The sequence below is a fragment of the Gordonia hongkongensis genome (assembly GCF_023078355.1).
In the GTDB taxonomy this organism is placed as follows: Bacteria; Actinomycetota; Actinomycetes; order Mycobacteriales; family Mycobacteriaceae; genus Gordonia; species Gordonia hongkongensis.
In genome coordinates, this window is sequence record NZ_CP095552.1 from 2,243,475 (window position 1) to 3,166,220 (window position 922,746).

At 68.0% G+C, this 922,746-nt stretch carries 769 protein-coding genes, 6 tRNA genes, 3 rRNA genes, 58 pseudogenes, 2 riboswitches and 3 other annotated features (2 of these 841 running past the window's edge); of the genes and pseudogenes, 484 read left to right on the forward strand and 352 right to left on the reverse strand.

The genetic code is table 11. From position 1 onward, the window contains the following. Positions 1-762, reverse strand: the 5' portion of a protein-coding gene (gene ectB, locus MVF96_RS10135) for a diaminobutyrate--2-oxoglutarate transaminase (RefSeq protein ID WP_247451934.1). 510 nt of this gene lie to the left of the window's left edge; the window shows 762 of its 1,272 coding nt (coding positions 1-762); its start codon is at positions 760-762; its stop codon lies beyond the left edge, outside the window. Between the two features lie 229 nt (positions 763-991). Then, positions 992-1,519: a diaminobutyrate acetyltransferase gene (gene ectA, locus MVF96_RS10140; protein WP_247451935.1), complete on the reverse strand. Its 528-nt coding sequence runs from the start codon at positions 1,517-1,519 to the stop codon at positions 992-994. 164 nt (positions 1,520-1,683) lie between these two features. Here ectA and rsmD point away from each other — a divergent pair, with 164 nt between their 5' ends. The 27 genes from rsmD (at position 1,684) to MVF96_RS10275 (ending at position 26,568) form a co-directional block, all read left to right on the forward strand. Beyond that, the gene (gene rsmD, locus MVF96_RS10145; protein ID WP_065629001.1) at positions 1,684-2,235 is read left to right on the forward strand and encodes a 16S rRNA (guanine(966)-N(2))-methyltransferase RsmD; all 552 of its coding nucleotides are present in this window, start codon (positions 1,684-1,686) and stop codon (positions 2,233-2,235) included. A gap of 16 nt (positions 2,236-2,251) precedes the next feature. Beyond that, positions 2,252-2,740: a pantetheine-phosphate adenylyltransferase gene (gene coaD / locus MVF96_RS10150; RefSeq protein ID WP_078112235.1), complete on the forward strand. Its 489-nt coding sequence runs from the start codon at positions 2,252-2,254 to the stop codon at positions 2,738-2,740. 118 nt (positions 2,741-2,858) lie between these two features. Next, positions 2,859-3,728 (forward strand): DivIVA domain-containing protein, encoded by an 870-nt coding sequence (locus tag MVF96_RS10155; protein ID WP_058250067.1) that lies wholly within the window; start codon positions 2,859-2,861, stop codon positions 3,726-3,728. A 93-nt stretch (positions 3,729-3,821) separates the two neighbouring features. Beyond that, positions 3,822-4,454, forward strand: coding sequence for a YceD family protein (locus MVF96_RS10160; RefSeq protein WP_247452087.1), 633 nt, complete (start codon positions 3,822-3,824; stop codon positions 4,452-4,454). After that, on the forward strand, positions 4,447-5,172 hold the full coding sequence (rnc, locus tag MVF96_RS10165; RefSeq protein ID WP_065628999.1) for a ribonuclease III: 726 nt from the start codon (positions 4,447-4,449) through the stop codon (positions 5,170-5,172). Before MVF96_RS10160 ends, rnc begins: the two co-directional genes overlap by 8 nt. A 33-nt stretch (positions 5,173-5,205) precedes the next feature. Next, positions 5,206-6,117 carry a bifunctional DNA-formamidopyrimidine glycosylase/DNA-(apurinic or apyrimidinic site) lyase gene (mutM, locus tag MVF96_RS10170; RefSeq protein ID WP_247451936.1) on the forward strand — a complete coding sequence of 304 codons (912 nt, stop codon included), beginning with the start codon at positions 5,206-5,208 and terminating at the stop codon, positions 6,115-6,117. Between the two features lie 105 nt (positions 6,118-6,222). After that, on the forward strand, positions 6,223-6,681 hold the full coding sequence (locus tag MVF96_RS10175) for an OsmC family protein (protein ID WP_058250071.1): 459 nt from the start codon (positions 6,223-6,225) through the stop codon (positions 6,679-6,681). A gap of 4 nt (positions 6,682-6,685) precedes the next feature. After that, positions 6,686-6,976, forward strand: a complete 291-nt coding sequence (locus MVF96_RS10180) for an acylphosphatase (RefSeq protein WP_068972345.1) — start codon at positions 6,686-6,688, stop codon at positions 6,974-6,976. A gap of 43 nt (positions 6,977-7,019) precedes the next feature. Then, positions 7,020-10,628: a chromosome segregation protein SMC gene (gene smc, locus MVF96_RS10185; RefSeq protein WP_247451937.1), complete on the forward strand. Its 3,609-nt coding sequence runs from the start codon at positions 7,020-7,022 to the stop codon at positions 10,626-10,628. Further along, positions 10,625-12,211, forward strand: a complete 1,587-nt coding sequence (gene ftsY / locus MVF96_RS10190; RefSeq protein ID WP_247451938.1) for a signal recognition particle-docking protein FtsY — start codon at positions 10,625-10,627, stop codon at positions 12,209-12,211. Before smc ends, ftsY begins: the two co-directional genes overlap by 4 nt. A gap of 230 nt (positions 12,212-12,441) precedes the next feature. After that, positions 12,442-13,794, forward strand: a complete 1,353-nt coding sequence (locus MVF96_RS10195; RefSeq protein WP_171011577.1) for an ammonium transporter — start codon at positions 12,442-12,444, stop codon at positions 13,792-13,794. Positions 13,795-13,844: 50 nt separating this feature from the next. Beyond that, positions 13,845-14,183, forward strand: a complete 339-nt coding sequence (locus MVF96_RS10200; protein WP_004572306.1) for a P-II family nitrogen regulator — start codon at positions 13,845-13,847, stop codon at positions 14,181-14,183. 113 nt (positions 14,184-14,296) lie between these two features. Beyond that, the gene (locus MVF96_RS10205; RefSeq protein ID WP_058250076.1) at positions 14,297-16,837 is read left to right on the forward strand and encodes a [protein-PII] uridylyltransferase; all 2,541 of its coding nucleotides are present in this window, start codon (positions 14,297-14,299) and stop codon (positions 16,835-16,837) included. A 38-nt stretch (positions 16,838-16,875) separates the two neighbouring features. Then, a complete protein-coding gene (gene ffh / locus MVF96_RS10210) occupies positions 16,876-18,441 on the forward strand; it encodes a signal recognition particle protein (RefSeq protein WP_068972354.1) in 1,566 nt (521 codons plus the stop codon). Between the two features lie 26 nt (positions 18,442-18,467). Beyond that, positions 18,468-19,538 carry an amidohydrolase family protein gene (locus tag MVF96_RS10215; RefSeq protein ID WP_247452088.1) on the forward strand — a complete coding sequence of 357 codons (1,071 nt, stop codon included), beginning with the start codon at positions 18,468-18,470 and terminating at the stop codon, positions 19,536-19,538. 454 nt (positions 19,539-19,992) lie between these two features. Beyond that, the gene (gene rpsP / locus MVF96_RS10220) at positions 19,993-20,430 is read left to right on the forward strand and encodes a 30S ribosomal protein S16 (RefSeq protein ID WP_058250078.1); all 438 of its coding nucleotides are present in this window, start codon (positions 19,993-19,995) and stop codon (positions 20,428-20,430) included. Further along, positions 20,427-20,669 carry an RNA-binding protein gene (locus MVF96_RS10225; protein ID WP_004572301.1) on the forward strand — a complete coding sequence of 81 codons (243 nt, stop codon included), beginning with the start codon at positions 20,427-20,429 and terminating at the stop codon, positions 20,667-20,669. The genes rpsP and MVF96_RS10225 overlap by 4 nt, the downstream gene beginning before the upstream one ends. Before the next feature lie 26 nt (positions 20,670-20,695). Further along, entirely contained in the window at positions 20,696-21,229 is a 534-nt protein-coding gene (gene rimM, locus MVF96_RS10230; protein WP_058250079.1) for a ribosome maturation factor RimM, read from the forward strand. Continuing rightward, a complete protein-coding gene (trmD, locus tag MVF96_RS10235; protein ID WP_137809339.1) occupies positions 21,229-21,948 on the forward strand; it encodes a tRNA (guanosine(37)-N1)-methyltransferase TrmD in 720 nt (239 codons plus the stop codon). Before rimM ends, trmD begins: the two co-directional genes overlap by 1 nt. Before the next feature lie 41 nt (positions 21,949-21,989). Then, positions 21,990-22,334, forward strand: coding sequence for a YbaB/EbfC family nucleoid-associated protein (locus MVF96_RS10240; RefSeq protein WP_065628989.1), 345 nt, complete (start codon positions 21,990-21,992; stop codon positions 22,332-22,334). Further along, the gene (locus tag MVF96_RS10245; protein WP_065628988.1) at positions 22,321-22,671 is read left to right on the forward strand and encodes a hypothetical protein; all 351 of its coding nucleotides are present in this window, start codon (positions 22,321-22,323) and stop codon (positions 22,669-22,671) included. Before MVF96_RS10240 ends, MVF96_RS10245 begins: the two co-directional genes overlap by 14 nt. Beyond that, complete coding sequence (locus MVF96_RS10250) at positions 22,668-23,642, forward strand: hypothetical protein (protein ID WP_065628987.1); 975 nt, start codon at positions 22,668-22,670, stop codon at positions 23,640-23,642. The genes MVF96_RS10245 and MVF96_RS10250 overlap by 4 nt, the downstream gene beginning before the upstream one ends. Before the next feature lie 195 nt (positions 23,643-23,837). After that, positions 23,838-24,179: a 50S ribosomal protein L19 gene (gene rplS / locus MVF96_RS10255; protein WP_004572295.1), complete on the forward strand. Its 342-nt coding sequence runs from the start codon at positions 23,838-23,840 to the stop codon at positions 24,177-24,179. Between the two features lie 18 nt (positions 24,180-24,197). Next, positions 24,198-25,058 carry a signal peptidase I gene (gene lepB, locus MVF96_RS10260; RefSeq protein ID WP_211538777.1) on the forward strand — a complete coding sequence of 287 codons (861 nt, stop codon included), beginning with the start codon at positions 24,198-24,200 and terminating at the stop codon, positions 25,056-25,058. A 7-nt stretch (positions 25,059-25,065) separates the two neighbouring features. Beyond that, positions 25,066-25,755: a ribonuclease HII gene (locus tag MVF96_RS10265; protein WP_058250085.1), complete on the forward strand. Its 690-nt coding sequence runs from the start codon at positions 25,066-25,068 to the stop codon at positions 25,753-25,755. Continuing rightward, positions 25,752-26,063 (forward strand): DUF2469 domain-containing protein, encoded by a 312-nt coding sequence (locus tag MVF96_RS10270; RefSeq protein WP_004572292.1) that lies wholly within the window; start codon positions 25,752-25,754, stop codon positions 26,061-26,063. The genes MVF96_RS10265 and MVF96_RS10270 overlap by 4 nt, the downstream gene beginning before the upstream one ends. Positions 26,064-26,163: 100 nt before the next feature. Continuing rightward, positions 26,164-26,568 carry a YraN family protein gene (locus tag MVF96_RS10275; RefSeq protein ID WP_065628985.1) on the forward strand — a complete coding sequence of 135 codons (405 nt, stop codon included), beginning with the start codon at positions 26,164-26,166 and terminating at the stop codon, positions 26,566-26,568. A gap of 9 nt (positions 26,569-26,577) precedes the next feature. Here the strand turns inward: MVF96_RS10275 and MVF96_RS10280 are convergent, their stop codons facing one another. Next, entirely contained in the window at positions 26,578-27,927 is a 1,350-nt protein-coding gene (locus MVF96_RS10280) for a DUF4185 domain-containing protein (protein ID WP_247451939.1), read from the reverse strand. A 192-nt stretch (positions 27,928-28,119) separates the two neighbouring features. On the opposite strand from MVF96_RS10280, the gene MVF96_RS24565 reads away from it, so the two are divergent. Further along, positions 28,120-28,650 (forward strand): GIY-YIG nuclease family protein, encoded by a 531-nt coding sequence (locus MVF96_RS24565; protein WP_336287430.1) that lies wholly within the window; start codon positions 28,120-28,122, stop codon positions 28,648-28,650. On the opposite strand, the gene bluB is transcribed toward MVF96_RS24565, so the two are convergent. Continuing rightward, complete coding sequence (gene bluB / locus MVF96_RS10290) at positions 28,647-29,285, reverse strand: 5,6-dimethylbenzimidazole synthase (RefSeq protein WP_247451940.1); 639 nt, start codon at positions 29,283-29,285, stop codon at positions 28,647-28,649. The two genes, MVF96_RS24565 and bluB, sit on opposite strands and share 4 nt — an antisense overlap. 122 nt (positions 29,286-29,407) lie before the next feature. Here bluB and MVF96_RS10295 point away from each other — a divergent pair, with 122 nt between their 5' ends. Next, the gene (locus tag MVF96_RS10295; protein ID WP_247451941.1) at positions 29,408-30,916 is read left to right on the forward strand and encodes a YifB family Mg chelatase-like AAA ATPase; all 1,509 of its coding nucleotides are present in this window, start codon (positions 29,408-29,410) and stop codon (positions 30,914-30,916) included. Next, positions 30,916-32,058, forward strand: a complete 1,143-nt coding sequence (dprA, locus tag MVF96_RS10300) for a DNA-processing protein DprA (RefSeq protein WP_165630862.1) — start codon at positions 30,916-30,918, stop codon at positions 32,056-32,058. Before MVF96_RS10295 ends, dprA begins: the two co-directional genes overlap by 1 nt. A gap of 2 nt (positions 32,059-32,060) precedes the next feature. Here the strand turns inward: dprA and MVF96_RS10305 are convergent, their stop codons facing one another. Next, the gene (locus MVF96_RS10305; RefSeq protein ID WP_159370636.1) at positions 32,061-32,639 is read right to left on the reverse strand and encodes a TetR/AcrR family transcriptional regulator; all 579 of its coding nucleotides are present in this window, start codon (positions 32,637-32,639) and stop codon (positions 32,061-32,063) included. A gap of 172 nt (positions 32,640-32,811) precedes the next feature. Between MVF96_RS10305 and MVF96_RS10310 the strand changes: the two genes are divergently transcribed. Next, complete coding sequence (locus MVF96_RS10310; RefSeq protein WP_159370637.1) at positions 32,812-33,678, forward strand: siderophore-interacting protein; 867 nt, start codon at positions 32,812-32,814, stop codon at positions 33,676-33,678. A gap of 86 nt (positions 33,679-33,764) precedes the next feature. Beyond that, complete coding sequence (locus tag MVF96_RS10315) at positions 33,765-34,649, forward strand: tyrosine recombinase XerC (RefSeq protein ID WP_247452090.1); 885 nt, start codon at positions 33,765-33,767, stop codon at positions 34,647-34,649. A 6-nt stretch (positions 34,650-34,655) separates the two neighbouring features. Here MVF96_RS10315 and MVF96_RS10320 read toward each other — a convergent pair whose 3' ends face one another. Then, positions 34,656-35,192 carry a M23 family metallopeptidase gene (locus MVF96_RS10320; RefSeq protein WP_418930444.1) on the reverse strand — a complete coding sequence of 179 codons (537 nt, stop codon included), beginning with the start codon at positions 35,190-35,192 and terminating at the stop codon, positions 34,656-34,658. Between the two features lie 327 nt (positions 35,193-35,519). Between MVF96_RS10320 and rpsB the strand changes: the two genes are divergently transcribed. Together rpsB and tsf are read left to right on the forward strand one after the other, a co-directional pair. After that, entirely contained in the window at positions 35,520-36,341 is an 822-nt protein-coding gene (gene rpsB / locus MVF96_RS10325) for a 30S ribosomal protein S2 (protein WP_058250093.1), read from the forward strand. A 55-nt stretch (positions 36,342-36,396) separates the two neighbouring features. Next, a complete protein-coding gene (gene tsf, locus MVF96_RS10330; protein WP_058250094.1) occupies positions 36,397-37,221 on the forward strand; it encodes a translation elongation factor Ts in 825 nt (274 codons plus the stop codon). 54 nt (positions 37,222-37,275) lie between these two features. Here tsf and MVF96_RS10335 read toward each other — a convergent pair whose 3' ends face one another. Further along, positions 37,276-38,073 (reverse strand): MFS transporter, encoded by a 798-nt coding sequence (locus MVF96_RS10335; RefSeq protein WP_247451942.1) that lies wholly within the window; start codon positions 38,071-38,073, stop codon positions 37,276-37,278. A gap of 19 nt (positions 38,074-38,092) precedes the next feature. On the opposite strand from MVF96_RS10335, the pseudogene MVF96_RS10340 reads away from it, so the two are divergent. The 4 genes and pseudogenes from MVF96_RS10340 to MVF96_RS10355 form a co-directional block, all read left to right on the forward strand. Next, a pseudogene (locus tag MVF96_RS10340) lies at positions 38,093-38,383 on the forward strand (esterase family protein); the annotation flags it as partial. Positions 38,384-38,482: 99 nt separating this feature from the next. Then, positions 38,483-39,217, forward strand: a complete 735-nt coding sequence (gene pyrH, locus MVF96_RS10345; RefSeq protein ID WP_058250098.1) for a UMP kinase — start codon at positions 38,483-38,485, stop codon at positions 39,215-39,217. A 56-nt stretch (positions 39,218-39,273) separates the two neighbouring features. After that, a complete protein-coding gene (gene frr / locus MVF96_RS10350; protein WP_058250099.1) occupies positions 39,274-39,831 on the forward strand; it encodes a ribosome recycling factor in 558 nt (185 codons plus the stop codon). Beyond that, complete coding sequence (locus MVF96_RS10355) at positions 39,828-40,679, forward strand: phosphatidate cytidylyltransferase (protein ID WP_159370638.1); 852 nt, start codon at positions 39,828-39,830, stop codon at positions 40,677-40,679. The genes frr and MVF96_RS10355 overlap by 4 nt, the downstream gene beginning before the upstream one ends. Positions 40,680-40,704: 25 nt before the next feature. On the opposite strand, the gene MVF96_RS10360 is transcribed toward MVF96_RS10355, so the two are convergent. Next, the gene (locus MVF96_RS10360) at positions 40,705-41,112 is read right to left on the reverse strand and encodes a LapA family protein (protein ID WP_247451943.1); all 408 of its coding nucleotides are present in this window, start codon (positions 41,110-41,112) and stop codon (positions 40,705-40,707) included. A 30-nt stretch (positions 41,113-41,142) separates the two neighbouring features. On the opposite strand from MVF96_RS10360, the gene rlmN reads away from it, so the two are divergent. Continuing rightward, positions 41,143-42,249, forward strand: a complete 1,107-nt coding sequence (gene rlmN, locus MVF96_RS10365; protein WP_247451944.1) for a dual-specificity RNA methyltransferase RlmN — start codon at positions 41,143-41,145, stop codon at positions 42,247-42,249. Positions 42,250-42,350: 101 nt separating this feature from the next. Here rlmN and MVF96_RS10370 read toward each other — a convergent pair whose 3' ends face one another. After that, positions 42,351-42,653: a DUF2631 domain-containing protein gene (locus MVF96_RS10370; protein ID WP_065628975.1), complete on the reverse strand. Its 303-nt coding sequence runs from the start codon at positions 42,651-42,653 to the stop codon at positions 42,351-42,353. Positions 42,654-42,792: 139 nt separating this feature from the next. Between MVF96_RS10370 and dxr the strand changes: the two genes are divergently transcribed. The 5 genes from dxr to MVF96_RS10395 all read left to right on the forward strand — a co-directional run bounded on the left by dxr (position 42,793) and on the right by MVF96_RS10395 (position 49,276). Next, on the forward strand, positions 42,793-43,968 hold the full coding sequence (gene dxr, locus MVF96_RS10375; protein ID WP_247451945.1) for a 1-deoxy-D-xylulose-5-phosphate reductoisomerase: 1,176 nt from the start codon (positions 42,793-42,795) through the stop codon (positions 43,966-43,968). Between the two features lie 51 nt (positions 43,969-44,019). Beyond that, on the forward strand, positions 44,020-45,249 hold the full coding sequence (locus MVF96_RS10380) for a M50 family metallopeptidase (protein ID WP_247451946.1): 1,230 nt from the start codon (positions 44,020-44,022) through the stop codon (positions 45,247-45,249). Positions 45,250-45,319: 70 nt separating this feature from the next. After that, positions 45,320-46,507, forward strand: a complete 1,188-nt coding sequence (ispG, locus tag MVF96_RS10385) for a flavodoxin-dependent (E)-4-hydroxy-3-methylbut-2-enyl-diphosphate synthase (protein ID WP_078112440.1) — start codon at positions 45,320-45,322, stop codon at positions 46,505-46,507. Positions 46,508-46,539: 32 nt separating this feature from the next. Further along, positions 46,540-47,376: a GNAT family N-acetyltransferase gene (locus MVF96_RS10390; RefSeq protein WP_159370642.1), complete on the forward strand. Its 837-nt coding sequence runs from the start codon at positions 46,540-46,542 to the stop codon at positions 47,374-47,376. Between the two features lie 58 nt (positions 47,377-47,434). Then, positions 47,435-49,276, forward strand: coding sequence for a penicillin-binding transpeptidase domain-containing protein (locus MVF96_RS10395; protein WP_247451947.1), 1,842 nt, complete (start codon positions 47,435-47,437; stop codon positions 49,274-49,276). Positions 49,277-49,303: 27 nt separating this feature from the next. On the opposite strand, the pseudogene MVF96_RS10400 reads toward MVF96_RS10395, so the two are convergent. The 3 genes and pseudogenes from MVF96_RS10400 to MVF96_RS10410 form a co-directional block, all read right to left on the reverse strand. Continuing rightward, positions 49,304-50,106, reverse strand: a pseudogene (locus MVF96_RS10400) (heme ABC transporter ATP-binding protein). Beyond that, entirely contained in the window at positions 50,100-51,236 is a 1,137-nt protein-coding gene (locus tag MVF96_RS10405; RefSeq protein ID WP_247451948.1) for a FecCD family ABC transporter permease, read from the reverse strand. Before MVF96_RS10405 ends, MVF96_RS10400 begins: the two are co-directional and overlap by 7 nt. Then, complete coding sequence (locus tag MVF96_RS10410; RefSeq protein ID WP_247451949.1) at positions 51,233-52,255, reverse strand: heme/hemin ABC transporter substrate-binding protein; 1,023 nt, start codon at positions 52,253-52,255, stop codon at positions 51,233-51,235. The genes MVF96_RS10405 and MVF96_RS10410 overlap by 4 nt, the downstream gene beginning before the upstream one ends. A gap of 120 nt (positions 52,256-52,375) precedes the next feature. Between MVF96_RS10410 and map the strand changes: the two genes are divergently transcribed. Next, on the forward strand, positions 52,376-53,239 hold the full coding sequence (gene map / locus MVF96_RS10415) for a type I methionyl aminopeptidase (RefSeq protein WP_058250111.1): 864 nt from the start codon (positions 52,376-52,378) through the stop codon (positions 53,237-53,239). Positions 53,240-53,281: 42 nt separating this feature from the next. On the opposite strand, the gene MVF96_RS10420 is transcribed toward map, so the two are convergent. Beyond that, positions 53,282-55,495 (reverse strand): protein kinase domain-containing protein, encoded by a 2,214-nt coding sequence (locus MVF96_RS10420; RefSeq protein WP_247451950.1) that lies wholly within the window; start codon positions 55,493-55,495, stop codon positions 53,282-53,284. A 162-nt stretch (positions 55,496-55,657) separates the two neighbouring features. Between MVF96_RS10420 and MVF96_RS10425 the strand changes: the two genes are divergently transcribed. Both MVF96_RS10425 and MVF96_RS10430 read left to right on the forward strand, forming a co-directional pair. After that, positions 55,658-57,217 carry a cobyric acid synthase gene (locus tag MVF96_RS10425; protein ID WP_068971276.1) on the forward strand — a complete coding sequence of 520 codons (1,560 nt, stop codon included), beginning with the start codon at positions 55,658-55,660 and terminating at the stop codon, positions 57,215-57,217. Positions 57,218-57,292: 75 nt separating this feature from the next. Continuing rightward, positions 57,293-58,096, forward strand: a complete 804-nt coding sequence (locus tag MVF96_RS10430) for an alpha/beta fold hydrolase (protein WP_078112257.1) — start codon at positions 57,293-57,295, stop codon at positions 58,094-58,096. A 22-nt stretch (positions 58,097-58,118) separates the two neighbouring features. On the opposite strand, the gene mtr is transcribed toward MVF96_RS10430, so the two are convergent. Then, positions 58,119-59,516 carry a mycothione reductase gene (gene mtr, locus MVF96_RS10435; RefSeq protein WP_247451951.1) on the reverse strand — a complete coding sequence of 466 codons (1,398 nt, stop codon included), beginning with the start codon at positions 59,514-59,516 and terminating at the stop codon, positions 58,119-58,121. Beyond that, positions 59,513-60,541, reverse strand: a complete 1,029-nt coding sequence (locus tag MVF96_RS10440; RefSeq protein WP_247451952.1) for an alpha/beta hydrolase — start codon at positions 60,539-60,541, stop codon at positions 59,513-59,515. Before MVF96_RS10440 ends, mtr begins: the two co-directional genes overlap by 4 nt. A 196-nt stretch (positions 60,542-60,737) precedes the next feature. Between MVF96_RS10440 and mqo the strand changes: the two genes are divergently transcribed. From mqo to MVF96_RS10470, 6 genes are read left to right on the forward strand one after another with little or no spacing between them, the layout of a single operon-like run. Then, positions 60,738-62,264 carry a malate dehydrogenase (quinone) gene (gene mqo, locus MVF96_RS10445; protein ID WP_058250116.1) on the forward strand — a complete coding sequence of 509 codons (1,527 nt, stop codon included), beginning with the start codon at positions 60,738-60,740 and terminating at the stop codon, positions 62,262-62,264. 46 nt (positions 62,265-62,310) lie between these two features. Continuing rightward, positions 62,311-62,814: a GNAT family N-acetyltransferase gene (locus MVF96_RS10450; RefSeq protein ID WP_247451953.1), complete on the forward strand. Its 504-nt coding sequence runs from the start codon at positions 62,311-62,313 to the stop codon at positions 62,812-62,814. Then, complete coding sequence (locus MVF96_RS10455; RefSeq protein ID WP_247451954.1) at positions 62,811-64,784, forward strand: VWA domain-containing protein; 1,974 nt, start codon at positions 62,811-62,813, stop codon at positions 64,782-64,784. Before MVF96_RS10450 ends, MVF96_RS10455 begins: the two co-directional genes overlap by 4 nt. 40 nt (positions 64,785-64,824) lie before the next feature. Beyond that, the gene (cobO, locus tag MVF96_RS10460; protein WP_247451955.1) at positions 64,825-65,442 is read left to right on the forward strand and encodes a cob(I)yrinic acid a,c-diamide adenosyltransferase; all 618 of its coding nucleotides are present in this window, start codon (positions 64,825-64,827) and stop codon (positions 65,440-65,442) included. Further along, positions 65,436-66,917, forward strand: a complete 1,482-nt coding sequence (locus MVF96_RS10465) for a cobyrinic acid a,c-diamide synthase CobB (protein ID WP_247451956.1) — start codon at positions 65,436-65,438, stop codon at positions 66,915-66,917. The genes cobO and MVF96_RS10465 overlap by 7 nt, the downstream gene beginning before the upstream one ends. After that, positions 66,917-68,575: a GAF domain-containing sensor histidine kinase gene (locus MVF96_RS10470; protein WP_247451957.1), complete on the forward strand. Its 1,659-nt coding sequence runs from the start codon at positions 66,917-66,919 to the stop codon at positions 68,573-68,575. Before MVF96_RS10465 ends, MVF96_RS10470 begins: the two co-directional genes overlap by 1 nt. Before the next feature lies 1 nt (position 68,576). On the opposite strand, the gene MVF96_RS10475 is transcribed toward MVF96_RS10470, so the two are convergent. After that, on the reverse strand, positions 68,577-69,272 hold the full coding sequence (locus MVF96_RS10475) for a response regulator (protein WP_065628959.1): 696 nt from the start codon (positions 69,270-69,272) through the stop codon (positions 68,577-68,579). Between the two features lie 139 nt (positions 69,273-69,411). On the opposite strand from MVF96_RS10475, the gene MVF96_RS10480 reads away from it, so the two are divergent. The 5 genes from MVF96_RS10480 to MVF96_RS10500 all read left to right on the forward strand — a co-directional run bounded on the left by MVF96_RS10480 (position 69,412) and on the right by MVF96_RS10500 (position 74,246). After that, complete coding sequence (locus MVF96_RS10480) at positions 69,412-70,419, forward strand: acyl-ACP desaturase (RefSeq protein ID WP_065628958.1); 1,008 nt, start codon at positions 69,412-69,414, stop codon at positions 70,417-70,419. A gap of 11 nt (positions 70,420-70,430) precedes the next feature. Beyond that, positions 70,431-70,697 carry a hypothetical protein gene (locus tag MVF96_RS10485; protein ID WP_139104503.1) on the forward strand — a complete coding sequence of 89 codons (267 nt, stop codon included), beginning with the start codon at positions 70,431-70,433 and terminating at the stop codon, positions 70,695-70,697. Between the two features lie 28 nt (positions 70,698-70,725). Continuing rightward, positions 70,726-72,030: a uroporphyrinogen-III C-methyltransferase gene (cobA, locus tag MVF96_RS10490; RefSeq protein WP_247451958.1), complete on the forward strand. Its 1,305-nt coding sequence runs from the start codon at positions 70,726-70,728 to the stop codon at positions 72,028-72,030. A gap of 189 nt (positions 72,031-72,219) precedes the next feature. Further along, complete coding sequence (locus MVF96_RS10495; protein ID WP_065629077.1) at positions 72,220-73,677, forward strand: DHA2 family efflux MFS transporter permease subunit; 1,458 nt, start codon at positions 72,220-72,222, stop codon at positions 73,675-73,677. A 29-nt stretch (positions 73,678-73,706) separates the two neighbouring features. After that, positions 73,707-74,246 carry a pyridoxamine 5'-phosphate oxidase family protein gene (locus MVF96_RS10500; protein WP_247451959.1) on the forward strand — a complete coding sequence of 180 codons (540 nt, stop codon included), beginning with the start codon at positions 73,707-73,709 and terminating at the stop codon, positions 74,244-74,246. A gap of 22 nt (positions 74,247-74,268) precedes the next feature. On the opposite strand, the gene yaaA is transcribed toward MVF96_RS10500, so the two are convergent. Further along, positions 74,269-75,051, reverse strand: coding sequence for a peroxide stress protein YaaA (gene yaaA, locus MVF96_RS10505; protein WP_171011579.1), 783 nt, complete (start codon positions 75,049-75,051; stop codon positions 74,269-74,271). Here yaaA and MVF96_RS10510 point away from each other — a divergent pair. After that, a complete protein-coding gene (locus MVF96_RS10510; protein ID WP_247452091.1) occupies positions 75,050-76,780 on the forward strand; it encodes a proline--tRNA ligase in 1,731 nt (576 codons plus the stop codon). The genes yaaA and MVF96_RS10510 overlap by 2 nt on opposite strands. 6 nt (positions 76,781-76,786) lie before the next feature. On the opposite strand, the gene MVF96_RS10515 is transcribed toward MVF96_RS10510, so the two are convergent. Together MVF96_RS10515 and MVF96_RS10520 are read right to left on the reverse strand one after the other, a co-directional pair. Continuing rightward, positions 76,787-77,272 (reverse strand): ferritin-like domain-containing protein, encoded by a 486-nt coding sequence (locus tag MVF96_RS10515; RefSeq protein ID WP_247451960.1) that lies wholly within the window; start codon positions 77,270-77,272, stop codon positions 76,787-76,789. Beyond that, on the reverse strand, positions 77,269-77,832 hold the full coding sequence (locus MVF96_RS10520; protein WP_137809367.1) for a hypothetical protein: 564 nt from the start codon (positions 77,830-77,832) through the stop codon (positions 77,269-77,271). The genes MVF96_RS10515 and MVF96_RS10520 overlap by 4 nt, the downstream gene beginning before the upstream one ends. 96 nt (positions 77,833-77,928) lie before the next feature. On the opposite strand from MVF96_RS10520, the gene rimP reads away from it, so the two are divergent. From rimP to truB, 10 genes are all read left to right on the forward strand, one after another. Beyond that, positions 77,929-78,525: a ribosome maturation factor RimP gene (rimP, locus tag MVF96_RS10525; protein WP_159370652.1), complete on the forward strand. Its 597-nt coding sequence runs from the start codon at positions 77,929-77,931 to the stop codon at positions 78,523-78,525. Positions 78,526-78,538: 13 nt separating this feature from the next. Beyond that, complete coding sequence (nusA, locus tag MVF96_RS10530; protein WP_058250130.1) at positions 78,539-79,549, forward strand: transcription termination factor NusA; 1,011 nt, start codon at positions 78,539-78,541, stop codon at positions 79,547-79,549. Between the two features lie 101 nt (positions 79,550-79,650). Next, on the forward strand, positions 79,651-79,935 hold the full coding sequence (locus MVF96_RS10535) for a YlxR family protein (RefSeq protein ID WP_058250131.1): 285 nt from the start codon (positions 79,651-79,653) through the stop codon (positions 79,933-79,935). A 99-nt stretch (positions 79,936-80,034) separates the two neighbouring features. After that, positions 80,035-82,893 (forward strand): translation initiation factor IF-2, encoded by a 2,859-nt coding sequence (gene infB / locus MVF96_RS24480; RefSeq protein WP_272499192.1) that lies wholly within the window; start codon positions 80,035-80,037, stop codon positions 82,891-82,893. Positions 82,894-82,993: 100 nt separating this feature from the next. Next, positions 82,994-83,449: a 30S ribosome-binding factor RbfA gene (gene rbfA, locus MVF96_RS10550; RefSeq protein ID WP_065628950.1), complete on the forward strand. Its 456-nt coding sequence runs from the start codon at positions 82,994-82,996 to the stop codon at positions 83,447-83,449. Beyond that, positions 83,446-84,402 (forward strand): DHH family phosphoesterase, encoded by a 957-nt coding sequence (locus MVF96_RS10555; RefSeq protein WP_247451961.1) that lies wholly within the window; start codon positions 83,446-83,448, stop codon positions 84,400-84,402. Before rbfA ends, MVF96_RS10555 begins: the two co-directional genes overlap by 4 nt. A 38-nt stretch (positions 84,403-84,440) precedes the next feature. After that, positions 84,441-85,793, forward strand: coding sequence for an MATE family efflux transporter (locus tag MVF96_RS10560; protein WP_247451962.1), 1,353 nt, complete (start codon positions 84,441-84,443; stop codon positions 85,791-85,793). 28 nt (positions 85,794-85,821) lie between these two features. Next, positions 85,822-86,823: a metallophosphoesterase family protein gene (locus MVF96_RS10565; RefSeq protein ID WP_175404254.1), complete on the forward strand. Its 1,002-nt coding sequence runs from the start codon at positions 85,822-85,824 to the stop codon at positions 86,821-86,823. Next, the gene (locus tag MVF96_RS10570; RefSeq protein ID WP_247451963.1) at positions 86,820-87,476 is read left to right on the forward strand and encodes a 4'-phosphopantetheinyl transferase family protein; all 657 of its coding nucleotides are present in this window, start codon (positions 86,820-86,822) and stop codon (positions 87,474-87,476) included. The genes MVF96_RS10565 and MVF96_RS10570 overlap by 4 nt, the downstream gene beginning before the upstream one ends. 1 nt (position 87,477) lies before the next feature. Then, positions 87,478-88,377 (forward strand): tRNA pseudouridine(55) synthase TruB, encoded by a 900-nt coding sequence (gene truB, locus MVF96_RS10575; RefSeq protein WP_058250137.1) that lies wholly within the window; start codon positions 87,478-87,480, stop codon positions 88,375-88,377. Between the two features lie 22 nt (positions 88,378-88,399). Here truB and MVF96_RS10580 read toward each other — a convergent pair whose 3' ends face one another. After that, complete coding sequence (locus MVF96_RS10580; RefSeq protein WP_082652845.1) at positions 88,400-89,068, reverse strand: metal-dependent transcriptional regulator; 669 nt, start codon at positions 89,066-89,068, stop codon at positions 88,400-88,402. A 100-nt stretch (positions 89,069-89,168) separates the two neighbouring features. On the opposite strand from MVF96_RS10580, the gene MVF96_RS10585 reads away from it, so the two are divergent. The 3 genes from MVF96_RS10585 (at position 89,169) to MVF96_RS10595 (ending at position 93,301) form a co-directional block, all read left to right on the forward strand. Beyond that, a complete protein-coding gene (locus MVF96_RS10585; RefSeq protein WP_078112280.1) occupies positions 89,169-90,137 on the forward strand; it encodes a bifunctional riboflavin kinase/FAD synthetase in 969 nt (322 codons plus the stop codon). A 120-nt stretch (positions 90,138-90,257) separates the two neighbouring features. Beyond that, on the forward strand, positions 90,258-90,527 hold the full coding sequence (gene rpsO / locus MVF96_RS10590) for a 30S ribosomal protein S15 (RefSeq protein WP_004021887.1): 270 nt from the start codon (positions 90,258-90,260) through the stop codon (positions 90,525-90,527). Between the two features lie 470 nt (positions 90,528-90,997). Next, positions 90,998-93,301 (forward strand): polyribonucleotide nucleotidyltransferase, encoded by a 2,304-nt coding sequence (locus tag MVF96_RS10595; RefSeq protein WP_247451964.1) that lies wholly within the window; start codon positions 90,998-91,000, stop codon positions 93,299-93,301. 71 nt (positions 93,302-93,372) lie between these two features. On the opposite strand, the gene MVF96_RS10600 is transcribed toward MVF96_RS10595, so the two are convergent. Next, complete coding sequence (locus MVF96_RS10600) at positions 93,373-94,113, reverse strand: S1 family peptidase (RefSeq protein WP_247451965.1); 741 nt, start codon at positions 94,111-94,113, stop codon at positions 93,373-93,375. A gap of 136 nt (positions 94,114-94,249) precedes the next feature. Between MVF96_RS10600 and MVF96_RS10605 the strand changes: the two genes are divergently transcribed. Together MVF96_RS10605 and MVF96_RS10610 are read left to right on the forward strand one after the other, a co-directional pair. Then, a complete protein-coding gene (locus tag MVF96_RS10605; RefSeq protein WP_247451966.1) occupies positions 94,250-95,731 on the forward strand; it encodes a putative nucleotidyltransferase substrate binding domain-containing protein in 1,482 nt (493 codons plus the stop codon). 6 nt (positions 95,732-95,737) lie between these two features. Beyond that, positions 95,738-96,514, forward strand: coding sequence for an NRDE family protein (locus MVF96_RS10610; protein WP_247451967.1), 777 nt, complete (start codon positions 95,738-95,740; stop codon positions 96,512-96,514). On the opposite strand, the gene ald is transcribed toward MVF96_RS10610, so the two are convergent. Beyond that, positions 96,515-97,630: an alanine dehydrogenase gene (gene ald / locus MVF96_RS10615; RefSeq protein ID WP_078112285.1), complete on the reverse strand. Its 1,116-nt coding sequence runs from the start codon at positions 97,628-97,630 to the stop codon at positions 96,515-96,517. Between the two features lie 146 nt (positions 97,631-97,776). On the opposite strand from ald, the gene MVF96_RS10620 reads away from it, so the two are divergent. The 6 genes from MVF96_RS10620 (at position 97,777) to nhaA (ending at position 103,073) form a co-directional block, all read left to right on the forward strand. Then, a complete protein-coding gene (locus MVF96_RS10620; RefSeq protein WP_058250145.1) occupies positions 97,777-98,259 on the forward strand; it encodes an Lrp/AsnC family transcriptional regulator in 483 nt (160 codons plus the stop codon). Between the two features lie 66 nt (positions 98,260-98,325). Then, complete coding sequence (dapB, locus tag MVF96_RS10625) at positions 98,326-99,075, forward strand: 4-hydroxy-tetrahydrodipicolinate reductase (RefSeq protein ID WP_247451968.1); 750 nt, start codon at positions 98,326-98,328, stop codon at positions 99,073-99,075. Positions 99,076-99,077: 2 nt separating this feature from the next. Beyond that, a complete protein-coding gene (locus MVF96_RS10630) occupies positions 99,078-99,617 on the forward strand; it encodes a hypothetical protein (RefSeq protein WP_247451969.1) in 540 nt (179 codons plus the stop codon). 4 nt (positions 99,618-99,621) lie between these two features. Beyond that, complete coding sequence (locus tag MVF96_RS10635; protein WP_247451970.1) at positions 99,622-100,077, forward strand: flavodoxin family protein; 456 nt, start codon at positions 99,622-99,624, stop codon at positions 100,075-100,077. 148 nt (positions 100,078-100,225) lie between these two features. After that, positions 100,226-101,620 (forward strand): HNH endonuclease, encoded by a 1,395-nt coding sequence (locus MVF96_RS10640; protein ID WP_247451971.1) that lies wholly within the window; start codon positions 100,226-100,228, stop codon positions 101,618-101,620. Between the two features lie 130 nt (positions 101,621-101,750). Next, the gene (gene nhaA, locus MVF96_RS10645) at positions 101,751-103,073 is read left to right on the forward strand and encodes a Na+/H+ antiporter NhaA (RefSeq protein ID WP_159370661.1); all 1,323 of its coding nucleotides are present in this window, start codon (positions 101,751-101,753) and stop codon (positions 103,071-103,073) included. On the opposite strand, the gene MVF96_RS10650 is transcribed toward nhaA, so the two are convergent. Next, positions 103,058-103,981: an NAD(P)H-binding protein gene (locus MVF96_RS10650; protein ID WP_159370662.1), complete on the reverse strand. Its 924-nt coding sequence runs from the start codon at positions 103,979-103,981 to the stop codon at positions 103,058-103,060. The two genes, nhaA and MVF96_RS10650, sit on opposite strands and share 16 nt — an antisense overlap. Positions 103,982-104,102: 121 nt before the next feature. Here MVF96_RS10650 and MVF96_RS10655 point away from each other — a divergent pair, with 121 nt between their 5' ends. After that, the gene (locus MVF96_RS10655; protein WP_159370663.1) at positions 104,103-105,107 is read left to right on the forward strand and encodes an AraC family transcriptional regulator; all 1,005 of its coding nucleotides are present in this window, start codon (positions 104,103-104,105) and stop codon (positions 105,105-105,107) included. Here MVF96_RS10655 and MVF96_RS10660 read toward each other — a convergent pair whose 3' ends face one another. Next, complete coding sequence (locus MVF96_RS10660; RefSeq protein WP_058250166.1) at positions 105,108-105,482, reverse strand: HNH endonuclease; 375 nt, start codon at positions 105,480-105,482, stop codon at positions 105,108-105,110. It abuts the gene before it with no gap. Positions 105,483-105,590: 108 nt separating this feature from the next. Between MVF96_RS10660 and MVF96_RS10665 the strand changes: the two genes are divergently transcribed. From MVF96_RS10665 to MVF96_RS10680, 4 genes are all read left to right on the forward strand, one after another. Then, positions 105,591-106,424, forward strand: a complete 834-nt coding sequence (locus MVF96_RS10665) for a thymidylate synthase (RefSeq protein ID WP_078112288.1) — start codon at positions 105,591-105,593, stop codon at positions 106,422-106,424. Then, positions 106,421-106,948, forward strand: coding sequence for a dihydrofolate reductase (locus MVF96_RS10670; RefSeq protein ID WP_159370664.1), 528 nt, complete (start codon positions 106,421-106,423; stop codon positions 106,946-106,948). The genes MVF96_RS10665 and MVF96_RS10670 overlap by 4 nt, the downstream gene beginning before the upstream one ends. Next, positions 106,948-108,177, forward strand: a complete 1,230-nt coding sequence (locus tag MVF96_RS10675; RefSeq protein ID WP_159370665.1) for a winged helix-turn-helix domain-containing protein — start codon at positions 106,948-106,950, stop codon at positions 108,175-108,177. Before MVF96_RS10670 ends, MVF96_RS10675 begins: the two co-directional genes overlap by 1 nt. A 62-nt stretch (positions 108,178-108,239) precedes the next feature. After that, a complete protein-coding gene (locus MVF96_RS10680; RefSeq protein ID WP_058250306.1) occupies positions 108,240-109,019 on the forward strand; it encodes an HAD-IIB family hydrolase in 780 nt (259 codons plus the stop codon). Here MVF96_RS10680 and MVF96_RS10685 read toward each other — a convergent pair. Continuing rightward, complete coding sequence (locus tag MVF96_RS10685) at positions 109,016-110,674, reverse strand: alkaline phosphatase D family protein (protein WP_159370666.1); 1,659 nt, start codon at positions 110,672-110,674, stop codon at positions 109,016-109,018. The genes MVF96_RS10680 and MVF96_RS10685 overlap by 4 nt on opposite strands. Positions 110,675-110,818: 144 nt before the next feature. Between MVF96_RS10685 and thyX the strand changes: the two genes are divergently transcribed. From thyX to MVF96_RS10715, 6 genes are all read left to right on the forward strand, one after another. After that, positions 110,819-111,571, forward strand: a complete 753-nt coding sequence (thyX, locus tag MVF96_RS10690) for an FAD-dependent thymidylate synthase (RefSeq protein WP_065628932.1) — start codon at positions 110,819-110,821, stop codon at positions 111,569-111,571. 38 nt (positions 111,572-111,609) lie between these two features. Beyond that, a complete protein-coding gene (gene dapA, locus MVF96_RS10695) occupies positions 111,610-112,515 on the forward strand; it encodes a 4-hydroxy-tetrahydrodipicolinate synthase (protein WP_159370667.1) in 906 nt (301 codons plus the stop codon). Further along, on the forward strand, positions 112,515-114,548 hold the full coding sequence (locus MVF96_RS10700) for a ribonuclease J (protein ID WP_065628930.1): 2,034 nt from the start codon (positions 112,515-112,517) through the stop codon (positions 114,546-114,548). The genes dapA and MVF96_RS10700 overlap by 1 nt, the downstream gene beginning before the upstream one ends. Before the next feature lie 46 nt (positions 114,549-114,594). Next, positions 114,595-115,227 carry a TIGR03085 family metal-binding protein gene (locus tag MVF96_RS10705; RefSeq protein WP_058250173.1) on the forward strand — a complete coding sequence of 211 codons (633 nt, stop codon included), beginning with the start codon at positions 114,595-114,597 and terminating at the stop codon, positions 115,225-115,227. Positions 115,228-115,306: 79 nt separating this feature from the next. Beyond that, complete coding sequence (locus tag MVF96_RS10710) at positions 115,307-118,288, forward strand: FtsK/SpoIIIE family DNA translocase (protein WP_238995067.1); 2,982 nt, start codon at positions 115,307-115,309, stop codon at positions 118,286-118,288. A 219-nt stretch (positions 118,289-118,507) separates the two neighbouring features. After that, a complete protein-coding gene (locus MVF96_RS10715) occupies positions 118,508-119,548 on the forward strand; it encodes a TerC family protein (RefSeq protein ID WP_159370669.1) in 1,041 nt (346 codons plus the stop codon). A 40-nt stretch (positions 119,549-119,588) separates the two neighbouring features. Here MVF96_RS10715 and MVF96_RS10720 read toward each other — a convergent pair whose 3' ends face one another. Together MVF96_RS10720 and MVF96_RS10725 are read right to left on the reverse strand one after the other, a co-directional pair. Beyond that, a complete protein-coding gene (locus MVF96_RS10720; RefSeq protein ID WP_068969879.1) occupies positions 119,589-119,873 on the reverse strand; it encodes a YciI family protein in 285 nt (94 codons plus the stop codon). Positions 119,874-119,875: 2 nt separating this feature from the next. Further along, positions 119,876-120,391: an amino-acid N-acetyltransferase gene (locus tag MVF96_RS10725; RefSeq protein WP_159370670.1), complete on the reverse strand. Its 516-nt coding sequence runs from the start codon at positions 120,389-120,391 to the stop codon at positions 119,876-119,878. Positions 120,392-120,522: 131 nt separating this feature from the next. On the opposite strand from MVF96_RS10725, the gene pgsA (MVF96_RS10730) reads away from it, so the two are divergent. The 7 genes from pgsA (MVF96_RS10730) (at position 120,523) to MVF96_RS10760 (ending at position 125,913) form a co-directional block, all read left to right on the forward strand. Further along, entirely contained in the window at positions 120,523-121,224 is a 702-nt protein-coding gene (pgsA, locus tag MVF96_RS10730) for a CDP-diacylglycerol--glycerol-3-phosphate 3-phosphatidyltransferase (protein WP_065628926.1), read from the forward strand. A gap of 174 nt (positions 121,225-121,398) precedes the next feature. Next, complete coding sequence (locus MVF96_RS10735; RefSeq protein ID WP_058250179.1) at positions 121,399-121,770, forward strand: helix-turn-helix domain-containing protein; 372 nt, start codon at positions 121,399-121,401, stop codon at positions 121,768-121,770. A gap of 95 nt (positions 121,771-121,865) precedes the next feature. Further along, entirely contained in the window at positions 121,866-122,681 is an 816-nt protein-coding gene (gene pspA, locus MVF96_RS10740) for a phage shock protein PspA (RefSeq protein ID WP_058250180.1), read from the forward strand. 29 nt (positions 122,682-122,710) lie between these two features. After that, positions 122,711-123,913 carry a glycosyltransferase gene (locus tag MVF96_RS10745; protein WP_159371894.1) on the forward strand — a complete coding sequence of 401 codons (1,203 nt, stop codon included), beginning with the start codon at positions 122,711-122,713 and terminating at the stop codon, positions 123,911-123,913. Next, the gene (locus MVF96_RS10750; RefSeq protein ID WP_058250181.1) at positions 123,904-124,098 is read left to right on the forward strand and encodes a DUF3046 domain-containing protein; all 195 of its coding nucleotides are present in this window, start codon (positions 123,904-123,906) and stop codon (positions 124,096-124,098) included. The genes MVF96_RS10745 and MVF96_RS10750 overlap by 10 nt, the downstream gene beginning before the upstream one ends. 197 nt (positions 124,099-124,295) lie before the next feature. Then, the gene (gene recA / locus MVF96_RS10755) at positions 124,296-125,339 is read left to right on the forward strand and encodes a recombinase RecA (protein ID WP_006866461.1); all 1,044 of its coding nucleotides are present in this window, start codon (positions 124,296-124,298) and stop codon (positions 125,337-125,339) included. A gap of 25 nt (positions 125,340-125,364) precedes the next feature. Further along, positions 125,365-125,913, forward strand: coding sequence for a regulatory protein RecX (locus MVF96_RS10760; RefSeq protein ID WP_058250182.1), 549 nt, complete (start codon positions 125,365-125,367; stop codon positions 125,911-125,913). 28 nt (positions 125,914-125,941) lie between these two features. Here the strand turns inward: MVF96_RS10760 and MVF96_RS10765 are convergent, their stop codons facing one another. The 4 genes from MVF96_RS10765 to MVF96_RS10780 are packed head-to-tail and all read right to left on the reverse strand — an operon-like array spanning position 125,942 to position 129,259. After that, entirely contained in the window at positions 125,942-126,832 is an 891-nt protein-coding gene (locus MVF96_RS10765) for an amino acid ABC transporter permease (RefSeq protein ID WP_137808711.1), read from the reverse strand. Continuing rightward, entirely contained in the window at positions 126,829-127,506 is a 678-nt protein-coding gene (locus tag MVF96_RS10770) for an amino acid ABC transporter permease (protein WP_058250184.1), read from the reverse strand. Before MVF96_RS10770 ends, MVF96_RS10765 begins: the two co-directional genes overlap by 4 nt. A 15-nt stretch (positions 127,507-127,521) precedes the next feature. Beyond that, positions 127,522-128,529, reverse strand: coding sequence for a glutamate ABC transporter substrate-binding protein (locus MVF96_RS10775; RefSeq protein ID WP_247451972.1), 1,008 nt, complete (start codon positions 128,527-128,529; stop codon positions 127,522-127,524). A gap of 1 nt (position 128,530) precedes the next feature. Next, entirely contained in the window at positions 128,531-129,259 is a 729-nt protein-coding gene (locus MVF96_RS10780; RefSeq protein WP_171011537.1) for an amino acid ABC transporter ATP-binding protein, read from the reverse strand. A gap of 134 nt (positions 129,260-129,393) precedes the next feature. On the opposite strand from MVF96_RS10780, the gene miaB reads away from it, so the two are divergent. Beyond that, on the forward strand, positions 129,394-130,926 hold the full coding sequence (gene miaB / locus MVF96_RS10785) for a tRNA (N6-isopentenyl adenosine(37)-C2)-methylthiotransferase MiaB (protein ID WP_247452092.1): 1,533 nt from the start codon (positions 129,394-129,396) through the stop codon (positions 130,924-130,926). Positions 130,927-130,947: 21 nt separating this feature from the next. Next, on the forward strand, positions 130,948-131,583 hold the full coding sequence (locus MVF96_RS10790) for an Rv2732c family membrane protein (RefSeq protein WP_078112298.1): 636 nt from the start codon (positions 130,948-130,950) through the stop codon (positions 131,581-131,583). A gap of 20 nt (positions 131,584-131,603) precedes the next feature. On the opposite strand, the gene MVF96_RS10795 is transcribed toward MVF96_RS10790, so the two are convergent. After that, positions 131,604-132,971, reverse strand: a complete 1,368-nt coding sequence (locus tag MVF96_RS10795; RefSeq protein WP_226513123.1) for a DUF349 domain-containing protein — start codon at positions 132,969-132,971, stop codon at positions 131,604-131,606. Between the two features lie 298 nt (positions 132,972-133,269). Here MVF96_RS10795 and MVF96_RS10800 point away from each other — a divergent pair, with 298 nt between their 5' ends. Genes MVF96_RS10800 through hflX form a run of 4 tightly spaced genes read left to right on the forward strand, consistent with a single transcriptional unit; the run spans position 133,270 to position 137,371 of the window. Next, entirely contained in the window at positions 133,270-134,037 is a 768-nt protein-coding gene (locus tag MVF96_RS10800) for a class III extradiol ring-cleavage dioxygenase family protein (RefSeq protein WP_247451973.1), read from the forward strand. Continuing rightward, positions 134,034-134,954 carry a tRNA (adenosine(37)-N6)-dimethylallyltransferase MiaA gene (gene miaA, locus MVF96_RS10805; RefSeq protein ID WP_247451974.1) on the forward strand — a complete coding sequence of 307 codons (921 nt, stop codon included), beginning with the start codon at positions 134,034-134,036 and terminating at the stop codon, positions 134,952-134,954. Before MVF96_RS10800 ends, miaA begins: the two co-directional genes overlap by 4 nt. Before the next feature lie 10 nt (positions 134,955-134,964). Then, complete coding sequence (dapF, locus tag MVF96_RS10810; RefSeq protein WP_247451975.1) at positions 134,965-135,876, forward strand: diaminopimelate epimerase; 912 nt, start codon at positions 134,965-134,967, stop codon at positions 135,874-135,876. A gap of 52 nt (positions 135,877-135,928) precedes the next feature. After that, positions 135,929-137,371 carry a GTPase HflX gene (hflX, locus tag MVF96_RS10815; RefSeq protein WP_226513127.1) on the forward strand — a complete coding sequence of 481 codons (1,443 nt, stop codon included), beginning with the start codon at positions 135,929-135,931 and terminating at the stop codon, positions 137,369-137,371. A 76-nt stretch (positions 137,372-137,447) separates the two neighbouring features. On the opposite strand, the gene MVF96_RS10820 is transcribed toward hflX, so the two are convergent. The 4 genes from MVF96_RS10820 to MVF96_RS10835 all read right to left on the reverse strand — a co-directional run bounded on the left by MVF96_RS10820 (position 137,448) and on the right by MVF96_RS10835 (position 141,794). Next, the gene (locus MVF96_RS10820) at positions 137,448-137,708 is read right to left on the reverse strand and encodes an HPr family phosphocarrier protein (RefSeq protein WP_058250193.1); all 261 of its coding nucleotides are present in this window, start codon (positions 137,706-137,708) and stop codon (positions 137,448-137,450) included. A gap of 98 nt (positions 137,709-137,806) precedes the next feature. Then, a complete protein-coding gene (locus MVF96_RS10825; RefSeq protein WP_226513128.1) occupies positions 137,807-139,945 on the reverse strand; it encodes a PTS fructose transporter subunit IIABC in 2,139 nt (712 codons plus the stop codon). A 116-nt stretch (positions 139,946-140,061) separates the two neighbouring features. Next, on the reverse strand, positions 140,062-141,027 hold the full coding sequence (locus MVF96_RS10830; RefSeq protein WP_247451976.1) for a 1-phosphofructokinase family hexose kinase: 966 nt from the start codon (positions 141,025-141,027) through the stop codon (positions 140,062-140,064). After that, positions 141,024-141,794, reverse strand: coding sequence for a DeoR/GlpR family DNA-binding transcription regulator (locus tag MVF96_RS10835; RefSeq protein ID WP_068969892.1), 771 nt, complete (start codon positions 141,792-141,794; stop codon positions 141,024-141,026). Before MVF96_RS10835 ends, MVF96_RS10830 begins: the two co-directional genes overlap by 4 nt. A 149-nt stretch (positions 141,795-141,943) precedes the next feature. On the opposite strand from MVF96_RS10835, the pseudogene MVF96_RS10840 reads away from it, so the two are divergent. After that, positions 141,944-143,652 (forward strand): annotated as a pseudogene (locus MVF96_RS10840) (phosphoenolpyruvate--protein phosphotransferase). On the opposite strand, the pseudogene lexA reads toward MVF96_RS10840, so the two are convergent. After that, positions 143,630-144,333 (reverse strand): annotated as a pseudogene (gene lexA / locus MVF96_RS10845) (transcriptional repressor LexA). The pseudogenes MVF96_RS10840 and lexA overlap by 23 nt on opposite strands. A 559-nt stretch (positions 144,334-144,892) precedes the next feature. Then, positions 144,893-145,078, reverse strand: a complete 186-nt coding sequence (locus tag MVF96_RS24635) for a hypothetical protein (protein ID WP_418930430.1) — start codon at positions 145,076-145,078, stop codon at positions 144,893-144,895. Between the two features lie 114 nt (positions 145,079-145,192). Between MVF96_RS24635 and nrdR the strand changes: the two genes are divergently transcribed. Continuing rightward, positions 145,193-145,693, forward strand: a complete 501-nt coding sequence (gene nrdR / locus MVF96_RS10855; RefSeq protein ID WP_058250310.1) for a transcriptional regulator NrdR — start codon at positions 145,193-145,195, stop codon at positions 145,691-145,693. Here the strand turns inward: nrdR and hrpA are convergent. After that, a complete protein-coding gene (gene hrpA, locus MVF96_RS10860; protein WP_247451978.1) occupies positions 145,667-149,653 on the reverse strand; it encodes an ATP-dependent RNA helicase HrpA in 3,987 nt (1,328 codons plus the stop codon). The two genes, nrdR and hrpA, sit on opposite strands and share 27 nt — an antisense overlap. 44 nt (positions 149,654-149,697) lie before the next feature. Here hrpA and MVF96_RS10865 point away from each other — a divergent pair. Beyond that, positions 149,698-150,985: pseudogene (locus MVF96_RS10865) on the forward strand (aminotransferase family protein). Positions 150,986-151,122: 137 nt separating this feature from the next. Here MVF96_RS10865 and MVF96_RS10870 read toward each other — a convergent pair. Together MVF96_RS10870 and MVF96_RS10875 are read right to left on the reverse strand one after the other, a co-directional pair. Next, the gene (locus MVF96_RS10870) at positions 151,123-151,656 is read right to left on the reverse strand and encodes an alkyl hydroperoxide reductase (RefSeq protein WP_058250203.1); all 534 of its coding nucleotides are present in this window, start codon (positions 151,654-151,656) and stop codon (positions 151,123-151,125) included. Between the two features lie 11 nt (positions 151,657-151,667). Beyond that, positions 151,668-152,255 (reverse strand): peroxiredoxin, encoded by a 588-nt coding sequence (locus tag MVF96_RS10875; RefSeq protein WP_058250204.1) that lies wholly within the window; start codon positions 152,253-152,255, stop codon positions 151,668-151,670. A 125-nt stretch (positions 152,256-152,380) separates the two neighbouring features. Between MVF96_RS10875 and MVF96_RS10880 the strand changes: the two genes are divergently transcribed. Then, on the forward strand, positions 152,381-153,313 hold the full coding sequence (locus MVF96_RS10880) for a hydrogen peroxide-inducible genes activator (protein ID WP_247451979.1): 933 nt from the start codon (positions 152,381-152,383) through the stop codon (positions 153,311-153,313). Here the strand turns inward: MVF96_RS10880 and MVF96_RS10885 are convergent. Then, positions 153,310-155,433 (reverse strand): DEAD/DEAH box helicase, encoded by a 2,124-nt coding sequence (locus MVF96_RS10885; RefSeq protein ID WP_272499256.1) that lies wholly within the window; start codon positions 155,431-155,433, stop codon positions 153,310-153,312. The two genes, MVF96_RS10880 and MVF96_RS10885, sit on opposite strands and share 4 nt — an antisense overlap. A gap of 17 nt (positions 155,434-155,450) precedes the next feature. After that, positions 155,451-156,422 (reverse strand): proteasome assembly chaperone family protein, encoded by a 972-nt coding sequence (locus MVF96_RS10890; RefSeq protein WP_247451981.1) that lies wholly within the window; start codon positions 156,420-156,422, stop codon positions 155,451-155,453. Positions 156,423-156,625: 203 nt separating this feature from the next. Here MVF96_RS10890 and MVF96_RS10895 point away from each other — a divergent pair, with 203 nt between their 5' ends. Beyond that, a complete protein-coding gene (locus MVF96_RS10895; RefSeq protein ID WP_418930431.1) occupies positions 156,626-157,333 on the forward strand; it encodes a hypothetical protein in 708 nt (235 codons plus the stop codon). A gap of 91 nt (positions 157,334-157,424) precedes the next feature. Continuing rightward, positions 157,425-158,549 carry a DUF4192 domain-containing protein gene (locus MVF96_RS10900; protein WP_247451982.1) on the forward strand — a complete coding sequence of 375 codons (1,125 nt, stop codon included), beginning with the start codon at positions 157,425-157,427 and terminating at the stop codon, positions 158,547-158,549. A 21-nt stretch (positions 158,550-158,570) separates the two neighbouring features. Here MVF96_RS10900 and MVF96_RS10905 read toward each other — a convergent pair whose 3' ends face one another. Beyond that, positions 158,571-159,266 carry an iron-dependent transcriptional repressor DtxR gene (locus tag MVF96_RS10905; protein WP_065628906.1) on the reverse strand — a complete coding sequence of 232 codons (696 nt, stop codon included), beginning with the start codon at positions 159,264-159,266 and terminating at the stop codon, positions 158,571-158,573. 248 nt (positions 159,267-159,514) lie between these two features. Between MVF96_RS10905 and MVF96_RS10910 the strand changes: the two are divergent. Both MVF96_RS10910 and MVF96_RS10915 read left to right on the forward strand, forming a co-directional pair. Beyond that, positions 159,515-160,393, forward strand: a pseudogene (locus MVF96_RS10910) (acetoin utilization protein AcuC); the annotation flags it as partial. 294 nt (positions 160,394-160,687) lie between these two features. After that, on the forward strand, positions 160,688-163,531 hold the full coding sequence (locus MVF96_RS10915; protein WP_211538837.1) for a bifunctional acetate--CoA ligase family protein/GNAT family N-acetyltransferase: 2,844 nt from the start codon (positions 160,688-160,690) through the stop codon (positions 163,529-163,531). Positions 163,532-163,575: 44 nt separating this feature from the next. Here the strand turns inward: MVF96_RS10915 and MVF96_RS10920 are convergent, their stop codons facing one another. Together MVF96_RS10920 and MVF96_RS10925 are read right to left on the reverse strand one after the other, a co-directional pair. Then, on the reverse strand, positions 163,576-164,514 hold the full coding sequence (locus MVF96_RS10920) for a sigma-70 family RNA polymerase sigma factor (RefSeq protein ID WP_171011532.1): 939 nt from the start codon (positions 164,512-164,514) through the stop codon (positions 163,576-163,578). A gap of 302 nt (positions 164,515-164,816) precedes the next feature. Then, positions 164,817-165,275, reverse strand: a complete 459-nt coding sequence (locus tag MVF96_RS10925; protein WP_065628902.1) for a DUF3099 domain-containing protein — start codon at positions 165,273-165,275, stop codon at positions 164,817-164,819. 174 nt (positions 165,276-165,449) lie between these two features. Between MVF96_RS10925 and MVF96_RS10930 the strand changes: the two genes are divergently transcribed. Further along, positions 165,450-165,722 carry a DUF3039 domain-containing protein gene (locus tag MVF96_RS10930; RefSeq protein WP_058250213.1) on the forward strand — a complete coding sequence of 91 codons (273 nt, stop codon included), beginning with the start codon at positions 165,450-165,452 and terminating at the stop codon, positions 165,720-165,722. Between the two features lie 31 nt (positions 165,723-165,753). Here the strand turns inward: MVF96_RS10930 and MVF96_RS10935 are convergent, their stop codons facing one another. Then, positions 165,754-166,992: a YihY/virulence factor BrkB family protein gene (locus tag MVF96_RS10935; RefSeq protein WP_065628901.1), complete on the reverse strand. Its 1,239-nt coding sequence runs from the start codon at positions 166,990-166,992 to the stop codon at positions 165,754-165,756. 283 nt (positions 166,993-167,275) lie between these two features. Here MVF96_RS10935 and MVF96_RS10940 point away from each other — a divergent pair, with 283 nt between their 5' ends. Beyond that, a complete protein-coding gene (locus MVF96_RS10940) occupies positions 167,276-169,018 on the forward strand; it encodes a DEAD/DEAH box helicase (protein WP_065628900.1) in 1,743 nt (580 codons plus the stop codon). 149 nt (positions 169,019-169,167) lie between these two features. Here MVF96_RS10940 and MVF96_RS10945 read toward each other — a convergent pair whose 3' ends face one another. The 4 genes from MVF96_RS10945 to ppgK all read right to left on the reverse strand — a co-directional run bounded on the left by MVF96_RS10945 (position 169,168) and on the right by ppgK (position 173,511). Further along, the gene (locus tag MVF96_RS10945) at positions 169,168-169,374 is read right to left on the reverse strand and encodes a DUF7455 domain-containing protein (RefSeq protein ID WP_004018852.1); all 207 of its coding nucleotides are present in this window, start codon (positions 169,372-169,374) and stop codon (positions 169,168-169,170) included. Positions 169,375-169,630: 256 nt separating this feature from the next. Then, positions 169,631-170,680, reverse strand: coding sequence for a sulfite exporter TauE/SafE family protein (locus MVF96_RS10950; protein ID WP_065628899.1), 1,050 nt, complete (start codon positions 170,678-170,680; stop codon positions 169,631-169,633). Between the two features lie 393 nt (positions 170,681-171,073). Further along, the gene (locus tag MVF96_RS10955) at positions 171,074-172,636 is read right to left on the reverse strand and encodes an RNA polymerase sigma factor (RefSeq protein ID WP_083207184.1); all 1,563 of its coding nucleotides are present in this window, start codon (positions 172,634-172,636) and stop codon (positions 171,074-171,076) included. 56 nt (positions 172,637-172,692) lie between these two features. After that, the gene (gene ppgK / locus MVF96_RS10960) at positions 172,693-173,511 is read right to left on the reverse strand and encodes a polyphosphate--glucose phosphotransferase (protein WP_065628897.1); all 819 of its coding nucleotides are present in this window, start codon (positions 173,509-173,511) and stop codon (positions 172,693-172,695) included. 170 nt (positions 173,512-173,681) lie between these two features. Here ppgK and MVF96_RS10965 point away from each other — a divergent pair, with 170 nt between their 5' ends. Beyond that, positions 173,682-174,635 carry an inositol monophosphatase family protein gene (locus MVF96_RS10965; protein WP_065628896.1) on the forward strand — a complete coding sequence of 318 codons (954 nt, stop codon included), beginning with the start codon at positions 173,682-173,684 and terminating at the stop codon, positions 174,633-174,635. Positions 174,636-174,687: 52 nt separating this feature from the next. Here the strand turns inward: MVF96_RS10965 and cei are convergent, their stop codons facing one another. Beyond that, on the reverse strand, positions 174,688-175,380 hold the full coding sequence (gene cei, locus MVF96_RS10970) for an envelope integrity protein Cei (RefSeq protein WP_065628895.1): 693 nt from the start codon (positions 175,378-175,380) through the stop codon (positions 174,688-174,690). Between the two features lie 410 nt (positions 175,381-175,790). Here cei and MVF96_RS10975 point away from each other — a divergent pair, with 410 nt between their 5' ends. Next, the gene (locus MVF96_RS10975) at positions 175,791-176,090 is read left to right on the forward strand and encodes a DUF4193 domain-containing protein (protein WP_004018846.1); all 300 of its coding nucleotides are present in this window, start codon (positions 175,791-175,793) and stop codon (positions 176,088-176,090) included. A 97-nt stretch (positions 176,091-176,187) separates the two neighbouring features. Here MVF96_RS10975 and MVF96_RS10980 read toward each other — a convergent pair whose 3' ends face one another. Beyond that, entirely contained in the window at positions 176,188-176,760 is a 573-nt protein-coding gene (locus tag MVF96_RS10980; RefSeq protein WP_065628894.1) for a DUF3093 domain-containing protein, read from the reverse strand. A 22-nt stretch (positions 176,761-176,782) separates the two neighbouring features. Here MVF96_RS10980 and dut point away from each other — a divergent pair, with 22 nt between their 5' ends. Then, positions 176,783-177,268, forward strand: coding sequence for a dUTP diphosphatase (gene dut / locus MVF96_RS10985; RefSeq protein WP_065628893.1), 486 nt, complete (start codon positions 176,783-176,785; stop codon positions 177,266-177,268). Positions 177,269-177,377: 109 nt separating this feature from the next. After that, complete coding sequence (locus MVF96_RS10990; RefSeq protein ID WP_065628892.1) at positions 177,378-178,268, forward strand: DUF3710 domain-containing protein; 891 nt, start codon at positions 177,378-177,380, stop codon at positions 178,266-178,268. Positions 178,269-178,292: 24 nt separating this feature from the next. Here the strand turns inward: MVF96_RS10990 and MVF96_RS10995 are convergent, their stop codons facing one another. Next, a complete protein-coding gene (locus MVF96_RS10995; protein ID WP_065628891.1) occupies positions 178,293-179,024 on the reverse strand; it encodes an alpha/beta fold hydrolase in 732 nt (243 codons plus the stop codon). Between the two features lie 295 nt (positions 179,025-179,319). Here MVF96_RS10995 and MVF96_RS11000 point away from each other — a divergent pair, with 295 nt between their 5' ends. Then, complete coding sequence (locus tag MVF96_RS11000) at positions 179,320-179,694, forward strand: OB-fold nucleic acid binding domain-containing protein (protein WP_004018839.1); 375 nt, start codon at positions 179,320-179,322, stop codon at positions 179,692-179,694. A gap of 92 nt (positions 179,695-179,786) precedes the next feature. After that, positions 179,787-180,413, forward strand: coding sequence for a DUF3159 domain-containing protein (locus MVF96_RS11005; RefSeq protein WP_139104502.1), 627 nt, complete (start codon positions 179,787-179,789; stop codon positions 180,411-180,413). Here MVF96_RS11005 and MVF96_RS11010 read toward each other — a convergent pair. Both MVF96_RS11010 and MVF96_RS11015 read right to left on the reverse strand, forming a co-directional pair. Further along, on the reverse strand, positions 180,394-181,056 hold the full coding sequence (locus tag MVF96_RS11010) for a potassium channel family protein (protein WP_058250226.1): 663 nt from the start codon (positions 181,054-181,056) through the stop codon (positions 180,394-180,396). The two genes, MVF96_RS11005 and MVF96_RS11010, sit on opposite strands and share 20 nt — an antisense overlap. 22 nt (positions 181,057-181,078) lie before the next feature. Further along, complete coding sequence (locus tag MVF96_RS11015; RefSeq protein ID WP_058250313.1) at positions 181,079-181,747, reverse strand: potassium channel family protein; 669 nt, start codon at positions 181,745-181,747, stop codon at positions 181,079-181,081. Between the two features lie 78 nt (positions 181,748-181,825). Between MVF96_RS11015 and MVF96_RS11020 the strand changes: the two genes are divergently transcribed. The 4 genes from MVF96_RS11020 to MVF96_RS11035 all read left to right on the forward strand — a co-directional run bounded on the left by MVF96_RS11020 (position 181,826) and on the right by MVF96_RS11035 (position 188,435). Further along, a complete protein-coding gene (locus MVF96_RS11020) occupies positions 181,826-183,841 on the forward strand; it encodes an APC family permease (RefSeq protein ID WP_137808743.1) in 2,016 nt (671 codons plus the stop codon). Continuing rightward, positions 183,838-185,145 carry a class I SAM-dependent RNA methyltransferase gene (locus tag MVF96_RS11025; RefSeq protein ID WP_247451983.1) on the forward strand — a complete coding sequence of 436 codons (1,308 nt, stop codon included), beginning with the start codon at positions 183,838-183,840 and terminating at the stop codon, positions 185,143-185,145. Before MVF96_RS11020 ends, MVF96_RS11025 begins: the two co-directional genes overlap by 4 nt. Before the next feature lie 150 nt (positions 185,146-185,295). Continuing rightward, a complete protein-coding gene (gene dxs / locus MVF96_RS11030; RefSeq protein WP_165630165.1) occupies positions 185,296-187,254 on the forward strand; it encodes a 1-deoxy-D-xylulose-5-phosphate synthase in 1,959 nt (652 codons plus the stop codon). A gap of 41 nt (positions 187,255-187,295) precedes the next feature. Continuing rightward, a complete protein-coding gene (locus MVF96_RS11035) occupies positions 187,296-188,435 on the forward strand; it encodes a carboxylate-amine ligase (protein ID WP_247451984.1) in 1,140 nt (379 codons plus the stop codon). 320 nt (positions 188,436-188,755) lie between these two features. Here MVF96_RS11035 and MVF96_RS11040 read toward each other — a convergent pair whose 3' ends face one another. The 3 genes from MVF96_RS11040 to MVF96_RS11050 form a co-directional block, all read right to left on the reverse strand. Beyond that, positions 188,756-189,184, reverse strand: a complete 429-nt coding sequence (locus tag MVF96_RS11040) for a type II toxin-antitoxin system Rv0910 family toxin (RefSeq protein WP_247451985.1) — start codon at positions 189,182-189,184, stop codon at positions 188,756-188,758. Between the two features lie 155 nt (positions 189,185-189,339). Beyond that, positions 189,340-190,629 carry an HRDC domain-containing protein gene (locus tag MVF96_RS11045; protein ID WP_058250233.1) on the reverse strand — a complete coding sequence of 430 codons (1,290 nt, stop codon included), beginning with the start codon at positions 190,627-190,629 and terminating at the stop codon, positions 189,340-189,342. After that, positions 190,626-191,252: a DUF3000 domain-containing protein gene (locus MVF96_RS11050; RefSeq protein WP_058250234.1), complete on the reverse strand. Its 627-nt coding sequence runs from the start codon at positions 191,250-191,252 to the stop codon at positions 190,626-190,628. Before MVF96_RS11050 ends, MVF96_RS11045 begins: the two co-directional genes overlap by 4 nt. 93 nt (positions 191,253-191,345) lie before the next feature. Between MVF96_RS11050 and hemE the strand changes: the two genes are divergently transcribed. From hemE to hemQ, 3 genes are read left to right on the forward strand one after another with little or no spacing between them, the layout of a single operon-like run. Next, a complete protein-coding gene (gene hemE / locus MVF96_RS11055; RefSeq protein WP_247451986.1) occupies positions 191,346-192,410 on the forward strand; it encodes a uroporphyrinogen decarboxylase in 1,065 nt (354 codons plus the stop codon). Then, positions 192,410-193,816 carry a protoporphyrinogen oxidase gene (gene hemG, locus MVF96_RS11060; protein ID WP_247451987.1) on the forward strand — a complete coding sequence of 469 codons (1,407 nt, stop codon included), beginning with the start codon at positions 192,410-192,412 and terminating at the stop codon, positions 193,814-193,816. The genes hemE and hemG overlap by 1 nt, the downstream gene beginning before the upstream one ends. Before the next feature lie 57 nt (positions 193,817-193,873). Continuing rightward, positions 193,874-194,569 carry a hydrogen peroxide-dependent heme synthase gene (gene hemQ, locus MVF96_RS11065; RefSeq protein ID WP_058250316.1) on the forward strand — a complete coding sequence of 232 codons (696 nt, stop codon included), beginning with the start codon at positions 193,874-193,876 and terminating at the stop codon, positions 194,567-194,569. 22 nt (positions 194,570-194,591) lie between these two features. Here the strand turns inward: hemQ and msrB are convergent, their stop codons facing one another. The 4 genes and pseudogenes from msrB to MVF96_RS11085 all read right to left on the reverse strand — a co-directional run bounded on the left by msrB (position 194,592) and on the right by MVF96_RS11085 (position 198,878). Then, positions 194,592-195,023 (reverse strand): peptide-methionine (R)-S-oxide reductase MsrB, encoded by a 432-nt coding sequence (gene msrB, locus MVF96_RS11070; protein WP_058250317.1) that lies wholly within the window; start codon positions 195,021-195,023, stop codon positions 194,592-194,594. Between the two features lie 41 nt (positions 195,024-195,064). Beyond that, on the reverse strand, positions 195,065-196,345 hold the full coding sequence (locus MVF96_RS11075; RefSeq protein ID WP_058250236.1) for a glycosyltransferase family 87 protein: 1,281 nt from the start codon (positions 196,343-196,345) through the stop codon (positions 195,065-195,067). A 58-nt stretch (positions 196,346-196,403) separates the two neighbouring features. Further along, positions 196,404-198,014, reverse strand: a complete 1,611-nt coding sequence (locus tag MVF96_RS11080; protein WP_078112451.1) for an alpha/beta hydrolase — start codon at positions 198,012-198,014, stop codon at positions 196,404-196,406. Positions 198,015-198,093: 79 nt separating this feature from the next. Next, a pseudogene (locus MVF96_RS11085) lies at positions 198,094-198,878 on the reverse strand (dihydrofolate reductase family protein). Positions 198,879-198,913: 35 nt separating this feature from the next. Between MVF96_RS11085 and zapE (MVF96_RS11090) the strand changes: the two are divergent. After that, the gene (gene zapE, locus MVF96_RS11090) at positions 198,914-199,927 is read left to right on the forward strand and encodes a cell division protein ZapE (protein ID WP_058250238.1); all 1,014 of its coding nucleotides are present in this window, start codon (positions 198,914-198,916) and stop codon (positions 199,925-199,927) included. 132 nt (positions 199,928-200,059) lie between these two features. Here the strand turns inward: zapE (MVF96_RS11090) and MVF96_RS11095 are convergent, their stop codons facing one another. The 5 genes from MVF96_RS11095 to MVF96_RS11115 form a co-directional block, all read right to left on the reverse strand. Beyond that, complete coding sequence (locus tag MVF96_RS11095; RefSeq protein ID WP_058250239.1) at positions 200,060-201,319, reverse strand: HNH endonuclease; 1,260 nt, start codon at positions 201,317-201,319, stop codon at positions 200,060-200,062. Positions 201,320-201,517: 198 nt separating this feature from the next. Further along, the gene (gene zapE, locus MVF96_RS11100) at positions 201,518-202,540 is read right to left on the reverse strand and encodes a cell division protein ZapE (protein WP_058250240.1); all 1,023 of its coding nucleotides are present in this window, start codon (positions 202,538-202,540) and stop codon (positions 201,518-201,520) included. Between the two features lie 89 nt (positions 202,541-202,629). Then, positions 202,630-203,205 carry a GNAT family N-acetyltransferase gene (locus tag MVF96_RS11105; RefSeq protein ID WP_247451988.1) on the reverse strand — a complete coding sequence of 192 codons (576 nt, stop codon included), beginning with the start codon at positions 203,203-203,205 and terminating at the stop codon, positions 202,630-202,632. Further along, positions 203,202-204,020 carry a sulfurtransferase gene (locus MVF96_RS11110; protein WP_247451989.1) on the reverse strand — a complete coding sequence of 273 codons (819 nt, stop codon included), beginning with the start codon at positions 204,018-204,020 and terminating at the stop codon, positions 203,202-203,204. The genes MVF96_RS11105 and MVF96_RS11110 overlap by 4 nt, the downstream gene beginning before the upstream one ends. A 19-nt stretch (positions 204,021-204,039) precedes the next feature. Then, entirely contained in the window at positions 204,040-205,986 is a 1,947-nt protein-coding gene (locus MVF96_RS11115; protein WP_247451990.1) for a flavin-containing monooxygenase, read from the reverse strand. Positions 205,987-206,124: 138 nt separating this feature from the next. Between MVF96_RS11115 and MVF96_RS11120 the strand changes: the two genes are divergently transcribed. Genes MVF96_RS11120 through MVF96_RS11135 form a run of 4 tightly spaced genes read left to right on the forward strand, consistent with a single transcriptional unit; the run spans position 206,125 to position 210,086 of the window. Next, positions 206,125-206,763 (forward strand): nitroreductase family protein, encoded by a 639-nt coding sequence (locus tag MVF96_RS11120; protein ID WP_058250243.1) that lies wholly within the window; start codon positions 206,125-206,127, stop codon positions 206,761-206,763. Continuing rightward, positions 206,760-208,370 carry a class I adenylate-forming enzyme family protein gene (locus tag MVF96_RS11125; RefSeq protein WP_065632090.1) on the forward strand — a complete coding sequence of 537 codons (1,611 nt, stop codon included), beginning with the start codon at positions 206,760-206,762 and terminating at the stop codon, positions 208,368-208,370. The genes MVF96_RS11120 and MVF96_RS11125 overlap by 4 nt, the downstream gene beginning before the upstream one ends. Then, positions 208,351-208,995, forward strand: a complete 645-nt coding sequence (locus MVF96_RS11130) for a TetR/AcrR family transcriptional regulator (RefSeq protein WP_065632091.1) — start codon at positions 208,351-208,353, stop codon at positions 208,993-208,995. The genes MVF96_RS11125 and MVF96_RS11130 overlap by 20 nt, the downstream gene beginning before the upstream one ends. Then, the gene (locus MVF96_RS11135; protein WP_065632092.1) at positions 208,992-210,086 is read left to right on the forward strand and encodes a CaiB/BaiF CoA transferase family protein; all 1,095 of its coding nucleotides are present in this window, start codon (positions 208,992-208,994) and stop codon (positions 210,084-210,086) included. Before MVF96_RS11130 ends, MVF96_RS11135 begins: the two co-directional genes overlap by 4 nt. Positions 210,087-210,137: 51 nt before the next feature. Here the strand turns inward: MVF96_RS11135 and MVF96_RS11140 are convergent. From MVF96_RS11140 to MVF96_RS11150, 3 genes are all read right to left on the reverse strand, one after another. Further along, positions 210,138-210,212 (reverse strand) — tRNA-Val (locus MVF96_RS11140). 21 nt (positions 210,213-210,233) lie between these two features. Then, a tRNA-Cys gene (locus tag MVF96_RS11145) sits at positions 210,234-210,307 on the reverse strand. Between the two features lie 22 nt (positions 210,308-210,329). Beyond that, a tRNA-Gly gene (locus MVF96_RS11150) sits at positions 210,330-210,402 on the reverse strand. A gap of 253 nt (positions 210,403-210,655) precedes the next feature. Here MVF96_RS11150 and MVF96_RS11155 point away from each other — a divergent pair. From MVF96_RS11155 to MVF96_RS11165, 3 genes are all read left to right on the forward strand, one after another. Further along, a tRNA-Val gene (locus MVF96_RS11155) sits at positions 210,656-210,730 on the forward strand. 196 nt (positions 210,731-210,926) lie between these two features. Then, positions 210,927-211,298 (forward strand): DUF732 domain-containing protein, encoded by a 372-nt coding sequence (locus tag MVF96_RS11160; RefSeq protein WP_247451991.1) that lies wholly within the window; start codon positions 210,927-210,929, stop codon positions 211,296-211,298. Further along, entirely contained in the window at positions 211,295-211,648 is a 354-nt protein-coding gene (locus MVF96_RS11165) for a DUF732 domain-containing protein (protein ID WP_247451992.1), read from the forward strand. Before MVF96_RS11160 ends, MVF96_RS11165 begins: the two co-directional genes overlap by 4 nt. Positions 211,649-211,744: 96 nt before the next feature. Here MVF96_RS11165 and MVF96_RS11170 read toward each other — a convergent pair whose 3' ends face one another. Continuing rightward, a complete protein-coding gene (locus tag MVF96_RS11170; protein WP_247451993.1) occupies positions 211,745-212,284 on the reverse strand; it encodes a hypothetical protein in 540 nt (179 codons plus the stop codon). A 148-nt stretch (positions 212,285-212,432) separates the two neighbouring features. Here MVF96_RS11170 and MVF96_RS11175 point away from each other — a divergent pair, with 148 nt between their 5' ends. From MVF96_RS11175 to MVF96_RS11290, 24 genes are all read left to right on the forward strand, one after another. Continuing rightward, positions 212,433-213,830, forward strand: a complete 1,398-nt coding sequence (locus MVF96_RS11175; RefSeq protein ID WP_247451994.1) for a glycosyltransferase 87 family protein — start codon at positions 212,433-212,435, stop codon at positions 213,828-213,830. 77 nt (positions 213,831-213,907) lie between these two features. Next, positions 213,908-214,408, forward strand: coding sequence for a TIGR02611 family protein (locus tag MVF96_RS11180; protein WP_165630149.1), 501 nt, complete (start codon positions 213,908-213,910; stop codon positions 214,406-214,408). 132 nt (positions 214,409-214,540) lie between these two features. Beyond that, positions 214,541-216,637 (forward strand): threonine--tRNA ligase, encoded by a 2,097-nt coding sequence (gene thrS, locus MVF96_RS11185; RefSeq protein ID WP_165630148.1) that lies wholly within the window; start codon positions 214,541-214,543, stop codon positions 216,635-216,637. After that, a complete protein-coding gene (locus MVF96_RS11190; protein WP_165630147.1) occupies positions 216,630-217,193 on the forward strand; it encodes an ATP adenylyltransferase in 564 nt (187 codons plus the stop codon). Before thrS ends, MVF96_RS11190 begins: the two co-directional genes overlap by 8 nt. Positions 217,194-217,261: 68 nt before the next feature. Then, complete coding sequence (gene pgsA / locus MVF96_RS11195; RefSeq protein ID WP_165630146.1) at positions 217,262-217,981, forward strand: phosphatidylinositol phosphate synthase; 720 nt, start codon at positions 217,262-217,264, stop codon at positions 217,979-217,981. Further along, the gene (locus MVF96_RS11200) at positions 217,978-218,901 is read left to right on the forward strand and encodes a phosphatidylinositol mannoside acyltransferase (protein WP_165630145.1); all 924 of its coding nucleotides are present in this window, start codon (positions 217,978-217,980) and stop codon (positions 218,899-218,901) included. Before pgsA (MVF96_RS11195) ends, MVF96_RS11200 begins: the two co-directional genes overlap by 4 nt. 19 nt (positions 218,902-218,920) lie before the next feature. Then, the gene (locus tag MVF96_RS11205) at positions 218,921-220,045 is read left to right on the forward strand and encodes a glycosyltransferase family 4 protein (protein ID WP_165630144.1); all 1,125 of its coding nucleotides are present in this window, start codon (positions 218,921-218,923) and stop codon (positions 220,043-220,045) included. Continuing rightward, positions 220,045-220,590, forward strand: a complete 546-nt coding sequence (locus tag MVF96_RS11210; RefSeq protein ID WP_065632100.1) for a LemA family protein — start codon at positions 220,045-220,047, stop codon at positions 220,588-220,590. Before MVF96_RS11205 ends, MVF96_RS11210 begins: the two co-directional genes overlap by 1 nt. Before the next feature lie 96 nt (positions 220,591-220,686). Further along, complete coding sequence (gene pdxS / locus MVF96_RS11215) at positions 220,687-221,598, forward strand: pyridoxal 5'-phosphate synthase lyase subunit PdxS (protein ID WP_058250262.1); 912 nt, start codon at positions 220,687-220,689, stop codon at positions 221,596-221,598. A gap of 131 nt (positions 221,599-221,729) precedes the next feature. Further along, positions 221,730-222,596: a PP2C family protein-serine/threonine phosphatase gene (locus MVF96_RS11220; RefSeq protein WP_058250263.1), complete on the forward strand. Its 867-nt coding sequence runs from the start codon at positions 221,730-221,732 to the stop codon at positions 222,594-222,596. A gap of 11 nt (positions 222,597-222,607) precedes the next feature. Continuing rightward, a complete protein-coding gene (locus tag MVF96_RS11225; protein WP_165630143.1) occupies positions 222,608-223,378 on the forward strand; it encodes an FHA domain-containing protein in 771 nt (256 codons plus the stop codon). Between the two features lie 170 nt (positions 223,379-223,548). Continuing rightward, positions 223,549-224,040, forward strand: coding sequence for a helix-turn-helix transcriptional regulator (locus tag MVF96_RS11230; protein ID WP_058250265.1), 492 nt, complete (start codon positions 223,549-223,551; stop codon positions 224,038-224,040). A 63-nt stretch (positions 224,041-224,103) separates the two neighbouring features. Beyond that, entirely contained in the window at positions 224,104-224,958 is an 855-nt protein-coding gene (locus MVF96_RS11235; protein ID WP_065632103.1) for an acyl-CoA thioesterase, read from the forward strand. Continuing rightward, positions 224,955-225,575 carry a pyridoxal 5'-phosphate synthase glutaminase subunit PdxT gene (gene pdxT, locus MVF96_RS11240; protein WP_137808769.1) on the forward strand — a complete coding sequence of 207 codons (621 nt, stop codon included), beginning with the start codon at positions 224,955-224,957 and terminating at the stop codon, positions 225,573-225,575. The genes MVF96_RS11235 and pdxT overlap by 4 nt, the downstream gene beginning before the upstream one ends. Positions 225,576-225,731: 156 nt before the next feature. Continuing rightward, complete coding sequence (locus MVF96_RS11245; protein ID WP_058250268.1) at positions 225,732-226,487, forward strand: YebC/PmpR family DNA-binding transcriptional regulator; 756 nt, start codon at positions 225,732-225,734, stop codon at positions 226,485-226,487. A gap of 101 nt (positions 226,488-226,588) precedes the next feature. Beyond that, entirely contained in the window at positions 226,589-227,158 is a 570-nt protein-coding gene (ruvC, locus tag MVF96_RS11250) for a crossover junction endodeoxyribonuclease RuvC (RefSeq protein ID WP_058250269.1), read from the forward strand. Further along, entirely contained in the window at positions 227,155-227,748 is a 594-nt protein-coding gene (gene ruvA / locus MVF96_RS11255; protein ID WP_065632105.1) for a Holliday junction branch migration protein RuvA, read from the forward strand. Before ruvC ends, ruvA begins: the two co-directional genes overlap by 4 nt. Beyond that, positions 227,749-228,837, forward strand: a complete 1,089-nt coding sequence (gene ruvB / locus MVF96_RS11260; protein ID WP_058250271.1) for a Holliday junction branch migration DNA helicase RuvB — start codon at positions 227,749-227,751, stop codon at positions 228,835-228,837. Positions 228,838-229,007: 170 nt separating this feature from the next. Further along, complete coding sequence (yajC, locus tag MVF96_RS11265; RefSeq protein ID WP_065632106.1) at positions 229,008-229,391, forward strand: preprotein translocase subunit YajC; 384 nt, start codon at positions 229,008-229,010, stop codon at positions 229,389-229,391. 248 nt (positions 229,392-229,639) lie between these two features. Next, positions 229,640-231,265, forward strand: coding sequence for a protein translocase subunit SecD (secD, locus tag MVF96_RS11270; RefSeq protein ID WP_238995072.1), 1,626 nt, complete (start codon positions 229,640-229,642; stop codon positions 231,263-231,265). Then, the gene (gene secF, locus MVF96_RS11275) at positions 231,262-232,455 is read left to right on the forward strand and encodes a protein translocase subunit SecF (protein WP_058250274.1); all 1,194 of its coding nucleotides are present in this window, start codon (positions 231,262-231,264) and stop codon (positions 232,453-232,455) included. Before secD ends, secF begins: the two co-directional genes overlap by 4 nt. A 10-nt stretch (positions 232,456-232,465) precedes the next feature. Continuing rightward, entirely contained in the window at positions 232,466-234,199 is a 1,734-nt protein-coding gene (locus MVF96_RS11280) for an ABC transporter substrate-binding protein (protein WP_247451995.1), read from the forward strand. Between the two features lie 16 nt (positions 234,200-234,215). Further along, positions 234,216-234,791 carry an adenine phosphoribosyltransferase gene (locus tag MVF96_RS11285; protein WP_159371898.1) on the forward strand — a complete coding sequence of 192 codons (576 nt, stop codon included), beginning with the start codon at positions 234,216-234,218 and terminating at the stop codon, positions 234,789-234,791. 106 nt (positions 234,792-234,897) lie between these two features. Continuing rightward, positions 234,898-237,282 carry a RelA/SpoT family protein gene (locus MVF96_RS11290; protein WP_137808776.1) on the forward strand — a complete coding sequence of 795 codons (2,385 nt, stop codon included), beginning with the start codon at positions 234,898-234,900 and terminating at the stop codon, positions 237,280-237,282. 185 nt (positions 237,283-237,467) lie between these two features. On the opposite strand, the gene MVF96_RS11295 is transcribed toward MVF96_RS11290, so the two are convergent. After that, positions 237,468-238,388, reverse strand: coding sequence for a peptidylprolyl isomerase (locus MVF96_RS11295; protein ID WP_137808777.1), 921 nt, complete (start codon positions 238,386-238,388; stop codon positions 237,468-237,470). 186 nt (positions 238,389-238,574) lie between these two features. Here MVF96_RS11295 and MVF96_RS11300 point away from each other — a divergent pair, with 186 nt between their 5' ends. Both MVF96_RS11300 and hisS read left to right on the forward strand, forming a co-directional pair. Further along, positions 238,575-239,315: an MBL fold metallo-hydrolase gene (locus MVF96_RS11300; RefSeq protein WP_137808778.1), complete on the forward strand. Its 741-nt coding sequence runs from the start codon at positions 238,575-238,577 to the stop codon at positions 239,313-239,315. After that, positions 239,312-240,577, forward strand: coding sequence for a histidine--tRNA ligase (gene hisS, locus MVF96_RS11305; RefSeq protein ID WP_247451996.1), 1,266 nt, complete (start codon positions 239,312-239,314; stop codon positions 240,575-240,577). Before MVF96_RS11300 ends, hisS begins: the two co-directional genes overlap by 4 nt. 88 nt (positions 240,578-240,665) lie before the next feature. Here hisS and MVF96_RS11310 read toward each other — a convergent pair whose 3' ends face one another. Both MVF96_RS11310 and ypfJ read right to left on the reverse strand, forming a co-directional pair. Beyond that, positions 240,666-242,354, reverse strand: a complete 1,689-nt coding sequence (locus MVF96_RS11310; RefSeq protein WP_165630141.1) for a DUF885 domain-containing protein — start codon at positions 242,352-242,354, stop codon at positions 240,666-240,668. Beyond that, a complete protein-coding gene (gene ypfJ, locus MVF96_RS11315) occupies positions 242,351-243,208 on the reverse strand; it encodes a KPN_02809 family neutral zinc metallopeptidase (RefSeq protein ID WP_165630140.1) in 858 nt (285 codons plus the stop codon). The genes MVF96_RS11310 and ypfJ overlap by 4 nt, the downstream gene beginning before the upstream one ends. Before the next feature lie 141 nt (positions 243,209-243,349). Here ypfJ and aspS point away from each other — a divergent pair, with 141 nt between their 5' ends. The 15 genes and pseudogenes from aspS to MVF96_RS11390 form a co-directional block, all read left to right on the forward strand. Further along, entirely contained in the window at positions 243,350-245,182 is a 1,833-nt protein-coding gene (aspS, locus tag MVF96_RS11320) for an aspartate--tRNA ligase (protein WP_065632117.1), read from the forward strand. A 169-nt stretch (positions 245,183-245,351) separates the two neighbouring features. Further along, positions 245,352-248,852, forward strand: a complete 3,501-nt coding sequence (locus MVF96_RS11325) for a transglutaminase family protein (RefSeq protein WP_159370719.1) — start codon at positions 245,352-245,354, stop codon at positions 248,850-248,852. Beyond that, positions 248,849-251,583: pseudogene (locus MVF96_RS11330) on the forward strand (circularly permuted type 2 ATP-grasp protein). Before MVF96_RS11325 ends, MVF96_RS11330 begins: the two are co-directional and overlap by 4 nt. Next, positions 251,580-252,485 (forward strand): transglutaminase family protein, encoded by a 906-nt coding sequence (locus MVF96_RS11335; protein WP_165630138.1) that lies wholly within the window; start codon positions 251,580-251,582, stop codon positions 252,483-252,485. Before MVF96_RS11330 ends, MVF96_RS11335 begins: the two are co-directional and overlap by 4 nt. A 147-nt stretch (positions 252,486-252,632) precedes the next feature. Next, positions 252,633-253,826: a hypothetical protein gene (locus MVF96_RS11340; RefSeq protein WP_247451997.1), complete on the forward strand. Its 1,194-nt coding sequence runs from the start codon at positions 252,633-252,635 to the stop codon at positions 253,824-253,826. A 7-nt stretch (positions 253,827-253,833) separates the two neighbouring features. Next, positions 253,834-255,219, forward strand: coding sequence for a replication-associated recombination protein A (locus MVF96_RS11345; RefSeq protein WP_058250333.1), 1,386 nt, complete (start codon positions 253,834-253,836; stop codon positions 255,217-255,219). Positions 255,220-255,356: 137 nt separating this feature from the next. Next, complete coding sequence (alaS, locus tag MVF96_RS11350; protein ID WP_247451998.1) at positions 255,357-258,032, forward strand: alanine--tRNA ligase; 2,676 nt, start codon at positions 255,357-255,359, stop codon at positions 258,030-258,032. Then, on the forward strand, positions 258,032-258,493 hold the full coding sequence (ruvX, locus tag MVF96_RS11355) for a Holliday junction resolvase RuvX (RefSeq protein ID WP_247451999.1): 462 nt from the start codon (positions 258,032-258,034) through the stop codon (positions 258,491-258,493). The genes alaS and ruvX overlap by 1 nt, the downstream gene beginning before the upstream one ends. Beyond that, positions 258,480-260,417: an endolytic transglycosylase MltG gene (gene mltG, locus MVF96_RS11360; protein ID WP_247452000.1), complete on the forward strand. Its 1,938-nt coding sequence runs from the start codon at positions 258,480-258,482 to the stop codon at positions 260,415-260,417. Before ruvX ends, mltG begins: the two co-directional genes overlap by 14 nt. 14 nt (positions 260,418-260,431) lie before the next feature. Further along, positions 260,432-261,301 carry a shikimate dehydrogenase gene (locus MVF96_RS11365; protein ID WP_068972551.1) on the forward strand — a complete coding sequence of 290 codons (870 nt, stop codon included), beginning with the start codon at positions 260,432-260,434 and terminating at the stop codon, positions 261,299-261,301. 88 nt (positions 261,302-261,389) lie between these two features. Further along, entirely contained in the window at positions 261,390-261,794 is a 405-nt protein-coding gene (locus MVF96_RS11370) for a prepilin peptidase (RefSeq protein WP_247452001.1), read from the forward strand. Positions 261,795-261,845: 51 nt separating this feature from the next. After that, positions 261,846-263,054, forward strand: a complete 1,209-nt coding sequence (aroC, locus tag MVF96_RS11375) for a chorismate synthase (protein WP_247452002.1) — start codon at positions 261,846-261,848, stop codon at positions 263,052-263,054. Then, positions 263,051-263,608 (forward strand): shikimate kinase, encoded by a 558-nt coding sequence (locus MVF96_RS11380; protein WP_247452003.1) that lies wholly within the window; start codon positions 263,051-263,053, stop codon positions 263,606-263,608. The genes aroC and MVF96_RS11380 overlap by 4 nt, the downstream gene beginning before the upstream one ends. 17 nt (positions 263,609-263,625) lie before the next feature. Next, positions 263,626-264,750 carry a 3-dehydroquinate synthase gene (aroB, locus tag MVF96_RS11385; protein ID WP_068972555.1) on the forward strand — a complete coding sequence of 375 codons (1,125 nt, stop codon included), beginning with the start codon at positions 263,626-263,628 and terminating at the stop codon, positions 264,748-264,750. Between the two features lie 381 nt (positions 264,751-265,131). After that, positions 265,132-265,530, forward strand: a pseudogene (locus MVF96_RS11390) (IS110 family transposase); the annotation flags it as partial. Between the two features lie 49 nt (positions 265,531-265,579). Here the strand turns inward: MVF96_RS11390 and MVF96_RS11395 are convergent. Further along, positions 265,580-266,965 (reverse strand): IS256 family transposase, encoded by a 1,386-nt coding sequence (locus MVF96_RS11395; RefSeq protein WP_159370889.1) that lies wholly within the window; start codon positions 266,963-266,965, stop codon positions 265,580-265,582. A 55-nt stretch (positions 266,966-267,020) separates the two neighbouring features. Here MVF96_RS11395 and MVF96_RS11400 point away from each other — a divergent pair. Next, positions 267,021-267,728 (forward strand): annotated as a pseudogene (locus tag MVF96_RS11400) (transposase); the annotation flags it as partial. A gap of 476 nt (positions 267,729-268,204) precedes the next feature. Here MVF96_RS11400 and MVF96_RS11405 read toward each other — a convergent pair. Beyond that, positions 268,205-268,735 (reverse strand): B-4DMT family transporter, encoded by a 531-nt coding sequence (locus tag MVF96_RS11405; RefSeq protein WP_068971612.1) that lies wholly within the window; start codon positions 268,733-268,735, stop codon positions 268,205-268,207. Between the two features lie 113 nt (positions 268,736-268,848). Between MVF96_RS11405 and MVF96_RS11410 the strand changes: the two genes are divergently transcribed. The 10 genes from MVF96_RS11410 to pyrF all read left to right on the forward strand — a co-directional run bounded on the left by MVF96_RS11410 (position 268,849) and on the right by pyrF (position 279,984). Next, positions 268,849-269,958, forward strand: coding sequence for an aminopeptidase P family protein (locus MVF96_RS11410; protein ID WP_165630129.1), 1,110 nt, complete (start codon positions 268,849-268,851; stop codon positions 269,956-269,958). 21 nt (positions 269,959-269,979) lie between these two features. Continuing rightward, complete coding sequence (gene efp, locus MVF96_RS11415; protein ID WP_058250342.1) at positions 269,980-270,543, forward strand: elongation factor P; 564 nt, start codon at positions 269,980-269,982, stop codon at positions 270,541-270,543. Between the two features lie 3 nt (positions 270,544-270,546). Further along, entirely contained in the window at positions 270,547-271,032 is a 486-nt protein-coding gene (gene nusB, locus MVF96_RS11420) for a transcription antitermination factor NusB (protein ID WP_058250343.1), read from the forward strand. Between the two features lie 118 nt (positions 271,033-271,150). Further along, positions 271,151-271,735, forward strand: a complete 585-nt coding sequence (gene pyrR, locus MVF96_RS11425; RefSeq protein ID WP_058250344.1) for a bifunctional pyr operon transcriptional regulator/uracil phosphoribosyltransferase PyrR — start codon at positions 271,151-271,153, stop codon at positions 271,733-271,735. Next, positions 271,735-272,685, forward strand: a complete 951-nt coding sequence (locus MVF96_RS11430; protein WP_058250562.1) for an aspartate carbamoyltransferase catalytic subunit — start codon at positions 271,735-271,737, stop codon at positions 272,683-272,685. Before pyrR ends, MVF96_RS11430 begins: the two co-directional genes overlap by 1 nt. Before the next feature lie 31 nt (positions 272,686-272,716). After that, positions 272,717-274,024: a dihydroorotase gene (locus MVF96_RS11435; RefSeq protein ID WP_165630128.1), complete on the forward strand. Its 1,308-nt coding sequence runs from the start codon at positions 272,717-272,719 to the stop codon at positions 274,022-274,024. Then, positions 274,021-274,656 carry a PH-like domain-containing protein gene (locus MVF96_RS11440; RefSeq protein WP_065632132.1) on the forward strand — a complete coding sequence of 212 codons (636 nt, stop codon included), beginning with the start codon at positions 274,021-274,023 and terminating at the stop codon, positions 274,654-274,656. The genes MVF96_RS11435 and MVF96_RS11440 overlap by 4 nt, the downstream gene beginning before the upstream one ends. Beyond that, positions 274,653-275,822: a glutamine-hydrolyzing carbamoyl-phosphate synthase small subunit gene (carA, locus tag MVF96_RS11445; RefSeq protein ID WP_247452004.1), complete on the forward strand. Its 1,170-nt coding sequence runs from the start codon at positions 274,653-274,655 to the stop codon at positions 275,820-275,822. Before MVF96_RS11440 ends, carA begins: the two co-directional genes overlap by 4 nt. Continuing rightward, positions 275,822-279,157, forward strand: a complete 3,336-nt coding sequence (gene carB, locus MVF96_RS11450; RefSeq protein WP_247452005.1) for a carbamoyl-phosphate synthase large subunit — start codon at positions 275,822-275,824, stop codon at positions 279,155-279,157. Before carA ends, carB begins: the two co-directional genes overlap by 1 nt. After that, complete coding sequence (pyrF, locus tag MVF96_RS11455) at positions 279,154-279,984, forward strand: orotidine-5'-phosphate decarboxylase (protein WP_068971596.1); 831 nt, start codon at positions 279,154-279,156, stop codon at positions 279,982-279,984. Before carB ends, pyrF begins: the two co-directional genes overlap by 4 nt. A gap of 21 nt (positions 279,985-280,005) precedes the next feature. Here pyrF and MVF96_RS11460 read toward each other — a convergent pair whose 3' ends face one another. Together MVF96_RS11460 and MVF96_RS11465 are read right to left on the reverse strand one after the other, a co-directional pair. Next, complete coding sequence (locus MVF96_RS11460; RefSeq protein WP_247452006.1) at positions 280,006-280,578, reverse strand: hypothetical protein; 573 nt, start codon at positions 280,576-280,578, stop codon at positions 280,006-280,008. Then, positions 280,575-281,687, reverse strand: coding sequence for a DUF6973 domain-containing protein (locus tag MVF96_RS11465; RefSeq protein WP_247452007.1), 1,113 nt, complete (start codon positions 281,685-281,687; stop codon positions 280,575-280,577). The genes MVF96_RS11460 and MVF96_RS11465 overlap by 4 nt, the downstream gene beginning before the upstream one ends. 986 nt (positions 281,688-282,673) lie before the next feature. On the opposite strand from MVF96_RS11465, the gene mihF reads away from it, so the two are divergent. The 29 genes from mihF (at position 282,674) to ppc (ending at position 315,326) form a co-directional block, all read left to right on the forward strand. After that, complete coding sequence (gene mihF / locus MVF96_RS11470; RefSeq protein ID WP_004021989.1) at positions 282,674-282,988, forward strand: integration host factor, actinobacterial type; 315 nt, start codon at positions 282,674-282,676, stop codon at positions 282,986-282,988. A 40-nt stretch (positions 282,989-283,028) separates the two neighbouring features. Further along, positions 283,029-283,658 (forward strand): guanylate kinase, encoded by a 630-nt coding sequence (gene gmk / locus MVF96_RS11475; protein ID WP_137808803.1) that lies wholly within the window; start codon positions 283,029-283,031, stop codon positions 283,656-283,658. 41 nt (positions 283,659-283,699) lie between these two features. Then, positions 283,700-283,999, forward strand: a complete 300-nt coding sequence (gene rpoZ, locus MVF96_RS11480) for a DNA-directed RNA polymerase subunit omega (protein WP_004021987.1) — start codon at positions 283,700-283,702, stop codon at positions 283,997-283,999. Between the two features lie 12 nt (positions 284,000-284,011). Next, positions 284,012-285,283 carry a bifunctional phosphopantothenoylcysteine decarboxylase/phosphopantothenate--cysteine ligase CoaBC gene (gene coaBC / locus MVF96_RS11485; RefSeq protein ID WP_068971593.1) on the forward strand — a complete coding sequence of 424 codons (1,272 nt, stop codon included), beginning with the start codon at positions 284,012-284,014 and terminating at the stop codon, positions 285,281-285,283. Between the two features lie 86 nt (positions 285,284-285,369). Then, the gene (metK, locus tag MVF96_RS11490) at positions 285,370-286,578 is read left to right on the forward strand and encodes a methionine adenosyltransferase (protein WP_065632139.1); all 1,209 of its coding nucleotides are present in this window, start codon (positions 285,370-285,372) and stop codon (positions 286,576-286,578) included. A gap of 64 nt (positions 286,579-286,642) precedes the next feature. Beyond that, positions 286,643-288,607, forward strand: a complete 1,965-nt coding sequence (locus tag MVF96_RS11495; RefSeq protein WP_247452008.1) for a primosomal protein N' — start codon at positions 286,643-286,645, stop codon at positions 288,605-288,607. Further along, positions 288,608-289,567 carry a methionyl-tRNA formyltransferase gene (gene fmt, locus MVF96_RS11500; protein WP_247452009.1) on the forward strand — a complete coding sequence of 320 codons (960 nt, stop codon included), beginning with the start codon at positions 288,608-288,610 and terminating at the stop codon, positions 289,565-289,567. It abuts the gene before it with no gap. Continuing rightward, a complete protein-coding gene (locus tag MVF96_RS11505; protein WP_247452010.1) occupies positions 289,564-290,937 on the forward strand; it encodes an RsmB/NOP family class I SAM-dependent RNA methyltransferase in 1,374 nt (457 codons plus the stop codon). Before fmt ends, MVF96_RS11505 begins: the two co-directional genes overlap by 4 nt. Before the next feature lie 126 nt (positions 290,938-291,063). Beyond that, positions 291,064-292,038, forward strand: a complete 975-nt coding sequence (locus tag MVF96_RS11510; RefSeq protein WP_247452011.1) for an alpha/beta hydrolase fold domain-containing protein — start codon at positions 291,064-291,066, stop codon at positions 292,036-292,038. Between the two features lie 94 nt (positions 292,039-292,132). Next, positions 292,133-293,341 (forward strand): methyl acetate hydrolase AcmB, encoded by a 1,209-nt coding sequence (gene acmB / locus MVF96_RS11515; RefSeq protein WP_247452012.1) that lies wholly within the window; start codon positions 292,133-292,135, stop codon positions 293,339-293,341. A gap of 174 nt (positions 293,342-293,515) precedes the next feature. Continuing rightward, positions 293,516-294,544 (forward strand): helix-turn-helix domain-containing protein, encoded by a 1,029-nt coding sequence (locus MVF96_RS11520; RefSeq protein ID WP_247452013.1) that lies wholly within the window; start codon positions 293,516-293,518, stop codon positions 294,542-294,544. A gap of 598 nt (positions 294,545-295,142) precedes the next feature. Further along, on the forward strand, positions 295,143-295,451 hold the full coding sequence (locus MVF96_RS11525) for a hypothetical protein (RefSeq protein ID WP_247452014.1): 309 nt from the start codon (positions 295,143-295,145) through the stop codon (positions 295,449-295,451). Then, entirely contained in the window at positions 295,451-297,961 is a 2,511-nt protein-coding gene (locus MVF96_RS11530) for a TPR repeat domain-containing protein (RefSeq protein WP_247452015.1), read from the forward strand. The genes MVF96_RS11525 and MVF96_RS11530 overlap by 1 nt, the downstream gene beginning before the upstream one ends. A gap of 4 nt (positions 297,962-297,965) precedes the next feature. Continuing rightward, complete coding sequence (locus MVF96_RS11535; protein ID WP_247452016.1) at positions 297,966-298,760, forward strand: hypothetical protein; 795 nt, start codon at positions 297,966-297,968, stop codon at positions 298,758-298,760. Positions 298,761-298,813: 53 nt separating this feature from the next. After that, the gene (gene rpe / locus MVF96_RS11540; RefSeq protein ID WP_068971586.1) at positions 298,814-299,518 is read left to right on the forward strand and encodes a ribulose-phosphate 3-epimerase; all 705 of its coding nucleotides are present in this window, start codon (positions 298,814-298,816) and stop codon (positions 299,516-299,518) included. A 5-nt stretch (positions 299,519-299,523) separates the two neighbouring features. Then, a complete protein-coding gene (gene ribD / locus MVF96_RS11545; RefSeq protein WP_159370741.1) occupies positions 299,524-300,549 on the forward strand; it encodes a bifunctional diaminohydroxyphosphoribosylaminopyrimidine deaminase/5-amino-6-(5-phosphoribosylamino)uracil reductase RibD in 1,026 nt (341 codons plus the stop codon). Between the two features lie 82 nt (positions 300,550-300,631). Beyond that, positions 300,632-300,788: riboswitch (FMN riboswitch) on the forward strand. A 44-nt stretch (positions 300,789-300,832) separates the two neighbouring features. Further along, entirely contained in the window at positions 300,833-301,471 is a 639-nt protein-coding gene (locus tag MVF96_RS11550; protein ID WP_058250564.1) for a riboflavin synthase, read from the forward strand. Between the two features lie 20 nt (positions 301,472-301,491). Then, positions 301,492-302,817, forward strand: a complete 1,326-nt coding sequence (locus MVF96_RS11555; protein WP_247452017.1) for a bifunctional 3,4-dihydroxy-2-butanone-4-phosphate synthase/GTP cyclohydrolase II — start codon at positions 301,492-301,494, stop codon at positions 302,815-302,817. Then, positions 302,814-303,326 carry a 6,7-dimethyl-8-ribityllumazine synthase gene (gene ribH, locus MVF96_RS11560; protein WP_058250361.1) on the forward strand — a complete coding sequence of 171 codons (513 nt, stop codon included), beginning with the start codon at positions 302,814-302,816 and terminating at the stop codon, positions 303,324-303,326. Before MVF96_RS11555 ends, ribH begins: the two co-directional genes overlap by 4 nt. After that, positions 303,323-303,811 carry a PH domain-containing protein gene (locus MVF96_RS11565; protein ID WP_068971584.1) on the forward strand — a complete coding sequence of 163 codons (489 nt, stop codon included), beginning with the start codon at positions 303,323-303,325 and terminating at the stop codon, positions 303,809-303,811. The genes ribH and MVF96_RS11565 overlap by 4 nt, the downstream gene beginning before the upstream one ends. 10 nt (positions 303,812-303,821) lie before the next feature. After that, complete coding sequence (uvrC, locus tag MVF96_RS11570; protein ID WP_065632150.1) at positions 303,822-305,879, forward strand: excinuclease ABC subunit UvrC; 2,058 nt, start codon at positions 303,822-303,824, stop codon at positions 305,877-305,879. Beyond that, a complete protein-coding gene (gene rapZ, locus MVF96_RS11575; protein WP_247452018.1) occupies positions 305,872-306,804 on the forward strand; it encodes an RNase adapter RapZ in 933 nt (310 codons plus the stop codon). The genes uvrC and rapZ overlap by 8 nt, the downstream gene beginning before the upstream one ends. Beyond that, complete coding sequence (locus MVF96_RS11580; RefSeq protein WP_058250364.1) at positions 306,801-307,829, forward strand: gluconeogenesis factor YvcK family protein; 1,029 nt, start codon at positions 306,801-306,803, stop codon at positions 307,827-307,829. The genes rapZ and MVF96_RS11580 overlap by 4 nt, the downstream gene beginning before the upstream one ends. Positions 307,830-307,902: 73 nt before the next feature. Next, on the forward strand, positions 307,903-308,880 hold the full coding sequence (gene whiA, locus MVF96_RS11585) for a DNA-binding protein WhiA (RefSeq protein WP_174316851.1): 978 nt from the start codon (positions 307,903-307,905) through the stop codon (positions 308,878-308,880). 159 nt (positions 308,881-309,039) lie between these two features. Next, positions 309,040-310,059, forward strand: coding sequence for a type I glyceraldehyde-3-phosphate dehydrogenase (gene gap / locus MVF96_RS11590; protein ID WP_058250365.1), 1,020 nt, complete (start codon positions 309,040-309,042; stop codon positions 310,057-310,059). 33 nt (positions 310,060-310,092) lie between these two features. Then, positions 310,093-311,304: a phosphoglycerate kinase gene (locus MVF96_RS11595; RefSeq protein WP_247452019.1), complete on the forward strand. Its 1,212-nt coding sequence runs from the start codon at positions 310,093-310,095 to the stop codon at positions 311,302-311,304. A 3-nt stretch (positions 311,305-311,307) separates the two neighbouring features. Further along, positions 311,308-312,096, forward strand: a complete 789-nt coding sequence (gene tpiA, locus MVF96_RS11600) for a triose-phosphate isomerase (RefSeq protein WP_065632152.1) — start codon at positions 311,308-311,310, stop codon at positions 312,094-312,096. 106 nt (positions 312,097-312,202) lie between these two features. Then, positions 312,203-312,439: a preprotein translocase subunit SecG gene (gene secG, locus MVF96_RS11605; RefSeq protein ID WP_010841002.1), complete on the forward strand. Its 237-nt coding sequence runs from the start codon at positions 312,203-312,205 to the stop codon at positions 312,437-312,439. A gap of 55 nt (positions 312,440-312,494) precedes the next feature. Further along, positions 312,495-315,326, forward strand: a complete 2,832-nt coding sequence (ppc, locus tag MVF96_RS11610) for a phosphoenolpyruvate carboxylase (RefSeq protein WP_247452020.1) — start codon at positions 312,495-312,497, stop codon at positions 315,324-315,326. A 7-nt stretch (positions 315,327-315,333) separates the two neighbouring features. Here ppc and pgl read toward each other — a convergent pair whose 3' ends face one another. The 5 genes and pseudogenes from pgl to tkt all read right to left on the reverse strand — a co-directional run bounded on the left by pgl (position 315,334) and on the right by tkt (position 321,836). After that, positions 315,334-316,071 (reverse strand): 6-phosphogluconolactonase, encoded by a 738-nt coding sequence (gene pgl / locus MVF96_RS11615; protein ID WP_058250369.1) that lies wholly within the window; start codon positions 316,069-316,071, stop codon positions 315,334-315,336. Continuing rightward, positions 316,068-317,000 carry a glucose-6-phosphate dehydrogenase assembly protein OpcA gene (locus tag MVF96_RS11620; RefSeq protein ID WP_058250370.1) on the reverse strand — a complete coding sequence of 311 codons (933 nt, stop codon included), beginning with the start codon at positions 316,998-317,000 and terminating at the stop codon, positions 316,068-316,070. Before MVF96_RS11620 ends, pgl begins: the two co-directional genes overlap by 4 nt. A gap of 49 nt (positions 317,001-317,049) precedes the next feature. After that, the gene (gene zwf / locus MVF96_RS11625) at positions 317,050-318,603 is read right to left on the reverse strand and encodes a glucose-6-phosphate dehydrogenase (RefSeq protein ID WP_247452021.1); all 1,554 of its coding nucleotides are present in this window, start codon (positions 318,601-318,603) and stop codon (positions 317,050-317,052) included. Between the two features lie 6 nt (positions 318,604-318,609). Next, positions 318,610-319,731, reverse strand: a complete 1,122-nt coding sequence (tal, locus tag MVF96_RS11630) for a transaldolase (protein ID WP_205333436.1) — start codon at positions 319,729-319,731, stop codon at positions 318,610-318,612. A 27-nt stretch (positions 319,732-319,758) separates the two neighbouring features. Then, positions 319,759-321,836, reverse strand: a pseudogene (gene tkt / locus MVF96_RS11635) (transketolase). Between the two features lie 371 nt (positions 321,837-322,207). Between tkt and MVF96_RS11640 the strand changes: the two are divergent. After that, positions 322,208-323,203: a heme o synthase gene (locus MVF96_RS11640; protein WP_065632157.1), complete on the forward strand. Its 996-nt coding sequence runs from the start codon at positions 322,208-322,210 to the stop codon at positions 323,201-323,203. A 7-nt stretch (positions 323,204-323,210) separates the two neighbouring features. Here MVF96_RS11640 and MVF96_RS11645 read toward each other — a convergent pair whose 3' ends face one another. After that, the gene (locus MVF96_RS11645) at positions 323,211-324,185 is read right to left on the reverse strand and encodes a quinone oxidoreductase family protein (RefSeq protein WP_247452022.1); all 975 of its coding nucleotides are present in this window, start codon (positions 324,183-324,185) and stop codon (positions 323,211-323,213) included. Between the two features lie 32 nt (positions 324,186-324,217). On the opposite strand from MVF96_RS11645, the gene MVF96_RS11650 reads away from it, so the two are divergent. Then, the gene (locus tag MVF96_RS11650) at positions 324,218-324,604 is read left to right on the forward strand and encodes a hypothetical protein (protein WP_137808815.1); all 387 of its coding nucleotides are present in this window, start codon (positions 324,218-324,220) and stop codon (positions 324,602-324,604) included. A gap of 13 nt (positions 324,605-324,617) precedes the next feature. Here MVF96_RS11650 and MVF96_RS11655 read toward each other — a convergent pair whose 3' ends face one another. From MVF96_RS11655 to mptB, 4 genes are all read right to left on the reverse strand, one after another. After that, positions 324,618-325,667: a COX15/CtaA family protein gene (locus tag MVF96_RS11655; RefSeq protein WP_137808816.1), complete on the reverse strand. Its 1,050-nt coding sequence runs from the start codon at positions 325,665-325,667 to the stop codon at positions 324,618-324,620. Continuing rightward, a complete protein-coding gene (locus tag MVF96_RS11660) occupies positions 325,664-326,494 on the reverse strand; it encodes an ABC transporter permease (protein WP_058250375.1) in 831 nt (276 codons plus the stop codon). The genes MVF96_RS11655 and MVF96_RS11660 overlap by 4 nt, the downstream gene beginning before the upstream one ends. Next, a complete protein-coding gene (locus tag MVF96_RS11665) occupies positions 326,491-327,471 on the reverse strand; it encodes an ABC transporter ATP-binding protein (protein WP_418930445.1) in 981 nt (326 codons plus the stop codon). The genes MVF96_RS11660 and MVF96_RS11665 overlap by 4 nt, the downstream gene beginning before the upstream one ends. Positions 327,472-327,579: 108 nt before the next feature. Further along, entirely contained in the window at positions 327,580-329,400 is a 1,821-nt protein-coding gene (gene mptB / locus MVF96_RS11670; protein WP_165630850.1) for a polyprenol phosphomannose-dependent alpha 1,6 mannosyltransferase MptB, read from the reverse strand. A 133-nt stretch (positions 329,401-329,533) separates the two neighbouring features. Here mptB and MVF96_RS11675 point away from each other — a divergent pair, with 133 nt between their 5' ends. The 8 genes from MVF96_RS11675 (at position 329,534) to MVF96_RS11710 (ending at position 336,527) form a co-directional block, all read left to right on the forward strand. Continuing rightward, on the forward strand, positions 329,534-330,376 hold the full coding sequence (locus MVF96_RS11675; RefSeq protein ID WP_247452024.1) for a helix-turn-helix transcriptional regulator: 843 nt from the start codon (positions 329,534-329,536) through the stop codon (positions 330,374-330,376). Further along, complete coding sequence (gene sufB, locus MVF96_RS11680) at positions 330,373-331,821, forward strand: Fe-S cluster assembly protein SufB (RefSeq protein ID WP_058250379.1); 1,449 nt, start codon at positions 330,373-330,375, stop codon at positions 331,819-331,821. The genes MVF96_RS11675 and sufB overlap by 4 nt, the downstream gene beginning before the upstream one ends. Continuing rightward, positions 331,821-333,008: a Fe-S cluster assembly protein SufD gene (sufD, locus tag MVF96_RS11685; RefSeq protein ID WP_078112383.1), complete on the forward strand. Its 1,188-nt coding sequence runs from the start codon at positions 331,821-331,823 to the stop codon at positions 333,006-333,008. Before sufB ends, sufD begins: the two co-directional genes overlap by 1 nt. Positions 333,009-333,064: 56 nt before the next feature. Beyond that, positions 333,065-333,838, forward strand: coding sequence for a Fe-S cluster assembly ATPase SufC (sufC, locus tag MVF96_RS11690; RefSeq protein WP_058250381.1), 774 nt, complete (start codon positions 333,065-333,067; stop codon positions 333,836-333,838). Between the two features lie 45 nt (positions 333,839-333,883). Further along, positions 333,884-335,161: a cysteine desulfurase gene (locus MVF96_RS11695; protein ID WP_137808819.1), complete on the forward strand. Its 1,278-nt coding sequence runs from the start codon at positions 333,884-333,886 to the stop codon at positions 335,159-335,161. A gap of 3 nt (positions 335,162-335,164) precedes the next feature. Next, entirely contained in the window at positions 335,165-335,632 is a 468-nt protein-coding gene (gene sufU, locus MVF96_RS11700) for a Fe-S cluster assembly sulfur transfer protein SufU (RefSeq protein WP_058250382.1), read from the forward strand. Further along, on the forward strand, positions 335,629-336,033 hold the full coding sequence (locus tag MVF96_RS11705; RefSeq protein WP_082652858.1) for a metal-sulfur cluster assembly factor: 405 nt from the start codon (positions 335,629-335,631) through the stop codon (positions 336,031-336,033). The genes sufU and MVF96_RS11705 overlap by 4 nt, the downstream gene beginning before the upstream one ends. A 101-nt stretch (positions 336,034-336,134) precedes the next feature. Then, positions 336,135-336,527: a DnaJ family domain-containing protein gene (locus MVF96_RS11710; protein ID WP_205333444.1), complete on the forward strand. Its 393-nt coding sequence runs from the start codon at positions 336,135-336,137 to the stop codon at positions 336,525-336,527. Here the strand turns inward: MVF96_RS11710 and MVF96_RS11715 are convergent, their stop codons facing one another. Then, positions 336,528-337,655, reverse strand: coding sequence for a lycopene cyclase family protein (locus MVF96_RS11715; RefSeq protein ID WP_247452025.1), 1,128 nt, complete (start codon positions 337,653-337,655; stop codon positions 336,528-336,530). Between the two features lie 58 nt (positions 337,656-337,713). Then, positions 337,714-338,526 (reverse strand): SDR family oxidoreductase, encoded by an 813-nt coding sequence (locus MVF96_RS11720; RefSeq protein ID WP_247452026.1) that lies wholly within the window; start codon positions 338,524-338,526, stop codon positions 337,714-337,716. A 100-nt stretch (positions 338,527-338,626) separates the two neighbouring features. Between MVF96_RS11720 and MVF96_RS11725 the strand changes: the two genes are divergently transcribed. Beyond that, positions 338,627-340,255, forward strand: a complete 1,629-nt coding sequence (locus tag MVF96_RS11725; RefSeq protein ID WP_137808826.1) for an ABC-F family ATP-binding cassette domain-containing protein — start codon at positions 338,627-338,629, stop codon at positions 340,253-340,255. Here the strand turns inward: MVF96_RS11725 and MVF96_RS11730 are convergent. The 6 genes and pseudogenes from MVF96_RS11730 to MVF96_RS11755 all read right to left on the reverse strand — a co-directional run bounded on the left by MVF96_RS11730 (position 340,239) and on the right by MVF96_RS11755 (position 348,160). Then, complete coding sequence (locus MVF96_RS11730) at positions 340,239-341,300, reverse strand: pyridoxal phosphate-dependent aminotransferase (RefSeq protein WP_226513250.1); 1,062 nt, start codon at positions 341,298-341,300, stop codon at positions 340,239-340,241. The genes MVF96_RS11725 and MVF96_RS11730 overlap by 17 nt on opposite strands. Further along, positions 341,297-342,325, reverse strand: a complete 1,029-nt coding sequence (locus tag MVF96_RS11735; protein WP_137808827.1) for a 3-oxoacyl-ACP synthase III family protein — start codon at positions 342,323-342,325, stop codon at positions 341,297-341,299. Before MVF96_RS11735 ends, MVF96_RS11730 begins: the two co-directional genes overlap by 4 nt. Then, positions 342,325-342,987: pseudogene (locus tag MVF96_RS11740) on the reverse strand (SRPBCC family protein); the annotation flags it as partial. The pseudogene MVF96_RS11740 and the gene MVF96_RS11735, both read right to left, overlap by 1 nt. Beyond that, the gene (locus MVF96_RS11745; RefSeq protein WP_418930432.1) at positions 342,984-344,699 is read right to left on the reverse strand and encodes a thiamine pyrophosphate-binding protein; all 1,716 of its coding nucleotides are present in this window, start codon (positions 344,697-344,699) and stop codon (positions 342,984-342,986) included. The pseudogene MVF96_RS11740 and the gene MVF96_RS11745, both read right to left, overlap by 4 nt. A 218-nt stretch (positions 344,700-344,917) precedes the next feature. Further along, positions 344,918-346,479 (reverse strand): annotated as a pseudogene (locus tag MVF96_RS11750) (AMP-binding protein). Positions 346,480-346,592: 113 nt separating this feature from the next. After that, positions 346,593-348,160 (reverse strand): annotated as a pseudogene (locus MVF96_RS11755) (GMC oxidoreductase). On the opposite strand from MVF96_RS11755, the gene MVF96_RS11760 reads away from it, so the two are divergent. Further along, the gene (locus tag MVF96_RS11760) at positions 348,108-348,896 is read left to right on the forward strand and encodes a hypothetical protein (protein ID WP_223258976.1); all 789 of its coding nucleotides are present in this window, start codon (positions 348,108-348,110) and stop codon (positions 348,894-348,896) included. The pseudogene MVF96_RS11755 and the gene MVF96_RS11760 sit on opposite strands and share 53 nt — an antisense overlap. A gap of 2 nt (positions 348,897-348,898) precedes the next feature. Here MVF96_RS11760 and MVF96_RS11765 read toward each other — a convergent pair whose 3' ends face one another. Then, a complete protein-coding gene (locus tag MVF96_RS11765) occupies positions 348,899-349,465 on the reverse strand; it encodes a TetR/AcrR family transcriptional regulator (protein WP_058250388.1) in 567 nt (188 codons plus the stop codon). Positions 349,466-349,480: 15 nt separating this feature from the next. Then, positions 349,481-352,281 (reverse strand): annotated as a pseudogene (locus MVF96_RS11770) (aconitate hydratase). 383 nt (positions 352,282-352,664) lie between these two features. Between MVF96_RS11770 and MVF96_RS11775 the strand changes: the two are divergent. The 9 genes from MVF96_RS11775 (at position 352,665) to MVF96_RS24570 (ending at position 362,115) form a co-directional block, all read left to right on the forward strand. After that, positions 352,665-353,276 carry an Rv1476 family membrane protein gene (locus MVF96_RS11775; protein ID WP_247452096.1) on the forward strand — a complete coding sequence of 204 codons (612 nt, stop codon included), beginning with the start codon at positions 352,665-352,667 and terminating at the stop codon, positions 353,274-353,276. 372 nt (positions 353,277-353,648) lie between these two features. Continuing rightward, a complete protein-coding gene (locus tag MVF96_RS11780) occupies positions 353,649-355,163 on the forward strand; it encodes an NlpC/P60 family protein (RefSeq protein ID WP_247452097.1) in 1,515 nt (504 codons plus the stop codon). A gap of 184 nt (positions 355,164-355,347) precedes the next feature. Beyond that, on the forward strand, positions 355,348-356,547 hold the full coding sequence (locus MVF96_RS11785; RefSeq protein WP_058250391.1) for an AAA family ATPase: 1,200 nt from the start codon (positions 355,348-355,350) through the stop codon (positions 356,545-356,547). Continuing rightward, positions 356,537-357,475: a DUF58 domain-containing protein gene (locus MVF96_RS11790; RefSeq protein WP_058250392.1), complete on the forward strand. Its 939-nt coding sequence runs from the start codon at positions 356,537-356,539 to the stop codon at positions 357,473-357,475. The genes MVF96_RS11785 and MVF96_RS11790 overlap by 11 nt, the downstream gene beginning before the upstream one ends. A 4-nt stretch (positions 357,476-357,479) precedes the next feature. Beyond that, a complete protein-coding gene (locus MVF96_RS11795) occupies positions 357,480-358,448 on the forward strand; it encodes a VWA domain-containing protein (RefSeq protein ID WP_247452029.1) in 969 nt (322 codons plus the stop codon). An 87-nt stretch (positions 358,449-358,535) separates the two neighbouring features. Further along, positions 358,536-359,270 carry a 3-oxoacyl-ACP reductase FabG1 gene (fabG1, locus tag MVF96_RS11800; protein ID WP_065632177.1) on the forward strand — a complete coding sequence of 245 codons (735 nt, stop codon included), beginning with the start codon at positions 358,536-358,538 and terminating at the stop codon, positions 359,268-359,270. Between the two features lie 87 nt (positions 359,271-359,357). Continuing rightward, positions 359,358-360,197: an NADH-dependent enoyl-ACP reductase InhA gene (inhA, locus tag MVF96_RS11805; RefSeq protein WP_058250395.1), complete on the forward strand. Its 840-nt coding sequence runs from the start codon at positions 359,358-359,360 to the stop codon at positions 360,195-360,197. Next, entirely contained in the window at positions 360,194-361,318 is a 1,125-nt protein-coding gene (locus tag MVF96_RS11810) for a ferrochelatase (RefSeq protein WP_247452030.1), read from the forward strand. Before inhA ends, MVF96_RS11810 begins: the two co-directional genes overlap by 4 nt. 452 nt (positions 361,319-361,770) lie before the next feature. After that, entirely contained in the window at positions 361,771-362,115 is a 345-nt protein-coding gene (locus MVF96_RS24570) for a hypothetical protein (RefSeq protein WP_307814748.1), read from the forward strand. 163 nt (positions 362,116-362,278) lie between these two features. Here MVF96_RS24570 and MVF96_RS11820 read toward each other — a convergent pair. Further along, positions 362,279-363,132, reverse strand: a pseudogene (locus MVF96_RS11820) (serine/threonine protein kinase). Between the two features lie 149 nt (positions 363,133-363,281). Here MVF96_RS11820 and MVF96_RS11825 point away from each other — a divergent pair. The 3 genes from MVF96_RS11825 (at position 363,282) to MVF96_RS11835 (ending at position 365,898) form a co-directional block, all read left to right on the forward strand. Continuing rightward, positions 363,282-364,109 (forward strand): DUF3097 domain-containing protein, encoded by an 828-nt coding sequence (locus MVF96_RS11825; protein ID WP_159370749.1) that lies wholly within the window; start codon positions 363,282-363,284, stop codon positions 364,107-364,109. A gap of 82 nt (positions 364,110-364,191) precedes the next feature. After that, the gene (locus tag MVF96_RS11830; RefSeq protein WP_065632182.1) at positions 364,192-364,620 is read left to right on the forward strand and encodes an NfeD family protein; all 429 of its coding nucleotides are present in this window, start codon (positions 364,192-364,194) and stop codon (positions 364,618-364,620) included. 45 nt (positions 364,621-364,665) lie between these two features. Then, positions 364,666-365,898, forward strand: a complete 1,233-nt coding sequence (locus tag MVF96_RS11835) for an SPFH domain-containing protein (RefSeq protein WP_065632229.1) — start codon at positions 364,666-364,668, stop codon at positions 365,896-365,898. A gap of 7 nt (positions 365,899-365,905) precedes the next feature. On the opposite strand, the gene MVF96_RS11840 is transcribed toward MVF96_RS11835, so the two are convergent. The 3 genes and pseudogenes from MVF96_RS11840 to MVF96_RS11850 form a co-directional block, all read right to left on the reverse strand. After that, complete coding sequence (locus tag MVF96_RS11840) at positions 365,906-366,544, reverse strand: hypothetical protein (RefSeq protein ID WP_159370750.1); 639 nt, start codon at positions 366,542-366,544, stop codon at positions 365,906-365,908. After that, positions 366,541-367,144, reverse strand: a pseudogene (locus tag MVF96_RS11845) (hypothetical protein). The gene MVF96_RS11840 and the pseudogene MVF96_RS11845 overlap by 4 nt, the downstream one beginning before the upstream one ends. Positions 367,145-367,226: 82 nt before the next feature. After that, complete coding sequence (locus MVF96_RS11850) at positions 367,227-368,009, reverse strand: TVP38/TMEM64 family protein (RefSeq protein ID WP_247452031.1); 783 nt, start codon at positions 368,007-368,009, stop codon at positions 367,227-367,229. A 145-nt stretch (positions 368,010-368,154) separates the two neighbouring features. On the opposite strand from MVF96_RS11850, the gene MVF96_RS11855 reads away from it, so the two are divergent. Genes MVF96_RS11855 through meaB form a run of 3 tightly spaced genes read left to right on the forward strand, consistent with a single transcriptional unit; the run spans position 368,155 to position 373,366 of the window. Continuing rightward, positions 368,155-370,101 carry a methylmalonyl-CoA mutase family protein gene (locus MVF96_RS11855; RefSeq protein WP_065632186.1) on the forward strand — a complete coding sequence of 649 codons (1,947 nt, stop codon included), beginning with the start codon at positions 368,155-368,157 and terminating at the stop codon, positions 370,099-370,101. Next, the gene (gene scpA, locus MVF96_RS11860; protein ID WP_247452032.1) at positions 370,098-372,368 is read left to right on the forward strand and encodes a methylmalonyl-CoA mutase; all 2,271 of its coding nucleotides are present in this window, start codon (positions 370,098-370,100) and stop codon (positions 372,366-372,368) included. Before MVF96_RS11855 ends, scpA begins: the two co-directional genes overlap by 4 nt. After that, complete coding sequence (gene meaB, locus MVF96_RS11865) at positions 372,368-373,366, forward strand: methylmalonyl Co-A mutase-associated GTPase MeaB (RefSeq protein ID WP_247452033.1); 999 nt, start codon at positions 372,368-372,370, stop codon at positions 373,364-373,366. The genes scpA and meaB overlap by 1 nt, the downstream gene beginning before the upstream one ends. 144 nt (positions 373,367-373,510) lie before the next feature. Here meaB and MVF96_RS11870 read toward each other — a convergent pair whose 3' ends face one another. Continuing rightward, positions 373,511-374,461 (reverse strand): LLM class F420-dependent oxidoreductase, encoded by a 951-nt coding sequence (locus MVF96_RS11870; RefSeq protein WP_137810567.1) that lies wholly within the window; start codon positions 374,459-374,461, stop codon positions 373,511-373,513. Positions 374,462-374,465: 4 nt separating this feature from the next. Further along, positions 374,466-375,536, reverse strand: a complete 1,071-nt coding sequence (locus MVF96_RS11875) for a nucleoside hydrolase (protein ID WP_247452034.1) — start codon at positions 375,534-375,536, stop codon at positions 374,466-374,468. 112 nt (positions 375,537-375,648) lie between these two features. On the opposite strand from MVF96_RS11875, the gene MVF96_RS11880 reads away from it, so the two are divergent. Both MVF96_RS11880 and MVF96_RS11885 read left to right on the forward strand, forming a co-directional pair. Next, entirely contained in the window at positions 375,649-376,911 is a 1,263-nt protein-coding gene (locus MVF96_RS11880; RefSeq protein WP_065632190.1) for a M23 family metallopeptidase, read from the forward strand. 93 nt (positions 376,912-377,004) lie between these two features. Then, complete coding sequence (locus tag MVF96_RS11885) at positions 377,005-377,934, forward strand: mechanosensitive ion channel family protein (RefSeq protein WP_065632191.1); 930 nt, start codon at positions 377,005-377,007, stop codon at positions 377,932-377,934. A gap of 66 nt (positions 377,935-378,000) precedes the next feature. On the opposite strand, the gene MVF96_RS11890 is transcribed toward MVF96_RS11885, so the two are convergent. Next, positions 378,001-378,089: transfer RNA gene (locus tag MVF96_RS11890), tRNA-Leu, on the reverse strand. A gap of 120 nt (positions 378,090-378,209) precedes the next feature. On the opposite strand from MVF96_RS11890, the gene MVF96_RS11895 reads away from it, so the two are divergent. Both MVF96_RS11895 and MVF96_RS11900 read left to right on the forward strand, forming a co-directional pair. Beyond that, a complete protein-coding gene (locus MVF96_RS11895; protein WP_137810570.1) occupies positions 378,210-379,544 on the forward strand; it encodes a M20/M25/M40 family metallo-hydrolase in 1,335 nt (444 codons plus the stop codon). Positions 379,545-379,650: 106 nt separating this feature from the next. Continuing rightward, entirely contained in the window at positions 379,651-380,196 is a 546-nt protein-coding gene (locus MVF96_RS11900; RefSeq protein ID WP_137810571.1) for a YbhB/YbcL family Raf kinase inhibitor-like protein, read from the forward strand. 54 nt (positions 380,197-380,250) lie between these two features. Here the strand turns inward: MVF96_RS11900 and MVF96_RS11905 are convergent, their stop codons facing one another. The 3 genes from MVF96_RS11905 to MVF96_RS11915 are packed head-to-tail and all read right to left on the reverse strand — an operon-like array spanning position 380,251 to position 382,777. Next, positions 380,251-381,387, reverse strand: a complete 1,137-nt coding sequence (locus MVF96_RS11905) for a quinone-dependent dihydroorotate dehydrogenase (protein ID WP_137810572.1) — start codon at positions 381,385-381,387, stop codon at positions 380,251-380,253. Continuing rightward, complete coding sequence (locus tag MVF96_RS11910; RefSeq protein ID WP_247452035.1) at positions 381,381-381,701, reverse strand: DUF5703 family protein; 321 nt, start codon at positions 381,699-381,701, stop codon at positions 381,381-381,383. The genes MVF96_RS11905 and MVF96_RS11910 overlap by 7 nt, the downstream gene beginning before the upstream one ends. Further along, positions 381,698-382,777, reverse strand: coding sequence for an NHL repeat-containing protein (locus tag MVF96_RS11915; RefSeq protein ID WP_247452036.1), 1,080 nt, complete (start codon positions 382,775-382,777; stop codon positions 381,698-381,700). The genes MVF96_RS11910 and MVF96_RS11915 overlap by 4 nt, the downstream gene beginning before the upstream one ends. 101 nt (positions 382,778-382,878) lie before the next feature. Between MVF96_RS11915 and MVF96_RS11920 the strand changes: the two genes are divergently transcribed. From MVF96_RS11920 to MVF96_RS11945, 6 genes and pseudogenes are all read left to right on the forward strand, one after another. Beyond that, positions 382,879-383,721: an undecaprenyl-diphosphate phosphatase gene (locus MVF96_RS11920; protein WP_058250412.1), complete on the forward strand. Its 843-nt coding sequence runs from the start codon at positions 382,879-382,881 to the stop codon at positions 383,719-383,721. Positions 383,722-383,788: 67 nt separating this feature from the next. Then, positions 383,789-384,549, forward strand: a pseudogene (locus tag MVF96_RS11925) (MSMEG_4193 family putative phosphomutase). Between the two features lie 25 nt (positions 384,550-384,574). After that, complete coding sequence (locus tag MVF96_RS11930) at positions 384,575-385,309, forward strand: DUF3090 domain-containing protein (protein WP_058250414.1); 735 nt, start codon at positions 384,575-384,577, stop codon at positions 385,307-385,309. After that, complete coding sequence (locus MVF96_RS11935; RefSeq protein ID WP_058250415.1) at positions 385,281-386,135, forward strand: SCO1664 family protein; 855 nt, start codon at positions 385,281-385,283, stop codon at positions 386,133-386,135. Before MVF96_RS11930 ends, MVF96_RS11935 begins: the two co-directional genes overlap by 29 nt. A gap of 66 nt (positions 386,136-386,201) precedes the next feature. Further along, positions 386,202-387,455, forward strand: coding sequence for a cysteine--1-D-myo-inosityl 2-amino-2-deoxy-alpha-D-glucopyranoside ligase (mshC, locus tag MVF96_RS11940; protein ID WP_159370761.1), 1,254 nt, complete (start codon positions 386,202-386,204; stop codon positions 387,453-387,455). Between the two features lie 54 nt (positions 387,456-387,509). Continuing rightward, positions 387,510-387,818 carry a hypothetical protein gene (locus MVF96_RS11945; RefSeq protein ID WP_058250417.1) on the forward strand — a complete coding sequence of 103 codons (309 nt, stop codon included), beginning with the start codon at positions 387,510-387,512 and terminating at the stop codon, positions 387,816-387,818. Between the two features lie 28 nt (positions 387,819-387,846). Here the strand turns inward: MVF96_RS11945 and MVF96_RS11950 are convergent. Then, positions 387,847-388,724 (reverse strand): annotated as a pseudogene (locus tag MVF96_RS11950) (PAC2 family protein). Positions 388,725-388,775: 51 nt separating this feature from the next. Here MVF96_RS11950 and metH point away from each other — a divergent pair. Together metH and MVF96_RS11960 are read left to right on the forward strand one after the other, a co-directional pair. Next, positions 388,776-392,366 (forward strand): methionine synthase, encoded by a 3,591-nt coding sequence (gene metH, locus MVF96_RS11955; RefSeq protein ID WP_159370762.1) that lies wholly within the window; start codon positions 388,776-388,778, stop codon positions 392,364-392,366. Positions 392,367-392,404: 38 nt separating this feature from the next. Beyond that, positions 392,405-393,172 (forward strand): crotonase/enoyl-CoA hydratase family protein, encoded by a 768-nt coding sequence (locus MVF96_RS11960; RefSeq protein ID WP_159370763.1) that lies wholly within the window; start codon positions 392,405-392,407, stop codon positions 393,170-393,172. A 465-nt stretch (positions 393,173-393,637) separates the two neighbouring features. Here the strand turns inward: MVF96_RS11960 and MVF96_RS11965 are convergent, their stop codons facing one another. The 3 genes from MVF96_RS11965 to MVF96_RS11975 all read right to left on the reverse strand — a co-directional run bounded on the left by MVF96_RS11965 (position 393,638) and on the right by MVF96_RS11975 (position 397,846). Continuing rightward, positions 393,638-394,942, reverse strand: coding sequence for an IS110 family RNA-guided transposase (locus MVF96_RS11965; RefSeq protein WP_247452037.1), 1,305 nt, complete (start codon positions 394,940-394,942; stop codon positions 393,638-393,640). Positions 394,943-395,058: 116 nt separating this feature from the next. Next, on the reverse strand, positions 395,059-396,705 hold the full coding sequence (locus MVF96_RS11970) for an HNH endonuclease signature motif containing protein (protein WP_247452038.1): 1,647 nt from the start codon (positions 396,703-396,705) through the stop codon (positions 395,059-395,061). A 217-nt stretch (positions 396,706-396,922) separates the two neighbouring features. After that, the gene (locus MVF96_RS11975; protein ID WP_137810647.1) at positions 396,923-397,846 is read right to left on the reverse strand and encodes a manganese-dependent inorganic pyrophosphatase; all 924 of its coding nucleotides are present in this window, start codon (positions 397,844-397,846) and stop codon (positions 396,923-396,925) included. Positions 397,847-397,983: 137 nt separating this feature from the next. Here MVF96_RS11975 and MVF96_RS11980 point away from each other — a divergent pair, with 137 nt between their 5' ends. Then, a complete protein-coding gene (locus MVF96_RS11980; RefSeq protein ID WP_137810646.1) occupies positions 397,984-399,414 on the forward strand; it encodes an MFS transporter in 1,431 nt (476 codons plus the stop codon). Here MVF96_RS11980 and MVF96_RS11985 read toward each other — a convergent pair. Continuing rightward, positions 399,327-400,181 (reverse strand): alpha/beta fold hydrolase, encoded by an 855-nt coding sequence (locus MVF96_RS11985; RefSeq protein WP_247452039.1) that lies wholly within the window; start codon positions 400,179-400,181, stop codon positions 399,327-399,329. The genes MVF96_RS11980 and MVF96_RS11985 overlap by 88 nt on opposite strands. Positions 400,182-400,299: 118 nt before the next feature. Here MVF96_RS11985 and MVF96_RS11990 point away from each other — a divergent pair, with 118 nt between their 5' ends. The 5 genes from MVF96_RS11990 (at position 400,300) to hisG (ending at position 403,583) form a co-directional block, all read left to right on the forward strand. Next, complete coding sequence (locus MVF96_RS11990) at positions 400,300-400,770, forward strand: CinA family protein (RefSeq protein WP_137810644.1); 471 nt, start codon at positions 400,300-400,302, stop codon at positions 400,768-400,770. A gap of 65 nt (positions 400,771-400,835) precedes the next feature. Further along, positions 400,836-401,636, forward strand: coding sequence for a helix-turn-helix transcriptional regulator (locus MVF96_RS11995; RefSeq protein ID WP_058250424.1), 801 nt, complete (start codon positions 400,836-400,838; stop codon positions 401,634-401,636). After that, positions 401,633-402,388 carry an HAD family hydrolase gene (locus tag MVF96_RS12000; RefSeq protein ID WP_418930433.1) on the forward strand — a complete coding sequence of 252 codons (756 nt, stop codon included), beginning with the start codon at positions 401,633-401,635 and terminating at the stop codon, positions 402,386-402,388. The genes MVF96_RS11995 and MVF96_RS12000 overlap by 4 nt, the downstream gene beginning before the upstream one ends. Further along, positions 402,385-402,648, forward strand: coding sequence for a phosphoribosyl-ATP diphosphatase (locus MVF96_RS12005; RefSeq protein WP_014926729.1), 264 nt, complete (start codon positions 402,385-402,387; stop codon positions 402,646-402,648). Before MVF96_RS12000 ends, MVF96_RS12005 begins: the two co-directional genes overlap by 4 nt. A gap of 89 nt (positions 402,649-402,737) precedes the next feature. Beyond that, positions 402,738-403,583 carry an ATP phosphoribosyltransferase gene (hisG, locus tag MVF96_RS12010; protein ID WP_247452040.1) on the forward strand — a complete coding sequence of 282 codons (846 nt, stop codon included), beginning with the start codon at positions 402,738-402,740 and terminating at the stop codon, positions 403,581-403,583. Positions 403,584-403,661: 78 nt separating this feature from the next. On the opposite strand, the gene MVF96_RS12015 is transcribed toward hisG, so the two are convergent. Both MVF96_RS12015 and MVF96_RS12020 read right to left on the reverse strand, forming a co-directional pair. Next, positions 403,662-404,507 carry a thioesterase family protein gene (locus MVF96_RS12015; protein ID WP_165630100.1) on the reverse strand — a complete coding sequence of 282 codons (846 nt, stop codon included), beginning with the start codon at positions 404,505-404,507 and terminating at the stop codon, positions 403,662-403,664. 67 nt (positions 404,508-404,574) lie between these two features. Then, positions 404,575-405,459 (reverse strand): RecB family exonuclease, encoded by an 885-nt coding sequence (locus MVF96_RS12020; protein WP_058250581.1) that lies wholly within the window; start codon positions 405,457-405,459, stop codon positions 404,575-404,577. 203 nt (positions 405,460-405,662) lie between these two features. On the opposite strand from MVF96_RS12020, the gene MVF96_RS12025 reads away from it, so the two are divergent. The 3 genes from MVF96_RS12025 (at position 405,663) to MVF96_RS12035 (ending at position 411,167) form a co-directional block, all read left to right on the forward strand. Beyond that, on the forward strand, positions 405,663-406,493 hold the full coding sequence (locus MVF96_RS12025) for a tRNA (adenine-N1)-methyltransferase (protein WP_159370771.1): 831 nt from the start codon (positions 405,663-405,665) through the stop codon (positions 406,491-406,493). A 201-nt stretch (positions 406,494-406,694) separates the two neighbouring features. Further along, the gene (gene arc, locus MVF96_RS12030; protein ID WP_247449168.1) at positions 406,695-408,512 is read left to right on the forward strand and encodes a proteasome ATPase; all 1,818 of its coding nucleotides are present in this window, start codon (positions 406,695-406,697) and stop codon (positions 408,510-408,512) included. A 117-nt stretch (positions 408,513-408,629) separates the two neighbouring features. After that, complete coding sequence (locus MVF96_RS12035; protein WP_247452099.1) at positions 408,630-411,167, forward strand: FHA domain-containing protein; 2,538 nt, start codon at positions 408,630-408,632, stop codon at positions 411,165-411,167. An 84-nt stretch (positions 411,168-411,251) separates the two neighbouring features. On the opposite strand, the gene glgP is transcribed toward MVF96_RS12035, so the two are convergent. Further along, positions 411,252-413,846: an alpha-glucan family phosphorylase gene (gene glgP, locus MVF96_RS12040; protein WP_247449169.1), complete on the reverse strand. Its 2,595-nt coding sequence runs from the start codon at positions 413,844-413,846 to the stop codon at positions 411,252-411,254. A 67-nt stretch (positions 413,847-413,913) separates the two neighbouring features. On the opposite strand from glgP, the gene dop reads away from it, so the two are divergent. The 11 genes and pseudogenes from dop (at position 413,914) to MVF96_RS12095 (ending at position 426,205) form a co-directional block, all read left to right on the forward strand. Continuing rightward, entirely contained in the window at positions 413,914-415,413 is a 1,500-nt protein-coding gene (gene dop / locus MVF96_RS12045) for a depupylase/deamidase Dop (protein ID WP_058250430.1), read from the forward strand. Between the two features lie 194 nt (positions 415,414-415,607). Then, positions 415,608-415,799, forward strand: coding sequence for a ubiquitin-like protein Pup (locus MVF96_RS12050; protein ID WP_004019064.1), 192 nt, complete (start codon positions 415,608-415,610; stop codon positions 415,797-415,799). Continuing rightward, positions 415,796-416,665, forward strand: a pseudogene (gene prcB / locus MVF96_RS12055) (proteasome subunit beta); the annotation flags it as partial. The gene MVF96_RS12050 and the pseudogene prcB, both read left to right, overlap by 4 nt. Before the next feature lie 6 nt (positions 416,666-416,671). Beyond that, complete coding sequence (gene prcA / locus MVF96_RS12060) at positions 416,672-417,463, forward strand: proteasome subunit alpha (protein ID WP_159370774.1); 792 nt, start codon at positions 416,672-416,674, stop codon at positions 417,461-417,463. 75 nt (positions 417,464-417,538) lie between these two features. Then, positions 417,539-418,897 (forward strand): Pup--protein ligase, encoded by a 1,359-nt coding sequence (pafA, locus tag MVF96_RS12065; protein WP_004019052.1) that lies wholly within the window; start codon positions 417,539-417,541, stop codon positions 418,895-418,897. A 68-nt stretch (positions 418,898-418,965) separates the two neighbouring features. Next, on the forward strand, positions 418,966-419,958 hold the full coding sequence (locus MVF96_RS12070; RefSeq protein ID WP_065632212.1) for a helix-turn-helix transcriptional regulator: 993 nt from the start codon (positions 418,966-418,968) through the stop codon (positions 419,956-419,958). Beyond that, complete coding sequence (locus MVF96_RS12075; RefSeq protein ID WP_065632213.1) at positions 419,958-420,929, forward strand: helix-turn-helix transcriptional regulator; 972 nt, start codon at positions 419,958-419,960, stop codon at positions 420,927-420,929. The genes MVF96_RS12070 and MVF96_RS12075 overlap by 1 nt, the downstream gene beginning before the upstream one ends. 83 nt (positions 420,930-421,012) lie before the next feature. Beyond that, positions 421,013-421,285 carry a Sec-independent protein translocase subunit TatA gene (gene tatA, locus MVF96_RS12080; RefSeq protein ID WP_065632214.1) on the forward strand — a complete coding sequence of 91 codons (273 nt, stop codon included), beginning with the start codon at positions 421,013-421,015 and terminating at the stop codon, positions 421,283-421,285. A gap of 93 nt (positions 421,286-421,378) precedes the next feature. Continuing rightward, the gene (tatC, locus tag MVF96_RS12085) at positions 421,379-422,296 is read left to right on the forward strand and encodes a twin-arginine translocase subunit TatC (protein WP_091344258.1); all 918 of its coding nucleotides are present in this window, start codon (positions 421,379-421,381) and stop codon (positions 422,294-422,296) included. Then, positions 422,293-425,103 (forward strand): DEAD/DEAH box helicase, encoded by a 2,811-nt coding sequence (locus MVF96_RS12090; RefSeq protein WP_247449170.1) that lies wholly within the window; start codon positions 422,293-422,295, stop codon positions 425,101-425,103. Before tatC ends, MVF96_RS12090 begins: the two co-directional genes overlap by 4 nt. A 211-nt stretch (positions 425,104-425,314) precedes the next feature. Next, a complete protein-coding gene (locus MVF96_RS12095) occupies positions 425,315-426,205 on the forward strand; it encodes a DUF4333 domain-containing protein (RefSeq protein ID WP_247449171.1) in 891 nt (296 codons plus the stop codon). Positions 426,206-426,275: 70 nt separating this feature from the next. On the opposite strand, the gene MVF96_RS12100 is transcribed toward MVF96_RS12095, so the two are convergent. Further along, positions 426,276-427,232: a 5'-3' exonuclease gene (locus tag MVF96_RS12100; protein ID WP_247452100.1), complete on the reverse strand. Its 957-nt coding sequence runs from the start codon at positions 427,230-427,232 to the stop codon at positions 426,276-426,278. 54 nt (positions 427,233-427,286) lie between these two features. Here MVF96_RS12100 and MVF96_RS12105 point away from each other — a divergent pair. Further along, positions 427,287-428,451 (forward strand): annotated as a pseudogene (locus MVF96_RS12105) (M24 family metallopeptidase). Positions 428,452-428,472: 21 nt separating this feature from the next. Here the strand turns inward: MVF96_RS12105 and MVF96_RS12110 are convergent. Continuing rightward, a pseudogene (locus tag MVF96_RS12110) lies at positions 428,473-428,787 on the reverse strand (HNH endonuclease); the annotation flags it as partial. Positions 428,788-428,824: 37 nt separating this feature from the next. Next, complete coding sequence (locus MVF96_RS12115) at positions 428,825-429,226, reverse strand: PPOX class F420-dependent oxidoreductase (protein WP_247449173.1); 402 nt, start codon at positions 429,224-429,226, stop codon at positions 428,825-428,827. 63 nt (positions 429,227-429,289) lie between these two features. On the opposite strand from MVF96_RS12115, the gene MVF96_RS12120 reads away from it, so the two are divergent. From MVF96_RS12120 to MVF96_RS12135, 4 genes and pseudogenes are all read left to right on the forward strand, one after another. Then, positions 429,290-430,087 carry a decaprenylphospho-beta-D-erythro-pentofuranosid-2-ulose 2-reductase gene (locus MVF96_RS12120; protein ID WP_247449175.1) on the forward strand — a complete coding sequence of 266 codons (798 nt, stop codon included), beginning with the start codon at positions 429,290-429,292 and terminating at the stop codon, positions 430,085-430,087. After that, complete coding sequence (cbiE, locus tag MVF96_RS12125) at positions 430,084-431,370, forward strand: precorrin-6y C5,15-methyltransferase (decarboxylating) subunit CbiE (RefSeq protein ID WP_247449177.1); 1,287 nt, start codon at positions 430,084-430,086, stop codon at positions 431,368-431,370. The genes MVF96_RS12120 and cbiE overlap by 4 nt, the downstream gene beginning before the upstream one ends. Then, positions 431,367-432,142 (forward strand): annotated as a pseudogene (gene cobM, locus MVF96_RS12130) (precorrin-4 C(11)-methyltransferase). The gene cbiE and the pseudogene cobM overlap by 4 nt, the downstream one beginning before the upstream one ends. Then, positions 432,139-432,903 (forward strand): cobalt-precorrin-6A reductase, encoded by a 765-nt coding sequence (locus MVF96_RS12135; protein ID WP_247449178.1) that lies wholly within the window; start codon positions 432,139-432,141, stop codon positions 432,901-432,903. Before cobM ends, MVF96_RS12135 begins: the two are co-directional and overlap by 4 nt. Here the strand turns inward: MVF96_RS12135 and MVF96_RS12140 are convergent. Genes MVF96_RS12140 through cobG form a run of 3 tightly spaced genes read right to left on the reverse strand, consistent with a single transcriptional unit; the run spans position 432,856 to position 436,266 of the window. Continuing rightward, a complete protein-coding gene (locus MVF96_RS12140) occupies positions 432,856-434,457 on the reverse strand; it encodes a precorrin-2 C(20)-methyltransferase (RefSeq protein ID WP_247449180.1) in 1,602 nt (533 codons plus the stop codon). The two genes, MVF96_RS12135 and MVF96_RS12140, sit on opposite strands and share 48 nt — an antisense overlap. 11 nt (positions 434,458-434,468) lie before the next feature. Beyond that, positions 434,469-435,092, reverse strand: coding sequence for a precorrin-8X methylmutase (locus MVF96_RS12145; RefSeq protein WP_247449181.1), 624 nt, complete (start codon positions 435,090-435,092; stop codon positions 434,469-434,471). A gap of 13 nt (positions 435,093-435,105) precedes the next feature. Further along, the gene (gene cobG / locus MVF96_RS12150; protein ID WP_247449182.1) at positions 435,106-436,266 is read right to left on the reverse strand and encodes a precorrin-3B synthase; all 1,161 of its coding nucleotides are present in this window, start codon (positions 436,264-436,266) and stop codon (positions 435,106-435,108) included. 209 nt (positions 436,267-436,475) lie between these two features. On the opposite strand from cobG, the gene cobN reads away from it, so the two are divergent. From cobN to MVF96_RS12175, 5 genes are all read left to right on the forward strand, one after another. Continuing rightward, entirely contained in the window at positions 436,476-440,255 is a 3,780-nt protein-coding gene (cobN, locus tag MVF96_RS12155; RefSeq protein WP_247449183.1) for a cobaltochelatase subunit CobN, read from the forward strand. Positions 440,256-440,435: 180 nt separating this feature from the next. Further along, positions 440,436-440,945, forward strand: coding sequence for an FxsA family protein (locus tag MVF96_RS12160; protein WP_247449184.1), 510 nt, complete (start codon positions 440,436-440,438; stop codon positions 440,943-440,945). Positions 440,946-441,054: 109 nt separating this feature from the next. Then, positions 441,055-442,689 (forward strand): amidohydrolase, encoded by a 1,635-nt coding sequence (locus MVF96_RS12165; protein WP_205334013.1) that lies wholly within the window; start codon positions 441,055-441,057, stop codon positions 442,687-442,689. Next, positions 442,686-444,380, forward strand: coding sequence for an apolipoprotein N-acyltransferase (lnt, locus tag MVF96_RS12170; protein WP_247449186.1), 1,695 nt, complete (start codon positions 442,686-442,688; stop codon positions 444,378-444,380). The genes MVF96_RS12165 and lnt (MVF96_RS12170) overlap by 4 nt, the downstream gene beginning before the upstream one ends. Next, positions 444,364-445,182 carry a polyprenol monophosphomannose synthase gene (locus tag MVF96_RS12175; RefSeq protein WP_247449187.1) on the forward strand — a complete coding sequence of 273 codons (819 nt, stop codon included), beginning with the start codon at positions 444,364-444,366 and terminating at the stop codon, positions 445,180-445,182. The genes lnt (MVF96_RS12170) and MVF96_RS12175 overlap by 17 nt, the downstream gene beginning before the upstream one ends. Before the next feature lie 78 nt (positions 445,183-445,260). On the opposite strand, the gene MVF96_RS12180 is transcribed toward MVF96_RS12175, so the two are convergent. Beyond that, the gene (locus MVF96_RS12180; protein WP_058250448.1) at positions 445,261-445,605 is read right to left on the reverse strand and encodes an RNA polymerase-binding protein RbpA; all 345 of its coding nucleotides are present in this window, start codon (positions 445,603-445,605) and stop codon (positions 445,261-445,263) included. A 386-nt stretch (positions 445,606-445,991) separates the two neighbouring features. On the opposite strand from MVF96_RS12180, the gene MVF96_RS12185 reads away from it, so the two are divergent. The 6 genes from MVF96_RS12185 (at position 445,992) to MVF96_RS12210 (ending at position 450,052) form a co-directional block, all read left to right on the forward strand. Further along, positions 445,992-446,273, forward strand: coding sequence for a hypothetical protein (locus MVF96_RS12185; RefSeq protein ID WP_065632033.1), 282 nt, complete (start codon positions 445,992-445,994; stop codon positions 446,271-446,273). After that, entirely contained in the window at positions 446,270-447,421 is a 1,152-nt protein-coding gene (locus MVF96_RS12190) for a DUF475 domain-containing protein (RefSeq protein WP_065632032.1), read from the forward strand. The genes MVF96_RS12185 and MVF96_RS12190 overlap by 4 nt, the downstream gene beginning before the upstream one ends. A gap of 200 nt (positions 447,422-447,621) precedes the next feature. Then, positions 447,622-447,843: a DUF3263 domain-containing protein gene (locus MVF96_RS12195; protein ID WP_065632045.1), complete on the forward strand. Its 222-nt coding sequence runs from the start codon at positions 447,622-447,624 to the stop codon at positions 447,841-447,843. A gap of 35 nt (positions 447,844-447,878) precedes the next feature. Next, complete coding sequence (locus tag MVF96_RS12200) at positions 447,879-448,202, forward strand: hypothetical protein (RefSeq protein ID WP_065632031.1); 324 nt, start codon at positions 447,879-447,881, stop codon at positions 448,200-448,202. After that, positions 448,199-448,945: a VOC family protein gene (locus MVF96_RS12205; RefSeq protein WP_065632030.1), complete on the forward strand. Its 747-nt coding sequence runs from the start codon at positions 448,199-448,201 to the stop codon at positions 448,943-448,945. The genes MVF96_RS12200 and MVF96_RS12205 overlap by 4 nt, the downstream gene beginning before the upstream one ends. Positions 448,946-449,044: 99 nt before the next feature. Then, positions 449,045-450,052: an oxygenase MpaB family protein gene (locus MVF96_RS12210; protein ID WP_058250453.1), complete on the forward strand. Its 1,008-nt coding sequence runs from the start codon at positions 449,045-449,047 to the stop codon at positions 450,050-450,052. A 19-nt stretch (positions 450,053-450,071) separates the two neighbouring features. Here the strand turns inward: MVF96_RS12210 and MVF96_RS12215 are convergent, their stop codons facing one another. Then, positions 450,072-451,301: an NAD(P)/FAD-dependent oxidoreductase gene (locus MVF96_RS12215; RefSeq protein WP_247449189.1), complete on the reverse strand. Its 1,230-nt coding sequence runs from the start codon at positions 451,299-451,301 to the stop codon at positions 450,072-450,074. 28 nt (positions 451,302-451,329) lie between these two features. Between MVF96_RS12215 and MVF96_RS12220 the strand changes: the two genes are divergently transcribed. From MVF96_RS12220 to MVF96_RS12240, 5 genes are all read left to right on the forward strand, one after another. Next, positions 451,330-452,559: a glucose-1-phosphate adenylyltransferase family protein gene (locus MVF96_RS12220; protein WP_058250455.1), complete on the forward strand. Its 1,230-nt coding sequence runs from the start codon at positions 451,330-451,332 to the stop codon at positions 452,557-452,559. Beyond that, complete coding sequence (locus MVF96_RS12225) at positions 452,556-454,235, forward strand: phospho-sugar mutase (RefSeq protein ID WP_418930383.1); 1,680 nt, start codon at positions 452,556-452,558, stop codon at positions 454,233-454,235. Before MVF96_RS12220 ends, MVF96_RS12225 begins: the two co-directional genes overlap by 4 nt. Positions 454,236-454,253: 18 nt before the next feature. Continuing rightward, positions 454,254-454,685, forward strand: coding sequence for a helix-turn-helix transcriptional regulator (locus MVF96_RS12230; protein WP_058250457.1), 432 nt, complete (start codon positions 454,254-454,256; stop codon positions 454,683-454,685). 19 nt (positions 454,686-454,704) lie between these two features. Continuing rightward, positions 454,705-455,115, forward strand: a complete 411-nt coding sequence (locus tag MVF96_RS12235; RefSeq protein WP_247449191.1) for a VOC family protein — start codon at positions 454,705-454,707, stop codon at positions 455,113-455,115. 206 nt (positions 455,116-455,321) lie between these two features. Beyond that, positions 455,322-457,730: an ATP-binding cassette domain-containing protein gene (locus MVF96_RS12240; protein WP_247449192.1), complete on the forward strand. Its 2,409-nt coding sequence runs from the start codon at positions 455,322-455,324 to the stop codon at positions 457,728-457,730. Positions 457,731-458,330: 600 nt separating this feature from the next. Here MVF96_RS12240 and MVF96_RS12245 read toward each other — a convergent pair. Continuing rightward, positions 458,331-458,741 (reverse strand): GNAT family N-acetyltransferase, encoded by a 411-nt coding sequence (locus MVF96_RS12245; protein WP_247449194.1) that lies wholly within the window; start codon positions 458,739-458,741, stop codon positions 458,331-458,333. Between the two features lie 324 nt (positions 458,742-459,065). Between MVF96_RS12245 and MVF96_RS12250 the strand changes: the two genes are divergently transcribed. From MVF96_RS12250 to MVF96_RS12265, 4 genes are all read left to right on the forward strand, one after another. Further along, on the forward strand, positions 459,066-460,337 hold the full coding sequence (locus tag MVF96_RS12250) for a reverse transcriptase family protein (protein ID WP_247449195.1): 1,272 nt from the start codon (positions 459,066-459,068) through the stop codon (positions 460,335-460,337). A gap of 134 nt (positions 460,338-460,471) precedes the next feature. Then, positions 460,472-460,921, forward strand: coding sequence for a globin domain-containing protein (locus MVF96_RS12255; RefSeq protein WP_226513293.1), 450 nt, complete (start codon positions 460,472-460,474; stop codon positions 460,919-460,921). 210 nt (positions 460,922-461,131) lie between these two features. Continuing rightward, positions 461,132-462,403 (forward strand): glycosyltransferase 87 family protein, encoded by a 1,272-nt coding sequence (locus MVF96_RS12260; protein WP_247449196.1) that lies wholly within the window; start codon positions 461,132-461,134, stop codon positions 462,401-462,403. 100 nt (positions 462,404-462,503) lie between these two features. Beyond that, positions 462,504-463,919 carry a cytochrome P450 gene (locus tag MVF96_RS12265; RefSeq protein ID WP_171011693.1) on the forward strand — a complete coding sequence of 472 codons (1,416 nt, stop codon included), beginning with the start codon at positions 462,504-462,506 and terminating at the stop codon, positions 463,917-463,919. A gap of 795 nt (positions 463,920-464,714) precedes the next feature. On the opposite strand, the gene MVF96_RS12270 is transcribed toward MVF96_RS12265, so the two are convergent. From MVF96_RS12270 to MVF96_RS12330, 13 genes are all read right to left on the reverse strand, one after another. Further along, complete coding sequence (locus MVF96_RS12270) at positions 464,715-465,323, reverse strand: FKBP-type peptidyl-prolyl cis-trans isomerase (RefSeq protein WP_247449197.1); 609 nt, start codon at positions 465,321-465,323, stop codon at positions 464,715-464,717. Between the two features lie 29 nt (positions 465,324-465,352). After that, on the reverse strand, positions 465,353-465,817 hold the full coding sequence (locus tag MVF96_RS12275; RefSeq protein WP_247449199.1) for an SRPBCC family protein: 465 nt from the start codon (positions 465,815-465,817) through the stop codon (positions 465,353-465,355). Continuing rightward, positions 465,817-466,851: an LLM class F420-dependent oxidoreductase gene (locus tag MVF96_RS12280; RefSeq protein ID WP_247449200.1), complete on the reverse strand. Its 1,035-nt coding sequence runs from the start codon at positions 466,849-466,851 to the stop codon at positions 465,817-465,819. The genes MVF96_RS12275 and MVF96_RS12280 overlap by 1 nt, the downstream gene beginning before the upstream one ends. Further along, positions 466,848-467,276 (reverse strand): nuclear transport factor 2 family protein, encoded by a 429-nt coding sequence (locus MVF96_RS12285; protein WP_247449201.1) that lies wholly within the window; start codon positions 467,274-467,276, stop codon positions 466,848-466,850. Before MVF96_RS12285 ends, MVF96_RS12280 begins: the two co-directional genes overlap by 4 nt. After that, positions 467,242-468,243: a DMT family transporter gene (locus MVF96_RS12290; RefSeq protein ID WP_247449203.1), complete on the reverse strand. Its 1,002-nt coding sequence runs from the start codon at positions 468,241-468,243 to the stop codon at positions 467,242-467,244. Before MVF96_RS12290 ends, MVF96_RS12285 begins: the two co-directional genes overlap by 35 nt. After that, a complete protein-coding gene (locus tag MVF96_RS12295) occupies positions 468,240-469,376 on the reverse strand; it encodes an MSMEG_0565 family glycosyltransferase (protein ID WP_247449204.1) in 1,137 nt (378 codons plus the stop codon). The genes MVF96_RS12290 and MVF96_RS12295 overlap by 4 nt, the downstream gene beginning before the upstream one ends. Beyond that, a complete protein-coding gene (locus tag MVF96_RS12300; protein WP_247449206.1) occupies positions 469,373-470,221 on the reverse strand; it encodes a carbon-nitrogen hydrolase family protein in 849 nt (282 codons plus the stop codon). Before MVF96_RS12300 ends, MVF96_RS12295 begins: the two co-directional genes overlap by 4 nt. A gap of 52 nt (positions 470,222-470,273) precedes the next feature. Then, on the reverse strand, positions 470,274-471,740 hold the full coding sequence (locus tag MVF96_RS12305) for an MSMEG_0567/sll0787 family protein (RefSeq protein WP_247449208.1): 1,467 nt from the start codon (positions 471,738-471,740) through the stop codon (positions 470,274-470,276). After that, complete coding sequence (locus tag MVF96_RS12310; protein ID WP_247449209.1) at positions 471,706-472,761, reverse strand: MSMEG_0568 family radical SAM protein; 1,056 nt, start codon at positions 472,759-472,761, stop codon at positions 471,706-471,708. Before MVF96_RS12310 ends, MVF96_RS12305 begins: the two co-directional genes overlap by 35 nt. A gap of 199 nt (positions 472,762-472,960) precedes the next feature. Continuing rightward, positions 472,961-474,232 (reverse strand): MSMEG_0569 family flavin-dependent oxidoreductase, encoded by a 1,272-nt coding sequence (locus MVF96_RS12315; protein ID WP_247449211.1) that lies wholly within the window; start codon positions 474,230-474,232, stop codon positions 472,961-472,963. Then, entirely contained in the window at positions 474,229-474,654 is a 426-nt protein-coding gene (locus MVF96_RS12320; RefSeq protein ID WP_247449212.1) for an MSMEG_0570 family nitrogen starvation response protein, read from the reverse strand. The genes MVF96_RS12315 and MVF96_RS12320 overlap by 4 nt, the downstream gene beginning before the upstream one ends. Beyond that, a complete protein-coding gene (locus MVF96_RS12325; protein ID WP_247449214.1) occupies positions 474,647-475,558 on the reverse strand; it encodes a carbon-nitrogen hydrolase family protein in 912 nt (303 codons plus the stop codon). The genes MVF96_RS12320 and MVF96_RS12325 overlap by 8 nt, the downstream gene beginning before the upstream one ends. A 37-nt stretch (positions 475,559-475,595) precedes the next feature. Further along, a complete protein-coding gene (locus MVF96_RS12330; protein ID WP_004019804.1) occupies positions 475,596-476,120 on the reverse strand; it encodes an MSMEG_0572/Sll0783 family nitrogen starvation response protein in 525 nt (174 codons plus the stop codon). Between the two features lie 582 nt (positions 476,121-476,702). On the opposite strand from MVF96_RS12330, the gene MVF96_RS12335 reads away from it, so the two are divergent. Continuing rightward, positions 476,703-477,389 (forward strand): ZIP family metal transporter, encoded by a 687-nt coding sequence (locus tag MVF96_RS12335; protein WP_247449215.1) that lies wholly within the window; start codon positions 476,703-476,705, stop codon positions 477,387-477,389. A gap of 209 nt (positions 477,390-477,598) precedes the next feature. Here MVF96_RS12335 and MVF96_RS12340 read toward each other — a convergent pair whose 3' ends face one another. Continuing rightward, the gene (locus MVF96_RS12340; protein WP_247449216.1) at positions 477,599-478,714 is read right to left on the reverse strand and encodes an alpha/beta hydrolase; all 1,116 of its coding nucleotides are present in this window, start codon (positions 478,712-478,714) and stop codon (positions 477,599-477,601) included. A gap of 124 nt (positions 478,715-478,838) precedes the next feature. Between MVF96_RS12340 and MVF96_RS12345 the strand changes: the two are divergent. From MVF96_RS12345 to MVF96_RS12365, 5 genes and pseudogenes are all read left to right on the forward strand, one after another. Next, a pseudogene (locus MVF96_RS12345) lies at positions 478,839-480,352 on the forward strand (DUF3375 domain-containing protein). A 47-nt stretch (positions 480,353-480,399) separates the two neighbouring features. Then, positions 480,400-481,332: a DUF4194 domain-containing protein gene (locus MVF96_RS12350; RefSeq protein ID WP_418930447.1), complete on the forward strand. Its 933-nt coding sequence runs from the start codon at positions 480,400-480,402 to the stop codon at positions 481,330-481,332. Continuing rightward, positions 481,329-484,673, forward strand: coding sequence for an ATP-binding protein (locus MVF96_RS12355; RefSeq protein ID WP_247449218.1), 3,345 nt, complete (start codon positions 481,329-481,331; stop codon positions 484,671-484,673). Before MVF96_RS12350 ends, MVF96_RS12355 begins: the two co-directional genes overlap by 4 nt. A 469-nt stretch (positions 484,674-485,142) precedes the next feature. Beyond that, positions 485,143-486,006: a ParA family protein gene (locus MVF96_RS12360; protein ID WP_137810624.1), complete on the forward strand. Its 864-nt coding sequence runs from the start codon at positions 485,143-485,145 to the stop codon at positions 486,004-486,006. Then, positions 486,003-486,542, forward strand: coding sequence for a hypothetical protein (locus MVF96_RS12365; protein WP_212743655.1), 540 nt, complete (start codon positions 486,003-486,005; stop codon positions 486,540-486,542). The genes MVF96_RS12360 and MVF96_RS12365 overlap by 4 nt, the downstream gene beginning before the upstream one ends. 1,421 nt (positions 486,543-487,963) lie before the next feature. On the opposite strand, the gene MVF96_RS12370 is transcribed toward MVF96_RS12365, so the two are convergent. Next, complete coding sequence (locus MVF96_RS12370) at positions 487,964-489,631, reverse strand: AAA family ATPase (RefSeq protein ID WP_137810594.1); 1,668 nt, start codon at positions 489,629-489,631, stop codon at positions 487,964-487,966. A gap of 128 nt (positions 489,632-489,759) precedes the next feature. Between MVF96_RS12370 and MVF96_RS12375 the strand changes: the two genes are divergently transcribed. Further along, positions 489,760-491,082, forward strand: a complete 1,323-nt coding sequence (locus MVF96_RS12375) for a DNA-methyltransferase (protein ID WP_247449222.1) — start codon at positions 489,760-489,762, stop codon at positions 491,080-491,082. Between the two features lie 582 nt (positions 491,083-491,664). Here the strand turns inward: MVF96_RS12375 and MVF96_RS12380 are convergent. From MVF96_RS12380 to MVF96_RS12400, 5 genes are all read right to left on the reverse strand, one after another. After that, positions 491,665-492,270, reverse strand: a complete 606-nt coding sequence (locus MVF96_RS12380; protein ID WP_247449224.1) for a class I SAM-dependent methyltransferase — start codon at positions 492,268-492,270, stop codon at positions 491,665-491,667. A gap of 72 nt (positions 492,271-492,342) precedes the next feature. Then, the gene (locus tag MVF96_RS12385; protein ID WP_247449225.1) at positions 492,343-492,774 is read right to left on the reverse strand and encodes a hypothetical protein; all 432 of its coding nucleotides are present in this window, start codon (positions 492,772-492,774) and stop codon (positions 492,343-492,345) included. A 238-nt stretch (positions 492,775-493,012) separates the two neighbouring features. Next, complete coding sequence (locus MVF96_RS12390) at positions 493,013-493,642, reverse strand: uracil-DNA glycosylase (protein ID WP_247449226.1); 630 nt, start codon at positions 493,640-493,642, stop codon at positions 493,013-493,015. A gap of 9 nt (positions 493,643-493,651) precedes the next feature. After that, entirely contained in the window at positions 493,652-494,905 is a 1,254-nt protein-coding gene (locus tag MVF96_RS12395) for a hypothetical protein (RefSeq protein WP_159370838.1), read from the reverse strand. 222 nt (positions 494,906-495,127) lie between these two features. Continuing rightward, positions 495,128-495,775, reverse strand: a complete 648-nt coding sequence (locus MVF96_RS12400; protein WP_238994889.1) for a DUF3558 family protein — start codon at positions 495,773-495,775, stop codon at positions 495,128-495,130. Positions 495,776-496,466: 691 nt separating this feature from the next. Between MVF96_RS12400 and MVF96_RS12405 the strand changes: the two genes are divergently transcribed. The 6 genes from MVF96_RS12405 to MVF96_RS12435 all read left to right on the forward strand — a co-directional run bounded on the left by MVF96_RS12405 (position 496,467) and on the right by MVF96_RS12435 (position 504,046). Continuing rightward, positions 496,467-496,859 carry an SseB family protein gene (locus tag MVF96_RS12405; RefSeq protein WP_165630048.1) on the forward strand — a complete coding sequence of 131 codons (393 nt, stop codon included), beginning with the start codon at positions 496,467-496,469 and terminating at the stop codon, positions 496,857-496,859. Beyond that, positions 496,856-497,332 carry an ESX-1 secretion-associated protein gene (locus MVF96_RS12410; protein ID WP_247449227.1) on the forward strand — a complete coding sequence of 159 codons (477 nt, stop codon included), beginning with the start codon at positions 496,856-496,858 and terminating at the stop codon, positions 497,330-497,332. Before MVF96_RS12405 ends, MVF96_RS12410 begins: the two co-directional genes overlap by 4 nt. Next, on the forward strand, positions 497,307-497,501 hold the full coding sequence (locus MVF96_RS12415) for a hypothetical protein (protein WP_247449229.1): 195 nt from the start codon (positions 497,307-497,309) through the stop codon (positions 497,499-497,501). Before MVF96_RS12410 ends, MVF96_RS12415 begins: the two co-directional genes overlap by 26 nt. Continuing rightward, complete coding sequence (locus MVF96_RS12420) at positions 497,502-502,916, forward strand: putative T7SS-secreted protein (protein WP_418930384.1); 5,415 nt, start codon at positions 497,502-497,504, stop codon at positions 502,914-502,916. Between the two features lie 172 nt (positions 502,917-503,088). Further along, positions 503,089-503,802 (forward strand): RHS repeat-associated core domain-containing protein, encoded by a 714-nt coding sequence (locus MVF96_RS12430; RefSeq protein ID WP_272499258.1) that lies wholly within the window; start codon positions 503,089-503,091, stop codon positions 503,800-503,802. A gap of 46 nt (positions 503,803-503,848) precedes the next feature. Then, positions 503,849-504,046 carry a hypothetical protein gene (locus MVF96_RS12435; RefSeq protein WP_247449230.1) on the forward strand — a complete coding sequence of 66 codons (198 nt, stop codon included), beginning with the start codon at positions 503,849-503,851 and terminating at the stop codon, positions 504,044-504,046. An 83-nt stretch (positions 504,047-504,129) separates the two neighbouring features. Here the strand turns inward: MVF96_RS12435 and MVF96_RS12440 are convergent. Further along, positions 504,130-504,884, reverse strand: a pseudogene (locus tag MVF96_RS12440) (M23 family metallopeptidase). Between the two features lie 167 nt (positions 504,885-505,051). Here MVF96_RS12440 and MVF96_RS12445 point away from each other — a divergent pair. Beyond that, positions 505,052-505,342: a hypothetical protein gene (locus tag MVF96_RS12445; protein ID WP_247449232.1), complete on the forward strand. Its 291-nt coding sequence runs from the start codon at positions 505,052-505,054 to the stop codon at positions 505,340-505,342. A gap of 6 nt (positions 505,343-505,348) precedes the next feature. Here the strand turns inward: MVF96_RS12445 and MVF96_RS12450 are convergent, their stop codons facing one another. Then, entirely contained in the window at positions 505,349-505,954 is a 606-nt protein-coding gene (locus MVF96_RS12450; RefSeq protein ID WP_137810605.1) for a TetR/AcrR family transcriptional regulator, read from the reverse strand. Positions 505,955-506,310: 356 nt separating this feature from the next. Between MVF96_RS12450 and MVF96_RS12455 the strand changes: the two genes are divergently transcribed. From MVF96_RS12455 to MVF96_RS12475, 5 genes and pseudogenes are all read left to right on the forward strand, one after another. After that, a complete protein-coding gene (locus MVF96_RS12455) occupies positions 506,311-507,546 on the forward strand; it encodes an ABC transporter substrate-binding protein (RefSeq protein ID WP_165630040.1) in 1,236 nt (411 codons plus the stop codon). A 66-nt stretch (positions 507,547-507,612) separates the two neighbouring features. Beyond that, a pseudogene (locus MVF96_RS12460) lies at positions 507,613-510,398 on the forward strand (ABC transporter permease subunit). Further along, positions 510,395-511,117 carry an ABC transporter ATP-binding protein gene (locus MVF96_RS12465; protein ID WP_247449234.1) on the forward strand — a complete coding sequence of 241 codons (723 nt, stop codon included), beginning with the start codon at positions 510,395-510,397 and terminating at the stop codon, positions 511,115-511,117. The pseudogene MVF96_RS12460 and the gene MVF96_RS12465 overlap by 4 nt, the downstream one beginning before the upstream one ends. Before the next feature lie 227 nt (positions 511,118-511,344). Continuing rightward, positions 511,345-511,659, forward strand: a complete 315-nt coding sequence (locus tag MVF96_RS12470) for an ArsR/SmtB family transcription factor (protein ID WP_247449235.1) — start codon at positions 511,345-511,347, stop codon at positions 511,657-511,659. After that, complete coding sequence (locus tag MVF96_RS12475; protein WP_058250505.1) at positions 511,656-512,060, forward strand: VOC family protein; 405 nt, start codon at positions 511,656-511,658, stop codon at positions 512,058-512,060. The genes MVF96_RS12470 and MVF96_RS12475 overlap by 4 nt, the downstream gene beginning before the upstream one ends. On the opposite strand, the gene MVF96_RS12480 is transcribed toward MVF96_RS12475, so the two are convergent. Continuing rightward, entirely contained in the window at positions 512,061-513,242 is a 1,182-nt protein-coding gene (locus MVF96_RS12480; protein WP_247452102.1) for a DUF2235 domain-containing protein, read from the reverse strand. 103 nt (positions 513,243-513,345) lie between these two features. On the opposite strand from MVF96_RS12480, the gene MVF96_RS12485 reads away from it, so the two are divergent. The 4 genes from MVF96_RS12485 (at position 513,346) to fadD5 (ending at position 517,807) form a co-directional block, all read left to right on the forward strand. Further along, the gene (locus MVF96_RS12485; RefSeq protein ID WP_247449237.1) at positions 513,346-513,846 is read left to right on the forward strand and encodes a M15 family metallopeptidase; all 501 of its coding nucleotides are present in this window, start codon (positions 513,346-513,348) and stop codon (positions 513,844-513,846) included. Between the two features lie 551 nt (positions 513,847-514,397). Then, positions 514,398-514,775 carry a YciI family protein gene (locus MVF96_RS12490; protein WP_065630007.1) on the forward strand — a complete coding sequence of 126 codons (378 nt, stop codon included), beginning with the start codon at positions 514,398-514,400 and terminating at the stop codon, positions 514,773-514,775. Further along, positions 514,772-516,007: an RNA polymerase sigma factor gene (locus tag MVF96_RS12495; RefSeq protein ID WP_247449239.1), complete on the forward strand. Its 1,236-nt coding sequence runs from the start codon at positions 514,772-514,774 to the stop codon at positions 516,005-516,007. Before MVF96_RS12490 ends, MVF96_RS12495 begins: the two co-directional genes overlap by 4 nt. 189 nt (positions 516,008-516,196) lie before the next feature. Beyond that, complete coding sequence (gene fadD5 / locus MVF96_RS12500; protein WP_247449240.1) at positions 516,197-517,807, forward strand: fatty-acid--CoA ligase FadD5; 1,611 nt, start codon at positions 516,197-516,199, stop codon at positions 517,805-517,807. A gap of 248 nt (positions 517,808-518,055) precedes the next feature. On the opposite strand, the gene MVF96_RS12505 is transcribed toward fadD5, so the two are convergent. The 10 genes from MVF96_RS12505 to MVF96_RS12550 form a co-directional block, all read right to left on the reverse strand. Beyond that, positions 518,056-518,856 carry a crotonase/enoyl-CoA hydratase family protein gene (locus MVF96_RS12505; protein ID WP_247449242.1) on the reverse strand — a complete coding sequence of 267 codons (801 nt, stop codon included), beginning with the start codon at positions 518,854-518,856 and terminating at the stop codon, positions 518,056-518,058. Between the two features lie 4 nt (positions 518,857-518,860). Beyond that, positions 518,861-519,586 carry a hypothetical protein gene (locus MVF96_RS12510; RefSeq protein WP_247449244.1) on the reverse strand — a complete coding sequence of 242 codons (726 nt, stop codon included), beginning with the start codon at positions 519,584-519,586 and terminating at the stop codon, positions 518,861-518,863. 55 nt (positions 519,587-519,641) lie between these two features. Next, positions 519,642-520,760 carry an FAD-dependent oxidoreductase gene (locus MVF96_RS12515; protein WP_247449246.1) on the reverse strand — a complete coding sequence of 373 codons (1,119 nt, stop codon included), beginning with the start codon at positions 520,758-520,760 and terminating at the stop codon, positions 519,642-519,644. Then, positions 520,757-521,689, reverse strand: a complete 933-nt coding sequence (locus tag MVF96_RS12520) for a DUF1295 domain-containing protein (RefSeq protein WP_247449247.1) — start codon at positions 521,687-521,689, stop codon at positions 520,757-520,759. The genes MVF96_RS12515 and MVF96_RS12520 overlap by 4 nt, the downstream gene beginning before the upstream one ends. Beyond that, positions 521,689-522,165, reverse strand: a complete 477-nt coding sequence (locus MVF96_RS12525) for a glutathione peroxidase (RefSeq protein ID WP_247449249.1) — start codon at positions 522,163-522,165, stop codon at positions 521,689-521,691. Before MVF96_RS12525 ends, MVF96_RS12520 begins: the two co-directional genes overlap by 1 nt. A 60-nt stretch (positions 522,166-522,225) precedes the next feature. Further along, positions 522,226-522,942, reverse strand: a complete 717-nt coding sequence (locus MVF96_RS12530; protein ID WP_058250514.1) for a ferredoxin reductase — start codon at positions 522,940-522,942, stop codon at positions 522,226-522,228. Beyond that, positions 522,939-523,535 (reverse strand): sulfite oxidase-like oxidoreductase, encoded by a 597-nt coding sequence (locus MVF96_RS12535; RefSeq protein WP_058250515.1) that lies wholly within the window; start codon positions 523,533-523,535, stop codon positions 522,939-522,941. Before MVF96_RS12535 ends, MVF96_RS12530 begins: the two co-directional genes overlap by 4 nt. Positions 523,536-523,659: 124 nt before the next feature. Then, positions 523,660-525,003, reverse strand: coding sequence for a permease prefix domain 1-containing protein (locus MVF96_RS12540; RefSeq protein WP_247449250.1), 1,344 nt, complete (start codon positions 525,001-525,003; stop codon positions 523,660-523,662). Next, a complete protein-coding gene (locus MVF96_RS12545; RefSeq protein ID WP_065629999.1) occupies positions 525,000-525,359 on the reverse strand; it encodes a PadR family transcriptional regulator in 360 nt (119 codons plus the stop codon). Before MVF96_RS12545 ends, MVF96_RS12540 begins: the two co-directional genes overlap by 4 nt. 74 nt (positions 525,360-525,433) lie before the next feature. After that, positions 525,434-525,637, reverse strand: coding sequence for a hypervirulence associated TUDOR domain-containing protein (locus MVF96_RS12550; RefSeq protein WP_004018570.1), 204 nt, complete (start codon positions 525,635-525,637; stop codon positions 525,434-525,436). Between the two features lie 97 nt (positions 525,638-525,734). On the opposite strand from MVF96_RS12550, the gene MVF96_RS12555 reads away from it, so the two are divergent. Both MVF96_RS12555 and MVF96_RS12560 read left to right on the forward strand, forming a co-directional pair. Continuing rightward, the gene (locus MVF96_RS12555) at positions 525,735-526,700 is read left to right on the forward strand and encodes an ABC transporter ATP-binding protein (protein WP_058250599.1); all 966 of its coding nucleotides are present in this window, start codon (positions 525,735-525,737) and stop codon (positions 526,698-526,700) included. A 4-nt stretch (positions 526,701-526,704) separates the two neighbouring features. Further along, positions 526,705-528,294: an ABC transporter permease gene (locus MVF96_RS12560; RefSeq protein WP_247449253.1), complete on the forward strand. Its 1,590-nt coding sequence runs from the start codon at positions 526,705-526,707 to the stop codon at positions 528,292-528,294. A gap of 255 nt (positions 528,295-528,549) precedes the next feature. On the opposite strand, the gene MVF96_RS12565 is transcribed toward MVF96_RS12560, so the two are convergent. The 3 genes from MVF96_RS12565 to MVF96_RS12575 form a co-directional block, all read right to left on the reverse strand. After that, positions 528,550-529,410, reverse strand: coding sequence for an LLM class F420-dependent oxidoreductase (locus MVF96_RS12565; RefSeq protein WP_247449255.1), 861 nt, complete (start codon positions 529,408-529,410; stop codon positions 528,550-528,552). A gap of 54 nt (positions 529,411-529,464) precedes the next feature. After that, positions 529,465-530,352, reverse strand: a complete 888-nt coding sequence (locus MVF96_RS12570) for a hypothetical protein (RefSeq protein ID WP_247449256.1) — start codon at positions 530,350-530,352, stop codon at positions 529,465-529,467. Positions 530,353-530,456: 104 nt separating this feature from the next. Further along, positions 530,457-531,650, reverse strand: coding sequence for a beta-ketoacyl synthase N-terminal-like domain-containing protein (locus MVF96_RS12575; protein WP_247449257.1), 1,194 nt, complete (start codon positions 531,648-531,650; stop codon positions 530,457-530,459). A gap of 292 nt (positions 531,651-531,942) precedes the next feature. Here MVF96_RS12575 and MVF96_RS12580 point away from each other — a divergent pair, with 292 nt between their 5' ends. The 3 genes from MVF96_RS12580 (at position 531,943) to MVF96_RS12590 (ending at position 537,045) form a co-directional block, all read left to right on the forward strand. Beyond that, positions 531,943-534,342: a sensor domain-containing protein gene (locus MVF96_RS12580; RefSeq protein WP_247452103.1), complete on the forward strand. Its 2,400-nt coding sequence runs from the start codon at positions 531,943-531,945 to the stop codon at positions 534,340-534,342. Positions 534,343-534,564: 222 nt separating this feature from the next. Then, positions 534,565-536,031, forward strand: a complete 1,467-nt coding sequence (locus tag MVF96_RS12585; protein ID WP_065630031.1) for a sugar porter family MFS transporter — start codon at positions 534,565-534,567, stop codon at positions 536,029-536,031. Further along, on the forward strand, positions 536,032-537,045 hold the full coding sequence (locus MVF96_RS12590; protein WP_247449259.1) for an NAD(P)H-dependent flavin oxidoreductase: 1,014 nt from the start codon (positions 536,032-536,034) through the stop codon (positions 537,043-537,045). A gap of 412 nt (positions 537,046-537,457) precedes the next feature. On the opposite strand, the gene MVF96_RS12595 is transcribed toward MVF96_RS12590, so the two are convergent. Then, complete coding sequence (locus MVF96_RS12595; RefSeq protein WP_137808695.1) at positions 537,458-538,543, reverse strand: IS110 family RNA-guided transposase; 1,086 nt, start codon at positions 538,541-538,543, stop codon at positions 537,458-537,460. A 192-nt stretch (positions 538,544-538,735) separates the two neighbouring features. Further along, on the reverse strand, positions 538,736-539,494 hold the full coding sequence (locus MVF96_RS12600) for an SDR family oxidoreductase (protein WP_247449261.1): 759 nt from the start codon (positions 539,492-539,494) through the stop codon (positions 538,736-538,738). A gap of 101 nt (positions 539,495-539,595) precedes the next feature. Here MVF96_RS12600 and MVF96_RS12605 point away from each other — a divergent pair. Then, positions 539,596-540,446: pseudogene (locus MVF96_RS12605) on the forward strand (helix-turn-helix transcriptional regulator). Between the two features lie 18 nt (positions 540,447-540,464). On the opposite strand, the gene MVF96_RS12610 reads toward MVF96_RS12605, so the two are convergent. Then, positions 540,465-540,935 (reverse strand): MarR family winged helix-turn-helix transcriptional regulator, encoded by a 471-nt coding sequence (locus tag MVF96_RS12610; protein ID WP_068972501.1) that lies wholly within the window; start codon positions 540,933-540,935, stop codon positions 540,465-540,467. 114 nt (positions 540,936-541,049) lie between these two features. Here MVF96_RS12610 and MVF96_RS12615 point away from each other — a divergent pair, with 114 nt between their 5' ends. The 3 genes from MVF96_RS12615 (at position 541,050) to MVF96_RS12625 (ending at position 542,317) form a co-directional block, all read left to right on the forward strand. Beyond that, positions 541,050-541,514: a DoxX family protein gene (locus tag MVF96_RS12615; RefSeq protein WP_165630026.1), complete on the forward strand. Its 465-nt coding sequence runs from the start codon at positions 541,050-541,052 to the stop codon at positions 541,512-541,514. A 120-nt stretch (positions 541,515-541,634) separates the two neighbouring features. Continuing rightward, on the forward strand, positions 541,635-541,994 hold the full coding sequence (locus MVF96_RS12620; protein ID WP_058250528.1) for a DMT family transporter: 360 nt from the start codon (positions 541,635-541,637) through the stop codon (positions 541,992-541,994). A gap of 2 nt (positions 541,995-541,996) precedes the next feature. After that, positions 541,997-542,317, forward strand: a complete 321-nt coding sequence (locus MVF96_RS12625; RefSeq protein WP_247449262.1) for a DMT family transporter — start codon at positions 541,997-541,999, stop codon at positions 542,315-542,317. Positions 542,318-542,382: 65 nt separating this feature from the next. On the opposite strand, the pseudogene MVF96_RS12630 reads toward MVF96_RS12625, so the two are convergent. The 6 genes and pseudogenes from MVF96_RS12630 to MVF96_RS12655 form a co-directional block, all read right to left on the reverse strand. Next, positions 542,383-543,369 (reverse strand): annotated as a pseudogene (locus MVF96_RS12630) (YihY/virulence factor BrkB family protein); the annotation flags it as partial. A gap of 135 nt (positions 543,370-543,504) precedes the next feature. Beyond that, a complete protein-coding gene (locus tag MVF96_RS12635) occupies positions 543,505-544,839 on the reverse strand; it encodes an NAD(P)H-binding protein (RefSeq protein ID WP_247449264.1) in 1,335 nt (444 codons plus the stop codon). 206 nt (positions 544,840-545,045) lie between these two features. Further along, positions 545,046-545,483, reverse strand: a complete 438-nt coding sequence (locus tag MVF96_RS12640; protein WP_205334354.1) for a nuclear transport factor 2 family protein — start codon at positions 545,481-545,483, stop codon at positions 545,046-545,048. Between the two features lie 129 nt (positions 545,484-545,612). Beyond that, positions 545,613-545,955 (reverse strand): annotated as a pseudogene (locus MVF96_RS12645) (uracil-DNA glycosylase family protein). Between the two features lie 2 nt (positions 545,956-545,957). Continuing rightward, a pseudogene (locus MVF96_RS12650) lies at positions 545,958-546,545 on the reverse strand (hypothetical protein); the annotation flags it as partial. After that, positions 546,515-546,824: pseudogene (locus MVF96_RS12655) on the reverse strand (glutathione-dependent formaldehyde dehydrogenase); the annotation flags it as partial. The pseudogenes MVF96_RS12655 and MVF96_RS12650, both read right to left, overlap by 31 nt. A gap of 190 nt (positions 546,825-547,014) precedes the next feature. Here MVF96_RS12655 and MVF96_RS12660 point away from each other — a divergent pair. The 4 genes and pseudogenes from MVF96_RS12660 (at position 547,015) to MVF96_RS12675 (ending at position 551,602) form a co-directional block, all read left to right on the forward strand. Continuing rightward, entirely contained in the window at positions 547,015-547,809 is a 795-nt protein-coding gene (locus MVF96_RS12660) for a PfkB family carbohydrate kinase (protein WP_247449265.1), read from the forward strand. 120 nt (positions 547,810-547,929) lie between these two features. Further along, a pseudogene (locus MVF96_RS12665) lies at positions 547,930-549,547 on the forward strand (thiamine pyrophosphate-dependent enzyme). 45 nt (positions 549,548-549,592) lie between these two features. Beyond that, positions 549,593-550,033, forward strand: a complete 441-nt coding sequence (locus MVF96_RS12670) for a DUF1622 domain-containing protein (RefSeq protein WP_159370871.1) — start codon at positions 549,593-549,595, stop codon at positions 550,031-550,033. An 84-nt stretch (positions 550,034-550,117) separates the two neighbouring features. Then, on the forward strand, positions 550,118-551,602 hold the full coding sequence (locus MVF96_RS12675) for a flavin-containing monooxygenase (protein ID WP_272498168.1): 1,485 nt from the start codon (positions 550,118-550,120) through the stop codon (positions 551,600-551,602). Between the two features lie 30 nt (positions 551,603-551,632). Here MVF96_RS12675 and MVF96_RS12680 read toward each other — a convergent pair whose 3' ends face one another. The 8 genes from MVF96_RS12680 to MVF96_RS12715 form a co-directional block, all read right to left on the reverse strand. After that, a complete protein-coding gene (locus tag MVF96_RS12680; RefSeq protein ID WP_247449267.1) occupies positions 551,633-552,451 on the reverse strand; it encodes a DUF1206 domain-containing protein in 819 nt (272 codons plus the stop codon). 80 nt (positions 552,452-552,531) lie between these two features. Further along, positions 552,532-553,623, reverse strand: a complete 1,092-nt coding sequence (locus MVF96_RS12685; protein WP_068972509.1) for a YihY/virulence factor BrkB family protein — start codon at positions 553,621-553,623, stop codon at positions 552,532-552,534. 67 nt (positions 553,624-553,690) lie between these two features. Then, positions 553,691-554,416 (reverse strand): lysophospholipid acyltransferase family protein, encoded by a 726-nt coding sequence (locus MVF96_RS12690; RefSeq protein WP_247449268.1) that lies wholly within the window; start codon positions 554,414-554,416, stop codon positions 553,691-553,693. A 77-nt stretch (positions 554,417-554,493) separates the two neighbouring features. Next, positions 554,494-555,537 (reverse strand): NAD(P)-dependent alcohol dehydrogenase, encoded by a 1,044-nt coding sequence (locus tag MVF96_RS12695; protein ID WP_247449269.1) that lies wholly within the window; start codon positions 555,535-555,537, stop codon positions 554,494-554,496. 306 nt (positions 555,538-555,843) lie between these two features. Continuing rightward, positions 555,844-556,215, reverse strand: coding sequence for a TraR/DksA family transcriptional regulator (locus tag MVF96_RS12700; protein ID WP_137809407.1), 372 nt, complete (start codon positions 556,213-556,215; stop codon positions 555,844-555,846). 25 nt (positions 556,216-556,240) lie between these two features. Continuing rightward, positions 556,241-557,749 carry a protein adenylyltransferase SelO gene (locus MVF96_RS12705; RefSeq protein WP_247449271.1) on the reverse strand — a complete coding sequence of 503 codons (1,509 nt, stop codon included), beginning with the start codon at positions 557,747-557,749 and terminating at the stop codon, positions 556,241-556,243. A gap of 90 nt (positions 557,750-557,839) precedes the next feature. Continuing rightward, positions 557,840-558,043, reverse strand: coding sequence for a zinc-ribbon domain-containing protein (locus MVF96_RS12710; RefSeq protein WP_068972513.1), 204 nt, complete (start codon positions 558,041-558,043; stop codon positions 557,840-557,842). Positions 558,044-558,099: 56 nt separating this feature from the next. After that, complete coding sequence (locus tag MVF96_RS12715) at positions 558,100-558,564, reverse strand: GNAT family N-acetyltransferase (RefSeq protein ID WP_247449272.1); 465 nt, start codon at positions 558,562-558,564, stop codon at positions 558,100-558,102. Positions 558,565-558,801: 237 nt separating this feature from the next. Between MVF96_RS12715 and MVF96_RS12720 the strand changes: the two genes are divergently transcribed. Continuing rightward, positions 558,802-559,593 (forward strand): hypothetical protein, encoded by a 792-nt coding sequence (locus MVF96_RS12720; protein WP_058250604.1) that lies wholly within the window; start codon positions 558,802-558,804, stop codon positions 559,591-559,593. 40 nt (positions 559,594-559,633) lie between these two features. On the opposite strand, the gene MVF96_RS12725 is transcribed toward MVF96_RS12720, so the two are convergent. Continuing rightward, a complete protein-coding gene (locus tag MVF96_RS12725; RefSeq protein ID WP_205334349.1) occupies positions 559,634-560,473 on the reverse strand; it encodes a helix-turn-helix transcriptional regulator in 840 nt (279 codons plus the stop codon). Positions 560,474-560,589: 116 nt separating this feature from the next. Between MVF96_RS12725 and MVF96_RS12730 the strand changes: the two genes are divergently transcribed. Together MVF96_RS12730 and MVF96_RS12735 are read left to right on the forward strand one after the other, a co-directional pair. After that, positions 560,590-561,531, forward strand: a complete 942-nt coding sequence (locus tag MVF96_RS12730; RefSeq protein ID WP_247449274.1) for an SDR family oxidoreductase — start codon at positions 560,590-560,592, stop codon at positions 561,529-561,531. 478 nt (positions 561,532-562,009) lie between these two features. Then, positions 562,010-562,780 carry a DUF6319 family protein gene (locus tag MVF96_RS12735; protein WP_247449275.1) on the forward strand — a complete coding sequence of 257 codons (771 nt, stop codon included), beginning with the start codon at positions 562,010-562,012 and terminating at the stop codon, positions 562,778-562,780. 163 nt (positions 562,781-562,943) lie between these two features. Here MVF96_RS12735 and rsgA read toward each other — a convergent pair whose 3' ends face one another. Further along, complete coding sequence (gene rsgA, locus MVF96_RS12740; RefSeq protein WP_247449276.1) at positions 562,944-564,029, reverse strand: ribosome small subunit-dependent GTPase A; 1,086 nt, start codon at positions 564,027-564,029, stop codon at positions 562,944-562,946. Positions 564,030-564,345: 316 nt separating this feature from the next. Between rsgA and MVF96_RS12745 the strand changes: the two genes are divergently transcribed. Then, positions 564,346-564,993 carry a TetR/AcrR family transcriptional regulator gene (locus MVF96_RS12745; RefSeq protein WP_247449277.1) on the forward strand — a complete coding sequence of 216 codons (648 nt, stop codon included), beginning with the start codon at positions 564,346-564,348 and terminating at the stop codon, positions 564,991-564,993. Beyond that, entirely contained in the window at positions 564,990-566,273 is a 1,284-nt protein-coding gene (locus MVF96_RS12750) for a glycosyltransferase (protein WP_247449278.1), read from the forward strand. Before MVF96_RS12745 ends, MVF96_RS12750 begins: the two co-directional genes overlap by 4 nt. Before the next feature lie 81 nt (positions 566,274-566,354). Here the strand turns inward: MVF96_RS12750 and MVF96_RS12755 are convergent, their stop codons facing one another. Further along, positions 566,355-568,691 carry a LuxR C-terminal-related transcriptional regulator gene (locus MVF96_RS12755; protein WP_247449279.1) on the reverse strand — a complete coding sequence of 779 codons (2,337 nt, stop codon included), beginning with the start codon at positions 568,689-568,691 and terminating at the stop codon, positions 566,355-566,357. Positions 568,692-569,027: 336 nt separating this feature from the next. Here MVF96_RS12755 and MVF96_RS12760 point away from each other — a divergent pair, with 336 nt between their 5' ends. Then, entirely contained in the window at positions 569,028-569,846 is an 819-nt protein-coding gene (locus MVF96_RS12760; RefSeq protein ID WP_247449280.1) for a class I SAM-dependent methyltransferase, read from the forward strand. Beyond that, positions 569,843-570,367: a hypothetical protein gene (locus MVF96_RS12765; RefSeq protein ID WP_226513378.1), complete on the forward strand. Its 525-nt coding sequence runs from the start codon at positions 569,843-569,845 to the stop codon at positions 570,365-570,367. Before MVF96_RS12760 ends, MVF96_RS12765 begins: the two co-directional genes overlap by 4 nt. A gap of 59 nt (positions 570,368-570,426) precedes the next feature. Here the strand turns inward: MVF96_RS12765 and MVF96_RS12770 are convergent, their stop codons facing one another. After that, positions 570,427-572,229: an ABC transporter ATP-binding protein gene (locus MVF96_RS12770; protein ID WP_247449281.1), complete on the reverse strand. Its 1,803-nt coding sequence runs from the start codon at positions 572,227-572,229 to the stop codon at positions 570,427-570,429. Positions 572,230-572,339: 110 nt separating this feature from the next. On the opposite strand from MVF96_RS12770, the gene MVF96_RS12775 reads away from it, so the two are divergent. Both MVF96_RS12775 and MVF96_RS12780 read left to right on the forward strand, forming a co-directional pair. Beyond that, positions 572,340-572,915 (forward strand): TetR/AcrR family transcriptional regulator, encoded by a 576-nt coding sequence (locus MVF96_RS12775; RefSeq protein WP_226513380.1) that lies wholly within the window; start codon positions 572,340-572,342, stop codon positions 572,913-572,915. 117 nt (positions 572,916-573,032) lie between these two features. Further along, the gene (locus tag MVF96_RS12780; protein ID WP_247449282.1) at positions 573,033-573,392 is read left to right on the forward strand and encodes a hypothetical protein; all 360 of its coding nucleotides are present in this window, start codon (positions 573,033-573,035) and stop codon (positions 573,390-573,392) included. A 106-nt stretch (positions 573,393-573,498) separates the two neighbouring features. On the opposite strand, the gene MVF96_RS12785 is transcribed toward MVF96_RS12780, so the two are convergent. Then, positions 573,499-574,086 (reverse strand): hypothetical protein, encoded by a 588-nt coding sequence (locus tag MVF96_RS12785; protein WP_247452105.1) that lies wholly within the window; start codon positions 574,084-574,086, stop codon positions 573,499-573,501. A gap of 238 nt (positions 574,087-574,324) precedes the next feature. On the opposite strand from MVF96_RS12785, the gene MVF96_RS12790 reads away from it, so the two are divergent. Continuing rightward, a complete protein-coding gene (locus MVF96_RS12790) occupies positions 574,325-575,269 on the forward strand; it encodes an NADP-dependent oxidoreductase (protein ID WP_226513382.1) in 945 nt (314 codons plus the stop codon). A 132-nt stretch (positions 575,270-575,401) separates the two neighbouring features. Here the strand turns inward: MVF96_RS12790 and MVF96_RS12795 are convergent, their stop codons facing one another. From MVF96_RS12795 to MVF96_RS12815, 5 genes are all read right to left on the reverse strand, one after another. Then, complete coding sequence (locus MVF96_RS12795; protein WP_068970857.1) at positions 575,402-575,899, reverse strand: hypothetical protein; 498 nt, start codon at positions 575,897-575,899, stop codon at positions 575,402-575,404. 379 nt (positions 575,900-576,278) lie between these two features. Beyond that, entirely contained in the window at positions 576,279-577,865 is a 1,587-nt protein-coding gene (locus MVF96_RS12800; RefSeq protein ID WP_226513383.1) for a ParB/RepB/Spo0J family partition protein, read from the reverse strand. Positions 577,866-577,899: 34 nt separating this feature from the next. Next, positions 577,900-579,182, reverse strand: a protein-coding gene (locus MVF96_RS12805) for an IS3 family transposase (RefSeq protein WP_247449283.1) whose coding sequence is annotated in 2 segments (ribosomal slippage) — positions 577,900-578,894 and positions 578,894-579,182 — 1,284 coding nt in all. Because the reading frame shifts where the segments join, the coding sequence is not laid out codon by codon here. Further along, positions 578,776-578,904: a sequence feature (AL1L pseudoknot), on the reverse strand. It overlaps the preceding gene by 129 nt. A 150-nt stretch (positions 579,183-579,332) precedes the next feature. Beyond that, complete coding sequence (locus MVF96_RS12810; protein WP_068970855.1) at positions 579,333-579,611, reverse strand: hypothetical protein; 279 nt, start codon at positions 579,609-579,611, stop codon at positions 579,333-579,335. Positions 579,612-579,642: 31 nt separating this feature from the next. Beyond that, positions 579,643-579,873, reverse strand: coding sequence for a hypothetical protein (locus MVF96_RS12815; RefSeq protein ID WP_068970854.1), 231 nt, complete (start codon positions 579,871-579,873; stop codon positions 579,643-579,645). 435 nt (positions 579,874-580,308) lie between these two features. Here MVF96_RS12815 and MVF96_RS24485 point away from each other — a divergent pair. Continuing rightward, positions 580,309-580,553, forward strand: a pseudogene (locus MVF96_RS24485) (hypothetical protein). Positions 580,554-581,171: 618 nt separating this feature from the next. Here the strand turns inward: MVF96_RS24485 and MVF96_RS12825 are convergent. The 4 genes and pseudogenes from MVF96_RS12825 to MVF96_RS12840 all read right to left on the reverse strand — a co-directional run bounded on the left by MVF96_RS12825 (position 581,172) and on the right by MVF96_RS12840 (position 584,589). Beyond that, positions 581,172-582,341 carry a L,D-transpeptidase gene (locus MVF96_RS12825; RefSeq protein ID WP_012834376.1) on the reverse strand — a complete coding sequence of 390 codons (1,170 nt, stop codon included), beginning with the start codon at positions 582,339-582,341 and terminating at the stop codon, positions 581,172-581,174. 436 nt (positions 582,342-582,777) lie between these two features. Beyond that, positions 582,778-583,020 (reverse strand): annotated as a pseudogene (locus MVF96_RS12830) (M23 family metallopeptidase); the annotation flags it as partial. A gap of 301 nt (positions 583,021-583,321) precedes the next feature. After that, positions 583,322-584,160, reverse strand: a pseudogene (locus tag MVF96_RS12835) (F510_1955 family glycosylhydrolase). Positions 584,161-584,271: 111 nt separating this feature from the next. Next, complete coding sequence (locus MVF96_RS12840) at positions 584,272-584,589, reverse strand: hypothetical protein (RefSeq protein WP_010844644.1); 318 nt, start codon at positions 584,587-584,589, stop codon at positions 584,272-584,274. 235 nt (positions 584,590-584,824) lie between these two features. Here MVF96_RS12840 and MVF96_RS12845 point away from each other — a divergent pair, with 235 nt between their 5' ends. Next, on the forward strand, positions 584,825-585,775 hold the full coding sequence (locus MVF96_RS12845) for a M56 family metallopeptidase (protein ID WP_006357618.1): 951 nt from the start codon (positions 584,825-584,827) through the stop codon (positions 585,773-585,775). Between the two features lie 28 nt (positions 585,776-585,803). Here the strand turns inward: MVF96_RS12845 and MVF96_RS12850 are convergent, their stop codons facing one another. Next, entirely contained in the window at positions 585,804-586,457 is a 654-nt protein-coding gene (locus MVF96_RS12850) for a DUF305 domain-containing protein (RefSeq protein ID WP_042375754.1), read from the reverse strand. A gap of 269 nt (positions 586,458-586,726) precedes the next feature. Here MVF96_RS12850 and MVF96_RS12855 point away from each other — a divergent pair, with 269 nt between their 5' ends. Then, on the forward strand, positions 586,727-587,662 hold the full coding sequence (locus MVF96_RS12855; RefSeq protein WP_055477282.1) for a M23 family metallopeptidase: 936 nt from the start codon (positions 586,727-586,729) through the stop codon (positions 587,660-587,662). An 18-nt stretch (positions 587,663-587,680) separates the two neighbouring features. Here MVF96_RS12855 and MVF96_RS12860 read toward each other — a convergent pair whose 3' ends face one another. The 7 genes from MVF96_RS12860 to MVF96_RS12890 form a co-directional block, all read right to left on the reverse strand. After that, positions 587,681-588,028, reverse strand: coding sequence for a metal-sensitive transcriptional regulator (locus tag MVF96_RS12860; protein WP_005195356.1), 348 nt, complete (start codon positions 588,026-588,028; stop codon positions 587,681-587,683). Then, positions 588,025-590,187 carry a heavy metal translocating P-type ATPase gene (locus tag MVF96_RS12865; protein WP_055477281.1) on the reverse strand — a complete coding sequence of 721 codons (2,163 nt, stop codon included), beginning with the start codon at positions 590,185-590,187 and terminating at the stop codon, positions 588,025-588,027. Before MVF96_RS12865 ends, MVF96_RS12860 begins: the two co-directional genes overlap by 4 nt. Beyond that, positions 590,184-592,541, reverse strand: a complete 2,358-nt coding sequence (locus tag MVF96_RS12870) for a heavy metal translocating P-type ATPase (RefSeq protein WP_055477280.1) — start codon at positions 592,539-592,541, stop codon at positions 590,184-590,186. The genes MVF96_RS12865 and MVF96_RS12870 overlap by 4 nt, the downstream gene beginning before the upstream one ends. Before the next feature lie 62 nt (positions 592,542-592,603). Next, complete coding sequence (locus MVF96_RS12875; protein WP_007239618.1) at positions 592,604-593,563, reverse strand: hypothetical protein; 960 nt, start codon at positions 593,561-593,563, stop codon at positions 592,604-592,606. A 92-nt stretch (positions 593,564-593,655) separates the two neighbouring features. Next, positions 593,656-593,862 carry a heavy-metal-associated domain-containing protein gene (locus MVF96_RS12880; RefSeq protein WP_005195294.1) on the reverse strand — a complete coding sequence of 69 codons (207 nt, stop codon included), beginning with the start codon at positions 593,860-593,862 and terminating at the stop codon, positions 593,656-593,658. 102 nt (positions 593,863-593,964) lie between these two features. After that, positions 593,965-595,233 (reverse strand): MFS transporter, encoded by a 1,269-nt coding sequence (locus tag MVF96_RS12885; protein ID WP_055477279.1) that lies wholly within the window; start codon positions 595,231-595,233, stop codon positions 593,965-593,967. A 3-nt stretch (positions 595,234-595,236) separates the two neighbouring features. After that, positions 595,237-596,373 carry a PLP-dependent cysteine synthase family protein gene (locus MVF96_RS12890; RefSeq protein WP_165630007.1) on the reverse strand — a complete coding sequence of 379 codons (1,137 nt, stop codon included), beginning with the start codon at positions 596,371-596,373 and terminating at the stop codon, positions 595,237-595,239. 243 nt (positions 596,374-596,616) lie between these two features. Between MVF96_RS12890 and MVF96_RS12895 the strand changes: the two genes are divergently transcribed. The 3 genes and pseudogenes from MVF96_RS12895 (at position 596,617) to MVF96_RS12905 (ending at position 599,000) form a co-directional block, all read left to right on the forward strand. Continuing rightward, positions 596,617-597,351, forward strand: coding sequence for a response regulator transcription factor (locus MVF96_RS12895; RefSeq protein ID WP_055477338.1), 735 nt, complete (start codon positions 596,617-596,619; stop codon positions 597,349-597,351). Further along, complete coding sequence (locus MVF96_RS12900; protein ID WP_055477340.1) at positions 597,341-598,573, forward strand: sensor histidine kinase; 1,233 nt, start codon at positions 597,341-597,343, stop codon at positions 598,571-598,573. Before MVF96_RS12895 ends, MVF96_RS12900 begins: the two co-directional genes overlap by 11 nt. Before the next feature lie 47 nt (positions 598,574-598,620). Further along, positions 598,621-599,000: pseudogene (locus MVF96_RS12905) on the forward strand (BlaI/MecI/CopY family transcriptional regulator). 53 nt (positions 599,001-599,053) lie between these two features. On the opposite strand, the gene MVF96_RS12910 reads toward MVF96_RS12905, so the two are convergent. Both MVF96_RS12910 and MVF96_RS12915 read right to left on the reverse strand, forming a co-directional pair. Continuing rightward, entirely contained in the window at positions 599,054-599,383 is a 330-nt protein-coding gene (locus tag MVF96_RS12910; RefSeq protein WP_005180014.1) for a hypothetical protein, read from the reverse strand. Between the two features lie 139 nt (positions 599,384-599,522). After that, positions 599,523-600,805, reverse strand: a pseudogene (locus MVF96_RS12915) (IS3 family transposase). Then, positions 600,399-600,527 (reverse strand) — a sequence feature (AL1L pseudoknot). It overlaps the preceding pseudogene by 129 nt. Before the next feature lie 986 nt (positions 600,806-601,791). Between MVF96_RS12915 and MVF96_RS12920 the strand changes: the two are divergent. Further along, complete coding sequence (locus tag MVF96_RS12920; RefSeq protein ID WP_055476917.1) at positions 601,792-601,974, forward strand: YegP family protein; 183 nt, start codon at positions 601,792-601,794, stop codon at positions 601,972-601,974. A gap of 1,170 nt (positions 601,975-603,144) precedes the next feature. Here MVF96_RS12920 and merB read toward each other — a convergent pair. The 3 genes from merB to merA are packed head-to-tail and all read right to left on the reverse strand — an operon-like array spanning position 603,145 to position 605,740. Next, positions 603,145-603,786 (reverse strand): organomercurial lyase MerB, encoded by a 642-nt coding sequence (gene merB, locus MVF96_RS12930; protein ID WP_005179592.1) that lies wholly within the window; start codon positions 603,784-603,786, stop codon positions 603,145-603,147. Next, positions 603,728-604,279 carry a MerR family transcriptional regulator gene (locus MVF96_RS12935; RefSeq protein WP_005179589.1) on the reverse strand — a complete coding sequence of 184 codons (552 nt, stop codon included), beginning with the start codon at positions 604,277-604,279 and terminating at the stop codon, positions 603,728-603,730. The genes merB and MVF96_RS12935 overlap by 59 nt, the downstream gene beginning before the upstream one ends. Before the next feature lie 24 nt (positions 604,280-604,303). Then, entirely contained in the window at positions 604,304-605,740 is a 1,437-nt protein-coding gene (gene merA, locus MVF96_RS12940; RefSeq protein ID WP_055476916.1) for a mercury(II) reductase, read from the reverse strand. Between the two features lie 124 nt (positions 605,741-605,864). Here merA and MVF96_RS12945 point away from each other — a divergent pair, with 124 nt between their 5' ends. After that, on the forward strand, positions 605,865-606,242 hold the full coding sequence (locus tag MVF96_RS12945) for an ArsR/SmtB family transcription factor (protein ID WP_005179587.1): 378 nt from the start codon (positions 605,865-605,867) through the stop codon (positions 606,240-606,242). Between the two features lie 612 nt (positions 606,243-606,854). Here the strand turns inward: MVF96_RS12945 and MVF96_RS12950 are convergent. Further along, complete coding sequence (locus MVF96_RS12950; protein ID WP_223374213.1) at positions 606,855-607,079, reverse strand: hypothetical protein; 225 nt, start codon at positions 607,077-607,079, stop codon at positions 606,855-606,857. A 132-nt stretch (positions 607,080-607,211) separates the two neighbouring features. Then, the gene (locus MVF96_RS12955) at positions 607,212-609,374 is read right to left on the reverse strand and encodes an MMPL family transporter (protein ID WP_007240197.1); all 2,163 of its coding nucleotides are present in this window, start codon (positions 609,372-609,374) and stop codon (positions 607,212-607,214) included. Positions 609,375-609,582: 208 nt separating this feature from the next. Between MVF96_RS12955 and MVF96_RS12960 the strand changes: the two genes are divergently transcribed. The 6 genes from MVF96_RS12960 (at position 609,583) to MVF96_RS12985 (ending at position 617,398) form a co-directional block, all read left to right on the forward strand. Beyond that, on the forward strand, positions 609,583-609,972 hold the full coding sequence (locus tag MVF96_RS12960; protein ID WP_005179570.1) for an ArsR/SmtB family transcription factor: 390 nt from the start codon (positions 609,583-609,585) through the stop codon (positions 609,970-609,972). Then, a complete protein-coding gene (locus tag MVF96_RS12965; protein ID WP_006902503.1) occupies positions 609,969-611,933 on the forward strand; it encodes a heavy metal translocating P-type ATPase in 1,965 nt (654 codons plus the stop codon). Before MVF96_RS12960 ends, MVF96_RS12965 begins: the two co-directional genes overlap by 4 nt. Then, entirely contained in the window at positions 611,930-612,460 is a 531-nt protein-coding gene (gene lspA, locus MVF96_RS12970; RefSeq protein ID WP_005179567.1) for a signal peptidase II, read from the forward strand. Before MVF96_RS12965 ends, lspA begins: the two co-directional genes overlap by 4 nt. Then, entirely contained in the window at positions 612,411-613,988 is a 1,578-nt protein-coding gene (locus MVF96_RS12975; protein WP_005179563.1) for a DHA2 family efflux MFS transporter permease subunit, read from the forward strand. Before lspA ends, MVF96_RS12975 begins: the two co-directional genes overlap by 50 nt. Before the next feature lie 93 nt (positions 613,989-614,081). Next, entirely contained in the window at positions 614,082-614,672 is a 591-nt protein-coding gene (locus MVF96_RS12980) for a cadmium resistance transporter (protein WP_005179560.1), read from the forward strand. A 1,331-nt stretch (positions 614,673-616,003) separates the two neighbouring features. Further along, entirely contained in the window at positions 616,004-617,398 is a 1,395-nt protein-coding gene (locus MVF96_RS12985; RefSeq protein ID WP_055476915.1) for an IS1380 family transposase, read from the forward strand. 157 nt (positions 617,399-617,555) lie between these two features. Here MVF96_RS12985 and MVF96_RS12990 read toward each other — a convergent pair whose 3' ends face one another. From MVF96_RS12990 to MVF96_RS13005, 4 genes are all read right to left on the reverse strand, one after another. Beyond that, positions 617,556-618,686 (reverse strand): PIN-like domain-containing protein, encoded by a 1,131-nt coding sequence (locus MVF96_RS12990; protein WP_137809386.1) that lies wholly within the window; start codon positions 618,684-618,686, stop codon positions 617,556-617,558. Between the two features lie 58 nt (positions 618,687-618,744). Continuing rightward, positions 618,745-619,776, reverse strand: a complete 1,032-nt coding sequence (locus tag MVF96_RS12995) for a nucleotidyl transferase AbiEii/AbiGii toxin family protein (RefSeq protein ID WP_055476913.1) — start codon at positions 619,774-619,776, stop codon at positions 618,745-618,747. Then, entirely contained in the window at positions 619,776-620,444 is a 669-nt protein-coding gene (locus MVF96_RS13000) for a type IV toxin-antitoxin system AbiEi family antitoxin domain-containing protein (RefSeq protein WP_055476912.1), read from the reverse strand. Before MVF96_RS13000 ends, MVF96_RS12995 begins: the two co-directional genes overlap by 1 nt. Positions 620,445-620,569: 125 nt before the next feature. Further along, a complete protein-coding gene (locus MVF96_RS13005; protein WP_247449284.1) occupies positions 620,570-622,360 on the reverse strand; it encodes a DNA cytosine methyltransferase in 1,791 nt (596 codons plus the stop codon). Between the two features lie 84 nt (positions 622,361-622,444). Here MVF96_RS13005 and MVF96_RS13010 point away from each other — a divergent pair, with 84 nt between their 5' ends. Continuing rightward, positions 622,445-622,825, forward strand: coding sequence for a hypothetical protein (locus MVF96_RS13010; protein WP_247449285.1), 381 nt, complete (start codon positions 622,445-622,447; stop codon positions 622,823-622,825). A 121-nt stretch (positions 622,826-622,946) separates the two neighbouring features. Beyond that, entirely contained in the window at positions 622,947-623,183 is a 237-nt protein-coding gene (locus tag MVF96_RS13015; protein WP_159372059.1) for a helix-turn-helix domain-containing protein, read from the forward strand. Positions 623,184-623,446: 263 nt separating this feature from the next. Here the strand turns inward: MVF96_RS13015 and MVF96_RS13020 are convergent, their stop codons facing one another. Genes MVF96_RS13020 through MVF96_RS13030 form a run of 3 tightly spaced genes read right to left on the reverse strand, consistent with a single transcriptional unit; the run spans position 623,447 to position 625,926 of the window. Then, entirely contained in the window at positions 623,447-624,535 is a 1,089-nt protein-coding gene (locus tag MVF96_RS13020) for a hypothetical protein (RefSeq protein WP_247449286.1), read from the reverse strand. A 17-nt stretch (positions 624,536-624,552) separates the two neighbouring features. Next, positions 624,553-624,894, reverse strand: coding sequence for a hypothetical protein (locus MVF96_RS13025; RefSeq protein WP_055476908.1), 342 nt, complete (start codon positions 624,892-624,894; stop codon positions 624,553-624,555). A gap of 39 nt (positions 624,895-624,933) precedes the next feature. Continuing rightward, positions 624,934-625,926, reverse strand: a complete 993-nt coding sequence (locus MVF96_RS13030) for a hypothetical protein (protein WP_055476907.1) — start codon at positions 625,924-625,926, stop codon at positions 624,934-624,936. 368 nt (positions 625,927-626,294) lie between these two features. On the opposite strand from MVF96_RS13030, the gene MVF96_RS13035 reads away from it, so the two are divergent. From MVF96_RS13035 to MVF96_RS13055, 5 genes are all read left to right on the forward strand, one after another. After that, the gene (locus MVF96_RS13035; protein ID WP_165630006.1) at positions 626,295-626,501 is read left to right on the forward strand and encodes a helix-turn-helix transcriptional regulator; all 207 of its coding nucleotides are present in this window, start codon (positions 626,295-626,297) and stop codon (positions 626,499-626,501) included. Positions 626,502-626,668: 167 nt separating this feature from the next. Continuing rightward, the gene (locus tag MVF96_RS13040; protein ID WP_055476921.1) at positions 626,669-626,890 is read left to right on the forward strand and encodes a hypothetical protein; all 222 of its coding nucleotides are present in this window, start codon (positions 626,669-626,671) and stop codon (positions 626,888-626,890) included. 5 nt (positions 626,891-626,895) lie between these two features. Further along, complete coding sequence (locus MVF96_RS13045) at positions 626,896-627,261, forward strand: hypothetical protein (protein ID WP_139115549.1); 366 nt, start codon at positions 626,896-626,898, stop codon at positions 627,259-627,261. Continuing rightward, a complete protein-coding gene (locus MVF96_RS13050) occupies positions 627,258-627,599 on the forward strand; it encodes a hypothetical protein (protein WP_055476904.1) in 342 nt (113 codons plus the stop codon). The genes MVF96_RS13045 and MVF96_RS13050 overlap by 4 nt, the downstream gene beginning before the upstream one ends. Positions 627,600-627,788: 189 nt before the next feature. Beyond that, positions 627,789-628,250 carry a hypothetical protein gene (locus MVF96_RS13055; protein WP_247449287.1) on the forward strand — a complete coding sequence of 154 codons (462 nt, stop codon included), beginning with the start codon at positions 627,789-627,791 and terminating at the stop codon, positions 628,248-628,250. On the opposite strand, the gene MVF96_RS13060 is transcribed toward MVF96_RS13055, so the two are convergent. Continuing rightward, positions 628,241-628,579, reverse strand: a complete 339-nt coding sequence (locus MVF96_RS13060; protein WP_055476903.1) for a hypothetical protein — start codon at positions 628,577-628,579, stop codon at positions 628,241-628,243. The genes MVF96_RS13055 and MVF96_RS13060 overlap by 10 nt on opposite strands. 183 nt (positions 628,580-628,762) lie before the next feature. Between MVF96_RS13060 and MVF96_RS13065 the strand changes: the two genes are divergently transcribed. Together MVF96_RS13065 and MVF96_RS13070 are read left to right on the forward strand one after the other, a co-directional pair. After that, on the forward strand, positions 628,763-629,113 hold the full coding sequence (locus tag MVF96_RS13065) for an ArsR/SmtB family transcription factor (RefSeq protein ID WP_078111946.1): 351 nt from the start codon (positions 628,763-628,765) through the stop codon (positions 629,111-629,113). Further along, positions 629,100-629,441 carry a DUF3703 domain-containing protein gene (locus MVF96_RS13070; protein WP_055476920.1) on the forward strand — a complete coding sequence of 114 codons (342 nt, stop codon included), beginning with the start codon at positions 629,100-629,102 and terminating at the stop codon, positions 629,439-629,441. The genes MVF96_RS13065 and MVF96_RS13070 overlap by 14 nt, the downstream gene beginning before the upstream one ends. 92 nt (positions 629,442-629,533) lie before the next feature. Here MVF96_RS13070 and MVF96_RS13075 read toward each other — a convergent pair whose 3' ends face one another. After that, entirely contained in the window at positions 629,534-630,193 is a 660-nt protein-coding gene (locus MVF96_RS13075; protein WP_055476902.1) for a DUF5134 domain-containing protein, read from the reverse strand. 55 nt (positions 630,194-630,248) lie between these two features. On the opposite strand from MVF96_RS13075, the gene MVF96_RS13080 reads away from it, so the two are divergent. Beyond that, positions 630,249-632,312, forward strand: coding sequence for a cytochrome c oxidase assembly protein (locus MVF96_RS13080; RefSeq protein WP_223258964.1), 2,064 nt, complete (start codon positions 630,249-630,251; stop codon positions 632,310-632,312). On the opposite strand, the gene MVF96_RS13085 is transcribed toward MVF96_RS13080, so the two are convergent. Further along, positions 632,250-634,496, reverse strand: a complete 2,247-nt coding sequence (locus MVF96_RS13085; protein WP_055476901.1) for a heavy metal translocating P-type ATPase — start codon at positions 634,494-634,496, stop codon at positions 632,250-632,252. The genes MVF96_RS13080 and MVF96_RS13085 overlap by 63 nt on opposite strands. 162 nt (positions 634,497-634,658) lie before the next feature. On the opposite strand from MVF96_RS13085, the gene MVF96_RS13090 reads away from it, so the two are divergent. Next, positions 634,659-635,030, forward strand: coding sequence for a BlaI/MecI/CopY family transcriptional regulator (locus tag MVF96_RS13090; protein WP_055476900.1), 372 nt, complete (start codon positions 634,659-634,661; stop codon positions 635,028-635,030). A gap of 4 nt (positions 635,031-635,034) precedes the next feature. Further along, positions 635,035-635,967, forward strand: a complete 933-nt coding sequence (locus MVF96_RS13095) for a M56 family metallopeptidase (RefSeq protein WP_055476899.1) — start codon at positions 635,035-635,037, stop codon at positions 635,965-635,967. 357 nt (positions 635,968-636,324) lie between these two features. Here the strand turns inward: MVF96_RS13095 and MVF96_RS13100 are convergent, their stop codons facing one another. The 3 genes and pseudogenes from MVF96_RS13100 to MVF96_RS24640 form a co-directional block, all read right to left on the reverse strand. Next, a complete protein-coding gene (locus tag MVF96_RS13100) occupies positions 636,325-636,600 on the reverse strand; it encodes a hypothetical protein (RefSeq protein ID WP_055476898.1) in 276 nt (91 codons plus the stop codon). Beyond that, positions 636,597-638,387 carry an aa3-type cytochrome oxidase subunit I gene (ctaD, locus tag MVF96_RS13105; protein ID WP_247452106.1) on the reverse strand — a complete coding sequence of 597 codons (1,791 nt, stop codon included), beginning with the start codon at positions 638,385-638,387 and terminating at the stop codon, positions 636,597-636,599. Before ctaD ends, MVF96_RS13100 begins: the two co-directional genes overlap by 4 nt. Before the next feature lie 229 nt (positions 638,388-638,616). Beyond that, positions 638,617-639,542 (reverse strand): annotated as a pseudogene (locus MVF96_RS24640) (M23 family metallopeptidase). 443 nt (positions 639,543-639,985) lie between these two features. Here MVF96_RS24640 and MVF96_RS13115 point away from each other — a divergent pair. The 3 genes from MVF96_RS13115 (at position 639,986) to MVF96_RS13125 (ending at position 642,554) form a co-directional block, all read left to right on the forward strand. Further along, positions 639,986-640,555 (forward strand): TlpA family protein disulfide reductase, encoded by a 570-nt coding sequence (locus MVF96_RS13115; protein ID WP_101821343.1) that lies wholly within the window; start codon positions 639,986-639,988, stop codon positions 640,553-640,555. Further along, complete coding sequence (locus MVF96_RS13120; protein ID WP_055476895.1) at positions 640,552-641,364, forward strand: cytochrome c biogenesis CcdA family protein; 813 nt, start codon at positions 640,552-640,554, stop codon at positions 641,362-641,364. The genes MVF96_RS13115 and MVF96_RS13120 overlap by 4 nt, the downstream gene beginning before the upstream one ends. Positions 641,365-641,612: 248 nt before the next feature. Further along, entirely contained in the window at positions 641,613-642,554 is a 942-nt protein-coding gene (locus MVF96_RS13125) for a cation diffusion facilitator family transporter (RefSeq protein WP_065629398.1), read from the forward strand. A gap of 102 nt (positions 642,555-642,656) precedes the next feature. On the opposite strand, the pseudogene MVF96_RS13130 reads toward MVF96_RS13125, so the two are convergent. Both MVF96_RS13130 and MVF96_RS13135 read right to left on the reverse strand, forming a co-directional pair. Beyond that, positions 642,657-643,234, reverse strand: a pseudogene (locus tag MVF96_RS13130) (vitamin K epoxide reductase family protein). 53 nt (positions 643,235-643,287) lie between these two features. Continuing rightward, entirely contained in the window at positions 643,288-643,932 is a 645-nt protein-coding gene (locus tag MVF96_RS13135; protein ID WP_055476459.1) for a DsbA family protein, read from the reverse strand. Positions 643,933-644,136: 204 nt separating this feature from the next. Here MVF96_RS13135 and lnt (MVF96_RS13140) point away from each other — a divergent pair, with 204 nt between their 5' ends. Continuing rightward, positions 644,137-645,645, forward strand: coding sequence for an apolipoprotein N-acyltransferase (lnt, locus tag MVF96_RS13140; RefSeq protein WP_226514238.1), 1,509 nt, complete (start codon positions 644,137-644,139; stop codon positions 645,643-645,645). Between the two features lie 15 nt (positions 645,646-645,660). On the opposite strand, the gene MVF96_RS13145 is transcribed toward lnt (MVF96_RS13140), so the two are convergent. The 3 genes and pseudogenes from MVF96_RS13145 to MVF96_RS13155 all read right to left on the reverse strand — a co-directional run bounded on the left by MVF96_RS13145 (position 645,661) and on the right by MVF96_RS13155 (position 649,736). Further along, positions 645,661-647,853 carry a heavy metal translocating P-type ATPase gene (locus MVF96_RS13145; RefSeq protein WP_055476458.1) on the reverse strand — a complete coding sequence of 731 codons (2,193 nt, stop codon included), beginning with the start codon at positions 647,851-647,853 and terminating at the stop codon, positions 645,661-645,663. Further along, positions 647,846-648,261, reverse strand: a pseudogene (locus MVF96_RS13150) (ArsR/SmtB family transcription factor). Before MVF96_RS13150 ends, MVF96_RS13145 begins: the two are co-directional and overlap by 8 nt. Before the next feature lie 197 nt (positions 648,262-648,458). Further along, positions 648,459-649,736: a L,D-transpeptidase gene (locus tag MVF96_RS13155; protein WP_139104530.1), complete on the reverse strand. Its 1,278-nt coding sequence runs from the start codon at positions 649,734-649,736 to the stop codon at positions 648,459-648,461. Positions 649,737-650,113: 377 nt separating this feature from the next. Here MVF96_RS13155 and resB point away from each other — a divergent pair. Both resB and MVF96_RS13165 read left to right on the forward strand, forming a co-directional pair. Continuing rightward, positions 650,114-651,759 (forward strand): annotated as a pseudogene (gene resB, locus MVF96_RS13160) (cytochrome c biogenesis protein ResB). A gap of 131 nt (positions 651,760-651,890) precedes the next feature. After that, complete coding sequence (locus MVF96_RS13165; RefSeq protein WP_055476455.1) at positions 651,891-652,220, forward strand: DUF4229 domain-containing protein; 330 nt, start codon at positions 651,891-651,893, stop codon at positions 652,218-652,220. Positions 652,221-652,473: 253 nt separating this feature from the next. On the opposite strand, the gene MVF96_RS13170 is transcribed toward MVF96_RS13165, so the two are convergent. Next, on the reverse strand, positions 652,474-653,265 hold the full coding sequence (locus MVF96_RS13170) for a M23 family metallopeptidase (protein WP_239582609.1): 792 nt from the start codon (positions 653,263-653,265) through the stop codon (positions 652,474-652,476). A 517-nt stretch (positions 653,266-653,782) separates the two neighbouring features. On the opposite strand from MVF96_RS13170, the gene MVF96_RS13175 reads away from it, so the two are divergent. Beyond that, entirely contained in the window at positions 653,783-654,805 is a 1,023-nt protein-coding gene (locus MVF96_RS13175; RefSeq protein ID WP_307814794.1) for an endonuclease/exonuclease/phosphatase family protein, read from the forward strand. A 76-nt stretch (positions 654,806-654,881) separates the two neighbouring features. On the opposite strand, the gene MVF96_RS13180 is transcribed toward MVF96_RS13175, so the two are convergent. The 4 genes from MVF96_RS13180 to MVF96_RS13195 form a co-directional block, all read right to left on the reverse strand. Further along, a complete protein-coding gene (locus MVF96_RS13180; RefSeq protein ID WP_247449289.1) occupies positions 654,882-655,325 on the reverse strand; it encodes an ATP-binding protein in 444 nt (147 codons plus the stop codon). A gap of 10 nt (positions 655,326-655,335) precedes the next feature. Beyond that, a complete protein-coding gene (locus MVF96_RS13185) occupies positions 655,336-655,761 on the reverse strand; it encodes an STAS domain-containing protein (protein ID WP_159372055.1) in 426 nt (141 codons plus the stop codon). A 375-nt stretch (positions 655,762-656,136) separates the two neighbouring features. Beyond that, on the reverse strand, positions 656,137-656,850 hold the full coding sequence (locus tag MVF96_RS13190; protein ID WP_205334465.1) for a PAS and ANTAR domain-containing protein: 714 nt from the start codon (positions 656,848-656,850) through the stop codon (positions 656,137-656,139). A gap of 514 nt (positions 656,851-657,364) precedes the next feature. After that, positions 657,365-657,967, reverse strand: a complete 603-nt coding sequence (locus MVF96_RS13195) for a sigma-70 family RNA polymerase sigma factor (RefSeq protein ID WP_374100873.1) — start codon at positions 657,965-657,967, stop codon at positions 657,365-657,367. A gap of 159 nt (positions 657,968-658,126) precedes the next feature. Here MVF96_RS13195 and MVF96_RS13200 point away from each other — a divergent pair. Continuing rightward, a protein-coding gene (locus tag MVF96_RS13200) for an IS3 family transposase (protein WP_226513891.1) occupies positions 658,127-659,409 on the forward strand; the annotation gives its coding sequence in 2 pieces (ribosomal slippage) (positions 658,127-658,415 and positions 658,415-659,409; 1,284 coding nt in all). Further along, positions 658,405-658,533 (forward strand) — a sequence feature (AL1L pseudoknot). (Overlaps the previous gene by 129 nt.) 30 nt (positions 659,410-659,439) lie before the next feature. Here MVF96_RS13200 and MVF96_RS13205 read toward each other — a convergent pair. From MVF96_RS13205 to MVF96_RS13225, 5 genes and pseudogenes are all read right to left on the reverse strand, one after another. Continuing rightward, positions 659,440-660,642, reverse strand: a pseudogene (locus tag MVF96_RS13205) (transposase); the annotation flags it as partial. A 76-nt stretch (positions 660,643-660,718) separates the two neighbouring features. Then, positions 660,719-661,072 carry a histone-like nucleoid-structuring protein Lsr2 gene (locus MVF96_RS13210; RefSeq protein WP_240199544.1) on the reverse strand — a complete coding sequence of 118 codons (354 nt, stop codon included), beginning with the start codon at positions 661,070-661,072 and terminating at the stop codon, positions 660,719-660,721. A gap of 250 nt (positions 661,073-661,322) precedes the next feature. After that, positions 661,323-661,931 carry a TetR/AcrR family transcriptional regulator gene (locus MVF96_RS13215; protein WP_205334464.1) on the reverse strand — a complete coding sequence of 203 codons (609 nt, stop codon included), beginning with the start codon at positions 661,929-661,931 and terminating at the stop codon, positions 661,323-661,325. A gap of 199 nt (positions 661,932-662,130) precedes the next feature. Next, positions 662,131-662,559: an ATP-binding protein gene (locus tag MVF96_RS13220; RefSeq protein ID WP_247449290.1), complete on the reverse strand. Its 429-nt coding sequence runs from the start codon at positions 662,557-662,559 to the stop codon at positions 662,131-662,133. Positions 662,560-662,586: 27 nt separating this feature from the next. Next, a complete protein-coding gene (locus MVF96_RS13225; RefSeq protein ID WP_205334462.1) occupies positions 662,587-663,000 on the reverse strand; it encodes an STAS domain-containing protein in 414 nt (137 codons plus the stop codon). 712 nt (positions 663,001-663,712) lie between these two features. Between MVF96_RS13225 and MVF96_RS13230 the strand changes: the two genes are divergently transcribed. Further along, positions 663,713-663,934 (forward strand): hypothetical protein, encoded by a 222-nt coding sequence (locus MVF96_RS13230; RefSeq protein ID WP_240199543.1) that lies wholly within the window; start codon positions 663,713-663,715, stop codon positions 663,932-663,934. Positions 663,935-664,757: 823 nt separating this feature from the next. On the opposite strand, the gene MVF96_RS13235 is transcribed toward MVF96_RS13230, so the two are convergent. From MVF96_RS13235 to MVF96_RS13245, 3 genes are all read right to left on the reverse strand, one after another. Continuing rightward, positions 664,758-664,976, reverse strand: a complete 219-nt coding sequence (locus MVF96_RS13235) for a hypothetical protein (protein ID WP_247449291.1) — start codon at positions 664,974-664,976, stop codon at positions 664,758-664,760. Between the two features lie 222 nt (positions 664,977-665,198). After that, the gene (locus MVF96_RS13240; RefSeq protein ID WP_159372047.1) at positions 665,199-665,351 is read right to left on the reverse strand and encodes a hypothetical protein; all 153 of its coding nucleotides are present in this window, start codon (positions 665,349-665,351) and stop codon (positions 665,199-665,201) included. Continuing rightward, complete coding sequence (locus MVF96_RS13245; RefSeq protein WP_247449292.1) at positions 665,341-666,444, reverse strand: TetR/AcrR family transcriptional regulator; 1,104 nt, start codon at positions 666,442-666,444, stop codon at positions 665,341-665,343. Before MVF96_RS13245 ends, MVF96_RS13240 begins: the two co-directional genes overlap by 11 nt. Positions 666,445-666,921: 477 nt before the next feature. On the opposite strand from MVF96_RS13245, the gene MVF96_RS13250 reads away from it, so the two are divergent. From MVF96_RS13250 to MVF96_RS13260, 3 genes and pseudogenes are all read left to right on the forward strand, one after another. Then, the gene (locus MVF96_RS13250) at positions 666,922-667,368 is read left to right on the forward strand and encodes a Mu transposase domain-containing protein (protein ID WP_247449293.1); all 447 of its coding nucleotides are present in this window, start codon (positions 666,922-666,924) and stop codon (positions 667,366-667,368) included. 6 nt (positions 667,369-667,374) lie between these two features. Next, positions 667,375-668,054, forward strand: a pseudogene (istB, locus tag MVF96_RS13255) (IS21-like element helper ATPase IstB); the annotation flags it as partial. 54 nt (positions 668,055-668,108) lie between these two features. Further along, positions 668,109-669,408, forward strand: a pseudogene (locus tag MVF96_RS13260) (IS3 family transposase). Here the strand turns inward: MVF96_RS13260 and MVF96_RS13265 are convergent. The 3 genes from MVF96_RS13265 to MVF96_RS13275 are packed head-to-tail and all read right to left on the reverse strand — an operon-like array spanning position 669,348 to position 670,195. Further along, the gene (locus MVF96_RS13265; RefSeq protein ID WP_247449295.1) at positions 669,348-669,602 is read right to left on the reverse strand and encodes a hypothetical protein; all 255 of its coding nucleotides are present in this window, start codon (positions 669,600-669,602) and stop codon (positions 669,348-669,350) included. The pseudogene MVF96_RS13260 and the gene MVF96_RS13265 sit on opposite strands and share 61 nt — an antisense overlap. Positions 669,603-669,632: 30 nt before the next feature. Then, positions 669,633-669,923 carry a type II toxin-antitoxin system RelE family toxin gene (locus MVF96_RS13270; protein ID WP_243829300.1) on the reverse strand — a complete coding sequence of 97 codons (291 nt, stop codon included), beginning with the start codon at positions 669,921-669,923 and terminating at the stop codon, positions 669,633-669,635. Further along, a complete protein-coding gene (locus MVF96_RS13275) occupies positions 669,920-670,195 on the reverse strand; it encodes a type II toxin-antitoxin system Phd/YefM family antitoxin (protein WP_247449296.1) in 276 nt (91 codons plus the stop codon). Before MVF96_RS13275 ends, MVF96_RS13270 begins: the two co-directional genes overlap by 4 nt. Positions 670,196-670,331: 136 nt before the next feature. On the opposite strand from MVF96_RS13275, the gene MVF96_RS13280 reads away from it, so the two are divergent. The 8 genes and pseudogenes from MVF96_RS13280 to MVF96_RS13315 all read left to right on the forward strand — a co-directional run bounded on the left by MVF96_RS13280 (position 670,332) and on the right by MVF96_RS13315 (position 675,649). After that, positions 670,332-670,892, forward strand: a complete 561-nt coding sequence (locus tag MVF96_RS13280) for a hypothetical protein (protein ID WP_175404364.1) — start codon at positions 670,332-670,334, stop codon at positions 670,890-670,892. Between the two features lie 272 nt (positions 670,893-671,164). After that, positions 671,165-671,665, forward strand: coding sequence for a hypothetical protein (locus tag MVF96_RS13285; RefSeq protein WP_247449298.1), 501 nt, complete (start codon positions 671,165-671,167; stop codon positions 671,663-671,665). Between the two features lie 176 nt (positions 671,666-671,841). Further along, positions 671,842-672,210, forward strand: a pseudogene (locus MVF96_RS13290) (arabinosyltransferase C-terminal domain-containing protein); the annotation flags it as partial. Positions 672,211-672,463: 253 nt separating this feature from the next. Continuing rightward, positions 672,464-673,780: an IS256 family transposase gene (locus MVF96_RS13295; RefSeq protein WP_014928678.1), complete on the forward strand. Its 1,317-nt coding sequence runs from the start codon at positions 672,464-672,466 to the stop codon at positions 673,778-673,780. 43 nt (positions 673,781-673,823) lie between these two features. After that, positions 673,824-674,027, forward strand: a pseudogene (locus MVF96_RS24645) (DUF2188 domain-containing protein); the annotation flags it as partial. Between the two features lie 42 nt (positions 674,028-674,069). Further along, positions 674,070-674,453 (forward strand): hypothetical protein, encoded by a 384-nt coding sequence (locus MVF96_RS13305; protein WP_247449299.1) that lies wholly within the window; start codon positions 674,070-674,072, stop codon positions 674,451-674,453. An 86-nt stretch (positions 674,454-674,539) separates the two neighbouring features. Continuing rightward, a complete protein-coding gene (locus MVF96_RS13310; RefSeq protein WP_247449301.1) occupies positions 674,540-675,313 on the forward strand; it encodes a hypothetical protein in 774 nt (257 codons plus the stop codon). A gap of 135 nt (positions 675,314-675,448) precedes the next feature. After that, complete coding sequence (locus tag MVF96_RS13315) at positions 675,449-675,649, forward strand: hypothetical protein (protein ID WP_247449303.1); 201 nt, start codon at positions 675,449-675,451, stop codon at positions 675,647-675,649. Between the two features lie 455 nt (positions 675,650-676,104). Here MVF96_RS13315 and MVF96_RS13320 read toward each other — a convergent pair whose 3' ends face one another. Beyond that, positions 676,105-676,692 carry a TetR/AcrR family transcriptional regulator gene (locus MVF96_RS13320; RefSeq protein ID WP_247449304.1) on the reverse strand — a complete coding sequence of 196 codons (588 nt, stop codon included), beginning with the start codon at positions 676,690-676,692 and terminating at the stop codon, positions 676,105-676,107. An 88-nt stretch (positions 676,693-676,780) separates the two neighbouring features. Between MVF96_RS13320 and MVF96_RS13325 the strand changes: the two genes are divergently transcribed. Then, on the forward strand, positions 676,781-677,341 hold the full coding sequence (locus tag MVF96_RS13325; RefSeq protein WP_074848776.1) for a hypothetical protein: 561 nt from the start codon (positions 676,781-676,783) through the stop codon (positions 677,339-677,341). Positions 677,342-677,443: 102 nt separating this feature from the next. Beyond that, positions 677,444-677,610 (forward strand): annotated as a pseudogene (locus MVF96_RS24650) (IS256 family transposase); the annotation flags it as partial. Between the two features lie 410 nt (positions 677,611-678,020). On the opposite strand, the gene MVF96_RS13330 reads toward MVF96_RS24650, so the two are convergent. Further along, the gene (locus MVF96_RS13330) at positions 678,021-679,154 is read right to left on the reverse strand and encodes a hypothetical protein (protein ID WP_247449307.1); all 1,134 of its coding nucleotides are present in this window, start codon (positions 679,152-679,154) and stop codon (positions 678,021-678,023) included. 31 nt (positions 679,155-679,185) lie between these two features. Beyond that, positions 679,186-680,274 (reverse strand): aromatic ring-hydroxylating oxygenase subunit alpha, encoded by a 1,089-nt coding sequence (locus MVF96_RS13335; protein ID WP_418930385.1) that lies wholly within the window; start codon positions 680,272-680,274, stop codon positions 679,186-679,188. 235 nt (positions 680,275-680,509) lie between these two features. Between MVF96_RS13335 and MVF96_RS13340 the strand changes: the two genes are divergently transcribed. Further along, positions 680,510-681,145, forward strand: a complete 636-nt coding sequence (locus MVF96_RS13340) for a TetR/AcrR family transcriptional regulator (protein ID WP_247449309.1) — start codon at positions 680,510-680,512, stop codon at positions 681,143-681,145. Positions 681,146-681,390: 245 nt separating this feature from the next. Here MVF96_RS13340 and MVF96_RS13345 read toward each other — a convergent pair whose 3' ends face one another. The 3 genes from MVF96_RS13345 to MVF96_RS13355 form a co-directional block, all read right to left on the reverse strand. Then, the gene (locus MVF96_RS13345) at positions 681,391-681,792 is read right to left on the reverse strand and encodes a type II toxin-antitoxin system VapC family toxin (RefSeq protein WP_231742614.1); all 402 of its coding nucleotides are present in this window, start codon (positions 681,790-681,792) and stop codon (positions 681,391-681,393) included. 26 nt (positions 681,793-681,818) lie between these two features. Further along, complete coding sequence (locus tag MVF96_RS13350) at positions 681,819-682,058, reverse strand: type II toxin-antitoxin system Phd/YefM family antitoxin (protein ID WP_247449312.1); 240 nt, start codon at positions 682,056-682,058, stop codon at positions 681,819-681,821. A gap of 164 nt (positions 682,059-682,222) precedes the next feature. Beyond that, on the reverse strand, positions 682,223-682,411 hold the full coding sequence (locus MVF96_RS13355) for a hypothetical protein (RefSeq protein WP_175404374.1): 189 nt from the start codon (positions 682,409-682,411) through the stop codon (positions 682,223-682,225). A gap of 115 nt (positions 682,412-682,526) precedes the next feature. Here MVF96_RS13355 and MVF96_RS13360 point away from each other — a divergent pair, with 115 nt between their 5' ends. Further along, positions 682,527-682,787, forward strand: coding sequence for a hypothetical protein (locus MVF96_RS13360; RefSeq protein ID WP_247449314.1), 261 nt, complete (start codon positions 682,527-682,529; stop codon positions 682,785-682,787). Between the two features lie 145 nt (positions 682,788-682,932). On the opposite strand, the gene MVF96_RS13365 is transcribed toward MVF96_RS13360, so the two are convergent. The 3 genes from MVF96_RS13365 to MVF96_RS13375 form a co-directional block, all read right to left on the reverse strand. Continuing rightward, positions 682,933-683,307, reverse strand: a complete 375-nt coding sequence (locus MVF96_RS13365) for an SRPBCC family protein (RefSeq protein ID WP_247449315.1) — start codon at positions 683,305-683,307, stop codon at positions 682,933-682,935. A gap of 376 nt (positions 683,308-683,683) precedes the next feature. Then, positions 683,684-684,199 (reverse strand): helix-turn-helix domain-containing protein, encoded by a 516-nt coding sequence (locus MVF96_RS13370; protein WP_247449316.1) that lies wholly within the window; start codon positions 684,197-684,199, stop codon positions 683,684-683,686. Then, on the reverse strand, positions 684,120-684,596 hold the full coding sequence (locus MVF96_RS13375) for a hypothetical protein (protein WP_247449317.1): 477 nt from the start codon (positions 684,594-684,596) through the stop codon (positions 684,120-684,122). The genes MVF96_RS13370 and MVF96_RS13375 overlap by 80 nt, the downstream gene beginning before the upstream one ends. Before the next feature lie 427 nt (positions 684,597-685,023). Here MVF96_RS13375 and MVF96_RS13380 point away from each other — a divergent pair, with 427 nt between their 5' ends. From MVF96_RS13380 to MVF96_RS13405, 6 genes are all read left to right on the forward strand, one after another. Then, positions 685,024-685,908, forward strand: coding sequence for an AraC-like ligand-binding domain-containing protein (locus MVF96_RS13380; RefSeq protein ID WP_247449319.1), 885 nt, complete (start codon positions 685,024-685,026; stop codon positions 685,906-685,908). A gap of 67 nt (positions 685,909-685,975) precedes the next feature. Beyond that, positions 685,976-686,668, forward strand: a complete 693-nt coding sequence (locus MVF96_RS13385) for an AraC-like ligand-binding domain-containing protein (RefSeq protein ID WP_247449322.1) — start codon at positions 685,976-685,978, stop codon at positions 686,666-686,668. Beyond that, positions 686,665-686,934 carry a helix-turn-helix domain-containing protein gene (locus MVF96_RS13390; RefSeq protein ID WP_247449323.1) on the forward strand — a complete coding sequence of 90 codons (270 nt, stop codon included), beginning with the start codon at positions 686,665-686,667 and terminating at the stop codon, positions 686,932-686,934. Before MVF96_RS13385 ends, MVF96_RS13390 begins: the two co-directional genes overlap by 4 nt. Before the next feature lie 3 nt (positions 686,935-686,937). Further along, a complete protein-coding gene (locus tag MVF96_RS13395) occupies positions 686,938-687,807 on the forward strand; it encodes a helix-turn-helix domain-containing protein (RefSeq protein WP_247449324.1) in 870 nt (289 codons plus the stop codon). Between the two features lie 64 nt (positions 687,808-687,871). Continuing rightward, on the forward strand, positions 687,872-688,174 hold the full coding sequence (locus tag MVF96_RS13400) for a hypothetical protein (RefSeq protein WP_058253473.1): 303 nt from the start codon (positions 687,872-687,874) through the stop codon (positions 688,172-688,174). A gap of 76 nt (positions 688,175-688,250) precedes the next feature. Beyond that, positions 688,251-688,553: a hypothetical protein gene (locus MVF96_RS13405; RefSeq protein WP_058253474.1), complete on the forward strand. Its 303-nt coding sequence runs from the start codon at positions 688,251-688,253 to the stop codon at positions 688,551-688,553. A 22-nt stretch (positions 688,554-688,575) separates the two neighbouring features. On the opposite strand, the gene MVF96_RS24765 is transcribed toward MVF96_RS13405, so the two are convergent. Next, positions 688,576-688,980, reverse strand: coding sequence for a DUF1801 domain-containing protein (locus MVF96_RS24765; RefSeq protein WP_058253517.1), 405 nt, complete (start codon positions 688,978-688,980; stop codon positions 688,576-688,578). 292 nt (positions 688,981-689,272) lie between these two features. Here MVF96_RS24765 and MVF96_RS13415 point away from each other — a divergent pair, with 292 nt between their 5' ends. Continuing rightward, positions 689,273-689,713, forward strand: coding sequence for an SRPBCC family protein (locus MVF96_RS13415; RefSeq protein ID WP_247449326.1), 441 nt, complete (start codon positions 689,273-689,275; stop codon positions 689,711-689,713). Between the two features lie 150 nt (positions 689,714-689,863). On the opposite strand, the gene MVF96_RS13420 is transcribed toward MVF96_RS13415, so the two are convergent. After that, positions 689,864-690,751 carry a DUF5996 family protein gene (locus MVF96_RS13420; protein WP_058253476.1) on the reverse strand — a complete coding sequence of 296 codons (888 nt, stop codon included), beginning with the start codon at positions 690,749-690,751 and terminating at the stop codon, positions 689,864-689,866. A gap of 149 nt (positions 690,752-690,900) precedes the next feature. Here MVF96_RS13420 and MVF96_RS13425 point away from each other — a divergent pair, with 149 nt between their 5' ends. Continuing rightward, entirely contained in the window at positions 690,901-691,278 is a 378-nt protein-coding gene (locus MVF96_RS13425) for a hypothetical protein (RefSeq protein WP_247449329.1), read from the forward strand. A gap of 68 nt (positions 691,279-691,346) precedes the next feature. Further along, positions 691,347-691,958, forward strand: coding sequence for an AAA family ATPase (locus tag MVF96_RS13430; protein ID WP_058253478.1), 612 nt, complete (start codon positions 691,347-691,349; stop codon positions 691,956-691,958). A 203-nt stretch (positions 691,959-692,161) separates the two neighbouring features. Here MVF96_RS13430 and MVF96_RS13435 read toward each other — a convergent pair whose 3' ends face one another. Continuing rightward, positions 692,162-692,611: a GNAT family N-acetyltransferase gene (locus MVF96_RS13435; protein WP_078114049.1), complete on the reverse strand. Its 450-nt coding sequence runs from the start codon at positions 692,609-692,611 to the stop codon at positions 692,162-692,164. 169 nt (positions 692,612-692,780) lie between these two features. Here MVF96_RS13435 and MVF96_RS13440 point away from each other — a divergent pair, with 169 nt between their 5' ends. Then, positions 692,781-693,074 carry a hypothetical protein gene (locus tag MVF96_RS13440; RefSeq protein WP_101822705.1) on the forward strand — a complete coding sequence of 98 codons (294 nt, stop codon included), beginning with the start codon at positions 692,781-692,783 and terminating at the stop codon, positions 693,072-693,074. A 14-nt stretch (positions 693,075-693,088) separates the two neighbouring features. Here the strand turns inward: MVF96_RS13440 and MVF96_RS13445 are convergent, their stop codons facing one another. Further along, entirely contained in the window at positions 693,089-693,517 is a 429-nt protein-coding gene (locus tag MVF96_RS13445; protein ID WP_065631674.1) for a MarR family winged helix-turn-helix transcriptional regulator, read from the reverse strand. Between the two features lie 129 nt (positions 693,518-693,646). On the opposite strand from MVF96_RS13445, the gene MVF96_RS13450 reads away from it, so the two are divergent. Together MVF96_RS13450 and MVF96_RS13455 are read left to right on the forward strand one after the other, a co-directional pair. Then, positions 693,647-695,788 (forward strand): MMPL family transporter, encoded by a 2,142-nt coding sequence (locus MVF96_RS13450; RefSeq protein ID WP_065631653.1) that lies wholly within the window; start codon positions 693,647-693,649, stop codon positions 695,786-695,788. Positions 695,789-695,917: 129 nt separating this feature from the next. Next, positions 695,918-697,618: a plasmid pRiA4b ORF-3 family protein gene (locus MVF96_RS13455; protein WP_247449330.1), complete on the forward strand. Its 1,701-nt coding sequence runs from the start codon at positions 695,918-695,920 to the stop codon at positions 697,616-697,618. 12 nt (positions 697,619-697,630) lie between these two features. Here MVF96_RS13455 and MVF96_RS13460 read toward each other — a convergent pair whose 3' ends face one another. The 3 genes and pseudogenes from MVF96_RS13460 to MVF96_RS13465 all read right to left on the reverse strand — a co-directional run bounded on the left by MVF96_RS13460 (position 697,631) and on the right by MVF96_RS13465 (position 699,481). Next, complete coding sequence (locus MVF96_RS13460; protein ID WP_065631650.1) at positions 697,631-697,825, reverse strand: hypothetical protein; 195 nt, start codon at positions 697,823-697,825, stop codon at positions 697,631-697,633. Between the two features lie 35 nt (positions 697,826-697,860). After that, a pseudogene (locus MVF96_RS24660) lies at positions 697,861-698,178 on the reverse strand (nuclear transport factor 2 family protein); the annotation flags it as partial. 130 nt (positions 698,179-698,308) lie between these two features. Next, positions 698,309-699,481 carry an acetyl-CoA C-acyltransferase gene (locus tag MVF96_RS13465; protein ID WP_065631648.1) on the reverse strand — a complete coding sequence of 391 codons (1,173 nt, stop codon included), beginning with the start codon at positions 699,479-699,481 and terminating at the stop codon, positions 698,309-698,311. 124 nt (positions 699,482-699,605) lie between these two features. On the opposite strand from MVF96_RS13465, the gene MVF96_RS13470 reads away from it, so the two are divergent. From MVF96_RS13470 to MVF96_RS13480, 3 genes are all read left to right on the forward strand, one after another. Next, positions 699,606-700,079 (forward strand): winged helix-turn-helix transcriptional regulator, encoded by a 474-nt coding sequence (locus MVF96_RS13470; protein ID WP_065631647.1) that lies wholly within the window; start codon positions 699,606-699,608, stop codon positions 700,077-700,079. Positions 700,080-700,103: 24 nt separating this feature from the next. Then, entirely contained in the window at positions 700,104-700,631 is a 528-nt protein-coding gene (locus tag MVF96_RS13475; protein WP_068970448.1) for a putative immunity protein, read from the forward strand. Between the two features lie 166 nt (positions 700,632-700,797). Continuing rightward, positions 700,798-701,544: an MBL fold metallo-hydrolase gene (locus tag MVF96_RS13480; protein ID WP_068970458.1), complete on the forward strand. Its 747-nt coding sequence runs from the start codon at positions 700,798-700,800 to the stop codon at positions 701,542-701,544. Positions 701,545-701,637: 93 nt separating this feature from the next. Here the strand turns inward: MVF96_RS13480 and MVF96_RS13485 are convergent. Further along, positions 701,638-703,013, reverse strand: a pseudogene (locus MVF96_RS13485) (NAD-dependent succinate-semialdehyde dehydrogenase). Positions 703,014-703,262: 249 nt separating this feature from the next. Here MVF96_RS13485 and MVF96_RS13490 point away from each other — a divergent pair. The 4 genes from MVF96_RS13490 (at position 703,263) to MVF96_RS13505 (ending at position 707,561) form a co-directional block, all read left to right on the forward strand. Next, the gene (locus MVF96_RS13490) at positions 703,263-704,258 is read left to right on the forward strand and encodes an alpha/beta hydrolase (RefSeq protein ID WP_058253487.1); all 996 of its coding nucleotides are present in this window, start codon (positions 703,263-703,265) and stop codon (positions 704,256-704,258) included. Positions 704,259-704,824: 566 nt separating this feature from the next. Continuing rightward, on the forward strand, positions 704,825-705,082 hold the full coding sequence (locus tag MVF96_RS13495) for a hypothetical protein (RefSeq protein ID WP_223258860.1): 258 nt from the start codon (positions 704,825-704,827) through the stop codon (positions 705,080-705,082). A gap of 184 nt (positions 705,083-705,266) precedes the next feature. Next, positions 705,267-706,622 carry an NADP-specific glutamate dehydrogenase gene (gene gdhA / locus MVF96_RS13500; RefSeq protein WP_065631644.1) on the forward strand — a complete coding sequence of 452 codons (1,356 nt, stop codon included), beginning with the start codon at positions 705,267-705,269 and terminating at the stop codon, positions 706,620-706,622. A 66-nt stretch (positions 706,623-706,688) separates the two neighbouring features. Beyond that, entirely contained in the window at positions 706,689-707,561 is an 873-nt protein-coding gene (locus tag MVF96_RS13505; protein WP_247449331.1) for a MerR family transcriptional regulator, read from the forward strand. A 69-nt stretch (positions 707,562-707,630) separates the two neighbouring features. Here MVF96_RS13505 and MVF96_RS13510 read toward each other — a convergent pair whose 3' ends face one another. Together MVF96_RS13510 and MVF96_RS13515 are read right to left on the reverse strand one after the other, a co-directional pair. Continuing rightward, on the reverse strand, positions 707,631-708,314 hold the full coding sequence (locus tag MVF96_RS13510; RefSeq protein ID WP_247449332.1) for a DNA alkylation repair protein: 684 nt from the start codon (positions 708,312-708,314) through the stop codon (positions 707,631-707,633). A gap of 63 nt (positions 708,315-708,377) precedes the next feature. Next, positions 708,378-708,677: a putative quinol monooxygenase gene (locus tag MVF96_RS13515; RefSeq protein WP_247449334.1), complete on the reverse strand. Its 300-nt coding sequence runs from the start codon at positions 708,675-708,677 to the stop codon at positions 708,378-708,380. A 160-nt stretch (positions 708,678-708,837) separates the two neighbouring features. Between MVF96_RS13515 and MVF96_RS13520 the strand changes: the two genes are divergently transcribed. Continuing rightward, positions 708,838-710,481 carry an alkaline phosphatase D family protein gene (locus MVF96_RS13520; RefSeq protein ID WP_247449335.1) on the forward strand — a complete coding sequence of 548 codons (1,644 nt, stop codon included), beginning with the start codon at positions 708,838-708,840 and terminating at the stop codon, positions 710,479-710,481. A 23-nt stretch (positions 710,482-710,504) separates the two neighbouring features. Here the strand turns inward: MVF96_RS13520 and MVF96_RS13525 are convergent, their stop codons facing one another. Both MVF96_RS13525 and MVF96_RS13530 read right to left on the reverse strand, forming a co-directional pair. Next, complete coding sequence (locus tag MVF96_RS13525) at positions 710,505-710,942, reverse strand: VOC family protein (RefSeq protein WP_058253494.1); 438 nt, start codon at positions 710,940-710,942, stop codon at positions 710,505-710,507. A gap of 51 nt (positions 710,943-710,993) precedes the next feature. Then, positions 710,994-711,425 carry a PPOX class F420-dependent oxidoreductase gene (locus tag MVF96_RS13530; RefSeq protein WP_247449337.1) on the reverse strand — a complete coding sequence of 144 codons (432 nt, stop codon included), beginning with the start codon at positions 711,423-711,425 and terminating at the stop codon, positions 710,994-710,996. Between the two features lie 121 nt (positions 711,426-711,546). Here MVF96_RS13530 and MVF96_RS13535 point away from each other — a divergent pair, with 121 nt between their 5' ends. Next, the gene (locus MVF96_RS13535) at positions 711,547-712,107 is read left to right on the forward strand and encodes a GXWXG domain-containing protein (RefSeq protein ID WP_068970455.1); all 561 of its coding nucleotides are present in this window, start codon (positions 711,547-711,549) and stop codon (positions 712,105-712,107) included. Between the two features lie 121 nt (positions 712,108-712,228). Then, positions 712,229-712,642 (forward strand): hypothetical protein, encoded by a 414-nt coding sequence (locus MVF96_RS13540; protein ID WP_058253497.1) that lies wholly within the window; start codon positions 712,229-712,231, stop codon positions 712,640-712,642. 54 nt (positions 712,643-712,696) lie between these two features. Here the strand turns inward: MVF96_RS13540 and MVF96_RS13545 are convergent, their stop codons facing one another. Next, complete coding sequence (locus MVF96_RS13545) at positions 712,697-713,614, reverse strand: hypothetical protein (protein ID WP_247452107.1); 918 nt, start codon at positions 713,612-713,614, stop codon at positions 712,697-712,699. A gap of 127 nt (positions 713,615-713,741) precedes the next feature. Here MVF96_RS13545 and MVF96_RS13550 point away from each other — a divergent pair, with 127 nt between their 5' ends. The 5 genes from MVF96_RS13550 to upp all read left to right on the forward strand — a co-directional run bounded on the left by MVF96_RS13550 (position 713,742) and on the right by upp (position 719,841). Next, complete coding sequence (locus MVF96_RS13550; protein ID WP_247449339.1) at positions 713,742-714,200, forward strand: Fur family transcriptional regulator; 459 nt, start codon at positions 713,742-713,744, stop codon at positions 714,198-714,200. A gap of 82 nt (positions 714,201-714,282) precedes the next feature. Continuing rightward, entirely contained in the window at positions 714,283-716,526 is a 2,244-nt protein-coding gene (katG, locus tag MVF96_RS13555) for a catalase/peroxidase HPI (protein ID WP_247449341.1), read from the forward strand. Between the two features lie 168 nt (positions 716,527-716,694). Further along, entirely contained in the window at positions 716,695-717,942 is a 1,248-nt protein-coding gene (locus MVF96_RS13560; protein ID WP_247449342.1) for a GTP cyclohydrolase II, read from the forward strand. Continuing rightward, positions 717,942-719,186 carry a URC4/urg3 family protein gene (locus tag MVF96_RS13565; RefSeq protein WP_247449343.1) on the forward strand — a complete coding sequence of 415 codons (1,245 nt, stop codon included), beginning with the start codon at positions 717,942-717,944 and terminating at the stop codon, positions 719,184-719,186. The genes MVF96_RS13560 and MVF96_RS13565 overlap by 1 nt, the downstream gene beginning before the upstream one ends. Positions 719,187-719,211: 25 nt before the next feature. Beyond that, positions 719,212-719,841 (forward strand): uracil phosphoribosyltransferase, encoded by a 630-nt coding sequence (upp, locus tag MVF96_RS13570; protein ID WP_068971400.1) that lies wholly within the window; start codon positions 719,212-719,214, stop codon positions 719,839-719,841. Between the two features lie 199 nt (positions 719,842-720,040). Here the strand turns inward: upp and MVF96_RS13575 are convergent, their stop codons facing one another. Continuing rightward, on the reverse strand, positions 720,041-720,751 hold the full coding sequence (locus tag MVF96_RS13575; RefSeq protein WP_159370911.1) for a CPBP family intramembrane glutamic endopeptidase: 711 nt from the start codon (positions 720,749-720,751) through the stop codon (positions 720,041-720,043). Positions 720,752-720,776: 25 nt separating this feature from the next. On the opposite strand from MVF96_RS13575, the gene MVF96_RS13580 reads away from it, so the two are divergent. Further along, positions 720,777-721,790: an arsenic resistance protein gene (locus MVF96_RS13580; RefSeq protein WP_418930448.1), complete on the forward strand. Its 1,014-nt coding sequence runs from the start codon at positions 720,777-720,779 to the stop codon at positions 721,788-721,790. Here MVF96_RS13580 and MVF96_RS13585 read toward each other — a convergent pair. Continuing rightward, a complete protein-coding gene (locus MVF96_RS13585; RefSeq protein WP_055475422.1) occupies positions 721,765-722,499 on the reverse strand; it encodes a glucose 1-dehydrogenase in 735 nt (244 codons plus the stop codon). The two genes, MVF96_RS13580 and MVF96_RS13585, sit on opposite strands and share 26 nt — an antisense overlap. Before the next feature lie 135 nt (positions 722,500-722,634). Here MVF96_RS13585 and MVF96_RS13590 point away from each other — a divergent pair, with 135 nt between their 5' ends. Then, positions 722,635-723,720, forward strand: coding sequence for an NAD(P)H-dependent amine dehydrogenase family protein (locus MVF96_RS13590; RefSeq protein WP_247449344.1), 1,086 nt, complete (start codon positions 722,635-722,637; stop codon positions 723,718-723,720). Between the two features lie 100 nt (positions 723,721-723,820). On the opposite strand, the gene MVF96_RS13595 is transcribed toward MVF96_RS13590, so the two are convergent. Together MVF96_RS13595 and MVF96_RS13600 are read right to left on the reverse strand one after the other, a co-directional pair. After that, positions 723,821-724,471: a response regulator gene (locus MVF96_RS13595; protein ID WP_247449345.1), complete on the reverse strand. Its 651-nt coding sequence runs from the start codon at positions 724,469-724,471 to the stop codon at positions 723,821-723,823. Then, positions 724,468-725,628 carry a sensor histidine kinase gene (locus tag MVF96_RS13600; protein WP_068970851.1) on the reverse strand — a complete coding sequence of 387 codons (1,161 nt, stop codon included), beginning with the start codon at positions 725,626-725,628 and terminating at the stop codon, positions 724,468-724,470. Before MVF96_RS13600 ends, MVF96_RS13595 begins: the two co-directional genes overlap by 4 nt. A gap of 133 nt (positions 725,629-725,761) precedes the next feature. Between MVF96_RS13600 and MVF96_RS13605 the strand changes: the two genes are divergently transcribed. From MVF96_RS13605 to MVF96_RS13625, 5 genes are all read left to right on the forward strand, one after another. Then, entirely contained in the window at positions 725,762-726,676 is a 915-nt protein-coding gene (locus tag MVF96_RS13605) for an ABC transporter ATP-binding protein (RefSeq protein WP_418930386.1), read from the forward strand. After that, positions 726,673-727,485 carry an ABC transporter permease gene (locus MVF96_RS13610; RefSeq protein WP_058253506.1) on the forward strand — a complete coding sequence of 271 codons (813 nt, stop codon included), beginning with the start codon at positions 726,673-726,675 and terminating at the stop codon, positions 727,483-727,485. The genes MVF96_RS13605 and MVF96_RS13610 overlap by 4 nt, the downstream gene beginning before the upstream one ends. A 103-nt stretch (positions 727,486-727,588) precedes the next feature. Next, positions 727,589-729,343, forward strand: a complete 1,755-nt coding sequence (locus MVF96_RS13615) for an alpha/beta hydrolase (protein WP_058253507.1) — start codon at positions 727,589-727,591, stop codon at positions 729,341-729,343. A 69-nt stretch (positions 729,344-729,412) separates the two neighbouring features. Beyond that, a complete protein-coding gene (locus MVF96_RS13620) occupies positions 729,413-730,351 on the forward strand; it encodes a helix-turn-helix domain-containing protein (protein ID WP_058253508.1) in 939 nt (312 codons plus the stop codon). Beyond that, positions 730,351-730,905, forward strand: a complete 555-nt coding sequence (locus tag MVF96_RS13625; protein ID WP_247449348.1) for a dihydrofolate reductase family protein — start codon at positions 730,351-730,353, stop codon at positions 730,903-730,905. The genes MVF96_RS13620 and MVF96_RS13625 overlap by 1 nt, the downstream gene beginning before the upstream one ends. 33 nt (positions 730,906-730,938) lie before the next feature. Here the strand turns inward: MVF96_RS13625 and MVF96_RS13630 are convergent, their stop codons facing one another. After that, positions 730,939-731,598, reverse strand: coding sequence for a PaaI family thioesterase (locus MVF96_RS13630; protein WP_078114034.1), 660 nt, complete (start codon positions 731,596-731,598; stop codon positions 730,939-730,941). Positions 731,599-731,708: 110 nt separating this feature from the next. Here MVF96_RS13630 and MVF96_RS13635 point away from each other — a divergent pair, with 110 nt between their 5' ends. Next, positions 731,709-732,551, forward strand: a complete 843-nt coding sequence (locus MVF96_RS13635; protein WP_058253511.1) for a crotonase/enoyl-CoA hydratase family protein — start codon at positions 731,709-731,711, stop codon at positions 732,549-732,551. A gap of 245 nt (positions 732,552-732,796) precedes the next feature. Here the strand turns inward: MVF96_RS13635 and MVF96_RS13640 are convergent, their stop codons facing one another. Then, positions 732,797-733,792 carry an N-acetylglucosamine kinase gene (locus MVF96_RS13640; protein ID WP_247449349.1) on the reverse strand — a complete coding sequence of 332 codons (996 nt, stop codon included), beginning with the start codon at positions 733,790-733,792 and terminating at the stop codon, positions 732,797-732,799. A gap of 100 nt (positions 733,793-733,892) precedes the next feature. Here MVF96_RS13640 and MVF96_RS13645 point away from each other — a divergent pair, with 100 nt between their 5' ends. Continuing rightward, the gene (locus MVF96_RS13645; RefSeq protein ID WP_247449351.1) at positions 733,893-734,360 is read left to right on the forward strand and encodes a nitroreductase family deazaflavin-dependent oxidoreductase; all 468 of its coding nucleotides are present in this window, start codon (positions 733,893-733,895) and stop codon (positions 734,358-734,360) included. A 24-nt stretch (positions 734,361-734,384) separates the two neighbouring features. Here MVF96_RS13645 and MVF96_RS13650 read toward each other — a convergent pair whose 3' ends face one another. Both MVF96_RS13650 and htpG read right to left on the reverse strand, forming a co-directional pair. Next, positions 734,385-735,377: a hypothetical protein gene (locus MVF96_RS13650; protein WP_247449352.1), complete on the reverse strand. Its 993-nt coding sequence runs from the start codon at positions 735,375-735,377 to the stop codon at positions 734,385-734,387. A gap of 31 nt (positions 735,378-735,408) precedes the next feature. Further along, positions 735,409-737,421 (reverse strand): molecular chaperone HtpG, encoded by a 2,013-nt coding sequence (gene htpG, locus MVF96_RS13655; protein ID WP_065629860.1) that lies wholly within the window; start codon positions 737,419-737,421, stop codon positions 735,409-735,411. Between the two features lie 173 nt (positions 737,422-737,594). Between htpG and MVF96_RS13660 the strand changes: the two genes are divergently transcribed. Next, positions 737,595-738,350, forward strand: coding sequence for a PIG-L family deacetylase (locus MVF96_RS13660; protein ID WP_058253209.1), 756 nt, complete (start codon positions 737,595-737,597; stop codon positions 738,348-738,350). Here the strand turns inward: MVF96_RS13660 and recD are convergent. The 4 genes and pseudogenes from recD to MVF96_RS13680 form a co-directional block, all read right to left on the reverse strand. Continuing rightward, on the reverse strand, positions 738,347-740,209 hold the full coding sequence (gene recD, locus MVF96_RS13665) for an exodeoxyribonuclease V subunit alpha (RefSeq protein ID WP_247449354.1): 1,863 nt from the start codon (positions 740,207-740,209) through the stop codon (positions 738,347-738,349). The genes MVF96_RS13660 and recD overlap by 4 nt on opposite strands. Further along, a complete protein-coding gene (locus MVF96_RS13670; RefSeq protein WP_247449356.1) occupies positions 740,206-743,589 on the reverse strand; it encodes a UvrD-helicase domain-containing protein in 3,384 nt (1,127 codons plus the stop codon). The genes recD and MVF96_RS13670 overlap by 4 nt, the downstream gene beginning before the upstream one ends. Then, complete coding sequence (recC, locus tag MVF96_RS13675) at positions 743,586-747,044, reverse strand: exodeoxyribonuclease V subunit gamma (RefSeq protein ID WP_247449358.1); 3,459 nt, start codon at positions 747,042-747,044, stop codon at positions 743,586-743,588. Before recC ends, MVF96_RS13670 begins: the two co-directional genes overlap by 4 nt. 31 nt (positions 747,045-747,075) lie before the next feature. Continuing rightward, positions 747,076-747,502 (reverse strand): annotated as a pseudogene (locus tag MVF96_RS13680) (acyl-CoA thioesterase). Positions 747,503-747,724: 222 nt separating this feature from the next. Between MVF96_RS13680 and MVF96_RS13685 the strand changes: the two are divergent. Beyond that, positions 747,725-748,330, forward strand: coding sequence for a GNAT family N-acetyltransferase (locus MVF96_RS13685; RefSeq protein WP_058253204.1), 606 nt, complete (start codon positions 747,725-747,727; stop codon positions 748,328-748,330). A 170-nt stretch (positions 748,331-748,500) separates the two neighbouring features. Next, on the forward strand, positions 748,501-750,018 hold the full coding sequence (locus tag MVF96_RS13690) for an NAD(P)/FAD-dependent oxidoreductase (RefSeq protein WP_247449360.1): 1,518 nt from the start codon (positions 748,501-748,503) through the stop codon (positions 750,016-750,018). A gap of 33 nt (positions 750,019-750,051) precedes the next feature. Here the strand turns inward: MVF96_RS13690 and MVF96_RS13695 are convergent, their stop codons facing one another. The 7 genes from MVF96_RS13695 to MVF96_RS13725 form a co-directional block, all read right to left on the reverse strand. Further along, on the reverse strand, positions 750,052-750,780 hold the full coding sequence (locus tag MVF96_RS13695; protein ID WP_247449361.1) for an urease accessory protein UreD: 729 nt from the start codon (positions 750,778-750,780) through the stop codon (positions 750,052-750,054). A 2-nt stretch (positions 750,781-750,782) separates the two neighbouring features. Beyond that, complete coding sequence (ureG, locus tag MVF96_RS13700; RefSeq protein WP_068972432.1) at positions 750,783-751,469, reverse strand: urease accessory protein UreG; 687 nt, start codon at positions 751,467-751,469, stop codon at positions 750,783-750,785. Between the two features lie 61 nt (positions 751,470-751,530). Then, the gene (locus MVF96_RS13705; RefSeq protein WP_068972433.1) at positions 751,531-752,196 is read right to left on the reverse strand and encodes an urease accessory protein UreF; all 666 of its coding nucleotides are present in this window, start codon (positions 752,194-752,196) and stop codon (positions 751,531-751,533) included. Continuing rightward, the gene (locus MVF96_RS13710) at positions 752,196-753,914 is read right to left on the reverse strand and encodes an urease subunit alpha (RefSeq protein WP_247449363.1); all 1,719 of its coding nucleotides are present in this window, start codon (positions 753,912-753,914) and stop codon (positions 752,196-752,198) included. Before MVF96_RS13710 ends, MVF96_RS13705 begins: the two co-directional genes overlap by 1 nt. A 3-nt stretch (positions 753,915-753,917) precedes the next feature. Continuing rightward, complete coding sequence (locus MVF96_RS13715) at positions 753,918-754,292, reverse strand: urease subunit beta (protein ID WP_211539519.1); 375 nt, start codon at positions 754,290-754,292, stop codon at positions 753,918-753,920. Positions 754,293-754,377: 85 nt separating this feature from the next. Continuing rightward, positions 754,378-754,680 carry an urease subunit gamma gene (locus tag MVF96_RS13720; protein WP_058253197.1) on the reverse strand — a complete coding sequence of 101 codons (303 nt, stop codon included), beginning with the start codon at positions 754,678-754,680 and terminating at the stop codon, positions 754,378-754,380. Between the two features lie 133 nt (positions 754,681-754,813). After that, complete coding sequence (locus MVF96_RS13725; RefSeq protein ID WP_058253196.1) at positions 754,814-755,236, reverse strand: PaaI family thioesterase; 423 nt, start codon at positions 755,234-755,236, stop codon at positions 754,814-754,816. A gap of 342 nt (positions 755,237-755,578) precedes the next feature. Here MVF96_RS13725 and MVF96_RS13730 point away from each other — a divergent pair, with 342 nt between their 5' ends. The 9 genes and pseudogenes from MVF96_RS13730 to MVF96_RS13770 all read left to right on the forward strand — a co-directional run bounded on the left by MVF96_RS13730 (position 755,579) and on the right by MVF96_RS13770 (position 767,087). Next, entirely contained in the window at positions 755,579-755,977 is a 399-nt protein-coding gene (locus MVF96_RS13730; protein WP_058253195.1) for a BlaI/MecI/CopY family transcriptional regulator, read from the forward strand. Positions 755,978-756,021: 44 nt separating this feature from the next. Further along, entirely contained in the window at positions 756,022-756,975 is a 954-nt protein-coding gene (locus MVF96_RS13735) for a M56 family metallopeptidase (protein WP_058253194.1), read from the forward strand. Between the two features lie 86 nt (positions 756,976-757,061). Then, a pseudogene (gene gndA, locus MVF96_RS13740) lies at positions 757,062-758,517 on the forward strand (NADP-dependent phosphogluconate dehydrogenase). A 16-nt stretch (positions 758,518-758,533) separates the two neighbouring features. Then, entirely contained in the window at positions 758,534-759,967 is a 1,434-nt protein-coding gene (guaB1, locus tag MVF96_RS13745; RefSeq protein WP_165630000.1) for a GMP reductase, read from the forward strand. A gap of 1 nt (position 759,968) precedes the next feature. Continuing rightward, positions 759,969-761,438 (forward strand): hemolysin family protein, encoded by a 1,470-nt coding sequence (locus tag MVF96_RS13750; protein WP_247449365.1) that lies wholly within the window; start codon positions 759,969-759,971, stop codon positions 761,436-761,438. Next, entirely contained in the window at positions 761,428-762,504 is a 1,077-nt protein-coding gene (locus MVF96_RS13755; RefSeq protein WP_058253190.1) for a hemolysin family protein, read from the forward strand. Before MVF96_RS13750 ends, MVF96_RS13755 begins: the two co-directional genes overlap by 11 nt. Then, positions 762,501-763,445 carry a 3-methyladenine DNA glycosylase gene (locus MVF96_RS13760; protein ID WP_388030051.1) on the forward strand — a complete coding sequence of 315 codons (945 nt, stop codon included), beginning with the start codon at positions 762,501-762,503 and terminating at the stop codon, positions 763,443-763,445. Before MVF96_RS13755 ends, MVF96_RS13760 begins: the two co-directional genes overlap by 4 nt. Positions 763,446-763,481: 36 nt before the next feature. Beyond that, positions 763,482-765,713 (forward strand): malate synthase G, encoded by a 2,232-nt coding sequence (locus tag MVF96_RS13765; protein ID WP_165629998.1) that lies wholly within the window; start codon positions 763,482-763,484, stop codon positions 765,711-765,713. A gap of 138 nt (positions 765,714-765,851) precedes the next feature. Beyond that, entirely contained in the window at positions 765,852-767,087 is a 1,236-nt protein-coding gene (locus tag MVF96_RS13770; protein WP_055475396.1) for a substrate-binding domain-containing protein, read from the forward strand. 91 nt (positions 767,088-767,178) lie between these two features. Here the strand turns inward: MVF96_RS13770 and gcvP are convergent, their stop codons facing one another. The 8 genes from gcvP to secA2 all read right to left on the reverse strand — a co-directional run bounded on the left by gcvP (position 767,179) and on the right by secA2 (position 777,021). Then, positions 767,179-770,130, reverse strand: a complete 2,952-nt coding sequence (gene gcvP, locus MVF96_RS13775) for an aminomethyl-transferring glycine dehydrogenase (RefSeq protein WP_388033297.1) — start codon at positions 770,128-770,130, stop codon at positions 767,179-767,181. Positions 770,131-770,303: 173 nt separating this feature from the next. After that, positions 770,304-770,407, reverse strand: a riboswitch (glycine riboswitch). A 29-nt stretch (positions 770,408-770,436) separates the two neighbouring features. Next, positions 770,437-771,081, reverse strand: coding sequence for a MerR family transcriptional regulator (locus MVF96_RS13780; RefSeq protein WP_055475395.1), 645 nt, complete (start codon positions 771,079-771,081; stop codon positions 770,437-770,439). A 295-nt stretch (positions 771,082-771,376) separates the two neighbouring features. After that, positions 771,377-771,889, reverse strand: coding sequence for a bifunctional nuclease family protein (locus tag MVF96_RS13785; protein ID WP_055475394.1), 513 nt, complete (start codon positions 771,887-771,889; stop codon positions 771,377-771,379). A gap of 174 nt (positions 771,890-772,063) precedes the next feature. Next, positions 772,064-772,750 carry a transcriptional regulator FtsR gene (gene ftsR / locus MVF96_RS13790; RefSeq protein ID WP_055475436.1) on the reverse strand — a complete coding sequence of 229 codons (687 nt, stop codon included), beginning with the start codon at positions 772,748-772,750 and terminating at the stop codon, positions 772,064-772,066. A 40-nt stretch (positions 772,751-772,790) separates the two neighbouring features. After that, positions 772,791-773,243 (reverse strand): glycogen accumulation regulator GarA, encoded by a 453-nt coding sequence (gene garA, locus MVF96_RS13795; RefSeq protein WP_055475393.1) that lies wholly within the window; start codon positions 773,241-773,243, stop codon positions 772,791-772,793. Positions 773,244-773,558: 315 nt separating this feature from the next. Then, on the reverse strand, positions 773,559-773,963 hold the full coding sequence (gene gcvH / locus MVF96_RS13800) for a glycine cleavage system protein GcvH (protein ID WP_055475392.1): 405 nt from the start codon (positions 773,961-773,963) through the stop codon (positions 773,559-773,561). Between the two features lie 20 nt (positions 773,964-773,983). After that, the gene (locus tag MVF96_RS13805) at positions 773,984-774,613 is read right to left on the reverse strand and encodes a CDP-alcohol phosphatidyltransferase family protein (protein ID WP_055475391.1); all 630 of its coding nucleotides are present in this window, start codon (positions 774,611-774,613) and stop codon (positions 773,984-773,986) included. After that, positions 774,610-777,021 (reverse strand): accessory Sec system translocase SecA2, encoded by a 2,412-nt coding sequence (gene secA2, locus MVF96_RS13810; RefSeq protein ID WP_247449367.1) that lies wholly within the window; start codon positions 777,019-777,021, stop codon positions 774,610-774,612. The genes MVF96_RS13805 and secA2 overlap by 4 nt, the downstream gene beginning before the upstream one ends. A gap of 152 nt (positions 777,022-777,173) precedes the next feature. Between secA2 and MVF96_RS13815 the strand changes: the two genes are divergently transcribed. Further along, positions 777,174-778,718 (forward strand): hypothetical protein, encoded by a 1,545-nt coding sequence (locus MVF96_RS13815; RefSeq protein WP_247449369.1) that lies wholly within the window; start codon positions 777,174-777,176, stop codon positions 778,716-778,718. Positions 778,719-778,738: 20 nt separating this feature from the next. Here MVF96_RS13815 and MVF96_RS13820 read toward each other — a convergent pair whose 3' ends face one another. Continuing rightward, positions 778,739-779,953 carry a hypothetical protein gene (locus tag MVF96_RS13820; protein ID WP_247449371.1) on the reverse strand — a complete coding sequence of 405 codons (1,215 nt, stop codon included), beginning with the start codon at positions 779,951-779,953 and terminating at the stop codon, positions 778,739-778,741. Positions 779,954-780,008: 55 nt separating this feature from the next. On the opposite strand from MVF96_RS13820, the gene MVF96_RS13825 reads away from it, so the two are divergent. Genes MVF96_RS13825 through MVF96_RS13840 form a run of 4 tightly spaced genes read left to right on the forward strand, consistent with a single transcriptional unit; the run spans position 780,009 to position 782,651 of the window. Next, complete coding sequence (locus tag MVF96_RS13825) at positions 780,009-780,533, forward strand: META domain-containing protein (RefSeq protein WP_418930387.1); 525 nt, start codon at positions 780,009-780,011, stop codon at positions 780,531-780,533. Further along, positions 780,530-781,513 carry a malate dehydrogenase gene (locus MVF96_RS13830; RefSeq protein WP_247449373.1) on the forward strand — a complete coding sequence of 328 codons (984 nt, stop codon included), beginning with the start codon at positions 780,530-780,532 and terminating at the stop codon, positions 781,511-781,513. The genes MVF96_RS13825 and MVF96_RS13830 overlap by 4 nt, the downstream gene beginning before the upstream one ends. Before the next feature lie 11 nt (positions 781,514-781,524). Further along, complete coding sequence (gene ppk2 / locus MVF96_RS13835; protein WP_058253227.1) at positions 781,525-782,355, forward strand: polyphosphate kinase 2; 831 nt, start codon at positions 781,525-781,527, stop codon at positions 782,353-782,355. Further along, positions 782,355-782,651, forward strand: coding sequence for a DUF503 domain-containing protein (locus MVF96_RS13840; protein ID WP_058253180.1), 297 nt, complete (start codon positions 782,355-782,357; stop codon positions 782,649-782,651). The genes ppk2 and MVF96_RS13840 overlap by 1 nt, the downstream gene beginning before the upstream one ends. Here the strand turns inward: MVF96_RS13840 and MVF96_RS13845 are convergent. Both MVF96_RS13845 and MVF96_RS13850 read right to left on the reverse strand, forming a co-directional pair. Beyond that, positions 782,632-783,219, reverse strand: coding sequence for a mismatch-specific DNA-glycosylase (locus MVF96_RS13845; RefSeq protein ID WP_247449375.1), 588 nt, complete (start codon positions 783,217-783,219; stop codon positions 782,632-782,634). The two genes, MVF96_RS13840 and MVF96_RS13845, sit on opposite strands and share 20 nt — an antisense overlap. A gap of 40 nt (positions 783,220-783,259) precedes the next feature. Then, complete coding sequence (locus MVF96_RS13850) at positions 783,260-783,628, reverse strand: VOC family protein (RefSeq protein ID WP_159370945.1); 369 nt, start codon at positions 783,626-783,628, stop codon at positions 783,260-783,262. 112 nt (positions 783,629-783,740) lie between these two features. On the opposite strand from MVF96_RS13850, the gene MVF96_RS13855 reads away from it, so the two are divergent. From MVF96_RS13855 to MVF96_RS13900, 10 genes are all read left to right on the forward strand, one after another. Further along, positions 783,741-786,941 (forward strand): ATP-binding protein, encoded by a 3,201-nt coding sequence (locus MVF96_RS13855; RefSeq protein WP_247449377.1) that lies wholly within the window; start codon positions 783,741-783,743, stop codon positions 786,939-786,941. Positions 786,942-787,062: 121 nt separating this feature from the next. Continuing rightward, positions 787,063-788,490, forward strand: a complete 1,428-nt coding sequence (locus MVF96_RS13860) for an FAD-binding oxidoreductase (protein WP_247449379.1) — start codon at positions 787,063-787,065, stop codon at positions 788,488-788,490. Positions 788,491-788,547: 57 nt separating this feature from the next. Then, complete coding sequence (locus tag MVF96_RS13865) at positions 788,548-788,961, forward strand: hypothetical protein (protein WP_247449381.1); 414 nt, start codon at positions 788,548-788,550, stop codon at positions 788,959-788,961. A 117-nt stretch (positions 788,962-789,078) separates the two neighbouring features. Beyond that, positions 789,079-790,707 carry an FAD-dependent monooxygenase gene (locus tag MVF96_RS13870; protein ID WP_247449383.1) on the forward strand — a complete coding sequence of 543 codons (1,629 nt, stop codon included), beginning with the start codon at positions 789,079-789,081 and terminating at the stop codon, positions 790,705-790,707. Positions 790,708-790,797: 90 nt separating this feature from the next. Next, positions 790,798-792,105 (forward strand): polysaccharide pyruvyl transferase family protein, encoded by a 1,308-nt coding sequence (locus tag MVF96_RS13875; RefSeq protein ID WP_247449385.1) that lies wholly within the window; start codon positions 790,798-790,800, stop codon positions 792,103-792,105. A gap of 228 nt (positions 792,106-792,333) precedes the next feature. After that, positions 792,334-793,380: a serine hydrolase domain-containing protein gene (locus MVF96_RS13880; RefSeq protein ID WP_247449387.1), complete on the forward strand. Its 1,047-nt coding sequence runs from the start codon at positions 792,334-792,336 to the stop codon at positions 793,378-793,380. A gap of 28 nt (positions 793,381-793,408) precedes the next feature. Then, positions 793,409-793,894 carry a PPOX class F420-dependent oxidoreductase gene (locus MVF96_RS13885; RefSeq protein WP_058253174.1) on the forward strand — a complete coding sequence of 162 codons (486 nt, stop codon included), beginning with the start codon at positions 793,409-793,411 and terminating at the stop codon, positions 793,892-793,894. Positions 793,895-793,925: 31 nt separating this feature from the next. Beyond that, on the forward strand, positions 793,926-794,924 hold the full coding sequence (locus MVF96_RS13890; protein ID WP_078113816.1) for an ATP-binding cassette domain-containing protein: 999 nt from the start codon (positions 793,926-793,928) through the stop codon (positions 794,922-794,924). Continuing rightward, on the forward strand, positions 794,921-795,724 hold the full coding sequence (locus tag MVF96_RS13895) for an ABC transporter permease (protein ID WP_078113817.1): 804 nt from the start codon (positions 794,921-794,923) through the stop codon (positions 795,722-795,724). The genes MVF96_RS13890 and MVF96_RS13895 overlap by 4 nt, the downstream gene beginning before the upstream one ends. Positions 795,725-795,734: 10 nt before the next feature. Beyond that, positions 795,735-796,364, forward strand: coding sequence for a GyrI-like domain-containing protein (locus MVF96_RS13900; protein ID WP_078113831.1), 630 nt, complete (start codon positions 795,735-795,737; stop codon positions 796,362-796,364). Positions 796,365-796,393: 29 nt separating this feature from the next. Here the strand turns inward: MVF96_RS13900 and MVF96_RS13905 are convergent. Continuing rightward, positions 796,394-797,425: pseudogene (locus MVF96_RS13905) on the reverse strand (LLM class flavin-dependent oxidoreductase). Positions 797,426-797,555: 130 nt separating this feature from the next. Here MVF96_RS13905 and poxB point away from each other — a divergent pair. Further along, positions 797,556-799,292: a ubiquinone-dependent pyruvate dehydrogenase gene (gene poxB / locus MVF96_RS13910; RefSeq protein ID WP_247449389.1), complete on the forward strand. Its 1,737-nt coding sequence runs from the start codon at positions 797,556-797,558 to the stop codon at positions 799,290-799,292. On the opposite strand, the gene MVF96_RS13915 is transcribed toward poxB, so the two are convergent. Next, positions 799,289-799,939, reverse strand: a complete 651-nt coding sequence (locus MVF96_RS13915) for an MBL fold metallo-hydrolase (protein WP_247449391.1) — start codon at positions 799,937-799,939, stop codon at positions 799,289-799,291. The genes poxB and MVF96_RS13915 overlap by 4 nt on opposite strands. A 139-nt stretch (positions 799,940-800,078) precedes the next feature. On the opposite strand from MVF96_RS13915, the gene MVF96_RS13920 reads away from it, so the two are divergent. Then, complete coding sequence (locus tag MVF96_RS13920) at positions 800,079-801,338, forward strand: oxygenase MpaB family protein (protein WP_247449393.1); 1,260 nt, start codon at positions 800,079-800,081, stop codon at positions 801,336-801,338. Positions 801,339-801,401: 63 nt separating this feature from the next. After that, positions 801,402-802,454 carry a fused (3R)-hydroxyacyl-ACP dehydratase subunits HadA/HadB gene (locus MVF96_RS13925; RefSeq protein WP_137810029.1) on the forward strand — a complete coding sequence of 351 codons (1,053 nt, stop codon included), beginning with the start codon at positions 801,402-801,404 and terminating at the stop codon, positions 802,452-802,454. 9 nt (positions 802,455-802,463) lie between these two features. On the opposite strand, the gene MVF96_RS13930 is transcribed toward MVF96_RS13925, so the two are convergent. After that, positions 802,464-802,940 carry a phage tail protein gene (locus MVF96_RS13930; RefSeq protein ID WP_247449395.1) on the reverse strand — a complete coding sequence of 159 codons (477 nt, stop codon included), beginning with the start codon at positions 802,938-802,940 and terminating at the stop codon, positions 802,464-802,466. Positions 802,941-803,020: 80 nt separating this feature from the next. Further along, positions 803,021-803,446 (reverse strand): nitroreductase family deazaflavin-dependent oxidoreductase, encoded by a 426-nt coding sequence (locus MVF96_RS13935; protein WP_086536526.1) that lies wholly within the window; start codon positions 803,444-803,446, stop codon positions 803,021-803,023. A gap of 108 nt (positions 803,447-803,554) precedes the next feature. Here MVF96_RS13935 and MVF96_RS13940 point away from each other — a divergent pair, with 108 nt between their 5' ends. After that, positions 803,555-804,058, forward strand: a complete 504-nt coding sequence (locus MVF96_RS13940) for a methylated-DNA--[protein]-cysteine S-methyltransferase (protein ID WP_247449397.1) — start codon at positions 803,555-803,557, stop codon at positions 804,056-804,058. 147 nt (positions 804,059-804,205) lie between these two features. Here the strand turns inward: MVF96_RS13940 and MVF96_RS13945 are convergent, their stop codons facing one another. After that, positions 804,206-805,120, reverse strand: coding sequence for an alpha/beta fold hydrolase (locus MVF96_RS13945; RefSeq protein WP_247449398.1), 915 nt, complete (start codon positions 805,118-805,120; stop codon positions 804,206-804,208). A gap of 271 nt (positions 805,121-805,391) precedes the next feature. Between MVF96_RS13945 and MVF96_RS13950 the strand changes: the two genes are divergently transcribed. The 8 genes from MVF96_RS13950 to MVF96_RS13985 all read left to right on the forward strand — a co-directional run bounded on the left by MVF96_RS13950 (position 805,392) and on the right by MVF96_RS13985 (position 812,559). Next, on the forward strand, positions 805,392-805,964 hold the full coding sequence (locus tag MVF96_RS13950) for a recombinase family protein (RefSeq protein ID WP_205333703.1): 573 nt from the start codon (positions 805,392-805,394) through the stop codon (positions 805,962-805,964). Then, positions 805,961-806,263 (forward strand): hypothetical protein, encoded by a 303-nt coding sequence (locus MVF96_RS13955; protein ID WP_065629820.1) that lies wholly within the window; start codon positions 805,961-805,963, stop codon positions 806,261-806,263. The genes MVF96_RS13950 and MVF96_RS13955 overlap by 4 nt, the downstream gene beginning before the upstream one ends. A gap of 290 nt (positions 806,264-806,553) precedes the next feature. Next, a complete protein-coding gene (locus MVF96_RS13960) occupies positions 806,554-806,952 on the forward strand; it encodes a chorismate mutase family protein (RefSeq protein WP_247449400.1) in 399 nt (132 codons plus the stop codon). A 1-nt stretch (position 806,953) separates the two neighbouring features. Then, positions 806,954-809,095, forward strand: a complete 2,142-nt coding sequence (gene pabB, locus MVF96_RS13965; RefSeq protein ID WP_247452109.1) for an aminodeoxychorismate synthase component I — start codon at positions 806,954-806,956, stop codon at positions 809,093-809,095. Then, on the forward strand, positions 809,092-809,979 hold the full coding sequence (locus MVF96_RS13970; protein ID WP_247449402.1) for a prephenate dehydrogenase dimerization domain-containing protein: 888 nt from the start codon (positions 809,092-809,094) through the stop codon (positions 809,977-809,979). Before pabB ends, MVF96_RS13970 begins: the two co-directional genes overlap by 4 nt. Continuing rightward, the gene (locus MVF96_RS13975) at positions 809,976-810,917 is read left to right on the forward strand and encodes a diiron oxygenase (protein ID WP_247449403.1); all 942 of its coding nucleotides are present in this window, start codon (positions 809,976-809,978) and stop codon (positions 810,915-810,917) included. Before MVF96_RS13970 ends, MVF96_RS13975 begins: the two co-directional genes overlap by 4 nt. Before the next feature lie 42 nt (positions 810,918-810,959). Beyond that, positions 810,960-811,433 carry a GNAT family N-acetyltransferase gene (locus MVF96_RS13980; RefSeq protein WP_247449405.1) on the forward strand — a complete coding sequence of 158 codons (474 nt, stop codon included), beginning with the start codon at positions 810,960-810,962 and terminating at the stop codon, positions 811,431-811,433. Positions 811,434-811,470: 37 nt separating this feature from the next. Beyond that, complete coding sequence (locus tag MVF96_RS13985) at positions 811,471-812,559, forward strand: ATP-binding protein (RefSeq protein ID WP_247449407.1); 1,089 nt, start codon at positions 811,471-811,473, stop codon at positions 812,557-812,559. A gap of 57 nt (positions 812,560-812,616) precedes the next feature. On the opposite strand, the gene MVF96_RS13990 is transcribed toward MVF96_RS13985, so the two are convergent. From MVF96_RS13990 to infC, 40 genes and pseudogenes are all read right to left on the reverse strand, one after another. Beyond that, positions 812,617-812,690: transfer RNA gene (locus MVF96_RS13990), tRNA-Pro, on the reverse strand. 150 nt (positions 812,691-812,840) lie between these two features. Then, positions 812,841-813,104, reverse strand: coding sequence for a GlsB/YeaQ/YmgE family stress response membrane protein (locus tag MVF96_RS13995; RefSeq protein ID WP_065629874.1), 264 nt, complete (start codon positions 813,102-813,104; stop codon positions 812,841-812,843). 126 nt (positions 813,105-813,230) lie between these two features. Next, positions 813,231-814,670, reverse strand: a complete 1,440-nt coding sequence (gene der, locus MVF96_RS14000; protein ID WP_058253160.1) for a ribosome biogenesis GTPase Der — start codon at positions 814,668-814,670, stop codon at positions 813,231-813,233. Further along, positions 814,667-815,380 carry a (d)CMP kinase gene (gene cmk, locus MVF96_RS14005; protein WP_058253159.1) on the reverse strand — a complete coding sequence of 238 codons (714 nt, stop codon included), beginning with the start codon at positions 815,378-815,380 and terminating at the stop codon, positions 814,667-814,669. The genes der and cmk overlap by 4 nt, the downstream gene beginning before the upstream one ends. After that, positions 815,377-816,308, reverse strand: a pseudogene (locus tag MVF96_RS14010) (pseudouridine synthase). Before MVF96_RS14010 ends, cmk begins: the two are co-directional and overlap by 4 nt. A gap of 6 nt (positions 816,309-816,314) precedes the next feature. Beyond that, positions 816,315-817,073, reverse strand: coding sequence for an SMC-Scp complex subunit ScpB (scpB, locus tag MVF96_RS14015; protein ID WP_065629800.1), 759 nt, complete (start codon positions 817,071-817,073; stop codon positions 816,315-816,317). Beyond that, complete coding sequence (locus MVF96_RS14020) at positions 817,070-817,996, reverse strand: segregation and condensation protein A (RefSeq protein WP_083207271.1); 927 nt, start codon at positions 817,994-817,996, stop codon at positions 817,070-817,072. The genes scpB and MVF96_RS14020 overlap by 4 nt, the downstream gene beginning before the upstream one ends. Further along, positions 817,993-818,961: a ParA family protein gene (locus MVF96_RS14025; protein ID WP_388029988.1), complete on the reverse strand. Its 969-nt coding sequence runs from the start codon at positions 818,959-818,961 to the stop codon at positions 817,993-817,995. The genes MVF96_RS14020 and MVF96_RS14025 overlap by 4 nt, the downstream gene beginning before the upstream one ends. A gap of 133 nt (positions 818,962-819,094) precedes the next feature. After that, on the reverse strand, positions 819,095-820,015 hold the full coding sequence (gene xerD, locus MVF96_RS14030) for a site-specific tyrosine recombinase XerD (RefSeq protein WP_065629799.1): 921 nt from the start codon (positions 820,013-820,015) through the stop codon (positions 819,095-819,097). Beyond that, complete coding sequence (locus MVF96_RS14035) at positions 820,012-820,647, reverse strand: NUDIX domain-containing protein (protein ID WP_247449410.1); 636 nt, start codon at positions 820,645-820,647, stop codon at positions 820,012-820,014. Before MVF96_RS14035 ends, xerD begins: the two co-directional genes overlap by 4 nt. A gap of 5 nt (positions 820,648-820,652) precedes the next feature. Then, positions 820,653-822,452 (reverse strand): CTP synthase, encoded by a 1,800-nt coding sequence (locus MVF96_RS14040; RefSeq protein WP_083207270.1) that lies wholly within the window; start codon positions 822,450-822,452, stop codon positions 820,653-820,655. A 142-nt stretch (positions 822,453-822,594) separates the two neighbouring features. Beyond that, complete coding sequence (locus MVF96_RS14045) at positions 822,595-823,530, reverse strand: copper transporter (protein WP_065629797.1); 936 nt, start codon at positions 823,528-823,530, stop codon at positions 822,595-822,597. Positions 823,531-823,533: 3 nt separating this feature from the next. Then, positions 823,534-824,721, reverse strand: coding sequence for a putative cytokinetic ring protein SteA (gene steA / locus MVF96_RS14050; protein ID WP_065629870.1), 1,188 nt, complete (start codon positions 824,719-824,721; stop codon positions 823,534-823,536). Positions 824,722-824,823: 102 nt separating this feature from the next. Continuing rightward, a complete protein-coding gene (gene recN / locus MVF96_RS14055) occupies positions 824,824-826,578 on the reverse strand; it encodes a DNA repair protein RecN (protein ID WP_247449412.1) in 1,755 nt (584 codons plus the stop codon). A gap of 13 nt (positions 826,579-826,591) precedes the next feature. Continuing rightward, positions 826,592-827,599, reverse strand: a pseudogene (locus tag MVF96_RS14060) (NAD kinase); the annotation flags it as partial. A 71-nt stretch (positions 827,600-827,670) separates the two neighbouring features. Continuing rightward, positions 827,671-828,558 carry a TlyA family RNA methyltransferase gene (locus MVF96_RS14065; RefSeq protein ID WP_068972182.1) on the reverse strand — a complete coding sequence of 296 codons (888 nt, stop codon included), beginning with the start codon at positions 828,556-828,558 and terminating at the stop codon, positions 827,671-827,673. A gap of 52 nt (positions 828,559-828,610) precedes the next feature. Then, entirely contained in the window at positions 828,611-828,901 is a 291-nt protein-coding gene (locus MVF96_RS14070) for a hypothetical protein (RefSeq protein WP_068972159.1), read from the reverse strand. Between the two features lie 11 nt (positions 828,902-828,912). Then, positions 828,913-831,114 carry an HAD-IIA family hydrolase gene (locus MVF96_RS14075; RefSeq protein ID WP_247449414.1) on the reverse strand — a complete coding sequence of 734 codons (2,202 nt, stop codon included), beginning with the start codon at positions 831,112-831,114 and terminating at the stop codon, positions 828,913-828,915. Positions 831,115-831,246: 132 nt separating this feature from the next. Next, positions 831,247-831,363 (reverse strand): 5S ribosomal RNA (rrf, locus tag MVF96_RS14080). Between the two features lie 185 nt (positions 831,364-831,548). Beyond that, positions 831,549-834,677: ribosomal RNA gene (locus MVF96_RS14085) — 23S ribosomal RNA — on the reverse strand. A gap of 425 nt (positions 834,678-835,102) precedes the next feature. Continuing rightward, a 16S ribosomal RNA gene (locus MVF96_RS14090) occupies positions 835,103-836,625 on the reverse strand. The 16S, 23S and 5S rRNA genes sit together here, the layout of an rRNA operon. Before the next feature lie 447 nt (positions 836,626-837,072). Next, positions 837,073-838,332, reverse strand: a complete 1,260-nt coding sequence (gene tyrS / locus MVF96_RS14095) for a tyrosine--tRNA ligase (protein ID WP_247452110.1) — start codon at positions 838,330-838,332, stop codon at positions 837,073-837,075. Positions 838,333-838,465: 133 nt separating this feature from the next. Then, the gene (locus MVF96_RS14100; RefSeq protein WP_058253839.1) at positions 838,466-838,687 is read right to left on the reverse strand and encodes a Trm112 family protein; all 222 of its coding nucleotides are present in this window, start codon (positions 838,685-838,687) and stop codon (positions 838,466-838,468) included. A gap of 5 nt (positions 838,688-838,692) precedes the next feature. Next, positions 838,693-841,688, reverse strand: a pseudogene (locus MVF96_RS14105) (AMP-binding protein). Positions 841,689-841,783: 95 nt separating this feature from the next. Further along, positions 841,784-843,256, reverse strand: coding sequence for an argininosuccinate lyase (gene argH / locus MVF96_RS14110; protein ID WP_247449416.1), 1,473 nt, complete (start codon positions 843,254-843,256; stop codon positions 841,784-841,786). Further along, on the reverse strand, positions 843,253-844,452 hold the full coding sequence (locus tag MVF96_RS14115) for an argininosuccinate synthase (protein WP_058253842.1): 1,200 nt from the start codon (positions 844,450-844,452) through the stop codon (positions 843,253-843,255). The genes argH and MVF96_RS14115 overlap by 4 nt, the downstream gene beginning before the upstream one ends. A 159-nt stretch (positions 844,453-844,611) precedes the next feature. After that, a pseudogene (locus MVF96_RS14120) lies at positions 844,612-845,116 on the reverse strand (arginine repressor). A 13-nt stretch (positions 845,117-845,129) separates the two neighbouring features. Next, positions 845,130-846,053: an ornithine carbamoyltransferase gene (argF, locus tag MVF96_RS14125; RefSeq protein ID WP_159370965.1), complete on the reverse strand. Its 924-nt coding sequence runs from the start codon at positions 846,051-846,053 to the stop codon at positions 845,130-845,132. Continuing rightward, positions 846,050-847,243 (reverse strand): acetylornithine transaminase, encoded by a 1,194-nt coding sequence (locus MVF96_RS14130; protein WP_137810674.1) that lies wholly within the window; start codon positions 847,241-847,243, stop codon positions 846,050-846,052. Before MVF96_RS14130 ends, argF begins: the two co-directional genes overlap by 4 nt. Continuing rightward, the gene (argB, locus tag MVF96_RS14135) at positions 847,240-848,157 is read right to left on the reverse strand and encodes an acetylglutamate kinase (protein ID WP_159370966.1); all 918 of its coding nucleotides are present in this window, start codon (positions 848,155-848,157) and stop codon (positions 847,240-847,242) included. The genes MVF96_RS14130 and argB overlap by 4 nt, the downstream gene beginning before the upstream one ends. Continuing rightward, on the reverse strand, positions 848,154-849,416 hold the full coding sequence (argJ, locus tag MVF96_RS14140) for a bifunctional glutamate N-acetyltransferase/amino-acid acetyltransferase ArgJ (RefSeq protein WP_159370967.1): 1,263 nt from the start codon (positions 849,414-849,416) through the stop codon (positions 848,154-848,156). The genes argB and argJ overlap by 4 nt, the downstream gene beginning before the upstream one ends. Next, on the reverse strand, positions 849,413-850,462 hold the full coding sequence (gene argC, locus MVF96_RS14145; RefSeq protein WP_165629964.1) for an N-acetyl-gamma-glutamyl-phosphate reductase: 1,050 nt from the start codon (positions 850,460-850,462) through the stop codon (positions 849,413-849,415). Before argC ends, argJ begins: the two co-directional genes overlap by 4 nt. A 58-nt stretch (positions 850,463-850,520) precedes the next feature. Beyond that, positions 850,521-852,997 (reverse strand): annotated as a pseudogene (pheT, locus tag MVF96_RS14150) (phenylalanine--tRNA ligase subunit beta). Positions 852,998-853,060: 63 nt separating this feature from the next. Beyond that, positions 853,061-854,113, reverse strand: a complete 1,053-nt coding sequence (pheS, locus tag MVF96_RS14155; protein WP_078113158.1) for a phenylalanine--tRNA ligase subunit alpha — start codon at positions 854,111-854,113, stop codon at positions 853,061-853,063. A gap of 124 nt (positions 854,114-854,237) precedes the next feature. Then, positions 854,238-855,632: an acyltransferase family protein gene (locus MVF96_RS14160; protein ID WP_065632026.1), complete on the reverse strand. Its 1,395-nt coding sequence runs from the start codon at positions 855,630-855,632 to the stop codon at positions 854,238-854,240. 110 nt (positions 855,633-855,742) lie between these two features. Next, positions 855,743-858,223 carry a Tex family protein gene (locus tag MVF96_RS14165; protein WP_272499261.1) on the reverse strand — a complete coding sequence of 827 codons (2,481 nt, stop codon included), beginning with the start codon at positions 858,221-858,223 and terminating at the stop codon, positions 855,743-855,745. Positions 858,224-858,269: 46 nt separating this feature from the next. Then, positions 858,270-859,079 (reverse strand): TrmH family RNA methyltransferase, encoded by an 810-nt coding sequence (locus tag MVF96_RS14170; protein ID WP_247449418.1) that lies wholly within the window; start codon positions 859,077-859,079, stop codon positions 858,270-858,272. 47 nt (positions 859,080-859,126) lie between these two features. Continuing rightward, on the reverse strand, positions 859,127-859,507 hold the full coding sequence (gene rplT, locus MVF96_RS14175; RefSeq protein ID WP_010844357.1) for a 50S ribosomal protein L20: 381 nt from the start codon (positions 859,505-859,507) through the stop codon (positions 859,127-859,129). A gap of 43 nt (positions 859,508-859,550) precedes the next feature. After that, positions 859,551-859,745 (reverse strand): 50S ribosomal protein L35, encoded by a 195-nt coding sequence (gene rpmI, locus MVF96_RS14180; RefSeq protein ID WP_012834577.1) that lies wholly within the window; start codon positions 859,743-859,745, stop codon positions 859,551-859,553. Between the two features lie 146 nt (positions 859,746-859,891). Then, positions 859,892-860,533: a translation initiation factor IF-3 gene (gene infC / locus MVF96_RS14185; RefSeq protein ID WP_162540013.1), complete on the reverse strand. Its 642-nt coding sequence runs from the start codon at positions 860,531-860,533 to the stop codon at positions 859,892-859,894. Between the two features lie 265 nt (positions 860,534-860,798). On the opposite strand from infC, the gene MVF96_RS14190 reads away from it, so the two are divergent. Then, a complete protein-coding gene (locus MVF96_RS14190; RefSeq protein ID WP_058253854.1) occupies positions 860,799-861,224 on the forward strand; it encodes a DUF1844 domain-containing protein in 426 nt (141 codons plus the stop codon). Positions 861,225-861,297: 73 nt separating this feature from the next. Next, on the forward strand, positions 861,298-861,585 hold the full coding sequence (locus MVF96_RS14195) for a PspA domain-containing protein (RefSeq protein WP_247449420.1): 288 nt from the start codon (positions 861,298-861,300) through the stop codon (positions 861,583-861,585). Positions 861,586-861,700: 115 nt separating this feature from the next. Here the strand turns inward: MVF96_RS14195 and uvrA are convergent, their stop codons facing one another. Continuing rightward, complete coding sequence (uvrA, locus tag MVF96_RS14200; RefSeq protein WP_226513474.1) at positions 861,701-864,583, reverse strand: excinuclease ABC subunit UvrA; 2,883 nt, start codon at positions 864,581-864,583, stop codon at positions 861,701-861,703. A gap of 240 nt (positions 864,584-864,823) precedes the next feature. Here uvrA and MVF96_RS14205 point away from each other — a divergent pair, with 240 nt between their 5' ends. From MVF96_RS14205 to MVF96_RS14225, 5 genes are all read left to right on the forward strand, one after another. Continuing rightward, entirely contained in the window at positions 864,824-865,522 is a 699-nt protein-coding gene (locus MVF96_RS14205) for an MBL fold metallo-hydrolase (RefSeq protein ID WP_247449422.1), read from the forward strand. A 238-nt stretch (positions 865,523-865,760) separates the two neighbouring features. Then, a complete protein-coding gene (locus MVF96_RS14210; RefSeq protein WP_068971017.1) occupies positions 865,761-866,855 on the forward strand; it encodes a DoxX family protein in 1,095 nt (364 codons plus the stop codon). A gap of 106 nt (positions 866,856-866,961) precedes the next feature. Next, the gene (locus MVF96_RS14215; protein ID WP_247449423.1) at positions 866,962-867,651 is read left to right on the forward strand and encodes a hypothetical protein; all 690 of its coding nucleotides are present in this window, start codon (positions 866,962-866,964) and stop codon (positions 867,649-867,651) included. After that, positions 867,648-869,996 (forward strand): HelD family protein, encoded by a 2,349-nt coding sequence (locus MVF96_RS14220; protein ID WP_247449425.1) that lies wholly within the window; start codon positions 867,648-867,650, stop codon positions 869,994-869,996. Before MVF96_RS14215 ends, MVF96_RS14220 begins: the two co-directional genes overlap by 4 nt. Before the next feature lie 340 nt (positions 869,997-870,336). Continuing rightward, the gene (locus MVF96_RS14225) at positions 870,337-871,641 is read left to right on the forward strand and encodes an IS110 family RNA-guided transposase (RefSeq protein WP_247449427.1); all 1,305 of its coding nucleotides are present in this window, start codon (positions 870,337-870,339) and stop codon (positions 871,639-871,641) included. A gap of 365 nt (positions 871,642-872,006) precedes the next feature. On the opposite strand, the gene MVF96_RS14230 is transcribed toward MVF96_RS14225, so the two are convergent. The 3 genes from MVF96_RS14230 to MVF96_RS14240 all read right to left on the reverse strand — a co-directional run bounded on the left by MVF96_RS14230 (position 872,007) and on the right by MVF96_RS14240 (position 906,681). Next, the gene (locus MVF96_RS14230) at positions 872,007-880,067 is read right to left on the reverse strand and encodes a non-ribosomal peptide synthetase (protein WP_247449429.1); all 8,061 of its coding nucleotides are present in this window, start codon (positions 880,065-880,067) and stop codon (positions 872,007-872,009) included. A gap of 65 nt (positions 880,068-880,132) precedes the next feature. Beyond that, positions 880,133-898,453, reverse strand: a complete 18,321-nt coding sequence (locus MVF96_RS14235; RefSeq protein ID WP_247449431.1) for a non-ribosomal peptide synthetase — start codon at positions 898,451-898,453, stop codon at positions 880,133-880,135. Beyond that, positions 898,450-906,681, reverse strand: coding sequence for an amino acid adenylation domain-containing protein (locus tag MVF96_RS14240; protein WP_247449432.1), 8,232 nt, complete (start codon positions 906,679-906,681; stop codon positions 898,450-898,452). Before MVF96_RS14240 ends, MVF96_RS14235 begins: the two co-directional genes overlap by 4 nt. A 604-nt stretch (positions 906,682-907,285) precedes the next feature. On the opposite strand from MVF96_RS14240, the gene MVF96_RS14245 reads away from it, so the two are divergent. After that, the gene (locus tag MVF96_RS14245; protein WP_065632418.1) at positions 907,286-908,203 is read left to right on the forward strand and encodes a hydroxymethylglutaryl-CoA lyase; all 918 of its coding nucleotides are present in this window, start codon (positions 907,286-907,288) and stop codon (positions 908,201-908,203) included. Between the two features lie 47 nt (positions 908,204-908,250). Here the strand turns inward: MVF96_RS14245 and MVF96_RS14250 are convergent, their stop codons facing one another. The 3 genes from MVF96_RS14250 to MVF96_RS14260 all read right to left on the reverse strand — a co-directional run bounded on the left by MVF96_RS14250 (position 908,251) and on the right by MVF96_RS14260 (position 911,706). Continuing rightward, on the reverse strand, positions 908,251-908,694 hold the full coding sequence (locus MVF96_RS14250; protein ID WP_247449433.1) for a universal stress protein: 444 nt from the start codon (positions 908,692-908,694) through the stop codon (positions 908,251-908,253). A gap of 169 nt (positions 908,695-908,863) precedes the next feature. Further along, positions 908,864-911,020 carry an excinuclease ABC subunit UvrB gene (gene uvrB / locus MVF96_RS14255; protein WP_058251857.1) on the reverse strand — a complete coding sequence of 719 codons (2,157 nt, stop codon included), beginning with the start codon at positions 911,018-911,020 and terminating at the stop codon, positions 908,864-908,866. A gap of 20 nt (positions 911,021-911,040) precedes the next feature. Beyond that, positions 911,041-911,706 carry a hypothetical protein gene (locus MVF96_RS14260; RefSeq protein WP_247449435.1) on the reverse strand — a complete coding sequence of 222 codons (666 nt, stop codon included), beginning with the start codon at positions 911,704-911,706 and terminating at the stop codon, positions 911,041-911,043. A 94-nt stretch (positions 911,707-911,800) separates the two neighbouring features. On the opposite strand from MVF96_RS14260, the gene MVF96_RS14265 reads away from it, so the two are divergent. Beyond that, positions 911,801-912,394, forward strand: a complete 594-nt coding sequence (locus MVF96_RS14265; RefSeq protein ID WP_247449437.1) for a DUF402 domain-containing protein — start codon at positions 911,801-911,803, stop codon at positions 912,392-912,394. A 1-nt stretch (position 912,395) separates the two neighbouring features. On the opposite strand, the gene MVF96_RS14270 is transcribed toward MVF96_RS14265, so the two are convergent. From MVF96_RS14270 to MVF96_RS14285, 4 genes and pseudogenes are all read right to left on the reverse strand, one after another. After that, a complete protein-coding gene (locus MVF96_RS14270; RefSeq protein WP_396275703.1) occupies positions 912,396-912,788 on the reverse strand; it encodes a hypothetical protein in 393 nt (130 codons plus the stop codon). 215 nt (positions 912,789-913,003) lie between these two features. Further along, positions 913,004-913,898 (reverse strand): annotated as a pseudogene (coaE, locus tag MVF96_RS14275) (dephospho-CoA kinase). A 128-nt stretch (positions 913,899-914,026) separates the two neighbouring features. Beyond that, entirely contained in the window at positions 914,027-915,274 is a 1,248-nt protein-coding gene (aztD, locus tag MVF96_RS14280) for a zinc metallochaperone AztD (protein ID WP_416259060.1), read from the reverse strand. Between the two features lie 76 nt (positions 915,275-915,350). After that, positions 915,351-916,097 carry a TetR/AcrR family transcriptional regulator gene (locus tag MVF96_RS14285; protein ID WP_058251855.1) on the reverse strand — a complete coding sequence of 249 codons (747 nt, stop codon included), beginning with the start codon at positions 916,095-916,097 and terminating at the stop codon, positions 915,351-915,353. Positions 916,098-916,331: 234 nt separating this feature from the next. Here MVF96_RS14285 and MVF96_RS14290 point away from each other — a divergent pair, with 234 nt between their 5' ends. Then, entirely contained in the window at positions 916,332-917,927 is a 1,596-nt protein-coding gene (locus MVF96_RS14290) for a DEAD/DEAH box helicase (RefSeq protein ID WP_058251853.1), read from the forward strand. Continuing rightward, positions 917,924-918,523: an SWIM zinc finger family protein gene (locus tag MVF96_RS14295; protein WP_058251852.1), complete on the forward strand. Its 600-nt coding sequence runs from the start codon at positions 917,924-917,926 to the stop codon at positions 918,521-918,523. Before MVF96_RS14290 ends, MVF96_RS14295 begins: the two co-directional genes overlap by 4 nt. A gap of 76 nt (positions 918,524-918,599) precedes the next feature. Here the strand turns inward: MVF96_RS14295 and rpsA are convergent, their stop codons facing one another. Beyond that, entirely contained in the window at positions 918,600-920,078 is a 1,479-nt protein-coding gene (rpsA, locus tag MVF96_RS14300; protein WP_058251851.1) for a 30S ribosomal protein S1, read from the reverse strand. Positions 920,079-920,303: 225 nt separating this feature from the next. Here rpsA and MVF96_RS14305 point away from each other — a divergent pair, with 225 nt between their 5' ends. Both MVF96_RS14305 and MVF96_RS14310 read left to right on the forward strand, forming a co-directional pair. Continuing rightward, positions 920,304-920,882, forward strand: coding sequence for a 2'-5' RNA ligase family protein (locus MVF96_RS14305; protein ID WP_247449439.1), 579 nt, complete (start codon positions 920,304-920,306; stop codon positions 920,880-920,882). 353 nt (positions 920,883-921,235) lie between these two features. Beyond that, positions 921,236-922,333, forward strand: a complete 1,098-nt coding sequence (locus MVF96_RS14310; RefSeq protein WP_068971359.1) for a class I SAM-dependent methyltransferase — start codon at positions 921,236-921,238, stop codon at positions 922,331-922,333. Here MVF96_RS14310 and MVF96_RS14315 read toward each other — a convergent pair. Then, positions 922,283-922,746 carry the end of an ATP-binding protein gene (locus MVF96_RS14315; RefSeq protein ID WP_247449441.1) on the reverse strand. 2,551 nt of this gene lie beyond the right edge of the window, so only the last 464 of its 3,015 coding nucleotides appear in the window; its start codon lies beyond the right edge, outside the window; the stop codon is at positions 922,283-922,285. The two genes, MVF96_RS14310 and MVF96_RS14315, sit on opposite strands and share 51 nt — an antisense overlap.

A 922,746-nucleotide genomic window follows, 5' to 3' on the forward strand; every position in this document is an offset into this window, starting at 1 on the left:
GCCGGTGCGGCCACAGCCCATCTGGACATCGTCGACGATCAGCAGGATGTCGCGACGCTGGCACAGGTCGGAGAGGGCCCGCAGCCACTCGGCACGAGCGACGTTCACGCCGCCCTCGCCCTGGACGGTCTCGACGATGACCGCGGCCGGGCGGTTCAGGCCGCTGCCGGAGTCGTCGAGCACACGCTCGAACCAGGCGAAGTCCTCCATGACGCCGCCGAAGTAGTTGTCGAAGGGCATGGGCGTCGCGTGGACGAGCGGGATACCGGCGCCGGCACGCTTCATCGAGTTACCGGTCACCGACAGCGATCCGAGCGTCATGCCGTGGAAGGCGTTGGTGAAGCTGATGATCGACTCGCGACCGGTCACCTTGCGCGCCAGCTTGAGTGCCGATTCGACGGCATTGGTACCCGTCGGGCCGGGGAACTGGATCTTGTAGTCGAGTCCGCGCGGCTCGAGGATGTGGCTGGTGAACTTCTCGATGAAGTTCCCCTTGGCGACGGTCGCCATGTCGAGACCGTGGGTGATGCCGTCGGACTCGATGTACTCCAGGAGGGCCTTCTTCAGGACCGGGTTGTTGTGGCCGTAGTTCAAGGACCCGGCGCCCGCGAAGAAGTCGAGGTATTCGCGGCCGTCCTGATCGGTGATGTAGGAGCCCTTGGCGGTGGTGAACACAGCCGGCCAGTTACGGCAGTAGCTGCGCACCTCGGATTCGTGGGCGGTGAAGACTGAATCGTCCATGTGGGTGTCGCGAAGTGGCATGTCGTGTGCTTCCTTCTGGTGTGACAACGTGGGGTTCATGTGCCCGGCTCGGGGTCGCGTCATCGCGATCGCCGGGTTCGGCTGAGCCCCACGGGCTGGGGTCGGCCTTTGGTCGGGATGTCATGCGGGACAACCGATTACGGGGTCGGAAAAATAAAAACGCCGCGCGCGTGCCGCATCTGAGGCGTCGGCCCGGTGGTCCAAGACGACGATCGGAGTCGCGCCGGACTCAGGGCTCGGGGATCTCCGGCTCGAGCATGTAGAGATCTTCCGGCTCGTGGGAGTCGGGGAATGTGTTCGCCGCGAACAGGTCTCGACGTTCGAAACGAAGTCTGCGGGCCTTGGCCACCGAGGCGAACAGGCGTTGGGACGGGACGTTGTCCGGGCTGATCGTCGTGTGCATGGCGACCATGCCCTGCCGGTTGACGCGGTCGAACAGCTCGTGCAGCATGGTCGCCGCGATGCCGTGTCCGCGCACCTCGTCGTCGACGGCGACCTGCCAGACCATCAGGGTGGAGGGGTCGCTCTGCCGCCGGTATCCGGTGACGAAACCGACTGCGCGGCCATCGACTTCGGCGACGATCGAGGTGGTGGCGAAATCGTGGCACCACAGCACATAGGAGTAGCTCGAGTTGACGTCGAGAACCTGTGAGTCCGAAGCGATTTCCCAGAGGCGGATACCGTCGTCGACCGTGGGAACCCGGTAATCGACGGTGAGGGTTGTTGTCGGGGCCGTTCTTGTTTGGGAAGGGCTCATAACGCAAACGACGTTAACAATGCGTGTCGTAGAAGTCATGTACCTGCGGAAATTGGTCCGCGGAACGCCTACCTTGTCCCTGTTCAGACACACAATGTGAAGCGGGTCACAAAGACGTGATTCCGGATTGGTTCGGCTGGCTTCCGGGGTTGCAGAATGGCCTCATGACGAGGATCATCGCCGGCCGGTTGGGTGGGCGCCGACTGCGTGTTCCGGGCGAGGGCACCCGGCCCACCTCCGACCGGGTTCGCGAATCGGTGTTCAACATATTGGCCGCCCGATCCGATCTGGACGGACTCTGGGTCCTCGACTTGTACGCGGGTTCGGGGGCGCTGGGTCTCGAGGCGATCTCGCGTGGTGCCGCGGGGGCGACGTTCGTCGACTCCGGGCGCCGGGCCGCCGTCACGATCGCCGCCAACGTGCGGGCCTGTGGGGTGGGCCCGCACGCCACCGTACATACGCGCACGGTGTCGGCCTACCTCGGCGGCGCCGCGGAACGGCGGTTCGGCCTCGTCTTCTCCGATCCGCCGTACGACCTCCGGGCCGACCGGATCACCGCGGACCTGGAGCTGCTGCGGTCGCACCTGGACGACGACGCGCTGATCGTCGTCGAACGCTCGACGCGGTCCACCGGCGAGATCTGGCCATCCGAGTACGAGGTGGTCGTCGACAAGTCCTATGGCGACACCCGGGTGGAGATCGCCCGCCTGGTCTGACCGGTAAGTTCGGGCCATGACGACGGCAGTGTGTCCCGGTTCCTTCGATCCCTTCACCCTCGGCCACCGATACGTGGTGGAACGCGCCGCGGCGTGTTTCGACGAGGTCGTGATCACCGTGGTGGTCAACCCCAACAAGCGCGGCATGTTCGGTGTGGACGAGCGGATCGAACTCATCGAAGAGGACTGTGCGGACCTGGCGAACGTGCGGGTGGACCGATGGGAGGGCCTGCTCGTCGACTACCTGCGGCAGGAGTCCATCCACACCATCGTGAAGGGGCTGCGCTCTGCCGTCGACTTCGACTACGAGGTGCCGATGGCCCAGATGAACCGTGAGCTCGCCGATGTGGAGACGATCTTCCTGCTCACCGACCCACGATTCGCCCACGTCTCGAGCTCGCTGGTGAAGGAGGTGGCGAAGTTGGGGGGAGACGTGACGCCCTTCTTGTCCGCACATGTCCACAAGAGCCTGATGAGCCGGTTGTCCGGCGAGCTCTCGGCCTGACCCATCGGTCGGGCGCGACACACCCCACGCGCTTCACGAGTCACAAGCGCAACATTCGGCACAATAGTCACAGAATCACCAACTGTTGCAACCAGGCAAGCGCCGGATTGGGGTGGCTGTGTACCGGGTATTTGAGGCTCTCGACGAGCTGGTCGCGATCGTCGAAGAGGCGCGGAGTGTGCCGATGACCGCCGGGTGCGTCGTGCCGCGCGGAGACGTGCTGGAACTCCTCGACGACATCAAGGACTCCATCCCCGGCGAACTCGACGACGCGCAGGACGTCCTCGATCAGCGTGACACGCTGATCGGTGATGCCCGCGAGCACGCCGAGACGACAGTGTCCAAGGCGGATTCCGAGTCCGAGGCGGTCCTCGCGCACGCTCGCGCCGAGGCCGACCGGATCCTCTCCGAGGCGAAGGCGCAGGCCGACCGTATGGTCGACGAGGCGAGCGCGCACTCGGGCTCGCTGGTGGAGGACGCCGCCGAGGAGGCACACCGTCTGCAGACCAGCGCGGCGCGCGAATTCGAGGCCGTCACCGGCCGGGCGCGGGCCGAGGCGCAGCGCACCATCGACGCCGCCAACAACTCCTACGACAAGTCGGTGGCCGACGGTATCGCCGAGCAGCAGCGCCTGGTCTCCGAGACCGAGGTCGTCGGTGCGGCGAAGTCCGAGGCCGAGCGGATCATCGACGCCGCGCACGCCGAGGCCGACCGCCTGCGCGGTGACTGTGACGTCTACGTGGACGAGAAGCTCGCCCAGTTCGAGGAGATCCTGACCGGCACGCTGCGATCGGTGAACCGGGGTCGGCACCAGCTGCGGACCGGCGCCGGCATGCACGACTATGTCGAGTACCCCCGTGGTGTCGACGAGTCCGGGCGTGGCGACGGTGCGCGTTCGCGCGAGTCCCGTGGCGACGATCCCCGCTCGCGCGAGACCTCGGCCCGCCACACCTACGACCGCGACCACGGTTCGCCGCTCGCGGTGTGACACGCTCGTCGACCGGGCTGTCCACACGCCGCCGGCGTCGGTCGATCATTCCCGGGTGCGAGCGTATGGTGGGCGTTTGTGGCTGATCATGCTGTGACATCAGAGCCGTCGCACGGTCCCGGTTCTACTCCCAGGCGCGAGCCCTTCGTGCTGGATGTGCGTTCGATGGGACGCCGCCCGGGCACGATGTCGGAGGTGCACCGTACTGTACGGACACCCGAACGGTTGGGCGTCGAGATGGTCGGGATCCCAGCGGATTCCGATGTCGACCTCGACCTCCGTCTGGAGGCGGTGTCCGAGGGAATCCTGGTGACCGGGACGGTGTGCGGTGAAACCGTCGGTCAGTGCTCACGCTGCCTCGAGCCGATCGACGGCACGGTGACGGTCTTCCTCACCGAGTTGTTCGCCTACCCGGACAGCGCGACCGAGCAGACCACCGACGCCGACGACATCCATCGCATCGCCGACGACCGTATCGACCTCGAACAGTCGATCATCGACGCCGTGGCACTCGAACTGCCGATGTCGCCCCTCTGTTCGTCGGACTGCGAGGGTCTGTGCCAGACCTGCGGGGTGCGTCTGGCCATCGCCGAACCGGGTCACTCCCACGAGGTCATCGACCCGCGCTGGGCCGGACTCGCCGACAAGTTCGCCGACCTCGGGAAGGACGATTCGCCGACGGACGGTGCCGCAACCGACCCCGACCCGGAACGACATCGTGACTGAGGCCGTGCGTGCGGACGGTCCGCGTGCGGCCCTGCTCGACGCGCTGGACACCGACATTCCCGACGACCTGCTGACGCTGGCACTGACCCATCGTTCCTACGCGTATGAACACGGCGGTCTGCCGACCAACGAACGTCTGGAGTTCCTCGGGGACTCGGTGCTCGGTGTCGTCATCACCCAGCGTCTCTACCTGCGTTATCCCGATCGACCCGAGGGCGAGCTGGCGAAGATCCGGGCCAGCGTCGTCAACATGCATGCGCTCGCCGACGTCGCGCGTGGCCTCGGGGACGAGGGCGGTCTGGGCAAGTACCTGTTCCTCGGCCGCGGCGAGGAGATGACCGGCGGGCGCGACAAGGACTCGATCCTGGCCGATGGTCTGGAGTCGCTGTTCGGCGCGGTCTTCCTCAGTCACGGACTCGAGACCTCGCAGCGCGTCATCCTGCGTCTGTTCGACGAGCGCCTCGAACGTGCCGGCAACCTCGGCGCGGGGCTGGACTGGAAGACGTCGCTGCAGGAGCTGAGTTCGGAGCGCGGGTTCGGTCCGCCGCAGTATCAGATCAGCGCGACCGGTCCCGACCACAACAAGGAGTTCACCGCGACCGCGCTGGTCGCCGGCGAGAGCCTCGGCGAGGGTGTCGGCCGGACCAAGAAGGAAGCGGAGCAGCAGGCCGCCGCACACGCCTGGAAAGTGCTGACCGAGCGCGCGTCAGCGTCGTGAACCCTTCTCTCAACCGGCTTTTCGCGATCCGTCATGCCTGAACTCCCCGAGGTCGAGACCGTTCGCATCGGTCTCGAGACCCATCTCGTCGGTCGGGCGGTGGCCTCGACCGAGGTTCTTCATCCGCGCGCGGTCCGTCGTCACGCCGGCGGTGAGCCGGATCTGATCGGTCGGCTCGCCGGCAAGCAGGTGACCGGCGTCCGGCGCCGCGGCAAGTACCTGTGGATCGATGTCGCCGACTCCGCCGACCGTGCGGCGCTCGTCGTCCACCTCGGGATGAGTGGCCAGATGCTGATCGCCCGGACCGGAACCCCCGACCACACGCACCTGCGTATCCGCGCGGTCCTCGACGACGAGAACGAACTCCGCTTCGTCGATCAGCGGACCTTCGGGGGTTGGCATCTCGACGACTACACACCCGATGTGTATGCGCCCTCGGGGAGTACGGACACGACCGACCCGTCGCCCGCCGACATCCCGGTCTCGGTGGCGCACATCGCGACCGATCCGTTCGACCCGGACTTCGACCCCGTCCGCGTGGTGGATCGCATGCGCGCCAAGCACTCCGAGATCAAACGGGTCCTCCTGGATCAGACGGTGATCTCCGGCGTCGGCAACATCTACGCCGACGAAGCGCTGTGGCGCGCACGTCTGCACGGCTCGCGGATCGCCGAGACGATCAGTCGCAAGAAACTGCGCGAACTCATCGATGCCGTCACCGACGTGATGGCGGATGCGCTGAAGGTCGGCGGTACCTCGTTCGACGCGCTCTACGTGAACGTCAACGGACAGTCCGGCTACTTCGAGCGGTCCCTGAACGCCTACGGGCGGGCGGGGGAGCCGTGTCGCCGATGCGGCGCGATCATGCGCCGCGAGCAGTTCATGAACCGTGGCTCGTTCTCGTGTCCGCGGTGCCAACGGCCGCCGAAGGCGAACCCGGGCTGACGCGCAGGCGGAGCCGCGCTGGGAACAATCGACGTGCCGGGGCTCTTACTATTGGTCGCGATGCCGGCGGCGCCGGCCGACAACATCTTGAGAGGACCCGCCTCGATGACCACCGAAGCAACTGCCCCCGCCTCCGGGGTTCCCGCCGACCAGGCCCACACCGATCTGTGGGTCGAGCGAACCGGCACGCGCCGGTACACCGGTCGCAGCTCGCGCGGCGCGGAGGTGCTGATCGGCTCGCAGGACGTCGAGGGCGTCTTCACCCCGGGTGAACTTCTCAAGATCGCGCTGGCCGCCTGCACCGGCATGTCGTCGGACCGGCCGCTGGCGCGACGCCTCGGTGACGACTACGACGCGACGATCCGCGTCAGCGGCGACGCCGACCGCGAGAACGAGGTGTACCCGCGCATCGAGGAGATCCTCGAGATCGACCTGTCCGAACTCGAGCCCGACGCCGCGGCCCGGTTGCTCGTCGTCGTCGAACGCGCCATCGACGCGGTGTGCACGGTCGGGCGCACGGTGAAGGCCGGCGCCGAGGTGGATCTGCGGATCGAGACGGAGTGACCGCATGAGCGAGGACGGCACCGACCGCGTCCGGCTCACCGCGCACGTCCACGGGCACGTGCAGGGCGTGGGCTTCCGCTGGTGGACCAGAGCGCGTGCTCTCGAACTCGGGCTCGTCGGCTACGCGTCGAACCAGGCCGACGGCCGGGTGCTGGTCGTTGCCGAGGGGCCACGGGACAAGGCCCTCGCCCTGCTCGACGCGCTGCGGTCGGGAACCACGCCCGGACAGGTGGACCTGGTGGTCGAGCGTGTGGATGAACCGCGCGGGGACCTCGACGGCTTCGTCGAACGGTGAGGAGAGCCGAAACACGTCGCGATGGTGAGTAGTCTGTACCGTCGTGCACCTCAAAAGCCTGACCCTGAAGGGCTTCAAGTCGTTCGCCTCGGCGACGACCCTGCGCTTCGAGCCGGGTATCACGTGCGTCGTCGGCCCCAACGGCTCCGGTAAGTCGAACGTCGTCGACGCCCTGACCTGGGTGATGGGCGAGCAGGGCGCCAAAGCACTGCGCGGCGGGAAGATGCAGGACGTCATCTTCGCCGGCACCTCGGGCCGTCCTCCGCTGGGCCGCGCCGAGGTCACCCTCACCATCGACAACGCCGACGGTGCGCTGCCGATCGAGTACTCCGAGGTGTCCATCACGCGCCGGATGTTCCGCGACGGCGCCGGCGAGTACGAGATCAACGGCAGTTCCTGTCGCCTCATGGACGTGCAGGAGCTGCTGTCGGACTCCGGTATCGGTCGCGAGATGCACGTGATCGTCGGCCAGGGACGGTTGTCGGCGATCCTCGAGTCCCGGCCCGAGGACCGCCGCGCGTTCATCGAAGAGGCGGCCGGGGTCCTCAAACACCGCAAGCGCAAGGAAAAAGCGGTCCGCAAGCTCGACGCGATGCAGGCCAACCTGGCGCGTCTGAACGATCTGACGGCCGAACTCCGTCGTCAGCTCAAACCACTGGGACGCCAGGCCGAGGTCGCCCGCCGGGCCCAGACCGTCCAGGCCGATCTCCGCGACGCACGGTTGCGCCTGGCCGCCGACGACCTCGTCACCCGCCGCGCCGAGATGGCCGAACACGCCGCCGTCGAGGACGAGGTCCGGCGTCGGCAGGACGAGGTGGCCGCCGAACTCGACCGTGCGAACGCGGAAGTGACCGAACACGAACAGCATCTCGCCGAGATCACGCCCGCCGCGGCCGCGGCCAACCGCGCCTGGTTCCGGTTGTCGGCGCTCGCCGAGCGCGTCGACGCGACCCGCCGGGTGGCCGCCGAACGCAGCCGGTACCTCAGCGAGCCGTCGAGCGAGGCGTCCGGGCCCGACCCGGAGGAGCTCGACGAGCAGGCCCACGAGGCCGCCGAACTCGAAGCCGAGCTGACCGAGGGCGTCGAGATCGCCGCCGAACAGCTCGAGAGCGCCCGCGAGGTGCTCGGCGAACGCGAGTCGATAGCGGAGGCGGCCGAGGCGGCTCACCTCGCGGCCGTCCGTGCCATCGCCGACCGTCGCGAGGGTCTGGCGCGCCTCGAAGGGCAGGTGGACAACCTGCGGACGCGTTCGGAGTCGGTCGACGCCGAGGCGCAGCGCCTCACCGCGGCCATCTCGGCCGCCACCGAACGCGCCGAAGTCGCAGTCACGCAACAGGATTCGGCGGCAAGCGAGCTGGCACAGCTGGAAGCCGCCGAACAGGCGCTCGACGAACACCACGAACGATGCGTGGCCGCGCTGAACCTGTCCAACGAGCGCGTGGCCACCTTGCAGGCCGCACACCGCGACGCCGAGCACGCCATCGCCTCCCTGTCGGCCCGGGTGGACGCACTCGCCATGGGACTCGAGCGCGGCGACGGCGGCGCGTGGCTGCTGGAGAACGCGCCCGACGGCCTGCTCGGACCGATGTCGGAGCTGGTCACGGTCGAAGCGGGTTTCGAGACGGCCATCGCCGGGGCGCTCGGACCCGCTGTGGACGGCATCGTCACCGTGGACGGGATCGCCGCGGTGCGGGCGCTGGCGGCCCTGAAGTCGGGCGACGGGGGACGGGCCGCGCTGATCTGCGGCGGACTCACCGGCCCGGACCGATCGAGCGACGTCGCGCTGCCCGACGGGGCGAGGTGGGCGGCCTCGGTGGTCGACACCCGCCCGGAGATCCGCGGGGCGATCGACACCGTCCTGGCCGACACCGTCATCGTCGACGATCCTGCGCAGGGGCTCGAACTCGCCCGCCGTCTCGGCGTGCGCGCAGTGACGCCCGCCGGCGACCGCATCTCGGCGGCGTCGGTCGAGGGCGGTTCGTCGCGCCGCCCCTCCACGTTGGAGGTCCAGTCGGCGATCGATGCCGCGACCGCCGAACTCGCCTCGACCCGCAGGCGCGTCGAAGAACTCGAGGCGGCGCTCGCCGGTGCGCTCACCGAGCAGCACGATCGGCGAGAGGCGGCCGAGGAGGCGCTCGCGGCGCTGCACGAGTCCGACGCCGGCGTCGGCGCCGCGTATGAGCAGATGGCCCGGCTGGGCCAGGAGATCAGAGCCTCGCGTGCCGAGGCCGACAAGCTGACCCGACAGCGGAATCTGCTCGAGAAGGGCCGCGAGGAAACCCTCGAGAACCTGCAGGAACTCACCGAGCGACTGCGTCTCGCCCGCGATGAGTCCGAGGTGGGGACCGAGATGTCCGCCGACGACACCGACCGCGCGAACGCCGCGACAGCCGTCGGCGTGGCACGCAGCGCCGAGATGGAGGCGCGCCTGACCCTGCGGACAGCCGAGGAACGCCTGGCGTCCGTCCGGGGCAAGGCGGACTCGCTGCGGCGGGCCGCCCAGCGCGAGCGCGAAGCACGCGAGCGGGCCCGTCGGCAGGACGAGATCCGACGCCAGGCCGCCGGCGTGGCGGCAGCCGTCGAACGCGCCGGTGCCCAGGTCAGTGAGCGTCTCGCCGCGGCGGTGGCCTCGGCGCAGGCCGGGCGCGACGAACTCGAGGAGATCCGGACCGCCCGCACCGCGACCCTCGACGCGCTCCGGGTCCGGGCGGGCGAACTGACGACCACGCTCAATTCGCTGCGCGACACCGTCCACCGCGACGAGGTGGCGCGGGCCCAGGTCGCGCTGCGGATCGAACAGCTCGAAGAGCAGGTCCTCGAGACCTTCGCGATGGCGCCCGACGATCTGATCGCCGAATACGGTCCCGACGTGCCGATGCCCCCGTCGGCGTTGGAGATGGCCGAGTACGAGCAGGCCCGGGAACGCGGCGAGCAGGTCGTCGCACCGGCCCCGATGCCCTACAACCGGGCGACGCAGGAGGCCCGCGCCAAGAAGGCGCAGAAGGATCTCAACACGCTCGGCAAGGTGAACCCGCTGGCGCTCGAGGAGTTCGCCGCTCTCGAAGAGCGGTACAACTTCCTGTCGTCGCAGCTCGAGGACGTCAAGGCGGCCCGCAACGACCTCCTCGACGTCGTGGAAGAGGTCGACGCCCGGATTCTGCAGGTGTTCACCGAGGCGTACGCCGACGTGGAACGCGAGTTCGGCCAGGTCTTCCAGACCTTATTCCCCGGCGGCGAGGGCCGGCTCGTCCTGACCGAACCCGGCGACATGCTCACGACGGGCATCGAGGTCGAGGCCCGCCCGCCCGGTAAGAAGGTCAAGAGGCTCTCGCTGCTCTCGGGCGGGGAGAAGTCCCTGACGGCGGTCGCGATGCTGGTGGCGATCTTCCGCGCGCGCCCGTCGCCGTTCTACGTCATGGACGAGGTCGAGGCCGCGCTCGACGACACCAACCTGCGGCGACTGATCACGTTGTTCGCCCAACTGCGGGAGAAGTCCCAGCTCATCGTCATCACCCACCAGAAGCCCACGATGGAGGTCGCGGATGCGCTCTACGGAGTCAGCATGCGCGGCGACGGCATCACGACGGTCATCTCGCAACGCATGCGCGGAGTGAACATGCCCGTCGGTCAACAGGAGGACACCAGCCAGTGAACACCGGAATCATCATCGGCATCGTCGTCGCGGTGCTCGTCGTGATCGCGCTGATCGTGCTCGGGCTGGTGCTGTCGCGCCGCCGGCGCATCTCGCTGACCGACGAGCGGCAACCGGAGATCGTCGACGGGACGACCCGCCAGGTCGACCGGTCCGGGGGCTACCAGGCCGGATCGGGGTTCAGCTTCAGTCGCGGGGAGGCCGTGGGTGACACCGCCCTCGCGGAACCGCCGCGACGGAGGCCGGAACCCCCGGCTCCGGAGTCTGCGACGCCGGCACCCGAGGTGGTCCGGCCGCCCGGAGAGCGCACCGATGTCGACGGTCAGCCGGGCGTCGGTGACGACTCCGCGGTGCCGCGGGATTCGATCCGGCGCGGCGTCACCGAGGTGTCGCTGCCCGAGCCGGACACCACCGAACCCGAGACCGCAGAACCTGCCACCGCCCGCCCCGAAACCGTCGAGCCGGAAACCGTCGAGCCCGAGACGGCGGAGCCCGACGTCGCCGAGCCCGCGTCCGCCACTGCCGCACCCGCGCAACCCGAGGTCGCCGAGCCCGAGGTCGCCGAACCCGAACCGGCCACCGCCGAGCCGGCAACGACCGAGCCCGGGACCCGGGTACCCGACGATGTCGCGGAGGCGACCACCGCGCCGCCGCTGGACGAGATCGCGCCGACGGCGGGCCGGATCGGTCGGCTGCGCGGCCGGCTGTCCCGGTCACAGGGCGCGATCGGCAAGGGTGTGCTGGGCCTGCTGGGCGCCGGCGATCTCGACGAGGACAGCTGGGAGGAGATCGAGGACACGCTGGTGATGGCCGATCTCGGTGCGTCCACGACGGCCACCGTCGTCGAGACGCTGCGCACCGAGCTCGCGGCCAACCCGGTCCGCACCGCGGGTGAGGCCCGGGCGTTGCTCAAGCGGGTCCTGGTCGAGCAGCTCGACCCGACGCTCGACCGGTCGATCCGGGCGCTGCCACACGCGGGCCGTCCCGCCGTCGTCCTCGTCGTCGGCGTCAACGGCACCGGCAAGACCACCACGACCGGCAAGCTGGCACGCGTCCTGGTCGCCGACGGGCGTCGTGTCCTGCTCGGCGCGGCGGACACGTTCCGCGCGGCTGCCGCCGACCAGCTGCAGACGTGGGGCGAGCGGGTCGGCGCCGAGATCGTGCGCGGCAAGGAACAGGCCGATCCCGCCGCCGTCGCATTCGACGCGGTCGACCGGGGCATCGAGAGCGGCGTTGACGTGGTCATGATCGACACCGCCGGCCGGCTGCACACCAAGACCGGCCTGATGGACGAGCTGGGCAAGGTCAAGCGCGTCGTGGAGAAGAAGGCGCCGGTCGACGAGGTGCTGCTGGTGCTCGACGCGACCGTCGGACAGAACGGACTGATGCAGGCCCGGGTGTTCGCCGAGGTCGTCAACATCACCGGCGTGGTGCTGACCAAGCTGGACGGCACCGCCAAGGGCGGCATCGTGTTCCACGTACAGAAGGAGCTCGGCGTGCCGGTCAAGCTCGTCGGGCTGGGGGAGGGCGCGGACGACCTCGCGCCCTTCGAACCGGAGGCATTCGTCGACGCACTGCTCTGACGCTGTAGACGCTGCCGTGAAGTCGGGATCTGTGATCGGAAATACCGGGTCAGACATCGTCCACGGAGTCTGAGAGACAGCTCAGAGCCGAACTGGGACGTTACATGGGCGAAATACAAACCGCTCAGGGGGTTACGCGCCCGAAACGTCAGGGCACCACGGCTGAAACCGACTGCCGACAATCTCTTTGGAGGCGCCGAGCCGTCGGCGCATCCTGAGGAGGTTTCGTAGTGGAGTTGGCTCAGTTGCCAAACGAATCGTTTGGCCCGATAGACACGGGCAACACGGCATTCATGCTCGTGTCAGCCGCCATGGTGTTGCTGATGACCCCGGGCCTCGCGTTCTTCTACGGGGGGTTGGCGCGAGGCAAGTCCGTCCTGAACATGATGATGATGTCCTTCGGCGCGCTGGCGTCGATCAGCGTCGTGTACGTGCTGTGGGGCTTCTCGATGTCGTTCAGCGACGGGATCACCGGCAGCAGCGACATCGGCGGGATCTTCGCGAACCCGTTCGCGCTGTTCGGCTCCGACCAGCTGATGAGCACCATCGGCGAGGGCGACACCGAGCAGTACGTCACCGGCGGTCTGTCGATCCCGGCGATCGTCTTCATGGGATTCCAGCTGACCTTCGCGGTCATCACCGTCGCCCTCATCAGCGGTGCGCTCGCCGAACGCGTCAAGTTCTCCACCTGGATGGTCTTCACCGTCCTGTGGGCGACGATCGTGTACTTCCCGCTGTCCCACATGGTCTGGGGCGGGCTCGTCGGTGGCGGCGGCCTCCTCGGCGGCGGTGAGGACGGTCTGGCGGCCAAGATGTTCGGGACCGACGAGGAAGGTGCGGCCAACGTCGCGCCGATCGACTTCGCCGGTGGCACGGTCGTGCACATCAACGCCGGTATCGCGGCGCTGGTCCTGGTTCTCATCATCGGCAAGCGCGTCGGCTTCGGCCGCACCGCCTACCGTCCGCACAACATCCCGTTCGTGATGCTGGGCGCAGCACTTCTCTGGTTCGGCTGGTTCGGGTTCAACGTCGGCTCCGAGCTGGGCGCCGATCTGCTCGCCGGTCAGGTGTGGGTCAACACCACCGCTGCCACCGCCGCGGCGATCCTCGGCTGGCTCGCGGTGGAGATCATCCGTGACAAGCACGCCACCAGCGTCGGCGCCGCCTCGGGTGTGGTCGCCGGTCTGGTCGCCATCACCCCCGCGTGTGGTTCGCTGACCCCGGTCGGCTCGCTCATCCTCGGTGTCATCGCGGGTGCTCTCGCCGCCGTCGCGATCGGCCTGAAGAACAAGTTCGGCTACGACGACTCGCTCGACGTCGTCGGTGTCCACCTCGTCGCCGGCCTCTGGGGCACGGTGGCCATCGGCCTGATCGGCGAGGACGTGGGCCTCTTCTGGGGCGGAGATTACAAGCAGCTGGTGGTCCAGGTCGTGATCGCCTTGTTCGCCCTCGTGTTCACCGGTGTTCTCACCGCGATCATCGCCCTGGTGCTCAAGCCGCTGGGTTGGCGCGTCAGCGACGAGGACGAGAAGAGCGGCATCGACGAGGCGGAACACGCCGAGACGGCCTATGAGCTGGCATGACGCTCGAAGCCATTCGCTACTACGCTGAATCCTGTGGAGAGGGATAACTAATGAAGCTGATCACTGCAATCGTCAAGCCGTTCACGCTCGAGGATGTCAAAGCCGGGTTGGAGCAGGCCGGCATCCTGGGCATGACCGTGAGTGAGGTCCAGGGCTACGGCCGCCAGAAGGGTCACACCGAGGTCTATCGCGGCGCCGAGTACTCGGTCGACTTCGTACCCAAGGTCCGCGTCGAGGTCGTGGTGGACGACGCCGCCGTGGACAAGGTCGTCGACGTGATCGTCGAGGCCGCCCGGACCGGCAAGATCGGTGACGGCAAGGTGTGGGTCTCGCCGGTCGAGTCCGTGGTTCGCGTCCGAACCGGCGAGCGCGGTGGCGACGCACTGTAGCGAGCCCGCCGAGGCGTCGACGAATTCCCGGTGAACGGCCCCGTGCCCGACGACCAGTCGGGCGCGGGGCCGTCGGAGTTCCACACCTCGTATTCCTTTCTCTCCCACACACTTTGGAGGCAGTCGTAAGCGCCGCAGACCTGGCCAAGACCCGACGGCAACTCACCGAATCCGGCCGATCGGGAAAACTCGACGCACCGGCATTGCGCCAGGTGCTCGTCGACCTGCACGAATTCTGGCTGACCAGCAAGGGCGCGGAACTCGGCATCAAGCCGCACAGCGGGTTCGCGATCGTCGCCGTGGGCGGACTCGGTCGCGGTGAGATGCTCCCGTATTCCGACCTCGATCTGATCCTGCTGCACGACGACATGCCCGCCGAGCGGGTGTCCGAGGTCGCCGACGGACTCTGGTACCCGTTGTGGGACGCCAACATCCCGCTCGACCACAGTGTGCGGACGGTGCCGCAGGCGCTGCAGGTCGCCGGCGACGACGTCACCGCGGCCCTCGGCCTCCTCGAGGCGCGCCACATAGCCGGCGACGAGGATCTGTCCACGTTGCTGATCGGCGGGGTCCGCCAGCAGTGGCGCAACGACATCCGCAATCGGTTCCCCGAGGTGGTCACGCACGCGCAGGACCGCTGGCGGCGAGCCGGCGACATCGCACATCGCGCCGAACCCGACCTCAAGAGCGGCCGGGGCGGCCTGCGTGACGTCCAGCTCCTGGGGGCGCTGGCGATCGCCCAGCTCACCAGCGGGATGGCGAGCCTGCGACCCGATTCGCCCGGTGCCGGACCGCAGGTCGCCTACACGCGGCTCCTCGACATCCGTACCGAACTGCACCGCATCGCCGGGCGTCCCCGCGAGCACGTGCAGGCCCAGGACGCCGACGAGATCGGGGCGGCCCTCCGGATCGGGGACCGGTTCGATCTCGCCCGCGTCATCAGCGACTCGGCCCGCACCATCAGCTACTCCATCGACGTCGGCCTGCGGACCGCGGGCAACGCCCTGCCGCGTCGCGGTCTTGCCAAGCTGCGGCGTTCGCCGCTGCGCCGTCCGCTCGACGAGGGCGTCGTCGAGCACAGCGGAGAGATCGTGTTGGCGCGCAACGCGATTCCGAGCAAAGACCCGGGACTCATCTTGCGGGTGGCCGCCGCGTCGGCCCGAACCGGCCTCCCGATCAGCGCGTCGACGCTGAGCAGGCTGGCCGACTACGCGCCGGAACTGCGTGAGCCGTGGCCGGCCGAAGCACTCAGCGACCTGCTGGTCCTGCTCAGTTCGGGACATCACATGGTCGACCCGATCGAGGCACTCGACCGCACCGGCCTGTGGGGCCGGCTCCTGCCGGAATGGGGTGCGGTGCGCGACCTCCCGCCGCGCGATGCCATCCACACCTGGACCGTCGACCGGCATCTCGTGGAAACCGCGGCGTACGCGAGTGCGATGACCACCCGGGTGTCCCGGCCCGACCTGCTCGTCCTCGGTGCGTTGATCCATGACCTCGGCAAGGGCCGGGGTGCCGACCACAGCATCGTCGGCGCCGATCTGGCGGTTCAGGTCGGCAATCGGTTCGGGCTCTGGCCGCAGGATGTGGCGATCCTCTCCGACATGGTGCGGCACCACCTGCTGCTGCCGCAGGTCGCCACCCGCCGGGACCTCGACGACCCGGCCACCGCCGAGTCGGTCGCCGACACCCTGGGACACAACCGGGTGCTGTTGGAACTGCTTGCCGCACTTGCCGAAGCGGATTCGCTGGCCACCGGCCCGGGGGTGTGGGGGGAGTGGAAGGCCTCGCTCATCCACGACCTCGTCCGCCGGTCGATGCGACTCATCGACGGCGAAGAGCCGAGCGCGCCCGAGCCGCTGACGGCCGAGGACCTGGCCACGGCGGCGGAAGGGGACTACGCGGTCCGGCTCGTCCGGGCCGACGGACAACACACGTACCGCGTCACCATGGTGGCGCCGGATCAACCCGGCCTGCTGTCGAAGATGGCCGGGGTCCTCGCCCTGGGCGGGTTGCGGTCCCACTCGGCGTGTGCCCAGAGCGCCGACGGGAAGGCGATCAACTCGTTCCTGGTCGTCCCGATGTTCGGCAGTCCGCCCGATGCCGGCCTGCTGCGCCAGCAGCTGATCGCGGCCGTCGACGGCAAGATCGATGTCCTCGCGCGGCTCGACGCGCGCGAGCGGGACTCACCGATCCCGACGATCGGCACCGTCACCACGATTCCCGGCACCGTGGTGACCATCGGCGCCAGCGCCGGGAGCACCGATCCCGAGGTCGACGGGGCCGGGCATCCGAAGAACGCGGTACCCGCGCTCTTCGCCGTGGCGCCACCGCGGGTGACGTGGCTGGACGCCCCGGAGGGGGAAGCGGTGCTGGAGGTCCGTTCCGACGACCGGATCGGCCTGCTCAGCCGGGTCAGTGCCATCCTGGAACGCCACGGCGCCGACATCCGGTGGGCCAAGGTGGCGACCCTGGGCGCCACCGGGGTCGACATCTTCGGCCTGCGGCTGGCGACCGACACCGAGGACGCACGGGCAAAGCTGGCCGAGGCCGTCGTCGCGGTCTGCCCGCCGCCGCAGCCGGCGCGCGAGGAGGACGGCGACGGACCGCAGTCCTACGGCGGGACGGGACGGTCCGGAGTGCCGATCTCCTAGATGTTTCGTCTCGGGACCCGCATGGAAGGATGGGACCCATGTTCGATTCCCTCTCCGACCGGTTGACCGGTGCCCTGAAGGATCTGCGTGGCAAGGGGCGGCTGTCCGACGCCGACATCGACCGCACCTGCCGCGAGATCCGGCTCGCCCTGCTCGAGGCGGACGTCTCGCTCGCGGTGGTCCGGTCCTTCATCGCCCGGATCAAGGAGCGCGCCAAGGGTGCCGAGGTCTCCGCGGCACTCAACCCGGCGCAGACGGTCGTCAAGATCGTCAACGAGGAACTCATCGGAATCCTCGGCGGGGAGACGCGGCGGGTGCGGTTCGCCAAGAACCCCCCGACCGTCATCATGTTGGCCGGTCTCCAGGGTGCCGGTAAGACGACACTCGCCGGAAAGCTGGGCAACTGGCTCAAGCAGCAGGGTCACACCCCGCTGCTCGTCGCCTGTGACCTGCAGCGTCCGGGCGCGGTCTCACAGCTGCAGATCGTCGGCGAGCGCGCCGGCGTACCGGTCTTCGCGCCGCATCCGGGCACGAGCGTCGGCGGCGAGGGTGTGCTCGGTGTGACCTCGGGCGATCCGGTCTCGGTCGCGCAGGCCGGTGTCGACGAGGCGCGGAGCAAGCACTACGACGTGGTGGTCATCGACACCGCCGGCCGGCTCGGCATCGACGCCGAACTGATGAAGCAGGCCTCCGACATCCGCGACGCCACCTCGCCCGACGAGGTGCTGTTCGTCGTCGACGCGATGATCGGTCAGGACGCCGTCACCACCGCCGAGGCCTTCCAGGAGGGTGTGGGCTTCACCGGCGTCGTGCTGACCAAGCTCGACGGCGATGCGCGCGGCGGTGCGGCGTTGTCGGTACGCGAGGTGACCGGCCAACCGATCATGTTCGCGTCCTCGGGCGAGAAGCTCGAGGACTTCGACGTCTTCCATCCCGACCGCATGGCCAGCCGCATCCTCGGCATGGGCGACGTGTTGTCGCTCATCGAGCAGGCCGAACAGCACTGGGATGCGCAGCAAGCCGAGGCCGCGGCCGCCAAGATCACCCAGGGCGAGCTGACCCTCGAGGACTTCCTCGAGCAGATGCTGATGATCCGCAAGATGGGCCCCATCGGCAACATCCTGGGGATGTTGCCCGGCGCCGGCCAGATGAAGGACGTGCTGTCGCAGGTCGACGACAAGCAGCTCGACCGCGTGCAGGCGATCATCCGCGGCATGACCCCCGCCGAGCGCGACAACCCGAAGATCATCAACGCCTCACGCCGGATCCGGATCGCCAACGGGTCGGGTGTGACCGTCAGCGAGGTCAACCAGCTCGTCGACCGGTTCTTCGAGGCCCGCAAGATGATGGCGCAGATGTCGGGTCGCATGGGCATGGGCGCGATGAACCGCAAGTCCAACCGCAAGGGCAAGAAGGGCAAGAAGGGCAAGAGCCGCGGCCCCACCCCGCCGAAGGCGGCGCGCGGCGGCTTCCCGGGTATGCCCGGAGGCATGCCGGCCGGGTTCCCGGACCTGTCGAACATGCCGGCCGGTCTCGATCAGCTGCCCCCGGGTCTCGAGGGCATCGACGTGTCGCAGTTCCAGCAGCCCAAGAAGAAGAAATGACGGTGGGTGGCCCGGAACAGGGTGCAATGGCCCGCCACTACCGGGGCACCGATCCGCTCACGTCCGAACCGGTCGAGTTCTGGGTGTCCGACGACACCATCAGCCTCACCGCGGTTCCCGACGCCGAGACGGCAGTCGACGGTGGCTGGATTCTGCCGGGCCTCGTCGACGCCCACAATCATGTGGGGATCGCGCCGGGCCTCGGGGTCGACATCGAGCAGGCCCGTGGGTACGCCTACGCCGATGCGCGCGCAGGCACCCTGCTGATCCGCGAGGTCGGGTCGCCGCTCGACACGCACCCACTCGACGACGACCCCGCTTGCCCGCGCTTCATCCGCTCGGGCAAGCACATCGCCCGGCCCAAGCGGTATCTGCGCGACTACGGCGTCGACCTCGACGATCCGGACGAACTCGCGGCCGAGGTGGCCCGGCAGGCGCAGGCCGGCGACGGCTGGGTGAAGATCGTGGGCGACTGGATCGACCGCGAGGTCGGCGACCTGGCCCCGTTGTGGACCCGTGCACAGATAGAGGCGGCGGTGGCGGTGGCGCACGAGCACGGCGCCCGGATCACCGCGCACGTCTTCGGAACCGATGCTCTCGTCGACCTGATCGGGGCCGGAGTCGATTGCATCGAGCACGGCACCGGGCTGACTCCCGATCTCGTCGACCAGCTCGTCGACCGCTCGATCGCGTTGGTGCCCACCATGATCCAGGTCGAGAACTTTCCCGGGATCGCCGACGGCGCCGAACGCTTCCCGACCTACGCCGCCCACATGCGCGCCCTGCATGCGGGCGCCCCGGCGGTGTTCGCCGCCGCGCGTGAGGCCGGCGTCGCGATCTTCGCCGGGACCGACGCGGGCGGATTCGTCGAGCACGGACGCATCGTCGACGAGATCGAGGCGCTCTCGGACGTGGGCCTGGGCCCGGCGGGTGCGATTGCGGCGGCGTCGACGAATGCGCGCGCCTGGCTGGGCGCCGACCTCCTGGAGGACGGTCACCGCGCCGACTTCGTCGTGTACGCGGACAACCCGTGCGACGACCTGGGCACGTTGCGACACCCGGTAGCAGTGGTGTCGTCTGGTCGCCACCTCGTGTGAGCAAAGCCACACGGTAGTGGCTGGTTGCCTTTCTTACCGCCGCGTAACGTAGCAACGGCGTTGCAACGGTTCGGCCAGGACGAACCGGATCAGTCCAACTCGGATCCGCGGCCCGGATCCGAGAGCGCGGGCCCGTCGGAGCCGGGGGTCGAGGGAGGCTCCGGCGGTGTCGCGCATCTGGACGCGGATGAGCCGACACCGACAGAGTGACGGAAGTGACGTTCGGCATGTGGTCGTCCTCGCGGGGTGGGCGACCACATGGTCCATCGGCTGTTCCTTCTGCAGGCCGATCACCGGATTCGGTACTCACCGCCCGGTCTGGCACAATGATTCGCTGGTTCGTCGGATCCGGTCACGGCCGCCCGACGGTCACACCACTACAGACGCAAAACCGGGTCCGCCACTCCGGGCGGATTGCTGAATTGCGCAGTGACCACACGAAAGAGAAGTAGAGATGGCTGTCAAGATCAAGCTCACGCGGCTCGGCAAGATCCGCAACCCGCAGTACCGCATCGTCGTCGCCGACGCCCGCACCCGCCGCAACGGCCGGGTCATCGAGACCATCGGCAAGTACCACCCGAAGGAAGAGCCCTCGCTGATCGAGGTCGACTCCGAGCGCGCGCAGTACTGGCTGGGAGTCGGTGCGCAGCCGACCGAGCCCGTGGCCGCGATCCTCAAGGTGACCGGTGACTGGCAGAAGTTCAAGGGCCTGCCGGGCGCCGAGGGCACCCTGAAGACCGCCGAGCCCAAGCCGTCGAAGCTCGACCTGTTCAATGCCGCGCTCGCCGCCGCCGACAACGAGCCGGTCGCCGCCGCGACCACCCCCAAGAAGAAGGCCGCGAAGAAGGACGACGAGGCCGCTGAAGCTCCCGCCGCCGAGGGCGACGCGTGAGCGCAGTCGTCGCCGACGCGGTCGAGCACCTGGTCCGCGGAATCGTCTCCAACCCCGATGACGTCCGGGTCGACCTCGTCACCGGCCGTCGCGGCCGGCTCGTCGAGGTCCACGTGAACCCCGACGACCTCGGCAAGGTGATCGGTCGCAACGGTCGTACCGCCACCGCGCTGCGTACCCTGGTCTCCGGGATCGGCGGCCGCGGGATGCGCGTCGACATCGTCGACACCGACCGCTGACCGAGAACCCGAACACCGAGCGCATCGTGGATCTCGTCGTCGGCCGTGTGGTCAAGTCACACGGAATCCGTGGTGAGGTCGTCGTGGACGTCCGCACCGACGAGCCCGAGAGCCGTTTCGCTCCGAACTCGGTGCTGCGTGGCCGTCTGCCGCGCGGTGCCGGGGAACGGGATTTCACCGTCACAGCCGCCCGGGATCATTCCGGGCGGCTGTTGGTGTCCCTGGCCGGCGTCGCGGACCGGGATTCCGCAGACGCCCTGCGCGGCACCCTGTTCCTCATCGACAGTTCGCAGGTGGAGCCCTCCGACGACCCGGACGAGTTCTACGACCACGAACTCGAGGGCGTGCCCGTTCAACTCACCGACGGCTCCGCGGTCGGCGTCGTCGAATCGGTCCTGCATCTGCCCGGCGGCGAGTTGCTGTCGGTACGCACCACCGACGACCGTGAGGTGCTGGTGCCGTTCGTGCGCGAGATCGTGCCGAGCGTCGGTCGCGAGCTGATCGTGATCGACCCCCCGGAGGGGCTGCTGGATCCGGATTCGCTCGACGAGGCGCCGTGATGCGTCTCGACGTCGTGTCGATCTTCCCCGAGTACCTCGATCCGCTCCGAGTTGCTTTGCTGGGCAAGGCGATCGACGCCGGACGGATCACCGTGGCGGTCCACGACCTACGCAACTGGACGCACGACGTCCATCGCAGCGTGGACGACTCGCCGTACGGCGGCGGGCCCGGCATGGTGATGAAACCCGACGTCTGGGGGCCGTGCCTGGACGAGGTGTGCCCCGACGACGCGCTGCTGATCGTGCCGACCCCTGCCGGTGTGCCGTTCACCCAGGAGACCGCGCGTCGCTGGAGCACCGAGCCGCATCTGGTGTTCGCCTGCGGCCGGTATGAGGGTATCGACCAGCGTGTCTTCGACGACGCGGCCCGACGGGTGCGCGTCGAAGAGGTCTCCCTCGGCGACTTCGTCCTCATCGGGGGAGAGGTCGCGGTCATGGCCATGATCGAGGCGACCGTCCGGCTGCTCGACGGCGTACTCGGCAATCCCCGCTCGCATCAGGAGGATTCGTTCTCCGACGGGCTGCTCGAAGGTCCGAGTTACACGCGGCCGGTGTCCTGGCGCGGTCTGGACGTCCCGCCCGTACTCCTCAGCGGCGACCACGCGAAGGTGGCACGCTGGCGTACCGAACAGGCCCTCGAGCGGACGCGCGCGCGCCGGCCTGATCTCCTCCCGGACCCTGTGGACTCCTCCGCGGACCATCCGGGCGATACCGACTAGGATTCGGCAGAGGTTCGACTCGGACGGGGGTCCAGCAGACGATGCAGGGGTATTCGGCCATGGTCGAGGAACTCGACCGGCAGCGCACCGAACTCGAACGGGTCCGGAAGTCGTTGTCGCAGCTGACCTCCCGGGCGACCAGTCACGACCGGCTCGTCGCGGTGACGGTCGACGCGCGCGGCCGTGCGGTGGACATCACGATCGAACCCTCCGCAATGCGTCGATACCGCGCGGATCAACTGTCCGCCCTGCTGACCACGCTGATCGCCGAGGCGGACACCGCGCTGCGCACCAGATCCGCCGACATCCTCTCCGGCGCACCGGATCTGCCGATCGACTACGCCGACGCCCGCCTCGACAGTGTGGTCGCCGATGACCGACCCTGACCTCTCGCCGGCGGCCGACGCCGGTCCCCGGGTCGCCGCCGACCCCGGTGCCGCCGCCGTCGTGGCGACGCGACTGCAGGCAGCGGCGGCGGAACTCACGGCGATACAGACCGAGCTCGCCGCCCTGCTCATCGACGTCGACATGGCAGTAGGCACCGGGAAATCGGCGGGTGCGTTCCGGGCGGGGTTCTCGCCGGCGGCCGCGGCGTCGACGGATCGTCTGCACGACGTCGGGAACCGTCTCGGACAACGCCGCCGCGCCCTCGTCGCCGGCATCGACGACCTCCTCGACCGAGATGCCGAGGCCTCGGCGCGTATCGGCCGGGCCGACGCATGACGGCGCGTGGCGAGGCCGAGCGGATCGCCGAGGAACTGGCCCCGGGGGTGTGGCCGACCGCCGACGCGGCGGCACTGAGCGACTCGGCACAGCGCGTGCGGGCACTCGCCGAGAGGGTGGCCGGCCTCGCCGAGGCGGTGGCGTCGGTGACCGACTCGTACGCGACGGGGGACTCGACCGCGGGCGGGTTCCACGATGCCGTCGTCGACGGGCTCGGACAGATCGCCGGTGCCGATCTGCCCGGAGCGGCGGAACGGCTGCGCGCGCTCGGGACGTCGCTGGACGCGTATGCCCGGACGGTGATCGACACGCAGCAGCAGATGTCGGTGGTCGCACTGATCGCCGACCGCGACATCCGGCGGGCCGAGGTGAACGCCGCGATCGGTGACGACACGTGGCGGGTCGAGGCCGCGAGCACCGGCCGGATGGCCCTCACCGCGGCGGGGGACGATCACACCGAACGGTCGGGTGAGGCCGGGCAGAGCGCCGCTGCACCCGCGGCGACGAGCGGGATGATGCCGATGATGCCGCTCGGGGCACTGGGTGCGGCGGGTGCGATGGCTGCCGGTCTCGGGGGTCTGGCCGGCGCGCGGGCTCGCGCCGACCGCGACGTGATCGGCGCGAACGACCTGACCTGGTTGCGGGGGCGAGCCGAGCGACTCCAGACCACGGTCCCGGCATCGATCGCAGGTTGGTTCCGGACCGCGGTGGGCGTCGGGATCGGCCCGCGGGGAGCCCCGGTGGTCGTCGTCGGGACCAACGACCCGCAGCCGTATCAGCGGGTGGGGATGGAACTCGCCGACGACGAGGCACTCACCGCCAACGGCCAGGCGCCCGAACTCGCGGTCCGCGACCACATGGTGCATGCCGGTGTGACGCCGAGAGCGATCGCCGCGGCGACGCCGATGGAGCCCGCCACCATCTCGGCATTGCAGGCCGACGACGTCGTGATCGTGGCGCCACGGACGTAGCGGCTCCGCGATTTCGTCGGCCCGGGGTGTCTCTGGCACAATAGTCGGGTTGCCTGCCGACGATGCCCCGTGTCCGGGGCTGTCTCTCCGAGACCGCCGGCTGCGACGCCAACGACTCGGAGCACGAACCGGTCGAGCCCACGGGCCGCCAGGTTCCTCTGCTCAACGTTCTCCGCCAGACAAGGACCACGACACATGAACACGCTCGACTTCCTCGACAAGCAGTCCCTCCGCGACGACGTGCCGGACTTCGGCCCCGGTGACACCCTCGACGTCCACGTCAAGGTCATCGAGGGCAGCAAGGAGCGCGTGCAGGTGTTCAAGGGCGTCGTCATCCGTCGTCAGGGCGGCGGCGTGCGCGAGACCTTCACCGTCCGCAAGGTGTCCTTCGGCGTCGGCGTCGAGCGCACCTTCCCGGTGCACAGCCCGAACATCGCCAAGATCGACGTCCTCACCCGCGGTGACGTCCGTCGCGCCAAGCTCTACTACCTGCGCGATCTGCGCGGCAAGGCAGCCAAGATCAAGGAAAAGCGCTGACGCGTCTAACCTGACGAGGTGGCCGACACACAGCGACCCCACGATGCCCCCGACGACGACCGCGCCGACGACGCCAAGCGTCCGTGGAGGTTGAAGACCGACCCGGCCGAACCCGATGCCGACGAGCGCGGCAAGCGCAAGTCCGGCTCGGGTTCGCTCCTGCGCGAAGTCGTCATCATCGTGGGGTGCGTCCTTCTCCTCACCTGGGTGCTGCAGACCTTCATCGGTCGGCAGTACGTCATCCCGTCGGAGTCGATGGAGTCGACTCTCATCGGTTGCGACGGCTGCACCAACGACCGCATCGTGATCGACAAGCTCACGTACCGGTTCGGTGATCCGCAACCCGGCGACGTCGTCGTCTTCAAGGGCCCGTCGGAGTCGTGGAACGGCGCCTGGGTGTCGCCCCGATCGACGAACCCGGTGATGCACAAGGCGCAGGATGCGCTGTCGTGGTTCGGGTTCGCGCCGCCGGACGAGAATAACCTCGTCAAGCGGGTCATCGCGACCGGCGGTCAGACGGTGGAATGTCGCAACGACGAGGGCGTCGGTGTGAAGGTCAACGGTCGCCCGTTGCGCGAGCCCTACATCGACATGAAGCTCCAGGAGGAGACGGTCGCGTCGTTCGGGCCCGGTGTCGCCGGACCGGGCGACCAGGTGCCTCCGTGTCTCGGGCCGGACTTCGGTCCGATCACCGTGCCCGAGGGCAACGTGTGGGTCATGGGTGATAACCGCCTGAACTCGCAGGACTCGCGTTACCACGTCGAGGACCAGTACCAGGGCACCGTCCCGGTGAGCGACATCCGCGGCAAGGTCCGGTTCATCATCTACCCCTTCTCGCGGATCGGTGGTGTCGGTTCGTTCAATCCGCAGCAGGGGTGAGACAGCTGTGACGACTCGATGGCCACCCCGCTCACCCGTCCGCCGTGCCGCGGGTCTGCGAACGTTCGAATTCGCCCTGCACCGGCAGGGTCTGGGGCCCGTGGCGGGGGTCGACGAAGCCGGCCGCGGAGCGTGCGCGGGCCCGCTGGTCGTGGCGGCCTGCGTCTTGAAGCCGACGCAGCTCGTCTCCCTCGCCGACCTCGACGACTCGAAACGTCTGACCGAGCGCACCCGCGAGGAGCTGTACCGCTCGGTGACGCGCTACGCGCAGAGCTGGAGTGCGGTGATCATCGAAGCCGCCGAGATCGATCGCATCGGCATCCACGTCGCGAACATCGAGGGCATGCGCCGGGCGGTGGCCGCCCTCGACGTGAAACCGGGGTACGTGCTGTCCGACGGTTTCGCGGTGCCGGGACTGACGGCGCCGTCCCTGCCCGTGATCGGGGGAGACGGGGCGGCCGCGTGCATCGCCGCCGCCAGCATCATCGCCAAGGTCACCCGAGATCGCATCATGGTCGCCATGGACGACGACCTGCCCGGGTACGACTTCGCCATCCACAAGGGCTACAGCACGGCGTTGCACATGTCGCGCATCGACGCCGCCGGCCCCTCACCACAACACCGCATGTCGTACCGTAATGTCGCGGCACGTGTGGTCACCAGCGCAAACGACAACAGGGATAGGCTGACAGGATGAGTGCTGAGGATCTCGAGAAGTACGAAACCGAGATGGAACTCTCTCTGTACCGCGAGTACAAGGACATCGTCGGGCAGTTCACCTACGTGGTGGAGACCGAGCGGCGCTTCTATCTCGCCAACGCGGTCGAGATGATCCCGCGCAACACCGACGGCGAGGTCTACTTCGAACTCCGCATGAGCGATGCCTGGGTGTGGGACATGTACCGCCCGGCGCGGTTCGTCAAGCAGGTCCGCGTGATCACGTTCAAGGACGTCAACATCGAGGAACTCGAGAAGTCGGAACTCCGCCTGCCCGACGAGCCCTGACCACGCGCAATCTGTTGACAACGCCCTGATCGTTCACAGATCAGGGCGTTGCTCGCTTTCGGACGGTCGGCGAAACCGGTTCTGCGCGAATCTGATCGGCATGAGTGCACAAGCGCGCGACCATCCTCGCCCCGATCGCCGCGGTCATATCGGCCGGCTCGGTGAGGACGTGGCCGCGGATTACGCGATATCCCTGGGCTGGACTGTCCTGGAGCGCAATTGGCGTACCCGCTATGGCGAACTGGATCTGGTGGCCGCGGATGGGTCGGTCCTGGTGATCGTCGAGGTCAAGACCCGCGCGAGCCGCACGTACGACGATCCGGTCATGGCGGTCACGCCGTCGAAGCTCGCCCGGATGCGCCGACTCGCGGGGATGTGGCTGGCGGCGCAGGATCGGCGATGGACGCAGATCCGGTTCGACGTCGTCAGCGTGCGCCTCGACCAGGCCGCTCCCGACGATCTGGCTCGTGCGCAGGTGCGGCATCACCAGGGTGTGCACGTGTGAGCCCGGATGTCACAGCTTGCTCAGATCGGTCCGGATCAGCATCACGTTGTAGTCGCTCCACCGCGATGCGTTGAAGTAGAGCTCCTTCGAATCCCCCTGCAGCGCGGGGGAGTTGGGGAGCATCATCGGTCCGTAGACGACGAGCGCACCACGGGGCACGATGGTCTTCGGTGCACTCCACGGACCTTCGGGATGATCGGCGGTGCGCAGCGTGATGTCGTTGTCGCCATCGAGCATGACGTACTTCTCGAGGTACGGGCTCCAGGCGACCGATAGTTCGGTGACCGGTTGTCGGACGACGACCGCCGAGCCGTCGTCGGGGATCGCGGCGATGTCGTCCACCCAGCCGCGACTCTTCCCGGCCCAGTACTCGTACGCGTCGAGGTCGAGGATGTCCGTGGGTTTGAACCGCGCGAGGAAGGCGGCGCCGAATCGTCCGTTCGGGGTGCCGAACTGGTAGACGTACTCGGCTTCGGGTGTCCCGGGCCGGCCGCGGACGTAGGCGTTCTGCTGGAACTTGCCGTTGTTGAACTCGATCGGACGGAACTCGCCGGGCAGTCGGAGTGAGACCGGAGCATTGATGAGGATCGTGTCCTGGTCGGTGACCCAGGTCTGGCCGTTGTCGTCGGAATGGGCGATCGCCGAGAAGTTGGTGACCCAGTTGCCCGGCGAACCCCACGAGCGCACCGACATGTAGTTGACGTACTGGCGGAAGCCGTCGCCGTGCGGGAGAGAGATGGCCGCCGTCGGGATCGTGGTGACCTCGACGTTGGAGATGCCGAGCGACGGGATCAGTTCCTGCGCGTAGTTCGGTTGACCGGGCGCGATCACCGAACCCGACGTCACGTCGCCGGCGCGACCGGCCGGGACGGAGAGTCCGTTCGCGAGGTTGTCGTCGTCGGTGCGGAGCAGCACGTTGTGCCGCCACTGCTGTCCCGGCGCGTTGCAGTTGCCGAAGGTGTCTCCGAAGGCCATCAGCGTCTGGCCGCGGCCGTTGTCCCAGGAGACGCCGAGATCGGTGCCGCCGATACCGAACCGGCTGAATGTGCGGTTGGCGCTGAGCGGTCCCGTCACCCACCCGACGGTGCGGGATTTGGAACCGACATAGGGGATCAACGGCCGCTGCGGTCCCGGGTTCGGAATGCTCGAGCTGCCCGACGAGCCCTCCGACCCGCTGGAGCCACTCGAGCCGCTGGAACCGCTGGACCCGAAGCCCAGGAAGCTCGAGCCCGTGCTCGCGTTGCCGCACGGCGCGGCGTGCGCGACGCCGGCACCGGTCGTCAGCGCGACCGCGGTGCCGCTGAAGGCGATGACCCCGGCGAGGGCCAGTCGGACACTCGTGGTGAGACGGCTCGACACGCGCGTCCTCCAGTTACTCTTGCGATAGAAGTGATTGACGTGACTATTGTTACTGGAGTTACATGCGGATCGCGCGGTCCGCGGGGTCACGATCTGGTGTCGAGGGGCGTTCGTCCGCAGGATGGGAGCATGTTGGGACCCTCCGATTCGGCAGGTACGAACGTCCGTGTCGGCCAACTTCTCGGTGCGCCGATGTATGACCGCGGCGAGGTCCTCCATGCCGGTTCTGTGGTCCCTGCGTCGCCAGGCGTATATGGCTGGTGGTTCCAACGCCCGCCCTCCCACCTCATGGACGTGTCGTACTGCCGGAGCCGAGATGGCATGACACTCCCATATGTCGGCATCAGCCCCAAGAGACCCTCCGCGTCGGGCGCGGTCAGTCGGCAGAATCTCCGTCGTCGCCTGCGAACGCACTACCGAGGACGAGCGTCGACGTCGACTCCGCGCCTCAGTCTCGGTGCGCTCCTGGCTGATGAGCTCGGCATCCAGCTCGCCCTACACGGGACGAAAAGGCATTTCGGCGTCGGCGAGCCGGTCCTCAGTGAGTGGATGGGTGACAACACCCGGGTCTCGTGGTTGGCAGTCGACGAACCTTGGCTGGTCGAGGAAGCACTGATCCGCCAGCTGGATGTGCCGCTGAATCTAGAAGGTAACTCGCACAACCCCTTTTACCGCGACCTCAAGCTGGCCCGGGCTCGGGCTGCAGCTTCGGCGACGTCCTAGCGCACGAAGAACCGCTTCTCGGACCTCGTCCGTGATTGCCAGCCGACACGTTCGAGTTCCGGTGTCTCCGAGTCGTGCGCGGGGTAGCCGATACACAGGTAGGCGACCAGCTTCCAGGCCGGCGGTACGGCAAGTGCCTCGGAAACCTCCTCGGGTTCGATGATGGACACCCACCCCACCCCGACGCCTCGGGCCCGCGCCGCCAGCCAGAGTGTGGAGATCGCGGTGACGACCGAATACTCCAGCGTCTCGGGCACTGTCTGTCGGCCGAGTCCCCGGCCCTGCTCGACACCGGGCTCGCAGAACACGGCGAGGTGGACGGGAGCGTCGTCGAGACCGGCGAGCTTGAGCGACGAATACAGCTGTGCGCGTTCGCCCGTATAACCGTCCAGCGCGTCGGCGTTGCAGCGAGTGAAGCTGTCGCGCACCGATTGCCGGGCTTCGGCGGACCGGACCTCGACCCAGCGCCACGGTTGGCTGTTGCCCACAGACGGAGCCAGTTCGGCTGCGTCGAGGATGTCGGGGAGCACGTGGGGTTCGAGTGGTTCGCGGCGGAAGCAACGGACGTCGCGTCGCCATCGGAGTAGTCGGTCGAGATCGCCGACGAACGCATCGTCGAATGTTCCGTCGTCCATCGGTTGTCGAGCCTAGTCGGGCTGCTGTGAACGGTGGTGCACAACCGCGAGGTCATCCACAGATCGGCTGTGTGAGTGGTTCGGCGCCGCCCGCCACGCGTGTTTCCGGTGAGACTGTGCCCATGTTGGGGCAAACACAGGCGGTGGGGCTCAATGCCTTTGTCGCGCAGGTCGTCGACGTGCAGGCGAGTGTGAGTTCGGGTCTGCCGGGGTTCGCGGTGACGGGTAATCCGGATTCGTCGGTTCGGGAGGCGCGGGATCGGGTGCGGGCTGCGATCAAGAACTCCGGGTTCAGTTTTCCCGAGTTGAAGGTGACGGTGGCGTTGTCGCCGGCCGATATGCCGAAGATCGGTCCGGGGTTCGATCTGTCGATGGCCGTGTCCATTCTGGCTGCCACGCAACAGGTGTCGGCGGAGAAGTTGTCGTCGACGGTTTTTCTGGGCGAGCTCGGTCTGGACGGCACCGTGCGGCCGATCCGCGGGGTGTTGCCGGCGGTGATCGCGGCGCGGCAGGAGGGGTATCGACGGGCGGTGGTGCCAATCGAGACCGTTGCCGAGGCGGCGCTGGTCGAGGGGATGGACGTCGGTGGAGCGAGCAGTCTGAAAGAGGTGACGCAGTGGCTGGCCGGTGACCACGTGCTCGACACGGTGCCCGCGGCGGCGACGACGCAGATGCCGCCGGTCCCCGACATGGCCGACGTCGTGGGGCAGCACGAGGCCCGGCATGCGCTCGAGATCGCTGCCGCGGGAGCTCATCACGTCCTGATGACCGGATCGCCGGGGATCGGCAAGACGATGCTCGCGCGGCGGCTGCCGGGCATTCTGCCGCCGCTGGGTCTCGAGGACTCGTTGGAGGTGACGGCGATCCATTCGCTGGTGGGGGAGCTGTCGCCCGGACGTCCGCTGATCACCGAACCGCCGTTCGTCGCCCCGCACCACAGCTCATCGATCACAGCCCTGCTCGGTGGCGGTACCGGTTTCGCCCGGCCGGGCGCGGCGTCCAAGGCGCATCGGGGAGTGCTGTTCCTCGACGAGTGCGCCGAGATGAGTGTCAAGTCGCTCGAATCCCTGCGGGAACCCCTCGAGGACGGCGAGGTCCGGGTGCCCCGGCGTGACGGCATGGCGGTCTATCCCGCGCGCTTTCAGCTGATCCTCGCGGCGAACCCGTGTCCGTGCGCGCCCGCCCACGACGTCGACTGCGTCTGCACGGCCGTCGTGCGGCGGCGCTATCTGGGCAAGTTGTCCGGACCGCTGCTGGACCGCGTGGACATCCGCGTGCGGATGGACCCACCGGGCAACACCGCGCTGATGAGCGGTGCCGGGGAGTCGAGTGCCGACGTCCGGGCCCGCGTCACCGCGGCGCGAGCCACTGCGATCGAGCGTTGGTCGGAATTCGGGTGGCGCACCAATGCCGAGGTTCCCGGGTCCGCGCTGCGGCAGCGGTTCCGGCTGCCGCCCGACGTGCTGCGGCCCATCGAACTGTTCCTCCGAGACGGCCGCGTGACCGCCCGCGGTGCCGATCGCGCTCTGCGGCTGGCATGGACCCTCAGCGATCTGAGCGGGTCCGGGCGTCCCGTCGAAGACGATGTCGCACAGGCACTTCTGTACCGAGACCGAGGAGCGACCTGGTGATCTCCGCCCATTCGTCGGAACCCCGGTCGCCGGAATCCATCGCCTGGGCCTATCTGGCGCGGGTCGCCGAACCGCCGTGCGCCGCGGTCATCGCGCTCGTCGACGACATCGGTCCGGTCGAGGCGGCTGCGGCGATCCGTCGACGCACCGTGCCCGGCGGCCACGAGACGGTGCTCGCCGCCACCGCGGCTCGGAGCGAATCAGACTGTGCGGTCGACGATCTGGACGCCGCCGAGCGGGTCGGTGCGCGCCTGGTGACCCGTGCCGATCCGGAGTGGCCGGCCTGGTCGTTGCTGGCGCTGGGGCAGGCGGACACGGCCGCGCGCGGAGGCGAACCGCTGGCCCTGTGGGTGCGCGGTCCGGCCCGGCTCGACGACCTCGCCGCAGCGTCGATCGCGTTGATCGGGTCCCGTGCCGCGTCGTCGTATGGCGAACACGTCACGCAGACGCTCGCTTCGGGGTTGTCGGCCCAGGGTTTCGCAGTGCTGTCCGGCGGGGCGTTCGGCATCGACGGCGCCGCTCACCGCACGGTCGTCGCGGCGGGCGGGGTGACCGCGGCGGTGATGGCGTGTGGCATCGACCGCGACTACCCGGCGTCACACTCGTCGCTGCTGACCGCGATCGCGCGCACGGGCGCGGTGATCAGCGAGTACCCGCCCGGGACGACAGCGGCGAAACATCGGTTCCTCACCCGGAACCGATTGGTCGCCGCGATGAGCGGCGCGACCGTCGTGGTCGAGGCAGGGCGACGGTCCGGCGCGGCGAACACCGCCGCCTGGGCGCGCAAGCTCGGCCGGCCGCTGGGAGCCGTTCCAGGTCCCGTCACCTCGGCGACCTCGGTCGGATGTCACCGGATGATCGCCGACGAGCTCGCCGTACTGGTGTCCGACGTCGCGTCGGTGATCAACCTGGTACGACCCGACGGTGGGGGCGACATCGGCCGCGGCCGCGCGAAACCGACCGACGCGCTCGACGCCGAGCAACTACGGGTCCACGACGCCATTCCCGGCCGCGGTGGAGTGGGGATCGACGAGATCGCGTTCGCCGCCGGCCTCGACATCGGAACCGTCCGCGCGGCGCTCGCGCACCTCGACATCAAGGGGTACGTGCAGAACGTGGACGGACGATGGCGGCTGGCGTGACCTCAGCGGCGGGTGAGGACGTCGATGATGACATGCAGATCCTCGACCGTCGCCTCGTTCAGACGGCCATGAGCGTGGACATAACCGATTCCCGCGTACAGGAGCGTCGTCGCGCGTGCGTGCGCCTCGGCCTCCGAGAACCCGAGTTCGCGCATGGCCGAGATCGCGATCGAGAAGATCCGGCAGTCGAGTGCATCGACGGAGTTCGCGATCGACTCGTCCGTCTGGGCCCAGCGGCGCAGGGCGGACTCCATCGCCCAGCGGCGAGGGTCCGACAGCAGGCGCGCCATCCCCTCGACCCGTTCGACTGGTGGTAGGGCTTCCAGTGCCTCGATCCGGTCGGCCGCCGCCGACTGTGCCCGTCGGCAGTGTTCGGCGAGCGCGGTCTTCAGCGCCCCGATGTCGGTGAAGTGCCAGTAGAAGCTGCCCTTGGTCACACCGAGGCGCGCACTGAGGCGCGAGATCTTGAGGGCGTCGATCCCGTCGTCGACCAGGATCTGGGTCGCGGCCTCCAGCCAGTCGTCCACACTGAGCCGCGAGCCGCGGCGCGGGGTGGACTGGTCCACGGGCTGATCCGGCATGGAGTCACCTCTGGTCGGGTCTCGCGACGTCTGACTTTAGGAATGGCAAAGTCTCAAATTCACATCGCTTGATCGATAGAAAACCTTACAACCGCGGATGGGTGGTTCGCCGCTCTAAAGCTAAGGGTGGCCTAATCTCGTAGGCGTAGGGTTGACCCGAAAGGGAGGTTCGATGGCGAAACGCGTGAACACGATGACGGTGCTACGAAGAGAGCGGATCAGCCCGCATTTCGTACGCCTTTACCTGGGCGGGGAGGGGTTCGACGACTTTCGGCCGGCCCTGGGCAAGTCCGGGGAACCCGACACCGACATGTATGTGAAGTTCGTCTTCGCACCGCCGGGTGTCAGCTATCCCGAACCGTTCGATCTCCAGGAGATCCGTACGAACGAGGCGCCCGAGCGGCAACCCGTCTTGCGTACCTACACGGTGCGCCGGGTCGACGCGGAGGCCCGCGAGCTCGTCGTCGACTTCGTCGTGCACGGCACCGAGGGCATCGCCGGCCCCTGGGCGGCCTCGGTGGAGCCAGGCGAGACGATCCGTTTCATCGGGCCGGGTAGTGGCTACCGTCCGCGATCCGATGCCCCCTGGCATCTCATGGCGTGCGACGAGGCGGGTCTCCCCGCGGTGGCCGCCGCACTCGAAGCCCTTCCCGCCGACGCCGTCGCCAAGGTCTTCATCGAGGTCGCCGGCCCCGACGACGAACTCGACCTCGACGCACCCGCCGGGGCGCAGGTCTCCTGGGTGCACCGCGGCGGACCTGCGGCGGACGTCGACGATTCGCTCGCCGGTGACAACGCCCCGCTGATCGCGGCCGTGCGCGCGACGGAATGGCTCGACGGCGAACCGCACGTGTTCATCCACGGAGAGGCGCAAGCGGTCATGCACAACCTGCGTGCCTACATCCGCAAGGAACGCGGCGTGAGTGCGGCCAACGCCTCGATCTCCGGGTACTGGCGGCGCGGCCGGACCGAGGAGGGGTTCCGGCAATGGAAGGCCGACCTGCGGGCCGAGGAGGAGGCCGTCGGCGCCCAGGGCTGAGGCCCACCGGCCGGACAGGCACCGATTCGGCCACGACGCCGCGTGTGCGGTTGCGCTCGGGTGCCCGACGGGGTGAGGTCGTGACCATGCTCGACGACTTCGCCGATCACCTGCGCCTGGAGAAAGGGCGCAGCGAGCACACGATCCGCGCCTATGTCGGTGGGGCTCGCGCCCTCGTCTCGTTCGCCGGTGCCCGCGGAACCGCGGTGGCCGACATCGATCTCCCGCTGCTGCGGGCCTGGCTCGCGGAACTGACCCGGCGCGGCGCCGCGCGCACGACCGTGGCCCGGCAGGTCTCCGCGGCGAAGACGTTCTGCGCGTGGGCGGTCCGCGAGGGCTACCTGGCGGCCGACCCGTCACAGCGGTTGAAGGCTCCCAAGGCGCACCGGACCCTGCCCGCCGTACTGGCCCCCGCCCAGGCAGCGGCCGCGATCGCGGCCACCGGAGTGGATCGTGCCCCCGACGACCCGATCGCCCTGCGGGACCGGGTCATCCTGGAGTTGTTGTACGCCAGCGGAGTTCGAGTGGGGGAGTTGTGCGGGCTGGACGTCGGCGACGTCGACGCCGGGCGACGGGTGGTGCGGGTGATCGGCAAAGGCGACAAGGAACGGTCGGTCCCCTACGGAGAGCCCGCCGCCCGCGCGATCGACGCCTGGCTGCGTTCCGGACGCCCGGCCCTGGTGACCGACGCGTCCGGACCAGCCTTGCTGCTGGGTGCCCGCGGGGGACGGCTCGACCAGCGGATGGCGCGCTCGGTCGTGTCACGCGCGGTCGAGGCGAGCGGAGGCCCGGCGACCGGGCCACACGGACTCCGGCACAGCGCCGCCACTCATCTGCTCGAGGGTGGTGCCGACCTGCGCGTCGTCCAGGAACTGCTCGGGCATTCGTCGCTCGCCACGACGCAGATCTACACGCATGTGAGCGTCGAACGTCTGCGTGCCGTCCATCGACAGGCGCACCCGCGAGCGTGACCGCCGTCAGTCGACCGGTTTGAGCCGGACGCGCACGGCCCCGAGCAGACCCAGCGGGTCCAGGTAGTCCGCCGCACGTCCGCTGCCGCGTCGGGCGCCCCAGTGCAGGCAGGCGGGCACCGGGCATCCCGGATGACCGGTCATCACGGTCCCGATGACATCGCCCCGCGAGACGTGATCACCCGCGTCGACACTCGCCTCCACCGGCTCGTACGTGGTGGTCACGCCGTCGGGATGGGACACCGAGACCACCGGCCGGCCGGCGACCGTTCCCGCGAAGCGCACGCGACCGGCCCCCGCCGCGCGGACGGTCTGGCCGGGCCCGGCCGCGAGGTCGACGCCCCGGTGGCCGGGCTGCCATCGCTTCTCGGGCTCGTCGTAGGCGGTCACCACGGTGGGCCGGGGCGACAACGGCGCCGCGTACACACCGACGGACGCGGCGGCGGGGACCGGACCGACGACGCAGAGGACAGTCGGCAGGAACGCGGCGAGGACACGCAGTGTTGGGGATGGCACGCTGATTGGACGCAGCGGAAGCCGGATGGGATCCGCCGGGCGCGCGGTCGATGCCGATCCGACCTCCGACTGCATCACCACAACCGTCTCCGACGTGGGCGAAGGCGTTTTGGTGATCCATCCGCCGCGGCGTAAACTCTCCCACGCACCTCATCGCTCGTTGATGAGGTGACTTCGCGCGCCTGCACTCAGGTCTGTGACGCTCCGGGCTTCGACGCCCTGACCAGCACAGTCGAGAAACACACGCCAAGTGAGCAGTCCCGGAACGGCCCATGCCGTCTCGGGTGGCACTCGGCCGCAGGCGCCAGGGTCGGTACCGACGGTACCGACGACAACTGCGAGAAAAGGACGATCATGGCTGTCGTGACCATGAAGCAGCTGCTGGACAGCGGCGCACACTTCGGGCACCAGACCCGCCGTTGGAACCCGAAGATGAAGCGATTCATCTTCACCGACCGCAACGGCATCTACATCATCGATTTGCAGCAGACGCTGACCTACATCGACAAGGCGTACGAGTTCGTCAAGGAGACCGTCGCCCACGGCGGCACCATCCTCTTCGTCGGCACCAAGAAGCAGGCACAGGAATCGATCGCCGCGGAGGCGACCCGTGTCGGCATGCCGTACGTCAACCAGCGCTGGCTCGGTGGCATGCTCACCAACTTCTCGACCGTCCACAAGCGCCTGCAGCGCCTGAAGGAGCTCGAGACCATGGAGCAGACCGGCGGCTTCGAGGGACGCACCAAGAAGGAAATCCTCATGCTCACGCGTGAGAAGAACAAGCTCGAGCGCACCCTCGGCGGTATCCGCGACATGGCCAAGGTTCCGTCGGCCGTGTGGGTCGTCGACACCAACAAGGAGCACATCGCCGTCGGCGAGGCGCGCAAGCTGAACATCCCGGTCATCGCGATCCTGGACACCAACTGCGATCCCGACCTCGTCGACTACCCGATCCCGGGCAACGACGACGCCATCCGCAGCGCAGCACTGCTCACCCGCGTCGTGGCCTCGGCCGTGGCCGAGGGCGTCCAGGCCCGTGCCGGCGCCGCCAGTGGCGACGCCAAGCCCGAGGCCGGCAGTGGCGAACCGCTGGCAGAGTGGGAGCAGGAACTGCTGACCCAGGCTGCGGCACCGGCCGGCGACGCCGCCGCGACCGACGCCCCGGCTGCTCAGTAGTCCCGACTGCTCGCAGTCCGGTCCCCAACACTTTCTCTAAGGAGGCTCGCCGACGATGGCGAACTACACCGCAGCTGATGTGAAGCGTCTCCGTGAGCTCACCGGCTCTGGAATGCTCGACTGCAAGAACGCGCTGGCCAACAACGACGGCGATTTCGACAAGGCCGTCGAAGAGTTGCGTATCAAGGGCGCCAAGGACGTGGGCAAGCGCGCCGAGCGCTCCACGGCCGAGGGCCTGGTCGCGGCCAAGGGCGGCGCGCTCATCGAGATCAACTCCGAGACCGACTTCGTCGCGAAGAACGGTGAGTTCCAGCAGCTCGCCGATGACATCGTGAACGCGGCGGCCGCGGCGAAGACCAACGACCTCGACGAGCTGAAGAAGGCTCCGCTCGGCGACGGCACCGTGGACGAGGCCGTGGCGGCTCTCTCGGCCAAGATCGGCGAGAAGCTCGAGCTCCGGCGCGTGGCCTACTACGACGGTCCCGTTGCCGTGTACCTGCACAAGCGCGCGTCGGACCTGCCTCCGGGCGTCGGCGTGCTGGTGTCCTACACCGGTGAGGGCGAGGCCGCCGAGGAGGCCGCTCGCGGCGCCGCGATGCAGGTCGCCGCGCTCAAGGCGCGCTACGCCACCCGCGACGAGGTCCCCGCGGACGTCGTCGAGAACGAGCGTCGTATCGCCGAGCAGACGGCCAAGGAGGAGGGCAAGCCCGAGCAGGCCCTGCCCAAGATCGTCGAAGGTCGCGTCAACGGCTTCTACAAGGACGTCGTGCTGCTCGACCAGGCATCGGTCCAGGACTCGAAGAAGTCCGTCAAGGCCCTGCTCGACGACGCCGGTGTGACCGTCAAGGCCTTCACCCGGTTCGAGGTCGGCCAGGCCTGATCGAACGCGTTCCACATCGCCCCGTCTTCGTCGAGGAGACGGGGCGATGTGCGTTCACGGGGTCCGTCGCGTCCGCAGAGCGGCGGCGAGTGCCCCGATCGCCACGGCGACGAGACCCAGCATCATCAAGGTCGTCTTCAGCGCGGCCAGGAAAGTCCGAGCGGTCACCGACCGGGCCGCATCCTGAGTCCAGGGCCGTGCCTGCGCGGCGACCGCGGCGACCGCCGGCGACGTCGGTCCGCCCGCGCGGGCGGGCGCCGGTCGCTCCGGATGTGCGGACCGCAGCTGATCGCTCGCGCAGGATGCGAAACGATCGGCGACCGCCCCGTGCAGCACCGGTCGAACCGGTGACTCCGACAGCGACGCAACGAGTTCGGCTCTCACCGCCGGAACCGTCTCGCTTGTCTGGCCGGCCACCTGACCGAAGAAGAAGAGGGTGACGACCGCCAGCCCGATCGAGGCGCCGATCTGCTGAACAGTGGGGATCGTCCCGGTTGCCGTGCCCACCGTGGCTTCGGTCGTGTCGGACAGGATCACGGCCTGCAGCGGTGCGATGAACACACCCGTCCCCAGCCCGCCGAGTACGAGGGGACCGAGGACGCCGGGCACCGGCAGGGTCTCCGCAGCCGGTTCGATGATCATCGCGAGCCAGACGAATCCGGCTCCGACGGCGACGGATCCGGCCAGCAGGGTGTGCGGGGCGGTGATGCGGGCGACCACGCGTGGTGAGGCGAGTGAGCCGACCGCGGCGCCGATCGCGAAGGGCAGGGCCAGCATCCCGGTCCGGAATGCCGAGTAGCCGAGTCCGAACTGAGCCGAGATCGACACGGTGAAGAAGAACCCGGCGAACACGCTGAAGAACAGGAGCGACAGGAGAAGCCCGATCTACGTCTCGAACGGATCCGGGATGCCGGGCCGGTACGACACCCTCGACGGCCCCGGCATCGAGGGTAACGGCTCCAAGCTGTTCGACCAGATCGCGGTCGGGGCGGTGATCGAGACCGCCACGGCGCAGTGCACGAGGAACCTCCAGCGGCGGATGCGCGACATCGGTGTGCCGGCGACGTTCCACCTCTACGAGGGCGGGACCCATGCGTGGCCGTACTGGCAGGACGAACTGCATCGTGCCTGGCCGCAGTTCGAGGCGGCCCTACGCGGCTGAATCCCCAGGGCACCCTCGCGCGGCGCGCACGACGCGTATCGCGGGTCGGTTCCGGTGACGACGTACGATAGTTCACCGAACCGACGAGTGAGGAAGCCGATGAGTGAAGCGTCCGACCCCATCCGGCGGGATGGATTCCGTAGGGTCTTGCTGAAGTTGGGCGGCGAGATGTTCGGTGGCGGCGAAGTCGGGCTCGACCCCGACGTCGTGGGTACCGTCGCCGACCAGATCGCCGACGTCGTCAATTCCGGTGTCCAGGTCGCCGTCGTGATCGGCGGCGGCAACTTCTTCCGCGGCGCCGAACTCCAGCAACGAGGGCTCGACCGAAGCCGCTCGGACTACATGGGCATGCTCGGCACGGTCATGAATTGCCTTGCGCTGCAGGACTTCCTGGAGAAGCGAGGGATCTCGACCCGGGTGCAGACCGCCATCACGATGGGGCAGGTCGCCGAGCCGTATCTCCCGTTGCGTGCCCAGCGGCACCTGGAGAAGGGCCGCGTCGTCATCTTCGGTGCCGGCATGGGGATGCCGTACTTCTCCACCGACACCACCGCGGCCCAGCGTGCGCTGGAGATCAAGGCCGAGGTGGTCCTGATGGCCAAGGCGGTCGACGGCGTGTACGACGCCGACCCGCGGACCAACCCAGACGCCACCCTCTTCACCGAGATCACTCACCGCGAGGTGCTCGACAAGGAGCTCAAGGTCGCCGACGCGACGGCCTTCAGCCTGTGTATGGACAACAAGATGCCGATCTTGGTGTTCAATTTGCTCCAGCAGGGCAATATCGCCCGTGCGGTCGCAGGCGACCGCATCGGCACCCTGGTCAGCACCTGACCCGGCGACTGACCCGAGATCGACGAGAACACCGACCGAACGGAACAAGGACGAAGATGATCGACGACGCGTTGCTCGACGCCGAGGAGAAGATGGAGAAGGCGGTCAACGTCGCCAAGGAGGACATGGGCTCCATCCGCACCGGGCGGGCGAACCCGGCCATGTTCAACAAGGTCAACATCGAGTACTACGGCTCGATGACGCCCGTGACCCAGGTCGCGAGCATCAACACGCCCGAACCGCGGCTCGTCGTGATCAAGCCGTATGAGGCGTCGACGCTGCGCGACATCGAGACCGCGATCCGCAACTCCGACCTCGGGGTCAATCCGACCAACGACGGCACGATCATCCGAGTCGCCGTCCCGCAGCTCACCGAGGAGCGTCGCCGCGATCTGGTCAAGCAGGCCAAGGGCAAGGGTGAGGACGCGAAGGTCGCGATCCGCAACGTGCGCCGCAAGGCCGCCGACGAGCTCAAGCGCATCCAGAAGGACGGCGAGGCCGGCGAGGATGAGGTGTCGCGCGCCGAGAAGGAACTGGACAAGACCACGGCGACCTACGTGCACCAGATCGACGACTTGGTCAAGCACAAAGAAGACGAATTGCTCGAGGTGTGAACGAGGTTCCGCAACGGGGCGGTGAGAAGAAGTCGCGCGCCGGCCGCGACCTGCCGGCCGCGATCGCGGTCGGCGGCACGCTCGGTATCAGCATCATCGCGATCCTGATCTTCGTCCCGAAGGTCTGGTACGGGCTCGTGGCGGTCGCGTTCGCGGTCGCCACCTGGGAGGTCATCAAGCGCCTCCGCACCGGCGGTTACGACGTCGCCCTCTGGCCACTGCTCATCGGCGGCCAGGCCATCATCTGGGCGAGCTGGCCCTGGGGTCCGACCGGAGCCCTCGTCGCCTTCGTGGCGACGGCCCTGGTGTCGATGGTGTGGAAGCTGCTCGGGCAGGGCATCGACAAGGCGCCGGTCAACTACCTCCGCGACCTCGCCGTCACCGTGTTCGTGCTGGCGTGGTTACCGCTGCTCGCGTCGTTCGGCGCCCACCTGGTCGTGCAGGACGACGGGGCGGCGCGAGTGGCCACGCTGATGGTCGTCGTGGTGTGCTCCGACGTCGGCGGCTATGCCGCGGGTGTGATGTTCGGCAAGCACCCGATGGCGCCGGCGATCAGTCCGAAGAAGTCCTGGGAAGGCATGGTGGGCTCGCTCGTCGTCGGAACTGTCGGTGCCGTCGGCTGCGTGGTGTTCCTGCTCGAGAGCCACTGGTGGATCGGCATCATCCTGGGGCCGGTCCTGGTGGTCTGCGCGACCCTCGGCGATCTCGTCGAATCCCAGGTGAAGCGCGATCTCGGGATCAAGGACATGGGCACGCTGCTGCCCGGCCACGGTGGCATCATGGATCGGCTCGACAGCCTGCTGCCGTCGGCGTTCGTGGTGTGGGTCGTGCTCACCGCGCTGCTCTGAGCACGCGCCACCGCGCCGCCGGACGCTACTTGGCTGCCTTCTTCAGCGCGCGCCGCAGTTGCAGCATCCGCAGGCCGCCCACGAGCGCGACGACCAGTGCACCGGCGATGGCCGCGATCAGCAGGCTGACCCCGAGGGGCAGGTTGACCTCCCAGAACAGCAAGTCGATGGTCTGCGACTGGAGGTTCTGCACGATGAAGACGAGCAACAGGACCAGGATGATCGCGCCGATCACCACGCCGAACCAGGTGGCGCGCGTCCGCGTGTGCTCCACGTCGGCGACCGTGCGGCGGAGACGATCGCGATGGTCCGGGTCAGGGGCGTGCTGCTCCGGGGTGTGCGCGTGACCGGTCGTCGGTGGCGGTGACCCGGCGGGCTGTTCGCCCCACGCCGGTACCGAACCCGTGTGCCGTCGGTCCTCGGGTGTCGTCATCACTTCATCATGACATGCGACAATGGCGAAATGACCTCATTGCCACTTGTGTTCGACGCGCCCAAGCGTGGGCGGCCGCCGACACACTTCGCCGACCTCGACCCCGCCGGTCGCGTCGCGGCGCTGGCCGACCTGGGGCTGCCGAAGTTCCGGGCCGATCAACTGGCCCGCCAGTACTATGCGCGCCTCAACGGTGACGTCGACGCGATGACGGATCTGCCGGCGGCGTCGCGCGAATCGGTGCGGGACAAGCTCTTCCCGCAGCTGCTCACCCCGGTCCGGCACATCTCCTGCGACGACGACTCCACCCGCAAGACGCTCTGGCGCCTGCACGACGGCACGCTCCTCGAGAGCGTCCTCATGCGCTACACCGATCGCAACACGCTGTGCATCTCGAGCCAGGCGGGCTGCGGCATGGCCTGCCCGTTCTGTGCCACCGGGCAGGGCGGACTGGACCGCAACCTGTCGACCGCCGAGATCGTCGATCAGGTGCGGGCCGCGGCCCGCGCGCTGCGCGACGGGGAACTCGGCGAGCCCGGACGCCTGTCGAACGTCGTGTTCATGGGTATGGGTGAGCCGCTGGCCAACTACAAGCGCGTGGTCAGCGCCGTCCGGCAGATCACATCGCCGGCGCCGGAGGGCCTCGGGATCTCCGCCCGCTCGGTGACCGTGTCGACCGTCGGTCTCGCGCCGTCGATCCGCCGTCTCGCCGACGAGGGGCTCGCGGTGACGCTCGCCGTCTCGCTTCACACGCCCGACGACGAACTGCGCGACACCCTCGTCCCGGTCAACAACCGGTGGTCGGTCGCCGAGGTGCTCGAGGCGGCCCGCTACTACGCCGACACCACCGGACGGCGCGTCTCCATCGAGTACGCACTCATCCGGGACGTCAACGACCAGCCCTGGCGGGCCGACCTGCTGGGGGAGAAGCTGCACCGGGCCCTCGGGTCACTCGTTCATGTGAATCTCATCCCGCTGAACCCGACGCCGGGTTCGGAATGGGACGCCAGTCCCAAACCGGTCGAACGCGAGTTCGTACGCCGGGTCCGCGAGCAGGGAGTCTCGTGCACCGTTCGCGACACGCGCGGGCAGGAGATCGCCGCTGCCTGTGGACAGCTGGCGGCCGAAGAGCGCTGAGACCTCGATGTGCCGGACAGGGACCGGCTCAGACCGCGCAGACGACAAACGCCGAGCGGATCACCGCTCGGCGTTTGTCGTAGATGTGGCGAGGTGGCCGGTCAGGACCACTTTCCGCGGTTCATCCACCATCCGCGCACGGCGAAGAACAGGGTGCCCGCGGCGAAGGCGATGAGATACAGGTCCTCGATGCGTCCGGTGTGGTTGCCGATGATCATCGCGAGTAGGAACAGCGCGAAGAAGATGGCCGCACCGTAGAAGGTCTTGGTTGCCGCTCCGTGCCAGCCGAACCGGGCGGACGGGGCATCGGCGGGCTCGCGACGCCAGCCGGTGTCGATGACCTCGACTTCGCCATGCCCTCCATCGCCGTGCCCCACAGTGTGCTCAACATCGGTGCTTGCCACAGCCACTCCTCACAGCGCGGACGTCAGATGTCTGACGATCGGTAGTAGTTCTCCGAGCAGCATAGCGGCACCCCCGCCCGCAGGTCGGTCCGGTGTCACCGGCGGCGGTTCGTCGACGAGGATGGTCCAGAATGGGTGCGTGCCCACACGCGTGCTGATTCTCGGCTCCACCGGTTCCATCGGCGTCCAGGCTCTCGAGGTGATCGCCGAGCATCCGGATCGTTTCGAGGTCGCCGGTCTGGGTGCCGGCGGGTCGAATCCCGATCTGCTCGCCGATCAGGCCGCCGCGTTCGGCGTGCCGGCCTCGCGGATCGCCGTCGCCGACGCCACGCGGGCGCAGGAATTCGGCGAACGTCTCGGCGGCCGGGTCCTGAATGGGCCGGACGCCATGTGCGATCTGATCGACGCCGTCGCCGCGGACACCGGGGTCGATGTGATCCTCAACGCCGTCGTCGGCTCGATCGGTCTGGCGCCCAGCCTCGCCGCACTCCGATCGGGTGCTCGGCTCGCGCTGGCCAACAAGGAGTCGCTCGTGGCGGGCGGGGCACTGGTCCTCGACGCCGCCGCGCCCGGGCAGATCGTCCCGGTCGACTCCGAGCACTCCGCGATCGCACAGTGTCTGCGAGCGGGGACGGCCGCCGAGGTGGACCGACTGGTCCTCACCGCGTCGGGCGGCCCGTTCCGCGGATGGACCCGTGCGCAACTCGAGGACGTCACCCCCGAGCAGGCCGGCCGACATCCCACGTGGTCGATGGGCCCGATGATCACGCTCAACTCCGCGACCCTGGTCAACAAGGCCCTCGAGGTCATCGAGGCGCACCTGCTGTTCGACGTGGACTACGACCGCATCGACGTCACCGTCCACCCGCAGTCGATCGTGCACTCGATGGTGACCTTCGTCGACGGGGCGACGGTGGCGAAGGCCTCACCGCCGTCGATGAAGCTGCCCATCGCCCTGGCCCTGGGATGGCCGGACCGGGTGCCCGGATCGTCGACGGCCTGCGACTTCTCGACGGCGTCGTCGTGGACGTTCGAGCCCGTGGACGACGCGGTGTTCCCGGCGATCGAGCTGGCTCGACGCGCCGGTGCGGCGGGAGGCAGCCTGACGGCTGTCTACAACGCCGCCAACGAGGCCGCCGCAGCCGGGTTCTTCGCAGGTGCGATCCGGTTCCCGCGCATCGTCGAGGTCATCGAGGACGTGCTCGGCGAGGCAGATCAGTGGCGCCGGACGCCAGGTACTGTGGAAGAGGTCTTCGCCGCCGATCGGTGGGCCCGGGATCGCGCTGCGCAGCTGGTCGCGGCCGCATCCGTCTGATCGGCGGCTCTCGTGAGCGGGTGCGCCCCGTGATCCGGATGGAGTAGGTACGTGAGTTTCGCGATCGGCGTCACGCTGTTCGCCGTGGCGCTGTTGCTGTCGGTCGCCTGGCATGAGTGCGGCCACATGTGGGCCGCGCAGGCGACGGGCATGAAGGTCCGGCGGTACTTCGTCGGCTTCGGTCCCACGATCTGGTCCACCCGGCGCGGCGAGACCGAGTACGGGATCAAGGCGCTGCCGCTCGGCGGTTTCTGCGACATCGCCGGGATGACCCCGCACGAGGAACTGGCCTGGGACGAGAAGGACCGGGCGATGTACAAGCAGAAGGCCTGGAAGCGCCTGGTCGTGCTGTTCGCCGGACCGGCCCAGAACTTCCTGCTCGGTTTCGTCCTCATCATCATCGTCGGCCTGACGTTCGGACTGCCGAACCTCAACCCGGGGCCGACCCCGGCGACAGTCGGCAAAACGCAATGCGTCCCGTCGACCATCACCATCGAGGGCAACAAACAGACCGACGCGCCCTGTGGCGGTACCGGACCCGCGGGTGCCGCCGGGCTGCTCCCCGGTGACGACATCGTGGCGATCAACGGTCAGCCGGTCGGGCAGGCGTCGGATCTGACCCCGGTGATCCGCGAGTCCACCGGCCCGGTCGCGCTGACGGTCGACCGCGACGGTCAGCGACTCGACCTGACGATGACCCCCGAGCCCACCACGGTGACGGCGACGAACGCCGACGGCACCTCCGAAACCCAGACCTACAACATGGTCGGCATCGCCTACGACGTCCCGCCGAACGTCATCACCTACAGCGGCCTCGAGATCGTGCCCGGCGCGATCGGATTCACCGGCGAACTGGCGGTCGAGACCTGGAACGCGCTGCTGTCCCTGCCGTCGAAGATCGGTGCGCTGTGGACGGCAGTCACCGGCGGTGAACGTGCCATCGACACCCCGGTCAGCGTCTACGGCGCCTCGGTGCTCGGCGGCCAGGCCGTGGAACGTGGTCTATGGGACATGTTCTGGATGCTCCTGATCAGCATCAACTTCTTCCTGGGGCTGTTCAACCTGGTCCCGCTCCTCCCGCTCGACGGCGGTCACATGGCGATCGTCGGTTACGAGAAGGGCCGCGACACCGTGCGGCGCTGGTTCGGCCGGGCACCGGGTGGGGCCGTCGACTACTACAAACTGCTCCCGATCACCTACGCCGCCGTGGTTGTGATGGCCGGCTTCATGGTCCTCACGCTCACCGCCGACATCATCAACCCGATCAACCCGTGGCAGTGACCCGGACGATCCGGGTCGCCGTCCGGCGCCGAATACCACCAGAGAACCGAAACCCCCAGAGGTGAACGAGATGAACGCCCCGACTCCCGCGACCGCTGTGCCGATCGGACTCGGCATGCCCGCCGGACCACCGCCGGTGCTCGCCCCGCGTCGGAAGACCCGGCAGTTCTTCGTCGGCTCGGTCGGCGTCGGCAGCGACCACCCGATCTCGGTGCAGTCGATGACGACCACCAAGACCCACGACATCAACGCCACCCTGCAGCAGATCGCGGAGTTGACGGCCTCGGGGTGCGACATCGTGCGCGTCGCCTGCCCGCGTCCCGAAGACGCCGAGGCGCTGCCGATCATCGCGAAGAAGTCCAAGATCCCGGTGATCGCCGACATCCACTTCCAGCCGAAGTACATCTTCGCCGCGATCGACGCCGGCTGTGCCGCCGTGCGCGTCAACCCGGGCAACATCAAGGAGTTCGACGGCCGGGTCAAGGAGGTCGCCAAGGCGGCCGGTGACGCCGGGATCCCGATCCGGATCGGCGTCAACGCCGGGTCCCTCGACAAGCGCATCCTGCAGAAGTACGGCAAGGCGACCCCGGAGGCGCTCGTCGAGTCGGCGCTGTGGGAGGCCGGGCTGTTCGAGGAGCACGGCTTCGGCGACATCAAGATCTCGGTGAAACACAACGACCCGGTGATCATGGTGGAGGCCTACCGCCAGCTCGCCGCCGCCTGTGACTACCCGCTGCACCTCGGGGTCACCGAGGCCGGGCCCGCCTTCCAGGGCACGATCAAGTCCGCCGTCGCCTTCGGCGCGCTGCTCAGCGAGGGCATCGGCGACACCATCCGGGTGTCCCTGTCGGCCCCGCCGGCCGAGGAGATCAAGGTCGGCGACCAGATCCTGCAGTCGCTGAATCTCCGCCCGCGCAAACTCGAGATCGTCTCGTGCCCGTCGTGCGGCCGCGCCCAGGTCGACGTCTACAAGCTGGCCGACGAGGTCACCGCCGGACTCGAGGGCATGGAGGTCCCGTTGCGCGTGGCCGTGATGGGGTGCGTCGTCAACGGCCCCGGTGAGGCCCGCGAGGCCGACCTCGGCGTGGCCTCCGGAAACGGCAAGGGGCAGATCTTCGTCAAGGGCGAGGTCATCAAGACGGTTCCCGAGGCGCAGATCGTGGAGACCTTGATCGAAGAAGCGCTGCGGATCGCCGAGGAATCAGGAGAAACTGGAGACGGTACTCACGTGGGCCCGCCCGTGGTGACCGTTTCCTAGGTCGGCGGCAGGCTCGAGAGGGAGGAGCGGCGTTGCTGAAGCTACTGGGCGACAAGCCGCTCGGCGCTCGTGATGCGGCCGCTGTCGAACGTGTCCTCACCTCGGACCCGGTGGCGATGTGCATGGTCGCGGCCCGCTTCGAGACGCACGGGATCAACCCCCGGCTGCTGGGCGGCGAGCTGTGGACCGCGCAGAACCCCGCGTCGTCCCTCTGCTTCTCCGGCGCCAACCTGATCCCGCTCACCGGTTCGCCCGAGGATCTCGACTACTTCTCCGACCGCGCCATCGCCGGACCGCGTGCATGCTCCTCCATCGTCGGCCGCGCCGACCTCGTGATGCAGATGTGGGAACAGATCGAGCCGGTGTGGGGTCCGGCGCGTGAGGTCCGGCCGGTGCAGCCACTGCTCGCCCTCACGTGTTGTTCGGCGGTACCCGCCGACCCGCTCGTGCGGCTGGTGACCCTCGACGACCTCGACGCGTACATGCCCGCGGCCATCGACATGTTCATCGGCGAGGTCGGTGTCGATCCGACGGCCGGCGACGGCGGTCGTTCCTACCGACGACGCCTCGCCTCGCTCATCACCGCGCAGCGGGTGTTCGCCCGGTTCGACGGCCCCGACGTCGTGTTCAAGGCCGAGATCGGCTCGCTGTCCCGCCGGGTCGGCCAGATCCAGGGAGTCTGGGTGGATCCCGACCGGCGCGGTGAGGGACTGGGACTGGGTGGTACCGCGGCCGTCGCGGAGGCCGTCGCCGCTCACGGCCGCATTCCGAGTCTGTACGTCAACAGCTTCAACGTGACCGCGCGCGCGGTGTACGACCGCATCGGGTTCACCGAGGTCGGCACCTTCGCGACCGTCCTCGTCGACTGAGTGCCCGCCCCGCGTGGCGTCGCGGGATTCCGGCCGGGCCACCCTAGACTCGACCGCGATGTGGCGCATGCGAACTCGATGGACCCCGGCGGTGATCGTCGCAGTGTGTGCTGCCGTGACGGTGGCCACCGTCGGTTGCTCGGCCTCCGAGGACGACGGCCCGCGCCGCGCCGCGGAGCGCTTCCTGCAGGCCTACGCCGATCGAAAGGTCGCGTCCGCGGCGGCGCTGACCGACACCCCCGCTGCCGCGGAGTCCGCGATGGAGTCGGCCTGGGCCGGGCTGGGTGCCGAGGCACTCGAGTCGCAGGCCGGGCGGGTCCGCGTCACCGGGGACACCGCCGAGGTGGACGTCGACTACACCTGGGCCCTGCCGCGGGGCCGCGACTGGGCCTACGACGCCACCCTGCGGATGGGCCGGTCCGACGACGGCTGGGCGGTGCGCTGGGCGTCGACGAACATCCATCCGAAACTCGGTACCGATCAACGCCTTTCGCTCCAGATCGTCGAGGCGCCGCGCGCGACGGTCAATGAGTCCGACGGCTCGGAGGTGATGGTCAACGGCACCGTCGTGGGCGTCAACTTCGATGCGACTGCCGCCGCCGAACAGGGCGCGTCGGTCGCCGAGTCGGTGACCGGTGCGGTCGCGGTACTGCGCCGGTTCAGTCCCTCGCTCAACGAGCAGACGATCATCGAACAGGTCACCGCGAACCGGCAGCAGTACCCGCTCGCCCGGCTGTCCCACGACCAGTTCGACCGCTTGCGCGACCAACTGGCGATCCCCGGCGTCGTGACCAACGAACAGGCCGAACTGGTCCCCGAGGACCCGAGATTCGCGCCCGCCCTGTTGACCGAGGTCAAGAAGGTCGTCGACTCCGAGGTGTCGGGGCGTGCGGGCTGGCGGGTGGTGACGGTCAACCCCAACGGCCTCGACGCCGACGTCCTCGCCGACCACGACCCGGACCCCGCGCCGGCGGTCTCGTTGAGTCTGTCGCGGACGGTGCAGAACGCGGCCCAGCGAGCGGTCAACGCCACCAACCGGTTCCAGATCGCGCTGGTCGTCGTGCAGCCGTCCACCGGCCGCATCCTCGCGGTCGCCCAGAATCCCGCGGCCGACCGGTCGGGGCCCATCGCGACGACCGGTCTGTACCCACCCGGGTCGACCTTCAAGATGGTGACCGCCGCGGCCGCCATCAGCCATCGGATGGCCACCCCCGACACCCCCGTCGGATGTCCCGGCGCCATCCAGATCGGTCCGCGCCTGATCCCGAACTACGACGGGTTCTCGCTGGGGACGGTGTCGATGCTGCGGGCGTTCGCGCAGTCCTGTAACACCACGTTCGCCAAACTCGCCAGCGAGATGGGGCCGTCGGATCTCGCGCACGCCGCGGCCGCGATGGGCGTCGGACAACACTACGAGATCGCCGGCCTCGATGCCGTGTCCGGCTCGGTGCCGATCGAGAACGAACTCGTCGCCCGCAGTGAGGACGGCTTCGGGCAGGGCAAGGTCCTCGTCTCGCCGCTGGGGCTGTCCCTGGTGGCCGCCACCGTTGCGAACGGTCGGAAGGCCCCGGTGCCGCAACTCATCCTGGACAAGCCCACGAAGGTCGAGGGACCGACGCCCACGATGGCACCCGAGGTCTACGCCCAGCTGCGCCCGATGATGCGTGAGGTCATCACGAGCGGTACGGCGTCGGTGATCGACGGCCAGGGTGCGGTGTTCGGCAAGACCGGTGAGGCGGAGTTCGCCGGCGGGTCACACGCCTGGTTCGCCGGCTACCGCGGCGACATCGCGTTCGCCACCCTCGTCGTGGGCGGCGGTGACTCGAACAACGCGGTGGCCGTCACCCGCGACTTCTTCGCCGGTCTCGGTCCGGGCTACGCGGTGCGCCCTCTCTCCTGAGACGCCCTCACCAGTGCGCACCATCTTCTAGGCGCTACCGGGTGTCCGGACGGGGAGAATCACCCGTCGCCCGGCATGCTCGATCACCTCGACGGGGTGGTCGTAGGTGTGGCTGAGCAGGTCGACCGTCATCACCTCCGACGTCGGCCCGATCGCGAGCAGCCGGCCGTCCTTCATCACGGCCACCCGGTCGGCGTAGGCGGCGGCGAGGGTGAGGTCGTGCACCACCAGCAGCACGGCGTTCCCGGCATCGCGGTGGACGCGCAGGATGTCGAGAACCTGCTCCTGATGGTGGATGTCGAGTGCCGCGGTCGGCTCGTCGAGCATCATGACGGGGGTGTCCTGGGCGAGGGCACGACCCAGGGAGACGCGTGCCTGCTGGCCGCCGGAGAGTTGTCCGAACGGGCGGTCGGCGATGTCGCCGAGCTCGCACAGTGCCATCGCGTCGGCGATCACGGCGGGGAGTTCGCCGCGCGCGGTGTCCGCAGCCACGGGTAGCGGCCCATCGCGACGACCTGGGACACGGTGAAGGGGGTGTCCACCCGGTTCTGCTGGGTCACCAGCGAGCGGTGGCGGGCGAGTTCGCGCATCGAGGTCGTCGCGACGTCCCGGCCGTCGACCTCGATGTGGCCGCGCTGCGGTGTGCGGGTACCGGACAGCGCCGACAGCAGCGTGGACTTGCCACACCCGTTGGGACCGACGAGGGCGACGAGTTCACCACGGGAGACGTCGAGGGTCACCTCGCTCACCAGCTCGCGTCCGCCGAGCACGACCGAGACGTCTCGGGCGTGGATGCCCGGGGTCGTCGTCACGGCGGTTTCGGTCACCATCCGGCACCCGCGTGACGGCTGCGACGCAACAGGATGAAGAAGACCGGGCCACCGATCAGGGACGTGAACATGCCCAGCGGGAGGTCGGCGTCACCGAGCATCGTCCGGGCGGCGAGGTCGGCGCCCGTGATGACCAGTGCTCCGCCGATCACGCTGGTGGGTAACAGGATCGCGTGGCGCGGTCCGACGATGAGGCGCATCACGTGCGGCACGATGAGGCCGACGAAGGCGATGATCCCGGCGAAGGCGACCGCCGCGGCGGTCAGCACCGCGGTGAGGACGATCGCCTGCCGGCGGACGGCTTCCACGTTCACGCCGAGGGAGGCGGCCTGGATGTCGCCCAGCGCGAGCAGATCGAGCTTGGAGACCAGGAACAGGCAGGCCGCGACACCCACGACGACGAGCGGTGCGACGACCCAGATCTCGCTCCAGGTGCGTCCGGCGAGTGAGCCGAGCTGCCAGAAGATGATCTGCTCGCGAGCGGCGGTGGTGGCCACGAAGGTGAGGAAGGCGATGATCCCGGCCGCGAACGCGTTGACCGCGATACCGGTGAGCACCAGCATGATCGCCGACGACGAGCCGTCGCGGAGAGACAACACGTACACCGCCGCCGCGGTGATGAGGCCGAACACGAAGGCGGCCCCGGCGAGAGCCCAGTTGCCCGCGGCGCCACCGGCTCCGGCGGTCCCGCCGGCGAGCACGATGATCAGGCAGGCGCCGACCGCGGCGCCGGAGGAGACGCCGATGATCCCCGGTTCGGCCAGCGGGTTCGCCAGCACTCCCTGCAGCAGACAGCCTGCGGCGCCGAGTGCGGCACCGACGAACAGTCCGAGCACGATGCGCGGGAAGCGCACATTCCACAGCGCGCCTTCGCCGTTCGGATGGGAGGGGAGCGGACCGAGATCGAGGTGGAAATGGTGGGCGAGGCTGCCGAGCACCTCGAGCGGCGGCACCGACACCTTTCCGGTGCCCGCGGACACGATGGCGAGGACGACCAAGGCGACCAGCATCACCGCCACCACCGTGAGGTCACGGACCCGATGCGACGTGCCGGCCGGGGGAGCGACGACGGCCGACGGGGTCGTCGGCTCGGTCGCCGGGTCCGTCGTGGTCCGCGCTGGGTCGGTCATGCGTAGATCGACCTCGCCAGCGCACCCAGCACCAGTCCGACCTCGGGACCGAACGCCAGGATCTGACTCTCGTCCATCTGCACGACCCGTCCGTTGCGGCCGGCCTCGGTGTCGGCCACACCCGGCAGGGTCAGCACTCCCTCGGGTCCGCCGACGGTGGCCGCGCCCTGGGTCATCACGAGGATCACGTCCGGGTCGGCGGTGATCATGGCCTCGGCGCTGATCGCGGTGAACGCGCCGGTGAGATCGGCTGCCGCGCCGGCATCCCTGCCGCCGAGCGCCTCGATGAGGTCGTCGGCACCCGATCCGGGCCCGGCCAGCAGCAGCAGGTTGCGTCCGCGGATGTAGAGGAAAGCGATGGTGGGATCCCCGGACGGGTCCGGGACCAGCTCGCGTGCGTCCTCGATCTGCGCAGCGGTCCGGGCGACGAGCTTCTCTCCAGCGTCGGCGACGCCGAGTGCGGCTGCGACCGAGCGGATCAGGGTGTCGTTCGACTCCAGATTGCGGGCGGCCGGGAACACGACGACCGCGACGCCGGAGTCGCGGATCTGGTCGACGGCGGCGGTGGGCACAGTGGACTCGCTGACGAGCAGGACGCTCGGGTCAAGGGCGAGAACGGATTCGGCGTTGAGGCTGTGTCCGCGGTTGGTCACCACCGGCAGCGACCTCGCCGACGGGAAGGCGGTGGACGTGTCGCGCCCCACCACGTGGGACCCGAGTCCGAGGGCGTACACGATGTTGCCGAGGGTTCCGTTGATGTCCACGGCGATGATCCGGTCGGCATCGGCGACGGTCACGTCCCCGTACCGGAGCGAGTCGACGGTGGCGGGGAGTCGCGGGGTGGGGTTCTCGACGACGGGGGTGACGTCGGACTCCGCGAGCGTCGCAGTCTGCGGACCGTCGCGCAGATGCGCGCCCGGCGAGTGCCGCTCCTGCTCGATCGGGGTGACGAAGCACGCCGACAGGCTCAGCACGGTCAGCACCATCACCAGCGCCGCCCGTAACCCCCTCGTCCGCACCGCACACCTCCATCGTCGACTCCGATGCCCTCCCATCGGCTCCTCCCGGCGAGCTTAGTGACGTTCGCCGCGGTGTCCGCCCACGGGCCTCGCCGCGACGGGCCGGGATAGTCTGGTCGCATGCCAGTTCGCAGTGCCCTCACGCCGGGGATCGTGTCGCCCATCCGGTCCGTGCCCGACTCCATCGAACGTCCCGAATACGTGTGGAAGCCGACGGTGAACGAGGGCCATGAGCCCTGGGTGCAGACCGCCGAGACGATCGAGAAGATGCGCATCGCGAGCAAGATCGCGGCCAACGCACTCGCCGAGGCGGGCAAGGCCGTCGCCCCGGGCGTGACCACCGACGAACTCGACGCGATCGCGCACGAGTACATGATCGACCACGGTGCCTACCCGTCGACCCTGGGCTACAAGGACTTTCCGAAGTCGTGCTGCACCTCGCTGAACGAGGTGATCTGCCACGGCATCCCGGATTCGACGGTGATCGAGGACGGGGACATCGTCAACATCGACGTCACCGCCTACATCCACGGCGTGCACGGCGACACCAACGCGACCTTCCTCGCCGGCGACGTCGACCAGGAGGCCGCCGATCTCGTCGAGCGGACGCGGATCGCGACCGAGCGGGCCATCAAGGCCGTGAAGCCGGGTCGCGAGCTGAATGTCATCGGTCGGGTCATCGAGTCCTACGCGAACAGGTTCGGCTACACGGTCGTGCGCGATTTCACCGGCCACGGCATCGGTGAGACCTTTCACAACGGACTGATCGTGCTGCATTACGACGAGCCGAACGTCGACACGGTCCTCGAACCCGGGATGGTCTTCACCATCGAGCCGATGATCAATCTCGGCGCACTGCCGTGGGAGATGTGGGACGACGGCTGGACCGTGGTGACCGCCGACCGCCGGTGGACCGCGCAGTTCGAGCACACCCTCGTCGTCACCGACGACGGCGCCGAGATCCTCACTGTGCCGGACAACTGACATCGGGCCCGACAACTGAGGTTCGGCCGACAGCCGAGACGTTCAGGCGGGGAAGCGGACGGGTTGCGGTTCGCTGCTCGTCGTGGTCGTCCCGTTGCCGAGCTGACCCTGGCCGTTGAGGCCCCAGCAGTACATCTCGTCGTCCGCGACCGCGCACACGTTCGCCGAACCGGTGGTGACCTCGGTGACCCCCGACAGTCCGTTGACGCGGTCGGGGCTCTTGTCCGGCTGATCGCTGCGCGAACCCCAGCAGTAGGCGGAGCTGCCCGCGGCGGCGCATCCGCCATAGGCCGCCGTGGACACCTCGGTGGCCCCGCGGACGTCGGTGCGGGTCGGGGTCCGCCGGTTCTGCTCGGTGCCGTCGCCGAGCTGGCCGCTGGTGTTCTGGCCCCAGCAGAACACGCCGCCGGAGCCGGCGACCGCACACGTCGAGTACAGGCTCGTGCTGATCGACGTGGGCGAGTCGAGTCCGAGGACCCGGGTCGGGGTGAGGCGGTCGAGTGTGGTGCCGTCGCCGATCTGGCCTTCCCGGTTGTTGCCCCAGCAGTACGCCGAACCGCCGGCGATGGCGCAACTCGTGGTGTGCGACGTGGACACGGCGGTCACGTCCGAGAGACCGGCGACGCGGGTGGGCACGTCCACCGACCCGGTACTGCCGTTGCCGACCTGGCCGCTCGCGTTGTTGCGCCAGCAGTAGGCGTCGCCGTCGCTGATCGCGCAGATCGTCAGCCCGACCGACACCGCCGACACCCGGGACAGGCCGGACACCTTCGTCGGCAGCGGCACGTTCTGCCCGGGCGGTCCGATCCCGTAACCCCAGCAGTAGAGGTCTCCGTAACTGATCGCGCAGGTCGTCCCGAGGCCGCCCATGCTGACCGCCGAGACGTCGGAGACGCCGGTGACCGGGACCGGGCGCGGGCGGTCGGTGGTCGTACCGTCGCCCAGCGTGCCCCGTTCGTTGTCGCCCCAGCAGTACAGTCGACCGCCGCGTACCGCGCACGTGCTGTCGCCGCTGGAAGCGATGGACTCGAACTCATCGCTGCCGGTGGAGGATCCGCCGGAACTGCTCGGCGCCGTCGTCGATGACCCGGCGACCGGCGCCGTCTGAGGATCCGATCCCGATCCGCTGAGGGCGATCGCGGCGCCGACGACACCGACGACGAGGACGACGACGCCGAGTACCGCGGCGACGATCCACGCGGTGCGTGAGCCCGTTCCCCGTGATCCCGGGCCGGGGCCGTGGGGTCCGCCGGGCCCGGTCACATATCCGGGAGGTGGGCCCGGCGGCGGTCCGCCGGGACCGTACGCCGGGAACGGTGGGTGACCGCCGGGTGGCTGAGCGCGGTGGGCCACCGGGTTCACCGGCGCCTGCTGGGTGGGCGGCGGTGGTGAGAACGGACGGCCGGGTGCCTGCGCCGCGACGACGGAGGGCGCTGTCGACCCGATCTCGACCGCCCGGGCGAGCGCCGCGGCGAACTCGGAACAGGACGCGAACCGGTCGGCGGGGTTCTTGGCGAGGGCGCGCGCGAACACGGCATCGACGTAGACGAGGTCGGGGCGGCGCTCGGAGATCCGCGGTGCGGGCGTGTTGACGTGGCCGGCGATCAGGGCCATCGGGGTCTGCCCGGGGTAGGGCTGCGATCCGGTGAGCAGCTGGAACGTCGTGCATGCGAGCGCGTACTGGTCCGACGCCGGGATCGCCGGTTCGCCGGTGAGGATCTCGGGTGCGGCGTAGGCGAGGGTGCCGACGAACAGGTTGGTCGCGGTCATCTTCGCGCCGTCCATCAGGCGGGCGATGCCGAAGTCGAGCACGGTGACCCGGGCGATCCGGCCGTCGGGGCCGCGGGCGACCACGATGTTCGCGGGTTTGATGTCGCGGTGGATGACGCGCCGGGTATGGGCATAGTCGAGCGCGTCGGCGACCTTGCCGACGACCGTCACCACGTCATCGACCGGCAGGGCCGATGCGGCGGCGAGGTCCTCGCCTTCGAGGTAGGACATCGAGAACCACGGGCTGCCGTTCTCCACGCCGTGGGTGTAGACCGTGACGATGCCGGGGTGATCGAGGGCCGCGGCGGTGCGGGCCTCGTTGCGGAACCGCTCGGCGAAACTGGGATCGGCGGGGTTCGGCGAGATGATCTTGAGGGCCTCGCGGCGGCCCAGGGTGGGGTGTTCGACGAGCCAGACCTGTCCCATGCCGCCGCGCCCGAGCATCGAGAGGACGCGATATCCGGCGAACACGGACCCGGGCTTCACGACCTCCACGTCCGATGACCCCCTTGACTCCGAACGACCGGCTGTCGACCTGTTCGTCCGGGTCACTGTATCCAGACCCGCACGACCGCGAGCGCAACGGTGGGACTTGTGAACGACGCCACCGTGGTCGCGGCCTCGGGTCCGGCCTCTAGTCTGTTCCGGGTGGACGGACTCGGTGGCGCATTGCTCGTGGGCGGTACCAGCAGCGATGCCGGGAAGAGCCTCATCGTCGCCGGGCTGTGCCGTGCGCTGCGGCGCACCGGTGTGCGGGTCGCACCGTTCAAGGCGCAGAACATGTCCAACAACTCGGTGGTCACCCTCGACGGCGGCGAGATCGGTCGTGCCCAGGCGTTGCAGGCGTTCGCCTGTGGCCTCGAACCCTCCACCAGGTTCAACCCGGTGCTGCTGAAACCGGGCAGTGACCGTCGCTCGCACGTGATCCTCCGCGGTCGGCCCGCCGGAGACGCCGGGGCCGCCGACTACCTGCACTGGCGGTCGCGGCTGCGTGCCGTCGTCGCCGACGAGTTGGCCGGTCTCCGACGCGACTTCGACGTCGTCATCTGCGAAGGTGCGGGTTCGGTCGCCGAGATCAACCTGCGCGCCAACGACATCGCGAATCTCGGTCTCGCACAGGCGGCGGACCTCCCGGTGGTGCTGGTCACCGACATCGACCGCGGCGGGTCGCTGGCCCATCTGTTCGGTACCACCGCGGTCCTCGACGACGCCGATCAGCGGCTGATCGCGGGGTTCGTGGTCAACAAGTTCCGTGGTGACCCGTCGATCCTCGAGCCGGGACTTCGGCAGGTCGAGGCGATCACGGGACGGCCGACGCTCGGGGTGGTGCCCTTCGCCGACGACCTGTGGCTCGACGCCGAGGACTCGCTAGCGGCGCCGGTCGGGCGGCGGGTCGGGCCACCGCGCTCGTTCACCGAATCCTCCGCGACCGGAGGACCCCGATTGCGGGTCGCCGCCATCCGCCTGCCGCGGATCTCCAATTCGACCGATGTCGAGGCGCTGGCCTGCGAACCCGGTGTCGACGTCACCTGGGTCGACGACCCGGCCGGGGTGGCGGCCGCCGACCTCGTCGTGTTGCCCGGCACCCGCGCCACCGTGACCGACCTCGAGTGGCTGCGGGCGCGCGGTCTGGGGGAGGCGCTCACCGAACGCGCGGCCCGCGGACGTCCGATCGTCGCCGTGTGCGGCGGATTCCAGATGCTGGGCCGCACCCTCGACGACCGGGTGGAGTCCGGTCGCGGGCGGGTGCCCGGACTGGGGTTGTTCGACCTCGACATCGAGTTCCACGCCGAGAAGACCGTGCGGCAGGTGACCGGGACCGGCGGCGACGCGTCCGGCGTCGCGATCAGCGGCTACGAGATCCATCACGGCCGGGTGACCCGATCGGCCGAGAACACGTGGATCGTCGACGACCGGCACGGTCCGGAGGGCGCGGTGCGGGGGGCGGTCCGGGGTACCCACTGGCATGGACTGCTGGCGTGCAACGACTTCCGGCGTCGACTTCTGGCCGACGTGGCGGCCGAGGCCGGGGTCCGGGGATTCCGCGTGGCGCCCGACACCGATGTCGACGCCGTACGTCGGCGACAGGTCGACGCGATGGCCGACCTCGTCACCGAACACCTCGACCTCGACGCTGTCATGCGGCTGATCCGACAAGGGCCGCCGCGCCACCCCAAGGTCATCCGTCACCACCTCGAGGACTTGTAGACGCCGGGGTCGTGGAGACGGGTTATCGTGGGCGCCATGACTGAAGACCGCCCCATGATCGACGACCGACGTCAGGTGACCGTGGGCGGCCTCACCTTCGACGTCCGGATCGGGGGACCGGAGACCGGTCCGTGGGTTCTGCTGCTGCACGGGTTCCCGGTGAACGGGAGCTGCTACGACGACGTATTGCCGCGCCTGCACGAGTCGGGGCTGCGGACACTGGTCATCGATCAACGTGGGTACAGCCCCGGCGCGCGGCCGCCCGGGGTGGACGACTACCGGCTCACCCACCTCGTGTCCGATGTGATCGGGGTTCTCGACGCCCTCGGCATCGGTTACGCGATCCTCGTCGGGCACGACTGGGGCGGCATCGTCGCGTGGCATCTCGCCGGGAAGTACCCCGACCGGTTCACCGGTCTCGTCGTCGCCAGCACCGGGCATCCGTCGGCCATGCGCGACGCTCTCGTCGGTAGCGACCAGCGTGAACGTTCTTCGTACATCCTCGATTTCGTGGCCGACGGGGCCGAAGAGAGGCTGCTCGCCGACGACGCCGCCGAGCTGCGGGCGGTGGGGATCTCCGAGGACGAACTCGCCCCGCTGCGGGAACCGGGCGCCCTGACCGCGGCGCTGAACTGGTACCGCGCGAACTTCACCGGCGACATCAAGGCGACGATGGCGTGCCCGCCGGTCGAGATCCCGACCACGCTGCTGTGGAGCGACGCCGACACCGCCCTGGGTCGCGAACAGGCGCAGGGCAGCGGCCGGTACGTCTACGGCGACTTCCGCTACTGCGAACTCGCGGGCGTGGACCACTGGATTCCGCAGCGCGCGGCCCCGGCCCTCGCCAGCGAGATCGCCCTGCGCTCAACGATTTTCTGAGCTCGCGCGGAGGGCCTGGCCGTCAGATGTCCAGGCCGAGGATCGCGTTCTCCAGGACCTCGGGCATCGCCGGGTGGATCCAGTACTGGCCGCGGGCGAGTTCGTCTGCGGTCTGGCCGAAGTGCATCGCCTGGATGACCGGCTGGATGACCGTCGGTGCCTGCGGGCCGATGAGGTGTGCGCCCAACAACCGGCCGGTGCCGCGTTCGGCGATCAGCTTGCAGAATCCGGTGGTGTCCTCCATCGCCCAGCCGTAGGCGACATCGCCGTAGGCCTGGACCTTGACGGCGAAGTCGTGGCCGGCCTCGCGAGCCTCGTCCTCGGTGAGGCCCACCGCGGCGATCTGCGGGTGGGTGAACACCGCCGCCGGGACGTACCGGTGGTCGAAGGCGTCCAGATCGGTTGCGTCCCAGCCTTTCAGGAGATTGGCCTGCACCACCCGCTGTTCGTGGTTGGCGACGTGCTTGAGCTGGTACGGCGAGCTGACGTCGCCCAGCGTCCACACTCCGCGGGCAGCGGTGCGGCCGTGCTGATCACAGCGCACGCGACCTTCGTCATCGAGCTCGATGCCGACGGAGTCGAGGTTGAGCCGGTCGCCGTTCGGCTGCCGGCCGGTCGCGATCAGCAGGACGTCGGCCTCGAGTGTCGCGCCGTCGGAGAGCCCGACCCGCACACCGCCGTCGGGCAGGTCCTCGGCCTCGGTGATCGTGGTCTCCAGCCGCACGTCCCACTTCTCCCGGGCCACCTGGGTGAAGCGGTTGGAGATGTCGGCATCCTGCTTGCGGAGCAGACCCGGGCCGCGCGCGATGATCGACACATGTGAGCCCAGCGCGCCGAAGACGTGTGCGAATTCCGCTGCGATGTAACCGCTCCCGACGATGATCAGGCGTTCGGGCAGCTCGGGAAGACGCATGACGTCGTTGTTGGTGCAGTAGGTGACCCCCGAGTCGGCGATGATCTGGGGGATGACCGCGCGCGATCCGGCGGCGAGCACGACCTCGTCGGCGAGAACGGTGTCGCCGTCTCGCGTGACCAACCGGTACCGGCCGTCGTCGTCGCGCCCGTCGAATTCGACATGGGAGTCGTACACGGTGATGTTCTCGCACCGATCGACCCGGTACTCCTTGCCGCCCTGCGACAGCGGGTCGATGCGGCCGAACACGCGCTCGACGATGCCGGGCCAGTCGACCGAGTCCACCTTCGAGTGCACGCCCAGGCGAGCACCGTGCGTGGCGATCTCGGCCACCTCGGAGGCGTAGACGAACATCTTGGTCGGGATGCACCCCACGTTGAGGCAGGTGCCGCCGTAGACGCCCTCCTCGAAGATCGCGAGGGTCTTGTCCGCGAAGCGGTCATCGGGAATGGCGTTGCCGCTGCCGGAGCCGATGATGGCCAGGTCGACGACCTGCGTGGCGGTCATAGAGGATTCTCGCTTTCGGTTGAGAGGACGGCGGACAGCCAGTGGTCGACCTCGCGATAGGCGTGCTCGCGTGCGTGTGCGACGGAGAGGAAGACGTCGTGCCGGGCGTCGGGGATCGGTACCGCGGTCACGCGGCCGCCGAGGCACCCACTCCAGCGGGCGATGTGGGTGACGTCGAGGACGGCATCGGCATGATCGGTGGACGCCGAGTAGGTCCTGGCGAAATGCGTTTTGTCCGAACGTAACACGAGCGCGGGAACACCGACGTCGATGCCGCGGTGCAGGCGACGCTGACCGCTGCGCACCGCGTCGAGGAAACCGAAGGTGACCGGGAATCCGCCCAGCGGTTTCGCCGACAGGTCGTAGTTCCATTCGCCGTGAGCGCTGTCGTGCAGGCTCTCGCCGTAGGCCTGCGAGAGTTCCTTCGGTATCACCCTGGTCGGCGCGACGGCGGCGATCGCCTTGACGAGCAGCGTGACCGGGAGGGTGCGGAGCACCGCGTCGCCCTGCAGATCGAACCAGGGTGAGTTGAGCAGGAGTCCGTCAACTGCCGCGTGCAGCGCCGGCTCGCGCTGCCGCAACCGGTCGAGCCAGAGTGCGGTGATTATGCCGCCCGTCGAATGCCCGGCCACCACGACCCGGCAGTCGGGTCCCAGCTCGTCGAGGATGATCCGCAGCGACGCGTTGAGCTCTTCGTCGTACATCGCGAGGTCGGTGGTGAAGTGCGGCGTGTGGTGCGATTGCCACGATCGCCCGCATTTTCGCAGGTCGACAGCATAGAACGCGTACCCGCGGTCGACGAAGAAGTCGGCGAGCGGCTCGTGGAAGAAGTAGTCGGTGAACCCGTGGACGTAGAGCACTGCGCCGCGCGCGGGTGACGACTCGGCGCGTCGCACCAGGGTCGCGGTGATCGGCGATTCACCGTCGGGATCGGGGCCCAGGGGGAGGACGCGTTGCCGGTAGTCCTCGAGAAATCGGTCGGGCTGCCAGTCGGCGGCTGCGGATGCGCTCACGGCGACCAGCATAGTGACAGGTCAGGACAGCCCGGATGTCGTGCAGCACACAGTTGCGAAGGTCGATTCTCGTGCTGGACGTGCCATGCTGGACAATGACGATCGACAAGGACCGGGTGAGAAGTGCCCGGTCGAGAAGTTGCCATCCGGGACGACGTGCCGCGACGAACACCGGTCACAGTGTCCCTCCAGGTGAAGTGGAGTCCAGGTGTCGAAAACGGTGATCACGACCGACGTCGCGTTGGTGGGTGCGGGAATCATGAGTGCGACCCTCGGAGCGCTGCTCCGACAGCTTCAGCCCGACTGGTCGATCAGCCTGTTCGAGCAGCTCGACGCCGCAGCCGCCGAGAGCAGCGACCCGTGGAACAACGCCGGCACCGGACACTCGGCACTCTGCGAGCTGAACTACACGCCGAAGACCGCCGACGGCGACGTCAACATCGACAAGGCGCTCACCATCAACGAGCAGTTCCAGGTGTCGCGCCAGTTCTGGGCCCACTCGGTCGACAACGGCATCCTCGGTGACCCGTCGGAGTTCATCAACCCCATCCCGCACGTCGCCTTCACCCACGGCGCCGAAGGCCAGAAGTACCTCCGCAAGCGCTACGACAATCTCGCGACCCAGACCCTGTTCGAGGGCATGGAGTTCATCGACGACCCGGCCGAGTTCACCGCGCGACTGCCGCTGATGTCGGAGGGACGCGACTTCGCCGACCCGGTCGCACTGAACTGGTTCGACCAGGGTACCGACGTCGATTTCGGCGCGCTCACCCAGCAGCTCCTCAACTACGTCGCCCAGGGCGCCGACATCTACTTCGGCCATTCGGTGACCAACCTGTCCAAGCAGTCCGACGGCAGCTGGATCGTGAAGGTCCGCAACGGCCGGACCGGGCAGAAGCTGTCCGTGCACGCGAAGTTCGTGTTCGTCGGTGCCGGCGGCGGTGCGCTGCACCTGCTGCAGAAGTCGGGCATCAAAGAAGCCAAGGGGTTCGGCGGGTTCCCGGTGTCCGGTGAGTTCTTCCGCTGCACCAACCCCGATCTCGTCGCCGAGCATCACGCGAAGGTCTACGGGCAGGCCGCCGTCGGTGCCCCGCCGATGTCGGTGCCGCACCTCGACACCCGCGTCATCAACCACAAGCCGGGCCTGCTGTTCGGTCCGTACGCCGGGTGGTCGCCGAAGTTCCTCAAGAGCGGCAAGATCACCGACCTGCCCGCCTCGATCAAGCCGGGCAACCTGCTCCCCATGGTGTCGATCGCTCCCAAGGAGTTCGGGCTGCTGAAGTACCTCATCAGCGAACTCGCCGCCGGGCCGGCCGACCGGGTGAAGACGCTGTCGGAATTCGTCCCCCGCGCGCTCGGCGCCGACTGGGAGCTCATCACCGCCGGACAGCGCGTGCAGGTCATCCGCAAGACCGGGGTGGGTGGTCAGCTGGAGTTCGGCACCGCGGTCGTCGCGGCCGGCGACGGCACCATCGCCGGGCTCCTCGGTGCGTCCCCCGGCGCCTCGACCGCCGTGCCGGCGATGATCTCGGTGCTCGAACAGTGCTTCCCGAAGGAGTACGCGGGCTGGTCGTCGAAGCTGACCGCGATCATCCCGTCCTTCGGTCAGAAGCTCAACGACAACCGCGACCTGTACCGCCAGGTGTGGGACTGGACGAACAAGACGCTGCAGCTGACCGACCGGAACGAGGTCCCGGCCGAGACCGGCCGGCTCGCGCCCGCCACCGCCGGCTGATCCGCGCGAGGTGAAGTCCGGTCGACTTGTGTGCTAACCACGACACATGATCTCTGAACCGCGGGTGCACCGCGCCCTGGCCGACGACATGGACGCAGCCACGCTGTATCGGGTCCTCCGGCTGCGGGTCGAGGTCTTCGTCGTCGAGCAGGCCTGTCCGTATCCCGAACTCGACGGCCGAGACCTGGAACCGGCGACGCGCCAGTTCTGGATCACCGACGGTGGGGACCGGACCGACGGAGGCGACGAGGACGGGCCCGACCCCGGTGCGGTACTGGCGACGCTGCGTCTGCTCGAGGAACCGGAGGCCGACGGCGGACAGGTCTTCCGGATCGGCCGTGTCTGCACCGAACGCAACCATCGGGGTCACGGCCTCGTGGCGACCCTCATGACCGCCGCGCTCGCCGAGGTCGGGGATCGCCCGTGCCGGATCGAGGCGCAGACCTACCTCACCGAGATGTACGGCAAGTTCGGTTTCGTCCGCGACGGCGACGACTACCTCGAGGACGGGATCCCCCACGTGTCGATGCTCCGCGCCGGGTCACGATGACGACCCTCGGTGACCTCCCCGCTTCCGTGGACCCCCTCGCTGACGTGCGCTATCCGTTCAGCGCCGTCGTGGGGCAGGAGCAGCTCAAACTCGCACTGATCCTGTCGGCCATCTCGCCGGGGATCGGGGGTGTCCTGATCCGCGGGGAGAAGGGCACCGCGAAATCGACCATCGTGCGCGGGCTCGGCCCGCTGCTCAGCGTCCCCGGTTCCACAGACGATACCGCCGGCGGCGTGGTCGAACTGCCCATCGGTGCGACCGAGGACCGTGTGATCGGCTCGCTCGATCTCACCTCGGTGCTGCGGGACGGCCGTGCCGAGTTCACTCCCGGTCTGCTCGCCCGGGCGCACCGCGGGGTGCTGTACATCGACGAGGTCAACCTGCTGGCCGATCACCTCGTCGACGTGCTGCTGGACGCGGCGGCCAGTGGACGGGTCACGATCGAACGCGATGGTGTGTCACACACCCAGGCGGCCGATTTCGTTCTCGTCGGCACCATGAACCCGGAGGAGGGAGAGTTGCGCCCGCAGCTGCTCGACCGGTTCGGGCTCGCCGTCGACGTGGCCGCCGGCCGCGAGGTCGACGAACGCGTGGAGGTGGTGCGCCGCCGCATGGCGTACGACGCCGACCCGGCATCGTTCGTCGCCGCCCACGCCGCCGCCGAACACGAACTGACACAACGGATCGCGAGCGCACGAGCCGCCGTGGGTGCGGTGGCCCTCCCGGACCGGGAGTTGCGCCGTATCGCCGGGATCTGCGCCCACCTCGACGTCGACGGACTCCGCGGCGACATCGTGGTGGCCCGGACCGCGCTCGCTCATGCCGCCTGGCGCGGGGCCACCGCCGTCGAGGACGTCGACGTCCGGGCGGCCGTCGAGCTCGCGCTGCCGCATCGGCGCCGCCGCAACCCCTTCGACGAGTCGGGGCTCAGCCGCGACCAGCTCGACGAGGCGATGTCGGCGGGCGAGGACGCGGCCGGACCCGACACACCCGATGACGACCCGGAACCGCCCGAGACACCACCGCCCGGTGGCGGCGGCGAGGCCCCGGACTCCGCATCCGACACCGGCCCGGCGCCCGACACCGACCCCGATGCGGCTCCCGAGACCGGCGACACCGACGCCCCGCAGCACGCTCCCGGACCGGCGTTCGGGTCCGTGCCGACCTCGACGGCCCGCCGCATGCCGACCCTGCGCGTCGACGGACTCGGCGACGGAGACCCGGGTCGCCGCTCGAAGGCGCGGAGCCGTCGCGGACACACCACCCATGCCGTGGACTTCGATGCCGGCCGACCGGTGCATCTGTTCGGCACGGTGCTCGCCGCCGCGGGCCGGGCCGGTCGTGGCGGGACCGGGTCCGAGCGCGGTGTGCGGATCGCGGCCCCCGACCTGCGGTCGGCGCAGCGGGTCGGCCAGGAGGCCAACCTCGTCGTCTTCGTGGTCGACCTCAGCGGGTCGATGACCGCCCGGCGTCGGCTGGCCGCGGTGTCCGAACTGTGCGTGGAGATGTTGCGCGACTCGTATACCCGGCGCGACCGCGTCGCGGTGGTCGTGGCGCGGGGTTCCTCCGCGACGCTTGCGGTGCCGCCCACCAAATCGGTCGAGATCGCGGTGCGCCGCCTCGAGGAGGTCCGCACCGGCGGCCGGACACCGCTCGGCGAGGGCCTGCAGCTCGCCGCCGATGTCGTGCAGCGGTGTCGCCGCGCCGAGCCCGACCGGCGGCCGCTGCTGGTGGTGCTCACCGACGGTCGTGCCACCTCAGGACGAGGCGCGATGGCACGGGCGCGGGAAGCCGCGGACGGTATCCGTCGTCGCGGCATCGGGTCCGTGGTCGTCGACTGCGAGCAGGGGATGGTCCGGCTCGGACTCGCCGGCGATCTCGCGGCCCATCTCGGCGCGAGCCTGATCCCGATGGACGAACTGTCCGCCACCGCGCTGACGGGACACGCACCCGCGCGGGGAGCGGCCTGACCGCCCCGCCACCCCGAACTGAGACCAGAGGAGAAGTCGAGTGCCCCAGGGAGTTCCGGTCAGCATCCCCGATGACGGCTTGACGACGCGACAGCGCCGTAATCAGCCCGTCCTCGCGGTGCACACCGGCGACGGCAAGGGCAAGTCGACCGCCGCCTTCGGGATGGCGATGCGCGCGTGGAACGCGGGTATGCGGGTCGCGGTGTTCCAGTTCGTCAAGAGTGCGAAGTGGAAGGTGGGGGAGGAGTCGACGATGCTCACCCTCGACCGGGTGCACGCGGAGACCGGCGCCGGTGGGCCGGTGGAATGGCACAAGATGGGTCAGGGCTGGTCCTGGTTGCGGGCCAACGACGACCAGGACGACGACCACGCCGCCGCCGCCTGGGCCGGGTGGGCGGAGATCGCACGCCGTCTCGATGCCGGCGAACACGACTTCTACGTCCTCGACGAGTTCACCTATCCGCTGCACTGGGGCTGGGTGGACACCGCTCAGGTGCTCGACACCCTCGCCCGCCGACCCGGACGCCAGCATGTGGTCATCACCGGCCGGCGCGCCCCGCAGGCCCTCGTCGACGCTGCCGATCTCGTGACCGAGATGCACAAGGTCGCCCACCCGATGGACGCCGGACGCAAGGGGCAGAAGGGGATCGAATGGTGACCTCCGTGCGGGCGTCGACGCCCGCCGTCGTGATCGCCGCGCCGTCGTCGGGCAGCGGCAAGACCACCGTGACGACCGGCCTCATCGGCGCTCTGCGGGCGGCCGGACACCGGGTGGCGCCATTCAAGGTCGGCCCCGATTACATCGATCCCGGATACCACGCCGTCGCGGCCGGACGACCCGGACGCAATCTCGACCCGAATCTCGTGGGCGCCGAACGCATTGCGCCGCTCTTCGCCCACGGCGCCGCGGGCGCCGACATCGCGGTCGTCGAGGGCGTGATGGGCCTCTTCGACGGCCGGATCGTGGATTCCGACAGCGGCAACGGCACGGGCGGCAGTCCAGGTGGCGATGCCGGTTCGCTCGGCGTCGGCTCCACCGCGCACGTCGCGTCGATCATCGGTGCGCCGGTGATCCTCGTCGTCGACGCCGCGGGCCACAGCCAGTCGCTGGCCGCCGTGCTGCACGGGTTCCTCTCCTACGACCCCTCGGTGTCGATCGCGGGCGTCATCCTCAACCGGGTCGGTTCGCCACGCCACGAGATGGTGCTGCGACAGGCCGCCGCGCGGGTGGGACTGCCGGTTCTCGGTGTGCTGCGGCGCCACCCGTCGCTGACGGTGCCCTCCCGGCACCTGGGCCTGATCCCGGCCGCCGAACGCAACGCCGACGCGGTCGCCGCCGTGAACGCGATGACCGCGCACCTGCGCGGCGCCCTCGACCTGCCGGCGATCGTGGCCGCCGCCCGCGGACGTGCGGTCCCCGACGCCGCGGCCTGGTCGGCTGCGGAAGCCGTCGCGCCGTATCGTCCCGACGCGTCGGCCGGTTCGCCGGTGATCGCGGTCGCCGGGGGCGCGGCGTTCACCTTCGGTTACGCCGAGCACGCCGAGGTGCTGACCGCCGCCGGCGCGCGCGTCGTCGTCTTCGACCCGCTCGTGGACCGGTTGCCCGCGGACGCGGCCGGCGTGGTGATCGGTGGCGGATTCCCGGAAGAACACGCCGAGGCGCTGGCCGCCAACGATCTCCTGCGCGCCGACCTCCGGGCGCACGCCGCGGCGGGTCGGCCGATCCACGCCGAGTGCGCGGGCCTGCTGTACCTGTGCACCGAACTCGACGGGCACCCGATGAGCGGCGTCCTCGACATCCCCGGCCACTTCGGCCCGACCCTGACGCTGGGATACCGCGATGCCGTGGCCGTGGGCGACTCGGCCCTGTTCCGGACCGGCGAACGCGTCACCGGTCACGAGTTCCACCGCAGCGGGGTCGGCGACGGCGCGCTCGCCCCGGCCTGGGCCTGGCGGGATTCGGCGGGCCGCGCGTCGATGCACGGGGTCGCGACGGCCGCAGTGCACGCCTCGTACCTGCATCTGCATCCGGCCGCGATCCCGGAAGCGTTGTGCCGCTTCGTGTCCCGATCCGCCGAGAGTGGGCGGGTGCCGACGCCCCAGTCCGTCGGCGACGCCCCCGGGGCGTCCTGATGCTGGCGCACCGGCTCCGCGAGACGCTCGACGCGCTCGCCGATCACGGTGCCGACGATCCCGCCCTGCTCCGGGAACTGCTGGAGGCGGTGCTGGTGGTCGGGCAGGGGGTCGAACTCGACCGCGCGCTGCAGCGCATCGTCGAGGTCGCGGCGGGACTCGTGGACGCCCAGTACGGTGCCCTCGGCGTGCGCGGGCCGGACGGCGGGCTGAGTGAATTCGTGCACATCGGCATCAGCGATGCGCAACGCGCCACCATGGGACATCTGCCGGTCGGCCGCGGGGTCCTCGGCCTGCTCATCGACGATCCCCGCCTGCACCGCATCCACGACCTCGGCGCCCATCCGACGTCGGTCGGGTTCCCGCCCAACCACCCCCCGATGCACACCTTCCTCGGTGCTCCGATCATGGTGCGCGGCGAGGTGTTCGGCAGTCTGTACCTGACCGAGAAGCGGTCCGCGGAGGACTTCTCCGAGGTCGACGAGACCGTCGTCGCGGTGCTGGCGGTGGCCGCCGGGATCGCCGTCGACAACGCGGGTCTCTTCGAACGGGCCCGCACCCGCCACCGCTGGATGCAGGTCCTGGCCCGGCGTGGGTCGGAGCCGCTGGCCGGAATCGCGCTGTCGGACACCATGTCCCGGATGTGCGCCGATGTCGCCGGTCTCGTCGGCGCGGTCGATGTCTACCTGCTCACCGAGATGGCGGGGGAGGTGGAACTACGCGGGCACACCGGCGATCCGGTGGAGATCGAGAACTTCATCCCGCCGGACGCCACGGCGCTGCGGGTGCAGCGTTCCGGCCAGATCGCCGAGTCGCTGATACGGGGCGGCGCCCGCTGGACCTCGGTGCAACCCCTCCAGCGCGCATCGGGGGCGTTCGGCTGGATGCTCATCACCCACCGTAACCGCCCCTACTGGGACGACGAGGAGATCGCCGGGCTCGCCGGTGTCGCCGAGGTCGCCTCGCTGGCGGTCGTCTACGCCGAGCAGCAACAGATCGCCCGCGATCTCGAGGTCCTCGAAGACCGGCACCGCATCGCCCGCGACCTGCACGATCATGTGATCCAGCGACTCTTCGCGGTCGGGATGTCGGTACAGACGTTGCTGGCCGGGACCACCGATCCGGCCGCCGCGGCCGCGCGCCTGGAGCAGATCATGACCGACCTCGACCGCACGATCGCGCAGATCCGCACCTCGATCTTCGACCTGCAGACGCCCTACGGAACCGACATCGGCCCGACGCTGCGGCGGCGGGTGCTCGACATCGTCTCCGAACTGTCCGGGCACGCGTCGATCTCGCCGAGCGTGGAGTTCGACGGCCCCGTCGACACGGTGGTCCCGGACTCCCTCGGACCACACATCGACGCCGTCCTGCGAGAGGGCTTGAGCAACGCGCTCCGGCACGCGCGGGCCGACCACATCGCGGTGTCGGTGACCGCCGACGACGTCCTGACCGTCGAGATCAGCGACGACGGGGTCGGCATCGGCGCCGACGTCACCTATCGGGGTCTCGAGAACCTGACGCGCCGCGCCGAGGACTGCGACGGGACGTTCAGCATCGTCACCCGCCCGCGGGGGACGAGTGGGGGCGGGACGAGCGAGGGCCGGACCAGCGGCGGCGGGACGACGCTCACCTGGTCGGTGCCGCTGGTGGGTTGACTCACTCCTTGCCGTCGCGGAGTCTGGTCGCCATCACGGCGACCTGGGTGCGTCGCTGCATGTCCAATTTGCCCAGGATGCGGGACACGTAGTTCTTGATCGTCTTCTCCGCCAGGAACATCCGGCCGGCGATCTGCCGATTGGTCAGGCCCTCGCCGATGAGGGCGAACACCTCGCGCTCCTGATGGGTGAGCTCGGCGAGCGGATCCTTCTCGGTCTGCTTCTCGTTGCGCAGCTTGGCGAGCAGGGCCGCCGTGGACCGATCGTCGAGCAGTGAACCGCCCCGACCGACGGTCCGGACCGCGGCGACCAGGTTGTGCCCCAGGATCTGTTTGAGCACGAAACCCGAGGCGCCGGCGAGGACCGCGGCGAGCAGTGCATCGTCGTCGGCGTAGCTCGTGAGCATCAGGCACTTGATCCCCGGTTCGGCCGCGCGGACGTCCCGGCACAGCTCGACCCCGTTGCCGTCGGGCAACCGGACGTCGAGCACGGCGACATCGGGCTTGGTCGCCAGGATGCCGACGAGGGCTTCGCCGACCGAGGCCGCCTCGCCCACCACCTCGATGTCGCCGGCGGTCCCGAGCAGGTCGCGCAGACCGCGCCGGACGAGTTCGTGGTCGTCGACGAGGTAGGCGCGGACCGGATTCGGGGACGGGGTCGGATCGGCGGTGGCCGAATCGGTCGTGGCAGGGGACATGGGTCTGAAAGTACCGGATGTGCGGCGCCGGGAAGTCGCGACGTCGGACCCCATACAGGCGGGACCTTCGCCTCACGAGCACCACCCGTCCCGCCGCGCAGAGTGGATGGTACGACCCCCGCTGTGATCAGGAGAGCACGTGACCACCCTCATCGGACCCCCCGACGCCGAACCCGCCGACCGCGGCATGACCGGTTCGGATCTACTGCGTGAACTGCTGCCCGTGTGCGAGACCGAGGTCGAGCGGCACATGAAGATGACGCGCGACTGGCACCCGCACGACTACGTGCCCTGGGACGACGGACGCAACTTCGCGGCTCTCGGCGGACTCGACTGGGATCCGGCACAGTCCCGGCTCTCCGACGTCGCCAAGGCCGCGATGATCACCAACCTGCTCACCGAGGACAACCTGCCGTCGTACCACCGGGTGATCGCCGACAACTTCACCCTCGACGATGCCTGGGGCTGGTGGGTGGGGCGCTGGACGGCCGAGGAGAACCGCCACTCGATCGTGATGCGCGACTACCTGGTGGTGACCCGCGGTGTCGACCCGGTCGAACTCGAAGAGATCCGCATGGCGCACATGACGTCGGGGTTCAACCCCCTGCCCGACGACGACGGGCAGCGCGACCACAGCTTCGACATGCTGTTCGCGGTCGCGTACGTCAGTTTCCAGGAACTGGCCACCCGGGTCTCGCACCGCAACACCGGGAAGGCATGCGGGGACCCGATCGCCGACCGCATGCTGCAGCGTGTCGCGGCCGACGAGAACCTGCACATGCTCTTCTACCGCAACATCGTCGCCGGCGCGCTCGACCTCGTTCCCGACGAGACCATGGCCGCCATCCACGCGATCGTGACCAACTTCCAGATGCCCGGCGCGACCATGCCGAACTTCCGGCGCAACGCCGTGTTGATCGCCAAGGGCGGCATCTACGATCTGCCGCAACACATGTCGGACGTCGTCATGCCCGTGCTGCGGAAGTGGCGCATCTTCGAGCGCGACGACTTCGGGCCGGTCGGCGAGCACTACCGCGAACGCCTCGCGGAGTTCCTGGAGGAGATGGACGTCAAGGTGCGCAAGTTCGAGGAGTCGCGGGAGCGGGCGCTGCAGCGCCAGCACGCACGAGAACTGCGGGCCCGGTGACCGACGTGACCGTGACCGAAGTGAGGGGGACCGGCGCTGGGAAGTCCGCCTCCGCCCCTGCCGGCTTCGCCACCGCGATCGCCATGGCCGAGGCCGCCGTGGATCGGAACCCGCTGTGGTGGAACCAGATCCGGATCAACGCCGACGACTCGCTGGATGCCGCGTTCTGCACGTCGAGCCTGCTCGGGGCGCTCCTGCAGTCCGCGGCCCACCGGCTCGGTGTCCCGGCTGCCGATGTGTGGGCCCACGTCCGCCGGACGGGTGAGTTGCCGCTCTAGATCAGCTGTCCCGGTAAGGTCAGCTCCCATGTCCGAGCCTGCCTCCGCCGTGTCTAATGTCCCGGGGTCGAATGTATCGGGGTCGAATGTCCCAGGACCCCCGAACGTCCCCGGGCCCGATGCTTTCCCCTCCGGCGAGGGGCACTACCTGGTCGGCCTCGACCTCCGCGGACGCAAGGTCGTCGTGGTGGGCGGCGGGTCGGTGGCGCAGCGGCGGCTGCCCAATCTGGTCGCTGCGGGTGCCCACGTGCACGTCATCGCGCTCGATCCCACCCCGGCCGTCGAATCCTTCACCGGCATCACCGTCACCCAGCGCCGCTACGCCGACGGTGATCTGGAGGGCGCCTGGTACGCGATGGCCTGCACCGACGATCCCGCCGTCAACGAGGCGGTGGTGGCCGAGGCCGAGCGCAGGCACACGTTCTGTGTCCGGGCCGACGACGCCCGCCACGGCACCGCCGTCACCCCGGCATCCGGCCGTCACCGCGACGTCCAGTTCGGCGTCCTCGCCGGCGGCGACCACAAACTGTCGGCCGCACTCCGCGCCGCGATGAGCCGTGCCCTCGCCGAGGGGTCGCTGAGTGTCGACGACGCCGCCCCGCACGCCGCCGGCGTGGCCCTCGTCGGTGGCGGTCCCGGCGACCCCGACCTGATCACCGTCCGCGGCCAACGGCTCCTCGCCGAGGCCGACGTGGTGGTGGCCGATCGGCTCGCGCCCCCCGAACTGCTCGCCGAACTCGGCCCGCAGGTCGAGGTGATCGACGCCGCCAAAGTGCCCTACGGCCGCGCGATGAAGCAGGAAGCCATCAACGACGTCCTCGTGGAGAAGGCCAAGGAGGGCAAGTTCGTGGTCCGCCTCAAGGGCGGCGACCCCTATGTCTACGGGCGGGGTTTCGAGGAACTGCAGGCCTGTGTGGCCGCCGGGGTCCCGGTCACCGTGGTGCCGGGGATCAGCAGCTCGATCGCCGCACCGGCATCGGCGGGCATCCCGGTGACGCACCGCGGCGTCACCCACGAGGTCGTGATCGCCTCGGGCCACGTGCCGCCCGGCCACCCCGACTCGCTGATCGACTGGTCGGCCATGGGCAAGCTGCGCGGCACCCTGGTCCTGATGATGGCGGTCGAACGCGTCGAGGTCTTCGCCGACGCCTTGCTCGAGGGCGGCCGGCGGCCCGACACCCCGGTCGCGATGATCGAGAACGGATCCCTGCCGACCCAGCGTCTGCTGCGTACCGATCTCGCCCACGCCGGCGAGGTCGCGGAGGCCGAGGGGCTGCGTCCGCCCGCGATCGTCGTCATCGGCGACGTGGCCGCGTTCACCGAGGGCGCCTGACCGGATCAACCCAAACCGGATCAACGCAGATTGGCATGTCCCGGCGGTCGGCCGGTACGGTCGTTCTCTATGTCGACTCCCGGAGCTGCGAACACCGGAACCGTGAACACTGGAACGGTGAACACAGGAGCGGGGAACAGCGAGCAGTTCCGTCCGGTCTTCGGACTGCCGATCCTGGTGCTGTCCGGGATGCAGTTGCTCGTCGTGCTCGACGGCACCGTGGCCGCGCTGGCGCTCCCGAGCATCCGCGACGCGCTCACGCTCTCGGAGTCCAGCGCCAATTGGGTCATCAGCAGCTACGTGCTGGCGTTCGGCGGTCTCATGCTCCTCGGCGGCCGACTCGGTGACACGTTCGGGCGCAAACGGATGTTCATCGTCGGCGTGGTCGCCTTCACCCTCACCTCGCTGCTGTGCGGACTGGCCTGGAACGAGGCGAGCCTCCTCGCCGGCCGGGCCCTGCAGGGCGCGTCGGCGGCGATCGCGGCGCCCACCGCCATGGCGCTGGTCGCCACCACCTTCGCGCCCGGCAAACCGCGCAGTCAGGCCTTCGCGGTCTACGCGGCCATGACCGGCGTGGGATCGGTGGCCGGGCTCATCCTCGGCGGGGTGCTGACCGAGCTGTCGTGGCGCCTGGTCTTCCTCATCAACGTGCCGATCGGTCTGATCGTCGTCGTCGGGGCGATCGTTGCGCTGCGGGAATCCCAGGGTGAGCGGCTGCCCCTCGACGTGCCCGGCGCGGTCCTCGGCACCCTCGGTTGCACCCTGCTGGTGCTCGCGGTGAACGAGGGGCCCAACGGTTGGACGGCGCCGGTCGTGGTCGGCTCGTTCATCCTCGGCGCCCTCGCCCTGGCCGCGTTCATCGTGGTCGAACGGCGCGCCCGGAACCCACTGCTGCCGTTCTCCCTCTTCGACAACAGCTCCCGCGTCGCAGCCCTGCTCGCCATCCTGCTCGCCAGCATGATCATGATGTGCATGGCGGTGTTCATCTCGCTGTACCTGCAGGGCATCCTGCAGTACTCGCCGATCCAGAGCGGGCTCGCGGTCGTGCCGTTCGCGTTCGGGCTGGGCATCGCCGCGGCGATCGCGTCGAAGCTGGCGCTGATGATCCAGCCGCGCTGGCTCGTCCTGGTCGGCGGCGCGGTGATCCTCGTCGGCTGCCTCTACGCATCGTCGATCGCGACCGACTCACCGGACTACTTCCCGAGCATCTTCGTCCCCGTCGTCGTGATCGGCTTCGGCGTCGGTCTGGCAGTCATCCCGCTGACCCTGTCCGTGGTGGCCGGGGTGGGCACCACCGAGATCGGCCCCCTGACCGCGCTCGCGCAGGTCGCGCAGAACCTCGGCGGGGCCGTCGGCCTGGTTGCCGTCGGTGCGATGGTCACCTCGCGCGCGCTGTCGAAGGGCGGCACCACCGCGCCGGTCGAGACGATGAATCCCACCCAGCTCGCCGCGCAGGCCGAGGGTTACGGGCTGGCCTTCGCCGCCTGCGCGGGCATCGCCGTCCTCGCCGCGATCGTCGTGCTGTTCATGCGGTTCACGCCCGAGCAGGTCGCCGAGGGACAGGCCGCCCAGGAAGCCGCCGACGCCGGGCTCGACGCCGGGCTCGACGCCGAGCCGAACACCCCGGGGTCCGACACCCGGCGATGAATTCCGGCGGACGCACGGTCGGTCCCGGTATGGACGCCAAGAATCTCGCTGAGCTCTACGACATCGGCACACTCGACTGGCAGCCCGTCGCGGCCCGATTGACCGCCGGGGTGTCCCAGGCGCCGGGGACCGGTGGTCCCGACCGGCACACGTGGTGGATCGCCACGATCAACGCCGACGGCAGCCCGCACGTCACCGGAATCGGGGCGCTGTGGCATCGGGACGCGATCTGGCTGGAGACCGGTCCGTCGACCCGGAAGGCGCGCAACCTCGCCCGCGACCCGCGCTGCACCCTGTCGGTGGCACTCGACGAGGCCGACCTGGTGGTCGAGGGCGACGCGAACCTGGTCACCGAGCCCGCCGTCGTCGCCGAGATGGCGGAGCTGTGGGCGGGCGACGGGTGGCCGTGCCGCGTCGACGAGTCGGGTGCCGCGCTGACCGCCGACTTCAGTGCGCCGTCGGCCGGCCCGCCGCCCTGGTATGTCTACCGGGTGACGCCGCGACGGGCGACCGTCCTGCAGACCGTGGAGCCCGGTGGCGCAACCCTCTTCGACTTCGACGCGCAGTAGCGTCGCGGACCTCGGTGCCGGGTCAGTCGGTCAGTACGACGATGCGGTCCGGCGCTTCGATCTCGACCCGCTGCCCGGCGTCGGCGAGGACCGCGGCCACACCGTTCACGTCGCGTACGGAACGCCGCGTGCGGACCAGCTCGCGGGCCATCAGACCTTTGTAGTGCTTGTTGAAATGGCTGACCACCTTGCGTGAGCCGTCCGGTTGTTCGGTCATCACGGTCGCCGTCACCGCGCCGCGCACCGGACCGAGCTGGTGGTAGACGCCCGAGCGCAGGTCCACGACGAAGTCGTCGACCGCGTCCAGCGCGGGGGACAGGTCCGGTTTCCACAGCGCCGCCAGGGTCGGCATCCCGGGCAGTTTGGACCCGCCCGAGAGTCGATACGCGGGAATCGGATCCGGTGCCCGCACGACACCGAACAGCGCCGACCCGATCGCCAGCCGGTCGGCGGCCTTGGTCTTGCCTGCCCGAGTCAGCGACCGGTGATCGAGGGCGTCGTAGAGGACGCCGGTGTAGCGCTCGAGAGCCGGCCGGGTGGGGGACAGCCACAGGTCGGCGTTGCGGTCGACCTCGTCGAGCTGGGTGGCGCCGAGCCCGAGCGCGGTACGACTGGCCTCGAGGTCGGCGGCCAGGGCGACGAGCGCGTCGGCGACCTGCTTGCGGACCGGGTTCAGCTCGGGGAAGGACAGCGTGTCGAGATCCAGGGGAGCGCCGCGCCCGCCGTCGGATTTTGTTTCGGAGGGAGGCAGGATGACGAGCACCGCAACACCATAACTAAGCTGGTTGGTCGTGATCACACGCATGTCGACCCTGTTCCTGCGGACCCTGCGCGACGACCCCGCCGACGCGGAGGTCCCCAGCCACAAGCTGCTGGTCAGAGCCGGCTACATCCGCCGAGTCGCGCCCGGTGTGTACTCGTGGCTGCCGCTCGGTCTACGCGTGCTGAAGGCGATCGAGAACGTCGTCCGCGAGGAGATGAACGCCATCGGCGGCCAGGAGATCCTGCTGCCCGCCCTGCTGCCCCGCGAGCCCTACGACACCACCAACCGCTGGACCGAATACGGCGACTCGCTCTTCCGCCTCAAGGACCGCAAGGGTGCCGACATGCTCCTCGGCCCGACCCATGAGGAACTGTTCGCGACGCTGGTCAAGGGCGAGTACTCGTCGTACAAGGACATGCCGGTCATCCTCTACCAGATCCAGACCAAATACCGCGACGAGGAACGGCCGCGCGCGGGCATCCTCCGCGGACGTGAGTTCGTGATGAAGGACGCCTACTCCTTCGACCTCGACGACGACGGACTCAAGACCGCCTACAACGCGCACCGTGAGGCGTATCAGAAGATCTTCGAGCGGTTGCGGATCGAGTACGTCATCGTCGCCGCGACCTCCGGCGCGATGGGTGGCAGCGCCTCCGAGGAGTTCCTGGCAGAGTCGGCGGTCGGCGAGGACACGTTCGTGCGCTGCGTCGAATCCGGCTACGCCGCCAACGTCGAAGCGGTCATCACCCGCGCGCCCGACCCGCTGCCCTACGACGACCTGCCCGCGGCGGTCGTCCACGACACGCCCGGTACCCCGACGATCGACAGCCTGGTCGACTGGGCGAACGCGACGCTCGACGGGCAGTACACCGGCGCCGACACCCTCAAGAACGTGCTCGTGAAACTCCGTGTGCCGGGCGGTGACTGGGAGATCACCGGCATCGGTGTTCCGGGCGATCGCGAGGTCGACTTCAAGCGTCTCGAGGCGTCCGTCGAACCCGCCGAGGTCGAATTGCTCACCGACGCCGACTTCGCCGCCAACCCGTTCCTGGTCAAGGGATACATCGGACCGAAGGCGCTGGCCGACAACGGCATCCGCTACCTCGTCGATCCGCGGGTGGTCGAGGGGACCTCCTGGATCACCGGCGCCGATGAGCCGGGCCGGCACTACGTCGGACTCGTCGCCGGCCGCGATTTCACGCCCGACGGGACGGTCGAGGCCGCCGAGATCCGCGACGGCGATCCGTCGCCGGACGGCGCCGGACCCCTGGTGAGCGCCAAGGGCATCGAGATCGGGCACATCTTCCAGCTCGGCCAGAAGTACACCGACGCCTTCGAGGTGGACGTCCTCGGCGAGAACGGCAAGCCGGTCCGCCTGACCCAGGGTTCCTACGGTGTCGGGGTGTCGCGCCTCGTCGCGGTCATCGCCGAACAGTCCCACGACGACAAGGGCCTGCGCTGGCCGAAGTCGGTGGCGCCGTTCGCGGTTCACCTCGTCATCGCCAACAAGGACGAGGCCGCCGTCGCCGGCGCCGAGCAGCTCGCCGCCGACCTCGACGCGGCCGGTCTCGAGGTGCTCCTGGACGACCGGAAGGCGTCGCCCGGAGTGAAGTTCAAGGACGCCGAACTCCTGGGGATGCCGACCGTCGTGGTCGTCGGCCGCGGATATGCCAACGGCGCCATCGAGATCCGCGACCGCTTCACCGGTGAGGCCACCGAGGTCGCGGTCGACACCGCGGTCGACGCGGTGGTGGCGGCCGCCCGCGGCTGAGCGGGTTCAGCCGCCTGCGGGGGACCCGGGGAACGCCACCGTGACCGGGCTCTCCTGCAGAGCCACCCGCCAGCGCGCGGCGCGCACCGCGCTCTCCGACAGCCCGTCGGCGCCGATCCGGCGTCCGGTCTCGTCGTCGGCCTGCTCCAGCAATGCGCGATAGGCGCTCGCACAGTCGATCTCGGCGCCGAGCGCGGCGCGGGCCGCCGTGGTCGGGTCGGTGACCTCGATCGGCAGCGTGTAGCCGGCGGCCGCCAGCGGCGGGGTGTTCCCCGCCGCCTCGATCGTCCGGTCGATCTCGTCGCGTCGGGCGCGATGGGCGTCGGCGTACTCGGCGACGGTGCGTCGACGGGAGGCGGCGACGAAGGCGGTGATGACGCCGTAGGTGAAGATCGCGGCGTTCTCGGTCTCGGCGGCGACGACCAGCGGGTCGTCGGGATCTGCTTGCGCTGCCGGTGAGTTCGTCGCCGGTGTGTTCACGGGGGACGTCATGCCAGTTGCACCTCTCGCATCGAAGTGACGGCCGCGGCGACCGACCCGGTCAGCCCGGCTGCGTACCCGGCGGCGCCGAGCGCGACCCGGCGGGCCTGCCCGGCCGCGGCGTCGAGATCGGCGCGCAGTCGAGCGAGGGACGGCGCCGCCGGTGGGGCACCCGCCGGGGATGTCGAGGCGGTCGCCGAGGTGGCGGGACGGTCGAGTGTCGCCGCCACCTCCTGGTCGAGCCGGATGATCTCCTCGCGCAGTGCGCGAGCGTGCTGGGCGCGCTGATCGGCCACGACACCGAGTGCGGTGGCGTAGGCGGGCTCGACGGCGACCAGGGCGCGCGCGGTGCTCTCGTCCGCGGACGCCGAGCGCACCAGGGGCACCAGGCTCTCGGCCAGCAGGGTCTCCGCGGAGGGCGACGAATCGCAACCGGTCAGTCCGACGCCGGCCGCCCCGGCACCGACGACGACGGCGCCCGCGAGGAGTCCGCCGCGCAAGGCGGTGCGCCGGTCGATCGGGTGCCGCAGGGTCCGTCGCTCGATCGGGGGCATGCTCACCCGGGACATCATGCCAGCAGTTCTCCGCGCGATCGATCCACTAGGATGTTCGGAGCAACGTCGTGCGAGACCCGGCACGGCCCGACAACTGAAGACGAGGGGAGTGGCATGCCGATCAGCCCGACGCAGGTGCGCGAACTCGTCGAAAAGCTCGTCGCCGAGCGGGGATTCGACCTCGAGGACATCACGGTGCGCAGCCGGGACGGCCAGGACGAACTGTCGATCGTGGTCGACCGCGACGGTGGCAGCGACCTCGACGTCCTCGCCGGACTGAGCACCGAGATCTCCGACCTCCTCGACGCCACACCAGACTTCGCCGACCTCGCCTATGTGCTCGAGGTCACCTCGCGCGGCGTCGACAGCCCGCTGACCCTGCCCCGGCACTGGCGTCGCAACACCGGTCGGCGCGTCGTCGTGGAGGTCGACGGCGGACCCGGATCGCAGCCGCGCACCGTCGCCGGACGCATCGGCAGGCTGCTCGACGACCCGGCGCCGGCGGTCGAGGTGGTCGCGAACCACAAGGGGCGGATCGCGATGGAGACCGTCGACCTCGCCTCGGTGACCCAAGCCGTGGTGCAGGTGGATTTCTCTCAGCCGAGCGTCCGCGAGCTCGAACTGTGCGGCCTCGAACCCGACGAGATCGAAGCGCGCCGCGCCCCCGCCGCCGCGCGACAACTGAACACGACAAATGAACACGACAAGTGAATAGGAGACCGACATGAACATCGACATCGCCGCCCTGCGCATGATCGAGGCCGACAAGGGCATCTCGATCGAGACCGTCATCACCGCCATCGAGACCGCTCTGCTGACGGCCTACCGCCACACCGACGGTTTTGCACCGCACGCCCGTGTCGACGTCAACCGCAAGTCCGGCGCCGTCCGCGTGATGGCGCAGGAGGTCGACCAGGACGGCAACGTCGTCCACGAATGGGACGACACCCCCGAGGGTTTCGGCCGCATCGCGGCGACGACCGCACGGCAGGTCATCCTCCAGCGCCTGCGCGACGCCGAGAACGAGAAGAACTTCGGCGACCTCGTCGCCCACGAGGGTGAGATCGTCGGCGGCGTCGTGCAGCAGGACTCGCGCGCCAATGCGCGCGGGATGGTCGTCGTCCAGATCGGCAGCGACGCCAACTCGACCGAGGGCATCATCCCGCCCGCCGAGCAGGTGCCCGGCGAGGTCTACACCCACGGCGACCGGATCAAGTGCTATGTCGTCGGCGTGAGCCGCGGACCGCGCGGTCCGCAGATCACCCTGTCCCGGACCCACCCGAACCTGGTGCGCAAACTGTTTTCCCTCGAAGTGCCCGAGATCGAGGACGGCAGCGTCGAGATCGTCGCCGTGGCGCGCGAGGCCGGCCACCGGTCGAAGATCGCGGTGCACACCGGCGTGGCCGGCCTCAACGCGAAGGGCGCGTGCATCGGTCCGATGGGCCAGCGCGTACGGAACGTGATGAGCGAACTCGCCGGCGAGAAGATCGACATCATCGACTTCGACACCGACCCGGCGGTCTTCGTCGGGAATGCGTTGTCGCCCGCGAAGGTTGTCTCGGTGACGGTCGTCGACGCCGCCGCCAAGGCCGCGCGGGTCATCGTGCCGGACTATCAGCTGTCGCTGGCCATCGGCAAAGAGGGCCAGAACGCCCGGCTCGCGGCCCGGCTCACGGGGTGGCGGATCGACATCCGGTCCGACGCCGCGCCGGCGGCCGAGGGCGGGCCGGAGTGACGCGCAGCGGCCGATTGTCCCCGCCGGGCCCGCTCGCGCTAGACTGATCGATGGTTCAGCGATCCGCCCCCCGTTCGCGAGCCGGCGGCACACCCATCCGGATGTGCATCGGTTGCCGGCAGCGGGCAGAGGCCGGCGAGTTGGTCCGTGTCGTCGCACAGCTGTGCGGTGACACCCCGACAGTCGTGGTCGATCCCGCGAAGACCATGCCGGGACGAGGCGCGTGGCTGCACGCGCGGTCGGAGTGCATCTCCACCGCGACGCGACGCCGGGCCTTCGCCGCGGCACTCCGGACCCCCGGTCTGACCGTGGACCCGGACGATCTCACCGAACAGCTCGGCGCGATCACCCACCAGAGGATGGCTCCCCGGAGCCGGAACAGGTAGCAGAAGACATGAGCACACCGTGAAGTCACGATGAGCATGTACCGGACTTAAATCGAGGCCGTAGCGGGTGAGCCGCTTGGCCTCCAAGTGAGGAGAGCAGTGGCAGGCAAAGCCCGCGTGCACGAACTGGCCAAAGAGCTCGGCGTCACGAGCAAGCAGGTGCTCGAGCGTCTGAAGGAGCAAGGCGAGTTCGTCAAATCGGCGTCGTCGACGGTAGAGGCCCCCGTGGCCCGTCGACTGCGTGAATCGTTCCCCGGCAAGGACGGGGGAGCCAAGGACTCCAAGTCGTCCCCGGCCCCCGGCCCGCGCCAGAGCGCCAAGCCCGGACCCAAGCCGTCCGGCAACACGAACGCACCGAAGCCCGGTGCACCCGCAACCCCGTCGGCGCCGGTCGCCGACCGTCCGAGCCCCGGCCCGCGCACCAACGCGCCGAAGCCGGGCGCACCCAAGCCCGCACCCGCACCTGCGGAGACCCCGGCCCCGGCGCCCGCCCCCGCGGCGGAGCGTCCCAGCCCGCGTCCCGCTCCCGCGGCACCGGCGCCGCAGGCCCCGGCCGCGTCGGCAGCACCGTCTGCCCCCACGTCGAGCCCGGGTCCGCGTCCCGGCCCGAAGCCGGGTCCGCGTACGCCGCGGGTGGGCAACAACCCGTATTCGTCGGCACCGGCGCCCGCGCCGCGTCCGGCTGCCCGTCCCGGACCGGGTCAGGGCGGTCCGCGTCCCGGCGGTGGCCGTCCCGGCGCCGCCGGCCAGGGTGGTCCGCGTCCCGGTGGCGGTCGTCCCGCTCCCGGCCAGGGCGGTCCCCGTCCCAATCCCGGGAACATGCCCCCGCGGCCGAGTCCCGGCGCCATGCCGTCGCGTGCGGCCCGTCCCGACGCCCGTCCGGGTGGTCGCGGCGGTGCCGGCGGAGGTCGTGGTGGCCCCGGCGGCGGCGGTGGTTACCGCGGCGGTGGCGGCGGAGCCGGTGCACCGGGAGGACCTCCCGGTGGCGGTTTCCGCGGACGTCCCGGCGGCGGTGGCGGTGGCGGCCGTGGACGCGGCGGCGCAGCAGGCGCCTTCGGTCGTCCCGGTGGTGCACCGCGCCGTGGTCGCAAGTCGAAGCGGGCGAAACGCGCCGAGTACGAGAACATGCAGGCACCGGCCGTCGGTGGCGTCCGGCTGCCGCGCGGCAACGGCGAGATCATCCGTCTCGCCCGCGGTGCGTCGCTGTCCGACTTCGCCGACAAGATCGATGCCAACCCGGCTTCGCTGGTCCAGGCGCTGTTCAACCTCGGCGAGATGGTGACGGCGACCGAGTCGGTCAACGACGAGACGCTCGAGCTGCTCGGCTCGGAGATGAACTACCGCGTCCAGGTGGTCAGCCCCGAGGACGAGGACCGCGAGCTGCTCGACAGCTTCGACCTCACCTACGGCGAGGACGAGGGCGGCGAGGAAGACCTCGAACAGCGTCCGCCGGTGGTCACCGTCATGGGCCACGTCGATCACGGTAAGACCCGACTGCTCGACACGATCCGTAAGGCCAACGTCCGGGAGGGCGAGGCCGGCGGCATCACGCAGCACATCGGTGCCTACCAGGTGAACACCCACCTCAATGGTGAGGATCGCCTGATCACCTTCATCGACACCCCGGGTCACGAGGCGTTCACCGCCATGCGTGCCCGCGGCGCCAAGGCGACCGACATCGCGATCCTCGTGGTCGCGGCCGACGACGGCGTCATGCCGCAGACGGTGGAGGCGGTCAACCACGCCCAGGCGGCCGACGTGCCGATCGTGGTCGCGGTGAACAAGATCGACAAGGAAGGCGCCGACCCGCAGAAGATCCGCGGGCAGCTGACCGAATACGGTCTGGTCCCCGAGGAGTACGGCGGCGACGCCATGTTCGTCGACATCTCGGCCAAGCAGGGCGAGAACATCGACGCGCTGCTCGAGGCCGTCCTGCTCACCGCGGACGCGTCGCTGGACCTGCGTGCCAACCCGGACATGGACGCCCAGGGTGTCGCCATCGAGGCGCACCTCGACCGCGGCCGCGGCCCGGTGGCGACCGTGCTGGTCCAGCGCGGCACGCTGAAGGTCGGCGACTCGATCGTCGCCGGCGACGCCTACGGACGTGTCCGACGCATGGTCGACGAACACGGCGACGACGTCCCCGAGGCGCTGCCGTCGCGTCCGGTCCAGGTCATCGGCTTCACCTCGGTCCCCGGCGCAGGCGACAACCTGCTCGTGGTCGAGGAGGACCGCATCGCCCGGCAGATCGCCGACCGGCGCAATGCGCGCAAGCGCAACGCGCTGGCCGCACGCAGCCGCAAGCGGATCAGCCTGGAAGACCTGGATTCGGCTCTCAAGGAGACCAGCCAGCTCAACCTCATCCTCAAGGGTGACAACTCGGGTACGGTCGAGGCCCTCGAAGAGGCCCTGCTGAACATCGAGATGGGCGACGAGGTCTCGCTGCGGATCATCGACCGCGGTGTCGGTGGCGTCACCGAGACCAACGTCAACCTGGCCGCGGCCTCGGATGCGATCATCATCGGCTTCAACGTCCGGGCGGAGGGCAAGGCCACCGAGCTGGCCAACCGCGAGGGCGTCGACATCCGGTACTACTCGGTGATCTACCAGGCCATCGACGAGATCGAGAGCGCGCTCAAGGGCATGCTCAAGCCGATCTACGAAGAGGTGGAGCTCGGCCGCGCCGAGATCCGCGCGATCTTCAAGTCGTCGAAGGTCGGCAACATCGCCGGTTGCCTCGTGCAGTCGGGCATCATGCGGCGTAACGCCAAGGCCCGCCTGCTGCGCGACAACGTGGTGGTCGCCGAGAACCTCACCGTGTCGTCGCTCAAGCGTGAGAAGGACGATGCCACCGAGGTTCGCGAAGGCTACGAATGTGGTCTCACGCTGACCTACTCGGACATCAAGGTGGACGACGTGATCGAGACCTACGAGCTGCGGGAGAAGCCGCGCGACTGATCGCGGCGACGACCACCCTCGTACGACATCTCGACAGCTGTGGTGCGCGCCGACCGGTCTCCGGTCGGCGCGCACGCAGCGCTATGGAAGGAGTCCTGGAATGGCAGATCCGGCACGGGCTCAGCGCCTGGCCAAGCGGATCTCGTCGATCGTCGCGTCGGCGATCGCGCACGAGATCAAGGATCCGCGACTGGCGTATGTGACGGTCACCGATGCCCGGGTGACCAATGATCTCCACGATGCGACGATCTACTACACCGTGATGGGCGAATCCATCGACGCCGAACCCGACTTCGAGGCCGCGGCCGCGGGTCTGGCGAAGGCGACCGGCGTGCTGCGGTCGAAGGTCGGAGCGGGTACCGGGGTGCGCTTCACCCCGACCCTGCGCTTCGTGCTCGACACGGTTCCCGACGCCGCGCGTCAGATGGAGGAGCTCGTCGCCCGCGCCCGCGCGAACGACGAACTCGTCGCCCGCCGCGCCGCCGAGGCGAAGCCGGCGGGGGAGTCCGACCCGTACCGCTCGGCGGACGACGACACCACCGGTACCCGCGAGTGAGCAGTTCGTCGAGTGCGGCGATCGCCGCGACGCTGGCCTCCGCGACCGCGGTGACCATCTGCTGTCATGTCCGCCCCGATGCGGACACGATCGGCAGCGGTCTGGCGCTGGGGCTGGCACTCGACCGCCGGGGCGTCGACGTCGAGGTCTCCTACCCGGGCACCGAACAACTCCCGGCCTCACTCGCCGGACTGCCCGGCGGCAAGTTGCTGTGCGATCCCGCGCAGGTCGTCGGACACCCACTGGTGGTCGCGGTCGACGCCGCCAACCTCGAGCGGCTGGACTCGCTCGGTGAGACGTTCACCGCGGCGCAGACCTCGATCGTCATCGACCACCACGCCTCGAACCCCGGTTTCGGCGACCTCGACCTGGTGGACCCGGCCGCCGACTGCACCGCCGTACTGGTGCTCGACGTCCTCGACGACCTGGGTGTCGAACTCGACGCCGACATCGCCACCTGCATCTACGCCGGCCTCAGCACCGACACCGGCTCGTTCCGCTGGGCCCGTCCGGCGTCGTTCCGGGTCGCGGCCCGGCTCCTGGAGACCGGCGTCGACACACGGAAGTGGAGCCGGATCCTGTTCGACTCCCATCCGTTCGCCTGGTTCTCGATGATGTCGGGTGTCCTGGCGTCGGCGCAGCTCGTACCGACCGCCTGCGACGGTGAGGGTCTGGTGTACGCCGTGGTCGACCAGCAGGCGCTGGCCGGGATGAGCTGGGAGGAGTCCGAGAGCGTCGTGGACACCATCCGGACCGCCCGTGAGGCCGAGGTGGCAGCGGTGTTCAAGGAGGGCGAGCCGGGTGTCTGGACGGTCTCGCTGCGGTCCAAGGACATCGTCGATCTCGTACCGATCGCCCGGGCGCACGGCGGCGGCGGGCATCGTCAGGCCTCCGGGTACAGCGACACCGGTACCGCCGACGAGGTGGTCGCCAGGTTGCTGGAGTCGCTCTGAGCCTCGCGTCGGAGCCGGACGCCGGGGACGCCTCGGGCGTGGCACGCATCGCCACCCTCACCGTCTCGGCTCTCGCCGTCCTCATCGCGCCGCCGCTGTACCTCCTGCTGGACCTGGCGGTCGTCGGACGCCTCGGCGGCGAACAACTGGCCGCTCTCGGCGTCGGCACCCTGGTGCTCTCGATCGTCAGCACGCAGCTGACCTTCCTGTCCTACGGCACCACCGCCCGCTCCGCGCGTCGCTTCGGCTCCGGTGACCGGCCCGGCGCCGTCGTCGAAGGCGTACAGGCGAGCTGGATCGCGGTGGCGGTCGGCGTCCTGATCGTCGCCGTCGCCTACCCGTGCGCCCCGGTCGTGATGCGTCTGCTGGTCGGGACGTCCTCGCCGGAGTCCGCCGCGGTGGCCGAGGACGCGGCGGGCTGGCTGCGGATCGCGATGTTCGGCGTCCCGCTGATCCTGCTGTCGATGGCCGGGAACGGGTGGATGCGCGGCGTCCAGGACACTCGTCGTCCCGTCGTCTACGTCGTGGTCGGGTTGTCCCTCGCCGCGGTCCTCGTCGTCGGACTGGTCCACGGCGTCGGCCCGTTCCCGCGTCTCGGTCTCGACGGCAGCGCGGTGGCCAACGTGATCGGACAGGGTGTGACGGGCGTGCTGTTCGCCGTGCGGGTGGTCCGCGAGGCACGGCGGGTCGCCGTGGGTGCCGGCCACGGGCCCGGCTCGCGCGCCTTCGCACCCGACTGGTCGATCATCCGCGCGCAACTGGTCATGGCGCGGGATCTCATCGTGCGCAGTCTGTCGTTCCAGATCTGCTTCGTCTCGGCGGCCGCGGTCGCGGCGCGATTCGGGGTCGCCCAGGTGGCGGCGCACCAGCTCGTGCTGCAGCTGTGGGAGTTCATGGCTCTGTTCCTCGACTCGGTGGCCATCGCCGCCCAGGCGCTGGTGGGCGCGGCGCTGGGAGCGGGACGACTCGGCGCAGCCGACTCCGTCGCCCGGCGCGTCACCGCGGTGTCCGTGGTCGCCGCCACCGCGATGGCTGCCCTCTTCGCGGCCGGTGCGACGCTGATCCCGCGTATCTTCACCTCCGACGCCGCCGTCCTCGACGCCGTCGGGGTGCCCTGGTGGTTCTTCGTCGGCATGTTGCCGATCGCCGGCGTGGTCTTCGCGCTCGACGGCGTGCTCCTCGGCAGCGGCGACGCCGCCTTCCTGCGCACCGCGACCCTCGCCGGCGCCCTCATCGGGTTCCTGCCGCTGATCTGGCTGTCGCTCGTGTTCGACTGGGGACTCGCGGGTGTGTGGTCCGGCCTGGTGGTGTTCATGCTCGTGCGTCTGGCCACCGTGGTGTGGCGGATCCGCTCGGGGCGATGGCGCCGGGCAGGTGCGGTCCGCGCCTGATCGCGATCCTCTGGCACGATGGATCCTCGTGGCTACTCTGTGGGCGATCAGCGATCTGCACATCGCGCATCGGGGCAACGAGCACATCATCGACAGCATCCGGCCGACCTCGCCGGACGACTGGCTCATCGTCGCCGGTGACGTCGCCGAACGCACCGACGACATCGTCGACACCCTGCGTCGTCTGCGGGCTCGGTTCGCCACCGTCGTGTGGGTCCCGGGCAACCACGAGCTGTATACGACGGCGAAGGATCCGCTGCAGGTGTTCGGGGTCGCGCGGTACGACTACCTCGTCCAGGCCTGCCGCGACATCGGCGTGGTGACCCCGGAGGACATCTACCCGCTGTTCGATCCGGGCGATGGCTCCGATCCCGTCCGCGTGGTCCCGATGTTCCTGCTGTACGACTACACCTTCCGCCCGGAGGGCACGGCCAACAAACTGACCGCGCTCGCGCTCGCCCGGGAACGCAATGTGGTGGCCACCGACGAGTTCCTGCTGTCGTCCGAGCCGTTCCCGACCCGGGACGCCTGGGGTCGGGCGCGGATCGAGATCACCCGGCGTCGGCTGCAGGCCATCGACCCCGCCGAGAAGACGGTCCTCATCAACCACTGGCCGCTGCGCCGCGAACCGTGTGACGCGCTCATCTATCCGGAGTTCGCGCTGTGGTGCGGCAGCGAGCTGACCGCGGACTGGCACACCGAGTTCAACGCGGCGTGCTGCGTGTACGGGCACCTGCACATCCCCCGGACCACCTGGTACGACGGCATCCGGTTCGAGGAGGTGTCGGTCGGCTACCCGCGGGAGTGGAAGCGCCGCGGACTCCCGAACCCCCTGATGCGCAACATCGTTCCCGGAGACGGGCTCGGTGCGTCCGATCTGCCCGAGCACGGAGTCCGGTTCGACCTGCCGCCCGACTACGCCGAACGGGCCGCCGAGTTCCGGCAGCGGGTCGAGCAGCGGCAGGCGGAACGACGAACACGACAGGCCGAGAGGCAAGCGGAACGGCAAGCGCGAGAGGACAACCGATGATCGAACAGCTCCTGCCGGCCGGCGTCGCCTCGGCGGAGGCGTTCGCCGATCCGCCGGATCTCGTCCTGCTGCCGGCCGAGCAGAGCCTGATCTCGCGCGCGGTGGAGAAGCGTCGTCGCGAGTTCACCACCGTTCGGCATTGCGCCCGGCAGGCGCTGGGGGAGCTGGGTTACGAGCCCGTCCCGATCCTCAAGGGGGACAAGGGGGCACCCGTGTGGCCGGCCGGGATCGTGGGCAGCCTCACCCACTGCGACGGTTATCGCGCCGCGACGGTCGCCTACGCGATGTCGGTGCGTTCCCTCGGTATCGACGCCGAGCCGCACGACCGCCTGCCCGACGGTGTGCTCGAGCACACCAGCCTGCCCGCCGAGCGCGAGGTGCTCGCGACCCGGTCGGGTGACCTGCACTGGGACCGTCTGCTGTTCTGTGCGAAGGAGGCCACCTACAAGGCCTGGTTCCCGGTCGCCAAGCGCTGGTTGGGTTTCGAGGACGCGCACATCACCTTCGAACAGTCCACCCCGACGTCGGGGACGTTCACCTCGCGCATCCTCATCGACCCGGCCGCCGCCGACGGGGGACCGCCGCTGCTGGAGTTCTCAGGACGTTGGCTGGTCGAGCGCGGCATCATCACCACCACGATCGCGCTGACCTGACGTGGCCGACGCAACCATCGAGAACGCCGGACTGCTCGTCGTCGACAAGCCAGCCGGGATGACCAGCCACGATGTCGTGTCACGATGCCGGAAGATCTTCAACACCCGCCGCGTGGGGCACGCCGGTACCCTCGACCCGATGGCCACCGGTGTCCTGGTCGTCGGGATCGAGAGGGCCACAAAGCTTCTCGGACTCCTCTCGCTGACGACGAAGTCGTACACGGCGACGATCCGACTCGGCGCGTCCACCACGACCGACGACCGCGAAGGCGAGATCCTCGACACGGCAGACGCATCCGGGGTCCTCGACGCCGACATCGCCGCGGCCATGGCCGATCTCACCGGTGACATCCAGCAGGTCCCGGCGAAGGTCAGCGCGATCAAGGTCGACGGGCGGCGAGCGCACGCACTGGTGCGGACCGGAGCCGACTTCGACCTCGCGGCGCGCCCGGTCACCGTGTCCCGCTTCGAGCTGCTCGACGCCCGGCGCGACGCCGCGTTCGTCGATCTCGACGTGGCCGTTGACTGTTCGTCGGGCACGTACATCCGGTCACTGGCGCGCGACCTCGGCGCCGCGCTCGGGGTCGGGGGGCACCTGACCGAACTCCGGCGGACGGCGGTCGGCCCGTTCACCCTCGACCATGCGCGCACACTCGACGACGTCCGCGACGAGCCGCGCGTCAGCCTCGACATCGACGAGGCGGTCAAGATCTCGTTCCCGCGCCGCGACATCGACGACGACGAGGCCGAGTCGATCAGTCAGGGGCGATGGCTGGAGCCGATCGGCCGCAAGGAGATCTACGTCGTCGTCGATCCGAGGGAACAGGCGATCGCCCTGATCCAGGAAAAGGGTCGCCGCGCGAGCTCGGTGATGGTGGTGCGGCCGGCGACCCTGCGCTGACGCGCCCTGCCGAAGAAACGGGTCAGCCGCGCGGGACGACGAAGATGGCGCGTGCGGCGATGTCGCCGAGGTCGATGGGATCGCCGTCGTCGAGCGACACCGAGATCGTGCCCGCGAACGGGCGCTTCTCGGCGACGGTCACCACACAGTCGAGGGCGACGCCCACCTGGTCGAAGTAGCGCAGCATCTCGGGATCGGTGTCGGAGATCCGGGCGATGGCGCCTGAGGCCCCGACCTCCAGGTCGGCCAGGAGCGCCGCGTCCGGTGCGGGGATCGAGCCGTCGAGTGCGGGAATCGGGTCGCCGTGCGGATCCCGGTCGGGGAAGCCGAGTTTCGCATCGAGCCGGGCCATCAGCCGGTCGGACACCGCATGTTCGAGGATCTCCGCCTCGTCGTGGACCTCATCCCAGCGGTAGCCCAGCTCGCGCACCAGGAAGGTCTCGATCAGCCGGTGGCGGCGCACCATCAGGATGGCCGCGGACCGGCCCGCGGCGGTGAGGGTGACCGCGCCGTACGGTTCGTGCGAGACGAAGCCCTGGTCGGCGAGTTTGCGGATCGCCTCCGACGCGGTCGATGCGGACACGCCGAGGGATTGCGCCAGCAGCTTGGTGGTGACCTTGACGTCTTCCCACTCCTGGCTGGTCCAGATCACTTTCAGATAGTCCTGGGTCACCTGTGACAGTTCTGTCACCGGACGATCCGTTCCCCGAGGCATGACCAAGAGCTTAACCCCACCGCAAACGCGAGTGGCGGTGGTGGTTTGGAACACCGGGTGCCCGTAGTCTGGTCGCGTGTTGCGTTGGCGAGGTCTGGACGACATCCCCGCGGGCTGGGGACGGTGCGTGGTCACCATAGGTGTCTTCGACGGTGTTCACCGGGGACATGCCGAGCTCATCAACGCCGCCACGAAGGCGGCGAAGGAGCACGGCGTCCCGGCGGTGCTGATGACGTTCGACCCGCACCCGTCCGAGGTGGTCCGCCCGGGATCCCATCCGCCGCAACTGACGACGCTGACACGGCGCGCCGAGCTGGCCGAGGAGCTCGGCATCGACGTCTTCTGCGTCATGCCGTTCACACCCGAACTCGCCGCCCGGTCGCCCAAGGACTTCGCCCACGACATCCTCGTGGAGACGTTGCACGCGGCCGTCGTGGTCGTCGGCGACAACTTCACGTTCGGGCGCAAGGCGGCCGGCGACGTGGCCAAGCTCGCCGAACTCGGTGGGAAGTTCGGCTTCTCGGTGGAATCGGTCTCGCTGTTCGGTGAACATGCGGTGACCTTCTCGTCGACCTACATCCGCTCGTGTGTCGCGGCCGGTGACGTCGACCGCGCGACCGAGGCGCTCGGCCGTCCGCATCGGGTCGAGGGAGTGGTGGTGCGCGGCGACGGCCGTGGCCGCGACCTCGGGTACCCGACCGCCAACGTGGCCCCGCCGATGTACGCCGCGATCCCCGCCGACGGCGTTTACGCCGCCTGGTTCACGATCCTGGGCGCGGGTCCGGTCGTCGGCGAGGTCGAGCCGGGGGAGCGCTACCAGGCCGCGGTGTCGGTCGGTACCAACCCCACCTTCTCCGGCCGCACCCGAACGGTCGAGGCGTTCGTGCTGGACAAGAGCGCCGACCTCTACGGTCAGCACGTCGCCGTCGACTTCGTGCACCGCATCCGCGGGATGGAACAGTTCGACGGCGTCGACGACCTGATCACCGCCATGGGTGACGACGTGACGAAGACGCGCGAGATCCTGGCGGCGGCCGAGGGCTGAGCCCGGTGGATTTGGGCCGGGTGCCACCCGGGCGGTAGCCTGATCAGTCGGTGTTGCTGCAGTCCGCGGTGGCGCACCGTGGTTGTTTCGGACGCGGTACTGAGAAACAGGAGTATCTCCATGGCTTTGACTGTCGAGCAGAAGAAGGAAATCCTCGCCGAGTACGGTCTGCACGAGACCGACACCGGCTCGCCCGAGGCCCAGGTCGCGATGTTGACCAAGCGCATCACCGACCTCACCGAGCACCTGAAGCAGCACAAGCACGATCACCACAGCCGCCGCGGTCTGCTGCTGCTGGTCGGCCGTCGCCGTCGTCTGCTGAAGTACGTCGCCAAGGTCGACATCAACCGCTACCGTTCGCTCATCGAGCGTCTCGGCCTGCGTCGCTGATCTCACGACTCCCACCGGCCGCCCCCGAGACGGGGGCGGCCGGTTTGTCGTATCGGGGGTCGTCGTATTGAGGTATCGACAGTCGGCGGTGATACGCTGACAGACGGATCGTGCCGGAACTCGAGGCAGTGCGGAACGACCAGCCAGATCGGTCCTCGGTAGTGGCCGCCGGAACCCTCGCCCGGGCAACCCTCGGGCGCGCAGGATTCCGGCCGCTTCGATCGAAGGCCGTCTGAGCACTCAGCCGGCGCAGACACGCTGCGCCATTCACCGTGCTGCCGCACATTCTCGGCGCGTTCTGGGTAGGTCCGATCCGCGCGTGCGCTGCTGTGCGAGCTCGCTCGACGTCACACGTGAGTTCGTGCTGCGCACCTCCGCGAAGGCCACCCCCAACCGCACAAGCGGCCACCTTCTCGTGGCCGCGTGAGACGGCCGCCACCGGCAGCCGCTACGAAGGGATTCCACCCCACATGACAGATGTGAACACCACCGAAGACTTCGGAGACGACTACGACGACGCGATCACCGAGGCGACCGCCGTCATCGACAACGGGAGCTTCGGCACCCGCACGATCCGGTTCGAGACCGGACGCCTCGCGCTGCAGGCCGCCGGTTCGGTGACCGCCTACCTCGACGACGAGAACATGCTGCTCTCGACCACCGCGGCGTCGAAGCACCCGAAGGAGCACTTCGACTTCTTCCCGCTGACCGTGGACGTCGAGGAACGGATGTACGCCGCCGGCCGCATCCCCGGATCGTTCTTCCGTCGCGAGGGCCGCCCCTCGACCGACGCGATCCTGACCTGCCGTCTCATCGACCGTCCGCTGCGTCCGTCGTTCGTCGACGGTCTCCGCAACGAGATCCAGGTCGTCGTGACCGTCCTCTCGCTGAACCCGAACGACCTCTACGACGTCGTCGCGATCAACGCCGCGTCCGCCTCCACCCAGCTCGCGGGTCTCCCGTTCTCCGGTCCGGTCGGCGGCGTGCGTGTCGCGCTCATCCCGACCGAGGAGAACAAGGCCGGGCAGTGGGTCGCGTTCCCGACCGTCGAGCAGCTCGAGGGCGCCGTGTTCGACATGGTCGTCGCGGGCCGCATCGTCGCCGGCTCCGGTGACAGCGCCGATGTCGCGATCATGATGGTCGAGGCCGAGGCCACCGACAACGTCATCGACCTCATCGCCGGCGGCGCGCAGGCACCGACCGAGGCGATCGTCGCCGAGGGCCTCGAAGCCGCCAAGCCGTTCATCGCCCGCCTCTGCGAGGCGCAGAAGTCCCTGGCCGCCGCCGCGGCCAAGGAGACCGCCGAGTTCCCGCTGTATCCGGCATACCAGTCGGATGCCTACGACGCGGTGGCGGCCGCCGCCACCGATCGCCTGTCGGAGATCCTGACGATCGCCGGCAAGCAGGAGCGCGACGACAAGACCGACGAGCTCAAGGCCGACGTCCTCGAGCAGCTCGGCGAGCAGTTCGCGGGCCGCGAGAAGGAGATCGGCGGGGCCTACCGGTCGCTGACCAAGAAGCTCGTCCGGCAGCGCATCCTGACCGACCACTTCCGCATCGACGGCCGCGGCATCACCGACATCCGTGCCCTCTCGGCCGAGGTCGCGATCATCCCGCGCGCCCACGGCAGTGCGTTGTTCGAGCGCGGCGAGACCCAGATCATGGGCGTCACCACACTCGACATGGTCAAGATGGCGCAGCAGATCGACTCGCTCGGACCCGAGACGTCCAAGCGGTACATGCACCACTACAACTTCCCGCCGTACTCCACCGGTGAGACCGGTCGCGTCGGATCGCCCAAGCGTCGCGAGATCGGCCACGGTGCGCTCGCCGAGCGTGCCCTGGTGCCGGTGCTGCCGAGCGTCGAGGACTTCCCGTACGCGATCCGCCAGGTGTCCGAGGCACTGAGCTCCAACGGTTCGACCTCGATGGGCTCGGTCTGTGCGTCGACCATGTCGCTGCTGAATGCCGGTGTGCCGCTGCGCGCCCCGGTCGCCGGTATCGCCATGGGCCTCGTCTCCGACACCGTCGACGGCGAAACCCGTTATGTCGCACTGACCGACATCCTCGGCGCCGAGGATGCCTTCGGCGACATGGACTTCAAGGTCGCGGGCACCAAGGACTTCGTGACCGCCCTGCAGCTCGACACCAAGCTCGACGGCATCCCGTCGCAGGTGCTCGCGGGTGCGCTCAGTCAGGCCAAGGACGCCCGACTGACCATCCTCGACGTCATGGCCGAGGCCATCGACGAGCCCGACGAGATGAGCCCGTTCGCGCCGCGGATCACCACCATCAAGATCCCGATGGACAAGATCGGCGAGCTGATCGGCCCGAAGGGCAAGACGATCAACGGCATCACCGAGGAGACCGGCGCCAACGTCTCCATCGAGGACGACGGCACCGTGTTCGTCGGCGCGGCCGACGGTCCGTCCGCGCAGGCGGCGATCGACCGCATCAACGCGATCGCCAACCCGCAGCTGCCCAAGGTCGGGGAGCGCTTCCTGGGCACCGTCGTCAAGACCACCGCGTTCGGCGCCTTCGTGTCGCTGCTCCCGGGTCGCGACGGCCTCGTGCACATCTCGAAGCTCGGCAAGGGCAAGCGCATCAACAAGGTCGAGGACGTGGTCAACGTGGGCTCCAAGCTCCGCGTCGAGATCGCCGACATCGACGAGCGCGGCAAGATCAGCCTCGTCCCGGTCGATGACGACGCCGACAAGGCCGACGCACCCGCCCCCGACGCGGTCAAGGATGACGCGGTGAAGGCCGACGCCTGATCTGAGTACGACCCACCGGGGCCCGTCGTCCATTGCGGACGGCGGGCCCCGGTGTCGTCTGGAAGCCGGCGTCAGGATCGGTCGGCGGTGTCGAAGCTGATCTCGAAGCCGTCGGTCCAGGCCGACCCGGATCCGGCGATCTGCTCGTAGATTCCTTCGATGGTCTGGGCCGTCGAGATCGCCTGGTCGGGGTTCTGCGTGCCGAAGTTGCCGCTCGAGGAGATCCCGACGAGGACATACCGTCCGCCACGGGTCTCCTGGTACCACGGTGAACCCGAATCCCCGCCGAGGACGACGAGTTCGGCGTTGACGAGACGATGCTCGGGCGCGGCGTCCTGATGCAGCAGGGCGGTCACGGTGCCGACGGTCGTGCCGGTGCGTTCGCCGGTCTTGGCGACCGGTTCGCCGACCTCGGGGTCGGCCGCCGTCGCGAAGACGGGGTCCACCTCCCAGTCGTCCTCGATCGCGATGACGGTGTAACCGCGGGGATCGGCGAGCGTGATCGACCCGTCGGGGGTGCCGCCGTCGTCCTGCCAGTCCACGACCTCACCGATTGTCTCGCCGTCGGTGGTGGTGACCTCGTCGCCGACGCCCTCGGCGCAGTGCCCGGCCGTGACGGCGAGGCGATCACCGTCGGCGTTGGTCCCGAAGAAGCCGACGGAACACAGGCCGTCGCCGATCAGGATGCCCTGGCCGGCGGTGAGTGTGTCGGCGTATTCGGGCGTGATGGCGGCTGCGGGGGCGGTCGTGCCCATTGCCACGGCCAGAGCGGCCAGCAGGGCGGTCGCGGCGGCGACGTGAGGCTTGATCATCGGGGTTCCTTTGCTCCGAGAGGGTGTACGCTCCCTTCGAGCCGAACCCGGGCCTCGCGGTGTGCCGGCCGGACCCCGAATCATTCGACCGGCCGACGGTCTTCGGAGACCCCGGGCCCGCCTAGACTCTGCAGACATGGCCGGTGAGGAGAAGCCGCGGCTGACGGTGGCGCGGCGTCGGGACGCCGGCGGGATCTCGGCGGCGAGCACGGTCGCGGAACTGCTCCGCACCGCACCGGTGATCGGCCGGGCCGACATGACCGTCCGCCAGGCGGCCGCGCTGATGACCGAGCGCGGACAGGACTACGTGGTGATCCCGCTGCCGGACCGGCGCTTCGGCGTGCTGACCGACGGCGACATCCGGGCCGAGGTGGTCGCGGCCGGCCGCAGCATCGAAACCTCGGTCGGGGAGATCGTCACGGAACCGGCGTTCGTCGTCGATGCCGGTGCGGCGTCGATGGACGTGCTGACCGAGCTCGTCGACCGCGATCTGGCGATCGTCCCCGTCCGTGGCGCCGACGGCGAGGTGATCGGTGTCGTCGGGGCGGGGGACTTCGTCGCCGACCCCGTCGGTGCGGGCATCCCGCTGCGCGAACAGATCCGACGTTCGATCGACGTCGAGGAGCTGCAGGGGCACGCGCGCAGGCTGCCGCAGTTCGTGGCCGATCAGGTTCGCCGGGACCGACCGCCGTACGAGATCTCGCGCGCGGCGTCCATGATCGTCGACGCGGTCGTCGGTCGCGCGCTCGATGTCGTCCTGACCGCACACCCCGAACTCGATCCCACGGCGTTCACCTGGTTGTCGCTGGGCAGCAACGCCCGTCGGGAGCCGGTGCTGAGTTCGGACGTGGATTCGGCTGTCTCCTTCGACGATTCGGCCGGCGGCGAGATCGAACGCTATCGGGCAGCCTTCGGTGAGGTCGACGAGGTGTTGCGGAATGCGGGACTGCGGGTCGACGACAACGGCGCCGTCGCGTCGAAGCCGCTGTTCGCGCGGACCCACACGCAGTGGCAGACGGCGGCGCGTGCGTGGATCGATGATCCTCTCGCCGGCAAGGGCATGATCTTCACATCGCTGATGCTCGACGGCCGGCCTGTCCGTGGGCGCGACGCGGTGCCGGCGACGCCTGCGGTCGCGATGATCGCCGGGTTGCGGCGCGACCCCCGGACGATGAATCTGCTGCTGGCCGAAACCCTCTCGACGCGTGCCCGGTTGCGGTCTCGGCGGGATGTGTTGACCGGTCGGGGCAACATCGTCGACATCAAGGGGCATGCGGTGACACCGCTCGTCAACATCGCGCGGTGGGCCGCGGTCAGTGTGGGTTCGACCGACGTCGACACCCGCGGCCGTCTGCGCGCGGCGTCCGGCAGCGAGATGCTGCCGACCGATCATGCGTCGACGCTCATCGAGGTCTTCGATGTGCTGCAGCGTGTTCGGCTGCGATATCAGGTCGCACAGTTCGACAACGGTGATCCGCCCGGCGATCGGTTCGATGTCAGGCAGTTGTCCCCGCTGGACCGCAGCCTGCTCGGGCAGGCGGTGCGCGAGATCGCCGGAGTGCAGCGCCGCATGTCGACCATGAGCCGACTCATCCCCGGAACCGAGCAGGTGACCTGAAACCCGATGTGCCTGATCCTTTGTGCGTGGAACGCACACCCCACTCAGCGGCTGATCGTGGCCGCCAATCGGGACGAGCAACACCGTCGCCGCACCTTCGCGCTGTCGCACTGGGACGACCTGCCGATCCTCGGCGGTCGCGACGCCGTCGCCGGCGGTACGTGGATGGCTGTCTCGGCCGAGATCCCCGACCGGGTGGCCATGGTCACCAACGTCCGTGTCGGGCCGGCTCGACGGGCCGGAATCCGTTCGCGCGGACAACTTCCCGTGGACTATCTGATCGGCGACGACGACCCGAAGGTGTACGCCCACCGGGTCCTCGACGATGCGGCCGCGTACGATCCGGTGAATCTGCTCATCGCCGATCGGGACGAGCTGTGGTGGATGACCAACTGGCCGGAACCGCGCGCCGAGCGGGTCGCCGACGGTGTGCACGGTCTCTCGAACGGTGCCCTGGACAACGACTGGCCGAAGGTCGTCGACGGTGCGGCGGCGTTGAGTGGGCTGGTCGAGGCAGACGGCGGCGGGTCGGCTGGGTCTGCGGACGAGTCCTACTTCGCCATGCTGGCCGACCAGGATCGGCCCGACCCGACGCGTCTGCCCGACACCGGCGTCGGGCCACAGGCCGAGGCGGCGTTGTCGCCGATGTTCATCAACATCCCCGGGTACGGGACCCGGGCATCGACCCTGCTGCGCGTCGGGTACGACGGCCACGGATCGATGACCGAGCGCCGCTACGGTTGGCGGGGCCGACGCCGCGGAACCACCACGCTGACGTTCTGATCAGTTGTGCGCGTGGGGGTTTGGCGACACGTCCAGGTCGAGTGCGGCGCCGACCTCGGCGGTGAACAGTTGACCGTGCCGCGTGCTCAGTCCCGAGGCGAGTGCCGGGTCGGCTGCGCACGCCTGCTCCGGTCCCGAATCGGCCAGCCGGAGGACGTAGGGGAGGGTCGCACCGGTGAGCGCCTGTGTCGACGTACGCGCGACGTTGCCGGGCATGTTCGCGACGCAGTAGAAGACTGTGTCGTGGACGGCGAAGGTCGGGTCGTCGTGGGTGGTGGGTCGAGAGTCCTCGAAGCAGCCGCCCTGGTCGATCGCGACGTCGACGAGCACCGCGCCCGGCTTCATCTGGGCGACCGTGCTGTTCGAGACGAGGACCGGTGCCTTAGCACCCGGCACGAGGACGGCCCCGATGACGAGGTCGGCACCGACGACCGCCTCCTCGACTGCCAGGGCCGTGCTGTACCGGGTGTGGACGCGGCCGCCGAAGCGGGCGTCGATCGAGCGGAGTTTGGCGATGTCGATGTCGAAGACGGTGACCTGGGCGCCCATGCCGAGCGCGATCTGCGCCGCGTTCACGCCGCTGACGCCACCGCCGAGAACGACCACGTCGGCGGGCTCGGTTCCCGGCACGCCGCCCATGAGTACGCCCCGACCGCCCGCCGAACGCATCAGGTGATAGGCACCCACCTGCGGTGCGAGGCGTCCGGCGACCTCGCTCATCGGGGCCAGCAACGGGAGCGCGCCGTCGGCGGTCCGGACCATCTCGTAGGCGATGGAGGTGATGCCCGACGCCAGCAACGCGTCGGTGCAGGCCCTGCCGGCGGCCAGGTGCAGGTAGGTGAACAGCGTCTGATCCCGACGCATCAGCGCGAACTCCGAGGCGATCGGTTCCTTCACCTTCAGCAGTAGTTCGGCCTGCTCCCAGACCGCGGCGGCGGTTCCCAAGATCTGTGCACCGGCGGCCTTGAAGTCGTTGTCGGCAATGGCCGATCCCTCGCCCGCGCCGGCCTGGACGATCACGTCGTGGCCGCGCTGGTGGAGTTCGGCGACGCCGGCGGGGGTGATGGCCACGCGGTATTCGTGATTCTTGATCTCGGTGGGGATGCCGATGCGCATGATGACTCCGTCGGGTTGTGGTCTCCTGAACGTTCCTCGATGAACTTGTTTTCAGAGTGAAGGAACATCGGCCATGACACAATCGTGCGGAAGAATATTCTCGTGCAGCTCGGTCTGCCGAGGATCGTGTGAGGACGGAGGGTGCGATGGCCACCACACCGAAGGATGTTCGGGCCGGTGAACTCGACGCGACGGACCGGGAGCTGCTCCGCCTGCTGCAGTCCGATGCGCGGATGCCGAACAGCGAACTGGCGCAGCGCGTCGGCATCGCCGCGTCGACCTGCCACGGCCGACTGCGTCGGCTCGTCGACCTCGGCATCATCCGCGGCTTCTTCGCCGACGTCGACCCGGCGGCGCTGGGGCGCCCGCTGCGTGCCATGGTCGCCGTCAGTCTGCAGTCCGACGCGCGCGGTCAGATCCGGCGCTTCGTCGGCGAGATCGCCACCCACGACGAGGTGATCGACGTGTTCTTCCTCGCCGGCACCGACGACTACCTGCTGCATGTCGCCGCCGCCGACACCGAGGCGCTGCGCCAGTTCGTCGAACGACTCAACGGCCGGCCGGAGGTCGCAGGCACCACGACGTCGCTGGTGTTCGAACACCGCCGCGGCGGTGCCCCGATCTTCTGAGGCGGGACGCCACTAGACTGGCCCGGCAGCGACTCGGCCGGCAGGACACGACACGAAGAGGTGGACATGAGCGGTATCAAGGTGGGCGTCCTGGGCAGCCAGGGCAAGGTCGGGCAGGCGATCGTCGCGGCGGTCGAGAATGCCGACGACCTCACCTACACCGTGGGCGTCGACAAAGGTGACTCACTCGAGTTCTTCACCGACACCGAGACCCAGGTCGTCGTCGACTTCACCCATCCCGATGTGGTGATGGACAACCTGAAGTTCCTCATCGCCAACGGGATTCACGCCGTCGTCGGGACCACCGGATTCACCGAGGAGCGCCTCGACACCGTGCGCGGCTGGTTGTCGGAGAACCCCGGTGTCGGCGTCCTCATCGCACCCAACTTCGCGATCGGCGCAGTGCTGTCCATGCGTTTCGCCGCCCAGGCCGCCAAGTACTACGACTCGGTCGAGGTCATCGAGTTGCATCACCCGCACAAGGCCGACGCGCCGTCGGGAACCGCCTATCGGACCGCGGAGCTGATCGGCCGTGCTCGCGCCGAGGCGGGCGTCGGCCGGAGCCCCGATGCCACGACCGAGGAACTCGAGGGCGCCCGCGGCGCGGTCGTCGACGACGTGCGTGTCCACTCGGTGCGCCTCGCGGGACTCGTCGCGCATCAGGAGGTGCTGCTCGGCACCGCCGGCGAGACGCTGACCATCCGGCACGACTCCCTCGACCGGGCGTCGTTCGCACCCGGAGTGCTCCTGGGCGTGCGGAGCATCGCCGGCCGTCCCGGACTCACGATCGGGCTCGAAGAACTGATGGACCTCTGACGATGACCTCCTCCGGCCCGCCGAACGAACCAGCCCACGACGACGACACCGAGGGCGGCGCACCCCGACTCGGTCCGCGGAAGAAGGACTCCCGTCCGATCGTCTGGATGATCGCATTCCTCGTCGTGGCGCTCATCGTGTACTTCGTTCTGCTCGGATGGCGTGGCTTCCAGCTGATCGCCTCTGGGTCGGCCGCCGGGATCGGTCTCGGTCTGGGCGTGGTCGCGCTGCCGCTGATCGGGGCGTGGCTGGTCTACGCGACGCTGCGGGCGGGCCTCGAGCACCAGAAACTCGCCGCCATCATGGCCGACGAGGGACGTGAACTCGACACCTCGAACCTGCCGCACCGCGCATCGGGCCGGATGGAGCGCGACGCGGCCGACGAACTCTTCGCCCAGGTGAAGGCCGAGTGGGAGGCCGACCCGAGCGACTGGCGCAACACCTACCGCATCGCCCGTGCCTACGACTACGCCGGCGACCGCACCCGTGCCCGCTCGATGATGAAACGGGCTGTCGCCCAGTACCACGGTCGGGAGCAGTAGTCCGATGAGCCGGCTGCTCATCGTCCACCACACCCCGTCACCGGCATGCCAGGAGATGTTCGAGGCAGTCGTGTCCGGTGCGACCGACCCCGAGATCGAAGGCGTCGAGGTGATCCGACGCGCGGCGCTCGCCGTCACCGCCTCCGACTTCCTCGACGCCGACGGTTACCTCCTCGGCACGCCCGCCAACCTCGGATACATCAGCGGCGCACTGAAACACGCGTTCGACGTGAGCTACTACCAGATCCTCGACTCGACTCAGGGTCGGCCGTTCGGGCTGTACCTGCACGGCAACCAGGGCACCGAAGGGGCTGTGCGAGCGGTCGATTCGATCACCTCCGGCCTCGGCTGGACCAAGGCCGCCGAGTACGTCATCGTCTCGGGCGCCCCGGGCAAGGACGACCGCGAAGCGTGCTGGGAGTTGGGTGCGACGGTGGCAGCGGGGTTGATGGAGGGATGAACGAGTGTTCCGCGGAACACTCGTGACCTCGGGTTGAGGCTCGAGGAATTGTCGGTGCCTGGCGATACCTTGTTCCTGTACTTCTCGCTCGGTTCAGGGGGTTGCGTTGGGGGTCAGTGCTTTTCGTTGCGGTGGAGATGCGTCGTCGATGTTCGATGGTGCGGATCCTGAGTCGCTGTCGGATGAGGTGCTCGAGGCTCGGGTGCTGGGGTATGCGGCTCAGATCACGGCTCTGACAGCGGACTTCCTGGAACTGGTGGCAGAACTGGATGGGCGGGAGTCGTGGCGGGGGCCGGGGATTCATTCGCTGGCGCACTGGTTGTCGTGGAAGGCCGGCATTGCACCGCGAACGGCGCATGAGCAGTTGAGGGTCGCCAAGGCGATACGAGAATTGCCGGTGATCCGCACGGCGTTTCGCGAAGGTCGGTTGTCGTATTCGAAGGTCCGCGCGTTGACACGGGTGGCTACACCGGAGCGTGAGGCGGAGTTGGTGAATCTGGCGTTGTCGTGCACGGCGAGTCAGTTGGATCGGGCGGTGCGGGCGATGGCCCAGATCGACCGCAACCGTGGCGTCGAGGAGAACAGCCGGCCACCGGTGGAGTCGACCGGCCGGTGGAAGTGGAACGATGACGGGTCGTTGTCGGTGTCGCTGCGGTTGAGTCCGTTGGATGGGGCGCGGTTCCTTGCTGGGACGGTGCGGGCGGAATATGAACGCACCCGGACGTGTGATGACCCGGATCTGCCGTCGGTCGAGCGTGTTCCGCGGAACACTGAATCCGGTTCAGAATCAGAGGATTCGGAGGTGGTTCCGTCTCGGCGTCGGGATCTGTGGCGGCAGGTGCCGTCGAATGTGGCGCCGGCGGTGGTGGCGATGGCCGACATGGTGCATGACGGGATTTCGATGCCTGATCTTGCTCCGGGTGCGGAGATCCTGATCCATGCGGGTGAGGGGGTGGAGTCGGCTCATCTCGATGATGGACCCGGGTTGTCGGAGGCTGAGGTGGACGAGGCCCGGTGTGGGGCGTCGACGCGGGAGGTGGTGAGCCGCCGGGTTCCCGGTCAGCCGGGGAAGTTGGCGTTGTTGGGGGTGGGTCGTCGGAAGCGGGCGCCGAACAAGGCGTTGGTGCGGGCGTTGTTCGTGCGGGATCGGTGTTGTCAGGTGCCGGGGTGTGGTCGGACGCGTCATCTGCATGCCCATCATGTGGTGTTCTGGTCGGCGGGTGGGCGGACGGATCCGGACAATCTGATCTTGTTGTGTGGGTCGTGTCATCGGTCGTTGCATCGGGGCGAGTTTGCGATCACCGCGCATGGGTTGCAGCGGTTCACGTTTCATCGCCCGGACGGCACTGAGATCGAGGCGGCGCCACCTACGTCGAAACCGGGCGGGTGGCGACCCGATCAACGGATCGGCGTAGATGCGACGGTGCCGGTCGGCGGTGGTCGAATGGACCTGGGATACACCACCGAGGTGCTCTTCGCGGTGTGGGAATGGAAGCAGCGCAACACAACTCACCTAGAGCCCGCCGTGCACAGGGCCGCGTAGGCGCCTAGCTGTTAGACTGACACGCGGTGTGCCGGGAAGTCTGGTCGGCTGCGCGTTGACGGTGAGCCCCGCACGATGGGGCGGCCACGACGCGTACGTAGCCCACCCGACGAAGGACTCCGTACGCACCATGACTGACACCGACTCACGTCGGGCCACCCCGACGCTCTTCTCGCGCGGCTCTTGGCCCGAAGCTTCCCGCATCGCCGACATCTTCCGGCGCGAAACCATCGGCGGCATGCTGCTGCTCGTCGCCGCGGTCGTAGCCCTTGTATGGGCCAACTCGCCGTGGTCGGCCGCCTACTTCGGCCTCGGCGACATCCATGTGGGGTCCGACGCGCTCGGTCTGCACCTCGACCTGTCCCTCGCGACCTGGGCTGCCGACGGTCTCCTTGCCATCTTCTTCTTCGTCGTCGGTCTGGAGCTGAAGCGCGAGTTCGTCGCCGGCGACCTCCGCGACCCCGCGCGGGCCGCGCTGCCCATTGCCGCGGCGGTCGGTGGAATGGCTGTTCCCGCACTCATCTTCGTTGCGGTCACCATGCGGGCGGGGGATCGAGCCGTGCAGGGCTGGGCCATTCCCACCGCCACCGACATCGCGTTCGCGGTCGCGGTGCTGGCCGTGATCTCGACGCATCTGCCCGCCGCACTGCGTACCTTCCTGCTCACCCTGGCCGTCGTGGACGACCTGCTGGCCATCACCGTGATCGCGGTCTTCTACACCGACTCCATCAACGGCGCAGCGCTGGCCCTGGCCCTGATCCCACTCGCGGCGTTCGCCTTTCTCGTGCAGCGGCGGGTCACCTCGTGGTGGCTCCTGCTCCCATTGGCGGCCCTCACGTGGACATTCGTCCACGAGTCCGGGGTCCACGCCACCGTCGCCGGCGTCGTCCTCGGCTTCACGGTCCCAGTGCTCCGTCGGGCCGGGGGCGACGAGACGGACACCCGGCATTGCCTGGCAGAACACTTCGAACACCGAATCCGGCCCATCTCGGCCGGCTTCGCCATCCCGGTGTTCGCCTTCTTTGCCGCCGGCGTCACCATCGGTGGTCTCAGCGGCCTCCGCGAGGCGCTCACGAATCCCGTTGCGCTGGGCATCATCTTCGGTCTGGTGGTCGGCAAGACGGTGGGCATCGTCGGCACCACCGCACTTCTCGCCCGGTTCACGCGCGCCACCCTCGACGCCAGCATCCGATGGATCGACGTGACCGGTGTGGCCATGCTCGCCGGCATCGGCTTCACGGTCTCGCTGCTCATCGGCGACCTCGCGTACGACCCGGAATCCGACCGCGCGGAGTACGTCAAGATCGGTGTCCTGGTCGGTTCGCTGACGGCCGCCTCGGCCGCGGCGGTCATCTTGCGGATGCGCAACCGCCACTATCGCCGGGTCGCCGAAGACGAGTCCCGGGACGACGATCACGACGGCATCCCGGATGTCTATCAGCGGGACAGCTGATCGGTGGGACTCGAGGTCGTCGCCATCGCGGCTGCCGCCAGGCCGGTGACGTAGTCGGCGATGGTCGTCGGCCCGGTGAGCACCGTGGTCCCCGGACGTCGGCCGACGACCCGGCCGTCGTTGATGGCCCGTGTCATGCCCACATGATGGCCTGCGACATCGGGACTGAATCCGGCCTCGTCGACGAGCGTCGCGACCATGTCGTCGTCGGACAAGCGCTCATACCGCAGCTTCGGAAGGCCGAAGGCACGTCCCAACGCGGCCGTCACGGTGGCCTGGTCGACGTTCACCGGACCCAGGATCTCCCGGCTCAGATGTCCACCGCCCCAGCCTGTTCCGGTCAGCGCATCCACCGCTGCCGCGGCGATGTCCCGCGTGGCGACCATCGGAACGGCGACATGCGGATCCAGCGAGTCCGCGACGATGCCCGCATTCTGCATGAGCGGGAGGTAGGAGCGGGCGTTGTCGTAGAACCAGCCGGCACGCAGAGCGAGCACCTCGACGCCGGACAACTCCGCCAGCCGCTGCTCCAGGATGTGCAGACCGGCCAGAAATCCGGTGCCGGAGCTGATCTCGGCGCCGACGCTGCTGAGCGCGACCACACGCGGCACACCGGACTCGCGGAGGGCGCGGACGATCGCGTCGGTCATCGTCCGCTGCGAGGTGAGGTGGTCGGCGGCGGTGTGATCCACGGGTTGCATCACGAACACCGCGTCCGAGTCGCGCATGGCGGTGGCGAGCGCGGACGAATCGGTGGTGTCGGCTACCGCGGTGTCGGCACCGAGCCGAGCGAGGGCGTCGAGCCGCTCAGAAGAACGCCCGACCGCCCGAACCCGGTGTCCGGCGTCGAGCAGGCCGGTGGTGACCTGTGCGCCGACGGTGCCTGTTGCCCCGAGAACTGTGTACATGAGGACCTCCTGAATCGTTCGATGTCGTATGTCCAGAGTGGAGCGAGGTTGCCGGACGAAACAGCGCTCACAGTCCGCAATGCATGCTCAATCGTCCGAAACGGCAGACGATCGGATCACGATGACCGATCATGGACGGGTGCGCAGACCCGACGGCAGTCACCCGGACCCGTTCCACAGCCCCGACCCCCTCGGGGAGGCCCTGCACTTCTTCCGGTTGAACGGTGCCTTCTACTGCCGGTCGGAGCTCACCGAGCCCTGGGCGCTGACCATGCCGGTCTGGGAGGACTGTCTGTGCGTGCACCTCGTCGTGTCGGGGTCGCTGCGGTTGTCCGCGCCGGACGGTGAGTCGCTGCGATTCGCGCCGGGAGATCTCGTCGTCGTGCCGCACGGCCGATCGCACGTCGTCCGCGGCGACGGCGAGGCGATGTTCGCCCCGGTCGTCACGGATCTGCCGCACGACTACCTGAGCGATCGGTATGCCATCCTGCGACATGGCGGCGACGGGCCCGAACGCTCGGTCCTGATCTGTGCCGTCGTCCGTTTCGACCATCCCTCGGCACGGTCGCTGACGTCGATGCTGCCGCCGATCCTCGCCATCCGCGCCGCTGATCCCCGTGCGGGTGCAAGCAGCTCGTGGCTGCGCGACCTCATGCGCATCGTGATCGACGAGGCCGGCGAACTCCGACCCGGTGGGGAGGCGGTCATCACCCGGTTGTCCGACATCATCGTCATCCACGCGATCCGATCGTGGTTGCAGGACGCGGAGGGCACCCGCACCGGCTGGCTCGGGGCTCTCGCCGATCCGCAACTCGGGCGTGCGGTCGCCGCGGTCCATCGCGATCCAGCGGCGGAGTGGAGCGTCGAACGACTGGCCCGTGAATGCGCGATGTCGCGGTCGACGTTCGCAGCCCGGTTCACCGCCGTCGTCGGCGAGCCGGCAATGCAGTACGTCACCCGGTGGCGGATGTGTGTGGCGGCGGATCGTCTTCGTGACCCGAACGCGTCTGTCGCGTCGGTGGCGGGCGGACTCGGCTACTCGTCCGAGGCGGCGTTCAGCCGGGCGTTCAAGCGGGTCAACGGGTCCTCGCCCGGGCGAGTACGACGCGCGGCGCGGGCCGGCTGATCACTCGTCCTGGCCGGCGGCCGGGTCGACGGCGGCGGCGAGCGCGCGGCTCACCTCGAATTGCCGGACCAGGAACGCCTTCTCGTCCAGCTTCTTCCGCCGCATCCACGTCGTGACCTCGGAGTTGCACTTGCTCGCATTGCACGAACCGCAGCACGGCACGACGTTGGCGACGGTGTACCGGCCGCCGCGGGAGATGGCCAGCATGCAGTCGCGCTGGAGGGCGACGCCCACCGCGCCGCAATACGCGCACCCACCCCAGGCCTCCTGCAGCGCGAGCCACTGGGCGTCGGTGAGGTCGTTGTCGCGGGCGGCGACACGCTTGCGACGACGCTTCGCGTACCGATTGGCGCGGGTGGTGCTGCGGGTGGCCACGGGAGGAGCCTACCGCTCGGATCACACGTGTCACAGCCGTCACAGGCCGAGTCAGGGCCGTGTCGTGCGCCCGGCGGTGCGACTACTGCTTTGCCTAGACTGGCACCCGTGAGCACGGCCATCCGCGACATGTCATCGACCGGGACCATCCCGACTCCGTACGAGGACCTGCTGAGCCTCGTCATGGAGACAGGGACGCCGAAGGCCGACCGCACCGGGACCGGGACGCGCAGCCTCTTCGGCAGGCAATTGCGCTACGACCTCGCCGAGGGTTTCCCACTGATCACCACCAAGAAGGTGCATCTGAAGTCGATCGTCTACGAGTTGCTGTGGTTCCTGCGCGGCGACTCAAATGTGCGGTGGCTGCAGGAGCGCGGGGTGAGCATCTGGGACGAGTGGGCCGACGAGAACGGTGAACTCGGACCCGTCTACGGCGTGCAATGGCGGAGCTGGCCGACGCCGTCCGGCGAGCACATCGACCAGATCGCGGCCGCCCTCGACCTGCTCAAGACCAACCCCGATTCGCGCCGGAACATCGTGTCCGCATGGAACGTGGGGGAGATCCCGCAGATGGCACTGCCGCCCTGCCACGCGTTCTTTCAGTTCTATGTCGCCGACGGCAAACTGTCGTGCCAGCTGTACCAGCGCAGCGCCGACCTGTTCCTGGGAGTACCGTTCAACATCGCGTCGTATGCGCTGCTGACGCACATGATGGCCCAGCAGGCGGGCCTCGAGGTCGGCGAGTTCGTGTGGACCGGCGGCGACTGCCACATCTACGACAACCACGTCGAGCAGGTGACGTTGCAACTGTCTCGCGACCCGTACCCGTACCCGAAACTCGAACTGCGCAAGCGGGATTCGATCTTCGACTACGAGTACGACGACATCGCCATCGTCGACTACCGGTCCCATCCCGGGATCAAAGCCCCGGTGGCGGTGTGACGTCCGACCTCGCGGGGGAGGGCTCGCGTGAGGTGCGCCTGGTCTGGGCGCAGGGACGCGGCGGGGCGATCGGCCGGGACAACACGATCCCGTGGCGGGTCCCCGAAGATGTGGCGCGGTTCAAGGAACTGACGGTCGGGCACCCGGTTGTCATGGGCCGTAAGACATGGGCTTCGCTGCCGCCGCGATTTCGGCCGCTGCCCGGTCGCGCCAATGTGGTCGTCACCCGCGACGCGAGCTGGTCGGCCGACGGCGCGTCGGTCGCGGGATCGGTCGCCGAGGCGCTCGAGCTGGCCGGTGGCGAACGGGTCGGAATCATCGGCGGCGGCGAGATCTACCGCTTGGCAATGGAATTCGCCACCGAACTGTGTGTCACGGAGATCGACGTCGAGGTCGACGGCGCCGACGCGTTCGCCCCGGAGATCACCGACGAGTGGGCGGTGGCACATCGCGGTGAGTGGCAGACCTCGACGAGCGGCATCGGGTATCGCTTCGTCGACTATCGGCGCGCTCGGCAGGACTGATGGCGCCGGATCGTCTCTCGATCGCGCAGGCGCGTCGAATCGCGCTCGCCGCACAGGGTTTCACCGACCGCCGGCCCGCCGCCGCGCCCACCATGGCACACCTGAAGCGCGTCGTCGGCCGAACGCGGCTGCTGCAGATGGACTCGGTGAACATCGCCGCGCGTGCGCACTTCATGCCGCTGTTCTCTCGCCTGGGTGCCTACGATCCCGACCTGTTGCACCGCGCCGCGTGGCAGCCCGGGCGTGGTCGGCGGCTGCTCGTCGAGTACTGGGCCCACGAAGCCGCGCTGATCCCGGTGCCCGACTGGCCCCTCTTCCGATGGCGGATGGACGACTTCGCCGACGGTCGGTATCGGCACACGCGAGACGTGCTCCGTCGCAACCGTTCTCTGGTCGGCGACGTCCGGGCAGTGATCGAGGCGGTCGGCGCGACCACGCCCCGTGCCATCGAAGCGGAACTGGGCATCGAACGTGAACCCGGTGCAGCCGGGAGCTGGTGGCAGCGCGGTGAGGTGAAGCACCTGTGCGAGGCCATGTTCGCGGCTGGTGACCTGTCGGCGGTCCGCAACGGGAACTTCGTGCGGCACTACGACCTCACCGAACGGATCGTCGGCGCGGACATCGTCGCGCTGCGACCCGACCGTGGGCAGGCGCACCGTGAACTCGTCAGCCGTGCCGCCCAGGCGCTCGGTGTCGCCACCGTGGCCGATCTGGCCGACTACTACCGGCTCCGGCCGGCCGACGCGCGGCCTGCGGTCGCCGAACTCGTCGAGGACGGTGTGCTGCAGGAGATCTTCGTGGACGGCTGGCGCGACCCGGCCTACCTGGCCGCCGGCGCGGTGATCCCGCGGCGCGTCGACGCCTCGGCGATCCTGTCGCCGTTCGACCCGCTCGTGTTCTTCCGCCCCCGCGCCGAACGACTCTTCGACTTCCACTACCGCATCGAGATCTATGTGCCCGAACACAAACGCGTGCACGGCTATTACGTGCTGCCGTATCTGCTGGGCACCGACATCGCCGCGCGCGTGGACCTGAAGGCCGACCGCAAGAACCGCACCCTGCAGGTGCTCGGGGCCTACTGCGAGCCGGGTCGTTCCCGAGGCCTCGTCGCCGAACGGCTGTCCGCGGATCTGCGGAGCTTCGCCGGCTGGCAAGACCTCGACGATGTCGTCGTGTCCGGACGCGGCGACCTGGCGCCCGACCTGCAACGGGTGCTGCACGGCGCGTGACCCACACCGGGTGATGCAATGCTGAGGATCGAAAGTTCACGACAGCGATGGGAGACGAAGCGATGACCGTGTCGTATGAGGGTAACGACTACCGATTGGTGATGTTCGATCTCGACGACACCCTGGCCCCGTCGAAGAGCCCGCTCGACGACCAGATGGTCGATCTGCTGCGTCGGATGCTCGACGTGAGCCTGGGCTGCATCATCTCCGGCGGCAACTTCACCCAGTTCGAGAAGCAGGTTCTCGCGCGGCTCGGCAACTTCGACAGCGTCGCCAACCTCCACCTCATGCCGACGTGCGGAACGCAGTACGTGCGGTGGTCCGGGAACGACTGGGAGACGGTCTACGCGGAGTTCCTCACCGACGACGAGAAGCAGCGCACGCTCGACGTGCTGGAGGCCGGCGCGAAAGAGCTCGGCCTGTGGGAGAGCGAGACGTGGGGTGACATCCTCGAGGACCGCGGCAGCCAGATCACCTTCAGCGCGCTGGGGCAGAAGGCGCCCGTCGACGCGAAGGCGGCCTGGGACCCCGACGGAGCGAAGAAGGAGTCCCTGCGGGCCTACGCCGCCGAGCGACTTCCCGACCTCGAGGTGCGCAGCGGCGGTTCGACGTCGGTGGACGTCACCAAGAAGGGCATCGACAAGGCTTACGGCGCACTGAAGTTGATGGACATCCTCGGCCTCAGCACCAGCGACATCCTGTTCTTCGGCGACCGGCTCGACGAGGGCGGCAACGACTATCCGGTCAAGGCCCTCGGGATCACCTCGATCGCCGTCCACGGCTGGCCCGACACCCACGCGAAGTTGTCGGCGCTGCTGGATCAGGTTGAGACGGGCAGCTAGTCGACCGGCCCACCCGCCGGGACGACCCGCTGGGTGCCGTTCGCGACCCGGTAGGACTTCGCGTAATACTGGCCGGAGCGCGGATTCGTCTTGTCGTGCACGAAGTACCAGTCCATCTGCGTCGCCGCCGGCGTCACGGTCAGGACCGAATACCCGTGCGCGTCGAACTCGCTCCAGCGCACGTGGTGGTTCGTGGCCGCGAAGGCCGAGGACACCGCGACCCCGGCGGTGTTGGCGGGCACGTTCAGCATGTCGTCGATGTTGGTCGACGTGATCGAGGTGCCGACCAATTCCGTTGCGACACTCCCGCCGCCGGGATAGTTCGCCGGGTCGGCCGGGATGTCGCACGCCCACGACGAGTGGATGTCACCGGTGATGAAGACGACGTTGTCGACGCGATTGCGGCGCAGCGATTCGAGGAGACGTCGACGATCGGCGGCGTAACCGTCCCACTGGTCGGCGTTGTACGGGATGCCCTCGCGCGGGATGCCGAGCAGTGCGGTGACCGCGCCGGTTGTCTGCGGATCCAGCGGGGGGATCAGCACCGGGGCGATCATCACCGGGTTGCCGACGATCTTCCAGCGGGTCTCCGACGACGTGAGTCCATTGGTCAGCCACGACATCTGTGCCCGGCCGAGGATCGAGCGGGCGGGATCGTCGATGGCCGCCGACCGGGCGCTGACCTGCAGGTCGCGGTAGGAGCGCAGATCCAGCATGGACAACTCGAGCAGACGGCCGAAGCGGAGCCTGCGGAACAGGTGCCGGCCCGCGGTGTCGACGGCGGGGCGGATCGGCATCCACTCGGCGTACGCGCGCAGCGCGGCGGTGCGCCGTGCGGCCCAGGAGCCCTCGCCCGCCTGATGGTTCTCCGCCCCGCCCGACCACGAGTCGTTCGACGACTCGTGGTCGTCCCAGATGCAGATAAACGGCAGGTTCCGGTGCAGCCGGGCGAGGTCGGGGTCGGTCTTGTACTGCGCGTGGCGTGTCCGGTAGTCGCGCAGGGTGACGATCTCGTGGCGGGGGTCGTGCGGCCGGACGGTTCCGGTCTTGCCGGTGTATCGCCCGGTCTCGTACTCGTAGAAATAGTCGCCCAGGTGGACCACCGCGTCGAGTGCCGGCTGCGCGGCCAGATGCCGGTAGGCGGCGAAGTATCCGGCCTCCCAGTTGGCACACGACACGACGCCGAAACGGATCTTCGCGACGTCGGCACCCGTTGCGGGGGCGGTGCACGTGCGACCGACGGGCGACACCGCGCCGGTGGCGGGTCCGGACAGCACCGTGAAGCGGTAGTGGTACCAGGTGCGCGGCGCCAGACCCGACGCGTCGATCTTCACCGTATGGTCGGAGTCGGCGGACGTCCGCACCTCGCCCGCGGCCACGACGGCGCCGAAGCCGGGGTCCCGGGCGATCTCCCAGCGGACGAGGCTCTGCGGCCCCAGGCCGGAACCGGGTGTCGCAGCCGGGGTCGGGGTGATGCGGGTCCAGAGGACGACGGCGTCGGGGAGCGGGTCGCCGGACGCGACGCCGTGGCGGAACACTGCCGCCGACGGGGGCCCGGGCGACCGCGGCGCGCCCTGGGCGACGACGGCGGGGGAGGCGAGCGCCGCACCGGTCACGACCGCACCCGTGCGCAGGAAGTCGCGTCGCGTCGTCATCGCATCCACCCCCGGGTACTCGCCCACGCCTGCAGGGACTCTACCGCGGGCGGAGCCCGACGGTGCGGTACTCACGTGGTGGGGGAGAATCGGATACCGCGCGGCACGCGGACGTGTGGCCGCGACGGACGACAGGAGACATGCGTGTCCGAATTGGTGCCGCTGAAGGTGCAGATGGTGGCGATGACCCAGTTCACCCCGCCGGGAGACGTGCCGTGGAGCACCGACGCCGAGGGCGGTGAGGCGTTGGTCGAGTTCGCCGGCCGGGCGTGCTACCAGAGCTGGGACAAGCCGAACCCGCGTACCGCCACCAATGCCGGCTACCTGCGGCACATCCTCGAGGTCGGGCACCTGTCGCTGCTCGAACACGCATCGGTGACGTTCTACATCAGCGGCATCTCCCGCTCGTGCACCCACGAACTGATCCGGCACCGCCACTTCTCGTACTCGCAACTGTCCCAGCGGTTCGTGCCCGAGCACGACTCCAACGTCGTGGCGCCGCCGGCGATCGTGGGCGACCCGGAGCTCGAGGACCTCTTCACCGCGGCGACCGACGCGAGCCGGGCGGCCTACACCGAGCTCCTCGCGGCGCTGGAGGCGAAGTTCGCCGACGTCCCCAACGCCATCCTGCGTCGGAAACAGGCACGTCAGGCCGCTCGCTCCGTACTGCCGAACGCCACCGAGACAAAGATCGTCGTCACCGGCAACCATCGCGCCTGGCGGCACTTCGTCGGCATGCGCGCCACCGAGCACGCCGACGTCGAGATCCGCCAGCTCGCGGTGGAGTGTCTACGCCAGTTGATGCGGGTGGCGCCCACCGTGTTCGGCGATTTCGAGATCGGCACCCTGGCCGACGGGACCGAGGTCGCCACCTCACCATTCGTGCTGGAAGGGTGAGGATCGTCACCAACAGGGAGGCGGTAGCCTTGAGCACCATGAACGCAGTCCAGGAACCGCTGCACGAGCATCCCTTCGGGACGAACGTGGTTGCGATGGTCACCCCCTTCCGCCCGGACGGAAGCCTCGATCTGGACAAGGCCGCCGTCCTCGCCGACCATCTGGTCGCCAAGGGATGTGACGGGCTGGTCGTGTCCGGCACCACCGGTGAATCGCCGACCACCACCGTGCCGGAGAAGCTCGAGTTGCTGCGGGTGGTCCTCGACGCGGTGGGCGACCGGGCCCGGATCACCCAGGGCGCAGGCAGTTACGACACCGCCGAGAGCGTCCGGTTCGCGATCGAGTCCGAGAAGATCGGTGCGCACGCGCTCCTCGTGGTGACCCCGTACTACTCGAAGCCGCCGCAGGCCGGGCTCCTCGCGCACTTTCGGACCGTCGCCGACGCCACCGCGCTGCCGGTGCTGCTCTACGACATCCCGCCGCGATCGGTGGTCCCGATCATGAACGAGACGATGCTCGCCCTGGCCGAACACCCCAACATCCGCGGGGTGAAGGACGCCAAGGGCGACCTGCACTCGGCGGCCGGCCTGATCGCCAGCACCAGCCTGGAGTACCTGTCCGGCGAGGACGCACTCAACCTGCCGTGGCTGTCGATCGGCGCGACCGGTTATGTCAGCGTTATCGGCCACCTCGTCCCGGATCGCCTGCGCGACATGCAGATCGCTGTCGAGAAGGGCGATCTGCCGACCGCCCGCGCGATCAACACCTCGATGCTGCCGCTGGTCAACGCCATGGGGCGCCTCGGCGGGGTCACGATGGTGAAGGCGGCACTGCGCATCCTCGGGCTGGAGGTCGGCGACCCGCGCCTGCCGCAGGTGCCCGCGAACCCGGCGCAGATCGAGGAACTGATCGTGGATCTGCGCGCGGCGGGTGTGCTGATCTGATGACCGACAACGACACCACCGGCAACGACACCGCCGGCACCGTCCGCCCCCGGACCCGACGCCGGGCTGCCGCCCGCAAGGCCGGCCCGCCGAGTCCGCCCCCCGCCGAGCCGACCCCGCCCGCCGAGCCCACCCCGTCCGCCGAGCCCGTCGAGGTGACCTCGAAGGCACGGCAACCCCGGCGCGCGCGAGCCGAGCGGACCGGATCATCGGAACCGAAGTCCGACGCGAACTCGCCGAAGCACGCGGCCAAGCGTCCGGCGAGTCCCGCGTCGAACACCCGTCGCCCCCGCCACGAGCGCGGCGACGCCCGCGGCGGCCGCCGGCCCGAACCGGCAACCCCGGCCCCTGTCGACCGACTGGGCACACCCCGCCGACTGCCCAAGGGTGGTCTGCGCGTGGTGGCGCTCGGCGGGATCGGCGAGATCGGCCGCAACATGACCGTCTTCGAATACAACGGCCGTCTGCTGATCGTCGACTGCGGTGTGCTCTTCCCCGAGGACGCCCAGCCGGGCGTCGACCTGATCCTGCCGGACTTCCGCTACATCGAAGACCGCATGGACGACGTCGACGCGGTGATCCTGACCCACGGCCACGAGGACCACATCGGCGCTCTGCCGTTCCTGCTCCGGCTACGCAGCGACATCCCGGTGATCGGCGCGAAGTTCACGCTCGCCCTGGTCGAGGCCAAGTGTCGCGAGCATCGCCTGCGACCCAAGCTCGTCGAGGTCGTCGAAGGTCAGAAGACCTCGCACGGCCCGTTCGAGTGCGAGTACTTCGCCGTCAACCACTCGATCCCGGACGCCCTGGCCGTCGCGATCCGGACCCCCGCCGGCGTCGTGCTGCACACCGGCGACATCAAGCTCGACCAGCTGCCCCTCGACGGCCGGCTCACCGACCTCGCCGGGTTCAGCCGCCTCGGCGATGAGGGCGTCGACCTGTTCCTGGTGGACTCGACCAACGCCGAGGTGCCCGGTTTCGTGACCCCGGAACGTCAGATCGGCGGGGTGCTCGACCAGGTCATCGGCAAGGCCACACAGAGGGTCATCGTGGCGTCGTTCGCGAGCCACGTCCATCGCATCCAGCAGATCATCGACGTGGCGCACACCCACAATCGGCGGGTCACCTTCGTCGGCCGTTCGATGGTGCGCAACATGCAGATCGCGCAGGATCTCGGCTACCTCTCGGTACCCGACGGCGTCGTCGTCGATCTCGACACCGCGGCAACCCTGCCCGACCACCGCGTCGTGCTGATCTCCACCGGCTCGCAGGGCGAGCCGCTGTCCGCGCTCTCCCGGATGGCGCGCGGAGAGCACCGGCAGATCAACATCCGGGCCGACGACCTCGTCGTGCTGGCGTCCTCGCTCATCCCCGGCAACGAGAACTCGGTGTTCGCCGTCGTCAACGGGCTGGCCAAGCGCGGCGCGACCGTCATCACCCAGCAGAGTGCGAAGGTCCATGTCTCGGGCCACGCCTCGGCCGGTGAGCTGCTCTACCTCTACAACGCGGTGCGCCCCTCGAATGCGATGCCCGTGCACGGCGAATGGCGGCACCTGCGCGCCAACGCCGCGCTCGCGGTAGCGACCGGTGTGCCCGAGGACCGGGTCGTCCTCGCCGAGGACGGCGTGGTGGTCGACCTCGTCGACGGTCGCGCCGACATCGTCGGACGGGTTCCGGTCGGGCACGTCTACGTCGACGGCCTCTCGGTCGGCGACGTGGGGGAGTCGACGCTCTCCGAACGGCTCGTGCTGGGGGAGGGTGGCTTCATCGCCATCACCGTCGCCGTGGACGTGACGACGGGCCGTGCGGTGAGCACACCCGAGGTCTCCGGACGCGGTTTCTCCGACGACCCGGACGCGCTCAAGGAGGCGGCGGACATCGTCAACCAGACGCTGGATTCGCTGGCGGCCGAGGGTGTCTCCGACACGCACCGGATCGCCCAGGGGATTCGCCGTGCGGTCGGGCGCTGGGTGTCGACCGCCTATCGTCGCCGTCCGATGATCGTGCCGACGGTCATCGCGGTCGGGGACTGACCGGCGTCGAGGAACGAGACCACGGCGTTGTCGCTACCGTGGTCGTGTGACCGGAGCGCAGAAGGAAAGAGCAGCCCTCGTCGAGACCCTTCGAAAGGTGGGCCCCGACGCGCCCACCTTGTGTGAGGGCTGGACCACCCGCGATCTGTTGGCGCATCTCGTGGTCCGGGAACGACGCCCGGACACCGGGCCGGGCATCCTCATCCCGGCTTTCGCCGGCCACACCGAGAAGGTGCGGGCCCAGGCGACGTCGAAGGACTGGGATGCCCAACTGGCGTTGCTCGCCTCGGGGCCGCCGGTCTACTCGCCGTTCAAGCTGGTCGACCGATTCGCCAACCTGGCCGAGATGTTCGTCCACCACGAAGACGTCCTGCGTGGCGGCGCCGACCCCGACGGGCCGTGGACGCCCCGGTCGCTGGCCCCCGAACTCGAGGCGGAGTTGCGCACGCCGGCCAAGTCGATGGGCCGGATGACGCTCAAGAAGGTCCCGGCCCGCGTGACCCTGCGCACCCCGGACGGCGAGGATCTGGTGACGGCGGGATCGGGTGACGACGTCATCGTGACCGGTCGTGTCGGTGAGCTGGTGCTGTTCGCGTTCGGCCGTACACCGGTCGACGTCACATTCGCCGGTGACGCCGCCGCGATCACGGGCGTCCGCGAGAGTTCGCGCGGCCTCTGAGCGATCACAACTTCGACACGCATTCGTTGTCTGTGTTGCCCGTGTGACTGATGTGACCGCTGCCCACTAGTCTGTCGGTATGGCTTCGAAAGCAAGCACGGGTACACGCGCGTCCTCCGCGCGCGGCGCTGCTGGTTCCACGCGCGGTGGATCCGCTCGCGGTGGTTCGGGGCGGGCGAGTTCGGCTCGAGGGAGTTCGACCGCCGCTCGCCGCTCGACGGGTGACGGTTCGAAGAGCGGCGGTTCGAAGAGCGGTGGTTCGCGTCGTCAGACGGGCGCCGGTGCCTCGACGAGGTCGAAGGCCGGGGCATCGCGGAAGAGTTCCCGGTCCGCTGCACCAGCGGAGTCGGTGGACCTGCATCGTCGTTCCGTCGCCGCGGCAGGGGCGTCCGCGGTGGGCAAGGGCATCGGTGCCGGATGGTCGTTGTTCGCGCGGGGCGTCGGCAGCGCCGCCCGGGCGGGCTCGGGCGTCGGCCGCGGACCGCGCACCGAAGTCGTCGGAGAGTTCGACGACATCGACGACACCGACCCGGACTTCGAGGAGTTCGACGACGGGTCCGACGGCAACGGTCGACCCCGGCCCGGCGGTCACAGCCATCGGCGGGACGGGACAGCACTCGGTCTCCTCGCCTTCGGTCTGCTCGTCGGCGCCAGTGTGTGGTTCGGTGCGGCGGGTCCGGTGGGCGCCTTCATCGAGGCCCTCATCCGCGCGGTCATCGGGTCGGCGGCCGTGCTCGTGCCGGTCGGTCTCCTCGCGCTGGCAGTGGTCCTGATGCGACGGCCGGCCGCCCCGGAGCGACGCGGCCGCTACCTGTCGGGTGGGTTCCTGGTGATCCTTCCGCTGCTCGGTCTGATGCACCTCGTCGCCGGCGCGCCGGTCGACCTGCCCGGACGGTCCGGCGCGGCCGGGTTCGTCGGCTTCGCGGTGGGCACACCGTTGACCGCGGGTGTCACCGCGTGGGTCTCGGTGCCGATCCTGTTGTTGTGCATGGCATTCGGCGTACTCATCCTCAGCGGCCGAACCGTCCGCGAGGTCGTGGACGCCGCCGCCGGTTACCTCGGGCTGGGCGTCGGACGAGGCGACGACGCGCCCTGGGACGACGACGAGTGGGATGCCGACGCCGAGAACTACGACGATCCGGATTTCGACGACCCCGATACCGAGACCGACAGCGCCGAGTCGGATCCCTGGGACTCCGGTGCGCTCGAGTCGCGGTCCCGGCGTCGGCCGTACTCGTCGAACCCGTACGACAACTACCCGCCGGATTCGGCGCCGGCGCGGACCTCGGGACGGACGTCGCGGCGCAAGCCCGCCGACATCGCCGACGTCGCCCCGCTCGAGGAGGCCGTCACCGAGAACTTCGCGGATGCCGACCAGCAGGTCACCGAGGTGATCGCGCCGAGCCCCCGTACCCGCGCCACCCCGGCCCGGCGGGCCACCGCGCGATCCGAGCCGCGTCCCGCACCCGAACCGGAGCCCCGGCACGAACCCGATCTCGACGACGAGATGACGGACGAGGGGATGTCGGACGACGAGGCGTTCATCCCGTCCGATCCCACCGCGGACGGGGACTATCGCCTGCCGCCCGCCGACCTTCTCCTCGAGGGCGATCCGCCGAAGATGGGCAGCAGCGCCAACGACGACATGATCGACCGGATGACCGGCGTGCTGGAGCAGTTCAAGATCGACGCCGCGGTCACCGGATACACCCGCGGGCCGACCGTCACGCGATACGAGATCGAACTCGGCCCGGGTGTGAAGGTCGAGAAGATCACCGCGCTGCAACGCAACATCGCCTACGCCGCGGCAACGGACAACGTGCGCCTGCTCGCGCCGATCCCCGGCAAGTCCGCGGTCGGTATCGAGGTCCCCAACTCCGACCGTGAGATGGTTCGCCTGGCCGACGTGCTGAACTCGCCGTCGACCCGGAAGGACAAGCATCCGTTGGTGATCGGGCTCGGCAAGGACATCGAGGGTGATTTCGTCAGCGCCAACCTGGCGAAGATGCCGCACCTGCTGGTCGCCGGGTCGACCGGCTCGGGCAAGTCGAGCTTCGTCAATTCCATGCTCGTGTCGCTGCTCAGCCGTGCGACGCCGGAGCAGGTGCGGATGATCCTGATCGACCCGAAGATGGTCGAGCTCACCCCGTACGAGGGAATCCCGCACCTCATCACGCCGATCATCACGCAACCGAAGAAGGCCGCTGCCGCACTCGCCTGGCTCGTCGAGGAGATGGAGCAGCGCTATCAGGACATGAAGGCCTCGCGGGTGCGCCACATCGACGACTTCAACTCGAAGGTCCGGTCGGGAGACATCACCGCCCCGCTGGGCAGCGAACGCGTCTACAAGCCGTATCCGTACATCTTGGCCATCGTCGACGAGCTCGCCGACCTGATGATGACCGCGCCCCGCGACGTCGAGGACGCGATCGTGCGGATCACCCAGAAGGCGCGCGCCGCCGGCATCCATCTGGTGCTCGCGACGCAGCGTCCGTCGGTCGATGTCGTCACCGGTCTGATCAAGACCAACGTGCCGTCGCGGCTGGCGTTCGCGACGTCGTCGCTGACCGACTCACGCGTCATCCTGGATCAGCCGGGTGCCGAGAAGCTGATCGGCATGGGCGACGGCCTGTTCCTCCCGATGGGCGCCAACAAGCCGATCCGCATGCAGGGTGCCTACATCACCGACGAGGAGATCGCCGCGGTCGTCGATTTCTCCAAGGAGCAGGCCGAGCCGGAGTACACCGAGGGTGTCACCGCGGCGAAGGCGGGCGACAAAAAGGACATCGACAGCGACATCGGCAACGACCTCGACGATCTCCTGCAGGCGATCGAACTGGTCGTGTCGAGCCAGTTCGGGTCGACGTCGATGCTGCAGCGCAAGCTGCGGGTCGGGTTCGCCAAGGCCGGCCGTCTCATGGACCTGATGGAGACGCGGGGAGTGGTCGGCCCCAGCGAGGGATCGAAGGCGCGTGAGGTGCTCGTGAAGCCCCACGATCTGGCGGGGGTGATCGCCTCGATCACCGGCGGCGGCGACGAAACGGACAGTTCCGGCACCTGACTCGGGTCGCTGACCTGCGGTTTCTGCAGGTTTCCTGCAGTTTGTATAAGGTAGCCGGAGATCCATGAGGGGAGTATCCCCAAAGCGGCGTCTCCGTCAATACGGTCACGATTCGCAACGATGCCGATCATCGTCGCGGCCCTGACCCGGAGCGTCGGCCCCCGTTCGGTGGGAGAGACCTCTGGCTCGTCAGCTCTTGCTGCCTGCTGGAGGTTACAAGTGGATGTTTCGCTGTCCGTATGGCTGATCACCTGTGCGGTGATCCTCGCCCTGTTCGCGTTCGACTTCTTCACCCACGTGCGCGTGCCCCACGCGCCGTCGCTCAAGGAGTCGGGCATCTGGTCGGCGATCTACATCGCTTTCGCCGTCATCTTCGGTCTGTTCGTCTGGTGGAACTGGGGTTCGACCTTCGGCGGTGAGTACTTCGCCGGTTACGTCACCGAGAAGGCGCTGTCTGTGGACAACCTGTTCGTCTTCGTCATCATCATGGCGAAGTTCGCGGTGCCCAAGGAGTACCAGCAGAAGGTCCTGCTGCTCGGCATCTTGATGGCCCTCATCATGCGCGGCATCTTCATCGCCGTCGGTGCGGCCGCGATCAACGCCTACAGCTGGGTCTTCTACCTGTTCGGCGCGTTCCTGATCTTCACCGCCGTCAAGCTGCTCCGCGAGAGCGACGACCCGGTCGAGCACGAGGAGGAGCGCGAGACGCGCCTCGAGCGCTTCGTCAAGCGCTACCTGCGCACGCATGACTCGTACGACCGCGACAAGCTGTTCACCCGCGTCAACGGCAAGCGCCTCGCGACCCCGATGCTGATGGTTCTCATCGTCATCGGCTTCACCGACGTGCTGTTCGCGCTCGACTCGATCCCGGCCATCTACGGCCTCACGTCCGAGCCCTACCTGGTCTTCACCGCCAACGCGTTCGCCCTGATGGGTCTGCGTCAGCTGTTCTTCCTCATCGGCGGACTGCTCGACCGCCTGGTGTACCTGTCCATCGGCCTGTCGATCATCTTGGCCTTCATCGGCGTCAAGCTGGTCCTCCACGCCCTGCACGAGAACACCCTGTCCTTCATCAACGGTGGCGAGCACGTGGCGGTCCCCGAGATCTCCACCGGGCTGTCGCTGTCGGTGATCCTCGGTGTCCTGGTGATCACCACGGTGGCCAGCCTGATCAAGAGTCGCGGGATGGCGAAGTCGCCGGAGGTCGAATCCGCCGGCGACACGACCGACTCGCCGGCACCGAAGTCCAAGGACTCCTGACCCGTCCACGTCCACCCGTCGCCGACGGGTGGACGTGGCATCAGCCCGGGAACGGCCCGAACACCTGCGTCCACTCGTCGATGCGGATGGCATCGACGGCCTGATGCGCCTGGAACGGGTCGTTGGCCAGGAATGCCTCGGCCGCCTCGAGGTCGGCTGCGCGGATGACGATGAGCGCGCCCGACCCGTCGGGATAGGGGCCGGCGATCAGCACGTTGCCCGCCGAGTGTTCTTCCGCGAGCCACTCCCGGTGCAAAGGCCGGTGCTGATCCCGCAGGGCGGCCTTGGCGGGGCGATAGGTGTACTGCACGGCGAAGAACGGCATGGTCACCCCTGCTCGATGGTTGCCAGCATCCGGGTGTTGCCCAGGGTGTTGGGTTTGACATAACTGAGGTCGAGAAACTCTGCGACGCCGGTGTCATAGGACCGGCACATCTCCTCGAACACCTCGCGCGTGACCGGGGTGCCCTGGATCTCGGCGAAACCGTGCCGCGCGAAGAAGGCCGTCTCGAACGTGAGCACGAAGACGCGCGAGAGCTGCAGTTCGCGGGCGACCGCCATGAGCCGGTCGACGAGGAGGTGGCCGATGCCGCGCCCGGCGTGGGCGTTGTCGACGGCGACCGTGCGGACCTCGCCGAGATCGGCCCAGAGCACATGCAGCGCACCACAACCGACGACCAGGCCGTCGACGTCGGCGACCCAGAACTCCTGGACGGACTCGTAGAGCGTGACGAGGTTCTTCTCGAGGAGGATTTTCCCGGCGTACTGGTCGATCAGTTCTTTGATCCGCGGGACGTCGGAGGTGCGCGCACGACGGATGACGACGTGATCGGCGGGGGACATGGGAATTCAGCTTAGTCTCTGCGATGGGGCGACCTGTGCACGTCGTTCCTCGGGACTGCCGATACCCTGATGGGCGTGTACTTGAGGACTGCCCTGAACTGCGGCACGACGCCGCGGTCAGGAGCGAGCTCATGACCGACCGGATCCGGCGGGCCGTCGAAGAGAACGGCATCGCCAATGTGGGCCGCGGGCCCGACCACATCACCGACCCGGTGGACCCGGTGCCGGTGGTCAACATCGCCAACGCACTCACGGTGTTCCGGATCGTCCTGGTGCCGGTGTTCCTGGTGGCGCTGTTCATGGAGTCGGGCGAGTCGACGCTGTGGCGCACGATCGCCACGATCGTCTTCGGGGTCGCGGCGCTGACCGACCGGTACGACGGGATGATCGCGCGGCAGCGCGGCCTGATCACCGACTTCGGGAAGCTGGCCGACCCCATCGCGGACAAGGCCCTGATCGGCGGTGCCCTCGTCGGGCTGTCGATCCTCGGCATCCTGCCGTGGTGGGTCACCGTGGTGATCGTCGCCCGCGAGGTGTGGGTGACGGCGCTGCGTTTCTGGGTGTTGCGGCACAAGGTCATACCGGCCAGCCGCGGCGGCAAGCTCAAGACGCTGCTGCAGGCGCTCGCCATCGGTCTGTACCTCCTCCCGCTCGGCGGACCGTGGCAGCTCGCCGCCGACATCCTGATGGGACTGGCGGTGGTGGTGACGATCTACACGGGTCTGGACTACACCTGGCAGGCGGTCAAGGTCCGGTCCGATCGCGATGAGACCGCACCCCGGCCGGTGGCACCGCGCGGACGTGCTGTGGGAGGAACCGGCGGCGGTCACTGACTTCGACTATCGTCGATCAGACGGTGCTGCCCCGACCGTGGGTGCCGACGCCGCCGGTGCCGCGGGGAACCCGTCGGGACCGCGAAGCGTTGGGGAGGGCAGCAGGCGCGCCGCCGGTTCGGTGGGCGCCGAGCAGTTCAGTTGGGCCGAGACGTTCAGTAGGGAGGAGACTCGATGGCGATGCTCTTACGCGAGGCGCTCGGCGACAGCCTGCGTCGGGTCCGGACGCAGCAGGGCCGGACCCTGCGCGAGGTGTCCACCGGTGCGCGGGTGAGTCTGGGCTACCTCTCGGAAGTCGAACGCGGTCAGAAGGAGGCGTCGAGCGAACTGCTCGCCGCGATCTGCGACGCGCTCGACGTCGAGATCGCCGACCTGCTCCTCGAAGTCGGCAGCGCAATGCGTCCGGCCGGTGCCGAACCCGTCGTGGTCGGCGCCGAGCCGATGGGTGACGGCGTCGAAGCCACCGAGGCCGGACTGACCGCGACCAAGGTCGTGATCCCGGCTCCCGCCGGTCGCCGGGAGGCCACGGCTCTCGCGGCTGCCTGACCCGCACCGTCTGAACGACACCGACTCAACACCGGACTCGCAGACGCTAGATTGGTCACCAGAGTTCTCAGACCCCTGAATGGAGTACGACGAGCATGGCGAACCCGTTCGTGAAGTTGTGGCGCTACCTCACAGCACTCGGCAACGCGAAGATCGACGAGCACGCTGACCCGAAGGTCCAGATCCAGCAGGCGATCGAGGACGCCCAGCGTCAGCACCAGGCGCTCTCGCAGCAGGCGGCCTCGGTGATCGGCAACCAGCGGCAGCTCGAGATGAAGCTGAACCGGCAACTCGAGGACGTCGAGCGGCTGCAGGCGAACACCCGCCAGGCGCTGACGCTGGCCGATCAGGCCGCCGCGGCCGGCGACACCCAGAAGGCGACCGAGTACACCAACGCCGCCGAGGCGTTCGCGGCCCAGCTGGTGACCGCCGAGCAGAGCGTGGAGGACCTCAAGTCCTTGCACGACCAGTCGCTCCAGGCGGCCGATCAGGCCAAGAAGGCCGTCGAGCGCAACGCGATGATCCTGCAGCAGAAGCTGTCCGAGCGTTCGAAGCTGCTCAGTCAACTCGAGCAGGCGAAGATGCAGGAGCAGGTCTCGGCGTCGCTCAACCAGATGAGCGAGCTGTCGGTGCCCGGGAACACGCCGAGCCTCGACCAGGTCCGCGACAAGATCGAACGACGCTACGCGAACGCGCTCGGTTCGGCGGAGCTGGCCAAGAACTCCGTGCAGGGCCGCATGCAGGAGGTCGAGCAGGCCGGCGTGCAGATGGCCGGACATTCTCGTCTCGAACAGATCCGCGCGAGCATGCGCGGTGACGCGCTGCCCGCCGCCGGGACGACCGCACCGGGTCTGCAGAAGCCGGCGACCCAGTCCGCGCCGCCGACCACCGAGCCGCCCCAGCAGAACTGACAGATCGCGCACGCGTGCACGACGAACCCGTGCGCGTCGCGATCGTCGCGGGCTCCGACGCCGGGCATGCCTTCCCGGCTTTCGCGCTGGCCGAGCGGTTCCGCTCCGCCGGTGACACACCGGTCGTGTTCACCTCCCTCGCATGGTCGGAGGCCGCGCGCCGCCGGGGGATCGACATCGCTGATCTCCCGGGGCTGCGCGCCGAGGACTCCGACGACGACTCCGACGCCGGAGCCAAACTGAGTGCCCGCGCCGCGCGCATGGCCCAGCAGCTCGTCGGGCCGCTGCGTGCGGCCGGGTCGCAACTCGTCATCTCCGACGTCATCACCGTGGGCGGGGGCTGGGCCGCTCAACTGTGTGGACTGCCCTGGATCGAGCTGTCGCCGCATCCGCTGTACCGGCCGTCCCGGGGACTACCGCCGATCGGGTCCGGGCTCGAACCGGGTCGCGGCGTCGGGGGTCGGCTGCGCGACACGCTGATGCGCGCCGCCACCGCGTCGTCGATCCGCCAGGGCGTGCGGCAGCGGGACGCTGCCCGGCGGACGATCGGGCTGGGTGACGTCGACGCGGAACCGGCGGCGCGACTCATCGCCACCCTTCCCGGCCTCGAGGTCCCGCGCCCCGACTGGCCGACCGACGCGCATCTCGTCGGACCCCTGGTGTGGGAGCCCACCGACGATCACTTCACCGTGCCTCCCGGCGATCACCCCCTCGTCGTCGTCGCCCCGTCGACCGCGCAGACCGGCGCCGCCGACATGCTCGGCGAGGCTCTCGAAGCGCTGTCGCCCGACACACTGGGCCGGACCGTGCGGGTGGTGGTCTCGGGGCTCCGAGACCCCGACGGGGCTGATCTCGCCCGCTTCCGCGGGGAACTGATCACGGCGGGGCCGGGCCGGCAGGACGAGGTGCTCGCGCACGCCGACCTGCTGATCTGTGGCTCCGGGCACGGGATCCTCGCGAAGGCGATGCTCGCGACGGTGCCGGTCGTCGCGGTACCCGGTGGGGGTGACCAGTGGGAGCTCGCCGCCCGGATCCGACGAGCCGGCGCGGGGCAGGCGGTGCGTCCGGTCACCGCGGACGCGGTTGCCGACGCCGTGCGGGCCGTCCTGGACGATCCGGCACATGCACGCGCGGCGGGTGCGATCGGGGAGTCGGTGACCGACGTCGTCGACCCGGTGGCGGTCGCGCATCGCGTCCTGGCGGCGTCACCTAGGCTGGACCCGTGCGTCTGACCGAGTTCACCGAGTTGATGACCACCGAATTCGGTGTGCCGTCGGCGGATTCGATCCTGTCCGATCACATCCTGATCGAGGTCGGCGGACGCACGGGTGCCCAGGCGATCGACGACGGGGTCGACCCGCGCGACGTCTGGATCGCGATCTGTCGCGACTTCGACGTACCGCGCCATCGCTGGTGACACGCCACCGCGTGTCACACTTGCCATCGAACAGGTGTTCGTCCATCCTGGTGCCCAGAGGTGAAATCAGACGGAACCACACGGGCCGAGTCTGCGTCTGAAGAGTTGTCGGACCCACCGGCTACTTTCATCACATGAACGCCCGGACCGCACAGACCGCCCGCCGGAAATCCGGCTCACAACCGAGGAGAACTCCCATGGCACCTGCGCCCCAAGACCGCGAGAAGGCTCTCGACCTCGCCCTCGCGCAGATCGACAAGAACTTCGGCAAGGGTTCGGTGATGCGGCTCGGCGAGGAGACCCGTCAGCCGATCGAGATCATCCCCACCGGGTCCATCGCGCTCGACGTCGCCCTCGGTATCGGCGGACTGCCCCGCGGCCGCGTCGTGGAGATCTACGGTCCGGAGTCCTCGGGTAAGACGACCGTCGCCCTGCACGCCGTCGCCAACGCCCAGGCGCAGGGCGGCATCGCCGCGTTCATCGACGCCGAGCACGCACTCGATCCCGACTACGCCGCCAAACTCGGCGTCGACACCGACGCGCTGCTGGTGTCCCAGCCCGACACCGGTGAGCAGGCGCTCGAGATCGCGGACATGCTGATCCGATCGGGCGCGCTCGACATCCTGGTCATCGACTCGGTGGCCGCGCTGGTCCCCAAGGCCGAGATCGAGGGCGAGATGGGCGACAGCCACGTCGGTCTGCAGGCCCGCCTGATGAGCCAGGCCCTGCGGAAGATGACCTCCGCGCTGAACCAGTCGAAGACCACCGCGATCTTCATCAACCAGCTGCGCGAGAAGATCGGCGTCATGTTCGGTTCGCCCGAGACCACCACGGGCGGAAAGGCACTGAAGTTCTACTCGTCGGTGCGCCTCGACGTCCGCCGGATCGAGACCCTCAAGGACGGGACCGACGCGGTCGGTAACCGCACACGCGTCAAGGTCGTCAAGAACAAGGTCGCACCGCCGTTCAAGCAGGCCGAGTTCGACATCCTCTACGGCCAGGGCATCAGCAAGGAGGGCTCGCTGATCGACATGGGTGTCGCGGAGGGCTTCATCCGCAAGTCCGGTTCGTGGTTCACCTACGAGGGCGATCAACTCGGCCAGGGCAAGGAGAACGCGCGCAAGTTCCTGCTCGAGAACGTCGACATCCGCGACGAGATCGAGAAGAAGATCAAAGAGAAGCTGGGCATCGGCGCCACCGTCGACGCCGACGACATCGCCCCCGCCCCAGTCGAATTCTGACATCGAAGGCGAGTTCAGGTAGACCGTGAGCGAGGCAACGGACCCCGGGCAGACGCGCACGCGGCGGGACAACGATCCCGACCGTAAGGGACCCAGTGCATGGGACTCGGCGCTCCGACTGCTCGGGGTCCGTGCGCGTTCACGCCAGGAGATGCGAGAGCGATTGACGCGCAAGGGTTTCGAACCCGAGGCGGTCGACGACGTGATGGCGCGCCTGGAGCAACACAACCTCCTCGACGACGAGGAGTTCGCCTCCGAGTGGGTACGATCCCGCCACCTCAACTCCGGTAAGGGGCGCGTCGCGTTACGACACGAGCTCCGCACCAAGGGGATCGACGAGTCGATCATCGCCGAGGCCCTCGCCGACATCGACCCCGACGACGAACGTGAGATCGCGTCGGGTCTGGTCGTGCGCAAACTCACGCCCTCGGTCGTCGACCGGATAGCCGAGGATCGCGCCGAACGCGACAAGGCGATGCGACGTCTCGTCGGAATGCTGGTGCGGCGCGGCTATTCCCAGTCCCTGGCGTTCGACGTCGTGGGGGAGGCGCTCAGCGAGCTGCGTAGCGGCTGAACGCCCCCACACGACGATCGTGCGGGTGTCACCTGCCGGTCGGCAGGTTCTCCGAAGCAGCGAGTTCGGTCTCCTCCGGATCCGCAGGCGGTGCGGACGACCGGCGCCCCTGCCGGAGCCGGCGTTCGAGGCTGGTGGCGAAGGTCGAGAGCCCGAAGTTGATCAGGATCATGATGATGGCCACGACGATCAGTGCCGGGATGTAGTTGCCGTAGCGCGACGCCGAGAGCAGGCCGCTGCGGACCACCTCGGAGTAACCGATGATGTAGCCCAGCGCACTGTCCTTCAGCGCCACGACCATCTGCGAGATCAGTGCCGGCATCATTGCCGTGATCGCCTGTGGCAGAAGGATGATGCGCATCATCTGGCTCTTGCGCAGACCCAGTGCCATCGACGCCTCGGTCTGTCCCTTGGGCAGTGAGTTGATGCCGGATCGCAGGATCTCGGCCATGACCGACCCGTTGTACAGGGTGAGTCCGGTGACCACCGCCGCGAACGCCAGGAAGGACGACGGGAAGATCCCGTAGATCGCGAACAGGAACCAGGTGAAGACCATCAGGATCAGCACCGGGATGGCGCGGAACACCTCGACGAACAGGCCTGCGATGGTGCGTACCCACAGGTGATCGGAGAGTCGGCCGATACCGAGGACCGCACCGAGCAACAGCGACAGCACGATCGAGACCGCCGCGGCCGCGAGGGTCCGCCACAGGCCCGGCAGGATGTAGCCGGTCCAAGTGCTCCACGTGACGAACGGCGACCACTTCTCGGCGGTGAACTGTTCGTTGGCGGCGAGGACGGCGATCACGTAGATCGCGATCGCGGCCAGGACCGCGATGAACGCGATCGCCAGCAAGCGGTTCCGGGTGCGGGCGCGTGGTCCCGGGGCGTCGTAGAGGACGGTCGAGTCAGCGCTCATCGTTTCACCGCCAGTCGCTTGGCGAGGTAGCCGAAGACGGCACCCTCGCTGAGTGTGATGATCATGAATCCCGCCGCGATGACGCCGAAGATGACGAACAGCTGGTCGGAGTAGGTCTCGATCTCGGTCTTCATGAGAGCCGCCGCCTCGGCGACGCCGATCACCGAAGCGACCGTCGTGTTCTTGGTGAGCGCGATCAGGACGCTGCCCAGCGGACCGATCACCGACCGGATCGCCTGTGGCAGCACGATGACCCCGAAGACCTGCGTGAACGAGAGGCCGAGGGAGCGAGCGGCTTCGGCCTGCCCGAGCGGGACCGTGTTGAAGCCGGAGCGCAGCGTCTCACAGACGAACGTCGAGGTGTACAGCACGAAGGCGAGGACGGCGAGCCAGAAGTTGTTCGACTCGATCGTCGGCGCGAAGGTCAGGCCCAGGTTCTGGTACAGGCCGATCGCACAGAACAGCACCACGAGTGTCAGCGGCGTGTTGCGGACGATGTTCACGTAGACCTCGGCGAAGCCGCGCATCACCGGCACCGGGGAGACCCGCATGGCCGCGAGGATCGTGCCCCACACCAGCGAGCCGATCGCCGAGTAGAAGGTCAGCTGGATGGTCACCCAGAAGGCGGGCCACAGCTCTGGACCCATGCTCTCCCACAGAGAGACGTCATTCATCGGTAGCTCCGTCGCTCACTGCAGCCCGGGCGGGCACGGTGTGGAGGGCGAGTCGAGGAAGTCGAGGTCGCCGGGATCGGGCAGGTAGGGGAACCTCGAGTCCGGACGGTCGGCGCGGGCGATGATCTCGTCCACGTAGGGATTGCCGAGCGCCTCGCGCAGCGCGGCGTTCCAGGCCGACTCGCCGTCGACGGAAGGCGCGAGCATCGCGTCGAGTGCCGTGTTGACGGCGTTCTGCGACGCCGTGTCGTCCAGAGCCAGCCCCACGCCGTAGCGCTCGGTGGAGAACGGACTGCCCGCGGTCTTCAGGGCATCCTTCACGCAGGCGTCCTTGAGGTAGGTCATCTCGACGAGCTTGAACTCGCCCTCCCAGAAGTTGGAGTAGCCGGCGAGGATCGCCTCGTCGGTGGTCACCGCGTCGACCTTGTCGCGACGCAGCGCCTCGACGCAGGCCGAGTAGGAGTCGTACTCCTGCAACTGGACCGCGGGCAGCTGTGCCTTGACGTTCTGCGCCGGTGTCGAGCCGGTCACCGAGCAGAGCTTCTTGCCCTTGTCGAGGTCGGCGAGTTCGTCGATCGTGTTGTCGTCGGCACGCACCATCAGACCCTGGTACGTGACGAGATAGGGACCGCCGAAGGACACCTTCTTCGAGCGCGCCGCGTTGATCGAGTACGTGGCCGCGATCAGGTCGACCTCACCGTTGTCGATCATCGCCTCGCGGCGCGCCGAGGGGGTCTCGCGCCAGGTGACCTCCGGATGCGGCACTCCGAGGTCGTCGGCGATGTGGTTGACGACATAGCGCGACACCGAGGCGTCGAATCCCTCGACGTTGCCGTCCGGCTCGTAGAGGCCGAGACCGGGCTGGTCGAACTTGACGCCCAGCACGACCGAGCCCTCGCGGATGGAGTCGAGCAGGTTGCGCGGTTCGGTGCTGCCGCAGGCGGACAACACGGTGGCGAGCAGTGCGCCGACCGCGAGGACCAGGCCCGCGGTCCGCACCGGGCGGGTGGTTCGCTGTGTCATGTCAGTGCCCCAGGATCTTGCCGAGAAAGTCCCGGGCGCGATCGGTCGACGGGTTGCTGAAGAACGTCTCCGGATCGGAGTCCTCGATGATCGCCCCGTCGGCCATGAAGATGATGCGGTCGGCGGCCTTGCGCGCGAAGCCCATCTCGTGGGTGACGACCACCATCGTCATGCCCTCTTTCGCGAGGGACACCATCACGTCGAGCACCTCGTTGACCATCTCCGGGTCGAGCGCCGAGGTCGGCTCGTCGAACAACATGATCTTCGGGTTCATCGCCAGCGACCGGGCGATGGCCACGCGCTGCTGCTGGCCGCCGGAGAGCTGGGCGGGGTACTTGTCCTTCTGGCTGGCGATGCCGACGCGCTCGAGCAGTTCGAGGGCGCGCTTGCCGGCCTCGTCCTTGCTCTTCTTGCGCACCTTGATCGGCGCGAGCGTGACATTCTCGAGGATCGTCTTGTGCGAGAACAGGTTGAAGGACTGGAAGACCATTCCGACGTCGGCGCGGAGCCTGGCGAGGTCCTTGCCCTCGGCGGGCAGCACCTGCCCCTCGACCAGGATCTCGCCGCCGTCGATCGGCTCGAGGCGATTGATCGTGCGGCAGAGGGTGGACTTGCCCGAGCCCGACGGTCCGAGGACCACCACGACCTGACCGGCGGGGACCTCGAGATCGATGTCCTTGAGGACGTGCAACGACCCGAAGTGTTTCTGCACCCCGCGCATCGCGATCATCGGCTGGGACCCTGGGTCCGCGGACTTACTCGGCGAAACGGTCATTGGGGCACCCTATCGGCCGACGTGGAACACGGTGTCCTGTGGGAGTCGATTTGCGTGCGCCCCGTACCCTCGTAGGGGTGAGTATCGAGTTGTCGGATCGGCCTGAGCAGGCAGCACCCGCCGCGCGCAGTTATCAGGTCCGTACCTACGGCTGCCAGATGAACGTCCACGATTCCGAGCGCATCGCCGGTCTGCTCGAGGACGCCGGGTACGTGCGCGCCGGTGATGACGACCCCGCCGATCTCGTCGTCTTCAACACCTGCGCCATCCGGGAGAACGCCGACAACAAGCTGTACGGCAACCTGTCCCACCTCGCTCCGGTCAAGTCCGATCGGCCCGGCATGCAGATCGCCGTCGGCGGCTGCCTCGCGCAGAAGGACAAGGACACGGTGCTGTCCCGAGCACCGTGGGTCGACGTCGTCTTCGGCACACACAACATCGGGTCGCTGCCCGCGTTGCTCGATCGTGCCCGCCACAACGACGCCGCCCAGGTGGAGATCCTCGACGCGCTCGAGCGGTTCCCGTCGACCCTGCCGGCCAAGCGCGACTCCGCCTACTCGGGCTGGGTGTCGGTGTCGGTGGGGTGCAACAACACCTGCACGTTCTGCATCGTGCCGTCGCTGCGCGGCAAGGAGGTCGACCGCCGGCCGGGCGAGGTGCTCGCCGAGGTACAGGCCCTCGTCGACCAGGGTGTCGTCGAGGTGACTCTGCTGGGCCAGAACGTGAACGCCTACGGGATGTCCTTCGCCGATCCCGATCAGCCCCGCAACCGGGGCGCCTTCGCCGAACTGCTGCGCGCCTGCGGTGACATCGAGGGGCTCGAACGCGTCCGGTTCACCTCACCGCACCCCGCCGAGTTCACCGACGACGTGATCGAGGCGATGGCCCAGACGCCGAATGTGTGTCCGCAACTGCACATGCCGCTGCAGTCGGGGTCCGATCGCATCCTGCGCGCGATGCGCCGCAGCTACCGGCAGACCAAGTTCCTGGGCATCCTCGACAAGGTCCGCGAGGCCATGCCGCATGCGGCGATCACCACCGACATCATCGTCGGCTTCCCCGGCGAGACCGAGGAGGACTTCGAGGCCACCCTGGACGTCGTCGAGCGCGCCCGCTTCTCGAGCGCGTTCACCTTCCAGTACTCGCCCCGCCCCGGCACGCCCGCCGCGACGATGGCCGATCAGGTGCCGCCCGAGGTCGTGGCCGATCGCTACCGGCGTCTCATCGCGCTGCAGGAGCGGATCTGCCTGGCCGAGAACGAGGCGCTGGTCGGGACCGAGGTGGAGTTGCTCGTGGTCGCCGACGAGGGGCGCAAGTCGGCGAAGACCCAGCGCATGACCGGCCGCGCCCGGGACGGCCGCCTGGTGCACTTCGCGCCCGGAACGGCGTCGGGGATCCGCCCGGGTGACGTCGTGCACACGCAGCTCACCGCAGCTGCACCACACCATCTGATCGCCGATTCCGGCGTTCTCGCGCACCGTCGCACCCGCGCCGGCGACGCGCACGAACAGAGCCGTACCCCCACCACCGCGCCCGTCGGCGTCGGGCTCGGGCTGCCGGGGTTCGGTGCCCCCGCCGCCGTCCCGGCCGACGCCGGCTGCGGCAGTGGCTGCGGCAGCTGACCACCATCACGAAGTGAGGCGATGACCATGTCCGAGAATTCGGCGTCCGACAACGAGGCGTCCGGCAGCTCTGCGTCCGAGAAGGCCGCGTTCGAGCAGTACGAGAACGACCTGCGCAAGGCGGAACGGCGGGTGGCCGGCGAGATCGACCCGGGTGCGCGCGCGGTCGTCGTCGCCGTGGCCGTCGTCCTCGCCATGGTGTCGATGGTGTTGCCGCACACGGGATCCGTCACCGGGCTCGAGGTCCTCACCTTCACGCCCGAGGCGGCCGCCGAGCGCGTCACGATCGTGTCGAGGATCTTCGTCTACCTGGTGACGATCTTCGGCATCGTCGTCTCCATGCTCGCGCTGCTCACCCGCCGGTGGTTCCTGGCGTGGATCGCGCTGTGCGGGTGCGCCATCGCGTGCGTCGCCGGGATGCTGGCGTGGTGGTCGCGGAACACGCCGGGCGTCGGTGGCGTCGAGCCGCCGTCGGGCGTCGGCATCGGCCTTGTGCTGGGCTGGATCGCGGTCTTCGTGCTCACGTTCCACTGGTCCCGCGTCGTGTGGGCGCGGAGCTCCTATCAGCTCGCGCTCGAGGACGAGCGGCGCCGGCAGGCCGCCGAGCAGGAGGCCTACGCCGCAGCGCTGTACCGCAAGAACCCGAACGAGGACTGATCCGGCCGGCCCGACCGGACTCAGCGGTCGGTGACGGCACTCTCCGCGGCGGCGGCCCACTCGCGCCACTGCGCAGCCTGATCGCGCAACTTCGCGGCGTCGCGGTCCTTTCCGCGTTCGGCCGCCTTGCGTGCCTGGTCCTCGAGTTGCGCTGCGCGATCGGCGAATTGCGCCGCCCGCGCCAGTGCCTCGGGATCGGTCCGTTGCCACTGAGCGTCCTCGGCGTCGCGGATGCGCTTCTCCAGGGCCCGCGCGCGGGCCTCCAGGCTGTGCATCTGATCGCGCGGGACCTTGCCCAGTTCGTCCCACTGATCGCGGAACGACCGGAACTCGCGGCGGGCCGCGTCGAGATCGGCGGCCGGGTCGATGGCCTTCTCGGCGGCATCGAGCAGGGCGACCTTGGCGGTCGCGTTCGCGGAGAATTCCGCGTCGCGTTCCGACGACGCCGCGTTGCGGGCGCCGAAGAAGACGTCCTGTGCGGCCTTGAACCGCTGCCAGAGGGCCTCGTCGGTGTCCCGCGGGGCGCGGCCGGCCGCCTTCCACTCACCGAGCAGTTCCCGGAACTTGGCCGACGTCGGACCCCAGTCGGTGGAGCCGGACAGCTCCTCGGCGCGGGCGATGAGTGCTTCCTTGCGTTCCTTCGCACCGGCGCGCTCGCGGTCGAGTTCGGCGAAGTGCGCACCTCGCCGGCGATTGAAGGCGTCGCGCGCTTTGGCGTACCGCTTCCACAGCGCGTCGTCGGTCTTGCGGTCGACGCCCTTGATGGACTTCCACTCGTCCAGGATCTCGCGCAGCCGGTCGCCCGCGCTCTTCCAGTTGGTCGCGTCGGCGCCGATCTGCTCGGCCTCGGCGGCGAGGACCTCCTTGCGCGCGATGGCCTCCGACCGGGTCTTCTCGCGCTCGGCGCGGATGGTCTCGGCGACCTCGTCGGCGCTGCCGACGATGGCCTCGAGGCGGCGCTGCAGCGCGGCGACGTCACCGATCACATGCGCGTTGGGCAACTCGTCGAGCAGGTGCTTGGCGGCTTGCTGGGCCTTACGCGGGTCTCCCGAGCGGGCGGTGAGCCGTTCCTCGAGGATCTCGACCTCGGTGGCGAGGTCGTCGAACCGGCGTCCGAAGTGCGCAAGCCCCTCCTCGACCGTGCCGGCCTGCCACGAACCGATCTCGCGTTCGCCCTTGTCGGTCTTGAGCCACACGACACCCGACTCGTCGATACGACCGAAGCGGTGCGGATCGCCGGTGACGAGATGCGTGACGACCGGTTCGGACGCGATGCCTGGGCGGGGTCCGGGCTTGGGCCGGGGTCCCGGCTTGGGTCCCGGCTTCGGTGTGTCCTGCCCGGCGGGTGCCTGCTGGGGTTCGGAAGCCGATTCGGTCGGGTTGCTCATGTGCACGTGTCCTGCCGCTCAGTGGTGCCGCGCGTCACGGCTGCCGGTCGCTGGAGTCGGTTCTCGCCGGGCATCCTACGCCCGCGATCGCCGACAAGTACCGTTCCATTCAAGCAGTTCAGGCCCGTCGATGTGGCGTCCGTGCCGAGTTGGTGGGTCGCGGCGCGGGGTAACCGGCGCCGGGAGCGGAGCGAGCGGGCCGAATGTCACCGGCGCCGGGAGCGGAGCGAGCGGGCCGAATGTCACCGGCGCCGGGAGCGGAGCGAGCGGGCCTCGTGTGGTCGACTAGCGTCGTGGTGTGCTTGCGGCCGTCGTCTTCGTTCCGAGTGCCCCGCTGCTCGTCCCCGAGTTGGCCGGACCGGCCGCCTCCGACACCGAGCCGGTGCGGCGCGCAGCTCTCGACGCGGTCGCGGGCGCGCTCGGCGTCGACCGCTGGGTGGCGATCGGAACCGCCGACGGGTCGACCGCTGGCCTCGTGGGCGAGCCCTTGCGCGGCACCTTCGCGCGGTTCGGCGTGGACGTCCCGGTCACGATCGACTCCGCGATCACCGATGTTGCTATCGCCGATGTCGCGGTCACCGACCCGCTGCCCCGGATGAGTCTGTCGGCGCTGATCGCCGGGTGGATCGCCGAGCGGATGTCGCTGGGTCCGCTGAGCGTGTGCAGCGTCGGTTCCGCCACGCCGCCCGCGGAGTGCGTCGCGGTGGGTACCCGGCTGGCCGCCCGTCTCGACGAGGGCTCGGACGCCGTCGGGGTCCTGGTGGTGGGGGACGGGTCGACGGCGCTGACCGACAAGGCCCCCGGCGGGGGGCGTCGGGAATCGGCGGTGGCGCTGAACGACGCGATCGTGGCCGCGCTCGGATCGGCGGACACGGACACGCTGATGGCACTCGACCCTGCGAAGTGCGATGCCGAGGGCGTCGGCGGCCGGGTCGCGTGGCAGGTGGCGGCCGGCCTCGTCGGGGAACGGTCGGTCCGGGCGGTACCCGACTTCGCCGACGCGCCCTTCGGCGTGGGTTACGTGGTCGCGACCTGGACCGTCGACGACGGCGAGCACGCCCGATGACCGCGCCGCCCACCCCGATCGCTGTTGTCGGACCCACTGCCGGCGGCAAGTCCGATCTGGCCCTCGACCTCGCCGAACGGCTCGGCGGCGAGATCGTCAACATCGACGCGATGCAGCAGTACCGCGGCATGGACGTCGGGACGGCCAAGCTCCCGCCCGACGAACGCCGCGGCATCCCGCATCACCAACTCGACGTGCTCGACGTGACCGAGGTGGCGACGGTCGCGCGCTATCAGCAGGCCGCGCGGGCCGACGTCGACCGGTTGCGCGCCGCGGGTCGGGTCCCGGTGATCGTCGGGGGATCGATGATGTACGTCCAGGGACTCCTCGACGACTGGCAGTTCCCGGCCACCGACCCGCAGGTCCGCCGGCGTTACGAGGATCTGCTCGACGAGCGCGGAGTGGGCGAGTTGCACCGGCTGCTCGCGGAGGTCGACCCGGCCGCGGCGTCGACCATCCTGGCCACCGACGGTCGCCGTATCGTGCGGGCGCTGGAGGTGGTCGAGCTGACCGGTGCACCCTTCGCCGCGTCGCAGCCCACCATCGGCGAACCGCGCTGGGGCACGATCATCCTCGCCCTCGACCGGGACACCGAGGAACTCGACGATCGGATCCGCCGTCGGACGAGAGCGATGTTCGAGCAGGGCCTCGTCGACGAGGTGGAGGACCTCTGTTCCCGCGGCCTGCGAGAGGGACGCACCGCGTCGCAGGCGATCGGTTACAAACAGGTCCTCGCGGCGCTCGACGGCGAGTACGACCTCGCGCAGGCCGAGGAGCTGACCTTCATCGGCACCCGGCGTTATGTCCGTCGGCAGCGCTCGTGGTTCCGCCGCGATCACCGGGCGCAGTGGCTCGACGCCGCCGCACCCGATCTGCTCGACCGAGCGCTGCGCATCGTCGACGCGCCTTCCCCGTAGGCTGTGATCCGTGACTTCCGCCCCGCAGAGCAGTGCGAGCGACGGCCTGCACTTCGTCAAGGGTCATGGCACCCAGAACGACTTCGTGGTCCTCGCCGACCCCGACGCCGAGATCGCGCTCGACGCCGCTACGGTCGCGGCGCTGTGCGACCGGCAACGGGGGATCGGCGCCGACGGATTGCTGCGCGTCGCCCGCTCGGGCGCCCTCGTCGCGGCCGGTGTCCTCGACGCCCTGCCCGACGACGTGTCGGCCGACGACTGGTTCATGGATTACCGCAACGGCGACGGTTCGATCGCGGAGATGTGCGGCAACGGGGTACGCGTCTTCGCCCACTACGTCCGGGCGTCGGGACTCGTCGACACCGACACGTTCTCCGTCGGTTCCCGTGCGGGTGCCCGCGGCGTCACCATCCACTCCTTCGACGCCGTGCACGCCGAGGTCACGGTGGAGATGGGTCCGGCGCGGCTCGACGGGTCGTCGGTGGTCCGCATCGGTGACGACATCTACCCCGGTGCGATGGTCGACGTGGGGAACCCCCACCTGGCGTGCGTCGTCGCGGACATGACCGCGGCCGACCTCGACGCGGTCGACTTCTCCGCCGGCGTGATCATCGAGGCCGCCGACTTCCCGCACGGCGCGAACGTCGAGCTGCTGACCCCACCCGTGGAAGGCCCCGACGGCGGCCTGACCGCGCGGATGAGGGTGTTCGAGCGGGGCGTCGGGGAGACGCGCAGCTGCGGAACCGGCCTGGTCGCGGCGACGCGCGCCGCTCTCGACGCCCGCGGCGCGGACACCGGCGAGCTGCGCATCGGCATCCCCGGCGGTGAGGTCACCGTGACGATCCGTCCCGATGGCTCGACCCTGCGCGGGCCGTCGATGCTGGTCGCCGACGGGGTGCTGCGGCCCGGCTGGGAGCGCTGAGCTCGATATTCGCGTGCTCGGTCCTGGACGGTCGTGAGACCATGGTTCCCGTATGACCGAATCAGAAGCACAGATCATGTCCGCGGCCGATCTCGGGATCCGCGACACCGCGGATCCCACCACCGGCGAACTCCAACTGTCCGAGCGCGCCTCACTGCAGCGCATCGCGGGACTCTCCACCGAACTCACCGACGTCACCGAGGTCGAGTACCGGCAGCTACGACTCGAACGCGTGGTCCTGGTCGGCGTGTGGACCGAGGGCAGCGCGGCTGCCGCGAAGGCCAACATGACCGAGCTGGCCGCCCTCGCCGAGACAGCCGGTTCCCAGATCCTGGACGCGGTGATCCAGCGTCGCTCCAAACCCGATCCCGCCACCTACATCGGCAGTGGCAAGGCCGAGGAATTACGCGAGATCGTCCTCGCGACCGGCGCCGACACCGTCGTCTGCGACGGTGAGCTCACGCCCGCCCAGCTCAATGCGCTGGAGAAGGTGGTGAAGGTGAAGGTCATCGACCGCACCGCGCTGATCCTCGACATCTTCGCCCAGCACGCGACCTCTCGCGAGGGCAAGGCGCAGGTCTCCCTCGCGCAGATGGAGTACATGCTCCCGCGTCTGCGCGGCTGGGGTGAATCGATGTCCCGGCAGGCCGGTGGCCGGGCGGGCAGCAACGGCGGTGTGGGCCTGCGCGGTCCCGGTGAGACCAAGATCGAGACCGACCGTCGCCGCATTCGGGAGCGGATGGCCAAGCTGCGGCGCGAGATCCGTGGCATGAAGAAGGCGCGGAACACCAAACGTGCTGCGCGCAAGAGCGGTTCGATCCCGACGATCACCGTCGCCGGCTACACCAACGCGGGCAAGTCCAGCCTGGTCAACGCGATGACCGGCGCTGGTGTCCTCGTGCAGGACGCGTTGTTCGCGACCCTGGATCCCACCACCAGGCGGGCGACGCTCGACGACGGCCGCGCGGTCGTCTTCACCGATACGGTCGGGTTCGTCCGGCATCTGCCGACCCAGCTCGTCGAGGCGTTCCGGTCGACGCTCGAGGAGGTCGTCGACGCCGATCTGCTTCTGCACGTCGTGGACGGTGCGGACGCCTTCCCGATGGAGCAGATCTCGGCCGTCCGTCAGGTCATCAACGAGATCGTCGCCGAAGAGGGCGTCACCGCGCCGCCGGAGTTGTTGGTCATCAACAAGATCGACGCCATCGACGGCAACCGCCTCACCGAGTTGCGTGGCGCGCTCGGTCCGGATGCGGTGTTCATCTCCGCCCGAACCGGTGAGGGACTGCCCGAACTCTTCGGGCGGGTGCGCGAGTTCGTCGGTCGCGAGGACGTCGAGATGACCATCGAGGTGCCGTTCGACCGGGGTGATGTCGTGTCTCGCGTCCACAGCGAGGGCGAGGTCATCTCGTCGGAGCACACCGAGACCGGCACCACGATGAAGGTCCGCGTCCCGGCCGCTTTCGCGGGCGAGATCGCGGACCTCCGGATCTGAGCGCTTCGCCGGTTGTACGGACCCAGTCGGCTGTACGGACCCAGTCGGCTGTACGGACCTAGTCGGCTGTACGGACCTAGTCGGCGTCGAGATCCTTCTCGACGAGACCGACGATGGTGTCGAGCGCGGCCTGGTCGTCGGCCGTCACGACCACGCGGGTGCCCTTCTCGGCCCCGAGCGTCATGATCATCAGCGCCGACCCCGCGTCCACCGGGTCACCGCCCTCGAGGCCCAGCGTCACCGGGCTGCCGGTCTCGGCGACCGCCTCGGCGATGATCGTGGCGGGGCGGGCGTGCAATCCGACTGCGGAGCCGACGGTGGCGGTGGTGCTGGGCATGGGAACTCCTTCGAGTGTTGTCGTGTGTTCTGTGGTGGTTGTCGGGCGATTCGGTGCCGGGGAGCGCCCCGGATGTCAGGTGGTCGTGTGATCGGGTGTCAGACGGCGACCGCCTCGAGTTCGTCGAAGGCGACGGCGTCGCGACTGCGGTGCACCTGCTTGGCCGCGACCACCAGGACAGCGGACAGCACCGTACCGGCGACCAGCGCGACGAGGAACAGGACCCAGTTGTTCATGGCGAAGAAGACGAAGATGCCGCCGTGCGGGGCGCGCAGTTCGACGCCGAAAGCCATGATCAGCGCACCGCTGAGGGCACCACCGGCCATCATCGACGGGATGACCCGGAAGGGGTCGACCGCGGCGAACGGGATGGCACCTTCGGAGATGAACGACGCGCCGAGGAGCCATGCGGCCTTGCCGTTCTCGCGCTCCGGTTCGGTGAACAGGCCCGGTCGGACGACGGTGGCGAGAGCCAGGGCGAGCGGGGGCACCATGCCGGCACACATGACCGCCGCCATGATCTGGAACTGCGCGGGTCCGGCAGTCGCCGCGTCGGCGATCCCGGCGGTGGCGAACAGGTACGCGCTCTTGTTGACCGGTCCGCCGAGGTCGAAGCACATCATCAGGCCGAGCACGATGCCGAGGGCGATGGCCGATCCGCCGGACATGCTCTCGAGGCCGCTGTTCATCTGCTCGGTCAGCCAGGCGAGCGGTTTGCCGAGGACCATGTAGAGCAGTCCGCCGACGATCATGCTGCCGAACAGCGGGATGACCACGACCGGCATGAGACCACGAGCCCACTGGGGCACCGGGGTCCGCGCGATCCACAGGCACACCACGCCGGCGATGAGACCGCCGATCAGTGCGCCGATGAAGCTGGCGCCCACGGCGAGCGAGACGATGCCGGCCACGAAACCGGGTGCGATACCGGGGCGGTCGGCGATCGCGAAGGAGATGTAGCCCGCGAGGACCGGTACGGCCAGGCCCATCACGCCCGAGCCGATCGCGAAGCTCACCGCGCCCAGGTACTGCAACAACCCGCCCGCCGGCAGATCCCAGAGGCTGTTGTTCAGGGCGATGAACGCGCCGTCGCTGAGGGTGCCGCCGTCGTCGAGGTTCGTGTTGGCGACCTCGTAGCCGGCGAGCAGGAAGCCGAGCGCGATGAGCAGTCCGCCCGCCGCGACGAACGGGATCATGTAGCTCACACCGGTCATGAGTGCCTGGCGTGTACGGCCGGCGAGACCGATGCCCGACTTCGACGAGTCGGCCGCGTCCGCGTCCGCGCCGTCGCCGGTGACGCGCGCCGCGTTCGGGTCGCGCCCCGCCGCGACCGCCTCGGCGATCATGGCGTCGGGCTCGTTGATGGCGCGCTTCACCCCGGATGCGATGACGGGTTTGCCGCGGAACCGGTTGCGGTCCTTGACCCCGACGTCGGTGGCGAAGATGACGGCGTCGGCCGACGCGATCACATCCGGATCGAAGGCCGTGGTCGCCGAGGACCCCTGGGTCTCCACCGCGAACTCGACGCCGGCCCGCTCGGCGGCGTACTTCAGGGCGTCGGCCGCCATGTAGGTGTGGGCAATGCCGGTCGGGCATGCGGTGATCGCGACGATGCGCGGCGTGGCCGGTCCCGGGTCCGGGGTCCGGTCCGAGTCCGGGTGGGCCGGCGCACCTTCGGGTTCCGTGGTCGACGTCGCTGGTGCTGCCGCGGCGGCCGGGGCAGTGGTCGACGGGGCAGGGGTCGACGGGGTGGCGGTCGGCGCGGTGGCGGGGGCCGGGGGTGCGGGGTCGATGGCCTCGTTGACCAATTCGATGACCCGCTCCTCGTTCTCGGCCGCGCGGAGCGAGGCCACGAAGTCGGGCCGGACGAGTGAGCGGGCCAGCGAGCTGAGGAGCTTCATGTGCGCACTGGCACCCCCCTCGGGCGCGGCGATGAGGAAGACCAGGTCGGCCGGCCCGTCCGGTGCGCCGAAGTCGACCGTGCGGGACAGCCGCGCCATGGCGAGACTGGCCGCGGTCACCGACGCGGTACGGGCGTGCGGGATGGCGATGCCGCCGGGAAGTCCGGTGGTGGACTTGGCTTCTCGGTCCAGTGCGGCCCGCGCGAGGTCGGCGGGATCGGTGGTCCGGCCGGCCGCGGCGAGGGCGTCGGCGAGCGTGGTGATGACGGCGGCGGGATCGCCGCCGGCGTCGACGTCGAGACTCACCGTCTGCGCGGTGATGATCTGCTCGGTCATGGGATGTCCTTCGGTGGAAAGGGTGGGGTCGGTGCTGGGTGGGTCGATGGTGGATGGAGTCGGTGCTGGATGGGTGCGGTGTTGGATGGATGTGGGGACTCGCCGGGACGGTGCCGTCAGGTCATGCGCGCGGCTCCCGACAGTTCGGTCACCCGCACGCCGGGGAGGTCGAGGTGGTCGGGCGTGGGGGCCTGGGTGCCGGCGAGCGATGCGGCCGCCGCGCCGTACGCCACGGCCGACCGGAGGCAGTCGGCGGGCGCGGCCCCGGTGCTCTGCGCGATGAGGTAGCCGGCCAGTGACGAGTCGCCGGCGCCGACGGTGCTGCGCGGGACGATCGGCGGCGGGGTCGCCGACCACACGCCGGATGCGGTGACCAACACGGCCCCGACGGCGCCGAGGGTGGCGAGGACGTTGCCCCCGATCTGTTCGGCGATGATCGCAGCGGCGTCGATGACCGGTCCGAGATCGTTGCGCGCGAGTGCTTCTCGGAGCTGTCCGGGGTCGGCGCCGGCCAGTTCGGCGAGCTCGTCCTCGTTGGGCTTGATCAGGTCGACGCGACCGGTGACGCTGGCACGGAGGGGAGCGCCCGAGGTGTCCACCGCGACCCGGCAGCCGGCGAGGACGAGGTCGTCGGCGATCGAGCGGTACCAGTCGTCGGGGACGCCGGGAGGCAGCGACCCGCAGAGGGTGACCCACTGCGCGGAGCCGGCGTGCTCACGGATCAGCCCGACGAGCGCCTCGCGGTCCGGGCCCGTCAAGGTGACGCCCGGTGCGTTGATCTTGGTGGTCGTCCCGTCGGATTCGGCGATGGTGATGTTGGACCGGACCTCGCCGTCGACCGGCACGGCGTCGTAGGGGAGTGCGAGGTCGTCGAGTGCGGCCCGCAGCGGGTCGCCCGGCCGCGCCGGGAGCAGTGCGCGGGTGGCCAGGCCGGCGGCCGCGACGACCCGGGCCACGTTGACGCCCTTGCCGCCCGGCTCGGTGCGGACCACGCCGGCGCGCTGCACCTCGCCGCGGGCGAGCGGTGCGCCGAGTTCGAGGGTGCGGTCGAGGCTCGGGTTGGCGGTGACGGTGACGATCATGCGATCACGACCTCGACGCCACGCGCGGACAGGGCCGCCGAATAGGCCGGGTCGATCCCGGAGTCGGTGATGAGGACGTCGACGTCGTCGAGTCCGGCGAAGGAGGTGAGGTCCTCCCGGTCCATCTTCGAGCTGTCGGCGAGGACCACGACGCGTTGTGCGGCCGCGACCATCGCCGCCTTGACCGCGGCCTCGTCGGGGTCGGGTGTCGACAACCCGTGGGCCTCGCTCAGCCCGTTCGTCCCGATGAAGGCGGTGGTCACGCGCAGTCGGCGAAGCGCGTCCACGGTCTCGACGCCCACGGTCGCCTGGGTGAGACCGCGTACGCGACCGCCGAGGGCATGGAGACCGTCGGGATGGGTGCCCGCGAGCAGGCCGGCGATGGGCAGGCTGTTGGTGAACAGGGTGAGCCTCCGATCGGGTGCGGTCGCCTCGGCCGCGCGGTACGTGGTGGTGCCGGCGTCGAAGAGCACCGAACCGCCGTCGGGCGGCAGGAACCGGATGGCCGCGCGGCCGATCGCGGTCTTCTGCTCGATCTGGCTCGACTCTCGTTCGTCGATCCCGAGCTCGCCGAGGGTGCGCATGATCTCGGCGCGTACGGCGCCGCCGTGGACCCGCTGGAGATGTCCGGCGCGTTCCAGTACCGCGAGATCGCGTCGGACGGTCTCGCTGGTGACGTCGAATTTCTCGGCGAGCGCGGCCACGGATGCCCGCCCCGCGAGGCGCACCTCGTCGACGATCGCCTGTTGTCTCTCCTCGGCGTACACACGGCTCCGATCTCCGGTTTCGACCACCCCGCTTGTTGAGGCGTGTGGGATTGGATGTTGTAGTTACTGTGTTTACGCCTGTTTGTGTTGACAAGTCAAGCACTTTTTGTAACGGTGGTCACATCGGTAGTCGAATGAGAGGCAAGACGATGGCGCAGATCCTGACGGGAACCCCGGTGGTCGGCGGGTTGGCCCACGGTCCCGCGCTGTGGCCGGGCGAGCGACCCGATCACTCGCCGGAGAAGCTCGGCGTCGGTGTGGAGATCGCCGAGGAACGGCGCGCCGACGAGGTCACGCGCTTCGCCACCGCGGCCGGCGCCGTCGCCGCGCGGCTGCGCACGCGCGCGTCGCAGAACACCGGGGTGACGGCCGAGGTGCTCGCCGCGACGGCGGGCCTGGCCGAGGACCGCGGCTGGATCGGTGCCGCGACCGCGCTCATCGGCAAGGGCGCCCCCGCCGAGGCCGCTGCCGTCGCGGCCACCGAACAGTTCGCGGCGGTGTTCACCAAGCTCGGCGACTGATGGCCGAGCGGGTCACCGATCTCAACGACGTGCGCGACCGGGTCCTCGCCGAACTGCTCGGCCTACCCGAACCTGGTGTGCCCACTCCGGAGGTGCCGTCGGTCCTGCTCGCCGACGACCTCGCGCCCGCCGACACCGCGGGCCTCGACCCCACGAGCACCATCGCCCTCGTCACCCGCCTCGGCGGACCGACCAGCCACACCGCGATCATCGCGCGCCAGCTGGGGATCCCGTGCGTGGTGGCGGTGGCCGACCTGGACGAGATCGAGCCCGGCACAACCGTTCTCGTCGACGGCAGCACCGGGCGAATCGAGGTGGAGCCCGATGCGGAGGCGGCCCGGGCTCGCGTCGACGAGGATCGGCGGCATGCCGCACTCGTCGCCGGCTGGACCGGTCCGGGGCAGACCGCCGACGGGGTGGCCGTGGCGGTGCTCGCCAACGTCGCCGACGGATCGTCGGCACGCGCCGCGGCCGGGTACCCCGTCGAGGGCGTCGGGCTCTTCCGCACCGAACTCGCGTTCCTCGAGCGTGCCGACGAACCGTCGGTGGACGAGCAGGCCGCGATCTACCGGGAGGTGCTCGATGCGTTCGACGGGCAGAAGGTGGTCATCCGCACCCTCGACGCCGGGTCCGACAAACCGCTCCGGTTCGTGACCCATCCCGACGAATCGAACCCAGCGCTCGGCGTGCGGGGCGATCGGATCGCGTTGGCGCACCCCGAGATCCGCGCGCATCAGCTCGACGCGATCGCGCAGGCCGCGTCGGGGTCGGCCGTCGCGCCGTGGGTCATGGCGCCGATGATCGCCTCGCCGGCGGAGGCGCGCACCTTCGCCGCCGAGGTCCGCGGCCGTGGTCTGGTCGCCGGGGTGATGATCGAGGTGCCCGCGGCGGCGATCCTGGCCGAAGCCGTCCTCGCCGAGGTGGACTTCGTGTCCATCGGCACCAACGATCTGACCCAGTACACGATGGCGGCCGACCGGATGTCGGCCGATCTCGCCGGACTGACCGACCCGTGGCAACCGGCCGTGTTGAGCCTCATCGCGGGTGTCGCGGCAGCGGGTGCACGGCAGGGAAAGCCGGTCGGGGTGTGCGGCGAGGCCGCCGCCGATCCGAACCTCGCCTGCGTGCTCGTCGGTCTCGGGGTCACCTCGCTGTCCAGCGCGCCGGCTGCTGCCGCGGCCGTGGGGGCCCGGCTCGGCGAGGTGTCCGCACCGGACTGTCGGGCCGCCGCCGAGGCCGCCCTGGCCACCTCGGATCCCGCCGCGGCGCGCGAGGCTGCCGCGGCGGTGCTCGACGGTTCGGTCGGTGGAGAGGTCAGACTCGCCGCATCACGGTGACGACCTTGCCGAGGATGACGGCATCGTTGCCCGGGATCGGATCGAACAGTTCGTTGTGCGGCATGAGCCAGACGTTGGGGCCCTGACGCTTGAAGGTCTTCACGGTGGCCTCGCCGTCGATCATGGCCGCGACGATGTCGCCGTTGTCGGCGACGTTCTGCTGCCGGACCACGACCCAGTCGCCGTCGCAGATCGCGGCGTCGATCATCGACTCGCCGACGACGCGCAACAGGAAGAGCGATCCCTCGCCGACCAGCTCACGGGGCAGGGGGAAGACGTCCTCGACGGCCTCCTCGGCCAGGATCGGACCGCCGGCCGCGATTCGGCCGAGAACCGGCACGAAGGTCGGCTCGGGCAGCTGACCGGCCGACGGGGTGTCCGGCGACGGGGTGTCACTCGGGGCGATGTTGACCGCACGGGGACGGTTCGCGTCGCGCTTGAGCAGCCCCTTGCGTTCCAGCGTCCGCAACTGATGGGCCACCGACGACGTCGAGGCCAGGCCGACCTCGTCGCCGATCTCCCGGATGCTCGGCGGATAACCGCGCTCGCGCACCGAGCGGCGGATCACCTCCAGGACCCCGGCCTGTCGCGGGGTGAGTGAGGCCTCGGCGGCGGCGGCGTCGAACGGGGCCTCGTCGTCGGCGCCCCGCGCTCGGCCGCCCTATCGCCGGTGTCACTCATGTTCGGTTCCTCTCGTCTTCGGAACGTGCTGGTAGATGGCTTGCGCCGGGTCCGAGCCTAGCGGAGTGCGACCGGCACCTCAAACATTTGTTCGATGTGTCGCGAGACTTTGTCGGGACGTCGTGCTACAAATTCGAACATCAGTGCATCGAACATCTGATCTTTCGAACACCGACCGCCACACCCCGCACGATCCAGACACCAGAACACCGGAGGGCACCATGCGCACCGCCACTCTCGTCGCTCCCGTCCGCACCGACCGTCCCGACGCTGTCCGGCCCCCCACCGACCGCGCCGATCGGGTCCGGACGCGCGCCCCGCTGTCCGACGGCGGCCGCCCGATAGACAACCGGCCGGCCGGCACCCGACCGCGGGGTGCGTCGCCGGTGACCCCGCGGGTGGGCGGTACCCACTGTGGTTCTTCGGTCGGGGTGCGCGGGCGTGGCCCGGTCGGACCCGACGCGGCGGTGTTCCGTCGCCGCCGCCGCACCGCGGTCGCGCTCCTCGCCGGCGTCGGGCTGGCGTTCGTCGTGTGGGTGTTCGGTGTCGTGGGCCAGAACTACTCGGACTCGCTGACCCCGTCCGCCGTGAGTGCCGAGGTCGTCCACGTGCGCTCGGGGGACTCGCTCAGCTCGATCGCCGGCCGGGTGGCACCCGAGATGCCGCGCGAGGTCGTGATCGACGAGATCGTCGCGATGAACGATCTGGGGTCGAGCGCGCTGCAGGTGGGCCAGCCCCTGCTCACCCCCGGTACCGCTGAGGCCGGGCGGTATCCTCGATGTCACAGGGGCCGGCCGACAAGCGGCGGGGCGCACGCTTCGGGTGCGTTCCAGCGTCCCGCGACCTGCGTGAGGACACGATGCGCTGCCCCTTCTGCAAGAACGACGACACCAAGGTCATCGACTCGCGTGTCGCAGATGAAGGGCAGGCCATCCGCCGCCGTCGCTCCTGTGTGGAGTGCGGTCGCCGGTTCTCGACCGTGGAGAGCGCCGTGCTCGCGGTGGTCAAACGCAACGGCGTGACCGAACCGTTCAGCCGGGAGAAGGTCATGCGCGGCGTGCGGCGAGCCTGTCAGGGCCGCCACGTCGCCGAGGACGCACTCGCGCAACTCGCCCAGCAGGTCGAGGACACGGTGCGCGCCAGTGGATCGGCCGAGATCCCCAGCAACGAGGTCGGACTCGCGATCCTGGGCCCGCTCCGCGATCTCGACGAGGTGGCGTACCTGCGTTTCGCCTCGGTGTACCGGTCGTTCGACTCGGTGGAGGACTTCCAGCGCGAGATCGACGACCTTAAGGCGGCATCGGGTTCCGGGAGCGCGCTCGCCGAACCCGTGTCAGCCGAGTCGGTCCAGAGCTCGTAGGACCCGTTTTTCGGACACCGGGAACGCGGTACCGAGACGCTGGGCGAACAACCCCACGCGCAACTCCTCGACGAGCCACTGCGCTTCGTCGTCGACCACCGCCCGCCGGTGCTCGGGTACCTGTTCGAGGCGTTGGGCCCACCGTTCGACGACGCGATCGACGGCGGCCACCCCGGCCTGGTCGCGTGCCGCGGACGCGGGTAGTGCCTCCAGACGTGCTTGCGCGCCGTCGAGATAGCGCGGCAGATGCTCCAGGTGGCGTCGCGCGGTGGCCGCCACGAATCCGTCGAACACGAGGTGGGCGACCTGTTCGGCGACGTCGTCGGCAGCCAGCGAACCGGCGTGCCGGTCGATCGCCGCCCGCAGCGGGGCCATCCGTTCGAGGGCCGCGACGGCCAGCGAGAAGTAGTCCGGTGCGGCCGCGGCGACCCGTGGCCGGATCCGTTCGAGCAGCGCCGAGAAGGACTGTGGTGAGCGAACCGCGGCGAGCTCTGCGTCGTCGATGTCGGCGACCGTGTCCCGGGTCGCCCGGCGGGTGCAGTCGGCGAGCAGTGCCTCGATGGTCGAGTACGGGCTCTGGCTCAGGGCGAGTCGTTCGACCGGACTCAGCGAGCCGGCGATCCGCTTGTGCAGCGGAGGTATCGCGAGGTCGAGGAGGGCGACGATCCCGCGTCGCAGGAGGCGGTCCCGTGTCTCCGGGCTCGCCGCATCGACGACGACGACGCCCCGCGCGTGGCCCTTCTCGTCGGAGACCACGTCGATCGTCGGGTACCGGGTCAGCCGCTGCCCCGCGACATCGACCGTCGTCTGCTCGGCGAGCGAGCCGATCCCATCGGCGGTCCAGGTCTTATACAGGTTGCGCGACACCGTCTTCGGCGCCGCGGGCGTTCCGGTCTGCTGGAGTTCGGGCAACGAGTCGGCGCGGGCGACGATCCGTCCGGAGTCGTCGGCCACCGCGAAATGCATGCGCAGGTGCGGCGGTACCCGGTCGGTGTCGAAATCGCCTGCGGTCACCCGCATCCCGGTGATCGCCGAGAGCTCGCGCGCCAGCCCGATGGTGAGCGGCTCCTTGCGCGGGGTGAGCCGGCCGAGCGCGAGTTCGGCGAACCGCTGCGCGGGCGACATGCTCTTGCGGAGCTGTTTCGGCAGCGACTTGACCAGTGCGGTGGCCAGTTCGGCGCGCATGCCCGGGACCGACCAGTCGAAGCCGGCCGGTCGGACATGGGGGAGCAGTGCCTGCGGGATCACGACGGTGACGCCGTCGTCGGGTGCGCCCGGTTCGAACCGGTAGCGCAGTTCGAGTCGGGTGTCGCCCTGCTGCCAGGCGCCGGGATAGTCCGTCGGGGCGACGTCGGTGCCTCCCGTGACGTCCTCGGGGCGCAGATCCAGCAGATCCGGTTCGGCCCGGCGGGCCTTCTTCCACCAGGTGTCGAAGTGCCGAGCGGAGGTGACGTCGGCCGGTAGCCGCTGGTCGTAGAACTCGAAGAGCTGGTCCTCGGTGATCACCAGACCCCGGGTGCGCGTGCGGTTCTCGACGTCCGAGGCGGCCTCGAGAAGCTTGCGATTGCGGTCGAAGAAGGCGTGCTGCGTCCGCCAATCGCCCTCGACGAGAGCGTGCCGGATGAACAGCTCTCGCGAGACCACCGGGTCGATGGGGCCGTAGTCGACGCGCCGGCGGGCGACGAGCGGGACCCCATACAGGGTCACGCGTTCGTAGGCCATCGCCGCTCCGCGTTTCGCCGACCAATGCGGTTCGCTGTGGGTGCGCTTCACCAGATCACCGGCGAGTTTCTCGGCCCACAGCGGATCGATCCCGGCGACGGTGTGGGCGAACAGGCGCGACGTCTCGAGGACCTCGGCCGCCATGATGAAGGCGGGCGGCTTCTTGGCGAGCGGAGAGGCGGGGAAGATCGTCAGTGTGGTGTTGCGCGCACCGGTGAACTCGCGGCCCTCGGTGTTGCGGGCGGCGATGTTGCTGAGCAACCCGGACAGGATGGATCGGTGGACGGCGTCGGCGTCGAGTTCGGTGGGCGCGACCGACCAGTCGAGGTCCTTGACGATTTCGGTCAGCTGCCGGTGGAGGTCCTGCCACTCCCGGATGCGCAGGAAGTGGAGGTACTCCCGTTCGCACATACGTCGAAAGCGGCTGCCGGACAACTCCTTGCGCTGTTCGCCGAGGTACCGCCACAGCTCCACGTAGGACAGGAAGTCCGACTGCGGGACGACGAAGCGCCGGTGCTGGGCGTCGGCGGCCTCACGGTGCTCGGCCGGCCGTTCCCGTGGATCGGGGAGCGACATCGCGGCGGCGATCACGAGAAGGTGGTCGAGACAACCCAGTTCATGTCCGGCGATGAGCATCCGGGCGACCCGGGGATCGACCGGGATCCGCGACATCGACCGGCCGATCGGGGTCAGTCGCGGGGGCCCGCCCTCGCGCGGGACGGTGATGGCGCCGAGTTCGGTGAGAACACCCATACCGTCGCGGATCGCGCGGTCGTCGGGCGGCTGGACGAACGGGAACTCGGCGATCTCACCCAGTTTCAGCGAGGTCATCTGGAGGATGACCGCCGCGAGGTTGGTGCGCAGGATCTCCGGGTCGGTGAAGGCCGGCCGGGAGTCGAAGTCGTTCTCGCTGTAGAGACGGATGCAGACGCCCGGGGCGACACGACCGCATCGACCGGCCCGCTGCCGGGCACTGGCCTGTGAGACCGGTTCGATGGGAAGACGATTGACCTTGGTCCTGGTCGAGTACCGACTGATACGGGCGGTGCCGGTGTCGATGACGTAGCGGATGCCGGGCACGGTCACCGACGTTTCGGCGACGTTGGTCGCCAGCACGATCCGGCGTCCGCCGGAGGGGGAGAACACCTTCTGCTGCTCGGCGATCGACAGTCGCGCATAGAGCGGCACGATCTCGGCACCGGGACCCTTGCTGCCGCCGGTTCGTCGACGGAGCGCCTCGGCGGTCTCTCGGATGTCCCGTTCGGTGGGCAGGAACACGAGGATGTCGCCGCGGCCACCGGCCCACAGTTCGTCGACGGCGGCGTCGATGCCCTGGATCTGGTCGAGGTCGGCATGTTCGCCGCCGCCGGCGTCGTCCCCGTCGTCGGGGCGTTCCCGCAGGCTCAGCGGTCGGTACCGGATCTCGACCGGATAGGTGCGTCCGGATACCTCGATGACCGGGACCGAGGTCTTCGGCGTGCTGAAATGCCGTGCGAAGCGCGCCGGTTCGATCGTCGCCGAGGTGATGATCACCTTCAGATCGGGGCGTCGGGGCAGCAGGCGGCGCAGATAGCCGAGGATGAAATCGATGTTGAGGCTGCGCTCGTGGGCCTCGTCGATGATGAGGGTGTCGTAGCGGCGCAGCATGGGGTCGGTGGCGATCTCGCGGAGCAGGATGCCGTCGGTCATGACCCGGACGAGGGTGTCGGCGCCCGACCGGTCGGTGAACCGGACGGAGTAGCCCACCGCGTCGCCGAGTTCGGTGTCGGTCTCGTCGGCGATGCGCTTGGCGACCGAGCTCGCGGCGATGCGCCGGGGCTGGGTGTGCCCGATCGACCCGCGGATGCCACGCCCGAGTTCGAGGCAGATCTTGGGGAGCTGGGTGGTCTTGCCCGAGCCGGTCTCGCCCGCGACGACCACGACCTGGTGGTTGCGGATCGCCTCGGCGATCTCGTCGCGTGCGGCGGAGACCGGTAGTTCGTCGGGGAAGCGCAAAATCGGCACGGTCGCGCGCCGCCGGTCGAGACGGGCGCGTGCCTTGTCGACATCGGCGACCAACTGTCGCCACTTCGCGGCGTCCGGGCGCGCGGCGAGCCGGTCGATGCGACGACGCAACCGGTCGGCGTCGACGAGGCCCACGTCGTCGAGTGCGCGAAGCAGATCCGAGCGGGAGATGTCCGATGCAGCGGTGTCCGGTGGAGAGGGGGACGGGTCAGGTGACGAGGACGGGGCCGACATGATCACTCCAGGATATGGGGAAGCGCCGAGGCCGGTTCACCCCAGTGGCCGCGTGGGCCGCGTGGACCGGCATCATGGGGCCATGGCTGATGGTTCGAGCACTGGTACTGGATCGTTGTGGCACGGTTTCGCCGACATGGGTGCGGTGACCGCGAGCGGGCCGTTCGTCGTGACCAGGGAGAGGGTGCGCGGATCTTCGACCGCGACGGCAACTCCTACCTGGATGCGACCGCCGGACTGTGGTTCACCAACGTCGGGCACGGCCGGACCGAGATCGCCGATGCCGTCGCGCGCCAGCTCGGCACCCTCGCGCACTACTCCAACTTCGGTGACTTCGCGAGCGACGTCACCCTGCAGCTCGCCGAGGAGCTCGGCGCCATCGCGCCGGTACCCGGATCGAAGATCTTCTTCACCTCCGGCGGCAGCGACTCCATCGACACCGCGGTCAAACTCGCCCGCCGCTACTGGGTGGAGCAGGGCCGCGAATCCAAGCGGGTCGTCGTCAGCCGCACCAAGGCCTATCACGGGATGCATGCCGCGGGTACCTCGCTGGCGGGCATCCCGCTCAACCACGACGGCTACGGCGAACTCATGCACGACGTCCAGAACGTCGAATGGGACGACGCGAAGAGCCTGCTCGGTCTCATCGAGCGCGTGGGCGCCGACAACATCGCCGCGTTCTTCTGCGAGCCCATCATCGGGGCCGGCGGCATCTATCTCCCGCCGGAGGGCTACCTCGCCGAGGTGCGGGACATCTGCCGCGACCACGACATCCTCTTCGTCGTCGACGAGGTCGTCACCGGCTTCGGCCGCATCGGCGGCGAATCCTGGTTCGCCTCCGCACGATTCGGCCTCGAACCGGACATGATCACCACTGCCAAGGGGCTCACCTCGGGGTATGTCCCGATGGGCGCGGTGTTCATCGCACGGCGGATCGCCGAGCCGTTCTTCGCCGGTGGCGTCTGGTGGCGGCACGGGTACACCTACGGCGGCCACGCGGGCGCGGCGGCGGCGGCCCTCGCGAACCTCGAGATCATCCGGCGAGAGAACCTGCTCGCCGAGGCGACACGGCTCGAGGGCGACCTCGCCGCCGCGCTGTCGCCGCTCGCCGACCTCGACACGGTCGCCGAGGTCCGGACCGGACTCGGCGCGGTCACCGCGGTACAGCTGGCCGACCCAGCGACGGCGCCGGCCGCGGTGGTCAAGCTGCGCGACCACGGGGTGAGCACTCGGGCCGCAGGTCAGGGGGCGCTGCAGATCTCGCCCGCGTTCGTGATGACGACCGCCGAGGTCGGCGAACTCGCCGACCGGATGCGCGCGGCGCTGAGCTGACGACGCAGGCCACGGCCTTGTCGTGGTCATCCCGACGATCCGGTGGTCATCGCCGGACCGCGGTGAGTGCGCCTGAGAACGACAGGGCCCGGCTGCGTAGCGCAGCCGGGCACCGTCGTCGTCTCACATGCGACGGATCAGGCGTTGGCGAGCACCTCGGTGGTCGCGATCGCCTGGGCGACACCGCTGACGATCGACGCGACCTTGAGCGCCTCGAGGATCGCCTCACGGTCGACGCCGGCTTCGCGCAGGGTGTTCTCGTGCGCGGCGACGCAATGACCGCAGCCGTTGATCGAGGACACCGCGAACGACCACAGCTCGAAGACGGCCTTGTCGACGCCGGGGTTGCCGATGATGTTCATCCGCAGGCCCGGACGCAGGTCGTCGTACTTGCCGTCGAGGAAGCCGCGACCCCGGTAGAACACGTTGTTCATCCCCATGATCGACGCGGCCCCGAGCGCGGCGTTGTAGGCCTCGGCGGACAGCGTGTCGGCGGCCTCGTCGGCGATCTCGCTGAGCACCTTGGCGTTTCGCGTGGCGGCAGCGGTCGACAGCAGGGTTCCCCAGAGCTGCTCCTCGGTCAGCGCGGTGGTGCGGCTGATCGAACCGAGGTTGAGCTTGAGGTCCTTGGCGTACTCGGGAAGTGCTTCCTTCAGGTTGTCGATGCTCATCGGTTCTCCTCTCAGACGCCGGCCGTCATGAGCTCGCCGGCGTCGATCGTCGGGTCACCCTTCTTCCAGTTGCAGGCGCACAGTTCGTCGGACTGCAGAGCGTCGAGGACGCGCAGGACCTCGTCGACGTTGCGGCCCACGGAGCCCGCGGTGACCGACACGAACTGGATCTCGTTGTTCGGGTCGATGATGAAGGTGGCGCGGTCGGCGACGCCGTCGGCATTGAGAACGCCTGCGGCGGTGGCGAGTTCGCGCTTGAGGTCGCTCAGCATCGGGAACGGGAGGGTCTTGAGATCCTCGTGCTGTGCGCGCCACTGGAAGTGGACGAACTCGTTGTCCACCGAGGCGCCGAGCACCTGGGTGTCGCGGTCGGCGAACTCGTCGTTCAGCTTGCCGAACGCGGCGATCTCGGTCGGGCACACGAAGGTGAAGTCCTTCGGCCAGAAGAACACGACGCGCCACTGGCCGGGGTGATCGTCGGACGACACGGTGGTGAAGTAGTCGTCCGGCTGCTGGGCATTGACCTTGCTGAGGTCGCCACCGATGACGGCGGTGAGGTTGTAGGCAGGGAACTGGTCACCGATGGTGAGCAGGGCCATGTATCGCTCCTTCAGCTGGTGAATGTACGGAATCTGCGCGCGAATGAGTTTCGCGACGTACAGGTACCATCGTGCCGGATTACGGTCGAAAACGAAACGTGATTACTAGCACTACACTGATAAGCATGTCCGATAGAACTTATCAGCCGACCATGGCCGGGTTGCGTGCCTTCGTCGCACTCGCGCATCGACGCCACTTCGGCACTGCGGCAGCCGATCTCGGTGTCAGTCAGCCATCGCTGTCGCAGGCGTTGTCGGCGTTGGAGTCCGGTCTCGGTGTGACCCTCGTCGAACGCACCACGCGGCGTGTCCTGTTGACCGCCGAGGGTGACGAACTCCTCCCGCGAGCGATCGCGGTGACCGAGGCCATGGACGAGTTCACCTCGGCGGCCGCCGGAACGGGCCGACCGCTCAGCGGGCCGCTGCGGCTGGGGGTCATCCCCACGGTGGCGCCCTACGTCCTGCCGACGCTGCTGCGCGGACTCGGGCAACGGCTCCCGGACCTCGTACCCCGGGTGGTGGAGGAGCAGACCGCCCGCCTCATCGAACAACTGCGCACCGGCACGCTCGACGTCGCGCTGCTCGCTCTCCCCGTCGACATGCCCGGCATCGTCGAAGTTCCCATCTATCGTGAGGATTTCGTTCTCGCACTCCCGTCCGGTCACGCGCTGGCCGGACGCCGCCGCGTCGATCCCACCGCGCTCGCCGACCTGCCGCTCCTCCTCCTCGACGAGGGGCACTGTCTGCGCGATCAGGCGCTCGAGGTGTGCCGGCTCGCGGGCGTGCGGCCCGATCTGGGTCAGACCCGGGCCGCCTCGCTGACCACCGCGGTGCACTGCGTCGTCGGCGGACTCGGCGTGACGCTCATCCCGCAGACGGCGGTGGCCTCCGAGACGGCGTCGGGTGATCTGGCCACCGCGACCTTCGCGGCCCCGCGGCCGGGGCGGCGGATCGGCCTGGTCTTCCGGGCGTCCGCGCGCCACGACGAGGCCTACCGCGAACTGGGTTCTCTCATCGGCGATCTCGTCGGTGCGACCGGTGCCGTGACCGCGCTCTAGACCGTGCCGCCGGCCATCTCGGCCGCGGCCGCCTGTGCGGCGAGAGCCTCCCACTCGTCGACGAGACTCGAGTCGACCTCACGGACCATGGTGCCCAGCTCCTCGACGATCCGCTCGATCTCGGGGGTCACGACGCTCGTCGGAACGCCCTGCCGGAGAACGCGATAGCAGTCCGACAGATACCGCAGCAGCACGCCCTCGCTGCGCGCCAGCCCGTACGCGGAGATCAGCTCGGTGAAGGTCATGGCCTTCTCCAGCATCTCGCGGAGCACCGACTTCGGCGCCGGCGGGAACGACGACACCCACGGGTGCCCGCGACGATAGATGTCGAACGCGGCGAAGATCTCCTCGGCCAGCGGCTGCGGCCAGGTGATCTCCTCCAGGCGCGACATCCGCTCCTCGTACTCGATGCCGTCGGCCTTCATCTCCGCGATCGCGGCGTCGCGCGCGACCTTGCGCTGGGCCAGCAGCAGGGGTCGCGGGTTCTCCAGGGTCGATTCGAGGATGGAGACCACATCGAGTGCGTGAGTGGACGACTCGGGGTCGAGGATCTCGAACGTCGCCAGCGCGAAGGCGGACAGCGGGTTGGTCAACGCGAAGTTCTCCGGCATGTCCACGCTCAGGGCGATGTGCCGGCCGGTGTCGTCGGGTTCGGCGAGTTGCACGACGATGCCCGCGTCCCGGAGCCCCCGGTAGAGCTCGATCGTGTGCTTGATGGTGCGCAGCTGGCGGTCGCGCGGTTCGTGATTGTCCTCGAGAAGGTGGCGGACCGCGGCGAAACAGTCGCCCGGTCGGCCGAGTACCTCGAGGAGCATGGCCGTCGTCATCCGGAAGTGGCTGCGCAGGGGCTCGTCGGGCGCGTCGACGAGCTGGAGGAAGGTCTTCTCCCCCCACGAGACGAAGCCCTCGGGTGGCTTCTTGCGCACCAGCTTTCGGAGCTTCTTGGGATCGTCGCCGGCCTTGGCCACGGCACGGGCGTTCTCCACGTCGTGGTCGGGAGCCTGCGCGACGACGTAGCCGATCGTGTCGAAACCGGCTCGCCCGGCCCGGCCGGCGATCTGATGGAACTCGCGTGCCCGCAGGCGACGGACCCGCCGTCCGTCGTATTTGCTCAGGGCCGCGAACAGGACCGTGCGGATCGGCACGTTGATGCCGACGCCGAGAGTGTCGGTGCCGGCGATCACCTTCAGCAGCCCTTGCTGCGCAAGACGTTCGACCAGACGGCGGTAGCGGGGGAGCATTCCGGCGTGGTGGACGCCGATACCGGCGCGCAGCAATTTGGACAGTGTGTTGCCGAAGCCGGTGGAGAACCGGAAGTCACCGATCGCCTCGGCGATCGCCGCCTTCTCCGCTTTGTCGCAGATCCGGACGCTGAGCAGCGCCTGCGCGCGCTCCACCGCGGCGGCCTGGGTGAAGTGCACCACGTAGATGGGCGCCCGTCCCCGGTCGACGAGCTCCTCGATCGTCTCGTGGATCGGGGTCATCGCGTAGGCGTGGTCCAGGGGGACCGGACGCTCGGCGCCGGTGATCTCGACCGTCTCGCGTCCGGTGCGCCGGGTCAGGTCGTCGACGAAGAACGACACGTCGCCGAGCGTCGCCGACATCAGCAGGAACTGCGTCGACGGCAATTCGATGAGCGGGACCTGCCAGGCCCAACCGCGGTCGGGTTCGCCGTAGTAGTGGAACTCGTCGGCGACGAGGGTGCCGATGTCGCTCGCACCGCCGGCGGCGAGGGCGAGGTTGGCGACGATCTCGGCGGTCGCACACACGATGGGCGCGTCGGCGTTGACCGCGGCGTCGCCGGTCAGCAGTCCGACCTGGTCGGCGCCGAACATGGCGCACAGCTCGAAGAACTTCTCGCTGACGAGCGCCTTGATGGGTGCGGTGTAGAACGCACGCTCGCCGCGGCAGCGCGCGAAGTACAGCGCGCCCGCCGCGACGAGTGATTTGCCCGAGCCGGTCGGCGTCGCCAGGATCACGTGGCTGCCGGCGAGGAGCTCGAGAAGCGACTCCTCCTGATGCGGGTAGAGGTCGAGGCCGCGTCCCGTCCACCACTCGGTGTACCGCTCGAGTGCGGTGTCCTCGTCGTCGGTGGGGACCAGGACGTGCGGCGCGGGTATCGGTGCGGTGTCCGGGATCAGATCGGTGATCGCGGACCCTCGTCCCCGGGGCCGGCCTCGCCGTCGCCGGTCTGCTCGGCCAGGAACCGTTCGAGTTCGGCGCCGAGTTCGTCACCGCTGGGCAGCGATTCCTCGGCGGCGAGCAGCGACGAGCGTTCCTGCGCGGCCTGGGTGAACGTGTCGTACTGGGTCTCCAGCGCAGCCACCACGGACTCGATCTCCGAGTTGCCCTCGACCTCGTTGTCCACCTGTGCGCGTACCTTCTCGGCGGCGCTGTCGAGAGCGGCGAGGGGGAGGTCGAGACCGGCGAGCTCGGCGACCGCCGCCAGCAGGCGTGCGGACGCCGCCGGGTAGTTTGTCTGCGCGAGATAGTGCGGGACATGTACCGACAGGCCCGACGCCTGGTAGTCGTGTTCGCCCATCCGCAACTCGAGGAGCATCGACGCGCTGGCGGGCAGCTTCATCGCCGATCCCCACCGGGGCAGGTCACCGAGGGCGTCGGGATCACTGCCGTGCGCCGTGATCGACGGCGGTCGGGTGTGCGGCACGGCCATCGGGATCGCGTTGAGGCCGATGACATCGGTGACGCCGAGTCCGTCGCTCAGGCGTCGGACCGCGTCGACGAACTGCTCCCAACGGAGGTCGGGTTCGGAACCGGCGAGCAGGAGAAAACCCTTGCCCGAGTTGTCGCGGATCGCGTGCAGCGCCAGCGTCGGCATCTCGACGTCGGTGAAGGTCTCGCCGCTGAACGAGATGGTCGGCCGGCGTGACCGGTAATCCATCAGCTCGTCGGAGGAGAAGGTCGCGACCAACTCGGACTCGAGGCTGTCGCGGAGGTGCGTCGCGGCCAGCGCCACCGCGTGCCCGGCGTCGGCGAAGCCCTCGAGCGCGTGGATCAGTACCGGACCCGTGCCGTCGGGCCGGGTCACCTGCGGAGCGGGAAAGGCGAGTTCATACAGCGCGTCGTTGCGCGCGGGCTGCTCGTCCACGTCGTCCCTCCTTCTGCTGGCAGCTGTCCCGGAAGAGACAGCTGAACGTCCATTGTCTCGCACCGCACCCGGCGGTGGCCACTCGCCTCGGTGCAACCACCGCGACACACCGGTGATTCCCCCCGTTGGTGTTCCTGTTTTGTTGTTCCCCAGGGGTGTGTCCTCGACACCTGGCGGAGACGCCGGTGGCACAGTAGACCGTTGTGATCGAGCCGCATGCGCCCCGACTGCGCCTGTCCCTGCCCGGCCGCCTCGTTCCCGGCACGGTGGCCGGTCTCGTCGCCGCGGCGCTCGTGCTGTCCGCCTGCTCCGTCGGCGGGCAGCCGGAGCCGTCGAGTCCGGACCTGTCCGCGCGATCGGTCGAGGCCGCGGACTTCCCGAACGGCGCCGCGAGTCCCATCCCGACGTCGGCGGTCGCGAACGCCCTGGCCGACGTGACCGGGGCGCCGATGCCCGGACAGGCGGGCACCGAGGTGTCGCCGCCGGAGTGTGCACCCGCGTCCGTCCCCGCGGACGGAGCGGTCGCGTTCCTGGGTCCCGGCCCGGGGGAGCGGGCCACCCTCACCTCGGTCGTGGCCGGTGTCGAGACGCCGCTCGACGACGTGGTCGAGTCGGCCGAGCGCTGCCCCGAGACCACCACGACCACGTTCGGGGCGTCCTCGACGATCACCACCGAGGTGCTGCCCCCGCCGCCGGCGCCGGACGGGGTCGACACCGCGACGCTCCGCCGCACGATCGTGACCGGCGGCGGTGTCCCGTCCACCACGAGCGCTCTCACGCTGCTCGGCGAGCGGGACGGCGTCCGGGTGTACACCGAATACCGTTGGCCCGCAGCAGGTCCCGTACCTCCCGAAGCGTCCGCCGCGCTCGACACGCTGTTCGGAAAGGCGCTCGCGGCCGCGTTCGGCTGACCAGTACCGCCCTGTGGATGACCTCTCCTGGTTGTCCACAGCGTGTGTCGACCGCCGTTCGAGCGGCTCGGCCACGGGTGACGCTGTCGCCATGCAGATCCTCGAACCGCCACCGCACGGCCCCCACGACCCGACGACGCTGCTCACCTCGATCCCCGCTCGACTGGGGTTCGTCCCCGAGCGGTCGATCATCGCGATCGCCGTCGCCGGCGACCGCACGGTGAACGCGACCATGCGGCACGACCTCGCCCTCGCGCCCGACGGCAGCCCCACGCGCGAACTGGTCGTCGTCCTCGCCGGACTTGGTGAGATCACGTCCACCTACGGCATCGAGGAGATCCTGGTCGTGATCGCCGATGACCGCTACCCGGCGGACGACCGTCGTTATCGGCGGATCCTCGCGATGAGCGACCGGTACTTCGGCGATGTCGGTGGTGTCGCAGCCGGGTTCGTGGTGCCGGGCTTCGATGCCGGCGTGCACTGGTCGACCATCTGGTGTCCGGAGGACCGGGCCTGGTCGGTCGACGTGTCCGCGGGGTCGGCCGGACAACTCGACGATCCGCACACGAGTCCGACCGCGGTCGCGGAGGCGGTGCGCTCGGGGCGACGGATTCTTGCCCGGCGCTCGGAGATGCGGACGATGCTCGAACCGCTCGACGGCGAATGCGGTCCGGGACGTCCGCTGCCGGACTGTCGGGCATGCCGGGGCATCGACCTGGATCAGAGCGATCTCGACTTGTTCGATCCCGACGAGGAGGACGTCGAGGCCTCGACGCGGGCACTCGACCTGGTCATCAGCGCGATGATCGAAGCGGAACAACCACTGGATTGTGGCGAATTGGACCGACTGGAACAGGCGATCCTGCGCCCCGACGTCCGCGACGCCGCGCTCGCCCTGTCGGTCACCGAACTCCGGGGAGCCGCCGAACACCTCTGGCGAGAACTCACCCGGCGGCTGACCGGACGCGGACGGTCCACCGCCGCAACACTTCTCGCGCATCTGCACTACATCGGCGGGGACGGCGCCTACACCGGTGTCGCCCTCGACGTCGCGCTTGCGGGCACGGACACCGACCACCTGGCCACGCTGCTCGACACCGCCCTGCGGGCCGGTGTCCGCCCAGCCAGGCTGTGGGGCACCATCGAAAAGTCCTACGACGCCGCGAAACGCCTCGGCGTCGTCATCCCGGCGGCGACACTGCGTACCGCCGGGTGACCACTGCAGACCTCGGCTGTGTCAGACCTTCTCGACGACCTTCTCGACGAACAGCGAGTGCGCCATGTCGGACGAGAGTTCGAGGCCGTCGTGACCGGGTGTGTCGATCGTGATCGTGCCGGCCGTGTTCGACACCGTCACACGGGCGTTGGGAACCACGCCCGCCTCGCGCAGCGCGCCGATCAGTTCGGTGTCGGACTGGGCGTGTTCGGACAGGCGACGCACGATGACCGGCACCGTCTCACCCGGCGGGAGGTCGGCGAGGCGGGTGGCGCCGTCGTCGGAGCTCGGCACCTCCACGCCCAGCAACTCCAGTCCCGGGATGGGGTTTCCGTAGGGTGAGGTCGTCGGGTACTCGAGGACCGCGAGCAGGCGGCGTTCGACGTTCTCGCTCATCACGTGCTCCCAGCGGCAGGCCTCCTCGTGGACCTGATCCCAGGGCATTCCGATGACGTCGACCAGGAGGCGCTCGGCGAGGCGATGCTTGCGCATCACCGCGACGGCGAGCGTGCGTCCGCGGTCGGTCAGTTCGAGGTGCCGGTCCCCGGCGACCCGGAGGAGACCGTCGCGCTCCATGCGGGCAACGGTCTGCGACACGGTGGGACCGGACTGGTCCAGACGCTCGGCGATCCGCGCCCGCAGCGGCACGATGCCCTCTTCTTCGAGATCGTAGATCGTTCGCAAGTACATCTCGGTGGTGTCAACCAGGTCGTTCACTGTGCGCAATCCCTTTCGTCCCCGCCAAGATTACCCTCTTCGGGAGTGGTGACCGCGAACTCACCGCGACCGGGGAGTCCCGGGGCGGCGGTACGTGGCGCGCACTCGTGTCCGACGCGACATCCGTGGCCGCTGCGCGATGTGTACCACTAGCCTGAGGTCGTGATCAACACTACGAGCGCCCGATGACGACGGCCGTCATCTGGAGCGAGGACTTCCTGTCCTACCGATGGGCCCACACGCACCCGATGAACCCGGTCCGACTCGCCCTCACGATGACCCTCGCGCAGAGCCTCGGAGTCCTCGACGACGTCGAGACGATCCGGCCGCAGGCCATCGACGACGACGCCCTGACCGTCGTCCACAGCCGCGACTACATCGACGCGGTCCGTGCGGTCGGTTCGGGGACGGCGTCGCTGTCGGGGCCGTTGCTCGAGCGGTTGTTCGGCCTCGGCGACGCCGACAACCCGGTTTTCACCGGGATGCACGAGGCCGCGCGCCTGCTCGTCGGCGGCACGCTGGCCGCGGCGCAGACGGTCGTCTCCGGGGCGGCGACGAGAGCGGTCAACATCGGCGGCGGCATGCATCATGCGATGCGTTCGCGCGCCGCCGGATTCTGCATCTACAACGACTGCGCCATCGCGATCAGGTATCTGCTCGACCACGGTTTCGACCGCATCGCCTACATCGACGTCGACGCCCACCACGGCGACGGCGTCCAGGTCGAGTTCGCCGCCGACCCGCGGGTGATGACGGTCTCGCTGCACCAGCACCCGGCGACCCTGTGGCCCGGCACGGGATGGCCGACCGAGGTCGGGGACGGCGACGCGGCGGGCAGCGCGGTCAACCTGGCCCTCATGCCCAACACCGAGGACCGGTTGTGGCTGCGCGCCTTCCACGCCGTGGTGCCGTCGCTGATCGCCGAGTTCCGGCCGCAGATCATCGTCAGCCAGTGCGGTGCCGACAGCCACCGCGCCGATCCGCTGACCGACCTCTCGCTGACCGTCGACGGACAGCGGGCGGCGATGATCGCCATGCGCGACCTGGCCGACAAGTACTGCGAGGGCCGCTGGATCGCGGTCGGCGGCGGTGGCTACGGCGTCGTCAACGTGGTGCCGCGCAGCTGGACGCATCTGCTGGGCGTCGCGCTCGGTCGCGAGGTCGACGTGTCGTCGGTCATCGACGAATCCTGGTGTGCCACAGCCGAACAGATCTCCGAGCAGGTGCACTCCGACTATGCCGCCCCGCCCGTTCGGGTCATGGGCGACGGGGGCATCGTCGACTACCAGCCGTGGGCCGGCGACGCCGGCCAGGAACCACCCGAGGGTGTCGCGGCCAACGCCCAACGCCAGACCGACCGCGCGATCCTCGCCACCCGACGCGCGGTCTACCCGCTCCACGGTCTCGACCCGGAGGACCCCGTGACTGACGACACCTCGACCGCCGACGCCACCGCGCCCGCAGGCGCTCCCGCGATGGCCGATCAGCCGGAACCGCGTAGCCCGTGGGACTATCCGCGGCACTGGATCGCCGATGTGCTGGCCTCCGATGGCGGCGTCGTGCACCTGCGACCGATCGTGCCCGACGACGCCGACCGCATCGTGGCCTTCCACTCCAAGCTCTCCGAGCGCACCCGGTACATGCGGTACTTCGGTCCGACCCCGACCCTGCCGCCGCGCGAGGTGGCCCGGATGACGACCGTCGACCACCAGCAGCGTGTCGCGATCGTCGCCGAACTCGGGGGCGAGATCATCGCGGTCGGCATCTACGAGGGTCTCGGCTTCGACGGCAAACCCGAATCGGCCGAGGTGGCGTTCGTCGTCGCCGATGAACACCAGGGCCGCGGCCTCGGACCCATCCTGCTCGAGCACCTGGCCGGTGCGGCGGCGGAGAACGGGTTCACCCGTTTCGAGGCCGAGGTCCTCAGCGAGAACCCGAACATGGTCGCGGTGTTCCGCGACGCGGGGTATCAGCTCGCACGGAGCTTCGACGGCTCGACCGTGCACGTCGAGTTCCTCATCGACCCCACCGAGGCGCTGCTGTCGGTGCGCAACGCCCGTGAGCGCGCGTCGGAGGCCCGCAGCGTCGCCAATCTGCTGCGACCCGCCTCGGTCGCGGTGATCGGGGCCTCGACCGACCCGAACAAGGTCGGAAACGCCCTGTTGGCCAACATCATCGCCGGGGGATTCACCGGGCCGGTGTTCCCGGTCAACGGCCCCGCCCGGGTCGAGGAGGAGCCCGAGCCGGGACGGCCCGGTGTCGGCCGCGAACCGACGCCGGCGCGTCGTCGCACCCGGGAACGACCGCCGTCGGTGCGGGGGATCCGGGCGTACGAGACCGTCCGCGACATCCCCGACCCCGTCGACCTCGCGGTGGTCGCGGTGCCGGCCGCGCGCGTCGACGACGTGCTCGACGACTGCCTGGTCAAGGGTGTGCGCACGCTCGTCGTGGTGTCGTCGGGCTTCGGCGAGTCCGGCGAGGAGGAGGGCCTCGAGAACGAGCGCCGCCTGGTCGCCCAGGTCCGCGAGCACGGGATGCGACTGGTCGGGCCGAACGCGCTGGGCGTTGCGAACAACGACCCGGCGGTCGCGCTCAACGCGACCCTGGCGCCGCGCATCCCGGCCGCCGGCCGGGTCGGGTTCTTCTGTCAGTCGGGCGCCCTGGGCATCGCGATCCTCGACACCGCGGCCCGTCGCCAGATCGGCCTGTCGACGTTCGCCTCGGCCGGCAACCGCGCGGACGTGTCCGGCAACGACCTCCTGCAGTACTGGGACACCGACGCCACCACCGACGTCATCCTGCTCTACCTGGAGAGCTTCGGTAACCCGCGCAAGTTCTCCCGGATCTCGCGGCGGGTCTCACGCTCGAAGCCGATCATCGCGGTCAAATCCGGCCGGGGTGCGATGACGCCGGTCCGGGCGGCGCGCTCGGCGGCCACCCTCGACGACCAGATCGCCCGCATGATGCTCGAACAGGCCGGCGTCATCCAGGTGGACACGATCCCCGAGTTGTTCGACTGCGCGGCCGTGTTCGCCTATCAGCCGCTGCCGCGCGGCCCGCGCGTCCGCATCATCGGCAATTCGTCGGTGCTGGGCAGCCTGGCGGCGGACACCGCGCGCAACGGCGGCCTCGAGGTCGTCGACACCGTCGATCTCGGTGCCGGCGCCTCGGAGGAGGAGTTCGAGTCGACGGTCTCGGCGGCCATGGCCGACCCGGGCGTGGACGGGATCATCGTCGTGTTCGTGCCGCCGGTCGCGGTCGGCGCCGACTGGCACGCCCGGGCGCTCATGGCGGCGGCCAACACCCCCGACGCCGACGCCGACAAGCCGATCGTCACGACCTTCCTAGCCGTCGACGGCATCCCGCCGGGGTTGACTCGGCCCGGCCCGAACGGCATGCCGACCAAGGGGTCGATTCCGTCGTACGGCTCACCCGAGCGCGCGGCCGCGTCACTGGCGAGGGCGTGGCAGTACGCCCGGTGGCGCCTGCGGCCGGAATCGGTGGTCCACCGTCCCGACGGCACCGATCCCGAGGCCGCGCGGATGTTCGTGCGCGAGGCTATGGTCGGCGACGGTGCGTCCGGTCGTCCCGCCGAACGGTTGCTGGGGCATGTGGAGTCGGCGAAGCTGTTGCGCTGGTACGGGATCGACGTGGTCCCGTTCCGCGAGGTGACCACGATGCACGAGGCATCCGCGGCGGCCCGTGAACTCGGGCTCCCGGTGGCGGTGAAGGCGACGTCGGACAAGTGGCGCGGTCGTCTCGATCGCGAGGGCGCGCGCCTGGACCTACCCGACGCGACGACGGTGGTGACGGCGTTCGCCGAACTGACCGAACTCACCGGCGACCGCGTGCTGCACGTGCAGAAGATGGCGCCGAAGGGCGTCGGCACGGTCATCCGGGTGCGCGACGATCCGTCGTTCGGTTCGGTGATGTCGTTCGGTCTGTCCGGGCGGACCTTCGATCTGCTGGGCGACCACGGTTACCGCGCCGTCCCGCTGTCCGAACTCGATGCACGGGAACTGATCGAGGAGCCGCGTTCGGCACCGCTGCTGTCGGGCTACCGCGGGGAGGAGCCCGCCGACAAGGAGGCACTCGCCGATCTGCTGCTGCGCATCTCGACGCTCACCGACGACATCCCGGAGGTCCGCGAGGTGGTCTGCGATCCGATCCTGGCCTCGGTCGACGGCGCGGCCGTTCTCAATGCCCGTATACGCGTGGGCCCGGTGCCCGACAGGCGGGACACCGGACCCAGGCGACTCGGGTGACCGAGTGGACTCAGTGAAGGAGGCGGCGGAGCGTGCGGGGACGCTCAGCTGGCGTAGGCGCGCAGGCGCTCGGCACGGTCGCCGTGGCGGAGCTTGCCCATGACCTCGCGCTCGATCTGACGCACGCGCTCGCGCGACAACCCGAACATGCGGCCGATCTGATCCAGGGTGCGCGGCTGGCCGTCGTCGAGGCCGTAGCGCATCCGGATGACCTGCTGCTCGCGCTCGTCCAGCGTCGCCAGGACGGCGCGGATGTCGGAGTGCAACAGGCCGGCGATGACGGCGTTCTCGGCGGAGGTGGCCTCGGCGTCCTCGATGAAATCGCCCAGGGGAGCTTCCTCGTCGCTGCCCACCGGCATGTCGAGGCTCACCGGATCGCGGCTGTGGTCGAGCAGGTCGGCGATCTTCTCCGCGGGGATGCCCGATTCGTTGGCCAGCTCGTCGTCGGTCGCTTCGCGGCCGAGCTGCTGGTGCAGCTCGCGCTTGATGCGGGCCAGTTTGTTGACCTGCTCCACGAGATGGACGGGGAGCCGGATCGTGCGGCTCTGGTCCGCCATTCCGCGGGTGATCGCCTGACGAATCCACCAGGTGGCGTAGGTCGAGAACTTGAAGCCCTTGGCGTAGTCGAACTTTTCCATCGCCCGGATCAGACCGAGGTTGCCCTCCTGGATCAGGTCGAGGAGAGGCATGCCGCGGCCGGTGTAGCGCTTGGCCAGCGACACGACCAGGCGGAGGTTCGCCTCGAGCAGGTGGGCCCGGGCGGCCTCGCCTTCACGGACGATGACCGCGAGGTCACGCTTCTTGGCCGCGGACAGCCGCTTCTTGTTGGCCAGAACGTGTTTGGCGTAGAGCCCGGCCTCGATCTGCTTGGCGAGTTCGACCTCCTGCTCCGCGTTGAGAAGTGCGGTGCGACCGATTCCGTTCAGATAGACACGGACCAGATCCGCTGCTGGAGACTGGGCGTCGAGATCCTGTTCGGTCATCGCCGGCCGGGTACCCGGAGGGGTGACTTCGGCGAAACCTTTGGTCGGGGTCGAACGTGCAACTGTCGAGCGTGACATGCGGCCTCCTGACTTGAGTGCGTTCACTGGGTCCAACGCCCTTGTGTGGGCGATAGTTCCCGAGAGTGGTTCGGAGCAAACCTCGCCGAGGCTTGGTGACCTGCGCATTCTTTTTCGCGACTCGACAACCGGCTGAGAAGTTGCTGAGATGTCGCGCGCGGGGGAACCCGAGGGAACGCGGGAACGCACGGGGCCGCGGTGCCGACCCGTCTGGTCCGGAGGTGTCAGGCGCGGGGGTCGTCGGGATCGACGACCTGCCCGTCGATGGTGCGCGACAGCTGGTGGTCGGTGCCGGTATCGGTCAGTGCCGGGGGTCCGACGACGTGATGGTCGGCGCCGTACTTGTACTGGGGGACCTCGCCGCGCTTGCGCGGCGGACGGTCGTTGGCGATCAGGACCGCCGCCCATGGCAGCGGGATGGAGATCGCGACGATGGCCAGCGCCAGTAGTCCGGACCCGGTGATGCCGTAGGCGATACCGGCGATGACGAGCGCCGGCACGCGGAAAGCCATGAGGAACAGATACTTACGCACACGCGCTCGGTGCTGGGCCTCGAGCGAGTCCGGTGCGTCGGTGATCAGGTACGCCTCGGCGCCCGGACGTTTCGACGCGGGATGTCCGTGCTCGTCGACGTGCGGCGACGTGCTGTTGCGGCCGTGCTGTCCGCGAGCGGACTCACCCATGGATTCCCATTGTTCGAACACCCTCTCCACTGTCCTCCTTTTGGCGGTCTATTGCACCCACCGCCGGGAGCGTAGTGAGCGGGGCGAATCGGGTCCCGCCGCCGGGAGCGTAGCGAGCGGGGCGAATGAGCACTCGGGTGTTCCGTCGGCCCGGTTGTGACGCACAATGGACGAATGGGAACCGAAACCATCGAACGCCCGGACCTCGACGAATGGTCCGACACCAAGACCGACGAGCGTCCCGATGCCGACGCGACCGACCGGGGTGACGACGACCGCCCCAAGTTCTTCCACTACGTGAAGAAGAACAAGATCGCCGAGAGTGCGGTCATGGGTAATCATGTCGTCGCCCTCTGCGGCGAGACCTTCCCGGTCACGCGGTCGGCCAAGCCCGGGTCGCCGGTCTGCCCGAAGTGCAAGAAGATCTACAACAAGATGCGCAAGTGACGCGAGGCGGCTGATCGGCGGGCGTCGCCGGTCAGCCGCGGTCGCGGTGCCGCGCCTGCCGGCGGATCGGGCCGGAGGACAGCCGGTCGGGCAGGGTCCGGAGTTGGCCGGTGAAGTCGGAGGTCTGGGAGTTCACCCAGTGCCGGACCTGCGTGGTGGTCGACGCCTTCGCGGGCCAGAATTGTTGCACGGCCGCGTTGAACTCGGCGCCGATCACGATGCCGAAGCCCAGCGAAAACGTGAAGAGCAGGAACGCGATCGGTGTGGCCAGCGCCCCGTAGGAGACCCCGGCCTCGGTGATCTTGGTCAGATAAATGCGCAGCACGTAGCTCGCGACCCAGAAGAACACGCCGGCCACGATCGCCCCGCCGATGAGCCGATGCCACGGCAGGGGATTGGGCAGCGCGAGGTGGTAGAGCGTCGTCAGGACGAACAGCAGGAGGACGGCGACGAACGGGAAGTAGCCGTAGTCGATGAGGGTGGTGACGAACGATCCCCACGACTCCGGCACGATCGCGCGCAGGTAGTTCGGTCCGAGCGCGACGAGGGGCAGCAGGAACACCGCGACGCTCAGGAAGCCGACGTAGAGGAACAGCGCGAAGAACCGCTGCCACACCGGGTGTCGGACCTCGTGCTGGTCGTGTGCGTGCGCGATCGAGGCGATGAAGCACGAGACGGCCGACGATCCCGCCCACAATGAGATGACGAACCCGACCGACATGAGGCCGATCCGGCCGCGCCCGAGCACGCTGTCGACCGTCGGGGTGATCAGGTCGTCGACGACCGTGGGGGTGAAGGTCCGGCCGGCGAGGTCGATGATGCGGGCGTAGACGACGTCGACGGTGTCGGGGCCGAACCAGCCGGCGACGTAACCGACCGAGCCGAGCAGACCCAGCAGCAGCGGCGGCAGCGACAGCGCCTGCCAGAACGCGGCCTGTGCGGCCCAGCCGATGATCCCGTCGTCCCAGGACTTGACGATCGTGCGCCAGACCACGCGATGAATGTTCGGCAGGACCGGCAGGCCCGGTCCGGACGCCGCCTCGGTTCGTTCCGGATCGTCGTTCCCGGTCTTCTCCGACCCAGCGTCCGGTTCGGTCGACCCCTTCGCGCCGCGGAGGACTTCGACGTCCCCGGAGGCCGGGGCGGACCGCAGCGGCGCGCGCAGGGGTTCGGTCGCGGCCCCGACATCGGCGAGTGGGTCGCCGATCGGCGCGGTGACCGCAGTCGACACGGGACCCGGCGGGACGGCGGGCGGGCTCGCGGCAACCACCGACGACGGGTCGTCGGCCAGTGGGACCGGATTCCTCTTGCGCGTTGTGATGTGTTCAATATCCCCGATCGGGAGGCCGATTGGGTACCCGGGTCACCAGGCGAGTCGTTCGGATCGCCCACGGGCGCCCGTCGCGGCGGACGCCGCGGCCCGGTGTCGGGATGCGGGAGCTGTCGCGCTTCGGCGGTACCATTGGCGGGTCCCCTCGGGCGCGGGCCCCGCACGCGAGGGGTCGTTTCATGTCCGGCCGGAAACCCGCACGCGTGGAGGAGCAGCCCAGAAGGTGACGTCAGCCGAACCCTCCGGATCCACCGCCGGCCCGAAACTCCAGCTCCGCGCTTGGCAGCGTCGTGCGCTGACCAAGTACCTGACGCAGAAGCCGAAGGACTTCCTCGCCGTGGCGACGCCGGGCGCCGGCAAGACGACGTTCGGCCTGCGTATCGCCCGCGAACTCCTCGATGACCGCACCGTCGACAAGATCACCGTGGTCGCCCCGACCGAACACCTGAAGCACCAGTGGGCCGAGGCCGCCGCGCGGGTCGGGATCGCGCTCGACTCGCGGTTCACCAACGCCGCCGGACAGACCAGCTCGGACTTCCACGGCGTCGTCGTCACCTATGCACAGGTGGCCGCCCATCCGGCCCGGCACCGGGTGCGCACCGAGAACTACCGCACCCTGGTAATCCTCGACGAGATCCACCACGGTGGCGATGCCAAGTCGTGGGGCGAGGCGATCCGGGAGGCCTTCGACGACGCCGAGCGCCGGCTCCTGCTGACCGGTACACCCTTCCGCTCCGACGACTCGCCGATCCCGTTCGTCACCTACGAACCGGAGGCCGGCGGGCATCAGCGCTCCAAGGCCGACCACACCTACGGCTACGCCGACGCACTGAAGGACGGCGTCGTCCGTCCGGTCGTGTTCCTCGCCTACTCCGGTGAGGCCAGCTGGCGCGACAGCGCGGGCGAGGAGTACACCGCCCGGCTGGGCGAACCGCTCTCCGCGGAGCACACCACCCGCGCCTGGCGTACCGCGCTGGACGCCCACGGCGACTGGATTCCGGCGGTCCTCACCGCCGCACACACGCGGCTGGGACAGCTCCGTGCGACCGGCACACCGGATGCGGGCGGGCTGGTCATCGCCACCGATCAGACCGCGGCCCGCGACTACGCCGAACTGCTCACCGCCATCACCGGCAAGCCGCCGACGCTGGTGCTCTCCGACGACCCGAAGTCGTCGTCGAGGATCGGCCAGTTCGCCGCGTCCACGGACGAGTGGATGGTGGCGGTCCGCATGGTGTCCGAGGGTGTCGACGTCCCCCGCCTGGCCGTGGGTGTGTACGCCACCAGCTCGTCGACGCCGCTGTTCTTCGCCCAGGCCATCGGACGATTCGTGCGATCGCGTCGTCCGGGTGAGACCGCGAGCGTCTTCCTGCCGTCGGTCCCGGTGCTGCTCGACCTCGCCAGCCAGATGGAGGTCGAGCGCGATCACGTGCTCGGCAAGCCGCACCGCGAGAGCGACGGCCTCGACGACCAATTGCTGATCGACGCCAACAAGCAGGAGGACGAGCCGGGGGAGGACGAGCCGAAGTTCCAGTCGCTGCATGCCGACGCCGAACTCGATCAGGTCATCTTCGACGGCACCTCGTTCGGCACGGCCACGTTCGCCGGTAGCGACGAGGAGTCGGACTATCTGGGGTTGCCCGGGCTGCTCGATGCCGACCAGGTGCGTGCCCTCCTGCGCAAACGCCAGGAGGAACAGGTCACGGCGCGAACGGTCGCGTCGTCCTCGGAGTCGTCGGCTGCCGAGCCGCCCACTCCCGGCCGGCCGGCGGGAACCACCGGCGAGAATTTGCACGCCCTGCGCAAGGAACTGAATACGCTCGTCGCGATGCATCATCACCGCACGGGCAAACCACACGGCATGGTGCACAACGAGTTGCGGACTCGGCTGGGCGGGCCCCCGACCGCCATGGCGACCGCCGATCAGCTGAAGGAACGGATCGCCGCACTGCGCGAGTGGCGCTGATAGACACTGCGCGAGTGGCGCTGATAGACACTGCGCGAGTGGCGCTGGTCGGGCGGCCCGGAACAGGCCCGGACACGACAGAGCCCGGCCGGTTGCTCCGGCCGGGCTCTGTGCGCGTAGGGAAAGCCCGCGTTCGATCGTCGGAGGTGTCAGACCAGCTCGCCGGCGGATTCGACGACGGTGGCGCTCAACTCGACAAGGCGGGCCTCGTGCTCGTTGAAGTGGTGGCGGCAGAAGAGAAGTTCGCCGCCCTTGGGCAGGACGGCCCGTACCTTGGCTGCGGCGCCGCAGCGATCGCAGCGATCGGCGGCAGTGAGCGGCAGGTAGATCGGGGCTGTGGTGGCGATGTCAGTCATGGTTCGTTCCTCCGTCCCGGTCCGGCGCCGGGTGTCCGGTCGCCTTCCCTTCGAGCCGACACATCCGGGCGATGCGTCAACCTCACTCTGTCAGACGCTCGGGGCGTTCGTATTGTTCCGACGGTGCTCTCGGTGTGTCGTCACTCACCGTTTACACCAGGCAACAACTCGACAACGATCGCCCGAACGCAATGCGACCCGGCCATGGGGCCGGGTCGCACCACTCTACGCGTTGTGCGCGGGACGAGTCGTTCGGTCAGCTCGTCCGCGTGGGGGTGTGTGTTCCGCTCGCACCCGCATCGGGTTCGGGTGCGGAGTCGGCGGCCGGGATGTCCGACGTCGACGTTCCCTCGGAGCCGGGGCGTTCCGCGCCCTCGGCGCCCACGAGCGCCTCTTCCTGCTCCTCGCGGAAATGGGTGACCGCGTCGGAGGACTCGTTCTCCCGGTCGCGCAGGTACTCGCGGAGCGAGTAGGCGAACGCCGCGGCCCAGGCGATGGCGATCACGATGTAGAAGACGTTGCGCACCGAGCCGGGGGCGTCGATGAAGTCGCTCTTCAGCAGGCTGCGGGTGTTCGTGAGGACGATCAGGCCGCCGACCGAGGCGCCCAGCAGGCGCGGCGGGATGTGACGCACGAGCCACGCCGCGATCGGTGCGGCGATCACGCCGCCGACGAGGATGGCGGCGACCCATGCGAAGTTGATTCCCTGCGAACCGAGACTGAACAGGAAGCCGAGGCTCGCGGCGACGGCGATGATGAACTCGCTTGTGTCGATCGAACCGATGACCTTGCGGGGCTCGAGACGGCCGCTGGCCAGGATGGCCGGGGTGCCGACCGGACCCCAACCGCCGCCACCGGTGGCGTCGACGAATCCGGCGACGAATCCGAGCGGGCTGAGGAATCGCTTGCGCAGCGGCTTGCCGAGGTTGTGGCGGGGGATGCCCTGGAAGGTGAACCGCACCAGGATGTAGAGCCCGAGCAGCAGCAGGATCACGGCCATGACCGGCGCGGCGGTCTCGGTGGAGAGACTCGACAGGATCGTGGCGCCGAGGAAGGCGCCGATGGCTCCCGGGATCGCGATACGGCGCACGACGCGCCAGTCGACGTTCCCGAACTTCCAGTGCGAGACGCCGGAGACCAGCGTGGTGCCGATCTCGGCCAGGTGCACGGTGGCCGAGGCGGCAGCCGGGTTGGTGCCGATGGCGAGGAGGAGGGTCGTGGTGGTGACGCCATAAGCCATGCCGAGACTGCCGTCGACGAGCTGAGCAGCGAAGCCGACGAGGCCGATCAGGACAATCGTTCTCATAGTGGGTCTTTCCGGGAAGTCACGCCGTCAGGGACGTGACGAGGCTGGGGCAGGCACTCGGTGCCCGCGACGAAGTGGAACGCGGAGGAGGGGATCGCAGGTGGCGTTCTCGCCCTCGGGTGGGGTCTGTCGCGTCACAGACACAGCATCGATGCTGTGCGCAGCAGGTCGACGGTGGCACGGCGCACCAGCATGGCGCCGCGTCTGCTCCCGGTCACTGCGTAAGTCACCGCGCCATCCTATGTAGTGCGTCCCCGAAAGCCCGAGAATCCGGTCGTGTCCAAATCGGAGCGCGCAGAACTATTGACAGATCGATGTCGATGTGGATGACACAACGACATCGCCCCCGGAACCGTGAGGTTCCGGGGGCGATGAGGCTGTTGTCGTCACCGACTAGTCGAGATAGTCACGCAGGACCTGGGAGCGCGACGGGTGGCGCAGCTTCGACATCGTCTTCGACTCGATCTGACGGATGCGCTCGCGGGTCACGCCGTAGACCTGCCCGATCTCGTCGAGGGTGCGGGGCTGGCCGTCGGTCAGTCCGAAGCGGAGGCGGACCACGCCGGCCTCACGTTCGGACAAGGTCTCGAGCACTGACTGCAGTTGATCCTGCAACAGCGTGAAGCTGACCGCGTCGACCGCGACGACGGCTTCGGAGTCCTCGATGAAGTCGCCGAGCTGGCTGTCGCCCTCATCGCCGATGGTCTGGTCCAGCGAGATGGGTTCCCGGGCGTACTGCTGGATCTCCAGCACCTTCTCCGGGGTGATGTCCATCTCCTTGGCGAGTTCTTCCGGCGTCGGCTCGCGGCCGAGGTCCTGGAGGAGTTCACGCTGGATGCGACCGAGCTTGTTGATGACCTCGACCATGTGCACCGGGATACGGATGGTGCGGGCCTGGTCGGCCATGGCGCGGGTGATCGCCTGACGGATCCACCAGGTGGCATATGTCGAGAACTTGTAGCCCTTGGTGTAGTCGAACTTCTCGACCGCGCGGATCAGACCGAGGTTGCCCTCCTGGATGAGATCCAGGAACGCCATACCGCGGCCCGTGTAGCGCTTGGCCAGCGACACGACGAGGCGCAGGTTCGCCTCGAGCAGGTGGTTCTTGGCGCGGTTGCCGTCGCGGGAGATCCAGTTCAGGTCACGCTTCTGGGCGGTGCTGAGCTTCTCGCCGGCATCCATGATGCGCCGAAGACGTTCGGTGGCGAACAGCCCGGCCTCGATGCGCTTGGCCAGTTCGACCTCTTCCTCGGCGTTGAGGAGGGCGACCTTGCCGATCTGCTTCAGGTACGCGCGGACACTGTCGGCGGAGGCGGTGAGCTCGGCGTCCTTGCGGGCCTGACGCAGCGCCTCGGACTCCTCTTCGTCCCAGACGAAGTCGCCGGACTTCGCGGCGGCGGCCTCGTCCTTGGACGCGGCCTTCGCGGCGGCCGGGGTTGCGCCGCCGGCGGCGGGCGCGGTCGCCTCCTCGGACTCGTCGTCGTCCTCCGACTCGTCCTCGGAGTCGTCGTCGACCTCCAGGTCGTCGTCGATCTCGACGTCCTCGAGTTCGGCGTCGGGACCGTCGATGTCGTCGATCGAGTCCGGGTCGTCGGGCTCGGCGTTCGGATCGTCGCCGGAACCCTCCGCGGACGCGGCCTTCTTGGCGGCCTTCTTCGGTGCCGCCTTCTTGGTGGCCTTCTTCGCCGGGGCCTTCTTGGCGGGGGCCTTGCGGGCGGCGGTCTTCTTCGCAGCCTTCTTGGCGGTTCGCTTCGCCGGGGCGTCGGTCGCGGCTGGGGTCGACTCCGTCGACTCGGCCTCTGCATCACCCTGGTGGGTCGTGATGGCTGCCACGTACAACCTTTCGAACTGTCTTCTGTGGTGTCTTCTGTCGTCTGTCACCAGACGCGACACGGCAGCATGAGCCGCCGTGGACGAGGTCTTGGTTTCTCGGTTGGAATGACCGGTGACGACCATTGTAACGACATCGCCGTCCCCGGTGTGTCAAAGCCCTGGTCACGCCCTGCGCGGCGTCACGTCTTCAGTCCCTGGGACACTGCCATGGCCGCACCGACGATGCCGGCGGTGTTCAACAGCGTCGCCGGTACCACGGGCGTCTTGTTGGTCAGCAGCGGAATCCACTTGTCGGACTTGCGGCTGATACCGCCGCCGGCGATGAAGAGATTCGGCCAGAACAGCGCCTCGTAGGTCTCGAGGACCTCGGAGACCTTCTCGGTCCACTTCTCGTACGACCAGCCCTTCTCCTCGCGGACACGCGAAGACGCCTGGTGCTCGGCTTCCTTCTTGCCGACCTGTAGGTGACCGAGCTCGGTGTTGGGCACGAGGGTGCCGTTGATCAGGATCGCCGACCCGATACCGGTTCCGAACGTCAGCAGCATCACGACCCCCGCGACGCCCTTGCCCGCGCCGTACGCGTCCTCGGCCATACCCGCGGCATCGGCGTCGTTGAGGACCGACACCTGCCTACCGCCGAGGTATCCGCTGAAGAGGTCGTAGACGTCGGTGCCGATCCAGGCCTTGTCGATGTTCGCCGCCGTGCGCATGATCCCGTCGGTCACGACCCCGGGGAGGGTGACACCCACCGGGCCGGTCCAGTCGAAATGCGCGACCACCTCGGCGACGCCCCGGGCCACGGCCTCGGGTGTCGCGGGCTGCGGGGTGAGCACCTTGAACCGTTCGCCGACGAGTTCACCGGTGTCGAGATCGACGATGCCGCCCTTGATCCCGGAACCGCCGACGTCGACCCCGAAACCGAGGTTCGTCGGAGGTGTTGGATCATCGGGGCCGGCGACATCGGAGTCGGACGATCCGGGGACGGACGTGTCGGTCATGGCGGGGCTCCCTGTCCGGGTCGGTGTCTGAGGGTGGGGGCAATCCGAGACCAGCCTATTCACGCGACCGGCGCAACGCCCGTCATCGCAACGCATGTCGACACGATTCGACCACCCGGGAGGAGAGATCGGTCACCGCGATCGGTGGTGCGCTCCGGCCATGTGCTCACATGGAGGGCGTGGATCAGACAATTCCGGTGGACGAGCTCGCCGCGGTCGCCGGCGCCGTGGCCCGGGAGGCCGCCGCGCACGTACGTCGCCGCCGGCCCGAATTGTTCGGTGCGACACCGGGACACGGCGAGCCGCCGCAGCCCGCCGCGGTGGATTCCACCGTCCGGCCCGTCTCGACGAAGTCGACGGTGCAGCCCGTGTCGACGAAGTCGACAGTGCAGCCTGTGTCGACGAAGTCGACGGAAACCGATCCGGTCACCCTCGCCGACACCGAGACCGAACGCCTGATCCGCTCGCTGCTGCGTGAGGCGCGCCCCGACGACGAGGTGCTGGGCGAGGAGGACGGCGGGAGCCGGGCGGTGCCTACCGGTGTCCGATGGGTGGTCGATCCGATCGACGGGACCGTCAACTTCATGTACGGCGTGCCGGCCTATGCGGTGTCCATCGCGGCCCAGGTCGACGGACAGTCGGTCGCCGGGGTCGTCGTCGACGTCGCCCGCGACGTCACGTACGGCGCGACCCTCGGCGGGGGAGCGTGGGCGGCGGACTCCGCCGGGGTACGCCGGCCGCTCCGCTGCAATCCGGTCGACAGGGCCGAACTCGCGCTCGTCGCAACGGGCTTCGGGTACGACGCGGCGCGCCGCCGGCAGCAGGGACGCATCGTCGCCGAACTGCTCCCACGTGTCCGCGACGTCCGACGCATCGGCGCCGCGGCCCTCGACCTCTGCATGGTCGCGGCCGGCGCGGTCGACGCCCACTACGAACACGGTCTGAGCCCGTGGGACTGGGCCGCCGGCGGACTGATCGCCGCCGAGGCCGGCGCCGTCGTCCAGACTCCGCCACCGGATTCGCGGGCCGACGAGGGACACATCACCGTCGCTGTCGCGCCCGGGGTGGCCGACGAATTCCTCGCGCTGCTCGACGAATTCGACGCTCGCAGCCCGCTCACCTGACGGCCTCCCGCTTCTCGCCAGAGGTCGCCGGCCGCCGCACGGCGTGCGGAGCTCAGCAGGGGGCGGAGTGCACGGCCTCGACGAGGACCGGGTCGACACCACTCGCCGGATTCTTCGGATCCGCCGACCGCAGCGCCTCGAGGGCAGCCTGCGCGTCCTGCGACATCTCGCCACCCGAGTGGTGGACCCCGAGTGCGACGTCGACGGCCGTGCCGCGCCGGCCGTCGTCGACCAACTGGGCGCACGGGAACGCCAGCCATGTGGCCGCCGCCGCCGCGCGACCGGCCGGCCCGAACCGGATCTGTGCGACACAGTTGAGATCCCGGTTGGGATAGACCGGGTCATCGGCGTACGGCGTGTCCGGCACCGGGCTGAACCCCTGCGCGGTCAGGTCGTCGGACACCGTGCGGGCCGCGCCTCGTTCGTCGGAGGCGTTGAGGACGCGGACGCCGAAGGTCGACAGCGGGGCCGGAGCGACTCCGAGCATCTCGTCCCGTCCGACGACGGTGAGGGTCGGCGGGGCCGGCGGAGGTGGCGCGCCCGCTTCCACCGACGTCGGCGGAGTCGGTTGATTGCACGCTGTCGGAACGGATTCGGACTCGCCGCCGCCCAGCGCAACCGCCCACACCACCACGCCGACGACCATCAGGACGACGACCGTGACGATCGCCGGTGCGTAGCGCCGCCGACGGTAGGGTCGGCCCTGCTCGTCGGTCGGATAGCCGACCGTAATCTTCGACACCACCGTGGACTGACTCCTCACTGGGCGTTGCGTGATCTCGGATCACTGTAGAGGGTGACCCCGCAGTGCCCCGCGAGCCTCGCCGGGAGCGGTACGACTGGGGTGTACCGGGGCATGGATCGGGCGCCGAACCGAAACTTACCGACGAGTTGGGTCCCGGGTATTGACCTTCGATAGCGTGTCGACTATACTTCGGGCGCCCGCGCTTCCAGACCCGGGGTGCGCCCGATATGAAACCGTGATCGAAATCACGCAATACGTCTGATCCTCTGGTACGAATCTCGCCCGAGACGACGTTGCAGTGACCCCATCGGTAAGACAATCCCGGCGGAGTCGTGCGCAATAACACCGGGTGGCGACGCCAGCGCCGTCACCGTGAGCGCCCCTCACACTCTCGACAAGTTAGGCAAGGAATGGCTACAGATTACGACGCGCCACGACGGACGGAGACCGAGGACCTCAACGAGGACTCGCTCGAAGAACTGAAGGCTCGACGCAGCGAGGCGCAGTCCTCGGCAGTGGATGTCGACGAGAGTGATACCGCGGAGTCCTTCGAACTCCCGGGCGCCGATCTCTCGGGCGAGGAACTGTCCGTGCGTGTCATCCCCAAGCAGGCCGACGAGTTCACCTGTACCAGCTGCTTTCTCGTCTACCACCGCAGCCGGTTGGCCGAGGAGAACGGAAGCTCGCTCATCTGCGTCGACTGCGCGTGAGATGAACTGAGTCCAGCTGTCACAGCTGATGAAGGGGGCCGACGCCGAATACGGCGCGGCCCCTTCGTCGTGTCTCGGGTAGAGAGTCGTGCCCGGGTCAGGCGGTGGGTGCGGGACGGTCGGCCGCGGCGTCGTCGACGCCCAGCGCCGCAAGGAGTTCGGCGGGCCGACGTGTCGAGACCAGCCAATACGGTGTCGGGTCGTCGGGGTCGTCGAGCACGATGAGGACCATCGTCTTCACCCAGGAGCGGTGCACGAGATAGGCCGCCGGGTCGAGCTGCCGCCCGAGTGCGGCGCTCTTCGCGGTCGCCGGGACCGTCGCCGCCCGCGCGACGACGGCGCGCGGCAGGACCGCACGGTGGGCATGCAGCTCCCGATCCGCGGTCACCCGGATGCGGGTACGGCTCATCGACCACAGCATCACGACGCACAGCACGCCGGTGGCCACGTATCCGATGATGCTCCAGGCGCTCCCGCGCGCCGACAGCTGGATCTCGTAGCCCACCACGCCGGTGAGGACCACGGCTGCCAACCACCACCACCACGGCACGTACAGGCGCTCGTCGAACAGATCGGCGGTCGAGTCGGTGACGCCGGCGTTCCGCCCGGTGGGTGCGGGGGAGGCGTCCGAGGGTCCTCCGGGGCGCTCGGGCGAATGATCTGCGGTCACGTGACCAGCGTAGTCTGCCTGCGTGGCCTCAGATCTCCCCCCTGCGCACCCCGCTGACCCGGCGCCGATCGCGCTCCGACGCCTCGATCCCGACCTACCGCTGCCGACCAGGGCGCACCCCGGGGACGCGGGGGTCGATCTCTATTCGACGATCGATCTCGAACTGCCCGCCGGACGCCGTCAACTCGTCGGGACCGGGATCGCCGTGGCGTTGCCGATCGGCACCGTGGGGCTGATCCACCCGAGGTCGGGACTGGCCGCCCGGGCCGGCCTGTCGGTCGTGAACACCCCCGGCACCATCGACGCGGGCTATCGCGGGGAGATCAAGGTCTGTCTGATCAACCACGATCCGGAGCAGACGATCTCCATCTCGCGGGGAGACCGCATAGCCCAGCTGATCGTGCAGCGCGTCGAGCTGCCCGACTTCGTCGAGGTCGACGAACTCGACGACACCGCACGCGGCGACGGCGGGTACGGATCGAGCGGGGGATCGGCGATTCTCGCCTGACCGCTGCGGTGAACCGTCGCCCGGGGCTCTCCCCGACGGGAGTCGATTAGTGTTTCCCGTGTGTCCGGCGGATCGCTGTCGCCGGCGGTGACGAACGAGGAGTGACGCGATGGCACAGGACGGATCAGAGGAGCTGCGGGTCGGTCAGGCGCGCGGCCCCTACGACATCGACGCACTGGCGACCCGGCCGCAGGAGCTCGAGAACTCCCATCTGGACCTCGGATCGGTGCTGGTCCCGGTGGTCGAGGGCGGACAGGTCACCGTCGAGATGTCCGAGGCCCACCAGCCGCAGAACGTGTACCTGGTGACCCCCATCGGCCGGATCTCGGTGAGCGCCTTCGCCGCACCCAAGTCCCCCGGGATGTGGCGTGAGGTGGTCCGTGAGCTGGCCGCTTCCCTCCGCGACGACGGCGCGGCCACGAGTGTCGAAGACGGGCACTGGGGGCGTGAGGTGGTCGCCGAGACGGACGGTGCGACCCACCGGTTCATCGGGGTCGACGGCCCGCGCTGGCTCGTCCGGTGCGTGGGCAGCGGACCCACCGAGCATGCGGACGACCTCGCACGGTTGAGCCGCGCCGTACTGGCCGAGACGGTGGTCCGACGCGGGTCCGAGCCGTTCCCCCCGCGGGATCCGCTGCCCGTCGTGTTGCCGCCGGTGCTCGCCGAGCAGGTCGCGGCCGCCCAGCAGCAGATGTTCGCCGGCCCCCCGGCCGGACAAGAATCCCCGGACCCCTCCGCCCAGAACCCCACCGCACAGGACGCGGGCCCGGGTGCCGCGACCACCGAGGACGCGACCGACGATTCGGTACCCGTTGCCGGGGGTGCGCTCGATCAGGTCGCCCACGCCACCGTCTATGGGGAGAACGCCTACCGCGACGAGCCGGAGGCGGCCGCCGCCCGGGAAGTGGAGTCCGCGGCTCCCGCCGATCCCGAGGTCGACGAGGAGCCGTTGCCGCCGTCGTCGGGTTCGGCGATGCAGCGCTTCCGCCGCCGCCGCTGAAGCTCCGGCCAGACCGGGCTCCGATCACCCCGGCGGGTCGGTGAGTGCGACAAGCCCGGCCCGGAGCTCGTCTCCCAGCACACCCGGATCGTGGCCCCAGTCGTCGAGCGCGATCTCGACGAGGGTCGATTGCGGCGCGGCAGCATGCCATTCGCGGGCGACGGCGATGGGGTGGACCGGATCGTCGGCGGCCGCGACGATGGCCAGCGGCACCGTGAGCCCGGCGATCTCGGCCGGCGTCGGCGCCCGATGACGAGCCGCCTCGCGCAACATGCCGGCGAGGCCCGGGTACAGACCCCGCCACGACCGGGTCAGTTCCGCGGCCAGCCAGTCCGGGCTGCTGCTCGCCATCGCCGCGATGGTCGCCTCGAGTCCGTCGCGTTCGAGTGCATCGGCGGTGGCGCCGGCACTCGCGGCCGCGGGTGCCGAGTGGGCGTCGCCGCTCCATGCCGGCAGCGCGGCGAGCACCCCGGCGCAGCGTCGGTCGGTGTCCTGCAGGGCCCACTCGAGCGCGATCGCGGCCCCGATCGACACCCCGCCCACGAGGATCGAGCGGTGGGCTCCGGCGGCCCGCTCCAGCCCGCGGAGGTGGCCGTCGATCAACGGCGTCGTCGGGTCCAGCGCGATGAGCTCGACTCCCAGGTCCGCTGCGGCGCGCTGAAAGGAACGGGTCACGTGATCGGCGTCGGAGCCCGTTCCGGGGATGCCGACCAGAGCCGTCGGGCGAGGGCGGTGCGGACCGTCGGTGCCAGGCATCAGGGCATCATCCCCTAGTGGTGTGTCTCGAAAAGAGGTGGCCGGTATCCGGTGGGGCGCCGGGGACCATTCGCTTGTTTCCGAGACACACCACTAGGGTGTCCGGAGGTCCCCGCGCAGACCTGGACAGCGGGGGTCCGGCGACCACGGAATGGCCCCGCGGTCGCCGACGTTGTCACTGGCCGAGGCCGAGGTCTACGCTGGCGGGCAGGTCACCGATCACTCGTTCGGCGACCCACGGACACCGCTCTGTACAGCCCTGCGGTGCCGGCCGAAATCCATTGGGAGGGTCGAGATGCCCACTGCCGGCTATCTCAAACGACTGACCCGTCGGCTGACCGAAGATCTCGGTGACGCCGACGCAGAGAAGATCGCCGAGGAATCCAAGGCGACAGGTGCCCAGCGCGCATCCGAGTGCTGCCGCGGTGACGAGGTCACCATGCACGGCGAACTGCGTGCGGTCGAGACCTGTTCGCGGTCGGCCAAGGCGGGGGTGAAGGCCGAGTTCTTCGACGGCTCCGACATCGTGATGCTGAAGTGGCTGGGCCGTAACCGCATCACCGGCATCGAGCCCGGCCGCAAGGTCACCGTCCGGGGCCGGCTCGCCGAGCAGGACGGCCACAAGGTGATCTACAACCCTTATTACGAGTTGCACGGCGTCGACGAGTGACCGGTCCGGTCCCCGAGCATCCGGCCTCGAGACAGCCGGACGCCGAACCGTCGGCACCCGGACGGTCAGCACCCGAGCAGGCGGCGCCCACGGTGCTCGAACAGATCGGTGGCGTCTCCGGCCTGGTCTATTCGACCGTGCCCGTGGTGGTGTTCGTCCCCGTCAACTCCTTCTTCGACCTCCGGACCGCCATCTACGCGGCTCTCGGCGTGGCGGCGCTGCTCTTCGTCGTACGGCTCGTGCGCCGCGAACCCCTGACCCCCGCGATCTCGGGTCTGCTCGGCGTCGCCATCTGCGTCTTCATCGCCGACCGGGTGGGGGATGCCAAGGGCTACTTCCTCTTCGGGATCTGGAGCACCCTCGTCTATGCGATCGTGTTCGCCGGCTCGATCCTGGTGCGGTGGCCCCTCATCGGGGTGGCCTGGCATCTGATCAACGGCGAGGGTTCCGGCTGGCGCAAGCAGCGGTCCATCCTCCGCGCCTACGACATCGCCACCGCACTGTGGGCGGTGCTCTTCGCGGCGCGCTATCTGACGCAGTCGGAACTGTACGACGACGGGGCCACCGGGTGGCTGGCGTTCGCGCGCATCGCGATGGGGTGGCCGCTGACCGCGCTCGTGGTGCTCGCGACGATCCTCCTGGTCCGCCGGGCGCAGCGAGCCGAGGCGGCGCGCGCCGGCACCCCGCCGGACGCGGACGTCACCGCGCGATCTGCATAGCCTCGTAGAGGGCGGGCTCGGCCTCGGTGGGCGCGATGAAGACCAGTTCGTCGCCGCCCTCGATGGGGTCGTCGCGCTGCGGGACGATGACGCGGCCGCCGCGCAGGATCGCGACGAGCGCGGCGTCGCGCGGCAGTTCCAGCTTCCGGACGGGCTTGCCGGCGAGGGGAGTGTTCGACGGCAGGGTGAGTTCGACGAGGTTGGCCTGCCCCTGACGGAACGTCATCAACCGGACCAGATCGCCGACGGACACCGCCTCCTCGACCAGGGAGGCGAGCAGGCGCGGGGTCGAGACTGCGACGTCGACCCCCCAGTCCTCGCCGAACAGCCACTCGTTACGCGGGTCGTTGACGCGGGCGACGACCCGATTGACGGCGAACTCGGTCTTCGCGAGCAGGCTCACGACGAGGTTGGCCTTGTCGTCGCCGGTCGCGGCGATCATGACGTCGTAGGTCTGTAGTTGCGCCTCTTCGAGATTGGCGAGTTCACACGCGTCGGCGAGCACCCACCCCGCGCCGACGACGGAGTCGGTGTCGATGTGGCCGGCGTTGCGCTCGAAGAGCGTGACCTCGTGGGCGTTCACCAGCAGTTCGCGGGCGATCGAGCGCCCGACCGCGCCGGCTCCGGCGATGGCGACCTTCACTTCGGGACTCCTTCGGCCCGGGTCATCCGGACTCGTTCTGGGTGAACGGCCGCGCGGCGACGCCGCGGGCGTTCTTGAGGTTGTCGAGCATGACCGCCCCGTAGACCACATCGTCTTGTTGCAGAACGGTTTTCGCCTCGGGGAGAACCGGACGTCCGACACGGCTGAGGAAGGCCACCCGCGCGCCGGTCTGCTCCTGGAACTTGCCGACCGAGATCCCGATCCACGAGTCGTCGACGTCGATCTGGGCGATCGCCAGCGAACCCGACGGGTCACGCCACTCCATCGTCGTCGTCTCGCCGAGCGCCGAGACGAATCGCTCGGTCGTCCAGGGGACGGTCGCCACCGTGGGGATGCCGAGTCGCTCGTACACCTCGGCGCGCTTGGCGTCGTAGATCCGGGCGACGACGCGCTCGACGTCGAAGGTCTCGCGGGCCACCCGCGCCGAGATGATGTTCGAGTTGTCCCCGGAGGACACCGCGGCGAACGCGTCGGCGTGCTCGATGCCCGCCTTGACGAGGATCTCGCGGTCGAACCCGACCCCGGTGATCGTGCGGCCCGCGAAGTCGGGACTCAGCCGCACGAACGCGCTCGGATCCCGATCGATGATCGCGACGTCGTGTCCGCGCTTCTGCATCGACATCGCGAGCGCGGATCCGACCCGCCCGCAACCCATGATGACCACCTGCACGGCATTCCTCTCCACACGCGGCTCGTCTGCCGCGAGTCGAACCTACCCGCCTCGGCGCCAACGCTCTAGGGTTGCCTGGTGTCCACCGTCTCCAAGGTGTCCGTCGCGACGAAACGCCTCCTGCTCGGCAGGCCTTTTCGCAGCGACACGCTCGGTCACACGCTGCTGCCCAAGCGGATAGCCCTGCCGGTGTTCGCCTCCGACGCGATGAGCTCGGTGGCGTACGCGCCGCAGGAGATCTTCCTGGTCCTGTCGGTCGCCGGCATCAGCGCGCTGGCGTTCACGCCCTGGGTGGCGATCGCCGTCGCCGTCGTCATGGCCGTGGTCGTCGCGAGCTACCGCCAGAACGTGCACGCCTATCCCTCGGGCGGCGGCGACTACGAGGTCGCGACCGTCAATCTCGGTCCCAACGCGGGCCTGACCGTCGGCAGCGCTCTGCTGGTGGACTACGTGCTCACGGTGGCGGTGTCGGTCACGTCGGCGGCGGAGAACATCGGTTCGGCGATCCCGTTCGTCGAAGAGCACAAGGTGTGGTTCTGCGTCGGCGCGATCATGCTGCTCGCCGCGGTCAACCTACGCGGCATCAAGGAGTCCGGGGCCGTGCTCGCGATCCCGACCTACGGGTTCATCATCGGTGTCCTGGGCATGCTCATCTGGGGGTTCACCGAGATCTACGTGCTCGGTCAGGACATCCATTCCGAGACCGCCGACTTCGGCATCGTGCCCGAACAGGACAACCTCACCGGGCTGGCGCTGATCTTCCTCGTCGCCCGGTCGTTCTCCTCGGGCTGTGCGGCGCTCACCGGGGTGGAGGCCATCAGCAACGGGGTGCCGGCCTTCCGGAAACCGAAGTCGCGCAACGCCGCGACGACACTGCTGCTGCTGGGCGCGTTCTCCATCACCCTGCTGATGGGCATCGTGCTGCTGGCGGAGAAGATCGGCGCGAAGTACGTGATGAACCCGGAGCAGGACCTCATCGGGGCGCCGGAGGGTTACCAGCAGAAGGCCATGATCGCCCAGCTGGCCCATGCCGTCTTCGACTCGTTCCCGCCGGCCTTCTTCTTCGTCGCCACCGTCACCGCGCTGATCCTGCTGCTGGCCGCCAACACGGCGTTCAACGGTTTCCCGGTGCTCGGCTCGGTACTCGCGCAGGACCGCTACCTGCCGCGCCAGTTGCACACCCGAGGCGACCGCCTGGCGTTCAGCAACGGCATCCTCTTCCTCGCGATCGCCGCGATCGTCTTCGTCGTCGCGTTCGGGGCGCAGGTGACAGCGCTGATCCAGCTCTACATCGTCGGCGTGTTCGTGTCGTTCACCCTGAGCCAGACCGGCATGGTGCGGCACTGGACCCGCCTGCTGCGTACCGAGACCGACCCGAGCGCGCGGCGTCGGATGATGCAGTCCCGGGTGGTCAACACGGTCGGCTTGGTGATGACCGCGACCGTCCTGGTCGTCGTCCTGATCACCAAGTTCACCGAGGGTGCCTACATCGCGGTGATCGCGATGGTCTCGCTGTTCGTGATCATGAAACTCATCCATCACCACTACGCGTCGGTGCAGCGCGAACTCGACCGCGCCGAGGACGACGACGAGGCCGTCCTGCCCAGCCGCACGCATTCGATCGTGCTCGTGTCCAGCCTGCACATGGCGTCCAAGCGGGCCCTGCGGTACGCGCGGGCCACCCGTCCGGACGTGTTGGAGGCGATCACGGTCAACGTCGACGACCGCGACACCCGCAAGCTCGTCTCGGAGTGGGAGGCCAGCGACATCACCGTCCCGCTGAAGGTCATCGCCTCGCCCTATCGCGAGATCACCCGGCCCGTCATCGAATACGTGCGCCGGGTGCGGCGTGAGTCGCCGCGCGACGTCGTGACCGTGTTCATCCCGGAGTATGTCGTCGGGCACTGGTGGGAGCAGATCCTGCACAACCAGTCGGCGCTGCGCCTCAAGGGCCGGCTGCTGTTCGAGCCCGGCGTGATGGTGACCTCGGTGCCGTGGCAGCTCACCTCGTCGGACCGGCGCAAGGAAGACCGCGCGTACTGGGCGCCGGGGGAGACCCGTCGTGCGCTCGGCGAACCCGAACGGCGACCGTGAGCGGCCCGGCAACACCGCGCCGGGTCGAGGTGACCGTCGACCGTCCGGCCAACGGCGGTGAGTCCGTGGGCCGCGCAGACGGCCGCGTCGTGTTCGTCCGCGGGGCGATCCCCGGCGAACGGGTGGTCGCCGACATCACCGACGACCGGCACGACTCGTACTGGCGGGCTGAGGTGGCGGAGGTGCTCGACGCCTCGCCGCACCGGGTGGCGCCGCGGTGTCCGGCGGCTGCGGCCGGGGCCGGGTGCTGTGACCTCGCGCACGTGACGCCCGACCATGCGCGGGACCTGAAACAGGCTGTGCTGCTCGATGTCCTGGATCGCGTGGGTCGTCTACCGGGCGAGATCGTGGCCGGCACCGAGCTGGCGACCGACGGCGTGCGGCGTCTCGGGGACGCCGAGGTGGGGTGGCGAATCCGGACCCGCCTGGCCGTGGACGGCCGGGGGCGCCCGGGGCAGTCGGCGTTCCGCGGCCGCGGCGTCGTCACCGAGGCCTGCGTCCAGCCCGCCCCGGGAATGCTCGACGGACTCGCCGACCGCGGTTTCACCACGCACTCCGAACTCGCCGTCGTGCTCGACGCCGACGGCGCGCGCCACATCACCGAACTCGCGCCCGTGGCGGAGCCGCGCCGGGGCCGCGCCGACAGCCGGCGCCGGGCGCAGCAGAACCGCGCTCGGCACGCACGGCCCCGTGCCCAGCGGGTCGTCGAAGGTGGGGCGACGGCCGTCCAGCGGGTCGGCGGGCGGTCGTGGGACATTCCCGTCTCGGGATTCTGGCAGGCGCACCGCGACGCGCCGCGGGCCTACGCCGAGACCGTCGTCGACTTCGTCGGTGCGCATCTCGGGGGACCGCCACGCGTGGCGTGGGATCTGTACGGCGGGGCAGGGGTGTTCGCGGGCGCACTGCTCGACGGCCCGGCCGGTGCGCCGGACACCGTGCACATCGTCGATTCGGATCCGGCCGCACTCGACGCCGCCGAGCGGGCCTTCGCCGGCGACGGCGATCGGGTGCACACCCATCGCGGGGAGGTCGCGGCCCGGATCACGGACCTCACCGCGCGGCCGGACGTCGTCGTCCTCGATCCCCCGCGTACCGGAGCCGGGGAACGGGTGATCGGGGCGATCGCCGACGCCCGGCCCGGCATCGTGGTCCACGTGGGCTGCGACGCCGCCCGATTCGCACGTGATCTCGGATACTTCGCCGCACGCGGATTCCGTGTCGTCGACATACGCGGTTTCGACGCTTTCCCGCTGACACACCACGTGGAGGCGGTGGCCTGCCTCGTTCCGGCCGCCGACGGGTGAGCGGGGCGCGCTCGCGAGGTCCGGATCCCGACGCGTCGGCCATCCGTCGATCGGGCTCGCGACGAATGCTTCCGTAGACTGACCAGACATGTGCCGGACGTTCTCCGGCTCGACAGCCGACCTGGCGTCTCGCCGGTGATGGAGGAAACGATGGGTGTGCTTGACCGGATCAGCTCGCCGGCCGATCTCCGGCCGCTGTCGGACGAGGAGATGCAGGTCCTCTCGGCCGAGATCCGGACGTTCCTGATCGAGAAGGTCGCCGCCACGGGCGGACATCTCGGACCGAACCTCGGAGTCGTCGAGTTGACGCTCGGCATCCACCGCGTCTTCGACTCGCCGTCGGATCCGATCCTGTTCGACACCGGCCACCAGTCCTACGTCCACAAGATCGTCACCGGACGCAAGGACGGCTTCGATCAGCTGCGCCAGCGCGGCGGGCTCACCGGCTACCAGGAGCGCGCGGAGTCCGACCACGACTGGGTGGAGTCCTCGCACGCGTCGGCGGCGCTGTCGTATGCGGACGGGCTCGCGAAGTCCTTCGAACTGACCGGTCAGCCGGATCGCACGGTGGTCGCGGTGGTGGGCGACGGCGCCCTGACCGGCGGTATGTGCTGGGAGGCCATCAACAACATCGCCGCCTGCAACCGCCGGGTCGTCATCGTCGTCAACGACAACGGTCGGTCGTATGCGCCGACGATCGGCGGACTCGCGAGCCACCTGTCGGGGCTGCGCCTGCAGCCCGGGTATGAGAAGTTCCTCGACGAGGGTCGTCGCGTCGTCAAGCAGGTGCCCGTCGTCGGGGAGCCGGCATACGCCGTCCTGCACGGGATGAAGAGCGGGCTCAAGGACCTCCTGGCCCCGCAGGCGATGTTCACCGATCTCGGACTGAAGTACGTCGGGCCCGTCGACGGTCACGACATCGACGCGGTCGAGTCGGCGCTGCGGCAGGCCCGCGACTTCGGCGGCCCGGTGATCGTGCACACCGTGACCCGCAAGGGCATGGGCTACGCCCACGCCGAGAACCACGTCGCCGACCTCATGCACGCGACCGGCATCATCGACCCGGTCACCGGCCGGCCCACGAGCGTCTCACCCCAGGACTGGACCGCCGTGTTCTCCGCCGCACTGCTCGACGCCGGCGCCAACCGTCCCGACGTCGTGGCGATCACCGCGGCGATGCCCGGGCCGACGGGGCTCACCCCCTTCGGCGAACGCTACCCGGACCGCATGTTCGACGTCGGCATCGCCGAACAGCATGCGATGACCTCGGCGGCCGGACTCGCGCTCGGCGGACTGCATCCGGTTGTCGCGATCTACTCGACGTTCCTCAACCGCGCGTTCGATCAGCTGCTGATGGACGTCGCGCTGCTGAGGCAGCCGGTGACGCTCGTCCTCGACCGTTCCGGCATCACCGGACCCGATGGCCCCAGCCACCACGGCATGTGGGATCTCTCGCTGATGGCGATGGTGCCCGGCCTGCGGGTCGCCGCACCCCGTGACGCCGTCCGGCTGCGCGAGGAGTTCGACGAGGCACTCGGCGTCGCCGACGGCCCCACGGCCCTCCGATTCTCCAAAGGTGCTGTCCCCGAAGACATCCGCGCGGTCGAGCGGCTCGACGACGGTGTCGACGTGCTGCACCGGACGGACCGGGACCTCGGTCCGGCGGGCGGCGATGTGCTCATCGTCGCGGTCGGTGCCTTCTGCGGGCTGGCCGTCGACACCGCCGAACGCCTGGCCCGTCAGGGAATCGATGCGACGGTCGTGGATCCGCGCTGGGTGCTGCCGGTGCCCACCTCGGTGGTCGAGGTCGCGCGCCGCCACCGTCTCGTCGTGACGCTCGAGGACGGGTGCACCAGCGGCGGCGTCGGTTCCGCGGTCGCCGCCGCGCTGTCGGCGGCAGAGGTGTTGGTACCGGTACAGATCAAGGGCATCCCGCAGGAGTTCATCGCGCACGCCTCGCGCAACGAGATCCTGGCCGATCTCGGATTGACCGCGCAGGACCTCGCCCGGTCGATCACCGCGACGGTCTCGGGCATGCAGGCCGGTCCCGGCCTGGACCGGGCGATCGAGAACACACCCGATCCGGCGGAGAGCGGCGCCGAGGACTGACGTCCCGTTTGACCGATGCCGCCGCTGGGCATTTTCTCCGTGTGAACGACGAGTACGGTTCCGCGGGCGGGGATTTCCGGGACATTCCGGCGCCGACCCTCGGGGTCGAGGAGGAGTTCGTCCTCGTCGACCGGGAGACCGGACGGCCGGTCGGGAGCAACCGTGAGGTCGCGGCCGCGGCATCCGCGCGCGGCCTCGACCTCGAGTTGGAACTCACCTCGTCGCAGGTGGAGATCGCCACGCCGACCGCGGCGACGAGTCAGGAGATCGGCGACCACCTGCACCGGCTGCGGGGCATCCTGGCGGCGGCGGCCGATGATGTAGGCGTGGACGTGGTCGCCTGCGGGGTGCCGCCACGCGTGCCCGAGTCGTTCCCCGTGACCGACACCGGCCGCTACCGGGCGATCGCCGCGCGGTACGGCATGCTGGCCCACGAACAGGGCATCAGTGGCTGTCACGTCCACGTGGGTGTCCCGGACACCGACACCGCCGTCGCGGTGTGCAATCGCCTGCGCCCGTGGCTACCGATACTGCTTGCGCTGTCGGCGAACTCGGCGATCTATCGCGACGCCGACTCCGGCCACGCCAGTTGGCGCTCGGTGCTCTGGTCGCGATGGCCGGCGGCGGGACCGCCACCGCACCTGCGGTCGGCCGAACACTTCGCCGAGACGGTCGAACTCCTCGTGGCCACGGGCACTATTCTCGACCCGCACATGCTGTACTGGGACGCTCGGCCGTCGGATCACCTGCCCACGGTCGAGGTGCGGGTCGGGGACGTGCAGATGCGGGTGGAGGAGACGCAGACCTTCGCCACCCTCGTCCGTGCGGCGGTGATGACCGCCCTCGACGACCTGCGCGCGGGGGACCGGCGGTTCCCGGCCGCGGACCTCGATCCGGCGCTGCTGTCGGCCGCGTACTGGATCGCCGCCCACGACGGCGTCGACGGGCGTGCGCTCGACCCGACGACCGGCGCGTTGGTGCCGGTCTGGACGCGGGTCGAGCAGCTACTCACCGTGCTCGCACCCGCACTGGACCGACTCGGCGAGCGGGACGGCGTCGCACAGACGCTGGACCGGCTGCGTCTGCAGGGCAACGGGGCCTCTCGGCAGCGGCGCCTCTTCGAGGAGTCCGGATCGGCTCTCGCCGTGGTCCGGGCCGCGACGCTGCACCCGCCCGTCTGACGACGGACGCCTGCCCTTCGTGGGGCTCGTCGCTAGGCGCTCCTCGCACCTCAGTACCAGCGGCCTGACGGCCGTCCTGGACTACGAAAGAAACCTGTGTGCTCGCGGCGAGCCCTACTACTGCTCCCTGAGGAGGCCGGAGCTTGCGGAGGCCGTCACGAAGGGTCCTGGTGAGATGCGTCGCGAACCCTTCGTGGCTCGTCGCTGGCGCTCCTCGCACCGCAGGGAGCGGAGGGAGGGGGTCGCTTGCACCCCACAGACCAGCGGTTTGGTGGTTCCTCGGATTAGGGTGCAGAGGGGTCAGGTCGGCCCCGATCGACTCAGCGCAGTGTCGCCAGGTTCGAGATCGACTTGTGCACATCGGATTCCAGGATCTTGGCGACGAGCCTGCCGACCGAGCCGTTGAGCAGACCGCCGGACAACTCGGCCGACAGGTCGAAGTGCGAACCGTCGGCGATCTCGTCGACCTTCATCGCCAGATCGATGTTCACCCCGCCGCGGCCGGTTCCCGACAGCACGATGAGCCGCGGCTCGTCGTAATCGGTGACGGTCCAGTGGATCACATTGCGGAAGCCCTTGACCTTGATGAGGGAGGAGATGGTGGTGCCCTCGGCGATCGTGTCGGGGACCGGCGAGCGCCACCCGCCGAAGATGGTCATCCACTCGTCGAAGCGCGAGAGGTTGCTGGCGAGCGCCCATGCTGCGCTCGGTTCGAGGTCGGAGTCGATGCCGACGGAGACTGTGGCCACGGAACTGCTCCCATCGCGGAAGGTGGTGTGCTCACCGGAGGTGACTTCCCGGTGGCTCGCGTACTCGGGTGATGGCTTTCGGGTCGTGATCCCCGAATGTACGCGAAGGTCGGCGCCACAGCGCGATGGCCGGGGGTCCCGTCGGGCGGGTCGATCTACTCGGCGGCCGCCGTCGGCCCTGGTCGGGCGGCGTCGAGGAGGGCCTCGGTCAGGGCCTCCGCACAGAGCGTCCGTTGCCACGTGCGGGCGCCGGCGGCGGCCAGATGTGCATTGAGCGCCTCGGTCGTGATCGGTTCCGGCAACCCGTCCCAGCACAGCTGTCGCATCACGTCGGGTGCGAGGAGGTTCTCCACCGGCAGGGTGTGGTCTTCGGCGATCTGTTTGAGCACCGGCCGGACCGCCTGCAGCCGCGCCGCGGCCTCCGGGTTGCGCTGATCCCACCGGCTGACCGGGGGCAGGCCCGGTCCGGTCGACTTCCGCGAGGGCAGCTTGCTGTCGGGGATCTCGCGCGCCCGCTGCAGCGCGGACATCCAGATCCCGGCCTGACGGCGCTGACGCGGGCCGCCGAAGACCGGCAGCTTGGTGAGTTCGGCGATGGACTGAGGGTTCACGGTCGCGGCGTTGACGATGGCCGTGTCGGGCAGGACACGTCCGGGCGCGACATCCCGACGCTGCGCCAGTTCCTCACGCGCGGTCCACAATTCGCGGACCGCGGCGAGCGCGCGGGTGGACTTCACGGTGTGCACGTTCGACGTCTTGCGCCACCGGTCGGTGCGCGGCGGTGCCGGTGGCCGGCCCAGGACGTACGCGAATTCCTCTCGCGCCCAGCCGTCCTTGCCCGCTTCCGCGAGTGCGGCGTCCATGGCGTCGCGCAGTTCGACGAGGACCTCGACGTCGAGCGCGGCGTAGTTCAGCCATTCGTCGGGCAGCGGGCGGCGCGACCAGTCGGCGGCGCCGTGTCCCTTGAGGAGTCCCAGCCCGAGGAACTCCGCCACCATCGCGGCGAGGTTGACCTTGGCCAGGCCCAGGAGGCGTCCGGCCAGCTCGGTGTCGTACAGTTCAACGCACTCGAAACCGAGTTCGCGAAGGCACGGGAGGTCCTGATCGGCCGCGTGCAGCACCCATTCCGGTCCGCGCATCGCGTCGATGACGGGCGCCAGCGCGCCGGGATCACCGATCGGGTCCAGCAGGAAGCTCCCCGATCCGCGTCGTTTGATCTGGATCAGATAGGCGCGTTGCGAGTACCGGTAGCCCGACGCGCGTTCGGTGTCGACGGCGATCGGCCCGTCGCCGGCTGCCAGAGCGGCTGCCGCGTCGGCGAATTCGGTGGCGGTCGCCAGTACCGGGGGCACGCCGTCGGCCGGCCGGAGCAACGGGGTGACCTCCGGCGCGGGGTCCGGCTCGATCGGGTTCTCGGCCGCATCCCCGGGGGCGGAGTCGTTCACGTCGCGCCGAGTTCGGTGACCCCGACCGGCGGGAGACCGGCCGCGGAGGCGAGCACGTCGCAGAACGCCTCGAGGTGGTTGTTCAGGCCGTCCGAGCTCAGGGCGGTCCACGAGGCGCGCACCTCGAGCTGATGTGCGCGCGGAGGTCCGGCGATGTCGCCATACCGGACCGACGTCGTGGAGGTGACGGTGCCGCCGAGCGCGGTCACCTCGACGCGGTGGGCGGAACCGTCGGGCGTGGCGGTCGCGCCCACCGGGACGCCGAGGGCGTCGCTGAGCCAGCTCCAGGCCACCTCGGGCAGCAGCGGATCCATGGCCAGGGCCGCCTCCACCTCCGCCTGGAGGAACGCGACGAGGCGCATGGTGCCGTTCCACGCGTCCTGTCCGGCGGGATCGAACAGCAGGATGAGGCGCCCGAAGGCGCTTCCCTGCGAATCCGTGGGCACGACGTCGAGGTCCTCGGGCGGGCGCACCTCGGCGCCGACGGCGTAGCTGTACGGCGCCAGGCGCTGCGGCGGGCGGATGGGCCCGACCTCGATCTCGCGGCGCACCCGGGCAGCATGCAGCGACTCCACCGCTGCGCGGAAATCAGCAGGCTCGTCCGGAGCTCCCGAAGAGGTCACCGTTCGACCGTAGGGCTGGGGTGCCCGGCCACGGCGGAGGCGCGCCGAGGACCACCCGTGCGCAGATCGAGGGGCATGGCAGAGTAAGCGGTGATGTCGAACGCAACTGGTACCCGGGTCCATAGGTCGAACCTGCCGCTCGTCGCCGCGGCCACCGGCGCGACCCCGTCACGCCGGCCGGTGTGGTTCATGCGGCAAGCCGGTCGCTCGCTGCCCGAGTACCGGGCCATCCGCGCCGATCACGGCATGCTGGAGTCCTGCTTCGACGCCGAACTGGTCTGCGAGATCACCATGCAGCCCGTCCGCCGGCACGACGTCGACGCGGCGATCCTGTTCTCCGACATCGTGGTGCCGCTCAAGGCCGCCGGCATCGACCTCGACATCGTCGCGGGCACCGGGCCGGTGATCGCCGAGCCGGTGCGCTCGCCCGACGCGGTGTCGCGCATCCCGCGGCTGGAACCGGCAGCGGTCGGCTCGATCGCGCGGGCCATCGAACTACTCCTCGGCGAGCTGGGGGACCAGGTGGCGCTGATCGGCTTCGCCGGAGCGCCGTTCACCCTGGCCTCGTACCTCATCGAGGGCGGCCCGAGCCGCAACTACGAGCGGACCAAGGCGATGATGCACGGCGACCCGGAGACGTGGGCCGAGCTGATGGCGCGTCTCGCCGACATCACCATCGCGTTCCTGCGCGTCCAGCTGGAGGCCGGGGTCGACGCGATCCAGCTCTTCGACTCGTGGGCGGGCATGCTGTCGGCCGCCGACTACCAGCGTTTCGTCGCACCGCACAGCGCCCGTGTCCTGGCCGAGGTCGCCGGGTACGGCGTCCCGCGCATCCACTTCGGCGTCGGCACCGGTGAGCTGCTCGCCCCGATGGCGCATGTCGGTGCCGATGTCATCGGCGTCGACTGGCGTGTGCCGCTCGAGGAGGCCGTGCGCCGGGTGGGTCCGGGTAGGGCAGTGCAGGGCAACCTCGATCCGACACTGCTGTTCGCCGGCCCCGACGTCGTCGACGCCGAGGTCCGCCGGGTGGTCGCCGATGGCGACCGGGCGATCGCCGCCGGGGCGGTCGGGCACATCTTCAACCTCGGACACGGCGTGCTGCCCGGCACCGACCCGGACGTGCTGACCCGGGCCGTCGAAGTCATCCACAGCCTCTGATGTCCCCGCGGGTCCGAATCGCGATCGTCGGCGGCGGGATCTCCGGTCTGACCGCCGCCTACCGCCTTCGTCGTGCGCTCGGGCCCGACGCGCACCTCGACCTGCTCGAGGCCTCCGGACGGGTGGGCGGGGTCCTGCACACCACGACGGTGGGCGGTCGGGCCGTCGACGTCGGGGCCGAGGCGTTCATCGTCCGGCGACCCGAGGCGCTCGAACTCGTCACCGAACTGGGCCTCGCCGACCGGATCGTCTCGCCGACGCCGCGCCGTCCCGCGGTGTGGTCGGGTAAGCGGTTGCATCCGTTGCCCAGTCCGGCGCTGATGGGCATCCCGGCCGGACCGGCCGTCGTCGACGGTCTCGCCGACCCCGAGGACGTCGACCGCATGTCCGGTGAACCCGACCGTTCGATGCGGTGGGAAGCCGGGAACGATACGTCGGTCGGGCAGCTGGTCGCCGACCGGTTCGGGCCCTCGGTGGTGGCGCGCAGCGTCGACCCGATGCTCGGGGGTGTGTACTCCAGTCTCGCCGACGACATCGGGGTCCGCGAGGCGCTACCGGCGCTGGCCACGCGCCTCGACGCGGGCGCGCCGTCGCTCACCGCTGCCGTCGGCGACCTCATCGCCGCGGGGGCCGGGGCCTCGGGGCCGGTCTTCGGCGCCCTCGTGGGCGGATACCAAATCCTCCTTGACGCCCTGCGGACCGCGGCCGGCATCGAACCCGAGATCTCGTGTCCGGTCACCGAAGTCACTCCGTCTGGGGCCGGGTGGGTGCTCGACTTCGGTACGGCTCGTGACCCGCGACCGTACGACGCCGTGCTCCTGGCCGTGCCGGCCTGGCGGGCGGGGGAGCTACTGGGTCGGTCCGCGCCGGACCTGTCTGCGCCGTTGCGCGCGGTCCGGGGCGCCTCGTCGGTGGTGGTGTCGATCGCGCTCGCGCCGGGGACCGAGCTGCCCGATCACTCCGGTGTGCTGGTGGGGACCGGAGAAGGGTTGCGCGCCAAGGCTTTCACGTTCAGCTCGCAGAAGTGGGCGCATATGTCGGATGCGGGCCGGCCGGTCTCGGTGCGGGCGTCGTTCGGACGGTTCGGTGCGGTGGTACCGGATGAGACGGCCGAACCCGGCGTCGACGACCGGCTGCGTCGTGAGGCACTCGAGGACCTCGACGAGGTGTGCCGCGCCGCCGGTGTCGCGCCGGTGTCGTCGCGGGTCGTCGACGCATACGTGCAGCGTTGGGACGACGGATTGCCGGTCTATGCGCCCGGGCACCTCGCGGCGATGTCGCAGGTGCTGGCCGCGCGGCCGTCGCGTCTGGCCTTGGCCGGGTCGTCGTATGCCGGTGTCGGGGTGCCGGCCTGTATCGGCCGGGCCGGCCGCGCGGCGGCCGAACTGCTGGCAGATCTGACGTGACCCGACTCCGCTGACCTGCCTGGTCGCCGGGTGGGCGCCGGTGGCACGATGGCACCCATGAGCCGCTTGGATTACGCAGAACTCAACTCGACGATCCGCTACCTGATGTTCTCGGTGTTCGCGGTCCGCCCAGGTGAACTGGGTGCTGATCGCGATCAGGCCAAATCCGACGCCGCGGACTTCTTCAAGTCCCTCGAGGACACCGGCGTCGTCGTCCGCGGTGTCTACGACGTGTCGGGTCTGCGCGCCGACGCCGACTTCATGATCTGGTGGCACGCCGAGGACGTCGAGCCGATCCAGGCCGCCTACGCGAAGTTCCGTCGCGAGACCGTTCTGGGACGGGCGTGCAACGCGGTGTGGAGCAACGTCGCGCTGCACCGGCCCGCCGAGTTCAACAAGAGCCACATCCCGGCGTTCCTCGCGGGCGAGGACCCCGGCAACTACATCTGCGTGTACCCGTTCGTGCGGTCCTACGAGTGGTACCTGCTGCCCGACGAGGAGCGGCGCAAGATGCTCGCCGACCACGGCAAGGCAGCGCGCGCGTACAAGGACGTCCGCGCCAACACGGTGTCGTCGTTCGCGCTGGGCGACTACGAGTGGCTGCTGGCCTTCGAGGCGCCCGAGCTGCACCGCATCGTCGACCTCATGCGTGATCTGCGCGCCACCGAGGCGCGGATGCACGTCCGCGAGGAGACGCCGTTCTTCACCGGCCCACGGGTCGAGGTGCCGGCGCTGATCGACGCGCTGCCCTGAGCCGAGCCGCTGGAACCGGCCGCTACTCGGCCGGTTCCAGCGTCAGGCTGATGCTGTTGATGCAATACCGGAGATCGGTGGGGGTGTCGTAGCCCTCTCCGGCGAAGACGTGGCCGAGGTGGCTCTTGCAGTTCGCGCAGAGCACCTCGACGCGCCGCATGCCCAGCGAGTTGTCCTCGACCTCGATGATCTTGTCGCCGGCGAGTGGGGAGAAGAACGACGGCCAGCCGCAGTGCGATTCGAACTTCTGCTCGCTACGGAACAGTTCGGTGTTGCAGGCGCGGCACCGGTAGATGCCGACGGTCTTGGTGTCGGTGTATTCACCGGTGAACGGCGCCTCGGTGCCCGCCTGGCGGAGGACACGGTACTCGGCCGGCGTCAGGCGCTGGCGCCACTGCTCATCGGTGAGTTCGGCGAGATTCTCGGCGTCGGTCGACGGGGTGCTGTCGGTCATGTCCTCCACGGTAGCGCGCAGCCGGACCGGCTTTGGCAGCACTATTTCGACAGGCCCACGGTCTCGCTCGTGGAAGTCGCGGTCTCGGTGGCGGGGACGCTCGGCGCGTCGGTCTCCGAACGGACCGGCGGCACCATGCCGGCCACCCCGTCGGACCGCATGTCGAGGTAGCGGAACAGCAGTGAGCAGAACACCGCGATCATCAGGAGTGACCAACCCCAGGTGACCTTGTTGTACTCGACCATCCAGCCGAACGCCGTCCAGCGGTCGGAGTAGAAACCGTCGAAGGTCATGCACCCGTAGACCCCGAGCCAGGCGGGCCAGTTGCGCATCGGCGAGCCGGGCAGGAGCACCGTCATCAGGAGCGGGAACAGGAGCATCGAGTAATAGCCCTGACCGAGCGAACCGACGAGGAAGGTCGTGCACAGCAGGACTCCCGACGATGCCGTGATCCACAGCAACTCGTTGGTCCGGCGGTAGTAGCGGTACAGGAACCACAGCGAGAACGCGGCCATCGCGACGAAGGCGACGCGGAGCAGCAGCACCAGCCAGGGTGCGACGCCGAAGTACGCGCCGTTGCCGGCGATCGAACTGTTGTAGTAGTCGCGCGCCTCGCCGAGGTACGGGACGGTCCGGCTGATGAAGTCGTCGGCGTCGATCGACAAGGGCCAGGCGACGATCGTCAGGACGACCGGAACCACGATGGCGAGCGCGAACACCCGCCACTGCCGGTTGAGGAGGGGAAGCAGCATCAGTGGCGCCAGTACCGGTTTCACCGCGAGGGTGAGGCCCATCGGCACACCGGCCCACCAGTCGTGCCGGCTGAGCATCAGCATCAGGAAGGCGAGCAGGCCGAGGAGCACGAACGAGTTGAAGTTCGTGAAGATCAGTGTGTGCGAGACGGTCTCGGTGCTGAAGAAGAAGAACAGGACCGTCGGCATGACCCACGAGTTGAACGCGAACCCGAACATCCGGGTGAGCAGGTAGGCGCAGATCAGCAACGCGATGACGCTCGCGGCGATGAAGGCCCAGCGCGCGCGCTCGTAGTCGATGACGGCGACCGGCGCCATCAGCAGGGTGCCCGACGGCGGGTAGAGGTAGTGCGGGTCGACCGTCGCATAGTTCTCGCCGTAGACCGGCAGGCCGTTGAGGAAGTTGTAGGCCGCGGCGTACACCGGTTTGAAGTCGTCGGTGCGGTCACCGTTGACCCCGAGGAACACCGAGCGGTGCACGACCATGAGCAGGCTGATCGGCCACAGGACCATCGGGATGATCCGCTGAGCACTCATCGGGGGATAGAGATACCTGTCGAGATTGGCCACCCGCGAACCGTACTACGCGCGCCGCCGAGCTCAGAACAGTGCGGCGTGGTCCGGGGACTCAGGTGGGGCAGCCTCGCTGGGTCGGACCCTGCAGCGGTGCCCGATCGACGTACTCCGCGACGACCTCGGCGGCGCACGCACTGCGTCCCAGGACCGAATACCCCAGGCCGTCCCAGGTGACGGTCACCGGCTCGGCCTCGGCGTTCATGAACAGCGGCACCAGAGCATTGGCTCCCTCGCCACCGTTGATCGGGTCGCGCGTCCCGTTGAGGATCAACGGGTCGGCGGGCAGCGACGTGGGTGGCCGGACCGGATTGCCCGACGCCCAGCCGTTGCACCGGACGAGTGACAGCGCGCTGTTGGCGCCGGTGAGGGGGTTCTGCTTGGACCACGCGTCCACCAGACCCGGCACCTCGTTCTGTCCGACCGGGCCGGTCACGTCGTTGCAGCGGGACACCAGGGCGCCGTCGGGGAGCCGCAGGGTCGCGGCGCGATCGGCGAGCCGGACCAGCGCCGCGGTCTGTCCGCGGTCGGCCGCTGCGATGGCATCTGCGAGGTCGAGCAACGATTGCGGGCGGTCCGGCGCCAGGGCCAGGGTCGTGGTGATCGCCTCGAGCGCGGCCGTGTCGGAGAGCGACTCGAGGTCGCCCGCCCGTGCCTTGCCCAGCATGCGGGTCATCGTCGCGACCCCGTTGGACCCGAGCGCGCAGCCCGGTAACGCCGAGCACCGCTGTGCGAAGCCCTGGAGCGCCACCTGGACGCCCCGCGCCTGGGACTGTGCGCGATCCCGGGCGTTCGCGCCGAACGGGGTCGGGGTGTCGAGGATGATCCGCCCGGCACGTCCGCCGTACAGGGACGCGTAGGTGAGCACGACGTCGGAACCCTCACCGGTGCCGATGAGCCCGAGATGTTCGACGCCCCAGCGCTGCCGCAGGGACTCGAGGTCCGCGGCGGCGTTCGCGGCCCCGAAACTCAGTTGGTAGGGGGTGAGCGTCTCCGTGCACCCGTCCGAGGCCGATGACGCGGCCGTGGACAGGCGCGAGATCCGCGCGTCCGTCGTCGTGGCGCGGTCGACGAGGCCGTTGTTGGCGATCGTCGTGCGTTCCAGTCGGGTCATGCAGTCGATGTCGCTGCTGAGCGGGATGCCGCGGTGGTCGACCGCGACCACGGGGTGCGAGGAGAGGAACGCCCGGCCCTGGCCGGCGGTCATCACCATCAGGGTCCGCGACGACGGCAGATCGGAACCGGAGGTGAGGACGAGCGGCGCAGCGTCGGGTGGGGTGTCCGCGGTCCGGGCGCGCGTCACCGCGATCGACACGACCTCGCCGTCGGGCTGGTCGCGGTCGATGGGCGAGTCGTATTCGGCGCATTCGATCGTCACGCCGTCCGGACGGGGCACCCCGTATCGTTCGCTCGTCTCGGCGGCGCACTCGCTCCACTCGAGATCGGTCTTCGGTACCGCGAGCGCGGGGGCGGGGGGAGCGGTCGACGACGACGGTGCCGGTCCCTCCTGACCGCCGCCGCCCGGGATCAGGTCGGGGCCACGGTCGGGACCGACGGCACAAGAGGACAGGACTATCGCCGCGATCACGCCGGCGACCACACCCGCGAGAGCCCTCGGGCGGGAGTTCGGTGCTGCGCCGACGGCCGGGGTGTGCGCTCTTGGCATGTCCGCGAGCGTAGTCAACGAATCCGCGAGGACGCTCGAGCCGGGTGTCGGGGTGAGTCCCGGATAGAGAGCGGACAGCTCACCGGGTGGACGCGCGGCCGTCGCGGACCCAGCGGGTGAACACGAACCCATCGTCGTCGGTCATGATCGACGCCGGGTGCAGTGCGCGCAGGACCGCCGTCCCCTCGTCGGTGACCGCGATGCGGCCGGCGCTCCCGCCGACCAAGTGCGGGCTCGTGGTCAGACACAGCTCGTCCACGGCATGGGCCGCCACGAGCGAACCGAGCAGACTCGGACCGCCCTCGCAGAGCACCCGGGACCATCCGCGAACACCGCAGTGCTCCAGGATGGCCGCGGTCGACACGGTGTCGTCGCCGCAGTCCACCAGCGTCGCGCCGGCATCGAGCAGAGCCCGCCGGCGATCGGCGGGCGCGCTCGAACAGGTGAGGACGACGGTGTTCTCGTGGGACACGGGCTCGAAGTCGGGCGGTATCGACAGCGACCGGGACACGAGCGCGAGTGCCGGGGCGGGCGCCTGCCCCAGCGATCGCCGGACTGCGGCGAGGGCGTCGTCGGGCTCGGGTTGCCCATATCCCTCGGTGGTCGCCGTGCCCGCACCCACGAGGACGACGTCGGCGAGCCCTCGCAGCACGCGGAACACGGCTTTGTCGCCGGGACCGCCGAGACCGCCGGACTTGCCGTCGACGGTGACCGCACCGTCGATCGACGACACCATGTTCGCCCGCACGAACGGCGCGCCGTCGTCCGGATCCGTGGACGATCGAGGGGGTACGAGTAGAGCTCGGCCAGCCGGACCAGCTCGTCCTCGGATGTGACCTGGGTCGCTTTCTGCAGGTGGAACATGCGTTCATCATTCCGCGCCTGGCTACTCTCCACACATGGTGGCCCGACTCTGCGATCGCAACCCTGCGACCTCGCCCGACGCACTCATCGACGAGATGGTGCCCCCGTCGACCTTCGACGACGTGAGCTTCGACTCCTACATCCCCGACCCCAACGAGCCGTCGCAGGCCGAGGCGGTGGCCAAGGCGCGCGACTTCGTGGCGCGGGCGTCGAAGGCGCGCTCGGGCAAGAAGGGCCTGTTCTCCCGGAAGGCGCCGGCCCAAGGGGTCGGTCTGTACCTCGACGGCGGCTTCGGCGTCGGCAAGACCCACCTGCTGGCGTCGATCTACCACTCGATGCCCGCACCGAAGTCGTTCGCCACGTTCGTCGAGGTCACACACGTGGTCGGCGCGCTGGGCTTCGTGAACGCCGTCGAGCGGCTCTCGCAGCACACGGTGCTGTGTATCGACGAGTTCGAGCTCGACGACCCGGGCGACACGATGCTCGTCTCCCGGCTGCTGACCGAACTCACCGCCAAGGGCGTGTCGATCGTCGCCACCTCCAACACGCTCCCCGGCCAGCTGGGGGAGGGCCGGTTCGCCGCCCAGGACTTCCTACGGGAGATCCGCAAGCTGTCCTCGGTGTTCGAGACGATCCGCGTCGACGGTCCCGATTATCGTCACCGCGATCTGCCGCCGGCGCCGGAGCCGCGCAGCGAGTCCGAACTGACCGAGATCGCCGAGTCCACCGACGGCGCGACCCTCGACGACTTCGACGCATTGTGCGACCACCTCAGCACCCTGCACCCGTCGAAGTACAAGGACCTCGTCGACGGCGTCTCCCTGGTCTGCATCTCTGGGGTGCACCCGGCCGAGGACCAGTCGGTCGCCCTGCGCCTGGTGGTGCTCGCCGACCGTCTCTACGACGCCCACATCCCGGTGACCGTCTCGGGCGCGAAGCTCGACGAGATCTTCACCGAGGAGATGCTCGCCGGCGGTTACCGCAAGAAGTACCTACGCGCCACGTCGCGCCTGCTGGCTCTCTCGCGGTTCGCGGAGTCGGCGGCCTGACTTCGGGGTAGAGGCCGTCGTCGGCGGCCCACACACTGTGGAGTTTTCAATGTACGTGCAGGGTCCCGGGTTCGGGGCCGCGCAGGAACGTGCCACCAGCAGGTGGACGAGGTTGTCGTGAGGTCCGGTGACTCAGGCGGCGTCGTCGAGGCGCATCGTGCGTCTGTTGTAGGCCGGTAGCGGCTTTCGGTTGGGGTCCACCTCGACAGGTGGGATCAGCCACGGATGTCGGTCGTAGCCCATGACGACGTCCCAGCCATGATGGTGCACCTGCGTGTGGCATCGCTGGCAGAGTAGGCAACCGTTGTCCAGGCTGGTCGTTCCGCCGTCCGCCCAGTGCTCGAGATGGTGGACCTGGGTATGTGAGGGTGGCGCACCGCATTTGATGCAGCACGCGTCGCGGACGACCACGGCCTTGCGCAACTCCGGTGGGAAGACCCGTTTCTCGCGACCCATGTCGAGGGGCACGGTGGCCGAGTCGACCACGATCTCGGTCAGGGTGCCGTCGCACGTGAGAGCGCGGGCGGTGGTGTCGGTGATGGTGCCCGTCCATGGCAGGGCGCCGAGGTCGGTGGCGTCGGCGGGGATGGTCAGGATCAGTTGTGTGCGTGGGGCTCCCGCGGTCTGGACGGTGGCGCCCAGGCATGCCTGGTCGAGGATCAGTTCGAGCGCATCGGCGCGCCGTTCTGCGGGCGAGCGGCGATCGCCGGCGCCGTCGGGTTCGGGTCGCGGGACGGAGCGCTCGTCGATCATGGCGATGAACTTCTCGCCGATGACGTTGGTCAAGTCGGCGGCGATCTCGACCCGGCCATCGTCGGTGACGTTGTGGACGACGGCATTGAGTGTCCGATCCTCGGCGGCCGGGACTCCGCCGTTGGTCTCGGCAACCGTGTTGCCGAGGGCTCGAGCACGTCGCAGCACCTCTGCGGGCGTGGCCCCGGACAGTGCCTGGGTGATCAACTCGGTCTCGAAGGCGGCTCGGTCGTCGTCGACAAGCGCAGTGGCCGAACGCTTCTCGATGTGACCCAGGCCTCGGGCGACGGCGTCGACGATCTCGGCGGAAAGACGGCCGTCGGCGGCGTGGGCGGCAACCTTGGGTAGATCTTCTAGTCTGTCAACGATCCGCACGATTCGCGAGGCCACAGCGGGCGCGAAGCCCATCTCGATCAGCAGTCTCCGTAGCGTCGAGTGGTTTCGCTCAGCGACCCGTAGGCGCCCCAGTTGTGCTGAGCGCATGGCGATCCGGTGATCGATCACGTTCCGCAGGAGCCGCAGTGTCTCCAGCTCGGTGAAAGCTGCACGCCCGGCGGGATCGTCAGGTGGTGACTCGGCGTCGACCAGTTGATCGAGAAGCAGTGTGAGATCGGTCATGCCTTCAAGGTACTCGAACATCCTGGCGAGCGCCAGGGGTTGTGCACATGAATACTGTTGCACTGCAATCACTCTGAGAGTGTGGATCGAGGCGTGATTACCACGAGAACGCACCTTCAGTCACAGGAGTATCCGGTTGTCCCGTGATGTGGCGCGAACTTGAGTTGGTTCGACTCAAGAAAACGCCAGGGATTCGACCACGACGGCGGAACGCCGCGATTACGGAGTCGAGCGGATCAACCGCAGACGACTGGTCATACGAAATGCATCGGGACGGTAGGCCGTTGCGGCGGCGCAGAAGTCGGGCAAGGAGTGGGGCGAGGTGAACGTGACGGCGATGTCCTCGTCGACCAGGATGTCCACAAGGTTGACGAACCGCTGCTGCGCCTCCTCGTCGGCGACATCGAATGTCGGTACGTCGGTGATCGTCCATCGGGAATACATTCGCGCCCACGTCAGATACTCGATGGTTGACACCGGCGCGTCACACAAGTGCGCAAACGAGGCCTGCAGACACCCGTCACGCTCGGAGTGGACCTCGAAACGTCGCCCACGAACAGTGAGCCCGACTGTCTGGGTGGTCTCGGACACGCGACCTGACGGCGGCACTGTGATCCAAGTTCCCGCGGCGAAGCCGACGGAGTCCCCGCGGGGAGATGTGCGGTAGTCGGTCTGCCCGTTCAGGTGATGGACGTCGAAATGATTCTTGATCAGCGTGATGCCGGGCTCGAAGAGGTGATGCCAGATGGGGTTCGGCAGAAGGTCATCCGGGGCGTAGTTCGACGTCGCCAGGACGGTGATCCGGCGGGCGAGCACGTACTCCAGCAATCGGATGAGGAGACGTGCGTCCCCGGAGTCGTGCACGTGAAGCTCGTCGAAGTACAACAGCTCGCTGTTGCCGACGACATCGTCCATGCCCAGGCGTAGCGAGTGCGGGTCGTGCCGGTGCTCGTGTACTCGGCGATGGAGTTCCTCGAAGAAGCTGTGGAAATGGATCCGCGTCTTCCTCGGTACGGGGCTCACGTTGTAGAAGGCATCGGCCAGCCACGTCTTGCCCCGGCCGGCCGAACCGTGGACATAAAGCCCGCGCGGGCCCGACGAGCGTCGTGTCCGCCGGCGTCCCTCCGGAACGAGGACGGCGAGCCGATCGACGAGTAGCCGTTGCTGAGGGTCCAGCACGATCCCGGCGTCGGCGGCCGCCGCCGAGATCGCGGTGACTACTGCATGACGCTCTGCGGACACTCTCGAATGGTCACACGGAAAGCGTGGTGTCTTGACAGCGCGTGGCCGAAGTCACCAGTCCAGGTGCGACGTCCGATCGAACCGAAGGCTCACAGCCGCTGCGTGAACACGTAGTCGTGCTCGATGCTGTCCCCGAGGGTGAAGGTCTTCACGCCGGCGCGTTCGAAGCCCATCTTCGTGTAGAACCGCTGGGCCCGGACGTTGAGCTGGTTCACGCCCAACCACACCAGAGCGCTGCCGTGCGACCGTGCGCGATCGAGCGCGGCACCCATGAGCAGGTGCGACGGAGTCGCGCCCTGCCGCGAATGATGGTCGCGCAGCACGTACATCTTCGAGATCTCGCTCACCGGACGCTCGGTCACGACCGCACACACGTCGGGGTGCGTCGGATCGCCATGCAGCACCAGCGCGTAGCCGAGGATCGGTCCGCCGACACCGTCGCGCGCGACCAGGACATCTGCAGTCGGATCGGCGATGTGATCACGAAAGGTGTTCTCCCGCAGTTTGTCGGCGACGAAATTCTCGATGTCGGCCGGTGCGGCGTGCGGCGGGCACGCGAGCGGGAACGTGACGGCGGCGACCTCGGCGACTCCCGCCGCCGCGGCGGGGTCGGTCACGACCCCGACGGTGACATCGGCGATGTCGGCGGCACCGGGATCGGTCACGACAGTGGGCGAGCCGGATCGGCGGTCCAGGCGTTCATCGATCCGTCGTAGACCGCGACGTCGTCGCGTCCAAGGCTGTGCAGCGCGAAAGCCGCAGCGGTGGCCGCGATCCCGCCGCCGCAGTACGTGACCGGGCGTACCGACGGGTCGAGGGCGCCGACATCTGCAAACAGTTCGCGCAACTCCTCTAGCGGCCGGAGGCGCCCCGCGTCGTCGACCAGTTCGGCGAACGGCACGTTGACACTGCCGGGAATGTGGCCGCCCGCGAACGATTCCCGGTCGAGCGCGTTGACCAGCAGGACGGAGGACTCGCCGGTGGCGGCCACGACCTCGTCGGTGGAGACGATCCGCTGGGGCCGGCGGCGCGGGGTGAACGAAGCCGGGGTGGTCGTGACCTCGCCGGTCTCGACCGGGAGGCCGGCCGCGGTCCAGGCGGCGTATCCGCCGTCGAGGACGAGTACGTCGTCGAAGCCCTCGAGTCCGAACTGCCACCACAGTCGCGTGGCCCAGATGCCGTTGGCGGTGTCGTACACGACGACGGTGGAGTCGTCGCCGATGCCGAGGCGGCCGACCGCATCGGCGAAACGCGCGGAGTCTGCTGCGGCGAACGGTGCCTCGCCGTCGGGGTCGCTGAGGTCGGTGATCTGATCGGCGAACACCGCGCCGGGCAGGTGCCCGGCCAGATAGGTCTCCCGACCGGAGGCGACGTGTGCGCCGTCGGCATCGAAGGTCAGATGGACGGTGGCGTCGACGATGCGGAGGTTCTCCTCGCCGAGGCGGGCGGCGAGATCGGTGGCGGAGATGAGGGGCGTCATGACAGCCACGGTAGTCCCGTCAGTCGACGAGGGGTTCGGCGACGAAATCGTCGAGGTCGACACTGCGCGTCCGCGCCCAGTAGTCGACGATCCGCCATGGCAGGACGGCGACGACGCGTCCGTCGGGGTTGCGATACCAGTTGGTCATCGCCGGATGCGTCCACACCATCTGCGCGTGGGCGCGGTCGACGCCGTCGTTGTATTCCTCGGTGACGTCACGTCGGACTTCCAGTACGCCCAGCCGGTTCTCGATCATCGCGCGGAGAGCGTCGCAGACATAGCGCACCTGGTATTCGAGGATGCTGATGAAGCTGCCGCCGTGTCCCAGTGCGGTGTTCGGCCCGGTGAGGATGAACAGGTTGGGGAAGTCGGGTGCGGTGATCCCCAGGTAGGCGTACGCGTCGTGATCACCCCACGCGTCGACGGTGTTCTGCCCGCTGCGTCCGACGATGTCCATGGGGTAGAGGTAGCGGTCGCTGTGGAATCCGGTGGCGAAGACGATGATGTCGAAGTCGTGGGCGGTGCCGGTGCCGTCGACGAGTCCATCGGAGGTGACCCGTTCGACGCCGTGTGGAACCAGCTCGACGTTCGGCCGGCGCAACATGCGAAACCAGCCGTTGTCCAACAGCATCCGCTTGCCGAAGGGCGGGTAGTCGGGAGTCGACAGGTCGATGAGGTCGTCGCGGTCACCCAGTTCGCTGCGCAGGTAGCGCAGGTAGAACTCGCGGTGACCGTGATTGACGGCGTTGATCGACGCGGTCGGCTCGGGCCAGTCCGGGTCGATGCGCAGGGTCGAGTGGACCTTGTCGTTGAAGATCCACGACAGTCGTGCGCGGTACCACTCCCGGTACCCGGGGAGGTTGTCCATCAGCCAGTGCACGTCGTCGCCGACCGGGGCGAAGTAGTCATCGTTCGGCGCGATCCACTGCGGCGAGCGCTGGAAGATCGTCAGCGATCCGACCCGATCGGCGATGGCCGGCCCGATCTGCATCGCGCTGGCACCGGATCCGACGATGGCGACCCGTTTGCCGGTGAGCGCGCCGGGCCCGTCGAGTTCGTCCGGCCATTGTGCGGAATGGAAGATCGGACCGGTGAAGTCGTCCATCCCCGGAAGTTCGGGAAGCTTCGGGCGGTTGAGGAGACCGACTGCGCTGATGAGGATCCGGGCGGTCAGGGTGTCCTGGTGGCCCTCGCGGTTACGGACGTGGACCGTCCAGCGCTGGGTCTCGGCGTCGTAGGCGGCCGAGAGGACCTCGGTGCCGAAGCGGACGCGATCGCGCACCGCGTGCCGGTCGGCGAAGGCCTGTAGGTAGCCCTGCACCTCGTCGCGCTTGCCGAAGTGCGTGGACCACGGGTGGTCGAAGGACGAGATCGAGTACAGGTAGCTCGGCGTGTCCACGCCGGCGCCGGGGTACCGGTTCTCGTACCACGAGCCGCCGACCTCGTCGTTCTTCTCCAGCACGGTGTGCTCGACGCCGGCTCCGGCGAGTTGCGTGGAGATCAGCATGCCGGCCACACCGGCGCCGATGACCAGCGCGTCCATCGACGTGGCGAGATCATCGGGCAACGCCGGCAGATGCATATCCCGGAGGTCGCCACGGACGATCTCGGTCATCATCGGCGCGAATTCCGGGGCCACCTGCTCGCCCGCCGTGAACGACATCAACGATGCGACGAGTGCCTCGTCGGCCGGCTTCCGCGCAGGCCGGCCACGGTCGTACCAGTCCTCGAGGGCGTCGACGACCGCCGCGCGGATCTTCTGCTGGACGTCCTCTCCGAGCCCGCCCGAGGAGTTGTCGTCCATGCCTCGGCTCCGCGTCGGGCGGTATCGATCGGCCATCCACCGGTGGTCACCCGTCATCTCCACGAGGACCGCGAGCAGGGTCGGGATGTTGCCCGCGGCCACGGCTGCCCGGATCTCCGCTGTGGTCGGTCGCGTCTCCGGACGCAGCGAAACAGATGTCATGGATAAAACTAACCACTGTTAGTAGTGCGTCGTCAACACCGCGTTTTGCTCGGACTGACGGGCCTTGACGGCGAAAACGAGCTGTGTCACTGTGTTCTCAGTCATACTAACAACGGTTAGTGAGCACGGAGGATTGACATGGATCTCAGCGAGGCAATGCGCACGACGGGCACCTGCCGCTACTTCAGCGACCGCCCGGTGGAGGACGAGGTGCTGTACCGGGCGTTCGACGACGCGCGATTCGGCCCGCAGGGCGGCAACCGCCAGCCCGTCCGTTGGGTCGTCGTCCGCGACGAGGTGACCAAGAAGGCTCTCGCCGACCTGTACCTGCCGTTCTGGGAGGGCTACTACGCCGCGGTCGTCGAGGGGTCGAAGAAGGTCGGCGCCATCCCCAAGACCGTGGAGAGCGCCAACTATTTCGCGCACCACCTCGCCGAGGTGCCCGCCCTGATCGTGGTGTGCGCCGAGATGGACGGACTGCACCCGACCGACCACGAACTGGGCAGGCTCAGCGTCGTCGGCGGGGCGTCGATCTATCCGAGCGTCCAGAACCTCACCCTTGCGCTCCGGCAGCAAGGCGTGGCCACTGCGCTGACGACCCTGCTCTGCGCCGCCGAGAACGAGGTGAAGAACCTCCTCGGCATCCCCGAGGGTTATCTCACCGCCGCCCACATCGCCGTCGGCTATCCGCGTGACGACTTCCCCCGCAAGCTGTCCCGGACCCCGGTCGAGGAGATCGCCTTCCTCGACCGCTTCGACAACCGGATGTTCGCGTGAGCGCCCCCGCCGTGAACCCCTCGACGCGCGCCCTGTCTCCCGCTCAGACCTCGATGCTGGGCCGGGCCACCATCGGTGACCAGCTGCGTCGCCTGGCCCGGTCCCAGGGTTCGACCCCGGCGATCGTGGCCTACGACGCGGAAGGCGGACGTACGTCGACGTCGTACGCGGAGCTGAACACGATGGCCAACCGGGTCGCCCATGTGCTGCTCGACCTCGGCGTCGGGCGCGGGGATCGCGTTGCGGTGATGAGTCGTAACCGGGTCGAGACGGTCGCCACCTACTACGGCGCCCTCAAGGTCGGTGCCGCGTATTCCGGCGTCAGTTCCATGTTCCGGGAGGGCGAGGTCGCCCAGCAGCTCCGGCACCTGGAACCGACGGTGCTCGTCGTCGAGCAGCCGCTGTCCGCGTTGGCCGGCCCCATCGCCGACAGTCTCGGCATCTCGGTTCTCGTCGTCGGCGACGACGAGGCGAACTCGTGGAACTCGTTCGACGAGTCCGTCGCGGCGGCTGACGATTCCGAACCCGACTGCGAGGTCGACGAACACGATCTCGCGATGATCGTCTACACCAGCGGCACCGAGTCGACGCCGAAGGGCGTCGAGATCGCCCATCGGAACTACCTCATCTCCACCTCGCCGGCGTACACGTGGGGGCTGCGCTGCCGCAACGACGACGTGTGGCTCTATGTGATGCCGTTCCACACGATCGCCGGGATCGGCTCGCTGACCTCGTTGACGCTGCTGGGCGCCACCCTGGTGCTGCCGGCCGCGGTCGACCCGGCGACGGCGTTGCGGATGATCCGCGACGAGAAGATCTCGGTGCTGGCCCAGACGCCGACCTTCTTCATCGCGCTCGCCAACCACCCGGACTTCGGAGTCGACACCGTCGGTTCGGTGCGCCGCTGCCTGACCTACGGCGGTCAGGTGTCGCCGCACGCGGTCGACGCGTGGGCCGCGGCGACCCCGGAATCGGTCTGGGGTACCTACTGGGGACAGTCCGAACTCACCCAGCTCGGCTCCGTCGGCTGGTTCCGACGGCTCGAGGACGTGCCGGACCAGGACCCGACCTGGATCGGCAAACCGGTCGGGCACCTGGAGGTCCGGGTCGTCGACGCCGACGGCAACGACGCCGAAGAGGGTGAACTCCTGTGCCGCACACCGTCGGTCATGCTCGGCTACCACAAGGACCCCGAGCGCACCGCGCAGGTCTTCGAGGGTGGCTGGGTGCACACCGGTGACATCGTCCGCATCGACGCCGACGGCAACCTGTTCTTCCGCGACCGGCGCAAGGACATGATCAAAACCGGCGGATTCAACGTCGCGTCACAGGAGGTCGAGCGAGTCCTGCAGGCGCACCCCGACGTCGAGCGTGCCGCCGTCGTCGGGCTGCCCGACCCCTACTGGTCGGAGGCGGTCACCGGATTCGTGGTGCTCCGTGCCGGCGCGGAACACACCGGCGCGGACATCCGTGAGTACTGCCGAACCGACCTGGCATCGTACAAGGTGCCCAAGGAGGTCCACGTGGTCGACGCGTTGCCGACCGACGCCCAGGGCAAACTGCTCAAACGCGAGTTGAGGAAGGCCTATGGAACCGGTCAGGGCTGAGATCGACGCCGACGCTGCCACCGACGAAGACCGGACGCCGCCGGCGCGGCGGCCCCGCCGACGCCGCGACGAGATCGTCGAGGCCGCGGCCCGCTACTTCGCCGATCACGGCTACTCCAACGCGGGGATGCGTGACATCGCCCAGGCGGTCGGTATGCGGGGTGCGAGCCTCTACAACCACTTTCAGTCCAAGGAGGAGATCCTCTACGCCATCGCGCTGCGGATGACCGAGGATCCCCAGCAGGATCTGCTGCTGCTCGACGCCGAGGGCGGTCCCGTCGAACGGCTCACGAACCTGATCGAGGCCCACGTCCGGCGTCTGGCGCGGCACCGGGTGGAACACCTTGTCGCCCTTCGGGAATTGTCGGCGCTGACACCCGAGCACCGACGGGTGGTCACCGACTATCGGAAGTACTACCAGCGTCGAATTCGCGATGTGATCGCCGCCGGCGCCCGACTGGGGCTGTTCGAGGTCCGCGACCCACACCAGTCGGCGATCGCGGTGCTGGACCTGATGAACGGGATCAGCTGGTGGCTCAACGACTCCCACGATGTCGACCAGTTGGTCCGCGACTACGTCGACTTCACGATCGGTGGCGTTCTCCACCATCGTCCGACGTCGTGAGCGGACCACTCGCCGGCGTGCGGGTGGTCGAGATGCCCGGGCTCGGGCCGACCCCGCACGCCTGCATGCTGCTCGCCGATCTCGGCGCCGACGTCATCCGGATCCGGCGGCCCGGCCCGGATCTGCCCGGGCCCGACGGTATCCCGGATGCCGACGCCGGTCTGTACCGGTCGCGACGCACGGTCGACGCCGACGTCAAGGACCCCGACGACGTGGCCCGCATCCGAGAGCTGATCCGGCGCGCCGACATCGTCGTGGAGGGCTTCCGTCCGGGCGTGATGGAACGCCTCGGCCTGGGTCCCGAGATCTGCTCCGACGCACCGCAACTCATCTACGCGCGCATGACCGGGTGGGGTCAGGACGGGGATCGTGCCGCGAGCGCCGGACATGACATCAACTACCTGGCGGTCACCGGTGTGCTCGAGGCGATGGGTCCGGCCGGCGCCCCGCCGGTGCCGCCGCTCTCGCTCGTCGGCGACTTCGGCGGGGGGTCGATGCTGCTCGTCGTCGGCGTGCTGGCCGCTCTGCACGACCGCACGCGCACCGGCCGAGGCCAGGTCATCGACGCCGCCATGGTCGACGGTGCCGGACTGCTCGGCGCGCTGCAGTGGTCGTGGAAGGCCGCCGGACGCTGGGAGTCTCGGGACCAGGGCAACCTACTCGACGGCTCGGCGCCGTTCTACGCAACGTATCGGTGCGCCGACGACAAGTTCGTCGCCGTCGGCGCGCTCGAGGAGAAGTTCTGGCAAAACCTCATTGACACCCTTGGTCTCGGCGACCTGCCCGACCGGTGGGACCGGGCCGCGTGGCCGGTGATCAGCGCGGCACTGCAAGCCCGCTTCGGGTCGCGTACGCGCGACGAGTGGGGGAGTGTGTTCGACGGTGTGGACGCCTGCGTGACACCGGTTCTCGACTTCGACGAGGCCGCCGCAGACCCTATCGCGGTGCAACGCGGTTCCTTCGTGCGCGTCGACGACGCGATCGCCCCCGCGCCGGCACCGCGGTTCTCGCGGACCGTGCTGCCCGCGCCCTCGGGTCCGTCGGCGGCGTCGTTGGGGGAAATCGTGGACGAGTGGTCGGCGGGCAACTGAAAGGCCGATGAGCCCACGAAAAACCCCCGGAGCGATCCGGGGGTTTTGTCGTGGTGCGCGATACAAGGATTGAACTTGTGACCTCTTCCGTGTCAGGGAAGCGCTCTCCCACTGAGCTAATCGCGCGGGTATGGAATTGTGCAGCGGTGGAGGTGGCGACGGGAATCGAACCCGTGTACACGGCTTTGCAGGCCGTTGCCTCACCACTCGGCCACACCACCAGATGCGAGTCGACTCGCGCCGAGCGGATGACGGGATTCGAACCCGCGACCCTCACCTTGGCAAGGTGATGCGCTACCAGCTGCGCTACATCCGCATGCCCACGAGCGATCTTGTGGATCGTGCTGCTCGCGGTGCGAAGAGAAACTTACGCGATGGTTTCCGAACTATCCAAATCGCCTGGTCAGAGGCGTGGCCGCGAGTGAATCCCCAGCGTGTGATTCGCTCCCGTGCCGCATAGGCGGGTTTGTGACGTGGCCCACCGCGGTGATTTGGGACTTCTGCGCAACCCGTGTAATCTTCTGGCTCGTGCGCAGGCGCCCCCGGCACTGACCGAAGGCGCCCGACACGGTCCCGTGGCTCAGTGGAAGAGCGTCCCGTTCACACCGGGAAGGTCGCTGGTTCGATCCCAGCCGGGACCACCACAGTTCCACAAGCTCCGCCGACATCGGCGGGGCTTTTTTCGTTCGATCTCACCCGGTTATCTCGCCGGAACCCGGGCTCGGTCGATCGGATGAACAACGCGTCTACCTCCGGTTTTGCCGTCATGCAGTGGATACGATGCGGCGGCAGACGTGGCGAGGAGCGCTCACAGCTGCAGTCGGACGCTTGGAGAGTGACATGACCAGACGCTGTGACTGGCTCGGCGGACTTGCAGTGCTCGCGTCCGCCGCCGTCATCGCGCTCGGTGCCGGTGACGCCTCGGCAGCGCCCGGCGACTACCTCGCTGTTCTGGAGTCGCGCGGGATCTACACGACAACTCCTGGAGCGACGTCGTGTTTCGACTATCCCCACGACACCAGCGGTTGCAGCAGACGATTCACCACAGCCGACGATGCTCTTCATACCGGCTATTGGGTGTGCGATCAGTTGGACATCGGCCGTTCACCGTCTTCCATCGCCCACCAGATGTACACAGCGGATGGGCTGTTCCTCAGCAAGAAGAACTCCGCCAACGTCGTCGACGCCGCGCACAAGGAGCTTTGCGAATGAAGCGACTCATCATCGGAATCTTGGCCACGTTCGCTCTGGTCGCGGGACTGCTCGTGGGTGTCGGGCAGGCATCAGCCATCACGGTTGCCGAACAGGCCTTCGTCAACAAAGCGCGGACACTGCCCACTGCCGCCTGGCCGAACAGTCGGTACACCACAGACGCGGAGATGGTGGCGGGAGGCTACCGCGCCTGCGGCGTCATGGACCGATACCGCGACACTCAGGTTGCCGAGCGGATTTTCTACAACCCTGACGGCAGCTACCAGCCCGCGTACGAACAGCGACTTTTCCTGCTGTACGCGACCCAGGACCTCTGTCCTCGCCACGCTTATCGCTACGAGAACTTCTGAGGGGATCACAGATGACCAGAAATTCCGTCGCCGGTTTGCGGTGGCAGTGGTAATCGCCGCACCAGCGTTTCGTCCGTTCGGCATCACCGACCTGCGTCAATACGGGCTGCATCCCTGAACGAACACGGGCCGGTACGGCTGTCCCGCAACCGCATCGACGTCGTCGAGAACCCGGGCCAGCACGACGACCGCGGCGTCAGCGGATCGCTGCTGCGGCGCGGCGAGGAGCGCGTAACCGTGTCGCATCGTCACCGTGGCGACGATGCGCGCCTGCCAGCCCGGCGCGTCGGCCGGCGGTGACTGGATGCCGTCGAGAACGCGGCAGGTCGACCGCTGCGCGAGCTCCTCACCGTCGTTCCCGGTCGAGAGATCGATGAGTACGTCGACCACTCGCCGCTGGTCGGGTCGTAGCGCAGAGTCGTCGGGGAGTGGCCAGGGGTCGAGCCGCGGGCGCACGACCTCGGACGGGGTCTCGACTGCGATGTGGATCGCTGGAACCGGACCGTCGGCGGTGCTCGACGAGGTGTCGCGCGTCATCGCGACCGGCTCGATGCCTTCCCCGACGCATGCGACGGTCAGCGTCGACGATGCCGCGATGACCAGTACGACTCCGAGGGTTGCTCGTAGTGATGACATGGTGTCGTCCCCAAGGTGATCTCGTCACCCACCGAGGTCAACGGTAGTCCGGCACGGACCGTCGCGATCCAGCTGTCCACCGAACAACCGACCACGCCCCACGGCGTTGCGCGTGATGCAGCTCACAGCCAGGGCGTACGCTCGCCGCGTGGCCGCGAAGACTGCCGTCGATCTGCCGGAGTCGTCTCGTCCTGCGCCCGCACGGGTCCCGACGGCGGCAATCGTCGTGGCGGCCGTCGTCGCGGTCGGGGTGATCGCCTGGCACATCGCAGCGTTCCCGATCACCAACCCGTTCTACGGGCTCTTCGAGAACGCCACCGATGCCCGCGTCTATCGCGCGGGCGCGGCCACCGTGCTCGACGCGGGTCCGCTGTACGACGCACCCGTCCTGTGGCGTCTGCACTTCACCTATCCGCCGTTCGCCGCGGTCGTGTTCGTCCCGCTGGCTCTGCTCACCGAGGCCGTCGCCAACATCGTCTGGTGGACAATCGGTTTCGCCGCGCTCACCGGTGTGATCGGGATGTGCCTTCGCAGCCTGCGCTACCGGCCCGACGGTCGCCTGATCACGTTCGCCGCCTTGCTCGCGATCTCGTCGACCGCCCTCGAACCCGTCCGAACCACCATCTGGCTCGGACAGGTCAACCTCCTGGTGATGATCCTGATCCTCGTCGACCTGGTGTTCCTCTCGACGACATCGCGGTGGCGCGGAGTCGCCACCGGCATCGCGGCCGGGATCAAACTGACACCGCTGTTCGCCGTCGTCTACCTGTTGGTGACCCGCCAGTGGCGCGCGGCAGCCACGGCGCTGGCGACGTTCGCGGCGACCGTGATGATCGGATTCCTCGCCGTCCCCGCCGACTCGTGGGCCTACTGGACCCGCCACCTCACGGACACCGAACGCATCGGCCGGGCCGACTCGCCGGCCAATCAGTCGGTGCGCGGATTCGTGTCGCAGATGTTGTCGCACTTCGACATCGGGCGGTTCGCCGAGCCCGCACCCGGCGGACCCGTCTTCGTCGCGCCGACGTGGCTGTGGCTCCCGCTTGCGCTGGTCGTCGCCGCGCTCGGACTGCTCGCCGCGGTGGTTGCCCACCGCGACGGTCGCGACCTCCTCGCGGCCACGATTGTCGGCATGACCATGTGTGCGGTCTCGCCCTTCGCGTGGGGACACCACTGGGTCTGGTGCGTGCCGCTGTTCGTCGTCGCGCTGGATCTGGCGGTGCGGCGGGGGAGCGCGGCTCGCACGTGGTGGTACTGGCTCGCGCCGGCCGGCGTGGCTGCGCTGACGTTCACCTGGTGGCGGCACTGGTGGGACAGCGGGCCGTACCTCACCTCCGACCATGCGATCGCGTTGGGGCTTTTCATGATGCCGCGAAACGGTGACGACTCCGTCGTGGGCGATCTGCTCGTCGTGCTGTATTCGGGCTGCTATCCGCTGCTTCTCGCGGTCACCGTGTCCGCGACTCTGATCGACGGCGCGCGGCGGAGGCGACGGCGCCGCTCGACCACCCTTCCGACGCCGGAGGCCCACACCTGCATCGCGTAGCCTGGACGTCACTTTCCAGGCCGAGACGAACACCGGGCCGAAGTGCGCAGCGGGCCGAATGAACGAGGTGGGAGACGATGCCGACACCGGGGGCGAGCGAGTCCGGAGTGAACGAGACGTCCACACCGAGCGGCGCGCGGACGTCGGCCGACGCGGACCGCGGGTCTCTCCGGCATCGCCTGCGCATCCGCGCACGCCATCGTCGCTACGTCGTGCGCAGCAACCCGAAGTGGCACGGCATGTACCGCATCGCGGTCGGGACGATCGGCACGATCGTCCTGCTGTGCGGAATCGTCGCGATCCCGTACCCGGGCCCGGGCTGGCTCATCGTGTTCCTCGGACTGGGCATCCTGGCGTCAGAGTTCGACTGGGCGCACCGGTTGCTGAAGTTCGCGCGGGCGAAATACGACGCCTGGATGGACTGGATGAGTCATCAGCACTGGTCGGTGCAGGCGATCTTCTGGCTCGGCACCTGCGCGATCGTCATCGCGACCCTGTGGGTTCTGGGCGCCCTGAACACCGTCGCCGGTTGGGTGGGCCTCGACTACAGCTGGCTGGCCAGTCCCGTCTTCGGCTGACGACTCGAGACGCGGGTAGGGGCACACGGTAGGGGTGCACTCCACGACGACCCGTCGCGGATACCATCAGAGTCGCAAACGTCCGACCCGGACGCGTCTTCGCGTGTCCGCCCCAACCCGAGGAGCGCCCCCGTGCCCGACGACGTCCAGGTGACCAGCCCCGCCACGATCCGTGTGCCGGCTGGGACGACCGCGGGCACCGCACTGCGCGAGGCCGAGCTGCCCAACAAGGGCCCGGAGGCCATCGTCGTCGTCCGTGACGCGGGCGGGGATCTCCGCGACCTGTCGTGGGCACCCGACGCCGACACCGATGTCGAACCGGTCGCCGCGAACACCGAGGCCGGCCGCAGCGTGATCCGGCACTCCACCGCACACGTTCTCGCGCAGGCGGTCCAGGAGCTGTTCCCCGAGGCCAAGCTCGGGATCGGCCCGCCGATCAAGGACGGCTTCTACTACGACTTCGACGTCGCCGAACCCTTCACCCCCGAGGACATCACCGCCCTCGAGAAGAAGATGAAGCAGATCATCAAGTCGGGTCAGCGGTTCTCGCGGCGGGTGTACGAGTCGAAGGACGAGGCCCGCGCCGAACTGGCCGGGGAGCCGTTCAAACTCGAACTCATCGACGACAAGGGCGCGGCCGACGACGCCGAGGTGATGGAGGTCGGCGGCGGGGAACTGTCGGTCTACGACAACCTCAATCCGCGCACCGGAGAACGCATCTGGTGCGACCTGTGCCGCGGGCCGCACGTCCCGACGACCAAGTACATCGCGGCCTTCAAGCTGACCCGCAGCTCGGCGGCGTACTGGCGCGGCGATCAGGCCAACGCCGGTCTGCAGCGCGTCTACGGCACCGCGTGGGAATCGTCGGAGGCGCTGGACGCACACCTGGAGATGCTCGCGGAGGCCGAGAAGCGCGATCACCGCAAGCTCGGCGCCGAACTCGACCTGTTCAGCTTCCCCGACGAGCTCGGCTCGGGACTCCCGGTCTTCCACCCGAAGGGCGGCATCGTCAAGCGCGAGATGGAGGACTACGTCCGCGCGAAGCACATCGAGAACGGCTTCCAGTACGTCGGCACCCCGCACATCTCGAAGGAGCATCTGTTCCACCTGTCGGGCCATCTGCCGTACTACGCCGAGGGCATGTTCCCGCCGATCCACGTCGACGAGGAACGCAACGAGGCAGGGGAGATCACCCGCCAGGGGCAGGACTACTACCTCAAGGCAATGAACTGCCCGATGCACAATCTGATCTTCCGGTCGCGCGGACGGTCGTACCGTGAACTGCCGCTGCGGCTCTTCGAGTTCGGTCACGTCTACCGCTACGAGAAGTCCGGCGTCGTGCACGGTCTGACCCGCGTCCGCGGGTTCGCCCAGGACGATTCGCACAGCTATGTGACGCCGGAACAGGCCAAGGACGAGATCAAGCATCTGCTCGACTTCATCCTCGGGCTGCTGCGCGACTTCGGCCTCGACGAGTTCTACCTCGAGCTGTCCACCCGTGACGACTCGCCCAAGTTCATCGGTTCCGCGGAGCAGTGGGCCGCCGCGACCGCCATCCTCGAAGAGGTGTGCGTCGAATCAGGTCTCGACCTCGTGCCCGACCCGGGTGGTGCCGCCTACTACGGACCGAAGGTCTCGGTTCAGGCGAAGGACGCGATCGGGCGTACCTGGCAGATGTCGACCATCCAGTACGACTTCAACCAGCCGGCCGGATTCGACCTCGAGTACACCGCCGCCGACGGCACCAAGCAGCAGCCGGTGATGATCCACTCGGCGAAGTTCGGCTCCATCGAGCGCTTCTTCGGCGTGCTCACCGAGCACTACGCGGGCGCGTTCCCGGCGTGGCTCGCACCGGTCCAGGTGGTCGGCATCCCGGTCGCGGAGGCGTTCGAGGGACACCTATTTGATGTGGTGGCCGACCTTCTCGCCGCCGGTGTCCGCGCCGAGGTCGACGCCTCCGACGACCGGATGCAGAAGAAGATCCGCAACCACACCACCGGCAAGGTGCCGTTCATGTTGCTGGCCGGCGAACGCGACGTCGAGGCCGGGGCGGTGAGCTTCCGGTTCCGCGACGGCACACAGGTCAACGGCGTACCGGTCGCCGATGCGGTGTCGGTGATCGTCGAGTGGCTCCGGAGCAGGCGCAACGAGTCGCCCACCAAGGAGTTGGTCGAGGCCGCGCTCGGCGAGGTGGAGACGGTCGTGGTGGCGGGAGCGCTCGATGAGTGACGCCGCGTTCGGTGAGGCGCCCGGCGAGATCCGGGACGAGGGTGTCGGTGTGGCGGATCGCCTGCAACGGCTGTGGAGTCCCCACCGGATGACCTACATCGCCGACCCGCAACCGGCCGAGAAGACGGGGCACCCGTTCCTCGACATCCCGACCATGAGCGATGAGGACGGTCTCATCGTGGCGCGTGGTGACACCGTCTACGCGGTGCTGAACCTGTACCCCTACAACCCGGGGCACACCATGGTGGTGCCGTACCGGCAGGTCGCCGACCTCGAGGATCTGACCGCCGCGGAGTCCGCGGAACTGATGGCGTTCACGCAGCGGATGATCCGCACGATCAAGGCGGTGTCGAACCCCAACGCGTTCAACGTGGGTCTGAATCTGGGCTACGCGGCGGGCGGTTCGTTGTCCGAGCACCTCCACCAGCACATCGTGCCGCGATGGATGGGCGACGCGAATTTCATCACCATCGTCGGCGAGACGAAGGTCATGCCGCAGTTGCTCCGGGACACCCGCGGACTGCTGGCCGAGGCCTGGCAACGTCTGGGCGACTGATGACCGACGATGAGTGACCGGGAAGCGTCGGGGCGCGACGTGCGGCGAGATGGGGGAGGAACTCGGCGATGCTGAGCATTCTGGGTCGGGCGTCGGTCTCGAAGGTGACCCTCCCGATGGGTCGGGCGCTCCTGCGGACCGGGCTCACGCCGGACTCGGTGACGGTGATCGGCACACTGGCCGGTGTCGCGGCCGCGCTCACCCTGTTCCCGATGGGCGAGCTGTTCTGGGGCACGATGGTCATCTGGCTGTTCGTGATGTTCGACATGCTCGACGGCGCGATGGCCCGGGCCCGCGGCGGCGGAACCCGATTCGGCGCGGTTCTCGACGCGACCTGTGATCGCGTTGCCGACGGTGCCATCTTCGCCGGCCTGGCGTGGTGGTGCGCGGTCACCGAACCCCACGACCTGCTGCTCGTCGCGACCCTGATCTGTCTGGTGACCTCGCAGGTCATCTCCTATGCCAAGGCGCGCGCGGAGGCGAGCGGCCTCTACGGCGACGGCGGTCTCATCGAACGACCGGACCGGCTCATCATCGTGTTGGTCGGCGCCGGACTGACGGGACTCGGCCTGTGGTGGGCCGTGCATGTCGCCATGTGGATCCTCGCTATCGCGAGTGTGATCACCGTGGGGCAGCGGATGTGGTCGATCGCGCAGTCGCCGGGTGCCCGGGACCTCATCCCGATCGCTCCCGAACCCGACGACACCGAACCCGCAGAAGCCGAGAACGGCGATGCCGAACCCTCGTCCGGCTCGGACGGTCAGACCCCGCCCGCGGGACAGCGATGACCGATCTCGGCGCGATGGCCGCCGATCTCGGGTACCGGGCCGGCTGGGCCGCCGTCCGCTGGGCTCCGGAACGCGCCGCGCGGGGTCTGTTCGACCGTGCCGGCAGCTACGCGGGTCGTCGTGGCGGTGGCCCGGACCAGTTGCGCCGCAACCTGGCCCGTGTCCTGGGCGTGGAACCCGCGCAGGTGCCCGACGACCTCGTCGCCGACGCCATGCGCTCCTACGCCCGGTACTGGTGCGAGGCGTTCCGCCTGCCGACGCAGGATCGTGCGACCGTCACGTCCACCGTCACGCTCCCCGACGAGGACCGGGCCCGACTGGACGCCGCGCTGGCGAGGGGCAAGGGAGTCATCCTGGCGCTGCCGCACACCGGCAACTGGGACATGGCCGGTGTCTGGCTGGTCCACCATTACGGCAGGTTCGCGACGGTCGCGGAACGCCTGAAGCCGGAGTCACTGTTCAACCGGTTCGTCGCCTACCGGGAATCGCTCGGCTTCGAGATCTTCCCGCTGAGCGGTGGCGAGCAACCCCCGTTCGGGCAGCTGGCCGACCGGCTCCGCGCCGGCGGCATCGTGTGCCTGCTCGGCGAACGCGACATCGCCCGGCACGGGGTGCCGGTGACCTTCTTCGGCGAGCGAACCCGCATGCCGGCGGGGTCCGCACGGCTGGCGATGGAGACCGGTGCCGCGCTGATGCCCGTCCATCACTGGTTCGAGGAGGCGCCGTACTCCCGGATGTGTTGCGGGGAGCAGATCGACGTCTCCGGTGGGATCGAAACGGCCACCCAGGCCCTCGCCGACGCCTTCGCGGTCAACATCGCCGCGCATCCGGCGGACTGGCACATGCTGCAGCCGCTCTGGGAGAGCGACTGGACCGACCGTCAGCGCGGTCGCGTGGAGCGGGACGGGACGCCGACATGACGACGACCAGGGGAGTGCCATGCGAATCGGAATGATCTGCCCTTACTCGTTCGACGTGCCCGGGGGTGTACAGGCCCACGTCACCGAACTCGCCGACGTCTTCCTCGACCGGGGCCACGAGGTCAGCGTGCTCGCCCCGGCCGGCCGCGACACCGAACTGCCGGAGTACGTCGTCCGGGCGGGACCCGCGCTGGCGATCCCGTACAACGGCTCGGTCTCCCGGGTGAATTTCAGTCCCAAGGGCTACCTGCGATTGCGTCGCTGGGTCGCCGAGAATGGCTTCGACGTCCTGCACGTCCACGAACCGAATTCGCCGAGCATCTCGATGCTGTCGTTGATGGTGGCCTCCGGGCCCATCGTCACCACCTTCCACACCGCCACCTCGAAATCGTTGTGGCTGAGCGTGTTCCAGGGAATCCTACGGCCGTATCACGAACGGATCGCGGGCAAGATCGCCGTCTCCGAGCTCGCGCGTCGCTGGCAGATGGAGTCACTCGGCTCCGATGCCGTCGAGATCCCGAACGGCATCAACGTCGCGTCCTTCGCCGACGCCGAGCCCCTCGAGGGGTATCCGCACCCGGGTGGCACGATCCTGTTCCTCGGCCGTTTCGACGAACCGCGCAAGGGCATCGACGTGCTCATGCGTGCGCTGCCCGCGGTCGTGGAGAGGTTCCCGTACGTGCGGGTCCTGGTCGTCGGCGGCGGCAACCAGGCGGCGCTGCGGCGGCGGGCGGGTCCACTCGCCGAACACCTGGTGTTCCTGGGACAGGTCGACGACGCGACCAAGGCGCGGGCGCTGGCCTCCGCCGACGTCTACTGCGCACCCAACCTCGGCGGCGAGAGCTTCGGCATCGTCCTGGTCGAGGCGATGGCGGCCGGGGCGGCGGTGATCGCCAGTTCCCTGAACGCCTTCCGGCGAGTGCTCGACGACGGCCGGGCCGGGCGACTCGTCGAGACGGGGTCCCCCGATCAACTCGCCGCCGGCCTCGTCGAACTCCTCGCCGACCCGGAGGCGCGCGGCGATCTCGTCGCCGCCGGACGGATTCGGGCCGACAAGTACGACTGGTCGCGGGTGGCCGACCAGATCCTCCGGGTCTACGACACCGTCACGGTGGGAGCCGGTCCGGTCGTGGTGTCGGACTGATGGCCACCTGGATCGTCCTCGGCGTGGTGGCCGTGCTGCTCGTGGCGGGATGGGCCTACCACACGGCCAACCGTCTCGACCGGCTCAACGTCCGTGTCGATCTCGCCCGCCAGGCGCTCGAATCGAACCTCGACCGGCGCGCGGTGGTCGTGCGTGCCGTGTCCGCGGAGATGATCGCCGGCGACGGCGCCGCGAACTCCCGCACGTCCGTCGACGACGGCGTCGCCGCCCAGGCGCGAGAGCTCGCCACGCTGGCCGATCGCGCCGAGCGGGCCGCGCCGACGGCACGTGAGGACGCCGAGAACGCGCTGTCGGCCGCACTGGCGCGCACCGACCCGAATCGTCGGTCCGCGGCCCTCGTCGTCGAACTCGCCGACGCCGAGACGCGGGTGATGATGGCGCGTCGGTTCTACAACGACGCCGTGCGTGACACCAGGGCCCTCGCGCAACGACGGCCCGTTCGATGGCTGCGGCTCGGCGGCCACGCGGCACCCCCGGAGTACTTCGAGATCATCGAGCGCGTCACCCCAGGCCAGGCGGACTGATCCCTCGTCAGGGGCCCTCGGCCCCTCGCCTAGACTGGTGGGCATACCGCCGCCGCGAACGCGGCAGGTCGGGACTGCGACACGAGGAGATCTTCAGTGAGTCACAACGGCGCGACCGTTCCCGAGGTCGGCCAGGGCACGGCCCGGGTCAAGCGCGGCATGGCGGAGATGCTCAAGGGCGGCGTGATCATGGACGTCGTGACCCCCGAGCAGGCGAAGATCGCCGAGGATGCCGGCGCGGTGGCCGTCATGGCTCTGGAGCGGGTGCCCGCCGACATCCGTGCCCAGGGCGGGGTGTCGCGGATGAGCGATCCCGACATGATCGACGGCATCATCGCCGCCGTCTCGATCCCGGTGATGGCCAAGGCCCGCATCGGCCATTTCGTCGAGGCGCAGATCCTGCAGAGCCTCGGGGTGGACTACGTCGACGAATCCGAGGTCCTGACCCCGGCCGACTACAGCAACCACATCGACAAGTGGGCCTTCACGGTGCCGTTCGTGTGCGGTGCGACCAATCTCGGTGAGGCCCTGCGCCGGATCACCGAGGGCGCGGCCATGATCCGCTCGAAGGGCGAGGCCGGCACCGGCGACGTGTCGAACGCGACGACCCACATGCGCAAGATCCGCGACGAGATCCGGCGTCTGACCTCGTTGCCGAAGGACGAACTGTACGTGGCCGCAAAGGAATTGCAGGCTCCCTACGAGCTGGTGGTCGAGGTGGCCGAGGCCGGCAAGCTGCCGGTCACGCTGTTCACCGCGGGCGGGATCGCCACCCCGGCCGACGCCGCGATGATGATGCAGCTCGGCGCCGAGGGCGTGTTCGTCGGATCGGGGATCTTCAAGTCGGGCAACCCGGCACAGCGGGCCGCGGCGATCGTGCAGGCGACCACTTTCCACGACGATCCGGACGTGCTGGCGAAGGTCTCGCGCGGCCTGGGCGAGGCGATGGTCGGCATCAACGTCGACGACATCCCGCAGCCGCACCGCCTCGCCGAGCGCGGTTGGTGACCGCTTCGTCCGGATCGTAGGTGGTCAGACCGACCGCCGGCAGCCGCGGCGCCCCGTCTCAACACGCCGGAGACCGAACAGTCGACATGCGTGGCGGGTCAGGGGCTTCGCGGCGGTAGTATCTGCTGATCATGGATGCGGCGACCATCGTTCGAGACGCTTCGGTCTCGGGCACACACATCGTGGGTGAACTGCGGCTCGAGTGGTCCGCCGCGTGCAATGTGGGGCGAGTACGGGAGACGAACGAGGACGCGGCGCTCGCGCTGCCGGGGATGTACCTGCTCGCCGACGGCATGGGCGGGCACGACAGCGGCGAGCTGGCCAGCGAGGCCGCATTGCTCACCTTGTCGGAGGCCACCAGCGCGGGTGAACTCAAGGCGACCCAACTGCAACTCGACGATCTGTTGCTCGCCGCCCAGCGGCGCATCGGCGAGATCGACACCGAGACCGAGCGACGCGCGGGTACCACCGCCACCGGCATCGTGCTCGTCACGCACGAGCAGAGCCCGCACTGGCTGGTGCTCAACATCGGCGACTCGCGGACCTATCGCTTCCAGAACGGGTCGCTCAACCAGCTCACCACCGACCACTCGCAGGTTCAGGAATTCATCGACGCCGGATTTCTCACGCCCGAGCAGGCCCGGACCGACCCGCGCCGCAACGTGATCACGCGTGCGCTCGGCGCGGGCATGGTCGACCCGGTCGCCGACTACTCGAGTACGCCGGCATTCCCGGGGGATGTGCTGCTGCTGTGTACCGACGGTCTGACCGGGGAGCTGCCCGACGAGGAGATCGGTGACATCCTGCGCAATGCGGAGGACTCCCGGCAGGCGGCCGAACGGCTCGTCGACGCCGCCCTGGCGCTCGGCGCGCATGACAACGTCACCGTCATCGTCGTGAGTGTCCACGAGTCGGTGCCGACGCTCACGATGCCCGCGCTCGACGACTCGGCGCAGGGAGAGGCCGCCGGAGCTGCTCCGGCCCCCGACCCGAGCTGATCGGAGGACTGATGACCACGGGTCAGGGCCGGGCCGAGACACCCCCCGCAGAGTCCGGCGACGCCGCGCTGGACGCCGGGGCGACCTACGTCGAATACTGCGGCGAGCGCATCGCGCTCGACGCCGACCGACGGTTCTTCATCGGCCGCGAAGCGGATCTGTCCATCGACGACAACCCGTACCTACATCGCCGATTCCTGGTGATACACAACGAGAACGGGCTCTGGTGGCTCACCAATCTCGGTACGCACCTGTCGGCGAGCGTCTCGGCGGGCGACGTCGGGTTCTCGGCGACCCTGGGCCCCGGTGCGCGGATGCCGCTCGTCTTCGGTGAGACGACCATCGTGTTCACCGCCGGCCCGACGACCTACGAGCTGAGCCTGTTCGCCCGCGCACCGCAGGTGAAATCGGTGACGCGGCCGGAATACAGCGGCGGGCACACGACGCAAGGCGTGCCCACGCTCACGGAGAGTCAGAAGCTGCTGATCATCGTGCTGGCCGAGGAGATCCTGCGGCGTGAGGGGACCGGCTCGAGTGCCATCCCGTCGTCGGCGCAGGCGGCGCGCCGGCTGGGCTGGCCGCTGACCAAGTTCAATCGCAAGCTCGACAACGTCTGCGACAAGCTCGATCAACTCGGGGTGAGCGGAATGCGCGGCGGGGGCGGGAAACTCGCGAGCAACCGCCGGACCAAACTGGTGGAGTACGCGGTGTCGTCACGCATCGTCACGCGAGAAGATCTCCCCCTCATCGACGCCGAGGCGGCCCGAAACGCGGCCGACTGAGTCAGCCGCCGCATCTGCACGTCGCTGACCTGCGGTTTCACCGTGGGTAGTTCTCCCCACGGGTAGGGGAGTTCTCCCCATCGACCACCCGGGCCGCAGCCCATAATCTTCATCTCATCGCCGGGAGAACCCGGAAGACCACCGGTTGAATGAGTGAAGAGGAAGCACACATGACTGCGATCGCCCATCAGGCCCCCCAGCACCTGCGCTCGGTCAGCGCTCGTCGTGACGCGGAGGCCATCGCCCGCCGGAAGGAAGCCCTGGCGCGTCTGGCGGCTCGCCGGATGCCGTTGCCCGGCCACCAGATCCAGACGCCGCGCGCGGGTCAGCCGCTCGGCCTGGGCCATCGTCCGGGACACCCCCACCTGCACCGTGCGGTCGCCGTTCCCGCGCTCACCGAGGTCCCCGAGGTCGCGGAGGCCACGGCCGACCGCGCCAAGCCGAATCTCACCTCGCGCGAGGTAGAGGTCCTGCGCACCTGGATGCTCGTCGACTCCAAACCCGCTGTGGCCCAGGAGCTCTACATCTCGCTCGGTACGGTCAATACCCACCTCACCCGGATCCGGGCCAAGTACGCCGAGATCGGCCGTCCCGCCCCGACGAAGGCATCGCTGGTCGCCCGGGCCATCCAGGACGGGATCATGACCCTCGACGAACTCTGATCGCCGGCCGCGCTTCGGCGGGCAGGGGAGTGCCCACCGGCGCCGTGCGCGATACTGGTCTGCGTGGCAGCCATCGAGGACATACTCCAGGTCGAACAGATCGAGACCGACATCTACCGCGGCGGTGCGTTCCCGAGTCACCTTCAGCGCACCTTCGGCGGCCAGGTCGCCGGCCAGGCCCTGATGTCGGCGACCCGCACGGTGTCCGACGAGTTCGACGTTCATTCCCTCCACGGTTATTTCCTGCGTCCCGGTGACCCGGATCGTCCGGCGGTGTTCCTCGTCGACCGCATCCGCGACGGACGGTCGTTCGTCACCCGGCGGGTGACCGGCATCCAGAACGGCGAGGCGATCTTCACCATGTCGGCGTCGTTCCATGTACGGACCGACCAGGGCTACGAGCACCAGGACCGGATGCCGCCGGCGCCGCAACCGGACGAGCTCACCGACCGCCTCGACGAGCTGGCCGAGGAAGAGCGCGCGGTGTTCAAGGAGTGGCGCAACTTCGATCTGCGCATCGTGCCCCCGGAGATGATGGTCACCTCGTCGTATTTCGCTGCGCAACAACGAGTCTGGTTCCGCTACCGCCATCGGCTGCCCGACGACACCGTCTTCCATGTCGGCACCCTCGCCTACATGAGCGACATGACCTTGCTCGGCTCCTCGCGCGTGCCCCATCCGGAGTCCAACCCGCAGGTCGCCTCCCTCGACCACGCGATGTGGTTCATGCGCCCCTTCCGGGCCGACGACTGGCTCCTCTACGACCAGACGTCGCCGTCGGCGGGCGGTGGTCGCGCGCTGACCCAGGGACGGATCTTCGATCGACAGGGCCGCCTGGTGGCGGCGGTCACCCAGGAGGGGCTGGCGCGCACCGGTCGTGTGATGCCCGACGACCAGCACGCCCGGACCGATCGGTGAGCGAAGGCAACCGGCCGCGGATCGGGGTTCTGGCACTGCAGGGCGATGTGCGCGAGCACGTCTTCGCGCTCGAGGCGGCCGGCGCCGACGCCGTGGCGGTGCGACGCCCGGCCGAACTCGACGAGATCGACGGAATCGTCATCCCCGGCGGTGAATCGACGACGATGAGCAAACTGCTCGGCATCTTCGACCTGTTCGACCCGCTGGTCGACAAGCTGTCCGACGGCCTCCCGGCGTACGGGTCGTGCGCGGGCATGATCATGCTCGCCTCCACGATCCTCGACACCCGGCCCGACGCACGGCATCTGGACGCCCTCGATGTCACGGTGCGGCGCAATGCATTCGGGCGTCAGGTGGAGAGTTTCGAAACCGACCTGGAGTTCACCGGGATCACCGACACCGAGGGTGCCGCGCCGATGCGTGCGGTGTTCATCCGGGCGCCGTGGGTCGAGTCCGTCGCCCCGGAGGTCGAGGTCCTGGCGCGTGTTCCCGACGGCCCGGCGGCCGGGCGGATCGTCGCGGTCCGCCAGGGGAACGTGCTCGCGACGTCGTTCCACCCGGAGGTGACCGGCGACCGGCGCGTACATGAATACTTCGTGGAGATGGTGCGTCGGTAAGATCGTGCCGAACCAGCGGTAGACCACGAGCCCGGCACGCCGGGAACAACCCAACAGGGCGCACCACCAACAGGGCGACCGGATACAGGTAGGAGTGCGCCGGATGCGGGCCACGGCCCGCCGCACGTGCCGGCGCCGGGAAAGGAATCGACGGACATGAGCGGCCACTCCAAATGGGCCACCACCAAGCACAAGAAGGCGGCCATCGACGCCAAGCGCGGCAAGATGTTCGCCAAGCTCATCAAGAACATCGAGGTGGCGGCGCGGACCGGCGGCGGTGACCCGGCGGGTAACCCCACGCTGTTCGACGCGATCCAGAAGGCGAAGAAGTCCTCGGTCCCCAACGACAACATCGAACGCGCACGCAAGCGCGGCGGTGGTGAAGAGGCCGGCGGCGCGGACTGGCAGACCATCATGTACGAGGGCTACGGGCCCAACGGCGTCGCCGTGCTCATCGAATGCCTCACCGACAACCGCAACCGTGCGGCCGGCGAGGTCCGGACCGCGATGACGCGCAACGGCGGCAACATGGCCGACCCGGGTTCGGTCTCCTACCTGTTCACCCGCAAGGGCGTGGTGACGCTGGAGAAGAACGGCCAGACCGAGGACGACGTCCTGATGGCCGTGCTCGACGCGGGCGCCGAAGAGGTCACCGATCTCGGCGAGTCCTTCGAGATCGTCAGCGAGCCAAGCGATCTCATCGCCGTCCGCAGCGCGCTGCAGGAGGCCGGGATCGACTACGACTCCGCCGAGGCCAGCTTCCGCGCGTCGGTCGAGGTCGCGGTGGACGCCGACGGCGCACGCAAGGTGTTCAAGCTGATCGACGCCCTCGAGGACTCCGACGACGTCCAGAACGTCTACAGCAACGTCGACATCAGCGACGAGGTCCTCGCCGAACTCGAGAACGACTGACAGCCGCCGCCCGCCCGGTGTGTTGATCACCGGACTTGTCCGTCCTCCCCGATAAGATCTCGAACAACTGTTCGCAGATCACGATGCCTGGGAGGGTACGAGTGCGCGTCATGGGCGTCGATCCGGGTCTGACCCGGTGCGGTATCGCGCTGGTCGAGTCGGGTCGGGGACGGACGGTGACCGCCCTCGACGTGGACGTCGTGCGCACCCCCAGCGACATGGAACTCGCCGAGCGGTTGCTCGCGATCTACACCTCCGCGTGTCACTGGCTCGATGTGCACCAGCCCGACGTGGTGGCCATCGAGCGGGTCTTCGCGCAGAACCAGGTGTCCACGGCCATGGGGACCGCGCAGGCCGGCGGCGTCATCGCGCTCGCGGCGTCCCAGCGCGACGTACCGGTGCGCTTCCACACCCCGTCGGAGGTGAAGGCGGCGGTGACCGGGAGCGGACGGGCCGACAAGTCTCAGGTCACCGCGATGGTGACCCGGATTCTCGGCATGCAGACCAAACCACGTCCCGCCGACGCCGCGGATGCGCTCGCGCTCGCGATCTGTCATTGCTGGCGCGGACCCATGATGGAGCGGATGGCAGCCGCACAGAAGCAGGCCGACGCGGCCGCGGCGCGGCACCGCGCGCGGGTGGCCCAGGCACGAGAAGGGAGTCGCGCATGATCGCGTCAGTCCGCGGACCGGTGCTCGAGATCGCGCTCGACCACGCCGTGATCGACTGCGGGGGAGTGGGATACCGCGTGCTGGCGACGCCCGCGACGCTGTCCCGGCTGCGCCGCGGCGACGAGGCGACGCTGCTGACCTCGATGATCGTCCGCGAGGACTCCATGACGCTCTACGGCTTCACCGAACCCGACGCCCGTGCGCTGTTCGCGCTGCTGCAGACGGTCACCGGCGTCGGCCCGCGACTCGCGATGGCGACCCTCGCAGTCCTCGAGCCGGATGCGTTGCGACGCGCGCTCGCCGAATCGGACACCAAGTCACTGACCTCGGTACCCGGCATCGGCAAACGCGTGGCCGAACGGCTGTGCGTCGAACTGCGGGACAAGGTGGACCGGCCCACGGGCGAGGCGTCGACCGGTGTGACCGTCGTCGGCGGTATTCGCGAGCAGGTCGCCGAGGCGCTCGTCGGGCTCGGGTTCACCGCCGGTCCGGCGGAGAAGGCGGTCACGGCGGTACTGGCCGAGAATCCCGACGCCGATGCGTCCACCGCGCTGCGTCACTCGCTGTCACTGCTCGGCAAGGCGTCGTAGATGGGCGGCGATCCGGACGACGTCGACGACCGGGACGTGAGCGCGATGCCGGTGCGCTCCGACGGCGACCTCGACGCCGGTCTCCGTCCCCGGTCACTCGCTGATTTCATCGGCCAGCCGCGGGTCTGCGAACAGCTCGAACTGGTCCTGCACGGGGCCAAGGGCCGCGGTGGCACCCCCGACCACATCCTGCTGTCGGGACCGCCCGGGCTCGGCAAGACGTCGCTGGCCATGATCATCGCCTCGGAGATGGGCGCCGCCATCCGGGTGACCTCTGGTCCGGCACTCGAGCGCGCCGGCGACCTCGCGGCCATGCTGTCGAACCTCGTCGAGGGCGACGTGCTGTTCATCGACGAGATCCATCGCATCGCGCGCCCGGCCGAGGAGATGCTGTACCTCGCGATGGAGGACTTCCGCGTCGACGTCGTGGTCGGCAAGGGCCCGGGAGCGACTTCGATTCCGCTCGACGTCGCGCCGTTCACGCTGGTCGGGGCGACAACACGGTCGGGGTCGCTGACCGGCCCGCTGCGCGACCGGTTCGGGTTCACCGCGCACATGGAGTTCTACGAGCCCGACGAACTCGTCCGGGTGCTGCACCGCTCGGCCGGGATCCTGGGCATGGAACTCCGCGGCGACGCCTCGGGCGAGATCGCGCGCCGGTCGCGGGGCACGCCCCGCATCGCGAACCGGCTGCTCCGCCGGGTCCGCGACTACGCCGAGGTAAGGGGAGACGGGTCGATCACCGTGGACGTCGCCCGCGCGGCGCTCGCGGTCTACGACGTCGACGAACTCGGCTTCGACCGTCTGGACCGAGCCGTCCTCGACGCCCTGATCCGCGCCTTCGGCGGGGGGCCGGTCGGGGTGTCCACGCTGGCCGTGGCCGTCGGCGAGGAGCCGGCGACCGTGGAGGAGGTCTGCGAGCCGTTCTTGGTGCGCGCGGGCATGATCGCGCGGACGCCGCGCGGGCGGGTGGCCACTGCCGCCGCCTGGCATCATCTCGGACTCACCCCGCCCGCCGGTGCGATGAACGCCACCTTCGGGGTGCGTCCCCGTGACGTGGCGGCCGACACGCTGTTCGACGACCTCTAGCCGGATCTTCGACGACCGTCGAGGACACCGGCACCACCTGCGGGGATGAGCTCCGCGCAAGACGTGGCACACTGTGTGGAGCACAGCTGAGCTGATGCTGCCCGGATTCGTCCGGACAGGCCGCTCGCTCACGCCGTACCCACTGATACCCAAAGGACTGACTCGCACTCATGGACGCTCTGCTCTTCCCGCTTCTGCTCGCCCTGCTGGCCGGCTTCATGTTCTTGTCGATGCGGAAGCAGAAGAAGCGTGTGGCCGAGATGCAGGAGATGCAGAACTCGGTGTCCACCGGTACCCGCGTCCAGCTGACCTCGGGTCTCTTCGGCACCGTGATCGACGCGAGCTCGCCCGACGTCGTCGATGTCGAGATCGCCACCGGCGTGGTCACCCGCTGGAACCGGCTGGCCGTCATGCGCGTCGTCCCGACGGATGAGGCCGCGGCCACCTACGCCGGCCACGTCGCCCCGGAGATCGAGTCCGACGACTACGACGACGCCGACTCGGTCAGCCTGGACAAGCCCGCCACCGACGACGCGCGCGACAACGACAAGTAAGCCGCATCCGCGCCGCGTCGATCCACGACGCGGCGCGCCCATCCGTCTGCACCGCCTCCGACGCGTTTCCGGCGTGTCCCGGCCAGGAGTGGACGATGGGTCATGCCGGTCGGGCTGCTCGTCGGCCGGTTGACGCTCTCAAGGAGACCTGAACAGCTGTGACAACTCCCTCTCGGACTTCGGGGAAGGGCCGGACTGCAGGGAAGCGGTCGCGACCGGCTCGAGAGATCCCGCCGTGGCGTCCGCTCGTGGCCTTCATCGGCCTGCTCGCGGTCGTCTACGGACTGATCTTCTTCACCGGACCCCAGACCATCGAACCGAAGCTCGGTATCGACCTCCAGGGCGGTACGCGCGTCACGCTGACCGCGCGGACCGAGGACGGTCAGGCGGCGACCCGAGAGCAGCTCGATCAGGCCAAGCAGATCATCGAGCAGCGCGTGAACGGGCTCGGCGTCTCCGGTTCCGAGGTCGTCGTCAGCGGTGACAACCTGATCATCACGGTCCCCGGCCAGGACGGCGCGCAGGCCAAGTCACTCGGCCAGACGGCGCGCCTGTACGTCCGACCGGTCGTCGGGCAGCCGGCCATGGCGACTCCGCAACCGCCGAAGCCCGAGAGTGCCGACGATCAGGCCGACGCCCTGCCCACCGAGGCCGCGGCAGCCGCCATCGACGAGCAGCGCAAGCTCCGTCAGGCGCCGGGGAACGCGACCCCGCAGCAGCTCGAGGCACTCCAGCAGCAGATGGCGAAGATGGACTGCTCGCCGACGGCCAACGACCCGCTGCTGGGCAACGACCGCCCCGATCAGTACCTCGTGGCCTGCTCGACGGACGGCTCGGAGGTCTACCTCCTCGGCCCGGAGATCATCGACGGTCGCGACATCAAGAACGCGAACGCCGGTACCGATCCGCAGACCGGCGAATGGGTGGTGACCCTCGAATTCGAGGGTGAGGCCGCCAGCTTCTGGCCCAGGTACACCGCCGAGCAGGCCCCCAACCGGACCCAGACCGCCTTCACGCTCGACTCGCGCGTCGTCTCGGCGCCGGCGATCAACGAGCCCATCCCGGGCGGTCAGACCCGAATCAGCGGCGGTAGCGCCAGTCCGTTCACCGAGTCGTCGTCGAACGAACTCGCCAACGTGCTGAAGTACGGCTCGCTGCCGTTGTCCTTCACCGCCTCCGACGCCGAGACGATCTCGGCGACACTGGGTCTCGCGTCGTTGCAGGCCGGTCTGATCGCCGGTCTCGTCGGCCTGATCGCGGTCTTCATCTACGCTCTGGCCTACTACCGAATGCTCGGCATCCTGACGGTGCTGTCGCTCGTCCTCGCCGGGGCGATGGTCTACGGCATCATCGTGCTGCTCGGTCGCTGGATCGGGTTCACCCTCGACCTCGCCGGCATCGCGGGTCTGATCATCGGGATCGGTATGACCGCCGACTCGTTCGTCGTCTACTTCGAACGAATCAAGGACGAGATGCGCGAGGGGCGCAGCTTCCGGTCCGCGGTGCCCCGCGGTTGGGCGAGCGCGCGCCGCACGATCTGGTCCGGCAATGCGGTGAGCTTCATCGCCGCCGCGGTCATCTACATCCTGGCGATCGGTGAGGTCCGCGGCTTCGCGTTCACACTGGGTCTCACCACGATCCTCGACGTCATGGTCGTGTTCCTGGTCACCCACCCGCTGGTCGTCTACGCGAGCCGTTCGACGTTCCTGTCGAAGCCGAGCGTCAACGGACTCGGGGCGATCAGCGAGGTCGCCCGCCAGCGTCGTGTCGCCGCGCACCGGCAAGCGGGTGCGGCCACCGCCGACACGTCTGCGTCGCCGACGGACGCCGACGACACCACCGACGCCACTCGGGAGAAGGGGACCGTGCGATGACCGGGCCGGACAACAAGGCAACCGGCGACTCGGCCGTCCTCGACGCCGACAAGGCGCAGCCCGGCGCGGACGCCGACTTCGTCGCCGATCGCAACCGCTCGTTCCTGTCCCGGCTCTACACCGGTACCGGTGCCTTCGAGATCGTGGGACGCCGCCGCATGTGGTACGGCGTGACCGCGGCGATCCTGCTGATCTGCCTGGCCTCGATCGGAATCCGCGGGTTCACCCTCGGTATCGACTTCGAGGGCGGTACCCAGATGTCGGTGCCGGTCGTCTCCTCGGAGATCACCGCGGAGTCCGTCGAAGAAGTTGTCACCGCGACCCTCGGCGAGGCGCCCGAATCGGTACAGACCGCGGGCGCCGGTGGCAGCCAGACGGTCCAGGTGCGCACCGAGACCCTCGATCTCGCCCAGGCGGAGTCGGTGACGCGCGCGCTCGCCGACGAGTTCGGTCCCGAACTCGCGCCCGCCGAGGTGAGCATCTCGGATGTGAGCTCGACGTGGGGCAGCGAGATCACCGAGCGCATGCTGATCGCGCTGGCCGTGTTCCTGGTCATCGTGTTCGTCTACATCGCGGTGCGATTCGACCGGGAGATGTCCATCGCGGCGATGGGGTCGCTGTTCTTCGACCTGATCGTGACCGCCGGTATCTACTCGCTCGTCGGGTGGGAGGTCACCCCGGCGACCGTCATCGGCCTGCTCACCATCCTCGGCTTCTCGATCTACGACACGGTGGTCGTGTTCGACAAGATCTCCGAGAACACCCGCTCGGTACTCCAGACCACCCGGCGTACCTACGCCGAGCAGGCCAACCTGGGTGTGAACCAGACCCTCATGCGATCGATCAACACCACCGTCATCTCGGTGCTGCCGATCATCGCCCTTATGGTCATCGCGGTCTGGCTGCTCGGCGTCGGAACGCTCAAGGATCTCGGGCTGATCCAGCTCGTCGGTGTCCTCGTCGGTACGTTCTCGTCGGTCTTCCTCGCCGCGCCGCTCCTGGCGACACTGAAGGAACGTCGCCCCGACATCGGCCGGCACACCGAGAAGGTCCTCCGACGTCGCGCCGGGCTCCCGTCCGACGAGCCGCGGCCGGTCCGGACGCGCCGAGGGGCGTCCGCCGGGGCAGCAGTCGACACCGATGACGCGGACCGCGCGGTCCCGACCGGCAAACGCCGCCGCAACCGCTAGTCTCTGCGACGTGAGCGTTGGACGCCGGGAGTTCGTCAGGGTCCTGAGCCTCCTCGTCGGGCTCGTCACGGTCGCCGGGCTGGTGACGGCCTGCGGCGACGACGGGCCGCCGACGATCGACTACGTGGTCGACGCGCGGATCACGACCTACAACGCGAACACGGTGAGCGGCAACGCCGATGGCGTCCTCATGGCGACCACCCGGCTGCTGCCCGGCTTCAGTCTGCTGGGCCCGGCCGGCCAGGTCATCCCGGATCGCGACGTCGGCACGGTCACCCAGGTGCCCGGCCGCGTGCCGACCCTGCGGTATGACTTCAACCCCGAGGCGGTCTTCTCCGACGGGGTGGCCCTCGACTGCGACGATCTCGTGCTCGCCTGGGCGGCGATGAGCGGACGGCTGCCCGGCTTCACCCCGGCGACCACCGCCGGCTATCGCGACATCGACTCGGTGAACTGCGCGGCCGGCGACAAGAGCGTGACCGTCACCTTCTCGCCCGGACGGGAGTACCGGAACTGGCTGTCGCTCTTCGGCGCCGGGGCGATGATGCCGGCGCATGTGGTGGCCCGCGTGGCCGGCCTCTCCGACGTCATCGACCCGATCCGGGCGATGGACCGGGCCGCCGTCGGACGCATCGCGGACGCATGGAACACCGGCTTCGACCTGACGTTCGGACCGGTCGATCACGCGCACTATCCCGCGTCGGGTCCGTATCGCATCGACCGGTACTCGCGCTCGGGCGGACTCGTCCTGGTGCCCAACGACGAGTGGTGGGGCGACAAGCCGGAGACCTCGCGCATCGTCGTCTGGGGGCGCGGGACCGACGCGACCCGCCGGCTCCCCAACGGGCGGTTCGACGTCGTCGACGTGACGGCCGGCCTTGTCGACGGTGACATCGCCGGTTCGGCGGGGGCCGCCGGGTCGTCCTCGCCGGCGCGCGCGCTGGGCGTCGAGGAACTCGTCCTGGCGGGCCGCGGCTTGTTCGGCGATGTCCGGATGCGCCGGGCGTTCGCCTCCTGCGTCCCGCGAGCCGACCTCGCGCGCGATTTCGGCGCCGGCGCGCAGGTCTGGAATCTCCGGGTGCTCTCCCCGGCAGACAATCTGGCCGCACAGATGAACACCGAATTCGGCCAGGCCTATCAGCGGCCGGACATCGAACGAGCGCGCGGACTCGTCCGGGCGGCCACCGGGCAGGGCGCGGTACAGGACCCGGCCGGCGGCGAGGCGGCCGGTTCGGAGGTCGCGCTGCGACCGCGGACGGTACGCATCGGCTACGTCGCACCGACTCCACGGTGGCAGCAGATGACCGCGGCGATCGCGGCGTCGTGCCGCGCCGCCGGGATCGTCGTCGAGGACGCGTCCTCACCCGAGCTGCGACCCGACGCGCTCGGCCGCGACGTCGACGCACTCATCGTCGCCGGGGGCGCGTCATTCGCCGCGGCCGGTGCTGCCGACCCGAGCCGGGACGCCTACGCGTTGCGCGGCGGAGACCCGTTGAACCTGTCCGGCATCCGGGAGCCGATGGTGAGTCGGGGAGTGGATCAGCTCGCGACGACCGTCTCGGCGCCCGACCGACTCCGTCTGGCCCGGTCCATCGAGAACGCGACCTGGGCGACGATGCCGTCGGTGCCCCTCTTCGCGGCGCCGCGGATACGGCAGTGGAAGGATCGGGTGGGCAACGTGGTGGCCGGTCTCGGCCGCGACGGCACCGGATGGAACATGGATCGGTGGACGATCCGTGGCTGAGCAGGGGAGTGAAGCGATGGGTGGTGTCGTGCCCGACCGTACGGCGGAGGCGGTCTCGCGAGCGCAGGCGGCGATCGCCGAACACGCTCGCCTCGTCGACGACTTCCCGGCTCCCGGAATCGCTTTCAAGGACCTGACACCGGTCCTCGCGGACCCGGAAGGGCTGTCGACGATCGTCACCGCGCTGACCCATGGCTGTTCGTCGATTGACCTCGTGGCCGGCATCGACGCCCGCGGGTTCCTGCTGGGCGGCGCGGTCGCGCGTGAGCTCCAGGTCGGGGTGCTGGCGGTCCGCAAGGGCGGCAAGCTGCCGCCGCCGGTCCTCGCCATCGACTACAGCCTCGAATACGGACAGGCCACGCTCGAGATCCCGGCCGACGGCCTCGACCTCACCGGCCGGCGTGTCCTGCTCGTCGACGATGTGCTCGCCACCGGCGGGACGGCGGTCGCCGCAGCCGAACTGCTCCACCGTGCGGGTGCGCACGTCGTCGGGGTCGCGGTGATCATGGAACTCGCGGGTCTCGGCGGCCGGGACACGATCGCCCGTGGCCTCGGACCGGACGTTCCCGTTCATGCGGTCGCGCTGGACTGACGGCGTCGACCCGGTCATGGGCGGGCGCGACTAGAATCGGCTGAGCCCGCCCGGCAGGCCGGACGGGTCACCGTATGCCGACAGACAACCGTGAGGAGGACCGCTGATGCCCGATGAATCCGACACGGCGCAGCGTGGCGTGAATCCCGCGGGCACCCCGGACGCCGGCGCGACGTCGGCCGAGACCGTCGACCGGCCGAACGCACCGGCCGCGGTCGGCTCCATCCAGCCGGGTGCGTCGGCCTCACGCCGGGTGCGCGCCCGCCTCGCGCGCCGCATGACCGCGACCCGCAGCCAGGTCCGGCCGGTCCTCGAACCGCTGGTCACCCTGCACCGCGAGATCTACCCGAAGGCCGACGTGGCGTTGCTGCAGCGCGCCTACGACGTCGCCGACGAACGGCACAGCGGCCAGAAGCGCAAGTCCGGCGATCCCTACATCACCCATCCGCTGGCGGTCGCCACGATCCTCGCCGATCTGGGCATGGACACCACCACACTCATCGCGGCGCTGCTGCACGACACGGTCGAGGACACCGGCTACTCCCTGCAGGCGCTGGAGAAGGACTTCGGACCCGAGGTCGCACACCTCGTCGACGGCGTGACCAAGCTCGACAAGGTCGCCCTCGGCAGCGCCGCGGAGGCCGAGACCATCCGCAAGATGATCATCGCGATGGCGCGCGATCCGCGCGTTCTCGTCATCAAGGTCGCCGACCGGTTGCACAACATGCGCACGATGCGCTTCCTGCCGCCGGAGAAGCAGGCGCGCAAGGCTCGCGAGACCCTGGAAGTCATTGCGCCACTTGCTCATCGACTCGGCATGGCGACGGTCAAATGGGAACTCGAGGACTTGTCGTTCGCGATCCTGCATCCCAAGCGCTACGAGGAGATCGTGCGGCTGGTCGCCGACCGCGCTCCGTCCCGCGACACATATCTCGCGCGGGTGCGCGCCGACATCAACAACGCGCTGGCCGGGGCGCGTATCAACGCCACCGTGGAGGGGCGGCCCAAGCACTACTGGTCGATCTATCAGAAGATGATCGTCAAGGGCCGCGACTTCGACGACATCCACGACCTCGTCGGGATGCGCATCCTCTGCGAGGAGGACCGCGACTGCTACGCCGCCGTCGGTGTCGTGCACTCGCTGTGGCAACCCATGGCCGGGCGCTTCAAGGACTACATCGCCCAGCCGCGGTTCGGCGTCTACATGTCGTTGCACACCACCGTCATCGGACCCGAGGGCAAACCGCTCGAGGTGCAGATTCGCACGCACGAGATGCACCGCACGGCCGAGTTCGGGATCGCCGCGCACTGGCGCTACAAGGAGAACGGCTACCGCAAGTCGGGCAAGAAGTCCGACACCGCCGAGATCGACGACATGGCCTGGATGCGCCAGCTGCTCGACTGGCAGCGGGAGGCCGCGGACCCGGGTGAGTTCCTGGAGTCGCTGCGCTACGACCTCGCCGTGCGCGAGATCTTCGTGTTCACCCCGAAGGGCGACGTCATCACGCTGCCCGCCGGGTCGACCCCGGTCGACTTCGCCTACGCGGTCCACACCGAGGTCGGGCACCGTTGTATCGGCGCGCGCGTCAACGGCCGGCTGGTCGCGCTCGAGCGCACGCTCGAGAACGGCGAGGTGGTGGAGGTGTTCACCTCCAAGGCGCCGACCGCGGGTCCGTCGAAGGACTGGCAGACGTTCGTGGTCTCGCCGCGCGCCAAGGCCAAGATCCGGCAGTGGTTCGCCAAGGAGCGACGCGAGGAGGCCCTCGAGGCCGGCAAGGACGCGATCGCCAAGGAGGTCCGCCGCGGCGGGCTCCCGCTCCAGCGGCTCCTCAGCGCGGAATCGATGTCGGCGATCGCCCGCGAGTTGCGCTACACCGACGTCACCGCGCTCTACACCGCGGTCGGTGAGAACCATGTCTCCGCACGGCATGTCGTCAACCGGCTGGTCGCCTCACTGGGTGGCATCGAGGACGCCGAAGAGGCGATCGCCGAGCGGTCGACGCCGTCGACGATGCCCACCCGGGCACGCCAGGGCGGCGACGCGGGCGTCATAATCGACGGCATCGACAACGTCGTGATCAAACTCGCCAAGTGCTGCACCCCGGTGCCCGGCGACGACATCCTCGGTTTCGTCACCCGCGGCGGCGGGATCAGCGTGCACCGCACCGACTGCACCAACGCCGAATCGCTTCGGCAGCAAGAGGAACGAATTCTCGACGTGTCCTGGGCCCCGTCGCCGGAATCGGTGTTCCTGGTGGCGATCCAGGTGGAGGCGCTCGACCGGCACCGGCTGCTGTCGGACGTGACCAAGGTGCTCGCCGACGAACGCGTCAACATCCTGTCCGCGTCGGTGACGACGAGCCGGGACCGGGTGGCCATCAGCAAGTTCACGTTCGAGATGGGCGACCCGAAGCACCTCGGGCACGTGCTCAACGTCGTGCGCAACGTCGAAGGCGTCTACGACGTCTACCGGGTGACCTCGGCGGCGTGATCGGGAGGCTCTGTTCTGATTCGCCAGCCCACTCCCTCTGCTCCCTGAGGTGCGAGCGAAGCGAGCCACGAAGGGCCGGGTGAGCTGCCTCGCCAGGCCCTTCGTGGCTCGTCGCTCGCGCTCCTCGCACCTCAGGGATCACGGGTTTCGAGGTTCTTTTGGATTAGGGATCAGAGTCCCGGCGCCTAGTTGATCGTGGCCGTCTCGATGGTCACCGGGAGCTTCGGCTCGCCGTCCCCGGGCTGACTGTCGATCGGGCCGGGGTTGATGCCGCCGGCGTAGACCTTGTCGAGCACCGCGAGTCCGGGTTCGTCGACCTTGCCGACGATCGAGTAGTCCGGGCCCAACTGGCTGTCGTTGATCACGATGAAGAGCTGGCTGGACCCGGTGTTCGGGTTCTGTCCGCCCTGGCTGCTGTTGGCGATCGCGATGGTGCCGCGCGGGTAGATGACGGGCTGCGAACCGGTCGTCGGATCCGGCTGCCCGACCGTCTGCAGGTCGGTCGGCGGCTCGTCGGGGCTGGTCCAGCCGGGCCCGCTCATGCCGGTGCCGGTGGGGTCGCCGCACTGCAGGATCTTCAGCGTCTCGCTGGTGGTCATGCGGTGGCAGGTGGAGTCGTCGTAGAATTTGTTCTCGATCAACGAGGTCACCGCAGCCGTGTTGCACGGCGCGCCGTCCCGCTCGAGCGTGATCGGCAGGGTGCCCTGAGAGGTGACGAACGTGGCCTTCTCGGTGCCCGACTTGAGGACGCGCTCATCCGGTTTGGGCGAGGTCCGCTCGTTCTCCGCGGCCGCCTTCAGCTCGTCGAGTTCGGCTTGGTACTGCGCTCGCTGATCGGCCGGGACGTTGTCGGGCACCTGATCGGGCAGCTGGTCGAAGCGGCTCGGGGAGTCCTCGTAGGCGCAGGTCGTCCAGCGTGCGGCCTCGCGGTCGTCCATGATCTTCTTCACCACGACGGCGGTCACGCCCGCGACCACGGCGACCACGACCGCGGTCGAGACGGAGGCGATGACGATCTTCCGCTTGCGCCGGGCGAGGCGCTCGGTCTCGAGGCGTTCTTCGAGCTTCCGCTTCGCCGCCTCGCGGCGCTCCTCATTGGTGGACACGCGGGTGGATCCTCCTGAAACCTCGGCATGGCTGTGCCGACATCGTCGTGGATGTCACTTACTCGGGGGCAAGTGTGCCAGTTGTACCTGAGAACGGGGTGCGGCGGGTCGCGAGCCATGCCGCCTACGCAACAATGGACACCGACGTGTGTGCGTCGTCCTGTCCGCGCCGACCCGAGGAGCAGCATGCTCATCACCGGATTCCCCGCCGGGATGTTCCAGACGAACTGCTACATCGTCGCCGCCGAGGCGGGATCGGAGGCGGTGATCATCGATCCGGGCCAGGATGCGGCGCCGCGGGTCCGGGAACTGCTCGCCGAACACGACCTCACCCCGGTGGCGGTGCTGCTCACGCACGGTCACCTCGACCACACCTGGAACGCGACGGAACTCTGCGACGAGTACTCGATCCCGGCCTACATCCATCCCGCGGATCGTCCGATGCTCGCCGATCCCGGTCTCGGCATCGGACGGGCGTTGGGCGCGATGATCGGCGACCAGGTGTTCACCGAGCCGGAGAAGGTGGTCGAGTTCGCCGACGGCGAGTCGGTGGAGCTCGCCGGGGTCTCCTTCTCGGTCGATCTCGCGCCCGGGCACACAAAGGGCTCGGTGCTGCTCGGGGTCGACGTCGACGTGCCGGACGAGGCCCGGGATCAGGCCGGGCCCGACACGCCGTCGGTGGTCGGGGTCTGCTTCTCCGGTGACGTATTGTTTGCCGGTTCGATCGGCCGGACGGATCTCCCCGGGGGCAACCATCAGCAGTTGCTCGACTCGATAGCGGCGAAACTCCTGCCGCTGCCCGCGGAGACGCTGGTCCTGCCCGGCCACGGACCCCAGACCACCATCGGCCAGGAGAGTGCGAGCAATCCCTTCCTGGCCGGCCTCGAACGCCAGAGCACGCGACCGAAGGGACGACACGGACTGTGAGCGGAGCATTTCAGGCCCCCCGGGGCATCCCGGACTACTTCCCGCCGAACTCGGCGGACTTCCGGCGGGTCCGGGACACGCTCACCGACGCCGCGCGTCGTGCCGGCTACGGCCACATCGAACTGCCGGTGTTCGAGGACACCGCGCTGTTCGCACGCGGGGTCGGGGAGTCGACCGATGTCGTGAGCAAGGAGATGTACACCTTCGCCGACCGCGGCGACCGCTCGGTGACGCTGCGTCCCGAGGGCACCGCGGGCGTGGTGCGCGCGGTGATCCAGCACGGCCTCGACCGCGGCCAGCTGCCGGTGAAGGTCTGCTACGCCGGGCCGTTCTTCCGCTACGAGAAGCCGCAGACCGGCCGGTACCGCCAGCTGCAACAGGTCGGCGTCGAGGCGATCGGTGTCGACGACCCGGCGCTCGACGCCGAGGTCATCGCGATCGCCGACGAGGGCTATCGCCGCCTCGGCCTGACGGGGTTCCGGCTCGAGATCACCTCGCTGGGTGACGACGAGAGCCGTCCGCGCTATCGAGAGGCGTTGCAGGAGTTCCTGTTCGGGCTCGATCTCGACGAGGCCACCCGGATGCGCGCCGAGATCAACCCGCTGCGTGTCCTCGACGACAAGCGGCCCGAGATCAAGGCGGCGACCGCAGGCGCACCGCTGCTCATCGACTATCTGTCCGACGACGCGAAGGCGCACTTCGACCTCGTCCTGGCGCACCTGGACCGGCTGGGTGTCGTCTACGAGATCAACCCGCGTCTGGTGCGCGGCCTGGACTACTACACGAAGACCACGTTCGAATTCGTCCACGACGGTCTCGGTGCGCAGTCGGGCATCGGCGGCGGCGGGCGCTACGACGGTCTGATGCGACAGCTGGGCGCCAAGCAGGATCTGTCGGGCATCGGGTTCGGGATCGGCGTCGACCGGACGATGCTGGCGCTGGAGGCCGAGGGTGTCGCGGGCACCGAGGCGGCCCGCTGCCAGGTCTTCGGAGTGCCGCTGGGCTCGGCGGCCAAAGCCGAACTCGTCGGTGTCGCAGGCGCTCTGCGCGCCGCCGGGATCAGTGTCGACCTGGCTTACGGCGATCGTGGCCTCAAGGGCGCGATGAAGGCGGCCGACCGTTCGGGGGCGCGGCTGGCGCTGGTGCTCGGGGAGAACGAACTCGCCGAGCGCCGGCTGGAGATCAAGGACCTGAGCAACGGCGAACAGCACCGGGTCGCCCTGGACGACGTGGTCGCCGAGGTCCGTCGTCTCCTGGGCTGAGGTCAGCGCATACATTCGCAGCTGAAAACCGCCCAGTGCAGGACCGGCGACTGCTCAAAGGCGTCGGCGAAGCTGCGGAGGGTGGTTTTCAGCGGCGCGTCTCCTGGTCCTCGCCGGCGACCTCGGCCGCGAGGACGTCCAGCGAGACACCGCCGAGAGCCAGTGCGCGCGAATGGAAGTCCTTGAGCGTCCAGTCCGGGTGCCGGCGGAGGGCGGCGGTACGCGTCTGCTCCCACACGCGCTGGCCGAGCGCATACGAGGGCGCCTGGCCGGGCCAGCCCAGATAGCGGTCGAGTTCGAAGCGCAGCACGGCGTGGTCCATCGCGACCGACGAGGTCAGGAACGTCCAGGCCTTGTCGGCGTCCCAGATCCCGCCGCCGAGGGACTCCGGCGCGGGCAGGCGGCAGTGGACGCCGATGTCGACCACGACCCGCGCGGCCCGCAGCCGCTGCGAGTCGAGCATCCCCATACGGTCGCCCGGGTCCTCGAGCCAGCCGAGCTCGTCCATCAGGCGTTCGGCGTAGAGCGCCCAGCCCTCGCCGTGTCCGGAGGTGAACGACGCGAGCTTGCGCCAGGCGTTGAGGTCGGGGTCGACGATCGCTGATCCGAGCTGGAGATGATGCCCGGGCACGCCCTCGTGGTAGACCGTCGTCTTCTCCTGCCAGGTGTGGAAGACGGTCTGGTCGTCGGGCACCGCCCACCACATCCGTCCCGGACGGGAGAGATCCTCGCTGGGCTGGGTGTAGTAGATGATCCCGGTCGACGACGGGGCGAGCCGACACTCCAGCCGGGACAGCCGGGCCGGGAGGTCGAAGTGCGTGCCCGCCAGACCGGCGACCGCCGCGTCGGACGTCGCCTGCATCCAGTCGACGAATTCCGCGCGATCGTGGATCTGGTACTGCGGCTGACGATCCAGCCAGGCGAGCGTCGCCGCGACCCCCTGTCCGGGGAGCAGTCCCTCCGCGATCTCCTGCTGCTCGGCGACGATCTGCTGCAACCGGGTCATCGCCCAGGCATAGGCGTCGTCGGGGTCGGCGTCGGCGCCCAGGTAGGCCGGCAGGTGCAGCAGGTAGCGGTCGCGGCCGACCGCGTCGTCGTCGACGGCCTGAGCGAGAACGCCGGTGCGCAGGTAGTGGGCGAAGGTCCCGAACGAGGTCCGCGCCGCGTCGAGCGCGGTGGCGAGGGTGCCGGCGAGCGCCGGGTCGGCCGCGATCGGTGCGGTGTTGCCGGCGATGGCATCGGCCGCGGTGTCGGCCTGCCGGGCGACCGCCGCCACCTGTCGACGGGCCGGCGGCGGACCGTGACGAAGCCGGTGGGCGAGGCCGTCGACGACGTCGGTGAGCGACGCCGGGATCGCGGTGAGGCGGGACAAGAAGGTCTCCCGCTGCTCGCGGGTGTCGGTGGGCATGAGGTCGAAGACGTCGCGCAGCGCCTGCAACGGTGACGCGATGACATTGCAGTCGCCGATGTGCTCGCCCGCGTCGGCGAGTGCGAGCTCGCGACGCAGCGAGGCGCTCATGGTCGCGACGGTGACGCGGTCGATGGCATCGACGACGTCGGCGCCGCCCAGGGCGGAGAGGGTGCCGGCGGCGACCTCGGCGCGTTCGGCGCACCCCTGCGCGGAGAAGTCGGTCAGCCGGTCGTCGTGCCCACCGCGCCCGATCTCGGTGGCGAACAGCGGATCGAGCGCGCACAACCGGTCCAGGTGCGCCTCGGCGATCGCATCGACGGCGGTGGGCCTGCGCGGGCCGGTCCCGCCGGGGTCGGTGGCGTTCACAGGTCGTCGGTGGCGAAGGTGTCGCAGCGATCCGGATCGCCCGACTGATAGCCGACGGTGAACCACCGCATGCGCTGGGCGGCCGAACCATGAGTCCAGCCCTCGGGATTGGAGCCCGCGCCCTGGATGGTGTCGTCGCCGATGGCCTTCGCGGTCTGGATGACCGTCGCTATCTGCTCCTCGGTGATGGGCGCTAGGAGGGCGTCTGGGCCGTCGTCGGCGTGATGGGCCCACACCCCGGCGAGGCAGTCGGCCTGCAATTCGACCCGCACCGAACCCGATCGCGGTCCCTGCGAACCCATCCGCTGCCCCTTGGCGAGGGCGCCGGTGAGGTTCTGCACGTGGTGTCCGTACTCGTGGGCCACGACGTACTCCTGCGCGAGGGGCCCGTCGCTGCCGCCCATGCGACGCAGCTGGGCGAAGAACGTCGGATCGAAGTACGCCGTCGAATCGGCGGGACAGTAGAACGGGCCGGTCGCCGAACTCGCCGCGCCGCATCCGGTGTTCACCGCGTCGGAGAAGATGACCGTCTGCGGTGGCTCGTACTCGGGCCACAGATCCGACCACACCTTGTCGACGCTGACGGTGGTCGCCTTGATCCGGCAGATCGTGTTCTCGTTGGCCATCTCATAGGTGCACTCGTCCAGTTGCTGCTGGATCTGCGCGGCGTCCGACGAGGTGCCGGGAGCGGGGCCGCCGGCGCCGAGCAGATCGCCGGGATTCACCCCGAAGAACAGCGCGACGATCGTGATGAGGAGTCCCGCGCCGCCGCCCAGCGCGATCCGGCCCCCACCGCCTCCACCGCCGCCGGAGACGTTGCCGGTGTCGATCGATCCGCTGCCTTGGAAGGTCACGCGGCCATTCTGGCACGATCGGCACCCGCCCTCGGCGCAGTCGCGGAGGTATGCGATTGACGGCCGGGGGCGTGGATACGGCACCATGGACACCTGGTCTGCGTTTCCGCCGACCGATTTCGACTCCTGGAAGGATTCTCAGTGCTCCGCACGCATTCCGCAGGTTCGCTGCGCCGCGCCGACGCGTCGCAGACCGTCACCGTCGCCGGGTGGGTCGCACGCCGACGCGACCACGGTGGCGTGGTCTTCATCGACCTGCGCGACGCCACCGGACTGGTCCAGGTGGTCTTCCGCGACGAGTCGGTCGCGCCGGCCGCCCACCGTCTGCGCGCCGAGTACTGCGTCACCGTGACCGGCGTCGTCGAGGTGCGTCCCGAGGGCAGCGAGAACCCCAACCTGAGCTCCGGCGAGATCGAGATCAACGCCGTCGAGCTCGAGGTCCTCAACGAGTCCGCGCCGCTGCCGTTCCAGCTCGACGAGTCGCCGGGCGAGGAGGCGCGCCTGCGTCACCGCTACCTCGACCTGCGGCGTGCGGGGCCCAGCGCGGCGCTCCGCCTGCGGTCCAAGGCGAACGCGGCGGCGCGCGGCGTGCTCGCCGCCCACGACTTCACCGAGATCGAGACGCCCACGCTGACCCGGTCGACGCCGGAAGGGGCACGTGACTTCCTGGTCCCGGCGCGCCTGCAGCCCGGCACCTTCTACGCCTTGCCGCAGAGCCCGCAGCTGTTCAAGCAGCTGCTGATGGTCGCGGGCATGGAGCGGTACTACCAGATCGCGCGCTGCTACCGCGACGAGGACTTCCGCGCCGACCGGCAGCCGGAGTTCACCCAGCTCGACATCGAGATGAGCTTCGTCGACCAGGACGACGTCATCGCTGTCGCCGAGGAGATCCTCGTCGCGCTGTGGAAGCTCATCGGCGTCGACATCACCACCCCGATCCCGCGGATGACCTACGCCGATGCGATGCGCCGATTCGGTTCGGACAAGCCGGATCTGCGCTTCGGTATCGAACTCGTCGAGTGTGCCGAGTACTTCAAGGACACCCCGTTCCGCGTGTTCCAGGCACCGTACGTCGGAGCGGTCGTCATGCCCGGCGGTGCGTCGCAGCCACGCCGCCAGCTCGACGCATGGCAGGAATGGGCGAAGCAGCGCGGGGCACGCGGTCTGGCGTACGTCCTCATCGCCGAAGACGGGACCCTCAGCGGGCCGGTCGCCAAGAACCTCTCCGAGGAGGAGCGCTCCGGTCTGGCCGCCCATGTCGGCGCGGAGCCGGGTGACTGCGTGTTCTTCGGTGCGGGAGAGGTGAAGTCGACCCGCGCCCTGCTCGGTGCCGCGCGCGGTGAGATCGCCTCGAAGCTCGGGCTCATCAAGGACGGGGACTGGGCGTTCACCTGGGTGGTGGACGCGCCGATGTTCGAGCCGGTTGCCGACGCGACGGCGTCCGGCGATGTCGCACTGGGACATTCGGCCTGGACCGCGGTGCACCATGCGTTCACCTCGCCCAAGCCGGAGTCGATCGACGCCTTGGAGTCCGATCCGGGTTCGGCCCTGGCCTACGCCTACGACATCGTGTGCAACGGCAACGAGATCGGCGGCGGATCGATCCGTATCCATCGGCGGGACGTGCAGGAGCGCGTCTTCGAGATCATGGGCATCGGCCACGACGAGGCGCAGGAGAAGTTCGGCTTCCTGCTCGACGCCTTCGCCTACGGCGCTCCGCCGCACGGCGGCATCGCCTTCGGATGGGACCGCATCACCGCCCTGCTCGCCGGCGAGTCGTCCATCCGCGAGGTGATCGCGTTCCCCAAGTCGGGTGGCGGCGTCGACCCGCTGACCGACGCCCCCGCGGCGATCACCCCGCAGCAGCGCAAGGAATCGGGGATCGACGCCAAGCCCGCACCGCGGGGCGGCGCCGACCAGAAGGACGCCGAGCAGAAGGGCGCCGACCAGAAGGACGCCGGGAGCACTGCCTGAGCCGAAAAGCGGTGGGCCGACGTGAGTTCGGCCACCGTGTTCCCGGCGCGGTGCTCGTCACCCGGCGCCTGGAGGTCATCTGTGATGAGATCTCCACCATGGCGCACAGCGGTGGGATCGAGTCGGCTGCCGGAATAGTAATGACGGGCCCGGGCGGGGAGTTCCGCCGGTGACGATCAAGGTTGCCCTCGAGCATCGGACGGTGTACTCGTTCGACCGGCCGACCAAGATCTACCCCCACGTCGTCCGCCTGCGTCCGGCGCCGCACTCGCGCACACCGATCGAGGCGTACTCGCTCACCGTCGACCCCGGTGAGCACTTCCTGAACTGGCAGCAGGACGCGTTCAGCAACTATCTGGCGCGCCTGGTGTTCCCGGAACCCTCGACCACCCTCGGGATCACCGTGAGTCTGGTCGCGGACCTCACCGCGATCAATCCGTTCGACTTCTTCATCGAGGAGTGGGCCGAGTTCTACGGGTTCGACTATCCGGCCGAGCTGCGGCGCGACCTCGAGATCTTCCTCCGGCCGGCCGGGGTCACCGACGGTGAATTCGCCGGTGCGCCGGTGCATCCGGAGATCGCGAGGTTCGCGGCGAAGCATCGGCCGGCCGGCCGCACGCGGGTCATCGACTTCCTGGTGCGCCTCAACGCCGCGGTGCGCGACGCCGTCGGCTACACCGTCCGCCTCGAGGCCGGCGTGCAGTCGCCGGAGTACACGCTCTCCAGTGCGATCGGTTCCTGCCGGGACTCGGCCTGGTTGCTGGTCGCCCTCCTGCGCGAACTCGGGTTCGCGGCACGCTTCGTGTCCGGATACCTCGTCCAGCTGACCTCGGACGTGAAGTCGCTCGACGGTCCGTCGGGTCCCGACGCCGATTTCACCGACCTGCACGCGTGGACCGAGGTGTACCTCCCCGGGGCCGGTTGGGTCGGACTGGATCCGACGTCGGGTCTGTTCGCCGGCGAGGGGCACATCCCCTTGGCGGCCACCCCGCATCCGGTCGGCGCCGCACCGATCACCGGTTCGACCGGCCCGTGCCACGCCACTCTGGATTTCACCAACACGGTCACGCGGTTCCACGAGGACCCACGCGTCACGCTGCCCTACACCGCGGAGCAGTGGGGCCGGGTCACCGATCTCGGCGCGCTGGTCGACGAACGGATGGAACGCAACGACGTACGCCTGACGATGGGCGGCGAGCCGACATTCGTGTCCATCGACAACCAGACGGACCCGGAGTGGCGCACCGCCGCGGACGGTCCGCACAAACGGTTGCTGGCCGGGCGGCTGGCCGACCGCCTCATGACGGCGTACGCGCCGGGCGGCCTGATGCGGCGCAGCCAGGGCAAGTGGTATCCCGGTGAACCGCTGCCGCGGTGGCAGCTCGAACTGATGTGGCGCGCCGACGGTCTGCCGATCTGGCGGAATCCGAATTTGCTCGCCGACCCGTGGGCGACGCCCGACGATTGTGCCGCGGCGATCGACCGCGAGACCCACGGCCCGAACCCCGACGACCTCGGCGACGCCGGCCCGGCACGGGAACTGCTCACCGCCTTCGCGACGCGACTGGGACTCCCGGTCGGTCAGGTCGTGCCGGCCTATGAGGACCCGCTGGTCCGGATGCGGGAACTCGCCGCGATGCCGCCCGGTGACCCCGGAACCGACCCCACCCTGCCCGCCGCACGGTCGTTCACGCAGGCCGAGATCGCCGTCGACGCCGATTCGGCGGACGGCGACGACGACGAGAGCCTCGCTCCGACAACGGATTCCGTCCGACGCAGACGAGCCCTGATCGAGCGGCTCGACGCCGCCGTCACCCAGCCGAGTGCGCACGTGTTGCCGCTGAGCCGCTCGGAGGACCGGACCGCGTGGCAGAGCGCGGTGTGGACGACCCGGCGGGGACGGATCGTGCTGACCCCCGGCACCTCGCCGGCCGGCTTGCGGCTGCCGCTCAACTCGCTGTCGTGGGGTCCGGCCCCGACGCTGTTCGAAGCCGATCCGTCCGCACGCCACGACGACCTGCCGACCGACCCGTCGGCGGCGCTGGGGCACACCGTCCGCGAGGTGGACCCCGCGCAATTCCTGCCCCGGACCGCCCTCGTCGCCGAGGTCCGCGGCGGCGTGCTCCACGTGTTCATGCCGCCGACCTCGACCCTGGAGGAGTATCTCGCGATCGTCGAACTCGTCGAGGACGCCGCCGCCACGGTGTCAACGCCGGTCGTCGTCGAGGGGTACGGACCGCCCGCCGACCCGCGACTCGTCTCGTTGTCGGTGACCCCGGACCCGGGGGTTGTCGAGGTCAACATCCAGCCGACCGGGAGTTTCGCCGAGCAGTCCGAGCTGCTCGAATCGCTCTACGACCATGCCCGACAGGTGCGGCTGGGCACCGAGAGCTTCGACCTCGACGGGAGCCACGGTGGCACGGGCGGCGGCAACCACATCACCCTCGGCGGCGTCACGCCCGCCGATTCGCCGATGCTGCGCCGCCCCGACCTGCTGGTGTCGATGCTGACCTACTGGCAACGTCATCCCGCGCTGTCGTACCTGTTCTCCGGCCGGTTCATCGGCACCACCTCGCAGGCGCCGCGTGTCGACGAGGGTCGGGAGTCCTCGCTCTACGAGCTGGAGATCGCCTTCGCCGAGATCGACCGGCTCGCGGTCAAGAATTGTGGCGACGGTGCCCGGGCCGGCGGACGCTTCGACGGCGCGCCCCCGAACCCCTGGGTCACCGACCGGGCGCTGCGGCATCTGCTCACCGACATCACCGGCAACACGCACCGGGCCGAGTTCTGCATCGACAAGCTCTACAGTCCCGACTCGGTGCGCGGCCGGCTGGGCCTGCTGGAGCTGCGGGCTTTCGAGATGCCGCCCCACCACCGGATGGCTATGGTGCAGTCGCTGCTGGTGCGGAGCCTGGTGTCGTGGTTCTGGGAGAAGCCCTACCGGGCCCGGTTGATCCGCCACGGCGGCGACCTACACGGCAAACACCTGTTGCCGCACTACGTCATCGCCGACATCGCGCTGGTCGCCGAGGAACTCCGCGAGGCCGGCTATCCGTTCGAGACCGCCTGGCTGGACCCGTTCACCGAATTCCGCTTCCCGCGTCTGGGGACCGTGCAGATCCGGGACCAGGAGATCGAGCTGCGCGGTGCCATCGAGCCGTGGAACACGTTGGGGGAGGAGGCAACCGGAACGGGCACGGCCCGGTACGTCGACTCCTCTGTCGAGCGCGTGCAGGTGCGCGTCCTGGGTGGTGAGGACGATCGTTACCTGTTGACCTGCAACGGTTTCCCGATTCCACTGCGCGCCACCGGTCGCACCGGTGAACGCGTCGCCGGTATCCGGTTTCGGGCCTGGCAGCCGCCGAGCTCGCTGCACCCGACGATCACCATCGACACCCCGCTCACCTTCGACCTGATCGACACGGTCAACGGCCGGTCGGTGGGCGGTGCCACCTACCACGTCGTGCATCCCGGAGGACGTGCCTACGATCGGCCGCCGGTGAACGCGGTCGAGGCCGAGTCCCGGCGCAACGGGCGGTTCGAGGCGGCCGGTCACACGACCGGCACCGTCGACGTCGGGCTGTTGCGCGAACGACAGTCCCGGCAGGCCACCGACTTCGGGGTGCCCGGGATCCTCGACCTCCGGCGGGCACGTACAGTTCTTCGGTGACCTCTTCGCCGGGCAACGCTTCCGCGGTGTTCGACCGCTACCGCGCCGAGGGCCACACTCTCTTCGATCCCGACCGTCTGACCCGTCTCGCCGCATCCGCGGACCGGCCGGCCGACTCCTACGACGAGCTCCTGGAAGCCGACGGCGCGATCCGTCCGGCGTGGGCCGACCTGGCCCGCATCTACCAGCTGCGCGGTCCGGACCGCCTCCGCGAGTCCGCGGCCCGGCTGGCCGCAGCCGTCAGCGACGACGGCGTGGTCTACAACGAGTTCGACGGTCAGCACACCGTGACCCGCGACTGGGATGTCGACGCGGTGCCGCTGGTGATCGACGGCGTCGAATGGGCCGAACTCGAAAAGGCCATCACGCAGCGGTCGATGCTGCTCGACCTGCTCCTGCGTGACCTCTACCGCGATCAGAAGACGATCGCGGCCGGACTCGTCGCGCCCGAGATGGTGTTCGGCCATCCCGGTTACATCCGCAAGGCCGCCCGACTCGAGGTCGCCGGGCCGCACGCGCTGTTCCTGCACGCGGTCGACATCTCGCGCACCGCCGACGGCCGGTTCGTCGCCTACCGGGACCGCACCCAGGCGCCGTCGGGGATCGGTTATGCGATCGTCGGGCGGCGGCTGATGTCGAAGACCTTCCCCCAGCTGTTCCAGGCGTGCGCACCGCGGCCGATGACCACCTTCGCCGGCACGATGCGGCTGGCACTCACCGAGTACGCGCCGCCCGGGGTCGACGACCCGACGGTGGCGGTCCTCAGCCCCGGCAGCATGTCCGAGACCGCCTTCGACCAGGCCTATCTCGCGTCGGTACTCGGCTTCCCCCTCGTCGAGGGCGCCGACCTCACCGTCCGGGACGGCGCGGTCTACATGCGCTCGCTGGGTCGCTACAAGCGGGTGGACGTGCTGCTGCGACGGGTCGACGCCGCCTACTCCGATCCGCTGGACCTGCGGACGGACTCCCAGCTCGGCGTCGCCGGGCTGGTCGAGGCGATCTCGCGCGGCACGGTGACGGTCCTCAACACCCTCGGTTCGGGGGTGCTGGAGAACCCGGCGCTGCACACCGTGCTGGAACGTCTCGCGCCCGTCCTGCTCGACGAGGACCTGCGGCTGGGTTCGGTCACCACGTACTGGGCCGGAGATCCGTTGCAGCGCAGCCTGATCCGTGATCGTCTGGCCGCCCTGGTCCTGACGAACACGAGTACGGGGAGGAGTTCATCGGCCCGTTGCTCGCCGCGACCGACCGCGCCGAGCTCGTCGCCCGGATCGAGGCCCAGACCTGGCAGTGGGTGGCCCGCGAGCTCGAGGCGTTCTCGGTGGCCCCGACGATCACCCCCGGCAGCGGTTCCGGTGGACCGATCGCGACGCTGCGGGCGGCGCCGGTGTCGGTGCGCGCGTTCAGCGTGGCACAGGGTCCCGGGTACGCGGTCATGCCGGGCGGCCTGGGGGCCGTTCTCGCCGACGGGGTCGCCGGCGCCGCCCACCACGTGGTGGCCGCCAAGGACGTGTGGGTCACCAGCACCGAGGTGGGCGGGCACGTGTCGCGGCGGTCGGAGACCCGCGGTGAGCCGGCCGGGGAGGTCGTCGCGGGCACGTCGGCGGGTCGCCCGGTGACCCGGGAGTACTCCGACGTCGCGGCCGCGGCCAGTCCGCGCGTCCTGGCGGACCTGTTCTGGCTGGGCCGCTACGGGGAGCGCACCGAGCTCGTGACCCGCCTGGCCAAGGTGTCCCGCGAGCGTTATCAGGACTTCCAGTACCGGCCGTGGATGTCGGGCACGCCGGCGGTGCCGCTGCTGTTGCACGCGGTCGCCACGGTGACGGGCACCGCGCGCTACCTGGACACCGCCGACCTGCTGTTGCCGGGTTCGGACCGACCGCCGTCACCCGATCAGGTCAATGAGGCGATCGAGAAGATCGCCGACCTGACCGTGTCGCGATCGGTGCCCGGGACCATCGCCTACTCGGTCGACCGGCTGATCAGTACGGTCCGGGCGGTCCGTGACCAGATGTCCACGAGCACCTGGATGGTGCTCGCGCCGGTCGAACGGATCATGGCGAGCACGACCCGGCTGGTCCTCCGGTCGCGCGCGGACGCCGGGGCGGGCGACGCCGCGCTGGACCTAGGACCCGATCTGGCCCGCGCGCACGACGAGATCCTGCACGGCGTCCTGGCGCTGACCGGGCTGCAGGCCGAGTCGATGGTGCACGATCCGGCCTGGATGTTCATGGACGTCGGCCGACGCATCGAACGGGCCGTCACCCTCGCCGACCTCACGCTCGCGATGTTCGCCGACGCGCAGGACACCGACGTCGAGCAGGCGCTGCTGGAGTCGTACCTGGTGGCCAACGAATCGTCGGTGATCTACCGTCGCCGCAACCGCGGGCTGTATCAGGCGGCCAGTGTCGCCGAGCTGCTGCTGTTCGACCCGACCAATCCCCGGTCGATGATCTTCTGCCTCGACAAGATGAACGCCGACCTGTCGTCCGTACCGGAGACCCTGCGGTCGGCCGGCGCCGAACGGGCCGTGCAGGACATGATCGCCGAACTGCGCCGCGGCGACCCCGCCGACCTCGTGCGGGTCGACGCCGACCGGAGGCGCCCGGAACTCGTCGAACTGATGACGACCCTGCGCACCGGGGCGCGTGAACTCTCCGATCTGCTCACCCGGACCCGCTTCGCCACCCCGCGCCAGGCGCGACCGATCTGGGCCGGTGGGGAATCGTGAGCACGCGCGTCTACCGTGTGCTGCACCGGACCAGCTACACCTACGACGACGACGTGTCGTCCTCGTACGGGCGCTGCCATCTGACCCCGCGCGACCTGCCCGGCCAGCGCGTGCACTCGACGTCGGTCGAGATCGACCCCGAACCCGACGACCGGTCGACGGGGCTCGACGTCTACGGCAACCACGACAGCTATTTCCATGTCCGGACCGCGCACCGCGAGCTGACCGTGACCGCGCGGTCGGTGGTCGAGGTGGATCCCGTGGACCCGGGCGTCCTCCTCAGTCCGGCGGCCCGGGGTCCGTGGGAACAGGCGCGACCGTGCGTGGTGGACGGGCGGGACAGTGCCCTGGCTGCCGAGTTCGTCCTCGATCTCGACCCGCCGGAGATCACCCCCGCGGTGCGCGACTACGCCGCCGGCATCTTCACGCCCGGCCGGCCGCTGGTGGAGTCGGTCATCGATCTGACCTCGCGCATCTTCACCGACTTCACCTACCGGTCCGGGTCGACGGCCATCTCCACCCGGGTCGACACCGTCCTGCAGCGTCGCGAGGGTGTCTGCCAGGACTTCGCCCGGATCGCGATCGCCTGTCTGCGGTCACAGGGTCTCGCCGCGCGGTACGAGTCGGGATATCTCGCGACCGAGCCGCCGCCCGGCAAGGAAAAGGTCTTCGGTGCCGACGCCAGTCACGCCTGGGCGGCCGTCTGGATGCCCGACGGCCGCTGGCTGTCGTTCGATCCGACCAACGACAAGCTGGTCGACGAACGCCACGTCACACTGGCGTGGGGGCGGGATTACGACGACGTGCCGCCTCTCCGAGGGGTCATCTACACCGATTCCACGAAGAGCCGGATCGACGTGTCGGTCGACGTCCGGCCGACAGATGACCTCACCGCGGGCTGAACCGGGCACATCGGACTCGCCTGCTCGGTAAGTCGCTGTGCCACAGTGTTTTCGGCGCACGTTTTCGGGTCATACCGGTAACGACGTGGTACAGATGGACGAACGCGCTGTTGCGACAACGTTGCAACGGGTAGGTTGGTTGGCGACATGACGGTCATTACGGAAAGCCGCATCACCAGCGTGGTGCGGGCGGCAGAGGCGCTGCTGTCACACCGCGCCGGATCAGCAGTGGTTCTCGACGATCCCGAGGACCTCGGCGGCAGCGGACGCACCACGGTCGTGCGGGTCCGCGTCGCCCAGAACCCCCTCAGCCTGGACCGCTCACTGGTGATCAAGGCCCTTCCCGAACACGAGGACCCTCAGGCCTTCCACCGGGAGATCGCGTCGTACAAGTACGCGACCGCCCTCCCGAACGAATCGCGCCCGGGGCCGCAACTGATCGCCTCCGACACCGATCTCCGCATCATGGTGCTCTCCGACCTCGGCCACGGCCGGACGATGCTCGAGTACCTGGCCGGCGTCGACCCGGTCGAGACCTCACGTGCTGTCAGTGCCTGGGGCCAGGCACTCGGCCGGATGCACGCGGCGACGGTCGGCGGCGAGGGCGACTTCCTCGCGCTGCTGCGGCGCGGACCGTCGGGGATGCAGGGACGCGACATCCTGCGCGACGAGGCGTTGCGGTCGATCGACTCGGTGGTGGGGCACGCGGCCGCGCTCGACGTCGAGGTCCCCGAGCAGGTGGTGGAGTCGCTGCGTACCGCGGCGACGCTGTTCGACGAGGGCGATCACCGCGCATTCAGTCCGTCGGATGTCGGGCCCGAGAACATCCTGCTCAACGACGACGGCGTGCAGTTCATGGACTACGAGTGGGGCGGCTTCCGCGACGCCACCCTCGACATCGCCTACGCCCTCGTGACCATCACCGCGCAGCTTCCGCCCCGGACCACTGCTCGGGCCACCGACCTCGAGGTCTCGATGGTCGACGCCTGGCGCTCGGAGGTGCACTCGATCTGGCCGGCGCTCGCCCATGAGCGGGAGATGCAGCGCAAGGTGCTGCTCGCCCGTCAGCTGTGGGTGTGGCTGTCGACGGTGTGGATGCTGCCGAGCGACCCGCTGGCTCCCACCGGCCCGGACGCGGACGTCGAGGCGACCGACTTCGAGCCGGCCGACGTCACTGCCGCCGGCTTCACGCATGACTGGGCGCTGCACACGAACGACCCCCGCGTGATCGTCAGCCGCTGGACCGACCTCGCCGCCGCCGCGGGACGCGCGGGCGACGAGGAGATCGCGGTGTTCGCGACCGCGATGGGCGTCGCGCTGCAGCGCATCTGGCTGGCCTGACACGCTCGTGGACGGACTGTTCGACCCACCCGACGATCCTCGGGCCGGCTCCGACGGGCATGGCAACGCCGGTGGTCTCACCGCACCACCGGCCCCGACCGCACCCCTGGCGGTCCGCATGCGGCCGCAGACCCTCGACGAGATCGTCGGACAGCAGCACCTGCTTGGTACCGGTTCGCCGCTGCGCAGGCTGATCAGTGGCTCGGGCGCGGCGTCGGTGCTGCTCTACGGGCCGCCCGGAACCGGCAAGACCACCATGGCCTCGCTCATCGCGCGCGCCACCGGCGGCCGCTTCGAGGCCCTGTCCGCGCTGTCGGCGGGGGTCAAGGAGGTGCGCGCGGTCATCGACGTGGCCCGGCGCCGGCTCATCGGTGACGGCAAGAACGGCGGTCAGCAGACGGTCCTGTTCATCGACGAGGTCCATCGGTTCTCGAAGACCCAGCAGGACGCGTTGCTCGACGCCGTGGAGAACCGGATCGTGCTGCTCGTCGCGGCCACGACCGAGAACCCGTCGTTCTCGGTGGTCGCGCCGCTGCTGTCCCGGTCGCTGGTCCTGCAGCTGCGGTCGCTGACCGATGCCGACATCCGGGAGGTGCTGACTCGTGCGGTCGCCGACCCGCGTGGGCTCGACGGCAAGGTCGAGGTGACCGACGCCGCCTACGACCACCTCGTCGCGGTGTCCGGTGGGGACGCGCGCCGGGCGCTGACCGCGCTGGAGGCCAGCGCCGACGCCACCGACCGGATCGACCTCGCCGATGTGGAGACCGCGATCGACCGCGCCGCCGTCCGGTACGACCGGGACGGCGACCAGCACTACGACGTGACGAGTGCTTTCATCAAGTCCATCCGGGGTTCCGACGTCGACGCCGCCGTCCACTATCTCGCCCGCATGATCGCGGCCGGGGAGGACCCGCGGTTCATCGCGCGGCGCCTCATGATCCACGCCAGCGAGGACATCGGCATGGCCGACCCGACGGCCCTGCAGACCGCGGTCGCGGCCGCTCAGGTCGTGAACCTCGTCGGGATGCCGGAGGCCAAACTCGCGCTCACACAGGCCACCATCCACCTCGCGACGGCACCGAAGTCGGCGGGCGTGGTGTCGGCGATCGGCGCGGCCCTCGCCGATGTCGGGTCGGGCAAGGCCGGCGCGGTTCCGGCCCATCTGCGTGACAGTCACTATCCGGGGGCCAAGAAGCTCGGTAGCGGTGTCGCATACCGATATCCGCACGATGATCCCGACGGGGTTGTGCCGCAACAGTATCCGCCCGACGACCTGGTCGGCCGGGACTACTACGAGCCCACCGACCATGGGCTGGAACGCGAAATCGGGCCGCGGGTCGCGAAGTTGCGATCGATCGTGCGTGGCGCGGTGTCGCGGCGCCGGTCGCGCTGACCGTCCGTGGGGCGTTTCCCCAGTGCAGAGTCCCTGCGCCCCCGGCGACTCGCCGACGGTAGGCTGGGATGTCGCGACAAACAACGGCCGCTACCACCGAACGGCTGGGACCACCAACGGCTAGGACGAAACCCACAGTGCAGACGCATGACATCCGGAAGCGCTTTCTGGACCACTTCATCAAAGCCGGGCACACCGAGGTGCCGAGCGCTTCGCTGCTCCTCGACGACCCCAATCTGTTGTTCGTCAATGCCGGCATGGTCCCGTTCAAGCCGTTCTTCCTGGGTGAGCAGACGCCCCCGTACTCGCGGGCGACCAGCGTGCAGAAGTGCGTCCGCACCCTCGACATCGACGAGGTCGGCATCACCACCCGCCACAACACCTTCTTCCAGATGGCGGGCAACTTCTCCTTCGGCGACTACTTCAAGCGCGAGGCCATCACCTTCGCCTGGACGCTGCTGACCAACAGCGTCGACGACGGCGGTTTCGGTATCGACCCGCAGAAGCTGTGGCCGACGGTCTATCTCGACGACGACGAGGCCGAGGCCATCTGGCGCGACGAGATCGGCGTGCCGGCCGAGCGCATCCAGCGACGGGGCATGAAGGACAACTACTGGTCGATGGGCGTCCCGGGTCCCTGCGGGCCGTGCTCGGAGATCTTCTACGACCGCGGACCCGAGTACGGCGTCGAGGGTGGGCCGGAGGCCGACGAGGACCGCTACATCGAGATCTGGAATCTCGTCTTCATGCAGAACGTCCGCGGTCCCGGGGGCGGCAAGGACAACTACGAGATCCTGGGCCCGCTGCCCAAGCAGAACATCGACACCGGTATGGGCGTCGAGCGCGTGGCCTGCATCCTGCAGGGCGTCGACAACGTGTACGAGACCGACCTGTGCAAGCCGATCATCGACCTCGCCGCGGAATTGTCCGGACGTGCATACGCCGCCGGTTCGCATGCCGACGACGTCCGGTTCCGGGTCGTCGCCGACCACGCGCGGACCTCGGCGATGCTGATCGGCGACGGCGTGCTGCCCGGCAATGACGGCCGCGGGTACGTCCTGCGCCGCCTGCTGCGTCGGGTCGTCCGGTCGATGCGGTTGCTCGGCGCCGGTGACAATCAGCCGACCATGGGCACGATCATCGGCAAGGTCATCGACCTGATGTCACCGTCATACCCCGAGCTGGAGACGCAGCGCCGGCACATCGTCGACGTGGCCGTGGGCGAGGAGACCTCCTTCTCCAAGACCCTGGCCGCGGGGTCGAAGCTGTTCGCCGACGCGGCGACCGCCACCAAGAGTGCGTCGCGTACGACCATCACCGGTTGCGACGCGTTCACGCTGCACGACACCTACGGCTTCCCGATCGACCTCACCCTGGAGATGGCCGCCGAGGCCGGTCTCTCGGTGGATCAGGAGGGCTTCACCGCCCTGATGGCCGAGCAGAAGCAACGCGCCAAGGCCGACGCGACCGCCCGCAAGACCGGGCACGCCGACCTGAGCGTCTACCGGGACTTCCTCGATCGCGGGCCGACCGAGTTCACCGGCTTCGACGAGCTGGTGTCGGAGGCACGGGTGCTCGGCCTCGTCGCCGACGGCGCACGGCTGCCGGCGGCGTCGGCCGGCCAGGAACTGACGGTCGTCCTCGACCGCACCCCGCTCTACGCCGAATCCGGTGGGCAGATGGCCGACGTCGGCACCATCACGACCGGGTCGGGAGTGCGCATGTCGGTGACCGACGTGCAGAAGGTCGGCAAGTCGGTGTGGCTGCACAAGGTCCGCATCGACGAGGGGGAGATCGAGGAGGGCGACGAGGTCCTCGCGGCGGTCGACACCGCGTGGCGTCACGGCGCCACGCAGGGCCATTCCGGCACCCACATGGTCCACGCCGCGCTGCGCGAGGTCCTCGGCCCCGGCGCGACGCAGGCCGGTTCGCTGAACCGTCCCGGTTATCTGCGCTTCGACTTCAACGCCAGCGGCCCGGTGACCGAGGCCCAGCGTCGGGAGATCGAGGAGATCAGCAACGCCGCGGTCGAGGCGAACTATCAGGTCAACACGTTCGAGACGGGTCTGTCCGAGGCCAAGGCGATGGGCGCGATGGCGCTCTTCGGCGAGAACTACGGTGACGTCGTCCGCGTCGTGGAGATCGGCGGGCCGTTCTCCATGGAGCTGTGCGGCGGCACGCACGTGGCGTCGTCGTCGCAGATCGGACCCATCACGCTAATCGGGGAGTCCTCGGTCGGTTCGGGTGTCCGGCGCGTCGAGGCTTACGTCGGCATGGACTCGTTCCGGTTCCTGTCGAAGGAGCGTGCGTTGCTGGCCGGCCTGGCGTCGTCGCTCAAGGTCCCGTCGGAAGAGGTGCCCGGCCGCGTCGAGCAGCTCGTCACCAAGCTGCGTGACGCGGAGAAGGAACTCGAGCGGGTACGTGCCGAGGCGGCCCGGGCCGCGGTGTCCGGTCTCCTCGACACGGCGACGACCGTCGGTGCCACCCTCGTCGTCGAGGGACGGGTGCCGGGCCTCGACGCCAACGGGTTGCGCTCGGTGGTGACCGACCTCCGCGGCCGGGTCGCCGACCGCCAGGCGGTGATCGCGCTGTTCTCGCCGAACGGTGACGGACCGGATGCCAAGGTGCCGTTCGTGATCGCCACCACGGCGGCTGCCCGTGACGCCGGGGTCAAGGCCGGTGACCTCGTCAAGGAGGTCGCGCCGTTGGTGGGCGGTCGTGGCGGTGGCAAGCCGGATCTGGCCCAGGGCGCGGGCACCGATCCCGCGGGGATCGACGCGGCACTGACGCGAATCCGCGAGTTCGTCGCCTGATGCCGGATCCGCACACCCGGGCCGACGGTCACCAGCGGACCCGCGGGCGACTCCTCGGGATCGACGTCGGGAGCGTCCGGATCGGCGTCGCCGTGTGCGACCCCGACGGCATCCTCGCCACACCGGTCGAAACGGTGCGTCGAACCCCTTCGCGCACAGACGATCTCGACCGCATCGCGGCGCTGGTCGTGGAGTACGAGGCTGTCGGCGTCGTCGTGGGGCTGCCGAAGACGCTCAAGAACACCGCGGGGGCGGCGGCCGAGACCGCACAGGAATTCGGGGACCGTCTCGCGACCCGGATCGACCCGGTGGCCGTGCACTGGCACGACGAACGTTTCACGACGGTGACCGCACAGCAGGCACTGCACGCCAGCGGCCGGACGGTGAAGTCCTCGCGCGCGGTCATCGACCAGGCCGCGGCGGTCGCTATTCTGCAGGGGTGGTTGGATGCGCGACGGTGAGTCAGGGGAGCCTCCGGTGACCGATGATCGGCGTCGCACCCGGCACCGAGACGGCCAGGGACGCCGTGCCGAGGGCATGGATCCCGAGCGTCTGCGGTACTTCACGCAGTCGGCCGACGGGTCGCCCCACACGCGGCACCGCCGCCGGCGCGCCGGTGGCGAGAATGCCGAACCGGCTCCCCGGCGCCCGGCCCCGCCGAATGTCCCGCCCGCCGAACAGGCGCGGCCGGTATCCGGCACGCCCGGCCCCCGCGCGACGCCGGTCCGCATCCCGCCGGGGCAGCCGCCCACCCCGCCGCCGGTGGCACCACCGCGGCCCGGTCCGCCGCAGCCCGGTCCGCCGCAGCCCGGTCCATCAACGGCTGCCGGGGGTCCGGTCGAAGACGACGTCGACACCGACTTCACCATGGCCCGTCCGGCCGCTCCGGCGCCTCCGGCCCGGGGTCCTCGCCCCGACGAATCTCGTTCTTTCCCGGACGATCACGCCGCGGAGGAGTTCACCGCTGCCGACTACGAGCCGGCGGGTCACGGGGCAGAACGCCATGACGCCGAGCTGTACGACACCGGGCGCTACGACACCGGTGGCCACGACGCCGGGCGTTTCGAGACCGGGCGTTTCGAGACGCCGGGCACCGCACGCCCGATCCGCGACGACGATCGCGTCGCCCGACGAGACCGGCGCTTCGACGAGCACGACGAGCACGACGACTGGTGGCCCGGCGCCGACGACACCGAACCCGACCAGCAACAGCGCCGTACGCCGCGCCGCAAGCGCAGCCGGGGCAAGCGTCGTGCGGTCCTCGCCGTCGCGATCGTCTTCATGCTCGCGCTGATCACCGGGGTCGGCTACTACGGTGTGCGCGCCACCGGCCTGCTCGAGTCGCGCAAGGACTACACCAACGCCGCCGGTTCCGGCGATGTCGTCGTCGACATCCCGGACAACTCCACGCTCGCCGACTTCGGCCGCATCCTCGTCGACGCCGACGTGGTGGGCAGCGTGCGGGCGTTCGTCGACGCCGCCGGTGGACAGCCGATGTCCGGCGGCCTCTACAAGATGCGCACCCAGATCCCGGCCACCACGGCCGTGGAGATGCTGACCGCCGACGGCGCCGTGCACCGCGTCGGGCGGGTGGTGATCCCGCCAGGGCTGCAGCTCGATTCGAAGACCGGTATCGACGGCAAGGTCACCCCGGGCATCTTCCAGCTCATCGAGAACGCCACGTCGTTCTCGTTCAACGGGCAGCAGGAGGGGGTGACGGTTGCCGACCTCGAGAAGGCCGCCGCCGAAACCACCCCGGCCGAGCTCGGTGTGCCCGCGTGGGCCGAACAGAACGTCGCCGAGATGACGGGCGATCACCGCCGGATCGAGGGGCTCATCGCGCCGACCACCTGGGAGCGCATCGAACCCGATCACACCGCCACGCAGATCCTGCGGGAGATGATCTCCAGCAGCGCGACGATGTTCGAACAATGGGGACTGCTCGACCGCAACAACTCCGGACTCGAGCCGTACGACACCCTGATCGCGGCGTCGATCGTCGAGCGCGAGGTCCGGCATGTCGAGGATGCGCCGAAGGTGGCGCGGGTCATCCGTAACCGCCTCGACCGCGACCAGCTGCTGCAGATGGATTCGACGCAGAACTACACGGCCGACATCACGAACATCGATGTCCACGGCGAGGCGTACAAGAACGACAACGAGTGGAACACCTACCGGTACAAGGGGTTGCCGCCCACGCCCATCGCGGCGGTCGGCGTGCCCGCCCTGGAGGCGATGCTCGACCCGGCGCCCGGCGGATGGCTGTACTTCGTCACCGTCGACACCGCCGGGACCACGTTGTTCGCGAACACCTTCGAAGATCACATCCGCAACCGCCAGGTCGCCTGCCGCAACAAGCTGGTGGCCACCGGCTGCAGCCAGTGAGCAGCGGACCCGCCATGAACACCGTGCCCGCCGACGTCCGCTCACCGCACGGTGACCACCGTCGGGCCGCGGTTCTGGGGTCGCCGATCACGCACTCGCGCTCGCCGCGTGTCCATCTGGCCGCCTACCGGGCACTCGGGCTGGTCGACTGGCGGTACGACCGGATCGAGTGCACCGCCGACCGTCTGCCCGAGATCGTCTCGGGAGCCGACGCCGACTTCATCGGGTTCTCGGTCACCATGCCCAACAAACGCGCTGCCCTCGAGTTCGCCACCGAACGCACCGAACGCGCCGAACTGGTGGGGTCGGCCAACACCCTGGTGCGCGTGGCGACCGGCTGGCGCGCGGACTGCACCGACATCGACGGCGTATCTGGAGCGCTCACCGACCTCGGGGTCGACGCGGACCCGGCCGCCGGGACCTCGCCGGTCGCCGTGGTCGTCGGAGCGGGTGGCACGGCACTTCCGACCATCATGGCGCTCGCCGAGACGGGCATCACCGACGTCACGGTGGTCGCCCGCGACGCCGGCCGGGCCGCGCCCGTCCTCGAACTGTGTGAGCGGTTGCGGATGAACGGAGACATCGTCCCCTTCGAACCCACCGAGGCGCTGGCCCGAAGGTGTCGCGAGTCCGCGGTCGTCGTGTCGACGGTGCCGGCCGACGCGGCCGTGGTCCTGGCGCCCGCCGTGGCGCGTGCACGCAAGGTCGTGGACGTGATCTACGACCCCTGGCCGACTCCGCTCGCGTCCGCGGTCGTCGCGGCCGGTGGAACCGTGGTCGGTGGTCTGGTCATGCTCGTCAATCAGGCATTCCGACAGGTCGAGCAGTTCACCGGGCTGCCCGCACCCCGCGACGTGATGGTCGCGGCACTCACCGCCGACTGATTCCGGGCGAGTTCCGACTCCGTCCACAGGACGTGCCGGTTGTGGACGGGCGAACAGTACCGATCAACCACCCCGACATGCTCGACGGATGACCGAGTGCGTGATCCTGATCTGGCTGTCGGTCGTCGCGGTGACCGACGCCGACACCCGCCGGATCCCGAACGTGCTCGTCTGGCCCGGGATCTGCGGTGCGGTGGGCGCGTGCGCAGTCCACCCCGGCGCGGCGGTGGCCGCGCTCGTCGCCGCAGCCCCGTACGCGCTCGCCTTCGGGATGCGATGGTGCGGCGGTGGGGACGTCAAGCTCGCCATCGCGTGCGGCGCGCTCGCCGTACGGTGGGACGCCGCCCTGCTCGTGGTGACGCTCGCCTCGGTCATCGCGGTGGGCACGGTGGTCGGCGATCGCTTCGGTCGCCGCGGCGCCGCGGGCAACGGGTCTCATCCGCACGGACCCGCGCTCGCCGCTGCCACGATCGTCGTCGCCGGTCTGTTGTGACGCGTGCTACGCGTGGTTCGGCAGCGCCGCCGTCGGACCGGGCTCGGCAGCATGGAACAATCGATCACTGTGTTGCGCTGGATAACTGCCGGAGAATCCCACGGTCCCGCCCTGGTCGCCATCGTCGAGGGCATGGTGGCCGGTGTCGAGGTCACCTCGTCCGACATCGCCGGGCAACTGGCACGCCGCCGGCTCGGCTACGGCCGCGGTGCGCGGATGAAGTTCGAGGCCGACCAGGTCACCGTGCTCGGCGGGGTTCGTCACGGCCAGACCATGGGCGGCCCGGTCGCGATCGAGATCGGCAACACCGAGTGGCCCAAGTGGGAGACGGTGATGGCCGCCGACCCAGTGGACGCGGCCGAACTCGAGGGAAGCGCCCGTAACGCACCGCTGACGCGTCCCCGCCCCGGGCACGCGGACTACTCCGGCATGCTCAAGTACGGCTTCGACGACGCCCGTCCGGTGCTCGAGCGCGCGAGCGCCCGCGAGACCGCCGCGCGTGTCGCCGCGGGCACGGTCGCCCGCAACTTCCTCCGCCAGGTACTGGGCGTCGACGTCATCTCCCATGTCATCTCCATCGGCGCGAGCGATCCCTATGTCGGCCCGCCGCCGCGCATCGCCGACCTCGAGGCCATCGACGCCAGTCCGGTCCGGGCGTTCGACGCCGACGCCGAGAAGTCCATGATCGCCGAGATCGAGGCGGCGAAGAAGGACGGCGACACCCTCGGCGGCGTGGTCGAGATCGTCGCCACGGGGGTGCCCGTCGGCCTCGGCTCGCACGTCAGCGGCGACACCCGGCTGGACGCCAAGCTGGCGGCCGCGCTGATGGGCATCCAGGCGATCAAGGGTGTGGAGGTCGGCGACGGCTTCACCACCGCCCGCCGGCGTGGCAGTGCGGCCCACGACGAGATGGTGCCCGGTGCCGACGGTGTCCTGCGATCGACCAACCGCGCGGGCGGACTCGAGGGCGGCATGACCAATGGCGAGGACCTGCGCGTGCGCATCGCGATGAAGCCGATCTCGACGGTGCCGCGTGCGTTGTCCACGATCGACATGTCGACCGGGGAGACGGCCAGCGCCATCCATCAGCGTTCCGACGTCTGTGCCGTGCCCGCGGCGGGCGTCGTCGCCGAGGCGATGGTCGCGCTCGTCGTGGCCCAGGCCGCTCTCGAGAAGTTCGGCGGCGACTCGGTGACCGAGACCGGCGCGAACCTCGCCGCCTACCGGGCTGCCGTCGACGCGCGTCCGCCCCGGGCATGACCCAGCCCCCGGCACCCCCGACCCCGACGCGTCCGACGACCGGTCGCCGCCCGGCGGCCGTACTGATCGGTTTCATGGGAGCCGGGAAGTCCACCGTCGGTCGTATGCTCGCCGACCGGCTCGGCGTCGACTTCATCGACACCGACATCGAACTCGTCCGGCGCACCGGCCGCAGCATCCCGGAGATCTTCGAATCCGGCGGTCTCGAGGGGTTCCGGAAGATCGAGGCCAACGTCGTCACCGATGTCCTGGACAACCATGGCGGGGTGGTGTCGCTCGGCGGCGGCGCGGTGACGACCGCCGGGATCCGCGAGGCACTGGCCGACCAGCGCGTCGTGTACCTGCGGGTGTCGGCCGAGCGCGGGTACGAGCGCGTGTCGGGTACCGACCGTCCGCTCCTGGCGACGGCCGACCCTGCCGCTCGGTACGCCGAACTGCTCGCCGAGCGGACACCCGTCTACGAGGCGGTGTGCACCTTCGACGTCGACGCCGACCCCGACCCCGACGCGGTGGCCGACGCCGTGGTCGTCCAACTGGCCCGTGAACTGATGTGAGGAAGCCGAGTATCACCGTGAACGAACAGGCAGCGAACGAACCCATCGCCATCCGGGTCAACGCCGGCGCACCGTACGACGTGACCATCGGCCGGGGACTCCTGGGTGAGGTGGCCGCGGCCGCGCAGGGCGCCGACCGCATCGCGATCCTGTATCAGCCGCCGCTGGCCAAGACCGCCGAACAGATCCGAGAGTATCTGGCGGACAAGGGGTTCGACGCCCATCGCGTCGAGATCCCCGACGCCGAGGCCGGCAAGGACCTGTCGGTCGCGTCGTTCTGCTGGGAGGTGTTCGGCCGGATCGGTCTCAAACGCAACGACAAGGTCATCAGCCTCGGCGGGGGAGCCGCCACCGACCTCGCCGGGTTCGTCGCGGCGACCTGGATGCGCGGCATCGGGGTCATCCACATCCCGACGACCCTGCTGGCGATGGTCGACGCCGCCGTGGGCGGCAAGACCGGCATCAACACCGAGGCGGGCAAGAACCTCGTTGGTTCGTTCCACGAACCCGACGCCGTCCTGATCGACACCGGCACGCTGGAGACCGTCCCGCGCAACGAGATCGTCGCCGGACTCGCCGAGGTCATCAAGACCGGGTTCATCGCCGATCCGACGATCCTCGACATCATCGAGGCCGACCCCGAGGCCGCCCTCGACCCGACGTCGCCGGTACTGCCCGATCTCATCCGGCGCTCGGTGCAGGTCAAGGCCGACGTGGTGTCCGCGGACCTCAAGGAGTCGTCGCTGCGCGAGATCCTCAACTACGGGCACACTCTCGGCCACGCGATCGAGCGCCGCGAGCGTTACCGCTGGCGTCACGGCGCGGCGGTGTCGGTGGGTCTCGTGTTCGCTGCCGAACTCTCGCGCCTGGCCGGCCGCCTCGACGACGCCACGGCGGATCGGCACAAGGCGATCCTGGATCTCGTGGGGCTGCCGACGACCTATGACCCGGATGCGTTCGCCGATCTCCTGCAGGGGATGGCGGGGGACAAGAAGAACCGTTCCGGCGTGCTGCGTTTCGTCGTGCTCGACGGACTCGCCAAGCCGGGCCGGCTCGAAGGGCCCGACCCCGGATTGATCGCCGCTGCCTACTCGGCAGTGGCCGGTGGCTCAGCGGAGAAGAGCACCTCGATTTTGCTCTGAGGCGAGGTCCTGGATTAAATCCCTGCTTCCTGATCCGAAAAAGCCCATAACCCCTGCTCCCTAATCCGAAAGAACGACATAACCATTGCCCCCTGAGGTGCGAGGAGCGCAAGCGACGAGCCACGAAGGGCCTGGTGAGACACGTTGCGAAGCCCTTCGTGGCTCGCTTCGCTCGCACCTCAGGGAGCAGAGATGTGGATGCTGAAGAGTGTTCTTTCGTAGTCCACGACGGCCGCGAGGACGCAGATACTGAGGTGCGAGGAGCGATAGACGGTATGAGGGCCTTGGGGCCGAAGGCCTCAAGCTGCAAACACATCGTGGGTTGCTGCTGCTGAGTTCACACTCGGCGGTAGCACCACATTGCAGATCAGGAGGCCTCCGGTGATTGTTCAGGGTACAAGTGTCGGATTGGATGTTCACGCACGCTCGGTGGTCGCTCACGCCATCGATGAAGACACCGGGCAGGTGATTCGGGAGACCTTGGTCCCTGATGCGGCGACCATCGTCAGCTGGCTACAAGGCCTGGCCCCGCCGGTGCGGGTGGCCTATGAGGCCGGTCCGACCGGCTTTGGATTGGCGCGGGCGATCACGGCGGCCGGGATGGAGTGTGTGGTTGCCGCGCCCTCGAAGCTGCAGCGGCCAGCCGGGGACCGCGTCAAGACCGATGCCCGAGACGCTGCACACTTGGCGAAGTTGCTGCGCCTGGGCGAAGTGGTGGCGGTCAGTGTTCCTGAGGTGGGCACCGAAGCCGCACGGGATCTGGTCCGAGCTTGTCAAGATGTCTGTGTAAGAACGTGACTCCTGGGTTTCCTGTGGTTGCTGGTTGGGTCTAGTTGAGGTGGGGTTCGATGCGGTCGGGGTAGGCCAGGGCTAGTTGCCCGAGGGCCTGTTTCCAGTTCGTCACGACTTGGCCCTCGACGAGTCTGCCGGGGGCTCTGCGCGTGGCGGCGGGCTTGCCGCGTTCCTTCTCGCGTTGCCGGGCCCGTTTGTCCTCGATGTCGCAGATCGCCAGCCACAGCAGTTTGCGCGCCGCGAGATCGTTGGGGAAGTGTCCCCGATTCTTGATGACCTTGCGGAGCTGGTAGTTCAGCGACTCGATCGAGTTGGTGGTGTAGATGACTTTGCGGAGCTCGGGCGGGAACGCCAAGAACGGAATGAACCGGTCCCACGCTCGATCGAAAGCTGCTGCGGCACTCGGATATTTGGTCCCCAGTTCCGAGTCTCGGAAGGCTTCCCATTCGCGGCGGGCGGTCTCGGCGTCGGGGGCGGTGTAGATCGGTTTGATCGCCCGCGCGACCTCTTTGCGGTCCTTGTAGTTCACGAACCGCATCGAGTTGCGAATCAGATGCACCACACACGTTTGCACCGTGGCCAATGGCCAGGTCGCCTCGATCGCCTCGGGGAACCCGGTCAACCCGTCGCAGCACACGATGAGCACGTCCTTGACGCCGCGGTTGGCCAGATTCGCACACACCCCGGCCCAGAACTTCGCGCCTTCCTCGGCCTGAATCCAGATGCCCAGCACGTGCTTGACGCCGGCCATGTCGACACCAATAGCGATGTGGGCGTGCCTGTTTCGGACATGACCGCCGTCTTTGACCTTCACCACCAGGGCGTCGAGGTAGATGACGGGATACAACGCCTCCAGCGGCCGGTTCTGCCATTCATCGACCGCGTCGAGGACCTCGTCGCAGATCTTCGAGATCGTCTCATGCGACAGATCGGTGCCGATCGTCGAGGCCAGATGATGCTGAATGTCGCGCAACGTCATGCCACCGGCATACAGCGAGATGATCATGTCGTCGAGCCCGCCGAGCCGGCGGGAACCCTTCGGTACCAGGCGTGGGGTGAACGTGCCGGCACGGTCACGAGGAACGTTCAACTCGACCGGCCCGGCCGCGGAGTCCACCGTTTTCGGGCTCGACCCGTTGCGGGCGTTGGGCAGTTGCCGACCGGCCGGATCGCCCTTGGCATAGCCGAGGTGATCGGTCAGCTCGGCCTTCAGGCCGCGTTCGAGGGCGAGTTTGATCAGACCCGGGATCAGGCCGCCGTCGCCGGTGATCTGGACCTGGCCGGTATCGATCTGGGCCAACAACTCATCGACCATGCCCGAGGCCTCCAGCGCCTCGGCCACCTCCGCGGTCGAACGCGGCTCAGCCAACTCAGGCAGCTGCTGACCGTCGTCGTGCTGCTTATCGTCTAACGCCATGCTCATAGATTGTCCTCTCACTGATGAGCACTGGACTTACACAGACCATCTGACACCCCCTCTGGTCCGCGCCCGCGAGGACGCCCGCAGCGACTTGATGCGCGCTCGGCATCGATTGTCCAAACTGCTTCTGCGACAGGGGATCGTCTACTCCGGCGGGAAACCCTGGACCGGTGTTCATCAGCGGTGGCTGAAGCGTCAACGTTTCGAGCTGCCGCTGCTGCAAGCCGCCTTCGACAACGACCTGGACGCGGTGTTGAGCGTGACCGCCCGCCGTGACCGCCTCGATGAGCTGATCGAACAGACCGCGGCCACCGATCCGTGGCGGGCGGTGGTCACCCGGCTGTCGTGTCTGCGGGGCGTGTCGACGCTGACCGCGTTCGCTTTGGCGGTCGAGATCGGCGACTGGTCACGGTTTAGTGGCGCCACGATCGGCTCCTACGCCGGGTTGGTGCCCTCGGAATACTCGACCGGCGGGACCCGCAGTCAGGGATCGATCACCAAGGCCGGTAACGCCCACGTGCGGCGGCTATTGGTCGAGGCGGCCTGGCAACACCGACGCCCCTACGCCACACCCGGACAGACCATGCGCCGCCGGTGGGAGGCTGCTACACCGGCTGCCCGCGCCCGTGGCCATGCCGGCAATCGTCGGCTACACAAGCGCTGGCAACAATTCGACCGCCGCAGCAAACATCCCTGCGTGGCCAACACCGCGATCGCTCGTGAGCTCGCCGGCTGGTGCTGGTCGCTGGCGGTGCTCGACGACTAACCAGCACTGACACACAATCTTGGCCACCCGTCGCGGGACTCCCGCTGTGGTGAACAGGGAACGAATCCACGGCGTCGCTATGTGCGCCAGCACTTTTGGGTGCACGGTACGCACGTTTACATAGACCCGTCGGCCAGCGTTTTCCTCTCCTGTCGAACACCGTTGAGCGGTAACCAACCCGCGTATATCAGTCCGACAACACCGTCGCGAGTAACGACCACCACACACCGCGGCGGGTGGCCAACCCCACAACAGCCCCTGAGAAGGAGGCAATTTCGCCATGGGACTTGACAGAGCAGCACTACATATCAGCGACGAGCCTCGAAGGGTCCTGGCGAGACGAGTTGCGAGGACCCTTCGTGACGCGCCCTCCGCAAGCTCCGAGCGCTCCTCAGGGAGCAGGAGGTGGCTCGCTTCGCTCGTACCTCAGGGAGCTGAGAATTCGGCCACTCGCACGGGGGGCTTCGTCCTGAGCCTCAGCGAATGCGCTGCGTCGGCGCGTCCGAGTCGGCCTCGGTCCCGCCGTCGTGGCGGTGCGAACGATCCTCGTGCACCGACCAGTCGTCGTCGGGTGCGCCCTTGTTCTGGTCGCGCCGGACGAGGAAACGGCCGATCGCAGCGCCGATGAAGGCCGGGACGAAGACGAGCAGTGCGGTGAACGACGCCCCGGCGATGAGCTCGATGAACAGGCTGGCCTGCCCGATGCCGGCCAGGACGACCGTGCCGAGGATCCAGGAGATCAGCCCGGCGAGGACGCCGGCGAGGACACCGGCCTGTAGCCAGCGGACGGTCAGATCCTCGTAGTCATCGGGATCCGGGTTGGCGCGGGCGTCGCGGATGCCGTCGTAACCACCCCACACCAGGGCGATGAGTACGACGACCGCGATCGCGATGGTGCGCCAGATCGTCGAGTTCAGCGGCGCCTGCACCACGGCGAATCCCAGCAAGACGCGGGCGAGGACGTGAACTGCGGTCATCGTCAGACCGCGCACCAACCACGAAGACATGCGCGTCATCTTACGCACGGGGGTGGTGACAGCGGACACACCCTGGTCGAAGTGGTCGGGTTTCGCGGGTCGGGCGGGTTCGCGGCTCGGGCGCCGGCCGTAGCGTGGCCAGGGTGCCGATCAACCATGACACCGCAGGCCGCCGCGCCCGGCTGCGTGCCGAACTGCGTACCGCGGACGACCCGGTCTCGTTCCTCGTCGTCTCCGACCTCGTCAACGTCCGCTACCTGACCGGGTTCACCGGCTCCAACGCCGCCGTGCTGATCGACGTCGACGATCCGGCCGGCGACCGGATCGCCACCGACGGCCGGTATCTCACCCAGGTCGCCGAACAGGTGCCCGACGTCGAGCCGATCATCGAACGCTCGGTGGCGCGTGCCCTCGTCGACCACGCCCGGGCCGCCGGGGCGGGTCGCGTCGGCTTCGAGGCCGACACCGAGACCGTGGCCGGGCACCGAGCGCTGTCCGCGGCTGTCGGGGACTCCGGGATCGAACTCGTCAGCACGACCGGTGTCGTGCAGAACCTGCGCGCGGTCAAGGAACCGGGGGAGATCGAGCTGCTCCGGGCGGCGTGCGCGATCGGGGATGCGGCCCTGGCGCAGATCATCGCCGACGGCGTCCTGCGGGCCGGGACGACCGAGCGGCAGGTCGCGCGTGCGCTCGAGTGGGAGATGTATCGCCTCGGGGCCGACGGGATCGCGTTCGAGACCATCGTGGCCGCCGGCCCGCACTCGGCGATCCCGCATCACCGGCCCACCCACACGGCTCTGGCGGACGGCGATCTGGTCAAGATCGACTTCGGCTCGGTGGTCGGCGGGTATCACTCCGACATGACCAGGACCTTCGTCCTGAGGCGCGCGGCGTCGTGGCAGCGGGACCTCTACGAACTCGTCGCCACCGCACAGGCCGCCGGCCGCCGGGCCCTCACGCCCGGGGCCGACCTGCGGGCGGTCGACGCCGCGGCCCGCGACGTGATCGCCGACGCCGGCCACGGCGAGAACTACGTGCACGGTCTCGGTCACGGAGTGGGACTGGAGATCCACGAAGCGCCGGGAATCGGCAAACTCGCGGCGGGTACACTGCCATGCGGTGCTGCGGTCACCGTGGAGCCCGGTGTCTACCTACCCGGATGGGGTGGGGTCCGGATCGAGGACACATTGGTGGTCACCGACGGCGACCCCGACCTGCTGACCGCCACCGACAAGACATTCACCGTCATCTGACTGCAAGGGAACGAAAACCACATGGCATCCACCGCCGACTTCAAGAACGGCCTCGTGCTGCGCATGGACGACCAGCTCTGGCAGATCATGGAGTTCCAGCACGTCAAGCCGGGCAAGGGCCCCGCGTTCGTGCGCACCAAGATCAAGAACGTGCTGAGCGGCAAGACCGTCGACAAGACCTTCAACGCGGGCGTCAAGGTCGAGACCGCGACCGTCGACCGTCGAGACATGACCTTCCTCTACAACGACGGCACCGACTACGTGTTCATGGACGCGCAGGACTACGAGCAGTTCTCCCTGCCGCCGGCCACCGTCGGCGACGGCGCCCGCTTCCTGCTGGAGAACATGACCGTGCAGGTCTCGCTGAACGAGGGCAACCCGTTGTTCGTCGAACTGCCGGTCACGGTGGAGCTGATCGTCGCCCAGACCGATCCCGGACTCCAGGGCGACCGTTCCACCGGCGGCACCAAGCCCGCCACGCTCGAGACCGGCGCCGAGATCCAGGTTCCGCTGTTCATCAACACCGGTGACAAGCTCAAGGTCGATTCGCGCGACGGCAGCTATCTCGGCCGCGTCAACTCCTGACCTGTGAAACAACCCGGAACCCGACACAAGGCGCGGCGGCGCGCGGTGGACCTTCTCTTCGAGGCCGAGGCCAAGAAGGTCAGTCCCGCGCAGCTCGTCGCCGAACGTCGTGAATACGTCCGCTCGGACGAGAGCGTCGGCTCGATCCACGACTACACCGCGACCGTGATCCAGGGACTCGCCGAGGACCAGGGTCAGGTCGACGCGGTCATCTCGTCGTATCTGCGCGACTGGACCCTCGAACGCCTCCCAGCCGTCGACCGCGCCATCATGCGACTGGCGACGTGGGAGCTGTTCAACTCTCTCGACGTCGACACGATCGTCGTCGTCGACGAGGCGGTCGAACTCGCCAAAGAACTTTCGACCGACGACTCGCCGGCCTTCGTGAACGGCGTGCTGGCCAAGATCGCCGAGCTCGCGCCGCAGGTCCGCGCAGCCGCTTCCGCCGAACCCGGTGGGGCCGCACCCGGACGGCCGGAGCCCAACTGATCCGCACCGGGTGTGGCGTACGTCGCGGGAATTCGTCGGCGTCGCCGCCCGGTGTAGAGTGTCGCGAGACAGACATCCTTTAACGATCCGTCCTGCGAGGCGGAGAAGGAGGTCGGCCTTGGCCAGCCCCGCTCCCAGGGTGCTGCTCGATGCCGCTGACGTGTCGCGCACGATTGCCCGTGTCGCACACCAGGTCATCGAGAAGACTGCTCTGGACTCGCCCGACGCACCTCGCGTCGTCCTCATCGGAATCCCCACTCGCGGAACATCTCTCGCCACCCGGCTGGGTGCCAAGATCAGCGAGTTCGCAGGCGTCGACGTGCCGGTGGGATATCTCGACATCACGCTCTACCGCGATGATCTGCGCGGCAAGCCGCACCGCCCGCTCGAGCGGACGATGGTGCCGGCCGGTGGCGTCGACAGCGCCATCGTGATCCTCGTCGACGATGTCCTCTACTCCGGACGGACGGTCCGTGCCGCGCTCGACGCACTGCGCGATCTCGGTCGTCCCGCGGCCGTGCAACTCGCGGTCCTCGTCGACCGTGGCCATCGCGAACTCCCGTTGCGCGCAGACTATGTCGGCAAGAACATCCCGACGGCCCGCGACGAACAGGTCTCGGTCCATCTCGTCGAACACGACGGCATCGACGAGGTCGTCCTCGCCTCGGCGTCGAGTTCGGTTGCCGCGGAGAGTGATTCATGATGCGGCATCTGTTGTCGACGCAAGACCTCAGCCGTGACGATGCCACCGCCCTCCTCGACGACGCCGAGCGTTTCGAGCAGGCCCTGACCGGGCGTGAGGTGCGCAAACTGCCGACGCTGCGCGGTCGGACGGTGATGACCGTGTTCTATGAGAACTCCACCCGCACCCGGGTCTCCTTCGAAGTCGCGGGCAAGTGGATGAGTGCCGACGTCATCAACGTCAGTGCCTCGAGTTCCTCTGCGGGCAAAGGGGAGTCGTTGCGCGACACGGCCAAGACCCTGCACGCGGCGGGCGCCGACGCGCTGATCGTCCGGCATCCGGCGTCGGGCGCGCCGGCCCAGATCGCCGACTGGACGACCACGCCCGACGGTGACGGTCCCGCGGTGATCAACGCCGGCGACGGAACGCACGAGCATCCCACGCAGGCGCTCCTCGACGCGCTGACCCTGCGACAGCGGCTCGGTTCGCTCGAGGGCAGGCGGATCGCGATCGTCGGCGACATCATCCACTCCCGCGTCGCGCGGTCGAACGCCCACCTGCTCTCGACGCTCGGCGCCGAGGTCGTCCTGGTGGCGCCCCCGACGCTGCTGCCGGTCGGGGTGGACCAGTGGCCGGTGAGCGTCTCGGGAAGTCTCGACGCCGAACTGCCGGCCGTCGACGCCGTCATGATGCTCCGCGTCCAGGCCGAACGCATGAACGGCGGCTTCTTCCCGAGTGCCCGCGAGTACTCGGTCCGCTTCGGGCTCAACGATCGTCGGATGGCGTTGCTGGCCGACGATGCCGTGGTCCTGCATCCCGGACCGATGTTGCGCGGCATGGAGATCGGCTACTCGGTGGCCGACTCGCCGAAGGCGACCGTTCTCGAACAGGTCCGCAACGGCGTGCACGTCCGCATGGCGGTCCTGTTCCGGCTGCTCGTCGGCTCCGATTCCGCGGGAGCGCACCTGTGACCGCCCACGACATCGTGTCAGGAGATGTGAAGTGACCGCCCGCACCGGATCCGTTCTTCTCCGCGCCGTTCGTCCATACGGCGAGGGTGACCCGATCGACGTCCTCTTAGTCGACGGCGTCATCAGCGAGATGGGTTCCGCGGTCACCGCGCCCGACGGCACCGAGACGATCGACGGCAAGGGCGGCGTGCTGCTGCCGGGGTTCGTCGACCTCCACACCCACCTGCGGGAGCCGGGCCGCGAGGACACCGAGACCATCCGGTCGGGTTCGGCAGCCGCCGCGCTCGGCGGTTACACCGCGGTCTTCGCGATGGCCAACACCAGCCCGGTGGCCGACAACTCGACCGTCACCGACAACGTGTGGCGGTCCGGGCGCGAGGTCGGACTCGTCGACGTGTACCCGGTCGGCGCCGTGACCGTGGGTCTGGCCGGCAAGCAGCTCGCCGAGATGGGCATGATGGCCGCCGGTGCCGCCGGCGTCCGGATGTTCAGCGACGACGGCAAGTGCGTCGACGATCCGCTCCTGATGCGCCGCGCGCTCGAGTACGCGACCGGGCTCGGCGTCCTCATCGCCCAGCACGCCGAGGAGCCGCGACTGACCGTCGGAGCCGTTGCCAACGAGGGGCCCACGGCCTCGCGCCTCGGCCTGGCGGGCTGGCCGCGGGCGGCCGAGGAGTCGATCGTGATCCGCGACGCCCTGCTCGCGCGCGACGCGGGTGCGCGCATCCACATCTGCCACGCCTCGACCGAGGGCACCGTCGAACTTCTCCGCTGGGCGAAGGACCAGGGGATCGCGATCACCGCCGAGGTGACCCCGCATCACCTGCTGCTCGACGACTCCCGGCTCGAGACGTACGACCCGGTCAACAAGGTGAATCCGCCGCTGCGCGAGGTCCGCGACAAAGAGGCGTTGCGACAGGCGCTGGCCGAGGGGATCGTCGACTGTGTGGCCACCGACCACGCCCCGCACGCCGCGCAGGAGAAGTGCTGCGAGTTCGCCCAGGCCAAGCCCGGGATGCTCGGCCTGCAGACCGCCCTGCCGATCATCGTCGAGACCCTCGTCAAGCCCGGCCTGCTCGACTGGCGCGGCGTCGCGCGAGTGATGAGCGAGCGGCCCGCGCAGATTGTCGAACTCACCGATCAGGGTCGTCCGATCGAGGTCGGCGAGCCGGCGAACCTGGCCGTCGTCGACCCGGACACGTCCTGGGTGGTGCACGGTCCCGAGCTGGCGAGCTTGTCGGCCAACACCCCGTTCGAGTCGATGACCATGCCCGCCACCGTCACCGCGACGGTGCTGCGCGGCGTGGTGACGGCCCACGACGGGCAGGTGACCCGATGACCGCGAGACCCAGGCGTGGACTGGTACCGGCGATCCTCGCGGTGCTGGTGGTCGCCTCGGTGCTCGCGTCGCTGCTCGGATACGGCAAAATCGTCTTCAACGCCTGGTTCATCGGCGTGGTCGCACTGCTCGCCCTCGGGGTGGCGTCGGTGTTCTACCTGCTGGCGACCGGGAATCGGAAGAAGACCGCGGCGCAGGCCGACGTGATCGGCACGCTGCCGACGATCCCCACCGAGCCGGGCGCGGTACTCAGAGGTCCAGATACCGGCCTCTACCTCGGCAGCACCATCGCGCCGAGCTGGCAGAACCGGGTGACCGTCGGTGACATCGGCGACCGGGCGTCCTCGGTGCTGACCGAGTTCGAGACGGGCATCCTCATCGCGCGTCAGGGAGCCAGTGACCTCTGGATTCCCCGGGAATCGATCACCGCGGTCCGGACCGAACGCGGCATCGCGGGCAAGGTGATGACCGCCGACGGCGTCCTCGCCATCCGCTGGGTCCTGCCCAGCGGCACCGAGATCGACTCCGGGGTGCGCGCCGACGACAAAACGATCTACCCCGGCTGGGTGAGCGCCTTCGCCGGGACGCATGACAGCGGACACGGGCCACAGGGACAAGGGGCACAGGAATGAACACAGCGGTCTTGGTGCTGGAGAACGGCCAGGTGTTCACCGGCCGGAGCTTCGGCGCAGTCGGCGAGACCCTTGGCGAGGCGGTGTTCTGCACCGCGATGACCGGCTATCAGGAAACCCTGACCGATCCGAGCTACCACCGGCAGATCGTGGTCGCCACGGCGCCGCAGATCGGCAACACCGGCTGGAACACCGAGGACGGCGAGAGCACGGGCAGCGCCGGGAGCACCGGCGTCGACGGTGACTCGGGCAAGATCTGGGTCGCGGGGTATGCGGTTCGCAACCCCACCCGACGCGTCTCCAACTGGCGCGCGACGACCTCCCTCGCAGAGGAGCTGGACCGTCAGGGCATCGTCGGGATCGGCGGTATCGACACCCGCACCGTGGTGCGCATCCTCCGCGACCACGGGTCGATGAAGGCCGGGATCTTCTCCGGCCCGGCGCTCGCCGACACCGACGAACTCGTCGCCCGCGTGCGCAACCAGCCGGACATGAAGGGCGCCCGGCTGGCCGACGAGGTCACCACCGACAGCGGTTACGTGGTCGAACCCCTCGACCAGCACCGGTTCACGGTGGCCGCCATCGACCTGGGCATCAAGACCAACACGCCGCGGATGTTCGCCGAACGCGGCGTCCGCACCCACGTGCTGCCCGCGACCGTCGCGCTCGACGCCATCGCCGACCTCAAGCCCGACGGGGTGTTCCTCTCGAACGGTCCCGGCGACCCGGCCACGGCCGACGACATCGTCGAACTCACCCGCGGGGTGCTCGGCCAGGACATCCCGCTGTTCGGCATCTGCTTCGGCAATCAGATCCTGGGCCGCGCGCTCGGCCGGTCGACCTACAAGATGAAGTTCGGCCACCGGGGCATCAACATCCCGGTCGTCGACCACGCCACCGGCAAGGTCTCGATCACCTCGCAGAACCACGGCTTCGCGCTCGAAGGCGAGGCGGGCGAGGAGTTCGACTCCGACTTCGGCCGCGCCCGGGTCAGCCATGTCTGCGCCAACGACGGCACCGTGGAGGGCGTCGAGCTGCTCTCCGGCCGCGCCTACTCGGTGCAGTACCACCCCGAGGCGGCCGCCGGTCCCCACGACGCCGCCTACCTGTTCGACAAGTTCGTCACCCTGCTCGAAGGGGACAAGTCCCAAGGAGCGAGTGCCTGATGCCGCGCCGCGAAGACATCAACCACGTCCTGGTCATCGGGTCCGGGCCGATCGTCATCGGTCAGGCCTGCGAGTTCGACTACTCCGGCACGCAGGCCTGCCGGGTCCTCAAAGCCGAGGGCCTACGGGTCAGCCTGGTCAACTCGAACCCGGCCACGATCATGACCGATCCGGAGTTCGCCGACGCCACCTACATCGAGCCGATCACGGCCGAGTACGTGGAGAAGGTCATCGAGGCCGAGCGCGACGCCGGGCATCCCATCGACGCCGTGCTGGCCACCCTCGGCGGTCAGACCGCGTTGAACACCGCTGTTGCACTGCACGATCGCGGCTCACTGGAGAAGTACGGCATCGAGCTGATCGGCGCCGACTTCGACGCCATCCAGCGCGGCGAGGACCGGCAGATGTTCAAGGACATCGTCGAGAAGGTCGGCGGGGAGAGCGCCCGGTCCCGCGTCTGCCACACGATGGACGAGGTGCGGGACACCGTCGCCGAACTCGGGTTCCCGGTCGTCGTCCGGCCGTCGTTCACCATGGGCGGTCTCGGCTCGGGAATGGCCTACGACGACGAGGACCTCGACCGGATCGCGGGCGGCGGTCTCGCCGCCTCCCCGACGGCGAACGTCCTCATCGAGGAGTCGATCCTCGGGTGGAAGGAGTACGAGCTCGAGCTCATGCGCGACAACCGCGACAACGTGGTGGTCGTCTGCTCGATCGAGAACCTCGACCCGGTCGGCGTCCACACCGGCGACTCGGTGACCGTCGCCCCGGCGATGACGCTCACCGACCGCGAGTACCAGATCATGCGCGACCTCTCCATCGACATCCTGCGCGAGGTCGGCGTCGACACCGGCGGCTGCAACATCCAGTTCGCCCAGGACCCACGCGACGGCCGCCTCGTCGTCATCGAGATGAACCCGCGCGTGTCGCGGTCGTCGGCGCTCGCGTCGAAGGCCACCGGCTTCCCGATCGCCAAGATCGCCGCGAAGCTCGCCATCGGGTACAGCCTCGACGAGATCGTCAACGACATCACCAAGGAGACGCCGGCCTGTTTCGAGCCGACGCTCGACTACGTCGTGGTGAAGGCTCCGCGGTTCGCGTTCGAGAAGTTCCCGGGCGCCGACGACACGCTGACCACCACGATGAAGTCGGTGGGCGAGGCCATGAGCCTCGGTCGCAGCTTCGCCGAGGCACTCGGCAAGGTCATGCGGTCGCTGGAGACGAAGGCCGGCGGCTTCTGGGCCGAGCCCAACCGCCCCGACCCGGCGACGGTCGACCTGCCCGCCCTGCTCGAGGACATCAAGACCCCGCGCGACGGCCGGTTGTACAAGCTGATGCTCGCCTTCGAGGCCGGCGCGACGATCCAGGACCTCTACGAGGCCACTGCGATCGATCCCTGGTTCCTCGCCGAGATCGGCGGGATCGCCGCGCTCGGAGTGGAGATCCGCGACGCCGACACGCTGGACGAGGCGTTGCTGCGCGAGGCCAAGTCCACCGGCTTTTCCGACCGTCAGATCGCCGCTCTGCGTTCGGATTTCGCCGACGAGGCGGCCGTTCGCGCCCACCGGATCGGGCTGGGCGTACGGCCGGTCTACAAGACCGTCGACACCTGCGCGGCCGAGTTCGAGGCGAAGACGCCGTACCACTACTCGAGCTACGAACTCGACGCCGGGGCGACCAGTGAGATCGCGCCCCAGACGGAGCGCCCCAAGGTCCTGATCCTCGGATCGGGCCCCAACCGCATCGGTCAGGGCATCGAGTTCGACTACTCGTGCGTGCACGCCGCACTGACCCTGTCGGACGCCGGATACGAGACCGTCATGGTCAACTGCAACCCGGAGACGGTGTCCACCGACTACGACACCGCCGACCGTCTCTACTTCGAGCCGCTGACGTTCGAGGACGTCCTTGAGGTCTACCACGCCGAATCGGAGTCGGGCACCGTCGAAGGTGTCATCGTCCAGCTCGGCGGCCAGACGCCGCTCGGTCTCGCGCACCGTTTGGAGGAGGCCGGGGTGCCGATCGTCGGCACCAGCCCGGCGGCCATCGACCTCGCCGAGGATCGCGGCGAGTTCGGCAAGGTGCTGACCGCCGCCGGACTACCGGCCCCGGCGTTCGGTACCGCGACGAGCTTCGACGAGGCCCGCGACACCGCCGCCCGGATCGGGTACCCGGTGCTCGTCCGGCCGTCGTACGTCCTCGGTGGACGCGGCATGGAGATCGTCTACGACGAGAAGTCCCTGGAGGACTACATCTCTCGCGCGACCGAGCTGACCCCGGATCATCCGGTATTGGTCGACCGGTTCCTCGAAGACGCGGTGGAGATCGACGTCGACGCCCTCTGCGACGGCGACGAGGTCTACATCGGCGGCGTGATGGAACACATCGAAGAGGCCGGAATCCACTCCGGTGACTCGGCGTGCGCGTTGCCGCCGGTCACTCTCGGCCGAGCCGACCTCGAGATGGTGCGGACCTCGACCGAGGCGCTGGCCAAGGGCATCGGCGTCAAGGGTCTGCTCAACGTCCAGTACGCGCTCAAGGACGACATCCTCTACGTGCTCGAGGCCAATCCGCGTGCGAGCCGGACGGTCCCGTTCGTCTCCAAGGCCACCGCGGTGCCCCTGGCCAAGGCGTGTGCGCGCGTCATGCTCGGCGCGACGATCGCCGATCTGCGGGAGCAGGGCATCCTGCCCGCCACCGGCGACGGCGGAGAGGCTCCGGCGACGGCGCCGATCTCGGTGAAGGAAGCGGTCCTGCCGTTCAATCGGTTCCGTCGCCATGACGGCAGCGGGGTCGACAACCTGCTGAGCCCCGAGATGAAGTCGACCGGCGAGGTCATGGGCATCGACGCCGACTTCGGTCGCGCATTCGCCAAGTCGCAGACCGCCGCCTACGGCTCGCTCCCGACCAGCGGCAAGATCTTCGTGTCGGTGGCCAACAAGGACAAGCGGGCGCTGATCTTCCCCGTGAAGCACCTCGCCGACCTGGGGTTCGACATCCTGGCCACCGAGGGGACCGCGGACGTGTTGCGCCGCAACGGGATCAAGTGCGAGACGGTGCGCAAGCACTTCGAGGCCGCCGAGGGGCAGCGCACGATCGTCGACATCATCCGCGCCGGCGAGGTGACGATGGTGATCAACACCCCGTATGGCAACTCGGGGCCCCGCGTCGACGGCTACGAGATCCGGAGCGCCGCGGTGTCGGTGAACATCCCGTGTATCACCACGGTGCAGGGTGCCTCGGCCGCCGTGCAGGGCATCGAGGCCGCGATGACCGGCGACATCGGGGTGCGGTCGCTGCAGAACCGGCACGCCGACCTGGCCGGCCGCTCGTGACGGACGCGTCCGGGTTCGGCGGCCGCTACACGAGGGCGGTCGTCGAGCGCGGGCGTCTGTGCGCCGGGATCGATCCCCACGCCGCGTTGCTCGAGGAATGGGGCCTCTCGGTGGACATCGACGGACTGTCGGCGTTCGCCGACATCTGCGTCGAGGCGCTGGGTCCGGTGGCCGCCGTCATCAAACCTCAGGTCGCGTTCTTCGAGCCGTTCGGTTCGGCGGGTTTCGCGGTGCTGGAACGCGTCGTCGCGGGCTGTCGCGAGGCGGGCGCCCTCGTCATCGCCGACGCCAAGCGCGGTGACATCGGTTCGACGATGGCCGCCTACGCGCAGGCCTGGTTGTCCGAGTCGTCGCCGCTGTGCGCCGACTCGGTCACCGCTTCTCCCTACCTGGGTTACGAATCCCTGCGCTCTGCACTGGATCTCGCGCGGTCCGGCGAGCGCGGCGTCTTCGTGCTGGCGCGGACGTCGAACCCGGAGGGCGGCGAGCTGCAGCGGGCACAGGTGGGGGAGCGGACGGTCGCGCAATCGATCGTCGACGCCGCGGCCGCCGAGAACACGGACGGGACCGCGACCGTCGGCCTGGTCGTCGGGGCGACACGTGAGCACGGGCTCGATCTCGCCGGCCTCCGCGGCCCGATCCTGGCCCCCGGGCTGGGTGCCCAGGGTGCAACGGCCGCCGACCTGCCGATTGTGTTCGAGGGGGCCGACCCGGCCTGGGTGCTGCCCGCCAGTTCCCGCGGCGTGCTCCGAGCCGGGCCCGATCCCATCGCCCTGCGCGACGCTTTCGTCCGCGCCCGCGACGAGGTCGAGGCCGCGCTGGGCTGAGGTGCGGTCAGGGTTTCGTGCTCAGGGGGAGCGGGTTTCGACGGTTACCAGCATCGGCGGATCTGAGTCGGTTTCCGCAGTGAGTGGCTCATCACGCCGGATGGTGGTGCTATCACCCAACGCGCGCATGATCTCGGTGGCCCCGTCCCAGTGCATGCTTTGGACGGGACGAGGGCCGTCGAAAAAGATGTAGTCGCCCTGTGCGCCGAAATCGGGATCGCTGCGGCTTACCCCGAGAAAGCAGATGCCGGTAGTTCCGGCGGAGGCGTTGATCGACGCGGAATCGGTGTTGTCGAAAGCCTGCAGCACTCGGTCCCACGCTCCGGTCCACCCTGCTTCGCGAGCAACGTCGTGCAGCGTTGTCACCTGTGTGCCCGTTGAGGCTGACTGAATGGCTGCGTGTCTAAAACGCTCGGACGATCCCAGTGGTTGCGAATTGTCGTCGATACGGAACTCGGTCTCACACTGCATCTGCTTCTGCTCGGGACCCCCAGAGGCAAGTCCTGAACACCCGTTAATCGCCGTAGCGGTGAAGCAGACCACGAAAAGCCCGATCATCGCGCGGCACCACCTGCCGTGTTGATACGAGGTCACCGCTCACCTGCCGGTAGCGGGATATCCGTGAGTGACGGGGCACCGGTGCTGTGCTCAGCCACTCGGTCACTCCAAGCGATCTCGTCGTCGGCCCCGATGACGAGAGTCCTGCCGTCCCGGACTGCCCGATCGACGGCGGCGGCCAGTTCTTCGGGACTCGCTTCGGGGTGTTCCCGCGCCAACTGACGGCCGATCTCGTTGTTGTACAGATCCATCGCCTCTCGGTGAGGCGGGTTGCCGCCCAATTGCTCGTGCGCGGTTGCGAACTGTCGAGTCCAATCTTCCCCGAACCGCTGGGTCATGAGCGCATTCCAGTAAGTGTGCCGGAAGGCGTCGCCATGTCCATCGGAAATGCTGCGCGGTCCGGCATGCTGCTGTTCTGCGGCGCCGCTGGCCTGTGAACGAATGGCGAAAAAGTCGACCAGATCGTCCAAGCCGTTCGGCCGAGCCCCCATCGTCGCCAGCATGACGATCTCTTCTGGGGTCATGAAAACCGGCTCAACCGCCGGGTCCACCGCGCGGATTGCCTGCAACAGAACGCCGCTCGGCCACAACCGGGACAACCGGGCACCGCCTTCGGACGGCGCCGTTTGGTATCGGCGAAGGATTTCGGCGAGTCTCGGATCGTCGGGTGTGCCGACCACCCCGTATTTCACTCTGTCGGAGAGGCCCTCAAGGACGGTTCGGAGCTCTTCGGCGCCTCGTCGATCGATGTCTTCGATCCGTGCCAGCGAGCCACGAATAGCGATTGTCAGGAAGTTCTCCAACCCTTCCTTCTCCGCGAGTTTGGACAGATAGTCCGACTTCCACACACGCAACCACTCCATGTTCGACCGCTCGGAATTGACGGTGCCGTCGTCTTCGACGTAGAAATCGAACTCAGAGGAGAGTGCTTCGGTCACCTTGCTTGGAAGGTTCGAGACCTCGCCTTCGAGTTCGGACACCCGAGTGTCGAACTTCTCGGCCACCGCACCGATCACGGAGGCGCTGCGAACTGCGTCATCAGCGTGGGTCCGCGACGACTCGCGAGCGTCCTCTCCGCCGTGCCCGCGCCAGTATTCGTGCGACGCGTCGAAAGTACTGCCCGCGCTCTTGAAGTCGGTGGACATCTGCTTGGACGCGGACGACAGAAGACGACTGACCGATTTCGCACTGTCCAGGGACCACCCCATCACAAGGGGAACCGTGTACTTCGAACCTTCGCCGGACACTAGCCTCCACCCCCTCGACGATCGGGCTCAGCCGAAGTTCGGCCATGCGCCAGGTCGCTGCGGAGTCGCTGGCCGCTGGCATCGTCGGCGTTCTCATAAGAGTCCGCCCCGCGCGTGCAAAGGTGGGCGAAGCCGACGTACTGACCTGCGTGGTAGTCGACGACTCTATCCAGTGCTGCAGCTGCGTCGCGAAGGCTGACCGCTAGTTCATTGTCGTCAGCGCCGGCCACCGGATTGGCGCCGCCGCTCAGCGTGCGCGTTGCCGGGTCGCCTCTGCGACGGCCCGGGTTGCCCTTGCCAGGCCACGAACTCGCGGCGGATCCACAAACATGTCACTGACCCCCGATCAGTGTTCAGGTGAAAAGTCTGCTCACAGTAACCGAGGCACCCGACGATGCCGGCGCATGTGCTCACACTGCGCACAGGGCTGCCCGCGACACGCGCGGTGCCTCGGTCCAATCCCAGAATTTCCGGCCACATCACTGGTGTCACACGCGTCTCAGTCGAGGGACGTCCGGGCGGGAGGTCGTTCGCTTTGCTATCGACCGCCTTGTCGCCTGGTGTTGCGCTGACCTGCGAGAATGCTACGAAACACGTAGTCAGCGCGATGGGGGCGGCACTGAATCGGTGCTGTGCTCCCGTGAACGCACACGAGGCCCTACAACATGAGAAAACGCCCCGAAAACGGGGGGTCGCACTCGCAAATGCCTGCTCACGTGGGTACGGTCGCACTCGCCGCCAACATTTTGATGGCGTCGGCCGGGTGCAGACCCGGCTGACAGGCCGGCGACGGCGATCCAGCCGCGGTCGCACGGCAACAGAGCCTCGGACGCCCCCGGGCGAACGATGCAGTCCCACTCGAGAACGAAAGACGGAGGAACCCCGTGGCCCTTCCCCAGTTGACCGATGAGCAGCGCGCCGCTGCGTTGGAGAAGGCAGCTGCCGCTCGTCGCGTCCGCGCGGAGCTCAAGGAGCGCCTCAAGCGCGGTGGCACCGATCTCCAGCAGGTGCTCAAGGATGCCGAGAACGACGAGATCCTGGGCAAGATGAAGGTCTCGGCCCTGCTCGAGGCCCTGCCCAAGGTCGGCAAGGTCAAGGCGCAGGAGATCATGACCGAGCTCGAGATCGCCCCGACCCGCCGCCTGCGTGGTCTCGGCGACCGTCAGCGCAAGGCTCTGCTCGAGAAGTTCAGCTCCTGAGCGTGAGCAACCGAACCGGATACGGCAGCGGAACGAACCCGTGGACGCGGCGGTGAACCACCGCCCGGACCACGAGGGAACCGGACGCACGAGGGGTCGACTGATCGTTTTGGTCGGCCCCTCGGCCGTCGGCAAGTCCACCGTGGTCGCGAGGGTCTGCGCCGCGGTACCCGATGTCTACTTCAGCGTCTCGGCGACAACCCGGGACCCACGGCCCGGTGAGGTCGACGGCCGCGACTACCACTTCGTGTCCGCGGGCGACTTCGACAAGATGATCGCCGCCGACGAACTCCTGGAATGGGCCGAGATCCATGGCGGGCTGCAGCGTTCGGGCACCCCCATCGCCCCCGTGCTCGCCGCTCTGGAAGCCGGCAAGCCGGTTCTGGTCGAGGTCGACCTGGTCGGTGCGCGCAACGTCGTGGCCCGGCTCCCGGAGGCGATCACCGTCTTCCTCGCGCCGCCCAGCTGGGACGAACTCGTCGCCCGCCTGACCGGGCGGGCCACCGAGACGCCCGAGGCGATCGAGCGCCGACTGGCCACCGCGCGCACCGAGATGGCCGCGCAGGACGAGTTCGACCACGTCATCGTGAACAGCGAAGTCGACCGCGCCGTCGATGAGTTGGTATCCTTGCTGGTCGGACCTGAACAGCCGGCCGCATCCGCGACCTGACCGGCCCTTTCCGACACCCAGACCTCGACGCAGGAGTTCGTGTGAGCACCCCGACCAATTTCGACATCACCGAGATCGCCGACGCACCGGCCTACGACACGCCGCTGGGGATCACCAATCCGCCGATCGATGATCTCCTCGACCGCGCGTCGTCGAAGTACGCACTCGTCATCTACGCAGCCAAGCGTGCGCGCCAGATCAACGACTACTACAACCAGCTCGGCGACGGCATCCTCGAGTATGTCGGCCCGCTGGTCGAGCCCGGCCTGCAGGAGAAGCCGCTGTCGATCGCGATGCGTGAGATCCACTCCGACCTGCTCGAGCACACCGAGGGCGAATAGTCGTCGTCGGTGATGACCAAACCGACCGGAACCCGGCGCCGCATCCTGATCGGCGTCGGCGGCGGGATCGCGGCCTACAAGGTCTGCTCGGTGATCCGACACTTCACCGAGTCCGGTCATGACGTCCGCGTCGTGCCGACCCCGGCTGCGCTGGAGTTCGTCGGCAAGGCGACCTTCGAGGCGCTGAGCGGTAACCCCGTCTCCACGACCGTGTTCGACGACGTCGACGAGGTCGCCCACGTCCGGCTCGGGCAGGGTGCGGACCTCGTGGTCATCGCCCCGGCCACCGCCGATCTCATGGCCCGCGCCGCACAGGGCCGTGCCGACGACCTGCTGACCGCGTCGTTGCTGACCGTGCGGTGCCCAGTGCTGTTCGTGCCCGCGATGCACACCGAGATGTGGGAACATCCCGCGACGCAGGCGAACATCGCGACGCTGCGGTCGCACGGCTCGGTGGTGATGACACCCGCGTCGGGCCGTCTCACCGGCACCGACTCGGGCCGCGGTCGTCTTCCGGATCCTCAGGAGATCGCCCTGGTGGGCGAGCTGTTGCTCGATCGCGCCGACGCACTCCCGTACGACCTCGCCGGCGTCCGCGTGCTCATCAGCGCCGGCGGCACCCGGGAACCGCTCGACCCGGTCCGGTACCTCGGCAACCACAGCTCCGGCAAACAGGGCTTCGCGCTGGCCCGCGCCGCGGCCCAACGCGGCGCGAGCGTCACCGTCGTCGCCGGGTCCACTGCCGACCCGGGCGACCCGGCCGGGGTCACCATCGTGCGGATCTCCACCGCCGAGCAACTCGCCGACGAGATGACCAAGCGCGCCGCCGACGCCGATGTCGTGATCATGGCCGCCGCGGTCGCCGACTTCCGACCCGTTGCGGTCGCCGAGTCGAAGATCAAGAAGGGCGACGAGGGGCCGGCGCCGATCCATCTCACCACCAATCCCGACATCCTGCGCGGACTCGTCACCGCACGCGACGAGGGCCGCATTCCCACTGCCACCGTGATCGTCGGGTTCGCCGCCGAGACCGGCGACGAGACCGGCGGTGTCCTCGACCACGGCCGCGCCAAGCTCGCCCGCAAGGGCTGCGACCTCCTCGTCGTCAACGCCGTCGGCGACGGCAAGGCCTTCGGGACCGAGGACAACACCGGCTGGTTGCTCGCCGCCAACGGCGACGAGACCGCCTTGCCCTTCGGGTCGAAAACACTCATGTCGAGTCGGATACTTGACGAAGTGCGGCAACTGGTGCCTGATGGTCGAGGAGCTCGACCGACCGATTAGGTTGGAAACATCCCCGGCCAGTCGGACTGGCCGACACCGCCAGCGGCGCGGCGACCATCGACGCGCGTAGATCTCGAGAGGATCTGATGACCACCTCGTCACGCCTGTTCACGAGCGAATCCGTCACCGAGGGACACCCCGACAAGATCTGTGACGCGATCAGCGACTCGATTCTCGACGCCATCCTCACCGACGATCCGAAGGCGCGTGTCGCGGTCGAGACCCTCGTGACCACCGGACAGGTGCACGTCGCCGGCGAGGTCACGACCACCGCCTACGCCGACATCCCCAAGATCGTTCGCGACAAGGTCCTGGAGATCGGGTACGACTCGTCGACGAAGGGCTTCGACGGCGCATCGTGCGGCGTGAACGTCGCCATCGGTGCGCAGTCCCCGGACATCGCGGGTGGCGTCTTCAACTCGCACGAGAGCCGCAGCGGCATCTCGGAGGACGAGATCGACAGCCAGGGTGCCGGCGATCAGGGCCTCATGTTCGGCTACGCCACAAACGAGACCCCGGAACTCATGCCGGTTCCCATCGCGCTGGCCCACCGCCTGTCGCGGCGCCTCACCGAGGTGCGCAAGAACGGCACGCTCCCGTACCTGCGCCCCGACGGCAAGACGCAGGTCACCATCGAATACGACGGTGACACCCCGGTCCGCCTCGACACCGTGGTCCTGTCGACGCAGCATGCCGCCGACATCGACCTCGACAATCTCCTCGCGCCGGACATCAAGAAGCAGGTCGTCGACGCGGTGCTCGCCGAGATCGATCTGCCGACCCTCGACACCACCGACTACCGTCTGCTGGTCAACCCGACCGGCAAGTTCGTCCTCGGCGGCCCGATGGGTGACGCCGGCCTGACCGGCCGCAAGATCATCGTCGACACCTACGGCGGCATGGCCCGTCACGGCGGCGGCGCGTTCTCCGGCAAGGACCCGTCGAAGGTCGACCGCAGCGCGGCCTACGCGATGCGCTGGGTGGCCAAGAACGCCGTGGCCGCGGGACTGGCGAACCGCATCGAGGTCCAGGTCGCCTACGCGATCGGCAAGGCCGCACCGGTCGGCCTGTTCGTCGAGACGTTCGGCACCGAGAAGGTCGATCCGGCCGTCATCGAGCGGGTCATCACCGAGAACTTCGACCTGCGTCCGCTCGCGATCATCCGCGACCTCGACCTGTTGCGCCCGATCTACGCACCGACCGCCGCGTACGGCCACTTCGGTCGTACCGACGTCGACCTGCCGTGGGAGCGGACCGACCGCGCGGAGAAGCTGCGGGCCGCCGCGGGTCTGTAGACCTTCTGCGGAAGTACTCTCACTGACACCCAAAGGAGCACGGGTCCCGGCCGCCGAGCTGCCGGTGGCCCGTGTTCTTCCTGTTCTGGGTCTCGCGCACCTCGACCGTCCCTTCGATTACCTGATCGACGTCGACCAGGACGAGGACGCGCAGCCCGGTGTTCGTGTCCGCGTGCGATTCTCGGGTCGGCTCGTCGACGGCTACCTCCTCGAGCGCATCGAGAAGAGCGACCATCCCGGCAAGCTGGGCTGGCTCGACCGGGTCGTGTCCGCCGAGCCGGTACTGACCCCGCAGCTGGCGACGCTGTGCCGTGCGGTGGCCGATCGGTACGCGGGCACGATGGGCGACGTCGTGCGCCTGGCCATACCGCCGCGGCATGCGCGCACCGAGAAGGAGACGACGCCCGACCCGGCCGCTGTCGTCGCATCACCCGAACTCGCCGACTGGCATCGGTATGCCCTGGCCGACTCCTACGTGGAGAACCTGGCCGACGGTCATCCGCGGGCCGTCTGGCAGGCCCTACCGGGGGAGGACTGGCCGCGCCGTCTCGCCGAACTCGCCGCGGCGACCCTCGCAGCGGGACGCGGGTGCATCCTCGTCGTTCCCGATCAGCGTGATCTCGATCGGGTGTGGGCCGAGTGTGAGCCGTTGATCGGCGACCGTGGGGTCGCGCTGTCCGCCGGACTCGGACCCACCGCGCGCTACCGCCGATGGCTGGCCGTGCGCCGCGGTGCCGCGCAACTGGTCATCGGTACCCGAAGCGCGGTGTTCGCGCCGGTCAAGGACCTCGGTCTGGTCGTCGTGTGGGATGACGGCGACGACAGCATGGCCGACCCGCGCGCGCCCTACCCGCATCCCCGCGAGGTGGCGGTGCTGCGGTCGCACCACGAGCGGTGCGGCCTGCTGCTCGGCGGGTTCGCCCGGACCGCCGAGGCGCAGGCGCTGGTGGTCTCGGGCTGGGCGCACGACCTCGTCGCCGACCGCACGACGGTCCGCACCCGCAGCCCCCGTGTCCAGGCCATCTCCGACGACGACCGGCAGATCGCCCGCGACCCCATGGCCCGGTCGGCGCGCATCCCCGAAGTCGCGTTCGACGCGGCGCGGTCGGCGTTCGCCGCCGATCGTCCGGTGATCTTCAGCGTCCCGCGCCGGGGTTACGTGCCGTCGCTCGCATGCACCCGCTGCCGCGAACACGCGCGGTGCCGGGCCTGTCACGGACCGTTGCAGCTCGATGCCGACCAACGACTGAGCTGCCGATGGTGCGGACGGCCCGAACGGTCGTTCCGCTGCCCGGAGTGCGGTAACACCTCGGTGCGCGCGACGGTGACCGGTGCGCGCCGGACCGCCGAGGAGCTGGGACGTGCTTTCGCCGGCGTGCCGGTGCTGACCAGCGGCGGCAACACGATCCTCGACGAGATCGAACCCGGCGCACGGCTCGTCGTCGCGACGCCAGGCGCGGAGCCGGTGGCCCCGGGCGGATACGGCGCCGCGATCGTCGTCGACACCTGGGCCCAGCTCGACCGGGCCGACCTGCGTGCCGAAGAGCACGCGGTCCGGCGGTGGATGGCGCTCGCCGCGATGGTGACCCCGCACGGTGACGGTGGGCGAGTGGTGATCGTCGCCGATTCGGCGCTCGCACCCGTGCAAGCCCTGATCCGTTGGGACCCGGTGGGTTTCGCCTCGATTCAGTTGCAACAGCGCGTGGAACTCGGATTCCCCCCGGCGGTGACGATGGCCTCGGTCGACGGGCCGACCGGTGTTATCACCGACTTCGTCGAGCACCTCGAGTTACCCTCCGACGCCGATGTTCTCGGCCCGGTGCCGTTGCCGCCCGGCGTCCGCCCACCGGCCGGCAGTGCCGAGTGGGAGGCCGCCGCGGACGACGAGATGGATCGCATCCTGGTGCGGTTGCCGCGCAAACACGGACGGCTCCTCGCCGAGGCGCTCGTCGCGGGCCAGGTGCGCCGCAACACACATCGACAGACCGGGCCGATCCGGGTGCAGATCGACCCGCCTACGATCGGATGAATGCGCATCGTTTTCGCCGGGACCCCCGAGGTCGCCGTGCCGTCGTTGCAGGCCCTCATCGACTCGCCCTCGCATGAGGTGGTCGGGGTCATCACCCGGCCCGACGCCGTGTCCGGCCGCGGCCGCAAGGTGATGCGGTCACCGGTCGGGCAGCTCGCCGACGAGCATGCGCTCGAGGTGATCACCCCGCGCCGGCTGTCGGAGCCGGAGGTCGACGACGTGCTCCGGCGCTGGGCTCCCGACTGCGGTGCCGTCGTGGCCTACGGCGGGCTCGTACCGCCCGGACTGCTGGACCTGCCACCCCACGGTTGGATCAATCTGCACTTCTCGGTGCTGCCCGCCTGGCGCGGTGCCGCTCCGGTCCAGGCCGCGATCGCCGCCGGGGACGAGGTGACCGGGGCCAGCACGTTCCGGCTCGAGAAGGGTCTCGACACCGGTCCGGTCTTCGGGGTGCTCACCGAGACCATCCGACCCACCGACACCAGCGGTGATCTGCTCGGGCGTCTCGCCGATGCCGGGTCGGGACTGTTGCTGTCCACGCTCGACGGCCTCGAGGCCGGTGAACTCGCCCCCGAACCGCAGCCCACCACGGGGGTGAGCCACGCGCCCAAGGTCGAGGTCGAGGACGCGCGGGTCCGCTGGGAACTGCCGGCACACATCATCGATCGCCTGGTTCGCGCCTACACGCCCGCACCCGGACCGTGGACGAGCCTCGACGACGCGCGGATCAAGGTCGGGCCGGTGTCGGTCGCGTCGACCGACGCTCCCGGTCTGCCCGATGCGGTGCGGGACGGCGGCCTGGCGCCCGGTGCACTCGCCGTCACGAAGAAGGCGGTGTTCGTCGGAACCGGTTCGCAGCCGGTGAAACTCGGCACCGTACAGCCGCCGGGGAAGAAGCCCATGCCCGCCGCCGACTGGGCTCGTGGCGCGCGCCTGACCGACGGGACGGTCCTGGGATGAGCGGCAAGTTCCGGCAGAAGGACCTCGATCCCGCGCGCGTGGCCGCCCGCGACACGCTCCGCGCGGTGCGCGAACGCGACGCGTATGCCAACCTCGTCCTGCCGAAGATGCTGCGCGACAGGAAGATCGAGGGACGAGACGCTGCCTTCGCCACCGAGCTGGCCTACGGGGCCGCGCGGGCCCAGGGTCTTCTCGACGCGGTGATCTCCTCCGCCGCGAAACGGCGGGTCGCCGACATCGACGGCACGGTGCTCGACGTCCTGCGGCTCGGCACCTATCAGCTGTTGCGGACGAGGGTCGGCGCACATGCGGCGGTCTCCACGTCGGTTGACCTGGTGCGCGCCGAGAACGGGATGGGGCCTTCCGGTTTCGTGAACGCAGTGCTGCGCAAGGTCTCCCAGAAGGACGAGGACATGTGGGTGGAGGAGCTCGCACCGTCGCCCGCGGACGATCTCGTCGGTTACCTCGCCTTCCAGTACGCACATCCGCGCTGGATCGCGGAGGTGTTCCGCGACGCTCTCGGTGGTTCGGCGGGCCAGCTGCAGGCGGCACTCGCCGCCGACGACGAGCGACCGCCGGTGCATCTCGTCGCTCGTCCGGGGTTCATGACCGCCGAAGAGCTAGCGCTCACCAGCGAGGGGGAGGTCGGCGACTACTCCCCGTACTGCGTGTACCTGCCTGGTGGCGATCCCGGCGACGTCGCCGCGATCCGTGAGGGGTACGCGGGTGTCCAGGATGAGGGCAGTCAGCTGATCGCCCGTGCGGTGACCGTGGCCGAGGTCGCCGACGACGGTGGGCGGTGGCTCGACATGTGCGCCGGCCCCGGCGGGAAGGCGGCACTCATCGGTTCGCTCGCCGAGATCGACGGTGCCCGACTTGATGCGGTCGAGGTGTCCGAGCATCGCGCCGGCCTGATCCGCAAGGTCGTGTCCGACCTCCCGGTCACCATCCATGTCGCCGACGCCCGGTCGAGTGGGCTCGACGCCGGTTACGACCGCATCCTGCTCGACGCTCCGTGCTCGGGCCTGGGCTCGCTGCGCCGACGACCCGAATCCCGCTGGCGCCGGACCGCTGCCGACGTCGACGAACTCGTCGTCCTACAGAAGGAGCTCCTCACCGAAGCGCTGCGCCTGGTGAAACCCGGTGGCATCGTGGTCTATTCGACGTGTTCGCCGCACCCGGCGGAGACGACGGCGGTGGTGGCCGACGTCCTGGCGTCGACAGACGGTGTGCGCCAACTCGACGCCCGCCCGTTGGTGACGGTGGGCAAGCTCGGCCCGGACCTGTTGGGCGACGGACCCCACGTTCATCTCTGGCCGCATGTCCACGGCACCGACGCCATGTTCCTGGCGGTGTTGACGCGGGACTAGTGGCCGGCGGCTGCGTGCCGGCTCACGGCCAGGTTTCCGGACGGCCGCCATATGGCGGTCGACGACAGCCGAACAGGGCACATCCGGCGGTTCCGCGGCTCCCACAGGTTCCATAAACTGTGCTCTATGACACAGCCCAGGGCGCAGGCTCGACCTGCTTTCGATCCGGAGCTTCGCGCCGGCCTGGCTGTTGTCGGTGGGATGTTTCCGCCCACCGTGACACCCGACCTGATCGGTTTCATGCGTCGTTCGTATGCATCCCGACCGGTGGCGGAGACGCTCGCCGGTCGTGCGGTTGACCACCTCGAGTACGAGGTGGCGGGGTACCGGGGCGACGCCATCGTGGTGTCCGTGTTTCGTTCGCCCACGGCGGCCGGCCGCCGGCCGGCAGTACTCTACGCGCACTCCGGCGGCCTGATGTTCGGTGACCGTTTCAATGCGCTCGACGCGAATCTCGACTGGGTCGAACATCTCGGAGCGGTGTTGGTGAGCCCCGAGTACCGGCTGGCACCGGAATACACGGATCCGTACGCGCGCGAGGACATGTACGCCGCCCTCGAGTGGATGGTGTCGCAGGCCGGCGTACTGGGAATCGATCCCACACGAATTGTCGTCGCCGGTGCGAGTTCCGGTGGCGGTCTTGCCGCGGGGCTGGCACTTGCCGCGCGCGACCGGTGTTCGACGCCACCCCTCCGCGGCCAGATGTTGTCCTATCCGATGCTCGACGATCGGGGTATCGCGCCGTCGACAACACAATTCGACGGCGTCGGAGTCTGGGACCGGGTGTCCAACGAGACCGGTTGGCGGGCCTATCTGGGTGCCACCTACCGGACAGAAGATGCCCACCGCTACGCGGTCCCGGCTCGCGAGACCGACCTGTCGGGTCTGCCGCCGGCGTTTCTCGACGTCGGTGACTGTGAGATCTTCCGGGACGAGGTCATCGCCTACGCCTCGGCGTTCTGGGCCGCCGGCGGTAACGCCGAGCTGCATGTGTGGCCCGGAGCATTCCATGCCTGCGACATTTTTGCGCCGCACACCGCGTTGGCCAAGGCCATGCTGCACACAAGACTGCTGTGGATGCAGCGGATGCTTGCCGACTGAGAGCGGCGTTCACGCAAACGACACTCTTCCGCCCGGCACCAGATGGACCGGCGGTGGTTCCACATGCCCGCGTCAACACAACGAGAGGTTCGAAATGATTACTCGCACAGTCGATTCAGACAGAATTGCCGAATTTGCCGATGCGGTGGTCCGAGCGGCATCGGCCGGCGAACAGGGAGTTCCTGGCGTCGTGGCCGGAGTGACCACCGACAAGGAGACCGTCTACCTGGGCCACTCCGGTGTCCGCGCGCTGCACGAACCGGACCCGATGACCGACGACACGGTCTTCGCCATCTTCTCCACCACGAAGGCGATCGCGGGTACCGCCGTTCTCCAGCTGGTGGAGAGCGGAGACCTCGATCTCGATGCCCCGGCCCGCGAGTACGAGCCGCGGCTTGGTGACGTGGCTGTCATCGAGGGGTTCGACGATCGAGGTCAGCCTCGCCTACGTGCGCCCCGATCGGAGATCACGACTCGCCATCTGCTCACCCACACTGCTGGGTTCGCGTATGACTTCTTCGACGAGGTGTATGCACGACTCGCCGCCGAGCACGGCCAGCCGAGCATTGTCACGTCCACGATGGCATCGCTCCAGACACCTCTGCTCTTCGATCCGGGTACCGCGTGGGAGTACGGCACCAACATCGACTGGGCGGGGCTGGTGGTGGAACGAATCGCCGGCAAACGGCTCGGAGAAGTGATCACCGAGCGGATTCTCGCGCCGCTGGGGATGAGTGATACTGCTTTCACCAGAACCGACTCCATGCGCGAACGCACTGCCACCATCCATCACCGAGCCGCCGACGGGTCCCTGGCGCCTGACCACGACTTCACTCTGCCCGACGAGCCCGAAGTGCACATGGGCGGTCACGGCCTCTATTCGACAGTCGGCGACTACCTGAAATTCATCCGGATGTGGCTTGCCGACGGCCGCGCTGATTCCGGCGAGCCGATATTGAGCCCGGCGACCGTCGATCTCGCAGCGCGAAACCATCTGCCGGGATCGATGAAGATCACGCGACTGCCCGGCGTCATCCCGAGTCTGAGCAACGACGCCGAGTTCTTTCCCGGAATGCCGAAGTCGTGGGCGCTGACCTTCATGATCAATGAACACGATGCTCCCACCGGACGTCCTGCTGGTTCCCTCGCGTGGGCGGGGCTGGCGAACCTCTACTACTGGATTGACCGGCAGAACAGGATCGGAGGCTATTGGGCGACTCAGATCCTGCCGTTCGCCGACGCCGGGTCGGTTGGCGGATACCTCGACTTCGAGACCGCCGTGTACGCCTCCCTGCAGCGCTGAGGGAAGGCGACGCGGATCTGCCGGTCGATCTGGCTGCGACGCCGCCCGTGCCCCCGATCCATCCGACCCATCCGGTGTGCCGGTGTGCCGGTGTGCCGGTGTGCCGGTGCGGCACGGGCGTAGCGGCGTAGTGTTGATCCGATCACATGATCCACCATTCTCCAGGGAGGCGACGTGCAGGAACTCCTCGGTCGCATCGCTGCACTGGATCCGAACGCGAGTGTGGGTCTGAGGGTGATAGCTTGCTTCGACGAACTGGTCGTCGGCAACGTCAACATCCAGGGTCTGCTCGCCACCGCCGCAGCCCTGGCAGGGTGCCCGGCAGGCTGTTCGCATGGTTCTTCGTCCTATCGAGTGTCAGTGCTCGGAGAACCCCTCGGCGGAGGTCTCCCGCCGATGCGTCGTGGACTACAGGTGGACGGTGGCGAAGTGTGGCTGGAACGTCACGGTCCCGAATTGCCCAACGATGCGATCATTCTGGAGCGGCTCGGTCTCGCGGTCGGCGTTCGACTGGCCGGGGCCGCACCGGAGCGTACTCGTCGTGATATCGCGGTGCTGTTCGATCGCGAGACGCCGATCGACGATCGTCGCGAAGCCGCGTGCCGTCTGGGTCTCACTCCGGATGTGCGTTATCGGGCCGTTGCCAGCACTCTGTTCGCCGAGTGGACTACGCACCCGTCCTGGCCTCAAGACGTGATGGCGACCGCGGTCGGGACAATTCATGCGCTGATCGCGCCGGCGGATGCGATGTGTGCGGATGCCCCCATGACGCCGTGCGGGCTGGGTGTCACCGCCCACATCGACCGACTGGCGGACTCGTTCAGAACCGCACTCATCTCCCTCCAACTCTGCGAGAGTCCCCACCGAGCCGTGGATGCGGAACGATACGGTGGGCTGGTTCATCTGCTTGCCGATTCCCCCTCCGCCGCAACAAATCCCGACGCGGACGTGCTCGATTCCATTCGGGATCTCAAGTGGGTCCGCCCCACCGTGGGGGCACTGCTCGATTCTTCCAGTGTGCGACAGTCGGCGAGACTCCTCGACATTCATCATTCGACAATGCAGTCCCGGGTCGAAATCCTTACGGATGCACTGGGTTTCGACCCCCTCGACGGAGTCGGCCGAGCGAGGCTCGGTATGGCGTTCCTGACGTGGCGGATGCGCCACTCGCGGGCACTCGAACTACCTCCGCCCAACCACTGAGATCTGCCGGCAAGCAGTGATTCTTCGCCGATCACGTGGCCGGTCACGTCAATCACTCGTCGCTGCGATCGCTCGACTTCGGGTTTGTCCTGGACGGGCCGTGCGCTCGGTCCAGACAACGCGCTGATGCTCCAGCCAGGTGGAGATCCTTCCCAGCCGACGCCGGTCGCGGTGAACCTCGTCCTGCCCGAACGGCCCCTTCTGGGTCTGGCCGACTCAGCCACGTGATCACCGCGACCGCGCGACGACACCGCAGTGTCGCTCCGCCCGCGATCGGGCATCAACCGCCCGCACGCAGCGGCGTCGAAACCAGCCTGATCCAGATACTCGCAGCGTCGTGATTGTGGATGGCGAACGCACAGTCCGGTGATGCTGTACTAGTGGTGTGTCTCGGAAGTAAGCGACTGGTCTCCGGCGCTCGATCGGCGCCTGGCTGCGTTGTCGTCGGTCGAGATAGCTCCGCTATCCCTCCCTCCTCCGCCTTGCCAGACCACCGATCGCTCCACCGGATACCGGCCACCTATTTCCGAGACACACCACTAGGTTGTTCGTCGTGGCGGTCCGCCACGTCGTTGTCGGTGCAAACTCGGGGGTTTGTATGGCTGAGCGGTTCGGTGTCGAGGAGCTGGGTGTCATCACCGGCGTGGGCGATGCGCTGGCTCGATGCTCATCGGAGACACGAGCTCTGTGGACCGGGAAGTCCGCCTTCGACGATGCGTCGGGGGCGATGCCGGCATCGGCCATCGGTGCGGCGTGCGCCGGGAAAGACGACACCGTCCGCTCATTGCTGGGCCGCGCGGCGGCGAGGATGGACCAGGTGTCGCAGACCTGCTACCAGGCCGCCGGTGACGTTGCTGATACCGAGGAGTCCCTGGCCAGCGGCTTCCGTGCCATCAGCGAGTTCTGATGTCGCGACCATCGCGGTCTGTCGTCAATGGCTGGGACCTGATGTCTCTGGATGCGGCCGCGTCTGCGCTCGACGCGGCCGTGGATGACCTGAGCGGTCTCACCCAGAGGATGGCCGAAGCGCCGATGAAAGCGGGCGACTCCAAAGGGTGGGTGGGGGACTCCCAACGCGGTTGCGAGACTCGCACCGACTCCGATCGAACCGAGATCAACAAACTCGGGGCCGACCTCACCCGCGCCGCCACTGCGCTCCGGGATACGTCGTCTGCGATCAGTCCGAATCGCACTACCGCACTGGTTCGAGCGCTCGGGCTGGAACGGGACGAGTTCAGCGTTGCCGACGACTGGACGGTACGAGACACCCGAAACTATGCGGCCGAGCTCAAAGGAGTGGAGGCGGGAAGTGCGACCGAGCGCTCGATTCTCGACGCTCAGGCCGCCCGAGCGGAGGAGGCGAAGACGGCGACCCTCTCGTTGCAATCCCTGGCCGATCAGATGGGCGAGGACGATCGCAACGGGGCGAGAGTTCTCGCGGCAGCCTTTGGCGATGCCGAAGGTAATGCGCCAGTCGCGTCGAGCTACTCGCCGGGCCAGGCGAGCATCGATGTCCAGGCCATCATGAGTGGTACCGCCACGAAGGAGCAGAGGGATCGGTTCTTCCGAGCCACCAGCCTGACCGCGGAACAGCGGGCCGCGTTGGCCCGAGGGGATTTCGCGGAGATTTCGAAGGAGCAGTTCGATTACCTGAAAGCGATCTACACACCGAGTTGGGGTGGCGGACCCGAAGGACAGCCACTGTCCCTTGATGCGCTGAAGTCGTTCGGAGACAAGTACACCGACGCAGAACGTGAAAACCTGAAACAGGGTCTCGCTGATGGTGTGTTCATGCTGGGGAACCCACACCTGCGGACCGCGCAGACCGACTCGAATGCTCTCGCCGAGATCTACGGGACGGAAGCACCATTCGTGTCCGGTGGGATGAGCGCACTCCCGACTCCGATCCGCGAGGCCTTGACCGATTCTGCCGCGAGTAGAGGCCGATTGTCGGTGCCGGACTCGGGTGCGCACTCAGGCGGCCACAGGCTGGTCACCGATCTGAAGACCTTCGACGACCTCGAGTCAGTGATGGACATCCTGGAGCACCGGTCGGTTGATCCGCCGGGAGGCGGGTACGGCTCGGAGTCGGTGCAACTGGGCAGCGACGTTGACCGAGCGTTGATCGCGAGGGCGAGTGAGATTGCGGCAGCGGGCGCGACGGAGTACGCATCCAATCCAGGCATGCTCGATCACAATCTCGTTCGGGAAAGCGACGTCGAGAGTCTCCTCGTCCAGATGCTGGGCGTCGCGGGCGGTGATCACGTTGCAGTGCATGATGCGGTCATGTCCGCGACCGGCAACCCAAGTGGCAACTCGATGCCGACGACTTTTGACCTCGACGGCAACGAACGGTCGTTCAGGGACGCGGAGGCCCTCGAACACCTGTTGACGTTCGACTGGACCGATGAAGCGGGCCACGAGAACGACGGAATCAACAAGCTGTTCAACTGGATGCCGGGTGTTGCCTACGCGCCCGACGGGAGCTCCGCGGAAGCGGTGCTCGAAAGCCAACGAGCCGGCAACATCTCGACTGCGCTCGCGCAGTACTTCGGCGACAACAAAGATGCCCTGATCGACATCGGAGATCGGAAACCGGCTCTGGGCGAGCTCAACCCGGAGCTGACCCGGACGCTGGCTTCTGCGATCGGCTCCCACACGGCCGTATTGGCAGGCGCGGATCCCGGGCTTTTCCATACGCACGGTGTTCAAGCGGTCGACGTCAGGGATCTGAAAGCTACTTTTGAAATACTGAATTCCGACGCTACTGCGGGAAAGATCATCAATTCTCTCACCGCCTTGCAGGTTGATGTGATGCAGCAGGAGTTCGGCAAAAACCCTCATGACTACGGGCTTGGGGAAGTTGCGGGACGGCTTGAGGGAGCGATGGCGGGTGGACTCGATGCGCACATCGAGGAAACCAACATCGACGGCAGGCATCTGGCCGCCCACGACGCTGCAGTAGCCGGCGCCGTCTTTGACAGCGCGAAGGCGCTTATGACTGCGGTCCCGGGTCTCGACCCGGCTGTCAAAGTTCTGCTCGACGGTGCGGCGCCTCAGTTGAAGCTCGATCTGTCCGGGCTGCCGATTGATCCAGACACGATCAAGGCCGATCCGAAGCTTCAGGAACTCCGGACCGACATGTACAACCAGCAGATCAACCCAAATGCGAAGTATGTGCAGATTCTCGAAGGTTACTTTGAGAATCACCCTGAACTCGTGAATGATCCTGAGTTCCGAAAGATTTTCGTTACAGGGAAACAGGTGGACTTCGAGGAAATGAGACGAACCGGAGTAATTGCTGAGAATGTCGACAGTCCACGGGCTGCTACATTCATTCAGAAATTAATGCAGTCGGATATCAACGCCTTCGCCCTTCGTCACAACGAGAATTTTGAGCATGCATACAGGCGGTGATCGGATGCGTCCGGCGGTGTGCTCGATTTCGATCCGTTCTCGTCCGCAGGCCATCGTGCTTCTGCTCGTGGCGGTGCTGCTTTCAGGGTGTGCTTTCTCGTCCAGTGATGTCACGGATCGCGTTACTTCTACGCCTGCGATGACACCGGCAGATGCGATTCCGCCGAAACTCAAGATCGCATTTCGCTGGGTCCCGTCGCCAACGCTCAATCTGATGAGTCCGGAAGCCACTTTCGTGCGGGCGTACGCAGAATCGTATGAGTTGGCTTTCGAAGGGCAGTCTGCTTCGTGGGGCTATCCAGGTTTCGAATCGGCATCGCCAGCTGACATCGATCAGCGCGTACGAACCATTGAGAGCCATAGTAAGTACCGGGATGTCGAAAAGACGGTGTTCTTCACTCCGCTACGACGTACCGAGCGAGAAGGGACAGTCCGGGTGATCCTCTGTCGAAGCGAGATCACGTCTACAATGCTGCCTTCGGGAACCGGGGACATCGAGTGGAAGAATTTCGCGGACTCCTGGGGAGTGCCGGCGATTCTCGACTTCGTCACTGCCGGTAACAACTCGCCACCCGGCGAGCAGCTTGGGCAGAATCTGACGCCAACCACATCGGTCTTCGGGTCGTGGAACGCGATCAATTTTGTGCAGCTGGGGCTTGGTCCGGAGAACCGCGCCGATATCGTCGCGTGCAACGCCTTACCCCCGAACCCCGACCTTCCGAGAGTCGGGGTCGAGACGGGACCCGAGCCGTGGCCGGTACTGCCCCCGTCCCCCGGCTGGCCGGCGAACGGCGTCTGAGACGCCGGCACGCTTTCGTCCGTAGCGGAACCCGCGTCCTACACTTGTCGACCATGTGCACCGCCGGTACCGCGCCCATGATCGCCCCGTCCATCCTGTCCGCGGACTTCGCGAATCTCGCGGCCGAGGCCGCTGCGGTGGCGCAGCCGGGGGAGACCCGCGCCGACTGGCTGCACGTCGACGTGATGGACGCACACTTCGTGCCGAACCTGACCCTCGGACTCCCGATCGTCGAGAGCCTGTTGAAGGCCACCGACATCCCGCTCGACTGCCATCTGATGATCGAGAACCCGGAGCGGTGGGCACCGCCATACGCCGAGGCCGGAGCACACAACGTCACCTTCCATGCCGAGGCCACCGAGAACCCGATCGGCGTCGCCCGTGACATCCGCGCCGCCGGGGCCAAGGCGGGCCTGTCGATCAAGCCCGGTACGGCGCTCGAGCCGTACCTGGAGATCCTGCGCGACTTCGACACCTTGCTGATCATGAGCGTCGAACCGGGCTTCGGCGGTCAGAAGTTCATCCCCGAGGTCCTCGAGAAGGCCCGCGCCATCCGGAAGTTCATCGACGCCGAAGACCTGCGGCTCCTCGTCGAGATCGACGGCGGCATCAACGCCGACACCATCGAGGAGGCCGCCGAGGCCGGCATCGACTGCTTCGTCGCCGGTTCGGCCGTCTACGGCGCGGACGATCCCGGACAGGCCGTCGCCGCACTCCGCGAGTCGGCCGCCGCCGCACGGGCGCAGATCCAGGCCTGACCCCGATGGACATCGCCGCCGCCATGGAACGCGCCATCGGCGCGTCCCGGGAGGCGATGGGAATCAGTTCGCCCAACCCGCCCGTCGGCGCGGTCATCCTCGCGGCCGACGGCACCGTCGCCGGCGTCGGGGCGACGCAACCACCCGGCGGGCCGCACGCCGAGGTCATGGCGCTCCGAGCCGCAGGCCGGGCCGCGCGAGGCGGCACCGCGATCGTCACCCTCGAACCGTGCAACCACATCGGCCGGACCGGCCCGTGCGCCCAGGCACTCATCGAGGCCGGGATCGCCGAAGTCCAGTACGCGGTGAGTGACCCGAACCCGGTCGCCGCCGGTGGTGCCGAGACGCTGCGGGCTGCGGGGGTCCGGGTGACCGGGGGAGTCGCGGCCGGCGCTGTCGAGGACGGGCCGCTACGGCCATGGCTGACCCGCCAGCGTCTCGGTCGTCCGCACGTCACCGCCAAGATCGCGTCTGGCATTGACGGCCGGATTGCGGCGCCCGACGGCACCAGTCAGTGGATCACCGGCCCGGAGGCCCGCGAGCACGCGCACACACAGCGCGCCCGGATCGACGCCATCGTCATCGGTACCGGTACTGCGCTGGCCGACAACCCCACGCTCACCGCGCGCACCGCCGCCGGCGCACTGCACCCGCACCAGCCCGCACGCGTGGTCCTCGGTCACCGCGACATCCCGGCCGACGCCCGGCTCCGGGATCCGGCCGGCGGACCGCTGGTCCGCATCGACTCCCACGACCCCGCCGACGTCCTCGCCGCGCTGCCCGACGCGCTGTGGGTGCTGGTCGAAGGCGGGCCACACATCCTCGGCGCGTTCTTCGCGGCGGGCCTCGTCGACGAGGTGCACGCCTACGTCGCCCCGCTGGTGCTGGGTGCCGGTCGCAGTTCGGTCGAGATCCCGGGCGTGACCACCCTCGACGACGGCCAGCGGTTCAGCACGAGATCGGTGACCCGACTCGGGGAGGACGTCCTCGTCACACTGTCGCGGCCGTCGACCACCCCGCGCGACAGCTGAGCGAGACGACATGCCCGCGACGCATTTCGCTCACCGGAATCGCAATGCGACTGACATCGCCGACCGTGCTAGCGTCGATGTCACCAGTTCTCGGGGCGGGGTGGAAATCCCCACCGGCGGTGATGAGGGTGCGGTGGATCCGCATCGTCCAGCCCGCGAGCGCCTGCCACCAGGCAGGGACAGCAGATTCGGTGCGAATCCGAAGCCGACGGTCATAGTCCGGATGCGAGAGAACAGGCGACACGAGGCCGCCCTGTCTGCTCCGAGCGAGCAGGAGGAGTGCGTGTTCACCGGAATCGTGGAAGAACTCGGCGTCATCGCCGACCGCGAGGATCTCTCCGACGCCGCCCGATTCACCGTCCGCGGGCCCGTGGTCACCGCCGACGCCGGTCACGGCGACTCCATCGCCGTCAACGGCGTGTGTCTGACGGTCGTCGACCTCCGTCCCGGTGAGTTCACCGTCGACGTGATGGGCGAGACGCTGCGCCGCAGTTCGCTGTCCGACCTCGCCGCCGGAAGCACCGTCAACCTCGAACGCGCCATGCCCGCGAACGGCCGCTTCGGCGGCCACATCGTGCAGGGACACGTCGACGGCACCGGCACGATCGCCGCGGTCAACCCGTCGGAGAACTGGACGGTCGTACGGATCGCCGTGCCCGCGGCGCTCACCCGGTATCTCGTCGAGAAGGGTTCCATCACCGTGGACGGGGTGTCCCTCACCGTGTCCGCGGTCGGCGGGTCCGGCGACGACTCCTGGTTCGAGATCTCCCTGATCCCGACGACCCTCAACGAGACCAACCTCGGCGCCGCCCGACCCGGCACCGTGGTCAACCTCGAAGTCGACGTCATCGCCAAATACGTCGAGCGCCTTCACCTGGGTTCGGACACGACTGGTACTCCTGATGTAGCGGGGGCGAAATGAGCACAACGAGTGAGGTTCTGATGAGCGAGTCACCGCGCGAGGGGAACGACGCGACGGCAACCGAGGGTGGCGCCGTCGCCTTCGACACGATCGAGCGCGCCATCGCCGACATCGCCGCCGGCAAGGCGGTCGTCGTGGTCGACGACGAGGATCGTGAGAACGAGGGCGACCTGATCTTCGCGGCGGAGAAGGCGACCCCCGAACTGGTGGCGTTCATGGTGCGCTACACCTCCGGCTACCTGTGTGTCCCGCTCGACGGCGACGCCTGCGACCGGCTCGGCCTGCCGCCGATGTACTCGATGAACCAGGACAAGCACGGTACCGCCTACACCGTGACCGTCGATGCCCGGGAGGGCATCGGTACCGGTATCAGCGCCGCCGACCGCGCCACCACCATGCGTCTGCTGGCCGACCCCGACGCCGCGGCCGCCGACTTCACCCGGCCCGGCCACGTCGTGCCGCTGCGGGCCAAGGAGGGCGGCGTGCTGCGTCGTCCCGGGCACACCGAGGCCGCGGTCGACCTCGCCCGCCTGGCCGACCTCGCCCCGGCCGGCGTGATCTGCGAGATCGTCAGCCAGAAGGACGTCGGCTCGATGGCGCAGACCGACGAGCTGCGTGTGTTCGCCGACGAGCACGACCTCGCACTGATCTCGATCGCCGACCTCATCGCGTGGCGCCGCCGTCACGAGAAGCACGTGGTCCGCGTCGCCGATGCCCGGATCCCCACCCGCCACGGCGATTTCCGCGCGGTCGGCTACTCCAGCGTCTACGACGACGTCGAACACGTCGCGCTCGTCAAGGGAGACGTCACCGGCGAGGACGGCGAGGGCCACGACGTCCTGGTCCGGGTGCACTCGGAGTGCCTGACGGGCGACGTCTTCGGGTCGCTGCGCTGCGATTGCGGCCCGCAGTTGGACGCCGCGATGGAGATGGTGGCCGACGAGGGCCGCGGGATCATCCTGTACATGCGCGGGCATGAGGGTCGCGGGATCGGGCTGTTGCACAAACTGCAGGCCTACCAGCTGCAGGACGCGGGTTCCGACACCGTCGACGCCAACCTGGAACTGGGCCTGCCCGCCGATTCGCGGGACTACGGACTCGGTGCCCAGATCCTCGTCGACCTCGGCGTACGGTCGATGCGTCTGCTGACCAACAACCCCGCCAAGCGTGTGGGGCTCGACGGATACGGTCTGCACATCGTCGACCGGGTCCCGATGCCGGTGCGCGCCAACGCCGAGAATCTGCGGTACCTGCGTACCAAGCGCGACCGGATGGGCCACGATCTGATCGGGCTCGACGATCACGTCCAGCCCACCGACGGCGCGTCCGAAGGAGCACCTGCATGAGCGGCCACGGAGAGCCGACCCTCGAACTGGCCGACGCCGGCTCGCTGCGCCTGGCGATCGTCTCGTCGCAGTGGCACGAGGTCGTCTGCGGCGCGCTCCTCGACGGCGCCATCCGGGCCGCGCGGGACAACGGCGTCGTCGACCCGACCATCGTGCAGGTGGCGGGCGCCATCGAGCTGCCCGTCATCGTGCAGGCACTGGCGCGCACGCACGACGCCGTCGTGGCGCTGGGCGTCGTGATCAAGGGTGAGACACCGCATTTCGAGTATGTGTGTGACGCGGTGACCGCCGGCCTGACACGGGTGTCGCTCGACGAGTCGACCCCGGTCGGCAACGGAGTCCTGACCGTGCTCACCGAGGACCAGGCGATCGCACGGGCCGGACTCCCGGGCTCGACGGAGGACAAGGGCGCACAGGCGACGGTCGCCGCGCTGGCGTCGGCGCTGACCCTGCGCGCGCTCGCGCGTGGCGAAACCCTCCCGGTGGCGGTCGGAGGAGCATCGGCGTGAGTCCCGCGGACACCCCGCCGACCGACTCCGCCGGCTGGGACCTGGTCTACCGGCCCCGCAACCTACCGCGGTGGGCCATCGCCGCCGCGGTCGTGGTGATGGCCATCCACATCACGTTCGGTCTACTGCTCACGATCGACGACGTCGGAGTCCGCAATCTCGGCGGTTCCGACCAGATCGCGATCATCCTCATCGGCGTGCTCATCTCGGCAGCCATCCTGCTGTTCACCCGCCCGCGACTGCGCGTCGGAGCCGCCGGCGTCGAGGTGCGCAACCTGGTGTCGGCGCGGCTCTTCGAATGGGACCGTGTTCTCGGTCTCACCTACCCGGAGCAGGGTTTCGGGGCGTGGCTGCTCTTCCCGGCCGACGAACACATCACTGTCCTGGCGGTTCAGGCCGGTGACGGTCAGCGCGCCATCGACGCGATGGGTCGATTCCGCGAGCTCGAGGAGCGCTACCGCGGGACTGTCCGGCCCGGACACTAGCCTGGAACACGTGGCCGACCCGACTACCTACCGACCCGCCCCGGGGTCCATCCCGACCGATCCCGGGGTGTACAAGTTCCGCGACGAGCATCGTCGTGTCATCTACGTGGGCAAGGCCAAGAACCTCCGGTCGAGGCTGACGTCGTACTTCGCCGACATCGCCTCGCTGCACCCCCGCACCCGTCAGATGGTGACGACGGCCGCGTCCGTCGAGTGGACGGTGGTCGGCACCGAGGTCGAGGCGCTGCAGCTCGAATACAACTGGATCAAGGAATTCGACCCGCGCTTCAACGTCCGCTACCGCGACGACAAGAGCTACCCGATGCTCGCGGTCACCCTGAACGAGGAGTACCCGCGCCTGTTCGTGTACCGGGGTCCGCGGCGGCGCGGCGTGCGCTACTTCGGTCCGTACGCGCATGCGTGGGCGATCCGCGAGACGGTCGACCTGCTGACCCGGGTCTTCCCGGCCCGGACCTGCTCGGCCGGTGTGTTCAAACGGCATCGGCAGATCGACCGCCCGTGTCTGCTCGGCTACATCGACAAGTGCTCCGCCCCCTGCGTCGGGCGGGTGGATGCCGAGGAACACCGGGAGATCGTCGAGGACTTCTGCGATTTCCTCGCGGGCCGCACCGACCTGATGATCCGCAAGATGGAACGGGACATGAACGTCGCGGCCGAGGAGCTCGACTTCGAGCGTGCCGCGCGGTTGCGTGACGACATCGGTGCGATGCGACGCGCCATGGAGAAGCAGGCGGTCGTGCTCGGCGACGGCACCACCGCCGACGTGATCGCGCTCGCCGGCGATCAGCTCGAGGTGTCGGTCCAGGTGTTCCACGTCCGCGACGGACGGGTGCGCGGCCAGCGCGGATGGGTGGTCGAGCGCAGCGACAACGGCACCGACGGCGATGTGGTGGGGGAGTTCATCACCCAGTTCTACGGCGCCCAGGTCGATTTCGACGCCACCGTCGACGTCGGGACCGATCGGGCACACGGGGAGTCGATACCTCGTGAGGTGCTGGTGCCGGAGTTGCCGTCCGACGCCGAGGAGCTCGAGGAGTGGCTGTCCGGTCTCCGCGGCAGCCGGGTGCGGTTACGGGTGCCCCAGCGCGGCGACAAGAAGGCGCTGTTCGAGACCGTCGCCCGCAACGCCGGCGAAGCCCTTGCGCAGCACAAACTCCGACGCGCGGGCGATCTCACGACCCGATCGGCGGCGCTCACCGAACTGCAGGAGTCGCTACTGCTCGATCAGGCGCCGCTGCGCATCGAGTGCGTCGACATCTCGCACGTGCAGGGCACCGATGTGGTCGCCTCCCTCGTGGTCTTCGAAGACGGTCTGCCGCGTAAGTCCGACTATCGGCACTACTCGATCCGGCACGCCGCCGGCGAGGGCCGATCCGACGACGTCGCGTCCATCGCCGAGGTCACTCGACGCCGGTTCCTGCGCCACCGCACCGACCGCGATGCGCCGCCACCGGTGTCCGGCGAGATCAGCGCGGCGGCCGACACCACGGCGCAACCGCGGAAGTTCGCCTACCCGCCGAACCTCTTCGTCGTCGACGGCGGTGCGCCCCAGGTGCACGCCGCCGCGGCGGTCCTCGACGAACTCGGCATCACCGACGTCTCGGTGATCGGGCTCGCCAAACGCCTCGAGGAGGTGTGGGTGCCCGGCGACGACGACCCGATGATCCTGCCGCGCAACAGCCAGGCACTGTTCCTGCTGCAACGGGTGCGCGACGAGGCCCATCGGTTCGCCATCACGTTCCACCGCAGCAAGCGCAGCAAGCGCATGACCGAGTCGGTGCTCGACGGGGTCCCCGGCCTCGGCCGAACCCGCCGCACCGCGCTGGTGACCCACTTCGGTTCGGTTGCGCGCCTGCGCGAGGCATCGTTGGATGAGATATCCCAGGTGCCCGGGATCGGCCTCACCACGGCGCGTGCGGTCCAGACCGCGCTCTCCGGCGAGGTGGCGGCGCCCGACCAGACCCCGAACCCGGCCCCGATCCCGGAGCGGGCCGAGAAGGAGATGACGGTGGCGACCGGTGACGCGGGACGAGGTGCCGATGAGTGACCACACCGAAGTGCAGAGCGCGGCGATCGCCGAGGCGAACGACACCGACTTCACCGTCCTGTTCGTGACGGGGATGTCCGGCGCGGGACGCTCCACCGCGGCGAACGTGCTCGAGGACGACGGCTGGTACGTCGCCGACAACGTGCCTCCCTCGCTGATCTCGACGATGGTCGGGATGGTCCGCGAAGACGATCCGGCGATCACCCGGCTCGCCATGGTCTTGCGCGCGTCCGACGCCAACCTGGCCCATCAGCTCGAACAGCTGCGGGACCGTCTCGAAGAGTCCGGGATCCGGACCCGGCTCCTCTACCTCGACGCCAGCGACCAGGTGCTGGTTCGCCGTTTCGAGCAGGTTCGTCGCCGACATCCGTTGCAGGGCCAGGAAACCCTCGTCGAGGGGATCGCCCGCGAACGGGCGATCCTCGCCCCGATCAAGAACGTGGCCGATCTGGTGGTGGAGACGTCGGCGCTGACCGCGGCCAAACTGCGCGCGATCGTCGAGGGCGTCGCGCCGGGCGACACCGAACCGCGGCTGTCGATCGCGGTGCAGTCGTTCGGCTTCAAGTACGGTCTGCCCATCGATTCCGATCTCGTCGCCGACGTCCGCTTCCTGCCCAATCCGCACTGGATCGACGAACTGCGCGATCACAACGGCCGGGAGGCGCCGGTCCGCGACTATGTCCTCGGCCAGCCGGACGCCGACGGATTCCTCGACCTCTACACCGGCCTGGTCTCGATCGTCGGCCGCGGTTACCTGCGGGAAGGCAAGCGCTACATGACCATCAGCGTCGGCTGCACCGGCGGCAAGCACCGCAGTGTCGCCATCGCCGAGGAACTGTCGGCTCGGTTGCGCCGCGCCGTCGACGACGCCGGCCACGCGTCCTATGACGTCCGGGTCATGCATCGTGATCTGGGGCGCGAATGAGTTCCCGGGAGCCCCGGATCGTCGCGCTCGGCGGCGGTCACGGCCTGTACGCGACGCTGACCGCGATGCGCTATCTGAGCGCCGACATCACCGCGGTGGTCACCGTCGCCGACGACGGGGGGTCGTCGGGACGGTTGCGCGCCGAACTCGGACTCATTCCACCCGGTGACCTGCGAATGGCGCTCGCCGCCTTGATGAGTACGCCCGACGGCTTGCCGGACGCACAGGCCGCCGACGGCCCGGCGGCCCGCCGCCGGCACGAACTGTGGGCTGAGGTGCTCCAGCACCGCTTCGGCGGCCGTGGGGCGCTCGCCGGGCATCCGATCGGCAATCTGCTCCTCGCCGGACTCACCGAGGTGCTCGGCGACACCGTGGGGGCCCTCGCCGAGTTGCGGGAGATCTTCGGCATCACGGGGCACGTGCTGCCGATGTCGACCGTGCCCCTCGACATCGAGGCCGACGTCTCGGGACTCGAGGCCGATCCACGCATCAGTCGCGAGATCCGGGGACAGGTCGCGGTGGCCACCACTCCCGGCAAGGTGCGCCGCGTCCGGCTGTTGCCCGGCGACCCGCCGGCCTGCGAATCGGCGCTGACCGCAATAGAATCGGCCGACCTGCTGATGCTGGGGCCGGGTTCCTGGTTCTCGAGCGTGATCCCGCACGTGCTCGTGCCCGAACAGTTGAAGGCCTTGCAGCGCAGCAGCGCTCGCAAGGTGCTCGTGGTCAATCTGGCCCCCGAGCCGGGGGAGACCCCGGGGTTCTCGGTCGAGCGTCACCTCCATGTGCTGCACGCCCATGCGAACACCTTCCGCGTCGACCACGTCCTCGTGGACGCGTCGTCGGTGCCCGCGGGACGGGAGCGCGATCACCTCGTGCGTGCGGCCGGATTGTTCGGCGCGGAGCTGAATGTCGGAGACGTCGCGGTGCCGGGCCGGCAGGTCCATGACCCGGCGAAAGTCGCCGCCGTGGTGAACGAACTGTGCGAAGGTGAACTGACCCGTTACTCTGACCGAGCGGACGCCTGATTCGGGCGATGTCTCCGCGATTTTCACTCGAGGGACGTGTGGTCTGTTGACAGGAGGACAGGTACCGGTGGCGATGACGGCGGCGGTGAAGGACGAACTCAGTCGCCTGTCGGTGACTCAGGTGAGTTGCCGGAGAGCCGAGGTGTCCGCGCTGCTGCGTTTCGCCGGCGGTCTGCACATCGTCGCGGGTCGCGTGGTGGTCGAGGCCGAGGTGGACATGGGCAACGTGGCGCGCCGGTTGCGCCGCGAGATCCACGACCTCTACGGCTACGCCTCGGACGTCCACGTCCTGCGCGGTGGCGGGCTGCGGAAGTCGGCGCGCTACATCGTGCGGATCACCAAGGACGGCGAGGGCCTGGCACGACAGACCGGGCTGCTCGACCTGCGCGGCCGCCCGGTGCGCGGCCTGCCCGCCCAGGTCGTCGGCGGTAGTGTCGCCGACGCCGAGGCCGCCTGGCGCGGAGCATTTCTCGCGCACGGCTCGCTCACCGAGCCGGGCCGGTCGTCGGCCCTGGAGGTCAGCTGTCCCGGGCCGGAGGCGGCGCTCGCCCTCGTCGGCGCGGCCCGACGCCTCGGTGTCACGGCCAAGGCCCGCGAGGTCCGCGGGGCCGACCGCGTTGTCATCCGCGACGGCGAGGCCATCGGGGCGTTGCTGACCCGGATGGGGGCCCACGACACGAGGCTTGTGTGGGAGGAACGACGGATGCGGCGTGAGGTGCGCGCCACCGCCAACCGCCTGGCCAACTTCGACGACGCCAATCTGCGTCGATCGGCGCGTGCGGCGGTCGCCGCCGCGGCCCGCGTGGAACGCGCGCTGGACATCCTCGGCGACGAGGTGCCCGACCATCTGATCGCGGCCGGACAGCTCCGGATCACCCACCGGCAGGCGTCGCTGGAGGAGCTCGGTCAGCTCGCCGACCCGCCGATGACCAAGGACGCCGTCGCCGGGCGTATCCGCCGCCTGCTGTCGATGGCCGACAAGAAGGCCCGCCAGGACGGCATCCCCGACACCGAATCCGCGGTGACCTCCGAGCTGCTCGACGAGGCCTGACACGGACCTGCGGTGTGCCGAGCAGAGGGTCGCCTACTAGGCTGGTGGCGACGTGGGCGGAGGCGTGACCACTCAGGTGTGCTTCGCTGACCGCTCACGCGCGGCCAGACCGGGCTTGACCACCAGGCCCGACCATGAATACCGCTAAGGAGCACAACTGTGACTGTTCGGGTAGGCGTCAACGGATTCGGCCGGATCGGCCGCAACTTCTTCCGTGCCGTCGAAGCGCAAAAAGCTTTGGGCACCACCGACATCGAGATCGTCGCGGTCAACGACCTGACCGACAACGCGACCCTCGCGCACCTGCTGAAGTTCGACTCCATCCTCGGTCGCCTGTCCGACGACGTCACCCTCGAGGGCGACGACACCATCGTCGTCGGTGAGCAGAAGATCAAGGCCCTCGAGGTCAAGGAAGGTCCGGCCGCCATCCCGTGGGGCGACCTGGGCGTCGACGTGGTCGTCGAGTCGACCGGCATCTTCACCGCCCGCGCCAAGGCTCAGGGACACCTCGATGCCGGCGCAAAGAAGGTCATCATCTCCGCCCCCGCCTCGGACGAGGACATCACCATCGTGATGGGCGTCAACGACGACAAGTACGACGGCAGCCAGAACATCATCTCGAACGCCTCGTGCACCACCAACTGCCTCGGCCCGCTGGCCAAGGTCCTCAACGACGAGTTCGGCATCGTCAAGGGCCTCATGACCACGATCCACGCCTACACCCAGGACCAGAACCTGCAGGACGGCCCGCACAAGGACCTGCGTCGCGCCCGCGCCGCCGCCATCAACATCGTGCCGACCTCGACCGGTGCCGCCAAGGCCATCGGCCTGGTGCTCCCGGAGCTGAAGGGCAAGCTCGACGGCTACGCGCTGCGTGTCCCGATCCCCACCGGTTCGGTCACCGACCTCACCGCCCAGCTGTCGAAGACCGCCACCGCCGAGCAGATCAACGCCGCGCTCAAGGCCGCTGCCGACGGTCCGCTCAAGGGCATCCTGAAGTACTACGACGCACCGATCGTCTCGTCCGACATCGTCACCGACCCGCACAGCTCGCTGTTCGACGCCGGCCTGACCAAGGTGATCGACGACCAGGCCAAGGTCGTGTCCTGGTACGACAACGAGTGGGGCTACTCCAACCGCCTCGTCGACCTCATCGGTCTCGTCGGCAAGTCGCTCTGACCCACCCCCAACGACCTTAGGAGTCAACGCCTCATGGGTGTTCCCACTCTGAAAGACCTTCTGGACGAAGGTGTTTCGGGCAGGGGTGTGCTGGTCCGGTCGGATTTCAACGTCCCGCTCGACGGGTCGACGATCACCGATCCGGGTCGCATCCTCGCGTCCCTGCCGACGCTCAACGCGCTCATCGACGCCGGTGCCAAGGTGATCATCACCGCGCACCTGGGTCGTCCGAAGGGCGAGCCGGATCCGAAGTTCTCGCTGGCACCGGTGGCCGCCCGCCTCGGTGAGGAACTCGGCCGCAACGTGCAGCTCGCCGGTGACGTTGTCGGCACCGACGCGCTGGCCCGCGCGGAAGGACTCACCGACGGCGACGTCCTGCTGCTGGAGAACATCCGCTTCGATCCGCGGGAGACCGCCAAGGACGACGCCGAGCGCGAGGCGCTCGCCAAGGCGCTGGTCGAGCTCGTCGGCGACGACGGCGCGTTCGTCTCCGACGGCTTCGGAGTGGTGCATCGCAAGCAGGCCTCGGTCTACGACGTCGCCAAGCTGCTCCCGCACTACGCGGGCGAGCTGGTGGCGGCCGAGGTCGACGTGCTGTCCAAGCTCACCGAAGAGGTGACGCGTCCCTACGCGGTCGTCCTCGGCGGGTCGAAGGTCTCGGACAAGCTCGGCGTCATCGAGGCGTTGGCACCCAAGGTCGACACGCTGGTCATCGGCGGCGGTATGGCGTTCACCTTCCTTGCCGCACAAGGGCATTCGGTGGGCTCCTCGCTGCTGCAGGAAGATCAGATCGACGTCTGCAAGAGCCTGCTGGAGCGGTTCGGCGACGTGATCCACCTGCCCGTCGACGTCGTGGTGGCCGACAAGTTCGCCGCGGACGCCGAGTCGGACACGGTGGCGTCCGACGCCATTCCCGACGGCTGGATGGGGCTCGACATCGGACCGGAGTCGGTGAAGCGATTCGCCGCGGTCCTCTCGGGTGCCAAGACCATCTTCTGGAACGGTCCGTCGGGCGTGTTCGAGTTCGAGAAGTTCTCGGCGGGCACCCGCGGTGTCGCCGAGGTCATCGCGGGCGCGACCGGCAACGGCGCGTTCACCGTGGTCGGCGGCGGCGACTCGGCGGCCGCGGTCCGCACTCTGGGTCTGCCCGACTCCGATTTCTCGCACATCTCCACCGGAGGTGGCGCATCGCTGGAGTACCTCGAGGGCAAGGAACTCCCCGGACTGAAGGTTCTGGAGAGCTGATCCATGGCAACTCGTAAACCGCTCATCGCGGGCAACTGGAAGATGAATCTGAACCACCTCGAGGCCATCGCGCTGGTTCAGAAGATCGCCTTCGCCCTCCCGGCGAAGTACTTCGACAAGGTCGATGTGACGGTCATCCCGCCGTTCACCGACATCCGCAGCGTGCAGACGGTCGTCGACGGCGACAAGCTCCTGCTCACCTACGGTGCGCAAGACCTGTCGGCGCACGACTCGGGCGCCTACACCGGCGAGATCAGCGGTGCGTTCCTCGCGAAGCTCGGCTGCACCTTCGTGGTGGTCGGGCACTCCGAGCGGCGCACCCTGCACAACGAGACCGATGAGGTCGTGCTGGCCAAGACCAAGGCCGCGCTCAAGCACGAACTCACCCCGATCGTGTGCATCGGTGAGGGGCTCGACGTCCGCGAGGCCGGCGACCACGTGGCCTACAACGTGGCGCAGCTCAAGGGATCGCTCGCCGGTCTGTCCGCGGCCGAGATCGCTCAGACCGTCATCGCGTACGAGCCGGTCTGGGCGATCGGCACCGGCCGGGTGGCGAGTGCGGACGACGCCCAGGAGGTGTGCAAGGCGATCCGTGAGGCGCTGGTCGAGATCGCCGACGCCGAGACCGCGGCATCGGTGCGGATCCTCTACGGCGGATCGGTCAACGCCAAGAACGTCGGCGACATCGTCGGACGTCCCGACGTCGACGGCGCCCTGGTCGGCGGCGCATCGCTGAAGTCCGACGAGTTCGCGACGCTGTCGGCGATCGCCGCGGGTGGCCCCTTGCCCTGACGGGTCGCACCCACGCGTACACTGTGGCAGGTTGGCCTCTTTTCGGGGGTTGACCTGCCACAGCTGTATGTAGGGGCTTTACGGAAGGGCGTTGCGACTCGTGACTGTGCAAGGTGCACTCGACATCGGATTGATCGTGACCAGCGTGTTGCTGATCGTGCTCATCCTGCTGCACCGCGGCAAGGGTGGCGGTCTGTCGTCGCTGTTCGGCGGCGGTGTCCAGTCCAGCCTCTCGGGCTCGAGCGTCGTCGAACGCAACCTGGACCGGTTGACGATCTTCGTCGGGCTCATCTGGGTGATCTTCATCGTCGGCGTGGGCGTCGACATCAAACTGTCCGGCTAGCCACCGTACGCGCCTCGGGATGCCGCGCCCGTGAGTTGCCGGGATACTTGACGGCATGAGTGAAACCGTCCCCGCGCGGGGAGTCCCGGACTGGCGCCCATCGATCTCCATCGTCGACCACATCGTCGTCGACGACGAGGGCCGAGCACTCACCGAACCCCTACGGGAGGACATCCGCCTTCTCGGCGGGATCCTGGGTGACGTCGTCCGCGAGCACTCCGGCAGCGACGTCTTCGATCTCGTCGAAGCCGCCCGCGTGGCCGCATTCCGGGTGCGCCGCAACGAGATCGACCGCACCGAACTCGCCGACATGTTCGTCGATCTGGACATCTCCACCGCGGTCCCGGTCATCCGCGCGTTCAGCCACTTCGCCCTGCTGGCGAACCTGGCCGAGGACATCCACCGTGAGCGGCGCCGCGCCATCCACGTCCGGGCCGGAGACCCGCCCCAGGACAGCAGCCTCGCCGCCACCTACCGCAAGCTCGCCGAGGCGGGACTCGGCGACGACGAGGTCGGCCGGGCGCTGGCCGATGCCGCCGTGGTGCCGGTCATCACCGCTCACCCCACCGAGACCCGCCGACGCACCGTCTTCGAGGCCCAGAACCGCATCACCGAGCTGATGCGGTTCCGCGGCCGGACCGAACTGATGCCGGACGAGGACGCGGCGGTCACCGAGTCGATCCGGCGGCAGATCCTGACGCTCTGGCAGACCGCCCTCATCCGGCTCGAACGTCTCACCATCCAGGACGAGATCCGTTCCGGGCTCCGCTATTACGACGCCTCGTTCTTCGAGGTCGTGCCCGCCATCAACACCGCGGTACGCACCGCGCTGCGCTCGACGTACCCCGACGCCGGACTCGCCGACGAACCGATGATCCGGATGGGGTCGTGGATCGGCGGCGACCGCGACGGCAATCCGTTCGTGAACTCCGAGGTGGTGACCCTGGCCACCACGCTCGCCGCGCAGACCGCCGTCGGACACCACCTGGCCGAACTCGAGAGTCTCGCACAGGAACTCAGCATGTCGGCCCGGCTCATCGACGCCAGCGACACCCTGTTCGACCTCGCCGGGGCCGACGCCGACGACCCGGGGGCCGACGAACCCTTCCGGCTCGCCCTGCGCTCCATCCGGTCCCGTCTGGTGGCGACCGCCCGGGAGATGTTCGACGACGACTTCCTCACCTCGAGCGACCTCTTCCTCATCGACGGGAAACAGCCGTACGGCGACGCCGCCGAACTCCTCGCCGACCTCGATGTGATCGACGGCGCGCTGCGCGCGAACAACGACGACACGATCGCCGACGACCGGTTGCTCGCTCTGCGAGAAGCCGTGCGCACCTTCGGGTTCCACCTGTCCGGACTGGACATGCGGCAGAACTCCGACATGCACGAGGAAGTGGTCGCCGAGCTGCTCGCGTGGGCGGGTGTGCATCCGGACTATGCGTCGCTCGACGAGTCCGAGCGCGTCGAGATCCTCTCCGCGGAACTGCGTGCGCGCCGACCGCTGACCAGTCCCGACGCCGAGCTGAGCGAGCTGGCCACCAAGGAACTCGGAATCGTCCGGGCCGCCGCCAGGGCGGTCGCGACCTTCGGCCCCGCGGCCGTGCCCAACTACGTGATCAGCATGTGCACCTCGGTCAGTGACATGCTCGAGGCGCTGATCCTGCTCAAGGAGGCAGGCCTCTACGATCCGAATGACGGAACGCCACGCTGTACGGTCCGCGTGGTTCCGCTGTTCGAGACGATCGAGGATCTCCAGCAGGGCGCAGCGACCCTCCTCGCCGTTCTCGACGTCCCGTTCTATCGGGCGATGGTCGAGTCCCAGAACGGGATTCAGGAGATCATGCTCGGCTACTCGGACTCGAACAAGGACGGCGGCTACATGGCCGCGAACTGGGCGCTCTACCGCGCCGAGCTCGATCTGGTCGACGTGGCGTCGCGGTCGGGCATCAGGTTGCGTCTGTTCCATGGGCGCGGCGGGACCGTCGGGCGCGGCGGTGGTCCCAGTTACGACGCCATCCTGGCCCAGCCGCCCGGCGCGGTTCAGGGCTCGCTGCGCATCACCGAGCAGGGCGAGATCATCGCCGCGAAGTACGCCGAACCGGTCACGGCGCGGCGCAACCTGGAGACGCTGCTCGCCGCGACCATCGAGTCCTCGCTCCTGGACACCGAAGGCCTCGGCGACGAATCCGATTCGGCCTACGAAATCATGGACGACATCGCGGCGAAGGCGCGAGCCGCGTACAGCCGGCTGGTCCACGAGACCCCGGGATTCGTCGAGTACTTCACCACCTCGACGCCCCTGTCGGAGATCGGTGCCCTCAACATCGGCAGCCGGCCGGCGTCGCGCAAGCAGACCGAGAAGATCTCCGATCTGCGGGCGATCCCGTGGGTGCTCTCGTGGACGCAGTCGCGCGTGATGCTGCCCGGCTGGTACGGCACGGGCTCGGCGTTCGAGGAATGGGTCGGGGACGATCCGGAGCGGTTGGAGACGTTGCGGCGGTACTACGCCAAGTGGCCGTTCTTCCGCACCGTGATGTCGAACATGGCTCAGGTACTGGCGAAGTCGGACATGGGCCTGGCCCACCGGTACGCACAGCTGGTGCCCGACGAGGAGCTGCGCGAGCGGGTGTTCGGCATGATCGTCGACGAACACGAGCGGACGATCGCGATGTGCGCGAAGATCACCGGCACCGACGACCTTCTCCACGACAACGCCGCGCTGAAGCGGTCGGTCTACAACCGCTTCCCGTATCTCGAGCCGCTCAACCTGCTGCAGGTCGAGCTGCTGCGGCGCTTCCGCGCGGGGGAGGACACCCCGATCGTGCGGCGCGGGATCCAGCTCACCATGAACGGCCTCGCCACCGCGCTGCGGAACTCGGGCTAGCGGACGGTCACCGGATGTCGGCGGCGGCCGCGTCGTCGAGGAACCAGATGGTTTCCTCGGTGCCGCGCGCCCCGGCAGCGGGCCAGTCGGCCGGGTCCGCGCCACCGTGTGCGGCACCGACCGCCTCGGCCTTGTCGGCGCCGGCGACCAGGAACCACACCTGCCGGGAACGGTTGACGACGGGCAGGGTCAGGGTGATCCGGCGCGGCGGCGGCTTCGGCGAATCCTCGACGGCGACCACCGACTTCGTGGTCTCCGCGGTGGCCGCAGTGTGCGGGAACAACGAGTTGATGTGTCCCTCACCGCCCATGCCGAGCAGATGGAGATCGAACTCCGGCGCCACGCCGTCGCTCGACCGGCCGGCGAGAATGGCGGCGTAATCCGCGGCGGCGGCCTCGATGTCGTCGCCGAGCGGTCCGTCCGACGGCGCCATCGGGAACACCCGCGACGGGTCGACGGGCACGGTGTCGAGCAGCGCCTCGCGCGCCTGACCCGAATTGCGTTCCGGATCGTCGGCGGGGACGAAACGGTCGTCGCCCCAGTAGATGTCGACCTTGGACCAGTCGATGGTGCCGCTGTCGGCGGCGAGCGCCGACAGGAGGCCGATCCCGTTGCTGCCGCCGGTCAGCACCACACTCGCGACGCCGCGTTCGGCTTGGGCCCGGGTCACGAGGTCCACGAACCGGGTCGCGGCGGTCTCGACGAGTTCCTGCTTGGAGTCGAAGACGAGGGTCTCGGTGGTCATCGGGCGGCAACTCCTTCGGTGTCATCTGTGAACTCGACCTCGGGCACACCCTTGAGTGCTTCGATGTACACCTCGTCGGTGTCGAGTCGTCGTAGCTCCTCCGCGATACACGCGGGAAGTTCACGCCGGCCCATGGCGACGCGTCCATCGGGTTTGCCGGGCATCGTCAGCACGGCGTTGTTCTCCTCGTCGACGGCGAGGATGGTCGGACCCTCGTCGCGGTGGAGTCGGATCTCGAAACTGCCGCGGCGGCGTCGCGTCGGGACGTTCAGGGTGGACCGCAGCCAGCCGGCGATCAGGTCCACCGAGGGCGAGTTCTGGGACCCGGTGACCACGACCTCGGTGATCGGGGTGTGCGGCGGTCGGTCGACCGCGGACGCGAGGATCGCGCGCCAGTGGGTGATGTGGGTCCAGGCGAGGTCGGTGTCGCCGGGGGAGTAGGTCTCGAGGCGCTGCGCCAGCACCGCGAGCGAGTCGCCCGCCTTGCTCGCGTCGACGATGCGCCGGTGCCCGAGTTTGCCGAGCGGATCGTCGGCGGGGCGTCGTGGACCCTTGCCCGGCCACCACGTGACGACCGGGGTGTCGGGGAGGAGGAAGGGGGTCACCACGCTGTCCGGATGGTCGGCGAGTTCGCCCTGCAGCGACAGCACGACCACCTCGGAGGCGCCGGCATCGCCGCCCACGCGGATCTGCGCATCGAGCCGTGAGTCGCCTTCGCGCACACCGCGATACACGACGATGACGCGGCTCGGGTGCTCGCGGCTCGCGCCGACCGCCGCCTCGATGGCCCCTTCCATCGGCTCACCCAGTTCGACGCACACGACCAGGGTGAGTACGCGACCCAGACTCAGCGCGCCGCCCGCGGCGCGCACCTCGATGATCTTCTTGGCGACCTTTCCGGTCGACGTGTCGGGCAGTTCGACGATCATCGGGAGGCCTCCTGAACGGATCGGACGGTGCGGGCGTACGGACGTCTCGTCACGGCCGGCGCCACGCGCGACCGGTGCGGGCCATCATCTCCTCGGCCGAACGCGGCCCCCACGTCCCGGACTCGTAGGTGTCGGGCGACCCCGACTCGGACCAATGGTCGAGCACCGGATCGAGGATGCGCCAGGACAATTCGACTTCCTCGTTGACGGGGAACAGCGAGGGTTCACCCAGCAGGACGTCGAGGATAAGACGCTCGTACGCCTCCGGCGAGGCCTCGGTGAAGGCGGTGCCGTAGCTGAAGTCCATGTTGACGTCCCGGACCTCCATGCTCGACCCGGGGACCTTCGACCCGAATCGGAGGGTGATGCCCTCGTCCGGCTGGATCCGGATCACGAGCGCGTTCTGGCTCAGTTCCTCGGTCATGGTCTGGTCGAACGGCAGGTGCGGAGCGCGCTTGAAGACGAGTGCGATCTCGGTGACGCGACGGCCCAGGCGCTTTCCGGTGCGCAGATAGAACGGGACCCCTGCCCAGCGACGGGAGTCGACCTCGAGGGCGATGGCGGCGAAGGTCTCGGTCTTCGAGTCCTTCGCGAAGCCCTCCTCTTCTTTGAGGCCCGGCACCTTCTCGCTGCCCTGCCATCCGGGTCCGTACTGACCGCGGGCGGTGTTCTCGTCGATCGGCAGGACGTTGCGCGTCGCGGCGAGGACCTTGATCTTCTCGGCCTGTAATTGCTTGGGCTCGAAGGAGATCGGCTCCTCCATCGCGACCAGGGCCATGAGCTGCAGCAGGTGGTTCTGGATGACGTCGCGTGCCGCGCCGATCCCGTCGTAGTAGCCCGCCCGGCCGCCGAGACCGATGTCCTCGGCCATGGTGATCTGGACGTGGTCGACGTAATGCGAACTCCACAGCGGATCGAACAACTGATTGGCGAACCGCAGGGCCAGGATGTTCTGGACGGTCTCCTTGCCCAGATAGTGGTCGATGCGGAACACCGACGACTCGGGGAAGACGTTGTTGACGATCGCGTTGAGTTCGCGTGCGGACTCGAGATCGTGACCGAACGGCTTCTCGATCACCACCCGTCGCCAGCTGTCGCCCGTCGGCGTGGCGAGACCGCTGCGCTCGAGCTGCTCGCAGACCGTCGGGAAAGCCCCCGGCGGTATCGACAGGTAGAACGCGTGATTGCCGTCGGTCCCGCGTTCGACATCGAGCGACTTGAGCGTGTCGCGCAGCCTGTCGAAGGCGGCGTCGTCGTCGAATGCGCCCTGCACGAACCGGAATCCCTCGGCGAGGCGTTCCCACACCTCTTCGCGAAATCCGGTCCGTGCGTGTTCACGGACGGCGTCGTGGACGATGGCGCCGAAGTCCTCGTCGGTCCAGTCACGCCGGGCGAAGCCGACGAGGGCGAACGACGGTGGCAGGAGGCCGCGGTTGGCGAGGTCGTAGACCGCCGGCATCAACTTCTTGCGGGCGAGGTCGCCGGTGACCCCGAAGATGACCAGGCTGCACGGTCCCGCGATGCGCGGCAGCCGTTTGTCCTGCGGGTCACGGAGCGGATTGGTCCACGAACCGGTCCCGGTTGACTCCTCGCCTCCCGCCACCTGGGGTCAGCCCTTGTTCGCCGCGGACAGTTGCTCGGCGGTCGCGCTGAGCAGATCGTTCCACGCGTCCTCGAACTTGCTGACGCCCTCGTTCTCCAGGACCAGGAAGACGTCGGACAGGTCGACGCCCACCGCGACGAGCTTGTCGAAGATCTCCTGCGACTCGGCGGCGAGACCGATGATCGACTCGGTGTTGACCCAGCCGTGGTCGGCGAAGGCGTCCATCGTCTTGCCCGGCATCGTGTTGACCGTGTTGGGTGCGACGAGCTCGCTCACGTAGAGGGTGTCCGGGTAGTCGGGGTTCTTCACACCGGTCGACGCCCACAGGGCGCGCTGCGGGCGGGCGCCCTTGGCGAGCAGGTCGGGGAAGCGGGATTCGACCTCGAAGACCTGCTGGTACGCCGAGTATGCGAGGCGCGCGTTGGCCAGTGCCGCCTTGCCCTTCAGGTCGGTGGCCTCCGGGGTGCCGATGGCGTCGAGTCGCTTGTCGATCTCGGTGTCCACCCGCGACACGAAGAACGAGGCGACGGAGTGGATCCGGGAGAGGTCGTGGCCGGCCTGGGCGGCGGCGTCGAGGCCGTCGAGGTAGGCGGCGATGACCTTCTCGTAGCGCTCGACCGAGAAGATCAGCGTCACGTTCACGCTGATGCCCTCGGCGATGACCTTGCTGATCGCGGGGAGCCCGGCCTCGGTGGCCGGGATCTTGATGAGCAGGTTCGGCCGGTCGACGATCTTCCACAGCTCCACGGCCTGTGCCACCGTGGCGTCGGTGTCATGGGCGAGGCGCGGATCGACCTCGATCGACACGCGTCCGTCGACGCCGTCGGTCGACTCGAAGGTCGAGGCGAGCACGTCACAGGCGTTGCGCACGTCGTCGGTGGTGACCGTCCGGATGGTGGCGTCGACGTCGGCGCCCCGTGCGGCCAGCTCGTTGACCTGGTCGTCGTAGGCATGGCCCGACGACAGCGCGGCCTGGAAGATCGACGGGTTGGTGGTCACCCCGACGACCGACTTGGTGCTGATGAGTTCGGCGAGGTCCCCTGAGCTGATCAGGTCCCGGGACAGGTCGTCCAGCCACACCGACACTCCGGCGGCGGACAGTTCGGCGAGCTTCTCGTTCTGGGTCACGATTCTCTCCTTGTGGGTTGTGGTCGCTCAGCCGGCGACGGCGCGCTCGGCGGCCGCGGTCACGGCCTCGGCGGTGATGCCGAACTTGGTGAACAGCACCTTGTAGTCGGCGGAGGCCCCGAAGTGCTCGATCGAGACGATCTCGCCACCGGCGCCGACGATGCGGTACCACGGCATGGCGATGCCGGCTTCGACGGCGACGCGCGGAACCGACGGCGGCAGCACGTGGTCGCGGTACCCCTGCGGTTGCTCGTCGAACCACTCGACACAGGGCATCGAGACGACGCGGGCCTTGATTCCCTTCTCCGCCAGTGCTTTCTGTGCGTCGACGGCCAGGTACACCTCGGAGCCGGTGCCGATGAGCACGACGTGAGGGTCACCCTCGGAGTCGCTCAGGACGTATCCGCCGTTGGCGACGCCCTGCGCCGAGGTGCCCTCCAGGATCGGGATGTTCTGGCGGGTGAGCGCCAGGCCGACCGGATGGTTCCGGCGGGTGAGCAGGTGCTGCCAGGCGTACGCGGTCTCGTTGGCGTCGGCCGGCCGGACGACGTCGAGGTTCGGGATCGCGCGCAGCGCGGCCAGGTGCTCGATCGGCTGATGGGTCGGGCCGTCCTCACCCAGACCGATCGAGTCGTGGGTCCAGACGTAGATCGGATCGATCTCCATCAGCGCCGCGAGGCGGACCGCGGGACGCATGTAGTCGGCGAACTGCAGGAACGTACCGCCGTAGGCGCGGGTCGGCCCGTGCAGCGCGATGCCCGACAGGATCGATCCCATGGCGTGCTCACGGACACCGAAGTGCAGGGTGCGGCCGTAGGGGTTGGCCGACCACTTCTTGGTGCTGATCGAGGTCGGTCCGAACGACGGCTCGCCGTCCATGGTGGTGTTGTTGGAGCCGGCCAGGTCGGCCGAACCGCCCCACAGCTCGGGCAGCACGGGCGCGAGCGCGCCGAGCACCTTGCCCGATGCGCTGCGGGTCGCGACATCTTTGTCGCCGACGTTCCAGCTGGGCAGCACGTCGGTCCAGCCCTCGGGCAGTTCGTGGGCGGTGAGCCGTTCGAACAGCTTCTTGGCGTCGGGGTTCTTCTCCGCCCAGGCATCGAACGACGACGTCCACGCCGTGCGCTCCTCGGCACCGCGGTCGATGAGCTTGCGGGTGTGGCCGATCACCTCGTCGGTGACCTCGAAGTTCTTCTCCGGGTCGAAACCGAGGACCTTCTTCGTCGCCGCGACCTCGTCTTCGCCGAGCGCCGCGCCGTGGGCCATGCCGGTGTTCATCATGTTGGGGGCGGGGTAGCCGATGATGGTGCGCAGGCAGATGATCGACGGCCGGTCGATGACCTGTTGGGCCGCCTCGATCGCCGCCTCGATGGCGACGATGTCCTCGCCGCCCTCCACGGTCTGCACGTGCCAGCCGTACGCCTCGTAGCGCTTCGCGACATCCTCCGACAGCGCGATGTCGGTGTCGTCCTCGATCGAGATCTGGTTCTGGTCGTAGAACACGATCAGGTTGCCGAGCTGCTGGGTGCCGGCCAGCGAGCTGGCCTCCGACGTCACGCCCTCTTCGATGTCGCCGTCGGAGGCGACGACGTAGATGTAGTGGTCGAACGGGCTCTGTCCGGGCGCCGCGTCGGGGTCGAACAGGCCGCGTTCGCGTCGGGCGGCCATTGCCATGCCGACCGACGAGGCCAGACCCTGACCCAGCGGGCCGGTGGTGATCTCGACGCCGCGGGTGTGGCGGAACTCGGGGTGGCCCGGCGTGAGGGAGTCCCAGGTCCGCAGCGCCTCGATGTCGGACAGCTCGAGACCGAACCCGCCGAGGTAGAGCTGGATGTAGAGCGTCAGGCTCGAGTGTCCGCACGAGAGGACGAAGCGGTCGCGCCCGGCCCAGTCGGTGTCGGTCGGGTCGTGACGCATGACTCGCTGGAACAAGGTGTAGGCGAGCGGAGCAAGGCTCATCGCGGTACCGGGGTGTCCGCTTCCGCACTTCTGCACTGCGTCGGCCGCCAGGATCCGGGCCGTGTCGACGGCGCGGGTGTCCAGGTCGGTCCAGTCATCCGGGTGGCGGGGGTGGTCAAAGCGCGGATCTCGTCTGTGTCGGCCACGATGTTGAAGGTCTCCTGTGCCTGCTCGGTGCGATTCGTACTCGGTCGGAGGTCGTAGAAGGGGCGATGGGTACCAGGGCGACCGGTACCGGCGTGATCGGTGTAGGCGTTGATCGGTATCGGCGCTGACCGGTGTCGGCCACCGACGATCGTCGGCGCGTACGCGTCCAGAGTAATCGGCGCCGGCCACGCGTTGCGCGCCGACCGATGGTTACCGGCGAGTTCTGGCGTCATCGCCGGTCGAGAGCTCGCGCATGGCGGTGCCATGCCTCGATTCACGGTTCGCAGAGGCAAACGTCTACCATGCTCCGTAGTAGCCCGCGGGCGTCTGTGCGGGCGGACGAGGAGTGTTCGTGAGGATAGGGGAGCGTGTGAGCGGGAACAGTTCCGCCGCATCTCACTCGACCGACACCGCATCGAATCCGCAGGTATCGACCGAAACGGTCGCGCCGGCCGATCAATCGTGGGCCGGGCGTGTGCGTGCGACGGTGCTCGCCTACATCGCGCTGACCAAGCCGCGTGTCATCGAGTTGCTTCTCGTCGCCACGATCCCGGTGATGCTGCAGGCCGACCGCGGCCACGTCGACATCGCGGTCATCGCCTTCACCCTCATCGGTGGCTGGCTCGGCGCCGGCAGCGCCAACACCCTCAATATGGTGGCCGACGCCGACATCGACAAGAAGATGAAGCGCACGGCCCGGCGTCCGCTGGCCCGCCGCGCGGTCGCGCCGCGGAGCGCGCTCATCTTCGGTCTCGCGTTGTGGGCGGCGTCCTTCGCGGTCCTGTACTTCGCCGCCAACCTCCTCTCGGCGCTGCTGGTCTCGGCGACGATCCTGTTCTACGTCGGCGTCTACACGCTGATCCTCAAGCGTCGGACCTGGCAGAACGTGGTCTGGGGCGGCGCCGCGGGCTGTATGCCCACCCTTGTGGGATGGGCCGCGGTCACCGGGTCGCTGAGCTGGCAGCCGATCGTCCTCTTCGCGGTCATCTTCTTCTGGACGCCGCCGCACACCTGGGCGCTGGCGATGCGCTACAAGGAGGACTACAAGGCGGCCGGTGTGCCGATGCTCCCGGTCATCGCGACCGAGGAACGCGTCACCCGCCAGATGCTGATCTACACGGTTCTCACCGTGGTGACCTCACTGCTGCTGATCCCGGCCACGAGCTGGATCTACACCGTGATCGCGCTGACCGCCGGCGGCTGGTTCCTGGAGCGTGTGACCAAGCTGTACCGCGACACCAAGCGCGGCGCGGAGGTGGCACCGCTGAAGGTGTTCCTGCAGTCCAACGAGTATCTCGCCATCGTGTTCTGCGGACTCGCGATCGACGCGGTCGTCGGACTGCAGACCATCTCGTCCTACTTCTGAGCGCGGCTCACGTCCCGGCCGGCAACAGCACCGTCGAACCCGTGGTGACACGTGCCTCCAGGTCGGTGTGTGCGGCAGCTGCATCGGCCAATCGGTAACGCTGGCCGACGCGCACCTCGACACTGCCGTCGACGATCGCCTCGAAGTACTCACCGGCCCGGCGGTTCAGTTCCTCGGCGGTGTCGGTGAAGTGCGCCAGTGTCGGCCGCGTCACCGACAGCGACCCCGCGGCGTTGAGACGCTGGAGGTCGAACGGCGGAACCGGCCCGCTCGCCGCCCCGAAGAGCACGATGATCCCCCGGACCGCGGTCGACGCCAGCGACTGCTCGAAGGTGTCCGCGCCGACGCCGTCGTAGACCACCGGCACGCCGCGTCCGTCGGTGAGGTCACGGACGCGGGAACTCAGGTCCTCCCCGTAGCGCAGGACGTGATCCGCCCCGGCGGCGCGCGAGAGTTCCTCCTTCTCATCGGACGAGACCGTCGTGATGACCGTCAGTCCGCGGCGCTTGGCGAGCTGGGTGAGGATCAGGCCGACACCACCGCCACCGGCGTGCACCAGGATCGTGTTGCCGGCTTGGGGATGAGCACTCCCGTCGAGGAGATAGTGCGCGGTGAGACCGCGGAGAAGCGACGACCCGGCCACCGCGTCGTCGACCGCGTCGGGTACCGAGACCGCCTTCGAGGCCGGGACCGCGACAAGCTCCGCATACGAACCGGGGGCCGCACACCACGCCACCCGCTGACCTTCCTGCAGCGACGTCACATCCGAGCCGGTCGCGACGACGACGCCCGCGCCCTCGGTACCGGGGATGTAGGGCGGTGTGGAGGGGTACAGGCCCCGGCGCAGATAGGTGTCGATGAAGTTCACGCCCACCGCTGCGGTCCGGACGATCACCTCGTCGGCGGCCGGGATGGGATCGTCGACACTGCCGAAGGTCAGGACGTCGGGTCCGCCGTGGCGGGTCACCTGGATAGCTCGCACGACACCGTTCTACACGCCGGGATCGCCCCGGTATGCTGACCCCCATGACGAACACCACCGACGGCGAGAAGTCGGGCACGCAGCAGAAGGTCGAGGCACCCACCGAGGTCGTTGCCTCGGTACGCAAGTTCGTCCAGCGCGAAGGTGGCAGCGCGAAGGTCGTTCTCCAGGCGATCGGGGACGCCGGTGTGCGGATCACGCTCGTCGGCGACGCCAACGGCATCCTCGGGGACCGGGTCGTGCCCGATCTCGCGACCGCGCAGGCCGTGGTCGACGCCGTCGACGGTCTCGAGATCGCCGAGTGGGACCGTGACCTGACCTCGGAGACCACGGTGTCGACGTCGCACTACCGCAAGATGGCGGGTTGGGTCGCGCGGCAGAAGCGCTTCCCCCGTGCGCGCAACCGCGCCATCCTCTGAGGCCGGAGCTCGATCAGGCAGGCTCGCGCAGCGGGTCTGCCTTTTTCGTGGCCGATTCCTTGGCGACCGGGTTCCGCGCGATCAGGAGCTGCCAGGTGGCGCCGATGAGCAGGACCGCACTGCCGAACATGTGCGCGATGACCAGGGCGATGGGCAGATCCGTGGCGAACTGCACGAACCCGATCAGGCCTTGAAGCAGCAGGAGCAGCATGAACACCACTGCCGAGCGCTGTTGCGGCCGAGCGAACACCCGCGCGTAGACGAGGGCCGCGATCGCGAGCCCGACGAGGGTGAAGACGGCGTCGGCGTGCAGTTGGGTCGCGTTGCCGGGGTCGAGACCGTTCCGCGGGGCGTCCACATCGCCGGCATGCGGGCCGGAACCGGTCACGACCGTGCCGAGGTAGATCGTGCCCCAGGTGACGAGATAGACCAGCCAGGCGAGGTAGATGCCGAGCCGGCGCGTGGCGGTCGAGGGGGCGTCGGCATCGGGCGCGGTGGGCGTCGGATACGGACGCATCCGGTAGACGAGCACGGTGGATGCGGAGACCAACGCCATGGACAGCAGGAAATGCAGCGCGACGACCCACGGGTTGAGCTGGGTCAGGACCGTGATCCCGCCGATCACCCCCTGGAACGGGATACCGAGCGCGATGAGGGTGACCAGCCACTTGTCCCGGCGCGCCGCTCCGGCCGACCGCAGGACGGCGACCCAGGTCGCGATGGCGATGACGATCAGCACGAAGGTGAGCAGACGGTTGCCGAACTCGATCGCGCCGTGCATGCCCAGTTCGCCGTGCGGCACGAACGACTCGTCGGTGCACCGCGGCCAGGTCGGGCAACCGAGGCCCGAGGCGGTCACGCGCACGGCGCCGCCGGTGGCCACGATGCCCACGTTCGAGACGAGCAGGGCGATGGCCCAGCGATGCACGAATCGTGCGGTCGGCCGGCCGAAGCCGGGGACGAACCGCCACGGACCGGACAGCGGCCGGCGCCCGTCGCCGGCGGCCGCGGCATGATCGCCCGACCGGGCCGTCGCCGGGGCGTTCGAAGTATCGGATGTCATCGGAATCGGAACCACCTCACCGCCAAGGTGCCGGCCACCGCGGCCCACACCAGCAAGACGCCCACCCCGAAGGCGTCGAACGAACCCTCCGAGGCCATCTCGAGCGCCTCGCTCAATGCCCCCGACGGGATGCACCGCGCGATCCAGTGCACGGCGTCGGGGATGTTGGAGTCGACGACGACCAGACTGCCGAGGCCGATGAACGCGAACCACAGCAGGTTCGCCAGTGCCAGCACGACCTCGGCCTTCAAGGTGCCGCCGAGCAGCAGCCCGAGAGCCGCGAAGCACGCGGTGCCGACCGCGAGGACCACCGCACCGATGAGCAGACCGACGGGGCTCGGTCGCCAGCCGAACGCGGCGCCGATCCCACCGAGGATCACCGACTGCAGCGCGACCACCACGAGGACCGCGATCGACTTGCCGGCGATGATGCCCCAGCGCGGTATCGGCGTCGCGCCGAGGCGTTTCAGCGCGCCGTAGCGACGGTCGAACCCGACGGCGATCGCCTGTCCGGTGAACGCCGTCGACATCACCGCGACGGTCAGGATCGCCGGGACGAACAGCGCCGCCCGCTCGGCGGGGCCGTCGCCGAACCCGGTGTCGATCGGCAGCAGGCACAGACCGACGAGCAGCGTGATCGGGATGAACATCGTGAGGAGCAACTGCTCGCCGTTGCGCAGCAGGAGCTTGAGTTCGAGGCCGCTCTGCGCGGCGATCATCGCCGGCAGCGACGCCGCCCGGGGAGCGGGGCGGAACAGACCGTCGGGGAATGTTCCGGCAGCACGGTCGGCGGGGCGGGGGAGCCCGGTGGGTGCGGATGAGGTCACGGTCGAAGGGTCCGTCCGGTGAGATCGAGGAAGACGTCTTCGAGGCTGCGGGTCTCCACGCGCAGATCGGTCGCGAGGACGTTGATCTTGGCGCACCAGGCGGTCACCGTGGCCAGCACCTGCGGCGTCATCGGACCGATGACCAGATACGAGCCGGGGGTGGCCTCCGTGCAGTGGTAGTCCTCGGGCAGGGCCAGCACCAGCATCGACAGGTCGAGTCCACGTGGTGCGGTGAAGCGCAGTTCGTTCTCGGCGCCGGTGCTGGTGAGGTCGGCGGGTGTCCCGTCGGCGACGACGTGGCCGTGATCGATGATCGCGACGTGGTCGGCGAGTTCCTCGGCCTCGTCCATCAGATGCGTCGTGAGCAGGACGGATGCTCCGTCGGCCCGGAGCCGGTCGATGAGTTCCCACACGACGAGGCGGGCGTGGGCATCGAGTCCGGCGGTCGGTTCGTCGAGGAAGACCAGTTCGGGGCGGCTGACGACCGCGCAGGCGAGGGCCAGGCGCTGCTGCTGGCCACCGGACAGACGTCGGTAGGACGTTCGACGCACCTCGGTCAGCCCGAGTGCGTCGAGCAGGAAATCGGGATCGATGGGATCGGCCGAATACGCGGCCACCAGGCGCAGCATCTCCTCGGCCCGGGCTCCCGGGTAGGCGCCACCGCCTTGCAGCATGACGCCGATGCGGCGCCGGAGCGCGTCGTTGTCGGCGATGGGATCGAGACCCAGGACGCGGACGCTGCCGGCGTCGGGTGCGGTGAAGCCCTCGCAGATCTCGACGGTCGTGGTCTTGCCCGCGCCGTTGGGACCGAGCAGGGCGAGGATCTCGCCGCGTTCGAGGGTGAGATCGAGCCGATCGACCGCGGTGCGATCACCGAAGCGCTTGACCAGACCGCGGACCTCGACGGCCGCCGCAGTGGCGGCCGGGGTGCCGGCGGAGGCGGCTGACCCGGGATCGCGGAGCCGACGATCGTTCACCCGATCGTCGTCGTTGATCTGCCGAGAGGTCGTGCTGCGCACACTGGTCAGACTAGGCGCTCGGAGCCCAGGGACGAAAAGCGGTGACCGGGCACACGGCGCATGCGCTCATCGTCGTGCCGACGCCGACCCGGCCGTCGCCTCGTCGTCGTCCGACACGGGCCCGCGGCGGCGTCGCCGACGGGGCGCGCGGTCCTCGAAGAACAGGGCGGTGAGAACCGCGACCATGATCACACCGGCCAGAAGTCCTTGTGCCAGAACCACTCCGCTCGTGTTGGAACTCGTGGGCATCACCACGATGGCGATGATCGCCGACGCCGCGATGGTGGAGATCCGGAACCAGGCGCCGGTGGCCCACGCGGCCAGCGGGATCACGGCCCACAGGAGGTACCAGGCCTGCACGAACGGGAAGAACAGCACGACTGTGGCCATCGACACACCGAGTGCGCCGAGTGGGTGGAGCCGGCCGCCGAGCGTGGCGAGCATCCACCGGACGATGAACAGGGCGGCGACGAGCTGGCCGATGGGCCGGGCCACCTCGAGGATCGCCTGCGTGTGCTCACCGAGGCCGAGGGTGACACCGATCCGGCCGGTGGTCACCGACAACAGGGTCGGCATCGACATCCACGAGCGGACGATCTCGCCCGTCGACAACGTGCCCGTCCAGCCGAAGCCGAGCCCGGTGCCGAGGGAGATTCCCATCATCACGATGCCCAGGACCACCACGTAGAAGGCCGCCGACGCGCTCAGCATGTACACCGACCACCGGGAGCGCCCCCACCATTCCCGGATCGGCGTGTGGCGGAGCACGGGCAGGGTGGCGCCCCACCGCATGGCCAGGGCGATGCCGACGAAGCCCAGGGCGAGCATCGAGGTGACCTTGATCATCGCCGACGCCGCGAGCACCGCACCGCCGCCGATGAGCAACCAGCCCGCTCGGGTGGGGACGAGGGTCCCGGGTCGGCGGAGTCGTTCGGCGCCGTATATGGCGCGGAAACTCAATTCGAGACCTACGAGCATCAGGCCGAGCATGAGGGCCTCGTTGTGGATGCCCCCGACGAGATGCAGGATGACCAGCGGGTTCATCGCGCCCAGCCAGAGTGCGGCCACCGACGAGACCCCGCAGCGGCGGGCCAGGCGGGGGAGTGCCCAGACGATGAGCGCGACGCCGATCAGTGCGACGACACGGTGCAGGAAGATCGCGGCGGTGATGTTGTCGCCGGTGACCTTGGTGATGCCCTCGCCGATCCACAGGAAGAAGGGGCCGTAAGGCGCGGGGGTGTCACGCCAGAGGTTGGGCACCGACCTGGTCAGGATGTGGTCCACGCCGAGTCCGCGGACCGGACTGACCGAGTACGGATCCATGCCCCGGAAGGCGATGGCGCTCTGCGCGAGATACGAGTAGATGTCCTTGCTCAGCAGCGGCGGCGCCACGATGATCGGGGCGATCCACAGCATGAGGGTCCGGTCGGCCTGGCGGCGGCTCATGCGGCGCTCCGGGCTCCGGCCGTGGCGGACCTCGACGCTGAACCGGCCGACTGCGAACCGGCCGAGCAACAACCACGCGACGACCAGGGTGATCGCGCCGCCGATGGACAGCGCGAGGGCGGTGCCGAACATGCGTGACGGCAACGACAGGACGCGCATCCCGGCAACGGGGTTCTGCAGTACGGGTACCGCACCGGTCCCGAGGGCGCCGATGAGGATCAGTACCGAGCCGGTGGCGCCGAAGAGCTTGATCCGGCGGAGCCGGCGGGTCTCCTCGGCGTTGAGCGGGCCGACCTCGCGCTCGTCGTCGTGTAGGCGGGCCACGGTCTTGCCGTAGTCGCCGGGTTCGGCGCCGGCAGCGGCAGGGCGCTGTTTGCGCAGTCCGAGATAGTCGAGCAGGGCGACCAACCGGGTCCAGACGAGTCCGAAGTAGTCCGGCACGCGGCGCGGAGCTGTGGTTTCGGGCACACGACGACTGTAATCGCCGGGCGTGGTGGCCTCACGACCCCCTGCGATAAGGGCACCCTTGCTGGCAGCAGGGAAGTAATTACGTCACACTCGTGTTGTGAAAACCATGCGGAACGATGTTGTGCTGCCTTCTGGCAGTGCCGGCGCCGTGCCCTCCGCTGGTACGGGTGCCGGAGTGACCGGCGGTGTCGACGCGCACCACGACGGTCAGACCCGGGAGGCCGTGATCACCCTGCTCGTCGAAGACGGCCCGCTCACCGCCGGCGACATCGGCGAGCGCCTCGGCATCTCGGCGGCCGGCGTCCGTCGCCATCTCGACGCCCTGACCGGCGCCGGGGACATCGAGGTCGCCTCGCCGGGGTTCGGTCAGCGAGGCCGGGGCCGACCCGCCAAGTACTTCCAGCTCACCGCTTCCGGACGCGGCAAGATGCGCCACGCCTACGACGACCTGGCCGGTGCGGCGATGCGTAAGCTGCGTGATCTCGGCGGCACCGACGCGGTCGCCGAGTTCGCGCGCGAGCGCGTCGAACGCATCGTCGCCGGCGTCCGTCCCAGCACCGGCCCGGTGACCGTTGCCGACACGGTCGACGAGATCGCCGACGCGCTCACCAGCGCGGGGTACTCGACCAACACGCGTCAGGTCGGGACCGGCATGCAGATCTGCCAGCACCATTGCCCGGTGGCGCACGTCGCCACCGAGTTCCCGGAGCTGTGTGAGGCGGAGACCGCGGTCTTCACCGAACTGCTCGGCACGCACGTGCAGCGTCTGGCGACCATCGCCAACGGTGACTGCGCCTGCACCACCCATGTGCCGATCCACCCACCGCCGGGTGGGACCACCGAAGACCGACCCGGGGCCGTCGCGGACCCCGATACGCAGCCCGTATCGCCCCGCGCCATCCCGAACCAGACACCGACCGCCACGACAACCCGAAAGGCCACGCGATGACTGTCACCGATCCGGCCACCCCGACCCCAGCGGCGCCCCTCACCCAGGAGGAGACGATCGCCGCCCTCGGCAAGTACGGCTACGGCTGGGCCGATTCCGACGTCGCGGGCGCGAGCGCCAAGCGCGGACTGTCCCCGGCGGTCGTCGCCGACATCTCGGCGAAGAAAAGTGAGCCCGAGTGGATGCTCGAGCAGCGCCTCAAGGCCCTCAAGATCTTCGACAAGAAGCCCATGCCCGGTTGGGGTGCGGGGCTCGAGGGCATCGACTTCGACAACATCAAGTACTTCGTGCGCTCCAGCGAGAAGCAGGCCGCCACGTGGGACGACCTGCCCGAGGACATCAAGAACACCTACGACAAGCTCGGCATCCCCGAGGCGGAGAAGCAGCGTCTCGTCTCCGGTGTCGCGGCGCAGTACGAGTCCGAGGTCGTCTACCACTCGATCCGTGAGGACCTCGAGAAGCAGGGCGTGATCTTCCTCGACACCGACACCGCGCTCAAGGAGCACCCGGAGATCTTCCAGCAGTACTTCGGGACCGTCATCCCCGCGGGCGACAACAAGTTCTCCGCGCTCAACACCGCGGTGTGGTCGGGTGGGTCCTTCATCTACGTGCCGCCGGGTGTCCACGTCGACATCCCGCTGCAGGCCTACTTCCGGATCAACACCGAGAACATGGGCCAGTTCGAGCGCACGCTGATCATCGTCGACGAGGGTGCCTATGTGCACTACGTCGAGGGCTGTACTGCGCCGATCTACAAGACGGACTCGCTGCACTCCGCGGTCGTCGAGATCATCGTGAAGAAGGGCGGCCGCTGCCGCTACACGACCATCCAGAACTGGTCGAACAACGTCTACAACCTGGTGACCAAGCGCGCGAAGGCCGAGGCCGGTGCGACCATGGAGTGGATCGACGGCAACATCGGTTCCAAGGTCACCATGAAGTACCCGGCGGTCTGGCTGACCGGCGAGCACGCCAAGGGCGAGGTCCTCTCGGTCGCGTTCGCGGGTGAGGGCCAGCACCAGGACACCGGTTCCAAGATGGTCCACCTCGCGCCGAACACCTCGAGCAACATCGTCTCCAAGTCGGTGGCCCGTGGCGGTGGCCGGGCGTCGTACCGCGGTCTGATCAAGATCAACAACGGCGCGCACGGCAGCCGGTCGACGGTGAAATGCGATGCGCTGCTGGTGGACACCATCTCGCGCAGCGACACCTACCCGTACGTCGACATCCGCGAGGACGACGTGACGATGGGCCACGAGGCGACCGTCTCGAAGGTCAGCGACGATCAGCTCTTCTACCTGATGAGTCGCGGTCTGACCGAGGACGAGGCGATGGCCATGGTGGTCCGCGGCTTCGTCGAGCCGATCGCCAAGGAACTCCCGATGGAATACGCGCTCGAGCTCAACCGCCTGATCGAGCTCCAGATGGAAGGAGCTGTCGGCTGATGGCCGATCCCACATTGCCCGTGACCACTCCCGGCTCGGCGGCGCCCGTCGTCAACAAGGGCGAGATGTTCACCTCGTTCGACGTCGACGCCTTCGAGGTGCCGAGTCCCCGCGAGGAGGCGTGGCGGTTCACCCCGTTCCGTCGCCTCCGCGGGTTGCACGACGGGTCCGCGCAGCGGACCGGCGAGGCCGGCGTAGAGGTTGCCGGGGCCGTCGAGGGTGTGACCGTCGAGACCGTCGGTCGCGACGACAAGCGGCTCGGTGAGGGCGGCGTGCCGTTCGACCGTGTTGCCGCGCAGGCGTATTCGTCGTTCACGCAGGCGACCGTGGTGACCGTCGGCCGCGAGGTCGAGCTCGCCGAGCCGGTCACCGTCACGGTCACCGGTCCCGGCGAGGGCGAGACCGCCTTCGGCCACACCCAGATCCGGCTCGAGGCGTTCGCGCGCGCCGTCGTCGTCCTCGATCAGAAGGGCAGCGGCACGTTCGCGGAGAACGTCGAATTCGTCGTCGGCGACAGTGCCGCACTGACCGTCGTGAACATCCACGACTGGGAGGACGACGCCGTCCACGTCGCGACGCATCACGTGCGTGCCGGCCGTGACTCCGTGGTCCGCCACTTCGCGATCAGCTTCGGCGGCAACCTGGTTCGGCTGTCGCCGATCGTCCACTACGACGCGCCCGGTGGCGACGTCGAGATGTGGGGTCTGTACTTCGCCGACGCCGGCCAGCATCTCGAGCAGCGACTCCTCGTCGACCACAGCCAGCCGCACTGCCGCTCGAACGTCGTCTACAAGGGCGCGCTGCAGGGCGACGTCTCCGGCGATCGCAGCCGTGAGGCCCACACCGTGTGGGTCGGCGACGTGCTGATCCGCGCCGAGGCCGAGGGCACCGACACCTTCGAGCTCAACCGCAACCTGGTGCTCACCGACAACGCGCGTGCCGACTCGGTGCCGAACCTCGAGATCGAGACCGGCGAGATCGTCGGTGCCGGACATGCCAGCGCCACCGGTCGTTTCGACGACGAGCAACTGTTCTACCTGCAGGCCCGCGGCATCCCCGAGGACCAGGCCCGACGCCTCGTCATCCGCGGCTTCTTCGGCGAGGTGATCGCCAAGATCGGTGTGCCCGAGCTGCGCGAGCGTCTCTCGGCCGCGGTCGAGCAGGAACTCGAACTCGCCGGCGCCTGACCGCCGATCACCCTCGCCATCCGAACTTCCCAGCCCGGAGAAAGAATCCTGAGACTATGACCACACTGGAAATCCGTGACCTGCACGTCGATGTCGCGCAGACCGACGCCGACGCCGAGCCCATCCACATCCTCAAGGGTGTCGACCTGACCGTGAAGTCGGGGGAGACGCACGCGATCATGGGCCCCAACGGTTCCGGCAAGTCGACGCTGTCCTACGCCATCGCCGGTCACCCCAAGTACGAGGTGACCTCGGGGTCGATCACCCTCGACGGTGAGGACGTCCTGGAGATGAGCGTCGACGAGCGGGCCCGCGCCGGACTGTTCCTCGCCATGCAGTACCCCGTCGAGGTGCCCGGCGTCTCGATGTCGAACTTCCTGCGGACCGCCGCCACCGCCGTGCGCGGTGAGGCGCCGAAGCTGCGCCACTGGGTCAAGGAGACCAAGGAGGCGATGACCTCGCTCGACATCGATCCGTCGTTCTCCGAGCGCAGTGTCAACGAGGGTTTCTCCGGCGGTGAGAAGAAGCGTCACGAGATCCTCCAGCTCGATCTGCTCAAGCCGCGGATCGCGATCCTCGACGAGACCGACTCCGGCCTCGACGTCGACGCCCTGCGGGTGGTCAGCGAGGGCGTGAATCGCTACAAGGAGCGCGACAACGGCGGGATCCTGCTGATCACGCACTACACGCGCATCCTCCGCTACATCAAGCCGGAGTTCGTGCACGTGTTCGTCAACGGCCGCGTCGTCGAATCCGCCGGTCCCGAACTCGCCGACGAGCTCGAGGAGAAGGGTTACGAGCGTTTCACCTCGGCTGCCAAGGCCGGCTGAGACCGCCCGACCGATCCGAGCCGACCAGCACAGGAGGTGTACCAGGTGACACTCTCGACAGAGGTTTCCACCGCCCTGGACGTCGATTCGCTGCGCGCCGACTTCCCGATCCTCTCGCGCACCGTGCGCGACGGAAAGCCGCTGGTGTACCTGGATTCCGGGGCGACCTCGCAGCGTCCGGTCCAGGTGCTCGACGCCGAACGGTACTTCCTCACGCACCACAACGCGGCGGTGCATCGCGGCGCGCATCAGCTCGCCGAAGAGGCGACCGATGCGTATGAGGACGCCCGGGAGGTCATCGCGGCGTTCGTGGGGGCGTCCGCCGACGAGCTCGTGTTCACCAAGAACGCGACCGAGGCACTCAACCTCGTGACCTACACCCTCGGCGACCCGCGGTCCGCGGACGTCCTCGGGGGTTCGGCGCTCGGGCCCGGCGACACCGTCGTCATCACCGAGCTGGAGCATCACGCCAATCTCGTTCCGTGGCAGGAGCTCTGCGGCCGCACGGGCGCGACGCTCCGCTGGTTCGGGGTCACCGACGAGGGCCGGATCGACCTGGATTCGCTGACCCTCGACGAGTCGGTGAAGGTCGTCTCGTTCACCCATCAATCGAATGTGACCGGGGCGGTCGCCGACGTGGCCGAGCTGGTCTCGCGCGCACGGGCGGTCGGCGCACTCGTCGTGCTCGACGCCTGCCAGTCGGTGCCGCACATGCCGGTCGACTTCCGTGCACTCGACGTCGACTTCGCCGCCTTCTCCGGGCACAAGATGTTCGGGCCCAGTGGCGTCGGAGCGCTGTACGGCAAGTCCGATCTGCTGAATGCGTTGCCGCCGTTCATCACCGGCGGCTCGATGATCGAGACCGTGACCATGGAGGGGTCGACCTACGCCCCGCCGCCGCAACGGTTCGAGGCGGGCGTGCCGATGACCTCGCAGGTCGTCGGACTCGGTGCCGCGGTGCGTTACCTGACCGACCTCGGCATGGACGCCGTCGCCGCGCATGAGCATGCGCTGACCGCGCGGGCGCTGGAGCATCTCGGCGACATCGAGGGCCTGCGGATCATCGGGCCGTCGACCCCGGAGAACCGCGGCGGCGCCGTGGCCTTCCTCGTCGACGGCATCCACGCCCACGATCTCGGTCAGATCCTCGACGACGAGGGCGTGGCCATCCGGGTGGGTCACCACTGCACGTGGCCGCTGCACCGGCGCTTCGGCGTCGCCGCCACCGCGCGTGCGTCGTTCGCCGCGTACAACACGTTCGCCGAGGTCGATGCGCTCGCCGCCGCGATCGTCACGGCGCAGAAGTTCTTCGGGACGGTCTGAGCCATGCGGATGGAACAGATGTACCAGGAAGTGATCCTGGACCACTACAAACACCCACACGGGCGCGGACTCCGTGAACCGTTCGGTGCCGAGGTCCATCACGTCAACCCGACCTGTGGTGATGAGGTCACCCTGCGCGTGGCGGTCTCCGACGACGGTTCGAGCATCGACGACGTGTCCTACGACGGGCAGGGATGCTCGATCTCGCAGGCGTCGACGTCGGTGTTGCACGACCTCATCGTCGGCCGGCCGGTCGGGGAAGCCTTGGCCACCGTCGAGTCGTTCAACGCGATGATGACCTCCCGCGGCAAGGACGCCGGCGACGAGGACGTCATCGGCGACGGGATCGCCTTCGCCGGGGTGAGCAAATACCCGGCACGCGTCAAATGCGCGCTCCTGGGCTGGATGGCCTTCAAGGACGCACTCGCGCAGACGATGGACAGCCACGAGACACGAGCGGAGACAGCATGAGTGACGACACAGCCACCACAGACACACCGACGACCGCGGCCACCGACACCGGCGTGACGGGGACACCCGCCGCGCCCGCGACGTCGCTGCCGGCCATCGAGGACGTCGAGGAGGCGATGCGCGACGTGGTCGACCCCGAACTCGGGATCAACGTCGTCGACCTCGGCTTGGTCTACGGCATCGAGGTGACCGACGACGCGGTCGCGAAGATCGACATGACCCTCACCTCGGCGGCCTGTCCGCTGACCGACGTGATCGAGGATCAGTCGCGCGGTGCGCTGGTCTCCAGCGGTCTGTGCACCGACATGGAGATCAACTGGGTCTGGCTGCCGCCGTGGGGTCCGGACAAGATCACCGACGACGGTCGCGAACAGCTCCGCGCCCTCGGCTTCACCGTCTGACCGACGATCGGACACACCGCTGCGCCGGCCCCGGTCATGATCGACGACCGGGTCCGGCGCTTGGTCGTCGATAGGGCACTTCCGTGCGAGGAGTTGATCGCATGAGGCGTTTCGAGTCGCGAGTCGAGCGGATGATCCGCGAGGCCACCGAACGCGGCGAGTTCGACAACCTGCCGGGCGCGGGGAAGCCGTTGGATCTGACCGACAGCGATGATCCCGACTGGTGGGTCAAGCGCAAGATCCGCGAGGAGAACCTCGACTCGTCGGCGTTGCTCCCCGCGCCCCTGCTGTTGCGCCGGGAGGCACAGGATTTTCCGGAGTCGCTGCGCCACATCGCCGACGAGGACGCGGTCCGTGACATCCTCGTCGACTTCAATCGCCGTGTGCGCGAGGCACATCTCGCCTCTCGCCAGATGGCGTTGCCGCACAGTGTCGTCGCGCACACCGTCGATGTCGACGACATGATCCGGCGGTGGCGAGTGCTGCGGCGCTGATCAGCCGGCGTCGCCGGCCCACGCCGGGGTGGACATCGCGCCCCGTGCCACCACGACGCGAGTACGCATGTCGACTGCGGCGATGACCCTGGTCATCGCGCTCATCGTGCCGGTCAGATCGCCCCGCTTGCTCAGGTAAGTGCGTTGTGCGGCAACGGGCATCGTGAAGAACGCCTCGAAGAAGGCGACCGTCTGCGACGGACTGAGCCCCAGCAGCGCGCTGAGCCCACGAAGACGCAGGTTGTGCACCGCACGGGTGGACGGCGGCCACAGATCCGCGGCGGGGTCGCGGCCTGCTGCGAGCGCCGCCACGACCGCGTCCGTGCACATCAGCGACGTCGCCACGCTGTAGCCGGTCGTCGGGTTCTTGAAACCGCCCGCGGCGCCGAACCGGAAAACGGGATCGCGCCAGGGGTGTGGTGATGAGCCGGTCAGCGGGAAGTCGACGTGCTCGACCCGCCGGATCCCCGACGGCATCCCACCGAGCCGCGCGGCCAGGCGGCGCTCGAGTTCGTCGAGACCGAGGGCGGGATGCCCGGCGAGGCAGGTCTCCTCGAGGAGGTACTCGCCCCCGCCGAGCGGCACGACATACAGAAAGGACGGCAGCGCCCAGCGGTCTGTCGCGCCACCCCGCCAGTCCATGAGCAGTGCCTCGTGCCCGTCCAGCACGGGTGCGGCCACCTCCGCGTCGACGACGATCCCGTACGCCGTCTGTCGAGGTGCGTCGTGGGGGAGCGCACCGCGACAGTCGACCACGGCATCGCCGGTCAGGACCGAACCGTCATCGAGATGCACACGCGCGCCGTCGATCTCGACCACCCGAGCGGAACGGGTCGGAACCCCGTCGAGGGTCAGTGACCGTTGCAGGCCGGGGGTGTCGAAGACGGTGTACCCGCGGGCCACCTCCTCGAGTTCGCGGCCCGCGATCCCGATGCGCGCGGTCCGGGCGGCGACGGCGGACTGCTCGACCCACTCGGGCAACTCGTCGGACCAGCAGGCGAACGTGGACCGCCAGACCCGGTCGGGAGACGGATCGACCAGGGTGACCGATACGCCGGCACGGGCCAGGCGGTGGACGAGGGCGCGGCCGGCCGGCCCGGCCCCCGCGACGATGACTCCGGAACTCACATCCTGTCCTTCGGCGCGGGCGACGATCCGGACGGTGACGCGTCGTCGGGCTGGGACGTCACGAACCGCCGGTGGCGAGCATGCCACCGTCGACGGCCAGGGTCTCGCCGGTGATCCACGCCGACTCGTCGCTCGCGAGGAAGGCGACCGCCCGGGCGACGTCCTCGGGTTCCCCGATCCGCTTCATCGGGTACGAGTTCGCCGCGCGGGCCTCGTTGTCGCCCTCGGTGAACACCGACGCGAACTTGGTCCGCACGATGGAGGGGGCGATCGCGTTGACGCGGATCGCCGGGCCGAGTTCCCAGGCGAGCTCGGCGGTCAGGCGGATCAGCGCCGCCTTCGACGTGCCGTACGCCGCGATCACGCCCGTCGACCGCAGACCCGCGACCGACGAGATGTTGACGACCGACCCGCCGGTGTCCTTCATGCCCGCCCGGTAGGCCTCCTGGACGAACCCGAGCGCGGCGACGACGTTGGTGTCGAACGTCTTGCGGTACGCGGCGAGGTCGGCCCCCATCAGTGGGCCGGCCAGCGGCGCGATCCCGGTGTTGTTGACCAGGATGTGGATGCCGCCGCCCTGTGCGACGGCCGCGGCCACGGCGGCCGCCCGGTCGTCGGCGTCGCCGGTGTTGCCCGCACACGCCGAGACCGTCGCTCCGGGCACCGCCGTCCGGATCCGGCCGGCCGCCTCCTCGAGTGGCTCGGCCTTCCGGCTCGTGATGACGACCGAGGCGCCGCGACGGGCCAGTTCCGTCGCGATCGCCTCACCGATGCCGCGACTGGCACCGGTGACGAGCGCGGACCGGCCGGTCAGGTCGGAGGACTGCGGGAAGTTCTGCGGAATCGTTGTGGAGTGCGTCACGTCCCACACCGTATCGGTCCACCGTGACGGGGGTGGTCGACTCGGCCGCACGGCGCCGGGGTCCGCACGTGGAAAAAGCAGTGGCGCGGCACCGGTAGAATCGACCGTCGTGATCACCGCGACCGACCTGGAGGTACGAGCGGGCGCTCGGACCCTGTTGGCGGCGCCCGGCGACGCCTTACGCATCCAGCCCGGCGACCGGATCGGCCTCGTGGGCCGCAACGGTGCCGGCAAGACCACCACGCTGCGCATCCTGGCCGGCGAGACCGAACCCTACGCGGGATCGATCCGCCGGTCCGGTGAACTCGGTTACCTCCCGCAGGACCCCAAAGAGGGCGACCTCGACGTCCTGGCCAAGGACCGGGTGCTCTCCGCGCGCGGTCTCGACGAGATCCTGCGCGACATGGAGAAGCAGCAGGCGCAGATGGCCGAGGCCGCCGACGACAAGCTGCGGGACAAGGCCGTGGCGCGGTACGGACGCCTCGAAGAGCGCTTCGCCGCCCTCGGCGGATACGTCGCCGAATCCGAGGCCGCGCGGATCTGCAACAGCCTGGGTCTGCCCGATCGGGTTCTCGAGCAGCCGCTGCGGACACTCTCCGGCGGTCAGCGCCGACGGATCGAGCTCGCACGCATCCTGTTCGCGGCGTCCGACGGCTCGGGGAAATCCGACACCACCCTTCTGCTCGACGAACCGACCAACCACCTCGACGCCGACTCGATCGCGTGGCTCCGCAGCTTCCTGCAGAACCACGATGGGGGTCTCGTCGTGATCAGTCACGACGTCGACCTACTGGCCGACGTGGTGAACCGGGTGTGGTTCCTCGACGCGGTGCGCGGTGAGGCCGACATCTACAACATGAGCTGGAAGCGGTACCTCGATGCCCGGGCGACCGACGAGCAGCGCCGTCGTCGCGAACGGGCCAACGCCGAGAAGAAGGCGTCCGCCCTGCGCGCGCAGGCCGCGAAGCTCGGTGCCAAGGCGACCAAGGCGACCGCCGCGCAGAACATGCTCAAGCGCGCGGAGCGGATGATCGACGCCCTCGACGAGGAGCGGGTGGCCGACCGCACCGCGCGGATCCGGTTCCCCGAACCGGCCGCATGCGGCAAGACACCGTTGATGACGTCCGGACTCTCGAAGAGCTACGGCTCGCTGGAGATCTTCACCGGGGTGGACCTCGCGATCGACAAGGGCAGTCGCGTCGTCGTCCTCGGCCTCAACGGCGCGGGCAAGACGACGCTGCTGAGAATGCTTGCCGGAGTGGAGAAGCCGGACACAGGGTCGATCGAGCCGGGATTCGGTCTGAAGATCGGCTACTTCGCGCAGGAACACGACACCCTCGACGACCGGGCGTCGGTGTGGGAGAACATCCGGCACGCGGCACCCGACGCGGGCGAGCAGGACCTCCGAGGCCTGTTGGGCGCGTTCATGTTCAGCGGCGCCCAGCTCGATCAGCCGGCCGGCACGCTGTCCGGCGGTGAGAAGACCCGGCTCACGCTGGCCGGGCTGGTGTCCTCGGCGGCGAACGTCTTGCTCCTCGACGAGCCGACCAACAACCTCGACCCGATCTCGCGCGAACAGGTCCTCGACGCCCTGCGCAGCTACACCGGGGCCGTCGTCCTGGTCACGCACGATCCGGGCGCCGCCGCCGCGCTCGATCCGCAGCGTGTGATCCTGTTGCCCGACGGCACCGAGGACCACTGGAGCGAGGAGTATCAGGAGCTCATCGAGCTCGCCTGATCGCCTCGATGACCCGATTGGTCCCGGCGCGGTCGGGCACCGTCAGCCGGTGACCGTGTTCGGCGAACTCCCGGCCGACGACCCCCGCGGCCCGCAGCCGCCGCCCGAACTCGATGCCGTCGGTGCCCGGCACGAACACGAAATTCGCCTCGCTCGGCAGCGCCGGGTGGCCCGAGTCGCGCAGCGCGTCGGCGATTCGATCGCGTTCGCGGCGCATCGCCGTGACCCGTCCGGCCAGCTCGTCGGACGCGGCAAGTGCCAGCGACGCCGCGTGTTCGGCGGCCGCGGTGATCGAGAAGGGGACCTCGTGACGGCGGGCACCGCCGATGGACGTCGCCGACCCGATCGCATAACCGACCCGCAGTCCCGCGAGACCGTGGGCTTTGGAGAGGCTTCGCACCACGATCAGGTTGGGGTACTCGTCGACCAGCGTCCGGACATCGGGTGCGTTCCGGCAGTACTCGACGTACGCCTGGTCGAGGATCACCGGGATCGCTGGGTCGACAGCCATGAGCAGATCACGGATCTCCGTGTCGGAGAGGACCAATCCGGTCGGGTTGTGCGGGCTGCAGACGATGACGGCCGCGGTGTCCGGACCCGCGGCCGCGGCGAGCGCACCGACATCGGGACGCCCGTCGTCGAGCAGCGGGGTGATGCCGATTCCGAGCCCGATCATCTCGGCGAGCAGCGCGAAACCCTCGAATGTCGGTGCGGGGGTGACGATCCGCGGTCCGGTACGACCCCTGGCCCGGGCCCGTGCAGCCGAGTCCTGCAGGATCGCGGAGAGTACGGCCGTCGCCCCGGCGCCGACGCTGATGTGCGCTGCCTCGACACCGGTGTGCTCGGCGATCGTCGCGCGCAGACCGTCGGGACGAAACGACGGGTAGCGGTGGGCCGATGCCACCGTGTCGCGCAGCGCGGACACGACCGCGGGCAACGGGGGATAGGCGGACTCGTTCCGGTCGCATCGCACGACGATGTCGGTGCGCACGCCGGCGAGGTCCGTGGCGCGCTCGGAGACCGGAGCCGGCAGCAGAACCGTCACGAACGCCCACTCCACCGGATCGCTCCGGCAGCGGCGAAGTCGCCGGCATGGGCGAACGCCGACATCATCACGATGTCACCGGGACGCACGCGCCCGTCGTCGATCGCCGCGTCCAGAGTCATCGGAATCCCGACCGCGAACAGGTTCCCGCAGTCGTCGAACGTGTCCGGGTGTCGCGACTCGGGCAGTTCGAGGGCCTCGCGCCAGTTGCGCAGGAAGATCCGGTTGGGCTGGTTCGTGACGAGAAGGTCCAGATCGGACGGGCGTACCCCGATTCGATGCGCAAGCGCCGCAGCCACTTCCGGGACCATCCGGTTCCCGCGGGCGAGTACTTTCGCGATCTTGGCCTCGGTGAAGCCGACATGGATCTGACCCGGGCCCGCCTCCCAGTACTTGCGTTCCGGCTGTGCGACGGCGGTCATGTCCGCCGAGAACTGGCCGAAGGACCGGCATTCGGTCCCCAGCACCGGGTTACCCTCGTCGCCGAGAGTCAGGATCGCCACGGCCGCGCCGTCACCGGGGATCGCGGCCTGCGCCTTCACCCGTACCTGCTCCTGGGTGAAGATCTGTCCGGCGCTGTTCTGCGCCAGCGCGATCAGGGCCTTGCGGCCTCCGTTCGCGCGCAGGAGCGCTCCGGCGATCTCGATGAGGTGGACGAAGGCCGCACAGCCGCCGTTGTGCACGTCGAGCACGGTTCGCGGGGCGAGGCCGAGGCGGTGTGCGACCTCGCCGACACACCCGCGGACCGGGACCTCCGGCAGCTGGCTGTGGGTGAGCACGACGTCCACGTCGTCGAGATATCCGTCGCCGTGGCGCTCGACGAGACGCCGTGCGGCGGCGACGATCATGTCCGCCGACGTCTCACCGTCGGCCGCGTGGTGGCGGAAGGACGGAGCCCGGAACATGACGTTGCCGGCGAGTTCGTCGTCCTCGGCGTACTGCGCGAAGAACTCCGCCGGCACCCGGGCGGCCGGGCGGTAGGTGGCGAGGTCGGCGAGCGAGACGGCGGGGGCGTCGGCGGGCATGAGCGCATCCATTCGGGGGTCAGCGGAAGTCCATGGCGATGGCGGTGTTCGGCGATGGCGGCGAGGTTGTCGAGTTCGATCTGATGTCCGGCACCGAACATGTCCCACAGGTCGCCGACCCACTCCTCCCGGCCGGCCGGAGCGGTCTCGGGTAAGGGGTTCTCGTCGTAGAACGGGTGGTGGCAGTTGTTCCACAGGACCACCGAACCCGGACGGTCGAGAACGAGTTGCGCGTCGACGACGCGCATCAGGTAGATCATCCAGAGGTGCTTTCCCTGATCCCAGGCACAGTGATAGTCGACGGTCATCGCGTCGGCGTTCGCCACGGTCCGGACGTAGATCTTGGTGTCCTCGTTCAGGCGGTCGTATCCGACCCACAGGTCCGGCTCCCCGGTCGGCTCGAAACCTCGTGTGCTGTAGGTCCATTCCTCGAGCGAGCGCGTGTCGGCCAGCCATTCGTACAGTTCGTGCGGCGGTGCGTCGACGTAGCCCTGCACGGGGCAGAAGTCGCCGAACACCTGGTGATGGGGATACACCGAGCGGACCTTGTCGACGACGAGTGCCGTGTTGGCGGAACGGGGGTGGGTCTCCACCCGGACCACGCCGTCCAGCGTGGCCGCGGTGTCCCCGAGATCGGACAGCGCGGAGGAGTGCGTGGTCATGGGGTACCTCTCGAGATCATTGGGGCGAACGGGGGTTCTTCGTCGGGATCCACTTCCACGACGAGGCAATTCGGTCCGGTGTGCGAGAACAGTTCGTCGCATGCCGAGCGCAGGGTGAGGAGATCGCCGGCGGTGCGCACCGGGAGGCCGGCGAACATGGCGGCCAGCCCACCCGCGATGTCGGTGTGGCGGAACCGGTTGACGCTCGGCGCGCCGGGGAAGAATCGCGCCTCCCGCGTGACACACATGCCATGTGCGTCGTTGTTGAGCACGATGAGGGTGATCGGCGCATCGTGTTCGATCCCGGTGTGGATCTCCATGCCGTGCATGAGGAACGAGCCGTCACCGGCGATGACGACGACCCGACCGTCCGGACGGATGTCCCGCGCGGCGATCGCGGACCCGATCCCCGCCGCGATGGCCCATCCCATCCCACCCATGCCCAGAGCGACGACGAACCGCGCGTCGCCGAACGGGAGATGGTGGATTGCCGCCGCGCCGGTGTTCCCGGCGTCGGCGAACACCGCACACCCCGCGGGCAGGGCGGCGCCGATGGTGACGAGCACGTCGCGCATTCCGAGGGCGTGAGCCGACGGTGCGACGGACAGGTGGTCGAGCGGGTGGACCCGGGGTGGGCGGCGTCCGGGGAGCCGGTCGGCGAGTGACCGCTGGAGCGCACCGAGGGTCTCGGTGAGACGTGCCGTCCCGATGTGCTCGACGTCGGCCGGGGTGCGCGGCGGCGCGCTGCCGAGATGCACGACCGGGATCGCTGCGAGGGCGTCGTCGAGGCCGGCGCGATCGGTCATCGACATGCGGCAGCCGATCACCAGGATCAGCTGTGATTCCCGCACGGCCCGATGGGCCGACGGGTGCCCCATCACCCCGGTGACGCCGGAGCAGGACCCGCGCCCGATGTCGCGACCGCCCGGTGAGACCACGACCCCGGCGCCGAGAAGCTCCGCGAGATCCTGTACGGCACCGTGCAATCCGAGCCGGGATGCCTCCTCGCCCGCCCAGATGCACACCGACCCGCCGTCGCGCGCCACCCCGACGAGTCGGTCGGCGAGTTCGTCGACGACCGCCGGGGGCACCGACCGGAGTTCGGTCGGTGGGCCCGTACGCGACGGTGTGGCGTACCCGGGTGAGGACTGCACGTCTTTGGGCAGGATCACCGCGGCCGGCAGACCTCGTGCGAGGGTGGCGAACGCCTCGTCGAGGACCTGATCGAGACGAGCCGACTCGTCGACGAGCCCGCAGAATCCGACGACGCCGGACACCACGGCACGCAGGTCCACGGTGTCCGGCGGGTCGAGCATGTCCTGGAAGCCACCGCGCCCCACCGCGGCGGTCGGCGCCGAACCGATCACGGCGAGCAGGGGTACGCGGCTGTCATAGGCCTCGCCCAGCGCCGGGATGACGTTCAGCGCACCGCCACCCGACGTCGTCAGGACCGCGGTCGGCTCGGCGGTGAGCCGTGCGTGCCCATCGGCCATCGCGCCGGCCCCGAACTCGTGTTTCGCGACGACCGGGGTGAGCAGCGGGTGCCGCACCGCCGCGTCGAAGACGTCTTCGATGTTGGCCCCGTGAACGCCGAAGACGGTCCGCACCCCGGCGTCGACGAGTCGCGCGACGAGGAGGTCGGCCACCGGCACGGCCGCCCGTCCCGGATCGTCATCGGGCACAAGCCCGCCTACCGCGTCCAAACCCTGCATTCCCCAGCTCCGAACAGCGGTGCGGCGCCGGCCGATTCGCCGGTGTCCGTAACCGGACCAACTCAGTGTGAGTTAGCTTAGCGTAAGCTAACGTTCGGCGGCAGGGGGTGGTGGTCTGGGCAAGCGGTCGGGTCACCAGGTGGCTTCGACTCGGCTCCTCGCTCCGCTCGGTGCCGGCTCAACCAGCGGTGGGGCGGCTCGACCAGCGGTGGGGCGGCTCAACCAGCTGACGGGCTCGGTGTCTCCGGCCAATACCGCTTGCGCAGATCGCCTTTCACGAGCTTCCCGGTGGGCGTGCGCGGCAGGTCGTCGACGAAGTCGACCGACCGGGGCGCCTTGTAGGCCGCGATGTTCTCGGTGGTGAACGCGATCAGTTGCTCGGCGAGCCGATCGGTGGGTTCGTGGCCGTCGGCCAGCTGCACGCAGGCCTTCGCGACCTCGCCGAGGTCGGGGTCGGGGACACCGATCACCGCGACGTCGAACACCGCCGGGTGATTGATGAGGACGTTCTCGGCCTCCTGGGGGTAGATGTTGACGCCGCCGGAGATGATCATGAACGCCTTGCGGTCGGTCAGATACAGATAGCCCTCGTCGTCGACGTATCCGACATCCCCTGTGTGGACCAGTTCTCGTGTTCGGGGTGCTGGGCCTTGCGGGTCTTGTCGGGGTCGTTGTGGTACTGGAACGCCACGTCCTCGCGTTCGAAGAAGACCTGGCCGACCTCGCCGGTCGGGAGTTCCTTGCCGTCCTCGTCGCAGATGTGGACCACGCCGAGCAGCGGTTTGCCCACCGAGCCGGGATGATCGAGCGCCTCCTGCGGGCCGATGAACGTCGCGCCGGCGGCCTCGGTCGATGCGTAGTACTCGTGGATGACCGGGCCCCACCACTCGATCATCGCCCGCTTCACCTCGATCGGGCAGGGCGCGGCCGCGTGGACGGCGATCTTCATGCTGCTGACGTCGTACTTGGAGCGGACGTCCGCGGGCAGCTTCAGCATCCGGATGAACATGGTGGGCACCCACTGGCTGTGGGTCACGCGGTACTTCTCGATGGCGGCGAGGGCCGCTTCGGGATCGAACCGGTCCATCATGACGACGGTCCCGCCGACCGAGTTGGTCATCCCGCAATAGCGCAGCGGCGCCGCGTGATACAGCGGCGCGGGGGAGAGGTAGACCGCGGAGTCGTCGTAGCCGTACATGGGTGCGAAGATCGCGGTGTAGGCGTCGGGCACCTGGTCGACCTGCCCTTCGGGCATCGGTGTCTTGATGCCCTTCGGACGGCCGGTGGTCCCGGAGGAGTAGAGCATGTCGGTGCCGCGCGGCTGGTCGGTGCGGGGCTCTGCCGACGCATTGGCCAGGACCTTGTCGTAACTCTCGAAGCCGTCGAGATCGCCACCCCACACGATGCGGCGACCCGGGCCGGCAAGGGCCTCGATCTCGCCAGCAGCCGACACGGCCTCGACGACCGAGGCGCCGGCGAACAGGACCTGCGCGTTGCAGTCGGAGAGGATGTAGTTGGTCTCCGCCGCGGTGAGGTGGTGGTTGACCGCGGTCACGTACAGACCGCTGCGCAGGGCCGCCCAGTACACCTCGAAAACGTGGAAGTCGTTGGCGGAGACCACGGCGATGTTGTCGCCGCGTCGGAGTCCGAGGGAGTCGAGGTAGTTGGCGAGCCGGGTCGAGTTCTCGTCCAGTTGTCGGTAGGTCAGTACCTCGCCGGTAGCGGCCCGAATGACGGCCGGCTTGTCGGGGGTGGATTTCGCGAAGACTCCAGGAAACAAGAGTGACGCTCCTCGTGACGAAGGGGATGGCCACCCCGAACGACCGTATCTAACGCTCGTTCGGGGTGTTGCGAGTCACAGTACCCTAGCGTCGTGTCCGATTTCGCAGTTCCTCAGTGCGTCGCGAGAAACCTGTCCATGGTTCGCTCCGCGAGCGCGGTGATGGTCAGAGCGGGATTCACCAGGCCGACTGCCCCGGGTACGAAGGAACCGTCGACGACCCACAGGTTGTCGTAGCCCCGGATTGCGCCGTCGGTGTCGGCCGCGGCACCCATGACGACGCCGCCGAGCCCGTGATAGGTACTCGCGGAACCGAATCCGAGCGCGCGAGACGACACGTGGGTTCCGTTGGCGGCGAAGCCGAAACGGCCCTCGGTGCGTTCGTGGAAACGCTTGATGAAGGCGTTGCTCCGGCGGTCGAGGTCGTTGCGGTCGGCGGGGTGGGGGTAGTTCAGCTGCGCCCGCCGGGTGCGATGGTCGTAGTCGATCGTGCCGCGTTCGTCGGTGTGGGCCTGCACGAGGTGGGTGGTCGCGGCCTTGCCGAGCGGTGCCGGCAGCGGGGTGGCCTGATAGACCATCGAGACCGGTCCGCCGGGCAGGTTGTCCTCGTAGATCCGTGCGTAGCCCGGTCCGCCCTGGACGGCGCCGAAATCTTCGCGGGGGTTCGCCCGGATGGTGAGGAAGTCGCCGTTCACGCCGAAGCCGTCACCGATGCGCGGTGACAGTCGTGGCAGGCGCCCCTGCGCGCGCGCTTCGACGAGCAGGCGGGTGGTGTGGAAGGAGCCCGCGGCCATGAAGAGATGATCGGCCTCGGTGGTCACGGTGCGTACCGTGCGGCCCTGCTCGTCGAGAACCCGTGCAGTGACGACGAATCCGGCGCGGCGCGAGCGAGGCCGGATGTCGAAGACCTCGTGCATCGGCTTGACGGTGACGTTGCCGGTCCGTTCGGCGGCGAGGAGGTAGCTGCGGTCGAGAGACTTCTTGGCGCCGCTGTTGACGCCGTAGCTCAGTTCGCCCGCGGTCACCGACGGGGTGGCCCGGCCGGCCAGTTCGTCGCGGACGATGTCCCAGTCGATGGCGAAGTCGAAGAAGTGCGGTGACGCGCCGTAGCGCTCGATCACCTTCAGCCAGGACCGGGCCCCGACGTATTTGGGGTGCGCGAGGATGTCCGCGGGCAGCGGCGAGACGCCGAGCCCGGCCTTCGCGCGCGGGAAGTAGGTCTGGGCGAGCTGCGCGTAGTCGGCGGCCGCCGGGAAGATGTGCTCGAAGTCCTGTCGGCGGGGGACGGGCGTGAAGGAGCCGAACACGAGCGACCCGCCCCCGACGCCTGCGCCGTACACGGCCTCGACGCCGTTGCCCATCACATGGTCGAAGACGCCGGGGTACGGCTCGACCGGGAGGCCGCTCGCTGCACTCGCCCCGGCGGGGCTGCCGAACCACGCGGCGCGCTTGTCCGGGTTGGTCGTCGTGGCGAAGGTGTTGCCGTCCGGCGCGGTGCGCGATCGGCGAGTCGGCCGGGGCCGCGGGACGTTAGGCTCCGGGGTGTGACGGCTGCGCTGCAGATCGAGGTGGACCGCGACAGCGTGGCGATGGGGGATGACGTCGCTTCCCACGCACACTCACTCCTTGTGGAGCCGGGTACGGCGCTGAGTGTCGTCCTCGCCGCGGCGGCGCCCGAGATCCGTTCTCGGGGCTGGTCCTGGGTGGCCGACGTCGACGGCCGGGTCGCCGCCGTCTGGTCGGCCGACCACGGTGTGCAGATGCTCGTCGGGGACGGACCGGTGACCGCGGACGACGTGCCGTGCCGGATTCATTACCGGTATTTCCTGCAGATCGACCCGGCGTGGCTGCATCGGCGCCTCGCCGAGGGGGCCGCGGCGGACCGGGGCGCCCTCGAACGCGAGTACCGCCCGATCGGTGATCGGCGACGCGAGGAGGACGAGCGTCGCCGCGAACGCGATTCGGCGACAAGGTATCTGACCGGCGAGTGCACCGCGGCGCTGCGCGGCTTCGGTGCGGAGTTCGATCTGCACAACGACCGGATGGCACGGTTCGACCTGGTCGGCTCGATGTGGCGGGTACAGCGCGCCGACACCATGACCATGACCTTCGACGGGGCGAATCAGGTCCTGTCGTCGATCCGACCCGTCGGCGTCGCCGAGTGCTGGCTGGTCGCGGCCGTCGGAATGCGTATGCGACAGGTGCAGGGACTCACGCCGGTCCCGAACGACCCCCGTTTGCCGGTGCCGGAGCTGCGGCCGATGGGATCAGGGGTGGCCGGATCGCCACGCTGGACGACGAGAGGTACGAGAGGCGATCCCGTCGTCCAGCTGACCGGCGATGAGGCGGTGCGGGCCTACCGGTTGTCGGCGAATCGTTCGATCGACGAGGTCGTGTCCCTGCTGGCCCCGGACTGAGGTCAGTCGTGTGCGCGCACGGACTCCTCGACGAGGTCGAGCACCGCGTGCAGATCGTCGGTGGGCTGGCCGGTGGCCAGCCGGGTGATCAGACCGTCGAGCACGAGGTCGAGGTAGTTGAGCAGAACGTCGGTCGGGACGTCGTCGCGCAGGCGCCCCGCCTGCCGACCCCGCTCCAGCCGACTGAGTGTCGCCTGCTCGACCTCGGCCGCGTAGGACACCCACTCCGCGCGGAAGCCGTTGTCCGTCCGTAGTTTCCGCGCGATCTCCAGGCGCGTGCCGAGCCAGTCGAAATCCTGAGGCCGCGTGAGCATGTCGCGCATGACCTGCACCAGGCCCTGCTCGGCCGCCACGTCGGCCATGCGCTCGGCATCTTCCCGCGCGAGCGCGAGGAACAGCGCCTCTTTGTCCCGGTAATGGTGGAAGATCGCACCCCGGGACAAGCCGGTGGACTCTTCGATCCGTTTGACGGTCGCGCCGTCGTATCCGTACTCCGCGAAGCAATGCCGCGCGCCGTCGAGAATCTCCCGACGACGCGCGGCAAGCCGGTCATCGCTGACCTTGGGCACGTCGAGTGCCTCCTGTCAGCTCTTGATCATGTTGCGCAGCACATACTGCAGGATGCCTCCGTTGCGGTAGTAGTCGGCCTCACCCGGGGTGTCGATGCGGACCTTGGCATCGAACTCCACCGTCGAGCCGTCTTCCTTGGCGGCGGTGACGTGCACGGTCGACGGCGTCGTCCCGTTGTTGAGCTCCTCGATGCCCGCGATGTCGTAGGTCTCGGTGCCGTCGAGGCCCAGCGACTTGTGCGACTCGCCCTCGGGGAACTGCAGCGGGATGACGCCCATGCCGATGAGGTTCGAGCGGTGGATGCGCTCGAAGCTCTCGGTGATGACGGCCTTCACGCCGAGGAGGCTGGTGCCCTTGGCCGCCCAGTCACGCGACGATCCGGTGCCGTACTCCTTGCCGCCGAGCACGACGAGCGGGATGTTCTGCTCGGCGTAGTTCTGCGCGGCGTCGTAGATGAACGACTGCGGTGCACCTTCCTGGGTGAAGTCGCGGGTGTAACCGCCGGTCACACCGTCCAGCAGCTGGTTCTGCAGGCGGATGTTGCCGAAGGTCGACCGGATCATCACCTCGTGGTTGCCGCGGCGGGCGCCCAGCGAGTTGTAGTCCTTGCGGGCCACCCCGTTGGCATCGAGGTACTGCGCGGCGGGGGTGCCGGGCTTGATCGTCGACGCGGGGGAGATGTGGTCGGTGGTCACCGAGTCGCCGAGCTTCGCGAGCACGCGTGCGCCCTTGATGTCGGAGACGGGCGACGGCTCACGCTGCATGCCCTCGAAGTACGGAGGCTTGCGGACGTAGGTGGACTCGTCGTCCCAATCGAAGGTCTTGCCCGACGGGGTCGGCAGGTTCTGCCAGCGCTCGTCACCCTTGAAGACGTCGGCGTAGTCCGAGGCGTACTGCTCCGGCGAGATCGACGAGGCGATGGTCGCCTCGATCTCCTCGTTGGTCGGCCAGATGTCCTTGAGGAACACGTCGTTGCCGTCGGTGTCCTTGCCCAGCGCGTCGGTCTCGAAGTCGAAGTCCATCGTGCCGGCCAGGGCATAGGCGATGACCAGCGGCGGCGACGCGAGGTAGTTCATCTTCACGTCGGGGTTGATGCGACCCTCGAAGTTGCGGTTGCCCGACAGCACCGCGGTGGCGGTGAGGTCGTTGTCGTTGATCGCCTTCGAGATCTCCTCCGGCAGCGGGCCGGAATTGCCGATGCACGTGGTGCAGCCGTAGCCGACGAGGTAGAAGCCGAGCTTCTCCAGGTACGGCCAGAGACCGGACTTGTCGTAGTAGCCGGTGACGACCTGTGAGCCCGGTGCCATCGACGTCTTGACCCACGGCTTGGACGACAGGCCCTTCTCGACGGCCTTCTTGGCCAGGAGCGCCGCGCCGAGCATGACCGACGGGTTGGAGGTGTTGGTGCAGCTGGTGATCGAAGCGATGGTCACGATCCCGTGGTCGAGGATCATCGATCCTCGTTCCTCGGAATCCACCCGGACCGGATTGGTCGGCCGGCCCTCGGCGCCGTTGGCGGCCGAGTGCAGCGGCTCGGCGTCGTCGTCGGCGAAGGACAGGGTCGCGGGGTCGGACGCCGGGAAGGTTTCCTCGACCGCCTCGTCCAGCTTGGTCTGCGGAGCGGAGTTGCCGTTCTCGACGTAGTTGTGGATGTCCTTGCGGAACGCGTTCTTCGCGTCCCACAGCTCGATGCGGTCCTGCGGACGCTTCGGGCCGGCGATCGACGGGACGACGTCGGCCAGGTCGAGCTCGAGGTACTCCGAGTACACGGCCTCCTCGGCGTCCTTCTCCAGCCACATGCCCTGTTCCTTGGCATAGGCCTCGACGAGCGCGAGCGTCTCCTCGCTGCGCCCGGTGAGTCGGAGGTAGTTGACGGTCTCGCCGTCGATCGGGAACATCGCGCAGGTCGAGCCGAACTCGGGGCTCATGTTGCCGATGGTGGCGCGGTTGGCGAGCGGGACCTCGCCGACACCGTTGCCGTAGAACTCGACGAACTTGCCGACCACGCCGTGCTTGCGCAGCATCTCGGTGATGGTGAGGACCACGTCGGTCGCGGTGACGCCCGGCTTGGTCGCGCCGGTGAGCTTGAAGCCGACGACGCGGGGGATGAGCATGGAGACGGGCTGACCGAGCATCGCGGCCTCGGCCTCGATGCCGCCGACGCCCCAGCCCAGGACGCCGAGGCCGTTCTCCATCGTGGTGTGCGAGTCGGTGCCGATGCAGGTGTCGGGGTAGGCGACGCCGTCACGGACCATCACCGAGCGCGCGAGGTGCTCGATGTTGACCTGGTGCACGATGCCGGTGCCCGGCGGCACGACGCGGAAGTCGTCGAAGGCACCCTGACCCCAGCGAGGAACTTGTAGCGCTCCTCGTTGCGCTGGTACTCGATCTCGACGTTGCGCTCGAACGCCTGGGCATTGCCGAAGGCCTCGATGATGACGGAGTGGTCGATGACCATCTCGGCCGGTGCCAGCGGGTTGACCTTGTCCGGGTCGCCGCCGAGTTCCTTGACGGCGTCGCGCATGGTCGTGAGGTCGACGATGCAGGGCACGCCGGTGAAGTCCTGCATGATCACGCGGGCAGGCGTGAACTGGATCTCGACGCTCGGTTCGGCGTTCGGGTCCCAGTTCGCCAGGGCCTCGATGTGCTCCTTGGTGATGTTCGCGCCGTCCTCGGTGCGCAGGAGGTTCTCGGCGAGGACCTTCAGAGCGTAGGGGAGCTTGGCGGTGCCCTCGACGGCGTTCAGACGGTAGATCTCGTAGCTGTTGTCACCGACGTCCAGCGTGCCGCGGGCGCCGAAGGAATTGATACTCACGTCTAAATCCACTCTCCTCGTGTGCCGGCGGGCTGCGCCGGCGATTACTCGATGATCCACTTGCGGTCGGGCGGGGCTGGTCGATCCGGCGCAGTCGTGCCGCACCGGCTGAACGTTCTGCACCGGCGGGCTGCACCGGCACCATCGGATGTCCGCGAGGGCCACCCGCGACAACGTCGTCCAGTCTAACAGTACGGACGTACTGTTACCAAGCTCGGGCCGGGACACGCCGGATCGGACCTGCCGACACCGGAATACCCAGACGAGTCCATTGTGTCGTACGGTGCAGGGCGGGGTTCGGCGAGGAGACACTCGACGCCGGCGCGATACCGCCCGTCAACGTGCACGCAACCCCGGGTGATCTCGAGAGGCAGGGGTGGCGGATGGGTCCGCAGGCGACGACGCTGGTGCTGGCAGCTCCCGCGGAGAACAACGAACTCACCGGACTCGTCGGGGTCGACATGGGTGAGCTGTCGCGGGACATCGCCGACGACGGCGTGGCGGGGGCGACGCCCGAACAGTTGCCCGGCATGCTCGAGGTCGTGGAATACGCCCAGTCGAAGGGCCACGACGTCAGCTTCGTGGTCATCGACCAGGTTCAACCCCGGTTCACTCTCTACCGCGACGTCGCGAACCAGTTGCAGGAACAGGTCGGCGGTACCGTCATCGTGCTCGGCCCCAACTCGGTCGGCAGTTCGTCGCCGGAGTTCAGCCGGGTGGTGCAGGAACAGGCCACCGACGGCCTGACCCTCACCGACCCCGCGGGTGCGGCGCGACAGATGATCGACACGATGACCGGTCCCAACGTGGACTGGACGATCGTGGGCCTCCTGCTGATCCTGGTCGTCGCGGGCGGAGCCGTGCTCGCCCGGCTGCGGCAGGTCCGCACCCGCAAGAACCTGGCCGCCGGTCCGCTGGGACCCGTGCAGGCCACCGCCGCGGAGTCGGTTGACTCGTCGGCATCACGTCGCGAGCCGACCGCTTCCGGCCGGTAGTACGCAGGCCCGGGCCGCCTCGGCCGGCCGGCGATGCGGAGGGTGGGCCCGGCTCCTGGCACCTTGTTCTCGCGCGGCGGGGACCCTTCTCGGCGTGTCTTCCGGTCTGTTGCCAATTCGAGACCTTGACGACCGTTCGATCTTTCGCCAGTTCACGGCATTTTCGCAGGTAATAACGCCTTTGTAATTCACGAACACGGTTTTCTCGTGTGGTTGATGTGACGTACGGTTCTGATGTCGCGTGTGATGCCTGTGTTCTCTACAGGGTCCGATGTGGCGGAAGTGCAGTGCGTGATCGCCGCGGGTGCAGACACCCCGGACGGTCGCCGGACCGGGGATCGGAAGATCCCCGCGAATCGCGAGGAGTTCCAGGTGAGGCGAGGAAGAACTGGTGCGTCATGGCCGGCGCGCGTCTCGGCGGCCCTTGCTGTCGCACTCGTCTGCGCGGTCGGCGCGGGTCATGCCGACGCGGCGCCCAAGAAGACGCCCGAGTCGCCCATCTCCGGTCTGATCAATCGGATCGCGACGGTCAACCAGGACATCGCCGACCTCGACCAGGCGCTCGCGTCCCGCCAGGAGAACGTGAACCGATCGATCGTCGACTTCCAGAACTCGCTCGCGCAGCAGCGCCTCGCCACGGTGGCCGCGCGGGGAGCACGCACCGAACTCGACCGATCGAGCAAGGCCGTCGTCGACGCGCAGAAGGAGTTCGACCGGTTCGCCCGCCTGGCGTACCAGCAGGGGCCTGAGCAGGGTTCGATGTCGAACTACGTTGCCTCCGAAGACCCGCAGGGCGTCCTCGACCGCATGAAGCTGATCGATCAGGTCGGCAAGAAGCAGCAGGAGATGATCCGGCGGTTGCAGGTGGCCCGCAACCAGAAGGCCAACCGACTCGCCGCCGTCGAGGCCACCCGCCGGCAGGCGTCGTTCGCGGCCAAGAGCGCCGAACAGCGCAAGACCGACGCCATGGCGGCGGTCACCGAGGCGAAGGCCGCCATCGCTTCGCAGCAGAAGCGCAAGGCCACCCTGATCGGGGAACGCGACCGGGTCCAGAAGCGCCTCAACACGATTCGCGGATACGTGCCGAAGAAGACGGTCGAGGGGCCGTCGGCGAGCGATCTGCTCTCGAACCTGTTCCCGACGGACCCGTCGGCCGAAGGGGCGCTCAAGGCGCTACCCGCCACGCCCGCCACCGACAACCAGGCACTGGCCGTCGCGGCGGAGGCCGCCGCGCGCCTCGCCATCGACGTCGGTTCGTCGATCCTCGCCGGTCTGGTCGGGCAGCAGCAGTTGCCCCAGTCCGAGTTGCTGAACGAGCTCGGCATCGGCGGTGCGGACATCACCGGCAGCAGCGGTGGCGACACCCTCAGTGCGCGACTCGGTTCGGGAAGCCTCGGCTCTCTGTTCGGCAGTTCCTCCGGCGGCGGCGGGGGCGGGGGCGGCGTCGTCCGACCCGGGCTGCGCGGTCCGCAAGCCGTCGAGATCGCCGTCAACCGTGCGCTCTCGCAGCTGAACGTGCCCTACGCCTGGGGCGGTGGCGACGCGAACGGCCCGACGCAGGGAATCCGCGACGGCGGTGTGGCCGACAGCTACGGCGACTACAACAAGATCGGTTTCGACTGCTCCGGCCTGATGATCTACGCGTTCGCCGGCGTCGGGATCGAACTGCCGCACTACACCGGTTACCAGTACACCTCGGGGCCGCAGTTCCCGCTGTCACAGATGCGACGCGGCGACATGATCTTCTACGGCCCCAACGCGAGTGCGCACGTCGCGCTGTACCTCGGCGACAACAAGATGGTCGAGGCACCGCAGTCGGGTGACGTGGTCAAGGTGTCCCCGCTGCGCACCAACGGTGCGATGCCGAACGTGGTCCGTCTGCTCTGAGGCGTGGTGGTTCCGGCGGCGCTGTGAACGACCGACACCCGCCGACTCTTCTTGGCACCTTTTCAGCCGGCACGGCTAGGCTGGCACAGACACGCGGGGTCGACGCCTGCGCGCTGCGCGTTCGCGCCGCCCGTGGGCCCTCGCGGTTCGACGGAACAGCAGTTCAGAGGAACAGGAGCACGGGTTGACCGAATCGCACTCCCTCGGCAAGGCGGCCACGGGGGATCCCGCGGCGGCAGGAGCGGACGGCTCGGTGCTGAGCGACGCCGACGTCGCCCTGCTCGAGCGGGCCATCTACGAGGTCAAGCGCGTCATCGTCGGCCAGGATCAGCTCGTCGAGCGCATTCTCGTCGGTCTCCTCGCGCGCGGACACATCTTGCTCGAGGGCGTGCCGGGTGTCGCGAAGACGCTCGCTGTCGAGACGTTCGCCCGCGTCGTCGGCGGGTCGTTCTCGCGAGTGCAGTTCACCCCTGACCTCGTGCCCACCGACCTGATCGGTACGCGTATCTACCGTCAGGGCCGCGAGGAGTTCGACACCGAGCTCGGCCCGGTGGTCGCGAACTTCCTGCTCGCCGACGAGATCAACCGCGCACCCGCGAAGGTGCAGTCGGCACTGCTCGAGGTGATGGCCGAGCGGCACGTCTCGATCGGCGGCAAGACGTACTCGATGCCGGATCCGTTCCTGGTCATGGCGACGCAGAACCCGATCGAGAACGAGGGTGTCTACCCGCTGCCCGAGGCGCAGCGGGACCGCTTCCTGTTCAAGGTCCTCGTCGACTACCCGTCGGTGGAGGAGGAGCGCGAGATCGTCTACCGGATGGGCAACGTCCCGCCGACCGCCTCCCAGGTCCTCGACCCCGCCGCGATGCTGCGCCTGCAGCGGACCGCGGCGAACGTCTTCGTCCACCACGCGCTCGTCGACTACGTCGTCCGGGTCATCAACGCCACCCGCCGGCCGGCCGAGCTGGGCCTGAACGACGTCGCGTCGTGGCTGTCCTACGGCGCGTCGCCTCGTGCGACGCTGGGCATCGTGGCCGCGGCCCGCGCCCTGGCGCTGGTCCGCGGACGCGACTACGTGATCCCGCAGGACGTCGTCGAGATCATGCCCGACGTGCTGCGGCACCGCCTCGTGCTGTCCTACGACGCACTGGCCGACGAGATCGATGCCGACCAGGTCATCGCCCGCGTCCTGCAGACCGTCGGACTGCCGCAGGTCGGCGCGCAGCCGGTGCCGCAGGGGCAGTACCCGGCCGGACAGCAGAAGGCGCCCAATCCCGGACACGGGCCGAATGGGTATGCGGGACAGCAGGTCCCGCAGCCCGCCGGTCCGATGGACCCGAATTCGGCCCCGGCGAACCGGAATTCACCTCAGTATGGCGGCTAATCGGGACCTACCGCGTCTCGGCGCCGGGCTGCTCGACGAGGCGCAGCTGACGGCGGCGCTGAAGATGCTCGAGCTCACCGTGCGGCGCAAACTCGACGGCGTGCTCCAGGGCGAGCACCTGGGTCTGATCCCCGGACCGGGTTCGGAGCCGGGGGAGGCGCGGGCCTATCAGCCGGGCGACGACGTCCGGCGGATGGAGTGGTCGGTCACCGCACGCACGACCCAGCCGCATGTCCGGCAGATGATCGCCGACCGCGAACTCGAGACCTGGCTCGTCGTCGACGCCTCGGCCAGCCTCGACTTCGGCACTGTCGACTGCACCAAGCGCGACCTGGCCGTCGCCGCGGCCGCGGCTCTGGTCCACCTCACGACCGGCGGTGGCAACCGGCACGGCGCGCTGGTGGTGACCGGTGACGACGTGGTGCGGGTACCGGCCCGTGCCGGGCGCGCGCACGCGCAGAACCTCCTCAAGACCATCGCCACCACGCGACGCAGCTCGCCCGGCGTCCGGGGTGACCTGAAGGCGGGGATCGAGGCGCTCCGACGGCCCCAGCGCCGGCGCGGCCTCGCCGTCGTCATCAGCGACTTCCTCGGCCCCATCGACTGGGAGCGTTCGCTCCGCGCCATCGGGGCGCACCACGAACTCCTGGCGGTCGAGGTCCTCGACCCCCGTGATCTCGACCTCCCGGCGATCGGCGAGGTCACCCTGGCCGACGCGGAGTCCGGGGAGATCCACGACGTGACGATCACCGACGACCTCCGGCGCGACTTCGCGGCCGCGGCGCGCGCACACCAGCAGCGGGTCCACCGCACCCTGCGCAGCTGTGGCGGCGCGATCCTGACGTTGCGCACGGATCGGGAGTGGATCGCCGACACCGTCAAGTTCGTCGCACAACGCCGCCGCGGCCTCGCGGCGGGGGTGGGGTAGGTCGATGCTGTCCAGTCCCTGGTGGTTGCTCCTGCTCCTGGTCGTGGCGCTGCTCGGCGCCGCGTACGTCTACATGCTGCGCCGGCGGCGGCAGCGTGCGCTGACCTTCGCGAACCTGGACCTGCTGAAGTCGGTCGCGCCCGCGGACCGGGGTCGTCTGCGGCACCTGCCGATCGCACTGCTGATCGTCTCGCTGATCCTGTTGACGGTCGCGCTGTCCGGGCCGCAGGCCGATCGCAAGGTGCCGCGCAACAAGGCGACCGTCGTCCTGGTGATGGACGTGTCGCGGTCGATGAACGCCACCGACGTGTCGCCGTCGCGGATCCGCGCGGCGCAGGAGTCGGCGAAGAAGTTCGCCGACGAGCTGACCGAGGGGATCAACCTCGGACTGATCTCCTTCGCCGGTACCGCCGCCAGCCTCGTGTCGCCGACGCCGGACCACAACGCCACCAAGGTCGCGGTGGACAAACTGCGGCTCGACGACAAGACGGCAACCGGGGAGGGCATCTTCGCGGCCCTGCAGCAGATCAGCACGTTGAACGCGGTGCTCGGCGGGACCGAGGGCGCACCACCCGCGCGGATCGTGCTGCTCTCCGACGGTAAGGAGACCGTCCCGGACGACCCCGACGACCCGCGTGGTGCCTTCACCGCGGCCCGGAAGGCCAAGGAGGAGAAGATCCCGGTCTCCGCGATCTCCTTCGGTACCCGGACCGGCACCGTCGAACTCGAGGGCGACCGGGTGCCGGTGCCGGTCGACGACGACTCGCTGCGCAAGATCGCCAACCTGTCCGGTGGCGACTTCTTCACCGCGGCCAGCCTCGACGAGTTGAACAAGGTCTACGAGCAGCTCCAGGACGAGATCGGTTACGAAACCCGTCGAGGGGACAATTCGAAGCCGTGGCTGGTCGCCGGTACGTTGTTCGCGCTGGTGTCGGCGTTCGCCGCGCTGGCCATCAACCGCCGGCTGCCCTGATGCGGACGTGTCCGGGGTGTGCCGCCGTGCGCCCCGCCCGCCGACCGCGTGTCACCCCCGCAACGAGAACGGATAAGTTGAACACCCATGACGGCAGCTAGCAACGAAGCGCAGAATCCCTCCCGCTCGGTCCTGGTGACCGGCGGCAACCGCGGAATCGGCCTGGCCGTGGCCCAGCGACTGGCAGCCGACGGTCACCGGGTGGCGGTGACGCACCGCGGTTCCGGAGCCCCGGACGGACTGTTCGGCGTCAAGTGCGATGTCACCGACTCGGAGTCGGTCGACCGCGCCTTCGCCGAGGTCGAGGCGCATCAGGGTCCCGTGGAGATCCTCGTCGCCAACGCGGGGATCACCGAGAACATGCTCCTCATGCGACTGTCCGAGGAATCCTTCGAGAAGGTCCTCGACGCGAACCTCACCGGCGCGTTCCGGTGCGCCAAGCGCGCCACCAAGGGGATGCAGCGCGCCAAGTGGGGCCGGATGATCTTCCTCGGCTCGGTGGTCGCGATGTCCGGCATCCCGGGCCAGGTGAACTACGCGGCCTCGAAGGCGGGCCTGATCGGGATGGCGCGCTCGATTGCGCGTGAGATCGGCTCGCGCAACATCACCGCGAACGTCGTGGCGCCCGGGTTCATCGAGACGGACATGACCGCGTCGATGGAGGACCGCTACATCGAGATGGCCAAGCAGGCGATCCCGCTCGGCCGAACCGGCAAGCCCGAGGACGTCGCGGCGGCCATCAGCTTCCTCGCCTCCGACGAGGGCGGTTACATCTCCGGTGCGGTCCTGCCCGTCGACGGCGGCATGGGCATGGGGCACTGAACTGCCGAGCGCGGTCGCACGGCTACTGACCCGCGCAGCGCGGTCGTAAGGCACGTCAATCAACGTCGAACTCAGGAGCACATCTTCGTGAGCGGAATCCTGGACGGGAAGACCGTCCTCATCACGGGCATCATCACCGATGCGTCGATCGCCTTCCACGCCGCCGCCATGGCGCAGGAGCAGGGCGCCACGGTCCTCATCACCGGCATCCCGGAACGGCTCCGGTTGATCGATCGGATCGCCAAGCGGTTGCCGAAGGAGGTGCCGCCGGCCGTCGGGCTCGACGTCACCAACGAGGACGATCTCGGCGCGCTCGCCGGGAAGCTCGCCGAGCTGGCGCCGCAGGGCATCGACGGCGTCATGCACTCGATCGCCTTCGCGCCGCGCACCTTGATGGGTCCCGAGGCCAAGCCGTTCCTGGAGGGGCCGGGCCCCGACGCCGCCAAGGCCTTCGAGATCTCGGCGTGGAGCTACGCCTCGCTCGCCCGCGCCGTGCTCCCCGCCATGAACGAGGGCGGCTCCATCGTGGGCATGGACTTCGATCCCCGCACCGCGATGCCGTACTACAACTGGATGGGTGTGGCGAAGGCCGCGCTCGAGTCGGTGAACCGGTACGTGGCGCGCGAAGTGGGCAACGCGAAGAACATCCGGTCGAACCTGGTGGCCGCCGGCCCGATCAAGACCCTGGCCGCGAAGGCGATCGCGGGTACCGCGACCGATGACGCCAAGCAGCTCAACATGCTCAACGAGTACTGGGACGGCGCGTCCCCGATCGGCTGGGACGTCGACGACCCCACCGTCGTCGCGAAGTCGGTGTGTGCGCTCCTCAGCGACTGGCTGCCGGCGACCACCGGTTCCATCGTCTACGTCGACGGTGGCGCCAGCCACAACACCTGGTTCCCGGAGGGCATGACCACCGGCTCATGAGTTCGCCAGCACCGGGGGACACCGCGCCCGTCGATCCCGCTCCGTTCGATGCCGTCCTGTTCCTGTCGTTCGGCGGACCGGACGGGCCCGAGGACGTGATGCCGTTCCTGGAGAACGTCACTCGCGGTCGGGGAATCCCGCGCGAACGGCTCGAGTCGGTGGCCGAGCACTACCTGCACTTCGGCGGCGTCTCACCGATCAACCGGCTCAACCTCGAGATGATCGATGCCCTGCGTGCCGAGCTCGACCGACGTGGTGTCGACCTCCCGGTGTATTTCGGCAACCGCAACTGGCACCCGATGGTCGAGGACACCCTGGCCGAGATGTACCGCGCCGGTCATCGCCGGATCCTCGTGTTCCCGACCTCGGCGTGGGGCGGCTACTCGGGGTGCCGGCAGTATCACGAGGACATCGACCGGGCGGTGACGGCGCTTGCCGACCGTGAACCGACGAGCCGCGAACCCGACGGTGCGGTGGTGCTCCGCAAGCTCCCGCAGTACTGGTCGCATCCGGCGTTCGTCGCGGCCGGGGCCGACGCGGTGAGCCGCGCTCTGGACGCACTCGGGCCCGGCGAGGGGCCGCCACGGCTGGTGTTCACCGCCCATTCGGTCCCGACCTCGGCCGATGAGGCGTCGGGTCCGGCGGCCGACGGCGGGAAGCTGTACTCGCGCCAGGTGCTGGCGGCGTCGCAGGCGGTCGCCGACGAGCTCGGCGTCGCCGACTTCGATCAGGTCTGGCAGTCACGGTCGGGTCCACCGCAGATCCCGTGGCTGGAGCCGGACATCTGTGACCATCTGGAGAGCCTTGCCGCGGAGGGTGTTCGACGGGTGGTCGTCTACCCGGTCGGGTTCATCTCCGACCATCTCGAGGTGATCTGGGATCTCGACAACGAGGCCGCGGAGGTCGCCGAGCGCCTCGGCCTGGACTATGTCCGCGCCGACACCGTGGGTCCCGATCCGCGGTTCATCTCGATGATCGGCGAATTCGTGGAGGCCTACGCCGGGGGCTTGGGCGACCTGTCGGCGATGGGATGCGGAGACAACGGCAGCACCTGTCGAGACCGGTGCTGTGTGCCCGCGGCGCGGCCTAGATCTGCGGCGAGGCCATCTGACCGCGCGTAGATTCACTGGCTTTGTTTGCCTTCATAACGATTTGATATAGGAACGGTCCATAATGTGATCTGCGCCTCAGTCGAAATGAAACTCTCGTGGCACGCGCATCTGAATCGGGGTGCGAACGTGAGAGAGAAATTTCCATGGCAGAAGGACCACTGAGGCTCGAGATCGATTTCCTCGGACCGATTCTGAAGACACTTTCCACCGGCTCCGCGGACGGTAGCAGCGAGCCCGTCAACTGAGATCCGTTTCCGCTGTGGGCTGCGTTGACGACGTAGCCCACAGCGGCGTGATCTCTCCTTTGTGCGCGTGTATCAACAGTGTTGACCGCGGAACGACTACTCATCCCAGTTGATCTCCGACCTGCTACGCAGCTACTCGCACGAGCGGTCGAGGACATTCCGTTGTATCGATGGGTGTTGGGTGACCACCTCCCGGATCTCACGCTGCGGGAATGGTTGGCCGAGATCTTGGTGCGGCCTTATCTCAACGCCGGCTGCGTATTGGGTTCCTTCCAGAACGAGCATCTCGTCGGAATTCTGATCTGGCATCCCCACGATGTCGAATTGTCGCCCGACGGCGAACCGCCGCTCGGCCCGGCTGATTTTGTCCGGGTCGCGGCCATTCCCGGACTCCGCGAACGGCTGATCGAGTTCCTCACCAGCCCACAATTGCCCTCCCCGGCATCGGATGCCGTCGATGTGCGGATCGCGGCGATTGTTCCCGAAGCTCGTGGTGGCGACGCTCTCGTTCGCATGATGCGCGAAGTGGAACGGTTCTGTGTCTCTGCGGCCCGGCCGTAGTACGCCTGGACCGGCTCCGCTCGGCTGCGGGACTGGTTCGTCCACGAATGGGGGGCGACGTTGTTCGCCACCGAACAGCGGAACGGACTCGATCTGTACGGCGTCGTGTCCGACCGTCCGCCGCGGCTCCGGGAGTGACCTTCCGGCGGTGGCGGCCCGGGTCCTAGCGTCGCAGTAGCTCGAGGATCGTGTGATTGACCGCCGCCGCCCGTGCGGTCCGCGTCAGCGCCTGGAGGCCCCGGAGCGTCGCGTCGCCGGAATCCCATTGTCCGGCACTGTCGCCGATCTCCACATTGCGCGCTCCGGCGAGGTCGACGATCGCCTCGACCTGTGCCGCCGTGTCGATCAGGCGGGTGGAGCGCGCGTCGAGGAGGTGCGGGGGCAGGGCGACCCGATGCCTCGAGGTGAGCGCCGCGAGTTCCGTACGGAGGTCGCTCGCGTCGGCCGACCGGCGTCCGCCGAGCCCGCCGATGATCGTGGTCGCCTCTCGAACTGCTTGCCGCAGCTCGTATTCCAGATCACCGGCACTGGGTCCCGCGGATACGAGATGACCGAGGTCGAGGGTCGCGTCGTAGCGGTAGGCCGACCACGTGCACGTGACGAACGGTGGATCGGCGGTGTCGGCGGCGAACTCCGGTACGAGCGCGAGCGTGCCGGCGCCCGCCGCGTCGTCGACGAGCAGCACCTCGCCCGCGCCGAGTGGGCCGACGTCGCGACATGCGGTGGGAGTCCCTGCGGATCACCCGTGGAGGGCAGGCGGACGACGAGGCGTCGAGCGGGTCGCAGCAGCGCGAGCAGATCGAGCACCCCGTTCGCCGAACCCGTTGCGGGCGAATTCTGTTCGGCCCCGGCGACCCCGCCGTCGGGCCAGTGCAGGAGGTGCCGGTCGGCGGATTCCGCCAGGGCTTCGATCACGTCGTCGGGGGAGCACCGGCCGGTGATCCAGGCGGCCGACCACGCGCCGAGGGCGCACGTCGGCCACGCGACGGTGGCGGAGAGCAGGCGGCTGCGTTTCATCAAGAAGCCAGGATACCGGCGAGGCCGGTGGGAGCCGGGCGTGGCAACCCCGCGGGCGGGCCCGCGGGGCATACGGTGTGTGCGCCGCCCGACCTGTCCATCGCGGCGGCGTGATCACGAGATGACCGATCGAGAGATGGTGGTGTGCGATGGATGACCGCTACGGACGCGATGTGCTCTCCCAGCCCCGTCGGGCGAAGCCGCGTCCCGCGGAGGTCGCCGCGGATCGCGATCTGGTCGTCGAGGACGCCGCCACCGGCTTCTGCGGTGCGGTCGTCGGGCTCGAGAAGAGCTACGCCGGCGATCTCGTCCGGCTGGAGGACCGGCGAGGTCAGACGCGGGTGTTCCTGATGCACCCCGGCGCGTTCCTCATCGACGGTCGGCCGGTGACGCTCGTACGGCCGCGCACCAGGGGCCCGCAGCAGCCGGCCATGACGGCTTCGGGATCGCGAGCCGCACCTCGCGCCCGCGCGCGGACCGCGCGCGCCAGCCGGCTCTTCGTCGAGGGCGTGCACGACGCGACACTCCTCGAGCGCGTGTGGGGTGACGACCTCCGCGCGGAGGGCGTGGTCGTCGTCAGCCTCGACGGCCTCGACAACCTCGAGGCGGCACTCGACGAATTCCAGCCGGCACCGCATCGCCGGGCCGGTGTCCTCGTCGACCATCTGGTGGCGGGTTCCAAAGAAGCACAACTCACCGCCGAGGTCGGGGAGCACGTCCTCGTGTGCGGGCATCCCTACATCGACGTCTGGGAGGCGGTGAAGCCGGCGTCGGTGAAGATCCCGGCGTGGCCGCACATCCCGCGGGGCACCGACTGGAAGACCGGGGTGTGTGCCGAGCTCGGCTGGGGGGACCCTCGTGACGGCTGGCGCCGGGTGTTGGGCGGGGTGAGCAGTTTCCGGGATCTCGAGGTCGATCTGCTGCGGTCGGTGGAAGAACTCATCGATTTCGTGACCGCGGCCGAAGAGCCCAGGTGACGCACACGGCCTGACGCCCACCGGGGCCCACCCGCGTCGTGAGCGCCGAAGGCGGTTCGGACATCTCTGGCAGACTGGACCCATGAGCGCCCTGCTGTGGTTGGCGGCCGCGATCGTCCTGGTGGTCGCGGAGATGTTCGGTGGCGAACTCGTCCTGCTCATGCTCGCCGGGGGCGCATTCGCGGCCGCCGGTGTCGATTTCGCGTTCGAGACGCCGCTGTGGGTCGAGGGGCTGGTCTTCGCGCTCGTCTCGGTGCTGCTGCTGGTTGCGGTCCGTCCGATCGCCCGTAAGCACATGCTGAACCGTCCGGCGGTCCTGATGAACACCGAGGCGCTCGAGGGTCGGCCGGCGGTGGTGACCGAACAGGTCGACGCCCGTGACGGACGCGTCAAGATCGGCGGCGACGTGTGGTCGGCCCGCACGATGGACCCGACCCAGGTGCTCGAACCCGGAACCCACGTGACCGTCGTGGAGATCGACGGCGCGACCGCGGTGGTGTGGCGCGCCTGAGTGTGCCGCCGCGACACCGCCGAACGACAACGCTGGAAGGTGACCATGGAGTACGAGATCTTCGGCCTGACCGTCATCGTTTTGCTCGTGTTGCTCGTGGTGGTGATGCTGGTCAAGTCCGTCGCCCTCATCCCGCAGGCGGAGGCCGCGGTCATCGAGCGACTGGGCCGCTACACCCGCACCGTGTCCGGCCAGCTCACCCTGCTGTTGCCGTTCATCGACCGCATCCGCGCCCGCGTCGACGTCCGTGAACGAGTGGTGTCGTTCCCGCCGCAGCCGGTCATCACCGAGGACAACCTGACGCTGTCCATCGACACCGTCGTCTACTTCCAGGTCACCAATCCCCGCGCCGCCGTGTACGAGATCGACGACTACATCGCCGGCGTCGAGCAGCTGACGATCACGACGCTGCGCAACGTGGTCGGCGGGATGACGCTCGAGGAGACCCTGACCTCCCGCGATTCCATCAACGGCCAGCTACGCGGAGTCCTCGACGAGGCGACCGGCCGCTGGGGCCTCCGGGTCGCGCGCGTCGAGCTGAAGTCGATCATGCCGCCGCCGTCGATCCAGGAGTCGATGGAGAAGCAGATGAAGGCCGACCGCGAGAAGCGGGCGACGATCCTCTCGGCCGAGGGCCAGCGCGAGTCGGCGATCAAGACCGCCGAGGGAAACAAGCAGTCGCAGATCCTCGCCGCCGAGGGTGCCAAGCAGGCCGCGATCCTTGCGGCCGAGGCGGATCGGCAGTCGCGCATCCTGCGGGCGCAGGGCGACCGCGCCGCGTCGTACCTCAACGCCCAGGGTGAGGCGAAGGCGATCGAGAAGACCTTCGCGGCGATCAAGGCGGCCAAGCCGACCCCGGAACTCCTGGCCTACCAGTATCTGCAGCAGTTGCCCGAGATGGCCAAGGGCGAGGGCAGCAAGGTGTGGGTGGTGCCGTCCGACTTCGGTTCGGCCCTCCAGGGTTTCGCGAAATCCTTCGGTGTCCAGGGAGACGACGGCGTGTTCCGGTACGAGCCGGCCGACTCGCCGCCCTCGCCGATCGACGACTCGGAGACCGAGGACTGGTTCTCGATGGCCTCCGATCCCAAGGTCGCCCAGGCCGTCGCCGAGGCGGAGGCGGTGGCCCGCACCCCGGTCGCGCCCGAGATCACCGCTCGTGCGTCGCGCGCGTCGCGCCATGCGTCGCCGGTGGGGTCCGAGCCGGCCGAGCTCACCGATGGTGCGTGGTCCCAGCCCGTACAGCCCGAGGAGCCGGGGCCGGCCGAGCCCACGACCTGAGAACGGCTCAGCGGATGAGGTGCTCGACGCCCGCCATGCCGACCGCCCACATCACCGAGGCGAAGGTGCCCATGATGAACTGCTCGGCCGCATGCGGGGCGCGCAGCTCGGGGTAGCGGGCGAGGCTTTTCACGGCCAGGATGATCGCGAGGCCTTCGGGCCACCCCGCCATCAACGTGGTGACGACCGCGAGGCGTTCGAGGTATCCGATCACCCGGCCGCCGCGCAACGGCCCGGCTTCGGCTGGGTCGGCCGGGTCGGCCGGGGCGGGCGCCGGGGAGTCGGGCGCGTCGGTGTCGTCCCCGGATCCGTCATCCGGCGACCCCTCCGGATCGGGTCCGAGCCCCGTGCGCTGGCCGACCCCGCCGGCGACGAGGACCGTCCGGACCACGGGTCCGCCGCCGGTGACCGCCGCGAGCGCGGCGACGACCGGGACGGCCGAGGCGAGGAAGCCCGTGGCGGGCGCGGCCACGGCGGCGAGGACGGCGGTCACCCCGGCCAGGACCAGCAGGACGACGGCTCCGATGACGTCGAGTCTGCGTACGACGGACACCGGCGCGTGGTTGCGCTTCTTCCGCGTCGCGAGCGCCCAGGTCGGCGTCGCCAGCGCGGTCAGGAGAAGAAGGGTGATCGCTGCGGTGGTCATGCCGATCCTCCGGACGGGCTGTGTCGGTCGGCCTCGGCGAGCGCGTCGGCGACGAGGCCGAGGGAATCGGATTCCAGATCCCACGCCGCGGTCCGCAGCCGCTGACTCATGGCCTGTGGCGTGATGTCGAGTTCGGCGGCGGCCTCGACCTGGGTGAGGCCGCGGCGCATCAGCTCCACCGCCTCCCGGCCGGCGGCACTGCGCGCGGTGATCACATCGGCGATGAGACGGCCGGCCGTCTGGGCGTGACGGGACCAGCGAGTCTCCGGGCCGCGGACACAGAGGGGGACCCGCTGCCGCTTGGCGGCCTCGACGGCGTCGCGAGCGTGGACGAAGGCGGGCCCGCGCCCGGCCCGGGTGGACGGGGAGAGGCTCGTCGACCGGTCCGGCGCCGATGCCGACACTCCAGTGACCCTCGGCGGTGAGTTCGACGGCCAGTCGGGCGGCCGTCACCGGATCGGCGAGGACTCCCTGGATCTCGTCGCCCGCGGTACGTTCGAAGGCCCGTACGGTCTGGACCGTTGCGAGAGCGGTGAGGATGGCGTCCACCCGGTCGATGTCGCGGCGACTTCCGCGTTGGTCGACGGTGAGTACGAACATCACTCAAGGCTATGCACTTGATCGCTGTGAATCAAGTCCCCTGACTGGATGGGATCGCGCTGGGTGGCTTGATCCCCACGGATCAAGTCGCTGCGCTTGTTGCGTCCGACGACGAGACCGGCAGGCGGGAGTCGAGCACCAGACCGGCGATGCCGATCGCAAAGAGGCCACCGGTGACCGCGAGCTGGAGGGGATGCGTGTCACCGGTCAGGGAATCGCCCAGCATGACCACCGCTGCGGTGCCGGGGGCCATACCGAGGATGCTGGCAATCGCGTACGGCGCGAGAAGCACCGAGGACAGAGCCGAGCAGTAGTTCGCCACCGAGAACGGGCATGCCGCGATGAACCGCAGCGACCCGACCGCCAACCAGCCACGACGCTCGAGCCGGTACTCGACGGCACGGACCACCGGTGCCTTCAGATACGGCTGCACGCGGTCGCGTCCGACGCGGCGGACCAGGACGAAGGCTGCCACCGCCGCCACCGACGAGGCGATCATCGCCCCCGCGAAACCGACCAGCGGTCCGAAGAAGATCCCGGACATGACCGTGAACGTCGACCGCGGGATCGGGGCGATGGTGACGACCGCGTAGGCGAGGAAGAACAACCACACGAAGGCCGGTCCCAGATCCGCGCCCCAGTCGCGGACGCTCGAGATCGAGGGCAGCGGGACGAAGTAGGACGCGGCCAGGACGGCGGCGAGGAGCACGGCGGCGACGAGAGCCCGGCGCAGGATCCGTCGATCGGCCCGACGACGGCCCGACATCGGCGGGTGACCGTCTCCGGCGCTCGCCGCGTCCGCGATCTCCGCGTCGGCCGCGGTCGGGCCGGCGACATCCTCGCTGACAGTGGATCGATCGGGCACCCGGACACTCTACGCTGGGCCCAGCGGTGTATCGGGTCCCCGAGTGCGCCACGTCACGCCGACCTCGACGCCGAGCCGAGCGAGCGATCGGCTAGTGTCGTGTACGCGCTCATCACAGTGCATTCACGGAGGTGTGCTTCCCCACATGCCACAGCAAACTGACCAGCCCAAACCCGAGTCAGAACTCGACGACGCCTACCAGGCGTGGTCGACGGCCGCCGCGGCCGTTCTGGCGAAGTCGCGACGCGTCGACGTCGACGAGCTGCCCGACACACCCGAGGCGCTGCTCTCGACCGACACCGCCGACGGGCTGACCATCCGGCCGCTCTACACACGTCGCGACGAACTCGCCGAGCCCGGTGTCCCCGGTCGCTTCCCGTTCGTCCGCGGCGCCGACCCCGCGCGTGACGTCACCACCGGCTGGCGCGTCACGGAACGGTTCGGCGACGACGCGACGCCGGCGGCGGACCTCAACGAGCTCATCCTGGAGGCGATGGCCAACGGGACGAGCGGTCTCTGGCTCTCGGTGAGCAGGCCCGGTGACGGGCTGGGGGTTGCCGACCTCGCGACGGCGCTGCGCGGCGTCTACCTCGATCTGGTGCCGGTGACCCTCGATGCGGGCACCGAGGGTATCGCGGCGGCCCGCGAACTGCTCGGCCTGAAGGAAAAGGCCCAGGCCGCTCCGGTCGCCGCCGCTCCGACGGCGGCCACCGTCCACTCCTTCGGCCTGTCGCCGCTGACGGCCGCGTTCTCGGGCCGGGCGACCGTCGATCCCGACGAGGCCACGGCCCTCGCCGCATCCGGGCTGCCCGACGGGGTCCGTACCTTCCGGGTGGACGGCAGCGACTTCGCCACCGCCGGTGCCGACAACGGCCTCGAACTCGCACTCACGGTGGCGGCCGCGGTCGCCCACCTCCGTGATCTCACCGCGGCCGGCCTCTTACCCGAGGCCGCGCTGCGTCAGATCACCTTCGGCGTCTCCGCCGACGACGACCAATTCGCCACGATCGCGAAATTCCGTGCGCTGCGCAAGATCTGGGCTCGGGTGGCCGAGGTCGTCGGCGCACCCGAGGTCGGCGGAGCGCTGACCCACGGCGTGACCGATCTGTCGATGTACTCCCAGCGGGACCCGTGGGTCAACATGCTGCGCAGCACCATCGCGGCATTCGGCGCCGGGGTCGGCGGCGCCGACCAGCTGACCGTCCTGGGCTACGACGCGACCATCCCGGCGGACAAGCGCACCTCGAGCGCGTCCTTCTCGCGACGCATCGCCCGTAACACCCAGCTGCTGCTGCTCGAGGAGTCCAACATCGGACGCGTCCTCGATCCGGCCGGCGGCTCGTGGTTCGTCGAGTCCCTGACCGACGATCTCGCCACGAACGCCTGGACGGTGTTCACCGAGGTCGAGGCCGCCGGCGGTTACCGTGTCGCGCTCGACACGGGCTGGATCGCCGAGAAGGTCGACGCCTCCCTCGCTCGCCGCGACACCGAGGTCGCGCATCGCCGCATCTCGGTCACCGGCGTCAACGAGTTCCCCAACATCGACGAGCGCGCACTGTCGGAGACGACGGGGGCCCCGGCTTCCGCGGTCACCGACGTTGTCACCGGTACGCCGCGCCTCGCGCGGATCGGACGCGCCTTCGAGGAACTGCGGGACCGGTCCGATGTCGTGCTCGCCGAGCACGGTGCACGGCCGTCGATCCTGCTCATCCCGCTCGGCAGCGTCGCCGAACACAACGGCCGCACCACCTTCGTCGCGAACTTCCTGGGTGCCGGCGGCATCACCGTCGTCAACCCCGGTCCGCTGACCGCGGACAAGGTCGGCGACGCGGTGGCCGGGGCGAACACCCCGATCGCGGTCCTCTGCGGAACCAAGGCGCGCTATGCCGAAGAGGGGCCCGCCGCACTCGCGGCCGCTCGCGCGGCCGGTCTGTCGACAGTGCTCCTCGCCGGACCGGACAAGGAATGGCCCGAGGGCGACGATCGTCCCGACGGTTCGCTGCGCGTCGGCATCGATGCGGTGAGCACCCTCGGCGACCTTCTCGACCAGCTGGTCTCGACATCCCCGAAGACGGCGGGAGCAACGGCATGACCCAGACCGAACCCGATCTGACACAGACGATTCCGAACTTCGCCGGAATCGGTCTGACATCGGACGACGCCGGTGCGACGACCGCTGATGGTGCCGCGGTCACCGAGGAACTCGCCTCGGCGCACGGCTACTCGGTGGACCAGGTCACCTGGAGCACCCCGGAGCAGATCGACGTCACGCCGGTGTACACGCGCGCCGAGCGCGACGCCGTCCTCGACGATGCCGAACATCCGTACCCGCTCGACTCCGTTCCCGGTGCCGCACCGTTCATCCGGGGCCCGTACCCGACGATGTACGTCAACCAGCCGTGGACCATCCGCCAGTACGCCGGCTTCTCGACCGCGGCCGAATCCAACGCCTTCTACCGCCGCAACCTCGCGGCCGGCCAGAAGGGACTGTCGGTCGCATTCGACCTCGCGACCCACCGCGGCTACGACTCCGACCATCCGCGCGTCGCCGGTGACGTCGGCATGGCCGGTGTGGCGATCGACTCGATCCTCGACATGCGTCAGCTCTTCGACGGGATCGACCTCGGCAGCGTGTCGGTGTCGATGACGATGAACGGCGCGGTGCTGCCGATCCTCGCGCTCTACGTCGTGGCCGCCGAGGAGCAGGGTGTGCCGCCGGAGAAACTGGCCGGGACCATCCAGAACGACATCCTCAAAGAGTTCATGGTCCGCAACACCTACATCTATCCGCCGAAGCCGTCGATGCGGATCATCTCCAACATCTTCGAGTACACCAGCCAGAAGATGCCGAAGTTCAACTCGATCTCGATCTCCGGCTATCACATCCAGGAGGCCGGGGCGACGGCCGATCTGGAGCTGGCCTACACGCTCGCCGACGGCGTCGAGTACATCCGCGCCGGACTCGAGGCCGGCCTGGACATCGACAAGTTCGCCCCGCGACTGTCGTTCTTCTGGGGCATCGGCATGAACTTCTTCATGGAGGTCGCGAAGCTGCGTGCGGCGCGTCTGCTGTGGAGCGAGCTCGTCGCCGAGTTCGGTCCGAAGAACGCGAAATCGCTGTCGCTGCGCACACATTCGCAGACCTCCGGCTGGTCGCTGACCGCCCAGGACGTGTTCAACAACGTGGCCCGCACCTGCGTCGAGGCGATGGCCGCCACGCAGGGCCACACCCAGTCGCTGCACACCAACGCCCTCGACGAGGCCATCGCGCTGCCGACCGACTTCTCGGCCCGCATCGCGCGCAACACCCAGCTGCTCCTGCAGCAGGAGTCGGGAACCACTCGTCCGATCGATCCGTGGGCCGGTTCGAACTACGTCGAGTGGCTCACGCATCAGCTGGCGCAGAAGGCGCGCAAGCACATCCGCGAGGTCGAGGAGGCCGGCGGCATGACGCAGGCCATCAACGAGGGCCTGCCGAAGCTGCGCATCGAGGAGGCCGCGGCGCGCACCCAGGCGCGTATCGACTCCGGCCAGCAGCCGTTGGTGGGCGTGAACAAGTACCAGGTCGCCGACGACGAGGAGATCGAGGTCCTCAAGGTCGAGAACTCGAAGGTGCGCGCCGAGCAGCTCGAGAAGCTGGACCGTCTTCGCGGACAACGCGATTCGGCTGCGGTCGAGGCGGCCCTGGCCGATCTCACCCGCGCCGCCGCGTCGTCGGAGGGCGGCCTGGAGAACAACCTGATGGCGCTGGCCATCGAGGCAGCACGGCATCAGGCGACGGTCGGTGAGATCTCCGAGGCACTCGAGAAGGTCTATGGTCGCCATCAGGCGGAGATCAAGACGATCAGCGGGGTGTACCGACATGAGGCGGGCGAGGTGAGCAACATCGACGCGGCGATCGAGGCCGTGCGCCAGTTCGCCGAGGCGGAGGGCCGCCAGCCGCGTGTCCTGGTCGCGAAGATGGGCCAGGACGGTCACGACCGCGGCCAGAAGGTGATCGCGACCGCGTTCGCCGACCTCGGCTTCGACGTCGACGTGGGCCCGCTGTTCGCCACGCCGGAGGAGGTGGCCGCGCAGGCCGCCGACAACGACGTGCACGTGGTGGGTGTGTCGTCGCTGGCCGCCGGGCACCTGACGCTGGTCCCGGCCCTGCGTAAGGCGCTGCGCGAGGTCGGCCGCGAGGACATCATGGTGGTCGTCGGCGGCGTGATCCCGCCCGGCGACTTCGCCGAACTGTACGAGGCCGGCGCCGCCGCGATCTTCCCGCCCGGATCGGTCATCGCCGACTCGGCCGTGGAACTCATCGGCAAGCTCGCCGACACCCTCGGCCTGGAACTGCCCGGGGCGACCGCGAACTGATGGCGGTCCAACCGCGACGTCCCATCGATGTCGACGCGCTGGCCGACGCTGTCCTGGCCGATCGCCGCGCCGATCTGGCGCGTGCGATCACGCTCGTCGAGTCCAAGCGCGCCGATCACCGGGCCGCCGCCCAGGAGTTGTTGCTGAAGCTGACGCCGCACGCGGGCAAGTCGTTCCGCGTCGGCATCACCGGCGTCCCCGGCGTGGGCAAGTCGACGACGATCGAGGCGCTCGGCATGCACCTGCTGGAGCTGGGCCACAAGGTGGCGGTGCTCGCCGTCGACCCCAGTTCGACGCGCACGCGGGGCTCGATCCTGGGCGACAAGACCCGAATGGGCCAGCTGTCGACGGCCGAGAACGCCTACATCCGGCCGTCGCCGACGTCGGGCACGCTCGGCGGCGTGGCCAAGGCCACCCGCGAGAGCATCGTGCTCGTCGAGGCGGCCGGCTTCGACGTCGTGCTGGTCGAGACGGTGGGCGTCGGGCAGTCCGAGGTGACGGTCGCGAACATGGTCGACACGTTCACGTTCCTCACCCTGGCCCGCACCGGGGATTCGTTGCAGGGCATCAAGAAGGGTGTCCTCGAACTGGCCGACGTGGTCGTGGTGAACAAGGCCGACGGCAAACACCTCAACGAGGCGAAGAGCGCGGCACGCGAGTTGAAGAACGCGCTGAAGCTGATCTATCCGCACGACGCGCTGTGGATGCCGCCGGTGCTGACCATGAGCGCGATCGAGAACACCGGCGTCGACGAGTTCTGGAAGACCGTGGTACGCCACAACGAGACACTCACCGCGGCAGGGGAGTTCACCGCCCGCCGCAACCAGCAACAGATCGACTGGACCTGGGCGATGGTCAACGACATCGTGTTGTCCCGGCTCGGTGACTCACCCGCCGTGCGCGGGATCCGCGGCGACGTGGAGCAGCAGCTCCGGGACGGGTCGCTGACCCCGGCCCTCGCCGCGCAACGGATCGTGGACGCGTTCGACGAGCGCTGAGTGCACCGATCGAGGTCGCATGCGATCTCGATCCGTCCGTGCGACCTCGATCGAGGTCGCGTCAACGGACTGAGGTCGCATGCGACGTCAATCCCGGCGGCGGCGCGGACATCTGGTGCGGCCCGGCGCCCCGGGGTTAGAGCATCAGGCCAACAGCGGTGCCAGCGTCTCGCCGAGTAGCGAGACCCGCCCCGGCACATGGCCGTTGGCGGGAGCGTTCACCGTGACACCGTCGACACCGGTCGCGAGCAGCTCGGCGTAGCGGGCGGCCACCTCGTCGGGATCCCCGACGATCGTCGATCCGCGGCGTGACTCGGCCGCCGGTGTGCGCTCCAGGTAGGCCTCCAGCTCCGCGGTCGCCTCGGCGGCGGTCGGCGCCACGCAGGCCGACGTCTGGACGGTCACGGTGATCTCCGAGCGGTCCCGGCCGAGTCGTTCGCAGTGTTCGGCGAGGGCGTCGAGTTTGCGGGGGATGTCGGCGGGTGTGCACAGCAGGTTCGATTCGTCGGCGTACTGCGCGACCATCCGCAACGTCTTGCGCTCGCCGCCGCCGCCGATCATCACGGGGATCTTCGATAGCGGCGCAGGCACATTGAGAGCGTTGGTGACCCGATAGCGGTCACCGTCGAGGCTGGGAGCCTCCCCGGCGAGCATGCCGAGGATGATCTGCAGCGCCTCCTCGAGGCGCTCGAACCGGTCGGTGAACGTCCCGAACTCATACCCGAGCGAATCATGTTCCAGCTCATACCATCCCGCACCGATGCCGAGCTGGGCCCGACCACCCGACACCACGTCGAGAGCCGTGACCGTCTTCGCGAGCAGCGTCGGGTTGCGGTAGGTGTTGCCGGTGACGAGCGACGACAGACGGACCTTCGAGGTGTGCTGGGCGAGTGCCGCGAGCAGGGTGTAGCACTCGATCATCGGATCGTCGGGCTCACCGAGCATCGGCAACTGATAGAAGTGGTCCATCACGAAGACGGTGTCGAAACCGGAGTTCTCGGCCTCTTGCGCCTGCGCGACCACGGTGGGGAACAACTGGTCGGCGGCGCCGCCGGGGTAGGTGAAGTTCGGGATCTGGTAACCGAGTCGAGTCACCCGTTCAGAGTAGTCCGGTGGACTCCTCCGGCGCGGTGCCGACGATTTCGGGTGCGCGACTGCGCGCGAACGCGCCGATCGTCTCGATCAATTCGTCGAACACGGCGTCGACGTCGGTGGAGGTCGCGATGTGGGCGTTGGGTCCGGGTGCGGTCATCGCGCGTTCGTCGGCCACGGTCATGCCCCGCGTCAGCGTCCCGGCGAGTTCGACGTCGACGCGCGCCGGGCGGGTCTCGACCGTGTCGGGGGCCAGCGCGACCAGTGCGGCGAACGGGTCGTGCAGGTGGGCGATGTAACCCTCGTCGTGATCGTCGTGGAACTCGAAATAGAACCGCAGGGCGTCGACGAGATGCCGGATGATGTCGTTGTCGGCGACCGAACGGAGTCCGCGTTCGTCGGTCGGGTCCGGGCACTCGACGGGCGTGCTGCCGGCCGCGGCGGCGAGTCGGACCACGTGATCGGGTGTCAGGACGACCGACTCGGTGAGGTCGAGCGCGCAGACGATCGGTTCCGGGGCGCCCGCGGTGCCGAAGGCGGTGAACACCTCGGCCGCTGCTTCCGGGTCGACGGCCACATTCCACTCCGAGGTGGGCGTCGTGTTGCCGTGGGTGTGGAAGGCGCCGCCCATGATGACCAGGCGCCGCAGGCGCGCCGGCAGGTCCGGGTCGCGTCGGATCGCGGTCGCCAGGGACGTGAGGGGGCCGGTCACCAGGCCGACGAGTTCGCCGGCGTGCGCCTGCGACGCCTCGATCCAGCCGTCGGCGGCGTCGAGATGGCTCGGCGTCGTGGTCGGGGCCGGCAGTTCGGCGTGTCCGACGCCCAGCGGACCGTGGGTGTCCTCGGTGGTCATCAGCGCGGCGACGAGGGGAGTGGCCGGGCCGGTGTGGACGGGCACCTCGGGGCGTCCGCACAGCTCCAGCCACGAGAGATTGTTGGCCGTCACGACATCGACGGGCACATTGCCGGCCGTGGAGGCCACTCCGACGAGGTCGACGTCGGTGCGCGCGATCAGATAGATCAGCGCGAGTGAGTCGTCGATGCCGGTGTCGCAGTCGAAGAACAGGCGCTGGGTCACCGCACAATTGTGCCGGGTCCGCTGCGAACGCGGGTCCACCACCCCGTCGGGACCCTAGGCTCACGGCAGCCGGGGCGGACCGTCGTCGGCCCGATGAGCCCCGGAGGAACCGATGGCCCCGACACGACACACGCTGGCCGCCCTGGGTGCCGGTGCGGTCCTCCTGGTGAGCGCGTGCGGCGCGAACAGCGCCGAGCCCGAGGCTTCCTCGACGAGTGGTTCGGCCGGCGCTAGCGGTACGCCGTCGGCTCCCGTCGTCACACCGGTGGTCGGGTCGGTGATGTTCGCGCCGACACCGTTCGCCGGTTCCGACGGCGACAACCACCTCGTCTATGAGATCTCGCTGACCAACTACGGGCGCACACCGGTGACGGTCGCCGGAGTCGAGGTGCTCGACGCCACCACCGACCGCGAACCGCTGCTCACACTCGACGACAACGGGGTCCGCGACCGGCTCAAGCCCACCGGCGCCCCGTCGGTGCCGCCCGGTCCGGGCGCACCCGAGGGGTACTCCGACGTGCTGGCGCCGGGACAGAACGGCGTCCTCTTCCTCCACGTGACCTTCTCCGGGAATGCGCCGAAGCAGCTGATCCACGAGATCTCCGTGCGTGCCGACGCGGCGCGACCGGGTATGCGGGATGTCGACGAACGCCTCGCGCCCGTCACGGTGGGCGATTCAACCGTCCCGGTCCTGGGACCACCCCTGCTCGGTGAGCACTACATCGCCGCCGACGCGTGCTGCGACGCCGTCCGGCACACACGCGCGCTTCTCCCACTGAACGGATCACCGGTCCTCGCCCAGCGGTACGCGGTGGACTGGGAGCAGGCCGGTGCCGATGGTCGGATCTTCGTCGGCGACGCGAAGAATCCGGCGAGCTACCGGATCTTCGGCGATGACGTGCTCGCCGTCGCCGACGGCACGGTGGTCGCCAGCCGCAACGACCTGCCGGAGCAGACACCGGGGACGTTCCCGCCGGATCTCGCCATCGGCGACGCCGACGGCAACAACCTCGTCCTCGACATCGGCGACGGCTTCTACGTGAACTATGCGCACATGCAACCCGGGTCGGTCCGCTTCGCCCCTGGCGACCGGGTGCGCCGGGGTGAGGTCATCGGCAAGGTCGGCAACACCGGGAACTCGGTGGCGCCGCACCTGCACGTCCACGTCATGAACGGGCCGGAGTTCCTCGGCTCGCAGGGTGTGCCCAGCGTGACCGAGGAGTTCACGATCACCGGCCGGGTGGTCGACACCGCGGCGTTCGACGCCTCGGAGGCCACCGGGGTGCCGTTGCGGCTCGCCCCCGGCGTGACGGAGAGCACACACGAGAAGCAGATGATCCTCGATCAGAACATCGTCACGTTCACCGCAGGCTGACAACGGTTTCCGGCGTCACCACCTCCCAACCGGCACCCAACACGGGGTCGGTCACGACTGGACAACGATCTCATCATCCGTACGGTCGGACCCATGTCGATTCAGGACTCTGCCTTCGAATGGACGGAAACGAACCGCGAATGGCTGATCGAGAATCCCGCTCGCATCGTCGCCTACGTGGCCGTGGCGTTGATCGTCCGCTTCGTGATCCACCGTGCCATCGACCGCGCCACCCGGCCACGGACCGCCGGCGGGGAGCCGGGCCGCGGCTCCGCTCTCATGCGCGGACTGCGGTCGAAGTCGGCCTCCACCGAGCGCAACGCCCAGATCGCCGCACGCCGTGCACAGCGGGCCGCGACGATCGGGTCGGTGCTCAAGTCGACGGTGTCGATCGTGCTGCTCGTCTGGGTGGTGCTGTCGGTCCTGAGCGTCCTCGGCGTCAACATCGCGCCGTTCATCGCCTCGGCCGGCATCGTCGGCCTCGCCATCGGTTTCGGTGCGCAGAACCTGGTGCGCGACTTCGTGACCGGCGTCTTCATGCTGCTCGAGGACCAGTACGGCGTGGGTGACATCGTCGATCTCGGCGAGGCCGTGGGCGAGGTCGAATCGGTGGGGCTGCGCGTCACCACCCTGCGCGACATCGACGGCACCCTCTGGTACGTCCGCAACGGCGAGATCGCCCGCGTGGGCAACATGAGCCAGGAGTTCGCGGTCGCGCGCGTCGACGTCCCGGTGGCGCCCGGCGCCGACATCGACAAGGCGCAGCAGGTGGCCGACGAGGCGGCCCGCACCGCGGTGGAGGAGGACTCGACCGACATCCTCGGCCAGATCGAGATGCTCGGCGTCCAGGAGGTGTCGTCGGATCAGGTCGTCCTGCGTCTGACGGTGAAGACCAAACCGAACGGCCAGTGGGCGGTGCAGCGGCGACTGCGTCGGGCGATCCTGCGGGCCTTCGTGGAGAACTCGATCGATCTGCCGTACTCGCGGGCGTGGGCGGCGCTCGCGGATTCGGTCGCACCCTGACGCGGAGATCGCCTGCGGCACAACGAGAAGAACCCCGGCGGTGAGCCGGGGTTCTTCTCGTTGTTCTGGTGTCCGAGGGGGGACTTGAACCCCCACGTCCGTTAATAGGACACTAGCACCTCAAGCTAGCGCGTCTGCCATTCCGCCACTCGGACCTGCGTGCCGCGGTGAGCGTCCGGCGATCTCCCGCCGGTGGTCTCTCGACCCCGTCTCGCTGCAGCGGGATAACCCTAACCGAGGTTGCCCGAGTATCCCAAATCCCGTAGGAGTGAGGGGTGTCTTCACAGTCTGCGACCGACGAAGTGGTCGATCTGGTCAGCCAATTGATCCGTTTCGACACCTCCAACACGGGCGAGCCCGAGACCACCAAGGGCGAGGAGGAGTGCGCCAAGTGGGTGGCCCAGCAGCTCGAGGAGGTGGGCTACACCACGCAGTACGTCGAGTCCGGCCGTCCCGGCCGCGGCAACGTGTTCGCGCGCCTTGCCGGCCCGCCCGACTCCGATCGCGGCGCGCTGCTGATCCACGCCCACCTCGACGTCGTGCCCGCCGAACCGGCCGACTGGAGCGTGCATCCGTTCTCCGGTGCCATCAAGGACGGCTACATCTGGGGCCGCGGCGCGGTCGACATGAAAGACATGGCCGGAATGGCCCTGGCGCTCGCGCGTCAGTTCAAACGAGACGGCACCGTGCCGCCCCGGGAGCTGGTGTTCGCGTTCCTCGCCGACGAGGAGGCCGGCGGGGCGTGGGGCGCGCACTGGCTCGTCGAGAACCGGCCCGACCTGTTCGAGGGCATCACCGAGGCCGTCGGCGAGGTCGGCGGCTTCTCGCTCACCGTCGACCGGCCCGACGGCACGCAGAAACGTCTCTATCTGGTCGAGACGGCCGAGAAGGGGCTCGCGTGGATGCGGCTCACCGCCGAGGCGCGGGCCGGGCACGGATCGTTCCTGCACGACGAGAACGCCGTCACCGAGGTCGCCGAGGCGGTCGCCCGGATCGGTCGGCACACGTTCCCCCTGGTGATGACGGAATCGGTCAGCCAGTTCCTGGCCGAGGTCAGTGCGGAGACGGGCCTGGACCTGAGTCCCGAGGCCCCCGACCTGGAGACGTCGCTGTTCAAGCTGGGCAACCTCGCGCGGATCATCGGCGCGACCCTGCGTGACACCGCCAATCCCACGATGCTCAAGGCCGGCTACAAGGCCAACGTCATCCCGCAGAAGGCCGAGGCGGTCATCGACTGCCGCGTGCTCCCCGGGCGGCAGGCCGCGTTCGAGAAGGAGATCGACGAACTCATCGGCCCCAACGTGCGGCGGGAGTGGATCACCCATCTCGATTCCTACGAGACGACCTTCGACGGTGACCTGGTGGATGCGATGAACGCCGCCGTCCTCGAGCACGATCCGCAGGGAAAGACGGTGCCGTACATGCTCTCCGGCGGCACCGACGCCAAGGCGTTCGCGAAGCTGGGCATCCGGTGCTTCGGGTTCGCGCCGTTGCGGTTGCCGCCCGAACTCGACTTCGCGGCCCTGTTCCACGGCGTCGACGAGCGAGTGCCCGTCGATTCGGTTTTGTTCGGCACCAAGGTCTTCGAGCACTTTCTGCGGCACAGCTGAGCACACCACTACAGTGGGCGGCACGGCCTTCCCGCCGATCCGGGCGCACCGGTTCGGAGGGTGACCGGCACTCTTCCGACGCGCGAAACGTGAGAAAGGTGAACACATGTCGTCATTCGACCCGTACTCCCCGCTGCCGAGCCTTCCCGGTTTCACCCTGACCTCGGAGAGCTTCACCGACGGGGCCGCACTCGCCAACGGGCAGGTGAGCGGGATCATGGGTGCGGGTGGCGAGGACCTCTCCCCGCAGCTGAGCTGGTCCGGCTTCCCCGCCGAGACCAAGAGTTTCGCCGTCACCGTCTATGACCCCGACGCTCCGACCGCCGCCGGGTTCTGGCACTGGGCCGTCGCCGACATCCCCGCCTCGGTCACGAGCCTGCCCGAGGGCGCCGGCGACGACGACGGGTCCGGGCTCCCCGACGGCGCGGTCACCCTCACCAACGACGCTTCGCTACGCCGCTACATCGGTGCCGCACCGCCTCCCGGACACGGAGCGCACCGCTATTTCGTCGTCGTGCACGCCGTGGACACCGAATCGCTCGGGCTGCCGGAGAACGCGACACCGGCCTACCTGGGTTTCAACCTGTTCTCGCATGCGATCGCGCGTGCGACCCTCGTCGGCACCTACGAACAACCAGCCGAGAACGTCTGAGTTCTCGCACGGCCGATCGCCCGGTGCACCTGCGTACCGGGCGATCGGTGGCCGTCAGGGCTGGTTGCGGGCCGCGCAACCGACCGCGTCGGAGATCGAGGCGAAGCCACCGTCCCGGGCGCGCCGGGCGAGTCCGGCATGGAGTTCGGCGAGCCACACCGGGCCGCCGTAGATGAAGCCGGTGTAGACCTGCAACAGGTCGGCACCGGCGCAGATCCGCTCCCAGGCCTGGTCGACGGTCTCGATGCCGCCCACGCTGACGAGCGCGACACGTCCGCCGACGCGGTCGTAGAGGCGACGCAGCACCGTCAGCGACCGAGCGGCGACCGGCGGCCCGGACAGCCCACCGGCACCGATCTCGTCGACCTCGTGCGACGCGGTGCGCAGACCCTCGCGGCCGATCGTGGTGTTGGTGGCGACGATCCCGGCCAGGCCGAGCTCCACGGCCAGGTCCGCCACGGCGTCGACGTCGTCGTCGACGAGGTCGGGGGCGATCTTCACCAGCACCGGGACGTCCACGGCGGCGAGCACCGCGGCCAGGATCGGTCGCAGTGAGTCGACGGCCTGCAGATCACGCAGTCCCGGGGTGTTCGGCGAACTCACGTTGACCACGACGAAATCCGCGAGCGGTCCGAGCAGTTCCGCCGAACGCCGGTAGTCGTCGATGGCGTCCTCGACCGGGACGACCTTGGTCTTGCCGATGTTGGCTCCGATGGGGACCGACACCGGCCCCCGTCGTACCTCGGTCAGGTGCTGTGCGGCCACCTCGGCACCGGGATTGTTGAAGCCCATCCGATTGATCAGCGCACGGTCCGCGGGCAGCCGGAACAATCGCGGCGTCGGATTCCCGGGCTGCCCCTGGCCGGTGATCGTGCCGATCTCGGCGAACCCGAAGCCGAGCTGACCCCAGGTGTTCACCGCGCCGGCCGTCTTGTCGAACCCGGCCGCCAGACCGATCGGGGCGGGGAAGTCGACGCCGAACACCCGCGTCCGCAGGATCGGATCATGCCGGGCCAACAGCCTCGCGGTCAGGAACGCCAACGGCGAAAACCGCCCGACGACGCGCAGCACCGAGAACACGATGTGATGGATTCGCTCCGGATCGACGCGGAACATGATCGAGCGCACTAGGGGATAGCACCACCGGTTGAGCACGGGAAGTACTCGGGTGGTGCTGCGGGACATCAGCATGCGCGGGCGCTCCGTGGGTCGTTGTCGTCGAATCCGGTGGACCGGTCGCCGGTCGGGTCGGCGGTGTCGGGCCCGCGTGAACCTCGCGGCGGCCGGCGCCGTTTGAGCAGCACCTTGCGGGTTCCGTCGGAGTAGAGCCGCACCCGGGACAGCTCCCAACCGCCGAACTCCGCCTCGAGGGCCAACCGCATCGAGGCGGTCACCCGGGTGACGTCAGGGGGAAGACGCAGCAGGATGCACTCGACATCCTCCGAGGTGACCTCCCACCCGTCGGGATAGCGCGAACCGTTTCGTTTCGACCGGTCAGGATTCATTCGGCCCGCCCGTCGTCGGGAACCACCTGGAGTCCGCCGTTCCGCGCCGAGAGCACGTAGACGGTGCCCGATCCGTCGACCACGATGCGGTCGGGCTGTACGACCGAAGCGAACCGCCGGACCTCGGTGGGTTCACCGTCTGCCAGGTCAAATGCCACCACCTCGTTGTCGCCGGTCGTCGAGACCCAGAGCAGGTCTCGGGTGTCGTCGTAGTCTACGGCGTACGGTCCGCCGGCCACCGGGTAGCGAAAGCGCATCACCAGCGGTGATCCGAAGAAGCCGAGGATCTCGCCGTCACGGGTGTTGGCGACCAGCACGCGTCCGAACTCGTCGACGGTCGAGTTGGTGGCCCCGTTGCCCGCACGCAGCGCCGGCCCCAGTTCACCGGATTCGGGGTCGACGGGGGTCACCGACGACTGCGCCCGATCCAGGACGACGACCTGGCCGTCGAGGCCTTCCGCAGACTCGGGCGCGGCCGTCACCGAGTCCACCCGTACGAAGCGATCGACGTCGTGCTTCTTCGCGAAATCGTTGTCGTACACGAGGACTCGTCCATCGGCCGTGCCGACGACGAGCAGCCCGGCCGTGGTCCGGGCGATCGCCGTCGGCTGGTCGGACTCGAGGTCGCCCGTGCGGACCCGTCCGTCGGCATCGACGACGACGAGCGCACCCGGGCCCGCGCCGACGAACCCGCCGTCGTCGCCGGCGGCCAGGGCGGTGAGGCCCGGGACCGCGATCGTCTGCGGCGGGGTCGTCAGCGCCCCGGCGTCGTATCGGAGGATCTGGTTGCCGTCGGCTGACAGGACGGCGACGCTGCCACCCGACGCGGCGAGCGCACGCGCCTCGGCCGGGGCGGGCGCGACGGTGCCCGCGGGAGCCGTCGTCGAATTCGCCGGCGCCTCCGGCGCGGTCGCGGGCACGACGGTCGGTACGTCGGGGGTGCCGTCGTCGGAGCCGCACGCGGTGATCATGCCCACACCGATGACCAGTGCCGCCGTGGCCGCGATCGGACCCCGTAGCCGCGACACGCCCGTGTGGGGCTGGTGACTTGGGCGTGAAGGTCGCGGGAAGAGCATGTCCCCATCTTGCGCGACCGCTTCCGCGCGCCGCTCAGGCGGGTCGGGGCCGTGTCGTCGTGTCGGGTCGGCTGCGGCGGTCCCAAGTAGCATCGGGCGCCGTGACCGACACCATGACGTGGACCCAGTCGATCGTCCTCGGGGCGTTGCAGGGCCTCACCGAGTTCCTGCCGATCTCGTCGTCCGGGCATCTCCGGATCGCCTCCGAACTGATGTTCGGCGAGGACGCCGGGGCCTCCTTCACCGCGGTCACGCAGCTCGGCACCGAGGCCGCGGTCCTCGTCTTCTTCGCCCGCGACATCGTCCGCATCATCACCGCGTGGTTCCGCGGGCTCCGTCATGCCGACGAGCGGAACGTCGACTACCGGATCGGCTGGTACGTGATCTTCGCGACCATCCCGATCGGCCTGATCGGCTTCCTGTTCAAGGACGAGATCCGCACCACCGGACGCAATCTGTGGCTCGTCGCCATCATGCTGATCGTGTTCGCCGGCGTGTTCTGGCTGGCCGAGCGCTACGGGCAGAAGCAGCGGAACCTCGAACAGCTCACCCTGCGGGACGGCCTCGTGATGGGTGGCGCCCAATGTCTGGCGCTGATCCCGGGCGTGTCGCGCTCCGGTGCGACCGCGAGTGCCGGCCTGTTCCTCGGACTCGAACGCGAAGCCGCCTTCCGCTTCTCGTTCCTGCTGGCCATCCCCGCGGTCACCGCATCCGGCCTGTTCAGCCTCCCGGACGCGTTCAACCCGAGCGGGGAGGGCATGGAGGCCAGCGGACCCCAGCTGCTCGTCGCGACGCTGGTCGCGTTCGTCGTCGGTTATGCCGCGATCGCCTGGCTGCTCAAGTTCGTCAGCGCGCACTCCATGAACTGGTTCGGCGCCTATCGCATCGTGCTGGGCGTCACGCTGATCATCCTGTTGTCGACCGGCGTCGTCTCGGCGACCTGATGCCACGGCCGCGGCGCCGGGCGGTCGCGCCGTGCGGTCCCGCCGGGCCGGTGCCTATGGTTGTGGGATGACCGTGATCCTTCTCCGGCACGGCCGTTCGACGGCGAACACCTCAGGGGTGCTCGCCGGTCGCAGCGCCGGCGTCCACCTCGACGACCGCGGGCGCGCCCAGGCCGATGATCTGGTTCGTCGTCTCGGCGACCATCTCGGGTCCATTCGCGCGGTGGCGCGTTCGCCGCTCGATCGGTGCGCCGAGACCGTCCAGCCACTGCTGGCGGCGCTGGCCGCGGACGGGCAGGCGCCACCCGAGATCGTCGTCGACGATCTCGCCGAGGTCGATTACGGCGGGTGGACCGGGCGTCCGATCTCGGAATTGTTGACCGAACCGCTGTGGAAGGTCGTGCAGCGGCAGCCGTCGGCCGCGATCTTCCCCGACGGGGAGGGACTCGCCGACGTGCAGGCACGGGCCGTACGCGCCATCCGCGAACTGGACCGCGTCCACGGCGGCCCGGACGGTTCCGGGGTGTGGATCGCGTGCTCGCACGGTGACGTGATCAAGTCGATCATCGCCGACGCCATGGGCAGCCACCTCGACGCCTTCCAGCGCATCGTCGTCGAACCGGCGTCGATCAGCGTGATCCGCTACACGCCGTCGCGTCCTTATGTCCATACGGTGAATGCGACCGAGTTGCTGTCCATCCCGAAGCCCCGCCGCCGGCGCAGGACGGGCAACGACCGTCCGACGACGCGGTGGTGGGCGGCGACACGGGCGCGGATGTAGCGCCGTCCGCCAATGGTGCCGCTACGATCCCGGCGACATCGGGATAATGAACCAGACGACGAAGGAGGTGTGATGTCTCGAGCGATACACGTGTTCCGGAGCCCGGACCGCTTCGTGGCGGGCACGATCGGGCAGCCCGGTGACCGCACGTTCTACCTCCAGGCGGTCCACGAGGCCCGCATCATCAGCGTGATGCTGGAGAAGCAGCAGGTCCAGATCCTCGCCGACCGGATCGGTGCCCTGCTCGACGAGATCCACCGACGCTTCGGCACGCCGATCCCGCCGGAGACCGACCGGGTCGGTGACCTGAGTCCGCTGGTGATGCCGGTCGACGCCGAGTTCCGGGTCGGCACCATGGGTCTCGGCTGGGACGCCGAATCCGAGGCGGTCGTGGTCGAGTTGCTAGCCATCACCGAGGGGGAGTTCGACGAAAGCGTGGTCCTCGACGACACCGACGAGGGCCCGGACGCGGTGCGGGTCTTCCTGACGACCGCGGCGGCCCGCGAGTTCGCCGCCCGCTCGTCGAGGGTGATATCCGCGGGACGACAGCCGTGCCCGTTGTGCAGCGAACCGCTCGACCCCGAAGGTCACCTGTGTATCCGGACCAACGGATACAAACGGGATGCGGAGTTGAGCAAATCCCTCGACTTCATCGACCCCGATGTCTTCAACAGCCTTGCCGCACAGAGTGATCCGGGCCTGGCGGCCGATGACGACCCCTTCGGCCAGGCGGGGGACACCCCGCCGTCCGGTGACCCGGACGACCCCGACGAGCCCGGTGACGCCGGCTCTTCCGCACGTGACTGACGAGCCCGCGGTCGACCACGTCCTCCGCGACGGCGAACTCACCATCCTCGGCCGGATCCCCTCGGCCAGCAACGCGACGCTCGTGTGCGATGCGGTGCTCGACGACCGGACCTCGGTGCGTTGTGTCTACAAACCGGTGCGCGGTGAGGTCCCGCTGTGGGACTTCCCCGACGGCACGCTCGCCGGACGGGAAGTGGCGTCGTACCTGATCTCGGAGGCGCTGGGGTGGGACACGATCCCGACCACAGTGCACCGCGACGGCCCGCTCGGGCCCGGGATGGTGCAGCGCTGGGTCGAGACACCGGACAACACCGATCACCCGATCCCGGCGACCGAACCGCGGGTCGACCTGGTCGACCTGTGCCCGGTGGGCGCGGTACCCGCCGGCTATCTCGCGGTCCTGCAGGCCTACGACCCGTACGGCGACCCCGTCGTGCTGGTGCACGCCGACGACCCGCGGTTGCAGCGCATGTCGGTGCTCGACGTCATCCTCAACAACGCCGACCGCAAGGGCGGTCACGTCCTGGAAGGTCTGGACGGCACCGTCTACGGGATCGACCACGGCATCTGTCTGCACGAGGAGGACAAACTGCGGACGGTGCTGTGGGGCTGGGCGGGCGAACCGGTACCCGGGCACCTCGTCGCCGATGTCGCCGAACTCGCGGAGCGGTTGGAGACCGACGGCTCGGCCCTGCGCGCACAGCTCGCCGAACACATCACGCCCGACGAGATCGAGTCGCTCGCGATCCGCGCGATCGTGGTCGCCGAGAGCGCGACCATGCCGCACCCGCCCGGTCACCGGCCCATCCCGTGGCCGCCGTTCTGAGCGAATGCGCTCCGTCCCGGACGAGGCCGTGAAGGGCCTGCGCGCGGTGGGCAATACAGTGGACGCATGCAGTCGTGGCCCGATCTCGAACTCCCCGCCGTACCGGGCAGTGGACCCGCCCTCCGTCTCTACGACACCGCCGACCGTGCGGTCCGTCCCGTCGCCCCCGGGGCCACCGCGACCATGTACGTGTGCGGCATCACCCCCTACGACGCGACCCACCTGGGGCACGCCGCCACCTATGTGACCTTCGACCAGGTCAACCGGATCCTGCGCGATCAGGGCCACGAGGTCCATTACGTGCAGAACGTCACCGACGTCGACGACCCGCTGTTCGAACGGGCGGACCGGGACGGCGTCGACTGGCGTGATCTCGGGGCGCGGGAGACGCAGCTGTTCCGCGACGACATGACCGCTCTGCGCGTCCTGCCCCCGCGCGATTACATCGGCGCGGTCGAGTCGGTCAACGAGGTCGTCGAGGTCGTCGGCAAGCTGCTGGCCTCCGGGGCCGCCTACACCGTCGATGACGCGCAGTTCCCGGACGTCTATTTCCGCACCGATGCCACCGAACAGTTCGGCTACGAGTCGGGGTACGACCGCGAGACCATGGAACGGTTCTTCGCCGAGCGCGGCGGCGATCCCGATCGTCCCGGCAAGCGAGATCCGCTCGACGCGCTGCTGTGGCGCGCCGAACGTCCGGGCGAGCCGTCGTGGGAGTCGCCGTTCGGTCCGGGCCGGCCGGGCTGGCACATCGAGTGTTCGGCGATCGCGCTGAACCGGCTCGGGATCGAGTTCGACATCCAGGGCGGCGGCAACGACCTCATCTATCCGCACCACGAGTACTCGGCGGCCCACGGGGAGGCCCTCACCGGTTCGCGGCGGTTCGCCCGGCACTACGTGCACACCGGAATGGTCGGGCTCGACGGCGAGAAGATGTCGAAGAGTCGTGGCAATCTCGTGTTCGTGTCGGTCCTGCGACGCGAGGGCGTCGACCCCGCGGCCATCCGACTCGCACTGCTCGCCGACCACTACCGCGGTGACCGGATGTGGACGGACGCGGTCCTGGACACGGCCGTCGAACGCCTCGGTCGCTGGCGTGCGGCGCTCGGCGCGAGTACCGGACCCGACGCCGAACCGGTCATCGCACGGCTCCGCCAGCATCTCGCCGACGATCTCGACACCCCCAAAGCGCTTGCCGCAGTGGACGGTTGGTGCGCGGATGTCCGCAACGGAATCGGTTCGTCGACGAGGGCGCCCGCCGAACTCGCGGCCGCGGTCGACGCGCTGCTGGGAATCCCGCTCGTCCCCGACGTCCGATAGGCGTTGTCCCCACACCCGGATGTCCGCGCGCCGACGTCTGGGTAGAGTGCTGACGTGGCGCGCGTGCAAGAGATCCGACCCGAGACCGACGCCGGGGTGTACACCGTCGTCACCCGGACGTCGACCTACCTGCTGGATTTCACCGAGATGACGCTGCTCCGGGCCCCAGGGGTCGGCGGCACCGAGAACGAGGACTGGACGGTCAGCAGGCTCCGACGCGACTCCGAGGACATCCCGCTGCTCGGGGTGAAGTCCTGTCGCCTGGGGGAGTCCGCGCAGTTCTGGGTGCGCGCCGCCGACGATCCCGACGTCCGCACGTGGCGGATCACCACCCCGGTGGTGTCCATCGAGAAGATCGGCTGACGACCCGGATTCCGGCCGGACGCCTGGTTCAGGGTCCGAACGGTCCCTGGCCGCGACGTTTGAGATACCGCTCGAACTCCGCGGCCAGCGCGTCGCCGTCGATCTTCGCCATGACCTCGTCGGTGTCGACCTCGGCGTCCCCGCGCTCCTCGAGCCCGCGCACGTAGTCGGCGATCTCCTCGTCGTCCTCGGTCATCTCGGTGACCGCGCGTTCCCATTCCTCCGCCTGCTCGGGGAGGGTGCCGAGCGGCACCTCTATGTCGAGGACCTCCTCGACCCGGGTCAGCAGCGCCACCGTGGCCTTCGGGTTCGGCGGCGTCGACACGTAGTGGGGGACGGCCGCCCAGAACGAGACGGCCGGCAGACCCGCCTGGACGAAGAGATCCTGGAGGACGCCGGTGATGCCGGTCGGTCCCTCGTAGCGACTCTCCGCGAGGTTGTACCGGGCCGCGGACTCGCTGCTGTAGGCCGCGCCGGTCACCGGCACCGGGCGGGTGTGCGGGGTGTCGGCGAGCAATGCGCCCAGCATCACCGTGGTCTCGACACCGAGCTCTTGCGCGAGGTCGACGATCTCGGCGCAGAACGCCCGCCACCGCATGTTGGGTTCGATGCCGCGGACCAGCACGATGTCGCGGTCGGCGCCCCGCGGGCTGCAGTACGAGATCGACGTCGTCGGCCAGTCGATCCGGCGCGTGACCCCGTCGATCTGATTCACGGTGGGGCGATTGACCTGGAAGTCGTAGTATTCATCGGAGTCGATGTCGGCGAGGGTCGGGCGTCCCATTCGAGTGCCAGGTGCTCGACAGCGCTGCTGGCGGCGTCCCCGGCGTCGTTCCACCCCTCGAAGGCCGCGAGCAGAATGGGTCTGCGCAGCTGGGGAAGGTTCGACGTCTGCTCAGCGTTCACCGATCCAGCCTACGACCGAACACGCAGAGAGGGCGAACTACGCTGTCAACCATGTCCCCTGACTTCTCCGGAACCGATCCACGCGATTTCGACACGACATTTCTGTCGGCGATGTCGCGTCGGGTACTGATCGGCGACGGGGCGATGGGCACCATGCTGCAGGCCGCGGATCTGACGCTCGACGACTTCCGTGGCCTCGAGGGTTGCAACGAAATCCTCAACGACACCCGGCCCGACGTCCTCGAGGGCATCCACCGTGCGTACTTCGAGGCCGGCGCCGACGCTGTGGAAACCAACACCTTCGGGTGCAACCTGTCGAATCTGGGCGATTACGACATCGCGGACAGGATCCGGGAGCTGTCGTACAAGGGAACGGCGATCGCGCGCGGCGTCGCCGACGAGATGGGTCCCTCGACCGACGGCACCGACCGTTTCGTCCTGGGTTCGATCGGGCCGGGCACCAAGCTGCCCAGCCTCGGCCACACCACGTACGCGGTCATCCGCGACGCCTACCTGGAATGCGTCATCGGCATGCTCGAGGGCGGTGCCGACGCGATCCTGATCGAGACCTCGCAGGATCTGCTGCAGGTGAAATCGGCGGTGGTGGCCGCCCGCCGTGCGATGGAGCGGGTGGGCCGCAAGATCCCGATCATCTCCCACGTCACGGTCGAGACGACCGGCACGATGCTCCTCGGCTCGGAGATCGGTGCCGCGCTGACAGCGCTGGAGCCGCTCGGTATCGATCTGATCGGCCTGAACTGCGCCACCGGTCCCGCCGAGATGAGCGAGCACCTGCGGTACCTCTCCAAGCACGCGCGCATCCCCGTGTCGGTGATGCCCAACGCCGGTCTGCCGGTCCTCGGAGCCAACGGTGCCGAGTACCCGCTGACGCCCGAGGAACTCGCGCAGGCCATGTCGCAGTTCGTGGGGGAGTTCGGTCTGCAGTTCGTCGGCGGTTGCTGCGGCACGACACCCGAACACATCCGGCAGGTAGCGGACGCGGTGTCCGAGGTGACCCCGGCGACCCGGACCCCGGAACACGAGTCGGAGACGTCGTCGCTGTACTCTGCGGTGCCCTTCGACCAGGATGCCAGCTTCCTGGTGATCGGTGAGCGCACGAACACCAACGGCTCGAAGGCCTTCCGCGAGGCGATGATCGCCGAGGACTACCAGAAGTGCCTCGACATCGCGAAGGACCAGACCCGCGACGGCGCCCACATGCTCGACCTCAACGTCGACTACGTCGGTCGCGACGGGGCCGCCGACATGACCGCTCTCGCCAGCCGGTTCGCGACCTCGTCGACGCTGCCGATCATGCTCGACTCCACCGAGCCGGAGGTCATCCGAGCCGGTCTGGAGTCGCTGGGCGGGCGCTGCGCGGTGAACTCGGTCAACTACGAGGACGGCGACGGACCGGACTCGCGGTTCACCAAGATCATGCAGCTGGTCGTCGAGCACGGGGCGGCGGTCGTCGCGCTCACCATCGACGAGGAGGGGCAGGCGCGTACCGCGGACTGGAAGGTCCGGGTGGCCGAGCGGCTGATCGCCGACATCACCGGCAACTGGGGACTCGCCGAAGAGGACATCATCCTCGACACGCTGACCTTCCCGATCTCGACGGGTCAGGAAGAGGTCCGACGCGACGGCATCGAGACCATCGAGGCCATCCGCCGGCTGCACGAGGCCCACCCCGACGTGCACTTCACGCTGGGCATCTCGAACATCTCCTTCGGGCTCAATCCCGCTGCGCGACAGGTGCTCAACTCGGTCTTCCTGCACGAGTGCGTACAGGCCGGCCTCGACACCGCGATCGTGCACGCGTCGAAGATCCTGCCGATGGCCCGGATCCCGGAGGAGCACCGCGAGGTCGCCCTCGACCTCGTCTACGACCGGCGACGCGAGGGCTACGACCCGCTGCAGAAGCTCATGGAGCTGTTCGAGGGTGTCTCGGCGGCCTCGGCGCGTGAGTCGCGGGCCCAGGAACTGGCGAAGCTGCCGCTGTTCGAGCGCCTGGAGCGCCGGATCGTCGACGGCGAGCGCAACGGTCTGACCGACGACCTCGACGAGGCGATGACCCAGGTCCCGCCGCTGTCGATCATCAACGACACGCTGCTGGCCGGGATGAAGACCGTCGGCGAACTCTTCGGTTCGGGCCAGATGCAGCTGCCGTTCGTGCTGCAGTCCGCCGAGGTGATGAAAACCGCGGTGGCGCATCTCGAGCCGCACATGGAGGCCACCGGCGAGGACGGCAAGGGACGCATCGTCCTCGCCACCGTCAAGGGCGACGTGCACGACATCGGCAAGAACCTCGTCGACATCATCCTGTCCAACAACGGCTACGAGGTCGTCAACATCGGCATCAAGCAGCCGATCGCGACCATCCTCGACGTCGCCGCGGACAAGCGGGCGGACGTCATCGGGATGTCCGGGCTGCTGGTGAAGTCGACCGTGGTGATGAAGGAGAACCTCGAGGAGATCAACTCCCGCGGGCTCGCCGACGAGTACCCGGTCCTCCTCGGCGGCGCCGCGCTCACCCGCTCCTACGTCGAGAACGACCTCTCCGAGACCTACGAGGGCGACGTGCACTATGCGCGTGACGCTTTCGAGGGGCTGCGCCTGATGGATGACATCATGGCGACCAAGCGGGGCGGGGGACCCGACCCGGACAGCGACGAGGCGAAGGCCGCGGCGGAGAAGGCGGCCGAACGCAAGGCTCGGCACGAGCGATCGAAGCGCATCGCGGCCAAGCGCAAGGCCGCCGAGGAACCCGTCGAGGTGCCGGCCCGCTCGGATGTGGCTGCCGACAACGAGATCCCGACCCCGCCGTTCTGGGGGTCGCGGATCGTCAAGGGCGTCCCGATCGCGGACTACATGCAGCTCCTCGACGAGCGCGCGCTGTTCCTGGGTCAGTGGGGTCTTCGGGGCGCCCGCGGTGGTGACGGGCCGTCGTATGAGGATCTCGTCGAGACCGAGGGTCGTCCGCGACTGCGGTATTGGATCGATCGCCTGTCGACCGAGAACATCCTGCAGCACGCCGCGGTGGTCTACGGGTACTACCCGGCGGTCAGCGAGGGCGACACCGTCCACGTGCTCACCGAGCCGGAACCGGATGCGCCGGTGCGGTTCAGCTTCACGTTCCCGCGTCAGCAGCGGTCGCGGTTCCTGTGCATCGCGGACTTCATCCGGTCCCGCGCCGACGCGAAGGCGGCCGGCAAGGTCGACGTGCTGCCGTTCCAGCTCGTCACCATGGGACAGCCGATCGCCGACTTCGCCAACAAGCTGTTCGCCGACAACGCCTACCGCGACTACCTCGAGGTGCACGGCATCGGCGTGCAGCTGACCGAGGCGCTCGCCGAATACTGGCACCAGCGGGTGCGCAGCGAACTCGCGTTCGGCGACCGCACGATGGCCAGCGAGGACCCGGAGAACGCCCAGGGCTTCTTCGATCTCGAATACCGCGGCGCGCGTTTCTCGTTCGGTTACGGCGCCTGCCCCGACCTCGAGGACCGCGCGAAGATGATGGAGTTGCTCGAGCCAGGGCGGATCGGCGTCGAACTGTCCGAGGAGTTGCAGTTGCATCCCGAGCAGTCGACCGACGCGTTCGTGTTGCACCATCCGGAGGCGAAGTACTTCAACACCTGACGTACTTCGCCACCGGATCGAGGGACGGGGGACAGGCGATGACGGTTCTGGAGCGGTCCGAGGGGCCGGTGCGGATCATCGGGATCGACCGGCCGGATCGGCGCAACGCCGTCGACCGCGCGACCGCCGATGCGCTGGCGGATGCCTTCCGGCGGTTCGACGCCGACGACTCGGTGTCGGTCGCGGTGCTCTACGGCGAAGGCGGGACCTTCTGCGCCGGAGCCGATCTCAAGGCCATCTCGGACGGTGACCCGAATCGGGTGGCACCCGACGGTGACGGCCCCATGGGTCCGACCCGGATGACGTTGTCCAAGCCGGTCATCGCGGCGATCTCCGGGCACGCCGTGGCCGGCGGACTGGAGCTGGCGCTGTGGGCGGACCTGCGTGTGGTCGGCGACGACGCCGTCTTCGGGGTGTTCTGCCGGCGCTGGGGCGTCCCGCTGATCGACGGCGGCACGGTCCGTTTGCCCCGTCTGATCGGCGAGAGCCGGGCCATGGATCTCGTGCTGACCGGCCGGGCGGTACCCGCCGATGAGGCCCTGTCGATCGGGCTCGCCAATCGCGTCGTGCCGTCGGGGACTGCGCTACCGGCCGCGATCACGCTGGCCACCGAGATCGCCGCGTTCCCGCAGACGTGTGTGCGGCAGGACCGGTTGTCGGTCCTCGAGCAGGACGGCCTGAGCGCGGATGCGGCCATCGCCAACGAACTCCGACACGGCATGGTCTCGCTGGCGTCCGACACCCTGGCCGGCGCAAGCAGATTCGCCGGCGGCGCGGGCCGCCACGGTGAGGGCGTGGGGAGCTAGACGATCCGAAGAATGCGGAACGTCTCGACGCGCCAAGCTACTCACCAGCCCCTGCTCCCGGATCCGAAAGAACGCCCTGCCCCTGCTCCCTGAGGAGCGCCCGGAGCTTGCGGAGGGCGACGGCCGACCAACCCCGCTCCCTGAGGAGCGCCCGGAGCTTGCGGAGGGCGACCAACCCCGCTCCCTGAGCAGCCTATGAGGGTTTGTGTCAACAGGGTCCTGTGATGGGTGTGGGCGTGGGGGTGTGGCCCGGCGGCCGGTGGTGGCTGCGGGATGGATGATGGTGGGGTTTTGGATGGCCGGGGTCGTTGCCTGGCGCGGGCTCTACCTAGCGGTCAAACGGGTTGGTACCCAACAGCCTTCATTCGAGCTTGGTTCGCGCCGGGGTGGGACTGCTCAGGCTCAGGGTCGGGCTTATGTGCCCAAGGAGCAGCGAGCTTGTCCCGGCCGGAAGGGGTTTAGGGGTCAGGCGGCGGTCCTTTCTACGGGTCGGGTACGGCCGGCAGCGATGTCAGGGTTCCACGGCGTGGCGGTGGTGATGACGACGTATAGCTGCCGCAACAGAGCCGCGGCGATCGCTACCCGGGCCTGGTTGGGGTTGAGGCGGTTTGCTTCTCGGCTGGTCAGGTGCCGATAGCGGGCGGCGTATACCTCGTTGTGGGTCAACGCCGCGAACGCCGCTCGCCAGGCGGCGACCCGCAACAGCGGCCGGCCACGACCACTGATGCGGGTGGCGCCGCGGTAGGCGCCGGAGGAGTTCTCCCGGGGGCATAGTCCGGCATGTTTGACTACCGCCCGCGCCGAGTCGAAGCGGGTCAGGTCACCGGTTTCGGCGAGGATCGCCGCCACCGAGACCGCCGATACTCCGGGAATGGATCCGGCGAGTTCGTGCAGGCCCAGCCCGGTGAGGACCTCGATCATGGCCGCCTCGACCTGCTCGCAGGCGGTGCGGGCGTGGTGAAAGTCGGCCAAGGCGTAGCGGGCCCGTTCCAGCGCACCGGCCTCGGCGGTGATCGTGGTCTCGGTCTGGACGGCGAAAGCGGCATCGACGATCGCGACCAGGATGCGGGTAGTGACCCGACGCCCACCCCAGCAGGGCAGTTCGGCGCGTACGTGTTCGCGGAGCCACGCCACCGCCTGTTCCCGGCTGCCCTGGGCGGTCAGGGGTGTCGGGTCAGCGCCGATGACGGCCATCGCGGCCAGCCAGGTCACCGATTTGAACGGTTGCCCGGCGCAGTCAAGGGCGTGGGGCCAGGCGCCTTCGAGGAGGTCGCGGGCTTGTTGCTGCGCCGCACCACGGCGGGTGAGTTGCTGGGATCGGCGTACGCCGAGGTGACGTAGCCGGGTCCATTGCTCGTCGGCGTGTTCGGGCAGATAGATATGAAGTTGGGTGGTCAGCCGTGCGATCAGCAGGGCGTCTTTGTCATCGGATTTGTCGTGGGTGAAGTCTTCGGTCTCTCGGGCCCGTGCCACCGCGATCGGCTGCACACACACCATCTGCACCCCGACCGCCGCGGTCAGGTCTCGGACCGTTTTCCAGCGATGCCCGGTCGGTTCACACGCGATGACGATGCCGGCAAACCCGGCAGCAGCAGCGGCGGTACGGCTCCACTCGATCGCGGTGGCCAACTGTGGTGGCGCGCAGTGAAACGTGCGGCGCGCCACGATGCGGGAGTCGTGATCGACCACCGCGACGACTTGTTTGTTCGATGCCAGATCGATCGCTGCGACCGCGTGGTCGCGGCGCACGATGCCCCGGAACCGGGTCAACCGATCGTTCCGACGCTTGTCTCCACGACTCAAACGACTAGCCTTAGACATTGACATCCTCCTTTTGTGGTTGGGATAACCAAGCCCCTTATGACCACATCAGGAGGATGTCCCAGTTACCAGCCCTTCCAGCTATTACTAGCAGCGCCCGGAGCTTGCGGAGGGCGACCAACCCCGCTCCCTGAGGGTTGGAGCTGTCGTTGGCCGGGTCGGGTTGGTCTCACGTCGATGACGTGGCTGGTTCTCGACCATGAGCGACGCGCGTCGTCGTGGTGCCGGTTGTTCGGGCGCGCGTGATCACCGGACCGCGTTGGTGGTCCGTGGATCTGTTCGCGCACGGTGTTCAGGTGTTGTGTGAATCGCCGGGGTATGTCGGGTCGGCGGTTGAGGCGTTCGGGGTTGGGTGGTGCGCCGGGTTCGGCGTTGAGTCGCCAGATGCAGCGGCCTTCGTCTGGTCCGGACCGGGCGATGCGGGTGGTGTATTGGCCGGGTTGGTCACCGACCATCCGGTTGTGGCGTGGGCAGGCCGGTGCGAGGTCGTCGATGTCGGTGAGACCGCCTTTGGCCCAATCCTTCTGGGCGTGATGAAGCTCGATGTGGGTGGCGGGCTGCTCGCAGCCTGGTGCTGAGCATACTTCCCCGTCGGGGCGGGCGAAGGAGACGAGGCGTTGTTCGCGGGTGGCGAGTCGTTTCCCGCGCCCGAAGTGCAGCGGGACAGCGGAGGCGTCTTTGAAGATCGCCAACCACGGTTGGACCTCACCGGCCATGGCGATGAGGTCCGGGATGGGCAGCAGGGTTCCGGTGGCGGTGGTCGCGAGTCCGGCTTCACGGATGAGGTCGTTGAGGTCGGCTTTGACGATCAGTTGCACGGGTAATCCGCGGTGCGACTTTCCGAGGGTCCCGTCGGCGAAACCGGCGGCGAGTGCGGCGTCGAGGGCGTCGTGGTTGATCTGCGCGGGAGTGCGGCTGTCGCGGTCGGCTGCGGTGGTCAGGGCGTCGGGGTCGGCGGTGCCGGCCGGTCCGCTGGGTGAGGCGGGGTCGTCGGGGTTGTTCAGTCCGGGTTTGCCCCATACCGCGAACATCATCGTCAGCCGGGCGGCGAGTTCGGGGGTCAGCGTGCCCGATATTTTGGCGGTGCCGTCGGCGCGTTGGCGGCCGATCCACAGGTTGCGGCGTCGTTTCTGGTCGGTGTCATCAGCCAATGTGCCGTCGGGGTCGAGATGAGCCAGCAGCCGGGCACCGAGTTGAGTGATGTCGGCGGGTGTGTGGTCGGTGGCGATCTCGGCCATCTGCCGTTCGGCCGCGACTTTCACGTCGTGGTCGATTCCGTGGGGGATCTGGTCGAGGACATCGAGGGCGGCCTGCACGTGCGCGGAACCGACCGCTCCTGCGGCGAAAGCCTCGGCCAGGGTGGGGTGTTCGGGTTCCAGTTTGTCGCCGCCGAGGCTGGTGCGGGTGGCGGTGGCGTCCATCTGCTTACGGCGTCGCATCGGGTTGGAGACGCGTAGCCGGTGGGTCATGTACTGCATGAGTGTTCGGCACCCGGCTTTGCGGGGCAGGTCGCGGGCCTCGACCTGATCGATCTGCCGGTCACCGGCAACAGTCAACCGTGCGATCGCTTTCTCGGTATCGGCTGCCACTTCGGCCAACTCGGCATCGGTGCACGGCCCCAGGTCGACCGTCTGCAACTCGTCCACGATGCGGTGGAGGTCGGCAATCAACTCGACGGCACGCGGCTGCGGCGTCGCTGATCCGTCAGACATGGCCACCCCCCAAGAACCGTAGCTGCGAATGTACGTTCGAGTGTACAGCACAGCCGGCATCTCGCAACTCGAAAGTTTCTGTTGTGCAACGGTATTCGTCGACGACAACTTGTCGGTGCGTTGTGGTAGATGGGGGTGCCGGTTTGCGTTGTCCTCGAATTATGTTGTTACGAGTTTTCTCTCGACTGCGGATGTGCGCGGGGAGGCCAGAGAGCGCTCAGACGTCCAGCACTTCGGTCAACTGCGGGACGATCTGCTTCTTGCGCGACACGATGCCCTTGCCGAATGCCTGACCGTCGGCGACGGTGACCCCGAGCGCCTGTTCGACCGCCGAGGCGGGTTCGCCGACCACCAACAGATCCGAGTCGGCCTTGATCACATCGGTGATGAGCAGGAGGTAGAGGTCGTAGCCGGCTGCCTCCTTCTCGGCGGTCATCGCCGTCAGGAACTCGTCGCGACGGTCGAGTATCTCGGCGGAGTCGACCGTGGTGATCTGCGAGACCCGCACCGTCTTCGGCCCCATTTCGAAGCTCTTGGAGTCCCGTCCGATGATCGCCGACACCGGCTCGTCGCCGAGCGCGGTCCCGGCCCGTAGAAGCGCGTCGCCGTACTCGTCGACGTCGACGCCCGCGATGTCGGCAAGCTCGGCGGCAGCGGCGCGATCGGCGTCGGTGCAGGTGGGGGAGTTGAACAAGAGGGTGTCGGAGATGATCGCCGACAGCATGATGCCCGCCTGCGGACGCGGGATCTCGATCCCGTTCTCCGCGTACATCCGGGTGAGAATCGTGCAGGTGCATCCGACCGGTTCGACGCGCATGTACAGCGGCGCCGCCGTCTCGAAATTGGCGATCCGATGGTGGTCGATGACTTTCAGGACGGTCACGTCGGTGATGTCGGCGACGCTCTGCTGGCGCTCGTTGTGGTCGACGAGCATCACCTCCGCCGGCGCGGCCGTCTCGATGACGCGCGGCGCGTCGAGTCCGAAATGCTCCAGTGCGAAGGCGGTTTCGAGACTCGGCCGGCCCAGGGCGACGGCCTCGACATCGCTGCCCAGCGCGGCTTCGAGGTGGGCGAGGCCGATCGCCGCCCCGATGGCATCGGTGTCGGGGTTGCGGTGTCCGAACACCAGGATCTTCGACATGGGACCTCGGCTTTCTCCTCGGCGGTGCGCGTGGGCCCAGACTACGACGATCCCGGCGCCTCGCGGTCTCGTTCCCGGTGAGCATGATCCTCACCGGGTCGGCGCCCGCCCCGGGGCCGGCGTTCTACATTGGCTCCATGTCCACGACCGGGCGTCGACGCGTCATCCTGGTCGTCTGCTGTCTGAGCATGTTCCTCGTCGGCCTCGACATCTCCGCGGTCAACGTGGCGCTGCCGTCGATCGGCGCCGATCTCGATGCCACGCCGTCTCAGCTCCAATGGGTGGTCGACTCGTACACGCTGGTCGTCGCGAGCCTGCTCATCCTCGGCGGCACCACCGGCGACCGGCTCGGTCGCAGACGCATCTTCGGGGTCGGCCTCGCGATTTTCGGAACCGGGTCGGTGCTCTGCGCGGTGTCGCCGACACCGGAGGTGCTCATCGCGGCCCGGGCCGTCCAGGCGGTCGGTGGCTCGATGCTGAACCCGGTGGCCCTGTCGATCGTGACCAACGTGTTCACCGAGCCGAAGGCGCGTGCGCGGGCGATCGGGTTGTGGGGAAGTGCATTCGGGGCGAGTCTGGCCTTCGGCCCGGTCGTCGGTGGTGCGCTGGTCTCCGGCCTGGGCTGGCAGGCGATCTTCGTGCTCAATGTCCCGGTGTGCGTGCTCGCCCTCGTTCTCAGCCGGCGGTACGTCCCCGAGTCGAGGGCGCCACAGCCTCGACGGGCCGATGTGGTGGGTCAGCTGCTGATCCTCGTGCTGTTGGGAACCGTGACGTTCGGGATCATCGAAGGGCATGTGCTGGGCTGGAGGTCCGGCGTCATCGTTGGCTGTTTCGCGGTCGCTGCGTGCTCGTCTGCGATCCTGATCTGCTACGAGTTGCGCCGCGACGAGCCGCTCCTGGACCCGCGGTTCTTCGGCAGTGTGCCGTTCACCGTCGCGGTCGTGTGCGCGGTCATCGCTTTCGCCGCGACCGGCGGGTTCCTCTTCCTCAACACCCTCTACCTGCAAGAAGTCCGCGGGCTGAGTCCGTTCGGCGCGGGTCTGATGCTGATCCCGATGGCTCTGGCCGCCGCGTGCTGCGCTTCGGTCTCGGGACGCCTCGTCGCCGCGCGGGGGTCTCGGCCGCCACTGTTCGCGGGCGGGATCGGAATGGCGGCGGGCGGGGTGCTGCTCCTCGGCGTCGGACCCGATACCCCGTTCACCTACCTCGGCGCGGCCTACCTCGTGTTCGGCATCAGCTTCGGACTGGTCAACGCGCCCATCACGAATGCCGCGGTCTCGGGCATGCCGCGGACCCAGGCGGGGCTCGCCTCCGCGATGGCCTCCACCGGGCGGCAGGTCGGGACGGCGCTGGGCGTGGCGGTGTCCGGTGCTATCGCGTTCTCCGGACGGGCGGAAACTGTGGCCGACGGCCTGAGCGCCACCGCACGACCGTTCTGGATGGTGGTGACGCTGTGCGGTGTGGCGATCGCCGTGCTGGCCTATCTCGCCACCGGCGCCTGGGCGGAACGAACCGCCGTGCGCACACGCGACCGCGTCGAGTCCCGATCGGGCTCCTGGACGGCGTGAGATTCCCACCATCGCGCGATCAGCTCGACGATCCCGTCAGGCGTCCGCGTCCATCCGAGGTGCGTCGCGACGCCCCCGGCCGGACCGTCGGAGGCCCGGTAACACAGTGTCGACATCGCGTCCTTGTCGAACGCCGCGTCGTAGGCGTCCGCGGCGCGGCCGGACACGACCTCGTCGTCGTGCAGCCGGATCGACAACGCCGGCAACCGCATTCGGGAGTCGAGTGCGAACGGCGCCCACCCAGTCAGCACCATGCGCGCCCATTCCCGCATCAGCGTGCGCGGCGTCGGACCGCCGAAACCGCGTCGTGGCCACCGGCCGGCGATCCCCGCGACCGTGGCGACCGACGCGGCCAGTGTGGCGAGCGGGACGCCGCGCAGGCCGTAGTGGCGAAAGTGGGGGACCGACGCGCCAATCGCCACGATCCCGTCGGGGGCGTGGTCCTCCCGCAGGGCCACCATCGCGGCCAACTGCGCTCCCAGGCTGTGACCGAGTACCAGGACCCTCGTCTCGGTGTCGTCCGCCCGGGCCGTGGCCACGGCGTCGGCCAGACCGTCCGCCTCGTCGGCATAGGACCAGTCGGAACGTCGAGACGGTGGCTCGCTTCCCTCCTCGATCCCTCGCCGAGGGACGATCACGACGTCGAATCCGGCTCTGCTCAGGGCCTCCGTCAAGCGCCGGTACACACGCGCCGGCACTCCCATCGCCGGCGAGATCAACACCGTCGTGTGCCGTGTGCGAACGGGGTCGTTCTCTATGCGGGTCATGTCCCCAACGTCTCGCACCCACGCCGCCGGCACCACTACCTACCAGGTAGTCGTTTCAGGGCGCGGCCCTGTGGATACCAACCAGCGATGGTCGACGCGGACACGAAGGGAGCGACACATGTCGGATGTGAGTGACTTCTCGGAGACCTGCAAGCGCGTGGCGGACGCTGCGATGGAAGCGGGCGTCCGGATCGCGGTCGCCGAATCGCTGACCGGCGGGAACCTGGCAACCGAACTGAGCAAGGCGCCGAACGCGGGTACGTGGTTCCGCGGCGGGGTCGTGGCCTACCACAAGGACGTCAAGTACGACCTGCTCGACGTGCCCGAGGGGCCGGTCGTGAGCGAGACCGCGGCGCGCGCGATGGTGGCGTCGACCGCCCGGTTGTTCGACGCCGACCTCGTCGTCGCGGTGACCGGTGAGGCCGGTCCCGAACCCGACGAGGCGGCACCGGGAACGGTGTGGTTCGGACTGGATCACCGGGGCCGCGTCAGCGCCTCCCGGGAAGTGTTCGACGGCGAACCCGAAGAGGTCCTCGCCCAGACGATCGGACACTCGTTGGAGTTGATCGAGTCCTGCCTACGGTCCTGATCGCCGGGCGACCGCTACCCGTGAGGTAGTCGCCACGCTCCCGCCCGGGACCTACCATGACCCCCATGACCGTCGAGGTGGGAAGCATGCTGCGGCAGTGGCGCTCTCGCCGCTCGTTGAGCCAGCTGGATCTCGCGTACGAGGTCGGTGTCTCGCCGCGTCACCTCAGTTTCGTCGAGACCGGCCGGTCACGCCCGAGTCCGGCGCTGCTCGAGGCGCTCTCCGAGCGGCTCGATGTTCCACTGCGAGAACGAAATTCGCTGCTCCTCGCTGCCGGGCACGCACCCCGCTACAGCGAGGAACCGCTCGACTCGGACACGATGGCCCACGTCCGGTCGTCGGTCCAGCGATTGCTCGACGCCCACAACCCGAACATGGGCATGGCGCTCGACCGGACCTGGAACGTCGTGCTGGCCAACGACACCGCGCTCACCCTTCTCGAGTTGTTGCCGCCCGAACTGCAGACCGGACCGGTCAACCTGTTCCGGGTGTCGCTGCATCCGGACGGATTCGCGCGGGCCACGCACAACTTCGACGAGTGGGCGACCTACCTGCTCGAGTTGCTCCGGCGGATGGCGCGGATCACCGGCGATCCGCGCCTCGCCGACCTCGAACGGGAGGTCTCGGGATATCCGACCGTCGCCGCACTCGACGGACGTCTCGCCCGCGACCGTGCCGGAGTCGGGGGACAACCGCAGTTGCTGGTGCCGTTCCGGCTCGCCCTCGGCGACCAGGTGCTGTCCTTCTTCAGCACCCTCACGACGTTCGGCTCCCCACGCGATGTCACCCTCGAGGAGCTGACCATCGAGCTGTTCTACCCCGCCGACGAGCCCACCGAGCGGTGGGTTGCGATGATGCAGGGGTGACCGATACCGCCCCCACCGTCTCCACCGCCGGCCCCACCTCACCCTCGGGTGCGCGACTCCCCGCTGCCGTGCTGTGGGACATGGACGGCACGCTGCTCGACTCCGAACCGATCTGGGACGTCGCGATGGCGGAACTGGCCGCACGGCACGGCATCGTCATGTCACCGGAACTCCGCGAATCCACTCTCGGGAACTCGCTGCCGGACGCATTGGCGAAGGTGCACGACGCCGCCGGTCTGTCCGCCGCGGAGCGCGATCCCGATGCCGACGGACGCTGGACTCTCGATCGGGTCGCCGAACTGTTCGCCGACGACCTGCCGTGGTGTCCCGGCGCAGCCGAAGCACTCGACCTGGTGGCCGGGGCAGGGATCCCCATGGTGCTGGTGACGAACACGGTGCGGGAGTTGACCGAGGTGGCCCTGGAGACCATCGGGCGTGCACGATTCACCACGACGGTCTGCGGCGACGAGGTGGCGGTGGGCAAACCCGCGCCCGACCCCTACCTGCGCGCGGCGGAACTGCTCGGTGTCCCGTCGGCCGACTGTCTGGCCGTCGAGGACTCGCCGACCGGCGCCCAGGCGGCATCGGCGGCCGGATGTCCGACGCTCGTCGTCGAGTCCGCGGCACCGGTCGAGCCGGGCCGGTTGCGCGTCTTCCGGACCAGTCTTGTCGGGCTGGACCTCGACGATGTCGCCGGTGCATGGACCGGCGGTCTCGCGCGCATCTCCACATGCAAAAATGAGGAATCGTGAAGACTTTCGAGGAGCTGTTCGCCGAACTCAGCGACAAGGCGCAGAGCCGTCCCGAGGGTTCGGGTACCGTTGCCGCCCTCGACTCCGGTGTCCACACCCTGGGCAAGAAGATCATCGAAGAGGCGGGTGAGGTCTGGCTCGCCGCCGAACACGAATCCGACGAGTCGCTCGGCGAGGAGATCTCGCAGCTCGTCTACTGGCTGCAGGTGATGATGATCAAGCGGGGACTGACGCTGCAGGACGTGTACCGACATCTGTGACCGGTTGACCCGGTCCGGACACAGTCCACACGACACAGTTCTGCTCCATCCCCGCGCCCGCAGGCGCACTCCACGAAAAGGACAACGAGATGCTGAGAGTGGCCGTACCCAACAAGGGTGCGCTCTCCGAATCCGCGTCGGCCATCCTCTCCGAGGCCGGCTATCGCCGCCGGACCGACGCCAAGGACCTCACGGTCCTCGACAACAACAACGACGTCGAGTTCTTCTTCCTGCGTCCCAAGGACATCGCGATCTACGTCGCCTCCGGCCGGCTCGACCTGGGCATCACCGGACGTGACCTCGCCCGCGACTCCGGCGCCGAGGTGGGCGAACAGCTGGCCATGGGCTTCGGCTCGTCGACCTTCCGTTACGCGGCTCCGGCCGACCAGCAGTGGGCAGTGGCCGGTCTCGCGGGCAAACGCATCGCCACGTCGTACCCGAACCTCGTGCGCGAGGACCTGGCCGGTCATGGCATCACCGCCGACATCATCCGGCTCGACGGTGCGGTCGAGATCTCGATCCAGCTCGGTGTCGCCGACGCGATCGCCGACGTCGTCGGTTCCGGTCGCACGCTGCGTCAGCACGGCCTGGTGGCATTCGGTGAATCGCTGTGCGATTCCGAGGCGGTCCTGATCTCCCGACGCGACGCCGACCTCACCAAGGCCGAACGGCAGTTCGTCGCCCGAGTGCAGGGCGTGGTGTTCGGACAGCAGTACGTGATGATCGACTACGACTGCCCCCGTTCGCTTCTCGATCAGGCGTCGGCGCTCACGCCGGGCCTCGAGTCGCCGACCGTGGCGCCCATGGCCGACCCGGACTGGGTCGCGGTCCGCGCAATGGTGCCCCGCAAGGACCACCAGAACCTCATGGACGAGCTGTCCGAGCTCGGCGCCAAGGCCATCCTCGCGACGGACATCCGGTCCTGCCGGTTCTAGCGGAGGCAGATCCACCCATTTTCGGCAAACCCACCAGCTGCGAGCTGGTGGGTTTGCCGATTAGGGGTGGGTTTGTGGCTATTGCACCGCGCTGAGCATCACCGTCTGGGCCGACCGGCCGATGTGGCCGGAGGCGTCGTAGAGGTCGGCGAAGGTGCTGCCGAACCCGTCCGGACCGGCGATCATGTGGGCGTCGATGCCGACCCACGGTCCGCTCGGGACGCGCGTCAGGTGCACGGTGGTGTCGGTGTTCATCCACGTCCACCGATTCGGGCGGAGTCGGGTGCCCAACCCGTTGGCGACGTCGATGACGGTGAACATCGACTCCAGGTCCTCGGTCTTCTCGTCGGCGACGAGCGGGATCGCCGGCCGCAGCCACACCGCGGGAGTCGAGCCGTTGCGCCCCTCGGCCCGGACCGACTCGATGGTGCCGATGAACCCGAGGGTGCCCCAGTCGACCGCCTCGCCGTTGTCGTCGGAGAAGCCGATCACCGCCTTCGACTCGTCCGGTCCGGGCGTCAGGGGATCGGGACCGTTCGCGATCTCGGCGGTGTCGGCGACGCGGAGCCGCCACCCCACCGAGCGGGCGGCGGCGCGGAATGTCCCGTCGGCCTGCTGCACCTGCAGTTCGGTCTCGACGAGGCTGATCTGGCGGCCCGGCCGCACGACCCGGGCGGCGACCCGGTTGACGCCCAGCCCGACCGGGCCGAGGATCTCGGTGGTCACACGCGTGAAGTGCTGAGCCGGGTCGGGCTGGCACCGCAGCAACGACCGCATCAGCAGGGCCGACGGGGGACCACCGTGCTGCATCGTCGGCGACCACACGCTCAGCGTCGCCTCGGTCGGGCGGAAGTACTCGAAGTCGCCCTCGTCACGGGCAGCATCCGACGGGGCATCGATGGGTTCGTAGTACGAGTTCTCCACCCGAGTCACTCTATGACCGCCGACATAATGGGTCGGGGCGGGGGCGTCCCGCGGACGTCGGGGCTGCTCAGACCGCGAAACCCGCCGGGGGACCGGGGTACGGCGGGATGACGCCCCCGAACTCCGGACACCGGGCGCGGTGCTCACAGAACTTGCACGACCACGACTTCTTCGGCCGGAAGTCGCCCGAGGCCACGGCGGTGCGGATCGCCTGCCAGATCGCGCGCAGGGTGCGCTCGAAGCGGAGCAGCTCATCACGGTCCGGGCGGTAGATCAGCTGTTGCCCGTCGGAGAGGTACATCAGCTGCAACCGGGCGGGAACGACTCCGCGGGTGCGCAGGATCGCGAGCGCGTAGAACTTCATCTGGAACAACGCCTTGGCTTCGTACGCCTCACCCGGCGACCGCCCGGTCTTGTAGTCGACGACGCGTATCTCGCCGGTCGGCGCGACGTCGATGCGGTCGATGAACCCCCGCATGAGCATGTCGTCGGCGTCGATCTCGACGTGTTCCTCCACCGCGTCGGCGTCGAAGGCGGTCGGGTTCTCCATCGTGTAGTAGGTGGCGATGAGCTTGTGCGCATCGGCGAGGAACGCGGCCTGGCCGCCTTCGCCGATGACCTTCGCGAGCTCGGGGTCGCCCTCGCACATCGCGGCCCAGGCGCCTTCGACCAGCAACTCGGCCGAGTCCTGCGTGCGGAGCTCGGCCGGGAGGTCGAACAGATTCTCCAGCGCGGCATGGACGACGGTGCCCCTGGTCTGCGCGGTGGTGGGGGTCTCCGGGAAGCGGTCGATCGCACGGTAGCGGTAGAGCAGCGGGCACTGCTTGAAGTCCGCGGCGCGGGACGGCGACAGCGCCAGCGGGCGCCCGACGATCCCTCGCGCATCCGCGTCGGGGCCGTCCGGGGTCCCTGTCGGGGTCGTGCTGGGGGAGGCGTCTCCGACTCCGGTCATCGTGCTCACCCTTCGCAGGGTAGGCGCCGGGCCCGACAGTCCGAGGTCCCGACACTCGGGTCCGCTAGCCGGCCACCCGGGCGGCGCCCTCCCCGCAGCGACACGAGGCAGGACCGGGCCACCTCGTCGGGTAACGTCCACACGGCCCACGAACCCCTGCGCCGAGTCGCGCGGGTTCGGATCGTTCACGAGAGGAAGCACCAGTGCCCACCACCGGACCGTTCGTCGTCGGCGACCGGGTTCAGCTGACCGATGCCAAGGGGCGCAAGTTCACGGTGCTGCTCGACGAGGGAAAGCAGTTCCACACCCACCGCGGTGCCATCTCCCATGACGACCTCATCGGTTCGCCCGAGGGCAGCATCGTCTCCGCGACCAGCGGTACCCAATATCTGGCGCTGCGCCCGCTGCTCGTCGACTACGTGCTCTCGATGCCGCGCGGGGCCCAGGTCATCTATCCCAAGGACGCCGCCCAGATCGTCCTCGAGGGCGACATCTTCCCGGGCGCCCGCGTCCTCGAAGCCGGTGCCGGCTCCGGCGCGCTGACGTGTTCGCTGCTGCGCGCGGTCGGTGCCGACGGAGAGGTCGTCTCCTTCGAGATCCGGGATGACCACGCCGAGCACGCGATCCGCAACGTCGAGACCTTCTTCGGGGGACGGCCAGACAACTGGCACCTCACCGTCGACGATCTGGCGAACGTGGATCGGAACGAACGGTTCGATCGCGTCATCCTGGACATGCTCGCGCCCTGGGAACCGCTCGACGTCGTGCGGACCGTGTTGAAACCAGGCGGGGTCTTGACGGTCTACGTGGCGACCGTCACCCAGTTGTCCCGGGTGATGGAGGCCCTGCGCGAGCAGGAGTGCTGGACCGAGCCCCGGGCCTGGGAGACGCTCCTCCGCGAGTGGAGCGCGGTGGGCCTCGCGGTGCGTCCCGAACACAAAATGCAAGGCCACACCGCTTTTCTGATCACGGCCCGGCGCCTTGCCGACGGCACCACCACGCTGCGTCCGCAGCGCCGTCCGAGCAAGGGCTGAGCGCGGCCGCGGAGCAACGGCCAGTCGCCGGGCTGTGCGGTGAAACATCGCGAATACGTTGCGAAGACGCACATTTAACACACCGTCAACACCGGCGATTGCGCGGTGGACGGCGATTCGCCGTCTCGGCCGGTAGCGTAGGGATACGGCGCGAGCATTCCGATCGAGGGATCGGGTGATTGCCGGCGAGAGGAGTCAGCAATGACCGAATCTGACCGCCACGACGCACTGGGGGACCGCGCGGTTCCCGAGGGCGCCAGTGCATCCGACGAGGGCTTCGTCCCCGCCTACACTCCGCCCCCGCCGCGGAGCGGCACCGAGTCGCCGCTGTCGCGGAGCGGCCCGGACTCGTCTGCGCGCGGCGCAGCCGGCCGGCCGGCCGGGGATCTCCAAGAGCGGGTGGACAGCCTCACCGCACGCAACGCGAAGCTGCTCGACACCCTCAAGGAAGCCCGACAGCAACTCGTCGCTCTCCGCGAGGAGGTCGACCGTCTGGGTCAGCCGCCGAGCGGGTACGGCGTCCTGCTGGACGTGCACCCCGACGCCACCGTCGACGTGTTCACCTCGGGCCGCAAGATGCGCCTCACCTGTTCGCCCAACATCGACACCGACCTGCTGACCAAGGGGCAGACCCTGCGTCTGAACGAGGCCCTGACCATCGTCGAGGCCTGCGAATTCGACACCGTCGGCGAGATCAGCACGCTGCGCGAGGTGCTCGGTGACGGCAAACGCGCCCTGGTCGTCGGTCACGCCGACGAGGAGCGGGTGGTCTGGCTGGCCGAACCGCTGCTGGGCGAGGTCGACGGTGAGGACGGTCTGCGTCGCAAGCTGCGTCCCGGCGACTCACTGCTCATCGACACCAAGGCCGGGTTCGCGTTCGAGCGGGTGCCCAAGGCCGAGGTCGAGGATCTCGTCCTGGAGGAGGTCCCGGACGTCGGTTACGAGGACATCGGTGGCCTGGGCCGCCAGATCGAGCAGATCCGCGACGCCGTCGAACTCCCGTTCCTGCACAAGGACCTGTTCCGCGACTACCAGCTGCGTCCCCCGAAGGGCGTGCTGCTCTACGGTCCGCCCGGCTGTGGCAAGACGCTCATCGCCAAGGCCGTGGCCAACTCCCTGGCGAAGAAGATCGCGCAGGTGCGGGGCGACGACGCCAAGGAGGCGAAGTCGTACTTCCTGAACATCAAGGGCCCCGAGCTGCTCAACAAGTTCGTCGGTGAGACCGAACGGCACATCCGGCTGATCTTCCAGCGGGCGCGCGAGAAGGCTTCGGAGGGCACGCCGGTCATCGTCTTCTTCGACGAGATGGACTCGATCTTCCGCACACGCGGGTCGGGCGTCTCCTCGGACGTGGAGACCACCGTCGTCCCGCAGCTGCTCAGTGAGATCGACGGCGTCGAGGGCCTCGAGAACGTCATCGTGATCGGTGCGTCGAATCGCGAGGACATGATCGACCCCGCGATCCTGCGCCCGGGGCGCCTCGACGTGAAGATCAAGATCGAGCGTCCCGACGCCGAATCCGCGATCGACATCTTCTCCAAGTACCTCACCGAGGAGCTGCCCATCCACGCCGACGACATCGGCGAATTCGAGGGAGATCGCACGGCCTGTGTCAACGCGATGATCGAGAAGGTCGTCGAGCGGATGTACGCCGAGAGCGAGGACAACCGGTTCCTCGAGGTCACCTACGCCAACGGCGACAAAGAGATCATGTACTTCAAGGACTTCAACTCCGGCGCGATGATCCAGAACGTCGTCGACCGGGCCAAGAAGTACGCGATCAAGTCGCAACTGGACACGGGTGCACCGGGTCTGCGCGTCCAGCATCTCTTCGACTCCATCCTCGACGAGTTCGCGGAGAACGAGGACCTGCCCAACACGACCAACCCCGACGACTGGGCCCGGATCTCGGGCAAGAAGGGCGAGCGGATCGTGTACATCCGCACGCTGGTCACGGGCAAGAGTGCGGGCGCGAGCCGGGCCATCGACACCGAGACGAACACGGGTCAGTACCTGTAGCGACAGTGGTCTCGACCGAGCAGACAGCCGACTCCCACGGGGTCGGCTGTCTGCTCGACAGAACCGCGTGAACAGCGCCGTCAAGCACTAGAGTTGTCGGCGATGAACAGCACATCGATGGCGCGTGGACGAGTGATCGTCGACGGTGGGGCGCCGCATCCACTGGGCGGCGGCGCTCAGCGCATCACCCTGGGGCGTGAGCCCGACAACGACATCGTGATCAATCATCCGATGGTGTCGCGTCGGCATCTCGCCATCGAGTGGCGCGGTACGGCCTGGTGTCTCGTCGACATCGGCAGCACCAACGGCTTCTTCGTCAACGGCCGGCGGATGGCCGAGTTCATGGTGCCCGGTACGACCCAGGTACGCCTCGGCGACGTGAACACGGGTCCGGTCGTCGACCTCGTGGTCGACGTGCCCGCATCCGGCGGCCGACCGCCCTCGAGTGGTCCCGGGCGCAGCGTGCCGTCCCGGCCGGGTCCGCCGGTCTCGCGTCCGATGCAGTCGGGCTACCCGCCGTCAGGTCCTCGCTCGGCGGGGTTCCCGGGCGCGGCCGTCCCGGCCTCCGGGCAGATGCCCGCCCACGCACCGGGCGGGCGACAGTACCGAGTGGACCCGATGCCGCAGGAAGTCCTGAGCGCGCCGCATCTGCAGGCGCTGCAACAGAACGTGTCGGCGGTCTACCGCCTGCCCGGCGCGCCGACACCGCCCGAGCGCGAGTCGATCTCGCTCCGCGGAGTCCAGCGGATCGGACGCACGCCCGACAACGACATCGTCGTCAGCGACGTCCTGGCGTCTCGGCACCACGCACAGGTGTCCAGCCGCGGGGCTGCCCTCGTGATCGAGGACCTCGGCAGCGTCAACGGAACCTTCGTCAACGGCCGGCGGGTGTCGAGCGCGCAACTGACCGACGGCGACGTCGTCACCATCGGCAACAGCGACTTCGTGGTGTCCGGCGGCACGCTGATGCGCGGGCAGGAGAGCGCCGCGGTCGCCGACGGCCTCCACGTCCACGGGGTCAGTCTCGTCGTGGACGGCGGGAAGCGTCTGCTCGCCGACGTGGACTTCAGCGCCAGTCCGGGCACGCTGACCGCGGTGATCGGCCCCTCGGGCGCGGGTAAGTCGACGGTGTCGAAGATCGCGGCCGGACTCAACTCACCGACGAGCGGGCTGGTCACCTTCGAGAGCCGCAACGTCCACGCCGAATACGACGCTCTGCGCACACGCATCGGCATGGTGCCGCAGAAGGACGTCCTGCACCACAAGCTCACGCTCCGGCAGGCCTTGTGCTACGCCGCGGAACTGCGCCTGCCACCCGACCTCTCGAAGGCCGATCGGGACCGGGTCATCGACGGGGTGCTCAGCGAGCTGCAGCTGACCGAGCATGTCGACACCCGCGTGGAGAAGCTGTCCGGCGGCCAGCAGAAGCGCGCGTCGGTCGCGATGGAGTTGCTGACGGGTCCGTCACTGCTCATCCTCGACGAACCGACCTCCGGTCTCGACCCCGCACTCGACCGGCAGGTGATGGCCACCCTCCGCCGGCTCGCCGACGCCGGGCGTGTGGTCCTCGTGGTCACGCACTCGCTGACCTATCTGTCCATGTGCGACCAGGTGCTGCTGCTGGCGCCCGGCGGCAAGACGTCCTTCTGCGGCCCGCCCGGACAGGTCGAGGGGGAGATGGGCACCTCCGACTGGGCAGAGATCTTCGCGTACGTCGCCGATCAGCCGGACACCGCACACATGCGGTACCTGGACCGGCACCGCCGAGCGCCGAATCCGCCGCCGCCCCAGCGTCCCCCCGGTCCGCCGATACCGGTGCCGCACACGAGCTTCACCCGCCAGTCGTCGACCATCGCCCGACGCCAGGTACGGCTGATCTTCGCCGACGTCGGCTATCTCGTCTTCCTCGTGCTGCTACCCGTCGTGCTCGGCCTGCTCACCTTGGTGATCCCGGGTTCGAGCGGGTTCGCCCGCCTCGAGGTGATCCCGAACGCGCCGCCACCGAAGGACGGCGCGGAGGCGATCCAGATCCTCGTCGTGCTCGTCGTCGGGGCCGCGTTCATGGGGGCCGCGCTGACCGTGCGCGATCTCGTCGGGGAGCGCGACATCTTCGAACGCGAGCGCGCCGTCGGGTTGCGGCCCGGCGCATACCTTTTCGCCAAGATCGTGGTGTTCTTCGTCGCCGCGGTGCTGCAGACGATCATCATGGTCGGCATCACCTTCGCCGGTCGAGGGCTGCCCGACTTCGGCGGTCCGATCCTCCCGCCGCCGCTGGCGTTGCTCGTCGCGGTGGCCGTCCTCGCCTGCGTGAGCACGCTCGTCGGTCTCGCCATCTCGTCGGCGGTCAAATCCAACGAGCAGGTCATGCCCCCGCTGGTCATCGTCGTGATGGTCCAGTTGGTGTTCTGCGGCGGCCTGTTCAAACTCGACGGCATCGGACTCGAACAGCTGTCGTGGATCTTCCCGTCGTTCTGGGGGTATGTCGCCGCGGCCGGCAGCGTGGACCTCTACAACATCAATGTGGCCGCGCCGCAGCGCATCACGCTGTGGGAGACATCGGTCGCGCACACCGCACTCGCCTACGGGGTGCTCGCGGTGATCAGCGCGCTGCTGCTCGCCTTCACCTATTCGCGGCTGCGATTGAAGAAGCGCTGACGCGGCTCATAGCCGGCTTCCCCCGCTGGTTAAGCCGGCCTGGCCAGTTGGGGGTCGCCAACTCATCTCGGAAGTCCGGCCGCCTCAACCGGTCGTCGCCGGAAAGCGTACGAACCCGAGTTCGGACTCCGACGACAACTGCGGATGGCGGGGCAGGACCCGGACGGTGTAGCCGAGATGACCGGAGGCCGACGGCGGCACCAGTGCGGTGAACACCATCCGGCCCGACGCATCGCGGTCGGGTCCGGGGGTCATGTCGGTGAACGTCGGTGCCAGGATCTCGCCGTCGTCGCCGACCCGGCCGAGTACCACCTGCACCGCGACCGACTCGGGCGCGAGATCTCCCAATGCCACATGGGCGGTGATCCAGAGTCCGTCCTCGCGACGCTCGTCCTCGACCCCGGCCACCTGCACCGACGACCATCCGGTCTCCAGGGTCCGGCGATAAGCCGCGAGGTCGCGCGCACCCGCGTAGGAGTCGGCGCATGCGGACTCGTAGGCGCGGGCGGCCGGGCAGTAGAGGTCGGTCGTGTAGTCGCGGACCATGCGCGAGGCGAGTACCTGCGGGCCGAGCCGAGTGAGGGTGTGGCGCATCATCTCCACCCACCGGCGGGGTACACCGTCGTCCGCCCGGCGATAGAAGAGGGGGATCACCGTCTCCTCGAGGAGCGTGTACAGCGCCTGCGCCTCCAGATCGTCGCGACGATGTTCGTCGGTGATCCCCTCCGCGGACGGGATCGCCCACCCGTTGTCGCCGTCGGCCATCTCGTCCCACCAGCCGTCCAGGATCGACAGATTGAGCCCGCCGTTGAGCGCCGATTTCATCCCCGAGGTCCCGCAGGCCTCCATGGGACGGACCGGATTGTTCAGCCACACATCGCAACCGGCGTAGATGAAACGCGCCATCGAGATGTCGTAGTCGGGAAGGAACACGATGCGATCGCGCAGTTCCGGATCCTCGGTGAACCGGACGACCTGCTGGATCAAGGACTTGCCTCCCTCGTCGGCCGGGTGGGCCTTGCCCGCGATGACCAGCTGCACCGGCCGATCGGGATCGGTTAGGATGGCGCGCATGCGCTCGGGATCGCGGAGCATCAGCGTCAGCCGCTTGTAGGTCGCCGCTCGCCGTGCGAATCCGATGGTCAGCACGTGCGGGTCGAACAGGTCGGCGGTCCATGCCAGCTCGGCGTGGGTGAAGCCGCGGTCGAGGCCGCTGGCGAGTGCGCGCCGCCGCACCTCGTCGACGAGTTCCGCGCGCAGCTCCTCGTGCGTTCGCCAGATCGTCTCGTCGGACAGGCCCGCGTACACCTCGGGCGCGGAGTCCTCGTCCCCGTCGGCGAAGTCACGCCACGCCGGGGCCACCCAGGTCGGTCCGTGCACGCCGTTCGTGACCGCGCCGATGGGCACATCGGCGGCGTCGAAACCCGGCCACAGGTCGGCGAACATCTCCCGACTCACCGCACCGTGCAGCTGCGACACCCCGTTGCTGCGTTGCCCGAGCCGAAATCCCATGTGCGCCATGTTGAAGACGCCGGGGTCCGCCTCGTCGCCGAGTTCGGCCACCGTCGCCGCGGCCAGCCCGGGCAGCAGGCGGGATTTGCCGTCGGAGTCGGCGTCGAGGTAACGGGCGACGAGGTCGGCGGGGAAACGGTCGATCCCGGCCGGCACCGGGGTGTGGGTGGTGAACACGTTCGAGGCGCGGACCACCGCTTCCGCGGTGTCGAAGTCGAGCCCGCCGGCCACCAGCTCGCGGATGCGTTCCACGCCGAGGAAGCCCGCGTGTCCCTCGTTCATGTGGAACACCGTCGGCTCGGGCCGGCCGGTGATCCGGACGTACTCGCGGAGCGCGCGGACACCGCCGATGCCGAGCAGGATCTCCTGTGCGATCCGGTGTTCCTGATCCCCGCCGTAGAGCCGGTCGGTCACCGCGCGCAGGGCGGCGCCTTCGGGCTGGTCGTCGTTGCGATCGATGTCGGAGTCGAGGAGCAGCAACGGGATTCGGCCCACCGACGCCACCCACACCTGGGCCGACAGGGTCGCCCCGCCGGGCATCGCGACCTCGACGATCACCGGCTCCGCGCCGTCGCCCGGGGCGAGGAGCGTGAGGGGCAGGTCGGCGGGATCGTTCACGGGATACCGCTCGATCTGCCAGCCGTCGTGATCGAGGCCTTGGCGGAAGTAACCGGAGCGGTACAGCAATCCGACGCCGATCAGCGGCAGCCCGAGGTCGGAGGCCGCCTTGAGATGGTCACCGGCGAGGATGCCGAGGCCGCCGGAGTAGATCGGCAGGACCTCGGAGACGCCGAACTCCATCGAGAAGTACGCGATTCCCGGGGGCACCACCCGGTCATGCGCCGAACCGTCCTGTCCCGATGACTCGGCCGCATACCGCTGGAACCACTGCGGTGCATCGAGATACTGCTCGAGGTCGACGTGGGCCTCGGCGACCCGCGCCACGAAACCCTCGTCGTCGGCCAGCTCGGCCAGACGGGCGGGGTCGGTGTCGGCGAGAACCCGGACCGGATCGCCGGTCGACGACCACAGGCGCGGGTCGATGGTGGCGAACAGCTCCTGGGTGGGGGTGTGCCACGCCCAGCGCAGGTTGTGCGACAACGGCGCGAGGGTCGCGATCGGGTCGGGCAGCGGCACTCGAACGGTGAACCGGCGGAATGCTTTCACGGCGTCGACCGTACTCAGCACGTGCGGTGGTTGCGACCGGTGGCAAGTGAACATCTACCCTCGAAGGATGCAGCGAATCATCGGGACCGAGGTCGAGTACGGAATCTCCGCGCCCGGCGACCCGACCGCGAACCCGATCATGACGTCCACCCAGGCGGTTCTCGCCTACGCCGCGGCCGCCGGTGTACCGCGCGCGAAGCGGACACGCTGGGACTACGAGGTGGAGTCACCGCTTCGCGACGCCCGCGGTTTCGACCTCGGCCGCGGGGCCGGACCCGCACCGATCATCGACGCCGACGAGATCGGCGCGGCCAACATGATCCTCACCAACGGGGCGCGGCTCTACGTCGACCACGCCCACCCCGAGTACTCCGCACCCGAGGTCACCGACCCGATGGACGCGGTCATCTGGGACAAGGCCGGGGAGCGCGTGATGGAGGCCGCGGCTCGTCACGTGGCGAGCGTCCCGGGCGCTCCGAAGCTGCAGCTGTACAAGAACAACATCGACGGCAAGGGCGCCTCCTACGGCACCCACGAGAACTACCTGATGGCGCGGGAGACCCCGTTCACCGCCGTCATCGCCGGGCTCACGACCTTCTTCGCGTCCCGGCAGGTGATCACCGGTTCGGGACGCGTGGGTATCGGCCAGTCCGGCGACGAGGCGGGCTATCAGCTGTCGCAGCGGTCGGACTACATCGAGGTCGAGGTCGGGCTGGAGACCACGCTCAAGCGGGGCATCATCAACACCCGCGACGAGCCGCACGCCGACCCCGAGCGATACCGGCGACTCCACGTCATCATCGGCGACGCCAACCTCGCCGAGACCTCGACCTACCTGAAGGTCGGGACCACCGCGCTCGTCCTCGACCTCATCGAGGCCGGTGTCGACTTCTCCGACATCGAGCTCGCGCGGCCGGTACAGGCCGTACACACCATCAGTCACGACCCGTCGCTGACGGCCACGGTCGCACTCACCGACGGTCGCGAGCTCACCGGCCTCGCTCTGCAGCGCGAGTATCTGGAGCGTTGTCAGAAGTTCCACGACCAGGAGCACTCCGACGACCAGCGCGCCGCACACGTCCTGCAGACGTGGGCGGACGTGCTCGACCGCCTCGAGCGCGACCCGATGGAGTGCGCCGACATCCTCGACTGGCCCGCGAAGCTGCGCATCCTGGAGGGGTTCCGCCAGCGCGAGAACCTGTCCTGGTCGGCACCGCGTCTGCAGCTCATCGACCTGCAGTACTCCGACGTCCGGCTCGACAAGGGGCTGTACAACCGGCTCGTCGCGCGCGGGTCGATGAAGCGTCTGACCGACGAGAACGACGTGCTCGCCGCGATCAGCGAGCCGCCGCGGAACACGCGCGCCTACTTCCGCGGCGAGTGCCTGCGCCGGTTCGGCGCCGACGTCGCGGCGGCGAGCTGGGACTCGGTCATCTTCGATCTCGGCGGGGACTCGCTGGTCCGTATCCCCACCCTCGAACCGCTACGCGGCACCGCGGCGCACGTCGGCAAGCTCCTCGACTCGGTGGACTCGGCCGCCGAACTGGTGGATCAGCTCACCACCTGACCGGCCGCGGCGCCTCGCCGTCTCCGACGGCATGTGCTTCGTTCCGCCACAGTTGTCGTCCCCACAGGTAGTGTGGGAGCACACGATTCCGCAGGGTCGAGACACCGGATCACCGCCGCGACAGCGACACCCGATCCCGACTCCCTCGACCGCGGTAGCCCGCCAAGGGGCGATCGGTTTCAAGGAGGCAGCAGATGGCGCAGGAACAGACCAAGCGTGGTGGCGGCGGCGACGACGAGGGCGTGGGCCCCGATTCCGGCGCCGGACAGGAACGTCGCGAGAAGCTGGCCGAGGACACCGACGACCTGCTCGACGAGATCGACGACGTGCTGGAGGAGAACGCCGAGGACTTCGTGCGCGCCTACGTCCAGAAGGGCGGCCAGTGAGCGACAGGTTCGGTTCACTGCCCCCGCTGTCCCAGTTCCGCCCCGGCGCGTTCGCCGGCGCCGACATCTCGTCGTTCACCGAATTCCTCCGGACGCATGCGCCGGAACAACTCCCGCAGGCCCAGGTCGACCGGGTGGGGTCGTTCGCCGGCGGCGCCGACGGCGCCGGTGACATCCCGCACGGCACGACGATCGTGGCCGTGTCGTACCCGGGTGGGGTCGTCCTCGCCGGGGACCGCCGGGCCACCATGGGCAACCTCATCGCCACGCGCGACGTCAAGAAGGTCTACATCACCGACGAGTACTCGGCGGCCGGGATCGCCGGCACCGCCGGGATCGCGATCGAGATGGTCCGGCTGTTCACCGTCGAACTCGAGCACTACGAGAAAATCGAAGGCGTCCCGCTGACCCTCGACGGCAAGGTCAGCCGGCTGGCCTCGATGGTGCGGGGCAACCTCGGCGCGGCCCTGCAGGGTCTGGCGGCCATTCCGCTGCTCGTGGGCTACGACATCGACCACGACGATCCGAACGAACGTGGACGCATCTTCAGCTTCGACGTCGCGGGCGACCGGCACGAGGAGTTCGGTGGCTACACCGCCATCGGCTCGGGGGCGGTGTTCGCCAAGTCCTCGCTCAAGAAGCTCTACCGACCCGATCTGACCGCCGACGAGGCGCTCGCGATCGCCGTCGAATCGCTGTACGACGCCGCCGACGACGACTCGGCGACCGGCGGGCCCGATCTGGTCCGCAAGATCTTCCCGATGGCCGCCATCGTCGGCGCCGACGGGGCCCGGGAGGTGGACGCGACCGACATCGAGGCGGCGGCACGTGCCGTCGTCGAACGCCGGAGCGCCGAGCACGAGGGGTGCCCGATGACCTTCCCGTACTACGCCAGTGCCGAGCAGATCATGCGCGATCGCTCGGAGCTCGCCCGGAAGGGCATCGCCCGGGGTCGCAGCGTCGTGATCCTCACGTTCGCCGACGGTGTGCTGTTCGTCGCGGAGAACCCGTCGAACACGCTCCGCAAGACCAGCGAGATCTACGACCGGATCGGTTTCGCGGCGGTGGGCAAGTACAACGAGTTCGAGAGCCTGCGCAAGGCCGGCATCCAGATCGCGGACATGCGCGGCTACAGCTACGACCGTGCCGACGTGTCCGGGCTGTCGCTGGCCAACACCTACGCCAACGCGCTGGGCAGCGTCTTCACCGAGCAGGCGAAGCCGTTCGAGGTCGAGCTCTGCGTCGCCGAGGTCGCCCGTCCGGGCAAGCCGAAACGGTCGCAGCTGTACCGGATCTCCTACGACGGGTCGATCACCGACGAGACCCGCTTCCTGGTGATGGGCGGGGCAACCGAGCCGATCGCGGCGGCCCTCAAGGACAGCTACGAGCCCGACATGGAGCTCGGCCGGGCGATCGGCGTCGCGGTCACCGCCCTGACGGCGCCGGCCGACAACGGTGGCGGGACCCCGACCGAACGCCGGGTGCTCGCCGCGGGCGATCTCGAGGTCGCGGTCCTCGACCACAACCGTCCGCGGCGCGCGTTCCGGCGCCTCACGACGTCCACGGTCGAAGGGCTCCTCCCGCAGGCTGCGGCGGCCCAGTCCACGGATACACCGTCCGAGGCGGACGAAGCCCCTGGTGAGACGCCATCCTCCGAACAGTGACGAGAACGCCGCGGCGCGCGGCGGCCGGTGCGTGTCGACCGGTCCGCCGCGGTCCGCGCGAGTAGGGTTGGTCAAGTGCAGCGACGAATCATGGGCATCGAGACCGAGTTCGGTGTCACGTGCACCTTCCACGGCCACCGCCGCCTGAGTCCGGACGAGGTCGCGCGGTACCTCTTCCGCCGGGTCGTGTCGTGGGGCCGGTCCTCGAACGTCTTCCTGCAGAACGGCGCTCGCCTCTATCTCGACGTCGGATCGCATCCCGAATACGCCACCGCGGAGTGCGACAGCCTCATCCAGCTGATCAACCACGACCGCGCGGGCGAACTGGTTCTCGAGGACCTGCTCGTCGATGCCGAACAACGCCTGGCCGACGAGGGCATCGGCGGCGACATCTATCTGTTCAAGAACAACACCGACTCGGCCGGCAACTCCTATGGATGCCACGAGAATTATCTCGTCGTGCGGGCGGGCGAGTTCTCCCGCATCTCCGACGTCCTGTTGCCGTTCCTCGTGACGCGCCAGCTGATCTGTGGTGCGGGCAAGGTTCTGCAGACCCCCAAGGCCGCGACCTTCTGCCTGTCCCAGCGCGCCGAGCACATCTGGGAGGGCGTCTCCTCGGCGACCACCCGGTCGCGCCCGATCATCAACACACGCGACGAGCCGCATGCCGACGCCGAGAAGTACCGCAGGCTGCACGTCATCGTCGGCGACTCGAACATGTCGGAGATGACCACACTTCTCAAGGTCGGTTCGGCGGCTCTCGTCCTGGAGATGATCGAGGCCGGTGTCGCGTTCCGGGACTTCGCGCTCGACAATCCGATCCGCGCTATCCGCGAGGTCAGCCATGACCCGACGGGGCGACGCCCGGTGCGCCTCGCCGGCGGTCGGCAGGCCAGCGCCCTCGACATCCAGCGCGAGTATCACGCACGCGCCGTCGAGCACCTCACCAACCGCCGACCAGACCCCGAGATGGACATGGTCGTGGACCTGTGGGGACGGATGCTCGACGCCGTGGAGAGCGACGACTTCGCCAAGGTCGACACCGAGGTCGACTGGGTCATCAAGCGCAAGCTGTTCCAGCGCTACCAGGATCGGTACTCGATGGAGCTCTCGGATCCGAAGATCGCGCAGCTCGACCTGGCGTTCCACGACATCAAACGCGGCCGCGGCGTGTTCGACGTCCTGATGCGCAAGGGGCTGGTCGCCCGGGCGACCACCGACGAGGCCATCAAGACCGCGGTCAACGAGCCGCCGCAGACCACCCGCGCCAAGCTCCGGGGCGACTTCATCTCGGCCGCGCAGAAAGCCGGGCGTGACTTCACCGTCGACTGGGTTCACCTCAAGCTCAACGACCAGGCCCAGCGGACGGTGCTGTGCAAGGACCCGTTCCGCAGTGTCGACGAGCGCGTCGATCGCCTCATCGCCTCGATGTGAGCGCCGGGTCACCGGCGAACCCAGCGTGCCTCCGCACGCGGTGAACGGCCACGTTCTAACCTGACTCGGTGGCAACCCCCAAAGTCGAGCGTCTGCTCAACCTCGTGATCTGCCTGCTGTGGACGCGGCAGTACGTCACCGCCGACTACATCCGCCGCAACGTCGCGGGCTATTCGGACGACGGGCAGTCCGACGAGGCGTTCAACCGGATGTTCGAGCGGGACAAGAACGAGCTACGAGATCTCGGGATCCCGCTCGTGACCGGCCGGTCGCCGATGGCGGCCGGCGCCGAGGGATATCGCATCGACCGCGACTCCTACGAGTTGCCGGAGATCTCGCTGGAGTCCGACGAGGCCGCGGCGATCGCCATGGCCGCCGCGCTGTGGGACACCCCCGAGGTCTCGACGCTGTCGCAGACGGCGATCCTCAAGCTCCGGGCCGCCGGGCTCGATGTCCGCTCCGAGGACGATCTGGGGATCACCTCGGGCGGGTCGTCGCGATCGCTCGGTTCCGAAGAGGTCATCGCCGGCCTGCTCGCCGCGGTCCAGGACCGCCGTGCCGTCGAGTTCCAGCATCGATCGTCTGCCGCGGCCGCCCCGACCACCCGACGCGTCGAACCGTGGGGGGTCGTGTCGCATCGGGGCCGCTGGTACGTCGTCGGCCACGATCGCGACCGCGACGCCACCCGGACCTTCCGGCTGTCGCGGATCACGGCGGTCGCCGCGGTCGGTGCCGCCGACGCGGTCGTGGTCCCGGCCGGCACCGATCTCCAGCAGATCGTCTCCGCGGCGGTCGATTCCGCTGCCGGTTCGGACGGACGGACCGCGCGGATCTGGGTCGCGGCCGACCGCGCATTCGGCCTCCGCCGGGCCGCGACGACGACCGAACCCGCCGACTTCGACGGCGAACCCGGCGACATCGTGACCCTCGACGTCCACTCGCTGACGGCGGTGGCACGGATGGTGCTGGGTGTGGGCCCAGATGCGGTCGTCCTCGACCCACCCGAGCTGCGCGAGCTCGTCATCGCGAGCCTCGACCGTCTGATGGGGGTGAACGTCTGATGGCCGCGGCAGCGCCGTCGAGACTCAACCGGCTGCTGGCGATGGTCCCGTACTTCCAGGCGCGGCGGGGCATTTCGGTTGCTCAGGCCGCCGACGAACTCGGGGTCACGCAAGCGCAGCTCACGAAGGACCTCGAGCTGCTCTTCGTCTGCGGGCTTCCGGGCTATTACCCCGACGACCTGATCGAGCTCGAGTTCAGCGAGGGTTACGTCACGGTCGGGTTCACCGCGGGCATGGACCGGCCACTGCGGCTGACGACCGTGGAGGCGAGTACGCTCCTCGTCGCACTGCGGGCGCTGGTCGAGACCCCGGGCGTCGTCGACGTCGCGGCGGCCAGGCGGGCGATCGCCAAGATCGAGCAGGCGGTGGGTGCGACGGTGCCGGGGCTCGCAGGCGCGTCCGACACACCCGCCGGCCCGTCGGGGGAGAACCCCACGTACACGACGATCCGGGAGGCCACCAAGAAAGCGCGGGCATTGCGGCTGCGCTACTACTCGGCCGGACGCGACAGCGTCACCGACCGCGTGGTCGACCCCATCCGCCTGCAGGTCATGGACCAGCACACCTATCTCGAGGCCTGGTGCCGGATGGCCGAAGGCGTGCGGTTGTTCCGGTTCGACCGCGTCGACACCGCGACCGCCCTCGACGAGCCGAGTCGTCCGCCGGCCGAGGCGGCGGCGTCGAATCAGTCGGTGCTCGTCGCCGAGGACCCCGACCTCCCGGCCGTCGAGATCGAGATCGACGCCGATCACCTGTGGATTCTCGATTACTACCCGCTCGAACCCCTCGAGACCGTCGAGGACCGGCCCGATCCAGGTCTCCCCGTCCGCGCCCGGTTGGTCTACGGCTCGCCGGAATGGCTCACCCGATTCCTGCTCGGATTCGCCGGCGCCGTGCGGGTCGTCGATGACCCGGCGGTCGCCGCCGCGGTCGCCGACACCGCGGCGGCCGCCCGCGGACGTTATCGCTGAGACCGGCCACGGCTGGGCCCCTCCGGCTCGGCGTGTGTCGGGTAGCATTGGACACTGTCTGCTCCGAACTGAAGGGTGATCTCATGGGCTTCACGTCATGGTGGCACTGGGCGATCGTCGCCATCGTGCTGCTGATCCTGTTCGGCTCGAAGAAGCTGCCGGACGCCGCCCGTGGTCTGGGACAGTCGCTGCGCATCTTCAAGAGCGAGGTCAAGGAGATGCAGAAGGACGACGACAAGGACGCGCCGGCCACCACCGACGCGGCAGCGAACGATCCGGCACGACGCGAGCTGCCCGTGGGTGACTCGACCCAGCCGGCCACGCAGCGCGACGCCGACGCCAAGAAATCGGCTTAGGGGCGCGTCGGAGCATCGCCAGTGCGCACTCTCCCGATTCCCCGACGCCTCGACCCGCGGCAACGCAAGCGAAAACTCAATCCCGACGGCACCATGTCGTTGGTCGAGCACCTGTACGAGTTGCGCACTCGTATGGTCATCTCGCTGCTGGCCATCATCGCCACCACCATCTTCGGGTTCGTCTGGTACAGCCACGGCTTCCTGGGCATCCCGTCGCTCGGCGACGTGCTGCGCGGGCCGTACTGCGATCTGCCCGCGTCGTCGCGCGCGACGCTGACCCCGGATGATTCGTGTCGCCTTCTGGCGACCGGTCCGTTCGACCAGTTCATGCTCCGGTTGAAGGTCGCGCTGACCGCGGGTGTGGTTCTCGCCTGTCCGGTGTGGATCTACCAGATCTGGCAGTTCATCACGCCGGGTCTGCACGCCCACGAACGTCGCTACGGCATCATGTTCGTCGCTATGGCGACGACCCTGTTCGTCAGCGGCGCGGTGCTTGCCTATCTGGTGGTGGCCAAGGCCTTCGACTTCCTGCTCACGGTCGGCAACGAGGTCCAGGTCACGGCACTCGCGGGTGACCAGTACTTCGGCTTCATGCTCAACGTCCTGGTGATCTTCGGCGTCAGCTTCGAACTCCCGCTCCTGATCATCGCGCTGAACGTCGTCGGCGTGCTGACCTACGCCCGGTTGAAGAGCTGGCGCCGCGGGCTCATCTTCGCGGTCTTCGTCTTCGCCGCCATCGCGACACCGGGCCAGGATCCGTTCACGATGCTCGCACTGGCCCTCGCGCTCACCGTGCTGCTCGAGTTCGCGATCCAGTTCGCGCGGATCTTCGACCGACGCAAGGCGAAGAAGGCGCCCGCATGGGCGGGCCTCTCCGATGACGAGGCCAGCCCACTGCCGCCGACGAAACCGATCGCCCCGGCATCGCCGATCCCGGCGCCGGCGAACGCGGTCGCCAACGCCACCCGTACGTCGACGCGGGCACGCGAGACCTTCGACGACGTCCTGTGACCCAACTCGACTCGTTCACGTCGAGACTCGCTTTCCGCCTCGACGACTTCCAGCGCCGCGCGTGTGAGGCGCTCGAGGGCGGCCACGGTGTGCTGGTGTGCGCACCGACCGGCGCGGGTAAGACCATCGTCGGCGAGTTCGGCGTCCATCTGGCCCTGGCCGGTGGCTCGAAGTGCTTCTACACCACGCCGATCAAGGCGCTCAGCAACCAGAAGTACAACGATCTCGTGGCCGTCCATGGGCACGAGTCGGTCGGGCTGCTGACCGGCGACAGTTCGATCAATCCCGATGCCCCGGTCGTCGTCATGACGACCGAGGTCGTCCGCAACATGATCTACGCCGAATCACGGGCCCTGGACGGTCTGTCCCACGTCGTCATGGACGAGGTCCACTTCCTGGCGGACCGGTTCCGCGGGGCGGTGTGGGAAGAGGTGATCCTGCACCTCGAACCGTCGGTGCGGGTCGTCAGTCTGTCGGCGACGGTGAGCAACGCCGAGGAGTTCGGCGACTGGATCCAGACGGTTCGCGGTGACACCTCGGTGATCGTCGACGAACACCGTCCGGTGCCGCTGTCCCAGCACATGCTCGTCGGGCAGCGACTGTTCGACCTGTTCGATCCGGCCGACACCGGTCCGGCCCGCAAGGCCGGAACGCGACCGCGCGTCAATCCGGAGCTCAAACGCCAGATCCGGCACCGGATCCTGATGGCCGACGACGAGCGGGAGTCGTCGCGCGGCCGTGGCCGAGGACGTGGCGGCGCGCCCCGTCGACGCGACGGACGGGGACCCGCGCTCTCCCGGCCGAACCTCGTCACGCGACTCGACCGCGAGGGGCTGCTCCCCGCGATCGGTTTCATCTTCTCCCGTGTCGGTTGCGACGCCGCCCTGGCGCAGTGTCTGCGATCCGGGATCTCGCTTCTGACTCCCGCAGAGATCGGCGAGGTCGACGCGATCGTCGACCGCCACCTCACCGAACTGGCGCCGGCCGACCTCGACGTGCTCGGGGTGCATGAGTGGCGTGAGGGGCTGCGACGCGGACTGGCCTCGCACCATGCGGGGATGCTCCCGACCTTCCGGCACACGGTCGAGGAACTTTTCGTGCGCGGCCTGGTCCGGATGGTGTTCGCCACCGAGACGCTCGCGCTCGGCATCAACATGCCCGCTCGCTCGGTGGTTCTCGAGCGTCTCGTGAAGTACAACGGCGAATCGCACGTCGACCTGACGCCCGGCGAGTTCACGCAGCTGACCGGTCGCGCCGGCCGTCGCGGGATCGACGTCGAGGGTCACGCCGTCGTGGTGTGGACACCCGAGGTGGTGCCGGAGGAGGTCGCCGGCCTCGCCGGCGCGCGGACGTTCCCGCTGCGGAGTTCGTTCTCCCCGGAATACAACATGGCGGTCAACCTGCTCGGCCGATTGGGCCTGGACGGCGCGCGTGAGCTGCTCCATCGGTCGTTCGCCCAGTTCCAGGCCGATCGATCGGTCGTCGGTCAGGCGCGGAAGCTGGACGAGGCGCAACGGGCGTTGCGCAAGCTCGACGGCGAGCTGGCCCGCGCCGCGCAGGCGCGGGGGGTGGAACCCGATGGCGCCGAATCGGATTCGGACGACGGTCCGTACGCGGGCTTCCTCGGTTACATCACTTTGCGCGAGGACATCCGCCGCCGCGAACGAGATCTGAAGTACCGCAAGCGGGTCAATACACACGACGCCATCACCGCTGACCTGGCCGCGCTCAAACGCGGTCATGTCATCGGCGTACCCGTCGGACGGCACCGCGGTCTGGCGGTCATCATCGAACCGGCCACGCAGGCGCAGGATCCCAAGCCGCTCGTACTGACCGAGGACGCCTGGTGCGGACGCGTCGGTACCCGCGACTTCGTCAACCCGCCCGAGGTGCTGGGCAACATGCGGATGCCGAAGAACGCCGACCGACGCAGCGGGCGCGGTCGCCGCGACCTGGCGTCGGCGTTGCGATCGACCGGCATCGAGATGCCGCGCGGACGTCAGAAGAAGCGCGCCGACGCCGCCGACGACACCGAACTCGCGCACCTTCGGCGAACCCTGCGCGCGCATCCGGCACATCAGCTGTCCAACGGTGACGAGCTGTTCCGGCTCGCCGAACGCCGTAACCGGCTGGTGCGCGACATCGTCAACGCCGAGCGGAGCATCGGGGAGCGGACGTCCACCCTCGGGGTCACCTTCGATCACATCGTCGGCGTCCTCAGCGAGCTGGGATATCTCGAGCGCGTCGCCGAGTCGACCGAGTCCACCGGGCACACGATGATGGTGACCGATTCGGGCAAGCTGCTCGGCCGTATCTACAGCGAGAGCGACCTGGTCGTGACCGAGTGCATCCGAGCCGGGGTCTGGGACGAGTTGTCACCCGCGGACCTCGCCGCGGTCGTCGCCGCACTCGTCTACGAGAGCCGGCGCGACAGTTACAGCGGGGTCGACGCCCTGCCCGGCAGCAGCTCGATGCGTGCGGCGATGGCCGCGACCGTCGAGATCTGGTCGCGGGTCACCGCGGTCGAGCAGCGTCATCGGGTCAGTCCGACACGCGAACCCGACACCGGTTTCTCGGTCGCCGTGGCCACGTGGGCGTCGGGTCGTTCGCTCGGCGAGGCCCTGTTGCTGGCGGGCGAACGCGGACAGCTGCTCTCTCCGGGCGACTTCGTGCGATGGAACCGGCAGGTCGTGGACCTGCTCGAGCAGATCCGACTCGGGGTGGGCTCCGACACGCGCCTCGGTGGGACGGCGCGGGCAGCGGTCAAGGCCATCCGCCGCGGCGTGGTCGCCGCCGAGCTCGGCTGAACCGCGCCGTCGACCTCCGCCGACGAGTGTGGGCCGGTGTCGGTTCACCGGACGACGCGACGCCGGGCCACGCGCGATGTTCGCTGATAGTCCCAGGCCGCTGAGGTAACGTTCATCCCGCATTCGGTGTCGGCGTGTCCTGCCCCGATACTGCCGCGACGTCACAGTTCGCCGGCACCCGTCCGGGTGAACGGCCGAGTGGGAGGGACTCATGACCGACCCGTACAACCCCAACCCGTCCCAGCCGAATCCCTCCGGTGATCAGTCCGGTCCCGACGGCAAGACCGAGATCGTGAACCTCCCCGGCGCCACTCCGACGGGCGCCCCGCAGGCCGACCCGACCACCATGGCCCCCAACCCGGGCTCCGCCAACCCCGGGTCACAGAACCCGGGTTATGGTCAGCCGCAACAGAATCCGTACCAGCAGAATCCCTACCAGCAAAACCCGTACCAGCAGCCGGGTGGGCCGACGGGCCAGCCGCCCCAGTCGGCCCCGTCTCAGTCCCAGCCGACTCAGGTCGGTCAGCCGGCGCAGTACGGGCAACCGGCCGGTCAGCCCTACGGGCAGCCCGGCGGTCAGTATGGCGCCGAGCAATACGGAGCCGGTCAGTACGGGGGCCCGGGTCAGTACGGGCCCGGTCAGTACGGGGCACCCGGACAGTACGGCCAGCAGCCCCCCGGCCAGGATCCGTACGCCCAGAACCAATACGGGCAGAACCAGTACGGACAGAACCAGTACGGGGGCGGCGACCAGTTCAGCGGAATGGCGACCGGGAAGTCGAACAAGACCGCCCGGACGCTGATGTTCGTCGGCGGCGGCGCGCTGCTCCTCATCGCCGCGATCGTGCTGATCACCGCATTCCTCTTCCCCGGATGGGCACCGAAGAACCTCGATCAGCAGGCGGCGCAGGACGGCGTGCAGAAGATCCTCACCGAGGACTACCAGGCCAGCGACGTCTCCGACGTCCAGTGCCCGTCGGGGCAGCGGGTGGAGACCGGAGCGTCGTTCACGTGCTCGGTCACCGTCGGCGGGCAGCAGCAGCAGGTCACCGTCACGTTCATCGACGACGACGGCCGCTACGAGGTCTCGCGCCCCAGCTGACTCGACCGGCTGCGAGCTCCAGCCTCAACCGACTGTGACATCCGGCCTCAGCCGGCTGCGACATGCGGCCTCAGCCGGCCTGAGGCCAGCCGAGAGCCTTGGCCAGCCTGCCCACCGACGCTCCGATACCCAGCTCCTCGACGAGCTCCGCGAGGGCCGCGGGGTCGGCGGGCTCGGCCGGGAGGATGTCCGAACCGCTGTCGATCGTCTCGGCGTCGGTGCGCACGGAGACGACGGTCCGCGCCGCCTGCAGGTACTCGACCGAGGCGAGCAGTGTCTTGCGGCTCCGTGTCGGAACCGATGACGACGGGTCGGCGGCAGCCGCCTCCAGGGCGTCGAGGCTGCCGTACTCGGTGATCAGTTTCGCCGCGGTCTTCTCGCCGATACCGGCCACGCCCGGCAGACCGTCCGAGGGATCTCCGCGCAACATCGACATCTCCGCGTAGCCGATACCCGCGCGCTCGACCGGCACGCCGTATTTCTCGGCGACCTCCACCGGGCCCATCATCTCGGCCTTCGCCAGACCGCGGCCGACGTACAGAACGCGCACCGGGACGGGATCGTCGGCGACCACCTGCAGCAGGTCCCGGTCACCGCTGACCACGATCACCGGATCGTTCGCCTCGTCGTAGGCGAGTGTGCCGATCACGTCGTCGGCCTCACAACCGACGGCGCCCGAGGTGGCGATGCCCGCTGCCGCGAGAACGGCCATGATCATGTCGACCTGCGGGGTGAGGGTGTCGGGTACCTCTTCGACGTCGATGTCCCGGCCCTCGACGTCGGTCCCACCGTCGGGGACCGCGACGCGATGGGCCTTGTAGGTGGGGATCAGGTCGGTGCGGAACTCGGGGCGCCAGTCGAGATCGAGGCACACCACCAAGCGTGTTGGGCGTTCGCGCACCACGAGATTGGCGATCGTGTCGACGAAACCGCGTACGGCGTTGACCGGTCGCCCATCCGGGCTGGTCATCTTCTCCGGCAGCGCGAAGAACGATCGGAACCACAGGCTGGCGCCGTCGAGCAGCATCAACGAATCCGTCACCCCCACACTCTGTCATGAGTCGGCGGTAGTGTTCGTCGCATGGCATCTGGGAGTGGGGCAGCACGGGTCGCGACGGCGGGCGAGGGGACCGGAGCCGGGCCACTCTTCGAGGCGCAGGTCTATCGCGACCGGGTCCGCCGCGCCGCCGAACTCACCCGCGCCGCGGAGTTGGACGCGCTGGTCGTCGCCCCCGGGCCGGACCTGCGGTACCTCATCGGTTCCCGGGCGGAGACCTTCGAACGGCTCACGGCGCTCGTGATCCCCGCGACCAGTGATCCCCGATTGGTGATCGCGCGGCTCGAGGTCCCGTCGCTGTCGTCCTCCGCGGTCGGTGATCTCGACATCGAGGTGGCCGACTGGGTCGACGGCGACGACGCCCACGCTCTCGCATTGGCCGGATTGCCGTCGCAGCCGCGGATCGCGGTCTCCGACTCCATGCCCGCCCTCCACGTCATCCCGCTGGCCCGACACACCGGCGCCACACCGCAATTGGCGACCGACGTGCTCCGCGAACTGCGAATGATCAAAGACGCCGCGGAGGTCGACGCGCTCCGCCGCGCGGGTGCCGCGATCGACCGGGTGCACTCGCGGATGGGGGACTGGCTGATCCCCGGCCGCACCGAACGCGAGGTCGCCGCCGACATCGCCGCCGCGATCCTCGAGGAGGGACACACCGAGGCGGCCTTCATCATCGTCGGGTCGGGACCGAATGGAGCCGATCCCCACCACGAATTCTCCGACCGGGTCATCGAGCGGTCCGACATCGTCGTGATCGACATCGGCGGCCCGGTAGAGCCGGGCTACAACTCCGACTCGACGCGCACCTACTGCTTCGACGATCCGCCCGCCGAGATCGCCGACGCCTACGCCGCCCTGCTCGCGGCCCAACGCGCGGCGGTGGCCGCCGTCCGGCCGGGGGTGAGCGCGTCCTCGATCGATGCGGCGGCGCGTGATCTTCGCCGAGCGCGGCCTGGCCGATCGGTTCATCCACCGGACGGGCCATGGGATCGGGCTGTCGGTACACGAGGAGCCGTACATCGTCGGCGGCAACGACATCCCGTTGCGCACCGGTATGGCGTTCAGCGTCGAGCCGGGGGTGTACGTGCCCGGTCACTGGGGTGCCCGCATCGAGGACATCGTCGTCGTGACCGATGACGGCTGCGAGTCGCTGAACAACCGCCCGCACGAACTCGTCCGGTTGTAGGCGAAATTCGACCGGTGAACCTCATTTCGACTGCTGGACTTCGATCGAGGTCCAGCAGTCGAGTTGAAGTTCGCTGGTTGGCGGGTTTGAATCCGGGGGCGCGTCACGAAGGGTCCGGCGACCGAGCCTGCCAAACCGTCGGGTGGTAGGTCCGTGGATCTCATCGCGCCCGGTGTTCAGATGTTCTGCGAACCGTCGGGGTATGTCGGGTCGGCGGTTGATGTGTTCGGGGTTGGGTGGTGCGCCGGGTTCAGGGTTGAGTCGCCAGGCGCAGCGGCCTTCGTCGGGTCCGTTGCGGACCACCCGGGTGGTGTATTGGCCGGGCCGGTGCCGGACGGCTCCGCAAGAAGCATCCGACTTCCGACGCGCGTCACTAGCTGAACAGCGACGCCGAACCCAGTACGCGACTCACGCTTATCTCGATCACGACGCGGCGCGGGTTCGGCCTGGGCTCCCGGTATCGCTGGGCGTAGCGCTGCTCGGCCTCGCGCACGCGCTCGGGCTCACGACGCACCGTGGCGGGACCCTCCAGGGTCAGCCATCGCGGGCCGTCGACGTTGGTGACGGCCGCGTAGCCACCCCGCTCGGTGTTGCGGACCTTCTGATTGCCGTCCGAGGTGATGACCCTCGCCAGGCCGGCGTCGGGATCCCAGGTGAACCCGACGGCCACGGCATGGGGGGTGCCGTCGGCGCGCAGCGTGGTGAGGGTCCCGAGGTGGCGTTCGACGAGGAAGGCGAGCGCATCGGGCCCGAGATCGGCGGCGGTACGAGGCATGACACCAAACTAGCCGCGACGCCGCACACGGTCGGTCGCGGGGCCGATGCGATACTGGCAGCCATGGCGTCACGCAGCAGAGGGGCATCAGCGCGTCCGGACACCGACCCGTCCGGTGCCCTCGTGCTGTTCGGCGGCCGCAGCGAGATCGGCGTCGCGACGGCGGCGCGCCTCGCACCCGGGCGGACCGTCGTCCTGGCGGCCCGCCGTCCCGACGACCTCGCGGCCGAGTCCGCACGACTGCTCGACGCCGGTGCAACCGAGGTACACACCGTCGCCTTCGACGCGAACGACACCGACAGCCACCCAACGCTCGTCGAGTCGTTGGCGCAGCGACACGGGCCGATCGGGATCGCGATCATCGCGTTCGGCATCCTCGGCGACCAGGCCCGCGCCGAAACCGATGCGGCGCATGCACTTCAGATCGCCCACACCGACTACTACGCCCACATCAGCGTGCTGACCCCGCTCGCTTCGGTACTGCGCACGCAGGGCTCCGGAACCATCATCGTCTTCTCCTCGGTCGCCGGTGTCCGGGTGCGCCGCGCCAACTACGTCTACGGGTCGACGAAGGCGGGCCTCGACGGATTCGCGAGCGGACTCGCGGATGCGCTGCACGGCACCGGCGCTCGCCTGCTGCTGGCCCGCCCGGGCTTCGTGATCGGCGCGATGACCCGCGACCTGATGGCGTCCGGGGTGAAGCCGGCCCCGCTGTCGCGGGATGCCGAGCAGGTCGCCGACGCGGTGGCTCATGCCTATCGCAAGGGCCGCGGCGAGGTCTGGATCCCGGGGACGTTGCGTCCGTTGTTCTTCGGGATGCGACTACTGCCGCGTGCCGTGTGGCGGAGACTGCCCCGATGACCTCCGCGGAATCCGCTGCGGTGATGTCCGCATTCGTCGTGGTGGGTATCGGCGCCGACGGTTGGTCCGGTCTGGGCGAGACCGTCCGCAACGAACTTCGCCGCGCCCGCGTGATCTACGGCGCCGCACGCCAACTGGCGCTGCTCGGCGGCGCGGTGCCCGAACTGGACGCCGAACTGCGACCGTGGCGGTCGCCGATGTCGGAACACCTCGCAGAAGTGGTCGAGAGCGAGGACACGGACGCCGTTCACCCGGGCACGATTCACATCCTGGCCAGCGGCGACCCGATGTTCCACGGCGTCGGTGCGAGCATCATCGCGCGCGTCGGTGCCGACCGGGTACGGGTGTATCCGGCCGTGTCGAGCGCGAGCCTCGCCTGTGCGCGTCTGGGCTGGGACCTCGCCACGACCCGGATCGTCAGTGCGGTGCGCGCCGAGCCGGGAGTCGTGCTCGGCGAGGTCACCGACGGGGCTCGCGTGCTGGTCTTGAGCCGCGACGAGACCACACCCGCCGCACTCGCCGGCATCCTGGTCGACGCCGGTTTCGGCGCGTCGACGATGACCGTCCTCGAGCAGCTCGGTGGGCCGGCCGAACAGATCGCCACCGGTGCGGCCGTAACCTGGCGCCGCCGGGCCGGCGACCCGCTCAACATCGTCGCCGTCGACTGCGTCGGACCCCGCCGGTCCCGGCTCCCGGGGCGGCCGGACGACACCTACGAACACGACGGCCAGATCACCAAGTCGACGATCCGTGCCCTCACCGTGTGCGCGCTGGAACCGGCCGGCGCGCAGGTCCTCTGGGACATCGGGGCCGGATCGGGCAGTGTGACGATCGAGTGGTTGCGTGCGGACGACCGGGGAGTGGCCGTCGCGTTCGAACGCGACCCCGATCGCGCTGATCGGTTGCGGCGCAACGCCACCCGGCACGGGGTCGCGCATCGGCTCTCGGTGAGGGGACCGGCTCCCGACGATCTGTCCGACGCGCCGCAGCCGGATGCCGTCTTCATCGGTGGCGGACTGGACGAGGAGATCCTCTCGCTCGTCTGGGCCAGGCTGCCGGACTCGGCGCGGCTCGTCGTGAACGCGGTGACCGTGGAGAACCAGACGCTCGTCACGCGCTGGCACGCCCGACACGGCGGTGAGCTACGACGCCTGTCGGTCGAAACCGTGGCACCGCTCGGCACGATGCACACCTGGCGCCCGGCTCTGCCGATCGTGCAGTGGGCCGTCGCGAAGACGGCACCCCACGCTGCCGCCTCGGATTCGACGGAGGCGCTCCGTTGACCGTCTACTTCATCGGGGCCGGCCCGGGTTCGCCCGATCTCATCACGGTGCGCGGAGCGCGGCTGCTGGGGGAGTGTCAGACCTGTGTCTATGCCGGGTCACTGGTGCCCCCGGAACTGCTCGACCTGTGTCCCGACGGTGCCGAACTGGTCGACACGGCCCGGTTGCCGTTGTCGGACATCATCGATGTCATCGCGGCGGCCGTCGGTAAGGGGCACGACGTGGCCCGCCTCCACTCCGGTGACCTCTCCGTGTACTCGGCGATGTCCGAGCAACAGCGTGAGCTGACCGCGCGCGGAATCGATCACGAGATCGTGCCCGGTGTCCCGGCGTTCGCGGCTGCCGCGGCGGCACTCGACACCGAACTCACCATCCCCGGTGTCGGCCAGAGCCTGCTGATCACGAGGGTCTCCACCCTGTCGACGGACATGCCGCCGGGGAGGACCTCGCGACCCTGGCCCGGACGGGGGTGACACTCGCGCTGCATCTCGCAGCCCATCGGGCCGAGGAGATCGTGGCGGCGCTAGCCCCGCACTACGGTCATGACTGCCCCACCGCCACAGTCGCTTTCGCCAGTCGGGAGAACGAGCAGATCGTGCGGTGTCCGCTCAACCGGTTGCCCGAGGCCCTCGACGCCGCCGACATCCGGAGGACCGCGGTCATCTTCGTCGGCCACGTGCTCGGCCCGCGCCGGTCGGACGTCACCGACAGCTATCTGTACTCGCACGCGCGGATGACCAAACTCCGCGCTGATCGCCACTCGGCGCCGTGACCGAACAGATCCCGCCGGATCCTGTCCCGCACGTCCTGATCCTCGGCGGGACCGGGGAGGCGCGAGCGCTCGCCTCGACCCTCGCCGACACCGACATCGCGTTCATCAGTTCCCTCGCCGGCCGGGTGAAACACCCCCGCCTACCGGTCGGTCCGGTGCGCATCGGCGGGTTCGGCGGACCCGACGGGCTCCGGGAATGGTTGCAGAGCAACCGCATTCAGGCAGTGGTCGATGCGACCCATCCGTTTGCCGCGACGATCACCCGTAGCGCGGCGCGGGCCGCAGCCGATGCGGGTGTGCCGCTGTTGCGCCTGCGCCGGGACCCCTGGGTGCCCGGAGACATCGACACCTGGATCCGTGTGCCCGACCTGCCCGCTGCCGCTCGTGAAGTGGCCGCCCGCGGCAGACGTGTCTTCCTGACCACCGGCCGCCAGGACGTCGGTGTCTTCGCGGGGATCGATTCGGCGTGGTTCCTGATCCGGGTCGTCGACGCCCCGACCGGAGCGCTTCCGCTGCATCACGAGGTGCTGCGCTCGCGGGGGCCCTATGACCACCGGTCGGAGCGAGAGCTGCTGCGTGACAACGGCATCGATCTGCTGGTCACGAAGAACAGCGGCGGAACGCTGACCTCGGCCAAGCTGGCGGCCGCGTCCGAACTCGGGATCGAGGTCATCATGGTCGACCGGCCCGCCGAACCCGACACGCCGGTCGTCTCAGATGTCGGTGCCGCCCGGAACTGGCTCGAGGAGCTGTCCGGCTGAGTGGTCGGCGGTGTGATCGTCGCTGTCGACCGGGTGGTGACTGCGCGGCGTGAACACCAACGTTCCGGCCGCGCGCGGCACGACCCTTGTGGCCGACGACCCGATGATGATCATCGTGCGCATGTCGACGACCGCGGGATCGAAGTCCGCGAGCGTGGTCGTGGTGAGTTGCTGCTCCGGACCACCGACGTCCCGTCCGAGGACGACGACGCGATCGGGCGACACCGTCTGCGAGAGAGTGTGTTTGAGGGCGCCGACCTGCCAGGTGCGGCTCGCCGAGCCCGGGTTGTAGATGGCGATCACCAGGTCGGCGCCGAGTGCGGCTCGGATGCGCCGTTCGATGACCGACCACGGCTTCAACCGGTCGGAGAGCGAGATGATCGCGAAGTCATGCCCGAGGGGCGCTCCCACGGCAGCGGCGACCGCGGTCGCCGCCGTGACACCGGGCACGACGCGGACGGGCACTTCGTGCCACCGCGGCTGCGCGGCGACCTCGGCAACCGCCGCAGCCATCGCGAACACGCCGGGATCACCGGACGAGACGACGGCGACGCGAGCGCCGCGTCGAGCGAGGTCGAGCGCGAACTCGGCCCGCTCGGCCTCGACCCGGTTGTCGCTGGCGTGTACTCGCTGCCCCGGCCGCGGGGTGACGCGCTTGAGATAGGTGGTGTAACCGACGAGGTCGGTGGCCGTGGCCAGCTCCGCGCGGACCTCCGGGGTGGTCCAGCTGTCGTGACCCGGTCCGAGCCCCACGACGACGAGCTCACCGGGCACGGGCTCCGGTTCGAACATCGGGTTGTTGCGGCGTCCGGGGACGATGAGGATCGAGAAGTACGGCACCTCTGCGGGATTCACGTCGGCGGCCGGCAGCACCCGCTCGACGGTCGTCGACGCGCGTTCGACGTAGAAGGCCTCGTCGAGACGCCCGGCTTCGCGGAGGGCGTCGCGCACCCGCTCGAAGGTCCGACCGAGTTTCATGACCACGATCGCGTCCGCGGACCGGAAGCGGAAGAGCAACTCCGAGGTCGACGCGGTACCGGGCACGACGGTCAGCGTCTCCTCGCCCTCGACGAGCGGGACCCCGGTCGCTGCGGACGCCGCGCTGACCGAGGTGACGCCGGGCACGATTTCGGCGTCGAAGTGCGGTGCCAGGCGCTTGTGCATGTGCATGTAGGAGCTGTAGAAAAGCGGATCGCCCTCGGCGAGCAGGACGACATCACGGCCCGCGCGCAGGTGCACCGCGAGACGTTCGGCGCTCTCGGTGTAGAAGTCGTCGAGCGCGCCCTGGTACCCGCCGGGGTGGTCGGTCGTCTCGGTGGTGACCGGGTACATGAGACGTTCCTCGGTCTGTCCGTCACGCAGGTAGGGTTCGGCCACCGATCGTGCGATGCTGTTGCCGTGTCGCGCAGAGTGATACGCGATCACGTCCGCGGTGCTGATCAGGCGGGCGGCCTTGACGGTCATCAGCTCGCTGTCACCCGGGCCGAGCCCGATGCCGTAGAGCGTGCCCGGACCTGACTCCCGTCCGGCCGCTGTGGTGCTGTCAGAGTTCATGGGGTCCACCATCATTCCTGCGGGGTCGCGAGCGCGTTGACCGCGGCCGCGGTGATCGCCGATCCGCCGCGCCGGCCCGTGACCGTGATGAATTCGAGGTCGTCGCGCTCGGCGAGTGCCGCGCAGGATTCGACCGCGCCGACGAAACCGACGGGTGCGCCGACGATGGCGGCGGGACGCGGTGCGCCGTCGTCGATCATGTCCAGGAGCCCGAACAGTGCGGTCGGCGCGTTGCCGATCGCGACAACCGCACCTTCCAGGCGCGGCCGCCAGAACTCCAGTGCCGCAGCGGTCCTCGTGGTTTCCATCTTCTCGGCGAGGACTGGGAGGGTGGGTTCGGACAGGTGGCAGAGCACCTCGTTGTCCGCGGGGAGACGCTTGCGCGTGATCCCGGACGCCACCATGTTGGCGTCGCAGAGGATCGGGGCGCCGGCTTCGAGGGCTCCGCGGGCGGCGGCCACGACACCGGGCGTCGCGACCACGTCGCGCGTCAGGTCGGTCTGGCCGCACGCGTGGATCATGCGGACGACAACGGTCGCGACGTCGGGTGCGAACGCGGAGAGATCGGACTCGGCGCGGATCGTGGCGAAGGACTGGCGGTAGATCGCGGCGCCGTCACGCAGGTACTCGGTCATGGTGCTGACGAGCCTAACGGCGCCGCCGTTCGTATCCGCCGTCGGGCGTGGCCTGCACCGACAGGTGCGATTCGGCCGGCGACCCGCAGCCACGGGCGCAGCCCACCCAGTGTTCGCGCTCCTCGACGGGGTCGCCGTCCTGCACTCGGGCCATCAGGTCGTCCCGGACCGGCGCGTGCGCGGACGAGCAACCCGGGGCTCCCACGCAGCAGCTGACCTGGGCCCATGGCGAAGCGGCGTCGAAGATCAGACCCATCGGTGCGAGCACGCGGACGACGGTCTCGGCCACCCCTTCGCCGAGGTCGCACAGGAGGATCTCGCGGTCGGGGGTGAACACGACCGGCGCCTGCACGGCCGCGATGAATTCCGCCAGCCGGGCCGGCAAGCGTCCGAGTTCGACGACCGCGCCGAGCAGCACCGCGCCGTCGTCCTGGTCGAACCAGCCGACGATTGGTTCCCCCGCAGCGACCGGTGCCGCGTCCGGGTCGGCCCCGATGACGGGATCCAGCGTCGAGGCGATGAGTTCCGCGAGCCGGCGCCGGGAGTCGTCGTCGAGGTCGCGGACCCGCCAGGCGCCGGGCGAGACCTCGCCCAGACCCGCGGCCACCGCGATGAGCGCGCGCACGATCGCCTCCGTACCGGTGGCCGATCCGACGGCCGTCCCGCCGATGAGCACATCCGCGGCCAGGGGAGTGCCGCCCCGGATCACCGCGCACGCATCGGGTCGTCGTCCGGCGATGTCACCGCGCCCGTCGTCGATGCCGAACAGGAACCGGCCGGACAGGGTGGCCGCGGCCGGGTCGGCCCGCAGGGCGTCGTCGAGGGCCGCGGAGAGCGGACGCGCATCGGCGACGCCGCCGATGCGACCGGTCAGGGGGCTGAGCTCGATGTTGCGCACCTTGTCGTGGCTGCTGCTCGGCGCGAGCCCGGCGGCGACGACGGCCTGCGCGACGGCTTCGACGTCGGTGATCCCGCGCAGCTGGAGGTTGCCGCGCACCGTCAGTTCCAGGTGCCCGTCGGCGTGGTCGGCGGCGGCCCGGGCGAGCGTCTCCAGCTGGTCCGGACGGATCCGTCCGCCCGGCAGGCGGACACGGGCCAGCGCGCCGTCGGCCGCCGGGTGCGTGTCGAAGACCCCTGGGCAACGGTCGGTGGCGGCCCGGGCTGGCTGGTTCATCCCACCAGCCTACGACCGGCGGGCGCGGTGGCCGTAGGCTGAACGCACCGCGAGCGGGCTGAAGCCGGTGCGATTCCGGCGCGGTCGCGCCACTGTGACCGGGGGTCGGCATCGGCCGGACATCCGGAAGTCAGACCAGTCCCTCGCACTGCACCCGCCACCCACGGCACCGACACGCACCGGGCGCGACAACCCGGCGAGGAGACACGATGATCCTGCTGCTCTCGACCTCGGACACCGATCTGCTCACGGCCTCGGCGGCCGACGAGGGCAGCGCGTCGCCCGATGCGTCGGTGTCCTACCGCGGCGCGAATCCCTCTCGCATCCTGATCGAGGACATCCCGCGCCTGGCCGCCGACGCCGACCTCATCGTCGTGCGCATCCTGGGCGGTGTACGCGCCTGGGAGGACGGGCTGGCTGCGGTCGAGGCGACCGGCAAGCCGCTCGTCGTGTGTTCCGGTGAGCAGCAGCCCGACCCCGATCTGATGGCGCACTCGACGGTGCCCTCCGGCGTCGCCGCCCAGGCCCACGACTATCTCGCCGCGGGCGGTGTCGCCAACCTCGTGAACCTGCACCACTTCCTGTCCGACACCGTCCTGCTGACCGGCAACGGTTTCGAACTCCCGCAGCAGACGCCCGCGTGGGGCGTGCTCGAACGTTCTCCGGCCGCCGAGCCGTCTCTGCTCCCTGAGTTTCGAGGAGCACACGCTGAGGCTTCCATGCTCCCTGAGGTGCGAGGAGCGCAAGCCGCCGGGCCGAGCGAGCGACGAAGGAGCGCGTCGAGGTCGACGAGCCACGAAGGGCCCGACGCCCCCACCATCGCGGTCCTTTACTACCGCGCCCAGCACCTGGCGGGCAACACGCGGTACATCGCCGCGCTGTGCGATGCGATCGAGGACCGCGGGGCCCGCGCGCTGCCGATCTTCTGCGCGTCGCTGCGGACCGCCCCCGACGACCTGCTCGAGCTGCTCGGTACCGCCGACGCCCTCGTGGTCACGGTGCTGGCCGCCGGTGGCGCCACCCCGGCCACCGCTTCGGCCGGCGGCGACGACGAGGCGTGGAACATCGAACGGCTGGCCGCCCTCGACATCCCGATCCTGCAGGGTCTCTGCCTCACCGGGTCCCGCGCGGACTGGGAGGACAGTGATGACGGCCTGTCGCCACTCGACGTCGCCACCCAGGTGGCGGTGCCCGAGTTCGACGGCCGCATCATCACCGTGCCGTTCTCCTTCAAGGAGTTCGACGACGACGGATTGCCGTGGTACCAGCCGGATCTCGAGCGCTGCGCACGGGTGGCGGGGATCGCCACCGCGCACGCCCGGTTGCGTCGGACCCCGGCCGCCGACAAGCGGATCGCGGTCATGTTGTCGGCCTACCCGACGAAGCACGCGCGGATCGGCAACGCCGTCGGTCTCGACACCCCGCGCAGCCTGCTGCGCCTGCTCGCCGCGATGCGCGACGCCGGCTACGACATCGGCCCGGAGTCCGGTCCGGACGCGATTCCCGGTCTCGCCGACGATGATTCGGATGCGCTGATCCACCAGATCATCGCCACCGGCGGTCAGGATGCGGATTGGCTCACCGAGGAGACCCTCGCCGCCAACCCGATCCGCCTGTCGGCGCGCGACTACCGGTCGTGGTTCGACACCCTGCCCGAGGGGCTTCGCTCGGCGGTCATCGAACACTGGGGTCCCGCACCGGGCGACCTGTTCGTCGACCGCACGCGCAACCCGGTTGGCGACATCGTCATCGCCGCACTGACCTTCGGCAACATCGCGATCATGGTGCAGCCGCCGCGCGGGTTCGGCGAGAACCCGGTCGCGATCTACCACGATCCGGATCTGCCGCCGTCGCACCACTATCTGGCCTCGTACCGGTGGATCGCGGCGCACGACACCGGCTTCGGCGCCGACGCCATCGTGCACGTCGGCAAACACGGCAACCTCGAGTGGCTGCCCGGCAAGAACCTCGGCATGTCGGCGGACTGCGGGACCGACGCCGCCCTCGGCGACCTCCCGCTCGTCTACCCGTTCCTGGTGAACGACCCGGGCGAGGGGACGCAGGCCAAGCGCCGCGCTCATGCGGTTCTCGTCGACCATCTGATCCCGCCGATGGCACGCGCCGAGTCCTACGGCGACATCGCCCGGCTGGAACAGCTTCTCGACGAGCACGCCAACATCTCCGCACTCGACCCGGCGAAGCTGCCCGCGATCCGCCAGCAGATCTGGACACTGCTGACCGCGGCGAAGATGGACTCCGATCTCGGGCTCACCGAACGGCCCGACGAAGAGGTCTTCGACGACATGCTGCTGCACGTCGACGGGTGGCTGTGCGAGATCAAGGACGTGCAGATCCGTGACGGGCTGCACGTGCTCGGCGAGCCCCCGCGCGACGACGCCGAGGTCGACCTCGTCCTCGCCATGCTGCGCGCACGCCAGCTCTGGGGTGGCACGTCGGCCCTGCCCGGCCTGCGCGAGGCCCTCGGACTCGTCGAAGACGGCTCGGCCGAACGCGGTTCCGTCGACGCCGTCGAGGCGCAGGCCCGCGAACTCGTCGCCGCCTGCGCGAAGGACGACTGGTCGACCGAAGCAGTTGCCGCGGCCACCGCGGGACTGCCCAGCGCGGTCGGGGATGTTCTCACCTTCGCGGCGACCGAGGTCGTCCCGCGCCTGCGTCAGACGACCGGCGAGGTCCCGCGGGTGCTGCACGCCTTGGACGGCGGGTTCATCCCGGCCGGACCCAGCGGGTCACCGCTGCGCGGGCTGATCAACGTGCTGCCGACCGGACGCAACTTCTACTCGGTCGACCCGAAGGCCGTGCCCTCACGGCTGGCGTGGGAGACCGGCCGCGCGATGGCCGACTCCCTTCTCGAGCGTTATCTGACCGACCACGGCGAATACCCGGCGTCGGTGGGGCTGTCGGTGTGGGGGACCAGCGCCATGCGCACCTCGGGTGACGACGTCGCCGAGGTGCTCGCGCTGCTCGGGGTCATGCCGGTGTGGGACGAGATGTCGCGGCGGGTCTCCTCGCTCGAGCTCATCGGCCTCGAGGAACTCGGACGTCCCCGCATCGATGTCGCCGTCCGCATCTCTGGCTTCTTCCGGGATGCCTTCCCGCACGTCGTCACCATGCTCGACGACGCGGTCGCGCTCGCCGCGGCCGCTGACGACGAGTCCGACGAGCAGAACTTCGTCGCGGCACACGTGCGCGCCGCGATGTCCGAGCACGGCGACCGGCGTCGGGCCGTGACACGTGTCTTCGGTTCCAAGCCCGGCACCTACGGCGCCGGCATCCTGCAACTCATCGACTCACGGGACTGGCGCAGCGATGAGGACCTGGCCCGCGTCTACACCGAGTGGGGCGGTTACGCCTACGGACGCGACCTCGACGGGGTGCCCGCGGTCGACGACATGCGCGCCGCGTACAAGCGGATCGCCGTGGCGGCCAAGAACACCGACACCCGCGAACACGACATCGCCGACTCCGATGACTACTTCCAGTACCACGGCGGCATGGTCGCGACCGTTCGCGCTTTGACTGGTTCCTCGCCGGAGGCCTACATCGGCGACAGCACCCGCCCCGACTCCGTCCGCACCCGCACGCTGTCGGAGGAGACCAGCCGGGTGTTCCGCGCCCGCGTCGTCAACCCGCGCTGGATCTCGGCCATGCAGCGCCACGGATACAAGGGGGCCTTCGAGATGGCTGCCACCGTCGACTATCTCTTCGGTTACGACGCCACCACCGACGTCGTCGCCGACTGGATGTACGAGAAACTCACCGAGTCCTATGTCCTCGACGAGACGAACCAGCAGTTCATGCAGCAGTCCAACCCCTGGGCGTTGCACGGCATCGCCGAACGTCTCCTCGAGGCCGTCGAACGCGACATGTGGCGCGAACCGCCGGCCGAGCTCCTCGACGCCCTGCGCACCGTCTACCTCCAGACCGAGGGCGACATCGAGGGCCGCGGCGAGGACGCCTCTGCCGGCTGAGCCGCCCACCGCCGCCTGAGCCGCCCTCCGCTGGTTGAGCCGCGCACCGCCGGTTGAGCCGCCCTCCGCTGGTTGAGCTTGTCGAAACCCCCCCGGGACAAAACCGCGTCGTCGTTCGTTGTCCACGCAGACCCTGACGTCAACGGGTGCCGAAGGGCACCGAAGGACAGGTGAAGCATCATGGCTCTCCGCTGGTTCGCGGCCTACGCCGTGCTGGAGATCGCCGCGTTCGTCGCGATGGTCATGACCCTCGGATTCGGCTGGGCGGTGCTCATCAGCCTCGCCGCCGTGGTCCTCGGATTCGTCGTCCTGCGCTGGCAGGGCGGCAAGGTCTTCGACGAGCTGCGCCGCGCGTCGAGAAACGAGGTCGACGCCCGCGCCCCGCTGGCCGACACCGCGCTCGTCGCCGTGTCGACCATCCTTTTGGTTGTCCCGGGCGTCGTGTCGACCGTGGCCGGGACCCTGCTGCTGTTCCCGCCGACCCGTCGGGTGATGCGTCCGGCCGTCGCCGCGGTGGGTGCCCGCCGTGTGGCGACCGCGATGGACCGGGCCGGGATGTATGCCACCGGTGTCTACGGCGCCGGACGTGGCGCGACCGTCGTCGAGGGTTCCGTCGTGGAATCCGACACGCCCGAGCCGGGATCTTCGTCGTCCCCGTACGGCACCCGAGGTCTGCCGCAGGGCCACTGAACAGGTCCTGATCTGCGCCCGAGCGCAGCACAACCCACTGGGGTCCCGGAACACACGCACCCCGGACCCCTCGCCACCCTCCTCCGACGGCAAGGCACACTGAACGATCGTGGCAACCCAACTGCTTCTCGGCGGCGCCGTGTACTCGCCGGCCGCCCCCGACGCGACCGCGATGGCCGTGACCGACGGAATCGTCGTCTGGGTCGGGACCGACGACGTCGGCCGCGCACTCCATCCCGACGCCGAGGTCATCGACCTCGCCGGACACTTCGTCAGTCCCGGGTTCGTCGACTCCCACGTCCACCTGACGTCCACCGGGCTCGGACTCGACGGCCTCACCCTGAACGAGGCGTCGAGCCGCACGCACTGCCTGCGGCTGGTGGAGAAGGCCGTGGCCGCCGAATCCGCCCATGACGAAGGCGACCTCATCTGGGGTCTCGGCTGGGACGACTCGACGTGGGCGGGCGCCGAACCCGACGACGGTCGTTTCCCGACGACCACCGAGCTCGACGCCGTCGTCGGGACCAGGCCGGTGTACCTCGCCCGGATCGACGAGCACTCCGCGGTGGCGTCCACCGCGCTGCGACGCCTGATCCCGGACCTGGCCGACGCCGTCGGGTATCACCCGGAGGAGCCGCTGGTCGCCGAGGCCCACCACCTCGTCCGCGGCGCGGCCCGCCTGCTGGTCACCGCGGCGCATCGCGAACGCGCACAACGCCGCGCGCTCGACGGGGCCGCCGCCCACGGGGTGGTGGCCGTGCACGAGAACGGCGGACCGGACATCAGCGGCATGGACGACTTCCTCGCGCTCGCCGAACTCGACCATCCCGTCGAGATCCGGCGCTACTGGGGCCAGGCCGTCACCGACGCCGACCACGCCCGCGAACTGATGTCGATCACCCGGGCCGATGCCCTGGGCGGTGACCTGTTCATCGACGGTGCCATCGGCTCCCACACCGCGTGGCTCTCGGAGCCATACACCGACGATCCGCACACCAGCGGTATCAGCTACCTCGACCCCGACCAGATCCGCGATCACCTGCGCGCCTGCACGATCGCGGGCATCCAGGCGGGCTTCCACGTCATCGGCGATGCCGCGACCGGTGTGGTCGTCGGCGCACTCGCCGAACTCGCCGACGAACTCGGCACGCCCGCGCTCGCACGCTGTGCGCACCGGCTCGAACACGCCGAGATGGTCACCGCCGCCGGCGCCGAGGTCCTCGCCCGCTGCGGCGTCATCGCCAGCATGCAACCGTTGTTCGACGCCGAATGGGGCGGTCCGGGCGACCTGTACGACGCCCGTCTCGGGGCGAGCCGTGCGGCCACCCTCAACGACTTCGCGATGCTGGCCAAAACCGGTGTCGCGCTGTCGTTCTCGTCAGACGCACCGGTGACGGCCATCGACCCGTGGTCGACCATCCGGGCCGCCGTGCACCATCATCAGCCGACCAATGCGATCTCGGCGCGCGGCGCGTTCGCCGCGACGACCCGCGGCGGCTGGCGGGCCGGGGGAGTCAACGACGGTGTCACCGGGACCCTGACGCCCGGCGCCCCGGCGAGTTACGCGGTGTGGGAGGTCGACGAGCTCGTCGTCGCCGGATCCCACGAGAAGGTCCAGCGGTGGTCGACCGATCCGCGGTCGCGGGTGCCCGCGCTGCCGGACGTCTCACCGGGGGCCGCGCTGCCGCGCTGCGTGCGCACCGTGCATCGCGGCCGGACCCTGTACGACCGGGACGCCGGGTGAGTCCCCCGCGGGTCTCCCGATCCCGGATCTCAGCGTCCTGGCTCGCACGTACCGGGACCGCCGCCGCCGCGGGCTTGGCGATGTGGGCCGCGTTCCCACCGCGCAACTGGTGGTTCCTCGCGGTCCTCGGCCTCGGCCTGCTGTTCGCCGCACTCTTCGTCGGGTCGCCCCGGGTGCGCACCGGCGGGTGGATCGGCTTCGTCTTCGGGCTGGCGTTCTTCGTGCCGCTGTTGCCGTGGATCGGCGTCTACGTCGGTCCGCTCCCGTGGCTCGCCCTGGCCGCGGTGCTCGCCGTCTACCTCGCGCTGTTCGGCGCGATCGCCACCCTGACGATGCGCCTTCCGGTGCCCCCGGTGTGGTTCACGTTGTCGTGGGTGCTCGTCGAAGGGCTCCGGTCCGCCTTCCCGTTCGGCGGGTTCCCCTGGGGGAGAACCGCATTCAGTCAGGTCGACGGACCGCTGCTGCCGCTGGCCTCGGTGCTCGGCGCACCCGGGCTGTCGGCCGGTGTCGCGCTCTTCGGCTCCGCCGTCGCCTGGCTGCTCGTGATCCTCACCCGGGCGTACCGGCGCACGACGACCGTCTCCGACCCCGAGCACGCCGACGGTCCGGGACCGTCCACCGAACGTTCCTCGGGCGTGGTGCGCATCGCGACCGCCGCAGTGGCCATCGCGCTGCTCGCACCGATCGCCGCCATCGCGGCGACCCCCGCCAGCCTCGACCGCAACATCGCGACGTCCTCGGCCCGGATCGGTGCCATCCAGGGCAATGTCCCGCGACTGGGTCTGGATTTCAACGCCCAGCGGCGCGCTGTCCTCGACAATCACGTCCGCACGACGATGTCCTACGGCCGGGCGATCGACACCGGGCAGACCGAGCAGCCCGACTTCGTCCTCTGGCCGGAGAACGCCTCGGACATCTCGCCGCTGGACAACGAAGACGCGGCCGCCGGCATCACCGCAGCCTCCGAGGCCGTCGACGCGCCGATCCTGGTCGGCACGCTCATCCGCAACCCCGATGGCCGACCCACCAATTCGGTCCTGGTCTGGGACGGCGCGCAGGGCCCGGTCGACCGCTACGACAAGCACATCGTCCAGCCGTTCGGCGAATACCTCCCGTGGCGGCCGTTCTTCCGCCTCTTCTCGTCGTATGCGGACATGGCCGGAGACTTCCGCCCCGGCACCGGACCCACCGTGGTCGATGTGCCCGGTCGCTCGGGGACGGTGACCGTCGGTGTCGCGACCTGCTGGGAGGTCGCCTTCGACCGGGCCGCTCGGCAATCCGTCCGGGACGGCGCGCAGATGCTGTTCGTGCCCACCAACAACGCGACCTTCGGCCGGACCGAGATGACGTACCAGCAGTTGGCCATGTCACAGGTCCGGGCCGTCGAACACGGGCGGTCCGTGGTCGTCGCGGCCACCAGTGGGGTGAGCGCCGTCATCGAGCCGGACGGATCCATCAGCCAGCAGTCCGGCATATTCACCGCGGACGTGCTGACCGGGCGTCTGCCACTCCATGAGGACATGACCCTCGCGACCCGCCTGGGCCCCTGGCCGGAGGTGATCGCGATCATCGCGGCGGTGGCCGGGCTTTTGTTTGCGCTGCGCTCGCGTACTAGGTTCTCACTCAGGCCACGCAGGGTCGCCGCACGGGCGACCGGTGACACGAAGGAGCTCGATGGCATCGGGGATTGACGCCACGGCAGGGCAGCGGCGGCCCGACGACGCGCCGCAACGCGTGGTCGGCGCCGACGGCACGGGCGCGCTCGTCGTCGTGCCGACGTTCAACGAACGCGACAACCTGCCGCTCATCATCGGACGTCTGCAGGACGTGCTGCCGGGAGTGCATGTCCTCGTGGTCGACGACTCGAGCCCGGACGGCACGGGTGACGTCGCCGACGACCTCGCCCGCGCCGACGCGGCGACCCGGGTCCATGTCATGCACCGCGTCGACAAAGACGGCCTGGGCAAGGCGTACCTCGCCGGCTTCGCGTGGGGACTCAACCGCGACTATGCGGTCATCGTCGAGATGGACGCGGACGGCAGCCACGCGCCTGAGCAGCTGCACCGCCTGTTCGACGCCGTCAACGACGGCGCGGATCTCGTGATCGGGTCCCGTTATGTCCCGGGCGGCAAGCTGGTGAACTGGCCCAAGCGCCGGGAGTTCCTCTCCCGCGGTGCCAACACCTACGCACGTCTGGCCCTCGGTGCGGGCGTCCACGACATCACCGCCGGGTTCCGCGCCTATCGCCGCATCGTGCTGGAGAAGATCCAGCTCGACACCGTCGAGTCCGCGGGTTATTGCTTCCAGATCGACCTGGCGTGGCGCACGGTGCGTGCCGGCTTCGACGTCCGGGAGGTGCCGATCACCTTCACCGAACGTGAGATAGGGGTGTCCAAGATGAGCGGCGGCGTGATGTCCGAGGCGTTCACGATGGTCGCCCGCTGGGGAGTCCAGAGCCGCCTCGAGCGCTGGGGACTCGTCCGGACGCGATGATCCGCTGAGCAGACGGACAGACCCGGCAGGATGTCCTGCCGGGTCTGTCCGGTTCCGGGCGTCGGGCGCCCGCGGGTGTCAGTTGGTGATGCCCTTGCGCCGCTGCTTGAGCAGGTCGAGGCGCTCGTTGAGCAGCACTTCGAGCTCTTCCTCGCTGCGACGCTCGAGCAGCATGTCCCAGTGCGTACGCGGCGGCTTGGTCTTCTTCTCCTCGGGCTCGGCACCCTCGAGGATGGTGCCTTCCATGCCGTTCTTGCACGGCCACTTCGACGGGACCTCCGCGTCGTCGGCGAACGGCACGTCGAAGATCTCGCCGTTGTCGGTGCGGTACTGGACGATGCGTCGTGGCGCGAGGTCGTGGTCACGATCGGTCTCGTAGCTCACCGCGCCGAGGCGGCTACCCCGAAGTACTCGATCTGCCATGAAGGGTTCCTCTCAACTTCGTCGGATCTCCCGGTCTGCCGGGAGATCTCTGTTGCATTCCAGGTTCGTGCGCAACGCTGCGCACGACTTTCGGGTCGTCAACAGGAACATTCTACGCGCATTCCTGCGTGGGTTCGCCACCGGCGACGACCCGTGTTGTCCACGGCGGTCCGCGGGGCCGCCGCCGGGAGCGCAGCGAGCGGGGCGAGTGTGTGCCGCCGCCGGGAGCGCAGCGAGCGGGGCGAGTGTGTGTGCGCCGCCGGGAGCGCAGCGAGCGGGGCCGGTCGTGACAGCGGTACGGTCTCGGTGTGGAACCAGGCACTACGCACGGCGTACAAACGGGCGCATCGCGTCGGCGTCGGCCGTACGCCTGGTGCGGCCGCACGATGGTGGACTCCGAGATGGGGCGTCGGCGGAAGTACTGCAAGCGATCGTGCAGGCAGCGTGCCTACGAGCAGAGAACGCTGCTCGAGGGCACATCCATTCCCGACGACGCGGTGATCCTCTCCTCGGCGGAGGCCGCCGACTTCGGCGACCGGATGTTCGCGCTGCGGTGCGCCGCGGAGGACCTCGGCACCGCGGTGGCCGAAGGTGCCGAACACGACGTGCTGGCCGACCTCACCGACACGCTGCTCGAACTCGCGCGGGAAGCCGAGAAGCTGCGGTGACCGCGCGCATCTTCGCGCCCTCGCTCGTCGTCACGCTCGTGGCCCTGGTCGTCGCCTACCTCTACCTCGGCTGGACCGGCCTCGCCCTGTGCGCCATCCTCGGCGTGCTCGAGGTGTCCCTGTCGTTCGACAACGCGGTCATCAACGCGACGATCCTCGAACGGATGAGCGCGTTCTGGCAGAAGATGTTCCTCACCGTCGGCGTGCTCATCGCCGTGTTCGGCATGCGTCTCCTGTTCCCGCTGGTCATCGTGTGGATCACCGGAGGTCTCAACCCCGTCGAGGCGCTCGACCTGGCGATGAACCCGCCACCTGAGGGGCAGACGCATTTCGCCGACGGTCAGCCCAGCTACGAGACGATCCTCACCGAGGCCCACCCGCAGATCGCGGCGTTCGGCGGGATGTTCCTCCTGCTCCTGTTCCTCAACTTCGTGCTCACCGAGCGCCCGCAGACCTGGCTCACGTGGCTCGAGAAGCCGCTCGCCACGCTCGGCAAGCTCGACCAGCTCGCGGTCGTACTGGCCGCCCTCGCGCTGGTTCTCACCGCCGAGTTCCTGGCGCCGGACGAGAGCCGCGCGACCGTCCTGATCGCCGGAATCCTGGGCATGGTCACCTACATCACCGTCGACGGGCTCAGCTCGATGTTCATGGCCGAACCGGAATCGGACGGGCCGGAATCGGACGCGACGGAATCAGGCGGGCCCGGATCACACAGGTCCGGATCGAACGGCTCCGGTCCGCACCCGGTCACCGTCGCCACCGGCAAGGCCGGGTTCTTCCTGTTCCTCTATCTCGAGCTCCTGGACGCGTCGTTCTCCTTCGACGGGGTGATCGGCGCCTTCGCCATCACCTCCGACCCGATCATCATCGCGTTGGGGCTCGGATTCATCGGCGCGATGTTCGTGCGGTCCATCACGATCTACCTTGTCCGCAAGGGCACGCTGGAGGAGTACCGCTACCTCGAACACGGTGCGCACTGGGCCATCGGCGCGCTGGCCGCAATCCTGTTGATCAGCATCGAGATCGAGATCAACGAGGTGATCACGGGGCTCGTCGGCGTGGCGTTCATCGGCGCGTCGCTCGCCAGCAGCATCCGCGCGAACCGGCGCGAAGCGCGTGCCGGGACCGGCGATCGACTGGCGGTCTGAGCTTCTCCGCGGCCGTCCTCGAACGTGCGATGAACATCTGCGGGACCTTTGGAATCAGCATGGGCCGCCTGCTGTCTTCTGTCGGTCGACAGGTGTAGAAATGACGACGTCGGTGACGTGTGTCACGCAGGAGCCGAAGCCGAGTGGCTCCGCGACACAGGTCCGGGTTTCAGGTCGAAAACGCAGATTCGGTGGTCTTCATGGACAGCAAACAGCAGCAGATGATCCAGTTCGAGACGGACTGGTACTCCCTGGGCGGGGGCTCCTCCCGGCAGATCGTCGAGGAGTTCGGCCTCACCGATCGGGACTTCTTCTCCCAGGTCGACCGCCTCGTCGACACCGACCCGCCGTCGGGATTGACCGCTGCGGAGCTGCGCCGCATGCGCCAGGTCATCCGCCGTCGGCTGTGGATGGCCCGCTGATCCCAGCCCGCGCGCGGCTCGGGGATAATCGACGGGTGCCCTTCTCCGATGACGATCTCGAAGCGTTCTATCGCGATGTCGAGGCACGCACGGCGTTCCGCGAGCAACCCCGACGCCGGCGCAACGCCGGCATCGACTATCCAGCCTGCCCGACGCCGGACAAACTGCCGTTCGCCTCGCCGGCCGACGCTCGTGAGGGCATCGATCGACTCCGCCGCCACCTCGTCGGTACCGCCCCGGAGCTGCGCTACTACGAGTGCTCCTGCCGCGCTTGGCATATCACCAGCTCAGCGCAACTGATCCATCGACGGGTGCCGCCGGCGCCGGCTCGTCGTCGGAAGGGTAAGAAGAAGCGGTGACGATTCCGCCCGCCGGCCCGCACGCACTCGTCGACCTCGCGAGCGACGACCCGTCGACGACCGCCGAGACCTACCAGCGGTTGCTCGGACGCGAGGTCGGTACGGGCGCCGACGGCCGGCGAGTGGTGAACCTCGGCAACGTCGCCCTCTCGATCCGGCCGTCGGCCGGCGAGCCCGACACCCACGACGTGTACTTCACGGTCGACGACATCACGGCGTCCCGGCGTCTACTCGGCCGGCGCGGGTATCCGCTCGCGGACACCGTCCTCGGAGCGCTGGGTGAGACCAGTCCCGTCGGGATCGCCGAACGACCCGAATCCGGAGTCGCCGCCGACGGCGATCTGACCGGCCTCGACCACCTGGTCTTCACCTGTGACAACCGCGATGTCGCCGTCGCGCTGTTCGCCGGCACCTTCGGCCTCGATTTCCGTCTCGACCAGCCGATCGGGCAGGACGCCCGTCAGCTGTTCTTCCGGCGCGACGACCTGATCGTCGAGGTCGTCGCCGCGCCCCGCCCGCCGGCCGACCCGGTGCCGTCGTCGCCGGTCATGCTCTGGGGTGTGGCATGGCGGTCGACCGATGTGGACACGACCCACGCGCGTCTGACGGCCGACGGACTCGATCTCAGCGAGGTCCGCATCGGACGCAAGAAGGGCACGCGGATCTTCACGGTTCGCCACCGCGAACTCGCCACGCGGACCGTGGTCATCGGCCCCGAGGCCGGACCCGACTCGCTTCAGTAGCCGAAATCCGACAAAAGGTGGGTTTTCGGGAACGCCTGCGCTAATCTGACTACGAATGTTGTCGAATTAGTAGTATCCGAGACCGATGTTGGGGGCACCATGACCGCGGTACACGAAGAACGGACAGCGTCCGAACCCGCAGCGAGTGACTTCGTGGCGGGCGAGCCGCTGCTCAACCACCGCGACGACGAGATCGAACTGATCCCGCCGGACTCGCTGACCGCCAAGCTCACCGGCATGTACACGTTCCTCCCGATCAACGGGGCGGCGTTCGTGATGCAGGTGATGCACCCCGTCATCGGCGATGTCGTCGACAAGTATTCAGTCTTCCGCACCGATCCCGTGGGACGTGCGATCCGCTCCGCCGACTCGGTGCTGCGCTGGACCTACGGCGGTCAGGAGGCTCTCGAGGAGGGCAAGCGTCTCCGCAAGCTGCACCAGCCGCTGCAGATGCGCAACTCGGAGGGCAAGCACATCAGTGCACTCAACCCGGAGGCGTACGCCTGGGTGATCGCCACCGCGCTACCCACGATCGAGACCGCCGCGCCGCTGGTGCTGGGCCGTCACTTCACTCTCGAGGAGCGCAAAGAACTCCTGCGGGACAACCGCCGCATCGCCAAGATCGTCCAGGTACCGATGAAGAACTACCCCGAGACCCTCGAGGAGTTCGACGAGTACTTCGACGATTTCATCGAGAACAAGCTCGTCCGGCACCCGGTCGCGCTGGAACTGATCGGTCAGATGCGCGCCGCGCCCGTGGTCCCGAAGTCGGTGCCCAAGGCGTTGCGCCCCGCCGTGAAGAAGGCCGCTGCCACCGCGTCGGTGCCGTTCCAGAACTTCAACTACCTGACCACCGTCGGCGTCATGGATCCGCGGGTGCGCGAAATCCTGGGCCTGAGCTGGTCCGACGCCGAGCAGCGTCACCTCGAGCGGATTCATCGCAATCTGCGATTCGCCTACCGCACCCTGCCGGAGCGGCTGACGTACTTCCCGCTGGCCTATCACGCCCGGCGTCATCACGACGCGATCCAGGCCATGAAGGTTCGCGAGAAGGCAAGCGCTGCCTACCAGTACCACCCCAAAGAGGGTGCGGCGCACCAGGGCTGAGCGCTCCCGGTCGGTCTGGTCACGTCGTCGGGGGCGTGACCAGACCGACGACATGGTCGGCGATCGCCAACGATGACGTGATGCCCGGCGACTCGATACCGAAGAGGTTGACCAGGCCCGCGATGCCGTGTGACCGCGGGCCCTGGATCACGAAGTCGCCGGAGGCGCCCGGCCCGGCGACCTTCGGCCGGATCCCCGCGTAGGCGGGCACCAAGGCGTTGCTCGGCAACTCAGGCCAATACGTGCGGATGGCTCGCTCGAATGCGTCGGCGCGCGCCTCGTCGACGGCGTAGTCGAGTTCCTCCCCGGCGGTCGCCTCGTCGGGGGACGGCGTCAGCCATTCGACGTCGGGGCCGAATCGGGCCTCGCCGGCGAGATCCATCGTGAAGTGCACGCCCAATCCGCCGTCGGCGGGGATCGGGTAGACGAGGTGACGGAACGGCGCCCGGACGCCGGACAACCCGAAGTAATTCCCCTTGGCGAGGAAGCGCGGCGGGATCGGGCCGCTGAAACCGGCCAGCGCCCGGGCCACCTCCCACGCGCCGATCCCGGCACAGTTGACGAGCGTCCGGGCGCACGCCGATTCACCGTCCGATGTGTGCACGGTGACGCCGTGTGCGTCGATCTGTCCGCCGATCACCCTGCTGCGCAACGCGATCGCGCCGCCGTGTGCCTCCAGGTCACGCACCAGCGCACGCACCACGCCGTCGACGTCGACGATCCCGGTCGACGGTGAGAACAGTGCCGCGACGCCTTCGACTGCCGGTTCCCGGTCGCGCAGTTCGTCCACTCCGATCCGTCGAAGGTCGGAAACGCCGTTGGCCAGACCGTGTCGGAGCAAGACGTCGAGGCGTTCGCTCTGGGTGCCGTCGGTGGCGACGATGAGTTTGCCCGGCCGCGCCCACGAGACGCCGTGCTCGTCGCAGAATCGGGTCAACTGCTCGCGACCGCGGACGCACAGTTCCGCCTTCAGGCTGCCCTCGGGGTAGTAGATGCCGGCGTGGATCACCTCCGAGCTCCGCGAGGTCGTCTGCGCGCCAACCGAATCGGTGGCCTCGAGGACGACGACGTCGCGTCCTCGCCGGGCGAATGCCCACGCCACCGCCAGCCCGACGATGCCGCCGCCGATCACGAGGCAGTCGACCTCCACACCGTCCGTCGTCGCGTGCTCGGCCCGGTGGATGCGCGTCACTGCTCGTACCTCCTCGTCGCATGTCGTCGAGTTCCGTCGGCCACGGTATCCGGGCAAACCCGGCGGCGTGGGGCAGACTGGGGTGATGCGGTATTCGGAGGTTCTCGCGATCGTGCAGGCCGGTGGACGTGGTTCGCGAATGGAGGTGCTGACCGATCGGCGGGCGAAACCCGCGTTGCCGTTCGCGGGCAACTATCAGCTCATCGACTTCCCGCTCTCCAACCTGCACCACAGTCACATCGACGACGTGTGGTTGTGCGTGCAGTACGAGGCCGAGACCATCACCCAGATCGTGGCGGGTGGCCGTCCCTGGGATCTGGACCGCACGAGCGGCGGGTTGCGCGTGGTGATGCCGGAGCAGACCGACGCCCCGGAAACCGAAGACGGCTTCGCGACCGGCAACGCCGACCTGCTGTATCGCATCCGCGGCCGCATCGCCGCCCACGCACCGGCCGAGGTCATCGTCATGAGCGCCGACCACGTCTACGACTTCGACTTCCGCGACGCCATCGAGACCCATCGCCGCCATGGCGCCGAATGCACTGTTGTCACCACGACGTGTCCGCTGGACGAGGCCACCCAGCACGCCACCGTGAAGGCCCGTCGAGACGGGATAGTCCGCGAGTTCCGCTACAAACCCGAACGCGCCACCACGCGCACGATCGCCACCGAGATCTTCGTCTACGACCCGGCCGTGCTCATCGAGGGCCTCGAGTACCTGGAGAGCCGGACGACCGAGGGATCCCCGAAGGACGACACCGGCCTGGGGGACTTCGGCGAACACCTGGTGCCCTGGTTCGTCGACCGCGGCAAGACGGTCGCCCACGCGATGCCTGGCTATTGGATCGACGCCGGCCGTCCCGAGACCTACCTGCAGGCGCACCGCGACCTCATCGACGGGTCCCTCGACGTCTTCCGCGCCGACCGGCCGATCCTCACCAACCAGCCGCAGCGCCCGGCCGCGCGTATCGAGACCGGGGCGGTCGTCGAGGATAGTCTCGTCAGCAGCGGCGCCCACGTGCACGGAACGGTCCGACGCAGCGTTCTCGGACCGGGGGTGGTCGTCGAAAAAGGTGCGGTCGTGGCCGATTCGGTGATCTTCGGTGACGTTGTCATCGGCGCCGGCGCGTCGGTCGCATGGTCTGTCCTCGACGAACGGGTGCGCGTCGGCCCGAATGCGGTGATCGGCGGGCACCCGCGGACACGCCCGGTCCCGACCGAGAAGATCACGTTGGTGGGGATGGACACGCAGATCCTGCGTGGCGCCCGGGTGGCACTGGGTGACCGCGTCGAGCCGGGTCGCCGCATCCGGTGACCCGGGCCGAGCTGTTCGCGGCCGCGCGGCGCTGGCGGGACCACGATCCGGATCCGTCGACCCGAGCCGTGCTGACCGATCTGATCGACGCGGCGGTGACCGGTGACGTCGCCGCTGCCGACGATCTCGCGTCCCGCTTCCGCGGACCGCTGACCTTCGGCACCGCCGGCCTGCGCGGGGAGGTCGGTGCGGGCGAGTCACGGATGAACGTCGCCGTGGTCACCCGCGCCACGGCCGGTGTCGCGCGGTATCTGCTCGACACGGTCGGTCCCGACGCGCGTGTCGTGGTCGGGTGCGACGCCCGGCACGGATCGGCCGAGTTCTTCGACGCGGCAACCGAAGTGCTTGCGGCGCAAGGGCTCACGGCGTTCACGCTACCTCCTCGGTTGCCGACGCCGGTCACCGCTCATGCGACGCGTGCGCTCGACTGCGACGCCGGGGTGATGATCACCGCCTCGCACAACCCACCGGCCGACAACGGTTACAAGGTGTATCTCGGCGGGCGTGTCACCGACGATGCGGGCAGGGGAGTGCAGATCATCTCGCCGGCTGACGCCGACATCGCGGACCGGATCGCGCAGGCGCCGCCCGCCGACGAGGTGCCCCGCGACTCCGCGGCAGTCATCCACCTCGATGACGAGACGGTCCGTACCTATGTCGTACGCACCGCGCGGCTACGACCCGTCGGCGGTCCGTCGCCGGTGCGCGTCGTACTGACGCCGATGCACGGGGTCGGGGGTACGGTCGCCCGAGACGTGTTGCAGGCCGCGGGAATCGGCGACGTCCACGTGGTGGCGGCGCAGTCCGCTCCCGATCCGGACTTCCCGACGGTGCCGTTCCCGAACCCGGAGGAGCCCGGTGCCCTCGACCTCGCGCTCGACCTCGCACGCGACGTCGACGCGGACGTCGTCATCGCCCTCGACCCCGACGCCGACCGCTGCTCGGTGGCGACGGTCGGTCCCGATGGTCAGTGGCGGCAGCTGACCGGCGACGAGATCGGCGCGCTGCTGGGGGAGCAGGCGGCACGGGATGCGACGCGCCCCGGTGACACCCTGGCGTGTTCGATCGTGTCGAGCCGGCTGCTCGGCCGGATCGCCGCGGACCACGGGCTGCGGTTCGCGGCGACGCTCACCGGATTCAAGTGGATCGCCCGGACTTCCGGCCTGCGTTTCGGTTACGAGGAGGCGATCGGCTACTGCACCGACCCCGACACCGTCCGCGACAAGGACGGCATCGGTGCGATGGTCCGGGTCATCTCCCTCGTCGAGGAACTCGGGAGGGATGGCCGCACGCTGACCGACGAGCTCGACCGGCTCGCCCGTCGCCACGGCCTGCATGCCACCGCACCGTTGACGATCCGCGTCGAGGACACCGCGCTGATCGGCGAGATGATGCAGCGCCTGCGTTCCTCACCGATCGAACGACTGGCCGGCTCGCCGGTGGTGGAGAACCGCGACCTGGCACATGGATCCGCTGACCTGCCGCCGACCGATGGCGTCATGGTGCGGACCGCCGCCGACGACCGCGTCGTCGTGCGTCCCTCCGGCACCGAGCCGAAGCTGAAGTGCTATCTCGAAGTCGTCCTCGACTGCCCGGACGGCGCCGTACCGCGGGACGAGGCCGCACGCCGTCTCGACGCCCTCGGTGCGGACATCTCGGCGGTGCTCGGGGTCTGAGCGCACTACGATCGACTCGTGCCGCGAACCGATTCCGATCAGCGCCTGCGCGACCTGACCCTGCTGCGTCAGGTCCGCGACCGGATCGACCGCGAGTACGCGCAGCCGCTCGACGTCGAGGCGCTCGCGCGCGGGGTGAACATGTCGGCCGGTCACCTGAGCCGGAAGTTTCGCCAGACCTACGGCGAATCGCCCTACTCGTACTTGATGACTCGCCGCATCGAACGGGCGATGACGCTGCTGCGGCGCGGCGACCTGACCGTCACCGAGGTCTGCTTCGAGGTGGGTTGCTCGTCACTGGGCACCTTCAGCACCCGGTTCACCGAACTCGTCGGGGTCCCGCCGACGGTCTATCGCGAACAGTCGGCCGACGCGACGGACGGGATACCGGCGTGCCTGGCGAAGAACATCACGAGACCGATCAGGAATCGAGAAGCACAGCGCGGGTGAGACTGCCTAGCCTGATCCCATGAACATCACGATCCAGTACACCTTCCTCCCACACACCGATGGCGACGCCGCCCTGGGCTTCTACCGCGACCTCCTCGGTTTCGAACTCCGCAAGGATGTCGGCTACGAGGGCATGCGGTGGCTGACCGTCGGCCCGCCCGGACAACCGGGCACGTCGATCGTGCTGCATCCGCCGGCTGCCGATCCCGGTATCTCCGAGGAGGAACGACAGACGATCCTCGAGCTGATCGCCAAGGGGAGTTACGGTGCGCTGACGCTGGCGACCGACGACTTCGACGGGCTGTTCGACAAGTTGCAGTCAAGCGGCGTCGACATCGTGCAGGAGCCGATGGATCAGCCGTATGGCGTGCGCGACGCCGCCGTTCGTGACCCGGCGGGCAACCTCATCCGTATCGACCAGGCCGGCTGAGAGATGTGCGGACCCGGTCGATACCCGCCCCCGGAAGCACTCGGCGCGGTCGTCGACCGACAACACCCCGCGCCGGCGTCCGCCACCCTGGTTAGATCGACCGGGAGTCCGCGCACCGACCTCGTGCCAACGGACCTCCGGAATGACACGAGCACCCCGAACGTCGACGACCGCCCGCCCGCGGTCGCCACATTGATGGAGAGACGATGAGCCGAACCGCCACCCGTCCCGCACGGAAGGTCGACGCCGTGCGGGCCGACGGCATTCACCCCGCCGACACGCACGACATCATCCGCGTCCACGGCGCCCGGGAGAACAACCTCAAGGACGTCAGCGTCGATCTGCCGAAGCGTCGGCTGACGGTCTTCACCGGGGTGTCGGGTTCCGGGAAGAGTTCACTGGTCTTCAGCACCATCGCGGCGGAATCCCAGCGCCTCATCAACGAGACGTACAGTGCGTTCGTCCAGGGATTCATGCCGTCGATGGCTCGTCCGGACGTCGACATCCTGGAGGGTCTGACGACGGCGATCATCGTCGACCAGGAGCGGATGGGTGCCAACGTTCGGTCGACCGTCGGCACGGCCACCGACGCGAACGCGATGCTGCGTATCCTGTTCAGTCGCTTGGGAACTCCGCATATCGGTTCGCCTCAGGCCTTCTCGTTCAACGTCGCCTCGATCAGCGGGGCGGGTGCGGTGACCATCGAGAAGGGCGGGCAGAAGGTCAAGGAGCGTCGGAGCTTCTCCATCACCGGCGGGATGTGCCCACGATGCGAGGGCCGCGGCGACGTCTCCGACTTCGACCTCACCGCGCTGTACGACTCGTCGAAGTCGCTCAACGAGGGCGCGCTGACGATCCCCGGTTACTCCATGGACGGCTGGTACGGCCGGATCTACCGCGGCTGCGGCTTCTTCGACCCCGACAAGCCAATTGCCAAGTACACCAAGAAGCAACTCAACGACCTGCTCTACAAAGAGCCCACCAAGATCAAGGTCGAGGGCATCAACATCACCTACGAGGGTCTGATCCCGAAGATCCAGAAGTCGATGTTGAGCAAGGACCGTGAGGCGATGCAGCCGCACATCCGCGCCTTCGTCGATCGCGCGATCACCTTCGCGAAGTGCCCGGACTGTGAGGGCACCCGCCTCACCGCCGAGACCCGCTCGTCGAAGATCAAGGGCATCAGCATCGCCGACGCGTGCGCGATGCAGATCAGCGATCTCGCCCAGTGGGTCGCCGAACTCGACGATCCGTCCGCGGCCCCGCTGATCGCCGCGCTGCGGGACCACCTCAACGCGTTCGTCGACATCGGACTCGGCTACCTGTCCCTGGAACGCCCGGCCGGCACCCTGTCCGGCGGAGAGGCGCAGCGCACCAAGCTGATCCGGCATCTCGGTTCGTCGCTGACCGACGTGACCTATGTGTTCGACGAGCCGTCGATCGGTCTGCACCCGCACGACATCACCCGGATGAACGATCTGCTGCGCGCATTGCGGGACAAGGGCAACACGGTGCTGGTGGTCGAGCACAAGCCGGAGGTGATCGCGATCGCCGACCGCGTCGTCGACATCGGCCCGGGAGCGGGCACCGACGGCGGCACGATCGTGTTCGAAGGCACCGTCGACGAACTGCGGGCCGCGGACACGCTCACCGGGCGCCATCTAGAGGACCGCGCCGCCGTCAAGGACGAGGTCCGCACGCCCAGTGGCCATCTCGAGGTCCGCGGGGCCGACGCCAACAATCTGCGCGATGTCGACGTCGACATCCCGCTCGGTGTGCTGGTCGTGCTCACCGGTGTCGCGGGCTCCGGCAAGAGTTCGTTGATCAACTCGACGGTCGCCAAGGAGGACGGGGTCGTCTCCATCGACCAGAGCGCCATCAAGGGGTCGCGGCGTTCTAATCCGGCGACCTACACCGGTCTGCTCGAGCCGATCCGCAAGGCGTTCGCCAAGGCCAACGGCGTGAAACCCGCCTTGTTCAGCGCGAACTCGGAGGGTGCCTGCCCCAACTGCAACGGTGCGGGTGTCGTCTACTCCGACCTCGCGATGATGGCCGGCGTCGCCGCGCCCTGCGAGGTGTGCGAGGGCAAGCGATTCCAGGCCGAGGTGCTCGACTACACCTTCGGCGGCCGCAACATCAGCGAAGTGCTCGAGATGTCGGTCGCCCAGGCGGAGGCCTTCTTCGCCGACGGCGACGCCAAACTCCCGGCGGCGCACAAGATCCTGCACCGGATGGTCGACGTCGGGCTCGGTTACATCAAGGTCGGTCAGCCGCTGACCACCCTGTCCGGCGGCGAACGCCAGCGCCTGAAGTTGGCCAGTCACATGGGGGAGAAGGGCGACGTCTACATCCTCGACGAGCCCACCACGGGCCTCCACCTCGCCGATGTGGAACAGCTCCTCGGGCTGCTCGACCGTCTCGTCGACTCCGGGAAGTCGGTGATCGTCATCGAGCACCATCAGGCGGTGATGGCCCACGCCGACTGGATCATCGACCTCGGCCCGGGCGCCGGCCACGACGGCGGCCGGATCGTCTTCGAGGGCACGCCCGCCGACATCGTCGCCGACCCATCGACCCTCACCGGTGAGCACCTCGCCGAGTACGTCGGTGCCTGACCCTGGGGTGCGGGCGGGAAGCGGCGCCTCCCACTGCTCCCTATCCGAAGGAGCGCCCCCGCTGCTCCCTGAGGTGCGTAGAGCGGTAGCGACGGCCTCCCAACGCTCCCTGAGGTGCGAGGAGCGATAGCGATGGCCTCCCAACGCTCCCTGAGGTGCGAGGAGCGATAGCGATGGCCTCCCAACGCTCCCTGAGGTGCGAGGAGCGATAGCGACGAGCCACGAAGGGTCCGGCGACCGAGGCTCCCAAACCCTAAGTGACGAGCCTTCTTCCGCTCCCTGAGGTGCGAGGAGCGCAAGCCGCCGGGCCGAGCAAGCGACGAAGGAGCGCGTCGAGGTCGACGAGCCTCGAAGGGTCCAGCAACCAGCCCCCGCGACCGACAGACTTCAACTCGACCTATGGACTTCGATCGAGGTCTACCGGTCCAGTTGCAGTCTGTCGGTCAACAAGCGAGCAGGATCGCGCGAGCAGTACCGGGGTTCAGGTGCGCCAGTGGGTGCTGTTGGTCGGGCGGTCATCACTGTGCGTTGTTCATGCGTACTTCGTGACAATCCCAGCCGGAGTCGTGACGTGTGGCCCCGTCGAGTTCGAATCCGTGTTTACGATAGAAGGCCACTGCCCCGCGCGTTGTCGCGTGCAACCCAGAGGTAGGCCGGGATATCCGTTCCGCCGAGCACTGAGGTCATCAAGTCCATCGCCACACCGGTGCCGTGATGGCGGAGAACGACATTCAGAGACCACAATTCGGTCGGTGCGGGAGCGTCGTGGTCGCGAGCCGGGCCGCTTGCTGCAAAACCGACCATCTCCTGCGTGTCGAGTGAGGTCGCCCACCGGATGCGGATGCCGCGCCCAGCGTGGCCTGCGAGGTCTCCGACGGTCTGTCGCCAGCGTGAGGCCGACTCCGCAGGAGTGAGCGCATCGAGCCGGTCCTGAGCCACCATTCCCGCATACGTGGCCTTCCAGATGGCGGTGTGCAGGCTTGAGATCTGATCGATATCGCCTGCAACCACCGGCCGAATCTCATAGCTACCCACAGACACCGGGTCTACCAGACCTCGACCTCAGTGCGAGCGACGTCGGTGAACCCGCGCAGATCTGCGTCCTCGCCTCGGCTGTCTCACCGCCGTGGCACCATGTCGGTTGATGAACGACGGGCAAGGTGAGAGTGGATCGTCGCGATCCGTCTCAGGGGTAACCCCTGGGTGCACTTCACAGCTGGTCCCTGCGTCCGACGCCGGCGCGCACGCTGCACGTGCCACACGGCGCCGCTGCACAGTTCTGGTCACCCCATCCGTCGTTCATCACCACGTCAGCTCGCGACGCGACACGGCGCCGTGACCGAACCGTTCCTGCAACCGCATGAGGCAGCGGAAGTCGCTGCGGCCTTCTCGCGCACGTATACCGCGTGGACGTGGCCGGAGATCCTGGCGGCAGTGACAGCGGTCCTGCCCGCTGAGGTCACCTCCGAAGTCGCCGCCGGCATCATCGAACTCTCGCCTCACGAACCGCGACATCCCGCGACCGTGATGATCCAGGCCCTCGCGCCGTGGACCCACCCGGCACCCGTCGCCGCTCAACCCGTCGTCGTGCACGAACCACGTTCCGCGGGAACGGTGTCCGACGCTCTGCCCGATCTCTACGATGTCGAGCAGTTCGCGCACTGGCTCGACTTCACCGTGCCCGAGCTCGAATGGTTCGCCGACCGCGGCCAATGGCTACGAACGGCGCGCCCGCCGTTGCGTCACTACCGAATCTGGCGGCGTGAGAAGCGGGACGGTGTCCGGGTCATCGAAGCTCCGAAACCCCGTATGCGCGAGACACAGCGTCGCCTGCTCAGACGGTTGATTGAGCGCATTCCGGCGCATCCCGCAGCACGCGGCTTCATACCCGGCTCGTCACCGGCTGCTTTCGCCTGGCCGCACACGGACCGTCCCGTGGTACTGCGCGTCGACCTCCGGCATTGCTTCGAGACGATCACCGTACCGCGCGTCCGAGCAGTGTTCCGGCAGGCCGGCTACCCGCCGCACATCGCCCGCCTGCTCGCCGAATTGTGCACCACGGCAACGCCTGTGGACGAACTCCGCGGTATCGATCACACGCACGCAGCACTCCTTCGGGAACGACACCTGCCGCAAGGTGCGCCGACCTCGCCGCATCTGGCGAACCTCGTGATGCGGCCGCTCGATCGGCGGCTCGACGGGTACGCCCGCCGTCACGGCCTCCGCTACACCCGCTACGGCGACGACCTCGCGATCTCGGGCGACGCGATGAACGCCGACCGCGCGCTGTGGACCGTGCTCCGCATCGTCGAAGACGAGCGATTCACCGTGCACCCGGAGAAGGTCCGGATCATGCACAGTCATCAGCGCCAACACCTTGCCGGTCTCGTCGTCAACGACCGTCCGCAGGTCGCCAGATCCGACTACGACAATCTGCGGGCCCTGCTCCACAACGCCCGCCGGCACGGGGCGTCGTCGCAGAATCACGACGAGCACCCGGACTTCCGCGCACACGTCTACGGACTCATCGCGTGGGTCGGTGCGACGGGGGAGACGCGCCGACGCCGGTTGCTGAACATGGCCCGCACCGTCGACTGGGACAGCTGACAACCTCTGAAGACGGACCAAACGCCCGAACCATCCCGAACCTCACACCGGCTGCGGTTCGCTGTGAGACCACTGTTACCTCGGCCTTCCCCGCAGCGCGCCCAGTCGCAATGCCGGTGCACCAAGGTCCGTGCATGGACAAACAACTGCTCGAACGCAGCCTGGCACTCGTCGACCTTCCCGACTCAGGCCTCACCGTTCGCTTCTACGAGATCCTGTTCGACCGCTATCCCACCGTTCGCGCCATGTTCGGCCGCGACACTCGAGCCCAGGCCGAAATGTTGCGCAGCGCCGTCGCCTCGGTCGTGGAGCATCTCGACGATCCCGAGTGGCTGACGACGACTCTGCACGCGTTGGGGCGACGACACGCCGGTCTCGGCGTCACCAGACCGATGTACACGGCGGTCGCGGAATGCATGATCGCCGCGATGAGCGAGATCGGCGGCGAGTCCTGGACCCCGGCCATGACGCTGGCCTGGGACCGCGCCCTCGGCGCGGTCGCGACGATCATGCTCGACGGCTATCCGGACGACGGCGTGGTCGACATCATGCCGGCCGATCGACGCAAACCCGGAGCCGCCTGACCCGCCCTTCGCCCGATCCCGGCGACGCCCGATCACTTCGACTCGCCACGGTCCCGTCGACCGACCCCACCGGAGAACGCGCGACCACCCTTCGACTGTCGACGACCGACGAGTCCACGTGGACCCGCACCGCCCGACTACACGGCCACGGCCCGGCCACCCTGAACCGCACGCCCTCCGCGATACGATCCCGCTCGGAAGTGAGGGCTCGTGACTGCTGTAAACCCGCGACGTGCGCTGGATCGATACCTGGGATCAGCCCGGGCCCGGTGGGCGACACTCGCCGTATTCCTCATCAGTTCGGCGGTCGCCATCGTCGTGCTGCCGAACCAACCGCCGGCCCCGTATCGCATCGATTTCGACGTCTACCGCATGGGCGGACAGGTCCTGCTCGACGGCGGCGACCTGTACGGCATCCTGCCCCGGCTCGCGGAAGGCTCGTACCTCCCGTTCACGTATCCACCGCTTGCCGCAGCGCTGTTCTCGATCTTCACGGTCGTTCCACTCAGCCTCGGTCAGGCCCTGTTCACCGCGATCTCCATCGGCTGCCTGCTGGTGGTGTGCCGCATCGTCCTGTCTAGCCTCGTCGAGCGGCCGGCGCACGAATTATGGTGGCTCGCAACGGCCGCCACGACGGTGGGCCTCTGGCTCGAACCCGTCCGCGACACCCTCAACTTCGGACAGATCAACATCGTGCTGATGACGCTCGTCGTCGTCGACGTACTGCTGGGCCGCGGCAAGTGGTGGAACGGGCTGCTCGTCGGACTCGCCATCTCGATCAAGCTCACCCCCGCGGTGTTCCTGCTGTTCTTCTTCGTCCGCCGGGACTGGCGCGCACTCGGCGTGGCCGCGGCGTCAGCGGTCGCCTACGCCGCCCTCGGCCATCTCCTGACACCGAACGACTCGCGCACCTACTGGACATCGACCCTCTTCGACACCGACCGCATCGGGAGTCCGCACTTCGCGAACAACCAATCGATCAAGGGTGAGCTCGGCAGGCTCGGCATCGAGTCCGACGTCGCGTGGTTCCTCGTCTCGCTGATCGTCGGCCTGTTCATCGCCTGGGTCGCGTGGCGTCTGCTGTCGGTTGCACCGGCGGGTCCACAACCGTCCGGCCCGCACGATGTCGCGGCACTGATGGCAGTCGCGTTCGCCGCGCTGTACTGCTCGCCGGTCGCGTGGGACCACAGCTGGGTCTGGGTGGTCCCGCTGCTGATCCTGTTGACCTTCCTCGCGACCAGGCCCGCGGCGTCGGCGATGTGGTGGTGGCTCGTCGGTTTCGGGCTCGTCATCTTCGCCGTCGCGCCGCATCAGCGAATCCCGCAGCGGTACGACGCCGAGTTGTCCTGGGTCTGGTGGCAGCATCTCGTCGGGTCGTCGTACCTGCTCTGGGGTCTGGCGGTGCTGGTCGCGCTGGGGGTCTCGGCGCCCCGCGTGCTGACGTCCCGACGGTCGGGCGACACGCTCGCACAACCTGCGTGAACACCCCGTCTGCACACCCCCCTTGAAACAGACGCTAAAATCCGTTCCAATGGTGCATAGTGATGTAACGCACATCGGAACAACGGGGAGTGGCAGGTCCATGACGAGTCGGAAAAAGCAGATCCAGAGCGTGCTGGCGAAGGCGAGCAGCATGTACCCGAGCTCGGAGCGTCCGCTGGCCGAGCCGCCCGCCGGATCCGATCTCAAGCCGGTGATGGGTGACCCAGGGGTTCCGTGGCTCGGCAACACCCTCGAAGCGCTCGTCGACCCGCTCAAGTCGGCCATGGAACGTTTTGAGCGGTACGGACAGGTCTCCTGGTCGGGTGCGCTGGGGATGAACATGGTCACCCTCGTCGGTCCGGACGCGATCGAAGCGGTGTGGATGAACCGCAAGAAGGCGTTCTCGAGCGAACTCGGCTGGGAACCGATGATCGGCCCGTTCTTCCGCCGGGGCGTGATGCTGATGGACTTCGACGAGCACATGCAGCACCGCCGCATCATGCAGCAGGCGTTCAGCCGCCCCCGCCTCACCGGCTACCTCGACATCATGACCCCGCACATCGAGAAGACCCTCGCCAACTGGGAGGTGGGCAACGGCTTCAAGATGTACTCCCGGACCAAGGACCTCACCCTGTCGCTGGCGACCGAAGTCTTCATGGGTGCTCACGTCAGCGAGTCCGAGGCCCACCGACTGGAGCACGCCTTCGAGGCGGCGGTTCGCGGCGGTCAGGCGATCGTGCGCAAGGACGTCGGCAACTGGACCTGGGCCAAGGGGCTCCGGGGCCGCGAGGTGCTGCAGGAGTACTTCCGCTCCGAGATCCCGCTGCGTCGCGGCAACGACGCCGACGACCTGTTCAGCGTGCTCTGCAACGCCGAGAGCGACGAGGGCGAGACGTTCTCCGACGAGGACATCGTCAACCACATGATCTTCGTGATGATGGCTGCACACGACACCAGCACCATCGCGCTGTCGATGATGACCTACTTCCTCGGCAAGCACCCCGAGTGGCAGCAGCGCCTGCGCGAGGAGTCCCTGGCCCTCGACAAGCCGACGATCGACTACGACGACGTCGACAAGCTCCCCAGCATGGAGCTGGCCTTCAAGGAGACGCTGCGCCTCAACGCCCCGGTCGGGATGCTCTTCCGCATGGCGATCGAGGACACCGAGGTCTGCGGCCACTACATCCCGAAGGGCACACTGCTCGGCATCCACCCGTGGGCGACGATGCTGCGCAAGGAATGGTGGCCCAACCCCACCCACTTCGACCCCGAACGCTTCTCGCCGGAGCGCCGCGAAGACAAGGTCCACCGCTTCGCATGGGCGCCCTTCGGCGGCGGTGCCCACAAGTGCATCGGCCTGTATTTCGGTGGCATGGAGGTGAAGTCGATCCTGCACCAGATGCTGCAGCGCTTTGAATGGGACGTCCCGGCCGGTTACCGCCCGGAACTCACCTACGGCACCGGTCCGACCCCCGCCGACGGCCTCCCGATCAACCTGCGGCACCGCAAGATCTGACGGTTCCTCACACCCGAGGAGCGAGCCGCTCCACCGCTCCCCGGGGGTGCGAGTAGCGCAGGCACCATCCCACCGCTCTCCGGGGTGCGAGCAGCGCGAGCACCGGCCCACCGCTCTCCGGGGTGCGAGTAGCGCAAGCACCGGTCCACCGCTCTCCGGGGTGCGAGTAGCGCGAGCACCGGCCCACCGCTCTCCGGGGGTGCGAGCAGCGCTAGCACCAGCCCACCGGTCTCCGGGGTGCGAGTAGCGCAAGCACCAACCCACCGCTCCCTGAGGTGCGAGGAGCGATAGCCGCCGGGCCGAGCAAGCGACTAAGGAGCGCGTCGAGGTCGACGAGCCACGAAGGGTCCCAGTCGATCTCACGGCTGGGGCCTTCGTGGTTCGCTGCTCGTGCAACTCAAGGTCAGGAGTAGACAGGCGCAAAAAAATTCTCGTCCCCCTGAGCACGATCGAAGGGAAATATGCCCTTCGATCACGCTGAGAGGGACGGGTTTTGGCACGCCAGTGGTCCAACTGTGCGCAACCTCAGACCCCAACGGGTGAAGAGCGACGGCGACGACCTCAGCAGAGCCCCTCCCCGCTGATTGAGCCGGCACCGAGCGGAGCCGCCGGGCCGAGCAAGCGACGAAGGAGCGCGTCGAGGTCGAGGAGCCTCCGCCCCCCGCTGATTGAGCCGGCACCGAGCGGAGCGAGAAGTCCACCCCCGCTGATTGAGCCGGCACCGAGCGGAGCGAGGAGCCGTGTCGAAATCACCTGGTGACCCGATGTCACCAAGTGATTCCGCACCACAACCCCCTACGACGCCCCGACAATGCTGATCTCGAAGACGAGGGTGTCGCCGACCTCGATGTTCGCCTGCGGATTACCCTGCGCGTAACCGTCGGCCGATGTCATGGCGACGCCCACCTTCGACCCGACCTTCTGTCCCGCGATGGCCTTGCTGAACCCGGGGATCACGCCGTCGAGCGGGAACGTCACGGGGGAGCCGTTTGCGTAGGCGCTGTCGAAGGTCTCGCCGGTGCGGCCGTTCACACCGACGTAGCAGACCGACACCGACGCGGTGTCCGGCACGACGGCGCCGTCACCCTCGACGAGCGTCTTGACCTGGGTCTCGTCGACGCTGAACGGGTTCTCGACGGTGATGTTCGGGGCCTCGGTCGCGGTGGACGCGACCATCTGCAATCCACCGGTGGCGCCCTGCTCGGTCCACTGCGGTGTGGCGTCCGCGTTCGCCGGTGCGGTCGGGCAGCTCTCCGCTCCCGCCGCCGGTGTCTCGGCGCCGCCGGTCGCCGCGGTTGCGGTGGGTTCGGTTGTGCCCGAACCGGAGTCGGAGTCGGAGCTGCAACCGGCGACAGCCAGGACGAGAGCGGTGCCGAGGGCGAGGGTCACGTTCTTGATGTTCACCCTTGGAACGCTACCCGAGGCGCGGCCCCTCACCGAGAGCCTCGACCGGCCAACAGTCGAGCGGCCCGTTCGAGATCGGCCCGCACCGCTTGCGCCGCCGGCCACCGCGTCACGGTCAGCACCAGCCCACCGATCGCGGGCACCGTCAGCACCGCCTCGGCATGCACGTCGGTGCGGGCCTCGCGATCGGCGAACGTCAACGTCAGGACCGCATCAACGGACCGCCACCGTCCGATCTCCTGCCACCGTCGACGGGACTCACAGGCGGTCACCTCCATCCGCGGCGACACCCCGGGTACGACGGTGACGTCGGTCCAGCTGGTGCCGACGTCACCCGCCCGGTGACCGATCGGCCGCAGGTCGTCGATGCGGCGCAGACTCGACTGCCATTCCGGTCGGTTCGTCGGGTCGGCGAGGTAGTCGAAGGTGACCTCGATCGGGGCGTCGAACGAGACCACCGTGTCGATGACGGTGACGCGGGCGGGGGAGGGCATCAGCGGATGAGCTCCGCGAGCTGCTCGACCTCGGCGACGCTGCCCGGCGACACGAGCATCATCGTCACCCCGCACGCTTCCCAGACCTTGATCTGTTCACGCACGTGGTCCAGGTCGCCGACGATCGCCGAGTCGTCCACCAAGGCGTCGGGAATGATCTGTGCCGCTTCGTCTTTGCGGTTGCTGCGGAAGAGTGCGGTCACCTCGTCGACGACGTCGGCGTACCCCATCCGGCGGTACACCTCGGCATGGAAGTTGGTGTCCTCACTGCCCATGCCGCCCATGTACAGCGCCAGGAACGGTTTGATCGCGGCGTAGGTGCCCTCGCGGTCATCGGTGACGACGATCTGGGCGGTCGCGCAGATCTCGAAGTCTTCGCGACTGCGTCGTGCACCCGGGCGGGCGAAACCCTCGTCGAGCCACTCGTTGTAGGTGTCGGCCATGCGCGGCGTGTAGAACAGCGGCAGCCAGCCGTCTGCGATCTCGGCGGCGAGCGCGACGTTCTTCGGCCCCTCGGCGCCGAGCATCACGGGGATGTCGCTGCGCAGCGGGTGCGTGATCGGCTTGAGCGTCTTGCCCAGTCCCGATGCGCCCTCCCCGTCGAACGGCAGGGGATAGTGGGGTCCGGCGCTGCTGACCGGCGCCTCGCGCGCCCACACCTGACGCATGATGTCGATGTACTCGCGGGTCCGGGCCAGCGGCTTGGCGAACTTCTGCCCGTACCAGCCTTCGACGACCTGCGGACCCGACACACCGAGCCCGACGATGTGCCGACCGCCGGACAGGTGGTCGAGGGTCAGCGCGGCCATCGCACACGCGGTCGGGGTGCGGGCCGAGAGCTGCAGCACCGACGTCCCGAGCCGGACGCGTTCCGTCGACGACCCGAGCCAGGCCAGCGGGGTGTAGGCGTCGGATCCCCAGGCCTCGGCGGTGAAGATGCTGTCGAAGCCGGACGCCTCGGCCGCGGCGACGATCTCGGCGTGGTGGGTCGGCGGTTGCGCGCCCCAGTAGCCCAGTTGCAGACCGAGTTTCACTGGCTGACCCCCTCGGACTCCGCTGTGTTTTCTGACTCCGCAGCGGCCTCGGCGGCGATCTGATCGAACTGCGCCCCCATCGCCGCGGCGACGGACTGCGCACCCGACAGCGGCCGAACCATGACCATGAGGTCGTCGATCTTGCCGTCGTCGTTGACGTGGATGAAGTCGCAGCCGGTGATCTTCTTGCCGCCGACCACGGCCTCGAAGACGAGCGCCGAGTCGTGTCCGCCGGCGTCGTTGATCTCTCGGATGTAGCGGAAGTCCTCGAAGACCCGCAGCACGCCCCGCAGGATGGCCGACGTGATGGCCTTGCCCGGATACGGCTTGAATGCGACCGGACTGGTGAAGACCACATCGTCGGCGAGCAGTGCCCTCATCGCCTGCTCGTCACGCGCCTCGACGGCCTCTCGGAACTGCTTCATGCGTCGACCTCCCTGTCGATGATCCTGCGTCGACGCTAGTGGATGCCGGGCCGGTTGCGGACGGAAGGCGAGGAGCCAGCAGGACGACCAGCGCCGCCGCCAGCATTGCGATACCCACCCAACCGATCGCGGTGATGGATTCGGAGAGCACTCCGACGGCCAGCGCGGTCGCGACCGCGGGCTCGATCAGGGTGATGGTGGTGGCGGTCGAGCTGTCGATCCGACCAAGTCCACGACTGAATAGCACGTACCCGAGGAACTGCGGGACAAGGACGAGGTAGGCGAGAACGCCGAGGGTCTCGGGGTGCGCGACCACGGCCGGTACCCCGACCGCGACGACCGGCAGCAGAAACAATCCGCCCAGTCCCATCACTGTCCCGGCCGCGGCGCCGCGCGGCACCGACCTGTTCATGAGCCGACGCATCGCCCACGACAACCCGGCGTAAGTGATACCCGCGAGCAGGCCGAGACAGACACCGAGCGCCGACGACGAACTCCCGCCGAGTGCGTCTGCATGCGACGACTCGCTGCGCGACACGGCCAACGCCGCACTGCCGACGATGCCGAGCGCGCACGCGATGGTCCACCGCAGGGTCAGCCTCCGCCCGTCGGCCACGCGCTCGATGACCGCCGACACCAGCGGTGCCGACGCCAACGACACGACTGTTCCGAGCGCGACGCCGCCGACGCGCATCGACCCGAAGAAGCAGAGTGGGTAGATCAGCACGCAGATCCCACCGAGAAGAGCGACCCGCCACTGTGCCGTCACCGACGACCACGCGGCTCGAATCCCGCGGGCGTTGACCGCCGCCTGCAACAAGCCGCCGCCACACATGGCCACGGCGCCGACGGTCACGGCACTGAGCTCGGGCGCCATCGCCGCGGCGGTACCCGAGGTTCCCCACAGGATCGCGGTGAGAGCGACCGCCAGCATCCCGATGCGTTCGCTCCGACGGGACTCGCTCATCCGTGGGTGCCGACCGGCGACGCCGGATGGGGGTGTCGCGCATAGAACTCGAGGTGCCGACGTGCCGCGTCGCCCCACGTGAGAGATGCGGCCAGGCGTCGGCCCGACGCGATGCGGTCGGGGTCCGGGACGAGGGATGCGTGGAGGGCGTCGGCCAGTTCGACGATGGTCGAGGCGTAGGAGACGGTCGTACCGAAGACCTCGCGCAGGATGGGGAGGTCGCGCGCGACGACGGGACGCCCCGCGGCGAGGGCTTCCATCGCGGCCAGGCCGAAGCCCTCTTTCACCGATGGGAATGCGAACACCTGGCAGGCGGCGACCAGTGACGGCAGGTCGTCGTCGGGCACATTGCCGAGGACGATCGGTTCGACGTCGAGTTCGGCTCGCCGACGGTCGAAGTCGGCACGGTAATTGCGGTAGTCGAACAGGGTCTCGCCGCCCGCGAAGACGAGCTTCAGTCCTGGGTGACGTTCGCGCAGTAGGGCGTACGCTTCCAGGAGGTCGATGCTGCCCTTGCGCGGTTCGATTCCGCCGACGGCGAGCACGTAGTCGCCCAGTTGATCCGACCAGCGGCGTCGCGCCTCGACGGACGTGGGGGAGTCCGACGCCGCGCCGGCGAAGCGTTCATACGCAACGCCGTTCGGGATCACCGTCGGATGGAGGCGCCAGCCCTGCTCGACCTCGTCGGCTACCGCTCGTGACACGCAGATCCGGGCGTAAGGGTTGACGACGGCCTTCTCATGGCACTCAACGAGGATCGGCGTGGTGAACTGGTCGAGATGGTGGATCGTGCGGATGCACGTCCCGACGGCGTTGGCACTGATGCAGTCCTGGGCGTGCACGATGTCGAAGTCAGCCGGGTCGAAGGCGGCCCGCAGGGTGTCGATGGACCGCACGATGCGTTGGGTGATCGTCTCGTTCTCTCGGTCGGGGAACGGAACGAGCCGCACCCGCACAGCCGGATCCACAGCGCGGAAGAAGCCCTCGTCGCCACCGCGGGCGAGCGACCACACCGTCACGTCGGCGCCGAGCCGGGCCATCGCCTCAGCCAGGTTCAACGTATGGACCACGCCTCCACGGGGTTTCGTCGAATAGGTGAGCAGAGCGACGCGCAGATGCTGCGTGCCGCTCATCGCTGGTCCGCCGGCGTCGTCGACCGGTAGGTGTCGGGCCGGAGTTCGGCGAGATGGCTCAGGACGCGCCGCGCCCGGTCGACTTCGGCATCGACATCGACTGTCACCGTGGCCATTCCGCCTTTCGAACGAGTGGTTGCCAGGATGTCGCCACCTGGTCCGACGACCTTCGCCTGTCCGAGGAAGCGCAGTGACCCCATCACCCCGGTCTGGTTCGACGACACGACGAACACCTGATTCTCGGCAGCTCGGGCACTGTCGTAGAGATCGAACAACCGGGACTGGCGGTCGGCCGGTAGGCGTGCGGCGCGGTCGGTGACGCTGGCCGGCCACGCGGACAGCGCCGCGATGATCCGTGCGCCGTCGAGCGCCAGCGTGCGTGCCGACTCCGGGAAGGTCTTGTCGTAGTCGATCAGCATGCCGATGCGACCGACCGGGGTGTCGAAGGCACCGAAGGAGTCACCGGCCGCGTAGGCGAGTGCCTCGCCGGCGGGCTGATGAACCTTACGGTGCGTGCCCAGGATGCCGTCCCCCGTGACGCAGACGGCAGTGTTGAATCGCTGCTCGCCGACCGCTTCGGTGTACCCGATACAGACGGTCATGTCGCCGGCGGCCGCGGCGATCGCGGCGAGTTCCGGACCGTCGGGTTGCAGCGCCGGCGGCAGTTCTGCCGGGTCGGGTTGTCGAAGATCGCCCAGGTATCCACCGAGCGAGGCGTCGGGGAAGACGAGGAGGTCGACGCCGTCGCGCGCCGCGGATTCGACGATGCCGACCGCTTTGGCGACACCGCGTTCCACGTCGCGTCCGAAGTGCGCGGCGAGGGCGCCGAGGGTGACCGTCCTCATGGGCGAACTGTACCGGTCGGATCCGTGGGCGAGTCGGGTCGCTCGAGATCTTTCATGCGATACCCAGCCCGGTCACCGTCGACGCGACCGCGACAGTCGTCTCGCCGTCGGGCCACCGCAGCCGCACGCCCGGTTGGGCGGTCAGTCGGCCGCAATCGGCGGTCGTCACCGGCTCGGGTGCGGGGACGTCGCGTCGAGCACCCGCGCGATCGGTGGTGAGCGTCGCATATCCCGGGAAACAGGTCAGCCACGCGCCCATCGACGCGTCGCCGGGCCGCGGCACTGCCGTCACGTCCAGTTCGGCACCCGTCCCCGACGCTTCGGCGAGCATGCCGAGCGTGCCGACGATCCCGGCCATGCTGACGTCCTTCGCCGACGCCGGGCGCACGGTCGCGAGGTGGGATGTCATGGCGCAGAGTTCCTCGCTGCTACGTGAACTCGTCGAGTCCCACTGGCGGTCGTGATATCCGGGTCGCCACGAGCCACCGAGGTCGGCGTGCAGGGTGACGGTGTCGCCGACCCGGCCACCGCCGGCGGGCAGTGGACTGGGCGTCGTGCCCAGTGCGGTCACCGACAGCGCCGACGGCACACCGACCTGGGTGTGACCACCGAGAACGGGTGTCCGCCACGCCGCGGCCGCCGAGGAGATCCCGCGGATGATGCGGGTGAGATGCGACGTCGTCGGCGCTCCGACGGCATCGAGGAGACCGAGCGGACGGGCACCCATCGCACTGAGGTCGTTGAGGTTGACGAGCACCGAACACCAGCCGGCCCATTCGGGATCGCGTTCGATCATCGACGGAACGATGGCGTCGCAGGCGGCGATCACGTCGGTGCCCGGTAGCGGGACCCCGTCGTCGCCGCGGAACCCGGAGGATCCGAGCCCGCCCGGTTGGTCTGCGAACGGCGCGAGTGCCTCGGCGAGAACCGCTTTCGTCCCGTCGACTGTGCGTTGAATTCTGTCGAGTGGGTAGCGCATCTCCCGGTGCGACCGTCCTTCAATCTGCGGACCGGGACCGTGGTCCAGCCAGCCGAGCCTCGCGAACATCGGTGCGTAACGATCCTGGACGGTCGCGTCGAACCGGAGGGCGCCCAGCTGTTCGACGTGCGCGCACGCCGCCCGCACGAGTGCCGGCCCGATCCCGGCTGCGTGGCCCGGATCGCCGACGACGAGCCGCGACCCGAACCACCATCCGATGTCGGCGTATGTCGATCCTGCCCACGGAGTGGGTGCGATGCGCACCCCACCCGCGATCGTCCCGTCCGGCAGGGTCGCGACGAGGACGGTGGTGCGCGGATTCTCGTCGGTGTCGTCGAGATCGCTGTGCTCGAAAAGTGCCTGCCGTTCGACGAATTCGCGGTGTCGCAGCGCGCGATATGCCGCATGTTCCCGCGGGCTGTCCGCAACGGTGATCAGGAACTCCGACCGCGGCGTCGTTCGTGGCAGCCCGGACAGGATCGACAGTTCGCCCCGTGACAACACGTCAGCCCCCGACCGTCGGCAATACGCTGCACGCACCGCAGGCAGCGCAACCCGCACGCTGCTCCGACCCGGACATCCCGATGAAGCTCAGATGACCGGCCACCTCGCGGGTGATCTTCTCGACGATCGTGGGGTCGGGTGCGGGAGCGTTGTCGACGTCGACGGCGAGGGTCCCCGCGTGACGCCGGAACGGCACGATGAAGGGATACACGCCCATGTCGGCGAGTTCTTTGGCGCCGGCGATCATCTCGTCGGTGTCCTCGCCGAGCCCGACCAGCAGGTAGGTCGACACCTGGTTGCGCCCGAACACCCGGACCGCCTCGGTCCACGCCGCCCGGTACTCCGACATCGGTACCGTCGACTTGCCTGGCATCCAGCGGCGCCGCACGTCGTCGTCGAGGGATTCGACGTGGATGCCGACGGCGTCCGCACCGGCCTCGCGCAGTTCGGTCAGGACGGCCAGATCTGCGGGCGGTTCGCACTGGACCTGGATCGGCAGTTCCGGCAGCGCCGCTTTGATCGCCCGGACGCACCGGGCGAGATGACGGGCCCCGCGGTCGCGTCCACCACTGGTGCCGGTGGTCATGACCATGTTGGTGACGCCGTCGAGATCGACGGCCGCACGGGCGACTTCGGCGAGTTGCTCGGGCTTCTTCACCGCGATCGTCGAGCCGGACGTCAGCGACTCCTCGATCGAACAGAACCGGCACCGCTGGTCCTCGGCGTAGCGGATACAGGTCTGCAGGACGGTCGTCGCCAACACGTTGCGTCCATGCAGGCGGGCGATCTTCTCGTAGCTCACCCCGTCCGCGGTCTGCAGGTCGTAGAACCGGGGGCGCCCGATCGCACTGACCTCGACGCCGATGTCGACCCCGTCGTACAGCACGCGATCACCGTCGAAGACGAACGGGCTCTGCGGATTCCGCGGGATCGCGGCATGCAACCCGTCGACCATGAGGTGGCCGTCGTCGCTGGGCCCCGCGCCGCCGCTGCGCTGCACCGGCGGCTCCCCGCGAATACCGAGCAACGCCAGGTCAACTCGTGTGGATACCGTCATGGGTGCTCCTTAGAAGAATGAACTATGTGCTCGACGGTGAGCGCTTCTTGCTGGTTGAGCCGGCCCCGACCCCGCTGGTTGAACCGTCCGCGCACCCCCGCTGGTTGAGCCGACCCCGAGCGAAGCGAGGCGTCGAGTCGAAGCCACCTGGTGACCCGACCTCGACAACCCAACCCTGGAAGCCCACAGGACCCCAAACCTACTGCGCAACAACCAACTGCGCGCGTCCACCACAAACCGCTTCGACAACATGCTCAGCCACATACCTCGCGTCACGATCGATACCGAGGAACCGTCCGGACCCCCAGGTGTGCATCCAGGGCAACCCGACGAAGCTGAGCCCGGGGACTTCGGTGATCCCGCGTGTCTGCATGGGCCGGCCACCGCCGTCGAAGGCGCTGGCCTCGATCCACCGGTAGTCGGGTCGGTAGCCGATGGCCCAGATGATCGAGGTGACGTCTTCGGCCGAGAGATCGAGTTCGGTCGGATCGACCTCGGGCGCCCACACCGGCTCGTACCGAGATGCCTCCGGCGCGTCGATGCCGAGCTTGTCGATATGGCGGTCGATGTCACCGCAGATCGAGTTGTACACGGCGTCGGCCCGGTCGAGCGCGGCCGTGAGCGTCGGCGCGAACCGCAGCGTCGAGTCCTTGCCGTCGCTGAGCACGCCGTACAGCTTCATCCCTTCGACGGCAAAGCGTCGAAGGTCGATGTCGCGGCCGCCGTCGCGACCGGTGACGTAGTGATTCGTCTTCTCCTGCGCAGCCCGTCCGCCGGGGTACTCCTGGGTCGGTGTGTCGTAGAGACCCATGTCCGACAGCCAGGTCATGCAGTCGCGGCCGCGGTAGAACCGAGCGACTCGCGGTGCGTTGCCGATCGCGAGATGTACCTGCCGGCCGGCGAGGTGCAAGTCCTCGGCGATCTGCGTGCCCGACTGTCCCGACCCGACGACCAGCACGGCACCGTCGGGAAGTTGCTCTGGGTTGAAATACTCCTCGGAGTGCACCTGGTGCACGGCCGGATCCAGCGACGACGCGAACGGCGGAACCACCGGCAGGGGATACCCGCCGGTTGCGATGACGGCCTGGTCGCAGGTGAGCGACCGCATTCCGTCGGGGCCTTCAAGAGTCAGCTCGAACCGATCACCGGAGAGACGTTGCAGGCGAGTGACTTTGGTGTGTTCGACGAGGGGTGGTTCGAAGGTCTCCAGCCAACCGTGCAACCACTCTACGACTTCGTCACGGGTCATGAAGCCGTCCGGATCCGGGCCGTCGTAAGAGTATCCAGGGAGCTTGCAATGCCAGTTCGGAGTCACCAGCGTGAAGTTGTCCCAACGCTTATCGGCCCATGCATGAACCGCGGTGTCGGCTTCGACGACGAGATGTTCGACGCCCGCCTGCCCGAGGTACCAGCTGACCGAGAGGCCGGCCTGTCCGCCGCCGATGACGACGACCGGCACGTGTGCGTTCATGACAGCTCCTCATTGCTGGTTCTAGCGCTACCACCGCTGGTTGAGCCGGGGCGGAGCGAAGCGGCGACCGGGCCCCCTCCGCTGGTTGAGCCGGGCCGGAGCGAAGCGACGCCCCGAGTCGAAGCCACTTCCGCACCCGGCAACGGCGGGTACATCGAGACCACCTCGACCTCAGCGGAATCCGCATGCCGCCGGGCATCGACGGCGATCTCCTCCGCCGACGCCGCTGCCGAGGTACAGGCGAACCCGTACTTGGCACGGACACGCGCGCTGGCCTCGTCGAGCGCCGTGGTGGCCCGCGACCGGAAGTCGTCGACGCGGTACGTACCTGGCGTGAGGTGGTCGTGCAGTACGAGGCTGGGGGAGTAGTACTGGCGGAACTGCCCGTCGGGCCAGCGCACCTGGACGGTCATCTCAGGCATGGGCGAGGTCCCGCCATGCGAAGGCCGCCGCGGCATCGGGATCGGTGTCGGCCTCGACGAGCATCCCGTACACCTCAGGCCGACGGTCCCTCAGATGGAACATGCCGGCCCGCATGGCGGTGAAGCTCTCCGCGATGTCCACCTCGGCGACGGCCAGGCCGCTCCCGAGAAGTGTTGTGTCGAGGATGTTCCCACCAGGGTCGACGATCTTGGCGTTGCCGACGTAGCGCAGCGACCCGAAGGTACCGCTCTGATTGGCCGCGACCCAGAACACCTGATTCTCCAGCGCGCGAGCGGTGTCGAAGAGGTTGAACCGGTAGGTCCAGCGGTCTTCTTGCAGGTTCTCCGCGGTCGCGGTGCGGGCCGCCGGCCAGGCGGAGAGGCTGGCGATGATCTCGGCGCCCTTGAGCGCCATGATCCGGGCGGCCTCGGGAAACGCCTTGTCGTAACAGATCTGGAGGCCGATCCGGCCGACGGGCGTGTCGAAGACGTCGTACCCGGTGCCCGACGAGTACGACATGTTCTCGCCGAGCGGTTGATGGACCTTGCGGTAGCTGCCGTAGATGGTGGTGCCGTCGAGGACGGCGGCCGCGTTGTAGCGGGTCTCACCGTCCTCGCCGAGTTCACAGAACCCGATCGCCACCACGAGATCTCCGACGATGGACTGCACCCGAGCGATCTCGGGTCCGTCGAGGGAGATCGCCGGCGGCAACGACCGGGCGCTGTTCTTCTGGGTGTCGCCGTGGTTGCCCAGGGACGACAGGTATCCGCCGATCGCCGCCTCCGGGAACACCAGGAAGTCGACGCCCCGCGTTCGTGCTTCGGCGACGTACTGTTCGATCGTCGCGTAGTTCTGCTCGAGATCGCGGGTGAAGTTCGCCGCGACGGTTCCGATGGTGGTCATAAGATTCCCAAAGATGGTTGTCGGAAGCTGCTGTGGGTCAGACCATGTAGGTCGAGTTGATGATTGCGCCCTTGCGTGCGTAGTGGATGAGTGCGTCCTGGACGTCGAGCGGGTGTGCCGGGATGACGCCTTCGATCAGGTCCTCTTCACGTCCGCCGTGCAGGGCGAGGCCGAAGCGGCAGCAGAACACGGTGCCGCCTTCGGAGATGAAGGTCTCGAGCGAGTTGTTAATATTCTGCTCGCCCGGGAATCCGGAGTCGCCGGTCGTCGGGAATCCCCGTGTGGCAAGGCAATTGATGGCACCGGGTCCGTAGAAGTACATGGCCGATTCGAAGCCCTTGCGGAGCGCGCGAGTGGCCTGCAGAACGGCGACGAACGACACCGACGACTCGTGGGCGATGCCGTGCACGAGCGTGAAGTAGGACTCACCGTTCTCGGCCTGGTAGTCCGGGAAGATCTTGGTGCCGCCATAGATGTTGGAGCCCTTGGGAAGTGAGGGGTGCGGGATCTCCGCCAGCGACGCGGCGATGTTCTCGGTGATGGTTTCGTCGAAAGAAGGCACAAGAACTCCTGGGATGGCGAGACGAGACGACGCCGACATGGCGGCTCGACGTGCGAGGATGGATCGGGCATCATTGCCCAGAGTGGTTCGACCGGAGATCGGTTTCATCGAGTAGCTACTGCTTGCTACGTCACACAGTTCACTCGCCATCGATTACCGAATGGTTTCCGGCGGAATAAAGAAAACCCGGATTCGTGTAACACGACCCTGGTCGGTCGACCGACTGGACCAGGCGTGCCCGACACATGAAAAATCCGACGAACCGGTCGGGTCGGGGGTCTGACCGGTTCGTCGGACGAGACCCAGTGTATCCCTCGCCCCTGACGACGGTCCATCGAGGTATCCGCAATTCTGTGACCTGTCGGATTGCAGATACTTCAGCGTGCTCGCTGCCTGAGGAGCGAAGCGACCCCCATTGATCCCTGGCGAGGCCCGGAGCTTGCGGAGGGCCATGCACCCCCTGCTCCCTGAGGAGGCCCGGAGCTTGCGGAGGGCCGTCACGAAGGGTCTCCCCAACCCAACCCACCACACCTCCGCGCGCCGCAGTCGCCATCGCCCGCGACTCGGAGCAACCTTGTCTTCATGCTGACTGCAGTTCTGTACGGGCTCGCAACCGCCATCCCCATCGCGGTCGGCGCGGCGATCGGTCTGCGCTGGAACCTGCCGAATCCGGTCCTGGCGACGCTGATGGCGTTCGGCGCGGGCACGATGATCGCGGCAGTCTCGACCGAACTCTTCGAACCCGCCTTCACCCAGGCCGGCACCGGCGTCGCAGCCGTCGCGCTGTTCTCCGGGACCGCGGTCTACGTCGTCGCCGACCGGCTCGTCGAGACCAAGCTCGGAGCCACGGCGATCGGTCCCGCACTGATGATCGGCGTCTTCCTCGACGGCGTACCGGAGAACACCGCGCTCGGCGTCTCACTGACCGCGGGTGGCTCGCTCGTGCTGGTGGTGGCGATTGCCGTCGGCAACGTCCCGGAAGCGGTGAGCGGCGCGTCGCTGATGCGGCGGGAGCACGACGCCTCGATGCGCTCCGCACTCGCGATGTGGACGTTCACCGCCGTCGTCCTCGTCGCTGTCACGGTCGGCGGTTACGCGATGGCCGACGCCATCCCGGCGACCGCGATCAGCGTGGTCCAAGCCTTCGCCGGCGGCGCGACGCTCGGTGTGCTCGCCAACTCACTGATGCCGGAGGCCTACCGCGAAGGTGGCTGGTGGGTGGGCCTCGCGACCGCGGGCGGTTTCCTCCTCGCCTTCGTCCTCGGCTGACCGCTTACTCCTCCCCGAGGATGGCGTACCTAATGCTCCATGAGGTGCGAGGAGCGCAAGCGACGAGCCACGAAGGGCGCCCGCAACCCCGCCGCTTCCTGAGGAGGCCCGGAGCTTGCGGAGGGCCGTCACCCCCTGCTCCCTGAGGAGGCCCGGAGCTTGCGGAGGGCCGTCACGAAGGGTCCCGCCCAAACGCAAAGCCCACCCCCTCAGTGCGTCTGCGCAGCCTCGGGGTCTCCTTCGACATGCCCTTCGGCCAACTCCGACAACGCCCGGAACACCCGCTTCGACGCCTCGGCCCAGGGCATGAGGATGGGGAAGACGTGGAACATGCCGGGTTCTTCGATGGCGTGGGTCGTCACGTCCGACGCCTCGAGCCGTGCCGCGAAGTCGCGTATGCCGTCGCGGAACATCTCGCTGCCGCCCCAGCACACGAACGTCGGTGGGAACCACGACGGATCGGGTTCACCGTTGATCGGTGACACCCGCGCGTCGTTCGGCTGGACGCCATGCAGGTACGGCGTGACCGGGATGCTCCAGGGGAGGATGTCGTAGGGCGCGTTGTCGGTGATCGACGGGTGGTCGAGGTCGAGGTCGATCTCGGGGGAGAACAACGCCAAAGCGCCCGGACGCGGTAGGTCGTGGTCCCGAAGGTAGGCCACCAGCGACGCCGCGAGACCACCGCCACCGGAGTCGCCGGCGACGATGATGTGTTCTGGGTCGACATCGCGTCCCAGCAGTCCGCGGTAGACGTCGGCTGCGTCGTGAACGCCTGCGGGAAAAGGGAATTCAGGTGCCATCCGATAGTCGGCGATGAACACCTCATGCCCGGAGATCCGTACGAGCGACGACGCGAACGCCGAGTACATCATCGGCGAGGTACCGATGTAACCGCCGCCGTGGAGGTACAGGATGGTTGCGCCGATCTCCTGCTTGTCGTCAAAGTCGTCGACATATGCGTCGGAACTCGCCTTGGCACGACACCACAGCCCGGGCACGCCGCCGACGATGTCGTCGGTGAGTTCGACGCCGTCGGTCAGCTCGACGAAGGGCGGCATCACGACGCGGCACACGTCGTCGAGGATCTTCTCCATCGACCGGAACTCCTCGATCGGCAGTCCCATCGAGTAGCCCATGAACGCACGGATGGTCTGGCGGGTGACGGACTGGCCAAGGTTGTCGAGCAGCCCGGACGGGCCCGACCACGGCTTGCGGAACGGGACCCGCGCGAGGCCGTTGATCATGCTCTGCGCGAGTCCGACGACGGTCAGCGCGGTCACCGGCGCCGACGCGGTCTGGACCTCCGGACGATCAGCCATCACCATGCCGCCAAGCGTAACGAGCGTGCCGGTGCCCGGCTGGACACGCGACCCACCGGGTGGGGCGGCGGTCGCCAGGCGTGGCAGACTACCCGGGTCCTCTAGTCCCCGAGATCCCCGTGAGGCGGCGATGGAGTTCTCAGCCTTCCCGGCTCCGGTCGAGGCCCCCGGCGCGTCGAGCGGCGCCGAGTCTGTGCAGCTCACGCTGGCCGACGCGTGGGAATCGAACCGCTCGATCCAGAAGTCGGCGGTGGGACGACTCTTCGCGGCCACCAACTCGGCTCTCTACGTCACCTTGATGGAACGTCACCTCGACTACGGCGCCAAACTGTCCGAGACCGAGCTGACCGTGCGCCTGGACCGCGACCTCGCCGACCTCGACCTCACCGATCAGGCAACCGGCCTCGACCTGGTCAAACTCTGGGCTCGGCAGGGCTGGCTGCACCGCGTCACCGACACCACCGACCCGCACGCCCCGAACCTGTGCCACCTGACCAGTGAGGCGCGGTCGGTCCTGGACTTCATGCGGCGTCAGCGTCGCGAGGACTCGATCGCCACCGGCGGCTCCATCACCGGTATCGCCGCCGAGCTCCGACGCGTCGCGGGTCAGGTCAGCAACGACCCCGACCAGATCCGTTCGGAGATCGAGGCGCAGATGTCCGACCTCGACGCCGAACTCGCCGACCTCGACGCCGGCCGACGCCCCCCGGTCGACCTGCGCGTGGCCGAGGACGCCGCCCGCACAATCGGCTACCAGATGGAGCAGATCATCTCCGACATCGGGCAGTACGGCGCGATGCTCGACCGCATCACCACCGCGCTGCTCGACGACCCCGGCGACTCCGACCTCGCCTACCGCGATCGCCAGCGTCAGCTATTCGACGACTACGAGGCGCTCCTCGACTCGCCGCAGTCCGCGTCGTACCAGGCGTTCTCGCACCTGATCCAGGATCCGGAGCGTCGCGCGCGCCTGAAGTCCGATATCGAGACCATTATCGACAGCTTCCCGGGCATTGACGCAGGCCTGCGGTCGGTGATGGACAACTTCTTCGGCCTCGTGACCCAGCAGATGGCCGAGGTCGGCCGAACCCGGCAGCGGTGTGCACGCCGTATCCGACGCTTCGTCGCGTCCGGCACGCTCGAGCAGAGCCGCGGTCTGGCCCGCCAGCTCAACGACGCCCTGGCCACCGCCAACGAACTGCTCAAGACGTCACTCGCCGATCGTCGCATCGGTTACGAGCTACCCCTGGCCGCGCCGACGGTGAACTCGATCGGCCGACTCGCCTTCGAGATCCGCGAACACGTGCCGCCCGCGCCGGCGCTCCCGGCCGCCGTCGACGCCGATCTCACGTCGTTCGCATCGCTGTCGGGCCAGGTCGACACCACCGAACTCACCGACACCGTGAATGCCGCGGTCGCCACCGGGCCCGTCGCCCTCGCCGACGTCATCGACGGACTCGAGGAGCCGTACCTCGCGCACGTGATCGTCCTGTGGTCGTGGGCCTCGAAACAGCAAGCGGCAGGGGGAAGGTACCGATGACCACCGTCCGCTTCCGGTCCCTCATCGGCGACGACCACGCCATCGAAGTCCCCGACCTGACCTTCACCGAACCGATTCCGACTGCGGAGGTCGACGCCGAATGACCACCACCGACGAGACCGACCCCTCGCTCCCTGAGGAAGCCAACAACATGCTCCCTGAGGTGCGAGCGCAGCGAGCCACGAAGGGCGACCCTGCGAAGCGAGCGGACGACTCTCTGCCCCCTGAGGTGCGAGCGGACGACCCTCTGCTCCCTGAGGTGCGAGCGCAGCGAGCCACGAAGGGCGACCCCAAGTCCGACGCTGCGACCAGCGCCCCCGCGACCCCCGACGAATTCGCCGGCTTCGACGACCTGCCCACCGTCGCGAACCGCGCGGCGACCCACACGCCGAACGCTCCCCGCTTCGACGGCGACGTCAGCGAGCTGCCCGACCGCGCGTGCTGGGCACTGCAGAACCTGTTGACCCGCCGCTACGTCAGCGGCGACCGGCAGCCGCAGCTGTGGTCGTGGGTGGCCGAATACCAGGACGTGCTGCGCGGTCGTCTCTCCGAACTCGACCTCCGGCTGCGCATCGTCGACGAACTGCAGGTCGCCTTCGTCGAGCAGGCCGGATACGACTCGCGGTGGGGCCGAAAGATCCTTAAGCGCGAGACGATTCACACCTACGACGCCATCCTGGCGTTGCACCTGGCCAAGTACGTGCGTGCCGCTCGCGACGAGCCGGTCCTGATCACCCGCGAGGAGATCCACGAGCTGTTCGCCGGCGTCACCAACACCATCGACCGCGACCTCGCGCTCTTCGACAAGCGAATCGAACGCGCCCTGGACAAGATGGAGGAGCTCGAGTTTCTGCGCAAGCAGCGCGACGACGCCGACACCTTCATCGTCAGCCCGGTGATCTCCGCGGTGATGACGGCGTCGGTGATCACCGACCTACAGCGACAATTCGAGCAGTTCATCGGATCCGGTGACACCGGGGAAGTGCCGCCGGAGGACCTCGCCGACGAGCCTGCGGAACGCGACGACGACGCTGCCGACCTCGACAATGCGTACGGCGAGAACGACGAAGGAGACGACTGGTGAGCGGGCAGGTCGACCAGTACCACCTGTCCCGGTTGCAGCTGATCAACTGGGGCGTGTTCGACGGGTATCACTCGATCCCGTTCAGTCCCAACGGTTCTCTGATCACCGGGTCGTCGGGTAGCGGTAAGTCGTCGTTGCTCGACGCCATCTCGCTGGCGTTCCTGCCGGATCATCGACGCAACTTCAACGCCTCGGGCGATGCGACGGCGGCCGGATCCTCCAGCGGCAAGCGCACGGTCGGCAAGTACGTGCGCGGCGCGTGGGGTGAGCGGCGCGACGGCACCAACGCCCACCGCGAGATCATGTACCTGCGGGGCACCGGCCCGGCGTGGGCGGCCATCGCGGTCACGTACACCTCAAGCTCCGGCGAGGCCATCACCGGCCTGGTGCTGAAATGGCTTGCCGCGGGCAAGATGACCGACGCGCACAGCTCGTACTTCATCTACGACGGCGACGCCGACATCGTCGAGGCCTGCAACGAGTGGGCCGCCAACAACTACAACTCGGCCAAGTTCCGCGACCGCGGCTGGCGCGGCGGACCCGGCGAGGGCAAGTACCTCTCGACGCTGTACTCACTCATCGGAATCCGCGGCTCCGACGCCGCCCAGCAGCTCCTCGGAAAGGCCAAGTCGCTCAAGAGCGTCGGCGGACTCGCGCAGTTCGTGCGGGAGTTCATGCTCGACGCCCCGACCAGCATCGTCGGCATCGCCGACGCCCTCGACCAGATCGACCCGCTCGTCGAAGCCCGCGAACTACTCGACGTCGCGCGCCGCAAGCGCACCATCCTCGGCAACATCGAGGAGGTGCACGAGCGGTACGCGGGGGAGTCGGCCACCTTCTCCGTCCTCGACACCATCGACAACACCACCATCCGCAGCTACGTCAACAACCTGCGGATCCACAACGCGCAGCCCGAGGTCGCCGACCTCGACGACCAGATCACCCGCCTCGACGGCGATCTCGCCGCGCTGACCACCCAGCACGACCAGCTCCGCCAGGACCACAGCCTGCTGCTGTCCCGGATCGCCACGTCCACCGGCGACCTCGCTCCGCTGCGCGAACAGCTCGGCGGCGCACAGAAGCTCAGCACCGAGGTCACCGCCCGACGCAACGCGTACGAGGACAAGGTCTCCGCGCTCGGCTTCACCCCGCCCACCCGGGCCGAGGGATTCTGGCTGCTCCGCGAGGAACTCACGGAGGAGGCCGCCAAGATCGACGGTCAGCTCGACGCCGGGCGCGCCCACTATGCCGAGGCACTGGCCAGCGAGGTCGCCGCACGTACCCGCCGCGACGCCGCGTTGGAGGAATTGGGCCGCGTCGAGAACGCCGGCTCCGCGCTGCCGCGCACCGAGCACGAGATGCGCCGCGCCATCGCCCACGGACTCCAGATCGACGAGTCCGAGCTGAAGTACGTCGCCGAGCTCGTCGAACTCGACCCCGACGAAGAGCGCTGGCGCCTAGCCGTCGAGAAGGTCCTGCGGAACGTCGGCCTGCGCCTGCTGGTGCCGGACAAACACTTCCGCGCCGCCCTGCGGTTCGTGAACTCGCACGACATGCGCGGCCGGATCCAGCTGCACCAGGCCGACTCTCGCCCGATGCCAGTCCTGGAACCGGGGACCCTGGCGTCGAAGCTGCGTCCCGTCGACGCCTCGCACCCGTGCGCGGCCGAGGCGATGACGGTGCTGTCGAAGCTGGGCAACCACATGTGCGTCGACAGTCCCGGCGAGTTCTCCCAGCACGCCAAGGCTGTCACCGACCAGGGTCTGCGCAAGGATTCGGCGAAGCTCGCGGTGAAGGACGACCGCCAGCAGCTGCGCCGGTCGCAGTACATCTTCGTCGGCGACGTCGCGTCGAAGATCGCCGCCCTGCGCGATGAACTCGAGTACGAGGAACGGGCGTTCGAGGATGCCCGCCAGGATTGCGCAGAGCTCGATCGTGAGCGCAGCGCCAAGGAACGGCGCCGCGACGCGTATCGCCGTGTGTGCGAGCAGTTCACGCAGTGGAACGAGATCGACGTCGACTCCGTCGATGACCGCGTCGACCAGCTCACCGATCAGTACGACCTCCTGATCGAGGAGAATCCCGACGTCGAGGCGTTGCAGCGCAAGGCCGAGGACCTGTGGGAGCAGGTCCGCAACGCAATCTCGCAGGCCGCGTTGGTCAAAGACAAGATCGCCCGTCAGGATTCGCGGCGCACGCAGCTCCTCGACCTCATCGACCGGTTGAAGCCCGAAGACGTTCCCGCTCAGGCGGAGAAGACCCTCGACGGTTTCCGCGAGGACCTCTCGGCAACCCTCGACGTGCTCAACCCGGAGCCGTACCGCCAGGAGATCGTCAAGGCCGCGAGCCGCGAGCGCGACCGGATGCGCTCTGATGCCCGACGATCACGCGACGAGCTGGCCCGGATCCTGGACACCTACGACGAGGAGTTCCCTGACGCCATCCCCAACGACAGTGACGACTTCGACGAACGCATCCACGACTATGTCGCCGTCTGCCGCCGCATCGACGAGCGCGAGCTGCCGTCGGCCTACGAGCGGATGCGCCGCCTGATCACCGAGCAGGCCCCCGGCGCGATCCTCGGCCTGCACATGGCCGCCGACGCCGAGGAACGACGCATCGTCGAGCAGATCGAGCGCGTCAACACCGGGCTGGGCGCGGTGGCGTTCAACCGCGGCACCCGCCTGCGGCTGGTCCCGGGCCGCAAGAAGCTCGCCGCGGTCGAGGAGCTGACCGAGAAGGCCCGCCAGATCTCCAACCGCGCAACGGCGGTCAGCTTCGGTGATGAGCAGGCCATCCTCGAGCAGTACTCCGACATCCTGCTGCTGCGCGAACGCCTCGCCGGCAACACCCCGGAGGACCGCCAGTGGACGCGCGACGCCCTTGACGTGCGCAACCGCTTCGACTTCTACTGCGAAGAGCATGACGCAGAGTCGGGGGAGACCATCCGGACCTACTCCAACGCCGGCGACAACTCCGGTGGCGAGCAGGAGAAGCTGATGGCCTTCTGTCTCGCCGGCGCGCTGAGCTTCAACCTTGCCAGCCCTCACGGCAACGACAACCGGCCCATCTTCGCCCAGCTGATGCTCGACGAGGCGTTCTCGAAGTCGGACCCGCAGTTCGCCCAGCAGGCGCTGTCGGCGTTCCGGAAGTTCGGGTTCCAGCTGATCATCGTGGCCACAGTCCAGAACACCAGCACCATTCAGCCGTACGTGGACAACGTTGTGATGGTGTCGAAGACAGAGGCTGGGCCGGAGTTGCGGCCGGTTGCTACCGCTACGTCGACAGGGATCAGAGCGTTCTCGGAGCTGAGGCGGTCGGGGAGTCAGTTGCCAGTGTGAGTGTCCCTACCCGCCGACATCGAAGGTCGAAGGGAAGGCGTCCTTGAGCCTCGGCGTACACCCAAAAGGACACAGTATTCACGCTTTCTGGCGCGCCTGCGTTGCAGGCCAGACCTCCTCCATCAGGTTGCAACCCTGCTAGTTCCGTCACAGCAGGTCGGCGCCGAGTCATCGAAACCGATGGGCGGGGACTGTCGGTCGTTCTGCCCGAAGGAGGGTCCTATCTTGACAGCTGCGTGAACAAGGTTCACACTAGTCCTTACGTGAACATCTTTCACAGGGGAAGGCGATGGCGGACGAACTCGTCGGACTGGCGGAGGTTGCGGAACTCGCAAAAGTAGGCCGCAACGTGGTCGCAAACTGGAGAAACAGGGATGATCGCTTTCCGACGCCTGTGGCTGAGTTGCGGAGCGGTCCCGTATTTAGTCGCGGATCTATCGATAGGTACTTACGAAGAAGGGGTAGACACATGGCGAGTGTTATTTCGACAATAAACCTAAAGGGTGGGGTGGGAAAGACTACAACTACCATTGGTTTAGCGGAATTACTGGCGACGCAATTCAAGAAACGCGTTCTGGTGATTGATCTCGATCCGCAAACCAACGCAACTACTGTGCTAATCGGCGAAGAGAAGTGGCGCAAACTCAACGACCACGGTTTCACCTTGGCCTCACTGTTCGAGGATGCCTTGCGGGCAGAGGGGGAGGACAGTCGATTCGTATTGGAGAAGGTTTTACAGAAGAACGTCAGCCCAGTTGCGGAAGTCCGCAACGTTGACTTACTTCCTTCGTCCCTGGACCTGATTGACGTCCAAGACCGTTTAGCCTCAATGTCGTCTGGCAAATTTTATTCGAACAATCCAACTGATCTTCTTCGTCGTGCTGTGAAACCGATTCTTGATAACTATGACTACGTGCTTGTTGATTGCCCGCCAAACCTCGGGATTGTCACTTTGAATGGGCTCAGGATTAGCGATGGCTACATCATCCCAACGATCCCAGATGTGTTAAGTACATACGGAATTCCCCAGATCCAATCGCGAGTAGAGGCTTTTGCGCACAATCTTGGAGACACGATCCATGAATTAGGAATCGTCGTCACCAAGTACAGGGCCGCTTCCACCGTGCACAACGCGACCATTAAACGTCTTCGCGAGAGTGATGACTTGCCGGTTGTGTTCGATACGGTAATACCCGAGGCGAACGCCATAGCCGGGTCCGCGGAGTTTGCGGGCACGTCTACCCTCCGCCAGAAGTATCAATACCAGGGAGGTCACGAAGTTTTTCGGACCTTGGCTGGCGAGTTCATCAAGGCAGTCGAGGATGTGACATGAAAAAGGAAATGGATGATTCTTTGGTTGTAGACAGTGCGGCCGCCGCATTGGCGGCGTTACATAGAAAGGATCCGAATCTCGCAAAGTGTTTGGCTCGATTGACGGAAGCCGTGGCAACCGAAGCGATGCGTAGTCCTAGATTCGCGACTGCGATCGCCGGCGCGCTCGTGTCGGATGAAGAGCTGGTGAACCCGTCCAAACGAATCGGACGCCGTTCGCCGGGTGTGCTCAATCCATTCGAAGTGTACGCGGACTCGGGAGAATTAGGCCTCCGTAGCCAGCTTGGTGCTCTCAAGTTGGATGAGTTACGTGACATCGTTGCTGAACATGGAATGGACCACGATCGTCTAGCGATGAAATGGAAAACCCCTAGCCGGGTGATTGATCGAATTGTTGAGAAGGTCTCGTCACGGACAGCTAAGGGCTCTGCATTCCGCACGTCTACAGAATCATCGCACGGCCGTGATGCCGACCGAGGCACTGGAATGAGTCTTCGGACCCATGAGAACTCGGATTTGCCTCCCGAAGGGCATTGAACCTAGCGGTGGGTAGATTTGTGGTTTTCACTGTCCTGGGCTCTTAGCAACGATGCAGCCAGACCGTTACCGAAACGGTATCCGTGAAGTTGACAACTCGTAAATAGACCGCTGAAGGCGGCGTGTCATCCGGGGCCGCTCTCAGAGGAGACGAGATCAAACTCGCACGGCAGCGGCTCTCGTGTGAACTGCAATTCACGAACCTTCCGGTCGGGCCTCAGAGTTGGGCTACAAGATCACCACTTCCCGCACGAGCTGGGACACGTGATCAATATTGCCCACCCCGATCATCGCAGCCCCTCCGGGCCACGCCAGTGCGGTTTCGCTACGGTCAGGCACAACCTCGGAGGGACCGATCACGTAGGACCATCCGTCTGTCGCGAAACCCGACCGCGCCTCTATTAGGTACGACGACGATTGGTGGTACCCATCTCGGCCCACATAAGTGCCGTCAATGCTCCACTTACATTCGAACATCAATGCTCTCGATCCCGCCCGGCAGAGCATCACGTCAGCTCCGATCGTTTTACGGGCGACGTTCACAGCAGACGTAGCAGACCAGTAGGGCGATTCGACACCGTACCGCTTCGCGGCGCCTGACGCTTCGAACCAAAGGTCCCAAACGTCCTGTCCTATCGCGACTTCAAATTGCGGACCAACTGACTGGGATGCGCTCAGCGGGGCCTTCCACCGGACGCGTCCATTTAGCCCACGCAGTGCCTGGAGAACCTCGCCAAGGACAGACAGGTGGAACAGGCGCCACTGCAAGTCCGGGATCGGTTCAATAATTTCGTACGCGAGGAACTCGAGGTCGGTCTCTGCTCGTACGAGAGCGTCTGACACCACCGCGAGCGTTGACCACGGTGCGCCGGAGCCGGCAAGCGACCGAATGTCGAGGCGATCAGGGCGTACGGGTTCCACGTCATCAAATTCTAGGTCTACTACCGCCGCCATCGATGTGATGTACGGTTCGATCTGTTCCGCGAGTAGCTTCGACGTCGGCTGGACTCCATGCAACATTGCGTCCAACCGACGAGCTACCCACACCAAGACCTGCACCGTAGTTTCATCGTGCGTACGCGACCGGGGGTTCCCGACCCAGGCGGACGGCGGCCACCCAAAGCGCCGCGCCGTCGAAGCCCAATCCGTCGGCCTTAGCGGCCGGGAAGCCACCTCGCGCGACAAGGTCGCAGCGATCGGGACATGCGGCAGCCATTCCGATGCGACCAGAGGAAGGCGCTGCAGGTCGGGCGTCATCCTTTCGAGGAGCACTCGTGACGCGCGACGTTCAATATCACGCGCGGACCACTCAAACGAAGTATCCACGCTGCCCGCCGCGCCGAGGGCCTCATATATCTGGCCGTCACTGGTCCATCCTCGGAGCAGTTCACTTAGACCTCGGCGTGGAAGGGCCGGCATTCTTAACTGAGAACGTTGCGTTGCTTGGCTACCCATATCCACTGTCCGTGCGGAAGGCCGTTCTCATCGGTCACGATTCGTTCTTGCAGCGCATCGAAGGTGCGATCGTCGAATCCGGCGAGGTAACGACCAACGCCCATCACGTATGCCTCAGCTAGCAACTCCGAAAGAAGTGGGGTGTCGACACCTTCTGAGTCTTCTGCAGGCCAAACGGCGTCATCGGGTGTCGGAGGCAGACCGGCCAGCAAGTAAGACGCCATACGCAGGAACACAGCTGGGCCAAGTGCGGTGGCGCTATCCGCCAGGTGCGCGGCATACAGACCCGAGATCGCCGCAACTGCGTCGGCGGCGAGGCTCACGAACGTCTCCTCAAGCAACTGTGTGAACTGCCCTGGCTTGATCGCCGGCACAGGGATGACGACAAACCGCCTAGACAGCGCCTGACCGAACCTGAACACTCGCTGCGCGTCTTGCGGGTTGTAGGTTCCGAACAGACGAAAGTCGGTACCCGCTAGGTAACGTAGCTGATCCGGGTCGTCGATGACGGTCGACCGCTGGCCCTTGCCCCAGCCGATGTGGATCGCGGTCCCGCCGTGAGTCTCGGACCGCCCCACCTCGACCTCCTGATCTGAAAGCCACGTCAGGAGCGGACCCATGATCTTGTCCATGTCGCCGCGATTGGTCTCGTCCAGAATCAGCCAACGGTCCTCATCGATGGCGCTGAGTAACGCGCCGGGTGTCCAGCGCAGTTTGCCGTCCGTCGGATCGGGGGCGAGACCGCCGATGAGCTCGAACGAGGTCCAACTCTCATCGGGGGTTCGCCACATGGGGTCGGGAGCGAAGCCGTCAGCGAAGCCGAATGCCTCGGGTTGTTTGGAAATTTCGGTTAGCGCCCACTTCAGCAACGTGCCCTTACCTGTCCCTGGTGGGCCGACGAGCAGGATGGATGCAGTGGTCTTGATCGCGAGCCGGAGCATCCGCTCGACGCGAGGGTCGACGCTGACGGACGTGGGGGCGGTCCTCGGCGCTGACGTAGTCTGCGTCGACGGCGCCTGTACCACCACCGACTCGGGTGGTCCGAGGCTCTCGGGAATCGTCGTTGCGTCCCACTCGACCTGTCCGAGGAGCGGTACGCCGAGCGGTGTTTGCGAAGTGATGGCGTCGAGCTCAGCTTGAGAGAGGCCCAACCGGTTGAGTAACTCTACCTTCGCGACGGACCAGTCGTCGCCCTCTGCAAATTCATGGTCAAGGAGGATCAGCACAGCTAGTGACTGCCACGCGGGCTTCTCCGCCGGGAGGAGCGCGCCGAGCAAGACTGCTGCGTCAGGAAGGAGACCCCCGCGGATGTCGTGGTTGGCGAAAAGCGTAAGAGACTTCTTGTTCCCACCCCGGGAGTTGTTGTTCCAGACGGTCTTGCGTCCCGTTCCTTCGACCGTCTTCCAGTCGTACCGGAAGGGGGCGAGTCTCCCTAGAGGGATTTCGGGCAAGACGGTGAACACCTCGGGGACTGCCAAGCCGATGTTGCTGAAGGATGGTAGAGCACCGTCCTGGTTCGCGTGCACCCACTTCGCGGAGAGGAATGCCTCGTAGGCGGACGCGTCTTGAGTGGAGTACTGCAGGGATTGGAAGTCCGCTAGGGCGGCGTTCATCGCCTCTGCGCTCAGCCGCATGCTGGTCCTCTTTCATCGACGTGGTGGATACCACCTTCACGTAATGCTGACAGGCTAGAGGAGTCCTAGAGCGCGACACGCGGGCACTGCGAGCGATCGCCGTCGGTGAGACGCTCTAGGGTTGCATCATGAGCACCGGCCGCAGTTCCCAGACTCCTCAACGACGGAAGCGCGTTGCCGGGCCACCCTCCCCAGACTTACCAAACATCTATCCCCGGACAGCGATCGCAAAGTTGGATCGGACGACGTACGCGGAGCGCACAGAGACTTTCCCAATCGAGGCGGTCGCTCCCGTTGTGGGCATGGCTCCGTCGTTCATCCGAAAGGTTGTCGGCAACAAAAAGCGGGTCGATGTGGCGGACATATTGGAATTGCTTGACCAGGACGCGTTCGCGGAAACATTCGTGCCCCGTAGTCGGGTTCTGGACTATTTGTTCTCGAACGCTGATGCGAAGGCCGTAAAGAGGATCGAGCAGTTTTCTGATGAACAGAAGTACAAGTTAATCCATGGCGACTTTATGCAAGTCGTTGATTCCCTTCCTGCTGGAAGCGTGCAGTGCGTTGTTACCTCAACTCCGTACTGGGGAATGCGCATTTACAAAGAGTCCCGCGTCGTCAAGTGGTCCGACGGCGAGGAGTGCGCCTACGGCCACGAGCAAACGCCCGAAGGCTTCGTTCGTCACACAGTCGAGGTACTTCACCGGTTGCGCCCAATACTGACCGAGTCTGCTTCGATCTGGTGGAACCTGATGGACACCTACATGACGCGGACGCAGATCCGAGGGAACGCATACGAGGCTTTGCAGGCGATGGATGGCCGCAACCGAAAGAAATGGGGCGATCACGAGCATCATCGATACAGCGCCGGGCACGCGTACGTAAAAGACGGGGAACAGTGTGGGATCCCGGCGTTAGTAGCCTCTCGGGCTAGCCGAATCGGGTACTTCGTTAAGAGCACCATTACTTGGGCGAAGATCATTAGCCTGCCCGAACCGCAGAACTCCCGCGTGAGCCGTAGCTTGGAGTATGTTATGCACTTCTCGACGCAACGGGCTCCTAAGTTCGAGAAGGAGGCCTACCGCCGCCTAACCGCCAGTATGGGTGGGCGGAATGCTCTCTACGAGGGAGATAAGCTATCCGACGTGTGGGTTCTACCAGTCTCGTCCGGTGGAGATGGCCATGGAGCGCAATTCCCCCTCGCTTTGCCTGGACGGTGCATCGCGATCTCCACCGACGTCGAGGACGTTGTGCTCGATCCTTTTGTCGGTTCAGGGAACACAGCAGTCGCTGCGCTTACACTGGGCCGGAAGGTCATAGGCGTAGACGTATCCCAACAGTATCTGAACGTGGCTGAGGAGAAGGTTCGCGAACTTGACGAACGTCTGCCGATCGACACTGCGACGAAGTCTCCAGTGCAGGTTGCGGAGGAGATCTTCCGCAAGACAAGTTGATGGTTGCCCAAATTCACTTAGCAGCGATCTACGCGGTGCGAGACACCGGTGACAGTCGATTCTGCAGTAGATATGGCAGTAGACCGCGGTTGCCGTTCTGGTTCGGTCTATTCGGACATGACGTCCCAACCCTGTTTCCGCGTTCAATTTATCGGTCTGAAGTCCCTGCGGCCGAGGTGATCAGCAGGAGAAGAGACCCTCTTCCAGCAACTGCGTCAACCTGGAGAATGCTTGCAGTGCGGTCCGAGACGGACAACTATTGCAACCAATCAGTTGACGTCTCGGCGCTAACCCGTACAGCTCACGTGCGAGAGCTGCGCCGGTGTCGTAGGCGAGGACGTAGTGTAATTGATTACCTAGGCAGAGGAGCCACGTCTGCCGTCGATGCCGGCGGTGCAAAGCGCTACGGCGGCACAAATGACTTCCCATCGGCGCCCCGGGACTACGTCCTAGCGACGAGAACGGATGACGATGATAGCCATATCGGACCATAATTAGGTTGCCGCGATCGAGAGACCGCCGACGGCTGATTCGCTTGTCGTCAGAGCTCTTGACGGTTAGCGCACAGATGCCGACCAGTTCCTACGCGGGCCGCAAGACCGCTACGAGGAACTCCGACTTGTCGGTGAACGGGCGGACGTCCCAGGACTCCAGGAGCAGGTCCTGAGCGAAGCCGGCGGTGGCTGCGTTCTCGAGGAACTCGTCGAACGCGTAGTCCCGGCCGGCGCCGAACCCGATCACCGCGCGGCCGTCGTCGCGCAGATGTGCGCGCAACCGCTCGAGGACGGTGACACGGGTGCTCGGCGCGAGGAATGCCATCACGTTGCCGGCCGAGACGATCAGGTCGAACGGTTCGTCGATGCCGCGGGCGGGGAGGTCGAGTTCGGCGAGATCGTTCACCAGCCAGCGCGGGCCCGGATGGTCTTCTTCGGCGGCCTGGATGAGGACCGGGTCAACGTCGACGCCGACCACATCGTGTCCGACCTCGGCGAGGTACCCGCCCACGCGTCCTGGGCCGCACCCGGCGTCGAGGATGCGGGACCCGCGCGACGCCATCGTGTCGATGAGCCGAGCCTCGCCGACCAGGTCGTTGCCCTCACGAGCGAGGGCGCGGAAGCGCTCGACGTACCAGCTCGAGTGGTTGGGATCCTCGGCGGACTTCTGCATCCAGATGCTTTGTTCGACCATGCCCGCATTCTGCCAAATGTTCCGGAGCATCGACCGTGGCGAAACGCAACGGGGCGTTGGCCGACTGTCAGGTCACTTCTGGCGGAAGTGGGGCGCTGAACGCGGATGCCAAAGGAGACTCAGTACAGCGACTTCGATGACCAACAGCACGACGTCGAGCGTGCTGGTCACTGACCTGTCATAGGTTGCTACGGACGTGATCCCGGAGACGATGCCTACCGCGCCGATGGCGGTGGCCGCCACGCGTGCCCAGCGGAAACCGCGCAGGTTGGCGTACGCAAGCAGTAGCCAGAGTCCGGCAAGTGCGAGGCAGGACGCGACGATCAAACCGGTCGCGACGTTGGTCCCGGTCTCGCTCGCGACATCTAGTGCGTCAGAGCTCCGATACGTCGATCTGTCACCGAGGCGAACGGACTGCCGCAGACGTGCTTCTTTCCTGACTGCGTCGACCAACGAGAGCGCGCGGAACATGCCGATGAGCTGGATGCTCGCTCCGGTGATCATCAATCCGGTGGCTAGCCACACCGTGGACGGTGTGGACGCGGAGCGTGTTCGCAACACTCGTTGCGCACCATGCGTGTCAGTCGTCATGCGATGACAGTAGGGCGGTTCGACGGCAGCGAGAGATTCTGTTGCACAGCGCATTGGCCCATGCTGGTCGGAACCGTGTGGGCGTCTCGAAGCTACGACTGCAGCCGGTGGCCGAACGTCGCCGCAGTCCTCATCCGTTCCAGGTAAGTGCTCAGGCCAGCATGAGTCTCGTCGATACGTCGGCTATCGCGGCTTCGAACCGCTCGCGCCCGCCCGCGGTGTTCAAGCCGCGCATCGAACAGTGCGGAATCTTGCCTGCCGGCACGTAGATGCCGGCGCGCGTGATGGCTGCACGACGCCAACCATCGCGAGCGGAACCACCGAGAAGCAGGACGATCTCGAGATTCGGGAGCAGGTTCACCACTTCGTGGGTCCAACGTGCCCCGCGCGCCCGCTCCGTCGGGGTCGATCCACCGTTCTTCAAACCGGCAACCGGGAATGGCACCACATTCCAGTGGACGACATCGCCCCAGTCGACTCCGTGGCGCGCGTACGCCTCCCGGCAGTTCCGCGCGGTCCGGTCGTTGTTGTCCAGGCTTAAAAGGCCCGACCCGCTTGTCGATTCGGCCTTGGTGGACGGGTTGTCCAGCAGCACGAGCATGCGGGCGTTGATACCGCCGGTGTCGGGGTCGACGTAGGGCACCTCACCTCGGTGTAGTCCTTCGGCATCGGCGACCCGATCGGCGAGTTCGTTGAGTGGCGCAACGTGGGGTTCACGAATCCGCGCCAGCTTCGCCGCGACCACGTTGGGGTCCGCGTTGCGTCCGTTCGCCGGCCCCATCGTTGACCTCTACGAGGCGATCGCAGGAAAGACGATCACCGAACCGTCCTTCTCCTGGACCATGTCGATGGTGACCTCCGACTGCCGTCCGGCAATCTGCACCGCCTGCCCGAGATCGCGCAGTCGACGCGTTGTGTTCAGCAGTTTGTCCACCTCGCCGGAGGAGAACATGATGTCGCGGATGCCGTGAGACCGGTCAAGTTGCAGCGCTGACAGGCGAAGCAAGACGCCGTCAAGGCGGCGATCGATTGCTTCGATATCTTGTTGCTCCTTATGCAGCACCGCAGCGAAGCGTTCGAACGGGTTCCCTTCCGACAGTTGCGCGTGCTCAACCGCTTGCAGCACGATGACTCGCCTCTTCATCGCGATAGCAAGCCGGGCTAGCTGGACGTGCACGTAGAACTCGCTGCCTTCGGCCTCTACACCCGGGATCGCCCCGACTAGTTTGTTGAGTTCGACCTTGTCGCTGTCGAACGTCTGCAGTGCCTTCTCCCACTTAACGATTCGGGACGACGCTTTGGACACGGCGCTGTCGATCGCAAACACTGCGGAGTCAAGTCCCAGGGACACCCCTATTCGCCCCTCGTCCAGGACGATGGAGGTCGCCTTCTGAATAGCACCCCGGCATGCCTCCAGCGCGTGCTGTTCGGACTCCAGGTTGTCAGCAACAAGCTTCTCGAGTAGTTCAGTGATCCTCTCGAGGGTTTTCTGACGCTGCTGGTCGGCGTGTGCGCTTACGCCAACGGCCACGGCCATCAGGACCAAGGGCGCCGCGACAGTCAGTGCCGCGGCGCCGGCACCGGCAGCGGCTGCCTTTCCCGCGGTCACAGGAACCATCGTTGCTTGACCCACGATCTTTGATCCGTTGGTCAGCGCAGTGTGCACTCCGCCCGAAGCAGTCGACGCCGCCATCGGCTTAACCATCCCGCCTGCGACCTGTGCCGCAAACTTTGCCGGTACCTGCATTCGGTAGAGCGTTTCGCCACCGTCGGTGAAGACCTGCGGCGTGTTCTTTACAAGCTGTGAGAGCTGCTGCGCCAACGGACTCACACCGTGCAGGTGGATACCCTTCGACCGATCGAGGGACTCGGGTGCCGTATGAGCCTCCAGCGTCGTCAGGGGCGTCTCGCTTAACTCGGCGAGCGCGCGTCGAAGCCCCGCGAGTCGATCAGGAGTTAGCGCTGTGTCGCTCAGAACAGCGGGGATGTCCGCCTCATCCGTTGCCAGCGTCCACACCGGCACCTCTACGAGCTCCTTGGCCATCAAACCTCCATCTGCGTGGTGACCAAACGAATGTAGCGGACAAGGCGGACACAATCGCAGTTCGTCTGAACGGGGGACAGAACCCACTCCTACTGAACAGACACGAGATCCTCGGGCTACGGAAGGCAAAGTGTGCACGCGTGATCGCGCAGGCTAGCTTTGCACTTCGGGTCCGATCACACCCACGTCGTTGATCAATTGCCCATAAACAGGTTTGGAAATCTACTCCGGGATCCGGCTGATCGTACTCTTCAAGAAGTCTGCAGCCTCGCGACAAATCTGAGCCGTAGAGGGGGCGTCGCCGCCAAACTTGATAACTGATGTGACTACGACTGCATCTCCGGAACGCACATAGACTGCGCAGTCGGACGGTGCTATCGAACCAACAAGTACTCTACGGCCCTGCATTACCAGATCTGAAAACCATTCCGTTCCTGAGCTGTTCAGGGCCTTATGTCCGTCCAACCCATCCTGTGGGTGCACAATGTCGCCGACGTACTGCGAGATAGCTGACAGGTTATCGTCGACAAAAGTCCATTCACAACCGCGAGCTGTCTGGAAGTCAGACGCAGCAGCGTCACTGACAGATGATGGGTTAAGGCCAAAGTTGCGGAGCACTTCCGTCGGTACTTGAGTGCACGGCTCATATGGACTTCCATCGTTGTTGATACTCCAGCGATTTGGGAAGTCGGTATCGAACGGAAGCCTCAGTCCTGCATCGTCCGTCTGCCGAATGGTCTGTATCGGAGTCGAAGAACTAGGTGACGATGTGATGGCTGCCGGATCGCCATTGGTAGAGCATCCACTGGCCAGGCTGGCCGCAACGACACAAATCGAGAAGCGACCTACAGCCCTCGCGATGTCACGCACCAAGGCCTACCGCACCCTCGTTATCAACACCCTCGATCCTGTCGGCCGCCAGTCGGCACTGCTCACTTAGGCTGATTGTTCGGTTCACTTGCTCAGTGAGAGTCTCTGACAGGCGCTCAAGCGACCCTCTTAAGGCTTCGTGAAAAGAACGACCCTCGACGCAGTCGCCGAACCAATTTGCTCGAGCGGCGGGATCCAGGGATCTCGCCGCCTCCGCTAGCTGCGATGCCGCTGAATTCGCCGCAGCAGCCCTTCGCTCCCAATCAGCGCGCTCAGATCGCAGTACCGTTGCGCGACCGTGCGGGCTGACCGGCATTTCCGGGACGGCCTGGGGCAGCAGTGAGTCGTCGGCGAATGGCGTGCTCATGGGTCCCCCTCCCGGTGACGGACCCGTGCTGGGGCCGACTCGTCGAACAGACTAGTACGACGCGGGGTCATTGTGACGGGGGCCGCCGAGTTGTGGACGAACTCGCGACATGTGCGTAGTGGCGGATTCTGATTCCACCCAGCACGGGGGCTTGAAGCAGAAACGACATTCCGGAGTCTTCGCCGGGCGGAAATGGGACGGCACGCAACCTGGCGTGTCACCGCGAATACGGGTTCAGCCGACCTGTGGACACCACCGCGAGAACTTCAGCTTCATGATCTAGCATCAACCGGCACACGGTGATGACTGCGGGGGAGTCCGGTGATGACGACATATGTCGATGAGGTGCGGGCGTATTTGTCCGGTTTCGGCGATCCACCTCGGCTCTACGATGCCCTCCGCGATGCCACCCTCGCCGTTCCTCTCGACCACCGCGGACGCCTGTTCACGCTGGTGGAGGCCGGTATCCCGTGGATGCTGGCGTTCACGACGCCGGAACGCCTGCGTGACTTCGCCGAGCTCACCGACCGCGACCTGGACGAGGTCCGCTACCTCGACGTTCCCGGTCATGCGCTGATCGACCGAGTCCTCGACCAAGCCCCCGAACCCACCGGCCTCGTGGTCGATCCCGCGACACCGTCGACGATCTCGTTCCCGCCATCCCGCGAGCTGACACCGCACTGCTACTACGACGACGAGGGCGAGGTAGTCCGATGACTGAAAACCTGCACGTTGAGCCCTCGGCCCTCGACAAAGCCAGTGCCGGCATCAACGGCGTGATCGACGGACTCGCCGACACCGGCGTCGGCTCGGACTACAGTGCCGCGCTCGGTCGCGGATACGGGGATCTCGACCTCGACGGTCGAACCATCGGACATGCCGATCCGAAGAGCGGCCTCGAGGAGTACTGCGACCGCTGGGAGTGGGGTGTTCGAGCCTTGGTGACCGGGGCGGCTGAGTTATCGAGAGGACTCGGGCTCGGTGCCAGCCACTACGAGCGCGAAGAGAAGTGGGCGGGTGACCAGCTCAAGAACTATGCGATGGACGTGTTCGGCGACCCCGAGCCTCACCCCAGACGAGATCAAAGGAATGTCGTGGGGCGATCTGTGGGAGCACAACAAGAACGCCATCATCGACCCTCAGTGGGCCCTGACGCCGGAAGAGATGAAAAAGCACCAAGAACTCGGTGAACAACTCCGAGGGACGATGGTCGAGGACCTCGAGACCATCGCACGCCACCAGGTCGATCCGTCGTCGCTCGTTACCGACACGATCGACGGCTTCGAGCGTGACGGATTCACCGCCGACTCACCGAGCACCGCCGAGAGCGAACCAACCGGCACGCCGGAGACGAAGTAAGTGGGGCTGTTCGACGCCCTCGAAGGCGGCAAGGAGGTCGTCGGCGGACTCATCGACGGCGCCACGGAGCTCCTCGGCGGCGGTTTGCGCGCCGTCGGCCTCGACAGCATCGCCACCAACGTCGAGGACTTCGGTGACGGCGTCGCCAACTCGCTGGGCGCCATGCCCGACGAGAAGAATCTGGGCGAGACCAAAGACCCCAGGGAGTTGATCCTTGGTGATCCGGCCGGTATCACCTCGCTCGCTGAGAAGTTCACGGGTTTCGCCGGGAACTTCGTCACCGCCGGCGAGGGCTTGCGCGCCATTTCGGTGGATCACTGGTCGGGCGACGGCGCACAAGAGTTTGCCGATGCGATCGGCCGCCAAGTTCCACCATGGTTCGCCGCCAGCGACGCCGCGGCTAAAGCCGCTGCCGCACTCACAGGTTGGGCCGGCGTCGTTACCTTTGCGCAGCAGAAAGCCGCCGAGGCCGTGCGCATCTGGGAAGAGGGCGAGCGCAAACGGGACGAATGGGTCACCAAGGCCAACATCTACAACGACGAACTCGACGACTACAAGAACGATCGACGCGACACCCCGCCCACCCATCCCGGACCCGATCCCTGGCCCGGATACAAGGCCGAGGCGGAGCGAGTCCTCAAAGTCGGCCGCGACCACCGCAACTCGTCGGCCCCGGGCGTCAAGGCCGAACTGAGCGGCGCCACGAACATGGCACCGCCGATGCCGTCCGCGTTCGATCAGGCGCGCATGACCGCTACCGATGTCGGGACCGCCGCCGTCACCGGCTTCAACCACTTCGAGGCAGGTCTCATCGGGTCGGTCACCGAGGTGGTGAGGGGGCTGAACACGATGCTCCCGCAGAACCCGTACAACGTTGCCAATCCCCACAACTACATGCGCAACTCGGCGACCATGGTCACCGGGATCGTGCACCAGGTCGCCCATCCCGACGAGTTCGTCCGGAACTTCGCCGGATCCGGATGGTCGACCGATCCGTCCCAGGCACTCGGCAACGTCATCGGCAACACGGCCATGATGATTGCCCCGGGTCCAAAGGGCGGCGGTATGTTGACCGGCTTCATGAAGGCCGGTCGCAACATCCCGTCGACGCCACCAACTCCACACATCAACCCGACACCACGTCACCCAGGCGCCCCGCCCGCGTCACCACACCCGACGCCCGCGCCACACGGATCGTCGCCAGACACGCCTGGCGCCAGCCCCAGTGCCGACCTGCCTGGACGACAAGGTCCCGACCTCGCTGTCGACCACAACGCGCCTCCGGTCCCCAGAGCTGACGGTCCCGCGCCGGACGCTCCAGCTGTCGAGTCACCGGCGCCCGCCGGCTCACCGAATCCGGCGCCCACCCCCGACGCCGGCGCGCCTTCGCCGGGCGCCGTCGACACTCCGCCCAGCGGGGGAGCGCCTGAACCGCCTGCGCCACGCCCAGACGCAGCGTCCCCGGACCAGCCCGTCGCCAGCGGACCTGTTGACGGCCCCGGCTCGCACACACCCGGTCCCGAGACCCCCGCGCCCACTCCGAATCCCGAGACCACTCCCTCGCCCGTTTCCGACGGGCCAGGATCTCCTACGCCGGGACCCGCAGACAATCCATCTGGACCACGAAACCTGGGCGACGACGACCCGCCCGGACCCAACCGCGGCGACACCACCACTCCCGCAGCCGCACCCGGTGCCGACCATTCACCCGGCCAGTCAACTCCCGGACACAACGCCGTCGACCGCGATGGCGCGCCGAACCCGACGCACAATGAACCGTCGGCGCCCAAGCCCGACGAGCCCGTCGTCGACCGGAACCCGACCCGGCACGACGAGCCGACCGGCGGGCACCCGCCTAAAGCCGACGAACCAGCAAGTCCCACAACACCTCACACGCGACCCGACCCAGACGCGCCTGGTCCACGCCCCACACCGGCCTCGATTCATCCCGACGCGCCGACAACTCGACCCGACGTCGTCGAGACCCCGACGCGCACGCCTGACCACGCCGACACGCCCGCAACGGGACCCGTAGCACCGGTCGCCGGCCACTCTCCGGTATCGACGCCACATGCCACACCCGATCCCGCGCAATCGAAACCCGCTCCGACGCCGGCTGGTCCCGTCGCCCCGGCGCGTGCGGATGCTCCTGCCACGCCTCCGCGCGCACCCGATCACACCCCGGACCGCACGCCGCCTGCGCGCACCACACCGGAATCGACGACACCGCGCGACCTGGACCGCGGCCGTCCGGTTCCGTCGAACACCCATCACGTGCCCGAACCCACCGTGCGGAACACGCCGGACACCACACCCAACCCGCCGCGCACCCCGCTCGACGACCGTCCGATCCCGCCGACAGTCATTCCCGACCGCCCGTTCACACCGGAACGCCCGTCACCGGCCAGCCCACGTCCGGCGAGCCCCGATGCACCGTCGTCGCCGCGCGACCCCGTCCCAGGTAGTCGACCCGACGGCGACAACCCGGACGTCGACAACCCCGCCCCGGACAACGACACCGGCGAACCGATCGACCCCGCTCACCCCGAACGCACCGACTCGGGCTCGACGGAACGTGCCGACACCAGCGAGGGCAATGAGGCGCCCGAGCAGTGTCGCAGCAACGGCGAACCCGTCAACGTTGCGACCGGCGAGTACTTCCTTCCGCTGACCGACGTCGACCTACCTGGGGTCCTGCCCTTGCGGCTCACGCACCGGCATCGCTCGCGCTATCGGTGGGGTCGATGGCTCGGACCGACCACACCGTCCACCTTCGACGCCCGCGCCATCGTCTCCGACGACCTGGTGACCATCGTCGACGCCGACGGCACGATGACGAATTTCCCTAAACCGCAGGTTGACTCCGTGTCGCGGAGCGTGAACGACACCGACTGGGAGCTGCGAGCAACGGCGACGGATGGCTACCAGCTGACCCATGTCCGCACGCTCGTCAGCTGGTTCTTCATCCCGATCCCAGAACTGGACGGCGTCGACGTCACGGCCGGGAGCATCGCCGTCTCCGCCATGACCGACCGGCATCACAACCGAATCCGTTTCGTCTTCGACGAGCATGGAAGACCCTCGGCGGTCGAGCATTCCGCCGGCTACCGCATAGAGGTGCAGTGCGACGGCGCTCGAATCCTCGGCTACCGCCTGGTTGCCGGGGTGGACGGCGTTCCGGCCGACCAGCAGCTGTGCACCTTCAGCTACCACCGCGGACATCTCGCAGCGTCGACCAACGCTGTCGGTGCGACAACGCGTTTCGGCTACGACGAGGCCGGGCGGATGACTTGGTGGCGTGACTCGATCGGGATGGAGTACTGGAACCGGTACGACGACCTCGGCCGTGTGACCATCCAGTCCGGCATGAACGGAGTGTGGTCCGGGCGGTTCGACTACCAGCTCCGGACGGCAGGCCCCGGGTCGATGACGACCTACACCGACGCCGTCGGCGCGACGACGCTGTACGGCATCGATGCCGACAATCGGGTGCGGCAGGAGATCGACGCGCTGGGTCGGATCACCCGGATCGACTACAACGACAGTCGACAACCGATGGTGCTCACCGGTGCAGATGGACTCTCGACACGGCTGCACTACAACGCTTTCGGTGATGTCGAGCGAATCGTCGGACCCGACGGTGCAGCGACGGAAGTGAGTTACGCGGGTCCAGGACGGCCGGACCGAATCGTCGAACCGGGTCCGGTCACCACGCGAATCGCTTACACCGACAATGGAAGTCCGCTGACGGTGACCGACAACGCCGGCGCGGTCACGTCGTACACCTACGACGAACACGGCGCACTGACGTCGCTCACGGACCCCGACGGCGTGATGGTTCGCTACCGCAACAACGCGGCCGGACTCCCCACCGAGATCGTCGACATGCTCGGCAACACGACGCGGATCAGATTTGATGCGTTCGGGCGGCCGGTCGAGGTCGTCGACGCCGAGGGCGCCAGAATCACCGTCGGGTACGACGCGATGGGGAATCGGACCAGTCTCGTCGCTCCCGATGATGGCCAGTCGCGGTGGGAGTACGACGGCGAGGGCAATTGCGTCGCCTACGTCGATCCCGTCGGCGCGACCACTCGTTGGGCATACGGCCACTACGACCTGCCGGTCGCGCGAGTCGACGCCGATGGCTCGCGGACGGAGTTCACCTACGACACCGCACGCCGGCTCGTCGCGGTCACCAACCCCGACGGTCTGGTGTGGAGTTATTCGTACAGCGCGGACGGGTCGTTGCAGTCCGAGATCGACTTCAACAACGCGACAACGACCTACACCTACGACGCGGGCGGACGGCTCGCTACGCGGACGAACGCGGCCGGGCAGACTGTAGCGTTCGAGTACGACGCCGCCGGTCGTGTTGTCGCTGAACGCAGTTCGGACCCGCTCAACCCCGACTTCGACGGGGAGGTCACTGAGTACAGCTACGACCTCGCCGGGCGGCCGGAGAGTGTCGTCGGCGCGTTCGGGCGGTGGCACTCGACGTATACGGCGGCAGGAATGCCGCTATTGACCGGCGTGAACGACGGATCCGCGGACTGGGTGATCGAGTCTGGTTGGACGGGCGCGGGCCGTTCGGCATCGGTGACGACGCCGACCGCAGTGCACACGCGCTACGGCTACGACCCGCGCGGCGTGCTCGACTTCATTTCGACGGCGGGTCGTACCTGCGACATCACTACCGACGCGTCCGGTCGTGAGCAGCGTCGACGCTTCGAGGGCACGGCCATCGATTCGTCGTGGGATCCGGTCGGTCGGTTGGTGGGTCGGTCGGTTGCGACGGTCTCTGCCAATCCGGCAACGCTGAACCTCGGTTCGAGTGGATCGGCCGGCGGGAGACCGGAACGCACCGTCGCACGAGCCGAGTACACCTACCGCGCCGACGGCATCCTGACCGCTTCGACGACGACGCTCGCTGATAGCGGTCGGACCGACTACGAGGTCGATGTACTTGGACGGATTACTGCGGCGGTCGGTGTCTCTAGCTCGGAGAAGCTGACCTACGACGCGACCGGCAACATCACCGATTACGGGTTCTCAAGGACCGCGCCTCCGGATGCGCAAGACACCGGCCGACCTCCGTTCCCTGAGGTGCGAGGCGCTAGCCGAGCCTCGAAGGGTCCCCGCTGGCGATACTCCGGCACCCTGCTCGTCGACGACGGCCGGACGTCGTACCGGTACGATCCCGCGGCGCCTCACCACGATGAGTCGCAGGCGATTGTCGCGCAAACCCGATGTGTGGCATTACGTCTGGGACGCGCACAATCGGCTACGCAGCGTGATCACTCCCGACGGGACGACGTGGACGTACACCTACGACCACCTCGGGCGTCGCCTCAGCAAGACCAACACGGCAACCGGGGCAGTCACTCGGTTCCACTGGCACGGCGAACAGCTGGTTGAACAGACAGAGTCAGTGCCGGATGCACCGGACGCCGGAACCAACGCGGGCCTAACGGCGACTACCTGGACGTTCGCGCCCTACGCGTACACACCTCTGGCGCAGACACGCAGTACAGAAACGATAGTGGCGTCGGACAGTGCTGACTCAAGGAACAGCGCACCCGACACGGACGTGAGCCTCAACCTCGGGTCACCTACGTTCGCGCCGTCCAGGCCGGTCGAGTGGACCCAAACCGAAATCGATCGAGAGTTCTTCGCGATCGTCACTGATCAGATCGCGACACCGACAGCGCTCATCGACCCGCTTACGGGTCGTGTCGCCGGGCAGGCCGCGAGAACGCTGTACGGCGAAAGCACGTGGGTTGGCTCTACGACGCCGTGGGCGTTTCCTGGTCAGTATTTCGACACCGAGAGCGGGCTTCACTACAACCGTTATCGCTACTACGACGCCAGGTCCGGTCGTTATGTGAGCCCCGATCCGCTGGGACTGGCGCCTGCGCCAAATCCCCATGCCTATCCCGACAATCCGTCGGTCTGGGCGGATCCCTTCGGCCTTGCGCCGACGGGAGCGTGCAGTTCAGAAGTGGTTCGGTACGACCCACAGGCAGCGGCGCGAAATATCCTAGAACAGCAGCTTCGTGAGGGTTATCCTCAGACACCCGCCGGGCGCACCATCACCGCTCATGCTGCCGACCGGATCGCCAATGGAGGCGGCGGGCGTCCGCCGGTTTCCCTCGAGCGGGTCGATGACATTCTCGACAACCCAACGAGGCTCACCTACAGGCCTGACAATGACACCGTGAAAGTGTTCCAGGGCAGGGCATACGTAGTTGTGAGCGGAACAGGTCCACAACACATTGTGACCGTTATGGCACCGAAGGGGTGATCGCATCGACGACAAGCTTTCTCGCGATCCTGGGCTGACACGAGCGATGAGCGACGTCATGCAAGACCCGGAGAATCCGCGAGCAGTCGCAAACCTGGAGGCGGAACTTCTGAAGCGGGATTTGGACGAAGTGGAGGAATACGAGGAGCTCGTTTTCCTGCTATCGCTCTATGAGATGGGAGGGGAGACCCCCTACACGAATATCGATCAAGTACGAGCCGAGATTCGTAGGCTATTCGGCTGACCTTCTCGTCGGCAGACAGGAGGCAGACAACGATCCCACCGACAAAGCCGGTGGGATCGTTGGTCAGACCAGACGAGCGTCCGTCACGGGTGAACGCCACGCTTGTTGAGCCAGGCCTGGGGGTTGATTTTGGTGCCGTTGGCGTCCCAGACCTCGTAGTGCAGGTGGGGGCCGGTGGACTGGCCGCGGTTGCCGACGGTCGCGATCTTCTGGCCGGCGCGCACATGCTGGCCGGGGTGGACGAAGCTCTCGTTGACGTGTCCGAAGACGCCGACGGTGCCGTCGTCCTGCTTCACGCGGACCCACTGGCCGAAGCCGGAAGCCGGGCCGGACTCGAGGACGACGCCGTCGGTCACGGCGTAGATGGGCGTTCCGATCTTGTTGGCGATGTCGACTCCGTTGTGGTGGGTGCCCCAGCGCGGGCCGTAGCCCGAGGTCACGGTGCCGCTGACCGGCTTCACCGCGCTCTTGATGCCGGGCAGACCCGGGTTACCGGGCTCGAATACCGACGGGGGCAGAACGTCGCGAGCGAATTTGTCGAGTTCAGGCGGCAGGACCACGCCGGCCGGGAGCTTGACGTTCTCCGGAAGCGCGATCTTCGGCGCAGGCGGGGAGCAGGCTGCGCCGCTGCCTGCGCGGCGGTGCCGGCACTCAGGCCGACCGCACCGACGAACGCGGCGAACGCACCCGTTCGCAGGGCCGTGCGGGTGGTGGAGCGCGAGGTGGCACGATGGCGGCCAGGGCACCGGGTGCTCGACGTCGAGTCGAGCAGGGCGCGGGTGGCGGGGCGCGTCGAAGAGTCGGCGTTCAGTCGGTGAAGAGGCAAAGCATTGTCCATCTCAGATTGGGTAACAGTTCGGTATCGGCAAGGACACGGCAAAGTTACCTTCCCGGACATAAGTAGACACTGAGAGTCAGCCCGAAGCGCCAACGAAGCCGCAGGTGAGACTCCCAACGAGATCCCGGTCACAGGGGTCGTCGAAACGGCGTGGCACCGTGGAATCCATGCCCGAGCCCGAACACACGCCCGACGGCCACCACATCATCGTGAACGGCCGCAAGTGGCGGGCGACGGATCCGCTGATCCCGGACGAGCGCCGATCCGAATTGCAGTCGATCCTCATGGCGTGGCGTCGGGACGTGAAACGGACGAAGGGCGCACCTGGGTCTCGCCAGGGCGTCCAGGCGGCGAAGGTCGCGCTGGGGGAGCGCGGGACCCCGTGGTGGGAGCAGACCGATGACGAGCGGCGCGAGCGGTGGGAGACCGAGGTCGCGCGACCCGACGACCAAGATTGACTAGCGCTACCGCGGCAGCAGCGACTCCGCGGCGTAGCGGCCGGCGCGCTCGAAGCTCTCGCTCACCTCGAAGCCGGGATCGATCTGCCAGTAACGCATGCTCGACACGTAGATCGCCGCAACCATCTGGGCGAGGAACTCCGGCGGATGATCGGTCCGCACATCCTGCTGTTCGACGCCGCGCTCGATGAGCCGCAGCACCTCCGACGTGAACACGTGGCTGCGTTCACCGAGCGTCCCCGACATCGACGAAATCCGTTCGATCTCGCTTGTCACCGTCCGCATGTAGTCCGGGTCGGCGACCGACGAACGAGCGAAGTCGACGAACACACCCACCACGCGCTCGTACGTACTCAGCGGCTTCTCGAGCATCGCGTCGACGACGTGCGAGAACGTCCCCATCAGCTGGGCGTACAGATCGGTGAGCAGGTCGTCCTTGCTCGGGAAGTAGTTGAAGAACGTCGCCCGCGACACCTCGGCACGCTCGGCGATCGACTCGACCGTCGCGGCGCTCCCCTCGGAGGCGAGCAGTTCGCGCGCAGCGATCAGCAGGCGTTCGCGCGTCTGTTGCTTGTTGCGTTCCCGCCGGCCCATGGCCGGAGCTTCGGTCAATGTGGTGCCTTCCGTACGGGCGGGGCGACCCCGACCAACCAATTCTTGCATTCCGCCCCCAAAGTTTGGATGGGCGTCTAACTTTTTCCTCTGAGTCCAGTGTGAGGTCGTCGATCCATCAGACGACGTCACGCGAGTCGACCGCGGGGGGATCTTCCGGCGCCGGACCGACGACTTGTGCTGCCATACGCACCGGCCGTCAACCGAGCCGAGACTCATTGCAGGACAGAATATTTCGAATCCGACCGACGACTGCGACCTGCGGGTTACAGTCGCCACCGAGTCAGCAAATCCGACATTTCGTCCGTCTCCGCAGCGGGGCGGCGACTTGTCGAATCACGATCGAAGGGGATCGCATGAAATCACCCAGTGCACTCAGGCGTGTGCTTCGGACCGCGACGGTGATCGGCTGTTCCGGGGTGCTCGCGCTCGGAGCGCTGACGGCCTGCGCCGACGACAGCTCGGAGAGCTCCACCGCCGGCGAGACCAGCCAGCTCCCCAGCAACCCGGCCACCGGCGACCCGGTCAAGGTCGGCCTGATCGTCCCCGAGGGCGGTGCGGTGACGACGCCGATGGTGCGCGAGGGCAGCGAAGCCGCCGTCGAATACCTGAACAACAACGGCGGCGGCATCGGCGGTCACCAGATCGAACTGGTCGTGTGCAAGCAGCAGGAAGAACCCGCCTCGGCCACCAAGTGCGCGAATCAGATGGTGGAGCAGCAGGTTTCGGTCGTGGTCTCGCCGCTGGGCGCGCAGGGTGCGGTCATGCTGCCGATCATCGCCGGCGCCAAGATCCCGTTCGTCGCACAGGCTCCGGTGTCACAAGCGGAGATGGCGACCCCCGGCTCGTTCATGCTCTCCGGCGGCATCGTGGCGGTCCTCGCGGGACAGGCCGCGACCGCCGCCAAGGACGGACTCAAGAAGGTCACCCTGATCATCGGTGACTCCGGTGACGCGGCCGCGTCGGTGAAAGCACTGGGCGATCCGATGTTCCAGCGTGCCGGCGTCGCGCTGAACGTCGTCACCGTGCCGGTCGGCGCCGCCGACCTGACACCGCAGATCACCGCGGGTCTCGCCGACAACCCGGATGCGGTCAGCATCCTCGGCGACACCCGCCAGTGCATCTCGGTCCTCAAGACGCTGCAGACCGTCGCCCCCGACGCTTCGAAGTACCTCATCGCCAGCTGCCTCGACAAGCCCGTCCTCGACGCCGTCGGCAACGACGCGGTCTCCGGCGCCAAGGCGTTCACCACGGTCAACCTCAGTTCCGACGACCCGAGCGTCACCCAATACCGCAGCGTCATGGCGCAATACGCGCCCGACACCGATCCGGCCGGCCTCGCCTACATCGGCTACCAGGTGATGACCGCACTCGGCGAGCTGAACGGCCTCGAGGGCGCCGTCGACGCCCAGACGTTCACCACGGCACTGTCACAGGCCAAGGACGTCCCGCTCCCGGCCGCACCCGGCATCACCTTCACCTGCAACGGTCAGGCCTTCCCGCCGCTGACGTCGCTGTGCAGCAAGGCGATCCTGGTCAGTGACGTGACCGCCGACGCCAAGCTCGAGAACACCGTCGTCACCAACAACTAGTTCCTTCACAGATCGGGGGTCGCGTCCGCGCGGCCCCCGATCCCCGCACTTCCCAGTGGGAGTTCCATGACCGACCATCTCGCCTTCCTGGTCCTCGGCCTCGGCAACGGGGCCGTCTTCGCCGCACTCGGCCTCGCGTTGGTGATGACGTTCAAGAGTTCCGGCGTCGTCAACTTCGCCACCGGCGCGGTGGCGCTGTACGCCGCCTACACCTACGCCTTTCTGCGCCAGGGAGAACTCCTCAACCCCATCCCCGGTTTCCCGGCGACGATCTCGCTCGGGTCCGAGCTGGGAGTCGCTGCGGCACTGCTCATCTCCGTGGTCGTCGCCGCGATCCTCGGCGTCATCCTGTACCTACTGGTGTTCCGCCCGATGCGGGCCGCCCCGGCGCTGGCCAAGGCGGTCGCTGCGATCGGCCTGATGCTCGTCATCCAGGCGCTCATCGCGCTGCGGGTCGGCGAGAACGCGCCCAGCGTCGGACCCATCTTCAAGATCGACACATTTACGATCGGATCCAGCGCAGTTCCGACGGACCGTCTGATGCTGGCCGTGGTCATCGTCGGACTCGCGATCTGCGCGGGACTCGTGCTGCGCTACACCCGCTTCGGCGTGGCGACGGAGGCCGCCGCCGAATCCGAGAAGGGCGCCCTGGTCACCGGCCTCTCACCGGACCGGATCGCGGTCGCCAACTGGGCGTTGTCGTCGGCAACTGCCGGTCTAGGCGGCGTGCTCATCGCCCCGATCGTTCCACTCAATCCCGTGGCCTACACGATGTTCATCGTGCCGGCCCTCGCCGCGGCGCTGGTCGGCAACTTCACCGCGATATCGATCACGGTCGGCGCCGGGCTTGTCATCGGCATGCTGCAGTCCGAGGCCACCAAACTCCAGACCACCTGGGACTGGATGCCCGACGCCGGTGTCGCCGAAGCGGTCCCGCTGATCCTCATCATCGGCTTCCTCCTCATCCGCGGGCGTCCTTTGCCGGGCCGTGGCGCGGTCACGCGCAACGACCTCGGCCGGTCACCGCGTCCGAACCGTCTGGTGATACCGGGGATCGTCGGTGTCGTCGTTGCGGTACTGGCACTCGTCACCACCTCCGGCAGTCTCCGGCTCGCCGTGATCGCCACGATGATTTACGCCATCATCGCGCTGTCCCAGGTCGTCGTCACCGGGTACGCGGGCCAGGTGTCGCTGGCGCAACTGACGCTCGCCGGCGTCGGCGCCTACGCGCTCAGCCGACTGACCGACGACCTCAACATCCCGTTCCCGCTCGCCCCGCTGCTCGCCGCCTGCGCGGCGATGGTCACCGGCGTCATCGTCGGCCTGCCCGCTCTTCGGGTGCGCGGGTTACCGCTCATGGTCGCGACGCTCGCTCTCGCCGTGTTCTGCGAGGCGTTCTGGTTCCGCAACCCGTCGCTCAACGGCGGATTGCAGGGTGCGCCTGTCGAATCCCCGTCGATCTTCGGCATCGATCTGGGAATTGGTGCGGGTGAGGGATATCCGCGGATCGCCTTCGGCATCCTGTGCCTCGTGGTGCTGACCCTGGTGGCGTACGCGGTGGCAATTCTCCGTCGCAGCGGACTCGGCGCGTCGATGCTGGCCGTGCGCGCCAACGAACGGTCCGCAGCCGCGGCCGGGATCAACGTCGGCGCAACCAAACTCATCGCCTTCGCGATCGCATCGTTCCTCGCCGGACTGGGCGGATCGCTGCTGGCGTACCAGCAGACCCTCGCGACCGCAGGGAGCTACGCCGTCTTCGCCGGGATCGGACTCTTCGCGGTCTTCTACATCGCCGGCGTCACCTCGATCTCCGGAGCCGTCCTCGCCGGCATCATCGCGCCTGGTGGGCTGATGTACTTCGCTGCGGACAAGTACGCGTCGTTCGGCGACTACTACATGCTGGTCAGCGGAGTCCTGCTGGTGCTCACCGTCGTCACGAGTCCCGACGGCGTGATCGGGTATCTGCACAAGATCCCGATGCCGGCTCGACGTCGTGCACCACAATCGGCTCACGACGACGCTCAGGCCGCGCCGACTCCGCCGGTCACACCGCCCAGTGGCAAGGTTCTGCTCTCGGCTCGCGACGTCACGGTGCGCTACGGGGCGGTGACCGCCGTCGATGGCGTCAGCTTCGACCTCCGCTCCGGCGAGATCGTCGGCCTCATCGGACCCAACGGCGCCGGCAAGACGACTCTGATCGACGCCATCAGCGGATTCGCGACCGCGTCCGGAACGGTGACTCTCGGCGGCACGACCCTCAACGGCCTTGCACCACATCGACGCAGCCGCGCTGGGCTCGGCCGAACTTTCCAGGACATCGAGCTCTACGGTGAGCTGTCGGTCGCCGAGAACCTGGCGATCGCCGCGCGCCGGGCGCCGGGGGATACCGCCGAGAACGTCCGCAACGTCCTGCGGATGCTGGAGATCAGCCACCTCAGTGATGTTGTGGCAGCGGACCTCTCGCAAGGTCAGCGTCAGCTCGTCGCGGTGGCTCGCGTACTCGCCGGTCAGCCCGAGGTTGCGCTGCTCGACGAGCCGGCAGCCGGACTCGACAGCACCGAGAGCCGTTGGCTGGGGGAGAGGTTGCGGGCGGCCCGGGCGCACGGGGTCTCGATGGTTCTCGTCGACCACGACATGGACCTCGTCCTCAGCCTGTGTGTGATCGGGTCATCGTCCTGGATCTCGGATCCGTCATCGCCGAGGGCACCCCGGACGAGATCCGACGATCCCCGGCCGTCGTCAACGCCTACCTCGGTACGCCCTCGTCGGCGGTGGCGGGGTCCGAGGATTCTTCGCCACCGGACAGCGCTGTCTCCGAGACACATTCGACGACCAAGGAGATGACGCCGTGACGGTCCTCGAATGCCGTGGCCTCGACGCCGGGTACTCGCGCGGCAAAGCCTGCGTCCACGGCCTCGATCTGTCCGTCGAAGCAGGGGAGATCGTCGCTTTGCTCGGACCGAACGGGGCCGGAAAGACGACGCTGCTCACCACCGTTGCCGGTCTTCTGCCGCGACTCGACGGCGAGGTTAGCGTCGGCGGTCACGCAGTTCGGTCAGGGGATGCGCGTGCGGCCGTGCGTGCCGGACTCGTCCTGGTTCCGGACGACCGGTCGCTGTTCAAGCAACTCACGACCCGACAGAACCTCCAGCTGGCCATTCGACGACGCGGGGCGGCTCGGACCGACGCCGTCGACCGGGTGCTCGACCACTTCCCGGCTCTCAGAGACCGACTCAAGGTCGCCGCGGGCGAGCTGTCTGGGGGAGAGCAGCAGATGCTCGCGATCGGGCGTGCGCTGTTGCAGCAGCCGAGAGTGCTGCTGATCGACGAACTGAGCATGGGACTCGCACCCATCGTTGTCGAATCGATCCTGCCCGTCCTGCGGGATGTCGCCGACACCGAGGGCACCGCGGTGGTTCTCGTCGAACAGCATGTTCGGTTGGCGCTCGGCATCGCGGATCGGGCGATCGTGCTGGTCCACGGCGAAATCGCTCTGACGGACTCCGCGGCGTCGCTTGCCGGTGACATCGGGAGGATCGAGGAGGCGTACCTCGGGAGTGCTGCTCACTAGCGTCAGGCAGCTGCCGTCCCCTGCTCCCGCCTCCCTTTGCTCCCTGAGGTGTGAGGAGCGATAGCGACGAACCACGAAGGGCATCGCGAGGCGCCTCACCAGCCCTTCGAGGCTCGTCGCTCGCGCTCCTCGCACCTCAGGGGGCAAGGGGTGGACACCGCAGGGAGCGGTGGGGGGTCGCTCTTGCGGCTCGGGGAGCAATGGCGAGCGCGGCGGCCACCATTGACATGCAAGTAGCGACTTGCCTATTGTCAGGTGTGGCCGACGTGTTCCATGCACTCGATGACTCGACGAGGCGAGCAATCCTCGACGAGCTGGTCGAACGGGACGGCCAGACGTTGTTCGAGATCTGCGGTCGTCTCACGTCTCGGCGTGGGCTCAACCTGAGCCGACAGGCGATCTCCCAGCACCTCGGCGTGCTGGAGACGGCCGGACTGGTCCACACCGAGAAACGCGGACGTTCCAAATTCCACTACTTCGACCCCGCACCGCTCGGCGAGATCGCCGAGCGGTGGCCCGCCCCTCGAAAGGACCTCCCATGAGAATGACACTGATGTCCGTCTTCGTCGACGACCAGCGTAAGGCGCACGAGTTCTACACCGAGATACTCGGATTCACGACTCGCCATGACATTCCGATGGGCGAGAACACGTGGTGGTTGACGGTGGTCTCCCCTCACGATCCCGAGGGGATGGAACTTCTTCTCGAACCGTCTGGCCACCCCGCGGTCAAGCCCTACCGTGACGCGCTCATCGAAGACGGAATCCCGTTGGCGCAGTTCGCCGTCGACGATGTGCAGGCCGAGTACGAGCGGCTACGGGGCCTCGGCGTGGAGTTCACCCAGGAACCGACCGATATCGGACCTGCGGTCGTAGCGGTCTTCGACGACACGTGCGGCAATCTGATCCAGATCGCTGCAACGAAAGACGTTGCCCCGCAGTGACTATTGCTGTGGAAGCAGCGACTCAGACGCGGGGGATGCCGGTTGTCGGGTAGTCACCGGCGCCTCGAGCGGAGGAATGTCGACCGCGCGGACCGACAGGTCCTTGATCAGCTCTTCCCACGCGCCGATGTTCGTCGCCCTCTTCTTGCGTGACCCGATGTCGTCAGTCCACCGAGTAAGCGCGGGCGCGGCTATGTACAGCGGCCTTGCTGGATCATTCTTGTTCGCCTCGAGCAGTCGCGACTGACCCTTGTGGCGCACGGTTTCTCCGCGCATTCGCAGCGGGCCGAACGCGAGCTTGAAGATGTTGACGATGCGGTAGGCAGCGTTCATCGACTTATTGGTCGCGTACTTCTCGTTCGACGGGTCGATGGGGAAGCTGATAGGCGTGAATCGCTTGTAGCAGAACTGCAGGCCGGCAAGTTCCGCCTCGCGCACCATCCAGGACAGACTCAGTTCCGAGGGTTCAGTGACCGCCAGACCACCGCCGATGTCGGAGTGGACCCCCTCGAACCACACCTGTTTGACGTCGATCTCGCCCTCATCTGCCTTGTCGACTTCCCAGACACAGGGATCGAATGTCAGCCGACGTTCGTCGATGGCGAGCGCCTGCCTGGCCACTGCGACGTTCTTGCCGAGCTTCACGTCGTGGAACTTGTGCTTGACGCGGGTGATGCCGGGAACGCCGAGCGCACCGACGGTGTCGAAGACCCCGATGAACTTGACCGGCACCGGGGCGCCTGGGGTCTTCGCCGGACGATCCTCCCGCTTCATCCGGTAGTACCGCAGGACTGTTTCAAACAGGTTCTCGGTTGGGTGCTGCGCGAGTTCGAGCGGGGTGACAAGGCCGATGTGCCAGATCATGCCCCCGAGACTCCGTGCAGTGTATGCGCCGCGACTGAACCCGAAGACGAAGATCTCATCGCCGGGCTCGTAGTTCAGAGCGAGGAATCGGTAGGCATCGATCAGGTTGGCATCGAGGCCGCGACCGAACGCCCCGCCGATGACGCGGTCAGACCAGCCCGACCCGGTTCCCACGCCGTTGACGTAATGGACCAGCTGCACAGCGCCGTCGTCGGCATCGGTGGTGACGGCTCGGGCGATCTTCTCGACATTCGAAATTCGTGGGTCTTTCGACGACTTCCACGTGCCGTCGCAACAGACCACCAGACGCTTCTTCATTTTTCCGACCCTCCACAGGCTCGCACGCGGCCCACCCGCAGTAAACGGTAATAGCTCCGACGGTTCGATGCGATAGGCGTCGGTCGTACGGTTTACTGCGGTCATGAGGTTCATCGACATCGCGGCCCGGCGAATCACGGTCATCTGTACCGCCGTACTCGGGGCCCTGCTGCTATCCGGACTCGGCGGCGTACCGGCGAATGCCGCGCCGCCCACCGCCGGCCTCGATCCAGCGCTGGCGGTGGCGTACCAGCAGGCGTCGAACAGCGCACGGGCACAGGGGGTCTCGCTGTGGATCACGTCCGGTAAGCGGACAGACGCGGAGCAGCGTCAGATGTGGCGCGATGCGATCGCGACCTATGGCAGCCCGGAAGCCGCTCGGCGGTGGGTCCTGCCGGCGGAACAATCGCCACATGTGAGCGGCCACGCCATCGACGTCGGCCCTCGGGAAGGCGCAGCCTGGCTCGAACGAACCGGTTACCGCTGGGGTCTGTGCCGAACCTTCGCCAACGAGTGGTGGCACTTCGAGCTCGCGACGGTACCCGGCCTCCCGTGCCCTGCGATGTGGCCCGATGCCGCGGCCCGCGCTGACCGGCTTCGTTAGTGGTGGCCTTTTGTGAGGACCCTTCGTGACGGCCCTCCGCAAGCTCCGGGCCTCCTCAGGGAGCGGGGGACACGGCCCTCCGCAAGCTCCGGGCCTCCTCAGGGAGCGGGGGGGACACGGCCCTCCGCAAGCTCCGGGCCTCCTCAGGGAGCGAAAGGGATACGGCCCTCCGCAAGCTCCGGGCCTCCTCAATATCTGCGGCCTGGCGGCCATCGTGACCAATAAAACAGTCGTAAACGTCCCAAAGGAATGCTCCCTGAGGTGCGAGCGAAGCGAGCCACGAAGGGTGTGGCAACTTGTCTCGCCGGGCCCTTCGTGGCTCGTCGCTTGCGCTCCTCGCACCTCAGGGAGCAGAGGGAGGGCATCGCTTGCACCCTACGGACCAGCAATTTTGTGGTTCTTCGGATCAGGGAGCAGGGGTTATGCGCTCCGTCTGATTAGGGGCAGCGGTAATCGAAGAACGATGTGCCGAATGTGTCGAATGGCGTCCGGCACGCTCGTCATCACTGCACACGGACCGACGAGCGGCCCGCTGAACGAGAGGCCTGATCATGCATTACTCGCTGCTGCTGCACTACCCGGAGATGGACGCGTCGACCCTCGGTGAGGAAGCGATCGCTCAGGGACAAGCCGCCTTCGCCGCCTACACGACGGCCCTCCAAGACGCCGGCGTGCTCGTGAGTGCCGAAGTCCTACAGCACTCGGACGTCACGACGACGCTGCGCAAGGTCGACGGCCGGCTCGTCGTTCAGGACGGCCCCTTCGCCGACACCAAGGAACAGCTCGGCGGAACCGTCGTCATCGATGTCGACGATCTCGACGCCGCCATCGAGTGGGCGCGTCAGGCACCGCCGATCGAGTGGGGTGTCGTGGAGATCAGGCCCGGCGCGACCTACACCGTCGATGGTGCGTGGACACCCAACGCATGACCCGACGAGAAGCGCACACCGCCGCCGAACATGCTGCCCGCGAGTCATATTCGCGGCTGGTGGCGCTTCTCGCCGCCGCGTCGGGGGATCTCGCGCTCGCGGAGGATGCACTGGCCACCGCCTTCGAACGTGCGCTCACCTCGTGGCCGTCAGATGGGGTACCCGCGAACCCGGAAGGCTGGCTGCTCACGGTCGCACGCAACCAGCAGCGCGACGTCTGGAAGTCGGCGGCGCACCGTACGTCGAAGATCCTCGACGACACCATCTCTCCCGGAGCCACCACCGTGACTCCCTTCGACGATGTGGACCCCGACGCCATTCCCGACAAGCGCCTCGAATTGTTGTTCACCTGCGCCCATCCGGCCATCAACGCCGCCGCCCGCACGCCGCTCATGCTGCAGTCGGTGCTCGGCTTCGAGGCCGCCGACATCGCCACCGCCTTCACGGTCGCCCCGGCAACGATGTCGCAGCGCCTCGTGCGAGCCAAGCGCCGGATCCGCGACGCCCGCATACCGTTCGTCGTTCCCGACCGCGCGGCGATGCCGGAACGACTCCCCGCTGTGCTGGAAGCAGTCTATGGGTGTTTCGCGATCGCGTGGAACGACGCCGACGGGACCGATCCCGACACCGTCGAATCGATGGCGGGGGAGTCGCTGCACCTGGCCGTCACGCTCGCCGCGCTGCTCGACGATCCCGAGGCGTGGGGACTCGCTGCGCTGATCGCGCTCTCGTTGTCGCGGGCGCCGGCACGGACCGGCCCGTTCATCCCGCTCGAAGAGCAGGATCCGGCCACCTGGGATGTCGCGCTCATCCGGGACGGGGAAGCGATGCTCCGACGCGCATCGGCGTTCGGCCGGCCGCACGGTCGGTTCCAGCTCGAGGCCGCGATGCAGTCCGTCCATGCCGACCGCGCACGCACCGGTGTCGTCGACTGGGCCGCATTACAGTCGCTGTCGTCCGCGCTCATGGCCGTGGCGCCGACGCTTGGTGCGCGGATCGCCCACGCTGCGATCGTCGGGCGGGCGAGTTCCCCCGCAGATGGACTATCACTGCTTGACGAGTTGGGCGGTGACGCCGCGGGTTTCGGCCCGTTCCACGCGGCGAAGGCAGATCTGCTGGTTCGGGTCGGGCACTCCGACGCGGCGCGTGAGCACTTCGAGCGGGCCGCCGAGCTCACCGGCGACGAGCGAGCGCGAAAGTATCTGCGACGACGTGCGCGCGAGGTTGAGTAGCCATCGTCGCGAGCCCGACGAAAAACGACGCACGGTCGAGGGTGGCGCCGGCCTGGTGTCACCAAACGGCGGGAATGCCTGATTCTGGCAACACCGACGACCTAATGTGTGACTCGGGACACAACAGTGCCGGACCCTCACCGAGGGCTTCACAACGGGTCGAGCCTCGCTCGACGAATGGAGGCAGTCATGACTGCAAGTGCCGAGGTCACGAACGATCTGACCACCGAGCCGTACCGCTCGCGCCGCAATCACTGGAACAACCAGGTCCGCCGGCACGCCATGATGACCCCGGACAACACGGCGATCACCTACCTCGACAAGAACACGACCTGGAAGGAACTCGACGACCGGTCGCGCGCCTTCGGAGCCGCACTCCATCGGCGGGGTGTCCAGTTCGGTGATCGGGTTCTGATGGCCCTGCTCAACCGCACCGAGTACATCGAGGCGATTCTCGGGGCCACTCTCATCGGCGCCATCCCGGTACCGGTCAACATCCGCATGAGCCCCGCCGAGGTTGCCTATCTCGTCACCGACAGCGGTGCGAAGGTCGTCGTCACCGAGACCCTCCTCGCTCCGATCGCGGACGCGGTCGCCGGGTCGACCGGTCAGATCGAGACCATCATCGTCGTCGACGGCAGCGACAACGCCGACCATCTCGACTTCGAGACCCTGCTGGCCGAGGGCGCGTCGGACCTGCCGGAGGTCGACGTGCCCGAGGACACCGTCGCCGCCATCATGTACACCTCGGGCACCACCGGAAAACCCAAGGGCGCCATGCTCACTCATCAGAACATCCAGGCGCAGGCGGTGACGACGATCGCCACGGCCGGGGCACAGTCCGGTTCCGATGACGTCGCCTCGATCGTGCCGCCGCTGTTCCACATCGCGGGGATCGGCGGCTTCGCACCGATCTTCTACCGCGGGATCCGCGCGGTGCTCCACCCGCTCGGGGCTTTCGATCCCGACACCATGCTCGACACGCTGGAGCGCGAAGGCGTCACGTCGGTCTTCATGGTCCCGGCACAGTGGCAGGCCGTGTGTGCGGCGCAGAAAGCGCGTCCCCGGAAGCTCAAGCTGCGCACGATGAGTTGGGGCGCGGCCCCGGCGTCGGACACCGTGCTGAACGCGATGAACGAATCCTTCCCGGAGGCCGCCAACATGACCGCGTTCGGTCAGACCGAGATGTCGCCGGTGACGACGATCCTCGAGGGCAAGGACGCACTGCGCAAGCTCGGATCCATCGGCAAGGTCGTCCCGGCGGTCACCGCGCGCATCGTCGATCCGCTCATGAACGACGTGAAGCCCGGTGAGGTCGGCGAGATCGTGTATCGCGGGCCCAACATGATGATCGGCTACTGGAACAAGCCCGAGGCGACCGCGGAAGCCTTCCGCGGCGGCTGGTTCCACTCGGGCGACCTGGTGCGTCAGGACGAGGAGGGTTTCCTCTACGTCGTCGACCGCGCCAAGGACATGATCATCTCGGGCGGCGAGAACATCTACTGCGCCGAGGTCGAGAATGTCCTGTTCAGCCATCCGAGCATCACCGAGGCGGCGATCATCGGTCGGGCGGACGAGAAGTGGGGCGAGGTGCCGGTCGCCGTGGTCGTGCTCGCCGAAGGCGTCGCGGACCTCACCCTCACTGATCTCGAGCCGCACCTCAACGAGAACCTCGCGCGGTTCAAGCACCCCAAGGACCTGGTGATCATCGACGAACTCCCACGCAACGCCGGGGGGAAGGTCGTCAAGCCACGGCTCCGAGATGCCTACGGCAGCAAGGACGCCGGACTGTCGAACTGATCACCGCCCGCTCCCTGAGGTGAGCGTCCGATTTCTATGCTCCCTGAGGTGCGAGCGAAGCGAGCCACGAAGGGTTTGGCGACGCATCTCACCAGGACCCTTCGAGGCTCGTCGCTAACGCTCCTCGCACCTCAGGGAGCAGAGGGAGGGCATCGCTTCCACCCCACAGTCCAGCGGTTCGTGGTTCTTTCGGATCAGGGAGCAGAGGGGGCGCCAGAGCGAAAGCGACGAGCCGACAGGCCAGCCGGTCACTCCGGGTCGGCGAAGCGCGCTTCCCGTCGCGCCATCCCGGCGTGTACCGCCTCCATCTGATTGGGGGATCCCATCAGTCCGACCTGGAGTTCGCTCTCCAGCATCAGCGCCGCGGCCGGATCCGTGCCCGCCCACGACTCGTCGTACAGGCGCTTGGCGGCGCGGACCGCGTGCGGCGATTTCGACGCGATCTCGTGCGCGAGTTCGAGTGCGGCGGTGAGCGGATCGTCGACGACGCGGGTGACCAGCCCGAGTCGTTGGGCCTCGGCGCCGTCGACGATGCGTCCGGTGAACGTGAGTTCCTTTGCCACATCGGCGGACACGAGTCGCGGGAGGGTCTGGGTGATGCCCATGTCGGGCACCAGTCCCCACTTGACCTCCATGATGGACAGGCGCGCGTCGGGGGTCGAATAGCGGATGTCGGCGCCCAGCGCGATCTGCAGGCCACCGCCGAAACAGTTGCCGGTGATGGCCGCGATCACCGGTGCCGGGATGCGGCCCCAGTCCAGTGACACCCGCTGCGCGTGATTGCCGAGCACGCCCGGTTCGCGCTCCAGCAGCGAGTTCACCCCGCCACCCTGACCCAGGCTCGACACGTCCAGGCCGGAACAGAAACTCTTGCCCGCACCGTGTACCACCACGGCCCGGACGCGGTTGTCCTCGGCGAGGGTGCCCGTCACGTCGATGAGGGCCTCGAACATCGCCGGATCGAGCGCGTTGTGTTTGTCGGCTCGGTTGAGCGTCGCCGTGGCGACACCGGCGTCGTCGATGTCCACGACGATCCGCTGCTCGGTCATGTATCTACTTCCGATCTGTTGTGGGTGGGTGTTTGATCTCGCGGAGCTGACGGCCGCGGCGTTGGTATCGCCAGATGAAGTAGCCGACGCCGATCGCCAGAACGACCCCGATGATCACGCCCCAGGCGGTGGCGGCGCGGAAGCCGGGCGCTTCGACGTCGAAGATGCGCTCGCCGGCATGTGCGCCGTTCCCACCGCCGGCGACCACCGTGAGAGTCAGCAGGTTGGGGATCGCGACGACCACGCCGAGAACAGCGAACATGATCGTCGGGACGTTCTTCATGCGGCTGCGGTTGACGAACGCCAACGTGAAGAACAGCACGGGCAAGAAGGTGCACACGATCCCGAGAACCAGGCCGGTGCCGATGCCGCGGCTGAACGATCCTTCGACGCGCTGCCCGATCTGACCGGCCCACCAGCGCGGCAGGAACGCCTCGAGGATGAAGTAGGTTACGACGAGCAGCGCCGCGATGACGAGTCCGATCACCACCTTCTTCACCACGGAGTTCGCGCGTTCGGCGGCGGTCGGCTTGACCGGGGTCGTCCCATCGGTCGTCGAGTCGGTCGGCGCGACGCCGGGTGTGGTTCCGGCGGGATACTGGGAAGCTTCCGGTGGCGGCGCGGCGGGAGGCACCGCTCCCGACGGGTACGCGCCGGAGGGCGTCTGTCCGGGCCCGCCCGGGGTCGGCGGCTGTCCGGATGGATTGGCAGAGAACGATTCGTTGCTCATGGGCCGAGTGTATGCGCGGACCGCTGCCCGTCCGCCCGGAAAACACCCCGTGCACTCACGGCTTCCGGATGCCGCCGTAGATTCCGCGACGGACGATCCACGGTTGCAGGATCGTGTCGACCGACCACGCCGGGAATCGGAACGGTCGCCCGTTGGGCGCAAACACCTGCAGACCGTCGGCCTGGACACCGAGCACCGAACCCCAACGCCGCCGTGGGGGAGCGTAGCGCCGCGCACGGCCCGGCCGCCCGGCGAGGTCGGACCGGATGTTGTGTGCGAGCAAACGATCGGCACGATTCCGAGCGGAACTGCGGAGGTCGTCGGTCGCCGCGACGTCGCCGATCGCGTAGACGAGATCCGCACCGGGTACGCGCAGTTCGGCCGTCACGCGCACGAAGCCCGACGGATCGAGCACCTCTCGCGGAAGCCACTCCGTGTTCGGTCTCACCCGGCCGATGGCCCAGAGCACGGCATCGGCCTTCACCGGAGACTGCCCCGTCGAGAGGCTCACCGGCCCCGGAGTGATCTCGTCGCAAGCGAACCCGTCGGGTACGACCGCACGATGGCCGCCGTGCACGCCGACGCCGAGCCGGCGCAACCGGGCCAGTACGGTCGCCCAAGTCCGCGGATGATGCTGCGGCAGAGCACGTTCGCCCGGGTGATACAGGTCGACCTGTTTGCCCGGCCAGGTCTGCGCCAGGTTGGCGGCGGCACTCACCGCCGCTGCACCGCCACCGATCACCGCGATGGTCTCGGCATCAGCGAACCGCGCATGAGCCGAGCGCAACTCGGCGTCGACGTCGGCTTCCGACTGCAGTTCCGGATGTCTCCAGAACCCATTCCGCACGCCGGTGGAGATGACCAGCGCGTCGAAACGCTCGACCCTCTCGGTGCCGTTGGCGTCGGCGACGGTGACGGTGCGGTCACCGAGGTCGGCACCCGTCAGTGTGCCGTGGACGGTCCGGATTCCGTCGAGCTTCCGGAAGCGCCCGAACGGAATCCGGTAGTCGCGCGCCCACGCATCGGGCCGGCTGATCCGCAGCCCGAGTTCCTGCCCGCTGACCAGCCCTGGCTTCGACGAGATGCCCACGACGTCGGCATGCGGGGCGAGATGGATCGCGGTCAGTACTCCGGAATCACCGAGGCCGGCGACGACGACGCGTGGTCGGCTCACGCGGTGACCTGATCCGGCGGATGCGCGGCCGAGCGCGGGGGTCGGGGGACGAAGCGTGGCACCCGGTCGATGACGTCCTGGTAACCGGGGCGCCGCTCGAGGCTCCGCTTCTCCATCATGGGGATGCTGGCACCGAGGAACATCGCGAGCATCAGGACCGCGCCCACGAACAGCCACCACCAGTCACCGGGCGAGGCGGCGAGTCCGAACAGCGCCATCGATACCCAGAACAGGACCTCGCCGAAGTAGTTCGGGTGTCTCGACCAGGCCCACACTCCGGTGTCGAGGACGGCGCCCGGTGTTTTGTGCGCAGCGAATCGACGCAGCTGTCCGTCGGCGACGTACTCGAGCGCCGTCGCGGCGAGTCCGACGACGGCCGCAACCGCGGTCAGCCAGGCCAGCACGCCGCCGGTGTGGGTGACCGCGACGTAGATCGGGATCATGCCGAGGAACACCTGGATGGTGGGGAAGACGTGGATCGCCATCAGGTCCACGGGCAGTTCGGCGCGGCCGGCACCGGCCTTCAGCATCGGGTAGCGCCAGTCCTCGTGGTGGAGACCCGGCCAGCCGATCGCCCAGTTCGCAGTGAGCCGGATCGCCCAGGCGCCGATGACGATCGCGATGACCCAGCAGTGCACCGCGTCGATCCCGACGTCGCCGGCGGCCCACCAGTAGACGAACAGCGCGGGCGGCACGACGCTCCAATAGGCGTCGTAGAAGCTGGAATTGCCGTAGATCCGGCTGAACGCGAAGATCACGAGGGTGGCGAGCAGATCGGCGATCAGGGTGTCGAGCCAGAGGTAGGCGGTGGCCGGACCCCAGATGAGCCAGGCGGCGGCGACCGCGAAGGCCAGCACGTAGGCGATCGTCACGCGGACGAACGAACCGCTTCGGCTGATGGTGCTGTCGGTGCTCACGGGCGTCCCCATCACAGCTGTTCTTCGATGGATCCGGCGAGTTTCTCCGGTTTGGTCGTCGGCGAGTATCGCGCGACGACGGACCCGTCCCGCCCGATGAGGAACTTGGTGAAGTTCCATTTGATCCGGCCGCCGAGCACGCCGGATTTCTGATCCCGCAACCACGCGAACAGCGGGTGGGCGTCGGGACCGTTCACATCGACCTTCGCGAACATCGGGAAGGTCACGTCGTAGGTCAGCGAGCAGAAGCTCTTGATCTCCTCCTCGTCGCCGGGCTCCTGGTGCCCGAACTGATCGCACGGGAAGCCGAGTACGCGCAGACCCTTGTCGGCGTAATCCCGGTGCAGTGCCTCCAGACCGCGGTACTGCGGGGTGAACCCGCACTGCGAGGCGGTGTTCACGATGAGCAGGGGAGAGCCCTGGAACTGCGAGAGTTCGACGGGATCGCCGTCGATGCCGGTGGCGGTGAAGTCGTACACAGAGGTCATGCCGCTACGCTACGTGCCGATCAAGCACTTGCTTGGGTGAATCGTCGAAGCGTCCCGGCGTCACTCGCCGAATCGCTCGGTCCGGATGCGGGTACGGTCGTGTCCGGCCTCGACCATCCACTGGGCGCAGTTCTCGACGAACCGGTTCGGGCCGCAGATGAACACGGTCGGCGAGGTCGCCGGATCCATGGTCAGCGCGGCGAGTTCGTCGGCGGTGAGACGTCCCGCGGGCCGCGTCGCGTCGTCGGGTGCCACCCGGGTGTGGATCAGGTGAACATCCATGCGGCGGTGCGCGATCAACTGCCGGATCTCATCCCGGTAGTAGACGCGTTCGGGACTGCGGACCGAGTACACGAGGGAGAAGGGGGTCTGCGGCGCCTCGACCTCGCGGCTGCGGATCATCGACATGAGTGGCGCGATCCCGGAGCCACCGCCGATCAGTTGGACGGGACGGTCGTCGCCGGACGGCCAGGTGAACCAGTATCCGTGCGGATCGCTGATCTCCAACGGGTCGCCGACCTCCACCATGTCGACGAGGTAGGGCGACACCTCACCGTCTTCGAGTCGTTCGACGGTCACCTCGATCGACCGGGTCTCGCGGACGTCGGACAGCGAGTAGGCGCGTGCGGTGGAGTAGCCGTCCTCCGCGGTCAACCGGATGTCGACGTGTTGGCCGGGCAACGCATGCACTGCTTCGGGGAGGGCGAGGCGCAGCGCTCGCGCGGTGGGGGTGAGGTCGACGACCGCGGTGACCGTCGTGAGATGCCAGGTCGTCACGAGTAGCGCTGTTCGCGCCAGGGGTCGCCGTACATGTGATACCCGCGTTCCTCCCAGAATCCGGGTGCGTCTTCGGCCATGAAGCGAAGTCGCCGAACCCATTTGGCGCTCTTCCAGAAGTACAGGTGGGGCACGAGGAGGCGAGCCGGGCCGCCGTGCTCGGCGGACAGGGGTTCGCCGTCGTAGGTGTCGGCGATCCAGCCGCGGCCGTCGACGAGATCGGCGAGCGGCACGTTGGTGGTGTACCCGCCGTGGCAGTGCGCCATCACGAACGGGGCCGGTTCCCACGGCAGCGCCTGCAGCAAAGTGTCGAACGAGACCCCGCGCCACCGGGTGTCGAACTTCGACCACCGTGTGACGCAGTGGATGTCGGTGGTGATGTCGTCGTGCGGCAGTTCCTGGAACTGGTCCCATGTGAACGTGGCGGCCCGGTGGTCCGCGGACTGCACGGCCAGCATCCAGTCATTCGGAACGATCGCGGGTGTCGGCTCCGCGGACAGGACCGGGAAATCGAGTGTCGTGTACTGGCCGGGAGGGAGACGCCGCGCGTCGCGGTCGCGGCGCCCCACAAACCCTCGGTTGACGATCGCCATGGTCGCGGAGTCTACGCGGCTCGCATCCATTCGGCCCGCTCGCTTCGCTCTCTGGCGCCGGCATCAATTCGGCCCGCTCGCGACGCTCCCGGCGCCGCCTCGTCGGCGCGGCGCATTGGTGCGGTCAGGCGAAATCGAACAGCATCGGTACCACGACGACGACCGCGGCCGCCCAGAGTGCGAACACCGGCAGGTAGTCGGTCTGCCACCGCTCCGTCGCATCGAACCCGCGGCGGCGGCGGACGAATCCGAAGAGCAGGTACGCGGCCCAGGACAAGTTCACCAGCAGAACGAGATTGAGGCCGAGTGCCACCGTCTTGTTGGCCGTGAACCCGAACTCCGCGATCCGCGACGCCATGATCGTCAGCATCACCGCGTCGACCGCGAGCGCGGTCACGACCAACACCAGCTGCAGGCGGTCGAAGAGCTCCGGGCGCAGATGCGGATCGCGCGCCGAGATCGCGTACAGCAGCAAGCCGAGCACGACCACGAGAATCAGGTCCACCAGGATCAGCAGTTCACGGTCGACGTCCACGACGTCGCCACTGGTCACCATCGCGATCAGCAGCACGACGAGCATCACCGCGGTGACGGGCGTGAAGACCTTGGTCAACACCGGTGCGATGTTCTCGACCACGCTCTGCTTCGCCTCCACCAGCCATGCCGCCAGCAGCACGATGCCGGGCGCGGCGATGGGCGCCAGCCACTGGGAGATCACGGTGTCGACGTCGATGTCGAGCGCACCGAATGCCCCCGCGGTCAGGCCGGTGAGGACTCCCGCACCGAGGCCGAGAAGCGTTGCGTACACGACCCATTCGCCAGTGAACCGGATGAAGTCCATCCGACGCGGTCCGGACGTCCAGCGGCCGCCGACATAGGCAACCCCCATGAGGAACCACAGGACGATCGGCGCGTGGATCGCGACGATAGCCTGGGTGGTGCCGTCGCCGACGAACGGGTAGACGTTGACGACGATTCCGGTCACGACGAACGCAGCCATCACCGTGAGCGCGGTTCGCGCCGAGATGCGCCGTTTCCAGCCGAAATACAGTGCCATGAAGGGAAGTACGAGCAGTGCGGCATTGCGGACGAGCACCCATTCCGGCATGACCTCGACGGCGACGCGGACGGTCGTGGCGGCCGCGACGACGAGGCCGATCACGACTCCGAGTTCATGACGTCGTCGGCCCAGATCGCCGGATGGTTCCGCGGTCAGCACCAGCTGCTTCCACAACCGGTCGGAGTGCTCGCGGGCGAACTCACGCGACAGCGCATCGACGCGGCCCATGCGCTTGACGGCGACCAGGAACGCTTCGTCGTCGTCGAGGCCGCCGGCGGCGAGGTCGGCGATCTGCCCGCGCAGGTGGTCTTCAATCTCGTCGGCGTCGGTGGTGGCGATGGCTTGATGTCGGAGAACGTATCCGCGCCATCGGTCGATCTGGCTCTCGAGCTCGGTCTCCGCGGTCATGCCAGGCCCTCCGCGGCCGGCGGCAGGGCGACCGTCCGCCACACCTGGTCGAGCGCGTCGGCCACGACCTCCCACTGCGACCTCCGCTCGGCGAGCGCGGCCAACCCCGATGCCGTGATCGAGTAGTGCTTGCGACGCCGCCCGGTGTCGGCTGCACCCCAGCTCGCCTCGACGTGGCCGGCGCGCTCCAAACGGTGCAGAAGGGGATAGAGCATGCCGTCGGTCCACTCCATCCGACCACCGGACATCTCTCGGACCCGCTTGAGGATGGCGTACCCGTACGACTCGCCCTCGGCGAGAATCCCCAGCACCAGCGGGGTCGCGGACGCGGCCACCAAGTCCTTCTCGATATACATAGCACTCCTATACCTAGAACTGCTAGGAGCATAGCAGTTCTAGGTATAGGAGTCCTCGGACCGGCGTGTGCCGATTACTTCTTCGACAGGGACGACTCCTTGTGGGCGGCCTTCGAGCCCGTCTTCGACGACTTGACGATCCAGTACGGCTCGTCCTCGCTGGCCTTGAACTTCTGCCCCTCGAAGGTGAATTCCTTGGTGCGCTTCTCTTCCGCAGTGCCCTCGGTCTCGCCCTGAGAGGTGTTCCAGCGGACGGTGTCGTTCTTCTTGATCGCCATGGCGGCAGTGTGCCCCGACGGCGTCGACGGTCAAACCTTCTCCGCTGCAAGAGTCGCTGTGGAACGATCATCACGTCGTGTCGAGCCGGAGGTACGCATGAGCGTCGAACGTTCCGAGAACCCGCAGAGAACCGAGCCCGCCATCGACGTCCGGGGTCTGCGTAAGTCGTTCGGTAGGTTCGAAGCCCTCCGCGGACTTGACCTCGAAGTTGCGCGAGGCGAGGTCCACGGCTTTCTCGGGCCCAATGGCGCGGGCAAGTCGACGACGATCCGGGTCCTGCTGGGTCTGTTGCGCGCGGACGGGGGAGAGGTCCGACTCCTCGGCGGCGACCCCTGGCGTGACGTCGTCGAGCTGCACCGCCGGCTGGCGTACGTACCCGGCGACGTCGCGTTGTGGCCGACGATGACCGGCGGGGAGATGATCGATCTGCTCGGCTCGATGCGCGGCGGACTCGACGAGGGGCGCCGGGCCGACCTGGTTTCCAGGTTCGAGCTCGACACCTCCAAACGTGGACGGCAGTACTCCAAGGGAAACCGGCAGAAGGTCGCGATCGTGGCGGCGCTGGCATCCGATGTCGAGCTGCTCATCCTCGACGAGCCGACGTCGGGCCTGGACCCGTTGATGGAGAACGTCTTCCAGGAGGTCGTGGGGGAGGCCACCGCCCGCGGTACCACCGTGCTGCTGTCGAGTCACATCCTCGCCGAGGCGGAGACCCTGGCGGACCGGCTCAGCATCATCCGCGACGGGGCCGTCGTGGCGACCGGCTCCTTGGCAGAGCTGCGGGGTCACACCCGCACTTCCGTTCGTGCCGAGCTGGATTCGGCGCCGAGCCCGGACCTCGTGGCGCAACTGCACAACGCCGAGGTGCACGATATCGATTCGCACGACCACGACTCCGGCGGGCTCCGACTGAGTGCGACCGTGGACTCGGATCAGATCGGTCCGGTGATGTCAGCGCTGACCGCCTGCGGCCTGCGATCGCTGACGGTCGAACCGCCTTCACTGGAAAGCCTGTTCCTGTCGCTGTATGAGAAGAACGACGTGTCCGCCGGAGAACGGTGAGGCGATGACTGCATCGACGATCGGTACGCCGCCGCTGTTACGGGCCTCCCTGCACCATGAAGGTCGCAGCTTCGCGCCGTGGATCGTCTTGCCCACCGCACTGGCCGTGTCGTCGGTCATCGCCTACCCGTTGCTGTTTCCCGACGCCGCAGAACGCGCCGCATTCGCCACGACGATCGGCTCGAATCCCGCACTCGGCCTGATCTTCGGACCCGCTTACGACCTGGCCACGGTCGACGGATTCGTCGCGTGGCGCAGCCTCGCACTCGGCGGGTTCATCGCCGCACTCGGCGCGATCTTCATCGTGGTGAAAGCCGCACGTGGACAGGAGGATTCCGGCCAGGCCGAACTCCTCGCCGCGGGGGTGCTCGGACGCGCCGCCCGACTGTCGACCGCGTTGATCATGGCCGGCGTGTGCTCGATCGCCATCGGCATCCTGGCGGGTGTGGCGACGTCGCTGTGCGGTGGGGCCTGGGGGTCGTCGTTCCTGCTCGGCGCCGGATTCACGGTCACCGGTTGGATGTTCGGCGCCATCGCCGCGGTCAGCGCCCAGGTGGGTTCCGACGCCAGGGCCGCCACCACGATCGCCGTGTCGCTGCTCGGCGTCCTGTTCGTGCTGCGGGGCTTTCTGTTCTCGGTCGACGCACCGACGTGGACGACGTGGGTCAATCCGTTGGGATGGATTCAGGAGACCAGACCCGCGACCGGCGATCACTGGTGGCCGCTACTGCTCGGCGTCGCGTTCGCGGTCGTCGTCGGTGCAGCGGCTTTCGCATTGCAGCGTGCACGGGATTTCGGTCAGGGACTCATTCCGGCCCGGCCGGGTCCGGCGCGGGGCCGCATCGGCTCGCCACTGGCTCTGGCGATCCGCCTCAACCGGGCACCGATCGTCGCGTGGTCGATCGCGTTCGTCGGGCTCGGTGTCATCTTCGGCTACTTCACCCGGTCGGTGCGCGGCCTGCTGACCGCGAATCCCGCCATGGCCCAGATCTTCGCCTCCGGCGCGGCGTCGCCCGCGGACCTGGTATCGGCCTTTGTCACAACGATTCTCGGTCTGGTCGGGATCATCGCATCCGTGGCCGGGGTCCAGATCGTCAATCGCATCCGGACCGAGGAGCTCGACGACCGCGCGGAAGCGGTGCTCGCGACCGGCGTCAGCCGTCCGCGGTATTTCGGCGCCGTCACCGGGGTCGCCCTCGTCGTCCCCGCCGCGCTCGTCACCATCGCCGGGCTGGTCGTCGGCGTCTTCGCCTCGACGGCCGATCTCGACCTCGGCTTCGGCGACGTGTTCCTCCAGTCCATCGCCACGATCCCCGCCGTGTGGGCGGTCGTCGGCATCGCCGTCGCCGTCATCGGCGCCCGACCCCGCGTGCGACCCGCGATCTGGCTGGGCGTCCTGGTGTCCTTCGTGCTGACGATCCTGGGCCCGAGCTTCAAACTCCCCGACTGGGCGCTGGGCTTCAGCCCGTTTCATCACGTACCGAATGTGTCTGCCGCCCAGCCGGATTGGTGGGGACTGGTCTGGGTGGGGGTCGTCGTGGTGCTGCTCGTCGCGGTGGGGTTCGCCGGCTTCCGCCGGCGGGACATCCCGTGACGACGTCGCCCGTTACTTGGGAGCGAGCCCGACCCCCGCTCCCTGAAGTGCGAGCCCAATAACTGGTCCCTGAGGTGCGAGCGAAGCGAGCCACGAAGGGCTCCGCAACCTGTCTCACCAGGCCCTTCGTGGCTCGTCGCTAACGCTCCTCGCACCTCAGGGAGCAGGAGGGTGGCCGCACCTCAGGGAGCAAAGGTTATCTCGTTCCTTCGGATGAGGGAGCAGAGGGTGGCCGCACCTCAAGGACCGTACGCATCACCCCAGCGCTGCCGCGAGGCGACGCCACTGCTCGCGCGGGAAGCCCCGGTGGTCGGCTTGGAGAACCTGGACGCACACGTGATCGGCACCCGCCGACCGATGCTCGTCGATTCGCTTGAGGATCGCCGCGTCGTCGCCCCAGACGATCAGAGCGTCGAACAGGCGGTCGCTCACCGAGCTCAGGTCGTCCTCGGAGAACCCGAGGCGTCGAAGATTGTTCGCGTAGTTCGGCATCGCGAGGTAGCCCTTCAGCCACTTGGTGCCAACGGCGCGCGCCTCGTCGCGGTCGGCGGCGAAGATCGCCGTCTGTTCCGGTGCGAGCAGCGGACCGTCGCCGAGGGCCTCCCTGGCGACCTTGGTGTGGTCCGGGGTCACCAGGTAGGGGTGGGCACCGGCGGTCCGGTCGGCCGAGAGTTGCAACATCTTCGGCCCGAGGGCGGCCAGTACTCGTGCATCGGCCGGGACCGGCTGCGGTGCGTCGTCCAGGCCGTCGAGGAACGCCTTCGTGGTCGCGAGCGGCTTCTGGTAGCGACCGGCTTCCTTCGCGTCGATCAACGGCGCGTGGCTGATCCCGAGGCCCAGGAGGAAGCGAGGACCGAACTGCTCGGTGAGGCGCGCATGCGCGGCCGCGACATCGTGCGGCTCGTGCATCCACATGTTGAGGATGCCGGTGGCGACGATGGCCTTCCGCGTCGCGCCGAGCAGGTTCTCGACCGAGTCGAGCACCGGCCCACCCACGTCGGGGATCCAGAGGGCCGTGAATCCCAGGTCGTCGAGCTCGGCAGCCGCTTCGGCGGCCTGCCCGGTGTCTCCGTACCGTAGCGGTGAACTCCAGATTCCTACGCCGTCGAGTTTCATGTCGTCGACACTACCGATCGAGCGATCGGGCCGCGCCGAGGCGTCCGACCCGGGTCAGCTCTGTGCCGGTCGTCCCGCCGTCGCCTCCAGCCGCGCGTCCATGGCGGCCGTCATCCGCTTGAACACGTTGATCGCGACGACGCCCGCGACGATGAGGACGACACCGGCAACTGTCCCGAGGGAGTCGGTGACCAGTCCGGAGATGCCGATCGCGAGAACGTAGATCGGCACCCAACCGAACAGATGCATGATGCTCTCGGGCTTCTCGTCGGTGGCCCACCCCTCACGAACCGCAGCCCGGTAGGTCGCGTAGTCGGGATAGAACTCGGTGAAGGCGATCGCGAAGATCGTGCCGCCGATCTGGATGATCCATCCGGTCCAGAAGTTGTTCGGGTCGTCGAGCACCAGGTCGCCGAACGCGCCCGAGATCGCGGCGACGCCGAAGCCGCCGACCCACGCCCAGGTGATGACGTAGTTGATGTGGATGAACAGCGGGCTGTCCCAGAATTCTTTCTCGGTGGTCTCCCGCGCGTACTGAAGCGTGAACGGCTGGCGCACAAGGATCGACCCCAGCGCGAAGGAGACCAGCGCGATGTTGGTCATCTCTCCGCCCCAACGCTCCAACCAGTCGATGACGTGGTCGGAGGCGAACAGCGCGATGATCGCCATCGTGCCGAAGTACGTGACGTCGAAGACCTCGAGGAGTTTGACGCTCGTACCGCGCTTGTGGCCACCGATGACCAGGAGGAGTGACAGCGCGAACGCCGAGGCCGCGGCCTCCTCGAATCGACCGGGCCCCGCGAGCAGCGCCATCAGGATCCACGGGGACATGCCCGCGAACGGTGAGTTGAGGAACAGCGTCAAGGCGTGGCGCGCGCCCGACGTCGGCGGCGGGTCAGTCCGTGTCGAATCGCCCACCGGAGGATCGGGTTCGTTGCTCATTGCTGAATTGTGGGACGCGACGCGGTATTCCGCAGCATTTCCGGTTCGATGCGGCCCGAGCGGCGAGCCCGGGCCGCATCGAGGTCAGCAGGACGTCACACCATTCACGCATTGGGCGCGAGAACGACCGCCGCGTTGTGTCCGCCCATTCCGAGGGAGGTCTTGAGGGTCAACCCGCTGACCAGATCGGTTCGTCCGTCGAGCAATTGCGGGATGATCGCCTCGGCGACCCGCGGGCTCGCCGGGATCTCGCCCCGCTCGTAGCCGAGTAATGACGCCGCGAGTTCGACAGCTCCGGCAGCGCCCTGACAGTGACCGGCAAGCGGTTTCACCGAGAACACCTCGGCGTTGGGCACCATCTGCTCGGCGATGGTCGCCTCCGCGCGATCGCACTGGCGGGTCCCCGGCCCGTGCGCATTGAGGTAGCGGATGCTCCTGCCGTCGACGCCGGCCATCGTGAGCGACTGCTCCACGCACGAACGGACGCCGGTCAGTTCCGGATCGATCGACGTGACGTGGAAGGCGTCGTGGGACATCGACCCGCCCAGCACATCTGCGTAACCGTCGGCGGCACGGTTGGTCATCGTGAACGCTATCGCCGCCTCGCCGAAGGTGAATCCGCGGCTGCCCTCCTGGAACGGGCGGCACGCGTTGAGCGCATCGGTGTCGGTGATGGCGACACCGAGCTGTACGAACATCGCCACGACCTCGGGCCGGGCCGACAGGTCGGTCGCCACCACGACGACGTCGTCGACGAGATCGGAGTCGAGCCACGATTTCGCGGTGACGATGGCCGCCGAGCCGGAGGTGCACATGGCCGACACCGTGATCGCGGGTCCGTGGAAGCCGTACTCCTGCATCAGCAGAGACACCGGCGTCGACGGGGTGACCGAGAGGTACTGCCGTCCGGTGTACTGGCCGACGCCGGAGGTGACGATCGGGTACATGTCGAGGTCGCCCAGCACGCAGGCGTGCACGAGTCCCACCCGGGACCCCGGGGTCCAGCCGCGCGCCATCGCGTCCTCGATCGCCTCACGCGCTGCGGCACGCATCGCGCGCGAGAAGCGGGTGCGACCGTCGGACTGCTGCCCACCGTCGGGCACCCGCACGATCCACCCGGGCTCTGCGGTGTCGTCAGACGCCTCGGCACCGGTCGTCTGACCACCCGTGAATCCGAAACCCTGATGGAGTGCGGCCGCCGACTTGCCGGAGACGAGACCGCTCCAGAGTGCGTCGCGGCCCCAGCCGTACCCCGTGACGGCTCCCAGGCCGGAGATGGTCGAACGTTGAATCGTCATGATCGTGAACTTTCTGTGCGATAAGCGATGAATCTTGGGTCATCGCGGTTGCCCGAGTGGGCAACCCGCTCCCAGGATCCCGCCCAAACCCGACATTCGGCCAGTTCACGCGGGTATTCGAGGGCGAAATTTCCGTTTGACGCAGTCTTGCACCGCGCAGCGCCCACTTTTCGAAGCCAGGTAGGGGAGGATGGGCGGTTGGGGGAAGACGGATCGAGGGGGTGACGCAGTGAGCCGACCGACGCACAGCGACGATGACCGGCCCGGCCTCGTCGCCCCGGACGCCGAGCCCATGGCCCGTGCCAGTGACGCGGCGGTCGCCGAGCGTTACCGCCTGCTTCTCGAACTGAGTCCGGACGCGATCGCGGTCCATCAAGACGGCCTGATCGTCTACGTGAACTCGGCAGCGCTGGCGTTCGCTCGCGTCGACGAACGCGACGCCATGCTCGGACGGTCCATCGCCGACTTCGTCCATCCCGACGAACTGCCACAGATGCTCGATCGGATCATCGGCATGGGGGAGGAGGCCGGCGCGTCGACCGTGCCCGAAGAAGTGGTGATGGTCGACGCGCACGGGGTCACCCGCCCCATGGAGGTGACGTCGGTGCGCACCGTCTGGCAGGACAAGCCTGCGTATCAGGTGATTTTGCGGGACATCACAGCTCAGAAAGCGATCGAATCGGCCCTGCGACGACAGGCGGCGCTCCTCGACCACGTCAGCAACGCGGTGATCGCCGTCGACAACCACATGACGGTCACTTCCTGGAACCCGGCCGCTGAGCAGATGTACGGCCTGCGGGCGTCCGAGGCGATCGGACAAAATATCGACGACGTCGTCGGAGCGCACGTGGACCCGCACGCGGCGGTGTCGTTGGGCGGCACCGTCGATCAGTTGCACCGCCGTTCCGACACCGGGCGATCGTTTCTCGCCCACACCTCGGTGACGACGATGGATGACGGTTTCCTCATCGTCGCCGAACCCACCCGTCGTCCCCTCATCGAGCGGCTGGGGACGATCCTCGCCGCGCTGCACCAGGCGGTCATCGTCGTTCGCGAGGACGGCGACATCGAACTCGCCAACCCGGCCGCGGGGACAATGCTCGGTTCCGAAGCGGTCCCGGGTGCCCGGGTCCACGAACTGCCGCTGGACTTCGACGGCGACGAATCACCGATCGCACGTTGCCTGCGCACCCGTGAGGCGGTCACCGACGCGACCGCGACGATCACCACGCCCGCCGGCGAGCGTTGGCTCTCGTGCAGTTGCCGGCCGATCGACGACGACGGCGCCGAGGTGGTCGTCCTGGTGTCGTTCGCCGACATCACCGACCGTTACCGCGAACGCACCCAGCTGGCGTGGGAAGCCGTACACGATCCGCTGACCGGTCTGTACAACCGCTCGGGGATCATCCGCGAACTCGAGTCGCACATGGCCGGACTCGACGACGGAAACAACGCCTGCTGCGTCGCGATCTTCTACATCGATCTCGACAATTTCAAGCTGGTCAACGATTCGCTCGGCCATGCCGTGGGTGACGAGGTGCTGCACACCGTCGCACAGCGATTGGCGGCGGCAACGCCCGACGAGGCCTCGGTCGGCCGGATTGGTGGGGACGAATTCGTTCTCGTCGCCACCCTGGGGATCGCCTGTTCGGCCGACGAGATCGAGCAGCAGATCGACAAGATCCGGGGGACGGTGTACGAGCCGATCGCGGTGAGCACCCGCACCGAACCGCTCAAGGTGGAGGCGAGCATCGGCGTGGCGACGGTCAAGGCCGGTGACGACTACACCGCCACCGACCTGCTGCGCGATGCCGACATCGCGCTGTATCAAGCACGCAAGGCTTCTCGTGCGCGCTACGTCCGCTTCCAGACGCAGCATCGGGAGGAACTGCAGCGCCGGCAGCGCATCGAAGAGGAACTGCGGCGCGTTCTCGACACCGACACCGATCAACTCGAGATCCACTATCAGCCGATCGTGTCGACCGTCGACGGCGCCCTGGTGGGCCTGGAAAGCCTTCTACGCTGGCGTCACCCGGAACTGGGGTCGATCTCGCCCACCGAGTTCATCCCGCTCGCAGAAGGATCCAATCTCATCGACCGGGTGGGCAACTATGTGCTGGAGACAGCGGCCGCCGAGGTGGCCGCTGTCGCCGAACTCCGTCGGGTGATGCTGTGCGTCAACGTCTCCCGACGGGAGCTCACCAATGGCCAGTTCCCCGACCGGCTCCGGGACACGATCACCCGCTCGGGCATGGACCCCGCCGCGTTCTGCCTGGAGATCACCGAGAGTGCACTGGACCCGCTCGACGGAGACCTGCTCACCCTGTTGCGCAACGTGCGCGAACTCGGAACACACGTGTCGCTCGACGATTTCGGGACCGGTGCGTCGTCGTTGAGCGAGTTCTACCGCCTGCCGGTCAGTGTCCTGAAGACCGCGAAGTCCTTCGTCGACGCTCTCGACGAGCACCCGAGCGCCACATCGATCCTCGCCGGCATCGTCACCATGGCGCACGCGGCCGGGATGCGGGTGGTCGCCGAGGGAGTGGAGACGGAGTCGCAGGCCGCCACGGTCGCCGAGGTCGGTTGCGACCTCGCGCAGGGCTATCACTTCGGGCGTCCCGCCCCGCTGGCCGACGTGATCGGGTCCGGAGTCCGGATCCGGGCGAATCCCGGTGTCTGGGAGACCGGCTGACCTGTCCGCGCCAGACCAACACTGTCATTGAGGCGTCCCACGCCATACCGTGGGGCGTATCTGCGCTATGCATGCGACTGTGTCCGTTACCGTCAGACTCGGCGATGCACGCGAGTAGATTGATCGCCACGTCGATCACCCGGCGTCCATGCAACCGGACAGCGAGGTCACGGACATGACACACATTCTGCGGTGGACTCCTGCAACGCTCTGGACGGCGTCATGACCGACGCGGAGCGGCAAGTCGCCGAGCAACACACGGCGAAGGTCATCGGTGTCACGGTCGCCGCGGCGGTCGGTGGCTTCCTGTTCGGTTTCGACAGCTCGGTCGTCAACGGCGCCGTCGACTCGATCGAAGCGGACTTCGGCCTCGGCAAGCTGATGACCGGCTTCGCCGTCGCGATCGCGTTGCTCGGCTGTGCGCTCGGCGCATGGTTCGCGGGCCGATTGGCCGACGTGTGGGGCCGCAAGCGCGTGATGCTGCTCGGCTCCGCGCTTTTCATCATCAACTCGATCGGCACCGGTTTCACACAGACCATCCCGGACCTGCTCTTGTGGCGTGTGCTCGGCGGTATCGGCATCGGTATCGCATCGGTGATCGCTCCCGCATACATCGCCGAGATCGCTCCGGCCCGCTTCCGCGGCGCCCTGGGGTCTCTGCAGCAGTTGGCGATCACGATGGGCATCTTCGCGGCGTTGCTGTCCGACGCTCTCCTCGCGGACAGCGCGGGCGGCGCGTCGAACGACTTCTGGTGGGGCCTCGAGGCGTGGCGGTGGATGTTCCTCGTCGGTGTCGTGCCCGCCGTCGTCTACGGTGTGCTGGCGCTGCTGATCCCGGAGTCGCCGCGATACCTGGTGGGCCGCAACCGTGATGCCGAGGCGGCCCGGATCCTGCAGGAGGTGACGGGCGAGGAGAACCCCCTCGAGCGGGTCAAAGAGATCAAGCTGACGGTCAAGCGCGAGGCGAAGTCGTCGATCAGGGACATCGCCGGACCGTCATTCGGGCTGCACCCGCTCGTCTGGGTCGGCATCTGGCTGGCAGTCTTCCAGCAGTTCGTCGGTATCAACGCGATCTTCTACTACTCGACGACGCTGTGGCAGTCCGTCGGCTTCTCCGAGGCCGACTCGTTCAAGACATCGGTGATCACCGCCGTCATCAACGTCGTCATGACCTTCGTGGCGATCCTGTTCGTCGACCGCATCGGGCGGCGGAAACTGCTGCTCGGCGGTTCGGTGGGCATGTTCATCGGCCTGCTCATGGCGTGTATCGCGTTCACCCAGCAGATCGGCGAGGGCGAGAACATCACGCTGCCCGACCCGTGGGGTGTGGTCGCACTGATCGGCGCCAACCTGTTCGTGGTCGCCTTCGCCGCGACGTGGGGCCCGGTGATGTGGGTGATGCTGGGGGAGATGTTCCCCAACCGCATCCGCGGTGTCGCCCTGGGCGTCTGCACGGCCGTGAACTGGGTCGCGAACTTCACCATCTCGATGCTGTTCCCGCCGATGACCGAAGCCGTCGGACTCGGAATCATCTACGGCTTCTTCGCCTTCTGCGCCGCGGCCTCGTTCTTCTACGTCCTCCGGAAGGTCGAGGAGACCAAGGGGATGGAGCTCGAGCAGATGGATTCGGTGGCAGAGGCGCGACTGTCGCAGTTCACTGCGGTCCGTGCGGCGAAGGACAAAGCCTGAATGTTCGATCTGCGTGAGCTCTCCAGCCGCGTCGTCGCCGCCCCCATGGCCGGTGGTCCGAGCACCCCGGAACTGGTGGTGGCCGCGGGATCGGCCGGCGGTGTCGGCCAGCTCGCCGCCGGGTACCAGACTCCCGACAAGGTGCGCGCCGACATCGCGGCCGTGCGGACGGCCGGCACCGAGGTCTTCGGTGTCAACATCTTCGTTCCCGAGGCGGAGCCGGTGAACCGCGACGACCTCGCCCGCTACCGCGCCGAACTCGTCCCGTATGCGCGAAGTCTGGGCGTGACGCTTCCCGAGGTCGAGGACCTGGGCGAGGACGATGATCACTTCGACGACAAGATCCGGCTGGTGTGCGACGAGCGGATTCCGCTCGTGTCCTTCGCGTTCGGGTGTCCCGCACCCGAGGTCGTCGCCGAATTGCACCGGCACGGGTGCAGTGTCGGGGTCACGGTCACCACGGCCACGGACGCCGAGATCGCCGGTCGAGCAGGGGCCGACTGGCTGTGCGTGCAGGGTCCCGACGCCGGTGGCCATCGGTCGGTCTTCGACCGCCGGAGCACTCCTCCGACAGAGCCGCTCGACGACTTGATCCGCGCGGTCGCCGACCGGGTGCCGCTGCCGATCGTGGCGGCGGGTGGGATCTCCACGTCGGCCCGGGCCGACGAGGTCCGATCAGTGGGAGCTGTTGCGGTGCAGGTGGGTACGGTTCTGTTGCGGACCGCCGAGGCCGGCACCAAACCCGCGCACGCGGCGGCTCTCGCCGATCCGGACCGAACCGATACCGTGGTCACCTGGGCGTTCAGCGGCCGACCGGCACGCGCCCTGCGAAACCTGTTCACCGACAGGTTCTCCGACGCCGCGGTGGCCGAGTACCCGGCCGTCAACACGTTGACCGGCGGCATCCGACGCGCCGCCAGCAACGACCCCGACGGGATCAACCTCTGGGCCGGGAGCGGATACCGCGACGCCGTCGAGGAGTTGGCCGTCGAGACCATCGCCCGGCTCGGGTGATCGAGGAGATCTCTGTTCCCTGAGGAGCGCCCGGAGCTTGCGGAGGGCGCGTCACGAAGGGTGTGCCACGCATCTCGCCAGGACCCTTCGAGGCTCGTCGCTGATATGTAGTGCTGCTCTGTCAAGTCCCATGGCGAAATTGCCTCCTTCTCAGGGGCTGTTGTGGGGTTGGCCACCCGCCGCGGTGTGTGGTGGTCGTTACTCGCGACGGTGTTGTCGGACTGATATACGCGGGTTGGTTACCGCTCAACGGTGTTCGACAGGAGAGGAAAACGCTGGCCGACGGGTCTATGTAAACGTGCGTACCGTGCACCCAAAAGTGCTGGCGCACATAGCGACGCCGTGGATTCGTTCCCTGTTCACCACAGCGGGAGTCCCGCGACGGGTGGCCAAGATTGTGTGTCAGTGCTGGTTAGTCGTCGAGCACCGCCAGCGACCAGCACCAGCCGGCGAGCTCACGAGCGATCGCGGTGTTGGCCACGCAGGGATGTTTGCTGCGGCGGTCGAATTGTTGCCAGCGCTTGTGTAGCCGACGATTGCCGGCATGGCCACGGGCGCGGGCAGCCGGTGTAGCAGCCTCCCACCGGCGGCGCATGGTCTGTCCGGGTGTGGCGTAGGGGCGTCGGTGTTGCCAGGCCGCCTCGACCAATAGCCGCCGCACGTGGGCGTTACCGGCCTTGGTGATCGATCCCTGACTGCGGGTCCCGCCGGTCGAGTATTCCGAGGGCACCAACCCGGCGTAGGAGCCGATCGTGGCGCCACTAAACCGTGACCAGTCGCCGATCTCGACCGCCAAAGCGAACGCGGTCAGCGTCGACACGCCCCGCAGACACGACAGCCGGGTGACCACCGCCCGCCACGGATCGGTGGCCGCGGTCTGTTCGATCAGCTCATCGAGGCGGTCACGGCGGGCGGTCACGCTCAACACCGCGTCCAGGTCGTTGTCGAAGGCGGCTTGCAGCAGCGGCAGCTCGAAACGTTGACGCTGCAGCCACCGCTGATGAACACCGGTCCAGGGTTTCCCGCCGGAGTAGACGATCCCCTGTCGCAGAAGCAGTTTGGACAATCGATGCCGAGCGCGCATCAAGTCGCTGCGGGCGTCCTCGCGGGCGCGGACCAGATCCCGTGCGGCTTCGGTGCCCACCTCAGGAACACTGACCGCCACCACTTCGCCCAGGCGCAGCAACTTCGCCAAGTGTGCAGCGTCTCGGGCATCGGTCTTGACGCGGTCCCCGGCTGGCCGCTGCAGCTTCGAGGGCGCGGCAACCACACACTCCATCCCGGCCGCCGTGATCGCCCGCGCCAATCCAAAGCCGGTCGGACCGGCCTCATAGGCCACCCGCACCGGCGGGGCCAGGCCTTGTAGCCAGCTGACGATGGTCGCCGCATCAGGGACCAAGGTCTCCCGAATCACCTGCCCGGTGTCTTCATCGATGGCGTGAGCGACCACCGAGCGTGCGTGAACATCCAATCCGACACTTGTACCCTGAACAATCACCGGAGGCCTCCTGATCTGCAATGTGGTGCTACCGCCGAGTGTGAACTCAGCAGCAGCAACCCACGATGTGTTTGCAGCTTGAGGCCTTCGGCCCCAAGGCCCTCATACCGTCTATCGCTCCTCGCACCTCAGGGAGCAGGGGTGGTGGGCTTCTTTCGAATCAGGGAGCGAAGGGGTCGCGCTCCTCCCACCTCAGTGCGGGTCCTGCTCGTTCAGCGTCGCCACGACGTCGGCGTAGTCGCCGCGCGCCTCACCCCACCGCAGGAACTTCACCCGCTCGACGAGCAGTTCGGTGGCGGCGGGTTGCGTGCCGATCAGATGGACGACCTCATCGACGAATTCGTCGAGGGGCATGGCGAAGTCGCTGTCCCGTTGACCCGGCAGCAGGTCGGTGCGAACCGCCGGCGGCACGAGTTCGACGACGTCGACTCCGGTATCGGCGAACTGCAGGCGCAACGATTCACTCAGCATGTGGATCGCCGCTTTCGTGGCGTTGTAGGTCGGCGTCACCCGGAGCGGGGTGAATGCCAGGCCCGAGGACACGGTCATGATCGTGGCGGACGGTCGAGACCGCAGGTGGTCGATGAACGCGCCGATCAGACGGATCGGACCGAGGAGATTGGTGGTGACCATTGCCTCCGCGGCATCGAGGAAACCTGCCGGGGACGACCAATCCTCCGCCCGCATGATGCCGGCCATCGCGACAAGCACGTCGAGGTTCGGGTGTTCGGCGATGACCTTCCGTGCAGCGGACTCGACACTGGCCGGGTCGGCGACATCGATCGCGACGGTGTGCAACCCGGGGTGTTCCGAACGGATACGGTCGAGGAGTTCGGTGCGCCGCCCGCCGACGATGACGGTGTTGCCCTTGTCGTGCAGACGGGTCGCAAGTGCCAAGCCGATCCCGCTGGTCGCTCCGGGGATGAAGATGGTGTTTCCGGTGAGGTTCATGTCATCGAGTCTCGGATCCGGCGGGCGAGTCATCCAGAGCGCAACCATCGGGGGATCGCCGATCCCTGGCAACGCGGTACCGACGCCGTGATACTGGCCTGATGGATCGTGATGCGCTGGCCGGGTTCCTCGTGAGCCGACGCAACAATCTGCAACCATCGGATGTCGGTCTGCCGGGGGCGCCCGGCGACGCACGACGGGTCTTCGACGCGAAGAGGTGGCGCAGCTCGCCACGATGTCGACCGACTACTACACCCGTCTCGAACAACGCCGCGGCCCACAACCGAGCACCCAGATGCTGGCGGCGCTTGCTCGCGCACTCCGCCTCACGGCCGATGAGCGGGACTACCTGTTCCGGGTAGCCGGACACAGCGCGCCGGACCGGATGGCGGCCTCGGACCACATCGCGCCCGGACTCCTGCGGGTACTCGACCGGCTCACCGACACCCCCGCCCTCATTCTCTCGGCACTGGGGGAGACCTTGGTGCAGAATCATTGCGCGCGAGCGCTGTTCGGTGACACCGACCATCTCGTCGGAATGGACCGCAGTGCCATCTATCGGTGGTTCGTGCACCCCGCCGAGGAACGCGGCCGCTACCCGGCGGATGATCACGAGCGGCAGAGTCGTGCGCAGGTCGCCTCGCTCCGTGCCGCTTACGGCGTCATGGGCGCCGATTCCCGTGCCGGAGCAATGGTCACGGAACTTCGACGGCGCAGCAGCGAGTTCGCCACACTCTGGGACACCCACATCGTGAGCCGACGCTTCGAGGACCACAAGATCCTGATCCATCCCGAGGTCGGCGCGATCGAGGTCGACTGTCAGGCGCTCTTCACCGAGGACGAAACCCAGGTGTTGCTCGTGCTGACGGCAGCGCCGCGAACGGACGCAGCGGGAAAGATCGAATTGCTCAACGTGCTCGGCACACAAGAACTCGGACTCGATCCGCGCTGACCGTCTGGCTCCGGGGGACTATGTCGAACCGGTGCCACGAGTGTTGATCCGCCTCCCGATCGCGGATACCTGGCGAAGCTGCGCACGCGTGAGGCGGTCGATGACGAGCTCACGCACGTTGGTCACATACCCGGGAGCGGTGGCCACCACTTTCTCCCAACCCGACTCGGTGAGAACGGCATTCGTGAATCGACCGTTCTCGGGGCACGGATGGCGCCGAACCCATCCCCGCTTCTCGAGTCTGCCGACCACATGCGAGAGCCGGGACAGCGAACCGTAGGACAGTTCGGCGAGCTGGCTCATCCGCAGGGTGCGGTCAGGGGCCTCGGACAGCGCTGCCATCACCTCGTACTCGAAGTGGGTGATCTGGGCGTCACGGAGAAGCTGGGCGTCGAGGGCGTGGGGGAGACGGGCGAGCGCGGTTGCCACCTGGATCCAGGCGTCCATTTCCTCGTCGTCGAGCCAGTTCGGCTCTGGGGCAGTGGACATCTGCGCAGTGTATACGAAGTGAACACGTCCGTGATCAGGTTGACGCATCAAGTGTCAACACCTAGCCTTCACTTGATACTTCAAGTCACAACCATCTAGTGAGGCGGCTCAGTCATGACCAACCCCATCGTCCGCAGTGCGGGCATCCTCATCGGACGCGTCGCTCTCGGCGTCATCTTCCTGGCTCACGGCCTGCAGAAGTTCCAGCAGAACGGCTGGACGGGACCGCAGACCGGGTTCGATATGATGGGTGTTCCGGCCGCGTCCTTCTCGGCGTTCGTCGTCACGTGGCTCGAAATCCTCGGTGGCATCGCCCTGATCGTCGGGCTGCTGACCCCGATCGTCGCCGCCCTGTTCACGCTGGACATGATCGGCGCGCTGTTCATCGCACACGTCGACAACGGCATCTGGGTCTCCGACGGTGGTTACGAGTTCGTGCTCGCCCTCGGTGCCGGCGCACTGCTGCTGGCCGTGATCGGCGCCGGACGTTTCAGCGTGGACGCCGCGCTGGGGTCGAAGGTCCGCTGGCTCGCCGCCGACGACACCCGGTCGCGCGACCTGGTCGGCACCTCGCGCTGACCCCGCTCCGCTACCGGCGCCCGGTTCATGCGCCCCGGTCCGCCCACCCTGCGGACCGGGGCGTTCGCCGTCCGCGGTCCCGCCTACAGTCCCAGTAGCGCGTCGAGTGGAATGAGAGATATGACCTGGCTGATGCTGATTGCGGCAATCGCCTCGGAGGTCGCGGCGACGTTGTCACTCAAGGGTTCACAGACCGAACCGATGCTGTACGCGGTGGTCGCTGTCGGTTACACGTTCGCGTTCATGCTCCTGGCCGCAGTCCTGAAGCGCGGCATGGGCATCGGCGTGGCCTACGGGATCTGGTCGGCGTCGGGCGTCGCACTCACCGCGGTACTGGCGACCTGGATCTTCGACGAGCCCTTCGGATTCCTGATGGGAATCGGCATCGTGTGCATCATGATCGGGGTTCTCCTCGTCGAGACCGGCCACCGGCCACCCGTCGACGAGGGCACCGACTCCGCCGCCGCTTCGGGGGTCTGACCGTGGGATATGTCTTCATCGTCGCCGCCATCGTCGCCGAGGTCACCGGGACCCTCGCGCTGCGTGCCGCCGCGACCGGTCGACCGGCCTTCTACGGAGTCGTCTTCCTCGGGTATTTGACGGCATTCGTCGCGTTGACCCTCGGGCTGCGGCACGGCGTACCCCTCGGTGTGGCGTACGGCATCTGGGCGGCGGCCGGGGTCGCAGCCACGGCCGTTGCCGCGCACTTCCTGTTCCGCGAACGCCTCAACCGACGCATGGTCGCCGGCATCGGGGTGATCATCGTCGGTGTGCTGCTCGTCGAACTGGGCGCGATGCACTGAGTTCCGGCTTCGCTGATGTCGCGCCGCGAGCGCCGACGGTCAGCCGCGTTCTGGACCGGGGAGCGCGGGCCCGCCTCAGCGCCGGACTCGACGTCACGCGGGTTGTCGAAGGAGACGTCGATCTCCTGAAAACCCTTGTTGCGCTGCGCGAGAACCTGCGCCGAGTACGCCGCCTCGTCGCCCTTGGTCAGACTGACGTTGTCGGTGAACGGGGTGAGCAGCGAACGTGGATAGAGCCGGTCGACGCGAACCGCGTTGGTCTCGAGACAGATGACGATCACGATCGACGACACGTAGAGGAAGGCGAGCAGGCCCAGCACGATCGCGAAGACGCCGTTGGTGGAGCTGGCGTTACCGATGACGTGCTGCACATAGACCGCGCCGAAGGTCTGGATGATCTGCCAGCAGACCGCTGCCCCGAAGGCGCCCGGCAGTACGTCCCGGATCGACACGTCGCGCGCCGTGCCGATCCGAAAAGCCACGGTGAAGACCAGCGTGCTCAACGCCACCGATCCGAGGATTGCCAGCCAGCGTCCGACGATGCCGAGTTCGAAGGCGGCCGAGACGCCGTTGACGACGGTCAGGCCGATGACCGCAACACCGATCGTGGACAACAACAGGAGGCCACGCAAACGGGCGAAGATCGGGTCGGGACGCTCGTTGCGCGGCACTGCCCAGATCGTGTTCATCGCGTTCTGGGCGGCGACGGCCACTCCGAGGCCGCCATACAGCGAGACGGCAACCCCGATGATGATGGCGGTGGCCCCGCCGCCGAGCTTCTCGGGTTCGCCCAACTGCCCACCGATCACCGGGATCTGGCTCATCGCCGAGTCCAGGATGCGGTCTTGGAGGTCGGGGTTGTCGGCCAGGACGATCCCCAGCACCGTTGCGAACAGCAGCAACAGCGGGAACAACGAGATGAACGCGTAGTAGGCGCAGAGCGCGGCCAGGTAGGCGCCCTGATCGTCGACGAACTTGTAGATGACGGCAAGCGGGAAGCCGGTCGCCGGATGACGCCGCTGAAAACGGTCGACCCGCTCGGTCAACGACACCCGATCATCCTTCTCCTCGCCGGACCGTGCCTGTTCCCCGTTCCGTTGAACGAGTCGTTCACCGGGAGTTACCACGGTCGTGCCGACTTTAACCCGAGCACGAGACGTTTCGGGACACGTCATCGGATCGGGGGTTCACCGGAACGGATCGAAACCCGGGATGCCGAGGGCGCGGAAGGGTGTTCCCAGACGCCAATAGGCCAGCCCCGCCAGCCCGCGCGGGAAGTAGCGGTCGGTGGTCGTGACCGTCACCGACCCGTCCGCGTCGTCCGCATCCTGGAGGCGGTAGTCGCGATACGATCTGCCGAACCGGTTGTCGCGCAGACGAATACGAAGTCGATCCGGTCGTTGCGCGAGCACGATCTCACCGCGGTGCCGCGCATCCCACTCGAGCCGCTCCCAGACCGTCGCACTACTCGCGCGCTCACTGACCCGGGTCTCCGATTCGAACATCTCCTCACCGGCCCACTGTGGATCGGTAGGAAGGGGTTCGGCCGGCGACACGTCTACGGACGCGTTGGCCCACGAGGCACGGCCATCGCCGCGCGCCGAGCGTTCGAGCGTGTGGGCAACCGCCTCCGAGTAGGAGGTCAACCCCCCTTCCGGACGATCGATGATCGCGTCGACGGCTCGGTCGCGACAGACGGCGTCGCATTCGAGGGACTCGATCAGCGGTCGAGCGATCTTGCCGCGAATCGGCGTGACGAACCGGACCCAGCGGCTCGCCAGCGCCGGCGTGAGATACGGCAGTACCACCATGACTCGAGGTCGAAGACCTGCGACCTCGGCATATACCTGCATCATGTCGCCGTACTCGAGGACGTCGGGACCGCCGATGTCCCAGGTCCTCGACGACGGGACGGTGGCGGTGGCGGCTTCCACGAGGTAATGCAGGGCGTCGTCGACCGCGATCGGTTGGATCTTGTTGTGCACCCACCGCGGCGTCGTCATCGCGGGTAGTCGCTCGGTGAGGTGCCGGATGAGTTCGAACGAGGCCGACCCCGAGCCGATCAGCGTCCCGGCCTGCAACGCGATGGTCTCGATCGGTGAGTCGATGAGGATGTCGCCGACCTCGGCGCGTGAGGCCAGATGTTCGGACAGGTCGGTGCCCGACGGATGGAGACCGCCGAGGTAGACGATGCGCGACACGCCGTTCTGCTGAGCCGCGGCCACCACATTCTCCGCGGCACGCCGCTCTTCGGCCGCGAAGTCCGCGTCGGTGCTCATCGAGTGGACCAGGTGGTAGACGACATCCACACCCGCGAAGGCCTTGACCAGCGAATCGCGATCAGACAGATCACCCCGAATCACCTCGGCCGTCGGATCAGACAACCACGGTGCGTCGGCGAGCTTCTCCGGTGTCCGCGCCAGTGCGCGCACACGGTGCCCGCGTGCCAACAACCGGGGCGCCAATCGGCCGCCGACGTAACCGGTCGCTCCGGTGACCAGACAGGTTCGCGACTCGTCCACCTGACTCCTCCGCTCTGGGGTGTTCCTCCAAGGCTAGGGAGCGAAGCCGCTCGGCGCCGTCGCCTCGGCGCGGTCGGTGCCGGATCGTTCTCCGTGGCCACGATTCGATAACGGCACGTTTGGCCGAGACCGAACCCAGACCACCAGACCTGAATCCGACAGCCAGACCTTGATCGAAGTCTGGCGGTCGAGTTCAGGTCTGCCCGTCAGCTGTCGTTCGCGCCCGCCGGCGAATTCTCGAACCACAGGCACTCCTCCAGGAGGCCCGCGCTCTTCCAGCCATCCGCGGTCCGGACCATCGAATGGTGGTAGTTGCCGCCGCAGGTGCTGAGTTCGGGCATGCCGACGAAACGCATCGGGTTGTAGAACATGGCGCGGACGTCGGCCCGGTCTCCGTCGAACGTGTACTCGATGTTGGTGATGAAGTGCTGACTCACCGACACGAACGCGAAACTCTCCTCCAGCCACGCGGCGATCTCGTCCCGAGTGCCCGCCTGACCGTAGGGCGTCGACGAGTAGTCGACCACCGCCTCCGGGGTGAACACCGAGCGCCAGAGTTCCCAGTCCTTGGTGTCGACCGCTCGTGAGTACCGGTACAACGTGTCCGCGATGCCGAACCGGTCGCTGATCTCCTGCAGGTCCATCGTTCTCCCGTCCACCGGTATCGGTACGGGCAGCCCGTCGTGGCAGCGCCGAGACCGGCCGTCGCCGCCGACTATAGACACCAGTCCAGACGCTTGCCAGCGAAACCGCACCGGAGCGGGTGCCGCAAGTCAGGTCGATGCTGCGAGGTCGCGGACGACGCGGAGGTCGGCGACGAAGGCGTCGAAGGCCCGCTCGCGCTGATCCGTGGGTCCGCGGAGAATCGACGACGGGTGCACGGTCACCACCACGAACTCGGAATGGTCGGGGCCGAGGTCTCCGTCGGCGCCGAGATCGAAGCGCTCGCCACGGTGTCGGGTGAGCCGGAAGTTGGTGCCCAGCAAGGCCTGTGCGGCCGTGGCACCCAGACACACGACAGCGGCCGGCCGGACCGACGAACGGTTCGTCGGCACGATCCTTCTGGTCACCGGGCTGTTCGCCGATGAACATGATCGTCGAACCGGGCGCGCCCACCCCACCGCGACACCCGCCGCGGCCCCGGTGATCACCCGCGGCCCGCCCACCAGCAACGGGTCGAACCGGGAGTGGTTGCCGTCGACGCGTTTCCGGCCACGGCGGGACGACCATCCGTGGTGGGAGAGTTCGGACCGGATGCCCGTCTCGGTCACCGGGTTGTCGGGCCGACCGGTCGCGAACGACGCGAGGTGCGCCTCGATGGACACCACGCGATCGGCGCCCAGCAGGATCAGCCAATGCGCCGCGCGCCCCTCGCTGTAGCGGTACGCGGAGCGTCGGATCACCCCGGACAGCCCGCGCGGCGGCGTGGACGTGCCGAAAACCGGTGGCAGAAAGGCATGTTCGTTCGATCGCTCGCGGGGCTGACGCTCGGGCTGGTCTTCGGGGACGGTCCAGTGGACGCCCGGGGCCGGTTCGACGGGCAGTTCGCGCGGAACCGCGGGGCGGTTTGCGGGATCCAGGTCGACGCCCCATCCGGGTATGCGGTCGACCAGTGCGGCGGTGTCGGGGTCGTGGGGGCGGTCTGCGGGATAGCGGGCACGGGTCCTCCTCTGCCGGCGTCGGCAACGATGATCGGCTTGATGCAGTCGTCGAGCTCCTCGGAGAAGATGCGGTAGCCCTCAGCGATGTGCTCGAAGCGGAATTCGATGCGTGACAATGTGTGAAATACCGTTGCGGATGTGGTCGAACAGTCTCGGCCACTGCCGTTTGACCGGGCACTGGTTCATGTTCGGGGTGAGTCCCTTGTTCATGGCGTCGCCGAACTTGACCGCGCTGAACATCGGCCCGTACGCACCCATGACCGAAACGGTGCCGCCTTTGCGGACCGCATCGATGGCCCAGTTGAGGGCGATCGGTGACGCGCCTGCAGCTGGAACTTGGCCGCGGGGCCGCGGTAGACCATCGCGCACATCGTGTCTGGACTCATGCGCGTTCGGGTACCCCACAAATGCGGTACTAACCGCGCCGGCGGCGCGGTGCGCGCAGACCGGTGTAACGCGCGGGGGTGTAGAAAAGGAACCCGAATCCAGGACAGTCCTCGGGAGGAGATCGTCGATGTCAATGGTGTCTTATGTGATCGCCGGTTCGGAGGCCAGCGGGGGAGCGGGCATCCAGGCCGACCTGCGCACCTTCGCACAGCTGGGTACCTATGGTGTCGGGACCATCACCTGCATCGTGTCCTTCGACCCGAACAACGAGTGGTCCCATCGGTTCGTACCGATCGACTCCGGGGTGATCGCCGATCAGATCGAGGTGGCCACTGCCGCGCACGAACCCGAGGTCGTGAAGATCGGCATGCTGGGCACCCCGGCCACCATCTCCACGGTCGCGCAGGCGCTCGGCTCCCGACAGTGGCGAGACGTCGTCGTCGACCCGGTGCTGATCTGCAAGGGCCAGGAGCCCGGCGCCGCACTCGACACCGACAACGCCCTCCGCTCCGAGATCTTGCCGCTGGCCACCGTGGTGACCCCCAATCTGTTCGAGGCCGCGACCTTGGCCGGCATGGACGAACTGACGTCCACCGACGACCTCGCCGAGGCGGCGCGGCGAATCCATGAACTCGGGCCGAAGGTCGTCGTCGTGAAGGGCGGGGTCGGACTCCCCGGCGATGAGGCGATCGACGTCGTCTTCGACGGCTACGAGGTCACCGTCCTGCGTGCCCCGAAGGTGGGCGACGAGCGGGTCTCCGGAGCCGGCTGCGTGTTCGCGGCCGCCACCACCGCCGAACTCACCAAGGGCGTAGGGGTCCTCGACGCGATCAGCACCGCCAAGCAATTCACCCACGACGGCATCGTCGGCCGTCTCGCCTCGAACGCACCGTTCGACGCCGTGTGGCACGGATCGAGGTGACCCAGGGGCGAGTGCTCGGTCGGCCCAGCCCGTCGGGTGTCAGCGGGCTTCTCCCCGGGTAGTCGAGCGACAGCCCGGCGGTCACCGTCACCGTCCGGGACGTCGTCCTGAGGAGAATCCATGTCCGAGACCGTCGCCGACATCGTGCTGCAACGCCTTCGGGAGTGGGGGGTCCGGCAGGTTTTCGGCTACCCCGGCGACGGCATCAACGGCCTGCTGTCGGCCTGGGTGCGCGCGGAGGACGATCCGCAGTTCGTGCAGTCGCGCCACGAGGAGATGAGCGCGTTCCGAGCCGTCGGGTACGCGAAATTCTCCGGTGAGGTCGGTGTATGTGCCGCGACCAGTGGTCCCGGCGGCATCCACTCATCGACCGGGCGATCCGGATCGCGCTCGCCGAACGCGCGCCGACGGCCCTGATCTTTCCCTCGGATGTTCTCGACCTCACCTACGAGCCACCACGGCAGGCCTTCAAGCAGGTCCCGTCCAGCCTCGGGGTCACGTCGGCGACTCCCGCGCCGGAGCCAGACGCGGTCTCGCGTGCCGCCGAGATCCTCAATTCCGGGGAGCGGGTCGCGATGCTGGTCGGCCAGGGGGCACGGGGATGTGCGCCTGAGCTCATCACGGTTGCGGACATCCTCGGCGCCGGTTGCGCGAAAGCCCTTCTCGGGCGAGATGTCCTCCCCGACACGCTGCCGTGGGTCACGGGATCCATCGGCCTGCTCGGCACGACGGCCAGCCATCGATTGATGTCGGGCTGCGACACCCCTTTGACCGTCGGATCGAATTTCCCGTACTCGCAGTTCCTTCCGTCGTTCGGACAGGCCAGGGGAGTGCAGATCGACCATTCACCCGAGATGATCGGCATGCGCTACCCGAATGAGCTCAATGTCGTCGGCGACGCACGCGCCACGCTGCAAGCTCTCATCCCGCTGCTCGAAGCCAAGACCGACCGTTCGTGGCGCGACAAGGTCGAAGCCGACGTCGAGCGCTGGTGGACGAACGCGGCCGGCCAGGCGATGACCGACGCGGATCCGGTCAATCCGATGCGCATCTTTCACGAGTTCTCGCCACGCGCCCCGTCGAATTGCATCATCACCGCGGATTCGGGCAGTGCCGCCAACTGGTACGCACGGCACATCGTCATCCGGGACGAGATGAGGGGGTCGCTGTCCGGGACGCTGGCCACGATGGGGCCGGCGGTGCCCTATGCCATCGGCGCCAAGTGGGCGCACCCCGACCGGCCCGCGGTGGCCTTCAAGGGCGACGGTGCGATGCAGATGAACGGCCTGGCCGAGATGATCACCGTGGCGCAGTACTGGCAGCAGTGGACGGATCCGCGGCTCGTCGTCGTGGTGTTGCACAACAACGACCTGAACCAGGTCACGTGGGAACAGCGCGCGATGTCAGGATCGCCGAATTCGCCGCCTCACAGGAACTCCCCGACGTCGACTACGCGGCCTTCGCGCGGGGGATCGGACTCGTCGGGATCAACGTCGACGACCCGGATGGTCTCGGTACCGCATGGGACACCGCCCTGGCCGCCGATCGACCGGCGTTGCTCGACGTGCGTTGCGACCCGACGGCGCCTCCCGTCCCGCCGCACGCGACCCGCGAGCAGGTCCTCGCCCTCGGCGAGGCGCTGGTCAAGGGTGACGACGATGCATGGGCCGTCGCCAAGAACGCAGCCAGACAAGGAATCCGCCAGTTCCTACCCGGACGGCAGTCCGACAACGACTGACTACACGGGACACCGGCTGCGCCCCGGTCCCGTACTCTCCACCGCATGAGCGGTGAGGAACTCTTCACAGCGGTAGCGGTCGGGTTCGAGGCAGTCGGCGCCTTCGCGATGATTGTGGGAGCGATCATCGCGTGCGTGCTGGGCGCACGTTCGCTCCGTCGGGGAGAGGGAGGCAACACTGCCTTCTCGGTACTGCGCAACACACTCGGGGCGGCCATTCTCCTGGGGCTGGAGGTCCTGGTCGCGGCGGATCTCATCCGCACCATCACGTCCAAACCGTCGATCGAGGATGCGCTCATCCTCGGGCTCATCGTCCTCATCCGTACCGTGTTGTCGATGTCCATCCAGATCGAGATCGAGGGCGTGGCGCCGTGGCGTCGAGCGTTGCTGACCAGCGGTGGACAACTGCTCGGTGCAGCGGTCGCGAACGACGCCGCAGCTGCGCGACCGACAACCGAAAGCACCGCGCGACGCGTCGACGGGTAGCGTCGCCACCCGGCCTGGCGCCGGCAACGACCGGCGAGGCATCCTGGATGCCGATCACCGACAGACCGACCGAAGGAGTGCCGGGTGACAACGATCCCAGACGAAGTCGATGTCCTCATCGTCGGTGCCGGGATCTCTGGCATCGGTGCGGCCCGCTGGGTGCGAACCGAACACCCTGGCAAGTCGATCGCGATTCTCGAGGCCCGGAATACCGCCGGCGGTACGTGGGACCTGTTCCGCTACCCGGGGATTCGGTCCGACTCGGACCTGCACACCTTCGGGTACGACTTCAAGCCCTGGACCGATCGACAGGCGATCGCCGACGCCCCGCGAATCCTCGATTACCTCCACGAGACGATCGACGAGAACGATCTCGCTCCGCTGGTCCGGTATGGGCATCGGGTGGTGGCGGCCGCGTGGTCGTCGGACACCGCGCGGTGGACGGTCGACGTCGAACACACCGACACCGGAACGCGAAGCCAGATCAGTGCGCGATGGATCTTCTGTGGCTCGGGTTACTACGACTACAACGCGGGGTTCGCGCCGGAGTTCGCCGGCACCAAGACGTTCCGTGGCGAGATCGTGCATCCGCAGCACTGGCCCGAGGACCTCGATTACACGGGCAAGCGGGTCGTGGTCATCGGCAGCGGCGCAACGGCGGTCACGCTGCTTCCCGCGATGGCGGAACAGGCCGCGCACGTGACCATGCTCCAGCGCACACCGACCTACATCCTCCCGCTGCCCCGTGAGGACGCCATCGCCAACACCCTCAAGAAAGTGTTCGGCACCGAACGCGGATACGCACTGACCCGACACAAGAACGTCGCGCAGCAGCGGGTGCTCTTCGAACTGTGCCAGCGATTCCCATCGGTCGCCCGTCGGGTGATCCGCAAGATCAACGAATCGCAGCTGCCCGAGGACTATCCGGTGGACACGCATTTCAACCCCCCGTACAACCCGTGGGACCAGCGGCTGTGTGTGGTGCCCGACGCCGACCTGTTCCGTGTCATCCGCTCCGGGAAGGCCTCGATCGTCACCGACCGGGTCGACACCTTCACCGAGAACGGCATCCGGACAGTGGGCGGGGAGGAACTCGAGGCCGACATCGTCGTCACCGCCACCGGGCTCAACATCAAGATCATCGGCGGCATCGAGCTGAGCGTCGACGGTGAACCGGTGTCCCTTACCGACACCGTCGTCTACCGCGGGATGATGCTGTCCGGTGTCCCGAACTTCGCGCTGGCGATCGGTTACACCAATGCGTCGTGGACCCTCAAGATCGGACTGTTGTGCGAATACTTCTGCAAACTTCTGGCGCACATGGATTCTCACGGATACGACAGTGTGTGGGCGGTCGCGGACCCCGATATGCCGACTCGGCCACTGCTCGACTTCGGGGCCGGCTACGTCCAACGAGCCCTCGACACCCTGCCCAAGCAGGGTCCTGAGGAGCCCTGGGTGATGTCGATGAGCTACTACGCCGACCGCAAATTGTTCCGTGGTGACGTCGCCGACGACAACGTCCGGTTCGCGCGGGCGGGGGAGCGGGTGCGGTCGACGGTCGGGTAGCGGTGACGACTCGCCGGACGGCGGGCTGAGTCACATCCGCGCGAACCGCACCAGCCAGTAGCAGTAGACGCCATAGGCGGCGATACCCACCGCGGCCAGGATCATCAGCACCTGCCCGGCGGGCAGGCCGGCCAGTGTCTTGACCGCTCCGTCGATCCCCGTGGCCTTCGACGGATCGGCAGTCGCGACAGCCACGATGACCAGGATGCCGGTGCCGGCCAGAACGACACCCTTGCCGCAGTAACCGATCACGCCCGCGATTGTCGCCGCCTTGTCGTCGGAGATCTTGAGATCGTCGAGGAACGACCGGCTGGCTCCCTTGTAGACGTGGTAGACGCCGACGCCGATGATGATCAGGCCGGCCGCGACGAGGACGAACTTCCCGCCACCGGACTGCAGGAGTCGCGCGGTCAGACTGGCGTTCTCCTGACCACTCGACTTGCCCTGGCCCGTCGCGAAACGTATTGCCGACAAGGCGAACCCGACGTAGACCACGGCGAGCGACAACGCTTTTCCGCGATCGAACCACTGCTCGGCGCCATCACTGTCCTCGCCCGGTTCGGTGGCGTGGGGTCCGACGATCGCCTCGGCGAGTCGCCATAGCGCGAGTGCTGCGAACGCGACCGCGGCCACCCAGAGGACGACGCGACCGCCGGACGAATCGGCGAAGATCCCCAACGCACCCGACTGGTCGGCGTTCCCGCCCCCACCGAAGGCGAGGCGCAGGATGATGTAGGCGATCAGCAGATGGAGCAGGCCGCTGACCGCGTGGCCGGCACGCGCCAAGCGTTCGAACCACGGGCTGTCGGTGGCGCGGTCGACCGCGCCGGTCACTTGATTGCGGCTCATCGCGCCACGTTCCTTCCGCCGATCGACCGAACTGGTGCCCGGCCGGTTCCACTGACGTTACGGGGGTGCCGGCCGGTCGCTCACTTCCCCTGCGAGTTACGAAGGGCCCGAGCCTGTTCGATGTACTTCTGGTCCTTCTCGTCGTTCTTGTCCGACGCCGTGGTGTCCCGAGGCGGCAGTTGCAGGTGCTCTTCGGCCGGCATCCCCGCCTGTAGCTGTCGGCCACGTTCGAGTTCGGAGTCGAACTCGGCCCCGAACAGCAGCGCGAGGTTCGTCAGCCACAGCCACAGCAAGAAGACGATGACACCCGCGAGTGCGCCGTAGGTCTTGTTGTAGCTGCCGAAGTTCGAGACGTACAGCGCAAATGCCGCCGACGCGACGATCCAGGTGACGATGGCCAGCACCGCTCCGGCGCTGATCCACCGGAACTTCGGCTGCTGCACGTTCGGGGTGGCCCAGTACAGGATGGCGACGATCAAGATCACGAACAGGAGGAGGATGGGCCAACGGACGATGTTCCACACGGTGAGCGCGGTCTCGCCGAAACCGATGGCGTCCCCGATCGATTTCGCGATCGGTCCGCTGACCGCCAGCATGAGTGCCACTGCGGCGGCAAGGACGAGTGCTACAAGCGTGACGAGCAGCATGATCGGCCGCAGCTTCCAGAGGGGACGGCCTTCGTCGATCTCGTACATCCGGTTCATCGCGCGTCCGAACGCCCCCACGTAACCCGACGCGGACCAGAGCGCGCCGAGCAGACCGAGTACGAGAGCGAAACCGGCGCTGGGGGCGGCCACGAGTTGTTCGACGGGGCCCCGCAACGTGTCCACGGCCGACGACGGTCCGAGGTCGTCGACCATCTGCAGGACGGCGTCGGTCGTCTTTTCGCCCTGACCGAACACACCGAGCAGCGAGACCAGCGCGAGGAGCGCCGGGAACAGTGAGAGCACGGAGTAGTAGGTGAGCGCCGCTGCCAGATCGGTGCACTGATCGCGCGAGAACTCCCGCGCGGTCTTCTTCAGCACGAAAAGGAGCGACGGCTTGGTCAGGTCCGTGGGGGAGTCCGGCTTGCGCGGGTCATCGGGGTCGGCGGATCCGGGGTCGTCGCGAACGTCCGGTTCAGCTGAGGCGGGTTCCTTGTCAGCTCGTTCAGCGGCGTCATCTCGTTTCATCCCCTACGCTTAACCGGCGAACGCGCAAGCCAAACCCGGCCGACGTCGGCGCACCCGTCACCTGGGGTCAGCGCACGTGGCCGCAGGCGTCGTCGACCGCCCCCTGCAGATCTCGCTGGATCCACCGGGTCACGGCGGCGGGTGTGTCGTCTCGACGGGCGCCGAGGTCCACCGGTTCACCCAGAGCGACAACGGGGCGGCCACCACCGGCCGGGTAGGCGATCCCGGCGGAGACCAACCACAGTCCGACACCGTCTCGCAGGGCTCGATGGGCGATGTGGCCGATCCCGGTGCCGAGCCGCTGAACCTCCGTCGGGTCGCCCTCGTTGCAGGTCCCCTCAGGAAACACCGCGATGCTGTCCCCGCGTGCCATTCGTTCGACGCAGACGGCGATCATCTGACGCCCGGCGTCGGCCGCAGCTCGCACTCCGTGGTCCTTGCTGCGAAACACCGGGATTCCACCCAGAGTGTCGATCTTCTTCCGCTGATCCGCGTCTTGGAACAGCTCGTCCTTCGCGAGGACACGCAGGCTGCCTATCCGGCGCCGCAGCGGTGACCGGAAGCCCGCAGCTGCGAGGACCAACGGGTCGCGCTCGGAGACATGATTCGCCGCGATGAGCAGCGGAGCCCCGCTGCGCACGGTGCGGTCGATCGCCTCCCGCGAACGAAAGCGCACGACCGGCCGGATTCGGGCGGCGAGCACCGCGTACATCATTCGCGCCCGGGCGCGGTCCTGCTGATGGGTCCGGTAGTGCTCGTATACCGCCTGTGCCTCGGACAGCTCGACCTTCACCTAAGTTACGGTACCGTAGGTTGCGGCGCCGCGGTGCCGCAACGGGACTCCGCATGACAGCCCGGGTAGCTCCGAGGTCAGTCGGGGACGACGACCGCCCGGCCACGCAGTTCGTTCGAGGCCAACCGACGGTAGGCCTCGAGCCCGTCGTCGAGGGAGAACTTCTCGACGGCGACCTCCAGGACACCGTCGCGCGCGAGGTCGAGGACCTCGATCAGTTCGTGCCGCGCACCCCAGTACGGCGCCCGAACCGACACCTCATAGGGCTGGGTGAAAAAGCCGACCTTCGCCGCGGCGACACCGTCACCGATGCCGACGATCACGACGTCGCCCAATGTGCCGACGATTCCCATCGCGGTGTCGATGGTCGGCTGCAAGCCGACGAAGTCGAATACCGCGGTGGCGCCGACGTTTTCGGTGATCTTCCGGACATTCGCCACGGCGTCGGCATCGCTGAGAACGGTCTCATGGGCACCCACCTCGCGTGCGAACGCGAGCTTGTCCTCGCTGAGGTCGAGGGCGATGATGCGCGCCGGGGTCAGATGCCGTAACAGCTGAATCCCGATGTGCCCCAATCCGCCCGCACCGATGACGACGGCCGTGGTGCCGCCGACGAGCTTCGGCAGCGACGGTTTGATCGCGTGATACGGCGTGAGCCCCGCGTCGGTGAGCGGTACCGCTGCGATCGGGTCGAGGTCGCCGAGCGGAACGAGGTGCCGGGCGTCGTCGACGATCATGTAGTCGGCCATCGCACCTTCGTTGCCGAGCCCGGGGGGAGTGATGCCGAGTTCGGCCGCACGACTGCAGTAGTTCTCGAACCCACGCGAGCAGAAGTGACAGGTCCCGCAACCCCAGGGGCCGTAGACCGCCACCGCGGTTCCCTCGGTCAGCGACGTCACACCGCTGCCGATCTCGGCGACCACACCGGCTCCCTCGTGCCCGAGCGTCATGGGTAACGGATAGGGAAAACCCTCGGCGGGCATGTTGAGCACGAAATCTTCGGAGTGGCACGCACCGGCGGCAGTCACCTTCAACAACACCTGGCCGGGGCCGGGTGTCGGCTTGTCGACCTCGCGGAGCTCGGGCGGACTTCCTGGCTTGACGATCTGGATGGCTTTCATGCCGGACACCTCTCGGTTCGAGTCGTTGCGTGCTCTCCCGCCTTCCGGTCTACCCGCGTATGGCGATACGCGCATACGTCGGCGGGAAACCAGACGCGAATTCCTGCTGAACCGCGGCACAGGTGGACAATGCCGATCAGAAGCCGGGACGGACCACGGAGTTCGATGTCGCGGCGTGCCGGGCGTGTCGGCGGGTGCGTCAAACATCCTGTGGCAGAGTCGATCAGCCGAGACGACGGCCGGAGGCGGAAGAGGACCGGATGCACTTTGGAGTACGGGTGGACCGGACAACGCTGCGACTCCGGGTCACCATCGTCGCGACTGATTCCGAGCGGCGCACCGCACACACTGCCGGGTGGCCGGCAGGACTTCGAGGCGCTCGGCACCGATGGGTTCGCCACAGTCCTCGCACCGGCCGTAGGCACCCGCGCCGACCCGGTCCAGGGCGGCACCGATCTCGTCGAGCCGGACTCGCGACCGTTCCAGCTGCGCAACCAGATGGCCGCGTTCCACCGCGAGAGTCGAACCTTCCGGGTCGTGCTCGTCGTCGGCCGCCGCGTCGCTGGTCGCCTCGAGCACCGCGGCCAGCCGGGACGACAACGATTCGATCAGCGCGGCGGTCCGTTCCCGTTCTGCGAGCAGCACATCCCGCGACTCGTCATCCTGCCTCGAGGTCACCGTGGGCCCACCGACGTCGTCTCGCTCAGGTGCCGCAGAAGGTCTGGAAGCTGTCGCTGAACGCCTGCGGGGCCGGCGCCGCGAAGTGAGCCCATTCGGTGCGGCGTTCGAACGGATGCGTGACGGGATCCATCAGCCGCGTGAACGGTTCCAGATCGCCGTCGGTCGCGGCGCGCAAAGCGGCGTCGACCTGATGGTTGCGCGGGATGTACACCGGGTTCACGGTGTCCATCGCCTCGGCGACCGCACCGGGCTCACGACCGAGACGGGCGAGTTCACGGCGCCATCGTTCAAGCCACGGACCGATCTGCTCGCGCGGCATGAGGCTGATGATCGGGACCTGATCTCCGCGGAGTTCGTCGGCCAGCGCCCGGAAGGTGCCTGTCCAGTCCGCACGATGATCACGCATCAGGGTCAACAGGTCGGCGACCAGTTCGGGTTCGGAAAACGCTTCTGTCAGACCGATTTTCGACGCCATGCCGGTGGCGAAATGGTGTTCGTACCGCGCCTCGTACGTGGCGAGCACGTCCGACGCCGCAGCGATCGCCTCATCGGGTGTCGGGGCCATGAGCCTGAGCAGGGTTTCGGCGAACCGCGCCAGATTCCACTTCAGGACGGCGGGCTGATTCCCGTAGGCGTATCGGCCCGCGTGGTCGATCGAGCTGAACACCGCCGACGGGTCGAAGGCGTCGAGGAAGGCGCAGGGCCCGTAGTCGATGGTCTCACCCGAGATCGTCGTGTTGTCGGTGTTCATCACGCCGTGCACGAACCCCACCAGCATCCACTGGGCCACCAGTGCGGCCTGACGTTCGAGTACGGCTTCGAAGAACGCGAGATACCGGTTGCCGTCGCCGGCCTCCGACGCTTTCGCGAGCTCCGGGTAGTGGCGGCTGATCGCATAGTCGGCGAGTTGTTGCGTCAGGCCGGTGTTCCGGATTGCGTACTCGAAGGTGCCGACACGGAGATGGCTGGCTGCGATCCGCGCCAACACCGCGCCGGGCTCGGCCCCGGTGCGCTGGATGTCTCGCCCCGTGGCCACGACCGACAGCGAACGCGTGGTCGGGATCCCCAGTGCGTGCATGGCCTCGCTGACCAGATACTCGCGCAGCATCGGCCCGACCACCGCGAATCCGTCGCCACCTCGGGAGAAGGGGGTACGCCCAGAACCCTTGAGCTGTAGATCGACTCGTCGACCGCCGCGGTCGATCAGCTCCCCGAGCAGCAACGCCCGACCGTCCCCGAGAAGCGGTGTGTACCCGCCGAATTGATGCCCCGAGTACGCGGTGGCGACAGGGACGGCATCGGCGGGCGCGGCCGCACCCGACAGAAGTGCGACACCGTCGTCGGATGTCAGTGCCGCGATGTCGAGGCCCAGGTCGTCGGCGAGTGACTCGTTGACGACGAGCAGTCGGGGGTCAGGCGTCTCGGCACCCTGCCACGGCACGGTGAAGGGCGTCAGCTCGTCGGCGAAGGTGCGCTTGAAGCCGGTGATCGCAGCACTCGTGCGGGCGGGAGTATCGGGAGAGACGGACACCCTTCGAGGGTAACCAGTTTCCGGACCGGCAAACCGGCGGCGCAGAAGGGGCGAGGGAGGAGTGTCCACCTCACTCACCCCGGACGGCGATCAGGCCGCCAGCGCCGCGCCGCAGATGCCGCAGGCCTCGAAGTTGCGCCGGTTCCACCGGGCGATCGGGATGAAGAACACGCTGAACTGGCTGTATTCACGCATCCGCGCCCACTGGGTGGTGTTGTGGCAGCGGGGACAGGTGCGGGTCTGACCTGCACCGAGATGCTTCTGCCTACGGCCATATCCGAACAAGAAGAACACACCGCCATCGTAGAGTTCGCGGCTCGCGGCGGCCGGTCATGCGCCGCGGTAGTCGATCACGGGCGGCGGACCATGAGGTCGTTCTCGGCTGTGAAACCGCATTGTTTGTACAGGTCTGTCGATGCTTCGGTCGGGTTGAGCACCACCTTCGCGTATCCACGGCCGTCCGCGGTCGCGACGGTATGCCGGACCAGTTCACGTCCGATCCCGGCACCGCGGAATGCCGGGCGGACGTACAGATGACCGAGATAACCCCATCGGCCGCCGGCGCCCTGCCGGGGACTCGGCATCCGGGCGTGTTCGGTCAAGCACACCATTCCCACAGTCATGTCGTCCGTGCCCGCGGTCCAGACCGTTCGTCGCTCATCGTCCAACCAACTCGCAACCGCGGCGACGAAGGCGGTATCGCCAAGCCACGGCCCGACGGAGCGATCGCCTTCGTACGCCCACTCCCAGCGGAGCTCGGCCACATGGTGGGAGTTCTGCGAACGTTGAATTCGTACCGCGTGCCGACCGGTCACCCACCCAGGGTGACCGATGACGGTCGGCGGCTGCGCGTCCGGCACCGCAGAAACTCCGCGACCACCGCCGGCCTCGCGGAGAATGGACGAGGCCGAGGTGCTCGCCATCCGTCGAGACGCGCTCGCCATCCGTCGAGACGCATCGGGTCGGCGGGCATCGGTACGCTCGGTGGTGTCCGTTTTGTCGGCCTGACGTCACCGCCACCGGGCTGCGGACTCGCGAAACCGGAGGGAAGCATGGAAGCACTGATCCTGATCGCCGTCATCGTCGTGATCGTCGTCGGGGTGGTGGTGTTCGCCCAACAGCGTTCCGGCGCCAACGCGGCCCGCACCCTCGAGGACGCGAAAGCCGACGCACGACAGGTGATAGAACGTCTGGGCGGCCAGGTGTTCATGCTGGTCGGCGACGGCCCGGCATCGAAACAGGCGCTGGCCGACGCGGGGGAGCGATACACCGCGGCGGGGTCTCAGATCGAGCAGGCCAATTCGCCGGTGCAGGCGCGGCTGGCCAAACAGACTGCGATCGAGGGGCTCTACTACATCCGTGCGGCCCGGGCCGCCATGGACCTCGACCCAGGTCCGGCGATCCCCGAGCTCGACGGGCAGAAGAGTGCCGGTGCGGTCACCGAGGACCGGACCGTGGAGTTCGAGGGACGAAAGGTCGCGGCATCGCCCAACCCGTCGGAGCAGACGCCCAACTACTATCCCGGTGGCCGCGTCGCGGGCAGGCCGGTACCCGCCGGTTGGTACTCCGAGCCGTGGTGGAAACCGGCTCTCGTTGCCGGCGCCTGGGGACTCGGATCGATGTTCCTGTTCTCGGCAATGTTCTCCGGCATGGCGGGCGTTCCCTACGACGCGCAGTCCTTCGAGAGTGGCGCCGGCGACGGTTCCGACGGTGGCGCCCTGGAAGGCGGTGACTCCGGCGACTTCGGCGGTGGTGACTCCGGTGACTTCGGCGGGGGAGATTTCGGTGGCGGCGACTTCGGCGGGGGAGGCGACTTCGGCGGTGGCGACTTCGGGGGGTTCTGAGCGGCTGCCCTCCGAGTGACTCGGCTTCGCTTGCCGGGCGTCAGGTCGCCGTGGGTGCCGCGACGACGGACAGCAACCGGAGCTTCTCGGCACTCGCACTGCCCGGGGTCGCGGTGTAGACGAGCAGCGAATGCGAACACCGCGGGTCGACCAAGATCTGGCAACTCAGCTCGATCAATCCCACCTCGGGGTGCACGTACCTCTTGGTCTCGCGAGGAGCTATACCCACTTCGTGCCGTGCCCAGATCTCGCGGAACTCCTCGCTCTCGCCTGTGAGCCGTTCCGCGAGCGACGCCGCATACGACTGCGGGCCTCGTAGCGCAGCCACTCCTCGTAGTCCGGATACGTACATACGTGAGTAGAAGTCGTGGTCGTCGGACGGATGCAATTGGCGAGCCCGCGGATCGGTGAAACACCGATAGCCGATGCTCCGCGCCGGCCCGTCGAACCGCATGAGGTCGCCGACCAGTGCCACCCCGAGTCGGTTCTGGCGCAACGTCTCGCCGAGTTCGGTGACGATCTCGGCCGGGGTGTCGGCGAGCCGGTCGAAGATCCGCATCATGCCCGGGGAGATGTGCTCGCGGTCGGGTCCGCGCATGGGCGGCCGGTGGCCGGCGAGGTGGAACAGGTGGTCTCGCTCCTCGACGGAGAGGTGGAGGCCCTGTGCGATGGCGGCCACCATTTGTGGCGACGGCTGCGGGCCGCGCTCGCGTTCGAGTCGTGAGTAGTAGTCGGCGGACATGTGACACAGGGCAGCCACCTCTTCGCGACGGAGTCCACCTGTGCGACGGCGCTGCCCGCGAGGCAGTCCGACGTCCTCGGGCTGAAGGGCGGCACGCCTCACCCGAAGGAAGTCAGCGAGACCGGGTCGATCGATCATTCGGCCATTCTTGCGCGCCCGGAACCGCGGAGCCACGGATCGACAGGCCGTGGATAACGGTGCGGACCGCCACAAGACTGGAAGCGAGAACATTCCGAGTCCGTCAGGAGCTCCGCATGACACGAAACAGCAGATACAGCCTGTCCATCCCCGATCTCACGGGCCGTCGAGCGGTCGTGACCGGCGCGAGTGACGGCATCGGGTGGGAGATCGCGAATGCGCTCGCCGGCGCCGGTGCGGAAGTGGTCGTGCCGGTGCGTGATCCGAACAAGGGGGCGAGGGCGGTCGAGCGCATTCGTGATCGTCACCCCGCCGCCACACTCACGATGGAGGACGTCGACCTGTCATCGATGGCATCGGTCGAGGCGCTTGCCGGCAGGCTCCGGGCGGACGGCACACCGATCGACATCCTGATCAACAACGCCGGGATCATGACTCCGCGGAAACGCCTGACCACAGGCGATGGATTCGAGGTCCAGTTCGGCACCAACCACCTAGGACACTTCGCCCTGACCGTCGCGGTGCTTCCGCTGCTCCGGTCCGGGAAGGCGCGGGTGGTCTCGCAGACGAGCATCGCGGCAAAACGAGGCTCGATCAATTGGGATGATCTGAACTGGGAGCGCCACTACGACGCAATGAAGGCCTACCGCCAGTCCAAGATCGCGTGCGCGCTGTTCGGACTCGAACTCGGACGCCGAAGTCGCGCTGCCGGTTGGGATGTGACGAGCGTGATCTCCCATCCGGGCGTCGCCCCGACCAGCCTTCTCGCCGCTCGTCCTGAGGTCGGCAGGACCGCGCCGACGAGCGGCCGGCGGGTGATCGAGTGGATGTCGCGGCACGGTGTCGGTGTGGGCACCGTCGAAACCGCTGCCCTCCCAGCACTGATGGCGGCGACGCAGCCGGAGACGCCCGATGATGCGTTCTTCGGACCACAGTGGCCCGGTGACGCCGGCGGGCCGCCCGGATTACGGCAACCGTGGCAACCGTTCCGTGATCGCGAAGCGGCATCGCGTCTGTGGGCGGTGTCTGAACAGCTCACCCGGGTGACAGCGGGCTGAAGACGGGCCTCCTGGCGCCGATGTGCGATCGTCAAGTGGTGTGTGCCACCTGCGGACCGAAGTCGACGCAGGTGACACACCGGCAATGAGCACTTGTGGTGCTTTCCACTTAAGGTCTGAGGGACGCCCGGTTCAGGGGAAGAGCGTAAGGAATGTCGCTGCCGAGGTGGCGCACAACAGCGCCGCGATCGTGACGCCGGCATAAGCGTGATCGGCAATCGGGGTCTCGCGTGCCTTGACCGACGATGTGCGTGTCGGAGTGCTGGCCTCTGTCACAAATTGTCCCTCCGAAGACCCGTTACCGTCCCCGAGAACATTAGGGCCGCGAACGTTCACCCGAGACCCGCCGGCGACGTTCGAGGCCACAACGATGCTGTGGGTCACGAAACGATAACGGTCGCAAGTACTAGGTTTCAACTGCACGAACGGTGAAGCGCCGACGGCGCGACGCAGTGATGGGTAACGCGGATTCGCACGCATGTGCGACAATGGCGCGGTGAGTTCACAGACGAGGGCCGGCTTGAGTCCCGACGACCTGGAGTCGCTGTCCGCGGCACTCGCGGCCGGTAAGCGAGCCACGGTCTATCTGCGCGATGCGATGCCATCGCTGAACCTGGAGGCCGGCGCCTCGGCGCGAGTCGTGTCGATCGACGGTACGACAGTGACGGTGAGCCCGAGGGGCGTCGACGACCAGTTGCCCTTCGAAGCCGACGAACTGCGACGTAACCGACCGGCGGCCGCCACCACTGCGACCGCTGCGGTTCGTCGACGCACACCGGAACCGGCGCCCCCGAAGCCACAACCGACGTCGTCATCGAAAACAGTTGTCGAGGAATCGAATTCCGCCCGCCCGTCCCGAAAGGCGCGTCCTGCGACGGATGCCCCGCCGAGGGCGGCGGAGTCGGCGCCGGCGCCTGCGACGACCAGGCCGTCGCGAAAGGCCAAGACGCCGACCGCGCCGACCACGGTCACCATCACCGCGGCAGGGGAGAGCACGTGGACGCTGTCGGTTGCGGTCGGAACCAGAAAGCTGGCGAAACCCGTCGAGATCACCGCCGACCGGGTGGCCCGGGCGATGCGGGAGCTCGATGACGAGACCGCGATCGCCGCGGTCGACGCCGTCATCGAATCGGCCCGAACGGCCGCGCAACGCCGCATCGACGAACTCAGTCAGGAACTCGAAGCCGCGCGGGCCGCGCCGGCCAACCTCGACGGGTCCGTCGACGACCAGCGCGGCCTCGCTCGCTGAGGAGCGCCCGGAGCTTTGCGAGGGCGACGCACCCTGCCCCCTAATCCCGAGGAACGACCTACCCCCTGCTCCCTGAGGAGCTCCCGGAGCTTGCGGAGGGCGACCCACCCTGCTCCCTGAGGAGCGCCCGGAGCTTGCGGAGGGCGCGTCACGAAGGGCCCCGTCAGGCCTGCCGGTCCCGGAACCGGTACATCGCGCGAATGTCTCGCGTGATCGCTTTGTCCCGCTTGCTCCGCTTGCTCGCCTGTCGGGCGTCGCCCCGAGCGGCCGACCACTCACTTTCCCTCAGCAGCTTGCGATAGCGTTCCAGACGGCCGGCGTCGAGCCGGCCGTCCCGGATCGCCTCCTGTACGGCACATCTCGGCTCACTGCGGTGTTCGCAATCGCGAAACGCGCACTCACGAGCCAGGTCTTCGATGTCGGCGAACGTTCGTCCGGCCGCCTCAGCGACATCCTGCACCCCGATCCCACGCAGACCAGGTGTGTCGATGAGTACCTTGCCTCCCGGCAGGAGCAGCAGCTCGCGGTGCGCCGTCGTGTGCCGACCCTTTCCGTCGACCGCACGAATCTCGTTGGCCGCCATCTGTTCACGACCGAGCAATGCGTTGGCCAGGCTCGACTTGCCGGCGCCGGACGAGCCCAGCAGGACGGCGGTACCGGTCATGGTGGACTCGAGGAGATCAACGCCTGCGCCGGTGATCGTACTCGTCGTCACGATGTCGGCGCCCGGAGCGACCGCGGCGACCATCGCCTCACCCGGAAGAGGATCGTCAACCAGATCCGACTTGGTCAACGCGATGATCGGCCGGGTGCCGGCGTCGTAGGCCAACGTCAGCAGGCGTTCCACGCGCCCGACATTCACCCTGTTCGCGACCGACACCGCGATGATCACCGTGTCGACGTTGGCGGCGAGCACCTGCCGTTCCGACGTCCGATCCGAACTCGCGCGCGCGATCGCCGTCCGACGCGGCAACAGGTGCACGATCCGGGCCTGCCCGTCGTCACGGCGCAGCACCACCCAATCGCCGGTGCACACGGACTGTTCGCGCTCCGCAGTGCGCCCGACACCGCGGATGGCGCGGACCGGACCTGATGCGGTGATGGTGTCGCACCCGCCGCGATCCACCCGTACAACGCGAGCTGGTAGCTCGTCGTCGGACGCGCGGTCGGTGTACAGAGTCGAGAAATGCTCGTCCCAGCCGAGAGCGGCGAGCTCGACGGGGAAGGACGAATTACTTGCAGTATTCACTGTTGGGGACTTTCGAGGTATGCCCGCGACCCCAGGAGTCATCCGACTCGCAACTCAGTCGGTTGTGCGAGAACGGTGTTCGAGGATCAGCAACGGGCTGGAGGAACAGGGATGGTTCGGATGCTGACGATGCCAGCGATCTCGACGGCAACCATCGACTCACCTCCAGGTCTCGTGCTGCCCCCACCGGACAGCGCGGCTCACGCTAACACCGTTCAAAAATGCCCACCACTCCTTTTCTGGCTTACGCCGCCTGCGACGCCCTTGAGACGGCTCGATACTGGACGGTCTCGACCGATCGGTCTAATATCAGACCATGCGGTCTAAGAGCGGAACCGGCGCCCGGACCTTCGCCGATGAGGCACGTCGGAAGCAGATAGTCGCCTGTGCGATGGACCTGATTGCCGACGTCGGTTACCCGCGTGCGTCATTGGCGAAGATCGCCGAGCGCGCCGATATAGCGAAGAGTGTTGTGCTGTATCACTTTCGAGACAAGGACGAGTTGGTTTCCGCGGTGGTTGAGACAGTGTTCGCCACATCTGCGAACATCATGGTCCCGCGAATTCTCTCCGCCTCGGGTGCACGCGACCGTCTCAGGGCCTACATCGAGTCGAACGGCGAGTTCCTCGACGCTCATCGACGGCCGGCCATCGCGCTTTACGAGATCTCGACGAGCTATCGGGACAGGAAAGGTCGTCGATTCGATGAGGCCATCCAGGCAGCTGTCGACGACATCGGCGTTCCCGAGCAGTTCGCTCCGCTCGATCCGTTGTCGATCCTGAGGTCAGGCATCCAAGACGGCGACTTCGTCACCGACGTGGACCCGATCGTCCTGAAGAACCTCATTCGATCGGCACTCGACGGCGCCGTCGCCGAGCTCGCGCGAGACGACACCTATGACGTGACCGCCCACACCTCCGCCCTGTCGAAGCTCGTCCTGTCCGCGATCGGAGCACCACCATGAATCCACGAATCACCATCCTGGCGTTCGGAACCCGAGGCGACGTCGCCCCGTTGACCGGTGTGGCAACCGGCCTGCGTGACCGCGTCGGCGCCACCGTCACGATCGCCGCGCAACATCCATACGAACAGATGGTCACCCGGGCTGGCCACACCTTTCGGCTGCTGCCGCGAGACACCGAGGCAGACACCCGATCCTCGACGTACGGCCAGGCAATGATCGATGGGCACCGTCTCAAACCGTCGAAAGACGCGATCAAGGGGATGCGCGACGACCTGGCGGGTGTCGGCGAGGCCATGGCCGCGGCGGCAGAAGACGCGGATCTGCTCCTCTGCGGGGGTCCCGTCGGCTCTCTGCTCGGGTGGCATGTCGCCGAGGCAGTGGGGTGCCGGAGCGCCGCCCTCGTCCTGCAACCCTCGAGTCCGACCGGCGATTTCGCACCTCCCGCGCTCGGAGTCCGATCCTACGGGCGGCTCGGGAATCGAACGGCGTGGCGCGTGGCTGCGGCCGGTGAAAAGCTCTTCGCACCGCTCATCGACGACCTCCGAAAGACACTGGGCCTCGCTCACGAGTCTCGGCCGGGCCCGCGGCGCAGGAGGCAACAGTCGTGGACTCAGCTGTGCGGATTCAGCGAGAGCGTCGTCCCGCGACCCCGGGACTGGCCTGACAACGTGCACGTCACTGGATACTGGTGGCCGACCGACGATCGGTTCGACGAACCTCCCGCGGGTCTGGTCGACTTCCTCGCGGACGGGCCGCCTCCGGTGTACGTCGGGCTGGGTAGCACGGCGATCAGCGACGGCGAGCGGATCAGTGAGATTGTTCGCGACGCATTGCGGTCCAGCGGTCTTCGCGGCATCGTCCACCGAGGATGGGCGCACCTGGACGGTGGTTCCGACGACACCGTGCACACCGTCGACGACATTCCCCACTCGTGGCTGCTCCCGCAGACCGCGGCCGCAGTCCACCACTGCGGTGCCGGAACCACAGCCGCCACACTGCGAGCCGGCATCCCGACCGTGGCTCTACCCGGCATCATGGACCAGCCGTTCTGGGCGAGCCGTCTCCGACGAATCGGTGTCGCGCCCGATCCCATTCCCCGGACCAGCGTCACGGTGGAGAACCTGACTGCTGCGCTGCGGAAAGTCACAGAGGTCGAAGCCGACCGGTCGGGTTTCCGGAATCGCGCGAACACGATCTCGCGGGACATAACCGCTGAGAACGGCATCGTGCGCGCGTGCCAGATCGTCGAGAACCTGTTGAGCGCGCCGACGCCGGTCTGACGCGCACCGACCCGATCTCGCAGACCTCGTGCGTTCGACGCCGTGCCCGGATCCCGGGTTCGACGTCCAACGGGTTCGGCGCTAACGGAGCCCCAACTCGACGCCCTGCGCGAGCACCTCACGACGCGAGGTCATACCCAGCTTCGCCAGGACCGCGGACACGTGATGGTCCGCGGTTTTCGACGAGATGTACAGCCGCTTGGCGATCTCCGAATTCGACAGTCCCTCCGCCACCAGGCGGGCGACCTCGAGTTGCCTGTTCGTCAGGCCACCGGGGTTCACGCGTGTCGTGGGCCGAGGGCGCTGCGGGACGGTGGCGCATCCCCGTTCGCGCATCAACGCACGCGCACGATCGGCGGTACCCGCGGCGCCGAGTCCGTCGAGCATCGTCACACCACGGGCTGGGTCGTCGGAATCCAACCAGCACATCGCCGATGCGAACGGATCACCCGCGTCCGACCACCAGCGCGCGGCATCGGCGTGCCGACCGTCGAGCGACAATCGGTACGGCGCCGCGATCGGCCCGGTCTGCGTCGACAACCCGAGCCTCGCACGCCAGACGGCGAGGCTCCCTGTGCCCCATTCTGTTCCGTCATCGTCGAGGGTGTGCGCCGCGGTGACCCGGGCGTCCTCGGTCCCGGTCATCCAACTGATCTCCGCCAGGGCGGTCAGGACCGCGAGCCGTCGGAGGGGTTCATCGATCTGGTTGGCGAGAATCCAGGCATTCTCGATCTCGTCGATGCCGAACGACGCGCCGCATCGGAGCGGCACCAGCACGGTGAACAGGAGCGGCCACAGCGTGGCGATCGGCATCCCGTCGGCGTCGATGACCGCCCCGGCGTCCTCGAGGGCTCCGTTCCAGTGTCCGCGGGTCAGATGCAGGCGACTCCGCACCGCGGTCTGCCAGTGGCGACAGATCTGGATGTCGCGCTCTACCGTGAACGGAAGACCCGCGTCGAGGATCCGGTCGGCAGCCCGGTACCTTCCCTGTTCGACATCGAGACTGGCCACCTGTGAATAGACGGTTGATGCGAGTTCGTCGAAGCCGAGGGTGCGAGCGGTTTCCATGTGATCGAGAAGTCTTCTGCGAGAGTCGACTTCGCCGGTGGACAGCGCAGCCGAGTCCGAGACGACCTTGTTCCACAGCCGCAGTTCCTCGTCGGATGCCGACGCGATGTCGGCCAGCAGGGACGCCGTTCCCGACACGTCGCCCCGCATGAACGCGAGAAACGCGCGGTGGATCTGGGCCTCGCTGTACACCGTCGACGCCCCTGTCCCGTAGGCGATCTCCGCTGCACGGCCCAGGTGCGATTCCGCGCTCTGCCGGTGCGCGCTGTAGTACTCGTAGACCCCGACGGCCACATGTGCCGTGGCCAACCCGGTGTCGTCACCCAGTTCGGTCCACAACGGGAAGGTCTCGTTCACACTGGCTATCGCATCGCGCAGTCGGCTGACCATGTATTGCTCGTTGGCCAGAGCCAACAACAGTTCGGCACGCTCGCGAGCCGGAGCATTGACTTGGTGCTGCTTGGCGATCTCGTAGTACGCGACGGCCTCGGTGTGCGCTCCGCCGCGGATGGCGTCCTCGGCTGCGGCGCAGGCATGACGGACGGCGCGGTCGAAGTCCCGGGCGGCGACGGCGTGGTGGGTCAACACCGACGGGTGCACGGTGCCCAGCTGCTCGAGTGCGTCCAGCAGCTGCGCGTGCAGATGGGCCACCCCACCCGGCGGAATCGTGGATTCGATTGCCCGACGGGCCAATTCGTGTCGGAATAGGATGCCGTCGGGCCCCCATTCCAGAAGCCCCGTGTCGGCGAGACGCTGCAGAGTGGGGTAACCGATCCGGAGGACCGGCAGCGCGGTGTCCGACACCCGTTCCGGCGACGCCGCAATCAGTTGGAGGGCTTCGAAATCGGCCGCGCTGACCTTGGTCGTCCGCGCCAGGACCGCATCGCGCACCGACGACGGGATCGGCAGGTCGGGTTCGCGGGAGACCTCGGTCGCGAAGTAGGGGTTACCTCCGGTCGCGGCATGGACCCGCACGGGATCGAGACCCGTACCCTCGACCAATTCCGCGATCGCCTCGACACTGAGCGGCGGCAGCTCTATCCGGCACACGCCCTCGGCGAGCAGGGCACGCGCTGCCGCCTGGGGCTCGAGCTCTCGATGCGTCAGGAGCAGAACGAGCGGCATCGACTCGATGCGTCGACACAGGAACCTCAGCACATCGGTCGACGCGGCGTCGACCCAGTGCAGATCCTCGACCACGAGAAGCGTCGGTGCAGCCCCCAGATGAGCGAAGGCGGCTTCGCAGACGTCGGCGAGCATCATCGGTTGCACACCGATGCCCAGGTCTTTGACGGGACCCAGTGGACGTGGTGTGTCGAGTGGATCGCAGGCCACCCGCAGCACACGCACGTCCCGGGCGGTCGCACACACCTGGCGCGATCAGCGTCGTCTTGCCTGCACCGCTCTCGCCGGCGATGGAGAATGCCGAACCCACCGGCAACCGGTCAAATGCCGCGCTGATCTGCGACAACTGCTCGGTTCTCTCCAACAATCGCACCGTCCGAGTGTAGGCCGCCCGACGCTCGAATAGGTGGGTCTACCCATTCATGGGAAGGACGTTCGGCGAAAGATGGGAGGTCTTCACCGATGCCGTCCGTACGCCCGGTGACCGACTGTTGTGGTGCGCCGGTACCGACAACGGTCACCGACGGCCAGTCGTCCCACCACACAGAAATGGACAATCCGATGACGACATCTCTCTCACCAGACCTGGTATCGCTGCGGGAGAAGCAGCAGAAGGTCTGGAGCAGCGGCGATTACAACCGTATCGCCGCGCTGACCGTGCCGGTCAACGAAGCGACCGTGGTCGCGGCATCGGTCATCCCCGGCGAACGCGTCCTCGACGTCGCGACCGGCACCGGCCACTCCGCGCTCGCCGCTGCCCGCCAGGGTGGCGACGTCACCGCGATCGACTACGTGCCGGCACTACTCGACATCGCCCGGGGTCGGGCAGCCGCAGAACATCTCGACGTCGATTTCGTGGAAGCCCCGGCCGAGGTCCTGCCGTTCGGCAACGCCGCGTTCGACACCGGTATCTCGTCGATCGGCATCATGTTCGCCGCCGATCACGAGCAGGCCGCGCGCGAATTGACCCGAGTCGTCCGTCCGGCCGGAAAGATCGTGGTCACGAGTTGGACCGCAGACGGTTTCGTCGGTGGAATGCTCGCCGCGGTCGGCCGCCACGTGACACCGCCGCCGGGCGCGCGTCCCGCCACCCGGTGGGGCGACCAGCATTACGTCGCATCGCTGTTCGGCGATCGTGTGCACTCGGTCGATTCGCACACCGCCGGACTGACCGTTCGGTTCGTCGACGCGGCCGCTTTCGCGGACCTGTTCCTCGGCTACTACGGTCCGACGTTCGCCGCGGCGTCGAAGCTCGACGAGGACGGCAAGCACGCACTGCGTGCCGATCTGATCTCCCTCGCCGAGTCTCGGCAGCAACCGGTCCCCGGCGGGATCTCCATCGACTGGGAGTACCGCGTCGTCGAGGCGGTGCGGTCATGAGCGCGCCCCGGAGTCGTGGCAAGGCCATCGCTCGTCTCGGCGCGACCCTGTCGATCGCCGCGGCCATCGGCGTCGCCGCGCCGCTTGCGACGACGGCTTCGGCAGCACCCGCGCGCACACCGGGCGCGACGCTGACGATCGTCGACCAGAACATCACCGGTGCCGGCAAGAACCGCATCATCATCCAGGGCCTGTATCCGATGACACGCGCGGACGCGGTCGGATTCGTCACCCACATCAACGATCGGGGTTGCGGTGGAATGCACTACATCGTGCTGGGCGACGACGGTAGAGAGCAGTACCTCTACGACCGCAACTTTCCGGGCACCTCGGTCGGGACCGAAGGGTTCCTCCGGGCTTCCGACCGCGGGCTCGAGTACCTCCGGGAGTTCGTCGTTCCGAGCTCGGTTCTCAACGAGGACCGGGACGGTGGCGACGAGGTGTTCACCCGGGTCCGTTTCACCGACGGCGACTGCCGGGCACGGGTCCAGACCACCAACGTGGTCGTCGGGCGGTTCTGACCCGACCCGCCGGCCCGACACCCGCCCACCCGGCCTGTGCCGGGTGGGCGGGTGTCGGATCAATTCAGCTCGGCAGCATCCACGTCGGTGTCGATACGCATGGCGGCCACCAGTTCTCGATAGAGCTCATCGGTGGCTAGCAGGCTCCGATGGTTGCCGACCGCCCGCACCCGACCGGCTTCGAGGACGACGATCTGGTCGGCGTCCATGATCGTCGAGAGCCGATGCGCGATGGTGACGACGGCTCCGCGAGTGGCCTGTCGACGGATGCCCTCGGCCACAGCCGCCTCGGTCAACCCGTCGAGTTGCGCGGTCACCTCGTCGAGCAGGAGGAGTTCTGGGTCGACGACCAGCGCGCGGGCGAGCGCGATGCGTTGCCGTTCCCCGCCCGACAGCGTTGACGTGGTCACGTCGGTGAGTAGGCCGTCGGGCATGGAACGGACACGCTCATCCATCCGTACGGCCGACAGGGCACGCCACACCTCGTCGTCTGTCGCCTCGGGCGCCGCGTAGACGAGGTTGTCGCGGACCGTTCCGGGGACCAGAGGGGTGTCCTGCTCCACGTAGGCGATGCGTGCTCGCAGGTCGTGGAGTGTCCAGTGGTCAAGCGGCCGGCCGTCGAGCACGATCTCGCCGCGATCCGGTCGTAGGAACTTCAGGAAGAGGGAGAAGATGGTCGTCTTCCCGGCACCCGACGGTCCGACGATGGCAGTGTGTCCGCGGCGCGGGATCGTCAGGTCGATGCCGTTGAGCGCAGCGGGGGAGTCTGGTGTGTACCGGTACACCACGTCGCGCAGTTCGAATGCGGACGCGGTCCGGTCGACACGAGCCGACGTGCGATTCGCCACCACCTCGTCGTCGGATTCGGTTCGCAGATCGGAGATCTCGGAGATCCGCGCAGCCGCGGCCAATCCCGACTGTAAGGCCGTGACACTCTGGGTGAGCAGCGAGACAGGCATCATCAGTTGGAATCCGTAGAGCAGGAAAGCGATCAGAGTACTGACGGCCATCGAACCGTCGGCGACGCGCCAGGCCCCGAACGCCAGGACGACCATCACCGCCAGATTGATCCCGGACCCGGTGATCGTCCAGGCCCATGCTTCGATACGCACGGCCCGGATTCCCTTGCTCGCCGACCGGTGCGCGAACTCGCCGATCCGGTCGGCTTCCCGCGCCTCGGCCCGACTCGCCTTGACGGTGCGGATCGATCGAAGGATCCCCTCCAACCGGCCACCCAGGAAACCGATCTCGGCCTGCGCGTCCTGCTGCGCTTTCGCCAGCCCCGGCATCAGTACGGCGGCGGCGATCCCCACCATGACCACGACGACCATCGTGGTCGCGAACAGCGGGAGGTCCAGAAACGCCATGAGTACCAGCGCGCCGACCATACCGACGAAACCGTTGACACCGTTGACGATGCTCGACGTCGTCGCTTCGCGGATCAGCAGGGTGTCGGACGTGACGCGCGCGACCATCTCGCCGCTCGACCTACGGGCGAGCTCGGGGACCTCGACGCGGAGCAGGTGTCCGATGAGTCCGGTGCGGGTGGCGAGAATGATGCGTTCGGCCAAGGTTCCCAACATGATCGTCTGGATCAGACCGATCACCGACCCGGCGACGAGCAACACGGCCAGGACTGTGATCGGGGCCGCCAGAGATTCCGACACGGCAAGACCGTCGAGCACCCACTTCGTGACCAGCGGGGTCGCGAGTTCGGCAGCGGTGCCGAGCAACCCGAGGACGACGCCCATGGCAAGGACGCCCCGGTACGGACGTATGTAGTCCCAGAGGATCGCGAGTTTGGCGCGCATGGGCATATCCGGGGTCTGCCCGGGATCGGCCGCGGTTGTCGAAGTCGTCATGGTGTGAGCCCTCCCGAGCGGAACATGCAAGCTCTACAATGACACATTGGTGTCCCATTTTCAATCAAGAGTGTTGCAGAGACCCGATTGTGGTGGATAGTCTCGGCCAGGTGAACGATGCGCCGGAACCGGCTGCCGTCTCGGGCGTGCGCCTGCGCACCCGACAGGCCATAGTGTCAGCCGCCATCGCGGCGTGGGCAACTGATTTCTCGACGTCCCTGGGCGACATCGCCGACCGGGCGGACGTCAGCCGGAGCACCTTGCACCGCCACTTCCCCGACCGTCAGTCTCTCGTCGATGCGGCGCTCGTCGAGGCGAGGGGCGTTCTCGAGCGGCAGGCGAGCGAAGCGGTCGACGGGTGCGAATCGGCTCGCACAGCACTCGAATCGCTGATGCGGGTGATCATCGGCATCGACGACGTCATCGTGTTCCTGTTCGCCGACCCACACCGGTTCGACGGCCACCCGGAGTGGGCTGAGGAAGAGGACCAGATGCTTCCGGAGATCCTTTCTCGGGCGCAGAAAGACGGTGCCATCGCCGATGATCTCGAAACGAGATGGCTGGCCGGGGTGTTCTATTCACTCTGTTTTGTCGGTGCGGTCTCGATCGCCGGCGGGGTGATGTCGCGTCGCCGCGCCGCCGATGTCGCCGTCCGGACGTTCTTCTCCGGAGTCGGTGCCGACTGAGAAGCCGACGCACGCGTGTGCTTTGGGTCGGATCAACACTTCTACCACCGATGAGTTTTGTATCGAGGTGGTGTCAGACCCTGCACCTACCACCGATCGGATGAGACATTGGGCAGCGTGAACGTACTGGCGTGCGTGGCCGCAGCGGTCGCCGCGTTCCTGGTGAGCGGTGTGTACTACGGCGTCGTGGGTGCACCCGCCGCGGCGGAAGTACACCGACCGGCCTGGGCGACGCCGGTTGTCGAACTCATCCGCAACGCAATGCTCGTACTCCTCGTCGCCGGTCTGGTCGCGCAACTCGATCCGGATGCCACCGGTGCACTTCTGCTCGCCACGGGGCTGTTCCTCATCCCGTTGGTACTGTTCGCGGGCGCGGTCTTCCACGAGGGAACGGCCCTGTCCGCGGCAGCTGTACACCTCGGGGATTGGGCCCTGAAGCTGCTCATCCTCGTCCTGATCGTGTCGCTGTGGCGGTGACAGTGGAATCGCTGTGGACCGCACAATCCCCGTTCGCTACTCCGTGAGGAGGATCGGGTGACGGTTCAACGCCCTTCGGATCACAACCGTCCTGGCACGTGAGAACTCAGGCCGGCTCCAGGGCCCGCTTGGCCTTTTCCAGAGCGGCGAGCGTACGCAGCACCGAATCGCGCTTGGCGGTCAAGTCGCTCGCCTTGGCCTTGCCGCTCAGGCCGGGGTCCGCCTGCGCGACTGCCAGCCGTTGCTCGATCTCGGCGAGCTGCGCCAGCAAGGACTGCGCGCGGCTCATGAGCTCCTCATGGTCGGGTCGGGAGACGTCCGCAGGGCGGGCGCTTCCGGCCCCGACGTTCTTGGCTTTGCGAGCCGTTGTGCTGCCGTCCTTGTTTGTGGTGGTGGACGCGGATCGTGTGACACCGCGCTGGCCGGACCGGACGCGCGGTGGGGGCTGTGTGCGGGTCCGATTCAGCACTGCCCAGGCGTCACGGGCCGCCACCCGGTGTTCGCGTTCCTCTTCGTCGTCGGACGTCATCGACGCGCCCAAAGGTCGTAGCCCATAGAAACCGACGAACTCGCGGGCCGCCGCGATAGTTTGTTCTGCCTCGCGGCAGCGCCCGCACCGCGGTTCGCCGCGGAGTTCTGCGATGTCGTCGCTGGATGAGCACCACACGCAGGCGTGGGTAGTGGAGTCGGTCACGATGGCATCGGCAGCAGCGAAATTCACGGGTGAAAACACTACGGCACAATGTTTTTCATGCTGCGACCGGGCTTCGTCCAGCAGGCTCGGGCCGGGATCGCGCTGGTTGTCCCCGCGATGGACCACGTCCCGGCCTGCCGGATATCGGGCGCGTTCGGTACGCATCACGACGATGGGACGTCGGCAGACATCGCAGAGCTGTTGGAATCATTCCGTGGAGCGTCCCGTTGGTGCCACCATGCGCGCAATCACTTATGACCGCTTCGGCGGTCCCGACGTCCTGGAACTGACCGACCTGCCCACGCCCAAGGTCGGACCCGACTCCGTGCTGGTGCGTGTCCGCGCCTCCAGTGTGAATCCCGTGGACTGGAAGGTTCGCGAGGGCTATCTCGCCGAGATCATGGACACCGTCTTCCCGGTGGTCCCGGGCTGGGACGTCGCGGGAGTGGTCGAGCAGGTCGGCCTGGACACACCTGAGTTCCAGGTCGGCGACGAAGTGTTCGGTTACGTCCGTAAGGACGTCGTCGGTGGGGAAGTGGCGGGCGGGACGTTCGCCGAGTTCGTCGCCGCCCCGGTGCGCACCCTGGCACACAAGCCGTCGAACTGGTCGTTCGAAGAGGCTGCGGCGCTCCCGCTGGCCGGTCTCACCGCTCTGCAGACCATCCGCCGGGCAGGAGTTCAGTCCGGAAACACCGTGCTGGTTCACGCCGCTGCGGGCGGAGTCGGATCGTTCGCCGTCCAGATCGCCCGGTCCCTGGGCGCACGCGTGATCGGGACCGCCTCGAAGACGAACCACGACTATCTCCGCAGTCTGGGCGCCGAGCCCACGAAGTATGGCGAGGGCCTCGCCGGCCGGGTACGAGCACTCGAGCCGCAGGGTGTCGACGTCATCCTCGACTACGTGGGCGGCGACGCACTCGACTCGGTCGAGGACGTGTTGCGCGCCGGCGGCACGGTCGCCTCGATCACCGACGCGCGGGCGCGCGACGAATTCGGCGGCCACTACGTCTGGGTGCGTCCCGACGCCGCGGATCTTGCCGAACTCGCTCGGCTCGCCGACGCAGGAAATCTCACGCCGGAGATCGCGGAGGTGTTCGACCTGGCCGACGCGGCCAGCTCTCACGAGCGCAGCGAATCCGGCCATGTCCGCGGCAAGATCGTCGTACGCGTCGCAAGCGAATGACCGCAGGGGAGATCTAGTCGAGATTCGCAGTTGCCGCAGATGCGTTCGACCTCGCCGGGCGCTCGCAGTTGGTCACGCGCGAAGTCGTGGTCCAAGGCGACCAGCGGATCGCGGTCACCGTGCGACCACCGATCAAGGCATCTCCATCGTCTGGGCGCGACGAATCTCGTCCACAGCTCGGGTCACGTACTCCATCGGGTCGACGTCGGCACGTGCCGTGAGGTCGGTGATGACCACCAGGGCAGCGGCGGTGGTCTCCGCGTCCGGTAGGCCAGCGGATGGCAGCGCATCGGCGCCGGCGGTGTCGCCCACCCCCAACGCGCCGGTCAGCACCAGGGCTACCGCTGCGGGACTGGCGGCGGCAGTCCATGAGGCGGCGGCACGGCTGGTGCTGGTCATCACCTCGGACACATCATCGCCGGTCAGCCCATCGGGGAACACGGTCTCGAGGAGTTCGCGCAGCGTGATCGCATGCACTTCTCGCGACTCGGGGTGCAACGCGAGAAGGTCGGTCGCGGCACCGAACGCCTCGGAGTCGTGGGCGCGCGCCGCGCGGATGGCTTCCCCGGTGGTCTGGGCGACCTTGTCCGCCACCGACGACCGGTCGGGCCGTGACTCATTGTGCGGCATCGGAATTACCCTCCCTGTGTGTTCGGCAGCGAAAACTCACCGTCGGAACCGGTGGCGCTGGCGACTGCTGACGACAGCAGTCGTTTGATTTCAACGGAATTCGGGTTCGTGTGCGGACACACGGCCGGCGGACGGGGACGAACGGTGACCAGACCGACCACAGGCATGGTAGGTCATCCCGGTCACCGACTGTCACATCGCTCGACAGACCCCGGATGCTGTACTTCGACAAAGCCTGTCGGGCGGTTCGCCGCTGAGCACAATCCACTTGGAACGCGCGGCTGCACAATGCGTTTCGTCACACGTGACGAAACGCAACCTGCGGCCATGTTCACGACATAGGCAAGGACTCAGTCTAAGAGCGGCTAGCGTCGGGTGTCTAGTCGAGTGGCACGTCGGCGGCCTGCTTGTCACCGGCGATGACCTGCTCGACGTCGGAGAGGGTGTAGCCGGTCACCTCGACGAGGAAGTGCAGGTAGCCAGCGCGGGCCTTGACCTGGCTGCCGCCGAGGTAGTTGCGGTCACCGACGTTGCGCCAGGCGTCTTTCCACATGTGCGCTTCCCGCGACGCAAGCGCGATGCCGAGTCCGATGATCTGGGCGCGGTCGGCGGTGGTGGCCTGCTCGATCAGCTCGGCGGGCTCGCCTCCGAGGATCGTGGCCGCGATCTCGGCGGCGTTGCCCTGCATGCTGTTCGCTCCGAACATGTCGTGATGGGCGCGCATCGATTCGGCGATGAACTTCGCGACCTTCGGGGCGCTGCCCTTCGGCAGGGTCTTGCGGGCCAGCCACGCGGTCAGCATCTCGATCCGCACCTCGCGGGCGGTCACGCTCGCGGTGTTGAGGACCCGCACCCGGCGACGTTCCTGCTTCCGGGCCTCCTTCTCGTCATCGCTGAGGTCAGCGGTGGCGGTTGCGCTGCTCGGGGTGCTGCTGTAGGTACGGAACCTCATTCCTAGGTCGCGGAACTCGCTGACATACCAAGTGGTCTCGATTGACCGGCTCGCCTGGCGAGTGAGGGCACGCGGGTCGTGCAATCCCTCGTCGGGCTGGGCGTCAGCGGGGGTGTCCTCGTCGGTGAGGTCCAAGTCGATCAGGTGCTCGTCGATGCTGTTGCCCTCGGCGTCGACCCACCCTTCGGTCACGTCGGCCCACACGTAGGCGAGACGCTGACTCACTGGCACGTCCTCAATCTGTACGGGCTTACCCTCGGCGGTCTCGATGTGTTCCAACTGGGCGCGGGTGTGCCGGTGCTCGGGTCTACGGGTCACGGCCTCGATGCCGTCGGCGGTGTAGACGGCGACCTGGGCCAGCAGCTCGACCCGCTCGTCGGCGTTGTCGGCCAACTGCTTGGCCTGATGCTCGAACACGCCGCGTGCGGCGGCGTCTAGGAGCCATTGCTGCGCTTCGGGGTCGTGGTCGTAGGCCGCGACGGTCGCGGACTGCTCCAACGTCAACCCCGCTCCCTGCTCGATCAAATCCAGGGTCGTTTCGGACTTCGCCAACGCGAGGGTGGCGTCCACGTCCTTCTTCTTGGTGCGGATCGTCTTGGCGATCTTGGTCGCCGACATCCCGGCCAGGGAGAGTTGTTCGATCGCGGCCACGCGGTCGCGGGTGCGGAGTCCTTCGCGCTGGAAGCTGGCCAGCTGCTCCACGATCCGGTCGATGGTCAACGCCTTGTCGTCGGCGTCGGACGCGACCGGCACGACGTAGACCGGGACGGTGGCAAGCTCGGTTTCGCGCGCGGCCAGCGTGCGGCGCTGCCCGTCGCGTACCCGGACCTCGCCGTCGACCTCGACAGCGAGGATGGGTTGGCGCACGCCGTCGCGGATCGAATCGACGAACTCGGCGGTCAGGGTGGCCTCGGCCTCGGTGCGAATGTTGGTGTCGATGACCAGATCGGCCGGGTTGAGGTGGCGCAGCTCGCCCGTCGCGGTGACGGTCTCGGTGGTGGTGTTGTGTGTCATGGGTTGAATCGCCCCGGGTTTGCTGGAGGCTCGGTTAGTTGGTTCCAGCGTTTGCGGGGACCGGGTTCTCACGGTAGCTGGTGACGGTGTGGGTCGACCAGTAGGCGCTCTCGTACTCGACGGGTGGGACGTGTCCGATCTCGCCGTGCAGGCGGCGGTGGTTGAACCATTCGACGTACTCAGCGACGGCGATCTCGACCTCGCCCACACCTGCCCAGCCGCCTCGCGGGCGCATCACGGGGTTACGGATGCATTCGGCTTTGAACAGCGAGTTGAACGCCTCAGCCATCGCGTTGTCGTATGAATCCCCTTTGGAGCCAACAGATGTCACCGCTTCGGCTTCGGCCAGTCGTTCGGTGTAGCGGATGGCTCGGTATTGCACTCCGCGGTCGGAGTGGTGGATCAGCCCGGCCACGTCGTGGCCGGCACGCGACCGTGCCCACAATCCCATGTTCAGGGCGTCGAGGGCGAGGTCGGTGTGCATGGTGGTCGAGACCTGCCAGCCGACGACCATCCGCGAGAACACGTCCAGGACGAACGCCGCGTACACCCAGCCCGAGTGGGTGCGGATGTAGGTCAGGTCCGCCACCCACAACGCGTTCGGTGCCGCCGCGGTGAACTGACGGTTGACCCGGTCAGCCGGCCGGGGTGTTTCAGCTCCCTCGCTGCGCGTGGTCTTGCGTGTCTTGAGTCTCGCTATCCCTTGCAGCCCATCGACTTTCATCAATCGCTCGACGGTGCAGCGGGCAACACTATGGCCCTGTCTGCGCAATTGGGCATGCACCTTGCGGGCACCGTAGACGCCGAGGTTGTCGGCATGCACCGCGCGGACCTGGGTAAGGAGCTCCCGGTCACGCACCACACGAGGCGCCTCGGTCTTCTGGGGGCTCAGGTGGGCTCGTACCGTGGACGGAGCGATCTGGGCGGACGTATCGCGCAATGCCGCACAGATCGGATCGACTCCGTGTTCATCGCGGTGAGCCGCGACGAACTCCACGATCAGCGCTGTGGGCGGTCGATCTCCGCCGCAAAGAAAGCCGAAGCCTGCTTCAAGATCGTGTTCGCTCGCCGCAGTTCACGGTTCTCCCGCTCCAACGCCGCGATGCGGTCAGCGTCCTCACTCGTGGTGCCCGGGCGGACCCCGCCGTCGATCTCGGCCTGACGAACCCAATTGCGCAACGCCTCGGGATGGACTCCGAGCTGATCGGCGATCCGCTTGATCGCACCTCTCGACGAATCGGGATCTCGTCGCGCTTCACATGCCATCCGGGTGGCCCGGTCCTTGAGTTCCTCACTGTACTTGCGTGGTGCTGCCATGCTCTCCATCCTTCACAGGTTCGAGAGCCTCCGACAGACCCGGGGCGGTTCAGGGTTTCTCCCTTACTGTGGTGGGTGAGACCCCGGCCAGCTTGACCCTGGCCGGGTTTTCTTTTGTCCGCGTACCGGATTGCGACGCGGAAGCTTCTTTTACAGGTCGCCGATCTCTTCCCAGTGGGCGATCGCGTCGGCGGCGGCGAGGGCGGGGGACAGGTCGTTGTTGTATGCGTCTTTCCAGCCGAAATCGGGCAGGTCGCGGTGGCTGAATCCGTTGGTGCGTCTGCGGATTGCTCGGTCGACTCCGTACATCCACACGGCGAATTCGCGGTCGCCGTCGGCCTCGGTGAGGCGGTTCGGTTCGTGCTGGGCGATCTGGTCGGCGGCGGCGTCGACGTTGGCGGGGTCCTTGGTGGCGATCCAGGCGTTCATGTCGGTGGGTCCTTTCGGGTTGTTGTGCGGGTTAGTCGTGGGTGAAGGTGCGGCCTGCGCCGAGTTGGTCGATTCCGCAGCATTCGCAGAGCCAGTAGCCGGGTGGGTCGATGTCGTCGGCCTGGGTCAGGTAACCGTGATCGGCCATGAACGCCAGGACCTGGGCGGTGCTCTCGGTGTTGAGGGCGGTCATGTCTCCGTAGGCGACGGCGACCGCGCAGCTGTTGCACAGCTGGTAGGCGGTGGTGGTGGCGCTGGTCATGGTGACCCCTCCCGTTGTGAGTGCTGGTTTGCGTTTGCACTGGCCATCTCTTTGCCGGAGGGAGTGGGCTGCAAGGGAGGAAGTGAAAAAGTCATCCGGGCCGTAGGCCTGCAAACCCGTAGGGCGGGTTAGTTTTTCACGCCCTTGCGGGCCGCGAGTGGAGGTAAGAGAATGCGGCAGGGCAACGCAAACCAACTCAGCCCGAAGGGCTCAGGGCGCGGCGTAGCCGCTCCGATGAGGTGACGGCGCAGCCGGCAGACAAACCGCAACCGGTCGGGGCCGGCGACCTCGTCTCGGGAGGTCGGGCACACCGGACGCACAAGGCAGTCGGGGTGATTGTGCGGGAGCGACGCGGGCCGCGGTAGGGCTCGGTGTCGCGGCAGCACAACGTCGTCTTTGAAAGTGGGCGCATCTCGTGGCGCTCACGCCCTCGTGGTGGGTGCGGCGGCGGATGCCGAGTCGATCAGTACTGACGTAGAAGCCACGGCGGGTGGCCTCGAAGCTCAGTGCGGATACCTGGCCTACCCAGACTCCGATGAGATCGTGACACCGGACGGCAAAGGTCGCTTTAATTCGTTTCAGAATGGCTCATTTACCCCACAACTGGCGCACATCCTGTCAACGAACCTATTATGGACATTTGGGCGGATGCTGGATATGAAGCCGGAAAGTGGGGTTAGCCCATCGCCGCACCGGTCATCGACCGCATCAACAACAAGGTCTTTAGGGTCCTCTCCGAAATGCTCGGCCATCAGAGGTAGCGCGGTGGATCGACCGTAGGGTCGTCGTCGATGGTGTCGACGTGCGGGTCGGCGAGAATGTTGGTAACCGCAAGGGAGCTGGCACCGAAGGTGGCGAAGTGCGGGTTGACGTCTCTGACGACACTCCGTGCACGGTCCGCCGGCCAAACGAACGCCGGGATCGGCCAAGAAGACCCGAACGGCGCGCGGCGTGGTTGTCGTCCCACGCGGCCAGATCAGCCTCGCCTCGCACAGGTAGTACCGACGGACGCTATGCCGCCGCTGCTCGTTATTGATGTTGATCCTCACGGCACCGGTTCGCCCGCACAGGGTCTCGACATGACTGACCAACGGCCCTCGTGAATTAACCCCTGGCTCAGTGGGTGACCGGTAGTAGCACTCGTCGCGAGTGGTGGTGTGCTGCATTCGAGCGAAGTTCTGTACACCGCGAGAAGCGCCTGAGACAGTGAGCGGGTGAGCCCGTCGTGAACTCGCCCCGGCCGTGCATGGTCGGAAGAACGTGCTGAGCGTCGACGAACTCCAGCCAGGCGGGGGCGCCTAGGTGTCTGCGTTGCCGTTCTTCCATTGTGGCCACGGGATGTTCCAATCGCCGAGTCCATCAACTCCCGGGAGTGTGTCGGCGTTGGTGTTCTTGACCGTGACGGGGTCACCGCGCAGGGTGTTCTTCACGAGCCATTCCGCGTCAGTGGGACTCAGGTTTGGGCAACCGTTGCTGACGTTGCTGCTGCCTTGCGCCGACATCGACCACGGTGCGCCGTGCATGTAAATGCCGCTGTAGGACATTTGCACCGCCCATTGAACGGGTGTGCGGTATCCCGCTGCGGACTCGACAGGCACTCCGTAGGTGGACGAGTCCATGATGATGTGCTCGACGCGATCTCCGATCATGTAGATACCGCGGGGCGTCGGAGTGCTGTCTTTGCCGAACGAGGTCGGCATCGTGCGGATGACCTTGCCGTCTCGTTTGACGACTATCGTTTTGGTGTTGTCGTCGGCAACGATTTCCTGAGCTCGGCCAATCGTGAAGTCGTAGGACAAGTTCTCGTCGCCGTAGAGCCCGTCGCCGAGGTCGACTCCGTAAATGTTGACGGCGACACTGACTTTGGTGCCCGGCGTCCAGAAGCGTTCGGGCCTCCACCGGACTTCGGAGTCGCTGATCCAATAGAACGCACCCCGCATCTGGGGGTCAGACGACACGGTGATCGCCGCCTGTGCCTTCTTTCGGTCGGGGATGGGATCGGCGAACCGCACCCCGACTGTGTGGGCGATCCCGACGGTTTTCTCGCCGAGGATGGCAGCGCTGGTCAGTGACTCCGGTGAGGTCGTGGTGAAGCGCTGCGAGACGACCGATCGACCGCCCACGCCCACGGCCTCGGCTTGAACGGAATACCGCTTCGAATATCCCAGGGGTTGGGTGCTTGTCCACGTTGAGCCGTCCTCGCTCAGTGAGCCCGCCAAGGGACGGCCGCTGGCTGTGGGGATACGGACGTTTGTCAACGCGCCGCGGCTGGCCGTGACAACAATAGGAAGCCCAGGTTCGACAACCGCGTTGGGCGCGAGTCGACCGCCACCTTCGGTGGCCACAGCAATGGAAGGCTGTGCGATGTCGGCGAAGCTGTCAACGGCCTGAATCTCGTTGCTGTAGGCGCCTCCGGTTGAGCTGCACGAGGTCAATAACATCACCACAGCCGTCAAGGCTGCGAGCATCAGCAGTCGCGGAATACCTGCCCGGACCGACCCGCGGCATCCACGAGCGCTCGAGCACTGCGGCTGCGCACCGTAAGCCGCCAAGAGATCACGTGGCTCTTCGATAGCTCGAGTCCTTCTTACGCGGCCCATCGATTGTGGCGAACCCTCTCACTCGGCGCCTGGACTAGGTTTACTATCCACGATAGTAGTTGAATGCTGTGCGCTCCTCTACCCGCTGCACAGCGCGAGAGAAGGTTCGAAACGTCTTCGTGGTGGGCGACCGCCGAGCGGTCACGTCGACCTCATTATTGCCGTGTGGCGACACCCCACAGGTAGTCCCCGCCGATGCGTGTTCGCCACCGCTCGCCGACGTCGAGGCCGTGGTGCGACAACTCTCGCGACACCTGCGGGACCACTCGTCCTCATACCTCCCGCGCGCCGATAAGGCGGGTCGTCCGACGACGTAGACTCCCCGGGTTCTCAACCACGGTGCAGGATCGAGTTTGGGTCCATCTTGCTGCCACACCTTGTAGTGCAGGTGTGGGCCGGTGGAGTAGCCGCGGTTTCCTACCGTTGCGATCTGCGCGCCGGCCAGGACTCGCTGCCAGACGCTCACCAGTGTCTCGCTGATGTGCCCATACACGCCGATCGTGCCGTCGTCTTGCAGCACTCGCATCCACAGCCCGAAGCCGGCGGCCTTCGATAACCGTCCCCGCCCAAGGCGATCTTTGAGGTCGCGGGTTCGGTGTGCTCACGCAGCTGTGACACGCGCAGCAAGTTCGTGGGGTAGTCGGGGCTGCTCGTCTCATCGATAACGACAGTGACGTCTTCGAAGACGTGGCGTTTCTGGGTGCCGTCAGGTGGTCGAGAGTGACCACCCAGGTCGGCCGGGTGCCACCGTCTGTCAGATCCTGCTCGTGGAGTGGGTGGAGTGGACGTGATCAAAAGCGCGTCCGGATCTGAGTCGCCTCCTTCCTTCGTTGCTCCACACGAGTCCGTTAGCTGAGCGTGTAGAGCAATTGTTCGTTTGCGGCGTATGCATTTTCGGCGTTTCTGGCGACCAGCGCGTTGACACTATTGATGGTGCTGCGTTGTTCCCAGTGTGTGCCGTCTGGGCTGCGCCAGACGGTGTCGGCGGTGTCGATGCCCCAGAGCGTGCCATCGGGTGCGGCCGCCAGGAGAGCTAGGGCCGGCGCATCGGGAACGGTTGTGAAGGTCTGGGCGTCGTCGGTGCTGTGTTGCAGGCCATCTGGGGTAGTCGCCCATACGCCGCGGTCGGTGATCGCGAGTGCTGCTGCGGCCAGGGGCGCGCCGGGGTCCAGCTTCTCCCGTCATCGGTCGATACGAGCAGGCCGTTGATTCCGTCGAAGCCTACGAGTAGTTGTCCGTTGGTGGCGAGCGCGTGGAAGTCGATGTCGCCGGCCACCGATCTCGGTGTCCATGTCTGCCCGCCATCTTCGCTGGCGACGAGTCCCAGCGGGTTGGGTGCCGAGCTCCGCGGGCCGGGATGGCCGGAGGCGAAGATCCGATCAGAGCCGGTTACCCCGGCCAGTCCCATGAAGTCGTCGTCGGAGACGCCGACCCGGCTGGTGGTTCCATCTGCGGTGAGGGCGATTACGCCGGTGTGAGTTCCGGCGAGGATAGTGCCGTCGGCGCGGATGTGCAGGGCGTGGAGGTGGTCGAGTTCTGGGGTCAGTGTTGCGCTCTCTGCTGAGGTTGCCGACGGTGGTGGGGATGTGGGTTGTTCCCGGGTGGAGCAGCCGGTTAGCACAATCAGCGTGGCGATGACTGCGAGGACGACCGCAGCGGTGCGGTTGGACGGGTTTGAGGCAGGCAAACGGCTAGGACTTTCGTGTGGGTAGGACTGAGTTCGGGCGTGGGTGGTGTGGTGATCGGGGTGGTGGCGAGACCGGGTAGGAGCCGCCCTAACCCTCTGGGGGTGTCGTGGTCACGACTTCTGGATGGGGGTGGAAGGCTGTGAAGGCTTTTGGCCGCAATGCTTTTGGAGGACGAGGGAGATGAGGACGTTGCCGAGGTGGTGACGTGCCCCGGAGAGGTCGCCGATCGCAGCGAGGTGGCGGACGAGACCGATGTGTGCGGCGAGGTGGCGGCGTCGGTTCGAGGTGACGCTGAGGTGGTGGGCGCGGTGGAAAAACTGGTGGGTCGAGTATGGCGTGGGTGCTCGGTAGACGTCTCGCATGGCATGCAGATACTGACGACGGTGGTCGTCGGGGGGCGAGTGCGTCTCCTTCGGGTTCTCGGTCACGGCGCATTCCTCGGACTGGTACGCGCAGGCCGGGTCAACCCGCGTCAACTAACTACTATAAAACCTAGTAATTGGCGGCGCGGTCGGTGCCTGAGTTGCGGCGTCACCGACGAACTTCTGGGGCATACTGGCTGGTGGTGCAGGTGGTGGGTCGCCGGGAAGGTGTGTTGAGTGTGGGTCTCAGCGAGCTGACGGCGGGGCGTCGAGGATCGAGGCGAACGATGGGTGAGCATCCATGAGTGCAGCGGTGGTGTTAGTTGTTGCCGCGGGTGTGCTGGGCTGGTTGTGGCCTCGATGGATGGTTCGGGTGCAGGGCCGTATCGATGCTCGTTGGGTGTTGGTGGCCTGGCCGGCCGCGCAGGTCGTGTTTGCGATGTTGTGGGTGGGAGCTGTTGTGACGCTGGCGGTTCCCGGCCATTTCGGCATCCATTCGTTGTCCGAGGTGGTGTCGTGTCTGCGGGTGTTGTCACACGGCGCATCCCCGCGGGTGGAGGCGATCTCCGGTGGCGTGCTGGCGGTGGTGACCGGGGCAGCGATTGTCCGAGCGGTGACGATCGCGGTGCGATCGGCGGTGCGGATGCGTGGTGCTCGTGAGGAGTATCTGCAGTCGTTGCGGTTGGTGGGCGCCCGCAGTGAGCGCTATCCCGACGTGTGGTGGCTCGCCGACGGGCGGCCGATGGCGTTTTGTCTGCCGGGTAAGGATGCCGGGATCGCCGCCACGACTGGGTTACAGGCGGCGTTGTCCGGTGAGGAACTCGATGCCGTCGTTGCCCATGAGCGCGCGCACCGGCGGCAACGTCATCACACCGTGGTGTTGGCGGCCCGCGCTCTCGGGCGTGCGTTTCCGCTGATTCCGTTGTTCAGCCGCGCGGGCCGTGAGGTCGCCGGCTTGGTCGAGCAAGCCGCCGATGCCCGCGCCGCCCAGCTGGTGGGTGCGCGGGCGGTCTGCTCGGCGTTGGGAACGTTGGCCCGTTCGGGGCCCGTGGCGGGCCCGGTGGGTGTGTTGTCGATCAGCGATTCGTCGTCCGTGGGGCCGCGGCTGAGCCGCTTGGACTCCGGTCACCGGTGCCGGTCGCGGCGTCATCATGTGGGTGCCGCCGCGGCGGTGGCTGGTGTGGTGGCGGTACCGACCACGCTGGCGGCATCCGGTGTCGTCGCGGCGATGGTGATCGCGATGTGTGTGTAGCCGAGGCAAACCCGGGCGGGTCGGGCCGCTAGGGGTTGTTGAGAAGCTGCTGCATCCTGGCGATTTCACTTTCCTGGTCAGTGACGATCTGGCGTGCCAGCGCGATCGCCTCGGGCGATTGGCCGTCTTGAATCTCGGTCTTGGCCATGGCGATGGCGCCGCGGTGGTGTTCGATCATCTGGGTCAGGAACAGGCGCGACGCCTCGGCGCCTTGCGCGTCGCGTAGCTGCTGCATCTGTTCTGGCGACATCATGCCCATCATCGACGGCATCGGGGAGGTACCCGGTGCCATCGAGGTACCCATGTCCATGTTGTGCCCCTGGCCCTCGAGTGGGGCTCCCCATTGCTTCAGCCACGACTGCATCTGCTCGATCTCGGGCTGCTGAGCGTCTTTGATCTGCTGGGCCAGACTGACGACCTGGGGGTTGATGTTGTCCTTCTCCAACAGGATGTCGCTCATCATGATCGCCTGGGTGTGGTGCGGGATCATCTGCTGGGCGAACGAGATGTCCGCGCTGTTGTGTTCGGCAGTGGCCGCCGCTGAGGATTCGGTACTGGCCGCGCTGGTACCCATCCCCGACATCGAGGAATGATCCTCAGTCGAGGTGTCCGAACACGCGGCCACCACTGTCAGAACAGCCGCCGCGGCAGCAACGACGACACCCGTTCGTGTGACTCTCATCGATCTCCTCCTCAAGAGTGATACTTCGCCACCGCCCGGCGGCGCTTCGATAACAATTCTACTAACACCGATAGTAGTTAGTCGCCTGCCCGGCACCCACAAAACGGGCGGTGAACTGCGCAAACAAAGCCGCTAATGCCTGATTAGTTCGCTTCGTAGTGGAGCCGCGTGTGACTGGTGGGGCACAAGTGACTTGTGGTGTGATCTCGCGGGTACACGCATGGCACTCGTGCGTGGGTCTACGACGTCCGCGGGAAAGGTCCGACCGCATGCAGATGGTGTTGACATCGCTACGGGTCAAGGCGGGGCAGCAGTGGGGCCCCAAAGCGCTGGGGGTGGCAGCGGCGGTGTGCGTGGGCGTTGCGCCTGTGATTGCCACCGCACCGGCGGCGGCCTCGACCGATGGACATGTGGCCGGGGAGTTGATCGCGATCGTGCAGGACTCGGTGAAGGCCGCTTTGGGTGGTGCCGCGGCGGCGAATTTGGGGAAGCCGATCACGCAGGCGGCGTCCTGCCTGGGCGCTCAGGCCCAGTCGGGCAGTGTCGGCGATGCGGGCAGTGTGGCCGCGCTGCAGTGCTTCGGAACGTTTTCGCTCATTGATCCGATAGACGGGTTCCGGATCATCGACGCGTTACCGCTGGCTCGGCTGGTGGCCACCCTGATCGCCGCGATCGTGCCGCACGATCCGAACGAGCCGCATGGCCCCCAGCCGCAGGAACCCGGAACGCCGACGCCGCTGCTGCCCGGTAGTGGCGGTGCGGTGGCGCCGACTGCGGGTGAGATCACGTCCACCTTCGGTGACGGACGGGGCCATCAGGGCATTGATATCGGCAATGATCTGGGTGCGCCGATTGTCGCTGTGGCTGACGGGGAGGTCATCACCTCCGGACCTGCCGAGGGGTTCGGGTTGTGGATGCGGATCCGGCACGATGACGGCACGATCACCACCTACGGCCACAACGACGAGAATCTGCTCGAGCAGGGCGCGCGAGTACGGATGGGGCAATCGATCGCCACGGTGGGCAACCGTGGGGTGTCGACCGGCCCGCATCTGCATTTCGAGGTTCTCGACCCGACGGGAGTCAACGTTGATCCGGCACAGTGGCTGGCCGATCGTGGGGTGGTTCTGGCGATGGCCGCTGATGCCGACGCCCGCGCGCCGGGGCCGGTGGTGCCGCAGTGGGTCGGCGAACCACGCCTGTGACGAACCCGGTGTGGTGGGTCAGGAACGAACGAGGCGAGCGATGGCCGCCGAGGCTTCAGCGATCTTCTCCTGCGCCTCGTCCCCGCCGGCGTGGGCGGCATCGAGCACACAGTGGGTGAGATGGTCGTCGAGCAAACCCAGCGCGACCCCCTCCAGCGCCTTGGTCAGCGCCGAAATCTGGGTCAGGATGTCGATGCAGTACTGCTCCTCGTCGACCATCCGATAGATACCTCGGGATTGCCCCTCGATGCGCTTGAGGCGGGCCAGGTATTTGCCCTTGTCGCTGATGTAACCGTGGGAAGAGTGTTCCGAGGCAGAGGATTCTTCCGGGGTGGAGGATTGTCCCGGTGCGGACGCAGCGGTCATGGACTCACCTTCTCAGTGGATCGCGGTCGGTTGTGCTGCAGTGCACGCACTGTACTCGCGCCTGGGTGCAGGTCGAGTCGGCGTAACAGTTGCGCGTTGAGTGCGACCACGACCGTCGAGGCTGACATCAGGATCGCTCCGACCGACATCGGCAGGACGAACCCGATGGGCGCGAGAATTCCGGCGGCCAGCGGTACCGAGATCAGGTTGTATCCCGCTGCCCACCACAGGTTCTGCTTCATTTTTCGGTAGCTGGCGTCCGACAGCTCGATGACCGACAGCACCGAGCGGGGGTCGTCGCTGGCGAGGATGACCCCCGCCGAGGCGATCGCGACGTCGGTGCCGGCCCCGATCGCGATGCCCACATCGGCTTGGGCCAGGGCGGGGGCGTCGTTGACGCCGTCGCCCACCATCGCCACCTTGCGTCCTTCGTGCTGCAGTTCGGCCACCTTGCTGGCTTTGTCTTCCGGGCGTACACCGGCGAACACCCGGTCGATACCGAGGTCGTGAGCGACGGTGTGCGCCACTGCTTCGGCGTCGCCGGTGATCATCACGACCTCGACCCCGCGGGCGTGCAGCGCCTCGACGGCTTGGCGGGATTCCCCGCGCACCTCGTCAGCGAGTTTGACAGCTCCGATCAGCTCAGTGTCGCGGGTGACATGCAGGATGATTGCGCCGTCGGCGCGCCAGCGATCAGCGATGGCCAGTTCCTGATGGCCCTGTTCCTCGAGCATGCGGGGCCCGCCCACCCGCACTGTGGCGCCCTCGACGCGAGCGGTCACACCGACCGCCGGTGACGAGGTGAAGTCGGTGGCCGCGGGAACCGGCTGGGCGCGGTCGCCGGCCGCTGCGACAATTGCTCGCGCCAGCGGGTGCTCGCTGTCGGCTTCGGCGCTGGCGGCCAGGGTGAGCACGGTGTCCTCATCGACGCCGTCGGCGGCCGCGATCTCGATGACGGTGGGCTCACCCTTGGTCAGGGTTCCGGTCTTGTCGAACAGCACCGCATCCACAGTGCGCATGGCCTCAAGTGCCAACCGGTCTTTGACCAGCACGCCGCCGCGGGCGGCGCGTTCTGTGGCAATGGCCACCACCAGGGGGATAGCCAAGCCGAGTGCGTGCGGGCAGGCGATGACCAGCACGGTGATGGTTCGAATCACCGCCTGGTCGGGTTGGCCGATGACCGTCCACACGATGGCGGTGATGATCGCTGAGCCGAGCGCGAACCAGAACAGCAGCGCTGCGGCGGAATCGGCCAGCCGCTGGGCGCGGGAGGTGGAGTTCTGCGCGTCTGCCACCAGGCGCTGAATCCCGGCCAGCGCCGTGTCGTCGCCGGTGGCGGTGATCTGGACCCGCAGCCCCGAGTCGGTGGCCACCGTGCCGGCCACCACCTGATCGCCGATGCCGCGGCGCACCGTGCGCGATTCTCCGGTGACCATGGATTCATCGAGCTCGGCCGAGCCGTCTACGACGCGACCGTCGGCCGGGACGCTGGCCCCGGGGCGCACGATCACCACATCTCCGACCTGCAGCTCACTGGGAGCAACGGTGGTGATGTGGTCGCCCTCGACGCGTTCGGCCTCATCGGGCAGCAGCGCGGCCAGCGAGTCCAGGGCCGAGGTTGTCTGGGCCAGCGACCGCATCTCGATCCAATGCCCCAACAGCATGATCACGATGAGCAGGGCCAGTTCCCACCAGAAGTCCAGTTCGTGGTGCAACACACCGATGCTCGCACCCCAGGACGCCACGAAGGCCACCGTGATCGCCAAGGCGATCAACAGCATCATTCCCGGTGCGCGCGACCGCAGTTCTGCAGAGGCGCCTACCAGGAACGGCCGCCCACCCCAGCAGTACATCACCGTACCCAGCACCGGTGAGACCCACTTCAACACTTCACCATCGGGTAGGTCATAGCCGATGAGCATCGCGAACATGGGCGAAAAGGCCACGACCGGCACAGCCAGGGCCAGCATGATCCAGAACAGCCGCCGGAACTGCCCGACGTGATCACCATGCCCCCCATGCCCAGCGTGATCATGGTCTGCGCGGGCGCGCTCAGCATGGTGATCGTGGTGGTTGTGTGACGCTGCGGCGAGTTGGCCGTGGTGGCGTTCATCGGCGGCGTCGTGACCGACGTGCTCAGGGGAAGAGTGCTCGTTCATGCCGCTACCTTATACCCCTGGGGGGTATACGTCGAGGGGTTGGTGGGTGGAACTGTGGACGATGAGTGGGGCGGGCTGGTGAAGGCGCGCAGCCGCAGGCTGTTGCTGACGACGAACACGCTGGACAACGCCATGGCGGCCCCAGCCAGCATGGGGTTGAGCAGTCCCAGCGCGGCCAGCGGTATCGCGGCGACGTTGTAGGCGAATGCCCAGAACAGGTTCATTTTGATCGTTTTCAGAGTGGTGCGTGCCAAGGCGATCGCGTCGGCGGCAGCGTTGAGGTCGCCGCGGACCAGGGTGATGTCGGCGGCATGCATGGCGGCGTCGGTGCCGGTGCCCATCGCCAGCCCGAGATCGGCGTGGGCCAGGGCAGCGGCGTCGTTGACGCCGTCGCCGATCATGGCCACAACCTTGCCGTCGGATTGCAGGTCGGTGATGACGGCGGCTTTGTCGGCCGGCAAGACGTTGGCGATGACGGTGTCGATCCCGACCTCAGCGGCGACGGTGTCGGCGACGGTCTGGTTGTCGCCGGTCAACAGGATGGGCGTCATACCCAGTGCGGCGAGCCGGGCGATGGCGTGTGCGCTGGTGGGTTTGATCGCATCGGCGACCGCCAGGACCGCATGGGCGCGGCCGTCCCAGGCGACGAGTACGGCGGTCTGTCCGGCTTCTTCGGCGGCGGTCTGCGCCTCGTTGAGGTGGGGGTCATCCACGGCGATGCCGTGTTCGGCCAGCAGCGTCGGACGCCCGACGGTGACCACACGTCCCTGGACCGTGCCGCGCACGCCTCGACCTTCGAAGCTGCGGAAGTCTTCGACCTCGTCGAGCTGTCCGACTTCGGCGGCTGCACCAGCAGCGATGGCGGCCGCGACGGGGTGCTCGGAGGCATTTTCCACCGCTCCAGCGAGGGCGAGCACGTCGGCGCGAGTGGTGGTGGGGGAGGTGGTGACCTGGACGAGTGTCATCTGGCCCGTGGTGACCGTGCCGGTTTTGTCGAGGACAACGGTGTCGATGGTTCGGGTGGATTCCAGGACTTCGGGGCCTTTGATCACGATGCCGAGTTGGGCTCCGCGGCCGGTACCGACCAGCAGTGCGGTCGGGGTGGCCAGTCCCAGCGCGCAGGGGCAGGCGATGATCAGCACAGCGACCGCGGCGGTGAACGCCGCTTGCAGGGGATAGCCGGCGCCGATCCACGCGCCGAGGACTGCGATGGCGACGGCGATGACCACCGGCACGAAGACGCTTGAGATCCGGTCGGCCAGTCGCTGGGCGTGGGCTTTGCCGGTCTGGGCGCGTTCGACCATCGCGGCCATTTGCGCGAGTTGGGTGTCCGCTCCCACGCGGGTCGCCCGCACCCGCAGGTGCCCGCCGGCGTTGACTGTCCCGCCGGTCACGGTGTCGGCGGGGGCGACCTGGACTGGCATCGACTCGCCGGTGACCATGCTGGCATCGACTGCCGAGGTGCCGGACACCACCACACCGTCGCTGGCGATCTTCTCGCCGGGGCGCACATTGAACTCGTCGTCAATGGCGAGCTCGCCGATCGGGATCCGATGCTGGTGGCCGTCCCTGATCACTGTGACGTCTTTGGCGCCCAGCTCCAACAAGGCCCGCAACGCCGCACCGGCTTGCCGTTTGGACCGCTTCTCGAAGTATCGGCCGGCCAGGACGAACATCGTGACCCCCGCGGCGACCTCGAGGTAGATGTTGCCTGCACCGTCAGAGGCGCTGACCGTCAGGGTGAATCCGTGGGTCATGCCTGGTTGTCCGGCGGTGCCGAAGAACAACGCATACAACGACCACAACAGCGCCGCGGTGGTGCCGACCGAGATGAGGGTGTCCATGGTGGCCGCACCGTGGCGCAGGTTGAGCAACGCGGCGCGATGAAACGGCCATGCCGCCCACACGATCACTGGCGCGGCCAACGTCAACGACGCCCACTGCCAGTAGGTGAACTGCAACGCCGGGACCATTGCCAGCGCGATCACCGGTACCGAGAGAACCACCGCACCGATCAGTCGGTGACGCAAGGCCACGAGCTCCCCGTCGTCGTCCGAAGGGTCATCGTCGGGGGCGGCACCTTTGGTGGGAGTGGCGGGCAGCGCAGCGTGGTATCCGGCCTGTTCGATGGTCTCGATCAGCAGGTGTGGGTCGACACCGGCGGGTGCGCTGACGTGAGCTTTTTCGGTGGCGTAGTTCACCGAGGCGCTCACTCCGTCGAGTTTGTTCAGTGTGCGTTCGATGCGTGCCGCGCACGATGCACACGTCATGCCCGACACGGCGAGTTCGACATCGACGGCGCCTGTCTGCTCGGCGGTGGCCGCAGGTGGGTGGATCGGAGCTGAGGTGGTCATGGGGGAGTTCCTCGTGGGTGAATGCCTCGGCGCAATGCCCCGGGGTGGCGCTGGTCAGCGAGTTAGTGTCCGGCGTGCGGATCGGCCGAGGGGGCCGTGGAGTCAGGTGTCGGGGCAGGGGTGCCGGTGGGGGCATCGAGAACGAAGGTGGCGGTGTGCACAGCGCCGTCGACCTGGAAGTCGAGGTAGAGCAGATAGCGGCCCGGGGTGGGGGCGGTGGTGGCGAAGCGGACCTGTGGTCCCGCTAGTTGACCGGCGGTCGGTGCCACGCCCTCAGGGTGAACATGCAGGTAGGCCAGGTCGCCTTGACGCAGGGCCACCAAGTGACCGAAAGCGCCCAGATACGGCTGCAGGGTGGTAACCGGTTGTCCTGCTCGGCGCACGGTGACGGTCAGTTCGGACTCGGCGCCCGCGCGCAGATGACCGGCCAGCTCGATGTCGAACCCGTCGACGGATGACTGTCGTGATTCGGCGGTGGGTGGGGCCGGCTGGTAGTCACCGCTGACTTCGACGGTGCTGGTGAGGGTGAGGGGTTGGCCGGTGGCGGCGGGCACGAAGTCGGCGTAGATCCGGTAGCTGCCTCCCGTCGCCCACTGCCAGGGCAGCGTCCAGCGCCCTTCGGGCGAGAGGGTGGGGTGCACGTGTCGGAAGTGGGTGCCATCCGCGCGGACGACGATCAGGTGCAGCTGCTTGTCGTGCTCGGTGGCGAAGTCGGTGACCGCGGTCCCGGCGGCATCGAGGATCTCAAAGCTCAATGGAGCCTGCACCCCGGACGCATGGGGTGCCACCACATTCCCCAGGATGAAGCCGGCTGCTGCCATCGAAACTCCGCGAACCTGATCGGCCCCCGGAGACGAGGCGGATGTTCGCGACTGTGGTGCAGCATTGTGATCGGCATGGGCGGACTCAGCCGGGGAGGTCGACGCCCTGTCGGGAGCGACACCAGCGGCGATGGCGTACGCCGCAGCGAAAACTATCAGCAGGGCCGCGGCGAAGACGCCGAGCTTGGTTGGAACATTCATCGTTGGATTCCTGTCATCGGTGGTGGCGACACCCACGCCGCCCGGGAGAGGCTGAAGTCGCCAGTGGGGCAGACACTTCAGCCCCTCGTCGGCTACTGCGCCAGGTGGTAGCCGGCCTCTTCGATCGCGCCGCGGATCGCGTCGGCCTCGATCGGGGCCGAGCTAGAGATGGTGACTCGCCCGCTGGCCACGTCGACGTCGACGTCAGTTACGCCGGCCAGTGCGCCGACTTCTTCACGCACCGACGCCGCGCAGTGCCCACACGTCATTCCGGAGACGATCACTGTCGATGTGCTCATGAGATGTGCCCTTTCGGTACAGCAGTGGTGCCAACGACCCTCAGGGGGTCTGTCGCTGTGGCGTCTCGCCACACCACCGTTATACCTTACCCCCTAGGGTAATCAATGGGTTGTGGTGGGCTGAGCTTCGGTGGGGGCGGCGACACTGAGCCATCCGCGGCGGTGCAACAGCAACAGGGCAGACGCCGCCGCCATGCCGGTGAGGACTAGAGCGATCCACACCAGTTCGGGCATGTCGCGGGTGGTGGCCGCGCTGAACAGCCACCCGGTCGCGGCGTTGCCGAGCAGAATCCCGATCCCGACGATGGTGTTGTAGAGCCCGTAGTGGGTGGCGACAAGCGTGCCGCGGGCCAGTCCCACCACCGTGTCCATTTCGAATGGGAACACTGCTGCGGTGGCGGCGGCGAGCAGAGCTGCGGTGAGTAGCAGGGCGGCGATGTTGAGGGCGATGTTGCGCTGATGCGTTGCGGTGCTGGCGACTAGGGGCAGGAAAGCTGCAGCCATCAGCGTCATTCCCACGCTCAGGCTGCCGGTGCTGCCCCAGCGGTTGCCGAACCATGTGGTGATGCGTAGCTGGCCGGCGATGGCCACCAGACCGGTCACCACGAACATTGCGGTGACAACACTGGTGGCGAGGGTGGGGTTGTCTGCTATGCGGTCGGCATGTAGGGGCAGGGCGAGGTAGACCTGGAAGGACAGCACGTAAGAGCTGGCCATCGCCGCAGCGAAGAGCAGGAATCGCCGGTTACGGACGACGCTGCGCCAGTCCTGAATGATTGAGGTGCTGCTCGGGGCCGGTGCTGTTGCGGGTAGCGCTTTGATCTGCACGAGGGTCAGGACCGCGAAAACTGCTGCCGCACAGAGAGAGGTGAGCCGGAAGTCCAGGGCGGTCAGGGCTAGTCCGACCAGCGGCCCGAGCAGGATCCCGGCCTGGTAGAAGACGTTGAACACGGCGAATGCTTCGATGCGCCGCTCACCGGCGTCGGCGGCCAGGTAGGCCCGTACGGCGGGGTTGAACAGCGCCCCGGCGAATCCCGTTGCCGCCGAGGCGATCAGGATCGCCGGCAGCGAACTGACCAGGGCCAGTAGGACGAATCCGATGACCCTCATCAGGCATCCGGCGATGATGAGCGGTTTGTAACCCCAGCGGTCAGCGAGTGTTCCCCCGATCAGGAACATGCCCTGTTGGGAGAAGTTGCGTATCCCCAGGACCAGGCCCACTGCCCATGCGGCCAGGGCCAGCGGGCCGGCGAGGTAGGCGGCGAGGTAGGGCATGAGCATGTAGAAGCCGAGATTGATGGTGAACTGATTGACCATCAGCACTTGGCTGGGGCGATCGAAGCTGCGGAAACTGCGGTAGATGCGTCGCATAGATCAGCTCGTGGGCTCGGCGTGCGGCACGCAAGTGGGGTCGATGATGGTAGGGCACCGCGTCCAGCTGCTCGCGACCTGAGTGAGCGGATCGCTGATGGTGCGGGGTTCAGTGGGCGGCGCCGGGGCGCCGATCAGGTCGTGAGCGCGGCAGTACTCATCGTTGTAAATGGTTCCGTAGTAGCGAGCGGGGCCATCGGGGAACACCGCCGCGATGCGCGTATCGGCCGAACGAGTACGCGCCAGCCAGCCCGAGACCAGGGCCACCGCGCCCACGCTCCAGCCGCCGGTGGCGTAATGCGTGGCGGCCAGGGTGCGACATGCCCAGACTGCCTCGGCCGGCGCCACCCAGTGCACCTCACTGAACTGGTCATAGGCAACGTTACGGGGGTAGATACTCGAGCCGAGTCCCCGCATAATCCGTGACTGTGCCGGCTGGCCGAAAATCGTCGAGCCAATGGTGTCTACGCCCACAACCTCCAGCTCAGGGTTGAACTGCCGCAGAGTATGAGCCACACCGGCTGAGTGCCCACCGGTGCCCACCGAGCACACCAGCACATCGATATGTCGCAGCTGCGCGATCAACTCCACACCCAACGAGCTGTAACCGGTCACGTTGTCGGGATTGGAATACTGGTCGGGACACCACCCAGCCTCGTCACGCTCGAGCAAGGTGCGCACGCGGTCGCGGCGGGCTTGTTGCCAACCCCCGCCCGGATGGGGATCGCTGACGACATCGACCTGGGCGCCGTAGGCGGCGAGCATCTGCCGCAAGATCGGTTCCAGTCCCGGATCGGTCACCAAGGTCACCGGATGCCCGAACACGATGCCCGCTAATGCCAGGCCTAATCCCAGTGTCCCACTAGTTGATTCGATGATCCGCGCCCCCGGGGCCAGCTCTTCACGGGCGCGGGCGCGTTCCACCATGTGCAGCGCAGGCCGGTCTTTCATACCCCCGGGGTTGAAGCCTTCCAGCTTGGCCCAGAAGCCGCGCCCGTGCTCGGCGAAGGGTTCCTCGATGCGCAACACCGGGGTGCCGCCCACCAGCTGACGACTCAGCCCAGCACGGGGCGACGCGGCTTCGGCGGGGAAGGTAGTGGCGAATGGATCACTGGTGGTGAGGCTGTAAGAGACAGTCACACGGGCATCCTCTGCGTTGTTGAACAGGACGCCGCCGGGCAGAAATCAGATCATCAGTGTGAGAGGGAACTGTGTCGTAACGTTCCACCCGGCGACACCGCCACCTTGCCCACCGAACCTCAAGGCTGATCGGCAGCGTGGATCAAGATCTGCTCAAGAACGCCCACGAGGTTGGATGATCGTGTAGACCACCGCCACCATAGGAGCGTGCCCCAAGATCGCAACGTCGTCGACGACCTCCATATGCCGGTGGTCCGACCACCGCACGGTCTGCACGCCCTGGTGATCGAAGATGAGCCCGACATTGCCGAAGTCGTTGCTGACTACCTGCAGCGCAGCGGATTCACGGTCACCGTTGCGCCCGACGGCCAGGAGGGAGTCGCCGCCGCACGCACGGCGAGTCCGGCAGTAGTCATCCTCGACCTGGGCTTGCCGTCACTCGATGGCGTCGAGGTCTGTCGACAGTTACGCACCTTCACCAACGCCTACATCGTGATGGTCACGGCCCGCGCGGACGAAGTCGACACAGTCGTTGGCCTGTCGGTGGGGGCCGATGACTACCTCACGAAACCATTTCGCCCTCGTGAGCTGATGGCGCGCATCGACGCCATGCTGCGCCGACCACGGCCGACCCCAACCGGCGAGTCGCACCCGCGGACGATAGGGGAGCTCACCCTCGACCCTCAGGGTCGTGAAGTCCAGGTGCAGAGCACACCCGTGGAGCTGACTCGGACTGAGTTCGACGTTCTCGAAGCGCTCACGCGGCGGCCCGGTGTTGTGTTCAGTCGAGAGCAACTGCTCACCGAAATCTGGGGACCCGACTGGGTCGGCGATGCCCACGTCGTCGAAGTCCATGTCGCCAGTCTGCGCCGCAAACTCGGTGACAGCGCCGTAGCCGGCCGATTCATCCGCACCGTTCGCGGAGTGGGCTACCGGATGGGTGACGGCCAACCTCGAGGAGCCAGCGATGAACGATGAACGTCGACGGTTACGTATCCCCGGCAGCTTCGGCTCCCGGCTCATGCTCGCTCAAGCTATCGTCATCGCCGGCGGCGGCATCAGCGTCGCGATCGTGGCACTATTCGTGGCTCCACACACCTTCCACGACCACCTCGGCCAAGCTCGCCTCGAGCCAGGGTCAGTTCAGGCCGACCATGTCGAAGCCGCGTTCACTTCCTCGATCGTCGTCTCAATGTCTGCCGCATTGATCACCTCGACGATCCTGGCCACGGCCGTCAGCTGGTTCCTGGCTCGCCGCGTACAACAGTCAGTCGCCAGTGTCGCCCGCTCAGCCGTGGCTATTGGCGCCGGCAACTACCGCACGCGCGTACCCGATCGCCAGCTCGGCACCGAGTTCACCCAGCTCAGCCGAGCTATCAACCAACTTGCACAACGGCTGGATTCACAAGACGACATCCGTAAGCGGATGCTGTCAGACCTTGCCCACGAACTGCGCACCCCACTGACCACCATCGGCGCGATCACCGACGCCATCGAAGACGGAATCCGGGCTCCCGACTCACAGACCTTTGACGTCGTGCGCACCGCCACCACCCGCCTGCAGCGTCTCGCCGAGGACATCGCGACCGTATCCAGCACCGACGAGCATCAGATGCCCCTCCACCCGGCGACGATCACTGTCAACGAACTGCTCATCGCGACCTACGAAGAAGCCGCCGACCTGTTCACCGACGCCGAAGTCACGCTGGGCATCGTCACCACCGCCGCGCGCGTACACATCCATGTCGACGCCGAACGAATGAGCCAAGTACTGCTCAATCTGCTCACCAACGCGCTGCGACACAGCTCCCCGGGCCAGCGAGTCGTAGTGAAAGCCGACACCGCCCCGGCACACGCGGTGCGCATCAGCGTCGTCGACTGCGGTGACGGCATTCCCCCTCAACACCTTCCACACATCTTCGACCGCTTCTACCGCACCGACTCCTCACGCACCAGAGACGCCGGCGGCAGCGGAATCGGCCTCACCATCGCCCGCTCTATCGTCGAAGACCATGGGGGCACCTTGCTCGCCGAAAGCCTGGGAGCCGGACACGGAGCCACCTTCACCATCACGTTGCCGACCACCACCCGACGTCACATCCACCGCAGCACCCCTGGAACCGAATTCTCCGTGGCCTTCAAACACCGCACGCGTCGCGGCGCTGCCGATGCGCTCCAACGGGACCAAGCTACTAACTGAGGTAGTCCGTCGTAAGATTGACCCGCATCTAGAGATGGTGGGTGAAAATGACTGGGCTGGGTTCACTGGAACGCGCAGTGATGGACGTGCTGTGGTCAGCCGGTGCGGCGATGTCGGTGCACGACCTAGTCGAGGAACTCCACGACCGCGAACCGGCCTACACCACAGTGCTCACCGTCGTCACCAACCTGCACAAAAAGGGTTCGTCGGTCGAGAAAAAGTCAGCCGCGCCTACCGGTACTTCCCCATGCAGACCCGTGAAGAGGCCACCTCACGCACCTTGCGTCAGGTCCTCGACGCCAGCGGGGACTCCGCGGCAGTACTGATGCACTTCGCCCAGACCGTGACACCCGCCGAGCGTGAAGTGCTCAGCGAATACCTCACCCTTAAACCTCGCCACACCCGCGGCGGCGGCACCAAAGCCTAAGCCATAGAAACCCTCCGACAAGGGAAACTCCGGCGAGGCCCAGGCCCGACTACTCAACCGGTCGCGCGCCCCTTGACTGCTGGGAGTAGACGCGCCACCAGCGCACCGGCCACACCCGCAGCGAAGGCCGCAGCACTCAGAGCCGACACCCAGTCGTGCACATCCACAGCGGTCAGCACCCGCAGCTCAACCGGATCACCGCGCCCGACTCCTGAGCGGGGGTCGGATGGCACGAGATCCGACGTTCGGAGCAGCATCACCAGCCAGAACGCGGCCACCGCCTCAAACATCACCACAGCAAGACCCACCGCACGGGAGATCGTACGGGCAGGACCGCGCGGGCCGAACCGACCCGCACGCCGCACCTCGACACCGTCAGTCATGCCCAACCATCTCCTCAGCACACCCGCATCACACCCCACTTCTACTAACCACCTTCGTATTCTGTGGCCATCGGGCGTGGGCGCCGGGAACGAGGGTCTCGAAGCAATCTGAATCGCCCCGGGTTTGCTGGGGGCTCGTTTACTTGGTTCCAGCGACTGCCGGGACCGGGTTCTCACGGTAGCTGGTGACTGTGTGGGTCGACCAGTAGGTGGTCTCGTACTCGACGGGTGGGACGTGCCCGATCTCGCCGTGCAGGCGGCGGTGGTTGAACCAGTCGATGTACTCGGCGACGGCGATCTCGACCTCGCCGACACCGCCCCAGCCACCGCGAGGGCGCATGACTGGGTTACGGATACACTCGGCCTTGAACAACGAGTTGAACGCCTCGGCCATCGCATTGTCGTACGAATCACCCTTGGAGCCAACAGAAGTCACTGCGTCTGCTTCGGCGAGACGTTCGGTGTAGCGGATGGCTCGATACTGCACTCCGCGGTCGGAGTGGTGAATCAGCCCGGCCACGCCCTGGCCGGCACGCGACCGCGCCCACAACCCCATATCCAAGGCGTCGAGCGCGAGGTCGGTGTGCATGGTGGTCGAGACCTGCCAGCCCACGACCATCCTTGAGAAGACGTCGAGGATGAACGCGGCATACACCCACCCCGAGTGTGTGCGGATGTAGGTCAGGTCCGCCACCCACAGCGCGTTGGGCGCCGCCGCGGTGAACTGCCGTTCGACACGATCGGCCGGCTGCGGAGTTTCGGCCCCCTCGCTGTGCGTGGTCTTCCGCGTCTTGGATCTCGTTATCCCCTGCAGCCCATCAGCTTTCATCAACCGCTCGACGGTGCACCGGGCCACGCCGATACCCTTTCTGCGTAGTTCGGCGTGGACTTTGCGGGCACCGTAGACGCCGAGATTGTCGGCATGCACGGTGCGGATCTCACCGAGGATCTCGCGGTCACGGACCACCCGTGGCGCCTCGACTCGTCGAGAGCTCAGATGGGCTCGGACTGTGGACGGAGCGATCTGGGCGGCCGTGTCGCGCAGGGCCGCGCAGATCGGATCGACTCCGTGTTCGTCGCGGAAAGCGGCGACGAACTCCACGATCAACGCTGTGGGCGGTCGATCTCCGCCGCAAAGAAAGCTGATGCCTGCTTCAAGATGGTGTTCGCCCGCCGCAACTCCCGGTTCTCCCGTTCCAGCTGCGCGATCCGCTCAGCCTCGCTGGTCGTGGTCCCCGGGCGGTCCCCGCCATCGATCTCGGCCTGCTTGACCCAGGTGCGAAGCGCCTCCGGGTGCACACCGAGTTGATCGGCGATCCGTTTGAGCGCCCCTGGTCGCGTGGCTGGGTCCTTGCGGGCCTCCACCGCCATCCGCGTCGCCCGCTCCTTCAGCTCAACGCTGTACTTCCGTGGTGCTGCCATGCTCTCCATCCTTCACAGATTCGAGAGCCTCCGACAAACCCGGGGCGTTTCAGGCGATTGATGACCCTCGATCTCGTGGACCTTTCCCCACCCTCGCGGGCAAAGCTCACAGATCCAGTTCTCGGACGCGCGCCGCTGGCTTGTCACGTCGACCAACCAAGCGACGCAAACCGACATTCTGCGGCAACTGAGGATTGAGGCTGATCCGAATGGTCCCACTTGAGCAGAGCCGCGCAACCACACGCCTGCAGGGGCTACTGCTCGCCCTTGAACTCGATCGGCACCGGCTGTTAATACGCGCTCGGCTCGACACCCGGGCGCGACGACCGCGCGACGCAGCCGGTGACCACGCAGACCTAGCAGAGGTCGTCGAGTTGTTGACCGCACTCGTCACAACATATCGTCTGAATGAGCTGTACCCCTTCGACGCCGTCCGCGAAGCGCGCAACACCTCCCACCGCGCAAAATACCTACTCGCCGCCATCGGCCCGAAGTCGAGCGGGCGGCCGAAATTATCCAGGGGCGAGGAGCTGTGTCCCCCGGAAATTAGTAGTGCGGGCGGCTGAAAGACTCGCTCTCACGGCGGAGAGATCCAGCTTGGCACTACACGTCTCTGGCGGGCCCAACCATCACCGCGCCATCCACAATCTCGACATCGCGCTCAATCGTCTACAGATTTTGCGGACTCATCGAGACCTGGCGCCTGGATCATACTCGGTCTGCACACTCGGCGAGAGACGTGAACGGCAGGCGTGGTGACCGCCGCGCCCGCTGGTGTCAGGATTCGTCACCTAACGACGGATGGTACCGATGAATAAGAATGAGATACCGGCATCGCCGACGCCGCACATCCAGCGTTGTGCAGGACCGCAAGGCCAGGGACAAATCAGCACCGGATCAGGTCTCGAGGGGAGAAGTCGAGCCCACGGTCGCGCATATTCGATTTGTAGTGACTGCGGCACTCCCGACCGGAAGGAACCCCAACGATGGCCGCGAAGTTCGAACTGTTCACCGACGAGGCCCGGCAAGAACCGTTTCCATCTGAAGCAGCCAACGGCGAAATCATCGCCGCCAGCCACGCATATGAGTCGAAGGCCTCAGCGCGAACCGGGATCGAGTCGGTCAAACACAACGCCGGCGACGCCACAGTCGACGACCAGACCACCTAGGCACCACACAGTCGCGCACTACTCATGTCGACCGCAGTCCAAGGACTGAACCTGCCCATTCGACCACGGACCAGACTCACTCACCGGCATCGAGTGGATCGAACGACTCAATCGCATACATGCCCATTTTTATCCGAAAGAAGGACTCGCTCTACACCCTGTCGACGCTCGCACTTGACCCCCACGATCTGACCGCGGCGCTCTGACACTCTCCACCCGTTCCGACAGAACTCGAGGCGCAGCCACCGTTGCAGACGTCGCCTACGACAATGGGTTTGCTCATGTGGCACGGTTCGCGGCCGCCTACAAAGCCGCCTACGGTGAAGCCCCTATCTTATGTCAAGTAAGCCCCTGCATATTGCATCAGATGCAACACGTGGCCTGAGATCCGTCATTTGGATGTCAGTTGGCGACCTGGGGATTCGTCACTCGTGTCAGTAGCGCTCGTCACCGGAGTCATCTACCCGTGCGTATCTCGAGCGCGCACCGCCACCCTGACTCTCGATCTGTAGATCAGCGGATGCCTTCGGCCGCCAGGCCCTCGCGCTGCTGGGTGGCGTCGATGCTGAATGCGCCGCCGTGGATCAGCTCACCGAGGCCACTACCGAGGCATTCCAGCAGTACCCCGACTACGCGGTGATCACCAGTTTTCCTGGCCTGGCTGACCTCTCCGGCGCTCGGGTGCTCGGCGAGATCGGCGACGACCGCGAGCGGTTCACCGACGCCCGTTCGCTGAAGGACCTACGCCGGTTCTGTGCTGATCACGCGGGCCTCCGGGCGCAGCATCTCGATTACCCGCCGCGTGGTGAAGAACAACCGACTCAACGCTGCAGGATTCCTTTGGGCGTTCGCCGCGATGGCGAAAGCCGGCGCACCCCAAGACCATTAACGCCGAGGACGCGACCGCGGCGATCGGCACGCCGCTGCGCTTCGGCACCTCTTCGACCGCTTGCTCGGGCAGCTCCACTACTGCTTGCAAACCGGTCAGCACTACGACCCGATCAAGGCGTTCGGGCCCGCTCAGGACGCGTCCTTCGAGATCGCGGCTTGACCTCTTGGTGTGATCGGAGGTCTTCTTCGGCGCGTTCAAGACCGATATCGACGCCGAACTCGCCCAGCTCGGCCCGACCGGGTACCGGCCCTTGTGGGTGCGCGACACCCTGTTCTGAGTCAGCAGCACGGCGCCTCGCCGGCCGGGTCGATGAGCGCCTCGGCCAGTGGGCGTGCGAGCTGGGTGTAGGCGTCGGCGACCGGTAGCACGGTCATCCCAGGATGCTCGGATCGCCACTGCTCGGCGGCGTCGGGAGTGGCCAGGAACATCTGCGGATTGCAGCAGGTGGCGCGGACCTGCCCGCCCCGGATCCCGGCGGGGTCGACGAAGGCCACCATCGCGGCGGCCGGTTGCAGGTCGGTGACTCCCGTGACTGGATCGACGGTCAATCGCACGGCGCTGACGGTAACCGGGCACTCGGATTCGACGTGTGCGCTCGCCCCGATCACGGCGGGGAAGACGAGCGTGTCGGGCGCACACCAGGTGTAGAGCTGATGGCCTGCGACGGTGAATCGGTGCGGGGTCGGATTCAGGGTCAATCCCCACCCGAGGACCCGGCCCTGCTCGTCGTATTCGATGTCGGCGCCGATCGGTGTCTCTTCGAGATCTCCGGCGTCGACACCGGCTGCGGCCGCCAACTCCGTGACGGTGACCGGCGCTCCGTGGGCCAGCAGCCGCAGCGCGGCCCGCAGCAGCGCCCGGTCACGGTCGGCTGGTGCGATCGTGGCGAAAACGTCGGCGGGAATGGAGTCGGTGCTCATGAGAGTCAGCCTTTCCGAGAATGCGTCGGGTGCGATGTCGATGACGGTAGGGTCTGCCCCCGGGGGCAGAGTCAAGCCCGCGTCGGGCATCGGCACGGACCTCGGTCCAGCACACATCGTCGGCGGCCCACCGCGCACGGTGGATGCTGGTGAAGTCGTCGATGCGGTCGAGGATCTGCTGGGCGTCGCTGATCCGGCGGTGCAGCCGCTGTCGCGACCGCTCCAGTAGCTCGGCCAGACGCGCGCCGACCGCTCCGTCTCCACTATCGACGGCGTCATCGGTGAGCTGGCAGATCTCGGCGATGGTGAGCCCAAGCCCGCGCAGCTCGCCGATGAACCGCACACACCACAGTGCGTCATCGGTGTACAGGCGGTAGCCGGCCGCGCTGCGCCCCAGGGTGTGGATGAGCCCGAGGTCGGTGTATTCACGCAACGCCTTCACCCTCACCCCGGTCCGCGCCGACAACACGCCGATCGTCATGTGCCCGTTCATCTCGGCCTTTCCTGGAGGAGATCGTCAGCCTGCGCAGCAGGACAGTTTCGTCACGTCGGTGGTGAAGGTCTGGGCGGTCAGTTTCAACGCTTCGGCCATGGTCAGATACGGCGCCCAGCTGTGGGCGAGCCGGTCGACGGTCATACCCGCGGTCATCGCGTATCCGGCGGCGGTGATCAGGTCTCCGGCACCCTCGGCCAGCGCGTGCACGCCCAAGATCCGGCCGGTATCGGCGTCGGCGACGATCTTGGCCAGGCCACGGGTATCGCGATTGACCAGCGCCCGCGCCACACTCGACAACGCCAGCGTCCGGCACCGGCACCGGTATCCGGCCGTCACCGCCTCGGCCTCGGTGAGCCCCACGGCGGCGATGGCGGGGCTGGTGAACGTCAGCCGCGGCACTGTGGCGTAGTCCAGGACCCGATCCGCGTCGGCGAACGCGTTGTCGGCCACCAGCGTTCCCTGCGCGGCGGCCACATACACGAACTGCGGGCCCCCGGCCACGTCCCCGGCCGCCCAGATCCGGGCATTGCCGGTGCGCTGACGGTCATCGACGATCACCGCGCCGCGCCCGTCGACACCGACCCCGACCGCCTCCAGGCCCAGCCCCGCGGTGTTCGGGCGGCGACCGGTCGCGACCAACACGTGTTCGGCCCGCAGCTCGCTGACCCCGGCCCGAGTGCGCACGCTCACCAGCTTGTGGCCGCCACCGGCCAGGACCTTCTCGACGGTGGCCGCGGTCAACACGGCGATATGCTCATCGGCGAAGACAGCCTCGATCGCGGCCGAGATTTCCGGTTCCTCGCCCGGCGCCAGCCGCCCCAGGGCCTCGATCACCGTCACCCGGGCGCCGAGGCGGGCGAACAACTGGGCTTGTTCGAGCCCGACAGTGTTGCCGCCGATCACGATCAGCGACTCCGGGAGCCGCTTCAGGTCCATGGCGGTGGTCGAGGTCAGATACCCGGCCTCGACCAGACCGTCGATCGGCGGGATCCACGGCGTCGCACCGGTCGCGATCAGGTAATGGCCAGCCTCGATCACCCGGGTCCCGCCGTCGTTCGCTCCGACCCGCAACCCCGGCGCCGCACTCGTGCCGTCGAACACTGCCGTGCCGGAGACGATCTCCCACCCGTACTCGCCCGCCAGCTCGATGTACTTGTTTGCCCGCAGCTGCGCGACCAGCGCGTCCTTACCGGCGATCAGGCCCGGAAAATCCAGCGGCACCGCAGCGGCACCCAGGCCGGGAAACCGGTCGGCGGCGGCTGCGGCGTGGCGGGCCTCCGCGGCGGCCAGCAACGTCTTCGACGGCACACACCCGACGTTCACGCAGGTGCCACCGACGGTGTCGCGCTCGATCATCACCACGGACCTGCCGTGGCCGACCGCGGCGATAGCGGCGGCGAACGCCGCCGAACCGGACCCGACGATCGCCAGATCCGGACGGGATTGTGTCGTGGCCACGCCTGCCTCCTGAGGGGTTGAGCAACCGCGTCGCCAGCCAACGGCTGCTATTCGCATTGACGAATACCTACAGGGCTCATACTATGCGCTTAAGCGAATAGTTCAAGTGGTGTGGAGGTGCCCCATGTCCCGGTCCACGACCGCCGTGCCCGGCGACGAGCTGGCGTGCACACATCTGGATACGACGGCGAAGTTCTTTCGCGCCCTGTCGGATCCGACCCGGTTGAAGCTGCTGGAATACATCCTCGCCGGCGAACGCACCTCGGCCGACTGCGTCGCGCACGCCGGCATCTCCCAGCCGCGGGTGTCGGTGCACCTGTCGTGTCTGGCCGATTGCGGATACATCGTCGCGCGCCGCGACGGCAAGAAGCTGCGGTACACGGTCGGAGACCCGCGCGTGGCCGAACTGGTGCTGCTCGCCCGGTTGCTCGCGGCCGACAACGCCGCCGCCCTGACGTGCTGCACCCGCATCGACCAGGTACCGGACGGTGACCGGACATGAACGCCCTCGACAGCCCTCACGTCTCGGCAGCCGCTCACCGTCGGCGGGTTCACCGCGGCTGGGACTGGGTGTCAAGCTCGCCGAGGTCGATGCCGAGCTCGCCGAACTCACCGCGGTCCGGCGACACCCTGGCCGCCGCGCTGGCGGCCGGACGCGAAGACCTGCTCGAGCGCAGCGAATCCCCCTGCTGCCCTGTCCCATCGACACCGAACCCAGCGCCAGGCAGCGGTGGCTCGGCGAGCTGCGGGGGAGGCCGTTGTGGCTGCTGCGACCTAGACACGCCGCTGGCGGGCTTGCATCGGGACCGCGGCACTGCTGCCTGGGCTGTTGCGCGGTGGTGCCCCGCTGCTGATCGCGGCCGTAGCACTGAGCAGCGGCACGCTGCTGGTGAGCCTGTCATGGCTCCAACCGCTCGGATTCGCCCATCGGACTCGGGCTCCTCGGACTGATCTGGTCCCGCCAATGACTCGCGCCCGCGGCTGCGATGAGGGCTGCGCAGCCACACCTTCCGGCGACGCGGGCACTCCGGCCCGCACCACCGCCGCGACCTGGCTCAGGCCGTCACCGAGTTTGGCGCCTGCGAGGCCACCACGGTGATCAGCACCGTAGCCATCAACGGCGCCATCGCCGGTGCTCACCGCGCGCCGAGACCCGCTGCCCGGTCCCGGCGCGCGGTACACCTGGGGTGAGCCACGCCAGCGTCAGTGGGATGACGATCAACACGAGGAACGCTTCCAGGAACGGTCCGGCCTCCACGAACTCGGCCAGATCCGACGTAGAGCCGCAGCTGGTGGCAGGGACACCGCTCCGCCGCGCCAGCTGGGTAATACGCATCATCACCACCCCGCGACCCTGAACCTTCGACTCGACTCGAAGGTCAGACCGGCCGTGACGGTTGCCCCCGAGGGCGGTGTGGCCCCGGCGGCCGGTCCCGTGTCCGCGACGAATCAACCTGGTCTGATCGCCGCGCTACTCAGCGGCGGCCCGTGGTGCGCGAGTGTTGGGTGGGCGAAACCTGAGGGCGGGCAGCCACCAGTTCCAGCCGCCGAGCAGGCGCATGAGGGCGGGGACGAGGACGAGGCGGATGAGGACGGCGTCGATGGCGACGGCGACGGCAAGGGCGAGTCCGAGTTGTTTGAGTTCGAGGATGTCGGCGGTGAGGAAGCTTGCGAAGATGGCGATCATGATCGCGGCGGCCGCGGTGATGGGGCGTGCGGTGTGGGTGAGCCCGGCCGCGACGGCGCGCTGGTTGTCGCCGCTGGCGTCCCAGTATTCGCGGATGCGACGAATCAGGAACACCTCGTAGTCCATCGAGAGCCCGAACAGTAGCGCGAACACCACGGTGGGTAGGTAGACCTGCACGAATCCGGGGCTGGTGAAGTCGAGGACGTTCTCGCCCAGACCCCACTGGAACACCGCGACGGTGATACCGAGGGCGGCGCCGGTGGCGAGCAGGTTCATCGCGATGGCCTTGAGGGGTAAGGCGATACTGCGGAAAGCGGCGATGAGGAAGACCAGCGAGGCGGTCAGCACCAGGGCTACGACCAGCGGAAGTTTGGTGGTCATTTCGTCGGAGAGATCGACGAATTCGGCGGTGCTGCCGCCGATGCGGATCTCGGCTCCGGCTGCGCCGGCGGCTGTGTTGCGCAGGTCGCGGACGAGGTCGGTGGCGGCCATCGAGTCGAAGGTGACCGAGGGGATCGCCATCGCGAGCATTCGACCGTCATTGAGCTGGGCGGGCAGGACGGTGTCGATGCGGGCGTCGCCGTCGATCTCGGTCAGGAATCGGTTGACCCGTGCTTCGGCGTCTGCGGTGAGTGGGGTGTCGCTGGGGCCGGTGGCGATGATCTCGACCGGGGAGAGTGCTCCGGGCGGGAAGTTGGTGTTCAATGCGGTGCTGGCGCGTCCGGTCGGGGTGTCGTCGAGGGCGGTGGTGCCCATGTCGAGGCCGTAGCGGATCCCGAATACCGGCAGCGCGGCGAGGACCAGCACCGCTGCGGCCGCGGTGCCGAAGAGGACGGGTCGGCGCATGACGAGATACGCCCAGCGCGCCCAGCGGCCACCGAGAACGCCGGGAGCGTCGGTGGCGCTGTCGGCAGGGCGCCAGCGGGCCGGGAGACTACCGCGGTTGACAGCCGGGCCCAAGGCGGCGAGCAGGGCGGGTAGCAGGGTGACGGCGACGGTGAGCATACTGGTGACGGCGGTGGCGACGCCGATGGCGATGCCACGGAAGATCGGTGCCTGGATGATGATCAACGCGCACAGCGAGATCATCACCACCAAGCCCGAGACCAGAATCGTTTTGCCTGCTGTGGCGAGGGAGCGACCGACGGCGCCGCTGATCGCGGCATGGTCTGGCCCGGTGTGGTGGGTGAGTTCTTCGCGGAAGCGGCTGACGATGAACATCGCGTAGTCGATACCGACGCCGAGGCCCACCATGGTGGCCATGGCCACGGTCAGCGAATCGAACGCGGTCACAGCAGTGAGGGTGAACAACACTCCGACCGCGGTCAGCATCCCGGCGATGGCCACTGCGATCGGGACCGCCGCTGCGGCCAGGGCGCCGAGGGCGAGGACGAGCAGGACCAGCGCGACCGGGATGCCGATTGCCTCGGCGCGGGCCAGGTCGGCGTTCTGCAGTTCGGTGGCCGCGTTCTGTACCGCCGAGTACCCGGTGACCCCTACGTCGATGGAATCGTCGCCGGTGGTGGCGATGGCGTCTTGCAGGTCGCGCGCGACTTTCGCGCGTTCGGCCATGTCGCCGTCCATGCCGGCGAGCGCGATCGCGACGTGACCGTCGGCCGAGATCTGGGATCCGGGCAGCCCGTCGTAGGGGCCGACGACGTCGACCACGCCCTCGACCGCGGTGGCGGCGGTGATCGTGCGAGCCACCGCTGCACGGAACTCGGCGTCGGTGGCGGTGACCGCGCCAGACTGCAGCACGATGACCGCCTGTTCCGTACCGAACTGCGGGAAGTGCCGGGCAACCAGGCGATCCACCTCGGTGGACTCCGAGCCCTCGACACCGAAATCCATCGCACCGAGCCGGTTCTCGAGCAGCGGGTAGGCCACCGCGCACACCACCAGCAGCAGTCCCCAGACCGCCAGGACCGCACGTCTGCGCCGGGCCATCAGAACGCCCCACCGATATAGCACTCCGGGCGAGCCCGGCGGCGATGGTTGCTGAGGCGAGTTCTCGACGACGGCGGACTTCTGCTGGTTCACGCGTCCTCCCTCCGTAGCGACCACGAATTGATCGCCATATCACGATGTAATCGTTGAAACGAGATGAATCACACTCTCACTCGATATCAATAGCTTTCGCCGCTATCATCGCTTTATGGCGATTAATGATGGCGGGGGTTGCCTCGTCGAGACGCAGGGGTTGGATCCGGCGGTGGCCCTGTTCCACAGCCTCTCCGATGCGACACGGTTGGCGATCGTGCACCGGCTGGCGTGCGGGGAAGCGCGGGTCTTGGACCTGATGGCCGGGCTCGGACTGGCTCAGTCAACGGTATCGGCGCACGTAGCGTGCCTGCGCGACTGCGGGCTGGTCGTGGGCCGCCCGCAAGGGCGGCAGGTGTTCTACAGCCTGGCCCGCCCGGAGTTGATGGACCTACTCGCCTCGGCAGAGACCTTGCTCGCGGCGACAGGCAATGCGGTGGCGTTGTGCCCGAACTACGGCACCGACTCCACCACCGAGACGGAGAGCGCGGAGGTACGAGCATGAGCGACGCATGCGGCTGCGGCCACGACGAACCCGCCGGTGACGGCGAGGCCGAGGAACGCGAACCCGAAAAGCTCTGGGAAGTCAGTGAACTGCGCGCCGCCGCGGTCGCCGGAGTGCTGCTGGTCGCGGCACTGATCGTCGGCTGGACCGGCGGCCCACGCGCCGTCGAGTTGGGGTTGGAGATCGCCGCACTGCTCGTCGGTGCATACACCTTCGTCCCCTCCACGCTCAAACGGCTGGCCAAGGGCAAGATCGGTGTCGGCACGCTGATGACGATCGCCGCGATCGGCGCGGTGATCCTCGGCGAGGTCGGCGAAGCCGCCATGCTGGCGTTCCTGTTCTCCATCAGCGAGGGCCTCGAGGAGTACGCGGTCGCGCGCACCCGCCGCGGGCTGCGCGCCCTGTTGAACCTGGTACCGGACCGGGCCACCGTGCTACGCGACGGCACCGAAACCGTCATCGCCCCTGCCGAGCTGCGCGTCGGGGATCGGATGCTGGTGCGCCCCGGTGAGCGGGTCGCGACCGACGGGGTGATCGTCGACGGGCGTAGCGCGCTGGATGTTTCGGCGATCACCGGCGAATCGGTACCGGTAGAAGCCGGGCCGGGCGCGGAGGTGTTCGCCGGGGCGATCAACGGCACCGGTGTGCTGACCGTCGAGGTCACCACGACCGCCGAGGACAACTCCCTGGCACGGATCGTGCGGATCGTGGAGGCCGAGCAGGCCCGCAAGGGCGACGCTCAACGCTTGGCCGACAAGATCGCCAAACCGCTGGTGCCCGGCATCATGATCGCCGCCACAGCCATCGCGGTGATTGGCGCGCTCTTCGGGGATCCGGTCACCTGGATCGAACGTGCGCTGGTGGTGCTGGTCGCCGCCTCACCGTGCGCGCTGGCGATCTCGGTGCCGGTGACCGTGGTCGCCGCGATCGGTGCGGCGAGCAAGCTGGGTGTGCTGGTCAAGGGCGGTGCCGCACTCGAGGCGATGGGCCGGGTGCGCGAGGTCGCGCTGGACAAGACCGGCACGCTGACGGCGAACAAGCCTGCCGTCGTCGAGATCGCCGCCACCGGCGGTGTGCACGGGGACCGGGTGCTGGCGGTCGCGGCCGCGCTGGAATCGCGCAGTGAACATCCCCTCGCCCGCGCCATCCTCGCCGCCGTCGACACCGTCACTCCCGCCACCGACGTCGAGGCGGTCACCGGTGCCGGGTTGACCGGCCGCGTCGACGGACGCCGGGCGCGGCTGGGCCGTCCGGGCTGGATCGAACCGGGTGTTCTGGCCGCCGATGTGGAACGGATGCAGCACGCGGGGGCGACCGCGGTGCTGATCGAGCTCGACGGCCAGGTGATCGGTGCGATCGCTGTGCGCGACGAACTGCGGCCCGAGGCACACGAGGTCATCGACCGATTGCACGCGCTGGGAATCCGGGTCTCGATGCTCACCGGTGACAACGCCCGCACCGCCGCCGCTCTGGCCGCTGAGGCGGGGATCGAGGACGTGCACGCGGATCTGCGCCCGGAGGACAAGGCCCACATCGTGGGCGAACTGCGCAGCGACCGGTTCACCGCGATGGTCGGCGACGGCGTCAACGACGCCCCCGCACTGGCAACCGCCGACCTCGGTGTGGCGATGGGCGCGATGGGCACCGATGTCGCTATCGAAACCGCGGATGTGGCGTTGATGGGTGAGGACCTGCGGCACCTGCCGCGGGCTCTCGAGCACGCTCGTCGGGCTCGCCGGATCATGTTGCAAAACGTCGGTTTGTCGTTGGGGTTGATCACGATCTTGATCCCGCTCGCGCTGTTCGGGATTCTCGGGTTGGCGGCGGTGGTGCTGGTGCACGAACTCGCCGAGATCGTCGTCATCGCCAACGGTGTCCGCGCCGGACGCACCAAACCCCTGGCCTCGCTGACCGATTCGGCGGCAAAGCCCGCACCGGTACTGGCCGGAGCGCCCGCGTGACCGCCACCGCGTCGTCTGCTCCCACCGTGTCGCGGTGGGGGCGGCGACTGCGGTGGGTCGCTGCCGCGGCCGCGCTGGCCGGTATCGACCTCACGCTCAAAGCGTGGGCGCAGACCACGCTGGCCGGGGCCCCGATCGAGGCGGGTCCGGTGGACCTTAAGTTGGCGTTCAACCCGGGAGCGGCGTTCTCGATCGCCGCCGACGCACCGAGCTGGGTGATGCTCACGCTCACCACGGTGATCACCACCGCGGTCGCGGTCGGCGGATGGGTGGTCGCGCCGCGCGCGAACCTGCTCACCCGCGTCGCGCTCGCCGCGATCCTGGGCGGTGCCGCCGCCAACGTCATCGACCGGGCCCCCGACGGTGTGGTCACCGACTACCTGCACACCGGCTGGTGGCCCACCTTCAACCTCGCCGACACCTTCATCGTGCTCGGCGCGACCGCCCTCATCATCGCCACTCTGATCGGAAACTCCGATGAGCGAGAACCACTCTCACCCGAACACCACGCCGACGACCGGGACTGAGCCGGGCCCGTCACGTCGGTGGGCAGGGCTGGCGGCGCTGGTCGTCGCCCTGCTCACCGTCGGGCTGGACCTGATGGTTCTCAACGTCGCCCTGCCCACCCTGGCCCAAGACCTCGGCGCGAGCACCACCCAGTTGCAGTGGATCGTCAACGCCTACACCCTGGTCTTCGCCGCGCTCATGCTGCCCGCCGGCGGCTTCGGTGACCGCTACGGTCGCAAACGGCTGCTGCTGATAGGTTTGGTCGCCTTCGTCGCCGCCTCGGCCTGGGCCGCTTTCAGCGGGTCCACCGGCTCGCTGATCGCCGCCCGCGCGGTCATGGGCATCGGGGCCGCGATCATCGTGCCGCTGTCGCTGGGGATCCTGCCGACCCTGTTCGGCCCCGACCAGCGTCGCCGCGCGATCGCGGTGTGGGTCGGTGCACTGGGTGTCGGGTTGCCGCTGGGGCCGATCGTCGGTGGCTGGCTGCTGCAGCATTTCTGGTGGGGCTCGGTGTTTCTGATCAACGTCCCGGTCGGTGTCGCCGCCCTGGTTGCCTGTGTGGTGCTGTTGCCCGAATCGGTCGACCCGCATGCACCGGCGTTGGACTGGCTCGGGATCCTCACCGCCGTGCCCGGTACGGCGGCGCTGGTATTCGGCATCATCCAGGCTCCCGCGTACGGGTGGACCGATCCCGTCGTGCTCGCGGCTCTGGCGGCCGGTGTGTGGCTGATCGCGGGATTTCTGGTGTGGGAAAGCCGTGCCCGCGACCCATTGGTCGATCTGGCACTGTTCACCAATCCGGCCTTCACCTGGCCCACCCTGGCCGCAACCGCGGGCACCTTCACCCTGGTCGGCGTGCTGTTCGTGCTGCCGCAATACCTGCAGATACTGCGCTACCACGACGCCTTCGGCACCGGCCTGCGCTTGGTGCCTCTGGTGCTGGCGATCATCGTCGCCGCAGCCGCTGTGGACAAGATCGTGACCCGACTCGGCGCCAAAATCCCGATCGCCACCGGCATGGTGATCGCCGCGGCCGGATTCGTGCTCGCATCCCGCATCACCGTCGACTCCGGCTACGGCTTCGTCGCGGTGTGCCTGGCGACCGTGGGCCTGGGAGCCGGGCTGGCGTTGGCGCCGGCTGTCGACGCGGTCATGGCGAGCCTGCCCGAGCATCGCAGCGCCGCAGGAGCTGGGTTGCTGATGGCCATTCGACAGGTCGGTGCCGCGTTCAGCGTCGCGATCCTGGGCACCCTGCTCACCGTCGTTTACACCCGCGACCTCGACCCCCACCTGAGCGGCCTGCCCGAACCAGTGGTCAGCGCGGCGCGTGACAACATCGCCGGAGCGCAACTTGCCGCGACCCAGATTCCCGGCCCAGCGGGCGCCGATCTGGCCGCGTCCAGCGCCCACGCCTACAGCCACGCCATGTCCGCAGTGTTCCTTGCCAGCGCCGCCATCAGCGCACTACTGGCCGCGGCCATCGCCGCCAAACTCCCCAACCACACTCCTGCGCCCGCGCCGACATCACCGGCGCGTGATCGAAACTGAAATAGCCACTCCCATGACAGCGGCTACGGCACGCGACACAACTGCGTGTCAGCCGAGCAGCAGTGCACTCCCAGAGAAAGGGCATCCGCCGGAATGGTTACCTCGATCCTGCAGGCCATCGGACTCTTCCTGGTGACCAACATCGACGACATCATCGTGCTTTCGCTGTTCTTCGCCCGCGGCGCGGGAACCCGCGGAACAACGGCCGCCATCGCGACCGGACAATATCTCGGTTTCGGAGCGATCCTCGCCGCGTCGGTCCTCGTAGCGCTGGGAGTCACGGCGCTGCTGCCCGAAGAAGCCATCGCCTACTTCGGGCTCATTCCTCTGCTGCTCGGTCTGCTCGCCGCCTGGAGAGCATGGCGCAACAACGGCGACGACGATGAACGGTTCGAGGGCAAGAAGGTCGCGGTCTGGACGGTGGCGGCGGTGACCTTCGCCAACGGCGGCGACAACATCGGCGTCTACGTCCCGGTCTTCGCGACCGTGGGTACAGCGGCGATCGTCGCCTACTCGGTCGTGTTCCTGCTCTTGGTCGCCGTGCTGGTGTTCACCGCGAAGTTCCTCACCACCCGCAAGGCCATCGCCGAGATCTTGGAACGGTGGGAACACATCCTGTTCCCGCTCGTGCTGATCGTTCTCGGAATCGTCATCCTCGTCAGCGGCGGCGCATTCGGCCTCTGACCGTCGTCCCGGTCTGCACGGCCCAGATCACGGAGGACAGCGGCGATCGGCTCCAAAGAATGAAGTGCTATTCGAGGCCGTAACCGGTAGACAGCCGTCCTTCGGTTGGTCCATGGTTGTGCTCAGGGGCGCTGCACCGTTGTGGCACTACTACCACTGTGGCACTACTACCATCGACGTAGTTCAAGGCCTCCGGCAACGTGGGGCTTCTACCGCGCCTAGCGGGGTCGCTCGTGCAAACGCTTTAGTCGGGCGCTGTCATCGTTGCGAACTGTTTCCGCCCCAGCGCATAGCCCTGACCCACTGGTCAACTTAAAACGCTGATGGAACCGTGAGGGGCGCCGGTTCGGCGCGCCCGCGCGGAGAGAAACTAACCCACGTAGTAGTAACCTGTTCGTGGCTCGTTTGATATCGATCTGTTCCATCCGGGACGACTCTTGGACTGAAGGACCTTCCTTGGCACGGCATCGCAAAGCTGACCCCAGCCCGCTCCCCATTGGTATGCACACGTCCCCTCGCGGTGCCTCGGCGGCCTTCACCCTCGGAGCCACGGGGCCGCAGCCTTCGGGTGTCGCGCGTGCGGCGGGGCGACATCGGATGCCTCCCTCCCCCGAAGCTGTGGTCAGGTCCATCCGGCCCGCTACCTCTGTTCCCCCGCGCGCGTCGCACGCTCGGTCGGGGGGTGCGCCCGGGACGTCTTCATCTTCATATCTACCTCGCGATGGCCGTCCATACACGTCTCGCTCGCATGATGTATGGCCGCGCGCAGCCCGGTTCGATCATAGGGGTTTCGGGCCACCGCGCACACCGCGCACGGTCGATCTCGGCAGGAACCCAGGGCCGCAGCGCCTACTGCTCCATGGGAGCGGGCGTCCGGTCTCGATTGCCAAGGCAGTCAGCAAGTTCGATCTGCTTTTCTCGACGTGCTCGACGACGAGAAGGTCTCGGGCGCATCAGCCAGGTCGACGGCCGTTGCCGGGCTGAGTGGATCGCTCGTGGCCGCGGTGGTTCTCTGTGTAGCCGGCGGGGCCGCGGCCACCGCGCTCGCCGATCGTCACAATCCAACGAACACCCCAGCGCTCATGGCTGGCGTGTCCGCCGACGACCGATCCGCAGCAGCGCCACGACCTGTAGCCCCCGGATCGGTGGACGAAGAACAAGGCACCACTCTGGCAAGGGCATCGTCACGCGATGAGCTGTCCGCGGCCGTGCGGGAGCTAGCCTCGTGCTTTCACGCTGATTCCGTGTCGTGAATGAAGAATGGTGCCCTGACCTGGGATGATTGAGATTGCGAAGTCATCAATCGGACCAGATCGAGGAGCACCATTCAGGTGAGTAAGTCTACGTCGCCCTATCCCGTGCTGTCTGCAGATGGCACCGGAACCGGGGTAGTGTCGCAAGCCGGCGCCACGGTGTTGCTGCGGACAGCCGAGAAAACGGGCCTGACCACCGATTTATCGGACGCGTTGACACCGTGGCGTAAACCCCTGGCGACCCACGATCCAGGCAAGATCATCACGGATCTGGCCGTGGCAGTCGCGATCGGCGGTGATTGTCTGGCCGACATCAACCAACTGCGCGCCGACCCCGCCGTATTCGGTCAGGTCGCCTCTGACCCCACGGTGTCACGACTGATCTCGGCGTTGGCCGCCGACGCCCCAGCGGCATTGACGGCCATCAACTCCGCCCGCGCTGCTGCCCGGGCAGAGTGCTGGTCAGCAGCCGCCACGTCCGCCCCCGATCACGACGCCGATACTGGCGATCCCCTGATCGTCGATCTCGACGCAACCTTGGTGACCGCGCACTCGGAGAAACAGGATGCGGCACCAACCTACAAGCGCGGGTTCGGTTTCCACCCGCTGTGTGCGTTTGTCGATCACGGTAGCCAGGGCACTGGCGAACCCCTGGCCATCCAATTGCGGCCCGGCAACGCCGGCGCCAACACCGCCGCCGACCACATCACGGTCACCGCCGCCGCACTCGAGCAGCTACCGACGGTGCAGGGGTATCGGGTCGGCAAGTCGGTGCTGGTACGCACCGACTCGGCCGGCGGCACCCACGAGTTCCTCGGCTATCTCACCCGCCGGCGCCTGGCCTATTCAGTGGGATTCGGGCTGACCGAGACCATCGCGGCCGCAACCGACCGGATCAGTCCCGAGGCGTGGACCCCGGCCTACGATGCCGACGGCGTGCAACGCGACGGGGCGTGGGTGGCCGAGTTGACCGGGTTGATCGACCTATCGGGCTGGCCGCAGGGGATGCGTGTGATCGTCCGGAAGGAGAGGCCGCACCCGGGTGCACAATTGCGGTTCACCGACCGTGATGGGTTGCGGCTGACCGCGTTCGCCACCAACACCGTCCGTGGCCAACTCGCTGATCTGGAGCTGTGTCACCGGCGGCGGGCTCGATGTGAGGACCGGGTCCGTACCGCCAAAGACTGTGGCCTGACGAATCTCCCGCTGCACGGCTTCGATCAGAACCGGATCTGGTGCGCGATCGTGATGCTCGCCTGCGAGTTGATCGCCTGGACGCAGATGCTCGCGTTCACCGATCACCCTGCTCGCCGGTGGGAACCCAAGCGACTGCGCCACCGCGTGTTCTCGATCGCGGCCAAGATCAGCCGCCACGCCCGGCGAACCCGCATGAAGCTGGCCACCCACGCTCCGCACGTCGATCTGCTACTCGACGGGCTAGCAAGGCTTGCAGCACTTCCAGCGCCGGCCTGACCACCAGGCCGACCAACCTTCGATCCAGAAAGGACATTCACACCTCGGGGCCGTGAAACCCGACGCACACCGACGCCTCGGACAACACCACACGGCCCACGCCCGAAATCCGGTCCTCAGACCACCCAACCGGGCCACTCAACAAGGGACCGCCACCTCACGAAACATCGAGGTTAGATGCCGGATTGCCTGGCCCGTACATAAACTTCTGGAACGACTTAGATGCGGGATTGTCTTCCCCGTACATGAAGTTCCGGAACGCCTCGGAGCGCAGCGTCGTGTCAAACGCCTCGTTGGTGCGAACCCATTCCCTCAGGCGCTCCATAGTCTCTTCGGGCAGAACGATCCTCGAACCAGAATCGGAGACAGAAATGCGTGCATTCTTGACCTCGTCGATCACATCGTTGTCCACATCGGCGTCGAGATAGGTGTTGAGGTCTTCGAGGAAGGTGTCCGAGTTCACGTGGTGGTATCGCTGGCCGGTTTCGTCAGCGAACTCACGCAGAAGGTCAGGTAGAGGCCCGAAGTCCTTGTCGTCAACGATCTGACGCCAGTCTGCCTTCATGTCGTCGCTCACAAACAGCACGTCCTGCTCGACAGCTCGGGCCAGGTCCATCATCTCCATCCAGATGAGTGGGTCACCGATCCCGCCGTCCCGCTTGGACTCATCGACTCCGGTCCCGGGGGGCATGGCAGCGGCGAGCCGAGCACGTGCCTGGTCCTCCCATGCCCGGAGGTCGGTCGATGTCCGCCGACGACCGATCTGACCGGCATCGGTGAACAGCTTCTCGATACGATCCCGGATTGGGTCATCTGTCTGAATTTGTTTGGGGTGGAGGATATTCGACTCACGCTCTGCCCGTATCGCTCCGTCGATGGTAGTCGCGGCTTCCTTGAATGCCGTGTCCGCCGCGTCGAGTAGTCGTTTCTGTACTCCGGTGTCCTTGACTTCCCTGATAGCCGCGCGAAGTTCCTGCAGGAGCTGACTATTGACGCCTTTGCCCTTGACTCCCGAGATGATGTTCGTCGCTCTGGTGTATTGCTTGGCGTGATCGGCTGCGACGGACAGTCGTTGACGGTGGTATTCGAAGCCGGCGCGGTAGGGAAGGAAGAGGCGCGGACGGATATCGTCCCGTTCGAGCTGGACGAGGATCTTCTCGCGGGACTCCTTCGATATCCGGTACAGGCCCAGCAGGACGTTGGCATCCAACGCGATTCTGGCCTTAGTGACGAAATCGCGGCGCTCATCGTCGCCATCGGAGTACCACTCACCGAACACATCACGCATCGCGTCCTCCTGCCTTCGCTGCGCCATTCCCGCTTTGCGGCGGGGCCGCTGGTCAAATCTAAAGCTCGGGTCCGTGGTCGCGGGAGCGTTCTGTGCTACGCGACGATGGCCGCGGGGAGGTCCCCGGTGCCGGTGTGCGCGGTGCCGCCTGTGCAGCACGGGTGTCGGCGAGCAGTTCTCCAATCGAACGTGGCCTGTCCGAAGTCCAGACACCGTCGTCGGGGTTCCACTGGCCGTTCTCTGTCGCGCCCGTCAGGATCGGTTCGATGAGGCTGTTGGCGGCCGTGAGCGCGGCGTCGGCCTGGTGCAGGTGCGCCGGCAAGCCGCTGTGCGCGGCGCGCTCTGGGTAGTCGCGCTCCCAGGTCGGGTTGGGCAGCACCAACGGCGCAGGGATCGTCAGGTCGCGGCGCTGTTCTTGGTGGCAGATCGCAGCATGCAGCTGCTCGGCGTCGAACGACTGGGTGCGGGCGAGGATGACGAGGTCGACCAGATCGTGGGCGCGGGTCGAGGGGCTGTCGCCGTGGGGGCCGTGCAGCTCGTAGAGGGCAGCGACTTTGTCGGCGACTGCCTCGGCGGCGGCCTGCATCCGGATCACGGGCATGGGGTCGAGTTCGTCGAGCGCGAGCACCGGGCGCGGGCTGATCGTCTCGGGCGGTAGCAGCATCTCCCGGTGGGTCGCGAGGTCGAGCGTGGCGTCGGAGAACCGTTGTCCGGCAAGGTTGTAACGGATACGCCCGGCGAACAAGCCCGGGCTACGAGTCGCGGTGATCGTGATGTCGAACTCGCCGAAGTCGCCGGGTCCGGGGTGGGCGGCCTGGCGCAGCGAGTGCTGCATGTGTTCGGCGTCGAGGCGGGTCGCCAGGTCGGCGTCGGCGGTGGGGCGGGCCTGGGTCGGCGCCCGGAATTGCAGGGCGGTGCCGCCGGTGAGGATCCACTGGTCGGCGTCGGGGGAACGGAACAGCCGGGCCAGGAACAACTGGAGGGTCACGGTCTGAGCGAGCTCGTCACGGCTGAATCTGCTCGTCCGAGCCTCGGCGGACAGGCGGGCTTTCAGCCCGGCACGGAAGGCCTCTTCGGACGCATACGCCATCAGCCGACCAGCACCGGTTCGGCCGGCATCTGGGCCTGATCGAGCAACGAGGCGAACAGCTCAGCACCCGAGGCGTACTTCCAGCGCGGCGCGGCCCGATCACATGCCGCGATCAGCTCGTCGGCGTCGACCAGCGATTCGGTCAGGCAGGTGTGCAGCGCGGTCCCGATGTGCCCGCCGTCGCCGTGGGTGAGCAGCAGGTCGACCACGGTGCGCGCGGGTGTGGTCACCGGCAGTCCGTCGACGAGGTCCCAGTCGCGGCCGCGGTCACCGATCGGCCGGCGCCAGGTGCGCACCGACGGGTCGCGGACGTTGATGCGATGCGGGCTGCTCAGCTCGAGCCCGGATGCGGTGATCGTGCCCAGCCGAAGGACCTGGGCGGCGGCGGCGTGGCTCACCACGCTGTCAGGGTGGGTGCGGCGGTCCTCGATGTCAGCGGCGGGGTGCAGCGCCAACCACTGTGCCGCCCAGTCACCGAGCGTGGTCCAGGCCGAGGACTCGGGGACCTCGTAGACACCGTGGTGTACCCGGACGATGGCCTCACGGGAAGCGAGGCGAGCCAGGACATACGGCGCGACGCCGAGGTTGCGGGCCTGGGCGGTGGTGAACAGCCCGAACTGGCGATCAGCCAGGTCGCGGATCGCACCCCACCGGCCAGCGTCAATCATGCAGCAATAATAGCAACGGGCGTGATCGGTGAGGCTTTCCGAGCTGTCCGAGCGCGGCCCGTCCGTGTGGACTGGGCCGGATGCCCCGGCACAGTGGTCACGGTGTGCCGGGGCGGTCGACGTCATCATCCGCTGGTGGGGTGCAGGACTTCGCGTAGGCGGGTGCCGATCCACAGCGGGACGGGTGGGGTGACGGCGTTGCCGTAGCCGTCGATCTGGTCGCGGCCTTTGCCCCAGACGGTGAAGGTGCCCTTGTGGTCGCCGAAGTCGGGGTCGAATCCGCAGCCGCGGCCGACCTCGTGCGGGGTCATCATGCGGAAGAAGCACTCATCGAGCGGGATGTCGGCGAGGGCGTCGCGCCAGTGAGTGGCCAGCAGGGCGGTGGTGTCGCGGCTGGTCAGGGTGCCCAGCGGATCGGTGAGCGGGTGCGCGGCGGTCTCGGTGCCGGTGCTGCCGTTCTGCTTGAACCAGCCCGCGAGCAGCGCGGGGTCGCCGGTCGCGGTGAGCAGGCCGGGGGTCTGTTCGGCGGTGACCGTCGGCATGGCCTGGGCGTGGCTGGTCGGGGTGGTGTGTTTGCGGAAGGGCACCACACCGGAGGACACGATGCTCAGGGTTTCCGAACCGCCCTGGGTGGGCAGCGCCTCATCGAGGCCGCGTGGTGCGCCCTGGAAGTTGTTGATGGCCATCGCGACCGGGGGAGTGAGCAGGCCGGTGGCGTTGGTGGCGGTCTGGGTCCACAGCGGCTGCCCCAGGGTTCGGGTCCGGCACTGCGATCCGGGGCGCTCGAAGGTGTTTCCGGCGGCGACCATGATCGCGCCGGTACTGAGCAGCGCGGTCTCTTGCTGCGAGGTTTGCGTCGACATCGGTTGCAGCGGGTGGCGTTCCACGCCGCGTTGGGCCTTGGCCGGCATCAGCACGGCGGGGAACTCGGCGAACTTCTGACGGCACCGCTCCGCGCGGGCCATGGTCGCCGGGGCCAGCGGCTTGGCCCGCTCGCCGATCCGGGTTCCCAGGTGGGTGAGGTCCAAGGCGGTCAGCGACGGTGTGGCGGTGGGGGAGACCTCACCGAAGCAACGCGGGCAGCGGTAGTTGTACTGCTTGCCGTAGCGCACCGATCCGCTCGCGGGCACGCCGGTCTTCCACGCCCACATCGCCTCGACGGCCTCGTCGCAGGGGCCGCACCACGCCTGGGGGCGGTGGTCGAGGTCGGGGGCGGGCAGTGTGCGGTCCCAGAACACGATGTAGAGCCGGTCCCGGCTCTGTGGGACGCCGAAGAACATCGAGTTGAGGTAGAGCACCTTGTGCTCGTAGCCGAGCTTGGTGATCTCGCGCAGCCACCACCGATACGTCGACCCGTCGCCGACCTTGCGTCGCCCGGGCACCGCTGGACCCCAGGACTGCAACTCGGTGGTGCATTCGACCAGGATCAGCAGCGGGTGGTGCTGATCGGCGTAGTGCAGCACACAGTTGGCCGTGGCGCGGTCCCGCTCGGACCGGGTGGCGCGTTCCTCGAACTCGGGGTCGTCGAGGTCGAACAACGTCAGACCCTGTTCGTAGGCGCGCTGGGTGTTGGCCTGGGAATGGTTGGTGCAGGTCACCCCGGCGACCAGCAGATCGGCCGCCGGGAGTTCGCGCACCGAGTGGTAGGTGTCGGAGTCGGTGTTGATCAGATCAGCGATCCAGTGCTCGACATGCGGGTGGTTGGCCTCGTGCACCTCGACCTTGTAGCGGTTGTGGTTGGCCCCGACGATAGTGTCGAATCCGGCGGCCTCGATGCCCTGGGTGAATCCGCCGAATCCCGAGAACAAGTCCAGCGCGGTCGGGTTGTCGTGGCGGAATCGTCTGCGGCGCAGCGCCGGTCGATGTTCCGCTGTCTTCGAGATGATGTGCCCCATGATCGTCGCTTCCTCGCTCATTCCATCCTCGGTGGTTGCCTATAGACTACCATCAACGGTAGCCTATAGGCAACCATTACGGCACGGAGCAAGAAGGAGCAGCACATGGCCACGACCACCGAAAACACCTGCGCGGCAACACCGATGAGTGTTCATGCGCGAGCGATCGCCGCAAGCATCGAGCAGTGGCGCCAAGCCTGCGACCTCGCAGGCAGTGTCGACGCTGAACATGACGCGGCCGCCGCCCTGGTCGGGCTGGTCGAGCAAGCGATGCCCGAGCTGGCGCGCACCGAGGTTGTCGAGCGGTCGTATCTGGTCCGCCGGGTGCAGCGCTACGTCGGCCCGCTGCCCGAGCAGTGGGCAGCGATGGACGATTCCGAGCGCGACCAGTACGTCTGCGGCCACTGGCTGGCCATTGAGGAGTTCGACGAGCACATCGACGACGACCAGCTGACCCTGACGATCGTGAACCCGCGCAGTGAGTAGCTGTCCCGCGCCGACCGGGCGCACCGCCGTCGTACCGCCGCCCGCGGCGACCTCGCCGGTAGGCTCAGCCACGCCGAGTGTGCCCGCCGACCTGGCGGGCGACAGGGGAGGAGGAGCCGTCATGGCCGTCGACATCGACGAACCTGCGTTGCTACGCGCTCTCGGAGAAGCGATCACGACCCGCCGCGAGGAACTGGGCCTCAGTCAGCGGGCCCTGGGTCTCGAGGCCGGCGTCGAGCGCAACATGCTGCGCGGCGTGGAAGACGGATCGCGGCGGGCAACCATCATCACCCTGGCGCGCATCGCCGAAGCGCTGAAAGTGCCGATTTCGCAACTACTTCAGCAGATCGGGCACTAGCCCTCCACGACCCTCAGTGAAGACCCGCACCGGCTGGTCGTCGCCGCGCGTAGCCAGGAGGGAGGGGAGGGGGCTGCACATTCGGGGGAGTTCGCCGCCCTCCCCTCCTATCCTGTGAGGAACGATCTTCGGTTGGGTGTGGCAACTCAGAAGAACGTCCCGCCACACTAGCAAATCGTCTCTTTGCTGTAGTCACCGCCGCGCGCACTTGGCGTTTGTGCCGCAGACACTTCCTGCTGGCAGCCTCGGCGACGTGGCCTGGATCAGGCGGCGCCGGTGGGCAACTGCGGGATGAGCTGCTGGTCGAGGGCGGGCAGTGCGGCGATGTCGGCCCAGGACACCGAGACGGTGTGGATGCGGTCGAGGCAGGCGGTGATGTCGCGTTTGACTGCGGCGAGTTCGGGATCGTCGGCGCTGCTGCGGGTGAGTCGGGTGACGAGTTTGTTGAGGCGTTGCAGCGCGGCGCGTTCGGTCGGGCTGCGATCGTCGAGCCCGACGGCGGCGGCGTGGTCATTCGCGTCGTGCCAGGCCGCCCAGGCGCGGTCGGCGAGGGCCAGTGCGTGGTCGACGTCGTTGGCGGTGGAGTGTTCGCCTAGGGCGTCGACGGCGGCCGCGAGATCGGTCATGGCGCTGGTGTAGGCGACCGTGGTGGCAACGGTGCCGGTGGTGTCGTGCAGCAGGGGTTTGGTGAGGTACCAGGCTTCGGTGTCGAGTTTGTAGTGCCCCCAGGCGGCGAGCAGGTCCTCGAGCGAACGGGCGGCGTCGGCGCGGCGCCGGGCGAGGTCGTCGTCCCCGGCGACGGACGGCTGGTCGGGAGTGTCGTCGTCGCGACCGGCGTAGGCGACGTGGGCGGCCTGTTCAACTATGCCCTGCCAGCCGCGAGCATCCTGGCCGGAGTGGTGAAGGGTGTAGTAGCACCAGTAGGCGGCGATGGGGGTGAGAGCGGCCATGACCATTGCTACGACGTTGAACCCGTCCAGGGACGGCGGCAGCTCGAAGCCGAAGGCGCCGAGGAGGTACGCTGCTGGACCCGTCAGTCCGAAGAAGCCATAGAAGGCGATGTCGCCGCCATGTCGAGCCGGGTGCTGTCCGCTGAGGCGGAAGTCCTGTTTGAGGTCGGCCAGCTCCGCGGCCGCGGCCAGCTCGTCCACCCGCCTGCGTAGCTCATTGTGAGCGATCACAGCGCCTCTGGGGTCTGCCAAGCTGCCGCTCGCCTGCACGCCGTCTGCGGCGAGGACGATCTGGACTGCCCGCGCCCTCAGCAGGGGGTCGGGATGGGTGCGGATGCGTTCGGCGACGTGCGCGACGAAGTCGGCGCGGTCGGTGCCGGCGCGAATCGTCCTGTCGTTCACTAGATGCGGACCCTTCGTCAGGGAATGGATTCGATGTCCGGCGGGCCGGACGACCGCCGACGGTTGTCCAGCGCGCGGCGTAGCTCGGCCCAGAATCCGAACAGTCCGAGGATCAAAACGTTGACGACGGTGCAGAAGATCGCCATGAGGGTGATTAGAGTTACGTCGCCGGCCTGGTACTGGCCGGAGGCGATCGTGAGGACTGCGCCGGTCACAAGGGTGACGGTCGAGGCCACCGGGGGTGCGGCCGCGAGCAGACGCACCCCTCGGCGACGGTGTGGGTATGCCGAGTTGGCGACAGCCAGGGCGAGGACTCCGGCCAATTGCAAGGCGACGGCGAAGTACAGGAAGGACCACACGGTTGACCCCTTTCGTAGGTCGGTGGCGTTCAATGTGGGTCATTGTTGCAGCTGCGGCCGACAGACTGCCGTGTTGAGTTGCCGCTGAACAGCTTCTGCGACCAGCGCCCGGACCGGTGGGATGCGGCGTGCGCCGGCCTCGGCGATGAGTGTGGTGATGCGGTCGAGCAGGTTGTCGCGGTAGGCGTCGGTGATGGTCGGGTCCAGTGCCTGGTCGAGCATTTTGCGTGCTCGGGTGAGCTTTCCACGCTTGGCGGGCTGGATGTTCAGGCCGGTCTCGCGGGCATGGCGTGAGGCACTGTCCCGTGCGTCGCGGGCAGCGAGGGCGGTGGCGACGGCACGGTCGGCGAGGTCTCTGTCCAGGGGCCGGGAGTCGTAGGCCGCAGCGTGGGCCGCGGTGTAGGCGTCGAGGAACGCCGCGGTGCGGGGATCGTTGGTGTCGTCGAGGAGTGGGCGCGCGAACAACCGGTCGGCGAGGTCGGCGTGGTAGGCGGCGTACTCGGCGTCGATGGAGCCCAGGACGTCGGCCGCCTTGACCCACTGAGCACGCACACTCGTCACCAGAACGGCTCGGCGAGAACGTGCTTGGCTCACTTTGTGGCAGGCGAGAACCGCGACAGCGATGACGATGAGGCTGGCCGCGGCGGCTCCGCAGATGATCCACAGCGTCGTGTAGTCGGTGGGCGCCTCGGGGGCAGACGGTGTCTGCTCGGCCGGGGCCGGCGGCGGTGGCGCGGGGGACGCGTCGGGGGAGGTTGGCTGCCTGTCCCGATCCGGGCCGGGGCCGACCAGTGTCAGAACGAGTCCGACGGAGGAGAGGATGACACCACCGACCGCAAGTGGAACGACGGCGGCGGCGCCCCCGCCTGATTTCTTCGCAATGGCGGCTCGCAGGCCCGCCCCCAACAAGATGACCACCCCGATGATCGAGGCCCCCCATCCGAGATTGGCCGCCACCTGCACAAAGGCCTCAGGGGCCTCCGGTATGAGGGGAGCTGCGTCGGCCAGGACTCCGAGAGTTGCGAACTCCATTGGCCTACCGCCCCTTTCGCTGATCGGCAGACGCCACGTCAGGAGTGAACTCGACAAGCCGCTGTCGGAATCCAGCATCGAACGCCGAGGTCGGCGGGTAGTGCGCCAGGATCGCCGCTGCGGCGCTCGCCCGGGCGGTCGGGGTGATGCGGCGGATGGTGTGATCGGCGGCGAGATAGCCGGAGGCTTGTTCGATTAGAGTGGGGCATTGGTGCATGTCACGGCCCTTTCCGTGGTGTGCGTCGGGTCCGTGGGTGTTCCAGCACCCGCGGACCACTCTTGTTTCTGCCCGAGTCGGCAGCGAAGGTTCACCGCATCATCAGCGATGATGGTTTTAGTCTACATAGGTGTGGGTTATAGTCAACATCGTGGAGAGACTTCGGGAGCTGGGCAGCCGGGTGCGTGACGCGCGGACCGGTCGCGGTCAGACGCAGGCCGAAGTAGCCAAAGCTGTTGGCGTGCACCGGACACACTTGTCGGCGATCGAGTCCGGCGGTGAGAACATCACCGTCGGGACGCTGTACCGGATCGCTGACCACTTCGACATACCTGCTTCGCAGCTACTTCCGGATTGATGACCTGTGTGACTCTCGGACGCATCGTGGCATCGAGTCGGGCGTCGATGGTGGAGATGACGGCCCTTGGTAGGGCTCACCCCCGCCCACCGCAGTGTCGCCGACGCGAGACTGTCGGACCACTGTGCGACAGTGCCTTACAGGTGAACCAATCCGAAAGGTGAGTGATGATCGAGTCACAGTGGATCGCCCGTTGGCCGGAGTTGTTCTCAGGACTCACCGATCTGCAGGTCCGCGGTGTCGTGCAGGCGATCGACAACAACGTCCTCGACGGCTGGAACCCGCAACGTGACGACATTGAGTTCCTGACCCGCTCGGCACGCGGCGAGGTCACTGAGAACGAGGAAGTCGCCGAAGTCCTCGCGCTCATCGCCAACAGAAGGAAATAACACCTATGGAAACCACGGCGATCATCCTGCTCTTTGCCGGAGCCGTCACAATAATCACCGCCGGGGTAATTCGGCAACGCGTTAACCGTTTTCAGCCTCGCCCACACAAGGACGCCGCGACCGCTGTTGCCCGTGCACGGCAATTCCAGCGAGTTGCGATGACCTTTGCGGCGATCACAGTCGTATGCGGCGCCACCGCAGCCGCCCTCAACGACGGAAACACCACGACGTGGGTGTGCGGCGCTGTGGTGCTTGTTGCGGGAGCGGTCGAGTGCTTCCTCATTGCGCGGGTTCGCATTCCCGATGTCCAGCACCTTCGTGCCCTCGGCTTCGACACCGGTCGAACCAATCCGGAAGGACAACGCCGATGATCCTTGCTGCTGACGCCAACTTTCCCGACACGTCGATCGTCCCGTCCGGCGCATGGGGCGCGGCCGTGGGATGGGTGATGATTGCGGTGTTCTGGGTGGGCGCGGCGACTATCGGACTCATACTCGGAGGGCGCCAGACACCGAGCGAGGACGGCGAGTCTCGCTCTTTCATCGTCATGACCCTGCTGATCCCTGCGGCGATCATGATTGCCGGGCTCATTTTCTTCCGCACGGTGCTGCCATTCCCCCTGGCGATCGTCATCGCCGTGGGCGTAGGCGTCGCGGCGTTTGTCGCGTTGCGCATGAAGTTCTTGGGTGCGTTCCGACGCCGAATATGACAGCGGTACAGGGATACCCGTCATCTGCGCCGTAGTAGGCCACAGCCCCACCCTCGCGACGGAAACCCAACGGCTACCCGATGGGCATACCCGTCAACACACCGGTACCTTCTGCCGGCGGTGCGCATCGCGCATCGGCGATTGAGCCACCAATCACGCCTGTTCAGACCGTGAAGAAAGGACGCCGCATTGAATCAAGCGGTAGCGGCCGGATTCGTCTGGCAGATCCTGCTCCTGAGCGGCCTCGTCTACTGGTCGAGATTCGGCGTGGCCGCTGTCATAGACGCGGCAACACAACCTGTTCGGGCGGTGCGCTGGCAGCCGCACCCTGAGCTTGGACCTACACCGCCGCCCGCCCGGTTCAAATGGACCACCGGCCTGGTCGGCCTGGCTACCCTGCCCGTCGGCGTGCTCCTCGCTGGCTTCTGCGCGCTCTGGCGGATTACCGCCACCGCGTGGCCGTCGGGAGTCTTCGTCGGGGCAGGATGGACGCTAGCCATTCTCGGGTGGTTGGCGTTGCTGATGGCCGGCGAACTGTCGATCGCGAAAGAACTCGACCAGGGCCCACTATCCGCTCAGCACTACATCGGCACCGCAATCGGAAACACCTCAGCTCGTCGAGACCGCAGTGACCGCTGGTCTCACCCGTAGACGAGGGAGCCAAACAGTGCCGCCTGAACAATGGCGTCTGCATCTGTCGCGTCGATGGTCTCGGCATCGTGGGTGCGGACAGCGGCGGCGATCCTACGACGCTGCACATCCGGAATCATTGCTGCGCCATTGACGATGGAGTTCACGCCCCGGGCGATCGTGTCGAGCGTGATCACGTGCGGATCGCCGGAGCTTTCCTCGACAGTCGCTCGCGGATCACTGCTCCAGCGATAGTCGGTACAGGTCGACCAGTAGCCGATACCGCCTTCAAGTGCGCAGGTGTAAACGTCGCACAGGAACTCGGTGCGCACCGTGGTCCGCGTTGCCATGATCGGTCTCCTTGAACTGCTAGTTCGCGTTGCATTACGTCACTGGTGACGTAATATAAAGCAGCACAACATATTTCGCCGATAACTTATGCTATGTCAGGCACAGGCAAAGGATTATGCCTTAATCGAGCCGGACGGAAGTCCTGACCTTTACTGTTCAGATGTGCGTGAATACATCGAGTCATGTATCATTTTGGCGTGAGCACGGTGGTAGAAGCGCAGCATGACGCGTTGACGAGGTTTGGATACGCACTATCCGATTCGACGCGAACGCAGGTGTTGGTTCGGTTGCGCCATGGTGGAGCCTATCCGGCGGACTTGGCTGAGGCGATTGGGGTGTCGCGGCAAACGTTGTCGAATCACCTGGCCTGCCTACGGGGATGCGGTTTGGTGGTCGCGGTACCTGAGGGTCGACGGAGTCGGTATGAACTGGCTAATAGCCGGATTGGTCATGCACTCGACGATCTACTCGGGCTGGTACTTGCGTTGGATGATCCGTGCTGCGCCGAGGAGGCTGGCGATGGCTCGCATTAGTGAGGCAGCCCGTGACCTCTACCGGGCAGAGATGGCAGCGGCCGCCGCCGCCGAGGTGGCAGAGCAGCGCTGGCACCATCTTGAACGCGCCCACATCGTGTCCCAGCCGGACCCGTGGTTGCATACTCAGAACCACATTTCGATGTTCAGATTCGCTGTGCACCAACATGATCGGCGCGAAGCGCTCGGCCAGGTGGTGCGCATCATCGTTTCCGCTCCCGGATCGCTGAGCGGACGCTACCCCGAGGGCAACACCGGACGTGTTGCCGCCGGTCTGATGCGCCCGATGCCGGTTCCCGGCGATATCGCTTCTGCGTTACGGTCATGAACAGCCGCAGACGCGACAGTGATGAGCATGCGCTGCGCGGCGGCCGTAGCGATATCGGGAATGACCGCTCACTCTGAGGCTCGGGTGGCCTGTCAGAGTAGAGCGGCGAACATGATTCCTGTCCCACCGGCGGTTAACGTGTGGCATATCCACGAGAACTCTAGATGCGGGCGGCGAAGCGTCGCTACAGCGTTTGACAGTGGTGGCGCTGGGGCCGCGGTGCGTGGCAGCTGAATTGACCGGGCTGCGCAGTAGAGGGTGAGCGCGAGGAAGCCGAGCACGAGTAGCAAGGTGACCGACCCCATCCACATGGGATCTGATGACGGGCCGTGCAGCGGTGTCATCTCGTTGATGGCGTCGGCCCCCGACGGGCCTCCGTGGTGTGCGGGGGCGGTGGCAGCGGGAACGGCGGATGTGGAATTGTGCCGGCTCATCACCGCATACATCCACACCATCGAGGCCATCATCACTGCGGTAGAGACGTAAAGCCGCCGCGCGGTCGTCTTCGGCACCGCGAAGACGACCGCGATTGCTGTGGCGAGAGCGAAGAGCAGCATCAGAGGCAGCAGTGGGAGCTGATTGCCTTGTGGCCACGCCATGACGATCATCGCCAGCGACATCAGGAGCATGAGGCAGTGCACGACTGAGAGCCGCAGGTCGCTGCGGTGGGCGGCTAGGGTGCGAATGCTGTCGATCGCTCCGATCGCGAACATGGCGGTGACGATCCACCGCAGGAGTAGGTCGTCGATCACCGCGGCCCTCGATCCATGTGAGTTAACTACTATGCGCAGTAGTAGCATACGGTTGGTGGGCGAATCAAAGGCGTTGCCGGAGGCTGACACCTCGTCAATCCAGTCGCGACTGCTGCGCGCAGTTCCTCTTCGGGTGGTGGCGCCGTTGCTGGTCGGTGGGCTGATGCTGGTGTTGGCGGTGTACGCCTGGGCGTCCGGGGCCACTCGCTATGTCGAGAGTGCGGATCCTTACCCGGGGATGGGTACGGCTGTGGCCGATGTGGTCGGCAATTTTGCTGGCTTTGCGTTGGCTGCGGCGGTCCTCGGAGGGTTAGTTTCGGTGGTGCTCACCGCGTCTCCCGACTCGCAGGGGTTCATTGACGCTGCGGTGTATCCGGTGTTTCGCCGCGTCCGCCGCGCTGCAGGGTTTGGTGTGGTTGTTGCGGTGCTGATGGCGGTTACGTCGGCCGCGGACACCACTGGTGTGTCCGTGGGCGCGATGGTGTCCAGCGGCAAGGTTGGTTACGCGTTCAGTGTGAGTTTGCCGGCGCTGGCGTGGCTGGTTGTGGCGGCAGCGGGTGTCGTGGTGCTGGTCGGTTCGGTGTCGCTGCGGTGGTCGGTCCAGGTGGCGCTGGTGGTTCCCGCGACGGTCGGGGTGCTCGCGCTGCCTGTGGTCGGTAATGCCGCGCAGGGGCCTGACCACGATTACACGACCGGCGCGGTGATTGTGTTCGCGGCGAGCTTGGCGGTGTCGGTGGGGCTGCGGTGGGCCGACCGGTTTAGGGCTCGTGGTTTGGGGTCGGCGACCATCGACAGGGCGGCCGACCGACGTGTCAGCTATGTCGTCTTGGGCGCCGATGTGACAGCTCTGGTGGGCGCGGTGTGTGTGGTGGTGCTGCTGCGGACTCCGGGCGTGTGGTCGTCGGCTTTCGGTCGCGCTGCGGGGCTGTTGGTGGGTGTACTGGCGGTGCTTGTGATCGCCGATGTTGTGCGCCTGCGCCGGGGTGTGCCGATGTCGGCAACTGCTTCTTCCCTTGCCGCGGGGGCTGCGCTGGCAGCGGTGGCGTGTTGGGCGGTGATGGACACCCGGGTCGCACCCGGGTTGATTGCCCACCCATTCACTGCGTGGGACGTGTACCTGGGTTATTCGCTTCCTGGCCCGCCCGGTGTCGGGTCGCTGGTGTCGTTGTGGCGTGTTGATCTTGTGGTGGGTGTGGCAGCGGTGGTGAGCGCCGTGGGATATGTCGTAGCCGCCAGGCGGGAGCGGGGCGGTGGACATCGCTGGCCGATACGGCGGACCGCGTCATGGGTCACGGGCTGCGCTGTGGTGGTGGTATCCACCAGCTCCGGATTGAAGGCCTACGGCAATGCTCTGTTCAGCGTGCACATGGCCGAACACACGGCTTTGACCATGATCGCACCTATTCTGCTGGTGGGTGGCGCACCGATCACGTTGCTGTTGAGGGTGCTGCCAACGGCAGGTAACACTGGTGGAGCGGCGTGCCGGCGGGGACTGCTGACTCTGCTCGGCTCTGGAGGCGTGCACCTACTGCTCAATCCAGTTGTCGCGTTCGCGTTGTTTGTGGGCTCGTCGTTTCTGGTGTACTTCACACCGGTGTTCGACGTACTCGTCCGCTACCACTGGGGGCACGTCTTGATGAGCGTGCTGTTTATCACCCTTGGGTACCTGTTCTTTTGGGTCTCTGTGGGGATCGACCCGGGCCCCAAGCAGTTGCCGATTCTGGCGCGCCTAGGTCTGCTGTTCGCCGTCATGCCTTTTCACGCCATTTTTGGTATCGCACTGATGACCTCCACGACGGTGATCGGTGAATCCTTCTACAGCCAGTTGCAACTGCCGTGGGGTCCCGACCTCGCGCGCACGCAGTGGGCGGGCGGTGTGGTGGCCGCAGTGATCAGCGAGATTCCGATGGTGGTGGTCTGCCTGGTGCTGTTGGTGCAGTGGGTGCGTGCCGAACGCCGGCCCGATCTGCCCGAGTCCGTCGCCATTGATGGCAGCGACTCTCGAACCGTCGCAGCGATGGTGTCTCAGCTGGCACCGACCCAGCAACTGTCACCCTCAGTGGTCTACACGCGCGAAGTTCTGCAGACGCAGGCTGTTGGAGACGACGAAAAACGATGACAAGGCCATTGCCGCCCCGGCGATCAGGGGGTTGAGCAGTCCAGCGGCAGCAAGCGGCAGTGCGGCGATGTTGTAACCGAACGCCCATGCCAGATTGGTGCGCATCGTCCGTCGGGTGGCCGAGGCGAGGTGCAGGGCCAACGCGACGGTGGTGAGATCGTCGCGCACCAACACGATGTCGGCGGCGCCGATAGCGACATCGGTACCGCCACCGATAGCAATGCCCAGATCCGCCGAAGCCAGAGCGGGCCCGTCGTTAATGCCGTCACCGACCATCGCCACACAGGCACCGCTCCTGCGCGCGTCGTCGATGATGGCCACTTTCTCAGCCGGGAGCACCCCGGCGGTCACGTCATCGATGCCGACCTGCGCTGCTACGCGCTGCGCTGCGCCGGCGTTGTCGCCGGTGACCAACAACGTGCGAAGTCCCATGCGGTGCAACTCATCGACTGCCTGGCGAGCAGAGGGTTTGGCGCTATCGCGAATGTCGATGAGGCCCCGAACTGCATCGTCGACCGCGACGTACACCGCGGTGCCACCAGAGCGTTCGACGTCAGCGCGCTGCGCGTCGAGCGCGGCAGGCACCGCAGCGGTACGGGCAATCCACGTCGGCGAGCCCACCTGCACCCTCAGGCCGTCGATCACTCCACGCACGCCACTGCCGACGTCGGTGACCACCTCGACCGGTGCAGGAAGGGACTGCGGACCGGCCGCTGCGGCGATAGCGGTAGCGATGGGGTGGCTGGTGTGCTGCTCGAGTGTCGCGGCCCAGCCAAGGATCAACTCCGTGCTGTTGTTGTCGACGGTGTACACGCCGCTGACCTGAGGTCGCCCATTGGTGAGAGTGCCGGTCTTGTCGAAGACCACCACATCGATCGTCCCGGACAGTTCCAATGCGGAATGCCCTTTGAGGAAGATTCCCAGTTGGGCGCCGCGCCCGGTGGCGATCACCAGGGCCATCGGCATGGCCAGGCCCAGCGCGCACGGGCAGGCGATGACCAGCACGGCCACCGCGGCGCTCACGGCGTGCTCCCAGGACGCTCCGGTTAGTGACCAGCCCACGACAGTGCTCACAGCCAGGGCGATGACGCATGGTACGAAGATCGCGGCGATACGGTCAGCGACCCGTTGAGCGCGGGCCTTGGCCATCTGTGCGCTATCGACCAGCGCGATCATCTCCGCAAGGCGTGTGTCGTCACCGACTGCAGTGACTTCCACCCGTAATCGCCCGTCGAGGCAGGTAGTGCCCCCGACTGCGGTGGAGCGGTGGTTGGCTGATACTTGCACCGGCGTCGTCTCTCCGGTCATCGCACTGAGGTCCACACTGGCTGTGCCCTCGATCACATGCCCGTCCGAGGGAATGGTCTCACCCGGCAGCACGATGAGTCGTTGACCGACTTTGAGTTCCGCCAGGGGTATGAGCATGCTCGTACCCCCTGCACACTCGACGCGGGCCTCGGTTGCGCGTAGCGCGGCCAGCGCGCTCAATGCCTGGACAGCTTGTGTGCGGGCACGCGCTTCGTAGTAGCGTCCCGCCAGCACGAAGACCGTCACGCCGGCGGCAACTTCGAGGTAGATCGAGTCACTGGAGAAGATCGCTGACCACACCCCCTGACCCGCGGCAGACATCGCATCGGCCGAGAACATCGAATACATCGACAGGGCGGTCGCGGCCAGCACTCCCAGGGAGACGAGCGTGTCCATCGTGGCCACACCGGTCCGCAACGTACGCACCGCGGTGCGGTAGAACGGCCACGCACAATAGGTCACGACTGGTGCGGCAAGCGCCACCAACACCGCTTGCCACCCGGGAAAACGCAGGTCCGGGATGACGGCGAGCACTACGGAGAGGTTGGCCAGCGGCACGAACAGGGCCAGCGCGACGATCAGTCGGGTGAACAGCGCCTTCGCCGTCGACGCATCCTCGTTGACAGGAGGAGCCTGCTCGGTCAGTTCCGTAGCCGAATAGCCTGCCGTGTGAACAGCGTCGATCGCATCGGCCACGCCTGCGTGGCTATCGAGTTCCACGGTGGCCCGCCGAGTAGCGTAGTTCACCGAGGCGCGTACGCCGTCAATCTTGTTGAGTTTGCGTTCCACTCGGGCTGCGCACGCACCGCAGGTCATGCCACCTACATCGAGTTGGATGCGGCGGGTCGAGTACGTGTCGTCAACGAGGTCGGTCACGAGTGGCGCTTTCAGTAGGCGGTGAGGTGAGTCATGGCACCGCAGGAAATGCGAAAAGTGTGTCAGATGGTGGCGGCCAACCTGGCGAAGCCACCTTCGGCTACTAAGCAGGGTAGTTTGTTCTAGACTGGCAGCAAAGACAAGGCGATCAGGCAGGCGACGGTGACTCAATTGGGTTCGTTGGAACGCGCAGTGATGGACGTGCTGTGGGGCGCTTCTGCGGCGATGAGTGTGCACGACATTGTCGATGCGTTGGCCGATCGCGATCTGGCGTACACGACGGTGTTGACCGTGGTAACCAATCTGCACAAGAAGGGCTTCGCCGGACGCGAGAAGATCAGCCGCGCCTACAGGTACTTCCCGTTGCAGTCGCGGGAGGAGGCGACGTCGCAGACACTGCGACGGGTGCTCGATGCCAGCGGCGATTCCACGGCGGTCCTGATGCATTTCGCGCGGATGGTTACCCCCGAGGAGCGCGAGGTCCTTAGCGAACACTTGTCCCGGACGCGGACGGATCGTCCGAGAAGGCGCTGAGAGTGTGAGCGTTGCTTTGGCCCACCTGGTGGGCGCGGCCGTGCTGGGTGTGTTGGGTCCTTACGTTCTCGACCGATTGCCACAGCGATGGTCACCGCGGGTAGTGATCACCGCATGGGTCAGCAGCATTGCCACTGCGGTGGGACTGCTTCTCCTGTCGGCGCTGTCGGCCTTATGGCCCGATGCGCCGCCTGCGGAGCGTTTCGTCGACACGTTGGCTCGGTGCGCTGGCGCTGTCCTGCATGCGGTGCGCGACGATTTCAGCCAGGTGTATGGCATCACCGTCGCCGTCGTGCTGTTCGCCGTGGTCGCTCGCACCGCGATGTCGTGCGCTCGTCACACGCGCGATGTGCAACGTGTGCAACGCCTTCATCGCGACGTCGTTGCGGTGGTAGGCAGCACCGAACCCGATACCCCCGACGTACTCTGGATCGATCATCCCCACCCCATGGCCTACTGCGTCGGCGGACGCAGCGGTTTCGTGGTAGCCACCAGCGCGCTGCGCACACGCGTGCCGGCCGAGGCGCGGGCAGCAGTACTGGCACACGAGTTCGCCCATCTAAGGTCTCGTCACGACCGGGTCCTGGCGGTCTGCGACGTCATGGCACGTGCTCTGCCCTTCGTACCGCTGTTTCGGCGGGCGCCAGCGGCGGTCGCGGCCCTGATCGAAGTGGATGCCGACATGTCGGCAGCCCGGGTCACCAGCACGGCTGCGGTACGCAGCGCACTGGCCCATGTCACCGGTCAGGGCGTAGGCCCCGGGACCCCCATGCAGCACTCCACGCGCTACCGGCTGCGCATGCTCGACAATGGCGTGATCGAGCCGACCAAATCGAAGTACGCAGCGGCGAGTGTACTGCCACTTCTGGGTGCCGCATTGTGTACCGTTGCAGCACTTCCGGTGCTCTCAGTTGTTGCGCATGGGCTCACCGCGTGAGTCCCCGCACCGCCACGTTCACTCTTCAGCAGTTAGTGTCGCAAACCCGGTGACGTTTCGTTCATCTGCGCCACCGGTAACGACGACCTTCACCGGCGCGTGTCTCATGGTGTTGCGCGCACGCCCCGCGCGCGCCGCCCCCGCGAGGCCCAGAGTGCATCTTCGCCATCGGACCCGCCAGCCGAGAGACTGTCGCAACAGGATGCATAATCCACGTCACCAGGGTCATACCGGGATCGCGTCAGCTATGCATCGGGGCGTGCAGTCTCGACATGGCCCACGTGGCGCTGTGCAGCACCACGCCCCGCAGGCAAGGCTCTGATCACGCAGAGTTGGGCCGATGGATGACGCGACCGGCTACCGCCGCAGCGCACGGCCGCGCGCTGGTTGTGCTGTGCGGGCCGCGATCGCGGCTGCTCCGCGGGCCGCGCAGGCTGCCGCGGTCGCCGCGATCAGCCACAGCAGCAGGGGAGTGCCCTGAGCGAGGACAGAACCCGCGAGCAGGGTCAACGCAAAGGTCATCAACGCGGTGTAGCCGACTGCGAGGATGGCGAACCATCGAGGAACGGTCAGCGGGCGGCGCGATCGCGGGACGGCGGCCTGGTCGAGGGCCGGGAAGGGGGAGTTGTTCACGGTCGGCTCTCCGGGTCGGGATCTGTAGATGCTTCATGGTCTCCGGTGGTCAGCGGCGCACGGCGGACTTCTTCTGCGGTCTCGCTGGGTTGACCGTGCTGTGTGCCGACGTGGGCTTCGGCGCGCATCCGCTCCACCATGTGCGGGTAGTGCAGTTCGAACGCTGGACGCTCCGACCGGATGCGGGGGAGTTCGGTGAAGTTGTGGCGCGGCGGTGGGCAGCTGGTGGCCCATTCCAGGGAGTTGCCGAAGCCCCATGGATCGTCGACGGTGACGACCTCGCCGTAGCGGTAGCTGCGGAAGACGTTCCACAGGAACGGCAGTGTCGAGATGCCGAGGACGAACGCGCCGGCGGTGGAGATGATGTTGAGCGTGGTGAAGCCGTCTGAGGGCAGGTAGTCGGCGTATCGGCGGGGCATGCCTTCTGCTCCGAGCCAGTGTTGCACCAAGAAGGTGAGGTGGAAGCCGATGAACGTCAGCCAGAAATGGATCTTGCCCAGGCGTTCGTCGAGCAGGCGTCCGGTCATCTTCGGGAACCAGAAGTAGATGCCGGCGTAGGTGGCGAACACGATGGTGCCGAAGAGGACGTAGTGGAAGTGGGCCACCACGAAGTAGCTGTCGGAGAGTTGAAAGTCGATGGGTGGGCTGGCCAGGAGCACACCGGTGAGTCCGCCGAAGAGGAAGGTGACCATGAAGCCGACCGAGAACAACATCGGTGTCTCGAACGTCATGTGGCCCCGCCACATTGTGCCGATCCAGTTGAAAAACTTTACGCCCGTCGGCACCGCGATCAGGAACGTCATGAAGGAGAAGAACGGCAACAGCACGGCGCCGGTGACATACATATGGTGTGCCCACACCGCGACCGATAGGGCGGCGATGGCGAGGGTGGCGTAGACCAGTCCTGAGTACCCGAACAACGGTTTACGGCTGAAGACCGGGAAAATCTCGGAGACGATGCCGAAGAACGGCAGCGCGATGATGTAGACCTCGGGGTGGCCGAAGAACCAGAACATGTGCTGCCAGAGAATGGCGCCGCCGTTGGACGGATCGAACAGATTCGCGCCGAATTGACGGTCGACTTCGGCGCCGAGCAGTGCCGCGGTGAGCAGCGGGAACACCAGCAAGATCAGGACACTGGTGACCAGGATGTTCCACGTGAAGATCGGCATGCGAAACATCGTCATTCCCGGTGCGCGCAGACAGATGACCGTGGTGACCATATTGACCGCGCCCAGGATGGTGCCCAAGCCGGACACTGTCAGTCCGAGAAACCACATGTCCGAGCCGACGCCGGGTGAGTGAATGGCATCGCTGAGCGGGGTGTAGGCGGTCCAGCCGAAGTCGGCGGCACCACCGGGGGTGATGAAGCCGGCGATCGCGATGGTCGAGCCGAAGACGAACAGCCAGAAGCCGAGGGCGTTGAGCCGCGGGAAGGCGACGTCGGGAGCGCCGATCTGCAGGGGCAGTACGAAGTTGGCGAAGCCGATCACGATGGGGGTGGCATACATCAGCAGCATGATCGTGCCGTGCATGGTGAACAGCTGGTTGTACTGCTCGGTCGAGAGGAACTGCATGCCCGGCGTCGTGAGCTCGCCGCGCATCAGCAGCGCCATCAGGCCGCCGATGAGGAAGAACGCGAAGCACACGACGATGTACATCATGCCGATCAACTTGTGATCGGTCGTGGTCAGCAGCTTGTAGATGAATGACCCTCTGGACTTGCGCCGCTCGGGGTAGGGCCGCGTAGCGACCACCTCGGGTGGGCGCGGGGACACCGCGGTCATCAGGCCTCCATCTGAGTCGGACAAACGGTGGCCCTGATCGAGCAACACGCGCATCCTGCGTGCGACTTCCCGGGCCGTAACTACGGACTGTAGTCGATTAACTACTAGGTAGCATAGTTGGGCCCGGAATCCCGAATCTCGGGCGAGTACCGACATGGCGGCAACGAAAAGTCGGCTCCCTCACCAATATCAGGCGCGGAGGGTCATCGCGGTTACGCGGCGCTGCTCCCTACCGCCAGAGGTCTGCACTTCCGCTGCTCGGCGGTTCGTTGGGAGGGATAGTAGGTTCGCCGTCGGCGGGCAGACGGACGCCGCGTTCGGCGAGCCAGCTCACCGGGTCGAGGGCAGCACCGGATGCATCGGCCACCTCGAAATGCAAGTGGGGGCCGGTTGAGTTACCTCGGTTGCCAACCGTGGCAATGGGTTGGCCGACCGTGACCGGAGCCGCTACCTCGATGAGGTTGTCGTCGTTATGGCCGTAGGTGGTGACTGTTCCATCGGCATGTCGGATACGTACCCACAATCCGAAGCCTTGGGCAGGGCCGGAGTTGATCACTTCGCCGTCGGTGACCGCGAAAATCGGCGCGCCGAGGTCGTTGCCGATGTCCATGCCCTGATGACCTCGACCGTCACCGAAGGTGGAGGTGATTCGACCATTCGTCGGAGCGACTACGGACCCCGGCGACGGCGACGAATAGACGGGTGGACCGTTCGGTGCGGGATGCGGGGTCGCAGGATCGTGGGGACGCATCTCAAATGCCAGCAGCGCCAGCAACCGCCCGATCGGTAGCGCGTCGACAACCAGTTCGGCGGCTGCTCGTCCCGCACTGAGAACGGCGGCAAAGCAACCCACCGCAGTGATGGGGTCATCCGTTGGCTCCGACGGCTCGACTGGGCGCGCACGATCGGCCAGACATGTGCTGACGGTCCGGATCTCGTCGGCTAGTTCCCCCATCGCCGGCCCCCCAAGGATGCCGAGATCGTCTCGGCGACCAGTTGGGCGAACTGCTGGGCCACATGGGTGTCATCTGCGTCGGCGCGCGCTCGAGCGTCAAGCGAGAGGCTCAGCAGAACCGCAGCAACAATTCCCACGGCCCCCAGCCTCAGACAGGGCCGTGCAACGCCGCAGCGGCGAATGAGGGACGACATAGGCATGCCAGCGAGACCTTCCGGAGACGGGCGCGACGCACTGACGTTCAGCACCGCACGCCAGGTGCACATGAGGCCCCGATTGGCAGCCCTCCGTTCGAACCATAGGCCCCACAGGTCACAGCAGTAACACGATCCGGTTGAGCGTCAGTCGCAACTGGCGGCCTCTATTACTAGGGAACGTAGTTGCAGATAAGCAATGATGCCCAGCCTCGGGACCTCGACCGAATCAAGCGTAATCACAGCTGAGCGCACCGATACGTCAGATGAACGCGGCAGAACCCTCGCCGCGGGACGTGGGCCTACGGGCCGGTGCAGATCGCAAAAACTACGGCTATGTTGACAACGCGAACGTTAATCTACCACGCTGCGTAGTAGATCAAGGTCAAGGAGTGCTGGTGCAGCAGGAGAGAAGGATATCCGCGGTGCGGGCGGCAATCCTGGCGCTGATGTGCGTGGTGCCGTGGGTAGCGTCGGGTTGTGGTAGCGCTGGCGACGACGCCGTTGCGCAGGGGGGAACCTTTCAGTTCGTCTCACCCGGCGGGCAGACGGTCATCACCTACGACCCGCCTGCAAGCCGTCAGAGGATCGCTGACGTCTCAGGCCCTGATGTGGTGACCGACCAGACCGTCGGACTCAACGACTTCGCAGGCAAAGTCGTCGTCATCAACGTATGGGGTTCGTGGTGCGGACCCTGCCGGGGAGAAGCCGACGACCTCGAGCATGTCTACGCCCAGAACAAGACCTCGGGGGTCGAGTTCCTCGGTATCAATCTGCGCGACAACCGGCAAGCGGCGAAGGACTTCATTGTCGACAGGAAAGTCGCCTTTCCCTCGATCTACGACTTTGCCGGCATCACTCTGGCTGCGCTGACCACTCCAACGTCGGTGGTGCCGACGACCATCGTGCTCGACCGCGACCACCGTCCGGCCGCGGTGTTCCTCAAGGCCATCACCGCCGACGAACTCGGGGCAACAGTTCAGCGCGTCGTCGCTGAGCCTGTGACACAACGCCCATGACGGCGCAGTCAGTCGAACTGCAAGCCTCGGTCGGCGAGACGTTTGCTGACGTCGTCGCCAGCGGTCCGCTACTGCTGGCGCTGCTCGCATGCATGATCGCCGGGCTGGTGTCGTTCGCCTCACCGTGTGTGGTCCCGCTCGTCCCGGGGTATCTGTCTTATCTGGCTGGCGTGGTCGGCGCCGAGGCGCCGGCGGTGTCGGTGGGGGAGTCGAATAAACGGGGTCGCTCGCGTGTGGCGCTCGCCGCAGGCCTGTTCGTCATCGGTTTCACCGTGGTTTTCGTGGCAGCGACCGCCACAGTACTTGGGGTCACCACGACTTTCGTGGTGAATCGTGAAGTCCTGCAACGTATCGGCGGTGTGGTCACCATCGTCATGGGCTTGGTGTTTATCGGGCTGGTGCCGGCACTGCAACAGGAACGACGGTTCGCCCCCCGCCGCGTCTCCAACATCGCCGGCGCCCCGCTGCTCGGCGGGGTCTTTGCACTCGGGTGGACCCCGTGCCTGGGGCCCACACTCGCGGCAGTCATTGCTACGGCCAGCGGCACCGAAGGCGCCACCGCAGCCAAGGGCGTCGCGCTGATCGTGGCGTACTGCGCCGGCCTTGGCATTCCTTTTGTTGTGCTTGCGTTTTCCTCGGCGTGGGCGTTGCGAAGCCTCGGCTGGTTGCGCACCCACGCCCGCATGATCCAGATCGCCGGCGGGGCCATGATGATCGCGGTGGGCATCGCTTTGATCACCGGCCTGTGGGACCAATTCATCGTGTGGGTGCGCGACGCGTTCATCACCGATACTCAACTACCCATCTGAGCCCTGTGGTGGCGGCCCCGATTCGACGTCCACAGCGTCCCCCTGTTTCCGGTCACCGCACCCTCACGAGACCGAACAACCACCGCCTCCACGCCGCCAACGTCGGGCCATCTCAGCACATCCCGAGTCAGTCGTGACGTGATCCGCTGGTACCGTTCCGGCCCGGTCTGTCATATAGTCACATGCGCATGTATTGATATATAGGGGTAGCGTGGCTATCTGGGTGTGGATGAGAGGGAGTACGAAGTATGGGAGCCGGACACAACCACGGACCAACCGATCCTGCGTCCAGCGACTCGTCGCTGCGTGTCCGTCTGGCGATAGCGTTTGTTCTGACGGGGATCATTGTCGTGGCCCAGTTGGTCGGGTCGGTGATCACGGGAAGTCTGGCGCTGCTGACCGACACCGCGCACGCTGCGACAGATGCGATCGGGTTGGCGGTCGCGCTGGTCGCAGCAACCGTGATGCACCGTCCGGTCAGCAAGACTCGCACATGGGGACTGCGGCGCATCGAGGTCATCGCCGCTCTGGGGCAGGCCTCGCTGCTGCTTGCTGTCGGGCTCTACGCCGCTGTTGAGGGCGTGCGGAGACTGTTCGCTCCGCCAGAGGTTCCCTCGACCGAACTGCTGATCTTCGGAATCATCGGGCTCGTGGCGAACATCGTCGCCATGCTGGTGCTTGCCTCAGGACGCGGGGCCAACTTCAACATGCGAGCGGCGTTCCTGGAGGTCCTCAACGACGCACTGGGATCGCTGGGTGTAATTGTCGCCGCGATCGTCATCGCTACCACCGGCTTCCAACAAGCCGACGCACTGGCCGGCCTGTTCATTGCGCTACTGATCGCACCCCGCGCCCTCAAGCTCATGGCAGAGACGACGCGAGTGCTGATGGAGTTCACGCCCAGGGAGATCGATTTGGACGACGTCAGGGCCCACATTCTCGAGATGGACCGCGTGCAGGACGTGCACGACCTCCACGCATCGACGGTGGCCACTGGTCTGCCGATCATTAGCGCTCACGTGGTGGTCGATGACGACTGCTTCCAGGACGGGCACGCCCCCACGATCTTGAATGACATCCGAACGTGCGTGGCGACCCACTTCGCCATCTCCTTCGAGCACTCCACCTTCCAGCTCGAGACCAGTGCCCAGCGTCACCAGGAGGAAGCCTTGGCAGCCCATCACCCGTGAGGGGTGGCGCATCGACGACACCCACGCCGCCGGTCTGCGCACGAAGTGCACGATCGTTGCCAGGGGAGAGACGATGCTTCACCCCTGTCAATCGGGCCACGGTCACACCAGCGTGGACCAGTACCACCAGAAGCGTTCGATGATGAGGGCGATCACCGCCATCGCCCACACCAGCGGTACTACGGTGTGCACCGTGAGGACCACATCGAGGGCTCGGCGTGCTCTCCCGGATGGGCAGACATGGTCGGCATTGCGCAGGCTCACATACCAAAAGGCAACCACGACAACGACCCACACGGCCATGCAGTACGGGCAGAGTGCATCGATTCGATACAGACTCTGAAATATCAGCCAATGGACGAACACCACCGCACCCGTCAGGCCGATCTGCAATCCGATCATGACCCACAAGGCCGGGCGGGGTCCTAGCAGGACGGCGATAGCGATCAGAGCTGTGAAGCCTGCGATTCCGAGCAGTGAGTTGGGGAACCCGAAGACGGCTGCTTGGGGGTGTCCATGACCGATCCGCAATTGACGATCGGGTTGATACTGCAGGTCGGCGTGTAGTTCGGATCGGTTGCCAGTTCGAACTTTTCGACGGTCAGTGCGAACGCAGCGACAAGTCCAATGCCTCCGCAGACCGCAAGAATCCACGGGAGCAGCCGCGGGAAAACCGGGATCTGCGTGTCGGGCGCAAAGCCTGACGGCTCTGAGGTCTGCCGGGGTGTGATGGTCACTGACGTATCGCGGATTCGAGCGCAGAGCTCAGATCGTCATAGCCTTCGGGCTTGATGAGTTCGTCGTTGATGAAGAACGTGGGGGTTCCGGTCACGCCTAGTGCTTTGCCGTCAGCGACATCGCGGTCGATGAGCTCGCGGGTGGCCTGTGAGTCATAGGCGGCGGCGAATCGCTCCATGTCCAGGCCCAACACCTGGGCGTAGGAGAAGAACAGATCGTCCAGCGGCACCTTTTGTTCGCCCCAGCTGCGTTGAGTGTCGAACATCTTGCGGTACATCGGTTCGAATTGGCCTTGTTCGGCCGCCGCGGCCACGGCCCGTGCCGCGCGGTCGGCGTTGAAGTGCCCGGGGAGGGGGAAGTAGCGGACCACGAAAGTGACTTGATCGCCGTAGGTTTGGCGAAGCTGCTCCACCGCCGGGTACGCCGCCCCACACCCTTCACACTCGAAGTCCAGGAACTCGACAAATGTCGCCTTGGACTCGGTCGGAGCCGATAGCCGTGGAGAATCAGGCCGTACCGTCGTATACGCCTGGTCGCCGGACTGTTCGCTCTCTCCGGCCCGGGAGACCACGAACACCACTGTGAGCGCCAGGCAGAACACGAAGACTGCCGCGAGCGACATCTTGACGTTGCGACTCATCGAGACATCCCTCCGCGTCGAACCTTGACCGCTTGAGCTGGCACGATCATCACTCCCGTCACGTTTACTACTACGTTGGCTAGTAGTTTACAGGGCGTGCGGTGTCGTCCGGGCGATTGGCGTGCATATCACGCACGACCGAACCGGTGAGGGGAGCGGTGGGCGGTGAGTCGTCACTCGGATGCTCGGCATGCCGGCGCAGGTCTGCCACCGATATGTGCATCTGCACTACGTATCGCGGCTGCGGCCGGTTCGGGCGGGCTGCTGTATGTGAGCTTCCCTCCGCGCCAACTGTGGTTCCTTGCCCCGGTGGCGATCGCGGTCCTGGTGGTGACACTGCGTGGGCGGTCGCTGTGGGCGGCGTCAGGCTACGGCTATCTCGCTGGGCTGGGCTTTTTCGTGCCGCTGCTGCCGTGGGTCGGTACGTATGTGGGTGCGGTGCCGTGGCTGGCCTTGGCGGCGGTCGAGGCGGTGGCGTTCGGTGTCTTCGGGGCGGTGGCGGCGCTGGTCGGCAGATGCCGCGGAGCGCCGGTGTGGCTAGCATGCGCCTGGGTGGCAGTCGAAGCCGTCCGCTCCCGCGTGCCTTTTGGCGGTTTTCCCTGGGGCCGAATAGCATTCGGTCAGCCGGACGGGTTCTTGCTGCCGTTAGCGGCCTTGGCTGGCGCGCCGGGGTTGTCCTTCGTTGTGGTGCTGCTCGGCGCACTCCTGGCCGCGATCGCAGTGGCGGTAATCAACGTGCACCCTCGGGCGTTGGCCGGCCCAGGCGTAGCAGTCGCCGTAGTGGGAGTGCTGACATGGACCCTGGCGCCGTCGCAGACAGCAGAACCGGAGGAGCAGTCGGTGACGGTGGCGTTGGTGCAGGGCAACGTACCGCGGTTGGGTTTGGACTTCAATGCTCAGCGACGTGCAGTGCTCGACAATCATGTCCGGCGCACTCTCGACCTGGCGGAGGAGGTCAGCTCTGGGCGGGTCGTGCGTCCCGATGTGGTGGTGTGGCCGGAGAACTCATCCGATATCGACCCGTTCGGTAACCGTGATGCTGCGGCGCAAATTGATCGTGCCGCGCGGGCGATCGAGGTGCCGATCCTGGTGGGCGCGGTGATCGCCGGGAGCCACAGCACGTCCCGCAATACGTTGGTGGTGTGGGATCCCGTCACCGGGCCTGGTCAGGAGCATGACAAACGTCAGCTGGTGCCGTTCGGGGAGTACTTGCCGCTGCGGGGACTGATGACACAGCTTTCGTCCTACGCCAGCCGGGCTGGCAACTTCATTCCTGGCACAGGCGATGGCGTTGTCGATCTTGCCGGGGTGCCCGTGGCGGTAGCGACCTGCTACGAAGTCGCGTTCGACGATCTGGTGACCGAATCGGTGCGCGCCGGTGCGCAGCTGATCGCGGTTCCGACGAACAACGCGACGTTCGGGCGCACCGAGATGACCTACCAGCAACTCGCGATGTCGCGAGTTCGGGCAGTCGAACACGATAAGGCGGTGGTCATCGCAGCAACCAGTGGCGTGAGCGCGGTCATCGAACCTGATGGGACCATTGCACAACGCACAGAATTGTTCTCCCCCGATGTTCTCATCGCGCGGGTGCCGTTGAGGACAACGACGACCCTGGCGACGCGGATCGGAGCAGCAGGAGAAGGGATCTGTGCTGCCGCCGTCCTGGCGGCACTGATTGTACGCACGTGGAGATCACGCCTACGCTCCTGACGCGGCGTGGCTCCCTCAGTGACGCTCGCGATGAAACGTTGGCGAGCTACTCGGTACGTCATCGGCGCCATCCGACGGGCTCGAACAGCAACTGCACCCTGGTTCTGTTGTGGCCGAACAGCTCTTGCTGGTCGCCGCGCCGCGTGCTCGTGGTGTCGGCAGCAGGGGTACCGCGGGCACCGACCGTGGTTGAACGGGGGTGGTGGCTGGTCCTGGAGCGCAACAGGCGTCGCCTGTGTCGTGGTAGGCCGACACCGAGATGTTGAGCGTGCCGGGGGATACCCGGGGCACGGCACCGGTGCCCGGCAGCGCTTTCGTCCGGGCGGCACGAATCGCGTTGGCGATCACCAGCACTTCTGCGAGTTCGTGGACGAAGACCACTGTGGCCAGGCCGAGGACGCCCGTGGCGGCCAGCGGAATCAGCACACCGATGATCGCTAGGGAAAATCCTATGTTCTGCATCATGATTCGGCGTGCGCGCCGAGCATGGGACAGTAGTTGCGGGAGATGGCGAAGATCTTCGCCCAGCAACGCCACATCGGCGGTTTCGATAGCGACGTCGGTACCCATCGCTCCCATCGCAATACCGACATCGGCGGTGGCCAACGCCGGGGCGTCGTTGACGCCGTCGCCGACCATGGCGATCGCCCGCCCGCGCGCTAGCGTGGCCAGCAAGTCGGCTTTGTCTTCGGGAAGGAGTTCGGAATGGACGGTGCTGATTCCGGACGCAGTGGCCAAAGCATGTGCGGTGCGGTCGTTGTCCCCGGTCAGCATGACCGAGTCGACACCCAGCGCCGTCAGTTGCCCGATCGTTTCAGCGGCCTCGGGGCGAAGCTCATCGCGGACCGCGATCGCGGCGACGACGGTGCCTTCCCGTTCGATCAGCACGACGGTGGCGCCGTCGCTCTGCAATCGAGTGACGTCTCCGGCGAGCGCGCCGGGATCGAGCCACCCGGGTTTGCCCAGGCGCAGTTGCTGTCCGCGTATCCGGCCGGTGAGGCCGTGACCGGCGATCGCGGTGACGTCATCGGCAGGTGAGCCCAGAGCAGGTGCGGCCGCGAGAATCGCGCTCGCCAACGGGTGCTCGCTGCGAGCCTCGAGCGCGGCGGCATAAGACAACGCGTCCTCGCGGGTGACCTCGGGTGTGCTCACCACGTCGATGACCTCCGGAGTGCCGCGGGTCAAGGTGCCGGTCTTGTCCAGCGCGACGACGCGGACCTGTCCCAGCTCTTCGAGTGCAGCACCGCCTTTGACGAGTGCGCCATGGCGGCTGGCGGCGCCGATCGCGGCGACCACCGTCAGCGGCACCGCGATCGCCAACGCACACGGGGACGCGGCAACGAGCACCACCAGGCCGCGTTCGAGCCACAGCAGCGGATCACCGAGTAGCGCACCGATACCGGCCACGAGTGCGGCTAGCACCATGATGGCCGGGACCAGGGGGCGGGCGATGCGGTCGGCGAGACGTTGGCCGGCGCCCTTGCGTTCCTGCGCTTGCTCGACGATGTGCACGATGCGGGCTAGGGAACTGTCGGCGGCGCGGGCGGTTACGCGGACTTCGATCGCACCGCCACCGTTGATCGCGCCGGCGTAGAGCAAGTCACCCGGACCCGCCTCCACGGGCACAGATTCGCCGGTGATCGCCGACAGATCTACGCTGGTAGTGCCAGCGGTGATAGTCCCGTCGGTCGCCGCGCGCTCACCGGGACGCACCACCATCACATCGCCGAAGATCAACTCATCCGGTGACACGGTGACCTCGAGACCCCCACGAATCACCGATGCGGTCGGTGGAACCAGCGCGAGCAGCGCCCGCAGGCCTCGCCGGGTCTTGGTGACCGCGTAATGCTCGAGTCCTTCAGCGACCGAGAACAAGATTCCCAGCAGCGCGGCCTCGGGTATTTGGCCTAGCGCCACGGCGCCGATTGCGGCGATCGTCATCAGCGTTCCGACACCGATGCGCCCGTGGCGCAGCGATCGCAGTGTCGACGGCACGAACGTGGAGGCGGCAACAACTGCCGCGAGCAGTTCCAGGACGACGCCTGCGGTGTCCGATAGCGAGCTTCCGATGATCCAGCCGAACGCGAGGAAAACTGCTGCTGCGCCGGCGAAACGCAACTCGCGTACTTGCCACAACCGGACCGGTCCCTGATCGGCCTCAGCCTCGAGGGCGGCGGAATCTGAGGGTCCGCAGCATGCGTCACTCATGTGTATGCCCCTGCACTATGGCCGCCGCCGGTTTCGTCGCGGCTGTCGTGGAGACCCCGGCGACCGCCAGAACCGCTGTCACGAGAGCATGACCGGACGGAGTCAACGCATACATCACCAACCGTCCGTGGCGACGCCCGGTCACGAGGCCGGCACTCTTGAGCAGGCGCAGATGGTGTGAGACAAGGTTCTGCGCCATGCCGACCACCCACGCGAGGTCGCAGACACACAGTTCGTCCCCCGACAGCAACGCTGTCGCTACGCGCAGACGAGTGGGATCGCCGAGCGCACGGGCCCCGGTGGCGGCACGGTCGACCGCCGTCGCATCCGGCAACGCAGACCGGATACCTTCTGCGTAGGCAAATCGAGGCACAGCAAGTCGCATGTATCCACCGGCTCCCGGGTCATATCGACATCCTTACGTTCGTTGATATGTCGCCATGTAACCACCTTCGGGCAAATACCTCAATATCCGTTGATATGGCGGATGGCATACCCGCGGGCACGGACCGGTCGGGGCCGGCCCGTAGGCGTCCAGGGTCAAGGCCGGACGAGCTCAGTCGACTGGACCGTGATGGAGTGTCTGGATCGAGCCAGCCCGATGCCTAGGTGTCTGCGTTGCCCTTCTTCCACTGTGCCCACGGGATGTTCCAGTCGCCGAGTCCATCGACTCCCGATAGTGTTTCGGCGTTGGTGTTCTTCACCGTGACGGGGTCGCCGCGCATCGTGTTCTTCACGAGCCATTCCGCGTCCGCGGGACTCAGATTCGGGCAGCCGTTGCTGACATTGCTGTTGCCCTGCGCCGACAGAGACCACGGGGCACCGTGCATGTAGATGCCGCTGTAAGACATCTGCACCGCCCAGTCGACGGGTGTGCGGTATCCCGCCGATGACTCGACAGGAACTCCGTAGGTGGAGGAGTCCATGACGATGTGCTCGACGCGATCACCGATCATGTAGATGCCGCGTGGAGTCGGTGTGCTGTCTTTGCCGAACGACGTCGGCATCGTTCGGATGACCTTGCCATCCCTCTTTACGACGATGGTCTTGGTGTTGTCGTCGGCTTCGATTGTCTGAGCTCGGCCAATGGTGAAGTCGTAGGACAGATTTCTGTTGCCATAGAGCCCGTCGCCGAGGTCGACTCCGTAAATGTTCACGGCGACACTGACCTTGGTCCCCGGCATCCAGAAGCGCTCGGGCCTCCATCGGACCTCGGAGTCGCTGATCCAATAGAACGCGCCTTGCATCTGTGGATCAGAGGCCACGGTGATTGCAGCCTGCGCCTTCCGGCGGTCAGGGATGGGATCCGAGAATCGAACACCAATCGTGTGCGCAATTCCGACGGTCTTCTCGCCCAGAATGGCCGCGCTGGTCAGCGACTCCGGCGAGGCTGTGGTGAAGCCTTGCGAGACGCTCGTTCGACCACCCACACCCACGGCTTCAGCTCGAACGGAGTACTGCTTCGAGTACCCCAACGGCTGGGTGCTTGTCCAGGTACTGCCATCCTCGCTCAGCGAGCCCGCCAACGCACGCCCGCTAGATGTTGGGATATCGACGTCGGTCAACGCGCCGCGACTGGCCGTCACAACGATAGGAAGCCCAGGTTCGACAACCGCGTCGGGAGCGAGCCGATCGCCTCCTTCGGTGGCCACAGCGATGGAGGGTTGTGCGATGGCCGCAAAACTGTCGACGGCCGAAATCTGGTCACTGTAGGTAGAGCTACCGCCAGCCGAGCTGCACGAGGTCAGTACCACCACGACGGCCGTCAGCGCCGCCAATACCAGTACATGCCGAGCCTTGACCTGCGCCGAACGGTGGCGTCGAAGGGTTCCCAGACGTTGCCGCAGCTGACTATGGCCAGTCGATCGGCGGTCGCGACGCATCGTCCTCGGAGTGCCAAAGCGGCCCATCAGTTACAAAGCCCTTCATCCGGAGCACACACCGACGACCACAGAATGTAGGCGCCGCCACAGGTCTTACTAACAATGATAGTAGTTTACGGCTCACCAGGCCTCACCGCTCCGATCGAGCAAGCAAGACCCAACGTGGTTGCCATCCGGGTTCTATAAATACTACGGTGCGTAGTAATCCGGGTAGGTGAGGGAGAGCAGGTGAGACCCATAGTGGCGGTGCGGGGGAGTATGTCCCGGCGACCCACCGCGCTCGTGGTGGCGGGTGTCGATCGGCACTCGGCCGGCGACTTCGACGTCGCTCCTGCAGTCATGGACTGTCGGAGTGCGACGACGTTACCCCCACCACGATGATGGGAACCGAAGCGCCGACGCCGCGCCGAGCGCACCCGGCGCTTGGCTCCCTGCGCAGACTGTGGCGATCGCTCACGTCGATGAAAACCGCACTCATGCTGCTGTTCCTGTTGGCCGCAGCCGCGATCCCGGGCGCCATGCTGCCACAACGACCGCTCAACGAGCAGAAAACAACCCAGTACATTGCCGACCGCGGCGCGCTCGGGGTGTGGATGGACAGACTGCAGCTGTTCGACGTCTTCGCCAGCACGTGGTTCACCGCGATCTACGTCCTGCTGTTCGTATCGCTTGTGGGCTGCCTCACCCCCGAATTCTCGAGCATGCGCGCGCAGTGCGCGCTCAGCCGGTCCCCGCGCCACGCAACCTCATTCGTCTGCCGCGGCACGTCGAGGACACGGTGCACGGAGATCCTGACGAGGTTGCTGCCCTGATAAATACCAATCTGCGTGGCTGGCGCCGAGTCACCACCACGCGCCCGGCGACGGGTGCCCAACCCACCGAAGCCGTGGAGATCTCCGCGGAGAAGGGCTACCTCCGCGAGTGGGGCAACCTCCTGTTCCACTTCTCACTGCTCGCCCTGTTGATAGCGATCGCGGCCGACAAACTTTACGGGTACGAGGGCACCCGCAGTCTCATCGCCGATGGCACGCAAGGCCTCTGTAACACCTCGACGGCCGTCTATGACTCGTTTCGAGCAGGCAGCCTTGTCGACGGCACCGATCTCTCACCATTCTGTGTTCGTGTCGAGGGCTTCGATGCGAGGTTCCTGCCGAGCGGCCAGCCCGACATGTACGAAGCCGACGTCAGTTACACCGACGACGTACGACAGTCCGACCCCACTACCTGGAACGCTGCGCGTATTCGAGTGAACGAGCCTCTGCGAGTAGCCGGTGACCGCGTCTACGTCCTAGGCAATGGCTTCGCACCTACATTCACAGTGACCTTCCCGAACGGTGAGCAGCGCACTCAGACAGTACTTTTCATTCCCGACAACTTGCAGACGATGTTGTCCTCAGGCGCGGCCCGTTTTGATACTCCCGCGGGGCTTTACCCCGACGCGGATGAACGGCGCCGCCGACAGATCGCGATTGAGGGTCTGTTCGCGCCGACCGCGGCATTCCAAGGAACGCTTCTCACCTCGTCGTTTCCCGTGCCGAATGATCCGTATGTAGCGATCAGGATCTACCAGGGCGACACCGGACTGGATACCGGTCGTCCGCAGAACGCATACTCCTTGAACCAATCACTCATCGAGCAGGGCCGGCTCCAGCAGCGGGCCCAAGTCAATCTCGGCCCAGGAGAGACCCACACCATCGCCGACGGCACCGTAGTGCGCTTCGACGGGTACGAACGGTTTGTGTCCATGCAGGTGTCGCACGGGCCGGCACAGAACTGGGTCCTGCTGACCGCGACTGTGATGCTGGCTGGGCTACTTGTGTCCCTGCTTGTCCGGCGCCGACGAATCTGGGTGCGGTTGGTGCCCACCGAGATCGATGGCCAACGACGCACTGCTGTCACCATCGCCGGTTTGGCCCGCACCGATCAGGCTGGGTGGGGCGAAGACTTCAACGAGCAAGCGCGGCGATGGATGACCGAGCCAGCGTCAGCGAACCGCCGACTACGACGCACACGTCACGAATGAGACTCACATCAGCAGAGATTCATCCTGCGGGGATCGATGTCCCCCAGTTGAAGCACTCGACGAGAGGGCGTGCCACGTCACACATACATCCGATCGCATTCAACAAGCAGCACACGGAAGGCCTACCGAACATGAGCAGAAGCACTTCTGACCATGCCGCCCCCTCGCCCGCCCCTTCGGGCAAGTCACTCGTCGCGATTGCCCTGCTGTATAACGCCGCGCGGCTAGCACTCGCCGCTGCGCTGTGCGGATTGATCCTGTTGATTTCCTTCGTATTTGACGTGAAAATCCCGATTTTCGGAGCCGTCGTGCTCGCAGTAGTGCTCAGTAGTCCAGTCTCGATGCTCGTCCTCAAACCCCTACGAACTCGCATCAATCACCAGGCCGAAGCGATGGACGCCCACCATGCGAGCAAGAGGGGACTCGCGAAGAGCCGCTCGGTGAACCTGCCAGATAGTTAAACCACAACCCAGGCACGTACGCACCTCATCATGGGGTACGACCACCAACCAGCAAAGAGCGGCTGCCACTGTCCGCCGCGGCCTGTGACCACGATAGATTTGCACACCGTTGCGATCCGATCGATCGGGCGCATTTGCCAGAAGCTTGCCGTCGGTAAAGCTCAGTAAGACCACGAGACTGGCAACGTCGGCTTGGCTTACGCCCGCACACCTGCCACGAAATCTCCAGCAGCTTTGCACCGTTCACGCCGGTTCAGCCGACGACGTAGACGCCCCGGGTTCTCAGCCACTGTGCCGGATCAAGTTTGGGTCCGTCTTGCTGCCAGACCTCATAGTGCAGGTGTGGTCCAGTGGAGTAGCCGCGGTTTCCTACCGTTGCGATCTGCTCGCCGGCCCGGACTCGTTGTCCGACGCTCACCAACGCCTCGTTGATGTGCCCGTACACGCCGATCGTGCCGTCGTCTTGCAGCACGCGTACCCATAAACCGAAACCATCGGCCGGACCGGATTCGATGACCTGCCCATCGCTTGCGGACACCACCGGCGTGCCAATCGCGTTGGCGATGTCAAGGCCATAGTGCGTGGTACTCCAGCGTGCCCCGTAGCTCGAGGTCACGGTGCCGTAGGTAGGTGCCGCCGACCGCGGCCGTTGTGGCGCAGGGGGATCGGAAGGCCGCAGACGATCTGGCTGCACCAACTCTCGCACGGCCGCGGTCAGCTCATCGAGTGACGATGTCCGCGCCGGCGTGGTGTCTTGTCGATCGTCCACCGATCCGAGGGCTACAGGTGATGGCGTTGCCGCGGATCGGTCGTCGGCGGACACGCCAGCCTGGAAAACTGGGGTGACTGTTGGGCTGTGACGATCGGCGAGCGCAGTGGCCGCGGTCCCGCCGGCGACGCAAAGGACCACCGCAGCCGCGAGCGATCCACTGACCCCGGCTGCGGCTACGGACCTGAGTGGTGTTCCCGACGTCTTCTCCTCGTCGAGCACATCGAGAAAATCAGAGTGAACTGGCTCATTGTCATGGTGATCGAGAACGGACATCGCCCGCTCCCATGGCGCGGTAGGCGCTGCAACCCTTTGGTTCCTGCCGACGTCGACCGAGCGTGGTGTGCGCCACGGCCCATACGCGTCATGGTCGAAACGGGCCGCGTGCGGCCGTGCATGATGCGAGGGGGACGGGTGTGGGCGGGCGCCGCGAGGCGGGTTGGGAGGAGACGTCCTGGGCGCACTCACCGATGAAATCTGCGGCGAGCGCGTGAGGGCCGGGGCAGGTGAGGGGACTGCTCGGGTGAACCCGACCGCAGTCTCAGGGGGTGGGGTATCCGATGTCGCCCCGACGCCCGCGCGATACCCGAATGCCGTGGCACCGAAGGCCCGCGGTCGAAAGCCGCCGACGCAGGGCGGCGGGACGCAGGTATACCAGCAGGAGGTGGGCTGGGGTCAGATTTGCGATGCCGTGCCAATGAAGGTCCCTCAGTTCAAGCGTCGTTCCGGATGAAACAGTTCGATATCGAACGGGCCACGGACAGATTACTACTACCGTGGTTAGTTTCTCCGAGTGGGCGTCAGAATCGTCATCCTGCGCCTCTATCAGCGTTCTGAGCCTGACGGCGATCGTGGCATGATCGACCGCATGCGTGGACTCCTACGAGCACTCGGCTGGGGTGCGGTCCTCGCCGCTGTCGTCGGGATTGCTGCTCACTACTCTGGCCTGGTCAGCAATACCGCGTCCCGGGTGGCGGCGTTCACGCCGGTGTTAATCGGCGTCGGTGTCCTCGGCCTGGTGCTGTTGCTCGTCGCGCGCGCCTGGATCTCCGCGGTGGCAGCTGTGCTCGTCGTTGCCGTGGGCGTCACGGCGCAGGCCCCGCTGTATTGGGGAGTGGACGAACTGGTCTCGGACTCGGACTTGACCGTTATGCAGGCAAACATCTTTCGCGGGCAGGCCGATCCGGATGAGATGGTGTCGCGGGTACGCAGCTCGCGAGTCGACGTCATGACGGTGGTCGAGCTGACGCCCGAGTCGGTGGGGGCCCTCGATCGCGCCGGGTTGCGCCACGCCTTGCCGTTCGCGTTTCTCCGTCCCCGCGAGGGTGGAGGTGGAGCCGGCATCTATGCTCGGTCCCCGCTGACTGACGGGCAACTCCTGCGCGGATTCGAACTGTCGAATCTTCATGCGCGACTTACGCTACCAAACCGCTCGCCCATCTCGGTCTATGCACTGCATCCGTTGCCGCCCTATCCGGAACCATCGTGGCGCTGGAATGCCGAGCTCCGCGAGCTACGCTCGATCCTGTCCGCCGACACAGATCCGCTGATCATCGGCGCCGATGCCAACTCGACCTACGATCACCGCTCCTTCCGGCAGCTGCTCTCCGGACCGCCGGATTCACCCCAGCTGACCGACGCCGCCGAGCATCTCGGATCCGGCGTCGTCGCGACCTACCCCGCCGGCCGACCCTACCCGCCCCTGCTCGCGCTCGATCGGGTACTCACCCGCAACGGCCCGACACCGACATCGTTCCGGCGGATCGATCTGCCGGGCTCCGACCACCACGGGGTGCTCGCGAGCATCCGGCTTTGAGATTGAATCGCGGTCTGGCCGAGGCCGCCCGACTGGTGACGAAACACGTTGATTCGCATCAAGATTCGCCGATAATTTACGTTATGACATCACGACAGTCCCGCATCGGCTGCCAGCACATGGTGACGGTGGTGCCGTCGGGTCCGGTGGTGAGTGCGTTGGTGTCGCTGAGCACGGTGATGAGTGCTAGTCCGCGGCCGCGGAAGCGCTCTGAGGGGCTGGGGTCCCAGGTTCCGGTGTCGGTGACGGTGATTTCGAGGACGCCGTTGGGTCGGTGTCGGCTGCGCACGGTGACCGTTCCGGGTGCGGCGGTGTCTTTATAGGCGTGTTCGGTGGCGTTGGCGACTGCTTCGTAGACGGCCAGGACGATGTCGCCGCGGCGTTCGGTGTCGGCGTCGACGGTGGCCGTGACCCAGAGGGTGAACAGTTCGCGCAGTGTGTAGGCGGCTTCGGCGGTGGCCTCGACCGAGCGTTGGAAGTCACCGGTGGAGTCGCCATCGAGGTGCAGTGATGAGTCCACGCCGCGGTGTTTACTCAGTCGGGGTGCCGCTCATTCCGGTGGGGTCGGTCATGGAGGTGACGGCGTGGGCGAGGGAGGGGTAGAGGACGATCGTCTGGTCCAGGCCCATAAGTGTCAGCGGCCTCGACGTCGCGGGTTCGGCGGCGACGACTCCGAACAGTCCGGTCGGTGCGATGGCCTCGTGTGCGGCGACGAGCGCGGCCATGCCGGCTGAGGCCAGGAAGTCGGTGGTGGTCAGATCGATGATCAGGCCGCGCGGTTGGCCGGTCAACGCGTTCGTTACTGCCTCGGACAGTTGTGGTGCGGTGAGCACGTCGATGCTGCCCTGCACGGTCAGGATCACCAGTTCTTCGTGCTGGGCGGAGACGATGGTCAGCAACGCACGGCCGGCGTTGTCTCCGCTGTCGTCGACGACCACAGCGTCAGGGTTGACCACGGCGTCAGGGTTGTTTGGCTGCACTGGTGACTCTCGCTTCCATCGAAGGGGGGCCACACAGCTGTTGTGTGGCCACGGCCCCGACCGACGACATGACGACGGCTACCTGCTGCACCGGCCTACCCATTTTGTCATGGTCGCCCGCCCGACAGCGATGCGGTCGGGCGAGGACGTCAGGCGCGGCAGCCCTTCGTCGGGTCTCGCCTGGGGACCTCGCCCGACGGTCACACGACACCACGTTCGAGATTGCACATCCGATTGCGCGATACGCATTCGAGCTGGCGGATCGTCGGTTCGTCGAATCAGATGTGGATGCGGATGTCGGAAACTCGTGCACTGTGCTGTCCGAGGCTCGGCTGTCCGGAGCACGCTCGGCTACTCGGTGGACGAGGTCGGTTCGTCGTGGTGGCGGTGCGCTGTCGTGGTGTCCTCGGGGGTGGCCGGTGGGCCGGCTGCGGTGAGGATGAGGTGATCGAAGTCTCGGCGCATGTCGTCGCTGGCGCGTAGCTGTGTGCTGGCGGCGACGATGGCTTCGCACACAACCCGCAGTTTGGTGTTGGACGTTTGGGACCGCCAGGTGAGTACGTCGAAGGCTCGGTCGGCGGGCACGCCGTAGACGAGCATGATCATGCCTTTGGCCTGTTCGATGACGGCACTGTGTTCGCGGAAGGCGCGGATGTGGCCGTCAACTTCGGCCTGGACGGAGTCGTTGGTGTAATCGGCCAGGTCGAGGTAGAACCCTTCGGTGCCGACCGCCCGGCCGGTGTCGTCGCGGATGGCGTGGGCGATGACCGCGACGGGGCGCACCTGGCCGTGGGTGTCGATGATGCGATGTCTGCTGGAGAAGGGGATATGGCGAACGCGCATCTGCTCGACCATCGCGAGGAAGGACGCGCGGTCCTCAGGATGCTTGTGAGAGGCGAGGAGGTCGGTGGTGGGCGTCATCTGCTCGGCCGGGTAGCCGTGCAGGACCGCTGTTTCGGGGCTCCACTCCCACTGTTCGGTGTCGTACCAGAACCGGAAGGTCGCCACTCGCTGGTAGTCGGTGCTGTCGGAGGGACGCTCGGCCCCCTCGGACCCGTCGGACACTCGTGCATACTCCTGATCACTGTGTGGAGACCTACCGGCAGCAGGGTCATCGTTCCGTCAGAAAAATATGTATCCCCCTCGGTGGGCGTTACAAGGGCCGTCAGGCCCTATCACCGCAGAGTGTGGCCGGTACCTCTCCGGTGTCGGGGTGATGACGCAAGCCACCTGATGCCGAAGTGGGGAGCGGCGGTTTCGGCTCCCCGGGTGGTGGGGTAGGAGGACAGTAGCCGTTGCCGGCCTGGCCGGGCAGTGGTAAGACCTCGGGCAGTTGAGCAAACGCTGCCCGAGGTCGTTTCCAATGGCTACTGGCCCCGACAGCGAGGGTTCGGAGCCGCGGCCCGGTTCGGATGGCCCGCCCGTTCCGCACTGTGTCGAGGGGGCCCGGCGGTGCGGGTCGCGTGCCGACGGTCGGGCCTGTCGTTACACAGTCGACCCGCAGTGGTGGCCGCGCCAGGCCTCACCATGTGGGTGTGTGTCGATCACCGGCAGCGGGCGACGGCAGGGATGGCTGGTGTCACGTGTCGTCGGGGGCGAGCATGACTGTTCGTAACCGTCGCAGTCCGTCGCGGATACGGGATTTGGTGGTGGGCAGCGGTGTTCGGAGTCGCTGCGCGACTTCGGGATAGGACAGGCCACCGAAGTAGGACATCTCGATGCATTCACGCTGCAGGTCGGTGAGCTGGCCCAAGCCGGCATGCAGGGTGCGCACCTCCTCGGCCGCGACGGCCACTTCCAACGGAATGTTGCGCGGGGTGTCGGGTTCAGCGGTGGTGGCGCCGTAGTCGGAGATCCGCTCGGCCTGCATGTCTTCGGTGCGAACCCGGTCGACAGCGCGGCGGTGGGCGATGGTCATCATCCAGGTGATGGCCGCGCCGCGGGCAGGGTCGAAGTCTCCGGCGTTCTGCCAGTACTGCAGATAGGCTTCCTGGACGACTTCCTCGGCGTAATGGCGGTCCCGCACGATCCGCACCGCGAGACCGTAGATGCGTGAACTCGTCAGATCGTAGAGGCGGGTGAACGCCTCCCGGTCCCCGTCGGCCACCGACACCAGCAGCTGACTCAGCAGAGTCCCGTCACCGCGACACGCCGGCGCGGGGGAGCTGTCTTGGGTGGCCACGGTTTACTACACGGCCGACAACCGGGGCAGGGGTGCGTGCTCACGCACCGATCTCGTGACGATCTGGGCGGCGAGCGGGACCGTGTGGTGAGCGCAGACCATGCAGGTGAACCGCCCCGGGTCTGTCGGAGGCTCTCGAACCTGTGAAGGATGGAGAGCATGGCAGCACCACGCAAGTACAGTGAGGAACTCAAGGACCGGGCCACCCGGATGGCATGTGAAGCGCGACAAGATCCCGATTCGTCGAGAGGTGCGATCAAGCGGATCGCCGATCAGCTCGGAGTCCATCCCGAGGCGTTGCGCAATTGGGTTCGTCAGGCCGAGATCGACGGCGGGGTCCGCCCGGGCACCACGAGTGAGGACGCTGACCGCATCGCGGCGTTGGAGCGGGAGAACCGTGAACTGCGGCGAGCGAACACGATCTTGAAGCAGGCTTCGGCTTTCTTTGCGGCGGAGATCGACCGCCCACAGCGCTGATCGTGGAGTTCGTCGCGGCTCACCGCGATGAACACGGAGTCGATCCGATCTGTGCGGCATTGCGCGATACGTCCGCCCAGATCGCTCCGTCCACGGTACGAGCCCACCTGAGCCCCCAGAAGACCGAGGCGCCTCGTGTGGTGCGTGACCGGGAGCTCCTTACCCAGGTCCGCGCGGTGCATGCCGACAACCTCGGCGTCTACGGTGCCCGCAAGGTGCATGCCCAATTGCGCAGACAGGGCCATAGTGTTGCCCGCTGCACCGTCGAGCGATTGATGAAAGCCGATGGGCTGCAAGGGATAGCGAGACTCAAGACACGCAAGACCACGCGCAGCGAGGGAGCTGAAACACCCCGGCCGGCTGACCGGGTCAACCGTCAGTTCACCGCGGCGGCACCGAACGCGTTGTGGGTGGCGGACCTGACCTACATCCGCACCCACTCGGGCTGGGTGTACGCGGCGTTCGTCCTGGACGTGTTCTCGCGGATGGTCGTCGGCTGGCAGGTCTCGACCACCATGCACACCGACCTCGCCCTCGACGCCCTGAACATGGGATTGTGGGCACGGTCGCGTGCCGGCCACGACGTGGCCGGGCTGATCCACCACTCCGACCGCGGAGTGCAATACCGAGCCATCCGCTACACCGAACGACTGGCCGAAGCCGAAGCGGTGACATCTGTTGGCTCCAAAGGGGATTCATACGACAACGCGATGGCTGAGGCGTTCAACTCGCTGTTCAAAGCCGAATGCATCCGTAACCCCGTGATGCGCCCGCGAGGCGGCTGGGCAGGTGTGGGCGAGGTCGAGATCGCCGTCGCTGAGTACGTCGAATGGTTCAACCACCGCCGCCTGCACGGCGAGATCGGACACGTCCCACCCGTCGAGTACGAGAGCGCCTACTGGTCGACCCACACCGTCACCAGCTACCGTGAGAACCCGGTCCCCGCAAACGCTGGAACCAACTAACCGAGCCTCCAGCAAACCCGGGGCGATTCAGTCGAAGGTGAAATCGTCGACGACGAAACCACCATCAACCGCCGGCATGTGTGGCTTGGGTTTGATCACCGCGTTCCATCGTGTCCGCGCCAGCGTGGCCAGCATGTCACCGGAGGCATACGCTGAATCACCCAGCACCTCATGATCGTCGGCGTCGTCGGCGACGGTCGGATCGCTCAGCAACAACCGTGCCCCGACTGCTCCGTCGGAAGTGTCCGGACCAGCGGCTTTGGTCATCTCGATCGCGGTGACCAACCCGGTCTCCGGTTCATTGACGATGTGGCCCTTGAACCCGTCCTGCTGGCGTGCCCGGGTTTTGTGGGCGTGGCGGGTGTCGGTATCGACGGTGGAGATCACCCGGTCCGGGGCGGTCCGGGGCGCGATGCGCCAGCGTCCGTCGGTGCCATCAGAACCTGGTGCCGGTTCCACATCCTGGCCGGTCACCAATGCCAGCAATGCCACCGCCTGCGCCTGGGCCTGGTTACTCGGTTCCTTGTCGATGGCCTCGAGGTCCAGACCGTCGAGCACGGCCAACCCATCTTCGACAAGGGCGCTGATCAGGTCCTGTTGAGCACACTCATCATCCCAGGCGATCCGCGGCTTGCCGGGCCGGTCATAGCCGCCGCCGGTCAACGCGGCCAGACGAGTCGCGTGCTGCTCGACCACCACCGCACCACCGTCGACCTCTCGGGCGACCCGCCGGATCGCCGCGATCACCTGGGTGATGGCGTCCTGGCGGGCCACCGCGTCATCGAAGATCGTCGAATCCAGCGCTCGACGGCTCTTACCCGCGAGCACCCCGGTGGTGGTGATGACCTCGCGTACCACCTCGAAAATGCGGTGCGGCCGATCGCTGGCTGCCAGTCGCCGACGCCAGTACGTCAGAGTCGACGGATGAAAACCTTTGTTACCCAACACGAATCCACACGCCGCTTTCCACCGCAGATCGAAAGTGACCGCATCAGCGGCTTCGCGATCGGACAAACCCTGCAGCGTTTGCAGCACGATCACCGACGCCATCGTGGCCGGCGGGATCGACGGACGGCCCCGGCCGCTGGGAAACAGGTCCGCGAACATCTCCGCAGGAAACAACTGCTCGCGATGAGCAGCCAAAAACGCGAACACACTGCCCTCGGCCAGCAAATGCCCGACGACCGAGTTCACATCCAGAAACTCACCCTGACGATCCGGCTCACCCTGCATACCCACCAGGATCCCAGCCCACCAGGCAAACCCGCTCACCCCACACCGAAACGACACCGACTATTTCAGCAGTCTCTTAGGCGTGTGTGTCGTCGAATGCTGAGACCACGTGCAGGGGGATACGGCCACGCGCCGAGACGTGGTAGCCGTTGTCGCGGGCCCACTGGCGGATGGCTTGCGACCGGGTCGGCGACGGCCGCGCACGTCCACCAGTCGTTGCGTGGTCGGCTGCGACTTTCGTTGCGCGCGAGGTGTATTTCGAGATGTCGCGCTCGAATTTGGCGAGGTTCGCCGGCCGAACATCAAGCACGTAGCGGGCGATCCGCTGCCCCGGCAAGGTCACCGAGAATTCGACCGTGTGCACATCCTCGGAATCGATCGGCCGCCCGTCGACATCGTCGACCACCTCGACACGCGCAATCTTCGCCATCCGGCAACAGCCTCCCGATCATCGACCCCAACCCCTCGTGGGGCTCTATCCGCAGCTGAGGCCACCCACCGGTCCAGCGACAGCCTCCACTACTTCTGTGAGCGGGGCGGCGCTTCCGCGCCGCCTGGTGTTCGGTGACAGGCGCAACCCGGATGGCCCGCCTCGCATAACGGCCGCCGGCGCCGACGGACCCGCCGCGAGCGGGCGGGTCGTCCCGTCCAAGTCGCCGGATGGCGGGTGAGCGGGGTGGTTACTGCACGTAGGACATCAGGCCGCGCACGGACGCGTCGATGATCTGGTCGATCGCGGCATCATCGGCGAGGCTGAGGTAGGTCAGGGTGATGGCGTTGGTTGCGGCGATGACCACCGGCCCCAACTCGGCGACCGGCACCGTCCACTGGACACCGGCATGGCGGGCGCCGCGTTCGAGTCCGGCGGCGGCGATCGTGAACAGCCGTGCATACATGTGTGCGCCGGCGGTGTGCAGTTCGGGATGGTTGCGCGCATAGATTCCCAGCGCGATGACGGCCTGCATACGACCAGGCTCGGCCTGCAGGAGCCCGTAGAACCCGCGGAAATGCCGCCGCAACTGCGACTCCATGTCGAGCGCATCACCGGATGCCGGATCGACGTCGTCGGGCACGATCGAATCCAGCACAGCAGTGATGTCAGCGGGAACCGCAGTCTCCATTACTGCACTCAGCAGTGCGATGCGGCTTTCGAAGGCGTAATGAAAGCTTCCCAATTTCATCCCGGCATAGGCACAGATCCGCCGGGTGGTGGCACCTTCCACTCCGAAGTCGGCGATCACACGGTAGGCCGCATCGATGAGCGCGGCACGGCGCTGATCGGCTGACATCCGAGGCACTGACGCCTGCCTTCCTCATCATCGACCCGCGCCGGCGGCCGGCATTGTCACCGACCGGACTTGGGGCCCAAGGTTGCGTCCGACCCTAGCGTCCGCACACCGCTCAGCACTGCGCGTTGACCAAGCGGCCCAACGTCGCCGTGGGCGTTCCGCCGACGGGGCACCGGCGGCGGGACCGGACTGCCTCACCTCACTGTCGGGCGCCGGGGCCGATGCGTCGCCAGTACAGCGCGATGGTGGTGCCGTTGGGGTTGGTCGTGATGTTCGACGAGTCGCTGAGGTCTCCGATCAGCGACAGGCCGCAGCCCCGGTACGGCGCGGTGCTGGGGTCTCGTCTCCGCACGCCGCGGTCGGAGATGGTGACGGTGAGTTCACCGGTCGGCCTCATCGAGGCGTTCACCTCGACCTGCCCGGTGCGGGTGCAGGCGTAGGCGTGCTCGACGGCGTTGTTGGTCGCTTCGCCGACGGCCAGGACGACATCGTCGCGGCGCTGCGCGGAAGGTCGGCAGGCGGTATCGAGCCAGGCCGTGAATTGCTGCTGAAGCTGGGTCGCGGAGTCGGCGGTAGCAGCGATGGTGCAGCGGAAAGCGCTGCCCTGCGCCGAAGGTGTGGCGTCCACGGGTGGTTGCCTACCGCAGTCGGGCTGTCACGACGCACCTCTGGTCGTCGCGGCGATGGCGTCGGCGAGTGTGGGGTATAGCGGCAGTGTGTGGTCGACACCCATCATCTGCAGGGGCCGGGTGGTGACGGGGTGGGCGGCGACGACACCGAGGTGGCTGGTCGGGGAGATGGCCTCGTGTGCGGCCAGTAGCATGGCCATCCCGGCGGAGGAGAGAAAGTCGACCGCGGCCAGGTCGATGATCAGCCCGCGGGGTTGGCCGCTCAACGCTTCGAGGATCGCTGCAGCCAGCTGCGGGACGGTGAACATATCGATGCTGCCGTCAACGGCCAGGAGGGTCAAGCCCTCCCGGAAATGCGTCGAGGTCACTCTCAGCAACCCGCGACCGGTCGCCGGGTCGGTGGGTGTGCCGGTCACCGGATGGGAGTTGTGGGATGGCATGTCGGTGCTACTCCTGGCGTTCGTGGCCACCGGCCGGTGCGACAGCGACTTCCTTAGAGACGTGTCCTCCGTGCAGGGTGCGGCAGGTGCTCTACCGGTGCCTACGCGTCCGTCGCGGACAGTGACCTTGTTCCTACACGACTGTCGTCGCCGATGACGAGCACACCGGACCGCACGAACAGTGTGGCATTGCGTGTCTGCGGCACGGCGCACCCGTCATCGGCTGATATTCGGCGGCGCCGTCGACACGGATGGCTGAGCATCCGGGCGCCCGCACAGCGCCTTTGTCGGCCCGCGAGGTCCACCGCAACCGCCTCGGACGGCCTCGACCCCGATTGTGGCACTCGACCCGAACGCCACGGTTCGACGCGGCGGGCGTGTTCGCACGCGGTGTAACACCTGGATTCGTCCCGAAGATGACCTCATGTGGTGACGCTGGTGCGAGTGACCACCGCGGCGCCATCGGTGCCGTCGCCGGGGGCGGGGTGAGGAGGAGGCCCGGGCTGTGCGGGATGTACGAGGCGATGGCTTCGAGCCCTCGTTCGCTGTCATGCTCGAGGTGCTGTTCGATCACGTCCCAGGATCAGGCCCTACCGGGCGTATTACCGCCGACGAGGTTTGCCAGCGCAGTGTCGGCGCCCCACGGCCGCTGAGCCCGCCGGTGTTGAGTTCCCTGCGCCGGGGGCGGACCCGTGACCCCAAACTGACGACCGTGCAGGCAACTGCTGTCGGTTTCGGCGTCGACATCGCCTTCTTCACCACCAGTTTCCACCACCGCCATCGCCGCCACCCCATGCCGGTGCGGGTCGTGCTGGCCAGCAACGGATGGCATGACTACTACCGCATGGCAGCAGCGCTCTACGATCTCCCACCACCGCAACGCGCGATCGTGCTCGCCGTCATCGACGTCCTCCTCGACCACCCACGCCGATAACCCACCGCCGCGCTGGCGGCGTCGCACCGTTCGGCGCTCACCGAGCCGACGACCGGACCGGCCAGGGTGGCTGTGCGACAGCGGAATTGTTGGCCCACATCTGTACCTGCAACCCCCGCTCACACGCGCTTGCCGGCGTTACCGTTGAACAGGGTCGCGCGTCGCTGCAGCGTCGCGACCCTGCAGGCGGGGCGCCGCTGGTTCCATCGCAGGGAGCCCACCCAGAAGCGGCACCCCGTCTGCCCGCTCCGCGGTGTGGCAGGGCTGCCAGGTGCCAGCGGCCGGGAGACCGGCGTGAAGATGGACGTCACCGATGGTCATCACGCCGGTCGCCGTTCGCTGTTCGGCCCCCCCGGATGCGACAGCCGCACGGGGACCGCGGCGGCGTAATGCATGTGGGTGCGGTTCACGCACATCATGGCTCGGTGACGAGCTGTCCTGGATTTCGTCAGCGTGCGCGCCCGACTGGTCCGGCCGGTGTGGCGGACGTCGAGAGACCTGGGGGACCGGCGGGGGTGGGCTGTCAACCCCGAAGAGGCAGGCGCGCCGGAAGCCACTTTCGTCTTAGGAGCGTAGCGAGTGAAAGTGGTTGGAGCGCACGGGCGTAGCGCAGCGGAGAACGGGCGGTAGCCGCCTGGTGTGGGTTGACAGCTCGGGGGTCCCCGTCGGTCACACTTGGTCGACGTGCGCGCGCAATAAGGTGACCACCCACCTAACTGGGATCTTCCCGGGTCGGCGGCGGAGCGCAGCGGAGTCGGCGGGCCGGGACAATGCTGTGCGGCCCGTGGGCCGCTCCGCCGCGCCCCGGTGCCCGGCGCGCGGCTCAGCCGGTGATCTGTCGGCAGTCGCGGCATTCCCACTGACCGTCGACGAGGACACACAGGCGGCGTTGTTCGCACAGCCAGCAGGTTTGCCCAGGTTTGGGCTGTTCGCCGGCCTCGACGGCACGCAGCCGATCGGCAGCCTCAAGGCGGGTGTGGGCCTGGGTGCGGTAAGCGGCGCGGATCGCCTGGTCGCGGGTGGTTTGGGCGTCGGCGGTCATCGGTTGCCCGTCGGGGTTGTGGCGCAGCATGGGACAGAAGTCTCGACGGCATTGGCCGCAGGGGTGGCCTTGGGTGTCGGTGGGGTTCGCGCAGCCCGGTAGGGCGCAGCGCGGGAACAGTTCGCCGGTGATAGTCACGGTGTGTCGTCGAGGTGGCGGGTGGATCGGGTGCCGGGGCGGTGGGCCGCGACCGTGTGGTCGCGGCCCACCGCTGGACGAGGTCTAGTCGAGTGGCACGTCGGCGGCGTCGGTGTCATCGGCGATGACCTGCTCCACGTCGGAGAGGGTGTAGCCGGTCACCTCGACGAGGAAGTGCAGGTATCCAGCGCGGGCCTTGACCTGGCTGCCGCCGAGGTAGGCGCGGTCACCGGCCACAGAGTTCGACCGGGCTCAGGATGGCGGATGCCAGCGCGCGGAACTCGCCTTCGATGCCCGGCCGCGAGCGGAGCTCCGGCGACGAGATGACCTGGTAGACGAATCCGGTAAGTGCCTGCGTGAGCGCGTTGGCATCGGCATGCGTCAGGGTCGGTGAACGGGCCAGGATCGCAGCAGTCCACTCAGCAGTGTAGTCCGACGCCGTCCGGCGAAGTGAGACCTGGTCTGCTTCCGGCAGATACACGATGTCCTGGTGGGCGATGGCCAACACTCGACCGTTCGGGCCGAGCGAGTAGTCGAGGAACACACCCACGAGGACGTCCAGCGCTTCGACCGCCGAGGACTCCGCCAGTGCGTCGACGGATATCCAGTGCAGATTCTCGAGACCTCGACGCACGATGGTCATCAAGATGTCGGTCTTTCCCGCGTACTCCTGGTAGACCGTCGCCGGCGACACATCCGCTTCGGCGGCGATCTCGTGGATTCGGACGTTGGGAAATCCGCGCGCGAAGAACATCCGGGTCGCGGCGGCGAGTATCCGATCACGCCGCGCAGCGGGCCGTCGGCTGGATCCATCGGCGAACCGCGCGCGGGACTGTGCCCCGCGGGGAAGCGGACAGCTCAGGATCGAGTCCACGACCGCCCGCTGGATCTGCATGAGCCGCCGTGGGGTGAGCGAACCCCGCATCGCCGCGGTGCTCGAGAACACACTGACCGCCGCGGTCGCGAGGAGTTTCGCGGTCTGGGTGTCGATGCCGGCCTCGGTGGTGTCGAACTTCGACGCCAATGCGTCGATCAGCGTGCGGTGGTGCGCGTCCATGTCGTCGAGATCGGATCGGTCGAGATGCCGTCGTTCGCGGGTCCACAGTGTCGAGACGTCACCGTGCGCCGCCCTGGTCGCAAGCAGGTCGAAGAACACGCCGAGTTGTTCGGCCGGCGATTCGCTGCGCTCCTCGGCTTGGGTCAGGAGTGCGCGTACCCCCTCCACCTGCGTCGCCAGCGCTTTCGCCAGAATGTCCTGCTTGGAAGGAAAGTACCGGTACACCGCCGGCCCGGTCAGTCCGACGGCGGCGCCGATCTCCTCGACGCTCACATTCCGGTAGCCGGCGTCCTGAAAGAGCGCGGTCGCTTCCGCGATGAGTTGCTCGACCCGCGGTTCCGGGGTCGCCCCGGCTTCTCGGCTCGAGGCGCGGGGATCGGCGCCGACCGTGACGGGGACGGAGGTGTGGGTGAGTTCATCGCGCGCCGGCAGCCTTTCTTGCTCGAGGTCTGACGACCTCGGGGGTTACTGTCCATTCGTTGGAGTCCGCCGGATGGATCCCAACAGTGCCGCGAATCACACTCGCGATTCTGAGATCGAAACCGATCGACTCTTGACCACGCGGCGTAGGCGTGTGTCACCGGCTCGGGGCCGCGGACCGCGGTCGTCGGACGACGCTTCGAACCCAGCTGTGAGTCGCGGGTCGACGACGCAGCGCGTGTAACGGCGACTCACTGAATCCGCCGACGGGTGGTGCGCTCGATTGGTGATCGACGCCCCCGTGACGTGCTCACCGGGGACCTGGCGCAGATGGCAACACTGCCGCCGAGTGCACCACAAGTCGGGTTGAACACTCGGGTGCGGCTGGGTCGCGACTACTACGTGCGCGTGGCCGGCAACGACTACTCGGTGCACCCATCAGTGATCGGCCGGTTTGTCGACATCACCGCCGATCTACATCGGGTGCGGATCGCATGCGGCGAAGTCACCGTCGCCGACCATGACCGCAGCTGGGCCAACCACGTCACCATCGCCGACGCCCAGCACGTGCGGGCGGCTAAAGATCTGCGCCGCGACTACCGCAACCAACAGCTGCACAACCGGGCCCGCAACGCCGCGCGCGTACGCACCCACCCCGACGGCCACGAGGTGCCCATTAGAGCGCTACCCGACTACGACGACCTGTTCGGGGTGCACTTCGCCACCCCACCCCCAGGCGGACTCACACCCACCGCATCCACTATCCCTGAAGGATGAAACACCATGTCTGACAATTCGATCGGCAAACATATCGAGTTCGCAGCACGGGCGTTGAAGATGCCCACCATCCGCCGCTGCTGGGCCGAGCTGGCTGAGCGGGCACGCACCGAGGACTGGACCCACGAGCAATACCTTTCCGCGATCCTCGACCGTCAAGTCAGCGAGCGCGAAGCCAACGGCACCGCTCTACGGATCAGTGGCGCCCGGTTCCCGGCGATCAAAACCCTTGAGGACTTCACCTTCGACCACGTCCCCGGCCTGCGTCGTGACGTGATCGCCCACCTGGCCACCAGTACCTGGATCGCCAAGAGCGACAACGTGATCCTGCTCGGACCACCAGGAGTAGGCAAAACCCATCTCGCCATCGCGCTCGGCATCAAAGCTGCCCACAACGCTTACCCGGTAGTCTTTGACACCGCCACCGGATGGGCTACCCGCCTCACCGAAGCACACGCCACCGGCCGCCTGGCCCATGAGCTTAAACGGCTCCGCCGCTACCGACTGCTCATCATCGACGAGATCTACCGTTCGACTCAGACACCGCCAACCTGTTCTTCCAACTCATCGCCAGCCGCTACGAACAAGGCTCGGTGCTAATCACCTCGAACATGCCCTTCGGCCGCTGGGGCGAAGTCTTCGCCGACGACGTCGTGGCCGCCGCCCTCATCGACCGACTCGTCCACCTGAATCACCCCTGGTTTGATGCCGCTTCCTTCTGAGTCAGGAAGGATGAGCTCATGCCTAAAGAGATCGATCCAGAGGTCCGTTCGAGGGCTCTGCGGTTGCTGGAGGCCCACGGCGGCGAGTACACGTCGTTGACTGCCGCTGCCGAAGCGATCGCTAAGCAGGTCGGTGTCGGCGGAGAGACGGTACGCCGGTGGGCAGTGCAGGCACAGGTCGATGCCGGCGCCCGCTCCGGGACCACCTCGAAGGAGTCCGCCGAGATCAAGCGTCTCAAGGCGGAGAACAAGCAGTTGCGAGAAGACGTTGCCATTCTGAAGGCGGCGACAACTTTCTTCGCGGGGGAACTCGACCCCGCAACCGATGATCGTGGCGTTCATAGATCAGATGCGCAGCAACGGTTTTGCGGTCGAGTCGATCTGCCGGGTCCTGCGTGAGCAGGGCTGCATAGGTGCCGCACGAACCTACCGGGCATGGCGAACACGAATGCCTGCTGCTCGTACCGTCTCCGACGCTCACGTCGTCGATGCGGTGCGCAATGTCGTCTGGCGCACCGATGACGACGGCCGACGGAAGATGACTCCCGAGGGCCTCTACGGGCGGGTGAAGATGCGCGCCCATCTGCACCGCACAACACTGCCTGGGGTGTCCTACGGCGCTGTTGATCGAGCAATGAAAATGCTAGGCCACAACGGAATTCGAAGATCCAAAGGGGTCCGCACGACCGTCCGCTCCACTGACGGTGTACGCGCGGAGGATCTGCTGAACCGACAGTTCAGTGCCGCCGAACCCAACCGGGTCTGGGTGACCGATTTCACCTACTGCCGGACATGGGCCGGGTGGGTGTACGTGGTGTTCATCATCGACGTGTTCTCCCGTCGAATCGTGGCGTGGCACGCATCGACATCGAAGACAGTCGAGCTGGTGACGGTCCCGCTTCGGATGGCGCTGTGGCAGCGCAATCGGGAAGGGCATCCGGTGAAAGCTGCTGAGCTGATTCATCATTCGGATGCGGGAAGTCAGTACACATCGGTTACACTGACTGAGCGTCTGCGACTGGAAGACATCGCAGCGTCGATCGGATCGGTCGGGGACGCCTACGACAACGCGCTGGCCGAGTCGGTGAACGGCTTGTACAAGACCGAGTGCATCCGGACCACGATCTTCCACTCCGGTCCGTACAAGACAGTCTCCGACGTCGAGTTCGCGACCGCTGGTTGGGTCGACTGGTACAACAACAGCAGGTTGCACTCGAGTATCGGCCAGATTCCCCCGACCGAGTTCGAAACGCTTCACTACGCTGGCCTCGGACCCGAGGACCAGCCCACATTGGAGGCGGCACAGAACCTAGGGTGATTCATGCCGGCGATGGCTTCGGCGGGAGTGGTGGGCGCCCCAAGGGTGTCGGTGGCGAGGTCGTCGCGTTGGGCGAGGTCGCGGTAGCTGCGCTCGATGTCGAGGACCTGGCGTTGCAGGGCGTTGATGGGGTCGTAGAGCGCGTCGATGGCGTGGTCGAGTGTCCGGCCGGAGTCGTTCACGATGCTCCTCATGGTGTCAGGGACGTGTTGTGGCTCTGTGGGTTAGGTGCGGTAGGCGTGGGCTCGGTGGTCGATCTTGACGATGACGATGGTGTGGTGGGGATCGTCGATGCGCAGCAGGATGCGGTAGTCGCCGCGGCGTGCGCTGTGAAGGCCTTCGAGGTCGTCGCGTAGCGGTTTGCTGAGGCGGTGCGGGTTGCCGGCGAGGGGCCCGGAGATGAACTCGATGACAGCGTGGACGATCCGGGATGGAAGGCGTTGCAGATCGCGGCGTGCGGGGGATGCGACCTCGACGCGGTACTCATCGGCCGAGTCCGTGGGGTTGTCGCTCACTGGGGCGGCATGCCGTGTTCGACGCGCAGGTCCTCGAGGGAAACGGTTTGGCCGGCGGCGTACTCGACGTCGGCAGCCGCCACAGCTTCGCGGATGCCGGCGCGTGAGAGCCAGTAGATCGTTTCGTGCAGCGATTCGAGGTCGTCAGCCGACATGAGCACCGCGGCAGGTTTGCCGTGTTTGGTGATCGTGATGATGTCGTGCGTGGTTTCGGCGCTGTCGATGAGCGCGGAGAGCTTGTCCTTGGCTTCACCGAGTGGCACTGTCGTCATGCCGTCCAGTGTAGCCGCTAGACTGGCCCATCAATAGCCACACTGTTAGCCGATAATGTATCTTATGTCAGGTAAACCTGACGTCGAGTAACTCAGGCGTCTGGCTGTCCTGACATGACGGGTCTACCCTATCTGCATGGGCTGGATGCACGAGAGCGACACACACTTCCACGAGGCGGGTTTGGTGGCGTTCTTCGAGGACGGGGCCGAGAGCCACGGGTCGACCATGATTGACGGCGTGGACTACGAGATCGTCGAGACCGGCCGACACCCGGACGAGGATCGCCGGAGGCCGTCGGCCGAGATCGTCGGCTGGGTGTTGAGCTGCGATTGCGCCAGCCGATCCAGTTCCGAGGTTTCGACCTGGACCGATCCGGTCCAGTGGACACGGGTGCCCTCAGCGTCCCTCGAGGACCTTGCCCGCCACCACGTGTTCGCCCCAGACACCGACCTCGACGTCAACGTGCGGCCCGAGGTCGCGGCGGCCGCCCAAGCAGTGTGGCGGCGTGAGCATCTCGAACCGATCGACATCGACGACGAGATCCGGGCGGCCGTGGATGCCCGCAGGGACGCCGACGCGCAACTCGACGCCGCGGTGGCCAAGGCCCGCCGGCTGGGTCGCTCGTGGGCCGACATCGGCGCGGCCACCGGCATGACCCGACAATCAGCCAACGGGCGCTGGAAAGACCGCACGTGAGTGTCTCGGTCGAGATTGTTGAAGACTCACTGACAAGTGGCCCGCAACGATGTTGATCGAGGCACCAGTTACACACCCACAGGTCTCACTCGCGACCTTTACCACAACAAATGGGGCTTCTGATGTCAGCCAACCACTCATGTCGAGCAGCCATCTCTTTCGCTGCCGCGGTGGCCGTCCTCGGCCTCGCCGGGTGCGGCCAGACGGAGGTCAACCAGGGCATCCCGCCCACCGAGCCCGCGACCGCAACTTCCACCGTTGAGGCTGACTCAGTGACCGACACCACCGACCTGCGCAATCTCATGGCAAACTCCACCCACGTCTTCACCGGGCGTGTGGAGTCTGGCGCCGGCACTAAAGCTCTGAGCCCGATTCCCGAGACCCAGTACAGCGTGCTCACCGCCACCTCGCTCAAAGGTGAGGTCCCCCTGAGCGTGACCGTCAACCAGCAGGGCGGCACCAAAGACGGCGTCTACATTTCCGTCGACGGTGACGGTCCACTCAAGGTCGGGCAGTGGTACTTGTTCGCGACTCGCTTCCTCAAGTCCGAACAGTGGTACACCGTCGTGCCCGTATATGGCCACAAGCCCATCACCGAGCAGCAGGCACGCGATAGGACATCCGCGCCATTAGCGGCCGCGGATTCCGCCCTGCGCGCCAATCCGCAGAACACGCTCGCCCCGCCCGACCCGCCCAGTCCGTCGCTGACGTTCCCCATCCCACAACCAGGCGACCAGAACCCGCTGCCCCCCTCGACACCGCGACCACGCTGAAACGGCTGACCATGTCGAGTCGTCCCGCCTAAACCGCCCCGGAACAGGCCATGACGCACCGTTACGCGAGCACTTGGCTATTCCACCGCCCGTGGCAGTGCCTACGATCGACGGGGTGCCTGCGCCATATCCGCGAGGTGTGTACCCGCCGCTTCCCGGTGGTCGGCCAGACCTTATGTCAGCGTCCCGCCCAGGTGAAATGCGGAGTGCTCGAGACGCCCGAGTGGCGGATCACGCCGAACCACGAAGGCGAACGGGTCAACTCCCAACGCTGGATGGACGGCGACTTCGGTGGCCCGCTCGGCATCATCGAGAACGAACTCCGCCCCCGCGTCTACCCGTCGTACCTGCGCAACGACTGGGCCAAGGACTGGGGCATGCTCCAGAGCCTGACCCCGATACTCCCGAAGACCGACGCCGAACTGACCATCACCACCGACACCCAGAACGGGAACTGGACACCGGGACCCATGCGCGCTGCCACGAACGGACGTCTGCTTCTTAGCCCACACATCACAGACCGGCCACCTCGCGCCTCGTCGTAGCTCAGCTTCGTCACGGCCCTTCGATCCACCATCCCTGAGGTCAGGCCCCACATGTAGTAGCTGACACCGATTGTGACCCCAAGATCAGCGTGTCTTGAAGGAAATGAACAGCAGATTCGAGATACTGGCAGTACTTACAGGAAGGAATGGCCATGACCAACAAGCGGATCGTTCAGCAGCGTGAGGGACTGTCGTGAGAACGGTGTAAGTGGCCTTACCGCCCTCGGTGTGTCGGGGGCAGGAAGGTCGCATCATGACCGACACTCTGGTGGCTGTGGAGCCATCTGATGAACACGATGACGGGATCGTCGAGGTGCCTGCGGACCGCAGCGTCGATGAACTCGAGGTAGCCCGCGAGCTGGTCCGCCAGGCCCGGGAGGCCGGGGTCCGCCTGACCGGTCCGGATGGGTTGCTCAAAGCGATGACCAAAACGGTGCTCGAGACGGCGCTCGATGAAGAGATGTCTGAGCATCTCGGTTACGACAAGCACGACCAGCGTGGTCGCGGGAGTGGCAACTCGCGCAACGGGTCTCGGTCGAAGACCGTGCTGACTGATGCGTGTGGGCAGGTCGAGATCGATGTCCCGCGGGATCGGGCGGGCACCTTCGAGCCGCAGATCGTGAAGAAGCGCCAACGACGCTTGACTGATGTGGATGAGGTGGTGTTGTCGCTGTATGCCCGTGGGCTCACCACCGGTGAAATCAGCGCCCATTTCGCCGACATCTACGGTGCTGCGGTCTCCAAAGACACGATCAGCCGGATCACCGACCGGGTGCTCGAAGAGATGGCCACCTGGCATGCCCGTCCGCTCGAACGCGTCTACGCCGCGGTGTTCATCGACGCCATCCATGTCAAAATCCGCGATGGGCAGGTAGGGCCCCGGCCGATCTACGCCGCGATCGGGGTGGATCTGGCCGGGCATCGTGACGTGCTCGGGATGTGGGCAGGTGAAGGCGATGGTGAGTCGGCAAAGTACTGGCTGGCGGTGCTTACCGAGCTGAAGAACCGGGGTGTAGCCGACATCTTCTTCCTCGTCTGCGACGGGCTAAAAGGCCTGCCGCAATCGGTCGGGGCGGTCTTTCCCGACACGGTGGTGCAGACGTGTGTCATCCATCTGATCCGGGGCACATTCCGCTATGCCGGCCGCCAGCACCGCGATGCTATCGCCAAGGCGATCAAACCGATCTACACCGCCCCCACCGCTGCAGCCGCGGCCGAGGCGTTGGATGCGTTCGACGCCGAGTGGGGGCACCGGTACCCGGCAGCTATCCGGTTGTGGCGCAACGCATGGCAAGAATTCATACCGTTCCTCGACTACGACATCGAGGTCCGTAAGGTGATCTGCTCGACGAATGCGATCGAGTCACTCAACGCCCGCTACCGGCGCGCAGTGCGGGCTCGTGGGCATTTCCCGAACGAGCAGTCGGCGCTAAAGTGCCTGTACCTGGTGACCCGGTCGCTCGATCCGACCGGCACCGGACAGAAACGATGGACAATGCGGTGGAAACCAGCACTCAACGCATTCGCCATCACCTTCGCCGACCGCATGCCGGCCAGCGAAGACAACTAACCGAAAACGCCACTTACACCGTTAATCTGATACTCCCCAGCGTGATGACGGCAACTGGGAAGTCAAACGACCGGGTTCTGACCGCGCCAGTGCGGTGACACCGACGCAGGATGCTGGCATCGATAGGGCTCGACAGATCCTGAAGAACGACGGTGGAGGTGAGCTACAAGTGCGAGGCGTCAACGGTCAGATCCGGGCGCAGGACACCGTAGCGCCCGGTAACGATCCTCGGTCGTCGCGCGGCTAGTCAGCGCTCGCACGCACAGGCACGGCGGCAACAGGACGAGGCATGGTGAGCATGACGAGTGGAGACGCAGGCGTCGGCGAACAGACCTCGCAGTTCGTGCCCCAATCCCGGATCGCCTCGGAGCTAAGGGAACTTCCGCCGCGCAAACGCGCCCTGCTTGGCATTGACAATTGGGTGCTTGATCTCGTTGATGCAGTAGTACGCACAACCTTCGTACTTACTGCCGAGGACTCGCGGCCTCTGGACGAACGTCTCGATACTGTGCGCGCGTTCTTTGCCCCTCTTGATGGGGCTATGCCGTCAGTCCTCGCGGACCAGATTGATGACATGCCTGCGAAGCTGGAACAGCTCTCCGCGGAAGGTCTACCGCGCTGGGCAAAAGACTCACTCGAGACGGCCACTGGAAACGGTTCGCCGAACGGCTAGTTGGACCGAAGAGCTATGCCCGGCTCGGTGTGGCGCTCCGGGAGGACAGCACTGTCGTCGCCCACGGTTTACGCGGCCTCGTCAGGATGATCCGCCCGTACGCGGCGGCTTTTGACGACCTCGTCCAGGTTCTCGGTCCTGACCAGATGGCTGCGCTTCGGGATCTTCCCGGCGGCCTAGTCGCCTCGGCACTTCGCTTCGTGGTGCAACTGGACAGTTTCTTGGAGGATCTTGTTGCATCCGACTTCGACTGGTCACTCCTTAGCGCGTTCGGATCAGCCGGCGGTGACGAACCGGCCGATCTCGACGAGATCCTCGAGCAGGTTCGCCCTCTGATATCAGGGACCTTGCAGGCCCAGCTGGCCGAACTCAACACACGGCTCGTACGCAAGCTTCGCGGAGCCCGAACTGCTTTGGAAGTGTCCGACGATGGCGTGTCGCAGGCCGCCAATTCCCTGGTCGAGCTGATTGACTGGCTGCTGCGATCGGCGTTCGAGGACGACGAGGTGCTGCGGTGGCTCGATCAGACCGGCCTCGAGAACGAGTGGTACACCGATCCTCAGTCGGGGAAGCAAAGACCCACCAAGAAGGGGCAGGCTCTGTGTTTCGTTCACGGCGGGGCCGACCTCAAGCCTGACGGCCACACCGCACTTCATGAGGCCGTCGCTATCGCTATCGTCACAGCCCGCCGCGGACTTCAGAAGCTCAAGCACGCCGACACTGGCGACGACACCGAGAAGGTCCTCGTTGCGCAGTACCACCATGCAGTCGAGGGGTTTCTGACGGTCGCGATACGACTCACCTGGGCAGCTTTACCGCAGGAGGACATCGATCGCCTGCGGACACGTCTTGCCGCCTAATCTGAACTCGGGCCTTCGACGCAGTTATGTCATCCAAAGGACGACTTGCACTCTACCGCAATCGGTTTCGAGCGCCGGTAATAGATATTATGTCAGGTAAACCGGCGGCCCGAGGTCGCGGCGGCCGCTCAAGCAGTGTGGCGGCGTGAGCATCTCGATCTGATCAACGTCGACGAAGAGATCCGGGCGGCCGTGGATGCCCGCAGGGACGCCGACGCACTAATCGACGCCGCGGTGGCCAAGGCCCGCCGGCTGGGTCGCTCGTGGGCCGACATCGGCGCGGCCACCGGCATGACCCGACAATCAGCCAACGAGCGCTGGAAAGACCGCACGTGAGTGCTGCCGGATGAGTATCGTCTAATTCAATTCTGACGCATTCGATTTCGAGTTCCGAGGCTGGGTATTTACGACATCTTCGCTGCCTGGGAATGGATTGTGGGACGCCCCGCTGACCGGACCGCCGGACTTCCGTTGAATGTCGCCGGACGCCGGCGATGAGAGGAAGGGCCTCTACGAGGAGGGGTCGACATGAACTTGGAGACTGAGACTGTCGTGGCGATTATCAGTGCCACTATCGCCATCGGGGCGCTGTGCCTAACTGCCCGCCAGGTGCATCAAGCGGGCGAGCAAACTAAGCTGCAACGCGAACAAACGGAGCTGCAACACAAACTGCAGGGCTGCCGGTCAGCTCGACCTCAGGCGGCACCGACCTACTTGTACAGCTAGCTTGCTCAGCCGCAGTCCCGTGGCCGACACCGTCGGTGGGGTGTCGTGGTGCCTGGCCTTATTCCTCATTCCATGCCGTCTAGGACGAACTGTGCGGCGTTCATCAACCGATCGGCGATGCCATCGTAGTGGGAGTACCCCAGGCCGCATTGCAGGGTGGCCCCGTTGACCGCGATCACCAGGGCGTCTCGCCGGGCATCAGTGTCGTACTCGCCGAGGGCAGCCGAGAGTCGGTGAAGGATGACCGCGCCGGCCCGTTCTCGAATGTCTCTTACTGGCGGGTCCTCACCGAGCAGAGCTGACGTGGAAGCCCGACTCAGAACCGGGTCCTCGCCCAGAACCTCTCCGAACGTGGTGAACAGGCTGTGTAAGCGCTCACCAACCGTGGATCCACTGGCGGTCTGTGCGCCCCACTGATCAAGCTTGCGGGTGAACGCCTCGGCGATCACGTGATGCTTGGAGCGAAAGTAGCCGTACGTCGTGACGTGGGTGACGCCCGCGCGCCGCGACACTTCCCGCATCGACAACCGGTCATAACCGGACTCGTGCAGAGCATCGACGGCGGCGGAGACAATTCGATCTGACGTCACTCCACCACCGACCTCGCCCAGAAAGCCGTTCGTTGAGGTTGCGAGTTCGTCGCCGTTCGTCACCCCGATTACGGTAGACACCCAGCTATACACGTGTAAACTTTACACCTGTAAACCTGACCGACCGAACCTTGAGGAGGAGTCACCCATCATGGCTTTTGACCGCAGTGAACTACACAAAATGAAAGACAGCTGGGAACAAGCAAACATCGATGTGGAGAAGGCAGGTGACTGGCGGCCCCTGAGCGAGTTCTACACCCAAGACGCGACCTACGGCTGGAACTACGGCCCCCAGTGGGATTTCATGGCTATAGGCCGCGACGAGATCCGCGACTTCGCCATCGGATTTGAGATGGACGGACTGGACGGCTGGACCTACCCGTACCAGTCCTGGGTCATCGACGAGCACACCGGAGACATGATCGGACTATGGAAACAAGTCTTCGCCGGCCACCGCCCAGACGGCACCCGCTATGCCCTGGAAGGCATACAAGGTAGCTGGTTCAAATACGCTGGCGATTTCAAGTTCGGATGGCAACGCGATTTCTTCGACTATGGCAACGTGACCGCCCTCTACACCGAGATGCTCGGTGCCGGTGATGCCACCAATGGCATGAAAATGCGTATTGACCGAGTCCTCAACGCCGCCAAAGACCGAAAGCCACTACCCGGCTGGTACAAACTCGGCACCGCACCCGTCCCATTTTGGTGACAACCCTCATCGGGTGGACTGTCGTGAGAACGGTGTAAGTGGCCTTACCGCCGCCCTCGGTGTGTCGGGGTCAGGAAGGTCACGTCACGGCCCGCCGCTCTGATGGCTGTGGAGCCATCTGATGAACACGATGACGGGATCGTCGAGGTGCCTGCGGACCGCAACGTCGACGAGCTCGAGGTAGCGCGCGAGTTGGTGCGCCAGACCCGGGGAGGCCGAGGCCAGTTCGACCTGTCTCCGACGGCCTGCTCAAGGCGATGACCACAACCTGGTAGGTGTCCTCCGTGAACGTCTCGATCGAAGGGTCGGACGGTCTCCGAGGACGCGGCGGTGTCGGTCTCGCGATGAGCGGGGTACCGATGGCGGTTGACGAGTTTGACGCGCCTATCTCGTCAGTGCTGTCCGGCCGCTGCATCCCGAGGAACAGACCATCGCAGAGATGCTGCAGGGATGGCGCAACCATGTTCGATCGAGACGGATACGTCAGCAGCTGCACCGTCACCGCAATCTCGAACGCGCGCCGGCAAGTAGATCTGGGCGCACTCAAGCCTGACTGACCCAAGATCCGCTGATACTAGGAGTAACTCAGATCTTGGTATCGGGTCTTATCCAGTGAACAACTGCATCTTGCATCAGATGCACCATCGCGTCCACTCCGCCGACTGAGTGGCCGATAGTCCTACAGGTGAGACGACAGCAGCACGATCGACGCGTGCCGCCTGATGAAGCGCGACGGTGAGTCCAGCGCGTCTGCAGCTGTTCGTAGGTCTTCGTGCCCTATGTCCTGGATCCGATCGGACGTGAGTTCTGCAGCCATCACTTCGTCCAGCTCCGGGCGCATAGCGAGAACTTCACGAATCGGTGCGTAGTCGAGCTGACACCTTCGCTCGCCATCGACGTACGGAGCACTCACCGCCCTGCCGGCCAGATTGTCCGGCAGATCCGCGAGGAGGTTCATTGCTCTACAGGTCTGGCCGCCGGCACTCAGCACGGACACGGCATGCGCTCGAACCTCTGCCGTTGTCGTCGGAACCTTTGCAAACGCAAGGATTCGCTCGGCGGCCTGATCGTCAACCTCGCCGATCGCGAACAGGACGTCAAGAACGCGATCGATGCCACCCGACGCGGCCGCCCCCGAAGGAAGCAGGCCCAGCGCGGCGACAACGCGTGAAACAGCCGTCGGTCCGGCGGCAACCAACAGACGGTGCGCCAGGTGATGTTGTTCGCGGGAATCGGCATGTACGAGCATCTCCACCAGTTGCTCGACTTGTTCAGGCTCCGAGAGTCGAGAGAGTTGGTCCTCGATCTCCGCGAGCCGGTACAGCTCCGGGAACAGCGTTGCAAGTTGCTCGACGGTGAGTGAATTCTTCATCGCGGCAACGGGATCATCCGGATCGTGGACTACGACCGCGAACGCTTCGTTGACGGCACCAGATCTGATCAACGCTCGAGTCGCGCGGCGGGATGCGCTCACCAGACTCTCGCGGAACCGGGCGGTGACCGAATCCCAGAGGTAGTCACCAAGACCAACGGAAGCGGTCAGCGTCTCAGCCCACTTGTCACCCCTGCCTGACCAGTCGACCTGCACCGGCCAACTATCGACGTCCCATCCCCGATCAGCCACAGCATAATCCGGTACGCCTGTGGCCACCCGGATGGCTGGCCACAGGAACAGCATGTCCCGCGCATGAACATCGGTCAGCGCAGCGCCGTACACCGCTGACCCCGCAGACCGCGTCGTGACTTCCCGAACCGCAGAGACGATCTCCTCGGTGAGATCACCTTCCAGGCGACCCCAGTCGACTGCGCTCATCCCTCCCCCGATGCCGACGCGACATCAGCGGTCATGTGAGAGAGATCCCGATCTTCTCCGCCATCACCCGGATCATGTGCTGCACGCCGATTTCGTTGCGCCCGATGGCCATGTGGTCATGCTGCCCGCGGCGCACTCCTTCACCGCACTGAGGGAGCATCGCGAAGTCTTCGTCCCGAACAGCGGCATGAACCTGTGCGAATATGCCGGCATACATGTCCACCTGCTCAGGACTCTCCGCAGGGTACTTCGCCATCCAACTGTGCCGCACAACGCAACTCGTGGCCGAATCACCCGGCAGAATGTCGATGACCTCGACTCCTACAGGACTGTTGGCCAGGATGAGGTTGGGATAAACCCAATAGATGATGCCCATCTGCGCAGTCGGGTCATTCCACGACTCGTCTTGTTGCATACCCTCGAGGTCCCGAACCCAGTTGAACGGGAAGCCGATACGGTGGTGCGGGCCGAACTCGTCGTAGACGTGGGTGTTCGCGATGGTGTTCTGTCCGATGACGCTGTTGCCGTGGACGAATGGAAAGTGGTAACCCTCGGCGAAGGCTTCGAGCGCACCCTTCCAGCTGACGGCGGAGTTCAGGGATCGCTCGTCATGGTACTGGTAGTCCTGGTAGTTCCACCGTGCGAGTTCGGCACCGCACTCACCCAGGTGCGTGTCCAGATCCATCGGCGCATCGGCGTTGAGGACACCCCAGATGAATCCGTGACGCTCCTCGCTGGGTAGCTCGACCAGACCGTATTCGTCACGATTGACGTCGTCGAACCCTGCCTTGCCCGGAATCCCGCGCAGCTGTCCCCTGTTGTCGTAAACCCATGCGTGGTACGGGCATGTGAATCGTCGGCTGTTCCCTGCCCCGCAAGCCGGCATCGCGCCTCGGTGGCGGCAGTAGTTCAAGAAGACGTGAGCCTGCCCGTCACGGTCACGGGTGATCAGCAACGAATCGTCGAGCACCGTGCGCACGACATAGTCATGATTATTCGGGATCTGAGCCGATGCCAGCAGAGGAAGCGGCGTCTCCCTCAACAGTTGATTCCGTTCGTACTCGGCGATCTTGTCATCGCGGTAGTACGACAGGGGCACCCGCAGTGTCGACTCGGCCATGTCCGTGGTGTTGGCGACTGCCAGGTCCAATGCTCGTCGAGTGAGCTCAGCTCCGAACGGACTGGCGGTCGGTCCCGTGCTCGGTGTGGGGTTCTCGAACGTCGTCATGCCAGGTCCTCTCGTCACCAGTGCTCTTGCCGATGACCATACATGAAACACGTTCTATGTCTAGTCGTCCGCGTCGATCTCCGATCCAATACGCCACCAGGATCGACGAGCACGACACAATGGGCAGGTGCGTACACATGGATGGGCCGGCCTGATTCCCCCGGCCGACGACGACGAGGCTGCAGAACGCATCATCGCCGCCGCCGGAGAGCTGATGGAGTCGGGTGCAACCGATGTGAACATCCGTCAGGTCGCACAGAAGCTGGGTATCGCTCGCCAGACCGTCTACCGGTACTTTCCCAACAGTCAAGCGCTGCTCGTCGCGACGGCTCAACACGCCACCAACGAGTTTCTCGACGACTTGGCGCGGTCACTTGAAGGTCTCACCGAACCTTCCCACGCGATTGTGGAGGCAGTCGCCCTAACCTTCGAGCGCCTCCAAGATAATCGCCGATTCGCCCTGCTGTTCGTTCAACCGGACAACACAGAACTCACCGCCGAGGTCACCGCTACGCGGTCCATCGCCATAGGACGCGTGATCGTCGACCACCTTCCGATCGACTGGGCCGAACATGGATGGACGGACGCCGACATGAATGAGCTCGTCGAAGTCATGCTCCGGTTCGTCCAATCACTCCTCGTCGACCCGGGCGCCCCTCCTCGTCCTCCAAACGAGCTACGCGCATTCCTGCATCGGTGGGTTGGAACGGCCATCGAGGCGAAGAGTTCGACGTCCACGTCGGTGGCCCGAGCTCAGTCCTGAAACTCGGAGCGTCACTGAACATCGAACGAGTTGCGTCGCAAGAATTTACAACGTTGTCGCGTCCGTACCGGAATATGCAGGGATCGAATATGCAGGGTTACCAGTAACCCACTGCGTATTGCTTGCAGTACAACGGTATTCAGGTGCCGGAGTGTCTGTTCGATGACAACGTACTCGGGAGGATGGTCAACCTACGTCACGGGCGCCAATGACCTCGCGCATCAGAAATGAAGGAAACGCGGCCCTCAGGCTCCAGCATCTGGATGCGTCACCGAACGTAGCTCTAGTTGGGGTATGCCAAGAAAATCACCTGGGTTGCAGGTGTACAGCGGAATGCCGTTCGCGATGGCGCAGGCCGCGATTAATGCGTCATATGCCCGCGCACTGGGCTTTCGCTCCGATGAGCGTAGTGCCGCCGCGACGCCGCCGAAAGCTCGCGCGCTCTCGGCAGTGAATGCCAGCACCTCGAAATCCGCTTCCGCCTGCTGTACGTGCTGTTGCCGAGCACTTCGCTCGCGGTGGGTTCGCGCGACGTGCGGGCCAACCGAAAGCTCCGCAAGGGTAATCGCACTTATCACCGACTCCTGGGGCAGCTCGTCGGAATCCGCCAGTCTGCCTAGCAAAATCACCGTTGAGGTGTCAAGCATCCCCCGCGTTGTATCGACCGGCCCCGTCATAGGGACGAATCCAACACGCTATCGATGTCAGACCGCAGGGCGTCCGGGTCGATCTGCGGAAGATGGGCGCGTCGCCGAATCAGCTCGGCCGCGCTCACACTCTTTCTGGGCAGAGACCTGAGTTCGGCCACTGGCTCGCCGTCGCGCGTGACGACGACACGCTCGCCACGCGCGACCCTGCGCAGCACCTCGCCACCGTTGTTACGAAGGTCTCTGACACTCACCAGGTCGGTCATGCCAACAGCGTATCACCGGTGATACACACGTCGTCGAAGACGATACAGCAGTCGAATATGCAGGGTAACCAGTAGCGTTGCAACCGAGTCGCATCCACGCCCGTGGCCACTCCTCCGAACTGTCGGAGGACAGGCAGGACATCGCAGCTCAGTTCTCAGTCAGATCACCCCAGGACTGCCGTCAGATCGAGGCGGGCCAGACGAGCTTGGTCCGAGAGGATGTCGATCGCGGTGATGCGGTCGTCGGCGATTGTGAACCCGATGACCGAAAACGGTTCACCCTCAACAGTATTGACCATCCCAATACCGCCGTTGACCACTGCGGGGTGAACTGTACAGAGGGTATCGGTCATCGTGCATGGGACCTCCTTGGTTCACCCCGAAACTAGGACGAACGGGCAGCGGGGAACGTGACCCTGACACATTCTCTCCGTCCTTCCTCCCGGCATTCTGTCCGCTCCGTCGTGCATGCACGCCACCATCACCACCCAGGAGCGCGACGGCTCGCGGCTGCCCAACCCCCAGCAGCTCATCGAACTCGGCGAGATCGGTGGCGCTCGGTTCAAAGCCACCGGCAACGGGCGATCCCTCGAACCACCATCGGCCTCATTCAGTTACGGGCCGGCCAGCTCGTCGGCAGCACGGTCGCGGGTCCGGGCGTACACCCGGACCCGCGGCCTGCTCGCCATGATGACAGTGACCCCCCACTGGCGATCCCGCTCGCGCTAGCTCCGGCCGGGGTGTCCACAGTCGCGGGAGCCCGTTTACTCGACGACTCGAACGTGGAGTGGCACGGCACGTGCGACGGACTGCTCCTCAGGCCGCCGACATCACAGCACCGACGCCACGCCCACGCCGTCTTCCGAGGTCAGTTTCAAAGACCAGCGGCGATCTGTTCGATCCGCGGCAACGCGATGGCGAGTATCGGCAGATACGCCACCGCCCAGACCGGCGCACCAAAACTGAGAATGCAGCCACCCGCCACCGGGATCACCTCGTGTCGCGTCGCGTTCACCCCTGCCACCCTCCAGGCCCACAACCGTCCATCGACGAACTCGCAGATCTCGAACGGCACGGAAACGCCCGCGACAGTCGTGATCGTTCCGCGTGTCCCTAACGTCAGCTCGACGTCGCCGTCCACCCTTGCCCCGAAAACTGTTGGCCCCCATTCCGGCCAGGCGTTCACATCGGTGAGGGTTGCCCACACCGCTTCGGGTGGCAGGTCGGTGCGCAATTCGGTCGTCGGCATGCCGTTTCGGACCGTGGTGCGAACGCGCAGCGTCGACCACAACGATGAGGACGTCGCGGGGCGTCTCACGATTCGGCCTGACTGGATAGTTCCCGCGCCCGCTCGTGGCCTCGCGAAAACCGTCGCCACCCCGGTGATACCTGGTTGTCGTAGTCCAACGTGATCTGCACCATCGAATCATCGTCGCAAAACAATGGCCGACCCGTCGGGGCCCAGACCTGATCTGTCGAATCACTGCACGTCTGAGCGTTGCACCGACACGGACCCGCAGTGTCGGCTGACCGGAGTTGCGGACGAGTGGTTTGTAGTGGTGCTGCTCGCCGAGGCCGCACTGTCCGAATGGCAACACCATTCTTCGTCCGGCTTTCGCATTCGGTCACAGTAAGCCGTTTCCTGCCCGCTCCCCCGTGCGCGACGCCGCGAGTACCCGCCACGCCCGCGGACTGATTTGATACATCTCGCGGAATCGTCTACTGAAGTACGACGGGTTCGTGATGCCCCAGCGCCGGGCGATGGCCGCGACCGGTTGATGAGCGGTCTCGGCCCGAGCGAGGTCGTCATGCGCGCCCTCGAGTCGACTCGTGATGATCCACTGCTCGAGACTCATGCCGGCATCGGCGAAGAGCTTGAACAGTTTTCGCACGGTGATGCCGTGCGCTCGCGCGATCGATGTCGGCGACAGGTCCGGATCGCTGAGGTGCAGGCGGATGTATCCGCGGATCCTGGGAAGCAACATTCCGAGCATCGTCCCCCGCGCATACTCGGCGTCGTAGGCGGATGCGATGAGGGACCGGACCAGATCGATGCTGGTCTCACCAAGCTGTGCGGCGACCTCCGACGCCGCCAACTCGTCGGCCTTGCAGGTCAGCTCGGTGATGTGGTCGACCACCATGTCGTGCAACGGACTTCGCCAACCGTTCCGACGCTGTCCAGACCACCTCGCGCGGTAGGCCGAGTTCCTCCACCGGCACGTACAAACAGAACGGCACGCCCGAGCCGGCCAGCTCGTAGTCGTAGGGCGCGTTGTGGTCGGTGATCATCAACGCACCGGGCCGAACCTCCCGCTGCACACCGTGCTGCTCCTGTCGGCCGATACAGTTGCGTTGCAACGCAATACTGAGTTGTTCGCCCGGACTGCTCCGGATCTGACGTTCGGTGCGCCGCAGCCGGAAGCCGGTCATCTCGGCCTGGAAGATCGTCGCTCTTCCGTAGCTCCACACATCCATTCGGCATCGGACGGCGCCTGTCTCGTTGAGGATCACGGTGGACGGAACCGACTGGTCCTGCATCGCCGACACGGTCGCCTCGATGCGATCGGCGTACGGTAACAACGCGGTGTCGAATACTACGGCCATGGTTGCCGAGTGAACAGCAGGCTGAGCGAGCGTTCTGTGGACTGGCACGGAGAGACAATTTTCGTGCACAGACAGCCAACTCCGGGGTTCCGCCTCGTGCGCGGACAGCACACATCGGTGCGGCCACAACCAGACCGGCCGCGGCCAAATCGCTTACAGTGTCCGCTTCGACACCCAGAAAGGCGGTCTCATGTTCACGTCCCCCCTCTGTGCGTACAGCGACAGACTCTCCTGCACAAGCACTCTCGTCACACGATGCATCAGACGACGGGTCAGTTCTGCACGCCTGCACCGTCGACCGGGGCTGACGGTGGCGGTCGTCTTCGACAGCCTTGACCACGCGCCACGCGATCGAGTCGATATGGCACGGACGGTGTTCCGGGAGCAGTCGGCGCCGTCGACGGTGGCGTTCGTCGACTCCCCCATGGCTGCAGTCATGGAAACGTGGCGGCTGGGTGACAACCATCTGTTCTGTGCATCGATGACAAGCAACCACTTGAGTCGGACTGCGCGCGATGTGCGTCGCGGTCCGACGGGCACCATCGGCATCGCGGTGCAGACGTTCGGCGTGGCGAGATTCGAGCAGGACGGTGATCAGCGGATCGTTCGTCCCGGCGACATGATGGTCGTCGAGCTCGATGCTCCCTACGAATTCGGTTGGGCTGGCTGGGGTTGCTCTCGATGTCTGCACATCCCGACATCCGACGTCGGGCTCACCGGCACACAGATCCGCGAGGCCGCGCGACGCCTGACCACGAGTCCGCTGTACGCAATCGTCCGCCGCCACATCGACGACTTGTGCATCGACCGGGACGACGAGGTCCCCGGTCTCGCGACGGAATCACTCGCCGCATCGTCGAATGCCCTCATCCGCTGCCTGCTGGCGCCACACGATCCAGCTCCTGACGACGCCGACATCGATCGCTGGGTACGACGTGTCGACACCTTCCTCACCGACCACCTGACCGATCCCGATCTGTCGATCGGCGCTGTCGCCGGCCACCTCGACACGCCGGTGAGCGAGGTCACCCGCCTCGCGGCCGTCGCGGGGGTGGACGTGCCGCGATGGATCACCGCGAAGCGTCTCCATCGAGCTCACGCGGATCTCCGCCGACGCCGAACCGAACCCGACGCCGCTTTTGCCCGCGCTCACGGTTTCGCCGACCTCGCCACCTTCGAAGCATCATTTCGCGACCTATATGGGCTCACCCCGCGCACGTGGTGGGAGATCCGCCATGAATCCTGACCGATTCACGTTGTCCTTCCTGCTCACGACGCTGTGGTCGCGATAGTCGACGGCGCTGAGGAGGGACATGGGGATCGTCTATCGTTCCGGCGACCTGACGGAGGCCGACCGTGAGGAATTCACGCGCGCGGCCTTTCTCGAGCAGTCCTGGCCCACGACCGTCGCACTCGACGAGCCGACCGCCGACGACGCAGTCATCGAGGTGTTCTCCTATGGCCGCGCGAGCATCTTCCGGGCGCAGATGGGAGGAATGCGACTCGTGCGCTCCATGGAACAGGTCCGGTCCAGTCCCGCCGACGTCCTCGCCGTCGCCGTGCAGGAGCGCAGCGCCGGGCGCCACGAGATGTACGGCGAGCAACGCGTTGTGCAGAAGGGCGACCTGATGATCAACGACATGAACACGTCGTACGGCTATGCATGGAGTGGCCGTGGGGCATCGAGGGCGCTCTACGTGCCGCTGCAAGACCTGGGATTGTCGAACGAGGTCATCCGCGGAGCGTCGCGTCGGCTGCCGGCGAGTCCGTTGTATCCGTTGCTGCGCAGTCACATCAACGAGATGACCGACGACGGAAATCGACTGTCCGCCGATGACGTCGCGGCAGATGCCGTCGGAAGCGCCACCATCGAGTTGACGCGGGCGCTGCTCGCATCCGCCTACGACTCGATTACGGCCGTGCAGCAATGGATGACGTCCTGCTCTCCCGGATTCGTGGCTATGTGCGGCGTCACCTGGGCGATCCGGAACTGTTTGCGGGGATGATCGCCGATGCCCACGACATCTCCGTACGAAAGCTGTTCCGGCTCTGCGCCGATGCCGACATCAGTCTCGAACAGTGGATCCTCGCGTCCCGCCTCGAGGGTGTCCGCGACGAACTCGCCCGGTCGGCGAGCCGACACCAATCGGTCGCACAGGTTGCACGCCGCTGGGGACTCGTCAACCCGTCGTTCGTCAGCCGCCGGTTCCGCGAGGTGTACGGCATGACGCCGCGCGCATGGCGTCGGCTCACCCCCGACTCGGACGACTGATCCGTGCGCGCACACGCGATCACCCTCTCGGCGCACGGGTCCGACGCGCTCCACGTTCCGGTCGTCCGATCATGGCCGATGGGCGACGAGATGTGGCTGACCTCGGTCCGACATCACGGGGTGTCGGCATCGGGTGCCGGTGAACGCGGCGGTGCACCAGTGGCGCCACGACTCTTCGTCGCCGTTCCGGGTGGGGACTCGTGGCATCGTCGGCTCGGGACCACGGAGGATTCCCGGCGCAGGACCGAACTGGCGGTCGTCGATCAGTCGACGTCATTCGACTTCCGAACCCGCGAACCGGGGACGATTGTCGCGCTTCACCTCCCGCAGTCGTGGCTCATTCTTCCGGCCGAGACCGTCCGGCTCGGGATCAGAAACCTGGACGACTCCAACCCGCTCACCATGTTCGTCCGCAATCACCTCGTCCACCTCGGGCGTATCGCCGAACACCACCCGGGGGTCCTCCCGGAGTTGGCTTCCGCGAGTACCGACATCGTGCGCTCGCTGCTGCTCACGTCGGCGCAGACCGAAGCACGCGATCCGGTCGATGACCTGATCGTTCAGGTGAAGGCCTACATCGACGAGCACCTGACCGACGCCGACCTGTCGGCAGAGACGATCGCCGCGGCCCACAACGTGTCGACCCGGAAGTTGTATGCCGACTGGTCGAGTGCCGAGGGTCGGCTCACGGATCACATCATCCGACGCCGCCTCGACCGTGCCCGCGACGCCATGATCACCCGTCGATATCTGACCGTCCCGGCCATCGCCCGCGCTCATGGGTTCAGCGACCCGACGCATTTCACCAAGCGGTTCCGAGCCGCGTTCGGGGTGACCCCGTCACAGTGGCGGCGCGACAATCTGGACTCGTGACGACAAACCGCCGGTGACAAGGTACCCCCACCTCGTGATCGCCCATAGAACGATAGGAGAACTGATGTCGGACAACGAATCCACCGTACGGCGCGGCACGTACTTCGAAGAACCGATCGTCATCGACGAACGCACCACGATGATCCTGGTGTCTCGCCGCGGGTTCCGCGACCGGTCGGTGGCCGTCGGCGCGTACACGGTGACCGAGGGGGCAACGACCTGGACCCCGGCGGTCGACGGCGGCCGGGTGGCACTCATCGGCGTGATCACCGGCCTCGTCGCGGCCGCGCTGGGATCGGCTGCGGTCCTGCGGCAACCACCGTGGCCGCAAATGACCATCGGGCCGGATCACTTCCCCGGCCACTGATCACCACTCGGAGTCACGTCCCCGTCTGCGGAAAAATGCCATGCGAGTACCGACGTGAGTCTCTAACGTCCCACGGATGATTGCGCAACAGAGCGATGACTGGCGCCCGACGCCGGCCGACGGCCCGGTCGATCTGGTCGTCGACGGTGAACTGTTTCAAGTGACAGTCCATGCCGACGGTGGGTATTCGAGCACGTGGACGTCGGGCCCGAACCCTGGGTACGGCTTCGGCTCCAGCGGCCCGCGTGTCGCGTGGCAGAGCGACGACGGGCTCCCGCCCGCCCCGCTGCCACTCCCCCTGCCGACGATTCGCGACCACCGCGAGTCGATCAGGGAGTTCCTCTCGAACATCAACCCGGAGACCGGATATCTCGACTGACCGCATACCGGCCGCGGTGATCTCAACCCCCGTGGGACGAACGTGTCTGCGCCAACGATCGTTCGAGAAGCGTTGTCAGCACTGCATGATCGACGTCTCGGAGGCGAGTGACGTGGAGGCACGACTTGGCGACGCGACACTTTCCCAGCCGGTCGATGAGATCTGGCCATTGCGTCGCGAAGTCGCTGACCAGGTAGATGGTGTGATTCTTCGGGCCGGGCGCGAAAGCGAGTTCCGGCGCCCGACCGCCATGCCCGCTGGCGTAGCGGTACTCGTACTCGCCGAAGCCGATCATACGGCCGGCCCAGACGACGGGCCGGTGTCCGGAGATCTCAGCGAGCAGGGCGACCAGTTCATCGGCCTCGTCCCGACGTGGACCGACTGCTCGGTCGAGCACTTCCTCGATCGGCGCCTCGGACGGCCTCATCGCGGGCGCCTTGCCGCCGGCGCGCGGTTCTTCGTTCACAACTGATACCCACCGGTTCCTGTTCGCCTGGAAAGGCACGTCGTCGAGAACCTAGCAGACCTGGCCGGTGGGTCGGCGCCGATCAAGACTCGCCCGACTGTCCCTGCCCAACCGCACCCAGGTCAGCGTCCTCCCCGCCGTGAGCCCGATGAGTTCTGCGAGCAACGAGAGTCTGCCCTCCTGCGGACCGAGCCGTCCGCGGCGCAACAACATCGATGTCGGCCGACGTCGACGACCAGAAGGCAGTGACACCATGACGGACGCAACCGGGGTAACCCTCACCTACACACTGAACGCTTCTCCCGCCGCCGTGTTCGACGCGTGGACGACGCCGGCTCTGTTCGCCGCGGTCTTCGGCGGCAGCGCGAATAAAGTCCCCGTCGAATCGGTATCGCTCGACGCCCGACCCGGGGGCACCTGGGCAGCAACGATGATCGTCGGGGACGATTTCCCCGAATTTCATTGGCGCGGTGAGTACGTCGAGGTCCGACGGCCGAACAGACTCGTACTGACGATGACCGACGCGCCGGGTGATGAACGTGAACTCCTCACCGCTGACTTCATGGCAGTCGACAACGGCACCGAGATCCGTTTCAGCCAAACCGGTGGCAACCTCACCGACGAGCAGTACGAGTACGCGGCCGCCGGCTGGCGCGCGGCGTTCGAAGCGCTGGACGCTCAGCTCGCCGGATAGGCACGGGGGCTAGGTGGCGAGCGGCGCCGCTGAGCGAGATCGCAACCGGCCAGGACGAACGACGAACAGACCCCGTCGACACCACTCCCTTTGAAGTCGCGTCGACGAGGTGACCTCTGGAAGTCCGTAACGTCCGCCGCCGGCCGGCGTCTAGTCCCAGCCCGCCGTCTCCGCCGCCGCACGATGAGTCTGCTCGAGGAACTTCAGGACCACCGCGTCCGGGTCCGGCGACTGGCGCACAAGGTGATACGGCAGGATGTACTCGCCCAGTGCGGCATCCCATCGCGCCGGAGCCTCGACCGCCGGGTGCGTGTCGTAGCCCTCGGGATGTGGGTAGGCGTAGGCGTAGAAGGCCCCCTCCTCGGCGCCACCCGGCCAGTAGCCCGCGCTCGACACCTCGTCGCTATAGGCCTCGTGCATCACCCAGTCGGGGCAATTCGGTACACCACCCGGATGCTGGGGTGCGCTGCGACCCGAGAACCGCGTGACAGCCAGATCGAAAGCGCCCCAGAAGAAGTGCACGGGTGACGACTTGCCACGGAAGCCGCCGCGGAACTCCGACAGCACGCGATGCGCACTGACGAGAGACCGCCAGAACCGAGACACGGCGTCGGCGTCGTACGACGAGTGGGCGGTGTCCTCGGCGAACGGGGTCGCATCGGGCAGTTCGACGGGAGTACCGACGATGGCGATGTCGAAACCGAGGTCGGCGAGGTGGGCGGTGTACTCCGCGTAGAAATCGGCAACCGTCCGCGGTTCCAGCTTCATCTGACGGGTGCTGCCATCGGTGACGAGGAAGAGCAGCTGGTGGTCCAGAAAGTCGAAGCGGATCTCGAGGCCGCGGTCTCCGACGGCCATCAGAGACGTGGTCAGGCCACGTGCGTCCACATACAGCGGTACGCCCCACCAGTGGTTGACCTCGGGTCCGAGAGCGAGACGCGTCTTGCCGACGATCTGGGTCCACAACTGGACGGTGTCCCTTGTGTCGACCCACGAATCCACCGGTAGTGCAGGCCAAGCCTCGTATTTGGTTTCCATGTGGCCAATGATCCCGGACGCGTCAACTCGAACATGCCGACGAGCCGTCGGTCCTGTGAAGTTTCGACGGAGACACCGCCAAACACCTGCGTAACCTGTCGCGGAGACGGCAGTCGGACAGACCTCGACGTCGCTATCAAGGAGGAGCATTGCCGCGCATCACGCTCGGAACGGTCTTGATGTTCGTCGCGATCGGAACCACCATCGTCACCGCGTTACTCGGGGCGCCGGATTGGCTGACCGTCGTCGTAGCCGCCTTGCTCTTCGTGCTCGCCCTGGTGCTCCCGATCGTCAGGCGACGGCGGCTCCGATTCCTCTTGCGGAAGCTCGGGTGGCGGCGACTAGTGGGTCGACCACCCGGTCCATTGCGAGACGTCGACGAATGGCTGGTCCACTCCCCGCACCTCCTCACGGCGACCTGGCTCTACGGTCCCGACGCCGACGAGTGGCCTGGCACCAGTGAAGTGCGGGTGCGCCTCTCCCCCGGCCAGGCAGGCGGCACCGAGGATCGGAGGCACGAATCCTGACCGGCGGACCGACATCGCCCCTGACCGCTTCACCGGAAGCGCGGCCCACCTGTCGGTAACCTCACGTCATGTTGATCTGGATCAACGGCGCCTTCGGCGTCGGTAAGACACAGACCGCACACGAGCTTCACCGCCGGCTGACTGCGTCGCACGTGGCCGATCCCGAACTCCTCGGATTCGCGATGCACAAGATGCTGCCGCCCGCCCGGCGCGACGATTTTCAGGACCTACCGCAGTGGCGCACGGGCGTCACCCAAACCCTCTTGGATGCCGAACAATCAAGCGACTGCCCGGTGATAGTTCCCATGACGCTCGTCGACGCTGAGTACTTCGACGAGATCGTCGGTGGACTCAAAGAGCATGGCGCCGATGTCAGGCACTACACCCTGACCGCTTCCGTCGAAGTGATCCATCGACGTCTCAGAGCCCGCCTTGCTCACCGTCTCGGCCCCATCCTCGGCGCCGATGAGACCTGGGCGATGAAACAGACTGGGAGGTGCGTCGCCCGGCTTGGCGAGGACCGATTCGCAAGCCATGTGCCAGCAGACGAACGCAGTGTCGACCAGGTTGTCGAGCACATCGCCGACGATGCCGGACTCGAACTCTCCCGTCCCCGTTTGTCTTCGGCGCGGTATCAGCTGCGTAGGGCAGCAGTCGCAGTTCGACACATCCGAACGTGAGCCGTCACTCGTACGCGAGTCTTCTAAAGGCCTCGACTGGCAGTAATGACGGTGAACAAGTTAGGGCAGCAGTCGCAGTTCGACACATCCGAACGTGAGCCGTCACTCGTACGCGAGTCTTCTAATGGCCTCGAATGGCAGTGGTGACGGTGAACAAGTTCTGCACCCGCGATGCGCCCGGCTCTGCGGCGTGAACCTACGTGTCACGGGACCCCGGCGCGCCGAAAGTGCAGCAACGGGAACGGCTGGCCGTCGGAATCCACCGGCGAGCGGCCCACCTGCTCGAACCCCCTGCGCCGATAGAACTCCGCGGCGCCCGGGTTCTGTTCGTTGACGTCGAGTTCGTCGACGCCGCCGTGCGCGACCGCGTGATCGAGCAAGACCGTGCCGATGCCCCGCCCGTGGGCGGCCGAATCGACGAACAGCATCTCGAGCCGATTCTCTGCGGTTCCGCTGAAGCCGACGACCACTCCGTCGGCCTCCGCGACGACCAACTCGACCGCCGGAAAGTAGTCACGTGCGAGCCGATCCGCGTAGCCGTCGATGTCGGCGGAAGTCAGGAAGTGATGCGTAGCCTCGACCGCCGAACGCCACACGGCCACGAGGCGGTCCGTGTCGGCGTCGTCGGCCTGCCGAAGTCTCACCTCAGCCACGGGTCGCCGAACGAGTGCTGGCCCAGCAGGTCGGTGTATGCACGATCGGCACAGTAGTGCGCGCCGGCGTCGAAGGACAACGGTGTTGTGATCTGCCGCAAACCCCGGCGTCGACGTTCGCGGCGGATATCGTGATCACGACACAATCGCGCAGGGCGAGGGGTAGCACGTGCTCGAGATCCATGGTCTGTCGAATGAAACGGTCGTGCTCGATGGCGAGTGGTTCGAGAAACTCCGCGGCGGCACGTCCAAGACCCGGTTACCGGCGGCATCGTTCGTCTCCGCGGAGGTCACCGAGACCGACCGACGGAAGAAGCTGTTCGGCGGTGAACGCGAACAGCTCCTCCAAGTGACCCTCACCTTCTCGCGCCCGCCGTTCGTCGGGCTGATGACGTCGGCGGAGAACCGGGCGAAGGTCGACGCGCTCGTCGCCGGACTCGAAGCGGCCCGCGACGCGGGTTGAGCACCGACGCGACGCTATGACGGCCCCGAGCTCCGATCCTGTTGCACGCGAATCAGTTCGAGCAATAATCGACGGAGTTCCGGTTCTGACGCGCCGATGGACGCGATCAGCGCCGGGTCGGTTCGCTCCCGTTCGAGCAATGCGCGGTAGACCTCGGCACCGGCCGGAGTCGCGCTCACATGCTTTCGCCGCTCGTCGTCGGGATCGACCTGACGCCGTACGTAACCCATTCGTTCCAGTCGCTCGATGGTGCGGCTCGCAGTTTGATCGGTCACCCGGGCCTTCTTGGCGACCTCGCGCTGGGTGGCCGGTCCCGTGCTCACCACATGGAGGACGACGAGTCCGGCGCTCGAGATGTCGTACTCCCGCAGTACCGCCTCCCAGGCGTGCTCGACGAGCCGTGCCGCCACCGACAGCAGCCGACCGGTCGGCCACCCGTCCATCCCGTCGTTCCCGTCGTTCACCCTTGTCCTGCCGATTCTCTACGTCACACCCCGCAGACTTGCAATTGTTCAGCCTGCTGAACATCATGGTGCTCGCGCACTCCACCCGCAACCGACGAACGGAAGCCCGTGAACCCACCCACCTCTGCTCGACGAGTCAGTCGCTTGCGATGGATTCTGCCAGCCCTCTTGGTCATCGGATGGCTGGCCCTGGGTTCTGTCGGCGGACCGTTCGCCGGAAAACTCGGTGACGTACAGGCGAACGACAACACGTCGTTCCTGCCCGCGTCCGCCGAAGCCACCGAGGTCTCCCGCCTGGAAGCCGACTTCGTGGACTCCTCCGAGATCCCGGCCGTCGTGGTGGCCGAACGTACGAGCGGCATCACCGACGCCGACCTCGCGTTCGTGTCCGAGGCGGTGGGCAAGGTCGCCGGCACGGACGGGATCTCCGAGCGAACGTCTCCGCCGATCCGCTCGCAGGATGGTCAGGCGATCCAGATGATCGTGCCCGTCGACTCCTCCGGGGAGATCTCGGAAAGCATCGAGGCTCTGCGTGCGGAACTCGCGAACGGCCCGCCCGAGGGACTGTCGGTGTATGTGACCGGACCCGCAGGCATCGCGGGCGACCTCACCGAGGCGTTCGGCGGGATCGACGGCTTGTTGCTACTGGTTGCCGGCGCGGTCGTCATCCTGATCCTCATCGTGGTGTACCGCAGTCCGATCCTGCCGTTCGTCGTGATCGTGTCCGCCGTGTTCGCGCTGGGGCTCGCCAGTCTGCTGGTCTACGTGCTCGCGTCGAACGACGTGCTCACCCTCAACGGCCAGAGCCAGGGCATCCTCTTCATCCTCGTGTTCGGTGCGGCGACGGACTACGCCCTGCTCCTGGTGTCCCGCTATCGAGAAGAACTGCGACTCACCGCCGACAAGTACGACGCCATGCGGGCCGCGTGGCGCGCGACCCTCGAACCCGTCGCCGCCTCCGCCGGCACGGTCATCGCCGGTGTGTTGTGCCTCCTGCTGTCGGATCTGAACTCCAACCGCGGTCTCGGTCCCGTTGCCGCGATCGGTATCGCGGCGTCGTTCCTGGCGTCGATGACGTTCCTCCCCGCGGCACTGACCCTGCTCGGACGCAGTGCCTTCTGGCCGAAGCGACCGGTCGTCGACCCGGCGTCGGCGCAGCGTGAGGACAGCAGCAACCATCGCTTCTGGGGCGCCTTGGCGAACCGGATCGGACGGCACCCCCGGCGCTTCTGGGTGGCAACGACGTTGCTCCTCGTGCTCTTCGCGTTGTTCCTCCCCCAGTTCAAGGCCGACGGTGTCGCGCAGTCCGACACCTTCCTCGTAGCGGTGGAGTCGCAGGAGGGCCAAGAAGTCCTCACCGCCCACTTCGACGCCGGGGACGGTTCACCCGCGGTCATCATCGCCGACGCCGCATCGCTGCAGCAGGTGCAGAACACGGCGGCGAATGTCGACGGCGTCGCCGAGGTCGTCCCGGTCACCGATCCGGGCGGCGCCCCCAAGACGGTCGACGGACGGGTCGCTCTGCAGGCGACCCTGACCGATCCGGCCGATTCCCTGGCCGCCGAGGAGACCATCGAGCGTCTTCGCGACGCGGTGGGGAACGTCAACGGCGCCGACGCGCTCGTCGGCGGTCCTACCGCGGTCGACCTTGACACCAAGACGACGGCCATCCACGACCGGAACCTGATCATCCCGATCGTCAGCATCGTCGTGCTGCTCATCCTGTGCGCGCTGCTCCGGGCGATCGTCGCCCCGATTCTCCTGATGGCCACCGTCATCCTGAGTTTCGCGGCGACTCTGGGAATTTCGTCGATCGTGTTCAACCACATACTCGGATTCCCCGGCGCCGACCCGGTCGTGCCGCTGTTCGCGTTCGTGTTCCTGGTCGCGCTGGGCATCGACTACAACATCTTCCTGATGACCCGCGTCCGCGAGGAAGCACTGCAGATCGGTACGCGCCGAGGTGTTCTCCGTGGGCTCACGGTCACCGGCGGAGTCATCACCTCGGCCGGCGTGGTCCTCGCGGCGACGTTCTCCGCCCTGGCGGTCATCCCGCTGATCTTCTTGGCGCAGATTGCGTTCATCGTCGCCTTCGGCGTCCTCCTCGACGCGTTGATCGTCCGGACGCTGCTGGTCCCGGCGCTCGTCTACGACATTGGCCGTCCCGTGTGGTGGCCCAGCGCGCTGGCGAACAAGGAAGATGTCCCGGAGGACGACGAGTTGGTGGAGGCAGGACCAAGGCAGGACTAGGAAAGTCCGGACTCTTCATACCGAACAGCCGACGGTCCCGGCCCTCAGGAGCCGGGACCGTTCGACCGCCGGCCGGACCAGCACTCGACCTGGCCGATGACGGCGATGCTCGCGATAGGATCGGTGCCGATGAGCCGGAAGAACAAGCAGTCCCGCGGCGCCAAGCGGACCGAAAAGACGAAGAAGCGGGCCGCGCGCCGAAGTAGCAATGTGATCCCGATTCGCGGTCGCGACACCTCGGAGATCGACATGCTGATACGCGAGTTCGAACGTTGGCTGCCCAGTGTGGAATTCGAAGACGATCCGGACAAGCAGGCAGCCATCGTCGACGCCGTCAGAGCGCTGGACTTTGCCGTCGGCTACGCATTGCCAGACCATCGGCCCACCGAGTGGTCGCTCGAGGAGGTCGATGCGGCAATCGACTTCGCCGAGTACATGGAAGAGGAAGAGGACGACGCCTTACCGGCAAGCATTGCGGTCTTCGCACTGCGCTTGTTCATCGATTTCCTCGTCACCACTTCCAGGTGGACTGCAGCCATCAGCGCCGATGTCGTAATGGGGGCTTGCCAGCAATACCTCCTCGACTCCATGGGCGGGCTGAAGGTCGATGTAGACGACATCGACAGCTCCACCGAGCGCGATGCATTGGAATCGGTTCGGGTTTTGCAGCGGCTCGATGTGTTGATGGACTGGATCGGCCACAAACGGCCGGTGACGCCAAGTGGATGGCTCAAGCCGGCACTGCTTCCGGACCTATTGCATGCGCTGGAGATCGAGCCACCAGCAGCAGCACTCAAGGCAATGAAACATCATCGCGTTCTTGCTGAGATCTGGGAGCTCGCCCGGGATGCCCAGTTGATCGCAATCACTCCATCCCATGTCTACCCGGGCCCGGCGGCCGCGTCCTGGCGTGGATCAGAGTCGTTGACGACGCGACGCAGCACGCTGGCTGCGGCCGTCGGCAGAGCGTTGACCTCTGATTCGAGTGCAATGGCACAGGTTGTGGACGGAATCGTCGCGCGCGTCGTATACCACGGTCTGACGATCATGCCGTTTGCCGCCGATCGCTTCGCCGCCCTGCGCGATGACGGGCTGATCTCACCGGAGATGCCCAGGGCCCATTCTCGCATCGAGCACATCATCGAGGACGGGTGGCTCGTCCTCAACGAGGACGGTGACTACGTCGTCCCCGAGGGGTTGCGACCCGCTGTGTGGGACGGATTTCCGGAACGTCACATTCCGGAAAGCGGGGAGGCGACGACCATGATCACTGTGCGCGCCGAACTCGCCGGCGTCCGACCCAGAGTCTGGCGACGGATTCGAATACTCGCGTTGGTTCCATTGAACGAACTCCACGAAGTGCTGCAAGCTGCATTCGCCTGGAACGATGCGCATCTCTACGCGTTCACGACTCCATGCTTCGGCCACGAGCACCGGTATCTATCAGACGAGGCGATGGGCACCGCACGGGCCGGCAGGTACACGGAGTCCGTCTTCGACTCGACTCTGGGTGAGCTGGTCGACGAGCCCGGCGACGTGGTGTCCTATGAGTACGACTTCGGGGACGGCTGGGAAGTGAGCATTGTCGTCGAGGCATTCACCCCGATGAATGACGGCGAACCGCCGGTGTCGATCGTCGCCGGCGGCGGAACCGCCCCTTTCGAGGATGTCGGCGGAGTTCCCGGATGGGCGGATTTCATCGAGGCCGTCAACGATGAGACGCACCCGCGCCATCTGGAATTACGCGAGTGGGCGGGCCTGACACCTGGTTCGGCCTTCGACCCGACGTCGTTCGACATCGATGTGGTCAGGCGCCGATTAGGCGTGTGATCCACAGCGGGCTTAAGCCGACGCGGCGGACCGGTTGGTTCGGCGTCGGACAGCAGCACCGATGACCGTGATCGGGTGATTGAGCAGCGTGGCGATCCGGCCGACGAGGGTGTTCGGATCCCGCGCGACCCCGAGCTGCATGAACATTTCCAGACGGTCGAAGTAGGCGCGCTCCGCAACCAGATCTGAGCCCGCGAAGGTGAACACCGCGACGATGGGCAGGTAGAGAGCCGACCCGTCGGGGCAAGTCCGCGGTATGGGCCCAGATGTGTTCCGCGAACTCGCGTCTCACAGATGACTCGATCGTCGTGATGGCACAGCGTCTCGGGATCGACATCGAAATGCATGTCCGGCAATGCGGTGAACAGTTCGTGATATGAGGCCGATACCGCGTCGTGGCCATCGGCGATCTCACCAGGCAACTCGGTACGTGCCGCGCCGTCTTTGAACGTCGCCAGCGTGGCAGCGACGTCGTGCCGATTCTCGGTCTCGAGATGCGCCAGAACGGTGGCCTCCCGCGTCGCGACGAGCGCTGCTGCATTCGGGTCGGTTGGGTTCATGAGGTCCCCGCAGTCATCGGCCCCGCCCCGAACAGCGGGTATGCGCAATCACGGTACCGGGCGGACGCAACGTGTGCGACCGAGATACGCCGAATGGACGACGAGCACGCCCGCCCGGACCGCCGACGGCTCAGCTGAGTCGCTCGTAGATCGTCGCGTTGGCCAATCCGCCTGCCTCACACATCGTTTGCAGGAGGTAACGACCGCCGCGCTGTTCCAGCGCGTTGAGTCCCGTGGTCGCGAGGCGGGCACCGCTGGCACCAAGCGGGTGGCCGAGCGCGATCGCACCGCCGTTGACGTTGACTCGATCCACGTCCACCCCGAACTCCCGCGACCACGCCAGGACCACCGGCGCGAACGCCTCGTTCACCTCGAACAGGTCGATGTCCTCGACACGCAAACCACTGCGTGACAGTGCCTTCCGCGTCGCCGGGATGATGCCGGTGAGCATCAGGAGTGGGTCGTCGCCGGCGACCGCGATGGTGTGCACCCGTGCGCGCGGACGCAAACCGAGTTCGACGGCCTTCTCCTCGCTCATCAGCAGCACCGCCGACGACCCGTCGCTGATCTGACTCGCACTCGCCGCGGTGATCCGCCAGTCGATCTCGGGGAACCGACGCGCGATCGCCTCGTCGTAGTAGGCCGGCCGCAGCCGGGCGAGGTCGTCGAGGTTGCCCCCGAGACGAATTCCCTCGTCTGACGTCAGCCCCGCGATGGGCGCGAGTTCGTCGTCGAAGAGTCCGTTCTTGGTGGCAGTGGCGGCGAGATCGTGTGACCGCAAGGAGAATTCATCGATCTCACGTCGCGAGATGGCCCAGCGGGCGGCGATCAGTTCCGCCGAGATGCCCTGACCCACGAGGCCCTGCGAGTATCGTTCGCCGAACGCCCGTCCGTTGAGATCGGCGGTACCGGCAACGGCCGAGCCCATCGGGATACGGGACATCGATTCGACACCCGCGGCGACCGCGATGTCGTACGTGCCCGCGATGATGCCCTGCGCGGCGAACGCGATGGCCTGTTGCCCGCTTCCGCATTGGCGGTCAACGGAGACCCCCGGCACGGATACGGGGTAGCCGGCGGCCAGGAGCGCGCGCCGCGCGATGTTGAAACTCTGCTCCCCCACCTGACTGACAACACCGGTGATCACGTCGTCGACGAGTTCGGGATCGACACCCGAACGGTCCACGACTGCTCGGAGGCTGTGCGCGAGGAGGTCGACGGGATGAACGTCATGGAGGGCGCCGGTGGGCTTGCCCTTGCCGATGGGTGTGCGAACAGCGTCGACGATGACCGCAGATCTCATGACTGATCCTCCGTCAGTGTGCGGATCGGAACGCAACCCGATCCGGATGATGGCTGACTTTTGTCTGCCAAAGTCAGGTCTACGCTCTGGCTATGATCTTGTCAAGTCAGGGTAGGCTGGGGGCATGATGCACCTGAAGGGCCCGCTGGCCGAACGCGACAGCTGGGAGGCGAGCGGCTGCTCGATCGCGAAGGCGATCGACCTGGTGGGCACCCGGTCGGCGATCCTCATCCTGCGGGAGGCCTTCTACGGCGCCACCAGGTTCGATCAGTTCAGCCGGCGGGTCGGGATCAGCGACGCGGTCGCGTCGGCCCGCCTGCGCGAACTCACCGAGGCCGGGATCTTCACCAAGGTCCCTTACCGCGACGCCGGGCAGCGCGAACGGTTCGAGTATCAGCTCACCGACATGGGCCGCGATCTGTTTCCCGTGGTGATGTCGTTGATGCAGTGGGGCAACGACCATCTGCAGCCCGACGGCCCGCCGCTCACCGTCACCGACCGAGCCCAGGCGCCCGTACGCGTGGGCGTCGTCGCCGAACCCACCGCGGTTCTCACACCCGAGGACGTCGAGGTGCAAATCGCCCGGCGCCGCCGCTGAGTCCGTGCCGGCAGAGAGGTCGCGATGATCCTCCCCACAGTGTTCGACCCCCGCTTGGTCACCATCCGTCGTGGCGGGACACTCACCGACGCCGATCACCACTTGCTGGCGCTCTGGGCGGCACGGTGTGCGGAGCACGTTCTGCCCTTGTTCGAGTCGGCACGGCCGGATGACGCTCGCCCCAGGGAGGCAATCGCGGCGGTCCGCGCGTGGACCCGGGGCGAACTGGCGATGATGGAGTCGCGCGCCGCCGGCGGACACGCCATGGGTGCCGCCCGCGATCTACGTGGCGCACCGCGGTTCGCCGCCTACGCCGCCGGGCAAGCGGCGGTGACCGCGCACGTCGCATCGCACGACCTCGGTGCCGCGGCGTACGCGATCAAGGCGGTCCGGTCCGCACACGGGGTCGACGCGGGTAGACACGAATGCGCTTGGCAGCGAAGACATCTCCCTGTTCGGGTACGCGAGTTGGTGCTCGACGACCAACGTGCCCGCAATTACCTGTGCTGGCAGGTCTTCATCGACGATCGACATCAGGTCGGCAATCGGTGATTCGCGTTCACCGGGGTGTTCCTGTTACTGTCGCAGTCACGCTCCTGCGGTGCTGTAACCCGCATGTCGAGCCAGAGGCCGGGGTGATTACAGAAACCCCCGGTCTTGTCCAAACTTCGAAGGTCGTCCCGGTTTGCTGCCGCGACCACCGGGTACGCGTCTCGTCATGACCTTCCATCGTGACGTCGTCCCCGGCATCCACTGGCTCGAGTACGCCTACACGAATCAGTACCTGATCGAGGACCAGGACCGGCTGATCCTCGTCGACTGTGGACTCCCCCGTTCGTACGAACCCCTCGTCAAGGCCATCCGGGAACTCGGCCGTGACACCGATGCCGTGACCGACCTGATCATCACGCATGGTCATTTCGATCACGTCGGCACCGCGCGCCGCCTGGCGCGCGAGTGGCGGATCCCGGTCCACGTCCATCGCGACGATGCGTGGCTGGCGTCCCATCCCTACCGCTACGCGCATCAGAACGCGACCAGATTCGGAGTGCCCCTTCGTCATCCGCGTTCGCTACGCCTGCTCGGACGCATGGCGGCGGCCGGTGCGTTCACGGTGCGCGGCGTCGATCACCTGGATGTGACGCCTTTCGGCGATGATGCCCTGCTCCCCGGTGGCGCGCAGGTGGTGCCGACTCCCGGTCACACCTACGGCCATGTGTCGCTGCACTTTCCATTGCGCGACGCGGTCATCGCCGGCGACGCGCTCGTCACCCTCGATCCGTACACCGCGGCGACCGGCCCGCGCATGATCGCCGGTTCCGCAACCGCCGACCTCGATCGCAATCGGGCGTCGCTCGACGCGCTGGCAGCGACGGACGCGAAGTCTCTGCTTCCCGGGCACGGGGTGCCGTGGCATCACGGGGTGGCCGTCGCGGTCGACCGGGCGCGTCAGACCAACGGCTGACACGTCGGACAACCGGCCGCCAGATCACGAGCCGGACAGCGAGACGGGCCGACGCTTCCGCATCGGCCCGTCCGGCCATCGCCGATCGTCCGGCTACTCGGAGGCGGTGCGACGCAGCTTGGTGTTGACGAACTCGCCCATGCCCCAACGCCCGAGTTCGCGACCGTAGCCGGACCGTTTCACCCCGCCGAACGGAAGGCCGGGCAGCGTGGTGCCGTGTTCGTTGACATACGCCATGCCGACCTCCAGCTGATCGGCGACCTCCTCGGCCTTGCCGATGTCACCGCTCCACACCGATCCGCTCAATCCGAACTCGACATCGTTGGCGAGCGCCACGGCGTCCTCCGGAGAGGACACCTTGTAGACCATCGCGACCGGCCCGAAGATCTCCTCGGAGTAGGCGTCCATGTCCGGGGTGATGTCCGTCAGCACAGTGGGTTCGAAGAAGGCTCCGTCGCGCTCCAGCGGCTTTCCACCCGTCCGCAGGGTGGCGCCCTGTTTCACCGCGGTCTCGACCTGTTCGGCCACCGTGTCGCGCGCCGACAGGGACGACAGCGGACCCATCTGAGTGGAATCGTCGGATGGATCACCGACCACCGTCGACTCGAACTGCTTGACCACACCGTCGACGAAGTCGTCGTACAACTCGTCGAGAACGATGAACCGTTCGGCGAATTGCACGCCTGGCCCGCGTTCGACAGCCGTGCGCCCGCCGCGATCTTCGTCGTGCGTTCCATGTCGGCGGAGTCGAGCAGGATGAACGGGTCCGAACCGCCGAGCTCGAGCACGGACTTCTTCAGGTTCTCCGCCGCAACCTTTGCCACGGCTGCACCCGCTTTCTCACTGCCGGTGAGCGATACGCCGCGTATCGCGTTGTGCGCGAGCAGGTCTGCGATCTGATCACTGCTTGCATACGCGTTGATGTACGCGTCGGCAGGGACACCCGCGTCGTGCAGGATCTCTGCCATCAACGCCGACGAGGCCGCGCAGATCGACGCATGCTTGAGAATGACGGTGTTGCCGGCCAACAGGTTCGGCGCGACGAAACGTGCGACCTGGTAGTAGGGGTAGTTCCACGGCATCACGCCCACCAGTGGTCCGATCGGCGCGACCTGCACGATCGACGCGTCCGCGCCCTGCGGGTCGAGGACCTCGGTCTCGAGCAGATCCGGTCCGTGCTCGGCATACCAGCGATAGATGTCCGCGGCCAGCTGAACCTCTCCCGCCGCCTCCTTGGCGGGTTTGCCCATCTCGGTCGTGATGACGGCCGCGAGCTCATCGGCTCGCCTCTCGTACTCGTCAGCGGTCCGGGAGAGAATTGCGGCCCGTTCGGATGCCTCGGTCGCTCGCCACTCCTGGTATGCCGCGAGTGACCGTTCGGCCACGCCGGCCACCTCGTCGTCCTTCAGTCCGGGAAATTCCCGATCGGTCGTACCGGTGGTCGGATTCGCGGTGACATATGTGCCCACCAGAGCACCTACCTTCCTCTGTCGTGTGAATCCCGACTGTCCACAGCCCGGGATCATTCGGGTACCCGGGTCCCTGTACGCAAAACCTCGGTCGTCGGCGCGCTTCGGTCACACGGCGGCCCCAGACCTGCTCTAATGGGTCCGCGGTCCGTGTCCGGACCCGTGATCGACCGACACGCGGCGAATGCCGGACGTCGACCTGGGGGTGGGTCGCCGGTCGTGACGGCAGTGTCCGAGGGGGAACGAAGAGTGTCACGCTGGCAGCGAGCCGCAGGGCTCGGTTGTGCATTTCTGATCGCGGTCGTCGCGAGCGTCTCGACGGGGCAGCCGGCGGGAGCGACCCCGCCGAGGCTCGGCGACTCGGCGCGGATCCTTGCGGTGTCCTCGGAGACGGCGACACGCACGACGATGACCGTGTATTCCGCCGCCATGAAGCGGCCCGTTCGAGTGAGCGTGCTCGCCCCCCGCGAGCGGACCGGCCCACGGCCGACCGTGTACCTCCTCGACGGGATCGACGGTGGGGTCTACACCAGCTACACGCAGAGCGGGTGGACCTTTCAGACCGACATCGCGCGCTTCGTCGCCGACAAGAAGGTCAACGTGGTTCTGCCCATCGGGGGTACGGGCTCGTACTACACCGACTGGCGCCGAATCGATCCCGTCCTGGGTCGGAACATGTGGGAGACCTTCCTGACCGAGGAACTCCCTCCGCTGGTCGACGGACGCTTCCGGGGCAACGGACGGAACGTGATCGGCGGGCTGTCGATGGGGGCGCTGGGCGCGATGTCCATCGCGGTCCGCAACCCAGATCTCTACCGGGGTGTGGTCGCCTTCAGCGGGTGCCTCGATCAAGGGTCGCCGGAGTTCCGGCAGGCGACCGCCACATCGGTCACGACGAGAGGCGGGAACCCGGAGAACATGTGGGGCCCGCTCGATCACGACAACTGGGATGCCCACAATCCCGCCGGTCACGTGTCCGCGCTACGCGGTAAGCCCGTGTATGTAGCGGTCGGCAACGGTCTGCCCGACCCGGCCCTAGGGCTGGCCGGGCTGGCCTCACCCGTCGGAGGCGTGCTCGAGGGCATCGTCGCCCGATGCACCGAGAGCTTCAAGCGTCGCGCAGACCGAGCCGGGGTCGACATCACCTACGACTTCCGTGCCGGTCTCCACTCGTGGGGCTACTGGAACCAGGATCTGCACCGAGCCTGGCCCACGATCGCCCGGGCACTGAAAAGCGCGGGCTGACGCGAGCGTCGGCGTCAACGCGCGCTTTTCCTCTTCCGAATCAACGAGACATCCTCGAGTGCCCGTTTTCGCTCACGACGTTCCTTGAGTTCTTGCCGCCGCTTTTTCGAGCTCGAATTCTTTTCCGCCATTTATCCTCGAATCGGTCGTGGTCTACAACGGTTCGCTCCCGCTCTCCTTCGTGACCATAGCCCAGAAATGGCAGAAGTCCAGCCCGTCCGATCTGATGCCGACTTGCCGACTTCATACGTTGTCACACAGTACGTTTCATTTACTGTGGGCCTGCGAAATGCGCCGGACTGGCTTTTATTTTTTTCTGGGCTAGAGTCCATGGCACCGGTCGCAGATGGCCGGTAGCAGCGAAAGGAAGAGTGGCCGTGAATGCGGTTGTGATGGAGTGCCGAATACGCGTGTGTGGCTCCCCCGGTCGGGTCAGAGAATTCGTCGAGCAAGCGTCGACTCGCGCGCACGACGCCTTTTCCCACCCCGCCAGGTGTTCGGTTGTCGTCGAGGAGTCGGAGTCGTTGCTCCTCCGACGGCAATGGCACCGCGAGAACGACGCGGACGTGTTCGGAATACCCGAGGGGCGGGATGTGTGCTTCGGTTTCGCGGACTCGTCCGGACGACTGACCGTCGCGAGACTCGAGAGCCTGTCACGCGACATCCTGGCCCACCTCGAACTGGATCCGTGGGTGTCCGACGACGCCGAGTCGGTGCCTTGGATCCTGACGCTCACCACTGGTGCCGATCCGACGTCCAGGCATGAGATCGTGACCCGACATCCGTCGCTCCAGGTGCGACGACCTGTTCTGGCCCGCGCGTGATCCGCGCATAGCGGTGCCCGACCGGACTGCTCCGCAGGTGAGCGGGTCCGACCACCTCACTGCGGACACACCGCGGTCGTCGTCCGACGGACCGGTCTGCGGTCGAATTCCTGTCACTCGATAGGGTGCGGGTGGCGGCGTGCTCGCCTGGGCACGTCGCCGTCCCACACCTACGGAGAAGGAAGTGGTCGCCATCGTGCTCGACGAGAAGATCAGCGATCTGTACGCGCAGGTTGTTGCGCGGAACCCTGGGGAGGCCGAGTTCCACCAGGCCGTCCGGGAGGTCTTCGACAGTCTGGGTCCGGTCTTGGCGAAACATCCCCACTACGCGGACGCCGGGATCATCAAGAGACTGACGGAGCCCGAGCGCCAGATCATCTTCCGAGTGCCGTGGGTCGACGACCAGGGACAGGTGCAGATCAACCGCGGGTTCCGGGTCGAGTTCAATTCCGCACTCGGTCCCTACAAGGGCGGGTTGCGCTTTCACCCGAGCGTCTACCTGGGCGTGGTCAAGTTCCTCGGGTTCGAGCAGATCTTCAAGAACGCACTGACCGGGCTCCCGATCGGCGGCGGCAAAGGCGGCGCCGACTTCGATCCCAAGGGACGCTCCGACGCGGAGATCATGCGGTTCTGCCAGTCGTTCATGACCGAGCTCTACCGTCACATCGGCGAGTACACCGATGTGCCCGCGGGTGACACCGGCGTCGGCGGTCGGGAGATCGGTTATCTCTTCGGCCAGTACAAGCGCATCACCAACCGTTACGAGTCCGGCGTGCTCACCGGCAAGGGACTCGCCTGGGGTGGGTCGCAGGTCCGCACCGAGGCGACCGGGTACGGCGTGGTGTTCTTCGTCCGCGAGATGCTCGCCGCGGCCGGCGACGACCTCGACGGCAAGACCGTGGTGGTCTCGGGCTCGGGCAATGTGGCGATCTACGCCATCGAGAAGGTGCAACAACTCGGCGGTCGCGTGATCGCGTGCTCGGACTCCGGGGGCTACGTCGTCGATGATGCCGGTATCGACCTCGAACTGCTCAAGGAGATCAAAAACGTTCGGCGCGGCCGTATCTCGGATTACGCCGACGCCCGCCGCGGGTCCGCCCGTCACGTCGACACCGGATCGATGTGGAGTGTGCCCACCGACATCGCCATCCCCTGCGCGACGCAGAACGAACTGAACGGGGTCGACGCCACTCAACTGGCGAAGAACGGATGTCGCATCGTCGCCGAGGGCGCGAACATGCCCAGCACCCCCGAGGCGGTGCGCATCTTCGCCGACGCCGGCGTCGGCTTCGCCCCGGGTAAGGCCGCGAACGCGGGCGGCGTCGCCACGAGCGCACTCGAGATGCAGCAGAACGCTTCTCGGGATTCGTGGACGTTCGCGCACACCGAGGACCGATTGTCGGAGATCATGACGGCCATCCATGACCACTGCCTGCACACGGCAGACGAATACGGGGCGCCGGGCAACTACGCGACCGGTGCCAATATCGCGGCGTTCACTCGCGTGGCCGACGCGATGCTCGCACTCGGTCTCATCTGACCCGATTCGGACGCCGACTCGCTTCCTCTTGACCTTCAGGTTGGTCGAAGCCGGATGATCTGCGATATGCCCTCCGTTCCCGAAGTCAGCGAACTCGTCCCGATCGGCGCGTTCGCGCAACGCACCGGCTTGACCGCGTCCGCGCTGCGGTTCTACGACGACTCGGGGTTGCTCACCCCGGCCGCCGTCGACGCGTCGACCGGATATCGCCAGTACAGCGCGTCGCAGGAGCGGCACGCGATCGCACTCCGGCGACTCCGCGAGATCGGGATGTCGCTCGCCGACATCCGCACGGTCCTCGCCGCCGAGCCGGGTACCGCCGGCGGACTGATCGACGAGCACGTGCGGACCGTCGCTGCCGATGCCGATCGGATTCGGCGCGAGGCCAGGACGATCAAGATGTCGATCGCCGCGGAGTCGGGAACGCTGTGTGCGGCCGACCTCCGTGATGGTCTGTCCGACCTGGCACGGGGCGGCGTCGTCGTCATCGACGCCGTGGCCGGCGCAGTTCGATTCCGGCTCGACGGTCGGGACGATCTATGGTGCCGCCTACTCGACGGGCCGTTTCCCGCGCACCAGGTGATGATCGAAGCCCTGCCCACGGTGACCATGCGTGCGAGTGTCGCGAAAACCGCTGTGTTGCAATCGTTGGAGCGCTGTGCAACCGACCGGGTGCACCTGGACTTCACGTCGGCGGCGCTCACACTGAGCGACGCCTCGTCGGCACAACTCGCCGTCGTGCCAGCCGAGACCTGCGGCCCCCCGATCGCACTGTGGTTCGAGGTCTCGACGCTCTACCCAGCGGTCCATGTGTCGATCGGGGGCGAGATGATGATCGACGTCCGCAATCGGGACCTCCCGATGACGATTCGGTCCGCAGACGGCGGCGACCTCACCACGGTCGTCATGCCGGTTTCCCACAGCCACCACAATGACTGAGCAGCAAAGGATCTCCGGGAGTGTCAGGATCCGACGCCTGAGCGACGGGGCAACGAGCAGCCGCTCAGGTCACGGCGATCTGCGCCGTACCATCTCGGCGATCCAGACCGGCGCATACGGCGAAGTACAGCCCGGGGAGGTCGGGTAATCCTCCAGCACTCGCAACCGCTCACCGATGTCGATTGCACGAGAACGGAAGTCGGGATTCTCGATGCCGATAGTCGCCAGGCATGTGTTCATCGCCCACTGCAGGCGTGGCGGCGCGTTCCCCATGTCGGACTCGATGGTGTCGAGCAACCCGGCCATGTCGAGGTCACCGGGCTTCTTGACCACTCGATCAGCGGTCAGGGCCCATCCCGCCGCGGCGACACCGGGCTCGGCGTCGGCCATCCACGACCTCCGCAACTCCTCGGCATGCGGACTCTTCTTGACGACGTAGTTGACGAGCCAATCGTGAACCTTCGGCCGGTCGGCCTCGCGGATCATCGTGTCGAGCTGCGCGGCGTCGAACGCCCGCGGGCGACAGATCAACAGTGCAAGCAGGCGCGGCGCGGTGTCGCCCGTCGCCCACAGCTCCGCGGACAGTTCGGGCTGCGTTCGCAGTCGTTTCGCGATCGCCCTGAGCTTCCTGAGATTGACCCCGTAGTCGTCGCCGTGTTTCTCGTTGACCGCTCGGATCCGCGGGTCGTCGAGACTGCGGAGCTCGCCGAGGACGTCGGCGAGAGTCTGTTGGATGTCGGACATTCCGGTCATGATCCCCTCTGGAAGTGCGCACACAGCCTACGACGCTCGATGTCGCCGCGGGTTGTGTGCTCATCAATCCGGAGGGCCCGCCAATATCCGCACGTCGGCGACGTCGTACTCGGCAACGGACGCCGACCGGATCGCCCGTGACTGGTCCTCGCCGACCCCGTCGCCACGGAACGCCTCGACCGCCGACTGCGAGTCCCAGCGCTCGAAGATGTTGATCCGGCCGGGGTCCATCGAGTCCGCGGAGATCGCGAAATCGAGACACCCCGGTGCCCGACGGGCGGCACCGACCACCTCGTCGCACCCGGCGATGTACGCCGCGCGCTGGTCCGGGTCCACTCGCAGACTGCCGGCAACGATCACCATTGGTTGCTCCTCCATCGATACTCCGGTGCACCGGTGTCCCGGCGCGAGACGTCACCGCTGTGGTGAGGGCGCCAGGAGTGCAGACCGGCACGACCCGGCGAACTCATCGCTCACGATCGACGTGGCCGCGCGACGCCGCGCCACGGCCTACTCTGATCGAATGGCTTTGGTTCTGGGTCCGATCCTCCGGCACGTCGACGAAACCTCCGCGCTGATCTGGGTGCAGACCGACGAACCCGGCGAGGTCGAAGTCCTCGGCTGTGCGACCCGGACGTTCGAGGTGTCCGGTCACCACTACGCGCTGGTCGAGGTCAGCGGCCTGGTGCCCGACACGGTCTCCGAGTATCAGGTCCGCGTCAACGGCGCCCTCGAGTGGCCCCTCCCGGACACCGAGTTCCCGCCCAGCGTGATCCGGACCCGGGGACCGGACACCGCGGACCGGCACCGGTTCGTCTTCGGGTCCTGCCGGTATCCGCGGGCCGAGGACCCCGAGCTCGACGAGAAGCTCGGACTCGACGCATTGGACTGCTACGCGGTCCGAATGCGCCACCTCCCGGTGGAGGAGTGGCCGGACACCCTCATTCTGCTCGGCGACCAGGTGTACGCGGACGAGCTGACCCCGCAGGTGAAGGAGTCGCTGGAGTCGAGCCGGGCCTCGACCGCCGGACCGTCCGACGAGGTCGTCGACTTCGAGGAGTACGAGGGACTGTATCGGCACACCTGGGGAGACCCCGAGATCCGATGGATCCTCTCTACGGTGCCGACGGCCATGATCTTCGACGATCACGACATCCGTGATGACTGGAACACCTCGGACACCTGGCGTCGGCAGATGAGTGAGAAGCCGTGGTGGCAGGACCGGATCCGCGCCGGCCTCGCGTCGTACTGGGTGTATCAGCACCTCGGCAACCTCTCCCCCGCCGAACTCGCCGAGTCCGAGGACTACCGCCGCGTCCGCGAGATCGACGGTGACTGCTGGCCCCACCTGATCGAGGTCGCGGATCGCGCCGACCGGGAAACCGACGGAACCAAGGGTGTCCGGTTCAGTTTCCGGTGGAACCTGGGCAACACCAGGCTGGTCATGATCGACTCCCGCAACGGTCGCATCCTGTCCGGCGGAACGCGAAAGATGCTGAGCGACAACGAATTCGATTGGGTTGAGAGCCAGGTCGACGACGACATCGAGCGACTCGACCACCTGGTCCTGGGTTCATCACTGCCGTGGTTGCTCCCGCCGGTCATCGGTGATGCGGAGACTGTGAACGAGATCGGCGCCCGGCGGCCGGGCCGTCGTGGACAGCTGGCCGAGAAGATCCGGCAGGGGGCCGACCTCGAGCACTGGCCGGCCTTCTTCGATTCCTTCGTCCGGCTCAGCGAGATGATCCGACAGGTTGCGGCGCGCGACCCCGGGCCCGCGACGGTCAGCGTGCTGTCCGGCGACGTCCACCACAGCTATGCCGCGCGTGCGACTTTCCCGGACACAACGAGCGCCGACGTCCACCAGCTCGTGTGTTCGCCGGTGCACAACGCGATCCCGCCGTACATCAAGGCGGTTTTCCGGCTGGGGTGGTCGAATCGGCTCGCCGCGGTCGTCCGGCGCTGGGCGCGTCGTGGTGGCTCGCCCGAACTGCCCGTCGCCTGGCGAAACACCCTGGGCCCGCTGTTCGGCAACACCATCGCGACGCTCTCGGTTCAGGGACGCTTCGCCGAGGTCACTTTCGAGCAGCCCGACCTGGACGGGACCCTGGGTAAAGCCGGAAATATCTGTCTGACATCGGAATTCGTGGCAACAGAGCGCACATAGCGCGCATTGTTGCTACGAAATCCCTAGTCCAGACAGAACTCGTTGCCCTCGGGGTCGCGCATCACGATGTGCCCCTCGCCGAGCGGAGGTGCGGGGTCGTGTCGTTCGCCCCGGGTCGCACCGAGTCCGACGAGCCGGTCGGCTTCGGCCTCGAGGGCGCGCATCCGGTCGTCGCCACTCAGACCAGGGGCAGCACGGACGTCGAGGTGCACCCGGTTCTTCGCCGTCTTGCCCTCGGGTACGCGTTGGAAGAACAACCGTGGCCTGCGCTCCTCCGGGTCGATCACGGCCGAGGCGTCGTTCCGACGCTCCGGAGGCACCCCGAATGCGTCGAGCGCCGCCTCCCAGCTGTCGAATCCGGTAGGCGGGTCCTGGAGCCGGTAACCGAGCACCTCGGCCCAGAATGCGGACAGCGCAGCCGGGTCACCACAGTCGAAGGTCAGTTGAAAGTCGGTTGTCATGCGTCCACTGTGCGACACGACGAGGACAACCCGGGTCCTCGATCGTGAAAATCAGCGCAGACGTTCGCCGTACACCCGGTCCACGGACATGACCATCAGGACGCGGCGATCGGCGACCATGACCCTGCGGTATTCGTCCCAGTCCGGGTGCTCGCCTGCCGCCTTGCGGTAGTAGTCGACGAGCGCCTCGACCTCGGGCCCGTCCGGTTCGGCGCCCGGGCCGATCAACGTCACAGTGCCCTCGGCGGTCGCCCACGTGTAGCGATCGGGCCCGGTGATCTCCAACGCGGCGCGCGGATCGCGTCGGAGGTTGGCGGTCTTGGCCCGGCCCTCGGCCATCGAGACGTAGATGGCCCCGGCGTCGCGGTCGTAGAAAGGGGTCACCGGGGACAGCTGTGGTAGTCCCGAGGACTTGATCGTGGCGAGGACGCCGACTCCGCCTTCGGCGAGAAGATCACGAGGGTCATACGCGGGTTGGTTCATGCCTGCGGCAACCCGGCGTACGTACAGGCTATTCCGGACGGGCCGCACACCCCGGGGCGTGGCTCCGCGATCCATTGCGACATTCTTCAGATCTTGTGTCTTTACACGTACGATCGTCGACATGCATGTGCGCGAGATCCTGACCACCACGCCGACGACGACCGCCGAGGCCCTCGACCTGTTCGACTCCGCCCCCGCGGTCGAACCGGACTTCATGATCGGCACCTGGCGTGGCGCCGAGCTGCCCACCGACCACCCGTTGGACGGCTTCCTCGCGGCCAGCGGCTGGTGGGGCAAGCAATTCGTCGACGCCGAGACCGTCCACCCCCTGCTCTTCCCGACCCGCGACGGTTCGGCGCTGTGGGCCATGAATCCGGCGATCGCTTTCGGCGGACTGGGGATCGCCGAGAAGGCGCCCGGAGTCAAGTCGTTGTCGTTGGGGACGCCGATCGCCGCGACCCGCCTTCTCAGTCAGACCCGACGAGCACGTGCCCGGCTGCGCACCACCCGGTACCGCGGCACGGACACCGCGACCATGTCCTACGATCAGCTGCCGATCAACGACGTCTTCCACCGTCTCTCCGATGATGCCGTCCTGGGCGCGATGGACCTGAAGGGGTCGCCGAAGCCGTACTTCTTCGTGCTCCGCCGCGACGACTCACTCCGCCTCGTCGGCCACTGATCCTCGTCGGTCACTGATCCTCGTCGGTCACTGATCCTCGTCGGCCACCGATCCTCGGCGACGCGAGGACGGCGCCGACGAACCATGAGCCGGCGAGCCGGCGGAGGCGTTCAATGGGTAGATGGACACCTCACCCACCGCCCACCTCCGCCGGGGTGCCGTCGCGGTCGCCGCGGTCGCCCTCGCGGGCGCCGTGACACTGGCCGCACCCGGGACCGCCCAGGCTGCACCGCCGATGCCGTCCGGGTATTACCGCGGCGACGTCACCAGCGCCCCGATCGCCGACACGGTGTGGTTCGGCAAGAACTTCACGGGTTCGCGGGTCGTCAACAACACCGCGATCGGGTGGGCCTTCCCCGGCGCGGTGTACCCCGGGCGTTCCGTGCAGGACGGTGCACCGGTCATCGTCGTCGACTACTCGGGAACCGCCGTGGGATTCGTGCGTGACGAGCTCCGAGCCGACGGCCGGGGCGGCTATTGGGGCCGCGCGCTGAACGGCACCACCGAGCTGCTGCGTTTTCACTTGACACGCTGACCGTGGGCGACGGGCAACCATGGTGGAGACTTCGGGTTCGACCCCTTCGTCGGCTCACAGCTCGGCGAGCGCCGAGCGGATCTCATTGGTGGCCGCGACGGCTTCACGGAGCGCGATCCGCGCCTCGGCCCGGCCCTGTTCCGCAGTCGAGAGTCGTTGCCGCGCGAACCGCAGCGATTCTTCGCAACGAGCCAGCTCGGCCCGCAACTCCTGAGCCCGCCGGACGATCTCGTCGACCTCCGACGAAGCCCCGTCCACAGTTCGGGAGGCGGCGTCGAGGTCGGATCGGGCCGTTCGCTCCCCTGTCTCGGCCTCGGCCAGTCGGGCTTCGAGGTCTCGTCGACGACGCTCCGCTTCGTCAGACGCTGTGTGGTCCGAGTCGTCGGCGTCATCCCTGTCGGCACCCTCTTCGTCGGCACCGTCTGCGTCCGCGCCGCTTGCCTCGGACTCGTCCGCGACTGGTTCCTGCAACGGCTCCGGGACGACGAACACGCCGGCGGGCCCGAAGCCGCTGTATTCGGCGGATGCGGTGAGGTTTCCCCGCAACACCTGCTCGAGCACTTCCGGGTCGGCCACCGCGGCTCGCAATGTCTGCGTGACCTCGCGAATGGTACTGTCTCCCAGCGTCACTCGCAGATCTGCGGCCGTGGCGGCGACCGCGGTCACCGACTCGTTGATCAGATCCTGACGGCGTCGCGACAACGTCTTCATCTTGTCTACAGCCGAGCGGCGCTGGGCCGCAGTCAAATCCGACGCCAACCCAGCGATGAGGGCGCTGTCGTCGGGGTGCGCGCGAACCCACTGATTGACGGCCCACGCAGCTTGCGTGGGCCGCCGCAACTTCGCGATCCGCCCCGCCAGGTCACGGTCGCCGTCCGCTTTGATCTCTCGAGCGAGTTCGTTCCGGCGTGTCACGAACGCCGCCGGCGCCAGACCGTACAGCTCGTCGACGATCTCGTCGTACGGGGTCATAGGGCTGCCCGAGCGGTGGTCGGCGTCGCTGTCCGCATGAGCAGATACTACGACGGCGCCCGTGACGGCCACCTCACTTCGCCTTCTTAACTTGAATCATTCCAGATAAGACTGCACGATGGTCACCATGCTCACCGACGAGGACTGCGCCCGGCACCTGCGCGCCGCCGGACTGCGGGTGACCCGCCCGCGCGTCGCGGTCATGCAAGCCGTCCGAGCACATCCTCATGCGGACACCGACGAGGTCCTCCGAACCGCTCGCGAACGGTTGCCGGAGGTCTCGCAGCAAACGGTGTACGACGTTCTGGGCGTACTGACTTCGGCCGGTCTGGTGCGACGCATCCAGCCGTCCGGCCACGTGTCTCGATATGAGTCACGCGTCGGGGACAACCATCACCACGTGATATGCCGTACATGCGGATCCATCGGGGACGTCGACTGCGCAGTCGGCGAGGCCCCGTGCCTGACCCCGTCCGACGACCGGGGTTTCGTCATCGACGAAGCCGAGGTCATCTATTGGGGTCATTGCCCCGACTGCTTCCCCGAACCCAACCGACCCGCTCCGGGCGCCGGCCCCGACCGATAGACCCCCGACCACGACGCCTCCCTCCCCTGCGATCACCGACCCGGCGATCGCAGTTCTCACCGTGCCCGAAAGGAAACCCCGCATGGCGCAGCAAGACCACGAGCCCGTCCGCGACGCGAAGGAACATCCCCCCATTGCCGAGGCGAACACCGAGCCCGCCGCGGGCGGTTGCCCGGTCGCGCACGGTCGGCTCACGCCGCCCACCCAGGGCGGCGGCAACCGCGACTGGTGGCCGAACCAGCTGAATCTCAAGGTGCTTCAGCACAATCCGGACGTCGCGAATCCGATGGACGCCGACTTCGACTACGACTCGGCCCTCGCGGATCTCGACGTCGAGGCGTTACGCGCCGACCTGACCGCCCTGATGACCGATTCGCAGGACTGGTGGCCCGCCGACTTCGGCCATTACGGAGGCCTGTTCGTCCGCATGTCCTGGCATGCCGCGGGTACCTACCGGGTGCAGGACGGACGCGGTGGTGCCGGAGCCGGGATGCAGCGATTCGCCCCGCTCAACAGCTGGCCGGACAACGCCAACCTGGACAAGGCGCGCCGCCTACTGTGGCCGATCAAGAAGAAGTACGGCACGGCATTGTCCTGGGCCGACCTCCTGGTCTTCGCCGGGAACGTCGCCCTGGAGTCGATGGGGTTCACCACCGCCGGCTTCGCCTTCGGGCGCGTGGACGAGTGGGAGCCCGACGAGGTGTACTGGGGCCCCGAACTCGAGTGGCTGGCCGATCAGCGGTACTCGGGCGACCGCGAACTCGAGACACCGCTTGCGGCAGTGCAAATGGGGCTCATCTATGTGAATCCGGAAGGACCGAACGGCAATCCGGACATCCTCGCGTCCGCGGTCGACATCCGCGAGACGTTCGCGCGGATGGCGATGAACGACGTCGAGACCGCGGCTCTGATCGTCGGGGGCCACACCTTCGGCAAGACCCACGGCGCCGGTGACGCCGGCCTGGTGGGTCCCGAACCCGAGGCCGCCGCCGTCGAGGACGCCGGTCTCGGCTGGACCAGCTCGCACGGCTCCGGCAAAGGCGCGGACACGATCACCAGCGGCCTCGAGGTGATCTGGAATCCGACCCCGACCCGCTGGGACAACGCTTTCCTCGAGACTCTCTACGGCTACGAGTGGGAGCTCTACAAGAGTCCGGCCGGAGCCAACCAGTGGCGTCCGAAGGACGGCGCCGGGACCGGTACCGTCCCCACGGCATTCGGCGACGAGAAGACCCACCCGTCGATGCTGACCACCGACCTCGCGATGCGCTACGACCCCGGTTTCGAGAAGATCACCCGGCGGTGGCTCGATCACCCCGAGGAACTGGCGCACGAGTTCGCCAAGGCCTGGTTCAAGCTCCTGCACCGCGACATGGGACCCGCCGTCCGGTATCGGGGTCCGCTTGTTCCGACCGAGACGTACCTGTGGCAGGACAATGTCCCGGCGCACGAGGGCCCACTTGTCACCGATGCCGACGTGGCAGCCTTGAAGGCGACGCTCCTCGACTCGGGACTGACTGTGGCGCAACTCGTGAAGACCGCGTGGGCGGCGGCGTCGAGCTTCCGTGGCAGCGACAAGCGCGGCGGCGCCAACGGCGGCCGGATCCGCCTGCAGCCGCAGGCATCCTGGGAGGTCAACGAGCCCGACGAGTTGGCCACCGTGATCCGCACCCTCGAAGGCATCCGGGGTGCGTTCACCGGCGAGGCCGGCGCGAAGGTCTCCTTCGCCGACCTCGTGGTCCTCGGCGGCACGGCAGCAGTCGAGAAGGCGGCGCGGGATGCCGGAGTCGAGATCACGGTACCGTTCACCCCTGGACGTACCGACGCCACCCAGGACGAGACGGACGCCGATTCGATGGCACATCTCGAGCCCACCGCCGACGGGTTCCGCAACTACGTCGGCAAGACCAGTGGCCTTCCGGCCGAGTTCACCCTCGTCGACAAGGCATCGCTGCTGACCCTCAGCGCCCCCGAGATGACGGTGCTGGTGGGTGGCCTCCGGGTGCTGGGCAACAACTTCGGCGGCTCGGCGGCCGGCGTCCTGACCGACCGTCCCGGCGTCCTCACGAACGACTTCTTCGTGAATCTGCTGGACATGTCGACAGCCTGGTCGGCGTCGGAAGACGAGAACCTGTACGTCGGGCGCGATCGCGCCACCGGCGAGCAGACCTGGACCGGCACTCGCGCCGATCTGGCGTTCACGTCGAACTCACAGTTGCGCGCCCTGGCCGAGGTCTATGCAGCCGACGACGCAGCGGAGAAGTTCGTGAACGACTTCGTCGCGGCCTGGGACAAGGTGATGAACCTGGACCGGTTCGAACTCTGAGCAAATCGGTTCATCGTCGAACCGATCAGATGCGGCGGCGGCACCCTTCGTGGGGTGCCGCCGCCGTGGCGTTTCGCATCACCCGGCGCACAGGGACTTCCGGAACTATGCTGGCGCTTTCCCTCCGTGGCGGGTGACCGCCTCGAGACGAAGGTGAGGACGACGACGATGTCCGGCGAACACAGGTCCCTGGGCCATATCCGACTGACCTCACACAGCGGCGGGGTCGACGCTCTGCCCATCCACTGGGGGGCGGCCACCGCGGCGGAACGCGGTCCCGTCATCGGGACGACGGGCACACGTGCGCATCGCAATGTCATCGGCACCCACAGCGGCTCCTACAGCGTCTATCGCGCACTGGCCGTCGCCGCCGGCGCCCTTGCACGAGAGCACCGAGCCGATCTCACCAACACCTCGCCCACCGACCACATCGGACCGTATCCACAGTGGGGCGATCCGCGCGCGATCGTCTCGCTGGATCCTTGGGGTGCGACAGTCGCCGAGAGTTTCCCCGACGAGATCGCTCGCGGTTACGACATCCGGCCGACCATCGCGGTGACCAAGGCGCACGTCATCCTTCCCGAGATCGCCGAGGCGATCGAGAAGGGCCGTCTGGTCCCCGACGGTGAGGTTCTGCTGCCGAGTGGCGCGGCTCTGGTCACCAAGGCGGCCGTGGAACCGGTGTGGCATCTTCCCGGCGTCGCCGAGCGGTTCGGCTGCTCCGAGGCCGAGCTGCGCCGGGTGTTGTTCGAGGAGACCGGCGGCATGTATCCCGAACTCGTCACGCGGTCGGATCTCGAGGTGTTCCTCCCGCCGATCGGCGGGCAGACGGTCTACATCTTCGGCAACGCCCGCGACCTCGCCGACCCCTCGGTGGAACTCACCGCACGGGTGCACGACGAGTGCAACGGCTCCGACGTGTTCGGCTCCGACATCTGTACGTGCCGCCCATATCTGACGCATGCAATCGAGGAGTGCGTCCGCGGCACCCAGCGCGGCGGCGTCGGCTTGGTCGCCTACTCCCGCAAAGAGGGACGCGCCCTCGGCGAGGTCACCAAGTTCCTGGTGTACAACGCCCGTAAACGCCAACTCGGCGGTGACACCGCGGACCAGTACTTCGCCCGCACCGAATGCGTTGCGGGCGTACAGGACATGCGGTTCCAGGAGCTCATGCCCGACGTCCTGCACTGGTTCGGGATCACCAGGATCCATCACCTGGTGTCGATGTCGAACATGAAGTACGACGCCATCACCGGCTCGGGTATCGAGGTCGGCGAACGGGTCAACATCCCCGACGAACTGATCCCCGCCGACGCCCGCGTCGAGATCGACGCGAAAATGGCTGCCGGTTACTTCACGCCCGGACCCGTGCCCGATGCCGAACAGCTGCGTCAGGTCAAGGGCCGGGGGTTGTGATGACCGGAGCACCAGAGGTGGAACTCTCCGCCTCACAGGCCGCCCGGCTGCTGCGCTCCACCGCCACCGTCCGGAGCCGGTCGCGACAACTCCTCGAACGGGCGCGGGCCGGCGAATCGTCGTGGTTCATCGTCCACGACGATGCGCGGGACGCGGCAGCTGACATCGTCGTGGAAACGACTCGGTTGCGATATCCCGACGGAGACATCCCTTTTCACAGCAGGTGGCGACATTTCGAGGCAGGCGGTATCGACCGCCTCGGCGCTCTCGACGCCGCCTTGCCCCCGGCCGGCTCGGCGGAGCGAACCCGCGCGCTCATCGACGTCGTGCTGGTCAGCGTCCTCCTCGATGCCGGCGCGGGACCCGAGTGGTCGTTTCGGGAACGGTCGAGCGACCTGGTTCTCACCCGGTCCGAGGGGCTCGGCGTCGCGAGCTGGGTGGCGTTCTGCGAGGGGGTGTTCTCGAGCGACCCGGCCGATCCCCTGCGGGTCGACGCCACCGGTCTGGGCCGCGTCACGGCGGACACTCTCGGCGCGGCCTTCCAGGTGGGTCCCGACAACCCGCTCACAGGCCTGCCCGGGCGGGTCGATCTCCTGCGCCGCCTGGGCGAGGTGTTGTCGAGCCGCCCCGAGATCTTCGGTCCGGACGCCCGGCCGGGCGGCCTGTTCGATCACCTCACCCGCGGTGGTCGTGCGGAGGTGCCCGCGGTCGACATCCTGAGCGGGGTACTCGAGTATCTGGGCCCGATCTGGCCGTCGGACAACACGATCGACACCCACCCACTGGGCGACTGCTGGCATCACGACGCCGTCGTCGGCCCGGGCCTCACCGCCGGCTGGGTGCCGTTCCACAAACTGTCCCAGTGGCTGACCTATTCGCTTCTCGAACCGTTCCGCTGGGCCGGTGTCCAGGTGACCGGACTCGACGAGCTGACCGGCCTCCCCGAATACCGCAACGGTGGCCTTCTCCTCGACTCGGGTGTGCTCGCGCTGCATGAGGAGGCCTGGGCGGACCGGGAGTGGGAGGTCGGCGACGAGCTCGTCGTCGAATGGCGGGCGCTCACCGTCGCCCTTCTCGACGAGATCGCCGACCTCGTACGCGACCGCCTCGACGCCGATGCAGCCTCGATGCCCCTGGCCTGCGTGCTCGAGGGTGGCACGTGGGCGGCCGGCCGCGTGCTCGCGAGCCGACTTCGCGATGGGTTGCCGCCGTTGACGATACGCAGTACCGGCACTGTTTTCTGAGCCGACCAGCGACCGAGAGGAACCCATGGGCAGCGTCGCCGTCATCGACCATCCGCTGGTCCAACACAAACTGACCCTGATGCGTCGCAAGGAGACGTCGACCAACGACTTCCGCCGTCTGCTCGACGAGATCTCGATCCTGATGGCGTACGACGTCCTGCGTGACATCCCGATGCACGAGATCACCATCGACACACCGCTCGAGACCACCACCGCCCGGGTCATCGACGGCAAGAAGCTGGTGTTCGCCGCGGTCCTGCGGGCCGGCGCCGGTATCGCCGACGGCATGCTGACCGTGGTTCCCGGCGCGCGCGTCGGACACATCGGCCTCTACCGCGACCCGAAGACCATGGTCGTCGTCGAGTACTACTTCAAGATGCCGTCGGAGCTGTCCGAGCGTGATGTCGTGATCGTAGATCCGCTTCTGGCGACCGGGCATTCGGCGGTCGCCGCGATCGACCGGATAAGGGAGTACGGTCCGAAGTCCATCAAGTTCGTCTGCCTGCTCGCCTGCCCGGAGGGCATCGAGGTCCTGCATCGCTCACACCCCGACGTGCCGATCTTCACCGCGGCGGTCGACCGCGAACTCGACGACAACGGCTTCATCCGCCCCGGACTCGGTGACGCCGGCGATCGCATCTTCGGAACCGCGTGATCTCGAGGAGCAGGAAGGAACCCTGCTCCCTGAGGTGCGAGCGAAGCGAGCCACGAAGGGTGTAGCAACACGTCTCACCAGGCCCTTCGAGGCTCGTCGCTTGCGCTCCTCACACCTCAGGGAGCAGGGGTTATGGGCTTCTTTCGGATTAGGGAGCATGGTTCGTGGTGCTGCTGCGCGCATACCAGCGGTGTTCGGTCTACGACACCTGCCAGGCCACCGCGGCACCGATCGCCCCGGTGGCGTTCAGTGCCCAGTGCAAGGCGATCGGTGCGAGGAGGCTCGTGGTGCGTTGCCGCAACCACCCGAGCACGAAACCCGCGGCCCCGGTTGCCACGACCGCGCCTGTGATGCCGGCGATCTGTGCAACCGTCCCGGCACCCAGCACGCCGCTCAGGCCTTCGTTGCCCGCGGTGAGACCGGTCGAGGACAGGATGTGCCACAGACCGAAGGCGATCGCACCGACGACCAGCGTCGTCAACGGGGTGAACAACCGGCCCAGAACCCCTTGCAGCACACCGCGGAACAAGACCTCCTCCGGGAGAACGGTCTGCAGCGGAATGATCACGAACGCCGCCAGGAGGGCCTCGGAGGTATCGTCGTAGCGGTCGGACAGGAAGAACTCACGCGTCGCCGGGATCGCGACCGCTGTCGAGACCACGGCCGCGACCACGAGGACCGCGGCCACGGCGACCGGGATGCCGGCGCGCAGTTCCGCACGGCTCAGGCCGAGGTCCCGCCAGGCGAGGCCGGCGAGGCGGGCGATGCCCACGGCCACGACGGCGGCAACCGGGACGATCGCCACCGACAGCGGGCCGTCCGCGAGATGCGCACCGATGTTCACCGCGACGAGGAACACGATCACCACGACCAGTAGCGCGACGTCGGTGCGCCGGGACGGGGTGATCACCCGGTCGAGTCTGCCGTACCGCGCCATGGCGGTGTCGGTGAACGCGGCCGCGGTGTCGCAGAATGATTCGGTGCCAAGACCCGCGACTGTCGTCGACCGCCTCGAACGTCACCAGGTCGCCCTCTACCTCGGCGCGATAGTCGCCGGACTGTGTGCGGGACTGGCCGCACCCGGTCCCGCCGAGGGCCTCGAGTCGGCGATCACGCCGCTGCTCGCCGCGCTGCTCTATGTCACCTTTCTGCAGATCCGCCGGTCCGATCTCCTGGAATCGCTGCGGGACCGGCGGTTCCTGGTCGCGGTGCTGTTCCTGAACTTCGTCGTGGCGCCTCTTCTGGTGGCCGTGTTGTCCTCAGCGCTGCCCGCCGACGACGCGATCCGTCTCGGCGCGCTATTGGTGCTGTTGTGTCCGTGCGTCGACTACGTCGTCGTATTCGCCGGACTCGGCGGCGGGGACGCCCGACGACTCCTTGCCGCGACGCCGCTGCTGCTCCTTGCCCAGATGCTGCTGACACCGCTGTACTTGGTGCTGCTGCTCGGTGACGGACGGTCGGTGATCGAACCGGAGCCGTTCCTCTGGGCGTTCGCGGTCCTCATCCTCTGCCCGCTGGCACTCGCGTGGCTGACCCAGGCGTGGGCGGACCGGTCCGAGGCGGGTCGTCGAACCTCGGCCGGCGCCACGAAGACGATGGTCCCGCTCATGGTGGCCGTACTCTTCGTCGCCGTGAGTTCCCAGGTACCTCTCGTCGGTTCGCGTTTTGCCGACATCGCCGGGGTGATCCCGGTCTACGCCGCGTTCCTCGCGATCATGGTGGCGGCCGGTGTCGCGGTGGCACACATGTTCCGCCTGGCCCCGGAGCCGTCGACGGCGGTCGTCTTCTCCGGAGCCACCCGCAACTCGCTCGTCGTCCTGCCACTCGCGCTGGCGCTGCCGGTCGGGGCGGAACTGGCCGCGGCGACGGTGATCACGCAGACACTCGTCGAACTGATCGGGATGGTCGTCCTGGTGTGGGCGTTCACTTGTGTGGCACGTCGGCGCTGAGGCCGCCGTCCATCACGAACTCGGCACCGGTCGCGTACGAGGACTCGTCGCTGGCCAGGAACACCACGAAGGTCGACACCTCGCGTGACTCCGCGGCCCGGCCCATCGGCACGGTCACCATGTCGTCGGGGATCCCCTCGGTCATCGGCGTCCGGATGAGACCCGGGTGGATGGAGTTCACCCGCACGTTGTGCGGAGCCAGTTCGAGCGCAACCGATTTCGCCAGACCACGCACGCCCCACTTGCTCGCGACATAGCCGTGCGCCCAGGGACTTCCGCGCAGGCCCTCCACCGACGAGACGTTGATGATCGAGCCACCGCCGGCGTCGATCATCAGGTCCGCGACCGCCTGGATTCCGAGGAACGTGCCCGTCAGGTTCACGTCCAGGATCTGCTTCCACTTGTCCAGCCGGAACTTCTGGATCGTCGAACCGTTCACGATGCCGGCATTGTTCACCAGGACGTTGACCTTGCCGAACTCGTCTACCGCGGTGGACACCGTCGTCTGCCAGTCCTCGGGCGAGGTGACATCGAGGTGGACGTAGCGCGCCGCGTCCCCCAGTTCGGCGGCCAGCGCCTTGCCCTCGTCGTCGAGGATGTCGCCGATCACCACCTTCGCCCCCTCGGCCACGAGGGCCCGGGCGTGCTCGGCGCCCATGCCCCGCGAACCACCGGTGATCACTGCAACCTTGTCGTCTACGCGTCCCATGGGCGGCAACGCTACCGCGACGAGCGCGAAAATAGAACAGGTTCCACCGAAAAATGGTCTACTGAACAGACAAACGTCCGGACAGGTGTACACCACGCCCCACCGGCGCCGATCGAACATAAGGAGTTCCACGCCATGTCCTTCCGGGTAGCTCTCGTCGGAACCGGCAACGTCGGCCGGTTGTGCCTCACCCAGCTGATCGAGGACCCGCGGTTCGAACTCGTGGCCGTCTGCGTGTCCACCCCTGAAAAAGTCGGTGTCGACGCCGCGACGCTCGCCGGGCTGGAGACACCCACCGGAGTCCTGGCGGTGGGCGACCTCGACGAGGTGATCGCGACGAAGCCGGACTGTGTCGTGTACTGCGCCATGGGTGACACGCGTCCCGTCGAGGCCTTCGACGATGTGCTGCGCATCCTCGTCGCCGGGATCGACGTCGTCGGGTCCTCCCCGAACACGCTCCAGTACCCCTGGGACGTCATGCCCGCGAAGGCGATCGCCAAGATCGACGAAACCACCGCGGGCAGCGGCGCCAGCCTGTTCGTGACCGGCGTCGATCCCGGATTCGCCAACGACCTCATTCCGTTCGTCTTCGCGGGCACCTGCCAGCACATCGAGCAGGTGCGCTGCATGGAGATCGCCGACTACGCGACCTATGACGGGGCGACCGTCATGTTCGACGTCATGGGCTTCGGCAAACCGCTCGACGAGACCCCCATGCTGTTCCTGCCGGGGGTACTGGGGTTGGCATGGGGAACGACGATCCGGCAACTGGCCGCCGGTCTCGGCGTCACCGTCGACGACATCGAGGAGATCTCCGAAAGCGAGCCTGCGCCGGAGGATTTCGACATCGCGGCCGGTCACATCGCTGCGGGCACCCGCGCGGCCGTGCGTTTCGAGATCATCGGCAAGGTGGCCGGGGAACCCGTGATCGTCATCGAGCACGTGACGCGGCTTCGAGGTGACCTGCGGCCGGACTGGGCGCAGCCGGCTCAGCCCGGCGGGTGCTACCGCGTCGAGATCACCGGCGAACCGTCGTACACCGTCGACATCATGCCGACGAGCCGCAAGGGTGACCACAACCACGCCGCCATCGTCGCCGCGGCCGGCCGGATCGTGAACGCCATTCCCGCGGTGGTCGACGGGCCCGCGGGACTTCGCACCACACTCGACCTTCCGCTGGTGACGGGCCCGGGGGTTTCGACAGGCTCAACCGGCGGGTAGGCGGCTCCGCGCCCACGGAATTCGCAAACCCACCCCTTTTCCGTAAACGCACCACGCTCGGACCGGGTGGGTTCACGAAAAAGGGGTGGGTGTGTCGACGTCACACCATCCCGGCGTCGTGCATCAGGATCGCGACCTGGACTCGGTTGCCCGCGTCGAGTTTGGTGAAGATGTGCGAGATGTGCGCCTTGACCGTCGCAAGGCTCATGTAGAGCCGTTCAGCGATCTCGGCGTTCGACGCCCCACGGGCGAGCTCGACGGCCACATCACGCTCGCGTGCGGTGAGTCGGTCGACACGTTCGACCGCGGACGAGGTTCGGTGACCGCCGCTGGTGACGACCTGCTTGATCAACGCGGCGGTCACCGAGGGACTCAGGGCCGGTCGACCGTCGAGCACCTGGTGGATGGCCGCGACGATCTCGACGGGTGGCGTGTCCTTGAGCAGGAATCCGTCGGCACCCATCGCGAGTGCGCGGACGACGTAGTCGTCGGCGTCGAAGGTCGTGAGCACGATGATCGCGGGTGGTGAGGCCAGTGCCTTGAAGCGGCCGGTGGCCGCGATCCCGTCGAGGACCGGCATCCGCAGATCCATGAGGACGAGATCCACGGGTGCCGCGGCATGGGAGTCGAGAGCCTCCTGCCCGTTGCCCGCCTCGGCGACGATGTCGAGGCCGGGATCACCGCCTAGGAGAAGCCGGAGTCCGGAACGGACGAGGGGGTCGTCGTCGACGATCATGATGCGGGCGGTCATGACTGCCACGGTAACCAGACGTGCAACAGGAACCGTTTGTCCTCGCTCACGGTCACCGACTGCCTGCCGCCGTGCAACCCGACCCGCTCGGCCAGGCCGACGAGTCCGAATCCTGGTGTGGGACCGGTCGAACCCGCTGTCAGCGGTAGCGGGTTCTCGACGAGCAGGTCCACACCGTGCTCGGGTCCGCCCCGGATGTGCATGGTCACCGGCGCGCTCGGCGCATGACGCCGCGCATTGGTCAAGGCCTCCTGCACACACCGATACAGCGTGCGTGAGATCGCCGGGCCCAGCGAATCGACATCGATGTCGCATCGGCTGTCCACACGCATCCCCAGCCGGCGCGCCTCCTCGATCAGCGCGGCCAGGTCCGGAACCCCTTGCGGTTCCTCGGGCGCGGCGTCGCCGGGCCCCTCCCGCAGAACCCCGAGCACCTCCCGCAGCTCGGTCAACGCCAGGTGCGAGGTCTCCTGGATGGTCTGCGCCGTCTCGCGGATCTGCTCTCCGGACAGGTCCGAACGGTAGGCCAATGCGCCCGCGTACATGCTCATCGCCGAGATCCGATGCGCGAGGATGTCGTGCATCTCGCGTGCGATCCGCGCCCGTTCGAGCGAACGCGCCTGCATCACCTTCGCCTGCTGTTCGGCCTCGGAGGCCAGCGCGCGCGCCTGCCAGCTGGCGAGAAGCTCACGCCGCGAACCGATGTAGAGACCCCACGCGACCATCGCCGCCGTCGCGACCACCGTGACCGAGTAACTGATGATGACGGGATCGTTCGCCTCGGTCGGAGTGGCGAAGAAGGCGAGGGCGATGATCCCCGCGACAACGGACAACACCGCCTGCGGGATGATCTCGCGCCACCGACGCCGGGTCGACAGGGACACCATGGCGAGAATGCCCGGTCCGAGAGACGACGACGACACGATGGTCACGATGTTCGTGAACGTCGTGACCGGTACGGGATGGCTTCGGCGCCACCAGATGACGATGTAGGAGAGCACCCCGAGTGCGAGGTCGGCGACGAACCACCACCGGGCCTCGTCCCACAGGTACGACGCACGGGTGGCGAAGGTGCCGGCCGAGACGCAGAGCATCACCGCGAGCCGCCACAATCGGCCGGCCCACGTCAACGGTGGTTGGTACTGCTCAGGACGCACAACCGTCACCGTAGTCGGGCGCCGGTGGTGCCCGCGTCCTCCCGGTGGGTGTCGACCCCTACGACTTTCGGTCGATACGACGCTGTCCGGAGGTCCGATGTGCGCGCCGTGCGGGAACGACACGATGGACGACATGATCACAGTGAAGAATCTGACGAAACGCTACGGCGACTACGTCGCAGTCGACGACGTGTCCTTCACCTGCCGCCCCGGGCAGGTGACCGGATTCCTGGGCCCCAACGGCGCCGGGAAGTCGACGACGATGCGGATCATCGCCGGGCTGACGCCGCCGACGTCGGGGGTGGCGCAACTCTACGGCGTCGACTACCGGTCCATCCCGAATCCCGGCACGCAGGTCGGCATCCTCCTGGACGCCTCGGCTCAGCACGCCGGCCGGACGGGCGCGGAGGTCCTGCGACTGTCGGCGATGACGATGGGCATCGGCCACGACCGCGTCGACGAGATGCTCGAACTGGTCAGCCTCACCCCGGAGGAGGCCGGGCGACGAGTGCGCAACTACTCCCTCGGCATGCGCCAGCGTCTCGGTATCGCCGCAGCCCTACTCGGGGACCCGAAGATCCTGATCCTCGACGAACCGGCCAACGGACTGGACCCGGCGGGCATCCACTGGATGCGAACCCTGCTGCGCGGGTACGCCGATCGCGGCGGCACGGTGCTGCTGTCGTCGCACCTGTTGCACGAGATCGAGATCGTCGCCGACGACATCGTCGTGATCGGCAACGGCCGGATCGTGGCCCAGGGCACCAAAGACGAACTGCTCGCCGGCGCCGGGACACACGTCCGATCACTCGACGACGCGACCCTCGGCGAGGCGCTGAACGCAGCCGGGATCACCGTGCAGCGCAACGCCTCCGGCGGACTCGATGTCGAGGCCGACCCCGTCGACGTGGGCCGCGCCGCGGCCGCCGTCGGCGTCGTCCTCACCGAGCTGCGGCCCGCGGACGGCGCCCAGCTCGAGGCGATGTTCCTGCAGCTGACCGCGGACACCCAGCGTGAACACACCACACTCGAAGGAGCAGCTCGATGACCCTCGCCGACTTCGGCACCCCCGTGCCGCACACCGACGTGATCGACGTCGAGCGCCCCGGAATCCCGTTCTCCCGACTCGTCCGCGTCGAACTGCGCAAGCTCGTCGACACGCGTGCGGGTTTCTGGCTGACCGCCTCGATCGGAGTCATCGCGGCGATCGTCGTGATCGCGATGCTCATCGCGAACCGCAACAGCCCCGAGAACCTCAACCTCGGACAGTTCTTCGGGATGATGAACATCCCGACCGCCATCATCCTGCCCATCCTCGCGATCCTGCTCGTGACCGGGGAATGGAGCCAACGCACCGCGCTGACGACATTCACCCTCGAACCCCGACGGCAGCGCGTCGTCGGAGCGAAGCTGGTGGCGGCGCTCCTCACCGCCGTCGCGGCGGTCGCGGTCGCGCTCATCCTCGGCGTCATCGGCAACGGAATCGCCGGTCTGGCGTTCCCCGATCCCGCCGGCTCCTGGGACCTCACGCTCGCCGGGTTCGTGAATTCGTTTGTCTCGCAGACCTTCGGCTTGCTGCTCGGTTTCGGCTTCGCCGCCCTGATCCTGAACACCCCGGGCGCGATCGTCGCCTACTTCGCGCTGCCCACCGCTCTGACCGTGGTCAGCCAGCTGGTCCCGTGGTTCAAGGACAATCTCGGCCAGTGGGTGGACACCGGCCTGACGAACGTGCCCTTTCAAGAGGGCGACTGGGCGACCGGGGGCGAATGGACGAGGATGCTCGTCTCGGCAGTGATCTGGATCGGGCTGCCCCTGGCGTTCGGGGTGCTACGGATTCTGCGGTCCGAGGTCAAGTAACGGACGCCGCTGGATGGCACCACGGTCACGGTCGCCGTAAGCGCCGCTGCCACACCGCGATCGGTGTTACGGTTTCCGGGTTCTCGAGAAAAGAGGAACCCACGTGTCGTCGACCACGCCCACCTCGCAACCACCTGCCGCTCCGGAACCGGACGAAGCATCGGTTCCGGAGCAGTCCGGCGCCACCGGCCCGGCAGAAGGACAGAAGCCGTCGTGGTGGTGGCGGCGGCGGCTCCACCGGTATTCCTGCGTCGGGTTGACGGTCGCGCTCGTCTTTCTGTGGCTGTCGGTGACGCCGTCGCTCCTGCCGCGCGGGCCGCTGTTCCAGGGCATCGTGAGCGGGGCCTCGGCCGCGGTCGGGTACGGCCTCGGTGTGCTGGTGTCCTGGCTGATCCGTTACATGATCTCCCGGGAGGAACCCTGGCCCGCGCCGATGCGCCGACTCTGGGCGGCGCTGGGCCTGGCCGCGATCGCGGGCACCGTCGTCATGCTGGTCGCGTTCCAGCGGTGGCAGGACCAGGTCCGGACGATGATGGGGGTCGACCTCCTGTCCTGGACGGCCTACCCGCAGATCCTGCTCATCGCCGTGGTGGTCTTCGCCCTGCTGATGACCATCGGGCAGGCGTGGGGCGACGGGGTGAAGTGGCTCGTCCGGAAACTCAATCGCGTGGCGCCGCCGCGTATCTCGGCCTTCGCCGCGGCGACCATCGGGATCATCATCACGGTGCTGGTCCTCAACGGCGTCGTCGCCAACTACGGTATGCAGGCGCTGAACTCGTCGTTCGCCGCGGTCAACGACGAGACGACCGCGGACTCCAGTCCGCCGACCACCCCGCAGCGCTCGGGCGGTCCGGGCTCGCTGGTGACCTGGGATTCGCTCGGGCGTCAAGGCCGGATCTTCATCTCGGTGTCGCCCACCGTGGAAGAGCTGAGCGCGTTCAACGGGTCCCCCGCCATGGAACCGATCCGCGCCTACGTCGGGCTCGGCTCGGGTACAGATCTGCGTGCCAATGCCGAACTCGCCGCAGAGGAACTCGTCCGCGCCGGCGGGTTGCAGCGCAAACTCATCGCGGTCGCCTCCACCACCGGCACCGGGTGGATCAACCAGGCGACGGTGGACTCGCTCGAGTACATGTACAACGGCGACACGGCGACGGTGAGCATGCAGTACTCGTACCTGCCGAGCTGGTTGTCGTTCCTCGTCGACAAGGAACGCGCGCGGCAGGCCGGGCAGGCGCTCTTCGAGGCGGTCTCGGAACGGGTGCGCGAGGTACCTGAGGCCCAACGCCCCAAGCTCGTCGTCTTCGGCGAGAGCCTCGGCTCGTTCGCGGCCGAGTCGGCGTTCGGGACCATCCCGGCGCTGAGCGCGCGAACCGACGGTGCGTTGTTCAGCGGACCGACCTTCAACAACAAACTGTGGGTGGACACGACCGGGTCACGCGACGACGGGACGCCGGAAGTGTTGCCCACCTACGACGACGGACGACAGGTCCGATTCATCGCCGACGCACCCGACCTCGACAAGCCGACCACCGAGTGGACGTCGCCGTCGGGTCGCGCGGTGTATCTGCAGCACGCCTCCGATCCGATCTCGTGGTGGAACCCGCGACTGATCCTCCGCGAGCCGGACTGGCTCGAGGAGGAACCCGGACGCGACGTGCTGTCGGCGATGCGGTGGATCCCGTTCGTGACCTTCTTGCAGGTCAGCGCCGACATGGCGGTGTCAGTCGGAGTCCCCGACGGCCACGGACACAACTACATGTCCGCGATCCCGGCAGCCTGGGCCAAGATCCTGCAGCCGCCGGGCTGGACCGAGGCCAAGACCGAACGTCTGATCCCCCTGCTGACGAGGGACTGATCGGCACCGCCGCCCGGTGGAGCAATTTCGGTCGGGCGGGAACGGCTTTCGCGGTTCCATACTCAGAGGGTGACCTCTACCGACCGTGACCGTCTCCGGCAGCTTCTCGACGCGGTGCTGTCCGAGGACAACACCTCGCTCGACGACATGGCCTCGGGCGCCTACGCGTCGCCGTTCCACTTCACCCGGCAGGTCCGGCGCGGTGCCGGCGAGGCACCGGTGGCCCTGCGGCGCCGCGTCCTCCTCGAACGTGCGGCGTGGCTCCTCCAGCGGGGACAGTCGGTGACCGATGTGGCCTTCGAGTCCGGGTACTCGTCCGTCGACGGCTTCTCGCGTGCTTTCAGCCGCGCCTTCGGACACAGTCCCGGCCGCATGGGTGCGGTGGGAGAGCACAGCCACTGGCTGCCGGCGCCGAACGGCATCCACTTCCACTCGCCCACTGCGCTGTACGTCGACAGCGGCTCACCCACGACCGAGGATGCGGGCAATGTGGTGATGCTCATGATTCGCCACGACCTCGACGACATCGAGGCGCTCCTCGACGCCGCGAAGGGGCTCGACGCCGCGTCGTGGACCGCGCCGCGTCTCGCGGGTAACCAGCTGCTGTCCTGGAGTGGACCGGAAGAGTCTCTCGCAGAAGTCATTTCCCATCTGGTCGGCGACAAACTCCCCTGGTTGTCGACGATCGAGGGAGCCGACCTGCCGCCGGCCGCACCGACCCAACTGACCGACCTCATCGAGTTGCATCGCGACATTGCACCGCGCTGGCTCGCCCTGATCCGTGACATCGACCGACGCGGCGCGTGGCAGGACCGCGTGATCGACGCCTTGTGCGACCCACCCGAATCGTTCCTGCTCTCCCAGATCGTTGCGCACGTGTTGACGTTCTCCGCACATCGTCGGCTCGTCGCCCGCTGGATGCTGCGGGACTCCGGCGTCGACGTCACCGCCCCGACTCTCGATCCCGACCCGATCATGTGGCACCGCAAACACTCCGGAGGATTCTGATGGCATTCCGCTACTACACGGCAACGACCCTCGACGGCTTCCTCGCCGACGACCGGGACAACCTCGACTGGCTGCTCAGCCAGCCGCTCGAGGAGGGCGGGCCGATGAACTACGACGACTTCTTCCGGCAGGTCGGTGTCGCCGTGATGGGCGCGACGACCTACCGGTGGATCCTCGACCACGAGGTCTCCGACGGGAAGCCGTGGCCATACGACATACCGACGTTCGTCTTCACCCATCAGTCACTGACGCCGGTGTCGGACACCATCTCGGTGGTCGCCGGGAGCCCCGGAGACCTCCGTGACCGTCTGGTCGACGCAGCGGGCGACCGCCACGTCTGGGTCGTGGGCGGCGGCGACCTCGCCGCGCAGTTCGCCGAAGCCGGAATGCTCGACGACGTCATCGTGTCGATCGCGCCCGTCACCTTGGGGTCGGGCCGACCACTCTTCCCGCGCGCCTACGACTTCGAGTTGCAGGACTTCGCACGCAACGGCGCGTTCCTGTGTGCGCGCTACTCGCCTGTCGGGCCGCGGTCGACTCACGCGGAGGTCTGACCAGTCATCGGGCGACGGGCCGGCCCGGGGCGTTCAGCCCTCGCCGACCGAGTTCCGCATGGCGTCGGGCACCTCACCGCGAGCCCACCGCGGCAGGATGAAGATGCCCTCGGACTCGGCCGTGAGCTGGCCGTCGACCGAGATCGTCCCTGTGACGAACGTCTTCACACCCTCGACCCGATCGACGCGTGCCTCGCCGCGGATCACCCCGAGCGGCGTACCGCGCCGATACCGGACGGTGAGGGTGCCGGTCATCCCAGGCACACCCTGGAACTCCGCGGTCGAACCCAGCAGCTGGTCGAAGACGAGCGCGAGCACGCCGCCGTGGACGAGTCCGGCCGGACCCTCGTACTGGGGACCGAGTGCGACCTCGAGCCAGCTGTACTCGGATTCGTGATGGAGCTCGACCGGCGGTGCGATCGGGTTCCGCCGCCCCAGAACGGCATTGCCCCAGGACCGTTTGGTGCCGTCGGAGTTGAATCGGATGCCGAACGGGCCCGGCAGCTGGTCCTTCCGGAGGATCTCGGTGGCGGCGGCGATGAGCCGCCTCGCCTCCGCGATGTCTGTCTCACCGACCTCGGTGCGCACCGTCGCATCGATCAAGTCCCGGACGCTGCCCGCGATGGCGGACGCGAGTTCGGTCCGGTGCGCGAGTTCGTCCGGGTCGATGTCCTCCTGGATGTATCCGCTCATGTGCCCATCTAACAGGGTCGACGCACCGCTCTCGCCCCGACCGGTCGCCGTCGGTTGCCGTCGGCGGATCCGGACACGGCCGGTTCTGACCGCCGAGTAGGCTCCCTCGCATGACAGACCACGCCTGGAACGACCGCGCCTGGACCGCGTTCGACGTCACCGTCTCCGACCACATCGCCGAGGTCACCCTCATCGGCCCGGGCAAGGGCAATGCCATGGGACCGGACTTCTGGCAGGAACTCCCGGAGCTGTTCGGGCACCTCGACACCGATCCGGAAGTGCGCGCGGTGGTGCTGACGGGGTCGGGCAAGAACTTCTCCTACGGCCTCGACCTCGTCGCGATGGGCGGGACGCTGTCGGCCGTCCTCGCCGGGGACGCGAAAGCGGCGCCGCGCACCGAATTCCTCGACTCGCTCCGCACACTCCAGGCCGGCATCACCGCGGTCGCCGACTGTCGCAAGCCGGTGGTCGCAGCCGTGTCCGGCTGGTGCATCGGTGGCGGTGTGGACCTGATCTGCGCGGCCGATGTGCGCTACGCCAGCGCCGACGCCAAGTTCAGCGTGCGTGAGGTGAAGGTCGGGATGGTCGCCGATGTGGGCACACTCGCGCGCCTGCCGTTCATCATCGGCGACGGTCACATGCGGGAGCTGGCGCTGACCGGCAAGGACATCGACGCCGCCCGCGCCGAGAAGATCGGTCTGGTCAACGACGTCGCCGACGATCAGACCGCCGTGCTCGAGCTCGCCCGCTCGACCGCCCGCGAGATCGCCGACAACCCGCCGCTCGTGGTCCACGGCATCAAGTCCGTTCTCGACCATTCGCGCAGCGCCGCCGTCCACGACAGCCTCCGCTACGTCGCCGCGTGGAACTCCGCGTTCCTGCCCAGCGAGGACCTCACCGAGGCCATCACCGCCGTCTTCGAGAAGCGCAAACCCGAGTTCAAGGGTCGCTGAGCCGCCCTGAGCTTCGAGGCTCGTCGACCTCGACGCGCTCCTTCGTCGCTCGCTCGGCCCGGCGGCCGTCTTGACTACCAAAGAACCCGTTGTGCTCGGAGCGAGCCCAACCACTGCTCCCTGAGGAGGCCGGAGCTTGCGGAGGCCGTCACGAAGGGTCCTGGTGGGATGCGTCGCCAACCCTTCGTGGCTCGTCGCTTGCGCTCCTCGCACCTCAGGGAGCAATGGAGACCGCCTCTTTCGGCTCAGGGAGCAGAGGTCGCACGGTAGACGTGCTCGGACAGCGGGTGTGCGGCGTCGAGATCGGTGAGGAGTCGGACGCCGTCGAAGGGCGGGCCGTGCGGCGGTTCCACGGACGCCTCGGGGGCTCGGCGAGAGACGTTGTCGACGAACCGGTTTCGGAGTCGATCACTGGCCGACATCACACCGCCGACCCAGCTCACGCGTGCTGGCTCGCCGGCCTCGCGGCCGCTGCGTTCGAGCGCGGTCATCGCCGACGTCGCCAGTTCGTCGGCGGCGTCGTCGATGACCTGTCGTGCCACCGCATCCCCGGCCTCCGACGCGGCGTCGACCGCACGGGCGAACGCGGCGATGCGTGCGACGCGGTCGGGGTCGGCCTGCACCGACATGTACAGCTCGGCCAGCGGACCGAACTCCTGCTCGGTGGTCATGCGGAGTGCCGTCTCGGGCCCCCGGCCGTCGAAGGCGCGCAGTGCCGCGGTGATGCCCGACCGCCCGATCCAGTAGGCACTGCCGGCGTCGCCGAAGAGGTATCCCCAGCCGTCCACCCGGCAGACACCGCCCCGGCCGACCCCGAGGGTGACCACGCCTGTCCCGACCGCGGTGACCGCGCCGAACTCGTGACGATTCGCGGCCAGATACGCGGTCACCGAATCATGGGCGAGTGCAACGGAGTCGACGCCTGCGTCGCCGAGCGCGGCGAGGAGATCGATGGGGCGGGAGGCGCCGGGGGTCAGTCCCGACACGCCGGCCGCGACCACCGCCGGGCCGGGCGACCCGTCGGGACCCGACCTCACCTTCGCCGTTCGAAGGATGTCCCGCACGGTTGCGGCGATCTGCTCCACGACCGGTCGGTCGGTTCGGATCGGGGGCGCGTCGTGGTCGGAACCACCGTCGGGCGTCTCGATCCGCACGCGGGTGCCGGTCTGGCCGCCGTCGATCAAGATGTGCGTCACGCTGTCACCGGTCGTCACGGACCGCAACGCTACCTCGGTGCCCATCCGCCCGGAGGGCATCGAACCGTCACGGCGTCGGCGGAGACTCGACACGGGTCCGGGGAGTCGACGTCGATTCGCCGAATCCCCGTGACACACTGGGCGCATGAAGGTGCGGCGCGGACTCGCGGTGAAGATCGGGTCGATCTCCTGGATGCCTCGCTTCCTCCCGCAGATCGTCAAGTGCGACAGCGTTCTTCAATCTGTGTCAGGACAGCGGCTGAGCCTGCTCGACATCGGTGATCTGCCGAACATCACGATCCGGGTCCCGGGCCGCAAGAGCGGTGCGGTCCGGACGACGCAACTCCTGGCCGTCCCGGACGGGTCGGACTGGTTGATCGCCGGCTCCTACTTCGGCGGTCCCAAGATGCCGGCATGGGTCTTCAACCTCCGCGCTGCCGACGAGATCGAGATCATCGTCCACGGTGAGGTGTCGGAGGCGGTGCCCACCGAACTGGTCGACGCCGAGCGGGACGCGGCCTGGCAGACGCTGCGGGCGGTGTGGCCGAACTTCGATCTGTACGAGAAGCGCACCGACCGCCGCATCCCGGTGTTCCGGTTGCGACCGCGCTGACCCCCCTGGTCGGAAGTCGGTGGGTCAGCCGTCGGTGACGAACTCGGGACTGCTCTCGGTGAGGTCGACATGGCCCACGAGGTACTGCTCGTCGACGGTCTCCACCCGGGGGCCGTCCGCGTCGTACTCGGGGGTGTAGGACACCCGCCAGCGCACCGGGCCGACGACGTCGACGACACCCAGATCCGACCCGTCGCGGCTGCTGTCCCCACTCGCATCCGAACCCGGAACACGGAGCAGATAGCGCAGCCCGGACAGGTCTTTCGGAGCCGTCCACCGCACACTGCCGTCCACCGCGGAGCGGTACAACCGTTGGGTACAGCCCGCGACCTGCCGACCCGCATCGGCCTGGGTCGACGCCGCACACGCGGTCAGGTGCGCCGACACCGTGTCGCTGACGGCTCCGGCGCCGGTGGCGCTCAGTTCGCCGACGACGCGGACGGACATGGGTCCTCTCGGCGCGGTCGGAGGATCGTCGTCTGCGACGCGCGCGACGAAGTCGGTGTCGCGGGAGCCCCAGCGCTGCGGTCCGGGGAAAACGTGCACCGTGTCCCCTTCCTCGACCTCGCCGCCGAAGAACGTCGGTTGCACAACCCGTAGCGACTCGATCCGGACCGCGATCGCGCCGTCGACGACGGCCCAGCCGTCGGCGACCCGTACGGTCCGGATCTCGGTGTCGATGACCCGGGCACCCATCCGGTATCTCGCCCGGACGTTCTCCTCCGGCGCACCGTCGGCAGCAGACCGGACCTCGATGTCGCCCAGCGGCGCCGCGGCGCGTTGAGCCCGCAGGACGTTGTCGGACAGGAACCGGGTGTCGGGGCGCGGATCGATGACACCCAGAGCCGCGTCGGCGTCGGCATCGGCGAGCGCGTCGAGATAGGTCTGCACCGCCTCGGACGGGGTGGCTGCCCGCTCGTCCTCGCGGGCCAGCCCGACGACGAGCGCGGCGACCAGCACCACTGCCAAGACGGCCGCGACGCCGCCGAAGACGACGATCCGTCTTCGGCGGCTCACGTGCGGCGTACCCGTGGTCTGGACAGACCGATCAGGACTCCGAACCGGCCGACGGTCCGCTCGCCGCGAACGATTCGGTCAGCCGACCGGCCAACAGCTTCGCGAACTCGGCCGGGTCGTCGAGCTCACCGCCCTCGGCGATCACGGCCATGCCGTACAGCAGCTTCGCCGTCGGCACCAGTTGTTCGTGATCCCCGGCTCCGTAGGCCTTGTTCAGCGCGGCGACGAGCGGGTGATCAGGGTTGAGCTCCAGTGCCCGCTTGGACTTGGGGAATTCCTGACCGGACGCCCGGTAGAGCTTCTCCAGCTGCGGAGACATCGAGAACGTGTCACCGACCAGGCACGCCGGCGACTCGGTGAGGCGCGACGAGAGTCGCGTCTCACTGACGTCGTCGGAGAGGGTGCTCGTGAGCCACCCCAGCAGGTCGGCGTAGGTCTTGTTCTGCTCCTCCTTGGCGGAATCGTCGGCGTCCTCGTCGTCACCGTCGAGGTCGACGGCGCCCTTGGCGATCGACTGGAACGACTTGCCGTCGAACTCCGCACCCGCCGAGACCCACATCTCGTCGACGGGATCGGACAGGACGAGAACCTCGATTCCCTTGGCGCGGAACGCTTCCATGTGCGGCGAGTTCACGATCTGCTGACGCGATTCGCCGGTCATGTAGTAGATCGTGTCCTGACCGCTCTTCATCCGGCCGATGTAGTCGGCGAGTGTGGTCAGTTCGTCCTCGGAGTGGGTGGTCGCGAACGACGAGGCCTTGAGGAGCGCCTCGCGGTTGTCCGGATCGTTGACCAGACCTTCCTTGAACACCCGGCCGAAGGCATCCCAGAACGTGCGGTAGTCGTCGGGCCGGCCGGCGCGCATCTCGGTGACCGTCGAGATCACCTTCTTGGTGAGCCGGCGACGGATCGCGCGGATCTGGCGGTCCTGTTGCAGGATCTCGCGGGACACGTTCAGCGACAGGTCGGCCGCGTCGACGACACCCTTGACGAAGCGCAGGTACTCCGGCATCAGTTCGGCGCAGTCGTCCATGATGAAGACGCGCTTGACGTAGAGGTGGATGCCTACCTTGCTGTCGCGCATGAACAGGTCGAACGGTGGCTGCGTCGGGATGAACAGCAGCGCCTGGTACTCGAAGGTGCCCTCGGCCTGCAGCGTGATGGTCTCCAGCGGCGCATCCCAGGCGTGGGAGACGTGCCGGTAGAACTCCTGGTACTCCTCGTCGGTCACCTCCGAGCGCGACTTGGCCCAGAGCGCCTTCATCGAGTTGATCGTCTCGGCCTCGACGACCGTCTTCGTCTCCGGCGCTTTCTTCTCGTCCGCGTCGTCGGCGTCGGAGGCCTCGGTGTCGGGGGTCTCCACCGGAACGGTCTTCTCGACGTCCATCCGGATCGGCCACGCGATGAAGTCCGAGTACCGCTTCACGAGCTGGCGGAGCTTGGTCGGATCCGAATAGTCGTAGAGGTGATCCTCGGTGTCGACGGGCTTGAGCGCCAACGTGACCGAGGTGCCCTGCGGGGCGTCGGGGACGTCGTCGATCGTGTAGGTTCCGTCGCCGGTCGACTCCCAGCGGGTGCCGGTGCTCTCCCCCGCCTTACGGGTCACCAGCGTGACCTTGTCGGCGACCATGAACGTCGAGTAGAAGCCGATGCCGAACTGACCGATCAGTTCCTCGGCCGCCGCGTCGGACACCCCGTTCGCGCGAGCCTCCGCGAGCGACCGGCGCAACTCGGCCGTGCCCGAACGGGCCAGCGTGCCGATCAGGCCGACGACCTCGTCGCGGGTCATGCCGATGCCGTTGTCGGCCACGACGAGGGTCCGGGCCTCGGCATCGGGGTCGAGCGTGATGTGGAGGTCGGAGGTGTCGACGTCGAGGTCTTTGTCGAGCAGGGACTCCAGCCGCAGCTTGTCCAGTGCGTCGGACGCGTTGGAGATCAGCTCGCGCAGGAAGCTGTCCTTGTTGGAGTAGATCGAGTGGACCATGAGATCCAGCAGCTGCCGGGTCTCGGCCTGGAACTCGTGGACTTCGGGCTGAGCGCTCATCGCAGACCTCCATGTTCTGTTCTCGTGCACCGGACGGACGAACATCTCCGCGCCGGTGCGACACGTGTGACGGACACCGACTTTACCGAGCGGTGGTGTGGCTACCCTGGGTCGGGGACCGACTACCCCGCACGACATCCGTGCCGTGCGGGAACGATCAGGAAGCCAGGTGGATGGGCACACCCCGACTGCTGTTGGTGCACGCGCACCCCGACGACGAATCACTGTGGACCGGTGGACTCATCGCGCGTCACACCGACGCCGGCGGCGAGGTCGACCTCGTGATGTGCACCTGGACCGACGGCACCGTCCGGCACCGCGAACTCGCCGACGCGGTCGACATCCTCGGCATGCCGCGACCACCGATCATGCTCGGCTATGCCGACGACCGGCGACCAGAATCCGCACCCGATGCGCAGCGGCTGTGCGAGGCGTCGTTCGACGAACAGGTCCGTGCGCTCACCCACCACATCCGGGCACTGCAACCCGACATCGTCATCACCTACGACCCGCTGGGTATCTACGGTCACCCCGACCACGTCCACGCGCACCGGCTCGCGTGCGCGGCGGCCGACGCGGCGGCGTCGACGAAGCTCTATCACCGCGCCGGGCCGGCGTGGCGCGTGCGTTCGCTGTACTTCGCCACCATCCCGGAGTGGATGATGGACATCCTCGCGGAGAGCCTGTTCGCGGACATCCCCCGGGAGCAGCTACCCGGCACCCCGGAGTCCGAGATCGACGTGGTCGTCGATGTGTCGGATCTCGCGGCCCGCAAGAGGGCGGCCGTCACCGCCCACCGTTCCGAGATCGATCGCAGCCGGGCCATCTCCGGCTTCATGTCGCTGCCCGACGACATCCAGGAGAAGCTGCTCGGCGTCGAGTGCTATCAGCGCCGCGACCTCGTCCCCGGTGGTTGCGACCTGATCTAGGAGCGGTCGAACGGCGTCACCGCCGATCGCAGACCGCTGGCGCGCTGCACGCGGCGGTCGACCGCCGCGGCCAGCACCTCGGGTGTCCCGACGATCCGCACGTGGTCGCGGGCGCGGGTGATGGCGGTGTACAGCAACTCCCGGGTGAGCAATTCTGAGCCCGTGGGCGGGAGGATCACCGTGACCTGCCGGAACTGGCTGCCCTGGCTGCGGTGGATGGTCATCGCGTGGACCGACACGACGTCGGCGAGCTGCGTCGGGTGCAGGAGTCGCACCGATCCGCCGCGACGGAAGGCGACCCGGACGCCGTCGGCCCCCTGCGTCCGGCCCTCGGGATCGGCGATCACCACGCCCGTGTCGCCGTTGAACGTCGCCGTCTGGCGGTCGTTGGCGGTGACCAGGATGGGCTGTCCCGCATACCATCCGGCTAGCTCGGCGCCGGCGGTGCCCAGCCACTCGGTGATCCTGGCCGACCAGCCACGGACACCCCATGACCCCTCCCGGTGCGCGCACAGCACCCGGTGGGCGTCGAGCGCGTCGAGCGCCCCGTCGGCATCGGCACGACGGGCCGCTGCCCGCAGCGCCCGGCCCCATTCGATGAGATCGGCACGGACGGCATCGAGGTCGTCGGGCGCCACGAGTTCGACGTTCGGGACGTCGTCCGCGGCGACCAGTCTCAGGACTTCGTCTGCGTCACCGGCGTTCACGGCCGCCGCGACCCGCGAGATGCCGCCGCCGAAACGGAATTGGCGCCGCAGGGTGATGACGCCACCGGCGAGATGATCGGTGTCCTCGGGTTCCAGTTCATGATCGGCATCCCCGCCCACCGCCTCGAGCGCGGCCTGTGATACCGCCGTCATGGTTCCCGACTCTCCTTGCACCCCAGCGACATCCGCCCGTTCGACGAGATCCGCGAGCACCGCTCCGGCCTCGACCGACGCGAGCTGATGCGGGTCACCGACGAAGATCACCCGTGCATCCGGCCGGACTGCGTCGAGCAGACGGCTCATCGCGGTCATCGACAGCATCGAGGTCTCGTCGACGACGATGACGTCGTGCGGCAGTGTCCGCCCGCGGCCGTACCTCGGGTTGGCACCCGGGCGCCAGCCGAGCAACGAGTGGAGCGTGACGGCGTGCGCCGTGACGGGAACCGTCGACTCCGCTTCCACCGAGGCCTGCAGCTGAGCCGCCGCCCGGCCCGTCGGCGCGCACAGTCCGATACGGAGGCCGGGTCCCTGCAGGGCGTCCAGCACCGCGAGAATGCGTGCGACCGTGTAGGTCTTGCCGGTGCCGGGACCGCCCGCCAGGACGGTGGTCCAGCGGGTCGCGGCGACCGCTGCCGCCAGCTTCTGCAGGTGCCCGTCCTCGGGCGAGGTGTAGACGGCGGCTATCGCAGCGCGCAGCGCATCGGCTTCGACCACGGGTGTCGTCTGTGCGCGGCGGGCCAGCGTCTCACGGATCGTCTGTTCCTGCCGAAAGTACTTCTGGAGGTACACCAGCGGCCCATCGATGGACCGTCTCACCACCAACGGACGCAACGGACCCGCCTCGCTGCCCGCGACGAGCGGGCTCTCGAGCAGTGCGTCGAGCACCGCATCGGACGACGGGATGGTGAGGTCGGCGGTGTCGTCGCCGGCCAGCTCGCCCAAACGGTCCAGCGCGAGGCACGTCGAACCGAGCCGCACCGCACGGACCGCCAGCGCGGCGCCGAGACGCGCGGTCTCGGACACCGGCTCGGCGCACATCGTCACGAGACGGTCGGTGATGTGCACGTCCGCGGCGGCGAGGACTCCGGCCTCGTTCCATTCGGCGAGCACACCGGTGGCCCACTCCACCACCTGGACGTCGGACACGGTCATCGGGACGCTCCCGCCAGTGCATCGGACAATGCGAGGATCAGGTCTGCGGGCAGATCCCACTCGAACACGCCGCAACCGGGCGGCGTGCCCGGCCCGGCCATCCCGCGCACGAAGTGGTACTGCACCGGGCCGAGATGCCGGACCGGATCGTAGCCGACGACGCGCCAGCGCAGATACCTGTGCAGCGCAACCGAATACAGCATCGCCTGCAGCGGATAGTGGGCGGCGATCATCTCGCCTGCCATGGCCTCGGTGTCGAAGTCCTCGACGACCAGGTCCCCCGCCCGGATGCGGTTGGTCTTGTAGTCGACGACCACGTGGCGGCCGTCCGGGGTGCGCAGCACCGAGTCGATGCTGCCCGTCAGGAAGCCGCGCAGTTCACGATCGGGGAGCTCGCGGAGGTGATCGACGTAGTCACGCAACGGATCGTCGTCGGGCAGATACCGGTCCAGCAGTTCGGCGAACACCCCCGGCGTCGCCCCACGGGCGCCGGGGGCGCGATCCGGCGGCCCCAGTGGGAGCTCGAAGTCGAGCTCGGCGAGGCGATCTCCCGGCTCGACGCCCCAGAGATCGCCGAAACCGAGTGGCGTGGTGAGGACGCCGACGAGCGCGGCGACCAGTACGTCGGCGTCGATGTCGGCCGGCAGGACCCCGAGTGCGCGCGAACACAATTCGCGCACGTGGGTTTCGATGTCGGGCGCCGAGGTGTCGACGTATTCGAGGACCTCGTGCACCAGGGTGCCGAACGCCGCCCCGTAGGGCAGCCCGTTCATCAGCGACGGCGTTCCCGCTCGGCGCCCCTCGGCGGGCGGCTCGTCGAGCTCGATCGGGTCGGCGACCGGCTCGTCACCGAGGATGTCGTCGGCCGGTTCGCTGCCGGTGGTGACGACAGAACCGGCGGGCCCCCCGGGTGCGCCGTGCGCGACGTCGGCGACGATGGCCGAGTACGACGTGCGACGCCATTCCTGATCGATGGCGCGCCGGAACCGCGCGACCCCGAGGGTCGCCGTCTCGACATCGGCGTGCGGCGGGGCCGCCACCGCACCGGCCTCGATCCGGCCGGCGGGCTCGACCGAGATCGCGGCATCGCGCCCGGTCAGGGTGCGCAGGACGCCGACGCACGTGGCGTCGTCGTCGGGTATGGGGACGTCGCGGGCGACCGACCACACCGATTCGCCGGTCTCGGAAGGGATTCGGGTCGCGGTGTCGCGCCCGAAGATCAGCCGGTGCAGCGGCCCGCTCGTGGTGTTCATCGACGGCGCCCACCACGCCACGACCTGCGATTGCGCCCGCGTCAGCGCGACGTAGAGCAGCCGGAGGTCTTCGCCGGCCGTCTCCTCGGCGTACCGCTTGCGCCGCGCCGCGCGGCCGGGCGCCTGCCCGCCACCGACATCGAGACGCCGGGTACCCGACTCGTCGTGGTAGGTGATGTTGCCGCGGTCGCCGATCCACGTCCCGTCCCAGCCGTAGGGCACGTAAACGATCGGGAACTGCAGGCCCTTGCTGGCATGCACGGTCATGATCTGGACGGCCTGGGTGTCGCGGTCGAGTCGTCGACTCTGGTCTTCGTATCGCTGGCGCGCGGACGTGTCGGCGATCCGCTCGGCCAGCCACTCGACGAGGCCGCTGACTCCCGCCGAGGTCTCGACCACGTGCTTGTTGCAGAGCGCGGACACCTGCAGGAGATCGGTGAGGATGCGTTCACCGTTCTCGGTGGCCAGGACGCGCGCGGCGACACCGTGCGAGTCGCGCAGGCGCTGCGCCATCGCGGCGAACCCGCCCTGCACGAACACCCGTCCCAGCGATGCCAATTCGGCCCCGAGCTCGGCGACCTCGGGTTCGCCTGCGGTGGCCACCTTCTCGATCGACCAGCCGAGCAGGGTCGTGAGCGCCGCCAACCGCACGCGGTCCGCGCGGGAGGGTTGTTCGACGGCACGCATCACCCACAGCCAGTGCTGGGCCGCGGTCGTGGAGAACACGTTGACCCCCGACCCGATCACCGAGTTGATGCCGCGCTCGGCGAGCTCCCGCTGGAGCGGCTCGATGGTGCTGTTGAGTCGCACCAGGATCGCGATGTCGCCGGGATTCACCGGGCGGGAGGTTCCGTCGACCTCGAGCCGAGCGCCCTGGGCGAGGGTCTGCGCGATGTCGTCGGCGACATCGACCGCGATCCGGTCGCGGACGTCCTTCACCGCGGGCAGGTTGTAGGCGTTACGGGACGTGAAGTCGGTGCGCAGGAACGCGCGGATGCGTAGCGGCGGACGACCGTCGAGCCGGCTGCCCGGGTGTGCCGCCGAGACCGGATGCACCACGATGCCCGGATGTCCCAGCGCCGCTTCGCCGTACAGATGTCCGAGGGCGTCGACGAGCGCGCCGTCGGATCGCCGGTTCACGTCGAGCGCCTGCAAGGTGTCGGCCGAGGACACCGCGGCGAGGTAGCTCAGGACCTCGGCACCGCGGAACCCGTAGATCGACTGTTTGGGGTCGCCGACGAGGATGAGTCGGCGATGGCCGTGGAAACACCGGCGCAGGATGTCCCACTGCAACGGGTCCGTGTCCTGGAACTCGTCGACCAGGACCACGGTGAAGGTGTTGCGGATACGCTCGCACGCGCGCTCGCCGACCACCGGGTCGGTCACGATGCGTTGCAGGATGGCCTGCAGGTCGTCGTAGGTCCGTACGCGCGCATCACGTTTGCGCGCCTCGACGATGCGGCGGACCGCGGACGCGAAACTCACCCGACGGGCGGCCACCGCATCGCCACCCGGCCCGTCGGTCGACTCGGAGGTGTCCGGCGCCAGTGCGACCGACGCCTGGCGTACCGCGTCGCGGGCGATCGACCGCGCCTCGGTGAAGTCGAATTCCGGTGTGTCGCTTGCCCAGAAGCCGCGCAGGTAGAGGTCCAGCGCCACCTCTTCGGTGAGTTCGTCGACCTCTTCGACGATCGAGTAGACCAGTTCACGCTCACCCAGGAACCCCAGCGCCTCCAGCATGCGGTTGCAGAACGTGTGGGTGGTCGCGATCGTCGACGCGTCGAAGTCGCTCAGAGCGCGGGCGAGATTGCGACGACGGGTGGCGACCTCGTCCGGTGCTCCCTGCGCCAGCATCTGCAGCAGCGCGTCGTGGCCGGGGGCGGCACCGGGACGGTCGAGCCCGTCGAGCAACTCGCGCACACGGTCTCGCATGCGTTCGCGCAGCTCGGCGGTCGCGGCCCGGCTGAAGGTCACCAGCAGCATCTCCGAAATCGGGACACCCTCGGCGATGTGCCGTGCCGCGAGTCCGACGATGGCGTAGGTCTTCCCGGTTCCGGCGCTCGCCTCCAGGACCGTGGTGTGATCCGGCAGGTCGGCGGTGACGTCGAAGGTGGCCGGCCGTCTCACGTGCCCTCCCGGTGCTGATCGAGTGGCACCCACACGGTTCGGGCCAGCCCGGCGAACAACGGTTCGTCGTCGGCCATGGGCAGTTCGACACCGCCGACGGTGCGGTGGTCGGGTGTCGCGCCGTCGAGGAGGTCGTCGAAATCGATCTCGGCCAGCACGTCCCCGCCGAATGCGAGCTTCACATATGGGTCGTGCGCGGCACCGAATCTGTCGTCGAAGTTCCGGCGGGCGTTGGCGAGCGAGAACGTGCTGCGCCGGCCGGGCCCGTCGTTCTCGACGAACGTGTACGCGGGTTCCAGCGGCAGCGGCAGCGGACGACGAAGACCCTCGTCACGTAGCCGGACGAGGTCGTGGAGCAACGGAACCGGATCCTCGGGGCGCCGGAGTGTGATGGTGGTGGTCCCGCCGCCTCGCGGGGCCCGCCCGATCAGGACCGCCGAGTCCACCGACCGCGCCGCGGCATTGCCCTGGGTCGCGGCGGCGGCCACCGCGAGAAGCGTTATCCAGCCGCTGAGTTGCTGTTTGGCCTTGAGCTTGGAGTACGTCGGCCGCACCAACGCGGCCGGCCCGGTGTCGCCGAACACGTCACCGACCGTTCCGTGCACCCGGCGGCCGTCGGGTAGTCGGACCAGGACGTCGAGGGTCGTGGGAGTCCCTGTGCGCAACGGCTCGACGACGCCGTACAGCCGCGTGACCGTCCGCGAGATCGCGCGGAGCTCGCGGGTGCCGAAGGCGAACGGCGGCAGCGTGCCGCGCCGGAGCTCGGCCGCCTCGCACTCCCCGATGGACACCCCGGTCAGCATCCGGGAGAGGAATCGGTCGCCGATCCCCCACTTGTCCAGTGGTTCCAGTTCGACATCGAGCTGGTCGTCGTGTGGCCGGTCGTCGTCGGGGATGCGGGCACCGAGGCGCTGGCGGACGAACGCCACGATCGGGTCCACGTGGAAGTCGATGAGGGTCGCGAGGTCGATGTCCTCGGTGTCGGGGTTCCGTTCCGGCGCGGGCAGCACCTCGGCAGCGGCGACCACCACGCGCCGCGTCGGCTCGCGTAAGGCCTCGGCTCCGCGAAGCATCGACGCGTCGTGGCTGAACGGCCCCGCGATTCCCGGCACGCCACCGGGGGTGAAGTTCCGCGCGTCGAACCCGTGCAGCGAATGCCGGCGAACGGGACTCACGCCGGTCAGACCGGTGAGCGTGTCGACCAGTTCGCTCACGACCACAGCGGGCGGGATCCGCCGGCCGGAGACGGGGTCGGCGCCACTGTAGAAGACGAGGAGGGCATCTTGCGCGGCGCAGATCGCGTCGAGGAAACACTGCCGGTCCTCGTCCCGCGGATTGCGTTCGCCCACCAGCGGATCGACGCCGAGTACGTCATCCCCGTCGATACGCTGGACACGCGGGAACACCTCGGCGTCGATCCCGAGCAGCACGATCACCCGGTGCGGCACCGAGCGCATCGGCACCATCGTGCACACCGTCAGTTCTCCGGTGCGGAAGTTCGAGCGCGTCGGCCGGCCGGCGACCAGCGCCGACAGGAGGTCCCGCACGTCCGCCAGACGCAGCACCTCCTCCGGCTCGACCGGTCGGGTGTCCCCGAAGGCCTCGCTGAGCATTCGGATGGCCTGTGCGCGTTGCCAATCCTCGGCGGGCTCGGTCGCCGTCAGCGACGAGACGGCGTCGATGAGCGTCTCCGCCCATCGGTGCGCGGGAGCGGCTTCCCGCAGTTCGGCCAGCACCCGACCGAGTCGGTCGAGGAACTCGTCGAACCTACCGACGAGATCGATGCCGGTGCTCTCCACTCCGGCGAGCGGCAGTGCGGTACCGAGCCATTCGTCGTCGGCCTCCTCGGCGACGACGCCGAGGGCGATGCGGTCCAGGCCGGCGTCGAAGGTGCCCTGGCGGAACCGTTCGAGACCGTAGCGGGCGCGTTCGGCGACGCCTATCCCCCACCGGACGTTGCTGTGCGCCAGCCATTCCCGGATCAGATCCAGGTCGTCGTCGGTCATCGCGAACCGGGTTCGTACCGGCGGGGCGCCGAGGAGGTCGACGACGTCACCGGCGGTCACCCGGCCCGCGGCCAGCTCCACGACTCCGACGATCACGTCGAGGATCGGGTTCACATGGCGAATTCCACGGTCGGCGAGCCGAACTCGCAGGTCGAACGCCGGATGCGGCAGTCCCGCTTGTCCGAATGCGCCACGGATCAGGGGTGCGAAGGTCTCGACGTCCGGGCACATGATGAGGACATCGCGCGGCTGCAGCTCGGGATCGGCGGCGAACAGATGCAGCAACCGATCCCGCAGGACCTCGATCTGCCGCTCGGGCCCGTGACACGCGTGCACCTCTACGGACGGGTCCGCGGAGACGGTCGGGTCCGACGTGTCGGTCTGGTCCGACGTGTCGGTGAGGCCGGGCGCGGGAGCCAGGTCGTCGCGGATCCCCGACTGGACGACGTGCAGCGCGGTGTCGCCCAGCACCGACTCCCGCGGCACATGGTGCAGGTCCCGATCGACGATCGGAGCGAGCCGCAACTGGAGTTCCTGCAGATCACGGGAGAGACCGGCGAGCAGGGGGTTTCGCAGTTCGGGGAGCTCGCACTCCCCGCGTCGAGGTGGGACCCTATTGCCGGAGTCGGGGTCGACGAGGGCACCGAGGTCCGCCCACAGCCGCGGACTCGGGTGGGGCACGAACAGGTGGACATCGTGGTGGACGGCTGCGGCCGCGGCGATCTGACGGAACGACTCGGTGATCCGCGTCGGCCCGAAGACCGACAGTCGTTCCGGCAATCCCCCCGCCGCGGGGTCGGTGCGCAGCCGATCGCAGACCGCGGCGAGATCCTCCGCGGGATGCGGCCGGCCGATCTCGGCGCGGACCGCACGCCAGAACCCGGGCTGCCACGCCAGGTCGTCCCGCAGGGGGCGGCCGGCACCGTCGAGATCGTGGCCGGCGGCCCAGTCAGCGATCAGCGACGGACGCGACCGCCCGTACCGGTCGAACAACTCGGCCAGATGGCGTGCGGTGGCGTAGCGGCGCCCGATCCGGGGCGAGGAGGTGTCGCCCGCGCCGATGTGCCGCGCGATCACGTCGAGCGCGGGGTCGTCGACACGGTCGTCGAGGACACGCAGCACCGGCCACGTCAGTTCGGCCGCACGCCACGGATCGTCCGGCGCCGTCAGCGAGCCCGAGGTGTTCAGACGCGTGTCACCGAGCACCGCCGCGACGATGGCGTCAGCCAGGCGGGACGGCCCGGTGAAGTCGATGTTCGCGGCGATACCGTCCTCGCCGGTTCCGGTTCCCAGCCGCCGCGCCAGATGCTGGGCGAGCCACCGCTCGACGCCGGCTGCGGGAACCGACACGATCTCCGGCCGCATCGGATCGCCGAGCGGACGCGCCAGGACTTCGGCCAGCGCATCGGCCAGCGTGTCGGTGCGTTCGGCGCGGTGCAGGATGAGCATGGGACGGCTGTGACTCCGGGGCCCGGCCCGGTCAGCCCGCGGCGTTCGACCGGGGCGTGTGGAAACGCACCGGCTCGCCGAGGCGCGCGGTCAGCAGCGGCCGGGCGTCGTCGGGAATCGGGGTGGGTCGGCCGGTGTCCGGGTCGACGACGACCATCGTGGTCTCGGCCGTGGCGCACAGCGTCCCGGACTGGTCGAACAGGCGCAGGGCCATGACGAACGACGACCGGCCCACGCGTCCGATGCAGGTGCGCACGTGCACCGGGTCGAGCGAGTAGTGCACGGGAGCGGAGAACTCGATGTCCTGACGCGCGACGAGGAACGAGAACTTCCGCGGCCGGTCGGGCATCCATTCATAGAACGAACGCACCCGGCTCTCCTCGAAGATCCGGGAGATCTGCACGTTGTTGATGTGGTTGTTGATGTCCATGGTCGCCCCAGCGCAGCGCGACCGGGATGTCGAGGACGTAGTCCGGTCCGGCGGAACCGGCTGCGGTTGCCTCGGGATCGAGGGCATCTGGATCGGGGGCATCTCGGTGGGGGGCCACGGCGCGATCTTAGTGCGGGACACGCGTACGACGAACTGCAGGAGTCACAGCCGACCAGACCGTAGACTCACTCGCCGGGGCAGGACGTCAGGCGAATCGGTGCGCGCACCCCGCGCGCGGTGAGGGGCTCGGGTGAACATCGACACGGCACGGGCTCGGCTGCGCCCGGTGTCCGCCGTCGATGTCGACGAGCTCGTCCACCTCGACAGCGATCCCGAGGTCATGCGGTACGTGAGCGGCGGTGCCGCGACACCGCGCGCCGTGATCGAGGACTGGGTGGTCCCCCGCGCCGAGACCGAACACCGCAGACACGGCACCGGCACCTGGATCCTGTGCGACCCCGCCACCGCCGCCTTCCTCGGCTGGATCTCGCTGCGCACACCACGGCACAGCAACCGTGCCGAACTCGAACTGAGCTATCGCCTCCGGCGCACGGTGTGGGGCCGCGGCCTGGCGACCGAGGCGGCGTTCGCCCTCGTCGCGTTCGCGTTCGACCACCTCGGCACCGAGCGCGTGTTCGCGAGCACGGTCGCCCGCAACGCCTCGTCGCGTCGCGTGATGGAGAAGCTCGGGATGACGCTGTGCGCCATCCACCTCTGCGACGACGCCGCGGACTCGGCCGAGCTGCTGACCATCCACCCGGACCGCGACCGGTCCGAGGTCGAATACGAGCTCCTCCGAGCCGACTGGCAGGAGCGCTCTCAACGATGGTCGTCGGCCGGGGGTCTCACCGCGTGAGCGCAACACCCCTCTGGCCGCGCCCATCGGATCATCATTGACTACCGTTGAGAACATGCACGGTCGTACTCCGGCCCCGGCGCTACACGGCCCCCTCGGGTAGCACCCCACTCGGGTCCGCCGAAGTCCGCACGACCGTTGCCCAACGACCTGGAAGGAGATGTCTGGAGATGAGCAGCCCCGCCGTCCAGGCCCCCGCTGGAGCAGCCACGACCCGTCGGAAAGTGGTCATCATCGGTTCGGGCTTCGGCGGATTGTTCGCCGCCCAGCGACTGGCCAAGGCCGATGTCGATGTCACGCTGATCGCCAAGACCACCCATCACCTGTTCCAACCGATGCTCTACCAGGTGGCGACCGGCATCGTCGCGGAGGGCGAGATCGCACCGGCCACCCGCGTGGTCCTGCGCAAGCAGAAGAACACCGCGGTGCTCATGGGTGATGTGTACGACATCGACCTCGAGGCCAAGACCGTCACCTCCCGCCTGCTCGAGCGCATCACGGTCACCCCGTACGACGACCTCATCGTCGCCGCCGGCGCCGATCAGTCGTACTTCGGCAACGATCACTTCGCCGAGTACGCGCCCGGCATGAAGACCATCGACCACGCACTCGAACTGCGCGGTCGGATCCTGGGCGCCTTCGAGCAGGCCGAGCTGTCCCACGACCCCGCCGAGCGCGCCAAGCTGTTGACCTTCGTGGTCGTCGGCGCCGGCCCCACCGGAGTCGAACTGGCCGGGCAGATCGCCGAGATGAGCGACAAGACGCTCAAGGGCGCGTTCCGCAACATCGACCCGACCGAGGCCCGGGTGATCCTGCTCGACGCCGCTCCCGCCGTCCTGCCCCCCTTCGGTCCGAAGCTGGGCGGCAAGGCCGCCGCCCGCCTCGAGCGCATGGGCGTCGAGATCCAGCTCAACGCGATGGTCGTCGACGTCGACTACGACGGCCTGGTCGTCAAAGACAAGGACGGGACCACCCGCCGCATCGAGTCGCAGTGCAAGGTGTGGTCGGCCGGTGTGCAGGCCAGTCCGCTCGGCCAGCAGCTCGCCGAGCAGTCGGGCGTCGAACTCGACCGCGCCGGCCGGGTGAAGGTGCTTCCCGATCTGACCATCCCCGGCCATCCCGAGGTGTTCGTCGTCGGCGACATGATGGCCGTCGACGGGGTGCCGGGCGTCGCGCAGGGCGCGATCCAGGGCGGCCGCTATGCCGCGGACGCCATCAAGGCCGAGCTGAAGGGGCAGACCCCCGACCAGCGCAAGCCGTTCAGCTACTACGACAAGGGCTCGATGGCGACCATCTCGCGGTACTCCGCGGTGATGCAGGTCCCGATCCCCGGCATCAAGAAGACCTTCGAGACCGAGGGCTACTTCGCCTGGCTCGGCTGGCTGGCGCTGCACCTCGTGTACCTGGTCGGGTTCCGCAACCGCCTGAACACCCTGATCAACTGGTTCTTCGCGTTCACCACGCGCGGCCGTTCGCAGCTCGCGGTGACCGAGCAGCAGGTCTACGCGCGCACCGCGATCGGCCAGTTGTCGGCGCTCGAGAAGGCCGGCGAGACCTCCGGTGCCGAACCGGCGAAGACCGATGCCGGAACAGTCGACTCCGCGTCGACCGCTCCCGGGGCGACGGGCTCGGTCCCCACCGAGGGCAAGGACGCCGACGGCAAGGAATCCGAGGCCGAGGCCAGCTGATCCGCGGACGGCGGCCGGCTCGCCGGCGGTCGTCTACGGCACGACGGCCAGTGAGTCGATCTCCAGGCCGTCGGCCAACCGCCGCGCGGCGCGGACCGAGGTCCCGAGGGCGGTGGTCAGACTGGCGCCGCCGGCCAGTTGCAGACGCGCGGCGAACTCGGTCCCGTGCACGTCGCCGGGCCGGTTGTCGGGGTACCGGAACACGCTGCTCGCCGCCCGGTGGCCCGCGGCCCCCGCGCGTGTGCGCTGACCGAGCGAGAGCCGATGGGCCAGCACCACTTGATCGTCGACCTCGACGCGCAGACCCCCGGTCCAGGCACCCATCCGGTCGCGGTCGACCAGGGTGGCGTCCGTCATGCTCGCCGCCCGGCCGATCTGGACGTGCTCGTGTAGATCGAGGGTGGCGCCGGCGGCGAGTCGTGCCGTGATGTCCGAGCGGTGGACCGCGCCACCGGCGACGACCGTCGGTTGCGGGTCGATGCGCAGGCGACCACCGTCGCCGACGGCGATCTCCCACCGAGCCGACGAGTCCGGACGGTCGCGGGCCGGCAGCGCGATCGTCGCCGCGACGCTGCCGAGGCGCAACTGCGCACCCGGTTCGACCTCGATGCGCACCACGATCTCGTCACCACCGAGCGGCGTGGCGGCGGTGCCGATCAGCTGAACGTGCCCTGGCGCGGTCACCCGCACGCCCAGTCCCCCGACCGCCCGATGACGCACGCCACGCTCGACGGTGGCGACGATGTCGACCTCGGTGCGCATCGTCACCCGGCGGCGACCGGGGCCGCCAGTTGGGCCCGGACCCAGGCCAGCACGTCCGTCGCGGCCGGGTCCTCGGTCAGCGAGATCATGGCGGTCTGCCGACCCTCGCGGACCTTCGCGGCGTCGCGCCGCATGACGTCGAGGTCGGCGTTGACGCGTTCGGCCAGATCGATCTTGTTGATCACCAACAGGTCCGAGAACGTGACGCCGGGTCCGCCCTTGCGGGGCACCTTGTCCCCGCCCGCGACGTCGATGACGAAGATCTGCACGTCGATCAGACCTGTCGAGAACGTTGCGGTGAGATTGTCGCCGCCCGATTCCACGAGGATCAGATCCAGCGGCGGGTTCGCCTCGACCAGATCGTCGATGGCGTCGAGATTGGCGGTGATGTCGTCCCGGATGGCGGTGTGCGGACAACCGCCGGTCTGGACGGCGGTGATCCGTTCGTCGGGCAGAACAGCGTTGCGGCGCAGGAAGTCGGCGTCCTCGGTCGTGTAGATATCGTTTGTCAACACGGCGACCGACAACTCGTCCCGGAGCTGTCGGCACAGTGCGGCCACCAGCGCGGTCTTGCCCGATCCGACCGGGCCACCGACACCGATGCGCAGCGCCTCGCCGGGCTCGCGCTTGCGGCGCGGCCGGTTGTGGTCGTGGGTGTGCGGCTGCCCGTCGATGAGATGCGGGGGCATGGGAACTCCTCTCGGTTCGCGACGGCGACTTCGCCGGGTCACGGGATGGGTGGCGCGATGGTCAGGACATGAACAGCGGCATCGGTTGCCGCTCATGGCGTTCGGCGAAGATGTCGAGCACCGGATCGGACAGGTCCGCCAGGCCGACCGCGGCCTCGGCGGCGACGCGTTCGCACTCGGGACCGAGTTCGGCGATCATGATCGACACGTCGGCCGGGTCGAGTGCGAGCAGGCGCTGGCCGGCAGTCGCCGACCCGCTCATAGTGGTGTACACGAGGATCAGGGCCGTGTGGAAACCCGACAGCGAGGACACCGCGCCGATCGACCCGCTGATGACGGGGAGATGCGTCGACGGCCGGTGGGCCGACCAATCGACGTCCGGCCACATCCGCCGCGCCAGCCGCACCATCCCGCGGCCCTGCGCCAGCGATGCCTTCCGTGCGGCCGCCGACGGTGTGCGCGCATCGGTTTCGCGTTGCGCGCGGGGCACGTCGAGCGCGCCGTCGGCCACGGCCGCCGCCACCGATGCCGCGACGAGACCGCTCGTGGTCACCCGGCGGTACAGGAAGGACGCGAGATCGCCTGCGGTGCGGATGAATCCGTCGGTGATCGCCTGCTCGACGCCACCGGAGTGGACGTGCCCGCCCACCGGAAGACGCGAATCCGCCAGGGCCAGCATCATCGCCAGCGGCGCGGAGGCGCCCGGGTTCGTGTCGTCGGGTCGCATCAGAACAGGAAATACCGTTGCGCCATCGGGAGTTCGGCAACGGGCTCGGACTCCCACACCTCACCGTCGACCCGCACCGTGAACGTGTCGGGGTCGACCTCGATCGTCGGGCAGGCGTCGTTGTTGACCATGTCGGCCTTCCCGACGCCGCGGGTGTTCTTGACCGGGACGAGCCTGCGGTCGACCCCGATGCGCCCGGCGAGATCGGCGTCGGCACCCGGGGCGACGAAGCTGACCGACGTGGCGGCCGCGAGTTTCGGTGCGGCGCCGAACATCGGACGCGGGAAGACCGGTTGCGGCGTGGGGATCGACGCATTGGCGTCGCCCATCGCCGCCCACGCGATGGCGCCGCCCTTGATGACCAGATCGGGGCGGATCCCGAAGAACGCCGGGTCCCACAGCACGAGGTCGGCGAGCTTGCCGACCTCGACCGAACCGATCTCGTCGTCGAAGCCATGGGCACGTGCCGGACAGATCGTGTACTTCGCGATGTAACGTCGTGCGCGATTGTTGTCCGCCCGACCGTCGCCGGGCAGCGATCCGCGTTTGCGCTTCATCACGTGCGCCGTCTGCCACGTCCGAAGCACGACTTCGCCGATCCGGCCCATCGCCTGCGAGTCCGAGCCGATCATCGAGATCGCGCCCAGATCGTGCAGGAGGTCTTCGGCCGCGATCGTGGACGGCCGGATCCGGCTCTCGGCGAAGGCGAGGTCCTCCGGCACGGTGGGGTTGAGATGGTGGCAGACCATCAACATGTCGAGGTGCTCGTCGAGTGTGTTGACCGTGTGCGGGCGCGTCGGATTGGTCGACGACGGAAGCACATTCGGGTAGGCCGCGACCGTGATGATGTCCGGAGCGTGACCACCGCCGGCACCCTCGGTGTGGTAGGCGTGGATGCCGCGGCCGGCGATCGCGCCGAGGGTCGTCTCCACGAACCCGGCCTCGTTCAGGGTGTCGGAGTGCAGGGCGACCTGCACGCCGGTCTCGTCGGCCACCCGCAGGCAGGCGTCGATGGCCGCGGGCGTGCTGCCCCAGTCCTCGTGCAGCTTGAAACCCGAAGCGCCCGCGCGGATCTGCTCGTGCATCGACTCGGCGCTGACGGTGTTGCCCTTGCCGAGGAGCGCGATGTTCATCGGCCAGTGATCGGTTGCGGCGAGGATCGAGGCCAGATGCCATGCGCCGGGTGTCACGGTGGTGGCCTTGCTGCCCTCGGCCGGACCCGTACCGCCGCCGATCACGGTGGTGATCCCGTTGCCCAGCGCCTCGTCCATGATCTGCGGACAGATGAAGTGCACATGGCAGTCGATGGCGCCGGCGGTGACGATCTTGCCGTTGCCGGCGACGATCTCGGTCGACGGCCCGATGACCAGGTCCGGATGCACCCCGTCCATGGTGTCGGGATTACCCGCCTTGCCCATCGCGACGATGCGACCGTCCCGAATTCCCAAATCGGCCTTGATGATTCCCCAGTGATCGAGGAGCACGACGCCGGTGATGACGGTGTCGGGGGCGCCGTCGGCGCGGGTCGCCCGGCTCTGTCCCATCGACTCGCGGATCACCTTGCCACCGCCGAAGACGGCCTCGTCTCCGGCGCGACCCGGTCCGCCCGACAGGTCCTCGGTGACCTCGATGAGCAGATCGGTGTCGGCGAGGCGGATCAGATCGCCCGTGGTCGGGCCGAACAGCTGTGCGTACCGGTCGCGTCCCAGGATGGCCATGCGTCACTCACTCTCGTCGGTACGGACGGCGTCGACCGGTCCGCAGGCGCCGGGGGGCGCCAGGGAGATCCCGTACACCTCGCGGGTTCCGCCGAGCGGGACCAGACCGACGGTCATCTCGATGCCGGGCTCGAAACGCACCGCGGTCCCGGCCGGGATATCGAGGCGGCGGCCGTGTGCGCGAGCGCGGTCGAAGACGAGTGCGGCGTTCGACTGCGGGAAGTGGACGTGACTGCCGACCTGCACCGGACGATCGCCGGAGTTGACGACCCGGAGTTCGACGGCGTCGGCACCCGCGTTGAGCTCGATGGTCCCGTCAGCGGCGATGACCTCACCCGGCACGAGTGTCGATCGCGGGCCGGGATGCGTACCCGACATTTCGGTCTCCTCTGGACTGCTGCTGTTCGATGGACGGGCGCGGGGCGCCACGATCCACCTCGGACGGTGCCCCGATCGCGGGGCGTCAGGCGATGGGGTCGTGCACGGTCACCAGCTTGGTGCCGTCGGGGAACGTCGCCTCCACCTGGACGTCGTGCAGCATCTCCGGCACCCCGTCCATGACGTCGTCGCGCCGGAGCACCTCGCGGCCGGATGTCATCAGCTCGGCCACCGACCGGCCGTCGCGGGCGCCCTCCAGGACGTGATCGGTGATCAGCGCGACCGACTCCGGGTGGTTGAGCTTGAGGCCGCGCCCCTGCCGCCGCCGGGCCAGCTCGGCCGCGTAGGAGATCAACAGCCGTTCTTGTTCATGCGGCGACAGTCGCACCGGGAGCGCTCCTCGAGAGTGTTCGGCCGGACGGTCTGTTCGGTGGGTCCGGCCGGGCAGTAGGAGTCATCCTGCCATGCCGACACGGGGTCGGCGCGCCGAGTGGCGATGGGGTGACGCGGGCCTCAACGGCCTATGTGACCTCGATGTTCTGCAGCCGCACCTGCGACTTGGCCAGCATCTTTCCGTCCTGGTCGACCATGTCGACAGCCCACAGCTGCTGGCGACGGCCCCGGTGGATCGGGGTCGACGTCGCGGTGACCGTGCCGGCGCGGACGGACCGGAGGAAGTCGGTGTTGTTGTTCACCCCGACGGCGGTGCCGCCGATCCCGGAATCCTGCAGCCAGAGGAAACCGCTCATGCTGGCGACACTCTCACCGACCGCGCAATAGACGCCGCCGTGCACGATGCCGAACGGCTGATGATGACGCTCGGTGATCTCCATCGTGGCCACGATCCGGTCCGGCCCGGCCTCGACGACCTCGAGTCCCAGGACCCCGTCGAGCCCTTTGCCGAATGAATCCCGGAGAACATCGTCCGCACTGTCAGCAGTCATGACGTCAACAGTCGCATGTCGGTCGGATCGTGGCGACAGCAGTCCGGGACTCGGCGGGGAACCGGGCTCGACCGCCGATCGTTTGCCCCCCGAGGATCCCAGAAGGCCCCGCATCCCTGGGAGATGCGGGGCCTTCCGTGCCGTGGACCGGGGGTCTCTGCAGCCCTCAGGACTCTCGCGCGGTCCGACGTGACACTTAATGTAGGCTAGCCTTACCAACCTGTCAAGCGTTCGGGAAAAGGCCACGTCAGGAGCGTGGTGACCGACATCGGCGTCGCTCAGCACACCGACACGCAACAACTGGGTATCCACCGGACCTACAAACGGAGGCACAGCAGTAAAATGCGAAAGATGAATGGCCTGGGCGACCTCGAACGCGCTGTGATGGACACGTTGTGGGAGAGTTCGACCCCGCAGACCGTGCGGCAGGTACACGCCGCACTGTCCCGGGACCGCTCCCTTGCGTACACGACCGTCATGACGGTCCTGCAGCGACTGGCGAAGAAGAACCTGGTGACGCAGATCCGCGACGACCGGGCCCACAAGTACGTCCCCACCCATCCCCGCGAGGACCTGGTCGCCAGCCTCATGGTCGACGCGCTCAGCGAGGCCGCCGCTCCCGGCTCCCGACATGCGGCCCTGGTGTCCTTCGTCGGTCGCGTGGGCGCCGACGAGGCGGCCGCCCTCCGTTCCGCACTCGATGAACTCGAAGCCGCCCGCGGAACGAGCGACACCGGCTAGATTCGCGGCACCACCACTCGCAGCCCACCCTGAGGAATCACCAGATGACCGCCTTGCTCTTCGGCATCGTCAGCCTGGTGCTCGCCGGACCCGTACCCGAGGCACTGTCCCGGGCCCGCTGGCCGATCCGAGCACCACGCGCGGCGATGACGCTGTGGCAGGCCATTGCCCTGGCCGCCGTGCTGTCGGCGTTCAGCTGTGGCCTGGCGATCGCGGCGAACATCCTCGTGATCGGTCCCGACGGCACCCCGACGACCCACCCGGTCCGTGAGATCGAACGCCTCGGCTGGCCGCTGTGGCTCCTCTGCGTCGGGGTCTTCGTGCTCACCCTGCTCGTCGGCGCGCGGCTGTTCTACACCGTGATCCGCGTCGGCCTGCGCACCCGCGCCCGGCGCAAGGCGCACCGTCAGCTCATCGACATCCTCGACCGTTGCGACCGGACCGACGACGCCGACGATCCGCTCTACGCCCGCGACGTCCGGATGATCGACGTCGAACAACCCCTCGCCTACTGCCTGCCCGGGCTGCGTCAGCGCGTCGTGGTCAGCGAAGGCGTGGTGCATCGGCTCACCCGTGACGAACTCGTCGCGGTGATCGCCCACGAACGCGCGCACCTCCGCGCCCGCCACGACCTCGTCCTCGAGGCCTTCATCGCGTTGCACGAGGCGTTCCCCCGCTTCGTCCGCAGCAGCTCGGCGCTCGGCGCCGCGGAACTGCTCGTCGAGGCACTGGCCGACGACCAGGCCGTCCGCGCGACCACCCCGACGACACTGGGTCGCGCACTGGTCGCGTGCGCCGACGCGGTGGCTCCCCGCGGGGCGATGGCGGTCGGCGGGCCGACCACCCTGACCCGCGTCCACCGGCTCCGCGACGACCGTCCCGCACGCGTTCTCGCGGCCGGCGCCTACATCGCCGCCGCCGCGATCCTGGTCCTGCCGACCCTCGCGGTCGCGATCCCGTGGCTGACCGAGCTCAACCGACTCATGTCGGCGTTCTGACGACTCCTGTCCCCCGGCGGTATCGGACCGCCGTCACACGTGGAGGCAGATCGCCGCTTCGGACACAGAGGCAATAGGCTGTCCGCATGAACAATGTCGACGCATCGTCCTCCTCCGCGAAGGCCCAGATCGGTGTCACCGGCCTGGCCGTCATGGGTTCGAACATCGCACGCAACTTCGCCCGTCACGGGTATACGGTCGCGCTGCACAACCGCAGCATCGCCAAGACCGACGCGGCTCGAAAACCACGGCGGCGACGGCAACTTCATCCGCACCGAGACGGTGGCCGAGTTCGTGGCCGCACTCGAGCGTCCGCGCCGGGTCCTCATCATGGTGAAGGCGGGCGACGCGACCGACGCGGTCATCGAGGAACTCGCCGACGCGATGGAGCCGGGCGACATCATCATCGACGGCGGCAACGCCCTCTACACCGACACCATCCGGCGCGAGGCCGCGATGTCGGCCCGCGGACTCAACTTCGTCGGCGCGGGCATCTCCGGCGGCGAAGAGGGCGCGCTCAACGGCCCGTCGATCATGCCGGGCGGACCCGCCGAGTCCTACGAGTCGCTCGGGCCCCTCCTCGAGTCGATCGCCGCCCAGGTCGACGGCGAGCCGTGCTGCACCCACATCGGGCCCGACGGCAGCGGCCACTTCGTCAAGATGGTGCACAACGGCATCGAGTACGCCGACATGCAGCTCATCGGCGAGGCCTACGACCTCATGCGCAAGGCCCTGGACATGCCGGTCTCGGAGATCGCCGACGTCTTCCGCGACTGGAACACCACCGAACTCGAGAGCTACCTGATCGAGATCACCGCGGAGGTCCTCAGCCAGGTCGACGACGAGACCGGCAAGCCGCTGGTCGACGTCATCGTCGACGCCGCGGGTCAGAAGGGCACCGGCCGCTGGACCGTGAAGTCCGCACTCGACCTGGGCATCCCGACGACCGGGATCGCCGAAGCCGTGTTCGCCCGCGCCCTGTCGAGCGCCACCGATCAGCGCGTCGCCGCGCGCGGCCTGTCGTCGGGCAACCTCGGCTCGGCCCCCGCCGACCGCGAGAGCTTCGTCAACGACATCAAGACGGCCCTATACGCCTCCAAGGTCGTCGCCTACGCCCAGGGCTTCGATCAGATCGCCGCCGGCAGCGCCGAGTACGGCTGGGATGTCGACCGCGGAGCACTGGCCACCATCTGGCGCGGCGGCTGCATCATCCGGGCACAGTTCCTCAACCGCATCCGTGAGGCCTACCACGACGACCCCGCCCTTCCGAGCCTGCTTCTCGCGCCGTACTTCCGCGAAGCCGTCGAGGTCGGCATCGACAGTTGGCGCCGGGTGGTTTCGACCGCGACGCTGCTCGGTATACCCGTGCCGGCCTTTTCGTCGTCGCTGTCGTACTACGACGGTCTGCGCGCCGAACGGCTGCCGGCCGCGCTGACCCAGGGTCTGCGCGACTTCTTCGGTGCGCACACCTACCAGCGCATCGACAAGGAGGGCACGTTCCACACACTGTGGAGCGGCGACCGCTCCGAAGTGACCGAATAGGAGCCTGCGAACCCCAGTGCGATTCATCGAAGGCCACCGGCCGACACATGATCTGACCTACGACGATCTGTTCATCGTCCCCGGCAGGTCGGATGTCAGTTCCCGATTCGACGTCGACCTGTCGACGTCGGACGGCAGCGGTACCACGATCCCGCTGGTCGTGGCGAACATGACGGCGGTGGCGGGCAAGCGCATGGCCGAGACGGTGGCCCGCCGCGGTGGGCTCGTGGTCCTCCCCCAGGACCTGCCCATCGAGGCGGCCGCCGCGTCCATCGCCTTCGTGAAGTCACGGCACCTGGTGGCCGACACACCCGTCACCCTCGACCCGGACGCGTCGGTCACCGATGCGGTCGCGTTGATCCCGAAGCGTTCCCACGGCGCGGCCGTCGTGGTCGAAGATGGCCGGCCGGTGGGTGTCGTGACCGAGAGACGGTGCCGCGACGTCGACCGGTTCGCCCGGGTCCGCGAGATCGCCGACCCCGACATCGTGACGCTGCCCGTCGACACCCCGCCCCGCGAGGTCTTCGACGCGCTGGGTGACCTGCACCTGGGCCTGGCCGTGCTCGTCGAACCCGACGGCCGGCTCGCCGGGGTGCTCAACCGCGTCGGTGCCCTGCGGCATGCGATCTACACGCCGAACCTCGACTCCGCCGGCGCCCTGCGGATCGCGGCGGCCGTCGGCATCAACGGCGACGTCGTGGGCAAGGCTCGCGCGTTGGTCGCCGCGGGAGCGGATCTACTGGTGATCGACACCGCGCACGGCCATCAGGAGAAGATGCTCACCGCGCTGTCCGCGGTCGCCGACGCCGACCTCGGCGTCCCGATCGCGGCCGGCAATGTCGTGTCGGCCGAGGGCACGCTCGACCTCATCGACGCCGGCGCGTCGATCATCAAGGTCGGTGTCGGGCCGGGCGCGATGTGCACCACCCGCATGATGACCGGCGTCGGGCGTCCCCAGTTCTCGGCGGTCGCCGAATGCGCCGCGGTCGCCGCGGGACACGGTGCAGCGGTCTGGGCCGACGGCGGTGTCCGACACCCGCGCGATGTCGCGCTCGCACTGGCGGCCGGGGCGTCGAACGTGATGGTCGGCTCGTGGTTCGCCGGGACCCACGAGTCACCGGGCGACCTGCTCGTGGACGAGCGGGGTCCGTACAAGGTGAGTTTCGGCATGGCCTCGAAGCGGGCGGTCGCGGCCCGGTCGAGCGGCGACAGCACCTACGACCGAGCACGCAAGAGCTTGTTCGAAGAGGGCATCTCGAGTTCACGGATCCGCCTGGACCCGGAGCGGCCCGGCGTCGAGGACGTCATCGACCACATCTGTGCGGGCGTCCGCAGCACGGCCACGTACACCGGCGCCCGCAACCTGCGCGAACTCCACGACAAGGTGGTGTTGGGCATCCAGTCGCCCGCCGGCTTCGACGAAGGACGGCCCCTGCCGGGCGGGTGGTGACGTGGAGATCCTGCTCCTGGTCGCGAGTCTCGTCGGATTCATCGCGCTGACGCTCGGGACGGCGCTGTTCGTGGCGGCCGAGTTCTCCCTCACCGCGTTGGAGCGGTCGACGATCACCGCCGACGTGGCCGATCGCGCGGACCGTCGTTCTCGGATGGTCCAACGCGCGCACTCCACCCTGTCGTTCCAGCTGTCGGGCGCGCAGCTGGGCATCACGATCACGACCCTCATCACCGGCTACATCGCCGAACCGGTCCTCGCCCGGATCCTCCAGCCGCCGCTGACCGCACTCGGCGTCGGCGAGTCGGTGGCCTCGGCGACCTCGCTCATCCTCGCGCTGGTGATCGCGACCTCCCTGTCGATGGTGCTCGGCGAGCTCATCCCGAAGAACCTCGCGATCGCCAAGCCGCTCGCGGTGGCGCGGGCCACCGCCGGCCCGATGACCGTGTTCTCCGCGGTCTTCCGCTGGGCGATCAACGGATTGAACGGCACGGCGAACTGGATCGTCCGCCGACTCGGCATCGAACCGACCGATGAGCTGGCCTCCGCGCGGTCGCCCCAGGAACTCGTCTCGCTCGTCCGTAACTCGGCACGTCGCGGTGCCCTCGACCAGCAGACGGCGACCCTCGTCGACCGCTCGCTGCGCTTCGGCGAACTGACCGCCGAGGACCTGATGACCCCCCGCGTGACCATCGATTGTCTCGACCGCGCCGACTCCGTCCGCGATCTCGTCATGGCGTCGTCGCGCACCGGGCATTCCCGTTTCCCGGTCGTCATCGACGGCGACCTCGACGACCTCGTCGGGGTCGTGCACATCAAACAGGCCTTCACCGTTCCGCCCGAGCGACAGGCCACCACCTCGGTCACCTCGATCGCCCGGCCGGTGCCACGTGTGCCGGCCAGCCTCGACGGTGACGCGCTGATGGAACGCATCCGCGCCGACGGGATGGAGCTGTGCGTCGTGATCGACGAATACGGCGGGACCGCCGGCATCGTCACCACCGAAGACCTCATCGAGGAGATCCTCGGCGACGTCACCGACGAACACGACGACGAACGCGCCGACGTCGCGGTCGACGGCAACGGTTACGTCTGTGCCGGACTGCTGCGCATCGACGAGCTGTACGACGCCGTCGGCTACCACGCCCCCGAAGGGCCCTACGACACGCTGGGTGGACTCGTCATGTACTGCCTGGGCCGCATTCCCACCGTCGACGACGAGGTGGACCTCCCACGACGCTCGGCCGTCGGCGAGACCGACGACGACACCGCCCAGTCGCCCGACCGCGGCTCGGACGTCACCTGGCGTGCGACCGTCACCCAGATGGACGGACGCCGGGTCGACGTGGTCGCGATCCGGCCGGCTCCCGCGGATCAGGTCCGGCCGGCTCACGCGGATCGAGACCTCTCCGCCGCTTCCGAACGAAACGGCGAACCGTCGAACATCCAGGGGGACCCGCATGGGCGGTGATCTGTGGGCGGTCGGGCTGACCGTCGTCCTCCTGGCCGGCAACGCGTTCTTCGTGGGTGCCGAGTTCTCCCTGATCTCGGCTCGACGCGACCGCCTCGAAGCCCTCGCCGAGAGCGGCAAGAGCCGCGCGAGGACCGTCATCCACGCCGGCGAACGGCTGTCGCTGATGCTGGCCGGTGCGCAGCTCGGCATCACGATCTGCTCGATCCTGCTCGGCCGGGTCGGCGAGCCCGCGGTCGCGCATCTCATCGAGGCGCCGCTGCACCTGGCGCACGTTCCCGATGCCCTTCTCCACCCGATCTCGTTCGCCATCGCGCTGTCGCTGGTCGTGGTGCTGCACATCCTGCTGGGTGAGATGGTGCCGAAGAACATCGCGCTGGCCGGCCCGGAGTCGTCCGCGATGCTCCTCGTGCCGGCACATCTGCTCTTCATCCGTCTGGTCCGGCCGTTGATCGCGTTCTACAACTGGCTGGCGAACATCTCCCTGCGGCTCCTCCGGGTGGAACCGAAGGACGAACTCGAGTCAACGGTGTCACTGGGCGAGCTGGCCGAGATGGTCGGCGAGTCCAAGCAGGAAGGCCTCATCGACGCCGAGGAGCACGAACGACTGACCCGCGCCCTGCAGTCCATCGGCCGCACGGTGTCGGAGGTGATGATCCCGCTGGACCAGATGCGCAGTGTCGGTGTGCAGGTGTCCGGTTCCGGCGGCATCGGACCGACCCTGGGTGCGGTGGAGAAAGCGGTCGGCGAGACGGGGTTCTCCCGGTTCCCCGTCCGCGGACCCGACGGCACCTTCACCGGCTATCTGCACCTCAAGGACGTACTCGACGAGATCCTCGACGAGCACGTCGGACCGGACACCATCATCGGCGTCGACAAGATCCGGCCGCTGCCGGTCATCGATTCGACGACGCCCCTCGACGAGGCCACGGGAGTGCTGCGACGGACCAGTTCGCATCTGGGCGCGGTGGTCGACGACAGCGGCCGCACCATCGGCATCGTCCCGCTCGCCGATCTGGTGGAGGAGTTCGTCGGCAACGTCCGCGACGAGACACACCGGGTGTGACCACGATGACCGCGCAGCTGGAACATCCGGATCACGGCCTGACGGCGCAGGTCCTGGACGCCGACGAGTGGCGGGCACGCCGCGACGCCCATCGGCAGGCGGTGGACGAGCTGATCGGCCCCTACCTCGACGCCCGGCGTCGCGGCGCCCGTCACCCGGTGATCGACTTCTTGTTCACCTACTACTCGTCACGTCCGGCGCACGTGCTGCGCTGGCATCCCGGGTTCGGTGTGACGATCGAGGACGGCGACGAGTTCCTCGGCCTGCGTGGCTACGAGCGGACCGCCGCCGGTGTGAGCGTCGGCGACCCCTATCTCCGGCACCGTGGCGAAGCGCTCGCCGCCGCCGTGGACATGCTCGGCGCCACCGCCCGACGACCCGCTCGGCTCGGTTGTTTCGGCCTGCACGAGTGGGCGATGGTCTACCGCACCCACGACACCCGGCACGACCTGCCGCTGCGATTGGGGTCCGCGGGCACCGACGCGGTCGTCGAGTCCATGCCGCTGCGGTGCACCCACTTCGACGCCTTCCGGTTCTTCACCGACCCGGCGCGTCCGCGCAACGACACCACGCTGAGCCGTGTGTCGCAGATCGCGCACGAACAGCCGGGTTGCCTGCACGCGACGATGGACCTCTACCGGTACTGCTTCACCCTCGCGCCGCTCGTGCCGTCGAACCTGACGCTCGACTGCTTCGCGCTGGCACTCCGAGCCCGCGACCTCGACATGCGCGCCAGTCCCTACGATCTCAGCGACCTCGGTTACGAGCCGGTCCGCATCGAGACAGCCGCCGGCAGGGCCGACTACGTGCGCGAGCAGTCGGCGATCGCCGAACGGGGAATGACCCTGCGGGCGCGGTTGCTCACCATCTGTACGGAACTCGCGGACCTCGCGACCGTACCCGGCGGGAGGCGCCTGCCGTCCGCCTTTACCGACGAGTAGCATGTATGCGTCGTCATTCGCTCGAGAAAGGCTGCCATGTCTGACCGGATCACCGTCAACGGGTTGCAGGTCGCTACCGTCCTGCACGACTTCATCAACAACGAGGCGTTGCCCGGTACCGGTGTAGATGCGGACGCCTTCTGGGCCGGTGCGGCCTCGGTCATCGCCGATCTCGTCCCGCGCAACCGCGAACTGCTCGCCGTCCGCGACGACCTGCAGACCAAGCTCGACGCCTGGCACCGAGATCACAAGGGTGCCGATCTCACCCCCGGCACCGCCGATTTCGACTCCTACAAGTCGTTCCTGACCGAGATCGGCTACCTCGCGGAGGTCCCCGCCGACTTCCAGGTCAGCACGTCGAACGTCGACCGCGAGATCGCCGACACCGCGGGTCCGCAGCTCGTGGTCCCGATCCTGAACGCGCGCTTCGCGCTGAACGCCTCGAACGCCCGATGGGGTTCGCTGTACGACGCGCTCTACGGCACCGACGCGATCTCCGAGGCCGACGGCGCGGAGAAGGGTTCGTCGTACAACAAGGTGCGCGGTGACAAGGTCATCGCCTACGCCAAGGACTTCCTCGACCAGGCGGTGCCGCTCGAACAGTGCAGCTACACCGATGTGCGGGCGTTCGCCGTCACCGACGGCGCGCTGCAGGTGAGGCTCGACGGCGACAAGACCTCCACCCTGGCTGACCCGACCGCGTTCGTCGGCTACCGCGGCGACGCGGCTTCGCCGACCTCGATCCTGCTGCGCAACAACGGTCTTCACCTCGACATCGAGATCGATCCGTCCTCGCCCATCGGTTCCACCGACCCGGCCGGCATCAAGGACGTCGTCGTCGAATCCGCGATCACCACGATCATGGACTTCGAGGACTCGGTCGCTGCGGTCGACGCCGAGGACAAGGTCGTCGGGTACCGGAACTGGCTGGGCCTCAACAAGGGCGACCTGTCCGAAGATGTCACCAAGGGCGGCAAGACCTTCACGCGCGTGCTCAACGGCAACCGCGAGTACACCGCGCCGGACGGAACCACCTTCGACCTGCACGGGCGTTCGCTGCTGTTCGTCCGCAACGTGGGCCACCTGATGACCAACGACGCGATTCTCGACGCCGACGGCAACGAGGTCCCCGAGGGCATCCTCGACGGTCTGATCACCTCGCTGATCGGCATTCACGGTTTGAGCGGCGCCGGGAGCGAAGCGAGCGGGCCGAATGGATCGCAAGCAGAGGGTCTACAGAACTCGCGGACCGGATCGGTCTACATCGTGAAGCCGAAGATGCACGGCCCCGACGAGGTCGCCTTCACTGTCGAACTGTTCGGCCGTGTGGAGAAGGTCCTCGGCCTGCCCGAGAACACGCTCAAGGTCGGGATCATGGACGAGGAGCGCCGCACGACGGTGAACCTGAAGGCCTGCATCAAGGCAGCCGAGCAGCGCGTGGTGTTCATCAACACCGGCTTCCTCGACCGCACCGGCGACGAGATCCACACGTCCATGGAGGCCGGGCCGATGGTCCGCAAGGCCGAGATGAAGCAGCAGACCTGGATCGGCGCGTACGAGAACTTCAATGTCGACACCGGCCTGCACGCGGGCCTGCAGCACAAGGCGCAGATCGGCAAGGGCATGTGGGCCATGCCCGACCTGATGGCCGACATGCTCGAGCAGAAGATCGGGCACCCGAAGGCCGGCGCCACGACCGCGTGGGTCCCCTCGCCGACGGCTGCGACACTGCACGCGCTGCACTACCACCTCGTCGACGTCTTCGAGCGCCAGGACGAGATCGCCAAGCGCGATCCCGCCCAGGTCGAGGACGTCCTCACCATCCCGCTCGCGCCGAAGACGGACTGGTCCGACGAGGAGAAGCAGCAGGAACTCGACAACAACTGCCAGTCCATCCTGGGTTACGTGGTGCGATGGATCGACCAGGGTGTCGGCTGCTCCAAGGTCCCCGACATCCACGACGTCGCTCTCATGGAAGACCGTGCGACGCTTCGGATCTCGAGCCAGCTGCTGGCGAACTGGCTGCGCCACGGCATCGTGGCGGAGTCCGATGTCGTCGCATCCCTTGAGCGGATGGCCCCGGTCGTCGACCGGCAGAACGCCGGTGACCCGACCTACCGTCCGCTGGCGCCGGACTTCGACTCCAACATCGCCTTCCAGGCGGCCAAGGAGCTGATCCTCGAGGGCACGACGCAGCCGAGCGGCTACACCGAGCCGATCCTGCATCGCCGCCGCCGAGAGTACAAGGCGGCCAACCCGGCCGGCTGAGCACCGGGTTCCACGTAGGCGATACGACCGTGCCGAACCGCCGAGGATCGGCACGGCGTATCGTCGTACCCTGCACTGCGCACCGGCTCGCCACGGCCGACCGGGCGAGGGACGCACCGAGCAGGGAGGGCATCGGCGTTGGCACATCACCGGAGTAGCGGCGGGGAGAGCATCCGAAGCCGCGGCGTGAGCCGAGGTGTCGTCGCCACACTCTTGTCGATCCTGCTCGTCGCGGCCGTGGTCGTCACCTGGCAGGACCTCGGCGATCAGATCGATCGCCAGGCCGAGGAGGCCGCCGCGCAGTGCGTCGAGGGTCGTGAGTCGGTACCGATCGTCGCCGATCCCGACATCGCGCCGGGACTGGCGGCCGTCGCCCGCAACTTCGGCGAGACGAGCCCCGTCGTGCGCGACAAATGCGTCAGCGTCGACGTCCGGCCGGGCGACGCGAAGATCACCCTCGACGGTCTGTCGGGGTCGTGGGACACCGAGTCGATGGGCGCGTACCCGGCCGCCTGGGTGCCGCAGTCGTCGGTGTGGTCGGCAGATCTGGCGGCGGCGAAACCCGATGCGATCGAGGGCAACACCCGATCACTGGTCTCGACGCCGGTCGTGCTGGCGGTGTCCCCTGAGCTCAACAGCTCCCTGGCCGGCCGCCTCGACTGGTCACAGATCCCCACCCTGCAGCGCCGCGACAACTCACTCGCCGACTTCGGACTCCAGGGTTGGGGATCGTTGCGCATGGCGATGCCGATCGGCGCACAATCCGACGCCAGCGCGCTGGCCGCCCAGGCGGTCGCGACACGCGTCACCCGGACCACCGGACCGCTGACCACCGCCGACGCCGAGTCGCCGCGGGTCAGTTCCAGTGTCCGCGCCATGCTGGAGGGCGCGCCGCTCTCCCCGGACGGGACACCCCAGGGCGCGGCAACGGCCATCGCCGACGCACCGGACGCGGCCCGAGCGGAGATCCACGTCGTGCCCATCACCGAACAACGCCTGTTCCAGATGACCCGCGAGGACGACCGCGCACGCCTGGCCGAACTCATCCCGTCGGGTCCGACGCCGATCGCCGACTACCCCGTCATCCGGATGTCGGGTCCCGAGGTCTCCGAGTCGGCAGCCGATGCCGTCGCCGAGTTCATCCAGTTCGCCTCGGAGCCCGAGCAGTTGCAGTTGCTGACCGAGCTCGGTTTCCGCGGCGACGCCCCGATGCCCTCCCCGACCCCGACCGTGACGTTCCCGCGCACGCCCGATCCGATGGCGACACCCGAGAACGGCGCGATCGTCGCCATCAACCGGCTCGTCTACGGGCCGGCCAGCGTTCCGGCGAGCTCCACGCCGCCCTCGGTGCCGTCGGGAAGCGCGGGGGGTTAGAGCTCGCGAGGACGGGTCGTTTCGACACGGTTCGTCGCTGCGCTCCTCACCTGCTCAACGAACAGGTGAGGAGCTTAAGACGATGAAGAAGTCAGCTGCTGTAGGCCTCGATCGGCGGGCAGCTGCACACCAGGTTGCGGTCGCCGTACACCCCGTCGATCCGCCGGACGGCCGGCCACACCTTCGCCCGGCCACCTGCGGACGGCAGTCCCTGCGGGTAGACGGCGACTTCCCGCGAGTACGGGTGGTCCCACTCGCCGACGAGCGACTCGGCCGTGTGCGGGGCGCCGCGGAGCGGATTGTCCTCGGCGGGCCACTCCCCTCGTCCGACGAGTTCGATCTCGCCGCGGATGGCGATCATCGCATCGCAGAACGCGTCGATCTCGTCGAGGTTCTCGCTCTCGGTGGGCTCGACCATCAGCGTGCCGGCCACCGGGAAACTCATGGTCGGTGCGTGAAAACCGTAGTCGGCGAGTCGTTTTGCCACGTCGTCGACGGTGACGCCGGTGGCCTTGGTGATGGCCCGGAGGTCGAGGATGCACTCGTGGGCGACGAAGCCGTCCTCGCCGGTGTAGAGCACCGGATAGTGCTCACCGAGCCGCTTGGCGACATAGTTGGCGGCGGTGATCGCCGTGAGCGTCGCCCGCCGGAGACCGTCCGCGCCCATCATCGCGATGTAGGCATAGGTGATCGGCAGGATCGCCGCCGAGCCATACGGGGCCGCGGCGATCGTGGCCGACCCGGGCAGCTCGTCGGCGAGCGGGTGTCCGGGGAGGAACGGGGCCAGATGCTCCCGGACCGCGACGGGTCCGACGCCGGGCCCGCCGCCGCCGTGCGGGATGCAGAACGTCTTGTGCAGGTTGAGATGGCTGACGTCACCGCCGAAATGACCCGGCCGTGCGACACCGACGAGCGCGTTGAGGTTGGCGCCGTCCACGTAGACCTGGCCGCCGGCGTCGTGCACGGCGCCGCAGACGTCGCGGACGTCGTGCTCGAAGACGCCGTGCGTCGACGGGTACGTGATCATGATCGCCGCGACCCGGCCTTCGTTCGCCGCGATCTTGGCGCGCAGATCGTCGAGGTCGACGTCGCCGTTCTCGCGGCACCCGACCACCACGACGCGCATCCCGGCCATCACCGCCGACGCGGCATTCGTGCCGTGGGCGCTCGACGGGATGAGGCAGACATCCCGGTCGACGTCACCGCGGCTGAGGTGGTATCCGCGGATCGCGAGCAGTCCCGCGAACTCCCCCTGTGAACCCGCGTTGGGCTGGAGGCTGACGCGGTCGTAACCGGTGACCGCCACGAGCCAGCCCTCGAGCGTGGTGATCAGCTCGCGGATGCCCGCGGTGTCGTCGACCGGGGCGAAGGGGTGCAGCTGGGCGAAGCCGGGCCACGTGATGGGTTCCATCTCGGTGGTGGCGTTGAGTTTCATCGTGCACGACCCGAGCGGGATCATGCTGCGGTCGAGCGCGATGTCCTTGTCCGACAGGGCCCGCAGGTAGCGCAGCATCGCGGTCTCGGTGCGGTACCGGTTGAACGCCGGATGGGTCAGGTACTCGCTGGTGCGATTCTCGATCGGCTGCGCGAGTGCCCGCGGGGTGACGCCGGCGACGTCGAAGGCCCGCAGGACGGCATCGATGTCGGCGTCGGTCGTCGTCTCGTCACAGGCGATGCCGATGGTGTCGGCGTCGACGCGTCGCAGGTTGATCCCGTCGTGGCGGGCGCGGGCGAGGATCGTGTCGGCCTGACCGGGTGCGTGCACCTCGACGGTGTCGAAGAAGTTCGCGTGCGCCACCGAGAACCCGCCCGCGGCGATCGAGTCGGCGATCCGGGCCGCTGCGTCGTGGGTGCGTCGTGCGATGGCTCGCAGGCCGTCCGCCCCGTGGTACGAGGCGTACATGGCGGCCATCACCGCCAGCAGCACTTGCGCGGTGCAGATGTTGCTCGTGGCCTTCTCCCGGCGGATGTGCTGTTCGCGGGTCTGCAGCGCGAGCCGGTAGGCCAGGTTGCCGTCGGCATCCTTGGAGATACCGACGAGCCGCCCGGGAAGCTGTCGGGCGTGCATCGACCCGACGGCGAGGTAACCCGCGTGCGGTCCGCCGAAGCCCATCGGCACACCGAAGCGTTGCGTCGTGCCGAAGCAGACGTCGGCTCCCTGCTCGCCGGGCGGCGTGACCAGTGTCATCGCCAGGAGATCGGCACCGGCCGCGACGAGAGCGCCGCGCTCGTGCGCGGCGTCGACGATCGCGGTGGCGTCGACGATGCGACCCGATGCGCCGGGCACCTGAAGGATCACGCCGAAGAAGTCGCCGTCCGGCAGTCCGCATCCGGGCAGATCGGGGTGCAACGAGGCCTCGACGACCTCGATGCCCAGGGGCTCGGCGCGCGTGTCGAGGACGGCACGCGTCTGCGGGAACAGGTCCGCGTCGACGATCACGCGGTTCGACTTCGACTTGCCCGCGCGACGCATCAGCGTCATCGCCTCGGCGGCCGCGGTGGCCTCGTCGAGCATGGAGGCATTGGCCACCTCCATGCCGGTGAGGTCGGCGACCATGGTCTGGAAGTTCAGCAGCGCCTCGAGACGTCCCTGGCTGATCTCGGGCTGATATGGCGTGTACGCGGTGTACCAGGCGGGGTTCTCCAGCACGTTGCGCAGGATGACGCCGGGCGTGTGGGTTCCGTAGTAGCCGAGCCCGATCATCGACCGGGCCACGGTGTTACGGGCTGCGAGGTCACCGAGTTGTGCGAGGACCGCACTCTCGCTCAGCGGTGCGGGCAGCGCCCCCAGGACGTCGGAATCGAGTTCGTCGGCGATGACTGCGGGTATGACACGGTGCGCCAGATCATCGAGGGAAGCCGCGCCGATCGCCTCGAGCATCCGGCGGGTCTCGTCGGCGTCCGGACCGACATGACGGTCGACGAAGGCGGCCGACAGATGGGGAGCGGCCGGAGTGGGATCCGGGCCGGAACCTTCTGGGCCGGATCCTTCTGGGCTGGATCCTTCTGGGGCGTCGGACGGGGTCGCTTCAGTGGTGGACACGGTGGCGGGCAACCTCTCGCAGGCGCCGGTACACGGACCGGCTGCTGACCCTCCCCCTCTGTCATGTCTTCGGCCACAGCCGATGTGACGCCTGAGAGATTCGGCGCCGCGCAACTCTGCGCGATCGCCTTTCACCGTGGGCGGACGACGGATCGTCACTTTCCAGAGACGTCGTCACCACCGCGGTCCTGGGTGCCTGAGAGTTTGACGGAGAGGTGTTGCTCCTTCGGCGGCCGCCGGCGATGAGTATCCGACGGCGCTCTCCCGCAGCGTAGCGACGCGGGGCCAGTCTACGCGGAGTCTCGACTACCCGGTGCGACGGGCGCGGTTCTTGCGCCGCGCGGCCAGTTCGTCCTCGGGTGCGGTCTCACTGACACCGCCGTCGGCCCGCTCGCCGGGGAAGTCGGCGATGGTGCCGGTGAGTTCGCGCATCGCGCCGCTGACGGCGATGCCGAACACGCCCTGCCCGCCTTGCAGGAGGTCGACGACCTCCTCGGCCGAGGTGCACTCGTACACGGTCGTACCGTCCGAGAACAGGGTGATCTTCGCGAGGTCCTCGACACCGCGCTGACGGAGGTGGTCGACGGCGACGCGGATGTTCTGCAGGGAGATCCCGGTGTCGAGCAGACGCTTGACGATCTTGAGGACGAGGATGTCCTTGAACGAGTACAGGCGCTGGCTTCCGGAACCCGCCGCTCCGCGGATCGACGGGACGACCAGCGATGTGCGGGCCCAGTAGTCGAGCTGGCGGTAGGTGATCCCGGCGATCTGGCACGCACTCGGCACGCGGTAACCGACGAGTTCGTCGGGCACGGTGTCGTCCGGGAACAGACCTGGGGCGATCTCGCCGAGGCTGCCCTGGGTCGGGACGGCGTCTGGACGCTCGCCCACCGGACGATCGGGTGACTGGTCGCTCGACGTCGTTTCGCTGTCGACCGGACGATCGCCCACTTCTGACTCCCTCGCAAAGCTCGGATCGGACGCCGCACCACGGTGCCTGACGTCCACGTCCACAGTACGCGGTCCAGGCTGTTTCCGGTCGGCCGATCATCTTCATCGGCCCGTGTCCGGTGCTCGATGTCGCTGATGACGCTATGCGGCGGAGGACGGTGGATCAACGCGACTCGCCACGACACTCAACCTCAACTTGAGATCAAGACAAATGGTGATCGGGCGGTGTCGATTCCGTGATCTGAGTTTCGGTTCCGGTCGGCGAACACGTTCCTCGACGGATTCCACGAACCGGTCAGGCGCCGCTTGCCTTGAAGTCGTCCGGGGACACGTTGTCGAGGAACTCCTTGAACTTCTCGACCTCGTCCTCTTTGACCTCTTCGGGCTGCACCTCGGCGGACTCGTCGGAATCCTCGTCCGGGATCAGCAACCCCGCCTCGGCGAGAACCTCTTCGTCGGCGATGATCGGCACCTCGGCACGCATCGCGACCGCGATCGAATCCGACGGCCGCGCCGACACCCGCAGATCGCCGGTGAAGATCATCTCGGCGTAGAAGGTGCCCTCCTGCATGTCGACGATCCGGACCTCGACGAGGGTCTGCCCGAACTCCTTGATGAGGTTCACGATCAAATCGTGGGTCAGCGGACGAGGAGGCTCGATCCCCTTCTGCCGCAGCGCAATCGACGCAGCTTCACTCTGCCCGATCCAGATCGGCAGGTAGCGTTCGCCCTCGACCTCGCGCAGCAACAACACCGGCTGACTCTGCGGGGGTTCGACCCTGATGCCCACCACACGCATCTCGCTCATCTCGCACCTCCCAGACGCCTTGTACGGCGCTCGATTCAGTGACCTCGACGCTACACCGACCGAGCGGACAGCGGCGGCCGACTCGCGGCACCCCAGCGGATCCCCCCAGCGGGCGCCCTCGGCGGATCGTCGCTGTTCAGTCCGGTGCGGCGGCCGCACGCGCGCACCGCGATCTCAGTCCAGCGCACCCTTGACGGCCGCCTTGACCAACTGCGTGTGCAGCGTCACCGACAGGGCCGCGATCTCGCGCACGAGTTCCTCGGCACGGTCGCGCGCACCGGTGCCCTTGCCCTTGGCGATCGGGTTGGCGATCTGGGCGACGAGGCCCGCCTCGCGATCCGCGGACACCTTGAATGCCCGGAGATGACGCGTCTCCAGGCCGTAACTGGCCAGGGCCGCGGCCGCCTCGACGAGCCGTACGGCGTCCTCGTCGAAGAACCCGGCGGGCCCGGCGGTCAACAGGCCGTTGCGCTGGAGTTCGGTGACGAACGCCGAATCCACCCCGGTGCGTTCGATCAGCGACTCCCGGGAGACGCGTCCGGCGCGCGCACCGAAGTCGGTGGCCGGCGCCACGGTCCCGCGGGCCGCGGACAGCACGCGCGTTCCGCCGGGACCGAAACCGCCGTTGCCGTTGTCGATCGCGTCGAGCTGTTCCTTGATCACCTTCAGCGGGAGATACCGGTCCCGCTGCGCGGTCAGCACGAACCGCAGCCGTTCGCAGTCGGCCTGACTGAACCGCCGATACCCCGACGGAGCCCGCTCCGGGGTCACCAGACCCTCCGACTCCAAGAATCGGATCTTCGAGATCGTGATGTCCGGGAAGTCATCACGCAATTGGGCGAGGACCGTGCCGATCGACATCGATCCTTCGCCGCGGGGGCCGTGGACGCCGTCACGGGTGTCAGGCGTCTGCTTCGTCGCGGGGACCGCTGAGGAACACCAGACGGAACTTGCCGATCTGAACCTCGTCGCCATTGCTCAGCGACGCGGTGTCGACCGGCTCGCGGTTGACGTACGTGCCGTTGAGGCTGCCCACGTCGACGACCTGAAAGTCGTTGTCGCCGAGACGGAACTCGGCGTGACGACGGCTGACGGTCACGTCGTCGAGGAAGATGTCGCTGTCGGGGTGCCGGCCGGCCGAGGTCGTCGGCTGATCGAGGAGGAACCGCGACCCCGCATTGGGTCCTCGCTTCACGACAAGCAGCGCGGTCCCGGGAGCGAGTCGTTCGACCCCCGTGTCGGCCGGCTCACTCGAGGTGCTGGTCCCGGCATCGAGTTCATTGATGAACTCCTCCCGGAACACCGATGTGGTCTCCACCGGCGCCTCGAAGTCCCTGTCGTTTTCGCTCACCACTTCTCCTTCGTCGTCGTCAGTGCCGACCGCACAGTCGCCAACCTCGTTCTCGGAACCGCCGGCATCGCCTGGGACGGTGCCCGTCGGCTCTCGCCACGATGGCCGGTCGAATCTACATGACTTGTGCGGCCGGGTAGTTCTCGGCGCGAGATCGTGAGCATCGGTGTCACGTCGCGCCTCGTTCCCACTGCCGTAACCGTACCGGTCCTGCCGATCCCACCGGCGCGCGAGTCGACTCCGGCATCGACGATCATATCGTTCCGGAGGCGATCAGCCGGGTCGATCGGGGCACCGGCCGTTCACGGCCGGGAGAACTCACCCCTCGATGACGGCGCGGTACCCCGCGGCGTCGAGTACCTCACCCAGGTGTTCGTCGAGGGTCGCCTCGTCTGCCGCCTCGATCTCGACCAGCCACCCCTCGCCGTACGGGTCCGAATTGACCAGTTCCGGCGAGGCGTCGAGGGCGTCGTTCACCGCCGACACCGTGCCTGCGAGCGGCCCGAAGATGTCCGAGACGCTCTTCGTCGACTCGACCTCGGCGAACGACTCGCCGACGGTCACCTCCGCACCGCTCTCGGGTAGCTGGACGAACACCACGTCGCCGAGAGCGTCCTGGGCGTAGTCGGTGATCCCGACGCGCACCGTCGTCGGCCCGAGTCGCTCGATCCACTCGTGCTCCGCGGTGTAGCGCAAGGTCTCTGGCACTTTGCTGTCGGTCACGCGAACCCCTTTCGTCCTCGTCAGACTCTACTGTCTGCCGAGTCGCCTGCCGGGTGACGCGGCGGCATGAGCCGCATCACCAGGATCGTCTGATACCAGTACAGGACGAAGGACCACAGATACAGTCCGACGCCCCAGATCATGAAAGCCCAACCGATCGGGTACGCGATGGTCCCCACGATCGAATCGAGCTGTCCGGCAAGAAGCCACGGGAATGCGCTCATCAGCGCGAAGGTCCCCGCCTTGCCGATGTAGAGCACCGGGAGCGCCAGCACGCCCCGCGATCGCAACAGTGGAGCGGACGCGAACAGCAGGACGTCGCGCGCGATGATCACACCGATCAGCCACCACGGCAGGAACTCCCGGATGCCGAACGCGATCGGGATGATCACGATGTAGAGCCGGTCGGCGGCCGGGTCGAGCAGCGCACCGATCTTCGACGACTGGTCGAGGAGTCGCGCGATCTTGCCGTCGGCCCAATCGGAGAAGCCCGAGAACATGAGGACGGCGAAGGCCCAGCCGTCCGCCTTCTCGACGAGAAGCAGCCACACGAACACCGGGATGAGTGCGAGCCGAAGCACGCTCAGCGCGTTCGGGACCGTGACGATCCGGTCCGGAGCCGGCGTGGTCGCCGCCTCCGGCTCGGTCACCGGAAGATCCCGATGATGCCCTGCAAGGTTTTCGCTCCGCCCGAGGAGAACAGGTTGTCGTGGACCATGTAGGTCCAGGTGGTCGTCGACCGGTGCAGATCCGCCGACCCGAGGTCGACGCCGTCGGGGGTGATGTCGGCCTCCCGGAACGTCTCGCGCGCCTTCGCGAGTGCCGTACCGGGCAGATCGGCGAACTCGGCGAGGATCAGCCGGTGGAACTCGTCCAGCGGGCTCTCCTTGCCCAGCGACCGGAGGTGGATGCTGGCGCGGACGTCGGAGACGAAGGCGAGATGGTCGGCCCAGGCGCGGTCGAGATGGTAGAGCACGATCTCGCGCGCGGCCTGTGACAGCACCTCGCGAGGCACGGGCGCGACGGCGGGGGTGGCCTCGTGATCGGTCGCGGCCTTCTCGGCGTCGGCCGTCTCGGCGTCGGCCTTGTCGGCGTCGGCCTCGTCGGTGGTGGTCTCCACCGTCGTCGTGCTCCCGGTCAACTGCGCGTAGCGGTCCGGTTCCAGATCCGCCAGCTCTTCGAGCGCGGCGTCGGTGGTCAGGATCTGCATACGACGTTCGACGATGATGTCCCGCTGCTGATTGACCAGCTTGTTGTAACGCCAGGTATTCGCGTGCAGTTCGAGCATCACGCCCTCAGCGATCCGCTGGGCCTGCTCGATGAGGTCGACGCCCTTGCTGCCCATCGAACCGTCTTCGTTGGGCGACACGGGATCTCGCTTGAACGCGAGGTTCTTGGTGACGACCGGGTCCTCGAGGCTGGAGAAGAACACCGACGTACCGGGATCGCCCTGACGGCCCGCGCGTCCACGCAGCTGACTGTCGAGGCGTTCGGTGTCGTGGCGGCCCGTTCCGACGACGCACAACCCGCCGAGTTCGATGACCTCGTCGTGGGCGTCCGTGTCGTCCTTCGAACCGCCCAGGCGGATGTCGGTCCCCCGTCCGGCCATCTGGGTGGACACGGTGACGGCGCCCCGGGCGCCGGCCTCGGCGATGATCTTCGCCTCTTCGGCGTCGTTCTTCGCGTTGAGCACGACCGACGACACCCCGGCCTTGTCGAGGAAGTACGCGAGCTCCTCGGACTCGGCCACGTCGTGGGTACCGATGAGGACGGGTTGTCCGGTCTCGTGGATCTCCTTGACGTAGGCGACGATCGCCTCGACCTTGTTTGCCTTGGTGTCGTAGACCCGGTCGGGCAGGTCGGTCCGGACGTTGGGGGTGTTCGGCGGGATCTGCGAGACGCGCAGTTCGTAGAACTGGCGGAACTGCTCGCCGGCGGCGAGCGCGGTGCCGGTCATGCCGCAGACCTTCGGGTAGCGGCCGATCAGGGCCTGCACCGTGATGGTGTCGATGACCTCACCCGAATCGGTCTGGGTCAGCCCTTCCTTGAGCTCGACCGCGGCCTGGACCCCGTCGGGCCAGCGCTGGAGCTGCGCGACGCGGCCGCGCGAGGCGTTGATGAGGTGCACGCCGCCGTCGCGGACGATGTAGTGGATGTCGCGTTCGAGGAGATAGTGGGCGTGCATGGCGATGCTGACGTGTACGAGCGTCGTGCCGACGTGTTCCTCGCTGTAGAGGTCGATGCCGCCGAGTTCTTCCTCGACGAACACCGCACCCTCGTCGGTCAGGGTGACGTTGCGGCCCTCCGCGTCGACCTCGTAGTGCTTGTTCTTCATCCGCGACACGACGTCGTGGATCGCCGCGTCCGGCACCTCGGTCTCGGTCGAACCGGCGAGCACCAGCGGCACGAGCGCCTCGTCGACGAGCACCGAATCCGCCTCGTCGATGATGGCCACGTCGGGTGTCGGTGAGACGAGGTCCGCTTCGGACAGGGCGAGTTGATCGCGCAGGACGTCGAAGCCGATCTCGTTGACCGAACCGTAGGTGACGTCACCGGTGTAGGCGCGTCGCCGTTCCTCGCGGCTCGAGTTCTCCGAGACCGCGTGGACGGTGATGCCGAAGGCGTCGAACAGCGGCTTCATCCACTCCGCGTCGCGGGTCGCCAGATAGTCGTTGACCGAGATCAGGTGCACCTGATGTCCCTGCAGCACATGGCCGATCGCGGCGATGGCGCCGGCGAGCGTCTTGCCCTCACCGGTGGCCATCTCGACGATGTCGCCCTCGAGGAGTCGGAGGGCGCCCTGCAACTGGACGTCGAACGGCCGCAGGTCGATGGTGCGGTCGGCGGCTTCCCGGACCAGGGCGAGGAACTTCGCGCGGTCCGCGGGCTTCTCGGCGATGTCGAGTTTCTCGGCCTCCGCGCCGAACGCGTCGTCGGCGAGTTCGGCGGCCCAGTCGGTGTGGGCTTCGGCATCCTTGATCACACCCAACGACTTCGACTGGTTGCGAGTCGACTGGGCGCCCAGAAGGCGCCACATGCTGTTGCTCAGCTTTCCCACCGAAACATTTCTCCTGATCGTTCCCGGTTCCGTCGCGACCCACCCCCTCCGGGCGGTCAGGTCAGCAACAACGGTACGCGGCCGCTGGTCGACCGAGGACGCCGACATTATGATCAGTCCACCCGATTCGGCTCGAGGACTAAGGACGGCCCATGACCAGGACTCGCCGGACCAGGGTTCGACTCCGTCTCCTGCGCGCGACGATCGCCGGGTTGCTCATCGCGGTCGGGGTAGGCCTCGGTGCATTCAACGACTGGTGGGTCGCGCTGTTCTTCGGGATCCCCCTGGTCTTCGCCGGCATCGCGGTCAGTCCCCGCGCTTCCCGGGTGTCGGAACTGCCGGAGTTCCGGCGCGCGACGTCGCCGGACGCCCCGCAGGTGGAGGTGGAGGCGCTCACCCGCAGCAGCCTCACCGCCGACGACTCGCAACCGACCATGGTCACCGCGACGATCAACCCACCGAACGACACCGCGTACCGGGCGCGCTGGATCACCTCGATGACCAAGGGGAATTTCCAGTCGCTGACCGACACCCCGTTCACGACACTGCCGCCGGATGCTCTCCCGCTCCGCGACCAGCCGGAGACCCCCGAATTCGACGACCAGCCCGGCCGCTGGGCGCTCGTCTATCCCGCGGTCACCCTGCTCGTGGCCGGCGCCTTGCTGTTCGGTGTCGCCGGCGGGTGGCACGTCGAGGGGCCGTCGCTCTCCGGGTTCGATTCCGCGATCGATTCCGACGACGGCCCAGACGGCGACGACGACGGTCCGACTCTCGCCGACCGACATCGCCGGATGATGGACGCGATCGTCGAATACCAGGGTGCGCAGGGCTTGCGGAACATCCTGCGTCTCACCTACAGCCTGGACTCCGATTCGGATCAGGCGATCGTCGTCGACCCCTCGACCGGCCGTTCCACGAGCATCAACGTGAGCGACGACTATTCGAGCGAGTCGACGGTGCCCGATTTCAAGCGCAACCTCGAATTCGATGCCGAGACCATCGACGCGGAGGTGCTGGGCGCGACGGTCGGGCCGATGGAGTCCGCGGTGCGGACGTACGCGCCCGAGGCCGAGGTCGAGACCGTGACGATCGAGCGCCCGGATCCCGGCGAGCCGGTGCTGATCACCGGGAAGATCGATGGCGGCGACGACATCACGCGCGACTTCGAGGTCCAGGCACGTCCGGACGGCACCGTCGCCGAGTTCTTCGACCCGGCCGATTTCCAGAAATCCTTTCAACTGGCGCGCGACCTGCTGATCGCGGCGCGCGTTCCGCTGAACGCGCCCGTCATCGAGGAAGTGATCATCCAGGGAATCGCGGACGGGGTTCATCCGCTCAGCGCGAGCGAGATCCAGAATTCGGGCGGGGTCCTGGTCAGATACCGCATCGGCGACCGCGGCGGCGAGGTCTCCGTGGCGCCAGGGCATTTCCCCCTCGCGAGCATGTCGTCCGGCCGGTATCGATCCGACGGGTTCCGCTTCGACAGCATCTCCGCGGAGGTGTTCGACCGAGTTCGCACCGACCTGATGGAGCGCGCGTCTGTCCCGGAGTACGACCGGGACGCCGTGGCCGCCGAAGTCGAACGCAACTACATCGACGAGGCTCGGCAGTTCGTCATCCGGATGGACATCGCGCACACGGATGACGCCGAGGGTCTGTACACACTGGACGGACGCTTCATCCGACTGGGCGCCTGACGATCGCGGCGCCCAGTCGGTCACACCTTCGGCGTCCCCGCTTCCAGCGCCCTCCGCGTGACGGCCTGCAGTTCGGCCACCGCCGCTTCGGGCGGATGCAGCACCCCGCGATCGGTCATCGTGGTGACGATGTCGCGGACGCGGCCGTAGTACGTCGCCTGTTCGGCCGGCGTGCTGCTGGCGGCGGCGTGATTGTAGAGCTTGAGCGCGCGATCGAGGTCGTCCTGATCGGTCTGCTCCAGGTAGCTAGAGCCCACCCGCCGGCCGTTCTTCTCGCAGGCGATCCAGGCCCGCCGCAATCTGGCGACGGACTGCTGGTAGGCGTCGGCGCGCGAGCGGTTGCCCGGGTAGTCGTCGGTCCGCAGAGCCATCGCCTCGTCGAGCGCGAGATGGAAGGTCTGCGTCTGTTCGACCGTCACGTCGGTCACGGCCGGATACCTCAGCAGCATGGCGGGATCGAGTTCGTAGGTTCCGTAGGCGCCGAGGACCTCGTCGTGGCGACGCGCCGCTTCCTCCCACAACCGTTGCGCCGCTTCGTCAGAGCCCGCGTCAGCAATCCGGGGCCCGCCGGATGCGGGTCGGGTCAGGTCGACCGGTTCGTCCGGCGGGACACTCGCCGTTGCCGCCCGCGACCCGGCCGGCGTCGGGGCGCCCTTCTTCTTCGTGGCGATGCGTTCCGGCGCGTGCCGCCGGAGCCGGGCCAGGATCTCCGCAACCGCCGGGTCTCCTTCGACGACGGCGACCCGCCAGAACTCCGTCTCGGGCGTGTCGTCGGACTCGTCCGGGGAGCTGGGTGGTGTCCGGTCGGCGGGAACGGGCTCGCCGTCCCGGCTCGCGAAGGTGAGTTTCAGATACTTCTGTCCGACGACCGTCAGATGACGCGCACGCTCGCCGGCCATCTCCGAAGTCGCGTCCGCCGGCCCACCCACGGCCACCGTGACGAGCGAGTCGAGCGGGTAGCTGACGAGTGTGCGGTCCTCGTTCCCGAAGTAGACCGTGTCGTCGTCGACGGTCAGCAGGACCGCGCCTCGTTCACCGAGCCGGCCGAAGGCCGCCCCGAGCAACGACGCCGCGATCGCGCCACCGACCACCGCCGCCGTGATGAGACCGTCGACCCCGGCGATGTTGAGTGCGACGAGTGCGACCATCCCGGCGACCATGAGGACCCAGGCGGCGGTGGCCGAACGATGGTGGCGGCCGGTCAGGTACTCGGTCCGACACGTCACCGGGACCATGGATCCCCCACATTCGTCATATCCATCCCCTGTCCGGTCGGCTACCGTTGTGCACGTGAGTTCCGGCGAACGCCGTCAACCGGCGCAGCGACGTCAATCCGAGGCGGGACGTCTACCCGCGCGCGACCGATCCCCGGCCCGCGAACACCGCATCAGCTTACGCATGGCCTTACTGCTCAGCGCGGTGATCGCCGCGGTCGGCACGATGCTCGTCGGCCCCGGGTCCGCGGTCGCCGCTCCCCCCGCCCCCGGCTTCGTCGGCAAGACCTACACCTCGACCGCGGTGGCCGGGGAGCAGATCCCCGGTGGCGGACCGCTGGAGGTCAGTTTCCCCGCCGCCAACCGGATCGCACTGTCGGCCGGCTGCAACCGACACATCGGCGACCTCCGCGTCGACAACTCGCTGTTGCGCCTGGGTTCCCTCGCCTCGACGATGATGGCCTGCCCCGGGCCGCGCGCCGAGGCCGACACCTGGGTCACCGAGTTCACGAAGGAACCGCTGACCTGGTATTCGGTCGGCCACTCCCTCATCCTCGTCGGCCCCGCGGCACAGGTCCTGTTGACCGAGAAGCCGGCATGAAGCGGCGGATACCGGTGACGGTGACCGTGACGGGTGCCGCCGGCAGCATCGGATACGCCAGCGTCTTCCGCATCGCCGCCGGCGCGATGCTCGGTCACGACCAACCGGTTGCTCTCCGACTCCTCGAACTCCCGCAGGCGATCTCCGGCGCAGTCGGCACCGCGATGGAACTCGACGACGGCGCGTTCCCGCTGCTCACGTCGGTCGATGTGCTCGACGACCCCCGTAAGGCGTTCGACGGCGCGAGCTTCGGCCTGCTCGTCGGGGCGCGACCCCGCACCAAGGGAATGGAGCGCGCCGATCTTCTCGCCGCCAACTCCGACATCTTCGCCGCCCAGGGGTCGGTCATCAACGACGTTGCCGCGGATGACATCCGGGTGATCGTCGTAGGGAATCCCGCCAACACCAATGCGGCGGTCGCCGCCGCGAACGCACCCGAGGTCCCGCCTGAACGGTTCACCGCGCTGACCCGGTTGGACCACAACCGCGCGATTGCCCAGCTCGCTCGCCGGACCGGCGCGAGCGTCGCCGAGATCAGCCGGGTCACGGTGTGGGGCAACCACTCCGCCACCCAGTACCCCGACATCTTCCACGCCCGGGTCGGCAACCGAAGCGGCGCGGACATCGCCGCCGACCGTGACTGGCTCGTCGACGACTTCATCCCGACCGTCGCCCGCCGTGGCACCGCGATCATCGAGGCTCGCGGATCGTCGTCGGCGGCCTCGGCGGCGAACGCCACCATCGACCATGTCCACGACTGGGTGCTCGGGACACCGCCCGACGACTGGACGTCGGTGGCGCTGCCGTCCCCGGGAGCCTATGGAGTCCCCGAGGGACTCGTGTGCTCGTTTCCGGTGCGCTCGATCGACGGCCGGTGGCAGATCGTCGAGGGTCTCGACATCAACGAGTTCTCGCGGGCGCGGATCGACGCGTCGGTCGCCGAACTCCAATCCGAGCGCGAGGCCGTGTCCACCCCGTAGTGTTTCTGCTCATGTCGAAGAAGGACAAGGCGAAAAAGGCCAAGATCGGGAACAAGGTCTACGAGGCGGAGTTGTTCCGGTTGCAGACCGAACTCGTGAAGCTCCAGGAATGGGTCCGTGACAGCGGCACCCGCGTCGTGGTCATCTTCGAAGGACGTGACGCTGCCGGCAAGGGCGGAACGATCAAGCGCATCACCGAGTATCTGAGCCCACGGATCGCACGGGTCGCCGCGCTCCCGGCGCCGACGGATCGTGAACGCGGACAGTGGTATTACCAGCGTTACGTCGCGCATCTGCCCGCGCCCGGCGAGATCGTCTTGTTCGACCGGTCCTGGTACAACCGCGCCGGCGTGGAGAAGGTCATGGGTTTCTGCACCCCCGAGGAGCACTCGCGGTTCCTGCGGCAGACCCCGATCTTCGAGCAGATGCTCATCGACGACGGCATCCTGCTGCGCAAGTACTGGTTCTCGGTGTCCGACGACGAACAGCTCAAGCGGTTCCGGTCACGCATGAACGACCCAGTGCGGCAATGGAAGCTGAGCCCGATGGATCTCGAGTCGGTGTACCGGTGGGAGGACTACTCGCGCGCCAAGGACGAGATGATGGTCCACACCGACACCGCGCTGAGTCCCTGGTACGTCGTCGAATCCGACGTGAAGAAGCATGCTCGCCTGAACATGATCTCGCATCTGCTGTCGACCATCGAGTACGCCGAGGTCCCCCGCCCCCGCGTGTCCCTGCCCAAGCATCCGATCGAGTCGGGCAACTATCACCGCCCGCCGCGCTCGCTGTCCAAGTACGTACCCGACCACGTGGCGACGCTGATCCGCACCGACCACTGATGTGGATCGGGTTCTGCGAGTTCGACTATCTGCTCGGTGACGTGCACTCGCTGAAACAGAAGCGGTCCGTGGTGCGACCGATCGTCGCCGACCTGCGCAAGCGGTACACGGTCTCGGCTGCCGAGGTCGGACACCTCGACGTCCATCGGCGAACCGTCATCGGGGTCAGTGCGGTGGCCGCCGACCGCGGACATGTCGTCGACGTGCTCGACGCCGTCGAACGTTCTGCGGCAGCCCATCCCGAAGTCGAGTTGCTGTCGGTGCGACGCCGGGTCGTCAGCTCGGAGGACTTCTGAGGTCGTCGACGACCCCGGCGGCAGCCGCGGCCCGGCGGTAGGCGGCCGCGAGGGACTCGACCGTCTCGTGCGCGTTCAGTCCGCTCGGGTTGGGGACCACCCAGAGTTCGGCCCCGTCCCACGTCTCGTCCTGCCGCCCCGGCACGGCATCGCGGCGCCCGAACGCGCTGCGATACGCGGTGATCCCGGCGACCGCGACAACCCGTGGGCGGATCTCACGAACCCGTTCGCGCAGGCGGCGTCCCCCCTTGCGGAACTCGTCGACGGTCAGTTCGGCGGCGGTCGCGGTGGCGCGTGGCACGACGTTGGTGATCCCCACGCCGCGGTCGAGCAGCATCGTCCGGTCGGTGTCGGACATGCCCGTCGATGCGTCGATCACGTGGTCGACGATGCCGGCCCGGGCGAGCGCCGGGTAGAACCGATTGCCGGGCCGGGCGAAATGCGCACCGGTGGCCGCGGTCCACAGGCCGGGGTTGATGCCGACGAACAGCAGCTTGCAGCCCTCGCCCACGAGGTCGTCGACGGTGCGGTCTCGGTAGGCGAGCAGGTCGGCCCGGGTGAATCCCATCAGGCACACCGGGTATCCGGCCGGGCGATGCGGGAACGCGTCAGGATGCCGTCTCCGCACCGTGTCGGGCCGACACGCAGAACTGGTTGCCGTCGGGGTCGGCGAGCGTCACCCACACGAAGCCGGGCATCTCACGATCGGCGATCCGGCTCGCGCCCGCCGCCACGAGTCGATCCACCTCCGTCTCGAGATCGTCGGTGGTCAGGTCGAGGTGGACGCGGTTCTTGCCGGGCGTGGGGTCCTCGACCTGCTGGAACGCGAACAGCGGCTCGCCCTCCCCGACCGCGACGACGATGAAGTAACCGTCGTTGTCCTCGACGATGCGGCCGCCGAGCTGCTCGGCCCACCACGTCGCCAGGGGCGCGGGCGCGAGTGCGTCGACGGTGATCATGCCCAGTGCGAGACTCATGCCTGCCAAGCTACTCCCGGCCACCGACATCCCCGGGCGGTCGCGGGCAGATCGTCGGCACGTTCGCCGCTAGCCGCCCGGAAGGACCCGATCACCACTTACACTCACGCTGATGCTCGAAATCTCCTATACGGTCTTGGGCGGCCTCGGGGCTCAGATCGGTTCCGACCCCGTCGAACTCGGCACGCGCAAGCAGCGGGCGACACTCGCCCAGCTGATCCTTGCCGAGGGTGTTCCGGTGCGCGCCGACAGTCTGATCGAGGGCATCTGGGGCGATTCGCCTCCGGAGCGCGCAGAGGTGTCGCTCCAGTCCTACATCTCGGGCCTGCGCAAAGTCCTCGAGCCGCATCGAAAGCCTCGGACTCCCTCCACGGTCCTGCTCACCCACGGGACGGGGTACAGCCTCCCGACGGCCGCCGACAACGTCGACGTGCGCCGGCTGACCGCCCGGGTCGGCGATGCTCGTGCATTGATGCAACAGGGCGACGCGGCGGGTGCCGCACCGCTGCTGCACCAGGTGCTCGCCGACTATCGTCCCCTGCTCCCCGAGTTCGAGGGCCTCGCCTTCCGGGACGAGGCCGCCGATCACCTCGACCGCATGCTGCAGGCGGCGCGGGAGATGTCCTTCGAGGCCCGCATGGCCGACGGCGACCACCGCCTGCTCGTCACCGAACTGGAGACCGAGGTCGAACGCGCGCCGCTCGACGAGGGTTTGTGGGTGCTGTTCGCCACCGCCCTCTACCGACTCGGCCGTCAGTCCGACGCACTCGGGGCGATCGCCACCGCCCGCCGGACCCTCGCCGAGGAGATCGGCGTCGACCCGGGACCCCGTCTCCGCACCCTCGAACGCGACATCCTCGACCACGCTCCGCATCTCGACGCCCCGGCCGCCACCGCCGCGGGCAAGGTGACGCTTGCGCCGGACGTCCCGACACCGGGCCCGCGGACGTCGGCGCAGTCGACGACGGACGAATCGGTCGACGACGCCGACCTCGACGACGCCCCGTCGGTGGTCGGCCGGACCGACGAACTCGCCGCGTTGCATCGGGCGGTGCTCGCCTCGATGACAGGACACGGCGGCGTGGTCGTGGTCGAGGGCGAACCGGGCGCGGGCAAGACGGCGCTCATCGACGAAGCCGGCCGTCGGGCCGCGGGCGCCGCCGACCTCCGGGTCCTGTGGGGGCGCTGCGTCGACGACCCGGCCGCACCCTCGATGTGGCCGTGGGTGCAGATCCTCGGTGCGGTCCTCCCCCGGCTCGATCCCGCCGATCGGGAACGACTCCTCGACAGTTCACTCGGCCGGATGGTGACCGAGGGCGTCAACGTGATCCCGCCGCCCCGGCAGATGCCCGACGCGGCCGCTCGATTCCAGTTCTACGACCAGGCCGCCGATCTCCTCGAGGGGGTGGCCGCAACGTCGAAGCTGATCATCGTGCTCGACGATCTGCAGTGGGCCGACGGTGCGTCTCTGGAGTTGTTCGCGCACATGGCCGCCCGACGCACCGCGGGGGTCACGTTCTTCGCCTCGTTGCGTTCGCCGTCGAACCGGCCCGTCGTCGCCACCACCCTGGCGACGCTGGCCCGGTTGCCGGAGCATCGCCGCCTCCACGTCGGCCCGCTCGGCGGCGACGACATCTCCGAGCTCATCCGGCGCGAGACCCGGCAGTGGCCGGAGGTCGCCACCGTGTCGTCGATCCAGCGACGCACCGGAGGCAACGCCTTCTTCGTGCGCGAACTCGCCCGCATCCTGGCCGACCGGGGGTCCATCGCGGGCAGCGCCGTCCCGTCCGGCATCCGTGATGTGGTGCGCCAGCGACTGGTCGGCATGTCCGCGGCGACGACCGAACTACTCGAACTCGCGTCCCTCATCGGGACCCGCGTGGACCTGGTCCTGCTGGCGACCGCCGCGAAGCGCCCGGTGGACGAGGCGCTCGACCTCCTCGAACCCGCGGGCGAGGCGGGTGTCATCGATCTCGGACCGGAGGATCCGTTCGGATTCGGCTTCAGTCACGACATCATCCGGGAGGCGATCGCGGACGGCATCGCCGCCATGCGCGCACGGCGACTGCATCTCGCGATCGCCGACGCCCTCGCCGGCAACTCCTCGCCGCATGCCGTGGCGAGAGTCGCGCGGCATCTGTGGTCCGCCGGGCCGCTGGCCGACCGTGAGCGCACCACGACCGCCCTCCTCGCGGCGGGGAACATCGCCCTGCGCACCTACGATTTCGACGGGGCGCGCCGGCATCTCGGGGATGCGGCGACGCTCGCCCGCGCGACGGGCGACCAGCAGGCGGAGCTCGTCGCGATCACCACCCAACTGGCCGGAGACGTCGCGGCGCACGGGTACTTCGCCGCCGATCCCGAGCTGCAGGACCGCGCCCGGATACTCGCTTCCGCCCTCGGCGACGCCCGGCTCCTCGCCACCCTCGACTACGCCCGCTGCGCGGCCCACATCCAGATCGCGGATGCACACACCGGCCACCGTCTCGCGGAGGATCTGCGTCGGCGCGCCGAGAGATCCGACGACCCGGTCGTCACCCATCTGGGCATGCACGCCGCCGGCATCGACGAGTTCACGCGCGGCAATTTCGGTGCGGCGCATCGCATCTTGGAGGACTATGCGCCGATCGACGTCGTCGTCGACGGTCTCCGTGACGATCAGCTCGCGATGGCCCGCGGTTTCCGCGCCTGGGCGGTGACCGTGCATCGCGGTGTCGGCGCCGGCCGGGACCTCTTCGCCGCGATGGCCGATGCCCATCCCGATCCACGGTCCCGGCTCGCCATGGCCATCTTCGCCGTCGGCGCGGCGTCGATGCTCGGCGACACGAGGTGGGTTCTGGACGCGGGCCCGGCCATCACGTCCGACGGCGTCGGGCCCCTCGCCTACCTCCGTCGCGGCGGAGAACGCATGTACTGGTGGGCGCGCGCCCTCACCGGCGACCTCGACGACGCCCTGGAGCACATCGAGCGACTGGGTGCCGACGAGGTCGGCATGGAGGATCACCCGCGGACAGGTGAGGGCTACTGGCTGGGTCTGCACGCCGAGGTCCTCGTCGTCGCCGGCAAGCTCACCGACGCCGCCACACTGCTCGAACGGGCCGACGACTTCGCCGACCGCACCGGTGAACGCTATGCCGACGCCCACCGCCTCCTCGTCCGCGCACGTTACGAGTACGCCAACGGGCGTCCGGCGTCCGTGGTCGGCGCCACGCTGGCAACCGCGCGCGACACCGCCCGCGCGCAGGAGGCGGACGGGTTGATCCGACGGATCGACTCAATGGCCACGACCTGGGGTCTGACGTCCCCGGCCTGAGTCGCCAAGTCCGTCTCAAGTCGCCTTCAAGGCCCGTCGGCGACCCTGATCAGGACTCCGGCGTCGTCCGGAGCCCGACGAACTCCGCCGGATCGTTCCGGCCGCGACCGAGGACCTGCCGATGCCCGCAACACCCGCCTCCTCCCTGCCCGAGCACGCCGAACGCCTCACCGTCCGGACCCGTACCTCGGTCCTTGCGCAACTACGCGACCGGATCGCCGGCGACGTCTTCGGCCCCGGCGATACCGGCTACCTCGACGCGCGATCCGGCTTCAACCGACTCGACGTGCACCGCCCGGCCGTGATCGCCGTGCCCGACAATCATTTCGACGTCGTGGAGGCGGTCCGCTTCGCCGTCGAGGAAGATCTACGCGTCGCCGTCCAGGCGACCGGTCACGGCACGGGGAGACCGGCCGACGGCGGACTGCTGATCAACACCTCCCGGCTCTCGTCGGTGAGCGTCGACCCCGTCACCCGGACCGCCCGGGTCGGCGCCGGCGCCCCATGGCGAACGGTCGTCGATGCGGCGGCGCCGTACGGTCTCGCGCCACTGATGGGCTCGGCCGGCGGGGTCGGGGCGGTCGGCTACACCCTCGGGGGCGGTTTCGGCTGGCTCGGTCGACGCCACGGCCTCTCGTCGGACCGCGTGCTCTCGTTCGACCTGGTGACTCCGGACGGGACGCCGATCCGGGTCACCGATACCAGTTTCCCGCACCTCTTCTGGGCGTTGCGGGGCGCCGGCGCCGGCGGTCTCGGTGTCGTGACGTCCATGGAGATCGCGCTCGTCGAGGTGTCGACCGTGTACGCCGGCAACCTCTTCTATCCGGCCGCCGACGCCGAGGAGATCATCCGCCGGTTCCGCGACTGGGCGCCCGCCCAGTCCGAGGAGCTGACGTCGGCCGTCGCGATTCTCAACCTCCCGCCCACGGACGACGTCCCGGCGCCGCTACGCGGCCGGAGCTTCGCAGTCGTGCGGGGCTGCTGGTCCGGGGACCTCGACGCCGGTCGCGCGGTCGTCGACGAATGGCGCAGGTGGCGCACGCCGGTCGTCGACATGTGGGGTGCGCTGCCGTTCGCGGCGATCGACGCCGTCAGCATGGACCCGACCGAGCCGATGCCGGTGATGGTCACCACCGAATGGTTCGACGATCTCCCCGACGAGGCGGTCGACATCGTCGCCGCGCGGGTCCGGCCGGCCCCGGCGTCGGCGCCGCTCATCGTGTGCGGCGAGATCCGCCACGCCGGCGGAGCGATCGCTCGCAGCGCGGACAACGCGCCCAACGATCGGGGGCGACAGGGCCGGTTCCTTCTCGAACTCGTTGCGGCGGTGCCCGATCCGCACGTCGCATTGGCCGTCGAGTCGACGTTGCGGGTGACCCGCGCCGAGCTCGAGCCCTACGTGACCGGCGCCGCCTACCTCAACTTCACCTCGGGCTCCGAACGCGTCGCCCGGGCCGCGGACGCGTTCGGCGCGGACAACCGTCGCCGGCTCGACGAGATCAAGGCCGCCCTCGACCCGGCGAATCGCTTCTGTCACGGCGACCTGTGATCGGCCGATCGGACAGCGCACTTGCCCCGGGTGGCCGGATGTGGACTGATGGTCGGCATGTCTGAACTGTCCGGACCCCGGCACGATCGCACGCCAGACACCCGGCCCCTGCTCGTCGTGGACGCCGCCAACGTCGTGGGTTCGGTGCCCGACGGGTGGTGGCGCGATCGCCGCGGAGCCACCGAACGGTTGCGGACGCGTCTCGATTCCGTCGCCGTCGGCGGACTCGAAGGACTGCCGGGGCCACTCGAGGTGGTGCTGGTCGTCGAGGGTCGGGCCCGCGGTGTCGTGGCGAGCGAACAGGTCCGGATCGTCGACGCGCCGGGTTCGGGGGACGACACGATCGTCGGCGTCGTCGCGGATTCGGATCCTCGTCGCGAGCGCATCGTGGTCACTGCCGACCGTGAATTGCGGGCCAGAGTCGCGCAACTCGGCGCTCGGACGATCGGCCCCGCCGCCATCCCGAGATGACCGGGGCCGGGATCGACCGTCCTTTTGACGTCCGATTTCTCCGTTCTGGTGGCAGTGGGATGCCACCCGCCCGATAATCCTCAGAGTGTCGGCGACTGCCGACAACGGGAGGATTCCATGACCGAAGTCGATGTCCTGATCGCCGGCGCCGGCCCCATCGGCTTGACCGCCGCCATCGAGCTGCGCAGGCGCGGAGTCCGCGTGCGGATCGTCGATCCGCTCCTCGAACCCCCGCAGTACGCCAAGGCGGTCGGGATCCAACCGCGGACGCTCGAGGTCTTCGAGAGCATGGGCGTCGTGGGACAGGTCCTCGACGCCGGGCTCGAGATGCGCGGACAACTCGTCTACGTCAACGGAAGTCAGGTCTCGCGGGTCGATCTGTCGACGCCACCGGATGTGCCCTACCGATTCCACCTGCTCCCCCAGTACGCGACCGAACGGATCCTGCGTGAGCGCTTGACCGATCTGGGTACCGAGATCGACCGGGGTACCGCCGTGTCCGCGTTCGACCAGGACGCAGACGGGGTGACCGTGACCCTCACGGGCCCGGACGGGGACACGACCATCCGGGCGGGCTATCTGCTCGGCGCCGACGGCGCCCACAGCGTGGTGCGCAAGGGACTCGGGCTGTCCTTCGAAGGCGCGGCCTTCACCGAGCAGTACATGCTCGGCGACGTCGTGGCGGACTGGTCGATGCCCCAGGGGTACGCAATCCGCTCGATGCACCAGACCGCGGACGGCACGACCGACGACCAGCTGGTGTGCATTCCCCTTCCCGGCCGCGGCCGCTACCGGATGTCGATGCTCGTCCCCGACGAACTCGCGGTCGCACCGACCACCAGCGGAGACGGTGTGGCGCACGGTTTCGAGGGAACCAGGGCGCCGGAACTGTCCCACATCCAGGCCGTGGTCGACCGCCTCGCACCGGAACCCGCGACGGTGTCGAACCTGCGCTGGTCCTCGGTGTTCCGGATCAGTCACCGCATCGTCGATTCCTACGGTCGTGGACGCGTGTTCGTCGCCGGCGACGCCGCCCACATCCACCCACCCACGGGTGCGCAGGGGATGAACACCGGCGTGCAGGATGCGCACAACCTCGCCTGGAAGCTCGCCCTCGCCGTCGCGGGTGTCGGCTCCGACGGACTCCTCGACAGCTACGACCTCGAACGTCGGCCCGTCGGCGAGGAGGTCGTGGGACGCACGGTCCGGGACGCCCGCGAAGGCATCGGCACCGATTCCAACGACTTGGACTTCGTCATGCGGCGCGAGGGCCAATTGCTGATCTCCTACGCCGACAGTCCGCTCGTCGCCGGGTCGGCGGTGCCGACGGCGCCGGCCGCGCCGCGCGCTGGTGAACGCGCACCGGATGCCGCCGGCCTCAGCCGCGATTCCGTCAATTTCCCGCTGCGACTGTTCGACGTGATCGGCGGCGTCGACCATTCGCTGGTCCTGTACGCCGACCCCACCGCCGGCGCCGACGAGGTCGCGGTGCTCGAATCACTAGCCGACGAGATGTCGGCGAAGGCGCACGGCCACATCGACATCCATGTGATCGCCGCGCCGACCGCGCAGGTCGGCAGCACCGAGCTACCGCTGCTCCGGGACACCGACGGCCGCTTCGCCGATGGCTACCGCCCCGACGGTTCGACGGTGTTCGTCATCCGGCCCGACGGGTATGTCGGGTACCGCGGGCCGACCAGCGACGGTAAGGCCGCGCTGCGTCACCTCGAGGGCACCTTCGGGTAGCGGCTGCACCTCACATCGGCCCGCCGCCGGTGTCGGTCGATCTCTGTCCGTCCGGGGCCACCGGCCGCGCACGCCGTAACGTTGGGGATCGTGACCAGCAGACCGGCACCCAACCACCCCTTGTTCCGGGCCGCGGGCGTGCTCGCCGACCGCATCGGCACCTCGGTCCGGCAGCGCTCCGCCGAGTCACGTCTCGGCCGCGCGATGGGTGCCGGCGAGGTGATCTACCTGGTGGCACCGGCCGGTCACCCGAACTACGGCGACGAACTGATCGCGCGAACCTGGTTGCGGCACCTGACCCGGGTGCGTCCGAATGCCACGGTCGTGCTGGACTGCCACAGCCCGGGTACGGCCACGACGCTGCTGCGCGATGCCCACCCGAACATGCTCGTCGTCGACACCCTGTGGCAGTTGACGACTTTCGCCGCGGAGGCCGAACAACCCGCGCCCTGGGAGTGGGTCGCCGCCGCCGCCCTCGACTCCGGTCTGGCGCCGCGACTGACCGCCGGGATCGACCTCCTGGAGTCGGCGACCACCATCCACCTTCTGGGCGGCGGCTACCTCAATACCGTGTGGCCACACCATGTCTCGTTGTTCGTCGCAGCTGCCGCGGTGGCCCGGCGCTCCGGGGCGCGCCTCGCCGCGACGGGTCAGGGACTCGTTCCCGCGCTGCAGGGCCCAGCGTGCGCGGCGTTGACCGAGGCGTTCGCCGCATTCGACGTCGTGGACGTGCGCGACACCGCGTCGTACGACGTACTCGACGGCATCATCGGCGCACGTCATTCCGGGGACGACGCGTGGCTGACCCTCCACCGGCCCCGGCCTCCGCTGTATCGAGAGATGGACACACCGGCCGAGAACGGCGTCGTGCTGTGCCTGCAGTCCGACCTCACCGAGAAGTTCGCCGGACCGCGGGCGACCGGCGTCGAGGCCCTGGCCGACTTCGTGCGGGCAACGCTCGACTCCTGGGACGTGCCCGGTTCGGCGGTCACCGTCGTCGAGGGAATCCCGGGACACGATTACGAGGTTCCCTACCGGCTCGGAACACGTCTGGCCGGTGCCACCGTGCGCACCTTCCGCGACGTCTGGAACGACGGGTTGCCCGCCGGTCACCACAACACCTGGATCAGCACGCGGTTCCACCCGCACCTGATGGCCGCGGCCGCGGGCGATCCCGGGATCGCGGTCGCGGCGATGCCGGGTTACTACACCACCAAACATTGGTCACTGGTCGAGGCCGGCTCGGACTGGACGGTGGTGGATTCCGGTACGTCCGTCCCGGACCGGCCGTACGGGCGGGGTTTCGACCCGGTGGCGCGGGAGCGGGCCGTCGCCTCGAAGCTCGCCACGGCCGTCGACATCTACCCGGTCTCGCCGGCGCTGGCGCACCGCATCTGACATACCCGCCCCGGACGTTGTCCCATTTGCGCCAAGTCGCCTCGGTGCGCCGACCTGCCGTTAGAGTGACCACATGAGCCGAAACCCCGTGCGCGCCACGGCCCTCCTCCGCATGCATGGACGATCGGTGCAGCGGCCGTACTCGGCCTCGTCGCATGCTCACCCTCGGAGACGGCATCCGGTGCGGGATCGTCGAGTGCAGCGCCCGGCTCGGGTCAGACGACCTCGGTGCCGGCCGACACCGCGGCGGCGTTCCAGAAGGCGATCGACGACACCCGGGCCGCCGGGAATCTCCCCGGCGTCATCGCCCGGGTCATCTCACCGGCCGGAACCTGGACGGGGACGTCCGGGGTCCGGGCGGCCGGCGGGGACGATCCCATCCGGGCGGCGGATCACACCCGCATCGGCTCGCTCACCAAGACGATGACGGCCACCCTGCTGCTGCAGCTCGTCCAGGAGGGCCGCGTCTCGCTCGACGACCGCATCGACAGGTTCGTCCCGGACGCCCCGAACGGCAGCGCGACGTTGCGCCAGGTCGCCGACATGACCAGCGGCATCCCGTCGTACACCGCGTCCGAGTCCTTCGACCGGAAGTTCTTCGCCGACCCCGAATCCGTCTGGACGCCCACCGAACTGGTGGACACCGCGAAGGCGCTGCCACCCAGCTTTCCGCCCGGGCAGGGCTGGGAGTACTCCAACACTACTTACGTCCTGCTGGGCCTGGTCATCGAGAAGGTGCTCGCGAAACCCATCGGCGAGGTCTTCGCCGACCGGATCTTCACGCCCCTGGGCATGGACGAGTCCTCGTGGCCCGGCGGGTCGGTCGAGATCCCCGACCCACACCTCGACGGCCTCACCGACCAGGGCCAGCCCGACGGGCAGACGGTCGACTCGACGCGCTGGAATCCGTCCTTCGCGTCCACCGCCGGTGCCGTCATCTCGACCGTAGACGACCTGCAGACCTGGGGTGAGGCCTTGTTCACCGGGCAGGGCGTCCTGAATCCGGCGACCCAACAACTGCGCCGGGACTCGATTCTCACCTCGCCGCCACCGAACACCGCCACCTCCGGATACGGCATCGGTATCGGCAACCGCGACGGATGGTGGGGTCACGACGGGGATTTCCCCGGATACAACACCTCGTTGTTCCACAACTACGATTCGGACACGACGATCATCATCGTGATCAACACCGACGACGCGATGACGGTCGACGGCAAGTCGACGACCCCGGTCAGCGCCGTCCAGGCCGGCCTCATCGCCGCGCTGCCCTGAGACCCCGGTCCCGGCGTAAGGTCGGCGCATGGCCAGAACAGTCGCGAAAGCCGATGGTGTCGACCGTGCCGAACTGCTGGAGTTCATCCGGCCGCGCCACCACATGATCCTCAGCACCGTCCGCTCCAACGGCAGCCCGCAGATGTCGCCGGTCACCGGTGGGGTCGACGAGCAGGGCCGCATCGTCATCTCGACCTATCCCGGCCGGGCGAAGGCGGCGAACCTCCGGCACACGCCGGTGGCCAGTGTCGTGGTGCTCTCCGACGACTTCAACGGCGCCTGGGTCCAGGTCCACGGTGATGCCGAGGTCCTCGACATGCCCGAGGCCGAGGACGCGCTCGTCGACTACTTCCGCAGCATCTCCGGTGAGCACCCCGATTGGGACGAGTACCGAGCGGCGATGCGAACACAGGGCAAGTCGCTGATCCGCATCACGCCGACGAGGTGGGGTCCGGTGGCCACCGGCGGATTCCCCGCCGAGGTCGCGGCCCGGCTCGACGCGCAGGACCGATGAGCGCACCGGCCCGCCGGACGGACCCGATCGGTTGACCACCGGCGCCGACATCGAGATCCGCGGGTTGACGAAAAGCTATGGCGGACACCGCGTTCTCGACGGCATCGATCTCGAGATACCCGCCGGCAGCGTGACCGCCCTGCTGGGGCCGAACGGTTCCGGCAAGACCACGACCGTCGGCATCGCGTCGACCCTGTTCCCCGCCGACTCGGGGACGGTGACGATCGGCGGATACGACACGGTCGCGCAGACGCGTGCGGTGCGCGCGATGATCGGTGTCACCGGCCAGTCGGTCGCGGTCGACGAATTGTTCAGCGGGCGGGACAATCTGGTGCTCATGGCCGACCTACGACGGCTGGGCCGACGCAACGGACAGGCCCGCGCCCAGGAGTTGATCGAGCAGTTCGATCTGGTCGCGGCCGCCGACCGCGCGGTGTCGACCTACTCCGGCGGCATGCGTCGGCGCCTCGATCTCGCCATGACTCTGGTGTCCATTCCGCGAGTGATCTTCCTCGACGAACCGACCACGGGTCTCGACCCCAGGAGTCGACGGATGCTGTGGGAGACCATCTCCCGGCTCGCCGCCGAAGGCGTCACGATCTTCCTCACCACGCAGTACCTCGAGGAGGCCGACCAGCTCGCCGACCGCATCGCCGTCCTGGACCACGGCCACATCGTGGCCGAGGGCACCGCCGCCGAATTGAAGAGCCGGGTGCACGACTCCGAGGTGCGCCTGACCTTCGCCGACCGCGACTCCTTCGACAAGGCGGCATCGCTTCTGCCGGATGCGCGTCCGGTTCCCGAAGCACGACGCCTCGACATCGCGACCGACGACACCGTCACCACTGTCCGCACCACCTTGAACCAGCTGGAGGCCGCCGGCATCACGGTCACCGACGTCGGTGTCCACGCCCCGACCCTCGACGATGTGTTCTTCGCGCTCACCGGCAATCCCGCTTCCGCGGCCGCCGATGCCGACACCGGCGAACCCGGTGCCACCGACCCGGATCCGTCCGGAGCCGCCTCATGACGACCCTGGCACACACGGTGTCGGATTCGCGGGTCATGGTCCGCCGCAACGTTCGGCGGCTCATCAAGTTCCCGGTGCTCACCGTGATGCTGGTCGGCATCCCGGTGGTCTTCCTGCTGCTGTTCGTCTTCGTGTTCGGGGGCCAGCTCGGCGCCGGGATGACCACGCAGTCCGGCGACAGCGGGCGGGCCGCCTACCTCGACTATGTGGTGCCCGGGATCGTGCTGGTCACTGTCGCGTCGGCGGTTCAGGGCACCGCCATCGTCGTTGCCATGGACATGACCTCGGGGATCATCAACCGTTTCCGCACCATGGACATCGCTCGCTCCGCTGTCCTCACCGGTCACGTACTCGCCAGCCTCCTGCAGGCGCTGTTCAGCATCGTCGTGGTCCTCGCCGTCGCGGTCGGTATCGGATTCCGGCCGTCGGCCGGTCCGCTCGACTGGCTGGGCGCGCTCGGCGTGACTTCCGTGTTCTCCGTCGCGCTGATCTGGCTCTCGGTCTACCTCGGGCTGGCGGCCAAGAGCGTCGAGACCGCCAGCAACACACCGATGTTCCTCACGATCCTGCCGTTCCTCAGCACGGGTTTCGTACCGGCCGAATCCCTACCCACCGGGTTGCGGCAATTCGCCGAGTACCAGCCCTTCACCCCCGTCATCGAGGTCCTGCGCGGAACCCTCACCGACGCTCCGGTCCCCACCGCGAGTGTTGTCGCCTCGCTCGCCTGGAGTCTCGCCATCGGCGGGGCCGCATACTTTCTCGCGCTGCGAACCTATGAGCGGCGACGCATTCCCGGATAGTGTCGAGGGCGTGCCCGAGAAGGTGGACTTCAAGAAGACGCTGGACTCGTACAAGGCGCGGCGCGGCCAGTTCCGCATTCTCGACGTTCCGGCCATGCGCTACCTGATGATCGACGGATCGGGCGACCCCAACTCGACACCACAGTTCGCGGCGTCGATCGAGACGCTGTATCCGGTTGCGTACAAGCTGAAGTTCGCAAGCAGTCGTGAACTCGGCCGTGACTACGTCGTCCCGCCCCTCGAGGGGCTCTGGTGGGCCGACGACATGAGCACCTTCACCGGCGCCCGGGACAAGGGCCGCTGGAGTTGGACGCTCATGCTGATGGTTCCCGACTGGATCGGCGAGGACCTGCTCGACGCCGCTGTTCTCGAGGCCGGCGCGACGAAGCCCCCGCCGCGTCTCGCCGATCTACGCACGGAGTCGTTGGACGAGGGGTCGTGTGTTCAGACACTGCACCACGGGCCCTTCGACGACGAGGGGCCGGTGCTGGCCGAGATGCACGATCGGTTCATACCCGACAACGGCTTACGCATGTCGGGCCGTCACCATGAGATCTACTTCAGCGACTTCCGCCGAGTAGCTCCGGAGAAACTTCGGACCCTGCTGCGTCAACCGGTCGAGTCCTCCACCATCCCGTAGCGAAAGATGCTTCATCGCAGGGTTACTCGTTACGAAGTCCCGCCGGCCGGCGTCCATCCGAGTGCCGGTCCGAGCTGCCCGGCGAGATCACCCACGATCTGCAGGTAGTCCGGCTCGTCGAAGGAGAACGGCAACGCGAAGGCCACCTCGGTGGCGCGTTGGAATCCCGCGTGCTCATACAGTCTCTCGGCGAGTTCATCGGACGGTCCGACGAGGTCCGGCGAGAACAGGAGGCCCCGCGGGCCCTGCGGGGTGAGCGTGCGCTCGAACCGACTGTCGGCATACGCCCGGTACTTGCGGATCTGGTCCGCGGTCGCGGAATCCGTGGGGATCACCACGAGCCCTTGGGACACGCGCGCACGGTCGGGGTTAACGTGATGGGCACGGTAGGCGTCGATGTGTTCGGCCTGGATGGTCGCGAAGTCGCGCGACTCCGTGCCCTCGGTGGTCACCACCGACGAGGTCAGATAGTTGATGCCTTGCCGGCCCGCCCAGATCGCCGAGCTCAATCCACCTCCGTACCAGACCCGATCGGCGAGACCCGGCGAATGCGGCTGCACCCGTCGGGAGAACGTCTCTATCCCGACGGTGCCCTCGAAGTCGCTGACGGGTTCGCCCCGCAGGTTGTCCAGGAGCCTCACCACCCGGTCCTTCGAGAAGTTCTCGAGCGCATGGGTTTCGGGATACAGCGCGGTCTTGAAGTCGTCGTAGCGCATCGGCACACCGACGGAGACCCCCGGGTTGAGCCGTCCCCCGCTGAGGATGTCGACCGTCGCCAGGTCTTAGGCCAGCCGCAGCGGATTCTCCAGACCGAGCGGGATCACCGCGGTACCGAGCTCGATACGGCTGGTGCGCACCGCCGCGGCCGCCAGCAGGGCCACCGGCGAGGAGATGCCGTACTGCAGATGCCGGTTGCGCACCCACACGCTGTCGAAGCCGAGTTGCTCGGCCAGCTCGATCATCCGGAGCGTCTCGAGGTGACCGGGGCGCGGGTCGTCACCGTCGAAGCGTCCGATCGTCAGGAAACCGAGCTTCCGGAGTGGTTCACCGCGTCGTGGCATGCAATCGATTTTCACACCGTCTGGCAGCGGAGACATGTCGGCGAATCAGGGTGGGTCGAATTCTTCGAAGGTCACACCGGCGCGCCGCGTCTATAGTCGGGGCACACCGCCGCCGACCGAACGGATCGCCATGCCGCCCACTGTCGCGGAGAGGATCGTCGAGGAACTCGAGCGCGCCGGAGTCCGGCACGTCCACGGGTTGCCCGGTGATTCACTCAACGGTTTCACCGATGCCCTGCGGAGAAACGACACCATCTCGTGGCGACATGTGCGACACGAGGAGTCGGCGGCGTTCGCCGCGTCCGCCGAAGCCGCGCTCACCGGTGAACTGGCGGTGTGCGTGGGAAGTTGCGGGCCCGGCAACCTGCACCTGATCAACGGACTGTTCGACGCACACCGCAGTCGTGTCCCGGTCCTCGCGATCGCCGCGCACATCCCGGCGACGGAGATCGGCACCGGCTACTTCCAGGAGACCCACCCCGAGCAGCTGTTCCGGGAATGCAGCGCCTTCTGCGAGATGGTCGGCACGCCCGACCAGATGCCGCGCCTGCTCGACATCGCCCTGCGCACCGCGGTCGAGAAACAGGATGTGGCGGTCCTCGTCATCCCGGGCGAGACCTTCCTGGCGCCGTGCCCGAAACGGCGCGCCGGCGCCCCCATCCGCCGTATCCCGCGGGTCACCCGCCCCACCGATGCCGAGATCGACCGCGCCGCAGACACTCTCAACGCCTCCGAGCGCGTGACTATTCTCGCCGGGGCGGGGGTGCAGGGGTCTCACGACGAGGTCGTCGAGCTCGCCCGTGCCCTGCAGGCCCCCGTCGTGCACGCGTTGCGGGGCAAGGAATTCATCGAGTACGACAACCCCTACGACGTGGGAATGACCGGGCTGCTCGGCTTCTCGTCCGGATACCGGGCGATCGAGAAGTGCGACACACTGCTCATGCTGGGCACCGACTTCCCCTATGAACAGTTCTATCCGTCGAAGGCGACCATCATCCAGGTCGACATCCGTGGCGAGCAGATCGGTCGACGCTGCCCCGTCGACCTGCCACTCGTCGGCGATGTCGGCGACACCGCCCGTGCGCTCCTGCCGAAGATCTCCACCGGCCGCGACTCCGCACACCTGTCGACCTCGTTGGCCCACTACGCCACGGCACGGCGCCGCCTCGACGACCTCGCCGACAACGACCGCAACCGGACGCCCATCCACCCGCAGTACCTCACCCGCCTCATCAGCGAGAAAGCCGACCGCGACGCGGTGTTCATCCCCGACGTCGGCTCACCGGTGGTGTGGGCGGCGCGCTACCTCGAGATGAACGGGGCCCGTCGCCTGATCGGCTCGTTCACCCACGGCTCGATGGCCAATGCCGTGTCCCAGGCGATCGGCGCACAGACCGCCTTCCCGGACCGCCAGATCGTTGCGCTCGCCGGCGACGGCGGGCTCGCGATGCTGCTCGGCGAGCTGCTGACCATCACCCAGAACAACCTGCCGGTGAAGATCGTCGTCTTCGACAACTCGTCGCTGAACTTCGTCGAGGTCGAGATGAAGGCGGCCGGATTCGTCAACTACGGAACCGATCTGGAGAATCCGGACTTCGCCGCGCTGGCGGAGTCGCTCGGTATCCACGGTCGGCGCGTCGAGCGGCCGGACGACCTGGCCGGTGCGGTCGACGAGCTCCTCGCGCACGATGGTCCGGCGCTGCTCGATGTCGTCACCGCTCGGCAGGAGCTGTCCATCCCGCCGACGATCACCGCCGCCCAGGCCAAGGGCTTCACGCTGTACGCGCTCCGCACCGTACTGTCCGGACGCGGCGACGAACTGGTCGACCTCGCCGAGACCAATCTCTTCCGGCGGCTGTTCGACTAGGCGTTTCGGTCCGCAGCCACCTGCAGGCCGAGAATCGCTTCGGTGACACCGGCTGTCCAGGTGGACGTGTCGACACGGTGAACGGCTGACTCCCCCGCATACGCGCTCGATATGACGACGTCCGGGGCAAGAGTGGCCAGCAGTTCGAGGCTCCCCGCGAGCTGGACGGGGTCACTGATGCCCGGGAGATACCCGGCGGTCCACCGCCCCGACTCGCTGCGATAGAGGGTGTCCCCGGTGAACAGGTAGCGGTCGCCGTCGGCGCCGTGCACCAGGTAGCTCGTGCTACCCGGGGAATGGCCGGGTGTCGGGATCACCTCGACCCCGTTGCCGTCCGTGTGCCGGTCCGCGAGCCCCACCCCGATCCGCGCGTAGCGGCCGATCCGGTCCGCTTCGGCGAAAGGAGCGTGCAGTGTCGTCCCGAATCGTCCGTGGATCGCAGCCAGCAGCGGCCCGGCCTCATCCTGATGCGACAGATATTGCTCGTCGATCCCACCCAGGCGGTAGAGCTCATCGAACTCGGAGTCCGACGCAACCGAGTAGAAGAGGACATTTCGAGTCGACCTCCACAGGTAGCCATGCGTGGTCAGTCCCGGAAACGGGTTGTCGGAGCTGGTCTCCCACAGGTCGGCGAATACGCGGCGCATCGATACCTCCACGAGTTGGTTGGATGTCCCACCACGGTGCAACTTCGAGTTCACTTGAAGTCAAGACGCCGTTGCCGACTGGTCAGCAGAGCACCGCGGGTGATACACATCTAGGAATCCGTCTCACGTCAGGAGTCCTGTGTCCACCTCGCTGCCACCCGATACTCCTGCCTTTCCGGCGGCGGTCGCCTACGAGTCCGCGATGACCAACCAGCGTCTGCGAGGCGTGCGGGCGCTGGTACGGCAGTTCACCCGCAAAGACCTCTTCCCGGAGCCGGAGAACCTCCGCACCTTCGCCGAGGACATGTTCCGCACCGATCCCGTGGCCGAACGATTCGTCGACGAGGTCTACGGCACGCTGGGCGGCGAGGCGGCCCGGGCCCTGCTCGATCAGGCACTCACCGACGGCCTGGACAGCATCGACGATCCCCCGCCGGCACTGGTCGACCTGTTCGAGGAATTCGAGACGGTGCCCGACTGGGTCGACCCCGAGCTGATCACGGAGGGCGAGGCCATCTGGCGCCGGTGGGGTACCGGCCTGTTCAGCGTCGCCGGGGGGATCACCCTGGAGATGTACACCGAGGCCGCGGTCGCGAAACCGCTCTCGCTGGCCGGGGGCTATGCGGGCGACAACGCTCTGCGACGTTTCCTGGAGACCTCGCGTTTCTGGATCGACGTCTCGCACCCGGGCGCGTTGCTGACGCCGGGGTCGCAGGGTCGTGCGACGGCGATGCGGGTACGCATCATGCACGTGTGGGTCCGGCGCACCGTCGCCGAACACCCGGAATGGGACCGCCGACGCTGGGGCGACCCGATCAGTCAGTCCTACCAACTACTGACCCTGCTGGGCGGCAGCGTGGTGCCCGCGATGGCGCTGTGGCTGACCAGAGTACAGACGACACCCCGCGAGATCCGCGTCCTGCTGCACTATCAGCGCTACCTCGGCCACCTACTCGGGGTGCGCACGCAGTGGTATCCGGAAACGATCGCCGACTCGTTGCGATTGCTGGCCTTCGTCACGTCCACCCGCACCTACGACGCCGGGGCCGACGGCGCAGAGCTCATCGAGTCGTTCCCGGCCGCGTTCGCGAAGCGCGGGTCGACCGGCTTGCAGCGGTTGCGCGGCACATACAACGCGGCGATGTACGCGGCGTACTCGAGCATCTACATGCTGCCCACGACGCGGCTGCGCTACCGGATGCCCAGTCCGGTTCCGGGGATGCTCGTCATCGTGCTCCGACTACCGGTGGTGATCGTCGTCGAAACCACCCGTCGACTCTCACCTCGATTCCGTCGACTTCACGAGAAGTGGATGTGCCGCCATCGGGAGAACTGGCACGACTGGCAGACCTCGGGTCGCCCGGCCGAGTACGCCCACGGGAAAGGTCTCCGGCGCTGACCGCGGTGTCGGAGAGTTACTCCGGAGTTGGACTCGAATGCGCACACCGTTAGCGTGTTCGAAGTGACGCACACCCCGACGACCACCGCCACGACCACCGACGATCCCTCCGGGATCGGATCCCGCGTCGGCCACTACTACGTGCTCGACGGCTCGTATCAGGTCGGCCGCGAGAAGGTGCGTGAGTACGCACGCGCGGTCCAGGACTACCACGGCGCCCACTGGGAGCCCGAAGCCGCAGCCGCCCTTGGCTATTCCGGTCTCGTCGCGCCGCTCACCTTCACCTCCATCCCGGCGATGGCGGCGAACCGGGAGCTGTTCGAGAAGGTCATCGTCGGATACGACACCTACGTCCAGACCGAGCAGGTCTTCGAGCAGCACCGCCCGATCGTCGCCGGCGACGAGCTGACGACGGACGTGGAGCTGACGAGTGTCCGTCGGATCGCGGGCAAAGACCTGATCACCGTGACCAACACCATGACCGATGCCTCAGGCGAGCGTGTGCACACCATGCACACGACGGTCGTCGGGGTCACCGCCGACGAGGTCGACCCCGAGTTGAGCAGTGCGGTCCGCAAGGTGATGATGCACGACGTCAACATCTTCAGCCACGACGAAGCGGCGGAACGATACGTGCGGACGGTCCGTCCCGACGCTGACGTCCGCACCGCTGACGACAGCGGGCGGACATCGGGCGCACGGAACTTCGACGAGCTGAACGTCGGCGACGAACTGCCTCTGCACACGATCAGGTTGTCGCGCGGCGATCTGGTCAACTACGGCGGTGTCGCGGGCGACGCGAACCCCATCCATTGGGACGAGACGAGCGCAAAACTGGCCGGCCTGCCTGATGTCATCGCGCACGGCATGCTGACCATGGGGCTCGGGGCCGCTTTCGTGTCGTCGTGGTCGGGCGACCCGGGTGCCGTCACCCGCTACGCGGTGCGCCTGTCCCAGCCCGCTGTCGTGTCCGGCGCCGAGGGCGGCGAGATCGAGTACAGCGGGCGGATCAAGTCGCTCGATCCGGCGACCCGGACGGGCGTCGTGATCGTGGTGGCCAAGTCGGGCGGCCGCAAGATCTTCGGTCTCGCCACACTGAATATCCGCTTCTCGTGACCCCGGGGGTCAGTACTCCCCTTTGATGACGAAGTACGACCCGCGGATCACGCCGGCGAGTTTCGATTTCTGACGCGCGAACTTGAACGTCGACTCCAACTCGGCCGGGACGTCCATGCCGTCCGAGAGCTTGAACCCGACGGCACGCTTCCCGCCGGGATCGATGCTGTACATGACGTTCACCGCGAGGCCGGACTCGTAGAACACGTACGACATGTGCAGCCGTCCGTCGTCCGGGCCCACCTCGAAGTCGCTGACCTCGAGCGCGGGTGAGGCGATGGTGATGTCGCGCTCGTCGGCCAGGATCGCGGTCACCCGGTCGCGGATTTCGGGCGCGTCCGACGCCGGGACGACGGTGAAGTCGTGCCCGTACTTCGTCTTGTAGTACCGGGCCTCGTTTGCCCGGAGTCCCGCCAGCGCCTCCGCAACCGGTGAACTCTCGAGTCCCGCGGTGGAGACCTGCTTGAAGTCGATCACGTCACCCATGACCCTCCCTCCGGCAGGTTGCCTCAGACAGCGTAAAGCCCCCGACCGCGGTCGGGGGCTTTATCGATGCAGCGCGACGCTCACTCCAGGACGAACACCGGTATCTGCCGATCGGTCTTCGTCTGGTACTCGGCGTAGGGCGGGAAGGCGGCGACGGCCAGCTCCCACCAGTGATCGCGCTCCTCGCCGTCACTCAGCTCGCGCGCGGTCAATTCCTTCACCTCGGTACCGTCCTGCGCGGTGACCTGGGGGTTCGCCTTCACGTTGTGGTACCACGCCGGATGCTCGGGCGCGCCGCCCTTCGAGGCGACCATGAGGTACTTGCCGTTCTCCTCCACGCGCATCAGCGGGACGTAGCGCTTCTTGCCCGACTTCGCGCCGGTCGTGGTGAACAGGACGATCGGACGGTCCATCACGGTCACACCGTCGGTCGTGCCCTGCTCCAGGATCTTCTCGGTCTGCTCGCGGACCCAGCCTTCAGGACTCAACTCTGCGTTAGCACTCATGGTGGGCTGAACACCACAGCTCGGCCGGGTATTCCCCGCAGCGCCGTCTGTGTCGTGACTCTCCGATACTGTGTGCCCGGACCTGACCTCGACCGTGAGATCTCACCGATGACCACACCATGCCGTGCTCTCGTACCGACGCCGGTCGGCACCGTGGCCGTCGACAGCAATGGATCGGCCGTCGTGCGCGTGGCCTGGCGAGTGACCACCGACGTACCGACCGATGACGAGACCATCGATCCCGTTCTCGCAGAGGCGATTCGACAGATCCGCGCCTATTTCGCCGGTGACCTGACCGAGTTCGACCTGCCTGTCGATCTCGATCGGATGTCGGACGCCGCCCGGGCGGTCCTGTCGACGCTGCACCGGACGGTCGCCCACGGCGACACGGTCACCTACGGCGAACTCGCGGCGATGAGCGGCACGCGGGTCTCTGCGCGCGGCGTCGGCACGATCATGGGGATCAACCCCCTGCCGTTGATCATCCCGTGTCATCGCGTCGTCGCCGGCGACGGACTCGGCGGCTACTCGGGCGGCGCGGACGGTCAGGGTCTGGCGACCAAACGCTGGCTGCTCGAGTTCGAGGGCGCTCTCTCGCCGACGCTGTTCTGATCAGGAGCCCAGCCGACTACGCCGACCCCTGAGATCGATGTCGCATGCGACATCGATCCGTCTACGCGACCTCGATCGAAGTCGCATCAGCGGACCGATGTCGCACGCGACGTGAGTTCGTGATCCGGCATCCTCGAGCGTCGAGCGTCATGTGCGCGACGCCCCGGACAGATGTTCGACGACCAGCGACTGCAGCCTTGGAGCGTCCGAGCCGAGCCACAACGACAGGTGCGTTCCCTCGTCGACGGCTTCGAGGCGAGCATCGGGCAGCGTCTGCGCGGCATGGACACTCTGATCGAACGGGACGTCGGCGTCGGTTCGGGAGTGTATCGCCAGCACGGGTGCGGTCACCTCCGCGAGCGGTAGGTCGAGTTCGCGAAATTGGTCGAAGTCATTGTCGAAACCAGCTTTTCGCGACCCCGACACGGTGTCGAACAGATCGATCGCCAGCGTGCGCTGGTCGTCATCGGCGATGATCTCCGCGGTGAGCGCCCTGATCTGTACACGCGACAGGTCTCCCTCACCGGACAGGAGTGTCGAGATGGCCGTGGACGGCGCCTTCGACGCGACCGTGGTCGCCAGCCACTGACCGAAACGACTGAAGAGAAGCTTCTCCTCGGACAGTTCGAGTCGTCCACGCAGGCTGCTCCGCGGATCGAAGCGGGTGCTGACCGCGGCGACCGCGACGATCGCGTACACCCGCTCGGGTACGGAAGCCGCCAACGAGTAGGCGACGGGCCCGCCACCGGACCAGCACATCAGCCCGAAACGATCGATCCCCACCGAGTCCAGCACCGCCCTGACCAGTTCCGCCTGCGCGGCCGGACGTCGTGTGTCGCCGCCCAGGGGCGTACCCAGGTAGCCCGGTCGAGAGACCGCGATGACGCGATGCGCCCCGGCCAGGAAGCGCGTCATCAGGACCCCCTGGTCGCAGCCACCCGGGGACCCGTGCACGAACACCAGCGGCGGCCCGGACCCGACGTCGACATATTCGACCGGCCCGGTCGGCGTCTCGACGAGGCGCGGTTCCGTCGAGTGACTGTCCGAGTGAGCGAGCCCCATGGATGTACCTCCTCCGACGACCGTGGTGCGACGGTAGCGCCGGCGCGACGCCCGCGCGGCACAACGCGGTGAAACGGCGCGAACGGGTGAACCCCGAACGCGGCCGCACCCGAGTCATCCCTCCTCTTTCGAGACTCTTTTTGCGACTATCAAGCCTTTTGACCGCCAATTCTGGTTAGAGTCTCGAAATACCGGCGCGTCTTTTGAGTCTGTCTCGATACTTCTGAGATACGCTGTCGCGGTGACAGCAGACGCAACACAGCCGTCGGGGATGGCCCTCGGTTACGCACGCGACTCCCCCGGCGCCCACGCACTCGCGCCCCAGATCGACGCGCTCACCGATGCCGGGGTGGACCCCGCGCGGATCTACACCGATGCGACCGATCGCTCCGCGCCCGCGGGTCAGCGGCCCGGGATGGCCGCCCTCCTCGACTACGCGCGAGCCGGCGACACCACGGTGGTCGTCGGCATCGACCGCCTCGGCCGGAACGTTCGCGAGGTCATGGAGGTCGCGAACCAGATGACCGGGCGCCGCATCGGACTGCGCTCGCTCCGCGAGGGAATCGACACCGCCGACCCGACCGGAGCGATGATCGTCGCGGTGCTGGCGTCGCTGGCCGAACTCGACGACGACGCGCCGAGACGGTCGGACCGTTCCACGCCGAGAACCCTGCGTGGGTCCACGTCGGCAATCGGCCGGCCGCGGGCGCTCGACGCCGATCAAGTGGTGCGCGCCGAACAGATGCGCGCGCAGGGGGTTTCCGTACCCAGGATCGCGCAAGAGCTCGGGGTGAGCCGCGCGACCCTGTATCGCACCCTGGCCGAGAGGCGTTCGGTCCGTTGAAGAATCCCGACTCCGACCTCCCCGAACTCGACATCGTCACCGAGTACGGCGTCGTCACGCGCCTGCCCACGTCGTTCCCGATCTTCGACGCCGAACTCGACGAGCACCTCGATCCGGACCTGTTCCAGCAGGGTTTCGTCGATGCCGCGGCCGATCTCGGTGCGCTTCCCGCGCCGTGGGCGCGACAACTGGCGTCGTCGACGCTCGCGTGTCCGCCCGACCCCGACGACGAGGAACCGAGTTACACACGCGGCTATCGCGCCGCCCTCTACGGACACCTCCGGCACGCCGGAAAGTAAGCGCCGCAAAGGGTCTCGGTACCGACGCCCGGAAGGTCGGACTTGCCGCAATCGAACCGCCGCCCCGGCAAAGGATCTCGTGCGCTGACGTACTGGTCGTTGGCAAATCGTGATCACCTGGTGACGTCAACGCCCCTCGCGACACGCATGCTCGGTGCGACCATGGACCGAGTCGGGGGATGCGGTTCGCGAACGCGGGCCGGGCGCAGTGCCGAACGGGGGCACGCGCCGCATGTCGGGCGGGTCAAGTCGGCGGGCCGCACTTTCGGACACTGCTAGGTGGTCGCGCCATGACCCGATCGACGAACATCAACAGCAGTGCGTCGGGTGGAGACGACCCCAACGCACGCGAACTGGAAGCCCTGCGAACGGAATTGGACGGGATCGACGACCGTCTGCTCGAAGACGTGCGGGCCCGGATCGAGGTCTGCACACGCATCGCGGAACTCAAACGACGGCACGCCATCCCGGTGATGCAGCCGCGCCGGGTCGGCGCTGTACACGAACACGCCCACCGGTTCGCCATCGATCACGGTTTGTCCACCGATTTCCTGCATGCCCTCTACGACCTCATGATCTCGGAGACCTGTCGGGTCGAGGATCTGATCGTCGGGACCGAGACGTCGCAGCGAGCGGAGCCGGATCGTGACCCCGCCCGACACCCGTCCGCCGTCGCGAGCGCGGACTGAGGTGGACCCGGTGCGCACACTGCTGATCGACAACTACGACTCGTTCACGTACAACCTGTACGCATTGTTGACCCAGGTCAACCGCCGGGAGCCGGTCGTCGTCGCCAACGATGTGCCCTGGACGTCGGTGGACCTGACAGCTTTCGACAACGTGGTGGTCTCCCCCGGCCCGGGCCGTCCGGACTCCCCCCGCGACTTCGGGATCAGCGCACGGGCGCTGACCGACAGCGGACTACCCGTGCTCGGGGTGTGCCTGGGCCACCAGGGCCTGTGCCATGTGTTCGGCAGCCCGGTGGTACGGGCCCCTGAACCGCGGCACGGACGACTCAGCGCCGTCCACCACGACGGCCGCGGCTTGTTCGCGGGACTGCCCTCCCCGTTCCGGGCGGTCAGGTATCACTCGCTGGCGGTGGTGGATGTCCCCGACGAGTTGGAGGAGCAGGCGTGGTCCGACGACGGCGTCCTGATGGCGGTGCGCCACCGGGTGTTGCCGATGTGGGGAGTGCAGTTCCATCCGGAGTCGATCTGCAGCGAGTACGGCCGGGAGCTGTTGGCCAACTTCGCGGCGGCCACCCGGGTGCGAGCGCACCGCGGGGTCTCGGCCGGGGCGAGTCGGGCGTCGGCGACGACGGAGCGCCCGGCGAGTGAGGCGTCGACGAGTGAATCGGCGGGGAGTGAATCGGCGGGGAATCGGCACGAGGGTTTCCGGGTCCGATCGGTTCGGGTGGAACACGTTTTGGACCCGAACAGCGTCTATGAACGACTGTTCGCCGGTGGCCCGAACAGCTATTGGCTCGACCGGTCGGCGGCCGAGGAGACCGACGGTCGCTTCTCCGTCATGGGAGACTGCTCGGGCCCCCACGCCGAGTATGTGACTTACCGGGTCCCGGAAATGACTGTGCGAGTCGAACATTCGGACGGTACAGCGGAGGAGGTCCGCAGCACCTTCTTCGACTACCTCGACGCCCAGCTGCGGGCGCGTGCGGTGGCTGCGCAGCCTGAGCTGCCGTTCGCGTTCTGTCTGGGGTACGTCGGCTATCTCGGCTACGAGCTCAAAGCGGACACCGGCGGCCAGCTGGCGCATGCCTCCGAGCAGGCCGACGCTGCGCTTGTGTTCGCCGACCGCGCGGTGGTGATCGACCACGGACACGGGTGTGCGTATGTGCTCGCACTGGAACCGGTCGAGAGCCCGGATCCCGATGTCGCGACGTGGTTGGACGAGACGGCGTCGACCATTCGGGAGATGCGAACCGCCACACCCGCTCCGGCGACGACTCCCCCGCTGGTCCCGGCGCCCCACGAGGTGCCGATCGTGTTCCGCCACAACCGCCAGACGTACCTGAGGCTCATCGAGGACTGTCTGGCGGAGATCCGGTCCGGGGAGTCGTACGAGGTGTGTCTGACGAACTCGGCGACCGTGCACCGCAGCCTCGACCCCGTGTCCGGGTATTCGTGTCTGCGGGAGATCAGCCCGATGCCCTACAACGCCCTTCTGCAGTTCGCCGGGATGTCGGTGCTCAGCGCGTCGCCGGAACGGTTCTTGAAGATCGGTGCGGACGGGACGGTCGAGTCGAAGCCGATCAAGGGAACACGGCCGCGGTCGGCCGATCCCACCGAGGACCACCACTTGCGATGCGCGCTACGGGCGAGCGAGAAGGACCGGTCAGAGAACCTGATGATCGTGGACCTCGTCCGTAACGACCTGTCGCGTGTCTGCGTCCCGGGGTCGGTGCATGTGCCGTCACTGTTCGACATCGAGACCTACGCACCCGTGCATCAAATGGTGTCGACCGTGCGGGGGACGCTGCGGAACGGGGTGTCGGCGGTCGACTGTGTGCGGGCGGCCTTTCCCGGCGGTTCGATGACCGGCGCACCGAAGATCCGCACGATGGAGATCATCGACAAACTCGAGGCGGGTCCGCGGGGCGTGTACTCGGGGGCGATCGGCTTCTTCTCGCTCACCGGAACCGCCGACCTGTCGATCGTGATCCGCACGTTGGTGGCGACCGGTTCCGAGGTGACGTTCGGGGTCGGCGGCGCGATCGTCGCGCTGTCGGATCCGGACGAGGAGTTCGAGGAGACGATGGTCAAGGCCCTGACCATGCGGCGCTGCCTGTCCGTCGCCGAGGAGAGCGGCCAGTGATCGGATCGGCCGCCCCCGGTGCGCGGTCGGTGGTCGTGGCCGGCGGAGCAGGGGCGGTGGGATCCATGTTCGCCGACCGGTGGCGCAGTGGCGGCGACCTCGTGCACATCCTGGACGCCACCTCCGGTGACGACATCCGTGCTCCCGGCCCAGAGGCGACCGCTCGGGTGCGCGCGGCGGACATCGTGGTCCTCGCGGTGCCCGAGGATGTCGCCCTCGCCTCGCTGAGGACGGTGCGATCACTGATGGGCCCGACCGCGATGCTGGTGGAGACGCTGTCGGTGAAGACCCGGTTCGCGGCTGCTGTCGGCGGACTGGACGAGAGCCGGTGCGCGACAATCGGTCCGGTCGTCGGCGTGAACCCGATGTTCGCCCCATCCCTCGGTCTGCCCGGTCGGGCGATTGCGGCGGTCGTCCATCGCGCTGGACCCGGGGTGGACCGCCTGATCAACGATCTGGCGAGGTGGGGCGCGCGCGTGCAGGTCACCACCGCCGATCGGCACGACCGCCTGTGCGCCGCGGTGCAGGCCCTCACGCATGCGACCATCCTGTCGTTCGGGATCGCGCTCGCCGATCTCGGCGTCGAGGCCGACGAGGCGGCGACACTGGCCACCCCACCGTTCATGACGATGTCGGCGATGCTGGCGCGCGTCGCCGGTGGGACACCGGAGGTGTACCGGGACGTGCAGTCGTCGAACCCGTGCGCGTCGACGGCCCGGGATGCGTTGACGCGTGCGGTGTCCCGGGTCTCCGCCACCTGCGACGGCGACAGCGACACCGACGAGTTCACGGCGCTGCTCGCCCGGGCCGGGGCGCCGCTGGGCGATCGCGGCAGCGAGTATGCCGGGCTGTGCGCGCAACTGTTCGCCGGGTTGGCGTCGTGACCGGCACGTTGCCCGACCACGACGCCGCCGACCCGGTGGAGACAGCGGTGATCCGTGGGCTGGTGCGCAGCTGGCCGCGGCGGGCCACGGTGCGCCGCATCGAGCCCGAACTCGATGGCCCCACGATGGACGATCTCTACGACGATGGCTGTGTCGACTATCCCGAGACACTGCTCCCCTTCGCCGGACATCCGGGATGGAACGGGCTCGACGAGGACCGCCGGTCCCGGGTCCGGGCGTGGGGGTGGATCGCCTACAACAAGAACGTCGTCGACATCGAACAAGACGTGGTCACACCCGGTTTCGGACTGCTGTTCCGGGACGCCTTCGGCACCGGGTTCTCCGACGCCGGGAGGGCGGCGGTCGTTCAGTCGATGGTCGACGAGGAGTACCACACGCTGATGCACCTGAACGCGTCCGCGCTGACCCGCCGTCGGCGTGCCTGGACGCTCCCGGATGCCACACTGCCCGAGTCGTTGATGGTGCGCCGCCATCGGGCGGCGCTCGCACGTGCGGAGTCGGCACGAGCCGCGGCGCTCACGACCCTGGCATACGCGACTGTCGCCGAGACCTCCATCGGGGACTACCTCACGTTGATCGCCGAGGATCGGACGATCCAACCGGTTCACCAGGCCACCGTCGCCCTGCATCGCCGCGACGAGCGCGCGCACGGCTCGGTCGCCGGCGAGATGATCGCGATGGTCCACGACCGGCTCGGCCCGGACGACCGGCTCATCCTTGCGCATGCGCTGCGCGACGGCGTCGACGCGTTCACGGCGACCGACACCGCCGCGTGGTCGGCCATCCTCGCCGCCGAGCAGATCCCGGACGGCGTCACGATGCTGCGCGAGTCCGCCGAGGATCCCGATAGACGACGAGTCCTGCAGGATTGCAGTGCGGTCGACCGGCTACTCGCCCGGTTCGGCGCCCTGGGTTGACCTGCGCCGGTGATCGTCGGGTGGGCGGCTACGGTGGTGACCGTGAACGAGCCCGACAGCCCGCGAGTGGCGACACCGGCCGACGCGGCGACCATGGCCGAACTGCTCGACGCCTTCAACCGCGAGTACGGCGAACCGTCTCCCGGACCGGCCGCCCTGGCCGATCGACTGACCAATTTACTTTCGCGCAGTTCGACTTTCGCGATCGTAGCCGGCGACCCGATCACCTCGCTTGGCCTGGTGACCATCCGGACCAACGTCTGGGTCGACGGCGGCATCGCCCTGCTCGACGAGATGTACACCACGCCCGCCCAACGCAGCCGCGGACTCGGTGGTGCCGTCCTCACCGCCGCGGTTGCCGAGGCGGCACGACGGGGCGCCGGGGAATTCGAGATCGAGGTCGACGAACCCGACGTCGACGCGCACCGCTTCTATGCCCGGCACGGGTTCCCGCTGCGCGACCCCGAGACCGGCGACCGGGCGTTCGTTCTCCGCAAGGAGCTGACCGCTCCGTAATCCGATGGAATCCCGCCCGTGCCAGTAGGGTACGGGCGTGGTTCAGCTGACAGTGGGAAGCCATCGCGACAACGCGACGACCGACGTCCTCCTCACCGCGGAGAAGTTCAATCGGCACACCTTCTGGTGCGGCCAGAGCGGCTCCGGGAAGACCTACGCGCTCGGGGTGGTTCTCGAACAGCTGCTGCTCCGAACCCGACTCCCGTTGCTGATCCTCGATCCGAACGCGGACTTCACCCGGTTGCCCGAGACACGGGGTACCGCCGACCCCACCGCCGCGGATGCGATCGCGGCATCCGACATCCGGGTCCTGCATTCGACGCGACGTGACGGACCGCAATTGCGGACGCGATTCCTGACCCTGCCCCTGGCCGCGAAGGCCGCGGTCCTGCAGTTGGATCCGATCGCCGACGCCGACGAGTACAACGTCCTGCTGCACGCCGACGCCACACTCACCGAGACATCGGACCAGACCACCTACCTCGACGCTCTACGCAGTTCCGCCGACCCCGGACATCAGCGGCTGGCCAAGCGGATCGAGAATCTGCAGGTCCTCGACTGGGCACTCTGGGCGCGGGGTGACCTCGCAGCGACCGACGTCATCGACGAGCGACCCCAGGCGACCGTGCTCGACCTGGGTGGGTTCGCCCACCCAGCGGAACCGAAGGTCGCCGCTCTCAGTGTGCTCGAACACCTCTGGGCCCACCGCGACGAGCGGCGCCCGATACTCATCGTGATCGACGAGGCCCACAACATCTGCCCACCGCAGGCCACCAGCGCGGTCGAGCAGGCGCTGATCGACCGGGTCGTGCAGATCGCGGCCGAGGGCCGCAAGTTCGGCCTCTGGCTGCTGCTGTCGACCCAGCGGCCGACCAAGATCCACCCCAATGTCCTGTCCCAGTGCGACAACCTGTGCCTGATGCGGATGAACGCCCCACGCGATCTCGCCGAGCTGGCCGACACCTTCGGCTTCGTACCCGAACACCTCCTGGCGGAGTCGCCCGGGTTCCGCCAGGGTGAGGCACTCCTCGCCGGTGGGTTCATCACCGCGCCCACGTACACGCAGATGGGTGCCCGGATCACCGAGGAAGGCGGCGCCGACGTCGCGGTGCCGCTGGTCGTGTGAGCGGTCGATGGTTCCGAGAACAAAACCCCGGTGAGCGACGCTCACCGGGGTTTTCTGTCGGGCTGACAGGATTTGAACCTGCGACCACTTGACCCCCAGTCAAGTGCGCTACCAAACTGCGCCACAGCCCGTTGCTCCCTGGAGAAGCGGAGCGATGTAAAGCCTAGCCGACGAGCACGGTTCCGAACCAATCGCCTGGTCAGGCCTCATTTCGGGCCGGTGGCCAGATGTAGTGCGTCGTTGCTTCTGCCGCCACGAAGCGCTACATCTGACACCGGCTGCTAGACGGTCGAACGCTTCTTGAAGAAGATCCACCCGGCGGTCACCAGAACGGCACCCACGAGGGAGCCGATGATGCCACTCGGGCGGAGCTCGAGGCCGTCGCCCGAGAGCAGGCTGATGAGCAGTCCGCCGACGAAGGAGCCGACGATGCCGGCCACCAGGGCGAGACCCCAGTCGACGGTGCGCAGGTTCTTGCCGCCGAGGAGGATCTGCGCCAGGGCGCCGATGACCATGCCGAAAACGATGATTGCCAGGATGAGCACGAGACGCAGTATCTCACAGCAGGTGTCGTGCGCCACCGGCACGCGACACATCCACCGGAGATGGGCAGGTCCGCCACCTGCGCGGTGGCGGACCTGCCCAACGGTGGTGGAGTCGCCGGACGGTGATCAGCGTTTGCGGCGCTGCTCCCGCTTGTCGCGGACGCGGACGTTGATCCGGACGGGCGAACCGTCGAAGTTGAATTCCTCGCGCAAGCGCCGCTCCAGGAACCGGCGATAGCCCGCCTCGAGGAAGCCGGTGGTGAACAGCACGAAGGTCGGCGGCCGCACCGAGGCCTGGGTCGCGAACATCACGCGCGGCTGCCGGCCACCGCGCAGCGGCGGCGGATTGGCGGCGATGACGTCCTTGAGCCAGTTGTTCAGCGGGCCGGTCGAGATGCGCTTGTCCCATGAGTCGAGCGCGGATTCCAGTGCGGGGACCAACTTCTGGACGGCCCGGCCGGTCGACGCCGAGATGTTCACCCGACGCGCCCATGGCACGCGGGCCAGCTCGCGGTCGATCTCCTTGTCCAGCTGGTACCGGCGGTCCTCGTCGACGAGATCCCATTTGTTGAACGCGATCACGAGGGCGCGGCCGCTCTCGATGATGAGCGACAGCACCCGCAGATCCTGTTCGGTGATCGGTTCCGACGCGTCGATCAGCAGGATCGCCACCTCGGCCGCGTCGAGCGCCGACCGCGTCCGCAACGACGCGTAGTACTCGTGGCCGCTCGCGGTCCGCACCTTGCGGCGCAGACCGGCGGTGTCGACGAAGTTCCAGGTCTTGCCGCCCAGTTCGACGAGTTCGTCGACCGGATCCACGGTTGTCCCGGCGACATTGTCGACCACCGACCGCTCGGTGCCGGTGAGCTTGTTCAGCAGCGAACTCTTGCCGACGTTCGGCTTGCCCACCAGGGCGACGCGACGCGGGCCACCGAGAGTCGGTGCCTCCCGCGGGGTCTCGGGCAGCTTGTCCAGGATGATGTCGAGCAGATCACCGGCGCCGCGGCCGTGTGCGGCCGACACCGGATACGGCTCACCGAGTCCCAGCGACCACAGCGATGCGGTGTCGGACTCGAGTCGCTCGCTGTCGACCTTGTTGGCACACAGGATGACCGGGGTCTTCGAGCGTCGCAGGACCCGTGCGACAGCCTCGTCGGTCGCGGTCGCGCCGACCGTGGCGTCGACGACGACGACGATCGCGTCGGCGGTGCGCATCGCCAGCTCGGCCTGCGCGGCGACGGCCTGCTGCAGGCCCTTCGCGTCGGGTTCCCAACCACCGGTGTCGACGACGGTGAACCGCCGGCCCGACCACGACGCCGCGTACGACACCCGGTCCCGGGTGACGCCGGGGATGTCCTCGACCACGGCTTCACGACGCCCCAGGATGCGGTTGACGAGCGTCGACTTGCCGACGTTCGGCCGCCCGACGATCGCGACCACCGGCATGTGTTCGACACCGGACGCGTCGTCGGCTCCCCCGACATCGGTCAGTTGCCAGTCGGATTCGTCCGACCAGGTGCCGTCGCCGGGTAGCGCCGCGAGGTCGTTCGAGTAGTCGTCACTCACCGTTCCACTGCTCCGATCCGGGTCGCGACGAGGCCGCTCAGTTCCGCGAGCACCTCGTCGAGGGTCTTGTCGCTGGTGTCGACGACGGTCGCGTCGTCGGCCGCGCGCAACGGCGAGACCTTGCGTGTCGAGTCGAGATGGTCGCGGCGGTTCACGCTCGCCAGCACCGCGTCGTAGTCGCTGTCGCGACCGCCGGCGAGATTCTGCTTGTGCCGGCGCTCGGCCCGCGCCTCGGGTGTCGCGGTGAGGAAGATCTTGACGTCGGCGTCGGGGAACACCACGGTCCCGATGTCGCGCCCCTCCACGACCACGAACCGGCCCTGCGCATTCTGCTGTTGCAGCGCAACCAGTTTGGTGCGCACCTCGGGTACCGCCGAGACCGCGGAGACGGCGCTGGTGACGTGGTCGGTGCGGATCGGCCCGGAGACGTCGCGCCCGTCGAGGAAGACCTTGGCGCCGTCCCCATCGGGGACCAACTCGATGGCGACGTCGGCGACCACGCGGGCGATTCCGGCCGGATCATCCAGCGCGACACCGGCATCGAGAACGGCGAGAGTCACTGCGCGGTACATCGCGCCGGTGTCGAGATAGCTGGCGCCGACCTCGGCGGCCAGGAGTTTGGACACCGAGGACTTGCCCGTACCGGCCGGACCGTCGATCGCCACGACATGCGTGGTCCCGCCGGCGGACTCCGAAGCTCCGTCGCTCACAGGCCGACCGCCCTGTACAGTCCACCGACCTCGTCGTTGCCGAGGACGCGCAGGCTGCCCGGGCGCTGCTCACCCAACGCGACCGAACCGACATGGGTGCGAACCAGTTTGACGACAGGGAAGCCGACCTCGTCCATCATGCGCCGCACCACGCGGTTGCGACCCTCGTGGAGGGTGATCCGCACCAGCGACTGGCCCTCGTGGACCTCGATCACGGTGAACTTGTCGACCGTCACCGGGCCGTCGTCGAGTTCGACGCCCTCGCGCATGCGACGTCCGATCCCGCGGGGCACCTCGCCCTTGAGCGTGGCGAGGTAGGTCTTGGGCACCTCGAAGGACGGGTGCATCAACCGGTGCGCGAGTTCACCGTCGTTGGTCAGCAGCAGCAGACCCTCGGTGTCGGCGTCGAGGCGGCCGACGTGGAACAGACGCTGACCGGCCATGACCCGCTCGGCGACCACATCACCGACGCAGGGACGGCCCTGGTCGTCGGACATCGTCGACTGCCAGCCCTTGGGTTTGTTGAAGGCGAGGTACTGCCGGGTCTCGTCCATGATCACGCGGGCACCGTCGACGCGGATGATCGCGGTGTCCGGGTCGATGCGCAGCCCCTGCTCGGTGACGATCTCCCCGTCGACCTCGACACGACCCGCCGCGATCAGTTCCTCGGCGCCGCGGCGCGAGGCCACCCCCGCCTGGGCGAGCACCTTCTGCAGGCGGACGCCGTCTTCGACGTAGTTGGCGCCGGCACCCTCGCCGTGCTCAGGCGTCTGGTGCCGCGCCGGTCGGGCGTTGTTCAGCCGGATCCGGCCCACTTCGGCGTTCGGCTTCGACGACCCCTTGCGGTGGTCTTCTTGGTTCGCGGCTGTTGTGCGGGCGCGCCCTTGCGGCGTTTTCCCGGTGAGCCATCTCGGCCAGCGGATGCCATGTTCTCTCAGTCCTGTGAGTCGGTGGTGGTGCCACCGTCGATGATCAGTTCATTCGAGTCTGACGGTTGGGTGGACAGTTTGGCGAATCGGGGATCCGAGAGCAGCTCCTCGTCGAGGTCGTCGATCAGGTCGACGTCCGGCAGCAGGGGCGCCAGATCGGGCAGTTCCGACAGTGACGCCAGCCCGAGCCGTTCCAGGAAGAGTTCGGTGGTGGCATAGGTCGTCGCGTTCGTGGTCGGTTCGCTGCCGACCTCGTTGATCAGTCCGCGAGCGACGAGGGTGCGGATCACGCCGTCGACGTTGACGCCGCGGATGGCGCTCACCCGTGCCCGGGTGACCGGTTGCCGGTAGGCGATGACCGCCAGCGTCTCGAGCGCCGCCCGCGTGAGCTTCGACCGCGCGCCGTCGAGCAGCAGCCGCTCCACGTAGGGGGCGTACTCCGCCCGGGTGTAGTAACGCCAGCCGTCGCCGGCGAAGCGCAGATCGATGCCGCTGCCCGACGCCGTGAGCTCCGACGACATGGCGTTGAGTGTCTCCCGGACCCGCGTGCGGTCCTGGTCGACGGCGTTCGCGAGTTCTTCGGTGGTGACCGGGGTGTCCACGACGAGCAGCACCGCCTCCAGGGCGGAACGGAGTCGCGCGTCGTCGAGGTACTCCCCTTCGCCCTGCAGAGTGGTCTGCTCGGGTTCGGCCGGTCCCGGGTCCTCTCCCTCGGCTACGCCGGTCGGGTCGTGGTGGTCGACCTCAGGAGCGTGATCAGTCATCCGTAGTCCTCTGCCTTGTCGATGCGCAGGTCGTCGGCACCGCGCTCCCCCGTCCACATCACCGCGAGATCGCCGAGTGCCTCGGGTTGTTCGAAGGTGATGGCCTGCTCCCGGAACAACTCGAGCAGGCCGAGGAAGCTACCGACGATCTCCAGCACGTTCTCGCAGTCCGCGGTCAGCTCGCCGAAGGTCAGCCATGTGCCCGGTACCGCACTGAGGAGAGATGCCATCCGACGTGCCTGGCCCGGAACCGACACCTTCTGGACGTCGTGCAGATGGTCGAGGCCGACGGTGGGCACCGGACGCGGCGTCAGCCCCGCCGCGGCGACCTGCGCGAAGCCGTTGGCGTCGACACCGAGGGTGACCTCCGGCAGCAGATCCTCGAAGCGCTTCTCGAGCGACACCGCGCGTGGGTAGCGCTGCAGGGCGGCGGCCTCGAGTTCGCCGAACAGGGCGGCGACCTGCTTGTAGGCGCGGTACTGCAGCAACCGCGCGAACAACAGGTCCCGGGCTTCGAGGAGTGCGAGGTCCTCCGGATCATCGACCTCGCCGGAGGGCAGCAGGCGAGCCGCCTTGAGATCCAGCAGCGTCGCCGCGACGACGAGGAATTCGGTCGTCTGGTCGAGCCCCATCTCCGGGCCGAGTGCGCGGGTGTAGGCGATGAAGTCGTCGGTCACCTCGTGCAGCGCCACCTCGGTCACATCGAGGCGGTGCTGCGAGATCAGGTTCAGCAGCAGGTCGAACGGACCCTCGAAGTTGCGCAGCTTGACCCGGAAACCGGACTCCTCGGCACCGACCTCGGACGACGCTTCCGCCGCGCTCGAAGCATCTTCGGGCACAACCGAATCGGACGCGCCGGGTTCGGATACGGCGGTTTCGGACACGGCGGGTTCGGGGACTGCCTGGTCGGTGCCGGTCGTCATGCGGGCGTGACGTTGCGGGCGATCACCTCGCGTGCGAGCGCCCGGTACGCCTTCGCGCCGGCCGACCGCGGCGCCCACGATGTGATCGGTTCCCCGGCGACGCTGGTCTCCGGGAACCGGACGGTGCGGGCGATGACGGTGTCGTAGACCGCGTCGCCGAACACCTCGACGACGCGGGCCATCACCTCACGGGAGTGCAGTGTGCGGGCGTCGAACATGGTGACCAGGATGCCGCCGAGGTCCAGGCGCGGGTTGAGCCGGTCGCGCACCTTGTTGATCGTGTCGGTGAGCAGAGCCAGCCCGCGCAGGCTGAAGTACTCGCACTCCATCGGGATAAGCACGGTGTCGGCGCAGGCCAGCGCGTTGACGGTGAGCAGACCCAGCGACGGCTGGCAGTCGATGAGGACGACGTCGTAGCGGTCGAGCACGGGATGCAGTGCCCGGCCGAGCGACTGCTCGCGACCCACCTCGGTCACCAGCTGGATCTCCGCGGCCGACAGGTCGATGTTGCTGGGCAGCAGGTCGAGACCGTCGACGCGGGTCCGCATCAGGACCTCGTCGGTGGCCACCTGCGGCGGTACGAGGAGGTTGTAGACGGTCTGTTCCAGCTCGTGATGCGGCACACCGAGTCCCGCGGACAGCGCACCCTGCGGGTCGAGGTCGACGAGCAGGACCCGACGACCGTATTCGGCAAGCGCAGCACCGAGATTGATGGTCGACGTCGTTTTGCCGACGCCGCCCTTCTGATTGCAGACCGCGATCACCGTGGCGGGTCCGTGACGGTCCAGCGGAGCGGGCTCGGGTACGTCGCGATACGGCCGCCCGGTGGGGCCGATCTCGTCGGCATCGTGCTCGGCCTCGTCGGTGTCGTTTCCGGGCGACACCTGGATGCTGTACTGATCTCCCGGACGGGCGCCAGACCCTCCCGGACGGGCGCCAGACAGGGGTGCGCTCGGAGTGGTCACGTGTCCGCCGCTCCCTTCGCTGTTCGATGCCGCTTCTCGGTAGTTCAGTTGTACGTTCACGGCCGAGCCTCGTATCAGCCTAGGACATCTCCCCGGTCATCCCGGCGTCGGCGCGCCCGGGGGATCCGCGGGGTCAACGCGCCCTCGGATGGGCGACGGCATAGACCTCCCGCATCGTGTTGACCGTCACGAGCGTGTACACCTGCGTGGTGGTGACCGAGGCATGGCCCAGGAGTTCCTGCACGACGCGGACGTCGGCGCCGCCGTCGAGCAGATGGGTCGCGAAGCTGTGCCGGAGGGTGTGCGGCGAGACCGCCTTGTCGAGGCCGGCTCGTTCGGCCGCGGTGACGAGCACCTGCCAGGCGCTCTGCCGCGAGAGCCGCCCACCGCGCGCGTTCAGGAACACCGCGGGCGTCGCCCGTGACACCAGCGCGGGTCGCCCGCGGACGAGGTACGCCTCGAGTGCCTGGACGGCGGGCCCGCCGAGCGGCACGAGACGCTCTTTCCCGCCCTTGCCCCGGAGGCGAACCGCGCGCATGTCGTCGAGATCGAGATCGTCGAGATCGAGGGAGGTGGCCTCGGAGATCCGCGCCCCGCAGCTGTAGAGGAATTCCAGCAGCGCGCGGTCCCGCAACCCGCGCGGATGGTCCTCGACGCCGGCCGAATCGAGAATGGCGAGCACCTCGTCGACCGGCAGGGATTTCGGCAGGCGCCGCGCCGCGCGCGGCGGCCGGACATCGTGCGCGACGTCGGTCGGCACGATCCCCTCGTCCACCGCGAACTTGTGAAAACGCCTGGTGGCGACCAGGGTTCGCGCGATCGAACTGTCCGCCAGCGGGGCGAACCCCGCCTCGGCGTCACCGCGACGGAGTTCGACGAGGAACTCGCGGATGTCCTCTTCGGTCACGGCGTCGAGTGACGGGATCCCCCGCCGGTCGAGATACCCGCGATACCTCTCGAGATCGCGCCGGTAGGACGACACTGTGTTGGCCGCCGCACCCCGCTCCACCGTCAGGTGATCGAGGTAGCGCGCGATGTCGGCGGCCAGGGTCACGACCGGCGGCCCCCATCGTCGGCACGTCGGTTCCGTAACGCGGTCGGCTCGTCCGGCCACGGGGCGTCGACGCCGCGGAGGCCGGCCGTCGACCCGCTGGCTGCGGCCGCGGCCAGGATGCCGGCCACGCTCGTCGCGTTGACGATCTCCCCCGACAACACCTTCGCGACGGCGTCGTCGAGCGGCACCCACTCGATCGACATGTCGGCTTCCTCGTCGACGCGTTCGGCCGCGTCGAGATAATGCAGCCCCTCGGCGAGATACAACCGCAGCGCCTCGTCGGTGAAGCCGGGTGACAACGCGAGGTCGACCAGGACGTGCCACGAGTCGGCGGCAAGGTCGGCCTCCTCGGCCAGCTCGCGCTGGGCGGCGGCCAGGGGTTCTTCGTCGGCCTGATCGAGCAACCCGGCGGGCAACTCGAGCAGACGTCGGCCGATCGGGTGACGGTACTGCCGCACCATCGCCACCCGGCCGGCGTCGTCGCGCGCCAGGATCGCGACGGCGCCGAAATGTTCGACGACCTCCCGCTCGGCGACGCGCCCGCCCGGCATCTCGACGTCGTCGACCCGGAGGGTGATGATCGCGCCGTCGTAGACGGTGCGGCTCTCCTTGACCTCGAAGTCGTGGCCCAACGCGGTCAGTCCCTGCCGGCAGGGTCGTCGAGGACTGCCTCGCCCAGCCCGGCCACCGGTTCCACCGTGACCGCGTTGACGGCGGCCACCGCGTCCGCGGGAGCGTCGTTCGACTCGTAGTCGTCACCGAGGTCGACCGGAAGACGTTCGGCCGCCTTGTACTTCAGGGCCGCCTCGATGAACGACCGGAACAGCGGATGCGGGCGGGTCGGCCGGCTCTTGAGCTCCGGGTGTGCTTGCGTGGCAACCAGATACGGGTGCACCGACTTGGGGTACTCGACGAATTCGACGAGGTGCCCATCGGGCGAGGTACCCGAGAACACGAGCCCGGAGTCGGCGATCTTGTCGCGGTAGGCGTTGTTGACCTCGAAGCGATGACGGTGACGCTCGGACACCTCCCGCGTCCCGTAGGCCTCGGCGACGACGGACCCGGCCTTCAGCACGGCGTCGTAGGCACCGAGTCGCATGGTGCCGCCCAGGTCGGCGTCGCCGGCCACCGCGTCGGCCTGATCGGCCATCGTCGAGATCACCGGGTGCGGGGTCTCCGGGTCGAACTCGGTCGAGCTGGCCTCGTCGAGGCCGACCGAACGGGCCGCCTCGATGACCACACATTGCAGCCCGAGGCACAAGCCCAACAGCGGGATCCCGCGCCGCCGTGCGTACGAGATGGCACCGACCTTGCCCTCGATGCCGCGGATGCCGAAACCGCCGGGGATCAGGATCGCGTCGACGTCGCCGAGGGCGGCCTGCGCGCCGGCTTGGGTGGCGCACTCATCCGACGGCACCCACTTGATCTCGGTGCGCGCCTTCCAGGCGAAGCCACCGGCGCGGATGGCCTCGGTCACCGACAGGTAGGCGTCGGGGAGATCGACGTACTTGCCGACCAGCGCGACACGCACTGTCTCGCGCGGCTCGTGCACACGGCGGAGGAGCTCGCCCCACACCGTCCAGTCGACGTCGCGGAACGGCAGACCGAGCTTGCGGACCACGTAGGCGTCGAGGTGCTCGCTGTGGAGCACCTTCGGGATGTCGTAGATCGACGGGGCGTCGGGGGTGGAGATCACGCCGTCGAGTTCGACGTCGCACATGAGCGCGATCTTCTTCTTGAGCCCTTCGGGCACATCGCGGTCGCAGCGCAGGATCAGCGCGTCGGGCTGGATGCCGACGTTGCGCAGCGCGGCGACCGAGTGCTGGGTCGGCTTGGTCTTGAGTTCCCCCGACGGCGCGAGGTAGGGCACGAGCGAGACGTGCAGGAAGAAGACATTGTCGCGGCCGACGTCGTGGCGCACCTGTCGCGCGGCCTCGATGAACGGCAGCGACTCGATGTCGCCGACCGTGCCACCGATCTCGGTGATGACCACATCGGGCACCTCACCGTCGGCGTCGGGTTCGGCCATGGCCAGCACGCGCGACTTGAGCTCGTCGGTGATGTGCGGGATGACCTGAACGGTTTCACCGAGGTACTCGCCGCGGCGCTCCTTGGCGATGACCGACGAATACACCTGTCCGGTGGTCACATTCGCCGACTGCGAGAGATTGCGGTCGAGGAAACGCTCGTAATGTCCGACGTCGAGATCGGTCTCGGCGCCGTCCTCGGTCACGAACACCTCACCGTGCTGGAACGGATTCATGGTGCCCGGATCGACGTTCAGATACGGATCGAGCTTCTGCATGGTGACCCGGAGGCCCCGCGAGGTGAGAAGCTGACCCAGGCTGGAGGCCGTCAGGCCCTTGCCCAGCGAAGAGGCGACGCCACCGGTCACAAAGATGTGCTTGGTGTCGTGTACATGGCGAAGTGGTCGCAAAAGAAGTGTCTCCCGTCGGCCGAATCGGGGCCGATGCCCTGATTACCTACGGGACTCCAGGGTAACACCACCGACGCCCGACGCCGCACCGCCACACCGTCGACGGGTGTGGCGGTACTCGCGTGCGGTGGCGGACTCGATCTCAGGCAGCCGGTCGTCCGTCGGCACCGACGGTGATCGCGGTCGCGCCCGGTCCGGTGCCGTAGGAGCCGGTCGTCCCGTCGGCCTCGGCGGCCAGGGCGAGGATCGTCGTGATGAGACCCGTCGGCTGGTCGATGTTGTCGACGGTCGAGACCGCGTTGGCCAGCGACGGATCCGAGCGGACGATGGCGATCGGCGACCCGCCCGCCGCGGAGCCGGTGCGTCCGACCAGTACCCCGCCGACCCCGCGTGCCGACAGCGTGGCGGCCAGGCGGCCGACCAGCGTGCCCTGCGCACCGGAGTCCGGACCGAACTCGTCACCGGTCACCACCACCACCAGATCGGTCGGGGTGATCGCGTTGTCGGCGTAGTCGATGAACCCACCGTCGCGCAGTGTCGCCAGCCCGGTCCGACGGTCCCCGGACGACGCCGGTCGCGCTGTCTCGTTCGACAGCACGAGGGCCCCGAGCAGGTCCCCGACCCGGCCCCCGGAATCGGTCAGTTCCGCGCGCAGCATCGTGCCCGGCGGAATGGTCTGGTCGACGATCGTCCGCAGTTCCTCGGACTTGCCGTCGGTGAGCAGTGCGTCGGTCAAACCGATCTGTCCGCCGAATCGGGCACCGGCACCCGAGATCGATTCTTTGACCGCATCGACATCGGCATCCGCCGCGTTCGGTGCGGTGACCACCAGCACGGACTGCCCCTTGAGCTTGTTCGCGATCAGCCGGGGTGTGATGGCGAGGTCGAAGCTGTTGGAGGCGTTGAGCTTTGCGTTGAGATCGTCGCGCTCGCTCTCCAGGTCGCCGATGCGGTCACGACTCGTGCCGGTCATCGAGTTGACGCGGTCCCCGACGAATCCCGAACCCAGGAACAGTCCCAGGGCGAGCGCGAGGAAGACCGCGACCAGCGAGATCGCATGCTGTCGTAGCGAGATCATCGGCTACCGGTTCCAGACCTCTCGAGCCCAGTCGAGCAGCGCATTCCACTGCACGACGATCCAGTCGGTGATGTCGGTGCCCGCGTTCGACAGCAGCACGGCGGCGATGACGGCGACGAGTGCCGCGAGCACGACACACGCGATCGCGGCACCGGACACCCGACTGCGGTAGAGCGTGGCGACCGCCTTCGCGTCGACGAGCTTCTGGCCCACCTTCAGTCGGGTCAGGAACATCGACGGATTGCTCTCCCGGCGCGACCGGTCGAAGAAGTCGTCGAGCGATCCCGGGTAGCCGACGGTGACGATCAGGTCGGCGCCGTGGTAGTCGGTGAGCAGCAACGCGAGGTCGCCGGCCGACCCGGCGGCCGGGAACGTGGTGGCCCCGATGCCGAGGTCCTGAATGCGTTCGAGCCCGGTCGCGTGTCCGTCGGTGTCGGCCGGAAGCACCAGCTGTGCACCGGATTTCAGCGTCGGAGTCTTCATGGTCTCGGGATCGCCGACGATGATCGACGGCTTGTACCCGGCCTTCATCAGCGTGTCCGCACCGGCTCCGACGCCCACCATGACGGGCTGGTACTCCTTGATGAACGGTTTCAGCGAGCGGAGGTCGGCGGCACGGTCGGCACCTTCGCCGACGATGACGACGTGACGGCCTGCGACGTCGACGTCGATCTCCGGCACACCGACCCCGTCGATCAGCAGCGGCGACTCGCTGCGGATGAACTCGATCGTGTTGCCCGAGAACGCCTCGAGATGGTCGACGAGGCCCGCCTTGGCACCGATCATGATGTCGGCGATGTCGCGCTCCTCGAGCTCGGTACCGAGGGCGAGTCGCCGTTCGCCGACGAAGAGCCGGTCGTTGTGGACCCGCACCTTGGCACCGTCCTTGACCCGCTTGAAGATCTCCGGACCCACATCGTCGAGCAGCACGATGCCGGAGGCCACCAGGACCTCGGGTCCGAGGTTGGGGTAGCGGCCGGTGATCGACCGCGAGGCGTTGACCACGGCCACGACGTTGGCCTCGACGAGCGCGTCGGCGGTCACCCGGTCGAGGTCGACCTCGTCGAGGATGGCGATGTCGCCCGGCCCGACGCGGTTGAGCAGCCGTTTCGTGTTCTTGTCGATTCTGGCGATACCGGTCACGCCAGGCAGTTCTTCGGTGTTACGCGCGAGCAGTGCAGGCATCTTCATGACGGCCATGATCGGCCGAAGGCACGCCTCAGCCGGGGAGGCGCGCCGTAACAACAGCAACTTTTGTCACACACGTACCATGTGTTTCACCGTCCGCGGTGCTCAGTCGGCGGCGCGCTCCGCCTCCGCGGTGGCCAGCAATTCCTCGGCGTGGGCGCGCCCGGTGTCGGACTCCCCCAGGCCCGCGAGCATGCGGGCCAACTCCGCCACTCGCTCGCTCCGATCGAGCGTGCGCACACTGCTGGTGACGAGCGCCCCCTTCTTGCTCTTGCCGATGACCAGGTGGTTGTCGGCGAACGCCGCGACCTGAGGGAGGTGGGTCACCACGATCACCTGGTGTGCTCGGGCCAGCCTCGACAACCGCTTCCCGATCTCCACGGCCGCGCGACCACCGACCCCGGCGTCGACCTCGTCGAAGACCATCACCGATCCCGAGGTGGGTGCGGCGAGGACGACTTCGAGGGCGAGCATGACCCGCGAGAGTTCGCCGCCCGACGCCGACTTCGCGATGGGCAGCGGCGTGGCGCCGGGATGGGCGAGAAGTGCGAATTCGACCTTGTCCGCGCCGTCGGCGCCGGCGTGCGCGGCGGTGCCCGCGACGGTGACGGTCAGCCGGTCGTCGGGCGTCGCCGCGTCCGGGTTGACCGCGACCGCCAGCGCCGAGTCCCCCATTGCCAGTCCCTTGAGCTCGCGAGACACCTTGTCGGCCATCGACTTCGCGGCCTTCGACCGCAGCGTGTGCAACTTGTCCGCCGCGGCCTGCACCTTGTCCCGGGCCGCCGTCGCGGCGACCTCGAGCTCCTCGATGGAGGCCCGTGGGTCCTCGATCTCCGCGAGCCGGGCCTCGGCCTTGTGGCGCCAGTCGATCACTCCGTCGACATCCGGCGCGTACTTGCGGACGAGCGTCTTCAGCTCGGCCTGACGGGCGAGCAGCTTGTCGAGCTCCTCGGCGTCGGCGGGTAGGCCCGACGTGAAGGCGGTCAGTTCGGCGCCGACATCGGTGATGACGGTGAGCGCCTCGGTGACGCGCGGTACTAGATCACGCAGCGTGTCGTCGGCCGCGGTCTCCAGCAGCGTGCGCACCGTTCCGAGTCCTTCGATGACCGATGATCCCGAGTCCCCGGCGACGATGGCGTGCGCCTGGTCGGCGGCACCACGGATGGACTCCAGGTCGGAGAGCCGGCGGATCGTCGCGGTCAGCTCCTCGTCCTCGCCGGGCACCGGACCGACGGCGGCGATCTCGTCGATGCCGAACCGCAGCCGGTCGGCTTCCTGCGCGAGTTCGCGGTAGTTGGCGCGCCGGGCGTCGAGTTCGTCGAGGACCTCGACCCAGGCCGTTCGTGCCTTCCGGTATGAGTCCAGCGCCGCAGCCGCCTTCGGGCCGGCGAAGGTGTCGAGTGCCGCGCGCTGGTGTTCGGGCCGGAGGAGCCGCAACTGGTCGTTCTGGCCGTGGATGGCCAGGACCGCCGTGGTGAGTTGGCCCATGACGCCCACCGGGACCGACCGACCGCCCAGATGGGCGCGGGATCGTCCGTCGGCGCTGACGGACCGGACCGCGATGACGGTGTCGTCGTCGTCGAGTTCGGCTCCGGTGGAGTCCAGGATGTCGGCGACGACCGGATCCCGGTGCGCTCCGCCGTTGTTCGCGAGCCGGAACCGGCCCTCGACGACTGCCTTGGGGCTGCCGGTCCGGACGCGCGTCGCGTCGGCGCGGGCACCGGACAGCAGGTGCAGGCTGGTGACGATCATCGTCTTGCCCGCTCCGGTCTCGCCGGTGAGCACCGTGAATCCCGGATGAAAGCGCGCCTGCGCCTCCTCGATGACACCGAGACCGGTGATCGAGATCTCTTCGAGCACGACTATGCCTGCCTCCTCGCCATCCCGTGACCGGGAGGGCGAACTTGGTGACCAGTCGGTCGGCGAAGGGGTCGGAATCGATCCGGATCCAACGCACCGACCGTTCGCTGCGCACCACCTCGACCCGCGCTCCCGCGGGTACGTCGAGTGCGCGTCGGCCGTCGCACAGCGCCAGCGCAGACCGCCCGTTCTTGTCCACCTCCACCGCGATCCGCGATCGCGGACTCGTCACCATCGGCCGGGCGAACAGGGCGTGGGCGTTGTTCGGCACGACCAGGATGGCCTCGAGGTCGGGCCACATCACCGGCCCGCCGGCGGAGAACGCGTAGGCCGTCGATCCGGTCGGTGTTGACACCAGCACTCCGTCGGCGCCGAAGGCCGAGACCGGCCGGCCGTCGACCTCGGTCACGAGCTCGAGGACACCGTTGTTGCTCGTGTTCAGGACCGCGACCTCGTTGAGCGCCCAGCTGCACGCGGTCGGCGGATCCGGGTCGGCCGGGTCCACGATGGCGATGTCGAGGGTCATCCGCGGTTCGATGCGGTAGTCCCGGGCGATCAGCTGGGTCATGACCTCGTCGACGCGATGCGCCTCGGCCTCGGCGAGGAAGCCGATGTGTCCGAGATTGATACCCAGGACCGGGACCTCGGCGGGATAGGCCAGCTCGGCGGCCCGGAGGAAGGTGCCGTCCCCGCCCAGGACGATGACGAGTTCGCAGCCCTCTGCCGTCGCGGACTCGGCCGTCGTGACCTCGACGACCGCGCCGAGCGACCGCAGGTATTCGGGGTCGACCGGTACGTTGCGGGGACGGGGCGACTCGCCCTCGTTGTTCCGGTACAGCACATCGTGATCGGGGGCGTCGCGGTCGAGGGTGTCGTGGTCGACCACGCGCAGCGCGACGTCGGCGGCCGCGCAGTGGCGCGCGATCGCCTCGATGGTCTCGAGCACGTTCTCGCGTCCGGTGTGGGCGACCACCAAAAACTCGCGGGCACCGGTGTGGTCCGGTGCCGGATCGTCGGTCACTGGTGATCCCCTCCATCGAAGTGCGGTCTGGGACAAGTGCGGTGTCGGTACGGAGACGCGGGCCCAGCGGGTCAGCGCGGTCCCGCGGCGACCGCCTGTTCGATCATGGCCCGTAGTTCGTCCGGGGACCCGAGGGGGCGATCCGCGTCGGTCGAGTCCGCCCGGTCGACCCTATCGCTCCACCCCGACTCCTCGCCCGTCCGGTCGGCGAGCTCGTTGTGCAACCACAGGAAGTACTCGACGTTCCCCGACGGCCCGGGCAGCGGGCTCGCCACCACACCGCGCGTCCGCAGTCCGTGCGCGGCGGCCTCGGTCGCGACTCCGAGTACCGCCTCGGCGCGTAGCGCGGGATCGCGGACCACGCCGCCCGATCCGACCCGGTCCTTGCCGACCTCGAACTGCGGTTTGACCATCGGCAGCAGGTCGGCGCCCGGCGCGCAACAACGGGCCAGCGCGGGCAGCACCAGGCCCAACGAGATGAACGACAGGTCGGCGACCACGACGTCGACCGGGCCGCCGATGGACCCGGGCTCGAGGTGCCGGACGTTCGTCCGGTCATGGACCACGACGCGCTCGTCGTTCTGCAACCGCCAGATGAGTTGTCCGTATCCGACGTCCGCGGCGACCACCTCGCGGGCCCCGCGGCGCAGCAGCACATCGGTGAATCCCCCGGTCGATGCGCCGGCGTCGAGGCACCGACGCCCCTCCACCGTCAGGCCACCCGGCTCGAACGCCTCGAGCGCACCGAGGAGCTTGTGCGCGCCTCGTGACGCCCAGTCGTCTCGCGGACCCTCGTCGACGACGATCGGGGTGTCCCGGGTGACCCCGGTGGCCGCCTTCGACGCGATGGTCCCGTTGACCCGGACCGACCCGGCATCGACGAGCTCACGCGCCTGTTCGCGCGATCGGGCGAGACCTCGGCGGACGAGTTCGGCATCGAGTCGTGCTCTGGCGACCATGGTCAGAACCGCTCCCTCGTGGACGACTCCGGTTTCCGCACCGAGGCCGGTCTCATCGTCGGTCCACGGCGTCGAGGGCCGCGGTGAGCGAGTCATGGGCCTGCTCGAGAAGCGCCGCCTGACGTTCGAGCGCCGCCAGCGAGAAGGCGTCACCCGCCGATTCACGGATCTCGTCGACCTGCGCGAGCATCTCGGTGACCTCGGCCTCCACGTCGGGCAGCTCCCCGACCCCATCGGCGGTGCCGAATGCGTCGACGACGGGGTCGAACTGCCGACGCGGCATCGCTCCCGGCGTGGGCCGGGACGGACCTGGGTCAGCCGAGGAGGCAGTCGGGTGAGTCATCGTGGACCACGCTAGCCGACGACTGTGACACCGAGGGATTCGAGCTTGGTCCTCGCGGCTCCCTCCGCGATCACCCGCAAGTCGTCCGGATCCGCGGACCCGGCATCGACTGCGGCCCAGGTGGCGGCGGCGAGCGCGGGCACCAGTCCCGCCTCCGCGCCGGAACCGGCGACCCGCACGGTCGGACCCTCGACGGTGATGTCCCAACCGGGCTGGTCGGACACCCGCACGGCGTCGATGTCGACGAAAAGGCCGGCGAGGTCGTCGAGAACGTAGGTGGGTCGCTGCTCCGGGGGCGCCGACAGCAGATCGTCGACCGTGCTCACACCGGTCAGTACCAGGGCGCTCTCGATACCGACGGCATGGCCGCCCTCGATGTCGGTGTCCAACCGGTCCCCGACGACGAGCGGAGCGCTCGCCCGAGCACGCGCGATCGCGTCGGCCATCAACGGCGCGGCGGGCTTGCCCGCCACCAGGGGCTCCTTGCCCGTCGCGTTACGCAGCGCGGCGACCATCGAACCGTTCCCCACGAGCAGGCCCCGCTCGGACGGCAGGGTGGCGTCGATGTTCGTCGCGATCCACAGCGCGCCGGCCCGGATCGCGAGCGCCGCCTCCGACAGTTGCGCCCAACCGGTGTCCGGCGAGTGGCCCTGGATCACCGCGGCCGGTCGGTCGTCGGCACTACGCGTCACCCCGACACCGACTTCGCGGACTTCTTGCGCGAGTCCGTCGGTACCGATCACCAGTGCACGCGAACCCGGCTCGAGATGTTCGGACAGCAGCCGCGCGCCCGACTGTGCACTCGTGACGACGAGGTCGTCGGTCGCCTCGAACCCCAGCTTACGCAGGTGCGCGGCCACCTCGGACGGCCGCCGGCTCGCGTTGTTGGTCACGAAGAACCGCGGGATGTTCAGCCGGGCGAGGGCATCGAGCGCATTCGGCAGCGCGTGATGCCCGGCGAACACGGTGCCGTCCAGGTCGAGGAGTAGTGCGTCGTGACGATCGACAAGGGTCACGGAATCGGACGGCGATGTGATGGCGGGTTCGGCCGCAGACTCGGTTCCCGACGACTCGTCCAGGGTGGCGAGGGGATTGGGCACCCCTTCCACGATGGTCGACTCGGCGATCACGTCATCGCCGGCATCTCCCTCTTCCTCGGCAACGGCGGACACCGCCACCGAATTCGAGGTCTTCGACAGGTCGGCCGTACCCGGAACGGCCTCGATGGTGTCGTTCTCGATGGCATCGGACGCAGCAGGTGAATCGATTGCGGGAGTGACATCGGGCGCAGGCGCTGAGGCGGGCGCGATCGGGTCCGCATCGGAGTCGATGTCCCGCTCGACAGCCGGCACCGACAGCGGGTTGTCGAGCTCGCCTGGCGCAGCGCCGTTCACTCCCACACTCTCGGACGGCTGGTCGTCGTTGGCCAGCTCGGTCAACCGGAACTCGGCATCGGTGACATCATCGACGTCGGCGGCCGCCGCGTTCATGAACCAGGTGATCGCGTCGTCGCGACGACCGGCAGCTTCCAGGGCAGACGCATAGGCGTAGAAGAGACGGGCCGGTCCGGTACCGAGCTGCCCGGGCTTGAGGTTCTCGGCCTGCAGCGTCACGACCGCCTTCTCCGGTTCACCGAGGTCCATGCGGGCACCGGCTTCGACGATCCGCATCTCGGTGGCATCGTCGCCGGTCAGTGACCGTCCCTCGTCACCGCGCGCGATCTCGACGGCACGCTCAGGGCGCCCGAGTCCGCGTTCGCAGTCGGCGATGAGCGGCAACAGGGCCGGGTTGCCGGTGATGCGCTTGGCTGCGCGGAGTTCGGTCGCCGACTCCTGCCACTCGCCCGCGTTGTAGGCAGCGATGCCGACGGTCTCGCGAACGACGCCGACCCGGGAAGCGCGAGCGCGAGCGGCACGTGCATGTTCCAGCGCCTGGACGGGATCCTCGAGCAGGATGCGCGACACCATCACCAGGTGCCGCGCGACGATCTCGGCGTTGGCCTTGTCGAGCGTCAGCAGATCACGGCGCACCTCGGGATCGAGATCCGACGCCGCGATGTCCTCGGGTAGCGGTGGCCCGGGCTGCCGGCTGCCGCGATCAGATCCGCGGTCACGCCCCGGACGATCATTCCGGCCACCTCGACCGCCATCCCGCTGTCCACGTGTGTCCCGCTGGCCGCGCCCGTCGCGGCGCGGACGATCACGATCACTCATAGCTGCCAATCTATGCCCTCGAACCTTGCTGAGTTGTGCCGCCCGGCGATGACGCATCAGGCGACCGACGCACGAGAAAGACCCCGTATCCGACGAAAGAAATCATCGAATACGGGGCCTTTCTGAAATTGTGTTCGGCGGTGTCCTACTCTCCCACACTGATTAGGGTGCAGTACCATTGGCGCTGGAGGGCTTAGCTTCCGGGTTCGGAATGGGGCCGGGCGTTTCCCCTCCGCTATAGCCGCCGTAACTTTGTGAAACAACACGCTCACGTAGTGTGCGTGTGTTTGTTTGTCACCTCTCACCACCCCGTCACACCGTGGTGTTGTTGGGGGGTGTCCGGGGGGCGAAGCCACCCGGAGGAGTGTGTTGTTTCAGAAGTACATAGTGGATGCGAACACACCAAAACCGTGTTTGGTGATGTTGTGGGTGTTGTTGGTAAGTCCTCGGCCGATTAGTACCAGTCACCTGAACACATTGCTGTGCGTACAGTTCTGGCCTATCAACCCCATGGTCTGTGGGGGGCCTTAACCCCGCGAAGGGGGTGAGAAACCTCATCTTGGAACAGGCTTCCCGCTTAGATGCTTTCAGCGGTTATCCCTTCCGAACGTAGCTAACCAGCAGTGCCCCTGGCGGGACAACTGGCACACCAGAGGTTCGTCCGTCCCGGTCCTCTCGTACTAGGGACAGGTTTCCTCAAGTTTCTTACGCGCGCGGCGGATAGAGACCGAACTGTCTCACGACGTTCTAAACCCAGCTCGCGTGCCGCTTTAATGGGCGAACAGCCCAACCCTTGGGACCTACTCCAGCCCCAGGATGCGACGAGCCGACATCGAGGTGCCAAACCATCCCGTCGATATGGACTCTTGGGGAAGATCAGCCTGTTATCCCCGGGGTACCTTTTATCCGTTGAGCGACACCGCTTCCACTTGCCGGTGCCGGATCACTAGTCCCGACTTTCGTCCCTGCTCGACATGTACGTCTCACAGTCAAGCTCCCTTGTGCACTTACACTCAACACCTGATTGCCAACCAGGCTGAGGGAACCTTTGGGCGCCTCCGTTACCTTTTAGGAGGCAACCGCCCCAGTTAAACTACCCACCAGGCACTGTCCCTGAACCCGATCAGGGTCCGAGGTTAGAAGTCCAATACGATCAGAGTGGTATTTCAACAACGACTCCATGAACACTGGCGTGCCCACTTCACAGTCTCCCACCTATCCTACACAAACCGAACCGAACACCAATACCAAGCTATAGTGAAGGTCCCGGGGTCTTTTCGTCCTGCCGCGCGTAACGAGCATCTTTACTCGTACTGCAATTTCGCCGAGTCTGTGGTTGAGACAGCAGAGAAGTCGTTACGCCATTCGTGCAGGTCGGAACTTACCCGACAAGGAATTTCGCTACCTTAGGATGGTTATAGTTACCACCGCCGTTTACTGGGGCTTAAATTCTCAGCTTCACCACCGAAGTGATTAACCGGTCCTCTTAACCTTCCAGCACCGGGCAGGCGTCAGTCCGTATACATCGTCTTACGACTTCGCACGGACCTGTGTTTTTAGTAAACAGTCGCTTCTCTCTGGTCTCTGCGACCCACACCAGCTCAGACCGAAAAGATCGTCACCAGGATGGGTCCCCCTTCTCCCGAAGTTACGGGGGCATTTTGCCGAGTTCCTTAACCACAGTTCTCTCGATCGCCTTAGTATTCTCTACCTGACCACCTGTGTTGGTTTGGGGTACGGGCCGTGTACCAACTCACTAGAGGCTTTTCTCGGCAGCATAGGATCATGGAATTCGCCACAACGGCTACGCATCACCTCTCAGGCTATGTGAGTGACGGATTTGCCTATCACTCGCCCTACAGGCTTACACCAGTACAACCACTGACTGGCCCCACTACCTTCCTGCGTCACCCCATCGCTTGCCTACTACCAGCCAAGGTCCCATGCATCACCCCACTCGAGGTCCGAAGACCTTCCCGGGAGATCAGGATGGTTAGTACAACTGATTCAGCATGGGCGCGGATACACGGGTACGGGAATATCAACCCGTTGTCCATCGACTACGCCTGTCGGCCTCGCCTTAGGTCCCGACTCACCCTGGGCGGATTAGCCTGGCCCAGGAACCCTTGGTCATTCGGCGGCAGAGTTTCTCACTCTGCTTTCGCTACTCATGCCTGCATTCTCACTCCCACACCCTCCACACCTGGATCACTCCGGCGCTTCCACGGATGCAGGACGCTCCCCTACCCACCCCACCCACTACACAGAAGTCCGTAAACCTCTGCGGATGTCATGGTGGAGTGCCGCGGCTTCGGCGGTGTACTTGAGCCCCGCTACATTGTCGGCGCAGGATCACTTGACCAGTGAGCTATTACGCACTCTTTCAAGGGTGGCTGCTTCTAAGCCAACCTCCTGGTTGTCTTCGCGACCCCACATCCTTTTCCACTTAGTACACGCTTAGGGGCCTTAGCCGGCGATCTGGGCTGTTTCCCTCTCGACTACGAACCTTATCGCCCGCAGTCTCACTGCCACACTCTCACTTACCGGCATTCGGAGTTTGGCTGACGTCAGTAACCCTGTGGGGCCCATCGGCCATCCAGTAGCTCTACCTCCAGTAAGAAACATGTGACGCTGCACCTAAATGCATTTCGGGGAGAACCAGCTATCACGGAGTTTGATTGGCCTTTCACCCCTACCCACAACTCATCCCCTCCATTTTCAACTGAAGTGGGTTCGGGCCTCCACGACGTCTTACCGACGCTTCACCCTGGCCATGGGTAGATCACTCCGCTTCGGGTCTAGACCCGGCGACTCAAACGCCCTATTCAGACTCGCTTTCGCTACGGCTACCCCACACGGGTTAACCTCGCCACCGAGCACTAACTCGCAGGCTCATTCTTCAAAAGGCACGCCATCACCCGCCCCGAAGGCACAGGCTTTGACGGATTGTAAGCGTCCGGTTTCAGGTACTATTTCACTCCCCTCCCGGGGTACTTTTCACCTTTCCCTCACGGTACTAGTCCGCTATCGGTCACCAGGAAGTATTCAGGCTTACCGGGTGGTCCCGGCAGATTCACAGCAGATTCCACGAGCCCGCTGCTACTTGGGGACACCGTCACGCAAGACCATGTGTTTTCAGCTACCGGACTCTCACCGACTACGGCAGACCATTCCAGGCCACTTCACCTAACACACAGCTTTTTGACTCACGCTTCCACAGGCAGATGGAAGAAGACGAACCCCACAACCCCACACACACAACCCCTACCCGGTATCACATGCGCATGGTTTAGCCTCCTCCGCTTTCGCTCGCCACTACTCACGGAATCACAATTGTTTTCTCTTCCTATGGGTACTGAGATGTTTCACTTCCCCACGTTCCCCCCACACAGCCTATACATTCAGCTGGTGGTAACACGACATCACTCGTGCTGGGTTTCCCCATTCGGACACCCTCGGATCACAGCTCGTTTGACAACTCCCCGAGGACTATCGCGGCCTACCACGTCCTTCATCGGCTCCTGGTACCAAGGCATCCACCGAACGCCCTTACACACTTACAACAACACCTACAAACAACCCCCACAAGGAGGATCGAATGTAGACATCACACAAACACTCAAAACATTATCTGCTAAATCACAGACCAGCACCCCAACAACGTTGGAGCATTGGTTTGAAATAAAGATGCTCGCATCCACTATGCACTTCTCAAACAACACACGCCGATCACCACTTGGCCGCTCCACACCCCATCACACGATGCATCAGCACGACCTCACGATGACCAGCTCAGAGAAAACGTGTGTTCTCTCAGAACCCCGATAGTGTGTTGGGAGCAGCGAGCCAGTCACCCGGCAAGCTCACCACCAGCGCCCGCCCATATGAGGCCGGCACCTTGCGTGGCGTGTTTGATGTTTCACCCTCGAACACACACGCGCCGCAGAACAAACGCCTGCTGAAACACGTGTTGTTGTGTGCTCCTTAGAAAGGAGGTGATCCAGCCGCACCTTCCGGTACGGCTACCTTGTTACGACTTCGTCCCAATCGCCGATCCCACCTTCGACAGCTCCCTCCCACAAGGGGTTAGGCCACCGGCTTCGGGTGTTACCGACTTTCATGACGTGACGGGCGGTGTGTACAAGGCCCGGGAACGTATTCACCGCAGCGTTGCTGATCTGCGATTACTAGCGACTCCGACTTCATGGGGTCGAGTTGCAGACCCCAATCCGAACTGAGACTGGCTTTAAGGGATTCGCTCCACCTCACGGTATCGCAGCCCTCTGTACCAGCCATTGTAGCATGTGTGAAGCCCTGGACATAAGGGGCATGATGACTTGACGTCATCCCCACCTTCCTCCGAGTTGACCCCGGCAGTCTCCTGCAAGTCCCCGGCATAACCCGCTGGCAATACAGGACAAGGGTTGCGCTCGTTGCGGGACTTAACCCAACATCTCACGACACGAGCTGACGACAGCCATGCACCACCTGTACACCAACCACAAGGGAACGACTATCTCTAGCCGCGTCTGGTGTATGTCAAACCCAGGTAAGGTTCTTCGCGTTGCATCGAATTAATCCACATGCTCCGCCGCTTGTGCGGGCCCCCGTCAATTCCTTTGAGTTTTAGCCTTGCGGCCGTACTCCCCAGGCGGGGTACTTAATGCGTTAGCTACGGCACGGATCCCGTGAAAAGGAACCCACACCTAGTACCCACCGTTTACGGCGTGGACTACCAGGGTATCTAATCCTGTTCGCTACCCACGCTTTCGCTCCTCAGCGTCAGTTACTACCCAGAGACCCGCCTTCGCCACCGGTGTTCCTCCTGATATCTGCGCATTTCACCGCTACACCAGGAATTCCAGTCTCCCCTGTAGTACTCAAGTCTGCCCGTATCGCCTGCACGCCTGCAATTGAGTTGCAGAATTTCACAGACGACGCGACAAACCGCCTACGAGCTCTTTACGCCCAGTAATTCCGGACAACGCTCGCACCCTACGTATTACCGCGGCTGCTGGCACGTAGTTGGCCGGTGCTTCTTCTCCAGGTACCGTCACTTCCGCTTCGTCCCTGGTGAAAGAGGTTTACAACCCGAAGGCCGTCATCCCTCACGCGGCGTCGCTGCATCAGGCTTGCGCCCATTGTGCAATATTCCCCACTGCTGCCTCCCGTAGGAGTCTGGGCCGTGTCTCAGTCCCAGTGTGGCCGATCACCCTCTCAGGTCGGCTACCCGTCGTCGCCTTGGTAGGCCATTACCCCACCAACAAGCTGATAGGCCGCGGGCCCATCCCACACCGCAAAAGCTTTCCACCAACCACCATGCGACAGTTGGTCATATCCGGTATTAGACCCAGTTTCCCAGGCTTATCCCAGAGTGCAGGGCAGATCACCCACGTGTTACTCACCCGTTCGCCACTCGAGTACCCAGCAAGCTGGGCCTTTCCGTTCGACTTGCATGTGTTAAGCACGCCGCCAGCGTTCGTCCTGAGCCAGGATCAAACTCTCCATGAAAAAATGCAGAAACCAAACCAGCCCGAAAGCCGACGTTTCAACACAAAATCTTCAACCAGGAAAGCAAAACCTGACCAAAATAATCCTCAAAAAAACTGGCATCAAAAAATAAACTCATCAGCGTCACGCGACATCAAAGCCGCGGACGCATCATCCAAGCAAACCATCTGACACCACAATGTGGCATCAAACAATCCACCAACACACTATCGAGTTCTCAAAGAACACACACCCACCAGACGTCCTCGATGTGAAGCCGGCTCCGATGGGCTCTCCCAGAGCGCGAGAAATTCTTACGCTCTTGTTCTCGGGAGTGGCCCGCACAGGCGGCCCGAGCGAGTGGCTCGGGCACTGTTGCTTCCCCGGGGCTTGCGGCTCCGGGGGAGTTGCTCTCTGCGGTGCGTCGATTAAGTTACACAGGCGCGAACAACGCGTCAAATCGCCAGGTCAGAGGCCTAGTCTGGCGCCGGCGAAGCTTTTCTTGCCGCGACGCACCACCAACCACCGCCCGTGGAGCAGATCGGCGTCGGCCGGCTGCCACTCCGGGTCGGTGATCTTGGTGTTGTTCACGTACGCGCCGCCCTCGGACACTGCGCGGCGAGCAGCCTTGTTGGACTCCGACAGCTTCGTGTCGACCAGCAACTCGATGATCGTCGGACGGGCCTCGCCGTACTCGGCGATCGAGGTCTCCCCGACCGCGGCCGCGAGGGTCGCCTCGTCGAGTTCATCGAGCTCGGCCCGACCGAACAGTGCCTGGCTGGCCAGTTGGACCGCATCGGTGTTGGCCTGACCGTGGATGAGGGTCGTCATCTCGGCGGCGAGTGTGCGCTGTGCGCGCCGCAGGTGCGGGGTCTCGGCGGTGGCACGTTCGAGTTCGTCGATCTCCTCGCGCCCCAGGAAGGTGAACCAGCGCAAGTAACGGATTACATCGGCGTCCGCCGTGTTCACGAAGTACTGGTACCAGGAGTAGGGGCTCGTCAGGTCCGGGTCGAGCCACAGACTGCCCCCACCAGTGGACTTGCCGAACTTCTTGCCGTCCGACGAGGTCACGAGCGGAACCGTCATCCCGTGCAGTGCCGAGCCGTCGAGACGACGGGCCAGATCCACGCCGCCGACGATGTTGCCCCACTGGTCGGAACCACCGATCTGCAGCACACATCCGTACCGGCGATTCAGTTCGACGAAGTCGTTCGACTGCAGGAGCAGGTAGCTGAACTCCGCGTAACTCATGCCGTCGGCTTCGAGGCGTCGCTTCACCGTGTCACGCGCGAGCATCACGTTCACCGAGAAGTGCTTACCCAGGTCGCGGAGGAACTCGACCGCCGACAGCTTGCCGGTCCAGTCCAGGTTGTTCACCACCACGGCGCCCGTAGGGGTGTCGTCGATGTCGACGAACCGTCGAAGCTGCGCGTCGATACGCGCGGCCCACTCGGCGACGGTGTCCGTCGAGTTCATCGTCCGCTCCCCCACGTCGCGGGGATCACCGATCAGACCGGTGGCACCGCCCGCTAGGACGATCGGACGATGACCCGCCAACTGGAAACGCTTGAGGGTCAGCAACGGGACGAGGTGACCGGCGTGCAGACTCGCCGCCGTCGGGTCGAAGCCCGCGTACAACGTGACCGGTCCGTTCGCGAGGGCCTCCCCCAGTGCACCGAGATCGGTGGACTGGGCGATCAGCCCGCGCCATTGCAGTTCGTCGAGGATGTCGACGGTGGCGGGGACGGCAGTCGGCCGGGAGGACTCGGCCGGTCGGGGGGTTCGACGTTGTCAGCACTCACCCCTCGATCTTGTCATCCGACGAGATCGAGGTGCGGTGGAGGTGACGCCCGCAAGCGGGCTACTCCGGCTGAGAACCGACGATGCGCTCGTGCTCGGCGTCGTCGACCGTGCGCGCCTCGTCGACGAGCATCACCGGGATGCCGTCGGAGTCGATGCGGTAGGCGACATGCAGCCGCGGGTTGTAGAGCTCGTCGCCGGCGTCGACCAGCGGACCGTGGTCCTGCGGGCAGGCCAGGCGTTCGCGCACGATCGGGTCGATGGCCTCAGCGCGTGTCGTCACCCGGATCAGCCTAGGGCATTGCGCGTCGAGGACCCGCTCCAGTCCAGCTTCTCCGCCACGGTCCTCGTGTACCTGCGATAGCGCCCTTCGTCGTCGCGATACCAGACGCGCGCACCCGGTTTCGGAAGTCCGTCCTCGACCAGACCGGTGCTGAGCGGGCGGAACGACGCCGACTGCGGGATGTCGTCGACGACGTGGACGAGATGAGGGCGCTCTTCGGCCCGGTACTCCCCCAGCGCGATCCGCAGTTGTGTGGCCGTGAGCGAGTCCGGCGTGACCCCGGGCCGGAGGGTCATCGCCGCGACGACGACCTGGTGGCCGGGTTCGCCGACCCCGTAGACGACGACCTGGTCGACGCTCTTCAGTCGGGACAGGGCGTGGGCGATCGGGGGGATGAACACCGGGCCGTCCGCGGTCCGGAGCACGCGGTCGGTCGCTCCGAGGAAGTACAGGTCGCCGTCGGCGTCGCGCACGAACAAGTGACCCGACACCTCCCACCGATCACGCGTCGTGAAGACGTCGCGGAGCACCGTCCCGTTGGTGTCGAACTTGTGCTTGGCCTTGGCGAGGAGCAGACCGGGCTCCCCTGTCTCCGCCCGGCGGACGAAGCCCGAGTCGTCGATGAGCAACCGGTCGCCGACGATGTCGTAGGCCGCGACCTCGACCGGGTTCGTCTCCGGCAGCGGCCGGCCGACGGAGGACAACTTGTCCCCGGAGACGTTCGCGAGGATCGCCGAGCCGTCGGCGGTCGCGAAGAACTCGAGGATGCGCGCGCGGGGAAACTCGAGCACACGTCCTCCCAGAGTCCCGCCGACATACCCGAGCCCATGAACAACCGGATCGGGTTGTGCTGGTTGATGTGGAAGTCGGGGTCGCGAACGATGCCGCTGAGCATCGACCAGGTGTAGGACACGACGGTGATGCCGTAGCGCTGCACCTCGACGGCGAAGTTCTTGGGATCGATGCCGTTCGACAGCGCGATCCTCGACCGCCCGACCACCGTCGCCCCCAGGGTCGTGAGCAGCCCCGACGCGTGGTGCAGCGGCGGCAGGCAGTACACGGTGTCGCGGTCGGTGAGCGCCGCCGCGGCCGCGGCGCCGAAGGCCGACATCGCGAACCGGTGGTTGGTCACCGGCCACGGGACGAGCTTGCCGTAAGCCCGGCTGAACAGGATGAACGCGAGGTCGCCCGCGAGACCGGGGTCGGGCCGGTACCAGGTCGGCATCACGACTTCGTCGGGATCGATGCGTTCCATGTCGACGATCGAGGTGCCGTCCGCACCGTCGATCGCCCGGGAGTCGCCACTGCCGCCGCCGAGTACCAGGACGCGGTCGGAGGCGGCACTGGCGAGATCGAGATTGGTGGGGTCGGTGACGATGACCGAGCTGTCGGCGAGCCGCATCATCTCGCGGACGTCGGCGTCCGCGGCGAGCAGCACCGCCACCGCGCCCAGACGCGAGAGCGCCGCGATGACGACCAGGGCGCTCGGCCGGGTGTCCATCAGGACACCGATGTGCTGGCCGGGGCGGATGCAGCAGTCGACCAGCCCGGCGACCACGTTGTCGATACGCGTGTCCACCTGGGCGTGGGTGAGCACACGGTTCTCGAAGAGGAACAGTTCCTTGTCGCCGCCGCGCTTGGTGTTCTCGGCCATCAGCTTCGACAGGGAAATGCGCGTACCGCTCTGGATCTGTCCCAGCCGGAACAATCGGGGGACGGTCCGCACCGACTCCGAGGCGACGGCTCGCGAGGTGCGTTGCAGGGAGTTGGCGAGGCCGAGCAGCTCGCGCGAGGCGGCGGTGCCGGCGTCGGCCACCGACCCCACCCCGTGCGTGAGTCGCGACGACAGGCTGACCCCGCCGCCGTGACCCGGCTCGACGAGCGACATCTCGGAGACGAGTTCGGGGCGCGGACCGTTGTCGGAGAGCCAGTTCACCCAGTCGGAGGTCGTCGGCCAGGTGTGTTCACCGGCCGCGCTGCCGACCACGAGTCCGAAATGTCCGGCCGGCAAGGTGGATTCGTACACCTCCGCGTCGGGCGCGGCGCGGACGATGCCCCGTACCGCCGCCGGTTGCCCGATGTCGTCGGCATCGCCCACGAACGCGAGCACCGGGCAGGTGATCTCCGCGAGGGACACCAGATCGCCGTTGATCACGAAGCCGCCGGAGACCATGCGGTTGTGCGCCACGAACTGCCGGAGCAGCTCGGCGATCGCCGGGCCGGACCATGCGACCCAGCCGTCGGCCTCCAGGAAGCGGCGCTGGTCCTCCCGTGGGAGCAGCGCCTCACGATCGTGCAGACGGCGCAGGAAGTCGATGCGGCTGCGCACCGTCTTCACCGGATCCAGGAGCTGGAAGCCGGTGCGCGCCATCCAATCCCGCACCCAGAGATTGCGTGAGAACGCCTTGTCGGCCAGGAACTCGGCCGCCGGGGCCACCAGTCCCGCGGGCAGCCCCAGGGGCAGTGCGGCGAGGACGTCGACGGGGCTGCCGAACGTGATCAGACTCGCGATCCCCTTGGACCGGCGGTAGGCCGCGGTCTGGTAGGCGAACATCCCGCCCTGCGAATACCCGGCGAGGTGGATGTCACGGCCGGTCGCCTCGACGATCAGGTCGATCGCGTGGCTGATCGCGACCACGTGGTCGGCGAGATTCCGTTCCATCCCGCCTTCTTCGGAGTCGGGTGACCCGAAGTCGACGACCCACGGCGTGATGCCGTTGCGGTGCAGAATCGACACCGCTCCGTTGTGCTCGGTGACGTCATAGACGTTGGCCGACACCATCATCGGCGGCACCAGGACGATGTTCGGGCCGGTCGACGGATCGTCCGGGAAATACCGACGCAGCCGGAACATCTTGTGCGTCTCGACGACCGCGAAAGGCGCCGGTTCGGTACCGGTCTCCAGTCCACCGAACCGCAGCACCTCGAGGCCGTTCTGCGCGGTGGCCAACACCCTGCCGACCGCCCCCACGAGATCGGGGCCCCCGTCCCACACCGCCATCGTGTCGATCCTCCCGTCGTCGGTGTACCGGCCTCACCAGCGCGTTGAATGACGCGGCGTCGGTGACACAGGTCACTGTACCCAGTCGTCCGGGATCAGTGGCGCCCGCCGTGCCCAGCGGTCCAGCGTGTCCGGAGATCGGTGGTCTGGGCCGTGACGACGTCGATCTGCCGCCGGACCTGTCCGGGTGCGGTACCGCCGTGCGCGTTGCGCGACTCGACCGAACCGCGGACGGTCAGGACGTCACGCACCGCCGGCGTCAGCGCCGGATGGACACCGGCCAGCGTCGCGTCGTCGAGTTCGTCCAGGCCGACGCCCCGGGACTCGGCCTCGCGGACACACGCACCTGCGGCCTCGTGCGCCACCCGGAACGGCACGCCCTGTCGGACCATCCATTCGGCGATGTCGGTGGCCAGGGTGAAACCCGCCGGCGCGAGTTCCGCCATGCGATCGGTGTGAAACTCCAGCGTGGCGACCAGGCCGGTCACCGCGGGCAGCAGCAGCTCCAGTTGGGCCACCGCGTCGAAGACCGGTTCCTTGTCCTCCTGCAGGTCCCGGTTGTACGCCAGCGGCTGCGCCTTCAGTGTGGCGAGCAATCCGGTGAGGTCGCCGATGAGACGACCGGCCTTGCCGCGCATGAGTTCGGCGACGTCCGGGTTCTTCTTCTGCGGCATGATCGAGCTGCCGGTGGACCACGCGTCGGCCAGCGTCACGTAGCCGAATTCCGGTGTGCTCCAGATGATCACCTCTTCGGACAACCGGGAGAGGTCGACTGCGATCATCGCGAAGACGAACGCGGCCTCCGCAGCGAAGTCGCGCGATGAGGTGGCATCGATCGAGTTCTCCGCGGGTGCGTCGAAGCCCAGGTCGGCGGCGATCGCCGCCGGATCGAGGCCCAGGGAGGAGCCGGCCAGGGCGCCGGAACCGTAGGGCGACACCGCGGTTCGACGATCCGCGTCGGCGAGCCGGTCGATGTCGCGCAGGAGTGGTTGCGCGTGCGCCAGCAGATGGTGCCCCAGCAGGACCGGCTGTGCGGCCTGCAGGTGCGTCTTGCCCGGCATGATCGCGTCGGGATGGGCCGCCGCCTGTGCGGTGAGCGCGTCGACGATGTCGAGCAGGCCCAACGCGACCCGCCGCATGGCGGCGCGCAGCCACATCCGGAACAGGGTCGCGACCTGGTCGTTGCGTGAGCGCCCCGCGCGTAACCGGCCCCCGAGTTCGGGACCGACGCGCTCGATCAGGCCACGCTCGAGGGCGCCGTGGACGTCCTCGTCGGACTCGGCCGGCCCGAAGCTGCCGTCGGCGACATCGGCGGCCAGGCGATCGAGCCCGTCGAGCATTCCGGTGAGGTCTCCGGCGGTGAGCAGCCCGGCCTTGTTCAGCACCCGTGCATGCGCTTTGGACGCTTCGATGTCGAACGGGGCCAGGGCCCAGTCGAAGTGGGTCGACTTGCTCAGCGCGGCCATCGCCTCCGCCGGACCACCGGCGAAGCGACCGCCCCAGAGCGAACCCTGGTTGGTCGTCCCGCCGGTCTCCGGGCCGCTGCCGCCGCCGGTGCCCGCACTCACAGATTCAGGTCCCGCTTCGCGGCGATCTTCGACGACAGGCCGTGCAGCTCGACGAAGCCGCGGGCCGCGGACTGATCGAAGGTGTCGCCCTCGTCGTAGGTCGCGAGGTTGAAGTCGTAGAGCGACTCCGAGCTGCGGCGGCCGGTCGCGGCGATCGTGCCGCCGTGCAGGGTCAGCCGGATCTCGCCGGTCACGTGCTCCTGCGTGGAGGCGACGAACGCGTCCAGCGACCGCTTCAGCGGCGAGAACCAGAGACCGTCGTACACCAGCTCGGCCCACTTCTGGTCTGTGCCGCGCTTGTAGCGGCCGAGCTCGCGCTCGATGGTCACGTGCTCGAGTTCTTCGTGTGCGCGGATGAGAACCATGGCGCCGGGCGCCTCGTAGACCTCGCGGCTCTTGATGCCCACCAGGCGGTCCTCCACCACGTCGAGGCGTCCGACGCCCTGGGCGCCGGCCCGACGGTTGAGTTCCTGGATCGCCTCGAGAACGCTCACCGGGCGGCCGTCGATGCTGACCGGGCGGCCCTTGTCGAAGCCGATGATGACCTCGTCAGGCGAGTTCCAGTTGACGGTGGGGTCTTCGGTGTAGTCGTAGACGTCCTTGGTCGGCGCGTTCCACAGGTCCTCGAGGAAGCCGGTCTCGACGGCGCGTCCCCACACGTTCTGGTCAATCGAGAACGGCGACTTCTTGGTCACGTTGATCGGGATGTCGTTCTCCCCGGCGAAGGCGATCGCCTTCTCGCGGGTCCAGGCGTAGTCGCGGACCGGCGCGAGCACCTGCAGATCGGGCGCCAGGGTGGCGAAACCGACTTCGAAGCGGACCTGGTCGTTGCCCTTGCCGGTGCATCCGTGGGCGACGACGGTGCCTCCGTGATCACGGGCGGCGGTGACCAGGTGCTTGGCGATCAGCGGGCGCGACAGCGCCGAGACGAGCGGATAACGATCCATGTAGAGCGCATTCGAGGTGATCGCGCCGAGGCAGTACTCGTCGGCGAACTCGTCGCGGGCATCGACCACGACGGCCTCGACCGCGCCGCAGTCGAGTGCGCGCTGGCGGATGACCTCCATGTCCTCGCCGCCCTGACCGAGGTCGAGTGCCACGGCGACGACCTCTTTGCCGGTCTCCTTCTGGATCCAGCTGATCGCGACCGAGGTGTCCAGGCCGCCCGAGTATGCGAGTACGACACGTTCTGCCATGAGGTGAAGCTCCTGTTCTGCGCGATGACCGAGTCCATCATCGGCCCCGGTGTTCCGACGACACCGCCCGGGTATCCGGTTGGCGGCATCTCGGCTGTTCGTTTGGTGTGGTCTGACGGTTCCGCGGAGGCGGAACCGAGAATGTCGATGCGGCGAGGGTTACACGAGGCCCTCGATCCGGCGGGCGAGTTCCGCTCCGTCGAGCGGCTCGCGCGCGACGACGAAGATCGTGTCGTCCCCGGCGATCGTCCCCACGACGTCGGGCAGGCGCGCGGTCGAGCGCAGCCGCCAAGTAGTGCGCGGCGCCCGGGGGCGTTCGCAACACCGCGAGGTTGCCACTGCTGTCGGTCGAGACCAGGAGGTCCGACACGAGCCGGCCGAGCCGGTCGGTGCCGCCGGACACCCCGCGGACGGGCGAACCGTCTTCGGGCACCACGTAGACCCCGGCGCCGCCGTCGGCGGCCCGGAGCTTCACGGCCCCGAGTTCGTCGAGGTCGCGCGACAGGGTGGCCTGGGTGGCGTCGACGCCCTCTTCGGCGAGCAACCGCTGCAGCTCCGACTGGCTGCGGACCTGATGCGTGGACAGGATCTCGATGATGCGCGCATGACGACCCGCCCGGGTGGCGGCGAGGCGGCTTTCCGAGGGTTCGGCTCCGGCGGTCATCGTGGGTGTCCGCTCACTGGTGGTCCAACAGCCAGATCAGCAGCGCCTTCTGCGCATGCAGGCGGTTCTCCGCCTCGTCGAACACGACGCTGCGGGGTCCGTCGATCACCGAGGCCGTGATCTCGTCGCCACGATGGGCCGGCAGGCAGTGCAGCACGATCGCATCATCGGCGGCATGCATGAGCAGGTCATCGTTGATCTGGTACGGCCGGAACGGCGCCGTGCGGTCCTTTCCGTCGTCCTCTTGCCCCATCGACACCCAGGTGTCGGTCACCAGGACGTCGGCCCCCGTCGCGGCGGCGACGGGGTCGGTCTCGAGCGTCACCGAGCCGCCGGTCTGCGCGGCACGCTTCTCGGCGTCGGCGATCACCGCCGGGTCGGGCTGGAAACCGTCCGGCGAGCTGAGGACGACGTGCATGCCGGCCGTGACGCCGCCGAGCGCCAGCGAGTGCGCCATGTTGTTCGCACCGTCACCGAGGTACGTCATCGTCCGACCCGCCGGCGGACCCTTGTGCTCGGCGATCGTATGCAGGTCGGCGAGCACCTGGCAGGGGTGGAACTCGTCGGACAGCGCGTTGACGACCGGCACCGTGGCGGTCGAGGACAGCGCTTCGAGCCGGTCCTGCCCGAACGTCCGCCACACGATGGCGTCGACGAAGCGGGACAGGACGAGGCCGGTGTCCTCCAGGGTCTCCTCGCGGCCGAGCTGTGTCGTCCGGCCGTCGACGACGACCGCATGACCGCCGAGCTGGGCGATGCCGACCTCGAACGAGAACCGGGTGCGGGTGGAGTTCTTGTCGAAGATCACCCCGACCCCGCGGGGGCCCTCCAGCGGCCGGAAGTCGAACGGCTTCGCCTTGACCTCGGCCGCGAGTGCGAGCACCTCGGCCTGCTCGGCCGGGGTCAGGTCGTCGTCGCGCAGGAAATGTCTGGTCATGGCTTGTCCCCCTCGTTCGATGTGGCGGCGGTGTCGAGCAGTGTCGGTAGCGCGCGCACGAAATCCTGTCCCTGCTCCTCGGTGAGGATCAGCGGCGGGGCCAGGCGCAGGACGTCGGGCGCGGGTGCGTTGATCAGGAACCCCGCGTCCCGGGCGGCGGCCTCGACGCGCTGCGAGAGCGGCTGCGTCAGCACGACACCGAGCAACAGGCCGGATCCACGCACATGCGAGACCAGCGGATGCTGCAGGTCCTCGATGCCGGTCGCGATCGACTTCCCCACCGCGGCAACGGAATCGAGGAGACCGTCGGCTTCGATGACCCTCAGGACGGCCAGCGCGGCGGCCGCACTGACCGGATTGCCACCGAAAGTGGTGCCGTGCTGGCCCGGCCCGAACAGGTCGGCCGCCGGGCCGGTGGCGATACACGCACCGATGGGGAGGCCACCGCCCAGCCCCTTCGCAAGCGTCATCACATCGGGGACCACGCCCACCTGCTGATGGGCGAAGAACGTACCGGTGCGGGCGACGCCGGTCTGCACCTCGTCGAGAATCAGCAGCGCGCCGCGCTCCTCGGTGATCCGGCGAGCGGCCGCCAGGTAGTCGGCCGGGGGCACGACGACGCCGGCCTCGCCGAGGATCGGTTCGAGGATCACCGCGGCGGTCTGGTCGGTGACCATGGCGTCGAGCGCGTCGACGTCACCGTAGGGAACGAACCGGACGCCCGGCGGCATCGGTTCGAACGGAGTGCGTTTGGCGGGCTGACCGGTCATCGCGAGCGCACCCATGGTGCGTCCGTGGAAGGCCTGCTCCGCCGCGACGATCTCGGGCCGTCCGGTCCGTCGGGCCAGTTTGAACGCGGCCTCGTTCGCCTCGGTGCCGGAGTTGCAGAAGAACACGCGACCCGGATGGCCGAACCGGCCGAGCAACGCCTCGGCGAGTTCGACGACGGGCGGGGCGATGTACAGATTCGACACGTGTCCGAGTGTCTGGAGCTGGCGGGTGACCGCGTCGACGATCGCCGGATGGGCGTGGCCGAGGGCGTTCACCGCGATCCCGCCGAGCAGGTCGAGGTAGCGCTTGCCATCGGCGTCGGTGACATACGCTCCCGAGCCCTCCACCAGGGCGATCGGGGGTGTGCCGTAGTTGTTCATCAGCGACTGTGCCCAGCGCTGCTGCAGTGGCGCGGTCATGCGTCCTCCTCAGGCACGACGACGGTGGTGCCGGTCGAGCTCTCGGTCAACAGTTCGGCCAGCACGGAATGGGCGACACGCCCGTCGATCACGTGTGCGCGGTCGACGCCGCCGGTGACGGCGCGGAGGCAGGCCTCCATCTTGGGGACCATGCCGGAGTCCAGCGACGGCAACAGCTCGGTGAGTGTGTCGGTGTCGATCTGGGACACCAGGGATCCGCGGTCGGGCCAGTCCGTGTACAGGCCTTCGACATCGGTCAGCATCACCAGCCGGGACGCCCCCAACGCCTCGGCGAGAGCACCGGCCGCGGTGTCGGCGTTGATGTTGTGCACCACCCCATCGCGGTCCGGCGCGATCGTCGAGACGACCGGGATGCGGCCGGCTGCAACCAGATCCAGCACCGCCGAGGTGTTGACCGACGCGATGTCGCCGACGAGGCCGATGTCGGTGGGAACCCCCTCGACGAGCACCGTGCGCCGCGTCGCGGTGAACAGGTGGGCATCCTCACCGGTGATGCCGACGGCATACGGTCCGTGCGAGTTGATCAGGCCCACGAGCTCCCGCCCGACCTGACCGAAGAGAACCATGCGGGCGACGTCCATGACCTCGGGGGTCGTCACCCGGAATCCGCCCTTGAACTCACCCGAGAGTCCCAGTCGCTTCAGCATCGCCGAGATCTGCGGGCCACCACCGTGCACCACCACGGGATGCATGCCGCAGGCGCGCAGAAAGACCATGTCCGCCGCGAACGCCTTCTTCAACTCGTCGTCGATCATGGCGTTGCCGCCGTACTTGACGACGACGGTCGCACCGGCGAGTCGCTGCAGCGCGGGCAGGGCCTCGGCGAGGACCTTCGCCTTGGCCAGGCCGGCCGCGGGGTCGATCGGGTGGACGCCCGATTTTGTCTCACTCATGACGAATACGCCGAGTTCTCTTCGACGTACGCATGGGAGAGGTCGGTGGTCCGGACACTGGCCGCCGACTCTCCCAGCTTCAGGTCGACGACGACGGCGATGTCGGGGCCGGACAAGTCCACATCTCGCGCGCCCTCGACCCCGAAACCGTTCTCGCACACCGGGTTGCCATTGAACGACACCGCGATCCGGTCGGGGTCGACGGTGACCGGCGCGGCGCCGACCGCGGCGAGTACGCGTCCCCAGTTGGGGTCCGATCCGAACAGGGCGGTCTTCACCAGCGAATCTCGCGCGACGGCACGGGCGACGGTCAGCGCGTCGTCCTCGATGTGCGCCCCGGTGACCGTGATGACGACCCGCTTCGTGACACCCTCGGCGTCGGCCATCATCTGGGCGGCGAGATCGTCGCAGACGGCGAACACCGCGTCGTCGAGATCGCTCTGCTCGACCGGGATCTGGCTGGCGCCCGAGCTCAGCAGCAGAACCGTGTCGTTCGTCGAGCACGAGCCGTCGATGTCGAGCCGGTCGAAGGTGCGTGCCGTCGCCCTGCGCAAGGCGGTGTCGAGCTGCTCGGCGGTGGCCACCGCGTCGGTCGTGAGCACGACCAGCATCGTCGCCAGCGACGGTGCCAGCATTCCGGCGCCCTTGCCCATACCGCCCACGTTCCACCCCTGCGGGTGGTGCAGCGCAGCCTGTTTGGGCACGGTGTCGGTGGTCATGATCGCGTGCGCCGCGTCGGTGCCGCCGGACAGGCCGCCGCCCATGTCCTGGACGATCTCGGTGACCCCGGCGAGGACCTTGTCCATCGGCAGCCGGTCGCCGATCAGTCCGGTGGAGCACACCGCGACCTCCACGGCGCCCGTGCTGGTCCCCCAGTTGCTGAGCGCGTCGGCCACCGCCTCCGCGGTCTTGTGGGTGTCCTGGAAGCCGCCCGGTCCGGTACAGGCGTTCGCGCCGCCCGAGTTGAGGATCACGGTGCGCAGCCGGCCGGTGGTGAGGACCTGCTGTGACCACAGCACCGGTGCCGCCTTCACCTGGTTGCGGGTGAAGACACCGGCGGCGGAATGGTCGGGGCCCTCGTTGAAGACGAGTGCGAGGTCGAGCGCACCGGATGCCTTGATGCCCGCCGCGATTCCGGCGGCCCGGAACCCCAGGGGCGCGGTGACGCCCTGGTTCCGCACGAGCCGCGGGTGATCGCCGGGGGCGCCGCCCTCGATCCGGTCCTGCTCTGTTTCCGCGCTGCCCTGCGATCCGGTCACGGTGCCACTCCCACGGTGCTCAGTCCCTCGTTCTCGGTCCAGCCCAGCGCCAGGTTCATCGATTGGACCGCGGCGCCACCGGTCCCCTTGGTCAGGTTGTCGACTGCGCCGACGACCACGAGGGTCTGTGCGCGTTCGTCGACGGTCACGCCGAGCTGGACGGCGTTGGAGCCGATCACCGAACCGGTGGCAGGCAGCCGCCCCTCCGGCAGCACGTGCACGAATTCCTCGTCCGCATAGGCCTTCTCGTAGACCGCGCGGGCCTCCTCCGCGGTGGCCCCGGTGCGCGCGGTGCACGTCGCGAGGATGCCGCGGGCCATCGGGGCGAGGATGGGCGTGAAGGAGACGGTCACCGGCTGTTCCGCGGCGGTCGAGAGCGCCTGGGAGATCTCCGGCGTGTGCCGGTGGACCCCGCCCACGCCGTAGGCCCGCGCGGACCCGATGACCTCGGACGCCAGCAGGTCGACCTTGGGCGACCGTCCGGCACCCGATGCCCCGCTCACCGCGACGACGGTCACGTGCGGATCGGCGATGCCCGCGGCGATGGCCGGGAGCAACGACAGGATCGACACCGTCGGATAGCAACCGGGCACCGCGATCCGGCTCGCGTCCCGGAGCGTTTCCCGGTTGCCGGGCAACTCGGGCAGACCATACGGCCAGGTCCCGGCGTGGTCTCCGCCGTAGTACGACGTCCATTCACCGGCGTCGCGCAACCGGAAGTCGGCCCCGCAGTCGATGATCAGCGTCGTCGGCGGCAGGGCATCGGCGATCACCGCGGATGCGCCATGCGGCAGGCCCAGGAAGACGACGTCGTGTCCGGCGAGGATCTCCGGTGTCGTGTCCTCCAGGACCCGGTCGGCCAGCGGGAGCAGATGGGGATGGTGCGCACCCAGGAGCGTCCCGGCATTGCCACCCGCGGTGAGCGCGCCGATCTCGAGTTCGCCGGATCGCAGACGGGGGTGCCCGCACAGCAACCGGAGTATCTCGCCACCCGCGTAGCCGCTCGCGCCGGCCACCGCCACCCTCACCTTGCTTGTCGAAGCCATATGATCATTATGCAGCAGGCTGCAAATCAATTCACGGCGGGGTGACACGCCGATGGGGTCAGCGGAGACGGGCCCCCACCCGCGCGGCGGCTGCGTCGACGGCGGCCAGCTTGGCCTCGTTGGCCTCGTCCTCGGTGAGGGTACGGTCCGGGGCGCGGAACCGCAGCGAGAACGTCAACGATTTGTTGCCCGCTCCGACCTGTTCACCGGTGAAGACGTCGAACAATGCGATGTCCTCGAGCAAGTCGCCGGCCCCCTCACGAGCGCCTTCTGGACGTCCGCAGCCGGGACCTCCCCTCCGACGACGACATTGACGTCCTGCAGGACCGCGGGGAACACCGACACCGACGGCGCCGGGAGTCGCGCGTCCAAGGGCAGTGCGTCGATGTCGATCTCCACAGCGCACGTCCGCTTCGGCAGATGGGCCCGCTCGAGCACCGCGGGGTGGAGTTCGCCGGCGTAACCGACCGTGCGGCCGTCGACCGTCAGCCGCGCGCAGCGGCCGGGATGCCACGGGCGCTGATCGTCGGCGGTGAGCTCGACGGTCACCCCCGCCGCGCGACCGATCGTGCGCGCCGCCTCGAAGGCGTCGAGGTGGTCGGCGGCGCGTCCCGGGCCCCAGGGGCCTGCGGGATCGCGCAGTCCGGTGAGGACGACGCCGACGTGGAGCGGCTGATGGGGCAGCGAGGCGTCGAGCGCCGCGATCTCCTCGTCGGTCGGGCGGCGCGTGACGTCGAGCGCGTCCACAGCGGCGACGTGATCGCCGGCGATGACGACCTGACCGATGGTGAACAGCGACAGATCCCGCTGACCGCGTGCGATGTTGCGGGCCGCCATCTCTAGGAGGCCCGGCAGCAGTGTGGTGTTCAGTTCGGGGCGATCGGATTCGAGCGGATTGAGGACCTTCACGGTGCGTCGCCGTTCGTCGTCGGCGGGCAGGTCCCAGAGGTCGAACACGCCGGCCGGCATGAACGGATACGGCAGGACCTCGACGTAGCCGTCGAGCGCGAGGGTGCGTCCCACGCTGCGCCGGCGTCGCTGAACCGGGGTGAGTCCGGTGCCGCCGGGCGCGCGCGGAACCACGGCGGGGATGTCCTCCAAGCCCTCGAGACGCAGGACCTCCTCGACCAGGTCGGCGCGTTGCCGCAGATCGGGTCGCCACGAGGGCGGGAACACGTCCAGCTCGTCGGTCCCGGTCACCACGCAACCGACCTCGGTCAGCCGCGCCAGGGTGGTTCCCGGCGGATAGCTGACGCCCGCGACCCGGTCCGGTTCGTCGGCTGCGATCGCGATCGTCGACCGGATCGGGGTCTGGACATGCGTCTCGGACAGCGGTGAGGCGATCCGGCCGCCGGCGATCTCGACGATCAGCCGGGCGGCGCGGTCGGAGGCCACCGCGGTGATCTCGGGGTCGACGATCCGCTCGAACCGCTTGCTGGCCTCGGAGGTCAGCTTATGGCGCTTCGCGGTGCGGAAGACCCGAACCGGATCGAAGGTCGCCGACTCCAGCAGCACCGTCGTCGTCTCGGGACCCACCTCGGTGCTCGCGCCGCCCATGACACCGGCCAGGGCGATCGGTCCGGACTCGTCGGCGATCAGCACATCCTCGGGGTCGAGGACGCGGACGGTGTCGTCGAGGGTGGTGAGCTTCTCCCCCGGCTGGGCCGACCGGACCGTGACGGCTCCGGTCACACGGTCGGCGTCGAAGGCGTGCAGCGGCTGACCGAGTTCGATCATGACGTAGTTGGTGATGTCGACGATCGCGGAGATGGGGCGGATACCGGCGACCATGAGCCGCTTCTGCATCCACCACGGGGAGATCGCAGTCGGGTCCACACCGGTGATGACCCGAGCGGTGTAACGCGTCGCGCCGGAGTTCTCGTCGATGGCGACCGGCCACGCCGGGGCCGACCCGTCGTCCGCCAGGTCCGCGGCCCGGAGTCCGGGATCGACGAACGGGACCCCGAAGCTGCCCGCGAGCTCGCGGCCCAGGCCGCGCACCGAGAACGCGTAGCCGCGGTCGGGGGTGACGTTGACGTCGATCGCCGCGTCGGCGAGTCCCAGCACCTCGCGGGCGTCCGCGCCCGGTTCGGCGGTCCCGGGCGCGAGCACGAGGATGCCGCTGTGATCGGTGCCGATACCCAGCTCGGAGACCGAGCAGATCATGCCGTCGGACACCCGGCCGTAGGTCTTACGCGAGGCGATCTCGAAGGGACCGGGGAGCACGACCCCCGGCAGCGCGGCGACGATCAGGTCACCCTCGGCGAAGTTGCGTGCACCACAGACGATTCCGCGGGGCTCGTCCTCACCGACGGCGACCGTGCAGAACCGGATCGGCTTCTTGAACTCGGTGAGCTCCTCGATCGTCTCCACGCGACCGATCACCAGCGGTCCGGTGATCTCCGGGAACGCCTCGATGTCCTCGATCTCGAACCCGACACGGACGAAACCGGCGTCGACTTCATCGGTGGTCGCCGACCACTGCGGGTCGCCGGCGCGGAGGACCTCGGTGTACCAGGACTGTGGTGCACGCACTGTGTATCAACTACTTTCGTCGCGTCGTGAGGAGTCGTCGGGGCGGGATCTGCGCGGTGCCGGTCAGGCGGCCGGACCGAACGGGAGGGTGAACCGGATGTCCCCCTCGACCATGTCCCGCATGTCAGAGATGTCGTTGCGGAACTGCAGGGTGCGTTCCAGGCCCATCCCGAACGCGAATCCCGAGTACACATCCGGGTCGATACCGCTGGCGCGCAACACATTCGGGTTGACCATGCCGCAGCCGCCCCACTCGACCCAGCCGGGTCCGCCCTTCTTGGCGGGGAACCACACGTCGACCTCGGCGGAGGGTTCGGTGAACGGGAAGTAGCTCGCCCGCATGCGGGTCGTCGTCTCCGGGCCGAAGAGTGCCCGCGCGAAGGTCTCCAGGGTGCCCCGCAGGTTCGCCAGTGTGAGTCCCTTGTCGACGGCGAGTCCCTCGATCTGATGGAAGACCGGGGTATGGGTGGCGTCGAGCTCGTCGGTCCGGAACGTCCGGCCCGGGCACGCCACGTAGATGGGCAGGTCCCGGCTCAGCATCGAGCGCACCTGCACCGGCGAGGTGTGCGTCCGCAGGACCTGCCGCGATCCCTCGGGCGCGATGTAGAAGGTGTCCTGCATCGACCGGGCGGGGTGGTCGGGCAAGAAGTTGAGCGCGTCGAAATTGTAGTGCTCGGTCTCGACCTCCGGGCCCTCCGCGATCTCCCAGCCCATACCGACGAACACGTCGGCCACCTGCTCGGCGATGACGGTGATGGGATGACGCGCGCCCACCGGGCGCCGACCACTCGGCAGGGTCACGTCGATGGATTCGGCGACGAGGACCGCCGCGTCCCGTTCGGCGTCGAGGACGGCGGTGCGCGCCTCCAGGGCCGCCGACACCCGGCCGCGCACCTGGTTGACCAGCTTGCCGGCTTCGGAACGCTCCTCTTTGGGGAGGGAACCCAGCGCGCGCCGGGCGAGTGCGATCGGCGAGCGGTCACCGAGGTGCGCCGACTTGGCCGCGGCGAGCTGATCGAGGTCGGCCGCCGCCTCGAAGTCCTCGATGGCCGACGTCGCGGCCGCCTCGAGGTCGTCGGGTCCCGGGAATGCCGTTGCGTCGGCGGAAGTGGCCACGGTGGGCGTGCTCCTCGTGCGTCGATCGATGGATGGTCGGCATCGTCGTCGCGCTGTGCACGCCGACCCAACGGGCCGACGGACACCTCCGGCGCCGACGATGACTCCCGTCGAGGGTAGTCGACTACCGCGGGGCGCTGACCTGCAGGGAGGCGTCGTCACCGGGAAGCCCTGGCGCTGCCGTCGGACGACCGGCGGGAACCGCGAGGCAACGCGAGCAGGTGGCACAGGCGAGGCCCATGATCAGCCACCACACACCGTCGCCGGTCAGACCGCCGCGCGCGAGCATCAGCACTGCCACGCCGAGCCCGGCCAGCGCCGTCAGCAGGGCCGCGTTCCGCACCGGTCCGCTGCGCCGGGCGACCGGTTCGTCCCACCACGGCAGGGACCGGTTCTCGAGTGGGGACAGGATCGCGACCACCGGGACCATGCCCGCGAGCAGCAACACGGTCTGCGCCCCGACGATCATCGGGAAGGACGCCGCGCCGACGTCGCCGCGGTCGATGCCGGCCGCGGCGCACAGACCGATGATCGCCGCGAGCACCGGCAGATGCCAGAGATACAGCGTCATCGCGCCCCGGTTGCCCAGCACCACCCACCACCAGACGCGCGGACGGTCGGCCACGACCGCGAGGAACCGGCGCACCGCGATCGCGCCCGCGCACAACACGATCGCGTGGCCGGCGAGCAGCAGGCTCGGCGGACTCATGTTGGACAGGTGCTGGCCCGGCACCGTCACGAGGGAGACCTCGTAGGGTCCCCACGTGACGAGGACGAGGTCGGCTGCCAGCGCACCGGCGGCCGCGAGGACGGCGAGCCCGGGCCGCAGGATCTTCTTGGCGTACGCGACCCCGAGGACCGCGGGGATCGTCCACACGGCGAGGAAGTTCAGGTAGCCGAGCGCTGCGGGGCCGTCCGTCAGTCGGACGGCGTCGACGATCGCCGTGCTCCCCCAACACACCGCCAGGGCGGCCAGCACACCACCGACGGACCGGAGGCGCTGCAGGAACGGGACCACCGCCAGTACGAGCAGGTAGGCGCCGAGGAACCACAGCAACTGCACCCCGAGACGCGCGACCACGTCGGCCGCCGCCGTGGCACCGGTGCCGGACAGGACGGTGTACACGGCCGCGACGGCTCCGAGGTACCAGAACACCGGCCGCATCAAGCGTTGTGTCCGGGCGACGAGCCATTGCCCGGCGGTCGGTGTGTCACCGTCGCCGCGCGAGGTCCAGCCGCGGGTCGCCGCGGCGGCACCGGCGAAGAAGAACAGCGGCAGCACCTGCAGCAGCCAGGTCGCCGGCTGCAGTGCGGGCACGTCGCCGAGTGTGTTGCCGAGATGAATCGAGTCGTCGGTCACGTCGACGGTGAGCATGATCGAGTGACCGGCGACCACGACCGCCAGCGACATGATGCGGATCAGGTCGATGACGCGGTCGCGGTCCCCGGTGAGGGCGGCGAGTTCACGAGGCGTGGGCAGACCGGTCGACGCCGGCCGTCCCGAGACGATGCTGGGCATGGCGTCGAGTCTCGACCGCGGCGACCGGGACGGCCTGAGGGAAACTACTCGCTCGGGGTCGGCAATCCCCGCATCCGCGAACACACAACCGGCCCGCCCGGGCCGCGACCCTACTTGCCGAAGCCGGCTCGCTTGAGCGCGTCGGCCATCGCCCCGCTGGGTGCCGGGCGTCGATCGTTCCGGTTCCCGCCTCGGTTGCCCTGCCCCTGAGCGCCCCGGCCCTGGCCGCCCGGGTTGCCCCGTCCGCCGCCACGCTGCTCGTTCCTCCGCGGCTGATTGCCGCCGCCACGAGCACTGTCCTCCCGCCCTTGCCCGCGAGGCGCGCGGAAGGGTTTGCCGTCACTGCCCGGTTCGTCGTCGAGCCGCAGCGACAACCCGATGCGTTTGCGGTCGATGTCGACGTCCATGACCTTGACCTTTACGATGTCGCCGGACTTGACGACCTCGTGGGGGTCGGAGACGAAGCGGTGTGCCATCGCCGAGACGTGGACGAGGCCGTCCTGGTGCACGCCGACGTCGACGAATGCGCCGAAGGCGGCCACGTTGGTGACCTGACCTTCGAGGACCATCCCCGGGGTCAGGTCGGAGACCTTCTCGATGCCCGTGGCAAACGTCGCGGTCTTGAACTCCGGCCGCGGGTCGCGCCCGGGCTTGTCGAGTTCGGCGATGATGTCGACGACGGTCGGACGACCGAACGTCTCGTCGACGAACTCCTCGGGTCGCAACTTGGTGAGGGTCGCGGTGTCGCCGATCAGCGACCGGACATCGGTGCCCACCTTCTCGAGGATGCGTGTGACGACCGGGTACGCCTCCGGGTGCACGCTCGACGCGTCGAGCGGATTGTCGCCGTCGGCGATGCGCAAGAAGCCGGCGCACTGCTCGAAAGCTTTGGGGCCGAGCCTGGGCACCGCGGTGATCTGCTTGCGATCCCGGAACGCGCCATTGGTGTCACGATGCGCGACAATCGATTCCGCGAGGCCCGCGGTGATGCCGGACACGCGGGACAGCAGCGGCACCGACGCAGTGTTCACGTCGACGCCGACCGCGTTCACCGCGTCTTCGACGACCGCCCCGAGTGAGCGCGCGAGCAGGGTCTCGGAGATGTCGTGCTGATACTGCCCCACCCCGATCGACTTCGGATCGATCTTCACGAGCTCGGCGAGCGGATCCTGCAACCGGCGGGCGATCGAGACCGCGCCGCGGATGGAGACGTCGAGGTCCGGCAATTCCTTCGACGCGTACGCCGACGCCGAGTAGACCGAGGCACCCGCCTCGGACACGACGACGCTCGTCGGCGGCTTCTTGCCGGCCTCCTTGATCGCGGCCAGCAGCTCGCCGGCGAGCGCATCGGTCTCGCGTGAGGCGGTGCCGTTGCCGATGGCGATGAGCTCGACGCCGTGCTTCTCGACGAGTGCGCCGAGCACGGCGAGCGAACCGGACTTGTCGCGCCGGGGCTCGTGCGGATAGATCGTTGCGTGGTCGACGACCCTGCCGGTCGCGTTCACCACTGCGACCTTCACGCCGGTGCGCAGACCGGGGTCGAGCCCCATCGTCGTACGGGACCCGGCGGGCGCGGCCAGCAGGAGGTCCTTGAGGTTCGTCGCGAACACGGCGACCGCGTCGGCCTCGGCGGCCTGACGCAGCCGCATCCGGACGTCGAGGGACAGCCCGACGAACAGCTTGGTCCGCCATGCCCAGCGCACCGTGTCGGTGAGCCACCGGTCGGCCGGACGCCCCTGATCGGCGATGCCGAACCGGGCGGCGATGCGCTGCTCGTACGGTCCGGGGCCGGCGGGCCGGTCGGCCGCTTCCGGGTCGGCGTCGAGGGTGACCGACAGGATCTCCTCGCGCTCGCCGCGCAGCACGGCCAGCACCCGGTGCGACGGAAGCGAGGTGAACGGCTCGGAGAACTCGAAGTAGTCGGCGAACTTGGCGCCGGCCGACTCCTTGCCGTCGCGAACCGCCGTGCGCAGCACTCCGGTCTGCCACATCAGCTCACGGAGTTCGCCGACGAGGTCGGCGTCTTCGGCGAACCGCTCCACGGCGATCGCGCGGGCACCGTCGAGCTGCTCGGCGGTGAAGGTCGCCGGGTCCGTCGTCGGGTCCGAGAGCAGCGCATCGGCCACCGGCTCGTGTCCGGCCTCGCGTGCGATCTGGGCCTTGGTGCGGCGCTTCGGCTTGTAGGGCAGGTAGATGTCCTCAAGGCGCGCCTTGGTGTCGGCCTCGAGGATGCGCGCATCGAGTGCGGCGTCGAGTTTGCCCTGCGCGGCGATGGATTCGCGGACGGCCTGGCGTCGGGCCTCGAGGTCGCGCAGGTAACCGAGACGCTCGTCGAGGGTACGCAGCTGCGCGTCGTCGAGGCCGCCGGTGGCCTCCTTGCGGTATCGCGCGACGAACGGAACCGTCGATCCCCCGTCGAGCAACTCGATCGCCGATCGCACCTGACCGGCGCCCACCCCGAGTTCGGTCGCGATCGCCGACGCGATGCGGGAGTTCACGACCGCAGGATCGGGCGCGGGCACCGTCTGGGGTGCAGCGGCCGGCGAGCCGGGGGTCGCGGGTGCGGGTTCGGGCGCGGAGTCGGGTGACACAGTTTCTGACACGATCGCCGACCCTACCGGCCGACTCGGACAGCGGTCAGACGCGACCCGCCGCGCCGTGGACACGGGCGCTCTCGTACAGACAGATGGCCGCCGCGGCAGCGACATTCAGGCTCTCGGCGCGGCCACGGATGGGGATCGACACGCGGTGGTCGGCGGAGCGCTGCACCTCGACCGACAGGCCGTGGGCCTCGTTGCCGAAGAGCCATGCGACGCGGCCGGAGAGGATGTCGCCCGCCGCGTCCAGGGCGACCTCGCCATCGGCCGCGGTCGCCAAAAGGCTGATGCCGGACCCCCGGATGGCGTCGAGGGCGTCGTCGACGGCGCGCTCACGCACCACGGGCACCGTGAACACGCTCCCCGCGCTCGCACGGACGCACTTGCCGTTGTGGGGGTCGACGGCATCGCCGAGCAGGATCACCGCATCGGCGCCCATCGCGTCGGCACAGCGGATGAGCGTGCCCGCGTTCCCGGGCTCCCGCGGCTCGACCGCGATCGCGAGGAGTCGCGGCCCGGCGGAGAGAACGGCGTCCAGCAGCACGTCGAGCAACGGGCAGATCGCGAAGATGCCCGCGGGCGTGGACGTCTCGGCCAGCTTCGACGCGGCGCGGCCGGTGATCACCGACACCGGGACGCCGGCCGCCGCGGCGGTCTCGACGAGATCGCGGTGACGGAACTGCTCCTCGTCGGCGACCAGGAGCGTCTCGATCCGGCCGACGGTGAGCGCCGACGCGACTGCATTCGCCCCTTCGGCGAGGAAGCGGCCGTGCTCGCGCCGCTCGGCGGCGCGATGCAGCTTCGCATACGACACGACCCGCGAGGATCGCTCGGACAGCACCTCCGTCATCGGAGGTTCGTCCGCGCGACTCGCGGGTCGTGGGTGCTGGTGCGCAATCAGGCAGCCGGCGCGTTGACGTCGGCCGGCAGTGCCTTGCGGGCGACCTCGACGAGACCGGTGAAGGCCTCGGGATCGGTCACGGCGATGTCGGCGAGCACCTTGCGGTCGACCTCGACACCCGCGGCCTTGAGGCCCTGGATGAGTCGGTTGTAGGTGATGTCGTTGGCGCGGGCCGCGGCGTTGATACGCGAGATCCACAGCTTGCGGAACTCACCCTTGCGCGCGCGACGGTCGCGGTAGGCGTAGTTCAGCGAGTGGAGCTGCTGCTCCTTCGCCTTGCGGTAGAGGCGCGACCGCTGTCCGCGGTAGCCCTTGGATGCCTCGAGGGTGGACCGACGCTTCTTCTGGGCGTTGACGGCCCTTTTCACGCGTGCCATGTGTTAGATCCTTTTGCTTGTCAGATGTCTGGGGTCGCTGGCGTCAGCGGTTGAGCAGTCGCTTGATGCGCGGGGCGTCGTTCTCGCTGACGACGGTGGTGCCGTCGAGACGACGGGTGCGCCGGGACGACTTGTGCTCGAGCAGGTGGCGGCGGTTGGCCTTCTGGCGGACGATCTTTCCGCTGCCGGTCACCTTGAAGCGCTTCGCGGTGCCCTTGTGGGTCTTGCTCTTCGGCATGTTCTTCCTTTTCTCGGGCGAACTCGGGCACCGGACCCGGCGAGGTCCGGTGTGTACCCGTGTTCGCGTGTCGTGATCTCGGCCGGAGCGGTTCGGACTCTCGTCCGGCCGATCGACTCAGTTCTCGTCCGCTCAGTGCTCGCGGATCAGCTCGCGTCAGGGGCGGCCTTCGGGCCACCGGAACGCTCACGGCTCTCTTGCGCCTTCTGGCGGGTCTTCGCACCCTTGTGCGGCGCGAGGACCATCGTCATGTTGCGGCCGTCCTGCTTGGCCGAGGTCTCGACGAAGCCGTAGTCGGCGACATCGTTGCCCAGGCGTTGCAGCAGTCGGTAGCCGAGCTCGGGGCGCGACTGCTCGCGGCCGCGGAACATGATGGTGACCTTCACCTTGGATCCCGCTTCGAGGAACCGGATGACGTGACCCTTCTTGGTCTCGTAATCGTGGTCGTCGATCTTGGGACGGAGCTTCTGCTCCTTGATCACGGTCATCTGCTGGTTGCGACGCGATTCGCGCTGCTTCTGGGCCGCTTCGTACTTGAACTTGCCGTAGTCCATGATCTTGCAGACCGGCGGACGGGCGTCCGGGGCCACCTCGACCAGGTCGAGATCGGCCTCGTAGGCCAAGCGAAGCGCATCTTCAACACGCACGATGCCCACCTGCTCCGAGTTGGGTCCGACGAGTCGGACCTCAGGGACGCGGATGCGCTCGTTGATGCGGGTCTCAGTGCTGATGGGGCCTCCTTGTTCAATCCTGCAGTGGTAACCGTCGCGTCGTGGCGAGGGACGTATGCAAGAGAACCTGCGGGACACCTCAGCGAGGAAGCCCCGGGACTGATGTCCGCGGGGCTCCGATACCGACCGGTTCGTCCACGCGTGCCAGTGCTGACACACGCTGCCGACGACGTACAGCTCAGCATCCAGAGATGCGATCTGCGACGATCGGCGTGAACCGGACCGTGCAACTGCGAGAACCTCGCGTCGAACGGTGGGAGCGGAACTCCACTTACGACCCCGGCGCATACCAGGGCGGTCGTGCTATGGGAGTCTAACAGCCATGGCCGAGAACTCCTATTCGTCACCTGCACCGTTACCCCCGGAGGGTGCGACGGGCGATGGCGCCGACCTGGGAGATGCGGCGCACACCGATCCCGACAACGTCCGTGACCTGGGCGATATTCCGGCCATCGAGGTCATCACCCGATCCATCGTCATGCTGATGAGCGCGGCGGCCGAGAAGCTCGGCCTGGCCGAGGGGACCCCGGCCGACCGGATCGACCTGCCCGAGGCCCGCACCCTGATCACCGCCCTGGCCGGCATCGTCGACGCGTCGAAAGCCGATCTCGGCATCCACGCCGCACCGATCCGCGACGGCCTGAAGGGCCTGCAGCTGGCGTTCCGGGAGGCAAGTGCATACCCGGACGAACCCGGCGAGGGCCCGGGCGAGAAGTACACCGGCCCGGTTCGCGCGCCTCGGCGGTAGTGGCCTCGACACGCGGCGGCCTCGCTCCGCTCGGCCGGCGCTACTCGACCAGCGGAGGGCCTACGCTGGACCCATGACGAATGCCGAGGAGCCCGGACGGTCCGACGAGATCATCGATGCGGAGATCGTGCCGACCGGCCCGGTGCCCGGAGCGGTTCCCGATCCGGATTACTCCGACAGCGGCGTCCCGACCTTCGACTTCGTGCGCGACAAGATCGAGAACCGCATCACCACCGCGATCGGGTCGCAGGAGCTGGCGGAGACGAGCGCCGAGGGCCAGTCCGTCGACGAGATGATGCGCAAACGCGACGAGGCCGCGAAGAAGCGACTCGAGGAGATCCGCAAATCGATGGGTTCGTAGCACACTCCCCCGCCGCGCATTCCCCCTCCGAACACGCAAATCGCCACTCCCGTTGACGCGCGCCACTCGCAAACCAGCGCTGCTACAACGGAAGTGGCGATTCGCGTTCGGCGACTCAGCCGACCGACGCCACCGCGTGACCAATGTCGACGATCTCGGCCAGGAATTTGCCGGTGTGGCTGCCCGGGGTCGCGGCGATGTCCTCCGGAGTACCTTCGCCGACCACGGTTCCACCACCCGCGCCACCCTCGGGTCCCATGTCGATGACCCAGTCGGCGGTCTTGATGACATCGAGGTTGTGCTCGATCACGATGACCGTGTTGCCCTTGTCGACCAGACCGTTGATCACGGCGAGCAGCTTCTTGATGTCCTCGAAGTGCAGACCGGTGGTCGGCTCGTCGAGGATGTAGACCGTCCGGCCCATCGACCGCTTCTGCAATTCGGCCGCCAGCTTCACGCGCTGTGCCTCACCGCCGGACAGCGTCGGCGCCGGCTGCCCGAGCCGGACATAGCCCAGACCGACGTCGACGAGTGTCTTCAGGTAGCGATGGATCGAGGTGACGGGCTCGAAGAAGTCGGCGGCCTCCTCGATCGGCATGTCGAGCACCTCGGAGATGGTCTTGCCCTTGTAGTGCACCTCGAGGGTCTCGCGGTTGTACCGCGCGCCGTGGCAGACCTCGCACGGGACGTACACATCCGGCAGGAAGTTCATCTCGATCTTGATCGTGCCCTCACCGGTGCACGCCTCACAGCGGCCGCCCTTGACGTTGAACGAGAACCGGCCCGGTTGATAGCCGCGCACCTTCGCCTCGGTCGTCGCCGCGAACAACGTGCGGATCTTGTCGAAGACACCGGTGTAGGTGGCCGGGTTCGACCGCGGGGTGCGCCCGATCGGCGACTGGTCGACCTGCACGAGCTTGTCCAGGTTGTCCAGACCCTTGATGCGGGTGTGACGCCCGGGCACCTGACGCGCGCCGTTGAGCTTGTTGGCGAGCACGGTGGCCAGGATGTCGTTGACGAGCGTCGACTTGCCCGACCCCGAGACACCGGTGACCGCGGTCATCACGCCGAGCGGGAACGACACGTCAATGCCACGGAGATTGTGTTCCCGTGCGCCGACGACCGTCAGCTGGCGCTTGCGATCGATCGGCCGCCGGATGTCCGGCACCGGCAGGGTGTCGCGACCGGCGAGGTACGCACCGGTCAGCGACTTCCGGTTCTTCAGCAGGTCCTTGTAACTGCCGCTGTGCACCACGTGCCCGCCGTGCTCCCCGGCACGGGGCCCGATGTCGACGATCCAATCGGCGGCGCGGATGGTGTCCTCGTCGTGTTCGACGACGATCAGTGTGTTGCCCAGATCCCGAAGACGGGTCAGCGTGTCGATGAGTCGGCGGTTGTCGCGCTGGTGCAGACCGATCGACGGCTCGTCGAGAACATAGAGGACGCCCGCGAGACCCGAACCGATCTGGGTGGCCAGGCGGATGCGCTGCGCCTCGCCGCCCGACAACGAACCCGCGGCGCGCTCGAGTGACAGGTACTCGAGTCCGACGTCGAGCAGGAAGCGGATGCGGGCCTGGACCTCCTTGAGGACCCGTCCCGCGATCGCGGCCTGCCGGGAGTCGAGCCGCAGTTGGTCGAGGAAATCGGCGCAGTCGGCGACCGACAGGGCACACACCTCGGCGATCGACTTCGGCCCGAACTCCGGGTGGTCGAGCGTCACCGCGAGGATCTCCGGGCGCAGGCGCGCACCCTGACAGGCCGGACACGGCACGTCCCGCATATAGCCCTCGTACCGCTCCTTCATCTGCTCGGACTCGGTCTGGTCCATGCGACGCGCGAGGAACGAGAGCACGCCCTCGAACTCGGTGTAGTACGAGCGGGTGCGGCCGTACCGGTTGCGGAACTTGACGTGGACCTGGTGGTCACTGCCGTTCAACAGGGCCCTACGCGCCTTGATCGGCAGCTTCTTCCAGGGCGTGTTGATGTCGAACTTCATCTGATCGGCCAGACCCGACATCAACCGGAGGAAGTAATCGGCATTGTGGCCGGTCGACCACGGCGCGATCGCACCCTCGGCGAGCGACATCTCCGGGTCGGGCACGACAAGCTCCTCGTCGACCTCCTTGCGGATGCCGAGCCCGTCGCATTCCGGGCAGGCGCCGTACGGCGAGTTGAACGAGAACGACCGCGGTTCGAGGTCGTCGATCGCGATCGGATGCGCATTCGGGCAGGCCATCCGCTCCGAGAAGCGGCGCTCGCGTTCCGGGTCGTCCTCCTCGAGGTCGACGAAGTCGAGCACGATGATGCCGTCGGCCAGGCGCAGACCGGTCTCGACCGAATCCGTCAGGCGCTGCTTGGCGCTGGACTTGACGACCAGGCGGTCGACGACCACCTCGATGTCGTGCTTCTCCTGCTTCTTCAGTTTCGGCGGATCGGTCAGCTGATGGACGACGCCGTCGATGCGGGCGCGGGAAAAGCCCTGCGTCTGGAGCTCGGCGAAGAGATCGACGAACTCTCCCTTGCGGGTACGCACGACCGGCGCGAGCACCTGGAAGCGCGTGCCCTCGTCCATCGCGAGCACCTGATCCACGATCTGCTGGGGTGTCTGCTTGGCGATGGGCTCGCCGCAGATCGGGCAGTGCGCCTTGCCGGCGCGGGCGTAGAGGAGACGGAGGTAGTCGTAGACCTCGGTGATGGTGCCGACGGTCGACCGGGGATTGCGGTTGGTCGACTTCTGATCGATGGACACCGCGGGCGAGAGGCCCTCGATGAAGTCCACATCCGGCTTGTCCATCTGCCCGAGGAACTGCCTCGCATAGGCGGACAGTGACTCCACGTAGCGCCGCTGCCCCTCCGCGAAGATCGTGTCGAAGGCGAGAGACGACTTGCCCGATCCCGACAACCCCGTGAAGACGATGAGGCTGTCCCGGGGCAGGTCGACATCGATGCCGCGCAGATTGTGTTCGCGGGCACCTCGGACGATCAGACGATCAACCACTGCAGTCCTTACATTCTCGAGTCACAGGGCGCACAGACGGCGCACGGGCACAGTACCGACGGCCACCGACAGAAACGTCGCCATGCACTCGCCCCGGGAGATTCGGAGTCCGACGACCGGGCGATCGGTCTCGCCGCCCGCGTGTCATCGTCGAACCGATGGTCCAGGATACGCGCGCCACGCCGGGTTTCATGGTCGCGACCGTCACATTCCGGCTGCCCGCTGTCATAGCCTGTCGGCATGACCTCCCCAGCGACACCGATCAGCGACGACTACACCGGCGACCTCTCCGAGTCGAAGACCCCACAGCGCCGCACGCTGTCGTCGGCCACCATCGTCAAGCTGTCCGTCGGCCCGATGGACAACAACGTCTACCTGGTGACCTCGCGTGCGACGGGCGATCAGCTGATCATCGACGCAGCCAACGACGCGGAGACGATCACCGAGGTCTTGTCGGCGGTCGAGGGCACACCGAAGCTCATCTTCACGACCCACCAGCATTTCGATCACTGGCAGGCCCTGGCCGCCGTCACCGAGTCCACCGGGGTGCCGACCGCGGCGGGGCGCCTCGACGCCGGTGAACTGCCGGTCACCCCCGACCGCCTCGTCGACGACGGTGACGTCCTCGAGGTCGGCGACCTCACGTTCGAGGCAATCCATCTCGTCGGGCACACCCCGGGATCGATCGCTCTCGCACTCACCGACGTCGACGACAGCGGCGAGCGAACCGTGCACCTCTTCACCGGTGACTGCCTCTTCCCCGGCGGGATCGGCAAGACCTGGAAGCCGGAGGACTTCGACACCCTCCTCGAGGACGTCTCGACGAAGCTGTTCGACCGCTTCGACGACTCGACCATCGTCTACCCCGGCCACGGCAAGGACACGACCCTGGGCGCCGAGCGCGGGTCACTCCCCGAATGGCGTGAGCGCCGCTGGTGATCCGGAAGCGGGCGACGCCGGTCGACTCCGGAGTGTTTGGTCGCCGTCGCGGGCGGTTACCTGTTCCTCGGATCGTTCGGCGAGTCGTGACCCCAGATGCCCCGTAGGTACGCAAACCGGTCACGGCACGCCGAGTGACCTGCAGATTCGTTGCGACAGGGTAGCGTTGAACGGGCCAGAAACGCGCTTCACCCGACGGATCTCGATAGCCAAACCCGACTGAAGAAGGTTGTGACCGATGATTCTCCGCCGTATAGCCCGTCCGCTCCTCGCCTCGGCGTTCGTCGCCAGCGGCGTGGACGCCATCCGGAGCCCCAAACCGATCGCGCAGTCCGCCGAGCCGGTCGTGGACAAGGCCCGGTCGTCGCTCCCGCCCGAGGTGGCCGGCCGGATCCCGGAGAACACCGAGACCCTGGTGCAGATCAACGCCGCCGCCCAGATCGGCGGCGGAATCCTGCTCGCCACCGGCAAGTTCCCGCGCGTCGCGTCCGTCGTCCTGGCCGGCACCCTGATCCCGACGACCGCAGCCGGCACCGACTTCTGGAACGAGGCGGACCCGGTCAAGAAGGAAGCCCAGCGCAACGCGTTCATCAAGAACGTCGGCCTGCTCGGCGGAGTCCTGTTGGCGGCGGTCGACACCGAGGGCAAGCCGTCGCTCGCGTGGCGCGGCCGTCAGAAGGCATCCGCTGTGGCCGCGGCGCTGCCGATCGGTGCCGCCGCCGGGTCGTCGACCTGGGAGCACCTCGTCGAGCGCACCCACGACGGCGCCGAGATCGTTTCCGAGCGGTCCGCCGACGCCGCGGCGAAGTTCCGCGAGCACGCACCCGAGATCGCCGAAGCCGCGCAGAAGCGCTCCCTCGAGTTGGCCGGAAAGGCCGCCGAGACCGCCTCCGATGTCGCGGATCGCATCAAGGACCGCGCCCCGGTCGTCGCCGACGCGGCTCTCCACCGGTCGTCGGAGCTCGCCGACACGGCGCTCGCGCGTTCGTCTGATCTCGCCGAGACGGCACGCAAGCGGGGCCCGAAGCTCGTGAAGGAAGCGCAGAAGCGGGCCGAGAAGGCCCAGAAGCAGGCCGCGAAGGCGCAGAAGCAGGCGAAGAAGAAGGCTCCGAAGATCGCCGATTCGGCCCGCGACCGTGCGTCCGATCTCGCCGACACCGCCCGCAAGCGCGCACCGGAGTTCGCCGACGTGGCACGCGATCGGTCGGCCGAACTCGCCGACGTCGCCCGCGCACGGTCGGCCGAGCTCGCCGAGACCGCACGCCAGCTCGCCGCAGCTGCCGAGGACTCCGCCGAGCAGAGTCGCAAGCGTCTGCGCAAGGCACGTCGCTGATCCCTCGGGGTCTCCACGCGCACGAGCAACAGATACGAGCACGACCCTGAGCACAACCGATCTCACGACCACGGACGCGGAGCACCCGCCAGCGGATTATCCCTGGGTGCCCGCGTCCGCGGCGCTGAGAGAGGCATCGCTGCACGAGATGACGCTCGCGGGTCCACCGTTCGGGACGGTCCCGTCGGCCGGCTCGCGGCTCGTGATCGCAGTCGGGTCGAATGCCGCCCCCGACGTTCTACGTCGCAAGCTCGCCCACGTTCCGTCGACGGACCGGATCTGCCTCCGCACGGTCCGCGTCACGAACATCACAGTCGGCCATTCCGCCCATGTCGCGGCCCGGGGATACATCCCAGCCGCGCCGATCTTCGCAGGTGAGGCCGCGATCACGACGACCGCGGCCTGGCTGGGTCCCACCCACATCGATGCTCTCGACGCCACCGAACCCAACTATCATCGACAGACAGTGACTACGCGCGACCACCCCGTTCTCGGCCGTCCCAGTCCCCTCCTTCCGGACGAGTGGACCCCGCCTGCGACCTTCGACCTGTACGTGTCCCGGCACGGCGTCCTCGCCGACCCGGTCACCGGTGACCCCGTCCCCTTCTGTGCACAGACCGACGTTCTCGAGTGGCTGTCCCGCCGACTCGACGACGAGACACTCGCCGACCCGGCGTCGCAGGTCTGCCGCCGCTTGTCCGCCGACCCCCGCGCGATGACCGCCCGCATCCGGGCCGCCGGACTGGCCCGGTCCCACGGGTCCCGCGCACCGCTGTCGATCGGGGACGGCCGATGACCGCCCTCTCGCCGGACACCGACCCCCGCGTGGACGAGGAACAGCGGCACCTCGACCGCGTGTACGGCAGGCTGGACCGGATGCGGCGGACCACGCAGCGTCGGTTGTCGTCGACGCTCTCCGAACGCGGCGGCACACCGCAGGCGCTGTCCGAACGCGAGTCCTACGAGCGGATGTACAACGAGGATCTCGCCAAATTCGATGCCGCCGAACACAATCTGTATTTCGGTCGTCTCGACCTCGAGGACGGCGAGATCCGACGTATCGGACGCATCGGTGTCCTCGACGACGGTTTCGCCGACGACGGCGAACTCGACGCCACCGCCACCGACGCCACCCTGCTGCTGGACTGGCGCGCGCCCCTGGCCCGGCCGTTCTATCTGGCGACGCCCGCCGCACCCGAGGACGTCGCGCGCCGTCGCCACATCCGGACCCGCAGCCGCAAGGTCCGCGGGGTGAGCGACGAGTCCCTGACCGCAGGCGATGCGCTGCTCGACGACTTCGGACACGGCGACGTCGTCAACGAGTCGGCTCTTGTCGCGGCCCTCAACGCCGCCCGCACCGGCGAGATGACCGACATCGTCGAGACGATCCAGCGCGAGCAGGACCTGATCATCCGGTCGACGCATCGCGGGGTCACCGTCATCCAGGGCGGCCCCGGTACCGGCAAGACCGCCGTGGCGCTGCACCGAGCCGCCTACCTGCTCTACACACATCGCGAGAACCTCTCGCGCAGCGGCATCCTCATCATCGGACCCAACGACGACTTCCTGAACTACATCGGCCAGGTGCTGCCCTCGCTGGGCGAGTCCGGCGTGCTCCTCTCGACCATCGGGGACCTGTTCCCCGGCGTCCGCGCGGGCACCGCCGACCCGCGGACGACCGCCGCGGTCAAGGGCGGGCTGCGCATGGTCGACGTCCTCAAGCGGGCGGTGCGCGCCCAGCAGTCGCTGCCGTCTCGTCCCGAGGCGGTCGATTTCGACAGCTACACCGTCGAGATCGACTCGGCTCTGGTCAAGGCCGCACGCGCCAAGGCCCGCGCGACTCGACGCGCCCACAACCTCTCGCAGAACGCTTTCCTGAAGGCGGGTCTCGCCGAACTCGCGGCGCGGCACGCGGCGACCATCGGATCGAGCCTGCTCGACGGTTCGCAGTTGCTCAGCCCCGCCGACATCGCCGACATCCGCGACGACATGAGCCGCGATCCCGACATCCGTGCCGCGTTGCTGCGGTACTGGCCGACGCTGACCCCGCAGGCCCTGCTTCGCGACCTGCTCGGCGACGAACGCGCGATTCGCAAGGCCACCCCGGGTTGGACGGACGCCGATCGTGCTGCGCTGCACCGTCCGTCGCGCCCGGCCACGACGTCGGGTGCGGACTTCTCACCTGCCGACGTCCCATTGCTGGACGAGCTCGCCGAGCTGATCGGTTACGGCACCGAGGACGCGGAGCGGGCCGAACGCGCACGCTGGCGCCGCCAGTTGGCCGAGGCACAGGACGCACTGGACATCCTGACCGGCTCGGCGCCGCAGGACCTCGAGGACGAACTCGATCCCGAGATCCTGATGGCCTACGACCTGATCGACGCCGAACAGCTCGCGTCCCGCCAGACCGAGACACGACGCGCCACGACGGCCGAACGTGCCTACGGCGACCGCACCTGGACGTTCGGCCACGTCATCGTCGACGAGGCCCAAGAGCTCTCCGCCATGTCCTGGCGGATGGTGATGCGACGCATCCCAAATCGGTGGATGACGATCATCGGCGACACCGCTCAGACATCCGACGAGGCGGGCACGCGCTCGTGGGGCGAGGTCCTGGAGCCGTATGTCGCGAAGCGCTGGCAGTTCAAAGAGCTGTCGGTCAACTACCGCACCCCGAGCGAGATCATGGAGTACGCCGCGCGCGTCCTCGACGAGATCGGCAACGGCGAGAAGGCCCCGACCTCGTTGCGCAGCAACGGGATCGAGCCGGTGGCGCTGCGGGCGGACAACGACTCCCCGGGGAGCATCGCCGACGCCGTCCTCCGAGCCGTCGGGCTCGCCGAACCCGACGGCCTCACCGCCGTCGTGGTCCCCGATCACCTGCACGACGCGATCGAGGCGGCGCTGGCGCCGGATCGCTTCACGCTCCCCGACCGGGAGCCACCCCGGGTGTACACGGTGCGGAGCTGTAAGGGCCTGGAGTTCGACACGACCATCGTCGTCGAGCCCACCGCGATCATCGACCAGTCACCACGCGGGCTCAGCGACCTGTACGTCGCCCTCACCCGGGCGACCCAGCGACTCGTCGTCGTCCATCGGGACGACCTCCCCGACGCCCTCGCGGATCTGCCGGCCGGCTGAGGAGCGCGCGATCCCCGCTCCGCTCCCGGTTGATGCGACCTGCCGACCCGGTTACTGCGAAAGCACTCGTTGTGATCGGAGCGGCCCAATTACTGCTCCCTGAGGAGGCCGGAGCTTGCGGAGGCCGTCACGAAGGGTCTTGGCGCGACGGGTTGCGAAGACCCTTCGTGACGCGCCCTCCGCAAGCTCCGGGCGCTCCTAGTAATAGCTGGAAGGGCTGGTAACTGGGACATCCTCCTGATGTGGTCATAAGGGGCTTGGTTATCCCAACCACAAAAGGAGGATGTCAATGTCTAAGGCTAGTCGTTTGAGTCGTGGAGACAAGCGTCGCAACGATCGGTTGAGCAAGTTCCGGGGCATCGTGCGCCGTGACTACGCGGTCGCAGCGATTGATCTGGCGTCGAAAAAGCAAGTTGTCGCTGTGGTCGATCACGACTCCCGCATCGTGGCGCGCAGAACTTTTCACTGCGCGCCACCGCAGTTGGCCACCGCGATCGAGTGGAGCCGTACCGCCGCTACCGCTGCCGGGTTTGCCGGCATCGTCATCGCGTGTGAACCGACCGGGCATCGCTGGAAAACGGTCCGAGACCTGACCGCGGCGGTCGGGGTGCAGATGGTGTGTGTGCAGCCGATCGCGGTGGCACGGGCCCGAGAGACCGAAGACTTCACCCACGACAAATCCGATGACAAAGACGCCCTGCTGATCGCACGGCTGACCACCCAACTTCATATCTATCTGCCCGAACACGCCGACGAGCAATGGACCCGGCTACGTCACCTCGGCGTACGCCGATCCCAGCAACTCACCCGCCGTGGTGCGGCGCAGCAACAAGCCCGCGACCTCCTCGAAGGCGCCTGGCCCCACGCCCTTGACTGCGCCGGGCAACCGTTCAAATCGGTGACTTGGCTGGCCGCGATGGCCGTCATCGGTTGCACCCCGGAAACGTTGACCGCCCAGGGCAGCCGGGAACAGGCGGTGGCGTGGCTCCGCGAACACGTACGCGCCGAACTGCCCTGCTGGGGTGGGCGTCGGGTCACTACCCGCATCCTGGTCGCGATCGTCGATGCCGCTTTCGCCGTCCAGACCGAGACCACGATCACCGCCGAGGCCGGTGCGCTGGAACGGGCCCGCTACGCCTTGGCCGACTTTCACCACGCCCGCACCGCCTGCGAGCAGGTCGAGGCGGCCATGATCGAGGTCCTCACCGGGCTGGGCCTGCACGAACTCGCCGGATCCATTCCCGGAGTATCGGCGGTCTCGGTGGCGGCGATCCTCGCCGAAACCGGTGACCTGACCCGCTTCGACTCGGCGCGGGCGGTAGTCAAACATGCCGGACTATGCCCCCGGGAGAACTCCTCCGGCGCCTACCGCGGCGCCACCCGCATCAGCGGTCGTGGCCGGCCGCTGTTGCGGGTCGCCGCCTGGCGAGCGGCGTTCGCGGCGTTGACCCACAACGAGGTATACGCCGCCCGCTATCGGCACCTGACCAGCCGAGAAGCAAACCGCCTCAACCCCAACCAGGCCCGGGTAGCGATCGCCGCGGCTCTGTTGCGGCAGCTATACGTCGTCATCACCACCGCCACGCCGTGGAACCCTGACATCGCTGCCGGCCGTACCCGACCCGTAGAAAGGACCGCCGCCTGACCCCTAAACCCCTTCCGGCCGGGACAAGCTCGCTGCTCCTTGGGCACATAAGCCCGACCCTGAGCCTGAGCAGTCCCACCCCGGCGCGAACCAAGCTCGAATGAAGGCTGTTGGGTACCAACCCGTTTGACCGCTAGGTAGAGCCCGCGCCAGGCAACGACCCCGGCCATCCAAAACCCCACCATCATCCATCCCGCAGCCACCACCGGCCGCCGGGCCACACCCCCACGCCCACACCCATCACAGGACCCTGTTGACACAAACCCTCATAGGCTGCTCAGGGAGCGAGGGTTGGCCGCGCCCTCCGCAAGCTCCGGGCGCTCCTCAGGGAGCGGGGGTCGGCCGCGCCCTCCGCAAGCTCCGGCCTACTCAGGGAGCGGGTGGGGGCCGTCGCTTGCGCGCCGCGACTCGGCCTCGCGGATCGCCGCGTCGATCCGCGGTCCGATCACCTCGAGCGCGTCGGTGCCGACGATCCCGAGGTGATCGGCATCGACGTCGACACGGGTGACCCGCCCGCCGAGGAACGGTGTCCAGCGTCCGGCGGTGCTGTCTGGGTCGGCCTCCCCCGCCGCCGCGACGACGAGCATCGCGTCGCCGTCGTAGGTTCGGGGTCGGTGGTCGACGGCACGTCGGGCCGACGTCGCCATCCGCTGGAGCATGCGGTCGAAGGCGGCGCCGTCGAGGAGCCCGAGGCCGACGACCCGCTCGCGGACCGCCGCCGCCATCGCGGCCGGATCGTCGGAGGCGGTCACCGCGTCGACGTCGATGACCGCTCGCCACCCGCCGAGCAGGTCCGCGACCGTGGCTCGCGCATCCTCCGCGGACACCTCGGCGCGCGCCGGCGCCCCGTCGGTCTCGAGTCCACCGCCGGTCTCGAGTTCGTCACCGGTCGCGGGATAGCTGTCGAGGAGGCCGAGGAACCCGACTTCGGCACCCTGCGAACGCAATTCGGCCGCCATCTCCTGGGCGATGAGCCCGCCGAGGGACCAGCCGACGAGGTGGTAGGGCCCCTGCGGGACGATCGCCCGGATCTCGGCCACATACCGCGCGGCGAGTTCGCGGATCGACGTGGCGGCCGTGTCGCCGGCCACCACGAAGGGGTCCTGCAGACCGAAGACCGGCCGGTCGTCGAAATACGGTGTGAGACCGGCGAACAGCCACGCCAACCCGTCGGCGGGGTGGACGCAGAAGACCGGTTCGCGGCTGCCGTCCGCCCGTAGCGGCACGACCACCTGGCCCCGCGGTTCGGCGGTGTCGGTGGATTCCTCGTGCGTCGCCTGAGCAGCGAGCCGGGCGCCGAGATCGCGCGGTGTGGGTCCGGCGAAGATCCATGCGACCTCGACGGGCAGTCCGGTCCGTCGCCGCAGCAGCGACACCAGCCGCACCGCGGACAGCGAGGTCCCGCCGAGGTCGAAGAACCCCTGGTCCGCGTCGGTCACCGCGGTCCCGGTGATCTCCGACATCGCTTCGGCCACCGTCACTTCCCAGCGGCCGGTCGGGGCCGCGGGCTCGGCGTCCTCGCGTCCCCCACCGGCTGAGTTCATGAGCGCCGCGACCTCGCGGCGTCCGGGTCGCCCGTCCGCGCCGACCGGGATGGCGTCGACGACGCTGATCACCGTCGGAATACAGTGTGCGGGCAGCACTCTCGACAGCTCGCGTCGGAGGTCGGAGGCGCCGGGGCCGTCGCGGTCCACCACGACCCAGGCCCCCACCTCGACTCCGTCATCCGTCGGCTGACCGTCGGACGCCGACGCCACGACCGCCGCAGTGACGACGCCCGCCACCCCGTTGAGTGCCGCCTCCACCGCATCGAGATCCACTCGCCGCCCGCCGACCCGGGGGTGACGCTCGACCGGCCCGAGGATCTCCGGTCGTGTCATCGAGGCGTCGACCCACCGCGCCCGCATACCCGTCGCGAGCAGCGAACCGTCTGCCGTGCGCTCGTGCAACTCACCCGGCACCCGCGCCGGTACCGCCCGGCCCGCGCTGTCGAGGATCAGCGACGCACCGTCAACGGCACCGGTCACATCGACCTCACTCAGCACCATGTCGATGTCACCGGTCACGGCGTCGAGCATGCCTAGGAAGACGTCGCGTATCGACGCAACCGTCTCGATGTCGAACAGCGCTGCGGCGTAATCGATCTCGCCGACCAACTCGACAGCCGCACCGACGGACCGCTCCGCGAGACCGAGGGTGAGGTCGACCTTCGCCGGCGGCGGCCCCGGTTCGACGGCCACGACCTCGAGACCGTCCACGATGAGCGGCTCGGCGTCCGCGCCGATACCAGGCACCGCCGGTGTCCCGGACGACTCGCCGAGATAGTTGATCATGACCTGCACGAGCGGCGCGTGGGCGGTGGACCGGACCGGGGTGAGGTGCTCGACGAGGGTCTCGAACGGGATGTCGGCGTGCGCGAAGGCCGCGAGATCGGCGTCGCGGACCCGGCGGAGCAGGTCCTCGACCGTGTCCTCGGAGTGCACCGATGTGCGGAGCACCACGGTGTTGACGAACATCCCGATGAGCCCCGCCGTGGCCGCGTGCCCGCGACCGGAGATGGCGGCGCCGACGCTGATGTCCCGCACATCGGCCACACGGGCGAGTGCCGCGACGAAGGCGGCGTGACAGACCATGAACGGGGTCATCCCGTGCACGCGTGCGGTCGCCGCCACCGCCGCGCTGCGCTCCTCGCCGATCTCGAGGGGCAGCCGACCACCGGTGGGGTCGGCGATCGGCGGACGCGGACGGTCACCGGGGATCTCCAGTGCGGCCGGAACGTCGGCCAGCGTCTCGGTCCAGAACGAGTACTGCGCCGCCATCGGTGAGGTCGGATCGTCGAGGTCCCCGAGCAGATCGCGTTGCCACAGCGCGTGATCGGCGTATGCGATCTCCGGTACCTCGATCGACCCGTCTTCGGTGCGTCGACCGTTGCGGTACCCACCGAGGACCTCCGCGGCCAGGATCGCCAGGGACGCCGCATCGCCGGCTATGTGGTGCAGGACCAGCACGACTCGAAACACCGGCGGCGACGCACCCTCCGCTGATACCAGCGACGTCACCACACGCAACGGCAGCTGCGTCGTCACGTCGAATCCCTCCGCGCACAACGCCATCGCGTCCTCGGGCGTCCCGGCCGATTCCCAGCGCAGTCGGGCCGCCGCCACCGAAGGATCGAGGATGTGCTGTAGCGGCACCCCGCCGTCGCCGAGCGGGTAGACGGTCCGCAGCGGTTCGTGTCGCGTCATCACAGCCGCGACCGCGGCGCGTAGTGCGTCGACATCGAGGAGTCCCCGGATGTCGAATGCGATCGGCATGTTGTACGTCGGGGACGTCACGTCGAACTGGTTGATGAACCACAGTCGCTGTTGCGCATACGACAACGGGATGCGCTCGGGCCGGGGTCGTGCGACGAGCGGATGGTCGGAGACCCGACGACGCGTGACGAGTTGCGCGAGCTCGCGGACCGTCGGGGTGCGGAAGAGGTCGCGCACATCGAGGTCGGTCTCGAGCTGCTCGCCGATCCGGGCGACGACCCGCATCGCGGCGAGCGAGTTGCCGCCCAGATCGAAGAACGGTGTCGTGACCGAGATCTCGTCGAGTCCCAGCACGTCGGCGACGACGACGGCCACCGCCCGTTCGACGGCGTCGGCGGGCGGCACCATCTCGACCGGCTCGCTCCGCGGCGCGGGCAGGGCCCGGCGGTCGAGTTTGCCGGTCGCGGTCACCGGGACCGAATCGAGGACCACCCACTGCGTCGGGTGCATGTACTGCGGCAACGCCTGCCGCAGATGCTCACGGATCGCGTCGAGATCGACACGGCCGGCGAGGTATCCGACCAGTGCATCACCCGCCGGCCCGCTCCGGACGGTGACCGCCGCGTGTGAGATGCCGTCGACACGGGCGAGGACGGTCTCGATCTCCCCGAGCTCGATGCGCTGTCCGCGCAACTTCACCTGGAAGTCTGCCCGGCCGAGGTATTCGAGCGCACCGGAGGTGTTCCAGCGCACCAGGTCACCGGTCCGGTAGAGGCGCCCTCCGTGCGGGCCGGTGGGGTCGGCCACGAACCGTTCCGCGGTGAGGTCGGGCCGGGCGGCATAGCCGCGCGCCAGTTGATCGCCGCCGACGTACAGCTCGCCGACCACCCCGACCGGCGCCGGGCGCAACCCGTCGTCCAGCACCCACGTGGTGGTGTTCGCGTTCGGGCGTCCGATCGGCACGATCACGTCGCCGGGGGCGAAGCGGTACGCCGTCACCTCGACGGCCGCCTCGGTCGGCCCGTAGAGGTTGTCGAGGTCCGCCTGCGGCACGAGCGCCGCCATGGCCTCGGCGGTGGCCGCCGGCAGTGCCTCGCCCGACGCGTTGACCCGCCGCAACGACGACAGTGCCGCGCGCCGCCGCGGGTGGTCGCCGATGTACTCGACGAACGCCGCCATCATCGACGGCACGAAGTGCAGCGAGGTGACCCGATGCCGCTCGATTTCGGCGAGGACATGGGCCGGGTCGATGTGACGGCCGTCCTCGACGATGACGAGGCGGGCCCCGGCCATCAGCGGTTCGAACAGTTCGGGGACGGACACGTCGAAGGTGACCGGCGTCTTGAGCAGAACGGCATCGTCGGGACGCAGTGGGGAACGCACCGCCATCCATGCGAGTCGGTTGAGTACGGCGCCGTGACTGACCGTGACCCCCTTCGGCGTTCCGGTCGAGCCGGACGTGAACAACGTGTAGAGGGCGTTGCCCGGACACGGTCGACGGAGTTCCGGCCGGGGACCCGAGCGGTCCTCCGGCGGGGCGTTTCCGTCGACGACGAGGGTCGGTACCGACAGATCGGACAGCGCGGACGGGGTCACCTCAGCGGTCAGGATGACCGCGATCGACGCGGCGTCGACCATCGCGGCGACTCGTTCGGGCGGAATCGACGGGTCGATGCTGACATAGCTGCCGCCGGCCATCACCACCGCGTGGATCGCGAGCACCAGCTCCACCGACCGCGGGATACACACGCCCACGGCCACTTCCGGACCCACGCCGTGTGCGGACATCGTCTCGGCCAGCTGGGTGATCCGGTCCATGAACTCGCGGTAGGTCACGGATCGCGCACCGGCCACCAGGGCCGTCGACTCCGGTGAGCGTCGCGCGGCCGCCTCGATCGCATCGGTGACCGTCGACCACGGCACCGAGAGATCGGGGCCCACGACCAGTTCGGCGATCCGCGCGCGCTCGGACGCGTCGGTCAGGTCGATGGCACCGACAGCCATGTCGTCGGCACCGACGACCGCCTCGAGGACCCTGGTCAGGCGGGTGATCGCGGTGCGCGCGGTCCGCTCGTCGAACAGGTCGGTGGCATAAACGATCTCGACGTCCCACGCGCCTTCGGGACGGATCGTCACCGCCACGGTCAGGTCGAGCTGGGTGGTGCCGGTGGACGCCTCGATCGGTTCGAAGGTCAGTTTCGCCGATCCCGAGGGGTCGGTCCCGACGGTTCCGGTGTCCTGATCGTGCAGCACCGACAGCATCACCTGGCTGATCGGGGCGAACGCCTCCGACCGGACCGGGGACAGCCGGTCCACCAGGTACTCGAACGGCACATCGGCGCGGGCGAGGGCGTTGATGTCGTCGATGCGCACCCGTTCGAGGAAGTCCCCGACCGGGGTCCGGGGGTCGACGTCGGTGCGCAGGACCACGGTGTTGACGAACATTCCCACGAGGTCGTCGAGATGCGCATGGCCCCGTCCGGCAACCGGGGTGCTGATCACGATGTCGCGGGTCGCGGACAGCCTGGCCAGCACGATCGACAGCGCGGCGTGGACGACCATGAACTCGGTGGCCCCGTGGGCGCGGGCGGTGTCCGCGATCCGCTGTGTCAGTTCGGTCGGGATGGCCGCGATGACGCGACCGCCCCGTTGCGACGCGACCGCCGGTCGCGGCCGGTCCGTGGGCAGCGGGAGGAGGTCGGGGATCCCCGACAGTCGATTCACCCAGTAGCCGACCTGGCGACCGAGAACGGACTCCGGCGAGTCGATGTCCCCCAGCGTCTCTCGTTGCCACAGAGCGTGATCGGCGAACTGGATCGCCGGTGCGGCCGCCTCTGGCGCATGCCCCTCGGTGCGCGCCAGATAGGCCCCCCACAGATCGGCGACGAGCGGCCGCATCGACTCACCGTCGGCGGCGATGTGATGCAGTACGACGACGAGGACGTGGTCGTCGGTGTCGATCCCACCGTCGCCGACCGCGAACAGGCGGATACGCAGCGGCAGCTCGGACGTGATGTCGAAGGCGGCATCACCGACGAGTGCGGCCGGGTCGGCGAGCTCCCGCGGAGCCGCGATGTCCTCCCACCGCAGGCGGGCCCGGGCCTCGTCGATCGGCAGGATGTGCTGCCGCGGTTCACCGCCCGGCGCCGGGAACACGGTCCGCAGCATCTCGTGGCGGGCCAGCAGGTCGACGACGGCGGCACGTAGCGCACCCCGGTCGAGCCGGCCGCGGAGGCGGACGGCCATCGGAATGGTGTAGGCCCCCGAATTCGGGTCCAACCGGTTCAGGAACCAGATCCGTTGCTGCGCATACGACAGCGGAATGTGCGCGGGCCGCGGATCGACGCGGCGCAGCGGCGGCGGTCGCGACGCATCGTCGTAAGCGGCGTCGACGCGACGCGCGAGCAGGCGAACCGTCGGCGCCTCGAAGACGTCGCGGACACCGACGCGGATCCCGAAAGCGTCCCCCGCGCGGGCACTCACACGCGTGGCCGACAACGAGTTGCCGCCGATGACGAAGAAGTCAGCGGTCACCGACACGTCGTCGAGTCCGAGAACCTCGCCGACGATGGCCGCGAGTAACCGCTCGGTGTGCGTCGACGGCGGAACGCGTTCGGCGTCGGCCTTCGACGGCTCGATGGCGGGGAGGCCGGCGCGGTCGATCTTCCCGATCGGGCTGCGTGGCATGGAGTCGAGCACCGTGAGTGCCGCCGGGACCATGTGCGATGGCAGATGGGTCGCGAGATGTTCACGGAGGGCGGAGATCTCGACCGGCCGTCCGGGGTCGACGGGTTCGACGTAACCGGCCAGCGAGGTCACCGGGTTCCCGACCCCGATGACCGCCGCCGTCCGCACCTGCGGGTGTGCGGTCAGGACGGCCTCGATCTCGCCGAGTTCGAGCCGTTGTCCGCGCAATTTGACCTGGAAGTCGGCGCGGCCGACGTAGACCAATCCGCCGCTGCGGTCCCGGCGCACGAGATCCCCGGTCCGGTACATTCGCGTGCCCGGTGCCCCGTCGACGGAGGCGACGAAGCGCTCGGCGGTCAGCGCCGGCCGTCCGTGGTAACCGCGTGCGAGTTCGGGACCGGCGAGGTACAGCTCCCCGACGACCCCCGGCGGCACCGGATGCAGCCGCTCGTCCAGGACATGGGCGCTCGCGCCGGGGACCGGGCTGCCGAGGTGGACCGGCTCGTCGACGCCGATCGGAGGCGAGGTGACGCTGATGATCGTGGTCTCGGTGGGTCCGTAACCGTTGTGGAACGCCACGTGCGCGGCCCACCGGTCCTTCTCCGTGTCGGGGACGGCCTCGCCGCCGACGAGGACGTCGGTCATGGGCAGGCGACCGGGATCCGGCAACGACGCCGCCACCGACGTCACCAGGAAGGCGTGGGTGGTGCGGTGCGTCGTGATGACGTCGGCGAGCTCGCGGCCCCCGTACACCTCGGGAGGCGCGACGACGAGCGTCGCAGCACTGCCGTAGGCACCGAGGACCTCGAGCATGGCGGCATCGAACGCGGGCGAGCTGATCGCCAGCCAGCGCGCATCGGGCCCGGATCGGTGCCGGTCGCGCAGCACCGTGCTGACACCCGCGAGGCCGCGGTGCGTCACGAGCACCCCCTTCGGCGTCCCGGTCGATCCGGAGGTGAAGATCATGTAGGCGCCGGAGTCGGGTGTCACCGGCCCGTTGCGACGCGGCGGGTCGAGCGCCGGGCGTCTGCGCAGGTCGGCGACGAGCGCCGCGTCGAGCAGCAGTCGCGGCGGCCACGTGGAGGTCGTGTCGGCGGCCGGCCCCTCGACACTCCCGTCGGTGAGCACCAGCACGGCGTTCGCGGCGTCCAGGACCCGAGCGATGCGTTCCGCGGGGTAGCGGGGGTCGATCGGGCAGTACACCGCACCGGTCTTGGCCACTGCCCACAAGGCGAGCTGCGCCGTCGCCGACCGCGGGAACGCACTGACGACCACGTCCTCCGGACCGATACCGCGGCCGATGAGGGCCGTCGCGAGATGCGAACTCGCCGAATCGAGTTCGGCATAGGTCCAGACGTGTTCGGGGTCCGCGGCGGCGGGGTCGACGACGGCCGGGTGGGTCGGGCGCATCCGCGCCGCGTCGACGAGCAGGTCCGAGAGGAGTCCCGGAACGGGATCGGGGTCGCCCGAGACGAGCGGGATCATCTCCTCGTCCGGGGTCAGCAGCTCGAGGTCCCCGACCGGCAGTGCGCTGTCGCCGACCGCGGACGTCAGTACGCCGACGAATCGGTCCGCGAGCCGACGCGCGGCGAAGTCGTCGAAGAGGTCCGTTGCGTAGGTGAGCGAACCGCGCCACGGAGCCCCTCGGCCGGGTCCGTCAGAACACCGAGGGTCAGGTCGAGTTTTGCCGAGTTGTCCTCGACCGCAACGGGTTCGACGTCGAGGCCGGCGACCTGCCCATCGGGGGCGCCGGGAGCGGCGAGATCGGACGTGGTGAGCAGCACCTGGACCAGTGGCGCGTGGGACGCGGTGCGGGCCACCCCGAGTTCGTCGACGACGTCGTCGAACGGCACGCCGGCGTGATCGAGGGCGTCGAGATCCACCTCGCGCACCACCCGCAGGAGGTCGGTGAACGGCTGTGCGGGGACGATCGGGGTCCGCAGCGCCACCGTGTTGACGAACATGCCGATCAAGTCGTCGGTGTCGCCGTCGCGGCCCGCGGCGGCGGTCCCGATGACGACGTCGCGGCTCCCCGACAGCCGACCCAGCACCGCGGCGAGTGCCGCGTGCAGCACCATGAATGCGGTGGCGTCGCCGGCGCGGGCGAGGATGCCGATCCCCTGCGCGACACGTCCCGGGATGACGAACTCGACGGTCGCGCCCCGCATGGTCGGCGTGGCCGGACGTGGGTAGCTGGTGGGCAGATCCATGAGGACCGGGGCGCCGTCGAGCCGGCGGGCCCACCACTGCCGGTGCTCGTCCTGCTCGTCCGCTCGTCCGGCGGCCCGTAGGACGTGATCGGCGTACTGGAGCGGGAGCGGCGGCCAGTCCGGGCTCCGACCGTCGCGTCGTGCCGAGTACGCGGTGAGCAGATCGCGCGACAGCGCCCGGCCCGACTCGCCGTCGGCGGCGATGTGATGGATGCTGACGGCCAGCAGCGCACTTGTGCCGGGATCGACGTACACACGGGCGCGCACGGGCAGGTCACGGGTCAGGTCATATGGCTCGGCGGCGACGGCCAGCGCTTCGGACTCGGAATCCGCCACCGCCCAGTCGAATCCGGGATTTTCCGGATCGACGTCGTGGATTCGTTGCTCGGGGCGTCCGTCGCGGGACACCGGGTATGTGGTCCGGAGAACCTCGTGGCGCGCGACCACGTCCGCGAGCGCTCGACGGAGGTGTTCGACCTCGACCGTGCCGCGGAGTCGGAAGGCGAACGGGATGATGTACGACGCCACCGCCGGCTCGTACTGGTTGATGAACCACATGCGGCGCTGGGCGCTCGAGAGAGGCAAGACCGACGGACGGGCCGGTGCAGTCGACCGATCCGGGACTGCTGTTCCGGCCCCGGCGATGTCTGCCGCCTGAACTCGACGCGCGAGATCACGGACCGTCGGGGCGTCGAAGACGTCTCGCACCCGTACCGGGACCCCGAGCATCCGGGAGACGCGGGCCGCGAGTCGGGTCGCGGCCAGTGAGTTGCCGCCGAGATCGAAGAAGCTGTCGGTCACCGACACCGAGTCCGCGGCAGACAGCCCGAGCACGTCGGCGAAGACACCGGTGATCGCGACTTCGGCGTCGGTCTCGGGGAGCACACGTTCGGCGGCGACGAAATCCGGTGCGGGCAGGGCTTTTCGGTCGACCTTGCCCGCGGTGTTCAACGGCAACGCGTCCAGGACGACCCAGGACGTGGGCCGCATGTACGCGGGTAGTTGCTCAGCCGTCGCGCGCAGATGCTCGACGTCGACATCCGCTCCGGTGACGTGAGCCACGAGTTGTTCTCCCGCAGCGAGTTCCATGACCGAGACCACCACCTGGGCGACACCCGGCGTGGTGCCGAGGACGGTTTCGATCTCCCCCAACTCGATCCGCTGCCCCCGCAACTTCACCTGAAAATCAACACGACCCACATACTCCAACTCCCCCACACCACTCCACCGCACCCGATCACCCGTCCGATACAACCGCACACCCACCCCACCAAACGGATCCGCCACAAACCGCTCCGCAGTCAACCCCGCCCGCGACGCATACCCCCGCGCCACCTGCACACCACCCAGATACAACTCACCCACCACACCCACCGGCACCGGACGCAACCGCGAATCCAACACCCACACCGACACATTCGGCACCGCCCGACCAATCGGCACCACCACCTCACCACCCGACACCACATACGACGTCACATCCACCGCCGCCTCAGTCGGCCCATACAAATTCACCACCCGCACCCCCGGCACCAACCCCCGCAACCCCTCCACCGCACCCACACCCAACGCCTCACCCGAACAAAACACCTGACGCAACGACCCCAACCCCGAACCCAGCCCGCCCGAAACCTGCCGGCCCGAATCCTGCGGCACCGAGTCCCCGAGAGCATCCACAAACACCGACAACATCGACGGCACAAAATGACACACCGACACCCCGAACCGCTCCACCACCGACGCCACATACCACGGATCCCGATGACCACCCGGCTCCGCCACCACCACCGAAGCACCAACCATCAACGGCCAGAACAACTCCCACACCGACACATCAAACGACACCGGCGTCTTCCACAACACCACATCCCGCCCCCGCAACCCGAACAACGACTGCATCCACCCCAACCGATTCACCACCGCAGCCTGCGACACCGTCACACCCTTCGGCCGACCCGTCGACCCAGACGTGAACAACGTGTACACACCCGCACCACCCGGCACCTCCCCCACACCCGACACCACCTCACCCAACAAACCCACACCCAACCCCTCACCAACCACCACACCATCAACCGAAACACCCACCCCCTCACCACAATCCACCACCACACGCCGCACACCCCCAACACCCACAACCCCCTCAACAACACTCCCCCCACCCACATCCCCCGCAACAACACTCCCCCCACCCACATCGCCCGCCCGCACCAACACCACACCCACACCCGCCGTCGACAACATGAACCCCACCCGCTCCGCAGGCGCATCCACCTCCACCGGCACATACCGACCACCCACAGCCACCACCGCATGCACCGCCACCAACAACTCCAACGACCGCGACATCACCACACCCACAGCCGAATCCACACCCACACCCAACCCCGACAACTCCCGCGCAACACCCCCCACCAACCCACCGAACTCCCCATACGACACCACCCGACCACCCACCCGCACCGCCACCGAACCCACCGACAACCCCACCCGCTCAGCAACCACCGACCCCACCGAACGACCCGACCACCCCAACCCCACCTCCACACCACGCGACCAACCCTCGGTGGCGTCGACGAGGTCGATGTCGCCGACGATCACGTCGGGATCGGCGAGGCCCGCGTCGAGGACGTCGACGATCCGCGCACCGATGCGTCGCACCGTAGGCTCGTCGAAGAGGTCGGTGGCGTACACGATCCGGCCGGCCAGGCCGGCGAGGGCACCGGCGTCGTCCCGATCGGCGGACATCCCGATCATGAGGTCGAACCGGGCAGCGGGCGCACCGGCCTCGACGGGCGTGATCGTCAGGCCCGGCGCGGACAACTCCCCCACCGAGGTCTGTTCGAGGGTCAACAGCACCTGGGTCAGCGGCGCGAACGCCTCGCTACGCGCCGGGGCGAGGGCATCGACGAGGTACTCGAACGGCACGTCGGCAGCGGCGAACGCATCGAGGTCGGTGTCGCGCACCAACCGGACCAGTTCCTCGAAGGTGGCCGATGCGTCGACCTCCGTGCGTAGGACCAGAGTGTTGACGAACATGCCGATCAGGGCGTCGAGTTCGGCACGGCCACGGCCGGCCACCGGTGAACCGACCGCGATGTCCGACGTCCCCGACAACCGGGACAGCACCACCGCGACCGACGCGTGCACGACCATGAACACGGTCACGCCGTGGGCGCGGGCGAACGACTCGATGCGGGGTGCGAGACCCTCGGGCAGGTCGAGGTCCACCGCCGCACCGCGGAGGGACGCCACCGGCGGCCGGGGTCGGTCGGTGGGCAACTCGAGGACCTCGGGCAGGCCGGCGAGGTGATCGCGCCACCAGCGCGACTGCCTGCCGAGTTCGGAGTCCGGATCGTCGATCGAGCCCAGGGCGCGCTCCTGCCAGAGCGCGACGTCCGCGTAGTGCACCGAGAGCGGAGGACGGACAGGCGCGCGACCCTCGACGCGGGACCGGTACGCGTGCAGGAGATCGTCGACCAGGGGCGCCAGTGACTCGCCGTCGGCGGCGATGTGGTGCAGCACGACGACCAGCACGTGGTCGTGTGCACCGCGGTCGTCGGCACCGCGGTCGTCGGCACCGCGGTCGTCGGCACCGTGGTCGTTGGCTCGGAGGATGCCCGCACGGATCGGGAGGTCGCGGGTGACGTCGAACGGTTCCGCGGACAGCGTCTCCACCCCGGCGGTCCGCCACCACTGATCGACGGTGACGTCGTCAGCCGCTGCGATGTCCTGCCACGGTCGGCCATCCGGGCCCTGTGGGTAACGCGTCCTCAGCACCTCGTGCCGGTCGATCACATCGGCGAGTGCCGCGCGCAAGGCGACGACGTCGAGACGACCACGCACCCGTAGGGCGAACGGGATGTTGTAGGCCGATGACCCGGGATCGAACTGGTTGATGAACCACATGCGTTGCTGCGCCGGCGACAACGGGAGGCGGGCAGGACGCGGGATCGAACCGAGGTCTGCTGTCCCGGCGGGTGAACCGCTGTCGGTGCGACGGGTCGCGTCGACGAGAGCAGCCATCGCGCGCACGCTCGGTGCATCGAAGAGTTCACGAACGCCGAACGGCACACCGAACACGTGAGCGACCCGCGCCGCCACCCGAGTGGCCGACAGTGAATGTCCGCCGATCTCGAAGAAGCTGTCCGTCACCGAGATCGCCGTGGCGTCCCCACCACGGCCGAGCACCTCGACGACCATGCCGGCGATCGCGCGCTCGGTGTCCGTGTCCGGTTCCACCCGTCGAGTGGAGAAGAGATCCGGTGCGGGCAGGGCTTTTCGGTCGACCTTGCCCGCGGTGTTCAGCGGCAACGCGTCGAGCACCATGACGGTGTCGGGAACCATGTACGACGCGAGCCTGCGGGCGGCATGGTCTCGTAGCCGCGACACCGCCGACTCGTCGGGTCCGGTGACGTACGCGACCAACCGGTCGTCGTGCACCACCGCGACTGCCGAGACCACGTCGTCGGCGCTCGCGAGGACGGTTTCGATCTCCCCCAACTCGATCCGCTGCCCCCGCAACTTCACCTGAAAATCAACACGACCCACATACTCCAACTCACCCACACCACTCCACCGCACCCGATCACCCGTCCGATACAACCGCACACCCACCCCACCAAACGGATCCGCCACAAACCGCTCCGCAGTCAACCCCGCCCGCGACGCATACCCCCGCGCCACCTGCACACCACCCAGATACAACTCACCCACCACACCCACCGGCACCGGACGCAACCGCGAATCCAACACCCACACCGACACATTCGGCACCGCCCGACCAATCGGCACCACCACCTCACCACCCGACACCACATACGACGTCACATCCACCGCCGCCTCAGTCGGCCCATACAAATTCACCACCCGCACCCCCGGCACCAACCCCCGCAACCCCTCCACCGCACCCACACCCAACGCCTCACCCGAACAAAACACCTGACGCAACGACCCCAACCCCGAACCCTGCAGCACCGACTCCTGCGGCACCGACTCCCCGAGAGCATCCACAAACACCGACAACATCGACGGCACAAAATGACACACCGACACCCCGAACCGCTCCACCACCGACGCCACATACCACGGATCCCGATGACCACCCGGCTCCGCCACCACCACCGAAGCACCAACCATCAACGGCCAGAACAACTCCCACACCGACACATCAAACGACACCGGCGTCTTCCACAACACCACATCCCGCCCCTGCAACCCGAACAACGACTGCATCCACCCCAACCGATTCACCACCGCAGCCTGCGACACCGTCACACCCTTCGGCCGACCCGTCGACCCAGACGTGAACAACGTGTACACACCCGCACCACCCGGCACCTCCCCCACACCCGACACCACCTCACCCAACAAACCCACACCCAACCCCTCACCAACCACCACACCATCAACCGAAACACCCACCCCCTCACCACAATCCACCACAACACGCCGCACACCCCCAACCCCCGAAACAACACTCCCCCCACCCACATCCCCCGCCCGCACCAACACCACACCCACACCCGCCGTCGACAACATGAACCCCACCCGCTCCGCAGGCGCATCCACCTCCACCGGCACATACCGACCACCCACAGCCACCACCGCATGCACCGCCACCAACAACTCCAACGACCGCGACATCACCACACCCACAGCCGAATCCACACCCACACCCAACCCCGACAACTCCCGCGCAACACCCCCCACCAACCCACCGAACTCCCCATACGACACCACCCGACCACCCACCCGCACCGCCACCGAACCCACCGACAACCCCACCCGCTCAGCAACCACCGACCCCACCGAACGACCCGACCACCCCAACCCCACCTCCACACCACGCGACCAACCCTCGACCGTCGGGCGCAGGGCAGTCGGCATCGGGTCGAGCGCGGCCACCGGCAGGGACGGGTCGTCGATCACCGCGTCGAGCAGGTCGGTCAGCATGGCGGCGACCGTCTCGGCGACACCCTCGCCGACGACGGACAGATCCGTCTTGACCGTGAGGCAGAGGTCGTCGCCCTCCGGTGCGGCGATGAGCGCGAGCGGATAGTGCGTGGCGTCGGACGTGCTCACGTCGCGGATCTCGAGACCCGAGGTCCGCGACCCCGCCACGACCGTGTCCACGTCGACCGGATACGACTCGAAGACCACGAGGGTGTCGAACAGGCGCGGGTGGCCGGTCGCCGCGGTGATGTCGCCGAGTCCGACGAACTGGTGGTCGAGCATGCGGGCGCGGGCATGGTGCAGTTCACCGATGAGAGCGGCCGGCGATCGACCCGGTGCGACGTCGGCAACGACCGGCACGGTGTTGATGAACAGGCCGATCATGCCGTCGGCACCGTCGAGGTCGGCGGGCCGCCCCGACACCGTCTCACCGAAGACGACTCGTTGCTCGCCGGTGAAGCGGGACAACACGATCGACCATGCCGCATTCAGCACGGTGCTCGTCGTCGTGCCCAGCGTCCGCACCGTCCGTTCGAGGGCGGCCCGGGTGGTCGCGGACACCCGCGCCGTCACCTCGTGCCGCCGGGGCTCGCGGTCGGCACCGGGGTGCACCTGTGGACGGACCAGCGTCGGAACGATGTCGGCGAGATGCTCGCGCCAGGCGGTGATCGCGGTCGCGGCGTCGCGTCGGTCGAGCCAATCGAGGTAGGACTCGAAGTCACGTGCCGGCGTGATCGCCGGGCGTCCGAGGTGGGCCGCGAGGAGGTCGGCGACGAGAATCGGCCCCGACCATCCGTCCAGGATGATGTGGTGTGCGGTGATGACCAGTGTGCACGCGGGGCCCGTCACCGTGTCGTGGGACACCGCGGAGAACCGGATGAGCGGCGGGTCGTCCAGGACAAACGGGCGTCGTAGGTCCTCGTCGGCGATCTGCACGATCCGCGAGGCCGCGTCGGCCATGCTCAGACCGGTGAGGTCCACGCCGCGGAAGTCGGGCTCGGTCACCGCGGGATGATCGGCCGGGGGTACCACCACGACCAGTCGACCCGACGGCGTGCGGGTGAACCCCGAGCGCAGTACACGTTGCCTGGTCAACAGCTCACGGACGGCCGGCAGGAGCATGTCGGCGGGGTGAGCTCCGTCGAACTCGATGACCGACTGGGTCACATAGGGATCGACGCCGACCAGCCGCTGGGCTTCGTAGAAGAGCCCCTGTTGGAGCGGCGTCGGCGGCCAGATCGCGTAGCGACCGCGCGTCCGTGCTGCGCGTGTCCGGGTGGCGAGCACGTGGTCGATGTCCGTCTGGTCGAGCCCGCCGATCACGTCGGTCTCGCTCGGACCCGGGTCGCCCACGGCATCCACATACGCGGCGAGCGAGGACAGTGCAGATTCCCAGCGATCGGCGATCCCGCCCAGCGCGGGCTCGTCGAACAACCCCTCGGGTGCCGTGAGGTCCACTCGCAACTCCCGACCACCCGCGGTCGCCACCGAGGCGGCCGTCACGGTCAGCGCCGCCAACGCGATCATGTCTCCCCGAACCGACGGCGGAAGCGGCGGCGCGTCACCGATCGGCACGAAATCCGTTGCCGTCGAATCGGTGTCGTCGATGTCTCCGCCCCCTAGCAGACCCAGGTAATTGACCGTGATCGGCGGGAGGGGCCGGTTTCGCAGCGGCGAGCCGGGACGCAGCCATCGCAGCGGCCCGAACGCGATGCCGTTGTCCGGCATTCGCGACTGAGTGTCCTTGAGCGCCTTGACCATCGTCGCCAGACGATGACCGGGGGTGGCCTCCGCGGCGGCCTCACCTCGTGCTGCCGGGGCGGTCGCCTCCACCGGCCCGGGGACGTTGACGCTCACGGGTACGAACGAGGTGAACCATCCGACCGTCTCGGTCAGGTCGGCGCCGGGTGCGATGCCCTCTTCGCGGCCGTGGTTCTCGATCACCATCGACACCGGACCGGACGCCGTGACCGGATCCCGCAGCGCGAATGCCACGGCCGCGGCCACCACGGTGTCCGGGCGCGCACCGAACGTCTCGGTGACCGTGCCCAAGACCCGCTCTGCCAGAACGGCTCCGACGGTGCGGGACACCGAGATCGTGGTCGCGAGACGGTCCCGGGCCCGGTCGGTCTCCCACTCCGCCGGGGTCGGCGGCAGCTGGCGCGACCACCACTCGATCTCCTCTGCGCGATCGGCGAGTCCCGCCAGCACACCCGACCAGCGCCGGAACGAGGTACCCGAGGCCGCGAGGCCCGGCGTCTCCCCGTTGCGGTACTGCCACCACGCGCGTCCCAGACCCGCCAAGATGGTCGGCCACGACACGGCGTCGACGCCGAGATGATGGGCGGCGACGACGAGTCGGCCGGTGCCGTCGGCGAAGCGGACGCCGATCGCCGCGACCAGTCGTCCGTCGGCCGGCGACAAGGTCGCGAGGGCGCGCGCATGGGCTGCCCGGATGGCGCTGTCGACGGAGCGCGCCGGCGTCGATGGCCGGCTCGATGTCGAGATGTCCGAGCGGTCGAGGATCTCGACCGTGATGTCACCCGGGTCGCCGTCGCCCGCCACGACGACCGGACCCCCGACGGAGTCGGTCCGCAGCGATGCCGTCAGCATCGGATGGGCCGCGACGACCGCGGTCACCACCGCGCGGACGGCGGCCTCGTCCGCCTCGACCGGCAGCGCGAGCACCGTGCTCTGCGAGAAGTCCGCGAGATCGTCCGGGTCGTCGGCGAGGTCGAGCATCCACGCCAGGCCCGGGGTCATCCCAACCGGACCGACTGCCCCGCCCGGTATTTCGTCGAGTTTCCGGATCGCCTCCGTCTGTGCACGACGGGCCAGCTCACGGATGGTCGACGCCGCGAACACATCGCGCGGGGTCAGATGGAGCCCCGCGGCGCGCAGCATCGACGTGAGGCGGATGGATGCGATGGAGTCCCCGCCGAGTTCGAAGAACGACCGGGTCACCGGGACGTCCTCGACCCCGAGGAGTGATGCAACGATTGCGGCGACGGTCCGTTCCGCGTCGTCGGCGGGTGCGGCGACGGTCCGTTCCGCGTCGTCGGCGGGTGCGGCGTCGGCGTGGACGGCTTCCGACAACGGGTCGAAGCGCGGCGCCGGCAGCGATTTCCGGTCCAGTTTGCCGGTGCTGCCGAGCGGCGCTTCGGTCAGCGGCACCCACAGTGTCGGCCGCATGTACACCGGCAACGACGCGGTCACCGCCTCCCGCGCGCGTGCGATGAACTCGTCCCCGTCCGGTCCACCGCCGCCGGGTCCGATGAGATATCCCACCAGGTGGTCCGAACCGCCCGGGGCGCTCGCGACGGTGACCACGGCCTGGCGTACGCCGTCGATGCCGGACAGGACCGCCTCGATCTCACCGAGTTCGATTCGCTGTCCGCGGAGTTTGACCTGGAAGTCCCTGCGTCCCAGATACTCCAGGTCGCCCGCACGGTTACGCCGGACGAGGTCGCCGGTGCGGTACAGGCGTCGGCCGCCGCCTGCGGGATCGGCGACGAAGCGTTCGGCGGTGAGGTCCGGCCGCGCCGCATATCCGCGGGCGAGCTGGACGCCTCCCAGATACAACTCGCCGGTGACGCCCGCCGGCACGGGACGTAACCGTGCGTCGAAGACGAACGTCTGGGTGTTCCACACCGGCCGCCCGATGGGCACCACGTCGGCGCCGGGGTCTGGAGTCGCGACGGCGACCTCGACGGCGGCTTCGGTAGGACCGAACAGGTTGGAGACGCGTACGTGTGGGAGTGCGGCGCGCGTCGCCCGCAGCGTCCCCGGTGGCAGGGCCTCACCGGAACAGTAGAGGTGTCGCAGGCTCGGCAGGAGCGAACTCGCATCGTGCCGAATGTCACCGGCGCCGGGAGCGGAGCGAGCGGGCCGAATGTCACCGGCGCCGGGAGCGGAGCGAGCGGGCCAAATGTCACCGGCGTCGGGAGCGGAGCGAGCGGGCCGGATTTCGTCGATGAAGACGGCGAGCAGTGACGGTACGAAGTGCACCGTGGTGATCTGCTCGGCGTCGATCAGCCGAGCCATCGAATGCGGATCGAGATGGGCGTCGTCGGGCGCGATGACCAACCGGGCGCCGGTCAGCGCCGGGGTCAGCAGTTCGGGCACCGACACGTCGAAGGTGAAGGGCGTCTTCAGGAGGATCGAGTCGTGCGGTCCGATCCCGAATTCGTCGACTCCCCATCGCAATCGGTTGAGTACGGCGCGATGGGACACCGTGACGCCCTTGGGTCGGCCGGTGGACCCCGACGTGAAGATGGTGTACGCCGCGTGGTCGGGGCGCAGTATCGACAGACGTTCGTCGGCGGCGACCGGGACGGTGTCGAGGTCGACCGGGTTCGCGGCGTCCACAACGATCGCGCGGGCGACAACTTGCGCCGCGGGCGCCCGGTCGTCGCAGATCAGCGCGATCCTCGCGTGCGCGGTGTCGACCATGTGGCGAACGCGGTCGGAGGGAGCGTCGGGTGCCACCGGTATGTACTGACCGCCGGCGGCGAGTACCGCATGGACCGCGATGACCAGTTCGATCGACCGCGGCATGCACACCGCGACGCAGTCCTCCGGGCCGATCCCGAGCGCGATGAGTTCCCGCGCGAGGGTGGCCACCCGCGCCGCGAACTCGCGCTGGGTGAGAGTGCGGTCCCCGAAACGCACCGCGACTGCCTCCGGCAACCGCAGCTGGCTGGCGGCCGTGATCGCCGCCGGGATCGTGAGGGCGGGCAGGACGACCGCGGGACCGACCGAGAGCTGCTGTTGCGCATCAGCTTCAGCTGCGGTGAGGATCGGGACGTCGGCGACCGGCAGGTCGGCGTCGTCGGCGAGCGAGCTGAGTGTCGCGGACAACGCCGCGGAGATCATCTCCGCGGTCGCCGGGTCGAACAGCACAGTGGCATAGGCGATCGAGCCGGTCAGCCCACCGTCGGCGGTTTCGCGGAAACCGATGGTGAGGTCGAATTTCGCGGCGGTGTCCTCGATCTCGACGAACTCGGTGTCGAGACCGGCCAGTGTGCCGAACGCGGGTCTGCCGCTCGTGGAGTGGACGAGCAGCACCTGGGCGAGCGGCTCCACGTTCTCGATGCGCTGCGGGTTCACCGCGTCGATCACCCGCTCGAACGGCACGTCGGCGTTGTCGAACGCCGCGAGGTCGGCGTTCTTGACCTGCTCGAGCAACGCGCCGACGGTGACGTGCGGCTCGACGTCGACCGACAGGATGACGGTGTTGACGAACATGCCGATCAGCTGGTCGATCTCGCGTCGGCCTCGTCCTGCGACGGGCGTGGCCACGGCGATCCGGTTCGTCGACGTCAGGCGCGCGAGGACCGCGGCGGTGGCCGTGTGCGCGACCATGAACAGGGTGGCACGGCGGGCTGCGGCGCGTCGGCGCAGTCGCGACACGACGGCCGCGGGCAGCGACCACCGCACCGTGGCCGCGCGTCCGTCGCTTTCGGCGGGGCGCGGGCGATCGATCGGCAGCGGGAGGATGTCGGGCAGACCGGTCAACCGCTCGACCCAGAACCGCAACTGGCGCGCGATCAGGGAGTCGGCGTCCGCGGGGTCACCGAGCCGATGTCGTTGCCACACCGCGTAATCCGCGTACTGGAAGCGCAGGGCCGGCCAGTCCGGCGCGCGGCCCGACCGCCTGGCCGCGTACGCCCGCGCGATCTCGGCCGCCAGCACCGGTGCCGACTCACCGTCGGCGGCGATGTGGTGCAGCGCGATGACGAGTACGTGGTGATCCGCCGACGCGGTGATGACGCGCACCCGCACCGGTAGGTCCGTCGTCACGTCGAACGTGGTCGTGACGAGTTCCTGGATCTCCTGGTCGACGACCTCGCCGGATGATGCGACGGCCCGCGGCGGGACCACGGTGTGCCCGATCTTGATGCGCCCGGCCCAGTCGGTGGGTGCATGCGCCACGGGTTCGACACCGACGGCGCGAGCGCCCGTTTCGGCCGACGCGGACCCGGCCGCGATGGATTCCGCGCCGGTGTCGCCGTCGGGCGTCGTCGTCGGGTAGATCGTGCGCAGCACCTCGTGGCGGTCGACGACGTCGAGGATCGCCGTCCGCATCGCGGACACGTCGAGGTCCCCGCGCAGACGGACCACGATGGGGATCACGTAGGCGGCAGAGTGCGGATCGAACTGGTTGAGGAACCACATCCGGCGCTGGGCGTACGAGACGGGTACCGGGTCGGGCCGGCGGATCGCCTCGAGCGCGGGCAGATCGGCACCGCGACCGTGTTCCCCCGCATCGACGGCGGCGGCCAGCGCCCGGACCGTCGGCGTCTCGAACAGCGCGCGGACTCCGATCTCCACACCGAGCGAGCCACCCAGGCGGGCCACCACCCGGGTCGCCGACAGCGAGGTGCCGCCGAGATCGAAGAACGACGCCTCGGCCGACACCTCCTCCGCGGCATCGAGTCCGAGGACCTCGGCGTAGACCGCAGCGACCGCCTGCTCGGTTGCCGTCGACGGCCGGACGTGGACGTGTCCACCGAAACGCGGTGTGGGCAACGCCCTGCTGTCGAGCTTTCCGGTGGCCGTCAGCGGGATGTCGTCGATCGGCACGATCACGGTGGGCACCATGTGGGCGGGGAGCCGTCGAGCCGCGTGGGTCGCGACGTCTGCGGTGTCGGGCGCAGCGCCGGCGACACCATGGACCCAGGACACGAGGACCGTCTCACCCGAGGTCGGGTGCTCGATTCCGGCGGTCGTCGAGAAGTCCACCCCGGGGTGCTCGCCGAGAACGGCGTCGATCTCACCGAGCTCGATCCGGAAACCCCGGATCTTGACCTGGAAGTCGCTGCGGCCCAGGAAGTCCAGCGTCCAGCGGCCGCTCCGTCGGCGCCATCGTACGAGATCACCGGTCCGGTACATCCGCTCGCCCGGCGCGCCGAACGGTGCCGCGACGAAGCGCTCGGCGGTCAACGCGGTCCGGCCGACGTAGCCGGCGGCGAGGGCGGAACCCGCCAGATACAGTTCCCCGGCCACGCCGGCGGGAACGGGATGCAGGCGGGGATCGAGAACTGCGGCGGTGACACCGGCGATCGGACCACCGATGGTGACCGCGGAGTCGGGCCGCATCGGTGCCGACGACGTCGCCCAGATGGTGGTCTCGGTGGGACCGTAGAGATTGTGCATCGAGCGACCGGCGGACCAGGCCCGGACCAGTTCCGGCGAACAGACGTCACCGGCGACGGAGATGACCTCGAGATCGGGGAACCCGGTGCCGGTCGCCGCGCCCGATCCGGTGACCGCCTCGGACACCGTGGCGAGGGCGGTCGGGGTGATCGTCGCGTGGGTGATACGCTCCCGCCGCAGGATCGCCGCGAGTTCGGTGCCGCCCGTGACCCCGCCGGGCACCACGACCATGGTCGACGCGGCCGCCACCGCGACCAGCGTCTCGAACACCGCGGCGTCGAAACCCGGTGCCGCGAAGCGGAGTACGCGCGCCGCCGGCGTGAGCCCGAATCTCGCACGGGCATCGGCGATCAGATCGGCAAGCCCGCGGTGGGTGACCGCGACGCCTTTCGGCCGGCCGGTCGAGCCGGACGTGAAGATGACATAGGCCGTCTCGTCGGGGCGCGGACGTCGGGCGGACGCGACTCCGGTCTCGTCCGGATCGCCGGGCTGTTCGGCGACAACCCAGTCCACCGCCGCAGCCGCCGGTCGCAGCCCGGCGACGACCTCGGACGAGGTGACCCCGAGACGCGCGTCGACGGTGTCCAGCATGTAGCGCAGGCGCTCCCCGGGCAGGCCGGGGTCGACGGGCGCCACCGCCGCGCCCGTGCGCGCGATCGCCCAGAACCCGACCGTGCCTTCGAGAGATCTCGGTGTGGCGAGGGCGATCACGGCGTCCGGCCCGGCGCCACGCGCACGGAGTACGTCGGCCAGCCGGCGCGTACGGAGGTCGAGCTCGGTGTACGTCAGGTGCTGCCCGTTCTCGGTGACCGCGATGCCGTCGGGATTCACGGCGATCGCGGCGTCCAGCAGGTCGGCGAGCGTCGACCTCGCCGACGCGAGACCCGGTGCCGCGATCACCGCATCCAAGTGATCGTCTCCGGTGGACAGGTCGCCGACCGGCGTGTGCGGCTCGTCCACCACCGCTCGCGCGATGGCGGTCATCCGACGGACGAACGCGTCCACCGTGCCGGCGTCGAAGAGGGCGGTGGCATAGGTGACGATCACGCGCGTGTCGTCGGCCGGGCTGCGGCCCGGCTCGTCGAGGACCGTGATCTGCAGGTCGACCTTCGCGGTGGTGACCGGGGCCTCGATCTCGGAGACGACGAGCCCCGGCAACTCGACGGTCGGCCGTGCGGCGTTCTGGAATGCCAGAGCGACCTGGACCAGCGGCGGGTGCGCGGTGTCGCGTACCGCGACGACCTCGTCGACGACAGTCTCGAACGGCAGGTCGGCGTGATCGAGTGCGGTCACGTCGATCTCGCGGATGTCGTCCAGCAGATCGGTGAACGAGGCCGCGCGACGCACCCGGCTGCGCAGCGCCAGCGTGTTAACGAACATCCCGATCAATGGGTCCAGATCGCGCTCGCCCCGACCCGCGACCGGGGTCCCGATGACGACGTCCTCGTCGGCGCCGGACCGGACAAGAGTGACCGCGAGCAGGGCGTGGACGGCCATGAACATCGTCGCGCCGTGCCGACCGGCGAGGTCTCCCAGAGCGTTCCAGGTGGCGGCGTCGAACGTCGCCGACAGCTCGGCACCCGAGTCGTCCCGGACCGCGGTGCGCGGCCGGTCCACCGGCAACTCGATGAGTGCCGGCACCCCGGCGAGACGGGTTCGCCAGTGGTCGAGCTGACGTGCTGCGAGAGACGTGGGGTCGCCGGCGTCCCCGAGCCGAAGGTGCTGCCACACCGAGTAGTCGACGTACTGGACCGGCAGGGGCGCCCAGCTGGGTTCGCGGCCGGCCGCGCGCGCCTCGTATGCGGTGACGAAGTCGGTGACCATCGGCGCGACCGAGCCACCGTCGCTGATGATGTGGTGCACCACCAGGACCAGGATCACGGCGTCGTCGGCGACGCGGATCAGGCGCGCCCGAACAGGCGCACCGGCTTCGAGATCGAAACCACGACTGGTGATCTCGGCGATGGTGGCCGTGACGTCGCCCTCGCCGGCGCCGCGCATGTCGATCGGGGGTGTCACCCGGACGTCGTGTCGAGGGTCTCCCGCGGGCGCGATGACCTGCTCGGGAACGCCGTCCACCGATACGAATCGAGTGCGCAACACCTCATGTCGCGCAAGCAGATCCGCGAGAGCCGCGGCGACGACCGCAGGGTCCGGGGACCGGTCATCCGCCGCCTCCGGACCCGAACCCGATGCGGCATCGAGGCGGAGCACGGCCGGGATGAGATACCCGGCCCCGCCCGGATCCAGCGTCTCCAGAAACCAGATTCGACGCTGTGCGGGCGACAACGGGAGCACCCCGTCGCGGCCCACTCGGCGCAGGGGCACCCGGCGATCAGCTCCCCCGCTTCCGTCGTGGTCGCGTCCGTCGATGACCGCTCCCAGACCCCGGACCGTCGGATCGGCGAACACTTCTCGCGCGGAGACCGTCGTGCCGAAATGCTCGGCTGCCCGGGCGGCCACCCGGGTAGCGGTGAGCGAGTTGCCACCGAGATCGAACAACGACGTGGTGACCCCGACGTCGCTCACGCCCAAGATCTCGGCGACCAGTGCGGCCAGGGCCTCCTCGGTCGCGCCGGCGGGCGGCTCGGCCTCCGGGCCATCGCCGGACCCCGGATCGGGCAGCGCGCCGCGATCGAGCTTGCCGTTCACGGTGAGCGGCAGTCGGGGTAGCCGGACGAACCGGGTGGGCACCATGTACTCGGGCACCGCGGTCGCCAGGCGCGTGCGGATCTCGCTATCCGACAGCCCGACTGCGTCATCCGCCGCCGAAGCGGCGCCGCCCGCGGCGACGAGGTAGCCGACCAGATGCTCGGTGTCGCCGAGCGTACGGATGTCCGCCCCCGCCGCGTCGACGCCGTCGAGCGCCGACATCGCCGACTCGACCTCTCCCAGCTCGATCCGGAAGCCGCGGAGTTTCACCTGGCCATCGCGTCGTCCCACGAATTCGATGGACCCGTTGCGGGACATCCCGACGTCGCCGGTCCGGTACATCCGACCGCCCGGCGGTCCGAACGGGTCGGCGACGTACCGTGTGGACGTCTGACCGTGCCGGTTCAGGAACCCGCGGGTGACCTGGGCGCCCGCGACGTACAGTTCACCGGGCACGCCGTCGGGCACGGGGGCGAGCCGACCGTCGAGGACGTACACCCGCGAACCGAGCAGCGGGGTCCCGATGTCGGAGGCGGTTGCCCGGTCGACGAATGCGCGCGTCAGTTCCCGACGGGTCATGTAGACGGTGGTCTCGGTGGGACCGTACATGTTGTTCAGTTGCGGGCCCGCGACATCGGCGCCGGGACGGGTCGCCGACCCGTCGGCCGCCCGGTCGGTCTGCCATGTCCGGACATGCTCGTAGTCGAGGAGTTCGCCCGAGAAGTGCAGGCGCCGAACGGAGTCGGGCAATCGACGGCCGAGGGGTGGGCGGACGACCGCCGCGAACTGATAGAACGACGACGGGGTGAAGTTGACGATCGTGACCCCGTGTCGGTCGAACGCCTCGACCACGTCGTCCGGGGCGCGGGTCGTCGCGTGGTCGAGCACGAGGAGACGACCGCCGGCGCGCAGTGCGGCCCAGATCTCGCCGACCGAGACGTCGAACGCGTAGGAGTGGAACATCGACCACACGTCGTCGGGCGAACTCTCCACGACGGCGTCGAGCGCATCGAGCAGCGACACCACGTTGTCGTGGGTGACGACAACTCCTTTGGGGCGCCCGGTGGAACCGGAGGTGTACATCACGTAGGCGCTCGACTGGGCGGTCACGTGCTCCGGCAGCGGTGGGGTCGAGACCGACCGGGCATCGATGTCGTACTGCGCCAACAGGTCCTGCGGCGTGCACAGCGGCGCGGGCATCGCAGCCCAGGCTCCGGCCGTCTCGGCGTCGGCCACGACGGCGACCGGCGACGCGTCCTCGACGATCCCGCGCAGGCGCGCGACCGGATGTGTCCGGTCGAGGGGTAGATAGGCGGCACCGGTCTTGAGAACCGCGAGCAACGCCACGATGAGGTCCACCGAGCGCGGGAGCGCGACCCCCACGAGTGTTTCGGGACCCGCACCACGATCGACGAGGGCGTGCGCCATCCGTTCGGAGCGCTCGTCGAGTTCCCGGTAGGTGAGCGACGCCCCGTCGAGGTCGGCGAGAGCGACGGCGTCGGCACGTCGTCGTGCGGCGATCCGGAAGAGCCCCGGCAGCGACTCGCGGTCACCGAGGCCCAGGATCTCGGTGATCCGCCGGTCGAGTTCATCGACGATTCCGGCCGCGGCGGTAGCCAGTTGCGATCCGCTCAGCCCCGCGCGCGGCATCAGCGCCGTCACCGTCGCGCGGAGGGCGGCGTCGGGCGCGACGCCCCGCTCCGCCAGGGTGATCGCCGAGGCCGAGACCCGGCGGTGCAGAGCACGGAAGGTCACCGGGCCGGCCGCCCCGGACATCGCCTCGTCGTCGCCCGCATGGGCGGCGGCGAGCGCCAGCAGCCGAAGCGCGGACGGGCGGCGCAGCGACGGCTGGGCATGCCCCGTCGAGGTGCGGGGAATCGAGGTGTCCGACGTCACGCGGGTTCCACTCGATTTCGCTGGACCGCGCCCGATCCGGCGCCCGTGTGACCGTGCACCACGGCATCGGCGGCGGACCGCACACTCTCGAAGACCTCGTCGATGGACCGGTCGGCGTCGGCGAGGAGCGTCGCCACGGCGATCGTCAACGCCTCCGCCGGGTCTTCGTCGGGAATCGACATCGACATGGCGACCGCGGTTGCCTCGAGATCGGCAAAGGTCACCTGTGGCGCCCCCGCGACGCCGATGACCGTGTCGGGCGCGACGGCCGCGACCTCCGACACCAGCTCGTGCAGCGGCCGAACGGCATCGGTTCCGCGCACATCCGGCGCGTTCTGCTCCGCCCAGACGGCGAGATCCCCGATCGCAGTGTCCGGCCGTGACACGATGTCGGCCAACAGATTTCGGAATCTCTCGGCGAACAGGGCCACCGTGCCGGGGTCGAAGAGATCGGTATCGAAGGCGATCTGCCCGCCCAACGCGCCGTTCCGGTCGACGCCGTCGGGGTCGCCCGGGTAGAGCATGACCTCGAGGTCCACCTTGGCGGGAAAGGACTCGGGCAGACGCGGCCGGACATGCAGCCCGTCGAGTTCGATGTCCGGGAACTCGAGATTCTGGTACGAGAGCATCACCGAGAACAACGGGTTGCGGCGTCCGCGGCGGACCGACGTACGGTCGGTCCGGGCGAGATGATCGACGATCTCGTCGAAGGACACGTCGGTGTGACCCAGGTCGGCGAAATCATCGGTGTGCACCCGTCGCAAGAGCTCCGCGAACGGCTCGTCGAGGCGAAGCCGCGTACGCAGGGGCACCGTGGTCGCGAGCATCCCCACCATGTCAGTCAGGGCGGGATCATCACGACCGGCGAACGGTGTGCCGATGACGATGTCGTCGCTTCCCGACAACCGCCCGATCAGGACCGCGATCGCCGCGTGCAGGACGGCGAACTGCGTCGTGTTGCCCACCCGCGCCATCTGACGGAGCATCGTCGCGGTCGACGACGGGATGTCGAGATCGACGACTCCGCCCACATGGCGGGGCTCCACGGGCCGGGGCCGGTCGGTCGGGATCGTCGCCGGCTCCCCCGCCCGATCCAGACGCTGCCCCCAGTACCGCAGTTGACGCTGCCGTTCCGTCTCCCCGTCGGGCCGCGTGGTCTGCAGGCGCTCGGCGTGCCAGATCGCATAGTCGGCGAACTGCACGCGCTGCCCCACCGCACTTCTCGATCCGGCTCGCCCCGAGATGCGGGCGGAGTAGAACTCGGCGAGGTCGCGGGCCAGCGGGCCGAGCGACCCACCGTCGGCGTTGATGTGGTGGACGACGAACACCAGCACGTGCCGGTCCGGGCTCACCCGCAGGATCGTCGCGCGGACCGCCGGGGGGCCGGTCAGGTCGAAACCAGCTCCGACGACAGCGGCGACCTCGGCGCCCAACCTGTCCTCGGCGGGCATGTCGGGCCGGTCACCGGCGAGATCGACGAGCGGAATCCGCAACGCGTGCACCGCATCCGCAGCGGGAATGATGAGTTGCACCGGTGTGCCGTCGTGCAGCGGGTAACGGGTGCGCAGCGACTCGTGCCGCGCGACGAGGTCACCCACCGCGCCCGTGAGGGCCGGGACGTCGAGCCGGCCGTCGAGTTCCAGGGTCAGGCCGACGTTGTAGGCAGGCGAGGCCGGATCGGTCTGATTGATCGACCACAGGCCGCGTTGCACTCCCGTGAGGTCGACGACATGAGTGCGTTCGCGCGGCGTCAGCATGCGTCCCGAGACCGCCCGGTCTGCCGTCGCCACCGCCGCCACGAAGTCCGCGACGGTCGGGTTCTCGAAGAGCAGCGACATCGGCACGCGGCGTCCGACATGCTGTTCGACGCGATAGGCGACCTTGGTCGCCGACAGCGAGCTCCCGCCGAGTTCGAAGAACCCGTCGTACACACTGACCTCCCGCAGACCGAGCACGTCGGCGAAGATCTGGGCCACGACGCCCTCGAGCCGGCTGCGGGGGCCGACATATTCACGTGCGGGCGAGATCTCCACCGCGGGCAGGGCGCGGCGGTCGACCTTGCCGGTCCGGGTCATCGGCAACTCGTCGAGCACCACCACGGTGTGCGGTACGAGGTGCGACGGCAGGCGGGCGGCGGCGTGGTCGAGGATGTGCTCGGGTGCGGGGACCCGGTCGGCAGGGGCGGTCACATACGACACCAGCACCGTGTCCCCAGCGGGAGTCGTCGTTCCGACGGTGACCGCGATGTCCACGTCGGGATGACTTGCGAGCACGCCGTCGACCTCGCCGGGTTCGACCCGCATGCCGCGGATCTTGATCTGGAAGTCGTTGCGCCCGTGGTAGACGATGTCGCCGGACGGTGTGCGCGTGACGAGGTCACCGGTGCGGTACATCCGCCCCCCGGTCTCGAACGGATCGGCGACGAACCGGCCCGCCGTCAGTCCGGGACGACCGTGGTAGCCGCGCCCGAGTGCCCGTCCCGACAGGTACAGCTCACCCAGGACACCGTCCGGCACCGGACGCAGGCAGGCGTCGAGGACCCGGACGCCGACTCCGGCGATCGGCCCACCGATCGTGACCGGTTCCGCGGGCCGGAGGGGCGCGGAGGCGGTGGCCCAGATGGTGGTCTCGCTGGGACCGTAGAGATTGAGCAGCGGGCGGCCGGCTGCATGCCACCTCGCGACCAACTCCGGAGGGCAGGCCTCGCCCGCCACCATCACGACCGAGAGTTCGGGCACCGCGGCAGGATCGAGAGTGGCGAGCGCGGTGGGCGTCATGATCGTGTGGGTGACCCGGTGACGGGCGATGATGGTCGCCAGCTCGGGACCGGCGAACACCTCGGGTGGGCTGATCGCCAGCTGGGCGCCCGAACACACCGCGAACACGATCTCCCAGACCGCGACATCGAATCCCGGTGCGGCGACGTGGAGTATGCGCGAGTCCGGGCCCGCGCCCAAGCGATGCTGCTGCTCACCGACCAGTTCGGCGAACCCGGCGTTGGTCACCGTGACGGCCTTGGGCCGGCCGGTGGACCCGGAGGTGAATTGGAGATAGGCCGCGTCGTCGAGGGCGATCGGCCGTACCCGCTCGGCGTCGGCCACCCGGTTCGTCGGCCGTCCGGCGATGCCCAGATCCACCTCGAGGTCATCGAGAACCAGCTGCGCGACCGTGGATCGGGTCGCCGAGGACCCGGCGCCGTCCGTGGTGACGGGATCCGCCGTGATGACCAGAACCGCACCGCTGTCGGCGAGCATCGCCGAACGGCGGGCGGCGGGCAGACGGGAGTCGATCATCACGAAGGCGGCGCCGCTCATGGCCACGCCCAGTACGGCCAGGACCGACCGGGGCGAGCGCGGGATGCTCACCGCGACGACGTCGCCTGGGCCGATGCCGCGTTCGATCAGGACGCGGGCGATCTGATTGGTCGTGGTCGTCACCTCGGACCAGCGGACCGCGCTCTCCCCGAGCAGGGCAGGGGCGCCGGGGTCGGCGCTCGCGAGACCGCGCGTCAGCAGGGTTGCGAGGGTCTGCTCGGGACGCGATCCCCAGGCCGGCGCCGCCAGGGTACGCATCTCGTCCGGGCGGAGCAGGTCGATCGCACCGATGCTCCGCGACGGCTCGTGCACCATCTGCTCCAGGACGAACTCCAGCCGCCGCGCCATGTCGCGCACCGTAGCGTCGTCGAAAAGGTCGGTTGCATAGGCGAATTCGACGTCGTAACGGTCGGTGCGGTCGGTGACCGACACGGTCACGTCGTACTTCGCGGACGGTACCCGGGCATCGAGGACCTCCGCGGACCCGGCCCATCGGGCGAGCTCGGCCAACTGATCGGGTTGAACCGTCAGCGCGACCTGGAACAGCGGCGAGTGCGACGGCGACCGGTGTGGCGCGACAGCGTCCACGACCCGTTCGAACGGGACGTCGGCGCGGCTCATCGCACGCGCGCAGCGGCGATGCGCGGCGGTGACGAAGTCGACGACGGTGTCCCCGGGTTGCAGGGTCGTTCGCAGCACGACGGTGTTGACGAACATGCCGACGAGGTCGGCGAGCGCCGGATCGTCGCGGCCGGCGACCGCGGTCCCGATACTCACGTCGTCGGTGGCGGCCAGCCGACCCAAGGTGATCGCCAGGGCGGACTGGAACACCGCGAACGGGGTGACCGCCAACGATCTCGCGAGCTGCCGGATCCCCGCGGTCAGGCCCGTCCCGAGCACGGTGTCCACATGCGCTCCGCTGCTCGACATCACCCGCGGACGCGGCCGATCGGTGGGCAACTGCAGCAGATCCGGCGCGCCACGCAACTCCCCCCGCCAGAACTCCAGGCCCTCGACCAGAACCGACGACGGCGCATCCGGCGTTCCGAGCGTCTCGGCGCGCTCGACGGCGACATCGGCGTACTGCATCGGCAACGGCGCGAGATCCGGCTCCGCACCCGCGCGCCGACTGTCGTACGCGGTCATCAGATCTCGCAGCAGCGGCCGGAGCGAGTGCCCGTCGGCCGCGATGTGATGAAGGACCAGCACGACGATGTCGCCATCCGGATGACCTGTCAGCAGGCGGTACCGGAACGGGATCTCCTCGGCCAGGTCGAAGCCGACGTCGGTGATGGCGGAGATCGCCTTGTCCACATCGTCTCCGGCGTCGGTCACATGTGTCCCGCTCGCTGCGCTCCCGGCGACAGTGACATGTGTCCCGCTCGCTGCGCTCCCGGCGACGAGTTCAACATGTGTCCCGCCGGCCAGAAGATCGGCAGCCGTGCGCGAGTCCAGGATTCGCTGCTCGGGTTCGCCGTCGACGACCGGGAACACCGTGCGCAGGATCTCGTGCCGGTCCACGACGTCCCGGACCGCCCGGTTCATGGCATCGGCGTCCAGCGCGTGCGCCAGGCGCAGCGCGCCCGACATGTTATAGGTTGACTCGGCCGGCGACATCCGGTTGATGAACCACAACCGGGTCTGCGCCTGCGACAGCGGGATTCGCGCCGGACGCGGTGGCTGCGACCGGGTCGCGGCGGACGGGTCGGACTGCGGGACGACCACGGCGCGTGACGCGAGATCGGCGAGGTCGACCGCGTCGAAGACGTCGGTCAGGGCGATCCCCAGCCCGTGGTCGACACGTGCGCGGGCCACCATCCGGGCGGCGAGCAACGAATCCGCACCCAAAGCGAAGAGATTGTCCGAGACGCTGACCCCCTCACGGTCCAGCGCCTCCTCCACCAGCGACACGATCGCCCGCTCGACCGGGGTCTGCGGCGTCCGGAAACTCGTTGCGGCGGAGCCGAGTACGGGAACCGGCAGCGCGCGTGTGTCCAGCTTGCCCGACCGGGTGGTGGGAAACGCATCGAGGAAGACAATCCCCGGCGGAACCATGTGTCCGGGGAGTCGCCGTCGGCAGTGCGCACGCACAGCGTCGGCATCGAGCAGTTGCCGGGTGTCACCGGCATCATGATCGGCGCGGGATTCGGGCACGGACCCATCCCGGCGAGCACGGAGATAGGCGACGAGAACGGGTGCGGGCCCGAGATCGCGGCGGGCGACGACCGCTACCGCGTCGACGCCCGGGATCGCGGCGATCACCGCCTCGACCTCGCCGGGTTCCACGCGCTGACCCCGGATCTTGATCTGCTGATCGGTTCGTCCCAGATACTCCAGTTCACCGTCGGCAGTCCATCGGACCAGATCCCCGGTGCGGTACATCCGGGCACCCATGTCCCCCCGCGGATCGGCCGTGAACCTGCCCGATGTCAGTCCCGGCGCACCGACGTAGCACGATGCCAGCTGCGGCCCCACCAGATACAACTCGCCGGCGACCCCGACCGGAACCGGATGTAGTCGGCCGTCGAGGACCCGCACCTCGGTCCCCGGTACCGGGTGTCCGATCGGAACGGCGGGACCATCCGTCGTGACCCGCTGGGCGGTCACGTCGATCGCGGCCTCGGTCGGCCCGTACAGATTCACCAGTCCGGCACGGGTGGTCGACCGTACGCGCCGGGCGAGCCGGGCCGGCAGCGCCTCGCCCGACGTGAACACCCAGCGCACGTGGTCGGGTAGGGAGAGCCGTTCGTGCGCCATCGTGTCGGTTCCGCCGAAGTCGTCGACGGACTGAGTCGTCGAACCGCCGGGGTCCGGTCCGAGCACCACGTCGAGATAGGCATCGAGCATGGACGGTACGAAATGCAGGACGGTGACGCCGGAGCGCGCGATGAGGTCGCGGAGGTACGCGGGATCGCGGTGTCCGCCGGGCATCGCGATCACCATCCGCGCCCCGACGCGCAACGGCCACAGCAACTCCCAGACCGACACGTCGAAGGTCGCCGGCGTCTTGTACAGCACGCCGTCCCCCGCGGCGATCGGGTGACCGTGCTGCATCCACCCGAGGCGTTGCTCGATCGCCCGATGACCGATCTCGACACCTTTGGGGGTCCCGGTCGATCCCGACGTGAAGATGACGTAGGCGGCCAGATCAGCCGGAACTCGGGTCTCCCGATGCGGCCGTGCCGTCGGACCTCGACGCGGGGAGTCGAGACCGGCGACGAAGTGTGCGTCGACGACCAGGGCGGGTTCGACCGCGGCGATGATCGCCTGCCGCCTCTCTTCCGGTTCGGCCGGATCGACCGGCACGTAGGCCGCACCCAGCCCGATCGCGGCATACACGGCGCACACCTGCTCGATCGAGCGGTCCAGTGCCACGACGATGCGATCGCCGCGCCGGACGCCCAGACTCGTGAACCGGTCCGCGAATGTGTCGCAGGCACGCGCGAATTCGCGGTAGGTGAGGGTGGTGTCGCCGAACGTCACCGCGGCCGCGTCCGGCGTCGACTCGACCTGGCGATCGAAGGCGGCCAGCACGTGCTCACCGACCACGCCGACGGCCGGCCCGCCGGAACCGAGGTGATCCAGGGTTGCCGACTCCCCGGCCATCAGCAGGTCGAGGTCGGTGACAGGCCGGTTCGGGTGCGCGACGAACTGTGTGAGCACGTTGAGCAGGCGACCGCGGTGTGCCTCGAGTTCCGCCGACCCGTACAGGGTGGGGTTCGCGTGCAGACCCACTTCCAGCGGGGCCTCCGGGCCGGCCGCGAAGACGTTCATCACCAGGTCTTCGACCAGACCGGCGGACAGCATGTGATAGCGCACGCGGGCGCCGTCGATGACGATCGGCTTGTCGAACAGCAACAGGTTGACCAGCGGTCCGAACGACGTACCGCGGGCATCACCGAAACCGGCTGCCGCCCTGATGTCCTCGGATCGATACCGTTGATGGCGCAGACCCGCGGTGATCTCCGCGCTGACCGCCGCGACGACGTCGGCGCACGTCGCCGAGGAGATTCCGTCCACGCGCAGCGGCAACATGTTGGAGACCATCCCGGCCGAGTGCCGGACGCGCGCCGTCGTCCGTGCGGTGACCGGCAGACTGAGGACGATGTCGTCGCTGCCGGACATGCGCGCGAGGAACGCGGCGAATGCGGCGGTGAGGATGGCGGCAACCGAGGCGTCGAGATCCCGGGCGCACCGACGCAGCGCCTCATCCAGTTCGGGACCGAGCAGCCCGGCGGAGACGACGGTCTCGTTGCGGACGCCGGCGGTGGCCGGGTGTGCCGCGAGGCTGACCCGCTCGGGGAGCCCCGCGGCGCGTTCCTGCCAGAATTCGCGGTCTTTCTCGAACCGCGTGCTCTGCCGGTAGGCGGCGTCGTCGGCGACCACCTCGGCGATGCTGGCACGGCGGACCGGTCGGCGTCCGGTTCGCGGCGGGACCGTGGCAGCGACCTCCGCCGCAGGTTCCGGCGCGCGGTGCTCGTTGTAGCGCGCCACCGCTTCGTGCAAGCACATCAGTGCGCCGTATCCATCGAACGCGATGTGGTGACCGCGCATGTACCAGTACGTCCGGTCGTCGGCGATCCGGATGAAGGCCGCGACGGCGACCGGATCGGCCAGCAGGTCCACCGACCGCTGATGGTCGGCGCGCATCCAGTCGGCGGCTGCCGATTCGGGATCCGGGTGCGTCCGCAGATCGACGTCGATCACGTCGAACGGAACGGAGAAGTCGATGTACTGCCGAGGCGTGCCGTCGACCTCGACCACGCGCGTGTACGCCGTCTGCAGGTCGCGTGCCGCCTCCAGCACTCCCCGACGGAACAGCTCCCGATCGAACGGGCGTCCGTCGTCGACGATGTCGAGGTAGTGCGCGACGGTGACCGAGTGGTCGTCGACCAGGTTCTCGGCAAACCACATGGCGCGTTGGGCCGCGGTCAGATCCAGTAGATCCGCCCCTCGAGGCGCGCGGGGTGCCCCCGGGCGCCAGTCTCCCCCAGTCCCATCTCGGTGGGACACAGTGTCATCCATGCGTCGTCCGACGTCGGTTTCGGCGGTTGGGTCGCTCGACGATGACGCCCCCGCGTCCCCCCGCAGCGATCGTCGAACAGCAACGAATCATACGCGGTACATCGCATCCGCTTTGGAAAGTGATACATCCCGCACGATCGGCCGTTCCCGACGATCAGACGACTTCGAAAACTGGTGTGACAGATGGGATCACCCGAGTGCGATGGAGCCACACTGGTCACTTTCGTACCGTCTGGCGTGGTTCCGGGACCGTAGGATTCGGTCGTTCGACCGACACCGGGACAGAACGGCATCTCGGACATGGCTTCGCCCGGCGCCGGGAGCGAAGCGAGCGGGCCGAATGAACACCGGCGCCGGGAGCGAAGCGAGCGGGCCGAATGAACACCGGCGCCGGGAGCGAAGCGAGCAGGCCGAATGAACACCGGCGCCGGGAGCGAAGCGAGCGGGCCTCGATCGATGGAGTCGCAGCGCCGGACAAGGCAAGATCGGACTGGTGTCAGACGTGCAGTTGATCGAGGTGGGCCCGCGGGACGGGTTGCAGAACGAGCAGACCCTGCTCTCCGTCGAGGAGAAGATCGAGTTCATCGCCCGGGCCGTCGACGCCGGCGTGCGCCGGATCGAGGCGGTGAGTTTCGTGAACCCCAAACGCGTACCGCAGATGGCCGGCGCCGAGGAGGTCATGGCCGGGGTGCCCCGCGTGGACGGTGTCTCCTATATCGGTCTCGTCCTGAATCGTCGTGGTCTCGACCGCGCTCTCGCCTCCGCGGTCGACGAGGTGAACGCGGTCGTCGTGGCCACCGAGGCGTTCAGCCACCGTAATCAGGGCTGCAGCGTCGAGGACACCATTTCGGCGGCCGTCGATGTGGTGCGCGACGCGCGCGCGGCCGGCCTCGCGACGACGGTGACCATCGCGGTCGCGTTCGGCTGCCCGTTCACGGGCGAGGTCGACCCTCGCCGGATCTCCGACATCGTGGCGCGGTTGACCGATCAGGCCGCCCCGGACGAGATCGCTCTCGCCGACACGATCGGCGTCGGGGTTCCGGCGCAGGTCCGCGATCTCGCCGCCCGCACGGCGGAGCGTGCGCCCGGTATTCCACAGCGCTGGCATTTCCACAACACGCGGAACACCGGTTACGCGAATGCTCTCACCGCGCTCGATTCGGGGGCCGGCGCCATCGACGCCAGTGTCGGCGGATTCGGTGGGTGTCCGTTCGCTCCCGCGGCGACCGGCAACATCGCGTCCGAGGATCTCGTCTACGCACTCGATCGGTCCGAGGTCAGCACGGGTGTCGACATGCAGGGGCTGATCGACGCCGCCGCGTGGCTGGGCCGGGCCCTCGACAAGAATGTCCCCGCACTCCTCGGACGTGCCGGAGCATTTCCGGCCGTCCGCGGAGACGGGGACATCTGAGCGGGACCCCATCGGTGCGAACGCACCGGTGGGAAACCCTTCGCCGACTATCCGGTGGTGTGGACGATCAGCACGTCGCACGCCGACTTGCGGGCCACATCGGCGGGGACCGATCCGAGGAGCCGCCCGGCGATCGAATTCAGGCCGCGATTGCCCACGACGAGAAGATCGGCCTTGACGTCGCTCACCAACTGCAGGAGCGCGTCGACCGGAGCACCCTTGACCGGGCGCTGCACCACGTTCGACGCACCGGCCTTGGTGGCCCGTTCCTTCGCGGTTCGCAGGATCTCCTCGGTCGGCGTCGATCCGGTGATCTGGTACGCCTCGTCTTTCAGGACATCCGCGGCGTCTCCGGCTCCGCGCTCGTTCGGGAAGTACGCGCACGCGATCACCAACTGAGCGTCGCCCGCGAGTGCACCCGCACGCTCCACAGCCTTCATCGACGACTCGGAGCCGTCCGTTCCGACGACGACGGTTTCGTAAGAGCTCATCCCAACCTCTCGACATGAATTCGCCTCGCTGCCCATCAGCGAGGCGTCATCGCGTGTACCCACAATGCAGGGGTCCTGCACGGGGACATTAGTGTGCCACGGGCACGTCTGTCCCCCGTTCGTGGTGATCGGCACATCGTGAACCCGACGCTGCCACCCCGAACAGACGTCACTTGATCCCGGCCGCGTCCATCCCTCGCATCTCCTTCTTCAGGTCGGCGATCTCGTCGCGGAGTCGTCCGGCGAGTTCGAACTGCAGATCCCGAGCGGCACTCATCATCTGGTCGGTGAGTTGGGACACGAGGTCGGCGAGCTCGGCGCGGGGCATCATCGACACGTCACGCTTCTCGATGACCCCCGAACTACCGGCCTTCGACACCTCACCCTGTGCGCGGCGTCCGCGGCTGGAGTTGCGTCCGGAACCGCCGACCGCCACGGCCTCGTCCTCGGCTTCCTTGTAGACCTGGTCCAGGATGTCGGCGATCTTCTTGCGCAGCGGCTTCGGATCGATGCCGTTCGCCTTGTTGTACGCGATCTGCTTCTCGCGACGCCGCTCGGTCTCGTCGATGGCGTTGCGCATCGAATCGGTGATCTTGTCCGCATACATGTGGACCTCGCCGGACACGTTGCGGGCCGCGCGACCGATCGTCTGGATGAGCGACGTGGTGCTCCGCAGGAAGCCCTCCTTGTCGGCGTCGAGAATCGCGACGAGCGAGACCTCGGGCAGGTCGAGACCCTCGCGGAGCAGGTTGATGCCGACCAGAACGTCGTAATCACCGGACCGCAGCTGGCGGAGCAGTTCGACACGACGCAGGGTGTCGACCTCCGAGTGCAGGTACCGGACGCGGATACCGAGTTCGAGCAGGTAATCGGTGAGATCCTCGGCCATCTTCTTGGTCAGGGTGGTCACCAGGACGCGCTCGTCGCGATCGGTTCGCTCACGGATTTCATGGACCAGATCGTCGATCTGGCCCTTGGTGGGTTTCACCACGACCTGCGGGTCCACGAGTCCCGTCGGACGGATCACCTGTTCGACGAACTCGCCGTTGGACTGGCCCAGTTCGTACGGCCCGGGAGTCGCGGACAGATAGACGGTCTGTCCGATGCGGTCGACGAACTCGTCCCATGTGAGCGGTCGGTTGTCGACCGCCGAAGGCAACCGGAATCCGTACTCGACGAGGTTGCGCTTGCGCGACATGTCGCCCTCGTACATGCCGCCGATCTGGGGCACCGTCACGTGCGACTCGTCGATGACGAGGAGGAAGTCGTCCGGGAAGTAGTCGATGAGCGTGGCCGGCGCGCTCCCCGCGGCTCGCCCGTCGATGTGGCGCGAGTAGTTCTCGATGCCCGAGCAGAACCCGACCTGACGCATCATCTCCAGGTCATAGGTGGTGCGCATGCGCAGACGCTGGGCCTCCAGCAGCTTGCCCTTGCCCTCCAGCTCGGCGAGTCGCTCCTCGAGCTCGCGCTCGATGCTCGCCATCGCCTTCTCCATGCGCTCGGGCCCGGCGACGTAATGGGTGGCCGGGAAGATGCGCAGCGAGTCGACCTGGCGCACGACGTCACCGGTCAGCGGATGCAGGAAGTACAGCGACTCGACCTCGTCGCCGAAGAACTCGATGCGCACAGCCAGTTCCTCGTAGGACGGGATGATCTCGACCGTGTCCCCGCGCACCCGGAAGCTGCCGCGGGTGAACGACATGTCGTTGCGCGTGTACTGGACGTCGACGAGCAGACGCAGCAGGGCGTCGCGATCGATCTCCTGCCCGACCTCGATCTCGACGGACCGGTCGAGATAGGACTGCGGCGTACCGAGGCCGTAGATGCAGGACACCGAGGCGACGACGACCACGTCGCGTCGCGACAGCAGGCTCGACGTCGCCGAGTGACGTAGGCGCTCGACGTCGTCGTTGATCGACGAGTCCTTCTCGATGTAGGTGTCGGTCTGCGCGATGTACGCCTCGGGTTGGTAGTAGTCGTAGTACGACACGAAGTACTCGACGGCGTTGTTGGGCAGCATCTCGCGCAGTTCGTTCGCGAGCTGCGCCGCGAGCGTCTTGTTCGGCGCCATCACGAGCGTCGGGCGCTGGACCTGTTCGATGAGCCAGGCCGTGGTCGCCGACTTTCCGGTGCCGGTCGCGCCGAGGAGGACGATGTCCTTCTCCCCGGCCTTGATCCGGCGGGTGAGGTCTTCGATGGCGGCGGGCTGGTCGCCGGCCGGTTCGTACTCGCTGACGACCTGCAGGCGGGCATCGGTCCGCTCGATCTCGCCGACCGGCCGGAACTCCGAGTGCGCGATGACGGGGCGTTCTGCTGCAAAAGCCATAGTGCCAGGGTAAACGCGACCTATGACAGCGATGTTCCCGCGGACCGGCGTCCGACGAGCGCGGCGACGAGCACGACCGCCGAGCACAGCGGGATCGGCTGGCCGACGACGACGAACACTCCGACGTCGGCGAGGAGCGCGACGGGCGCCGCGACCCGGACCACCGGGCCCGGAACCGGCGCCTTGCCGCGGGTCCGGCGCGGCACGCGCGACCACGGTTTCGCGATCGACAGCCAGCCCTGGAACGCGATCAACGTGGCCATCAGGACCGTCGACGCGAGCAGGCCGGCCGACGCGACTTCGCGGGCGCGCGCCGCCGAGTCGAGAGCTGGTGAGAGCACCGCGATCCCGACGACGAGCTGGCTCACCGTGATCGCGAACTTCACGAGGACCCACCAGTGGAGGAAGAAGCCCCACGGCGTCGTGGCGGACAACAGGAATCCCGACATCGCGGACACATTGGCAGAGACCACCAGGACCGTGGTGTCGAGGACGTGCGCGGCGACCGCGCCCCCGTCCCCGGGACTCAGCATCAGAACCGCCATCGCGAGCGCCTGGCTCATCCAACAGACCGACGAGAGCACGTGTATCCACAACAGCACGTGCCGTGCGCGCTTGACGGTCGGCCGCGCTGTGATTCGTTCGCGGGCCACAGCACGGCCCCGTTCGGCGACGAAAGTCCTCATGTTCCGACCATCCCGCGGACCGGCGGTCGGACGCATCGGTGAGAACTCGGGCTTTCACCCTGAGATCGTCGGTGAGGCTGTCTAGATTCAGAGCATGACGAGCGATGGCGGGCGCACCGCCGACCCCGGGTCAGCACCGCACCCGCTGCACCCGCCGAAACGCGAGGTCTTCGACGTCCCGGCGATGACGAACACCGACAACAAGGGATTCGTCCGGGAGGTCGAGGAGTATCGCGTCACCGACTTCGGGCTGTACATGTCGCGCCACGCTCCCGGGCACCCCAGATTCGACCACCTGGAGTCATGGCTGCTACCCGCTTTGGGTTTGCGCGCCAACATCTTCCACTACCAGGGCGGCTACCGCGAAGGGCAGCGCCTGTACCTGGATGTGGGCCGGTTCGCCGGCCCCGACGACGACGGCCGGTGGCATGCCGAGGACTGGTACCTCGATCTCGTCGACGTGCCGGGCACCCCTCCCCTGCTGCTCGACACCGACGAGCTGCTCGAGGCCCACCGTGACGGTTTGCTCGACACCGCGCAGTGCGTCGAAGCCGTCGGGATCGCCACGCGTGCACTCGTCGGTGCGGCGGAACACGGCAACGACATACAGGCCTGGCTCGACGCCGCGGCGGGTGGCGCGGTGGCCTTTCGCGACCACGACCACCGTCGCCAGGGCGAGGCCCGGTAGATCAGTACGTCGGCAGCACGAAACAGGATCCGTTACGGATGAAGTCGGGGAGCTGGACGCCGGTGCCCACCGTGACCGCCCTCGACTTCTCGACTCCGTCGAGGGTCGCCTTCAGCAGGTAGCGGCCCGGGGTCGACGGCCGCCACTTGGGCCGGATCTCGACACTCGTGGGCTTCTGGTCGTAGATCGTGACCGAGCGCCCGGCGCCCACCAGGGTGACCTTCAGATTCGACTTCGCCGAACGCGGATCGCTGACGAGAACCGACAGTGTGTAGGAACATCCCGCGCCGTACACCCCGTAGTTGAACGAGCCGTTGGCCGACGAGCCGTAACCCGGAAGAGTGTCCACCGCGATGCCCTGCAGCGCCGCCTCCGCCGGCGCGGCCAGCGCCACGCTTGCGCACGCAACTGCACCGAAAGCTATTGCGCCACTGGCAATCCGCGCGCGACTCCGACTTCCCCGACCGACCATGCTGTACTCCACTCCTGGGCTTCGTCCTCAGCGACCACCCCCACCGCGGGGGCGTGCGACTCACAAGTTAGCAGCGGACGGGGCAGCATGTGCCAATTTTGGCAACGTTTGTAGTCAGTTTTTGTGCCAACCGCCGGTCAGCGTGTCACGACCCGCACCGCGGCCGGCCGCCCCGGGTCACAGGACCCGTACTGATCCGGTCCGGCCGGTGCGAATCCACCGTCGGCGAGACGATCCGCCAAGCCCTCCGCGGCGCCGGCGTCACGTGCGGTCACCCGCAACTCGACCGTCGCCGGGTTGACGATGTCGACCGCGGTGGCCAGTTCGCCGGCGAGCGCCCACAATCGGTTCACCAGGCGCGGACGGACCATCGGGATTCGGTTCTGCTGCCACGAGCCCGGGCACCGACTCGGCGACGCGACGCTCGCGGACGTTCAGCTCGAGCGGCACGAGGCGCTCGTCCCAGACCCGGGCGGCCGATGCCGCCAGTTCCTCGGGGGCGCCCGAGTTGTCCAGCCATACGTCGGCCACGGCACGACGCTGCTCGTCGGTCGCCTGCGCGGCGATGCGGGCACGGGCATCGGCCTCGGCGACACCCCGCATGGTGGTCAGCCGGTGCAACCGCACGTCGGCCTCGGCGAACACGATCACGACCAGATGGAAGAACGGCGCCGTGTGGTTCTCGACCAGCAGCGGGATGTCTTGCACCACAATTGCGTCGGCCGGTGCGTCGTCGAGCATGGCCTGGGTCCGCGCACCGATGAGCGGGTGGGTGATGCCGTTGAGCGTCAGCCGCGACTCGTCGTCGACGAAGGCCTTCGCCGCGAGAGCCGGACGATCGAGACTCCCGTCGGCGGCCAGGATGTCCGGACCGAACGCCTCGACGAGCGCAGCCAGACCCTCGGATCCCGGCTCGACCACCTCCCGGGCGACCTTGTCCGCGTCGATGATGTACGCGCCCCGCTCGACGAACGTCTTTGCCACAGTCGATTTGCCGGCCCCGATGCCACCGGTCAGCCCAAGCCTGATCACGCCCACCAGTGTGACAAATTCCGTCTGCGACACGTTGGAAGGGCCCCGCCGAGAACCAGAGACCCCGTCTCGCGCGATGACCCTCAGCTGGTCACGACGTCGAGACGAGGTCTCCTCGGGTTGTGGTATCAGCCGGTGACGGCCGCCAGTTCGATGGTCTCGTGCGGCAGGTCCGCCTCGCCGACCTTCTCGTTCTTGTTCAGATCGACGGCGACGATCTTCTTGGCAGCCGGGTCGCTGACGTAGGCGATGCCCTCCTGCACCACGACGTTCGGCATCGGGGACTGCCACTCGTCGGGTTCGGTCCACGCGCCGATGGCGGGGATCGTGGCGGTCTTGGCCGCCGTGTCGGCGTCGAAGACGTGTAGGGCACCGTCGGTTCCCAGGATCACGGCGGACCCGCCGGGACCGCGCTCGATGGACCGGAAGCTGTAGGAGGTGCCGAGGTCGACGAGCCGGAGCTGGCCGGTGCGGGTGTCGGTGAGCGAGAACCGGGTCGGCCGTTCGAGTTCGGCGTCCGGATCGGACTTGTAGTCGCCGAGGATGATCGGGGACTCCTCGCTGCCGGCCTGGTTGCCGATGCGGCCGTACTCGTCGGGGCTCTCGACCTTGCGGATGTCGTTCCCGTTCACGATGAGCAGTCCGTCCTCGCAACCGAAAGCGAGCACTCCGCCGGCGCCGGCGGCCTCGCCATGCACACCCGGGCACTGGTCGTTGCGCACGATCTCCTTGCGCTCCGGGTCGAGGATCGCGATGCCGCTGCGCGACTCCTCGTTTCCGGCGGTGACGACGACCGTGCCGTCCTCACGGAACACCGCGACCCCGTGGTGCGGCTCGGGAAGTGTGAACGAGGTCGACGCCGGGTTCCCGCGCAGGAGCTCGGCGGGCTCGACGATGTCGACCTGGCCCGTGCCGTCGGTGAAGAGGGCGATCCGGGAGTCGTGTGGCACAACGTGTCCCGGCTCTTCACCGCCGAACGTCATGTCGGTGAGGGCCGGTGTCGTCGTGTAGTAGTGACCATGGTCGCCGTGTTGACGCGTCCAGGTACCCATGTCGAGAACCCGGAACCCGTCCGACTCCGAGACGAACACATTACGGCCGTTGTCGGCGCTGTTGAGTCGGATGAAGCCGTCGATCGGGAGGTCGGCGACCTGCTCCAACGACTCCGCGTCGAGGACCAGGATGCCGCCGTCGTAGCTGAGCGCGAGGCGCGGCGTGGCGCTCTGCTGCTCGACGGCCGCGGCCGAGCTGGAGGCGGGCGCGGATTCGCTCGAATCCTCGCTCCCGCAGGCGACGAGCGCGAACGACGCGGCGGTGAGAAACGCGAGAGAGCGGGTCAGTTTTGTCCGTTGTGCAAACACCCGAACAGTGAACATGGATATGAAAATCATTGTCAACAACGCATGGGATGATGGTGGCCCGCAACGGCCGCTCCTCGCGAACACCCCGGCATCAGGCCAGCAACGGCCGCAACCCGTCGAGCACGCGGGCGAGTCCGAATTCGAAGGCGTCATCGGGGGCGCCGGGCGCCTGATGGATCTCTCCGACCGCACTGCCGACCCGATCCGACAGGGGGTACGCACCATCGGGGATGACCGCCGCGAGTTCAGGACCGACGATCTCCCACCATCGCGCGTCGCTCATCCCGGATTCCTCGGCGGCCGTCCGCTCCCCGACCGCCTCGCGGGCGTTGCCGGCCACGAAGGCACCGAGCAGTGCGATGATGTGGTCTCGCTGGACATCCGAGATGTCGGTCGCCTCGAGCAGTTCGAGCTGCCGCTCGTACCGGGCCAGGCGGTGCGGGCCCAGCACCTGGCGCCACGGCGAGGCCGCCAGCAGCCATGGGTGGTCGAGACACTCGGCACGCAGTGCGCGCGCGACTCCCGCCAGGGACTCGACGACGGTCGGTGCCGGCCCGGGCATCGGAGTCCGTGCTGTCACGTGATCGATCATGAGCGCCACCAGCACGTCACGCGTCGGCACGTAGGTGTACAGACTCATCGGCCCGACGCCGAGTTCGGCGGCCAGGGCGCGCATCGAGACGGCACCGAGCCCGCGCTCGTCCGCGAGGTCGATCGCCGCCGTCACGATGTCGTCGACCGACACCCGCTGCCGCGGCCCCCGCCGCGGACCGCCATCTCCGGCCTCGGCCCGCCAGAGCAGTCGGACCAGCGTGCGTGCATCATCTGCGGTCGACACGGCGACGCCTTTCCCGTACGGTGTACTGAGTCATAACCCCGTACACCGTACCAAGAGGAGCGTCCACTGCCCACTCAGGCCACCTATCTGCCGGACCTGCACCAGTTCGCGCTCTGGTCTTCCCACCAGTCCGATGCCGGAAACCTGTCGGACACCTGCCGTCTCGCGGTCCCGGACGGCCGCGACCTCGTCGTTCGCGACGTCCGCTGCGAACTCGTCGATCCCCCGGCACTCCTGGCCGCGTGCGACCAGGGTGATCCGAGCCGAGTCGCGGAGTCGGTCGAAGCGTGGCGACGCACACTCGCCGGCGACTCCGCGACACCGCTGCCGCTCGCCGCACACGCCGAGATCGATCCCACCGGGACGGCGGTGACGACTGCGGACTTCGCCCGTACAGCGCTGCAGGAGTCTCTCGCCGCCGAGGACATACTGCGAGACACTCTGCGAGCCCACCTGCGGCCGTATCAGATTCGCGGTATCGCCTGGCTGGCCCGCACCGTGGAGGTCACCGGCGGTGCCGTGCTGGCCGACGAGATGGGACTGGGCAAGACCGTCCAGGCGATCGGACTGCTGACGCTTCGGGCGCACGAGGGACCACAGCTGGTCGTCTGCCCGACCAGCCTCGTGACCAATTGGAGTCACGAGGTGGCCCGCTTCGCGCCTGATCTGAACGTGTACACCGGCCCCCTCGACCATGCGCCGGACGGGCCCGGTTCGATCACCGTGATCTCCTACGCGAGACTGCGACTGAGCATCGCCGACGTCCGTCGATTCGACTGGGCCACAGCCGTGTTCGACGAGGCGCAGGCCCTGAAGAACCCGCGCACCCAGGTGTCACGCGCGGCGCGCACCGTCGGCGCCCGGGCTCACGTCGCGTTGACCGGCACTCCCATCGAGAACAGTCTCGACGACCTCTGGGCGATTCTCCGGGTCGTCGCGCCCGCACTGTTTCCTCACCGGGCGGTGTTCCGGCGGCGCTTCACCAAAGCCGTGGACGACGGCGACGCCGGCGCGCTGCGACGACTTCGGGTGGCGGTCGCGCCGGTGATGTTGGCGCGCACCAAATCCCGTGTGGCCTCGGCGCTGCCGCCGAAGATCGGCAATCCGGTGCTCGTCGATCTCACCGACGAACAGGCGCAGCTCTACGACGCTCACCTCGCGCGCGTGGAAGACACCGGCTTCGGCGACGGATTCGAACGACACGGACGGATTCTCGCCACACTCACCCGGCTCAAGCAGATCTGCAACCATCCCGGCCTCGTCACCGGCGACACCCGGGTGCTCGCGGGACGCTCGGGCAAGCTCGACGTGTGCACAGAGATCCTCGGTGACAACCTGCGTACCGGCTCCCCCACGCTCGTCTTCACCCAGTACCGGGAAACCGGTGAACTCCTCGTCCGGCACTTCGCCGAACAACTGGCGGTCGAGGCACCGTTCTTCCACGGCGGTCTCTCGGCGAGCCGTCGCGACGAACTCGTCGCCGCCTTCCAGTCGGGCGATGGCCCCGGTCTGATGGTCATGAGCCTCAAAGCCGGCGGCGTCGGACTCACCCTCACGCGCGCCTGCGACGTCATCCACTTCGACCGCTGGTGGAATCCGGCGGTCGAGGCCCAGGCGTCCGACCGCGTGCACCGAATCGGCCAGGAACGTCCCGTCACGATCACCACCTTGACCTCGGCCACATCCCTCGAAGAGCACATCGATCGCCTGCACCGGCGCAAGTCCATGCTCGGCGCGCACGCGGACGACACGTCCGCTCTCACCGAGCTGACCGGCCTCGACGACGAGCGATTGATGGACATCCTGCGGCGTCACCGGGAGGCGCGATGACCAGCACTCCTGCCGAATTCGGGTTCACCCGCTGGGGCGCCGAGATCGTCCGGCTCGCCGAGCCGATCTCGGCGCGTGGCCCCAACGCCTCGGCGCCACGAGCCCGCAGTGTCGCCCGCAACGGCGGCGTCACGCTCACCGTCGACGGACGTTCGGTCAGCGGTCTGGTGCAGCGTGGCGGCGAGGCGTCGATGGCACATCTCGAGTTCGATGCCATGTCCCCGGCGACCACGACGACGCTGCGGGAGGTGCTCGGCGAGTCCACCGAACCGACCGACGACATGCACCGTCGCCTCATCGAAGCGGCGTCGTGGTCGTCACCGGTTCTCGAGGTCGCCGACTGCTCCTGCCGCGCCCGCGGCGACCGGTGCCTGCACATCCTCGCCACGCTTTATGCCCTCGCCGCGGCCGTCGATCGAGAGCCCTTGCTGGCCCTCCGCCTGCGCGACTTCGAAGCACGGCTCAGCGGAGTCGCCGAAGGCGCGGACCACCCCGATGGATCACCGAGCCGGATGCCGCTACGGTGGGCGGCCCTGACGACCTTCGACGCCCGGGACTACTGGAGTGCTCGGCGTCGCACCGGGGCGCCCGACTGACCGTCGGCACCAGACGAGAGAAGCCCTCCCGGTTTCCCGGGAGGGCTTCTTCATGGTGCTCGGTGAGCGAGGCGTGTCAGGCGTTGCCCGACAGCTTCTCACGCAGTGCGGCGAGCTGCTCGTCGCTGGCCAGCGAACCGCCGGCCGACGATCCGCCGGTCGAGCTGCTGCTCGACGACGATCCGCCGCGGCTCTCCGACGCCGACGAGTAGTCGGTCGGGGCGTTGGCGGCCTCGGCGGCAGCAGCGGCGAACTTCTCCATCTGGGCGGTGTGCATCTTGTGGCGACGCTCGGCCTCGGCGTACCGGGCCTCCCATGCCTCACGCTGCTTCTCGAAGCCTTCGAGCCACTCGTTGGTCTCGGCGTCGAAGCCCTCGGGGAAGATGTAGTTGCCCTGCTCGTCGTAGCTGTCGGCCATGCCGTACTTCGAGGGGTCGAACTCCTCGGTGTAGTCCTCGTTGGCCTGCTTCAGGCTCAGCGAGATCCGACGACGCTCCAGGTCGATGTCGATGACCTTGACCATCGCGTCGTCACCGACGGCGACGACCTGATCCGGCACCTCGACGTGGCGCTCGGCCAGCTCGGAGATGTGGACCAGACCCTCGATGCCCTCGTCGACCCGGACGAACGCACCGAACGGCACCAGCTTGGTGACCTTGCCCGGCACGATCTGGCCGATGGCGTGGGTGCGGGCGAACTGGCGCCAGGGATCTTCCTGAGTTGCCTTGAGCGACAGCGACACACGCTCGCGGTCCAGATCGACGTCGAGGACCTCGACGGTGACCTCGTCGCCGACGGCGACGACCTCGGACGGGTGATCGATGTGCTTCCAGGACAGCTCCGAGACGTGGACCAGACCGTCGACGCCGCCGAGATCGACGAACGCACCGAAGTTGACGATCGAGGACACGACGCCCTTGCGGACCTGGCCCTTCTGCAGCTGGTGCAGGAACTCGCTGCGGACCTCGGACTGGGTCTGCTCGAGCCATGCGCGACGCGACAGGACCACGTTGTTGCGGTTCTTGTCGAGTTCGATGATCTTGGCCTCGATCTCCTTGCCGATGTACGGCTGCAGATCGCGGACGCGGCGCATCTCCACGAGCGATGCCGGGAGGAAGCCGCGCAGGCCGATGTCCAGGATCAGGCCGCCCTTGACGACCTCGATGACGGTGCCCTTGACGGCCTCGTCCTTCTCCTTGAGCTCCTCGATGGTGCCCCAAGCCCGCTCGTACTGCGCACGCTTCTTGGAGAGGATCAGACGGCCTTCTTTGTCCTCCTTGGTGAGGACCAGGGCTTCGACCTCGTCACCGACGTTGACGACCTCATTGGGGTCGACGTCGTGCTTGATCGACAGTTCGCGAGAAGGGATGACGCCTTCGGTCTTGTAACCGATGTCGAGCAGAACCTCGTCCCGGTCGACCTTGACGATGGTGCCTTCCACGATGTCGCCATCGTTGAAGTACTTGATCGTGGAGTCGATGGCGGCGAGAAAGTCCTCGGCAGTGCCGATGTCATTGACGGCTACTTGCGGCGAGGTGATCGTGGGGGACGACATATGTTGAGTTGCTCCGGACAGGTGTGTAGTAGGTACGATTCTGCAAAGCTCTGTTGATCGACACCACCTGGACCGGCCTGTCACCGGTCAGGGCAGGTGCGAACCGCGCGTCATCGGGCACACGCGCGTGTAGAAGCCTACTCTAGCGGCATTGTGCTGGGCAAATGGCTCGTCTCACGAGGCCGCCAGGACGTGCGGCCCGACGGGAGATGAGACGATCCCCACGTGGCGCACTCACTCGAACTGCTCCTCGACGACTCGTCCGACCAGCAGGTTCGGGCCGAATGGGACGCCCTCGCCGCTGCCGGACTCCCCCATCAGGGTCGCGTCGCGTGGCCGACGAATCGGCCCCACGTGACGCTGGTGGCCGCGTCCCGGATCGACGGGAACGCCGATGCGGCACTGGCCGCGGTCGCCATGCGCCTGCCGGTGGGCATGCGGCTCGGCGCTCCGATCGTCTTCGGCGGCGGTCTACGATCCACGCTCGCGCGGCTCGTGGTGCCGTCGAGCGAACTACTGTCGGTCCACGCCCAGGTCTCGCGGCTATCCGCCGAATTCGTCGACCCCGAGCCGGCCGACACGGCGACAGCCTCGACCGATGGTCGCCGAATGCCGTTCGCGCACACCACTCCCGGGCAGTGGACCCCGCACGTCACCCTCGCGCGGCGGATGGACGCCGAACAGCTCGTCCGCGCCTTCGACATCCTCGACATACGCGCCGAGATCGTCGGCGAGTTCACCGCACTGCGACGCTGGGACCCAGATGCGGGAACCGACGTCGTGCTCGCGGGGCGGGCCTGCTGATCGCGCTGCGGAGTCAGACGGAGGAGCCGCCGTTCCCCCGTCGGCCCGGCAACGCGCCGAGTAGCCGACGAAGCCGGGAGTCCGGACGGAACCGCGGGCAGGACCGCTCGCCGCAGAGCGCGCAATCCGTACCCGTCCGGTAGTGCTCGTGAGCCGATCGGTCGTGACCGCATCGGCAAGTCTGGTCGCCCACGGCGCTCAGGTTACCCAAGCAGGGTCTTCGGACCCGGGGTCGTCGAAGGTTGTGACCCACGTCGTCGCCACGGCGACGAGCGCGTCCCACCGGCACCGGGTGAAGAACTCCGAGATCACGATGAGAGTGACTTGAGAGCCCACGGCCCGATGATCTGGGCATGACCGAAACACTGAGATCCTCCACCGACCGACCAGCACCGAGCGCCGACGAGTTCGCCGAACGACTCTTCGGTTCGACGCTCGCCACCGCCGAGACCATGAGCGTGTACCTCGGCGAGCGCCTCGGGTGGTACCGATGCCTGGCCGAATCGGGACCCCTCACCGCCGACGGGTTGGCCGAACGAACCGACACCAACGCACGCTATGCCCGGGAATGGCTGGAGATGCAGAGCGCCTTCGGCATTCTCGACGCGGACCTGACCACCCGGCCGCACACCTTCGCGATCTCGCCGGGCGTCGCCGAGGTACTCACCGACACCACCAGCCTGTCGTACCTCGGCGCCCTCCCCCGCATGTTCGCAGCGTCGGCACGCCATCTGCCGGAGTTGCTCGATGCCTACCGGAACGGTGGGGGCGTGAGCTGGGAAACCCTGGGCGCCGACGCGCGAGAGTGCCAGGCCGATCTCAACCGGCCCTGGTTCGACGCACGCCTCGCGCCCGCGCTGGCGGGTGTCGAAGCCCTGCACGAGCGGTTGTCCCGGCCCGGGGCGCGGATCGCCGACGTCGGGTTCGGAGCGGGCCACTCGACCATCGCACTCGCGCGGGCCTACCCGGAGGCCACCTTCATCGGGCTCGACGTCGACGAGGCGTCGGTACGGATGGCCCGTGCGCATGCCGAGGCGGCGGGTGTCACCGACCGCGTGACGTTCCTCGTCGCCGACGGCGACGAGGCCGCGGCGCACGCCCCGTTCGACGCCGCCTTCGCGTTCGAGTGCCTACACGACATGCCGCGGCCGGTCGAGGTCCTCGCCGCGGTCCGGCGCGCACTGGCGCCCGGAGCTTCGCTGATCGTCATGGACGAAGCCGTATCCGACGAGTTCGACGGTCCCGCAGACGATCTCGACAAGATCATGTACGGGTTCTCGTTGCTGGTGTGTCTGCCGGACTCGATGAGTTCACCACCGTCCGCGGCCACCGGCACGGTGTTCCGACCGTCGACGCTGCGTCGGTACGCGCACGACGCGGGTTACGCGGGCGTGACGGTCCTACCCATCGAGGACTTCAGCTTCTTCCGCTTCTACGAGCTGACGACCTGACCCCGCCGGTGCGCGCCCGGCCCGCAACGAGGTGACGGCGACGTCGACGACATCGGACGGAGCCGTGGCGGCACCGGTCGCGACGAGATCGTCCGTCACCGCCTCGCCCAGCGCGGCTCGGATTCGATTCTCGACGGAACCAAGTCGCCCGACGTCGTTCCCGAACGGATCGGACCCGGCCACCTCGTGTGCTCGCCGGGTGGCACCGAGGATCAGAGCGGCCTGTTCGCACCGCCCGAGATCGACCAGGACGTCGATCACAGAGCGCAGGGTCACCCACTGATTCGTCCAGTTTCCCGCTTGCCGAAAATGCTCGAGCACCTCCACGTACGACCGGGCGGCGGCGTCGGTTGCGCCGGAACGGGCCTCGATCGACGCCCGCGACGCCATCGCCACCCCGAGCAGATACCGGT

Excerpts from the sequence above, each read along its gene's own strand:
- ectA (WP_247451935.1), bottom strand. The coding sequence starts at position 1,519 with ATGAGCCCTTCCCAAACAAGAACGGCCCCGACAACAACCCTCACCGTC.
- rsmD (WP_065629001.1), top strand. The coding sequence starts at position 1,684 with ATGACGAGGATCATCGCCGGCCGGTTGGGTGGGCGCCGACTGCGTGTT.
- coaD (WP_078112235.1), top strand. The coding sequence starts at position 2,252 with ATGACGACGGCAGTGTGTCCCGGTTCCTTCGATCCCTTCACCCTCGGC.
- mutM (WP_247451936.1), top strand. The coding sequence starts at position 5,206 with ATGCCTGAACTCCCCGAGGTCGAGACCGTTCGCATCGGTCTCGAGACC.
- MVF96_RS10175 (WP_058250071.1), top strand. The coding sequence starts at position 6,223 with ATGACCACCGAAGCAACTGCCCCCGCCTCCGGGGTTCCCGCCGACCAG.
- MVF96_RS10180 (WP_068972345.1), top strand. The coding sequence starts at position 6,686 with ATGAGCGAGGACGGCACCGACCGCGTCCGGCTCACCGCGCACGTCCAC.
- MVF96_RS10200 (WP_004572306.1), top strand. The coding sequence starts at position 13,845 with ATGAAGCTGATCACTGCAATCGTCAAGCCGTTCACGCTCGAGGATGTC.
- ffh (WP_068972354.1), top strand. The coding sequence starts at position 16,876 with ATGTTCGATTCCCTCTCCGACCGGTTGACCGGTGCCCTGAAGGATCTG.
- MVF96_RS10215 (WP_247452088.1), top strand. The coding sequence starts at position 18,468 with ATGGCCCGCCACTACCGGGGCACCGATCCGCTCACGTCCGAACCGGTC.
- rpsP (WP_058250078.1), top strand. The coding sequence starts at position 19,993 with ATGGCTGTCAAGATCAAGCTCACGCGGCTCGGCAAGATCCGCAACCCG.
- trmD (WP_137809339.1), top strand. The coding sequence starts at position 21,229 with ATGCGTCTCGACGTCGTGTCGATCTTCCCCGAGTACCTCGATCCGCTC.
- MVF96_RS10240 (WP_065628989.1), top strand. The coding sequence starts at position 21,990 with ATGCAGGGGTATTCGGCCATGGTCGAGGAACTCGACCGGCAGCGCACC.
- MVF96_RS10245 (WP_065628988.1), top strand. The coding sequence starts at position 22,321 with ATGACCGACCCTGACCTCTCGCCGGCGGCCGACGCCGGTCCCCGGGTC.
- MVF96_RS10250 (WP_065628987.1), top strand. The coding sequence starts at position 22,668 with ATGACGGCGCGTGGCGAGGCCGAGCGGATCGCCGAGGAACTGGCCCCG.
- rplS (WP_004572295.1), top strand. The coding sequence starts at position 23,838 with ATGAACACGCTCGACTTCCTCGACAAGCAGTCCCTCCGCGACGACGTG.
- MVF96_RS10270 (WP_004572292.1), top strand. The coding sequence starts at position 25,752 with ATGAGTGCTGAGGATCTCGAGAAGTACGAAACCGAGATGGAACTCTCT.
- MVF96_RS10275 (WP_065628985.1), top strand. The coding sequence starts at position 26,164 with ATGAGTGCACAAGCGCGCGACCATCCTCGCCCCGATCGCCGCGGTCAT.
- MVF96_RS24565 (WP_336287430.1), top strand. The coding sequence starts at position 28,120 with ATGTATGACCGCGGCGAGGTCCTCCATGCCGGTTCTGTGGTCCCTGCG.
- bluB (WP_247451940.1), bottom strand. The coding sequence starts at position 29,285 with ATGGACGACGGAACATTCGACGATGCGTTCGTCGGCGATCTCGACCGA.
- MVF96_RS10295 (WP_247451941.1), top strand. The coding sequence starts at position 29,408 with ATGTTGGGGCAAACACAGGCGGTGGGGCTCAATGCCTTTGTCGCGCAG.
- MVF96_RS10305 (WP_159370636.1), bottom strand. The coding sequence starts at position 32,639 with ATGCCGGATCAGCCCGTGGACCAGTCCACCCCGCGCCGCGGCTCGCGG.
- MVF96_RS10310 (WP_159370637.1), top strand. The coding sequence starts at position 32,812 with ATGGCGAAACGCGTGAACACGATGACGGTGCTACGAAGAGAGCGGATC.
- MVF96_RS10315 (WP_247452090.1), top strand. The coding sequence starts at position 33,765 with ATGCTCGACGACTTCGCCGATCACCTGCGCCTGGAGAAAGGGCGCAGC.
- rpsB (WP_058250093.1), top strand. The coding sequence starts at position 35,520 with ATGGCTGTCGTGACCATGAAGCAGCTGCTGGACAGCGGCGCACACTTC.
- tsf (WP_058250094.1), top strand. The coding sequence starts at position 36,397 with ATGGCGAACTACACCGCAGCTGATGTGAAGCGTCTCCGTGAGCTCACC.
- pyrH (WP_058250098.1), top strand. The coding sequence starts at position 38,483 with ATGAGTGAAGCGTCCGACCCCATCCGGCGGGATGGATTCCGTAGGGTC.
- frr (WP_058250099.1), top strand. The coding sequence starts at position 39,274 with ATGATCGACGACGCGTTGCTCGACGCCGAGGAGAAGATGGAGAAGGCG.
- MVF96_RS10360 (WP_247451943.1), bottom strand. The coding sequence starts at position 41,112 with ATGACGACACCCGAGGACCGACGGCACACGGGTTCGGTACCGGCGTGG.
- rlmN (WP_247451944.1), top strand. The coding sequence starts at position 41,143 with ATGACCTCATTGCCACTTGTGTTCGACGCGCCCAAGCGTGGGCGGCCG.
- ispG (WP_078112440.1), top strand. The coding sequence starts at position 45,320 with ATGAACGCCCCGACTCCCGCGACCGCTGTGCCGATCGGACTCGGCATG.
- MVF96_RS10395 (WP_247451947.1), top strand. The coding sequence starts at position 47,435 with ATGTGGCGCATGCGAACTCGATGGACCCCGGCGGTGATCGTCGCAGTG.
- MVF96_RS10405 (WP_247451948.1), bottom strand. The coding sequence starts at position 51,236 with ATGACCGACCCAGCGCGGACCACGACGGACCCGGCGACCGAGCCGACG.
- map (WP_058250111.1), top strand. The coding sequence starts at position 52,376 with ATGCCAGTTCGCAGTGCCCTCACGCCGGGGATCGTGTCGCCCATCCGG.
- mtr (WP_247451951.1), bottom strand. The coding sequence starts at position 59,516 with ATGACCGCCACGCAGGTCGTCGACCTGGCCATCATCGGCTCCGGCAGC.
- MVF96_RS10440 (WP_247451952.1), bottom strand. The coding sequence starts at position 60,541 with ATGCTGGTCGCCGTGAGCGCATCCGCAGCCGCCGACTGGCAGCCCGAC.
- MVF96_RS10450 (WP_247451953.1), top strand. The coding sequence starts at position 62,311 with ATGATCTCTGAACCGCGGGTGCACCGCGCCCTGGCCGACGACATGGAC.
- MVF96_RS10455 (WP_247451954.1), top strand. The coding sequence starts at position 62,811 with ATGACGACCCTCGGTGACCTCCCCGCTTCCGTGGACCCCCTCGCTGAC.
- MVF96_RS10465 (WP_247451956.1), top strand. The coding sequence starts at position 65,436 with ATGGTGACCTCCGTGCGGGCGTCGACGCCCGCCGTCGTGATCGCCGCG.
- MVF96_RS10470 (WP_247451957.1), top strand. The coding sequence starts at position 66,917 with ATGCTGGCGCACCGGCTCCGCGAGACGCTCGACGCGCTCGCCGATCAC.
- MVF96_RS10475 (WP_065628959.1), bottom strand. The coding sequence starts at position 69,272 with ATGTCCCCTGCCACGACCGATTCGGCCACCGCCGATCCGACCCCGTCC.
- cobA (WP_247451958.1), top strand. The coding sequence starts at position 70,726 with ATGTCCGAGCCTGCCTCCGCCGTGTCTAATGTCCCGGGGTCGAATGTA.
- MVF96_RS10495 (WP_065629077.1), top strand. The coding sequence starts at position 72,220 with ATGCAGTTGCTCGTCGTGCTCGACGGCACCGTGGCCGCGCTGGCGCTC.
- MVF96_RS10500 (WP_247451959.1), top strand. The coding sequence starts at position 73,707 with ATGGACGCCAAGAATCTCGCTGAGCTCTACGACATCGGCACACTCGAC.
- MVF96_RS10510 (WP_247452091.1), top strand. The coding sequence starts at position 75,050 with ATGTCGACCCTGTTCCTGCGGACCCTGCGCGACGACCCCGCCGACGCG.
- yaaA (WP_171011579.1), bottom strand. The coding sequence starts at position 75,051 with ATGCGTGTGATCACGACCAACCAGCTTAGTTATGGTGTTGCGGTGCTC.
- MVF96_RS10515 (WP_247451960.1), bottom strand. The coding sequence starts at position 77,272 with ATGACGTCCCCCGTGAACACACCGGCGACGAACTCACCGGCAGCGCAA.
- MVF96_RS10520 (WP_137809367.1), bottom strand. The coding sequence starts at position 77,832 with ATGATGTCCCGGGTGAGCATGCCCCCGATCGAGCGACGGACCCTGCGG.
- rimP (WP_159370652.1), top strand. The coding sequence starts at position 77,929 with ATGCCGATCAGCCCGACGCAGGTGCGCGAACTCGTCGAAAAGCTCGTC.
- nusA (WP_058250130.1), top strand. The coding sequence starts at position 78,539 with ATGAACATCGACATCGCCGCCCTGCGCATGATCGAGGCCGACAAGGGC.
- MVF96_RS10535 (WP_058250131.1), top strand. The coding sequence starts at position 79,651 with ATGTGCATCGGTTGCCGGCAGCGGGCAGAGGCCGGCGAGTTGGTCCGT.
- rbfA (WP_065628950.1), top strand. The coding sequence starts at position 82,994 with ATGGCAGATCCGGCACGGGCTCAGCGCCTGGCCAAGCGGATCTCGTCG.
- MVF96_RS10570 (WP_247451963.1), top strand. The coding sequence starts at position 86,820 with ATGATCGAACAGCTCCTGCCGGCCGGCGTCGCCTCGGCGGAGGCGTTC.
- rpsO (WP_004021887.1), top strand. The coding sequence starts at position 90,258 with ATGGCTTTGACTGTCGAGCAGAAGAAGGAAATCCTCGCCGAGTACGGT.
- MVF96_RS10595 (WP_247451964.1), top strand. The coding sequence starts at position 90,998 with ATGACAGATGTGAACACCACCGAAGACTTCGGAGACGACTACGACGAC.
- MVF96_RS10600 (WP_247451965.1), bottom strand. The coding sequence starts at position 94,113 with ATGATCAAGCCTCACGTCGCCGCCGCGACCGCCCTGCTGGCCGCTCTG.
- MVF96_RS10605 (WP_247451966.1), top strand. The coding sequence starts at position 94,250 with ATGGCCGGTGAGGAGAAGCCGCGGCTGACGGTGGCGCGGCGTCGGGAC.
- MVF96_RS10610 (WP_247451967.1), top strand. The coding sequence starts at position 95,738 with ATGTGCCTGATCCTTTGTGCGTGGAACGCACACCCCACTCAGCGGCTG.
- ald (WP_078112285.1), bottom strand. The coding sequence starts at position 97,630 with ATGCGCATCGGCATCCCCACCGAGATCAAGAATCACGAATACCGCGTG.
- MVF96_RS10620 (WP_058250145.1), top strand. The coding sequence starts at position 97,777 with ATGGCCACCACACCGAAGGATGTTCGGGCCGGTGAACTCGACGCGACG.
- dapB (WP_247451968.1), top strand. The coding sequence starts at position 98,326 with ATGAGCGGTATCAAGGTGGGCGTCCTGGGCAGCCAGGGCAAGGTCGGG.
- MVF96_RS10630 (WP_247451969.1), top strand. The coding sequence starts at position 99,078 with ATGACCTCCTCCGGCCCGCCGAACGAACCAGCCCACGACGACGACACC.
- MVF96_RS10635 (WP_247451970.1), top strand. The coding sequence starts at position 99,622 with ATGAGCCGGCTGCTCATCGTCCACCACACCCCGTCACCGGCATGCCAG.
- MVF96_RS10640 (WP_247451971.1), top strand. The coding sequence starts at position 100,226 with ATGTTCGATGGTGCGGATCCTGAGTCGCTGTCGGATGAGGTGCTCGAG.
- nhaA (WP_159370661.1), top strand. The coding sequence starts at position 101,751 with ATGACTGACACCGACTCACGTCGGGCCACCCCGACGCTCTTCTCGCGC.
- MVF96_RS10650 (WP_159370662.1), bottom strand. The coding sequence starts at position 103,981 with ATGTACACAGTTCTCGGGGCAACAGGCACCGTCGGCGCACAGGTCACC.
- MVF96_RS10655 (WP_159370663.1), top strand. The coding sequence starts at position 104,103 with ATGACCGATCATGGACGGGTGCGCAGACCCGACGGCAGTCACCCGGAC.
- MVF96_RS10675 (WP_159370665.1), top strand. The coding sequence starts at position 106,948 with ATGGCGCCGGATCGTCTCTCGATCGCGCAGGCGCGTCGAATCGCGCTC.
- MVF96_RS10680 (WP_058250306.1), top strand. The coding sequence starts at position 108,240 with ATGACCGTGTCGTATGAGGGTAACGACTACCGATTGGTGATGTTCGAT.
- MVF96_RS10685 (WP_159370666.1), bottom strand. The coding sequence starts at position 110,674 with ATGACGACGCGACGCGACTTCCTGCGCACGGGTGCGGTCGTGACCGGT.
- dapA (WP_159370667.1), top strand. The coding sequence starts at position 111,610 with ATGAACGCAGTCCAGGAACCGCTGCACGAGCATCCCTTCGGGACGAAC.
- MVF96_RS10700 (WP_065628930.1), top strand. The coding sequence starts at position 112,515 with ATGACCGACAACGACACCACCGGCAACGACACCGCCGGCACCGTCCGC.
- MVF96_RS10710 (WP_238995067.1), top strand. The coding sequence starts at position 115,307 with ATGGCTTCGAAAGCAAGCACGGGTACACGCGCGTCCTCCGCGCGCGGC.
- MVF96_RS10720 (WP_068969879.1), bottom strand. The coding sequence starts at position 119,873 with ATGCCGTTCTTCGCCGTGCAGTACACCTATCGCCCCGCCAAGGCCGCC.
- MVF96_RS10725 (WP_159370670.1), bottom strand. The coding sequence starts at position 120,391 with ATGTCCCCCGCCGATCACGTCGTCATCCGTCGTGCGCGCACCTCCGAC.
- pgsA (WP_065628926.1), top strand. The coding sequence starts at position 120,523 with ATGACCGACCGGATCCGGCGGGCCGTCGAAGAGAACGGCATCGCCAAT.
- MVF96_RS10735 (WP_058250179.1), top strand. The coding sequence starts at position 121,399 with ATGGCGATGCTCTTACGCGAGGCGCTCGGCGACAGCCTGCGTCGGGTC.
- pspA (WP_058250180.1), top strand. The coding sequence starts at position 121,866 with ATGGCGAACCCGTTCGTGAAGTTGTGGCGCTACCTCACAGCACTCGGC.
- recA (WP_006866461.1), top strand. The coding sequence starts at position 124,296 with ATGGCACCTGCGCCCCAAGACCGCGAGAAGGCTCTCGACCTCGCCCTC.
- MVF96_RS10765 (WP_137808711.1), bottom strand. The coding sequence starts at position 126,832 with ATGAGCGCTGACTCGACCGTCCTCTACGACGCCCCGGGACCACGCGCC.
- MVF96_RS10770 (WP_058250184.1), bottom strand. The coding sequence starts at position 127,506 with ATGAATGACGTCTCTCTGTGGGAGAGCATGGGTCCAGAGCTGTGGCCC.
- MVF96_RS10775 (WP_247451972.1), bottom strand. The coding sequence starts at position 128,529 with ATGACACAGCGAACCACCCGCCCGGTGCGGACCGCGGGCCTGGTCCTC.
- MVF96_RS10780 (WP_171011537.1), bottom strand. The coding sequence starts at position 129,259 with ATGATCGCGATGCGCGGGGTGCAGAAACACTTCGGGTCGTTGCACGTC.
- MVF96_RS10790 (WP_078112298.1), top strand. The coding sequence starts at position 130,948 with ATGACCATGTCCGAGAATTCGGCGTCCGACAACGAGGCGTCCGGCAGC.
- MVF96_RS10795 (WP_226513123.1), bottom strand. The coding sequence starts at position 132,971 with ATGAGCAACCCGACCGAATCGGCTTCCGAACCCCAGCAGGCACCCGCC.
- miaA (WP_247451974.1), top strand. The coding sequence starts at position 134,034 with ATGACCGCGCCGCCCACCCCGATCGCTGTTGTCGGACCCACTGCCGGC.
- hflX (WP_226513127.1), top strand. The coding sequence starts at position 135,929 with ATGACCGAATCAGAAGCACAGATCATGTCCGCGGCCGATCTCGGGATC.
- MVF96_RS10820 (WP_058250193.1), bottom strand. The coding sequence starts at position 137,708 with ATGCCCAGCACCACCGCCACCGTCGGCTCCGCAGTCGGATTGCACGCC.
- MVF96_RS10825 (WP_226513128.1), bottom strand. The coding sequence starts at position 139,945 with ATGACCGAGCAGATCATCACCGCGCAGACGGTGAGTCTCGACGTCGAC.
- MVF96_RS10830 (WP_247451976.1), bottom strand. The coding sequence starts at position 141,027 with ATGATCGTCACCGTCACCGCCAACCCGAGCCTCGACCGCACCCTCGAA.
- nrdR (WP_058250310.1), top strand. The coding sequence starts at position 145,193 with ATGCGCTGCCCCTTCTGCAAGAACGACGACACCAAGGTCATCGACTCG.
- hrpA (WP_247451978.1), bottom strand. The coding sequence starts at position 149,653 with ATGTCGGCCCCGTCCTCGTCACCTGACCCGTCCCCCTCTCCACCGGAC.
- MVF96_RS10870 (WP_058250203.1), bottom strand. The coding sequence starts at position 151,656 with ATGAGCATCGACAACCTGAAGGAAGCACTTCCCGAGTACGCCAAGGAC.
- MVF96_RS10875 (WP_058250204.1), bottom strand. The coding sequence starts at position 152,255 with ATGGCCCTGCTCACCATCGGTGACCAGTTCCCTGCCTACAACCTCACC.
- MVF96_RS10880 (WP_247451979.1), top strand. The coding sequence starts at position 152,381 with ATGTCCGATAGAACTTATCAGCCGACCATGGCCGGGTTGCGTGCCTTC.
- MVF96_RS10900 (WP_247451982.1), top strand. The coding sequence starts at position 157,425 with ATGCAGATCCTCGAACCGCCACCGCACGGCCCCCACGACCCGACGACG.
- MVF96_RS10920 (WP_171011532.1), bottom strand. The coding sequence starts at position 164,514 with ATGACCGAACAGGATCTCGACGCCCAGTCTCCAGCAGCGGATCTGGTC.
- MVF96_RS10925 (WP_065628902.1), bottom strand. The coding sequence starts at position 165,275 with ATGGGTGAGTCCGCTCGCGGACAGCACGGCCGCAACAGCACGTCGCCG.
- MVF96_RS10930 (WP_058250213.1), top strand. The coding sequence starts at position 165,450 with ATGGGAACCGAAACCATCGAACGCCCGGACCTCGACGAATGGTCCGAC.
- MVF96_RS10945 (WP_004018852.1), bottom strand. The coding sequence starts at position 169,374 with ATGACTGACATCGCCACCACAGCCCCGATCTACCTGCCGCTCACTGCC.
- MVF96_RS10950 (WP_065628899.1), bottom strand. The coding sequence starts at position 170,680 with ATGAGAACGATTGTCCTGATCGGCCTCGTCGGCTTCGCTGCTCAGCTC.
- MVF96_RS10955 (WP_083207184.1), bottom strand. The coding sequence starts at position 172,636 with ATGGTCGTCACCGGTCATTCCAACCGAGAAACCAAGACCTCGTCCACG.
- ppgK (WP_065628897.1), bottom strand. The coding sequence starts at position 173,511 with ATGACCGACACGTCCGTCCCCGGATCGTCCGACTCCGATGTCGCCGGC.
- MVF96_RS10965 (WP_065628896.1), top strand. The coding sequence starts at position 173,682 with ATGGAGGGCGTGGATCAGACAATTCCGGTGGACGAGCTCGCCGCGGTC.
- MVF96_RS10975 (WP_004018846.1), top strand. The coding sequence starts at position 175,791 with ATGGCTACAGATTACGACGCGCCACGACGGACGGAGACCGAGGACCTC.
- MVF96_RS10990 (WP_065628892.1), top strand. The coding sequence starts at position 177,378 with ATGGCACAGGACGGATCAGAGGAGCTGCGGGTCGGTCAGGCGCGCGGC.
- MVF96_RS10995 (WP_065628891.1), bottom strand. The coding sequence starts at position 179,024 with ATGCCTGGCACCGACGGTCCGCACCGCCCTCGCCCGACGGCTCTGGTC.
- MVF96_RS11000 (WP_004018839.1), top strand. The coding sequence starts at position 179,320 with ATGCCCACTGCCGGCTATCTCAAACGACTGACCCGTCGGCTGACCGAA.
- dxs (WP_165630165.1), top strand. The coding sequence starts at position 185,296 with ATGGGTGTGCTTGACCGGATCAGCTCGCCGGCCGATCTCCGGCCGCTG.
- hemE (WP_247451986.1), top strand. The coding sequence starts at position 191,346 with ATGTCGAACGCAACTGGTACCCGGGTCCATAGGTCGAACCTGCCGCTC.
- hemG (WP_247451987.1), top strand. The coding sequence starts at position 192,410 with ATGTCCCCGCGGGTCCGAATCGCGATCGTCGGCGGCGGGATCTCCGGT.
- hemQ (WP_058250316.1), top strand. The coding sequence starts at position 193,874 with ATGAGCCGCTTGGATTACGCAGAACTCAACTCGACGATCCGCTACCTG.
- msrB (WP_058250317.1), bottom strand. The coding sequence starts at position 195,023 with ATGACCGACAGCACCCCGTCGACCGACGCCGAGAATCTCGCCGAACTC.
- MVF96_RS11080 (WP_078112451.1), bottom strand. The coding sequence starts at position 198,014 with ATGCCAAGAGCGCACACCCCGGCCGTCGGCGCAGCACCGAACTCCCGC.
- zapE (WP_058250238.1), top strand. The coding sequence starts at position 198,914 with ATGGTGGCCCGACTCTGCGATCGCAACCCTGCGACCTCGCCCGACGCA.
- MVF96_RS11095 (WP_058250239.1), bottom strand. The coding sequence starts at position 201,319 with ATGTTCGAGTACCTTGAAGGCATGACCGATCTCACACTGCTTCTCGAT.
- MVF96_RS11110 (WP_247451989.1), bottom strand. The coding sequence starts at position 204,020 with ATGACGCCCCTCATCTCCGCCACCGATCTCGCCGCCCGCCTCGGCGAG.
- MVF96_RS11115 (WP_247451990.1), bottom strand. The coding sequence starts at position 205,986 with ATGACATCTGTTTCGCTGCGTCCGGAGACGCGACCGACCACAGCGGAG.
- MVF96_RS11120 (WP_058250243.1), top strand. The coding sequence starts at position 206,125 with ATGGATCTCAGCGAGGCAATGCGCACGACGGGCACCTGCCGCTACTTC.
- MVF96_RS11130 (WP_065632091.1), top strand. The coding sequence starts at position 208,351 with ATGGAACCGGTCAGGGCTGAGATCGACGCCGACGCTGCCACCGACGAA.
- MVF96_RS11160 (WP_247451991.1), top strand. The coding sequence starts at position 210,927 with ATGACCAGACGCTGTGACTGGCTCGGCGGACTTGCAGTGCTCGCGTCC.
- MVF96_RS11165 (WP_247451992.1), top strand. The coding sequence starts at position 211,295 with ATGAAGCGACTCATCATCGGAATCTTGGCCACGTTCGCTCTGGTCGCG.
- MVF96_RS11170 (WP_247451993.1), bottom strand. The coding sequence starts at position 212,284 with ATGTCATCACTACGAGCAACCCTCGGAGTCGTACTGGTCATCGCGGCA.
- MVF96_RS11180 (WP_165630149.1), top strand. The coding sequence starts at position 213,908 with ATGCCGACACCGGGGGCGAGCGAGTCCGGAGTGAACGAGACGTCCACA.
- MVF96_RS11190 (WP_165630147.1), top strand. The coding sequence starts at position 216,630 with ATGAGTGACGCCGCGTTCGGTGAGGCGCCCGGCGAGATCCGGGACGAG.
- pgsA (WP_165630146.1), top strand. The coding sequence starts at position 217,262 with ATGCTGAGCATTCTGGGTCGGGCGTCGGTCTCGAAGGTGACCCTCCCG.
- MVF96_RS11200 (WP_165630145.1), top strand. The coding sequence starts at position 217,978 with ATGACCGATCTCGGCGCGATGGCCGCCGATCTCGGGTACCGGGCCGGC.
- MVF96_RS11205 (WP_165630144.1), top strand. The coding sequence starts at position 218,921 with ATGCGAATCGGAATGATCTGCCCTTACTCGTTCGACGTGCCCGGGGGT.
- MVF96_RS11210 (WP_065632100.1), top strand. The coding sequence starts at position 220,045 with ATGGCCACCTGGATCGTCCTCGGCGTGGTGGCCGTGCTGCTCGTGGCG.
- MVF96_RS11220 (WP_058250263.1), top strand. The coding sequence starts at position 221,730 with ATGGATGCGGCGACCATCGTTCGAGACGCTTCGGTCTCGGGCACACAC.
- MVF96_RS11225 (WP_165630143.1), top strand. The coding sequence starts at position 222,608 with ATGACCACGGGTCAGGGCCGGGCCGAGACACCCCCCGCAGAGTCCGGC.
- MVF96_RS11230 (WP_058250265.1), top strand. The coding sequence starts at position 223,549 with ATGACTGCGATCGCCCATCAGGCCCCCCAGCACCTGCGCTCGGTCAGC.
- MVF96_RS11245 (WP_058250268.1), top strand. The coding sequence starts at position 225,732 with ATGAGCGGCCACTCCAAATGGGCCACCACCAAGCACAAGAAGGCGGCC.
- ruvA (WP_065632105.1), top strand. The coding sequence starts at position 227,155 with ATGATCGCGTCAGTCCGCGGACCGGTGCTCGAGATCGCGCTCGACCAC.
- ruvB (WP_058250271.1), top strand. The coding sequence starts at position 227,749 with ATGGGCGGCGATCCGGACGACGTCGACGACCGGGACGTGAGCGCGATG.
- yajC (WP_065632106.1), top strand. The coding sequence starts at position 229,008 with ATGGACGCTCTGCTCTTCCCGCTTCTGCTCGCCCTGCTGGCCGGCTTC.
- secF (WP_058250274.1), top strand. The coding sequence starts at position 231,262 with ATGACCGGGCCGGACAACAAGGCAACCGGCGACTCGGCCGTCCTCGAC.
- MVF96_RS11285 (WP_159371898.1), top strand. The coding sequence starts at position 234,216 with ATGGGTGGTGTCGTGCCCGACCGTACGGCGGAGGCGGTCTCGCGAGCG.
- MVF96_RS11290 (WP_137808776.1), top strand. The coding sequence starts at position 234,898 with ATGCCCGATGAATCCGACACGGCGCAGCGTGGCGTGAATCCCGCGGGC.
- MVF96_RS11300 (WP_137808778.1), top strand. The coding sequence starts at position 238,575 with ATGCTCATCACCGGATTCCCCGCCGGGATGTTCCAGACGAACTGCTAC.
- MVF96_RS11340 (WP_247451997.1), top strand. The coding sequence starts at position 252,633 with ATGACGGTCATTACGGAAAGCCGCATCACCAGCGTGGTGCGGGCGGCA.
- ruvX (WP_247451999.1), top strand. The coding sequence starts at position 258,032 with ATGCCGGATCCGCACACCCGGGCCGACGGTCACCAGCGGACCCGCGGG.
- mltG (WP_247452000.1), top strand. The coding sequence starts at position 258,480 with ATGCGCGACGGTGAGTCAGGGGAGCCTCCGGTGACCGATGATCGGCGT.
- MVF96_RS11365 (WP_068972551.1), top strand. The coding sequence starts at position 260,432 with ATGAACACCGTGCCCGCCGACGTCCGCTCACCGCACGGTGACCACCGT.
- MVF96_RS11370 (WP_247452001.1), top strand. The coding sequence starts at position 261,390 with ATGACCGAGTGCGTGATCCTGATCTGGCTGTCGGTCGTCGCGGTGACC.
- aroC (WP_247452002.1), top strand. The coding sequence starts at position 261,846 with ATGGAACAATCGATCACTGTGTTGCGCTGGATAACTGCCGGAGAATCC.
- MVF96_RS11380 (WP_247452003.1), top strand. The coding sequence starts at position 263,051 with ATGACCCAGCCCCCGGCACCCCCGACCCCGACGCGTCCGACGACCGGT.
- MVF96_RS11395 (WP_159370889.1), bottom strand. The coding sequence starts at position 266,965 with ATGAGCATGGCGTTAGACGATAAGCAGCACGACGACGGTCAGCAGCTG.
- MVF96_RS11405 (WP_068971612.1), bottom strand. The coding sequence starts at position 268,735 with ATGTCTTCGTGGTTGGTGCGCGGTCTGACGATGACCGCAGTTCACGTC.
- efp (WP_058250342.1), top strand. The coding sequence starts at position 269,980 with ATGGCATCCACCGCCGACTTCAAGAACGGCCTCGTGCTGCGCATGGAC.
- MVF96_RS11430 (WP_058250562.1), top strand. The coding sequence starts at position 271,735 with ATGCGGCATCTGTTGTCGACGCAAGACCTCAGCCGTGACGATGCCACC.
- MVF96_RS11440 (WP_065632132.1), top strand. The coding sequence starts at position 274,021 with ATGACCGCGAGACCCAGGCGTGGACTGGTACCGGCGATCCTCGCGGTG.
- carA (WP_247452004.1), top strand. The coding sequence starts at position 274,653 with ATGAACACAGCGGTCTTGGTGCTGGAGAACGGCCAGGTGTTCACCGGC.
- carB (WP_247452005.1), top strand. The coding sequence starts at position 275,822 with ATGCCGCGCCGCGAAGACATCAACCACGTCCTGGTCATCGGGTCCGGG.
- MVF96_RS11465 (WP_247452007.1), bottom strand. The coding sequence starts at position 281,687 with ATGTCCACCGACTTCAAGAGCGCGGGCAGTACTTTCGACGCGTCGCAC.
- coaBC (WP_068971593.1), top strand. The coding sequence starts at position 284,012 with ATGACCAAACCGACCGGAACCCGGCGCCGCATCCTGATCGGCGTCGGC.
- metK (WP_065632139.1), top strand. The coding sequence starts at position 285,370 with ATGACCACCTCGTCACGCCTGTTCACGAGCGAATCCGTCACCGAGGGA.
- fmt (WP_247452009.1), top strand. The coding sequence starts at position 288,608 with ATGCGCATCGTTTTCGCCGGGACCCCCGAGGTCGCCGTGCCGTCGTTG.
- MVF96_RS11505 (WP_247452010.1), top strand. The coding sequence starts at position 289,564 with ATGAGCGGCAAGTTCCGGCAGAAGGACCTCGATCCCGCGCGCGTGGCC.
- MVF96_RS11510 (WP_247452011.1), top strand. The coding sequence starts at position 291,064 with ATGACACAGCCCAGGGCGCAGGCTCGACCTGCTTTCGATCCGGAGCTT.
- acmB (WP_247452012.1), top strand. The coding sequence starts at position 292,133 with ATGATTACTCGCACAGTCGATTCAGACAGAATTGCCGAATTTGCCGAT.
- MVF96_RS11525 (WP_247452014.1), top strand. The coding sequence starts at position 295,143 with ATGGCTGAGCGGTTCGGTGTCGAGGAGCTGGGTGTCATCACCGGCGTG.
- MVF96_RS11530 (WP_247452015.1), top strand. The coding sequence starts at position 295,451 with ATGTCGCGACCATCGCGGTCTGTCGTCAATGGCTGGGACCTGATGTCT.
- MVF96_RS11535 (WP_247452016.1), top strand. The coding sequence starts at position 297,966 with ATGCGTCCGGCGGTGTGCTCGATTTCGATCCGTTCTCGTCCGCAGGCC.
- rpe (WP_068971586.1), top strand. The coding sequence starts at position 298,814 with ATGTGCACCGCCGGTACCGCGCCCATGATCGCCCCGTCCATCCTGTCC.
- ribD (WP_159370741.1), top strand. The coding sequence starts at position 299,524 with ATGGACATCGCCGCCGCCATGGAACGCGCCATCGGCGCGTCCCGGGAG.
- MVF96_RS11555 (WP_247452017.1), top strand. The coding sequence starts at position 301,492 with ATGAGCGAGTCACCGCGCGAGGGGAACGACGCGACGGCAACCGAGGGT.
- ribH (WP_058250361.1), top strand. The coding sequence starts at position 302,814 with ATGAGCGGCCACGGAGAGCCGACCCTCGAACTGGCCGACGCCGGCTCG.
- rapZ (WP_247452018.1), top strand. The coding sequence starts at position 305,872 with ATGAGTGACCACACCGAAGTGCAGAGCGCGGCGATCGCCGAGGCGAAC.
- MVF96_RS11580 (WP_058250364.1), top strand. The coding sequence starts at position 306,801 with ATGAGTTCCCGGGAGCCCCGGATCGTCGCGCTCGGCGGCGGTCACGGC.
- whiA (WP_174316851.1), top strand. The coding sequence starts at position 307,903 with ATGACGGCGGCGGTGAAGGACGAACTCAGTCGCCTGTCGGTGACTCAG.
- MVF96_RS11595 (WP_247452019.1), top strand. The coding sequence starts at position 310,093 with ATGGGTGTTCCCACTCTGAAAGACCTTCTGGACGAAGGTGTTTCGGGC.
- tpiA (WP_065632152.1), top strand. The coding sequence starts at position 311,308 with ATGGCAACTCGTAAACCGCTCATCGCGGGCAACTGGAAGATGAATCTG.
- ppc (WP_247452020.1), top strand. The coding sequence starts at position 312,495 with ATGAGTGAAACCGTCCCCGCGCGGGGAGTCCCGGACTGGCGCCCATCG.
- pgl (WP_058250369.1), bottom strand. The coding sequence starts at position 316,071 with ATGACCACCGAGACCCTCGTCTTCGACTCCAAGCAGGAACTCGTCGAG.
- MVF96_RS11620 (WP_058250370.1), bottom strand. The coding sequence starts at position 317,000 with ATGATCGTCGAACTGCCCGACACGTCGACCGGAAAGGTCGCCAAGAAG.
- MVF96_RS11650 (WP_137808815.1), top strand. The coding sequence starts at position 324,218 with ATGCTGACCCCCATGACGAACACCACCGACGGCGAGAAGTCGGGCACG.
- MVF96_RS11655 (WP_137808816.1), bottom strand. The coding sequence starts at position 325,667 with ATGACATCCGATACTTCGAACGCCCCGGCGACGGCCCGGTCGGGCGAT.
- MVF96_RS11675 (WP_247452024.1), top strand. The coding sequence starts at position 329,534 with ATGCGGAACGATGTTGTGCTGCCTTCTGGCAGTGCCGGCGCCGTGCCC.
- sufB (WP_058250379.1), top strand. The coding sequence starts at position 330,373 with ATGACTGTCACCGATCCGGCCACCCCGACCCCAGCGGCGCCCCTCACC.
- sufD (WP_078112383.1), top strand. The coding sequence starts at position 331,821 with ATGGCCGATCCCACATTGCCCGTGACCACTCCCGGCTCGGCGGCGCCC.
- sufC (WP_058250381.1), top strand. The coding sequence starts at position 333,065 with ATGACCACACTGGAAATCCGTGACCTGCACGTCGATGTCGCGCAGACC.
- sufU (WP_058250382.1), top strand. The coding sequence starts at position 335,165 with ATGCGGATGGAACAGATGTACCAGGAAGTGATCCTGGACCACTACAAA.
- MVF96_RS11705 (WP_082652858.1), top strand. The coding sequence starts at position 335,629 with ATGAGTGACGACACAGCCACCACAGACACACCGACGACCGCGGCCACC.
- MVF96_RS11710 (WP_205333444.1), top strand. The coding sequence starts at position 336,135 with ATGAGGCGTTTCGAGTCGCGAGTCGAGCGGATGATCCGCGAGGCCACC.
- MVF96_RS11735 (WP_137808827.1), bottom strand. The coding sequence starts at position 342,325 with ATGCCCGCCGACGCCCCCGCCGTCTCGCTCGCCGACCTCGCCACCTAC.
- MVF96_RS11745 (WP_418930432.1), bottom strand. The coding sequence starts at position 344,699 with ATGCAGGGTTTGGACGCGGTAGGCGGGCTTGTGCCCGATGACGATCCG.
- MVF96_RS11775 (WP_247452096.1), top strand. The coding sequence starts at position 352,665 with ATGGGTCCGCAGGCGACGACGCTGGTGCTGGCAGCTCCCGCGGAGAAC.
- MVF96_RS11790 (WP_058250392.1), top strand. The coding sequence starts at position 356,537 with ATGGCGGCTAATCGGGACCTACCGCGTCTCGGCGCCGGGCTGCTCGAC.
- MVF96_RS11795 (WP_247452029.1), top strand. The coding sequence starts at position 357,480 with ATGCTGTCCAGTCCCTGGTGGTTGCTCCTGCTCCTGGTCGTGGCGCTG.
- fabG1 (WP_065632177.1), top strand. The coding sequence starts at position 358,536 with ATGACGGCAGCTAGCAACGAAGCGCAGAATCCCTCCCGCTCGGTCCTG.
- MVF96_RS11810 (WP_247452030.1), top strand. The coding sequence starts at position 360,194 with ATGAGTTCGCCAGCACCGGGGGACACCGCGCCCGTCGATCCCGCTCCG.
- MVF96_RS11825 (WP_159370749.1), top strand. The coding sequence starts at position 363,282 with ATGGATGACCGCTACGGACGCGATGTGCTCTCCCAGCCCCGTCGGGCG.
- MVF96_RS11830 (WP_065632182.1), top strand. The coding sequence starts at position 364,192 with ATGAGCGCCCTGCTGTGGTTGGCGGCCGCGATCGTCCTGGTGGTCGCG.
- MVF96_RS11835 (WP_065632229.1), top strand. The coding sequence starts at position 364,666 with ATGGAGTACGAGATCTTCGGCCTGACCGTCATCGTTTTGCTCGTGTTG.
- MVF96_RS11840 (WP_159370750.1), bottom strand. The coding sequence starts at position 366,544 with ATGACCACCGCAGCGATCACCCTTCTTCTCCTGACCGCGCTGGCGACG.
- MVF96_RS11855 (WP_065632186.1), top strand. The coding sequence starts at position 368,155 with ATGCCACAGCAAACTGACCAGCCCAAACCCGAGTCAGAACTCGACGAC.
- scpA (WP_247452032.1), top strand. The coding sequence starts at position 370,098 with ATGACCCAGACCGAACCCGATCTGACACAGACGATTCCGAACTTCGCC.
- meaB (WP_247452033.1), top strand. The coding sequence starts at position 372,368 with ATGGCGGTCCAACCGCGACGTCCCATCGATGTCGACGCGCTGGCCGAC.
- MVF96_RS11880 (WP_065632190.1), top strand. The coding sequence starts at position 375,649 with ATGGCCCCGACACGACACACGCTGGCCGCCCTGGGTGCCGGTGCGGTC.
- MVF96_RS11885 (WP_065632191.1), top strand. The coding sequence starts at position 377,005 with ATGTCGATTCAGGACTCTGCCTTCGAATGGACGGAAACGAACCGCGAA.
- MVF96_RS11900 (WP_137810571.1), top strand. The coding sequence starts at position 379,651 with ATGTCGTCATTCGACCCGTACTCCCCGCTGCCGAGCCTTCCCGGTTTC.
- MVF96_RS11905 (WP_137810572.1), bottom strand. The coding sequence starts at position 381,387 with ATGCTGATGTCCCGCAGCACCACCCGAGTACTTCCCGTGCTCAACCGG.
- MVF96_RS11910 (WP_247452035.1), bottom strand. The coding sequence starts at position 381,701 with ATGAATCCTGACCGGTCGAAACGAAACGGTTCGCGCTATCCCGACGGG.
- MVF96_RS11915 (WP_247452036.1), bottom strand. The coding sequence starts at position 382,777 with ATGCTCTTCCCGCGACCTTCACGCCCAAGTCACCAGCCCCACACGGGC.
- MVF96_RS11930 (WP_058250414.1), top strand. The coding sequence starts at position 384,575 with ATGTCTCGAGCGATACACGTGTTCCGGAGCCCGGACCGCTTCGTGGCG.
- mshC (WP_159370761.1), top strand. The coding sequence starts at position 386,202 with ATGCAGTCGTGGCCCGATCTCGAACTCCCCGCCGTACCGGGCAGTGGA.
- metH (WP_159370762.1), top strand. The coding sequence starts at position 388,776 with ATGTCCCCTGACTTCTCCGGAACCGATCCACGCGATTTCGACACGACA.
- MVF96_RS11960 (WP_159370763.1), top strand. The coding sequence starts at position 392,405 with ATGACGGTTCTGGAGCGGTCCGAGGGGCCGGTGCGGATCATCGGGATC.
- MVF96_RS11970 (WP_247452038.1), bottom strand. The coding sequence starts at position 396,705 with ATGTCTGACGGATCAGCGACGCCGCAGCCGCGTGCCGTCGAGTTGATT.
- MVF96_RS11975 (WP_137810647.1), bottom strand. The coding sequence starts at position 397,846 with ATGTCGAAGATCCTGGTGTTCGGACACCGCAACCCCGACACCGATGCC.
- MVF96_RS11980 (WP_137810646.1), top strand. The coding sequence starts at position 397,984 with ATGTCCACGACCGGGCGTCGACGCGTCATCCTGGTCGTCTGCTGTCTG.
- MVF96_RS11985 (WP_247452039.1), bottom strand. The coding sequence starts at position 400,181 with ATGACCCGCATAGAGAACGACCCCGTTCGCACACGGCACACGACGGTG.
- MVF96_RS11990 (WP_137810644.1), top strand. The coding sequence starts at position 400,300 with ATGTCGGATGTGAGTGACTTCTCGGAGACCTGCAAGCGCGTGGCGGAC.
- MVF96_RS11995 (WP_058250424.1), top strand. The coding sequence starts at position 400,836 with ATGACCGTCGAGGTGGGAAGCATGCTGCGGCAGTGGCGCTCTCGCCGC.
- hisG (WP_247452040.1), top strand. The coding sequence starts at position 402,738 with ATGCTGAGAGTGGCCGTACCCAACAAGGGTGCGCTCTCCGAATCCGCG.
- MVF96_RS12020 (WP_058250581.1), bottom strand. The coding sequence starts at position 405,459 with ATGACCGGAGTCGGAGACGCCTCCCCCAGCACGACCCCGACAGGGACC.
- arc (WP_247449168.1), top strand. The coding sequence starts at position 406,695 with ATGACCGAATCTGACCGCCACGACGCACTGGGGGACCGCGCGGTTCCC.
- MVF96_RS12035 (WP_247452099.1), top strand. The coding sequence starts at position 408,630 with ATGGCGCGTGGACGAGTGATCGTCGACGGTGGGGCGCCGCATCCACTG.
- dop (WP_058250430.1), top strand. The coding sequence starts at position 413,914 with ATGCAGCGAATCATCGGGACCGAGGTCGAGTACGGAATCTCCGCGCCC.
- MVF96_RS12050 (WP_004019064.1), top strand. The coding sequence starts at position 415,608 with ATGGCGCAGGAACAGACCAAGCGTGGTGGCGGCGGCGACGACGAGGGC.
- prcA (WP_159370774.1), top strand. The coding sequence starts at position 416,672 with ATGACCTTCCCGTACTACGCCAGTGCCGAGCAGATCATGCGCGATCGC.
- MVF96_RS12075 (WP_065632213.1), top strand. The coding sequence starts at position 419,958 with ATGGCCGCGGCAGCGCCGTCGAGACTCAACCGGCTGCTGGCGATGGTC.
- tatA (WP_065632214.1), top strand. The coding sequence starts at position 421,013 with ATGGGCTTCACGTCATGGTGGCACTGGGCGATCGTCGCCATCGTGCTG.
- tatC (WP_091344258.1), top strand. The coding sequence starts at position 421,379 with ATGTCGTTGGTCGAGCACCTGTACGAGTTGCGCACTCGTATGGTCATC.
- MVF96_RS12095 (WP_247449171.1), top strand. The coding sequence starts at position 425,315 with ATGACCGACCCGTACAACCCCAACCCGTCCCAGCCGAATCCCTCCGGT.
- MVF96_RS12100 (WP_247452100.1), bottom strand. The coding sequence starts at position 427,232 with ATGCTGCTCGACGGCGCCAGCCTGTGGTTCCGATCGTTCTTCGCGCTG.
- MVF96_RS12115 (WP_247449173.1), bottom strand. The coding sequence starts at position 429,226 with ATGCCTCGTACCGCCGCCGATCTCGGGCCCGATGCGCTCGCCTTCCTC.
- MVF96_RS12120 (WP_247449175.1), top strand. The coding sequence starts at position 429,290 with ATGGCGTCACGCAGCAGAGGGGCATCAGCGCGTCCGGACACCGACCCG.
- cbiE (WP_247449177.1), top strand. The coding sequence starts at position 430,084 with ATGACCTCCGCGGAATCCGCTGCGGTGATGTCCGCATTCGTCGTGGTG.
- MVF96_RS12140 (WP_247449180.1), bottom strand. The coding sequence starts at position 434,457 with ATGAACTCTGACAGCACCACAGCGGCCGGACGGGAGTCAGGTCCGGGC.
- MVF96_RS12145 (WP_247449181.1), bottom strand. The coding sequence starts at position 435,092 with ATGACCGAGTACCTGCGTGACGGCGCCGCGATCTACCGCCAGTCCTTC.
- cobG (WP_247449182.1), bottom strand. The coding sequence starts at position 436,266 with ATGAACCAGCCAGCCCGGGCCGCCACCGACCGTTGCCCAGGGGTCTTC.
- cobN (WP_247449183.1), top strand. The coding sequence starts at position 436,476 with ATGATCCTGCTGCTCTCGACCTCGGACACCGATCTGCTCACGGCCTCG.
- MVF96_RS12160 (WP_247449184.1), top strand. The coding sequence starts at position 440,436 with ATGGCTCTCCGCTGGTTCGCGGCCTACGCCGTGCTGGAGATCGCCGCG.
- MVF96_RS12175 (WP_247449187.1), top strand. The coding sequence starts at position 444,364 with ATGGCATCGGGGATTGACGCCACGGCAGGGCAGCGGCGGCCCGACGAC.
- MVF96_RS12180 (WP_058250448.1), bottom strand. The coding sequence starts at position 445,605 with ATGGCAGATCGAGTACTTCGGGGTAGCCGCCTCGGCGCGGTGAGCTAC.
- MVF96_RS12185 (WP_065632033.1), top strand. The coding sequence starts at position 445,992 with ATGGTGGACTCCGAGATGGGGCGTCGGCGGAAGTACTGCAAGCGATCG.
- MVF96_RS12195 (WP_065632045.1), top strand. The coding sequence starts at position 447,622 with ATGGACAGCAAACAGCAGCAGATGATCCAGTTCGAGACGGACTGGTAC.
- MVF96_RS12210 (WP_058250453.1), top strand. The coding sequence starts at position 449,045 with ATGACCGCGGTACACGAAGAACGGACAGCGTCCGAACCCGCAGCGAGT.
- MVF96_RS12220 (WP_058250455.1), top strand. The coding sequence starts at position 451,330 with ATGCGGTATTCGGAGGTTCTCGCGATCGTGCAGGCCGGTGGACGTGGT.
- MVF96_RS12235 (WP_247449191.1), top strand. The coding sequence starts at position 454,705 with ATGAACATCACGATCCAGTACACCTTCCTCCCACACACCGATGGCGAC.
- MVF96_RS12240 (WP_247449192.1), top strand. The coding sequence starts at position 455,322 with ATGAGCCGAACCGCCACCCGTCCCGCACGGAAGGTCGACGCCGTGCGG.
- MVF96_RS12255 (WP_226513293.1), top strand. The coding sequence starts at position 460,472 with ATGGACAAACAACTGCTCGAACGCAGCCTGGCACTCGTCGACCTTCCC.
- MVF96_RS12265 (WP_171011693.1), top strand. The coding sequence starts at position 462,504 with ATGACGAGTCGGAAAAAGCAGATCCAGAGCGTGCTGGCGAAGGCGAGC.
- MVF96_RS12275 (WP_247449199.1), bottom strand. The coding sequence starts at position 465,817 with ATGCCCTCCCCCGCCCGCGTCACCGTCATCGACACGGTGGTCTCGTTC.
- MVF96_RS12285 (WP_247449201.1), bottom strand. The coding sequence starts at position 467,276 with ATGAAGCAGTTCCGAGAGGCCGTCGAGGCGCGTGACGAGCAGGCGATG.
- MVF96_RS12290 (WP_247449203.1), bottom strand. The coding sequence starts at position 468,243 with ATGAGCGAGTCCCGTCGGAGCGAACGCATCGGGATGCTGGCGGTCGCT.
- MVF96_RS12295 (WP_247449204.1), bottom strand. The coding sequence starts at position 469,376 with ATGAGCGGCACGCAGCATCTGCGCGTCGCTCTGCTCACCTATTCGACG.
- MVF96_RS12300 (WP_247449206.1), bottom strand. The coding sequence starts at position 470,221 with ATGAGGACGGTCACCCTCGGCGCCCTCGCCGCGCACTTCGGACGCGAC.
- MVF96_RS12310 (WP_247449209.1), bottom strand. The coding sequence starts at position 472,761 with ATGACGGTATCCACACGAGTTGACCTGGCGTTGCTCGGTATTCGCGGG.
- MVF96_RS12315 (WP_247449211.1), bottom strand. The coding sequence starts at position 474,232 with ATGAACGCACACGTGCCGGTCGTCGTCATCGGCGGCGGACAGGCCGGC.
- MVF96_RS12320 (WP_247449212.1), bottom strand. The coding sequence starts at position 474,654 with ATGCCTGAGATGACCGTCCAGGTGCGCTGGCCCGACGGGCAGTTCCGC.
- MVF96_RS12325 (WP_247449214.1), bottom strand. The coding sequence starts at position 475,558 with ATGACCACCATCGGAACCGTCGCGGCGAACTTCACCCGCGATCTCGAG.
- MVF96_RS12335 (WP_247449215.1), top strand. The coding sequence starts at position 476,703 with ATGCTGACTGCAGTTCTGTACGGGCTCGCAACCGCCATCCCCATCGCG.
- MVF96_RS12340 (WP_247449216.1), bottom strand. The coding sequence starts at position 478,714 with ATGGTGATGGCTGATCGTCCGGAGGTCCAGACCGCGTCGGCGCCGGTG.
- MVF96_RS12350 (WP_418930447.1), top strand. The coding sequence starts at position 480,400 with ATGCTCCCTGAGGTGCGAGCGCAGCGAGCCACGAAGGGCGACCCTGCG.
- MVF96_RS12360 (WP_137810624.1), top strand. The coding sequence starts at position 485,143 with ATGGCGAGTGTTATTTCGACAATAAACCTAAAGGGTGGGGTGGGAAAG.
- MVF96_RS12365 (WP_212743655.1), top strand. The coding sequence starts at position 486,003 with ATGAAAAAGGAAATGGATGATTCTTTGGTTGTAGACAGTGCGGCCGCC.
- MVF96_RS12370 (WP_137810594.1), bottom strand. The coding sequence starts at position 489,631 with ATGCGGCTGAGCGCAGAGGCGATGAACGCCGCCCTAGCGGACTTCCAA.
- MVF96_RS12375 (WP_247449222.1), top strand. The coding sequence starts at position 489,760 with ATGAGCACCGGCCGCAGTTCCCAGACTCCTCAACGACGGAAGCGCGTT.
- MVF96_RS12380 (WP_247449224.1), bottom strand. The coding sequence starts at position 492,270 with ATGGTCGAACAAAGCATCTGGATGCAGAAGTCCGCCGAGGATCCCAAC.
- MVF96_RS12385 (WP_247449225.1), bottom strand. The coding sequence starts at position 492,774 with ATGATCACCGGAGCGAGCATCCAGCTCATCGGCATGTTCCGCGCGCTC.
- MVF96_RS12390 (WP_247449226.1), bottom strand. The coding sequence starts at position 493,642 with ATGGGGCCGGCGAACGGACGCAACGCGGACCCCAACGTGGTCGCGGCG.
- MVF96_RS12395 (WP_159370838.1), bottom strand. The coding sequence starts at position 494,905 with ATGGCCAAGGAGCTCGTAGAGGTGCCGGTGTGGACGCTGGCAACGGAT.
- MVF96_RS12405 (WP_165630048.1), top strand. The coding sequence starts at position 496,467 with ATGACGACATATGTCGATGAGGTGCGGGCGTATTTGTCCGGTTTCGGC.
- MVF96_RS12410 (WP_247449227.1), top strand. The coding sequence starts at position 496,856 with ATGACTGAAAACCTGCACGTTGAGCCCTCGGCCCTCGACAAAGCCAGT.
- MVF96_RS12415 (WP_247449229.1), top strand. The coding sequence starts at position 497,307 with ATGAAAAAGCACCAAGAACTCGGTGAACAACTCCGAGGGACGATGGTC.
- MVF96_RS12435 (WP_247449230.1), top strand. The coding sequence starts at position 503,849 with ATGAGCGACGTCATGCAAGACCCGGAGAATCCGCGAGCAGTCGCAAAC.
- MVF96_RS12445 (WP_247449232.1), top strand. The coding sequence starts at position 505,052 with ATGCCCGAGCCCGAACACACGCCCGACGGCCACCACATCATCGTGAAC.
- MVF96_RS12455 (WP_165630040.1), top strand. The coding sequence starts at position 506,311 with ATGAAATCACCCAGTGCACTCAGGCGTGTGCTTCGGACCGCGACGGTG.
- MVF96_RS12470 (WP_247449235.1), top strand. The coding sequence starts at position 511,345 with ATGCAAGTAGCGACTTGCCTATTGTCAGGTGTGGCCGACGTGTTCCAT.
- MVF96_RS12475 (WP_058250505.1), top strand. The coding sequence starts at position 511,656 with ATGAGAATGACACTGATGTCCGTCTTCGTCGACGACCAGCGTAAGGCG.
- MVF96_RS12480 (WP_247452102.1), bottom strand. The coding sequence starts at position 513,242 with ATGAAGAAGCGTCTGGTGGTCTGTTGCGACGGCACGTGGAAGTCGTCG.
- MVF96_RS12485 (WP_247449237.1), top strand. The coding sequence starts at position 513,346 with ATGAGGTTCATCGACATCGCGGCCCGGCGAATCACGGTCATCTGTACC.
- MVF96_RS12490 (WP_065630007.1), top strand. The coding sequence starts at position 514,398 with ATGCATTACTCGCTGCTGCTGCACTACCCGGAGATGGACGCGTCGACC.
- MVF96_RS12495 (WP_247449239.1), top strand. The coding sequence starts at position 514,772 with ATGACCCGACGAGAAGCGCACACCGCCGCCGAACATGCTGCCCGCGAG.
- fadD5 (WP_247449240.1), top strand. The coding sequence starts at position 516,197 with ATGACTGCAAGTGCCGAGGTCACGAACGATCTGACCACCGAGCCGTAC.
- MVF96_RS12505 (WP_247449242.1), bottom strand. The coding sequence starts at position 518,856 with ATGACCGAGCAGCGGATCGTCGTGGACATCGACGACGCCGGTGTCGCC.
- MVF96_RS12510 (WP_247449244.1), bottom strand. The coding sequence starts at position 519,586 with ATGAGCAACGAATCGTTCTCTGCCAATCCATCCGGACAGCCGCCGACC.
- MVF96_RS12520 (WP_247449247.1), bottom strand. The coding sequence starts at position 521,689 with ATGGGGACGCCCGTGAGCACCGACAGCACCATCAGCCGAAGCGGTTCG.
- MVF96_RS12525 (WP_247449249.1), bottom strand. The coding sequence starts at position 522,165 with ATGACCTCTGTGTACGACTTCACCGCCACCGGCATCGACGGCGATCCC.
- MVF96_RS12535 (WP_058250515.1), bottom strand. The coding sequence starts at position 523,535 with ATGGCGATCGTCAACCGAGGGTTTGTGGGGCGCCGCGACCGCGACGCG.
- MVF96_RS12540 (WP_247449250.1), bottom strand. The coding sequence starts at position 525,003 with ATGACCGCGGAGACCGAGCTCGAGAGCCAGATCGACCGATGGCGCGGA.
- MVF96_RS12545 (WP_065629999.1), bottom strand. The coding sequence starts at position 525,359 with ATGTATATCGAGAAGGACTTGGTGGCCGCGTCCGCGACCCCGCTGGTG.
- MVF96_RS12550 (WP_004018570.1), bottom strand. The coding sequence starts at position 525,637 with ATGGCGATCAAGAAGAACGACACCGTCCGCTGGAACACCTCTCAGGGC.
- MVF96_RS12555 (WP_058250599.1), top strand. The coding sequence starts at position 525,735 with ATGAGCGTCGAACGTTCCGAGAACCCGCAGAGAACCGAGCCCGCCATC.
- MVF96_RS12560 (WP_247449253.1), top strand. The coding sequence starts at position 526,705 with ATGACTGCATCGACGATCGGTACGCCGCCGCTGTTACGGGCCTCCCTG.
- MVF96_RS12565 (WP_247449255.1), bottom strand. The coding sequence starts at position 529,410 with ATGAAACTCGACGGCGTAGGAATCTGGAGTTCACCGCTACGGTACGGA.
- MVF96_RS12570 (WP_247449256.1), bottom strand. The coding sequence starts at position 530,352 with ATGAGCAACGAACCCGATCCTCCGGTGGGCGATTCGACACGGACTGAC.
- MVF96_RS12575 (WP_247449257.1), bottom strand. The coding sequence starts at position 531,650 with ATGACGATTCAACGTTCGACCATCTCCGGCCTGGGAGCCGTCACGGGG.
- MVF96_RS12580 (WP_247452103.1), top strand. The coding sequence starts at position 531,943 with ATGGCCCGTGCCAGTGACGCGGCGGTCGCCGAGCGTTACCGCCTGCTT.
- MVF96_RS12585 (WP_065630031.1), top strand. The coding sequence starts at position 534,565 with ATGACCGACGCGGAGCGGCAAGTCGCCGAGCAACACACGGCGAAGGTC.
- MVF96_RS12590 (WP_247449259.1), top strand. The coding sequence starts at position 536,032 with ATGTTCGATCTGCGTGAGCTCTCCAGCCGCGTCGTCGCCGCCCCCATG.
- MVF96_RS12600 (WP_247449261.1), bottom strand. The coding sequence starts at position 539,494 with ATGAACCTCACCGGAAACACCATCTTCATCCCCGGAGCGACCAGCGGG.
- MVF96_RS12610 (WP_068972501.1), bottom strand. The coding sequence starts at position 540,935 with ATGTCCACTGCCCCAGAGCCGAACTGGCTCGACGACGAGGAAATGGAC.
- MVF96_RS12615 (WP_165630026.1), top strand. The coding sequence starts at position 541,050 with ATGACCAACCCCATCGTCCGCAGTGCGGGCATCCTCATCGGACGCGTC.
- MVF96_RS12620 (WP_058250528.1), top strand. The coding sequence starts at position 541,635 with ATGACCTGGCTGATGCTGATTGCGGCAATCGCCTCGGAGGTCGCGGCG.
- MVF96_RS12640 (WP_205334354.1), bottom strand. The coding sequence starts at position 545,483 with ATGGACCTGCAGGAGATCAGCGACCGGTTCGGCATCGCGGACACGTTG.
- MVF96_RS12660 (WP_247449265.1), top strand. The coding sequence starts at position 547,015 with ATGTCAATGGTGTCTTATGTGATCGCCGGTTCGGAGGCCAGCGGGGGA.
- MVF96_RS12670 (WP_159370871.1), top strand. The coding sequence starts at position 549,593 with ATGAGCGGTGAGGAACTCTTCACAGCGGTAGCGGTCGGGTTCGAGGCA.
- MVF96_RS12680 (WP_247449267.1), bottom strand. The coding sequence starts at position 552,451 with ATGAGCCGCAATCAAGTGACCGGCGCGGTCGACCGCGCCACCGACAGC.
- MVF96_RS12685 (WP_068972509.1), bottom strand. The coding sequence starts at position 553,623 with ATGAAACGAGATGACGCCGCTGAACGAGCTGACAAGGAACCCGCCTCA.
- MVF96_RS12695 (WP_247449269.1), bottom strand. The coding sequence starts at position 555,537 with ATGAAAGCCATCCAGATCGTCAAGCCAGGAAGTCCGCCCGAGCTCCGC.
- MVF96_RS12720 (WP_058250604.1), top strand. The coding sequence starts at position 558,802 with ATGGAAGCACTGATCCTGATCGCCGTCATCGTCGTGATCGTCGTCGGG.
- MVF96_RS12725 (WP_205334349.1), bottom strand. The coding sequence starts at position 560,473 with ATGATCGATCGACCCGGTCTCGCTGACTTCCTTCGGGTGAGGCGTGCC.
- MVF96_RS12730 (WP_247449274.1), top strand. The coding sequence starts at position 560,590 with ATGACACGAAACAGCAGATACAGCCTGTCCATCCCCGATCTCACGGGC.
- MVF96_RS12735 (WP_247449275.1), top strand. The coding sequence starts at position 562,010 with ATGTGCGACAATGGCGCGGTGAGTTCACAGACGAGGGCCGGCTTGAGT.
- MVF96_RS12745 (WP_247449277.1), top strand. The coding sequence starts at position 564,346 with ATGCGGTCTAAGAGCGGAACCGGCGCCCGGACCTTCGCCGATGAGGCA.
- MVF96_RS12750 (WP_247449278.1), top strand. The coding sequence starts at position 564,990 with ATGAATCCACGAATCACCATCCTGGCGTTCGGAACCCGAGGCGACGTC.
- MVF96_RS12760 (WP_247449280.1), top strand. The coding sequence starts at position 569,028 with ATGACGACATCTCTCTCACCAGACCTGGTATCGCTGCGGGAGAAGCAG.
- MVF96_RS12765 (WP_226513378.1), top strand. The coding sequence starts at position 569,843 with ATGAGCGCGCCCCGGAGTCGTGGCAAGGCCATCGCTCGTCTCGGCGCG.
- MVF96_RS12770 (WP_247449281.1), bottom strand. The coding sequence starts at position 572,229 with ATGACGACTTCGACAACCGCGGCCGATCCCGGGCAGACCCCGGATATG.
- MVF96_RS12790 (WP_226513382.1), top strand. The coding sequence starts at position 574,325 with ATGCGCGCAATCACTTATGACCGCTTCGGCGGTCCCGACGTCCTGGAA.
- MVF96_RS12795 (WP_068970857.1), bottom strand. The coding sequence starts at position 575,899 with ATGCCGCACAATGAGTCACGGCCCGACCGGTCGTCGGTGGCGGACAAG.
- MVF96_RS12800 (WP_226513383.1), bottom strand. The coding sequence starts at position 577,865 with ATGACACACAACACCACCACCGAGACCGTCACCGCGACGGGCGAGCTG.
- MVF96_RS12810 (WP_068970855.1), bottom strand. The coding sequence starts at position 579,611 with ATGAACGCCTGGATCGCCACCAAGGACCCCGCCAACGTCGACGCCGCC.
- MVF96_RS12815 (WP_068970854.1), bottom strand. The coding sequence starts at position 579,873 with ATGACCAGCGCCACCACCACCGCCTACCAGCTGTGCAACAGCTGCGCG.
- MVF96_RS12825 (WP_012834376.1), bottom strand. The coding sequence starts at position 582,341 with ATGCTCGCAGCCTTGACGGCTGTGGTGATGTTATTGACCTCGTGCAGC.
- MVF96_RS12845 (WP_006357618.1), top strand. The coding sequence starts at position 584,825 with ATGAGTGCAGCGGTGGTGTTAGTTGTTGCCGCGGGTGTGCTGGGCTGG.
- MVF96_RS12850 (WP_042375754.1), bottom strand. The coding sequence starts at position 586,457 with ATGAGAGTCACACGAACGGGTGTCGTCGTTGCTGCCGCGGCGGCTGTT.
- MVF96_RS12855 (WP_055477282.1), top strand. The coding sequence starts at position 586,727 with ATGCAGATGGTGTTGACATCGCTACGGGTCAAGGCGGGGCAGCAGTGG.
- MVF96_RS12860 (WP_005195356.1), bottom strand. The coding sequence starts at position 588,028 with ATGACCGCTGCGTCCGCACCGGGACAATCCTCCACCCCGGAAGAATCC.
- MVF96_RS12865 (WP_055477281.1), bottom strand. The coding sequence starts at position 590,187 with ATGAACGAGCACTCTTCCCCTGAGCACGTCGGTCACGACGCCGCCGAT.
- MVF96_RS12870 (WP_055477280.1), bottom strand. The coding sequence starts at position 592,541 with ATGACCACCTCAGCTCCGATCCACCCACCTGCGGCCACCGCCGAGCAG.
- MVF96_RS12875 (WP_007239618.1), bottom strand. The coding sequence starts at position 593,563 with ATGAATGTTCCAACCAAGCTCGGCGTCTTCGCCGCGGCCCTGCTGATA.
- MVF96_RS12880 (WP_005195294.1), bottom strand. The coding sequence starts at position 593,862 with ATGAGCACATCGACAGTGATCGTCTCCGGAATGACGTGTGGGCACTGC.
- MVF96_RS12885 (WP_055477279.1), bottom strand. The coding sequence starts at position 595,233 with ATGCGACGCATCTACCGCAGTTTCCGCAGCTTCGATCGCCCCAGCCAA.
- MVF96_RS12895 (WP_055477338.1), top strand. The coding sequence starts at position 596,617 with ATGCCGGTGGTCCGACCACCGCACGGTCTGCACGCCCTGGTGATCGAA.
- MVF96_RS12900 (WP_055477340.1), top strand. The coding sequence starts at position 597,341 with ATGAACGATGAACGTCGACGGTTACGTATCCCCGGCAGCTTCGGCTCC.
- MVF96_RS12910 (WP_005180014.1), bottom strand. The coding sequence starts at position 599,383 with ATGACTGACGGTGTCGAGGTGCGGCGTGCGGGTCGGTTCGGCCCGCGC.
- MVF96_RS12920 (WP_055476917.1), top strand. The coding sequence starts at position 601,792 with ATGGCCGCGAAGTTCGAACTGTTCACCGACGAGGCCCGGCAAGAACCG.
- merB (WP_005179592.1), bottom strand. The coding sequence starts at position 603,786 with ATGAGCACCGACTCCATTCCCGCCGACGTTTTCGCCACGATCGCACCA.
- MVF96_RS12935 (WP_005179589.1), bottom strand. The coding sequence starts at position 604,279 with ATGAACGGGCACATGACGATCGGCGTGTTGTCGGCGCGGACCGGGGTG.
- MVF96_RS12945 (WP_005179587.1), top strand. The coding sequence starts at position 605,865 with ATGTCCCGGTCCACGACCGCCGTGCCCGGCGACGAGCTGGCGTGCACA.
- MVF96_RS12950 (WP_223374213.1), bottom strand. The coding sequence starts at position 607,079 with ATGATGCGTATTACCCAGCTGGCGCGGCGGAGCGGTGTCCCTGCCACC.
- MVF96_RS12955 (WP_007240197.1), bottom strand. The coding sequence starts at position 609,374 with ATGGCCCGGCGCAGACGTGCGGTCCTGGCGGTCTGGGGACTGCTGCTG.
- MVF96_RS12960 (WP_005179570.1), top strand. The coding sequence starts at position 609,583 with ATGGCGATTAATGATGGCGGGGGTTGCCTCGTCGAGACGCAGGGGTTG.
- MVF96_RS12965 (WP_006902503.1), top strand. The coding sequence starts at position 609,969 with ATGAGCGACGCATGCGGCTGCGGCCACGACGAACCCGCCGGTGACGGC.
- MVF96_RS12975 (WP_005179563.1), top strand. The coding sequence starts at position 612,411 with ATGAGCGAGAACCACTCTCACCCGAACACCACGCCGACGACCGGGACT.
- MVF96_RS12980 (WP_005179560.1), top strand. The coding sequence starts at position 614,082 with ATGGTTACCTCGATCCTGCAGGCCATCGGACTCTTCCTGGTGACCAAC.
- MVF96_RS12990 (WP_137809386.1), bottom strand. The coding sequence starts at position 618,686 with ATGCGTGATGTGTTCGGTGAGTGGTACTCCGATGGCGACGATGAGCGC.
- MVF96_RS12995 (WP_055476913.1), bottom strand. The coding sequence starts at position 619,776 with ATGGCGTATGCGTCCGAAGAGGCCTTCCGTGCCGGGCTGAAAGCCCGC.
- MVF96_RS13000 (WP_055476912.1), bottom strand. The coding sequence starts at position 620,444 with ATGATTGACGCTGGCCGGTGGGGTGCGATCCGCGACCTGGCTGATCGC.
- MVF96_RS13005 (WP_247449284.1), bottom strand. The coding sequence starts at position 622,360 with ATGAGCGAGGAAGCGACGATCATGGGGCACATCATCTCGAAGACAGCG.
- MVF96_RS13010 (WP_247449285.1), top strand. The coding sequence starts at position 622,445 with ATGGCCACGACCACCGAAAACACCTGCGCGGCAACACCGATGAGTGTT.
- MVF96_RS13015 (WP_159372059.1), top strand. The coding sequence starts at position 622,947 with ATGGCCGTCGACATCGACGAACCTGCGTTGCTACGCGCTCTCGGAGAA.
- MVF96_RS13030 (WP_055476907.1), bottom strand. The coding sequence starts at position 625,926 with ATGGAGTTCGCAACTCTCGGAGTCCTGGCCGACGCAGCTCCCCTCATA.
- MVF96_RS13040 (WP_055476921.1), top strand. The coding sequence starts at position 626,669 with ATGATCGAGTCACAGTGGATCGCCCGTTGGCCGGAGTTGTTCTCAGGA.
- MVF96_RS13045 (WP_139115549.1), top strand. The coding sequence starts at position 626,896 with ATGGAAACCACGGCGATCATCCTGCTCTTTGCCGGAGCCGTCACAATA.
- MVF96_RS13050 (WP_055476904.1), top strand. The coding sequence starts at position 627,258 with ATGATCCTTGCTGCTGACGCCAACTTTCCCGACACGTCGATCGTCCCG.
- MVF96_RS13060 (WP_055476903.1), bottom strand. The coding sequence starts at position 628,579 with ATGGCAACGCGGACCACGGTGCGCACCGAGTTCCTGTGCGACGTTTAC.
- MVF96_RS13065 (WP_078111946.1), top strand. The coding sequence starts at position 628,763 with ATGTATCATTTTGGCGTGAGCACGGTGGTAGAAGCGCAGCATGACGCG.
- MVF96_RS13070 (WP_055476920.1), top strand. The coding sequence starts at position 629,100 with ATGGCTCGCATTAGTGAGGCAGCCCGTGACCTCTACCGGGCAGAGATG.
- ctaD (WP_247452106.1), bottom strand. The coding sequence starts at position 638,387 with ATGACCGCGGTGTCCCCGCGCCCACCCGAGGTGGTCGCTACGCGGCCC.
- MVF96_RS13115 (WP_101821343.1), top strand. The coding sequence starts at position 639,986 with ATGTGCGTGGTGCCGTGGGTAGCGTCGGGTTGTGGTAGCGCTGGCGAC.
- MVF96_RS13120 (WP_055476895.1), top strand. The coding sequence starts at position 640,552 with ATGACGGCGCAGTCAGTCGAACTGCAAGCCTCGGTCGGCGAGACGTTT.
- MVF96_RS13125 (WP_065629398.1), top strand. The coding sequence starts at position 641,613 with ATGGGAGCCGGACACAACCACGGACCAACCGATCCTGCGTCCAGCGAC.
- MVF96_RS13135 (WP_055476459.1), bottom strand. The coding sequence starts at position 643,932 with ATGAGTCGCAACGTCAAGATGTCGCTCGCGGCAGTCTTCGTGTTCTGC.
- MVF96_RS13145 (WP_055476458.1), bottom strand. The coding sequence starts at position 647,853 with ATGAGTGACGCATGCTGCGGACCCTCAGATTCCGCCGCCCTCGAGGCT.
- MVF96_RS13155 (WP_139104530.1), bottom strand. The coding sequence starts at position 649,736 with ATGCGTCGCGACCGCCGATCGACTGGCCATAGTCAGCTGCGGCAACGT.
- MVF96_RS13165 (WP_055476455.1), top strand. The coding sequence starts at position 651,891 with ATGAGCAGAAGCACTTCTGACCATGCCGCCCCCTCGCCCGCCCCTTCG.
- MVF96_RS13170 (WP_239582609.1), bottom strand. The coding sequence starts at position 653,265 with ATGTCCGTTCTCGATCACCATGACAATGAGCCAGTTCACTCTGATTTT.
- MVF96_RS13210 (WP_240199544.1), bottom strand. The coding sequence starts at position 661,072 with ATGGCGAAGATTGCGCGTGTCGAGGTGGTCGACGATGTCGACGGGCGG.
- MVF96_RS13215 (WP_205334464.1), bottom strand. The coding sequence starts at position 661,931 with ATGTCAGCCGATCAGCGCCGTGCCGCGCTCATCGATGCGGCCTACCGT.
- MVF96_RS13225 (WP_205334462.1), bottom strand. The coding sequence starts at position 663,000 with ATGCCATCCCACAACTCCCATCCGGTGACCGGCACACCCACCGACCCG.
- MVF96_RS13235 (WP_247449291.1), bottom strand. The coding sequence starts at position 664,976 with ATGACCGCCGACGCCCAAACCACCCGCGACCAGGCGATCCGCGCCGCT.
- MVF96_RS13250 (WP_247449293.1), top strand. The coding sequence starts at position 666,922 with ATGGCAACACTGCCGCCGAGTGCACCACAAGTCGGGTTGAACACTCGG.
- MVF96_RS13265 (WP_247449295.1), bottom strand. The coding sequence starts at position 669,602 with ATGAGGAGCATCGTGAACGACTCCGGCCGGACACTCGACCACGCCATC.
- MVF96_RS13275 (WP_247449296.1), bottom strand. The coding sequence starts at position 670,195 with ATGACGACAGTGCCACTCGGTGAAGCCAAGGACAAGCTCTCCGCGCTC.
- MVF96_RS13280 (WP_175404364.1), top strand. The coding sequence starts at position 670,332 with ATGGGCTGGATGCACGAGAGCGACACACACTTCCACGAGGCGGGTTTG.
- MVF96_RS13295 (WP_014928678.1), top strand. The coding sequence starts at position 672,464 with ATGACCGACACTCTGGTGGCTGTGGAGCCATCTGATGAACACGATGAC.
- MVF96_RS13305 (WP_247449299.1), top strand. The coding sequence starts at position 674,070 with ATGGTGAGCATGACGAGTGGAGACGCAGGCGTCGGCGAACAGACCTCG.
- MVF96_RS13310 (WP_247449301.1), top strand. The coding sequence starts at position 674,540 with ATGATCCGCCCGTACGCGGCGGCTTTTGACGACCTCGTCCAGGTTCTC.
- MVF96_RS13325 (WP_074848776.1), top strand. The coding sequence starts at position 676,781 with ATGGCTTTTGACCGCAGTGAACTACACAAAATGAAAGACAGCTGGGAA.
- MVF96_RS13330 (WP_247449307.1), bottom strand. The coding sequence starts at position 679,154 with ATGAGCGCAGTCGACTGGGGTCGCCTGGAAGGTGATCTCACCGAGGAG.
- MVF96_RS13335 (WP_418930385.1), bottom strand. The coding sequence starts at position 680,274 with ATGGCCGAGTCGACACTGCGGGTGCCCCTGTCGTACTACCGCGATGAC.
- MVF96_RS13345 (WP_231742614.1), bottom strand. The coding sequence starts at position 681,792 with ATGCTTGACACCTCAACGGTGATTTTGCTAGGCAGACTGGCGGATTCC.
- MVF96_RS13350 (WP_247449312.1), bottom strand. The coding sequence starts at position 682,058 with ATGACCGACCTGGTGAGTGTCAGAGACCTTCGTAACAACGGTGGCGAG.
- MVF96_RS13355 (WP_175404374.1), bottom strand. The coding sequence starts at position 682,411 with ATGACCGATACCCTCTGTACAGTTCACCCCGCAGTGGTCAACGGCGGT.
- MVF96_RS13360 (WP_247449314.1), top strand. The coding sequence starts at position 682,527 with ATGCACGCCACCATCACCACCCAGGAGCGCGACGGCTCGCGGCTGCCC.
- MVF96_RS13365 (WP_247449315.1), bottom strand. The coding sequence starts at position 683,307 with ATGCCGACGACCGAATTGCGCACCGACCTGCCACCCGAAGCGGTGTGG.
- MVF96_RS13370 (WP_247449316.1), bottom strand. The coding sequence starts at position 684,199 with ATGGTGGTCGACCACATCACCGAGCTGACCTGCAAGGCCGACGAGTTG.
- MVF96_RS13375 (WP_247449317.1), bottom strand. The coding sequence starts at position 684,596 with ATGCAGGACCAGTCGGTTCCGTCCACCGTGATCCTCAACGAGACAGGC.
- MVF96_RS13380 (WP_247449319.1), top strand. The coding sequence starts at position 685,024 with ATGGCACGGACGGTGTTCCGGGAGCAGTCGGCGCCGTCGACGGTGGCG.
- MVF96_RS13385 (WP_247449322.1), top strand. The coding sequence starts at position 685,976 with ATGGGGATCGTCTATCGTTCCGGCGACCTGACGGAGGCCGACCGTGAG.
- MVF96_RS13390 (WP_247449323.1), top strand. The coding sequence starts at position 686,665 with ATGATCGCCGATGCCCACGACATCTCCGTACGAAAGCTGTTCCGGCTC.
- MVF96_RS13400 (WP_058253473.1), top strand. The coding sequence starts at position 687,872 with ATGTCGGACAACGAATCCACCGTACGGCGCGGCACGTACTTCGAAGAA.
- MVF96_RS13405 (WP_058253474.1), top strand. The coding sequence starts at position 688,251 with ATGATTGCGCAACAGAGCGATGACTGGCGCCCGACGCCGGCCGACGGC.
- MVF96_RS24765 (WP_058253517.1), bottom strand. The coding sequence starts at position 688,980 with ATGAGGCCGTCCGAGGCGCCGATCGAGGAAGTGCTCGACCGAGCAGTC.
- MVF96_RS13415 (WP_247449326.1), top strand. The coding sequence starts at position 689,273 with ATGACGGACGCAACCGGGGTAACCCTCACCTACACACTGAACGCTTCT.
- MVF96_RS13420 (WP_058253476.1), bottom strand. The coding sequence starts at position 690,751 with ATGGAAACCAAATACGAGGCTTGGCCTGCACTACCGGTGGATTCGTGG.
- MVF96_RS13430 (WP_058253478.1), top strand. The coding sequence starts at position 691,347 with ATGTTGATCTGGATCAACGGCGCCTTCGGCGTCGGTAAGACACAGACC.
- MVF96_RS13445 (WP_065631674.1), bottom strand. The coding sequence starts at position 693,517 with ATGGACGGGTGGCCGACCGGTCGGCTGCTGTCGGTGGCGGCACGGCTC.
- MVF96_RS13455 (WP_247449330.1), top strand. The coding sequence starts at position 695,918 with ATGAGCCGGAAGAACAAGCAGTCCCGCGGCGCCAAGCGGACCGAAAAG.
- MVF96_RS13465 (WP_065631648.1), bottom strand. The coding sequence starts at position 699,481 with ATGAGATCTGCGGTCATCGTCGACGCTGTTCGCACACCCATCGGCAAG.
- MVF96_RS13470 (WP_065631647.1), top strand. The coding sequence starts at position 699,606 with ATGATGCACCTGAAGGGCCCGCTGGCCGAACGCGACAGCTGGGAGGCG.
- MVF96_RS13475 (WP_068970448.1), top strand. The coding sequence starts at position 700,104 with ATGATCCTCCCCACAGTGTTCGACCCCCGCTTGGTCACCATCCGTCGT.
- MVF96_RS13480 (WP_068970458.1), top strand. The coding sequence starts at position 700,798 with ATGACCTTCCATCGTGACGTCGTCCCCGGCATCCACTGGCTCGAGTAC.
- MVF96_RS13505 (WP_247449331.1), top strand. The coding sequence starts at position 706,689 with ATGCCCTCCGTTCCCGAAGTCAGCGAACTCGTCCCGATCGGCGCGTTC.
- MVF96_RS13510 (WP_247449332.1), bottom strand. The coding sequence starts at position 708,314 with ATGACCGGAATGTCCGACATCCAACAGACTCTCGCCGACGTCCTCGGC.
- MVF96_RS13515 (WP_247449334.1), bottom strand. The coding sequence starts at position 708,677 with ATGGTGATCGTTGCCGGCAGTCTGCGAGTGGACCCGGACCAGCGCGCG.
- MVF96_RS13520 (WP_247449335.1), top strand. The coding sequence starts at position 708,838 with ATGGCTTTGGTTCTGGGTCCGATCCTCCGGCACGTCGACGAAACCTCC.
- MVF96_RS13525 (WP_058253494.1), bottom strand. The coding sequence starts at position 710,942 with ATGACAACCGACTTTCAACTGACCTTCGACTGTGGTGACCCGGCTGCG.
- MVF96_RS13530 (WP_247449337.1), bottom strand. The coding sequence starts at position 711,425 with ATGAACCAACCCGCGTATGACCCTCGTGATCTTCTCGCCGAAGGCGGA.
- MVF96_RS13535 (WP_068970455.1), top strand. The coding sequence starts at position 711,547 with ATGCATGTGCGCGAGATCCTGACCACCACGCCGACGACGACCGCCGAG.
- MVF96_RS13540 (WP_058253497.1), top strand. The coding sequence starts at position 712,229 with ATGGACACCTCACCCACCGCCCACCTCCGCCGGGGTGCCGTCGCGGTC.
- MVF96_RS13545 (WP_247452107.1), bottom strand. The coding sequence starts at position 713,614 with ATGACCCCGTACGACGAGATCGTCGACGAGCTGTACGGTCTGGCGCCG.
- MVF96_RS13550 (WP_247449339.1), top strand. The coding sequence starts at position 713,742 with ATGCTCACCGACGAGGACTGCGCCCGGCACCTGCGCGCCGCCGGACTG.
- katG (WP_247449341.1), top strand. The coding sequence starts at position 714,283 with ATGGCGCAGCAAGACCACGAGCCCGTCCGCGACGCGAAGGAACATCCC.
- MVF96_RS13560 (WP_247449342.1), top strand. The coding sequence starts at position 716,695 with ATGTCCGGCGAACACAGGTCCCTGGGCCATATCCGACTGACCTCACAC.
- MVF96_RS13565 (WP_247449343.1), top strand. The coding sequence starts at position 717,942 with ATGACCGGAGCACCAGAGGTGGAACTCTCCGCCTCACAGGCCGCCCGG.
- upp (WP_068971400.1), top strand. The coding sequence starts at position 719,212 with ATGGGCAGCGTCGCCGTCATCGACCATCCGCTGGTCCAACACAAACTG.
- MVF96_RS13580 (WP_418930448.1), top strand. The coding sequence starts at position 720,777 with ATGGCGGTGTCGGTGAACGCGGCCGCGGTGTCGCAGAATGATTCGGTG.
- MVF96_RS13585 (WP_055475422.1), bottom strand. The coding sequence starts at position 722,499 with ATGGGACGCGTAGACGACAAGGTTGCAGTGATCACCGGTGGTTCGCGG.
- MVF96_RS13590 (WP_247449344.1), top strand. The coding sequence starts at position 722,635 with ATGTCCTTCCGGGTAGCTCTCGTCGGAACCGGCAACGTCGGCCGGTTG.
- MVF96_RS13595 (WP_247449345.1), bottom strand. The coding sequence starts at position 724,471 with ATGACCGCCCGCATCATGATCGTCGACGACGACCCCCTCGTCCGTTCC.
- MVF96_RS13605 (WP_418930386.1), top strand. The coding sequence starts at position 725,762 with ATGATCACAGTGAAGAATCTGACGAAACGCTACGGCGACTACGTCGCA.
- MVF96_RS13610 (WP_058253506.1), top strand. The coding sequence starts at position 726,673 with ATGACCCTCGCCGACTTCGGCACCCCCGTGCCGCACACCGACGTGATC.
- MVF96_RS13625 (WP_247449348.1), top strand. The coding sequence starts at position 730,351 with ATGGCATTCCGCTACTACACGGCAACGACCCTCGACGGCTTCCTCGCC.
- MVF96_RS13630 (WP_078114034.1), bottom strand. The coding sequence starts at position 731,598 with ATGAGCGGATACATCCAGGAGGACATCGACCCGGACGAACTCGCGCAC.
- MVF96_RS13635 (WP_058253511.1), top strand. The coding sequence starts at position 731,709 with ATGACAGACCACGCCTGGAACGACCGCGCCTGGACCGCGTTCGACGTC.
- MVF96_RS13640 (WP_247449349.1), bottom strand. The coding sequence starts at position 733,792 with ATGGGCACCGAGGTAGCGTTGCGGTCCGTGACGACCGGTGACAGCGTG.
- MVF96_RS13645 (WP_247449351.1), top strand. The coding sequence starts at position 733,893 with ATGAAGGTGCGGCGCGGACTCGCGGTGAAGATCGGGTCGATCTCCTGG.
- htpG (WP_065629860.1), bottom strand. The coding sequence starts at position 737,421 with ATGAGCGCTCAGCCCGAAGTCCACGAGTTCCAGGCCGAGACCCGGCAG.
- MVF96_RS13660 (WP_058253209.1), top strand. The coding sequence starts at position 737,595 with ATGGGCACACCCCGACTGCTGTTGGTGCACGCGCACCCCGACGACGAA.
- recD (WP_247449354.1), bottom strand. The coding sequence starts at position 740,209 with ATGACCGTGTCCGACGTCCAGGTGGTGGAGTGGGCCACCGGTGTGCTC.
- recC (WP_247449358.1), bottom strand. The coding sequence starts at position 747,044 with ATGCTCATCCTGCACCGCGCCGAACGCACCGACACGCTGGCCGATGCG.
- MVF96_RS13690 (WP_247449360.1), top strand. The coding sequence starts at position 748,501 with ATGAGCAGCCCCGCCGTCCAGGCCCCCGCTGGAGCAGCCACGACCCGT.
- MVF96_RS13695 (WP_247449361.1), bottom strand. The coding sequence starts at position 750,780 with ATGCGCACCGAGGTCGACATCGTCGCCACCGTCGAGCGTGGCGTGCGT.
- ureG (WP_068972432.1), bottom strand. The coding sequence starts at position 751,469 with ATGCCCCCGCATCTCATCGACGGGCAGCCGCACACCCACGACCACAAC.
- MVF96_RS13705 (WP_068972433.1), bottom strand. The coding sequence starts at position 752,196 with ATGCGACCCGACGACACGAACCCGGGCGCCTCCGCGCCGCTGGCGATG.
- MVF96_RS13710 (WP_247449363.1), bottom strand. The coding sequence starts at position 753,914 with ATGGCCATCCTGGGACGCGACCGGTACGCACAGCTGTTCGGCCCGACC.
- MVF96_RS13715 (WP_211539519.1), bottom strand. The coding sequence starts at position 754,292 with ATGTCGGGTACGCATCCCGGCCCGCGATCGACACTCGTGCCGGGTGAG.
- MVF96_RS13725 (WP_058253196.1), bottom strand. The coding sequence starts at position 755,236 with ATGACTGCTGACAGTGCGGACGATGTTCTCCGGGATTCATTCGGCAAA.
- MVF96_RS13730 (WP_058253195.1), top strand. The coding sequence starts at position 755,579 with ATGCGAAAGATGAATGGCCTGGGCGACCTCGAACGCGCTGTGATGGAC.
- MVF96_RS13735 (WP_058253194.1), top strand. The coding sequence starts at position 756,022 with ATGACCGCCTTGCTCTTCGGCATCGTCAGCCTGGTGCTCGCCGGACCC.
- MVF96_RS13755 (WP_058253190.1), top strand. The coding sequence starts at position 761,428 with ATGGGCGGTGATCTGTGGGCGGTCGGGCTGACCGTCGTCCTCCTGGCC.
- MVF96_RS13765 (WP_165629998.1), top strand. The coding sequence starts at position 763,482 with ATGTCTGACCGGATCACCGTCAACGGGTTGCAGGTCGCTACCGTCCTG.
- MVF96_RS13785 (WP_055475394.1), bottom strand. The coding sequence starts at position 771,889 with ATGAGCGAGATGCGTGTGGTGGGCATCAGGGTCGAACCCCCGCAGAGT.
- ftsR (WP_055475436.1), bottom strand. The coding sequence starts at position 772,750 with ATGTCGATCGGCACGGTCCTCGCCCAATTGCGTGATGACTTCCCGGAC.
- MVF96_RS13815 (WP_247449369.1), top strand. The coding sequence starts at position 777,174 with ATGACCAGGACTCGCCGGACCAGGGTTCGACTCCGTCTCCTGCGCGCG.
- MVF96_RS13820 (WP_247449371.1), bottom strand. The coding sequence starts at position 779,953 with ATGGTCCCGGTGACGTGTCGGACCGAGTACCTGACCGGCCGCCACCAT.
- MVF96_RS13830 (WP_247449373.1), top strand. The coding sequence starts at position 780,530 with ATGAAGCGGCGGATACCGGTGACGGTGACCGTGACGGGTGCCGCCGGC.
- ppk2 (WP_058253227.1), top strand. The coding sequence starts at position 781,525 with ATGTCGAAGAAGGACAAGGCGAAAAAGGCCAAGATCGGGAACAAGGTC.
- MVF96_RS13840 (WP_058253180.1), top strand. The coding sequence starts at position 782,355 with ATGTGGATCGGGTTCTGCGAGTTCGACTATCTGCTCGGTGACGTGCAC.
- MVF96_RS13845 (WP_247449375.1), bottom strand. The coding sequence starts at position 783,219 with ATGGGATTCACCCGGGCCGACCTGCTCGCCTACCGAGACCGCACCGTC.
- MVF96_RS13850 (WP_159370945.1), bottom strand. The coding sequence starts at position 783,628 with ATGAGTCTCGCACTGGGCATGATCACCGTCGACGCACTCGCGCCCGCG.
- MVF96_RS13855 (WP_247449377.1), top strand. The coding sequence starts at position 783,741 with ATGCTCGAAATCTCCTATACGGTCTTGGGCGGCCTCGGGGCTCAGATC.
- MVF96_RS13860 (WP_247449379.1), top strand. The coding sequence starts at position 787,063 with ATGCCCGCAACACCCGCCTCCTCCCTGCCCGAGCACGCCGAACGCCTC.
- MVF96_RS13865 (WP_247449381.1), top strand. The coding sequence starts at position 788,548 with ATGTCTGAACTGTCCGGACCCCGGCACGATCGCACGCCAGACACCCGG.
- MVF96_RS13870 (WP_247449383.1), top strand. The coding sequence starts at position 789,079 with ATGACCGAAGTCGATGTCCTGATCGCCGGCGCCGGCCCCATCGGCTTG.
- MVF96_RS13885 (WP_058253174.1), top strand. The coding sequence starts at position 793,409 with ATGGCCAGAACAGTCGCGAAAGCCGATGGTGTCGACCGTGCCGAACTG.
- MVF96_RS13895 (WP_078113817.1), top strand. The coding sequence starts at position 794,921 with ATGACGACCCTGGCACACACGGTGTCGGATTCGCGGGTCATGGTCCGC.
- poxB (WP_247449389.1), top strand. The coding sequence starts at position 797,556 with ATGCCGCCCACTGTCGCGGAGAGGATCGTCGAGGAACTCGAGCGCGCC.
- MVF96_RS13915 (WP_247449391.1), bottom strand. The coding sequence starts at position 799,939 with ATGCGCCGCGTATTCGCCGACCTGTGGGAGACCAGCTCCGACAACCCG.
- MVF96_RS13930 (WP_247449395.1), bottom strand. The coding sequence starts at position 802,940 with ATGGGTGACGTGATCGACTTCAAGCAGGTCTCCACCGCGGGACTCGAG.
- MVF96_RS13935 (WP_086536526.1), bottom strand. The coding sequence starts at position 803,446 with ATGAGTGCTAACGCAGAGTTGAGTCCTGAAGGCTGGGTCCGCGAGCAG.
- MVF96_RS13940 (WP_247449397.1), top strand. The coding sequence starts at position 803,555 with ATGACCACACCATGCCGTGCTCTCGTACCGACGCCGGTCGGCACCGTG.
- MVF96_RS13945 (WP_247449398.1), bottom strand. The coding sequence starts at position 805,120 with ATGGGGCTCGCTCACTCGGACAGTCACTCGACGGAACCGCGCCTCGTC.
- MVF96_RS13950 (WP_205333703.1), top strand. The coding sequence starts at position 805,392 with ATGGCCCTCGGTTACGCACGCGACTCCCCCGGCGCCCACGCACTCGCG.
- MVF96_RS13960 (WP_247449400.1), top strand. The coding sequence starts at position 806,554 with ATGACCCGATCGACGAACATCAACAGCAGTGCGTCGGGTGGAGACGAC.
- scpB (WP_065629800.1), bottom strand. The coding sequence starts at position 817,073 with ATGACTGATCACGCTCCTGAGGTCGACCACCACGACCCGACCGGCGTA.
- MVF96_RS14020 (WP_083207271.1), bottom strand. The coding sequence starts at position 817,996 with ATGACGACCGGCACCGACCAGGCAGTCCCCGAACCCGCCGTGTCCGAA.
- MVF96_RS14045 (WP_065629797.1), bottom strand. The coding sequence starts at position 823,530 with ATGATCTCGCTACGACAGCATGCGATCTCGCTGGTCGCGGTCTTCCTC.
- steA (WP_065629870.1), bottom strand. The coding sequence starts at position 824,721 with ATGAAGATGCCTGCACTGCTCGCGCGTAACACCGAAGAACTGCCTGGC.
- MVF96_RS14065 (WP_068972182.1), bottom strand. The coding sequence starts at position 828,558 with ATGGTCGCCAGAGCACGACTCGATGCCGAACTCGTCCGCCGAGGTCTC.
- MVF96_RS14070 (WP_068972159.1), bottom strand. The coding sequence starts at position 828,901 with ATGACTCACCCGACTGCCTCCTCGGCTGACCCAGGTCCGTCCCGGCCC.
- MVF96_RS14075 (WP_247449414.1), bottom strand. The coding sequence starts at position 831,114 with ATGAGTGATCGTGATCGTCCGCGCCGCGACGGGCGCGGCCAGCGGGAC.
- MVF96_RS14115 (WP_058253842.1), bottom strand. The coding sequence starts at position 844,452 with ATGGCAGAACGTGTCGTACTCGCATACTCGGGCGGCCTGGACACCTCG.
- argF (WP_159370965.1), bottom strand. The coding sequence starts at position 846,053 with ATGACCAGACATTTCCTGCGCGACGACGACCTGACCCCGGCCGAGCAG.
- MVF96_RS14130 (WP_137810674.1), bottom strand. The coding sequence starts at position 847,243 with ATGACCGCGCCACTGCAGCAGCGCTGGGCACAGTCGCTGATGAACAAC.
- argB (WP_159370966.1), bottom strand. The coding sequence starts at position 848,157 with ATGAGTGAGACAAAATCGGGCGTCCACCCGATCGACCCCGCGGCCGGC.
- argC (WP_165629964.1), bottom strand. The coding sequence starts at position 850,462 with ATGGCTTCGACAAGCAAGGTGAGGGTGGCGGTGGCCGGCGCGAGCGGC.
- MVF96_RS14160 (WP_065632026.1), bottom strand. The coding sequence starts at position 855,632 with ATGCCCAGCATCGTCTCGGGACGGCCGGCGTCGACCGGTCTGCCCACG.
- MVF96_RS14170 (WP_247449418.1), bottom strand. The coding sequence starts at position 859,079 with ATGACGGAGGTGCTGTCCGAGCGATCCTCGCGGGTCGTGTCGTATGCG.
- rplT (WP_010844357.1), bottom strand. The coding sequence starts at position 859,507 with ATGGCACGCGTGAAAAGGGCCGTCAACGCCCAGAAGAAGCGTCGGTCC.
- rpmI (WP_012834577.1), bottom strand. The coding sequence starts at position 859,745 with ATGCCGAAGAGCAAGACCCACAAGGGCACCGCGAAGCGCTTCAAGGTG.
- MVF96_RS14190 (WP_058253854.1), top strand. The coding sequence starts at position 860,799 with ATGGCCGAGAACTCCTATTCGTCACCTGCACCGTTACCCCCGGAGGGT.
- MVF96_RS14195 (WP_247449420.1), top strand. The coding sequence starts at position 861,298 with ATGACGAATGCCGAGGAGCCCGGACGGTCCGACGAGATCATCGATGCG.
- MVF96_RS14205 (WP_247449422.1), top strand. The coding sequence starts at position 864,824 with ATGACCTCCCCAGCGACACCGATCAGCGACGACTACACCGGCGACCTC.
- MVF96_RS14210 (WP_068971017.1), top strand. The coding sequence starts at position 865,761 with ATGATTCTCCGCCGTATAGCCCGTCCGCTCCTCGCCTCGGCGTTCGTC.
- MVF96_RS14220 (WP_247449425.1), top strand. The coding sequence starts at position 867,648 with ATGACCGCCCTCTCGCCGGACACCGACCCCCGCGTGGACGAGGAACAG.
- MVF96_RS14230 (WP_247449429.1), bottom strand. The coding sequence starts at position 880,067 with ATGATCCCGCTCGTCTCGGGCGACCCCGATCCCGTTCCGGGACTCCTC.
- MVF96_RS14240 (WP_247449432.1), bottom strand. The coding sequence starts at position 906,681 with ATGTGGTTTGCCGAGAACCTGGTCGACGACCACTCGGTCACCGTCGCG.
- MVF96_RS14250 (WP_247449433.1), bottom strand. The coding sequence starts at position 908,694 with ATGAGCTCTTACGAAACCGTCGTCGTCGGAACGGACGGCTCCGAGTCG.
- uvrB (WP_058251857.1), bottom strand. The coding sequence starts at position 911,020 with ATGGCTTTTGCAGCAGAACGCCCCGTCATCGCGCACTCGGAGTTCCGG.
- MVF96_RS14260 (WP_247449435.1), bottom strand. The coding sequence starts at position 911,706 with ATGAGGACTTTCGTCGCCGAACGGGGCCGTGCTGTGGCCCGCGAACGA.
- MVF96_RS14265 (WP_247449437.1), top strand. The coding sequence starts at position 911,801 with ATGACGAGCGATGGCGGGCGCACCGCCGACCCCGGGTCAGCACCGCAC.
- aztD (WP_416259060.1), bottom strand. The coding sequence starts at position 915,274 with ATGTTCACTGTTCGGGTGTTTGCACAACGGACAAAACTGACCCGCTCT.
- MVF96_RS14295 (WP_058251852.1), top strand. The coding sequence starts at position 917,924 with ATGACCAGCACTCCTGCCGAATTCGGGTTCACCCGCTGGGGCGCCGAG.
- rpsA (WP_058251851.1), bottom strand. The coding sequence starts at position 920,078 with ATGTCGTCCCCCACGATCACCTCGCCGCAAGTAGCCGTCAATGACATC.
- MVF96_RS14310 (WP_068971359.1), top strand. The coding sequence starts at position 921,236 with ATGACCGAAACACTGAGATCCTCCACCGACCGACCAGCACCGAGCGCC.